The 910,961-nt window shown below is 62.1% G+C and carries 844 protein-coding genes, 9 tRNA genes, 3 rRNA genes and 38 pseudogenes (1 of these 894 cut by a window edge); 508 read left to right on the plus strand and 386 right to left on the minus strand.

Translation table 11 applies throughout. From position 1 onward, the window contains the following. Positions 1-748: the 5' portion of an aspartate aminotransferase family protein gene (locus THL1_RS13795; RefSeq protein WP_069083793.1), read on the minus strand. The gene continues 581 nt to the left of window position 1, outside the view; the window shows 748 of its 1,329 coding nt (coding positions 1-748); it begins with the start codon at positions 746-748; the stop codon falls past the left edge of the window. Positions 749-989: 241 nt separating this feature from the next. Between THL1_RS13795 and THL1_RS13800 the strand changes: the two genes are divergently transcribed. The 7 genes from THL1_RS13800 to THL1_RS13830 all read left to right on the plus strand — a co-directional run bounded on the left by THL1_RS13800 (position 990) and on the right by THL1_RS13830 (position 9,896). Further along, positions 990-2,477, plus strand: a complete 1,488-nt coding sequence (locus THL1_RS13800; RefSeq protein WP_069083794.1) for an aldehyde dehydrogenase family protein — start codon at positions 990-992, stop codon at positions 2,475-2,477. Between the two features lie 35 nt (positions 2,478-2,512). After that, positions 2,513-3,922, plus strand: a complete 1,410-nt coding sequence (locus THL1_RS13805) for an APC family permease (RefSeq protein ID WP_069083795.1) — start codon at positions 2,513-2,515, stop codon at positions 3,920-3,922. Positions 3,923-4,079: 157 nt separating this feature from the next. Continuing rightward, a complete protein-coding gene (feaR, locus tag THL1_RS13810) occupies positions 4,080-5,030 on the plus strand; it encodes a transcriptional regulator FeaR (protein WP_069083796.1) in 951 nt (316 codons plus the stop codon). Between the two features lie 153 nt (positions 5,031-5,183). Then, entirely contained in the window at positions 5,184-5,606 is a 423-nt protein-coding gene (gene hpaR / locus THL1_RS13815; RefSeq protein ID WP_069083797.1) for a homoprotocatechuate degradation operon regulator HpaR, read from the plus strand. 265 nt (positions 5,607-5,871) lie between these two features. Next, entirely contained in the window at positions 5,872-7,041 is a 1,170-nt protein-coding gene (locus tag THL1_RS13820) for a p-hydroxyphenylacetate 3-hydroxylase oxygenase component (RefSeq protein ID WP_069083798.1), read from the plus strand. A gap of 93 nt (positions 7,042-7,134) precedes the next feature. Continuing rightward, a complete protein-coding gene (locus tag THL1_RS13825) occupies positions 7,135-8,073 on the plus strand; it encodes a p-hydroxyphenylacetate 3-hydroxylase reductase component (protein WP_069083799.1) in 939 nt (312 codons plus the stop codon). A 359-nt stretch (positions 8,074-8,432) separates the two neighbouring features. After that, on the plus strand, positions 8,433-9,896 hold the full coding sequence (locus tag THL1_RS13830) for a sensor histidine kinase (protein ID WP_069083800.1): 1,464 nt from the start codon (positions 8,433-8,435) through the stop codon (positions 9,894-9,896). 59 nt (positions 9,897-9,955) lie between these two features. On the opposite strand, the gene THL1_RS13835 is transcribed toward THL1_RS13830, so the two are convergent. Next, on the minus strand, positions 9,956-10,399 hold the full coding sequence (locus tag THL1_RS13835) for a helix-turn-helix domain-containing protein (RefSeq protein ID WP_069083801.1): 444 nt from the start codon (positions 10,397-10,399) through the stop codon (positions 9,956-9,958). An 81-nt stretch (positions 10,400-10,480) separates the two neighbouring features. Between THL1_RS13835 and THL1_RS13840 the strand changes: the two genes are divergently transcribed. Next, positions 10,481-10,966 carry a DUF2938 domain-containing protein gene (locus THL1_RS13840; protein ID WP_069083802.1) on the plus strand — a complete coding sequence of 162 codons (486 nt, stop codon included), beginning with the start codon at positions 10,481-10,483 and terminating at the stop codon, positions 10,964-10,966. 196 nt (positions 10,967-11,162) lie between these two features. Here THL1_RS13840 and THL1_RS13845 read toward each other — a convergent pair whose 3' ends face one another. Beyond that, entirely contained in the window at positions 11,163-11,729 is a 567-nt protein-coding gene (locus tag THL1_RS13845; RefSeq protein WP_069083803.1) for a hypothetical protein, read from the minus strand. Positions 11,730-11,921: 192 nt separating this feature from the next. On the opposite strand from THL1_RS13845, the gene THL1_RS13850 reads away from it, so the two are divergent. The 3 genes from THL1_RS13850 (at position 11,922) to THL1_RS13860 (ending at position 16,017) form a co-directional block, all read left to right on the plus strand. Beyond that, positions 11,922-12,413 carry an RNA polymerase sigma factor gene (locus tag THL1_RS13850; RefSeq protein ID WP_069083804.1) on the plus strand — a complete coding sequence of 164 codons (492 nt, stop codon included), beginning with the start codon at positions 11,922-11,924 and terminating at the stop codon, positions 12,411-12,413. A gap of 83 nt (positions 12,414-12,496) precedes the next feature. Then, positions 12,497-13,468: a FecR family protein gene (locus THL1_RS13855; protein WP_069083805.1), complete on the plus strand. Its 972-nt coding sequence runs from the start codon at positions 12,497-12,499 to the stop codon at positions 13,466-13,468. Positions 13,469-13,629: 161 nt separating this feature from the next. Beyond that, positions 13,630-16,017, plus strand: a complete 2,388-nt coding sequence (locus THL1_RS13860; protein ID WP_237234837.1) for a TonB-dependent siderophore receptor — start codon at positions 13,630-13,632, stop codon at positions 16,015-16,017. Between the two features lie 79 nt (positions 16,018-16,096). On the opposite strand, the gene THL1_RS30310 is transcribed toward THL1_RS13860, so the two are convergent. After that, positions 16,097-16,240, minus strand: a complete 144-nt coding sequence (locus THL1_RS30310; RefSeq protein ID WP_177343830.1) for a hypothetical protein — start codon at positions 16,238-16,240, stop codon at positions 16,097-16,099. Positions 16,241-16,382: 142 nt separating this feature from the next. On the opposite strand from THL1_RS30310, the gene prpD reads away from it, so the two are divergent. After that, positions 16,383-17,867: a 2-methylcitrate dehydratase gene (gene prpD / locus THL1_RS13865; RefSeq protein WP_069083807.1), complete on the plus strand. Its 1,485-nt coding sequence runs from the start codon at positions 16,383-16,385 to the stop codon at positions 17,865-17,867. Between the two features lie 41 nt (positions 17,868-17,908). Here prpD and THL1_RS13870 read toward each other — a convergent pair whose 3' ends face one another. Beyond that, a complete protein-coding gene (locus THL1_RS13870; protein WP_069083808.1) occupies positions 17,909-18,235 on the minus strand; it encodes a hypothetical protein in 327 nt (108 codons plus the stop codon). Between the two features lie 204 nt (positions 18,236-18,439). Here THL1_RS13870 and THL1_RS13875 point away from each other — a divergent pair, with 204 nt between their 5' ends. The 8 genes from THL1_RS13875 (at position 18,440) to THL1_RS13910 (ending at position 26,063) form a co-directional block, all read left to right on the plus strand. Beyond that, on the plus strand, positions 18,440-19,546 hold the full coding sequence (locus tag THL1_RS13875; protein ID WP_237234804.1) for a hypothetical protein: 1,107 nt from the start codon (positions 18,440-18,442) through the stop codon (positions 19,544-19,546). A 136-nt stretch (positions 19,547-19,682) separates the two neighbouring features. Further along, entirely contained in the window at positions 19,683-20,663 is a 981-nt protein-coding gene (locus THL1_RS13880; protein WP_069083809.1) for a quinone oxidoreductase family protein, read from the plus strand. Positions 20,664-20,674: 11 nt separating this feature from the next. Next, positions 20,675-21,523 carry a TauD/TfdA dioxygenase family protein gene (locus THL1_RS13885; RefSeq protein ID WP_069083810.1) on the plus strand — a complete coding sequence of 283 codons (849 nt, stop codon included), beginning with the start codon at positions 20,675-20,677 and terminating at the stop codon, positions 21,521-21,523. Positions 21,524-21,591: 68 nt separating this feature from the next. Next, positions 21,592-22,644: a 3-keto-5-aminohexanoate cleavage protein gene (locus THL1_RS13890; RefSeq protein ID WP_069083811.1), complete on the plus strand. Its 1,053-nt coding sequence runs from the start codon at positions 21,592-21,594 to the stop codon at positions 22,642-22,644. Between the two features lie 110 nt (positions 22,645-22,754). Beyond that, positions 22,755-24,059 carry an MFS transporter gene (locus THL1_RS13895; RefSeq protein WP_069083812.1) on the plus strand — a complete coding sequence of 435 codons (1,305 nt, stop codon included), beginning with the start codon at positions 22,755-22,757 and terminating at the stop codon, positions 24,057-24,059. Beyond that, the gene (locus THL1_RS13900; protein ID WP_069083813.1) at positions 24,056-24,724 is read left to right on the plus strand and encodes a DsbA family oxidoreductase; all 669 of its coding nucleotides are present in this window, start codon (positions 24,056-24,058) and stop codon (positions 24,722-24,724) included. Before THL1_RS13895 ends, THL1_RS13900 begins: the two co-directional genes overlap by 4 nt. Next, entirely contained in the window at positions 24,721-25,071 is a 351-nt protein-coding gene (locus THL1_RS13905; protein WP_069083814.1) for a Rieske (2Fe-2S) protein, read from the plus strand. Before THL1_RS13900 ends, THL1_RS13905 begins: the two co-directional genes overlap by 4 nt. Beyond that, positions 25,053-26,063: a YeiH family protein gene (locus THL1_RS13910; protein WP_069083815.1), complete on the plus strand. Its 1,011-nt coding sequence runs from the start codon at positions 25,053-25,055 to the stop codon at positions 26,061-26,063. The genes THL1_RS13905 and THL1_RS13910 overlap by 19 nt, the downstream gene beginning before the upstream one ends. 252 nt (positions 26,064-26,315) lie before the next feature. Here the strand turns inward: THL1_RS13910 and THL1_RS13915 are convergent, their stop codons facing one another. After that, positions 26,316-27,320, minus strand: a complete 1,005-nt coding sequence (locus THL1_RS13915) for an AraC family transcriptional regulator (protein ID WP_083245883.1) — start codon at positions 27,318-27,320, stop codon at positions 26,316-26,318. Positions 27,321-27,694: 374 nt separating this feature from the next. Between THL1_RS13915 and THL1_RS13925 the strand changes: the two genes are divergently transcribed. The 7 genes from THL1_RS13925 (at position 27,695) to THL1_RS13955 (ending at position 36,824) form a co-directional block, all read left to right on the plus strand. Beyond that, on the plus strand, positions 27,695-28,258 hold the full coding sequence (locus THL1_RS13925) for an RBBP9/YdeN family alpha/beta hydrolase (protein ID WP_069083818.1): 564 nt from the start codon (positions 27,695-27,697) through the stop codon (positions 28,256-28,258). A gap of 134 nt (positions 28,259-28,392) precedes the next feature. Beyond that, complete coding sequence (locus THL1_RS13930) at positions 28,393-30,315, plus strand: DUF1302 domain-containing protein (RefSeq protein WP_069083819.1); 1,923 nt, start codon at positions 28,393-28,395, stop codon at positions 30,313-30,315. A gap of 40 nt (positions 30,316-30,355) precedes the next feature. Next, positions 30,356-31,714, plus strand: a complete 1,359-nt coding sequence (locus THL1_RS13935) for a DUF1329 domain-containing protein (RefSeq protein WP_069083820.1) — start codon at positions 30,356-30,358, stop codon at positions 31,712-31,714. A gap of 70 nt (positions 31,715-31,784) precedes the next feature. Further along, a complete protein-coding gene (locus THL1_RS13940) occupies positions 31,785-32,837 on the plus strand; it encodes a WD40/YVTN/BNR-like repeat-containing protein (RefSeq protein WP_069083821.1) in 1,053 nt (350 codons plus the stop codon). A gap of 17 nt (positions 32,838-32,854) precedes the next feature. Then, positions 32,855-35,380: an efflux RND transporter permease subunit gene (locus tag THL1_RS13945; protein ID WP_069083822.1), complete on the plus strand. Its 2,526-nt coding sequence runs from the start codon at positions 32,855-32,857 to the stop codon at positions 35,378-35,380. Between the two features lie 127 nt (positions 35,381-35,507). Further along, on the plus strand, positions 35,508-35,861 hold the full coding sequence (locus THL1_RS13950; RefSeq protein ID WP_069083823.1) for a DUF3302 domain-containing protein: 354 nt from the start codon (positions 35,508-35,510) through the stop codon (positions 35,859-35,861). 3 nt (positions 35,862-35,864) lie between these two features. Continuing rightward, the gene (locus tag THL1_RS13955) at positions 35,865-36,824 is read left to right on the plus strand and encodes an HlyD family secretion protein (RefSeq protein WP_069083824.1); all 960 of its coding nucleotides are present in this window, start codon (positions 35,865-35,867) and stop codon (positions 36,822-36,824) included. A gap of 7 nt (positions 36,825-36,831) precedes the next feature. Here the strand turns inward: THL1_RS13955 and puuE are convergent, their stop codons facing one another. The 4 genes from puuE to THL1_RS13975 form a co-directional block, all read right to left on the minus strand. Beyond that, complete coding sequence (puuE, locus tag THL1_RS13960) at positions 36,832-37,755, minus strand: allantoinase PuuE (RefSeq protein ID WP_069083825.1); 924 nt, start codon at positions 37,753-37,755, stop codon at positions 36,832-36,834. Then, positions 37,755-38,621 (minus strand): GNAT family N-acetyltransferase, encoded by an 867-nt coding sequence (locus THL1_RS13965; protein ID WP_069083826.1) that lies wholly within the window; start codon positions 38,619-38,621, stop codon positions 37,755-37,757. The genes puuE and THL1_RS13965 overlap by 1 nt, the downstream gene beginning before the upstream one ends. 78 nt (positions 38,622-38,699) lie before the next feature. Continuing rightward, on the minus strand, positions 38,700-39,104 hold the full coding sequence (locus tag THL1_RS13970; protein ID WP_069083827.1) for a hypothetical protein: 405 nt from the start codon (positions 39,102-39,104) through the stop codon (positions 38,700-38,702). 55 nt (positions 39,105-39,159) lie between these two features. Continuing rightward, positions 39,160-39,957 (minus strand): alpha/beta fold hydrolase, encoded by a 798-nt coding sequence (locus THL1_RS13975; RefSeq protein ID WP_069083828.1) that lies wholly within the window; start codon positions 39,955-39,957, stop codon positions 39,160-39,162. A gap of 231 nt (positions 39,958-40,188) precedes the next feature. Here THL1_RS13975 and THL1_RS13980 point away from each other — a divergent pair, with 231 nt between their 5' ends. After that, positions 40,189-40,728: a cysteine hydrolase family protein gene (locus THL1_RS13980; RefSeq protein ID WP_069083829.1), complete on the plus strand. Its 540-nt coding sequence runs from the start codon at positions 40,189-40,191 to the stop codon at positions 40,726-40,728. Between the two features lie 72 nt (positions 40,729-40,800). Here THL1_RS13980 and THL1_RS13985 read toward each other — a convergent pair whose 3' ends face one another. Then, on the minus strand, positions 40,801-41,769 hold the full coding sequence (locus tag THL1_RS13985; RefSeq protein WP_069083830.1) for a sensor domain-containing diguanylate cyclase: 969 nt from the start codon (positions 41,767-41,769) through the stop codon (positions 40,801-40,803). 184 nt (positions 41,770-41,953) lie between these two features. Further along, positions 41,954-43,126 (minus strand): murein transglycosylase A, encoded by a 1,173-nt coding sequence (locus THL1_RS13990; RefSeq protein ID WP_069083831.1) that lies wholly within the window; start codon positions 43,124-43,126, stop codon positions 41,954-41,956. A gap of 158 nt (positions 43,127-43,284) precedes the next feature. On the opposite strand from THL1_RS13990, the gene THL1_RS13995 reads away from it, so the two are divergent. The 4 genes from THL1_RS13995 (at position 43,285) to THL1_RS14010 (ending at position 48,330) form a co-directional block, all read left to right on the plus strand. After that, the gene (locus THL1_RS13995; protein WP_069083832.1) at positions 43,285-43,479 is read left to right on the plus strand and encodes a hypothetical protein; all 195 of its coding nucleotides are present in this window, start codon (positions 43,285-43,287) and stop codon (positions 43,477-43,479) included. 233 nt (positions 43,480-43,712) lie between these two features. After that, the gene (gene ilvA / locus THL1_RS14000) at positions 43,713-45,293 is read left to right on the plus strand and encodes a threonine ammonia-lyase, biosynthetic (protein ID WP_257785022.1); all 1,581 of its coding nucleotides are present in this window, start codon (positions 43,713-43,715) and stop codon (positions 45,291-45,293) included. A 213-nt stretch (positions 45,294-45,506) separates the two neighbouring features. Then, positions 45,507-47,117 carry a 5-guanidino-2-oxopentanoate decarboxylase gene (locus THL1_RS14005; protein ID WP_069083833.1) on the plus strand — a complete coding sequence of 537 codons (1,611 nt, stop codon included), beginning with the start codon at positions 45,507-45,509 and terminating at the stop codon, positions 47,115-47,117. Positions 47,118-47,304: 187 nt separating this feature from the next. Further along, positions 47,305-48,330, plus strand: a complete 1,026-nt coding sequence (locus tag THL1_RS14010; RefSeq protein WP_069083834.1) for a LacI family DNA-binding transcriptional regulator — start codon at positions 47,305-47,307, stop codon at positions 48,328-48,330. Positions 48,331-48,351: 21 nt separating this feature from the next. Here the strand turns inward: THL1_RS14010 and THL1_RS14015 are convergent, their stop codons facing one another. After that, positions 48,352-49,236, minus strand: a complete 885-nt coding sequence (locus THL1_RS14015; protein ID WP_069083835.1) for a LysR substrate-binding domain-containing protein — start codon at positions 49,234-49,236, stop codon at positions 48,352-48,354. Positions 49,237-49,309: 73 nt separating this feature from the next. On the opposite strand from THL1_RS14015, the gene THL1_RS14020 reads away from it, so the two are divergent. Continuing rightward, entirely contained in the window at positions 49,310-50,083 is a 774-nt protein-coding gene (locus THL1_RS14020) for a class II aldolase/adducin family protein (protein ID WP_257785032.1), read from the plus strand. A gap of 500 nt (positions 50,084-50,583) precedes the next feature. On the opposite strand, the gene THL1_RS14025 is transcribed toward THL1_RS14020, so the two are convergent. From THL1_RS14025 to THL1_RS14045, 5 genes are all read right to left on the minus strand, one after another. After that, complete coding sequence (locus tag THL1_RS14025) at positions 50,584-51,429, minus strand: ABC transporter permease (RefSeq protein WP_069083837.1); 846 nt, start codon at positions 51,427-51,429, stop codon at positions 50,584-50,586. An 8-nt stretch (positions 51,430-51,437) separates the two neighbouring features. Continuing rightward, positions 51,438-52,274, minus strand: coding sequence for an ABC transporter permease (locus THL1_RS14030; RefSeq protein ID WP_069083838.1), 837 nt, complete (start codon positions 52,272-52,274; stop codon positions 51,438-51,440). 10 nt (positions 52,275-52,284) lie between these two features. Continuing rightward, positions 52,285-53,400, minus strand: a complete 1,116-nt coding sequence (locus tag THL1_RS14035; RefSeq protein ID WP_069083839.1) for an ABC transporter substrate-binding protein — start codon at positions 53,398-53,400, stop codon at positions 52,285-52,287. A gap of 88 nt (positions 53,401-53,488) precedes the next feature. After that, positions 53,489-54,580 carry an ABC transporter ATP-binding protein gene (locus THL1_RS14040; protein WP_069083840.1) on the minus strand — a complete coding sequence of 364 codons (1,092 nt, stop codon included), beginning with the start codon at positions 54,578-54,580 and terminating at the stop codon, positions 53,489-53,491. A 241-nt stretch (positions 54,581-54,821) separates the two neighbouring features. Continuing rightward, positions 54,822-55,727: a LysR substrate-binding domain-containing protein gene (locus tag THL1_RS14045; protein ID WP_069083841.1), complete on the minus strand. Its 906-nt coding sequence runs from the start codon at positions 55,725-55,727 to the stop codon at positions 54,822-54,824. Positions 55,728-55,880: 153 nt separating this feature from the next. Between THL1_RS14045 and THL1_RS14050 the strand changes: the two genes are divergently transcribed. The 3 genes from THL1_RS14050 (at position 55,881) to THL1_RS14060 (ending at position 60,312) form a co-directional block, all read left to right on the plus strand. Further along, positions 55,881-57,464, plus strand: coding sequence for a peptidase M20 (locus THL1_RS14050; protein WP_069083842.1), 1,584 nt, complete (start codon positions 55,881-55,883; stop codon positions 57,462-57,464). Between the two features lie 115 nt (positions 57,465-57,579). After that, entirely contained in the window at positions 57,580-59,316 is a 1,737-nt protein-coding gene (locus tag THL1_RS14055; protein WP_069083843.1) for an amidohydrolase, read from the plus strand. Between the two features lie 24 nt (positions 59,317-59,340). Next, positions 59,341-60,312 (plus strand): CobW family GTP-binding protein, encoded by a 972-nt coding sequence (locus THL1_RS14060; RefSeq protein ID WP_069083844.1) that lies wholly within the window; start codon positions 59,341-59,343, stop codon positions 60,310-60,312. A gap of 439 nt (positions 60,313-60,751) precedes the next feature. Here THL1_RS14060 and THL1_RS14065 read toward each other — a convergent pair whose 3' ends face one another. The 12 genes from THL1_RS14065 to THL1_RS14120 form a co-directional block, all read right to left on the minus strand. Further along, the gene (locus tag THL1_RS14065; protein ID WP_069083845.1) at positions 60,752-61,111 is read right to left on the minus strand and encodes a hypothetical protein; all 360 of its coding nucleotides are present in this window, start codon (positions 61,109-61,111) and stop codon (positions 60,752-60,754) included. 371 nt (positions 61,112-61,482) lie between these two features. Then, positions 61,483-61,668 carry a hypothetical protein gene (locus THL1_RS14070; RefSeq protein ID WP_069083846.1) on the minus strand — a complete coding sequence of 62 codons (186 nt, stop codon included), beginning with the start codon at positions 61,666-61,668 and terminating at the stop codon, positions 61,483-61,485. A gap of 99 nt (positions 61,669-61,767) precedes the next feature. After that, complete coding sequence (locus THL1_RS14075; RefSeq protein ID WP_069083847.1) at positions 61,768-62,403, minus strand: SCO family protein; 636 nt, start codon at positions 62,401-62,403, stop codon at positions 61,768-61,770. Between the two features lie 21 nt (positions 62,404-62,424). After that, on the minus strand, positions 62,425-64,197 hold the full coding sequence (locus THL1_RS14080) for a multicopper oxidase family protein (protein WP_083245884.1): 1,773 nt from the start codon (positions 64,195-64,197) through the stop codon (positions 62,425-62,427). Positions 64,198-64,557: 360 nt separating this feature from the next. Further along, the gene (locus tag THL1_RS14085; protein ID WP_069083848.1) at positions 64,558-65,112 is read right to left on the minus strand and encodes a hypothetical protein; all 555 of its coding nucleotides are present in this window, start codon (positions 65,110-65,112) and stop codon (positions 64,558-64,560) included. 274 nt (positions 65,113-65,386) lie between these two features. Further along, a complete protein-coding gene (gene gcvT, locus THL1_RS14090; RefSeq protein WP_069083849.1) occupies positions 65,387-66,505 on the minus strand; it encodes a glycine cleavage system aminomethyltransferase GcvT in 1,119 nt (372 codons plus the stop codon). A gap of 127 nt (positions 66,506-66,632) precedes the next feature. Further along, the gene (locus THL1_RS14095; RefSeq protein ID WP_069083850.1) at positions 66,633-68,009 is read right to left on the minus strand and encodes an L-serine ammonia-lyase; all 1,377 of its coding nucleotides are present in this window, start codon (positions 68,007-68,009) and stop codon (positions 66,633-66,635) included. Positions 68,010-68,186: 177 nt separating this feature from the next. Further along, positions 68,187-71,057, minus strand: coding sequence for an aminomethyl-transferring glycine dehydrogenase (gcvP, locus tag THL1_RS14100; RefSeq protein WP_162493735.1), 2,871 nt, complete (start codon positions 71,055-71,057; stop codon positions 68,187-68,189). A gap of 3 nt (positions 71,058-71,060) precedes the next feature. Next, entirely contained in the window at positions 71,061-71,438 is a 378-nt protein-coding gene (gene gcvH, locus THL1_RS14105; protein WP_069083852.1) for a glycine cleavage system protein GcvH, read from the minus strand. A 552-nt stretch (positions 71,439-71,990) separates the two neighbouring features. After that, the gene (locus THL1_RS14110; RefSeq protein WP_069083853.1) at positions 71,991-73,514 is read right to left on the minus strand and encodes a sigma-54-dependent transcriptional regulator; all 1,524 of its coding nucleotides are present in this window, start codon (positions 73,512-73,514) and stop codon (positions 71,991-71,993) included. A 225-nt stretch (positions 73,515-73,739) separates the two neighbouring features. Next, the gene (locus THL1_RS14115; RefSeq protein WP_069083854.1) at positions 73,740-73,964 is read right to left on the minus strand and encodes a hypothetical protein; all 225 of its coding nucleotides are present in this window, start codon (positions 73,962-73,964) and stop codon (positions 73,740-73,742) included. A 402-nt stretch (positions 73,965-74,366) separates the two neighbouring features. Beyond that, positions 74,367-74,696: a hypothetical protein gene (locus tag THL1_RS14120; RefSeq protein WP_069083855.1), complete on the minus strand. Its 330-nt coding sequence runs from the start codon at positions 74,694-74,696 to the stop codon at positions 74,367-74,369. Between the two features lie 243 nt (positions 74,697-74,939). Here THL1_RS14120 and pqqF point away from each other — a divergent pair, with 243 nt between their 5' ends. From pqqF to nahK, 4 genes are all read left to right on the plus strand, one after another. Continuing rightward, on the plus strand, positions 74,940-77,396 hold the full coding sequence (gene pqqF, locus THL1_RS14125) for a pyrroloquinoline quinone biosynthesis protein PqqF (protein WP_069083856.1): 2,457 nt from the start codon (positions 74,940-74,942) through the stop codon (positions 77,394-77,396). A gap of 278 nt (positions 77,397-77,674) precedes the next feature. Then, a complete protein-coding gene (locus THL1_RS14130) occupies positions 77,675-78,823 on the plus strand; it encodes a porin (protein WP_237234839.1) in 1,149 nt (382 codons plus the stop codon). 304 nt (positions 78,824-79,127) lie between these two features. After that, positions 79,128-80,294 carry a nitric oxide-sensing protein NosP gene (gene nosP, locus THL1_RS14135; RefSeq protein WP_069083858.1) on the plus strand — a complete coding sequence of 389 codons (1,167 nt, stop codon included), beginning with the start codon at positions 79,128-79,130 and terminating at the stop codon, positions 80,292-80,294. Beyond that, positions 80,224-82,851: a hybrid sensor histidine kinase/response regulator NahK/ErcS' gene (nahK, locus tag THL1_RS14140; protein WP_162493736.1), complete on the plus strand. Its 2,628-nt coding sequence runs from the start codon at positions 80,224-80,226 to the stop codon at positions 82,849-82,851. The genes nosP and nahK overlap by 71 nt, the downstream gene beginning before the upstream one ends. Before the next feature lie 145 nt (positions 82,852-82,996). Here the strand turns inward: nahK and THL1_RS14145 are convergent, their stop codons facing one another. From THL1_RS14145 to THL1_RS14195, 11 genes are all read right to left on the minus strand, one after another. Further along, complete coding sequence (locus THL1_RS14145) at positions 82,997-83,527, minus strand: REP-associated tyrosine transposase (RefSeq protein WP_069083860.1); 531 nt, start codon at positions 83,525-83,527, stop codon at positions 82,997-82,999. Between the two features lie 217 nt (positions 83,528-83,744). Beyond that, positions 83,745-84,602 carry a DMT family transporter gene (locus THL1_RS14150; RefSeq protein WP_069083861.1) on the minus strand — a complete coding sequence of 286 codons (858 nt, stop codon included), beginning with the start codon at positions 84,600-84,602 and terminating at the stop codon, positions 83,745-83,747. A gap of 19 nt (positions 84,603-84,621) precedes the next feature. Further along, a complete protein-coding gene (locus THL1_RS14155; protein WP_069083862.1) occupies positions 84,622-85,284 on the minus strand; it encodes a response regulator transcription factor in 663 nt (220 codons plus the stop codon). A gap of 53 nt (positions 85,285-85,337) precedes the next feature. After that, positions 85,338-85,880, minus strand: coding sequence for a PQQ-dependent catabolism-associated CXXCW motif protein (locus tag THL1_RS14160; RefSeq protein ID WP_069083863.1), 543 nt, complete (start codon positions 85,878-85,880; stop codon positions 85,338-85,340). Positions 85,881-86,019: 139 nt separating this feature from the next. Continuing rightward, positions 86,020-86,514: a hypothetical protein gene (locus tag THL1_RS14165; protein ID WP_069083864.1), complete on the minus strand. Its 495-nt coding sequence runs from the start codon at positions 86,512-86,514 to the stop codon at positions 86,020-86,022. 29 nt (positions 86,515-86,543) lie between these two features. Then, positions 86,544-87,497, minus strand: coding sequence for an SCO family protein (locus tag THL1_RS14170; RefSeq protein WP_069083865.1), 954 nt, complete (start codon positions 87,495-87,497; stop codon positions 86,544-86,546). A 32-nt stretch (positions 87,498-87,529) separates the two neighbouring features. Continuing rightward, positions 87,530-89,764 (minus strand): multicopper oxidase family protein, encoded by a 2,235-nt coding sequence (locus THL1_RS14175; protein WP_069083866.1) that lies wholly within the window; start codon positions 89,762-89,764, stop codon positions 87,530-87,532. A gap of 375 nt (positions 89,765-90,139) precedes the next feature. Next, positions 90,140-90,931, minus strand: a complete 792-nt coding sequence (locus THL1_RS14180; protein ID WP_145928431.1) for an ABC transporter permease — start codon at positions 90,929-90,931, stop codon at positions 90,140-90,142. Between the two features lie 103 nt (positions 90,932-91,034). After that, on the minus strand, positions 91,035-91,751 hold the full coding sequence (locus THL1_RS14185; RefSeq protein ID WP_069083868.1) for an ABC transporter ATP-binding protein: 717 nt from the start codon (positions 91,749-91,751) through the stop codon (positions 91,035-91,037). Continuing rightward, positions 91,748-92,716 carry a YVTN family beta-propeller repeat protein gene (locus THL1_RS14190; RefSeq protein WP_069083869.1) on the minus strand — a complete coding sequence of 323 codons (969 nt, stop codon included), beginning with the start codon at positions 92,714-92,716 and terminating at the stop codon, positions 91,748-91,750. Before THL1_RS14190 ends, THL1_RS14185 begins: the two co-directional genes overlap by 4 nt. Positions 92,717-92,739: 23 nt before the next feature. Then, positions 92,740-93,936 (minus strand): ABC transporter substrate-binding protein, encoded by a 1,197-nt coding sequence (locus THL1_RS14195; protein WP_069083870.1) that lies wholly within the window; start codon positions 93,934-93,936, stop codon positions 92,740-92,742. Between the two features lie 152 nt (positions 93,937-94,088). On the opposite strand from THL1_RS14195, the gene THL1_RS30990 reads away from it, so the two are divergent. Genes THL1_RS30990 through THL1_RS14205 form a run of 3 tightly spaced genes read left to right on the plus strand, consistent with a single transcriptional unit; the run spans position 94,089 to position 96,121 of the window. Beyond that, positions 94,089-94,223, plus strand: coding sequence for a hypothetical protein (locus tag THL1_RS30990; protein WP_257785023.1), 135 nt, complete (start codon positions 94,089-94,091; stop codon positions 94,221-94,223). A gap of 6 nt (positions 94,224-94,229) precedes the next feature. Then, positions 94,230-95,492 carry a HAMP domain-containing sensor histidine kinase gene (locus tag THL1_RS14200; RefSeq protein ID WP_069083871.1) on the plus strand — a complete coding sequence of 421 codons (1,263 nt, stop codon included), beginning with the start codon at positions 94,230-94,232 and terminating at the stop codon, positions 95,490-95,492. Beyond that, positions 95,489-96,121, plus strand: a complete 633-nt coding sequence (locus THL1_RS14205; protein WP_069083872.1) for a response regulator transcription factor — start codon at positions 95,489-95,491, stop codon at positions 96,119-96,121. The genes THL1_RS14200 and THL1_RS14205 overlap by 4 nt, the downstream gene beginning before the upstream one ends. 269 nt (positions 96,122-96,390) lie before the next feature. Here THL1_RS14205 and THL1_RS14210 read toward each other — a convergent pair whose 3' ends face one another. Together THL1_RS14210 and exaA are read right to left on the minus strand one after the other, a co-directional pair. Further along, the gene (locus THL1_RS14210) at positions 96,391-97,038 is read right to left on the minus strand and encodes a pentapeptide repeat-containing protein (protein ID WP_069083873.1); all 648 of its coding nucleotides are present in this window, start codon (positions 97,036-97,038) and stop codon (positions 96,391-96,393) included. A gap of 61 nt (positions 97,039-97,099) precedes the next feature. Further along, the gene (gene exaA, locus THL1_RS14215; protein ID WP_069083874.1) at positions 97,100-98,968 is read right to left on the minus strand and encodes a quinoprotein ethanol dehydrogenase; all 1,869 of its coding nucleotides are present in this window, start codon (positions 98,966-98,968) and stop codon (positions 97,100-97,102) included. Between the two features lie 304 nt (positions 98,969-99,272). Between exaA and THL1_RS30115 the strand changes: the two genes are divergently transcribed. From THL1_RS30115 to THL1_RS14235, 5 genes are all read left to right on the plus strand, one after another. Then, the gene (locus THL1_RS30115) at positions 99,273-99,428 is read left to right on the plus strand and encodes a hypothetical protein (RefSeq protein ID WP_161490970.1); all 156 of its coding nucleotides are present in this window, start codon (positions 99,273-99,275) and stop codon (positions 99,426-99,428) included. 252 nt (positions 99,429-99,680) lie between these two features. Then, positions 99,681-100,118 (plus strand): cytochrome c-550 PedF, encoded by a 438-nt coding sequence (gene pedF / locus THL1_RS14220; RefSeq protein ID WP_069083875.1) that lies wholly within the window; start codon positions 99,681-99,683, stop codon positions 100,116-100,118. A gap of 5 nt (positions 100,119-100,123) precedes the next feature. Next, positions 100,124-101,002: a substrate-binding periplasmic protein gene (locus tag THL1_RS14225; RefSeq protein ID WP_069083876.1), complete on the plus strand. Its 879-nt coding sequence runs from the start codon at positions 100,124-100,126 to the stop codon at positions 101,000-101,002. 13 nt (positions 101,003-101,015) lie between these two features. Next, positions 101,016-101,762 carry a quinoprotein dehydrogenase-associated SoxYZ-like carrier gene (locus tag THL1_RS14230; protein WP_069083877.1) on the plus strand — a complete coding sequence of 249 codons (747 nt, stop codon included), beginning with the start codon at positions 101,016-101,018 and terminating at the stop codon, positions 101,760-101,762. 9 nt (positions 101,763-101,771) lie between these two features. Next, the gene (locus tag THL1_RS14235; protein WP_069083878.1) at positions 101,772-102,707 is read left to right on the plus strand and encodes a quinoprotein relay system zinc metallohydrolase 1; all 936 of its coding nucleotides are present in this window, start codon (positions 101,772-101,774) and stop codon (positions 102,705-102,707) included. Positions 102,708-102,817: 110 nt separating this feature from the next. Here the strand turns inward: THL1_RS14235 and THL1_RS14240 are convergent, their stop codons facing one another. Beyond that, the gene (locus THL1_RS14240; protein WP_069083879.1) at positions 102,818-103,831 is read right to left on the minus strand and encodes an AI-2E family transporter; all 1,014 of its coding nucleotides are present in this window, start codon (positions 103,829-103,831) and stop codon (positions 102,818-102,820) included. A gap of 284 nt (positions 103,832-104,115) precedes the next feature. Here THL1_RS14240 and THL1_RS14245 point away from each other — a divergent pair, with 284 nt between their 5' ends. From THL1_RS14245 to THL1_RS14295, 12 genes are all read left to right on the plus strand, one after another. Beyond that, on the plus strand, positions 104,116-105,843 hold the full coding sequence (locus THL1_RS14245) for a methanol/ethanol family PQQ-dependent dehydrogenase (RefSeq protein ID WP_237234840.1): 1,728 nt from the start codon (positions 104,116-104,118) through the stop codon (positions 105,841-105,843). A 528-nt stretch (positions 105,844-106,371) separates the two neighbouring features. After that, complete coding sequence (locus THL1_RS14250) at positions 106,372-107,634, plus strand: methyl-accepting chemotaxis protein (RefSeq protein WP_414703749.1); 1,263 nt, start codon at positions 106,372-106,374, stop codon at positions 107,632-107,634. Positions 107,635-107,862: 228 nt separating this feature from the next. Continuing rightward, the gene (locus THL1_RS14255) at positions 107,863-109,383 is read left to right on the plus strand and encodes an aldehyde dehydrogenase family protein (RefSeq protein WP_069083882.1); all 1,521 of its coding nucleotides are present in this window, start codon (positions 107,863-107,865) and stop codon (positions 109,381-109,383) included. A 731-nt stretch (positions 109,384-110,114) separates the two neighbouring features. Next, complete coding sequence (gene pqqA / locus THL1_RS28965) at positions 110,115-110,186, plus strand: pyrroloquinoline quinone precursor peptide PqqA (RefSeq protein ID WP_072432761.1); 72 nt, start codon at positions 110,115-110,117, stop codon at positions 110,184-110,186. Between the two features lie 45 nt (positions 110,187-110,231). Next, entirely contained in the window at positions 110,232-111,146 is a 915-nt protein-coding gene (gene pqqB / locus THL1_RS14260) for a pyrroloquinoline quinone biosynthesis protein PqqB (protein WP_069083883.1), read from the plus strand. A gap of 53 nt (positions 111,147-111,199) precedes the next feature. Next, positions 111,200-111,952: a pyrroloquinoline-quinone synthase PqqC gene (pqqC, locus tag THL1_RS14265; protein ID WP_069083884.1), complete on the plus strand. Its 753-nt coding sequence runs from the start codon at positions 111,200-111,202 to the stop codon at positions 111,950-111,952. Beyond that, entirely contained in the window at positions 111,949-112,230 is a 282-nt protein-coding gene (gene pqqD / locus THL1_RS14270) for a pyrroloquinoline quinone biosynthesis peptide chaperone PqqD (RefSeq protein ID WP_069083885.1), read from the plus strand. The genes pqqC and pqqD overlap by 4 nt, the downstream gene beginning before the upstream one ends. Further along, complete coding sequence (gene pqqE, locus THL1_RS14275; RefSeq protein ID WP_069083886.1) at positions 112,199-113,350, plus strand: pyrroloquinoline quinone biosynthesis protein PqqE; 1,152 nt, start codon at positions 112,199-112,201, stop codon at positions 113,348-113,350. Before pqqD ends, pqqE begins: the two co-directional genes overlap by 32 nt. Further along, entirely contained in the window at positions 113,316-115,157 is a 1,842-nt protein-coding gene (locus THL1_RS14280) for a S9 family peptidase (protein WP_069083887.1), read from the plus strand. Before pqqE ends, THL1_RS14280 begins: the two co-directional genes overlap by 35 nt. Before the next feature lie 204 nt (positions 115,158-115,361). Continuing rightward, positions 115,362-116,525 (plus strand): alcohol dehydrogenase-like regulatory protein ErcA, encoded by a 1,164-nt coding sequence (gene ercA / locus THL1_RS14285; RefSeq protein WP_069083888.1) that lies wholly within the window; start codon positions 115,362-115,364, stop codon positions 116,523-116,525. After that, positions 116,509-117,846 (plus strand): hybrid sensor histidine kinase/response regulator, encoded by a 1,338-nt coding sequence (locus tag THL1_RS14290; protein ID WP_069083889.1) that lies wholly within the window; start codon positions 116,509-116,511, stop codon positions 117,844-117,846. The genes ercA and THL1_RS14290 overlap by 17 nt, the downstream gene beginning before the upstream one ends. 408 nt (positions 117,847-118,254) lie before the next feature. Continuing rightward, complete coding sequence (locus tag THL1_RS14295) at positions 118,255-120,003, plus strand: ABC transporter ATP-binding protein/permease (RefSeq protein WP_069083890.1); 1,749 nt, start codon at positions 118,255-118,257, stop codon at positions 120,001-120,003. Here THL1_RS14295 and THL1_RS14300 read toward each other — a convergent pair. Next, the gene (locus THL1_RS14300; protein WP_069083891.1) at positions 119,989-121,116 is read right to left on the minus strand and encodes a glycoside hydrolase family 5 protein; all 1,128 of its coding nucleotides are present in this window, start codon (positions 121,114-121,116) and stop codon (positions 119,989-119,991) included. The two genes, THL1_RS14295 and THL1_RS14300, sit on opposite strands and share 15 nt — an antisense overlap. A 209-nt stretch (positions 121,117-121,325) precedes the next feature. After that, on the minus strand, positions 121,326-122,510 hold the full coding sequence (gene pobA, locus THL1_RS14305; RefSeq protein WP_069083892.1) for a 4-hydroxybenzoate 3-monooxygenase: 1,185 nt from the start codon (positions 122,508-122,510) through the stop codon (positions 121,326-121,328). A 162-nt stretch (positions 122,511-122,672) separates the two neighbouring features. Between pobA and THL1_RS14310 the strand changes: the two genes are divergently transcribed. Then, positions 122,673-123,542 (plus strand): helix-turn-helix domain-containing protein, encoded by an 870-nt coding sequence (locus THL1_RS14310; protein WP_069083893.1) that lies wholly within the window; start codon positions 122,673-122,675, stop codon positions 123,540-123,542. Positions 123,543-123,677: 135 nt separating this feature from the next. Here THL1_RS14310 and THL1_RS14315 read toward each other — a convergent pair whose 3' ends face one another. The 4 genes from THL1_RS14315 to THL1_RS14330 are packed head-to-tail and all read right to left on the minus strand — an operon-like array spanning position 123,678 to position 126,165. Beyond that, the gene (locus THL1_RS14315; protein WP_069083894.1) at positions 123,678-124,190 is read right to left on the minus strand and encodes a DoxX family protein; all 513 of its coding nucleotides are present in this window, start codon (positions 124,188-124,190) and stop codon (positions 123,678-123,680) included. Further along, a complete protein-coding gene (locus THL1_RS14320; protein WP_069083895.1) occupies positions 124,187-124,963 on the minus strand; it encodes a DNA-binding domain-containing protein in 777 nt (258 codons plus the stop codon). The genes THL1_RS14315 and THL1_RS14320 overlap by 4 nt, the downstream gene beginning before the upstream one ends. Then, positions 124,960-125,829: a DUF692 domain-containing protein gene (locus tag THL1_RS14325; protein WP_069083896.1), complete on the minus strand. Its 870-nt coding sequence runs from the start codon at positions 125,827-125,829 to the stop codon at positions 124,960-124,962. Before THL1_RS14325 ends, THL1_RS14320 begins: the two co-directional genes overlap by 4 nt. A 24-nt stretch (positions 125,830-125,853) precedes the next feature. Next, positions 125,854-126,165: a DUF2282 domain-containing protein gene (locus THL1_RS14330; protein WP_069083897.1), complete on the minus strand. Its 312-nt coding sequence runs from the start codon at positions 126,163-126,165 to the stop codon at positions 125,854-125,856. Positions 126,166-126,490: 325 nt separating this feature from the next. Here THL1_RS14330 and THL1_RS14335 point away from each other — a divergent pair, with 325 nt between their 5' ends. The 20 genes and pseudogenes from THL1_RS14335 (at position 126,491) to THL1_RS31345 (ending at position 147,887) form a co-directional block, all read left to right on the plus strand. Beyond that, positions 126,491-126,934: a hypothetical protein gene (locus tag THL1_RS14335; RefSeq protein WP_069083898.1), complete on the plus strand. Its 444-nt coding sequence runs from the start codon at positions 126,491-126,493 to the stop codon at positions 126,932-126,934. Positions 126,935-127,462: 528 nt separating this feature from the next. Further along, the gene (locus tag THL1_RS14340; protein WP_069083899.1) at positions 127,463-128,842 is read left to right on the plus strand and encodes an aldehyde dehydrogenase family protein; all 1,380 of its coding nucleotides are present in this window, start codon (positions 127,463-127,465) and stop codon (positions 128,840-128,842) included. Between the two features lie 278 nt (positions 128,843-129,120). Next, complete coding sequence (locus THL1_RS14345; protein WP_069083900.1) at positions 129,121-129,381, plus strand: hypothetical protein; 261 nt, start codon at positions 129,121-129,123, stop codon at positions 129,379-129,381. A gap of 151 nt (positions 129,382-129,532) precedes the next feature. Then, a pseudogene (locus THL1_RS30660) lies at positions 129,533-129,637 on the plus strand (thioredoxin family protein); the annotation flags it as partial. A gap of 182 nt (positions 129,638-129,819) precedes the next feature. Beyond that, on the plus strand, positions 129,820-130,749 hold the full coding sequence (pcaQ, locus tag THL1_RS14350; protein ID WP_069083901.1) for a pca operon transcription factor PcaQ: 930 nt from the start codon (positions 129,820-129,822) through the stop codon (positions 130,747-130,749). Positions 130,750-130,866: 117 nt separating this feature from the next. Further along, entirely contained in the window at positions 130,867-131,586 is a 720-nt protein-coding gene (pcaH, locus tag THL1_RS14355; protein WP_069083902.1) for a protocatechuate 3,4-dioxygenase subunit beta, read from the plus strand. A 12-nt stretch (positions 131,587-131,598) separates the two neighbouring features. Beyond that, the gene (pcaG, locus tag THL1_RS14360) at positions 131,599-132,204 is read left to right on the plus strand and encodes a protocatechuate 3,4-dioxygenase subunit alpha (RefSeq protein ID WP_069083903.1); all 606 of its coding nucleotides are present in this window, start codon (positions 131,599-131,601) and stop codon (positions 132,202-132,204) included. Then, a complete protein-coding gene (gene zapE, locus THL1_RS14365) occupies positions 132,194-133,291 on the plus strand; it encodes a cell division protein ZapE (protein ID WP_083245886.1) in 1,098 nt (365 codons plus the stop codon). Before pcaG ends, zapE begins: the two co-directional genes overlap by 11 nt. Positions 133,292-133,308: 17 nt before the next feature. Continuing rightward, positions 133,309-134,238 carry an AEC family transporter gene (locus THL1_RS14370; RefSeq protein WP_069083905.1) on the plus strand — a complete coding sequence of 310 codons (930 nt, stop codon included), beginning with the start codon at positions 133,309-133,311 and terminating at the stop codon, positions 134,236-134,238. Between the two features lie 264 nt (positions 134,239-134,502). Continuing rightward, the gene (locus THL1_RS14375; protein ID WP_069083906.1) at positions 134,503-135,345 is read left to right on the plus strand and encodes an IclR family transcriptional regulator domain-containing protein; all 843 of its coding nucleotides are present in this window, start codon (positions 134,503-134,505) and stop codon (positions 135,343-135,345) included. A gap of 629 nt (positions 135,346-135,974) precedes the next feature. Then, positions 135,975-137,324: an MFS transporter gene (locus tag THL1_RS14380; RefSeq protein WP_069083907.1), complete on the plus strand. Its 1,350-nt coding sequence runs from the start codon at positions 135,975-135,977 to the stop codon at positions 137,322-137,324. A gap of 147 nt (positions 137,325-137,471) precedes the next feature. After that, entirely contained in the window at positions 137,472-138,431 is a 960-nt protein-coding gene (locus THL1_RS14385) for an AraC family transcriptional regulator (RefSeq protein ID WP_069083908.1), read from the plus strand. A 436-nt stretch (positions 138,432-138,867) separates the two neighbouring features. Further along, positions 138,868-140,226, plus strand: coding sequence for a benzoate 1,2-dioxygenase large subunit (gene benA / locus THL1_RS14390; protein WP_069083909.1), 1,359 nt, complete (start codon positions 138,868-138,870; stop codon positions 140,224-140,226). Next, a complete protein-coding gene (gene benB, locus THL1_RS14395) occupies positions 140,223-140,711 on the plus strand; it encodes a benzoate 1,2-dioxygenase small subunit (protein WP_069083910.1) in 489 nt (162 codons plus the stop codon). The genes benA and benB overlap by 4 nt, the downstream gene beginning before the upstream one ends. A gap of 10 nt (positions 140,712-140,721) precedes the next feature. After that, positions 140,722-141,735, plus strand: coding sequence for a benzoate 1,2-dioxygenase electron transfer component BenC (benC, locus tag THL1_RS14400; RefSeq protein ID WP_069083911.1), 1,014 nt, complete (start codon positions 140,722-140,724; stop codon positions 141,733-141,735). 157 nt (positions 141,736-141,892) lie between these two features. Further along, complete coding sequence (locus THL1_RS14405; RefSeq protein WP_069083912.1) at positions 141,893-142,669, plus strand: 1,6-dihydroxycyclohexa-2,4-diene-1-carboxylate dehydrogenase; 777 nt, start codon at positions 141,893-141,895, stop codon at positions 142,667-142,669. A gap of 204 nt (positions 142,670-142,873) precedes the next feature. Next, positions 142,874-144,205, plus strand: a complete 1,332-nt coding sequence (locus tag THL1_RS14410) for an MFS transporter (RefSeq protein ID WP_069083913.1) — start codon at positions 142,874-142,876, stop codon at positions 144,203-144,205. Between the two features lie 37 nt (positions 144,206-144,242). Then, the gene (locus THL1_RS14415; RefSeq protein WP_069083914.1) at positions 144,243-145,457 is read left to right on the plus strand and encodes a benzoate/H(+) symporter BenE family transporter; all 1,215 of its coding nucleotides are present in this window, start codon (positions 144,243-144,245) and stop codon (positions 145,455-145,457) included. Positions 145,458-145,586: 129 nt separating this feature from the next. Continuing rightward, positions 145,587-146,846, plus strand: coding sequence for an OprD family porin (locus tag THL1_RS14420; RefSeq protein ID WP_069083915.1), 1,260 nt, complete (start codon positions 145,587-145,589; stop codon positions 146,844-146,846). A 585-nt stretch (positions 146,847-147,431) separates the two neighbouring features. Further along, positions 147,432-147,887, plus strand: coding sequence for a methyl-accepting chemotaxis protein (locus tag THL1_RS31345; protein WP_414703750.1), 456 nt, complete (start codon positions 147,432-147,434; stop codon positions 147,885-147,887). Between the two features lie 14 nt (positions 147,888-147,901). Here the strand turns inward: THL1_RS31345 and THL1_RS14430 are convergent, their stop codons facing one another. The 4 genes from THL1_RS14430 to THL1_RS14445 form a co-directional block, all read right to left on the minus strand. After that, the gene (locus THL1_RS14430) at positions 147,902-148,885 is read right to left on the minus strand and encodes an MDR family oxidoreductase (RefSeq protein WP_069083917.1); all 984 of its coding nucleotides are present in this window, start codon (positions 148,883-148,885) and stop codon (positions 147,902-147,904) included. Positions 148,886-148,949: 64 nt separating this feature from the next. After that, a complete protein-coding gene (locus THL1_RS14435; RefSeq protein WP_069083918.1) occupies positions 148,950-149,582 on the minus strand; it encodes a TetR/AcrR family transcriptional regulator in 633 nt (210 codons plus the stop codon). 295 nt (positions 149,583-149,877) lie between these two features. Continuing rightward, the gene (locus tag THL1_RS14440) at positions 149,878-151,017 is read right to left on the minus strand and encodes an IS481 family transposase (protein ID WP_069081451.1); all 1,140 of its coding nucleotides are present in this window, start codon (positions 151,015-151,017) and stop codon (positions 149,878-149,880) included. A gap of 136 nt (positions 151,018-151,153) precedes the next feature. Next, positions 151,154-151,687, minus strand: coding sequence for an RrF2 family transcriptional regulator (locus THL1_RS14445; protein WP_069083919.1), 534 nt, complete (start codon positions 151,685-151,687; stop codon positions 151,154-151,156). A 329-nt stretch (positions 151,688-152,016) separates the two neighbouring features. On the opposite strand from THL1_RS14445, the gene THL1_RS14450 reads away from it, so the two are divergent. Further along, positions 152,017-153,219, plus strand: a complete 1,203-nt coding sequence (locus THL1_RS14450; protein WP_069083920.1) for an NAD(P)/FAD-dependent oxidoreductase — start codon at positions 152,017-152,019, stop codon at positions 153,217-153,219. Between the two features lie 71 nt (positions 153,220-153,290). Here THL1_RS14450 and THL1_RS14455 read toward each other — a convergent pair whose 3' ends face one another. Beyond that, positions 153,291-154,193, minus strand: a complete 903-nt coding sequence (locus THL1_RS14455; protein WP_069083921.1) for a LysR family transcriptional regulator — start codon at positions 154,191-154,193, stop codon at positions 153,291-153,293. A 96-nt stretch (positions 154,194-154,289) separates the two neighbouring features. On the opposite strand from THL1_RS14455, the gene THL1_RS14460 reads away from it, so the two are divergent. After that, a complete protein-coding gene (locus THL1_RS14460) occupies positions 154,290-155,069 on the plus strand; it encodes an SDR family NAD(P)-dependent oxidoreductase (protein WP_069083922.1) in 780 nt (259 codons plus the stop codon). Positions 155,070-155,086: 17 nt separating this feature from the next. Then, on the plus strand, positions 155,087-155,845 hold the full coding sequence (locus THL1_RS14465) for an SDR family NAD(P)-dependent oxidoreductase (RefSeq protein ID WP_069083923.1): 759 nt from the start codon (positions 155,087-155,089) through the stop codon (positions 155,843-155,845). A gap of 115 nt (positions 155,846-155,960) precedes the next feature. Here the strand turns inward: THL1_RS14465 and THL1_RS14470 are convergent, their stop codons facing one another. The 3 genes from THL1_RS14470 to THL1_RS14480 form a co-directional block, all read right to left on the minus strand. Beyond that, positions 155,961-156,704 carry a DUF3726 domain-containing protein gene (locus THL1_RS14470; protein ID WP_069083924.1) on the minus strand — a complete coding sequence of 248 codons (744 nt, stop codon included), beginning with the start codon at positions 156,702-156,704 and terminating at the stop codon, positions 155,961-155,963. After that, on the minus strand, positions 156,704-158,425 hold the full coding sequence (locus THL1_RS14475; RefSeq protein WP_069083925.1) for a hypothetical protein: 1,722 nt from the start codon (positions 158,423-158,425) through the stop codon (positions 156,704-156,706). Before THL1_RS14475 ends, THL1_RS14470 begins: the two co-directional genes overlap by 1 nt. Before the next feature lie 177 nt (positions 158,426-158,602). Next, positions 158,603-159,508, minus strand: coding sequence for a LysR family transcriptional regulator (locus THL1_RS14480; protein WP_069083926.1), 906 nt, complete (start codon positions 159,506-159,508; stop codon positions 158,603-158,605). A gap of 93 nt (positions 159,509-159,601) precedes the next feature. Here THL1_RS14480 and THL1_RS14485 point away from each other — a divergent pair, with 93 nt between their 5' ends. The 5 genes from THL1_RS14485 to THL1_RS14505 all read left to right on the plus strand — a co-directional run bounded on the left by THL1_RS14485 (position 159,602) and on the right by THL1_RS14505 (position 165,200). Further along, positions 159,602-161,044 carry an aldehyde dehydrogenase family protein gene (locus tag THL1_RS14485; RefSeq protein WP_069083927.1) on the plus strand — a complete coding sequence of 481 codons (1,443 nt, stop codon included), beginning with the start codon at positions 159,602-159,604 and terminating at the stop codon, positions 161,042-161,044. A gap of 13 nt (positions 161,045-161,057) precedes the next feature. Then, positions 161,058-162,044, plus strand: a complete 987-nt coding sequence (locus tag THL1_RS14490) for a dipeptidase (RefSeq protein ID WP_069083928.1) — start codon at positions 161,058-161,060, stop codon at positions 162,042-162,044. Positions 162,045-162,282: 238 nt separating this feature from the next. Further along, positions 162,283-163,833 (plus strand): BCCT family transporter, encoded by a 1,551-nt coding sequence (locus tag THL1_RS14495; protein ID WP_069083929.1) that lies wholly within the window; start codon positions 162,283-162,285, stop codon positions 163,831-163,833. Positions 163,834-163,893: 60 nt separating this feature from the next. After that, positions 163,894-164,265, plus strand: coding sequence for a RidA family protein (locus THL1_RS14500; RefSeq protein WP_069083930.1), 372 nt, complete (start codon positions 163,894-163,896; stop codon positions 164,263-164,265). 176 nt (positions 164,266-164,441) lie between these two features. Further along, positions 164,442-165,200, plus strand: a complete 759-nt coding sequence (locus tag THL1_RS14505) for a TerC family protein (RefSeq protein WP_069083931.1) — start codon at positions 164,442-164,444, stop codon at positions 165,198-165,200. A 276-nt stretch (positions 165,201-165,476) separates the two neighbouring features. On the opposite strand, the gene THL1_RS30120 is transcribed toward THL1_RS14505, so the two are convergent. Both THL1_RS30120 and THL1_RS14510 read right to left on the minus strand, forming a co-directional pair. After that, positions 165,477-165,722 carry a twin-arginine translocase TatA/TatE family subunit gene (locus THL1_RS30120; protein WP_161490971.1) on the minus strand — a complete coding sequence of 82 codons (246 nt, stop codon included), beginning with the start codon at positions 165,720-165,722 and terminating at the stop codon, positions 165,477-165,479. Positions 165,723-165,787: 65 nt separating this feature from the next. Then, positions 165,788-167,737: a sigma-54-dependent Fis family transcriptional regulator gene (locus tag THL1_RS14510; protein ID WP_069083932.1), complete on the minus strand. Its 1,950-nt coding sequence runs from the start codon at positions 167,735-167,737 to the stop codon at positions 165,788-165,790. Between the two features lie 336 nt (positions 167,738-168,073). Between THL1_RS14510 and THL1_RS14515 the strand changes: the two genes are divergently transcribed. The 9 genes from THL1_RS14515 (at position 168,074) to THL1_RS14555 (ending at position 175,721) form a co-directional block, all read left to right on the plus strand. After that, complete coding sequence (locus tag THL1_RS14515) at positions 168,074-168,997, plus strand: transporter (protein ID WP_083245888.1); 924 nt, start codon at positions 168,074-168,076, stop codon at positions 168,995-168,997. A gap of 553 nt (positions 168,998-169,550) precedes the next feature. After that, positions 169,551-170,057 (plus strand): transcriptional initiation protein Tat, encoded by a 507-nt coding sequence (locus tag THL1_RS14520; protein ID WP_069083933.1) that lies wholly within the window; start codon positions 169,551-169,553, stop codon positions 170,055-170,057. 50 nt (positions 170,058-170,107) lie between these two features. Beyond that, the gene (locus THL1_RS14525; protein WP_069083934.1) at positions 170,108-171,688 is read left to right on the plus strand and encodes a GMC family oxidoreductase; all 1,581 of its coding nucleotides are present in this window, start codon (positions 170,108-170,110) and stop codon (positions 171,686-171,688) included. A 12-nt stretch (positions 171,689-171,700) separates the two neighbouring features. After that, positions 171,701-172,690: a thiamine pyrophosphate-dependent dehydrogenase E1 component subunit alpha gene (locus tag THL1_RS14530; RefSeq protein ID WP_069083935.1), complete on the plus strand. Its 990-nt coding sequence runs from the start codon at positions 171,701-171,703 to the stop codon at positions 172,688-172,690. A 15-nt stretch (positions 172,691-172,705) separates the two neighbouring features. After that, complete coding sequence (locus THL1_RS14535) at positions 172,706-173,731, plus strand: alpha-ketoacid dehydrogenase subunit beta (protein WP_083245889.1); 1,026 nt, start codon at positions 172,706-172,708, stop codon at positions 173,729-173,731. A gap of 4 nt (positions 173,732-173,735) precedes the next feature. After that, complete coding sequence (locus THL1_RS14540; protein WP_069083936.1) at positions 173,736-173,969, plus strand: biotin/lipoyl-containing protein; 234 nt, start codon at positions 173,736-173,738, stop codon at positions 173,967-173,969. A 3-nt stretch (positions 173,970-173,972) separates the two neighbouring features. Then, positions 173,973-174,677, plus strand: coding sequence for a 2-oxo acid dehydrogenase subunit E2 (locus tag THL1_RS14545; RefSeq protein ID WP_069083937.1), 705 nt, complete (start codon positions 173,973-173,975; stop codon positions 174,675-174,677). Next, positions 174,674-175,408 carry a lipoate--protein ligase family protein gene (locus THL1_RS14550; RefSeq protein WP_069083938.1) on the plus strand — a complete coding sequence of 245 codons (735 nt, stop codon included), beginning with the start codon at positions 174,674-174,676 and terminating at the stop codon, positions 175,406-175,408. The genes THL1_RS14545 and THL1_RS14550 overlap by 4 nt, the downstream gene beginning before the upstream one ends. Positions 175,409-175,469: 61 nt before the next feature. Then, positions 175,470-175,721 (plus strand): hypothetical protein, encoded by a 252-nt coding sequence (locus THL1_RS14555; protein ID WP_069083939.1) that lies wholly within the window; start codon positions 175,470-175,472, stop codon positions 175,719-175,721. A gap of 62 nt (positions 175,722-175,783) precedes the next feature. On the opposite strand, the gene THL1_RS14560 is transcribed toward THL1_RS14555, so the two are convergent. Next, complete coding sequence (locus THL1_RS14560; RefSeq protein ID WP_069083940.1) at positions 175,784-176,671, minus strand: LysR substrate-binding domain-containing protein; 888 nt, start codon at positions 176,669-176,671, stop codon at positions 175,784-175,786. A 134-nt stretch (positions 176,672-176,805) separates the two neighbouring features. Between THL1_RS14560 and THL1_RS14565 the strand changes: the two genes are divergently transcribed. From THL1_RS14565 to THL1_RS14580, 4 genes are all read left to right on the plus strand, one after another. After that, positions 176,806-177,855 (plus strand): agmatine deiminase family protein, encoded by a 1,050-nt coding sequence (locus THL1_RS14565; RefSeq protein ID WP_069083941.1) that lies wholly within the window; start codon positions 176,806-176,808, stop codon positions 177,853-177,855. 4 nt (positions 177,856-177,859) lie between these two features. Further along, positions 177,860-178,768 (plus strand): N-carbamoylputrescine amidase, encoded by a 909-nt coding sequence (aguB, locus tag THL1_RS14570; protein ID WP_069083942.1) that lies wholly within the window; start codon positions 177,860-177,862, stop codon positions 178,766-178,768. A gap of 2 nt (positions 178,769-178,770) precedes the next feature. Beyond that, positions 178,771-179,865, plus strand: a complete 1,095-nt coding sequence (locus tag THL1_RS14575) for an extracellular solute-binding protein (RefSeq protein ID WP_069083943.1) — start codon at positions 178,771-178,773, stop codon at positions 179,863-179,865. A 65-nt stretch (positions 179,866-179,930) separates the two neighbouring features. Then, the gene (locus tag THL1_RS14580) at positions 179,931-181,055 is read left to right on the plus strand and encodes an agmatine deiminase family protein (RefSeq protein ID WP_069083944.1); all 1,125 of its coding nucleotides are present in this window, start codon (positions 179,931-179,933) and stop codon (positions 181,053-181,055) included. Positions 181,056-181,145: 90 nt separating this feature from the next. Here THL1_RS14580 and THL1_RS14585 read toward each other — a convergent pair whose 3' ends face one another. The 4 genes from THL1_RS14585 to THL1_RS14600 form a co-directional block, all read right to left on the minus strand. After that, the gene (locus tag THL1_RS14585) at positions 181,146-182,648 is read right to left on the minus strand and encodes an aldehyde dehydrogenase (protein WP_069083945.1); all 1,503 of its coding nucleotides are present in this window, start codon (positions 182,646-182,648) and stop codon (positions 181,146-181,148) included. A gap of 27 nt (positions 182,649-182,675) precedes the next feature. Beyond that, on the minus strand, positions 182,676-184,004 hold the full coding sequence (locus THL1_RS14590) for an NAD(P)/FAD-dependent oxidoreductase (RefSeq protein ID WP_069083946.1): 1,329 nt from the start codon (positions 184,002-184,004) through the stop codon (positions 182,676-182,678). Between the two features lie 22 nt (positions 184,005-184,026). Next, positions 184,027-184,917, minus strand: a complete 891-nt coding sequence (locus THL1_RS14595; RefSeq protein WP_069083947.1) for a dihydrodipicolinate synthase family protein — start codon at positions 184,915-184,917, stop codon at positions 184,027-184,029. Between the two features lie 242 nt (positions 184,918-185,159). Next, on the minus strand, positions 185,160-186,110 hold the full coding sequence (locus THL1_RS14600) for a LysR family transcriptional regulator (protein WP_069083948.1): 951 nt from the start codon (positions 186,108-186,110) through the stop codon (positions 185,160-185,162). A gap of 237 nt (positions 186,111-186,347) precedes the next feature. On the opposite strand from THL1_RS14600, the gene THL1_RS14605 reads away from it, so the two are divergent. The 13 genes from THL1_RS14605 to THL1_RS14660 all read left to right on the plus strand — a co-directional run bounded on the left by THL1_RS14605 (position 186,348) and on the right by THL1_RS14660 (position 199,101). Continuing rightward, on the plus strand, positions 186,348-187,559 hold the full coding sequence (locus THL1_RS14605) for an aromatic ring-hydroxylating oxygenase subunit alpha (RefSeq protein ID WP_069083949.1): 1,212 nt from the start codon (positions 186,348-186,350) through the stop codon (positions 187,557-187,559). A gap of 93 nt (positions 187,560-187,652) precedes the next feature. Further along, positions 187,653-188,582 carry a DMT family transporter gene (locus tag THL1_RS14610; protein ID WP_069083950.1) on the plus strand — a complete coding sequence of 310 codons (930 nt, stop codon included), beginning with the start codon at positions 187,653-187,655 and terminating at the stop codon, positions 188,580-188,582. 243 nt (positions 188,583-188,825) lie between these two features. Further along, the gene (proV, locus tag THL1_RS14615; RefSeq protein ID WP_069083951.1) at positions 188,826-189,998 is read left to right on the plus strand and encodes a glycine betaine/L-proline ABC transporter ATP-binding protein ProV; all 1,173 of its coding nucleotides are present in this window, start codon (positions 188,826-188,828) and stop codon (positions 189,996-189,998) included. Positions 189,999-190,050: 52 nt separating this feature from the next. Then, a complete protein-coding gene (gene proW / locus THL1_RS14620; protein ID WP_069083952.1) occupies positions 190,051-190,998 on the plus strand; it encodes a glycine betaine/L-proline ABC transporter permease ProW in 948 nt (315 codons plus the stop codon). Between the two features lie 131 nt (positions 190,999-191,129). Further along, positions 191,130-192,101: a glycine betaine/L-proline ABC transporter substrate-binding protein ProX gene (proX, locus tag THL1_RS14625; RefSeq protein ID WP_414703751.1), complete on the plus strand. Its 972-nt coding sequence runs from the start codon at positions 191,130-191,132 to the stop codon at positions 192,099-192,101. Positions 192,102-192,180: 79 nt separating this feature from the next. Continuing rightward, entirely contained in the window at positions 192,181-193,521 is a 1,341-nt protein-coding gene (locus THL1_RS14630; RefSeq protein ID WP_069083954.1) for an MmgE/PrpD family protein, read from the plus strand. Between the two features lie 61 nt (positions 193,522-193,582). Next, positions 193,583-194,623, plus strand: a complete 1,041-nt coding sequence (locus THL1_RS14635; RefSeq protein WP_069083955.1) for a GlxA family transcriptional regulator — start codon at positions 193,583-193,585, stop codon at positions 194,621-194,623. A gap of 345 nt (positions 194,624-194,968) precedes the next feature. Then, positions 194,969-195,589 carry a TlpA family protein disulfide reductase gene (locus tag THL1_RS14640; protein ID WP_083245890.1) on the plus strand — a complete coding sequence of 207 codons (621 nt, stop codon included), beginning with the start codon at positions 194,969-194,971 and terminating at the stop codon, positions 195,587-195,589. A 6-nt stretch (positions 195,590-195,595) separates the two neighbouring features. After that, positions 195,596-196,339 carry a cytochrome c biogenesis CcdA family protein gene (locus tag THL1_RS14645; RefSeq protein WP_069083956.1) on the plus strand — a complete coding sequence of 248 codons (744 nt, stop codon included), beginning with the start codon at positions 195,596-195,598 and terminating at the stop codon, positions 196,337-196,339. 140 nt (positions 196,340-196,479) lie between these two features. Next, positions 196,480-197,523, plus strand: a complete 1,044-nt coding sequence (locus tag THL1_RS14650) for a cytochrome D1 domain-containing protein (protein ID WP_237234717.1) — start codon at positions 196,480-196,482, stop codon at positions 197,521-197,523. A gap of 156 nt (positions 197,524-197,679) precedes the next feature. Further along, a complete protein-coding gene (locus THL1_RS14655; RefSeq protein WP_069086526.1) occupies positions 197,680-198,144 on the plus strand; it encodes a hypothetical protein in 465 nt (154 codons plus the stop codon). A 25-nt stretch (positions 198,145-198,169) separates the two neighbouring features. Continuing rightward, positions 198,170-198,445, plus strand: coding sequence for a DUF2933 domain-containing protein (locus tag THL1_RS28975; RefSeq protein WP_083245891.1), 276 nt, complete (start codon positions 198,170-198,172; stop codon positions 198,443-198,445). Then, complete coding sequence (locus THL1_RS14660) at positions 198,442-199,101, plus strand: methyltransferase family protein (RefSeq protein ID WP_069083957.1); 660 nt, start codon at positions 198,442-198,444, stop codon at positions 199,099-199,101. The genes THL1_RS28975 and THL1_RS14660 overlap by 4 nt, the downstream gene beginning before the upstream one ends. A gap of 275 nt (positions 199,102-199,376) precedes the next feature. On the opposite strand, the gene THL1_RS14665 is transcribed toward THL1_RS14660, so the two are convergent. Then, a complete protein-coding gene (locus THL1_RS14665; RefSeq protein ID WP_069083958.1) occupies positions 199,377-200,297 on the minus strand; it encodes a MurR/RpiR family transcriptional regulator in 921 nt (306 codons plus the stop codon). Between the two features lie 160 nt (positions 200,298-200,457). Further along, complete coding sequence (locus THL1_RS14670) at positions 200,458-201,231, minus strand: ABC transporter substrate-binding protein (RefSeq protein WP_069083959.1); 774 nt, start codon at positions 201,229-201,231, stop codon at positions 200,458-200,460. Positions 201,232-202,040: 809 nt separating this feature from the next. Between THL1_RS14670 and THL1_RS14675 the strand changes: the two genes are divergently transcribed. The 6 genes and pseudogenes from THL1_RS14675 to THL1_RS31350 form a co-directional block, all read left to right on the plus strand. Further along, positions 202,041-202,364 carry a hypothetical protein gene (locus THL1_RS14675; protein WP_069083960.1) on the plus strand — a complete coding sequence of 108 codons (324 nt, stop codon included), beginning with the start codon at positions 202,041-202,043 and terminating at the stop codon, positions 202,362-202,364. Between the two features lie 213 nt (positions 202,365-202,577). Next, positions 202,578-203,840 carry a cyanophycinase gene (locus THL1_RS14680; protein ID WP_069083961.1) on the plus strand — a complete coding sequence of 421 codons (1,263 nt, stop codon included), beginning with the start codon at positions 202,578-202,580 and terminating at the stop codon, positions 203,838-203,840. Positions 203,841-204,074: 234 nt separating this feature from the next. Continuing rightward, complete coding sequence (locus tag THL1_RS14685) at positions 204,075-204,632, plus strand: chalcone isomerase family protein (RefSeq protein WP_145928299.1); 558 nt, start codon at positions 204,075-204,077, stop codon at positions 204,630-204,632. Positions 204,633-204,686: 54 nt separating this feature from the next. Beyond that, complete coding sequence (locus THL1_RS14690; RefSeq protein WP_069083962.1) at positions 204,687-205,388, plus strand: SDR family oxidoreductase; 702 nt, start codon at positions 204,687-204,689, stop codon at positions 205,386-205,388. A gap of 126 nt (positions 205,389-205,514) precedes the next feature. Next, the gene (locus tag THL1_RS14695; RefSeq protein ID WP_069083963.1) at positions 205,515-207,056 is read left to right on the plus strand and encodes a cryptochrome/photolyase family protein; all 1,542 of its coding nucleotides are present in this window, start codon (positions 205,515-205,517) and stop codon (positions 207,054-207,056) included. Next, positions 207,053-207,097: pseudogene (locus THL1_RS31350) on the plus strand (hypothetical protein); the annotation flags it as partial. The gene THL1_RS14695 and the pseudogene THL1_RS31350, both read left to right, overlap by 4 nt. A 17-nt stretch (positions 207,098-207,114) precedes the next feature. On the opposite strand, the pseudogene THL1_RS30670 reads toward THL1_RS31350, so the two are convergent. From THL1_RS30670 to THL1_RS14705, 3 genes and pseudogenes are all read right to left on the minus strand, one after another. Then, a pseudogene (locus THL1_RS30670) lies at positions 207,115-207,432 on the minus strand (class I SAM-dependent methyltransferase); the annotation flags it as partial. 10 nt (positions 207,433-207,442) lie between these two features. Next, positions 207,443-207,705: pseudogene (locus THL1_RS31355) on the minus strand (transposase domain-containing protein); the annotation flags it as partial. 178 nt (positions 207,706-207,883) lie between these two features. Then, the gene (locus THL1_RS14705) at positions 207,884-208,861 is read right to left on the minus strand and encodes a LysR family transcriptional regulator (protein ID WP_069083965.1); all 978 of its coding nucleotides are present in this window, start codon (positions 208,859-208,861) and stop codon (positions 207,884-207,886) included. A 157-nt stretch (positions 208,862-209,018) separates the two neighbouring features. On the opposite strand from THL1_RS14705, the gene THL1_RS14710 reads away from it, so the two are divergent. The 13 genes and pseudogenes from THL1_RS14710 to THL1_RS14770 all read left to right on the plus strand — a co-directional run bounded on the left by THL1_RS14710 (position 209,019) and on the right by THL1_RS14770 (position 221,098). Continuing rightward, positions 209,019-210,311, plus strand: coding sequence for an MFS transporter (locus THL1_RS14710; RefSeq protein ID WP_069083966.1), 1,293 nt, complete (start codon positions 209,019-209,021; stop codon positions 210,309-210,311). Positions 210,312-210,323: 12 nt separating this feature from the next. Beyond that, positions 210,324-211,079 carry a class II aldolase/adducin family protein gene (locus tag THL1_RS14715; protein ID WP_069083967.1) on the plus strand — a complete coding sequence of 252 codons (756 nt, stop codon included), beginning with the start codon at positions 210,324-210,326 and terminating at the stop codon, positions 211,077-211,079. Then, on the plus strand, positions 211,076-212,005 hold the full coding sequence (locus THL1_RS14720) for a 2-hydroxyacid dehydrogenase (protein ID WP_069083968.1): 930 nt from the start codon (positions 211,076-211,078) through the stop codon (positions 212,003-212,005). The genes THL1_RS14715 and THL1_RS14720 overlap by 4 nt, the downstream gene beginning before the upstream one ends. Positions 212,006-212,034: 29 nt before the next feature. Beyond that, positions 212,035-213,261 (plus strand): Zn-dependent hydrolase, encoded by a 1,227-nt coding sequence (locus THL1_RS14725; protein WP_069083969.1) that lies wholly within the window; start codon positions 212,035-212,037, stop codon positions 213,259-213,261. A gap of 152 nt (positions 213,262-213,413) precedes the next feature. Further along, on the plus strand, positions 213,414-214,757 hold the full coding sequence (locus THL1_RS14730; protein ID WP_069083970.1) for an MFS transporter: 1,344 nt from the start codon (positions 213,414-213,416) through the stop codon (positions 214,755-214,757). A 71-nt stretch (positions 214,758-214,828) separates the two neighbouring features. Further along, positions 214,829-216,154, plus strand: a pseudogene (locus tag THL1_RS14735) (OprD family porin). A 43-nt stretch (positions 216,155-216,197) separates the two neighbouring features. Beyond that, a complete protein-coding gene (locus THL1_RS14740; protein ID WP_069083971.1) occupies positions 216,198-216,584 on the plus strand; it encodes a RidA family protein in 387 nt (128 codons plus the stop codon). After that, entirely contained in the window at positions 216,584-217,210 is a 627-nt protein-coding gene (locus THL1_RS14745; protein WP_069083972.1) for an RraA family protein, read from the plus strand. The genes THL1_RS14740 and THL1_RS14745 overlap by 1 nt, the downstream gene beginning before the upstream one ends. A gap of 312 nt (positions 217,211-217,522) precedes the next feature. Continuing rightward, positions 217,523-218,302, plus strand: coding sequence for an ABC transporter substrate-binding protein (locus THL1_RS14750; protein WP_069083973.1), 780 nt, complete (start codon positions 217,523-217,525; stop codon positions 218,300-218,302). Positions 218,303-218,367: 65 nt separating this feature from the next. After that, entirely contained in the window at positions 218,368-219,081 is a 714-nt protein-coding gene (locus tag THL1_RS14755) for an ABC transporter permease (protein WP_069083974.1), read from the plus strand. After that, on the plus strand, positions 219,074-219,784 hold the full coding sequence (locus THL1_RS14760; protein WP_069083975.1) for an ABC transporter permease: 711 nt from the start codon (positions 219,074-219,076) through the stop codon (positions 219,782-219,784). Before THL1_RS14755 ends, THL1_RS14760 begins: the two co-directional genes overlap by 8 nt. Positions 219,785-219,846: 62 nt before the next feature. Further along, complete coding sequence (locus tag THL1_RS14765) at positions 219,847-220,608, plus strand: ABC transporter ATP-binding protein (protein WP_069083976.1); 762 nt, start codon at positions 219,847-219,849, stop codon at positions 220,606-220,608. 10 nt (positions 220,609-220,618) lie between these two features. Then, the gene (locus THL1_RS14770; RefSeq protein WP_069083977.1) at positions 220,619-221,098 is read left to right on the plus strand and encodes an Lrp/AsnC family transcriptional regulator; all 480 of its coding nucleotides are present in this window, start codon (positions 220,619-220,621) and stop codon (positions 221,096-221,098) included. 102 nt (positions 221,099-221,200) lie between these two features. On the opposite strand, the gene alr is transcribed toward THL1_RS14770, so the two are convergent. Beyond that, on the minus strand, positions 221,201-222,439 hold the full coding sequence (gene alr, locus THL1_RS14775) for an alanine racemase (protein WP_069083978.1): 1,239 nt from the start codon (positions 222,437-222,439) through the stop codon (positions 221,201-221,203). Positions 222,440-222,786: 347 nt separating this feature from the next. On the opposite strand from alr, the gene ctlX reads away from it, so the two are divergent. From ctlX to THL1_RS14805, 5 genes are all read left to right on the plus strand, one after another. Continuing rightward, positions 222,787-223,713 carry a citrulline utilization hydrolase CtlX gene (ctlX, locus tag THL1_RS14780; protein WP_069083979.1) on the plus strand — a complete coding sequence of 309 codons (927 nt, stop codon included), beginning with the start codon at positions 222,787-222,789 and terminating at the stop codon, positions 223,711-223,713. Between the two features lie 17 nt (positions 223,714-223,730). Then, positions 223,731-224,774, plus strand: coding sequence for an arginine N-succinyltransferase (gene astA, locus THL1_RS14785; RefSeq protein WP_069083980.1), 1,044 nt, complete (start codon positions 223,731-223,733; stop codon positions 224,772-224,774). Next, positions 224,771-225,067, plus strand: coding sequence for a hypothetical protein (locus THL1_RS14790; protein WP_069083981.1), 297 nt, complete (start codon positions 224,771-224,773; stop codon positions 225,065-225,067). The genes astA and THL1_RS14790 overlap by 4 nt, the downstream gene beginning before the upstream one ends. Positions 225,068-225,938: 871 nt before the next feature. Beyond that, complete coding sequence (locus tag THL1_RS14800) at positions 225,939-226,340, plus strand: hypothetical protein (RefSeq protein ID WP_069083983.1); 402 nt, start codon at positions 225,939-225,941, stop codon at positions 226,338-226,340. Beyond that, a complete protein-coding gene (locus THL1_RS14805) occupies positions 226,337-226,555 on the plus strand; it encodes a hypothetical protein (RefSeq protein WP_069083984.1) in 219 nt (72 codons plus the stop codon). Before THL1_RS14800 ends, THL1_RS14805 begins: the two co-directional genes overlap by 4 nt. A gap of 339 nt (positions 226,556-226,894) precedes the next feature. On the opposite strand, the gene THL1_RS14810 is transcribed toward THL1_RS14805, so the two are convergent. Next, a complete protein-coding gene (locus tag THL1_RS14810) occupies positions 226,895-227,095 on the minus strand; it encodes a hypothetical protein (RefSeq protein ID WP_069083985.1) in 201 nt (66 codons plus the stop codon). A 109-nt stretch (positions 227,096-227,204) separates the two neighbouring features. Between THL1_RS14810 and THL1_RS14815 the strand changes: the two genes are divergently transcribed. The 9 genes from THL1_RS14815 (at position 227,205) to THL1_RS14855 (ending at position 233,174) form a co-directional block, all read left to right on the plus strand. Further along, the gene (locus THL1_RS14815) at positions 227,205-228,245 is read left to right on the plus strand and encodes a phage/plasmid replication protein, II/X family (RefSeq protein WP_069083986.1); all 1,041 of its coding nucleotides are present in this window, start codon (positions 227,205-227,207) and stop codon (positions 228,243-228,245) included. Beyond that, positions 228,242-228,493, plus strand: coding sequence for a hypothetical protein (locus THL1_RS14820; protein ID WP_069083987.1), 252 nt, complete (start codon positions 228,242-228,244; stop codon positions 228,491-228,493). The genes THL1_RS14815 and THL1_RS14820 overlap by 4 nt, the downstream gene beginning before the upstream one ends. A gap of 17 nt (positions 228,494-228,510) precedes the next feature. Then, positions 228,511-228,828, plus strand: coding sequence for a hypothetical protein (locus tag THL1_RS14825; RefSeq protein WP_069083988.1), 318 nt, complete (start codon positions 228,511-228,513; stop codon positions 228,826-228,828). A 243-nt stretch (positions 228,829-229,071) separates the two neighbouring features. Further along, a complete protein-coding gene (locus tag THL1_RS14830) occupies positions 229,072-229,302 on the plus strand; it encodes a hypothetical protein (RefSeq protein WP_069083989.1) in 231 nt (76 codons plus the stop codon). Continuing rightward, entirely contained in the window at positions 229,302-230,675 is a 1,374-nt protein-coding gene (locus THL1_RS14835; protein WP_145928300.1) for a hypothetical protein, read from the plus strand. The genes THL1_RS14830 and THL1_RS14835 overlap by 1 nt, the downstream gene beginning before the upstream one ends. Beyond that, positions 230,675-230,989 carry a DUF5455 family protein gene (locus tag THL1_RS29685; protein ID WP_145928301.1) on the plus strand — a complete coding sequence of 105 codons (315 nt, stop codon included), beginning with the start codon at positions 230,675-230,677 and terminating at the stop codon, positions 230,987-230,989. The genes THL1_RS14835 and THL1_RS29685 overlap by 1 nt, the downstream gene beginning before the upstream one ends. 56 nt (positions 230,990-231,045) lie before the next feature. Next, positions 231,046-231,930: a zonular occludens toxin domain-containing protein gene (locus THL1_RS14840; RefSeq protein WP_069083991.1), complete on the plus strand. Its 885-nt coding sequence runs from the start codon at positions 231,046-231,048 to the stop codon at positions 231,928-231,930. 627 nt (positions 231,931-232,557) lie between these two features. Further along, on the plus strand, positions 232,558-232,959 hold the full coding sequence (locus THL1_RS14850) for a hypothetical protein (protein WP_069083983.1): 402 nt from the start codon (positions 232,558-232,560) through the stop codon (positions 232,957-232,959). Continuing rightward, complete coding sequence (locus THL1_RS14855; RefSeq protein ID WP_069083984.1) at positions 232,956-233,174, plus strand: hypothetical protein; 219 nt, start codon at positions 232,956-232,958, stop codon at positions 233,172-233,174. Before THL1_RS14850 ends, THL1_RS14855 begins: the two co-directional genes overlap by 4 nt. Positions 233,175-233,513: 339 nt before the next feature. Here the strand turns inward: THL1_RS14855 and THL1_RS14860 are convergent, their stop codons facing one another. Continuing rightward, positions 233,514-233,714, minus strand: a complete 201-nt coding sequence (locus THL1_RS14860; protein ID WP_069083985.1) for a hypothetical protein — start codon at positions 233,712-233,714, stop codon at positions 233,514-233,516. 109 nt (positions 233,715-233,823) lie between these two features. Between THL1_RS14860 and THL1_RS14865 the strand changes: the two genes are divergently transcribed. From THL1_RS14865 to THL1_RS14890, 7 genes are all read left to right on the plus strand, one after another. Further along, positions 233,824-234,864, plus strand: a complete 1,041-nt coding sequence (locus THL1_RS14865) for a phage/plasmid replication protein, II/X family (protein ID WP_069083986.1) — start codon at positions 233,824-233,826, stop codon at positions 234,862-234,864. Next, the gene (locus THL1_RS14870; RefSeq protein ID WP_069083987.1) at positions 234,861-235,112 is read left to right on the plus strand and encodes a hypothetical protein; all 252 of its coding nucleotides are present in this window, start codon (positions 234,861-234,863) and stop codon (positions 235,110-235,112) included. The genes THL1_RS14865 and THL1_RS14870 overlap by 4 nt, the downstream gene beginning before the upstream one ends. 17 nt (positions 235,113-235,129) lie before the next feature. Continuing rightward, a complete protein-coding gene (locus THL1_RS14875) occupies positions 235,130-235,447 on the plus strand; it encodes a hypothetical protein (protein WP_069083988.1) in 318 nt (105 codons plus the stop codon). A 243-nt stretch (positions 235,448-235,690) separates the two neighbouring features. After that, a complete protein-coding gene (locus THL1_RS14880; protein WP_069083989.1) occupies positions 235,691-235,921 on the plus strand; it encodes a hypothetical protein in 231 nt (76 codons plus the stop codon). Beyond that, complete coding sequence (locus THL1_RS14885; RefSeq protein WP_145928300.1) at positions 235,921-237,294, plus strand: hypothetical protein; 1,374 nt, start codon at positions 235,921-235,923, stop codon at positions 237,292-237,294. Before THL1_RS14880 ends, THL1_RS14885 begins: the two co-directional genes overlap by 1 nt. After that, positions 237,294-237,608, plus strand: a complete 315-nt coding sequence (locus tag THL1_RS29690) for a DUF5455 family protein (RefSeq protein WP_145928301.1) — start codon at positions 237,294-237,296, stop codon at positions 237,606-237,608. Before THL1_RS14885 ends, THL1_RS29690 begins: the two co-directional genes overlap by 1 nt. Positions 237,609-237,664: 56 nt before the next feature. After that, complete coding sequence (locus THL1_RS14890; RefSeq protein WP_069083991.1) at positions 237,665-238,549, plus strand: zonular occludens toxin domain-containing protein; 885 nt, start codon at positions 237,665-237,667, stop codon at positions 238,547-238,549. Positions 238,550-239,030: 481 nt separating this feature from the next. Here the strand turns inward: THL1_RS14890 and THL1_RS14900 are convergent, their stop codons facing one another. From THL1_RS14900 to THL1_RS14910, 3 genes are all read right to left on the minus strand, one after another. Continuing rightward, positions 239,031-239,543: a hypothetical protein gene (locus THL1_RS14900; RefSeq protein ID WP_069083993.1), complete on the minus strand. Its 513-nt coding sequence runs from the start codon at positions 239,541-239,543 to the stop codon at positions 239,031-239,033. Continuing rightward, the gene (locus THL1_RS14905; RefSeq protein WP_069083994.1) at positions 239,540-239,719 is read right to left on the minus strand and encodes a hypothetical protein; all 180 of its coding nucleotides are present in this window, start codon (positions 239,717-239,719) and stop codon (positions 239,540-239,542) included. Before THL1_RS14905 ends, THL1_RS14900 begins: the two co-directional genes overlap by 4 nt. 514 nt (positions 239,720-240,233) lie before the next feature. Beyond that, the gene (locus THL1_RS14910; protein ID WP_083245893.1) at positions 240,234-240,443 is read right to left on the minus strand and encodes a hypothetical protein; all 210 of its coding nucleotides are present in this window, start codon (positions 240,441-240,443) and stop codon (positions 240,234-240,236) included. Positions 240,444-240,572: 129 nt separating this feature from the next. Between THL1_RS14910 and THL1_RS14915 the strand changes: the two genes are divergently transcribed. The 7 genes from THL1_RS14915 (at position 240,573) to THL1_RS14950 (ending at position 246,069) form a co-directional block, all read left to right on the plus strand. Next, positions 240,573-241,862, plus strand: a complete 1,290-nt coding sequence (locus THL1_RS14915) for a phage/plasmid replication protein, II/X family (RefSeq protein ID WP_069083995.1) — start codon at positions 240,573-240,575, stop codon at positions 241,860-241,862. After that, entirely contained in the window at positions 241,859-242,071 is a 213-nt protein-coding gene (locus THL1_RS14920; RefSeq protein WP_145928302.1) for a hypothetical protein, read from the plus strand. Before THL1_RS14915 ends, THL1_RS14920 begins: the two co-directional genes overlap by 4 nt. A 159-nt stretch (positions 242,072-242,230) precedes the next feature. Further along, a complete protein-coding gene (locus THL1_RS14925; protein WP_069083997.1) occupies positions 242,231-242,566 on the plus strand; it encodes a DNA-binding protein in 336 nt (111 codons plus the stop codon). Between the two features lie 205 nt (positions 242,567-242,771). Beyond that, positions 242,772-242,978: a major capsid protein gene (locus THL1_RS14935; protein ID WP_069083999.1), complete on the plus strand. Its 207-nt coding sequence runs from the start codon at positions 242,772-242,774 to the stop codon at positions 242,976-242,978. Positions 242,979-243,052: 74 nt separating this feature from the next. After that, positions 243,053-244,585 carry a hypothetical protein gene (locus THL1_RS14940; protein WP_069084000.1) on the plus strand — a complete coding sequence of 511 codons (1,533 nt, stop codon included), beginning with the start codon at positions 243,053-243,055 and terminating at the stop codon, positions 244,583-244,585. Then, complete coding sequence (locus THL1_RS14945; protein ID WP_069084001.1) at positions 244,586-244,885, plus strand: DUF2523 domain-containing protein; 300 nt, start codon at positions 244,586-244,588, stop codon at positions 244,883-244,885. Positions 244,886-244,887: 2 nt separating this feature from the next. Continuing rightward, positions 244,888-246,069 carry a zonular occludens toxin domain-containing protein gene (locus THL1_RS14950; RefSeq protein ID WP_069084002.1) on the plus strand — a complete coding sequence of 394 codons (1,182 nt, stop codon included), beginning with the start codon at positions 244,888-244,890 and terminating at the stop codon, positions 246,067-246,069. Between the two features lie 455 nt (positions 246,070-246,524). Here the strand turns inward: THL1_RS14950 and THL1_RS14960 are convergent, their stop codons facing one another. The 3 genes from THL1_RS14960 to THL1_RS14970 all read right to left on the minus strand — a co-directional run bounded on the left by THL1_RS14960 (position 246,525) and on the right by THL1_RS14970 (position 247,937). Beyond that, a complete protein-coding gene (locus THL1_RS14960; RefSeq protein ID WP_069083993.1) occupies positions 246,525-247,037 on the minus strand; it encodes a hypothetical protein in 513 nt (170 codons plus the stop codon). Continuing rightward, positions 247,034-247,213, minus strand: a complete 180-nt coding sequence (locus tag THL1_RS14965; RefSeq protein ID WP_069083994.1) for a hypothetical protein — start codon at positions 247,211-247,213, stop codon at positions 247,034-247,036. Before THL1_RS14965 ends, THL1_RS14960 begins: the two co-directional genes overlap by 4 nt. 514 nt (positions 247,214-247,727) lie before the next feature. Beyond that, positions 247,728-247,937, minus strand: a complete 210-nt coding sequence (locus tag THL1_RS14970) for a hypothetical protein (protein ID WP_083245893.1) — start codon at positions 247,935-247,937, stop codon at positions 247,728-247,730. Positions 247,938-248,066: 129 nt separating this feature from the next. Between THL1_RS14970 and THL1_RS14975 the strand changes: the two genes are divergently transcribed. From THL1_RS14975 to THL1_RS15015, 8 genes are all read left to right on the plus strand, one after another. Then, a complete protein-coding gene (locus THL1_RS14975; protein WP_069083995.1) occupies positions 248,067-249,356 on the plus strand; it encodes a phage/plasmid replication protein, II/X family in 1,290 nt (429 codons plus the stop codon). After that, positions 249,353-249,565, plus strand: coding sequence for a hypothetical protein (locus THL1_RS14980; RefSeq protein ID WP_145928302.1), 213 nt, complete (start codon positions 249,353-249,355; stop codon positions 249,563-249,565). Before THL1_RS14975 ends, THL1_RS14980 begins: the two co-directional genes overlap by 4 nt. 159 nt (positions 249,566-249,724) lie before the next feature. Further along, a complete protein-coding gene (locus tag THL1_RS14985) occupies positions 249,725-250,060 on the plus strand; it encodes a DNA-binding protein (RefSeq protein WP_069083997.1) in 336 nt (111 codons plus the stop codon). Positions 250,061-250,265: 205 nt separating this feature from the next. After that, on the plus strand, positions 250,266-250,472 hold the full coding sequence (locus tag THL1_RS14995) for a major capsid protein (protein WP_069083999.1): 207 nt from the start codon (positions 250,266-250,268) through the stop codon (positions 250,470-250,472). Positions 250,473-250,546: 74 nt separating this feature from the next. Continuing rightward, on the plus strand, positions 250,547-252,079 hold the full coding sequence (locus tag THL1_RS15000; RefSeq protein ID WP_069084000.1) for a hypothetical protein: 1,533 nt from the start codon (positions 250,547-250,549) through the stop codon (positions 252,077-252,079). Next, positions 252,080-252,379, plus strand: coding sequence for a DUF2523 domain-containing protein (locus THL1_RS15005; RefSeq protein ID WP_069084001.1), 300 nt, complete (start codon positions 252,080-252,082; stop codon positions 252,377-252,379). A 2-nt stretch (positions 252,380-252,381) separates the two neighbouring features. Then, the gene (locus tag THL1_RS15010; protein WP_069084002.1) at positions 252,382-253,563 is read left to right on the plus strand and encodes a zonular occludens toxin domain-containing protein; all 1,182 of its coding nucleotides are present in this window, start codon (positions 252,382-252,384) and stop codon (positions 253,561-253,563) included. Positions 253,564-253,780: 217 nt separating this feature from the next. Beyond that, the gene (locus THL1_RS15015) at positions 253,781-254,017 is read left to right on the plus strand and encodes a hypothetical protein (protein ID WP_069084003.1); all 237 of its coding nucleotides are present in this window, start codon (positions 253,781-253,783) and stop codon (positions 254,015-254,017) included. Between the two features lie 279 nt (positions 254,018-254,296). Here the strand turns inward: THL1_RS15015 and THL1_RS15020 are convergent, their stop codons facing one another. After that, entirely contained in the window at positions 254,297-254,542 is a 246-nt protein-coding gene (locus tag THL1_RS15020) for a hypothetical protein (protein WP_237234718.1), read from the minus strand. Positions 254,543-254,645: 103 nt separating this feature from the next. Between THL1_RS15020 and THL1_RS15025 the strand changes: the two genes are divergently transcribed. The 10 genes from THL1_RS15025 to THL1_RS15060 all read left to right on the plus strand — a co-directional run bounded on the left by THL1_RS15025 (position 254,646) and on the right by THL1_RS15060 (position 260,201). Further along, positions 254,646-255,878 (plus strand): phage/plasmid replication protein, II/X family, encoded by a 1,233-nt coding sequence (locus THL1_RS15025; RefSeq protein ID WP_069084005.1) that lies wholly within the window; start codon positions 254,646-254,648, stop codon positions 255,876-255,878. Continuing rightward, positions 255,878-256,105 (plus strand): hypothetical protein, encoded by a 228-nt coding sequence (locus tag THL1_RS15030; RefSeq protein WP_069084006.1) that lies wholly within the window; start codon positions 255,878-255,880, stop codon positions 256,103-256,105. The genes THL1_RS15025 and THL1_RS15030 overlap by 1 nt, the downstream gene beginning before the upstream one ends. Beyond that, positions 256,102-256,260 (plus strand): hypothetical protein, encoded by a 159-nt coding sequence (locus THL1_RS30125; protein WP_161490972.1) that lies wholly within the window; start codon positions 256,102-256,104, stop codon positions 256,258-256,260. Before THL1_RS15030 ends, THL1_RS30125 begins: the two co-directional genes overlap by 4 nt. A gap of 4 nt (positions 256,261-256,264) precedes the next feature. Next, on the plus strand, positions 256,265-256,603 hold the full coding sequence (locus THL1_RS15035) for a DNA-binding protein (protein WP_069084007.1): 339 nt from the start codon (positions 256,265-256,267) through the stop codon (positions 256,601-256,603). A 225-nt stretch (positions 256,604-256,828) separates the two neighbouring features. Continuing rightward, on the plus strand, positions 256,829-257,068 hold the full coding sequence (locus THL1_RS15040; RefSeq protein ID WP_069084008.1) for a hypothetical protein: 240 nt from the start codon (positions 256,829-256,831) through the stop codon (positions 257,066-257,068). Then, a complete protein-coding gene (locus tag THL1_RS15045; RefSeq protein ID WP_069084009.1) occupies positions 257,068-258,435 on the plus strand; it encodes a hypothetical protein in 1,368 nt (455 codons plus the stop codon). Before THL1_RS15040 ends, THL1_RS15045 begins: the two co-directional genes overlap by 1 nt. After that, entirely contained in the window at positions 258,435-258,749 is a 315-nt protein-coding gene (locus tag THL1_RS15050; RefSeq protein ID WP_069084010.1) for a DUF5455 family protein, read from the plus strand. Before THL1_RS15045 ends, THL1_RS15050 begins: the two co-directional genes overlap by 1 nt. 67 nt (positions 258,750-258,816) lie before the next feature. Further along, positions 258,817-259,749, plus strand: coding sequence for a zonular occludens toxin domain-containing protein (locus THL1_RS15055; RefSeq protein WP_069084011.1), 933 nt, complete (start codon positions 258,817-258,819; stop codon positions 259,747-259,749). A gap of 9 nt (positions 259,750-259,758) precedes the next feature. Then, positions 259,759-259,881 carry a hypothetical protein gene (locus THL1_RS31000; RefSeq protein ID WP_257784985.1) on the plus strand — a complete coding sequence of 41 codons (123 nt, stop codon included), beginning with the start codon at positions 259,759-259,761 and terminating at the stop codon, positions 259,879-259,881. A gap of 83 nt (positions 259,882-259,964) precedes the next feature. Beyond that, complete coding sequence (locus tag THL1_RS15060; protein ID WP_069084003.1) at positions 259,965-260,201, plus strand: hypothetical protein; 237 nt, start codon at positions 259,965-259,967, stop codon at positions 260,199-260,201. A gap of 279 nt (positions 260,202-260,480) precedes the next feature. Here the strand turns inward: THL1_RS15060 and THL1_RS15065 are convergent, their stop codons facing one another. Further along, on the minus strand, positions 260,481-260,726 hold the full coding sequence (locus THL1_RS15065) for a hypothetical protein (protein ID WP_237234718.1): 246 nt from the start codon (positions 260,724-260,726) through the stop codon (positions 260,481-260,483). 103 nt (positions 260,727-260,829) lie between these two features. Between THL1_RS15065 and THL1_RS15070 the strand changes: the two genes are divergently transcribed. The 11 genes from THL1_RS15070 (at position 260,830) to THL1_RS31010 (ending at position 266,651) form a co-directional block, all read left to right on the plus strand. Continuing rightward, positions 260,830-262,062 carry a phage/plasmid replication protein, II/X family gene (locus THL1_RS15070; protein WP_069084005.1) on the plus strand — a complete coding sequence of 411 codons (1,233 nt, stop codon included), beginning with the start codon at positions 260,830-260,832 and terminating at the stop codon, positions 262,060-262,062. Further along, on the plus strand, positions 262,062-262,289 hold the full coding sequence (locus tag THL1_RS15075) for a hypothetical protein (protein WP_069084006.1): 228 nt from the start codon (positions 262,062-262,064) through the stop codon (positions 262,287-262,289). Before THL1_RS15070 ends, THL1_RS15075 begins: the two co-directional genes overlap by 1 nt. Beyond that, a complete protein-coding gene (locus THL1_RS30130) occupies positions 262,286-262,444 on the plus strand; it encodes a hypothetical protein (RefSeq protein ID WP_161490972.1) in 159 nt (52 codons plus the stop codon). Before THL1_RS15075 ends, THL1_RS30130 begins: the two co-directional genes overlap by 4 nt. A 4-nt stretch (positions 262,445-262,448) precedes the next feature. Beyond that, entirely contained in the window at positions 262,449-262,787 is a 339-nt protein-coding gene (locus tag THL1_RS15080; protein ID WP_069084007.1) for a DNA-binding protein, read from the plus strand. A gap of 225 nt (positions 262,788-263,012) precedes the next feature. After that, positions 263,013-263,252 carry a hypothetical protein gene (locus THL1_RS15085; RefSeq protein ID WP_069084008.1) on the plus strand — a complete coding sequence of 80 codons (240 nt, stop codon included), beginning with the start codon at positions 263,013-263,015 and terminating at the stop codon, positions 263,250-263,252. Further along, complete coding sequence (locus THL1_RS15090; RefSeq protein WP_069084009.1) at positions 263,252-264,619, plus strand: hypothetical protein; 1,368 nt, start codon at positions 263,252-263,254, stop codon at positions 264,617-264,619. Before THL1_RS15085 ends, THL1_RS15090 begins: the two co-directional genes overlap by 1 nt. Next, positions 264,619-264,933, plus strand: coding sequence for a DUF5455 family protein (locus THL1_RS15095; RefSeq protein WP_069084010.1), 315 nt, complete (start codon positions 264,619-264,621; stop codon positions 264,931-264,933). Before THL1_RS15090 ends, THL1_RS15095 begins: the two co-directional genes overlap by 1 nt. Positions 264,934-265,000: 67 nt before the next feature. Further along, the gene (locus THL1_RS30920; RefSeq protein WP_069084012.1) at positions 265,001-265,285 is read left to right on the plus strand and encodes a zonular occludens toxin domain-containing protein; all 285 of its coding nucleotides are present in this window, start codon (positions 265,001-265,003) and stop codon (positions 265,283-265,285) included. After that, on the plus strand, positions 265,258-265,932 hold the full coding sequence (locus THL1_RS15105; RefSeq protein WP_161490973.1) for a zonular occludens toxin domain-containing protein: 675 nt from the start codon (positions 265,258-265,260) through the stop codon (positions 265,930-265,932). The genes THL1_RS30920 and THL1_RS15105 overlap by 28 nt, the downstream gene beginning before the upstream one ends. 9 nt (positions 265,933-265,941) lie before the next feature. Further along, positions 265,942-266,064, plus strand: coding sequence for a hypothetical protein (locus THL1_RS31005; RefSeq protein ID WP_257784985.1), 123 nt, complete (start codon positions 265,942-265,944; stop codon positions 266,062-266,064). 455 nt (positions 266,065-266,519) lie between these two features. Beyond that, positions 266,520-266,651 carry a hypothetical protein gene (locus tag THL1_RS31010; protein WP_257784986.1) on the plus strand — a complete coding sequence of 44 codons (132 nt, stop codon included), beginning with the start codon at positions 266,520-266,522 and terminating at the stop codon, positions 266,649-266,651. Positions 266,652-267,273: 622 nt separating this feature from the next. Here the strand turns inward: THL1_RS31010 and THL1_RS29695 are convergent. Both THL1_RS29695 and THL1_RS15115 read right to left on the minus strand, forming a co-directional pair. Continuing rightward, positions 267,274-267,450, minus strand: coding sequence for an enoyl-CoA hydratase (locus THL1_RS29695; protein ID WP_145928303.1), 177 nt, complete (start codon positions 267,448-267,450; stop codon positions 267,274-267,276). A 186-nt stretch (positions 267,451-267,636) separates the two neighbouring features. Continuing rightward, the gene (locus THL1_RS15115) at positions 267,637-267,816 is read right to left on the minus strand and encodes a hypothetical protein (protein ID WP_023124247.1); all 180 of its coding nucleotides are present in this window, start codon (positions 267,814-267,816) and stop codon (positions 267,637-267,639) included. 128 nt (positions 267,817-267,944) lie between these two features. Here THL1_RS15115 and THL1_RS15120 point away from each other — a divergent pair, with 128 nt between their 5' ends. The 10 genes from THL1_RS15120 (at position 267,945) to THL1_RS30140 (ending at position 274,258) form a co-directional block, all read left to right on the plus strand. After that, complete coding sequence (locus THL1_RS15120) at positions 267,945-268,985, plus strand: phage/plasmid replication protein, II/X family (RefSeq protein WP_069084015.1); 1,041 nt, start codon at positions 267,945-267,947, stop codon at positions 268,983-268,985. Continuing rightward, entirely contained in the window at positions 268,982-269,233 is a 252-nt protein-coding gene (locus THL1_RS15125) for a hypothetical protein (RefSeq protein WP_069084016.1), read from the plus strand. Before THL1_RS15120 ends, THL1_RS15125 begins: the two co-directional genes overlap by 4 nt. An 18-nt stretch (positions 269,234-269,251) precedes the next feature. After that, positions 269,252-269,566 carry a hypothetical protein gene (locus THL1_RS15130; protein WP_069084017.1) on the plus strand — a complete coding sequence of 105 codons (315 nt, stop codon included), beginning with the start codon at positions 269,252-269,254 and terminating at the stop codon, positions 269,564-269,566. Positions 269,567-269,847: 281 nt separating this feature from the next. Beyond that, the gene (locus THL1_RS31015) at positions 269,848-269,982 is read left to right on the plus strand and encodes a hypothetical protein (protein WP_257784987.1); all 135 of its coding nucleotides are present in this window, start codon (positions 269,848-269,850) and stop codon (positions 269,980-269,982) included. A 119-nt stretch (positions 269,983-270,101) separates the two neighbouring features. Next, positions 270,102-271,484: a hypothetical protein gene (locus tag THL1_RS15140; protein ID WP_145928304.1), complete on the plus strand. Its 1,383-nt coding sequence runs from the start codon at positions 270,102-270,104 to the stop codon at positions 271,482-271,484. A gap of 371 nt (positions 271,485-271,855) precedes the next feature. Beyond that, complete coding sequence (locus tag THL1_RS31360; RefSeq protein ID WP_414703752.1) at positions 271,856-271,969, plus strand: hypothetical protein; 114 nt, start codon at positions 271,856-271,858, stop codon at positions 271,967-271,969. A gap of 4 nt (positions 271,970-271,973) precedes the next feature. After that, positions 271,974-272,177, plus strand: coding sequence for a zonular occludens toxin domain-containing protein (locus THL1_RS30925; protein WP_250637542.1), 204 nt, complete (start codon positions 271,974-271,976; stop codon positions 272,175-272,177). Between the two features lie 37 nt (positions 272,178-272,214). Further along, complete coding sequence (locus tag THL1_RS15150) at positions 272,215-273,105, plus strand: zonular occludens toxin domain-containing protein (protein WP_250637538.1); 891 nt, start codon at positions 272,215-272,217, stop codon at positions 273,103-273,105. Between the two features lie 185 nt (positions 273,106-273,290). Then, positions 273,291-273,449 (plus strand): hypothetical protein, encoded by a 159-nt coding sequence (locus THL1_RS30135; RefSeq protein ID WP_161490974.1) that lies wholly within the window; start codon positions 273,291-273,293, stop codon positions 273,447-273,449. Between the two features lie 635 nt (positions 273,450-274,084). Then, entirely contained in the window at positions 274,085-274,258 is a 174-nt protein-coding gene (locus tag THL1_RS30140) for a hypothetical protein (protein WP_161490975.1), read from the plus strand. Between the two features lie 545 nt (positions 274,259-274,803). Here the strand turns inward: THL1_RS30140 and THL1_RS29700 are convergent. Then, positions 274,804-274,980 (minus strand): enoyl-CoA hydratase, encoded by a 177-nt coding sequence (locus THL1_RS29700; protein ID WP_145928305.1) that lies wholly within the window; start codon positions 274,978-274,980, stop codon positions 274,804-274,806. 187 nt (positions 274,981-275,167) lie between these two features. Then, positions 275,168-275,347: a hypothetical protein gene (locus THL1_RS15155; RefSeq protein WP_023124247.1), complete on the minus strand. Its 180-nt coding sequence runs from the start codon at positions 275,345-275,347 to the stop codon at positions 275,168-275,170. A 128-nt stretch (positions 275,348-275,475) separates the two neighbouring features. Between THL1_RS15155 and THL1_RS30315 the strand changes: the two are divergent. The 10 genes and pseudogenes from THL1_RS30315 to THL1_RS15190 all read left to right on the plus strand — a co-directional run bounded on the left by THL1_RS30315 (position 275,476) and on the right by THL1_RS15190 (position 281,988). Further along, positions 275,476-276,212, plus strand: a pseudogene (locus tag THL1_RS30315) (phage/plasmid replication protein, II/X family). Position 276,213: 1 nt separating this feature from the next. Then, positions 276,214-276,515 (plus strand): annotated as a pseudogene (locus tag THL1_RS31365) (phage/plasmid replication protein, II/X family). Then, a complete protein-coding gene (locus tag THL1_RS29705; RefSeq protein WP_145928306.1) occupies positions 276,512-277,090 on the plus strand; it encodes a hypothetical protein in 579 nt (192 codons plus the stop codon). The pseudogene THL1_RS31365 and the gene THL1_RS29705 overlap by 4 nt, the downstream one beginning before the upstream one ends. A 281-nt stretch (positions 277,091-277,371) precedes the next feature. Continuing rightward, on the plus strand, positions 277,372-277,506 hold the full coding sequence (locus tag THL1_RS31020) for a hypothetical protein (protein ID WP_257784987.1): 135 nt from the start codon (positions 277,372-277,374) through the stop codon (positions 277,504-277,506). Positions 277,507-277,625: 119 nt separating this feature from the next. Next, the gene (locus tag THL1_RS15170) at positions 277,626-279,143 is read left to right on the plus strand and encodes a hypothetical protein (protein WP_145928307.1); all 1,518 of its coding nucleotides are present in this window, start codon (positions 277,626-277,628) and stop codon (positions 279,141-279,143) included. A gap of 1 nt (position 279,144) precedes the next feature. Further along, positions 279,145-279,483 carry a DUF2523 family protein gene (locus tag THL1_RS15175; RefSeq protein ID WP_069084022.1) on the plus strand — a complete coding sequence of 113 codons (339 nt, stop codon included), beginning with the start codon at positions 279,145-279,147 and terminating at the stop codon, positions 279,481-279,483. A 2-nt stretch (positions 279,484-279,485) separates the two neighbouring features. After that, on the plus strand, positions 279,486-280,628 hold the full coding sequence (locus THL1_RS15180; protein ID WP_083245896.1) for a zonular occludens toxin domain-containing protein: 1,143 nt from the start codon (positions 279,486-279,488) through the stop codon (positions 280,626-280,628). Between the two features lie 185 nt (positions 280,629-280,813). After that, positions 280,814-280,972, plus strand: a complete 159-nt coding sequence (locus THL1_RS30145; RefSeq protein ID WP_161490974.1) for a hypothetical protein — start codon at positions 280,814-280,816, stop codon at positions 280,970-280,972. Between the two features lie 234 nt (positions 280,973-281,206). After that, complete coding sequence (locus THL1_RS15185) at positions 281,207-281,443, plus strand: hypothetical protein (RefSeq protein WP_237234719.1); 237 nt, start codon at positions 281,207-281,209, stop codon at positions 281,441-281,443. Between the two features lie 146 nt (positions 281,444-281,589). Further along, the gene (locus THL1_RS15190) at positions 281,590-281,988 is read left to right on the plus strand and encodes a hypothetical protein (protein ID WP_069084024.1); all 399 of its coding nucleotides are present in this window, start codon (positions 281,590-281,592) and stop codon (positions 281,986-281,988) included. A 343-nt stretch (positions 281,989-282,331) separates the two neighbouring features. Here THL1_RS15190 and THL1_RS29710 read toward each other — a convergent pair whose 3' ends face one another. Then, positions 282,332-282,508, minus strand: a complete 177-nt coding sequence (locus THL1_RS29710) for an enoyl-CoA hydratase (RefSeq protein WP_145928303.1) — start codon at positions 282,506-282,508, stop codon at positions 282,332-282,334. A gap of 186 nt (positions 282,509-282,694) precedes the next feature. Continuing rightward, positions 282,695-282,874, minus strand: coding sequence for a hypothetical protein (locus THL1_RS15195; protein WP_023124247.1), 180 nt, complete (start codon positions 282,872-282,874; stop codon positions 282,695-282,697). Between the two features lie 128 nt (positions 282,875-283,002). On the opposite strand from THL1_RS15195, the gene THL1_RS15200 reads away from it, so the two are divergent. The 11 genes from THL1_RS15200 to THL1_RS15240 all read left to right on the plus strand — a co-directional run bounded on the left by THL1_RS15200 (position 283,003) and on the right by THL1_RS15240 (position 289,524). Continuing rightward, the gene (locus tag THL1_RS15200) at positions 283,003-284,043 is read left to right on the plus strand and encodes a phage/plasmid replication protein, II/X family (protein ID WP_069084015.1); all 1,041 of its coding nucleotides are present in this window, start codon (positions 283,003-283,005) and stop codon (positions 284,041-284,043) included. Then, the gene (locus tag THL1_RS15205; protein WP_069084016.1) at positions 284,040-284,291 is read left to right on the plus strand and encodes a hypothetical protein; all 252 of its coding nucleotides are present in this window, start codon (positions 284,040-284,042) and stop codon (positions 284,289-284,291) included. Before THL1_RS15200 ends, THL1_RS15205 begins: the two co-directional genes overlap by 4 nt. 18 nt (positions 284,292-284,309) lie before the next feature. Then, complete coding sequence (locus tag THL1_RS15210) at positions 284,310-284,624, plus strand: hypothetical protein (protein WP_069084017.1); 315 nt, start codon at positions 284,310-284,312, stop codon at positions 284,622-284,624. A 281-nt stretch (positions 284,625-284,905) separates the two neighbouring features. Then, positions 284,906-285,040: a hypothetical protein gene (locus tag THL1_RS31025; protein ID WP_257784987.1), complete on the plus strand. Its 135-nt coding sequence runs from the start codon at positions 284,906-284,908 to the stop codon at positions 285,038-285,040. Positions 285,041-285,159: 119 nt separating this feature from the next. Beyond that, entirely contained in the window at positions 285,160-286,479 is a 1,320-nt protein-coding gene (locus THL1_RS15220) for a hypothetical protein (RefSeq protein WP_145928308.1), read from the plus strand. Between the two features lie 171 nt (positions 286,480-286,650). Then, positions 286,651-287,019, plus strand: a complete 369-nt coding sequence (locus THL1_RS15225) for a DUF2523 family protein (protein ID WP_237234720.1) — start codon at positions 286,651-286,653, stop codon at positions 287,017-287,019. A 14-nt stretch (positions 287,020-287,033) separates the two neighbouring features. Further along, on the plus strand, positions 287,034-287,183 hold the full coding sequence (locus tag THL1_RS30930; RefSeq protein ID WP_250637543.1) for a zonular occludens toxin domain-containing protein: 150 nt from the start codon (positions 287,034-287,036) through the stop codon (positions 287,181-287,183). Between the two features lie 89 nt (positions 287,184-287,272). Next, positions 287,273-288,169: a zonular occludens toxin domain-containing protein gene (locus tag THL1_RS15230; protein ID WP_250637539.1), complete on the plus strand. Its 897-nt coding sequence runs from the start codon at positions 287,273-287,275 to the stop codon at positions 288,167-288,169. A 179-nt stretch (positions 288,170-288,348) separates the two neighbouring features. Then, entirely contained in the window at positions 288,349-288,507 is a 159-nt protein-coding gene (locus THL1_RS30150; RefSeq protein ID WP_161490974.1) for a hypothetical protein, read from the plus strand. Positions 288,508-288,742: 235 nt separating this feature from the next. Continuing rightward, positions 288,743-288,979: a hypothetical protein gene (locus THL1_RS15235; protein ID WP_237234719.1), complete on the plus strand. Its 237-nt coding sequence runs from the start codon at positions 288,743-288,745 to the stop codon at positions 288,977-288,979. 146 nt (positions 288,980-289,125) lie between these two features. Continuing rightward, entirely contained in the window at positions 289,126-289,524 is a 399-nt protein-coding gene (locus tag THL1_RS15240) for a hypothetical protein (RefSeq protein ID WP_069084024.1), read from the plus strand. Positions 289,525-289,867: 343 nt separating this feature from the next. On the opposite strand, the gene THL1_RS29715 is transcribed toward THL1_RS15240, so the two are convergent. Together THL1_RS29715 and THL1_RS15245 are read right to left on the minus strand one after the other, a co-directional pair. Continuing rightward, positions 289,868-290,044 (minus strand): enoyl-CoA hydratase, encoded by a 177-nt coding sequence (locus tag THL1_RS29715; protein ID WP_145928303.1) that lies wholly within the window; start codon positions 290,042-290,044, stop codon positions 289,868-289,870. Between the two features lie 186 nt (positions 290,045-290,230). Next, a complete protein-coding gene (locus THL1_RS15245; RefSeq protein ID WP_023124247.1) occupies positions 290,231-290,410 on the minus strand; it encodes a hypothetical protein in 180 nt (59 codons plus the stop codon). Between the two features lie 128 nt (positions 290,411-290,538). On the opposite strand from THL1_RS15245, the gene THL1_RS15250 reads away from it, so the two are divergent. The 10 genes from THL1_RS15250 to THL1_RS15295 all read left to right on the plus strand — a co-directional run bounded on the left by THL1_RS15250 (position 290,539) and on the right by THL1_RS15295 (position 299,433). Next, positions 290,539-291,579, plus strand: a complete 1,041-nt coding sequence (locus tag THL1_RS15250; RefSeq protein WP_069084015.1) for a phage/plasmid replication protein, II/X family — start codon at positions 290,539-290,541, stop codon at positions 291,577-291,579. Next, positions 291,576-291,827 (plus strand): hypothetical protein, encoded by a 252-nt coding sequence (locus THL1_RS15255; protein ID WP_069084016.1) that lies wholly within the window; start codon positions 291,576-291,578, stop codon positions 291,825-291,827. Before THL1_RS15250 ends, THL1_RS15255 begins: the two co-directional genes overlap by 4 nt. 18 nt (positions 291,828-291,845) lie before the next feature. Further along, a complete protein-coding gene (locus THL1_RS15260; RefSeq protein ID WP_069084017.1) occupies positions 291,846-292,160 on the plus strand; it encodes a hypothetical protein in 315 nt (104 codons plus the stop codon). 281 nt (positions 292,161-292,441) lie between these two features. Continuing rightward, positions 292,442-292,576, plus strand: a complete 135-nt coding sequence (locus tag THL1_RS31030) for a hypothetical protein (protein ID WP_257784987.1) — start codon at positions 292,442-292,444, stop codon at positions 292,574-292,576. 119 nt (positions 292,577-292,695) lie between these two features. Next, entirely contained in the window at positions 292,696-294,213 is a 1,518-nt protein-coding gene (locus THL1_RS15270; RefSeq protein WP_145928307.1) for a hypothetical protein, read from the plus strand. 1 nt (position 294,214) lies between these two features. Beyond that, complete coding sequence (locus THL1_RS15275) at positions 294,215-294,553, plus strand: DUF2523 family protein (RefSeq protein WP_069084022.1); 339 nt, start codon at positions 294,215-294,217, stop codon at positions 294,551-294,553. A 2-nt stretch (positions 294,554-294,555) separates the two neighbouring features. Continuing rightward, the gene (locus THL1_RS15280; protein ID WP_083245896.1) at positions 294,556-295,698 is read left to right on the plus strand and encodes a zonular occludens toxin domain-containing protein; all 1,143 of its coding nucleotides are present in this window, start codon (positions 294,556-294,558) and stop codon (positions 295,696-295,698) included. 185 nt (positions 295,699-295,883) lie between these two features. Continuing rightward, complete coding sequence (locus tag THL1_RS30155) at positions 295,884-296,042, plus strand: hypothetical protein (RefSeq protein ID WP_161490974.1); 159 nt, start codon at positions 295,884-295,886, stop codon at positions 296,040-296,042. 504 nt (positions 296,043-296,546) lie between these two features. Then, positions 296,547-297,703 (plus strand): IS3 family transposase gene (locus THL1_RS15290; protein ID WP_414703673.1). Its coding sequence is split into 2 segments (ribosomal slippage): positions 296,547-296,807 and positions 296,810-297,703, totalling 1,155 coding nucleotides; the frame shifts between segments, so codons are not numbered across the junction. Between the two features lie 590 nt (positions 297,704-298,293). After that, on the plus strand, positions 298,294-299,433 hold the full coding sequence (locus THL1_RS15295) for an IS481 family transposase (RefSeq protein ID WP_069081451.1): 1,140 nt from the start codon (positions 298,294-298,296) through the stop codon (positions 299,431-299,433). 79 nt (positions 299,434-299,512) lie between these two features. Here THL1_RS15295 and THL1_RS15300 read toward each other — a convergent pair whose 3' ends face one another. The 12 genes from THL1_RS15300 to THL1_RS15360 form a co-directional block, all read right to left on the minus strand. Next, positions 299,513-300,145 (minus strand): response regulator, encoded by a 633-nt coding sequence (locus THL1_RS15300; protein ID WP_069084028.1) that lies wholly within the window; start codon positions 300,143-300,145, stop codon positions 299,513-299,515. 34 nt (positions 300,146-300,179) lie between these two features. Beyond that, on the minus strand, positions 300,180-301,526 hold the full coding sequence (locus THL1_RS15305; RefSeq protein WP_069086530.1) for a cache domain-containing protein: 1,347 nt from the start codon (positions 301,524-301,526) through the stop codon (positions 300,180-300,182). A gap of 58 nt (positions 301,527-301,584) precedes the next feature. Next, the gene (gene yjiA / locus THL1_RS15310; protein ID WP_069084029.1) at positions 301,585-302,559 is read right to left on the minus strand and encodes a GTPase; all 975 of its coding nucleotides are present in this window, start codon (positions 302,557-302,559) and stop codon (positions 301,585-301,587) included. 193 nt (positions 302,560-302,752) lie between these two features. Next, entirely contained in the window at positions 302,753-302,956 is a 204-nt protein-coding gene (locus THL1_RS15315) for a YbdD/YjiX family protein (protein WP_069084030.1), read from the minus strand. Between the two features lie 13 nt (positions 302,957-302,969). Then, the gene (locus tag THL1_RS15320) at positions 302,970-305,027 is read right to left on the minus strand and encodes a carbon starvation CstA family protein (protein WP_069084031.1); all 2,058 of its coding nucleotides are present in this window, start codon (positions 305,025-305,027) and stop codon (positions 302,970-302,972) included. Between the two features lie 535 nt (positions 305,028-305,562). Next, positions 305,563-306,180 (minus strand): LysE family transporter, encoded by a 618-nt coding sequence (locus tag THL1_RS15325; RefSeq protein WP_069084032.1) that lies wholly within the window; start codon positions 306,178-306,180, stop codon positions 305,563-305,565. A 121-nt stretch (positions 306,181-306,301) separates the two neighbouring features. Further along, the gene (locus THL1_RS15330; RefSeq protein WP_069084033.1) at positions 306,302-306,877 is read right to left on the minus strand and encodes a hypothetical protein; all 576 of its coding nucleotides are present in this window, start codon (positions 306,875-306,877) and stop codon (positions 306,302-306,304) included. A gap of 786 nt (positions 306,878-307,663) precedes the next feature. Then, the gene (locus THL1_RS15340) at positions 307,664-308,527 is read right to left on the minus strand and encodes an MBL fold metallo-hydrolase (protein ID WP_069084035.1); all 864 of its coding nucleotides are present in this window, start codon (positions 308,525-308,527) and stop codon (positions 307,664-307,666) included. 30 nt (positions 308,528-308,557) lie between these two features. Continuing rightward, on the minus strand, positions 308,558-308,989 hold the full coding sequence (locus tag THL1_RS15345; RefSeq protein WP_069084036.1) for a DUF6691 family protein: 432 nt from the start codon (positions 308,987-308,989) through the stop codon (positions 308,558-308,560). Continuing rightward, a complete protein-coding gene (locus tag THL1_RS15350) occupies positions 308,986-309,426 on the minus strand; it encodes a YeeE/YedE family protein (RefSeq protein WP_069084037.1) in 441 nt (146 codons plus the stop codon). Before THL1_RS15350 ends, THL1_RS15345 begins: the two co-directional genes overlap by 4 nt. A 121-nt stretch (positions 309,427-309,547) precedes the next feature. Then, positions 309,548-309,817 carry a metal-sensing transcriptional repressor gene (locus tag THL1_RS15355; RefSeq protein WP_069084038.1) on the minus strand — a complete coding sequence of 90 codons (270 nt, stop codon included), beginning with the start codon at positions 309,815-309,817 and terminating at the stop codon, positions 309,548-309,550. A gap of 72 nt (positions 309,818-309,889) precedes the next feature. Then, positions 309,890-311,959, minus strand: coding sequence for a putative bifunctional diguanylate cyclase/phosphodiesterase (locus THL1_RS15360; RefSeq protein ID WP_069084039.1), 2,070 nt, complete (start codon positions 311,957-311,959; stop codon positions 309,890-309,892). Between the two features lie 296 nt (positions 311,960-312,255). On the opposite strand from THL1_RS15360, the gene THL1_RS15365 reads away from it, so the two are divergent. Both THL1_RS15365 and THL1_RS15370 read left to right on the plus strand, forming a co-directional pair. After that, entirely contained in the window at positions 312,256-312,876 is a 621-nt protein-coding gene (locus THL1_RS15365; protein ID WP_069084040.1) for a LysE family translocator, read from the plus strand. A gap of 263 nt (positions 312,877-313,139) precedes the next feature. Continuing rightward, a pseudogene (locus tag THL1_RS15370) lies at positions 313,140-313,913 on the plus strand (extracellular solute-binding protein); the annotation flags it as partial. Positions 313,914-313,929: 16 nt separating this feature from the next. Here THL1_RS15370 and THL1_RS15375 read toward each other — a convergent pair. Then, positions 313,930-314,934, minus strand: coding sequence for an IS110 family transposase (locus THL1_RS15375; protein WP_237234721.1), 1,005 nt, complete (start codon positions 314,932-314,934; stop codon positions 313,930-313,932). A 113-nt stretch (positions 314,935-315,047) separates the two neighbouring features. Between THL1_RS15375 and THL1_RS15380 the strand changes: the two genes are divergently transcribed. From THL1_RS15380 to THL1_RS15410, 7 genes are all read left to right on the plus strand, one after another. Next, positions 315,048-315,452: an extracellular solute-binding protein gene (locus THL1_RS15380; RefSeq protein ID WP_414703674.1), complete on the plus strand. Its 405-nt coding sequence runs from the start codon at positions 315,048-315,050 to the stop codon at positions 315,450-315,452. 402 nt (positions 315,453-315,854) lie between these two features. After that, entirely contained in the window at positions 315,855-317,009 is a 1,155-nt protein-coding gene (locus tag THL1_RS15385) for an amine dehydrogenase large subunit (protein WP_069084042.1), read from the plus strand. Between the two features lie 12 nt (positions 317,010-317,021). Further along, complete coding sequence (locus tag THL1_RS15390; RefSeq protein ID WP_069084043.1) at positions 317,022-317,561, plus strand: MauE/DoxX family redox-associated membrane protein; 540 nt, start codon at positions 317,022-317,024, stop codon at positions 317,559-317,561. 3 nt (positions 317,562-317,564) lie between these two features. Then, a complete protein-coding gene (gene mauD / locus THL1_RS15395; protein ID WP_069084044.1) occupies positions 317,565-318,176 on the plus strand; it encodes a methylamine dehydrogenase accessory protein MauD in 612 nt (203 codons plus the stop codon). A 15-nt stretch (positions 318,177-318,191) separates the two neighbouring features. After that, positions 318,192-318,713 carry a methylamine dehydrogenase light chain gene (locus THL1_RS15400; protein ID WP_069084045.1) on the plus strand — a complete coding sequence of 174 codons (522 nt, stop codon included), beginning with the start codon at positions 318,192-318,194 and terminating at the stop codon, positions 318,711-318,713. Positions 318,714-318,730: 17 nt separating this feature from the next. Next, positions 318,731-319,258 (plus strand): cytochrome C, encoded by a 528-nt coding sequence (locus THL1_RS15405; protein WP_069084046.1) that lies wholly within the window; start codon positions 318,731-318,733, stop codon positions 319,256-319,258. A gap of 285 nt (positions 319,259-319,543) precedes the next feature. Continuing rightward, on the plus strand, positions 319,544-320,722 hold the full coding sequence (locus THL1_RS15410) for an MFS transporter (RefSeq protein WP_069084047.1): 1,179 nt from the start codon (positions 319,544-319,546) through the stop codon (positions 320,720-320,722). Between the two features lie 138 nt (positions 320,723-320,860). On the opposite strand, the gene THL1_RS15415 is transcribed toward THL1_RS15410, so the two are convergent. From THL1_RS15415 to THL1_RS15435, 5 genes are all read right to left on the minus strand, one after another. Further along, a complete protein-coding gene (locus tag THL1_RS15415; RefSeq protein WP_069084048.1) occupies positions 320,861-321,085 on the minus strand; it encodes a DUF3820 family protein in 225 nt (74 codons plus the stop codon). 49 nt (positions 321,086-321,134) lie between these two features. Beyond that, positions 321,135-321,461, minus strand: coding sequence for a DUF190 domain-containing protein (locus THL1_RS15420; protein WP_069084049.1), 327 nt, complete (start codon positions 321,459-321,461; stop codon positions 321,135-321,137). A 39-nt stretch (positions 321,462-321,500) separates the two neighbouring features. Further along, positions 321,501-322,244 (minus strand): glucose 1-dehydrogenase, encoded by a 744-nt coding sequence (locus THL1_RS15425; protein WP_177343834.1) that lies wholly within the window; start codon positions 322,242-322,244, stop codon positions 321,501-321,503. Between the two features lie 220 nt (positions 322,245-322,464). Then, a complete protein-coding gene (locus tag THL1_RS15430; RefSeq protein ID WP_069084051.1) occupies positions 322,465-323,661 on the minus strand; it encodes a CynX/NimT family MFS transporter in 1,197 nt (398 codons plus the stop codon). Continuing rightward, positions 323,648-324,109 (minus strand): nucleoside deaminase, encoded by a 462-nt coding sequence (locus tag THL1_RS15435; RefSeq protein WP_069084052.1) that lies wholly within the window; start codon positions 324,107-324,109, stop codon positions 323,648-323,650. Before THL1_RS15435 ends, THL1_RS15430 begins: the two co-directional genes overlap by 14 nt. Before the next feature lie 113 nt (positions 324,110-324,222). Between THL1_RS15435 and THL1_RS15440 the strand changes: the two genes are divergently transcribed. Then, positions 324,223-325,080: a LysR substrate-binding domain-containing protein gene (locus THL1_RS15440; RefSeq protein ID WP_069084053.1), complete on the plus strand. Its 858-nt coding sequence runs from the start codon at positions 324,223-324,225 to the stop codon at positions 325,078-325,080. A gap of 95 nt (positions 325,081-325,175) precedes the next feature. Here the strand turns inward: THL1_RS15440 and THL1_RS15445 are convergent, their stop codons facing one another. From THL1_RS15445 to THL1_RS15460, 4 genes are all read right to left on the minus strand, one after another. Next, positions 325,176-326,675: an efflux transporter outer membrane subunit gene (locus THL1_RS15445; RefSeq protein ID WP_069084054.1), complete on the minus strand. Its 1,500-nt coding sequence runs from the start codon at positions 326,673-326,675 to the stop codon at positions 325,176-325,178. After that, positions 326,672-329,779 carry a multidrug efflux RND transporter permease subunit gene (locus tag THL1_RS15450; protein ID WP_069084055.1) on the minus strand — a complete coding sequence of 1,036 codons (3,108 nt, stop codon included), beginning with the start codon at positions 329,777-329,779 and terminating at the stop codon, positions 326,672-326,674. The genes THL1_RS15445 and THL1_RS15450 overlap by 4 nt, the downstream gene beginning before the upstream one ends. 133 nt (positions 329,780-329,912) lie before the next feature. Further along, positions 329,913-333,005, minus strand: a complete 3,093-nt coding sequence (locus THL1_RS15455) for an MdtB/MuxB family multidrug efflux RND transporter permease subunit (RefSeq protein ID WP_069084056.1) — start codon at positions 333,003-333,005, stop codon at positions 329,913-329,915. Continuing rightward, entirely contained in the window at positions 333,002-334,270 is a 1,269-nt protein-coding gene (locus tag THL1_RS15460; RefSeq protein ID WP_069084057.1) for an MdtA/MuxA family multidrug efflux RND transporter periplasmic adaptor subunit, read from the minus strand. Before THL1_RS15460 ends, THL1_RS15455 begins: the two co-directional genes overlap by 4 nt. Positions 334,271-334,441: 171 nt before the next feature. Here THL1_RS15460 and THL1_RS15465 point away from each other — a divergent pair, with 171 nt between their 5' ends. Then, positions 334,442-335,875, plus strand: a complete 1,434-nt coding sequence (locus THL1_RS15465) for a TldD/PmbA family protein (RefSeq protein WP_069084058.1) — start codon at positions 334,442-334,444, stop codon at positions 335,873-335,875. Beyond that, positions 335,875-337,203: a TldD/PmbA family protein gene (locus tag THL1_RS15470; protein WP_069084059.1), complete on the plus strand. Its 1,329-nt coding sequence runs from the start codon at positions 335,875-335,877 to the stop codon at positions 337,201-337,203. The genes THL1_RS15465 and THL1_RS15470 overlap by 1 nt, the downstream gene beginning before the upstream one ends. A 142-nt stretch (positions 337,204-337,345) precedes the next feature. On the opposite strand, the gene tpx is transcribed toward THL1_RS15470, so the two are convergent. The 12 genes from tpx to THL1_RS15530 form a co-directional block, all read right to left on the minus strand. After that, complete coding sequence (gene tpx / locus THL1_RS15475) at positions 337,346-337,843, minus strand: thiol peroxidase (RefSeq protein ID WP_069084060.1); 498 nt, start codon at positions 337,841-337,843, stop codon at positions 337,346-337,348. 320 nt (positions 337,844-338,163) lie between these two features. Beyond that, a complete protein-coding gene (locus THL1_RS15480; protein WP_237234722.1) occupies positions 338,164-338,712 on the minus strand; it encodes a hypothetical protein in 549 nt (182 codons plus the stop codon). 182 nt (positions 338,713-338,894) lie between these two features. Continuing rightward, the gene (locus THL1_RS15485; protein ID WP_069084062.1) at positions 338,895-339,518 is read right to left on the minus strand and encodes a c-type cytochrome; all 624 of its coding nucleotides are present in this window, start codon (positions 339,516-339,518) and stop codon (positions 338,895-338,897) included. A gap of 4 nt (positions 339,519-339,522) precedes the next feature. Further along, complete coding sequence (locus tag THL1_RS15490; RefSeq protein WP_069084063.1) at positions 339,523-339,972, minus strand: c-type cytochrome; 450 nt, start codon at positions 339,970-339,972, stop codon at positions 339,523-339,525. A gap of 3 nt (positions 339,973-339,975) precedes the next feature. Next, complete coding sequence (locus THL1_RS15495; RefSeq protein ID WP_414703754.1) at positions 339,976-340,494, minus strand: methylamine dehydrogenase light chain; 519 nt, start codon at positions 340,492-340,494, stop codon at positions 339,976-339,978. Between the two features lie 8 nt (positions 340,495-340,502). Further along, complete coding sequence (locus THL1_RS15500; RefSeq protein WP_069084065.1) at positions 340,503-341,132, minus strand: redoxin domain-containing protein; 630 nt, start codon at positions 341,130-341,132, stop codon at positions 340,503-340,505. After that, the gene (locus THL1_RS15505; RefSeq protein WP_069084066.1) at positions 341,129-341,698 is read right to left on the minus strand and encodes a MauE/DoxX family redox-associated membrane protein; all 570 of its coding nucleotides are present in this window, start codon (positions 341,696-341,698) and stop codon (positions 341,129-341,131) included. The genes THL1_RS15500 and THL1_RS15505 overlap by 4 nt, the downstream gene beginning before the upstream one ends. Next, a complete protein-coding gene (locus THL1_RS15510; protein ID WP_069084067.1) occupies positions 341,692-342,912 on the minus strand; it encodes an amine dehydrogenase large subunit in 1,221 nt (406 codons plus the stop codon). Before THL1_RS15510 ends, THL1_RS15505 begins: the two co-directional genes overlap by 7 nt. 116 nt (positions 342,913-343,028) lie before the next feature. Further along, a complete protein-coding gene (locus THL1_RS15515; protein ID WP_069084068.1) occupies positions 343,029-343,994 on the minus strand; it encodes a YCF48-related protein in 966 nt (321 codons plus the stop codon). 15 nt (positions 343,995-344,009) lie between these two features. Then, positions 344,010-346,370, minus strand: a complete 2,361-nt coding sequence (locus THL1_RS15520; RefSeq protein ID WP_069084069.1) for an efflux RND transporter permease subunit — start codon at positions 346,368-346,370, stop codon at positions 344,010-344,012. Positions 346,371-346,453: 83 nt separating this feature from the next. Further along, positions 346,454-348,307 (minus strand): DUF1302 domain-containing protein, encoded by a 1,854-nt coding sequence (locus tag THL1_RS15525; protein ID WP_069084070.1) that lies wholly within the window; start codon positions 348,305-348,307, stop codon positions 346,454-346,456. 20 nt (positions 348,308-348,327) lie between these two features. Beyond that, positions 348,328-349,689, minus strand: coding sequence for a DUF1329 domain-containing protein (locus tag THL1_RS15530; RefSeq protein ID WP_069084071.1), 1,362 nt, complete (start codon positions 349,687-349,689; stop codon positions 348,328-348,330). A gap of 557 nt (positions 349,690-350,246) precedes the next feature. Between THL1_RS15530 and qhpR (THL1_RS15535) the strand changes: the two genes are divergently transcribed. Both qhpR (THL1_RS15535) and THL1_RS15540 read left to right on the plus strand, forming a co-directional pair. Continuing rightward, positions 350,247-351,242: an AraC-like transcriptional regulator QhpR gene (gene qhpR / locus THL1_RS15535; protein WP_069084072.1), complete on the plus strand. Its 996-nt coding sequence runs from the start codon at positions 350,247-350,249 to the stop codon at positions 351,240-351,242. A 234-nt stretch (positions 351,243-351,476) separates the two neighbouring features. Further along, positions 351,477-352,841 (plus strand): NAD(P)/FAD-dependent oxidoreductase, encoded by a 1,365-nt coding sequence (locus tag THL1_RS15540; RefSeq protein WP_069084073.1) that lies wholly within the window; start codon positions 351,477-351,479, stop codon positions 352,839-352,841. A 637-nt stretch (positions 352,842-353,478) separates the two neighbouring features. Here the strand turns inward: THL1_RS15540 and THL1_RS15545 are convergent. Genes THL1_RS15545 through THL1_RS15555 form a run of 3 tightly spaced genes read right to left on the minus strand, consistent with a single transcriptional unit; the run spans position 353,479 to position 359,540 of the window. Next, on the minus strand, positions 353,479-357,123 hold the full coding sequence (locus THL1_RS15545; protein ID WP_069084074.1) for a translocation/assembly module TamB domain-containing protein: 3,645 nt from the start codon (positions 357,121-357,123) through the stop codon (positions 353,479-353,481). Next, on the minus strand, positions 357,120-358,850 hold the full coding sequence (locus tag THL1_RS15550) for an autotransporter assembly complex protein TamA (protein ID WP_069086531.1): 1,731 nt from the start codon (positions 358,848-358,850) through the stop codon (positions 357,120-357,122). Before THL1_RS15550 ends, THL1_RS15545 begins: the two co-directional genes overlap by 4 nt. Positions 358,851-358,886: 36 nt before the next feature. Then, positions 358,887-359,540: a GNAT family N-acetyltransferase gene (locus tag THL1_RS15555; protein ID WP_069084075.1), complete on the minus strand. Its 654-nt coding sequence runs from the start codon at positions 359,538-359,540 to the stop codon at positions 358,887-358,889. A 132-nt stretch (positions 359,541-359,672) separates the two neighbouring features. Here THL1_RS15555 and xthA point away from each other — a divergent pair, with 132 nt between their 5' ends. Further along, the gene (gene xthA, locus THL1_RS15560; RefSeq protein WP_069084076.1) at positions 359,673-360,485 is read left to right on the plus strand and encodes an exodeoxyribonuclease III; all 813 of its coding nucleotides are present in this window, start codon (positions 359,673-359,675) and stop codon (positions 360,483-360,485) included. Between the two features lie 86 nt (positions 360,486-360,571). Here xthA and THL1_RS15565 read toward each other — a convergent pair whose 3' ends face one another. After that, a complete protein-coding gene (locus tag THL1_RS15565; RefSeq protein WP_069084077.1) occupies positions 360,572-360,901 on the minus strand; it encodes a YegP family protein in 330 nt (109 codons plus the stop codon). Between the two features lie 274 nt (positions 360,902-361,175). Between THL1_RS15565 and THL1_RS15570 the strand changes: the two genes are divergently transcribed. The 3 genes from THL1_RS15570 to THL1_RS30330 all read left to right on the plus strand — a co-directional run bounded on the left by THL1_RS15570 (position 361,176) and on the right by THL1_RS30330 (position 364,219). Next, the gene (locus THL1_RS15570) at positions 361,176-362,543 is read left to right on the plus strand and encodes a substrate-binding domain-containing protein (protein ID WP_069084078.1); all 1,368 of its coding nucleotides are present in this window, start codon (positions 361,176-361,178) and stop codon (positions 362,541-362,543) included. Positions 362,544-363,039: 496 nt separating this feature from the next. Next, positions 363,040-364,050, plus strand: coding sequence for a TerC family protein (locus THL1_RS15575; RefSeq protein WP_069084079.1), 1,011 nt, complete (start codon positions 363,040-363,042; stop codon positions 364,048-364,050). Beyond that, positions 364,043-364,219, plus strand: a complete 177-nt coding sequence (locus THL1_RS30330) for a hypothetical protein (RefSeq protein WP_177343835.1) — start codon at positions 364,043-364,045, stop codon at positions 364,217-364,219. The genes THL1_RS15575 and THL1_RS30330 overlap by 8 nt, the downstream gene beginning before the upstream one ends. Positions 364,220-364,381: 162 nt before the next feature. Here the strand turns inward: THL1_RS30330 and THL1_RS15580 are convergent, their stop codons facing one another. Continuing rightward, positions 364,382-365,611 carry an acyl-CoA dehydrogenase gene (locus THL1_RS15580; RefSeq protein ID WP_069084080.1) on the minus strand — a complete coding sequence of 410 codons (1,230 nt, stop codon included), beginning with the start codon at positions 365,609-365,611 and terminating at the stop codon, positions 364,382-364,384. A 152-nt stretch (positions 365,612-365,763) separates the two neighbouring features. Here THL1_RS15580 and THL1_RS15585 point away from each other — a divergent pair, with 152 nt between their 5' ends. Further along, on the plus strand, positions 365,764-366,687 hold the full coding sequence (locus tag THL1_RS15585) for a LysR family transcriptional regulator (RefSeq protein WP_069084081.1): 924 nt from the start codon (positions 365,764-365,766) through the stop codon (positions 366,685-366,687). Between the two features lie 127 nt (positions 366,688-366,814). Here THL1_RS15585 and THL1_RS15590 read toward each other — a convergent pair whose 3' ends face one another. The 13 genes and pseudogenes from THL1_RS15590 to peaA form a co-directional block, all read right to left on the minus strand. Further along, positions 366,815-367,588, minus strand: a complete 774-nt coding sequence (locus THL1_RS15590; protein ID WP_069084082.1) for an enoyl-CoA hydratase-related protein — start codon at positions 367,586-367,588, stop codon at positions 366,815-366,817. A 52-nt stretch (positions 367,589-367,640) separates the two neighbouring features. Further along, positions 367,641-368,768: an acyl-CoA dehydrogenase family protein gene (locus THL1_RS15595; protein WP_069084083.1), complete on the minus strand. Its 1,128-nt coding sequence runs from the start codon at positions 368,766-368,768 to the stop codon at positions 367,641-367,643. A gap of 11 nt (positions 368,769-368,779) precedes the next feature. Next, on the minus strand, positions 368,780-369,973 hold the full coding sequence (locus THL1_RS15600) for an acetyl-CoA C-acyltransferase (protein WP_069084084.1): 1,194 nt from the start codon (positions 369,971-369,973) through the stop codon (positions 368,780-368,782). A gap of 10 nt (positions 369,974-369,983) precedes the next feature. Further along, positions 369,984-370,751: a 3-hydroxyacyl-CoA dehydrogenase gene (locus THL1_RS15605; RefSeq protein WP_069084085.1), complete on the minus strand. Its 768-nt coding sequence runs from the start codon at positions 370,749-370,751 to the stop codon at positions 369,984-369,986. Positions 370,752-370,769: 18 nt separating this feature from the next. Next, on the minus strand, positions 370,770-372,389 hold the full coding sequence (locus tag THL1_RS15610; RefSeq protein ID WP_069084086.1) for an acyl-CoA synthetase: 1,620 nt from the start codon (positions 372,387-372,389) through the stop codon (positions 370,770-370,772). Positions 372,390-372,811: 422 nt separating this feature from the next. Then, the gene (locus THL1_RS31370) at positions 372,812-373,567 is read right to left on the minus strand and encodes a methyl-accepting chemotaxis protein (RefSeq protein ID WP_414703756.1); all 756 of its coding nucleotides are present in this window, start codon (positions 373,565-373,567) and stop codon (positions 372,812-372,814) included. A gap of 102 nt (positions 373,568-373,669) precedes the next feature. Then, a pseudogene (locus tag THL1_RS31375) lies at positions 373,670-375,013 on the minus strand (HAMP domain-containing protein); the annotation flags it as partial. A gap of 19 nt (positions 375,014-375,032) precedes the next feature. After that, positions 375,033-376,061 carry an AraC family transcriptional regulator gene (locus THL1_RS15620; RefSeq protein ID WP_069084088.1) on the minus strand — a complete coding sequence of 343 codons (1,029 nt, stop codon included), beginning with the start codon at positions 376,059-376,061 and terminating at the stop codon, positions 375,033-375,035. A 160-nt stretch (positions 376,062-376,221) separates the two neighbouring features. Further along, on the minus strand, positions 376,222-377,922 hold the full coding sequence (locus tag THL1_RS15625) for an AMP-binding protein (protein ID WP_069084089.1): 1,701 nt from the start codon (positions 377,920-377,922) through the stop codon (positions 376,222-376,224). A gap of 247 nt (positions 377,923-378,169) precedes the next feature. Then, positions 378,170-379,294 carry a quinohemoprotein amine dehydrogenase subunit beta gene (gene peaD / locus THL1_RS15630; protein WP_069086532.1) on the minus strand — a complete coding sequence of 375 codons (1,125 nt, stop codon included), beginning with the start codon at positions 379,292-379,294 and terminating at the stop codon, positions 378,170-378,172. 29 nt (positions 379,295-379,323) lie between these two features. Next, a complete protein-coding gene (gene qhpC, locus THL1_RS15635) occupies positions 379,324-379,647 on the minus strand; it encodes a quinohemoprotein amine dehydrogenase subunit gamma (RefSeq protein WP_069084090.1) in 324 nt (107 codons plus the stop codon). A 1-nt stretch (position 379,648) separates the two neighbouring features. Then, positions 379,649-381,079: a quinohemoprotein amine dehydrogenase maturation protein gene (peaB, locus tag THL1_RS15640; protein WP_069084091.1), complete on the minus strand. Its 1,431-nt coding sequence runs from the start codon at positions 381,077-381,079 to the stop codon at positions 379,649-379,651. Positions 381,080-381,152: 73 nt separating this feature from the next. Further along, positions 381,153-382,670, minus strand: coding sequence for a quinohemoprotein amine dehydrogenase subunit alpha (gene peaA / locus THL1_RS15645; protein ID WP_069084092.1), 1,518 nt, complete (start codon positions 382,668-382,670; stop codon positions 381,153-381,155). 456 nt (positions 382,671-383,126) lie between these two features. Between peaA and THL1_RS15650 the strand changes: the two genes are divergently transcribed. Both THL1_RS15650 and THL1_RS15655 read left to right on the plus strand, forming a co-directional pair. Continuing rightward, complete coding sequence (locus THL1_RS15650) at positions 383,127-384,620, plus strand: aldehyde dehydrogenase family protein (RefSeq protein ID WP_069084093.1); 1,494 nt, start codon at positions 383,127-383,129, stop codon at positions 384,618-384,620. A 707-nt stretch (positions 384,621-385,327) separates the two neighbouring features. After that, positions 385,328-385,672: a hypothetical protein gene (locus THL1_RS15655; protein ID WP_069084094.1), complete on the plus strand. Its 345-nt coding sequence runs from the start codon at positions 385,328-385,330 to the stop codon at positions 385,670-385,672. Between the two features lie 45 nt (positions 385,673-385,717). Here THL1_RS15655 and THL1_RS15660 read toward each other — a convergent pair whose 3' ends face one another. The 7 genes from THL1_RS15660 to paaN form a co-directional block, all read right to left on the minus strand. Continuing rightward, positions 385,718-387,268, minus strand: a complete 1,551-nt coding sequence (locus THL1_RS15660; RefSeq protein WP_069084095.1) for an amino acid permease — start codon at positions 387,266-387,268, stop codon at positions 385,718-385,720. 161 nt (positions 387,269-387,429) lie between these two features. After that, positions 387,430-388,803, minus strand: coding sequence for a glutamine synthetase family protein (locus THL1_RS15665; protein WP_069084096.1), 1,374 nt, complete (start codon positions 388,801-388,803; stop codon positions 387,430-387,432). 312 nt (positions 388,804-389,115) lie between these two features. Continuing rightward, the gene (locus tag THL1_RS15670) at positions 389,116-390,606 is read right to left on the minus strand and encodes an aldehyde dehydrogenase family protein (protein WP_069084097.1); all 1,491 of its coding nucleotides are present in this window, start codon (positions 390,604-390,606) and stop codon (positions 389,116-389,118) included. Positions 390,607-390,989: 383 nt separating this feature from the next. Beyond that, complete coding sequence (gene feaR / locus THL1_RS15675; protein ID WP_069084098.1) at positions 390,990-391,910, minus strand: transcriptional regulator FeaR; 921 nt, start codon at positions 391,908-391,910, stop codon at positions 390,990-390,992. A gap of 97 nt (positions 391,911-392,007) precedes the next feature. Continuing rightward, positions 392,008-392,931 carry a phenylacetic acid degradation operon negative regulatory protein PaaX gene (gene paaX / locus THL1_RS15680; RefSeq protein WP_069084099.1) on the minus strand — a complete coding sequence of 308 codons (924 nt, stop codon included), beginning with the start codon at positions 392,929-392,931 and terminating at the stop codon, positions 392,008-392,010. Positions 392,932-393,022: 91 nt separating this feature from the next. After that, a complete protein-coding gene (gene paaY, locus THL1_RS15685) occupies positions 393,023-393,622 on the minus strand; it encodes a phenylacetic acid degradation protein PaaY (protein WP_069084100.1) in 600 nt (199 codons plus the stop codon). Between the two features lie 16 nt (positions 393,623-393,638). Further along, the gene (paaN, locus tag THL1_RS15690; protein ID WP_069084101.1) at positions 393,639-395,321 is read right to left on the minus strand and encodes a phenylacetic acid degradation protein PaaN; all 1,683 of its coding nucleotides are present in this window, start codon (positions 395,319-395,321) and stop codon (positions 393,639-393,641) included. Positions 395,322-395,727: 406 nt separating this feature from the next. Here paaN and paaF point away from each other — a divergent pair, with 406 nt between their 5' ends. From paaF to THL1_RS15725, 7 genes are all read left to right on the plus strand, one after another. Then, positions 395,728-396,501 carry a 2,3-dehydroadipyl-CoA hydratase PaaF gene (gene paaF / locus THL1_RS15695; RefSeq protein WP_069084102.1) on the plus strand — a complete coding sequence of 258 codons (774 nt, stop codon included), beginning with the start codon at positions 395,728-395,730 and terminating at the stop codon, positions 396,499-396,501. A gap of 44 nt (positions 396,502-396,545) precedes the next feature. Next, on the plus strand, positions 396,546-397,337 hold the full coding sequence (paaG, locus tag THL1_RS15700) for a 2-(1,2-epoxy-1,2-dihydrophenyl)acetyl-CoA isomerase PaaG (protein WP_069084103.1): 792 nt from the start codon (positions 396,546-396,548) through the stop codon (positions 397,335-397,337). Positions 397,338-397,341: 4 nt separating this feature from the next. After that, positions 397,342-398,859 (plus strand): 3-hydroxyacyl-CoA dehydrogenase PaaH, encoded by a 1,518-nt coding sequence (gene paaH, locus THL1_RS15705; protein ID WP_069084104.1) that lies wholly within the window; start codon positions 397,342-397,344, stop codon positions 398,857-398,859. Beyond that, positions 398,852-399,301, plus strand: a complete 450-nt coding sequence (paaI, locus tag THL1_RS15710) for a hydroxyphenylacetyl-CoA thioesterase PaaI (protein WP_069084105.1) — start codon at positions 398,852-398,854, stop codon at positions 399,299-399,301. Before paaH ends, paaI begins: the two co-directional genes overlap by 8 nt. Next, positions 399,294-400,499, plus strand: coding sequence for a 3-oxoadipyl-CoA thiolase (gene pcaF, locus THL1_RS15715; protein ID WP_069084106.1), 1,206 nt, complete (start codon positions 399,294-399,296; stop codon positions 400,497-400,499). The genes paaI and pcaF overlap by 8 nt, the downstream gene beginning before the upstream one ends. 99 nt (positions 400,500-400,598) lie before the next feature. Next, positions 400,599-401,909, plus strand: a complete 1,311-nt coding sequence (gene paaK, locus THL1_RS15720; RefSeq protein ID WP_069084107.1) for a phenylacetate--CoA ligase PaaK — start codon at positions 400,599-400,601, stop codon at positions 401,907-401,909. A gap of 395 nt (positions 401,910-402,304) precedes the next feature. Continuing rightward, positions 402,305-403,348 (plus strand): fimbrial protein, encoded by a 1,044-nt coding sequence (locus THL1_RS15725; RefSeq protein ID WP_069084108.1) that lies wholly within the window; start codon positions 402,305-402,307, stop codon positions 403,346-403,348. A 40-nt stretch (positions 403,349-403,388) separates the two neighbouring features. On the opposite strand, the gene THL1_RS15730 is transcribed toward THL1_RS15725, so the two are convergent. Beyond that, on the minus strand, positions 403,389-403,916 hold the full coding sequence (locus THL1_RS15730) for an AAA family ATPase (protein ID WP_069084109.1): 528 nt from the start codon (positions 403,914-403,916) through the stop codon (positions 403,389-403,391). Positions 403,917-404,138: 222 nt separating this feature from the next. On the opposite strand from THL1_RS15730, the gene THL1_RS15735 reads away from it, so the two are divergent. The 10 genes from THL1_RS15735 to paaZ all read left to right on the plus strand — a co-directional run bounded on the left by THL1_RS15735 (position 404,139) and on the right by paaZ (position 414,247). After that, positions 404,139-404,492, plus strand: a complete 354-nt coding sequence (locus THL1_RS15735) for a DUF1428 domain-containing protein (RefSeq protein ID WP_069084110.1) — start codon at positions 404,139-404,141, stop codon at positions 404,490-404,492. 473 nt (positions 404,493-404,965) lie between these two features. Continuing rightward, positions 404,966-405,958: a 1,2-phenylacetyl-CoA epoxidase subunit PaaA gene (paaA, locus tag THL1_RS15740; RefSeq protein WP_069084111.1), complete on the plus strand. Its 993-nt coding sequence runs from the start codon at positions 404,966-404,968 to the stop codon at positions 405,956-405,958. A 27-nt stretch (positions 405,959-405,985) separates the two neighbouring features. Beyond that, positions 405,986-406,267, plus strand: coding sequence for a 1,2-phenylacetyl-CoA epoxidase subunit PaaB (gene paaB / locus THL1_RS15745; RefSeq protein ID WP_016493150.1), 282 nt, complete (start codon positions 405,986-405,988; stop codon positions 406,265-406,267). A 10-nt stretch (positions 406,268-406,277) separates the two neighbouring features. After that, the gene (gene paaC / locus THL1_RS15750) at positions 406,278-407,039 is read left to right on the plus strand and encodes a 1,2-phenylacetyl-CoA epoxidase subunit PaaC (RefSeq protein ID WP_069084112.1); all 762 of its coding nucleotides are present in this window, start codon (positions 406,278-406,280) and stop codon (positions 407,037-407,039) included. Beyond that, on the plus strand, positions 407,026-407,559 hold the full coding sequence (paaD, locus tag THL1_RS15755; RefSeq protein ID WP_069084113.1) for a 1,2-phenylacetyl-CoA epoxidase subunit PaaD: 534 nt from the start codon (positions 407,026-407,028) through the stop codon (positions 407,557-407,559). The genes paaC and paaD overlap by 14 nt, the downstream gene beginning before the upstream one ends. Before the next feature lie 25 nt (positions 407,560-407,584). Further along, positions 407,585-408,661, plus strand: coding sequence for a 1,2-phenylacetyl-CoA epoxidase subunit PaaE (paaE, locus tag THL1_RS15760; protein WP_069084114.1), 1,077 nt, complete (start codon positions 407,585-407,587; stop codon positions 408,659-408,661). A 179-nt stretch (positions 408,662-408,840) separates the two neighbouring features. Continuing rightward, positions 408,841-409,149 carry a DUF485 domain-containing protein gene (locus tag THL1_RS15765; RefSeq protein ID WP_069084115.1) on the plus strand — a complete coding sequence of 103 codons (309 nt, stop codon included), beginning with the start codon at positions 408,841-408,843 and terminating at the stop codon, positions 409,147-409,149. Then, complete coding sequence (locus THL1_RS15770; RefSeq protein ID WP_069084116.1) at positions 409,146-410,792, plus strand: cation acetate symporter; 1,647 nt, start codon at positions 409,146-409,148, stop codon at positions 410,790-410,792. Before THL1_RS15765 ends, THL1_RS15770 begins: the two co-directional genes overlap by 4 nt. A 33-nt stretch (positions 410,793-410,825) precedes the next feature. Continuing rightward, a complete protein-coding gene (locus THL1_RS15775) occupies positions 410,826-412,061 on the plus strand; it encodes an OprD family porin (protein ID WP_145928310.1) in 1,236 nt (411 codons plus the stop codon). A 125-nt stretch (positions 412,062-412,186) separates the two neighbouring features. After that, the gene (gene paaZ, locus THL1_RS15780) at positions 412,187-414,247 is read left to right on the plus strand and encodes a phenylacetic acid degradation bifunctional protein PaaZ (protein ID WP_069084118.1); all 2,061 of its coding nucleotides are present in this window, start codon (positions 412,187-412,189) and stop codon (positions 414,245-414,247) included. A gap of 175 nt (positions 414,248-414,422) precedes the next feature. Here the strand turns inward: paaZ and THL1_RS15785 are convergent, their stop codons facing one another. From THL1_RS15785 to THL1_RS15805, 5 genes are all read right to left on the minus strand, one after another. Then, entirely contained in the window at positions 414,423-414,815 is a 393-nt protein-coding gene (locus THL1_RS15785; RefSeq protein WP_069084119.1) for a GFA family protein, read from the minus strand. 297 nt (positions 414,816-415,112) lie between these two features. Continuing rightward, positions 415,113-415,979, minus strand: a complete 867-nt coding sequence (locus THL1_RS15790) for an isocitrate lyase/PEP mutase family protein (RefSeq protein ID WP_069084120.1) — start codon at positions 415,977-415,979, stop codon at positions 415,113-415,115. 232 nt (positions 415,980-416,211) lie between these two features. Next, complete coding sequence (ttdB, locus tag THL1_RS15795; protein ID WP_069084121.1) at positions 416,212-416,820, minus strand: L(+)-tartrate dehydratase subunit beta; 609 nt, start codon at positions 416,818-416,820, stop codon at positions 416,212-416,214. Further along, positions 416,817-417,716, minus strand: a complete 900-nt coding sequence (gene ttdA, locus THL1_RS15800; protein WP_083245899.1) for a L(+)-tartrate dehydratase subunit alpha — start codon at positions 417,714-417,716, stop codon at positions 416,817-416,819. The genes ttdB and ttdA overlap by 4 nt, the downstream gene beginning before the upstream one ends. 63 nt (positions 417,717-417,779) lie before the next feature. Then, the gene (locus THL1_RS15805; protein ID WP_069084122.1) at positions 417,780-419,120 is read right to left on the minus strand and encodes a dicarboxylate/amino acid:cation symporter; all 1,341 of its coding nucleotides are present in this window, start codon (positions 419,118-419,120) and stop codon (positions 417,780-417,782) included. A gap of 181 nt (positions 419,121-419,301) precedes the next feature. Between THL1_RS15805 and THL1_RS15810 the strand changes: the two genes are divergently transcribed. Next, positions 419,302-420,228 (plus strand): LysR family transcriptional regulator, encoded by a 927-nt coding sequence (locus THL1_RS15810; RefSeq protein ID WP_069084123.1) that lies wholly within the window; start codon positions 419,302-419,304, stop codon positions 420,226-420,228. A 234-nt stretch (positions 420,229-420,462) separates the two neighbouring features. Here THL1_RS15810 and THL1_RS15815 read toward each other — a convergent pair whose 3' ends face one another. Then, entirely contained in the window at positions 420,463-421,467 is a 1,005-nt protein-coding gene (locus THL1_RS15815) for a helix-turn-helix domain-containing protein (protein WP_237234723.1), read from the minus strand. Positions 421,468-421,885: 418 nt separating this feature from the next. Here THL1_RS15815 and THL1_RS15820 point away from each other — a divergent pair, with 418 nt between their 5' ends. The 8 genes and pseudogenes from THL1_RS15820 to THL1_RS15850 all read left to right on the plus strand — a co-directional run. Further along, the gene (locus tag THL1_RS15820; RefSeq protein WP_083245900.1) at positions 421,886-422,782 is read left to right on the plus strand and encodes a transporter; all 897 of its coding nucleotides are present in this window, start codon (positions 421,886-421,888) and stop codon (positions 422,780-422,782) included. Between the two features lie 87 nt (positions 422,783-422,869). Next, positions 422,870-423,910, plus strand: coding sequence for a phenylacetaldoxime dehydratase family protein (locus THL1_RS15825; RefSeq protein ID WP_069084125.1), 1,041 nt, complete (start codon positions 422,870-422,872; stop codon positions 423,908-423,910). Between the two features lie 33 nt (positions 423,911-423,943). After that, on the plus strand, positions 423,944-424,567 hold the full coding sequence (nthA, locus tag THL1_RS15830) for a nitrile hydratase subunit alpha (RefSeq protein WP_069084126.1): 624 nt from the start codon (positions 423,944-423,946) through the stop codon (positions 424,565-424,567). 45 nt (positions 424,568-424,612) lie between these two features. Beyond that, on the plus strand, positions 424,613-425,245 hold the full coding sequence (gene nthB / locus THL1_RS15835; protein ID WP_069084127.1) for a nitrile hydratase subunit beta: 633 nt from the start codon (positions 424,613-424,615) through the stop codon (positions 425,243-425,245). A gap of 101 nt (positions 425,246-425,346) precedes the next feature. Beyond that, the gene (locus THL1_RS15840) at positions 425,347-426,864 is read left to right on the plus strand and encodes an amidase (RefSeq protein ID WP_069084128.1); all 1,518 of its coding nucleotides are present in this window, start codon (positions 425,347-425,349) and stop codon (positions 426,862-426,864) included. A gap of 90 nt (positions 426,865-426,954) precedes the next feature. Next, positions 426,955-427,461, plus strand: a pseudogene (locus tag THL1_RS31380) (PAS domain-containing protein); the annotation flags it as partial. 3 nt (positions 427,462-427,464) lie between these two features. Beyond that, positions 427,465-428,166 (plus strand): annotated as a pseudogene (locus THL1_RS31385) (methyl-accepting chemotaxis protein); the annotation flags it as partial. 33 nt (positions 428,167-428,199) lie between these two features. After that, positions 428,200-428,367 (plus strand): annotated as a pseudogene (locus tag THL1_RS15850) (AMP-binding protein); the annotation flags it as partial. 265 nt (positions 428,368-428,632) lie between these two features. Here THL1_RS15850 and qhpG read toward each other — a convergent pair. The 4 genes from qhpG to THL1_RS15870 all read right to left on the minus strand — a co-directional run bounded on the left by qhpG (position 428,633) and on the right by THL1_RS15870 (position 434,374). Continuing rightward, positions 428,633-429,922: a flavin-dependent monooxygenase QhpG gene (gene qhpG, locus THL1_RS15855; protein WP_069084130.1), complete on the minus strand. Its 1,290-nt coding sequence runs from the start codon at positions 429,920-429,922 to the stop codon at positions 428,633-428,635. Then, complete coding sequence (qhpE, locus tag THL1_RS15860; protein ID WP_069084131.1) at positions 429,915-430,589, minus strand: subtilisin-like serine protease QhpE; 675 nt, start codon at positions 430,587-430,589, stop codon at positions 429,915-429,917. Before qhpE ends, qhpG begins: the two co-directional genes overlap by 8 nt. Next, positions 430,579-432,312: an ABC transporter ATP-binding protein gene (locus tag THL1_RS15865; protein ID WP_069084132.1), complete on the minus strand. Its 1,734-nt coding sequence runs from the start codon at positions 432,310-432,312 to the stop codon at positions 430,579-430,581. Before THL1_RS15865 ends, qhpE begins: the two co-directional genes overlap by 11 nt. 154 nt (positions 432,313-432,466) lie before the next feature. After that, positions 432,467-434,374, minus strand: a complete 1,908-nt coding sequence (locus tag THL1_RS15870) for a sigma-54-dependent Fis family transcriptional regulator (protein ID WP_069084133.1) — start codon at positions 434,372-434,374, stop codon at positions 432,467-432,469. A 221-nt stretch (positions 434,375-434,595) separates the two neighbouring features. Here THL1_RS15870 and THL1_RS15875 point away from each other — a divergent pair, with 221 nt between their 5' ends. The 6 genes from THL1_RS15875 (at position 434,596) to THL1_RS15900 (ending at position 441,742) form a co-directional block, all read left to right on the plus strand. Further along, the gene (locus tag THL1_RS15875) at positions 434,596-434,994 is read left to right on the plus strand and encodes a MerR family transcriptional regulator (RefSeq protein ID WP_028630063.1); all 399 of its coding nucleotides are present in this window, start codon (positions 434,596-434,598) and stop codon (positions 434,992-434,994) included. 42 nt (positions 434,995-435,036) lie between these two features. Beyond that, positions 435,037-436,200 (plus strand): isovaleryl-CoA dehydrogenase, encoded by a 1,164-nt coding sequence (locus tag THL1_RS15880; protein WP_069084134.1) that lies wholly within the window; start codon positions 435,037-435,039, stop codon positions 436,198-436,200. A 70-nt stretch (positions 436,201-436,270) separates the two neighbouring features. Next, positions 436,271-437,878, plus strand: coding sequence for a carboxyl transferase domain-containing protein (locus THL1_RS15885; RefSeq protein WP_069084135.1), 1,608 nt, complete (start codon positions 436,271-436,273; stop codon positions 437,876-437,878). A gap of 109 nt (positions 437,879-437,987) precedes the next feature. Beyond that, complete coding sequence (locus tag THL1_RS15890; RefSeq protein ID WP_069084136.1) at positions 437,988-438,782, plus strand: gamma-carboxygeranoyl-CoA hydratase; 795 nt, start codon at positions 437,988-437,990, stop codon at positions 438,780-438,782. Between the two features lie 2 nt (positions 438,783-438,784). After that, on the plus strand, positions 438,785-440,728 hold the full coding sequence (locus THL1_RS15895; protein WP_069084137.1) for an acetyl/propionyl/methylcrotonyl-CoA carboxylase subunit alpha: 1,944 nt from the start codon (positions 438,785-438,787) through the stop codon (positions 440,726-440,728). Positions 440,729-440,836: 108 nt separating this feature from the next. Continuing rightward, positions 440,837-441,742: a hydroxymethylglutaryl-CoA lyase gene (locus tag THL1_RS15900; protein WP_069084138.1), complete on the plus strand. Its 906-nt coding sequence runs from the start codon at positions 440,837-440,839 to the stop codon at positions 441,740-441,742. 192 nt (positions 441,743-441,934) lie between these two features. On the opposite strand, the gene THL1_RS15905 is transcribed toward THL1_RS15900, so the two are convergent. The 4 genes from THL1_RS15905 to THL1_RS15920 form a co-directional block, all read right to left on the minus strand. Then, positions 441,935-443,353 (minus strand): short-chain fatty acid transporter, encoded by a 1,419-nt coding sequence (locus tag THL1_RS15905; RefSeq protein WP_069084139.1) that lies wholly within the window; start codon positions 443,351-443,353, stop codon positions 441,935-441,937. 291 nt (positions 443,354-443,644) lie between these two features. Further along, positions 443,645-444,823 (minus strand): acetyl-CoA C-acetyltransferase, encoded by a 1,179-nt coding sequence (locus THL1_RS15910; protein ID WP_069084140.1) that lies wholly within the window; start codon positions 444,821-444,823, stop codon positions 443,645-443,647. Positions 444,824-445,013: 190 nt separating this feature from the next. Next, on the minus strand, positions 445,014-445,670 hold the full coding sequence (locus THL1_RS15915; RefSeq protein ID WP_069084141.1) for a CoA transferase subunit B: 657 nt from the start codon (positions 445,668-445,670) through the stop codon (positions 445,014-445,016). A 30-nt stretch (positions 445,671-445,700) separates the two neighbouring features. Then, positions 445,701-446,399, minus strand: a complete 699-nt coding sequence (locus tag THL1_RS15920) for a CoA transferase subunit A (RefSeq protein ID WP_069086536.1) — start codon at positions 446,397-446,399, stop codon at positions 445,701-445,703. Between the two features lie 125 nt (positions 446,400-446,524). Here THL1_RS15920 and THL1_RS15925 point away from each other — a divergent pair, with 125 nt between their 5' ends. Together THL1_RS15925 and THL1_RS15930 are read left to right on the plus strand one after the other, a co-directional pair. Beyond that, positions 446,525-447,433, plus strand: coding sequence for a LysR family transcriptional regulator (locus tag THL1_RS15925; RefSeq protein ID WP_069084142.1), 909 nt, complete (start codon positions 446,525-446,527; stop codon positions 447,431-447,433). A gap of 61 nt (positions 447,434-447,494) precedes the next feature. Further along, complete coding sequence (locus THL1_RS15930) at positions 447,495-449,450, plus strand: acetoacetate--CoA ligase (RefSeq protein ID WP_069084143.1); 1,956 nt, start codon at positions 447,495-447,497, stop codon at positions 449,448-449,450. A gap of 126 nt (positions 449,451-449,576) precedes the next feature. On the opposite strand, the gene THL1_RS15935 is transcribed toward THL1_RS15930, so the two are convergent. Together THL1_RS15935 and THL1_RS15940 are read right to left on the minus strand one after the other, a co-directional pair. Then, positions 449,577-450,173, minus strand: coding sequence for a DJ-1/PfpI family protein (locus THL1_RS15935; protein ID WP_069084144.1), 597 nt, complete (start codon positions 450,171-450,173; stop codon positions 449,577-449,579). Between the two features lie 157 nt (positions 450,174-450,330). Next, on the minus strand, positions 450,331-451,539 hold the full coding sequence (locus THL1_RS15940; protein ID WP_177343836.1) for a PilT/PilU family type 4a pilus ATPase: 1,209 nt from the start codon (positions 451,537-451,539) through the stop codon (positions 450,331-450,333). Positions 451,540-451,659: 120 nt separating this feature from the next. On the opposite strand from THL1_RS15940, the gene THL1_RS15945 reads away from it, so the two are divergent. Then, on the plus strand, positions 451,660-451,938 hold the full coding sequence (locus tag THL1_RS15945) for a peptidylprolyl isomerase (RefSeq protein WP_028627186.1): 279 nt from the start codon (positions 451,660-451,662) through the stop codon (positions 451,936-451,938). A 77-nt stretch (positions 451,939-452,015) separates the two neighbouring features. Here the strand turns inward: THL1_RS15945 and THL1_RS15950 are convergent, their stop codons facing one another. Beyond that, a complete protein-coding gene (locus THL1_RS15950; protein ID WP_069084146.1) occupies positions 452,016-452,315 on the minus strand; it encodes a hypothetical protein in 300 nt (99 codons plus the stop codon). A gap of 87 nt (positions 452,316-452,402) precedes the next feature. Then, on the minus strand, positions 452,403-452,591 hold the full coding sequence (locus THL1_RS15955; protein WP_069084147.1) for a hypothetical protein: 189 nt from the start codon (positions 452,589-452,591) through the stop codon (positions 452,403-452,405). 263 nt (positions 452,592-452,854) lie between these two features. Between THL1_RS15955 and THL1_RS15960 the strand changes: the two genes are divergently transcribed. Next, positions 452,855-454,444: an ABC-F family ATPase gene (locus THL1_RS15960; RefSeq protein ID WP_069084148.1), complete on the plus strand. Its 1,590-nt coding sequence runs from the start codon at positions 452,855-452,857 to the stop codon at positions 454,442-454,444. Positions 454,445-454,639: 195 nt separating this feature from the next. Here THL1_RS15960 and THL1_RS15965 read toward each other — a convergent pair whose 3' ends face one another. Both THL1_RS15965 and THL1_RS15970 read right to left on the minus strand, forming a co-directional pair. Then, positions 454,640-455,248, minus strand: coding sequence for an FMN-dependent NADH-azoreductase (locus THL1_RS15965; RefSeq protein ID WP_069084149.1), 609 nt, complete (start codon positions 455,246-455,248; stop codon positions 454,640-454,642). A gap of 235 nt (positions 455,249-455,483) precedes the next feature. Continuing rightward, positions 455,484-455,990, minus strand: a complete 507-nt coding sequence (locus tag THL1_RS15970) for a DUF1993 domain-containing protein (RefSeq protein WP_069084150.1) — start codon at positions 455,988-455,990, stop codon at positions 455,484-455,486. Between the two features lie 152 nt (positions 455,991-456,142). Here THL1_RS15970 and THL1_RS15975 point away from each other — a divergent pair, with 152 nt between their 5' ends. From THL1_RS15975 to THL1_RS15995, 5 genes are all read left to right on the plus strand, one after another. Further along, a complete protein-coding gene (locus THL1_RS15975) occupies positions 456,143-457,051 on the plus strand; it encodes a LysR substrate-binding domain-containing protein (RefSeq protein WP_069084151.1) in 909 nt (302 codons plus the stop codon). A 91-nt stretch (positions 457,052-457,142) separates the two neighbouring features. Beyond that, positions 457,143-458,324 (plus strand): MFS transporter, encoded by a 1,182-nt coding sequence (locus THL1_RS15980; RefSeq protein WP_069086537.1) that lies wholly within the window; start codon positions 457,143-457,145, stop codon positions 458,322-458,324. 14 nt (positions 458,325-458,338) lie between these two features. Further along, complete coding sequence (locus tag THL1_RS15985; protein ID WP_069084152.1) at positions 458,339-458,686, plus strand: MmcQ/YjbR family DNA-binding protein; 348 nt, start codon at positions 458,339-458,341, stop codon at positions 458,684-458,686. A gap of 24 nt (positions 458,687-458,710) precedes the next feature. After that, complete coding sequence (locus THL1_RS15990) at positions 458,711-459,022, plus strand: DUF2834 domain-containing protein (protein WP_069084153.1); 312 nt, start codon at positions 458,711-458,713, stop codon at positions 459,020-459,022. A 4-nt stretch (positions 459,023-459,026) separates the two neighbouring features. Next, the gene (locus THL1_RS15995; protein ID WP_069084154.1) at positions 459,027-459,584 is read left to right on the plus strand and encodes a putative glycolipid-binding domain-containing protein; all 558 of its coding nucleotides are present in this window, start codon (positions 459,027-459,029) and stop codon (positions 459,582-459,584) included. A 136-nt stretch (positions 459,585-459,720) separates the two neighbouring features. On the opposite strand, the gene THL1_RS16000 is transcribed toward THL1_RS15995, so the two are convergent. From THL1_RS16000 to THL1_RS31395, 6 genes and pseudogenes are all read right to left on the minus strand, one after another. Next, positions 459,721-462,780, minus strand: a complete 3,060-nt coding sequence (locus tag THL1_RS16000; RefSeq protein ID WP_069084155.1) for an efflux RND transporter permease subunit — start codon at positions 462,778-462,780, stop codon at positions 459,721-459,723. After that, a complete protein-coding gene (locus tag THL1_RS16005; RefSeq protein ID WP_069084156.1) occupies positions 462,777-463,793 on the minus strand; it encodes an efflux RND transporter periplasmic adaptor subunit in 1,017 nt (338 codons plus the stop codon). The genes THL1_RS16000 and THL1_RS16005 overlap by 4 nt, the downstream gene beginning before the upstream one ends. Positions 463,794-463,900: 107 nt before the next feature. Next, positions 463,901-464,680, minus strand: coding sequence for an ABC transporter permease (locus tag THL1_RS16010; RefSeq protein ID WP_069084157.1), 780 nt, complete (start codon positions 464,678-464,680; stop codon positions 463,901-463,903). Next, positions 464,677-465,609: an ABC transporter ATP-binding protein gene (locus THL1_RS16015; RefSeq protein WP_069084158.1), complete on the minus strand. Its 933-nt coding sequence runs from the start codon at positions 465,607-465,609 to the stop codon at positions 464,677-464,679. Before THL1_RS16015 ends, THL1_RS16010 begins: the two co-directional genes overlap by 4 nt. Positions 465,610-465,925: 316 nt before the next feature. Then, a complete protein-coding gene (locus THL1_RS31390) occupies positions 465,926-466,807 on the minus strand; it encodes a methyl-accepting chemotaxis protein (RefSeq protein WP_414703758.1) in 882 nt (293 codons plus the stop codon). Next, positions 466,781-468,154, minus strand: a pseudogene (locus THL1_RS31395) (HAMP domain-containing protein); the annotation flags it as partial. The gene THL1_RS31390 and the pseudogene THL1_RS31395, both read right to left, overlap by 27 nt. Between THL1_RS31395 and THL1_RS16025 the strand changes: the two are divergent. Next, positions 468,153-470,840: a cation-transporting P-type ATPase gene (locus THL1_RS16025; RefSeq protein WP_069084160.1), complete on the plus strand. Its 2,688-nt coding sequence runs from the start codon at positions 468,153-468,155 to the stop codon at positions 470,838-470,840. The pseudogene THL1_RS31395 and the gene THL1_RS16025 overlap by 2 nt on opposite strands. 225 nt (positions 470,841-471,065) lie before the next feature. Here the strand turns inward: THL1_RS16025 and THL1_RS16030 are convergent, their stop codons facing one another. The 3 genes from THL1_RS16030 to THL1_RS16040 form a co-directional block, all read right to left on the minus strand. Further along, a complete protein-coding gene (locus tag THL1_RS16030; protein WP_069081451.1) occupies positions 471,066-472,205 on the minus strand; it encodes an IS481 family transposase in 1,140 nt (379 codons plus the stop codon). A gap of 300 nt (positions 472,206-472,505) precedes the next feature. Continuing rightward, positions 472,506-473,114: a flavin reductase family protein gene (locus THL1_RS16035; protein ID WP_069084161.1), complete on the minus strand. Its 609-nt coding sequence runs from the start codon at positions 473,112-473,114 to the stop codon at positions 472,506-472,508. A gap of 71 nt (positions 473,115-473,185) precedes the next feature. After that, positions 473,186-473,695 carry a tetratricopeptide repeat protein gene (locus tag THL1_RS16040; RefSeq protein ID WP_069084162.1) on the minus strand — a complete coding sequence of 170 codons (510 nt, stop codon included), beginning with the start codon at positions 473,693-473,695 and terminating at the stop codon, positions 473,186-473,188. 1,462 nt (positions 473,696-475,157) lie between these two features. Here THL1_RS16040 and THL1_RS16045 point away from each other — a divergent pair. Both THL1_RS16045 and THL1_RS16050 read left to right on the plus strand, forming a co-directional pair. Beyond that, the gene (locus THL1_RS16045) at positions 475,158-475,343 is read left to right on the plus strand and encodes a hypothetical protein (protein WP_069084163.1); all 186 of its coding nucleotides are present in this window, start codon (positions 475,158-475,160) and stop codon (positions 475,341-475,343) included. Further along, the gene (locus THL1_RS16050) at positions 475,340-476,137 is read left to right on the plus strand and encodes a BRO-N domain-containing protein (RefSeq protein WP_069084164.1); all 798 of its coding nucleotides are present in this window, start codon (positions 475,340-475,342) and stop codon (positions 476,135-476,137) included. The genes THL1_RS16045 and THL1_RS16050 overlap by 4 nt, the downstream gene beginning before the upstream one ends. 82 nt (positions 476,138-476,219) lie before the next feature. Here THL1_RS16050 and tnpC (THL1_RS16055) read toward each other — a convergent pair whose 3' ends face one another. The 7 genes from tnpC (THL1_RS16055) to THL1_RS16085 form a co-directional block, all read right to left on the minus strand. Further along, positions 476,220-477,746: an IS66 family transposase gene (gene tnpC, locus THL1_RS16055; RefSeq protein WP_069081355.1), complete on the minus strand. Its 1,527-nt coding sequence runs from the start codon at positions 477,744-477,746 to the stop codon at positions 476,220-476,222. A gap of 61 nt (positions 477,747-477,807) precedes the next feature. Continuing rightward, positions 477,808-478,143, minus strand: a complete 336-nt coding sequence (tnpB, locus tag THL1_RS30695; protein WP_069081356.1) for an IS66 family insertion sequence element accessory protein TnpB — start codon at positions 478,141-478,143, stop codon at positions 477,808-477,810. Next, the gene (gene tnpA, locus THL1_RS16065) at positions 478,140-478,457 is read right to left on the minus strand and encodes an IS66-like element accessory protein TnpA (RefSeq protein ID WP_069081357.1); all 318 of its coding nucleotides are present in this window, start codon (positions 478,455-478,457) and stop codon (positions 478,140-478,142) included. Before tnpA (THL1_RS16065) ends, tnpB (THL1_RS30695) begins: the two co-directional genes overlap by 4 nt. Positions 478,458-478,610: 153 nt before the next feature. After that, positions 478,611-478,895, minus strand: a complete 285-nt coding sequence (locus tag THL1_RS28990; protein ID WP_083245902.1) for a type II toxin-antitoxin system RelE family toxin — start codon at positions 478,893-478,895, stop codon at positions 478,611-478,613. Between the two features lie 10 nt (positions 478,896-478,905). Further along, entirely contained in the window at positions 478,906-479,139 is a 234-nt protein-coding gene (locus THL1_RS16075; RefSeq protein WP_028628036.1) for a type II toxin-antitoxin system Phd/YefM family antitoxin, read from the minus strand. A gap of 270 nt (positions 479,140-479,409) precedes the next feature. Further along, entirely contained in the window at positions 479,410-480,381 is a 972-nt protein-coding gene (locus THL1_RS16080; RefSeq protein WP_069084166.1) for a phage portal protein, read from the minus strand. Continuing rightward, a complete protein-coding gene (locus tag THL1_RS16085; protein ID WP_069084167.1) occupies positions 480,381-482,141 on the minus strand; it encodes a terminase ATPase subunit family protein in 1,761 nt (586 codons plus the stop codon). Before THL1_RS16085 ends, THL1_RS16080 begins: the two co-directional genes overlap by 1 nt. A 144-nt stretch (positions 482,142-482,285) precedes the next feature. Between THL1_RS16085 and THL1_RS16090 the strand changes: the two genes are divergently transcribed. The 11 genes from THL1_RS16090 (at position 482,286) to THL1_RS16140 (ending at position 488,607) form a co-directional block, all read left to right on the plus strand. Continuing rightward, on the plus strand, positions 482,286-483,125 hold the full coding sequence (locus THL1_RS16090; RefSeq protein WP_069084168.1) for a GPO family capsid scaffolding protein: 840 nt from the start codon (positions 482,286-482,288) through the stop codon (positions 483,123-483,125). 26 nt (positions 483,126-483,151) lie between these two features. Continuing rightward, positions 483,152-484,162, plus strand: a complete 1,011-nt coding sequence (locus tag THL1_RS16095; protein ID WP_069084169.1) for a phage major capsid protein, P2 family — start codon at positions 483,152-483,154, stop codon at positions 484,160-484,162. Positions 484,163-484,164: 2 nt separating this feature from the next. Next, positions 484,165-484,863, plus strand: a complete 699-nt coding sequence (locus tag THL1_RS16100) for a terminase endonuclease subunit (protein ID WP_069084170.1) — start codon at positions 484,165-484,167, stop codon at positions 484,861-484,863. A 103-nt stretch (positions 484,864-484,966) separates the two neighbouring features. Next, positions 484,967-485,428, plus strand: coding sequence for a head completion/stabilization protein (locus THL1_RS16105; protein WP_069084171.1), 462 nt, complete (start codon positions 484,967-484,969; stop codon positions 485,426-485,428). Beyond that, the gene (locus tag THL1_RS16110; RefSeq protein ID WP_069084172.1) at positions 485,428-485,634 is read left to right on the plus strand and encodes a tail protein X; all 207 of its coding nucleotides are present in this window, start codon (positions 485,428-485,430) and stop codon (positions 485,632-485,634) included. The genes THL1_RS16105 and THL1_RS16110 overlap by 1 nt, the downstream gene beginning before the upstream one ends. A gap of 14 nt (positions 485,635-485,648) precedes the next feature. Continuing rightward, positions 485,649-485,963: a phage holin, lambda family gene (locus tag THL1_RS16115; protein ID WP_069084173.1), complete on the plus strand. Its 315-nt coding sequence runs from the start codon at positions 485,649-485,651 to the stop codon at positions 485,961-485,963. After that, on the plus strand, positions 485,960-486,787 hold the full coding sequence (locus THL1_RS16120; protein ID WP_069084174.1) for an N-acetylmuramidase domain-containing protein: 828 nt from the start codon (positions 485,960-485,962) through the stop codon (positions 486,785-486,787). The genes THL1_RS16115 and THL1_RS16120 overlap by 4 nt, the downstream gene beginning before the upstream one ends. After that, a complete protein-coding gene (locus tag THL1_RS16125) occupies positions 486,784-486,990 on the plus strand; it encodes a hypothetical protein (protein WP_069084175.1) in 207 nt (68 codons plus the stop codon). Before THL1_RS16120 ends, THL1_RS16125 begins: the two co-directional genes overlap by 4 nt. Continuing rightward, complete coding sequence (locus tag THL1_RS16130) at positions 486,987-487,517, plus strand: phage tail protein (RefSeq protein WP_069084176.1); 531 nt, start codon at positions 486,987-486,989, stop codon at positions 487,515-487,517. The genes THL1_RS16125 and THL1_RS16130 overlap by 4 nt, the downstream gene beginning before the upstream one ends. Continuing rightward, entirely contained in the window at positions 487,507-487,962 is a 456-nt protein-coding gene (locus tag THL1_RS16135; protein WP_069084177.1) for a phage virion morphogenesis protein, read from the plus strand. The genes THL1_RS16130 and THL1_RS16135 overlap by 11 nt, the downstream gene beginning before the upstream one ends. 327 nt (positions 487,963-488,289) lie before the next feature. Next, positions 488,290-488,607 carry a hypothetical protein gene (locus tag THL1_RS16140; protein WP_069084178.1) on the plus strand — a complete coding sequence of 106 codons (318 nt, stop codon included), beginning with the start codon at positions 488,290-488,292 and terminating at the stop codon, positions 488,605-488,607. 172 nt (positions 488,608-488,779) lie between these two features. On the opposite strand, the gene THL1_RS28995 is transcribed toward THL1_RS16140, so the two are convergent. Next, the gene (locus THL1_RS28995; RefSeq protein ID WP_083245903.1) at positions 488,780-490,804 is read right to left on the minus strand and encodes a S8 family serine peptidase; all 2,025 of its coding nucleotides are present in this window, start codon (positions 490,802-490,804) and stop codon (positions 488,780-488,782) included. Then, a complete protein-coding gene (locus THL1_RS29000) occupies positions 490,792-491,769 on the minus strand; it encodes a trypsin-like serine protease (protein WP_083245904.1) in 978 nt (325 codons plus the stop codon). The genes THL1_RS28995 and THL1_RS29000 overlap by 13 nt, the downstream gene beginning before the upstream one ends. Positions 491,770-491,933: 164 nt before the next feature. On the opposite strand from THL1_RS29000, the gene THL1_RS16145 reads away from it, so the two are divergent. The 23 genes and pseudogenes from THL1_RS16145 (at position 491,934) to THL1_RS16250 (ending at position 509,368) form a co-directional block, all read left to right on the plus strand. Continuing rightward, a complete protein-coding gene (locus THL1_RS16145) occupies positions 491,934-492,668 on the plus strand; it encodes a hypothetical protein (protein ID WP_069084179.1) in 735 nt (244 codons plus the stop codon). Between the two features lie 76 nt (positions 492,669-492,744). Continuing rightward, positions 492,745-493,311 (plus strand): phage baseplate assembly protein V, encoded by a 567-nt coding sequence (locus tag THL1_RS16150; RefSeq protein ID WP_069084180.1) that lies wholly within the window; start codon positions 492,745-492,747, stop codon positions 493,309-493,311. After that, positions 493,308-493,652: a GPW/gp25 family protein gene (locus THL1_RS16155; RefSeq protein ID WP_069084181.1), complete on the plus strand. Its 345-nt coding sequence runs from the start codon at positions 493,308-493,310 to the stop codon at positions 493,650-493,652. Before THL1_RS16150 ends, THL1_RS16155 begins: the two co-directional genes overlap by 4 nt. Further along, the gene (locus THL1_RS16160; protein WP_069084182.1) at positions 493,649-494,653 is read left to right on the plus strand and encodes a baseplate assembly protein; all 1,005 of its coding nucleotides are present in this window, start codon (positions 493,649-493,651) and stop codon (positions 494,651-494,653) included. The genes THL1_RS16155 and THL1_RS16160 overlap by 4 nt, the downstream gene beginning before the upstream one ends. Then, entirely contained in the window at positions 494,646-495,482 is an 837-nt protein-coding gene (locus THL1_RS16165) for a phage tail protein I (RefSeq protein ID WP_069084183.1), read from the plus strand. Before THL1_RS16160 ends, THL1_RS16165 begins: the two co-directional genes overlap by 8 nt. After that, positions 495,479-497,665, plus strand: a complete 2,187-nt coding sequence (locus THL1_RS16170; RefSeq protein WP_069084184.1) for a phage tail protein — start codon at positions 495,479-495,481, stop codon at positions 497,663-497,665. Before THL1_RS16165 ends, THL1_RS16170 begins: the two co-directional genes overlap by 4 nt. A gap of 4 nt (positions 497,666-497,669) precedes the next feature. Beyond that, the gene (locus THL1_RS16175; RefSeq protein WP_069084185.1) at positions 497,670-498,491 is read left to right on the plus strand and encodes a hypothetical protein; all 822 of its coding nucleotides are present in this window, start codon (positions 497,670-497,672) and stop codon (positions 498,489-498,491) included. Positions 498,492-498,501: 10 nt separating this feature from the next. Beyond that, complete coding sequence (locus THL1_RS16180; protein WP_069084186.1) at positions 498,502-498,969, plus strand: hypothetical protein; 468 nt, start codon at positions 498,502-498,504, stop codon at positions 498,967-498,969. A gap of 88 nt (positions 498,970-499,057) precedes the next feature. Further along, positions 499,058-500,227, plus strand: coding sequence for a phage tail sheath protein (locus THL1_RS16185; protein WP_069084187.1), 1,170 nt, complete (start codon positions 499,058-499,060; stop codon positions 500,225-500,227). Between the two features lie 93 nt (positions 500,228-500,320). Then, positions 500,321-500,836, plus strand: coding sequence for a phage major tail tube protein (locus tag THL1_RS16190; protein ID WP_069084188.1), 516 nt, complete (start codon positions 500,321-500,323; stop codon positions 500,834-500,836). Positions 500,837-500,900: 64 nt separating this feature from the next. Beyond that, complete coding sequence (locus tag THL1_RS16195; RefSeq protein ID WP_069084189.1) at positions 500,901-501,140, plus strand: CopG family ribbon-helix-helix protein; 240 nt, start codon at positions 500,901-500,903, stop codon at positions 501,138-501,140. Next, a complete protein-coding gene (locus THL1_RS16200; RefSeq protein ID WP_069084190.1) occupies positions 501,130-501,414 on the plus strand; it encodes a type II toxin-antitoxin system RelE/ParE family toxin in 285 nt (94 codons plus the stop codon). The genes THL1_RS16195 and THL1_RS16200 overlap by 11 nt, the downstream gene beginning before the upstream one ends. A gap of 91 nt (positions 501,415-501,505) precedes the next feature. Continuing rightward, a complete protein-coding gene (locus tag THL1_RS16205; RefSeq protein WP_069084191.1) occupies positions 501,506-501,814 on the plus strand; it encodes a phage tail assembly protein in 309 nt (102 codons plus the stop codon). An 8-nt stretch (positions 501,815-501,822) separates the two neighbouring features. Continuing rightward, positions 501,823-501,942: a GpE family phage tail protein gene (locus tag THL1_RS29005; RefSeq protein WP_083245906.1), complete on the plus strand. Its 120-nt coding sequence runs from the start codon at positions 501,823-501,825 to the stop codon at positions 501,940-501,942. Beyond that, a complete protein-coding gene (locus THL1_RS16210) occupies positions 501,932-504,475 on the plus strand; it encodes a phage tail tape measure protein (RefSeq protein ID WP_069084192.1) in 2,544 nt (847 codons plus the stop codon). The genes THL1_RS29005 and THL1_RS16210 overlap by 11 nt, the downstream gene beginning before the upstream one ends. Positions 504,476-504,480: 5 nt before the next feature. Next, positions 504,481-504,912, plus strand: coding sequence for a phage tail protein (locus THL1_RS16215; protein ID WP_069084193.1), 432 nt, complete (start codon positions 504,481-504,483; stop codon positions 504,910-504,912). Then, on the plus strand, positions 504,909-505,916 hold the full coding sequence (locus tag THL1_RS16220) for a phage late control D family protein (RefSeq protein ID WP_069084194.1): 1,008 nt from the start codon (positions 504,909-504,911) through the stop codon (positions 505,914-505,916). Before THL1_RS16215 ends, THL1_RS16220 begins: the two co-directional genes overlap by 4 nt. A gap of 293 nt (positions 505,917-506,209) precedes the next feature. Continuing rightward, positions 506,210-506,452: a hypothetical protein gene (locus THL1_RS16225; protein WP_069084195.1), complete on the plus strand. Its 243-nt coding sequence runs from the start codon at positions 506,210-506,212 to the stop codon at positions 506,450-506,452. A gap of 201 nt (positions 506,453-506,653) precedes the next feature. Continuing rightward, entirely contained in the window at positions 506,654-506,812 is a 159-nt protein-coding gene (locus THL1_RS16230; protein ID WP_145928312.1) for a type II toxin-antitoxin system MqsR family toxin, read from the plus strand. A 78-nt stretch (positions 506,813-506,890) separates the two neighbouring features. Further along, positions 506,891-507,247 carry an IS66 family insertion sequence element accessory protein TnpB gene (gene tnpB / locus THL1_RS16235; RefSeq protein WP_003449170.1) on the plus strand — a complete coding sequence of 119 codons (357 nt, stop codon included), beginning with the start codon at positions 506,891-506,893 and terminating at the stop codon, positions 507,245-507,247. A gap of 19 nt (positions 507,248-507,266) precedes the next feature. Continuing rightward, entirely contained in the window at positions 507,267-508,766 is a 1,500-nt protein-coding gene (gene tnpC, locus THL1_RS16240) for an IS66 family transposase (RefSeq protein ID WP_083245827.1), read from the plus strand. Between the two features lie 57 nt (positions 508,767-508,823). Further along, positions 508,824-508,961 (plus strand): annotated as a pseudogene (locus THL1_RS16245) (type II toxin-antitoxin system MqsR family toxin); the annotation flags it as partial. 2 nt (positions 508,962-508,963) lie between these two features. Next, positions 508,964-509,368 (plus strand): type II TA system antitoxin MqsA family protein, encoded by a 405-nt coding sequence (locus THL1_RS16250; protein ID WP_069084196.1) that lies wholly within the window; start codon positions 508,964-508,966, stop codon positions 509,366-509,368. 176 nt (positions 509,369-509,544) lie between these two features. Here the strand turns inward: THL1_RS16250 and THL1_RS16255 are convergent, their stop codons facing one another. The 6 genes from THL1_RS16255 to THL1_RS16280 all read right to left on the minus strand — a co-directional run bounded on the left by THL1_RS16255 (position 509,545) and on the right by THL1_RS16280 (position 513,410). Next, a complete protein-coding gene (locus tag THL1_RS16255) occupies positions 509,545-510,453 on the minus strand; it encodes a DUF2806 domain-containing protein (protein WP_069084197.1) in 909 nt (302 codons plus the stop codon). Between the two features lie 47 nt (positions 510,454-510,500). Beyond that, a complete protein-coding gene (locus tag THL1_RS16260) occupies positions 510,501-510,989 on the minus strand; it encodes a GIY-YIG nuclease family protein (protein WP_083245908.1) in 489 nt (162 codons plus the stop codon). A 51-nt stretch (positions 510,990-511,040) separates the two neighbouring features. Then, positions 511,041-511,607, minus strand: a complete 567-nt coding sequence (locus tag THL1_RS29725) for a hypothetical protein (protein ID WP_145928313.1) — start codon at positions 511,605-511,607, stop codon at positions 511,041-511,043. Further along, positions 511,604-512,533 carry a hypothetical protein gene (locus THL1_RS16270; RefSeq protein WP_069084200.1) on the minus strand — a complete coding sequence of 310 codons (930 nt, stop codon included), beginning with the start codon at positions 512,531-512,533 and terminating at the stop codon, positions 511,604-511,606. Before THL1_RS16270 ends, THL1_RS29725 begins: the two co-directional genes overlap by 4 nt. Before the next feature lie 42 nt (positions 512,534-512,575). After that, complete coding sequence (locus THL1_RS16275; protein ID WP_069084201.1) at positions 512,576-512,977, minus strand: hypothetical protein; 402 nt, start codon at positions 512,975-512,977, stop codon at positions 512,576-512,578. Between the two features lie 67 nt (positions 512,978-513,044). After that, positions 513,045-513,410, minus strand: a complete 366-nt coding sequence (locus tag THL1_RS16280; protein WP_069084202.1) for a helix-turn-helix domain-containing protein — start codon at positions 513,408-513,410, stop codon at positions 513,045-513,047. A gap of 84 nt (positions 513,411-513,494) precedes the next feature. Here THL1_RS16280 and THL1_RS16285 point away from each other — a divergent pair, with 84 nt between their 5' ends. The 9 genes from THL1_RS16285 (at position 513,495) to THL1_RS16325 (ending at position 518,517) form a co-directional block, all read left to right on the plus strand. Then, positions 513,495-513,734: a DNA-binding protein gene (locus THL1_RS16285; RefSeq protein WP_069084203.1), complete on the plus strand. Its 240-nt coding sequence runs from the start codon at positions 513,495-513,497 to the stop codon at positions 513,732-513,734. A 12-nt stretch (positions 513,735-513,746) separates the two neighbouring features. Further along, a complete protein-coding gene (locus THL1_RS16290) occupies positions 513,747-513,935 on the plus strand; it encodes a hypothetical protein (RefSeq protein ID WP_069084204.1) in 189 nt (62 codons plus the stop codon). Positions 513,936-513,963: 28 nt separating this feature from the next. Beyond that, positions 513,964-514,146: a hypothetical protein gene (locus THL1_RS16295; RefSeq protein ID WP_069084205.1), complete on the plus strand. Its 183-nt coding sequence runs from the start codon at positions 513,964-513,966 to the stop codon at positions 514,144-514,146. A 51-nt stretch (positions 514,147-514,197) separates the two neighbouring features. Then, positions 514,198-514,467 (plus strand): hypothetical protein, encoded by a 270-nt coding sequence (locus tag THL1_RS16300; RefSeq protein WP_069084206.1) that lies wholly within the window; start codon positions 514,198-514,200, stop codon positions 514,465-514,467. Between the two features lie 4 nt (positions 514,468-514,471). Beyond that, on the plus strand, positions 514,472-514,759 hold the full coding sequence (locus tag THL1_RS16305; protein WP_069084207.1) for an ogr/Delta-like zinc finger family protein: 288 nt from the start codon (positions 514,472-514,474) through the stop codon (positions 514,757-514,759). 2 nt (positions 514,760-514,761) lie between these two features. Then, entirely contained in the window at positions 514,762-515,124 is a 363-nt protein-coding gene (locus THL1_RS16310; protein ID WP_069084208.1) for a hypothetical protein, read from the plus strand. 63 nt (positions 515,125-515,187) lie between these two features. After that, on the plus strand, positions 515,188-515,430 hold the full coding sequence (locus THL1_RS16315; RefSeq protein WP_069084209.1) for a hypothetical protein: 243 nt from the start codon (positions 515,188-515,190) through the stop codon (positions 515,428-515,430). Further along, positions 515,427-518,225 carry a toprim domain-containing protein gene (locus THL1_RS16320; RefSeq protein WP_069084210.1) on the plus strand — a complete coding sequence of 933 codons (2,799 nt, stop codon included), beginning with the start codon at positions 515,427-515,429 and terminating at the stop codon, positions 518,223-518,225. Before THL1_RS16315 ends, THL1_RS16320 begins: the two co-directional genes overlap by 4 nt. Positions 518,226-518,244: 19 nt before the next feature. Then, the gene (locus THL1_RS16325) at positions 518,245-518,517 is read left to right on the plus strand and encodes a pyocin activator PrtN family protein (RefSeq protein WP_069084211.1); all 273 of its coding nucleotides are present in this window, start codon (positions 518,245-518,247) and stop codon (positions 518,515-518,517) included. Here THL1_RS16325 and THL1_RS16330 read toward each other — a convergent pair. Together THL1_RS16330 and THL1_RS16335 are read right to left on the minus strand one after the other, a co-directional pair. Next, positions 518,510-519,136 (minus strand): DUF6988 family protein, encoded by a 627-nt coding sequence (locus THL1_RS16330; RefSeq protein ID WP_069084212.1) that lies wholly within the window; start codon positions 519,134-519,136, stop codon positions 518,510-518,512. The two genes, THL1_RS16325 and THL1_RS16330, sit on opposite strands and share 8 nt — an antisense overlap. Before the next feature lie 41 nt (positions 519,137-519,177). Next, positions 519,178-520,299, minus strand: coding sequence for a site-specific integrase (locus THL1_RS16335; protein ID WP_069084213.1), 1,122 nt, complete (start codon positions 520,297-520,299; stop codon positions 519,178-519,180). Between the two features lie 107 nt (positions 520,300-520,406). On the opposite strand from THL1_RS16335, the gene dusA reads away from it, so the two are divergent. Next, complete coding sequence (gene dusA, locus THL1_RS16340) at positions 520,407-521,417, plus strand: tRNA dihydrouridine(20/20a) synthase DusA (protein WP_083245909.1); 1,011 nt, start codon at positions 520,407-520,409, stop codon at positions 521,415-521,417. Here the strand turns inward: dusA and THL1_RS16345 are convergent. Continuing rightward, on the minus strand, positions 521,387-521,773 hold the full coding sequence (locus tag THL1_RS16345; protein ID WP_145928314.1) for a hypothetical protein: 387 nt from the start codon (positions 521,771-521,773) through the stop codon (positions 521,387-521,389). The genes dusA and THL1_RS16345 overlap by 31 nt on opposite strands. A 286-nt stretch (positions 521,774-522,059) precedes the next feature. Between THL1_RS16345 and tal the strand changes: the two genes are divergently transcribed. Then, positions 522,060-522,986, plus strand: a complete 927-nt coding sequence (gene tal, locus THL1_RS16350) for a transaldolase (protein ID WP_069084215.1) — start codon at positions 522,060-522,062, stop codon at positions 522,984-522,986. 64 nt (positions 522,987-523,050) lie between these two features. On the opposite strand, the gene rssC is transcribed toward tal, so the two are convergent. Together rssC and rssB are read right to left on the minus strand one after the other, a co-directional pair. Continuing rightward, the gene (rssC, locus tag THL1_RS16355) at positions 523,051-523,533 is read right to left on the minus strand and encodes an anti-sigma factor antagonist RssC (RefSeq protein WP_069084216.1); all 483 of its coding nucleotides are present in this window, start codon (positions 523,531-523,533) and stop codon (positions 523,051-523,053) included. Next, positions 523,530-524,714 (minus strand): two-component system response regulator RssB, encoded by a 1,185-nt coding sequence (rssB, locus tag THL1_RS16360; protein ID WP_069084217.1) that lies wholly within the window; start codon positions 524,712-524,714, stop codon positions 523,530-523,532. Before rssB ends, rssC begins: the two co-directional genes overlap by 4 nt. A 215-nt stretch (positions 524,715-524,929) precedes the next feature. On the opposite strand from rssB, the gene THL1_RS16365 reads away from it, so the two are divergent. Then, the gene (locus THL1_RS16365) at positions 524,930-525,229 is read left to right on the plus strand and encodes a PilZ domain-containing protein (protein ID WP_069084218.1); all 300 of its coding nucleotides are present in this window, start codon (positions 524,930-524,932) and stop codon (positions 525,227-525,229) included. Positions 525,230-525,302: 73 nt separating this feature from the next. Here the strand turns inward: THL1_RS16365 and THL1_RS16370 are convergent, their stop codons facing one another. Beyond that, on the minus strand, positions 525,303-526,004 hold the full coding sequence (locus THL1_RS16370) for an MlaA family lipoprotein (RefSeq protein WP_069084219.1): 702 nt from the start codon (positions 526,002-526,004) through the stop codon (positions 525,303-525,305). A gap of 103 nt (positions 526,005-526,107) precedes the next feature. Between THL1_RS16370 and THL1_RS16375 the strand changes: the two genes are divergently transcribed. From THL1_RS16375 to THL1_RS16385, 3 genes are all read left to right on the plus strand, one after another. Continuing rightward, positions 526,108-526,527 (plus strand): acyl-CoA thioesterase, encoded by a 420-nt coding sequence (locus THL1_RS16375; RefSeq protein WP_069084220.1) that lies wholly within the window; start codon positions 526,108-526,110, stop codon positions 526,525-526,527. A gap of 55 nt (positions 526,528-526,582) precedes the next feature. Continuing rightward, positions 526,583-527,323, plus strand: coding sequence for a phosphatase (locus THL1_RS16380; protein WP_069084221.1), 741 nt, complete (start codon positions 526,583-526,585; stop codon positions 527,321-527,323). Between the two features lie 133 nt (positions 527,324-527,456). Then, the gene (locus THL1_RS16385) at positions 527,457-527,720 is read left to right on the plus strand and encodes a DUF4404 family protein (protein ID WP_069084222.1); all 264 of its coding nucleotides are present in this window, start codon (positions 527,457-527,459) and stop codon (positions 527,718-527,720) included. Positions 527,721-527,763: 43 nt separating this feature from the next. On the opposite strand, the gene queF is transcribed toward THL1_RS16385, so the two are convergent. Beyond that, positions 527,764-528,597 (minus strand): NADPH-dependent 7-cyano-7-deazaguanine reductase QueF, encoded by an 834-nt coding sequence (gene queF / locus THL1_RS16390; RefSeq protein ID WP_069084223.1) that lies wholly within the window; start codon positions 528,595-528,597, stop codon positions 527,764-527,766. A gap of 495 nt (positions 528,598-529,092) precedes the next feature. Between queF and THL1_RS16395 the strand changes: the two genes are divergently transcribed. The 5 genes from THL1_RS16395 (at position 529,093) to THL1_RS16415 (ending at position 537,280) form a co-directional block, all read left to right on the plus strand. Further along, on the plus strand, positions 529,093-530,589 hold the full coding sequence (locus tag THL1_RS16395) for a DUF3375 domain-containing protein (RefSeq protein WP_069084224.1): 1,497 nt from the start codon (positions 529,093-529,095) through the stop codon (positions 530,587-530,589). 1 nt (position 530,590) lies between these two features. Then, positions 530,591-531,358, plus strand: coding sequence for a DUF4194 domain-containing protein (locus THL1_RS16400; protein WP_069084225.1), 768 nt, complete (start codon positions 530,591-530,593; stop codon positions 531,356-531,358). Further along, a complete protein-coding gene (locus tag THL1_RS16405; protein ID WP_069084226.1) occupies positions 531,345-534,656 on the plus strand; it encodes an ATP-binding protein in 3,312 nt (1,103 codons plus the stop codon). Before THL1_RS16400 ends, THL1_RS16405 begins: the two co-directional genes overlap by 14 nt. Further along, a complete protein-coding gene (locus THL1_RS16410) occupies positions 534,653-535,804 on the plus strand; it encodes a Wadjet anti-phage system protein JetD domain-containing protein (protein ID WP_069084227.1) in 1,152 nt (383 codons plus the stop codon). Before THL1_RS16405 ends, THL1_RS16410 begins: the two co-directional genes overlap by 4 nt. 531 nt (positions 535,805-536,335) lie before the next feature. Next, on the plus strand, positions 536,336-537,280 hold the full coding sequence (locus THL1_RS16415; RefSeq protein WP_069084228.1) for a dihydrodipicolinate synthase family protein: 945 nt from the start codon (positions 536,336-536,338) through the stop codon (positions 537,278-537,280). A 461-nt stretch (positions 537,281-537,741) separates the two neighbouring features. On the opposite strand, the gene THL1_RS16420 is transcribed toward THL1_RS16415, so the two are convergent. Further along, entirely contained in the window at positions 537,742-538,485 is a 744-nt protein-coding gene (locus tag THL1_RS16420) for a sulfite exporter TauE/SafE family protein (RefSeq protein ID WP_069084229.1), read from the minus strand. A 432-nt stretch (positions 538,486-538,917) separates the two neighbouring features. Beyond that, a complete protein-coding gene (locus tag THL1_RS16425; RefSeq protein WP_069084230.1) occupies positions 538,918-539,691 on the minus strand; it encodes an ABC transporter ATP-binding protein in 774 nt (257 codons plus the stop codon). Positions 539,692-539,884: 193 nt separating this feature from the next. Between THL1_RS16425 and THL1_RS16430 the strand changes: the two genes are divergently transcribed. From THL1_RS16430 to THL1_RS29730, 4 genes are all read left to right on the plus strand, one after another. Further along, positions 539,885-540,769: an EamA family transporter gene (locus tag THL1_RS16430; protein ID WP_069084231.1), complete on the plus strand. Its 885-nt coding sequence runs from the start codon at positions 539,885-539,887 to the stop codon at positions 540,767-540,769. Positions 540,770-540,957: 188 nt separating this feature from the next. Beyond that, positions 540,958-542,619 (plus strand): YecA family protein, encoded by a 1,662-nt coding sequence (locus THL1_RS16435; protein ID WP_202969606.1) that lies wholly within the window; start codon positions 540,958-540,960, stop codon positions 542,617-542,619. Between the two features lie 236 nt (positions 542,620-542,855). Beyond that, the gene (locus THL1_RS16440) at positions 542,856-544,580 is read left to right on the plus strand and encodes an AAA family ATPase (RefSeq protein ID WP_069084233.1); all 1,725 of its coding nucleotides are present in this window, start codon (positions 542,856-542,858) and stop codon (positions 544,578-544,580) included. Beyond that, a complete protein-coding gene (locus THL1_RS29730; protein WP_145928315.1) occupies positions 544,574-545,416 on the plus strand; it encodes a hypothetical protein in 843 nt (280 codons plus the stop codon). The genes THL1_RS16440 and THL1_RS29730 overlap by 7 nt, the downstream gene beginning before the upstream one ends. Before the next feature lie 482 nt (positions 545,417-545,898). Here THL1_RS29730 and THL1_RS16450 read toward each other — a convergent pair whose 3' ends face one another. After that, the gene (locus tag THL1_RS16450) at positions 545,899-546,897 is read right to left on the minus strand and encodes a DNA-binding protein (RefSeq protein ID WP_069084234.1); all 999 of its coding nucleotides are present in this window, start codon (positions 546,895-546,897) and stop codon (positions 545,899-545,901) included. Between the two features lie 180 nt (positions 546,898-547,077). On the opposite strand from THL1_RS16450, the gene THL1_RS16455 reads away from it, so the two are divergent. The 3 genes from THL1_RS16455 to THL1_RS29015 are packed head-to-tail and all read left to right on the plus strand — an operon-like array spanning position 547,078 to position 549,472. After that, positions 547,078-548,049: a site-specific integrase gene (locus THL1_RS16455; protein WP_069084235.1), complete on the plus strand. Its 972-nt coding sequence runs from the start codon at positions 547,078-547,080 to the stop codon at positions 548,047-548,049. Positions 548,050-548,106: 57 nt separating this feature from the next. Next, positions 548,107-549,042, plus strand: coding sequence for a restriction endonuclease (locus THL1_RS16460; RefSeq protein ID WP_069084236.1), 936 nt, complete (start codon positions 548,107-548,109; stop codon positions 549,040-549,042). 34 nt (positions 549,043-549,076) lie between these two features. Then, a complete protein-coding gene (locus tag THL1_RS29015; RefSeq protein ID WP_083245914.1) occupies positions 549,077-549,472 on the plus strand; it encodes a Wadjet anti-phage system protein JetD domain-containing protein in 396 nt (131 codons plus the stop codon). A gap of 344 nt (positions 549,473-549,816) precedes the next feature. Here THL1_RS29015 and THL1_RS16470 read toward each other — a convergent pair whose 3' ends face one another. The 11 genes and pseudogenes from THL1_RS16470 to THL1_RS16515 all read right to left on the minus strand — a co-directional run bounded on the left by THL1_RS16470 (position 549,817) and on the right by THL1_RS16515 (position 565,210). Further along, complete coding sequence (locus THL1_RS16470; protein ID WP_069084238.1) at positions 549,817-551,517, minus strand: ABC transporter permease; 1,701 nt, start codon at positions 551,515-551,517, stop codon at positions 549,817-549,819. Continuing rightward, positions 551,510-552,589, minus strand: a complete 1,080-nt coding sequence (locus THL1_RS16475; RefSeq protein ID WP_069084239.1) for an ABC transporter ATP-binding protein — start codon at positions 552,587-552,589, stop codon at positions 551,510-551,512. The genes THL1_RS16470 and THL1_RS16475 overlap by 8 nt, the downstream gene beginning before the upstream one ends. Positions 552,590-552,610: 21 nt before the next feature. Further along, positions 552,611-553,717, minus strand: a complete 1,107-nt coding sequence (locus tag THL1_RS16480; protein WP_069084240.1) for an extracellular solute-binding protein — start codon at positions 553,715-553,717, stop codon at positions 552,611-552,613. A gap of 541 nt (positions 553,718-554,258) precedes the next feature. Then, the gene (locus tag THL1_RS16485; protein WP_069084241.1) at positions 554,259-555,365 is read right to left on the minus strand and encodes a mandelate racemase/muconate lactonizing enzyme family protein; all 1,107 of its coding nucleotides are present in this window, start codon (positions 555,363-555,365) and stop codon (positions 554,259-554,261) included. Between the two features lie 369 nt (positions 555,366-555,734). Further along, positions 555,735-556,406: a GntR family transcriptional regulator gene (locus tag THL1_RS16490; RefSeq protein ID WP_069084242.1), complete on the minus strand. Its 672-nt coding sequence runs from the start codon at positions 556,404-556,406 to the stop codon at positions 555,735-555,737. Between the two features lie 110 nt (positions 556,407-556,516). After that, the gene (locus THL1_RS31400; protein ID WP_414703760.1) at positions 556,517-557,272 is read right to left on the minus strand and encodes a methyl-accepting chemotaxis protein; all 756 of its coding nucleotides are present in this window, start codon (positions 557,270-557,272) and stop codon (positions 556,517-556,519) included. 102 nt (positions 557,273-557,374) lie between these two features. Then, positions 557,375-558,634 (minus strand): annotated as a pseudogene (locus THL1_RS31405) (HAMP domain-containing protein); the annotation flags it as partial. 78 nt (positions 558,635-558,712) lie between these two features. Beyond that, entirely contained in the window at positions 558,713-560,296 is a 1,584-nt protein-coding gene (locus tag THL1_RS16500) for an aldehyde dehydrogenase (NADP(+)) (RefSeq protein ID WP_069084244.1), read from the minus strand. A gap of 602 nt (positions 560,297-560,898) precedes the next feature. Beyond that, positions 560,899-561,900, minus strand: a complete 1,002-nt coding sequence (locus THL1_RS16505) for an Ldh family oxidoreductase (RefSeq protein ID WP_069084245.1) — start codon at positions 561,898-561,900, stop codon at positions 560,899-560,901. Positions 561,901-561,977: 77 nt separating this feature from the next. Then, complete coding sequence (locus THL1_RS16510; RefSeq protein ID WP_069084246.1) at positions 561,978-563,663, minus strand: choline dehydrogenase; 1,686 nt, start codon at positions 563,661-563,663, stop codon at positions 561,978-561,980. Between the two features lie 14 nt (positions 563,664-563,677). Continuing rightward, positions 563,678-565,210 carry an aldehyde dehydrogenase gene (locus THL1_RS16515; protein WP_414703678.1) on the minus strand — a complete coding sequence of 511 codons (1,533 nt, stop codon included), beginning with the start codon at positions 565,208-565,210 and terminating at the stop codon, positions 563,678-563,680. 408 nt (positions 565,211-565,618) lie between these two features. Between THL1_RS16515 and THL1_RS16520 the strand changes: the two genes are divergently transcribed. Together THL1_RS16520 and THL1_RS16525 are read left to right on the plus strand one after the other, a co-directional pair. After that, complete coding sequence (locus tag THL1_RS16520) at positions 565,619-566,767, plus strand: MFS transporter (RefSeq protein WP_069084248.1); 1,149 nt, start codon at positions 565,619-565,621, stop codon at positions 566,765-566,767. Between the two features lie 65 nt (positions 566,768-566,832). After that, complete coding sequence (locus tag THL1_RS16525; protein WP_145928316.1) at positions 566,833-567,567, plus strand: GntR family transcriptional regulator; 735 nt, start codon at positions 566,833-566,835, stop codon at positions 567,565-567,567. A 102-nt stretch (positions 567,568-567,669) separates the two neighbouring features. Here THL1_RS16525 and THL1_RS16530 read toward each other — a convergent pair whose 3' ends face one another. The 7 genes from THL1_RS16530 to THL1_RS16560 all read right to left on the minus strand — a co-directional run bounded on the left by THL1_RS16530 (position 567,670) and on the right by THL1_RS16560 (position 578,609). After that, positions 567,670-569,439: an aconitase X gene (locus THL1_RS16530; RefSeq protein WP_177343837.1), complete on the minus strand. Its 1,770-nt coding sequence runs from the start codon at positions 569,437-569,439 to the stop codon at positions 567,670-567,672. A 149-nt stretch (positions 569,440-569,588) separates the two neighbouring features. Next, entirely contained in the window at positions 569,589-571,088 is a 1,500-nt protein-coding gene (locus THL1_RS16535) for an APC family permease (RefSeq protein ID WP_083245916.1), read from the minus strand. Positions 571,089-571,531: 443 nt separating this feature from the next. Beyond that, entirely contained in the window at positions 571,532-573,160 is a 1,629-nt protein-coding gene (locus tag THL1_RS16540; RefSeq protein WP_069084250.1) for a choline dehydrogenase, read from the minus strand. Positions 573,161-573,250: 90 nt separating this feature from the next. After that, on the minus strand, positions 573,251-574,750 hold the full coding sequence (locus tag THL1_RS16545) for an aldehyde dehydrogenase family protein (protein ID WP_069084251.1): 1,500 nt from the start codon (positions 574,748-574,750) through the stop codon (positions 573,251-573,253). 360 nt (positions 574,751-575,110) lie between these two features. After that, positions 575,111-575,890: an ABC transporter permease gene (locus THL1_RS16550; RefSeq protein ID WP_069084252.1), complete on the minus strand. Its 780-nt coding sequence runs from the start codon at positions 575,888-575,890 to the stop codon at positions 575,111-575,113. After that, entirely contained in the window at positions 575,887-576,819 is a 933-nt protein-coding gene (locus THL1_RS16555) for an ABC transporter ATP-binding protein (protein WP_069084253.1), read from the minus strand. Before THL1_RS16555 ends, THL1_RS16550 begins: the two co-directional genes overlap by 4 nt. Before the next feature lie 146 nt (positions 576,820-576,965). Continuing rightward, a complete protein-coding gene (locus tag THL1_RS16560; protein WP_069084254.1) occupies positions 576,966-578,609 on the minus strand; it encodes an acetolactate synthase large subunit in 1,644 nt (547 codons plus the stop codon). A gap of 588 nt (positions 578,610-579,197) precedes the next feature. On the opposite strand from THL1_RS16560, the pseudogene THL1_RS16565 reads away from it, so the two are divergent. Both THL1_RS16565 and THL1_RS29020 read left to right on the plus strand, forming a co-directional pair. Continuing rightward, a pseudogene (locus THL1_RS16565) lies at positions 579,198-579,581 on the plus strand (LysE family transporter); the annotation flags it as partial. Positions 579,582-579,600: 19 nt separating this feature from the next. Continuing rightward, positions 579,601-579,851, plus strand: a pseudogene (locus THL1_RS29020) (3-methyl-2-oxobutanoate hydroxymethyltransferase); the annotation flags it as partial. Between the two features lie 40 nt (positions 579,852-579,891). Here THL1_RS29020 and THL1_RS16570 read toward each other — a convergent pair. Then, positions 579,892-580,077 (minus strand): annotated as a pseudogene (locus THL1_RS16570) (amino acid ABC transporter substrate-binding protein); the annotation flags it as partial. Between the two features lie 756 nt (positions 580,078-580,833). Here THL1_RS16570 and THL1_RS16580 point away from each other — a divergent pair. Beyond that, positions 580,834-581,190, plus strand: coding sequence for a histone-like nucleoid-structuring protein, MvaT/MvaU family (locus THL1_RS16580; protein WP_069084257.1), 357 nt, complete (start codon positions 580,834-580,836; stop codon positions 581,188-581,190). An 85-nt stretch (positions 581,191-581,275) separates the two neighbouring features. Here the strand turns inward: THL1_RS16580 and THL1_RS30335 are convergent, their stop codons facing one another. From THL1_RS30335 to THL1_RS16605, 6 genes are all read right to left on the minus strand, one after another. After that, positions 581,276-581,446 carry a hypothetical protein gene (locus tag THL1_RS30335; protein ID WP_177343838.1) on the minus strand — a complete coding sequence of 57 codons (171 nt, stop codon included), beginning with the start codon at positions 581,444-581,446 and terminating at the stop codon, positions 581,276-581,278. Between the two features lie 369 nt (positions 581,447-581,815). Further along, positions 581,816-584,122, minus strand: a complete 2,307-nt coding sequence (locus THL1_RS30405) for an SEC-C metal-binding domain-containing protein (protein WP_069084258.1) — start codon at positions 584,120-584,122, stop codon at positions 581,816-581,818. A gap of 93 nt (positions 584,123-584,215) precedes the next feature. Continuing rightward, a complete protein-coding gene (locus THL1_RS16590; RefSeq protein WP_145928318.1) occupies positions 584,216-584,800 on the minus strand; it encodes a hypothetical protein in 585 nt (194 codons plus the stop codon). Positions 584,801-584,866: 66 nt separating this feature from the next. Continuing rightward, positions 584,867-585,610 (minus strand): IS21-like element helper ATPase IstB, encoded by a 744-nt coding sequence (gene istB / locus THL1_RS16595; RefSeq protein WP_069084260.1) that lies wholly within the window; start codon positions 585,608-585,610, stop codon positions 584,867-584,869. Then, positions 585,607-587,295, minus strand: coding sequence for an IS21 family transposase (istA, locus tag THL1_RS16600; protein ID WP_237234724.1), 1,689 nt, complete (start codon positions 587,293-587,295; stop codon positions 585,607-585,609). The genes istB (THL1_RS16595) and istA (THL1_RS16600) overlap by 4 nt, the downstream gene beginning before the upstream one ends. Before the next feature lie 70 nt (positions 587,296-587,365). Further along, positions 587,366-587,692, minus strand: a complete 327-nt coding sequence (locus THL1_RS16605) for a hypothetical protein (RefSeq protein WP_069084262.1) — start codon at positions 587,690-587,692, stop codon at positions 587,366-587,368. Between the two features lie 156 nt (positions 587,693-587,848). Between THL1_RS16605 and THL1_RS16610 the strand changes: the two genes are divergently transcribed. Further along, the gene (locus tag THL1_RS16610; RefSeq protein WP_069084263.1) at positions 587,849-588,856 is read left to right on the plus strand and encodes a hypothetical protein; all 1,008 of its coding nucleotides are present in this window, start codon (positions 587,849-587,851) and stop codon (positions 588,854-588,856) included. 383 nt (positions 588,857-589,239) lie between these two features. Here THL1_RS16610 and THL1_RS31085 read toward each other — a convergent pair whose 3' ends face one another. The 7 genes from THL1_RS31085 to THL1_RS16640 all read right to left on the minus strand — a co-directional run bounded on the left by THL1_RS31085 (position 589,240) and on the right by THL1_RS16640 (position 604,674). Further along, positions 589,240-592,518, minus strand: a complete 3,279-nt coding sequence (locus THL1_RS31085; RefSeq protein ID WP_083245919.1) for a calcium-binding protein — start codon at positions 592,516-592,518, stop codon at positions 589,240-589,242. Further along, complete coding sequence (locus tag THL1_RS29735) at positions 592,519-593,034, minus strand: hypothetical protein (RefSeq protein ID WP_145928319.1); 516 nt, start codon at positions 593,032-593,034, stop codon at positions 592,519-592,521. Positions 593,035-593,037: 3 nt separating this feature from the next. Further along, complete coding sequence (locus THL1_RS16620; protein WP_069084265.1) at positions 593,038-594,453, minus strand: HlyD family type I secretion periplasmic adaptor subunit; 1,416 nt, start codon at positions 594,451-594,453, stop codon at positions 593,038-593,040. Continuing rightward, positions 594,450-596,600 (minus strand): type I secretion system permease/ATPase, encoded by a 2,151-nt coding sequence (locus THL1_RS16625; protein WP_069084266.1) that lies wholly within the window; start codon positions 596,598-596,600, stop codon positions 594,450-594,452. Before THL1_RS16625 ends, THL1_RS16620 begins: the two co-directional genes overlap by 4 nt. A gap of 428 nt (positions 596,601-597,028) precedes the next feature. Continuing rightward, positions 597,029-597,571 carry a hypothetical protein gene (locus tag THL1_RS16630; protein WP_069084267.1) on the minus strand — a complete coding sequence of 181 codons (543 nt, stop codon included), beginning with the start codon at positions 597,569-597,571 and terminating at the stop codon, positions 597,029-597,031. 403 nt (positions 597,572-597,974) lie between these two features. Continuing rightward, a complete protein-coding gene (locus tag THL1_RS16635) occupies positions 597,975-604,007 on the minus strand; it encodes an AAA family ATPase (protein WP_069084268.1) in 6,033 nt (2,010 codons plus the stop codon). Further along, positions 604,000-604,674, minus strand: a complete 675-nt coding sequence (locus THL1_RS16640) for a hypothetical protein (protein ID WP_069084269.1) — start codon at positions 604,672-604,674, stop codon at positions 604,000-604,002. The genes THL1_RS16635 and THL1_RS16640 overlap by 8 nt, the downstream gene beginning before the upstream one ends. A 247-nt stretch (positions 604,675-604,921) precedes the next feature. Here THL1_RS16640 and THL1_RS16645 point away from each other — a divergent pair, with 247 nt between their 5' ends. Next, positions 604,922-605,401, plus strand: coding sequence for a hypothetical protein (locus THL1_RS16645; protein ID WP_069084270.1), 480 nt, complete (start codon positions 604,922-604,924; stop codon positions 605,399-605,401). Between the two features lie 27 nt (positions 605,402-605,428). Continuing rightward, entirely contained in the window at positions 605,429-606,235 is an 807-nt protein-coding gene (locus THL1_RS16650) for a TIGR02391 family protein (RefSeq protein ID WP_069084271.1), read from the plus strand. Between the two features lie 119 nt (positions 606,236-606,354). Here THL1_RS16650 and THL1_RS16655 read toward each other — a convergent pair whose 3' ends face one another. Next, a complete protein-coding gene (locus tag THL1_RS16655; RefSeq protein ID WP_237234725.1) occupies positions 606,355-608,943 on the minus strand; it encodes an AAA family ATPase in 2,589 nt (862 codons plus the stop codon). A 105-nt stretch (positions 608,944-609,048) separates the two neighbouring features. Here THL1_RS16655 and tnpA (THL1_RS16660) point away from each other — a divergent pair, with 105 nt between their 5' ends. The 3 genes from tnpA (THL1_RS16660) to tnpC (THL1_RS16670) all read left to right on the plus strand — a co-directional run bounded on the left by tnpA (THL1_RS16660) (position 609,049) and on the right by tnpC (THL1_RS16670) (position 611,307). Next, positions 609,049-609,366 carry an IS66-like element accessory protein TnpA gene (gene tnpA / locus THL1_RS16660; RefSeq protein ID WP_069084272.1) on the plus strand — a complete coding sequence of 106 codons (318 nt, stop codon included), beginning with the start codon at positions 609,049-609,051 and terminating at the stop codon, positions 609,364-609,366. Continuing rightward, positions 609,363-609,698 (plus strand): IS66 family insertion sequence element accessory protein TnpB, encoded by a 336-nt coding sequence (gene tnpB / locus THL1_RS30715; protein WP_069084273.1) that lies wholly within the window; start codon positions 609,363-609,365, stop codon positions 609,696-609,698. The genes tnpA (THL1_RS16660) and tnpB (THL1_RS30715) overlap by 4 nt, the downstream gene beginning before the upstream one ends. A gap of 61 nt (positions 609,699-609,759) precedes the next feature. Continuing rightward, the gene (gene tnpC, locus THL1_RS16670) at positions 609,760-611,307 is read left to right on the plus strand and encodes an IS66 family transposase (protein ID WP_069084274.1); all 1,548 of its coding nucleotides are present in this window, start codon (positions 609,760-609,762) and stop codon (positions 611,305-611,307) included. 243 nt (positions 611,308-611,550) lie between these two features. On the opposite strand, the gene THL1_RS16675 is transcribed toward tnpC (THL1_RS16670), so the two are convergent. From THL1_RS16675 to THL1_RS16690, 4 genes are read right to left on the minus strand one after another with little or no spacing between them, the layout of a single operon-like run. After that, a complete protein-coding gene (locus tag THL1_RS16675) occupies positions 611,551-612,255 on the minus strand; it encodes a cytochrome c biogenesis CcdA family protein (RefSeq protein WP_069084275.1) in 705 nt (234 codons plus the stop codon). Beyond that, positions 612,248-612,505, minus strand: coding sequence for a glutaredoxin family protein (locus THL1_RS16680; RefSeq protein WP_069084276.1), 258 nt, complete (start codon positions 612,503-612,505; stop codon positions 612,248-612,250). The genes THL1_RS16675 and THL1_RS16680 overlap by 8 nt, the downstream gene beginning before the upstream one ends. Further along, positions 612,502-612,924, minus strand: a complete 423-nt coding sequence (locus THL1_RS16685; protein ID WP_069084277.1) for a heavy metal-responsive transcriptional regulator — start codon at positions 612,922-612,924, stop codon at positions 612,502-612,504. The genes THL1_RS16680 and THL1_RS16685 overlap by 4 nt, the downstream gene beginning before the upstream one ends. Positions 612,925-612,928: 4 nt before the next feature. Then, positions 612,929-613,192: a thioredoxin family protein gene (locus tag THL1_RS16690; protein WP_069084278.1), complete on the minus strand. Its 264-nt coding sequence runs from the start codon at positions 613,190-613,192 to the stop codon at positions 612,929-612,931. A 145-nt stretch (positions 613,193-613,337) separates the two neighbouring features. On the opposite strand from THL1_RS16690, the pseudogene THL1_RS29040 reads away from it, so the two are divergent. Together THL1_RS29040 and THL1_RS16695 are read left to right on the plus strand one after the other, a co-directional pair. Beyond that, positions 613,338-613,445, plus strand: a pseudogene (locus tag THL1_RS29040) (transposase domain-containing protein); the annotation flags it as partial. 770 nt (positions 613,446-614,215) lie between these two features. Beyond that, positions 614,216-614,923: a DNA-binding protein gene (locus THL1_RS16695; RefSeq protein WP_069084279.1), complete on the plus strand. Its 708-nt coding sequence runs from the start codon at positions 614,216-614,218 to the stop codon at positions 614,921-614,923. Here THL1_RS16695 and THL1_RS16700 read toward each other — a convergent pair whose 3' ends face one another. After that, positions 614,924-616,015: a hypothetical protein gene (locus THL1_RS16700; protein WP_145928320.1), complete on the minus strand. Its 1,092-nt coding sequence runs from the start codon at positions 616,013-616,015 to the stop codon at positions 614,924-614,926. A 322-nt stretch (positions 616,016-616,337) separates the two neighbouring features. Here THL1_RS16700 and THL1_RS16705 point away from each other — a divergent pair, with 322 nt between their 5' ends. The 6 genes from THL1_RS16705 to THL1_RS16725 all read left to right on the plus strand — a co-directional run bounded on the left by THL1_RS16705 (position 616,338) and on the right by THL1_RS16725 (position 624,560). Beyond that, complete coding sequence (locus THL1_RS16705) at positions 616,338-617,012, plus strand: hypothetical protein (protein ID WP_069084281.1); 675 nt, start codon at positions 616,338-616,340, stop codon at positions 617,010-617,012. After that, positions 617,005-618,927: a transposase family protein gene (locus THL1_RS29740; protein WP_145928321.1), complete on the plus strand. Its 1,923-nt coding sequence runs from the start codon at positions 617,005-617,007 to the stop codon at positions 618,925-618,927. Before THL1_RS16705 ends, THL1_RS29740 begins: the two co-directional genes overlap by 8 nt. Further along, positions 618,899-619,843: a TniB family NTP-binding protein gene (locus THL1_RS16715; RefSeq protein WP_069084283.1), complete on the plus strand. Its 945-nt coding sequence runs from the start codon at positions 618,899-618,901 to the stop codon at positions 619,841-619,843. Before THL1_RS29740 ends, THL1_RS16715 begins: the two co-directional genes overlap by 29 nt. Position 619,844: 1 nt before the next feature. After that, positions 619,845-622,178, plus strand: coding sequence for a hypothetical protein (locus tag THL1_RS29745; protein ID WP_145928322.1), 2,334 nt, complete (start codon positions 619,845-619,847; stop codon positions 622,176-622,178). Between the two features lie 352 nt (positions 622,179-622,530). After that, a complete protein-coding gene (locus tag THL1_RS16720; RefSeq protein WP_069084284.1) occupies positions 622,531-623,211 on the plus strand; it encodes a heavy metal response regulator transcription factor in 681 nt (226 codons plus the stop codon). Beyond that, positions 623,211-624,560 carry a heavy metal sensor histidine kinase gene (locus THL1_RS16725; RefSeq protein WP_069084285.1) on the plus strand — a complete coding sequence of 450 codons (1,350 nt, stop codon included), beginning with the start codon at positions 623,211-623,213 and terminating at the stop codon, positions 624,558-624,560. The genes THL1_RS16720 and THL1_RS16725 overlap by 1 nt, the downstream gene beginning before the upstream one ends. Before the next feature lie 48 nt (positions 624,561-624,608). Here THL1_RS16725 and THL1_RS16730 read toward each other — a convergent pair whose 3' ends face one another. Further along, a complete protein-coding gene (locus THL1_RS16730) occupies positions 624,609-625,439 on the minus strand; it encodes an undecaprenyl-diphosphate phosphatase (RefSeq protein WP_069084286.1) in 831 nt (276 codons plus the stop codon). 231 nt (positions 625,440-625,670) lie between these two features. Here THL1_RS16730 and pnuC point away from each other — a divergent pair, with 231 nt between their 5' ends. Both pnuC and THL1_RS16740 read left to right on the plus strand, forming a co-directional pair. After that, on the plus strand, positions 625,671-626,237 hold the full coding sequence (gene pnuC, locus THL1_RS16735; protein ID WP_069084287.1) for a nicotinamide riboside transporter PnuC: 567 nt from the start codon (positions 625,671-625,673) through the stop codon (positions 626,235-626,237). Then, on the plus strand, positions 626,234-626,764 hold the full coding sequence (locus THL1_RS16740; protein WP_069084288.1) for an AAA family ATPase: 531 nt from the start codon (positions 626,234-626,236) through the stop codon (positions 626,762-626,764). Before pnuC ends, THL1_RS16740 begins: the two co-directional genes overlap by 4 nt. Before the next feature lie 166 nt (positions 626,765-626,930). Here THL1_RS16740 and THL1_RS16745 read toward each other — a convergent pair whose 3' ends face one another. From THL1_RS16745 to THL1_RS16760, 4 genes are read right to left on the minus strand one after another with little or no spacing between them, the layout of a single operon-like run. Then, positions 626,931-628,253 carry an ATP-binding protein gene (locus tag THL1_RS16745; RefSeq protein WP_069084289.1) on the minus strand — a complete coding sequence of 441 codons (1,323 nt, stop codon included), beginning with the start codon at positions 628,251-628,253 and terminating at the stop codon, positions 626,931-626,933. Next, positions 628,250-628,918: a response regulator transcription factor gene (locus THL1_RS16750; RefSeq protein ID WP_069084290.1), complete on the minus strand. Its 669-nt coding sequence runs from the start codon at positions 628,916-628,918 to the stop codon at positions 628,250-628,252. The genes THL1_RS16745 and THL1_RS16750 overlap by 4 nt, the downstream gene beginning before the upstream one ends. Next, the gene (locus tag THL1_RS16755; protein ID WP_069084291.1) at positions 628,918-629,232 is read right to left on the minus strand and encodes a PepSY domain-containing protein; all 315 of its coding nucleotides are present in this window, start codon (positions 629,230-629,232) and stop codon (positions 628,918-628,920) included. The genes THL1_RS16750 and THL1_RS16755 overlap by 1 nt, the downstream gene beginning before the upstream one ends. Then, the gene (locus tag THL1_RS16760) at positions 629,232-629,540 is read right to left on the minus strand and encodes a PepSY domain-containing protein (RefSeq protein WP_069084292.1); all 309 of its coding nucleotides are present in this window, start codon (positions 629,538-629,540) and stop codon (positions 629,232-629,234) included. Before THL1_RS16760 ends, THL1_RS16755 begins: the two co-directional genes overlap by 1 nt. Positions 629,541-629,711: 171 nt before the next feature. Between THL1_RS16760 and THL1_RS16765 the strand changes: the two genes are divergently transcribed. Further along, positions 629,712-630,791 carry a patatin-like phospholipase family protein gene (locus tag THL1_RS16765; RefSeq protein ID WP_069084293.1) on the plus strand — a complete coding sequence of 360 codons (1,080 nt, stop codon included), beginning with the start codon at positions 629,712-629,714 and terminating at the stop codon, positions 630,789-630,791. A gap of 32 nt (positions 630,792-630,823) precedes the next feature. Beyond that, positions 630,824-631,720, plus strand: a complete 897-nt coding sequence (locus THL1_RS16770) for a hypothetical protein (RefSeq protein WP_069084294.1) — start codon at positions 630,824-630,826, stop codon at positions 631,718-631,720. Here THL1_RS16770 and THL1_RS16775 read toward each other — a convergent pair. Genes THL1_RS16775 through hmpA form a run of 3 tightly spaced genes read right to left on the minus strand, consistent with a single transcriptional unit; the run spans position 631,672 to position 634,344 of the window. After that, complete coding sequence (locus THL1_RS16775; RefSeq protein WP_069084295.1) at positions 631,672-632,862, minus strand: NnrS family protein; 1,191 nt, start codon at positions 632,860-632,862, stop codon at positions 631,672-631,674. The genes THL1_RS16770 and THL1_RS16775 overlap by 49 nt on opposite strands. Beyond that, entirely contained in the window at positions 632,849-633,106 is a 258-nt protein-coding gene (locus THL1_RS16780) for a transmembrane sensor/regulator PpyR (RefSeq protein ID WP_069084296.1), read from the minus strand. The genes THL1_RS16775 and THL1_RS16780 overlap by 14 nt, the downstream gene beginning before the upstream one ends. 56 nt (positions 633,107-633,162) lie before the next feature. Further along, on the minus strand, positions 633,163-634,344 hold the full coding sequence (gene hmpA / locus THL1_RS16785; RefSeq protein ID WP_069084297.1) for an NO-inducible flavohemoprotein: 1,182 nt from the start codon (positions 634,342-634,344) through the stop codon (positions 633,163-633,165). 150 nt (positions 634,345-634,494) lie between these two features. Between hmpA and norR the strand changes: the two genes are divergently transcribed. Together norR and queD are read left to right on the plus strand one after the other, a co-directional pair. Beyond that, a complete protein-coding gene (gene norR, locus THL1_RS16790; protein WP_069084298.1) occupies positions 634,495-636,045 on the plus strand; it encodes a nitric oxide reductase transcriptional regulator NorR in 1,551 nt (516 codons plus the stop codon). Between the two features lie 116 nt (positions 636,046-636,161). Next, the gene (gene queD / locus THL1_RS16795; RefSeq protein ID WP_069084299.1) at positions 636,162-636,518 is read left to right on the plus strand and encodes a 6-carboxytetrahydropterin synthase QueD; all 357 of its coding nucleotides are present in this window, start codon (positions 636,162-636,164) and stop codon (positions 636,516-636,518) included. 243 nt (positions 636,519-636,761) lie between these two features. Here the strand turns inward: queD and rrf are convergent. From rrf to THL1_RS16850, 11 genes are all read right to left on the minus strand, one after another. Next, a 5S ribosomal RNA gene (gene rrf, locus THL1_RS16800) occupies positions 636,762-636,877 on the minus strand. A 136-nt stretch (positions 636,878-637,013) separates the two neighbouring features. Further along, positions 637,014-639,904: ribosomal RNA gene (locus THL1_RS16805) — 23S ribosomal RNA — on the minus strand. A 227-nt stretch (positions 639,905-640,131) separates the two neighbouring features. After that, positions 640,132-640,207, minus strand: a tRNA-Ala gene (locus tag THL1_RS16810). A 32-nt stretch (positions 640,208-640,239) separates the two neighbouring features. Then, a tRNA-Ile gene (locus THL1_RS16815) sits at positions 640,240-640,316 on the minus strand. A gap of 65 nt (positions 640,317-640,381) precedes the next feature. Then, positions 640,382-641,918, minus strand: a 16S ribosomal RNA gene (locus THL1_RS16820). Together the 16S, 23S and 5S rRNA genes with 2 tRNA genes alongside form the textbook arrangement of a ribosomal RNA operon. Positions 641,919-642,528: 610 nt before the next feature. Continuing rightward, positions 642,529-642,894, minus strand: coding sequence for an STAS/SEC14 domain-containing protein (locus tag THL1_RS16825; protein ID WP_069084300.1), 366 nt, complete (start codon positions 642,892-642,894; stop codon positions 642,529-642,531). Positions 642,895-643,008: 114 nt separating this feature from the next. After that, positions 643,009-643,848, minus strand: coding sequence for a phytanoyl-CoA dioxygenase family protein (locus THL1_RS16830; protein ID WP_069084301.1), 840 nt, complete (start codon positions 643,846-643,848; stop codon positions 643,009-643,011). A 49-nt stretch (positions 643,849-643,897) separates the two neighbouring features. Beyond that, complete coding sequence (locus THL1_RS16835) at positions 643,898-645,286, minus strand: amino acid permease (RefSeq protein WP_069084302.1); 1,389 nt, start codon at positions 645,284-645,286, stop codon at positions 643,898-643,900. A 134-nt stretch (positions 645,287-645,420) separates the two neighbouring features. Further along, positions 645,421-645,693 carry a hypothetical protein gene (locus tag THL1_RS16840; protein WP_069084303.1) on the minus strand — a complete coding sequence of 91 codons (273 nt, stop codon included), beginning with the start codon at positions 645,691-645,693 and terminating at the stop codon, positions 645,421-645,423. A gap of 365 nt (positions 645,694-646,058) precedes the next feature. After that, entirely contained in the window at positions 646,059-646,847 is a 789-nt protein-coding gene (locus THL1_RS16845) for a response regulator transcription factor (protein ID WP_069084304.1), read from the minus strand. Positions 646,848-646,858: 11 nt separating this feature from the next. Continuing rightward, on the minus strand, positions 646,859-647,083 hold the full coding sequence (locus THL1_RS16850; protein ID WP_069084305.1) for a transcriptional regulator: 225 nt from the start codon (positions 647,081-647,083) through the stop codon (positions 646,859-646,861). A 107-nt stretch (positions 647,084-647,190) separates the two neighbouring features. On the opposite strand from THL1_RS16850, the gene THL1_RS16855 reads away from it, so the two are divergent. Together THL1_RS16855 and THL1_RS16860 are read left to right on the plus strand one after the other, a co-directional pair. Then, entirely contained in the window at positions 647,191-647,889 is a 699-nt protein-coding gene (locus THL1_RS16855; RefSeq protein WP_161490978.1) for an XRE family transcriptional regulator, read from the plus strand. 147 nt (positions 647,890-648,036) lie between these two features. After that, positions 648,037-648,771: pseudogene (locus THL1_RS16860) on the plus strand (ISL3 family transposase); the annotation flags it as partial. Between the two features lie 395 nt (positions 648,772-649,166). Here the strand turns inward: THL1_RS16860 and THL1_RS16865 are convergent. The 4 genes and pseudogenes from THL1_RS16865 to THL1_RS16875 form a co-directional block, all read right to left on the minus strand. Beyond that, positions 649,167-649,400, minus strand: coding sequence for a protein NO VEIN domain-containing protein (locus THL1_RS16865; RefSeq protein WP_069084307.1), 234 nt, complete (start codon positions 649,398-649,400; stop codon positions 649,167-649,169). Between the two features lie 233 nt (positions 649,401-649,633). After that, positions 649,634-649,932 (minus strand): annotated as a pseudogene (locus THL1_RS29750) (OST-HTH/LOTUS domain-containing protein); the annotation flags it as partial. Between the two features lie 37 nt (positions 649,933-649,969). Then, on the minus strand, positions 649,970-650,326 hold the full coding sequence (locus tag THL1_RS29055) for a YkgJ family cysteine cluster protein (protein ID WP_083246064.1): 357 nt from the start codon (positions 650,324-650,326) through the stop codon (positions 649,970-649,972). A 215-nt stretch (positions 650,327-650,541) separates the two neighbouring features. Beyond that, positions 650,542-650,772: a hypothetical protein gene (locus THL1_RS16875; protein ID WP_069084309.1), complete on the minus strand. Its 231-nt coding sequence runs from the start codon at positions 650,770-650,772 to the stop codon at positions 650,542-650,544. A 176-nt stretch (positions 650,773-650,948) separates the two neighbouring features. Between THL1_RS16875 and THL1_RS16880 the strand changes: the two genes are divergently transcribed. Then, positions 650,949-652,601, plus strand: a complete 1,653-nt coding sequence (locus THL1_RS16880; protein WP_069084310.1) for a SulP family inorganic anion transporter — start codon at positions 650,949-650,951, stop codon at positions 652,599-652,601. A 48-nt stretch (positions 652,602-652,649) separates the two neighbouring features. Here THL1_RS16880 and THL1_RS16885 read toward each other — a convergent pair whose 3' ends face one another. From THL1_RS16885 to THL1_RS16900, 4 genes and pseudogenes are all read right to left on the minus strand, one after another. Beyond that, the gene (locus THL1_RS16885; RefSeq protein ID WP_069084311.1) at positions 652,650-652,838 is read right to left on the minus strand and encodes a ribbon-helix-helix protein, CopG family; all 189 of its coding nucleotides are present in this window, start codon (positions 652,836-652,838) and stop codon (positions 652,650-652,652) included. Between the two features lie 131 nt (positions 652,839-652,969). Continuing rightward, positions 652,970-654,196: pseudogene (locus THL1_RS16890) on the minus strand (malic enzyme-like NAD(P)-binding protein). A 449-nt stretch (positions 654,197-654,645) separates the two neighbouring features. Beyond that, positions 654,646-655,497 (minus strand): universal stress protein, encoded by an 852-nt coding sequence (locus THL1_RS16895; protein WP_069084312.1) that lies wholly within the window; start codon positions 655,495-655,497, stop codon positions 654,646-654,648. Positions 655,498-655,541: 44 nt separating this feature from the next. After that, entirely contained in the window at positions 655,542-655,787 is a 246-nt protein-coding gene (locus tag THL1_RS16900; RefSeq protein WP_083245922.1) for a hypothetical protein, read from the minus strand. A 116-nt stretch (positions 655,788-655,903) separates the two neighbouring features. On the opposite strand from THL1_RS16900, the pseudogene THL1_RS31410 reads away from it, so the two are divergent. Further along, positions 655,904-656,077 (plus strand): annotated as a pseudogene (locus THL1_RS31410) (hypothetical protein); the annotation flags it as partial. Positions 656,078-656,309: 232 nt separating this feature from the next. Here the strand turns inward: THL1_RS31410 and THL1_RS16910 are convergent. The 5 genes from THL1_RS16910 to THL1_RS16930 form a co-directional block, all read right to left on the minus strand. Then, positions 656,310-656,789 (minus strand): RES family NAD+ phosphorylase, encoded by a 480-nt coding sequence (locus THL1_RS16910; RefSeq protein ID WP_069084315.1) that lies wholly within the window; start codon positions 656,787-656,789, stop codon positions 656,310-656,312. After that, positions 656,789-657,247, minus strand: a complete 459-nt coding sequence (gene parS / locus THL1_RS16915; RefSeq protein WP_069084316.1) for a type II toxin-antitoxin system Xre/ParS family antitoxin — start codon at positions 657,245-657,247, stop codon at positions 656,789-656,791. The genes THL1_RS16910 and parS overlap by 1 nt, the downstream gene beginning before the upstream one ends. Before the next feature lie 100 nt (positions 657,248-657,347). After that, positions 657,348-657,692 (minus strand): hypothetical protein, encoded by a 345-nt coding sequence (locus THL1_RS16920; RefSeq protein ID WP_069084317.1) that lies wholly within the window; start codon positions 657,690-657,692, stop codon positions 657,348-657,350. A 103-nt stretch (positions 657,693-657,795) separates the two neighbouring features. Then, the gene (locus tag THL1_RS16925) at positions 657,796-658,392 is read right to left on the minus strand and encodes an NADPH-dependent F420 reductase (RefSeq protein ID WP_069084318.1); all 597 of its coding nucleotides are present in this window, start codon (positions 658,390-658,392) and stop codon (positions 657,796-657,798) included. Positions 658,393-658,406: 14 nt separating this feature from the next. Then, positions 658,407-659,159 (minus strand): SDR family oxidoreductase, encoded by a 753-nt coding sequence (locus tag THL1_RS16930; RefSeq protein ID WP_069084319.1) that lies wholly within the window; start codon positions 659,157-659,159, stop codon positions 658,407-658,409. A gap of 110 nt (positions 659,160-659,269) precedes the next feature. Here THL1_RS16930 and THL1_RS16935 point away from each other — a divergent pair, with 110 nt between their 5' ends. After that, complete coding sequence (locus THL1_RS16935) at positions 659,270-660,208, plus strand: LysR family transcriptional regulator (protein WP_069084320.1); 939 nt, start codon at positions 659,270-659,272, stop codon at positions 660,206-660,208. Positions 660,209-660,634: 426 nt separating this feature from the next. Here the strand turns inward: THL1_RS16935 and THL1_RS16940 are convergent, their stop codons facing one another. Then, positions 660,635-661,543 (minus strand): LysR family transcriptional regulator, encoded by a 909-nt coding sequence (locus tag THL1_RS16940; protein ID WP_069084321.1) that lies wholly within the window; start codon positions 661,541-661,543, stop codon positions 660,635-660,637. Between the two features lie 156 nt (positions 661,544-661,699). Here THL1_RS16940 and THL1_RS16945 point away from each other — a divergent pair, with 156 nt between their 5' ends. Next, on the plus strand, positions 661,700-662,728 hold the full coding sequence (locus THL1_RS16945; RefSeq protein ID WP_069086542.1) for an AbrB family transcriptional regulator: 1,029 nt from the start codon (positions 661,700-661,702) through the stop codon (positions 662,726-662,728). A gap of 8 nt (positions 662,729-662,736) precedes the next feature. Here the strand turns inward: THL1_RS16945 and THL1_RS30720 are convergent. From THL1_RS30720 to THL1_RS16965, 5 genes and pseudogenes are all read right to left on the minus strand, one after another. Continuing rightward, positions 662,737-662,886 (minus strand): annotated as a pseudogene (locus THL1_RS30720) (damage-inducible protein CinA); the annotation flags it as partial. 108 nt (positions 662,887-662,994) lie between these two features. Further along, entirely contained in the window at positions 662,995-663,678 is a 684-nt protein-coding gene (locus THL1_RS16950; RefSeq protein ID WP_069084322.1) for a TerC family protein, read from the minus strand. A gap of 202 nt (positions 663,679-663,880) precedes the next feature. After that, entirely contained in the window at positions 663,881-665,152 is a 1,272-nt protein-coding gene (locus tag THL1_RS16955) for an OprD family porin (RefSeq protein ID WP_069084323.1), read from the minus strand. A gap of 107 nt (positions 665,153-665,259) precedes the next feature. Beyond that, the gene (locus tag THL1_RS16960) at positions 665,260-666,564 is read right to left on the minus strand and encodes a CitMHS family transporter (RefSeq protein ID WP_069084324.1); all 1,305 of its coding nucleotides are present in this window, start codon (positions 666,562-666,564) and stop codon (positions 665,260-665,262) included. A gap of 234 nt (positions 666,565-666,798) precedes the next feature. Next, positions 666,799-667,896, minus strand: coding sequence for a 4-oxalomesaconate tautomerase (locus THL1_RS16965; RefSeq protein ID WP_202969645.1), 1,098 nt, complete (start codon positions 667,894-667,896; stop codon positions 666,799-666,801). 138 nt (positions 667,897-668,034) lie between these two features. On the opposite strand from THL1_RS16965, the gene THL1_RS16970 reads away from it, so the two are divergent. The 15 genes and pseudogenes from THL1_RS16970 (at position 668,035) to THL1_RS17040 (ending at position 684,313) form a co-directional block, all read left to right on the plus strand. Further along, a complete protein-coding gene (locus tag THL1_RS16970; RefSeq protein ID WP_069084326.1) occupies positions 668,035-668,928 on the plus strand; it encodes a LysR family transcriptional regulator in 894 nt (297 codons plus the stop codon). A 391-nt stretch (positions 668,929-669,319) separates the two neighbouring features. Continuing rightward, positions 669,320-670,790: pseudogene (locus THL1_RS16975) on the plus strand (sigma-54 interaction domain-containing protein). Positions 670,791-671,051: 261 nt separating this feature from the next. Then, entirely contained in the window at positions 671,052-672,320 is a 1,269-nt protein-coding gene (locus THL1_RS16980) for an OprD family porin (RefSeq protein ID WP_069084328.1), read from the plus strand. Positions 672,321-672,383: 63 nt separating this feature from the next. After that, on the plus strand, positions 672,384-673,775 hold the full coding sequence (locus tag THL1_RS16985) for a GntP family permease (RefSeq protein WP_069084329.1): 1,392 nt from the start codon (positions 672,384-672,386) through the stop codon (positions 673,773-673,775). Positions 673,776-673,833: 58 nt separating this feature from the next. Continuing rightward, positions 673,834-674,604 (plus strand): 3-hydroxybutyrate dehydrogenase, encoded by a 771-nt coding sequence (locus THL1_RS16990; protein ID WP_069084330.1) that lies wholly within the window; start codon positions 673,834-673,836, stop codon positions 674,602-674,604. Positions 674,605-675,589: 985 nt separating this feature from the next. Then, on the plus strand, positions 675,590-675,859 hold the full coding sequence (locus tag THL1_RS16995; RefSeq protein ID WP_069084331.1) for a hypothetical protein: 270 nt from the start codon (positions 675,590-675,592) through the stop codon (positions 675,857-675,859). Further along, positions 675,856-676,152 (plus strand): LasR-specific antiactivator QslA, encoded by a 297-nt coding sequence (locus THL1_RS17000; RefSeq protein ID WP_069084332.1) that lies wholly within the window; start codon positions 675,856-675,858, stop codon positions 676,150-676,152. Before THL1_RS16995 ends, THL1_RS17000 begins: the two co-directional genes overlap by 4 nt. A 359-nt stretch (positions 676,153-676,511) precedes the next feature. Then, positions 676,512-677,024: an antirestriction protein ArdA gene (locus tag THL1_RS17005; protein ID WP_069084333.1), complete on the plus strand. Its 513-nt coding sequence runs from the start codon at positions 676,512-676,514 to the stop codon at positions 677,022-677,024. Positions 677,025-677,417: 393 nt separating this feature from the next. After that, positions 677,418-678,539 (plus strand): protein adenylyltransferase Fic, encoded by a 1,122-nt coding sequence (gene fic / locus THL1_RS17010; RefSeq protein WP_069084334.1) that lies wholly within the window; start codon positions 677,418-677,420, stop codon positions 678,537-678,539. A 708-nt stretch (positions 678,540-679,247) separates the two neighbouring features. Further along, a complete protein-coding gene (locus tag THL1_RS17015) occupies positions 679,248-679,529 on the plus strand; it encodes a helix-turn-helix transcriptional regulator (RefSeq protein WP_237234726.1) in 282 nt (93 codons plus the stop codon). A gap of 11 nt (positions 679,530-679,540) precedes the next feature. Next, on the plus strand, positions 679,541-680,368 hold the full coding sequence (locus THL1_RS17020; protein WP_069084336.1) for a replication initiator protein A: 828 nt from the start codon (positions 679,541-679,543) through the stop codon (positions 680,366-680,368). 244 nt (positions 680,369-680,612) lie between these two features. After that, positions 680,613-681,251: a ParA family partition ATPase gene (parA, locus tag THL1_RS17025; protein WP_069084337.1), complete on the plus strand. Its 639-nt coding sequence runs from the start codon at positions 680,613-680,615 to the stop codon at positions 681,249-681,251. Further along, positions 681,248-681,490, plus strand: coding sequence for a hypothetical protein (locus tag THL1_RS17030; RefSeq protein WP_069084338.1), 243 nt, complete (start codon positions 681,248-681,250; stop codon positions 681,488-681,490). The genes parA and THL1_RS17030 overlap by 4 nt, the downstream gene beginning before the upstream one ends. Next, positions 681,487-682,014, plus strand: a complete 528-nt coding sequence (gene traF, locus THL1_RS17035) for a conjugative transfer signal peptidase TraF (protein ID WP_069084339.1) — start codon at positions 681,487-681,489, stop codon at positions 682,012-682,014. Before THL1_RS17030 ends, traF begins: the two co-directional genes overlap by 4 nt. Positions 682,015-682,363: 349 nt before the next feature. Further along, positions 682,364-684,313, plus strand: coding sequence for a relaxase/mobilization nuclease and DUF3363 domain-containing protein (locus tag THL1_RS17040; RefSeq protein WP_069084340.1), 1,950 nt, complete (start codon positions 682,364-682,366; stop codon positions 684,311-684,313). 13 nt (positions 684,314-684,326) lie between these two features. Here the strand turns inward: THL1_RS17040 and THL1_RS17045 are convergent, their stop codons facing one another. Then, positions 684,327-685,181: a helix-turn-helix transcriptional regulator gene (locus THL1_RS17045; RefSeq protein ID WP_069084341.1), complete on the minus strand. Its 855-nt coding sequence runs from the start codon at positions 685,179-685,181 to the stop codon at positions 684,327-684,329. A gap of 156 nt (positions 685,182-685,337) precedes the next feature. Here THL1_RS17045 and hemA point away from each other — a divergent pair, with 156 nt between their 5' ends. The 17 genes from hemA (at position 685,338) to THL1_RS17130 (ending at position 702,167) form a co-directional block, all read left to right on the plus strand. Beyond that, on the plus strand, positions 685,338-686,570 hold the full coding sequence (gene hemA / locus THL1_RS17050; protein ID WP_069084342.1) for a 5-aminolevulinate synthase: 1,233 nt from the start codon (positions 685,338-685,340) through the stop codon (positions 686,568-686,570). A 1-nt stretch (position 686,571) separates the two neighbouring features. Continuing rightward, entirely contained in the window at positions 686,572-687,075 is a 504-nt protein-coding gene (locus THL1_RS17055) for a GNAT family N-acetyltransferase (RefSeq protein ID WP_069084343.1), read from the plus strand. Then, positions 687,072-688,142 (plus strand): Gfo/Idh/MocA family oxidoreductase, encoded by a 1,071-nt coding sequence (locus tag THL1_RS17060; RefSeq protein WP_069084344.1) that lies wholly within the window; start codon positions 687,072-687,074, stop codon positions 688,140-688,142. The genes THL1_RS17055 and THL1_RS17060 overlap by 4 nt, the downstream gene beginning before the upstream one ends. A 23-nt stretch (positions 688,143-688,165) precedes the next feature. Then, positions 688,166-690,019 carry an asparagine synthase (glutamine-hydrolyzing) gene (gene asnB, locus THL1_RS17065; RefSeq protein WP_069084345.1) on the plus strand — a complete coding sequence of 618 codons (1,854 nt, stop codon included), beginning with the start codon at positions 688,166-688,168 and terminating at the stop codon, positions 690,017-690,019. An 87-nt stretch (positions 690,020-690,106) separates the two neighbouring features. Next, positions 690,107-691,306, plus strand: a complete 1,200-nt coding sequence (locus tag THL1_RS17070; protein ID WP_083245923.1) for an MFS transporter — start codon at positions 690,107-690,109, stop codon at positions 691,304-691,306. Between the two features lie 22 nt (positions 691,307-691,328). Next, positions 691,329-692,255, plus strand: a complete 927-nt coding sequence (locus THL1_RS17075; protein ID WP_069084346.1) for a LysR family transcriptional regulator — start codon at positions 691,329-691,331, stop codon at positions 692,253-692,255. A gap of 155 nt (positions 692,256-692,410) precedes the next feature. Then, positions 692,411-693,244 carry a phytanoyl-CoA dioxygenase family protein gene (locus THL1_RS17080; RefSeq protein ID WP_069084347.1) on the plus strand — a complete coding sequence of 278 codons (834 nt, stop codon included), beginning with the start codon at positions 692,411-692,413 and terminating at the stop codon, positions 693,242-693,244. Between the two features lie 14 nt (positions 693,245-693,258). Then, positions 693,259-693,675 carry a RidA family protein gene (locus THL1_RS17085; RefSeq protein ID WP_028628319.1) on the plus strand — a complete coding sequence of 139 codons (417 nt, stop codon included), beginning with the start codon at positions 693,259-693,261 and terminating at the stop codon, positions 693,673-693,675. A 44-nt stretch (positions 693,676-693,719) separates the two neighbouring features. Then, complete coding sequence (locus THL1_RS17090) at positions 693,720-694,016, plus strand: EthD family reductase (protein ID WP_069084348.1); 297 nt, start codon at positions 693,720-693,722, stop codon at positions 694,014-694,016. A 157-nt stretch (positions 694,017-694,173) separates the two neighbouring features. Next, the gene (locus THL1_RS17095) at positions 694,174-694,878 is read left to right on the plus strand and encodes a TetR/AcrR family transcriptional regulator (protein WP_069084349.1); all 705 of its coding nucleotides are present in this window, start codon (positions 694,174-694,176) and stop codon (positions 694,876-694,878) included. A 291-nt stretch (positions 694,879-695,169) separates the two neighbouring features. Further along, complete coding sequence (locus tag THL1_RS17100) at positions 695,170-696,228, plus strand: extracellular solute-binding protein (protein WP_161490979.1); 1,059 nt, start codon at positions 695,170-695,172, stop codon at positions 696,226-696,228. 191 nt (positions 696,229-696,419) lie between these two features. Continuing rightward, the gene (locus THL1_RS17105; RefSeq protein WP_069084350.1) at positions 696,420-698,039 is read left to right on the plus strand and encodes a methyl-accepting chemotaxis protein; all 1,620 of its coding nucleotides are present in this window, start codon (positions 696,420-696,422) and stop codon (positions 698,037-698,039) included. A 29-nt stretch (positions 698,040-698,068) separates the two neighbouring features. Further along, on the plus strand, positions 698,069-699,229 hold the full coding sequence (locus THL1_RS17110; protein WP_083245925.1) for a porin: 1,161 nt from the start codon (positions 698,069-698,071) through the stop codon (positions 699,227-699,229). Between the two features lie 11 nt (positions 699,230-699,240). Then, positions 699,241-699,645: a phosphate ABC transporter substrate-binding protein gene (locus THL1_RS17115; protein WP_069084351.1), complete on the plus strand. Its 405-nt coding sequence runs from the start codon at positions 699,241-699,243 to the stop codon at positions 699,643-699,645. A 181-nt stretch (positions 699,646-699,826) separates the two neighbouring features. Beyond that, a complete protein-coding gene (locus THL1_RS17120; protein ID WP_069084352.1) occupies positions 699,827-701,314 on the plus strand; it encodes a flavin monoamine oxidase family protein in 1,488 nt (495 codons plus the stop codon). Then, entirely contained in the window at positions 701,314-701,499 is a 186-nt protein-coding gene (locus THL1_RS17125) for a hypothetical protein (RefSeq protein WP_069084353.1), read from the plus strand. Before THL1_RS17120 ends, THL1_RS17125 begins: the two co-directional genes overlap by 1 nt. Next, positions 701,496-702,167, plus strand: a complete 672-nt coding sequence (locus THL1_RS17130; RefSeq protein ID WP_069084354.1) for a c-type cytochrome — start codon at positions 701,496-701,498, stop codon at positions 702,165-702,167. Before THL1_RS17125 ends, THL1_RS17130 begins: the two co-directional genes overlap by 4 nt. Positions 702,168-702,599: 432 nt before the next feature. Here the strand turns inward: THL1_RS17130 and THL1_RS17135 are convergent, their stop codons facing one another. From THL1_RS17135 to THL1_RS17200, 14 genes are all read right to left on the minus strand, one after another. Further along, positions 702,600-705,704, minus strand: a complete 3,105-nt coding sequence (locus THL1_RS17135; RefSeq protein WP_069084355.1) for an efflux RND transporter permease subunit — start codon at positions 705,702-705,704, stop codon at positions 702,600-702,602. Further along, on the minus strand, positions 705,701-706,792 hold the full coding sequence (locus THL1_RS17140; protein ID WP_069084356.1) for an efflux RND transporter periplasmic adaptor subunit: 1,092 nt from the start codon (positions 706,790-706,792) through the stop codon (positions 705,701-705,703). The genes THL1_RS17135 and THL1_RS17140 overlap by 4 nt, the downstream gene beginning before the upstream one ends. Positions 706,793-707,600: 808 nt before the next feature. Further along, positions 707,601-708,968 (minus strand): DUF1329 domain-containing protein, encoded by a 1,368-nt coding sequence (locus THL1_RS17145; RefSeq protein ID WP_069084357.1) that lies wholly within the window; start codon positions 708,966-708,968, stop codon positions 707,601-707,603. Between the two features lie 15 nt (positions 708,969-708,983). Further along, the gene (locus THL1_RS17150; RefSeq protein ID WP_069084358.1) at positions 708,984-710,855 is read right to left on the minus strand and encodes a DUF1302 domain-containing protein; all 1,872 of its coding nucleotides are present in this window, start codon (positions 710,853-710,855) and stop codon (positions 708,984-708,986) included. Positions 710,856-711,194: 339 nt separating this feature from the next. Then, the gene (locus tag THL1_RS17155) at positions 711,195-711,860 is read right to left on the minus strand and encodes a hypothetical protein (RefSeq protein WP_083245926.1); all 666 of its coding nucleotides are present in this window, start codon (positions 711,858-711,860) and stop codon (positions 711,195-711,197) included. A 34-nt stretch (positions 711,861-711,894) separates the two neighbouring features. Further along, the gene (locus THL1_RS17160) at positions 711,895-712,551 is read right to left on the minus strand and encodes a c-type cytochrome (RefSeq protein WP_069084360.1); all 657 of its coding nucleotides are present in this window, start codon (positions 712,549-712,551) and stop codon (positions 711,895-711,897) included. Positions 712,552-712,560: 9 nt separating this feature from the next. Further along, entirely contained in the window at positions 712,561-714,057 is a 1,497-nt protein-coding gene (locus THL1_RS17165) for a flavin monoamine oxidase family protein (RefSeq protein ID WP_069084361.1), read from the minus strand. 151 nt (positions 714,058-714,208) lie between these two features. Further along, complete coding sequence (locus tag THL1_RS17170; protein ID WP_069084362.1) at positions 714,209-714,922, minus strand: hypothetical protein; 714 nt, start codon at positions 714,920-714,922, stop codon at positions 714,209-714,211. A 75-nt stretch (positions 714,923-714,997) separates the two neighbouring features. Further along, positions 714,998-716,368, minus strand: a complete 1,371-nt coding sequence (locus THL1_RS17175) for an NAD(P)/FAD-dependent oxidoreductase (protein ID WP_069084363.1) — start codon at positions 716,366-716,368, stop codon at positions 714,998-715,000. Between the two features lie 11 nt (positions 716,369-716,379). After that, positions 716,380-717,618, minus strand: a complete 1,239-nt coding sequence (locus tag THL1_RS17180) for a thiolase family protein (protein WP_069084364.1) — start codon at positions 717,616-717,618, stop codon at positions 716,380-716,382. A 17-nt stretch (positions 717,619-717,635) separates the two neighbouring features. Then, entirely contained in the window at positions 717,636-719,195 is a 1,560-nt protein-coding gene (locus THL1_RS17185) for an AMP-binding protein (protein WP_069084365.1), read from the minus strand. A gap of 10 nt (positions 719,196-719,205) precedes the next feature. After that, complete coding sequence (locus THL1_RS17190; protein WP_069084366.1) at positions 719,206-720,339, minus strand: saccharopine dehydrogenase family protein; 1,134 nt, start codon at positions 720,337-720,339, stop codon at positions 719,206-719,208. Positions 720,340-720,389: 50 nt separating this feature from the next. Next, on the minus strand, positions 720,390-721,673 hold the full coding sequence (locus tag THL1_RS17195; protein WP_069084367.1) for an acyl-CoA dehydrogenase family protein: 1,284 nt from the start codon (positions 721,671-721,673) through the stop codon (positions 720,390-720,392). Positions 721,674-722,128: 455 nt separating this feature from the next. Then, entirely contained in the window at positions 722,129-723,172 is a 1,044-nt protein-coding gene (locus THL1_RS17200) for an AraC family transcriptional regulator (RefSeq protein WP_069084368.1), read from the minus strand. On the opposite strand from THL1_RS17200, the gene THL1_RS17205 reads away from it, so the two are divergent. The 4 genes from THL1_RS17205 to THL1_RS17220 all read left to right on the plus strand — a co-directional run bounded on the left by THL1_RS17205 (position 723,147) and on the right by THL1_RS17220 (position 729,387). Beyond that, positions 723,147-724,475, plus strand: a complete 1,329-nt coding sequence (locus tag THL1_RS17205; RefSeq protein ID WP_145928325.1) for an acetyl-CoA C-acyltransferase family protein — start codon at positions 723,147-723,149, stop codon at positions 724,473-724,475. The two genes, THL1_RS17200 and THL1_RS17205, sit on opposite strands and share 26 nt — an antisense overlap. 140 nt (positions 724,476-724,615) lie before the next feature. After that, complete coding sequence (locus tag THL1_RS17210; RefSeq protein ID WP_069084370.1) at positions 724,616-725,224, plus strand: TetR/AcrR family transcriptional regulator; 609 nt, start codon at positions 724,616-724,618, stop codon at positions 725,222-725,224. Next, positions 725,221-726,993: an acyl-CoA dehydrogenase C-terminal domain-containing protein gene (locus tag THL1_RS17215; protein WP_069084371.1), complete on the plus strand. Its 1,773-nt coding sequence runs from the start codon at positions 725,221-725,223 to the stop codon at positions 726,991-726,993. The genes THL1_RS17210 and THL1_RS17215 overlap by 4 nt, the downstream gene beginning before the upstream one ends. Before the next feature lie 216 nt (positions 726,994-727,209). Beyond that, a complete protein-coding gene (locus tag THL1_RS17220; RefSeq protein WP_069084372.1) occupies positions 727,210-729,387 on the plus strand; it encodes a putative bifunctional diguanylate cyclase/phosphodiesterase in 2,178 nt (725 codons plus the stop codon). A 48-nt stretch (positions 729,388-729,435) separates the two neighbouring features. Here THL1_RS17220 and THL1_RS31415 read toward each other — a convergent pair. The 6 genes and pseudogenes from THL1_RS31415 to THL1_RS17245 form a co-directional block, all read right to left on the minus strand. Then, a pseudogene (locus THL1_RS31415) lies at positions 729,436-729,657 on the minus strand (methyl-accepting chemotaxis protein); the annotation flags it as partial. An 18-nt stretch (positions 729,658-729,675) separates the two neighbouring features. Next, positions 729,676-730,401: pseudogene (locus tag THL1_RS31130) on the minus strand (PAS domain-containing protein); the annotation flags it as partial. Between the two features lie 159 nt (positions 730,402-730,560). Next, positions 730,561-731,526 (minus strand): WD40/YVTN/BNR-like repeat-containing protein, encoded by a 966-nt coding sequence (locus tag THL1_RS17230; protein ID WP_069086546.1) that lies wholly within the window; start codon positions 731,524-731,526, stop codon positions 730,561-730,563. Positions 731,527-731,536: 10 nt separating this feature from the next. Continuing rightward, positions 731,537-733,906: an efflux RND transporter permease subunit gene (locus THL1_RS17235; protein ID WP_083245927.1), complete on the minus strand. Its 2,370-nt coding sequence runs from the start codon at positions 733,904-733,906 to the stop codon at positions 731,537-731,539. A 53-nt stretch (positions 733,907-733,959) separates the two neighbouring features. Further along, positions 733,960-735,636, minus strand: a complete 1,677-nt coding sequence (locus THL1_RS17240) for a DUF1302 domain-containing protein (protein ID WP_083245928.1) — start codon at positions 735,634-735,636, stop codon at positions 733,960-733,962. 20 nt (positions 735,637-735,656) lie between these two features. Beyond that, complete coding sequence (locus THL1_RS17245) at positions 735,657-737,081, minus strand: DUF1329 domain-containing protein (protein ID WP_069084374.1); 1,425 nt, start codon at positions 737,079-737,081, stop codon at positions 735,657-735,659. A gap of 462 nt (positions 737,082-737,543) precedes the next feature. On the opposite strand from THL1_RS17245, the gene THL1_RS17250 reads away from it, so the two are divergent. After that, the gene (locus THL1_RS17250; RefSeq protein WP_069084375.1) at positions 737,544-738,125 is read left to right on the plus strand and encodes a TetR/AcrR family transcriptional regulator; all 582 of its coding nucleotides are present in this window, start codon (positions 737,544-737,546) and stop codon (positions 738,123-738,125) included. A gap of 119 nt (positions 738,126-738,244) precedes the next feature. Here the strand turns inward: THL1_RS17250 and THL1_RS17255 are convergent, their stop codons facing one another. The 5 genes and pseudogenes from THL1_RS17255 to THL1_RS30165 all read right to left on the minus strand — a co-directional run bounded on the left by THL1_RS17255 (position 738,245) and on the right by THL1_RS30165 (position 743,162). Next, complete coding sequence (locus tag THL1_RS17255) at positions 738,245-739,315, minus strand: phosphotransferase family protein (RefSeq protein ID WP_069084376.1); 1,071 nt, start codon at positions 739,313-739,315, stop codon at positions 738,245-738,247. A gap of 66 nt (positions 739,316-739,381) precedes the next feature. Further along, positions 739,382-739,696: pseudogene (locus THL1_RS30735) on the minus strand (hypothetical protein); the annotation flags it as partial. A gap of 37 nt (positions 739,697-739,733) precedes the next feature. Further along, a complete protein-coding gene (locus THL1_RS17260) occupies positions 739,734-740,516 on the minus strand; it encodes an SDR family NAD(P)-dependent oxidoreductase (RefSeq protein ID WP_069084377.1) in 783 nt (260 codons plus the stop codon). A 242-nt stretch (positions 740,517-740,758) separates the two neighbouring features. After that, positions 740,759-742,870 (minus strand): 3-hydroxyacyl-CoA dehydrogenase NAD-binding domain-containing protein, encoded by a 2,112-nt coding sequence (locus tag THL1_RS17265; RefSeq protein WP_069084378.1) that lies wholly within the window; start codon positions 742,868-742,870, stop codon positions 740,759-740,761. A gap of 145 nt (positions 742,871-743,015) precedes the next feature. Continuing rightward, on the minus strand, positions 743,016-743,162 hold the full coding sequence (locus tag THL1_RS30165; RefSeq protein ID WP_161490980.1) for a hypothetical protein: 147 nt from the start codon (positions 743,160-743,162) through the stop codon (positions 743,016-743,018). A gap of 191 nt (positions 743,163-743,353) precedes the next feature. Here THL1_RS30165 and qhpR (THL1_RS17270) point away from each other — a divergent pair, with 191 nt between their 5' ends. The 15 genes from qhpR (THL1_RS17270) to THL1_RS17340 all read left to right on the plus strand — a co-directional run bounded on the left by qhpR (THL1_RS17270) (position 743,354) and on the right by THL1_RS17340 (position 757,911). Further along, the gene (gene qhpR, locus THL1_RS17270) at positions 743,354-744,379 is read left to right on the plus strand and encodes an AraC-like transcriptional regulator QhpR (RefSeq protein ID WP_069084379.1); all 1,026 of its coding nucleotides are present in this window, start codon (positions 743,354-743,356) and stop codon (positions 744,377-744,379) included. Continuing rightward, positions 744,372-745,439, plus strand: coding sequence for an AraC family transcriptional regulator (locus THL1_RS17275; RefSeq protein ID WP_335720735.1), 1,068 nt, complete (start codon positions 744,372-744,374; stop codon positions 745,437-745,439). The genes qhpR (THL1_RS17270) and THL1_RS17275 overlap by 8 nt, the downstream gene beginning before the upstream one ends. A gap of 647 nt (positions 745,440-746,086) precedes the next feature. Beyond that, positions 746,087-748,078, plus strand: coding sequence for a conjugal transfer protein TraG (locus THL1_RS17280; protein ID WP_069084380.1), 1,992 nt, complete (start codon positions 746,087-746,089; stop codon positions 748,076-748,078). Beyond that, on the plus strand, positions 748,075-748,533 hold the full coding sequence (locus tag THL1_RS17285) for a CopG family transcriptional regulator (RefSeq protein ID WP_069084381.1): 459 nt from the start codon (positions 748,075-748,077) through the stop codon (positions 748,531-748,533). Before THL1_RS17280 ends, THL1_RS17285 begins: the two co-directional genes overlap by 4 nt. Continuing rightward, on the plus strand, positions 748,530-749,537 hold the full coding sequence (gene trbB, locus THL1_RS17290; protein ID WP_069084382.1) for a P-type conjugative transfer ATPase TrbB: 1,008 nt from the start codon (positions 748,530-748,532) through the stop codon (positions 749,535-749,537). The genes THL1_RS17285 and trbB overlap by 4 nt, the downstream gene beginning before the upstream one ends. Beyond that, entirely contained in the window at positions 749,534-749,875 is a 342-nt protein-coding gene (locus THL1_RS17295; RefSeq protein WP_069084383.1) for a TrbC/VirB2 family protein, read from the plus strand. Before trbB ends, THL1_RS17295 begins: the two co-directional genes overlap by 4 nt. Beyond that, positions 749,872-750,144, plus strand: coding sequence for a VirB3 family type IV secretion system protein (locus THL1_RS17300; RefSeq protein ID WP_069084384.1), 273 nt, complete (start codon positions 749,872-749,874; stop codon positions 750,142-750,144). Before THL1_RS17295 ends, THL1_RS17300 begins: the two co-directional genes overlap by 4 nt. An 11-nt stretch (positions 750,145-750,155) precedes the next feature. Beyond that, positions 750,156-752,585, plus strand: a complete 2,430-nt coding sequence (trbE, locus tag THL1_RS17305; RefSeq protein WP_069084385.1) for a conjugal transfer protein TrbE — start codon at positions 750,156-750,158, stop codon at positions 752,583-752,585. Beyond that, positions 752,582-753,316, plus strand: a complete 735-nt coding sequence (gene trbJ, locus THL1_RS17310; RefSeq protein WP_069084386.1) for a P-type conjugative transfer protein TrbJ — start codon at positions 752,582-752,584, stop codon at positions 753,314-753,316. Before trbE ends, trbJ begins: the two co-directional genes overlap by 4 nt. Positions 753,317-753,328: 12 nt before the next feature. Further along, positions 753,329-753,514 (plus strand): hypothetical protein, encoded by a 186-nt coding sequence (locus THL1_RS17315; protein WP_069084387.1) that lies wholly within the window; start codon positions 753,329-753,331, stop codon positions 753,512-753,514. After that, positions 753,511-754,689, plus strand: a complete 1,179-nt coding sequence (gene trbL, locus THL1_RS17320; protein ID WP_069084388.1) for a P-type conjugative transfer protein TrbL — start codon at positions 753,511-753,513, stop codon at positions 754,687-754,689. The genes THL1_RS17315 and trbL overlap by 4 nt, the downstream gene beginning before the upstream one ends. A gap of 12 nt (positions 754,690-754,701) precedes the next feature. Further along, positions 754,702-755,409, plus strand: a complete 708-nt coding sequence (gene trbF, locus THL1_RS17325) for a conjugal transfer protein TrbF (RefSeq protein ID WP_069084389.1) — start codon at positions 754,702-754,704, stop codon at positions 755,407-755,409. Then, positions 755,406-756,395: a P-type conjugative transfer protein TrbG gene (gene trbG, locus THL1_RS17330; RefSeq protein WP_069084390.1), complete on the plus strand. Its 990-nt coding sequence runs from the start codon at positions 755,406-755,408 to the stop codon at positions 756,393-756,395. The genes trbF and trbG overlap by 4 nt, the downstream gene beginning before the upstream one ends. Before the next feature lie 2 nt (positions 756,396-756,397). Continuing rightward, positions 756,398-757,678 (plus strand): TrbI/VirB10 family protein, encoded by a 1,281-nt coding sequence (locus THL1_RS17335; protein WP_069084391.1) that lies wholly within the window; start codon positions 756,398-756,400, stop codon positions 757,676-757,678. Beyond that, positions 757,675-757,911, plus strand: a complete 237-nt coding sequence (locus THL1_RS17340; protein ID WP_069084392.1) for a DUF2274 domain-containing protein — start codon at positions 757,675-757,677, stop codon at positions 757,909-757,911. The genes THL1_RS17335 and THL1_RS17340 overlap by 4 nt, the downstream gene beginning before the upstream one ends. Positions 757,912-757,992: 81 nt before the next feature. Here THL1_RS17340 and THL1_RS17345 read toward each other — a convergent pair whose 3' ends face one another. Both THL1_RS17345 and THL1_RS17350 read right to left on the minus strand, forming a co-directional pair. After that, positions 757,993-759,324 carry a type II toxin-antitoxin system HipA family toxin gene (locus THL1_RS17345; protein ID WP_069084393.1) on the minus strand — a complete coding sequence of 444 codons (1,332 nt, stop codon included), beginning with the start codon at positions 759,322-759,324 and terminating at the stop codon, positions 757,993-757,995. A gap of 2 nt (positions 759,325-759,326) precedes the next feature. Then, a complete protein-coding gene (locus THL1_RS17350; protein ID WP_069084394.1) occupies positions 759,327-759,587 on the minus strand; it encodes a helix-turn-helix domain-containing protein in 261 nt (86 codons plus the stop codon). Positions 759,588-760,230: 643 nt separating this feature from the next. Here THL1_RS17350 and THL1_RS17355 point away from each other — a divergent pair. Then, complete coding sequence (locus THL1_RS17355) at positions 760,231-761,391, plus strand: Fic family protein (RefSeq protein WP_069084395.1); 1,161 nt, start codon at positions 760,231-760,233, stop codon at positions 761,389-761,391. A gap of 587 nt (positions 761,392-761,978) precedes the next feature. Here THL1_RS17355 and THL1_RS17360 read toward each other — a convergent pair. The 20 genes and pseudogenes from THL1_RS17360 to THL1_RS17455 form a co-directional block, all read right to left on the minus strand. Continuing rightward, a complete protein-coding gene (locus tag THL1_RS17360; protein WP_044870076.1) occupies positions 761,979-762,827 on the minus strand; it encodes an ABC transporter permease in 849 nt (282 codons plus the stop codon). 5 nt (positions 762,828-762,832) lie between these two features. Beyond that, entirely contained in the window at positions 762,833-764,107 is a 1,275-nt protein-coding gene (locus tag THL1_RS17365; protein ID WP_069084396.1) for an ABC transporter permease, read from the minus strand. A 42-nt stretch (positions 764,108-764,149) separates the two neighbouring features. Continuing rightward, the gene (locus tag THL1_RS17370) at positions 764,150-765,232 is read right to left on the minus strand and encodes an ABC transporter ATP-binding protein (RefSeq protein WP_052659123.1); all 1,083 of its coding nucleotides are present in this window, start codon (positions 765,230-765,232) and stop codon (positions 764,150-764,152) included. Between the two features lie 247 nt (positions 765,233-765,479). Continuing rightward, positions 765,480-766,535, minus strand: a complete 1,056-nt coding sequence (locus tag THL1_RS17375; protein ID WP_069084397.1) for an ABC transporter substrate-binding protein — start codon at positions 766,533-766,535, stop codon at positions 765,480-765,482. A 500-nt stretch (positions 766,536-767,035) separates the two neighbouring features. After that, complete coding sequence (locus THL1_RS17380) at positions 767,036-768,685, minus strand: BCCT family transporter (protein ID WP_145928327.1); 1,650 nt, start codon at positions 768,683-768,685, stop codon at positions 767,036-767,038. 100 nt (positions 768,686-768,785) lie between these two features. Beyond that, a complete protein-coding gene (locus THL1_RS17385) occupies positions 768,786-770,282 on the minus strand; it encodes a CoA-acylating methylmalonate-semialdehyde dehydrogenase (RefSeq protein ID WP_069084398.1) in 1,497 nt (498 codons plus the stop codon). A gap of 48 nt (positions 770,283-770,330) precedes the next feature. After that, positions 770,331-771,488 (minus strand): iron-containing alcohol dehydrogenase, encoded by a 1,158-nt coding sequence (locus THL1_RS17390; RefSeq protein WP_069084399.1) that lies wholly within the window; start codon positions 771,486-771,488, stop codon positions 770,331-770,333. Between the two features lie 139 nt (positions 771,489-771,627). Beyond that, positions 771,628-774,126 (minus strand): CoA transferase, encoded by a 2,499-nt coding sequence (locus THL1_RS17395; protein WP_069084400.1) that lies wholly within the window; start codon positions 774,124-774,126, stop codon positions 771,628-771,630. 216 nt (positions 774,127-774,342) lie between these two features. After that, positions 774,343-775,266 carry a transcriptional regulator GcvA gene (gene gcvA / locus THL1_RS17400; protein ID WP_069084401.1) on the minus strand — a complete coding sequence of 308 codons (924 nt, stop codon included), beginning with the start codon at positions 775,264-775,266 and terminating at the stop codon, positions 774,343-774,345. Positions 775,267-775,872: 606 nt separating this feature from the next. Continuing rightward, positions 775,873-776,055 (minus strand): annotated as a pseudogene (locus THL1_RS30740) (IS5/IS1182 family transposase); the annotation flags it as partial. A 168-nt stretch (positions 776,056-776,223) separates the two neighbouring features. After that, positions 776,224-777,426 carry an ISL3 family transposase gene (locus tag THL1_RS17410; protein ID WP_145928262.1) on the minus strand — a complete coding sequence of 401 codons (1,203 nt, stop codon included), beginning with the start codon at positions 777,424-777,426 and terminating at the stop codon, positions 776,224-776,226. 140 nt (positions 777,427-777,566) lie between these two features. Beyond that, complete coding sequence (locus tag THL1_RS17415; protein WP_069084403.1) at positions 777,567-778,748, minus strand: acyl-CoA dehydrogenase; 1,182 nt, start codon at positions 778,746-778,748, stop codon at positions 777,567-777,569. A 42-nt stretch (positions 778,749-778,790) separates the two neighbouring features. Then, positions 778,791-779,993 carry a 3-oxoadipyl-CoA thiolase gene (locus THL1_RS17420; RefSeq protein ID WP_069084404.1) on the minus strand — a complete coding sequence of 401 codons (1,203 nt, stop codon included), beginning with the start codon at positions 779,991-779,993 and terminating at the stop codon, positions 778,791-778,793. Then, the gene (locus THL1_RS17425) at positions 779,990-781,510 is read right to left on the minus strand and encodes a 3-hydroxyacyl-CoA dehydrogenase (RefSeq protein WP_069084405.1); all 1,521 of its coding nucleotides are present in this window, start codon (positions 781,508-781,510) and stop codon (positions 779,990-779,992) included. The genes THL1_RS17420 and THL1_RS17425 overlap by 4 nt, the downstream gene beginning before the upstream one ends. Positions 781,511-781,520: 10 nt before the next feature. Beyond that, positions 781,521-782,450 (minus strand): electron transfer flavoprotein subunit alpha/FixB family protein, encoded by a 930-nt coding sequence (locus THL1_RS17430; RefSeq protein ID WP_069084406.1) that lies wholly within the window; start codon positions 782,448-782,450, stop codon positions 781,521-781,523. A gap of 1 nt (position 782,451) precedes the next feature. After that, the gene (locus THL1_RS17435; protein WP_069084407.1) at positions 782,452-783,201 is read right to left on the minus strand and encodes an electron transfer flavoprotein subunit beta/FixA family protein; all 750 of its coding nucleotides are present in this window, start codon (positions 783,199-783,201) and stop codon (positions 782,452-782,454) included. A 30-nt stretch (positions 783,202-783,231) separates the two neighbouring features. Then, a complete protein-coding gene (locus THL1_RS17440; protein ID WP_069084408.1) occupies positions 783,232-784,374 on the minus strand; it encodes an acyl-CoA dehydrogenase family protein in 1,143 nt (380 codons plus the stop codon). Between the two features lie 9 nt (positions 784,375-784,383). Further along, entirely contained in the window at positions 784,384-785,580 is a 1,197-nt protein-coding gene (locus tag THL1_RS17445; RefSeq protein WP_069084409.1) for an acyl-CoA dehydrogenase family protein, read from the minus strand. Between the two features lie 74 nt (positions 785,581-785,654). After that, positions 785,655-786,494 (minus strand): annotated as a pseudogene (locus tag THL1_RS17450) (enoyl-CoA hydratase/isomerase family protein); the annotation flags it as partial. A 65-nt stretch (positions 786,495-786,559) separates the two neighbouring features. After that, positions 786,560-787,336, minus strand: coding sequence for an enoyl-CoA hydratase (locus THL1_RS17455; RefSeq protein ID WP_069084411.1), 777 nt, complete (start codon positions 787,334-787,336; stop codon positions 786,560-786,562). Positions 787,337-787,581: 245 nt separating this feature from the next. Here THL1_RS17455 and THL1_RS17460 point away from each other — a divergent pair, with 245 nt between their 5' ends. The 14 genes from THL1_RS17460 to THL1_RS17525 all read left to right on the plus strand — a co-directional run bounded on the left by THL1_RS17460 (position 787,582) and on the right by THL1_RS17525 (position 801,847). After that, complete coding sequence (locus THL1_RS17460) at positions 787,582-789,180, plus strand: AMP-binding protein (protein ID WP_335720745.1); 1,599 nt, start codon at positions 787,582-787,584, stop codon at positions 789,178-789,180. Positions 789,181-789,214: 34 nt separating this feature from the next. Beyond that, entirely contained in the window at positions 789,215-789,982 is a 768-nt protein-coding gene (locus THL1_RS17465; RefSeq protein ID WP_069084413.1) for an SDR family NAD(P)-dependent oxidoreductase, read from the plus strand. Positions 789,983-790,012: 30 nt separating this feature from the next. Next, positions 790,013-790,795, plus strand: a complete 783-nt coding sequence (gene badI / locus THL1_RS17470; protein WP_069084414.1) for a 2-ketocyclohexanecarboxyl-CoA hydrolase — start codon at positions 790,013-790,015, stop codon at positions 790,793-790,795. Between the two features lie 72 nt (positions 790,796-790,867). Next, positions 790,868-792,007, plus strand: coding sequence for a cyclohexanecarboxyl-CoA dehydrogenase (gene aliB / locus THL1_RS17475; protein ID WP_069084415.1), 1,140 nt, complete (start codon positions 790,868-790,870; stop codon positions 792,005-792,007). A 40-nt stretch (positions 792,008-792,047) separates the two neighbouring features. Further along, entirely contained in the window at positions 792,048-792,539 is a 492-nt protein-coding gene (locus THL1_RS17480) for a MarR family winged helix-turn-helix transcriptional regulator (RefSeq protein WP_069084416.1), read from the plus strand. Positions 792,540-792,653: 114 nt separating this feature from the next. After that, positions 792,654-793,412 (plus strand): ABC transporter ATP-binding protein, encoded by a 759-nt coding sequence (locus THL1_RS17485; protein ID WP_069084417.1) that lies wholly within the window; start codon positions 792,654-792,656, stop codon positions 793,410-793,412. Beyond that, positions 793,405-794,127, plus strand: coding sequence for an ABC transporter ATP-binding protein (locus THL1_RS17490; protein WP_069084418.1), 723 nt, complete (start codon positions 793,405-793,407; stop codon positions 794,125-794,127). Before THL1_RS17485 ends, THL1_RS17490 begins: the two co-directional genes overlap by 8 nt. A gap of 105 nt (positions 794,128-794,232) precedes the next feature. Beyond that, positions 794,233-795,444, plus strand: a complete 1,212-nt coding sequence (locus THL1_RS17495) for an ABC transporter substrate-binding protein (RefSeq protein WP_069084419.1) — start codon at positions 794,233-794,235, stop codon at positions 795,442-795,444. A gap of 58 nt (positions 795,445-795,502) precedes the next feature. After that, a complete protein-coding gene (locus THL1_RS17500) occupies positions 795,503-796,387 on the plus strand; it encodes a branched-chain amino acid ABC transporter permease (RefSeq protein ID WP_069084420.1) in 885 nt (294 codons plus the stop codon). Positions 796,388-796,389: 2 nt separating this feature from the next. Continuing rightward, complete coding sequence (locus tag THL1_RS17505) at positions 796,390-797,367, plus strand: branched-chain amino acid ABC transporter permease (RefSeq protein ID WP_069084421.1); 978 nt, start codon at positions 796,390-796,392, stop codon at positions 797,365-797,367. Between the two features lie 257 nt (positions 797,368-797,624). Next, complete coding sequence (locus THL1_RS17510) at positions 797,625-798,887, plus strand: OprD family porin (protein WP_069084422.1); 1,263 nt, start codon at positions 797,625-797,627, stop codon at positions 798,885-798,887. Positions 798,888-798,909: 22 nt separating this feature from the next. Next, positions 798,910-799,590 (plus strand): nitroreductase, encoded by a 681-nt coding sequence (locus THL1_RS17515; RefSeq protein ID WP_237234727.1) that lies wholly within the window; start codon positions 798,910-798,912, stop codon positions 799,588-799,590. 16 nt (positions 799,591-799,606) lie between these two features. Next, positions 799,607-800,215: a TetR/AcrR family transcriptional regulator gene (locus tag THL1_RS17520; RefSeq protein ID WP_069084423.1), complete on the plus strand. Its 609-nt coding sequence runs from the start codon at positions 799,607-799,609 to the stop codon at positions 800,213-800,215. 195 nt (positions 800,216-800,410) lie between these two features. Next, positions 800,411-801,847, plus strand: coding sequence for an IS1182 family transposase (locus THL1_RS17525; protein WP_069084424.1), 1,437 nt, complete (start codon positions 800,411-800,413; stop codon positions 801,845-801,847). Positions 801,848-802,204: 357 nt separating this feature from the next. On the opposite strand, the gene istB (THL1_RS17530) is transcribed toward THL1_RS17525, so the two are convergent. Beyond that, the gene (gene istB / locus THL1_RS17530; protein WP_069084425.1) at positions 802,205-802,960 is read right to left on the minus strand and encodes an IS21-like element helper ATPase IstB; all 756 of its coding nucleotides are present in this window, start codon (positions 802,958-802,960) and stop codon (positions 802,205-802,207) included. A gap of 17 nt (positions 802,961-802,977) precedes the next feature. Next, positions 802,978-804,492, minus strand: a complete 1,515-nt coding sequence (istA, locus tag THL1_RS17535; RefSeq protein ID WP_069084426.1) for an IS21 family transposase — start codon at positions 804,490-804,492, stop codon at positions 802,978-802,980. 155 nt (positions 804,493-804,647) lie between these two features. On the opposite strand from istA (THL1_RS17535), the gene istA (THL1_RS17540) reads away from it, so the two are divergent. From istA (THL1_RS17540) to THL1_RS17550, 3 genes are all read left to right on the plus strand, one after another. After that, positions 804,648-806,153 (plus strand): IS21 family transposase, encoded by a 1,506-nt coding sequence (gene istA / locus THL1_RS17540; protein ID WP_069086551.1) that lies wholly within the window; start codon positions 804,648-804,650, stop codon positions 806,151-806,153. Continuing rightward, positions 806,146-806,946 (plus strand): IS21-like element helper ATPase IstB, encoded by an 801-nt coding sequence (gene istB / locus THL1_RS17545; protein WP_069084427.1) that lies wholly within the window; start codon positions 806,146-806,148, stop codon positions 806,944-806,946. Before istA (THL1_RS17540) ends, istB (THL1_RS17545) begins: the two co-directional genes overlap by 8 nt. Positions 806,947-807,780: 834 nt before the next feature. Then, complete coding sequence (locus THL1_RS17550; protein WP_069084428.1) at positions 807,781-808,980, plus strand: tyrosine-type recombinase/integrase; 1,200 nt, start codon at positions 807,781-807,783, stop codon at positions 808,978-808,980. A gap of 71 nt (positions 808,981-809,051) precedes the next feature. Here the strand turns inward: THL1_RS17550 and THL1_RS17555 are convergent. From THL1_RS17555 to THL1_RS17605, 11 genes are all read right to left on the minus strand, one after another. After that, positions 809,052-809,128 (minus strand) — tRNA-Pro (locus THL1_RS17555). An 87-nt stretch (positions 809,129-809,215) separates the two neighbouring features. Then, positions 809,216-809,572 carry a MerR family transcriptional regulator gene (locus tag THL1_RS17560; RefSeq protein ID WP_016493505.1) on the minus strand — a complete coding sequence of 119 codons (357 nt, stop codon included), beginning with the start codon at positions 809,570-809,572 and terminating at the stop codon, positions 809,216-809,218. After that, positions 809,553-809,855 (minus strand): integration host factor subunit alpha, encoded by a 303-nt coding sequence (ihfA, locus tag THL1_RS17565; protein WP_003282572.1) that lies wholly within the window; start codon positions 809,853-809,855, stop codon positions 809,553-809,555. The genes THL1_RS17560 and ihfA overlap by 20 nt, the downstream gene beginning before the upstream one ends. Before the next feature lie 3 nt (positions 809,856-809,858). After that, the gene (gene pheT, locus THL1_RS17570) at positions 809,859-812,237 is read right to left on the minus strand and encodes a phenylalanine--tRNA ligase subunit beta (protein ID WP_069084429.1); all 2,379 of its coding nucleotides are present in this window, start codon (positions 812,235-812,237) and stop codon (positions 809,859-809,861) included. Positions 812,238-812,414: 177 nt separating this feature from the next. Next, positions 812,415-813,431 (minus strand): phenylalanine--tRNA ligase subunit alpha, encoded by a 1,017-nt coding sequence (gene pheS / locus THL1_RS17575; protein WP_069084430.1) that lies wholly within the window; start codon positions 813,429-813,431, stop codon positions 812,415-812,417. Between the two features lie 94 nt (positions 813,432-813,525). Continuing rightward, positions 813,526-813,882 carry a 50S ribosomal protein L20 gene (gene rplT, locus THL1_RS17580; RefSeq protein ID WP_069084431.1) on the minus strand — a complete coding sequence of 119 codons (357 nt, stop codon included), beginning with the start codon at positions 813,880-813,882 and terminating at the stop codon, positions 813,526-813,528. Positions 813,883-813,911: 29 nt separating this feature from the next. After that, on the minus strand, positions 813,912-814,106 hold the full coding sequence (gene rpmI / locus THL1_RS17585; RefSeq protein WP_069084432.1) for a 50S ribosomal protein L35: 195 nt from the start codon (positions 814,104-814,106) through the stop codon (positions 813,912-813,914). A 61-nt stretch (positions 814,107-814,167) separates the two neighbouring features. Continuing rightward, positions 814,168-814,719: a translation initiation factor IF-3 gene (gene infC / locus THL1_RS17590; protein ID WP_177343860.1), complete on the minus strand. Its 552-nt coding sequence runs from the start codon at positions 814,717-814,719 to the stop codon at positions 814,168-814,170. Continuing rightward, positions 814,719-816,641, minus strand: coding sequence for a threonine--tRNA ligase (gene thrS, locus THL1_RS17595; RefSeq protein ID WP_069084434.1), 1,923 nt, complete (start codon positions 816,639-816,641; stop codon positions 814,719-814,721). The genes infC and thrS overlap by 1 nt, the downstream gene beginning before the upstream one ends. Positions 816,642-816,869: 228 nt before the next feature. Next, positions 816,870-816,934: transfer RNA gene (locus tag THL1_RS17600), tRNA-OTHER, on the minus strand. 291 nt (positions 816,935-817,225) lie between these two features. Continuing rightward, entirely contained in the window at positions 817,226-817,492 is a 267-nt protein-coding gene (locus tag THL1_RS17605) for a hypothetical protein (RefSeq protein WP_069084435.1), read from the minus strand. A gap of 102 nt (positions 817,493-817,594) precedes the next feature. Between THL1_RS17605 and THL1_RS30755 the strand changes: the two are divergent. Together THL1_RS30755 and THL1_RS17615 are read left to right on the plus strand one after the other, a co-directional pair. Beyond that, a pseudogene (locus tag THL1_RS30755) lies at positions 817,595-818,299 on the plus strand (SOS response-associated peptidase). 275 nt (positions 818,300-818,574) lie between these two features. Continuing rightward, positions 818,575-819,255, plus strand: coding sequence for a hypothetical protein (locus THL1_RS17615; RefSeq protein WP_145928329.1), 681 nt, complete (start codon positions 818,575-818,577; stop codon positions 819,253-819,255). 117 nt (positions 819,256-819,372) lie between these two features. Here the strand turns inward: THL1_RS17615 and THL1_RS17620 are convergent, their stop codons facing one another. Further along, on the minus strand, positions 819,373-819,639 hold the full coding sequence (locus THL1_RS17620) for a hypothetical protein (RefSeq protein ID WP_069084437.1): 267 nt from the start codon (positions 819,637-819,639) through the stop codon (positions 819,373-819,375). After that, entirely contained in the window at positions 819,636-820,040 is a 405-nt protein-coding gene (locus THL1_RS17625) for a hypothetical protein (protein ID WP_069084438.1), read from the minus strand. The genes THL1_RS17620 and THL1_RS17625 overlap by 4 nt, the downstream gene beginning before the upstream one ends. Positions 820,041-820,073: 33 nt before the next feature. Between THL1_RS17625 and THL1_RS17630 the strand changes: the two genes are divergently transcribed. From THL1_RS17630 to THL1_RS31420, 3 genes are read left to right on the plus strand one after another with little or no spacing between them, the layout of a single operon-like run. After that, positions 820,074-820,376: a hypothetical protein gene (locus tag THL1_RS17630; RefSeq protein WP_145928330.1), complete on the plus strand. Its 303-nt coding sequence runs from the start codon at positions 820,074-820,076 to the stop codon at positions 820,374-820,376. Positions 820,377-820,378: 2 nt separating this feature from the next. Next, positions 820,379-820,882, plus strand: coding sequence for a hypothetical protein (locus THL1_RS17635; RefSeq protein WP_069084440.1), 504 nt, complete (start codon positions 820,379-820,381; stop codon positions 820,880-820,882). Next, positions 820,870-821,121 carry a LexA family protein gene (locus THL1_RS31420; RefSeq protein WP_069084441.1) on the plus strand — a complete coding sequence of 84 codons (252 nt, stop codon included), beginning with the start codon at positions 820,870-820,872 and terminating at the stop codon, positions 821,119-821,121. Before THL1_RS17635 ends, THL1_RS31420 begins: the two co-directional genes overlap by 13 nt. On the opposite strand, the gene THL1_RS17645 is transcribed toward THL1_RS31420, so the two are convergent. Beyond that, positions 821,118-821,513, minus strand: coding sequence for a hypothetical protein (locus THL1_RS17645; RefSeq protein WP_069084442.1), 396 nt, complete (start codon positions 821,511-821,513; stop codon positions 821,118-821,120). The genes THL1_RS31420 and THL1_RS17645 overlap by 4 nt on opposite strands. Before the next feature lie 414 nt (positions 821,514-821,927). On the opposite strand from THL1_RS17645, the gene THL1_RS17650 reads away from it, so the two are divergent. The 3 genes from THL1_RS17650 to THL1_RS17665 all read left to right on the plus strand — a co-directional run bounded on the left by THL1_RS17650 (position 821,928) and on the right by THL1_RS17665 (position 823,584). Continuing rightward, a complete protein-coding gene (locus tag THL1_RS17650; RefSeq protein WP_069084443.1) occupies positions 821,928-822,128 on the plus strand; it encodes a hypothetical protein in 201 nt (66 codons plus the stop codon). Then, the gene (locus THL1_RS17655) at positions 822,125-822,364 is read left to right on the plus strand and encodes a hypothetical protein (RefSeq protein WP_069084444.1); all 240 of its coding nucleotides are present in this window, start codon (positions 822,125-822,127) and stop codon (positions 822,362-822,364) included. Before THL1_RS17650 ends, THL1_RS17655 begins: the two co-directional genes overlap by 4 nt. 296 nt (positions 822,365-822,660) lie before the next feature. Next, complete coding sequence (locus tag THL1_RS17665) at positions 822,661-823,584, plus strand: DNA cytosine methyltransferase (protein ID WP_069084446.1); 924 nt, start codon at positions 822,661-822,663, stop codon at positions 823,582-823,584. Here THL1_RS17665 and THL1_RS17670 read toward each other — a convergent pair. The 4 genes from THL1_RS17670 to THL1_RS17685 all read right to left on the minus strand — a co-directional run bounded on the left by THL1_RS17670 (position 823,581) and on the right by THL1_RS17685 (position 825,427). Further along, the gene (locus THL1_RS17670; protein ID WP_069084447.1) at positions 823,581-823,814 is read right to left on the minus strand and encodes a hypothetical protein; all 234 of its coding nucleotides are present in this window, start codon (positions 823,812-823,814) and stop codon (positions 823,581-823,583) included. The two genes, THL1_RS17665 and THL1_RS17670, sit on opposite strands and share 4 nt — an antisense overlap. Before the next feature lie 98 nt (positions 823,815-823,912). Next, positions 823,913-824,119 (minus strand): hypothetical protein, encoded by a 207-nt coding sequence (locus THL1_RS17675; RefSeq protein WP_069084448.1) that lies wholly within the window; start codon positions 824,117-824,119, stop codon positions 823,913-823,915. Positions 824,120-824,367: 248 nt separating this feature from the next. Then, the gene (locus THL1_RS17680; RefSeq protein WP_069084449.1) at positions 824,368-825,036 is read right to left on the minus strand and encodes a DUF2971 domain-containing protein; all 669 of its coding nucleotides are present in this window, start codon (positions 825,034-825,036) and stop codon (positions 824,368-824,370) included. Between the two features lie 97 nt (positions 825,037-825,133). After that, positions 825,134-825,427 (minus strand): hypothetical protein, encoded by a 294-nt coding sequence (locus THL1_RS17685; RefSeq protein ID WP_069084450.1) that lies wholly within the window; start codon positions 825,425-825,427, stop codon positions 825,134-825,136. Between the two features lie 423 nt (positions 825,428-825,850). Here THL1_RS17685 and THL1_RS31425 point away from each other — a divergent pair. Beyond that, positions 825,851-826,302 (plus strand): annotated as a pseudogene (locus tag THL1_RS31425) (hypothetical protein); the annotation flags it as partial. Positions 826,303-826,323: 21 nt separating this feature from the next. Beyond that, the gene (locus THL1_RS31430; RefSeq protein ID WP_414703761.1) at positions 826,324-826,665 is read left to right on the plus strand and encodes a tyrosine-type recombinase/integrase; all 342 of its coding nucleotides are present in this window, start codon (positions 826,324-826,326) and stop codon (positions 826,663-826,665) included. Between the two features lie 99 nt (positions 826,666-826,764). Here THL1_RS31430 and THL1_RS17705 read toward each other — a convergent pair. Next, positions 826,765-826,841: transfer RNA gene (locus THL1_RS17705), tRNA-Val, on the minus strand. Between the two features lie 184 nt (positions 826,842-827,025). Between THL1_RS17705 and THL1_RS17710 the strand changes: the two genes are divergently transcribed. Continuing rightward, entirely contained in the window at positions 827,026-828,309 is a 1,284-nt protein-coding gene (locus THL1_RS17710; RefSeq protein WP_069084452.1) for an NAD(P)/FAD-dependent oxidoreductase, read from the plus strand. A gap of 126 nt (positions 828,310-828,435) precedes the next feature. On the opposite strand, the gene THL1_RS17715 is transcribed toward THL1_RS17710, so the two are convergent. Then, the gene (locus THL1_RS17715) at positions 828,436-829,299 is read right to left on the minus strand and encodes a transposase (protein ID WP_069084453.1); all 864 of its coding nucleotides are present in this window, start codon (positions 829,297-829,299) and stop codon (positions 828,436-828,438) included. Positions 829,300-829,408: 109 nt separating this feature from the next. After that, the gene (locus THL1_RS17720; protein WP_083245933.1) at positions 829,409-830,077 is read right to left on the minus strand and encodes a PA2778 family cysteine peptidase; all 669 of its coding nucleotides are present in this window, start codon (positions 830,075-830,077) and stop codon (positions 829,409-829,411) included. A 314-nt stretch (positions 830,078-830,391) separates the two neighbouring features. Between THL1_RS17720 and THL1_RS17725 the strand changes: the two genes are divergently transcribed. From THL1_RS17725 to THL1_RS17730, 3 genes and pseudogenes are all read left to right on the plus strand, one after another. Next, the gene (locus tag THL1_RS17725; protein WP_069084454.1) at positions 830,392-830,661 is read left to right on the plus strand and encodes a hypothetical protein; all 270 of its coding nucleotides are present in this window, start codon (positions 830,392-830,394) and stop codon (positions 830,659-830,661) included. A gap of 261 nt (positions 830,662-830,922) precedes the next feature. After that, positions 830,923-831,006 (plus strand): annotated as a pseudogene (locus THL1_RS30760) (hypothetical protein); the annotation flags it as partial. Between the two features lie 28 nt (positions 831,007-831,034). After that, positions 831,035-831,277, plus strand: a complete 243-nt coding sequence (locus tag THL1_RS17730) for a DUF1272 domain-containing protein (protein ID WP_069086554.1) — start codon at positions 831,035-831,037, stop codon at positions 831,275-831,277. 138 nt (positions 831,278-831,415) lie between these two features. Here THL1_RS17730 and nfuA read toward each other — a convergent pair whose 3' ends face one another. Beyond that, positions 831,416-832,000 (minus strand): Fe-S biogenesis protein NfuA, encoded by a 585-nt coding sequence (gene nfuA / locus THL1_RS17735; RefSeq protein WP_069084455.1) that lies wholly within the window; start codon positions 831,998-832,000, stop codon positions 831,416-831,418. Between the two features lie 97 nt (positions 832,001-832,097). Further along, the gene (locus THL1_RS17740) at positions 832,098-834,344 is read right to left on the minus strand and encodes a fatty acid cis/trans isomerase (RefSeq protein WP_237234845.1); all 2,247 of its coding nucleotides are present in this window, start codon (positions 834,342-834,344) and stop codon (positions 832,098-832,100) included. A gap of 212 nt (positions 834,345-834,556) precedes the next feature. On the opposite strand from THL1_RS17740, the gene metH reads away from it, so the two are divergent. Beyond that, positions 834,557-838,249 (plus strand): methionine synthase, encoded by a 3,693-nt coding sequence (gene metH, locus THL1_RS17745; protein ID WP_069084457.1) that lies wholly within the window; start codon positions 834,557-834,559, stop codon positions 838,247-838,249. 96 nt (positions 838,250-838,345) lie between these two features. On the opposite strand, the gene THL1_RS17750 is transcribed toward metH, so the two are convergent. After that, complete coding sequence (locus THL1_RS17750; RefSeq protein WP_069084458.1) at positions 838,346-838,639, minus strand: DUF1883 domain-containing protein; 294 nt, start codon at positions 838,637-838,639, stop codon at positions 838,346-838,348. 173 nt (positions 838,640-838,812) lie between these two features. On the opposite strand from THL1_RS17750, the gene THL1_RS17755 reads away from it, so the two are divergent. The 3 genes from THL1_RS17755 to THL1_RS17765 all read left to right on the plus strand — a co-directional run bounded on the left by THL1_RS17755 (position 838,813) and on the right by THL1_RS17765 (position 840,838). Next, positions 838,813-839,421, plus strand: coding sequence for a hypothetical protein (locus THL1_RS17755; RefSeq protein ID WP_069086555.1), 609 nt, complete (start codon positions 838,813-838,815; stop codon positions 839,419-839,421). A gap of 65 nt (positions 839,422-839,486) precedes the next feature. After that, positions 839,487-840,527, plus strand: coding sequence for an RNA methyltransferase (locus THL1_RS17760; protein WP_069084459.1), 1,041 nt, complete (start codon positions 839,487-839,489; stop codon positions 840,525-840,527). Between the two features lie 92 nt (positions 840,528-840,619). Further along, a complete protein-coding gene (locus THL1_RS17765; RefSeq protein ID WP_069084460.1) occupies positions 840,620-840,838 on the plus strand; it encodes a DUF2970 domain-containing protein in 219 nt (72 codons plus the stop codon). 3 nt (positions 840,839-840,841) lie between these two features. Here THL1_RS17765 and THL1_RS17770 read toward each other — a convergent pair whose 3' ends face one another. Next, the gene (locus THL1_RS17770) at positions 840,842-841,927 is read right to left on the minus strand and encodes an ABC transporter substrate-binding protein (protein WP_069084461.1); all 1,086 of its coding nucleotides are present in this window, start codon (positions 841,925-841,927) and stop codon (positions 840,842-840,844) included. A gap of 451 nt (positions 841,928-842,378) precedes the next feature. Between THL1_RS17770 and THL1_RS17775 the strand changes: the two genes are divergently transcribed. Next, positions 842,379-844,037: a nitrite/sulfite reductase gene (locus tag THL1_RS17775; protein ID WP_069084462.1), complete on the plus strand. Its 1,659-nt coding sequence runs from the start codon at positions 842,379-842,381 to the stop codon at positions 844,035-844,037. Next, complete coding sequence (locus THL1_RS17780) at positions 844,021-844,521, plus strand: DUF934 domain-containing protein (protein WP_069084463.1); 501 nt, start codon at positions 844,021-844,023, stop codon at positions 844,519-844,521. Before THL1_RS17775 ends, THL1_RS17780 begins: the two co-directional genes overlap by 17 nt. Positions 844,522-845,144: 623 nt before the next feature. Here the strand turns inward: THL1_RS17780 and THL1_RS17785 are convergent. After that, positions 845,145-845,723, minus strand: a complete 579-nt coding sequence (locus THL1_RS17785) for a TetR/AcrR family transcriptional regulator (protein ID WP_069084464.1) — start codon at positions 845,721-845,723, stop codon at positions 845,145-845,147. A 110-nt stretch (positions 845,724-845,833) separates the two neighbouring features. Between THL1_RS17785 and THL1_RS17790 the strand changes: the two genes are divergently transcribed. Then, positions 845,834-846,688 (plus strand): alpha/beta fold hydrolase, encoded by an 855-nt coding sequence (locus THL1_RS17790; protein WP_069084465.1) that lies wholly within the window; start codon positions 845,834-845,836, stop codon positions 846,686-846,688. A 21-nt stretch (positions 846,689-846,709) separates the two neighbouring features. On the opposite strand, the gene sohB is transcribed toward THL1_RS17790, so the two are convergent. Beyond that, positions 846,710-847,735 carry a protease SohB gene (gene sohB / locus THL1_RS17795; protein ID WP_069084466.1) on the minus strand — a complete coding sequence of 342 codons (1,026 nt, stop codon included), beginning with the start codon at positions 847,733-847,735 and terminating at the stop codon, positions 846,710-846,712. 210 nt (positions 847,736-847,945) lie between these two features. Here sohB and THL1_RS17800 point away from each other — a divergent pair, with 210 nt between their 5' ends. From THL1_RS17800 to THL1_RS17815, 4 genes are all read left to right on the plus strand, one after another. Next, positions 847,946-848,656, plus strand: coding sequence for a histidine phosphatase family protein (locus tag THL1_RS17800; RefSeq protein ID WP_069084467.1), 711 nt, complete (start codon positions 847,946-847,948; stop codon positions 848,654-848,656). Positions 848,657-848,715: 59 nt separating this feature from the next. Next, positions 848,716-849,030, plus strand: coding sequence for an SCP2 sterol-binding domain-containing protein (locus tag THL1_RS17805; RefSeq protein ID WP_069084468.1), 315 nt, complete (start codon positions 848,716-848,718; stop codon positions 849,028-849,030). Between the two features lie 206 nt (positions 849,031-849,236). Further along, positions 849,237-850,307: a phosphotransferase family protein gene (locus THL1_RS17810; RefSeq protein ID WP_069084469.1), complete on the plus strand. Its 1,071-nt coding sequence runs from the start codon at positions 849,237-849,239 to the stop codon at positions 850,305-850,307. A 25-nt stretch (positions 850,308-850,332) separates the two neighbouring features. After that, entirely contained in the window at positions 850,333-851,100 is a 768-nt protein-coding gene (locus tag THL1_RS17815; RefSeq protein WP_069084470.1) for an SDR family oxidoreductase, read from the plus strand. A gap of 112 nt (positions 851,101-851,212) precedes the next feature. On the opposite strand, the gene THL1_RS17820 is transcribed toward THL1_RS17815, so the two are convergent. Further along, a complete protein-coding gene (locus tag THL1_RS17820) occupies positions 851,213-851,863 on the minus strand; it encodes a hypothetical protein (protein WP_069084471.1) in 651 nt (216 codons plus the stop codon). A 106-nt stretch (positions 851,864-851,969) separates the two neighbouring features. Between THL1_RS17820 and THL1_RS17825 the strand changes: the two genes are divergently transcribed. Next, positions 851,970-852,743 carry a TSUP family transporter gene (locus THL1_RS17825; RefSeq protein ID WP_162493749.1) on the plus strand — a complete coding sequence of 258 codons (774 nt, stop codon included), beginning with the start codon at positions 851,970-851,972 and terminating at the stop codon, positions 852,741-852,743. On the opposite strand, the gene nudC is transcribed toward THL1_RS17825, so the two are convergent. From nudC to THL1_RS17840, 3 genes are read right to left on the minus strand one after another with little or no spacing between them, the layout of a single operon-like run. Continuing rightward, complete coding sequence (gene nudC / locus THL1_RS17830; protein WP_069084473.1) at positions 852,717-853,550, minus strand: NAD(+) diphosphatase; 834 nt, start codon at positions 853,548-853,550, stop codon at positions 852,717-852,719. The two genes, THL1_RS17825 and nudC, sit on opposite strands and share 27 nt — an antisense overlap. 1 nt (position 853,551) lies before the next feature. Next, a complete protein-coding gene (locus tag THL1_RS17835) occupies positions 853,552-855,231 on the minus strand; it encodes a ferrous iron transporter B (RefSeq protein WP_069084474.1) in 1,680 nt (559 codons plus the stop codon). Between the two features lie 38 nt (positions 855,232-855,269). Continuing rightward, positions 855,270-856,082, minus strand: a complete 813-nt coding sequence (locus tag THL1_RS17840) for a crotonase/enoyl-CoA hydratase family protein (RefSeq protein WP_069084475.1) — start codon at positions 856,080-856,082, stop codon at positions 855,270-855,272. A 219-nt stretch (positions 856,083-856,301) separates the two neighbouring features. Between THL1_RS17840 and nhaB the strand changes: the two genes are divergently transcribed. Next, on the plus strand, positions 856,302-857,804 hold the full coding sequence (nhaB, locus tag THL1_RS17845; RefSeq protein ID WP_069084476.1) for a sodium/proton antiporter NhaB: 1,503 nt from the start codon (positions 856,302-856,304) through the stop codon (positions 857,802-857,804). On the opposite strand, the gene THL1_RS17850 is transcribed toward nhaB, so the two are convergent. The 4 genes and pseudogenes from THL1_RS17850 to THL1_RS17865 all read right to left on the minus strand — a co-directional run bounded on the left by THL1_RS17850 (position 857,788) and on the right by THL1_RS17865 (position 863,484). Beyond that, the gene (locus THL1_RS17850; RefSeq protein WP_414703686.1) at positions 857,788-859,113 is read right to left on the minus strand and encodes an amino acid permease; all 1,326 of its coding nucleotides are present in this window, start codon (positions 859,111-859,113) and stop codon (positions 857,788-857,790) included. The genes nhaB and THL1_RS17850 overlap by 17 nt on opposite strands. A 56-nt stretch (positions 859,114-859,169) precedes the next feature. Beyond that, a complete protein-coding gene (locus tag THL1_RS17855; protein ID WP_069084478.1) occupies positions 859,170-861,425 on the minus strand; it encodes an Orn/Lys/Arg decarboxylase N-terminal domain-containing protein in 2,256 nt (751 codons plus the stop codon). Between the two features lie 105 nt (positions 861,426-861,530). Further along, complete coding sequence (dnaQ, locus tag THL1_RS17860) at positions 861,531-862,292, minus strand: DNA polymerase III subunit epsilon (RefSeq protein ID WP_069084479.1); 762 nt, start codon at positions 862,290-862,292, stop codon at positions 861,531-861,533. A gap of 237 nt (positions 862,293-862,529) precedes the next feature. Further along, positions 862,530-863,484, minus strand: a pseudogene (locus THL1_RS17865) (IS630 family transposase). A gap of 125 nt (positions 863,485-863,609) precedes the next feature. Between THL1_RS17865 and THL1_RS29760 the strand changes: the two are divergent. Next, positions 863,610-863,800, plus strand: a pseudogene (locus THL1_RS29760) (IS3 family transposase); the annotation flags it as partial. Positions 863,801-863,809: 9 nt separating this feature from the next. On the opposite strand, the gene THL1_RS17870 reads toward THL1_RS29760, so the two are convergent. Next, positions 863,810-864,451, minus strand: coding sequence for a TetR family transcriptional regulator (locus THL1_RS17870; protein ID WP_145928331.1), 642 nt, complete (start codon positions 864,449-864,451; stop codon positions 863,810-863,812). 201 nt (positions 864,452-864,652) lie between these two features. Next, positions 864,653-865,011: pseudogene (locus tag THL1_RS29765) on the minus strand (transposase); the annotation flags it as partial. Between the two features lie 126 nt (positions 865,012-865,137). Here THL1_RS29765 and THL1_RS29770 point away from each other — a divergent pair. The 7 genes and pseudogenes from THL1_RS29770 to THL1_RS30945 all read left to right on the plus strand — a co-directional run. Further along, positions 865,138-865,284: pseudogene (locus THL1_RS29770) on the plus strand (IS110 family transposase); the annotation flags it as partial. Positions 865,285-865,523: 239 nt separating this feature from the next. After that, entirely contained in the window at positions 865,524-866,147 is a 624-nt protein-coding gene (locus tag THL1_RS17880) for an isochorismatase family protein (RefSeq protein ID WP_069084481.1), read from the plus strand. Then, entirely contained in the window at positions 866,144-868,081 is a 1,938-nt protein-coding gene (locus THL1_RS17885) for an anthranilate synthase family protein (RefSeq protein ID WP_083245936.1), read from the plus strand. The genes THL1_RS17880 and THL1_RS17885 overlap by 4 nt, the downstream gene beginning before the upstream one ends. Positions 868,082-868,112: 31 nt before the next feature. Beyond that, the gene (locus THL1_RS17890; RefSeq protein WP_069084482.1) at positions 868,113-869,579 is read left to right on the plus strand and encodes an MFS transporter; all 1,467 of its coding nucleotides are present in this window, start codon (positions 868,113-868,115) and stop codon (positions 869,577-869,579) included. A 106-nt stretch (positions 869,580-869,685) separates the two neighbouring features. Then, positions 869,686-870,609 (plus strand): annotated as a pseudogene (locus THL1_RS30935) (AMP-binding protein); the annotation flags it as partial. A 44-nt stretch (positions 870,610-870,653) separates the two neighbouring features. After that, positions 870,654-872,309 carry an SDR family oxidoreductase gene (locus THL1_RS30940; RefSeq protein ID WP_083245938.1) on the plus strand — a complete coding sequence of 552 codons (1,656 nt, stop codon included), beginning with the start codon at positions 870,654-870,656 and terminating at the stop codon, positions 872,307-872,309. Continuing rightward, on the plus strand, positions 872,278-873,054 hold the full coding sequence (locus tag THL1_RS30945) for an SDR family oxidoreductase (protein WP_083245939.1): 777 nt from the start codon (positions 872,278-872,280) through the stop codon (positions 873,052-873,054). The genes THL1_RS30940 and THL1_RS30945 overlap by 32 nt, the downstream gene beginning before the upstream one ends. Here the strand turns inward: THL1_RS30945 and rnhA are convergent. After that, complete coding sequence (gene rnhA / locus THL1_RS17900) at positions 873,032-873,475, minus strand: ribonuclease HI (protein ID WP_069084483.1); 444 nt, start codon at positions 873,473-873,475, stop codon at positions 873,032-873,034. The two genes, THL1_RS30945 and rnhA, sit on opposite strands and share 23 nt — an antisense overlap. Continuing rightward, positions 873,476-874,240 (minus strand): methyltransferase domain-containing protein, encoded by a 765-nt coding sequence (locus THL1_RS17905; RefSeq protein ID WP_069084484.1) that lies wholly within the window; start codon positions 874,238-874,240, stop codon positions 873,476-873,478. Positions 874,241-874,301: 61 nt separating this feature from the next. Between THL1_RS17905 and gloB the strand changes: the two genes are divergently transcribed. Both gloB and THL1_RS17915 read left to right on the plus strand, forming a co-directional pair. After that, a complete protein-coding gene (gene gloB / locus THL1_RS17910; RefSeq protein ID WP_069084485.1) occupies positions 874,302-875,081 on the plus strand; it encodes a hydroxyacylglutathione hydrolase in 780 nt (259 codons plus the stop codon). A 98-nt stretch (positions 875,082-875,179) separates the two neighbouring features. Further along, the gene (locus THL1_RS17915) at positions 875,180-876,763 is read left to right on the plus strand and encodes a LysM peptidoglycan-binding domain-containing protein (RefSeq protein ID WP_069084486.1); all 1,584 of its coding nucleotides are present in this window, start codon (positions 875,180-875,182) and stop codon (positions 876,761-876,763) included. Between the two features lie 149 nt (positions 876,764-876,912). Here the strand turns inward: THL1_RS17915 and THL1_RS17920 are convergent, their stop codons facing one another. Further along, the gene (locus THL1_RS17920) at positions 876,913-878,358 is read right to left on the minus strand and encodes an HDOD domain-containing protein (protein WP_177343839.1); all 1,446 of its coding nucleotides are present in this window, start codon (positions 878,356-878,358) and stop codon (positions 876,913-876,915) included. Between the two features lie 175 nt (positions 878,359-878,533). On the opposite strand from THL1_RS17920, the gene THL1_RS17925 reads away from it, so the two are divergent. The 7 genes from THL1_RS17925 (at position 878,534) to fabI (ending at position 888,108) form a co-directional block, all read left to right on the plus strand. Next, positions 878,534-879,736, plus strand: a complete 1,203-nt coding sequence (locus THL1_RS17925; protein WP_145928262.1) for an ISL3 family transposase — start codon at positions 878,534-878,536, stop codon at positions 879,734-879,736. Positions 879,737-879,906: 170 nt separating this feature from the next. Continuing rightward, a complete protein-coding gene (locus tag THL1_RS17930) occupies positions 879,907-881,733 on the plus strand; it encodes an extracellular solute-binding protein (RefSeq protein WP_069084487.1) in 1,827 nt (608 codons plus the stop codon). Beyond that, complete coding sequence (locus THL1_RS17935; RefSeq protein WP_069084488.1) at positions 881,730-883,577, plus strand: extracellular solute-binding protein; 1,848 nt, start codon at positions 881,730-881,732, stop codon at positions 883,575-883,577. Before THL1_RS17930 ends, THL1_RS17935 begins: the two co-directional genes overlap by 4 nt. Further along, positions 883,578-884,663 (plus strand): microcin C ABC transporter permease YejB, encoded by a 1,086-nt coding sequence (locus THL1_RS17940; protein WP_069084489.1) that lies wholly within the window; start codon positions 883,578-883,580, stop codon positions 884,661-884,663. 2 nt (positions 884,664-884,665) lie between these two features. Next, positions 884,666-885,685, plus strand: a complete 1,020-nt coding sequence (locus THL1_RS17945; protein ID WP_069084490.1) for an ABC transporter permease — start codon at positions 884,666-884,668, stop codon at positions 885,683-885,685. 1 nt (position 885,686) lies between these two features. Then, positions 885,687-887,294, plus strand: coding sequence for an ABC transporter ATP-binding protein (locus THL1_RS17950; protein ID WP_069084491.1), 1,608 nt, complete (start codon positions 885,687-885,689; stop codon positions 887,292-887,294). A gap of 19 nt (positions 887,295-887,313) precedes the next feature. Beyond that, complete coding sequence (fabI, locus tag THL1_RS17955) at positions 887,314-888,108, plus strand: enoyl-ACP reductase FabI (protein WP_069084492.1); 795 nt, start codon at positions 887,314-887,316, stop codon at positions 888,106-888,108. Between the two features lie 148 nt (positions 888,109-888,256). On the opposite strand, the gene tnpC (THL1_RS17960) is transcribed toward fabI, so the two are convergent. The 13 genes from tnpC (THL1_RS17960) to THL1_RS18020 all read right to left on the minus strand — a co-directional run bounded on the left by tnpC (THL1_RS17960) (position 888,257) and on the right by THL1_RS18020 (position 899,913). Continuing rightward, positions 888,257-889,783 (minus strand): IS66 family transposase, encoded by a 1,527-nt coding sequence (tnpC, locus tag THL1_RS17960; protein WP_069081355.1) that lies wholly within the window; start codon positions 889,781-889,783, stop codon positions 888,257-888,259. A gap of 61 nt (positions 889,784-889,844) precedes the next feature. Then, complete coding sequence (tnpB, locus tag THL1_RS30770; RefSeq protein ID WP_069081356.1) at positions 889,845-890,180, minus strand: IS66 family insertion sequence element accessory protein TnpB; 336 nt, start codon at positions 890,178-890,180, stop codon at positions 889,845-889,847. Next, entirely contained in the window at positions 890,177-890,494 is a 318-nt protein-coding gene (gene tnpA / locus THL1_RS17970; protein ID WP_069081357.1) for an IS66-like element accessory protein TnpA, read from the minus strand. The genes tnpB (THL1_RS30770) and tnpA (THL1_RS17970) overlap by 4 nt, the downstream gene beginning before the upstream one ends. A 193-nt stretch (positions 890,495-890,687) precedes the next feature. Then, entirely contained in the window at positions 890,688-892,562 is a 1,875-nt protein-coding gene (locus tag THL1_RS17975) for a SurA N-terminal domain-containing protein (RefSeq protein WP_069084493.1), read from the minus strand. A gap of 212 nt (positions 892,563-892,774) precedes the next feature. Continuing rightward, positions 892,775-893,047 carry a nucleoid-associated protein HU-beta gene (gene hupB / locus THL1_RS17980; RefSeq protein ID WP_003087931.1) on the minus strand — a complete coding sequence of 91 codons (273 nt, stop codon included), beginning with the start codon at positions 893,045-893,047 and terminating at the stop codon, positions 892,775-892,777. Positions 893,048-893,182: 135 nt separating this feature from the next. Further along, a complete protein-coding gene (gene lon / locus THL1_RS17985) occupies positions 893,183-895,579 on the minus strand; it encodes an endopeptidase La (protein WP_069084494.1) in 2,397 nt (798 codons plus the stop codon). 133 nt (positions 895,580-895,712) lie between these two features. Beyond that, complete coding sequence (gene clpX / locus THL1_RS17990; RefSeq protein ID WP_069084495.1) at positions 895,713-896,993, minus strand: ATP-dependent Clp protease ATP-binding subunit ClpX; 1,281 nt, start codon at positions 896,991-896,993, stop codon at positions 895,713-895,715. A gap of 109 nt (positions 896,994-897,102) precedes the next feature. Then, positions 897,103-897,744 (minus strand): ATP-dependent Clp endopeptidase proteolytic subunit ClpP, encoded by a 642-nt coding sequence (gene clpP / locus THL1_RS17995; RefSeq protein ID WP_069084496.1) that lies wholly within the window; start codon positions 897,742-897,744, stop codon positions 897,103-897,105. A gap of 96 nt (positions 897,745-897,840) precedes the next feature. Beyond that, positions 897,841-899,151, minus strand: a complete 1,311-nt coding sequence (gene tig / locus THL1_RS18000) for a trigger factor (RefSeq protein ID WP_069084497.1) — start codon at positions 899,149-899,151, stop codon at positions 897,841-897,843. A gap of 241 nt (positions 899,152-899,392) precedes the next feature. Continuing rightward, positions 899,393-899,468 (minus strand) — tRNA-His (locus THL1_RS18005). A gap of 116 nt (positions 899,469-899,584) precedes the next feature. Further along, positions 899,585-899,669: transfer RNA gene (locus THL1_RS18010), tRNA-Leu, on the minus strand. A gap of 57 nt (positions 899,670-899,726) precedes the next feature. Continuing rightward, positions 899,727-899,802, minus strand: a tRNA-His gene (locus tag THL1_RS18015). Between the two features lie 34 nt (positions 899,803-899,836). After that, positions 899,837-899,913: transfer RNA gene (locus tag THL1_RS18020), tRNA-Arg, on the minus strand. A 263-nt stretch (positions 899,914-900,176) separates the two neighbouring features. Here THL1_RS18020 and folD point away from each other — a divergent pair. Beyond that, on the plus strand, positions 900,177-901,031 hold the full coding sequence (gene folD / locus THL1_RS18025) for a bifunctional methylenetetrahydrofolate dehydrogenase/methenyltetrahydrofolate cyclohydrolase FolD (RefSeq protein WP_069084498.1): 855 nt from the start codon (positions 900,177-900,179) through the stop codon (positions 901,029-901,031). A gap of 56 nt (positions 901,032-901,087) precedes the next feature. On the opposite strand, the gene cysS is transcribed toward folD, so the two are convergent. Together cysS and THL1_RS18035 are read right to left on the minus strand one after the other, a co-directional pair. Continuing rightward, on the minus strand, positions 901,088-902,473 hold the full coding sequence (gene cysS, locus THL1_RS18030; RefSeq protein WP_069084499.1) for a cysteine--tRNA ligase: 1,386 nt from the start codon (positions 902,471-902,473) through the stop codon (positions 901,088-901,090). Then, positions 902,473-904,140: a glutamine--tRNA ligase/YqeY domain fusion protein gene (locus THL1_RS18035; protein WP_069084500.1), complete on the minus strand. Its 1,668-nt coding sequence runs from the start codon at positions 904,138-904,140 to the stop codon at positions 902,473-902,475. Before THL1_RS18035 ends, cysS begins: the two co-directional genes overlap by 1 nt. 122 nt (positions 904,141-904,262) lie before the next feature. Here THL1_RS18035 and THL1_RS18040 point away from each other — a divergent pair, with 122 nt between their 5' ends. Both THL1_RS18040 and lpxH read left to right on the plus strand, forming a co-directional pair. Beyond that, positions 904,263-904,757, plus strand: a complete 495-nt coding sequence (locus tag THL1_RS18040; protein ID WP_069084501.1) for a peptidylprolyl isomerase — start codon at positions 904,263-904,265, stop codon at positions 904,755-904,757. After that, on the plus strand, positions 904,754-905,476 hold the full coding sequence (lpxH, locus tag THL1_RS18045; protein WP_069084502.1) for a UDP-2,3-diacylglucosamine diphosphatase: 723 nt from the start codon (positions 904,754-904,756) through the stop codon (positions 905,474-905,476). The genes THL1_RS18040 and lpxH overlap by 4 nt, the downstream gene beginning before the upstream one ends. A 250-nt stretch (positions 905,477-905,726) precedes the next feature. On the opposite strand, the gene THL1_RS18050 is transcribed toward lpxH, so the two are convergent. Further along, positions 905,727-906,329 (minus strand): tRNA-(ms[2]io[6]A)-hydroxylase, encoded by a 603-nt coding sequence (locus THL1_RS18050; RefSeq protein WP_069084503.1) that lies wholly within the window; start codon positions 906,327-906,329, stop codon positions 905,727-905,729. A gap of 172 nt (positions 906,330-906,501) precedes the next feature. Between THL1_RS18050 and THL1_RS18055 the strand changes: the two genes are divergently transcribed. Beyond that, entirely contained in the window at positions 906,502-907,365 is an 864-nt protein-coding gene (locus tag THL1_RS18055) for a universal stress protein (protein WP_069084504.1), read from the plus strand. Between the two features lie 45 nt (positions 907,366-907,410). Here the strand turns inward: THL1_RS18055 and THL1_RS18060 are convergent, their stop codons facing one another. Next, positions 907,411-907,887 (minus strand): DUF1289 domain-containing protein, encoded by a 477-nt coding sequence (locus THL1_RS18060; protein WP_069084505.1) that lies wholly within the window; start codon positions 907,885-907,887, stop codon positions 907,411-907,413. 401 nt (positions 907,888-908,288) lie between these two features. Between THL1_RS18060 and acnB the strand changes: the two genes are divergently transcribed. Further along, entirely contained in the window at positions 908,289-910,898 is a 2,610-nt protein-coding gene (gene acnB / locus THL1_RS18065; RefSeq protein WP_069086558.1) for a bifunctional aconitate hydratase 2/2-methylisocitrate dehydratase, read from the plus strand. Positions 910,899-910,961 lie beyond the last annotated feature (63 nt).

The raw sequence follows: 910,961 nt of genomic DNA on the forward strand, positions 1-910,961 counted from the left end.
CGATTTCGTCGGCGATCAGCAGCACGCCGTACTTGTCGCAGACCTTGCGGATCAGCGGCCAGTAGTTCTCCGGCGGCACGATCACGCCACCCGCACCCTGGATCGGCTCGGCGATGAAGGCGGCCACGGTGTCCGGGCTCTGGAACTGGATTTCCCGTTCCAGCAGGTCGGCACAGATCTGCCCCAGTTCTTCCGGGTCCTGGCTGTAGGGGTTGCGGTAGAGCCAGGGCGTGTCGACATGGAAACAGCCCGGCAGCAGCGGCTCGTAGTTGCGGCGGAATACAGTGTTGCCGTTCACCGAAGCACCGCCGAAGTGGGTGCCGTGGTAGCCCTGGCGCAGGGAGATGAACTTGGTGCGGTCGGCCTGGCCCTGCAGCTTCCAGTACTGGCGGGCCAGCTTCAGCGCAGTTTCCACGGCGTCCGAGCCGCCGGAGCTGAAGGCCACGCGGCGCATGCCTTCCGGTTCCAGCATGCCGATCACCTTGGCGGCCAGTTCTTCGGCGCGGGGGTGGCTGATGCCGTCGAACAGCTGGAAGTATTCCAGCTCGTCGAGCTGGGCGGCGATGGCCGCCTTGATCTCCTTGCGGCCGTGGCCGACGTTGACGTTCCACAGCCCGGCCACACCATCCACCAGGCGGTTGCCCTTGTCATCGAAGACGAAGCAGCCCTCGCCACGGAGGATGCGGATGGGCTCGCGCTGCTTCATTTCGTTGGGGTGCAGCATGGGGTGCCAGAAGGCGTTACTCATGTGAATTCTCCTCTAAGGCAGCGGTGGAAGCTGCGTGGCTCCATTTGTGCCTCAAGCCGCCGCTGAATACTTGTATCTGCCTGCCAACGCGTTTGGTTTTTCCTGCCAGCCGCACCTGGCAGCCATTGGCAAGTCTTCCGGCAGCCAGGGTCAAGATCGCGGCCCGGGCTTGGCGCACAGTGCCTCTCGACTATCCGAGATACCCGGCTGCTGCTGTGGCCGAGCGAGAAGAGGAACCGAGATGAGCATTGCCCTTGACCCCCGCGTGGAAGCCTTTGTCCGGGCCCGCCACGGCCTGTTGATCGACGGCCAGTCCCGTCCTGCGCTGTCCGGTGCCGAGATGCCGGTACATAACCCCGCCACGGGCGACGAACTGGCGCGGGTGGCGGTGGCCGGCAAGGCCGATGTGGACCTGGCGGTTGCCGCTGCGCGCCGCGCCTTCGAGGACAGCTGGGCAACCCAGCGCCCGGCAGACCGCGAGCGCTTGTTGCTGAAACTGGCCGACCTGCTGGAGGCCCATGGCGAAGAGCTGTCGCAGCTGGAAACCCTGAACAATGGCAAGTCCATCAACCTGTCGCGCGCCATCGAAGTGGGCGCCGGGGTGGAATACACCCGCTACATGGCGGGCTGGGCTACCAAGATCGAGGGCAAGAGCCTGGATGTCTCGATTGGTGCCATTCCCGGCGGCAAGTTCCGCGCCTACACGGTGCCGGAGCCGGTGGGCGTGGTCGGCGCCATCGTGCCCTGGAACTTCCCACTGATGATGGCCCTGTGGAAGGTCGTGCCGGCCCTGGCCTGTGGCTGCACCGTGGTCCTCAAGCCGGCGGACGAGACGCCGCTCACAGCCCTGCGCCTGGGCCAGCTGTGCCTGGAGGCGGGTATTCCCGCTGGCGTGGTGAACATCGTCACTGGCGTCGGCGCCGAGGCCGGTGCAGCCCTGGCGGCCCATCCGGGGATTGACAAGCTGGCCTTCACCGGCTCCACCCCGGTGGGCAAGCTGATTGGCCATGCAGCGGTGGAGAACATGACCCGTTTCACCCTGGAGCTGGGCGGCAAGTCGCCGGTGATCGTGCTCGACGACACCGCCCTGGATAACGCTGCGGCCGGGGCCGCCGGGGCGATCTTCTTCAACCAGGGCCAGGTCTGCACCGCCGGCTCGCGCCTGTACGTGCAGCGCAAGTCCTTCGACCAGGTGCTGGAGCGCCTGCACGGCATCGCCGGCTCGCTCAGCATTGGCTCGGGCCTGGACCCGGCCGCGCAGATCAATCCGCTGATCTCCGCCAGGCAGCAGCGCCGGGTGCTGGGCATGATCGACAGCGGCCGCGCCCAGGGCGCCAGCATCATCTGCGGCGGCGAGGCCCATGGCGAACAGGGCTTCTTCGTCAAGCCGACGGTGATCGCCAACGTGCGCCCGGACATGCAGGTGGTACGCGAGGAAATCTTCGGCCCGGTGCTGGTGGCCACCGCCTTCGACGACATCGACGAAGTGGTTGGCCTGGCCAACGACAGCCCCTACGGCCTGGCCGCGAGCATCTGGTCCAACGACCTGAAACAGGTGATGGGCCTGATCCCCCGGCTGAAAGCCGGCACCGTCTGGGTCAATGCCCACAACCTGCTGGACCCGTCCATGCCCTTCGGCGGATTCAAGCAATCCGGTATCGGCCGCGAAATGGGCCATGCGGCCATCGAGGCCTTCACCGAAAGCAAATCGGTGTGCATCGCTTACTGAGCGCCGCCCCGCAACCACCCGTGAGGAACACAAGAATGAACAAGACCTCCACCAATGGCCTCGGCATGACGGCTCCGGCTGCGGCCGGGGACAGCGTCCGGTCGCCGAAGAAAATCCTCGGCTTCGCCACTATGATCGCCATCTGCATCGGCGTAGTCGTCGTGCAGGGCGCGATGATGTCGGCGCTGCAGGGCCTGGGCTTTGGCGGCCTGGGCTTTATCGCCGCGTTCGTCGTGGCGTTCGTCCTGGCGCAGTGCTATGTGCAGACCTTCGCCGAGTTGTCGCTGATGTTCCCCCAGGCGGGCACCCTGGCGACCTACACGCAGAAGGCCATCGGCCACTTCCCGGCGATAGTCGCGGTGTTCGCCGGCTACGTGATCGTGGCGATGTTCGGCCTTTCCGCCGAATTGCTGCTGGTGGATGCGATCCTCGACAAACTGTTCCCCGGCGTCTTCCCGACCACCCTGGTGCCGCTCGGCATCCTGGTCGTGCTCACGCTGCTGAACATCCTCGGCACTGACGTCTTCGCCAAGCTGCAGAACGTTTTCACCTTCGCCATGGTGTCGGCCCTGCTGCTGGTGGGGCTGAGCGCTGTGAGCGGGCTGGCCGAGGCGCCGGCGGCGGGCTTCGTGCCCGACGTCAACTGGGGCTGGGACGGCATCCTCGACGGCAGCTTCATCGGTCTGGTGACGCTGGCCATGTGGCTGCTGGTGGGGGCCGAATTCATCTGCCCGCTGATCGGCGAGGTGCGCCAGCCGGAGCGCAACATCCCGCGTTCGATGATGCTTTCGCTGACCATCACCTTCACCCTGTTCGTGATCTTCTGCGTCGGTGCCAGCCGCTACCTGTCGGTGGAAACCCTGACCACCTCGCCCTTGCCCTACCTGGACTACGTCTTCGCGGTATTCGGCAAGGGCGCGGTGATCATCGCCACGGTGATGGCGCTGACCGCCACCTGCTCCACCGTCAACACCGTGCTGGCGGCGGTGCCGCGCATGCTCTGCGGCATGGCCGAGAACGGCCAGGCCTTCCCGCAGATGAAAGTGCTGCACAAGCGATTCGGCACGCCGTGGATGGCCATTATCTTCGTGGCGATCATCATCGCCCTGCCGTTCCTGCTGATGGGGCCGGACTCGATCATCACGCTGCTGATCGCCGCATCCACCAGTTGGCTGCTGGCCTACATCATCGCCCACGTCAATGTGATGGTGCTGCGCCGTCGCCGGCCCGACCTGCCGCGCCCCTTCAAGTCGGCCTTTTACCCGCTGCCGCAGATCGTCGGCATCCTCGGCATGGGCTACATCGCGCTGAACAACTCGCCGTCGCCGGAGATGACCCAGACTGTCTACCTACTCACCGGCGCGGTGCTCGGGGTGGTGGGGCTGATCGCTTTCGTGTGGGTGAAACTGGTGATGAAGCGCAAGCTGTTCGAAGCGGACCTGTAAACCACCCGTTCCTGCGACATGTACGCCAAAGGGCCGCCTAGCGGCCCTTTGGTCGTTTCTTCTGGCTGCGAATGAGGGTGTCTTGTCGGAATAAAATTAACATGTTAATTATGTCGCCATAACGATAATCCGGCACGAGCCGCTTCGGAGGTCAACCATGGTTGTTCATGTCTCCAGCTCGCACAGCTTCGACTCCTGGGTCCGTTCCCTGCAGGGTGTCTGCGGGCGCTTCGAATCCCGTCCCACACTCAGCCATGGCCTGTTCATCGGCGAGATCGCCCGCCAGGATCTCTCCGGCCTGGAAGTGGCGCAGATCCGCACCAATGCCGGATTGATCAGCCGCCAGCGCACTTCCATCGATCACGAGGACGACCGCCACTGTTTCCTGATCGTGCAGCGCAGCGGACGCGCGCAGTTGCGCCAGGGCGGTGAGAGCATCGAACTCGCTCCGGGCGAGATGGCCCTGATGGATTCGGCCCGTTCCTGCGAAATCCTGCCCCACGGGCTGATCGAACATGCCTCTTTCCATTTATCCCGCGAGGATGTCTGCCGGCATATGCCCGAAGGCCGGCCGAAGTTCGGCAAGCTGTCCCAGCATTGCGCCAGCGGCCGGGTGCTACGCACCTTGGTGGAGCAGATCTGTGGGGGTGAACTGGACGACTGCGCCGGCGTGGAAGAGGGTGATGCCCTGCAGGAAGCGCTGATCGCCCTGCTGGCGCCGACCCTCAAGCAGCAGGCCGGGCAAGCCACCAGCGAGCTGGACGGCTCCCACAATGCCGGCCTGCGCAGCCTGGCCCAGCAGCTTATCGACCAGTCACTTTCAGAGCCGGGCCTGACGCCCCTGGCCCTGGCCAGGCAACTGAATATCTCTGTGCGCCAGCTCTACCGACTGTTCGAGGACCAGGGCGACAGCGTCTGCCGCTTCATCCAGCGTGCCCGCCTGAAACGCAGCGCCGCCGACCTCTCCAACCCGCGCCTGCGCAACGAGTCGATCACCGATATCGCGTTCCGTTGGGGGTTCACCGATTCGGCGCATTTCAGCCGCACCTTCAAGAAGCATTTCGAGCAGTCGCCACGGGACTATCGCGCCAGCGCAATTGCCGGGTAGGGCACGCGCGTGCCCGGCGCTCCTTTAATTTCACCCGGTCAATCGAGGCGGTAGCTGCTGTGGAGCGGTCGGCACGTTCGCTGGCCGGGCCTTGGGTGGTCCACGGTTTTTTCGTTAAACTCTTCACAAATAACTCCCAGGCCCCGCCCGATCATGCCCAGCCCAAGACCCTCCCTGACCTTGATCCTGCTCCAGGCCCGCGAAGCGGCCATGAGCTTCTTCCGCCCCCTGCTCAACCAGCACGACCTGACCGAGCAGCAATGGCGGGTGATCCGCCTGCTGCGCCAGCACGGCGAGCTGGAGAGCTACCAGCTGGCGGAACTCGCCTGCATCCTCAAGCCGAGCATGACCGGTGTGCTGGCACGCCTGGAGCGCGACGGCATGGTGGTGCGCCGCAAGGCGCCGCAGGACCAGCGCCGGGTGCTGGTGAACCTGAACGAGAAGGGCCACCAGTGCTTCCTCTCCATGAGCGAGGGCATGGAGGCCAACTACCAGAAGATCCAGGAGCAGTTCGGCGAGGACAAGCTCAAGCAACTGATCGAACTGCTCAATGAGTTGAAGCAGATCAAGCCCTGATCGCCCATGCAGCGGTTGCGCAATCCGCAGGATGGATGGTGTTCCGCGAGCGAAGCGATACCCATCACACGGAGCGTCATGTGCTCCATGAAAAGTGCAATCGAGACTCCGTAACGTCCATTTTGAGGGGTGGCGCCCCAACCCATAATCGCCCTGCACCCACTTGGGTTATCTGTTTCAGGCTACGGCATCCCGCGACGTTTCACGGCGAGATGATCCAACTGCCTGGCCTTTTCCAAGTACTAACAATAAGCAGGGCCAACAAATGAAAAAGCCAAACTCCCTCCTCGACGATCTCAAGGCCATCCTGCCGGCCATCGCCGCCAACGCCTCGAAAGCCGAGCAGATGCGCAAGGTGCCGGACGAGAACATCGCTCTGCTCAAGGGCATCGGTCTTCACCGTGCGCTGCAGCCGAAGAAGTACGGCGGCATGGAAATCTCCCTTCCCGAATTCGCCGACTGCGTGGTCGCCCTGGCCGGTGCCTGCGCGAGCACGGCCTGGGCATTCAGCCTGCTGTGCACCCACAGCCACCAGCTGGCCATGTTCGCCTCGCGCCTGCAGGACGAAGTCTGGGGCGAGAACCCGGATGCCACCGCCAGCAGCTCCATCGCCCCCTTCGGCCGTGTCGAGGAAGTGGAGGGCGGGGTGATCTTCAACGGCGAGATGGGCTGGAGCAGCGGCAGCGACCATGCCGAGTGGGCCATAGTCGGCTGCCGCCGGCAGAACCCCGAGGGTGAACAGGTCTACTGCTTCGCCGTGCTGCCGCGCAACGATTACGAAATCCGTGACGACTGGTATGCCGCCGGCATGAAGGGCAGTGGCACCAAGACCCTGGTCATCAAGGACGCCTTCGTTCCCAACTACCGTATCCAGGCCGCCAAGGACATGATGGAAGGCCGGTCCGACGGCTTCGGCCTGTATCCGGACAGCAAGATTTTCTACTCGCCCTACCGCCCGTACTTCGCCAGCGGTTTCTCCGCCATCGGCCTGGGCATCGCCGAGCGCATGCTGGAAGCCTACAAGGAGAAGACGAAGAACCGCGTGCGCGCATACACCGGCGTCAATGTCGGCACCGCCACTCCGGCGCTGATGCGCCTGGCCGAATCCACCCACCAGGTGGCCGCTGCCCGCGCCTTCCTCGAGAAGACCTGGCAGGAACACGCGGAGCACGGGGAGCGCCACCAGTACCCAAGCCGCGAGACCCTGGCCTTCTGGCGCACCAACCAGGCTTACGCGGTGAAGATGTGCATCCAGGCCGTGGACCGCCTCTTCGAGGCCGCAGGCGGCACCAGCTGGTTCGAGAACAACGAAATGCAGCGCCTGTTCCGCGATTCGCACATGACCGGTGCCCACGCCTACACCGACTACGACGTCTGCGCGCAGATCCTCGGGCGCGAGCTGATGGGCCTGGAGCCCGATCCCTCCATGGTCTGAGCCCGTATCCCCCCTGCGTGCCGGGTGGCCCAGCGCCGTCCCCTTCGAACCATTGCGCGGCCGTCCCATGAGGCGGCCGCCAGGAGCTCCGTCATGTCGTCCCAAGAAACCCTCTTCGACTCCCGTGCCTTCCGTCGTGCCCTGGGCAACTTCGCCACCGGCGTTACCGTGGTTACCGCCACGGCGCTGGATGGCACTCGCGTGGGCGTCACCGCCAACAGCTTCAACTCGGTGTCACTGGAGCCTCCGCTGATTCTCTGGAGCATCGACAAGCGCTCCAGCAGCCTCGCGGTGTTCGAGCAGGCCAGCCATTTCGCGGTGAACATCCTCGCCGCCGACCAGATCGACCTGTCCAACCAGTTCGCCCGGCCCCGTGACGACAAGTTCGAGGGCGTGGCGGTGGAGACCGGTATCGGCGGCGCCCCCTTGCTGCCCGACTGCGCCGCGCGCTTCGAATGCGAGATGCACCAACGCGTGGAAGGCGGTGACCACTGGATCCTTATCGGCAAGGTGGTGCGCTTCGACGACTTCGGCCGTTCGCCACTGCTCTACCACCAGGGCGCCTATTCCATGGTCCTGCCACACACCCGCATGACCCCGAAGACCGAGGGCCAGCCGGCCTCCAGCGCCTTCCAGGGTCGCCTGTCGCACAACCTCTACTACCTGATGACCCAGGCGGTACGCAGCTACCAGGCCAACTACCAGCCGAAACAGCTCTCCACCGGCCTGCGCACCAGCGAGGCGCGCATGCTGATGGTGCTCGAGAACGACGCCGGCCTCGACTTGTGCGATCTGCAGCGTGAGGTGGCGATGCCCAGGCGCGAGATCGAGGAAGCCGTGGCCATCCTCAAGCGCAAGGGCATGGTGGCCGATACCGAGGACCGCTACCTGCTTACTCCGGCCGGGGTAGAACAGGCCGAAGCGCTTTGGCGTATCGCCCGCGAGCAGCAGGAGAACGTCTTCGCCGGGTTCAGCGAAGAGCAGGTGGAAACCTTCAAGGCCATGCTCAAGGCGGTGGTCGCCCTGGGGTGATGCAGCGGCACAAATGGTGCGTTCGTGGGAGCGAATTCATTTGAACTTGGGACACCACGTCCTTAGGACGTGGTCATGAGCCACCGGCTCTGCCTGTGACGATTCGAGTCAGCGAACCAGCAGGATGCTGCTGGTCCCGTAGGGTGCACCGCGCGCACCGTGAGACAGACTCGGAATCGCCACCATCGCCGCGGTGCGCATGGCGCACCCTACGGCTGGGCACGGTGGCGCAGATCAGCCGAGTGCTGCGTGTCATGAGTCAGGATTTTAGGGCGGTGCGGAACGAGGGAACACATCCGGATTCCAGTGCCCCGAGACGACTGCTATAAGTCTGGAGAAAAGCGGGAGGGGAACTCCAGATGGACGTGGCAGCAATCTTGGGCAGACGGGCGTTGGAAACGGCGGATTGGGCGATTGCGCCGACCGGGCAGTTCAATCTCCTGCGCTGGTTCTCCCTGGTCAGCCTGGTGATCATCGGCACCGTGGCCATTGGCATCGGCACCGTGTCCACGCGGTTTCTGGTGAGTGAAAGCCTGGAGCGCGACGCCATGCTTTCAGCGCAGTTCATCCAGACACTGGCCATGGGCGAGATGCGCCACCACGGCCTGGAAGGCATGGCGATGGGCGATGTGCTGGTGCCCCATCATTTCGGCATGCTGACCCAGGCCACGACCGAAAGCCGGGAGCGCGCCCGTTCCGAATTCCTCGACCACCTTTCCCACGTGCCGGACTCCCTGCTGGCCACTATCTTCTCGCCCGACCGCAGGGTGATCTGGTCCACCAACCCCGAGCTGGTGGGGCAGCACATCGGGGACGACGAGGCGCTGGAGGAAGCGTTCGAGTCGGGCGGCCGCGTGTCCGCCGAGTATCAGGAAGTGGAAGAGGGGCGGGTGGAGCAGAAATTCCTGCGACCACCGAAGATGTTCTTCATCGAGAACTACATTCCGCTCACCGACGCCCAGGGCCAGGTGCGTGCCATGGTGGAAATCTACAAGGAGCCCGTGGACTTGATCGATCGGGTCAACCGCGGCTACCGGATGATCTGGCTGGCCACCGTTATTGGCGGCCTGCTGATGTACTTCGGCCTGTACTGGATCGTCCGCCGGGCGTCACTGCTGCTGGCCGCCCAGCAGAACCTGCTGGTGGCCAACAGCACCTATGTGGGGCTGGGGGAAATGTCCTCTGCCGTGGCCCACAGTCTGCGCAATCCGCTGGCGTCCATCCGTTCCAGTGCGGAACTGGCCCAGGAGATGGAGGGGCCGCCGGCGCGCAAATGCATCGACGACATCATCACCCAGGTCGACCGCATGTCCGCGTGGGTGCGCGACCTGCTGCTCTGCCTGCGCCCGCTGCAGGGCGATGCGGAGCACGTGGAACCGATGGAGGCAGTGCGCACCACCCTGGCGAACTTCGACCAGCAACTGACCCGATCGAAGATCGCCGTGGAATGCAGCGACGTGGCTGCCCCCCTGGTGTCGAGCCACCAGTTGCTGCTGGCGCAGGTGCTCAACAGTGTGATCGCCAATGCCATCGAGGCCATGCCCGATGGCGGGCGATTGAGTATCACCGCTACGCCGGACGCCAGCCGACAGTGGTTGCACCTGACCATCAAGGACACCGGCAAAGGCATGTCTCGGCAGCAGGAGATGATGGCCTTCAAATCCTTCTACACCACCAAGCAGGGCGGGCTGGGTATCGGCCTGATCATGGTCAAGCAGATCATGGAACGCTTTGGTGGCAAGGCCAGCCTCACCAGCCGCGAGAACGAAGGCACCAGCGTGTGCCTGAGCTTTAAGGTGGCGCCCAAGCTGCGGGAGAGTTGAGCTCCCGTTTATTCTTTTTGCACACGATCCGCTGAAGGCGCTGGCCGGCCAGACAGCCATCAGGCCGCAGGGCCACGCGGCACACGCTTTTGTGCTGCCTTGCTCCAGCGTCTCTCGATGGCACCCGAAGACGCTGCCTTCAGCAACCGCTTGAAGGTCGGACATTCCGCGTGGCTCGGGGCGGGGCAGTCCGCCGCGTGCCGCAGGCCGTGGCTCATGGCTTGCAGACGCTTGACCAGGGCGTCGATTTCCTCGGCCCTGGCCAGCAGCAGTTTCCGGTCGATGTTCGGCTCGCCATTGGGCGAGAACATCGAGCGGATCTCATCCAGGGATAGGCCGGCTGCCTGTCCGAGGGAGATCAGCGCCAACTGGCCGAGGATGCCGGGCGCGAACCAGCGTCGGGTCCCTTGCTGGCTGAGTGACGTGATCAGCCCCTTCTTTTCGTAGTAGCGCAGCGTGGAGGAGGGGAGCCCCGTGCGTCGGGCGACCTCGGCGATGTCCATCTGTAATCCCTTGACTTGAAGTTGACTTCAACTTCTAGAGTGGCCCCGACACCTTCCACCGTCAACGCACAAGGGGCTCACATGAACGACATCATCAAGGTGGCCTGCATCGGTATCGGCGCCACCGCTGTCATGGACATCTGGCTGATCTTTCTCAAACGCATGGGCGTCCAGGCGCTCAATTTCGCTTTCATCGGCCGCTGGGTCGGCCACCTGCTGCGTGGCCGCTTCAGCCACGACGCCATCGCCAGGGCGGAGCCCATTCCCGGTGAACTGGCCCTGGGCTGGGCTACCCACTACGCCATCGGCATCGGCTTTGCGGCCTTGCTGGTGGGGTTGGCCGGAGCCGACTGGGCGGCCAGCCCGACCCTGCTGCCCGCCGCACTGGTCGGCATGGGCACGGTCGTCGCGCCACTGCTGGTGATCCAACCGGCCATGGGGGCGGGTTTCTTCGCCAGCAAAACGCCCACGCCGCTGAAGAACTGCCTGCGCAGCCTGACCAACCACAGCGTCTTCGGTTTGGGAATGTTCCTCGCCGCTGTTCTGGTGGACTGGATAGCCCGCTGATTCAAACCCGTACGCCTCGTCCTGAGGACAAGGTCATGCGCGACCGTAGGGTGCGCCGCGCGCACCGGGAGACTGGCTCGGTGTCGTAACCACCGCCTCGGTGCGCATGGCACACCCTACTTCTGGGCACGGTGATGTCGATCCGCGGGCAGGTTCTCTCCTGCCGGGAGGCAATTCCGGGGCGGAGCTGGCCGACTCAGTTGAGCCGGTATTTCGCCAGTTCGTCCTTCGTCAGCACGCGCATGCGCGTTGGCTCGATGCTGTTCATCTCGTCCAGCAGGCTGAGAGGGACGTTCATTTCCTTGAGGTAGGCGGTCGGGCTGTAGCGGCTGCCGACGGGGGCAACCTGGGCGGAGTCGCCGTGGGGGAAGTAGGGGCGGTGCAGGCCCACGTAGCCGCGCACGGTCTTGCTGCGGCCGGACGCCAGGAGGTAGACGCAACTGCCCTGGCACACGCCGTCGGTGGGGACCATCACGTCGAAGCCGGTTTCGCGCAGCAGGCGGCCCATGCGGATGGCTTCGGTCACGCTGCCGCCGATGCTGTCCAGTAATGCCAGCTTGCGGCTGAACTGGCCGGGGTTGGCGCGCAGGCCCTTCATCAGGGCTTCGTAGTCGCCCGGGGCGATGTCTTCGGAGATTTGCACGGCGAGAATCCGGCCTGCCTTGTTGTGCTGGACGGGTTGCACCTCGACCTTGGCCAAGCTGTAGGCCGAACAGAGGCTGGCAAGGCAGAAGACGGCGGCCCGGATTGCGGTACGGCTCATGGATCAGGCTCTTTCTGGGAAACGGTTGGCGACGGCCAGAGAAGATACCGAAAAAAGGTGCCAGGGCTCCATATGGCCTGAAAAGGGGATTTCGTCAGGCGGCTATCGGTACCGATGAGGGGAAATTGCGGGAATATTTGAGAGCTATTATCATTCGCGCCTTTCGGTTCCCGGCTTCCCCAACCCCCCCAGATGCGCAAACGCGATCACGGATTCTTCGAACACTATGAAGAGCTCATCGGCACATGGACCCGCCGGCTGAGAAGTCGTCATCGCGCCGAGGATTTTGCCCATGACGCGTTCGTTCGCGTCCTGGAAGCCGAGCAGGGCAATGTCCAGCAGCCCCGCGCCTATCTGCACCAGACCACCCGCAACATCGCCGTCGATCATTTCCGCCGCGAGGAGCGTCGCACCCAGCTGGAGATGGACATCGCCGTTCAGGGCGAGGAGGCGAAGGACGACCCCGAGTCCTTCATGCATGCCGTCCAGTTGGCGGACTCCATCGAGAAGGCTCTCGCGGAACTGCCCGTGAACTGCCGCCAGGTGTTCATCTGGCAGAAGCTGGAGGGCCTGAGTCAGGCGGAGATCGCCGAGCGCCTGGGGTTATCCAGGAACATGGTCGAGCGGTATATGATGCGCACCCTTCGCCACCTGCGTGAGCGCCTGGACCAGAGCGCCTCATGAACCGGAACCCGCCAACAGGGCATCAAGACCCGAGCCATGGACAACCACCGCAGCCTGAATCAAGCCACCCGGATGGCGACCTGATGACGCGAGCCGATTCCGCCGATTGCAACGTGCGAGACGAGGCTGCCTACTGGTTCAGCCGCAACCGCGACCCCGAGCAGCCCACGGAGGAGCGTCGCCGCTTCGACGCCTGGCTGGCGGCAGACGAGTCTCATCGCGCGGAATATGAGGTGCTGGAGCGGCTGTGGCGCGCCACCGAGCTGATTCCCGAGCAGCATCTGCGTGACCTCTGCCGCGCCGAGGTCCGGCCGTTGCCGATGGCCTCGCGCCGCAGCTTCCTGCAGGGCGCGATGGCAGCTGCGGCGAGCGTGCTGCTGGCTGCGGGTGCCACGTATCTGGTCGATCCCTTCTCGCTACGTGGCGAAACCTACGTCACCCAATTGGGCGAACGCCGCCAGGTGACCCTGGCCGATGGCTCGACACTAGAGCTCAACGGGCGTACCCGCGTCGCTGTCAAGTACGGGACGGATCATCGCCTGGTGCGGCTGGAAGCGGGAGAAGCGATGTTCAGCGTGACCCCGGACAGGGCACGGCCCTTCGTGGTGGAGGCCGGGCCGGGCCGCGTAACCGTGACCGGTACCCGTTTCAATGTGCGCCGGGGTGCGCAGGATGTGCGCGTGGCGGTGGAGTCGGGCAGGGTGCTGGTGGCGGGCGAGCGGGGCGAGGCCAGCCGTCCGCTGCTGGCCGGCGATGGCGTTCGGGTGGCGGCCAGCGGCACGGTCGGGCCGGTGCAGCGCATCGACATCGCGACCATTACCGCCTGGCGGCAGGGCAAGCTGATCTTCAACGACGTTCCGCTCGCGGAGGTGGTGGAAGAGGTCTCCCGCTACCGTGAATATCCTCTGCGCGTTGCCCCGGAAGTGGCCCGCCTGCGCTTCTCCAGCGTGTTCCGTGCCGACGACACGAATGCCTTGCTGGCCGCTCTGCCGCGCATCCTTCCGGTCAAAGTCAGGACCCTTTCGGACGGGTCAAGCGAAATAATTCCGTTTTAGATTCAGGTTTTTTTCGTCTCGTTCGTCTTCTTGTCCGACTCTTAACGCCCCGTGCACTGCAGGGCGATTTCTTTCAGGACCGGACGCACGTGAACAACGACGTAAAGCAACCCGCGCTATCGCCAGTTTCCTCCCGCAAGACCTCCCGTACCCAGCGCTGGCTGCCCTTGAGCCTGGCCATCGCCCTGGCCGTGGGCAGCCTCGGAGCCGAGGCTGCCGAGCGCACGGAAGTCCATATCCCGGCCCAGTCCCTGGCCGGTGCCCTGGGTCAGCTGGGCCAGCAGACTTCGCTTCAACTCTTCTTCAGTCCTGACCTGGTGGCGGGCAAGCAAGCCCCGGCGGTCGACGGCAACCTGCTGCCGGAAGAGGTGCTGGCCACACTGCTGCAAGGCAGCGGCCTGACCTTCGACCTGGCGGACGGCACCGCCATACTGCGCCGCGTTTCCAGTGAAGAGGGCGCCTCGGCCATGGAACTGCCGGCCTCCAGCATCAGCGTGGTCGGTAATTGGCTGGGCACCGCGGAAGATGCCGTGGTGCAGAACCACCCCGGCGCCCGTACCGTGGTACGCCGTGAAACCATGGTCGAGAAGGGCGCGATGAACGTGCGCGACGCCCTGCGCGCGGTGCCCGGCGTGCAGGTGCAGGAATCCAACGGCACCGGTGGCAGCGACATCGCCCTCAACTTTGGCGTGCGCGGCCTCACTTCGCGCCTGTCGCCCCGTTCCACCGTGCTGATCGACGGCGTGCCGGCCGCCTTTGCCCCCTATGGCCAGCCGCAGCTGTCGATGGCGCCCATCTCCCTCGGCAACCTCGACAGCATCGACGTGGTACGCGGTGCCGGTTCCGTGCGCTACGGCCCGCAGAACGTCGGCGGCGTGATCAACTTCGTGACCCGCGCCATTCCAGAGACATTCTCCGGCGATGTGTCGACCACCCTGGAGAACACCAGCCACGGCGGCTGGAAGTACCTCAACAGCGCCTTTCTCGGTGGCACCGCTGATAACGGTATCGGTGCTGCGCTGCTGTACTCGGGCGTGAACGGTGACGGCTACCGCGACAGCAACAACGGTAACGACATCGACGACGTCATCCTCAAGACCCACTGGGCGCCCACCGAGCAGGACGACCTGTCGCTGAACTTCCACTACTACGACGCCACCGCCGACATGCCGGGTGGTCTCACCCAGGCCCAGTACGACGCCGACCCGTTCCAGTCCGACCGCGACTGGGACAACTTCAGCGGCCGCCGCAAGGATGTCTCGCTGAAGTACCTGCGCCAGATCGACGACGTCACCCAGGTCGAGGTGCTGACCTACTACAGCGACAGCTTCCGTGGCAGCAACATCGCCAGCCGCGACAAGGCTTTTCTCAGCTCCTTCCCGCGCAGCTACTACACCTACGGTTTCGAGCCGCGTGTCTCGCGCATCTTCTTCGCTGGCGACAGCACCCATGAAGTGGGCGTTGGTTATCGCTACCTGAAAGAGGCCATGCACGAGGAAACCAGCCGCGTAAGGCTGGTGAACAACGTACCGACGCCGACCCGCGGGCCCTCGGCGGACGGTCACGTCTACCAGGACCGTACCGGCGGCACCGAGGCCAATGCCTTCTACCTCGATGACAAGATCGACATCGGCAGCTGGACCATCACGCCGGGCATCCGTTTCGAGAGCATCAACACCGACTGGCACGACCGTCCGGTACGCGGCACCAATGGCGTGCCGGTGCAGGAGAAGAACCGCAGCAAGGACTACAACGAGCCGCTGCCGGCCATCAGCGTGATGTACCACCTCTCCGACGCCTGGAAGCTGTTCGCCAACTACGAGACCTCCTTCGGCAGCCTGCAGTACTTCCAGATCGGCCAGGGCGGTGTCGGCGACAATCCGGCCAACGGCCTGGAGCCGGAAAAGGCCAAGACCTACGAAGTGGGCACGCGCTACAACAGCCAAACCTGGGGCGGCGAAGCGACCCTGTTCTACATCGACTTCGACCATGAGCTGCAGTACATCAGCAACGACGTGGGCTGGACCAACCTGGGCGCCACCAAGCACCAGGGCCTGGAGCTTTCCGGCTACTACAACCTGGACGAACTGCTTTCGGGCCTGAGCTTGACCGGCACCTACACTTTTACCCGGGCCACCTACGAGGGCGACATCCCGGGCTTCAAGACGCGCGACCTGCCGTTCTATTCGCGCCACACCGCCAACGTCGGCCTGCGCTACCAGGTGAACCGCTGGACCTACAACTTCGACGGCTACGCCCAGTCCGGCCAGCGCGCGCCGGGTACCGGCATCGACGCCAATGGCAATTTCACCGGCGACTACATCACCGAACCGACCGCCGATGGCCAGTTCGGTGACATACCCGGCTACGTGACCTGGAACCTGCGCGGTGCCTACGACTTTGGCGAGCAGCTGTCCAACCTGACGCTGGGTGCGGGCGTGAAGAACCTCTTCGACAAGCAGTACTTCACCCGCTCCAGCGACAACAACGCGGGCATCTACGTCGGCCAGCCGCGTACGCTGTTCGTGCAGGCCAGCATGGGGTTCTGATGCGCTGAACCTGTGGGAGCGATTTCAATCGCGAATGAATTCGCTCCCACAGAAAAAACAGATTGCCCCCTCGCCATCCTCACTCCCAATCATCCGGCTTCTTGTCCTTGCTCGGTGCCTTGTCGCTGATGCGTTTCACGTCCGCCGCCGGCACCTGTTCCGGTGGCTGGCTGGGCCCCTGCGGCCTGGGTGCGGGGGTGCGGACATTGGGGTCGCTGTTCATCGTGGTCGTCTCCGGCTGAGGCTTCCCCCTAAGCCCAGCACAGCGTGGCGGGTCGCGCTGGCCGTCGGTCGCCTCGGGGCCCGGTGCATGAGCCGATGGTGGAATCTAGGTCCAGATCACTTGGCAAACGGGAGGCCGGACCATGAGCAGCACTGTCGACCTGAACCAGCGTCCCCCGTACGACCCGGTGATCGATAGCATTGCCGACTATGTGCTGGATTACCGGGTGACCTCCGTGGAGGCGCTGGATACCGCGCGCAACTGCCTGATGGACAGCCTGGGCTGTGCACTGCTGGCCCTGCGCTTTCCCGAGTGCACCAAGCTGCTCGGCCCGCTGGTCGAGGGCACACAGGTGCCCCACGGTTCCCGCGTGCCGGGCACCCATTACCGGCTGGACCCGGTCAAGGCGGCCTGGGACCTGGGCGCCCTGATTCGCTGGCTGGACTTCAACGACACCTGGCTGGCGGCGGAGTGGGCGCACCCGTCCGATAACCTGGGCGGCATTCTCGCGGTGGCCGACCACCTGTCCCAGCGGCGCGTGGCGCGGGGCGAGTCGCCGATTGCCATGCGCCTGGTACTGGAAGCCATGGTCAAGGCCCACGAGATACAGGGCGTGATGGCCCTGGAGAACTCGTTCAACCGCGTCGGCCTGGACCACGTGGTGCTAGTGAAGCTGGCCTCGACCGCTGTCTGTGCCTGGCTGATGGGGGCCAACCGCGATCAGCTGCTCTCGGCCATCTCCCACGCCTTGGTCGACGGCCAGGCCCTGCGGACCTACCGCCATGCGCCCAATGCCGGTTCGCGCAAGTCCTGGGCGGCGGGGGATGCCACCAGCCGGGGCGTGCGCCTGGCGGATATCGCGTTGCGTGGCGAGATGGGCGTGCCCGGTGTGCTGAGTGCGCCGCAATGGGGCTTCTACGACGTGTCTTTCAGCCACACCAACAAGGACCTGGCGACCAAACCGCCGCAACAGCATCGCTTCAGCCTGCCCCAGGCGTTCGGCAGCTATGTGATGGAGAACATTCTGTTCAAGGTCAGCTTCCCCGCCGAGTTCCATGGCCAGACTGCCTGCGAGGCTGCGGTGCGCCTGCACCCGCTGGTCCGCAATCGCGTCACCGAGATCGATCGTATCGTCATCAACACCCAGGAATCGGCCATCCGCATCATTGCCAAGGAGGGGGCCCTGTCCAACGCCGCCGACCGCGACCACTGCCTCCAGTACATGACGGCGGTGGCCCTGGCGTTCGGCAACCTGGTGGCCGAGCACTACGAGGACGACTTCCATCGCGCCCACCCGATCATCGACCGCTTGCGCGAGCGCATGGAGGTGGTCGAAGACCCGCGTTATACCCGCGAGTACCTGGAGCCTGACAAGCGCTCCATCGCCAATGCGGTGCAGGTGTTCTACAAGGACGGCCGCAGCACGGAAAAGGTGGAAGTGGAATATCCCATCGGCCACCGTCGGCGGCGCAGCGAGGGGATGCCGCTGCTGGAGGAAAAATTCAGGACGAGCCTGGCAACCCGATTCGCGCCCCAGCGTTGCGCCGATATCCTGGCCCTGTGCAAGGACCAGGCGGCGCTAGAGGCAATGCCGGTGGACCGGTTCGTCGAACTGCTGGTTATCTGAGGCGGGAGCAGGGCCGGCGGAACAGACCGGCCCAGGAGCGATCAGTCGTCGTAGTAGTCGCGTTCGCGGCAGACTTTTTCCTTGTCGTACACCTCCCGCGAGGCGCTGATGCGGACCCGACAGGGGCCGTCGCGGAAATCGCGGTGCCATTCGCCGCGTCGCCAGGTCTTGCCACGTCCGTCAGGGCAACGGATGACTTTCCTGAAATACCCACGGTCGGTGATCTCCTTCACCCGGCACGGGCCGTCGCGATAGCGCTCGACTCTGCCGTCATCCCTGTCCCCTCTGTGGTCGGCCAGGGCACTTTGCGCAGTGCCGGCAACGGCTACGACCAGTAGAAACGCCCCCATGAGCGGGCCTGGTTTCATTTCATTACCTCGAATCCGATACGGCGGGAGATGGCCAGCGCCCCGCACGGCTGTCGAGCGGTTGGCTAGCTGGCGCTTGCTCAGACAACGCGGCGGGCGCTTTTACTCCCGGGTGCAGTACGTCTGGTGAGGCAACGTTGGGACGGAGTGGTTTCTATACTGAATGCACCCTGGCCGACAGGCCGATGGGGCGGGCAGAACCCTATGACCGCTGCAGAAGGCGCCGCCGCTTACCGCACGGCGCAGATGCCTGGCTGGCTCACTGGAACCCCGGGCTCGCTAACGTTCACGTTGCTCGTCATCCTGCTGGTGACGGTGGGAGGTTGCGCTTCGACGCGCGCTCCCGAAGCGCCGCCGGTGGTCGTGTCGCAGAGTACCTGGCGGCAGGTGGACCGGGATATCACGGCCGCCTCGCTGGCCGCCACCAGTCAGGCTCGTCGCTACGCCCAGGACTCCATGGAGCGCTGGATGGACCTGGTCTACAAGCGCACCGAAAGTGAATTCATTCCCTGGTTCTCCAGTTTCTGGACCCGCAAGTGGTTGAGCATGAAGGTGGGGTGGTATCGCCTGAGCTCCGACGGCGAGCGCGAGAAAACCGTGAATCGGCTGGCTGCCTATCTCCAGGAGGAATACGACGAGCAGGTGCTGGAGCCGGTTTCCCGGCAACTCGATCCGGACGACATCATGGAGCAGGCCACAAGGATGTATGTCCAGCAGCTGGATGAGCGCCTGCAGGTGATTCCCCAGCGTTTCGGCGTGCCCGGCGACCAGTTCGCCCAGCACCTGCAGAAGATTCCGGCCATCGAGCTGCCGCCGCCGGGCCAGAGCGCCTCGCTGTTTCAGGTCATCAAGGCCGCCCCCCTGGAAGAGCTGCCCGCATACGCCTCGCTCATGGACCGGATTCGCAATGCACCGAGTGGTGCTGGCGCCTGGACCACGGACGACGGGCTGTCCACCATCACCCACCAGACCAGCGAACAACTGGAATCGGAACTGGCCACCAGCGGTGCCGCCAGTGCCGTCACCAGCTTCATGGGGCGCGTGGCTGGCCCGGTATTGTCCCTCGGCTTCACCGGTATCAGCGCCATGCTCAACGAGGAGGGGCGGCCAGACCGCGAGGCGACCTTGCGCAAGAGCCTCAACCAGGCCTTCGACGAAGAGTGGCTGGAGCTGATGCGCAATCCGGAGACGGGTGTGATGGCCGGCGTAATCCATCTGTCCGGGCAGGTCGAAGGTAGTCTCGGGCGTGCGGATACCTTGCCCATCCAGTTCGAGCCCCTGCCCAGGGTGATGCCGTTGCCCGGGCAATAACCGGCAGAACCGCAGCCTGTCATGAAATGCGAAGTCCCTGTCGTGCGATGAGAAGCATCGAAAAGGGCGCATGCCTAGAGTCCAATCCATGGGTCCGTGACCCGATGACTACAAGAATCAAGATTGGAGACAAGGCATGGCCAAAGCCGTTCGCTTCTATGAATCCGGGGGGCCGGAAGTACTTCGCTATGAAGAGGTCGAGGTCGCTGACCCGGGCCCCGGCGAAGTCCGCATCCGCCACGTTGCCGTAGGCCTGAACTACGCCGACACCTATTTCCGCAATGGCACTTATCCCATTCCGCTGCCCAATGGCATCGGGGTGGAAGCGTCCGGCGTGGTCGTGGCGGTGGGCGAGGGCGTGAGTAACGTCGCCCTGGGCGATCGCGTGACCTACACCGGATTCCTCAATACCCTCGGCGCCTACAGCACCGAGCGTCTGGTGCCCGCTGCGCCGCTGATCAAGCTGCCCGAGACCATCGCCTTCGAAACGGCAGCGGCCATGACCATGCGCGGTCTGACCTCCGCCTACCTGATGCGCCGCATCCATGACTTCAAGGAAGGCGACAGCATCCTCCTGCACGCCGCCGCTGGCGGTGTGGGCCTGATCGTCTCGCAGTGGGCCAAGCTGCTGGGCCTGACGGTAATCGGCACCGTGTCCACCGAAGCCAAGGCGGAAGTCGCGCGCCTGCACGGTTGCGACCATGTCATCAACTACAGCGAGGAAGACATCGCCAGCCGTGTGCGTCAGCTGACCGACGGGCGCGGCGTCGATGTGGTGTTCGACAGCGTCGGCAAGAACACCTTCATGGCTTCGCTGGATTCGCTCAAGCGCCGAGGCCTGATGGTCTGCGTCGGCACGGCCTCCGGCCCGATCCCGGCGTTCGACCCAGTGCTGCTGGCCATGAAAGGGTCGCTGTTCATCACCCGGCCGGCCCTGGCCGACTACATCGCCGATCCGGCGGAGAAGGCCGAGCTGGTCGGCGAGCTGTTCGACCACGTGGGCAGCGGCCGCATCCGGATCGACATCAACCAGCACTACTCGCTGGAGGATGCAGTCCAGGCTCATCGGGACCTGGAATCGCGCAAGACCACCGGTTCGTCCATCTTCGTCATCTGAGGGCGTAGGCCATGAATGTCGAGCAACTCACCTGCGCCATCGGCGCCGAAATCAGCGGCGTGAACCTGGGCGATGCTTCCCGTGACGACGGCCTGTTCGCGGAAATCAGGGCTCTGCTGCTCCAGCACAAGGTGCTGTTCCTGCGGGACCAGGACATCAGCCGTGCTGAGCATGTGGCCTTCGCCCGCCGTTTTGGCGAGCTGGAAGACCACCCGGTGGCCGGCAGCGACCCGGAACACCCTGGCCTGGTGCGCATCTACAAGGACCCGGAACAGCCTAACGACCGCTACGAAAACGCCTGGCACACCGACGCGACCTGGCGCGCGGCGCCGCCCATGGGCTGCGTGCTGCGCTGCGTTGAATGTCCGCCGGTGGGTGGCGACACCATGTGGGCGAACATGGCGCTGGCCTACGAGAAACTGCCCCAGGACGTGAAGCAGCGTATCGAGGGCCTGCGCGCACGGCACAGCATCGAGGCCAGCTTCGGTGCCGCCATGCCCATCGACAAGCGTCTCGCGCTCAAGGCCATGTACCCGGATGCCGAGCACCCGGTGGTGCGCACCCACCCGGAAACTGGCGAGAAGGTGCTCTTCGTCAACGCTTTCGCCACCCACTTCACCAACTTCCACACGACCGAACACGTCCGTTATGGCCAGGACTACAGCATGGGCGGCAGCGACCTGCTGCGTTACCTGATCAGCCAGGCCTACATCCCGGAATACCAGGTGCGCTGGCGCTGGAAGAAAAACAGCGTGGCCATCTGGGACAACCGCTCCACCCAGCACTACGCGGTGATGGATTACCCAGCCTGCGTTCGCAAGATGGAGCGCGCCGGGATCATCGGCGACACGCCTTTCTGACCATCGACCCGCCTGGTCGCACGCAACCCGACCAGGCCACAGAACAAGAACAGACCGAGGACATTCCCATGCAATTCTTCGACGATTCGCTGCACCCGGAAAACATGGAAAAGGTGGTCATCACCGTGGCGCCCTATGGCCCCGAGTGGATGCCGGCGGACTTCCCGGAAGACATCCCGGTGACCATGGACGAACAGGTCCAGAAGGCCGTGGACTGCTATGAAGCGGGCGCCACCGTGTTGCACCTGCATGTGCGTGAACTGGACGGCACCGGCTCCAAGCGCCTGTCCAAGTTCAACGAGCTGATCGCCGGTGTGCGCGAAGCCGTTCCGGACATGATCATCCAGGTGGGGGGCTCCATCTCCTTCGCTCCCGAGAGCGAGGGCGAGGCGGCCAAGTGGCTGTCCGACGACACCCGCCACATGCTGGCCGAGCTGACCCCGAAGCCCGACCAGGTCACGGTGGCGATCAACACCACCCAGATGAACATCATGGAGCTGCTCTATCCGGAGTATCTGAAGGGCACCTCCCTGGAAAACCCGGTCTATCAGGCGGCCTACAGCGAAATGACCGTGCCGGCCGGCCCGGCCTGGGTCGAGGAGCACCTCAAGCGCCTGATGACCAACGGCATCCAGCCGCACTTCCAGCTCACCGGCATGCACGCCCTGGAAACCCTTGAGCGCCTGGTGCGCAAGGGCGTCTACAAGGGCCCGCTGAACCTGACCTGGATCGGCATCGGTGGCGGTTTCGACGGCCCCAACCCGTTCAACTTCTTCAACTTCATCCACCGTGCGCCGAATGGCGGTACCCTCACCGCCGAGTCGCTGTTGAAGAACGTCCTGCCGTTCAACACCATGGCGCTCGCCATGGGCCTGCACCCGCGTGTCGGCATCGAGGACACCATCATCGACCAGCACGGCAAGCGCTTCAGCTCGGTGCAGCAGATCCAGCAGACGGTGCGCATCGCCCACGAACTGGGCCGCGAAATCGCCAGCGGCAAGGAAGCACGCGAGATCTACAAGATCGGCGTGCAGTACAAGGACGTGGAAGAAACCCTGCGCATGAACGGCATGGCACCCAACCGCCAGCCGGGACAGAAGCACGTCCCCATGCGTGCCTGACCTGCGCAAGCCAGAGGCCGGCCCACAAGGCCGGTCTGGGCGGAACGGCAATCCGGCGTTCCGTCAATCAGCGTGACAAGAACAACAACACGCACATTCAAGGTACTGCCATGGCTTTCCATCCCGCAGCCACGGCCGGGTTCGACGATCCGGCCGTGAACATCCCACGCACCTACGCCTGGGTGGTATTCGCCCTGACGTTCGGCCTGCTGATTTCCGACTACATGTCGCGGCAGGTGCTCAACGCGGTCTTCCCGCTGCTCAAGTCCGAGTGGGCGCTGACCGACTCCCAACTCGGCCTGCTCAGTGGCATCGTCGCCCTGATGGTGGGATTGCTGACCTTCCCGCTGTCGCTGCTCGCCGATCGCTGGGGCCGGGTGAAGAGCCTGGTGCTGATGGCCATGCTCTGGAGCCTCGCAACCCTGGGCTGCGGCCTGGCGGAAAGCTACGAGCACATGTTCGTCGCCCGCTTCCTGGTCGGCGTAGGCGAGGCGGCGTACGGCAGTGTGGGCATCGCGGTCGTGCTCTCGGTGTTTCCCAAGCACCTGCGCGCCACCCTCACCGGTGCCTTCATGGCCGGCGGCATGTTCGGCTCGGTACTGGGCATGGCCCTGGGCGGCATCCTCGCCCAGCAACTGGGCTGGCGCTGGTCCTTCGCCGGCATGGCGTTCTTCGGCATGGTCCTGGCGCTGGTCTATCCGCTGGTGGTCAAGCAGAAACGCATCGGCGAACCGCTGGCGGCGGCCAGCGCGCGGGATGAATTCCCCTGCCGGCGCCCGCTCAAGACACTGTTCGCCAGCCGTTCGGTGGTCTGCGCCTATGTCGGCAGCGGCCTGCAACTGTTCGTCGGGGCCGCGGTTATGGTGTGGTTCCCCAGCTACCTGAACCGCTACTACTTCATGGGCACCGACCAGGCCGGCGTGGTCTCGGCCATCATCGTGCTCACCGGCGGTGCCGGGATGATCCTCTGCGGCATCCTCAGTGACCGCCTGTGCCGCAACGCCCCGGACCGCAAGATCGCCCTGGCCATCGCCTACTGCCTGATCAGTTGCGTGCTGCTTTCCGTGGCCTTCCGCATGGCGCCCGGTACACCGCAATTGGTAGTCATCGCGCTGGCCATGCTGGTGGCGACCGGCACCTCCGGCCCGGCTGGCGCCATGGTCGCCAACCTGACCCATTACTCGATCCACGGCACGGCCTTCGCCACCCTGACCCTGGCCAACAATCTTCTGGGCCTGGCACCCGGCCCTTATGTCACCGGCGTGCTGGCCGACCAGTTCGGCCTCGATCGCGCCTTCCAGTTTATTCCGTTGATCAGCGTCGCCGCAGCCCTGGTGTTCTGGTATGGCAAACGCCATTACCACCGGGACATCCAGAAGCTCGCACCGCTGATGGCGAGCGAGGAGCGCCCATGAAACCGCTGCGGGTCGAAATGACCTTCGACTTCATCTGCCCCTGGTGCCTGATCGGCAAACGCAACCTTGAAAGGGCGCTGGGCACCCTGGCCAAGAGCCGGCCGGATGTCGCCGTCGAGCTCCGCTGGAAAGGCGTGCAACTGCTGCCAGGCCTGCCGGCCCAGGGTGTGCCCTTCATGGAGTTCTACCGGCAGCGGCTCGGCAGCGAGGAGAGGGTGCGGGCGCGCCAGGAACAGGTGCGGGAAGCCGCCTACCACGCTGATGTGGATGTGGACCTGCAACGCATCGTGACCATGCCCAACACCGCCAACGCGCACCGCCTGCTGGCGCTGGCAACGGAGCAGGGCAGTGCGAAGCAGGTCGACGCATTGTTGGAGCGGCTGTTCGCCAGTTACTTCCAGAAAGGCGAAGACATTGGCAGCAGCGAGGTGTTGTTACGCCTGGCCAGGCAGTGCGGCCTCGATCCGCGTCGTCTCGAAGAGGTGCTGTTTGACGACGGTCGTCCCTATGTCGGGCGTGAAGTGGTTCCGGCGAACCAGGCCGTGCCGTCCTTCACGATCGACGAGCGTCCGTCGCTGGCGGGTGCCCAGCCGCCGTGGCTGATGCTGGCCCAGTTGCATCGGGCCCTGGAGCTGCGTCTGCCGGTGGAGGCCCGCCGGGCATGAGCCAGCATGTGGAAGTACCAGCGGAAAAGCTGCCGTCAGTGGGTGGTCGCAGTCTGTTTCGCCATGACGGCAAGTCGCTGGTGCTGTTCAACCAGGGCGGCGAACTGTTTGCCATCGACGAAGGTTGCCCGCACAACGGCGCCTCATTGTTCACGGGCCGGCTGGAAGGGCGACTGCTGCATTGCCCGGCCCACGGCCTGCGCTTCGACCTGGCCACGGGCTGCGTCCCCGGCGTGAGCGGCTTTGGTGTCGCCACCTACGCGGTGGAACAGCACCAGGGCCGTTGCATCATCGACCTGTCGCGGCCCCGGCCGCAGGAAACCGTCCCATGTCTGCAGCTGCAATAACCGCGCTGGGTTCGCGCAGCCGGGTGCTGATGCCCGGTGTGATCGTCAGCGCCGTGGTCGCCGCCGCGGCCACCTTCCTTTCCGAGCACTACGGTGCCCCGGTGATGCTGTTCGCCCTGCTGCTGGGCCTGTCGGTGAACTTCCTCGCGACCGATGGCGCCTGCAAGCCCGGTATCGAGTTCACCGCCCGTGAAGTGCTGCGGGTCGGCGTGGCCCTGCTGGGTATCCGCATCACCCTGGAACAGATCGCGTCCCTCGGCTGGCAGCCAGTCGCCATGGTGGTGGCACTGGTGGTGGTGACCATCCTCGTGTCAGTCGCAGTGGCGCGTCTGCTGGGCTTCAACAGCCTGTTCGGCCTGCTCACCGGTGGCGCCACCGCCATCTGCGGCGCTTCGGCGGCCCTGGCCCTGGCGGCGGCGCTGCCCAGTCACCCGCAGAAGGAACGCGCGACGCTGTTCACCGTGATCGGCGTGTCGGCGCTGTCCACCCTGGCGATGATCCTCTACCCGATGATCGCCCAGGCCCTGGGGTTGTCGCCCCTGCATGCGGGGCTGTTCATCGGCGGCACCATCCATGACGTGGCCCAGGTGGTGGGCGCGGGCTACAGCATGGGCCACGAAACCGGCGACAGTGCCACCGTGGTCAAGCTGATGCGGGTGGCCATGCTGCTCCCGGTGATCGTCTGCGCCGCCATGATCACCCGTGCCCGGGGCGCCGAGCCCGGCAGCAAGCGGCCGCCGTTGCTGCCCTGGTTCGCCGTGGGCTTCGTGGTGCTGGCCGCGATCAACAGCACGGGCGTGATTGCGCCGGCGGTGCAAGAGGCCGGCAACGAGCTGTCGCGCTGGTGCCTGGTGATCGCCATCAGTGCCCTGGGCATGAAGACCCAGCTCAAGGATCTGGCCTCGGTGGGCATCAAGCCGATCCTGCTGATGGTGGGGGAAACCGCCTTCCTCGCCGCCCTGGTGCTGGCAATGCTGCACTGGGGGTTCTGAAGCCTTTACTCCTGCTCCCGTGAGGGGGTCATCGACGCCTGCCACAGCGGGCATTTGCCGCGCAGAAGCCTACTGGGACGGGCTTCGTGCGCGTTTTTTTTTGCCTTTTTGGGGGGTGCGAATTCATTCGCGAAGGGCTGTGCAGCAGCCCCGCAGGGTGCGCCGCGCGCACCAGAAGACAGACTCGGTGTCCAGGTGCGCATGGCGCCCCCTACTTGTTGCCACCAATCGGAGCCGGGGCAATCGCGCCGCTTACTCCTCCGCCTTCACCTGATGCTCCCGCCGCCAGGCCGCCGGCGATTTGCCGAACTGGGTGGTGAACCAGCGGGTGAAGGAACTGGGCACGGAGTAACCGAGCAGATCGGCGATGCGGCTGAGGGAGTAACGCGGGTTTTCCATGTAGCGCAGCACCAGGTCGCGGCGCACGTCGTTGATCAGGTCGGAGAAGGTCACTTCGCTTTCTTCGAGGCGGCGCTGCAGGGTGCGCACGTTCATTCCGAGGGACTGGGCGATCTGTTCGATGGTGGCGCGGCCCATGGGCAGCAACAGGTAGATGGCTTTGCGCACGTCGTTCAGGGTCGACTGCTGGGCGGCACCAGGCAGGGTTTCCACCAGGCGGCGGGCGTGCCGCGCCATGGCGGGATCGGCCAGCGGGTTGGCTTTGTCCAGATCGGCGGCCTGGCAAACGATGCCGTTGAACTCGTTGCCGAATTCCACCTTGCAACCGAACACCCGCCGATGCAGTTGCAGGTCGGGTGGCGCGTCGTGGCTGAAGCTGACCGCCAACGGGCGCCAGCCGGAGCCGAGCAGGGCGCTGCACATGCGAAACAGCACGCCGATGGCCAGTTCGATGCCCTGGCGCATGGGCAAGGGCGGGTCGGTGATGATTTCTTCGCGCAGCACCACGGTCTTGCCCACTTCGTCCACGAACAGCGCCAGGGATTCGTTGAGCAGGTGGCGGTATTGCACGATGGTTTCCAGCGCGTCGCGCAGCGTCGGCTGGTGGGAGAGCAGCAGGCTGATGGCGCCGAAGTCCGACAGCTGGCGCGATTCCGCCATGCGCAAGCCGAAGGTGGGGCAGCCGCTGGCGCGGGCGGACTCTTCCAGCAAGATGGCTACGGCCGAGGTGGGCAGGCGTTGCTCGGGGTTCTCCACCAGCGCCTGGCTGAGGCCAACCTGGCGCAGCATCTGCTGTGGGTTGAGGCCAAGATGCTGGGCCACTTCGATGTAGTTGATCAGGGCCGCTGCGCGAACCATTGGGGTCATGTCGATCGCCACGCTGTTGTTGTGCCGGGTCGGGGGAGAGTCCGCCGCCGGTCGTTCTTGTCGTTTAAAGCGAAGTGGATCAGGCGCCATGGATGGTCTGCGAATTTTCCCTGGATGACAACGCCGGCCCCGTGCCGCGCAGGCGCCAGATGACAGTAAAGCCAATGCCCGGAAACCGGCCCACGCTACGGACGGCGGGCATGGCCGCCGGACGGGTCGGGCAACGGGGCAGGGCGGCTCTGTCATGAAATGCGAAGTGCCTGACGCCGTATGAAAAGCGGCTCCCCCCCTGCATCTCTACTGTCTGCATCACGAAGTTCCTTCCGCCGCGATGGCGATCCCATCGAACGCAACAGGGTAATGACGTGAACGACAACAACAGCACAACCATTCTCATCGTCCCGGGCCTGCGGGAAGACGTGCCGGAACACTGGCAGACCCTGCTGGCCGCGCAACTGCCCAAGGTGCGCAGCGTGCCGCCGCTGGAGCGGGACAAGCTGAGCCTGCCGGCGCGGGTCGAGGCCATTCAGCACGAGCTGGAACAGATCGACGGCCCGGTGATTCTGGTCGCCCACAGCGCCGGCGTGCTCATGGTGGCGCACTGGGCTGCCCGTTACAGCCGCCCCATCAAGGGCGCGCTACTGGCCACGCCCCCGGACCTGGACGCCGCCTGGCCGGCGAACTACCCGAGCCCCGAATCCCTCCGTGCCAATGGCTGGACCCCGCTGCCGCGCCTGCCGCTGCCATTCCCCAGCCTGGTCTGCGCCAGTGACGACGATCACCTGGCGAGCCTGGAGGCGGTTCGCGAGCTGGCCCGGGACTGGGAAGGCTGCCTGGTCGAACTGGGCAAGGTCGGGCATCTCAATCCCGCCTCGGGCTACGGCGAATGGCCTTACGCCCACGAACTGATCCAGCGGCTGGATAGCTGAAACGCAATTCCATCGATATCGGCCGGGCAGTCCGGCGGGTAGGGCGCGTGGCCAGGCAACCGGCTGTGCGCCGATGAAACAGGGAGCAAGGAAAAGGTTGCAGTAGTTAATACAACAAGAAGCGGAGCCAACGCATGAACAACAAGAACAATCACAACCTGAACCTGCGCAGGTGCCTGCTCGCCTCGGCCATCGCCGCCGGGCTGGGCGCACCTGCCATGGTGCATGCCTTCGAGGTCGACACCGGCAATCCGGACTGGTCGGTACGCTTCGACAACACCGTGAAGTACAACTATGGCGTTCGCACCGAGAGCGCGGACAAGCGGATGCTGGCCACGCCGAACAACAACGACGGTGACTATAACTTCCGCCGTTCCGGCACCAACATCGCCAACCGCCTCGACCTGCTGACCGAGCTGGACGTGATCCACCAGGGCAACAAGGGCTTCCGCGTCAGCGCCGCCAGCTGGTACGACAAGGCCTACGACAACACCGGCTCCAACTCCAACCCCTTTGTCAACGGCAACGAAGCGTTCTCCGCCATCCTCGGCCAGCCCAGCACCACCAATCCGGGGTTCGGCAGCCCGCACCTGTCCCACTACGCCCAGCGTTACTACAGCGGCCCGTCCGGTGAAATCCTCGACGCCTTCGTGTTCTACAGCACCGAAGTGGGCGAAGAGTCCCTGTTCAGCATCAAGGCCGGCCAGCACAACGTCTACTGGGGCGAAACCATCCTCAACCCGGTGCATGCCATCAGCTACGGCCAATCCGGTCTGGACCTGGCCAAGCTCGCCGCCGCGCCGGGCACCGAGGCGAAGGAACTGTTCGTCCCGCGCAACCAGGTTTCCGCGTCCTTCACCATCAATCCCGAGCTGACCGTGGCCGCTCAGTATTTCCTCGACTGGGACGCGGCTCGACTGCCTGAGGCTGGCACCTACTACGGCAGTTCCGACCTGGTGGGCTTCGGCGCCCAGTCCTTCCTCCTCGGCCATACCGGTGGCCCTGGCCTGGCCGGGCCGAACGGCACCCTGACCAATATTCGCCGTGGTCACGACATCACCCCGGACAAGCGCGGTGACTGGGGCCTGATGCTCAAGTGGTCGCCGGAATGGCTGGATGGCACTGTCGGTGCTTATTACCGGCAGACTTCGGAAATCCTGCCGCAGGCCGTACTCGACGGCACCGGCCTGACCGCTCGGGGCGCGGCTGGCCCCATCGCCAACGTGCGCAGCTCCATCAGCAGCACCAACTACAAGCTCGCCTACGGCGACGACATCGACATCTTCGGTCTGAGCCTGTCCAAGGAATTCGGCGGCATTAGCGTCGCCAGCGACCTGAACATCCGCCACAACATGCCGTTGGCGAGCATTCCGGCCATCGTCAGTGCCTCCGGCCCAGGCGGCTTGGCGGCGGGCCTCGGCCTCCTGCCGGCGCGCGTGCCGGGCACCGGCGTGGTTACCGACCTGCCGGGCAGCGGCGACAGCATGAGCGCCACCGGCGACACCCTGCACTGGACCCTGAACGGTCTGATGACCATCGGTGACACGCCGCTGTTCGACGCAGCCAGCCTGCTGGGCGAGCTCTACTACAGCAACCTGCTGAAACTCGATAGCCACAACGAGGCGCTCTACAAGGGCAAGGACTCCTACCGTGGCATCGACAAACCGACCCGCGACAACTGGGGCGTCGCAGTGAACTTCACGCCCACCTGGTACCAGGTGTTCCCGGGCGTGGACATGAGCGCACCGATGTCGGTGAACGTCGGCCTCGACGGTGTTTCGCCGGTCCAGGGCGGTGGTGCCGAAGACACCGGCAACTACTCCGTGGGCATCGGTGCGGCCATCTACAACCAGTACTTCGTCGACCTGAAGTACGTGGACTCTTTCGGCGACGCCAAGAAGTGCACCAACGGTGCCAACGACGGCTCGACTCCTAACGCATTGGATGCCACGCAGCGCTACACCTGCTACGCCGGGGGTTACTCCTCCTTCTCCGGCGGCGGAGCTACCACGGAAGACCGTGGCGCGGTTTACCTGACTTTGAAGACCACCTTCTGACATTCCGCACCGCTCGTAACCCGAGCAGGAGAACAACGAGATGAAATTCGTGAAAACTCTGATGGCGGCTTCCCTCGCGGTGGCCTTCGCTAGCTCTGCCCTTGCCGCCGTATCGCCAGATGAAGCGGCCAAGCTGGGCAACAACCTGACCCTGGTCGGTGCCGAGAAAGCCGCCAGCGCCGATGGCTCGATCCCGGCCTATGAGGGTGGCCTGACCACCGCTCCGGCCGGCTTCAAGTCTGGCGACAGCATGCGTCCGGACCCCTTCGCCAGCGAGCAGCCGTTGCTGGTGATCGATGGCAAGAACGTCGACCAGTACAAGAACCAGCTCAGCGCCACCACCGTGGAACTGGCCAAGCGCTACCCGGATTTCCGCGTGGATGTCTACCCGACCCACCGTACCGTGGCCATGCCCCAGGCGGTGCTGGACAACTCGGTGAAGAACGCCACCGGCGCCAAGACCGGCAATGGCGGACTGGCCCTCGACAACGTGCTGCCGGGCGTACCGTTCCCGATTCCCCAGTCGGGTGCTGAAGCCATGTGGAACCACCTGCTGCGCTACCAGGGTGTGACCATCAACTCCAAGTACGACTCCTGGAACGTCGACGCCGCAGGCGTGGCCACCCTCGCCACCACCGGCCAGGCTTTCATCAACTACCCGATCTACGAAGACATGTCGCGGCCTATCGCCAATACCGACGTGTACTACCAGATGAAGCTGTACTACTCGGGTCCGGCCCGTCGCGCCGGCGAGGCGATCATGCTGAAAGACGCCGCCAACGCCGTCGAGCAACCGCGCCGCGCCTGGCAATACCTGCCCGGCCAGCGCCGCGTGAAACTGGCGCCGAGCCTGGCCTACGACACGCCGAACCCGGGTACCGCCGGTGCCGGCACCTATGACGACGTATTCGTCTTCAACGGTGCGCTGGACCGCTACGACTGGAAGCTGGTGGGCAAGCAGGAGCTGATCGTGCCCTACAACACCTACAAGCTGACCTACGCCCAGGACCCGAAAGCCCTGACCACCCCCGGCCACCTGTCGCCTGACCATGTGCGTTGGGAGAAGCACCGCGTCTGGGTGGTGGAAGGCACCCTGAAGGCCGGCGCCCGCCACATCTACGCCAAACGCCGCTTCTACCTCGATGAAGACAGCTGGGTGGCTCTGGCCTCCGACCAGTACGACGCCCGTGGGCAGATCTACCGTGGCTCCTTTGCCTTCCTCAGCCAGAGCTACGACAAGCAGGTGCCGGATACCACGCCGTTCGTGATCTACGACCTGGTGGGCAACTCCTACAACATCAACGGCATCGTCGGCCCGCACGGCGGCATCCGTTACATCGACCCGCTGACCAAGGCTCAGTGGGCAGCCGAGTCCCTGGCGGGCGCCGGTATTCGCTGAGCCAGGCTGGTTGCCGCTCCCTTTGAGTGTGGGGGAGCGGCAGCCGTTCTTTTTTTCAGAGGACGTCCCGATGTTTTCTTTCAAGTTCATCGTCCTGGGCCTGGCCCTGGCGGCCGGCCACTGTGCGGCCGCACCGCTGGTGGATGTGCTCGACCTGCCGGCGCAGCGCAGCGAACTGGCGGTACGCAGCCCCTTGCTCGACCTGGCACAGGCCGGCCAGCGGCTGGTCGCCGTGGGGCAGCGTGGCCACATCCTGTATTCCGACGACCAGGGAACAAGCTGGGCCCAGGCCAGCGTGCCGGTCCGCTCCGACCTCAATGCCGTGCAGTTTCCCACGGCCAGCGAAGGCTGGGCGGTGGGCCACGACGGCGTGGTGTTGCACAGCCGCGACGGCGGCGCCAGCTGGGAGAAGCAGCTCGACGGCCGCCAGCTCGGTCGCCTGATGCAGGACTACTACAGCGCCCGGCCCGATGCCGGGCAATGGCTGGAGGAGGGCAAGCGGATCGAGACCGAAGGCGCCGACAAACCCTTCCTCGATCTCTGGTTCAGTGATGAACGCAATGGTTTCGTTGTCGGCGCGTTCAACCTGATCTTCCGCACCCGCGATGGTGGACAGAGCTGGGAGCCCTGGATCGACCGTACCGACAACCCGTCCGGCTACCACCTCAATGCCATCGCCAGCGACGGCGAGCACATCTTCATTGCCGGGGAGCAAGGCCTGTTGCTGCGCCTCAACGACAGTGGCGAGCGTTTCCAGGCCCTGGAATCGCCCTATCAGGGCAGCTTCTTCGGCATCAGCGCCCAGCCCGGCGTGGTGCTGGCGTACGGCCTGCGCGGCCACGCCTATCGCAGCACCGATGCCGGCGCCAGCTGGACAGCGGTCAAGACCGGGCTGAACAGCAGCATCACCGCATCCACGCGCGACGCCCGAGGCACGCTCTACCTGTTCGGCCAGACTGGCCAGGCCCTGGCCAGCACCGATCAGGGCACCAGCTTCCAGCCCCTGAAAATCGGCCAGCCAGTACCTGTATACGGAGCCCTGGCGTCGAGCGACAACGGCCTGCTGCTGGTGGGCGCGCGCGGCATCAGCCAGCGCCCCGTGGTTTCAGGAAAACAAGAATAAAAGCGAGGCGAACCCACATGGGTGGCATGAAACAAGGCGTAATGCCGGTAATCCGGGACATCAAGGACTTCGACCCACGCAGCGGCAACCTGCTGGAACGCATGGTGTTCAACCACCGCCTGCCGTTCGTGATCGGCATCCTGCTGGTGACGCTGCTGCTGGGCTATATGGCGTTGACGCGCCTGGAGCTGCGACCCAGCTTCGAGAAGATGATTCCCCAGGGGCACCCCTACATCCAGAACTTCCTGGACAATCGCAAGGCCCTGCGTGGCCTGGGTAACAGCGTGCGCGTGGTGGTGGAAAACACCCAGGGCGACATCTTTGCCCCGGCCTACCTCGATGCCCTGAAGAAAGTGCATGACGAGCTGTTTCTAACAGAGGGTGTCGACCGGGCCTGGATGAAGTCTCTCTGGGCGCCCGGCGTGCGCTGGACCGAGGTGACCGAGGAAGGCTTCCAGGGCGGCCCGGTTATGCCCGATGGCTATGACGGTTCGCCCGCGAGCATCGAGCAGCTGCGGCAGAACATCGCCCGCGCCGGCATCGTCGGCAGTCTGGTGGCCAATGACTTCAAGTCCACCATGCTGGTGGTGCCGCTGCTGGACCAGGCTAGCGCCGGCGGGCAGGGCGTGGATTACCACCAGTTCTCCCTCACCCTGGAAGACAAGCTGCGCCTGCACTTCGAGTATTCCGATGACCGCAAGGCGCAGGCCTCGGGCGAGGAAGGGAAGGGGCCGATCAAGATCCGCGTGATCGGCTTCGCCAAGCTGGTGGGCGACCTGATCGATGGCCTGATGCGGGTCATGGCCTTCTTCGGCCTGGCCGTGGTCACCGCCTTCCTGATCATCCTGGTCTACACCCGCTGCCTGCGCAGCAGCCTGCTGGTGATCGTCTGCTCGCTGCTGGCGGTGGTCTGGCAGCTCGGCATCGTCGCCTGGCTCGGCTACGCGCTGGACCCGTACTCCATCCTGGTGCCCTTCCTTATCTTCGCCATCGGCGTGTCCCACGCGGCACAGAAGATGAACGGCATCATGCAGGACATCGCCCAGGGCACCCATCGCCTGGTGGCGGCGCGCTACACCTTCCGCCGGCTGTTCCTCGCCGGGGTTACTGCGCTGCTGGCCGATGCGGTGGGCTTTGCTGTGCTGATGCTGATCGATATCCCGGTGATCCAGGACCTGGCCATCACCGCGAGCATCGGCGTCGCGGTGCTGATCCTTACCACCTTGCTGATGATGCCGGTGGCGCTGTCCTACGTGGGCGTTGGCAAGAAGGCCGCCGAGCGTGCCTTGCGTATCGATACCAATGCGGCGGCGCACAAGGGCTTCGGCCATGTCTGGGACTTCCTCGACCGTTTCACCGGCCGACGCTGGGCGCTGCCCACGGTGATCCTCGCCTTCGCCATGGGCGTGGGCGGTTTTTTGGTCAGCCACAACCTGCAGATCGGCGACCTGGATGCCGGCGCTCCGGAGCTGCGCCCGGAATCGCGCTACAACCGCGACAACGCCTACATCACCAGTCACTACGCGCTGTCCAGCGACCTGTTCGCGGTCATGGTGAAAACCCCCGCCGAGGGATGCCTGAACTATCAGACGCTGATCCAGGCCGACCGCCTGGCCTGGGCGCTGCAGCAGCATCCGAACGTGCAGGCCACGGCGTCCCTGGCCAACGCGGTACGGCAGATCACCGCCGGCACCTATGAGGGCAACCCCAAGTTCCTCAGCCTGCAACGCAATCAGGACGTGCTGAACTACGCCGCCCAGCAGGCTTCGGTGAACACGCCGGAGCTGTTCAATACCGATTGCTCGCTGATGCCGGTGATCGCCTTCCTCAAGGACCACAAGGCGCAGACCCTGGACGAGGTGGTGGGTATCGCCGAGCGCTTCGCTGCCGAAAACAGCGTCGAGGATCGGCAATTCCTGCTGGCGGCTGGCAGTGCCGGGATCGAGGCGGCGACCAATATCGTGGTACGCGATGCCAACCGCACCATGCTGTTCTACGTCTACCTCGCGGTAACGCTGTTCTGCCTGATCACCTTCCGCAGCTGGCGCGCGACCCTGGTGGCGCTGCTGCCGCTGGTGCTCACTTCGGTGCTCTGCGAGGCGCTGATGGTGGTGATGGGCATTGGCGTGAAGGTCGCCACGCTGCCGGTGATCGCCCTAGGCGTCGGCATCGGCGTCGACTACGCGCTGTACCTGCTCAGCGTGCAGCTGCAGCACCAGCGCCAGGGCCTGCCGCTGTCGGCGGCCTACAAGCAGGCGGTGTTCTTCACCGGCCGTGTGGTCGCGCTGGTGGGCATCACCCTGGCTGCCGGCGTGGTCTGCTGGGCCTGGTCGCCCATCAAGTTCCAGGCCGACATGGGTGTGCTGCTCACCTTCATGTTCCTCTGGAACATGATCGGCGCGCTGATCCTGATTCCGGCGCTGTCGCATTTCCTTTTGCGCGAGTGTGGTGAAGCAGCGCGGCCGGTCACTCCCGCAGAACCGCCAGACGAACGCCGCGCGACCAGGGCTACGGAGAACGGTCAGGTGGAGTCCGCGCAATAGCGGCCGGCGGGCCCAAGAACTTGAACTAATCTGGAAGGCGGGGCACCGCTGCCAGCCGCAACGGGACTGATAGCGGTGCTGTTTCTGGTTTTCATGCAGTGAGTGCCACCGTTCAGGACAGCACATCATGCTCGACTACTTTGCGTTGGGTGTTCTCATCTTCGTGGGCATCACGTTGTTCTACGGAATCATCGTCCTCCACGACATTCCCTACGAGATCGCGGTACACCGTAACCATCCCCATCAGGACGCGATCCATGCCGCCGGCTGGGTCAGCCTGTTTACCCTGCATGCGTTGTGGCCCTTCCTGTGGATCTGGGCGATGTTGTACCGCGAGGACCGTGGCTGGGGCTTCACTGGCGGAACGCCGGGCAGCGGCCAGGAAGCCGACCTGGCCCAGCAACTGGCGGAGCTGCGGCAGCGCGTCGAACAACTCGAAGGACGAGCTACGCCGCCGCAGCGTGGGCAAGGGGAGGTGTAAGCCATGGACCTGTTGCTGATCCTTACCTACGCGGCGTTCTGCGTTGCCATCTTCAAGATCTTCCGCATCCCGCTGAACAAATGGTCGGTTCCAACCGCCGTGCTGGGCGGTGTGGTGCTGATCGGCGCACTGATCTTCACCATGAACTACAACCACCCGTATTCGGAGGTGGCGCGGACCTACTTCGTCTCGGTGCCGATCGTGCCGGAGGTGTCGGGCCAGGTGGTGGAGGTGCCGGTCAGGGCGAACCAGCCGCTCGAGAAAGGCGATGTCCTGTTCCGCATCGATCCGACGCCCTTCGAGAACCGGGTCAAGTCCATCAATGCCCAGCTGGTTTCGGCCCGCGCGGATCAATCCCGCGCCCGTGAACTGGCCGCCCGCAACGTCGGCAACCGCCGCGACGTGGATATCACCACGGCGCGGGTGGAAGACCTGCAGGCACAGTTGAACATCGCCCAGTTCGAGCTGGACAACACCGTGGTGCGGGCGCCCAGCAAGGGTTTCGTCACCCATGTGTCTCTGCGCCCCGGCGTACGTGCGGTGAAGTTGCCGCTGCGGCCGTCCATGGTCTTCATTCCCGACGAGGGCTTCTACTTCGCGGCCTGGATGCGGCAGAACAGCCAGCTACGCCTGACGGCAGAGGATGAAGCGGAAGTGGCCTTCGACGGCATCCCCGGCAAGGTGTTCCAGGGCAAGGTGAAGCAGGTCATTTCGGTGATTGGTGAAGGCCAGGTGCAACCCTCTGGCACGTTGATCAGCTTTACCGGCTCGCCGCCGCCGGGACGGGTGCCGGTAATCATCGAGATCACCGATCCTGATTATGCCCAGTACGCGGCAGTGATGCCTGGCGGCTCCTACGGACAGGCGGCGCTCTATAGCAAGCACTTCCACCATGTGGCGATCATGCGCAAGGTGCTCCTGCGCATGGCGGCGTGGATGAACTACATCTTCCCGTTCCACTAGAAACGGGCTACGGCGGGCTGCCACCCGAGGCGCCCGCCAGGTAGGGATGCTCGGCGATCCAGTGCCGCGCGATGTCTTCCCGCCGACACACCCAGACTCCGTCATGCCCCTGCACATGGTCGAGGAAACGCGCCAGCGCCATGGCGCGGGCTGGGTGGCCGCTGATCCGCCCGTGCAGGCCGATGCTCATCATCCGGGGTTGCCGCGCGCCCTCCCGCCAGAGGTAGTCGAAGGCGTCTCTCAACAGCTGGAAGAAATCCTGCCCCGACGCGAAGCCGGGGGGCATCAGGTAGCGGGCATCGTTGTTGACCAGGGTGTAGGGGATCACCAGGTGCGGTGGCGCGCCGGGGAGCCAGTAGGGCAGATCGTCGTTGTAGGCGTCCGAGCTGTAGAGGAAGCCGCCTTCCTCGCGCAGCAGGCGGCGGGTGTTGGCGCTGACGCGGCCGGTGTACCAGCCCAATGGGCGCCGGCCGCAAATGCGCTCGATCAATTCGATGGTCCGCTGGATGTGGCGCCGTTCTTCCTCTTCGGGAACCTCCCGATAGTCCAGCCAGCGATAGCCATGCCCGGCCACCTCATGGCCGCCGGCGTGCAGGGCATGACCGATCTGCGGCACCAGTTCCAGGGCGCGGCCGACCGCGAAGGCGGTCAGCGGCAGGCCGCGTTCGTCGAACAGGTCGAGCAGGCGCCAGACGCCAGCGCGGGACCCATATTCGTACAGACCTTCGACACTGAGGTCGCGCTCGCCTAAGCGTGGCGGGCGGCCCGGCAGTTCGTGCAGGTAGGCCTCCGACTGGGCATCGCCATTGAGCATGCAGGATTCGCCGCCTTCCTCGACGTTCAGCACGAACTGCACGGCCACGCGGGCATCGCCGGGCCAGCGCGGGTGGGGCGGTTGGCCGCCGTAGCCCTGCAGGTCGCGCTCGACCATCAGCCCAGCTCGAAGGTGGTGACGCCGAAGACACGGTCCTGGGCGACGGCGGGGGGATGGCCCAGGTACATCCGCGCGCAGCCGAAGACTTCCGTCATGCCGTGGCGTTGCACCAGCGCCATGGCGGCGGGGTTGTTCTCCGGGGCGTCGAGGAACACCGGGCCGCCGGCAGCGAATGCGGCAAGGCTTGTGTAGAGGGCTTCGGCCGCCAGGGCGTCGTCGGCGAACAGGGGGCCGATCTTGCAGCCTTCCAGGCAACGCCGAATGACGCCAAGGCCGGCAAGGCGACCCGCGCGCCTGCAGCCCAGGGCGAGGGCGTCGGGCTGGCTGATCCAGCCTTCGAGGAACACGGGGCGTGGTGCCGGGAAGCAGGTGCGGTCGTAGGCCAGTACCTCGTCCAGGGCGAATTCGTTGAGGGGGCCGACTGCTTCATCGGGCGTCCACTCCGGTGGCTCGGCGATCTCCGCCCGGAAGCGCAGGTTGCGATGGGAAAAGACGAAGCCGCCCTTGGCGTAGTAGTCCTGCATGGCGAACACACCGTCCATGCCGATGGCGGCGCCCGGATTCAGGCGAGCGAGCAGCCGGTCGCGGCGGGCATGCCAGAGGGTGTCGCCAAGGCCGCGTCCACGAAACTCCGGGCGGACGATGAAAAAGCCCATGAAGCCGAACTCCCCCGCGTAGGAAGTAATGGCGCCGCCACCGATCAGTTCGCCTTCCAGGTCCGCTGCGATGAAGGCCTCGGGATCGGTCGCCCAGAACAGCGCCGCGTCGTGCAGGCCGGGGTTCCAGCCCTCGCGCGCGGCCCAGCTGACCAGATCGTCCAGTTCGGGGCGGAGCATGTTGCGGATAACCAGCGGGATGGGCATGGCGGGAACTCCTCGGCCGAGGCGGACGCTTTCGGTATAGCGTCAACCGGGCCGGGTAGCCAGGCCACCCGGCGGGCCTCAGGCGTCGCGCAGGAGGTCGTGGGAATCCAGCAGGCGGTAGGCGATTTCCGGGTGTTTCTCCAGCCCCCGGCGAATGGCGGCGGGGATCGAGGCGCGGGTCTTGCGGCAGAGGCCGCGCAGCGCGTCGATCTGGATATCGATGCCGCGCATGCTGCGCACTTCGTTATGACCCGGCGCGATGACCAGGCGGATGCCGAGCTGTTCGTACATCCGCCGCTGCATATGCTCCAGGTCCTCCAGGCTCTGGATATTTTCCAGTCGCTCCAGCAGGCGCTTTTCCTCCTGGCGGGTCAGCAGCAGGATGCGGTAGTCGGAACCGGCGGTTTCCAGCAGCTCCTCACGCCCGCAGTCACAGGCGCCGGGCGGGCAGGGTTGGCGAGTGGGGTAGGAGGAGGGCGTCATGGTTTCCGATCATAGTCAGCCAGCTGCCAGGACGCCAACGGCGCCCCATTCTGGCTCATCGCAGCAATTGGACCACCGCCTCAAGCACCACCTCCGGCTGTTCGCGGTGGGGGACGTGGCCGCAGCCGTCGATCAGCAGGACCCGCGAAGAACCATCGGTCAGCCGGGCGATCTGCCGGGGGTGCAGTTCGGAGCCGAATTCATCCTGGTCGCCGTGAATGGCCAGCACCGGGCAGTCCAGCCGTTCCAGCTCGGCTTCCAGGCTCCACTGCGCAAACGCTGGCGAGAGCCAGGTTTCGGTCCAGGCATCGAGCACCCAACGCGCCTTGTCGCCGTGGTACTTCGCCAGCCGCTCCAGCTGGCCGTCCTGCTGGAAGCCCAGCTTGGCCTCACGGATGCCTTCCAGCGTGCGGTCTTCGACAAAGGCCTGGGCGGACTCGGTGATCAGCGCCAGGCAGTCTTCACGATGGCGCGCCGCGCAGTGGGTGGCCATGCCGCCGCCGACGCTGTGGCCAAAGGCGATGAATTCACCGATGCCGAGATGATCCTTCAGCGTTGGGAAAGCCTGTTCCGCCTCGTCGCCGACGAAACCGTAGGTCAGCTCGCCCGGGTGTGCATCCGAGCGACCGAAGCCCAGCCGGTCGTAGGCCACCACGGACTTGCCGGTGATGGCGGCCAGTTTGGCGGGGAATTCGCGCCACAGTTCCACGCAGCCAAGGGAGTCGTGGAAGAGGACGATGGGTGCCTGCTCGAAGGACGGGCTCAGATGATCAGGGCTCCAGATCCGCACGAAGAGCTTGCCATGGAGGCTGTCGATGCGGAGGTCCTGGGTGTGGTGGCTGGGGCTTGGCACGGGTGACTCCAGTACGATGATCGGACTACAGGCTGCCAGAAAAATCCTCAGTCGTAACGAGGTAGGGTGCGCCGTGCGCACCAGGGGGGTTGGCGGGTCTATGCCAAACATCCTCCATGGCACAGGAGCGGTGCGCATGGCGCACCCTACGACTCTTGGCGGATCAGTCTCTGGTGTCGATTGCCGTACCCCCTTAAGCTCCGTTCTTTGCCTTTCCAGGGACGATTCCCCATGAACACCGCACTCCTGATCATCGACGTCCAGCGCGCCATCAGCGTTGGTCAGTACGCCGCCTTCGAGATCGACCGTGTGATCGGCAACATCAATGGGCTCAGCGCCAGGGCGCGGGCTGCGGGCTTACCCGTTGTGGTGATCCAGCATGAAGAGCCCAGCGGCGAGTTCCTGTTCGATTCCGAGGGCTGGCAGTTGGCGGACGACCTGGCCGTCGCGGACAGCGATATCCGGGTGCGCAAGACCACGCCCGACTCCTTCCACAAGACCAACCTGCAGGACGTGCTCCAGCAGCGCGGTATTCGGCGTCTGATCGTCTGCGGCCTGCAAACCGACTACTGCGTGGACACCAGCGTGCGCCGCGCCCTGGCGCTGGGTTATCAGGTGGTACTGGCGGCGGATGCCCACTCCACCCTGGACAATGCCGCCATCAGCGCGCCGCAGATCATCGCCCACCACAATGCGGTGCTCGGCAGCATGTCGAGTTTCGGCGTGCGGGCTCAGGTGATTCCCGCCGGGGCGGTGCAGGTCGAGGGCTGACTGCCTCATTGACCTTCGCTGGGTTCAAAGCAGCCTGTTTTTGACGACGCATCGGCAACGCAGGTGGTTTTTTTAACGGCCTGCCATGGGATGGCTCGCGCCACTGCTCCATTGCGCCGACTCCAGCCGGTTGCGGCCACGTTGCTTGGCTTGATAGAGCAGCTTGTCCACGGCCTCGATAAAGGGCAGGGGCTGGTCCTGGTGGCCAGGGGTGGCGGTGCCGACGCCCAGGCTGATGGTGAGCAACGAGGCGACGCTGGATTTCTCATGGGGGATGCAGCGTTCGCGGATAAGCTTGCGGCAGCGCTCGGCCACCTGGCGGGCGGCGGGCTCGTCGGTGGCGGGCAGAATCAGCACGAATTCCTCTCCGCCGAAGCGGGCCACGAAGTCGCGGGGGCGGATGGCGGCGTTCATCAGTGCCTGGCCCACATTCTTCAGGCAATCGTCACCCTGGATATGGCCGTAGTGGTCGTTGTATTGCTTGAAGTAGTCGATATCCAGGAGGATCAGCGACAGGGGCTCGCCGGTGCGCTGGGCATTGGCCCATTCGACTTCCAGCATGGAATCGAACATGCGCCGGTTGGCTACGCCGGTGAGGCCATCCTTGTAGGAGTACTCTTCCAGGCGTTTTTGCAGGTCGATCAGTTGCTGTTCGGCCTGCTTGCGTTCACTGATGTCGAACATGAAGCCGATCAGCGCTTCCACCTCGCCCTCGGCATTGCGCACCACATGCACCACGTCGCGAATCCACACGTAGTCGCCGGTGCTGGTCAGGGCGCGGTAGTCGGCTTCGTGGTCGGTGCCGGCCTGGGATTGGGAGACGCAGAAGGCGACGACCGCATCGCGATCGTCCGGATGCATGCGTTCGGCCCAGTCATTGACGCTCACCCAACTGGACTGGCTCCAGCCGAGCAACGCCTCTATTTGCGGGCCGATGTAGGCGAAGGTCATGGTCTTCCAGTCGATCTTCCATGGGATCGCCCGGGTGGATTCCAGCAGGGCCTTGTAGACCTCCTGGGTGGATTCGGTGTCGTCTTTCATGGCTGCCCCCGTACTGGTCGATTCGGTTGGCGCCTTCCTTGCGCAGTGCTTCCTTATACCGAATCTGATGAACGTTCAGGCAGTGGCTTCGGCGGCCAAGTGATCGAGCTCGTCGTCTTGCGCCCGGGCACCGCGGAATGCCCCTGCCTGGGCGTGCCGGGGCGGCACGCTGGCAGGTGCAGGCTCAGGCACCCGGTTGCGGAGCCGGGGCCGCATTGGGCAGGGCGACGCTCTTGGGCCAGAGCAGCCAGATCTGACCTTGTTGCTTCATGTTGCCGGCCAGTTCGCCGGCCTCGGCCCCGGTGCCCCAGAACAGGTCGGCGCGTACCTCGCCGGCGATGGCGCCGCCAGTGTCCTGCGCGGCGACCGGGCGGGTCACCGGACTGCCGTCGGGGCGGGTGGTAGAGAGCCAGAGCAGGCTGCCCAGGGGGATCACCTTGCGGTCGATGGCGACGCTGTAGCCGGCGGTAAGCGGCACATTGAGGGAGCCGCGTGGACCTTCGTTGCTGTCCGGGTTGAGGCCGAAGAAGACAAAGCTGGGGTTGCTGGCCAGCAGTTCCGGCACCCGCTGTGGGTTGGCGGTCGCCCAGTCGCGGATTGCGCCCATGCTGACTTCTTCCTGCTTCAGCTGGCCCTGTTCCACCAGCCAGCGGCCCACCGGGCGGTAAGGGTGGCCGTTCTGGTCGGCGTAGCCGATGCGCAATTGGCGCCCGCTCTCCAGCTGGATGCGGCCGGAGCCCTGTATCTGCAGGAATTGCAGGTCCATGGGGTTGGTCAGCCAGGCCAGAACCGGGGCTTTGACGCCCTGGCTGCGGATGGTGGCGGCATCGTCGTAGGGCTTCAGCACGCGGCCTTCCAGGCGGCCGCGCAGGCGCTTGCCTTTGAGTTCCGGATAGAGGCTGTCCAGGGCGACCACGATCATGTCCTCGGGAATGCCGTAGACCGGGATCGGCGCCTGCTCGCTGCGCTCCAGGCTGCCGGCGTAGACCGGCTCGTAGTAGCCCGTGATCAGGCCCTGGGGGCTATTGCGCGCGCTGCGCAGGCTGTAGACCTCCAGCTGCGCCTTGAGCCAGGCTCGAATGGCGTTCGGGTCTTGCGGAACCTGGGTGGCGCTGGCGCAGGTGGCGGCCCAGATCGGGTCCTTGGCCAGGCGGGCGCATGCCGAGCGCCAGGCATTGAAGCCGGCGAGCAGGTCGGCGTCACCGGTGACAGGCAATTCTTCCCAGGTGGCCTTGGAATAGGTGTCGACCTTGGGCGGTTCGGGCTTGCTGGGTTCCTTGTCGCAACCGGCGGCCAGGGCAAGCAGGGCAGCGACGCCGAGCGCCAGCCGGCCACGGCGGAAGAGAGGGGCAATCACGTCGTGAATTTCCTGGTGAGTGATCAGAAGGCGGCTAGCTTGGTGAATGGCCAATACGACGTCAAATCAATCAGACCGAAGCATTGATCCAAGCCACTGAAATCAAAAGGAAATATTCATCTAATAGGGTGCTCGCAGATTTTACAGAGGCTTTTGGTGTGACCCGTACCGTAAGAAACTTCCGCAAGACCCTGGACGCCGTGGCCCTGAACAACGAAGCCGCGGCCGTGGCCGTGATGCGCGCGGCCGACCGCATTGGCGACGCCGCGCTGAAGGAACAGCTGTTCAATGTGATCCAGCGGATGAACCAGGACGCCGCGGATCTGCGCGTGGTTCGCGATCACGTGTCCTGATCGGTTGCAAGAGGAGGTTTCTTCTTCGCTCGCATGAAATTGCTGCTTGACCTGAAGGTATTCGCCCCTCTAGATTGCCTGCCATGACTCGATTCCCTTGGTTGTCCGGCCCCTCGATTATTACCGCCATTCCAGCAGTGGCGGGTTAGCCGACGACCAAACAGAAACCCGCCCTCGAGGCGGGTTTTTTCCTTCTGTCTCCTGGGCGCCAAACTCGAAACCAGGAGCCCAGCATGACCACCTTCACCACCGGTGCCACCGATTCCCTCACCGAGCAGCCGCTGAACGAGCGCGAAGACCTGCTCAAGCACTACGTGCGCAAGATCCTCGCCGCGCCGGTGTACGACGTCGCCATCGAGACGCCCCTGCAGCCCGCTCGCCAGCTCAGTGAGCGCCTGGGCAACCAGGTGCTGCTCAAGCGTGAAGACCTGCAGCCGGTCTACTCCTTCAAGATCCGTGGCGCCTACAACCGCGTGGTGCAACTGAGCGCAGAAGAGCGTGCCCGTGGCGTGATCGCCGCCTCGGCCGGGAACCATGCGCAGGGCCTGGCGCTGGCGGCGCGGGAGCTGGGTGTGAAGGCGACCATCGTGATGCCGCGCACCACGCCTGAGCTGAAAGTGCAGGGCGTGCGTTCCCGTGGCGGCAAGGTGGTGCTGCACGGTGATGCCTTCCCGGATGCTCTGGCCTACGCGCTGCAACTGGCCGACGAACAGGGTCTGACCTTCGTGCCGCCCTATGACGACCCGGATGTGATCGCCGGCCAGGGCACCGTGGCCATGGAAATCCTCCGCCAGCACGCCGGCCGCCTGGACGCCATCTTCGTGCCCGTAGGCGGCGGCAGCCTGATCGCCGGCATCGCCGCCTATGTGAAGTACCTGCGCCCAGAGGTGAAGGTGATCGGCGTCGAACCGGAGGATTCCAATTGCCTACAGGCCGCCCTGGCCGCTGGTGAACGCGTGGTGCTCAGCCAGGTGGGGCTGTTCGCCGACGGCGTGGCAGTGGCGCAGATCGGTGCCCACAACTTCGAGGTCTGCCGGCATTTCGTGGATGAGGTGCTGACGGTCAGCGCCGACGAGATCTGCGCGGCGATCAAGGACATCTACGACGACACCCGCTCCATCACCGAACCGGCCGGCGCCCTGGCAGTGGCCGGAATCAAGAGATACGTGGAACGCGAAGGCGTAAGCGAGCAGACCCTGGTGGCCATTGACTCCGGTGCCAACGTCAACTTCGACCGCCTGCGTCACGTGGCCGAGCGTGCTGAACTCGGGGAGAAGCGCGAGGCGATCATCGCGGTGACGCTGCCGGAGCGGCCCGGGTCGTTCAAGGCCTTCTGCGAGGCGCTGGGGCGGCGGCAGATCACCGAGTTCAACTACCGCTACAACTCGGGGGACGAGGCGCACATCTTCGTCGGCGTGCAGACCCATCCGGTTTCCGATCCTCGCGCCGCGCTCGTGGCGAGTCTGCAGGACCAGGGCTTCCCGGTGCTCGACCTGACCGAGAACGAAGTGGCCAAGATGCATGTGCGCCATATGGTCGGTGGCCGCGCCGCGTACATCGGCGAAGAGCGGCTATTCCGCTTCGAGTTCCCCGAACGTCCAGGCGCGCTATTCAACTTCCTCAACAAGCTGGGCGGGCGCTGGAACATCACCCTGTTCCACTACCGCAACCACGGCGCCGCTGACGGTCGGGTGCTGGCGGGGCTGCAAGTGCCGGAGGATGAGAACCACCTGATCTTTGAAGCGCTGGACGAGATCGGTTACCCGTACTGGGAAGAGAGCGACAACCCGGCCTGCAAGCTGTTCCTGGGCTGACTCGTCGCTGACTTGTAGGGGCGATTTCAATCGCCAAGCGAACCGCAGGTTCGCCGTTCGACATCCGAAGGGGGCAGCTTTGCTGCCCTTGGCGAATGAATTCGCCCCTACAAATTGGCCTCGTCAGACGATTCCGACAAAAGCGATGTTAACGCTAACAATCTGATGTTAGAGTGCGCTCCATTCGTTGACCGATCCTTTGGAGGACTGCCCATGTTGACTTGTGGAGAGCTGCTGGTTGAGCTGCTGGAAGGCTTTGGCGTGGATACCGTGTTCGGTATCCCTGGTGTGCACACGGTGGAGCTGTATCGTGGCCTGCCCAATACCGACATCCGCCATGTGACCCCGCGCCACGAGCAGGGCGCAGGCTTCATGGCGGATGGTTACGCCCGTGTCTCCGGCAAACCGGGCGTGTGCTTCATCATCACTGGCCCGGGCATGACCAACATCACCACCGCCATGGGCCAGGCCTACGCCGATTCCATTCCCATGCTGGTGATCTCCAGCGTCAACAACACCGAGCAACTGGGCATGGGCGGCGGCCGCCTGCACGAGCTGCCGTCCCAGCGTAACCTGGTGTCCGGCGTTGCCGCCTTCAGCCATACCCTGATGCGCCCCGACGAACTGCCGGACGTGCTGACCCGTGCGTTCGCCGTGTTCAATGGCGCGCGTCCGCGCCCGGTACACATCGAGATTCCGATCGACGTGATCACCGCACCCGCCGACCATGTGCGCCGCAAGCTGGGTGCGCTGCCGAGCCGCCCCGGCCCTTGCCTGGACAGCATCCAGCGCGCCGCCGAGATGCTCAAAGGGGCCAAGCGCCCGCTGGTGCTGCTGGGTGGCGGTTGTGCCGATGCCGGCGCCGAAGCCCAGCGCCTGGTCGAAGCGCTGGATGCACCGACCGCCTACACCATCAATGCCAAGGGCGTGCTGCCCAAGGGGCACCCGCTGGCGCTGGGCTGCAACCAGGCCTGGGTGCCGGTGCGCCAGATGGTGCTGGAGTCGGACGTGGTGCTGGCCATCGGCACCGAGCTGGGCGAGACCGACTATGACGTGGTGTTCGACGGCAACTTCCGTATCGAGAGCCAGCTGATCCGCGTCGACATCGACGCCGAGCAGCTGAACCGTAACTACCCGGCCGATATCGCCATCCTCAGCGACTCTCGCAAGGCCATGGCCGCCCTGGCCGATGCGCTGGGCGCGGGGGCTGCCTTCAGTGCCGACAGCGCGGGCTCGCAGCGTGCGGCCAAGGTGCGTGACGAACTGGACGCCCAGTGGCCGGAAACCTGGAACGGCCAGCGCAAGGTCCTGGAAACCCTGCAGCAGACCCTGCCGGACCTGATCGTGGCGGGCGACTCCACCCAGCCGGTGTATTCCGGCAACCACCTGTTCGAGGCCACCCGTCCGCGCAGCTGGTTCAACTCCGCCACCGGTTACGGCACCCTCGGCTACGGCCTGCCGGCGGCTGTCGGCGCCAAGCTGGCCGCTCCCGAGCGTCCGGTGATCGCGCTGATCGGCGACGGCGGCATCCAGTTCACCCTGCCGGAACTGGCTTCGGCGGTGGAAGCGGGCGCACCGATCATCGTGCTGCTGTGGAACAACAGCGGTTACGGCGAGATCAAGCGCTACATGAAGAACCGCGACATCCCCACCATCGGTGTCGACATCTACACCCCTGACTTCCAGGGCCTGGCCCGCGCCTTTGGCTGCAACGCCGAGAAGGCCGAGAGCCTGGAACACCTGGCCGAGCTGCTGAAGACCGCCGCCAACGCCGACCGCCCGACCGTGATCGAGGTGTGGGAGCACGCGGAGTTCCTGGCCTGATTCAGGCGAGGCTTCCGTTTGCCTGTAGGGGCGAATTCATTCGCCAAGGGCAGCGTCGCTGCCCTCATCGAGGTAGCAGGGCGAGCCTGCGGCCCGCTTGGCGATTGAAATCGCCCCTACAAATTCGTGCTCCATGGGGTGCCGTTGAGGATAATGCGCCTCCCTGAACGCGGCGCCAGAGGCCAGGATGTCGACCAAGAGCAAACCCACCCTGCACGATGTCGCCCAATTGGCCGGGGTGTCCGGCATGACGGTGTCGCGGGCGCTCTCCAAGCCGGACATGGTGTCCGAGCGGACCCGGCAGAAGATCGAGCAGGCGGTTCGCGAACTGGGTTACGTGCCCAACCTGGCCGCCAGCCAACTGGTGACGCGTCGCAGCGGCATTATTGGTGCGTTGATCACCACCATCACCAACCCTATCCTCGCCACCACCATCGAAGTGCTCCAGCAAGGCCTGGCGCGGGCCGGTTATCACCTGCTGATCGCTGAAACCCGATTCTCCCAGGAGGAAGAGGGCAAACTGCTGCGCGCCTTCCTCGGCCGCCAGCTGGATGGCCTGATCCTCGCCTACGGTTATCACTCGCCGGAAACCCTGGACCTGCTGCAGTCCACGGACATCCCCCTGATCGAACTCTGGGACCTGCCCGAGGGCGAAACGCCTCGCACGCCCGTGGGGCAGGTGGTGGGGTTCTCCAACTGGGCGGCGGGCGCGGCGGCGGGGCGTCATCTGGTGGAGTGCGGCTATCGCAAACCGGCGTTCTTCGGTTACGACGACGAGCGCGAGAACCTGCGCTTCGCCGGCTTCCGTCAGGCCGTGCAGGACGGCCTTGGCGTCGAACCCTTGCGGCGGAATACGTCACCCGTGCCGCATATCGATGACGGCGTGGATGTGATCCAGCGCTTCGCCCGTGGCGAGATCGAGTGCGATGGCGCCTTCTTCACCAACGACATGCCGGCCATCGGCGCGCTCTTCACCTGCCAGCGCCTGGGTATCCGGGTGCCGGACGAACTCGGTATCTGCGGTTTCGGTGACCTGCCCATCGCCCGCGTGGCCACGCCTTCACTCACCAGCGTACGGATTCCCGCCGAGCAAGTGGCCAACGCCACGGTGGACCTGCTCTGCCGCCGCATCGCGGGTGAAGAAAAGTGGGACGCGCTGGTGGATGTGGGCAGCGAGCTGGTGGCGCGGGAGTCGACCGCGCTGCGGCGCTGACTTGGCTTTTCTGTGGGGGCGTCAGCGCAGTAACCACTGCGCAAACGCCCGGACCTTCGCATCCCGGCAACCCTCCGGCACCACCAGGTAGTAGTCGCCGCACTCCAGCGGCTCCTGGCTTGCGATCACCAGTCTCCCGGCTTCCACTTCCGGCGCCACGAAGTAGCGTGGCAGCACCGTGATGCCGAGGCCGTGCAGGGCGGCGTCGAGGACGAACTGGAAATGCTCCAGGCGCTGGCCGGGCAGGGCATCGATTTCCTTGGGCGAGAGGCCGGCGCTCTGCAGCCAGATCTGGGTGGAGGACTTGCCCTGATCCGCGAGCGCGCTGTGGTGGAGCAGGGGGTAGCGCAGGATGTCGCGCCGTTCGATTACCGGGCCATGGCGCTCCAGCAGCTCCGAGGTGCAGACCGCAACCATCTCGCCGCCCATCAGCAGATGGGCTTCGAACCCCGGCCAGTTGCCGTCGCCGAAAAGAACGGCCAGGTCGAAGCCTTCCAGCTGTTCATAGAGACGGTGCAGGTCATTCATCACCTGCAGTTCGATCTCGGGGTGCAACTGCCCGTAGGCCTTCAGTCTCGGTAGCAGCCAGCGGGTGGTCAGGGAGGGTTCCGCGCCGATGCGCAGTCGCCCCGAGTGCCGGGCGCTGGTGCGCTGGGTAGCGGCTTCCAACTGATCCAGCAGAGGGCTGATCTCTTCCACGTAGCGACGGCCGTCTTCAGTCAGCAGCAAGCGCTGGCGAACTTTCTCCACCAAGGGGCGGCCGAGCATTTCTTCGAGGTTCTTGATCTGCCGGCTGACAGCACCCTGGGTCAGGCTGAGTTCCTCCGCTGCGCGGGTGACACTCATGTGCCGGGCGAAGGCGGCGAAGCAGGTGAGGGAGATCATGCTGGGCAGGTGTCGGCGCATGGTGGTTCATTACGAAATGGAATGAATTGCGGGAGGATAAATCGATATCCCCGGGCCAACAAGCGGACCTAGTCTGCCCGCCTCGACAACCACATCGCCTGCGGGAGACCCGATGAACACCACAGAACAACAACTGCGCACCGACCTTGCCGCCGCCTACCGCCTGCTGGACCTCAACGGCTGGAGCGACCAGGTCTTCACCCACATTTCCGTGCGCCTTCCCGGCGACGAGCCGGCCTTCCTGATCAACCAGTACGGCCTGCGCCCGGAAGAGGTCAATGCTTCCAACCTGGTGGCGATCGATGTCGACGGCAACAAGCTCGAACCCGGCTCACCGGATGTGAATCCGGCGGGTTTCACTATTCACAGCGCCGTGCATATGAACCGCCACGACGCCGTGTGCGTGATGCATACCCACACCATGGCTGGCATGGCGGTGGCGGCGCTGGAGGAAGGGCTGCTGCCGCTGAACCAGACCAACATGACCTTCTATGATCGGATCGCCTACTACGACTACGAAGGTGTGCCGTTGGATCTGGAGGTTCGTGGTCGCATCGTCGCCGCCCTGGGCAGCAGCAAGGCCCTGATCCTGCGCAACCACGGCCTGCTCACGGTCGGCCGCAGCGTCGCCGAGGCCTACTTCCTCATGTACTACCTGAACCAGGCCTGCGAGATTCAGCTGGAAGCGATGAAAGCGGGCCGGCCGCTGATCATCCCCGATCACGACGCCTGCGAGTTCACCGCGCGCCAACTGAACAACGACCGCTACCACCTGGAGAGCGTGGACCTGGTCTGGCAGGCGGAACTGCGTCGGCTGGATCGCATCGACTCGTCGTTCCGTAACTGACGACTGGCTCGCTTTTTGTGGGGGCCGCCGGGCGGCAGGGCGTTGCCGGCGCGAGTCACCCCTCTCCGCTTCAGGGAGAGGGGCCGGGGGAGAGGGTGGTAGCAGGCCGGCTCCGACTCCCCGGTTCGCGAGCAGAGCTCGCTCCTACGGTCCGTGCCCGACAGGGTTCGAATTCACCGGATGGCATGGCGTTGTCGGCGTGAGTCACCCCTCTCCGCTTCAGGGAGAGGAGCCGGGCGTGAGGGCGCTGACAGGCCGGCTCCGACTCCCCGGTTCGCGAGCAGAGCTCGCTCCTACGGTCCGTGCCCGACAGGGTTCGAATTCACCGGATGGCATGGCGTTGTCGGCGTGAGTCACCCCTCTCCGCTTCAGGGAGAGGGGCCGGGGGAGAGGGTGGTAGCAGGCCGGCTCCGACTCCCCGGTTCGCGAGCAGAGCTCGCTCCTACGGTCCGGACACCCAACACAAAAAAAGCCCGGATCAGAGTCCGGGCTTTTCCGTATCAGGCTGGTGAGGCCGCCGTCCTGGCCGCGGTTTCCCTGGCCTTGCGCTCCGCCAGGTACTGCAACAGCAGCCTTGCGCAGAGTACCAGCAAGGTTACCCCGATCAGCAGCACGGAGATGGCCGCCACGCTAGGGTCGACGTTGTCCCGCAGGCCGCCCCAGATACGACGGGGCAGGGTGTTGACGTCGACGCTGGTGATGAATAGGGTCACCGCCACTTCCTCCCACGACAGCGCGAAGCTGAGCAGGGCGGTGGAGGCGATGCCCAGTTTCAGGTTCGGCATCACCACCAGGAAGGTGGTCTGCATCAGGCTGGCGCCGAGGTTGCGCGAGGCCAGTTCGATGCGGCGGTCGATCTGGCTCAGGGCGACCAGCATGGTCACCACACCGTAGGGCACCACCATCACCACGTGGGCAATGATCACGCCGGGAATGGTGTCGTAGCCGAAGCCGGGGGCGATGCGGCCGAGGTTGGTCTCCATGAAGTACAGGACCAGCGCCGAGATCACCGGCGGAATCGCCATGGGCAGCAGTACCAGGCCGATCAGCACGGTGGCCAGGCGCGAGCGCAGGTACCAGATGCCGAGGCTGAAGCTGACCGCCAGGGCGGTGGCGATCAGGCTGGTGGCGAAGGCGATGCCGAGGCTCTGCAGGATGCTGGCCATCCATTCCGGGTTGCCCAGCAGCGCTTCGTAGTGGCGCAGCGACCAGTTGCCGTTGGGCATCGACAGGTAGCGCTTGCTGGTGAACGACACTGGAATGACCGTCAGCAGCGGGAACAGCATGAAGGCCATGGCCACGGTGGCGAGCAGGCGGGTGGAAAGGCTCGTTTTATGTGTATTCATGATTGACCTCAGCCCACCAGTCGGTTGACACGGGTGATGCGCAGCAGCAGCCAGATCAGGGCGCTGACCAGGGCCAGCAGCACCACGCTGAGTGCGGCACCCAGGCCCCAGTTACTGGTCTGGAACATCTGCAGGAAAACGTACTCGGCGATCATCACCGTCTGGCCACCGCCCAGCAGCACCGGCGTGATGAAGAAGCCCAGGCAGAACACGAAGACCATGATGAAGGCGCCCAGCAGGCCCGGTAAGGTCTGCGGCAGCAGGACCTGCCAGAAGGTGCGCAGGGCGCCGGCGCCGAGGCCGCGGGATGCCAGCAGTACGCGCTGGTCGAGCTGGCGCATGCTGGAAAGCAGCGGGAACAGCGCGTAAGGCACCATGAAATGGAGCATGCCGATGACCACGCCGGTTTCATTGCGGGTCAGCTGCAACGGCGAGTCGATGAGACCGAGGCCCATCAGGCCGCCGTTCAGCACGCCGTTGCTGCGCAAGGCGATGAGCCATCCGAATGCCCGTACCAGTACCGAAATCCAGAACGGGATGAAGATGCAGATCTCCACCATGCGTTGCCAGAACGGCGGGCTGAACACCCAGCAATAGGCCAGCAGGTAGCCGATGACCAGCGCCAGGGTGCTGACCGTCAGGCACAGGCGCAGCGTGCGCCAGAGCATGTCGTGGATGGCGGGATCGGTGGCGATGCGCTGGTACTGCTCGATGCCGGGCTCCGGCAGGGTGAAGCTCCAGCCCACCACGCCGAGGAACGGCAGCAGGTAGAAGACCACCAGCAACAGGGGCAAGGGGATCAGCAGCAGGCTGCGCTCCAGGTTGGCGGAGTGGGTAGTGCTCATGTGCGGCGGCTCACTTGGAAAGGTGGGTCAGGTACTGTTCCAGGGTGGTGGCGTAGTTGTCGGCGTACCACTCGGTGTTGAGGAAGATCTGTTTCTTGAAGTTCTCCTCGGACGCGCAATCCGCCTCGCGCTGCTCCGCCGTCATGAGCTTCTGGGTGGCACTGTTGGATGGGCCGTTACCCAGCAGTTCGAAGAGCTTGAGCTGGCCTTCCGGCTGCAGCGCGTGCTGGATGAAGCGCATGGCTCCCTGGCTGCCGGCTGGGTTGTCCGAAAGCACCGCCCAGCTGCTGGCGTTGAGGAAGGCATTGTCGTAGCCCCAGCGGATGCGGCCTTCGCTGTCTTCGGCGAGCAGCTTGGCGCGGGTGCTCCAGATGGCGCCCATCGAGACTTCGCCTTCGATCATCAGTTGCTGGCTTTCTGCACCGGAGCTCCAGAACGACAGGACGTGGGGCTTGAGTTCGTCGATCTTGCGCAGAGCACGCGGCACGTCCAGCGGGTAGAGCTGCTCGGCGGGCACGCCATCGGCCAGCAGCGCGGCTTCCAGCATGCCGTTCATCCATTTGTAGAGGGTGCGCTTGCCGGGGAATTTCTCCACGTTCCAGAAATCGGCCCAGCTGGTCGGACCCTGGTCACCGAATTGCTCGCTGTCCCAGGCCATCACGTAGCTGAACAGGTAGCCGGCGATGCCGTGGTCGTGGGCGAGGTTCGCGGCCACCTGGCCACGCTGGATGACGCTGTAGTCCAGCGGCTGGAGGATCTTGTCGCGGCCGAGGGTCATGGCGCTGTAGCTGTCCACGTCCACAACGTCCCAGCTCGGGTTGCCACTGGCCAGCTGCGAGCGGATGGCGCCTTCGGTTGGGCCGGCGCCGTCGATACGCACCTGGATGCCGGTGCTCTGGCTGAAGCTGTCGGTCCAGGCGCGGCGGAAGGCGTCCAGGGCATCACCGCCCCAGTTCACCACTACCAGCGGCTTGCCGTCGGCGGCCCAGCTGATGCCGCTGCGCATGGCGAGCGGCGCGGCTGCCAGCAGGCCCATTGCCTGGATGAAGGTGCGGCGGTTGATCTGCCCGCCACGGGCTTTCTCGATGAGGACTTCGATGCAGTCGCGCTGATGTTCCTGGCTCATGGGCAATTCCTCGCGTGGCCCGCCCTGCTGGGGCGCGGCCGATTGTTGTTGTAGTGAAGCGCAGTGGAAAAAAGTGCGTATCGGTGGGTCAGGCGTCCAGCAGGAAGCTGCGCTGTACCGGCCAGCTCAGCCAAACCGGTGTACCGCTGGCCAGCTGGGCGCCGGGGTGGTTGCCGGGTACTGCCAGGTTGATGGCTGGGGCGTCCTGGCCGAGTTTCAGGGCCAGATGGGTGCTGGCGCCCTGGTAGACCTTCTCGGTGAGGTGCGCGGCGACGATGTTGTGGCCGCTGAGTTCAGGGCGTTCGGTGTGCAGGTCCATGTGCTCGGGGCGTACCGCCAGCAGTTTCGGTTGATCGCCCAGTGCCTGCGGTGCGGCGGCGTGCAGGTGGTTGTCGCCGCAGCGGCCGCTGGCGTGGGTGCCGTTGCGGGTCAGGTCCGCCAGGGGAAAGAGGTTCATCTTGCCGAGGAATTCGGCAACGAAGCGGCTGTTGGGCCGGTCGTAGATGTCTTCCGGGCTGTCGACCTGGGCCAGGCGGCCCTGGTTGAAGATGGCGATGCGGGTGGAGAGGGCCAGCGCCTCGCCCTGGTCGTGAGTGACGAACACAAAGCTGGTGCCTACCTGGCGATGGATGCGTTGCAGCTCGGCCTGGAGCTGTTCGCGCAGGTTCTTGTCCAGCGCGGAAAGAGGTTCGTCGAGCAGCAGCAGGTCGGGCTCGAACACCAGCGCGCGAGCGATGGCGACGCGCTGTTGCTGGCCACCGGACAGCTCGGCCGGCTTCTTCTTCATGTGGGCGCCGAGGCCCACCACTTCGAGGATGTGACTGACGCGACGCTGACGTTCCTCTGCTTTAACGCCACGTATGCGCAGCGGGTAGGCGACGTTGTCCTCCACCGACATGTGCGGGAACAGGGCATAACCCTGGAACACCATGCCGAAGTTGCGCTTCTCCGCCGGACGGCGGCTGATGTCTTCGCCGTTCTCCATGAGCTTTCCGGCGCTGGCTTCGAGGAAACCGGCGAGGATCATCAGGAGGGTGGTCTTGCCTGAACCCGACGGGCCGAGGAGGGTGAGGAACTCACCCTGGCGGATGTCCAGGTCGATGCCGTCCAGGGCGGTGAAAAGTCCGTACTGCTTCCTGATCCCCTGGGCGCTGAGCTGGATGGCCTGACTGCTTGGCACGCTGGTGACTCCCCTTGTTGTGCTGGGACTCGCAAATGGGTCCCGGATTGGGCATTTTGGCCATTATTGTCAAATGCAGCGCTACATCAATGGAATTATTTCTCCATTAATGTTTAGTTTTTTTGGACATTTGAAGGGGGAAATCATCGTTGATCCAGCGGTGATCGGTGTGCGAGGCGCACCCTACGAGGTAGGCCTTCCCGTAGGGTGCGCCGTGCGCACCGGATGTGGCACAAGAGCCTCAGCGGTGGTCCTGCCAGATCTGCGTAGAGGCCTGCAGCTGCGTCTTCACCCAGTTGCTGAAGGCCTGTACGGCAGGGCGTTCGGCCTTTTGCGGGTCGGCGACCAGGTAGTAGCCGCGATGGGAGTCGATGGCTATCTCGAACGGGCGCACCAGCAGACCACGGGCCAGGGCATCGCCGCTGATCAGGTTGTCGCCCATGCCCACGCCCTGGGCGGCGATGCACGCGGATTGCGCGCAATGGGCATCGGAGAAGACGATGCCGGTGCCGGCATCCACACTCGATGCGCCAGCGGCAGCGAGCCAGACTCTCCAGTCGCTGTAGTCGCTCATGTGCAACAGGGGGAATCCGGTCAGTTCCTGGGGGCTTTTCAGACCGCCCAGGGCGTTGATCAGGCGCGGGCTGCACACCGGGAAGAAGCGCAGGGCGACGATCTGTTCCACCGACATGTCGGGCCAGTCGCCAATGCCATAGGCAACGAAGAGGTCGACGTTGGTGTTGCTGACGTCGTCCGGCGTGCGTGGCGAGATCAGTTGCAGCTGGACCTGCGGATACTCACGCAGGAAGCCGCCGATGTGGTGGCACAGCCAGTAGGTGGCGAAGCCCGGGTTACAGCTGACGCAGAGGCGCCCGGAGATTTCCTGATCGTCCAGGCGGCGGCTGGCTTCGTCCAGGTTGGAAAGGATGCGGTGTACCTCCCGGGCGTAGCGTTCGCCACGGTAGGTGAGACCGATGCCCCGGCCGACGCGCTCGGTCAGGGCGAAGCCGAGGCTCTCTTCCAGGCTGCTGATCTGGTGGCTGATGGCACTGCGGGTGAGGTTCAGCTCATGGGCGGCGGCGGACACGCTGCCCAGGCGGGCGACGGCGTCCAGGGCACGCAGGGCGGTCATCGAGGGGAAGCGCATGGCGGCTCCGGATTACTGGGTGTTGGGTGAAAATATCTAAACATTAGTGGCGAAATAAATCGATTGTTGTATCGCTGGACTCAACAATACTAGGGCCGGTCCACCGCTGGCCCTGCACGGACGGGCCCGGTCACATCATCAAGGAATCCCTTCATGTACGAGCCCAAGCAATTCGCCCTGGAATGGGTGGCGCAGCAGCACAAGACCCTGTCGGACTGGCACCAGGTTATCTGGCATTACGCCGAGCCTGCGTTCCGGGAGTACAAGTCCTGTGCCTGGTACGTGGAGTTGCTGCGCAAGGAAGGCTTCGAGGTGGAAGAGGGTAGCGGTGGCATGCCGACGGCCTTCTGCGCCACGTTCAAGAATGGCGAGGGCCCGGTGCTGGCTACCTACGGCGAGTACGATGCCGTGCCTGGCAATTGCCAGGCCGCAGCGACCCGCAAGATGCCGCGCGACGGCCTGTCGCGCTTCGCCCCCGGCCATACCGACCCGCACTCGGCGCTGGGTATCAGTGCCCTAGGTGGCCTGCTCGCGGCCAAGGCGGCGATGCTGGAACACGGTATCCAGGGCACCCTGAAGTTCTTCGGCGAGCCGGCGGAAAAGCTGCGCGCCTCCAAGCCGGTGCATGCCGCCAAGGGTTACTACGACGACATCGATGCGGCCATCAGCTTCCACCCCACCTACATGCTGCCGCTGAACAACACCACGACCTGGGATACCCATTGCGGTATCGCCTACGCCTACATCTACACCTTCACCTGCGATGAGCCGCAGAACTGGATCGCCTCGGACAAGTACAGCCCGATTCCGCAGAACCACCTGGCGGCCCGCGCACCGGGGGCCAACGATGCGCTGGTGCACTTCTACACCCTGAACGAGAGCCTGCGCCGTTCTACCCTGCCGTTCACTGGCCTGTGGAGTTACAACGAGGCCATCCTTACCGCTGGCCAGGCGACTGCGGACAACCTGCCGCCGCACATTTCGCAGATCCAGTACCTGCTGCGCTGCGACTCCATCGAGCAAGCCGAGACCATTGCCCAGGTGATGGACAACAACGCTGCCGCCACCGCGCTGGCGACCGGTTGCCAGTGGAAGAAGACCTGGGTGTGCAAGTCCCGTGGTGGCCTGCCCAACCACGTGATGGCCCAGGCTACCTACGACAACCTGGCCCTGGTCGGCGCGCCGCGCTGGGGCAATGAAGCGATCGAGATCGCCCAGGAAATCCAGGCCAACCTCGGTCTGGAACCCATGGAGAAACCCTTCCTGCCGGCCACCGAGGAGCTGATCGAGCCGCAGGAGTGCGAACGCCAGATGCGCCTGCAGATGCCAGCATGGCAGAAGCACCTGACCTCCGACGACTACCCGGAATACACCTGGCATTGCCCAACCGTGCGCCTGCTCGTAGCGCGGCCGATGCTGTCGGCGCCGGCTGGCTACACCTATCCCGACTGGGTGGCCAACGCCCTGGGCGGCATCCGCCAGACCATCGACCCGATGATCCAGGTGGCGGCGAAGACCATCGCCGCGACCCTGGTGGACCTGCTGACCCGCCCGGACTTGCTGGCTGCCGCCCGCGCCGAATTCGTCGAGCGCACCGGTGGCGGTATCGGCGGCAGTCGCTGGCAGGCGCCGTTGCTGCCGAAGGATTTCCAGGCTCCCCACCGCTATCGCTGGCCGGAGTACATCCGCACCGTGCGCGGTGAGGAATGGTGGATTCCCGCGCGCGACGACGAATGAAACAGCGGCGCGCCTGCGAGCCGGGCGCGCCCGCATCACGGTTCCAACGATTCAAGACTGACTCTGCCAAGACGGGTGGAAAGCCCGCGCTTATTCCGAAGAAGGTGTCACTGCCATGGGTAACCCTACCGATTACCGCTCCAGCAATGTTCCGGGCCAGACCGGCGCCGCCGATCTGGTACTGATCAACGGCCGCATCTATACCGTGGACGAGGCCAATCCCTGGGCCGAGGCCGCGGCCATTCGCGGCGGGCGCTTCGTCGCGGTGGGGGCAACTTCCGATATGGGCGATCTGATCGGCCCGCGTACCCAGGTGCTGGACCTCAAGGGTCGCTTCGCCATGCCGGGCCTCTATGACATGCACACCCACCCGGACCTGAAACTGGCGCCCGGTTATGCGGGCTACCTGGAAGTGGGCGTGGAAGACCCGACCCCGGAGCAGGTGCGCCAGGCCATCGTCGACTACGCCGCTACCCATCCCGGTGATGGCTGGGTCTATGGCCAGTACTTCGTGCGCTACACCTTCAAGCAGGCTGGCCTGGTCCCGGATCGTGCCTGGCTGGACAGTGTTCTGCCAGATCGCCCGGTGGCCATCCTCGACCGTTCCTGGGGTTGCATGATGGTCAACTCCAAGGCCCTGGAACTGGCCGGTATCGATGCCGAGACGATGGACCCGCGCCATGGTTACATCGAGCGCGACAGCGTCACCGGTGAACCCACCGGCATCCTCGTCGACGGCGCCTACGCGCTGATGCACGCCGCTATGCCGCCCACTCCGCAACACGCACTCAAGCGTGCCTACCGCGAAGGTGTTTGGTTCCAGAGCGGCCATGGCGTGGTGGGCACCAAGTTCGTCCATGTCTGCGAACATCGCCTGAACGCACTGAAAACCATCGACCAGGCCGGTGAGCTGTCGGTGCGGGTCGAGGCCGCCATCAGTTGGCAGGACGACATCTTCCCGGTGAAGCGTCGCTGGGAGCTGCTGGCAGGCGAGCGCCACTACTACCGCAGCGCCCGACTCAACGCCAATGCGGTGAAGTTCCACTTCGACGGCACCCACGAATCCCGTTCGTCCTACCTGTCCAGCGCCTGGCCGGGTGACACGAGCTGGCGCGGTCATCTCAACATGACCCCGGAACACATCACCGACATGGTGGTGGACATGGACCGCAGGGGCATCCGCGTGATCGCCCACTGCACCGGCGACGGTGCGTCGGACCTGTTCCTGGATGCCGTGGCCGAAGCGCGTCGGCGCAACGGCTACAGCGGTGTGCGCCACCAGTGCGCCCACAGCACCACGCTGCTGGACGCCAACCTGCCGCGCTTCGCCGAGCTCAACGTCACTGCCGAGTTCTCCCCGGTGGGCTGGTTCCCATCCTCCTTCGCGAACGCCCGCGCGGTGTTCGGCGAAGACCGGATGCAGCGGGCGTATAACTTCAAGGGTGTTCTGGAGCATGGCGGCGTGGCGGTCATGGGTACCGACTGGCCGGTCTCCAGCATCAACCCCTGGATCGGCTTCGAGGCCATGGTCACCCGCGAGAATCCCTACGGTGAGGAAGAGGGCCGGTTCTATGGCAGCCCCATCAGCCTGGAGCAGGCCATTCGCGTAATGACGCTCAATGGCGCCTGGTGCATGGGTATCGAAGACAAGGCGGGCTCGATCGAGGTGGGCAAGTCCGCCGACCTGATCGTGCTCGACCGCAACCTGTTCGAGGTGACACCCAAGGGCAACATCCATAACACCCAGGTGCAGTTGACCCTGCTGGAAGGCGAAGTGACCTGGGACCGCCATGGCGAATTCGACGACACCCGCCATGTCGCAACCTGGCGCTTCGAGCTGCCGAACTTCTGATGTAAACGGCCAGGAGACAAGCCCGTGAGCAGACTCGCCCCCATTCCCGTGACCCTGGTTTCGGGCTTTCTCGGCGCCGGCAAGACGACCTTGCTGAACCGCATCCTCAACAGCGACCACGGCCTGCGCATGGCGGTGATGGTCAACGACTTCGGTGCCATCAACATCGACAGCCAGTTGATCGTCAGCCAGACCCAGACCACCGTCAGCCTGGCCAACGGCTGTATCTGCTGCACCGTCGAGAGTGACCTGATTGAACAGCTTGGTCGCCTGCTGGATGACTGCCAGAACCGGCCCGAGTACATCGTGATCGAGGCGAGCGGGGTGTCCAATCCGGGCAAGATCGCCAACACCCTGCGTTACCCGCAGTTCCGCGACGTGCTCGCCATCGACAGCATCCTGACGGTGGTGGATGCCGAGCAGTTCGGGCAACTGGACGGTGAGATGGCGCAGCTGGCGATGGAGCAGCTGGATGTGGCGGACATCATCGTGCTGAACAAGGTGGACCGGGTCAGCCGGGAGCAGCTCGACACTCTCAAGGCGCGCTGGCTTTATCCCAAGGCCCGGTTGCTGGAATGCGAGTACGGCGAGGTACCGCTGGAACTGGTGCTGGGCGTGGGGCAGTTCAAGGCGGGGTGGAGTTTCAAGCCCGCTACTACGCCCTCGGCTTCAGTGCTGGCGAGTGTTCAGGGCCAGGATCACTCGGCGATCTTCGATACCTGGAGCTTTTCCAGCGACCGGCCCCTGTCGCTCAAGGCCTTGCGCCAGGCGTTGGCGGCGCTGCCGGCGGACATCTACCGCGCCAAGGGGGTCTGCCAGGTCGCGGAGGCACCCGGCAAGCGCTGCATCCTGCACCTGGTGGGAAGCCGCAGTGAGATCAAGCCGGAAGACGGATGGGAAGGCAGGGAGCCTTATACCCAGTTGATCTTCATTGGTCGACGCGGGGCAATCGACGCTGCGCAGATGCAAGCGACGTTCGAGAAGTGCGTGGCCTGACCTCGGCTCTGCCTGTGACGATTCGAGTCAGCGAACCAGCAGGATGCTGCCGGTCCCGTAGGGTGCGCCGCGCGCACCGTGAGACGGACTCGGAGTCGCCACCATCGCCTCGGTGCGCATAGCGCACCCTACTGCTGGGTACGTTGGTGGAATCAGCTGGGTGCTGCGTATGACGATGGCCCCCTTATAGGGGGCAAACACAAGTCCACGTTCTACGAGCGTGGATGTTTACTCACCAAGGGCGGCGAAGCAGCCCCAACCGAGCCCAATCGGCAGACCTTCGGCCTGCTTGGCGAATGAATTCGCCCCTACAAAAAAGTGCCGCTCCCTGCCCAACCGTTTATGCACTCCAAAATGAAAGAAGGCGCCCCAGGTGGCGCCTTCTATCTTTCGAGGAGTTGCATACATCGTGATTGCCTGCCTCTGAGCGGATCCGGGATCAGCTGATGCGGTTGGCGCCAGTGCGGTCGGCACCACCTTCGGCAACACGCAGGGACTCGGAGCGCTGGGAGCCGCCTTCGGCGACGCGGAAGGCGTTGGTGTGGTCGGAGCCGCCTTCAGCGACATCGAAGGCTTTGGTGCGGTCGGAACCACCTTCGGCAACACGCAGGGCCTCGGAACGCTCGGAACCACTTTCAGCGATACGGTTGGCGCCGGTACGGTCAGCGCCACCTTCGGCTACGCGGTGGATGCTGGTGCGGTCGGAACCCCCTTCAGCGACGACGGCACCCTGGGGCAGGGCGAAAGCAGCGGTGGACAGGCTGGCGATGAACAGGCTGGCGAGGATTGGCTTTTTCATGTTTGGGCACCTTGGTCAGGGGGGGAATTTCGTCTACGGGGCCCATGTTACGGATATGGTTTCGATGATGAAGTGATGCTGCGTGATGGTTGTCATCGACGCCAATAATAGTTGTATTGAGATTATTAAAAACAATGAGTTACGGTGATTTTCAGGGCGCAATTGCGCAAAGGGGAAAGGCTTTTTACTTTATTCTGAATAATCGATTTATTTGATTTAATTGAGGCGGCAAGAGCGACGGATTGGCCTGGAAAGGCTAAAGGGCCCGTTCTAGAGCGGTGAGGTGAAGCAGGAGGGGTAGGAGCGAGCCCTGCTCGCGAAAGGCTTCCGTTCGCGAGCAGAGATCGAGGGGTTCGCCTGGGGGCTGTGTATCAGCGCTTGCCCATCGAACGGCGCGAGCCGCGTGGCGCCGGACCGGGGCGCTGGCCGCGGTCGTACCCCTTGAGCGTCTGGTGCCAGGGGATGTTCTGTTTTTTGGGCGTGGCCGGAACGGCGGTCTCAGCGGTCGGGGTTTCCTGGGGCTGGGCGTCGGCCTGGTCGAGGTCTTGGCTGGTCATGGTGCTTCTGCTCTGTACGGGCTTGGCCCGCAGGCGGGCCGGAGGCGCGCATCATACACCAGCCGGCCTCCGGGCGCTCCCGGAGGCCATTGCGTCCATTCAGGATGCCTGCTGGAAGCCTTCGCTGGCGTGCTTGACGCGATGGTCGACGTGGTTGATGGCCGAGAGTATGTGCTCCGGATCGGTCAGCGCTGGCGCCATGGTCCAGCGGCCAATGGGCTCGTTGCCGATGCGTACCATGCCGGTGTGGGTCAACTGGTTGCCATCCACCAGCGGGTCGACATCGTAGAAGCCCAGGGCGTAGCGCAGGTCGAGGATGTCCTGCGGGTCGCCGGTGAGGAACTGCCAGCCGGGGCCTATGTGGAACTTGTCGACGTATTCCTGCAGGTGCTGGGGTTGGTCCAGCTCGGGCTGCAGGGTGATCGAGTACATGAAGACATCCCGCCCAAGACGTGCGCCGAGCATCTGCTGGACCTTGCGCAGGTTGGCCGTGGCCGTGGGGCAATTGCGGCCGCAGCTGGCGTACATCATGTTCAGCACCACCACCTTGCCGCGCAGCAGGTCTTCGAAGAACTCCACTTTCCGTCCCTGGTGGGTGAACAGTGTGGGGTTGGGGAAGCGGCCCTTACCTGCCTGGGGTTTCGGCTGGCTCGCCGCGGCGGAGCCCAGGGCGCCCAGGGCCAGCCCCAGTACGCCGGCGCCGAGTCCGCCGATCAGGTTTCTGCGAGTGTTCATGAATTCATCCTCCCGCCGACGCTATTCGATATCGAAGCGCAGCATCATCGCGTGGTCTTCGTGGATCAGGTTGTGGCAGTGCATCACGTACTTGCCGACGTAATCGCGGAAGCGAATCAGGACCCGGATGGTTTCGGCCTGGTTGATCACATAGACGTCCTTGCGCCCCTGTTCGTGAGGCGGGATGGGTTGCGACACGCCATTCTTGATGCGCGCGATGATGCGACCTTCTTCCAGGTGGATGTGGATGGGGTGCGACCAGCCGTTGTCGGTGTTTATCAGCTCCCAGATTTCGAAGCGCCCCTTGGGCACCTTGAAGCGCGGCGCATTGATGTTCACGAACTGGCCGTTGATGGTCCACATGTTGTTGGAGCGCTCGAAGAGGAAGCGGCGCACCGGCGCGGCGGCGATCACCGCAGGATCGATAGGCGGAAGCGGGCGCAGGTAGGCCGGTACCTGGCTGAGGTCCTGGGACGTTGGCCAGCGGTCCACGACGATTTTCAGTACGCGCACGCCTGGGTCCTTGATGTCCTTCGGTCCACGGGTTTCTTCCTGGCGCATGCGGTTGACCAGGTAGAGAGTCGTGCCAATCGGGTACTTGGAAAAGTCCACCACTATGTCGGCGCGCTCGGCCATGCCGAGGGTGATGCTTTGCTGGTTGAGCAGGGGCTTGGGCAGCAGGTTGCCGTCGTTGCCGATGTAGGTGAAGAGCTGCTTCACGTTGTTCGGACTCACCAGGGAGAAGGCGTAGAACAAGCTCGGGCCGGCATTGAGCAGGCGGAAGCGATAGCGCCGCGCGGCCACCTTGAGCACCGGCTCGATCATGCCGTTGACCAATACCTTGTCGCCTAACACCCCTTCGGGGTTGATCTCGTCGTAGTAGAGCTTGCCGGCGGCGTCGAATCGGCGATCAGTGAACATCAGCGGGTAGTCGTAGGGATGGCTGGGCAGGCGCAGGGCACCTGGCGTCGCGTCGGCCTCGTCGCCGGAGTCCAGGTGGTCGTAGAGCAGGTAGAAGCCGGTCAGCCCCCGATAGAGGTTGGGTGATGTGAAGTCCAGGGTGTGGTCGTGATAGAAGAGGGTGCCCAGTGCTTCGTTGGGGTCGCCGCTGCCCCCCTGCATGCTGTTGAAGCCAGCGTAGGCGTTGGGATACAGGTGGTCCTTGAACCTGCCGGGTGCCGTCAGGGCGGGGCCGGCCTTGATCAGGCTGTAATAGTCGCCGGGGAAGCCGTCGCTCTCCGAGCCGCAATGCAGGTTGTGCAGGTGGGTGGCGATTTCCGGCGTGCCAAAGCCGGTGTGGTTTGCCGGTAGCTCGTTATGGATGCGGCAGATCACCGGGTCGCCATAGTGAGCCATCACGGTGGCGCTGAACTCGTTGGCCGGTGTGTTGACGGCACGGTACGCCCAGACCTTCTGCTTCGGGTACGCCGGGTTGAATACCCAGTCGCGTTCCTGGGCGCGCAGCTCGTAATACTCGGCGTTGGGCCGGAACCTGGCCCAGAACTGGTGCGGCTTGCGTCCGGCTTCGCCACCGGTGACATTCGCCACTTCGGTGGGGGCGGGGGTGAGGTAGGGCGTGCTGGCGGCAGGCACGATCTGATTGGGTAGCTGCATCACCCAGGGCGTCGTCGCAGGGCTGGGCGGCAATATCGGGACCTCGGCCCGGCTGTCCGGCGCGCGCAGGATGGCGGGCGCGGCTACGGCAGCGACCGACAGCTTGAGGAAGTCGCGCCGGGTGTCGTCCACCAACCTGTCGTTCTTGTTATGCGGTTCTCGCGGGTCTTTTCCTTTCATGGGTGTGCTCCACCTCCCCACAGCGAATTCGCGCGAACGGCCCGCCTTGGATGCAGTGCTCCAGGGCTGATTTTCCCCATCCGTTTGCACGAAGGTGCTGGCCGCCATAGTGAGTCTGCTCACGCAGCCAATGCGCCAATAAGCCGACTAAAGACCTCGCACTTAGCGAGTGCAATTTGCGAAATGCCAATAATTCGCCGCCAGTGCTGGTCAGTGGCTTCTGGCTCTAGGTGTGGCGCTGAGTGTTTCGGAATGTTTCGCGAAGACGGGCGGCAGGGATTGGAGGGCAGGCGGTAGAGCGGTTGGAGCGGGGTGGATGCGACCGGAAAAGAGGGGGAATTCCGGTCGCGTGCACGCGGGTTACTTGTACTTGTCGTGGAACAGGGCGATCTGCTTGACGGGCTTGGGTTCTTCCTTGCCGAGTACGTAGACCACGCGCTGGCCGTCGGGGCCGCCGCCGATGTCGACATAGCTGAAGGTGGGCTCGCCGATCTTGTACATGTCCATCATGTCGCCGTAGCGGCTGAACACATAGATGACGCCTTCTTCGTCGCGCAGTTCGCCATAGAAGGGCTGGGCCGGAGGCAGGCTGACATCGAGGAAGCGTTTGGCGGAGAGGGTGCTCGGGTTCTTGCCCTGGTCGGCGGCTTTCAGGACCAGCACGATGTCGCGGCCGAAACCGTCTTTCTTGCCGGCGCTCTGCTTGACGGGTGCGGCACCGCTCTTCACGAATTCGCGGTAGGTGGCGTAGTCGTCGAAGACGAAGAGTTCTTTCTCGGTACGAATCTGGTACCAGTCTTCGTTGTCCAGGGCTACCGGCTTGGCCGGCGCCGGCGCTTGCATGGCGCAGGCACCGAGGGTGGCGGCCAGCAGGGTGGCTGCCAGGGGCTTGATCAGGTTCTTCTTGTGGTTCATCGGAGGTCCTCCCCAGGAAAGTTGAGCAGAGAATCTGCCTGCGGCGGATGACCGGCTGATGACGGGATTGTGTCGCTCAGATGAATGGCACAAGGCTTTGTATTTCAGTTGGTTAGAAACACTTCTTCAAGTCGGCCGATTTCTGCGGTCCCCCAGCTGAACACACGGCGCACCCTACGGCCGACGTTGTGCTCCCGGGTGAAGAAAAAGGGTGAAGACAGGCGTCTTCACCCTTCAAGGCCCCGCCGTGGCAGGGCAGTCGAGGGACGTTGTATCAGCCGCGGTAGTAGCGCTGCGGTACGAAGGGGGCCTTGGCGACTTTCATGGGGACGCGCTTGCCGCGTACCAGGGCCCAGACTTCGCTGTCCAGCGCGGCGTGGCTGGCGGCGACGTAGCCCATGGCCACCGGCGCGCCCAGGCTGGGGCCGAAGCCGCCACTGGACACGCGGCCGATGACTGTGCCGCCGGCATCGACGATCTCGGCGCCTTCGCGCACCGGGACGCGCTCCTGGGGCAGCAGGCCGACGCGCTTGCTGGGCACGCCATCACGCTGCTGGGCGAACACTTTGCCGGCGCCGGGGAAGTTGCCGGCGCGCAGGCCGTCGGCGCGGCGGGCCTTGGAAATGGCCCAGGTCAGGCTCGCTTCGATCGGGGTGGTTTCGCCGGTCATGTCGTGGCCATAGAGGCACAGGCCGGCTTCCAGGCGCAGCGAGTCGCGCGCGCCGAGGCCAATGGGCTGGACTTCCGGCTGGGCCAGCAGGCTGCGCGCCAGGGCTTCGGCCTGGGCCACGGGTACGGAAATCTCGTAGCCGTCCTCGCCGGTGTAGCCGGAGCGGCTGACGAAGCACTCCACGCCGTCCAGGCGCACGCTGGCGAACTGCATGAAGGTCATCTTCTTCACCTCCGGGGCGAGGCGGCCCAGCACCTCGGCGGCGGCCGGGCCTTGCAGGGCGAGCAGGGCGCGGGAGTCGAACAGCGACTCGATCTCGCATTGCTCGCCGAGGTGCTGCTTGAGGTGAGCCAGGTCCTGATCCTTGCAGGCGGCGTTGACCACCAGGAACAGCTGGTCTTCGGCCAGGCGGGCGACCATCAGGTCGTCGAGGATGCCGCCATTTTCATCAGTGAACATCGCATAGCGCTGCAGGCCCACCGGCAGGTCGAGGATATCGACCGGCACCAGGCTTTCCAGGGCGCGGGCGGCGTTCGCGCCACGCAGGACGATCTGGCCCATGTGGGACACGTCGAACAGGCCAGCCTGTTCACGGGTGTGCAGGTGCTCCTTGAGCACGCCGAGGGGGTACTGCACCGGCATGTCGTAGCCGGCGAAAGGCACCATGCGCGCGCCGAGTTCGAGGTGCAGGGCGTGCAGCGGGGTTTTGGCGAGGTCGGTCATGTAAGGCTCCAAAGCGAGAGACGGTGCGGGTTGGGGCGCCCCTCTCCCCCGGCCCCTCTCCCTGAAGGGCGAGGGGAGACAAGCTCCCTCTCCCGCGTGCGGGAGAGGGCTGGGGAGAGGGCGCTCTTCAGCATTCGATGATGTTCACGGCGAGGCCGCCGCGGGCGGTTTCCTTGTACTTGCTCTTCATGTCGGCACCGGTCTGGCGCATGGTGCGGATCACCTTGTCCAGGGAGATGAAGTGCTGGCCGTCACCGCGCAGGGCCATGCGCGCGGCATTGATGGCCTTCACCGAGCCCATGGCGTTGCGCTCGATGCAGGGCACCTGGACCAGGCCGCCGACCGGGTCGCAGGTCAGCCCGAGGTTGTGTTCCATGCCGATCTCGGCGGCGTTCTCCACTTGCTGCGGGGTGCCGCCGAGGACTTCGCACAGCGCGCCGGCAGCCATGGAGCAGGCCACGCCGACCTCGCCCTGGCAGCCCACTTCGGCGCCGGAGATGGAGGCGTTCTCCTTATAGAGGATGCCGATGGCGGCGGCGGTGAGCAGGAAACGCTCGACGCCGTCGTCGTTGGCGCCGGGCACGAAGCGGCTGTAGTAGTGCAGCACGGCCGGGACGATGCCCGCCGCGCCGTTGGTGGGCGCGGTGACCACGCGGCCGCCGGTGGCGTTTTCCTCGTTCACCGCGAGGGCGTAGAGGTTGACCCAGTCGAGCACCGACAGGCTGTCCTTGAGGTTGGCCTCCGGGTGTTCGCTGAGCTGGCGATAGAGCGCGGCGGCACGGCGTTTCACCTTGAGCCCGCCGGGCATGATGCCTTCCTTGCGGCAGCCAGTGGTCACGCAGTCCTGCATCACTTGCCAGATCTTCATCAGGCCCGCGCTGGTTTCCTCAGGGGTGCGCCAGGCCTTCTCGTTCTCGCGCATCAGGCCGCTGATGGAAAGCCCGCTGGCGGTGCAGTGGGCGAGTATGTCCCTGGCGGTCTTGAAGGGATAGGCGAGCGGCGTGCGGTCTTCGACGATGCGGTCGAGGCCGGCGGCTTCCTCGTCGACGACGAAGCCACCGCCCACCGAGTAGTACTCGCGCGAACGGATCTGGATGCCGGCGTCGTCGAAGGCGCGGAAAATCATGCCGTTGGGGTGGTAGGGGAGCGGTTTGCGAATCATCGCCAGGTGCTCCTTTTCCACAAAGTGAATCGACTTTTCCCCGCCCAGGCACAGCATGCCGCTCTCGCGGATGGCTGCCAGGCGCTTGTCGACGCTTTCGGTGTCGACAGTGTCAGGCTGTTCGCCTTCCAGTCCCAGCAGCACGGCCTTGTCGCTGCCGTGGCCCTTGCCGGTGGCACCGAGGGAGCCGTAAAGCTCGACTTTCAGGCGTTCGGTGTCGGCCAGCAGGTTCTCCCGACGCAGGCCCTCGACGAAGCGTGCGGCGGCGCGCATCGGGCCCACGGTGTGGGAGCTGGAGGGGCCAATGCCGATCTTGAACAGGTCGAAGACACTGAGGGACATGTCGCGCTCCTGAGCATGCGCTCGGCTCTTTCTTATTAATCAGCGTAGACAGCCCGGCGGATCGGGCCTTGCGGACCGACCGCCGAGCATCCTTTTCTTGTCCGGTCGCCGTGGGAGCGAATTCATTCGCGAATGAATTCGCTCCCACAGGAAACCCGGCCGGGGCCGGGCTTGCCATCAGGCGTCCTGGTAAGCCTCGATGGACGGGCAGGCGCAGACCAGGTTGCGGTCGCCGTAGACGTTGTCCACGCGACCCACCGGCGGCCAGTACTTGCCGTCCACCAGGCTGGCGCTGGGGTACACGGCCAGTTCGCGGCTGTAGCGGTGGGTCCACTCGCCGACCAGTTCCTGGGCGGTGTGCGGGGCGTTCTTCAGCGGGTTGTCGTTGGCGTCCAGTTCGCCGTTCTCCACCGCGCGGATTTCCTCGCGGATGCGGATCATGGCCTCGCAGAAGCGGTCCAGCTCTTCCTTCGACTCGCTCTCGGTGGGCTCGATCATCAGCGTTCCCGGCACCGGGAAGGACATGGTCGGGGCATGGAAGCCGAAGTCGATCAGGCGCTTGGCGACGTCGTCGACGCTGATGCCGCTACTGTCCTTGAGCGGGCGCAGGTCGAGGATGCACTCGTGGGCCACCAGGCCGTTGCTGCCGGTGTAGAGCACCGGGTAGTGCTCTTCCAGACGGCGGGCGATGTAGTTGGCATTGAGGATCGCCATCTGGGTGGCGTGACGCAGGCCTTCGCCGCCCATCATGCGGATGTACATCCAGGTGATCGGCAGGATGCTGGCGCTGCCGAAGGGCGCGGCGCTGACTGCCCCATGCTTGCGCTCCAGGTGGCCGTGGCCGGGCAGGAAGGGCGCCAGGTGCGCCTTCACGCCGATCGGGCCGACGCCCGGGCCGCCGCCGCCGTGGGGGATGCAGAAGGTCTTGTGCAGGTTCAGGTGCGAGACGTCGCCGCCGAACTGGCCCGGGGCGCAGAGGCCGACCATGGCGTTCATGTTGGCGCCGTCGATATACACCTGGCCGCCGTTGGCGTGGATGATGTCGCAGATTTCGCGGATGCCTTCCTCGAACACGCCGTGGGTGGACGGGTAGGTGATCATCAGCGCGGCGAGGCGCTCCTGGTGTTCCTCGGCCTTGGCCTTGAGGTCGGCGATGTCGACGTTGCCACGGGCGTCGCAGGCGGTCACCACCACGCGCATGCCGACCATGCTGGCGGTGGCCGGGTTGGTGCCGTGGGCCGAAGACGGAATCAGGCAGACATCCCGCTGCCCCTCGCCCCGGCTCAGGTGGTAGGCACGAATGGCCAGCAGGCCGGCGTACTCGCCCTGGGAGCCGGCGTTGGGCTGCAGGGACACGGCGTCATAACCGGTGGCCTTGCACAGCATGGCTTCCAGTTCGGTGGTCAGCTCCTGGTAGCCGGCGCTCTGCTCGGCGGGCGCGAAGGGGTGCAGGGCACCGAACTCGGCCCAGGTGATGGGAATCATCTCGCTGGCGGCGTTCAGCTTCATGGTGCAGGAACCCAGCGGGATCATGCTGCGGTCCAGGGCCAGGTCCTTGTCGGCCAGTTTGCGCAGGTAGCGCATCAGCTCGGTTTCCGAGTGATAGCGGTTGAACACCGGGTGGCTGAGGATGGCGGACTGGCGCAGCAGGGCGGCGGGCAGGCGGCTGGCGACGCTGGCGGCCAGTTCGGCGAAGGCGGGCAGGGCCTGGCCGTCGGCAAAGAGGGCCCAGAGCTGCTCGATGTCGGCCTGGGTGGTGGTTTCATCCAGGGACAGGCCGAGGCGCGCGGCGTCCACTTCACGCAGGTTGATCTGCTGGGCGCGGGCCTGGGTGTGCAGATCAAAGGTGCGGGCGCCGGTGGCCAGGGTCAGGGTGTCGAAGAAGGATTCCTGCTCGACGCTGACGCCCAGCTGGGCCAGGCCCTGGGCCAGGATCGCGGTCAGCTGATGGATGCGCTGGGCGATGCGGGTCAGGCCCTGCGGGCCGTGGTAGACGGCGTACATGCTGGCGATGTTGGCCAGCAGCACCTGCGCGGTGCAGATGTTGCTGGTGGCCTTCTCGCGGCGGATGTGCTGCTCGCGGGTCTGCATGGCCAGGCGCAGGGCCGGCTTGCCATGACGGTCGATGGACACGCCGACCAGGCGGCCCGGCATGTCGCGCTTGAAGCTGTCGCGGGTGGCGAAGTAGGCCGCGTGCGGGCCACCGAAGCCCAGCGGCACACCGAAGCGCTGGGCGCTGCCCAGGGCGACGTCGGCACCGAACTCGCCGGGCGGGGTCAGCAGGGTCAGGGCCAGCAGGTCGGCGGCGACGGCGACCAGGGCGCCGGCGGCGTGGAAGCGAGCCACCAGCTCGCGGTAGTCGAAGAGGTCGCCGTTGGCGGTGGGGTACTGCAGCAGGGCGCCGAAGTAGGCGCTGGCGTCAGTGATCTCATGCTCGTCGCCGATCACCACCTCGATGCCCAGCGGCTCGGCGCGGGTCACCAGCACGTCGAGGGTCTGCGGGTGGCAGTGCTGGGAGGCGAAGAAGGCGTTGCTGGCCTTGTTCTTCGCCAGGCGCTTGCAGAAGGTCATGGCTTCGGCGGCGGCGGTGCCTTCGTCGAGCAGGGAGGCGTTGGCCACCGGCAGGCCGGCAAGGTCGCTGACCAGGGTCTGGAAGTTCAGCAGGGCTTCCAGCCGGCCCTGGGAGATTTCCGGCTGGTAGGGGGTGTAGGCGGTGTACCAGGCCGGGTTTTCCAGCAGGTTGCGCAGGATGGGGCTGGGGGTGTGGCAGGGGTAGTAACCCTGGCCGATGTAGCTCTTGAACAGCAGGTTCTTCGCGGCGATGGCCTTGATCGCGGCGAGGGCTTCAGCCTCGCCCTGGCCCGCCGGCAGGTCGAGCACGCTGGTGCCCTTGATGCTCTCGGGGATGACGCTGGCAGTCAGGGCTTCGATGTCCTCGTAGCCGAGCAGTTGCAGCATGGCCTTGGTATCGGCCTCGCGCGGGCCGATGTGGCGGGCAATGAATTCGTTGGTGGTGCCGAGGGCCGGGGTTGAGAGGCTCATGGTCATTCCTCAGCCGTTGGCTTTCAGCAGGTTTTCGTAGCCGGCCTGATCGAGCAGGCCGTCGAGGATGCTGGTGTCGGCCAGCTGCATGCGGAAGAACCAGCCCTTGCCCAGGGGTTCTTCATTGACCAGCTCGGGGCTGTCGGCCAGCTGCTGGTTCACTTCAACCACCTCGCCGTCCAGCGGCATGACGATGTTGCTGGCGGCCTTCACCGATTCCAGCACGGCGACTTCTTCACCCTGTGCGTAAGCCTGCAGCTCCGGGAGTTGAACGAAGACCACATCGCCCAGCGCGTCCTGCGCGTACTCGGTAATGCCGACGGTGACGCGACCGTCTTGTTCAAGGCGCAGCCATTCATGGTCGGCGGTGAAACGTAATACGCTCATTTTTGGTCCTCAACTCGTATGACGCGCCTGTTTCTTTTGCCAGGCGCTTAGCCCCGCACGCGGTCATTGCCGCGCGCTGTTGCCGGGCCTTTAGCAAGGGCAGTGCCAGGTGTATGTATGCCTTGTAAATCAAGGCTTTTTGATGGTTTGTTGAGGGAAAGGGTGATGGCTTCTGTAGCGAAATCGCTACGGGGTGGCGAGCGCTTTTTGCGGAAATGGGTGAAGAGTCAGTAATGGCGCGGGTTCTGGCTGGGTGTTGCGGAATCGTTACGCTGTAGCGATGTCGATACACGGCGCATCTGTTAACTCTATAAATCGAATAAAAACAATTATTTATAGTTTTTATGTGATGCTTTCTATTAAGAGGGTAAGTAGGGTGCGCTGTGCGCACCAGAGGCGCCGGTACGGATTCCGGAATCGGTGCGCATGGCGCACCCTACGGGGTAGGTCGGCCTTGCGTACGATGCAGATTTCGCACCTGCATCATCAGAAGTTAAATCGAGTAAAAATTGTTATTTATCAGTTATATATACGATTTATCTAGAATTTATATCAGGTTTTTCCAGGAATCCCGTACTTGCGCAGGCGGTGGGCGATGGCGGTGTGGGAGGTCTGCAGTCGGGCAGCCAGTTGGCGGGTCGAGGGGTAGGTGACGAAGAGCTTTTCCAGCAGGGCTCGCTCGAAGTTCTCCACGGCTTCTTCCAGGCTGTTCACCTCGCCATCGCGTTCCCGCGCCACGGCCGTGCCGGCAATGTCCAGGTCGCCGATTTCCACCAGGCTGCTTTCACAGATGGCCGCTGCGCGGAAGATCACGTTCTGCAACTGGCGCACGTTGCCCGGCCAGCGGTTGCCCAGCAGCGCCTGGAAGGTGCCGGGCGCCAGGCGGCAGGCTGGGCGCTGGATCTGGGTGCAGGCTTGCTGCATGAAGAAGCGGGCCAGCAGCAGGATGTCCTGGCCGCGCTCGCGCAGGGGCGGCACTTCCAGGTTGAGGACGTTCAGGCGGTAGAAAAGGTCTTCGCGGAAGGCCCCCTCGCTGACCATCTTCTCGAGGTTGCGGTGGGTGGCGCTGAGGATGCGCACGTCCACCTTGACCTCGCGGTCGCCGCCCACGCGGCGGAAGCTGCCGTCGCTGAGAAAACGCAGCAGTTTGGCTTGCAGGTAGGGCGACATCTCGCCGATCTCGTCAAGGAATACCGTGCCCTGGTGGGCCAGCTCCAGCAGGCCGGGCTTGCCGCCGCGTTGGGCGCCGGTGAAGGCGCCAGGGGCGTAACCGAACAGCTCGCTCTCGGCCAGGTTCTCAGGGAGGGCGGCGCAGTTCAGTGCCAGGAAGGGCTGGTTGCGACGGGTGCTGGCGGCGTGGCAGGCGCGGGCCACCAGCTCTTTGCCGGTGCCTGTCTCGCCCCGGATCAATAGTGGCGCATCCAGCGATGCCACGCGCTGGGCGCGGGCTTTCAGCGTGGCCATGGGGGTTGAATCGCCCAGCAAGGCGTCGAAGCCTTCGGCCGCATGGTCGTGATGCAGGGCCGACAGGCGTTCGCCGATGCGGTTGGGCTGATAGAGCGTCAGCAAGGCACCGGCCAGGTGGTTGCCTTCGGTAATGGGCACGGCGTCCAGCAACAGTGTCTGGCCCTTGAGGGTGATTTCGCGCAGGGGAAGGCGGAAGCCTTGCTCCAGCAGGGCGCTGTGCAGGCGGTCGTCACCGAACAGTTGCGCCAGGAACTGGCCTTCCGCCTGGGCGCCATAGAGGGCGATCAGCGCCGGGTTAGCCAGCAGGATGCGGCCATCGCCGTCCACGGCCAGTACCGGGTCGCTCATGGCGGCCAGCAACGCGTCCAGTTGCAGATGCCGGCGCTGGCCGGGAAGGATGTCCACCACCGTCACTTCCTGCACGCCTTGCACGGCATGCAGGGCTTCGCGCAGTTCGTCGAGCACCTCGGGGCTGAGCGTCGGGGCGTCGATATAGACGTTGGGCGGCACCATTTCCACCGCGTCCAGGTTGAGGTTGCGGCCGCCAAGCAGGGCCAGGACCTCCTGGGTGATGCCGACGCGGTCGATGAAGGTGACGTGAATTCGCATGGAGACGCAGGGCTGGCGATTTGAAGGGGCGAATTATGCCCGGTCTGTCGTCCTTAGGTAACAGGCTGTCGCCGTTGTAGTAACCCTGCATTACCCCGCAGGCGAGCGCATCGAGTCGGGTGGGGACGCTTCACGCCCCTGCAAGAAGCAGTCGCCCGCCGAGGTTTTCCATTTTCCATGAAAAAGCCCCGCATTTTGCGGGGCTCTTCGTTTGCGGCTGTTTCATCAGCAGGTCAGCGCTTTTTGTGCCCGGTCGATCACATTCTGCAAATTACCGGCATCGCCGTAGTGCTCCGGGTACAGGCGCTCGCTGTGGCGGGCGACACCGAATTCATTGACCACGGTGAAGCTGAAGTTGCCGTTGCGTGCGGCGGTGATGTGGCAAGTGAACGGCGCAAAGGCGTGGGTCAGGGTGCTGATTGCAGCTTGGGCTTGATGATGGATAGTCATCGTGTTGCTTCCTTCGTATTGCGGCCAATCGGCCGCCAGACAAATGGCTCCGAATCCGCCAGGCAAACGGTCTCTGGTCGGATGATCCTTATCGGAGCAAGGGTGCCGGCACTAAGTTCCCGTCGGGGATCTGGCTCTGGCAGCTGGTACATGGGATGCCAGGTGCTGCGCCGGGCAAGGGTCTGGCCTGGCTGGCAGTCCTGGTCAATCTATCGCGTGCTCATGACAGCTTTACTGCATCGCCAGGAGGCGTGAGTGTGGTCGGTGAGTCGGCGGGGTGGCCAGGTCCCTTTGGGTGGGCCGCTCTGGTTGGAGTGGCGAGGGATCGGAAGACCGGATTGACTTACAACTTGGTACTAACGGCAGCGACCCTAGCGGATCACCCGGCAAAAATCAAGCCAATTAATGACTTTGTGGTAACTGGCTGATGTTGATCTCGGTGACCAGGGAGGTTCGCGCCGGCGGGGTGCGGGCGAGCAGGGGGCAGAAACGATCCAGCGACTGGATCAGGTCCCATTGCAGCTCCAGGTCGTGGCCGAGCCCGGTGACCTGGTCCAGCAGGCCGACCGAAGCCGCCTGCAGGTTGCTGTCGGTGGAACTGGCCAGATGGGCGGTGACCTGTGCCAGCAGCGTGGTGATGGCGGTCATATTGCGAGTGGTGAGGGCCAGGATGTTGGCCAGCAGGGCAATTTCGCTTTGCGGTATTTGTTGTTGTTGGGGAATCTGGTCCATGCGCGCTCCGGTAGGGCCGCCAGTCCATATGGCGTTGCGCCATTATCGCTATGAGGTGAGCGTCGCAACGATGGGGTCACGTCGATGATCCGTGCTGGCAAAAATCTGATTGGCGCGTAGGAAATTAGCCATAGTTCAAAAGAATTGGCCGTAGGAACTGATGGACTAAGTCCAAAGCAGCATTGCCGCTCCTTTGGTCGCGATCAAAGCTAGCGGGGTTTCCTCCTTGGTGCCTGGCCTGTCATGCCCCCTCTTATCGAGTCTTCGGAATCGCAACGGCCGCTGGACCTGTACCTGGCCAACGGCTTGCGCGTGCGGCGGGTGCACCTGCCTGGCGCCTGCCTGGCGGCGGCCCTGATCGAAGTGCGGGGCGGCAGCCATGATGAGCCGGACGCTTTTCCCGGCCTGGCTCACTACCTCGAACATCTGGTGTTTCTCGGCAGCCGTGGATTCGCCGCGGGCGACGGGCTGATTCCCTTCGTCCAGGGCTTGGGCGGCCGGGTCAATGCAAGCACCCGGGCGCGCCGCACGCGGTTCTTCTGCGAGGTGCCGGCGGCGCACCTGGAGCAGGCCCTGGAGCGTCTGGTCGACATGCTCGCCCATCCCTTGCTGGATGAGGCTGCGCTGTGGCGTGAGCGCGAGGTGCTGCAAGCGGAATACAGTGCCCGCGCGCGTGACCCGCAGACCCTCTGCGAGGCCGCCTTGGCCTGGGCGCTTGCCCCTGGCCACTCACTGGCGGCCTTTCATGCGGGTAACGCCGCCAGCCTGGCGCTGGAGTCGCCAGCGTTCATCCCGGCGTTGAGGGCATTCCATGGCGACCACTATCAGGCCGGGCGCATGTGCCTGACCCTGGTGGGGCCGCAGCCTCCGGACGTGTTGCTGGCGCTGGCGCGCCGTCATGGCGACGCGTTGCTAGCGGGAAGACCGTTAGCCGAACCCGTGCCGCCGCCGTTGCAGCCGCTGCGGGCGAACCGTCTGCGCCTTGGCGTGCCCGGAGGTTCAGGAAGGCTGGTGCTGTCGTTCGTGCTCGACGATCAGGGCGACGGGCTGGAGATGGCCGTTTCCGTGCTTGAGAGGTTGCTGGTCGATGAGTTCCCTGGCGGCTTGCAGGCGCGTCTGGGGGCGCTTGGTCTGAGCGATGGCCTGCGCCTGCGGCTGCCTTATGCCCATGCTGGTCAGGGCTTGCTGGTGATGGAACTCGATCGGGTCGAAGGCGCCGATTGCGCGCAACTCGAGGCCGAGGTCCTGAGCTGGCTGGAGTTCCTGCGCGTTGCACCCTTGTCGGCATTCTGGGAGGACCGGCTGGCTGATCTGCGTCGACATATTTACGATCAGACGCCGCTTGAAACCGCACTGGCGCCGGAGCCTGCCCAACTGGCCGATCTGTGTTCGCTGCTCGGGCAATTGCGCGCAGAGCGCATGATTCGTCTCGAAACCGGCAAGTTCCATGGGGCGCCCTGCGTCGACTCGGCGGGATTTCGCCTGGAGCTGGAGTGCCTGGACGTTGGCCCCGGAAAGTGCTCCGACGCAACATGGCGATTGCCGCTGCCCAATCCTTATCTGAACCTGCCGGTCAGCATGCCCGCGAGGGCGTCGAGAGTGCTCGTGCTGCCAGGTCCGGCGAGTGCTGCCGGGCAAGGCGCCCTCTACCTGCGCTGGTCGCCCACCGAGCACGGGCTCCCGCAGGGGCTGGCCCACGGCTTGCGGCGTGCACTGCGGCCGATCCTCGGCGCGGCCGGAGAGGCTGGCCTGAGGGGCGAGTTGCAGGCGGAGCAGGGGGGACTGTCCTTGGCCCTGGTGGGCAAGGCGAATGTGCTGCGACGGGTCGTCGACGATTCACTGGCCGTTCTGCAAGCGCCTCCGCTTTGGGCGCTGGACCAAGGGCCACGCCTGCAGCAAGACGCCCAGCGTCGCGAGGCCGGGGAGCTGCCTATCCGCCAACTGCTGCAGCGCCTGCCGGATCGACTGGCAGGCGGGACCAATGAAACCGCTGCCGTATTCAGCCCCGAGGACTTGTCAGGCTTCTGGCGGCGGGCGCGTTGGCAGGGGCTCGGAATCGGGGACGTGGCGCTGGATCGCCAACTGCCCGGCCTGCCGGCACGCGCCAGGATTCAGGCCGAGGAGGGTGGACGGTTCTGGCATGCCCTGGAGGGTGAGGGCGAGGCCGCGCTGCTGATGTTCTACCCCCTCGAGCTGCCGACGCCGGAAGACGAAGCGGCCTGGCGCCTGCTGGGCCGCTTGATGGAGCCTGCCTTCCATCAGCGCCTGCGCGGCGAGCTGCAATTGGGGTACGCCCTGGCCTGTGGCTTTCGGCAGGTCGGCCGGCAGCGTGGCTTGCTGTTCGCCATCCAGTCGCCGCGGGCGTCGGTGGCTGAACTCTTCGAGCATATCGAGGCGTTCCTCGCGCAACAGCACCTCAGCTTGGCGCAGCTGGATTCGAAACGGCTGCAGGAGCTGGCCCGTTCCCTGGATCAGCAACTGGCGCGTCAGGCCGCGAGCTTCCCCGAGCATGCCCGGCAGTGCTGGCTCGACCGCTTGTCAGGGCTGGCGGACGACCACCTGGAGCGTGTGCGCCAGGCCCTGACAGGGCTATCGCTGCAGCGGCTGCTGGAACAGCATGGCCGACTGACCGCAGCACGCGCGTGCCACGCCCTGGCCAATGCCGAATCCCCCTCGCCCGAGTGGCGAACTCGCCCCTGATTCCCTCTGCCACCCCCTTCTGACGGACGAGCTCGAAAGGGCCTCGTCCTTTCGTGCCTGCGTGTCGGTCTGCAGGCGTACGACCTAAGCCTCGTCCAGTCGTACGCCTTGTCGGCGCGACTCCCGAGCCCGATCCAAGGCAGCGCAAAACCCCTGCCATTGCAGCGTATGGCGGCCGTGATGGCATTTCGATAATCGCCTCCGACACGACTGGCCTGCCCGGTCGTCCATTCACAGCGGAGAGCGTCATGCACAACAAGAAGATCGCCCAAGCCCGTATGTCCCGCCTTGCCCTCGCGGCATCCATCGCCCTGGCCACCCAGCAGGCCGCCGCCGAGATCGTCCTCTATGACAAGGACCAGACCACCTTCTCTACCGACGGCTACGTCAACGCCTTCTACGTCAACAGCGACGTGGATCGTGATGGCGAGCAGTTCGACCGTCGCCAGTCGCGGGTCAAGATGGGATTCCTGCCCAACTGGATCGGCTTCAACATGGGCAAGCAGGTGGATGACCTCAAGCTCGGTGCCCGCTCTTCGTTCTGGGTGACCATCAACGACAGTGAGACCAACGGTACGGCAACCGCCATCGATGTCCGCCAGTTCTACGGCACCGCCGGTGGGGACTGGGGCGAAGTGCTGGTGGGCAAGGACTTCGGCCTGTTCGCCCGGTCCAACATCCTGCTCGACGAACTGCTCGCCGGTTATGGCCAGGTCAGCGACACCCTCGGCCTGGTGGATGGCGGTGGCGTGTCCTTCGGCAACATCGGCAGCGGCTATCCCTATCCGTTCCCGACCTCCCAGATCACCTACCGCAGCCCGAAGACCGACGGACTGCGCGCCGCCGTGGGCATCATGGACCCGGTGGACACCAACGACGACAGCCCCACCGGCAAGGCCTACCAGGAGAACCCGCGTTTCGAGAGCGAGATCACCTACGAATTCGACTTGGCTGGCGCGCAGATCTACTCCTGGGTCAACGGTGCCTACCAGACCTCGGAGAACACCGACCCCAACGTCGACAGCGTCACCTCCAAGGGTCTGGGCTACGGCGTGCAGGCCAAGATGGGGGACTTCACCCTGGTGGGTTCCGGCTTCCAGGCCAAGGGCATCAACCCGTTCTTCACCAATAACGCCGGTGAGCCGACCCTGCGCGAAGTGGACAGCGATGGCTACCTGATGCAGGGTTCCTACCGCTTCGGCAAGAACCGTCTGGCGCTGTCCTATGGCAAGACCAAGGACGACGGCAACGGTGTGGTCAACACCGGCGCCGACTACGAAACCCGCGGCATCGCCCTGTTCCACGACATCAACGACAACCTCAAGCTGGTGGCCGAGTACAACCAGTTCGAGATCGACGGCCACGAAGGGGATGCCCAGAACGAAGACACCGACACCTTCGCCGTGGGTGCTGTCCTGAACTGGTAAACCCTGCTCCAGATTGCTCCGGTTTTGGCGGGAGAGGCTGTGGTCCTCCCGCCTTTTTTGTTTCATGTGACCAGCGGCCGCATTGCTCTTGTAGGGGCGAATTCATTCGCCAAGGGATTCGCAGAATCCCCCTTGGTCTTGCAGGGCAGACCTGCGGCCTGCTTGGCGAATGAATTCGCCCCTACAGGCTCCCTTCACCCCCTACCTTCGAACTAGCCCGCCGCTACCCAAGAAGGATGGGGCGCCCCGGTGCCCCTCCGTAGAATTTCCCCATCGTCAGCAGGCTTATTGGGTGGACACCAGGATGCTCGAAGATCCGGTAGAGGGCGTTGTCACCGCCATGTCTCTGGCCACCGAGGCCGAAGCCGTGGCCCAGGACCTGGCACGCCAGCTCATTCACCCATACCTGGGCTTCGTGCTGTTCTTCTGCTCGGCCGAGTACGACCTTGAAACCCTGGGCCAGGCCCTTGAACAGTACTTCGGCGGTGTTCGTCTGGTGGGCTGCACCAGTGCCGGCGAAATCACCCCGCAGGGCTATGGGCGCAATTGCGTCAGCGCCGTGGGTTTCGATCACCGTAGTTTCTCCATCGCCAGCGCGCTGGTGGACGAAATGGATCGCTTCGGCCTGATCGACGCCCAGCAACTGGTGGAGCGTCTGGTGCAGGATTGCCGGGCCAACTCCCTGGCGCCGATCAAGGGCCACAGCTTCGCCCTGACCCTGCTGGATGGCTTGTCCAGCCGTGAGGAACTGGTGCTAGCGGCGCTCGGTGCGGCCTTCGGCAGCATTCCGCATTTCGGTGGCTCGGCCGCCGACGACCATCACCTCAAGCACACCCACGTCTACTACGAAGGGCGCTTCCACGCGGGCGCCGCCGTGGTGGTACTGGTCAACACGGCGCTGGATTTCGAGGTGTTCAGTACCCATCACATCCTGCCCGGTGTCGAGAAACTGGTAGTCACCCGCGCTGACAACGCCAGCCGGCGGGTCTACGAGCTCAACGCCGAGCCAGCGGCGGAGGTCTACGCGCGAATGATCGGCGTCCCGGTGCAGGCCCTGGACTTGCGCATGTTCGCCGCCCATCCGCTCGCCGTGCGCCTTGGGGATTCGTACTACGTGCGCTCCATCCAGCGGGTCAACGCGGACCTCAGCCTGAGCTTCTATTGCGCGGTGGAGAACGGCATCGTCCTCACCGCCATGCATCCCGGACCCTTGCTGCCGAATCTGGAGGCCCTGTTCCAGCGCCTGGGCGATCGTCTCGGCCCGCCCTTGCTGACCATCGGCTGCGACTGCTTCCTGCGCCGCCTGGAGATCGAAGGCGACGCCGGCGCCGTTGCCCGCACTTCCGACGTCCTGCGCCAGCACCGTGTGATCGGCTTCAACTCCTACGGAGAGCAGTTCAATGGCATGCACATCAACCAGACCTTCACCGGCGTCGCCGTCGGCCGTCGGGGTCGCAATGGATGCCGCTGAGCAGCAGGCACGCCTGGCGCTCCTGGAGGAGGAGAACCGCAAGCTCAGGCGCATCAATGCGGCCCTGATCGAGCGGGTAGAGTCCAGCGCGCCGCGCAGTGACGACAGTTACGCCGCATTCCAGCATTCGGTCGTGCTGGCCGAGCAGGTCCGCGAGCGCACCGACGCACTCAACCAGGCCATGGCCGAGCTCAAGGCCAGCAATCGCCTGCTGAGCGACGCCCGGCTGCGAGCGGAAACCGCCCACCAGCACCTGATCGACGCCATCGAAAGCATTTCCGACGCCTTCGTCCTGTTCGACCGGGACCAGCGCATCGTCCTCTTCAACAGCCGCTTCAAGTCCTTCTGGGCCCGCACCCGCGCCCGTATTGGCGCCGGTACCCGCCTGGCAGAAATCCGTCGATTGGCCGAGAGCACCGGGCTGATCGTCGAAGAACATCGCGGCAGCGACGACAACATCCTCTACCGCCTGCACAACGGCCGTTGGGTACAGGTCAGCGAGCGACCCACCCGCGAAGGCGGCCTGGTGATCCTCTATACCGACATCACCGAGGTGAAACAGAGCGAAACCGCTCGCCGCGAACAGGCCCTGGCGCAGAAGTCCCGCCTGTTGCAGCGGGCCGTGGACAACCTGTCCCAGGGGGTGGCGATGGTCAGCGCCGAGGGTGTGCTCGAACTCTGGAATCACCGTTTCCTCGAGCTCTGTGGCCTTGCCCCGGTGGAGGCGCACCGGGCCTTTGCCGGGGTCATGGCCGACAGCGAGTTGCCGCTGCTCACCCCCGACACTCGTGATGCCAACGGCCGGCCCATTCGCGAGATGGAGCAGCGCCTGTACAACGGTCGGGTGCTGGAGGTCCGTACCCATCCGCTGCCCACCGGCGGTTTCGTCAACACCTTCACCGACATCACCGAACGCTATCGTCACGCCGAGGCGCTTGCCGAGAGTGAGCGCTGGATTCGCCTGATCGCCGACCACGTCCCTGCGCTGATCGCCTACCTCAGCGCCGACCTGATCTACGAGTTCACCAACAAGGTGTACGAGGAGTGGTACCGCTGGCCACGGGGCGCGATGCTCGGCCAGAGCCTGCTGGACGTGCACAGCGAGGAGCACTGGCGACGCCTGGAACCCTATGTGGAGCGGGCGCTGGACGGGGAAAGCCTGTCCTTCGAGGTGACCGAGACCAATCACAATGGCCAGGAGCGCTGCATGCTGCGTTCCTATGTGCCCAACCGCCTGGCCAATGGCGAGGTGGTGGGGATCTTCGTGCTGATCCGCGATATCACCGAACGCCGCCGCACCGCCGAGGCGCTGCACCAGGCCTACCAGAACCTCGAACAGCGGGTGCGCGAGCGCACCACCGAGCTGACCGCGCTGAACAGCCAGTTGCGTCGCGAGATCGACGAACGTACCCAGGTCGAGTTGCGCCTGCGGGAGGCCAAGTTCGAGGCCGAGAGGGCCAACCTGTCCAAGACCAAGTTCCTCGCGGCCGTCAGCCACGACCTGCTGCAACCGCTGAATGCCGCCCGGTTATTCACCAGCGCCTTGCTGGAGCAGCGGGACAAGGCTGGCAGCCTGGCCCTGGTGCGCAATGTCAGCAATTCCCTGGAAGACGTGGAGAACCTGTTGGGCACCCTGGTGGACATCTCCAAGCTGGATGCCGGGGTGATCAAGCCGGACATTGCGCCGTTCGCCCTCAGCGAGTTGCTCGACTACCTGGCCGTGGAGTACCGCCAGATCGCCGCCAGCGAAGGCCTGCAGCTGGCCTTCGTGCCCAGTTCGGCCCTGGTGCGCAGCGACCTGCAACTACTGGCGCGCATCCTGCGCAACCTGCTCAGCAATGCCATTCGCTACACCCCCAGCGGGCGCATCCTGCTGGGCTGCCGGCGTCGTCGGCAGAGCTTGTGGATCGAGGTGCACGACACCGGAATCGGCATCGCCCAAGACAAACTGGGCGAGGTATTCCAGGAGTTCAAGCGCGGCGAAGTGGTGCGCCAGAAGCAGGACCGTGGCCTGGGGCTGGGGCTGGCCATCGTCGAGAAGATCGCCCGCATGCTGGGCCATCGCATCCACGTCGCGTCGGTGCTGGGCAAGGGCTCCCTGTTCGCCGTTGAAGTCCCGCTGGCCCGCCGGGTGGCCAGGCAGAAACCCGAGCGGGAAGAGCCTCAGGCGGTGCTGGAGCGCCTGCACGGGGCGCGGGTCTGGGTGCTGGACAACGACGCGGCTATTTGCGCCGGCATGCGCACACTGCTGGAAGGCTGGGGCTGCCAGGTGACCACTGCGCTCTCGGAAGAAGACCTGGCGCGCCAGGTGGACAACTTCCACGCCGACGCCGACCTGCTGATCGCCGACTACCACCTGGACAACGACTGCAATGGCGTCGACGCCGTCGCCACCATCAACGCCCGCCGCAGCACACCGCTACCGGCCCTGATGATCACCGCCAACTACAGCAACGAACTCAAGCAGCAAATGCGCGAACTCGGCCATACCCTGATGCACAAACCGGTGCGACCCATGAAGCTGAAAACCGCCATGAGCCATTTGCTGGAGCGATGAAGGCGTTGCGCCGCGCACACCGGCGGTGTGTCCGGGTGGTACGGATTCCTCTGGTCGCGCGAATCGGTGCGCATGGCGCACCCTACGGTCGGGCATGGAGCTCGGGTAGGGTGCGCCGCGCGCACCGGCGGTGTATCGAGGTGGCTTATTCGCCGAACTTGCCGTCGATCTCTCCGACGCCGCCCCAATCCGCTGGATAGACACCCTCACACACCAAGCGATGAAAGTTCGACCAAGGCCAGTCGGCTACGCGGTCCACCAGCCCATGCCTGACCGGGTTCCAGTGCAGGTAGTCCATGTGCTGCCGATGGTCGCGCTCGTCGCGAATCCGGTGTTCCCAGAAGCGCCGTTGCCAGAAATCGTATTCCCGCCTCGCACCGCGACTGGTGCTGGGAGAGGGGGCATCGCCGCATTGCTGGCTGACATGACGTTTGATGATGGACCAGCGTCGGCCGAAGTCGTGGTCATCCGGTGGCAGTTGCCAGATGCAATGAAGGTGATCCGGAAGTAACACCCAGCCGTGGATGTCGAAGGGAAATCGCTCCCGCGTACGGACGATCGCCTCGCGGAGGGAGTGGCGAACGGCAGGTTGAGTCAGCACGGGTTTGCGTAGGTGAGTGACGAGCGTAAAGAAGTAGAGCGCGCCTGGGTCCCGGGCGCGACGGTAATTGGACATGCCTGGCCTCCTGCCGGATGCGGATTGGCCAGCGTAGGTCAGCGCCAGGAGCTGTCTTACCGATGAGCGCGTAGGAAACATCCGGCGCGCACGGCGTCTCGGGTAGGGTGCGCCGCGCGCGCCGGCAGTGTGTTCGGGTGGTACGGATTCCCTCAGGCGCTCGAATCGGTGCGCATGGCGCACCCTACCAGGCCGCGCCGTGCGAACGGGAGGGCTATCAAGCCCGCTCCGGAACCGGCTGGAACTTCGCCCTCAATACCAGTGCGATGCCTCCCAGTACCGCCGCCGAAACCAGTACCAGGCGCAGGCTGATGTGTTCGCCCAGCAACAGGGTGCCGCCCAGGGCGGCGATGACGGGGACGCTGAGTTGCACGCTGGCGGCCTGGAGCGCGCCGAGGCCGGGGAGGGCGCTGTACCAGATGGCGTAGCCGATGCCGGAGGTCAGCGCGCCGGAGAGCAGGGCGTAAATCAGGCCCGACAGGTCGCAGCGCAGTTCACCGAGGAACGGCAGCAGGAGCAGCGCGGCGAAGGGCAGGGCGCGGATGAAGTTGCCGGCGGTGGCGGCCAGTGGCAGGCCCGCCTGGCGGCCGAGCAGGGTATAGGCGCCCCAGGCCAGGCCCGAGAGCAGCATCAGCAGCCCGCCCACCAATGGCGGCGCGTTGGCGCCGGGCAGCAGCAGGACCACCAGGCCGCCTGTGGCCAGGGCAAAGCCCAGGGTTTGCTGAAGGTTGAGGCGTTCGCCCCGTAGCAGGCCGACCACCACCATGCACAGTTGCACCGCACCGAACAGCAGCAGTGCGCCAGCGCCGGCGTCCAGTTGCAGGTAGGCATAGGAGAAGGCCGCGGCGTAGACGAACAGCGCCGCCGCGGCCCGCCAGTTGCCGGTAGCGGCCAATGGCTGGCGGCGCAGATGCAGCAGCAACCACAGCATCAGCGCGCCGGCAGCGATGCGAACGGCCGTGAAACTCACCGCATCGATGGCGGTTTCCTTCAGCGCGAGGCGGCAGAGCAGGGAATTTCCGGCAAAGGCCAGCATGGCCAGGGCCGTTAGCAGGAGGGTACGGGCGACGGGCATGGCGGTCCTTGCGCGGTGTTCAGCGACGCAGGTAGGCGGTGAAGTCGATGTCGCTGGCCGAGAGAATGGCCTGTACCCGGTTGTGCACGTTCAGCTTGCGCAGGATGGCCGAGACGTGGGCTTTCACCGTGGTTTCGGCGATGTCCAGGTTGTAGGCGATCTGCTTGTTCGACTCGCCCTTGGTCATCCGTTCCAGCACCAGCAGTTGCTTGCGGGTCAGGGCCTGCAGCAGCTCCGGCGGGATGCTGGCTTCCTCATGATGGCGGCGTGGCGAGGTTTTCTGGGTGCGGATGATGTCTGACGGCAGGTAGACGTTGCCGTTGAGGATCTGCTCGATGGCATCGGTCATCTGCGCGCGGGGTGAGGACTTGGTGATGAAACCCACCGCGCCGTAGGTGATGGCCTGCAGCACCACCTGCTTGTCCTGCTCGGCGGAGACGATGACCACCGGCACGGTGGGGGCCTCGTTGCGCAGGTTGATCAGGCCGTTCAGGCCGTGCATGCCGGGCATGTTCAGGTCGAGGAGGATCAGGTCCAGGTCGTCGTGCTCCTGGGTCAGGGCCAGGGCGCTGTCCAGGTCGGCGGTTTCCATCACTTCGCTTTCCGGAAAACCGTCGCTGATGACGTTGTGGATGGCTTCGCGGAAGAGCGGGTGGTCATCGGCAATCAGAATTTTGTACACGGCCTTTCACCTCGTTGTTTTCATTATGGTGCGGCATGCCCGGTTGCGCCGGGTCAGGGGAATGGCACGGGACGGGCGGACTGAAGGGGCAGGCCGGCCTGTTCCCAGGCGTCGATGCCGTCACGGTACCAGTAGAGGTTGGTGTAGCCCAGCGCGGCGGCGCGCTTCACCGCATTCCAGCTCAGCCAGCAGTCGGAGCGACAGTAGAACACCAGCGGCCGGTCCCGGCGGCCCTGGCTGGCCTGCCGCAGGTTGCGGCTGAAGTAGTCCTGCCAGTCGGCGGTGAGCTGGCCATCGCCAGTATTGGCCAGCCAGAGGCTGCCAGGCAGATTGGCATGGGGCTCGTCTTCGATGAACTGCCCTTGCAGCCACTGGCGGCGGTAGACGTCGATCAGCAGGGTATCGGGTCGTGCGCGCAACTGCGCCTGGAGCTGGGGCGTATCCAGGGTGCGGGCGGGGTCGACCTCGGACGGCGTGGGGCTGCGGTAACGCGCCAGGCGATAGCCGTCGGCGGAAAACAGCGGTTCCCCAGCCTCTGCGACCAGTAGGGGCAGGGCCAGGGTAAGGCAGGTCAGGCAGGTGAGGAAGCGCTTCATGGCGGACGCTCTGTTCTTTTTATGCGGCCATTACAGGCCACCGCCGCTGCTTTTGGAATTCGACGTTGAGAGGGGGCAAGCAGTACCAAAGTAGTAGAGGGCCGTGCCCGCCCCTTGCCTGGTAGTGGCCAGGGAAAGGTCAGAGCTCGGGCGTGGAGAAGAATGCGCTGGCGGCCGTCAGCTGGCCCTGGTCGATGTCGAACTCCAACTCGAAGGTGGCCAGTACGGGGAGAGCCGTGATGGTGGCTTTGGCGTTCACTGGTGTGATCGGGAAGGTCAGCTCCACCTCATCGGTTTGGCGCAACACACGAACCACCCGGTTCTCGCCATGGGCGAAAAAGCGGGTGCGGCTGGTCAGCCCGACGCCCAGCACATTGAGGAAGTCAATCAGCAGGATGACCCCCGGCGCACCGTTCAGGTCAGGGTCGCTGAAACTGGTGCTTCTGATGCGTGCCATGCCCTTGAGGCTGATGTCTTCGGCAGGCGTCTCCAGGGTACCGTCGATGGACACTATCAACTGGTCCGCCCGGCGTTGGAACACAGGAAGGGCCGCGGCGCTGCGGGATACCAGGGCGGCCACGAGGCCGGCGAAGGTCAGCAGGGCTGCCGGAATTTGCCTTCGAGCGATGTTCATCTGCGTCTCCTCGACTCCTCGCGGGGTCGCTAGCCGCCCCCGGGTGGAGGGGGGGTCGGTTGCGGCTCCGCCTGCCCGGACGGCGTCGCACCCTGTTGTTCGAGATAGTGAATCAGGGCCTCTACATCCTCGTCGCCCAGGCGCAGGTTGGGCATCCGCACCTGGTTGTAGCGGACGAAGAGTTCCATGGCGGTCGGGTCCTTCTGCTCCAGCATCTGGTCGGGTGCCTTGATGAAGCGCCTGAGCCAGTCCTTGCTGCGGCGTTTGGTGACGCCTTGCAGGTCCGGTCCCAGCGCTTCTCCCTGGCCTATGGTGTGGCAGGCTGAGCAGGCGCTGCGGAACAGGAAGCGGCCCGCTTCGGGGTTTTCGATCGGTGGAGCGCTGGCGTAGCTCGGGCCCATGGCTTCACGCTGTTTTTTCCACCCCAGGAGAAACGTGGTGAGCTTGGTCGCCAGGAAGCGCGGATTGTCCACGCTGGATTGGCGCATCCACTGGCCGGTCGGCTCGTTGCCCACCATAAGGCTGGAGAGGTGGCCGTCCGGGTCTATGGCATCGGTGTTTGACCACAGGCCCAGCTTCTTTTGCACCAGGGTGATGTCTTCCCGTTTCCCGGTCAGGAACAGCCAGCCCGGCCCTGCGTGGAACTTCTGCGCGTAGGCCTTGAGCACCTCCGGCGTATCACGCTCGGGATCGACGCTGATGGAATAGAAGTGGATGTCCTTGCCCACCTGGTCCCCCAACAGCCCCTGTACCCTGGCAAGATTGGCGGTGCTTAGGGGGCAGGTGTCCTTGCAGTGGGTGTAGATCATGTTGATCACGACCGACTTGCCCTTGAGCAGGTCGTCGTAGAAACGGACCGTCTCGCCGTCCTGGGTGGTCAGGGGCACATTCGGGAAATAGCCGGCACCCCAGGGTTGCCCACCAAGGGCGGGCGCGCCCGGCAGCCACGTTCCTGCACCCAGCAGGCCCCATGTTGCCAGCACCCATGTCCACCTGATGTCGCCCATGGCGCCCCCTAGCGGAATGCCCTCGGCAGGATTTCGGATGGGTCCACGAAGGTCACGCCCTGGGGCGTCGGGATCGGCGTTGGAAGCGGCCTGAGGAAGGGGGCATCTCCGTCGTCGATTTCCCAGCGCAGCAGCATGGCGTTGTCTTCGTGGGTTGTGTTGTGGCAGTGCTCCATGAACATTCCGCCGAAGTCCCGGAACTGCATGGTGATGGTGACGCTGCCTCCCGGATGCAGGCGGTAGACGTCCTTGCGTCCGCGTTCCCAGGCCGGGACGTTGCTCAACTGGCCGTCGCGGGCGAGGATCTGCCCCTCCTCGAAGTGGATGTGGATGGGATGGTCCCAGCCTCCGCCGCCGTTCTTCAGGGTCCAGATTTCACGGGTGCCCAAGCGTGGCCCAGCCGTGATGCGGCCGAAGTCCGCCGCGAGCATATCGCCCCCTTCGGCCTTGATGCCCCAGGGGCCGAAGAAACTGGTGATGGGGTCACTGGTGGTCTGCTTGGCGCCGCGGCCGAACTCGAAGGTACGCTGGGCGGCTACCGGAATCTTCGACAGGTCCGGGTTCGGGCAGAGCACGGCAGGCACCTGGCTCTTGTCGGGGCGCGCGGGGTCGCGGACCACGCGGAATTCGAGGAAGCGACCGACGCAAGGGTCATCCGACTCGCCGTTCAGGGCGTCGCGCAGGGAGAGGTCTTCCTTCGGCCTCCGGCCGTTCTCGTGCTCGGTCAGGTTCACCATCCAGACCTTGTCGCCGATCTTGTAGCGGGCGAAGTCGATGACGATGTCGAAGCGCTCGGCGATGCCCATCTCATCCAGGGCGGTGACCACCACCGGCGCCGGCAGCAGGTTGCCATCGTTGGCGATGATGATCATCGGCGAGGCGTCGCTCAGGGATATCTTGAAGAAGCGCGCGACAGCGGCGTTGAGGATGCGGAAGCGGTACTTGCGCCGCTCGACTTCGAAGTAGGGCTTGTAGACCAGGTTCACCGTCATCACATCGCCGAGGAAACCGTCGAAGTCGAAGATATTCATCGCCAGTTGGCCCTCACCATCCCAGGCCTTGTCAGCGATCATCAGGTTCACGTCGTAGTCCAGGTTGCCGTAGGACTTGGCCGTGCCGCTGGGCAGGCGCAGGTTGACTCCATCGTTGAGCTCCTCATTGCCACGGTCGAGGCTGCTGTAGACGTTGAACATCCCGGCATTGCCCTTGTACACGTTCTGCGAGGTAAAGCTGAACATGTGGTCGTGGAACCAGTGGGTGCTCATGGTTTCGCGGTAGTCGCCTGCAAGCCGGTCGATGCCGCCGCCGTCGTTGGGACTTCCGCAGCGCGGGTCGGTTTCGCCCAGGTTGATGCTGTAATAGCCGCCGTGGCAGATGGGGTAGTGGTAGTCGTAGAACTGGCCGGGGAAGAAGAAGGCCCCGGTGAATCCATCATTCTCCGCCCCGTGGTGGCCGTTGTGTTCATGGGTGCTGATGGTGTGGATGCCGAAGCCGCCGTTCTGCGTCGGGTCTTCCGGCAGGCGGTTGTGGTGCCTGAGGATGATCGACTCGTGATAGCGGCCGATCAGCAGCTTGGGCGGCAGGGTGCCGTTGAACGTCCAGAGCGCCAGTGGGCCCTGGTCCGGCAGGCCGGGGTGGAATCGCGGGCGTAACGCCTGCGATGGATTGATGCCCGAGTTCAGTGCCGAGGGCACGCCCGGGTTGTAGCTCTGGTTGGCCTTGGCGCCCTCCTGGGTGACTTCCACGACGACCCTGGGATAGAAGTCGTTCCACTGCTGGTGCGCCCAGATCGGTCCTGGCGGGCGCCCTTCGATGGGGCCGTAGCCACCACCCAGCACGGCGGGAACGCTGCGTTGGGTGGTATTAGCCTGCTCCATCGGATCGGGTCCGGGCACGCCGGGCTTCGAAGGGATTGGGTTCATCACTCCCGTGCCCGGTGTGAAGGGCTTGCGGGGCAGCACGTCGAAACGTGGCATGGGCTGGGTGAAGGACTGCACGCCGAACAGCGGGCTGGGTGGCAGTCCGGTGGGGACGTTGAATTCGTCGGCGTAGGCGCTGCTGGTGAAGGGGCTCAGGCCATGGACCGGAACCAGCAGTCCGCCGGACGTGGCCAGGCCCCACTTGATTAAGTCGCGTCGGGTAACGTCGCCCTTGGTGAGGGCATTCGCCAGATCGGTAAAGTTCCTTCGAGCATTTTCCGCTTCCCTGAGCCGCGCTCTTGACGCATCTTTTGGGAGGTACATGCGCTTCTCCTTGCTGGTTGCAACCCCAGGTGATCCCCTGCGCAGGATGTGATGAGGCAGGGGCAAGGCTCCCGGCCGTCGATGAGCCGGAGGGACGGGGAGTACATTGCGCCAGCAGGGACTTTCGCGAGGCAACGAATGAAGATTGACCACGCCCCGCGGGCCATTCTCAAGGGTTGAACGAGACAGGAGAAAGCCTCCCGCGCCTGTACCCTCCCCACATGAAACATCCTGTTACCGGTCCTGGGTGGTGTCAATCAGCCACCGAGCTCGTTCTGAGGCTCTTTTCGTCTAATGAATTGCGTGTCATTCCTACGCGAAACAACGAACACTTTTAGTGTTTCCGTCGCCTTACAGTGCTCGCTTTTTGTGCGTTCAACCCGTTTTCCGAAGCGCTGCATGCTGCGGGTTGAAGCTCAGCAGCGCAGCCACGGCGAAGGCAGCCGTCAGCCCCAGGCAGATGCCAACCGCCAATCCATCGAGGCGTTCATAGAGGGCGAAACGCACCATCTCCACGGCATGGCTGAAGGGGTTGAGTGCGCACAGCCAATACAGCCACTCGTTGGCCTCGCGCATCTTCCACAACGGGTAGAGCGCCGAGGACAGGAAAAACAGCGGGAAGATCACGAAGTTCATCACCCCGGCGAAGTTCTCCAGCTGGCGGATGCCGTTGGACAGCAGCAACCCCAGGGCACTGAGCAGCAGGGCCGCCAGCAGCAGCGCGGGGAACGCCGCCAGCAGCCCGAAGGCCGGCGGCTGCACGCCGTAGAGCCAGGCAATGGCCAGGAAGGCGTAAACCTGCAGCAGCGACACCAGCGACGTTGCCAGCAGCTTGGCCGCCAGCAGGAAGGGCCGGGGCAGGGGGCTGGTGAGCAACAGCCGCATGCTCCCCATCTCGCGGTCGTAGACCATGGACAACGAGCCCTGCATGCCGTTGAACAGCAGGATCATGCAGGCCAGCCCCGGCACGATGTAGGTCTCGTAGGTGATGTAGGTGTCGTAGGGCTCGATGATGGCGATGCCCAATGCGGCGCGGAAACCGGCTGCGAACACCAGCAGCCACAGCAGTGGGCGCACCAGGGCGCTGAGGAAACGGGTGCGTTGCAGCACGAAGCGCAGCCACTCGCGCAGCAGGATGCCGCGCAGGCATTGCCAGTAGGGGGTCAGCATGACGTCGGCTCCAGGACTTCGATGGACCGTAGGGTGCGCTGTGCGCACCGGTGTTTCCGTGCAGGGTTGCTGGTGCGCGCGGCGCACCCTACGGATGGACTCATGCCGTCAATCGCTCGAAGGCCCCGGCAAGGCCGCCTTCATCCCCGGCGCCGAGGCTGGCCGCGCTGTCGTTGGCGATGATCCTGCCCTGGTTGAGCAGCAGCAGGCGGTCGTCGGGTTCGACTTCGTCCAGCAGATGGGTGGTCCAGAGCACCGCAACGTCCTGCTCACGGCAGAGTTGCCGCACGTGGCGGTTGAGCCCGTCGCGACTGGCCGGGTCCAGGCCGGCGCTGGCTTCGTCGAGCAACAGCAGGCGCGGTGCGTGGAGCAGGGCACGGGCGATCTCCACCCTCCGCCGATGGCCGCCGTTGAGCAGGCGCACCCTGTCGCGGCGGCGGGGCCCCAGCTGCTGGCGCTCCAGCTCGTGCTCGATGCGTTCGCTCGCCAACCGGCTCGGCAGGCCATGCAGTGCGGCGTGGTAGCGCAGGTTCTGCTCGACGGAAAGGTCCAGGTCCAGGGTGCTCTGCTGGAACACCACCCCCAGTTGCGCCAGAGCCTTGCGCGGTGCCCGTCGCAGGGAGTGCCCGCAGACGCTGATGTCGCCCTGTTGCAGGTCGTACAAACGGGTGAGCAGGGCGATCAGTGTCGACTTGCCCGCACCGTTGGGACCGAGCAGCGCCGTGAAACTGCCCGGCTCCAGCGCAAAACCCACCTGTTCCAGGGCACGCCGAGGGCCGTAGGAGAAGCTCACGCCGGCCAGTTCCAGGGCGCTCATGGAGTCACCACCACGCCCCAGGGGTAGCGGCCGACCTTGATCGACTTGGTCACCTTGAGGCTGTCCACATCGATGACCGACACGTCGCCACTGATGCCATTGGTGGCCAGCAGGCGCTTTTCATCCGGCGTGAAGGCCAGGTGCCAGACGCGCCGGCCCACCAGCAGGTAGTCGAGGATTTCGTAGGTCTTCGCGTCCACCACCGCCACGTGGTTGGCCGGCCCGAGGGCGACGAAGGCGTACTTGCCGTCGCGGGTCAGTTTGACGCCCACCGGCTGCACCTTGTCCGGGTGCACGCCCTTGATCTGGAACTTCAGCACCTTCTGCACCTGGCGGCTGGCGACGTCGACGATAGTGACCGTGCCGCCGATCTCGGCCGAGGCCCAGAGCAGGGCGCCGTCCGGGCTGAACTCCACATGGCGCGGGCGCTGGTCCACCAGGGTGTTGTCCACCAGTTGCTGGGTGGCGGTGTCGATCCAGTGGAGCATGTTGGTGGTTTCGCTGGTATTGACCGCCCACTTGCCATCCGGGCTTACCGCCATGCCCTCCGGTTCCACGCCGACCTGGATCTGCGCCAGCACCTGGTCGCTCTGGGTGTCGACCACCGTCACCAGGGCATCGTCTTCGTTGGAGATGTACAGCCAGCGGTCATTCGGGTGCAGGGCGAACTGCTCGGGGTCGGCCCCGGAGGGCAGCTCCTTGATGATCTTGCGGGTAGCCAGGTCCATCACCTGCACGGTGTCCGAATCGCTGGCGCAGATGTAGAGCAGTCTGTTGTCGCTGGACAGCGCGAGGCCACGTGGGCGAGCGCCCACGTCGAGGCTGGCGCTGACTTCCAGGGTGTCCAGGTCGATGACGCTGACGCTGTCGTCCTTCTCGTTGGAGATGTAGGCGGTGGCGGCCAGGGCCTGGCCGGCGAAGAGCAGCAGGGCGGAGCCAATGGCGGCAGCGAGGGGCGTGGGCATGATGGTTGTCCTTCTTGTTGTTGTCAGTCGGCCGCGGCGAACTGGCGGCAGGTGGTTTCGGGACGGTCGAAGCCGAGGCTGTCCAGTTCGCTCACCGGGTGCAGGAATCCGTCCTGGGGCGAGGTGCTGACCAGGGCGCGGGGGTGAACCAGGGGAATCGGTTGGCGCAACTGGCCATCCCAGTCGCGGTAACTCAGCTTGCGCCCCTTGAAACCGTCCAGCGGCAGGTCGGCGGACAGGGCGAGCGCGCGGATGGCCTGGGCGTCGGCGCTCTTCAGGCGAGTCACCGCGCTGGCGATGCTGCGCACGGCGATCCAGGCGGCGAAGTCGCGATCGTTCATCCAGCGTCCGGCCGCCGCTTCGAAGCGCTTCTGCAACTGGGCGGCGCCGTAGGTTTCCACCGTCTTGTGCCAGCCGGTGGGGGTCAGCCCCTGGGTGCCGGCCACCGGGCGTGGATACCAGGTGTTGTAGGGCAGGTACTCGCCAAAGTCGCCGCGCTCGTCGGCCACCAGCACCACGTCGTACTCGCGGGTCTGGGTGAACAGCGGCATCTCCGCCTGGGCGCTGCGGCGCTGGTCGTTGTCGAAGCTCCAGGATTTCTCGTCGATGATTTTCGCGCCGAAGCGCCCGGCGGCGCGGCGCACGGCCGCGGCATAGGCCAGGTCGTCGGGCGTGTGCCCGGTTACCAGCAACCAGCGCTGCCAGCGGCGCGTCGCCAGGAACTGCGCCAGGGCGTCGGCCAGCATGGCGCGGTTGGGCAGGCTGTGCAGCAGGTTGGCGCGGCACTGCTCGCCGCGCAGGGCGTCACTGGGGCTGCCGGCGTTGAACAGCAGGCTGTCGGGGAGGGCGTCGGCCAGTTGCAGCACCTGTTCGGCGGGCGCGTTGACCACGAACAGGCGCAGTCCCTGTTCATGCAGCGCGCGCGCCCTGGCCAGGAGTTCCTCGGGCGTGGATGTACGTGCATCGCTCAGCGCATAGCGCTGCTTGAGGAAACGCCCGGTGCTGTTGCTGTCGGTGATGGCCAGCTCGGCGCCGCGTAGGCCGGCGTCTTCCGGTTCGGGAATCACGTTCGACAGCAGCGGGCCAGTCGGTGGCGCCCAGGCCAGGTAGCCGATGCGCACGTCCAGGCCGCTGTCGTCGGCGCGCACGTGGGTGGCGACCAAGGTGGCGCTGGACAGGGCCAGCAGGTAGGCCAGGCCATGGAACAGATAGTGGCGCATTGGATGGCTCCTTCGAACGTGGAGCCAGCATAGGAACGGCGTGGGGTCTGGAAAATATGCAGAAAGTACCGATCGGGCGGTACCAAGGTAGTAGAGGTCGGCCGGCGAACAAGCCCTAGGATGACCACACAAAAACCAGAAGGAAGCCGTCCATGCGCATCCTCAAGCACCTGCTATTGCCCTTGCTGTTGATCCTCAGCCTGCTCGGCTTCGACCGCGTCGGGTCCTCCGATTTCCACCACCAGGGCGGCGCCCCGGTGCTGCCGGTCATCTGGCTGGAGGAGTGAGCCGCCATGTCCGCGCTCTGGCGCATCAACCTGCTGGTGACCCTGTTCTTCACGTTGGTGGGGGCGGCCTGCCTGGCCCTGTTGCTGCGCCAGGCGGGGCAGGATGTGCGTCGCGAACTGGTGGCCGCCGAGGCGGTGGTCGAATATCTGCGGGGCGCGGCCCTGCGCGACCCGTCAGCCCTGCTACCGCACCTCACTGGCAACCTGCGCCATGTGCGGGTGCATCACCTCGACGAGCCCGTCGCCGAGCCGCCGCCCGGCCCGTTGCAGCGCGGGTTGGCGCACTGGCTCTACCCCGTGGCGGATCACCCTGGCGAGGCGCTGCGGCTGGCCGATGGCAGCCGCGTGCGCATCAGCGTCGACCCCCGTGACGAAGTGGACGAGATTCGCGACTCCCTGCAGCAACTGCTGGTGCTCTTCGGCGTTGCCCTGGGGCTCAGCCTGCTGGCCATCCGTTGGGCGGTGCGCCGAGGGTTGCGGGTTCTGGATGAACTGCTCGGCGCCTTGCGACAAGTGTCTCGTGGTGACCTGCAGGCGCGCCTGCCGCTGCATTCCTCGGCTGAATCCCAGCGCCTGGCGGGCCACTTCAACCAGATGGCCGTCTCCCTGGAGCGGGTCAAGGCAGAGAACGCCGAACTCACCCAGGCGCTGCTGGCCCTGCAGGAGCGCGAGCGTCGCCAGCTTGCCCAGGCGTTGCATGACGATCTCGGCCAATACCTGGCCGGCATCCGCGCCCAGCTCTTCCTGTTGCGCAGCGTTACCGGGCAATTGCCAGTGGTGAACTGCACCGCCCAGGCCCTGGAAATCAACTGCCAGCACCTGCAGGACGGTTTCCGCGCGCTGGTCCGCGATCTTTATCCGGTAGTCCTTGAGCGCCTGGAGCTGGCCGACGCCATTCGCCTGCTCGGTGAGCAATGGCAACAGGCCCATGGCATCGCCTGCCGCATGCAACTGGCTGATGAGCTGCCGCCGCTTTCCGGCGAAGCCAAGGCTCACCTATACCGGCTGTTGCAGGAAGCGCTGACCAACGTGGTGCGGCATGCCGCTGCCAGCGAAGTGCGGGTGCGCCTACGCGCGGGGCCGGGCCGCCTGCGCCTGCTGGTGCGGGACGACGGTCGCGGTGCCGAGCGCCTGGGCTGCGGTGGTATCGGTCTGCGTTCCATGCGCGAGCGCGCACGTTGCCTGGGCGGCGAACTGCGGCTGTTGACGCGCCCCGGCGCCGGCCTGGCGCTGTGCCTCAGTGTGCCCCTGGAGGGGGTTGGACCATGAAAATCCTGCTGGTGGACGACCATGCCGTGGTGCGTCAAGGCTACGCGGCGCTGCTCTGCGCATTGCTGCCGGAGGTGCAGGTGACCGAAGCGGGCAGTGGCGAGGAAGCACTGCAGAAAGTGCAGGACACGATTCCCAACCTGGTGATCATCGACGTTGGCCTGCCCGGCATCAGCGGCCTGGAAGTCACCCGGCGGCTACGTCAGCGCCTGCCGCAATTGCGGGTGCTGTTCTTCAGCATGCACGACGAGTTGCCGCTGGTACGCCAGGCGCTCGATGCCGGCGCTGCCGGCTACATCACCAAGAGCTCGTCGCCGGAAGTGCTGCTGGAGGCCGTGCGGCGCATCCTCGCCGGCCATCCCTACATCGAGCAGCCGCTGGCCACCCAGCTGGCGTGCCAGCAGACCGACGACCCGCGCCTGCGCGGCATCACCCAGCGCGAATTCGAGATATTCGTGATGCTCGCCCGTGGCCTGCCCGCGCGCGAAATCGCCGAGCGCCTGTGCATCAGCGGCAAGACCGTGTCCAACTACCTGACCCTGTTGAAGAGCAAATTGCAGGTGGAATCCCAGGCGGAACTGGTGCACCTGGCGATCGATACGGGGGTGCTGCGGGTGGCGGCGCTGTAGGGCAGCGCAGCCTGTGGGCGCGAACGACTCCGCCCGGTAGGGTACGCCGCGCGCACCGGAACCCCGCGCGGAACCCCTTGATGCGCACGGTGCAGCCTACCGCTCAAAGCTGTTTCTCCGGCACCTGCCCCTTGAAACGCGGCATGTTCTCTTGGTGAAGGACAGCGCAGCTGGCCCCAGGAAATGCCCAGGGCGAATCTGTGGTCCGCACAGCGATTGAAATCACCCCCACAGAACAGCAGCACATCTTCAGTGCCGGGCCAGGCCGCTCAATCCCACCCGCTCGGGCATCCCGTGCAGCCTTCCATGTTGGTTTCCTGGAAGGTTGCGTAATGCTTGCGGGCGCCGGTGAGGTTGGCGTTCTCCAGGTTGGCCTGGCCGATCTTGGCTTCCTGGAGATTGGCGTCGCGCAGGTTGGCATCCTTGAGATCGACCTTGCTCAGCCAGGCCATTTCCAGGTCGGCGGCCTGGAGGTTGACCCGGTGCATCTTCGCCCCGGACAGGCGCGAGAACTCCAGGAAGGCGGCGGAAAGGTCGGCGCCCTGGAACTGCGCGGCCTGGGCGAACATGCCCCAGCCCTGCACGGCCACCAGGCGGCTGCCCGAGAGATCGGCCAGGCGCAAGTTGGCCTGTTGCAGGCTGGCGCGGGTCAGGTTGGCGCCTGTGAGTTTGGCCTTCTCCAGGTTGGCAAGGTCTAGCCTGGCGTGGCGCAGGTCGGCGCCTTCGAGATTGGCGCCGGAGAGGTCCATCTTGCTCATGTCCTGGTTGGCCAGGTCGGCACCGCGCAGGTCGGCGTCGGGGCAGCGGCTTTCCGGTGCGATGCGGCAGCCATTGATCACCCGGTCGCCTTCGTCGGCCAGCGCAAGGCTGCCAGCGACCAGCAGGGCGAGGGGCAGGTACAGGTACAGGTTTTTCATGGCGGGTTTCCGGATGGAGGCTTGAAAGGAAACCGGGGCACGCTGTGCCCCGGTTCGTCACTCAACGCTGCGCGGTCTTGTCCCAGCCCGGCAGCTTGAACACCCAGAAGGAGCCACCCTGGGCCACGGGCTTGGTCAGCTCGGCCATGTCGCCGCCCCACAGGGGCACCGCACCGCCGTAGCCGACGGTCACGCCGATGTACTGCTCGCCGTCCTGCTCCCAGGTGATGGGCGGGGAGACGATGCCGCTGCCGGTCTGGAACTTCCACAGCTCCTTGCCGTTCTTGGCGTCGAAGGCCTTGAAGAAGCCGTCGCCGGTACCGGTGAACACCAGGTTGCCCTTGGTCGCCAGCACGCCGGCCCAGAGCGGCAGGCGCTCCTTGTGCTCCCAGACCACCTTGCCGGTGGTGGGGTTCATTGCGCGCAGGACGCCGACGTGGTCGTCATACATGCGCTTGATGCGGAAGCCCTGGCCGAGGTACGCCGAGCCTTTCTTGTAGGCCACTTCTTCGGTCCAGTAGTCCTCCTTCCAGTGGTTGGCCGGGACATAGAACAGCCCGGTGTCCTGGCTGTAGGCCATGGGATTCCAGTTCTTGCCGCCGAGGAAGGGCGGCGAGACTTCCACGGCCTTGCCGTGCTTCTGGCCCGGCTCCGGGAGTTGCGGGCGCTGGCCGGGGTTCTCGACCGGGCGGCCGGTCTTCAGGTCGATATGGCTAGCCCAGGTGATGTTGTCGACGAAGGGGAAGGCGTTCTGCAGCTTGCCGTTGTTACGGTCCACCACGTAGAAGAAGCCGTTGCGGTCGGCGTGGGCGGTAGCTTTCACCGTTTTGCCGTCTTTGTCCTTGTAATCGAACAGCACCAGTTCGTTGTTGCCGGAGAAGTCCCAGGCATCGTTCGGCGTGTGCTGGTAGAACCACTTCACTTCGCCGGTGGTTGGGTCCACGCCGACCTGGCCTGAGGTGTAGAGGCTGTCGAAGTCCTTCGGGTCGCCGCCGTCGGCAGTGCGCGCCCAGCCGTTCCAGGGGGCCGGGTTGCCGGCGCCGACGATGATGGTGTTGGTCTGCGGGTCGAAGCTCGCGCTCTGCCAGGGCGCGCCGCCGCCGTGGCTCCAGGCCTCTTTCTTGCCAGTGGGATGGTTCTTGTCGTCCGGCCAGGAGGGCGCCTTGACGTCGCCGGTGGGCGTGCTCTCCTTGCCGTTCAGGCGGCCCATGTGGCCTTCCACGAAGGGGCGCATCCAGACCTCCTCGCCGGTGTCCGGGTCTCGTGCATAGAGCTGGCCGACCACGCCGAACTCGTCGCCCGAGCTGCCGTGGATCAGCAGGACCTTGCCGCTCTTCTGGTCTTTCACGATGGTTGGCGCACCGGTCATGGTGTAGCCCGCGCCGTGTTCGCCGAACTTCTTGTTCCAGACCACCTTGCCGGTCTTCTTGTCCAGGGCGACCACGCGGGCGTCCAGGGTGCCGAAGTAGATCTTGTCACCGTAGATGGCGGCACCGCGGTTGACCACGTCGCAGCAGGGGCGGATGTCGTCGGGCAGGCGATGGTTGTACGTCCACAAGCGTTGGCCGGTCTTGGCGTCTAGGGCGAAGACGCGGGAATAGGACGCGGTGACGTAGATCACCCCGTCGCTGACGATCGCCTGGGATTCCTGCCCACGCTGCTTCTCATCGCCGAAAGAGTAGGACCAGGCCGGGGTCAGCTTGAACACGTTGCCGGCGTTAACCTGGTCCAGCGGGCTCCAGCGCTGGGCGTTGGTGCCCAGGCCGTACTGCAGCACATTGCCGGTGGTCTGGTGGTCGTTGGCGATGTCGTCCCAGCTGACGTCCTTGGCAAACGTGCCGGTGGCGACAGTCAGGCCGCCAACGAGCAGGAGGCTGCGTATGGCGGTGGAAAGCAGGCTGGCAGAGCAGGGGAGCGATCTTGTTGTCATGGTTGCGATTCCCATAGTCGATGGATACGGGGCCATCTGCTGGCCCGGCGTTTCGAATGTTGGGATTCGCGCCGCTGCCTTGATACGGAAAAGCTCCCGCGCATGCCGGGAAAACTTCCCGGTGCGGCCATGACTTGGCACTGCTACCAAAGCCGCTGCCGATACCTGCCAAGGCATTACGACCCAGGGGGAGGGCGCCATCCACCTCACAAGGTAGCGGTCCGTCGGTACCAAGGTAGTAGAGCCAGGCGTGGCCCCCCGGCTCTAGCCTGACACCCAGGGGAACCTGCAAGAGGATTCCGTCATGGCCATCATCAAACACCTGCTCTTACCGTTGCTGGTCGTCTGCTGCCTGCTCGAGTTCGAGCTGGCCCGGGCTTCGAGCGTACCTTCCCGTCACGCCTTCCATCAGCCGGACCTGACTCCCGTCTTCCCGGTATCGCACACCAGGGCCAACTGAACGGCCGACCTGTTTCCCAATCGCGCAAGTGCCAGCGTGCCGGCGAACAGCGGCCCCTGTTCGCCGGCACGCTGGCGCCTGCCTGATCGACATCGCCGGGCAAACCCTTCACCGGCCTCCGCCAGCACTACTACCAAGGGAGGAGTGTCAGGCCACCAAAGCAGGATGGGGGCCTTGTTGGGGCCTTCTTACCATTCCCTCACAGCGCTCCTACCGGGGCGCCGCCTTGCACAGCTAATGAGGATGTACGTGATGAACAAGAACAGCGCACTGCGCGGCCTCGCATTCCTGGCCGGCCTGACCCTCAGCGGAATCGTCCTGGCCCATGGTGACGTGGTGCCGCAGGCGGTGAATGTCGACGGACTGGAACCCCTGGGCAAGGAGTGGCGCGACGAGAACCCCTACCGCGCGCCCTATGAAAAGAACGCCCTGGCGGTGGAGATCGGCGCTTCGGCCTACACCCAGAACTGCGCCCGCTGCCACGGCCTGGAAGCCAAGTCCGGCGGTATCGCCCCCGACCTGCGCTACCTGGAAACCGACGCCAGCGGTGACGAGTGGTTCAAGGAGCGGGTGATCAATGGCGCGGTGCGCGATGGCGCGGTGTACATGCCGAAGATGGCCGACTTCCTCAGCCAGGAAGCCCTCTGGGCCATCCGCAGTTACCTGGACAGCGTGCACGTGGACGAGTGATCGCCATGCGCCTGCTGGTCCTGCTGTGTTGGCTGTTGTGCCTGCCCCTGGCGCAGGCGCAGGTGCGGCCCTATGACGACATCGTCGACTCCGGCGTGCTCAAGGTGGCCGTCTACGAGAACTTCGCGCCATACAGCTTCAAGGATGACGGACAGGCGCGTGGGGTAGACGTCGACCTGGCGCGCGCCCTGGCCGAGGGGCTTGGCCTGAAGCTGGAGCTGCTTTGGGTCAATCCCGGAGAAAAACTCGACGACGACTTGCGCAACTTCATCTGGAAGGGCCACTACCTGCGGCCCGGTGTACTCGCCGATGTGATGTTGCGTGTGCCCTACGATCGCGACTTCTCGCAGAAGCGCAACGATGTGGGCGAGTTGGCCAACGAGCAGGTGGTGATGTTCGGGCCCTACCAGCGCGAGCGTTGGCAGGTGGCCTACGACAGTCGCCGCCTGCCGGAAGTGCCGAGTATCGGTGTGTTCCAGTTCCACCCCATCGGCGTGGAGCTGGAAAGCGTGCCGTCCTTCTACCTGACCTCGGTCTTCGCCGGGCGCCTGGCGCGCAACACCCACCACTACCCGGGCCCGGCGGCGGCATTCGAAGGCATGCGCAAGGGCGAGGTGGATGCGGTGATGGCCCTGCGTGGCGAGCTGGACTGGCTGGAACACCAGGCCCGCGACCCGCAGATCCGTGACGCCGACAACACCTACCCCAACCTCGGCGAGCCGCAGTGGGACATCGGCATGGCGGTGCACGAAAGCAACCGCCAACTGGCCAATGCCCTGGAAGAAACGGTCGACGGCATGGTGCGCGACGGTCGCATGGAGAAGCTCTATGCCGCCTATGGCGTACGCTACGAGTTGCCGGGGCTCTATCAGGACGTTCAATGAGCGGAGGTGCGGGATGCACAGGCGTTCGCTGTTGCTGCTAGGCCTGCTGGGTTGCGCGGCGCCGCTCCGGGCCGCGCAGGACCCGGTGGAATCGGTGATGTGGGAGTACCACCACCAGCGGCTGCTCGGCGGCCAACCCTTCGTCCATGACCCCAGGGTGGTACTGGAGGCGCCGCCGTTCGCAGAGGACTCGCGCCAGGTGCCGATCCAGGTGGACGCCCGCGTGTTCACCGGTCAGGTGGTGAAGATCATGGCCTGGGCCGAGCTCAACCCGATTCCGCAGATAGTCGTCTTCCAGCCCGGCGAGCGGGTGGCGCCGGTGCTGGCCATCCGCATCCGCGTCGAGCAGGCCACGCCCATCCGCGCCGCCGTGCTGACCCGCGACGGCCTCTGGCACATCGGCTCCACTCGCGTGGATGCCGCCGGCGGTGGCTGCACCGCCCCCAGCGTGGTGCGCGCCCAGGCGGGCTGGGAAGACCGACTCGGCCAGGTCCATGGCGGTCGCTTCCCCCACGGCGACGGCAGCCGCCTGCGCCTGCGCATTGACCACCCGATGGATAACGGCCTGGTCGGCGGCATTCCGGAATTCTTCCTCAACCAGGCCGAGCTGCGCGATGCCGCAGGCACGACCCTGGCGACCCTGGAGCTGTTCCCGGCGGTCAGCGAGAACCCCACCATCAGCCTGGAGGTTCAAGGCCGGGACGAAGCGCGGTTGTGGCTGCGGGACAACAATGGCAATGAGTTTGAGGCCAGCTTCTAAGGAGAGACCATGCGCCTGATCGCGCTTCTACTGGCCTGCATCGTCTGCTCTGCCCAGGCTGGCCAGGACTACTCGCTCAGCCCCAGGCAGATCGCCGAGGACACCTGGCTGCTGGAAGGCAGCACCGACAACTTCGACAAGGCCAACGGCGGAAACATCGTCAATACGGGGTTCATCGTCACTGAAGCGGGTGTGGTGGTGATCGATACCGGCCCGTCGAAGGCCTATGGCGAGGCTATGCGCCGTGCCATTACCAGCGTCACCGAGCAGCCGGTGACCCTGGTGCTGCTGACCCACCATCATCCCGACCATGTGCTGGGCAACCAGGCCTTCTCCGGCGTGCCCATTGCCGCACTGGCCGGCACCCGCAAGCTGATGGAAGAGCAGGGCAACGCGATGGCGGAGAACATGTACCGCCTGGTCGGCGACTGGATGCGGGGGACCGAGGTGGTGTTGCCGACCGAGGTGGTGGTGCCCGGTACACGGGAAGTCGGTGGCCATCGCCTGCGCCTGCTGGGCCTGCGTGGCCACACAGGCGCGGACCTCGCGGTGCTGGACGAGCGCACGGGCGTGCTCTTCGCCGGGGACCTGGTGTTCTACCAGCGCGCCCTGACTACCCCCAACAGCCCTGGCCTGGAGGCCTGGCTGGCGGATATCGATGCCCTGGAGGGGCTGCCCTGGAAACAGCTTGTGCCCGGTCATGGACCCATCAGCCAGGACAAGGCGCCATTCGAGCAGATGCGCGATTACCTGGGCTGGCTAGATGGGTTGTTGAAGGATGCGGCGGCGCGGGGAAAGGAGATGAACGAGGTGATCCGCACGCCGATTCCCCGGCGTTTTGCGTCAGTGAACCTGAGCCGCTACGAGCTGATCCGCACGGTCAGCCACCTGTATCCGAAGTATGAAGTGGCGCGGATGCCGAGGGTGGATAGCGCGATGGAGTGAAGGGAGCCGGTGCAGCCGCTTCCATTCGTAGGGTGCGCCATGCGCACCGGAAGTCTTGCGCAAGGGTTTCGGTGCGCGCAGCGCACCCTACGATCGAGTTCGGGCGAGGCTTAGACCAACTCCGCGTGCTTAAGCTCGCTCTTCAGGTAGGCGTAGTAGATCGGCGCCGCCACCAGCCCCTGCAAGCCGAAGACCGACTCGAACGCCAGCATCGCCAGCAGCAGCTCCCAGGCCCTGGCGCTGATCTGTCCGCCGACGATCCGCGCATTGAGGAAGTATTCCAGCTTGTGGATGGCGATCAGGTAGCCCAGCGCGCCCAGTGCCACCCAGAGTGACACCGAGAATCCGGCGATGAAGATCAGGGTGTTGGACATCAGGTTGCCGATTACCGGCAGCAGCCCGAGGATGAAGGTCAGCAGGATCAGCACCTTGGTCAGCGGCAGGTGGATGTCCATCAGCGGCAGTACTACGGCCAGGAAGATGCCGGTCAGGGTGGTGTTGACCAGGGAAATCTTGATCTGTGCGAAGACGATATTGCGGAAGGCCGTGACCAGCAGGGCCAGGCGCTCCAGCAGCAGGCGGCTGAGGGGGCGCAGGGTCTCGAAATTGGGGATGGGCTGCAGGGCGATGATGGCGCCAAGGATCATGCCGATCAGCATGGTGACGAAGGTGTGTGCCGCACCCTTGCCCAGTAGTTGCAGCTGGCCGACGTGGGCGCGCAGCCAGTCCATCAGTTCCCGGCGCAGGTCATCGGCATTGGCCGGCAGGTAGTTCTCGACGGAGGCCGGCAGTTGGGCCCGGGCCTGTTCGGTGATGGCGATGAACTTCTCCAGCAACTGGCCGGGGTTATGTACTTCCTGGGTCACCACCCCGGCGATCCACACGAAGAAGAGCGTCAGCAAGCTCACCACCAGCGCGCCCAGCAGGGCCACCGCCAGCCAGCGGGCACGGCGGCCGCCGGGGATCACCGGCTGCAGGCGGGGCGCCAGGGTGATCACGAGTTCGTAGACCAGCAGCCCGGACAGCAGGGAAGGCAGGAGCCGGAAGGGCAGTACCAGCAGCAGGCCGACAAGGACGATGGCCCAGCTGGCCAGGAGCAATTGACGATCAGTGAAGAGTTGCATAGGTCCCTGGTGCAAAGTGAAGCGAAGCAGGGGCGGCAGTCTGCCAGTGGTAGGTGTCACTGCACAATCGGCAGCTGAAGTATGCAGGGCCGGGGCGGTATTGCTACCAACGGAGGAGGAAAATCCGCACTGCGTCCAATTGTTGGTCACTCGTGGCAAACCAAGAATTTGCGGCAGACCGGGAAATTTTCCCGGATCACAACAACAAGCCCGCAGAGGTAGCCGCAATGAAGCTCGCCACACCCCACCAGCCATTTGCCCGGACGCTGCTGTGCGTCGCCGTGATGCTTTCCAGCAGCCTGGTCATGGCCGGCGTCACAGACGAAGAAATCCTCGACGATGCCAAGTCCACCGGCGAAGTCGTCACCAACGGCCTGGGCCTGCAAGGCCAGCGCTACAGCACCCTGGATGCCCTCAACAGCAATAACGTGCAGCAGTTGCGCCCGGTGTGGGCGCTGTCGTTCGGCGGCGAGAAACAGCGTGGCCAGCAGGCCCAGCCGCTGGTGAAGGACGGCGTGATGTATGTCACCGGCTCCTACTCGCGGGTGTTTGCGGTGGACGCGCGCACCGGCAAGAAACTCTGGCAGTACGACGCGCGCCTGCCCGACGGCATCATGCCGTGCTGCGACGTAATCAACCGTGGCGTGGCCCTCTACGGCGACCTGGTGATCTTCGGCACCCTGGACGCCAAGCTGGTAGCGCTGAACAAGGACACCGGCAAGGTGGTCTGGCGCAAGACCGTGGCCGACTACAAGGCCGGCTACTCCATCTCCGCCGCGCCCCTGGTGGTCAAGGGCAAGCTGATCACCGGCGTGGCCGGTGGCGAGTTCGGCGTGGTGGGCAAAATCGAAGCCTACGACCCGAACAACGGCGAGCTGCTGTGGACCCGCCCCACTGTGGAAGGCCACATGGGCTACGTCTACAAGGACGGCAAGAAGGTCGAGAGCGGTATCTCCGGCGGCGAAGCCGGCAAGACCTGGCCGGGTGACCTGTGGAAGACCGGTGGCGCCGCGCCCTGGCTGGGCGGCTACTACGATGCGGAAACCGATTCCCTGCTGTTCGGTACCGGCAACCCGTCGCCGTGGAACTCCCACCTGCGTCCGGGCGACAACCTGTATTCCTCCTCGCGCCTGGCGCTCAATCCGGAAGACGGCTCGATCAAGTGGCACTTCCAGACCACGCCGCACGACGGCTGGGACTTCGACGGTGTCAACGAACTGGTGTCCTTCAACTACCAGGACGGCGGCAAGACGGTGAAGGCCGCGGCCACCGCCGACCGCAACGGCTTCTTCTACGTGCTGGACCGCACCAACGGTAAATTCATCCGTGGCTTCCCCTTCGTCGACACAGTGACCTGGGCCAAGGGCCTGGACAAGGATGGCCGTCCCATCTACGACGACGCCAAGCGCCCCGGCGCGCCTGCTGCCGATGGCAAGCACGGCAGCTCGGTGTTCGTGGCGCCGTCTTTCCTGGGCGGCAAGAACTGGATGCCCATGGCCTATAGCCAGGACACCGGCCTGTTCTACGTGCCTTCCAACGAGTGGGGCATGGACATGTGGAACGAGAACATCGCCTACAAGAAGGGCGCGGCGTACCTGGGCGCGGGCTTCACCATCAAACCGCTGAACGAGGACTACATCGGCGTGCTGCGCGCCATCGACCCGAAGAGCGGCAAGGAAGTCTGGCGCTACAAGAACTACGCGCCGCTCTGGGGTGGCGTGCTGGCCACCAAGGGCAACCTGGTGTTCACCGGCAACCCCGAGGGCTACCTGATGGCCTTCGACGCCAAGAGCGGCAAGAAACTCTATGAGTTCAACACCGGCTCGGGCGTGATCGGATCGCCCATCACCTGGGAAATGGACGGCGAGCAATATGTCTCCGTGCTGTCCGGCTGGGGCGGCGCCGTACCGCTCTGGGGTGGCGAAGTGGCCAAGCGCATCAAGGACCTGAACCAGGGCGGCATGCTCTGGACCTTCAAACTGCCCAAGGCAGACGCCGTGGCCAAGCGCTGATGCACAGCAAGGCCCGCTCCGGCGGGCCTTGTCTTTCGCGGGCAAGACATGATCGGTGCGCGCAGCGCACCCTACCCGGACCCGGCCGTAGGGTGCGCCATGCGCACCGAGATGCGGCGATGGCATCTACCCCCCTTGGTTCTACGACCAAGGAACCATATTCCGTGTTGGCGATTCGCCGCTTAATACCCGAAAACAATCACAACAAAGGGATGAGCGATGCGTTACTGCCTGATCCACAGCCTATTGATCTTCTTCATCGCCGGTGGCGTGGCGTTTGTGGGGCTGCCGCCCTGGCTGGGCATACTGGTGTTGGCGCCGCTGCCCTGGCTGCTCCGCCAAAAGCCCCAGGCGCGGGCAAAGGTGGAGGAGGGGGCTGATATAGCGCGGCTGACCCGCGACCTGTCCCGCAGTACCAGCCACAACGCCCTGTCCGCCGCCGGCGTCGCCTGGTCGGTGGACCGCCTGGCCGAGCGGCTGAAGTCCCAGTTGCAGGCCGCCGAGCGCATCGTCGGCAGTGCCGAGGTGATGATCGCCACCGAGGCCGCCACGTCCGAACTCAGCCAGCAGGCGTTCGCGGCCGCCCACGATGTGCGCCAGAGCGGCGACGAGGGACGTGAAGTGCTGCAACAGGCCATTGACCTCATGCACCAACTGAGCCTGCGGGCCGGCGCCAGCCGCGAGCTGATCGCCACACTCAGCCAGCGCAGCGAGGAAATCCAGCAGGTGGCCCAGGTCATCCAGTCCATCGCCAGCCAGACCAATCTGCTTGCCCTCAACGCCGCCATCGAGGCGGCGCGGGCGGGCGAGCACGGCCGGGGTTTCGCGGTGGTGGCCGATGAAGTGCGTGGCCTGGCCGGTCGTACCGCCAGCGCCACGGGGGAAGTGGGGCAGATGGTGGCCGACATCCAGCGCCAGACCGCCCTGGTGGTGGAACAGATCCAGCAGCTCTCCGCCGACCTCGACGCCGGTGTTGGCCAGGTCGAGCTGACCGGCCGCCAGCTGGAGAAGATCGCCGGGCTCGCGGCCTCCGTAGAGGGGCAGGTGGATGAGATCGCGCGGGGCGCCCGGACCAACCGCGATCAACTGGCCAGCCTGTTCGAGGCTGTGGGGCAGATGCGCAGCGACCTTGGCGTCAGCGACGAGCAGACCCGTCGCCTGGCCGATGCCGCCAGCCAGTTGGAGGGCCAGGCCGAAACCATCAGCGAGCGCCTGGCCGAGGTCGGCCTGGACGACTACCACCAGCGCGTGTTCGACCTGGCCCGCAAAGGGGCGGCCGCCATCGCCGAGCGTTTCGAGTGCGATGTGCGCGAGGCTCGCATCAGCCTGGATGACCTGTTCGACCGCCGCTTCCAGGTGGTGCCAGGCACCTATCCGCAGAAGTACGGCTCTCGCTTCGATCGATACACCGATCAGGTCCTGCCGGACATCCAGGAGCCCCTGCTCAAGGAGCACGAAGGTCTGGTATTTGCCATCGCCTGCACCCAGGAAGGCTATGTGCCGACTCATAATCTGGCGTTCAGCCAGGTGCCTACCGGCGACCGCGAGCTGGACATGGCCCGCAGCCGCAGCAAGCGCATGTTCAACGACCGAACCGGCATCCGCTGCGGCAGTCACCAGCAACCTCTGTTGCTGCAGACCTACACCCGCGACACCGGCGAACTGATGCACGACCTCTCGGTGCCAATCATCGTCCAGGGGCGTCACTGGGGCGGGCTGCGGTTGGGGTATCGGCCGGAGCAGGTGGCCGCGTCCCCGGCTCCGTGCAGGGAGGCTCTGGCGCGGGCCTGAGCGCCCGCCAACTACTACCAAATGACGAGGGCGTCTGAGTTGTAAATGAGCAGTCCGAAGCCATTTCCAACGCAGTTATTCCGACGCGCAGCAGACTGTGGGCTGGCTTTACTACCAAATGACGAGGCGGTCTCTCCCATGGGCGCATACCGGGGGGCAGTGGCGGCTGACTAAGATCGGTCCACAGCCTGCCCAGCCGGGCAGGTACCGAGCAGAGAGAGCACCGCCATGATCTACGCACAACCAGGCACTCCGGGCGCCGTCATCACCTTCAAGCCGCGTTACGGCAACTACATCGGCGGCGAATTCGTTGCGCCGGTGGGGGGGCAGTACTTCACCAACACCTCGCCCGTGACGGGCGAGGTGATTGCCGAATTCCCCCGTTCCACTGCCGAAGACATCGAGAAAGCCCTGGATGCCGCCCATGCCGTCGCCGAGGCCTGGGGCAAGACCTCGGTTCAGGACCGCGCGCTGATCCTGCTGAAGATCGCCGATCGCATCGAACAGAATCTGGAAGTCCTGGCGGTCACTGAAACCTGGGACAACGGCAAGGCCGTGCGTGAAACCCTGAATGCCGACGTGCCGCTGGCCGCTGATCATTTCCGTTACTTCGCCGGTTGCATCCGCGCCCAGGAAGGCGGCGCCGCCGAGATCAACGAACACACCGCCGCCTACCACTTCCACGAGCCGCTGGGCGTGGTCGGGCAGATCATCCCGTGGAACTTCCCGCTGCTGATGGCCGCCTGGAAGCTGGCCCCGGCGCTCGCCGCGGGCAACTGCGTGGTGCTCAAGCCCGCCGAACAGACGCCGCTGTCGATCATGGTGCTGGCCGAAATCATCGGCGACCTGCTGCCGCCGGGCGTGCTCAATATCGTCCAGGGCTTCGGCAAGGAAGCGGGTCAGGCCCTGGCCACCAGCAAACGCATCGCCAAGATCGCCTTCACCGGCTCCACCCCGGTGGGCTCGCACATCCTCAAGTGCGCCGCCGAGAACATCATCCCGTCCACTGTGGAGCTGGGCGGCAAGAGCCCGAACATCTACTTCGAAGACATCATGCAGGCCGAGCCGGCCTTCATCGAAAAGGCCGCCGAAGGCCTGGTGCTGGCCTTCTTCAACCAGGGTGAGGTGTGCACCTGCCCGTCCCGCGCCCTGGTACAGGAATCCATCTACCCGGCCTTCATGGCCGAGGTGATGAAGAAGGTGCAGAAGATCAAGCGCGGCAACCCGCTGGACACCGAAACGATGGTCGGCGCCCAGGCCTCGCAGCAGCAGTTCGAGAAGATCCTCAGCTACCTCGACATCGCTCGCGAAGAAGGCGCGGAGATTCTCGCCGGCGGTGGCGCTGAACGACTGGAAGGCGGTCTGGCCAGCGGTTACTACATCCAGCCGACCCTGCTCAAGGGCCACAACAAGATGCGCGTGTTCCAGGAAGAAATTTTCGGTCCGGTGGTGGGTGTCACCACCTTCAAGGACGAAGCCGAAGCCCTGGCGATTGCCAACGACACCGAGTTCGGCCTGGGTGCCGGCCTGTGGACCCGCGACATCAACCGCGCCTACCGCATGGGCCGTGGCATCAAGGCCGGTCGCGTGTGGACCAACTGCTACCACCTGTACCCGGCGCACGCCGCCTTCGGTGGCTACAAGAAGTCCGGCGTCGGCCGTGAAACCCACAAGATGATGCTCGACCACTACCAGCAGACCAAGAACCTGCTGGTGAGCTACGACATCAACCCGCTGGGCTTCTTCTGATCCAGACTGTGTGAAAACTGCTGCGCATCGGTGATGCTGCGTTGAAAACAGCCTCAAAATGCTCATTTACAACACGTAAACTGCGCTTTTTCGGCTGTTTTCGCCTTGCCTGACCTTCGCTCGCGACGTTTTCACACGGTCTGGACCCTTTGTCGACCCCGTGGTGGCCGGTATGGGCGCCACACTCCTTTGCCGAACATGCCCTGCCCAGGGGGAACTGCGCACCCGAATCCCTTGCCCGGCAGGGTCTTACGCAACGCGGCCGCGGCCGCGTTTTTTCTTTTTCGGGGTGATTTCAATCTCGGCGCTTCTCTTGTGTCCCTACACCATGCAGTCCGGACACTGCCCTCACCCCAGCCCCGCCCTGCGCCCCGGCCAGAGCGCTTCGCGTTCTGGCGCTTACAGGCACTGGAAACGATGCTTCCAAAGCGTGCCTGATTTGCCCCAGAGGGAGAGGGGGCAGTCCGCGCTTTCCTGTGGGAGCGAATTCATTGGACCTGGTGCTGCGACTGGCTTCGGCTGCGGCGCGCATGGCGCACCCTACATGACTCATGGGCTCACCCCGTAGGGTGCGCTGCGCGCACCAATCAAGGGATCGGCACCGAGCGACGTTCTCGGCCCCTACCAAATCACGAGCTAATCTCCTCCGAAAGTACCATTCGGGGCCCTCGGGCCCGGTGGTTAACTGGAGTTGCCGGAATCCTCCGGCGGCATAACAAGAGGATGGCTCCATGTGGACTAAACCCGCCTTTACCGACCTGCGCATTGGTTTCGAAGTGACCCTGTACTTCGCCAACCGCTGATCCGCATCGCCCCGGCCCTGCCGGGGCCCCGCCAGGGGCTTCCCCATGCATATCCAGATTCTCGGCTCGGCCGCCGGGGGCGGCTTCCCCCAGTGGAACTGCAACTGCCGCAACTGCCGGGGCGTGCGCAGCGGCAAGGTCCGGGCGCAGCCACGTACGCAGTCGTCCATCGCCATCAGTGCCAACGGCACCGACTGGGTGCTGTGCAATGCCTCACCGGATATCCGCGCCCAGCTCGAAGCCTTTCCGCCGCTGCAGCCGGCCCGCAGCCTGCGCGACACCGGCGTCAAGGCGATCATCCTGATGGACAGCCAGATCGACCATGTCACCGGCTTGCTCAGCTTGCGCGAAGGCTGCCCGCATCAGGTCTGGTGCACTGACATGGTCCACCAGGACCTGACCAGCGGTTTCCCGCTGTTCACCATGCTCCAACACTGGAGCGGCGGCCTCGCCTGGAACCCCATCGACCTAGCCACTCCGACGTTCGAGATTCCCGCCTGCCCGGGCCTGCGCTTCACCGCCATCCCCCTGCGCAGCAGCGCGCCGCCGTATTCTCCGCATCGCGGCAACCCGCACCCGGGCGACAACATCGGCCTGCTGGTGGAGGACCTGCAAAGCGGTGGCTGCCTGTTCTATGCCCCCGGCCTGGGCCAGGTGGATGACGCGCTGCTCGGCTGGATGCGCGGCGCCGACTGCCTGCTGGTGGATGGCACGCTCTGGCGTGACGACGAAATGCGCCATTGCGAAGTAGGCGACAAGCTGGGTAGCGAGATGGGGCACCTGCCGCAGAGCGGGCCGGGCGGGATGATCGAGGTGCTCGACGGCATTTCGGGCCCGCGCAAGGTGCTCATTCATATCAACAACACCAACCCGATCCTCGACGTCGATTCCGTCGAGCGCGCCGAACTGGGCCGCCACGGCATCGAAGTAGCCTGGGACGGCATGAGCATCGCGCTGTAACGCGCCCCGCATCATTTCCGGTGCGCTCGGCGCACCCTACGAGGACACCGAGCATGAGCCAGACCGCCATGACTCCCGCCGAATTCGAGCAGGCCCTGCGCGCCAAGGGCGCTTGCTACCACATCCATCACCCGTACCACCGGGCGATGTACGAAGGCCGTGCGACCCGCGGGCAGATCCAGGGCTGGGTGGCCAACCGCTTTTATTACCAGGTGAGCATTCCGCTGAAGGACGCCGCCATCCTCGCCAACTGCCCGGACCGTGACACCCGCCGCGAATGGGTCCAGCGCATCCTCGACCACGACGGCGCCCCCGGCGAAGAGGGCGGCATCGAGGCCTGGCTGCGCCTGGCCGAGGCCGTGGGGCTGGACCGCGAGCAGGTGCTCTCGCAGGAGCTGGTGCTGCCTGGCGTGCGCTTCGCGGTGGACGCCTATGTGAACTTCGCCCGCCGCGCGAGCTGGCAGGAAGCGGCCAGCAGTTCGCTGACCGAACTGTTCGCCCCGCAGATCCACCAGTCGCGCCTGGACAGCTGGCCGCAGCACTACCCCTGGATCGACCCGGCCGGCTACGACTACTTCAAAAAGCGCCTGAAGGAGGCGCGCCGCGACGTGGAGCACGGCCTGCGCATCACCCTCGATCACTACCGCACCTTCGAGGCCCAGCAGCGCATGCTGGAGATCCTGCAATTCAAGCTGGACGTTCTCTGGAGCATGCTCGACGCCATGAGCATGGCCTACGAGCTGGACCGTCCGCCTTACCACAGCGTGACCCGCGAGCGGGTCTGGCACCGGGGGATTGCCCTATGAGCGATTTCAACGTGCACCAGGTACCCAATCTGCGTCGGGGCTTCCGCCTGCAATGGGAACCGGCACAGGGCTGCCACGTGCTGCTCTACCCGGAGGGCATGGTGCGGCTGAACGAAAGCGCGGGGGAAATCCTCCGGCTTGTGGATGGCCAGCGTTCGGTGGCGCAGATCATTTTCGACCTGCGCCGGCGCTTCCCCGACGTGCCCGGCCTGGACGAAGACATTCTGGCTTTCATCGAGGTGGCCCATGCCCAGTTCTGGTTGCAACTCGAAGCCTGAAACCCAGCCAGGGCCGCCTTTCTGGCTGCTGGCTGAGCTGACCTACCGTTGCCCGCTGCAATGCCCGTACTGCTCCAACCCGCTGGACTTCGCGAAGCAGGGCGAAGAGCTGACCACCGCGCAGTGGATCGAGGTGTTCCGCCAGGCCCGTGAGCTGGGCGCTGCGCAACTGGGTTTTTCCGGTGGTGAGCCGTTGGTGCGCCAGGACCTGGAAGAGCTGATCCACGCCGCGCGGGAGATGGGCTATTACACCAACCTGATCACCTCTGGCATCGGCCTCACCGAAGCGCGCATTGCCGCCTTCAAGGAGGCCGGGCTGGACCATATCCAGGTCAGCTTCCAGGCTGCCGACGAGGAGGTGAACAACCTCCTTGCCGGTTCGCGCAAGGCCTTCGCCCAGAAGCTGGCGATGGCCCGCGCGGTGAAGGCGCACGGCTACCCGATGGTGTTGAACTTCGTCACCCACCGGCACAACATCGACAGCATCGAGCGGATCATCGAGCTGTGCCTGGAACTGGAGGCGGACTTCGTCGAACTCGCCACCTGCCAGTTCTACGGCTGGGCCGAGCTGAACCGCGCAGGGTTGTTGCCGACCCGCGAGCAACTGCAGCGCGCCGAGCGTATTACAAATGAGTACCGGGCGAAGCTGGCCGCCGAGAAGCACCCCTGCAAGCTGATCTTCGTCACTCCGGACTACTACGAGGAACGCCCCAAGGCTTGCATGAACGGCTGGGGCAACCTGTTCCTGGACATCACCCCGGACGGCACCGCCTTGCCGTGCCACAGTGCGCGCCAGTTGCCGGTGCAGTTCCCCAATGTGCGCGAGCACAGCCTGCGGCACATCTGGTACGAGTCCTTCGGCTTCAACCGCTTTCGTGGCTACGACTGGATGCCCGAACCGTGCCGCTCCTGTGACGAGAAGGAGAAGGACTTCGGCGGTTGCCGCTGCCAGGCCTTCCTGCTCACCGGGGATGCCAGCAATGCCGATCCGGTGTGCAGCAAGTCCGGTCACCACGGCAAGATACTGGCGGCGCGGGAAGAGGCAGAGCACGCGGCCACGGGCCTGGAACAGCTGACCTACCGCAATGAGCGTGCCTCCAGGATCATCTGCCGTGCCTGAAACCCGTCCCTTCGGTTGCTGGGACAGTGACTGGAGTGCGGAGCGCGCGGCCTCGGCCAGCGGCGACTTTGCCGAATTGCGCTGCGGTCCGGCCGGGCTGTTCTGGAGCCTGTTCGACCCTGCCGATGGGCGCACCACCCTGTGGCGCTGGCAGGCGGGGGAGGCTTGCTGCCTGACGCCGGATGGTTTCTCCCTGCGCAGCCGCGTCTACGAATATGGCGGTGGCGCCTTCTGCCTGTTTGACGAGGGCGTGGTATTCGTCAACGAAACGGACCAGCAGCTCTACTACCAATCCCTGTCCTGTGCGCCAGTTACCCTGACTGACGCTTCCCACTGTCGCTATGGCGATCTCTGGGCGGGGGACCGGTCGGTGCTGGCTGTCGAGGAAGAGCAGGGGGTTCACCGCCTGGTTGCAATCAACCTGGACGGCCGGCGCCAGGTGCTCGCCGAGGGGGCCGACTTCTACGCCGCGCCGCGCATCAGTGCCGATGGTCTCAGCCTCGCCTGGATCGAGTGGAGTCGCCCGGCACAACCCTGGACGGAAACGCGCCTTTGCCTGAGACGGCGCCAGGGTATCGAGTGGGGGCCGGTCGAGACTGTCGCCGGCGGAACGGGTGGCGAATCGCTGCAGCAGCCGCATTTTGATGAACAGGGGCGGCTGTATTGCCTGAGTGATCGCGACGGCTGGTGGCAACCCTGGCGGCTTGAGGCGAAAAGGTTGCGCCCCCTGCCTGCCGTGCTGGCGGACCACGCTTCCGCGCCCTGGCAGCTGGGGGGCAGCCACTACCTGCCCGACGCTGGCTTGCGCACGTGGCTGGTCGACGGGCGAGGCTACCTGGCGGCCGATAACGGCGTGCCACTGGCCACCGATTACAGCCGCTTCCGCCAACTGGCGGCGGATCAGCGCACTTACTACTGCATCGCTGCCGGGCCGCAGAGTGCCAGCGCGGTGCTGGCCATCGATCGTGACTCGGGTGCCCTGCAGGTGCTGGCGGGCGGCAGCCCAGGGATGCCGACCGGGGACCTCTCGCGGCCGCAATCCGTGCGATTTGCGGTGGGCACCGGGGAATGGGCCCATGCCTTCTTCTACCCACCCTGCAATGTGCGCTACCTGGGGCCCCAGGACCAACGTCCGCCGCTGCTGGTGTTCTGTCACGGCGGGCCGACGTCCGCCTGCCAGCCGGTGTTCGATTCGCGTATCCAGTTCTGGACCCAGCGTGGCTTCGCCGTGGCCGACCTGGATTACCGGGGCAGCAGCGGATATGGCCGCGCCTACCGCCAGCGCCTGGCCGGCGGCTGGGGGGCGCTGGATGTGGAGGATGCCAGGGCATTGCTGGCCGATCTCGCTGGGCGAGGTTGGGTGGACCCGGGCAGGGCGTTCATTCGCGGCGCCAGTGCCGGTGGGTTCACCACCTTGCTGGCCCTGGTGGGGGATACGCCCTTTCGCGGAGGCGCCAGCTATTACGGCGTCAGCGACCCACTGGTGTTGCGCGAGAAAACCCACAAGTTCGAAGCCGATTACCTCGACTGGCTGATCGGCGACCCCCTGCGGGAGGCCGAACGCTATCGGCAGCGCACGCCGCTGTTGCGGGCCGCAGAGATCGGCGCACCGGTGATCTTCTTCCAGGGCGGCCAGGACGCGGTGGTAGTGCCGGAGCAGACCGCTTCGATGGTAGCCGCCCTGCAGGCGGCGGGCCGGCAGGTGGAATGCCATGTCTATCCCGAGGAACGCCACGGCTTCCGCCAGGCTGCCAACCTGGCTCATGCCCTGAACGCGGAGCTGGGTTTCTATCAACGGCTGTTGTAGGGGCGAATTCATTCGCCAAGCAGGCCGAAGGTCTGCCAGAAGGCTTTTAAGGGGCAACTGCGCTGCCCTTTGGCGAATGAATTCGCCCCTACAACGGAAACGGGGATGTGGTTGTAGGAAAGCTCCCAAGGTCTGATTGAAATACCCCGGGAATCCAGTAGGCTGGGTCCTATTCACCCCATAACTACAAGAAAGAGCTGTTTGATGCCGCACGATATCAGCCTGCTGCGCAAGTTCGTTTCCCCCGAGATCATTTTCGGTGCCGGATGCCGGCACAATGTCGGCAATTACGCGAGTACCTTCGGCGCACGCAAGGTGCTGGTGGTGTCCGACCCCGGCGTGCAAGCCGCGGGCTGGGTCGCCGATGTGGAAGCCAGCCTCCAGGCCCAGGGCATCGACCATTGCCTGTACACCCGGGTATCGCCCAACCCCCGCGTGGAGGAGGTGATGGAAGGGGCCGACTTCTACCGCACCATGGGGTGCAACGTGATCGTCGCCGTGGGTGGAGGCAGCCCCATGGACTGCGCCAAGGGCATTGGCATCGTCGTCGCCCATGGCCGCAACATCCTCGAGTTCGAAGGCGTGGACACCCTGACCGTGCCCAGCCCGCCGCTGATTCTGATCCCCACTACCGCCGGCACCTCGGCCGACGTGTCGCAGTTCGTGATCATTTCCAACCAGCAGGAACGGATGAAGTTCTCCATCGTCAGCAAGGCGGTGGTGCCCGATGTGTCGTTGATCGACCCGGAAACCACCCTGAGCATGGACCCGTTCCTCTCTGCCTGTACCGGCATCGACGCCCTGGTGCATGCCATCGAGGCCTTCGTTTCCACGGGGCACGGCCCGCTCACCGACCCCCATGCGCTGGAGGCCATGCGCCTGATCAACGGCAACCTGGTGGCGATGATTGCCAATCCCCAGGACATCGCCCTGCGCGAGAAAATCATGCTCGGCAGCATGCAGGCCGGGCTGGCCTTCTCCAACGCCATTCTCGGCGCGGTGCATGCCATGTCCCACAGCCTGGGCGGCTTCCTCGACCTGCCTCACGGCCTGTGCAACGCGGTACTGGTCGAGCACGTGGTGGCCTTCAACTACAGCGCCGCGCCGGAGCGTTTCAAGGTGATCGCCGAAACCTTCGGCATCGATTGCCGTGGCCTGACCCATAACCAGGTACGCCAGCGCCTGGTGGAACACCTGGTGACGCTCAAGCATGCCGTGGGCTTCCACGAGACCCTGAGCCTGCATGGCGTCGGCACATCCGACATTCCCTTCCTCTCGCGTCATGCCATGGACGACCCCTGCATCCTCACGAACCCGCGTGAATCCAGCCAGCGGGATGTCGAGGTGGTGTATGCCGAGGCCCTCTGACGACCCGCGCGACGCCCTGACGGGGCTGCTCGGCCTGGGCAGCCACTCGGCGCGCAAGAGCCATTACCCCGAGTTGCTGGCGCGCCTGGAGGAGCTGGAGGCCGAGCGCAACCGCTACCAGACCCTCAATGACGAACTGGAGCAACGCGTGCTGGACCGCACCCGCGAACTCCAGGCGCTGAACGAGCAGCTGCGCGAGGCGCGGGACGCCGCCGAGGCCGCCAACCTGAGCAAGGACAAGTACCTGGCCGCAGCCAGCCACGATCTGCTGCAACCGCTGAACGCTGCGCGCTTGCTGGTTTCCACCCTGCGCGAGCGCGCGCTGCCGGCGTCCGAGCAACAGCTGGTGGAGCGCACCCACCAGGCGCTGGAAGGGGCCGAGGACCTGCTGACCGACCTGTTGGATATTTCCAAGCTGGACCAGGCCGCGATCAAGCCGGACCTGGATGTCTACCAACTGGGCGAGGTGCTCGGCCCGCTGGCTTCGGAGTTCGAGAGCGTGGCCGATGCCGCAGGACTGGCGTTGCGGGTGCGCATTCCGCGTCTGTGCATCAGCACCGATTTCCGCCTGCTGACGCGCATCCTGCGCAACTTCCTCAGCAATGCCTGCCGCTACACCGAACGCGGACACATATTGCTCGGCGCCAGACGGCGCGGCGACCGCTTGCGGCTGGAGGTGTGGGACAGCGGGCGGGGGATTCCGGCGGACCAGTTGGAGGCGATCTTCCTCGAATTCAACCAGCTGGATGTGGGCCGCGCCGCCGAGCGCAAGGGCGTCGGCCTGGGCCTGGCCATCGTCGACCGCATCGCCAGCATGCTGGATTACCGGGTTCAGGTGCGCTCGCAACTGGGGCGTGGCTCGGTGTTCAGCATCGAGGTGCCCCTGGCGCAAACCCAGCCGGAGGTGCGAGCCCTCGTGGAAGCACGCCCGGTGACCGGTGACCCGCTGCCCGGCCAGCGACTGCTGGTGGTGGACAACGAACCGGGCATCCTCGAAAGCATGTCCGCGCTGCTGGGCCAGTGGGGCTGCGAAGTGCTCACCGCCACCGACCTGCCCAGTGCCCAGGAAGTGCTGCAGGGCCAGGCGCCGGATCTGATCCTGGTCGACTACCACCTGGACCACGGCGTTGTGGGCTGCGACCTGATCCTGGCCCTGCGCCAGCGTTTCGCCCGTGAGGTGCCGGCGGTGATCATCACCGCCGACCGCAGCGACCAGTGCCGGCGCAAGCTGCAGCGACTGGGCGTGCCCTTGCTCAACAAGCCGGTGAAACCGGGCAAGCTGCGGGCGGCGATCAGTCAGTTGATCGGCAAGGCCGACTGAGAGGCTGTGAAGATATGGCTGACCTTTGTCGGCCAGGCAAGGTCGACGGTCCGGAAAAAAGCTATGGCTTGATTCCTGTGTGCTTGAATCAGAGTTACCTGGTGCAGCTTCATTGCGCTGAGCCCAACGCGCCGCGATCACCCTGACCGGCCTGCTTCTGCTCATTCGCCGCAGCTGCCCTTCGCGGCAATCCCTGACCGGACACGAAGCGTTCGGCAGGGTAGGCAACGCGCTCCCCGGAGTTCGCTGAGCAACCTGAGGTTTCGGCCTCGAGCAGCAGGGGGTCAGATGATTATTCCAACGACGATGGACAGGGCGGGGGTACTGGATCGCCCGGATTGGGGAGAAGGCTGCGGAGTTCAGCCGCAGGTGACTGTGCGTCCGCATTCCGAGCGGAGCGTCGACTAGATGTCCCGGCCGGCAGCGAGGTTACGCTGGCAACTCCTGCGCCTGGTCCTGCCTTACTGGAGTTCCGACGAGAAGTGGAAGGTGCGGGGTTACACCCTGGCGCTGCTGCTGCTCACGCTCGCCCAGGTTGCGCTGGTGATCTGGGTGAACTACTGGAACCGCGCGCTCTTCGACGCCCTGGAAGCGAGGTCGTTGAATCGCCTGATGGTGCAGATCGGCACCTTCCTGGTGATTCTCCTGCTGACCGTAGGCGTCACCGCGCTGCACATGCGGGTCAAGCGCTGGCTGCAACTGGACTGGCGCCAGTGGCTGACGGCGAGGGTGCTCGACAAGTGGATGGCCCACGGAAGCCACTACAAGTTGCAGCAGACCGAGGGCGAGCATGACAACCCCGATGGCCGCATCGCCGACGACATCCACGTCGTGACCGAGAGCGCGATTTCCCTGACCCACTCGCTGGTCTACTCGCTGCTGATCTTCGGCAGCTTCGCCGACATCCTGCTGACGGTCACCGGCAGCGCGAACGTCCCCGGCACCGGCCTGGTGGTGCCGGGTTACATGCTGATCCTGGCGCTGGCCTATGCCGGGGCCGGTACGCTGTTCGGCCTCATCCTCGGGCGCCCGCTGATCAGGACCACCAACAAGCTGCAATCCGCGGAGGCGGACTTCCGCTTCGGCCTGGCCCACGCGAGGGAAAGCTCCGAGGCGATCGCGCTGATGCAGGGCGAGGAGGCGGAACGCCGGAACTCGACAGCCTATTTCGCCGAACTGGGCCGGCGCTGGTATCGGCAGACCCTGGCCTATCTCGGCATCGTGTCGTTTTCATCGGGCTACGGTGTGCTCCTGCCGGTGTTCCCGATCCTTGTCATGGCGCCCCAGTACGTTGCCGGAGGCATGAGCCTCGGGGTGCTGATGCAGGCCGCGCAGGCGTTCCAGCAATTGACCTCAGCCCTGTCCTGGCCGATCGACAACCTCGCAGAACTGGCGCGCTGGCGCGCGTCGGCCGACCGGGTCATGAGCCTGTACAACGACCTGCTGGACCTGGAAGCGCAGGCGGCCGAGCCGCAGCAGCGCATCAGCCTGGCGCAGTCGCCGCAGGCGGAAATGGTGTTGCGCGATCTGTGCATCTCCAGCCCTGACGGGCAGGTTCTGATCGAAGGGCTCAACGTCGTGATCCAGCGCGGCGAGCGGGTGCTGATCTCCGGCGATCCGGCGGTCACCATCGGTCTGTTCAAGGTGCTGGCGGGTTTATGGCCGTGGGGGCATGGGGAGGTCTGGCTGCCCGCCGGGCCGGCGATCTGCTTCCTGCCGCAACGGCCTTTCCTGCCGGTTGGCAGCCTGTGCGCGGTACTGAGTTACCCGCAGCGGGCCGGCACCTTTGCCTCCAGTGCCATGCAGCAGGCCCTGGAGTGCGCCGGCATTGCCTGGCTGGCGCAGCGTCTGGATGAGGTCGACAACTGGCAGAGCGTACTGCCGCTGCGTGCGCAACAACGGCTGGCCATTGCCCGGCTGTTCCTGCAGCGGCCGGCTTGGGTGTTCATCGAGGAGGCGAGCAGCGCTTACGAGCCCAGGGGCGAGGAAGACTTCATGGACATGCTGCACCGAGAGTTGCCCGACTCGACGCTCTTGGCCATCAGCTTCCAGGCCGGCCTGGAGCGGCATTACCAACGCCGGCTGCTGCTCAATCACCTGCCGCAGCAGCCGCTTGCCGGTTATGGCGCGCCGTTGCGCTCGCTACGAAAAAGCTGAGGGCAACCAGCCCCGCTGGACGCATTCACGGAAGCACCAGGCTGGCGTGGTCTCGGTCTTGTAGCTCCAGAAGAACCAGCCCAGGTATTTCTCGTAGGTCAGCAGTTGCGCTGCGGCATAGCCGCGATAGGCAACGTCCTGCTGGAAACGGTCCATGTTTTCCAGGGCGTGATTGAACGGCCCTTCGGCCCAGAGCGAGACGACTTTCAGGTCCAGGCCCAGGCTCCACTCGCCGCAATAGGCGGGGATGCCGAGTCGCTGAATGATCCCGTCGGCCTCGGTTTTCCACTGGCCGCTGGCCTTGTGGATGTGGGTATAGATATCGCTGTCGATGTCGCCGCGCTCGAAGCACTGGTAACGGTGGATGTCGAAAACCACGTTGGCGAACTCCGGCGGCTGCATGAAGCCCAGGTACTGTTCGTAGTCGCGGAAACCGTCGTGGAAGACCACGCAGACCCGATCCGCGCCGCAGTGCCGGCGAATGCGCTGGTAGGCATCCTGGTTGTAGCTTTTGAGGTAGTCGGTCGGCACATCCCAGCGCGGCTCGTTGAGCACCTCGATGGCATGCAGCGCCGGTTCGCCCTGGTAGCGCTCGGCGAGGCGCTCCAGCACCTTCAGCGAGTGCTCGCGATATTGCGCATCGGTGTGCCATTCGCAGACATCCTTGATCCCGCCATTGTCGAATCCGTTCTGGCAGCCGGGTGCGGCGTGCAGGTCGAGGACGATCCTGATCTGCAGTTCCGCTGCCCAGGCGAACGCCCGGTCGAGTACCTCGATGCCGCCTTCGACAAAGGGGTGGCGGCTCTCGCCGTACTTGGCGTGGTAGGGGTAGTCCGGACCGAAGATCCAGTGCCCCACGGGGATGCGCACCGCATTGATTCCGCGCTCATGCAACCAGACGAAGTCTTCGCGGGTGATGAAGCTGTTCCAGTGCTGTCGCAGCCTTTCCGGGGCGCGGGTACCCATTTCGGCACACCAGGTGGTTTCGTCCGTCGCCTGCAATCCCTCGAACAGGCTGGGGGTCATCCATTTTTCCAGTACCAGCCAGCCGCCGAGATTCACGCCGCGCAGCTTCTGTCCAGGGTTGGGGTGAGCGGGATTCTGCTGCGCCATGAGGGCACTCCTTCGGTCTGCACGTTCGTCACCGGAATCATTCCGGGCCGTCTGTGCAAGCCTAGGTCATGGGCAGACGGCCGCCAGAGGCGAGGGCGAAAACCACAGTGGGCGGAGCCTCCACGTAGGGTGCGCTGCGCGCACCGGCTCTTGTGCGTGGTGCCGATGCCTCAGTCGGTGCGCATGGCGCACCCTACAGGGGAAAACCCTCACACGATCGCCTCATAGGGAAGCCCGACATAGTTCTCCGCGATGGTCCGGCGGCCGGCTTCGGAGCTGACGTAGTAGTCGAGCTCGGTCTGCTGCATGCGGCGGCCGAAGGCGTCGGTCTCCGGGAAGCGGTGCAGCAGCGAGGTCATCCACCAGGAGAAGCGCTCGGCCTTCCAGATGCGCCGGAGGCAAATGGCGGAGTATTGTTCCAGCAGGTCGAGGCGACCTTCGTCATAGACCTTCATCAGGATGCGGAACAGCGTGTTCACGTCGCTGGCCGCCAGGTTCAGGCCCTTGGCGCCAGTGGGCGGGACGATGTGGGCGGCGTCGCCGAGCAGGAACAGGCGGCCGTACTGCATGGGTTCCACCACGAAGCTGCGCAGCGGGGCGATGCTCTTCTCGATGGAGGGGCCGGTGACCAGCTTGGCGGCGGTCTGTTCCGGCAGGCGACGCTTCAGTTCTTCCCAGAAGCGCTCGTCGGACCAGTCTTCCACCTTCTCCTCGGTCGACACCTGCACGTAGTAGCGGGTGCGAGTGGACGAACGCATGCTGCACAGGGCGAAGCCGCGTTCGTGGTTGGCGTAGATCAGTTCTTCGGCCACCGGCGGGGTATCGGCCAGCACGCCCAGCCAGCCGAAGGGGTAGACCCGTTCGAACTCCTTGAGCACGCCGGCGGGGATGGATTTGCGCGAGACGCCGTGGAAGCCGTCGCAACCGGCGACGTAGTCGCAGTCGATGCGGGAGGTTTCACCGTTCTGCTCGAAGGTGACGTAGGGCGCGTCGGACTTCAGGTCGTGGGGCTGCACGTTGGCCGCGTTGTAGAAGCTGCGCGCGCCGCAGGCTTCGCGGGCCTCCATCAGGTCGCGGGTGACTTCGGTCTGGCCGTAGATCATCACGGTCTTGCCGCCGGTCAGGCCCTTGAGGTCGATGTGCTCGCGGCGGCCGTCGAACGCCAGTTCGAAGCCGTCGTGCACCAGGCCCTCGCGGTCCATGCGCGCGCTGACGCCGGCTTCGCGCAGCAGGTCCACCATGCCCTGTTCCAGCACCCCGGCGCGGATGCGGCCAAGGACGTAATCCGGGCTCTGGCGTTCGATGATGACGTTATCGATACCGGCCTTGTGCAGCAGTTGGCCGAGCAGAAGGCCGGACGGGCCGGCGCCGATGATGGCGACCTGAGTCTTCATTGTTGTTGTCCTCTTGAAGGGGGGCGGTGGCCGTCGCAAGGCAATCGAGGCTCACCTGTCGTTGTGATGCGCCTGTATTTTTGGTGGATAGGTGTTGGCTTTGAAGGCAATATCCAACGGCATTCATGGACTTTTCGCTGATTACTGCGTTTGGAGGCCTGCGTGACCCGATCGGCTCATACCCCGGTTCCGGTGTTCAAGCTCTATGGCGAAACGGCCGCGTGGCCTACGCCTGACCTGATCCATTGGGAGTCCATCGAATCCCGCAGCCGGTTGCACGAATGGGAAATCAAGCCGCACCAGCACGGCGACCTGGTGCAGGTGCTGTATGTGCGCTCCGGCCGCGCCGAGCTGGAAGTGGAAGGGCAGGTGAGCCGCATCGAACGGGCCGCGCTGCAGGTGGTTCCTGCATTGTGCGTACACGGTTTTCGCTTTTCCGACGACGTCGATGGCCATGTGCTGACCCTGGCGCAGCCGCTGGTGGAGCAGGTGGCCGGGCTGCTGGACAGTCAGGCGTTGCTCGCGCCGGCCTGCTTCGCCGCCGGCGACAGCCAGCCCTATCTGGATACCCTGTTCGAGGCCATCAGCCGCGAGTACGCGCAGCAGGCACCGGGACGTGAGCTGATGCTGCAATCGCTGATCAGCGTATTGCTGGTGTGGATCGGCCGCTGCTCCCTGGAACAGTCCCGCTCCGAAGCGCAGCAGCAGGATCGTGGCCGCCTGCACCTGCATGCGTTCACCCAGCAGCTGGAGCAACACTTCCGCGAGCACCTGCCCATCGAACAGTACGCCCAGCGCCTGGGCATCAGCGCGGCCCACCTCAATGCCCTATGCCGGCGCCTGGCGGGGCAGTCGGCACTGCAGATGATCAACCAGCGCCTGCTGCTGGAAGCCAAGCGCTGTCTGGTCTACACGGCGATGACGATTAATCAGGTATCGGACAGCCTGGGCTTCTCGGAACCGGCTTACTTCTCCCGCTTCTTCAAGCGCGGGACGGGGCAGTCGCCGAAGGCGTTCCGGATTTCCCGCTGACGGGCTTGCAACGACATTTGTAGGGGCGAATTCATTCGCCAAGGGCAGCGAAGCTGCCCTATCAAGCCTCCCGGGGCAGACCTTCGGCCTGCTTGGCGAATGAATTCGCCCCTACAGGATTGAGATCGTCTGACCTCAATCCTGATACCGCCGCGCGATCAGGTGGTCGATGGACAACACCCCCGGCCCCTGGCTGATCAGCAGGAGCAGGCTGGCGGCCCAGACGCCGTGGGTGGGGTAGGCATCCGGGTAGACGAAGGTCTGGATGACCAGCGTCATGCCCAGCAGGGCCAGGGCCGAGAAGCGCGTCGCCAGGCCGAGCAGGATCAGCAGCGGAAAGAAGTGCTCGGAAAACGCCGCCGCATGGGCGGCCAGTTCCGGCGAAAGGAAGGGCAGCTTGTATTCGTCGGTGAACAGCGGGATCGCCGAGGCGGAGAGGTGCGGAACACCTAGCTGGAAGGTGCCTTCCACGAGGTCGATGGCCAGGCCTTCCACCTTGGTCTGCCCCGATTTCCAGAAGATCGCCGCAATCGAGAAGCGGGCAACCAGAGCCACCAGGCTGTAGGGAATCCGCTTGCACAGCTCGATGGCCTGGAGCACCAGCTTCACCGGCAGGTGGCTGTCGTGGATCTGGCGGGTGGCGTTCATGTTGGCTGTCTCCCGTCATCGAAGGCGAACTGGGTGATGGCGCCGCTGGCAAGGAGGCGCGCGAGGGTGGTTCCGAGGTCGAATTGCGGGTCGATCGAGCAGCCCGCGCCCACGGCCTGGCCCAGCGGCATGCCACTGCCCAGCGCCTGGATGAAGGCGGCGGCGCCGGGACCGACCTGGCTGACCTCGACCTCCAGGCCGTTGCGCAGGATCAGTGCGCACTCGGGGCGGCCAGGGTCGACGCGGCGGATGTCCAGCAGGCCCTGATGGGCTGCCCAGAGCGAGGCGACGGCATGGTCGGAGTGGATCACGGCCACGGACGAATGCAGCGCCAGGCACATGCCGGGCAGGCGTTCCGGGTCGCTCAGCGCCATGGAGAGGCTTGTTGCCTCCACGGGTGGCAGGTCGGCGGCGTGATAGGCCCGCACGCGCAGCAACTCCAGCCGCGCCACGTCGGCCAGATAAGGCAGGCTGGCGGCCGGGGCGAAACCGGCGATGAAACCGGGGAGCTCCTCGCCATAGAACACCAGCACCGCGGATCGCGGCGGTGACGCCTGCACATGCAGGCGAGCCATGGCGAAAAAGAAATCGTCGCCCACCAGTTGCCGGACCACCGGAAAAGTGTCGGCCAGGGCGCAGGTCAGCGACGCCAGCACATTGTTGCGGTAAATGGCGAATCGCCGCGTGGGATCGGAGCCGTTCCAGGCACGCAAGCCGGGCGGGCAGGGTTGTTCCGGGTCGAGCAAGGCGCGGGTGAAGGCCTGTGTGTTCATGCCGCTGCCTCCTGCTGCAGTGCGCGTTCCGCGCGGGCTGCTTCGTGGACCAGCACCTCGAAGGCAGGGATGTCATTGTCCCGCTCGATCAGGGTGGGCAGCGGGCCCAGGCGTTCCAGGGTTTCTTCGTAGAGCGTCCACACGGCGGCGTCCACGGGCGAGCCGTGGTGGTCGATCAGCAACCGCGCGCCAGCCGCATCGCTGTCTTCGGCGAAGCCCGCCAGGTGGATTTCTCCAGTGGCATGAAGGGGCAGGGCGTCGAGGTAGGCGCGGACGTCGCGATGGTGATTGATGCAGCACACGTAGGCGTTGTTCACGTCCAGCAGCAGGCCGCAGCCGGTGCGCTTCACCACCTCGGCGACGAACTCGGCTTCGTCCAGTGTGGAGCGCTCGAACTCCACATAGGTTGCCGGGTTCTCCAGCAACATCCGACGCTTCAGGCGATTCTGCACCTGGTCGATGTGGCGGCAGACCCGCGCAAGGCTCGCCTGGTCGTAGGCCAGCGGCAGCAGGTCATTGAGGAACACCTCGCCATGGGTGGACCAGGCCAGGTGCTCGGAGAATGACGCCGGCTGGTAGCGTTCGATCAGCGCGGCCAGCCGGTCCAGATGGGGTTCGTCCAGAGGCTGGTCGGCACCGATGGAAAGGCCGACGCCATGCATGGACAGCGGGTAGGCCGCGCGGATGAGGCCCAGGTAATGATGGAAGGCGCCGCCCGCCACCATGTAGTTCTCGGCATGGATTTCAAAGAAGCCGAGCGCCGGCTGGGTGTCGAGGATGTCCCGATAGTGCTGGGACTTGAGCCCGATGCCGGCCCGCGCGGGCAGGCGGCCGGCAGAAGCGCTGGGGCGAGTGGGAGGGGTCATGGTCAGCGCTCCTGCCGGTGATGGTCAGCCTTGCTTCTCTTCCTTGAACGCCTGGAGCTGGCCGTGTCCGGTGGGCGAGGTGGGGGACGCGGTTTTCTCGCAGGTGCCGGTCGGCACGTATTTCCAGGCGTTGCCCTGGTAGTCCATCTTGGCGGTGCCCGCGCAGGAGGTGCCGGCGCCGGCAGCACAGTCGTTCTTGCCCTTCATGGCGACACCAAAGCATTTTTCGTTTTCGGCGGCCTGGGCACCCACGGGGGCCATGGCCAGGCCGATGGCGGTGCTCAGGGCAAGGGCCAGGCCGGTGGCGGATACGAGGCTTGCGGTCGGGGTTTTCATGGTTGTTTTCTCCGGTTCGGGTGGATCGTTCAGGGCCTGTTGCCCAAGGGGGCGATTGCCCGGCGGCTGGGGGCACCGCCTTCGAGACAAGAGACTTGAGTGTGGTACGGGTGTTACAGCACAGCTGCAGATTTTTCCTCATGACTGCGTTTCGTCGCGTCTCTTGCCCTCCTGTCAAGGCTGTCACCGTGGCTTCTTGACTCTTCTTTGCCGCTCACGAAACTCAGGCTCAGGGGCCATACAAACTATAGAACCGCCAACACTCAGCCCTGTGTTCCAGCAGACCTGGCAGCGATGACAATTGCTTCGGCTAGGGGAGGCAGTCATGTGTCATTCAGTGGAAGTCAGCGGGATCTACACCGTCGAAGGATGCCGGCAGCTCATCAATTACCCCGACGCCGATGCGGCATTGCCTATCCATGACCCGTTACGCGGCGTGGTGTGGATACCCTGGGGCCGCAGGAGTCACGAGCACGGCGAACTCCCGGCCACCGGCTGGCTGCAGGATGACGGCACGCTGCCGGATGGCTGGAGCCAGTACAGCCCGGCGACGGTGCTGGCGCGGGTGGTGCGCTTCATGGAAATGACCCATGACGGCGAACCGTGCTGGTTCGACGTGGAGGACGGCAAGTCGCTGCAATGCGTGCTGCTGCGCCACGGTCATGAGCAGCGGGTGTATGTGGTCACCACCGAGTCGCCGAATGAACAGCACCGGAGCTGGCCCCGGACGCGTGGGCACGGGGGAAGAGGGCAGCGGCACGCCAGTTGACATGACACCTTGACCCCTGCCGGGGTCATCGCGAGTAAAGATCCACGTTCGTAGAACGTGGACTTGTGTTTGCCCCCTATAAGGGGGCCATCCTCACACGCAGCACTCGGCCGATCTGCGCCACCGTGCCCAGCAGTAGGGTGCGCCATGCGCACCGAGGCGATGGTTGCGACTCCGAGTCCGTCTCACGGTGCGCGCGGCGCACCCTACGGGACCGGCAGCATCCTGCTGGTTCGCTGACTCGAATCGTCACAGGCAGAGCCGGTGACTCATGACCACGTCCTAAGGACGTGGTGTCCCAAGTTCAAATGAATTCGCTCCCACAGGTCTGGAGTCAACCTGATCGTTGTGGGAGCGATTTCAATCGCGAGGCGGGGGCGGCGCTGCTACCCGGTTGCTAACCTGCCATTCTCTTTTTCTGAAGAATTTCTTCTCGATTATTCGTTTTACGTGAATCGGTCGCTGCCTTACTTTCGCTGCAAGACTGATCGCGAGCCTTCACTGGCTCTCACGTACAACGAGGACAGCATGACTACGCCTGCCGCCATTTCCCGGAACCCCGCCAACGGCGAAGAAATCGCCCGTTATCCCTATCAGGACGCTGCCGCCCTGGACGCCAGCCTGGCTTCCGCCCAGCGTGGCTTCGAGGCCTGGAGCCAGTTCAGTGTCGAGGCCCGATCCGAAGGTCTGCTGCACATGGCCAAGGCCCTGCGTGCCAATGCCGAAACCATGGCGCGGATGACCACCACCGAAATGGGCATGCCCATCAGCCAGTCCCGTGGCGAGATCGAGAAATGCGCCAAACTCTGCGAGTGGTACGCCGAGCATGGCCCGGCCATGGTCGCCGACGAGCCGACCCTGGTCGAAGACGACAAGGCCGTGGTCGCCTACCTGCCGCTGGGCCCGGTGCTGGCCGTAATGCCGTGGAACTTCCCGGTGTGGCAGGTGATGCGCGGCGCGGTGCCGATCATCTTCGGCGGCAACAGCTATGTGCTCAAGCACGCGCCCAACGTCATGGGTTGCGCACGCCTGCTGGCCGCAGCGTGGGCCGAGGCCGGCCTGCCGGAAGGCGTGTTCGAGGTGATCAACGTCGAGCCGGCGCTGGTGTCCGTGGCCATCGCTGACCCGCGCATCGCCGTGGTCGCGGTGACCGGTAGCGTGGGAGCAGGTGCCGCCATCGCTTCCCAGGCGGGCGCGGCACTGAAGAAGTGCGTACTGGAACTGGGTGGTTCCGACCCCTTCATCGTCCTGGCCGACGCCGATCTGGACCAGGCCGTGAAGGCCGCCGTCGCCAGTCGCTTCAACAACGCCGGCCAGGTTTGCATCGCAGCCAAGCGCATCATCCTCGAGGCGCCCATTGCCGACGCCTTCACCGAACGTTTCGTGGCGGCGGTCAAGGCGTTGCAGATCGGCGATCCGCAGGCTGATTCCACCTACGTCGGCCCCATGGCCCGTTTCGACCTGCGCGACGAGCTGGATGGCCAGGTCCAGGCCACGCTGGCAGAGGGCGCGACCCTGCTGCTGGGCGGTCACAAGATTGAAGGCGAAGGCAACTACTACGCGCCCACCGTGCTGGCGGACATCACCCCTGACATGACGTCCTTCCGCAAGGAAATCTTCGGCCCGGTAGCCTCGCTGATCGTTGCCCGTGATGCCGAACATGCGGTGGAACTGGCCAACGACAGCGAATTCGGCCTGGGTGGTGCGCTCTGGACGACTGATGCCGCCAAGGCCCAGAAACTGGCCCGCCGCATCGTCAGCGGTGCCGTGTTCATCAACGGTTTCACTGCGTCTGACCCGCGTGTGCCGATCGGCGGCGTGAAGAAGAGCGGTTACGGCCGCGAACTGTCCCACTTCGGCCTGCGCGAGTTCCTCAATGTACAGACCATCTGGCGCGACCGCGGCTGATCGTTTGAGCTGAATAAAAGGGGCTGCTGATGCAGCCCCTTTTTCTTTTGTGGTGTTACGCACGGACCTTGTCAGGCCCATTTCAATAGCTAAGCCTGCACTAAGTGTTTATGGAACGTCCTGAGACGACCCTTGGTCAGGTGAAACGTTCCGGACAGTTCCCTGTGCTATATCCGGATGTGAGCAAGGCATGCGCCGACCTTCAGTTGAACACCCATGCCACGCCCGTTGGGCCGGTCGACCCTTGGCCCCGGGCCTTCAACAAAGAGGTAGACCCCATGAGCATCCTGCAATGCGTTCACCGCAATCACATCATCGTCGCCGACGTCTTCGAGCATCCGGGCATCCCGACGCCCTGGGCCGCCGGTTGCCACATCACCGCCCCTGACGGCCAGACCACCCGACGCATTTCGCTGCCGATGAAATATGCCTTCCTCGCTGAGCTGGGCAAGGCACAACAGGCATCCATCGCCCACGGCAAGTGGTTGGTGGATCAGTACCTGGACCAGGGCCGCGAACTCTTCAGCAAAGCCGCCTGAATTCCTGCGGGGCAGGGAGGCCCCTGTCTGCCCAAAGTGTCCTGGCCCGATCAGGCCGCGTTGCCGAGGGGTTCGTGCTCGCGGCAAATCAGCTCGATGGAGGGCCGGCTCAGGGGTTCCTGAGTCAGCTCGCAGAATGGTTCGCCATCTCGTTGCCGAAGCTGAAGCCGCAGGCGTGCAGTCAGTACCGGCCCTGGTGGTGGACGGTCAGGTGCTGCACATCAACTTTGGCGCAGCCATCGCCGATCTGAAGTGAAGAGGGCGTCGACATGCGGTAGCGCGAAGCGAAACCCAACGATTCGCGCTCGGGCCCCATGTTGGGCTACGCAGTTCAAGGATGGACATCGCTTTTCATTTCCACCACTTCGCTTCCACAAAATGGCTGATTGGCCCGTCCTTGCGCTAGCCTTCGCAGGCCAGCCGACACAGGACCTGCCGTTGAACATCGATACCCGCATCAAATTCCGCCACCTGCTGTGCTTTCTCGAAGTCGCGCGCCAGGGCAGCCTGGCCCGTGCGGCGGACCAGATGGCCGTCAGCCAGCCGGCCATCTCCAAGACCCTCAAGGAACTGGAAGAGATTCTCGACGCCAGCCTGTTCGATCGCAGCAAGAGCGGCGCCAGCCTGACCGAGGCGGGGCTGGCCTTCATGCGCTATGCGGGCCCTTGCGTCCAGGCCCTGCGCGACGGCGTCAACAGCTTGCGCGAGGGCGAGTACGCCGCCGGCACGGTGCGCCTCGGGGTGCTTTCCACAGTGGAAGGCCTGCTGGTTCCCGAAGTGGTTCGCCGCCTGCACCAGAGCCATCCTTCGCTGGTTATCAGCGTGCTCACTGGGCCGGGTGCCTACCTGCTGTCACAGCTCCGGGTGGGCGAACTCGACCTGGTGGTCGGGCGCATGACCGATAACCCGGAAATCCACGGCCTGACCTTCGAACACCTGTACAGCGAATCCATGACCCTGGTGGTCCGCGCCGGTCACCCGCTGCTGGAGGAGGGGGCCGATCGCCGCTCCCTGGATGGGTTCCCTCTGGTGCTGCCGCTTGCTGGTACCACCATTCGCAAGCACGCCGACGGCTTTTTCGTGCAGAGCGGCATCAGCCCGCCGCGCCAGCGCCTGGAAACCCTGTCCCTGGCCCTGAGCCGGCGCTATGTGCTGAACGGCGATGCGGTGTGGATCGCTCCGCTGGATGCCGTGCGCCTGGATCTGGCCAGCGGCGAACTGGAGGAGCTGGACCTGGGCTTCAAGGAACCCGGTGGCTCGGTGGGGATCTGCAGCAATGCCTCCTTACCGCTTTCGCTGGCGGCACACTGGGCAGTGGAGACCCTGCGGGAGGCGGCGCTGGACTATCGCGAGGGGCGCCTGACATAACCAAATGGTTATGGATGGCTGGAAGGATTTCAATTTTCTGCCGACCTCTGCTGGATGAAACTGCGCCCCACGGCCCGCTGCCTGGCCGCCCGATAAATCCAAAAAGAGGAAACCGTGATGTCCGATGCGGAAAACAGCCGCTTCGTCATTCGTGACCGAAACTGGCACCCGAAAGCGTTCACCCCCGACTACAAGACGTCCATCGCCCGTTCGCCGCGCCAGGCGCTGGTGAGCATTCCGCAGTCCGTATCCGAGACCAGCGGCCCGGACTTCTCCCACCTGAAAATGGGCCAGCACGACAACGACCTGCTGCTCAACTTCAACAACGGTGGGCTGCCCATCGGTGAGCGCATCATCGTTTCCGGCCGGGTCATAGACCAGTACGGCAAGCCGGTTCCTCACACGCTGGTAGAAATGTGGCAGGCCAACGCCGGCGGCCGCTATCGCCACAAGAACGACCGCTACCTGGCGCCGCTGGACCCGAACTTCGGCGGTGTCGGCCGCGCCCTGACCGACAGCGAAGGCCGCTACATCTTCCGCACCATCAAGCCGGGCCCGTATCCCTGGCGCAATGGTCCTAACGACTGGCGCCCCGCGCACATCCACTTCTCCATCAGCGGGCCGTCCATCTCCACCCGCCTGATCACCCAGCTGTATTTCGAAGGTGATCCGCTCATCCCGATGTGCCCCATCGTCAAGAGCATCGCCAACCCCGATGCGGTGGAAACGTTGATCGCCAAGCTCGACATGAGCAACGCCAATCCCATGGATTGCCTGGCGTACCGCTTCGACATCGTCCTGCGCGGCCAGCGCAAGACCCACTTCGAAAACCGCTGAGGAGACACCCGCATGCCTATCGAATTGCTGCCGGAAACCCCTTCGCAAACCGCCGGCCCCTACGTCCACATCGGCCTGGCCCTGGCGGCTGCCGGTAACACGCCCCGTGATCAGGAAATCTGGAGCGAGATGGCCAAGGCCGGTGCTCCCGGCCAGCACATCCTATTGCTGGGCAACGTCTATGACGGCAACGGCCACCTGGTGCGCGACTCCTTCCTGGAGTTCTGGCAGGCCAACCACGAAGGCGTCTACGACACCGCCTTCGACCTGGAGAAGCCGTTCAACTCCTTCGGCCGTACCGCTACCACCTTCGATGCCGGTGAGTGGACCCTGCACACCGTCAAACCGGGTGTGGTGAAAAACGCTGCCGGCGTGCCCATGGCGCCGCACATCAACGTGTCGCTATTCGCCCGTGGCATCAACATCCACCTGCAGACGCGCCTGTACTTCGACGATGAGGCCACCGCCAACGCCGCCGACCCGGTGCTCAACCTGATCGAGCAGCCGCAACGCCGCGAAACCCTGGTGGCGCGCCGCTGTGAAGTGGACGGCAAGCTGGCCTACCGCTTCGACATCCGCATCCAGGGAGAAGGGGAAACGGTGTTCTTTGACTTCTAAGGAAAGAGAACCCGCATTCGATGCATTGGCCGAAGGTGTTGGCCAGCGCATCGAACGGCACTTCGACGCACTGCTGGAGGCCCGGGGCTACCGGGCTGACGCGGCGCAACGCACAGCCATTGTCCAACTCGGGCAATGGCTGGAGTCGTTTCTGGCCGGAAAGAAAGGCTGGCTGCGTCGACCGCCCGCCGGCCTTTATCTGTGGGGCGGAGTAGGGCGGGGCAAGAGCTTCGTGATGGACGCCTTCTTCGCGGCGGCGCCGCTTTCGGCGAAACGCCGGGTGCATTTCCATGCCTTCCTCCAGGAGTTGCAGGAGCGCATGCGCGCGTTTGCCGGCCAGCCCGATCCGCTGGCCCTGGCGGCCAAGGCCCTGGCCGGGGAAACCCGGTTGCTGTGCTTCGACGAATTCCACGTCCACGACATCGGTGACGCCGTGCTTCTCGGGCGCCTGCTCAAGGTGCTGGTGGAAGAGGGCGTGGGCATGGTCTGCACCTCCAACTACGACCCCGACGGGCTCTGCCCCAATCCGCTGTACCGCGAACGCTTCAAACCGGCCATCGCGCTGATCGAAAAGCGCTTCGACGTGCTCAACCTGGACGACGGCGAGGACTACCGCCAGCGACGCGGAGAGCTGGAAGCCTGGGGCTGCTATTGCTGGCCGCTGTCGGGCTTCGCCGAGGGCTGGATCGAGCGGCAACTGGGGCTGACTCCAGCCGCCGAGCGTGACGCGATAGTCGCGATCAATCACCATCCCCTGCGCTTGCGGGCGACGGACGGGCAATGTGCCTGGCTGGATTTCGACGAACTGTGCCGACGCCCGCATTCCAGCGCCGACTTCCTCTGGCTGAGCCGGCGCTTCCGGCAACTGGCGATCAGCGGTGTGCCGTGCCTGGGCGAGGAAGCCATCGATGTGCAGCAGCGCTTCGTCAACCTGATCGACATCGCCTACGACGCCGGCACGTGCCTGCTGCTGGTCAGCGAGGCCAGCCTGGACGACCTGTGCCGGGGCAAACCTCATATGGACTTCTCCCGTACCCGCAGCCGGTTGCAGCAACTGAAGCCGATGCAGCCAGGCGCGGGGAACTGATCGCTGAAGAACCCTGAATGCTCCAGATACTCGGTATTACCGCGCCCATCTTCATCCTGATCGGCATTGGCTACCTGTCGGCCCGTGGCCGGCTGGTGAGCCCTGAACAGGTGCTGGGCCTTGGCAAGTTCGTCATCACCTTCGCGCTCCCGGCCCTGGTGATCCGCGCGCTGCTGGAAAAGCCCCTGGACGAAGTGTTCGATGCCACCTACCTCCTTGCCTACGGCATCGGCTCCCAGGCGGTGTTCTGGGGGGGATTCCTGTTCTCCCGCCTGGTGCGCAAGGACAGCCTCAGCGGCAGCGCCCTGAGTGGGCTGGGCATGTCGGTGTCCAACAGCGGCTTCATCGGCTATCCCATCGTCGCCATGGTGCTGGGTTCGCCGGCAGCGGTCGCGCTGGCCCTGGGCATGTTGGTGGAGAACCTGCTGATGATTCCCCTGGCACTGGCCATCGCCGAACTGGGGCGGCAGAACGGCGTGGGCCTGCGTGCGGCCCTGCTGGATACCTTCACGCGACTGCTGCGCAACCCGGTGATCATTTCCATCAGCGTCGGCCTGGCGTTGGCGCTGCTCGGTGTTCGCCTGCCCAGCGTGCCGGCCAAGGTCGTGGAGATGCTGGCCATGGCGTCGGCACCGGTGGCGCTATTCGTCATCGGCGCGAGCCTGGCCGGGCTCCGGGCGGGTGGCCTGGTCAAGGATGTGGCCCAGCTCAGCATCGGCAAGCTGCTGCTGCACCCCTTGGCGGTGATGCTCTGCTTCGCGCTGCTGCCGCCGGTGGACCCGGCCCTGCGGGTGGCCGGCGTGCTCTTTGCCTGCTCACCGATGATGAGCATCTACCCCATCCTCGGCCAGCGCTTCGGCCTGGAAGGCCGCTGCGCGGCGGCGCTGGTGGTCTGCACCGTGCTGGCCTTCGTCAGCATCAGCGGGTTCATCGGCCTGTTGACCTGAAGGCGTGCCCGCTGCCCATTCATCGAAATGCCAGCCCCGAACGCGCGGATAGCGCGCCGGGGTGTGGCGTCTGCGTGGGGGAAGTGCGGCTTTGCCTCATGAGCGAAGCCGTTGCCGGACGCCGAGGTACCTGATCAAACCGGGGCGCTGGTTGGCGGGGGCAAAAGTAAGAGTCAAGGGCGTCAGGGTCAATTGCGATTATCGAACTTTGGTTCGATAATCGGCCGCACTTGCCGTGACTGCGATCCACCAAGGACAACAACAATGACCGAAGAACTGCGCACTCCACTGCCGCCCCTGGCCCCGCCGATCATTGCCTCTCCGGCCAAGCGCATCGAAGCCTTCACCGGCGATCCCAATTTCATGACCTCCCTGGCCCGTGGCCTGGCGGTGATCCACGCCTTCCAGGAGCGCAAGCGTCACCTGACCATCGCGCAGATCAGCCACCGCACCGAGATTCCCCGTGCCGCCGTGCGCCGCTGCTTGCACACGCTGATGAAGCTGGGCTACGTCACCACCGATGGCCGCACTTACTCGCTGCTGCCCAAGGTGCTGACCCTGGGCCATGCCTACCTGTCCTCCACGCCACTGGCGGTCACCGCCCAGCCAATCCTCGACCGTTTGAGCGACCAGCTCCACGAGGCCTGCTCGATGGCCACACTGGAGGGCGACGAAATCCTTTACATCGCCCGCTCCGCAACGCCCAACCGGCTGATCTCGGTGGATCTCAGCGTGGGTAGCCGGCTGCCCGCCTATTGCACCTCCATGGGCCGCATTCTCCTGGCGGCGCTGGATGACGCCGCCCTCGACGACTACCTCGAACACGCCGACCTGCAGGTGAAGACCAGCCGCACCGTGCACACGGTGGATGGCTTGCGCGCGAGCATCGCGGAAATCCGCCGGCAGGGCTGGGTGATCATCGACCAGGAACTGGAAATGGGCCTGCGCTCGGTAGCGGTGCCGGTGCGCGATTCCGCCGGCCAGGTGCTGGCCGCACTGAACGTAGGTACCCATGTCGGCCGCGTCAGCCGCCAGGAACTGGAAACCCGCTTCCTCCCGGCGTTGCTGGAGGCGAGCAAGGATTTGAGTACGCGGTTGTTCCATTGAGTGGTGCGGCGATTTCAACTGTAGGGCTGTTATGGGAGCGAATTCATTTGAACTTGGGAAACCACGTCCTGCGGACGTGGTCATGAGTCAGCGAACCAGCAGGCTGCTGCTGGTCCCGTAGGGTGCGCCGCGCGCACCGGGAGACAGACCCGGAGTCGCCACCATCGCCGCGGTGCGCATGGCGCACCCTACTGCTGGGCACGGTGGTGCAGATCAGCCGAGTGCTGCGTGTGAGGATGGCCCTCTTACTAGGGGGCAAACACAAGTCCATGCTCTACGAACGTGGATGTTTACTCGCGATACAGGCCGAAGGCCTGAGACTCATGCACCGCTGAACGGTTTTTCGCGAATGAATTCGCTCCTACAAGGTGTGCCATTCATCATTCGAGGCAAAGCGTTCGACTATCGAACGCTTTGCCGATTATCGAATTGAACCGCTGATCGTCTCTTCGTAAGGTCTGCACAGCCGCGCACCAGCCAGCGCGGCCAATAAAAACAATGAGCGTGCGCGCCGGTTGTCGCCTGTGATGCCAGATGCGCCCTCATTCCTGTCCAGTCCGAGTCTTCCCCGTCAGAGGCCGCAGAGAACGGCCCGCATGCGGAGGAGGGCCCATTGCAGGAATCCTTGCATGACCAGCCCAGCCCACGTGCCCTCTACCGGCACACTCGATGTTCAATCCTTCATCAACGCCCAGCCGCTATCCGCCCATCAATGGCGAATCGTGCTGCTGTGTTTCCTCATCGTTTTCCTCGACGGCCTGGATACCGCCGCAATGGGCTTCATCGCCCCGGCGCTGACCCAGGACTGGGGCATCGACCGCGCCAGCCTTGGTCCGGTGATGAGCGCCGCGCTGATCGGCATGGTGTTTGGGGCCCTTGGCTCCGGCCCCATGGCCGACCGCTTCGGGCGCAAGGTGGTGCTGGTCACGGCAGTGTTCCTGTTCGGGCTGTTCAGCCTGATTTCCGCCTTCAGCGCTAACCTCGAACAACTGCTGGTCCTGCGCTTCCTGACTGGCCTCGGGCTTGGCGCGGCCATGCCGAACGCCACCACGCTGCTCTCGGAGTACACCCCGGAGCGCCTCAAGTCGCTGCTGGTGACCAGCATGTTCTGCGGCTTCAACCTCGGCATGGCGTCCGGCGGCTTCGTCTCCGCGTCGATGATCCCGGCCTACGGCTGGCACAGCCTGCTGCTGCTCGGCGGCATCCTGCCGCTGATCCTGGCCGTGGTGCTGCTGGTATGGTTGCCGGAGTCGGCGCGCTTCCTGGTGGTGCGCAACAAGGGCGATGACAAGGTGCGCAAGGTGCTCGCGCCCATTGCGCCCGGCGAGGTCGCCCTGGCCCGCGGGTTCAGCGTGCCGGAGCAGAAAACCGTACAGAGCCGCAACGTTTTCAAGGTGATTTTCTCCGGTACCTACAGCGCCGGCACCCTGTTGCTCTGGCTCACCTATTTCATGGGCCTGGTGATCGTCTACCTGCTCACCAGCTGGCTGCCCACGCTGATGCGCGACAGCGGCGCGAGCATGGAACAGGCCGCCTTCATCGGTGCGTTGTTCCAGTTCGGTGGCGTGCTCAGCGCCGTGGGCGTGGGCTGGGCCATGGACCGATTCAACCCGCACAAGGTCATCGGCGTGTTCTACCTGATGGCCGGTGTCTTCGCTTATTTCGTCGGTCAAAGCCTGGGTGAAGTGACCCTGCTGGCCACCCTGGTCCTGCTGGCGGGCATGTGCGTCAACGGCGCACAATCGGCCATGCCGTCTCTGGCGGCGCGCTTCTACCCGACCCAGGGCCGTGCCACCGGTGTGTCCTGGATGCTCGGCATCGGCCGCTTCGGCGCCATTCTCGGTGCCTGGATCGGCGCGACCCTGCTGGGCCTGGGCTGGAACTTCGAACACGTGCTGACGGCGCTGGTGGTGCCCGCCGCCATCGCCACCACTGCGGTGGTGATAAAGGGGCTAGTGAGCCACGCCGACGCCACCTGATGGGACGCCGACGGTGGATTCGTAACCGTTTATCTCGACTTGAGGCGCGTAGGAAAAGGCTCACATAGAATCGCGTAATAATGATCGCGGGCGCTTGCCAACCGGCATGACGCCCGCGACATACAACAACGACAAGAGTGCCTGTGGATGGATAGTCGCCTGCTGAGTGAACGCAGTAGGGTGTTCGAGCGTGCGGACCCCTACGCCGTATCCGGATATGTGAACCAGCATGTCGGGTCACACTGCATCCGGCTGCCTGCCGCAGGCCATCCCGAAGCCAGCCTCAACCACCGCAAGTTCGCCAGCCTCGACCTCTGCCGCATCAGTTACGGCGGTGCCGTGCGTGTTACCTCGCCGGCGCTGGAAACCATCTACCACCTGCAGATCCTCCTTAGCGGCCATTGCCTGTGGCGCGGCCACAAGCAGGAGCACTACCTGGCGCCGGGCGAGTTGCTGTTGATCAACCCCGATGACCCGGTGGACCTGACCTACTCGGACGACTGCGAGAAGTTCATCCTGAAAATGCCGACCACGCTGCTGGAAAGCATCTGTGACGAGCAGCGCTGGCACCGTCCCAGCCTGGGCGTGCGTTTCCTGCAGAACAACTACCGGCTCGATGAGCTGGAAGGCTTCGTCAACCTGCTGGCGATGGTCTGCCAGGAAGCCGAGGCCAGTGACGCGCTGCCGAGGGTGCAGGAGCATTACGCGCAGATCGTCGCGAGCAAGATGCTCAGCCTGATGAAGACCAACGTCAGCCGCGAGAGCCTGGGCTGCCAGGAGGCGTCCTTCGACCGCATCCTGGCCTACATCGAGCACAACCTGAAGCAGGACATCAGCAGCGAATTCCTCGCCCGCCAGGCCAGCATGAGCCTGCGCTCCCTCTACGCGCTGTTCGAGCGCCACCTGGGCACCACGCCCAAGCACTACATCCGCCAGAAAAAGCTGGAACGCATCCGCGCCTGCCTCGCCGACCCCAGCTGCAACGTGCGCAACGTCACCGAGTTGGCGCTGGACTACGGTTTCCTGCACCTGGGCCGCTTCTCCGAAAGCTACAAGAGCCTGTTCGGCGAATTGCCTTCGGACACCTTGAAGCGGCGCGGTTTGTAGCCGCGCATCTGCAGCGCTTCCTTGTGGGAGTGAATTCATTTGAACTTGGGAAACCACGTCCTGCGTACGTGGTCATGAGTCAGCGAACCAGCAGGCTGCTGCTGGTCCCGTAGGGTGCGCCGCGCGCACCGTGAGACAGACTCGGAGTCGCCACCATCGCCGCGGTGCGCATGGCACACCCTACTGCTGGGCACGGTGGCGGAGATCAGCCGGGTGCTGCGTGTGAGGATGGCCCCCTTATAGGGGGCAAACACAAGTCCACGTTCTACGAACGTGGATGTTTACTCGCGATCTGGGGTCTCCCCCTGACAGAATCTGCTGACATCCACCACCGCCCTGCACAAAACGGATAGTGGTCTGCAAAAAGCGGATATTGCCGTTTCCCCCGTATCCCTAACCTGACCTGGCCTGAACAATAACAACGGAGGCCCTGGCCATGTCCCTGGGATTCGATTTTCTGAATTCGCTGCTTGATGAAGACAAGGAGAAGGGCATCTACCGCTGCAAGCGGGAGATGTTCACTGACCCGCGTCTGTTCGAACTGGAGATGAAGCACATCTTCGAAGGTAACTGGATCTATCTCGCCCACGAGAGCCAGATTCCCGAGAAGAACGACTACCTCACCCTCAACATGGGGCGCCAGCCGATCTTCATCGCGCGCAACAAGGACGGTGAGCTCAATGCCTTCCTCAATGCCTGCAGCCATCGCGGTGCGCAGCTCTGCCGCCACAAGAGCGGTAACCGCTCATCCTATACCTGCCCGTTCCACGGCTGGACCTTCAACAACTCCGGCAAGCTGCTGAAGGTGAAGGACCCGGCCGAAGCCGGCTATCCGTCCAGCTTCAACTGCGAAGGCTCCCACGACCTGACGAAAGTGGCGCGCTTCGAGTCCTATCGCGGCTTCCTCTTCGGCAGCCTGAACGCCGATGTGAAGCCCCTGATCGAGCATCTGGGCGAGTCCGCCAAGATCATCGACATGATCGTCGACCAGTCTCCCGAGGGCCTGGAAGTCCTGCGCGGTTCCTCCAGCTACATCTACGAGGGCAACTGGAAGCTGACCGCCGAGAACGGCGCCGACGGCTACCACGTGAGCTCCGTGCACTGGAACTACGCCGCCACCCAGAACCAGCGCAAGCAGCGCGAGGCGGGTGAAGAGATCAAGACCATGAGCGCCGGCAGCTGGGCCAAGAACGGCGGCGGTTTCTACTCCTTCGACCACGGCCACCTGCTGTTGTGGACCCGCTGGGCCAACCCGGAAGACCGCCCGCTCTACGAGCGCCGCGACGAACTGGCCCGTGACTTCGGCCAGGCCCGCGCTGACTGGATGATCCAGAACTCGCGCAACCTCTGCCTGTACCCGAACGTCTACCTGATGGATCAGTTCAGCTCGCAGATCCGCATCGCCCGGCCGATCTCCGTCAACCAGACCGAAATCACCATCTACTGCATCGCGCCCAAGGGCGAGAGTGCGGACGCCCGCGCCAAGCGCATCCGCCAGTACGAAGACTTCTTCAACGTCAGCGGCATGGCCACCCCGGATGACCTGGAAGAGTTCCGCTCCTGCCAGCTGGGTTACCAGGGCAACCGTGGCTGGAACGACATGTCCCGTGGTGCCGAACACTGGGTCGAAGGCGCCGACGCGGCCGCCCAGGAAATCGATCTGCACCCGCTGCTCTCCGGCGTGCGCACCGAAGACGAAGGCCTGTTCGTGCTGCAGCACAAGTACTGGCAGGAAACCATGCTCAAGGCCGCCGAGGCCGAGCAGCAACTGATCCCCGTGGAGGCCGTGCAATGAGCATCTCTTACGACGCCGTGCGCGACTTCCTCTACCGCGAAGCGCGCTACCTGGACGACAAGGACTGGGACAACTGGCTGGAGCTGTATGCCAGCGACGCCAGCTTCTGGATGCCGTCCTGGGACGACCGCGATGAGCTGACCACCGATCCGCAGACCGAAATCTCGCTGATCTGGTACGGCAACCGTGGCGGCCTGGAAGACCGCGTCTTCCGCATCAAGACCGACCGCTCCAGCGCGACCATGCCGGACACCCGAACCTCCCACAACATCAGCAACATCGAGATCCTCGAAGTGGCCGACGGGCAGTGCAAGGTGCGCTTCAACTGGCACACCCTGAGCTTCCGCTACAAGACCGTGGACAGCTACTTCGGCACCAGCTTCTACACCCTCGACGTGCGTGGCGAGAGCCCGCTGATCAAGGCGAAGAAGGTCGTTCTCAAGAATGACTACGTTCGCCAGGTCATCGACATCTATCACATTTGAGGGCGCGGTCATGACTCACAAAATCGCACTGACTTTCGAAGACGGCGTCACCCGGTTCATCGACGCCACCCCCAGCGAAACCGTGGCCGATGCGGCCTATCGCCAGGGCATCAACATCCCGCTGGACTGCCGTGACGGCGCCTGCGGCACCTGCAAATGCTTCGCCGAAGCCGGCCGCTACGACCTGGGCCAGGACTACATCGAGGACGCACTGAGCGAAGACGAAGCCGCCCAGGGCTACGTGCTCACCTGCCAGATGCGCGCCGAGAGCGACTGCGTGGTGCGCGTGCCGGCGTCCTCCGACGTCTGCAAGACCCAGCAGGCCAGCTTCGAGGCCAGCATCAGCGCGGTTCGCCAACTGTCCGACAGCACCATCGCGCTGTCCATCAAGGGCGAGGCCCTGAGCAAGCTGGCTTTCCTGCCGGGCCAGTACGTCAACCTCCAGGTGCCGGGCAGCGAGCAGACCCGCGCCTATTCCTTCAGCTCCCTGCAGAAGGGCGGTGAAGTCAGCTTCCTGATCCGCAACGTTCCCGGCGGCCTGATGAGCAGCTTCCTCACCGGACTGGCCAAGGCGGGCGACAGCATGTCCCTGGCCGGCCCGCTGGGCAGTTTCTACCTGCGCGATATCCGCCGTCCGCTGCTGCTGCTGGCCGGCGGCACGGGCCTCGCGCCCTTCACTGCGATGCTGGAAAAGATCGCGGAAGAGGGTAGCGAACACTCGTTGCACCTGATCTACGGCGTGACCCACGACCATGACCTGGTGGAGATGGACAAGCTGGAGGCCTTCGCCGCACGCATTCCCAACTTCACCTTCAGCGCCTGCGTGGCCAGCCCGGACAGCAGCTACCCGCAGAAGGGCTACGTGACCCAGCACATTGCGCCCGGGCACCTCAACGATGGCGACGTGGACGTCTACCTGTGCGGCCCGCCGCCCATGGTCGAAGCGGTCAGCCAGTACATCCGCGAGCAGGGCATCTCGCCCGCGAACTTCTACTACGAGAAGTTCGCCGCCAGCGCCGCGTAATTCACCCCTCTCCCACGTGTGGGAGAGGGGCCGGGGGAGAGGGTAGTGCCACCGCACGGAATCCACCCTCTCCCCAACCCTCTCCCTGAAGGGAGAGGGGGCTGATCCGTATCCCGGATCGAATCCGCGATACCAGAACCCAATTGCAGGGGCTGTCATGAGCAAGAGATTCCAAGACAAGGTCGCGCTAGTCACCGGCGCGGCGCAGGGTATCGGCCGCCGCGTGGTCGAGCGGCTGGTGGAGGAGGGCGCGCGCGTCGTCGCGGTGGACCGTTCCGAGCTGGTCTTCGAGCTGCAGGACGAGCTGGGTGCCGACGTCGAGGTGTTGGCACTGACCGCCGACCTCGAACAGTTCGCCGAATGCCATCGCGTGGCCGCAGTCGCGGTGGAGCGCTTCGGCCGGCTGGACATTCTCATCAATAACGTGGGCGGGACCATCTGGGCCAAGCCTTACGAGCACTACCAGGAGCACGAGATCGAGGCCGAAGTGCGTCGCTCGCTGTTCCCGACCCTGTGGTGCTGCCACGCCGCACTGCCGTTCATGCTGGAGCAGGGCGCGGGCGCCATCGTCAATGTGTCCTCCATCGCCACCCGTGGGGTGAACCGTGTGCCCTACGGCGCCGCCAAGGGCGGGGTGAACGCGCTCACCGCGTGCCTGGCCTTCGAGAACGCCGAGCGTGGCATCCGCGTCAACGCCACCGCGCCGGGCGGCACCGAAGCCCCACCGCGCCGCATCCCGCGCAACACGGCGCAGCAGAGCGAGCAGGAAAAAGGCTGGTACCAGCAGATCGTCGACCAGACGATCGACAGCAGCCTGATGAAGCGCTACGGCAGCATCGACGAACAGGCCGGCGCCATCCTCTTCCTGGCCTCCGACGACGCCTCCTACATCACCGGCGTGACCCTGCCGGTGGGCGGAGGTGACCTGGGCTGAAAACACCGTGGTGATGGGTTTCGCAGGCTCGCGGAACGCCGCCCGACCCATCCTACGACGTGATCTTCCGCGGTAATGGGCATTTGTAGGATGGGTAGAGCGGAGCGAAACCCATCAGGCCCACACAAACATATCTACCGGCCGGGCACCGTCACGCGCCCGTCCTGCGGTTTGTACACAACAAAAACAAAAGAGACAGATGCCATGCGAAAACTCGACGTACACGAGATCATCGATAACGCGCGCTTCACGCCCTTCCACTGGATGGTGATGTGCTGGTGCGCCCTGCTGCTCATCTTCGACGGCTATGACCTGTTCATCTACGGCGTGGTCCTGCCGGTGCTGATGAAAGAATGGGGCCTGACCCCGCTGGAAGCCGGCGCCCTCGGAAGCTACGCGCTGTTCGGCATGATGTTCGGCGCACTGGCCTTCGGTTCCCTGGCCGACAAGATCGGGCGCAAGAAGGGCATCGCCATCTGCTTCGTGCTGTTCTCTGGTTTCACCGTGCTCAACGGTTTCACCAGCACACCGACCGAGTTCGGCATCTGCCGCTTCATGGCGGGCCTGGGTATCGGCGGGCTGATGCCCAACGTGGTGGCGCTGATGAATGAATACGCGCCGAAGAAACTGCGCAGCACCCTGGTCGCCATCATGTTCAGCGGCTACTCCCTGGGCGGCATGCTCTCCGCCGGCGTGGGCATCTACATGCTGCCGCGCTTCGGCTGGGAGGCGATGTTCTTCGCCGCCATCCTGCCACTTGTGCTGCTGCCGCTGATCCTCTGGTACCTGCCGGAATCCGTCGGCTTCCTGCTGCGCCAGGGCCGCACCGAGCAGGCTCGCGCCATCCTCAAGCGCGTGGCCCCCGAGCGTGAACTGTGTGACGACGACGAACTGCTCCTGGTGGAAACCAAGGTTCAGGGCGCGCCGGTACTGGAACTGTTCCGTGAAGGCCGTGGCCTGCGCACCGTGATGATCTGGGTCGCGTTCTTCTGCTGCCTGCTGATGGTCTACGCCCTGAGCTCCTGGCTGCCGAAGCTGATGGCCAACGCGGGCTACAGCCTGGGTTCGAGCCTGTCCTTCCTGCTGGCCCTGAACTTCGGCGGCATGTTCGGTGCCATTGCGGGCGGCTTCCTCGGTGACCGCTTCAACCTGCCCAAGGTGGTAGCGGCATTCTTCATCGTCGCCGCCGTATCCATCAGCCTGCTGGGCTTCAAGAGCCCGACCCCGGTGCTCTACCTGCTGATCGGCATCGCCGGTGCGACCACCATCGGCACCCAGATCCTGCTCTACGCCACCGCCGCACAACTCTACGGCCTGGCGTTCCGCTCCACCGGCCTCGGCTGGGCCTCGGGCATCGGCCGCAACGGTGCCATCGTCGGTCCGCTGCTGGGCGGCATGCTGTTGGGCATCAATCTGCCCCTGCAACTGAACTTCATGGCCTTCGCCATCCCCGGCGCCATCGCCGCCGTGGCCATGTGCTTCGTGCATCAGCGCCAGCCCAAGGCTGTGCCGCTGACGACCGCCGCACAGGGCTGAGCCTGACCTCGCGTTGCAACACTGGCCGGGAGGCAGCATGCGCACCTTGTTCAAGGACTGTTCATTGTCCGCCGTGGTGGCGGGGTTCATCGCCACCATGATTTCCTACGCCGGCCCCCTGGTGATCGTTTTCCAGGCGGCCGAGAGTGGCGGCATGCCGGCCGAACTGCTGTCCTCCTGGGTGTGGGCCATCTCCATCGGCAGCGGGGTGCTGGGGATCGTCCTCAGCCTGCGCTACCGGGTGCCGGTGATTATCGCCTGGTCGGCGCCGGGCTCGGCGCTGCTGGTGTCCATGTTGCCGGGCATCAGTGCCGGCGAGGCGGTGGGGGCTTACGTGATAGCCAACGCCATCATCCTGCTGGTGGGCCTGTCCGGTGCCTTCGACCGCATCGTCGGCAAGCTGCCGGCGGCTATTTCGGCGGCGATGCTGGCGGGCATCCTGTTCAGCTTTGGCACCCGGCTGTTCACCTCGCTCAAGGACGAACCGCTGATGGTGATGGCCATGTTCATCACCTACCTGCTGGTGCGGCGCCTGTCGCCGCGTTACGCCGTGATGGCCGTGCTGCTGGTGGGCTGCACCATCGCCGCCGGCAGCGGCCAGCTCAACACGTCGGCCCTGGTAATCGGCTTCGCCACGCCGGAATGGGTGACGCCGGCATTCACCTGGCACGGGCTGTTCAACATTGCGCTGCCGCTGGTGATGGTGGCCCTGACCGGACAGTTCGTGCCCGGCGTGGCGGTGCTGCGCAATGCCGGCTACCCGACCCCGGCGAGCCCGATCATCTCCGCCAGCGGCCTGGGCAGTCTGCTGCTGGCGCCCTTCGGTTGTCACGGCCTGACGCTGGCGGCCATCACTGCGGCCATCTGCACCGGCCGCGAGGCCCATGAGGACCCGGCCAGACGTTATGTCTCCGGTGTGGTGGGCGGGGTGTTCTACCTGCTGCTGGGCATCTTCGGCGCCACCCTGGTATCGATCTTCACCGCGCTGCCCAAGGAACTGATCGCGGCGCTGGCGGGCCTGGCGCTGTTCGGCGCCATCGCCAGTGCGCTGGCTGGTTCCATGGCCGTGCCAGAGGACCGCGAGGCTGCCCTGATCACCTTCCTGGTCACTGCGTCGGGCATGTCCTTCCTCGGTCTGTCGGCCGCGTTCTGGGGGCTGATCTTCGGCATCTTCGCCCACCTGCTGCTGACGGCCCGTCGTGTCCCCAAGGCTGCGCCGGAACGGGAGGAGGTACTCGAACCCAATCCCTGACCTGAACCGGTGATGGAACGACTGCGGGAGCTGTCCGCAGCCATCGCCACACCTTCCCCGACTTGCGTGCATGGCCCCGAAAGAGGGTCGGCGGGGAAGCTTTGTCCCAATAAAAACAAGAGCGACGAAATGACTAACACCACGAGCAAGCTTTCCGTAATGCTTTGCGCCGGCGTAAGCGCCGGCTTCGCCCAGGCCGCCGAGTCCGGTTTCATCGAGGACTCCACCGCGACCCTGCAGGCGCGCAACTACTACTTCAGCCGCGACTTCTCCGACATCGTCGGCCCCAACAAGCAGTCCAAGGCCGAAGAGTGGGCCCAGGGCTTTATCCTCAACTTCAAGTCCGGCTACACGCCAGGTCCGGTGGGCTTCGGCCTCGACGCCATCGGCACCCTCGGCATCAAGCTCGACAGCAGCCCCGACCGGGTGAACACCGGCCTGCTACCGGTGCAGGAAGACGGCAAGGCGGCCGATGATTACAGCCGCCTCGGCGTGGCCGGCAAGATGCGTTTCTCGAAGACCGAGCTGAAAGTAGGGGAGCTGCAACCCAACTTGCCGGTGTTGGTGTTCAGCGATATCCGCCTGCTGCCGCCGAGCTACCAGGGCGCGAGCATCACCTCCAACGAAATCGCCGGGCTGACCCTGCAGGGTGGCCACCTCACCAGCACCAGCCTGCGCAACGAGGCCGGTGACGACAAGATGCAGGCCATGCTCGGCCACCTGCCGCAGCGCCAGGCCTCCAGCGACGCCTTCAACTACGCCGGCGCCGATTACGCCTTCAACGCCAACCGCACCACGCTCAGCGCCTGGTATGCGCAGCTGGAAGACATCTACGACCAGCGCTTCTTCGGCCTCAAGCACAGCGAGCCGGTGGGCAACTGGGTACTGGGTGCCAACGTCGGCTATTTCGACTCCAGCGAAGACGGCAAGAAACTGATCGGCGAGATCGACAACCAGGCCTTCTTCTCGCTGCTGTCGGCCAAGCGCGGTGGCCACACCTTCTACGTCGGTTACCAGGCGATGTTCGGTGACAGCTCCTTCCCGCGCGTATTCGCCAACGTCAGCCCGCTGGGCAACGAAGTACCCACCTACGAGTTCGCCTTCGCCGACGAACGCTCCTGGCAGGTGCGCTACGACTACGACTTCGCTGCCCTCGGCATCCCCGGCCTGGTGGCCAGTACCCGCTACATCACCGGCGACAACGTGGACACCGGCAAGGGCTTCGAGGGCAAGGACCGGGAGCGCGACCTGGACATCAGCTACGCCTTCCAGAACGGCGCCCTCAAGGGCCTTGGCGTGCGCGTGCGCAACGTTGCCGCGCGCTCCAACTACCGCACCGACATCGACGAGAACCGGCTGATCCTGAGTTACACCTGGACGCTGTTCTGAGATCGAGTGCCGCTGCCCGGCATGGGCACGGCCTGCTTTACCTGTGGGGGCGATTTCAATCGCCAAGCGGGCCGGAGGCCCGCCATGTTCAGGCCCAGATGGGGCAGCTGCGCTGCCCTTCGCGAATGAATTCGCCCCCACAGGTTCTTGTACCCGCGATGTAGAAGGAGCTTTTAAATGCCCCGCAAACCCCTCGCCGCACTGCTGCTTGGCAGTGGCGGCGTGCTTTCCCTGATCGCCTTCCTGCTGACCAGTGGATGGCTGATGGCCGTGTCGCTGGGCGCTATCGTTGCCGCTGGCCTGCTGTACCACCTTCAACCGCCGGTGGTGGTCGAGGTGCGCGTGGAGGTACCAGCGCGCGCGCCCGTCGCCCAGGTGATCGCGGCTGTCGAACCGGAGCCGGTGCGCATCCCCGCCAACACCCATCTGCAAGCGCCCTTGGGCGAGTTGCTAGACGCCATCCTCCATTGCGAAGCGGACATGCAGTACGCCAACTCACTGGCTCGCGCCGCCGGCGAGAAGGTCCAGCTGGGCGCCGACAGCATGCAGGCCACCGCCGGTGCCATTGGCGAACTGGACGCCTACATGGCGCATATCGGCCAGGTGTTCAATGAGCTGGGCAGCCAGTCCATGCGAATCGGCGCCATCGTCGGCAGCATCCAGGACATCGCAAAACAGACCAACCTGCTGGCCTTGAACGCCGCCATCGAAGCGGCGCGCGCCGGTGCCCACGGGCGCGGCTTCGCTGTGGTGGCGGATGAGGTGCGCAACCTGTCGCTGCGTGCCAATGAATCCAGCGGGCAGATTCGCCTGATCGCCGAGGGCCTGCAGAAGGCCGCCGAGGAGGCCAGGGCAGGCATGGAACATGTCGGCGGTTCCACCCGCGCCGGGCTGGAGAAATCCGCTGCAGCCCTCCATGCCATGGGCGAGATGAGGGCGGGCGCGGCGGCGCGGGTCGAGATCGTCGAACGGATCGTCCAGCGCCTCGCCGCGCAGCGAGGGCTGGCACAGAGGATGGTGGGATTGCTGGAAGAGGGCTGACTCGCCCTCAGGCATCAAGCGTTTACGTTGACTACTACGCGGCCGCGCACCTTACCGGCCAGCAGCTCGCCGGCTGCCGCGATGGCGTCGCCCAGGCCGATTTCGCGGGTGATGGCGTCCAGTTGGGCGATATCCAGGTCCCGTGCCAGGCGCTCCCAGGCTTCGATGCGTTCGACGCGCGGGCGGGTGACGCTGTTGATCCCCAGCAGGCTCACGCCGCGCAGGATGAAGGGCGCCACGGTGGCGGGTAAGTCCATGCCCTGGGCCAGTCCGCAGGCGGCCACGGCACCGTCGGCACGCAGCCCGGCGCAGACGTTGGCCAGGGTGTGGCTGCCCACCGAGTCGATGGCGGCCACCCAGCGTTCCTTGCCCAGCGGGCGGCCCGGTTCGGAAAGTTCGCTGCGGTCGATGATTTCGGCGGCGCCCAGGCCTTTGAGGTAGTCCACTTCACTGGTTCGACCGGTGGCGGCGACTACGCGGTAGCCCAGGCGGGCGAGCAGGGCGATGGCAAAGCTGCCCACACCGCCGTTGGCCCCGGTTACCAGCACATCGCCCTGGCCGGGCTTCAGGCCGTGGCGCTCCAGGGCCAGCAGACAGAGCATGGCGGTGTAGCCAGCGGTGCCGATGGCCATGGCCTGGCGAGGGGTGAAGGCGCTAGGCAACGGGATCAGCCAGTCGCCATTCAGGCGTGCCTTCTGCGCCAAGCCACCCCAATGAGTCTCACCCACCCCCCAGCCGTTGAGCAGTACCGCATCACCGGCCTGGTAATCCGGGTGGTTGCTGGCCTCCACCGTGCCGGCCAGATCAATGCCCGGCACCATAGGGAACTGCCGCACCACCGGACTCTTGCCGGTGATGGCCAGGCCGTCCTTGTAGTTCAGCGTGCTGTAGTCCACACGGATCGTCACATCGCCTTCAGGCAGTTGCGCCTCATCAATCTGGGTATTGCGGGCGCGGTAACCGGCTTCGTCTTTCTCGATCAGGATTGCGTCGAACATGCTTGCACCTCCAATTAGACCAATCGTCTATAAATAGGCCCGAAAAACCGCGCGCCCACTCGGGCTAGCGCGGCAATCCGGCCAGGAATCCTTTGAAGAAAACATCCAGCGGAACGTTGTCCCGCGTCAGCCGGGCGCGCAGCACGGCGCCTTCCCAACCGATCCAGAAGAACGCCGCCAGCCCATCGCAGTCCGCATTCACCGACAACTCGCCAGCAGTGCGGGCTTCGCGCAGGCATTGGGCCAGGCGGTCCTGCCAACTGCACAGGATGGCCTCCAGTTCCAGGCGGAAAGCCTCCGGCAGGATGGCCACTTCCTGGCCCAGGTTGCCCACCAGGCAGCCCCGGCAGAACTGGTGGCGGAGCATGCCGGCCTTGGCGTCCTCGACGAAGTTCTCGAGGCGTTGCAGCGGCGTCACGTCCTCTTGCAGCAGGTAACGGTCGAGCTTGTGGGCGAAGTAGCCGGCATAGCTCTCCAGCACCGCCTGCCCGAAGGCTTCCTTGCTGTCGAAGTAGTGATAGAAGGAGCCCTTCGGCACGCCCACGCGCTTGAGCACGGCGTCGATGCCGGTGGACATGAAACCCTGCTCAGTGAGGATTTCCATGCCGCAGCGGATGAGTGCGGTACGGGTATCAGTGAAGTCGCGGTCAACCTTGGGCGGGCGGCCGCGACGGGGTCTGGGGTGGGCGTCGGTCATGGGGAATGGATTTTAGACTGGTCGTCTAGAAGGTCAATTGGTTGGACGTAGGAAAAATTGTGGGATCGAATTCATTCGCGAAAGGGCCGCGTAGCGGCCCCGTAGGTTGGCGCAAAGCGCAGCGAAGCCCAACACAGCGGTGTCCGTTCCCAGACGATGGGTTCGCCGGTATTGGATTGAATTCGTAGGGTGCGCCGTGCGCACCTATTGCCCCGTGCAGGGTTTCGGTGCGCGCAGTGTTCAGCCGGGATAGATGGGTAACGCTTGTCGGGAGACATGGGTAACGGGTTGATGATCATGTCTTGCCCGGTCTCAAGTCGACTTGGCGCAGGGTCTTGTGGATGAACACCACATCGTAGACGCCATCGACGGCGGTGGGGCGGAGAGCGACGCGTTCCCCGTACAGCCCCCCGCCGACGAACAGGCTGCGTCCCTGGAAACTGACCTGGCCGACGCGGCCGACCTTGAGCACCCGGTCGCCCGGTTCGTAGTCCAGTTCAGGCAATTGCTCCGGGTAGCTGCGCCGGCTTGGCTGGTAGCGCGTGATCGGTGGCAGTTGGCCCAGCGCCTCATGCGGGCGGTCGTGGTTGTACTGCTCCCGCCAGTGCGCCATCGCCTGCTGGCAGTGCGCCAAGTCGCGAAACGAGCGCTGCAGTAACTCGCGCTTGAGTGTCTGGTGGAAGCGTTCCAGCTTGCCCTGGGTCTGCGGATGATGAGGGCGGCTGTGGCTGACCTCGATGCCGAGCCGCATCAGCCAGACCTCCAGGGCGGACAGGCCGCCCGCGATGTTCGAGCCCCAGGGCGGACCGTTGTCGGCGGTGATCCGGCGCGGTAGGCCATAGCGGCGAAAGACCTGGATCAGGTGCGGTCGAACCAGTTCGAGGCGCTCGCCCTCGCAGGCCTCCAGGCAGAGGGCAAAGCGTGAGTGATCATCCAACAGCGTCAACGGGTGGCAGCGCGACGAGCGGCCGTCGGCGAGCGGGAAGTGGCCCTTGAAGTCCATCTGCCAGAGCTCGTTCGGCTGGCAGTGCTCGAAGCGCTGCGTGGCCGGAGCTTCGGCCTCCTCGGCGTGGTAGCGCACCCGGCAACCATGGCGGCGGAGGATGGCGTCGAGGGTGCTGTGGTGGGGACGCTCGAACGCGGCCGGCAGCAGGCCGCGCAGCTTGCGGGCGCCCCAATACGGGAAACGGTGGTGCAACTGCACCACCGCCTGTTCCAAGTCCGGGTCGCTGCGCCCAGGGCTGTGCAACGGCCGGCGTGAGCGCTCCTGCAACCCCGCATCGCCGTGCTCGCGGTGGCGCTGTAACCATTTGTAGGCGGTTTTCGGGCTGATGCCGTAGCGCCGACACAGCTCCCGCACGTTGCTCTGCGGTTGTTCGGCCAACCGCACAAACTCGCGTCGAATCGACATGGTGGTGCACTCCTGCCACGGCATCGCTCGAACTCCAGAGTCGAAGGATTCCGTAAGCCTAAATGCGTTACCCATGTCTCCCGACACCCGTTACCTATGTCCCCCGGCTGAACACGCAGCGCACCCTACAGCCCATCAAGGATGATTCCGCCGGGTGGCCTCAGAGCGGCCCGATTTCCACCTTGCCGTCATGGCGGTCGTTCATCCAGCGCAGCACCTGTTCGCCGAATTCGGGCGGGGCCTTGCGTGCGACGCGGCGCACCAGGTCGAGTACGGTCTGCTGGGCGAGGGCTTCTTCCATGCGTTGCTGCGCCTGCTGCATTACGGCGTGGATGGAGCAGGGGTCGGCCACGGCCCAGTTCGGCGCCGGGCATTCACTGCCAAAGATCGCGCAGCGCTCGCGCACGCCGCGGCATTCGAATATCTGCTTGTCGCCATCGATGGCGCGGACGATATCGAGCACGCTGATCTGGTCGGCCGGCCGCGCCAGGCGGAAGCCGCCGCGCACGCCTTCCGTCGCCGCCACCAGGCCCGCCCGCGCCAGGCGGGTGAAGACCTTGGCCAGCAGTTCCGGCGGCACGCCCTGCAACTCGGCCAGGGTGCGCACGCTGGCTACGCGACCGTCGCCTTTTTCGTCCGCCAGGTAGAGGAGGCAATGGATGCCGTACTCCACGCCTGCGCTGTACAAAGCCATGGTTAACTCCGACTAATACTGTCGCCATTTTGGCGGCCTTTCTCTATTACGTTTCTCGTGTTTCCAGCTTCACGGCGGAAACCTTCCTTCACTTCAGACGCTTCAATGCTAAAGGATTGAAGCGTTAACGCCCATATTTGTCGCGGCCTGGAGGGCATGATGACGACGAGCGGCATGAGCCGGCAAGGAAAAATGCTTGCCGAAAATAACTACGACAAATATAGTCGTAGTTATCCGGTGTGGTTAGGGGCAATGACCTCACATCCCGGCAAATGAATGTCGGGGCACCTGCCCGGAACAACCTCGCTTTTCGCCTTGTGGAGAGAACCATGAAACAACGCATCCTGATCGTCGGCGCCGGCTTCGGTGGCATGTGGAGCGCCCTGAGCGCAACTCGCCTGCTGGACCAGCATGGCCGCGATGACGTCGAAGTGGTGGTGCTCGCACCCCAGGCCGAGCTGCGCGTACGTCCGCGCTTCTACGAACCCGAGGTGCACAAGATGGTGGCGCCGCTGGGTGAACTGTTCGACGCGGTGGGCGTTACCTTCGTAAAAGGCTTCGCCGAGCGCATCGACGTCGAGGGCAAGCGCGTGGGCTATCGCGGTGTCGATGGCCAGTTCGCCGAGCTGAGCTATGACCGCCTGGTCCTGGCCACCGGCAGCCAGGTGGTGCGCCCGGCGATGGCCGGCGTCGAACATGCCTTTGATGTGGACCAACTGGAGGAGGCCGTGCGCCTGGACCGTCATATCCAGTCTCTGGCCGAGCGTCCGGCTTCCAGCAGCCGTAACACCGTGGTTGTCGCCGGTGGCGGCTTCACGGGTATCGAAACCGCCGCCGAAATGCCGGCCCGCCTGCGTGCCGTGCTGGGTGAAGAGGCCGATGTACGCGTGATCGTCGTCGACCGTGGCAGCGAGATCGGCGCTGCGCTGGGTGAAGGTCCCCGTGGGGCCATTGCCGAGGCGTCCGCCGAGCTGGGTATCGAGTGGCGCCTGAACAGCGGAGTGGCTTCGGTAGATGCCGCCGGCGTGACCTTGTTCAGTGGTGAGCGCATCGAGGCGGACACCGTTATCTGGACCGTTGGCGTGCGCGCCAGCTCGCTGACCGAGCAGGTTCCGGCCGAGCGCGACGACCAGGGTCGCCTGCACGTCGACGCCCACCTGAAGGTGCACGGGCATGACGGTGTGTTCGCCACCGGCGACGTCGCCCGCGCGGCATGCGATGACCAGGGCAACCATGCGCTGATGTCCTGCCAGCACGCGATCGCCCTGGGGCGCTCCGCCGGCAACAACGTCGCTGCCAGCCTGCTGGGCGTTGCGTCGATTCCCTACAGCCAGCCCAAGTACGTCACCTGCCTGGACCTCGGCGCCTGGGGTGCCGTGTTCACCGAAGGCTGGGATCGCCAGATCAAATTCGAGCGTCAGGAAGGCAAGTCCATCAAGCAGCAGATCAACTCCGTGTGGATCTACCCGCCGGCGGCTGATCGTGCCACCGCGCTGGCTGCCGCCGACCCGCTGATCCCGGTCGTTGCCTGATACCCGTAGTCGCTAGCCAATTGCCTGGGGCAGCCTTGGGATGCGCGCGCCCACGGCGTGTCCGTCAGGCGTCATGAACGCCGTGGCCCGGTCTTGAGCTGCTCGCGCATCAGCTCCAGGTAACGCGTGGCGCCCAGCCCCAGGGGGCGGCTCTTGATCCAGACGATGTCCACCCACAAACGCATCTGGCTGGCCATGTTGTCGAAGGCGACTTCGCTGAGCGACCCCGAGGCAATCAATGGCTGGATCAGCGGCTGGGGCAGGTAGGCCCAGCCCAGGCCTGCCTGCACCAGGTCGAGTGTTGCCAGGTAGCTGTCGGTCAGCCAGACGCGGTGCGACAGCACGATCTGCGGGTCGGACGCAGTGGGTTCCCCTGAGGCGACGATGATCTGGCGGGCATTGGCCATCTGCGCCTCGCCCAGTGGGACGCCGTGGCCGCTGGCCGGATAGCCCGGCGCGGCGACAGCCACCAGCAGCTGGCTACCGGCTTCGAGGAAGGCCTCACGTTCATCGATGCCGGGGCGCTCGAACACCAACGCCAGTTGCACAGACCCTTCATGCAGCATGCGCACGGCTTCGGACTGCGAGGCCGAACGCACCTCGATCTCCAGCGTGGGGAACTCACGGGCGAGTGTTGCCAGTGGGCGGCTCCAGGCGCCGGTTTGCAGCTCCGGTGCCATGGCCAGGGTCAGGCGCCGTTCCAGGCCCTGGTGCAACTGCAGGGCATGGGCGTCCAGCAGGTTCAACTGACCGGCAACCTGCCGCGCCTGCGGCTCCAGCGCTCGGGCGGCCGGGGTGGGCAGGGCCTTGCGGGTGGAACGGTCGAACAGCGTGAGGTCCAGCTCCGCTTCCAGTTGCGACACCGCCATGCTGACGGCCGAGGGCACGCGCCCTAGCTTGCGGGCGGCGGCGGAGAAGGAGCCGCCGTCGAGGACGGCGAGGAATACCTTGAGCGATTCGCTGGTAAAGGCCATGGCGGTTTTCAGTTTTGCTGATGACAGTCGTCTTTTTCTATCAGCCAACTGCCCTTAATTTCTACCCCAACGACAACGTGGCAAGAGGAAAACAGCATGTTGAATTCAGGTTGGCAGGGCCAGGTGGCGCTGGTCAGTGGGGCGGGCAGTGAACAGGGCATCGGCATGGCCATCGCACGCCGGTTGGGAGCAGCCGGCGTGAAGCTGATCGTCACCGCCAGCAGCGCGCGTATCGCTGAGCGGGTGGCGGAGTTGCGTGCCGAAGGCTTCGTGGCCGAGGGGCGGGCGGTGGACCTCACGGAAGAAGTGCAGGTGCGTGAGTTCGGTGCCTGGGCCGAGTCCCTCTGGGGGCGCATCGACATTCTGGTGAACAACGCCGGCATGGCCATGCAGGGCAGCCCGGAGCCCTTTGCCGAGGTGGCCGGCATGGACCTGGATACCTGGAACCTCTCGATCACCCGCAACCTGACCACAGCCTTCCTGCTCACCCGTGCCGTGCTGCCGGGCATGCAGGCGCGCGGCTACGGACGAATCGTGCATATCAGCTCCACCACCGGCACCCGTGGCGGTAATCCGGGCGAAGCCGCCTACAGCGCGGCCAAGGCGGGGATGGTGGGGCTGAACATGGGCCTGGCGCTGGAAGTTGCCGGCAAGGGCATCACGGTGAACAGCGTGGCGCCGGGCTGGATCGCGACCGGCTCCAGCACGCCGGAGGAAGTGGAGGCGGCGCGCTACGTACCGATTGGCCGTGCCGGGCGTCCGGAGGAAGTGGCCGCCGCCGTGGCCTTCCTCGCATCGCCGGAGGCCAGCTACATCACCGGCGAGTTGCTGGTGGTGGATGGCGGCAACTGCCTGATTGAAAACAAGGCCCCCTGATTCGGAGAACATGACTCATGACCGCTCCCGTTGTACTCATCACAGGCGCTGCCGGCGGCGTCGGCCGCGCGCTGGTCGAGCGCTTCCTCCAGGGCAACTGGCAGGTTTTTGCCACCGATCTGGACGCTACCGGCCTCGCCGCGCTGCAGCTTGAACATCCGGCCTGTGAGGTCTTTGCCGGCGATATCCGTGGTCCAGCCACCTGCCACGAGGCGGTGGCAGCGGCCATCGCCGCCTTCAGCCGGCTGGACGGCCTGGTCAACGCCGCCGGTGTCTGGCGTGAAGGGCCGGTGGAAAGCTTCAGCGAAGAGGATTTCGACATCGTGCTGGGCGTGAACCTGAAGGCGACCTTCTTCATGTGCGCGGCGGCTATCCCGCACTTGAAAGCGTCCGAGGGTGCCATCGTCAACATCTCCAGCGACGCCGGACGCCAGGGCAACCGCAATGCGGCGGCCTACTGCGCGAGCAAAGGCGGCGTGACCCTGTTGAGCAAGACGCTCGCGCTTGATCTGGCGCCCTTTGGCGTGCGCTGCAATGCAGTGTCGCCGGGAGACATCGAAACCCCGATGCTGAAGTTCCAGGCCGAACGCTATGGCCAGGGCAACCCGGAGGCTTACTACCGGGAACTGCTGGCGAAGTATCCGCAGGACGCCGGCGCCCGCTTCATCCAGCCGGCGGAAGTCGCGGACCTGGCCTACTTCCTGTGCCAGCCGGGAGCACGGTCGATCACGGGCGCCGACCTGGCCATCGACTGCGGACTGTCGGCGGGCAACTGAGCGTGGTGTGGGGAGCTCCGTGCATGCCCAACCAGCCTGAGCGCCTGCGGACGAAATCAGGTAGGGTGCGCCGCGCGCACCGGTTCCTGCTCCGGGCCGTCGCGGCCCCTGGCCCTCAGCGCCCGCCGGCGCCGCTGCGCGAGCGCTCGGAGTTCTCCACCAGCACCGCCTCGGCCAACTGGTTGAGGCGGTTCCACAGGGCAGGGGAAACCTCCATGCCGTTCTCCAGGGCCTGCTCGCCAGCCAGGGCGAAATCCGCCGGGGAAACGCATCGGTCGTAGCGGGCCGCGACCGGCCTGGCTGACGGCTGCGGGCAGCCCGGGGTACCGAGGGCCAGGCTCAGCGACTGCCGATTCGCCAGAGGCGCCTGCTCCGGGAGCCTGTACGTCTGATAGGTCGGGTAGGCGTCGCCGGCACCGATCAGGGCCATGTGCCGATGCACCGGCCCATGGCCGTTGTCCCAGCTGGCCTGGGCCCACAGGCCCTGTCGGGCACAGTCCGCCAACAGTTTGAGGACGAACTTGCGGTTGTGGCAGTGGTCGATCTCGACGCTGACGCGACCCTGCGCCAGGGCTTCGGTGCGCGCCAGCTCCAGGATTGCCGGCAGGCAGTTCAGCGCGCTGCGGCCGTGGCCCTCGAACGTCAGGACGGCGGGCTGCGTCGCGATCAGCTCGCTGGCCGGACGCTCACGGTCGGCCACCAGCTCCAGCGCCCGCTCCAGTTCGCCCAGGCCGTCTTCGCCGTGCAGGTGCAGCCAGCCCACCAGGGTCGCGGCGTCTTCGTAGGTGCCCTGGGCGTAACCCATGCCTTCGAATACGCGCTTGAGCAAGGCTTTCAGTTCGTTGGCGGAAATCAGCATCACGCATTCTCCTGGGTGGGGGCTAGCGGCAGGAACCAGTCATCGTCGAAGGGCTGGCCGATATCCTCCAGCAGGGGCGCACCCTGGAACATGGTGTTGCGTACCCACAGGCGCGAGCGTGGATCGAATTTGCTCACCCCGAAGAACGACAGCTTGCAGCGCAGCAGGTGCATGGGCAGCACCTCGCGATCCAGCAGGTTGGCGCGGATCTCGCCGTAGTGGGTCATGGCCATGCCCTGGATGCGACGGACGATGCCGCGCTGCTGAGGATGGCTGAGCAGGAAGTGGGCAACCTTGTGTTCCGGGTGGTCCGCCAGGTAGGTGCTGATCTCGCGGTGGCACTGCTGCGCCAGGAAGCCGATGCCAAGGGGCATCTGCTTGTCGCGGCCGCTGTCCAGGCTGCAGTTGCCGAGGCGCGGCTCCTGCTTCTCTTCGGAGCGGTACCAGAAGGTCTCCTGGGCGCCGTCGGCCGCGAAGTCGATGGCCAGGGCCCAGTCGTAGCGAGCCTCGATCAGGGCCTTGAGTTCAGCGATGGGCATCTCCGGGCGCAGGTCGAGCTGTTCGGGCAGGGCGAGGCGCTCCTCCAACTCATCCACCCACTCTGGATGCAGCTCCAGCAGGATGCAGTTGATCAGCTCCTGTCCCTGCAGGCTGGCATGCTGCAAGGCCCAATCCTGCAGGGCTTTCCAGGTTGCCAGCGGAGCGTGGCCGATCCAGTCGCGCAGGGCCTGCAGGTTCGCGAGCACCTGCTGGTTGTGGGTGGTCTGCCACGCGTCTTCGGTGAAGGATTGTTCGATATGGCGGATGGCGCGCGTCACCAGCTGCGGCAGGCGTAGCCACTTGTCGGCCGCCACGGGACCGCTGGCGACGATACGCGCCAGGGCCAGCTCGCGCATTTCGATCCAGCGGCTGATGAGTTGCGGATGGTTGATCAGGTAGGGCGCCATGCCGAGCCCGGTGGAGTTGCCGATACCGAAGTAGCGCTTGAGCTTCGGTTCGAAGGGCACGGCGGTGGCCGGCGAGCGCTGGCGGGCAATGTGCTCGGCCTGTTGCAGGCTGAAGTTGCGCAGCATGAAACAGGTGAACATCTCGGCGGCGAAGGGGCGGGCGAAGTCCGGGTGCTTGCGGCTGACCTTCTCCCAGTCGGCCATGCCGAGCTTGCCGCTGCCGTAGACCGCGGTGGTGCGGTAGAGGTAGCCGACCCGCGCGATCTGCGCCACGTCGGGCTGGCGCCCCTGGCTCAGGGCGTCCACCACGCTGTCGAAATTGCGCACGCTGCGGTTGGCGCGGGACAGCACCATCACCTTGGCGTCGAGCCGGCCGGCTTCCTGCAAGGGTACGTTTTGGCGCAGGTAGTCCACATAGGCGTCGTCCACCTCGCCCTCGCAGAGCGCCATGGTCAGGTCCCATTCGTTGGCGATGACGCGGTCGTTGCGTTTTTCCGGCGCCAGGTACTGGGAAAACAGCACGAAACTGAACAGGTCGCTGCGGGTGCGGATGCGGTAGATCACCGTGCCATAGCCGTCGGCATCCAGATCGAAACGCGGCGCGTCGATCTGCCACTGCTCGCGCATGATCCGGCGGACCAGGCTGCGCATGAAGCTCAGGCGGCTCTGGTGCAGGCTGCCAAGGCGTTCCAGGTCCATGACCAGGTGGGCAGGGCGCATGTAGGGAATCGCGGCCTCGGGCAGGCCTGATTCCATGATTGAAGGGGTGCTCATTCGGGGGCCCTCAACTGGCGTTTACCGCGCCCCCGTTGCGTGTTGGCGACCGGGAGGCAGCTTGTTATTGATCTGCCGCCGATGGTGGGACAGGCGGCTCCCCGGAGCAATTCAGATCGCCCTATCGATTGATAAGGAACCCTTATTCAAATGGCTTGGTTGATGAGCGAGGCTCACTCATCGCCATTCCTCGGGGTCGAGCTCGTTGTCGCGCAGGATGAACTCGAACAGTGCCTGGGCGGCCACCGGTAGCGAGCGGTTGGCCTGGCGCACGATGCCGATGTCGCGGGTCACCAGCGGGTCGGCCAGAGGAATGAAGCGCAACTGGCCCGGCTCGGCGGGGAAGGCGAAGCGGGGCAGGGTGGTGATGCCCATACCGGCCTCGATCATCGCCAGCAGGGAAATCATGTTGGAGATATAGAACTGCGAGTCGGTGACCAGCTCTTCGGCGCGGGTGCCGGCCAGCAGGCGCGAGGTGCCGTTGGCGATCAGGCGCTCGCCGCGCAGTTGTTGCCAGCCGAGTTGCGCTTCGCCGGCCAGTGGATGGCTCTGGTGGCAGACCACGCCGATGCTGTCTTCCCAGATAGGGATGAAGCGGATGTCGCTCTCGGCTTCCCAGAGGCTGGAGATGCCGAAGTCCACCTGCTGGTTCTCCACCATGTTCAGCACCGCTTCGGAGTTGTCGTCGAACAGGCTGACGTGCAGGTCCGTGGCATCGCCTATGAAGCGCGTGAGGATGTCCGGCAGTAGCCGGCTGGCGATGGACGGCACCGAGGCGATGCGCAGGTGCCCGGACTTGTACTGGGCGATCAGGCTCATGTCGCGGACCACCCGGTCGTGGTGCTCGATCAGTTCCTTGGCATAGGCGAGGAACTGAATGCCGAAGGGCGTCAGCTCGGGTTTGGTGACCCGCGCGTTGCGCTTCTCGAACAGCGCCTGGCCGAGTTTGCCCTCCAGGTCGCGGATCGACAGCGAGATGGCCGGCTGGGTACGGTGCGCGCGCTCCGCCGCAGCATGGAAGCCCTGCAACTCGGCAACCCAGACAAAGTGGCGCAACTGCACGATCTTCAGGTCCGGCAGCATGGTAAGTTTTCCTTATCAATCAATATTCACAACTAATTTTAGTTTATCTGAGGCGGCACCTACCATGCGCTCAAAGCGAGAACGGAGGTGCACATGCCCAGCAAGATTTTCAACAACTACATCGGTGGCGCCTGGGTCGAAGGCGCCTCGAGTATTGCCAACCGCAGCCCTGCCGACGTCGAGGACGTGGTGGGCCATTACGCCCAGGCAAACGCCACCCAGGCGGACCAGGCTATCCACGCTGCCAGCGCCGCCCAGGCCATCTGGGCGCGCAGCGGGCTGGAAGAGCGCTACCAGGTGCTCATGGCCATCGGCAACGAACTCATCGCCCGCAAGGCTGAACTCGGCGAGCAACTGTCCCGTGAAGAGGGCAAGACCCTGGCCGAAGGTGTCGGCGAGGTCTATCGCTCCGGGCAGTTCTTCCATTACTACGCCGCCGAGGCCCTGCGGCAGATGGGCGAGACGGCGGACTCGGTGCGCCCCGGCGTGGAGATCGAGGTACGCCGCGAGCCGGTCGGCGTGGTCGCCATCATCACTCCCTGGAACTTCCCGATGGCCACCGCCGCCTGGAAGATCGCCCCGGCCCTGGCGTTCGGCAACGCGGTGGTGTTCAAGCCGGCCAATGCCGTGCCGGCCAGCGCCTGGGCGCTGACCGAGATCATCGCCCGCCAGGCGCTGCCGGCGGGCACCTTCAATCTGGTGATGGGCAGCGGTGCCGAGGTGGGCGAACGCCTGATCCACTCCAGCGGAATCAACGCCCTGAGCTTCACCGGCTCGGTGGAAACCGGGCGCCGGGTCGCCGCCGCGACGGCCGCCAACTTCGTCCGCTGCCAACTGGAAATGGGCAGCAAGAATGCCCTGGTGGTGCTCGACGATGCCGACCTGGAGCTGGCTGTGGAGTGCGCGGTGAACGGCGCCTTCTTCGGCACCGGGCAGAAGTGCACGGCGTCGTCCCGGCTGATCGTCACCGAGGGCGTGCATGACCGCTTCGTCGAAGCGCTGATCGAGCGCATGAAGCAGCTCAAGGTCGGCCATCCGCTGCGTGAAGGCGTTCAGATCGGCCCGGTGGTCGACGAGCGCCAGCTGGCGCAGAACCTGCGCTACATCGAGGACGCCAAGGCCGAGGGCGCGCGCCTGGTGTACGGCGGTGAGCGCATTACCGAAGAGCACGAGGGCTTCTACATGCGCCCGGCGCTCTTCGTCGATACCCGCAACGACATGTGCATCAACCGCGACGAGGTGTTCGGGCCCATCGCCTGCGTGATCAAGGCGAAGGACTACGAGGAGGCGCTGGCCATCCTCAACGACACCCGCTTCGGGCTGACCGCCGGGATCATGACCCAGTCGCTCAAGCACGCCAGCGACTTCAAGCGCCGCGCCAACACCGGCTGCGTGATGGTCAACCTGCCCACCGCCGGCACCGACTACCACGTGCCTTTCGGCGGCCGCAAGGATTCCAGCTTCGGCCCCCGCGAGCAGGGGCAGTACGCCCGCGATTTCTACACGGTGGTCAAGACCGTGTACGTGCGTCCCTGAGGGAGAGAACGCCATGCAAGAGCTTCTGATGATCGACGGCCTGCAGTACTCCAACTGGAGCCCCGAGCTGTTCCAGCAGATGCGCGAGGGCGGCTTGAGCGCCGTCCACGCCACCATCGCCTACCACGAGACCGCCCGCGAAACCCTGTCGCGCATCGGCGAGTGGAACCGCCGCTTCGAGGCCTTTCCCGAGCTGATCCGCCCTGTGCGGCAGGCTTCGGATATTCGCCTGGCACAGCAGGAGGGCCGGGTCGGGATCTTCTTCGGCTTCCAGAACTGCTCGCCCATCGAAGACGACATCGACCTGGTGGAGGTCTTCCGCCAGCTCGGGGTCTTCATCATGCAACTGACCTACAACAACCAGAGCCTGCTGGCTTCGGGCTGCTACGAGCGCGAGGACACCGGCATCAGCCGCTTCGGCCGCCAGGTGATTGCGGAGATGAACCGCGTCGGCATGCTCATCGACATGTCCCACAGCGCCGAGCGCAGCACGCTGGAGGCGATCGAGCTGTCGAGCCGGCCGGTGATCATCTCCCACGCCAACCCCACCAGCTTCCATGCGGCCAAGCGCAACAAGTCCGATGCGGTGCTGCGTGGCATCGCCGAATCGGGCGGCCTGCTCGGCTTCAGCACCTATCCCTTCCACCTGCGCGGCGGTTCGCAGTGCCAGCTCGACGAATTCTGCGACATGGTCGCGCGCACGGCGGACCTGATGGGCATCGATCACATCGGTATCGGCACCGACCTCTGCCAGCAGCAGCCGCTGCAGGTGCTGGAGTGGATGCGTAACGGCCGCTGGAGCAAGGCCAAGGACTACGGCGAAGGCTCGGCGGACAACGCCGACTGGCCGGCGCCGCTGCACTGGTTCCGTGACAGCCGCGACTTCCCCGTCATCGCCCAGGGCCTGCGTCAGCGCGGCTTCGCCGAGGACGAGGTGCGCAAGATCATGGGCCTGAACTGGCTGAACCTGCTGGAACGCGGCACCACGCCGCGGAACTGATTTTCCACCCCCCGTGAGGACGCCATGAACAAAAACAAGAACAGTGCCTCGTCCATCTCCCACCGTGGAGCTGGCCTGTGCCTACCCGCACAACCCCTTTACCTGCTGCCTCCAGGGCGCGCGAGCGACAGGCGCCGCTTGCGCTGACGAAACGCTCCGTGTCGTTTCCCCAACCCATGGTCATTCGCCCCGCGCGTGCCGCATGCCGGCGGGGCCTAAGCTACAACCTGGAGGCATCATGAAAGTGTTCCCGACCCAGACCCTAGGCAGCGCGCCGATGAAGCACCCTGCACTGCAAGGCATCGACTGGCCCCTGTTCGTCATCAGCGGCGGCTTCCTGCTCAGTTTCCTGGTGGCGGCGCTGGTGGACATCGACGCCGTCTCGGCGCTGGTCAACACGCTGTTCGCCTGGTCGACCAAGGCCTTCGGGCTTTACTGGCAGGTGCTGATGCTGGCGACCTTCCTCGTCAGCCTGGGCATCTGCTTCAGCAAGTGCGGCCGCGTACGCCTGGGCGGCGTCGACCGGACGCCGGACATCAGTACCTTCAACTGGATCGCCGTCATCATGTGCGCGCTGCTGGCCGGCGGCGGCGCCTTCTGGGCAGCCGCCGAGCCACTGATGCACTTCGCCAGCCCGCCGCCGCTGTTCGCCGGCGTGCAACCGAACACCGAGCAGGCGGCCCACGTGGCGCTGGCGCAGTCGTTCGTACACTGGGGCTTCCTCGCCTGGGCGGTGCTCGGCAGCCTGCTGGCGATCGTGCTGATGCACCTGCACTACGACAAGGGCCTGCCGCTGGCGCCGCGCACGCTGCTGTATCCGCTGCTGGGCGAGCGCGCCCTCAAGGGACCGATCGGCAACCTCGCCGATGCCACCTCGATCATTGCGGTGGTCGCCGGCACCATCGGCCCGATCGGCTTCCTCGGCCTGCAGATCAGCAATGCGCTGAACGCCGTGTGGGGCCTGCCCAATGATCTGCTGACCCAGTCCATCACCATCATCCTGGTGACGGCCATGTACACCACCTCCTGCCTGATCGGGCTGAACGGCATCCGCTTCGTCAGCGAGATCAACGTCTGGCTGATGATCGGTCTGGCGCTGTTCATGATCGTGGTCGGCCCGACCCTGTTCATCCTTACCGGCTTCCCGGCGGCGTTCGGCCTGCAACTGGAGCAGTTCCTGCCGATGACCCTGTACCGCGCCGACCCGAAGTGGCTCGACTGGTGGACGGTGTTCTACTGGGGCTGGTTCATCGGTTACGCGCCGATGATGGGGCTGTACGTGGCCAAGATTTCGCGGGGCCGCAGTATTCGCCAGATCACCATGACCCTGTCCATCGTCGCGCCGCTGGTGACCATGTTCTGGTTCACCGTGGTCGGCGGCACCGGTATCGGCCTGGAGCTGCAGACCCCCGGCATCGTCACCGTCCACGGCACCCAGCCCGAGGCCATGCTGCTGGGCGTCACCCAGAGCCTGCCGCTGGCCGGCTTGGTCTCGGCGCTGTTCCTGTTCCTCAGCTTCATCTCGGTGGCTACCAATGGCGATGCCATGGCCTATACCGTGGCAATGGCGATGTCCGGTAACGACTCGCCGAAGAAGTGGCTGCGGGCCTTCTGGTGCATCGGCATGGGGCTGGCCGCGGTGGTGTTGGTCACCATCGGATCGGGCGGGGTTACGGCGTTGCAGTCCTTCATCGTCATCACCGCCGTTCCGGTTTCCCTGCTGCTGTTGCCGGCGCTGTGGAACGCCCCGCAGATCGCCCTCCGCCTGGCGCGCGAGCAAAAGGTCTAGTCCCTTGGGAGGGGCAGTTTCTATTGCCTCTCCCTTTTTCTTCCCTTCCTGGAGAGCTCAATGAAACAGGCAGTCAGTACCCGTTTGTACCCGTCCAAGGCACCCCTGGAGTGGGCCGTGATCGGTAACGGTACCTTGTACACGGCGCAGATACCCATCGACGTCGAAGGGCGTGTGGTGGACGGGGGCATCGAGGCGCAGACGCGGCAGACCCTGGACAACCTCAAGCACACCCTGGACAGCGCCGGGCTGGGCCTGGAGGCCGTGACCCAGGTGCTGATCTACGTGACCGACCGCCGTTACCTGGCCACCGTGAATGCGGTTTACGCGGAGTACTTCGTCGCGCCTTATCCGAACCGCGCTGCCATGGTGGTGGCCGGGCTGGCCCGCGAGGAAATGCTCGTGGAGCTGGTGGTCTACGCGGTGGCCTGATCGGCCGTTACCCCGGCCCGTCCTGGCGATCCCGGAGGACCGGACTTCCCGCTAGTCGATCCCTCTGGCAGCGGCTTCACCTATGCTTGATCCCGGAGCGCGCGCCTTTCCGTCACGAGCGGTACGGCGCGTGCGCTACTTTTGGCCACCCGGCCCGACCCGCCTGGGAGTGTGAAATGGAATGGCTGCTGCACCCGGAAACCTGGGTGGCCTTCTTCACCCTGACCGCTCTGGAAATCGTCCTCGGCATCGACAACATCATCATGATCGCCATCCTCGTCGGCCGCATGCCACGGCACATGCAGGCGCGCACGCGGTTCTTCGGCCTGGCGCTGGCGATGGTCACCCGCATCCTGCTGCTGCTCTCGATCACCTGGATCATGCGGCTCACCGCTGACCTGTTCCACGTCTTTGAACAGGGCATCTCCGGCCGCGACCTGATCCTCTTCTTCGGCGGTCTGTTCCTCTTGTGGAAGAGCAGCACCGAGATGTACCACGGGCTGGAAGGCGAAGACGAAACCGCCGATGAGCCCCGGAGCCTGGCGGGCGGCTTCATCGGCACCATCATCCAGATTGCGATCATCGACATCGTGTTCTCCCTGGATTCGGTGATCACCGCCGTGGGGATGGTCTCCAACGTACCGGTGATGGTCGCCGCGATCGTCGCCGCTGTGCTGGTGATGATGCTCGCCGCTGGCACCATCAGCGCCTTCATCGACCAGCATCCGAGCCTGAAGATGCTCGCGCTGTCCTTCCTGGTGGTGGTCGGTACCGTGCTGATCGCCGAGTCGTTCGAAGTCCATGTACCCAAGGGCTACGTCTACTTCGCCATGGCCTTCTCCCTGGCCGTGGAGGCACTCAACATCCGCGCGCGCATCGCCCGTGGCCGCAAGGAAGACCCGGTGCAACTTCGCAAGGACCTGATGGGGGAGTAGCACGCCCGAAGCGGCCCTGCAGGGGTGAATTCATTTGAACTTGGGAAACCACGTCCTGCGGACGTGGTCATGAGTCACCGAACCAGCAGGATGATGCTGATCCCGTAGGGTGCGCCGCGCGCACCGTGAGAGAGACTCGGAGTCGCCACCATCGCCTCGGTGCGCATGGCGCACCCTACTGTTGGGCACGGTGGCGCAGATCAGCCGGGTGCTGCGTGTGAGGATGGCCCCCTTATAGGGGGCAAACACAAGTCCACGTTCTACGAACGTGGATCTTTACTTGCCAAGGGCAACACCGCTGCCCCAACTCACAGGAGCCACGACCGGCGACGAGGGTCGATGCGTGTCAGTCTTCCTGGGCTTTCCTGATCCGATACGCGATTGTGCAAATGATCGCGGAAGACGTTTACTGCCAAAAATCACCAGGGCGATCAACAGAATCACTGCCCAGTGTTTCCAGTCGAAGATGCTGTAAAGGCCGTTACGCCACAGTTGCTGGCGGAGGACGCGATGGTCATTCACCAGACCCGCTCCAGAAGCCCGGCCGGCCCCGCGCGGGCCGGTTTCGGGCACTTGAAGCCAGTGGCTCAGCTGTCCAGGGCGTTGGGCGGAACGATCTGGTGAAGTTTCATCCAGCGATACAGGGTGGGGCGTGACATGCCCAGTTCGCGCGCTGCGGCGCTCACATTCCAGCGCTGCTTGCGCAGGCAGTCTTCGATTTCGCGCGCATGGGAAGTCTGTTGTTCCTGGGCCGGAGTCGAGCGTGTGGGCTGCCTTGGATTGACGCTTGGCAGGCACTGTTCGGGTAGATCGTTCACGGTGATTTCATCGGTCTCTGCCGTGGCCAGGGCGTATTGCAGCGCATTGCGCAGCTCGCGGATATTGCCCGGCCAGGCATAGCCGAGAAGGGCGCTCATGGCGTCTCCCCGGATGCGTGCGGAACGCTGGCGCTGGTCACATAGCTCCCTGAAGATGCGCTCTATCAGGTAGTTCTTGTCGGCCCGCTCACGCAGCGCCGGCAGGCGCAGGATCGCCCCATTGAGGCGGTAGTAGAGGTCTTCGCGGAACTCGCCATCCTCGATCGACTGCCGCAGGTCGCGGTGGCTCGCGGCAATGACGCGGATATTGACCTTGATCGGCTTCTCACCCCCCAGTGGCATCACTTCCTGCTCGGCCAGTACACGCAGCAGTCGCGTCTGCAGATGCAGCGGCATGTCACCGATTTCATCGAGGAAGAGTGTGCCCCCGTCGGCTTGCTGGATCAGGCCTCGCATGCCCTTGCTGCGTGCCCCGGTGAAGGTGCCGGGCTGGTAGCCGAAGAGTTCGCTCTCGATCAGTGACTCGGGCATCGCTGCACAGTTGATGGCGACGAAGGGTGCCTTGCGCCTGTTGCTGCTGTCGTGCAGCGCGCGGGCAAGGCGCTCCTTGCCGGTGCCGGTCTCGCCATTGAGCAGCACGTTCAGGGGCTCGCTGCACAGACGTTTGGCACGAGCCAGCATTTTGCGCATGACGGGTTCGTCATCGGCCAGCTCATCCAGCGGGCAGCGTTCCTGGCTCGCGCGCTGTGCTTGTGGGGCAGCAGGCGCGCGGCTGGGCTCCATCAATGCGGCAAAGAACAGCGCGCTCTGTCGATGGGTACGGAAGGCGCGCACCTGGTCGGCGCTGGCGTGGGGGATGCTGAAGACGTCTTCGGGTTCGCAGTCGAACAGGTCCTGGATACCGATTCGACGGGCCAGTGCCGAAGGTCGCTCCGGCAACTGCAGGCCGCATTCGTCGAGCAGCGTGCGGGCTGCGGTGTTGGCTGCCAGGAGGCTACCGTCCCCGGCCAGCGCCAGCAGGTACTGGCGATTGATCAGGACGAATTCGCGGGATCGGTCGAAGCAGAGGATATGGGCTTCACGGTAGCGGCGCAGGAAGTACGCATCCTCGATCATGCGCGCGTACTGCTTGACCAGTTGCAAGGCGAATTGCTGGGAGTCCTTCGAAGGTGGTGACTTCAGGGCCGAGATATCCAGCACGGCCAGCAGCTGCCCCTGGGGATTGAAAATGGGCACTGCGGTGCAGGTCAGGGCAATGTGGTGGGCACTGAAGTGGTCATGGTGGTGGCAGGTCAGCGGCTGCTGCTCCTTGATGCAGGTGCCCACCGCACAGGTTCCTGCATGGTCCTCGCTCCAGTCGGCGCCCAGGTACAGGCCCGTCTTGCGGTGTGCCACCTCATCCGCCGGATCGCCGAGGAACTGCACGGTGATGCCCCGGCTGTCGGTGAGGAGAATGACGTAGCCAAGCTCGGCAATGTGCCGGTACAGCTGCTCGACGCCGGCGCGGGCCACGTTGATCAGCTCGTCTGCGTGGTCCTGGTGCTCCCGCAATACCTGACGCGGTACGAACCGAGGTGGCGCGGGCTTGGCCGGGTCCAGGCCGTAATCCTGGATACAGCGCTTCCAGGAGCGGGTGATGATGGACTCGTGCCCGGCGCCATCGCTGGCGTATGACAGCACGGTGTCGATATGCAGGCTGGGGGTCGAAATGCTGCTCATGCGGCCTCCCGGAAACGGGGTGAGGGGCCCGTTATCCGTGACGATCTTGTTCTTGTTTGGCGGCAGCACCTGAGGGGCGGGCTGGCACGGTTGCAATCACATTACGAGTTTAGCCTTCCGGCGTCACCTGCCCATTGGTCGTGGCTGGACGGCTTGTCGCGCCTTACACCTGTAAGCCCCCGAACGCTTGACAGAACCTCTCCGGCTTTCCTGGTTCAGATCGAAAAGCCCATTTTATTCAACTGTTTGGAGTGAGTTTGCCTGGTCTGGCACACATCCTGCGCCGTGCTGCCTCGGCCCCCATCGGGGTACTACAACAAGAAACGAGGATGATCGATGCTGCCTTACTCCCAACGGACCCGCCCCACGGGTCCTTCGTCGCTCGACAGTCTGACCTGGGCCACCGCGTGGGGCCTGGTGCTTCTGGCTGGCGGGCTTTCCGTCACGGGCTCCGCCAGGGCTCTGGACCTGGATGCCGGTGACTATGTCGCCGCTCCTGCCGGCACCACCCTTGGCTTGCTCTACCTGCAGGGCGCAGAGCGTGACCGGCTGTATCGCGCAGGGCATCGCCAGGCGGATTCCCCGGGACTCGATTCGGAAATCGGCATCCTGCGCCTGGTCCACTACACCGACGTTGCCGGTTACCGCGTGGCACCCCAGTTGCTGGTGCCCTTCGGGCGCCTCGATGGAAACCGGGGCCTGGATGACGCGAGCGGCCTTGCCGACCCGATCCTGGCCATGCCGCTATGGCTGATCAACGAACCCGCGCGCCGTCGCTACCTGGGCATCACCCCCTATCTGTTCCTGCCCCTTGGTGAATACGACTCCGATGAGCCGCTGAACCTCGGCGAGAACCGCTGGAAGGCGAATCTTCAAGTCGCCTATGTCGACGCCTTGAGCGAGCGGCTGTCCCTGGACCTGGCTGCGGACGTGATGTTCTACGGCCGAAACAACCACTACGGCAGCGGCCGCTGGACCCAGCGGCAGAAACCCAGCTACCAGTACCAGGGTTTCCTGCGCTATCAGCTGACGCCCACGGCGGACTTGCGCGCCGGCCTGTCCTGGCTGGACGGTGGCGAGAACAGCGTCGACAAGCTGTGGCTGGACGACCGCCAGGAGACCGGCAAATGGTCCCTGGGATTTTCCTGGTTCTTCCTGCCCAGGACCCAGGTGGCGGCCACCTATGGACGGGACTTCGCGGTGGAGAACGGCTTTCGTGAAGAGCACCGGCTGAACATCCGGCTGATGCAGATGTTCTGAGCGGTCTGGACGGTCCGCTCGCTTGGGGCCTTCGGGCCTCTTTTTTGTTTCATGTACTCGAGCTCACAGGCGTGCTTTGCCTCCTGGAAGGGGGCCATCCTCACACGCAGCACCTGGCTGATCTCCGCCATCGTGCCCAGAAGTAGGGTGCGCCATGCGCACCGAGGCGATGGTGGCGACTCCGAGTCTCTCTCACGGTGCGCGCGGCGCACCCTACATCAGCATCATCCTGCTGGTTCGGTGACTCATGACCACGTCTTCAGGACGTGGCAAATGAATTCGTTCCCACGAGCTTCATGCTTGACGCCTGTAAAGCACCCCGGGTGCCCGTCTTACACCTGTAAAGCCGGCGCTTTACAGATGGACACTCCAGTCGTGTCTGAATTTAATAAAAACCTTAAAAAACAGTTACTTGAATCTATATCCAAGTATTGGCACGCAAGCTGCTCCAGAGCTGTCGAGGGGCCGAAAAGGCACCCGGACAAATAACAACAACGTCGGTCACACCTGTTCCCACCTTGCAGGTGTGCCGGCAAAAGCCTGGAGCTCTGCCATGCATGACTCTTCCCCCCTGAGCCGCCGGCGTTTCCTCAGCCTGTCGGGCCAGTCCGCCCTGATCCTCGGCGCCAGCGCCGTTACCAGCCAGCTCATTCCCGTCACCGCCATCGCCGACGAAGTGCTGCCCAGGCTGCCTGCCGGGCTGCTGCGGATGGGGCGCGATATCTATCCCCACGACCGTCTCGGCGATGCGCCCTACGCCAAGTCGCTGTTCGAGCTGCTCGGCAAGCAGCCGGACCTCGTCCGTGACGGCATGAAGGCCCTGCAGGCACGCGCACGTGCCACCCACGGCCGGGCCTTCGAGGAGATTGCCAGCGAGGATGATCGAGTCGCCCTGCTGCGCGAAATCGAAACGTCACCGTTCTTTCGCGAGACCCGCAGCGCGCTGATGTTCGGCCTCTACGACAACAAGACGCTGTTCCCGCTGTTCGGCTACGAAGGCTCGTCGGTGGAGAAGGGCGGCTATATCGCGCGCGGCTTCAACGATCTCGACTGGCTCTGATCAGTCACCTCTTCGCGGCTCCATCCATTCCAACAATGAGGGTTAACCCCATGGCAGCGAAATTTTCCCAGGACGACAGCGATGTCGTCGTGATCATCGGCTCGGGCGCCGGCGGCGGCACCCTGGCCCATGCCTTGGCCAGGCAAGGTATCCGTAGCGTGGTGCTGGAAGCTGGCAAGCGCTACGAGATGTCCGACATCGAGAACGATGAATGGGCCATGTTCAACAAGATTTCCTGGCTCGACAAACGCATTGCCACCGGCGGCTGGGACGTGGCGCGCAACCATCCGAACCTGCCGGCCTGGATCGTCAAGGCGGTAGGCGGCAGCTCCGTGCACTGGGCAGGCGTGGCCCTGCGTTTTCGCGATTTCGAGTTCCGCATGCGTACCGAGAACGGCGACATCAAGGGCGCCAACATGCTCGACTGGCCCATCAGTTATGAGGAGCTTGAACCCTGGTACGTCAAGGCCGAGAAGCACATGGGCGTGACCGGGCCGAGTACCGGCATGCCGTACCACCAGTGGCACAACTCTTTCAAGGTCCTGGCCTCGGGCGCCCAGCGCATCGGCTACAAGGAAATCCAGTCCGGGCCGATGGCGATCAACACGCAGCCCTATGACAGCCGGCCTGGCTGCATGCAGATCGGGTTCTGCATGCAGGGCTGCCGCATCGGCGCCAAGTGGTCGACGCTCTACACCGACATCCCCCGTGCCGAAACCACTGGGAACTGCGAGGTCCGCCCGCAAAGCATGGCGCTGCGTATCGAACACGATGCCCGCGGCCGAGTCACCGGGGTGGTCTACGCCGATGCCGAGGGTCGCCAGCAGCGGCAGAAGGCCCGGGTGGTCTGCGTGGCCGGCAACTCCATCGAGTCGCCACGCCTGCTGCTCAACTCCGAATCCTCGACGTTCAAGGATGGCCTGGCCAACTCCTCCGGTCAGGTCGGGCGCAACTACATGTGTCACACCACCGCCGGTATCTACGCGGTGCTGCCCAAGCCGGTTCACATGTACCGGGGCACGACCTGCGCCGGAATCATTTCCGACGAGTCCTACAACAACACTTCACGGGGCTTTGTCGGTGGCTACCGACTGGAAATCCTGTCCCTCGGCCTGCCCTTCATGTCCGCCTTCCTCGACCCGACACCGCAAGGCTGGGGCCGTGCGTTCGCCTCGCGGATGGAGCGCTACGACCATATGTCCGGCGTTTGGCTGTGTGGCGAAGACCTGCCCATGGAGAGCAACCGCATCACCCTCCACGGCACTGAAAAGGACCAGTACGGCCTGCCGATTCCGGTGGTGCACAAGGACGACCACGCCTTCGACAACGCCATGCGCGATCACGGTGTGGAGCAGACCCGCAAGTGCTACGAGGCGGTCGGCGCCACCGAAGTGATCCGCCTGCCGTCCTACCCGGCCAGCCACAACATGGGCACCAACCGCATGAGCGCAAAAGCTGCCGACGGCGTGGTGAACAAGTGGGGCCAGAGCCACGACATCCCCAACCTGTTCGTCTCGGACGGCAGCCAGTTCACCACCAGCGGCGGGCAGAACCCGACCCTGACCATCGTTGCCCTGGCCTTGCGCCAGGCCGAACACATCGGCGCGCTGATCAACCAGCGCGCCCTCTGAGGAGCCGACCCCATGACCACACCCAGCAACGCCCAGCGCCTCTGGATGCTCGAGCAGATGCTCGTCAGCCGTTACCTGGAGGAGTCCATCGAACGCATCTACATGGAAGGCAAGACGCCGGTATTCAACATGGCCAATGGGCCCATTCCCGGCGAGATGCACCTGTCCAACGGCCAGGAGCCTTGTGCCGTCGGCGTGTGCGCGCACCTCACGGCGGAAGACATCGTCACCGCCACTCACCGCCCGCACCACATTGCCGTGGCCAAGGGCGTAGACCTGGAGGAAATGGTCGCCGAGATCTTCGGCAAGAAGACCGGGCTGTCCGGCGGCCGTGGCGGCCACATGCACCTGTTCGACGAGCGGGTGAACTTCTCCTGCTCCGGCATCATCGCCCAGGGCATGGGCCCTGCGGTGGGCGCCGCGTTGTCGCGCCAGCTACAGGGCAAGTCCGGCGTCGCCGTGGCCTACCTCGGTGAAGGCGCGGCGAACCAGGGCGCCTTCCACGAGACCCTGAATCTGGCGGCGCTGTGGAAGCTGCCGGTGGTGTTCGTGATCGAGGACAACGCCTGGGGCATCTCGGTGGCCAAGGCCGCTTCGACGGCCATCGAACGCAACTACCTGCGCGCTGCCGCCTATGGCATGCCCGGCGTGTTCGTCCCGGGTAACGACGCCGACGCCATCTTCGCCGCCGCCGGTGAAGCCATTGCCCGCGCTCGCGCAGGCGAAGGGCCGAGCCTGATCGAGATTGAAACCCACCGCCTGGCCGGCCACTTCATGGGGGACGGCGAAACCTACCGCCCGGCGGGCGAGAAGGAAGCCCTGCTGGCGAAAGACCCGATTCCTACCTACCGCCAGCGCCTGCTGGAACTGGGCGTGGCCGATGAGGTGACCCTGGCCGGCCTCGATGAGCGCGCCCGTGGCCGTGTCGACGCCGCCGTGCAGTTCGCCCGCGACAGTGCCTACCCGGCGCCCGAAGAGGCGCTCGACTTCGTCTTCGTCTGAACAGGAATCGCAGTGATGAGCAGCCCAGTAAAAGAACGCAAACTCACCATCGCCCGTGCCATGGCCGAGGCTGTAGCCCAGGAAATGCACCTCGATCCCCGCGTCTTCGTGATGGGCGAGGATATCGGCCAGCTCGGCGGGGTGTTCGGCAACACCCGTGGCCTGCATGAGGAATTCGGCAACGCGCGCATTCGCGACACGCCCATTTCGGAAACCGCCTTCATCGGCGCCGCCGTGGGCGCGGCCTCCGACGGCATGCGGCCGATCGTCGAGCTGATGTTCGTCGACTTCTTCGGCGTGTGCATGGACGCCATCTACAACCTGATGGCGAAGAACACCTACTTCTCCGGCGGCAAGGTCAGCGTGCCCATGGTGCTGATGGCCTCCACCGGTGCCGGTTACTCCGACGCCGGACAGCACTCCCAGTGCCTGTACGGCACGTTCGCCCACTTGCCCGGCATGAAAGTGGTAGTGCCGAGCAACGCCTACGACGCCAAGGGGTTGATGACCGCCGCCATCCGCGACGACAACCCGGTGATCTACCTGTTCCACAAGGCGCTGCAGGGAATGGGCTGGCTGGGAACGGAGAAGGGCGCCACGGTAGCGGTGCCGGAGGAGCCTTATACCGTGGAGATCGGCAAGGCGAAGACGGTACGCGAGGGGCGCGATGTGAGCATCGTCAGCCTGGGCGCCGGCGTACACCACGCCCTGCGCGCTGCCCAGCAGCTGGAGCAGCAGGGCGTCAGCGCCGAAGTGGTGGACCTGCGCAGCCTGGTGCCCCTGGATCGCGAGCACGTCATCGCTTCGGTACGCAAGACCGGCCGGCTGATCGTTGTCGACGAGGACTACCACAGCTTCGGCGTCAGCGGCGAAATCATCGCCAGTGTTGTCGAGCACGACATCGGGATGCTCAAGGCCCGACCACAGCGGGTGGCCTTCCCCGACATTCCGATCCCTTTCACGCCGCCCATGGAGCAATGGGCGCTGCCGTCTGCTGCGAAGATCGTAGCGGCCTACCAGAACCTGAAGAACGAGGAGTAACACCATGTCCAACGCTATCCTGATTCCCGCCGACCTCTGGGAAGGCGACGCCGAAGCCGTCATCACGTCCTGGCTGGTGAGTGATGGTGCCGAGGTTGGCCAGGGCGACCTGGTGGCAGAAATCATGTCCGAAAAGGCCCAGTTCGAGATCGAGGCACCTGCTTCCGGCGTGCTGAAAATCCTCGAGGAAGAAGATGCGGTGGTTGCCAAGGGCGCGACCATCGGGCGGGTGGAGTGAGCCATGGGGCACATGCAGAACCCCGCTGCCGGTACCGGCAGCAGCGTGCCCCTGAAAGGCATGCGCAAGATGATCGCCGCGAAGATGAGCGAAAGCCTGCAGACGGCGGCGCAACTCACCCACCATGCGGAATGCGAGCTTGGCGCCCTGCAGGCGAAACGGGTGCAACTGAAGGCTGCGGGTAGCCAGGTGTCCCTTCAGGACCTGTTGCTCCTGGAAATCGTGCGGACGCTGAAGAACCACCCGGGGCTCAATGCAACCCTGGAAGACAACCAGATCACGCGGCATGGCCCGGTGCACCTGGGTCTGGCGATCCCGCTGCCGGACGATCTGCTGGTGGCGCCCGCACTGTTCGATGCCGACCAGCTCGACGGGGAGGGCCTGGCGCTGGCACGCCGGGCCCTGGTGGACAAGGCACTTGCCGGGAAGCTCTCGGTCAAGGAGCTTACCGGTGCCACGGTGACCGTGACCAACCTGGGGCTGTCACGGGTGCGTTTCTTCACGCCCATCCTCAATGTCCCTCAGGTGGCCATCATCGGGCTGGGAGGTGTCCAGCGTCGCCTTCAGCGAGACATCGATGGATCGTTGGTGGAACGCGATTTCATGGGCCTTTCACTGACCTTCGATCACCGCGCGGTGAACGGTGCCCCGGCCGCGGATTTCCTCAACGATCTGTGCCGGCGCATCGAAGGAGTCGAGCCGTCATGAGCCGAATCTGGCGCGTCAGTGTCGAGGCTGGACTGGAGGCTGAGCGGCAGTTGCTCGACCGTATGCACGCCGGAGAGGAAGAGTGGGGGTTGCTGCTATGGCGGCCCTCGGACTCGGCCCTGGTGATGCCACGCAGGCTGAGCCGGCTTCTGGGGTTCATGGCGGCAGACATCGAATGTGCAGCCTTGGGCTGGCCGATTGCACTGCGCGACACCGGTGGCGAGCCGGTGCCGCAGTCGCCGGCGGTACTCAATGTGGCCTTGGCCTATGTCGTGCCACCGGAGGAGGATGAACAGGCAAGGATAGAAACGGCCTATTCGCGTCTCTGCGAGCCCATCTGCCAATGGTTGCGCGGCATGGGGCTGCTGCCGGGTCTCGGCGAGGTTCCTGGAGCCTTCTGTGACGGCCGCTTCAACATCACCCTGGGCCGTCGCAAGCTGGTGGGAACGGCCCAGCGCTGGCGCCGCCGCACAGCGGATAACCGCCTGGTGGTCCTGGTTCATGGGGCGATCCTGCTTGAGGATCAGCGCGAGTCCATGGTCGAGGTGGTCAACTGTTTCTACCAACGTTGCGGTCTGGAGCAACGCTGCCGGGCTACCAGCCATGTGGCTCTGGAGGAGTGGTTGACCCCGGCATGGGATATGACGGAAAGCCTAGCGAACGGGTTCGAGGTTCCCTGGGAGGCCTGGTCGCCCGGAACGGTATCGGGCGTTCGGCCAGGCCTGTCATGACAGCGCAGGCCGCATCTGGGGAACCGAACATCCCGGTAGCCTGGTTAGAGGAGCTCAGGCCATGCCAATTCCTCGACTGCCTGCGTGGGTAGCGGCGAATTTCCTGGCGGTTTCGGTGGGAGCAGCCTGGGCCACAGAGCAAGGCGAACAGCGCCGTGCCGCGCGGGAGGTCCGGCAGGAAACCCGCCAGGATGCTCGCCAGACCAAGCAGGAGTGCCGCGCTGCCGACCTGCAAACCAATCCCCGATGCCGACAGGACAAGCGCCAGACCAAGCAGCAAGGGCGGGAGCGAGCCCGCGATATCAAGTATTGAGTGCCCTCCGTAGGGTGCGCCATGCGCACCGACCAGCACGCGGTGCACGTGTGGGAGCGAATTTATTCGCGAATGAATTCGCTCCCACAGGGTTGGTGAAGCAGGGTCTGTAGCAGCCAGTCGCAGAAGCTGCGAGTGAGCGGGTCGCCCTCGCTGTCGCGGTGTACCAGCCAACTCCACTTTGGTCCGCGTACCGTCTGCTCCGCCAGCGGCACTAGCAGGTTCCGCTCCCGTGCGCGGCCGGCCAGCAGTTGGCTGACCAGGGCTATCCCCAGCCCCTGGCTGGCGGCATCCAGCAGCAGGCCGGGATCGGAGAAGTTCAGCCCCTGGCTTTGCTGGCCGACCTCGGCACCGCCCTGTACCTGCCAGTGGCTCCAGTCCATTTCGCGCTCGCCATGCAGGGTGGTCCGTGCGTCGGCTGCGGTTTCCAGCAGGTCGGGATGGCAGGCCGGGTAGAGGCGATCTTCCAGTAACACACGAAAGCTGCACTCGGCCTGGGCGCTGAGGTCGTCACGCACGGCGATGTCGATGGTCTGGGTGGCCATGTCCGGTGTCTCGTCGGTGGTCAGTAGCCAGAGGTCGACCTGCGGATGGCGCCTGTGGAAGTCCGCCAGGTGGGGCACCAGCCAGTGACGAGCGAAGGCTGGCGTGGTGTTGACCACCAGTTGATTGGGCTTGCGGTACTGCTCCAGGCGGCGGATGCCAACGGCCAGTTGCTGCAGCAGCGATTGGGTGGTGCTCAACAGGTCGTAGCCGGCGTCGGTCAGCGCCACGCTGCGGCCGCTGCGGAAGAACAGCGGCTGTTCGAGGAAGCTTTCCAGGCTGCGAATCTGCTGGCTGATGGCCGACTGGGTGAGGTGCAGCTCTTCGGCTGCCTTGTGGAAGCTGCCCAGGCGAGCGGCGGCTTCGAAGCCGCGCAGGGCATTCAGCGGTGGCCAGTGTTTCAGCATGATCAATAAGCCTAGCTAATCAATAATCGGCAAAATCTATCGTTTGTTCGCCCGTTTTTACAGGCCTAGCATGCAAGTCATTACCGCAGTCGCGGTTTTTCAGTGATAACAAAATCTTAACTGAAGGCGCTTGTATGCAATTCAACGATTCGCAGAACGGCTGGGTCATGCCCGCCGAATGGGTACCGCACGCGGCCACCTGGATGGCCTTTCCCCATAACCAGGCGCTGTGGGAAAACGGCTGGGGGGTAACCCTGGCCGATGTGCAGGTCGATTTCGCCCGGGTGGCCAACGCCATCGCACGCTTCGAGCCGGTGAAAATGGTGGTCGACCCCACCGCTGTGGCGCGAGCCCGCGAACTCTGCGGACCGAACATCGAACTGGTCGAGATGGCGATCAACGACAGCTGGTGCCGCGATTCCGGCCCGAGCTTCGTCTGCCATCCACGCCTGGGCACGGCCGGCGTCAACTGGCGCTTCAACGCCTGGGGTGGCAAGTCTGTCTTTGACCTGGACGAGAGCCTGGCACGGCGCATTCTCAACGGCCTCGGCCTGGAGTGCTTCGATACCCCGCTGGTCAACGAGGGCGGCGCCATCCATGTGGACGGGCAGGGCACGCTGATCACCACCGAGTCGGTGCTGCTCAACAGCAACCGCAACCCCGGCATGAGCAAGGCGGAGATGGAAGCGATCTTTTCCCGCTTGCTGGGCGTGAAGAAGACCATCTGGCTGCCGGGCGATCCCGACTACGTCACCGGTGACATGACCGACGGCCACGTGGATGGCGTGTGCGCCTTCGCCCGCCCCGGCGCGCTGCTGGTGGATGCGACCCGCGATCAGTCGTCGGTGTACGCCGAAGTCGTACGCGAGAACCGCCGCGCACTGGAACTCTCCACCGATGCGCAGGGGCGCCGTTTCGAAATGCTCGAACTCTATGAGGCCAGTGAAGCGGTGGACACCGAGGCCGAGGTGTTCTGCGCGTCCTATACCAACTTCTATATCGCCAACGGCGCGATCATCATGCCGGCCTACGGTATTCCCGCCGACTTTGAGGCGGCAGCGACCCTGCGCCTGGCGTTCCCGGGGCGCGAAATCGTGCCGGTGCAGATCAACCAGCTGGCCCATGGCGGCGGCGGTGTGCATTGCATCACTCAGCAACAGCCGGCCTGGCCGCTGAAGGGGTGATGACATGACCGGACTGACCGTCGCCACCACCCAGTTCGCCTGCTGCTGGGACCTGGACAGCAACCTCGATCAGGCTGAACGACTGGTGCGGGAGGCTGCCGCCAGGGGCGCGCAGCTGATCCTGCTGCAGGAACTGTTCGCCACGCCGTACTTCTGCATCGAGCAGGACCACAAGCACCTCGCGCTGGCCCAGGAATATGGACGCAGCCCGGTGCTCAAGCGCTTTGCCGCTCTTGCCAGGGAACTGGGGGTGGTGCTGCCGCTGAGCTGGTTCGAGCGTGCCGGCAATGCGTTCTTCAACTCGCTGACCGTAGCCGATGCCGACGGCCAACTGCTCGGCGTGTACCGCAAGACCCACATTCCCAATGCCATTGGTTACCAGGAGAAGGAATACTTCAGCCCCGGCGATACGGGTTTCCGTGTCTGGGATACCGCCTTCGGCCGGATCGGCGTGGGCATCTGCTGGGATCAGTGGTTCCCCGAGACGGCCCGCTGCCTGGCGCTGATGGGGGCCGAAGTGCTGCTCTATCCGACCGCCATTGGCTCCGAACCCGGCGCTGCCGAGCTGGATTCGCGCGATCACTGGCAACTGACCCAGCGCGGCCATGCCGCCGCGAACATCCTTCCGGTCGTGGCGGCCAATCGTGTCGGGCGGGAAGTGGCGACCACCGATCCGGAGCTGCAGATGCGCTTCTACGGCTCGTCCTTCATTACCGATCACAAGGGCAAGCTGCTGGCCGAAGCCGACCGTGACACCGCAGGCGTTCTGGTGCAGCGGCTCGACCTCGCCGCCATGCGTGAGGAACGTTTGAACTGGGGCATCTACCGCGACCGCCGCCCGGAAATGTATGGGCCATTGCTGGGGCTGGATGGCCGTCAGACCCACGAACGCTGGCAGCGCCAGGGAGCCTGAGAATGAACGCAACCAAGACGCTCCTGTTACTCTCGCTGGGCCTTGGCCTGAGCTGTGCTGCCCAGGCGGAGGAGAAGGTCCTGCGCCTGTACAACTGGGCGGACTACTTCGCCCCGGACACCCTCAGTGCCTTCACTCGGGAGACCGGTATCCAGGTCATCTACGACGTGATGGACAGCAGCGAGACGCTGGAGGCCAAGATGATGTCCGGCCACAGCGGCTATGACCTGATCTTCCCCGGGGACACCGTGGCCGAGCGCCTGATGCGCGCAGGCGCGCTGCAGAAGCTGGATCGCAGCAAGCTCGAACACCTGGATGACGTCGAGCCCGGCCTGCGCACACTGCAGACGAAATACCCCTATTCGCGGCATGCCACCGTGCCTTACACCTGGGGCACCATCGGCCTGACCTACAACCAGGACATGATCGGCCAACGCCTGGCGGGTGCTCCGGTCAACAGCCTGGACATGATCTTCAAGCCCGAGCTGGCGGCGAAGTTCGCCGATTGCGGTATCTCGATGATCGACTCGCCCGACGAAGTGCTGGCCGTGGTGCTCAACTACCTGGGTCACGATCCCCGCAGCGCAAAGCCCAGCGAACTGGCCGAGGCGGTGGCGCTGCTCAAGGACATCAAGCCTTACATCCGCAAGTTCCAGTCGCAGCCGGTCACCCAGTTGGTCAATGGCGACATCTGCCTGTCCCTCGGCTACAGCGGCGACATGACCCAGGCCCAGCGGGCTGCGGATGAAGCCGGCAAGCAGACGCGCTTCCAGTACCGCATCCCGCAGGAGGGCACCACGGTCTGGATGGACACCATGGCCATCCCCGCCGATTCCCGACATCCGGAATACGCCTATGCGCTGATCAACTTCATCATGCGCCCCGAGAGTATGGCGGCGATCAGCAATGCCACCGGCTACCCGACCTCCAGCGCCAAGGCCCGGCCGATGGTTGATGCCGACATGCGCAATAACCCGGACATCTATGTCGACGAAGCCGCCTACGCACGGCTGATCCCCGGCAAGGACATCCCGCAGCGCGACATGCGGGCACGAATGCGCGCCTGGACCACCTTCAAGACGGCCAGTCACGACTGAAACCCTTCCATCGGTTCGATAACCAGAGCAGACGGGCCCGCAACCCATCCAACAGAGGAAAAACCATGTCTACACGTCGTGACTTCATCAAGCAGCTGATGGCCGCTGGCGGAATCGGCGCAGTCGCTTCGCTTGGCCTGGGCCTTGGCGCGGCCCGCGTGCCCGCAGCGCTGGCCGCCAGCTGGTACATGCCCGACGAGCACGGACCGCAGGAGCGGGTGATCCTGGCGTTCGCGGCGTCCTCCCGTGTCTGGCAGGGCTGGGAGACGGCGGTCAACAACACCATCGCCCAGTTGGCCAGAACCATTGCCAAGTACCAGCCGGTGACCGTGCTGTGCCGGGCCAGCCAGCTGTCCCAGGCCAAAAGCAAATGCGGCACCACCAACACCGAGTTCCTGACCATTGCTCTGGACGATGTCTGGGTGCGGGACTATGGCGGCTGCTTCGTGGTCGACGGCGCCGGTGGCCTGGGTCTGGTGGACTTCAACTTCAACGGCTGGGGCGGCAAGCAGACTGCGGCCAACGACACCCGCGTGGCGGACACCCTCAGCTATGAGATGGAAGCCAGCTACATCCGCAGCGCGCTGGTGGGCGAGGGCGGTGGCATCGAGGTGGATGGCCATGGCACGGCCATCATGACCGAGAGCTGCTGGGTCAACAGCAACCGCAACCCGGGGATGAGCCGGGGGCAGATCGAAGCCGAGCTGAAGGCCAACCTTGGCCTGCGCAAGATCATCTGGCTGCCGGGCATCAAGGACAAGGACATCACCGACGCCCACGTCGACTTCTATGCGCGCTTCGTCAAACCCGGCGTGGTGATCGCCAACCTGGACAACGACCCCAAGACCTACGATTACGCCGTGACGCGCAAGCACCTGGAAATCCTCAACGCCGCCACCGATGCCGACGGCCGCAAGCTGGTGGTCCACACCCTGCCGCCGCCCTTGACCAAGCGCAGCACCCCGTACACCGACAACAACCCGGATTTTGCGCCGGGCTACATCAACTACCTGCCGATCAATGGCGCGGTGATCGCCCCGCAATTCGGCGACGCGGCAGCCGACAAGTACTGCAAGGACCTGCTGACGAAGCTCTATCCGGGGCGCGTGGTGGAGCAGATCAACATCGACCCGATCGCCGCCGGTGGTGGCGGCATCCACTGCGTCACCAAGAACCTGCCGCTCGTTTGAGGGCGTGCGTCCGGGCCATTGTGGGAGCGAATTTATTCGCGAATGAATTCGCTCCCACACTGTTGGTGCGGCCGGGTTCCTGTTGGTTGCTCAGGACAGCTGGATCCAGGTGGTTTTCAGTTCGCAGTACTGGTCGTGGGCGTAGACGGACTTGTCGCGGCCGCCGAAGCCCGATTGCTTGTAGCCGCCGAAGGGCGTGGAGATGTCGCCTTCGGAGAAGCAGTTGACCGACACGGTGCCGGCGCGAATGGCCGAGGCCACGCGGTGGGCGGTGTTGATGTTGTCCGTCCAGAGCGAGGCGGCCAGGCCGTAGCAGGTGTCGTTGGCGATGGCGATGGCTTCTTCCTCGGTGTCGAAGGTGATTACCGCCAGGACCGGGCCGAAGATTTCGTCGCGGGCGACCGAGGAGGCGCTGGTCACGCCATCGAAGATGGTCGGGGCGACGAAGTAGCCGCCGCTTTCCGGATACAGGCGCTTGCCGCCGGTCACCAGACGGGCGCCTTCGGCCTTGGCCTGTTCGATATGCCCCAGCACCTTTTCCATGTGGGCCTGCTCGATCAGCGCGCCGAGGCGCACGGACGGGTCCAGCGGATCACCGGTGGCCCAATCCTCCAGCTGGCGCACCAGTTCGTCGAGCAGGGCGTCCTTGATGGAGCGATGGACGATCAGGCGCGATCCCGCCGAGCAGTTCTCGCCCATGTTCCAGAACGCCGCGCTGAGCACGTTGCTGGCCACCGTCTGCAGGTTTCCGGCGTCCGCCATTACCACCTGCGGGTTCTTTCCGCCGCATTCCAGGACGACGCGCTTGAGGTTGCTCTTGGCCGAGTATTCGAGGAACAGCCGGCCGACTTCGGTGGAGCCGGTGAAGGCGGCGAGGTCGATGTCCGGGTGCAGGCCGATGGCCTTGCCGGCGGTGTGGCCCAGGCCTGGCACCACGTTGAGCACACCGGCGGGAATGCCGGCCTCGAAGGCCAGTTCGGCCAGCCGCAGGGTGGCCAGGGAGGTCAGCTCGGCGGGCTTGAGGATCACGCTGTTGCCGGTGATCAGCGCCGGGCCCAGCTTCCAGCCGGCCATCATGCAGGGGAAGTTCCACGGCAGCACGGCACCTACCACGCCAATCGGCTCGCGTTTGATCATGCCGATATTGCTCGGGTTGGACGGCGAGATGGCGTCGTAGAGCTTGTCGCCGGCCTCCGCGTGCCAGCGGATGGTCGCGGCGGTATCGGGAATGTCGATGGCGAAGCATTCGCCGACTGGCTTGCCGGACTCCAGGGACTCCAGCACCGCGAGTTCGAGCAGGTGGGCATCGATCAGATCGGCAAAGCGCAGCATGATCGCCTTGCGACCGGCAGGCGCCAGCTTCGACCAGACGCCCGACTCGAAGGCCGCACGGGCGGCCTTCACCGCGAGGTCGACATCCTCGCCGTCGCACGCGGCGACTTCGGTCAGTACCTGACCCGTGGCCGGGTTCAGCGTGGCGAAGGTAGCGCCTGAGCGGGCGGCGACGAAGCGACCGTCGATGAAGGCCTGGTTACGGAACTCGAGTCGTTCGATCTCCTGATCGATGGCACTGCGGGTGAGAGCGTCGGTCATGGTTGGGCTCCAGAGTGGGTCGGGTTCTCAAAGTTCTGCGCCGGCGGTCCATTCCTTCCAGGCAATGGACGAACGTACGCCGAGGCCGAGGAAGGGTTCGGGTGGATTGCGGTTGGGTTTGGGCTGTTCGAGCATGCTACGCAGCAGGTCGCTGTCCAGGCCCAGTGCGTATTCGGCGATCAGCTTTCCGGAGATGGTGCCGCGCGTCAGGCCCAGGCCGTTGCAGCAGACCGCGCTGTAGACGCCAGGGGCGATTTCGCCGAACACCGAGCCGGAGTTGCGGGCCAGGCACAGCGCGCCACCCCAGGTGTACTCGAACTCGACGCCGGGCAGCATCGGAAAACGGTTGTCGAAGGACTTGCGATGGGCGCGCCGGACGCGCTCCAGGGTGTTGGCACTGGCCTGGACCTGCGGGTTGTAGGTGAAGGAGTTGCGAATGCAGATCCGCCCATTGGCCAGTCGTCGCACGGTGGTTCCCAGCGGGTCCGCGGGAATCAGGCCCCAGGACTCCTCGCCGCCCAGCGTGGCCAGCTCCTGCGGGCTCAGGCGGCGCGTCATGCTCGCATAGGTGTACACGGGCAGGAGGCGCCCCTTCAGGCCCAACTGGCCGAAGTTGGAGGCGTAGGCATTGTTGGCCAGCACCAGGCGGGGCGCTTTCACGCAACCCAGTGCGGTGGTCAGGGTGTGTGGCTTGCCGACCTCGATGGTCAGTACCGGGCTGTCTTCGAAGAGCTGGACGTTAGCCGGCAGGGTTTGCCCCAGGCCACGGGACAGCGCAGCCGGTTGCACGAGGACGGCGCCGGGGGCATGCAGGCCGGCCTGGTAGAAGTCGCCGCCGGTGACCGCCTTCATGTCCCTGGCATCGAGCAGGCGATAGGGTTCGCCAAGGGCGGAAAGCCCCTTGGCGAACGCTTGCAGCGAGTGGGCGCCGCGTTCGTTCACGGCACCGTGCAGCTTGCCCTGCTCGCGCCAGTCACAGTCGATTCCATGCGTTTTCACAATGTCGCGCACGTAGTCGATGGCGCCACGGCATAGGCGGATGATCTTCTGGTCGGCTTCCTGGCTGTTGGTGTAGCTGTGCGAGGTGAGGTCGTGGGGCAGGTCGACCATGAACCCCGAGTTGCGCCCGGCCGCACCGAAGCCGACCCGTCGGGCGTCGATGAGGACGATGGAGGCCTCCGGCTGCAACTCCGCCAGGCGACGGGCTGCGGCCAGGCCGGAATAGCCGGCACCGAGCACCACCCAGTCGGCCTGCACGGCGCCGCGCAGCGGGGTGCCGGCAGGCGGTGGGGGCAGGGTTTCATACCACCCGCAGCGGCCGTCGTTCTGGGGCAGGAAGTTGCATTGAAGCTGCATGGGAACCTCCAGTGCCGGCGAACTAACCGCGATGGGCGATCAGTTGCTCGAAGGTGCGAGCAAAGGTGGTTTTCTCCTGCTCGCTCAGCGGCAGCAGCGGGCGGCGGGTATGGCCCACCGGCAGGCCAGCCAGTTTGCAGCCGTACTTGATGTACTGGCAGAACTTCCCGCCTTGCTCCAGCAGGTTGAGCATCGGCAGCAGGCGGCTCGCCAGCTCGCGTCCGGCAACCATGTCCTGCTCGATCACGCAGGTGCGGTGCAGCGCGACGTGCTCGGGGGCGAGGAAGTTGGAGGCGCCGGCCACCCAGCTGCGCGCGCCCCAGGTGAAGAATTCCAGCACCTGGTCATCCATGCCACAGCTGACCTGCAGCTGGTCGGCATAGTCCTGGGTCAGGGTGTGCATGCGCTCGATGGAGCCGGTGCTTTCCTTGATCGCCTGGAAGTTGGGGCGCTGCTTGAGGGCGTCGATGAATTCGAAGCTCATGGCCGTACCGGTGCGGGCCGGGAAGTTGTAGAGCATGGTCGGCAGGTCGAGGGCGTCGTCCACGGTGCAGGCGTGGGCGAGCAGCTCGTCCTGGGTCGGCTGGCAGTAGTAGGGTGCGGCCAGGAGGATGCAATCGAAGCCGGCTGACTTGGCATGGCGGCCGAGGTCCAGGCTTTCTTCCGTGGTGGTGGCATTGATGCCCGCCATCAGGGGAATCCGGCCCGCCGCCAGCTCGGCAACGGCGCCGAAGAGTTGTTTGCGCTCGCCATTGCTCAGGGCGTAGTACTCGCCGGTGGTACCGCCGACGATCAGGCCGTGGATGCCGTGGCCGATCAGGCTGTCGATTACCGGGGTCAAGGCAGGGAAGTCGATGGAACCCTCTTGAGTGAAGGGGGTAACAACGGGGGTCCAGACACCATCAAAGTTCATGTAATCACCTAGCCGAACAAGTTGTATTTATTGGGGATTTCGGTATGCAGATTAATGACGCGGTTCTTTCGCCAACAAGCAACATTTAGGGGTGGCAATCAATGAGCGGAGGTTATTAGTTATTTGCGAGGGGCAAAAAAAGACCTGCGCGGGGCAGGTCTTCCATCAGTTCGAAATATTGCGGCGGATATGAGTTGAGTAATCAACAACCTGAGCTTGGGGCGGACAATAACTGCAGGTATTCAAATCTGGGAAATAAGCCAGTCGCGCAGGCGGCAGCAGGCTTCGTCGTCTTCCTTGTCTTCATTGAAGGTCAGGTAGTGCTGGCTGTCCTTGAGCACCAGCTCGTGCTCCACCGGACGCACCAGCAACCCCTGGGCGACCAGGTGGCCCACCAGGTGATTCCAGCCGAGGGCGACGCCCTGATGGCTCAGGACCATCTGTATCAGCAGGTTGTAGTCATTGGCGTTGAAGAAGTGGGGGGCATTGGCCGTGCGCGTTTCGATGTCGACGTCGTGGAAGGCCAGCCAGACCTTCCAGTCCACGTGCTCGGCGACCTGGGAACGGCCGTAGGGGCTGAGGTTCAGCAGCACGCTGTCGCGCAGTCCCTCCAGCGTACCCAGCTCCGGGTGCTGCTCCAGGTACTGCGGCGTGCAGACCGGGTAGATCACGTCGTGCATCAGCGGGTAACTGCGATAGCCCTCGCGAATCTTCGCCATTTTGGTGACGAAGATGTCGGGACGCACGCCAGGCTCCATGGAGAGGAAGTTCTGCGTGGTGATCAGGTTGAGGTCCACGTCCGGGTTCGCGCTGAAATAACTCGGCAGGCGATGGGACAGCCAGAGCGCGGAAAACGCCGGTGAGCAGCAGAGGGTCAGCACACGCTTGGTGGTGCTGTGGCTGCGGATGCGCTCGGCGGCCTGGGAGATGTTGACGAAGGATAGCTGCACCGCATCGAAGAATATCGAGCCGGCGGCGGTGAGTTCCACCGCGCGACCCACACGCTGGAACAGCTCCGCGCCCAGGTAGGTTTCCAGTTCGCGGATCTGCCGGCTGATCGCGGCCTGGGTCACGCACAAGGCTTCGGCCGCACGCGTGAAGTTCTGGTACTTGGCTGCCGCAACGAAGGATTTCACGGCGCGAAGCGACGGCATCTTGATCAGGGTCTGATCGGGTTCGGTGTGTTTAACCATAACGGGAAGTAATCAAGATCCTGGATAAAAAGTCGATTCTGCCACCTGGCAACCTGATCCTAGACTGCGGCCAATCGCGGTGGCGTGGCGGCGCGTCTGGCCTGAGGTAATCGGGCGGGCCCTGGCGCATAAGCCTGACACTGGGAATTACGGCCTGTCGAGTCCGGAACCCCTTGTCCGTCGCCATGAGCCAATACCGACCACGTCGCCCGTGCCTGATCTGGAGTGCGCATCACAATGAATAACAATGCCGCCGTGCTGGACCTGATTCGCCAACGCAAGGAGCGCCATGCGCTGCCTCGTGCCGTCTACAGCGACCCGGAGGTGTATCGCCAGGACCTCGATCAGATCTGGCACAAAGAATGGATCTTCGCCGGCCATACCTTCGAGCTGGAGAAGCCTGGCCAGTACCTCACCCTGCAAATCGGCGACTACCCGATTGCCGTGGTGCGTGGTGGAGACGGCCAGGTGCGGGCCTTCCACAATGCCTGCCGGCACCGTGGCTCCAAGGTGTGCACCGAGCACAGCGGCAAGGTCGCCAAGCTGGTCTGCCCCTACCACAAGTGGACGTTCGACCTGGACGGCCGGTTGCTGTTCGCCGGCAACATGGGGCCCGACTTCAACACCGCCGACTACGGCCTGAAGCCGGCCCATTGCGAGGTGGTGAACAGCTACATCTATGTCTGCGTGGCGGACAAGGCACCGGACTTCAGTCGCTTCCGCGACGCCGTTTCGCCCTTCATCACGCCGCACAACCTGGACGACTGCAAGGTGGCGTTCGAGTCCAACCTGGTGGAGCGGGGCAACTGGAAGCTGGTCTTCGAAAACAACCGCGAGTGCTACCACTGCGACGGTACCCATCCGGAGTTGCTCAACTCCTTCGTCGAGAACCTCTCGGTAGCCGGTGTGGGGGGCGAGGAAGATCCGGAGCTGGCGACACACTGGAACCGGTGTGAAGCCGCCGGCCTGCCCAGCCGCCTGGTCATGGACGACGCCGGGCAGTACCGCATGACGCGCATTCCGCTTTCCGCGGGGGCCGTCAGCTACACCATGGACGGCAAGGCAGCCGTGGCCGGACGGCTCGATCGCAGCGGCGAAGACAACATCGGCGCGCTGCTGTACTTCAACTACCCCTCCACCTGGAACCACTTCCTGGGCGACCACGCACTGAGTTTCCGCGTGCTGCCGCAAGGGCCCAACGAGACCCTGGTGACGACCAAGTGGCTGGTGCCGAAAGACGCCCGCGAAGGCATCGACTACGACCTCGAACGTCTGACCCGTGTCTGGATCGCCACCAACGACCAGGACCGGCGCCTGGTGGAGGGCGCCCAGGCGGGCGTCAGCTCACCCGCCTATGAGCCCGGCCCCTACTCGTCGATCGCGGAAAACGGCGTCTGCCAGTTCGTGGACTGGTACTGCGCGACCATGACCAGCCGACTGGCTGACTGAGCGCCCGTTCGCCTTCGCTTCGGCCCCGTTTCACCTGCCGGGTGAAACGGGGCTTTCGTCTGTCTGGGAGGCCCTGCGGCCAAGGACCCGGTAATGCAATTGGTGAACCTGCTTTCTCGTCTCAACGGCCATGCCAGGGGCTTCTGCCTGGTACTGCTGGCGGCGTTCTGCTACGGCCTGCAGCCGCTCTTCGCCCAGTATGCCTACGCGGGCGGCGCTGACCCGGTGGGGCTGCTGCTGGCGCGCTTCAGCCTGGCTGCGGGGGTATTGCTGCTGATGCTGCGCTGGCGGGGGATTGCCCTGCCGACCGGGCGACTGGCCTGTCAGAACCTGTTGCTGGGATTCGGTTACGGGCTGGCGGCGCTGGGTTACTACAGTGCGTGCCATTCCACCTCGGTGAGCCTGGCGATCATCCTGGTGTACAGCTTCCCGGCGTTCGTCACGCTGGTGTCCATCGCCTGCCTGGGTGAGCGTCTCAGCGTCCTGAAGCTGGCCAGCCTGGTGCTCGCGCTGGGCGGTGTGCTGATGGCCACCGGGCTCAGCCTGTCCAATGTCTCCATGGGGGCGCTCTGGGCGCTATTCGCGGCGGTCTGCTACGGCTCATCGATCATCTACGGCACCCACCGGATCACCCATGAGAGTCCGCTGGCTTCAGCCGCCATGCTGCTTCTGGGTTGCGCACTGACCTTCGCCGTGGCGGCGCTCCTGCAAGGCGCGGCCCTGCCTGCAACCGCCCCCGCCTGGTGGGCGACGCTGGGGTTGGCGTTGTTCGCCACACTGGTTCCGGTGGCGGCGTTCCTGGCCGGGTCCCCACGGATAGGCCCTTCCACGGCCGCCACGCTCTCGACCGTAGAGCCGGTGGTGGCGGTGACTATTGCCGTGCTGCTCATGGGCGAGCCATTCACCCATGCCATGTTCCTGGGCGGGGCGATGGTCATGCTTGCGGCCGTGCTCCTGGCGCGTCAGGGGGCAGCGGGACGCGCTCTGGCACCCGTGGAAGGCGGAGTCGGTTCTGACCAATAACATCAAGTTATGGTTTAGGGCGAACAAATGTCGTTGGACGCTTCGATAGGCAAATCCTAATTTGGAGTTGCAACGCGACATCCAGAACAGAAGTCGTATTTATGGAGCAGAAATTTCTGCACGCCGGTTTACCCAGGTTGGAAAACGACAGGTTAACCGGACTTTTTTTCTGAACTTGTCACTTGCTCAAGAGTGACAAGTACAAAGTTACTAATTGGTTATAAGCATAAGAATGAGGGTTGTATGAGCCAGGCCGATGAGATTCTTTCGGTAAAGAACATCTTCAAGGTATTCGGACCCCATCCGGAAATGGCCATGGAGATGTTGCGCAAGGGCGCCGACAAGAATGAGATTTTCCGCAAGACCGGGCATGTCGTAGGAGTGTTCGACGCCAGTTTTTCAGTCAAGCGCGGCGAGATCTTCGTGATCATGGGGCTGTCGGGTTCGGGCAAGTCCACCATGGTGCGACTGTTCAACCGCCTGATCGAACCCACCTCCGGCAGCATCCACCTGAACGGACGCGAGATCACCGGCCTGTCGGACAAGGCTCTGCTCGATGTCCGCCGCAAGGAAATGGGCATGGTCTTCCAGTCCTTCGCGCTGATGCCGCACATGAGCGTCCTGGAAAACACCGCCTTCGGCCTGGAAATTTCCGGTGTGGGCGAGCGCGAGCGCCATGCCCGCGCCGCCGAGGCGCTACGCCAGGTGGGGCTGGGTGGGCACGAGCACAGCTACCCGCACCAGCTTTCCGGTGGCATGCAGCAGCGCGTGGGCCTGGCCCGGGCGCTGGCCAACGACCCTACCATCCTGCTCATGGACGAGGCCTTCTCCGCACTCGATCCGCTCATCCGCAGCGAGATGCAGGGCGAGCTGATACGCCTCCAGGCCGAGCAGCAGCGGACCATCATCTTCATCTCCCACGACATCGAGGAAGCGATTCGCATCGGTCATCGCATCGCCATCATGGAAGGCGGCCGCGTGGTGCAGATCGGCACCCCCCAGGAGCTGATCAACCGACCCGCCAACGAGTACGTCGAGACGTTCTTCAAGGGCTTCGACAGCTCCCGCGTGCTCAAGGCCGGCGATGTGGCGCAGCTCGACCCGGCGACGGTCTGCCGGGTGAACGGCAAGGCCCCGCACTTCCAGGCCGGGGTGCCTTACGGCTACCTGATCGACGAACGCGACCAGTTGCTGGCGGTGGTGGGCGCGGATGAGTCCGGCAGCGTGGCGACCGGGCAGGCCCAGGAGCAGTACAGCCTGCACATGCAGAACCCGGTCTACACCGACACGCCCTTGCATGACGTGCTGGATATCGTCGCGGCACTGCCTTACCCCGTGCCCGTCCTGGATCGCAGCGGTGCTCTGAAGGGCACCATTTCCAAGAATCTGCTGTTGCAGACCCTGAGCCGCCATTGAGCGTTGCCATCGAACCCGCAACAGCCGCCACTTCGGAGAGTAGGTAGTCAGCATGTCAGAGTTCAGTCTTCTCGATCCCTTCCAGAGCGCAACCATTCCCCTGGGTGACTGGGTGGAAAGCACCCTCAATTACCTGGTGCACAACTTCCGCGATGTGTTCCGCGCCATCCGCTGGCCCATCGATCAGGTACTCAATGGCTTCGAATACATCCTGCAGAGCATTCCGCCGACCATCGGGATTCTGCTGTCCTCGCTGCTCGGCTGGCAGCTGGCCGGACCGCGCATGGCGCTGCTGTGCGCCGTGACCCTGACCTTGCTCGGCCTGATCGGTGTCTGGTCGGAGTCCATGACCACCCTGGCCCTGGTCCTGACCTCGGTGTTCTTCTGCGCACTGATCGGCGTGCCATTGGGCATCCTGTCCGCCCGCAGCAATCGCCTCGAACGTGTCGTCCGGCCGCTGCTGGACGCCATGCAGACCCTTCCCGCGTTCGTCTACCTGGTGCCCGTGGTGATGCTCTTCGGCATCGGCAACGTGCCCGGCGTCCTGGTGACCATCGTCTTCGCCGTCCCGCCGCTGGTGCGCTTGACCAACCTGGGGATCCGCCAGGTGCCGGAAGACAAGATCGAAGCGGCCCGCGCCTTCGGTTGCACACCCCGCCAGATGCTGCTCCGCGTGCAGCTGCCGCTGGCCACGCCGACCATCATGGCGGGCCTCAACCAGACGCTGATGCTCTCGCTGTCGATGGTGGTGATCGCCTCGATGATTTCCGTCGGTGGCCTTGGGCAGATGGTGCTGCGCGGCATTGGCCGCCTGGACATGGGCCTGGCCACGGTAGGCGGGGTAGGGCTGGTGCTACTGGCCATCTTCCTCGATCGACTGACCCAGGCCATGGGCGAACGCACCAACTCGGACCCGAGCCTGCGCTGGTACCACAGTGGCCCGGCAGGCCTCCTGCTGCGGCTGGTGGGCAACCAGTCGGCGCGTCGCAAGGTGGCATGAGACAGCCTCGCAGTCAGCGAATTCATCACAATCCGTCGCACTCACAGCAAAACAAGAAGAGGTACGCAACGATGCATTTCGAGATGTTCACCAGAAAGATCCTGCAATGCGCTTCGGTGGTTTCCCTGAGCATGGTGTCGCTGTACGGGGTGGCGGCTTCGGCCGACAAACCGGGGGAGGGGATTTCGGTGTCGCCGATCTTCCCGCCCATCGCCGAAGAGCGGTTCCGTGGCGAGGTCGCCATGGCGGGGCTTCGTGAGCTGGGCTACGACGTCAAGGAACCCAAGGAAACCGAGTACGCGGCCATGATGGTGGCGCTGTCCTATGGTGACGCGGACTTCTCCGTGCACCTGTGGGACAAGCTGCACGACAGCTTCTACCAGAAGGTTGGCGGCGACGAGAGTCTGGTCAAGGCCGGTGATGTGATCCCCGGCGTGCTGCAGGGCTACCTGATCGACAAGAAGACCGCCGAGGCCCACAACATCAAGTACCTCACCGATCTGAAGAAGCCGGAAATCGCCAAACTGTTCGACATCGATGGCGACGGCAAGGCCGACCTGACCGGTTGCAACCCCGGCTGGGGTTGCGAACTGGTGATCGATCACCACCTCAAGGCGTATGACCTGGAGAAGTCCGTCACCCACAACCGGGGTTCCTACTTCGCGCTGATGGCGGACACCATCACCCGCTACAAGCAGGGCCAGTCGGTCCTCTACTTCACCTGGGTGCCGCAATGGATCGCCGGTGTGCTGGTGGAGGACAAGGATGTGGTCTGGCTGGAAGTGCCCTACACCGATCTGCCGGATGGCAAGAACGACGTCGACACCCAGTACAAGGGCAAGAACCTCGGCTTTGCCGTGGACAAGGTGGAAGCGGTGCTGAACAAGGAGTTCGCCGAGGAAAACCCCGCCGCCCTCAAGTTCCTCTCGCTGGTGCAAATCACTACCGACGATGAGAGCCAGCAGAACCTGAAGATGCAGAAGGGCGAGAACAAGCCCGCCGACATTCGCCGTCATGCCGACGAGTGGGTCGCGGCGCATCGCCAGCAGTTCGATACCTGGCTGCAGGCATCGCGCGCCGCCGCCAGCCAGGCGTCCAAGTAATAGCCAATGCCCTGGGGTGCCCGATACCGGGCACCCCGACTCCCTTTCTTCAACGAAATTCCGATTGTGGAGTATCCACATGTCGCTCTATTCGTTCGTCCGTGATTTCGGCTTCAGCCAGGCTCCGTCCCATACCCGCGACCTGTTGCAGACCTGTTTGCTGGATATCCTCGGAATCGCCGCTGGTGCGCGTGACAACGACACCAGCCAGGCCCTCAAACGCTATGCGCTGAACCATTACCCGGCAGGCGCCCTGGCCAGCCGCCTGCTGTTCGACGGCCGCCCGGTGCATCCCCTGGGGGCGGCCTGGGCGGGGGGCTTCAGCGTCGACAGCCTGGATGCCCATGAAGGCCACTTCACCTCCAAGGGACATGCAGGCGCCACCGTGGTGCCGGCGCTGCTGGCGCTGGCTGACGCTTACCGCGAGCAGGGCCGTTCGATCAGTGGCGAGGAGTTGCTGAGTGCCCTGTGCATCGGCTACGAAACCGCACTGCGTGCCGGTGTCGCATTGATGGCGACGGCCCCCGATTACCACGCTTCGGGTGCCTTTTCCGGTATCGGCGTCGTATGTGGTGGTGTCCGCCTGCTCGGTCTGGATGAACAGCGCTTCCGCCATGCCCTGGGCATCGCCGAGTACTTCGGCCCGCGCTGCCCGATGATGCGCCTGGTCGACAACCCCTCGATGCTCCGCGATGCACACGGTGCCGGGGCCTTTGCCGGAATCAACGCGCTCCTGCTGGCCGAGGCTGGCGTCACGGGCGCACCGGCCGAGACCGTGGAAACCATGACGGTAGCAGCCCACTGGCATGACCTCGGGGAGCGCTGGGAGATCGACGCCCAGTACTTCAAACCCTGGCCGGTTTGCCGCTGGGCCCAGCCGGCGCTCACGGCCATGACCGCGCTGATGGCCGAGCACCCGCAGATCCGGGGCGAAGACATCGAGCTGATCCAGGTGCAGACCTTCCATGAATCCATGCGCCTGCAGGGGCATACGCCGGCCAACGCCGACGAGGCTCAGTACGCACTGGCCTTCCCATTGGCGGCCCTGGTGGTGCGCGGTCAGGTAGGGCCCCTGGAGGTGACGGGGGAGTCCATCCATGCACCCGATATCCTCGCGGTCAGCCAGCGGATCGAAATCGTCGAGAGCGACGAACTCTCCGCGCGCTTCCCCAACGAAATCCTGTCCCGAGTGCTGGTCTGGCTCAAGGATGGCCAGGCGTTCACGAGCCCGATCACCGCCGCCAAGGGCGACCCTGCAACGGCCATGAGCCACGCGGAATTCCGCGAGAAATTCGATCTGCTCGCAGGAATCACCCTGGGCGACGGGCAGCGGCGGGCCATCGAACAGGCTATTGCGGCATTGCCGGGCAGCTCCAGCTGCGAACCGCTGTTTGCGCTGCTATTCGACGCCGCGAGGTAGGGGGGCATCAGCCCACCGGCTTCGGTGTTTGATCACTCGCTGAAAGCCTGTGAGTCATGAGATGAGAACGTCATTCGAAAGTGTCTTGAAGAGCAAGAACCTTGTGCATCTGGACAGGGCCAGTCGTGCCGGGCTCACAACCCCGGTGCGGCGCGTATCCTTCATCCTGCGCGAGCACTTCTCGATGATGGCGTTCACCGGCGCGGTGGATGCCCTGGTCACGGCCAACCTGATGAGTTCGACGCCGCTGTTCGAGGTCCAGGTGGTGGGCGGTGAGGGCAACCTGGTGGTGAGTGATCTGGGAATCGCCATTTCCACCGATTGCGGCCTGGCCGAACTGGACGAGAAGCACCAGGACATCGTCGTCGTGTGCGGCGGATTCCGCGTCCGCCTGGAGAGCGAACCCATGCTGCGGACGAAGCTGCGCCACGCCGATTCGGCCGGGGCGGTGCTTGGCGGCCTGTGGAACGGCACCTACTTCCTCGCGGAAGCCGGCCTGCTGGATGGCTACGATTGCGCCTTTCATCCGGATGGTCGGGCGATGATGTCCGAAGTCTTCCCCAAGGTGCGGGTGACCAGCCACTCCCATGTGCTCGACCGCAAGCGGATCAGTTGCGCCGGCGCCAACAGCTCGCTGGGCATGATGCTGGAAGTGGTGGGGCACAGCGCCGGCCAGGAGCTGCTGAACGCCGTGGAAGAAGTGCTGGGCTGCGACAAGATGCGGGACATGGTCGACGTATCGGTGGTCTCCATCGACTTCGATCCGACCTTGCCGCGCACCCTCAAGCTCGCCCTGGAACTGATGCACAGCAATATCGAAGACCCCATCGGGATCGATGAGATCGCGCGTTACGCGCGAATCTCCCGGCGGCACCTCGAACGTCTGTTCAGGCGCTACGTAAAGGCGACCCCGCCGCGCTATTACCTGGAGCTGCGCCTGACCCATGCGCGCCAGCTGCTGCAGCACACCAACAAGTCCCTGATCGAGATCGCCGTCGCCAGCGGCTTCGCCACGCTGCCGCATTTCCATCGCTGCTTCCGCGAGAAGTTCGACATTGCCCCCGGACAATTCCGGAGTCGTACCCGGTTCAGGGTCGGATAGGGGCAGCGCGGGCAGAGCAGGGCGATGCAGGTAGGCGATGCGTCTTCCTGCTCGCGAACCAACTGCAAGATGGCAACACTGTCAGCCTGAGAAAGCTCCGGTCGCGCAAAAAATTCGACGCAGTGCCTCTTGTTGCCACGGCCTCAACCCGCCCCCTGACAATCTCATCCAACAGTGCCATATCAGCCTCCTTGGCCAAAGAAGCCGATTAACGAGGGAATGGCAAAGGGCCGCATGAACGGCGTGTGGGCACTGCTATAGTCCCAATAGCAGCCTTGCTTCCTCGGTGATTGCAGCCAGCGCCGATTCGGCAGTTTAAGGCGACAGCTGCTCGTGAGGTGTGCCATGACCTGCGCTTTTCACCGCTCCACGCACCTGGCCTCCGGTGGCACTGGGCTGTCCTGGTATCTCCGGACCTGCTGGCTGCTGCTGTACATACTTCTGTCTTTGGTCGGGGCTCACCTCGCGTTCGGCGCCGAGCCAGCTGCTGAAACCGGCACTCGGGCCGGGTTGATCGTCTGGCCCGAACCCCGACCGGTGGAGGATGTCCGTTTCGTCGATGGTGAGGGGAAGCCGCGCAGCCTGGCCGACTTCCGGGGCAAGGTGGTTCTGCTCAACCTCTGGGCCACCTGGTGCGTCCCTTGCCGTCAGGAAATGCCGACCTTGGATCGCTTACAGGCGAAGCTCGGTGGCAACGACTTCCAGGTGGTGGCACTCTCGCTCGATCAAGGTGGACTGCAGGTAGTGCGGGACTTCTACCGGGAGATTGGTATCCAGCACCTCAAGATCTACCTCGATGAGCCCATGCAAGCCATCCAGAGCATCGGCGCCTTCGGCTTGCCGGTCACCCTATTGCTGGACCGCGAGGGGCGGGAAATTGGCCGCAAAGCCGGTGCGGCCGAGTGGGACAGTCCGCAAGTCATTGAGTATGTGCAGGAAGTGATGGCTGCTACATCGAGGAAATAGTTCGCGATGAGTCTTAGTGACATCGGTATCCTGAGCGCGTTTGCCGCGGGAATGATCTCGTTCCTCTCGCCCTGCGTGCTGCCCTTGGTACCCGGCTATATGTCCTTCATCGCCGGTCGCTCGGTGGACGAACTGCAGGTCCTGGAAAGCCGCCGGGAGCGGCTCGCGGTGATCGGTATGAGCCTGAGCTTCGTGCTGGGCTTTTCCACCATCTTCATTGCCCTTGGAGCCAGCGCCACCGCCATTAGCCGGCTGCTGATCGCCTATCGGCAGGAGACCAACCTGGTTGGTGGCATCATCGTGATCGCCTTTGGCTTGTTCATCACCGGCCTGATCAACCCGCGCTGGCTCAATATGGACGTGCGCTTCGTCCACCAGCTCAAGTCCAGCGGAGGACCGCTGGCCGCCTATGTATTGGGAATCGCTTTCGCCTTCGGCTGGACGCCTTGTATCGGCCCGATCCTGGGCAGCATCCTGACGCTGAGTGCCGCCACCGGCAGTACCGGCGCCAGTGGCGTTGCGCTGCTGTCTATTTACTCGCTCGGCCTGGGGCTCCCATTCCTGCTGACGGCCTGGTTCACCAATCACTTCCTTGCCCATATGAAACGCCTTCGCCGTTGGAGTCGGGTCATTCACATAGGGGCCGGCGTCATCCTGATAGTCATGGGGGTGGCCATGGTCACGGGCCAGTTGACCGACTTCGCCTGGTGGTTGCTGGAGGTGTTTCCCATCCTCGGCAGGATCGGCTAGCTAGCGGTACGCCCCTGGAAAATGTGCGCGTTCGATCACTCAGTATCGAGCCTGGTAGAGATCATTGACCGCGATCAACAAACCGCTTCGCGATTGGCGCTTAGCTTGAGCATCGGTTTAGGCCTGCGTGGCTCAATACCATGTCCTTCGTTGGAGACACCACGATGAACGCTAAGCGGTTTACCTCTCTGGCGTCAGGTATATCCCTTGCAGCACACCTGAGCCTTGCCCTGGCAAACCCGACTGGCAGCGTCTACACCGCCAACGAGCGGGCGGCGTCCATAAGCCAGGTAGACCTCGATACAGGCGTGATCAGCACAGTCGCCTTACCCATCTCCCCGCATAATGTCCAGGTTTCTCCCGACGGCAGCTTGCTTTTGGTGGTTGGGATATCCGGACATGCCGGACATTCGAGTGGTGAAAAGTCCAGTGGGCAGTTGTTGGTATTCAGTACCACCGCGCTGGATAGACCGCAGTTCAGTCTGCCGGCTGGCAATCACCCGGCTCATGTGGTCACCGACTCTACTGGGCTGCGCGCCTTTGTTACCGATTCCGCCGCCAACCGGGTGCGGGTCTTCGACCTGAAACAGCGGGTCGAACTACCTGGCATTCCGACTGGGCGCTATCCCCATGGGCTGCGCTTGAGCCCAGATGGTCGAACGCTCTACGTCGCCAATATGCAGAGCGATAGCGTATCGCTTATCGACGTCACCACGCTCAAGGAGACTGCGCAAATTCCAGTGGGTAAAGGTCCTGTCCAGGTGGGCTTTGCCCCTGACGGCCGCCTGGCGTTCGTGTCGCTCAGTGCCGCGAATCAGCTTGGCATCATCGACACAGTCGGGCGCAAGGTGATCGGAAAGGTTGATGTGGGCCGTACGCCGATACAGATGATGGCCACCGTTGATGGCCGCCAGGTCTATGTCGCGAACCAGGGCAGTGGCCAGAACCCGGACGATCGAGTCTCCATCGTCGATCCCCGAACACGCAGCAGCATTGGCACCGTGACCACCGGCCGGGGCGCCCATGGTGTGGCGATCAGCACAGATGGCGCTTATGTGTTTGTCAGCAATATCGAAGCGGGCACCGTATCCGTAATTGATACGAACAGCCGCACGGTCGTTGGCACACACAAGGTCGGCGCTGGCCCAAACGGGATTAGCTACAAGCCGCCGAGAGCCCAATAGCCCTTCGATATGCCGTGGGGGATGGCACCAAAACTAAGTCTTGAAGCATGGATGGGGTCGTTTGAGCGAAGTTCAAGCGACCTGACTACGACGCAACCGATAGCCATGATGCTGTGGCCGTCACACAAATTTTCGAGCATGGCTAAGGAGATGATGATGTCTAACATTCGCAATGTACTGATGGGACTCTGTATGGCTGCAACGTCTGCGGGGGCCGTGGCGCAAAACGCCGATGAGCACTCGACGCATCACCCGGCCAATGCCTCTGGTTCGGAGGCCACCGAGAAGATGCGCCCTGCCCAGCAAATGGACAAAGGGCAGATGGCGGCGATGGACCAGCACATGAAGGCCATGCAAGCCATGCACGAAAAGATGGCTGCAGCGAAAACCCCGGAAGAGCGCCAGGCGCTGATGGCCGAGCATATGACGCTGATGAAGGGCGGCATGGCCATGATGAAGTCCATGGGTGGTGGAATGTCGGGTATGGGGGGAATGCAAGGCGGCAAGGGTATGGACGGTGATATGGCCGCACGTCAGCAGATGATGGAAAAGCGCATGGACATGATGGAATCCATGATGCAAATGATGATGGACCGCATGCCTCCCACACCGTCGAAGTAGCCGTTCACCATTCCGAGGAGGCGTTATGAACCATCATTCCGATGATCACAGCTCGCCACCCAGCTTCTGGAGTTCACGTTACGCAATCGGCCTGGTGGTGATAGGTGGAGTCGCCGTCTATTTTCTGCTGACAGAGCACCTGGCCCATGTTGTCGGCGCCCTACCGTTTCTGCTGTTGCTCGCCTGCCCGCTGATGCATGTTTTCATGCACCGCGGGCACGGTAGCCACCATCACCAAGGTCAGAGCAACTCTGCCCCTTCCGCGAAGCCCGATACCCGTGAACCGGGAGATCCCTTATGAACCATGGTGAATCCGCATATGGTCTCTGGTCGCTGGTTTTCATCAATTCAGCGATCTTCATCATGTTTGCATTCAGTTTCTTCAAACCCGCGACGGCCAGAGACTGGAGGAGCTTCGGCGCATTTTCTGCGTTCATCGTCGCCCTGTTCGTGGAGATGTATGGCTTCCCTCTGACGATTTATCTGTTGTCAGGCTGGTTGCAGTCCAAGTTCCCCAACCTCGATCTGCTTTCCCACGACTCTGGGCATCTGTGGTCGACGTTGTTGGGTGATAAGGGCAATCCTCATTTCAGTGCGCTGCACATCGCCAGCTACGTGTTCCTGGGCTTCGGCTTCTATCTGCTCTCGGCCGCTTGGAGCGTGCTGTACCACGCTCAACGCCGACACACACTCGCCACAGATGGGCCCTATGCCTGGATCCGGCATCCTCAGTATGTAGCCTTTGTGTTGATCCTCCTGGGCTTTCTGCTTCAGTGGCCCACCCTTCTGACTTTGGCTATGTTCCCTGTTTTGCTGGTGATGTACGGGCACTTGGCGATTACCGAAGAGAGGGATATGCGCAAGGAGTTCGGCACTGCCTACGACGAATATGTCCGTGCTACACCCAGATTCATTCCGCGCTTTCGAGATAGGTTCAGTGCGGGTCAGGGCAGCTGAAGCATGGAGCAGAAGTACTACGATGACGGCGGCACATAGGGCCCGGACACGCAAAGGAGAACGGTGTGTGAGATGTCTGTGAACGAACAAACGGGAGAAGGCACATCCCATGGCCTATGTTGTCTTGCTCAAACAGGTAATCGAGACGGTCGAATCGGCTGCTGCATTGCTTGCTGCAGAATAGCGTCTCCCCACAGGTCCGCGTGGCAGCGGTGACAAGGCCGAGGTGGCCTTGGAAGTCGAGTCCGGATTGCGTCGTGATTTGCTCGCGCTGCTCAGCTGCGACTTTTTGAGGGTTTGCGCGCCTGATCTCTGGGGACGTGCAGGTATGACATGACGCTTTCGGTAAGTTCAGCCGCCAGCTTTACGGCTTCTTTGTTGCGTGTCATCACGGCGGCGACCAGGCTCTCGACAACAGCCAGCACGGCCGCGTTCGAGCTGATCAGAACGGGGTGTTCGGCAGGTGCGAACAGTACGTGCTCGGCGAGTTGCACCAGTGGGGAGGCCGGAGAGTCTGTGATGGCTAATACACTGGCCCCACGCTCGTTGGCGAAGCGCGCAAGTTGGATGGTATCGAGGGAGTAGCGGGGGAGGGAGATCGCCAACAAGACGTCGTGCTGGGTAATTGATGCCAGTCTATAGGCGGCATTCTCGTTACCACCCTCCATGCTGATGGCTGTTGCGTCTGGGCAGTAGGGCATCAGATTGGCTGCAGCCAGGCCAGCCATGTACGCACTATTGCCAAAACCCAGGATGAAAATGCGGCGTGCCTTGTTGAGGCGATCGACGAAGGCGTCGAAGGCCGCCGGGCTGTTGCTACTGACGGCCGCACGCAGGTTGCCTTCCGCAGCCTGCATCTGCTCATGCAGGCCGAAGGAACCGTCGGGGCGCTGGGCCATTTCCTGGCGCAGCTTATCCACCGGCGATACAAGGTCTTGCAGTGTGCTGACCAAGGCTGCTTTGAGCGCGCTGTAGCCACTGAGCTTCAAGGCGCGAGCCAATCGATTGACTGCTGCGGCCGAAGTCGACGTTTCCTGCGCAAGCTCCTCAATCGTGAGGGTTGCGGCCTTGAGCGGATGACGCAGGATGAAGTCGGCGACTTTTCGCAGCGAGGGCTGCAGATCGGGTGAGGCCGACGCCAGCTTGCGCATGACGGGTGAGGTATAGACAGACAGGTCTCGCGGCGCTCGGGTCATGACTCTGAGAGGGTCCTTGTGGCCAGGTACGCCAGTTTATGTGATCGCAGCGTGAGTGTGGAAACTGCTATGACGCAATCAACAGTGCCCATTCCGCTTTGCCTGGCCAGGCCATGCTGCAAGGAGGTACCCGGTCGAAACGGGTACCCCCGACCTGCATCTATTGGCCGTAGATGTCGTAGCTGAAGTACTTGCTCTGGATTTCCTGATACCTGCCGTTGGCGCGCAAGGTCGCGATTGCACTGCTGAACTTCTCGGCGGTAGCCGCATCGCCCTTGCGGACGGCGATGCCTGCGCCATTGCCGAAATACTTCGGATCGTTGAAGTCCGGACCGACCAGCGCGAAGCCCTTGCCGCTGTCGGTCTTGAGGAAGCTCTCGCTGATGTTCACCACGTCCGCCAGGGTCGCGTCGATGCGGCCGGAAACCAGATCGAGGAACGCCTCGTTCTGCGAGCCGTAACGAACCACCTCAATCCCAGCCGCCGCAAATTTGTCGCTGGCGTAGCGGTCATAGGTGGATGCGCGCTGCACCCCGACTCGTTTGCCCTTCAGGTCCTTGAGTGGGTCACTTACGTCGCTTCCCGCTTTCATCAGTAGCTTGCCGGGCGTGTGGTAGTACTTCTTGGTGAAATCGACCGACTTCAGGCGGTCCGGGGTGATCGACATCGACGACAACACGGCATCCACCTTTCGAACCTTGAGCGAGGGAATCAGGCCATCGAAGGACTGTTCGACCCATTCGCATTTCACGTGCATCTCTGCGCACAAGGCATTGCCAATGTCGTAATCGAAGCCGCTTAAACGTCCGTCCTCGGTCTTGTAGGCGAAGGGCGGGTAGGCGGCTTCGATCCCTATCCGCAGGGAGTCCTGTGCCTGGGAGAGCGTGGCGCAAGCAGAGAGCGCCAAGGCGCCAAGTAGAGCGATCTTGTTCAATTTATTACTCCAGTTCGTGCGGTGGTGACCCGGGCGAAATGATTCGTGCGCCAGCCTGGAAGTGATTGCGCGGCGTCCAGCTTCTTCCGTCATGGGTCTTGTGGCGATACGTCGATCATGAAACGAGTCGCTTCGTTTAGGCTAATTTTTGATTGAAATAGTGTCAATCTGTTTTGAGGTGATTGTTCCTGCTTCATTTTTGTCGTGTATGCGTCTACAGGTTTTCCTGCTTTTTGTCTGGGTGACATGCAGATCTGCTCAGAGTGCGGAGGGTGGCTGGAAGGCTTTCTCAGAGATCTTGAGTGATGCAAATACTGTCATAAAATTATTTACATGAAATAAAATGCGTCATAGAGTTTCTGGAGGGATGTGCTCCCAGGGTATCCATCAGAACAAGAGCAACAAGAGATGAGAATGCGGACCAAGCCTGGCGCAGCGAATCGAAGACGCTTCAGACAGTGCGAGCCGTTTTCGACAGGGGAGACGTGGTGGCCGGCACGAGTGCCGGGGCCAGTGTCCTGGGCGAGACCAGCTTCCGTGGCCTGATGACCAGCGCTATCTGGGCGGAATCGATCCAAACGCAGCGACGGCCGCATCGTTGCTGGTCGGTGAAGGCTGGATGACGTCCAGCCAGGGATTGTTTCAGCCGCAGAGGCCTGTGACTCGAGAAGAGGTCGCGCTCACCCTCGCTCGTGTAATCGGACTTAAGAAGGTTCGTTAGTCCCCGGACTCATTAATCACCTCACCCTGCAGCGGCGGGATGGGGCAAGTGTCATTCGCCTTTTGGAAAGCGCATCGAGATCGTAGCCATGGAACTGACACCCCTCGAACTGTTTGCCTTGGACAAGCTTCTGGACGATCAGGAGTCGGTCGTGCTTGCCCTCCAGAGTGCCCAGGCCAAGGTCCTGGAACGGGTTGAAACGCGCGACGGCTTCTACTCGGTGATCGAGTTGGAGCAGCCGCTAAGCAGCTTTGGCCGATTGGCTGAGCGGGAGTGGCGATTCCGCATCAGGAACAAGAGCGCGGGCGGGTACTTCGTTTGCTGGCCAGATGGCGAGTCCAGCCTGTGTCTGGAGGCTGTCGTTGGCAAGGGGATGCCTGTGGCGATGCTCGCACCGGAACTTCTGGTCTAGAGAACCTGCATGCAGCTCAAGGCGTGAATCCCACAACCAACGTGCCCTGAGCTTCACCCTCGATCAGTTCGTTGCGACCAACCCTTTCGCAGAGTGCAGATGCCTCCGGTATCTGCCTTTGGCGAGTGCAACGTCTCTGCACTCGTCGTTCTGCCGCTACCGATTTTGCGTATTCCCAACAACGCTGCGCCTCGCAGCCACGGAGAACTGAAGATGAGACTGAGCCAGCTTTGCCGCTACGCATGCCTGCTTGTTGTTCTGCTTCCCGGAATGGGTCAAGCCGCTGGTGCGCTGCTCCTGGTGGGCGGTGGACTGAAAGATGACAACGCCGCGATTTACCAGCGCTTGATTCAACTGGCAGGCGGCAGCGGTCAGGCCAAGATTGGTGTGATTACCGCCGCGTCGATTCCTGAAAGCCAGGACCCGGATGCAGGCACCGCGAGCGCGGCCAACTCTCGGGCCAACGGCGAGCACTACGCCAACCTGCTGCGCAGCTACGGCGCTGCGGACGCCCAATGGATCCCGATCGATCTGGACCGTATCGCCAACAACAGCAACCCGCAGGTGCTAGCACAAATCAATGGCATGACTGGCTTCTTGTTCGGGGGAGGGGATCAGTCGCGACTGGTTCAGACGTTGCAGAACGTCAACCGGGGCGACACCCCGGCGTTGGCAGCGATCCGCAACAGGCATGCCGCCGGTGCCGTGCTGGCGGGGACCAGCGCCGGGACGGCGATCATGGTTGCAGGCCCGATGGTGACTGGTGGCGAAAGCTACGAAGCGCTGCGCTACGGACCTTACACGACACCGTCCGGCGATGACCTGTCGTACGACCCGAGCGGTGGCTTTGGCTTCTTCAACTATGGCCTTCTCGATACCCACTTCAGCGAGCGTGGACGCCAGGGACGCATTGTGCGTTTGGCCGACTACACCGGCGTTCCTTTTGCGTTTGGCGTCGATGAAAACACTGGGTTGCTGGTGCAGGACAACCCCAGTCTGGGGCAAGTGGAAATGGAGGTGATTGGCACGGGGGGCGTGTTTGTTTTCGACCTGCGCAATGCCGAACTCGGTGGCGGAAGCAGCTGGGCGCTCTACGACGTGCTGGCCAGCTACCTGACCAGCGGTGACCTGTACCGGCCCCAGAGCGGGCAGTTCATCATCGCCAGCAGCAAGACCAGCTTGCGCAATCGCGAGCAGTACAGCAGCGCGATGAGCGCCACGGGAGATATCTTCAGCAGCCCCAACAACAGTGGCGCCAATGGTCGAAGGAAACCCCGCGAGTTCGTGCTGATCAGCACGGACCTGTTCAACAGCCGTGCCACCAGTACCCTCGGTCGTACTTATGAACTCAATCCGCGCTATCGGGTGGACCTGGTCAAAAGCACCCAGTTCGATAGCCATGGCTACAAGGGCACGCTAGGAGGGCAGGCCATGATCTCTTACCTGCGCGTTCTGATGGATTTGCGTCCGAATTGACCCGAATGGACGATTCGCCCCGCATCGTTTCGGTTACACAATGGTGATGATCGAAGCTCGCCGGGCGCGATGCCCCGGCGCGGTGTCATCCGGCATTTTCCTGGCGATCGGATGCGTGGTCGGTTGCGAGCAGGCAATCGCTGGACCACTCAGCCTGACAGCGCTATAAGTTGTACAATGTGAATTTCTGTACAGCTTTTGGCGAATCTCAACCACAGGCAGAGGAGTCACAAGGTGGCACTTGGCTGGCTGCTTGAACGCGCGTGCTCTACGGCGAGTGGCCTGGCCTTGGCGCTATTGCTGAGCACGACAGCGGCGCTGGCGGACTGGCGTGACGACTTGCCAGGGGTGCGTTCTGTCGGCACGGGCCAGTTCAAGTGGTTCGGCTTTGCAGTCTACGAAGCGAGACTCTGGAGCCGCGACGTGAGTCCAACGCTGGACCAGCCCTTCGCCCTGGAGCTGACCTACCGGCGTGAACTCAAGCGTGACGACTTGGTCGAGATCAGCCTGGAGGAAATGCGCAGGCTCGGTGGTAAAGAACTCAACCCAAAGCGCTTGGCACGATGGGAGTATGAAATGCGTCAAGCTTTTGTCGATGTGGTTCCGGGCCAGAGCATCACAGGTTTATACCTGCCAGATCGGGGTTGTCGCTTCTATGTGGATGGGCAGTTGAGTCGAGAGGTGGCAGACCCTGATTTTGCCCGCGCCTTCTTTGCAATCTGGTTGGACCCGCGCACTCGCAACCCCGAGCTGCGACGCCGACTGCTTGGCCTCGAGGTCGCTACCGAATGAATCGCTTGCTCAGCAGGCCCGTGCTGCTGCTCCTGACCAGTTTGTGCCTGAGAAATGCTCAGTCTTCAGTCGATGGATGATGGTTACCGTGCCTTGGTCATTGGCGCGAGTGGCGCATTGGGGACCGCCTTCTGCGAGCTACTGCGCGAAGACCCACGCTGCGCCGCTGTGCGCGAGCTGGGGCGCGCAAGCACGCCCAGAATCGATCTGGAAGACCCGCCGAGCATCGCTCGGGCCGCCACCGAGCTTTCAGCCGAGGGGCCGTATCAGTTGATCCTGCATTCAGCCGGCCTGCTGCACCGTTCTGGCTTGCAGCCGGAAAAATGCCTGGCCGCTCTTGAGGCAGATGCCTTGCACGCTGTGTTTCAGGTCAATGCACTCGGGCCGGCTCTGGTACTGCGCCATTTCCTGCCGTTGCTGCATGCAAGGGGCACGATGGCGTTGCTTTCGGCGAAGGTGGGGAGTATCGGCGACAACCGCCTGGGTGGCTGGTACGCCTACCGTGCGTCCAAGGCGGCGTTGAACATGCTGGTGAAGACCGCTGCCATCGAGTTGGCCCGCAACCGACCCCAGGCGTGCCTGTTCAGCCTGCACCCGGGTACGGTGATTTCCAAACTGTCCGAGCCGTTTCGAGGCGCGGTGCTAGCACGTCCGGCGCGACAGGCAGCAGCAGATCTGCTGAGCCTTGTCGATCGCCTTGGACCGGCTGAGAGCGGCGGGTTCTATGCCTACGACGGCGAGCGCCTGCCCTGGTAAGTGTGAAATAAGCATGAGTCTGAAAGCGCTGGCCATTCCGAACGCCTGGTCGAGGCCTTACGAGCCCGAGACGGTATTGCTGGCTGCCGGTTGCGTTCTTGCCCTCCTGCAGCAGGCGGTCCGCCAATGACGATGCCTGCCCGTCGCCTCGGTCTGGTGCTCGGCGACCAGTTGTCGTTCGACCTTAGCCTGTTCGACACCCTGGACCCCCGACGCGACGCATTGCTGATGGCTGAGGTGGACGCCGAAGCGCGCTACGTGGCTCACCACCCACAGAAGATCGCGCTGATATTCAGCGCCATGCGGCATTTCGCTGAGGCGCTGCGCCAGCGTGGCTGGCGGGTGATCTACTTGCGCCTGGACGACGCAGGCAATAGCGGCAACCTGCCCAGCGAGCTGCATCGTTGGATGGAGATTCTTGGGGCCGAGGAGGCGCATATCACCGAGTGCGGTGAATGGCGCCTGGAACAGGCGCTCAAGGACTGTGGCCTGCCGCTGGTATGGCACCCCGACCGCCGCTTCCTGTGCTCACGAGAGGCGTTCGCGCGCTGGGCCGGCGACCGTGACCAGTTGCGGATGGAGCATTTCTACCGAGGGATGCGCAAACGTACCGGCCTCCTGCTGGAGCCAGACGGCAGTCCGCTGGGCGGCACCTGGAATCTCGATGCGGAGAATCGCAAGGCGCTGCCGCGTGGTCTGCGTGGCCCGTTCCCCACGCGCTTCCAAGCCGATGCCATTACCCAAGAAGTGCTGGCGCTTGTCCGGGCGAGATTCAGTGACCATTACGGTAGCCTGGCGTCCTTCGACTACCCGGTGACCCACGCCGATGCGCAAGTTTTGTGGCAGCACTTTCTCGACTTCTCCCTGGCCGCCTTCGGCGATTACCAGGACGCGATGGCCACCGGCGAGCCATTTCTGTTCCACGCGAGAATCAGCGCTGCGCTGAACATCGGCCTGCTCGACGTGCGCCAACTGTGCGCGGATGTGGAAGAGGCATACCGCCGAAAGCAGGTGCCGCTGAATGCCGCCGAGGGATTCATCCGCCAACTGATCGGCTGGCGCGAGTACGTGCGCGGTATCTACTGGCTGCGCATGCCGGAATACGCCGAACTCAACGCATTCGGTAATCACCGCCCACTGCCAGGGTTCTACTGGACGGGCGCCACCGACATGCGCTGCATGGCCCAGGTGATTGGCCAAACCCTCGATTTGGGTTATGCCCATCACATCCAGCGACTCATGGTTACCGGCAACTTTGCGCTCTTGGCAGGTATTGCCCCCAAGGCCATTTGCGAGTGGTACCTGGCGGTCTACCTGGATGCCTTCGACTGGGTCGAACTGCCGAACACCTTGGGCATGGTGATGCACGCCGACGGCGGATACCTTGGCTCCAAGCCCTATTGCGCCAGCGGCCGCTACATCCAGCGAATGTCGGACTACTGCAAGGGATGCCGCTACCGGGTTGACGAGGCAACGGGACCACAGGCTTGCCCATTCAATGCGCTGTACTGGCACTTCCTCATGCGCCACCGCGATCGCCTGGGGGAAAACCCGCGCCTGGCCATGGTTTATCGCAATTTGCTGAATATGGATGAAGCGCGCCGCGAGGCAATCTGGTTGCGCGGCGAGCAACTGTTGGCGCAGCTGGATACGGGGGAGGCCCTGTGAAGAAAACTGAACTGCCGAGCAAGGTTTGCCTGGTCTGCGGCCGCCCGTTCTTTTGGCGCAGGCGTTGGCTGCGCTGCCGGAGGTTGTCGTGCCAAAGCCGCAGGGTGCGTGCGTAGTGCGGGCCGAAGTCTTCCATGTGCAGCAGGTTGAGCTGAGTCTCGGCGCTGGCAGTCTGCAGCATGGTGGTCAGCGAGGGTAGGGCGCCGTCGGGGAATATGTAGCGCTGGATGAAATCCACCGAGCGACGAGCCTGGCGGCGCTCGGTTTCGCTGCCGTCCTTGTGATCGCGCTCGATGCCGTACAGCTTGTCGATCAGGTTCAAGGCCATGTCGGCGCGTCCGATCTTGCCCTTGGGCTGCACCTTCTGCGCCTCGATCAGGACTGGGCCGTGGGATCTCGCCTGGGTTGCCACGGCGTTTAACTGGGGCGACGAATTCTTCGGCCTCACTCGATCCGGCGACTGGGACTTCGATCAGCTCGTCAGCTTCGTTGAACATGGCCAACTGAGGGGAGTCGGCATCCTCGGGGCTGCGCTCGGACTTTGGCGAGAATAGTTTTTGCCACAGTAGGGCGACCTGCTCCTGAAGCCGTCCTACCCGATCATCTGCAATAACGGGTCGTCGGGCAGGTTGTCCGCGCGAAAATTCATGGCGCAGGATTCTACCGGCTCAGCTCACAAAGCGCGGGGTCAGCACCTTGTGCGGTTGGTTCTGACCCGGGGCGATCAGGTTACTGGTGAACCGTAGATGCTTGGCAGCGTCTACGAAACCCAGGTCGGTTCAGGTTGAAAGTTTGTTACCACTGGCGGTGAGCAGCCCGTAGAAGCATCAGAGGTTCTCTACCGTTGCCAGGGTGTGCTGGAAACTTTCCAGAAACACGCTTTCGGCGATTGTCATTTTCTGTTCGCGATTCCACAGCAGGAAGACGTCGACATCAACGATGCCCTCCGCCGGAGGCAAGCGCCAGAGAAGACCCTGTTCAATGTCTTTGCTCAGCACGTGTTCGGGCAGGCAACCGATGCCGAACCCTGCACATACCAAGCGGTGAATCTCTTCGAAGCTGGAAGACGAAGCGACGATGCGCCCAGTGAACCCCTGTTGGTCGCGGAAAACCGCCAGGGGCGAGAGGTTGCCACCGAGCTGATCGCTGACGAAGCTGACGAAGCTTTCCCCCTTGAGGTCTTCCATGGACACATCATTGCGACCGAATAGTGGATGGCGTTGTCCGCAGAAAAAGGCATAACGCTGTCGCAGGAGCTGGCGCCGTTCCAGCTTGGGCTGGGCGATACGACACAAGCCAAGGCCGGCGGTGGCGGTCTTCTGCAGCAGCGAGCTGATGATGTCGGAACTGCGCAGCACCTCGATTTCCAGCTCCACGCGTGGGTGCGCCTGGTGGAATTCAGCGAGGAATTCGTCGTACAGCGCCGACTGCACGCGGCTGATGCTGAGCAGCCGCACCTTTCCCGCCACGCCGTCGTTGCGCTCTTCCACCGCCGCGCCGATACGTGAAATGCCGCCGTAGATATCGGTGGCGATGCGCAGGACTTCCTCGCCCGCTGCGGTCAGGTCGAAGCGCGGTCCACGGCGCAGGATCAGCGCGCATTCCAGTTGTTCTTCCAGCCGTTTCAGCGCCTGGCTCACCGCCGACTGGGTGATGTGCAGGCGCGCCGCCGCACGGCTGATGCTGCCTTCCTGGCCGATCACCAGGTAGGTGCGCAGCAGGTTCCAGTCGAGGCGGTCATTGAGGAAACGACGCCCCTCCCACTTGTTGACCAATGCGTCAGATTGCGACTTCGGAAGGATCATCTCGGCTCCTATTAGTAGTGGTGCTAATACGGCGGATAAGAATTAGCAAATTTACTAATCATAGTCCCGGAGCGATAAAAACCCAACGCGCCACAGAGCGCGACCGGCTTAGCCAGAACAGAAACTGCCTAGACAACTAGTCCAAGAAGGGCCTTGCATGCACACGTCCAATCAACCGCGTCGCGCGGCGGCTGCCGCGTTCGTCGGCACCACCATCGAGTTCTACGACTTCTACATCTACGCCACTGCCGCGGCCCTGGTGCTCGGCCAAGTCTTCTTCCCCAGCTCCAATCCCTTCCTCAGTACCCTGGCGGCCTTCGGCACCTTCGCCGTCGGCTTCATCGCGCGGCCCATGGCCGGCATGGTGTTCGGTCACCTGGGCGACCGCCTCGGGCGCAAGAAGATGCTGCTGGTGACCATGGCGCTGATGGGCCTGGCCACTACCGGCATCGGCCTGCTGCCGAGCTACGCCAGCGCCGGCATCTGGGCGCCCATCGGCCTGATTGTGCTGCGCATCATCCAGGGCATCTCGGTGGGCGGCGAGTGGGGCGGGGCTGTGCTGATGGCCAGCGAACACGCACCGGCCAAGCGCAAGACCTTCTATGCCTCCTTCGCCCAACTGGGCAGCCCGGCTGGCCTGCTGCTGGCACTGATCGCCTTCCGCCTGGCGACATCGCTGGACCAGGAGGACTTCCTCAGTTGGGGCTGGCGCGTGCCGTTCCTGATCAGCGGCCTGCTGATGATGGTGGGCCTGGCCATCCGCTTCGGGGTGGACGAGTCCCCCGAGTTCAAGGCCGTCCGCGAGAAGGAAGCGGTGGTCGAGTACCCGGTTCTGGAGGTGATCCGTACCTGCTGGCGGCAGATCCTCTTCGCCGCGCTGGCGGTGACCATCGGCTCTGCGGGCTTCTTCTTCACTAACACCTTCATGATCACCTACGTCACCACCTACCAAGGCATCGAGCGTTCCACCATCCTCGACTGCCTGTTCCTGGTGACCATCCTGCAGTTCCTCTCCCAGCCGCTGTCCGCGCTGCTCGCCGAGCACATCGGCGAGGGTCGCTTCCTCAAACTGGTGGCGTTGCTCTGCATGGCCGTGCCGTACCCGATGTTCCTGCTGGTGAGCACCCAGAACCTGGTGCTGATGACCCTTGGCATCGCTATCTCGGTGGTGACCCTGTCGGCCCTCTACGCAGTAATCGCCGGCTACATGGCCCAGGCCTTCCCGGCGCACGTGCGTTACTCGGGCATCTCCCTGGCCTACCAGCTCATCTGCGCCATCGCCGGCGGCAGCACGCCCATCATCGGCACCCTGATCGCCAACCAGTTCGCCGGGCAGTGGCTACCGCTGGCCATCTACTTCACCTTCCTCTCCGCACTTTCCCTGATCGGGGTCTGCGGCCTCGCCCGCCTGCGCGGCGAAGCGCAGCCCAGCCCTGTACTCGCTCGCTAACCAGGAGTTTTCATGAGCAAGCCGCACAACATCAGCGATGCCGAATGGCAGGTCCGCTGCGAACTGGCCGCGTTGTACCGGATGGTCGCGCACTTCCGCATGACCGACCTGATCGACACCCACATCACCCTGCGTATTCCGGGGCCTGAGCATCACTTCCTGATAAACCGCTACGGGGTGATCTTCGACCGCATGCGCGCCTCCGACCTGGTACGCATCGACCAGCACGGCACTGTGGTGGACGAGGCCTTCGGCGAGCGCCGGGTCAACGCGGCCGGGTTCGTCATCCATTCGGCCATCCACATGGCGCGGCCGGACATGAAGTGCGTGGTGCACACCCACACTGCCGCCGGCATCGCAGTATCGGCCCAGGAGCAGGGGCTGCTGCCGATCAGCCAGCACGCGCTGAAGTTCTACGACAAGCTGGCCTACCACCAGTACGAAGGCATCGCCCTGTCGCTGGACGAGCGCGAGCGGCTGATCGCCGACCTTGGCCCGCACAAGGCGATGATCCTGCGCAACCACGGCCTGCTGGCCGGCGGCAACAGCGTGGCCGAGGCTTTCCACGAGATCCATTTCCTCGAGCGCGCCTGCCAGGCTCAGGTCCAGGCCCTGGCCGGCGGCGCCAAGCTGGTGTTCCCCTCGGAGGAGGTGTGCCGCCACACCGCCGCGCAGTTCGAGCGCGAGGAATCGGCCGAGATCATCAAGCTGAGCTGGAACGCCGCGTTGACCCTGATCGAATCCCAACGCGAGTCCTACTGCTCATGAAACCGCTGGTCCTGTTGTCCGCAGACCAGGTGCTGCTCGGCCAGCTGCAGAACGCCTTCGCCCGGCAGGAGCCGGAGCTTCGCGTGGTGCTCGCCGACGATCCCGCCGCGCGCGACGCAGAAGTCGCCGCCTGCTGGTTCCCGCCGGCCGGCAGCCTGGCGCGGCTGCCGAATCTCAAATTGATCCACTCGGTGGCCGCCGGGGTCGACCACCTGAGCACCGACCCGGAGCATGCCGAAGTGCCCGTGTGCCGCGTCGTCGATCCGGCGCACCGCCAGGGCATGGCCGAGTACGTGCGCTGGGCGGTGATCCACTACCACCGCGATTTCGACCGCGCGATGGAGCAACAGCAGCGCCACGCCTGGCTGCGCCATCCACAGAAGGCGGCCGCCGAGTACCGCGTCGGCGTGATGGGGCTGGGCTCGTTGGGCGGCGCCATCGCCGCCGAGTTGGCAGTCGCGGGCTATGCAGTACGTGGTTGGGCGCGCACCGCCAAGCAGATCGAAGGCGTGCAAACCCTCTCCGGCGGTCAAGGCTTCGCCGGCTTTCTCGACGGCCTGGACCTGCTGGTGAACCTGCTGCCGCTGACGGACGCTACGCGGGGCATCCTCTGCCGGCAGACCTTCGAGGCACTGGCGCCCGGCGCGGCAGTGGTCAACTGCGGCCGTGGCCAGCACGTGCAGGTGGACGAGCTGATCGCCGCAGTGGAAAGCGGCCGTCTGCGCGGCGCGCTGCTGGATGTGTTCGAGAAGGAGCCGCTGCCCCTGGACAGCCGCCTCTGGACCACCCCCGGCATCATCATCACCCCACACATGGCCTCGGCTGCTTCTCACGACTGCATCGCCCAGCAGATCGCGGAGAATGCCCGGCGCCTGGACCGGGGACAGCCCCTGTTGAACCTGGTGGACACCCACCTCGGTTACTGAACCCACCGCCTGAAAAGAGGAAAACAAGCATGCTGAAGTGCAATGGCGAACGGCTGTGGGACAGCCTGATGCAAATGGCCAAGGTGGCCCCGACCGAGAAGGGTGGAAATTGCCGCCTGGCGCTGTCTGCCGAGGACAGGGCTGGGCGCGAACTCTTCACCCTCTGGTGCCGTGATCTGGGCATGGACATCCGTGTGGACAGCATCGGCAATCTGTTCGCCCGCAAGGCCGGGCGTAATGACGCACTGCCGCCAGTGGTGATGGGCAGCCACCTGGACACCCAGCCCAAGGGCGGCCGTTTCGACGGAATCTATGGTGTGCTGGCCGGCCTGGAAGTGGTGCGCAGCCTGAAGGAGCAGGGCATCGAAACCGCACGCCCGCTAGAAATCGCGGTCTGGACCAACGAAGAGGGCGCCCGCTTCACCCCGGCCATGCTCGGCTCGGCGGTGTTCACCGGCGACCTGGCGCTGGAGCGCGCCCTGGCCATCCGCGATGCCGAGGGCGTCAGCGTGGCCCAGGCGCTGGAGCAGACCGGTTACGCGGGGGACCTGCCCCTGGGCCGTGAGTTCGACGCCTACTTCGAGGCGCACATCGAACAGGGGCCGATCCTCGAAGAAGCCGGCCTGCCGGTGGGTGTGGTGACCGGCGGCCAGGCCATTTGCTGGCTGGATATCGACGTGCAGGGCGTACCTGCCCATGCCGGCACCACCCCCATGCCGCTGCGCCGCGACGCACTGTTCGGCGTTGGCGAGATGATCACCGCGCTGGAGCAGTTGTCCCGAGACTTCGCCCCCAGGGGGCTGGTCACCGTGGGCCAGCTCAGCATCGCGCGATCCTCGCGCAACACCATCCCGGGCCGCGTCGCTTTCACGCTGGACCTGCGCCACCACGAGGACGGGCAGATCGCCGCCATGGAGGCCAGCGCCCGCGACCTCATCGCCGCCATCGCCACGCGGCGTGGCCTGGACGTGACGGTGGAACGGCACTGGCTGAGCCCGGCCACTCCCTTCGACGCCGACTGCATCGCCGCCGTCAAGCGCGCGGTGGAAGGCCTGGACTATCCACACCAGATGATCGTCAGCGGCGCCGGCCACGACGCCATCCATCTGGCGCGGCATTGCCCGACCACCATGGTGTTCATCCCCTGTGTCGGCGGCCTCAGCCACAACGAGGCCGAGGACGCCTTGCCCGATGACGTGACCAAAGGCTGTGACGTGCTGCTCAACGCCGTGCTGAGCCGCGCCGACAGAAGCTGATCCACCTGAGCGACAAGCGTGCCCGGCGGCCATCAGCGCCGCCGGGCGCCAGGGGCTCCCTTTGCCCGGAAAACAAGAAACGCCTGCAACAAATTGAACTGCCAAAAACAACTAAACCCCATGCCCACAGGGCATTGAACGGGAGAAATGGCATGACCAGCCCTGCGTACACTGAGGTTGCGAACGCGCAACCTGAACACAGCACCGACATGAAGAAAGTGGCCGTTGCCAGCGTCATCGGCACCACCGTGGAGTGGTACGACCTGTTCGTCTTCGCCACGGCCTCGGCCCTCGTGTTCAACAAGATCTTCTTCCCCGGCTTCGACCCGCTGGTGGGGACCCTCCTGGCCTTCGGCACCTTCGCCTCGGCCTACGGTGCACGCATCATCGGCGCCGCGCTGTTCGGCCACTTCGGCGACCGCCTCGGGCGCAAGTCGATGCTGCTGATCTCGCTGCTGACCATGGGCGCCGCCACGTTCGCCATCGGCCTGTTGCCGGACTACGAGTCCATCGGCATCTGGGCGCCAATCTCGCTGCTGACCCTGCGCATCATCCAGGGCCTCGCGCTGGGCGGGGAGTGGGGCGGCGCCGTGCTGATGGCAGTCGAGCATGCACCGAAGAACCGCCGCGGCCTCTACGGCTCCTGGGTGCAGATCGGCGTGCCGGCCGGCACCATGCTGGCGAACCTCGCCTTCCTGCTGATCGCCACCTCCATCTCCAACGAGGACCTGCTCTCCTGGGGCTGGCGCGTGCCCTTCCTGGCCAGCATCCTGCTGATCGTCGTGGGCCTGTACATCCGTCTGAACATTCACGAAACCCCGTCGTTCAAGGCCGTGGAAAAGACCGGCGAGCAGGTGAAGGTCCCGCTGTTCGAAGTGTTCGGGAAGTACTGGAAGCAGGTGCTGTTGGGCGGCGTGGCCACCATGTCCACCGGTACTTCCTACAACCTGATCGTCGCCTTCGGCCTCACCTACGGCACCCAGACCCTGGGCTTCTCGCGGGGCGAGATGCTCAGCGTGGTGCTGGCCTCCTGCGCCGCATGCATCTTCATGCTGCCGTTCTTCGGTGCGCTGTCCGACCGCATCGGGCGCAAGCCGATCATAGTCGGCGGCATCATCGCCGAGGCGCTGGTGGCCTTTCCGATGTTCTGGCTGATGGACACGAAGGAGCTGCCGCTGGTGTTCGCCGGCTACCTGCTGCTGATGACTGCCTTCGCCGCTAACTATGGTCCCATCGCCACCTTCCTCGCTGAACTGTTCGGCACCAAGGTGCGCTACTCGGGGCTGTCCATCAGCTACATGCTCTCGGGCCTGCTGGGCAGCGCCGCCACGCCGCTGGTGACCACCGCGCTGCTGTCGATGACCGGCAAGGGCTCGTCCGTGGCCTGGTACATGGTGGGTTCGGCGGCGGTGTCGCTGATTGCGCTGCTGCTGCTTACCGAAACCTTCAAGAAGGACCTCAACGCGGTGGCGGGCAAGTCCCCCAGCGCTGCCTGATTCCGAACCCATTCACGCGAGCCCGCCCCGAGCCGGGCGGGCCGCTTGTTCCCTGAATTCAGAGTCCATCGATGAATAAGACCCTTCACAGTCTCGGCCTTGCCGCCGGCGTCCTTGCGCTACCGTTAAGCCCTGATGTTCTCGCGGACCTGGTGGCCGACAGCCACGCCAGCCTCGGCCTGCGCAATTTTTACTTCAACAACGATTTCCGCGACCAATCTGGCGCCGCCGGGCAGAGCCGCACCGAAGAGTGGGCGCAGGGCTTCATGCTCAACTTCGCCTCCGGCTATACCGAGGGCACGGTGGGTGTCGGCCTCGACGCCATTGGCCTGGTCGGCCTCACGCTGGACAGTGGCGGCGGTCGTCATCGCGGCAGCTCGATGATCCCCAACGATGGCGATGGCGCCGCCAGCCAGTGGAGCCGCCTGGGCCTGACGCCCAAGCTGAAGTTGTCGAAGACCGAACTGCGCTACGGCACCCTGATGCCCAAGTTGCCGGTGCTCACCTTTAACGACGGGCGCCTGCTGCCGCAGACCTTCGAGGGCGGCCAGATCACCTCCAGCGAGATCGGCGGCCTGACCCTCGGCGCCGGCCGCCTGGAGCACGCCACTGGGCGAGGTTCCAGCGACCGCACGGGCCTGGCCGTCAGCGGCGGCACCCGCGAGAGCAACCAGTTCGTCTTCGCCGGAGGCGACTACAAGCTCGGCCAGGACCTGCTGGCCCAGTACTACTTCGCCAACCTGGAGGACTACTACGACCAGCACTTCGTGGGCCTGGCCCACAGCCTGCCGCTGTCGGCCGGGCAGTCGTTCAAGACCGAGCTGCGCTACTTCCGCACCACTTCCGATGGCGCCAACGGCACCGCCGCCGGGCGCGCCAGCGGCTACCGCGTCGGCGGTTTCACCGAGGACGGCACGGGCGAGATCGACAACCACACCTGGAGCGCCGCCTTCACTTACAGCATCGGCGGCCATGCGCTGATGGCCGGCTACCAGCAGGTGTCCAACGGCAGCAACTTCGTTCAGCCCAACCAGGGTTCGCTGCCGGACAAGGGCGCCGGCGGCGCCAGCCTCTACCTGCACACCGACCGCATGCTCGCCAGCTTCAACCGGGCGGGGGAGCGTACCGGCTTCGCCCAGTACAGCTATGACTTCGCCGCCGCTGGCATCCCCGGCCTCAAGGCTTCGCTGATGTACCTCAAGGGCGACGACATCAAGAGCACCTCGGGTGACGACAAGTCCGAGTGGGAGCGCGACATCGGCCTGGACTACGTGATCCAGGACGGCGCCCTCAAGGGCCTGGGCATCGCCTGACGCAACGGCTTGCTGCATTCGGACATCGACCCGAACCAGGGGCAGAACCGCCTGATCCTCAGCTACAGCCTGCCGCTCTTCTAAACCCAGCAGGCCGCTGCCGGCCTGAACCGAACAGGAGAAACCCATGAAACGCATCAACGCCGCTCCCGGCACCATCGGCCCGGTCGGTCCTTACTCACAGGCCGTGGTCAGCGGCCATCTGGTGTTCACCGCCGGACAGATTCCCGCCTTTGGCAGCTTGGACGAACAGCCCGCCAGCTTCACCGAGCAGGTGCGGCAGACCTTCGCCAACCTGTCGGCCATCCTCGAAGAGGCCGGTTCCAGCCTGGACCACATCGTCAAGGTCAATGCCTACCTCACCGATCCGGCGCAGCTGGAGCCCTTCAATCAGGTTTATCGCGAGATCCTCGGCCATGCGCCGCCTGCGCGCACCACCGTCTGCGTCTCGCTGTGGGGCGTCTCGCTGGAAATCGAGTGCGTCGCCGAGTTGATCGATGGGGGAGGCCGCTGATGGACATCGACTCCATGCTGGCGCAATTGCGCGAGGTCAGCTTCGCCACCCTCGGCCACTTCCTGGAGCAGGGTTTCGTCAGCCATGAGATTCGCGCCCTGGTGCCCGATGTCCGCGTGATCGGCCGGGCCGTCACTCTGCGGGTCGCCCAGGCCGATGCCATTGCGGTGAACCGCGCCCTGGCCAGCCTGAAGCCCGGTGATGCGCTAGTGATTGACATGGCCGGCGACCACCAGCACGCCTGCGTGGGCGCCGTGACCCAGTGCGCGGCACAGTGCTCCGGAGCGGTGGGCATCGTGGTGGACGGCGTGGTCACCGATCTGGCCGAGCTGCGCGCCGCCGGCCTGCCGGTGTTTGCACGGGGCAGCAGCCAACTCACCACTAAGCTGGTGGGCACCTCGGCCAGCGCGCTGAACGTACCGGTGATCTGCGGCGGCGTGCCGGTGCAGCCCGGTGACCTGGTGCTGGCGGACGACAACGGCGTGGTGATCCTGCCACCCGAAATCGTGGCTGGGGTCATCGACCAGGCCTTGGCCTCGGACCGCTCCGAGCCGCAACTGCTGGCCCGGCTGCGGGCCGGTGAGCCGCTGGAGTGCGTGCTGCTCATGCAGGCCCCGAAAGGCTGAATCCCGGCTCCGGCGCCGTCTTGGCGGCGTCGGAGCCGACTTGTGCCGTGAGCGCGACAGATTCGGCTGCGCATGGTTGTTCAACAGCCGAAAGTGGCTGTGCAGAAGCGGTTTTACGACACCAACGGGGGTGGCGGCGGAGGCATTCTGGCGCCGTCCGCCCAGTCTCCCGCAACGAGGCGGACAGCCCCCGCGGCAACAACAAGAACCGGATGCAACGCATCCACCGATCCACCTTCGCTGCCCTGTTGAAAAGTGCTGGCCGAGCCCATTCGGTCGGCGATAAATCCAATCAAAGCTGGGACCCTGCTCATGAACATCAAATGGTTGGCCTTGTCCGCTATCACCCTCGTCCTGTCCTCCGGCGCCGCCATGGCCAAGGAGTGGAAGGAAATCCGCTTCGGCGTGAACCCTGCTTACCCGCCCTTCGAATCCACCGCGCCTGACGGCTCGCTGCAGGGTTTCGACATCGACCTGGGCAATGCCATCTGCGCCGAACTCAAGGTCAAGTGCACCTGGGTGACCAACGACTTCGACGGGCTCATTCCCTCGCTGAAGGCGCGCAAGATCGATGCCGTGCTGTCCTCCATGACCGTTACCGAACCGCGCAAGAAGCAGATCGACTTCTCCGACCGCTTGTTCTCCGGTCCCACGTCCATCGTCACCCGCAAGGGCTCGGGCCTGGAGCCCACCGCCGAATCCCTCAAGGGCAAGGCCATCGGCTTCCAGCAGGGCACGATCCAGGAGGCCTATGCCAAGGCGAAGCTGGCGCCCGGTGGCGTGCAGCTCAAGGCCTACCAGAACCAGGACCAGGTCTACGCGGACCTGGTGTCCGGCCGTCTTGACGCCTCCATCCAGGACATGCTCGAAGCCGAGCTGAGCTTCCTCAAGTCGCCCCAGGGCGCCGACTTCCAGAGCAGCAAGGGCATCAGCGACCCGATGGTGCCCTCGGAAATCGCCATCGGCCTGCGCAAGGGTGACGAGGAGCTGAAGACGCTGATCAACAAGGCCATCGCGGCCATGCACGCCAACGGCACCTATCGGGAGATCCAGCGCAAGCACTTCGGTGAGCTGGACCTCTACAACAACTGACCACGCCTTGGCCGCGCGGCTGCTCCCCCGGCAGTCGCGCGGCGTTTTCAATCAGGTAGGCAACCGTGAACAATCTCCTTCCTTTCCTGGACTTGCAGGGCTTCGGACCGCTGCTCCTGCACGGCACCTGGGTCACCCTGAAACTGTCCCTGCTGTCACTGGCGCTGAGCGTCGGCATCGGCCTGTTGGGCGCCGCCGCCAAATTGTCGCCCCTAGCACTGCTGCGGATTCCGGCGACCCTCTACACCACCCTGATCCGAGGCATCCCCGACCTGGTGCTGATGCTGCTGATCTTCTATAGCCTGCAGGGCTGGCTGAGCGGCCTGACGGACGCCATGGGCTGGGACTACATTGACGTCGACCCCTTCGCCGCCGGCATCGTCACCCTCGGCTTCATCTACGGCGCCTATTTCACCGAGACCTTCCGTGGCGCCATCCTCTCGGTGCCGCGCGGCCAGCTTGAGGCGGCAACGGCCTATGGCCTGGGCCCACTGCAACGCTTCGTTCACGTGCTCTTCCCGCAGATGATGCGCTTCGCCTTGCCGAGCCTCGGCAACAACTGGCTGGTGCTGCTCAAGGCCACTGCACTGGTGTCGATCATCGGCCTGGCCGATGTGGTCAAGGTCGCCCAGGACGCCGGCAAGACCACCTTCAACATGCTGTTTTTCCTGATCCTCGCGGCACTGCTCTATCTGGTCATCACGAGCGCTTCCAATGTCGTCCTGCGCTGGCTCGAAGCGCGCTACAACGTCGGCGTAAGGGGACACAGCCATGATTGAACTGATCCAGGAGTACTGGCGGCCCTTCCTCTACAGCGATGGCTACAACACCACTGGCCTGGCGATGACGCTTTGGCTGCTCTGCTTCTCCCTGGCCCTGGGTTTCGTGCTTTCGGTGCCGCTGGCCATCGCGCGTACTTCGCGTTGCCGGCTGTTGCGCTGGCCGGTGCAGTTCTTCACCTACCTGTTCCGCGGCACGCCGCTCTACATCCAGTTGCTGATCATCTACACCGGCATTTACGGCATCGCCGCCGTGCGCGCGCAGCCGGTGCTGGATGCCTTCTTCCGCGACGCGATGAACTGTACGCTGCTGGCCTTCACCCTGAACACCTGCGCCTACACCGTCGAGATCTTCGCCGGTGCCATCCGCAGCATTCCCCATGGCGAAATCGAGGCGGCGCGAGCCTACGGACTCAGCGGCTGGCGCCTCTATGCGCGGGTGATCATCCCCTCGGCCCTGCGTCGGGCGCTGCCGTACTACAGCAACGAGGTGATCCTCATGCTTCACGCGACCTCGGTGGCCTTCACCGCCACCATCCCGGACATCCTGAAGATCGCCCGGGACGCCAACGCCGCGACCTTCCTGACCTTCCAATCGTTCGGCATCGCCGCGCTGTTCTACCTGGGCCTGACCTTCGCCTTCGTCGGGCTGTTCCGACTGGCCGAGCGGCGCTGGCTGGCCTTCCTCGGGCCCGCCCATTGAATCCCTTCCTCATCTGCGAACAAAAGCGCTGTGCCCAGGCAGCACAGCCATTGGAGTGCCTTATGTACAAGCTGACAGTAGAAGCGCTGCACAAGCGATATGGCGACAATGAAGTGCTCAAGGGCGTCTCGCTCAATGCCAGGACGGGCGACGTGGTGAGCATGATCGGTGCCAGCGGGTCGGGTAAGAGCACCATGCTGCGCTGCATCAACTTCCTCGAGCAGCCGGACGAGGGCGCCATCGCCCTGGACGGCGAAGCCATCCGCATGCGCGGGCCGGCCGGAGCCATGCGCCCGGCCTGCGACAAGCAGCTGCAGAAGCTGCGTACCCGCCTGGCCATGGTGTTCCAGCACTTCAACCTGTGGAGCCACCTGAGCGTGCTGGACAACATCACCCTGGCGCCCATCCGCGTTCTCGGCGTCAGCCGCAAGGAAGCTGAAGAGCGCGCCCGCACCTACCTGGACAAGGTGGGCTTGCCATCCCGCGTGGTGGGGCAGTATCCGGCCTTCCTCTCCGGCGGCCAGCAGCAACGGGTGGCGATCGCTCGCGCGCTGGCGATGGAGCCGGAGGTCATGCTCTTCGACGAACCCACTTCTGCGCTGGACCCGGAATTGGTGGGTGAGGTACTGAAGGTGATCCAGGCATTGGCCGAGGAAGGGCGTACGATGCTGATGGTGACCCACGAAATGGAATTTGCCCGGCGGGTATCGAGCCAGGTCCTGTTCCTGCACCAGGGGCGTGTCGAGGAGCAGGGGAGTGCGGAAATCCTCGACAAGCCGCAAAGCGAGCGGCTGCAGCAGTTCCTTTCTGGCCGACTGAAGTGAGGTGGGAGCGATGATCGAGTCAGGGGATTCGTCCATCTCGCTGGATCGCATCGACCAGGCGATCATCGAGGTACTGCGCCATGACGGGCGCATTACCTACCAGAAACTTTCAGAGCGTGTCCATCTTACGCCGCGCCCGTGCCTGGAGCGGGTGCGCAAGCTGGAACGGATGGGCGTGATCCGGGGTTACTCGGCCATTATCGATCAGCGCAAGCTGACGCCGGGTCTGTCGCTGCTGGTGCTGGTGGCCCTCTCCAACCAGAGTGGCCGAGCCGCGCAGAAAGCCTTCGAAGCCAAGGTGCGCGGTTGCCCGCAGGTGCTGGAGTGCCGCCTGATCAGCGGCGCCTTCGACTACAGCCTGCGTATGCGCTGCCGGGACATGGAGCACTATCGTGTGCTGACGGAAACCTGGTTCAACGACCCCGAGCTGCACATCGACAAACTGGTCAGCCACCCCGAACTGGCCATGGTCAAGACGGCGAAGGAGTAGCCGCCTGGCGGTGTAGTGGGGCTACGGTCTGCTCTTCGCGAATGAATTCACTCCCACAGGTTACGGAGCAGGCGCGCCGCTCTCGGGCGGCGCGCCAGCCCGTCACTCCGCTTTCAATACCTTCGGATTCGAATTGCCCCAGACCGTGTAGAGGTCCGCCAACAGCGCGCCGTTGATGGCTTCCAGCTCGGCCTGGGTGATCTCGTCCTTGCCTTGCTTGCCGTAGAGCACCACTTCATCGCCGGGTTTCACCCCCTGGATGTCGGTGACGTCGACCATCAGGGTGTTCATGGTGACCTTGCCGATCACCCGCGCCCGCTGCCCGTTGATCAGCACTGAGGCCCTGTTGGAGAACGCGCGGCGGTAGCCGTCCGAGTAGCCGGCGGGAATGTTGGCAATGAGTGAATCCCGGGTCAGGGTGTAGGTGCGGTCGTAACTGATGCTGCTGCCGGCCTGATAGGCGTTGACCGAGGCCACCTGCGATTTGAACTGCATGACCCGTTGGAACTCATCGTGGCCGCCCACCGGGTAGCCATACAGCGCGGCGCCGGGGCGGACCATGTCCAGCCAGCCTTCGGGGACTTCCAGGGTGGTGAAGGTATTGGCGCAGTGCAGCAGGACCTTGCTGCGATCCAGCTTCGCTTGCTCGATCAGCCAAGTGGACTGCTCCTTGAAGCGGGCGAGGCCTTGGAGCACGTCCTCGCGCTCTTCCACTGGGAAGTGCGTCATGATGCCGACCACCTTCAGATAAGGCAGGGTGGCCATCTCGACCGCATCTTTCCGGCCCTGGGCCGTGCCCACTTCCAGGCCGTTGCGGCCCATGCCGGCCGAATTCAGCGCCAGGTGCACCGCCAGCTTGCGGCCATTGCGGTGGGCCAGGGCGTCCAGCTGGCGGGCGACTTCCAGGTTGCCGACCATTTCGTCCATCCGGTAGGGCAGGGCGTCTTCCATCTCGCCCAGGCTGGCGGTGCGCAGGCGCATCAGGCGGCCCTTGAAGCCCTTTTCCCGGACGATGCGGGCTTCTTCGTTGCTGGCGACGCCGATGCATTCGATGCCCATGCGGATGGCCGAAGGCACCAACAGGGCGATGCCGGTGCCATAGGCATCGGCCTTCATAACCGCGCAGACCTGGCTCTTGCCAGCCACCAGTTTCTGGATGCGGTCGATGTTGCTCTCGAAGGCGGCATGGTCGATTTCCAGCCAGGCATTGCTTTCGGCCATGCGCGCGGCGGCGGGTGCGTTGTCGCGGGTGGCGTCCAGTAGGGGGGCTGCGTGGGAGAGGCCGGCGCTGCCGGCGATGGCCAGGGCGATGGCCAGGCGGCTCAGGGTGTGTCGGGTCATATCTAGCTTCCGTTCTTGTCGATGGGACGGGCTGCCGGCGCCCTCAGGGGCCGGAAGCCCGCCGTGGAAGTCTCCCGGATGACCCGGGGCGAAACCTGTCGTGTGGAGGTCCTTGCACGGCGGATCGGGTCGTTGCGGATGCGTGGACGACAGCTTGCGCTGGGCCCAGCCTTGTGGGGCGCATGGCCGCTGGGCGCGCTCGGGGACAGCCCTGAAGGCCGCGGCCGAATCCGCTGTCACGCGGCCAGTTTCGGCGTTCCTGGTCGCCGGCACGGGCCAGATCAGCCGGGTTTGCAGCGGCGTCGACGGGAGAATGGGCCCCAACATCCACCCCATGAAGCGTCCCCATGCAAACCACCAATACCGTCCTGATGATTCGGCCCACCCGTTTCACCTTCAACCTGGATACCGCCGGCAACAACAGGTTCCAGCAACGGATTCTGACGCCGGAAGAGGCCCAGGTCCGAGCCCTGGAAGAGTTCGACGGTTATGTCGCGGCCCTGCGCGAACAGGGCGTGGACGTGCTGGTGGCCCAGGACAGCGACGCCCCTCATACACCGGACTCGATCTTCCCCAACAACTGGTGGAGCAGCCATGCCGACGGCACCCTGGCGCTCTACCCGATGGAGGGGCACAACCGTCGGCTCGAACGCAGCAAGGGCGTGCTGGAGAACCTGCTGCAGGACTACCGAATCGAGCGGGTGCTGGACTTCACCGAGATGGAAGAGCAGGGGATGTACCTCGAAGGCACCGGCAGCATGGTGCTCGATCGCCAGCACCACATCTGCTACGCCGGCTACTCCAGCCGGACTCACGCCAAGGCGTTGCGCCATTTCGTCGAGCAGTTCGGCTACAACCTCTGCGCCTTCCATGCGCAGGACCGCCAGGGTGTGGCCATCTACCACACCAACGTCATGATGAGCGTCGGCACCAGCCTGGCCGTGGCCTGCCTGGACTCGCTCAGCGTCGCTGGCGAGCGCACCTCGCTGGAAACCCAGTTGCGCGCCACCGGCAAGGACATCCTCGCCCTTAATTGGGACCAGTTGGAATCCTTCGCCGGCAACATGCTGGAAGTGCACAACCGAGCTGGCGAGCCGATCCTAGTGATGTCGCGCACCGCCTGGAGCTCCCTCAGCTCCGCCCAGCGCGCGCTCATCGAGCGCCATGCCCAGCCCCTGTCGGTGAACATCGACACCATCGAGCGCATTGGCGGTGGCAGCGCGCGCTGCATGCTGGCTGAGGTGCACCTGCCACGAAAATCGGCCCAGGCCTGAAGGGCGGAGGACAACGCATGATCGTTCGACCCGTTTGCCGCGCGGACCTACCGGCCCTGCTCGAACTGGCGCGCAGCGCCGGGACCGGGCTCACCACCTTGCCGGCGGACCCGGCGCGTCTCGAACATCGGGTTTCCTGGGCGGAACGGACTTTCGCCGGGGACGCCGAGCGGGCGGATGCCGACTACCTGTTCGTGCTGGAAAACGATGCCGGCGAAGTAGTTGGCATCTCCGCCTTGGCCGGTGCAGTGGGCCTGCGCGAGCCCTGGTACAACTTCCGTGTCGGCCTCACGGTCGGCGCCTCTCCGAGCCTCGGCATAAACCGGCAGATGCCGACCCTGTTCCTCGGCAATGATCTGACAGGTCACTCGGAGCTCTGCTCGCTGTTCCTCCATGCCGACCACCGCAGCGGACTCAATGGCCGACTGTTGTCCAAGGCGCGCTTCATGTTTCTTGCCGAGTACCCCCAGCTGTTCGGCCGCACGGTGATCGCCGAGATGCGCGGCTACTCCGACGAGAACGGGCTGTCGCCTTTCTGGGAAGGCTTGGGCCGGCACTTCTTCAAGATGGAGTTCGCCCGCGCCGATTTTCTGACCGGCATCGGCAATAAGTCCTTCATCGCCGAATTGATGCCCAGGTTTCCGCTCTACACCTGCTTCCTGTCGGAGTCCGCCCGCGCGGTGATCGGCCGTGTACACCCGAACACCGAGCCGGCCCTGGGTATGCTCAAGGCGGAAGGCTTCGAGCATCGGGACTTCATCGACATCTTCGACGCCGGCCCGGTGATCGAATGCGACGTGGCCAAGGTCCGCGCGGTGCGCGAGAGTCGCGAGCTGGTCCTGAGCTTGGGTACGCCCGGCGACGGCGCCGAGGTCTTTCTCATCCACAACCGCCAACTGGCTGGCTGCCGTATCACCGCAGCCCCGGCCCGCGTTGCCGCTGGCAGCCTGGTGGTGGATAGGGGGACCGCAAAACGCCTGAAACTTGCCGCAGGCTCGCTGGTGCGTGCCGTCCCCCTCTCACCACGCAAAGCGGCTACCGGACAAGGTGCAGCGGCATGAGCGAATTCCGCTTCGTCAACGGCGCTCCGAGAAGGATGCTGCTGGTGATCGAGCCCCGCTCCAGCGAGTTCTGGATCAAGAGCAAGGCCACGGTGCAGGTGCTGGTGGAGGACGACGACCAGGCCATGGCGCTGGACGTGGAGTACCTGCCCAACGGCTTGGTTATCTATGTGGAGGAGGGCCGGCAGGTCGAAGTCCGGGAGGATGGGCGCCTGTTGGGGCTGGACAAGCGCTCCCGCCGGCTCGGGCAACGGCTCAATGGGTTGCCCAGCCTCCCCGAGGTCGTCCTGTAGGTCGTGAGATTTCGGCATTCAGCAGTCGGTGAGGCAGGCGTGTTCACACCTGCGAAGTGCCGGTGTGTTGGCCGTGGTTCGGGCTCCATCCAATGGAAAGCGGCTGGCCCACCATGGATGGGTACGACTGAGCGACTGGCGGCTAGGCGGCCGACGACAGCGGCGTTCGCTTGTCTGGCAGTCTGGAACTGCATGACTGGCTGGTGGAGCTGGAGGCGGAGCTAGGAGATGAAATGAACCTACCGCTGCGACGGGGTCGGCAAGACCCGGCAATGGCTGTATCTGCGTAGTGCCGTCGCCAAGTCGTTGGAGCAGGTGCATACCATCCACGGAGGTTGAGCGATTGATACCCACATTCGCCAGCTTCTGGATACCGATCCTGGGCGCAGTCGCTCTGATCCTTGGTTTCGCATAATGGACGGCGTTACGTTGAGCGGGGTCCGGACACTGGCGTAGCCTTCCGGGCCTCGCGTAACGTAATGGCGATTATGCGCAAGCCTATCCCCCTCTCTATCCCCTCTAATCTCGTCCAGGATGCGCGCTTGTACGCTCCGGGGCGTGATGACCTGGACTCGGTCTGTTACGTGCTCCAGGACTATCCCAGGCTCGTTTCTGAGGTGCGTCAGTTACGCCGTCGCGTCCAGGACCTGGACCGGGAGTCCTCCGACTTCGATGCTCGCCTTGAGGCGCTCCAGGAAGCGTGCCGGGCAATCCTGGACCTCTGACTGGTACCATTTTCGTCCTCGAGCAGCTGCACCAGGTTGATATTTTGGTACCAGAGCGCTTGATCCTATCGATAGGAATTGGTACCTTTTTGTCGAACCCGGGTTCGTCCTGGATCTCGCAATTGGTACCAAATGGAGAATTGAAAATGCTGATCAAGATCCCGGACGCCGATGACGCCTTCGTCGAAAAGCTCAAGCGCCAGACCGGCACGTCGACCGGCTCCAAGGCATATGCCAAGGCTGCCGCTGAGTTCGACTACCTGGTGAAAACCGTTGAGTGGCAGAAGCGAGAGATTGCCCGCCTGGAAGAGCTGGTCGCCGTTCGTGACCAGACGATTAAGGGCGCCCGATCTGCGGCCATCCTGCTGCTGGAGGCGACAGGGCAGGGCGATCTACTCGGTGATTTGGTACCAGAATCATCGCCAGATCGGCGCCGGCCAGCGCCTGCAGGTGATGAAGTTGGTACCGAAAGCAGGCTCACGCCCCAGGCCGGGGAGACGATGGATCACTTTCTGGCCCGGCTGAATCGGCAGGGGCGTCAGTCATGACTGTTGATGATCTGGCTGCGATCGAGGATGCCCTCAAGGCCGTTCGCTGGGCTTCCGATTGGGAGTCCCTTGCATTCGATGGCGGCAACTACACCGGGATATTGATGACGCTCCGGCGGCTTGGTCGCATCACTGACGATGAGGTCAAGCTGGTTGATGCGCTGTACTCCAGCGCCTGTGACTTTAGTCGCGAGCGTTGCGCTGCCGGGGATTGAATAGGTACCAAAAACCACGCCGGCGCCGCGGTCCTGGAAGAGATTCTGGGACCAAACCTCCCGCCCCTCGGTGCGCGTCCGCGACCACTCCGGCCGCCGCCGCTCCGAACCCACCTCGCGCCATGATTACCCTCAGCTGCCCACGGCGGCGTCACACATAGCACGCCAGGAAGGCCCATTGCGGGCCTGCAACCCTCCGAGGAATAACTCGCCGGTCTAGCCCAGCTTGCTGGATTTCGTCGCTCAGGCGCACTCCTGGGGGCCTTCCAGGCGCGCCTCGGAGCAGGGTGAAAGTCGGGTACTGGTGATACCCGACTTTTGTCCCATTTTGGGAATTCCTCAGTCCTTCCCGAGCACCTCTTCTCGGTACTTCAGGACGTCCTTGGTGGTCAGCTCGTGCAGGTACTTCCACAGCACTGCATTCACCAGGTCGGCTTCTGCGACGTCCTCCCTTGTCTCGACGATCATGCTGATCCTGCGCTCCTTGATCACTTCTACGAACTCGTCTCTGACGCGGTATGGCTTGGTCAAGTTGGTCATTTCCTGTTGTTCCTCTGACGCCGGTTATCTTGTCACACGTTGCACTGTTACACGTTACAGCGTATAAACCCTTCCATCCTGTAACGTGTAACGCTGTAACGGACGACAGATGATCGATTGGATCGCGGCACTTCTGGAGCTTCACCACGCCCCTCTGAGCAGCGGGGCGGTCGTGTGTATCGAAGCCGATGGAACGGTTGCTTGGGAGACTCCCCGCAAGATGCTGGTGAGGGGCTCCCACGATTCCACCCTGCACATCCGCAGCGTAGGCGGTGACGGCAAAGGCAATGCCACTCACCTGTATATCGATGGCAATCCGAGCAAATGGCTCCAGGGGCATAACCTTGTTGGTTCCGATGATCTCCTCTCACTCGTGTTCGATGCGTTTACGCGCCTGTGCTCCCTGGTGGGGGTTGAGCCTACTGACATTGAGCGTCAGAAGGTCAGGGCAGGGCAGTACCGTGTTACCCGAATCGATTACAACCGAATGTTCGAACTTCCAAGCCGGGCCGATGTTCGCGCCTGGCTGCGTGCGGGCGAGTTCAAGTGTAAGTCTCGTCATGGGCGGCCTGTCGCTAACAGAGGGACGCTAACTTTCGGTAAGGGTTCCTCGCATTGGTCTGTTGTTTGTTACTGCAAGGCTGACGAAGTAACAGCGGGTGGCTCTCATAAGCTGCCCGAAGACTTTCACCAATTCCCTGAAATCTATGAATGGCTCGACAATAAGTTGCGTGTTGAGCTTCGTCTGCGCTCAAAGAAGTTAAAAGCGCTCGGCCTGGAGATGGCCAAATCACTCACCCCGGCGGCTCTATGGGCTCTGTACCGCCAGTTTATTGGGGAACTTGATATGTCAGAGCAAATTGAACTCAATAGCGAACAACTCCTAGCCCTTCCTAACAAGGTGCGCGGTACTTATGCGCTTTGGAAGCAAGGGCATGACCTTAAAGAGATGATGCCTAACGGTACTTATTACCGGCATCGTGAAGTTCTTATGGGTTTTGGAATTGACATTAACATTCGCTGCGATCGTCGCGACGACTCGAATGTCATTCCGATGATTCGCGTCCTGGAAGCAAAGCCTGCGGCTATTCCTTCCTTCTTCTTCGAAAAGAATCTGGTTCATTTCTCCACCAGGAGGGCTCAAGCATGAAGAGCATGTTTGACAGCTATTTTGGCGGAAAGATCGATTCCAGGTCTGTGATGCAAGACAAGATTCGCAAGATGGAAGTGACCGGTAGTGTTATTGCCGAAACGCTCCAGGTCGTCGAGTCCAGGACTCCGGCTGAAATCCTTTCTGATCGCGTTCAACTCGCGAAGGAAAAGAAGTGGCAAGTTGTCGCTTCGCGCAGTAGTGGCGCCCCGTTCCTGGGCGACGCCTTTGTTACGCCTAACTCTTAATTATCCTGGAGCAACTCATGTCGAACGTATTTATTAAAGTCTCCGTAACTGCCTCCTGCACTTTCCGCAGCGGCACTTCCGGCAAAGGCAATCCCTACTGCATGGCTGAGGCCTATGCGCATCTTCCGGGCTGCGACTTCCCGCAGAAGTTCTCGTACTACTGCAAGTCTCAACAGGAAGTTCTACCGGTGGGCGATTATGAAGTTCCGCTGACCGGCGAAGTTAAAGATGGTCGCGTTGTGTTCGACCTGGATCCGCGCCAGGGTCGTCGTGTTTCTTCTTCGGAAGTTCGTCAGGCTCAGCCCGTTAAGCCCGCTGCTGCGGCCCAGGCTTAAAGGGTAGGGCGCTTATATGGAGATCACACTTACCGATCTCTATTACTTGATCGCTGCACTTGCCGTTATTGGGTGCTTCGGTCACGGATTCTCGGCAGGGAGTAGCAACTAATGGACCTTGCCTTGATAGCCGCCGGTGGCTGCGTTGTTGCGTGGTTCACCGGCTACGCCTTCGGATCGCTCAAGCGGTTCTTCCGGCGGATCTTCTCTCGTTCCACCAACTGACCCTGGAGGGTCGCAACTATGAAACAACTGAAATCGCTGTTCGTTGCCGGTGCCGCTGTTGCTGCTTCCGCTGCCGCTCCGGCCTTCGCCGCTGGTGAAGTCGCTGCTGGCATCACTGCTGTGCAGACCGAAGTTACTACCTACATCGGCCTGGGCATCACTGCCGCCTTCGCGCTCCTGGCCCTGAGCCTGGCGCCCGATATCGGTATCGGCCTGGTCAAGAAGTGGGTTCGGAAGGGCGCCAAGTAATGAACAGGGCGACCAGTCTTCTCTGGGCGACTACGGTCGCCCTTGTTCTTTCTGCAGGGCCAGTTTATGCCGGCAAGAAAGTTGTTCAATTCCCGAATAAGATTCAGCACACCCGCGTTATTTCGCACGACGCATTAAATACAGTTGTTGAAAGTAATAATGTTCCCGAACAATCGTTGAGTAACCGCGACGGAAGTAGTGTTGTAAAGTTCAAGCCCAAGGCAGTAAAGAAAGCCCCGAAAGCTCCAATTAAAGAGCGCATGAAGAATGTGCTTAAGTCGAAGCCGACGCAGGTCGTTTTGCAGGTCGCAATTATGGGCGCTTTAACGGCGGTCGATTGGGTTATGAGCGACGACAATACAAAGCTCCAGAAGAAGGAATCGACGCTCGATAGCACGCAAGTAGGGGGGAATGCGTCTGGATTCGACCCCCAGTACATCTGTGGAAACATGACGGCGGCGCAGACGCTCAGCAAAATCACGGTGGTGACATACAACGGCGCGACCTATGCCGTTGCGGTGTTCCCGGCCACCGCGTCCGCTGCGTGGAGCGGTCCGAGCGGCTATACCGCGTCGCCTAACAACTGCACGCAGACGGCTAAGGGGTACGCCCCAAACGCGCAGGGATATTGGCCGATGTCCAGGGCGAGGACTATTAGCCTTGCGGACATCACTACCACGAAGAAAGACCTTTCAGAGTCCGATTTCGACACATTCGTGAACTCGTTCGACAGCAAATCTGCCGCAGACTATGAGGGCATCTACAATGCCTTTGCGGCGATAGATCCAGAGATTGGGATGTTTCTTCCTGATTACCTGACAGCTCCGGATGGAACTTTTGTTCAGGCAATGTCCTCTCCGTTGCGTCAAACGCAAATTGCTCGGCTCAACCCGGATGGTTCTACAAGTCGTTTGACCAGGAAGGAATGGTCTGACTTCGTTCTGAACTATAACAACGCCTCTCCTACCATTGATTACAAGGTCACGAACAAGACAGAAGTAACCAATGAAGCCGGTCAGAAAGTAGAAGAGGAGAGTGTGACTGAGGAAGACCAGGGCGAAGAATCTATGCCGGAACTTTCACCAGTCCTGGAGCAAGCAAATAAGCCCCTGGAGAACTGGGCAACTGAGATCAAGACTCCCCCTAGTTCGACCACCGGAGGCATTTCTTATCCGGTGCTCTTTACGTATGGCGGCACCTGTAGCGTTGCGCCAATCGTTCTTCCGGTTATTGGAAGTTACAGCCTTGACTCAATCTGCGTGGCGGTTAACGAGTGGGTTAAGCCGATTCTGGCCGTTATGTTTGCTGCCTGGTCGGTTCTCCATATCTTTGGGTTGTGGCGTGAAACCACTCTTAATGTGAGGCCGACATAATGAAGATGATTGCTGTATTGCTTGCTTCCATATTCGGCAAAGTTGGTGAGTTCCTGGTTGCTAGGCTAGGGGCCAGACTGGCGATTAGAACTGCTGTTGTAACTGCTTGGATTGCCGCTGCCGTTGCTTTTACCGCCGGCCTTAACGGAATCATCATGGGCATTGCTCTAAGTGTCCCTCAAGTTGTTCAAAATGCTCTGGCCTGCCTCCCGTCGAACACCGGCCCTTGTATAGCGGCCATTGGCGCCAGTCATGCCGCTGCATGGGTCTATACGCAAGTTACCGCTATCGCGTCCGTTAAGGGCCGTATTTAAAAAGACTCCCCGCGGCCCCGTAGGGGTTGGGGGGAGTCTTTACCTGGAGGATTCTCATGGCCGTCTATTTCGTTACTGGTCGACTTGGATCTGGCAAGTCCCTTGCCTGCGTTGACAAGATCCGTGAATACCTGGCTGCAGGTCGCCGGGTGGCAACCAACTTGGATTTGCACCTGGACGAGATGTTCACATTGCATAAGGCCACGGCTACTCGTCTTCCAGACAAGCCGCGACCCCAGGATATGGAAGCGCTAGGGGAGGGCTATCAAGCCGAGGATCCCCGCGACTATGACGAAAAGCGTTTCGGCCTGATTGTCCTGGATGAGTGTGGTACCTGGTTGAATACGCGCGAATGGAATGATAAAGAGCGTCGCAAGTTGATTGATTGGTTCCTTCATGCCAGGAAACTTCGTTGGGACGTTATGTTTCTTATCCAGGACATTGAGTCCTGTGATGCTCAGATTGTTCGTAGTCTTTGCGAGCACCTGGTCATTTGTCGTCGCCTGGATCGTTTTAAAGTTATGGGAATCAAGTTGCCGCGCATGCACATTGCTAATGTGTATTACGGGCGCACTGCTGAAGTTCGTGTCGAGAAGTGGATGTATCGCGGTGAAGACTTGTTTAACTGCTATGACACGCGTCAGGTGTTTCGTGACTCCACGTTGTTTACTGACAACGGTCCTGTAGACATGCGTGCGCCTTACACGATGCTCAGTGGCTGGCATCTGAAGGGGCGCTACCTGGAGCCGGATAAGCCTAAGCTTCCTTGGCGGCAGAAGCTCCTGGGCTTGTTGCTGTTGCCGCTGGTGGTTACCTGGATGCTGGTTGACCCGTCGAGCTGCAAACGGCACTGTTTCCGCCCCGGAACTTTCACCAGGAGCAAGGATGAACCCGAAACCGGATCCCGATGTGTTGGCCGCCAAGATGCGGCGCCGGCTTGAGCGAGCGTTTCCCGTCGATCGTGACGGTGGTGGTTCTGATAGGCCTGGCCGGTTTGGTCAGGCCTTGTTGCTTCTGGCGATTGGCTTCGCGCTGGGCTACTGGTGGGCGTCTCACTGATCGCGCAAACCAGGGGGAACGGCGCAGCCGTCACCCCCTAGGGTTTCGCATAATGGACGGCGTTACGTTGAGCGGGGTCCGGACACTGGCGTAGCCTTCCGGGCCTCGCGTAACGTAATGGCGATTATGCGCAAGCCTATCCCCCTCTCTATCCCCTCTAATCTCGTCCAGGATGCGCGCTTGTACGCTCCGGGGCGTGATGACCTGGACTCGGTCTGTTACGTGCTCCAGGACTATCCCAGGCTCGTTTCTGAGGTGCGTCAGTTACGCCGTCGCGTCCAGGACCTGGACCGGGAGTCCTCCGACTTCGATGCTCGCCTTGAGGCGCTCCAGGAAGCGTGCCGGGCAATCCTGGACCTCTGACTGGTACCATTTTCGTCCTCGAGCAGCTGCACCAGGTTGATATTTTGGTACCAGAGCGCTTGATCCTATCGATAGGAATTGGTACCTTTTTGTCGAACCCGGGTTCGTCCTGGATCTCGCAATTGGTACCAAATGGAGAATTGAAAATGCTGATCAAGATCCCGGACGCCGATGACGCCTTCGTCGAAAAGCTCAAGCGCCAGACCGGCACGTCGACCGGCTCCAAGGCATATGCCAAGGCTGCCGCTGAGTTCGACTACCTGGTGAAAACCGTTGAGTGGCAGAAGCGAGAGATTGCCCGCCTGGAAGAGCTGGTCGCCGTTCGTGACCAGACGATTAAGGGCGCCCGATCTGCGGCCATCCTGCTGCTGGAGGCGACAGGGCAGGGCGATCTACTCGGTGATTTGGTACCAGAATCATCGCCAGATCGGCGCCGGCCAGCGCCTGCAGGTGATGAAGTTGGTACCGAAAGCAGGCTCACGCCCCAGGCCGGGGAGACGATGGATCACTTTCTGGCCCGGCTGAATCGGCAGGGGCGTCAGTCATGACTGTTGATGATCTGGCTGCGATCGAGGATGCCCTCAAGGCCGTTCGCTGGGCTTCCGATTGGGAGTCCCTTGCATTCGATGGCGGCAACTACACCGGGATATTGATGACGCTCCGGCGGCTTGGTCGCATCACTGACGATGAGGTCAAGCTGGTTGATGCGCTGTACTCCAGCGCCTGTGACTTTAGTCGCGAGCGTTGCGCTGCCGGGGATTGAATAGGTACCAAAAACCACGCCGGCGCCGCGGTCCTGGAAGAGATTCTGGGACCAAACCTCCCGCCCCTCGGTGCGCGTCCGCGACCACTCCGGCCGCCGCCGCTCCGAACCCACCTCGCGCCATGATTACCCTCAGCTGCCCACGGCGGCGTCACACATAGCACGCCAGGAAGGCCCATTGCGGGCCTGCAACCCTCCGAGGAATAACTCGCCGGTCTAGCCCAGCTTGCTGGATTTCGTCGCTCAGGCGCACTCCTGGGGGCCTTCCAGGCGCGCCTCGGAGCAGGGTGAAAGTCGGGTACTGGTGATACCCGACTTTTGTCCCATTTTGGGAATTCCTCAGTCCTTCCCGAGCACCTCTTCTCGGTACTTCAGGACGTCCTTGGTGGTCAGCTCGTGCAGGTACTTCCACAGCACTGCATTCACCAGGTCGGCTTCTGCGACGTCCTCCCTTGTCTCGACGATCATGCTGATCCTGCGCTCCTTGATCACTTCTACGAACTCGTCTCTGACGCGGTATGGCTTGGTCAAGTTGGTCATTTCCTGTTGTTCCTCTGACGCCGGTTATCTTGTCACACGTTGCACTGTTACACGTTACAGCGTATAAACCCTTCCATCCTGTAACGTGTAACGCTGTAACGGACGACAGATGATCGATTGGATCGCGGCACTTCTGGAGCTTCACCACGCCCCTCTGAGCAGCGGGGCGGTCGTGTGTATCGAAGCCGATGGAACGGTTGCTTGGGAGACTCCCCGCAAGATGCTGGTGAGGGGCTCCCACGATTCCACCCTGCACATCCGCAGCGTAGGCGGTGACGGCAAAGGCAATGCCACTCACCTGTATATCGATGGCAATCCGAGCAAATGGCTCCAGGGGCATAACCTTGTTGGTTCCGATGATCTCCTCTCACTCGTGTTCGATGCGTTTACGCGCCTGTGCTCCCTGGTGGGGGTTGAGCCTACTGACATTGAGCGTCAGAAGGTCAGGGCAGGGCAGTACCGTGTTACCCGAATCGATTACAACCGAATGTTCGAACTTCCAAGCCGGGCCGATGTTCGCGCCTGGCTGCGTGCGGGCGAGTTCAAGTGTAAGTCTCGTCATGGGCGGCCTGTCGCTAACAGAGGGACGCTAACTTTCGGTAAGGGTTCCTCGCATTGGTCTGTTGTTTGTTACTGCAAGGCTGACGAAGTAACAGCGGGTGGCTCTCATAAGCTGCCCGAAGACTTTCACCAATTCCCTGAAATCTATGAATGGCTCGACAATAAGTTGCGTGTTGAGCTTCGTCTGCGCTCAAAGAAGTTAAAAGCGCTCGGCCTGGAGATGGCCAAATCACTCACCCCGGCGGCTCTATGGGCTCTGTACCGCCAGTTTATTGGGGAACTTGATATGTCAGAGCAAATTGAACTCAATAGCGAACAACTCCTAGCCCTTCCTAACAAGGTGCGCGGTACTTATGCGCTTTGGAAGCAAGGGCATGACCTTAAAGAGATGATGCCTAACGGTACTTATTACCGGCATCGTGAAGTTCTTATGGGTTTTGGAATTGACATTAACATTCGCTGCGATCGTCGCGACGACTCGAATGTCATTCCGATGATTCGCGTCCTGGAAGCAAAGCCTGCGGCTATTCCTTCCTTCTTCTTCGAAAAGAATCTGGTTCATTTCTCCACCAGGAGGGCTCAAGCATGAAGAGCATGTTTGACAGCTATTTTGGCGGAAAGATCGATTCCAGGTCTGTGATGCAAGACAAGATTCGCAAGATGGAAGTGACCGGTAGTGTTATTGCCGAAACGCTCCAGGTCGTCGAGTCCAGGACTCCGGCTGAAATCCTTTCTGATCGCGTTCAACTCGCGAAGGAAAAGAAGTGGCAAGTTGTCGCTTCGCGCAGTAGTGGCGCCCCGTTCCTGGGCGACGCCTTTGTTACGCCTAACTCTTAATTATCCTGGAGCAACTCATGTCGAACGTATTTATTAAAGTCTCCGTAACTGCCTCCTGCACTTTCCGCAGCGGCACTTCCGGCAAAGGCAATCCCTACTGCATGGCTGAGGCCTATGCGCATCTTCCGGGCTGCGACTTCCCGCAGAAGTTCTCGTACTACTGCAAGTCTCAACAGGAAGTTCTACCGGTGGGCGATTATGAAGTTCCGCTGACCGGCGAAGTTAAAGATGGTCGCGTTGTGTTCGACCTGGATCCGCGCCAGGGTCGTCGTGTTTCTTCTTCGGAAGTTCGTCAGGCTCAGCCCGTTAAGCCCGCTGCTGCGGCCCAGGCTTAAAGGGTAGGGCGCTTATATGGAGATCACACTTACCGATCTCTATTACTTGATCGCTGCACTTGCCGTTATTGGGTGCTTCGGTCACGGATTCTCGGCAGGGAGTAGCAACTAATGGACCTTGCCTTGATAGCCGCCGGTGGCTGCGTTGTTGCGTGGTTCACCGGCTACGCCTTCGGATCGCTCAAGCGGTTCTTCCGGCGGATCTTCTCTCGTTCCACCAACTGACCCTGGAGGGTCGCAACTATGAAACAACTGAAATCGCTGTTCGTTGCCGGTGCCGCTGTTGCTGCTTCCGCTGCCGCTCCGGCCTTCGCCGCTGGTGAAGTCGCTGCTGGCATCACTGCTGTGCAGACCGAAGTTACTACCTACATCGGCCTGGGCATCACTGCCGCCTTCGCGCTCCTGGCCCTGAGCCTGGCGCCCGATATCGGTATCGGCCTGGTCAAGAAGTGGGTTCGGAAGGGCGCCAAGTAATGAACAGGGCGACCAGTCTTCTCTGGGCGACTACGGTCGCCCTTGTTCTTTCTGCAGGGCCAGTTTATGCCGGCAAGAAAGTTGTTCAATTCCCGAATAAGATTCAGCACACCCGCGTTATTTCGCACGACGCATTAAATACAGTTGTTGAAAGTAATAATGTTCCCGAACAATCGTTGAGTAACCGCGACGGAAGTAGTGTTGTAAAGTTCAAGCCCAAGGCAGTAAAGAAAGCCCCGAAAGCTCCAATTAAAGAGCGCATGAAGAATGTGCTTAAGTCGAAGCCGACGCAGGTCGTTTTGCAGGTCGCAATTATGGGCGCTTTAACGGCGGTCGATTGGGTTATGAGCGACGACAATACAAAGCTCCAGAAGAAGGAATCGACGCTCGATAGCACGCAAGTAGGGGGGAATGCGTCTGGATTCGACCCCCAGTACATCTGTGGAAACATGACGGCGGCGCAGACGCTCAGCAAAATCACGGTGGTGACATACAACGGCGCGACCTATGCCGTTGCGGTGTTCCCGGCCACCGCGTCCGCTGCGTGGAGCGGTCCGAGCGGCTATACCGCGTCGCCTAACAACTGCACGCAGACGGCTAAGGGGTACGCCCCAAACGCGCAGGGATATTGGCCGATGTCCAGGGCGAGGACTATTAGCCTTGCGGACATCACTACCACGAAGAAAGACCTTTCAGAGTCCGATTTCGACACATTCGTGAACTCGTTCGACAGCAAATCTGCCGCAGACTATGAGGGCATCTACAATGCCTTTGCGGCGATAGATCCAGAGATTGGGATGTTTCTTCCTGATTACCTGACAGCTCCGGATGGAACTTTTGTTCAGGCAATGTCCTCTCCGTTGCGTCAAACGCAAATTGCTCGGCTCAACCCGGATGGTTCTACAAGTCGTTTGACCAGGAAGGAATGGTCTGACTTCGTTCTGAACTATAACAACGCCTCTCCTACCATTGATTACAAGGTCACGAACAAGACAGAAGTAACCAATGAAGCCGGTCAGAAAGTAGAAGAGGAGAGTGTGACTGAGGAAGACCAGGGCGAAGAATCTATGCCGGAACTTTCACCAGTCCTGGAGCAAGCAAATAAGCCCCTGGAGAACTGGGCAACTGAGATCAAGACTCCCCCTAGTTCGACCACCGGAGGCATTTCTTATCCGGTGCTCTTTACGTATGGCGGCACCTGTAGCGTTGCGCCAATCGTTCTTCCGGTTATTGGAAGTTACAGCCTTGACTCAATCTGCGTGGCGGTTAACGAGTGGGTTAAGCCGATTCTGGCCGTTATGTTTGCTGCCTGGTCGGTTCTCCATATCTTTGGGTTGTGGCGTGAAACCACTCTTAATGTGAGGCCGACATAATGAAGATGATTGCTGTATTGCTTGCTTCCATATTCGGCAAAGTTGGTGAGTTCCTGGTTGCTAGGCTAGGGGCCAGACTGGCGATTAGAACTGCTGTTGTAACTGCTTGGATTGCCGCTGCCGTTGCTTTTACCGCCGGCCTTAACGGAATCATCATGGGCATTGCTCTAAGTGTCCCTCAAGTTGTTCAAAATGCTCTGGCCTGCCTCCCGTCGAACACCGGCCCTTGTATAGCGGCCATTGGCGCCAGTCATGCCGCTGCATGGGTCTATACGCAAGTTACCGCTATCGCGTCCGTTAAGGGCCGTATTTAAAAAGACTCCCCGCGGCCCCGTAGGGGTTGGGGGGAGTCTTTACCTGGAGGATTCTCATGGCCGTCTATTTCGTTACTGGTCGACTTGGATCTGGCAAGTCCCTTGCCTGCGTTGACAAGATCCGTGAATACCTGGCTGCAGGTCGCCGGGTGGCAACCAACTTGGATTTGCACCTGGACGAGATGTTCACATTGCATAAGGCCACGGCTACTCGTCTTCCAGACAAGCCGCGACCCCAGGATATGGAAGCGCTAGGGGAGGGCTATCAAGCCGAGGATCCCCGCGACTATGACGAAAAGCGTTTCGGCCTGATTGTCCTGGATGAGTGTGGTACCTGGTTGAATACGCGCGAATGGAATGATAAAGAGCGTCGCAAGTTGATTGATTGGTTCCTTCATGCCAGGAAACTTCGTTGGGACGTTATGTTTCTTATCCAGGACATTGAGTCCTGTGATGCTCAGATTGTTCGTAGTCTTTGCGAGCACCTGGTCATTTGTCGTCGCCTGGATCGTTTTAAAGTTATGGGAATCAAGTTGCCGCGCATGCACATTGCTAATGTGTATTACGGGCGCACTGCTGAAGTTCGTGTCGAGAAGTGGATGTATCGCGGTGAAGACTTGTTTAACTGCTATGACACGCGTCAGGTGTTTCGTGACTCCACGTTGTTTACTGACAACGGTCCTGTAGACATGCGTGCGCCTTACACGATGCTCAGTGGCTGGCATCTGAAGGGGCGCTACCTGGAGCCGGATAAGCCTAAGCTTCCTTGGCGGCAGAAGCTCCTGGGCTTGTTGCTGTTGCCGCTGGTGGTTACCTGGATGCTGGTTGACCCGTCGAGCTGCAAACGGCACTGTTTCCGCCCCGGAACTTTCACCAGGAGCAAGGATGAACCCGAAACCGGATCCCGATGTGTTGGCCGCCAAGATGCGGCGCCGGCTTGAGCGAGCGTTTCCCGTCGATCGTGACGGTGGTGGTTCTGATAGGCCTGGCCGGTTTGGTCAGGCCTTGTTGCTTCTGGCGATTGGCTTCGCGCTGGGCTACTGGTGGGCGTCTCACTGATCGCGCAAACCAGGGGGAACGGCGCAGCCGTCACCCCCTAGGGTTTCGCATAATCGTAACGTTACGTTTAATCGGCTTCGGACAATGCTGTAAGCTCCGAGGCCGATTTAATGTAACGTCTTTATGCGATGCCTCTTCTCGACATACCCGACCATATCGCCCGCGATGCCTTGCTCTACGCGCCCCAGCGGCACGTAGAGGACGCCGTAACCCATATTTTAGTGGACTACCCGAGGCTGGTTGCCGAGGTTCGTAAACTGCGGAGTAGGGTGGCCCAGTTGGACCGGGAGGGCGCCGATTTCGACGCTAGGTTGGAAGCCCTGCAAGCGGCCTGCAGGGCGATTATGGATATTTAGCGTTACGTTACGCTTTCGTTTTCGACTTCTTGAAGGTGAATATCTCTCCAGCCGGTATCGCTCTCCAGGTGGTGCCTGGGTTTCGTTCGGCTCGCTCCCGTGCAAAGTCGATTGCGTAATGCTTTTCGGTTGGTTCGCCAATCTTTTCCCAGACCCTCATGCCCAGGAATTTGCATTCGACGTTGTAGGCCGGCTCTGCGGCCTGTTTGCCGTAGCGCTTTGACTTCTCGATGGCTAGCTCGTTGCCCATGGCGTCTGCACGGGCCTCGGCCAGTTCCAGCTTGGATTTCAGGTCGTTCACTTCTGCCCAAGCCTCCGCCAGTCGGTCTGCCAGGTATTGCATGTCTTCGGCTGGCTTCTCGGTTTTTTCGTTACGTTGCGCTTTAGCGCGTTCCCTGTAGGCCTTCTGCCGCTCAGCGTTGCTCAGGGCTTTTCCGGTGGTCGGACGCCCACGCTTCGGCTTGGTCGGCTGCTCGTCCAGGGGCAGGGGCTGGGTCTGTTTGTCCTGGGCGTCGATCATGCTTCATCCCCTTTGCGCGGCTTGTATTGCGGAATCGCGAAGACAAGGCCAAAAAGAGCCGTGACGGCGCACGCAAGCCAGGACGTTTCCGAGTAGAGCCAGTACCACAACGGCCAGGCCAATATCGACACCAGGACAAACAGCAGCGGCCCTTTCAAAGACCAGTGAATTTTCATTGCGGGGACTCCATTCCGGGTGGGCATGGAGTAATTATAGTAACGTAACGATAAATAGGCCAGCGTTACGTAACGATAAATACGACCGTTCGTCTGAATATCCGTTACGTTACGCAAAATGAATTTCGCCGCCTCGACTGCCCGCAGGGCATTAGGCGCCCGCACGGCCTGGACTGTTCCCGCTGCGGTTCCTGCGCCGACACCCGCGAAGCGGCCGCACTCCGGGCAATGAAAAGGCCCCCAGCGGACCGGTCGCCCGATGGAGGCCTATTCGCGTAACTCGCCCTGGTCGCCGCGCAACGACCACCCCGCGCCCTGATTTCCAACCCTGCCGCGTGCCGATCTGGCCGGGTGGCAGTCTCCCAGGACGGCCAGCGGCTGAGTGGCCAACGCTCATGGAATTAGCGGGCGTTCCGCGGCGCTTTGGCTGGTGCTTCGCCCTGGTCGCGTAGCGGGCAGGGTCCACCATCTCTAATGGTGGACTTTTGTCTCATGGTGAGACTTTTGGGGTGGGTTACCGCACGTCGAGGGTTAGGCTTCCTTCTTCACCTACCTCAACGTAAGTGACTGATTTCTCAAGCAAAAAGTGAGCTAGCTCACTGTCCTTGATGGGCTGACGGCCCTGCTTGATCAGTAACTTATTGATTTCAATGCATTTTTTCCGCAACAGCTCTTGTTCTGTCGCGGTCAGTCGCAGCGTCGCAGGCATAGTGCCATTACCCATCGTCGGAAATCCTCCAAAAGTCTACGTGCATGCATGTTACTTGTGTTGACGTATGCATGAGTACGCGTATACATTTCGCGCAAATGTTACTTGCATGCATGCATGCATCAGCAGGGAATGCGCGGTCACATGCTCGACAAACTGCACCTTTTCGTCCCCTTCCGCACCGAGTTCATCGAGCTCTTGGGTGTCGAAGGGCGCTCCGATCCGGTGCACATAGTTGACCTCTCAACCCTCGGCGTTCCGCTCCAAGGTCAAATCAGCATAGGGGAGGGCGGCAAACTTGAAGCCGACTACCTGCGCCACGTTTGGGAATCGCTGAGCACCGGTTTTACGCCGCTGGCTTTCAAGGTATTTCACCAGTCTTTGGGCAAGCGCCTCATGCCGGGTGTCGAGCTCAAGGCATCACCGGCGAAGCTGCTGCAAGGCCACAACGTCTTCGGGCCGACCAGCATCGAGAAGGGCGCCGAAGTCATGTTCAAGTGGCTGGCCGGAACCTATCCCGAACTGTTCGCCAAGCTCGATATCTCGGCTACTCAGGTCTACGCCCTGGACTGCACCTATTCCAGTCGCCTGCCAGATGAGCGCACCGCGCTTCAGGTCATTCAGGCTCTGACCAACGTCAGCAACGGCCACACCAAGAGCCGTGGCGACAACTACCAGACCTCGGCCTATTGGGGCGCCAAAGAATCCCGTCTGAAGCGGCTGAAGGCCTATCTCAAGCACACCGAGTATCAAGCCCAGCTGGATGAATTGAAGCGGGCAGGGCGGTCGGACCTTTCGGCTGCTCGATCTGCGCGGGTCATGTCTGATTCGCGCCTTCAGGAGTGGGTCCGTTACCTGCTCCGTATGGAAGCCACGGTCATGCATCGGTGGCTTGAACGTCGCGGCATCCCGTCGCGGCTTGTTGATCTGATCGCCTACCAGCAGGGCCTCGAAGGGGAGGGGCGCTGCCTGATTCAGGAGTGCTGGCAAGCGGTTACAGCGGATCTTTTCGCGGCCTTTGAGGGTATCCAGATGCGAGTGATTGATGACGAAAAAGTGCTGGCCGCACTGCTTGAGAAGTTCACGAAACCGGCAAAAGGCAAGTGGACGAAGGAGCGCACCGAGGCGGGTGTCGTTGTTCCTCCGATCTTTGTCGACGGCAAGCCGGACGAGAGTTACGCCCGTAACCTGTTTCGGACCTACCGAAGCCTGAAGGATTACGGCTGGGACGAGACGATGAATTCCATGTCTCGGGCAACCTTCTACCGGCACACCGCCGACCTCTGCGAGGCGGGCCTTTCGAAGGCTGCGCTCCAGAAGCTCCACGAGCACGACCGCAGCAACAACGTGGTCCCGCTGCTCCGCTTCGTGCAGGTCGATTTCAGCGCCCAGCGTCCTGACTGGTACGTCGAACCCAGCGTGGAGGCCGCGTGATGATCTACGAAGCATCTGGCAAACCCGGCGACGGCATGAAGCTCGATACGTCGGTCAAATGGGACGTCGTTCACCAGGGCATTTACTGCCTGACGATCACTGCGCTTACCGCATGCACTCGCGATGAAGCGTTGCCGATGGCTATCCAGGCACTCGGCCTCGACGCCGACGAAACCGATGGCGTCGAAGTATGGGAAGCCGACCAATGATCGCCGCCACCTGCGAAACCATTTTCTGGCTCGCCCTGGGCCTGCTGGCAATCCAGCGCTTGGGCTTCTGGGCCCGTTCTCCAGCTGCTCCGCGCAGCCCCAAACCGACGCTTTCCAACCGGGCAACCGCCCTCCAATGCACCCCTGTGAGGTAACCCCATGTCTCTCGTTCAGATCGGCCTGTGCCACGGCTTCAACTCTTCGACCCGCACCGTGGGTCAGAACCAGTTCACCGACAACCAGATTCTGTTGGAGGTCGAGGACGTCAACCGCTACGGCATCGCCGAGCGCAAAACCGTGGTGGTGAAGATTTCCAAAGCCCTGATGGAGAAGGGCATCAACCACGTGTGGGACCAGCTCAAGGGCAAGCAGGTGGCCGTTCCGGTCTTCGTTGCCACGTGGGCGTCGAAGTCCGGCAACGCCGGCCATGACCTGTTCCTGTCGGGCGACGGCAAGCCCCTGAATCTCCAGCTCAAGCCGGCTGTAGCGGCCTGAGCATGTCGTATCTCCTGACCTGTTCCGTTGCCTGGACTGTCGCTGGGGACGGTTCGCCCGTTTGCTCCGGCACGCTCCAGACCGAGCCGGTTGGAGCCGGGTCCATGACCCTTGAAGAAGCGGTGCAACTGAAGGATGGGGCTTTGGTCCTGTTCGCGGTTGTGTTCGCGATCCTAGCCCTGAAAAAAGCCCTGTGAGGTGAAACATGCGTAACGTGAAACTGCTGTCCCGCTCCATCGGCGCCGCTGCTGCTGTCGGCGTTCTCTCCATCCAATCCGCCCAGGCTGCCCTGGACACCGGCGTCACCACTGCCATGACCGATGGCAAGACTGACGCGCTCGCCCTGGGCGCCCTGGTGATCGGCGTGATTATCGCCATCGCCGCCCTGAAATGGCTGCGGAAGGCGCTGTAAGCAACACCCGTTCAACTGCCCCGGCTTGCCGGGGCTTTTCGCTTCTGAGGGGCTGAAAATGGAGTTTGATCCGAATGTCTATTACCTCGTCGTTATTACGCTGGCTTTCGGTTTGGTCCTTTTTGGCCGTATCTAGTGCCGCGCTGGCGACGGAACGGGTCAAGGTCAATCCGTACATCAAGGCGGGTCCGGCGACCACGCTGAACCAGTTGGCGAACGGCTCGCCCATCGCGGGGTTCGTGCCGACGAAGTCGAATAGTGACTTGCTGCTGGAGGCTGAGAAGAAGGGTTGGTTGGGCGATACCACCAAGAAAACTGCTGTTACGGTCAAAGGCAAAGTTAAGGTTCCGGTCAGCGGCATCAGTACCAAGTTTAAGAATTTGGTCAAAACCAATCCGGGTCAGGTTGCAATAGGTGCAGCGACGACGGCAGCTTTGGCGGCTGTTAGTTGGGTCATGAGCGACGACAACACCAAGGTGCAGAAGAAAACCGAAACGGTCGATGCGCTGCCGGTTTCCAGCAAGGGCAACAGTTTTCAGCCGCAGTATATTTGCTCTTCGTTACCTGCCTCGCAGACGCTCAATAAAATTAACCTTACGACGTACGGTGGTGTGTTGTATGCGGTGGGGGTGTGGCCGAGTTCGTCTACCGGGGCTTTTGGCGGGCCTTCGGGCTATACGCAATTCAGGAACAATTGCACTCAGACCAACATGGGGTATACGGCTAACCCTAATTACTGGCCGATGACGGGTGCCAGGGCCATTACAGTCAATGAGGTCGTGTCGCTCAAGACTGATTTGACCGAAGCGGATTTCAGCAGCGCCGACACGGTGTTGGCGAATCAAGGCGCCGCATGGCTCCGTGATCTTTTGAAGGAGTCCTGCGAGGGATCTACGAATCCGCAGGGCTGTTACGACGACCTGCAAAAGCAGAGCCCGCCCTCGATCAGCGGGCCTAGTACGGTGACGGGTCCAACTTCCACTACCACCGGCACGTATACGCGGACCGATGGCACTACCGGGACAACTTCGACGACTAGTCAGACGACTTTTAACATTCGTTACGGGGATAATTACTTTGACTACGACACAAACATTACTACTACGCATAACAAGGATGGTCAGCAGGTATCTCAGGACACGACTTCGGATGCTGGTGTCCCCGAAGAGAATCCCGACCAGGAAGAACAACCTCAGGAAGAGGAAGAACCTAAGCGCGAGGTAGCCGGGGAGGGCTGTTCAGCGGCCCTGAGCTGTGCGGGTGACGCTATAGATTGCGCGGTGTTGCGGCAGGCGAAGGACATGCGCTGTTCGCTGGATTGGCCGTCGCAGTCGTCTTCGGTCCAGGCGGAAGCGGCCAAGTCGGAATATCAGTTGCAGAAGTCGGAGATCGATGCGGCTTCATTGTTTAGCGGCCCGTCTGCTGCGCGTTGGCTGCCGTCGTATTGCCCGACGGATCGGACGCTGTACCTCGAAACCGCTAACGCATCTGTGACCTTCTCCTGGTCCTTCATCTGCCAGTACTCGACCGCCCTTAGCTTCCTCTGTGTCGGGCTGGCGTCGTTGTTCTTCGCGGTGTACGTCGGCCGCGCCTTCGGAGGTGATTAAATGCCAGCTATATTCCTGTTTCTCAGTACGATAGTTGGTCCGCTTGCGGCCAAGATTCTGACTTCGCTGGGTATTGGTACGGTGACGTATATCGGTATTACGGCGTTGTTATCGACGGTGCGGACGTATTTGCTCGGCAGTATTACCGGGATGCCCGCTGATGTTCTTGCAGTGATGGGGCTGATTAAGCTCGATGTCGCAATCAATATCGTGTTGTCCGCTGTAACGGCGCGCGCGGTTCTTTCCGGCATGAGTTCGGCCACCGGTAAGAAATCGTCGCTGGGTCATGTGGGGAACTGATCATGTTTATTCTGCGCACTGGCCTCCAGGGCAACGGCAAAACCCTGAACACCATCAAGGAAGTTGATAGCAAAGCGTATGCAGAGGGGAGGGTGGTCTATTACTGCAACGTAACGGGATTTAAGCCGGATCACCCGGCCATTAAGGCTAAGTGGCTGCCGTTCGACTTCCCGGATCGTTGGTTTGATCTGCCGGCTAACTCTATGATCGTGATCGATGAGGCGCAGACGTGGTTTCGTGTGCGGCCTCAGGGTGCCAAGGTGCCAGAGTATGCGAGTCGCCTCGAGATCATGCGTAAGGATGGCCATGAGCTGCATTGCATCACGCAAAGCCCGCTATTGATCGATGCGCACATGCGCGAGCTGTGCAACATGCATGTGCATTACCACCGGGGCAACGGTGGCCAGGTCATCAAACGCTGGGTGTTCCAGAAGCCCGAACTGACGGTCAATAAGAACAAGCTGGAATTCCAGAATGGCGAAAGCACACGGATCACCATCGATAAGACCTATTTCGGCTGCTATGAGTCGGTCAAGGACGGTACCGAGCACCATTTCAAGTTCCGCATTCCCAGGGCGGCTTTCGCGCTGGTCGGGGCCTTGGCGCTGATTGGCGCCCTGGGCGGTTACGTCTACACGCGGCTGAGCAGCTTTACCGAGGCATCGGAAGCGACCGTGGCTGAACCGGCGAAATCGGCGGCCACGCCTGCCGCTGCGGCGGCTCCAGCGGCATCGGCGTCGTCTTCATCGCAGCAGCAGCCCCACAAGACCACCGCGGAATACATTGCTGAACGGACGCCGCGCATTGCTGGTGTGCCGTCATCGGCGCCGATCTACGACGAGCTGACGCGTCCGGTTTCCTTTCCGAAGCCGAGCTGTTACGCGACCAAATCGCCGGACTGGATCGAGCGCAAGCGCTCCAGCTTGAAGGTCGGCATTCGCCGTCACGAGCGTTACGGTTGTAGCTGCCTGAGCCAGCAAGGCAGTCGCATGGATATCCCGTTCGAAGCCTGTATGGACATGGTGGAGAATGGTTTCTTCGACCATACGAAACCTGATTTCAAGCAGCCGGCCGAGGGCGGGCCGGACGCGCTCCGCGCGGCCGGTACGTCGGCGGCCCCTCAAGCGCTTGAGACTCGGGTTACCGTCGTCGAAGACTCCAGCCGCATACCAAGGACCTTGTGAGTGCTAACCTCCGGACCAGGAGTTTCAGCGTTCGACTGTTCAGCCAGCTGTTGAGGTCGAGATTCATCGACGCTCGATAGGCTCCGGCGTATGGGTGATTCTGGCCCTGGTGGCCGCCATCGCTTTAACCCTAGGCTTCGCATAATCGTAACGTTACGTTTAATCGGCTTCGGACAATGCTGTAAGCTCCGAGGCCGATTTAATGTAACGTCTTTATGCGATGCCTCTTCTCGACATACCCGACCATATCGCCCGCGATGCCTTGCTCTACGCGCCCCAGCGGCACGTAGAGGACGCCGTAACCCATATTTTAGTGGACTACCCGAGGCTGGTTGCCGAGGTTCGTAAACTGCGGAGTAGGGTGGCCCAGTTGGACCGGGAGGGCGCCGATTTCGACGCTAGGTTGGAAGCCCTGCAAGCGGCCTGCAGGGCGATTATGGATATTTAGCGTTACGTTACGCTTTCGTTTTCGACTTCTTGAAGGTGAATATCTCTCCAGCCGGTATCGCTCTCCAGGTGGTGCCTGGGTTTCGTTCGGCTCGCTCCCGTGCAAAGTCGATTGCGTAATGCTTTTCGGTTGGTTCGCCAATCTTTTCCCAGACCCTCATGCCCAGGAATTTGCATTCGACGTTGTAGGCCGGCTCTGCGGCCTGTTTGCCGTAGCGCTTTGACTTCTCGATGGCTAGCTCGTTGCCCATGGCGTCTGCACGGGCCTCGGCCAGTTCCAGCTTGGATTTCAGGTCGTTCACTTCTGCCCAAGCCTCCGCCAGTCGGTCTGCCAGGTATTGCATGTCTTCGGCTGGCTTCTCGGTTTTTTCGTTACGTTGCGCTTTAGCGCGTTCCCTGTAGGCCTTCTGCCGCTCAGCGTTGCTCAGGGCTTTTCCGGTGGTCGGACGCCCACGCTTCGGCTTGGTCGGCTGCTCGTCCAGGGGCAGGGGCTGGGTCTGTTTGTCCTGGGCGTCGATCATGCTTCATCCCCTTTGCGCGGCTTGTATTGCGGAATCGCGAAGACAAGGCCAAAAAGAGCCGTGACGGCGCACGCAAGCCAGGACGTTTCCGAGTAGAGCCAGTACCACAACGGCCAGGCCAATATCGACACCAGGACAAACAGCAGCGGCCCTTTCAAAGACCAGTGAATTTTCATTGCGGGGACTCCATTCCGGGTGGGCATGGAGTAATTATAGTAACGTAACGATAAATAGGCCAGCGTTACGTAACGATAAATACGACCGTTCGTCTGAATATCCGTTACGTTACGCAAAATGAATTTCGCCGCCTCGACTGCCCGCAGGGCATTAGGCGCCCGCACGGCCTGGACTGTTCCCGCTGCGGTTCCTGCGCCGACACCCGCGAAGCGGCCGCACTCCGGGCAATGAAAAGGCCCCCAGCGGACCGGTCGCCCGATGGAGGCCTATTCGCGTAACTCGCCCTGGTCGCCGCGCAACGACCACCCCGCGCCCTGATTTCCAACCCTGCCGCGTGCCGATCTGGCCGGGTGGCAGTCTCCCAGGACGGCCAGCGGCTGAGTGGCCAACGCTCATGGAATTAGCGGGCGTTCCGCGGCGCTTTGGCTGGTGCTTCGCCCTGGTCGCGTAGCGGGCAGGGTCCACCATCTCTAATGGTGGACTTTTGTCTCATGGTGAGACTTTTGGGGTGGGTTACCGCACGTCGAGGGTTAGGCTTCCTTCTTCACCTACCTCAACGTAAGTGACTGATTTCTCAAGCAAAAAGTGAGCTAGCTCACTGTCCTTGATGGGCTGACGGCCCTGCTTGATCAGTAACTTATTGATTTCAATGCATTTTTTCCGCAACAGCTCTTGTTCTGTCGCGGTCAGTCGCAGCGTCGCAGGCATAGTGCCATTACCCATCGTCGGAAATCCTCCAAAAGTCTACGTGCATGCATGTTACTTGTGTTGACGTATGCATGAGTACGCGTATACATTTCGCGCAAATGTTACTTGCATGCATGCATGCATCAGCAGGGAATGCGCGGTCACATGCTCGACAAACTGCACCTTTTCGTCCCCTTCCGCACCGAGTTCATCGAGCTCTTGGGTGTCGAAGGGCGCTCCGATCCGGTGCACATAGTTGACCTCTCAACCCTCGGCGTTCCGCTCCAAGGTCAAATCAGCATAGGGGAGGGCGGCAAACTTGAAGCCGACTACCTGCGCCACGTTTGGGAATCGCTGAGCACCGGTTTTACGCCGCTGGCTTTCAAGGTATTTCACCAGTCTTTGGGCAAGCGCCTCATGCCGGGTGTCGAGCTCAAGGCATCACCGGCGAAGCTGCTGCAAGGCCACAACGTCTTCGGGCCGACCAGCATCGAGAAGGGCGCCGAAGTCATGTTCAAGTGGCTGGCCGGAACCTATCCCGAACTGTTCGCCAAGCTCGATATCTCGGCTACTCAGGTCTACGCCCTGGACTGCACCTATTCCAGTCGCCTGCCAGATGAGCGCACCGCGCTTCAGGTCATTCAGGCTCTGACCAACGTCAGCAACGGCCACACCAAGAGCCGTGGCGACAACTACCAGACCTCGGCCTATTGGGGCGCCAAAGAATCCCGTCTGAAGCGGCTGAAGGCCTATCTCAAGCACACCGAGTATCAAGCCCAGCTGGATGAATTGAAGCGGGCAGGGCGGTCGGACCTTTCGGCTGCTCGATCTGCGCGGGTCATGTCTGATTCGCGCCTTCAGGAGTGGGTCCGTTACCTGCTCCGTATGGAAGCCACGGTCATGCATCGGTGGCTTGAACGTCGCGGCATCCCGTCGCGGCTTGTTGATCTGATCGCCTACCAGCAGGGCCTCGAAGGGGAGGGGCGCTGCCTGATTCAGGAGTGCTGGCAAGCGGTTACAGCGGATCTTTTCGCGGCCTTTGAGGGTATCCAGATGCGAGTGATTGATGACGAAAAAGTGCTGGCCGCACTGCTTGAGAAGTTCACGAAACCGGCAAAAGGCAAGTGGACGAAGGAGCGCACCGAGGCGGGTGTCGTTGTTCCTCCGATCTTTGTCGACGGCAAGCCGGACGAGAGTTACGCCCGTAACCTGTTTCGGACCTACCGAAGCCTGAAGGATTACGGCTGGGACGAGACGATGAATTCCATGTCTCGGGCAACCTTCTACCGGCACACCGCCGACCTCTGCGAGGCGGGCCTTTCGAAGGCTGCGCTCCAGAAGCTCCACGAGCACGACCGCAGCAACAACGTGGTCCCGCTGCTCCGCTTCGTGCAGGTCGATTTCAGCGCCCAGCGTCCTGACTGGTACGTCGAACCCAGCGTGGAGGCCGCGTGATGATCTACGAAGCATCTGGCAAACCCGGCGACGGCATGAAGCTCGATACGTCGGTCAAATGGGACGTCGTTCACCAGGGCATTTACTGCCTGACGATCACTGCGCTTACCGCATGCACTCGCGATGAAGCGTTGCCGATGGCTATCCAGGCACTCGGCCTCGACGCCGACGAAACCGATGGCGTCGAAGTATGGGAAGCCGACCAATGATCGCCGCCACCTGCGAAACCATTTTCTGGCTCGCCCTGGGCCTGCTGGCAATCCAGCGCTTGGGCTTCTGGGCCCGTTCTCCAGCTGCTCCGCGCAGCCCCAAACCGACGCTTTCCAACCGGGCAACCGCCCTCCAATGCACCCCTGTGAGGTAACCCCATGTCTCTCGTTCAGATCGGCCTGTGCCACGGCTTCAACTCTTCGACCCGCACCGTGGGTCAGAACCAGTTCACCGACAACCAGATTCTGTTGGAGGTCGAGGACGTCAACCGCTACGGCATCGCCGAGCGCAAAACCGTGGTGGTGAAGATTTCCAAAGCCCTGATGGAGAAGGGCATCAACCACGTGTGGGACCAGCTCAAGGGCAAGCAGGTGGCCGTTCCGGTCTTCGTTGCCACGTGGGCGTCGAAGTCCGGCAACGCCGGCCATGACCTGTTCCTGTCGGGCGACGGCAAGCCCCTGAATCTCCAGCTCAAGCCGGCTGTAGCGGCCTGAGCATGTCGTATCTCCTGACCTGTTCCGTTGCCTGGACTGTCGCTGGGGACGGTTCGCCCGTTTGCTCCGGCACGCTCCAGACCGAGCCGGTTGGAGCCGGGTCCATGACCCTTGAAGAAGCGGTGCAACTGAAGGATGGGGCTTTGGTCCTGTTCGCGGTTGTGTTCGCGATCCTAGCCCTGAAAAAAGCCCTGTGAGGTGAAACATGCGTAACGTGAAACTGCTGTCCCGCTCCATCGGCGCCGCTGCTGCTGTCGGCGTTCTCTCCATCCAATCCGCCCAGGCTGCCCTGGACACCGGCGTCACCACTGCCATGACCGATGGCAAGACTGACGCGCTCGCCCTGGGCGCCCTGGTGATCGGCGTGATTATCGCCATCGCCGCCCTGAAATGGCTGCGGAAGGCGCTGTAAGCAACACCCGTTCAACTGCCCCGGCTTGCCGGGGCTTTTCGCTTCTGAGGGGCTGAAAATGGAGTTTGATCCGAATGTCTATTACCTCGTCGTTATTACGCTGGCTTTCGGTTTGGTCCTTTTTGGCCGTATCTAGTGCCGCGCTGGCGACGGAACGGGTCAAGGTCAATCCGTACATCAAGGCGGGTCCGGCGACCACGCTGAACCAGTTGGCGAACGGCTCGCCCATCGCGGGGTTCGTGCCGACGAAGTCGAATAGTGACTTGCTGCTGGAGGCTGAGAAGAAGGGTTGGTTGGGCGATACCACCAAGAAAACTGCTGTTACGGTCAAAGGCAAAGTTAAGGTTCCGGTCAGCGGCATCAGTACCAAGTTTAAGAATTTGGTCAAAACCAATCCGGGTCAGGTTGCAATAGGTGCAGCGACGACGGCAGCTTTGGCGGCTGTTAGTTGGGTCATGAGCGACGACAACACCAAGGTGCAGAAGAAAACCGAAACGGTCGATGCGCTGCCGGTTTCCAGCAAGGGCAACAGTTTTCAGCCGCAGTATATTTGCTCTTCGTTACCTGCCTCGCAGACGCTCAATAAAATTAACCTTACGACGTACGGTGGTGTGTTGTATGCGGTGGGGGTGTGGCCGAGTTCGTCTACCGGGGCTTTTGGCGGGCCTTCGGGCTATACGCAATTCAGGAACAATTGCACTCAGACCAACATGGGGTATACGGCTAACCCTAATTACTGGCCGATGACGGGTGCCAGGGCCATTACAGTCAATGAGGTCGTGTCGCTCAAGACTGATTTGACCGAAGCGGATTTCAGCAGCGCCGACACGGTGTTGGCGAATCAAGGCGCCGCATGGCTCCGTGATCTTTTGAAGGAGTCCTGCGAGGGATCTACGAATCCGCAGGGCTGTTACGACGACCTGCAAAAGCAGAGCCCGCCCTCGATCAGCGGGCCTAGTACGGTGACGGGTCCAACTTCCACTACCACCGGCACGTATACGCGGACCGATGGCACTACCGGGACAACTTCGACGACTAGTCAGACGACTTTTAACATTCGTTACGGGGATAATTACTTTGACTACGACACAAACATTACTACTACGCATAACAAGGATGGTCAGCAGGTATCTCAGGACACGACTTCGGATGCTGGTGTCCCCGAAGAGAATCCCGACCAGGAAGAACAACCTCAGGAAGAGGAAGAACCTAAGCGCGAGGTAGCCGGGGAGGGCTGTTCAGCGGCCCTGAGCTGTGCGGGTGACGCTATAGATTGCGCGGTGTTGCGGCAGGCGAAGGACATGCGCTGTTCGCTGGATTGGCCGTCGCAGTCGTCTTCGGTCCAGGCGGAAGCGGCCAAGTCGGAATATCAGTTGCAGAAGTCGGAGATCGATGCGGCTTCATTGTTTAGCGGCCCGTCTGCTGCGCGTTGGCTGCCGTCGTATTGCCCGACGGATCGGACGCTGTACCTCGAAACCGCTAACGCATCTGTGACCTTCTCCTGGTCCTTCATCTGCCAGTACTCGACCGCCCTTAGCTTCCTCTGTGTCGGGCTGGCGTCGTTGTTCTTCGCGGTGTACGTCGGCCGCGCCTTCGGAGGTGATTAAATGCCAGCTATATTCCTGTTTCTCAGTACGATAGTTGGTCCGCTTGCGGCCAAGATTCTGACTTCGCTGGGTATTGGTACGGTGACGTATATCGGTATTACGGCGTTGTTATCGACGGTGCGGACGTATTTGCTCGGCAGTATTACCGGGATGCCCGCTGATGTTCTTGCAGTGATGGGGCTGATTAAGCTCGATGTCGCAATCAATATCGTGTTGTCCGCTGTAACGGCGCGCGCGGTTCTTTCCGGCATGAGTTCGGCCACCGGTAAGAAATCGTCGCTGGGTCATGTGGGGAACTGATCATGTTTATTCTGCGCACTGGCCTCCAGGGCAACGGCAAAACCCTGAACACCATCAAGGAAGTTGATAGCAAAGCGTATGCAGAGGGGAGGGTGGTCTATTACTGCAACGTAACGGGATTTAAGCCGGATCACCCGGCCATTAAGGCTAAGTGGCTGCCGTTCGACTTCCCGGATCGTTGGTTTGATCTGCCGGCTAACTCTATGATCGTGATCGATGAGGCGCAGACGTGGTTTCGTGTGCGGCCTCAGGGTGCCAAGGTGCCAGAGTATGCGAGTCGCCTCGAGATCATGCGTAAGGATGGCCATGAGCTGCATTGCATCACGCAAAGCCCGCTATTGATCGATGCGCACATGCGCGAGCTGTGCAACATGCATGTGCATTACCACCGGGGCAACGGTGGCCAGGTCATCAAACGCTGGGTGTTCCAGAAGCCCGAACTGACGGTCAATAAGAACAAGCTGGAATTCCAGAATGGCGAAAGCACACGGATCACCATCGATAAGACCTATTTCGGCTGCTATGAGTCGGTCAAGGACGGTACCGAGCACCATTTCAAGTTCCGCATTCCCAGGGCGGCTTTCGCGCTGGTCGGGGCCTTGGCGCTGATTGGCGCCCTGGGCGGTTACGTCTACACGCGGCTGAGCAGCTTTACCGAGGCATCGGAAGCGACCGTGGCTGAACCGGCGAAATCGGCGGCCACGCCTGCCGCTGCGGCGGCTCCAGCGGCATCGGCGTCGTCTTCATCGCAGCAGCAGCCCCACAAGACCACCGCGGAATACATTGCTGAACGGACGCCGCGCATTGCTGGTGTGCCGTCATCGGCGCCGATCTACGACGAGCTGACGCGTCCGGTTTCCTTTCCGAAGCCGAGCTGTTACGCGACCAAATCGCCGGACTGGATCGAGCGCAAGCGCTCCAGCTTGAAGGTCGGCATTCGCCGTCACGAGCGTTACGGTTGTAGCTGCCTGAGCCAGCAAGGCAGTCGCATGGATATCCCGTTCGAAGCCTGTATGGACATGGTGGAGAATGGTTTCTTCGACCATACGAAACCTGATTTCAAGCAGCCGGCCGAGGGCGGGCCGGACGCGCTCCGCGCGGCCGGTACGTCGGCGGCCCCTCAAGCGCTTGAGACTCGGGTTACCGTCGTCGAAGACTCCAGCCGCATACCAAGGACCTTGTGAGTGCTAACCTCCGGACCAGGAGTTTCAGCGTTCGACTGTTCAGCCAGCTGTTGAGGTCGAGATTCATCGACGCTCGATAGGCTCCGGCGTATGGGTGATTCTGGCCCTGGTGGCCGCCATCGCTTTAACCCTAGGCTTCGCATAATGGATGGCCTTATGTTGAGCGTCGTCTGGAACATGCCACCGGCTCCAGGCGGCGCGTAACATAGGGCCGATTATGCGTAAGCCCGATTCCCTCGAAATTCCGCAACACCTCATCAATCAGGCACGGCTCTACGCTCCAGGGCGTACCGACCTCGATGCCGTCTGCCATCTGCTCGCTGAATACCCGAATCTCGCCTCTGAGGTGCGAAAGCTGCGTTCTCGCGTGGCTGAACTGGATCGGGAGGGGGCTGACTTCGATTCGCGGCTGGAAGCGTTGCAGGCGGCCTGTAGGGCGATTCTGGACCTATAGTCCCTGACGCCCCTCAGTTGCACGTCCGCGAGCGTTGCGCCCGCAGCAGCTCGGACCACCTTCGCGCCATGATTACCCTACCTGGGCCCGCTGCGGGAACGAAAAGGGCACCCTTGTGGATGCCCTTACGGTCGATCAGATCTCCGAGGAAAGACCCGCCCATTTTGCCCAGCCGGGGCGGCTGGATGGTCGGGCCTGCGGAGTGGTTCCGGCGCAGCCGGGTCCACCATCTCTAATGGTGGACTTTTGTGCAACGGATGCACTTTTGGGGGGATTAGCTCAGTCCTTTCCAAGCACCGCTTCGCGGTATGCCTTCACGTCTTCCGCTGTCAGCGCTGAGAGGTTTTTCCAGATGAGAGCGCCCAGCAGATCGCTCTCCTTCACGTCCTCTTTTCTCTCGACGATGAGCTTTATCCGCTTCGCGTTCAGCGCATCTACGGCTTCGTCCCGTAGGCGATAGGTCTTTGCCATTTGTGATATTGCCTCGCCATCACGTGTGATTTCCGACAAACGTGATTTTTGCATGTGTTGCTAAATCATGTGTGATTAAGCTATAAAGTCGCCAACAATCATTTGTGATTTGTAAATGAATCACAGGTGACGCCCTCAGCGGATCGAGGAATCGGCCTTGTTGGACAAACTGCACCTCTTCGTACCCTTCAAAACTGAGCACATCGAGCTGCTCGGCGTTGATGGCCGTGACGATCCGGTGCACGTGGTCGACCTCTCCACCCTCGGCGTTCCGCTTCAAGGGCAAATCAGCATAGGGGAGGGCGGCAAGCTCGAAGCCGACTACCTGCGGCATGCTTGGGAGTCACTGAGCACCGGGTTCACGCCGCTCGCTTTCAAGGTGTTCCATCAGTCGCTCGGTAAGCGCCTGATGCCCGGCGTCGAACTCAAGGCATCTCCGGCGAAGCTCCTGCAGGGTCATAACGTGTTTGGGCCTACCTGCATCGATAGCGGGGCGCAGGTGATGCTCAAGTGGCTTGCCGGCAGCTACCCGCAGCTGTTCGCCAAGCTCGATGTTTCGGCGACTCAGGTCTACGCCCTGGACTGCACGTATTCCAGCCGTCTCCCCGATGAGCGCACTGCGCTTCAGGTGATCCAGGCTCTGACCAACGTCAGCAACGGTCACACCAAGAGCCGGGGTGACAACTACCAGACCTCGGCCTACTGGGGCGCAAAAGAATCCCGGCTCAAGCGGCTGAAGGCCTATCTCAAGCACACCGAGTATCAGGCTCAGCTGGACGAATTGAAGCGGGCAGGGCGTTCCGATCTGTCGGCCGCTCGGTCTGCACGGGTCATGTCTGACCCACGCCTGCAGGAGTGGGTGCGCTACCTGCTCCGTATGGAGGCCACCGTTATGCATCGGTGGCTTGAACGTCGCGGCATCCCGTCGCGGCTTGTTGATCTGATCGCTCACCAGCAGCAGCTCGCCAAGGACGGGCGGTGCCTCATTCAGGAGTGCTGGCAGGCGGTCACAGCGGATTTGTTCGCGGCCTTTGAGGGTATCCAGATGCGAGTGATTGACGACGAAAAAGTGCTGGCCGCACTGACCGACCGACACATGAAGTACGACCGGAAAGGCAAGCCGAACGACAGCCATGCGCGGAACCTGTTCCGCACCTACCGGAGCCTGAAGGACTACGGCTGGGAAGAGACTATGGCGTCCATGGCGCGCCGCACCTTCTACAAGCACATCAACGACATCTGCGAGGCTGGCCTCTCGAAAGCCGCTCTCCAGAAGCTCCACGAGCACGACCGCAGCAACAACGTGGTTCCGCTGCTCCGCTTCGTGCAAGTCGATTTCAGCGCCCAGCGTCCCGACTGGTACGTCGAACCCAGCGTGGAGGCTGCCTGATGCGTCCGCATATCAAGCGCCGGCTTCTGCGCATCGTCCTGAAGTTCCCGTTTCCTGCGGCCTTCCTGCTGATGCTTTACCTGCTGCTGGTCAACCTCGTCGGTGACTTCCTGATCCGGGCGAGTCACATCGCCATCGCTCATCCGGTCAAGTTCACCGTCAGCGTGATCGTCTGTTCGGTGGTCGGTATCGCGTGCTTCGCCTTCTCGTGGAGGTGGTACCGATGATTGCCGCGACCCTGGAAACCATTTTCTGGCTCGCCCTGGGCCTGCTGGCTATCCAGCGCCTGGGCTTCTGGGCCCGTTCTCCAGCTGCTCCGCGCAGCCCCAAGTCGAAGTTTTCCAACCCGGGCAACCGCCCTTCATTCACGCCTGTGAGGTAACGCCATGTCTCTCGTTCTCGTCGGTCTTTGCCACGGTTATCACGCCAACCATCGCATGGTGCGTGACCAGTCCTTCACCGATCACCAGCTCCTGGTGGAAGTGGTCGATACCAACCGCTACGGCTTCGAAGAAACCAAGACCATCGCGGTCAAGCTCTCGAAAGCCCATATGGACAAGGGCGTTCAGCACGTCTGGGACCAGTACAAGGGCAAGCAGGTTTCCGTCCCGGTCTTCGTCGGCGCCTGGGCCTCCAAGGCCGGCAACGCGGGCTTTGACCTGATCCTTGCAGGGGAGGGCAAGCCCCTGAATCTGCAGCTCGCCACGAAGCCTGTGGCTGCCTGATGGAATTCACCCTGGAGCACCTCTACTACCTCATCTACGCCTGCGCGTTGATGGGGTGCTTCGGGCACGGCTACACAGCGGGTTATCACGTATGAGCCCCGTGGAACTCGCTGTGTACGCGGTCGGCGGACTCGCAATTGCTTGGTTCACTGGCTACGGCTGGGGCTTCGCGTTGCGCTTCTGGCGCCGCATCACAATGAAGGGCTCGCTCTGAAGGAAATCACCATGCTGAAAAAACAACTCGCAGTACGCGCCGTCAAAGCTGGCCTCCTGGGTCTGGCCGTGGCATCCCCGATGGCCTTCGCCGCTGGTGAAGCCGAAGCCGGCCTGGAAGCGGTGAAAACTGCCGTTCTGGCCTTCATCGCCCTCTGCATCACCGCCGGCTTCGCCCTGATGGTCGCCTCGCTGGCTCCGGATGTCGGCATGGCCCTGTCCAAGAAGTGGATCAAGAAGGGCGCCAAGTAATGAGAAGGGCGGCCCTGGTACTGGCGGCCTCGGCCGCCTTTCTCTTTTCAGGGGTGTCAATCGCCGCGACCAAGGTCCCGGTCAAAATGCCTTCGGCGCGTGCCGTGGCCAATGGGGGAGGGCAGGCGGTCAAGGATGGGGATCGGGTACGTGTGCCGGGTGACGGGCAGACCGAATACATCCAGGCAACGCCGGGTGGCACCAAGGGAACGCCGGTCAAGGTAATCCCGACCATCGATTACTCGATCCCGCGCACGATCACGCAAACGAAAAACCTGCTCAAGGCCAATGTCGGGCAAATCGTCGTCGGCGGGGTGATTGCCGGGATGGTCGCCGGTCTCGATTGGGTGATGGGTGAGGGTGGTCAGGTCAAGAAGAAAGAGCAGTCGGTCGGCGGTTTGCCAGTTTCAACTACCGGTAATACGTTTGCGCCTGACCAGATTTGCTATCAGAAACCGGCGTCCCAGACGTTGGGCAAGGTCACCACGACTACGAATAACGGCGTGCTTTATGCGGTGATCGTTTCGCCTTCCGTGGGAAGTGCTTCGGGGTTGCCGTCCGGTTACCAGTTCAACAACAACTGTACGCAGCAGTCCAATGGCTACACCTATAACGCTCAAGGTTACTGGCCGCAGTCGGGGCACAAAGTTATTGCACTGACGGATATTCAGACGACGTTGACCCCGTTGGCGGAGGCGGATTATTCCAAGGTGGATACCTTCGTGAATGGGCAGGCCGCCGATTGGCTGAAGAATCTCCTCAAGGAATCCTGTGAGGGTTCAAACAACCCCGATGGGTGTTTTGACAGCCTTGTCGATCAGTCCGCGTTGTCAGGTCCGACCTATGTTTCGGGTCCGAGAAGTTCGACGTTGGTGTCTGGTCCTGGCGGGGTCAAGCAGGTGGAAACCCAGACCAATTTCAACATCAAGTACGGGCCGAACTATTTCACCTGGAACGCCGTGACTCAAACCACGACGGTTAACCCGGACGGCACGACGGAAACCGAAACAACGACCGAGGGCGAGGAAGAGACGGAAGAGCAGCCGCAGGAAGAGGAAGATTTGGAGCCGCCTAGTCTGGACGATGCGTATAAGCCGGTGATCGATAAATACGACTCCATCGCCCAGGACATCGAAGACGTTGACGGTCTCGCCTCGGGGATCAATTACGCTCCCTGGTATTCCTTCGGCGGCGCCTGTCACGAGATCGAGGCAGAGCTGCCGGTGATCGGCATGTGGCGGACGGCCTATTGCCCTTACATCGAGAACATGGTCAGGCCGGTGCTGGCGTTCCTGTTCTTCCTGTTCACCTGGCATCGCTGCTACAGCATGTGGCAGGAAGCGGTGCGCGTCGGGAGACCCATCTAATGGCGGCGCTACTTCAGTTCATCCTGAACATCTTTGTCTACTTCGCGAACTTCGCCATTGCCAAGTTGGGGGCTCGCTATGGCATCCGCCTTGCCCTGGTGGCGTTCTGGCTGGCCGCTGTGGCAGTGCTCACCGCGACCATCAACGGGATTCTCACTGGCCTGGTGACGACGGTTCACCCGATTGTGCAGACCGCGCTGGGGCTCCTCCCGGCGTCCACCGGAGCGTGCATCGCGGCCCTTGCAGCGTGCCGGGCGGCCTGCTGGCTCTACGTCTCCGGCGTCTACGTCGCCAGCGTCAAGGCCCGCGTCTAGCAGTAGACACCTACCGGCCGGCCCTTCAGGGCCGGTGGGTAGGTGTCCTATCAACTTGGAGGTTCTTATGGCTGTCTACTTTGTCACTGGCAAACTTGGTTCGGGCAAATCACTCGTCGCCGTTGGCAAGATCCGCGACTACCTCTCCGATGGCCGTCGGGTGGCGACCAACCTCGACCTCTGGGTCGATGAGATGTTCACTTACCACGACAAGTCGGCGGTTCGGTTGCCGGATAAGCCCAGGGCGGAAGACATGATGGCTCTCGGGCCGGGCTACGAGTCCGACGATCCGCGGGACAACGACGAATCCCGTTACGGGCTCATCGTGCTGGATGAGTGCGGGACCTGGTTGAACTCGCGGGAATGGAACGACAAGGAACGTCGCAAGCTGATCGATTGGTTTCTGCATGCTCGGAAGCACCGCTGGGACATCATCTTCCTGATTCAGGACATCGAGTCGTGTGACGCTCAGATCGTTCGGGCGCTGTGCGAGCACCTGGTGGTGTGTCGGCGTATGGACCGCTTCAAGATCATGGGTTTCGGTCTGCCGCGTTTCCATGTGGCCAACGTGTATTACGGGCGCACCGCAGAGGTGAAGGTTGACCGGTGGATGTATCGCGGGACTGATCTGTTCAAGGCGTACGACACGCGCCAGGTGTTCCGCGACGGGATCGAGTTCTACGAGCAGGGGCCGGTCGATATGCGGGCGCCGTACTCGATGCTCAGCGCCTGGCACCTCAAGGGGCGGTATCTGCCGCCGTTGCCCGAGTCGGTTCCGTTCAAGCGCCGGATTGTCACCTTTGGTTTGTCGCTGCTGGTGAAACCGTTGCTTCTCGGCTGGGCGCTGACGGATGCGGACGGCATGTATCGGACGTTGTTTCGCAGGAAGTGGATGGAAGAGGAATTGGAACGGTTGCGGCAGGAACGGGCCAAGCACAAGACGCTCATGTTGGCGTACGCTCACGACCCTAAGCTGTTCCCGCCGTACATGGAGTGTTGAGGTGATGCAATGACTGACAAGGAATTCGAAGAAGCGCTGCGCCGTGGCGCGAATCATCCCATCGTAGCCGTGGCGGTGTTCGCGGCGGTCTTGATCGTTATGGCCATGGGTGCCCCGTTCTTTTTCCCCTAGGCTTCGCATAATGGATGGCCTTATGTTGAGCGTCGTCTGGAACATGCCACCGGCTCCAGGCGGCGCGTAACATAGGGCCGATTATGCGTAAGCCCGATTCCCTCGAAATTCCGCAACACCTCATCAATCAGGCACGGCTCTACGCTCCAGGGCGTACCGACCTCGATGCCGTCTGCCATCTGCTCGCTGAATACCCGAATCTCGCCTCTGAGGTGCGAAAGCTGCGTTCTCGCGTGGCTGAACTGGATCGGGAGGGGGCTGACTTCGATTCGCGGCTGGAAGCGTTGCAGGCGGCCTGTAGGGCGATTCTGGACCTATAGTCCCTGACGCCCCTCAGTTGCACGTCCGCGAGCGTTGCGCCCGCAGCAGCTCGGACCACCTTCGCGCCATGATTACCCTACCTGGGCCCGCTGCGGGAACGAAAAGGGCACCCTTGTGGATGCCCTTACGGTCGATCAGATCTCCGAGGAAAGACCCGCCCATTTTGCCCAGCCGGGGCGGCTGGATGGTCGGGCCTGCGGAGTGGTTCCGGCGCAGCCGGGTCCACCATCTCTAATGGTGGACTTTTGTGCAACGGATGCACTTTTGGGGGGATTAGCTCAGTCCTTTCCAAGCACCGCTTCGCGGTATGCCTTCACGTCTTCCGCTGTCAGCGCTGAGAGGTTTTTCCAGATGAGAGCGCCCAGCAGATCGCTCTCCTTCACGTCCTCTTTTCTCTCGACGATGAGCTTTATCCGCTTCGCGTTCAGCGCATCTACGGCTTCGTCCCGTAGGCGATAGGTCTTTGCCATTTGTGATATTGCCTCGCCATCACGTGTGATTTCCGACAAACGTGATTTTTGCATGTGTTGCTAAATCATGTGTGATTAAGCTATAAAGTCGCCAACAATCATTTGTGATTTGTAAATGAATCACAGGTGACGCCCTCAGCGGATCGAGGAATCGGCCTTGTTGGACAAACTGCACCTCTTCGTACCCTTCAAAACTGAGCACATCGAGCTGCTCGGCGTTGATGGCCGTGACGATCCGGTGCACGTGGTCGACCTCTCCACCCTCGGCGTTCCGCTTCAAGGGCAAATCAGCATAGGGGAGGGCGGCAAGCTCGAAGCCGACTACCTGCGGCATGCTTGGGAGTCACTGAGCACCGGGTTCACGCCGCTCGCTTTCAAGGTGTTCCATCAGTCGCTCGGTAAGCGCCTGATGCCCGGCGTCGAACTCAAGGCATCTCCGGCGAAGCTCCTGCAGGGTCATAACGTGTTTGGGCCTACCTGCATCGATAGCGGGGCGCAGGTGATGCTCAAGTGGCTTGCCGGCAGCTACCCGCAGCTGTTCGCCAAGCTCGATGTTTCGGCGACTCAGGTCTACGCCCTGGACTGCACGTATTCCAGCCGTCTCCCCGATGAGCGCACTGCGCTTCAGGTGATCCAGGCTCTGACCAACGTCAGCAACGGTCACACCAAGAGCCGGGGTGACAACTACCAGACCTCGGCCTACTGGGGCGCAAAAGAATCCCGGCTCAAGCGGCTGAAGGCCTATCTCAAGCACACCGAGTATCAGGCTCAGCTGGACGAATTGAAGCGGGCAGGGCGTTCCGATCTGTCGGCCGCTCGGTCTGCACGGGTCATGTCTGACCCACGCCTGCAGGAGTGGGTGCGCTACCTGCTCCGTATGGAGGCCACCGTTATGCATCGGTGGCTTGAACGTCGCGGCATCCCGTCGCGGCTTGTTGATCTGATCGCTCACCAGCAGCAGCTCGCCAAGGACGGGCGGTGCCTCATTCAGGAGTGCTGGCAGGCGGTCACAGCGGATTTGTTCGCGGCCTTTGAGGGTATCCAGATGCGAGTGATTGACGACGAAAAAGTGCTGGCCGCACTGACCGACCGACACATGAAGTACGACCGGAAAGGCAAGCCGAACGACAGCCATGCGCGGAACCTGTTCCGCACCTACCGGAGCCTGAAGGACTACGGCTGGGAAGAGACTATGGCGTCCATGGCGCGCCGCACCTTCTACAAGCACATCAACGACATCTGCGAGGCTGGCCTCTCGAAAGCCGCTCTCCAGAAGCTCCACGAGCACGACCGCAGCAACAACGTGGTTCCGCTGCTCCGCTTCGTGCAAGTCGATTTCAGCGCCCAGCGTCCCGACTGGTACGTCGAACCCAGCGTGGAGGCTGCCTGATGCGTCCGCATATCAAGCGCCGGCTTCTGCGCATCGTCCTGAAGTTCCCGTTTCCTGCGGCCTTCCTGCTGATGCTTTACCTGCTGCTGGTCAACCTCGTCGGTGACTTCCTGATCCGGGCGAGTCACATCGCCATCGCTCATCCGGTCAAGTTCACCGTCAGCGTGATCGTCTGTTCGGTGGTCGGTATCGCGTGCTTCGCCTTCTCGTGGAGGTGGTACCGATGATTGCCGCGACCCTGGAAACCATTTTCTGGCTCGCCCTGGGCCTGCTGGCTATCCAGCGCCTGGGCTTCTGGGCCCGTTCTCCAGCTGCTCCGCGCAGCCCCAAGTCGAAGTTTTCCAACCCGGGCAACCGCCCTTCATTCACGCCTGTGAGGTAACGCCATGTCTCTCGTTCTCGTCGGTCTTTGCCACGGTTATCACGCCAACCATCGCATGGTGCGTGACCAGTCCTTCACCGATCACCAGCTCCTGGTGGAAGTGGTCGATACCAACCGCTACGGCTTCGAAGAAACCAAGACCATCGCGGTCAAGCTCTCGAAAGCCCATATGGACAAGGGCGTTCAGCACGTCTGGGACCAGTACAAGGGCAAGCAGGTTTCCGTCCCGGTCTTCGTCGGCGCCTGGGCCTCCAAGGCCGGCAACGCGGGCTTTGACCTGATCCTTGCAGGGGAGGGCAAGCCCCTGAATCTGCAGCTCGCCACGAAGCCTGTGGCTGCCTGATGGAATTCACCCTGGAGCACCTCTACTACCTCATCTACGCCTGCGCGTTGATGGGGTGCTTCGGGCACGGCTACACAGCGGGTTATCACGTATGAGCCCCGTGGAACTCGCTGTGTACGCGGTCGGCGGACTCGCAATTGCTTGGTTCACTGGCTACGGCTGGGGCTTCGCGTTGCGCTTCTGGCGCCGCATCACAATGAAGGGCTCGCTCTGAAGGAAATCACCATGCTGAAAAAACAACTCGCAGTACGCGCCGTCAAAGCTGGCCTCCTGGGTCTGGCCGTGGCATCCCCGATGGCCTTCGCCGCTGGTGAAGCCGAAGCCGGCCTGGAAGCGGTGAAAACTGCCGTTCTGGCCTTCATCGCCCTCTGCATCACCGCCGGCTTCGCCCTGATGGTCGCCTCGCTGGCTCCGGATGTCGGCATGGCCCTGTCCAAGAAGTGGATCAAGAAGGGCGCCAAGTAATGAGAAGGGCGGCCCTGGTACTGGCGGCCTCGGCCGCCTTTCTCTTTTCAGGGGTGTCAATCGCCGCGACCAAGGTCCCGGTCAAAATGCCTTCGGCGCGTGCCGTGGCCAATGGGGGAGGGCAGGCGGTCAAGGATGGGGATCGGGTACGTGTGCCGGGTGACGGGCAGACCGAATACATCCAGGCAACGCCGGGTGGCACCAAGGGAACGCCGGTCAAGGTAATCCCGACCATCGATTACTCGATCCCGCGCACGATCACGCAAACGAAAAACCTGCTCAAGGCCAATGTCGGGCAAATCGTCGTCGGCGGGGTGATTGCCGGGATGGTCGCCGGTCTCGATTGGGTGATGGGTGAGGGTGGTCAGGTCAAGAAGAAAGAGCAGTCGGTCGGCGGTTTGCCAGTTTCAACTACCGGTAATACGTTTGCGCCTGACCAGATTTGCTATCAGAAACCGGCGTCCCAGACGTTGGGCAAGGTCACCACGACTACGAATAACGGCGTGCTTTATGCGGTGATCGTTTCGCCTTCCGTGGGAAGTGCTTCGGGGTTGCCGTCCGGTTACCAGTTCAACAACAACTGTACGCAGCAGTCCAATGGCTACACCTATAACGCTCAAGGTTACTGGCCGCAGTCGGGGCACAAAGTTATTGCACTGACGGATATTCAGACGACGTTGACCCCGTTGGCGGAGGCGGATTATTCCAAGGTGGATACCTTCGTGAATGGGCAGGCCGCCGATTGGCTGAAGAATCTCCTCAAGGAATCCTGTGAGGGTTCAAACAACCCCGATGGGTGTTTTGACAGCCTTGTCGATCAGTCCGCGTTGTCAGGTCCGACCTATGTTTCGGGTCCGAGAAGTTCGACGTTGGTGTCTGGTCCTGGCGGGGTCAAGCAGGTGGAAACCCAGACCAATTTCAACATCAAGTACGGGCCGAACTATTTCACCTGGAACGCCGTGACTCAAACCACGACGGTTAACCCGGACGGCACGACGGAAACCGAAACAACGACCGAGGGCGAGGAAGAGACGGAAGAGCAGCCGCAGGAAGAGGAAGATTTGGAGCCGCCTAGTCTGGACGATGCGTATAAGCCGGTGATCGATAAATACGACTCCATCGCCCAGGACATCGAAGACGTTGACGGTCTCGCCTCGGGGATCAATTACGCTCCCTGGTATTCCTTCGGCGGCGCCTGTCACGAGATCGAGGCAGAGCTGCCGGTGATCGGCATGTGGCGGACGGCCTATTGCCCTTACATCGAGAACATGGTCAGGCCGGTGCTGGCGTTCCTGTTCTTCCTGTTCACCTGGCATCGCTGCTACAGCATGTGGCAGGAAGCGGTGCGCGTCGGGAGACCCATCTAATGGCGGCGCTACTTCAGTTCATCCTGAACATCTTTGTCTACTTCGCGAACTTCGCCATTGCCAAGTTGGGGGCTCGCTATGGCATCCGCCTTGCCCTGGTGGCGTTCTGGCTGGCCGCTGTGGCAGTGCTCACCGCGACCATCAACGGGATTCTCACTGGCCTGGTGACGACGGTTCACCCGATTGTGCAGACCGCGCTGGGGCTCCTCCCGGCGTCCACCGGAGCGTGCATCGCGGCCCTTGCAGCGTGCCGGGCGGCCTGCTGGCTCTACGTCTCCGGCGTCTACGTCGCCAGCGTCAAGGCCCGCGTCTAGCAGTAGACACCTACCGGCCGGCCCTTCAGGGCCGGTGGGTAGGTGTCCTATCAACTTGGAGGTTCTTATGGCTGTCTACTTTGTCACTGGCAAACTTGGTTCGGGCAAATCACTCGTCGCCGTTGGCAAGATCCGCGACTACCTCTCCGATGGCCGTCGGGTGGCGACCAACCTCGACCTCTGGGTCGATGAGATGTTCACTTACCACGACAAGTCGGCGGTTCGGTTGCCGGATAAGCCCAGGGCGGAAGACATGATGGCTCTCGGCCGGGCTACGAGTCCGACGATCCGCGGGACAACGACGAATCCCGTTACGGGCTCATCGTGCTGGATGAGTGCGGGACCTGGTTGAACTCGCGGGAATGGAACGACAAGGAACGTCGCAAGCTGATCGATTGGTTTCTGCATGCTCGGAAGCACCGCTGGGACATCATCTTCCTGATTCAGGACATCGAGTCGTGTGACGCTCAGATCGTTCGGGCGCTGTGCGAGCACCTGGTGGTGTGTCGGCGTATGGACCGCTTCAAGATCATGGGTTTCGGTCTGCCGCGTTTCCATGTGGCCAACGTGTATTACGGGCGCACCGCAGAGGTGAAGGTTGACCGGTGGATGTATCGCGGGACTGATCTGTTCAAGGCGTACGACACGCGCCAGGTGTTCCGCGACGGGATCGAGTTCTACGAGCAGGGGCCGGTCGATATGCGGGCGCCGTACTCGATGCTCAGCGCCTGGCACCTCAAGGGGCGGTATCTGCCGCCGTTGCCCGAGTCGGTTCCGTTCAAGCGCCGGATTGTCACCTTTGGTTTGTCGCTGCTGGTGAAACCGTTGCTTCTCGGCTGGGCGCTGACGGATGCGGACGGCATGTATCGGACGTTGTTTCGCAGGAAGTGGATGGAAGAGGAATTGGAACGGTTGCGGCAGGAACGGGCCAAGCACAAGACGCTCATGTTGGCGTACGCTCACGACCCTAAGCTGTTCCCGCCGTACATGGAGTGTTGAGGTGATGCAATGACTGACAAGGAATTCGAAGAAGCGCTGCGCCGTGGCGCGAATCATCCCATCGTAGCCGTGGCGGTGTTCGCGGCGGTCTTGATCGTTATGGCCATGGGTGCCCCGTTCTTTTTCCCCTAGGCTTCGCATAATTTCAGGCGTTACGTGAGCGGGGTCCGGACACTGGCCGGCTCGTAAACGTAATGGCGATTATGCGCAAGCCCATCCCCCCTCGTTATCCCCTCCAATCTCGTCCAGGACGCGCGTTTGTACGCTCCTGGGCGTGAGGACCTGGACGCAGTCTGTTATGTGCTTCAGGACTATCCCAGGCTCGTTTCCGAGGTGCGCAAGTTGCGTGGTCGTGTTGATCAGCTGGATCGCGAAGGGGCCGATTTCGATGCTCGCCTTGAAGCGCTCCAGGAAGCGTGCCGGGCAATCCTGGACCTCTGACTGGTACCATTTTCGACCTCGAGGATCTGCACCTGGTTGAAAGTTTGGTACCAAAGCTATTGCGACTCTCGATGGGTATTGGTACCTTTTTGGCTGACCAGGTCATGCCCTGGATCTCGCAATTGGTACCAAATGGAGAGTTGAAGATGCTGATCAAGATCCCGGATGCCGACGATGCCTTCGTCGAAAAGCTGAAACGTCAGACCGGCTCGTCCACCGGTTCCAAGGCATACGCCAAGGCTGCCGCTGAATACGACTTCCTGGTCAAAAACCGTTGAGTGGCAGAAGCGCGAGATTGCCCGCCTGGAAGAGCTGGTGGCCGTCCGTGATCAGACCCTGAAGGGCGCCCGATCTGCTGCCATCCTCCTCCTGGAAGCGACAGGGCAGGGCGACTTGCTCAACGATTCGGTACCAGAATCGTCACCAGCTCGGCGCCGGCCGGCTCCTGCAGCGGATGATTTTGGTACCGAAACCAAGCTGACTCCTCAGGTTGGCGAGACCATGGATCACTTTTTGGCCCGGTTGAACCGGCAGGGGCGTTCCTGATGGGAGTTATCGATGCGTTCTTGATTTTTTGGTGCTGATCCTGCTTCCTGCTGGTGGCAGTCCGTTTATGGGCTGGCATGTCCCTCGGCGTCTATGGCTCTGATCAAATAGTACCAACCCTCGCCGGCGCCGCGGTCCTGGAAGAGATTCTGGGACCATTTCCCGCCCTCGTGCACGTCCGCGACCCCCTAGGCCTCCGCCGCGCCGGACCCACCTCGCGCCATGATCACCCTCAGTTGCTCGCAGCGGCGTTACACATCGCACGCCGGGGAGGCCAATTGCAGGTCTTCAACCTTCCGAGGAACGACTCGCCCGTCTAGCCCAGCTGGGGCGGCGCGATGGTCGTGCAGACTTTTACAGCCACAAGATCGCGGCCAGCATTGCGCTAGCGAGCACCAGGAATATCGGTGTGGTCAGGTTCAGCCTTGGTGACTTCTTTGGGGTTTCAAGCGGCAGCGGTGGCCTTGATTCGCTTTTCTGGCGCTTTTCCCGCTGTTCCTGCCGATACCACTCCCTGTCCTGCATTCCCATTTCTAGGCCCTTTCCTGGCGTGCTTTAGGTGTGTTTCCGGCGCGCTGGGTGGGCCGGGAAAGTCGGGTACTGGTAATACCCGACTTTTGTCTCATTTTTTTACTTCATCGACGCTTTATCGCTTCCTTGCTTCCACCCTCCTGGTCGTTCTTTGCCTGCTCCGGCGACGACCTATTGCGGGGGCTGCTAGTCCCTTTTTTTGTGGAAGCGCTCCAGGTCCTCTGGGGTCATTTCCTCAAGGCCCTTGAGGATCAGCCAGCGTAGAACCTCGGTGTCTTTGACCGATGCCTGGAGGTGGATGACGGCTTTGACGGTCTCTTTCTCGACCTTCCGCCACGTTGCATCGTCGATGTGTTTGGTTGGCATGTTTTCCTTGTGCGTCAAGTGCTTGGCGCTTTCTATCGTAGCCTGATTTTCTCAGAGCCTTGACATTGAGATTCTAAGAATCTAATTTCCGCACCGGAATCTAATTTCTGAGAAACTCAGGTGCAGGGATGATTGACTGGACGTCGCTGTTCATCGAGCTGAACCATTCGCCCCTCCAGGCTGGGGCGGTGGTCTGCATCGAAGCGGACGGAACGATTGCCTGGGAGACCCCTCGCAAGATGCAAGTTCGCGGCTCGCATGAGTCGTCGATGCATGTTCGTAGCGTAGGCGGGGACGGCAAAGGCAATGCAACTCACCTCTATATCGATGGAAACCCTTCCAAGTGGCTTCAAGGCCACAACCTTGTTGGTTCGGATGACTTGCTCGCTCTCGTTTGGGATGTTTTCGCCAGGGTCTGCGGGATATTTCAACTTGAGCCTACTGACTTTGAACGTCAGAAAGTTAGGGCAGGGCAGTACCGCGTTACCCGCATCGACTATAACCGCATGTTTGAACTTCCAAGTAGGTCGGATGTTCGCTCCTGGTTGCGAGCTGGTGAGTTCAAGTGCAAGTCTCGGCATGGACGGCCCGTTCATGATCGCGGAACTCTGATATTTGGCAAGGGTAGTACGCATTGGCGTATTACCTGTTATTGCAAGGCTGACGAGATTACGGGAAAGGGCTCTCACAAGTTGGCCGAAGAGTTCCATTCAATTCCTGAGATTCACGAATTCATCGATAACAAGCTTCGTGTTGAACTTCGGTTGCTGTCGAAGAAGCTTAAGGCGCTCGACCTGGAATACGGTCACAAACTCACCCCGGCGGCTCTATGGGCTCAGTACCGCCATTTTATTGGGGAACTTGATATGTCTGAGCAAATTGAACTTAACAGCCAGCAACTTCTTGAGTTGCCGAATAAGCTTCGCGCTACGTACGTTCTTTGGAAGCAAGGCCATGACTTATTCAGCATGCTTTCGAAGCCTACGTATTACCGCCATCGCAAAGAACTTCTCTCGCTGGGTATTGATATCAATATCAGGTGCGATCGACGCGATGACACGAACGTTATTCCGATGATTCGCGTCCTGGAAGCTAAGCCAGCGGCTATTCCGTCTTTCTTCTTTGAAAAGAATCTTGTTCATTTCTCCACCAGGAGGGCGCAAGCATGAAGAGCATGTTTGACAACTATTTTGGCGGAAAGATCGACTCTCGGTCTGTGATGCAAGGCAAGATTCGCAAAATGGAAGTTACCGGCAGTGTTATTGCCGAGGCTATCCGGGTCGTCGAGTCCAGGACTCCGGCTGAAATTCTTTCTGATCGCGTTCAACTCGCGAAAGAAAAGAAGTGGCAACTTGTCGCTTCGCGCAGTAGTGGCGCCCCTTTCCTGGGCGACGCCTTTGAACTTCCAAACTCCTAACTCTTCCTGGAGCAAACTATGTCCAATGTATTCGTGAAAGTCTCCATCACTGCTTCCTGCACCTTCCGTAGCGGTACTTCTGGTGCGGGCAAGCCTTATACCATGGCAGAAGCCTACGCCCATCTTCCGGGCTGCGACTTCCCGCAGAAGTTCTCCTACTACTGCCGTAGCGAACAAGAAGTGCTGCCGACTGGGGACTATGAAGTCCCTCTCAAGGGCGAAGTTAAAGATGGACGCGTAGTGTTCGACCTCGATCCACGTCAGGGCCGTCGTGTTTCTTCGGATATCCGTCCGGCTCCGACTTCTACCGCTCCAAAAGCTGCGCAGGGCTAACTATGAGCCTTGAGTGCGATGACTGCGGGGAAGAGTTCGAAGAGGACGATCCCGGCATCCTGGTGGAAGACGGCGAGCAACTTTGCCCCTTCTGTAACTCCGAGGAATCGGATTAATCAACTAACGGGGGCTCTATGCCGGAGTCTCTAACAACTTTGACGGTAGAGGGTTTAACGACCGTGTATACCGCAGGATTCTTGCTCACGGTCACTTGCTGGGCGATGGGCATGAAAATCGGCGTCGCAATTGGCGTCATTAAAAAACTGTAATGGAGAAACAACATGGCTGAGATTTTCGCTTCCGTAGACCTGACTGATGTTGCCGCTTGGGTGGGCGCTACCGGTGTTCTGATCATCGGTATCACCATGGCTTTCAAGGCGATCGGCCTCGGCAAACGCGGCGTCAAAATGGCCTAAGGCCAGGGGAGGGGATAGCAATATCCCCTCTAAACCCTAATGGAACAATTAGCGATTTCTCCGGCGGATATAGCCATGCTCGCTTACTCGCTGGTGTTTATCGGTGGAGTAATAGGCGGATGGGCATTTGTTCTCGGCATACAGCAGCGCTTTTAGCGCTGTTTGTTTTCTCTCTCCCTGTTTCGGCGGCCGTTCGTGCACCGATCAAAACTACAGCGCAGCAAGTTGGTAAGACTGCGCATACTCCAAGCTTCCAAACGCCAAATGGTGAACTGGCTTATTTTGGCGCCGACACTTATTACGATGTTGTATCGGGCTCTCGTTTTAGTGCAGGGGATTCTCCATCGCCTACAGTTCGTCCTGCCGCCTCTACTGTTGGTACTCCTCAGTTTCCTTATGGTCCGAGTCAAGCTCTTCCAGGTAATGGGCCTGATGGTTCAATTACGCGAGTTAAGGTTACGCCTAAGGCGGTAGTTCCTAAGGCTCCCATTGTTACGCGCCTTAAGAACATCGTTAAAACTAATCCAGCTTCATTGGCTTTGAATGCGGCGGTGACGGCGGCGGTCGCGGGGGTGGGTTGGGTCATGAGCGACGATAATACAAAGTTGCAAAAGCAGGCAAAGACTTATCAGAACATGCCGGTATCTGGTGAAGGCACGTTTAACCCGTTAAACATTTGCCAGATTTATCCCGCGTCGCAGACGCTCGACAAGATCACTGTGACCACCTTTGGCGGTGTGCTGTATGCGGTCGGCGTTTTCACGCCAGTTCAAAACGGCGGCAGTGGCCGGCCGGCAGACTTTAGTCAGCACGTGAATAACTGTACGGCTTCGGGGTTGGGTTATTCGTGGTATCCCTCGGGTATTTGGCCGTCTTCGGGCGCCAAGGCTATTTCGGTCTCGGATATCAAGACGACCAAGACTGATCTTGCTGAAGCTGATTACAGCGCCTTGGACACCTATACCGCTGGGCGTCCTGCGTCGGATTGGTTGCAGTATCAGAAGTTTGTTTGTGAGCAGGATGCTGATCCAGCGGCCTGCTATAAGGCGACTTCTACGCTGAGTTTCTCTGGGCCTGCCACGGCGGTGGGGCCTTCCTGGTCGAGCACGAAAACTTACCTTAAGCCGGACGGTTCTACCGGTACCCAGGTAACAAACAACTCGACGCAGTACAACTTCACTTATGGACCGAATTATTTCGATACGGGTTCTACTACCACCTCAACGGTGACTCAGGATGGTCAGCTGGTTTCCACCGAGACTTCTCAGGATACAAGTGCGCCGCAAGAAGTTCCTCCCGATACTGAATCTGAGCCGGAAGAGCAATATACGTTTGATGATTCCGAGCTTCCTGAGGTAACCCATTTTACGAACAAAAATATCCTGACGGATTCCAGGGCGTTTGGAGTGAGGCGAAGTCTGACTTTGAAAACAGTGAATTCATTTCATTTCTGCACTCGTTTGTTCCTAGCTTCTCTGGGACTTGCCCAACTTGGTCTATGAATTTCGCCATAGGCGCTATGGCTAACTTCGGTACTATTCCGTTTCAAAGCATCTGTTATGTATTCGACTTTGTTAAAAGCATCTTCCTGGTAACTGCGGCGTTCGCTTGTCGCTACATTATGTTTGGAGGCTGATATGGGAGCCATATTTCAGTTCTTCACCGCGTTGCTGGCCAAGATTTCGGCGGTTGCCAGTTGGCTGCTGGCAGTGGTCAAGCGCGTTTTTTGATGATTTGTGGAATATCGTTACTGATCTCGCATGCTGGGGTCCTAGAGAGCGTATTGGGGCTGGCTTCTTCTGCGCTATCTACTATTGATGTTCCGTTTAATCCTCAGACGTATTACGGCATGCTCCCGCCTGATGTTGTGAATATGCTCGGCGTTATTGGCCTTACTCAGGCACTGACGATGATTGTCGCCGCCCTGGTAGTCGTTTCTTGCTGCAAACTATCCCGTTCGTTCGCTGGGGGTCCTGATCATGATTAACCTGATGCTGGGTCAACCAGGTGGCGGCAAATCTTATGAGTCCGTGGCGTTTCATGTAATACCGGCCGTGGTGGAGCAGGGGAGGCGAGTGATTACTAACTTGCCGCTCGCCCTGGACGTTTGGGAGAGTTATTGGCCGGGCTGCACGAAATTAATCGAGATTCGTCAGCCTCAATTGGATAGATGGCGAACTTGTGCGGCCTTTTAGTCGCCTGGATCATTACGGTGATACGTGGCGCCATCCTGTGACGGGTGTTGGTCCTTTGTATGTGGTCGATGAATGCCATCTTGCAATCCCGCTTCGCGGGCCTGACCCGAAGGAGCAAGTGCGCGTTGAGGAATGGTTCTCCCTGCACCGTCACGAACTGGCCGACGTACTTCTGATTACGCAGAGTTACGGCAAGATCAATAAGGCGATTCGTGACCTAGTTCAGGTTGTTTATCGCTGCAAGAAGGCTACGGCGTTTGGCTTTTCTAATCGGTATATCCGCAAGGTCCAGGACGGATTGCGCGGTGATGTCGTCAACACTACGGATCGTAAATATGAGAAGAAGTACTTCGCGCTTTACAAGTCGCATACGAGGTCAAGTGCCGCCGCCCAGGAGCTGGATGCCAATGACATTATTCCGATCTGGAAGCGTTGGCCGTTTAAGGGGGCTGCACTTTGTTTTCTCTTCTTCTTTTGCTTCGTTATTTATCAGGCTACTAAAGATGATGAAAAGAAAGTTCCTCCGGCACCTAAGGCAAAGCCAGTCCAGGTCGAGCACCAGGAGCCGACGCCGGTAGTTGCGCCTTCGCCTGTACCTGGCGAAGTTGCTCAGCCTCGTGGGCCTGAGCAGAAGCTGCATCCGTACCAGGGTCTGTCGATGCATCTCCAGGCGCTGCTCAAGGGCAAGCGCTTCCGCAATGGTGTTGAGGAAGAGTTCCTGGGTGGCTATGTGACCATCGCGCAGAACGGCCAGCCGATCCGTCGCGTGTCGTTCGATGATCTCCGTACCGCCGGCTATGAAGTGGCCTATGAGTCCGATACGGTTGTTAGCCTGACCTACAAGGGCTTTGACGTAGGGTTCGTCGTTGCCGACCTGCCGACCACCGGCCTGGCCTCGAAAGTGACAACGGCCGGCGTCGCGGACTAACGTGATTGGGAGGGCTCCCGCTTGCGGGAGGGACCCGATCACGGTAGGCAGGGGCGACGGTCTGGATCGTTCCTTCCGAACAGCCCGCAGCGTCGCCAGCTCGCCATCGCCGGTTACCACCTTCAAAAACCACGGGGAACGGCTCCGCCGTCACCTCCTATGGCTTCGCATAATTGGAGTTCCGTATGATCCTGAGCTACGAGCTTGTCGATGATCCTGGTCATGAGCACGAGGAAGAGGTGGAAACCCAGTTCCACGCCTGTCTACGGCTCCAGTCGATCGAGGCGTTTTGTTCCTGGTGGGAACTGACGGACGAAGACGGCGAGGTGTTGATGTCGTCATGAGAAACCGTTTCCCTGGTACCTGTTATCGCTGCGGCTTGCTGGTCCCGAAGGGCGCCGGGCATTTCGAGCGAATCGCTGGCGGCTGGCGTGTTCAGCACGCTGAATGCTGCTTGAAGGCTCGCGAGGAACGGGCAGGAAGAGAAATCCAAGGCTTCGCATAATTTCAGGCGTTACGTTGAGCGGGGTCCGGACACTGGCGTAGCCCTCCGGGCCTCGCGTAACGTAATGGGCGATTATGCGCAAGCCCATCCCCTCGTTATCCCCTCCAATCTCGTCCAGGACGCGCGTTTGTACGCTCCTGGGCGTGAGGACCTGGACGCAGTCTGTTATGTGCTTCAGGACTATCCCAGGCTCGTTTACCGAGGTGCGCAAGTTGCGTGGTCGTGTTGATCAGCTGGATCCGAAGGGGCCGATTTCGATGCTCGCCTTGAAGCGCTCCAGGAAGCGTGCCGGGCAATCCTGGACCTCTGACTGGTACCATTTTCGACCTCGAGGATCTGCACCTGTTGAAAGTTTGGTACCCAAGCTATTGCGACTCTCGATGGGTATTGGTACCTTTTTGGCTGACCAGGTCATGCCCTGGATCTCGCAATTGGTACCAAATGGAGAGTTGAAGATGCTGATCAAGATCCCGGATGCCCGACGATGCCTTCGTCGAAAAGCTGAAACGTCAGACCGGCTCGTCCACCGGTTCAAGGCATACGCCCAAGGCTGCCGCTGAATACGACTTCCTGGTCAAAACCGTTGAGTGGCAGAAGCGCGAGATTGCCCGCCTGGAAGAGCTGGTGGCCGTCCGTGATCAGACCTGAAGGCGCCCGATCTGCTGCCATCCTCCTCCTGGAAGCGACAGGGCAGGGCGACTTGCTCAACGATTCGGTACCAGAATCGTCACCAGCTCGGCGCCGGCCGGCTCCTGCAGCGGATGATTTTGGTACCGAACCAAGCTGACTCCTCAGGTTGGCGAGACCATGGATCACTTTTGGCCCGGTTGAACGGGCAGGGGCGTTCCTGATGGGAGTTATCGATGCGTTCTTGATTTTGGTGGCTGCCTGATCGCTGCTTCCTGCTTGGTGTTGGCAGTCCGTTATGGGCTCTGGATCAAATAGGTACCAAAACCCTCGCCGGCGCCGCGGTCCTGGAAGAGATTCTGGGACCATTTCCCCGCCCTCGGTGCACGTCCGCGACCCCCTAGGCCTCCGCCGCGCCGGACCCACCTCGCGCCATGATCACCCTCAGTTGCTCGCAGCGGCGTTACACATCGCACGCCGGGGAGGCCAATTGCAGGTCTTCAACCTTCCGAGGAACGACTCGCCCGTCTAGCCCAGCTGGGGCGGCGCGATGGTCGTGCAGACTTTTACAGCCACAAGATCGCGGCCAGCATTGCGCTAGCGAGCACCAGGAATATCGGTGTGGTCAGGTTCAGCCTTGGTGACTTCTTGGGGTTTTCAAGCGGCAGCGGTGGCCTTGATTCGCTTTTCTGGCGCTTTTCCCGCTGTTCCTGCCGATACCACTCCCTGTCCTGCATTCCCATTTCTAGGCCCTTTCCTGGCGTGCTTTAGGTGTGTTTCCGGCGCGCTGGGTGGGCCGGGAAAGTCGGGGTACTGGTAATACCCGACTTTTGTCTCATTTTTTTACTTCATCGACGCTTTATCGCTTCCTTGCTTCCACCCTCCTGGTCGTTCTTTGCCTGCTCCGGCGACGACCTATTGCGGGGGCTGCTAGTCCCTTTTTTTGTGGAAGCGCTCCAGGTCCTCTGGGGTCATTTCCTCAAGGCCCTTGAGGATCAGCCAGCGTAGAACCTCGGTGTCTTTGACCGATGCCTGGAGGTGGATGACGGCTTTGACGGTCTCTTTCTCGACCTTCCGCCACGTTGCATCGTCGATGTGTTTGGTTGGCATGTTTTCCTTGTGCGTCAAGTGCTTGGCGCTTTCTATCGTAGCCTGATTTTCTCAGAGCCTTGACATTGAGATTCTAAGAATCTAATTTCCGCACCGGAATCTAATTTCTGAGAAACTCAGGTGCAGGGATGATTGACTGGACGTCGCTGTTCATCGAGCTGAACCATTCGCCCCTCCAGGCTGGGGCGGTGGTCTGCATCGAAGCGGACGGAACGATTGCCTGGGAGACCCCTCGCAAGATGCAAGTTCGCGGCTCGCATGAGTCGTCGATGCATGTTCGTAGCGTAGGCGGGGACGGCAAAGGCAATGCAACTCACCTCTATATCGATGGAAACCCTTCCAAGTGGCTTCAAGGCCACAACCTGTTGGTTCGGATGACTTGCTCGCTCTCGTTTGGGATGTTTTCGCCAGGGTCTGCGGGATATTTCAACTTGAGCCTACTGACTTTGAACGTCAGAAAGTTAGGGCAGGGCAGTACCGGCGTTACCCGCATCGACTATAACCGCATGTTTGAACTTCAAGTAGGTCGGATGTTCGCTCCTGGTTGCGAGCTGGTGAGTTCAAGTGCAAGTCTCGGCATGGACGGCCCGTTCATGATCGCGGAACTCTGATATTTGGCAAGGGTAGTACGCATTGGCGTATTACCTGTTATTGCAAGGCTGACGAGATTACGGGAAAGGGCTCTCACAAGTTGGCCGAAGAGTTCCATTCAATTCCTGAGATTCACGAATTCATCGATAACAAGCTTCGTGTTGAACTTCGGTTGCTGTCGAAGAAGCTTAAGGGCGCTCGACCTGGAATACGGTCACAAACTCACCCCGGCGGCTCTATGGGCTCAGTACCGCCATTTTATTGGGGAACTTGATATGTCTGAGCAAATTGAACTTAACAGCCAGCAACTCTTGAGTTGCCGAATAAGCTTCGCGCTACGTACGTTCTTTGGAAGCAAAGGCCATGACTTATTCAGCATGCTTTCGAAGCCTACGTATTACCGCCATCGCAAAGAACTTCTCTCGCTGGTATTGATATCAATATCAGGTGCGATCGACGCGATGACACGAACGTTATTCCGATGATTCGCGTCCTGGAAGCTAAGCCAGCGGCTATTCCGTCTTTCTTCTTTGAAAAGAATCTTGTTCATTTCTCCACCAGGAGGGCGCAAGCATGAAGAGCATGTTTGACAACTATTTTGGCGGAAAGATCGACTCTCGGTCTGTGATGCAAGGCAAGATTCGCAAAATGGAAGTTACCGGCAGTGTTATTGCCGAGGCTATCCGGTCGTCGAGTCCAGGACTCCGGCTGAAATTCTTTCTGATCGCGTTCAACTCGCGAAAGAAAAGAAGTGGCAACTTGTCGCTTCGCGCAGTAGTGGCGCCCCTTTCCTGGGCGACGCCTTTGAACTTCCAAACTCCTACTCTTCCTGGAGCAAACTATGTCCAATGTATTCGTGAAGTCTCCATCACTGTTCCTGCACCTTCCGTAGCGGTACTTCTGGTGCGGGCAAGCCTTATACCATGGCAGAAGCCTACGCCCATCTTCCGGGCTGCGACTTCCCGCAGAAGTTCTCCTACTACTGCCTACGAACAAGAAGTGCTGCCGACTGGGGACTATGAAGTCCCTCTCAAGGGCGAAGTTAAAGATGGACGCGTAGTGTTCGACCTCGATCCACGTCAGGGCCGTCGTGTTTCTTCGGATATCCGTCCGGCTCCGACTTCTACCGCTCCAAAAGCTGCGCAGGGCTAACTATGAGCCTTGAGTGCGATGACTGCGGGGAAGAGTTCGAAGAGGACGATCCCGGCATCCTGGTGGAAGACGGCGAGCAACTTTGCCCCTTCTGTAACTCCGAGGAATCGGATTAATCAACTAACGGGGGCTCTATGCCGGAGTCTCTAACAACTTTGACGGTAGAGGGTTTAACGACCGTGTATACCGCAGGATTCTTGCTCACGGTCACTTGCTGGGCGATGGGCATGAAAATCGGCGTCGCAATTGGCGTCATTAAAAAACTGTAATGGAGAAACAACATGGCTGAGATTTTCGCTTCCGTAGACCTGACTGATGTTGCCGCTTGGGTGGGCGCTACCGGTGTTCTGATCATCGGTATCACCATGGCTTTCAAGGCGATCGGCCTCGGCAAACGCGGCGTCAAAATGGCCTAAGGCCAGGGGAGGGGATAGCAATATCCCCTCTAAACCCTAATGGAACAATTAGCGATTTCTCCGGCGGATATAGCCATGCTCGCTTACTCGCTGGTGTTTATCGGTGGAGTAATAGGCGGATGGGCATTTGTTCTCGGCATACAGCAGCGCTTTTAGCGCTGTTTGTTTTCTCTCTCCCTGTTTCGGCGGCCGTTCGTGCACCGATCAAAACTACAGCGCAGCAAGTTGGTAAGACTGCGCATACTCCAAGCTTCCAAACGCCAAATGGTGAACTGGCTTATTTTGGCGCCGACACTTATTACGATGTTGTATCGGGCTCTCGTTTTAGTGCAGGGGATTCTCCATCGCCTACAGTTCGTCCTGCCGCCTCTACTGTTGGTACTCCTCAGTTTCCTTATGGTCCGAGTCAAGCTCTTCCAGGTAATGGGCCTGATGGTTCAATTACGCGAGTTAAGGTTACGCCTAAGGCGGTAGTTCCTAAGGCTCCCATTGTTACGCGCCTTAAGAACATCGTTAAAACTAATCCAGCTTCATTGGCTTTGAATGCGGCGGTGACGGCGGCGGTCGCGGGGGTGGGTTGGGTCATGAGCGACGATAATACAAAGTTGCAAAAGCAGGCAAAGACTTATCAGAACATGCCGGTATCTGGTGAAGGCACGTTTAACCCGTTAAACATTTGCCAGATTTATCCCGCGTCGCAGACGCTCGACAAGATCACTGTGACCACCTTTGGCGGTGTGCTGTATGCGGTCGGCGTTTTCACGCCAGTTCAAAACGGCGGCAGTGGCCGGCCGGCAGACTTTAGTCAGCACGTGAATAACTGTACGGCTTCGGGGTTGGGTTATTCGTGGTATCCCTCGGGTATTTGGCCGTCTTCGGGCGCCAAGGCTATTTCGGTCTCGGATATCAAGACGACCAAGACTGATCTTGCTGAAGCTGATTACAGCGCCTTGGACACCTATACCGCTGGGCGTCCTGCGTCGGATTGGTTGCAGTATCAGAAGTTTGTTTGTGAGCAGGATGCTGATCCAGCGGCCTGCTATAAGGCGACTTCTACGCTGAGTTTCTCTGGGCCTGCCACGGCGGTGGGGCCTTCCTGGTCGAGCACGAAAACTTACCTTAAGCCGGACGGTTCTACCGGTACCCAGGTAACAAACAACTCGACGCAGTACAACTTCACTTATGGACCGAATTATTTCGATACGGGTTCTACTACCACCTCAACGGTGACTCAGGATGGTCAGCTGGTTTCCACCGAGACTTCTCAGGATACAAGTGCGCCGCAAGAAGTTCCTCCCGATACTGAATCTGAGCCGGAAGAGCAATATACGTTTGATGATTCCGAGCTTCCTGAGGTAACCCCATTTTACGAACAAAAATATCCTGACGGATTCCAGGGCGTTTGGAGTGAGGCGAAGTCTGACTTTGAAAACAGTGAATTCATTTCATTTCTGCACTCGTTTGTTCCTAGCTTCTCTGGGACTTGCCCAACTTGGTCTATGAATTTCGCCATAGGCGCTATGGCTAACTTCGGTACTATTCCGTTTCAAAGCATCTGTTATGTATTCGACTTTGTTAAAAGCATCTTCCTGGTAACTGCGGCGTTCGCTTGTCGCTACATTATGTTTGGAGGCTGATATGGGAGCCATATTTCAGTTCTTCACCGCGTTGCTGGCCAAGATTTCGGCGGTTGCCAGTTGGCTGCTGGCAGTGGTCAAGCGCGTTTTTGATGATTTGTGGAATATCGTTACTGATCTCGCATGCTGGGTCCTAGAGAGCGTATTGGGGCTGGCTTCTTCTGCGCTATCTACTATTGATGTTCCGTTTAATCCTCAGACGTATTACGGCATGCTCCCGCCTGATGTTGTGAATATGCTCGGCGTTATTGGCCTTACTCAGGCACTGACGATGATTGTCGCCGCCCTGGTAGTCCGTTTCTTGCTGCAAACTATCCCGTTCGTTCGCTGGGGGTCCTGATCATGATTAACCTGATGCTGGGTCAACCAGGTGGCGGCAAATCTTATGAGTCCGTGGCGTTTCATGTAATACCGGCCGTGGTGGAGCAGGGGAGGCGAGTGATTACTAACTTGCCGCTCGCCCTGGACGTTTGGGAGAGTTATTGGCCGGGCTGCACGAAATTAATCGAGATTCGTCAGCCTCAATTGATAGATGGCGAACTTGTGCGGCCTTTTAGTCGCCTGGATCATTACGGTGATACGTGGCGCCATCCTGTGACGGGTGTTGGTCCTTTGTATGTGGTCGATGAATGCCATCTTGCAATCCCGCTTCGCGGGCCTGACCCGAAGGAGCAAGTGCGCGTTGAGGAATGGTTCTCCCTGCACCGTCACGAACTGGCCGACGTACTTCTGATTACGCAGAGTTACGGCAAGATCAATAAGGCGATTCGTGACCTAGTTCAGGTTGTTTATCGCTGCAAGAAGGCTACGGCGTTTGGCTTTTCTAATCGGTATATCCGCAAGGTCCAGGACGGATTGCGCGGTGATGTCGTCAACACTACGGATCGTAAATATGAGAAGAAGTACTTCGCGCTTTACAAGTCGCATACGAGGTCAAGTGCCGCCGCCCAGGAGCTGGATGCCAATGACATTATTCCGATCTGGAAGCGTTGGCCGTTTAAGGGGGCTGCACTTTGTTTTCTCTTCTTCTTTTGCTTCGTTATTTATCAGGCTACTAAAGATGATGAAAAGAAAGTTCCTCCGGCACCTAAGGCAAAGCCAGTCCAGGTCGAGCACCAGGAGCCGACGCCGGTAGTTGCGCCTTCGCCTGTACCTGGCGAAGTTGCTCAGCCTCGTGGGCCTGAGCAGAAGCTGCATCCGTACCAGGGTCTGTCGATGCATCTCCAGGCGCTGCTCAAGGGCAAGCGCTTCCGCAATGGTGTTGAGGAAGAGTTCCTGGGTGGCTATGTGACCATCGCGCAGAACGGCCAGCCGATCCGTCGCGTGTCGTTCGATGATCTCCGTACCGCCGGCTATGAAGTGGCCTATGAGTCCGATACGGTTGTTAGCCTGACCTACAAGGGCTTTGACGTAGGGTTCGTCGTTGCCGACCTGCCGACCACCGGCCTGGCCTCGAAAGTGACAACGGCCGGCGTCGCGGACTAACGTGATTGGGAGGGCTCCCGCTTGCGGGAGGGACCCGATCACGGTAGGCAGGGGCGACGGTCTGGATCGTTCCTTCCGAACAGCCCGCAGCGTCGCCAGCTCGCCATCGCCGGTTACCACCTTCAAAAACCACGGGGAACGGCTCCGCCGTCACCTCCTATGGCTTCGCATAATTGGAGTTCCGTATGATCCTGAGCTACGAGCTTGTCGATGATCCTGGTCATGAGCACGAGGAAGAGGTGGAAACCCAGTTCCACGCCTGTCTACGGCTCCAGTCGATCGAGGCGTTTTGTTCCTGGTGGGAACTGACGGACGAAGACGGCGAGGTGTTGATGTCGTCATGAGAAACCGTTTCCCTGGTACCTGTTATCGCTGCGGCTTGCTGGTCCCGAAGGGCGCCGGGCATTTCGAGCGAATCGCTGGCGGCTGGCGTGTTCAGCACGCTGAATGCTGCTTGAAGGCTCGCGAGGAACGGGCAGGAAGAGAAATCCAAGGCTTCGCATAATTTCAGGCGTTACGTTGAGCGGGGTCCGGACACTGGCGTAGCCCTCCGGGCCTCGCGTAACGTAATGGCGATTATGCGCAAGCCCATCCCCCTCGTTATCCCCTCCAATCTCGTCCAGGACGCGCGTTTGTACGCTCCTGGGCGTGAGGACCTGGACGCAGTCTGTTATGTGCTTCAGGACTATCCCAGGCTCGTTTCCGAGGTGCGCAAGTTGCGTGGTCGTGTTGATCAGCTGGATCGCGAAGGGGCCGATTTCGATGCTCGCCTTGAAGCGCTCCAGGAAGCGTGCCGGGCAATCCTGGACCTCTGACTGGTACCATTTTCGACCTCGAGGATCTGCACCTGGTTGAAAGTTTGGTACCAAAGCTATTGCGACTCTCGATGGGTATTGGTACCTTTTTGGCTGACCAGGTCATGCCCTGGATCTCGCAATTGGTACCAAATGGAGAGTTGAAGATGCTGATCAAGATCCCGGATGCCGACGATGCCTTCGTCGAAAAGCTGAAACGTCAGACCGGCTCGTCCACCGGTTCCAAGGCATACGCCAAGGCTGCCGCTGAATACGACTTCCTGGTCAAAACCGTTGAGTGGCAGAAGCGCGAGATTGCCCGCCTGGAAGAGCTGGTGGCCGTCCGTGATCAGACCCTGAAGGGCGCCCGATCTGCTGCCATCCTCCTCCTGGAAGCGACAGGGCAGGGCGACTTGCTCAACGATTCGGTACCAGAATCGTCACCAGCTCGGCGCCGGCCGGCTCCTGCAGCGGATGATTTTGGTACCGAAACCAAGCTGACTCCTCAGGTTGGCGAGACCATGGATCACTTTTTGGCCCGGTTGAACCGGCAGGGGCGTTCCTGATGGGAGTTATCGATGCGTTCTTGATTTTTGGTGGCTGCCTGATCGCTGCTTCCTGCTTGGTGTTGGCAGTCCGTTATGGGCTCTGGATCAAATAGGTACCAAAACCCTCGCCGGCGCCGCGGTCCTGGAAGAGATTCTGGGACCATTTCCCGCCCCTCGGTGCACGTCCGCGACCCCCTAGGCCTCCGCCGCGCCGGACCCACCTCGCGCCATGATCACCCTCAGTTGCTCGCAGCGGCGTTACACATCGCACGCCGGGGAGGCCAATTGCAGGTCTTCAACCTTCCGAGGAACGACTCGCCCGTCTAGCCCAGCTGGGGCGGCGCGATGGTCGTGCAGACTTTTACAGCCACAAGATCGCGGCCAGCATTGCGCTAGCGAGCACCAGGAATATCGGTGTGGTCAGGTTCAGCCTTGGTGACTTCTTTGGGGTTTCAAGCGGCAGCGGTGGCCTTGATTCGCTTTTCTGGCGCTTTTCCCGCTGTTCCTGCCGATACCACTCCCTGTCCTGCATTCCCATTTCTAGGCCCTTTCCTGGCGTGCTTTAGGTGTGTTTCCGGCGCGCTGGGTGGGCCGGGAAAGTCGGGTACTGGTAATACCCGACTTTTGTCTCATTTTTTTACTTCATCGACGCTTTATCGCTTCCTTGCTTCCACCCTCCTGGTCGTTCTTTGCCTGCTCCGGCGACGACCTATTGCGGGGGCTGCTAGTCCCTTTTTTTGTGGAAGCGCTCCAGGTCCTCTGGGGTCATTTCCTCAAGGCCCTTGAGGATCAGCCAGCGTAGAACCTCGGTGTCTTTGACCGATGCCTGGAGGTGGATGACGGCTTTGACGGTCTCTTTCTCGACCTTCCGCCACGTTGCATCGTCGATGTGTTTGGTTGGCATGTTTTCCTTGTGCGTCAAGTGCTTGGCGCTTTCTATCGTAGCCTGATTTTCTCAGAGCCTTGACATTGAGATTCTAAGAATCTAATTTCCGCACCGGAATCTAATTTCTGAGAAACTCAGGTGCAGGGATGATTGACTGGACGTCGCTGTTCATCGAGCTGAACCATTCGCCCCTCCAGGCTGGGGCGGTGGTCTGCATCGAAGCGGACGGAACGATTGCCTGGGAGACCCCTCGCAAGATGCAAGTTCGCGGCTCGCATGAGTCGTCGATGCATGTTCGTAGCGTAGGCGGGGACGGCAAAGGCAATGCAACTCACCTCTATATCGATGGAAACCCTTCCAAGTGGCTTCAAGGCCACAACCTTGTTGGTTCGGATGACTTGCTCGCTCTCGTTTGGGATGTTTTCGCCAGGGTCTGCGGGATATTTCAACTTGAGCCTACTGACTTTGAACGTCAGAAAGTTAGGGCAGGGCAGTACCGCGTTACCCGCATCGACTATAACCGCATGTTTGAACTTCCAAGTAGGTCGGATGTTCGCTCCTGGTTGCGAGCTGGTGAGTTCAAGTGCAAGTCTCGGCATGGACGGCCCGTTCATGATCGCGGAACTCTGATATTTGGCAAGGGTAGTACGCATTGGCGTATTACCTGTTATTGCAAGGCTGACGAGATTACGGGAAAGGGCTCTCACAAGTTGGCCGAAGAGTTCCATTCAATTCCTGAGATTCACGAATTCATCGATAACAAGCTTCGTGTTGAACTTCGGTTGCTGTCGAAGAAGCTTAAGGCGCTCGACCTGGAATACGGTCACAAACTCACCCCGGCGGCTCTATGGGCTCAGTACCGCCATTTTATTGGGGAACTTGATATGTCTGAGCAAATTGAACTTAACAGCCAGCAACTTCTTGAGTTGCCGAATAAGCTTCGCGCTACGTACGTTCTTTGGAAGCAAGGCCATGACTTATTCAGCATGCTTTCGAAGCCTACGTATTACCGCCATCGCAAAGAACTTCTCTCGCTGGGTATTGATATCAATATCAGGTGCGATCGACGCGATGACACGAACGTTATTCCGATGATTCGCGTCCTGGAAGCTAAGCCAGCGGCTATTCCGTCTTTCTTCTTTGAAAAGAATCTTGTTCATTTCTCCACCAGGAGGGCGCAAGCATGAAGAGCATGTTTGACAACTATTTTGGCGGAAAGATCGACTCTCGGTCTGTGATGCAAGGCAAGATTCGCAAAATGGAAGTTACCGGCAGTGTTATTGCCGAGGCTATCCGGGTCGTCGAGTCCAGGACTCCGGCTGAAATTCTTTCTGATCGCGTTCAACTCGCGAAAGAAAAGAAGTGGCAACTTGTCGCTTCGCGCAGTAGTGGCGCCCCTTTCCTGGGCGACGCCTTTGAACTTCCAAACTCCTAACTCTTCCTGGAGCAAACTATGTCCAATGTATTCGTGAAAGTCTCCATCACTGCTTCCTGCACCTTCCGTAGCGGTACTTCTGGTGCGGGCAAGCCTTATACCATGGCAGAAGCCTACGCCCATCTTCCGGGCTGCGACTTCCCGCAGAAGTTCTCCTACTACTGCCGTAGCGAACAAGAAGTGCTGCCGACTGGGGACTATGAAGTCCCTCTCAAGGGCGAAGTTAAAGATGGACGCGTAGTGTTCGACCTCGATCCACGTCAGGGCCGTCGTGTTTCTTCGGATATCCGTCCGGCTCCGACTTCTACCGCTCCAAAAGCTGCGCAGGGCTAACTATGAGCCTTGAGTGCGATGACTGCGGGGAAGAGTTCGAAGAGGACGATCCCGGCATCCTGGTGGAAGACGGCGAGCAACTTTGCCCCTTCTGTAACTCCGAGGAATCGGATTAATCAACTAACGGGGGCTCTATGCCGGAGTCTCTAACAACTTTGACGGTAGAGGGTTTAACGACCGTGTATACCGCAGGATTCTTGCTCACGGTCACTTGCTGGGCGATGGGCATGAAAATCGGCGTCGCAATTGGCGTCATTAAAAAACTGTAATGGAGAAACAACATGGCTGAGATTTTCGCTTCCGTAGACCTGACTGATGTTGCCGCTTGGGTGGGCGCTACCGGTGTTCTGATCATCGGTATCACCATGGCTTTCAAGGCGATCGGCCTCGGCAAACGCGGCGTCAAAATGGCCTAAGGCCAGGGGAGGGGATAGCAATATCCCCTCTAAACCCTAATGGAACAATTAGCGATTTCTCCGGCGGATATAGCCATGCTCGCTTACTCGCTGGTGTTTATCGGTGGAGTAATAGGCGGATGGGCATTTGTTCTCGGCATACAGCAGCGCTTTTAGCGCTGTTTGTTTTCTCTCTCCCTGTTTCGGCGGCCGTTCGTGCACCGATCAAAACTACAGCGCAGCAAGTTGGTAAGACTGCGCATACTCCAAGCTTCCAAACGCCAAATGGTGAACTGGCTTATTTTGGCGCCGACACTTATTACGATGTTGTATCGGGCTCTCGTTTTAGTGCAGGGGATTCTCCATCGCCTACAGTTCGTCCTGCCGCCTCTACTGTTGGTACTCCTCAGTTTCCTTATGGTCCGAGTCAAGCTCTTCCAGGTAATGGGCCTGATGGTTCAATTACGCGAGTTAAGGTTACGCCTAAGGCGGTAGTTCCTAAGGCTCCCATTGTTACGCGCCTTAAGAACATCGTTAAAACTAATCCAGCTTCATTGGCTTTGAATGCGGCGGTGACGGCGGCGGTCGCGGGGGTGGGTTGGGTCATGAGCGACGATAATACAAAGTTGCAAAAGCAGGCAAAGACTTATCAGAACATGCCGGTATCTGGTGAAGGCACGTTTAACCCGTTAAACATTTGCCAGATTTATCCCGCGTCGCAGACGCTCGACAAGATCACTGTGACCACCTTTGGCGGTGTGCTGTATGCGGTCGGCGTTTTCACGCCAGTTCAAAACGGCGGCAGTGGCCGGCCGGCAGACTTTAGTCAGCACGTGAATAACTGTACGGCTTCGGGGTTGGGTTATTCGTGGTATCCCTCGGGTATTTGGCCGTCTTCGGGCGCCAAGGCTATTTCGGTCTCGGATATCAAGACGACCAAGACTGATCTTGCTGAAGCTGATTACAGCGCCTTGGACACCTATACCGCTGGGCGTCCTGCGTCGGATTGGTTGCAGTATCAGAAGTTTGTTTGTGAGCAGGATGCTGATCCAGCGGCCTGCTATAAGGCGACTTCTACGCTGAGTTTCTCTGGGCCTGCCACGGCGGTGGGGCCTTCCTGGTCGAGCACGAAAACTTACCTTAAGCCGGACGGTTCTACCGGTACCCAGGTAACAAACAACTCGACGCAGTACAACTTCACTTATGGACCGAATTATTTCGATACGGGTTCTACTACCACCTCAACGGTGACTCAGGATGGTCAGCTGGTTTCCACCGAGACTTCTCAGGATACAAGTGCGCCGCAAGAAGTTCCTCCCGATACTGAATCTGAGCCGGAAGAGCAATATACGTTTGATGATTCCGAGCTTCCTGAGGTAACCCCATTTTACGAACAAAAATATCCTGACGGATTCCAGGGCGTTTGGAGTGAGGCGAAGTCTGACTTTGAAAAACAGTGAATTCATTTCATTTCTGCACTCGTTTGTTCCTAGCTTCTCTGGACTTGCCCAACTTGGGTCTATGAATTTCGCCATAGGCGCTATGGCTAACTTCGGTACTATTCCGTTTCAAAGCATCTGTTATGTATTCGACTTTGTTAAAAGCATCTTCCTGGTAACTGCGGCGTTCGCTTGTCGCTACATTATGTTTGGAGGCTGATATGGGAGCCATATTTTCAGTTCTTCACCGCGTTGCTGGCCAAGATTTCGGCGGTTGCCAGTTGGCTGCTGGCAGTGGTCAAGCGCGTTTTTGATGATTTGTGGAATATCGTTACTGATCTCGCATGCTGGGTCCTAGAGAGCGTATTGGGGCTGGCTTCTTCTGCGCTATCTACTATTGATGTTCCGTTTAATCCTCAGACGTATTACGGCATGCTCCCGCCTGATGTTGTGAATATGCTCGGCGTTATTGGCCTTACTCAGGCACTGACGATGATTGTCGCCGCCCTGGTAGTCCGTTTCTTGCTGCAAACTATCCCGTTCGTTCGCTGGGGGTCCTGATCATGATTAACCTGATGCTGGGTCAACCAGGTGGCGGCAAATCTTATGAGTCCGTGGCGTTTCATGTAATACCGGCCGTGGTGGAGCAGGGGAGGCGAGTGATTACTAACTTGCCGCTCGCCCTGGACGTTTGGAGAGTTATTGGCCGGGCTGCACGAAATTAATCGAGATTCGTCAGCCTCAATTGATAGATGGCGAACTTGTGCGGCCTTTTAGTCGCCTGGATCATTACGGTGATACGTGGCGCCATCCTGTGACGGGTGTTGGTCCTTTGTATGTGGTCGATGAATGCCATCTTGCAATCCCGCTTCGCGGGCCTGACCCGAAGGAGCAAGTGCGCGTTGAGGAATGGTTCTCCCTGCACCGTCACGAACTGGCCGACGTACTTCTGATTACGCAGAGTTACGGCAAGATCAATAAGGCGATTCGTGACCTAGTTCAGGTTGTTTATCGCTGCAAGAAGGCTACGGCGTTTGGCTTTTCTAATCGGTATATCCGCAAGGTCCAGGACGGATTGCGCGGTGATGTCGTCAACACTACGGATCGTAAATATGAGAAGAAGTACTTCGCGCTTTACAAGTCGCATACGAGGTCAAGTGCCGCCGCCCAGGAGCTGGATGCCAATGACATTATTCCGATCTGGAAGCGTTGGCCGTTTAAGGGGGCTGCACTTTGTTTTCTCTTCTTCTTTTGCTTCGTTATTTATCAGGCTACTAAAGATGATGAAAAGAAAGTTCCTCCGGCACCTAAGGCAAAGCCAGTCCAGGTCGAGCACCAGGAGCCGACGCCGGTAGTTGCGCCTTCGCCTGTACCTGGCGAAGTTGCTCAGCCTCGTGGGCCTGAGCAGAAGCTGCATCCGTACCAGGGTCTGTCGATGCATCTCCAGGCGCTGCTCAAGGGCAAGCGCTTCCGCAATGGTGTTGAGGAAGAGTTCCTGGGTGGCTATGTGACCATCGCGCAGAACGGCCAGCCGATCCGTCGCGTGTCGTTCGATGATCTCCGTACCGCCGGCTATGAAGTGGCCTATGAGTCCGATACGGTTGTTAGCCTGACCTACAAGGGCTTTGACGTAGGGTTCGTCGTTGCCGACCTGCCGACCACCGGCCTGGCCTCGAAAGTGACAACGGCCGGGCGTCGCGGACTAACGTGATTGGGAGGGCTCCCGCTTGCGGGAGGGACCCGATCACGGTAGGCAGGGGCGACGGTCTGGATCGTTCCTTCCGAACAGCCCGCAGCGTCGCCAGCTCGCCATCGCCGGTTACCACTTCAAAAACCACGGGGAACGGCTCCGCCGTCACCTCCTATGGCTTCGCATAATTGGAGTTCCGTATGATCCTGAGCTACGAGCTTGTCGATGATCCTGGTCATGAGCACGAGGAAGAGGTGGAAACCCAGTTCCACGCCTGTCTACGGCTCCAGTCGATCGAGGCGTTTTGTTCCTGGTGGGAACTGACGGACGAAGACGGCGAGGTGTTGATGTCGTCATGAGAAAACCGTTTCCCTGGTACCTGTTATCGCTGCGGCTTGCTGGTCCCGAAGGGCGCCGGGCATTTCGAGCGAATCGCTGGCGGCTGGCGTGTTCAGCACGCTGAATGCTGCTTGAAGGCTCGCGAGGAACGGGCAGGAAGAGAAATCCAAGGCTTCGCATAATTTCAGGCGTTACGTTGAGCGGGGTCCGGACACTGGCGTAGCCCTCCGGGCCTCGCGTAACGTAATGGCGATTATGCGCAAGCCCATCCCCCTCGTTATCCCCTCCAATCTCGTCCAGGACGCGCGTTTGTACGCTCCTGGGCGTGAGGACCTGGACGCAGTCTGTTATGTGCTTCAGGACTATCCCAGGCTCGTTTCCGAGGTGCGCAAGTTGCGTGGTCGTGTTGATCAGCTGGATCGCGAAGGGGCCGATTTCGATGCTCGCCTTGAAGCGCTCCAGGAAGCGTGCCGGGCAATCCTGGACCTCTGACTGGTACCATTTTCGACCTCGAGGATCTGCACCTGGTTGAAAGTTTGGTACCAAAGCTATTGCGACTCTCGATGGGTATTGGTACCTTTTTGGCTGACCAGGTCATGCCCTGGATCTCGCAATTGGTACCAAATGGAGAGTTGAAGATGCTGATCAAGATCCCGGATGCCGACGATGCCTTCGTCGAAAAGCTGAAACGTCAGACCGGCTCGTCCACCGGTTCCAAGGCATACGCCAAGGCTGCCGCTGAATACGACTTCCTGGTCAAAACCGTTGAGTGGCAGAAGCGCGAGATTGCCCGCCTGGAAGAGCTGGTGGCCGTCCGTGATCAGACCCTGAAGGGCGCCCGATCTGCTGCCATCCTCCTCCTGGAAGCGACAGGGCAGGGCGACTTGCTCAACGATTCGGTACCAGAATCGTCACCAGCTCGGCGCCGGCCGGCTCCTGCAGCGGATGATTTTGGTACCGAAACCAAGCTGACTCCTCAGGTTGGCGAGACCATGGATCACTTTTTGGCCCGGTTGAACCGGCAGGGGCGTTCCTGATGGGAGTTATCGATGCGTTCTTGATTTTTGGTGGCTGCCTGATCGCTGCTTCCTGCTTGGTGTTGGCAGTCCGTTATGGGCTCTGGATCAAATAGGTACCAAAACCCTCGCCGGCGCCGCGGTCCTGGAAGAGATTCTGGGACCATTTCCCGCCCCTCGGTGCACGTCCGCGACCCCCTAGGCCTCCGCCGCGCCGGACCCACCTCGCGCCATGATCACCCTCAGTTGCTCGCAGCGGCGTTACACATCGCACGCCGGGGAGGCCAATTGCAGGTCTTCAACCTTCCGAGGAACGACTCGCCCGTCTAGCCCAGCTGGGGCGGCGCGATGGTCGTGCAGACTTTTACAGCCACAAGATCGCGGCCAGCATTGCGCTAGCGAGCACCAGGAATATCGGTGTGGTCAGGTTCAGCCTTGGTGACTTCTTTGGGGTTTCAAGCGGCAGCGGTGGCCTTGATTCGCTTTTCTGGCGCTTTTCCCGCTGTTCCTGCCGATACCACTCCCTGTCCTGCATTCCCATTTCTAGGCCCTTTCCTGGCGTGCTTTAGGTGTGTTTCCGGCGCGCTGGGTGGGCCGGGAAAGTCGGGTACTGGTAATACCCGACTTTTGTCTCATTTTTTTACTTCATCGACGCTTTATCGCTTCCTTGCTTCCACCCTCCTGGTCGTTCTTTGCCTGCTCCGGCGACGACCTATTGCGGGGGCTGCTAGTCCCTTTTTTTGTGGAAGCGCTCCAGGTCCTCTGGGGTCATTTCCTCAAGGCCCTTGAGGATCAGCCAGCGTAGAACCTCGGTGTCTTTGACCGATGCCTGGAGGTGGATGACGGCTTTGACGGTCTCTTTCTCGACCTTCCGCCACGTTGCATCGTCGATGTGTTTGGTTGGCATGTTTTCCTTGTGCGTCAAGTGCTTGGCGCTTTCTATCGTAGCCTGATTTTCTCAGAGCCTTGACATTGAGATTCTAAGAATCTAATTTCCGCACCGGAATCTAATTTCTGAGAAACTCAGGTGCAGGGATGATTGACTGGACGTCGCTGTTCATCGAGCTGAACCATTCGCCCCTCCAGGCTGGGGCGGTGGTCTGCATCGAAGCGGACGGAACGATTGCCTGGGAGACCCCTCGCAAGATGCAAGTTCGCGGCTCGCATGAGTCGTCGATGCATGTTCGTAGCGTAGGCGGGGACGGCAAAGGCAATGCAACTCACCTCTATATCGATGGAAACCCTTCCAAGTGGCTTCAAGGCCACAACCTTGTTGGTTCGGATGACTTGCTCGCTCTCGTTTGGGATGTTTTCGCCAGGGTCTGCGGGATATTTCAACTTGAGCCTACTGACTTTGAACGTCAGAAAGTTAGGGCAGGGCAGTACCGCGTTACCCGCATCGACTATAACCGCATGTTTGAACTTCCAAGTAGGTCGGATGTTCGCTCCTGGTTGCGAGCTGGTGAGTTCAAGTGCAAGTCTCGGCATGGACGGCCCGTTCATGATCGCGGAACTCTGATATTTGGCAAGGGTAGTACGCATTGGCGTATTACCTGTTATTGCAAGGCTGACGAGATTACGGGAAAGGGCTCTCACAAGTTGGCCGAAGAGTTCCATTCAATTCCTGAGATTCACGAATTCATCGATAACAAGCTTCGTGTTGAACTTCGGTTGCTGTCGAAGAAGCTTAAGGCGCTCGACCTGGAATACGGTCACAAACTCACCCCGGCGGCTCTATGGGCTCAGTACCGCCATTTTATTGGGGAACTTGATATGTCTGAGCAAATTGAACTTAACAGCCAGCAACTTCTTGAGTTGCCGAATAAGCTTCGCGCTACGTACGTTCTTTGGAAGCAAGGCCATGACTTATTCAGCATGCTTTCGAAGCCTACGTATTACCGCCATCGCAAAGAACTTCTCTCGCTGGGTATTGATATCAATATCAGGTGCGATCGACGCGATGACACGAACGTTATTCCGATGATTCGCGTCCTGGAAGCTAAGCCAGCGGCTATTCCGTCTTTCTTCTTTGAAAAGAATCTTGTTCATTTCTCCACCAGGAGGGCGCAAGCATGAAGAGCATGTTTGACAACTATTTTGGCGGAAAGATCGACTCTCGGTCTGTGATGCAAGGCAAGATTCGCAAAATGGAAGTTACCGGCAGTGTTATTGCCGAGGCTATCCGGGTCGTCGAGTCCAGGACTCCGGCTGAAATTCTTTCTGATCGCGTTCAACTCGCGAAAGAAAAGAAGTGGCAACTTGTCGCTTCGCGCAGTAGTGGCGCCCCTTTCCTGGGCGACGCCTTTGAACTTCCAAACTCCTAACTCTTCCTGGAGCAAACTATGTCCAATGTATTCGTGAAAGTCTCCATCACTGCTTCCTGCACCTTCCGTAGCGGTACTTCTGGTGCGGGCAAGCCTTATACCATGGCAGAAGCCTACGCCCATCTTCCGGGCTGCGACTTCCCGCAGAAGTTCTCCTACTACTGCCGTAGCGAACAAGAAGTGCTGCCGACTGGGGACTATGAAGTCCCTCTCAAGGGCGAAGTTAAAGATGGACGCGTAGTGTTCGACCTCGATCCACGTCAGGGCCGTCGTGTTTCTTCGGATATCCGTCCGGCTCCGACTTCTACCGCTCCAAAAGCTGCGCAGGGCTAACTATGAGCCTTGAGTGCGATGACTGCGGGGAAGAGTTCGAAGAGGACGATCCCGGCATCCTGGTGGAAGACGGCGAGCAACTTTGCCCCTTCTGTAACTCCGAGGAATCGGATTAATCAACTAACGGGGGCTCTATGCCGGAGTCTCTAACAACTTTGACGGTAGAGGGTTTAACGACCGTGTATACCGCAGGATTCTTGCTCACGGTCACTTGCTGGGCGATGGGCATGAAAATCGGCGTCGCAATTGGCGTCATTAAAAAACTGTAATGGAGAAACAACATGGCTGAGATTTTCGCTTCCGTAGACCTGACTGATGTTGCCGCTTGGGTGGGCGCTACCGGTGTTCTGATCATCGGTATCACCATGGCTTTCAAGGCGATCGGCCTCGGCAAACGCGGCGTCAAAATGGCCTAAGGCCAGGGGAGGGGATAGCAATATCCCCTCTAAACCCTAATGGAACAATTAGCGATTTCTCCGGCGGATATAGCCATGCTCGCTTACTCGCTGGTGTTTATCGGTGGAGTAATAGGCGGATGGGCATTTGTTCTCGGCATACAGCAGCGCTTTTAGCGCTGTTTGTTTTCTCTCTCCCTGTTTCGGCGGCCGTTCGTGCACCGATCAAAACTACAGCGCAGCAAGTTGGTAAGACTGCGCATACTCCAAGCTTCCAAACGCCAAATGGTGAACTGGCTTATTTTGGCGCCGACACTTATTACGATGTTGTATCGGGCTCTCGTTTTAGTGCAGGGGATTCTCCATCGCCTACAGTTCGTCCTGCCGCCTCTACTGTTGGTACTCCTCAGTTTCCTTATGGTCCGAGTCAAGCTCTTCCAGGTAATGGGCCTGATGGTTCAATTACGCGAGTTAAGGTTACGCCTAAGGCGGTAGTTCCTAAGGCTCCCATTGTTACGCGCCTTAAGAACATCGTTAAAACTAATCCAGCTTCATTGGCTTTGAATGCGGCGGTGACGGCGGCGGTCGCGGGGGTGGGTTGGGTCATGAGCGACGATAATACAAAGTTGCAAAAGCAGGCAAAGACTTATCAGAACATGCCGGTATCTGGTGAAGGCACGTTTAACCCGTTAAACATTTGCCAGATTTATCCCGCGTCGCAGACGCTCGACAAGATCACTGTGACCACCTTTGGCGGTGTGCTGTATGCGGTCGGCGTTTTCACGCCAGTTCAAAACGGCGGCAGTGGCCGGCCGGCAGACTTTAGTCAGCACGTGAATAACTGTACGGCTTCGGGGTTGGGTTATTCGTGGTATCCCTCGGGTATTTGGCCGTCTTCGGGCGCCAAGGCTATTTCGGTCTCGGATATCAAGACGACCAAGACTGATCTTGCTGAAGCTGATTACAGCGCCTTGGACACCTATACCGCTGGGCGTCCTGCGTCGGATTGGTTGCAGTATCAGAAGTTTGTTTGTGAGCAGGATGCTGATCCAGCGGCCTGCTATAAGGCGACTTCTACGCTGAGTTTCTCTGGGCCTGCCACGGCGGTGGGGCCTTCCTGGTCGAGCACGAAAACTTACCTTAAGCCGGACGGTTCTACCGGTACCCAGGTAACAAACAACTCGACGCAGTACAACTTCACTTATGGACCGAATTATTTCGATACGGGTTCTACTACCACCTCAACGGTGACTCAGGATGGTCAGCTGGTTTCCACCGAGACTTCTCAGGATACAAGTGCGCCGCAAGAAGTTCCTCCCGATACTGAATCTGAGCCGGAAGAGCAATATACGTTTGATGATTCCGAGCTTCCTGAGGTAACCCCATTTTACGAACAAAAATATCCTGACGGATTCCAGGGCGTTTGGAGTGAGGCGAAGTCTGACTTTGAAAACAGTGAATTCATTTCATTTCTGCACTCGTTTGTTCCTAGCTTCTCTGGGACTTGCCCAACTTGGTCTATGAATTTCGCCATAGGCGCTATGGCTAACTTCGGTACTATTCCGTTTCAAAGCATCTGTTATGTATTCGACTTTGTTAAAAGCATCTTCCTGGTAACTGCGGCGTTCGCTTGTCGCTACATTATGTTTGGAGGCTGATATGGGAGCCATATTTCAGTTCTTCACCGCGTTGCTGGCCAAGATTTCGGCGGTTGCCAGTTGGCTGCTGGCAGTGGTCAAGCGCGTTTTTGATGATTTGTGGAATATCGTTACTGATCTCGCATGCTGGGTCCTAGAGAGCGTATTGGGGCTGGCTTCTTCTGCGCTATCTACTATTGATGTTCCGTTTAATCCTCAGACGTATTACGGCATGCTCCCGCCTGATGTTGTGAATATGCTCGGCGTTATTGGCCTTACTCAGGCACTGACGATGATTGTCGCCGCCCTGGTAGTCCGTTTCTTGCTGCAAACTATCCCGTTCGTTCGCTGGGGGTCCTGATCATGATTAACCTGATGCTGGGTCAACCAGGTGGCGGCAAATCTTATGAGTCCGTGGCGTTTCATGTAATACCGGCCGTGGTGGAGCAGGGGAGGCGAGTGATTACTAACTTGCCGCTCGCCCTGGACGTTTGGGAGAGTTATTGGCCGGGCTGCACGAAATTAATCGAGATTCGTCAGCCTCAATTGATAGATGGCGAACTTGTGCGGCCTTTTAGTCGCCTGGATCATTACGGTGATACGTGGCGCCATCCTGTGACGGGTGTTGGTCCTTTGTATGTGGTCGATGAATGCCATCTTGCAATCCCGCTTCGCGGGCCTGACCCGAAGGAGCAAGTGCGCGTTGAGGAATGGTTCTCCCTGCACCGTCACGAACTGGCCGACGTACTTCTGATTACGCAGAGTTACGGCAAGATCAATAAGGCGATTCGTGACCTAGTTCAGGTTGTTTATCGCTGCAAGAAGGCTACGGCGTTTGGCTTTTCTAATCGGTATATCCGCAAGGTCCAGGACGGATTGCGCGGTGATGTCGTCAACACTACGGATCGTAAATATGAGAAGAAGTACTTCGCGCTTTACAAGTCGCATACGAGGTCAAGTGCCGCCGCCCAGGAGCTGGATGCCAATGACATTATTCCGATCTGGAAGCGTTGGCCGTTTAAGGGGGCTGCACTTTGTTTTCTCTTCTTCTTTTGCTTCGTTATTTATCAGGCTACTAAAGATGATGAAAAGAAAGTTCCTCCGGCACCTAAGGCAAAGCCAGTCCAGGTCGAGCACCAGGAGCCGACGCCGGTAGTTGCGCCTTCGCCTGTACCTGGCGAAGTTGCTCAGCCTCGTGGGCCTGAGCAGAAGCTGCATCCGTACCAGGGTCTGTCGATGCATCTCCAGGCGCTGCTCAAGGGCAAGCGCTTCCGCAATGGTGTTGAGGAAGAGTTCCTGGGTGGCTATGTGACCATCGCGCAGAACGGCCAGCCGATCCGTCGCGTGTCGTTCGATGATCTCCGTACCGCCGGCTATGAAGTGGCCTATGAGTCCGATACGGTTGTTAGCCTGACCTACAAGGGCTTTGACGTAGGGTTCGTCGTTGCCGACCTGCCGACCACCGGCCTGGCCTCGAAAGTGACAACGGCCGGCGTCGCGGACTAACGTGATTGGGAGGGCTCCCGCTTGCGGGAGGGACCCGATCACGGTAGGCAGGGGCGACGGTCTGGATCGTTCCTTCCGAACAGCCCGCAGCGTCGCCAGCTCGCCATCGCCGGTTACCACCTTCAAAAACCACGGGGAACGGCTCCGCCGTCACCTCCTATGGCTTCGCATAATTGGAGTTCCGTATGATCCTGAGCTACGAGCTTGTCGATGATCCTGGTCATGAGCACGAGGAAGAGGTGGAAACCCAGTTCCACGCCTGTCTACGGCTCCAGTCGATCGAGGCGTTTTGTTCCTGGTGGGAACTGACGGACGAAGACGGCGAGGTGTTGATGTCGTCATGAGAAACCGTTTCCCTGGTACCTGTTATCGCTGCGGCTTGCTGGTCCCGAAGGGCGCCGGGCATTTCGAGCGAATCGCTGGCGGCTGGCGTGTTCAGCACGCTGAATGCTGCTTGAAGGCTCGCGAGGAACGGGCAGGAAGAGAAATCCAAGGCTTCGCATAATCTATATTATGTTAAACGAATGCCGCTTCAGAAGTGTTGCACTTACGCTCCTCTATAGCTCAACGCAGTCCTATGGCTCATGACTCCAGGCTTGCCAGCGCTGGCTCTTCGTCTCTAGCATCGCCGCCCTATGGCATGCATCAAGCTTCGAAATCCTTCTACTCCAAAATCGACCAAGGGTTGGCTTCTGATTGATGATCTGAGCCTTCCCAGGTTTTGGGCGACTGGGTGGGCCGACGTCCTTAAGGCCAATATGGGGCTCACAACTCGAGGGCAGCATGGTCTGTCCCGGGCTGAGTGGACACTGACTTAAGGTGGATAATGCCCACCGCAAGGAGTGTTCATGACCCAGACCAGACGACGTTTTCCCGAATCCTTCAAACGCGAAGCGGTAGACCAGGTGCTTGCCGGCACACCGCTTCGTCATGTCGCCGAGACGCTCGGCATCGCTGAAAGCCTGCTGGGCAAATGGAAGCGCCAGTACGAACAGCAAGGTGACGATGCCTTTCCGGGCAATGGCAAGCAGCGCGGTGAGAGTGCGGAGCTGCGTCGGCTACGCCAGCAACTGGCCCAGGTCACCATGGAGCGCGATGTTTTAAAAAAGGCGCTCGCCATCTTCTCGCAGCCCACGAAGTGAAGTTCCACGCCATCGAGGCGTTGGCCGGTCGCTATCCCGTAGCGCCGATGTGCCGGCTGCTGCGGGTATCACGCAGCGGCTTCTATGCCTGGCAGCAGCGGCCACCTTCGGCGAGAGAGATGGCGAATCGGCGTCTGAGCAAGGAGATCCGCACCATCCACCATGAGGTGAATGGGATCTATGGCCATCGCCGAATCAAGGCCGAGTTGGCGGCCATGGGGCAGGCGTGTGGTCGGCACCGGGTTGCTCGACTGATGCGCGAAGCCGGCCTGCGCGTTCGCTCGCGCAAACGCTGGCGGCTGGTTTCCAGCAGTCGTCACGCTCTGCCGATTGCCCCAAATCACCTGGATCGCCAGTTCGCCTCGGATCGCGCCAATCGGCACTGGGTCTCGGACATGACCTACGTGCGGACGGCCCAAGGCTGGCTGTATCTGGCCGTCGTGCTCGATCTCTATTCACGCGCCGTCGTCGGTTGGGCGATGCACCATCGCATGCAGCAAGCCCTGGTGCATGCTGCGCTGGAGATGGCTGTGGCACGCCGCCAACCACAGGCGGAGGTACTGCTGCACTCGGATCGCGGCAGCCAATACTGCGCGTATGACTACCAAGCCTTGCTGCGGCGGCATCGCATCGTGCCCAGCCATTCACGTCCGGGGAACTGCTGGGACAACGCCGCGATGGAGAGCTTTTTCCGTTCGCTGAAGGCCGAACGGGTGTACCTGACGCGTTACGCCAGCTACCAGGAGGCGAAAACCGACCTGTTCGACTACATCCGCTTTTACAATCACCGCCGGCGCCACTCGACGTTGGGCTACCTCAGTCCGATGGAGTTTGAGCGGCGAAATGCGAGCAGTAGCTCTTAACTACCTGTCCACCAGTTCCGGGGCAGACCAGCATCTATACGCCGTAGAGAGGTTCTACCAGGCTACTGAGCGGCAGTTTGGATCAGGCGCTCTGGATCGAATGCTCTCCGAGCTAGATATGCCCCTGCTGGAATCCGCACTGAGTAGCTTTCTCGCCAGCCTCAGGAATGACGGCAGCCTACGCGGTGTCAATAACAACCAAGCATGGGGATCAGCGAGATCATTTGTCGCGGACACTGTCAGTCACCTGAGCGCCTCGTCAGCCAATGATTACAGTAAGGTTCACAGCCGGCTCCTAAGGCTTGATCGCCTTTATTCCCAGGTTTCCCCGGCGAGACCAAAGCCTCCAGCTGCCATTCGAGCACTACCTGCAACAGTGGTCGAAGACCTCTATGAGATTTTTCCGCCGATATCCGCACGAAATACATTCTGGACCAAAGCTCTTCAGTGGCGAAATTTCCTCATGTTTCTCCTGATGCTGCACCTTGGGCTGCGGCGTGTGTTCAGCCGGGGGACATAGGTAACGGGTGTCGGGAGACATGGGTAACGCATTTAGGCTTACGGAATCCTTCGACTCTGGAGTTCGAGCGATGCCGTGGCAGGAGTGCACCACCATGTCGATTCGACGCGAGTTTGTGCGGTTGGCCGAACAACCGCAGAGCAACGTGCGGGAGCTGTGTCGGCGCTACGGCATCAGCCCGAAAACCGCCTACAAATGGTTACAGCGCCACCGCGAGCACGGCGATGCGGGGTTGCAGGAGCGCTCACGCCGGCCGTTGCACAGCCCTGGGCGCAGCGACCCGGACTTGGAACAGGCGGTGGTGCAGTTGCACCACCGTTTCCCGTATTGGGGCGCCCGCAAGCTGCGCGGCCTGCTGCCGGCCGCGTTCGAGCGTCCCCACCACAGCACCCTCGACGCCATCCTCCGCCGCCATGGTTGCCGGGTGCGCTACCACGCCGAGGAGGCCGAAGCTCCGGCCACGCAGCGCTTCGAGCACTGCCAGCCGAACGAGCTCTGGCAGATGGACTTCAAGGGCCACTTCCCGCTCGCCGACGGCCGCTCGTCGCGCTGCCACCCGTTGACGCTGTTGGATGATCACTCACGCTTTGCCCTCTGCCTGGAGGCCTGCGAGGGCGAGCGCCTCGAACTGGTTCGACCGCACCTGATCCAGGTCTTTCGCCGCTATGGCCTACCGCGCCGGATCACCGCCGACAACGGTCCGCCCTGGGGCTCGAACATCGCGGGCGGCCTGTCCGCCCTGGAGGTCTGGCTGATGCGGCTCGGCATCGAGGTCAGCCACAGCCGCCCTCATCATCCGCAGACCCAGGGCAAGCTGGAACGCTTCCACCAGACACTCAAGCGCGAGTTACTGCAGCGCTCGTTTCGCGACTTGGCGCACTGCCAGCAGGCGATGGCGCACTGGCGGGAGCAGTACAACCACGACCGCCCGCATGAGGCGCTGGGCCAACTGCCACCGATCACGCGCTACCAGCCAAGCCGGCGCAGCTACCCGGAGCAATTGCCTGAACTGGACTACGAACCGGGCGACCGGGTGCTCAAGGTCGGCCGCGTCGGCCAGGTCAGTTTCCAGGGACGCAGCCTGTTCGTCGGCGGGGGGCTGTACGGGGAACGCGTCGCTCTCCGCCCCACCGCCGTCGATGGCGTCTACGATGTGGTGTTCATCCACAAGACCCTGCGCCAAGTCGACTTGAGACCGGGCAAGACATGATCATCAACCCGTTACCCATGTCTCCCGACAAGCGTTACCCATCTATCCCGGCTGAACACGCAGCGCACCCTACGTGGACTCAGATCGAGATCAGCCCATGCTCCAGGGCGTACTTGACCAGGGCGGCGGGAGTGTCGATGTTCAGTTTGCGGCGGATGCTGAGGCGGTAGGTTTCCACCGTGCGCACGCTGATATCCAGCTCGCGGGCCACTTCCTTGTTGTTCAGGCCCTTGGCGATCATCGACAACACCTGCAGCTCGCGCGGGGTCAGTTCGTTCTCGTCGCGGACGTTGGTGGCCAGTTTGCGGGCGATTTCCGGGCTGTAGAAGCTGCCGCCGGCGACGATGGCCTCGATGGCGGCGATCAGCTCGGTGGACGGCGCGTTCTTCAGCACGTAGCCGAAGGCGCCGGCGTTGATGGAGGTGCGCACGTATTCCTGGTTGTCGTACATGCTGAGGATCAGGATCTTGATGCCCGGATAGAGGCTGCACAGCTTGCGCGTCAGCTCCAGGCCGTTCATGTCCTTGAGGCCGACGTCCACCAGCAGCAGGTCCAGTTCGGTGGTGGCCACCAGCTCCAGTGCCTCGGCGCCGGATTCGGCCTGGGCCACCACCTCGAAATGCGGCATCGCCGAGAGCAGGGATTTCACGCCGTCGCGCACCAGCACGTGGTCGTCGATCAGCGCGATTCTGATGGGATGGGTCACGCTCATCACGGCCTCTTGGTTCTGCTGTCTGGAGAGCCGTTCAAGCTCGTTGCACGGGTATCTCGACCTGAAGCTCCGTGCGGCCGTGATAGGAGGAAATGGTGAAGGTCCCACGATGGTGGTCAACCCGCTCCCTGATGTTCCGCAGCCCGATTCCCTGGCTTTTGTCCATCAGGCCGGGGTCGAATCCCACCCCGTTGTCTTCCACGCGCAGGGCAATGACCCGCCTCGACGTGGAGAGCGAAATTATAGCGGCGCTGGCCTTCGAATGGCGCTCGATGTTGGCCAGGGCCTCCTGAATGATACGGAACAAGGTGACGGACACCTCCGTCTCCACCTCGGCGTCGTCCAGCCCGCGTTCGAACTGGGTGCGGATCGTGGTGCGCTGCTCGAACTCGCGCACCAGCTGGTCGATGGCCGGCGACAGGCCGAGGGTATCCAGCAGCGATGGCCGCAGGTCGTGGGAGATGCGGCGGATTTCGCCAATGGCCTCGCCCAGGCGCGTCGTGCCCGAACGCAGGTTCTCCAGCCCTCGGCCCTGGCCGTTCTGCAGCTCCAGGCTGGCCAGCTCGAACTGGAACTTGATGGACACCAGTTGCTGGCTGATGCCGTCGTGCAGCTCACGGGACACCCGTGAACGCTCTTCCTCCTGCAGGTGGACGATGCGCTGGTTGAGGGCGGAAAGCTTGCGGTCGGCCAGACGATGCTCGGTGAAGTTCAGCATCAGCCCGCCGCTGAACACCACCAGTACGGCGATCAGTGAGAAGGACGCGATGGCCAGTACCGTGGTCAGCACGCCCGTCGCCACCTCCTGGCGGGACTTGAGCATGGCCACTTCCACATCGTCGATGTAGATGCCGGTGCCCAGCATCCAGCCCCAGCGGTCCAGCATCACCACGTAGGAGAGCTTTTCGGTCACCTGCCCGGTGGAGGGTTTCTCCCAGGTGTAGAGCTGATAGCCATCACCCTTCTCGGCACTGTCGAGCAGCGCCTGGATCACCGGCAGGCCGTTCTTGTCCTTCATGCCGATGAGTTCCTTGCCCACCAGGTTCGCCTGCCGGGGGTGCATCAGGTTCTTGCCGTTGCGGTCATAGACGAAGAAGTAGCCGTCCAGGCCGAAGTTCGCCCGCGACAGCATGTGCAGCGCCTGCTGCCGCGTCTGTTCGTCGTCCCGACCGCTCTCGTACAAGGGGGCGATCAGGCTCAGGGCCAGCCCCAGGTAGTTCTTCAGCTCGGCCTTCTTGGCCGCCATGATGCTGCTCTCCACCAGCCGGGCCTGCTCCTCTTCCAGCTTCTGGCTCTGGGCGAACACCAGCACGCAGATGAAGAGCACCGACGCGATGAGTGGCAGGACGCTGAGCGTCACGATCTTGTGCTTGAGTTGCATGGTCATTCGCCTGGTTGCACCCTCACCCCGGCCCTCTCCCGGAGGGAGAGGGAGGAATCTAAACCTGCGCGGCTTCGAAGCCGGTGCGGATCGTCTCCTCCGGCAGCTGGTCGCCGATGAAGACCATCACGCTCTCGCGCACTTCACCGGCCTGCCATTCGGCATCCCAATCGAAGCCGTAGAGCCGCAGCACGCCCTGGAACACCAGGCGGCGTTCCTCGCCAGCGATGGACAGCACGCCCTTGTAGCGCAGCATCGAATTGCCGTGCTCCTCCAGCAGCTGTTCCATGAAAGCGCTGAGTTTGTCGATGTCCAGCGGGCGTTCGCTTTTCAGCACCAGGGTGCCGATGCGGTCGGGTGTGCCGGCGGGGGTCAGCGGGCGCAGACTCAGTGCCGGGCCGACATCGGCGTTGAGGTTGAAGCCCCGCACGTCCAGCAGCTCGGCGAGATCGATGCGGCCATGGTCCACCACGCGAATCGGCGCGCGGCGGTTGATGCGTGAGAGGCGCAGGCAGAGCGCCTCGAAGTGCGCTTCGTCTACCAGGTCGCGCTTGCTCACCAGGATGCGGTCGGCAAAGCCCACCTGGGCCTGGGCCATGGTTTCCTGCAGGTGGCGCTCGGCGTTCACCGCATCCACCAGGGTGATGATGCCGTCCAGCACGTAGCGCTGGCAGAGCTCTTCATCGGCGAAGAAGGTCTGCGCCACCGGAGCCGGGTCGGCGACGCCAGTGCATTCGATCACCAGCCGGTCGAAGGCCAGCTCGCCGGCATCCAGGCGCTCCAGCAGGAGGAACAGCGCCTTCTCCAACTCGACGTGGATGGAGCAGCAGACGCAGCCGTTGGCCAGCGTCATCACCTGCACGGGTTCGTCGCCGAGCAGTTGGCCATCGATGGGCGTTTCGCTGAACTCATTCTCGATCACGGCGATCTTCAGGCCGTGCTCGGCCTTGAGGATGTGCTTCAGCAGCGTGGTCTTGCCGGCACCGAGGAAGCCGCTGAGCACGGTGACCGGGATGGGGAGATGGGCAGACATCGGGATTCCTCGATTCAGCAATGGCCCCGCGCAAAAGCAGAGCCATTCGTTGGGTGGATCACGCTTCATCGATCCACCATCGGAGTTTGATTGCTGCGCGATTGGTGGACATGAAAGGCGATGTCCAGCCTACGGCAGCCGGAAAGAAGAGCGCCACGACTAGGCGTGGCGCTCAGGTTACCGCATCAGGGGTTCAACAGCAGCGTATGGGCCGTCCCTTGCCGCCGCCATAGCGGGCATCCTGCCGCTCGCGGAAGAACTCATCAAAGGTCATGACCGGCTTGTCCGGGTGCTTGTTCTGCATGTGCTCGACATAGTTGTCGTAGTCGGGCATGCCCACGAGCATGCGCGCGGCCTGCCCGAGGTACTTACCCATGCGGCCGAGGTCATTGAACATGCTCGCGGTCTCCTCACGCGTCCGGAATCGGCTGGAACGGCGCTTCCTTGTCGGTGCGCTCAGACTTCATCCAGGCGCTGCGGCCCACCTTGATGGCGAAGAACAGGATGCTCAGCACCACGAAGAGGAACAGTACGGTCAGGGTCGCGTTGGTGTAGGCGTTGAAGATCACATGCTGCATCTGGCCCATGTCCTTGGCCGGAGCCAGGATCTGGCCGGCGTTTGCGGCATCGCTGTACTTCTTGGCCAGGGCCAGGAAACCGACCGCCGGGTTCGGGTCGAGCAGCTTGATCAGGCCCGCGGTGGTGGTGCAGATCAGCAGCCAGGTGGCGGGAATCAGCGTTACCCAGACGTAGCGCTGGCGCTTCATCTTGATCAGCACTACGCAGCCCAGCATCAGGGCGATACCGGCGAGCATCTGGTTGGAGATGCCGAACAGCGGCCACAGGGTGTTGATGCCACCCAGCGGGTCGATCACGCCCTGGTACAGCAGCCAGCCCCACATGGCCACGCAGCCGGCGGTGGCGATGACGTTGGCGGTCCAGGATTCGGTCTTCTTCAGGGCTGGGACGAAGTTGCCCAGCAGGTCCTGCAGCATGAAACGACCGGCACGGGTCCCGGCGTCCACCGCGGTGAGGATGAACAGCGCCTCGAAGAGGATTGCAAAGTGGTACCAGAAGGCCATGGTGTTCTCGCCCGGCAGCACCTGGTGAAGGATCTGCGCGATGCCCACGGCCAGGGTCGGCGCACCGCCGGCACGGGCCAGGATGCTGTGTTCACCGATATCGGTGGCGGTCTGCTGCAGCACTTCCGGCGTGATGGCGAAGCCCCAGCTGGTGACGGTGGCGGCGACGGCGTTGACGTCAGTGCCCACCAGCGCGGCCGGGCTGTTCATGGCGAAGTACACGCCCGGCTCGATCACCGAAGCGGCGACCATGGCCATGATGGCGACGAAAGACTCCATCAGCATGCCGCCGTAACCGATGTAGCGGGCGTGGGTTTCGTTGGCCAGCAGCTTGGGCGTGGTGCCCGAGGAGATCAGCGCGTGGAAGCCGGACACCGCACCGCAGGCGATGGTGATGAACAGGAACGGGAACAGCGTGCCCTTCCACACAGGGCCGGTGCCGTCGACGAACTGGGTCAGCGCCGGCATTTTCAGCTCGGGAGCGATAACCAGGATGCCGATAGCGAGACCGACGATGGTGCCGATCTTGAGGAAGGTCGACAGGTAGTCACGCGGGGCGAGGATCAGCCATACCGGCAGCACGGCGGCGACGAAGCCATAGCCGATCAGCATCCAGGTGATCTGCACGCCGGTGAAGGTGAAGGCCGGGCCCCAGACCGGGTCAGCGGCCACGATGCCGCCCAGCCAGATGGAGGCCAGCAGCAGCACCACGCCAATGAGGGAAATCTCGCCGATGCGGCCCGGGCGGATGTAGCGCATGTAGACGCCCATGAATACCGCAATCGGAATGGTCGCCATCACGGTGAACATGCCCCACGGGCTTTCCGCCAGGGCTTTCACTACGATCAGAGCCAGCACCGCGAGAATGATGATCATGATCAGGAAGCAGCCGAACAGGGCGATGGTGCCCGGAATCCGGCCCATCTCTTCGCGGACCATGTCGCCCAGCGAACGGCCGTTGCGGCGAGTGGAGAGGAACAGCACCATGAAGTCCTGCACCGCACCGGCCAGGACCACCCCGGCAATCAGCCAGAGGGTGCCGGGCAGGTAGCCCATCTGCGCAGCGAGTACCGGGCCCACCAGCGGGCCGGCGCCGGCGATGGCGGCGAAGTGGTGACCGAAGAGGATGTGCTTGTTGGTCGGAACGTAGTCCAGGCCGTCGTTGTTCAACACCGCAGGTGTTGCGCGGGAGGCATCCAGCTGCATCACCTTATTGGCGATGAACAGGCTGTAGTAACGGTAGGCAATCAGGTAGATCGCGGTTGCAGCAGTAACGATCCAGAGGGCGTTGATGGCTTCGCCCCGGCGCAGTGCCACGGTACCCAGCGCGAAAGCGCCAAGCAGGGCAACAGCGAACCAGGCGATTCGGGTAGCCAGTTGAGTCATTGAATTGTCTCCTGCCGCTTGGGATTACCTGCGGCGGCTTTTGTTGTTGTTTATGCCCGGATAAGGGCAGCCGACACTATCGGCGCCCAGCGCGCGCGGAGACATTCGCACAACTACGAAGCACGGCTACGTAATACTACGTAGCGAGCACGAACCAACGTGGTGCAAAGGCACTGGAACGCCCGATTGTGGGAGCGATTTCAATCGCCAAGCGGACCGCAGCTTCACCCTTCGACCTTGCAAGGGGCAGCTTCGCCGCACTTGGCGAGTAAACATCCACGTTCGTAGAACGTGGACTTGCGTTTGCCCCCTATCCTCACACGCAGCACCCGGCTGATCTGCGCCACCGTGCCCAGCCGTAGGGTGCGCCATGCGCACCGCGGCGATGGTGGCAACTCCGAGTCTGTCTCACGGTGCACGCGGCGCACCCTACGGGACCAGCAGCATCCTGCTGGTTCGCCGACTCGAATCGTCACAGGCAGAGCCGGTGACTCATGACCACGTTCAAATGAATTCGCCTCCCACAGAAAAGGCTTCAACGGTTCAGCAACAACCTGCCACCCAGCCCCAGCAGGAACACGCCCATCAGGGTCTCGAACACGGCCTTGAAACGCATGAAGCCGCCGCGCACCGCAGGGTTGGAGAAGAGCAGCGCCATCCCGCAGTACCAGAAGCCGGAGACCCCGGCGGCGATGACGACGATGGCCGCGTAGAACCAGGCCGGCGCATGCACCGGCACCATCACGGCGAAGATACTGCCGTAGAAGGCCAGCGCCTTGGGATTGGTCATGCTCACCAGGTAGCCCTTGCGCGCGGCGGCGAAGGCGCTGGATTCGAGCGTGCCCGGTGCGGCGGCGGTGGGCTTGCGGGCGCCGAGGATCATTCGTCCGCCCAGCCAGATCAGGTAGGCGGCGCCGGCCAGCTTGATGCCGAGATAGAGCCATTCCACCTGCGACACGATCAGCCCCAACCCGGCGACGGCCAGCAGCGCCCAGGTGGCGGAGGCAGCAGCCAGGCCAAGCCCGGTGGCCACGCCGGCACGGCGCGAACTCAGGGTCGCGGTGGAAGTGACGATGGCGAAATTGGGACCGGGGCTGACGACGCTCAGCACCAGTACGCCGGAAATGGCCAGCAACGCGCCGAGGTAATCCACGGCACCCTCCTGTCGTACGGGTCGGGGAAGATGCCGGCGAGTATATCCGGGTGCCGTTCCGGCAGTGATAGCCGGAGGTCGCCCCTCTCCCGGCCGGGAGAGGGGTCATGCGTGCAGGGCCTCAGGGCGTTGCCGGCAGGGGCGCATCGTCGTTCGGCTCATCCGGCGGGTTGTTTCTCACCCGCGGAATGCCTGCCGCGAACCAGCTGGAGTTGGCGGCGTTGCGGATCAGCAGCACGGGGCTGTCGCAGGGGTTTGGCGGCACAGGATCGAAGACGTCGTTGATGACGAAGTCGCCATCCTCGGTCAGTGGGACGCCCACCAGATCGGTGCTGCTTTCAGCGAAGGGCGGGACGCTGCCGCAGAACAGAGTGGCGAATACCGATTGCCCGGTGGCCCTGCCGATATTGTTGCCGCCGCCCAGGATCAGTCCGCGTCCTTCGGCCCGGAGTGCACCCGTGATGCTGACCCTGGCCTCGAAGGTGCGGATCACCCAGATCTGCCCGGCTGGCTGCACGCCGCGCACCAGGTTGCGATTGACGACGGTGGCGATGTTTTCGGTGCCCTGACCGCTGGAAACTGGCAACACCCCGATGCCGCCCCTGAAGCGCAGCAGATCGTCTTCAGCGAGGGCCGTGGAGGCCAGTGCGCCGGCAAGTAGCAGCACTGGAATGGAGATCGCGATTGTTCTTTTCATATCCGTACCTCCTGTCAGGCACCTGCCCAGGATGTGCAGGTAGCCACTGAACGGAGAAAGGAGGCGGGTCGGAAACCCGTGTCGCAAGCGGTGACCGCGCAGCGAGTGCGCCGCGCAATGGATGGGTCACTGGACTGGCGCTGGCTGTGCTGAGTGGCCAGGCGAACCGCCTTTCTCCTCCGGTGGTCTGTGGGCCTACAGGCCCCAAACCGTCCGTCAGAGTTGGCACGAGCGCGAACTGGATGGCGGGGGTGCTGAACTCTGGAAGTACTGCACTGGCGATTATAAGCCCGTGCCGTTGTGTCCCCCGTCCGCCCGTCCCCTGCCCGCTTCCTGGCCGTACCCCTCGTCGGGGACTCCCTGCGCCTCGTCAGCGGCCACTTCGGCGCCCAGCAAGGTCATCAGGAACAGCCAGACACAGGCACCGACCAATGGCCAACGGTTATTCCGGCGAAGCCGCCGGCCATGCAGGACAAACGCACGACTGCTCATAGGCACTGCTCCCGGCCAACGGCCCCGGGGGTCGTCGATCACCCGCGGGTGTCGATCTGGAACTTACAGAAAGGTTACGTCCCGCGACGAAGAAGCCCAGGCCTTCCATCGGACGATAACCGCCCTTCAGCTGTCGGATGCACGAACGCGGCTTCGAGCCGCAAGGCGCGCCTGCCACGCCCAGCGCATCAACTCAAGCGGGGCCTGGAGCGCCGTACCCAGGTCATCGCCCGCGCCAAGGACCTGGGCCTGGCCAACTGAGGCACCCTGCCCAGCAGCCTCGTCTATGGGTGCTCAGAGCACGTCCAGGGGGATTTTCAGGTAGCGGATGCCATTGTCTTCAGCGGGTGGTAACTGGCCGGCGCGCATGTTCACCTGCACCGCCGGCAGGATCAGCGCCGGCATGGAAAGGGTGGCGTCCCGGGCGGTGCGCATGGCGACGAAGGCGTCCTCATCGACGCCCTCGTGGGCATGCACGTTCTGCGCGCGCTGTTCCGCCACCGTGGTCTCGTAACGGTACTCGTCACGCCCAGGCGCCTTGTAGTCATGGCAGAGGAACAGCCGCGTCGCATCCGGCAACTCGAACAGACGCCAGATGGAGCGATACAGGGCGCGGGCATCGCCGCCGGGAAAATCGCAGCGGGCGGTGCCGTAGTCGGGCATGAACAGCGTGTCGCCGATGAACGCGGCATCGCCGACCAGGTAGGTCATGCAAGCTGGGGTATGGCCCGGCGTGTGGATCGCCAGCAGCTCCAGGTTGCCAATGCTCAGCCGGTCGTCATCGTTCAACAGGCGGTCGAACTGGCGACCATCGGTGGCGAAATCCGGCCCGGTATTGAACAGCGCGCCAAAGCGTTGCTGCACCTGGGTGATCAGACCGCCGATAGCAAGGTGTCCGCCCAGCTCGCGCTGGAGCCAGGCGGCGGCGGACAGGTGATCGGCATGGACGTGGGTTTCCAGCAGCCAGTCGACACCCAGCCCCTGCTCCCGCACGTAAGCAGCGATGCGCTCGGCCCCGGCATGGGAGGTGCGCCCGCTGGCGGCGCAGTAGTCCAGCACCGGATCGATGATGGCGCAGTGGCCGCTGGCTGGATCGCTGACGACGTAGCTGTAGGAACAGGTGGCCGGGTCGAAGAAGGCTTCCACGCAAGGATTCATTGGGTGATCTCCCATCCTGGTTTCTTCAGCTTAGTTTCCGGCCCGACCCTTGCGCTGACCTTCCAGGCCAGCGAACAGGAGCATCCCGCCCGACATCGCCAGGACAAACAGCCAGGCCTGCCAATGCCCGGTCAGCAGCAGCACCAGCGCCGGGCCCGGACAGATTCCAGCCATGCCCCAGCCCACGCCGAACAGCAGGCTGCCGCCGATCAGCCGACGATCGGGATCGCGCCTGGCCGGCAACTGCATGGGCTGCCCCAGCCAGGACTTCGGCAAGCGCCTGGCCAGGGCAAAGGCCGGCAGGGCGACCGCAATGGCGCCGGCCATCACCAGGGCCAGGGACGGGTCCCAGGCGCCGGCCAGGTCGAGGAAGGCGAGCACCTTGCCGGGGTCGGCCATGCCAGCGAGCAGCAGGCCCAGGCCGAAGAGCAGGCCGGCGAGAAACGCGCTGAACCTGTTCACAGGCCACCCCCGATCAGGTGCCGCAGCACATAGACGGTAAGGAAGCCCGTTGCCATGAAGGCCAGGGTCGCCGCCAGCGAGCGCGGCGACAGGCGCGCCAGCCCGCAGACCCCATGGCCGCTGGTGCAACCGGAAGCGTAGCGGGTACCGACGCCCACCAGCAGGCCGGCAACCAGCAGCGCCAGCCAGCCCGACTCGATCCGCAGCTGTGGCGCGCCGGCGATGGCCATCCAGAGCACCGGCGCCAACAGCAAGCCGAGGAGGAACAGCGCCTTTTCGCCCAGGCCATCGCCTTCGCGCTGCAACAAGCTGCCAAGTAGTCCGCTGATGCCGGCGATGCGGCCATTGGCGAGGATGAACAGGCTCGCGGACACGCCGATCAGCGCGCCGCCGGCCAGGGCACTCCAGGGGGTGAAAGCGGGCCAGTCGATGGTCATTGGGGACTCCTGGCCTCGGCGGCCGCAGGGATTCGGATGGCGCGATCATATACCCCCAGGGGTATACGATCCAGACGCACGAAACTCCAGGCGACGGGCAGCGAACAGCGCCCGGCCGAACTCAGGTGTACTTGGTGAAAATGGTGCGAACGCGCTCGAGGGTGTCGTCGGCATGCTGCTGGGGATCAAGCACGGCCGCTTCCAGCAGGCACATCAGCATCTGCTGGTAGGCGCGGTCCAACGCCTTGCGCGAGGCGCTGAACTGCTGGGCGATGGCCTCGCAATCGTCGCCACGGCGAATCATCGCCTGCAGGCCGCGAATCTGCCCCTCCACGCGGGCCAGGCGCTTGAGCATGGCGTCCTGGTGCGCGGCCACCACTTCATTGGTCATCGATTGCCTCTCCTGACGATTACCCCGGGGGGTATGAAGTTAGCGCAACCGCTCGCCGTGCGCACCGTTCACTCAGGCCAGTGCCTCGACTCCGACCATGAACTGGTCCGCCGGAACCGGCTTGCCGAACAGGAAGCCCTGCAGGGAATCGCACCCAAGGCCGGTGAGGAACGCCTGCTGGGATTCGGTCTCCACGCCTTCGGCGACGATGCGCAGGTCCAGCGCCTGGCCGAGGGCAACGATGGCCGAGACGATTGCCGCGTCGTCGCTGTCGCGTTCCAGGTCGCGGACGAAACCACGATCGATCTTCAGCTCGTTAGCCGGCAGCCGCTTGAGGTACAGCAGGCTGGAATAGCCGGTGCCGAAGTCGTCGATGGACAGGTCCACGCCCATCTCGGCCAGTTGGCGAAGGATTGCCAGGCTGCTATCGGCGTCCTGCATGGCGGTGGTCTCGGTGATTTCCAGGGTCAGGCAGTTGGCCGGCAGCGCGTACCGTTCCAGGGCCGCCTGCACACTGCCGACCAGGCCCGCATGGCTGAACTGCAACGCCGAGAGGTTGACCGCCACCCGCCAGTCGCGATGGCCTTCGGCGTACCACTGGCTCATCTGGCGACAGGCCTTTTCCAGCACCCAGTTGCCGATAGGGATGATCAGGCCGGTCTTTTCCGCCAGTTCGATGAACTGGTCGGGCATCAGCAAGCCACGCCGCGGATGCTGCCAGCGCAGCAGCGCCTCGGCGCCGATTACCTGGCGGCTGTCGCTCGCCGCGAACTTGGGCTGGTAATGCAGCACCAGTTCGTTGGCATCCAGCGCCTGGCGCAGGTCGTGCAGCAGTTGCAAGTGGTTGCGAGCATTGGTGTTCATCGACTGTTCGAAGAAGCTGTAGCCGTTCTTGCCCGCACCCTTGGCGTGGTACATCGCGGCGTCGGCGTTCACCAGCAGTTCCTGGCGGTTCGTGCCATCGCCAGGATACAGCGCGATGCCAACGCTGGTGGAGACCCGCAGCTCCTGGCCCTCCACCTCAAAGGCAGTGCCCACCAGCGCCACGAGTTGGCTGGCGAGATTCACGGCATCGTTCGGCTCGCCGAGGCTGGCCAGCAACACGAACTCATCGCCGCCAATGCGCGCCAGGGTGTCTTCCGCCCGCAGGTGCTCGCGCAGTCGCTGGGCCACGTCCCGCAGCAGCAGGTCGCCTACGTGGTGGCCGAAGGCATCGTTGATCGGTTTGAAGCCGTCCAGGTCCATGAACAGCAGGCCGAAGCCGCCGCCGTTGCGCGCGACCTTGAGGATGGCCTGGTCGATGCGGTCTTCCAGCAGCGTGCGGTTGGGCAGCTGGGTGAGGTTGTCGTGCAGGGCCAGGTGGGTCAGTTCCTGGTTGGCCTGCGCCAGGGAATCGGTGAGCTGGGCGGTTCGCGCTTCCAGGCGAGCGTCCAGAACCGATGTGAGCAAGGCGATGGCCAGCACCGCCAGGGTGACGACGATGACCAGGCTGGCCAGCCAGCGGCTGTCGAGCCCGGTGATGGCGGCGGCGCAGAAGCTGCCCAGCGGGAAGTTGGCAGCCGCCATGCCGGTGTAGTGCATGCCAACGATGGCCACGCCCATCACCAGCGCCGCCCCGACCCGAGCCAGGCGCACGAAGGGAGTGTCGTGGCGCAGGCGGAAGGCGATCCACAACGCCGCGCCGGAAGCGGCCACCGCGATGGCCAGAGAGAGGTAGAACAGGCCGGGGTCATAGTCGATGCCCGGCACCATGCGCATGGCGTGCATGCCCAGGTAATGCATGGAGCTGATCCCGGCGCCCATGGCCACGGCACCACAGAGCAACTGCCAGAGCGGCTGCTCGGGCTGGCTCACCAGCCACAGGGCGAAGCCGGATACCAGCACGGCGATCAGCAGGGACAACAGCGTCAGCGGCAGGTCGTAGCCCAAGGGAATGGGCAGACTGAACGCGAGCATGCCTATGAAGTGCATCGACCAGATGCCGATGCCCATGGCGATGGCACCGCCTGCAATCCACAGTACGGCGCCACGTCCCTGGCTGCTGGTCACCCGCCCGGCGAGATCCAGCGCCGTGTAGGACGCCAGGATGGCGACCAGCAGGGAAATGAGAACAAGGGAGTAGTCGTAGCTGCCCGTGAGCATGGAGAACCTTCAAGCGAAAACGCCGCCCTGCGCGGACGGCAAAAGGGGAGGCATTCTAAACAAAACTCGGAGAGGCCGGCGCCACCGTACGGCAGATCGCCACTATGTGGAGCAGGTCACTTGCTGTGTGGAGGAACTCATTCGCCAACCGGACCGCAGGTTTGGCCTTCAAGGTCACTGGGCGAGTCAGTAGCCCAATGAAATCCGGAGAATGTCCCACCACCGCTCCCGGATTGCATCCGGGCTACGACTAGCCAAGCTACGAAGTAGGCTGGTCTCATCCCCGGAGCCTCAACATGGCGATCCTGCTGTTTCTCAAGTCCTTCCTGATCGGCCTGTCCATCGCCGCCCCGGTGGGGCCCATCGGGCTGCTGTGCATCCAGCGCACCCTGAGTCATGGCGCGCGTATCGGCTTCATCAGTGGGCTGGGTGCGGCAACGGCAGACGCCTGCTACGGCGCGCTGGGCGCCTTCGGCATCGGTGCCATCACCCGCGCCTTCGTGGCGCTGGCCACCCCGCTCGCCCTGGCCGGCGCGTTGTTCCTGGCCTGGATGGGCCTGAAGATGCTGCGCGCCACGCCCCCCGAACGCGCCGCCAGTGTCGGTGACCCGGTACTGGCGCTGCCGGCCTTCGCTTCGGTGTTCCTGCTGACACTGAGCAACCCGCTGACCATCCTTTCCTTCGTTGCGATCTTCGCCACCCTGTCCGGCGGCGAGCCCCTGTCCGGCGCGGATGGCGGGCTCATGGTGCTGGGCGTGTTCTGCGGCTCGGCGCTCTGGTGGCTGACCCTCTGCCTCGCTGTGTCCAGGGTTCGCCACCGGCTGGGCGTTCGCGCCATGCAATGGATAGACCGCGGCGCAGGCGTCTGCCTGCTGGGATTCGCCGCCTGGCAGCTGGTTCGGGTGATTGCCAACTGAATCCTTGTGGGGGCGATTTCAATCGCTATGGGCAGCGCAGCTGCCCCCTTAAGCATCAGGATGCAGCCAGCTGGGTAGCCCGGTGCCATCGGCCGTTACGCCCGGTAATCCTACCCCCCTGCGTAACGCCCGAGTGGCGGTCCATAAACCGACATATATCGGCATTTCCAACCACATGGCGCGACACTTGCTTACATATTTGCGACCTAAACCGATAGATATCGATTTAGGCCCAACTCAAGCCCACCCAAAGGTTGCCGCAATTGATCAAGCACAGACTCCCCCGCGTCCTGGGCACCGCTTTGTGCGGCCTGCTCGCCACCCATGCACTGGCCGAAGAACGCACCCTGCGCGTCTACAACTGGTTCGACTACATCACCCCGCAGACGCTGGACAACTTCAAGAAGGAGAACGGCGCCAAGCTGATCTACGACATTTTCGACACCAACGAAGCGCTGGAAGCCAAGCTGCTCACGGGCAACTCCGGCTATGACGTGGTGGTGCCGTCCAACGTCTTCCTCGCCAAGCAAATCCAGGCCGACGTCTTCCAGCCGCTCGACCGCAGCAAGCTGCCCAACTGGAACCACCTGGACCCGCAGCTGATGAAGCTGATCGAGGCCAATGACCCCGGCAACCGCTTCGCCGTGCCCTACATGTACGGCACCGTGCTGATCGGCTTCAACCCGGCCAAGGTCAAGGCAGCACTGGGCGAGAACGCCCCGGTGGACAGCTGGGACCTGATCTTCAAGGAAGAGAACATCGCCAGGCTCAAGCAATGCGGCGTCGCCCTGCTGGACTCACCCTCGGAAATCCTGCCTATCGCCCTGCACTACCTGGGCCTGCCGCCCAACAGCAACCAGCCCAAGGACTACGACAAGGCCGCCGAGTTGCTGCAGAAAGTCCGCCCCAACATCGCCTACTTCCACTCCTCCAAGTACATGGCCGATATCGCCAACGGTGACATCTGCGTGGCCGTAGGCTATTCGGGCAGCTTCTCCCAGGCGGCCAACCGCGCCAAGGAAGCCGGCAACGGCGTAGATACCGTCTTGTTTTTTACTTCGCAATAGCCAGTTTGGGATCAAACGGCTCGCCTGATTTAAGCACGCCATAAGCGATGCATAGCAGCTTGCGCATGGCTGCGCAGACGATCTGTTTGCCGGCCTTACCGGCGCTGCGCATGCGCTCGGCCAGCGCGCGGATAGCTGGGTTGTAGGTCAGGGATACGACGGCTGGCAGATAGAGTCCTGCGCGCAACCTGGCAGAGCCCATCCGCGAGATACGAACATGGCCCTTGAGCGTGCCTGAGTCTTGCAACTTCGGGTTCAGTCCTGCAAAGGCGGTGACCGCTCGACTGTCCTCAAAGCGCTGGATATCGCCAAGCTCGGCCAGCAAGAGTCCCGCGGTTCGGTCTGCAATGCCATCGATGCTCTTGAGCAGGTTCCGTTGCCCCTTGAGATCATCGTTGTCGTCGAAGTGTTTTTCGATCGCCGCCAGCGTGTCCTGGATCTGTTGGCGGATGTGCTTGAGCATCGACTGAATCAATTCAATAGCTTTGTCATCATGCGTCACATCCAGACGGTTTTGCTCCATCTGCTCCAGCTCCTGAAGATCTTTCAGGCGGTGCGTAAGTGCTCTGAGGCGGCGAATCTTCGGCTTTTCAGGCTCCCAGGCACGCAGCTTGTCCTGATGCCTGCGGCCGTACTCTGCAATCATCTTGGCATCGACCTTGTCGGTCTTCACGCGCTGCAACTGGCTACTGGCGTAACGCGCCGTCTGGCTAGGGTTTAGCACGCAGACCTTGTAACCCCGTTCGTACAGCCATTGGGCAAGGGCCTCGTGGTAAATACCTGTCGCTTCCATCACGACCCAGGCCTGCGGCTCTGCGTACTTGCTCAACCACTGCTGCAAAACTTCGAAGCCGCCCTGGTCATTGCCCAGCTTGGCCTTGGTGCGGTACTTGCCGTTGGCTTGCAAGGTGGCGATATCGAATGTGTGCTTGGCAATATCAATGCCGACAACAACTCCCATCATGTCCTCCTGTGAAGGGCTGATCGTCACTGCATCCGTCCTACCTTGTTGATGCGAGCTCAAAGCTCTGGATACCGTTCGGACTTACTGGATGAGTGCGGAGGAGCGCAGCGCAATCTACGTTACAAGCTCGAGGCTTTAGGGTGGACACGGCTTGCGGTTCCTCCCCCGATGATCAGTCGGGGACTATCGCCTCTGAGGAGGCTCAAGTCGAGATACAAGTGGTGGACATGCGCCTGCCCAAGGAAGGCGCGCCGGTATGGTTCGACATGCTGGCCATCCCCAAGGGCGCGAAGAACCCCGAAGACGCCCATGCCTTCATCAACTACCTGCTGCAGCCCCAGGTGATCGCCCCGGTCAGTGACTTCGTCGGCTACCCGAACCCGAACAAGGACGCCACCGCCCTGGTCAACCCGGAAATCCGCAACAACCCCAACCTCTACCCCACCGCCGAAGCCCAGGCCACCCTCTTCACCCTGTTGCCGCTGGAGCGCAACGCCGAGCGCGCCCGCACCCGCGCCTGGACGAAGCTGAAGTCGGGAACCTGACGGTCTCGCGGTTCCTTGTAGGGACGAATTCATTCGCCAAGGGCAGCACAGCTGCCCCCTGAAGTATCGGGATGCCGAACCTGCGGTCCGGTTGGCGAATGAATTCACCCCTACAAGAGCTATCGCAACACCTAAAACCTGTAGGCGCGAATTTATTCGCCAAGGGCAGCGCAGCTGCCCCCGATGCACTCCCCAAGGCTCCCTCCCCAGCTCATCCCGCACCGGGTCTATGCTTTCTGTCGCGTTCTCCAAAGCGTTGGCAGCCTGCCAAAAGAAGTGGCACAGGCACACAAGGGGTTGGCACGGACAACAAGCTCCCCTCCGACAGCCAGGGGCAGACTAGGACTGCAGACTTCTGCCCTGCACCCGCGATAAATACCAATAATTCAGGGAGCCGCCCCTATGCGAATAACCAGGATCCTCGCCCAATCAACGCTGGCCCTGGGCGTCTCGCTCATCGGCCTCGGCAGCGCCAACGCCGAGCTGCCGGCCGATCCGGGCATCGGCCAGACCACCTTGCCCTTCCCGCCGGAACCGCACCGGGCCTACATCGTCGACGTGGAGTTCGAGAACTTCGTCGCCGGTCGCGTGACCGTGGTCGATCCGGAGAAGAAGAAAATGCTCGGCATGGTGAGCACCGGCTTCGCCGCGCCCTCGACCCTGAGCCGCGACGGCAAGACGCTCTACACCGCCGACCTGTTCTACTCCCGTGGTACCCGTGGCACCCGCACCGACGTGCTGACCGCGTGGGATACCAGCACCCTGTCGCCGTCCTGGGAAGTGCTGATCCCCACCAAACGCGCCGAAACCCTGACCCAGCGCTACGCCCTGGGCGCCAGCGCCGATGACCGCTTCGTCTACGTCTACAACTTCACCCCGTCCACTTCAGTGACCGTGGTCGATACCAAGGCCAAGGCAGTCGCCTCCGAAATCTCCATTCCCGGTTGCGTACTGAACTACCCGGTGGGCAAGCGCGCCTTCGCCTCCCTGTGCGGTGACGGCAACCTGCAAGTGGTGCGCCTGAGCGACGAAGGCAAGGAAATCTCCCGCAGCCACACCGCCTTCTTCGACCCTAACGCCGAGAAGCTGGTGGAACGCGCCTACGCCGTGGGTGACACCTACTACTTCGTCAGCACCACCGGCACCGTGCGCGGCGTGGACTTCTCCGGCCAGTCGCCGAAAATCCTCCCGGCCTGGGAACTGGTCGACCAGGACACCGAGAAGAAGGCGGGCTGGGCTCCGGGGGGCTGGCAGCTGATCACCGTCGCGCCCAAGCTGAACCGCCTCTATGTACTGATGCATGACGCCCATGAGCCGATGAAGTGGGAAGACCCGAGCCCCTTCGTCTGGGTCTATGACCTCAAGACCCACAAACGCATCGGCACCCTGGAAGCGCCGAACCCGATCTGGAGCCTGCACGCCACCACCGATGACCAGCCCCTGCTGCTGGGCACCAACATCAGCGGCGGCCTTGAGGTATTCGACCTGAAGAGCGGCAAGCACACCGGCACCATGGAACGCATCGCCAAGACGCCGATCCAGGTCCTCAGCCACTGACGAGGTGCAGCCATGCAACCTGATCCCATCTTCGTCATCGCTGCCGCCCTTGCGGTAGCGGTGATCCTGGCCAGCGCGGCGACCCACAAGCTGCGTGCGCCGGCTCGCTTCGCCAACCAGGTGGAGGATTACCAGCTGCTGCCGCGCGGCCTGGTGCGCCCGGTCGCAAGGGTGCTGCCCTTCATCGAAGTGGCCGTCGCCTTCGCCCTGCTGGTGCCCGCCAGCCGCCCGGTTGCTGCACTGGCCGCCGCCGTGCTGCTGGCCGGCTATGCCGGGGCGATCTCAATCAACCTGTGGCGCGGCCGCCGCGACATCGACTGCGGCTGCGCAGGGCCCGAACAGGCCCAGCCGATCCGCCCGGTGCTGCTGGCCCGCAACGCCGTACTGCTGGGCCTGGCGCTGGTCGCCAGCCTTGCCCCTCACAGCCGCGAGCTGGACGTGTTCGACAGCTTCGTCGTGATCGCCTCCGCTGCCGCGACCCTGCTTATTTATGCCGCTGCGGATGGCCTGATGGCCAACGCTCCCCGTCTGCTCAAACTTATTGGAAGGTGAATTATGGAAGCCCTGATCGTTTCCAACGTCCTGCTCTGGTGCCTCTTGATTGCCCTGGCCTTCGCCGTGATGGGCTTGGTTCGCCAGATTGGCGTGCTCCACGGCCGCCTGGCCCCGGCCGGTGCGCTGATGGTCGACAAAGGTGTCGCCGTCAACGAACCCGCTCCTAAAGTCACCGCCGCCGACCGTAACGGCCGCCCGGTGAACTTCGGTTATGCCGGCGAGAAAGCCCAGCTGCTGTTCTTCCTCTCGCCCACCTGCCCGATCTGCAAATCCCTGCTGCCAGCCATCAAGTCCATCGCCAAGGACCAGGCCGACCGCCTTGAAGTGGTCTACGTCAGCGACGGCGACATGGACGCCCAGCAGGCGCTGATCGCCGAGCACAAGCTGGAAGACGCCACCTACGTGGTCGGCCCGGAAGTGGGCATGACCTACCAGATCGGCAAGCTCCCCTACGCAGCACTGGTGGACAAGGCCGGTGTGCTGCGCTCCAAGGGCCTGGTGAACTCCCGCGAGCACCTGGACAGCCTGTTCGAAGCCGAACACCTGGGCAGCGCCACCCTGCAGCAGTACCTGCACAACCACTCGCACGCCCACGGCGCACACAACCACTAAGGAAGGGAGCTCTCCATGAAACTGCTAGACCGCTTGTTCGAGCGCTCCACGCGCCACGTTGCCGACACCACCTCGCGACGCAAACTCCTGGCCCGCCTGGGCTCGCTGATGGTCGCCGGTGCCGCCCTGCCGGTGCTGCTGCCCATCGACCGCACCAGCAAGGCCCTGGCCGCCGAAGCACCCAAGGCCGGCGACCCGGGTGATCCCAACAGCTGCGACTACTGGCGCTATTGCTCCATCGACGGCTTCCTGTGCAGCTGCTGCGGCGGCTCGGTCACCTCCTGCCCTCCGGGCACCGAGGCCTCCCAGGTGACCTGGATCGGTACCTGTCGCAACCCGGCCGACGGCAAGGACTACATCATTTCCTACAACGACTGCTGCGGTAAGCACAGCTGCGCCCAGTGCGCCTGCACCCGCAACGACAGCGAGGAGCCGATGTACCGTCCGTTCAACAACAACGACGTCAACTGGTGCCTGGCGGCCAAGTCGCACATTTACCACTGCACCGTCTCCATCATCCGCGGCGTCGCGATCTGACCTGCCGGAGGGCTGCCATGCGTTACCTGCTGATCACTGGACTGATGTGCGCCATGGCGGCCCCGCTGGCCCTGGCCCGCGCCATTCCGGACCCTGCACAGAAGCACGCACCGGGCAACGAAGCACTGCAAAAGCCCATCGCCCAGGCCGGCTACAGCACCCCGGTGAACTACCAGCTGCAATGCGCTGGCTGCCACCTGGGTGACGGCACCGGCTCCAAGGCCAACGACACGCCAAAGATGAAGGACTTCGTCGGCAACTTCCTAAAAGTGGAAGGCGGCCGCGAATTCCTGGTTCGGGTGCCGGGCATGTCCCAGTCGGCGCTGAACAACGCCCAACTGGCCGACCTGCTCAACTGGCTGATGCGCAAGGACGGCATGGCCGGCAAGAGCGTGCCGGACAGCTACCAGCCCTACACCGAGGCCGAAGTGGCAGCGGTGCGCAAGGTCGCCCTGCTCAACCTGCCGGATACCCGCGCAGGCCTGATCAGGCAGATGCGCGAGCAAGGCATCGCCATCGACGATGGAATGGACGACGCCTACTGAGTTTTATGCTGGACGGCTTGTGGCCCGCCTTATGGCGGGCCTTTTTTGTCTGCACGGTGGGGAGCCGAACTCCCGTAGGTTGGGCCGGGCGGCGATCCGCTGAGCTACGCGAAGCCCAACAATCGGTCGAGCAAGAGATGATGGCGTGTGTTCGCCGAGGCGATGGTTGTGACACCGAGTCTGTCTCCCGGTGTGCGCGGCGCACCCTGCGGGACCGGCAGAGCCGGTGACTCACGACCAGCTTCTTGCGTAACCTGAAACCATCCGCCCCCACAGGACAGGGACATGCTCGCTTCCACCACCACTCACCGCATCCCACGCGCGGTCTGGGCGCTGGGTTTCGTCAGCCTGTTCATGGACCTCTCCTCCGAGCTGGTGCACAGCCTGCTGCCGCTCTACCTGGTGGGCAGCCTGGGCGCCAGCATGCTGGCCGTGGGGTTGATCGAAGGCGTGGCCGAAGCCACGGCGCTGATCGTCAAGGTCTTTTCTGGCGCCATCAGCGATTTCCTCGGCAAACGCAAGGGCCTGCTGCTGCTCGGCTACGGGCTTGCGGCACTGACCAAACCGCTGTTCCCCGTGGCCGCCTCGGCCGACCAGGTACTGTTCGCCCGCCTGCTGGACCGCATCGGCAAGGGCATTCGCGGTGCGCCCCGCGATGCCCTGGTGGCCGACATCGCGCCGCCGGAAATCCGTGGTGCCTGCTTCGGCCTGCGCCAGGCCATGGACACCGTGGGCGCCTTCCTCGGCCCGCTGCTGGCCATCCTGCTGATGATCCTGCTCGCCGGTGATATCCACCTGGTGCTCTGGTTCGCCGTCCCGCCGGCACTGGTAGCGGTTGGCCTGATCCTGGTTGGCGTACGCGAACCCGACGCCCCGCCGCCGGGCCAGCGCCTGCGCTCGCCCATCCATTTCCGCGCCTGGCGCAGCTTCTCACCGGCCTACTGGTGGGTCGTGGGCCTGGGCGCGCTGTTCAGCCTGGCCCGCTTCAGCGAAGCGTTCCTGGTCCTGCGGGCTCAGGATGCAGGCTTCTCCGCCACCTGGGTGCCACTGGTGATGGTGGTGATGGCGGGTTTCTACATGCTCTCGGCCTACCCCGCCGGCAAGTTGTCCGATCGCGCGGGTCCAACCGGGTTGCTGGCATTTTCCCTGGCGCTCCTGCTCATCGCCGACCTGCTGCTGGCCAAGGCCGATTCCCCAGCCCTGCTGTTGGCCGGTGTCGCCTTCTGGGGTCTGCACATGGGCTTCAGCCAGGGCATCCTCGCGACGCTGGTGGCACACACCACACCCTCGGACCTCAAGGGCACCGCCTTCGGCCTGTTCAACCTGGCCAGCGGCGCCGCTCTACTGGTCGCGAGCGTACTGGCAGGCTGGCTCTGGCAGCAGCTGGGGGCGGCCAGCACCTTCCTGGCGGGTGCGGGGTTCTGCGTGGCAACGCTCCTGTTGCTGGCGCTGCGTCGATACTGATCGAACGTCGCAGCGATGAGCGTTGCCTGTAGGGTGCGCCGCGCGCACCAGCGGTATCTGGGCCCACGACAGTCCCTTCTGACGCCGAACCGGTCAGCACACCCTGCCTGGCCGGCTCCGCAGCACGCTCATGAACGATCAGAAGCGCGGTTGCCTCTTGCGCAACGGCTCCAGCAACGGCTTCAACCCGTTGTGGTCGATCTCCTGCATCAGCATCAGCAGCCGCCCGATCTCGCCCTTGGGGAACCCCTCGCGGGCGAACCAGTTGAGGTAGTGCCCGGGAAGATCGGCAATCACGCGGCCCTTGTACTTGCCGTAGGGCATCTCGCGGGTGACCAGGAGCAGCAGGTCTTCGGGGTTCATTGGCAAGCCTTGTCAGCGATCGAGCCGGCGATTGTCGCAGAGCCGCGGGTCAGGCATCCACCGGTGCGCCCAGCGCGCCGAACTCGGCCGGCACCCTGACGTAGAACAGGGGCACACCCTCCTCGTCCAGGCGCTTGAACAACGCATCGCACTCGTCTTCGCTCAGGGCCATGAGGATCAGCATCGGCTGGTCGGCCATTTCGAAGAAATGGTGGGAATGGAAATGCCGGGTATGGCCAAAGCCCTCGATCCCGGACACCAGGGTGGCACCGCGCAGGCCCATTTCCATGGCCAGGGCGACAATCCAGTCGGCCAGCATCTTGCCCTGGTGGCGGCGGTTCTGCTGGGTGTAGAGGGTAAGTTGGTAGCCTTTCATGCGACCTCCCAAATAGAGCCTGCTCACGATCGGCTGCGCTTAGATGATGCCGCCATTGACCCGCAACGTCTGGCCATTCACCCAGGCGCCTTCCGGGCTGACCAGGAAGGCCACCAGGTTGGCGATGTCTTCGGGATTGCCCAACCGTTCGAGGGGCGCCTGTTTGGTCAGGCGCTCCACCAGTTCCGCCGGTTTGCCCTCCAGGAACAGGTTGGTGGCCGTCGGCCCCGGTGCCACGCAATTGACCGAGATGTTCCGGCCGCGCAGTTCACGGGCGAAGATCGCGCTCATGGTTTCCACTGCGGCCTTGGACGCGGCGTAGATGGCATAGCCCGGCAGGCTGAGCCCAACGACGCTGCTGGACAGGTTGACGATGCGGCCGCCCGAGCGCAGGTGCGTGGCCGCCAGCTTGAGGGTGTTGAAGGTACCGCGCGTGTTGACGGCAAACAGGCGGTCATAGAGGGCCATTTCGGTGTCGGCCAGTGGTACCAGTCCGGGCTGGATCACCCCGGCGTTGTTGATCAGGATGTCGACAGCGCCAAATTCCATTTCCGTCTGGTCGAAGAGCACGGCGACCGCAACCGGGTCGCTGACATCGGCGAGCACCGGATAGGCCCTTCCGCCGGCTCGACGGATGTCTTCCACCACCTGTTCGGCGGACTCCGGGCGTGATGCGTAATTGACCACCACCTGGATACCCTCGCTGGCCAGGCGTCGCGCAATCGCGGCGCCAATGCCACGGGAGGCTCCGGTGACAATCGCGGTTCTGGCAGTTTGTGACATGCGGTTCTCCCGAGCAGCCCCTCGAAGCCGCGGCTGGTGCCGCTTGCAGGGCCTTTTCAGTGGTATAGCCGCAGATGGCGCCGTGTGCGGGACCGGTTATCCGAGACGGCCCGTAGGATCGAATTCATTCGCGAAGGGCTGCGCAGCCGCCCTGTCTTGATCGATCCACCCAGGCAGGTGGGAGAAGCCCCGCTGGTGGAAATGAAAGGCGATTTCCACCCTACCCCACCCCGGGCACTGGAGCCTTGACGACTGCTGGCCGATAGCTGGCCGGGCAGAACAACCGGGTCACGCCCAGCATCAGCAGCACGCTCACCACCAGCACCAGCCAGGCGGCGGCGAAGCTGCCGGTGAGTTCCCGCAGCCAGCCGCTGAGCCAGGGCGAGAAGGCATTGATCAGGAAGCCCACACCCTGCACGAACGCCGCAAGCTGCCCGGCCTCACGCGGGTCACGGCGATGATCGAGGGTTAGGATCAGGCTGAGGGCGAAGCAGGCGCCGAGGCCGAAGCCGATCAGCGCCACCCAGAGCGCGGACAGCTCCAGCGGTGCCCAGATCAGGCCGGCGAACCCGACCGCCTGGGCGGTCAGGCTCACCGACAGCAGCGGGCGGCGGTCGATGCTGCGCTGTGCCAGGGCAGGCATGCCCAGTGCCGCAATTACCTGGAAGATCGTCATGAACGCCAGCAACGAGCCGCTGCGGGCCGGGCTCCAGCCGAGCTGCTGATAGTAGGCCGGCAGCCAGGCGACCATGCTCATGTAGCCACAGTTCACCAGACCGAAGTACAGCGCCAGCAACCATGCACGACGGTTGCCGACGAATCGCGCGGACCGGCCGGCGACCGCAGGCTCGGCGCTGGGCAAGGGACGGGACAGCCAGAGCACCAGGGCCAGTAGCGCCGGCAGCAGCCGGAAACCAAGCCCGGCCTGCCAATGCTCGAAATGCTGGGCCAGCAGCGGACTGAACAGGGCGGACAGGCCACCGCCGCCCATCAGGGACGCCGAATAGACGCCCATGGTCAGTGCCACGCAGCCTTCGAAGCGGCGCTTGATCACCGCCGGCAACAGCGCCTGGATCAGTGCAACACCCGCGCCACCCAGCAGCGCTGTCGCCAGCAGCGGCCCGGCGTTTCCGCACAGCAGCCGCGCCAGGCAGGCCCCCGCAATCAGCGCCAGCCCAAGGCCGATGCCCCGACGCTCGCCGAGGCCACCGAGGCGGTTGCTCAACAGTGCCACCAGGCCCATGCAGACCACCGGCAGTGTGGTGAGCAATGCGGCGGTCTGGAAACCCATGCCGGTGGCACTGCGGATATCGGCCAGCAAGGGGCTGACCGACGCGAGGATGGGCCGCAAGTTCAGTCCAATGACGATGAGCAATGCCCAGGCGGCGAGCCTTTCCAGGCGCTCAGCGCGCGGCATGCAGAGCCTGCCAGCGGGCGTAGATTTCGCTCATGGCCGGTTGCGGCAGGTGCTGGATATCCAGCTGCTGGGCCTCCAGCGGCAGCGCCATCTGCTGGTACACCGCCGCCGAGGACAGGCCAAAAGGCTCGCCGACCGCATTGGCTGCGGCAAACACCACGCGCGCAACGCCACACAGGTGCATGGCCGCCAGACACATCGGGCACGGCTGGCCGCTGGCATAAATCACACAACCGTCCAGGCGCGGGCCCAGTTGGCGGCTGGCAGCGCGGATGGCCTGGAGCTCGGCGTGGCAGGTCGGGTCCTGGGTCAGGTGGATTTCGTTGACCGCGCGGGCCAGTACCTCTCCGTCACGAACCAGCAGTGCGCCGAACGGGCGGCCGCCCTGCTCCACGTTCTGCCGCGCCAGTTCCACGGCCTGTTCCAGGTAGTTGCGGTCATCAGGCATCGGGACTCCTCCGTTCATCAGGCAGGCATGCCTGGCGCGAAATTATGTCCAACAGGTCATGTATTCTGAAATTAAATATAATCATGCCAACCAGTGGCTCTTGGAATACCTTGATGTTCGATCTCCTCCTCCTGCGCAGCTTCGTCGCCGTGGCCGACTGCGGCAATTTCACCCGCGCCGCCGAGCGATTGCACCTTACCCAGTCGACCGTCAGCCAGCAGCTGCGCCGATTGGAAGAAAGCCTCGACTGCCGCCTGCTGGATCGCAGCCAGCGCCATGTGGTGCCCACGGCCGAAGGAGAACAGCTGCTGGGCTATGCGCGGCGCATCCTTGCCTTGCAGGACGAAGCCACCGAAGCGTTGCGCCACCAGCCCGGCAGCGGCGTATTGCGTCTTGGCGTGCCCGAGGATTTCGCCGCCGAACGGCTGATGCCGGTGCTCGCGGAATTCTCCGCCGCCTGGCCCGGCGTGCGCCTTGAGGTGACCAGCGGCCTCAGCCCGGAACTGCTGCGGCTGTACCAGGGCGGCGAGTTCGACCTGCTGCTGGTCAAGCGCATGAGTGACGGCGGCGACAGCCTGGCGTCATGGCCCGAGCCACTGGGCTGGGCGGACAGCGCCAGCCACCCCGCGTGTGGCCGCGAGCCGCTGCCGCTGGTGGTATTTCCCCCAGGTGGGCTCTACCGCAACGAGATGCTCCACGGGCTGGATGTGCAGGGCCGGCGTTGGCGTATCGCCTACTCCAGCGCCAGCCTGGCCAGCGTGCGCGCGGCGGTGGCGGCGGGGCTTGGCGTCAGCCTGCTGCCGTTGCGCGTGCTGGGACCGGAGCATCGCTTGCTGGGTGAAGAACACGGGTTGCCGGAGATCCAGGGGCTACGGCTGGCGCTCTATGGGCGGACGGGGTTGGGGCGTGCGGGGGATGAGCTGGTGGAGAGGTTGCGGGTGTTGTGTGAGGTGCCGGTTGTGGAGGGGTAAACCACCTACATCCTGCAGACTTCGGTTTCCCTCACCCCAACCCTCTCCCAGAGGGAGAGGGGCCGGGGGTGAGGGATGGTGCGCTCGACTCGGACTCAAGGCGTCGCTTCAGAATCCGAATCAACCTGCTCCAGCTGCCCCTGGTCCCATCCGCCACCCAGCGCCGCGACGAGCTGCACGCTGGTGGTCAGGCGCGTGCCCATCAGGGTCAGGACAGTACGTTCGTTGCTCAGCGCCGTGGCCTGGTTGGTGACCACGCTGTTGTAGTCCACGGTGCCAGCCCGGTACTGGTTGGTGACCAGGCGCAGGGCTTCGCGGGCAGCGTCCAGGGCTTCCTGCTGTACCCCACTTTCTTCTTCCAGCACGTCGAGCTGAACCATGTAGTCCTCGGCTTCGCGGAAGCTGTCGAGCACGGTCTGGCGGTAGACGGCCACTGTCTGGTCATAACTGGCCTCCGCCTGGGCCACTTGGGAACGGATCAGGCCGCCGTCGAACAGGGTCATGGCGAATTCCGGGCCAATGGACCAGAAGCGGTTCGGGGTGGTGATCCAATCCTGCAGGCTGCCGCTGCGGTAGCCCCCAGCGGCGCTCAGGCTGAGGCTCGGGAAGTACGCAGACTTGGCCACACCGATCTGGGCGTTGGCGGCCATCACGTTACGTTCAGCGGAGGCCACGTCGGGGCGGCGCTCCAGCAGTTGCGAGGGCAGCAGGGTCGGTACGCTCGGCAGGGCCGGCACGCTCTCCACCTCGGCCAGGCTGAACTCGGCGGGCGGCAACCCCACCAGCACGGCGATGGCGTTCTCCAGCTGCGCGCGCTGGTACTTGAGGTCGATGGCCTGGGCCTGGGTGCCCTTGAGTTGAGTGGTGGCCTGGGCCACGTCGGCACGGGTGACGATTCCTGCCTTGTATTGGTTCTGGGTCAGCGTCAGCGCGCGCTGGTAGCCGGCGATGGTGGCTTCCAGCAGGCGCTTCTGGGCATCCAGCACGCGCAGTTGCAGGTAGTTCTGCGCCAGTTCCGATTGCAGGCTGAGGCGCGCGGCGGCGAGGTCGGCGGCGCTGGCCTGCATGCTGGCGGTGTCGGACTCCAGTTGGCGGCGCAGCTTGCCCCAGAGGTCGATTTCCCAGTTCACTCCGAGGCTCGCGTCATAGCTCTTGGACACGCCACCGCCCCCGGAGCTGGTGACGGTGGAGCCGTCGGCAAGGCGCACGGTGCTATCACCCCCGCCCTGCCCCGAACGGGTCTTGCCGGCGTTGCCGGTCACCGACGGGAAGAAGGATGCGCGAGCGCCACGGGCCAGTGCCTGTGCCTGGCGGTACTGGGCGACCGATTGCGCCAGGGTCTGGTTGGAGGTTTCCAGACGCTGTTGCAGGTCGTTGAGGGCGGCGTCACCGTACAGCTCCCACCAGCGGCCGCGATGCTCCAGGTCCGCCGGGCTGGCCAGCGACCAGCCTTCGGCGTGTTTGAACTGCACAGGCACGCTCTGCTCGGGGCGCGTGTAGTCCGGGCCGATGGCGCAGCCGCCGAGCAGCAGGCCGGCGAGGGCCAGCACCATGGCACGGCGCAGGGGGTTCAGGGATGTGGCGGCGGTGTTCATAGGGGTGTTTCCAGTGCGGCGTCAGTACGCACGCCACGCCAGCGATTGAAGCGATGGCGCAGACGGTCGAGGTAGAGGTAGACCACGGGGGTCGTGTAGAGGGTCAGCAACTGGCTCAGGACCAGGCCGCCGATGATGGCCACGCCCAGCGGCTGGCGCATTTCCGCGCCTTCCGCGCCACCGATCAGCAGCGGCACGGCGCCGAGGATGGCGGCGATGGTGGTCATCAGGATCGGCCGCAGGCGCAGCAGGCAGGCCTGACGAATGGATTCGTCCGGGCTCATGCCGTCGTGGCGCTCCAGCTGCAGGGCGAGGTCGATCATCATGATGGCGTTCTTCTTCACCACGCCGATCAGCAGGAACAGCCCCAAGAGCGAGATCAGGCTGAACTCCCCTCCCGTGAGCAGAATCGCCAGCAGTGCGCCAACCCCCGCCGACGGCAGCGTCGAGAGGATGGTCAGCGGGTGGATGTAGCTCTCGTAGAGAATGCCCAGCACCAGGTACACCAGCACCAGCGCGGCGAGGATCATCCACGGCTGGTTCTGCTGGGTGCTCTGGAAGGCATCGGCACTGCCGCCCATGCGCGCGATCACCGAGCTGGGCAGGCCGATGGCGGCCACCGCCTTTTCGATGGCGACGGTGGCCTTGTCGAGGCTGACGCCGGGCGCCAGGTCGAATGCAATGCTCTCTGAGGCGAACTGGCCTTCGTGGCTGACGCGGTCCTCTTCCAGGCTGCGCTCATAGCGGGCGAAGCTGGACAGCGGCACGCGCTGGCCATCGGCCGTGACTAACTGGACCTGTTTGAGGGTTTCCGGGTCCTGGGCGTATTTCGGGTTTACCTCCATCACCACCTGATACTGGTTCAGGGTGTCGTAGATGGTGGAAATCTGCCGCTGACTGTAGGCGTTGTTCAGCGCGGTGGTGACCATGGCCATGTCCACGCCCAGGCGTTTGGCCGTGTCGCGGTCCACTTGCAGGGTGACCTGCTGGGCCCCCTCCCCTTCGTTGGCGTCGATGGCGGTAAGTTCCGGCAACGCCTTGAGTGCAGCGGTGACCTTCGGCCCCCAGGTGCGCAGGTCGGACAGCTCGCCACTCTGCAACACGTACTCGTACTGCGAACTGCGCTGCTCACGGCCACCGCCGAACTGCAGGTCCTGGTCCGCCATCAGCATCAGCCGGCCGCCGGGCACCTTGGGCAGATTGGCGCGCAGCCGTTCGATCACCTTCTGCGCCGATACCTTGCGCTCGGCGATGGGCTTCAGGCGCACGATCATGAAGGCGTTGTTGATGCCGCCACTGCCGCCGATGAAACCGGCCACGCTCTCCACGGCCGGGTCCTTGAGGACGGCGCGGCGGAAGGTTTCCATCTTCGGCTGCATCACGGTGAAGGACAGGCCGTCGTCGCCACGGATGAAGCCAATCAGTTGGCCGGTGTCCTGCTGCGGGAGGAAGGTCTTGGGGACCAATACGTAAAGGGCGATGTTGCAGCCGATGGTCAGCAACAGGCTGGCCAGGGTCAGGCGCGGATGGCGTAGCGCCACGCCCAGGGTCCGGTCGTAGGCATCGACCATGCGCGTATGCAGTGCCTCGCTCCAGCGTTGCAGGCGGCTGTCCTGGTCCGGCACGTGGGGCTTCAGCCAACGCGCGCAGAGCATCGGCGTCAGCGTCAGGGACACCAGCAGCGAAACCAGGATGGCCACCGCCAGCGTCAGCGAGAATTCGCGGAACAAGCGGTCGATAATGCCGCCCATGAACAGGATGGAGACGAATACCGCCACCAGCGAAAGGTTCATCGACAGCAGGGTGAAGCCGACTTCGCGGGTGCCCTGCAATGCCGCCTTGAAGGGCGCCATGCCGTCGTTGATGTGCCGCGAGATGTTCTCCAGCACCACGATGGCGTCGTCCACCACCAGGCCGGCGGCGAGGATCAGCGCCATCAGCGACAGCACGTTGAGCGAGAAGCCCATCAGGTACATCGCGGCGAAGGTGCCCACCAGGGACACCGGCACCGCCAGCGCCGGGATCAGCGAGGCGCGCAGGTTACCCAGGAACAGGTAGACGACCAGTATCACCAGGCCGACGGCGATCAGCAGGGTGCGCTCGGCTTCATGCAGGGTGGCGCGGATCACCGGCGAGCGGTCCATGGCCAGGTCCAGCTTGACGCTGGCGGGCAGCACCGCCTGCAGCGCGGGCAGTTGCTGCTTGATGCTTTCGATGGTCTCGATGATGTTGGCGCCGGCCTGGCGGTTGATCACCAGCAGCACCGCCGAGTCGTCGTTGAAGAAGCCGCTGTTGTAACGGTCTTCCACGGCGTCGCGGACCTTGGCCACATCGCCCAGGCGCAGCGCGGCGCCGTCCTGGTAGCGGAGGATCAGCGGCGCGTAGTCGGCGGCCTTCTCCAACTGGTCGTTGGCACCCACTTGCCAGTGACGCCCGGCATCTTCCACGGCGCCCTTGGGTCGGCGCTGGTTGGCGGCGGCAATGGTGCTGCGCACATCGTCCAGGGCGATGCCGTACTGGGTCAGCAGTTGCGGCTCCAGCTCCACCCTGACGGCAGGCAGTGAGCTGCCGCCGATCTGCACCTCGCCCACGCCCTTAACCTGGGACAGGCTCTGGGCCAGGATGGTGGACGCCATATCATAGAGCTGGCCTTTCTCCAGCACGTCGGAGGTCAGCGACAACACCATGATCGGCGCCTGGGACGGGTTGACCTTCTTGTAGGTGGGCATGCTGCGCATACCGCTGGGCAGCAGGTTGCGCGAGGCGTTGATGGCTGCCTGCACATCGCGGGCGGCGCCGTTGATGTCCCGGTCCAGGTCGAACTGCACGATGATCCGCGTCGAGCCCTGGCTGGTGCGGCTGGTCATCTGGTTGATGCCGGCGATGGTGCCTAGCGAACGCTCCAGCGGCGTGGTGACGCTGGACGCCATGATCTCCGGACTGGCGCCGGGCAGGCTGGCCTGCACGGTGATCACCGGGAAATCCATTTGAGGCAGCGGCGACACCGGCAGCAGGCCGAAGCTGACGCTGCCCAGGAGCAGGATCGCCAGGCTCAGCAGCATGGTGGCGACCGGGCGGTGGATGAAGGGGGCGGAGAGGTTCATGACCAATCACCCCCTCTCCCGCTCGCGGGAGAGGGCTGGGGAGAGGGAACGATGGCCATAGCCCTCTCCCCCGGCCCCTCTCCCGTATACGGGAGAGGGGAGACAAGCAGGAAGCAGGAGCAGTTAAGTCGGCTCACGCTTGCACCCCCGCTGCACTGCGGCCGGTGTAGCGGCGGGCCAGGCGGTCGAAGGCCAGGTAGATCACCGGGGTGGTGAACAGGGTCAGCACCTGGGACAGCAGCAGACCGCCCACCATCACCAGGCCCAGGGGCTGGCGCAGTTCGGCGCCGGAACCGGTGGCGAGCATCAGCGGGATGGCGCCGAACAGGGCCGCCAGCGTCGTCATCAGGATCGGCCGGAAGCGCAGCAGCGCCGCCTGGTAGATCGCATCCTCGGGCGACATGCCCTGATGCCGCTCCGCGTCCAGGGCGAAGTCGATCATCATGATGGCGTTCTTCTTGACGATGCCGATCAGCAGGATGATGCCGATGATGGCGATCAGGCCCAGGTCGTTACCGGTCAGCAGCAGCGCCAGCAAGGCGCCGACGCCCGCCGAAGGCAGCGTGGAGAGGATGGTCACCGGGTGGATATAGCTCTCGTAGAGCACGCCCAGCACGATGTACATGGTCACCACCGCTGCCAGAATCAGCAGCAGCGTGCTCGACAACGAGGCCTGGAAGGCCGCCGCCGCGCCCTGGAAGCGGGTCTGGATGCCCTCCGGCATGCCGATGTCCTGCTGCACCCGTTCGATCACCGCCACCGCTTCGCCCAGGGCGACGCCGGGTGCCAGGTTGAAGGACAGGGTCACGGCCGGGAACTGGCCGATATGGTTGACCGCCAGTTGCGTCTGGCGCTCTTCCACCTTCGCCAGGGCAGAGAGCGATACCTGGGTGCCCGCGCTGGTGGCGACGTGGATCTGCTGCAGCGCCTGCGGGCCGATCACCTCGCCCGGGGCGGACTCCAGTACCACGCGGTACTGGCTGGCCTGGGTGAAGATGGTGGAAATCTGCCGCTGGCCGAAAGCGTCGTAGAGGGCGTCGGTGATGGCGGATATCTCCACGCCGAGGCGCCCGGCCATGTCACGGTCGATATTCAGGTACACCTGCAGGCCCTTGTCCTGCAGGTCGCTGGCCACGTCGGACAGCTCCGGTTGCTGGCGCAGGGTATCCACCAGCTTGCCGGTCCACTCGTTGAGCAGGTCGGCGTCCGGGGATTCCAGGCTGAACTGGAACTGCGTGCGGCTGACCCGGTCCTCGATGGTCAGGTCCTGCACCGGCTGCAGGTAGAGGCGGATGTCGCTCTGTTTGTCCAGCTCAGGCTGCAGGCGCGCGATCACCTCGCTGGCGGTTACGTCGCGCTCGCCGTGGGGCTTGAGGTTGATCAGCATGCGGCCGCTGTTGAGGGTGGCGTTATCGCCGTCGACGCCAATGTAGGAGGTCAGGCTGGCCACCGCCGGGTCCTTGAGGATCAGCGCGGCAACCTTCTGCTGGCGCTCGCTCATGGAGCGGAAGGACACCGACTGCGGCGCTTCGGTGATGCCCTGGATGACGCCGGTGTCCTGCACCGGGAAGAAGCCCTTGGGCACGGCGAGGTAGAGCACCACGGTAAGCGCCAGGGTGCCGACCGCCACCAGCAGGGTCAGGCCCTGGTGCCGGAGCACCCAGGTCAGACCCTGGCCGTAGCGCGCGATCATGCCATCAATGAAGTCGCCGCTGGCCTTGTAGAAGCCGCCCTCTTCTTCTTTCTTCTCCCGCTTGAGCAGGCGCGCGCACATCATTGGCGTCAGGGTCAGGGAGACCACCAGCGAGATCAGGATGGCCACCGCCAGGGTGATGGCGAACTCGCGGAACAACCGGCCCACCACATCCGCCATGAACAGCAGCGGGATCAGTACGGCGATCAGCGAGAAGGTCAGCGAGATCAGGGTGAAGCCGATCTGCTTCGCGCCCTTGAGCGCGGCGTTGAGCGGTGTCTCGCCCTCCTCCAGGTGACGGGCGATGTTTTCCAGCATGACGATGGCGTCGTCCACCACGAATCCGGTGGCGATGGTCAGCGCCATCAGCGTCAGGTTGTTGATGGAGAAGCCGGCCAGGTACATCACCGCGAAGGTGCCCACCAGGGACAGCGGCACGGCGATGGACGGGATGATGGTGGCGCTCATCCGGCGCAGGAACAGGAAGGTCACCATCACCACCAGGGCGATGGCGAGGAACAGCTCGTGCTGCACGTCGGTAATGGCCGCGCGGATGGTCTGGGTACGGTCGGTGAGGACCACCACATCAATGCCCGCCGGCAGGTTGGCGTTGATCGACGGCAGCAACGCCTGGATGCGGTCCACCACCTCGATCACGTTGGCGCCCGGCTGGCGCTGGATGTTCAGCAGCACCGCCTCGTTCTGGTTGGCCCAGGCGGCCAGTCGTTCGTTCTCGGCGCCGTCGACGATCTCGGCCACATCCTTCAGACGCAAGGCCCCGCCGTTGTTGTAGGCGAGGATGAGGTTGGCGTATTCCTCGGCGGACTTGAGCTGGTCGTTGGCGTCCAGCATGGAGACGCGGGTCGGGCCGTCGAAGTTGCCCTTGGGCTGGTTGACGTTGGAGGCGCTTACCAGGCTGCGCACGTCCGACAGGTTCAGGCCATTGGCCGCCAGGGCCTCGGGGTTGACGCGAATGCGCACGGCCTGGCGCTGGCCACCGGCGATGCTGACCATGCCCACGCCGCTGATCTGCGCCAGTTTCTGCGCCATGCGGGTGTCCACCAGGTTATGCAGCTTGGGCAGCGGCATGGTCTTCGAGCTGATGGCCAGGGTCAGCACCGGCGTATCGGCCGGGTTGACCTTGTTGTAAACCGGCGGCGCCGGCAGGTCGTTGGGCAGCAGGTTGGTGGCCGCGTTGATCGCCGCTTGCACCTCCTGCTCGGCCACGTCCAGATCTATTTCCAGGCTGAAGCGCAGGGTGATGACCGAGGCGCCACCCGAGCTGGTGGAGGACATCTGCGTCAAGCCGGGCATCTGCCCGAACTGGCGCTCCAGCGGCGCGGTGACGGCACTGGTCATCACATCAGGGCTGGCGCCCGGATAGAGGGTGAGGACACGAATGGTCGGATAGTCCACCTCGGGCAGCGCGGAAACCGGCAGCAGGCGGTAGGCGATCAGGCCGGCGAGCAGGATCGCCAGCATGCTCAGGGTGGTGGCGACCGGCCGCAGGATGAACAGGCGGGAGAGGTTCATACGCCGCCTTTCGCGCCCTGGCCTTCAGGCTTGGCGCCCTGCAGCTGTTCAGTGGGTTCAGCGGGTACTTCGTCCGCGTCATGCACCACTTCCACGTCGCTGCCGTCGCGCAGGCGGTCGGTCCCTTCCAGCACCACGCGCTCGCCCGGTTGCAGGCCGCTCTTGACCACGGTGCGCTCGCCATCGTCCGGACCGGTTTCCAGCTTGCGGACCTTGACCTTCTTCTCGCCGTCCATCACGTAGGCGAAGGTGCCCTGGCTGCCAAACTGCACGGCGGCCGAGGGGATGAGCACCGCTTGCGAAAGCAGCTCGGCGCGCAGGCGAACATTGACGAACTGATTGGGGAAGAGGATTTCGTCGTCGTTGGCGAAGCGCGCCTTGAGTTTCAGGGTGCCGGTGGTGGTGTCGATCTGGTTGTCCAGGCTCTGCAGCACGCCTTCGGCCTGCTTGACCTTGTCGCCACGGTCCCAGGCTTCCACCACCAGGGGCTGGCCGGCGCGGAAGCGGCTGACCACCTCCGGCAGTTGACCCTCGGGCAGGGTGAAGGCGACGCTGATGGGTTTGGTCTGGGTGATGACCACCAGCGGCGTGGTGTCACCGCTGCTGACCAGGTTGCCGAGGTCCACCTGGCGCAAGCCGAGGCGGCCGGAAATGGGCGCGCGAACCTGGGTGAAGCCGAGGTTCAGCCTGGCCTCGGCCACCGCCGCATCATTGGTCTTGATGGTCCCGCGATACTGCGCCACCAGCGCCTCCTGGGTGTCCAGGGTCTGCTTGGCGATGCTGTCCTCTGCGTAGAGGCCCTTGTAGCGCGCCAGATCGATCTCGGCGTTCTTCAGCTGGGCGCGATTCTGCGCCAGGGTGCCTTCGGCTTGCTGCAGGGCAACCTGGTAGGGACGCGGGTCGATCACCGCCAGCAGGTCGCCGGCCTTGACCTGTTGGCCTTCCTCGAACTGCAGCTTGACCAGCTCACCGTCGACGCGACCGCGCACGTTCACCGTGTTCAGCGCGGTTACGGTGCCGAGTGCCTTGAGGTAAACCGGGAAATCACCCTGGGTGATGGTCGCCACGCGCACCGGCACAGGGCCGGAGAACGCACCGAAGCCAGGGCGGCCCGGACCTCCGCGCCCTCCCTGCTGGTTGGGTTTGGCCGCGGTTTCCGGCCAGAACCACCAGATCAGGAGCAGCAAGGCCAGCAGCGCGACGGCGATGGCCAGCCAGTTTCGAAGGGAACGGGAATTCGGGGATTGCTCAGTGATCGGGGACATGATTCAGGTCGGGATATGCGAGAACGTGAACGATAAGCAGTTGAAAGCAGAAGGCAAAGTCTATTTACCGGGTATTTACCTAGTGCTTACGCCACTTACTATGCTTACTGACCCGCCATCGCAACTCGATGGTGGCGTCAGTATCGATTTCACCGGGCCAGGGAGCGTTCCGTGTTCGACAATCTAAGGCAGCGTTTCGCTGCCCTTACCACCCGCGCCGAGTTCCATTCCTTGCGCATCGTCCGCCAGAGCGCCGAGCAAGTGATGCTGCGCCGTGGAGTGGCCGAGCCGCCGTCGATCAGCCAGGATATGGGCGCCATGCTCAGCGTGCGCCTGGCGGGCGTCGAGGCCTACGCCGCCACGGCCGACCTCAGCCAGCAGGGCCTGCAACAGGCGCTGGGCAAGGCCGAGGCGCTCGCGCGACAGATCGCTCGCTACGCCCTGGTGGACCAGAGTCGCCTGGAGCCACCCCGGGGCAGTGGGCATTACCAGTCGCCAGGGCTGGACCAACCGCTACCCAGCCTCGCCGAGCGTTTCGAACTGCTGGCCGAAGAATCGGCGCACATCCCCGGCGATCCGCGCCTGGTCAACTGGAACCTCTATCTCGACAGCCAGCGCCACGAGCAGCTCTACCTCAACAGCGCTGGCGCCGAGCAGTGGCAGGACCTGCGCTTCACCTACCCCGGCATCAGCGTCACCGCGTTCGACGGCAGCGACAGCCAGACCCGCAGCTTCGGCGGCTACGGCAGCGGCCAGCAGGGCGGCACCGAGGTGCTGCAGCGCCTGGGGTTCGGCGGTGCTTCGGCACGCGTGGCGGACGAGGCCCTGCAACTGCTGATGGCGCCCAATACGCCCAGCGGAATCACCGACCTCCTGCTGATGCCGGACCAGATGATGCTGCAGATCCACGAATCCATCGGCCACCCGCTGGAGCTGGACCGCATCCTCGGCGACGAACGCAACTACGCCGGCACCAGCTTCATCGGCCTTGGGGACTTTGGCCGCTATCAATATGGGTCGAGCTTGCTGAACATCAGTTTCGACCCCGGCATCCCGGAAGAGTTGGCCAGCTACAGCTTTGATGACGACGGCCGGCCGGCACGCAAGGAAATGCTCATCAAGGACGGCCTTCTGCTGCGCCCACTGGGCGGCGCGCTGTCCCAGCAACGCAGCGGCTTGCCGGGCGTGGCCAACAGCCGGGCGAGCAACTGGAACCGCGCGCCGATCGACCGCATGGCAAATCTCAACCTGGAACCCGGCGAGCAGAGCCTGGCCCAGCTCATTGGCGGCATCGAGCGCGGCGTGCTGATGAGCACCAACCGTTCCTGGTCCATCGACGATGCACGCAACAAGTTTCAGTTCGGCTGCGAGTGGGGTCGGCTGATCGAGCATGGCCAACTCAAGGGCGTGGTGAAGAACCCCAACTATCGTGGGGTTTCCGCGCAATTCTGGCGCAACCTCGCCGCAGTCGGCGATGCCGATACCTTCGAGGTCCATGGCACGCCCCATTGCGGCAAGGGCGAGCCCAACCAGGTGGTGCGCGTGGGCCATGCTTCGCCAGCCTGCGTCTTCAGACAGGTGGAAGTCTTTGGAGGAGCCCAGTGATGGCCGACGCAGAATCCCGCTTTACCGCCCTCGCCGAAAGCCTTGGCGCCAGCCTGCAGGCCGGCGAGGACTTCAGCCTCTGGTACAGCGCCGAGGCGTCCGAGTTCATTCGCTTCAACCGTGCCCAGGTGCGCCAGGCCGGCCACGTGACCCAGGCCACCGGACGCCTGCGGTTGATCCGCGATGACCGAAGCGCTGAACTCGCGGTCACCCTCACCGGCGACCCGGAAAGCGACCGCCAGCAGCTGGCCGATGGACTGGTGCAGCTGCGCCTGGTCATCAGCCAGCTGCCGCCCGATCCCTATCTGCAACTGGAGCGTTCGGCCTGGCACCGACGTTCCGTGGATGAAGCCGCCCTGCCCGACTGCGCGACGGTGCTCGCGGAAATCGATGCCCTCGCCAATGGCCTCGATCTGGTGGGCATCTATGCCGCTGGCCCGTTGCATCGGGGTTTCGCCAACAGCTTCGGCGCCTTCGGCTGGCACACCGCGCACTGTTTCAACTTCGACTGGAGCCTGTTCCACAGCAATCATCAGGCAGTGAAGGCCGACTACGCCGGCGCGCGCTGGGACACCGCCGAATTCGCCAGCCGTTTCGCCGGGGCACGCCAGCAACTGGAGCACCTGGGCAAGCCCGTGCATGCCCTGCACCCCGGCGACTACCGCGCCTACCTGGCGCCGGCCGCTCTCGACGAAGTGCTGGGCATGCTGTCCTGGACCGGCTTCTCCGCCCGCGCCCTGGCCAACAAGGAAAGCCCCCTGCAACGCCTGCAGGACGACAGCGCCCGCTTCAGCCCGTTGTTGAACCTCGACGAACAAGTGGCCGGTGCCCTCGCCCCGGCCTTCGGTCCCGAAGGTGCCCCACGCAGCGATGTGGCGCTGGTGCGCAACGGCGCCTTCGCCGGGCAACTCGTCTACCCACGCAGCGCCCGCGAGTACGGGCTGGTGGCGAACTGCGCCGACGCCAACGAAGCCACCCAGTCGCTGGTGATGGGCGCCGGCACCCTGCCCCTGGACAACGTGCTGGAACGCCTGGGCACGGGCTTGTACATCGGCAACCTCTGGTACCTGAACTGGTCCGACCTGCCGGCCGCCCGCATGACCGGCATGACCCGCTTCGCCACCTTCTGGGTGGAAGACGGCCAGATCCAGGCACCGGTAGACACCATGCGCTTCGACGACAGCCTGTTCAGCCTGCTCGGCGACCAACTGGAAGCCCTGACCCAGGAGCGCCAGCTGCGGCTGTCCAGCAGCACCTACGGCGAGCGCCAGACCTGGTCGGCGCTGCTGCCGGGGGCATTGGTCAGCCGGCTGAAGCTGACGTTGTAAACGGGATGATCGGTAGGGTGCGCCGTGCGCACCGGAGGTCGCCGGCAGTCACGGTGCGCGCAGAGCACCCTACGGGGTACTCCACGTCGAACAGCAGTAAAAAAGGGAGGCCATTGGCCTCCCTTCTTCATTCCAGCATGCGTTACAGGACAGCGATGGCGGCCGCGTAGTTCGGCTCGTCGGCGATCTCGCCTACCAGCTCGCTGTGCAGCACCTTGTCATTCTCGTCCAGAACCACCACGGCGCGAGCGGCGATGCCAGCCAGCGGGCCGTTGGCGATGGACACGCCATAGTCCTTGAGGAAGTTGGCGCCGCGCATGGTGGACAGATTGATCACGTTGTCCAGGCCTTCAGCACCGCAGAAACGCTTCTGGGCGAACGGCAGGTCGGCGGAGATGCACAGCACGACGGTGTTGGCCAGCTTGCTGGCCTCGACGTTGAACTTGCGCACGGAGGTGGCGCAGGTCGGGGTGTCGACGCTCGGGAAAATGTTCAGCACCTTGCGCTTGCCACTCAGGCTGGCCAGGGTCACATCGGACAGATCGCCGCCGACCAGGCTGAACGCCGGAGCCTGCTGGCCTTTCTGCGGCAGTTGGCCGTCGACGTTGATCGGGTTGCCCTTGAGGGTTACTTGAGCCATTGCAAAAGTCCTTGTTTGAGGTGGTGTTGTAGGAAAACGCTGAGTTAACCACGAGCCAGGACGATTGTCCTGACTTTCGAGTCAGCCAGCGTCAGAAAATCCTTCTGGATGCTAACCCATTCAGCCCCTGCCCTCGCCCCCCCCGTCCCTGCCTGAATGGTGCGCTGTGGGGGCGATTTCAATCGCGATGCAGGTCGCCGACCTGCCTTGGCGTTCCGTCCCAGGGACAGCTGCGCTCTCCTTCGCGAATGAACTCGCGCCCACAACGCGCAGGATGAAAAGCATGCCTCTTCGCCCCTGAAGAGGAGAGGGACGGGCTTTCAATCGAACGTGCACGGCTCACCGTCATTGAAAAGCAGCACCCGGCCGTTGTACTTCAGGAAGAAATCGTCGGCACTGCCCGTTATCTCCGAATAGCGGCCACTCAAGGCGATCCGCATCATCTCGATCTGCACTTCCTCCTGATGAACCATGTAGTCGAGGAACGCCCTGGCATCTGCAGGTCCCTGTCGTCGCAGGTCTTTCAGCCACTCGAGATACTTCAGCGTTTCGCGATAGACGACCTTCAGCAATAGCCCATGGCACGCCTTCGGTACCGAGGAAACGGCCCAAGCCTTGAGCCTGCTCGCTATTCCCGGCGTCACGCCAAGTCCCCATCTCCTGGCGGCGGCTTCGTAGCGCGGGCCGTTGAACACCTCCAGGTCCAGATAGGTTTTCCAGAACAGGCCGCGCGCGTCTCCGTCGAGGCGCTCGGCCATCCGCCCCACAGCCAGAAAAGCAAAAGCACGATTGGCCAGTTCGTGGCGAAACCCTTTGATGAACGCTTTGGAAGGCATTCTGATTGGAACCTCATTGAAGAAATCAGGCATTGCGCAGGAGCCCAGCCGTAGGGTGCGCCATGCGCACCGATCCGCTGGCTTGGCGGTGAACTTGTAGGAGCAAGGGGACACCGCGCTCTTGCTTGCGAACCTCACGTGACCACCATTTCGCGAGCAAGCTCGCTCCTACAAAAAACCGCAGGTGAAGGGATGCCACATTGAGGTCAGACGGATCAGTTACCGGCCGCCAGGCTGCCTATGTAGTCGACGATCGCCTTGCGTTCGGCATCTCCGCCAATCTGCAGGGCAATGCCGCGCATCCAGATGCCGTGCTGGTCGGCATGCCCATCGGCGCCGCGCAGGCCCTGGGCGTAATGGCTGAGTTGGCGTTCCAGATAGGCCGGGTCGAGGATGCGCAGGTTCGCGGTCTTGAGATGGGCATAGCCTTCCGCCTCCGTACCGTGGCAGGCGGCGCAGGTGCCCTGGTAGGCGACCTTGCCGCTGCTGTCGGCCTGGTAGAGCGTGCTGCCCGGGCCAACATCCTGGCCGGCGTAGTGATGGGCCAGGGGCGCGAAGTCGGCCTCGTCGAGGCTCGCCACCACCGCGCGCATCTGGGCACCGTGGCTGTCGCGGGTGTCATAGCCTCGTCGCCCCTCCTTGAAGCCATGCAATTGCTGGAGCAGGTAATCCGCCTGCTGGCCGGCCAGCCGGGGGGCGCCGAGAGCCGGATTGCCCTGCCCCCGGTCGCCATGGCAGGCGGCGCAGGTTTGCAGTCGGGCGAGGTCGGGAGCCGATTCGGCCTGGGCGTGCAGGGTCGCGGCGAGCAGGAGCGCGCCGATGTACGTACGGTGCTTCATGTGTTCAGGTTCCCTCGTGCTGTTGTTCTTCTTGCCGGGCAATGCGCTCCAGCAGTTCACGGCGGACATGCTCGATATCCGCAGGGGGAGACTGGCGCCAGACGTGAAGTTCGGCGCCGGTATAGGGCTTGAAGCCGGCCGGCAGCTCGGCCGCGCTGAAAGTTTCCAGCATCCAGTTGAGGACCCCGGCCAGCGCCTCGTCGGAGAGCCCCGACAGCGCCGAACCTGGCACCTGCACGAGATACTCGCGGCCGCCGGGTACGCCGAGGAACTTGCCCAGCTGCCCCGGGAAAGCCGGCACCTGCCGCGCCGGGTTGCCGCTGCCGTCCGGCAGGTGGCAGCCCTGGCAGTTGAGCATGTAGTCGAACTGGCGCGGCTCGGTGGCCGCCGCGACGGGCGAACCCATCACAAGCGACACGGCAAGAGCCGGGACGGCAAGTACACGGAGCGCCATGGCCTACTCCTTCACCCCGATCACCACCGACAGGGAGCAGTGATAGGGCATGTCGGCCTGGCTGCCGGAGCACCAGTTGAGGTCGTTGGAGCTCTGCGGGCGGTACAGCGGCGTGTCGCCTTCGTCGCGCTGGCACACGCAGCGGCCGCAATTGCCCTTGCCGCAGCAGTCGTTATAGGAGATCACGTAGTCCTTGCCGTCCGCCGGGTTGCGGCAGGTGCCGATCCAGGTGATGTCCGAGCGCACAGTGCCGGGCGGGCAACTGTTCGGCGAACCGCCGCAGCAACCGCAGAGGAAGCCGTCGATGGCGCAGTAGCGCCAGTAGTCGCAGCTGTTGGGATCGCCCTCCTCCACCAGGCCGCTGCCGGACTGGGCGAAGGCGTTGCTGCGATACACCGGCAGCAGCGTGGCCGCGCTGGCACCGATCAGCAGCGTGCCCAGCCCGCCGAGGAACCCTCGGCGAGAGGTGCCCCGCGCGGTACGCCGGGTGAAAAGTTCGGTGGCCTCGTCAAACCATCGGATCGCCATGCTCAGTGCACCTGCTGGTAAAGGGAGTGTTCGGCCGCGTGGCGCGACGCCTGCCAGGCCTGGATCGAGGGAACGCCCAGGGCCTGGGCTTCGAACAGGCTTTCCAGGTGCTCACGGGTGTTGATCAGGCCGTGGGTGACCACGGTGCCGGCCGCGTCGATCAGCACGGCATAGGGCAGCTTGCTGATCTGGTAGGCCAGGCCCACCTCACGGGACAGCAGGTAGGGGAAATCCTGCAGGCGCTGGGCGGCGATGAAGGCCTCATGGGCAGCCGCCTCACCGTCGCTGGCCAGCACGATGCGTAGCCGGGAACCTTCCTGGTCGCGCACCGAGCGGAGTACCGGCAACAGCGTCTTGCACACCGGGCAGGTCTCGGAGAGGAAGAACAGCAGGGTCGACTGGCCCCGCTCGCTGGCCCCGCCGAGGTTGATCGAGCCGCCGGTGAGGCTGGGCAAGGTGAAGCGCGGCGCCGTCTCCCCGGCCTTGATGGACTTGCCGAGGGACAGGGCTCCCACCGGGCGGATGCGTTCGTGCAGCAGGCCGATCTGGCGTGCCAGGGCCCAGACGGCAATGGCCAGGCCGAGGGTGGTCAGCCAGGAGAAGAAGCTGGAGATCATCAGTGCATGTGTCATGGCTCGCTCAACTCTTGCAGGGAAGTACGATTGGCGATCAGCAGGTTCGCCAGCAGGTAGAAGGCCAGGCCGCTGAAAACGGCGCCGACAAGGGTGATGGCGTCGAACCACACCAGAGGGCGGCCCTGCGCCGGCAGCATCAGGTTGAGGGCAGGCAGCAGCAGGACCAGGTTGCGCCACACCAGGCCCCGGCTGGGCGCCTGGGGCCGGCCGCCCCAATGGCAGCCGCAATCCTCGATGGCCGCTCCGCGCCGCGCGCCCAGGGCGAGCACCCCGGCATAGAGCGCCAGCAACAGCACGGCAGGCAGCGCCGCCAGTGGCAACCAGACGCTCATCAGCACGCTGGCAGCGGCAAGCAGTTCGAGGGACGGCACCAGCACCCTGAGCAGGCTTTGCGTACGCCCCATCAGATGCCCGCCAAAAACGGCTCCGTAGCCCTGCAGCACCCGAGCGAAGCCCTGGCCATCGCGAAACTTGTGCAGCCCCGCAGAGCCCAGCAGCAACGCCAGGCCGCCCGCGCTGGCGAGGTGGACCATGGGATCCTGGAGAAAGGTCGAGATCACCATGGCGCCACCACGTTCATGAAGCCCAGGGGAATGTCGCCGACGCTACGCAGGTGTTCGCCGCTGTCGGCGTCGTAGAGGTTGATGCCCTGGCGCAGCAGCGGTCCCAGGCCGGCCTCGCCCTCTGTCAGGTAGATCCAGGCGGTGAACAGCGAGGGCATGGGCACCAGCCAGTCGAGGCTGTAGAGACGCGGATGCTCACCCTGGCTGACACCGATGGCGGTGCTCTGCTCCTTCAGTTCGACACGCGCCAGTCGCTGCTGGGTGGCAATGTCGAAGACCCAGACCTCTGTGCCCGGCTTCTGGTAGTTCTCCGGCTTGTCCTGGTGCATCAGCACGAACAGCCGCCCGCTGCGTTCGTGCAGCGCGGTGCCGTGGTTGCCCGCCACACCCCAGCCATCGGCACGCTCTTCGTCGCTGACCAGGGACCACTGCCGGGTGGTCTCGACGCCCTCGGCGTTCATGCGGATGCCGTAGGCGTGGTTCTGTTGGGAGACGAAGTACCAGGTATCGCCCTGGCGCACCCCGGTGGTGAGGATCAGGTCCTTGAGCGGGTCGAAGGCCGGCGCGGTGCGGGATTGCACGCGGACCTGCCCGGCATCGTCGAGGCCGAGGTGGAAGAAGCCGCCATTGCCGCAGACGGCGTAGAAGTCGCGCGGGCCCGCCGGGTAGATGGACGCACAGCCCGGCGTCGCGACTTCGCCGACGAAGCGGTGGGACTCCAGGTCGACGATGGAAATCGATTGGGCCGGGGTGAAGTTGAGCACCAGCAGGAAGCGCTCGTCGTCCGACAGAACGCTGATCCCCGTGGAGATCAGCGCCGTCATGCGCTTGGCGGGAATGTCGATCTCCCGCTTCGGACTCAGGGTGCGGGCGTCATACACCGTCACCACGTCCGAGCGAGTCCCGCGCACGCCCCGGCTGAAATAGATCTCGGTGGCGTAGAGCTCGTCGCGCTTGCGGGAGAAGACCAGGCCGTTGGACCACATGCCGGTGTTCAGCACACCGAGATTGCGGCCGTCGTCGGCGAACAGGTACGCGCGACCGTCCACCATGCTGGGAGCGTTGCTGCCCCAGATCCAGAACCAGTCCCGCCCTTTGTGATCATCCAGCACTTGCACATGGGCCTGTTCCGGTTGGAACGTCGCCACGGCGGGTAGCGCCAGGACGGCCAGCGACAGGCCGCACAGCAGGTTTCGCAATGAAGGCTTCAGCATAGGGTTGTTCCGATGGCGTGGATTGAGGGCCCGGCAAGCAGCGCCGAGCCTGCAGTCTAGGGATGGCGCCACGGCGCAGGCTTGGCTGGCCGCGTCACCTCGTTTGGCATCTGGCGTCAGGGCTGCGGACGGATGCCGCTCTCCTGCAGCAGCACCCCCGAGGGTCCGAACAGCAGCAGGCCACCGCCGGCCTGGGGCGCCAGCGCCGCCAGGTTCAGGCGGTCTTCACGGATGGTCGCGGTGAAGTGCCCTACCCCGGGGTCCGACAGGCCCACCAGCCCGCCATTGCCCACCAGTGCCACGCGCCCGTCTGGCAGTTGGGCCAGGGCGGTGATGGCCTCGTGGCTGCCACTGTCCAGCTCGCGCCAGCTGTCACCCTGGTCGTCGCTCAGCAGCACGCGGCCGCTCATGCCGGCGAGCAGTACACGACCATCGCGCAGCCCGAGCCCCGTCCACAGCGAGCCGCTGGCTCCGGTGTCCAGGGTTTCCCAGGACGAGCCGCCATCACGGGAACGGAAGGCGTTGCCCATTTCGGCGACGATGAACAGGCTGTCCTTCGGGCCGGGAAAGACCTGATTGAGGTGGTAGTCGTCCCCCTCGGTGCCCACGCTGAGGCGCTGCCAGCTGTGGCCGCCATCGCGGGTCTGCGCGGCATAGCCGTAGGCGCCGGTGACGACGCCGTGCCGGGGATTCTCGAACCAGACCGAAAGCAGTACCGGCTGGCCCTCCAGGTCCGCCTGCCGGGTCCAGGTCTCGCCGCCATCCTCGCTGTGCAGCAACACGCCACCGTGGCCAACGGCCCAGCCCTGTCGGGCATCGGTGAAGCTGACGGCGGTGAGCAGGCCATCCACCGGCACGGCCTTGGCTTGCCGCCAGTTCTGGCCATCGTCGGAGAGCACCACCACGCCGTGGTCGCCCACCGCCGCCAGGCGCTCGCCGGCACGGGCCACCGCCACCAGCGGGGCGCGCTGAGGTGCGGCCAGGGACATGGCCGGACCGGCATCCTCTTCGGCGTGCGGGCTGCCGCCGCTGGCCAGGATCAGCGCCGCCAGCAACAGGCGCAGGGAGTGAATCGCGAACATCGACAGTCCTCCTCGTCAGTGCGCGAGCAGGGGCGCACGTACCGGCCCCCGTCGTGGAATCAGGGTGTCCAGCATCACGGCGATGGCCGGCAGCAGGGTGATGGCCATGATCATGTTGACCATGAACATGAAGGTGAGCAGCAGGCCCATGTCGGCCTGGAATTTCAGCGCCGAGAAGGACCAGGTGGCCACGCCGACCGACAACGTCAGCGCGGTGAACACCGTGGCCACGCCGACTTCCCGCAGACCCTGCTGGAAGGCGTTGACGATGTCCTTCCCCTCGGCCAGGTGCATCTGCAGGCGGTTATAGATGTAGAAGGCGTAATCCACGCCTATGCCCACCGCGAGCACCATCACCGGCAGGGTCGCCACGGTCAGGCCGATATCCAGCGCCTTCATGAACCAGTAGCCGAGGAAGGTGGCCAGCGTCAGCGGCAGGCAACAGGCGACCATCGCCCGCCAGTCGCGGTAGACCAGGAACACCAGCAGCACGATGGTCAGGTAGACGTAGAGCATCATCGGCAGCTCGGAGGTCTCCACCACTTCGTTGGTGGCGGCCTGCACCCCGGCGTTGCCGCTGGCCAGGCGCACCGTCACCCCATCCAGGGGATGCTCGGCGCGATAGCGCTTCACTGCCTGCACCACCTCTTTCAGCGTGCTGGCCTTGTGGTCGGCCAGGTACAGGTTGATCGGCAGCAGCGTGCAGTCCTCGTTGTACAGGCGCAGGGCCTCGGGGACCTGACGCACCGCCTCGCCGAGTGACGACTCGTCCATCGGCAACGCCGCCCACTTCGGGTTGCCTTCGTTGACGCCGGACGCCGACAGCTTGGTCAGTGCCGGCAGCGACTGCGCCGAGAGCACGCTGGGCACGTTGCCCAGGTACCAGGTCAGGCGGTCCACATAGGTCATCACGTCGTGCCGGTAGCAGCCGCCTTCGGGGGTTTCCACCGCCACGGTGAAGAGGTCCAGGCCCAGGGCGAAGTGGCTGACCACGCTTTCCACATCCTGGTTGTAGCGCGACTCCGCACGCAGCTCCGGCGCGCCCGGCAGCACGTGCCCGACATGGCGCCCCTGGCTCTGCCAGACGGCCAGCACCATCAGCCCCAGGCACAGCAGGCTGCCGATGGCGGCGTTGCGCGGCTTAGCGATGCGGCCGAGGTGGACCATGGCGCCGTCTCGCCAGGCACGCAGGCGCTCCACCCGGGCCACGTAGGCGGCGTCGAAGCGGAAGTAGCTGGCCAGCAGCGGCAGCATGATCAGGTTGGTGACGATCTTGTAGGCCACGCCCACCGACGCAGTGATGGCCAGTTCGCGGATCATCGGGATGGGCACCAGGGCCAGGGTCGCGAAGCCGACGAAGGCGGTGATCAGCGCCAGAGTGCCGGGAATCAGCAGGCCACCGAAGCTGCGCCGGGCGGCGGTCATGCCGTCGGCGCCGGCACAGACTTCCCGGGAGATGAAGTTGACCTGCTGCACCCCGTGGGACACGCCGATGGCGAACACCAGGAAGGGCACCAGGATCGCCAGCGGGTCCAGCCCGTACCCCAGCAGGGTCAGGGTGCCGAACTGCCAGACCACCGACACCAGCGAGCAGAACAGCGGCAGGAAGGTCAGCACCCAGGAGCGCGTGTACCAGTAGACCGCCAGCGCGGTGAGCAGGAAGGCCAGGAAGAAGAAGCCGACGACGCCCCTGGCGCCCGCGCCGATATCGCCCATCTGCTTGGCGAAGCCGATGATCTGCACGTCGTAGTCGCCATCGGCGAAGCGGGCGCGCACTTCATCTTCCAGTTGCTGGCTGAACGCCAGGTAGTTCAGGCGCTTGCCGGTCTGCGGGTCCGGGTCCGCCAGTTCGGCCATGACCATGGCACCGGAGTGGTCGTTGGCCACCAGGCTGCCAACGAAACCGCCGATCAGCGTGCGCTCGCGAATGCCGGCGATGGCCTTGTCGTCGAGGGTGCCGACGGTGACGTCGCCGCCGACTACGTCCTCGGCCTTCATGCCCTCCTCGGTGATCTGTACCGCGCGGGTGTTCGGGGTCCAGAGCGAAGTCACGCTGCGCCTGTCGATCCCCGGCATGAAGAACAGCGCCTGGGTGAGGTCATGCAGGCGCGTCAGTGCCGCCTTGTTCCAGATGTCGCCGTGTCTGGCGTGCAGCACCACGATGATGCGGTTGGCGCCGAACAGCACGTCACGGTACTGGTTGAAGGTCTTGATGAAGGCGTGCTGCTGCGGCAGCTGTTTGTCGAAGCCGGCCGACATTTCCAGGCGCAGGGCGAACAGCCCCATGACCAGGGTGACGGCGGCCAGCACGCCCAGGGTCGCCAGGCGATGACGGAAGAAGAAGCGCTCGAGCGCCCACACGAGTGAAGCCAACATGGAATGCCTCGATTCAACGCAGGCCCCGGCGGCGCGCCGGGCCGGATTGGCTCCGGCCGACGCGCCCCGAGGCCACCGCTGGGTCAGAACGAGTAGGAAAGGCTGCCGGCGAGGAAATCGCGGTCGGCCATCAGGTTGTTGTCACCGCCGCCCCAGTACTGCACCCACTGCAGGTTGCCCTTCCAGCGGTCGCGGTAGTTGAACAACAGCGAGGTGGTCAGCGACTTGCGCCCCTCGACGAAGGGCATGGCGTTGGGTGTGGTGCCGTTGACGTCGTGGCTGAAGTCCAGCTGCGGCGTGACGGTGATGCCGGTGCCGAACAGGTCCGGGTAGTTGATGCCGATCTCGGCCACATAGCCCCAGCTGGTCTTGTCCGGCAGCGAGTAATCCGGCAGGAAGTACGGCGTCTGGCCGGAGGTATCCAGGTCCGGGTAGTGGGCGACCACGGCCTCGGCCAGGATGAAGCCGTCGGAGGCGCCGAGGCTGCTGGGAATGAAGCCCAGCGGGTCGTTTGCGGAGAAGGTGTAGATGGCGTTGACGTCGGCCTGCCACTTCTTCTCTTCGACGAAGCCCTTGTGCACCCCGGCGTCGAACACGCTGAACTTGTTGAAGCTGCCGGTGAACGCCTGGCCGAAGGGCACCGTGGGGTCGATGCCAACGCTGTCGTCGGGTCGGTAGGACAGCTCGCCGGCCACGGCCACCGGCCCCACCATGGTGTTCATCGACAGGCCGAACAGGTCCTTGTCCTCGCCGTAGTTGATGAAGAAGTTGTCCACCACCAGGTTGTCCGGGTTGGACAGCGCGGTGTAGCCGACGAAGGGCAGCTTGTCGTGGTAGCGCTGGTAGTAGAAGCCGAACTCGGTCTCGATGCTCTCCGCGGTCCAGCGCAGGGCCACGCCGTACTGGCCGCTGTTCTTCGCCTCACGCTCGCCCCCGTAGGGAATGGCCAGCCCGGCGGCTACCAGGGTGGCGTCGTCCAGGCCGCTCACCAGCGGATCGCCACAGTGACCGGTGGGCGTAACGGCGGCGCAGGTCCCCGCGCCGAGGATGCCGTCCACATACCCGCTGGGGTAATAGATCGGACGCCGCCCCTCCCCCACCACATCCGCCGTGGAGAAGTAGGTGCCCACCGGGTCCAGGCCGTAGGCGTTCCACTTGAACTGATAGTAGGCCTCCAGGCTCAGGGTGTCGGTAAGTCCGAGGTTGAAGGAGGCCATGGGCGCCGGGATGAACACCTCCTTCAGCTGGGTGCCCGGCGTGTGGTACTTGGGCAGGCTGAGGGCGTTGATCTGATTGATGCCGCCGGTGACGAAGATCTCCTCGCCCCAGCTGATCACCTGGTTGCCGACCTTGACCTTGGCCGGCATGTCGCCGAGGTCGAAGCCCTTCGCCACCCACAGGTCCAGCAGGTCGAAGCGCTCGGTGGCGTCGCGTTCGGCCTGGTCGTCCAGTTCGGTGCGGCGCGTGTCGTCCATCTTGAAATCTTTCGCCCAGGCAACGCGCCCCAGGGCGCTCCAGCCATCGCCGAACTTCAGGCTCAGCTCGTGGGTGCCCTTGATCACATGGGAGAACACGTCGTGCTTGTGGTAGTTCAGGTTGCCGTCGTCGGCGTTGCTGTAGTTGATGTCGGCGTTGGCGTAGCCGTTACCCCGGTCGAGGTTGTAGAAGCGACCGAGTTCGTTGCGGGTGCCGGTGTTGCACCCGCCGTTGTCGCCGCCCAGCAGGTGGCAGTCCGGGGACTCCAGACGGGTGGCGAAGCCATAGGAAAGCGTCGAGTCGAAGCTGCCCGAGATGCCGTCCTCGGAGCCAAAGGTGAACGCCTGTCCCTGCTGCGGCCAGAGCAGCCCGGAAGCCGCCATCACGGCCAGCGCGAGCAGATTGCGGACGCACGGGGTCCCTTGCGGTGTCGGGGTACCGCATTGTTTGTGGTGGTTCATCGAGGGGTTCTCCGGTCCGATCAACGCTCGCCGCGACGGCGCAGTTCGCTGGGATTGAACAGGCTGTCGGTAACGCGCCCTTCCAGGCCCGCCGTCAGGTCGAGGACCTCGCCTTCCTGGGTGAATCCGTCGGCCAGGTAGCGGCGCGCCACCAGGTCATAGCTGACGTACTCGAAACTGGTGCAGGCCTGGATGCCGGGATCGGCCCACTGGCTGCCTTCCTGCACACGCCAGAGATTGCCCTTGGCGTCGTACATGTCCACGTGCAGCAGGTTCCAACTGTCTTCGTCGAAGAACATCACCCGCTTGGCGAAGGAATGGCGCTTGTCGCTCTTGACGGTCGCCTCGACCACCCAGACACGGTGTTTCTCGTAGCGTTGCACATCGCGGTTCAGGTAGTCCGCGCCCATCAGGTCCTTGTACTTGTTGGCCTTGTCCACCAGCTTGTAGGAGTTGTAGGGCACCACCATCTCCTTCTTGCCGATCAGCTTGAAGTCGTAGCGGTCCAGGGCGCCGGTGAACATGTTGATCTGGTCGACGAAGTACAGGCTGTCGCTGCCGGCGACGGGGTTGTCGTAGGCGAAGGACGGCGCGCGGCGCACCCGACGCTGGCCCGGGAAGTAGATCCAGGCGTCCTGGGGGCGGTCCAGCAGGCTGTGCAGCAGGTACATCTCACCCGCGCGCGACGACGGCGAGAGCACGTCGTACAGCAGCTTGGCCTCGATGTCGTCGGTATCGGCCGGCGATTTCACGGCCGGGTCGTTATAGGGGTAGTACTCGGTAGCCCACTGTTTCACTTCGAAAAGGTCGCCACCCTTCTCCCGCATCAGCAGCGAGAGCTGTGCCCGGCGCGCCTTGGCCATGTAGCGCAGCTTGAAGTTCCACAGCACTTCCACGCCGTTCTGCGGCATGGGGAACGGCACCGCCGCGCCCACTGCCTGCTCCAGGCGCCAGCCACCGCTGCCGATCCGGCTCTGCCCGGCGTTGGCGCGGGTACGCTCGGCCACCTCGGCCGGGACAGCGCAGCTGCGATGGGTCGGGTAGACGTCCAGGCGATAGCCCGGATAGGTCTTGATCAGCGCGGCCTGCCCTTCCGGCAGTTGCGCCTGGTACTGGGCGACGTTGCTGGCGTCGATGGAGTACAGCGGCTTGTCGGCGCCGAAGGGGTCGCCATGGCCCGGGGACCAGCCGGCCGGCGGCTTCGTCAGGCCGCCGTCCCAGGCGGGAATGCTGCCATCGGCATTGCCGGCCTTCTCGGCGCCAATGGGGGTGAGGTCGCTGCCGAGGCGGCTCGGGTCGACGGAAGGAGCGGCCTGCAGGCCAGTCGCGCCGAACAGCGCGCACAGTGCGCCGCCCAGCAAGGAACGCGGGAAGAATCTCATGGGGTTCTCCTGAGGTTTTTGTTGTGATCTTTCAGGAACGCGGCACTCCGCGGACACGAAGGGTCAGCGGGAGGGCGAGGCCCGAGGCATGGAAAGGACGTGCTGCGTGAATACCGGCATCGAGTCGGTATTGGGTGTCGTTGCGGTCATCGAACTGGCCCCGCTAATCTTGTTCTTGTTTGGATGAGCGACCTGCTTGCGCCGGGAAAACAAGGCCAGTCATCACGACCTGGCCAAAATCTTCAGGCTCACCTGGCAACAAAACTATTGGAACACCGGCGCCAAGGCTTGCCCGCTTGCGCCAGCCCGTTTGGCATCTGGTGCCACGAGTTTCGCAGAGCGCCAGCACCGGGCAGGCGGCGACCGCCGACAGGGCCACGACACATTGCCCTTCGGCCACGAGCGGAGGATGATCCGCGCCGGCTGGCTGAGCCGACGAACATCCGCGAGCGGGGGGAACAGGCGCACCTCCAGCACCGACCTGGTCGAGGTGTCCCAAGAGGCATGCCTGGCGACGAGGGATCGGCGACGACATAACCAGAAAGGCTGTGGAACAAATGAAACCAGTGCGTACGGTCCTCTCCGAGAATTTCTTCCGCCGCTTCAGCGAAGTCTTCGCGCCACATCTCGACGCGGTCGGATTGGATACCCGGTTACTGGAAAGACCGGACGTCGAGATACCTGGCGAGCAGTACGTCGCGCTCTGGGAAGCTGCCGGAACGTCGAACCCCAACATCGGCCTCGTGCTCGGCAACCAGACGGAAGCGGATGATTTCGGCGCGCTCGGACATGCCTTGCACTGCGCCCCCAGCGTCGAAAAATTCCTGAGGACGCTTCACCAGTTCATCGTAGTCTTCGCACAGGAATCGACGTTCAAGTACGAGACGGACGCCCGCTTCATCTACGTCGACTACCAGATTTCCGACCCCACCGTCATTCACAGACGGCAGGACGCCGAGTTCGCGATTGCCTCGCTGTTTCGACACATCAACCTGATCACCAATGGCCTGATAAAGCCCGCTCGCGTCGACTTCGAGCATGACCGGCCAGCTGACCTGTCGGAGCACAAGCATATCTTCCAGTGTCCGCTCTACTTCAATCAGCCCGCGAATCGCCTTTACCTCCCCATCGAGGCGCTGAAACTACCGGTGTCGCATGGCAACGAGCGCCTGTACAAGGCACTGGAGCCTTACCTCGAAAAGGAGCGCCAGGAGCGCTATATACCGGACGAACTCCTGCTGCAGATCACCCAGATGATCGCAGCGGACATGAGCAGCGGCGCGCCCTCGCTGGTCGGCATCTGCGAACAGCTGGGCGTCAGTCGGCGCACGTTGCAGCGTCGCCTCAAGGAACAGGGGATAGAATTTTCGTCGCTGGTGGAAGATGTGCGCCGAGAGTTGGCGCTGGCCTACATGAAGGATTCGGATTACTCCATGACGGAGATTTCCCTGCTGGTCGGTTATGCCGAATCAGGCTCCTTCACTCGGGCATTCCGGCGCTGGACCGGTCAGTCGCCGCAACAATACCGCGCCGCCAACCGCTCCCGGCACTGACCCTCCCCAGTCAGGTGCTTGCTCCTGTATCCGGCAAGCACCGGAGCTTCTCCATGGCGTGCACTGCTGAAAGTTCTGGCACCCCCTGCCAATTCATCGCTTGAGCAGCCCGCTACCCTGAGTACCGCCTCAATCACACACCTGCCATCCGTTTCCCGCGAGCCAACTGGACTCCAACGACGTTGCTTTCCCAAGAACATGGCGAAGCCATGCACCAATAAAAAGATCGAAAGCATGACCGACAAGACAGCCCCACAGTCCGATGACAAATCCTTTTGGCAGCATGACTACGGGCATTACTCACCCAACCCGCCCCTGACGGAAAACCTGAAGGTGGACGTGGCGATCATCGGCGGCGGCTACACCGGGTTGAATACCGCCTGGCAGTTCAAGAAGGACAACCCCAACGCTCGCGTGGTGGTGCTGGAGGCTGCGGTCATAGGCTTCGGCGCAAGCGGCCGCAATGCGGGTTTCAGCACGAAGCTCTTTGGCCTGGAGCCGGAGATGGTGCTGCTCCGCTGGGGCAGGCAGAAAGTGATCGATGCTCACCACTATCTGAAAATGGCGGTGGCCCATACCAGGAACCTGATCGAGGAAAACGGCTTTCAATCGGATTACCGCCATACCGGCCTGGTTCGCATCAGCTACTCCGAAATGCAGCTGGGTCGTCTGCAAAAGACCTATCAATTGCTCCAGGAACTCGGCATCGATGGCGACCTGAAATGGCAGGACAAGGCTCAGGTTCAGCAGGACTTCCATTCCGAACGTTTTATCGGCGGGATCTATGAATCCGACACCGGGTATCTGAACCCCTGCAAACAGGTCCGCGAGCTCAAGCGTCTGGCAGAGTCAGCCGGCGTTTCAATTTACGAAACCAGCCCTGTCACCCATATCGAAAGGACTGCGTCGGCCATCATCGTCAAAGCCCCGGGCGGCAAAGTTACGGCCGACAAGATCGTGGTTGCGACCAATGCCTACTCACGGCAGGTTCCAGACACCCGCAGACTCAAGACTCGGCAATTCCCGCTCTGGACCTACCAGGTTGTCACCGAGCCGCTCAGTGCCGATCAGTGGAAGAGCATTGGCTGGAAGGAACGGCAGGCGTTTGGCGATAACCGCCAGATGCTCCATTACTATCGCCCCACCGTGGATGGCCGCATCGTCATGGGGGGCGGTGACGCGATCGTCTACCGGACGGACGCCACGGACGAAGTGCCCTCGCCCATGAGCTGGAAGCACTGCGAAGCCCATTTGAAGTGGATATACCCGCAACTGAAAGACGTGCGCATCGCCTATCGATGGGGCGGCCCTGTCTCGGTGAACACCGACATGGTGCCGGAGATCAGCTTCATCGATGACGAACGCATCATCTATTCAGGCGGTTGCTTTGGCCACGGCGTAGCGCTGACACACCTCAACGGCCGAACGATCGCAGACCTGCTCAATGGCAGGAAAACCGAGCTCACCGATTTCTGGATCGTGAACAGGAAATCCATCCCCATGCCGACTGACACGCTTGCTTTCGTGGGTGGCCGGGCAGCCCGTGGAGCACTCAAGGCCTGGGATTGGTGGGAAGAGCGAAGCTTGAAGAGCAGGTGATGGACGCGCCTTGGCATCGACTCATTGCCGACGTGGCTCCGATTCCGGGATCGGCTTCGGCACCACGTCAAACCGCTGGTGCGCACGGCGCACCCCACCGGATCGGTCTCATCCTGCTACGCACGCACAATGCGCGCCTGGACCGTAGGGTGCGCTATGCGCACCGATTCCGGGATCGGCTTCGGCACCACGTCAAACCGCTGGTGCGCACGGCGCACCCTACCGGATCGGTCTCATCCTGCTACGTACGCACAATGCACGCCTGGGCCGTAGGGTGCGCTGTGCGCTCCGATTCCGGGATCGGCTTCGGCACCACGTCAAACCGCTGGTGCGCACGGCGCACCCTACCGGATCGGTCTCATCCTGCTACGTACGCACAATGCGCGCCTGGGCCGTAGGGTGCGTTGTGCGCACCGATTCCGGGATCGGCTTCGGCACCACGTCAAACCGCTGGTGCGCACGGCGCACCCTACCGGATCGATCTCATCCTGCTACGCACGCACAATGCGCGCCTGGACCGTAGGGTGTGCTGTGCGCACCGATTCCGGGATCGGCTTCGGCACCACGTCAAACCGCTGGTGCGCACGGCGCACCCCACCGGATCGGTCTCATCCTGCTACGTACGCACAATGCGCGCTTAGAAATCCCGCTTGTAGAACAGGTCCAGCGAGCTCGCGAGGCCGCTGGCGGCTTCGAGGTAGAGGCGCTTGGTCAGTTCGTAGCGCAGCGCCACGACGCTGGTGGAGTCGACCACGCCGAGCCCATAACGGATGCTCAGGCGCTCGGTGATCTGCCCCATCGCTCCGTCATCATCGAGTTGCAGGTCCTTCAGCCCAAGGCGCTGGGCCAGTTCGCTGGTCAGCGGCGCACTGCCGGACAGGCCCATGGCCAGGGCGGCGCGGCCCACAGCGTTGCCGTCGCCCTCGCTGCTGTTCAATGGCCGGCCAAGAATCAGATAGGACAGTGCTTGCTCCTGGCTCATGGCCGGGTTGGAAAAGACTTCGGTACTGGGTTCGTCGGCACGGCCGTTGAGGCGCACGCCGGCGGTGACGTCGCCCACGTTGCGCACGGCCTCCACATCGAGATAGGGCTGGTCCAGCGGGCCGGCGAACAGCAGGCGCGCCCGGCGCAGGTCGAGGCGCTGGCCGTAGGCCCGATAGCGGCCATTCTTCAGCACCAGTTCACCATTGCCGGTGAGGTTGTCGCCCACCTTGAGGTGGCCCTGGAGGTCCGCGGTGAGGCCAAAGCCGGAGAACTGCAGGCGGTCCTGGCCGACTTCCACATCCACGTTCATGTTCATCTGCAGGGGTTGCTGCTCGTCTTGCTGGTTACCCACCACACGTGCGTCCGGAGAAACCTTGACTGCCTGGGGCGGCAGTTCGCGGACCTTGATCTTGCCGCGCGGCACCCGCACCTTGCCGGTCACGGCCAGGCGCTCGCCTGCCAGGCCGATACGCAGGTCCGGTTCCACTTCCAGGTTGGCGTAGGGTTCGACCACCAGCGGCAGCCGCGAGCCACGCAGCATCAGGTTGAGGTCCAGGCCCCGCGCCCAGGCCAGGTTGCCGGAAAGGCTGCCCTGTCCCTGCTCGCCACTGCGCCATTGGCCGGTCAGTTCCAGGCTCTCCCCCGCGATGCGGGCATCCAGGCCAAGGGCCTCGAAACTCATGGGCAGGTCGCCCCCGCCGATACTGCCATCGACAAGGCGCAGATTGCCGAGCACATAAGGCGCCTGCAGGGTGCCGCTCAGGCTGCCGGCGCCTTGCAGGCGGCCCTCAAGGGTTTCCACCTTGGCTACAAAGGGGCGCAGCACGGCAAGGTCCAGCCCGTCCAGGCGGAATTGTCCGGACAGCGGTTTGTTCGCCGGGCGCGGGTCGATTCGTGCGTCCAGCTGCAGCTCGCCGAGGCCCTGGCCCCGGAAGCTCAACTGGCTGTCGATGCGCTGAGGACGCAGGGTGCTATCGAGCAGCAGCCGCTGGTACGGGAAATCGACCCAGTGATCGTCCTCCTTCAGGCGCAGCACGCCGCTGCCGGCATCCAGGGTGATGCGGCCATTGGGGCCGCTTGCTGGCAGGTCAAGCTTGAGGTCGGCATTGAGTTGTCCCTGCCAGGCGAAGTCCTCCGGCAACCAGCGCGCGAGGCTGGCCAGGGGGAAGTCGCGCAGGCGGTAATCCAGCTTCGGTTCAGGCATCAGGCGCTGCTCACCGCCGCAGAGGCTCGCCGGGCCCGACCGCCAGCAATGGGCGCCGAAGTTCAGCTTGCCATCGGCCAGCCGCTCCAGCCGCGCCGGCGCTTCCAGGAGCCAGTCCTGGCCACCGGCCTGGACCTCGCCGCGTGCCAGTTCACCGCGCCAGTTGCGGCCATCCAGCTTGCCATCGAGGGCCAGTAGCAGATCGAGCATCGGCCCCTTGAGGTTCATTTCCAGTTGCTGACGCACCCGATCGCCACTTCCATCGGCGGTCAGGGTGCCGAACTCGTTGTCACCGGATGCGAGGCCGTCCACCTGTAACTGGACGCGGCCACGCTGGGCGGCATCGAGTTGGGCATCCAGCTTGAGCGTGTCGAGGCGATTGTCGCCCTGCCCCATCCGTTCGCCGCTCAGTGCCAGCTTGCCCTGCGGCGCCTGCAGTGTGCCGGCGAGATCGAGTCGCCCTTGGACCTTGCCGAAGAGTTTCGGCCAGAGCTGTCCCAGGCGATTCAGGGCCAAATCGAGGTGACCGCTGAGCTTCTGGTCCAGCTGCCCCCGCCCTTCGATGCGGTTGTCGCCCAGACGTACTTGCAGCGCGTTGAGCAACCAGCGCTCGCCGGCGCCTTCAGCCTTGGCCTGGAGCAACGCGGGCTGGCCGCGCAGCTGACCACTGAGGTCGAGATCGGCATTCAGCTCCAGGCGCTGGTCGCGCCAAGCGCCCGTGGACTGCAACTTGCCCGCCAGCTTGCCGGGTAGCTCAGCCAGCCAGTAGGAGGGGTCCAGTTCGCTCAATGCCAGTTGGCTGTCCCAGCCCACGCCGTTGGCGAAATCGACTTTCACCTGGCCCTGGGCCTTGCCCTGCCCGGCCTTTAGCAACAAGTCCGACAGGGTGACGCTGGCGAGGTCGCCGGCCACCGGACTGCCGAGGCTGAAGTCGCCTGCCGGCCCCTTGAGCCGGGCATCGAACCGGCCCTCGTATCGCGAGTCGGCGTAACGCATCTCGGCATCGAGCTGCTGCAAGTCCACGGGCGGTGGTTGTTCCTGGGGGAACAGCCGCTGCCAGGGAAACTCCCGCCATTGCAGGTGGCTGTCGACGGCCAGTTCCCGCTGCCAGTCGACGCGCCCCTGCAGTGCCAGGGTCTGCTGGGAGTCGCCAGTCAGCAGGAGCTGCTGAATATCCGCGTGCTTGGCATCGACCCGCCCAGCCAGATCCAGCGCCACGGCGCCGCCTTCTCCCGGCAGGCTGGCCTTGCCCTGCACGGCATAGCCGGCCTTGAGGTCGCCTTTGGCGTTGAGGACTACCTGATTGAGGGTCAGGGTGTCCGGCAGGTCCGCACTGGCCTTGAAACCATCGGTCCTCAGGATCGCACTGGCCGGCAGGTTCTCCGCCAGGGGACGCAGCTCGCCATCGAGGCGCCCATTGAGATAGCCGCTGCTGTCGGCCTGAAGCTTAAGCGTTCCCTGCAGATCCCCGTCCGCCTTCAACGCCAATTTCCAGGGCGTATCTCCCGGTGCGAGTAGCTGCAGGCTGCCCTGCACGGCCAGCGGCCATTTCCCCTCGGGGCGAAGCGTGCCCTGGAGTTCCAGGGCCAGGTCATCGCGGCGCAGGTTGAGACGTTCGAGGTGAAGGCCATCCGCCTGCCACCGCGCCACCAGCACCAGTTGCTGGAGCTGGTCATTGCCATCGAGCAGGAAACGGCCGATGCGCACCTGCCCGATCTCCAGCGCCAACGGCAAGCGCAGCTCCGGCAGGCTGATGGCGCCGCTGCTTTCATCCTGGGACGGCGGCAGATCGAGGCGGATGCTGTCGCTGGCCAGTTCATTGATACAGAGGGTGCGACGCAACAGGCAGGCGGGAGACCAGTCCAGCAATGGTGCTTGCAGCTCCAGCGCGGTGCCATCCTGCTGCCAGGACAGCCGGGTGGCGCTCCAGCGCCCACCCAGCGTACCGCTGAAGTCGTCCACTTCCAGTCCCGGCACATGGCCAAGCGCCCAGCGCCCACCGGCCTCGGTGAATAGCAGTGCTGCCGGGATCGCTACCACCGCCGCCAGTACGGCGGCCAGCCCCGCGAGCCCGTACTTCAGCGCGCGCTTCACAGTTCCGGCCCCATGGAGAAGTGAATGCGGTAGCCGCCCGGATCATCCAGTGCCTTGGCCAGGTCGAGCCGGATCGGCCCCACCGGGGATACCCAGCGCACGCCAAAACCGGCGCCGGTCTTCATCGCGGCATTGAGCGAATCCATGGCGTTGCCACGGTCGACGAAGGCTGCCAGGCGCCACTTCTCCGTAATCGGGTACTGATACTCGGCGCTGCCCACCAGCAGGTAGCGGCCACCGACTTTCTTGCCGTTGCGGTCTTCGGGCGACAGGGTCTGATAGTCATAGCCGCGCACGCTCTGGTCACCCCCCGCAAAGAAGCGCAAGGACGGCGGGATGGCATCGAAATCGGTCGTGGCGATGCCGCCGGCCTGCACCCTGCCGAGGACGCGATGGCCTCCCGGCAAGGTATAGAGGCCCTTGGCCATGGCGCTGGCGTAGGTGAAATCGGTGTCGGAGAGAATCCCCTCCTTGGCGCCACGGACATCGAACTGCAGCGAATAGCCGCGATTGGGGTCGAGCTTGTTGTCGCTGCGGGTCACGCCATAGCTGATGCCGGGAATGAGGAAGCTGCTGCGGCCGTCGTCACTGCCGTCGCCGAAGTCGAAGGCCTCCTGCTCCCAGCGCAGGGAAACCACCCGCTGCCAGTCACTGGGCAACTTGGACTGCCACTGCCCGCCGAGGGTGAAGCGCCGGCTCTCCACGTCCACCAGGTTTTCCCGCTGCAAGCCGCTGGAAAAGCGCAGGGTGTCCGTCAGCGGTGGGTCCAGGGGGATCTCGTACCACGCGCCGACGTTTTGTCGCACCGGCGATACCTCAGTTTCGGTGCCGAGGCGGTGGCCTTGCGGGTTGATCCAGTGGCGGGTCCAGTTGGCGCGGGCACGAGGCCCCACGTCGGTGGAGAAGCCGACACCCAGGCCCACGGTGCGCGGCTTCACCGCGGCCAGCTTGACCTTCACCGGTATCAGGCGACCGCCACCCTTCACCGGACTGGCGTCCACCCGCACTTCATCGAAGTAGCCGCTGGCCTGGAGGTTCTGACTGAGCCTGGCGACCTGGTCGGAGTCGTAGGGGGTATTGACCGGGAACGGCACCAGCCGGGAAAGCAGGTCCGGGTCGAAGGGGGTGTCGCCGTCGAAGCTGACCGGGCCCAGGCTGTAGCGCGCACCGCTCTCGTACACCAGTTCGATATCGGCGACGCCAGCGCGCGGGTCGATGTCCAGCCGCTGGCGGGTCAAGCGGCCATCGAAGAAGCCGTAACGCAGACCCTGGTTCAGGATCAGCTTCTTGGCGTCTTCATAGGCGCCGTGGTTGAGCTGCGCACCTGCCTTCAGTGCCTTGCTCCCGGGCACGCGGAACGCCTTGAGCGCACTGGCCTCGCCCTCGATCCGCACCACCACGTTGCGCAGCCGCACAGGTTCGCCGGGCACTACCAGCAGGTGCAGGGACGGGGCCTTGCCACCTTCGACGCGGCTGTCGATTTCAGTCTGGTAATAGCCGAGCGCCTGGGCCGCCTGCTGCGCCTGCTCTTCGGCGGAGCGCCGGAAGCGTCGCAGGGCCTCTTCGTTACGATCGCCAAGAGCGCCGATATAAGCCTCGATGTTGGCCTTCAGCGTCGCATTGGCAGGCTCGACCTTCACATCCAACGTGGCTTTGGCCAGCGCCAGACAGCTCGTGCAAAGCAGACCCAGCAGCAGCGGGCCGCGCAATCCTTGGCAAAAATTCATGCGCGGCATGCTAACACGGCAACCTGTGAATTCCGCTCAGCCGCTGGCCTGAACCAGGGGGCGCGGATTGGGATGGAAAAACACATGCTCGACGACCGGTCCGAGCGCCACCTCCCCTACTTCCTCATAGCCCTGGCGTTTGTAGAATTCCAGATAGCGCACGTTGCCGGTATCCAGCACCACGCCCTGGGAGCTGTTGTCGTCGGCACACCAGTTGTGCAACGCCTCCAGCAATTGCTCGCCGAGGTGGCGCCCCTGGAATTCCGGGTGAATGCCCAGCAATGGCAGCACGTGGTACGGACCGGGCGGCAGGCAGGCGAGTACGGCGTCGTGGTAGTCGAGGTAACGGCGGGTGCAACGGAAGCCGGTGGTCAGCAACATCCGCAGGCGCCAGCCCCAGCTTTCGGTGATATCCAGGCGACGCTGGGGCGGTGCGATGAGGGCGAGCCCCACCAGGCGCTCCTCGATCAGCAGGCCGATGGCCGGCAGGTCTTCCAGAAAATGCTGCTGCACCAGTTCCCGCACCGTGGCGCGCACGCGCTGGTCATAGCCGGGGCGCTCGGCCTCGAACAGGTAGGCGAAGGTCGGCTCATGCCGATAGGCGTGGTACAGCAGCGAGCGGGCTTCGCGGGCATAGCCGCCGTTCAGCAGGCGCACTTCGACCGGCGCAGTGGGGATGTAACCAGGCATTCGCGGCACCTCGTTTGTTATGGGTTTGTCGGGCCAACACCGAAATTAGCACCAGTTGCCCGGACCGGCCACGCGACTGGCCGGGGTCGCTGCCTTGGGCTAGCATCGCCCTTTTCCCAGGATGCCTTCGCGATGAAGATCGTTTCTTTCAATATCAACGGCCTGCGGGCACGTCCGCACCAGCTCGAAGCACTGATCGCCAAGCACCGGCCGGATGTGATCGGCCTGCAGGAAACCAAGGTCTCCGACGATCAGTTCCCGGAAGCCGACATTCGCCAGCTCGGCTATCACGTTCATTACCACGGCCAGAAAGGTCATTACGGCGTGGCGCTGCTCTCCCGCCAGGAGCCGCTATCGCTGTCCAAGGGCTTCCCTGGTGACGCCGAGGATGCCCAGCGCCGCTTCATCTACGGCACCTTCGCCGATGCACAAGGCAATCCGGTGACGGTAATGAATGGCTACTTCCCCCAGGGTGAAAGCCGCGATCATCCGGTCAAGTTCCCGGCCAAGGAGCGCTTCTACGCCGATCTGCAAGTGCTACTGGAGCAGCAGTTCCAGCCGAACCAGCCATTGGTGGTGATGGGCGATATCAATATCTCGCCGGAAGACAACGACATCGGCATTGGCGAAGAGAATCGCAAGCGCTGGCTGAAGACCGGCAAGTGCAGCTTCCTGCCGGAAGAGCGCGAGTGGCTGGCACGTCTCAAGAGCTGGGGCCTGGTGGACAGCTTCCGCCACCTCAACCCCGAGGTGAACGACCGTTTCAGCTGGTTCGACTACCGTAGCCGCGGCTTCGAAGACGAACCCAAGCGTGGCCTGCGCATCGACGTGATCCTGGCCACCAGCCCGCTACAGGCGCGGATCAAGGACGCCGGTATCGACTACGACCTGCGCGGGATGGAGAAACCGTCCGATCACGCGCCGATCTGGCTGGAGCTTGCCTGACGCCCCGTCGGGCTTCGCTCTGCGCCAAACTGAGCCAAACAAAAAGGGCCCATCACTGATGGGCCCTTTTTTGTTCACCGCCTGTTTCAGGCTTCCTTGACCTGCTGGGTAGCGCCTACCCGCATGATGGTCTCGATGCCCTGCTGCAGGCTCGACTCGGAATCATAGAGGTGGCTCCGGACGATGACGTCCTTGTTGGCCGCCCGCAGCTTGAAGTAGTTCTTGCCGCTCGAATCGATGCGCCGGGTAAAGCGCTCCTCATGCACGCAGTTCTCGCGGAACAGGGACATGGCCTCCTCTGCGGCGTCACGATCCTCATAGGAACCCGCATCCAGCAGAGTCTGCGCGTCGGCCGCCTTCAAACGCAGGCGCCAGGTGCCACCATTGTTTTTGCGCAGCTCGAACCAACCACTCATCACAACACTCCTCAAGGGATTTCAGGGAATGCGCCTCGGCGCTGACTGAACACACCGTCCAGGGGGCGGTTCAGCAACGGGCTACCTTACCCTTTCGCAGAATCCTGGGGATGCAGGACCAGCCTTATTGGGCTGTAGGCATGACCAAATCGGATTCAGTGAAATTTCCGTGTTAGCCGCAAAGCCCCAAGGCAGAGCCGCCCTGTCATATCTCCGTCACCCTGCTGACTTAATCTCGCGACTCCTTCCACCCCCTCGAACAAGGTGTCTGCCCATGCCGCGCGCCATGACCGCCAGTGACAAGGACCTGTGGGGCCGTGCCCTCAGCATGTTGCTGCTCGGTTTCGTCTGCTATGCCTTTCCCTGGTCTGTATTCGCCGCCCAGCCCGAAACCGTCCTGCGCATCCAGGGCTCCAACACCATCGGCGCCAAGCTGGGCCCGGCGCTGGTCAAGGGCATGCTGGAAGAACAGGGCCTGCGCGCCGTCCACCAGGCACCGGGCGACCGGGAGAACGAGGTACACATCCTGGCCCACGACGCCCAGGGCAAGGAAATCCAGGTGGAACTGGCCGCCCATGGCTCGTCCACCGGTTTCACCGCACTGAAAGACGGCAGCGCCGACCTGGCTGCCGCCTCGCGCCCGATCAAGGATGCCGAGGTTCACGATCTGGCTGCCTTCGGCGACCTGCGCAGCCCGGCCGCCGAACAGGTGATCGCCATCGATGGCCTGGCCATCATCCTGCACCCGCACAACCCACTGCGCGCCCTGACCACCGCGCAGCTCGCGTCGGTATTCGCCGGCGAAGTGAAAACCTGGGAAGAACTCGGCGGCACGGGTGGTGCCATCCACCTTTATGCCCGCGATGACCAGTCCGGCACCTACGACACCTTCAAGGAACTGGTGCTGGCCCGCCAGGGCAAGAGCCTTTCCTCGGGCGCCCAACGTTTCGAGTCCAACGACAAGCTGTCTTCCGCCGTCAGTGGCGACCCGCAGGGCATTGGCTTCGTCGGCCTCGCCTCGGTCAACCAGGCCCGCGCCCTGGCCATCGCCGACGGCGAGTCACACGCCATGCCGCCCAGCGGGGAGTTGATCGCCACCGAGGACTACCCGCTGTCACGCCGCCTCTTCTTCTATATCAAGCCGGGCGAGCAGAACCGCTGGGCCCAGGCCCTGGTGCATTTCGCCCAGAGCCCGCGGGGCCAGGCGATAGTCGACCAGACCGGTTTCATCGCCCAACAGGTGCAGGTGATCAAGGTCCAGGCGCAGCAGGACATGCCGGCGAGCTACCGCGAACTGGCGAACCATGCCCAGCGCCTGTCGGTGAACTTTCGCTTCCAGGAAGGCAGTGCCAGCCTCGACGGCAAGGCCCTGCATGACGTTCAGCGGGTCCTGGACTACCTGAAGCAGAACGACAAGCTGCAACAGAAAACCGTACTGGTGGGCTTCGGTGACCCCAAGGCGGACCCGCAGCGCGCCGAGCTGTTGTCCAAGTTGCGGGCCATGGCGGTGCGCCGGGAGCTGGCCAAGGGTGGCGTGAACCTGCGTGAAGTGACCGGCCTCGGCGACGAACTGCCGGTGGCGGCCAACGACGGTAATGCCGGTCGCCTGCGCAACCGGCGGGTGGAGGTGTGGATCTACTGACGCCTCTGGCTGATCTCCGCCACCGTGCCCAGCAGTAGGGTGCGCCATGCGCACCGACGCGATGGCTACGACACCCAGTCTGTTTCCCGGTGCGCGCGGCGCACCCTACGGAACCGGCATCAGCCTGCTGGTTCGCTGACTCATGACCACGCCGGGGCAAGGTTTCCCCAGCTCAAATGAATTGGCTATGTCCCTGCGCCTTTAGGCCACCCGGCGCGTCGTCCTGGTGAGGGCGGCTCGCGCCCGGGGCCGTGCGAGACTGCATCTGGCGGCGCGACTGAAAATGCTCCCCGACAGGAATAGCTGCATCTGCCCAGTCGACTCTCTTGCAGTTACGCCAGGAAATGCCCTACAGAGGGCAAAGAATTGTTACAGCGGCCTCATTCCTCCCTCCCACGACCAACGGTACGATTCTCCTTGTGACGCCGGGCCCCTCTGACGGCTTGCCACCCGCCATGTCGGAGTCACGTTTCATCAACGACATAAGGAGGGGCTCATGGCAGCTCTGCACGCGTTTCTCACCGCCGACTTCCTCGGCACCGCCACCTGGTTGTGGCTCGTCTTCCTCGGAATAGTCCTCGCCCTGCTGGTCTTCGACCTCGGGGTGCTGCACCGTGACCAGCACGAAATCGAAATGCGCGAAAGCCTGCTGCTGTATGGCGGCTACTTCAGCGTGGGTGTGCTGTTCGGTGTCTGGGTGTGGTTCGAGTTGGGCGCGCAGAGCGCCATCGAGTTCTACACCGGCTTCCTGGTCGAGCAGTCGCTGTCCATGGACAACGTCTTCGTCATGGCCATGATCTTCGGCTTCTTCGCCATTCCCCGCCGCTACCAGCACCGCGTGCTGTTCTGGGGCATCCTTGGCGTGGTGGTGTTGCGCGCCATCATGATTGGCCTGGGCAGCGCCCTGGTGAAGGAGTTCGACTGGATTCTCTACGTGTTCGGCGCCTTCCTGCTGTTCACCGGCGTGAAGATGCTTTTCTCCAGGGAAGAGTCTCATCCGGACCTCGCCAACAACCCGGTGCTCAAGTTCGTTCGCCGCCACATCCGCGTGACCGATGACCTGCATGGCTCGCACTTCTTCGTACGCCTGAAGCAGGCTGGCGAAAGCAAGGCCCTGCTCTATGCCACCCCGCTGTTCCTGGCCCTGGTGCTGATCGAGCTGGCTGACCTGGTGTTCGCGGTGGACAGCGTCCCGGCGATCTTCGCCATCACCCAGGACCCGTTCATCGTTTACACCTCGAATATCTTCGCCATCCTCGGCCTGCGTGCCCTGTACTTCGCCCTGGCGGCCCTGATGCACCGCTTCGTGTACCTGAAGTACGCCCTGGCCCTGGTACTGATCTTCATCGGCGGCAAGATTTTCCTGCACGGTTTCATTGGCAAGATTCCCCCGCTGCTGTCCCTTGGCGTAACCTTCAGCCTCCTTGCCGGCGGTGTGCTCCTGTCTCTGTTCAAGACCCGCGACCGCCCGGCCCAACGCTCGGGAGACCTGGAGAAACATGGGTGAAGTCCTTATCGAACCCTTCGAGAGAAATGGCCGTGTCCACTGGCGGGTACGCCTGGGGCATCGCAGCCTGACCTTTCAGGAGGAACTTGCCGCCCGCGCCTTCGCTGCCCAGCTGCACCTGCGGATGGGCTGGTTGAAGGCCAGGAACCCGGCGCCTGAGAAGGACTAGGTTCGACATGTGGGTGGACATCGCTCTTCATGTCCACCAACGGATCGACCGCCACGTCGATGGTGGATGTAAAAAGCGACATCCGCCCTACGAAACTACTCCACAGCAACCTCTGGCAAATGAAAAAGGCCCGCGATGCGGGCCTTCTTTTTTGGCTGGCGATCAATGACCGCTGCGCAGCATTTCCTTGGGCACGTACTTGCCGATCTCGTACTTGCCGATGGCTGCGCGGTGAACCTCGTCCGGGCCGTCGGCCAGGCGCAGGGTGCGCTGCATGGCGTACATGTAGGCCAGCGGGAAGTCGTTGGAAACACCGGCGCCGCCGTGGATCTGGATGGCGCGGTCGATCACCCGCAGGGCGACGTTGGGCGCCACGACCTTGATCTGTGCGATCTCGCTCTTGGCCACCTTGTTGCCCACGGTATCCATCATGTACGCCGCCTTCAGCGTCAGCAGGCGAGCCATGTCGATCTCCATCCGCGAGTCGGCGATCTTGTCGACGTTGCCGCCCAGGCGCGCCAGCGGCCTGCCGAATGCGGTACGGCTCACGGCGCGCTTGCACATCAGTTCCAGCGCACGCTCGGCCATGCCGATGGAGCGCATGCAGTGGTGGATTCGGCCCGGGCCAAGGCGCCCCTGGGCGATCTCGAAGCCGCGGCCTTCGCCCAGCAGCACGTTTTCGTAGGGCACCCGCACGTTCTCGAACACCACCTCGGCATGGCCGTGCGGTGCGTCGTCGTAACCGAATACCGGCAGCGGACGAAGGATCTTCACGCCGGGTGCGTCGGTCGGCACCAGGATCATCGAGTGCTGCTGGTGGCGCGGTGCGTCCGGGTTGGACAGGCCCATGAAGATCATCACCTTGCAGCGCGGATCGCAGGCGCCCGACGTCCACCACTTGCGGCCGTTGATCACCCACTCATCACCCTGGCGTACAGCGCGGGCTTCCATGTTGGTGGCGTCGGAGGACGCAACACCCGGCTCGGTCATGGCGAAGGCGGAACGGATCTCGCCACGCAGCAGCGGCTCCAGCCACTGGCGCTTCTGTTCTTCGTTGGCATAGCGCACCAGCACTTCCATGTTGCCGGTATCCGGCGCGGAGCAGTTGAACGGCTCCGGTCCCAGCAGGGAGCGACCCATGATTTCGGCCAGCGGAGCGTATTCCATGTTGGTCAGGCCGGCGCCGTATTCGGATTCCGGCAGGAACAGGTTCCACAACCCCTCAGCCTTCGCCTTGGCTTTCAGCTCTTCCATGATCGCGGTGGGCTGCCAGCGGTCGCCCTCGGCAACCTGCTGCTCGAATACCGGCTCGGCCGGATAGACATAGGCGTCCATGAATGCGGTGACGCGTTCACGCAGTTCCTGGACCTTCGGGGAATAGGCGAAATCCATGCGGGGCTACCTTTTTGCGGGGCTGTTAGTGAGGTCTGGTAAGGATGCTAGAACAGGGCGTAAGATTTCCCTAGTCTATTTTCGGCATCTATGAACATTCATCACCGATATATGATCCGCTGATAAAAACAACTTCGAGGAGCACGCCCGGCATGAATTTGAACAAGGTAGACCTCAACCTCTTCATCGTCTTCGACGCCATCTATACCGAGGCCAACCTGACCCGTGCCGGCCAGATCGTCGGCATCACCCAGCCTGCCGTCTCCAACGCCCTCGCCCGCCTGCGCGAGACCTTCAACGACCCGCTGTTCGTGCGGACCGCCCAGGGCATGGTGCCCACGCCCATGGCGCAGAACATCATCGGTCCGGTGCGCAATGCCCTCCAGCTGTTGCGCGTCTCGGTGCAGGAAAGCCGCACCTTCAACCCGTCGCAGGCGAACAAGACCTACCGCATCAGCATGACCGACCTCACCGAGACGGTGATCCTGCCGCCGCTGTTCCAGCGCCTGCGCCGCCTGGCGCCGACGGTGCAGATCGAAAGCTTCCTCGCCAAGCGCCGTGAAACCACCAAGGAGCTGGCCGCCGGCCGCCTGGACTTCGCCGTGGACGCCCCGCTCAACACCGACCCGCAGGTGCGCCACGTCAAGCTCATGGAAGACCGCTACGTCTGCGCAATGCGTCGAGGCCACCCGCTGGCCAAGGACAAGATCAGCCTGGACGAGTACCTGTCGCTGTCCCATATCCACATTTCCAGCCGCCGCAGCGGCCTGGGCTACGTGGACCTGTCGCTTGGCAAGATGGGCATTCAGCGCAAGGTGACCCTGCGCTCGCAGCACTACCTGATGGCCTCCACCGTATTGCACGGCACCGACCTGGCCATCACCGTCCCGGAACGCTTCGCCCGCCGCCAGGACCTGCACTACGTGGACCTGCCGGTGCACGACGTGCCCTCCCTGGAAACCCACCTCTACTGGCACGAAAGCACCGACCAGGACCCGGCCAACCGCTGGATGCGCGAGCAGATCATCGAGATCTGCCAGCAGGTGACGGCGCAGGAGCAGAAGGAAAGGGCGTGAAGAACCTGTAGGGGCGAATTCATTCGCCAAGGGCGGCGCAGCTGCCCCCTTCGGCATTGCAGGGCAGGTCTTCGACCTGCACGGCGATTGAAATCGCCCCTACAGTAAGTTCGCCCGATCGATCCGTTCAGCCCTTGCCGAACTCCGGCTTGCGCTTCTCGATGAAGGCGCCCATGCCTTCCTTCTGATCCGGTGTGGCGAATACCGCCTGGAACAGTCGCCGCTCGAAGCGCAGCCCCTCCCCCAGTGAGCCTTCATCCACCCGGTTCACGCACTCCTTGAGCATCATCACCGCCGTGCGCGACTGCGCGGCGATGCGGCTGGCGCTGTCCGTGGCTTCCTCCAGCAACTCGGCCGCCGGCACTACCCGTGCCACCACGCCGCAGCGTTCGGCTTCGACGGCATCCATACTGCGTCCGCTCAGGAGCATGTCCATGGCCTTGGCGCGACCTACAAGCCGGGTCAGGCGCTGGACACCACCGGCCCCCGGAATCACCCCCAACTTCACTTCCGGCAGGCCGAAGCGTGCCGTGTCGGCGGCAATGATGAAGTCGCACATCAGCGCCAGCTCGAAACCACCGCCCAAGGCCTGGCCGGCCACGGCGGCGATGATCGGTTTGCGCCGCTGCGCCACGCGGTCCCAGCGACCGAGAAAGTCGTCGAGGTAGGTGCCGGGAAAGCACAGTTCGGCCATTTCCTTGACGTCCGCCCCTGCGGCGAAGGCCTTGGCGGAGCCGGTGATCAGCACGCAGCCGATGGCAGCGTCCCGCTCGAATCCGTCGAGCACCTGGTTCAGCTCATCGATGAGCTGGGTGTTGATGGCGTTCATGGCTTCTGGGCGATTGAGGGTGACCAGGCCGACAGCGCCGGCCTGCTCTACCAGCAGGGTCTGGTAGGTCATATCGGTTTCCTTGAATAGGGATGGGCAGACCTACGGCCTGCATTCGCGAAAATCAGAGGCTGCGGGCGATCACCATCCGCTGCACATCCGAGGTGCCTTCGTAGATCTGGCACACCCGCACGTCACGGTAGATACGTTCCACCGGGAAGTCCTTCAGGTAGCCGTAGCCACCGAGGGTCTGGATGGCCGCCGAGCAGACCTTCTCGGCCATCTCCGAGGCGAACAGCTTGGCCATGGACGCTTCGGTCAGGCACGGCATGCCGGCTTCGCGCAGGCTGGCAGCGTGGTGGACCATCTGCCGCGCCACGGCGATCTGGGTCGCCATGTCGGCCAGGCGGAAAGACACAGCCTGGTGCTCGATGATCGGCTTGCCGAAGGTCTTGCGCTCGTGTGCGTAGTCGCGTGCCGCCTCGAAGGCCGCACGGGCCATGCCGACCGACTGCGCGGCGATACCGATGCGCCCGCCTTCCAGATTGGACAAGGCGATGCGATAGCCATCACCCTCCTCACCCAGGCGCAGGGACGCCGGAATGCGCACGTCATCCAGCTGGATCTGGCAGGTGTCCGAGGCATGCTGGCCGAGCTTCTCCTCCACCCGTACCACCTGGTAACCGGGGGTGTCGGTGGGGACGATGAAGGCGCTGATACCCTTCTTGCCAGCAGCCGGGTCGGTGACAGCGAAGACGATCACCATCCCCGCATGGCTGCCCGAGGTGATGAACTGCTTGGCGCCGTTCAGCACGTAATGGTCGCCATCGCGGCGAGCGCGAGTGCGCAGGTCGCTGGCGTCGGAGCCGGCCTGCGGTTCGGTGAGGGCGAAGGCGCCGATCATCTCGCCCGTGGCCAGCGGACGCAGGAAGCGCTGCTTCTGCTCGTCGCTGCCGTACTTGAGGATGGGCATGCAACCCACTGAGTTGTGCACGCTCATGATGGTGGAGCAGGCGCCGTCACCGGCGGCGATTTCCTCCAGGGCCATGGCGTAGGCCAGGTGGCCGGTGGCCGCGCCGCCCCACTCTTCCGGCACCAGCATGCCGAGGAAGCCCAATTGGGCCATCTCGCGGATGGCCTCTGCGGGGAAGCGATGTTCGCGGTCCCGGTCGGCGGCGAACGGTTTCAGCCTTTCCTGGGCGAACTGCCGGGCCATGTCGCGGATCTGGATTTCGTCTTCGGAGGGAATCATGGTCATCTCCTTCAGCGAATGAGTTCGATGGCCACTGCAGTGGCCTCGCCACCGCCGATGCACACCGAGGCAACGCCGCGCTTGAGCCCGTACTGGGTCAGGGCGTTGAGCAAGGTCACCAGCACGCGGGCACCGGAGGCGCCGATGGGGTGGCCCAGGGCGCAGGCGCCGCCGTGGACGTTGAGCTTGTCGTGGGAGATGTCCAGGTCACGCATGGCGACCATGGGGACCACGGCGAAGGCTTCGTTCACCTCGAACAGGTCCACCTCGTTCAGGCTCCAGCCGGTGCGGGCCAGCAGACGCTGGATGGAGCCTACCGGCGCGGTGGTGAAGAGGTTCGGCGCCTGGGCGAAGGACGCATGACCGGCGATGCGCGCCAGCGGAGTCAGGCCGCGCTTCTCCGCCTCGGACAGGCGCATCAGCAGCAAGGACGCCGCGCCATCGGAAATGGAACTGGAGTTGGCCGCAGTGACGGTACCGCCTTCGCGGAAGGCCGGCTTCAGGGTCGGAATCTTCTCCGGACGCGCCTTGGGTGGCTGTTCGTCCTGGCTGATGGACACCACCTCGCGGCCGGACTTGGCGTCCACCGCCACGATCTCGGCGGCAAAGCGGCCGTCGGCCATGGCCTTCTGCGCGCGGGTCAGGGAAGCGATGGCGAAGGCGTCCTGCTGCTCGCGGGTGAAGCCGTAGGCCTGCGCGCAATCTTCCGCAAAGGTGCCCATCAGGCGGCCCTTGTCGTAGGCGTCTTCCAGACCGTCGAGGAACATGTGGTCGAGCACCTTGCCGTGGCCCATGCGGTAGCCGGAGCGAGCGCGCTCCAGCAGGTAGGGCGCGTTGGACATGCTTTCCATGCCGCCAGCCAGCACCACCTCAGCGCTGCCGGCGTGCAGCAGGTCGTGGCCCAGCATCACAGCCTTCATGCCCGAACCGCACATCTTGTTCACCGTGGAGCAGACCACGCCGTGAGGCAGGCCGGCGCCGAGGGCAGCCTGTCGGGCCGGCGCCTGGCCCTGGCCGGCCTGCAGCACGCAGCCCATGATGACTTCGTCCACGCTGTCGGCCTGGACCCTGGCGCGCTCCAGCGCGGCACGGTTGGCGGCGGCGCCGAGTTGTGCGGCGGTCATGTCCTTGAAGTCGCCGAGGAAGCCGCCCATAGGGGTGCGGACGGCGCTGACGATTACGATGGGATCGGTATTCTGGGTCATGGCGTTCTCCTTACTTGGCAGCCATGCGAATGGCGCCATCGAGGCGAATGACTTCGCCATTGAGCATGGTGTTCTCGACAATATGGCAGACCAGCGCAGCGTACTCGGCGGGGCGACCGAGACGCGGCGGGAACGGCACGGCGGCACCGAGGGAGTCACGGACTTCCTGCGGCATGCCGGCCATCATCGGGGTTTCGAAGATGCCGGGGGCAATGCACATCACGCGAATGCCGTGCCGCGCCAGCTCGCGGGCGATCGGCAGGGTCATGCCGACCACGCCGCTCTTGGACGCGGAATAGGCGGCCTGGCCAATCTGGCCGTCGAAGGCGGCAACCGAGGCGGTGTTGATGATCACCCCGCGCTCGCCTTCGGCGTTCGGCTCGCCCTGGGCCATGGCCTCGGCGGCCAGGCGCAGCATGTTGAAACTGCCCACCAGGTTGATGCTGATGGTCCGGGCGAAGCTGTCCAGGCCGTGGGCGCCATTGCGGCCGATAACCTTCTCGGCGGGCGCGACCCCAGCGCAATTGACCAGCCCGTGCAGTGCACCAAAGGCTTCCACTGCGGCGCTCACTGCGGCGCGGGCGTCTTCTTCACGGGTGATGTCGGCTTTCACGAAGCGAGCATTGGCACCCAGTTCTTCGACACGGGCCGCGCCAGCCTCGGCATTGATGTCCACCAGCACCACCTTGCCGCCCTGCCCCACAAGCTCACGAGCAGTGGCCAGGCCCAGGCCGGAGCTGCCGCCGGTCACCAGGAAAATGGAATTCTCGATACGCACGTTATCTACTCCTTCGGATCAGTGAGCGGCGGCCGCCTGGGCCTTGGCGATCTCCTGGTTACGCAGGAGGAAACGCTGGATCTTGCCGCTCGGGGTCTTGGGCAATTCCGCGACGAACTCGATTTCGCGCGGATAGGAATGAGCGGAGAGGCGCTTGCGCACGTATTGCTGCAGCACCTCGGCCAGGGCGTCATCGGCGTTGTAGCCGGCGTGCAGCACGACGAACGCCTTGACCAGTTCGGTTCGCTCCGGATCGGGCTTGCCGATCACCGCAGCCTCGATCACCGCAGGGTGTTCGATCAGCGCGCTCTCCACGTCGAAGGGGCCAACCCGGTAGCCGGAGGTGGTGATCACGTCGTCGGAGCGGCCAACGAAGCTGATGCTGCCGTCCTCGTTCAGCTCCACGGTGTCACCACTCAGATAGTAGTCACCGACGAACGACTTGGTGGCCATGCCCTGGTAGCCCGGGAACCAGAACAGCGGCGAGCGCGACATGTCCAGGGCGAGGATGCCGGGCTGGCCGGCGGGCAGTTCACGATGCTGCTCGTCCAGCACCACCACGCGGTGACCAGGCATGGCGAAACCGGCGGCGCCCAGGCGCACCGGGTGTTCCAGGGCGTGGTGATTGCACAGCACCATGCCCAGCTCGGTCTGCCCATAGTGATCGTGGATGGTGCACCCCAGACGGTCGGCGAACCAGCGGATCACCTCCGGCGTCAGGGGCTCGCCAGCGCTGCTGACGGCACGCAGGTTGCCCTTGATCGCAGCTTCCACCTCGTCGCGGGCGGCCAGCAGCAAGCGGTAGGCGGTGGGCGAACCGGCCAGGTTGGTGATGCCGTATTCGCGGATGATGCGGCAGGTGCTTTCGACGGTGAAACCGCCCTCGTAGAAGGTAGTGGCGTGGCCCATGGCGAGCGGGCCGGTCACGGCGTAGTAGAGGCCGTAAGCCCAGCCCGGATCGGCCAGGTTCCAGAATTTGTCCTCCGGACGCAGATCCACTGCGTCACGCATGTAGCTGACGAAGGCGACTATCGCCTTCAGCGGCACGGCCAGCGGCTTGGCAAGACCCGTGGTGCCGGAGGTGAACATCAGCAGGAAAGGATCGGAGGCCTTGCGCAGGACCGGCTCGAATTGATCCGGCTGGCGCTCCAGTTCAGCCCAGAAGTCATCGCCCACCGTCAGCACCGGCGGCACGCCTTCCACTTCGTCCAGCTTGCTGCGGTTGTTGAGGTCGGTGACCACCAGTTTCGAACCGGCCCCCTGTACCCGGTGCTCGATGGCTTTGGGTCCGAAGGCGGTGAACAGCGGCTGGTAGACGGCACCGGCACGCCAGGTGCCAAGGATGGTGATCAGCAGTTCCGGCGTACGTGGCAGCAGGCCCGAAACGCAATCGCCGGGGCGCACGCCACGGGCTTGAAGCAGGTTGGCAAAGCGCGCAGCGGCTTCCTTGAGCTGGGCGAAGGTCCAAGTGGCCTGCTCACCATTGCGCCCCTCCCAGACCAGCGCGACGCGGCCCGGTTCGGCATGGCGGTCGCAGCATTCGACACAGGCATTCATCGCGTCGAGATCGCCCGCCAGGGTGGTGGACGCGGCGCTGGCATAGTCGAACTCGTGGGCAGCTGTGAAGTAGTCGCGCATCAGGTGGACTCCCAGGTTGTTTTTGTTGGAGTACCTGAATGGTCGCGCCGGGGGGAGATTGCGGCAATGTCGAAAGGCATCAACCTGGGTGAGCGGATTTGACAGGGCCGTACCAGGCGAAGAGGCACCTTGTGGGAGCGAATTCATTCGCTCCCACAGAAGAGCACAGAAGAGCACAGAAGAGCGGAGCATTGCCGGCGAGCACGGAAGTTTCCGGCGCGCGTCACCCCTCTCCCACTGGGAGAGGGGCCGGGGGTGAGGGAAGTCAGGCACAGCTGGGAATTTGTTGGGCAGACCTGCGTCCTGCTTGGCGATTGAAATCACCCCCCCCCCACAGAAGAGCGCAGGGCCATCAGTGCCGGGCAGGGCCTCGCAGGTGGATGTAAAAAGCGACATCCACCCTTGTACTGCCCGCTACCGACCTAGGCGCGGAAGTGATCCATCAGCCCCTGCTGGTGGTTGGCCAGGCGGTTCAGCGCCTGGCTGACCTGGGCGGATTCCTCGGCCTGGCCGGAGAGGGATTCGGTCACATCGCGGATCGCCGCCACGTTGCGGTTGATCTCCTCGGCCACCGCGCTTTGCTCCTCGGCGGCGCTGGCAATCTGCAGGTTCATGTCGGTGATCACGGTGACGGCGTCGCCGATGCGTTGCAGCGCGGCCACCGCCTGCTCCACCTGTTCGACGCTGCCCTGGGCCTGGCGGTGGCTGCTGTGCATCGAGCCGACCACTTCGCGGGTGCCGTGCTGCAGGCCTTCGATCACCTGGCGGATTTCCTCCACCGAGTCCTGGGTGCGCTTGGCCAGGTTGCGCACTTCATCGGCCACCACGGCGAAGCCACGGCCGGCTTCGCCGGCACGGGCGGCCTCGATGGCGGCGTTCAGCGCCAGCAGGTTGGTCTGCTCGGCGATGGCGCGGATCACTTCCAGCACCGAGCCGATCTGCTCGCTGCTGGCGGCCAGTGCCTGCACCTCTTCCATGGCGGCGTTCATCTCGCTGGCCAGTTGCTCGATGGCGCTGGTGGTGCGGCCGATCACGCCGAGACCCTCGCGGGTCGCATGGTCGGCGCCACGGGCGGCATCGGCGGCCTGGGCGGCGCTGCGGGCGACGTCCTGGGCGGTGGCGCTCATCTCGTGGGAGGCGGTGGCCACCTGGTCCACTTCACGGTACTGCTGCTGCATGCCGGCGCTGGTCTGGCTGGCGATGGCGGCGGACTGGTCGGCGGTGCTGCGGGCGTCCTGCACCGAGCGTTTCACATCGGCGATGATCGGCTGCAGCTTGTCGAGGAAGCGGTTGAACCAGCCGGCCAGTTCGCCCAGTTCGTCCTGGCGGGCGTAGTCGAGGCGGCGGGTCAGGTCGCCTTCGCCGCTGGCGATGTCCTTGAGCATGCCGGCCACGCCGAGGATCGGCCGGGTCACGCCACGGGCGGTGAGCCACACCAGCAGCAGGCCGGCGACGGCGGCGGCAATGCCGAACAGCAATTCCAGCCAGGTGCCCTGGGTGTTGCGCGTGTCCAGGTCCTGTTGCAGTTCGAGGACCGGCGCCAGCAGGGTCGGCATGGGCACGTCCAGCAGCACGGCCCAGGGCTTGGAATCCGGAATCGGCTGCAGCGGCGCGAGCACCTGCAAGTGATGGTTGGTCTGTTGTTCATGGGCCTTGCCCTGACGCTGCAGACCCAGCAGTTCGGCGGCCTCGGCCGGGTAGACCTTGGCCAGGCCCTGGCCAAGCTGGCCGGCGTCCTTACTGTGACCGGCAAGCAGGCCGGCCGGGCTGAGGATGCTGATGGCGCCCTCGCCCTGGTACAGGCCCTGGCTGCCGGTAGCGGCCAATTGCTGGAGGTTGCTCAGGCTGATGTCCATGCCGACTACCGCGAGCATCTTGCCGTCCTCGATCACTGGGAAGGTGAGCGTCGTGATCAGCGTCTTCTGGCCCGAGGCGTCGTCGAAGTACGGGTCCAGCAGGCAGGGTTTCAGGGTCTGTTTCGGGCAGTTGAACCAAGTGTTGAACGGGCTGCCATCGAGCATCGGCGTGGCATCGCTGATCATCACCTCGGTCGGCGCCAGGCTGCTCAGGCTGCCGCCGCGCTGGGCCCAGTAGGTGGAGAAGCGGCCCACCTCGTTGCTGCCGAGATCGGCGCGGTTGGCGTAGAGCGCGTCGTTGCCGTCCAGGGCATTCGGCTCGAACACCAGATAGAGGCTGAGCAGTTGTGGATTGGCCTGCAGCGCGTCCTTCACCTGCTGATGCAGGTCTTCGCGCAGGGCTTGGCTGTCCAGTTGCAGTTTCTGTGCCTGGCGCCGCTGCAGCAGCACCTGGCGGGAGAAGTTGAGGCCGTCCTGATAGGACGACAGGAAATAACGCTGGATGGTCAGCGCCTGCACCTTGCCTTCCCCCTCCATGCGCTTGCGCGCCGAGGCCTCCAGCATCTGCGCGCTGTTCGCCTTGACCAACGCGGTGCCCGCGTCCATGCGATAAAGCGAAATGCCGATCAGCACGGCGACGATCGCCAGCAGGCAGAGGCCGGCCAGCAAGGTGATCTTCCACTGGATGGAAAGTCGGTTGAGAGGCATGGAATAGGTCCTGTGTGTTTCTTGTCGGCAATTGGGTGCAGGCATCGACCGCCCTTCCATAGGACGGCTGGAAAGCGCCTCAACTTGAATCAGGATGAATCAATGCGCGGTATTGCCCCGGCGTCGAACCGGTCCATTTCTTGAAGGCCTTGTAGAAGGCGCTGGTGTCGGCGAAGCCCAGCTCGAAGGCCAGTTCGGTGAAGTTGCCTTCGCCGCTGTCCAGCCGGGCGATGGCGAGGTCACGGCGTACCTGGTCCTTCAGCCCCTGGTAGGACTGCCCTTCCAGGGACAGCTTGCGGCGCAGGGTGGACGGCGCCATGTAGAAGTGGCTGGACAATGCCTCAACATCCGGCCAGCGCTCGGGCTTGATGCTACGCAGGTAGGCGCGGATGCGCGCCGCCAGGCTTTGCGGGTCGCGGTAGCGCACCAGGATGTTCGCCGGCAGGCCAGCAAGGAATCGCTTCAGGTCGCGGGGGCTGCGGCGCACCGGCAACTCCAGGCAGTCGGCATTGAACAGCAGGCGGCTCTGCGGGCGGGAAAAGCGCAGGTTGGTGCTGAACATCACCCGGTAGTCCTCGATGTAGTCCGGCACCGTGCAACGCAGGTCGACACCAAGGATGGGAATGCGCCGCCCGGCCAGCCAGCACATCAACCCGTGGATCATCAGCCACAGGGTGAAGTAGCTGAAAGCCCGACATTGCTGGCCCTCGGGCTCCTTCAGGGCAATCTCCGCCAGGCCGCCGCGCCGTTCCAGATTTGGCGAGAGGCCGTCGAACACCAGGTCGAGGAAGCCCAGGGTCACCATCAGCGCGTCGCCCACCGTGGGCTCCTTCACCGCCTGGCGAGTCAGGTAGGCGAAGCTGCCGGACTTCATTCGCCGGGGGTTCATGCCGAAGAACTCATCGTCCATGGTCCGGGCGATCAGCAGCCAGAGTTGCCCGTAGAGCTGGGACGACACGCGCCCATACGGCTTGGCCAGCAGCTCGGCGGAAATGCCGGCCTGGTCCAGCAGCCCGGAATCGTCAAAGCCCCGCTGGCGCAGTTCCAGCAGGGCTTCGTGGACCAGCCGGACGGAGATGGTCCCTTTTTCCGCGGACGTGCCTGTCATGGGCTCCCTTGGTGCAGGTGCAAAGAAGCGAACATTGTAGGGGCGAATTCATTCGCCAAGCAGAACACAGTTCTGCTCTTCCGGTCAGGATGAGGGCAGCTGCGCTGCCCTTGGCGAATGAATTCGCCCCTACAGGAAATCGATCGTCCGTCTGCCGGCACTACCGAATCGCCGTCACCTTGCCGTCCTTCGGCGGGGTCAGTTCCTCGATGCTGATCTCGCGCATGCGGAACTTCTGGATCTTGCCGGTCACCGTCATCGGGAAGGCCTCCACGAAGCGGAAGAAACGCGGCACCTTGAAGTGGGCGATGCGCTCCCTGGCCCAGGCGCGCAGCTCGTCTTCGGTGGCGGTGTGGCCGGGGTGGAACTTGATCCAGGCGACGATCTCCTCGCCGTACTTGCTGCAGGGAATGCCGATCACCTGCACGTCGGCCACGGCCGGGTGGGTGAAGAAGAACTCTTCCAGCTCGCGCGGGTAAATGTTCTCTCCGCCGCGAATGATCATGTCCTTGCTGCGCCCGACGATGCAGACGTAGCCGTTCTCGTCCATGGAGGCGAGGTCGCCGGTGTGCATCCAGCGGCCCGGATCGATGGAGTCGGTGGTCGCCTGCGGGTTGTTCCAGTAGCCCAGCATCACGCTGTAGCCACGGGTGCAGAGTTCGCCGATGGTGCCGCGCGGGACGATCCTGCCCTCGGCGTCGACGATCTTGCTTTCCAGATGCGGCTGGGTGCGGCCGACGGTGGTCACGCGCAGCTCCAGCTCATCGTCCGGGCCGGTCTGCAGGGATACAGGGCTGGTCTCGGTCATGCCGTAGGCGATCTGCACTTCACTCATGTGCATCTCGTTGATGACCCGGCGCATCACCTCGATCGGGCAGGTGGCGCCGGCCATGATACCGGTGCGCAGGCTGGACAGGTCGAACTCGCCACGCTGCGGGTGATCCAGTTCGGCGATGAACATGGTGGGCACGCCATAGAGCGCGGTGGCTTTCTCCTCGGCTACGGCGCGCAGGGTGGTCAGCGGGTCGAAGGCGTCACCCGGATAGATCATGGTGGAGCCGTGGGTCACGCAGCCCAGGTTGCCCATCACCATGCCGAAGCAGTGGTACAGCGGCACCGGGATAACCAGGCGGTCCTGCTCGGTCAGGCCCAGGCTCTCGCCGACCATGTAGCCGTTGTTGAGGATGTTGTAGTGGCTGAGGGTGGCACCTTTGGGGAAGCCCGTGGTGCCGGAGGTGTACTGGATGTTGATCGGGTCGTCGAACTGCAGGCCGGCTTGGCGCTCGGCCAGGGCTTCGGCACTCACCTGCCCCGCCTTTTCCTGCAGGGAAGCCCAGGGCAGGAAGCCGACCGGTGGGTTGGCGGCCAGGCTCACCACACCGCGAAGCTCCGGCAGCTTCTCGCAGTTCAGCGCCCCTGGCTCGGTGGCGGCCAGTTCGGGCACAAGGCCAAGGAACATGGCGTGGTAATCAGACGTCTTGAAGGCGTCGGCGCAGATCACCCAGCGGCAGCCGGATTGCTTGAGTGCGTATTCCAGTTCGCTGCTGCGATAGGCCGGGTTGATGTTGACCAGGATGGCGCCGATCTTGGCGCTGGCGAACTGGGTGATGCACCACTCGGCGCAGTTGGGCGCCCAGATGCCAAGGCGGTCACCGCCCTTCAGGCCCAGCGCAAGCAAGGCGCGTGCATGGCGCTCCACCGCGTCGGCCAGTTCCTGCCAGCTGTAACGCAGGCCCTGGTGCTTGACCACCAGCGCTTCGCGCTCGGGGAACTGGGCAACCGTGGCATCGAATGCCGCGCCTATGGTCATGGCAAGCAGGTCTTTGTCCTGCCGCCCCCGGGTGTAGCTCTGGTGATTCATGGCTTTCCCTTCTTGTCTTTGTACTGGGATACAGCTGTGAATGACGTAGTCGGCTTTATTTACCTTTACGTAAACGTAAAGGTAAATAAAGGCAGTTTTCCTGTCTAGTGGCCCATTGGTCGAATATGGGTTCTGTGGGGGCGAATTCATTCGCCAAGCAGGCCGCAGGTCTGCCCTGCGGCCTTGAAGGGGGCAGCTGCGCTGCCCCTAGCGACTGAAGTCGCCCCCACAAAAGCCCAACCCGCCCTTACCGGACAAACACCTGCGTCGTGGTGATGGACATGTCGCCGCCCGGCAGCTTGATGTTCTTCACCTTCTCCAGGCTGTCCGGATCGAACACCGCGATGTCGTTGAAGGTACCGGCCAGGTACAGCTTGGTGCCCTTGGTGTTGAAGGCGATGCAGTAGTAGGAGTGATCCAGGTTGGCCGCCTTGATCAGTTTCTGCTCCTTGATGTCGTACTTGGCCAGGCGGTTGAGCACGCCGAACATCTGGTTCGGGTCCTTCGGCGAGCGCAGGCCGGTGAAGTACAGCTCGGTCAGCGGCGCGAAGTCCTGCACCGTGGACTTGCCGGTCTTCAGGTCGATGCTGACGTAGCCATAGATGAAGTCGGCGGTGGCCAGGTCCTGCTTCTCATCCTTGAACTTGGCCGTGGTGTAGAGCATCGAGAACTCGTGGTAGGTGGTCTGGTGCGGCCAGAAATACAGCACATCCGGCGCGCTGTAGTTCGGACGCTGCCAGTTGCGGCCCGGCACGGCCACCTCGTACTTACCGGTGTTCACATCCATCTTGTAGATGTCCGGTCCGGCCACGTAGAGCGTGCCGTCATCGGCCGCACGCATGAGGTAGACCTGCCGCGGCATCGGGAAACTGCGCACCGGCTTGGCATCCAGCCCCGCGCGGGTGTCATAGACCTCCAGGCGCGGCTGCTTGACCACGTAATGGTCATTCAGCATTTCAGTCGGATTGACCGTGGTGTACAGCTCCTTGCCATCGGGGCTCAGGGCGAAGGAGAACATCGAACGCACCTTCTCCCCCGGCTTCTGCGACAGCTTCGCGTGGAACACCGTCTTGCAGTCGTCCAGGTCGACCCCGTAGAGGTCGCCGAAGTGGTTGTTGAGGATGAACGCGGTCTTGCGGTCCGGCGCCATCATCGCGGTTCCAGGACCAAAGGCGTCGGGCAGACGGCAGGTCTTGTACAGGCTGTCGGTGGCCAGATCCACCACGTGCAGGTTGTTGGGGTAGTTGGTGGCGATCATGTATTCATGACCGGCCTTCAGTGCCGGACCTGCTTCATCCGCAGCCCAGGCATTGATGCCCAGTGCGAGTCCGGCGACAGCGGTCGCCAGGCTGGCGATGGCGTTGAGTTTCATGCGGTTTTCCCTCTTGTTCTTGTCGCCGGTCATTTGTCTTTCGGGAATACGGTGCCGAGGTTGCGCCAGTCCTCTTGCGAGTTCGTCGCCTGGGCGTTCCAGTCCGGGTAGGTGCTCATCATGTCGGGCACCTGGGCCGGCCACCAGCAAGGGTCGGAGCAGCCATAGAGGTCGGCTTCCATCGGTTGGCAGAGGGAACTCACCCCGCCGAAGGCGTCCACTTCCCAGCCCGGGTCGGTGGTGGCGGTGCAGCCGGCCACCGCACTCATGGCCATGACTTCTTCGATGCGATCTTCGGCTGCGGCTTTTTCGAGCATTTGCGCTTTGTTGTTGAGCGGCTTCAGATGTTTCATGTCAGTGCGCCTTCCGCGGAGAGATGTAGCTGCTGATGAAGGCCGGGTTGACGGCCATGATGCGGCTGTAGACCTCGATGCCGAAGTCCACCCAGTCGCGCATCAGCTCGCAGTAGTGATAGGTCGGGTGAGTGGGGTCGCCGTAGCGGGCGTAGCTCTCGTGGTAGCAGCCGCCGGAGCACAGGTTGCGGATGCGGCAGGTGTCGCAGCCGGTGCCGGTGCGGTCCAGGCGCTGGGAGAGGAAGTCGTTGAGCTCGACCTGCTTCACCCCGCTGTGCACGTTGCCGAAGGTCGGCAGGCTGGAGCCGGTGAAGCGATGGCAGAGGTTCAGCTCGCCCTTGTGGTCCACCGCCAGCATCTTCAGGCCGGCACCGCAAGGCAGCGCCTTCTTGTGGCCCTCGTGGATGTCGGTGATCAGTTGGTGCAGGTTGGAAAAACCGATGTTGCGGTGCTCCAGCGCCGCCTCCAGGTAGCGCCGCCCCAGGGCCTTCATGTTGGCGAAGACTTCCACCAGTTCTTCACTGGTGAGGTTGAAGTTCGCCATGTCGCCCGAGGTGACCGGGGCGAAACCGACTTCGGCAAAACCCAGTTCGTTGAACAGGTGGTTCCAGATGGTCTCGACGTCGGTGATGCCACGGGTCAGGGTCACCCGTGCGCCCACCGGACGGCTGCGATAGCGCGACAGCAGCATGTCCACCTTGCGCCGTACCACGTCGTAGGTGCCCTGCCCGCCCACGGTGATGCGGTTGCGGTCATGCACCGTCTTCGGCCCGTCGATGCTTACCGACAGCCCGAAGCGATGGGCATTGAGGTAGTCGATGATTTCTTCGGTCAGCAACGTGGCGTTGGTGGTCATGATGAACTCCACCTGCTTGCCCGCTTCTGCAAAGCGGCGCTCGCAGTAGTCCACCATGTGCTCGATCAGCGGCCGGTTCGACAGCGGCTCGCCGCCGAAGAAAACCACGCTGTAGCGTTCCTCGTCGGGCGACTCGCGAAGCAGCATTTCCACCGAAGCCTCGGCGGTTTCGGCGCCCATCTTCTTGCCAGCGGAGGGCTTGTCGAGGTCCTCCTTGTAGCAGTAGGTGCAGCTCAGGTTGCAGCCGGTGTTGACGTTCAGCACCACGGTGTTCAGCGCGGTGCGCTCGACCTTGCTGATGCCGATTTCCGGCGTCAGCGGCGAGCCGTCGCTGACCACTTCCAGCGCGATCAGCTCGCGCAGGGTTTCACTGACGTCCTGCCCGGCGAAACGCCCGGCCAGGCGTTGCACCAGGTCTTCCGAAGTACAGCCCTGCTGGCGCAGGGCGTCGATGATGCTGCCGGTCACATCGTCGGTAGCGAACAGCGAGCTGCTCGGGATGTGGAACAGCATACGGTCGGCGTCTACCCGCACTTCGTGCAGGTTGCGTTCGACCAGATTCAAGATGGCGCCCATGGCGACCTCCCGGAAATTTGCCCAATCGTCGTTGCGAATCCGGGCGGGACGAGCCCGCCAGAGCCACTGCCGGTCAAGGCAGCGGCGGGTTGTTCCAGCGCTGTACGGTGACGATCAGGTGGCCTTCGCCCTTCTGGCCACCCTCTTCCAGCTGGGCGATCACCTTCAGGTTGCCGGCGTTGTTGGTCATCATCTTGCGTTCCGGGTTCGGGCCTGCGCCGCCTGGGACGAAGACGCCGTCTTTCTGCATCACGCCTGCGAACTTCACGTCCTCGTCTTCCCTGGCGCGCTCGTCGAAGGGCTCCACCGACCATTTCGCCGGTAGGAAGCCGATGCGATAGGGCTTGCCGTCGGCGCCCTTGCCCCAGGCCTCGGCCTCGAAGCGGCCCTGCACCTTGGGCGTGGAGCCGCCGTTCTCACCGACGCGGGCGATGGAGAACTCGGGCACCACCTTCACCTCACTGATGTCCTTGTAGACGGCAAGGTCGACGCCGTTGAGCTTGCCCAGGGCCACGCCACGCAAGCCCGGTGCGGCATCGGCGGCGGCCTTGACCTTGACGCGGAGCTGTTTCGGGGTGACTTCCAGCACCTTCACCACCTCGACGCCCAAACCGAAATCCGGCGTGCCGGACAGGCCGCTGCCCACCAGGGTCAGCTCGGCTTCGCTACCCGCCTTGAGGAAGGCGGGTTGCACGGCCAGCAGCTTGGCGTTGCCCTCTTTGGCGGCGCTGAAATCCAGGCCGCGTTCGTCGTGCTCGGCCTCGAACATGCGGCCCTTCATTTCGCCGTTCAGGGCAGCGAAGACCTGACGCATGTTGGTCTCGCCGACCTTCACGTTGCCGCGCCATTCGTAGCCGTTGTAGAGAATGGCCGAGCCCGTGCCGGTGAAGGGCGTGCCGTCGGCGTACTGGCCTTTGACCTCGACCTTGAAGGTGTCGCCGGCATCGGCAGTCACCGTCATCACGCCGCGTACGTCACCCTTGGTCAGCATGTGGCCGCTGAAACTCCACTGCCCGGGCAACGCATCGGCCTTGGGCCTGGCCTTCTGCCAGTCGGCCCAGGCCTTGTCTTCCAGCGGGAAGCGCTTGGCCAGCTCCGGCACCATTTCCTTGAGGGCGAGATCCAGCCAGTCACGATCGCGGGACTGAGCCTGGTATTCGAGGGACGGCCACTGGCCGAGATGGAAGTTGACCAGGTGTTCCCACTCCTTGGCGGGACGGCGCTGCAGGGCAACGCGGGCACCGGAGTGGCAGCGGCCGCACATCTGACTCAACTGGTCGTCGAACTGCTCGACGGTGTTCAGGCGTCGCTCCATGGCGTAGCGCACGCCGTCGGTCTCGCTGGGTGCCAGGCCTTGCTTGTCGGCCAGGTACTTGACCAGGGTGCGGCGGTCGCCATCGCTGATCTGGAGGCCGTGCATCACCTGCATGCGCCCGATGCTCATCAGCCAGCCCTCTGGGGTCTTGCGCTGGTGACTGATGCGACTATAGGAATCGTTGCCTTCGGGGATATGGCAACCCATGCACTTGGACTTGAGGAGGGCTGGACCCTCCTCGGCTGCATGGGCCTGGGCAAACATCAGGGACGCCATGGCCAGTGCCAGGGTGCCCGCGCGTTGCCGGAGTCGAGTCGTCTTCAAGGTCAGACCTCCACGGTGTTGTTCTTATGGTTTGCACCCCACGGCGGAGCGGGTGCAGTTGTCACGGCAAATACATAATGTGTGCCATGCCGATGAAAGTCCTTTTACAACAACGGTTTAGCCTTAAAAAGCAGGCTTGGCGGGGATGCTGGCAGTCGGCCCGTTCGTCTAATTTCGCGACAGACTGTTCCAGGCTGAGACGAGGCCGCACAGCACCTGACAAGGGTAGACGGCGAGACTGTTCCAGGCCCGTCTCAGACCGTCTCAATCTGCAACAGGCCATCGCGGCGATCCTTACCGAAAAACCCAATAAAATCCTTTTAATTCATTGCCTTATGTTCATATTCAAGCCTTGGCATGGCGGTTGCGAAAGCGGGTTACAACTTCAATGAACAGAGGCTCCATCCCATGCTCGCTGACCTGCCCGTCCTTCCCCAGACCCAAGCCTTCCTCAACCGCAAGCTGAAGATGCTGATCGGCGCAGAGTGGCAGGACGCCGCCAGCGGCAGCACCATGAACTTCCGCAACCCGGCCACCGGTGAAGTCCTGGGCGAAGTGCCCTCCGCTACTGCCGAAGACGTCGACCGCGCCGTACAAGCCGCGCGCCAGGCCTTCGACGATTCCGCCTGGAGCCGCATGCGCCCGCGCGAGCGGCAGAACCTGCTGTGGCGCCTGGCCGACCTGATGGCGCGCGATGCCCAGGAACTGGCCGAGCTGGAATGCCTGAACAACGGCAAGAGCGCCGCCGTGGCCCAGGTCATGGACGTGCAGCTGGCCATCGACTTCCTCCGCTACATGGCCGGTTGGGCCACCAAGATCGAAGGCACCACGGTCGACCCGTCCCTGCCGCTGATGCCCGACGACCAGTTCCACGGCTACATCCGCCGCGAAGCCGTGGGCGTGGTCGGCGCCATCGTCGCCTGGAACTTCCCCCTGCTGCTGGCCTGCTGGAAGCTCGGCCCGGCGCTCGCCACCGGTTGCACCGTGGTGCTCAAACCCGCCGACGAAACCCCGCTGACCGCCCTCAAGCTGGCCGAGCTTGTGCTGGAGGCGGGCTACCCGGCCGGGGTGTTCAACCTGGTCACAGGCACTGGCCTGAACGCCGGCGTTGCCCTCACCCGCCATCCGGGCGTCGACAAGCTGACCTTCACCGGCTCCACCGAAGTCGGAAAGCAGATCGGCAAGGCCGCCATGGACAACATGACCCGTGTGACCCTGGAACTGGGCGGCAAGTCCCCCACCATCGTCATGCCCGACGCCAACCTGCAGGAAGCCGCCGCCGGTGCCGCCACCGCGATCTTCTTCAACCAGGGCCAGGTGTGCTGCGCCGGCTCGCGCCTCTACGTGCACCGCAAGCACTTCGACAATGTGGTGGCCGACATCGCCGGCATCGCCAATGGCATGAAGCTGGGCAACGGCCTGGACCCGAGCGTGCAGATGGGCCCGCTGATCTCCGCCAAGCAGCAGGACCGCGTCACCGGGTACATCAACCTCGGCCGCGAACTAGGCGCCACCATCGCCTGCGGTGGCGAGGGTTTCGGTCCCGGCTACTTCGTCAAGCCGACCGTCATCGTCGACGTCGACCAGCAACACCGCCTGGTGCAGGAAGAAATCTTCGGCCCGGTGCTGGTGGCCATGCCCTTCGACGACATCGACGAAGTCGTGCGCATGGCCAACGACAACCCCTACGGGCTGGGCGCCAGCATCTGGTCCAACGACCTCTCGGCCGTGCACCGGATGATCCCGCGCATCAAGTCCGGTTCGGTCTGGGTCAACTGCCACAGCGCCCTCGACCCTGCCCTGCCCTTTGGCGGCTACAAACTCTCCGGCGTTGGCCGTGAGATGGGCGCGGCAGCCATCGAGCACTACACCGAACTGAAGTCGGTGCTGATCAAGCTCTGATCCGCGGCTCCTGTGGGAGCGATTTCAATCGCAAGTAAACATCCACGTTCGTAGAACGTGGACTTGCTTTTCGCCCCCTATAAGGGGGTAGCTCGGAGCAGGCGGCCAAATCGTAGCCCGGATGAAATCCGGGAGCGGACGGTAGGAACTTCCTCGGATTTCATCCGGGCTACGGACTCCCAACACCGAAACACGCATTCCGTAGGAGCGAGCTCTGCTCGCGAACAGCCCGAGCACGATCTTTCGCGAGCAGAGCTCGCTCCTACAGAAAGTCTGACTTCATCCTTCTAGTCGGAGCATTTCCATCGTCACAGGCAGAGCCGGTGACTCATGACCACGTCCTAAGGACGTGGTTTCCCGAGTTCAAATGAATTCGCTCCCACAATAGCGCTGACCAACGAAATCCATCGCTCCCTCGTAGGGTGGATCACGCTTCACCGATCCACCTTCCAGAGCCCGGCCCGGCACCCTTGGTGGATGGAAAGAGCGCCATCCACCCTACATATGCCGGACCGCAGGATGGGTAGAGGAACGAAAACCATTGGGCCCGACCGCCTCAAAATCCAGTCAGAATGACAACAACCGTTGTCATTCGCACCATGGTCAAAATGACCCGCACAAACCCAACCGGCTGATTTATAGGGGTTCGGTTACTGGCACGAAAAATGATCCTTCTCCTTCGCCATCCCCAATCGAAGGGAACCATCATGAAAGTCCCTAACGTCGCCTTGTGCCTTGCCCTGCTCTCCTCGCCCGTCACCTTTGCGGCAGAAGTGATATCCGAAGTCCCTGACACCACCGTCGGCAAAGCTTCCGGCGGCGTGACCGGGCTGATGCTCGGCGCCATTGGTGGCCCCGTGGGTGCCGTGGCCGGTGCGGCCGTGGGCTACTTCGGCGGAAGCACCGTGCAACAATCCAGCGGCCTCGCCGAACCGGCCTACATGGTGAAGATGGATGACGGCTCGGTGCAGCGCTTCCGCTCTCCCAACAAACGCTTCAAGCCTGGCGATCAGGTCGAAGTGCGCGGCATCCGCCTGGAAGCCGCGAACTGAAGACGAGGCGCCCCTGCTCCGCAGGAACAGGGGCGCCGGCACGGACTACTTGTTCAATGCCTTTTCAGCCGCGGCGATGTCCGCCTGGCGCTTGGCGATCATGTCGCCGATGGGCGGGCCCTGGAAGCGCTTCGCCTCGAAGGCGAACCAGATGATCCCGGTGAGGATCAGGAAGCCGATGGTGATGTACAGCGCCCAGTCATTGGGCGGCTGGATTCCGATGATGAAGATCAGCGCCATCGAGATCACCGACAGGATCGCCACCAGTGAGTACAGCCCGCGCCCCAGGTTCCAGGGGCCCATCCGCGGCCACTTCGATGTGCCGAAGGTGAAGAGACCGAGCACGATCGGGATCACGAAGGAGAAGAACAGGAAGATCACGGTGCAGGACACCACGATGGTGTAGACCGGCGTCTCGCCGATGGATACCAGCGACGAACCCCAGACGAACAGCACCGCCAGGGTAGCGCCGGTCCAGATCGCGGCCACCGGGGTGCGGTGGGCCGGCGAGACCGAGGCCAGCGCCTTGGACGCCGGCAGGCCGCCGTCACGGGCGAATGCGAAGATCATCCGCGAGACGGACGTCACCGTGGCCAGGCCACAGAGAATCTGCGAGATGAAGATGGCCAGGTAGAGCAACTCCTTCACAGTCGAATTCACCTGGGTATCCATGGCCCAGAAGAACACGTTCCAGCCCTGCGCCGCCGCCTCTTCCATGCTTGGCAGCATCAGCACGAAGGCACTCAGCATCAGCCAGCCAAACAGCAGCGACCAGACCACCGACATCACCATCCCGCGCGGCACCGAATGGGCTGCCTGCACGGTTTCTTCCGAGGTATGGGCCGAAGCGTCGTAGCCAGTGATGGTGTAGATCGGCAGCAACAGGCCAAGGAGGAAGATCCAGCTGTTGGACACCTCCGGCCAGACATTGCCACCGGCCGCCCCGGAGAAGTTGCCGAAGGTCCACAGCCGGGAGAATTCGTAGCTCGGCGCAGCGGCCAGGCAGACGATGGTCAGGGCGATGGCCGTGGCGAAGATCAGGTAGCCGGAGAAGTCCGTCAGCTTGGCCGTGAGCCCGATGCCGAAGTGGTTACAGAGCGCCTGCCCGCCCGTGAGGATGGACAGGAAGATGATGCGCGTGGTGATGGTGTCCTCCATCCCGAGCATCGGCCCGAAGGCACCGAAGAAGAAGTAGTAGGTGCCGACGTTGATCGCCCCCAGCACCGTCACCAGGCCCAGCAGGTTGAACCAGGCGGTGAGCCAGCCGGTGAAGCGGTTGCCGAGGATCGAGCCCCAGTGATACAGCCCGCCGGCGGTGGGATAGGCCGAGGCGATCTGCGCCATGGCCACGGCGAAGACTCCGGAGATCATGCAGCCCAGGGGCCAGCCGATGCCGATGGCCGCGCCGCCGGCGCCGGACGTGCCCTGGGCCAGCGAGTTGATGCCGCCAGAGAGGATGCAGATGATCGAGAACGAAATCGCGAAGTTGGAGAAGCCGCCCATGCGTCGCGACAGCTCCTGGGCATAGCCCATGCTGTGCAACAGCTTGACGTCATCGTCCTGAGGCGTGGAGCCCTGTTGGCTTGCCGGATTCATGATGGGTGCCCTTTGTTGGGAATGGCGACGGATTGCTCCATGCGGCGGTTCGGGCACCTTCCCCGCCTGCGCTGCGACAGCCTGTCGTACTGCTCCCATCCCCGTTACAAACCGGCCAGCGGACGTGCCCGAACCCGCCTCTGGCCAGACAGCAAAAACCGTCAGTAGCGCTCGAAGCCGCGCTGCAGCTCCCAGTCGGTGATGCGCCGGTCGTACTCCTTCTGCTCCCACTCGGCGGTGTGCACGTAGTGGTCCACCACTTCATCGCCAAGGGCCTTGCGCAGCATGGCCGAGCCCTTCAGTGCGGCGGTGGCCTCACGCAGGGTCTTGTCGACCTCCGGCAACTGGTCGTTCTGGTAGGCGTCGCCCTCGAAGGGAGCGCCCAGTTCGAGCTTTTCATCGATACCCGCCAGGCCTGCGGCGATCAGCGCGGCGAAGGCGAGGTAGGGATTGAGGTCAGCACCGCCAATGCGGCACTCGATGCGCACCGACTTGCTGCCTTCAGCACACAGGCGGAAACCGGCGGTGCGGTTATCACGGCTCCACGCCGCGCGGGTCGGCGCGAAAGTGCCGGCCTGGAAGCGCTTGTAGGAGTTGATGTAGGGCGCGAGGAAATAGGTGACTTCGCTGGCGTACTTGAGCTGCCCGGCCACCCAGGCGCGCATCAGCTTCGACATGCCGAACTCGTCCTTGGTATCGAAGAACAGCGGCTTCTTGCCCTTCTTGTCCCAGAGCGAACTGTGGACGTGGCAGCTGGAGCCGGCCAGGTCGTAGCGCCACTTGGCCATGAAGGTGATGGACTTGCCCTGCTGGTAGGCGATTTCTTTGCAGGCGTGCTTGATGATGGCGTGGCGGTCGGCCATGGTCAGCGCGTCGGCATAGCGGACGTTGATCTCTTCCTGGCCCGGCCCCCACTCCCCTTTCGAGTTCTCCACCGGCACCCCGCACGCCTGCAGGTGCTTGCGGATGGCCCGCAGCACCGGTTCCTCACGGGTGGTCTGGAGGATGTTGTAGTCCTCGATGTAGTGCGAAGCCGTCTTCGGATGGCTGTAGTTGCGCTTGTGGATGGCGTCGTAGCTCTCGTCGAAGAGGTAGAACTCCAGCTCCGACGCGAACATGCCCAGATACCCTCGCTCCGCCAGCCGCGCCACCTGCTTCTTGAGGATGGCGCGCGGGCTGTGGGGCAGGTCTTCGCGGTGGTGATGGTCAAGCACATCGCAGAGCACCAGGGCAGTGCCATCCAGCCAGGGCAACCGACGCAGGGTGCTCATGTCGGGCTTCAGCACGAAGTCGCCATAGCCCTTGCTCCAACTCGCCGCGGCGTATCCCGGCACCGGCTCCATGTCGATGTCGTCGGCCAGCAGGTAGTTGCAGCAATGGGTTTCTTCGAAGGCGCTGTCGATGAAGAACTCGGCCTGGAAGCGCTTGCCGACCAATCGTCCCTGCATGTCCACCATGCAGGCCAGCACCGTGTCGATCTCGCCGCTGGCAACGGCTTGCTTGAGTTCGTCGAAGCTGAGGAGAGGTTCGCTCATCGGGCGGTCCTTCGATCGGGGGACTGCCAAAAGCTTAGTTCAGGAATGGAAAGTGCAAGGCTTACCCGCACCAGGACGGTGCGAAAGGTGCAGATCGGGGAATTGGTGGGGATTTGGCTGCCACCGCGACCTTTTCCCTGTAGGGGCGAATTCATTCGCCAAGGGCGGCGCAGCTGCCCCCTTCAAGAGCCATGGGCAGACCTTCGGCCTGCTTGGCGAATGAATTCGCCCCCACAGGAAAGCGACCCATTTCGGATTCCTCAAAAAAAACCGACAGGCGTGAAGGCGCCTGCCGGAAATCGAGGGTTTGGTTCAGTGGGCAATGCAGACCGATTTCAGCTCGGTGTAGGCCTCGATCACCGCCCGGCCGAATTCGCGGCCCATGCCCGACTGCTTCACGCCGCCGAAGGGCATGTTCGGGTCCAGCAGCACATGGGCGTTGACCCAGACAGTGCCGGCTTCGATGCGCGGGACCAGGTTCATCGCCTTGGACAGGTCGTTGGTCCAGAGGCTCGCCGCCAGGCCGTAGGGGCTGTCGTTGGCGAGTTCGATCATGGCGTCCTCGTCGGTGAAGGGGATCACCGAGAGCACCGGGCCGAAGACCTCTTCACGGGCCACGGTCATGCCGTGATCCACGTCCGCCAGCACGGTGGGCTGGACGAAGAAACCGTCGCCTTCCAGGCGCTCGCCACCGGCCACCACGCGGGCGCCTTCCTGGCGGGCCAGGTCGATGTGCTTGAGTACGTTCTGCTGCTGCTTGCGCGACACCAGCGGGTTGACCGCCGCCTCCTGGTCCATGCCCGGACCGATGGACAGGCCCTTCACCGCAGCGGCCAGGCCCTCAACGAACGCGTCATAGCGGGACTGGTGCACATAGAAGCGCGAAGCGGCAGCGCAGACCTGGCCATTGTTCAGCAGGCCACCGAGCAGCGCGCCCTGGACCGCCTTCTCCACGTCGGCGTCTTCCAGCAGGATCATCGGGTTCTTGCCGCCCAACTCCAGGGCGAAGCGGGTCATGTTTTCCATGCAGGCCGCGCCGACGCTCTTGCCTACGGCGGTGGAGCCGGTGAAGGACACCTTGCTGATCATCGGGTGCGAAGCCAGGGCATTGCCCACGGTGCTGCCGCCACCGGTGATGACATTGAACACGCCCGCCGGAATGCCCGCCTCGACGGCCAGCTCGGCCAGACGCAAGGCGGTCAGCGGGGTTTCGCTGGCGGGCTTGATGACCACGGTGCAGCCACAGGCCAGCGCCGGCATCAGTTTCCAGGTGGTGATCATCAGCGGGAAGTTCCACGGCACGATGCCGGCGACCACGCCCACCGGCTCACGACGGGCGAAGGCGGTGAAGCGCGAGCCCGGCGGGATCGGGATGGACACGTCCAGGGTCTGGCCTTCGATCTTGGTGGCCCAGCCGGACATGTAGCGCATGAACTCGACAGTGGCGCCCACATCCAGCATCCGCGAGATGTTGATGGACTTGCCCTGGCTCAGGGTTTCCAGCTGAGCCAGTTCCTCGGCGTGCTCTTCCACCAGGGCGGTGAAGCGCAGCAGGATGCGCTCGCGGTCGGCGGGACGCAGGCCGGACCAGACGCGGGACTTGAACGCCTTGTGGGCAGACTGCACGGCCCGCTCCAGGTACTCCAGCGGCACATCCGGCACGGCGGCGATGGCCTCGCCGGTGGCCGGGTTCAAGACCTGCGTGGTCGGACCTTCAGGCAGCACCCACTGGCCATCGATGAAGCAGCCATGGCGGCGCTCCAGGAATGCCGCCACCTGCGGCAGGATTTCAACCTTGCTCATGTTCGATCCTCTTCCGGAGCCTGCCCGCATCGCCGGAATGGCGTGCGGAAACAGGGCAGATGTCCGAATTCTCGGCGCTGCGAAGGAAGGAGGTTTTTTTGTCTGTGCCAGTCGCATTGGCAGGGCTGCCAGGTGATGGCAAAGAAGGTAGGGCGCGCCAACAATAGAAGCGAAGCCCCGTCACCATCCGGTGATCTGGGCCTGGAAAGCACAGCCTGTGGGAGCGAATTCATTCGCGAAAGCAGGCCGCAGGATTGCCCATCAGCCCTGCTGAGGGCGGCTACGCCACCCTTCGCGATTGAAATCGCTCCCACAATAAAAGGCAGCCGGGACCCGCAGCGGCGCCAGTCGTCCCTACAAGGTCGCCATCCCTACAAGAATGCTCAACCCTGGCTGTACTGCTTGCGGTACTCGCTGGGCGAGACGCCGAAGCGGGCCTTGAAGGCGGTGGAAAAGTAGCTGGAATCGGTGAAACCCCAGGCGTAGCCGAGGGCCGAGAGCTTCTGCTCGGCGGTGGCATGGCGCAGGCTTTCGGCGCAGAAGTCGAGGCGACGGTTCTTGATGTACTGCGCCACCACCAGGCCTTTCTTCGCGAACATGCGATAGAGGCCGCGCACCGACACGCCAACTTCACGGGCGATGGTTTCGGGGCACAGCTCTTCGGCGCAGATATTCTCGTCGATGAAGCGCAGGGTCTTGCGGAACATGCGCTCGTGGGCGTCCTGCTCGACTTCGGCGGCGCAGAGGGCCGGGCGCAGCAGGCTTACCACCGCCTCCAGGGTCGCTTCGCTTTCGGGCAGGCTGAGGCTGTCCTGGCGGGTGGATTCAAGGATCAGCCGGTTCGCCAGCACGGCCACCGGCGAACTGGCCGGAATGCGCTGGGCGCAGCGCGCGCCGGAGAAGCGCAGGCCCTGCTCCACCAGGTGGCGCGGCAGGATCAGCGACAACTGGCGGGAATTCTCGCGGTAGACGAAGTCGCTGGGCAGCGTGGAGTCGATCAGGGTGATATCGCCAGGCGCCATCTCGATGCTGTTGCCGGCCTGTTCCATGCCGGCATGGCCGCTGAGCTGCAAGGCCAGATAGAAGTGCTTGCCGTCGCTCTGGGCCACTTCCTTCGGGGTGCGGTACAGGCGCGCCTGGGCCACGTCCACAAAGCTCAGCTTGATCGCGCCGGACTTGTACTCGCGGATGGCCCCGGAAAACTCCGAACCCAGCAACTTGGCGCCGAAGCGCCCGCAGACCTGGTTGATACCCTGCAGCCACTCATCAAAGCGGTCTGCCCTCAGTGATTGTGCAGTCATCATGGCTTTCTCAGCCTCACGCTAGGCGTTGTTCTTGTCGTTATCCGGCCAGGCCGGCTTCACCTCGTCCGTGACTGCCGCCCACTCTCGAGCGGCTGTTCTACCTCAACCCGCCAAAACGCTGATAGAAATTCTCGCCGGCATCGGGCAACGGACCGTCCGCGGTTTCCAGCGCCGCGTTCAGCCACTGCTCTGCCTTGGCAAAGATGAGTCGGTAGATATTGCGGCACAGCTGGCGCGCCGCGCGGCCTTCCCAATCGCCCGGGAGCAGTTCGTCGGGCAGTTGCGGGTCGCGCAGCAGCAATTTGCGGTATTCGTGGATCAGCAAGGTTCGAGCCAGGAAGCAATCGGCCGGTTGCAGGTTCTCCTGCTCGCGCAGCGCCTGCCAGAGCGGGCGGAACAGCTGGATGAACTCGCTGTAGTGCGCGCCCAGTTCGTCGATGTTCCAGCTCTCGCGAACCTGCATGCGCAGGGCCTTGGAGGCCAGCACGTCCTGGGAGCGGGTTTCGAAAATGATGCTGTCTTCGAGGGCATCCAGCTCCTGCAGGGTGGCGGTCAGGTCCACCCGGTCGCAACGCGGATTGGCCAGCACGGTGGGCGATATCGCACCAAAACCTTGCCATTCCAGTTCCTCGCGCACCTGTTTGCGCTTGTCCTGCGGCAGTTGGGAAAGCATCACCAGGGACCAGGCGCCATCCCAGGCCGGGACGCTGGAGCTGTAGACCCGCTTGAAGGCCTTTTCGAAACGCCGCCGGCCGGTACCGGTCAGGCTGTAGTAGCTGCGCCGCCCGACTTTCTCGGCGCTCAGCCAACCTTCCTTGGTCAGGCGGAAGATGGAGGTGCGGATCAGGCGCTCATTGATGCCCATGGGCTCCAGCAACTGGATCAGGCTGCCCAGCCAGACGGTGCCACCATGGGGCTCGATGGCATCGCCATAGAGGGTGATGATCAGCGAGCTGGCGCGGATGGGCGTCTGCTGCTGGAAGCGGGTAACGAGCTGATCCAAAGGCACGAGCGAGGTCATGGGCGTACTGGAAACGGGAAAGATGCCGAATATACCCGCAGGCTCCTCGGCATGACCATCGGGGAACGTCCCCGGTGTGCGCAGACCGCACTCATTGCGACGACGTCCCTTTCGGACGCAGGCCACGGTCGGCGATGCGCGGCCGGTCGGCTTCCATCTCGGCCAGGGGCTCACAGGCCACCAGGCTCTCCAGGCAGCGCTGGGACAGCCGTTGGTATTCGCGGGTGCCGGCCTGCTTCCAGGCCACTTCATCAAAGCTGAGGCTGCGCTTGACCTGCGCCGGGGCGCCCATCACCAGGGACTGCTCCGGGCAACCGAAGCCGGCCTTGACGAAGGCAGTGGCGGACACGAAGGAGCGCGCGCCGATCCGCGCGCCGTCCATCACCACCGCATTCATCCCCACCAGCGCGTCCTCGCCAATGCGGCAACCGTGCAGCACGGCGCCGTGACCGATATGGCCGTTGCGCTCGACCACCGTGTCGCTGTCGGGGAAGCCATGCATCACGCAGGTGTCCTGGATATTGGCGCCCTCCTCCAGGATGATCCGGCCGAAGTCGCCACGCAGGCTGGCCAGCGGGCCGACATAGCAGCCCGGCCCGATGATCACGTCGCCGATCAGCACGGCGCTGGGATGCACATAGGCGGTGGGATGCACCACTGGGGTCACGCCGTCGAGGCTGTAGCAGGTCATCGGAGGCTCCTTCTTCTTATACGCCGTAGCGGCGGCTTTGCACGGTGACGAAGCGCCGGGAGACGAAGGCACCATCGGTGATGGACGCGTTCGCCGCCGGGTTGCCGCCGCTGGCGTGGAAGTCGCTGAAGGCCGCGGACTGGTTGACGAATACGCCACCGTCGAAGTTGATCGACAGCGCCACGGCCACATCAAAGGACAGCTGCTCGGCGCGGTCCAGCACCGCCTCGTCAGTGGAGTACACGCCCAGGGTCAGGGCGCCCTTCTCGGCGATCACCTCACCGGCCAGGCGCAGGCTGTGCGCGGTGTCGTCGGTGGCGATGACGAAGGTGATGGGACCGAAGCGTTCTTCGGAATAGGCATCGCGGTCGGCGGCGTCCACCTTCAGCAGCAGCGGCGTATGGATGCGCGCGCCGGGGAACTGCGGATGCTCGCGGGCCTCGCTATCCAGCAGCACCTCGCCCAGCTGACGGCAAGCCTGGATGCGCTGGGTGGTTACTTCGGACTGGATGGCGCCGATCACCGCGCAGGCGCGCTCGTTGTCGGCCAGGAAGCTGCGGACGGCCCCCGCCAGGGTCTGCGCCACGTCATCGAAGCTCAACTGCTCGTCACCATTGCGGATGCCGCCACGGGGCACGTAGATGGCCTGGGTGGTGGTGCACATCTGCCCAGAATAGAGGCTCAGGGAGAAGGCCAGGTTGCGCGCCACGGCCTTGATGTCACGCACGCTGTCGATGATCACGCTGTTGATGCCAGCCTTCTCGGTGAACACCTGGGCCTGGCGGGCGTTGTCTTCCAGCCAGTTGCCGAAGGCGTTGGAGCCGGTGAAGTCCACCAGTTTGACGCGCGGGTCCAGGGCCAGTTTCTGGCTCACCGGAGCGTCCGGGGTGTCCACCACCAGGCTGACCAGGGCCGGGTCGAAGCCCAGTTCGGCCAGGACGTCCTGGGCCACTTTCACGCTCATGGCCACGGGCAGGATCGCGCCAGGGTGCGCCTTAACCAGCACCGGGTTGCCGGTGGCCAGGCTGGCGAACAGGCCGGGATAGGTGTTCCAGGTGGGGAATGTCGAGCAGGCGATCACCAGCGACAGGCCGCGCGGAACAATGTGCCAGCGCTTGTCGAGCACCAGCGGGTCTTGCTTGCCCTGCGGCTTGGTCCAGCGCGCCGCTTCCGGCACCTCATTCATCGCGCGCCAGGCGTAGGCCAGCACTTCCAGGCCACGGTCCTGGGCGTGGGGTCCACCGGCCTGGAAGGCCATCATGTAGGCCTGGCCGCTGGTGTGCATCACCGCATAGGCCAGCGTAGGGCTCAGCGCATTGAGGCGCTGGAGGATTTCCAGGCACGTCCCGACCCGGGCCTTCGGGCCGGCGTCGCGCCAGGCCGGCAGCGCCGCCTGCTGGCGCGCAAGCAGCGTGTCGGCGTCGTACTGGTCGTAGCTCACGTCCAGATCGAAACCATAGGGCGAACGCTCGGCACCGGCACGGCCCACTGGCTGCGGACCGACCAGGGCGAAGTGTTGGCCAAGCAGTGCTTCGAAGGCCGCCTGGGCTCCCTTCACTGCCTCTTCCGGGTACTGCTTGAGGCTTTCCGGGAAAGGCGACCAGTAGCCGCGCTCACTGATCGCCTGGCCAGCGCGTTCGAGGGTGCCGCGATGGTACTCGAACAGCTCGAGGGCGGCGGCGCGGGCGGTGGTCGACATGGAAGAACTCCCCAACAGACGTGTGAAGCCACAAGGTGGCGAAAAGCGATTCGCTCAACGATTAATTTTGTATCACATCAACTGGAAACATAAAAGCATCACGCGCTGTATCAGATGGCGATCAGTCATCAGTGCGCTACCAAGGCCTGCAACCACCATGAGGTGCTAGAAAATACGGCTTATACGCCGCAATGACAGCACCTGCTGATTTGCCCATTGGTAGTAAAAGCGCCACACATGAGACACATAAATCATATTAGTTATTGTTGTTTTGTATCGCTTTGTGGTTATACTCCGACCAAAGTCGCCCCGCCCTCAGCGCGGCAGACACAGGAAGGGGCACACCCCGAACCCACTAATAAGAGCGGCTGACAACGGCCGTGCGTGCACCTGAGGAAGCGTCGACATGCCTCGTACCCTTGCAGTCCTGCCGCCCGAGCAGGGTGTCCGCCTGATCACCCTGCAGCGCCCGGAAGCGCTCAATGCGCTCAACACCGAGCTGCTGGGCGAGCTGGCCGCCGAACTGGACGCCGCCGAGCAGGACGCCGAGACCCGCGTCGTGGTCATTACCGGCAGCCGCAAGGCCTTTGCCGCCGGCGCCGATATCAAGGAAATGGCCGAACGCGACCTGGTGGGCATCCTCAATGACCCGCGCCTGGCCCACTGGCAACGCATCACCCGCTTCAGCAAGCCGCTGATCGCCGCCATCAATGGCTTCTGCCTGGGCGGCGGCTGCGAACTGGCCATGCATGCGGACATCCTCATCGCCGGCGAAGACGCCCGCTTCGGCCAACCGGAAATCAACCTCGGGATCATGCCCGGCGCCGGTGGCACCCAGCGCCTGCTGCGCGCCGTCGGTAAATCCCTGGCCATGCAGATGGTGCTGACCGGCGAAGCCATCGACGCCCGCCACGCCCAGCGCGCCGGACTGGTCAGCGAAGTGACCCAGCCCGAATTCACCGTCGAACGCGCCCTCGCCATCGGCCGCGTCATCGCCCAAAAGGCGCCTTTGGCCGTACGCCTGGCCAAGGAAGCGCTGCTCAAGGCCGAAGACACCGACCTCGCCAGCGGCCTGCGCTTCGAGCGCCACGCTTTCACCCTGCTGGCCGGCACACGCGATCGCGAAGAAGGCATCCGCGCCTTCCAGGAAAAGCGCCGCCCCGAATTCACCGGCCAGTAAGCACTGACCGCCAACTCCTTCGAACTGCATAGAGCGCCAAAGCCATGAACTTCGAGCACATCCTGTTTTCCATCGAGGCTGGCGTCGCCACCCTCAGCTTCAACCGCCCGGAGCAGCTGAACAGCTTCAACGCCAAGATGCATGGCGAAGTCCGCGAAGCCCTCAAGCAGGTGCGCCAGAACCCCGAGGTCCGCGTCCTGCTGCTGACCGGCGAAGGTCGCGGCTTCTGCGCCGGGCAAGACCTGGGCGACCGCAACGTGGCCCCCGGTGCCGCCACGCCGGACCTGGGCGAGTCCATCGAGAAGTTCTACAACCCGCTGATCCGTACCCTTCGCGACCTGCCGCTGCCGGTGATCTGCGCGGTCAATGGCGTAGCCGCCGGTGCCGGCGCCAACATTCCGCTGGCCTGCGACCTGGTCCTGGCCGGCCGTTCCGCCAGCTTCATCCAGGCCTTCTGCAAGATCGGTCTGATCCCGGACTCCGGCGGCACCTGGACCCTCCCCCGCCTCGTTGGCATGGCCCGCGCCAAGGCCCTGACCCTGTTGGGTGACCGCCTGACCGCCGAGCAGGCCGAACAATGGGGCCTGATCTACCGCGTGGTGGATGACGCCGCCCTGCGTGAAGAGGCTCTGAAACTCGCCCATCACCTGGCCACCCAGCCCACCTACGGCCTGGCCCTGATCAAGCGCAGCCTCAATGCCAGCCTGAACAACAGCTTCGACGAGCAGCTGGACCTCGAACGCGACCTGCAGCGCCTTGCCGGCCGCAGCGAGGACTACCGCGAAGGCGTCCGCGCCTTCATGGAAAAGCACACCCCGGCCTTCAAAGGACGCTGAGCCCATGCCTGCCCTTCACACTTCCGCCCCTGTCGCCGTGATCGGCGCCGGCGCCATGGGTGCCGGTATCGCCCAGGTCGCCGCCCAGGCTGGCCATCCGGTCAAGCTCTATGACAACCGTCCTGGCGCTTCCGCCCAGGCCATTGACGGCATCGACCGCCAGCTCGGCCGCCTGGTGGAGAAGAACAAACTCACCGCCGAGAACCGCGCCGCTATCGTCGCCCGCCTGCAACCGGTGGAGGCCATCGAGGCCCTGGCCGATGCCAGCCTGGTAATCGAAGCCATCGTCGAGAACCTGGAGGTCAAGCGCGGCCTGCTGCGCGAGCTCGAAGCGCTGTGCAGCGCCGACTGCATCCTTGCCAGCAACACCTCGTCCCTGTCCATCACCAACCTGGCTGCCGGCCTCACGCATCCGGGCCGGGTGATCGGCATGCACTTCTTCAACCCGGCACCGCTGATGGCGCTGGTGGAGATCGTCTCCGGCCTTGCCAGCGACCGGGACCTGGCCGACGGCCTGTACGAAACCGCCAAGGCCTGGGGCAAGCAGCCGGTGCATACCCGCTCCACCCCCGGCTTCATCGTCAACCGCGTGGCGCGCCCCTTCTATGCCGAAAGCCTGCGCCTGCTGCAGGAAGGCGCCGTCGACTGCGCCACCCTCGACGCGCTGATGCGTGACGCGGGCGGCTTCCGCATGGGCGCCTTTGAACTGACCGACCTGATCGGCCATGACGTCAACTACGCCGTCACCTGCTCGGTGTTCGATGCCTACTACGGCGACTTCCGCTTCCAGCCCTCGCTGATCCAGAAAGAGCTGGTGGACGCTGGCCGCCTGGGCCGCAAGAGCGGTCACGGTTTCTACAGCTACGCCGAAGGCGCCGAACGCCCGCAACCGGCCGAACTGTCCAGCGACGCCCGCGTGGAATCCTGCGTGGTGGAAGGCAGCCTTGGCGTTGCCGAGCCCCTGGTACAACGCCTGGCGGAAGCCGGCGTGCACGTAGTCCGCCGTGACGGCAGCGGCGTGCTGCGAGTGGGTGATGCCGTGATCGCCCTGTCCGATGGCCGCCTGGCGAGCCAGCGCTCCCGCGAGGACGGCATCGCCAACCTGGTGCTGATCGATCTCGCCCTCGACTACGCCAAGGCCAGCCGCCTCGGCATCGCCTGCGCCGCTAACACGTCCGATCAGGCCCGCGACCAGGCCGTGGCGCTGCTGCAACGCGCCGGCCTCAAGGTCAGCCCGCTCAGCGACATTCCCGGCCTCGCCGTGCTGCGCACCGTGGCCATGCTCGCCAACGAAGGTGCCGATGCCGTACTGCAAGGCGTGGGCTCGGCCAGTGACATCGACCTCGCCATGCGTGCCGGCGTGAACTATCCGCAAGGGCCGCTGGCCTGGGCCGATGCCATTGGCCTGCCGGTGGTACTGCGCACCCTGGAAAACCTCCAGGCCGCTTACGGCGAAGTGCGCTACCGCCCTTCCCTGTTGCTGCGCCGCCAGGTGGCCGAAGGGAGGAATTTCCGTGACTAACCAAGAAGCCCTCTCCCTCGCCGAAGCCTGCGCCAGCGCGCTGTTCGAGCGCGACAACGCCAGCCAGGCCATGGGCATGCGCCTGCTCTCCGTGGCACCCGGCCAGGCCCGCGTCGGCATGAGCGTGCGCGACGACATGGTCCAGGGCCACGGCACCTGCCACGGCGGCTACCTCTTCGCCCTGGCCGACTCGGCCTTCGCCTTCGCCTGCAACACCTACAACGAGGCCACCGTCGCCATCGGCTGCAGCATCGACTACGTGGCCCCGGCGCGCCTCGGCGACACCCTCACCGCCCAGGCCATCGAACAAAGCCGCAGCGGCCGCACCGGCAACTACGACGTCCGCATCGAAAACCAGAACGGGCAATTGATCGCCCTCTTCCACGGCAAGTCCTACAAAGTGCGCGGCTCGGTACTCGCGCAGGAGACCCCTGATGAATGACGCCCTGATTATCGACGCCGTGCGCACGCCTATCGGCCGCTACGCCGGCGCCCTGTCCGCGGTGCGCGCCGATGACCTCGGTGCCGTGCCCATGCGCGCGCTGATGGCCCGCCACCCCGAACTGGACTGGAGCGCCATCGACGACGTGATCTACGGCTGCGCCAACCAGGCCGGCGAAGACAACCGCAACGTCGCACGCATGTCCGCCCTGCTCGCCGGCCTGCCGCTGACCGTGCCGGGCACCACTCTGAACCGCCTCTGCGGCTCCGGCCTGGATGCCATCGGCAATGCCGCCCGCGCCCTACGCTGTGGCGAAGCCGGCCTGATGATCGCCGGTGGCGTGGAATCCATGTCCCGCGCACCCTTCGTGATGGGCAAGGCGGACAGTGCCTTCTCCCGCCAGGCGGAAATCTTCGACACCACCATCGGCTGGCGCTTCGTCAACCCGCTGATGAAGGGCCAGTTCGGCATCGACTCCATGCCGGAAACCGCCGAGAACGTGGCCGAGCAGTTCAACATCTCCCGCGAGGACCAGGACGCCTTCGCCCTGCGCAGCCAGCAGCGCGCCGCCGCCGCCCAGGCCAATGGCCGACTGGCGAAGGAAATCGTCCCGGTGGAAATTCCCCAGCGCAAAGGCCCGGCGAAGATCGTCGAGCAGGATGAGCACCCGCGCGGCGATACCACCCTGGAACAGTTGGCCAAACTGGGCACGCCGTTCCGCCAGGGCGGCAGCATTACCGCCGGCAACGCCTCGGGCGTGAACGATGGCGCCTGCGCCCTGCTGCTGGCCAGCAGTGCCGCAGCCAAGCGCCACGGCCTCAAGGCCCGCGCCCGCGTGGTGGGCATGGCTACCGCCGGCGTCGAGCCGCGCATCATGGGTATCGGCCCGGTACCGGCAACCCGCAAGGTGCTGGAACTGACCGGCCTGTCCCTGGCCGAAATGGACGTCATCGAACTCAACGAAGCCTTCGCCGCCCAGGGCCTCGCCGTCCTGCGCGAACTGGGCCTGGCCGACAACGATCCGCGCGTGAACCCCAACGGCGGCGCCATCGCCCTCGGCCACCCGCTGGGCATGAGCGGTGCGCGCCTGGTGACCACCGCGCTGCACGAACTGGAAGAGCGTCAAGGCCGCTATGCCCTTTGCACCATGTGCATCGGCGTGGGTCAGGGCATCGCTCTGATCATTGAAAGGCTCTGAAACGCAACAACCGAGATCTGAAAAACGGGTGAGGAGTATTCTCTTCCTCAGCACTCAGGGGCCTACGGGTCCCCGTATAAAAACAAATTGAGTGAAACCATGAACATGATTGCCAATACCGCCTTGCTTGACCCGATGGAAACCGCCAGCGTCGACCAGCTGCGCCAGCACCAGCTGGAGCGCCTGCGCTGGAGCCTCAAGCACGCCTACGAAAACGTCCCGCTGTACCGCCAGCGCTTCGATGAGAAAGGCGTGCACCCGGACGACCTGAAATCCCTGGAAGACCTGGCGAAGTTCCCCTTCACCGGCAAGAACGACCTGCGCGACAACTACCCCTACGGCATGTTCGCCGTGCCGCAGAGCGAGATCGTGCGTATCCACGCCTCCAGCGGCACCACCGGCAAGCCCACCGTGGTCGGCTACACCCAGAACGACATCGACACCTGGGCCAACGTGGTGGCGCGCTCGATCCGCGCCGCTGGCGGCCGCAAGGGTGACAAGGTGCATATCGCCTACGGCTACGGCCTGTTCACCGGCGGTCTGGGCGCCCACTACGGCGCCGAGCGCCTGGGCTGCACCGTGATCCCGATGTCCGGCGGCCAGACCGAGAAGCAGGTCCAGCTGATCCGTGACTTCCAGCCGGACATCATCATGGTCACCCCGTCCTACATGCTGAACCTGGCCGACGAGATCGAGCGCCAGGGCATCGACCCGCACAAGCTGGCCCTGCGCCTCGGCATCTTCGGCGCCGAACCCTGGACTGCCGAACTGCGCCGCGCCATCGAAGAACGCATGGGCATCACCGCCCTCGACATCTACGGCCTCTCCGAAATCATGGGCCCGGGCGTGGCCATGGAATGCGCGGAAACCAAAGACGGCCCGACCATCTGGGAGGACCACTTCTACCCTGAGATCATCGACCCGGTGACCGGCGAAGTCGTGCCGGACGGCCAGATGGGCGAGCTGGTGTTCACCTCGCTGTCCAAGGAAGCGCTGCCGATGATCCGTTATCGCACCCGCGACCTGACCCGCCTGCTGCCGGGTACCGCCCGCCCCATGCGGCGCATGGACAAGATCACCGGCCGCAGCGACGACATGCTGATCATCCGTGGCGTGAACGTATTCCCGACGCAGATCGAAGAGCAGGTGCTCAAGGTCAAGCAATTGTCCGAGAACTACGAGATCCACCTGTTCCGCAACGGCAACCTGGACAGCATCGAGGTGCACGTCGAGCTCAAGCATGAGCACGAGAACCTAGGCGAGTCGCAACAGCAAGCGCTGTGCAACGAGCTCTCCAAGTACATCAAGACCTACATCGGCATCAGCTCGCGCATCGTCCTGCGCCCCTGCTATTCGCTGAAGCGCTCCGAAGGCAAGGCCTGCCACGTGTACGACAACCGCAACAAGTAAGCCTTGCGCTAACGAAGAAGCCCCGACCTGGTCGGGGCTTTTTTATATGGCCGGCAGGCGTTTTGAGCCCGCTTTCCCTCCGCTACCCCGCCCCAGCACCTGTCCATACAGCAGAATCGGACACTTCCTACCGACAGCCCCATGCCCGCGAGCAGAATTCAGCTGCTGATGTCTGGTGAAATCCGGAGCTTCGTCCTGCATGCCGGCAACCAGCAAGGCCTGGAGATGCAAGAACCTCTCACTGACCCACCCAGCAGGCTCCCAGGAAGATGTCATACAACGCCAATCCCTCACCCCCTACCAGCCGTCACTCGATCTGCCTCGGCGTCGTCGCGTGCACAAGACGGCCTGCTCCGACCCGAACACATCCGTCTTTCCCGAGAGCGGCCAAAGTGATGATGCACTGCGCCGTGGCCTTGATAGCCGGGCTGTTCAGCATCGATAGCAGCTGGGCCGCGCAGTGCCGGTCCGACATCGTGTTTCCGTTCACATTCGACTTCACCAAAAGCTTCGATAGTCCGAGCGACAACAAACCCATGTCAGTGATGCAGGGCGCTCACCGGTGGAGTTTAGGTAGAGCGTTCTCGACGTCTTGCTTCTGTGGAGCAGGCAATACATTCGACACGGTTTATTTCACCGTAGTAACCAAGCTGCCTCTTGGCTTCCAAGCCACCGTCAACGGCAAGCAACTGCAATTCTACAAGCTGAATCGCCACCTTCAGGTTGCAGCCGAGATCGGTGTTGAGAATCAGCATGGATATACAGCCTTTCCATTCAGCAGCCTGGCCGCCTCAGTAGGGGTCAAAGCCTGCTCATCCAATCCTGATAATCTTCTTATCGCAACCGGCAATAGAGGCCAGATTCACCTGCTGATCGATCAACCCTTCATTGGCGAGACCATCATTCCCACGACCCGCTTGTTCGAGCTCTATGGAGACACCTCCCCCAATGCGGCTCCATATGGCAAGCCAGTGATGTGGATCGAGATGAGCGGCAAGGTGAGCGTGCCCCAGTCCTGCGGACTGACCCCCGGCCAGCCCACCACCTTCGACTTCGGCAAAGTCGTGTCATCAGCCATAGCCCTACCCGGCACAGAGAATCCCCGGTATTCGCAGGAGCGGACCTTTGCCGTCACATGCAAGAACATTACATCTGGCATCAAACTAAGCCTGGAGTCTGCTGCCGCTCCCGCACACTCGAACGTCTTCGCGGCCCACAACCGCAGCGACATGGGTATACAAGTACGCAACAAGGGAAACATCATTTCCCCCCTGATACCTGGCGCCGCACCAAAATCAGGAAACATCATCCCGCTGCAAGTCGATTACGTGCAACAGACCTCACGGTTCACCATCCTGGCCTACCCCGTCCGAACGAAGCCATCCGTGGAGCCAGGCCCCTTCGAGGCTACCGCCACCTTGAAATTCGACTTCGAGTGAGACGCGCCTGACCATGACGCCCCGCGCCTGCGGGGCTTTTTCATAGTCGGTCAATTGGCTGGAAAACCGCACGCGAGACGTACTCGATGATTGCCTCCACCGCTTCATCCGGCGAGATCACAGCAGAATCCAGCCGCAAAGGCCCTTCGTCCCAGACCTCATAGTCATGCTCGAGAACTGATTGCCAACTCGGAAGCTTCAGGCCTGCTAGATCGACTGCGCGGCTTTCCACCCTCCGTTGGTGCACGCACGCATCGGAGCACACCACCTCGACATCCACCAACGGCACACCGGCCCAGGTCGCCACTTCGCACCACGCCTCACGACTTTCAGCCACCGGATTGACGCAATCGACGACCACCACGCGGCCCAAACCAAGATTCGACCGAGCCAGGGCGATAGCGACCAGATACCCGCTACGCCCCACGTCATCGGCAAGGACCCCGGCATCGCGAATCGCCTGCTCGATGGCATCCACTCTCAGGTACGTCACACCCAGCCCGGATGCCAATCGGCGCGCGATTGTTGTTTTTCCCGTGCCGGGCAGCCCGCTGAAGACAATGAGCATTTCATTCCCCGAAAAGCCGCTTGTTAGGAGCCCCATCCTAAGTGCCACAGGCCAACAAAAGCGAGACAGTAATGCGCGACGACCGCCGGTCGGGCTCGATGCCTGGGCACAGGCAAATATGTCGAATGACGGCTAACCCTATCGACTCTCAGGTAGATCGGCCGGAGGGTTCAGGCTGGCCGATTTCAATCGACAGAACGGAATCCAGACAGGAGATCGATCATGACCTATGTAGATGGCTTCTTGGTGCCCGTCCCCACCGCCAGCCGCGAGACCTACCGCAAGCTGGCCGAAATGGCCGCCGGGGTGTTCAAGGAATGCGGCGCCCTCAGCGTCGTCGAGTGCTGGGGCGACGATGTGCCCGAAGGCAAGGTGACGTCCTTCCCGATGGCGGTGAAGCTGAAGGAAGGTGAAACCGTCGTGTTCTCCTGGATCACCTGGCCGTCGAAGCATGCTCGGGACGAAGGCATGAAGAAAGCGATGGAAGACCCGAGGATGCAGCCCGACCCGAGCACCATGCCCTTCGACGGACAACGCATGATCTTTGGCGGGTTCGAGGTGTTGGTAAGCGCCTGAGCCCCCCAGCCCCACTGTAGGGTGTGCCATGCGCACCGATTGCAAGATAAGCCGCCACGCCTGACCGCTGGTGCGCGCGGCGCACCCCACTGACTGTGAGCGCCTTCGATCGCGAGGCAATGGCAACACCCGCTGCGCACATCATTCACATATGCAGCTTATCAAGCAACCTTCCCGTATCACATCTTCCAACACAGCATCTCCCCCTTCCTTCGCGCAAGCGGATTCCGCCCTGCCAGCAGCTACAAACCCTCTGTAACACGACCTCCAGCAAATCCAAACAAGAGAACCGCCCGCGCCAGGCTGCCCTTCTCGCCTCCGCTTTATGCCTGAAGCGCTCCTCTGGCGTCAGGAGAAGCGACACAAAAACTATATTCGATACATGTTTTATTGTTTGATATTTGTTTTCGTATCATTTAAAAATAACGCCATGGCCAAGCCACCCCACGAACCCTGCATGGCTGGAGAACGGCATGTACGCACAATTGGTTGAGACCGGCGTGAAGCGCATCAAGGCGCTGGAGGAGATGTCCTCCGAAGAACGCGCCTTCCAGGAGAAGATCGACGCGGAGATCAAGATCGAAGCGAAGAACTGGATGCCGGATGCTTACCGGCAGACCCTGATCCGCCAGATTTCCCAGCACGCCCACTCCGAGATCGTCGGCATGCTGCCTGAGGGCAACTGGGTGACCCGCGCCCCGACCCTGAAGCGCAAGCTGCAACTGATGGCCAAGATCCAGGACGAAGCCGGCCACGGCCTCTACCTGTACAGCGCCATGGAAACCCTGGGCGCCGACCGCGACGCGGAGATCGCCAAGCTGCACTCTGGCCGCGCCAAGTATTCGAGCATCTTCAATTACCCGACCCTGAGCTGGGCCGACATGGGCGCCGTGGGCTGGCTGGTGGATGGCGCCGCCATCGTCAACCAGGTGGTGCTGCAGCGAACCTCCTATGGCCCCTACTCCCGCGCCATGATCCGCATCTGCAAGGAAGAGAGCTTCCACCAGCGCCAGGGCTACGAAATCCTCCTGCACATGATGCGTCACGGTACCCAGGCCCAGAAGGACATGGTCCAGGACGCCATCAACCGCCTCTGGTGGCCATCGCTGATGATGTTCGGCCCGAGCGACGCCGACTCCCCCAACAGCGCCCAGTCCATGGCCTGGAAGATCAAGCGCCAGAGCAACGACGAGCTGCGCCAGCGCTTCATCGACCAGACCGTGCCGCAGCTGGAGCTGCTCGGCTGCACCGCCCCAGACCCGCACCTGAAGTGGAACGAGGAACGCGGCCACTACGACTTCGGCGACATCCAGTGGGAAGAGTTCTACGAAGTGCTCAAGGGCAACGGCCCGTGCAACGTCGAGCGCGTCGCCACCCGCCGCAAGGCCATCGAAGACGGCGCCTGGGTCCGTGAAGCCGCGGTCGCCCATGCCCGCAAACAACAACGCAAAGCGAACGCCGCTTGACCTGCCCCTGATCTGGAGATTCCTGCCATGTCCGAATGGACCCTTTTCGAAGTATTTGTCCGCAGCAAGCACGGCCTGAACCACAAACACGTTGGCAGCGTGCATGCCGCCGATGCGCGCATGGCCATCGAGAACGCCCGCGAGCTGTACACCCGCCGCAACGAAGGCGTGAGCCTGTGGGTGGTGCCGTCCGCGCTGATCACCGCCTCCTCCCCGGACGAAAAGGAGCCGCTGTTCGACCCGTCCCAGGACAAGGTCTACCGCCACGCCAGCTTCTACGAGCTGCCGGCCGAAGTCGGACACATGTGAGGCCGCTGCCATGAGCCAACGCGAAGACCTCATCCAATACCTGCTGCGCCTCGGCGACAACGCCCTGATCCAGGGCCAGCGCCTGTGCGAATGGTGCGGCCACGCCCCGGCGCTGGAAGAAGAGCTGGCGCTGATGAACGTCGGCCTCGACCTGGTGGGCCAGGCCCGCAACTGGCTGGACTACGCCGCCGAGCTGCTGGCCGACGGCCGTGATGCCGATCATCTGGCCTTCCGCCGCGACGAGCGCGCCTACCGCAACCTGCTGCTGGTGGAGCAGCCCAACGGCGATTACGCCGTGACCATCACCAAGCAGTTCTTCTACGACGCCTGGCACTTCCAGATGCTGCACGGCCTCTCCCAGTCCAGCGACGAGCGCCTTGCCGGTATCGCCGCCAAGGCCCTCAAGGAAGTCACCTACCACCTGCGCCGCTCCAGCGAATGGGTCGAGCGCCTGGGCGACGGCACCGAGGAAAGCCACACGCGCATGCTCGCGGCAGTCGCTGATATCTGGCGCTTCACCGTCGAACTGGTGAACAGCGACGAGGTGGAGCAGCGCCTGTTCGAAGCCGGCATTGCGCCGAACCCGGAGGAGATCGCCGCTGCCTGGAAATCCAAGGTCGCCGACATCTTCGCCAGCGCCACCCTGCCGATGCCGGAGCCGGCCAGCTACTTCTACCTGTCCGGCCGCAAGGGCCTGCACACCGAGCACCTCGGCCTGCTGCTGGCCGAAATGCAGTTCCTTCAGCGGGCTTACCCCGATGCGTCCTGGTGAGCTGATCGCCAGCGACCGTGGCGCCAGGGCCGGCGCGCCGGATGATCTGGCACGCGCCTGGTCGGTGCTCGGCGAGGTGATGGACCCGGAAGTGCCGGTGGTCAGCGTGGTCGACCTCGGCATCGTCCGCGACCTCGACTGGCAGGACGGCCATCTGCATGTGGTCGTCACCCCGACCTACTCCGGCTGCCCGGCCACCGAGGTGATCGAGCACGACATCGAGCAGGCCCTGGAAGGCGCCGGCTTCGCTGCGCCGAAACTGGAGCGCCGCCTGACGCCGGCCTGGACCACCGACTGGATCAGCCTTGAGGGCCGCGAGCGCCTGCGTGCCTACGGCATCGCCCCGCCGGCCGGCAGCACCAGCAAACGCAGCCTGATGGGCGACGCCGGTGACGTGTGCTGCCCGCAGTGCGACAGCGCCCATACCGAGCTACTCAGCCAGTTCGGCTCGACCGCCTGCAAGGCGTTGTACCGCTGCCGGGACTGCCTGGAGCCTTTCGACTATTTCAAGTGCATCTGAACGGCACCGCCGTCGGAGAAGAACAATGAGCAAGTTCCATAGCCTGACAATTCGCGAAGTGCGCCCGGAAACCCGCGACGCGGTGTCCATCGCCTTCGACATTCCCGAAGGCCTCACCGAGACGTTCCGCTTCACCCAGGGCCAGCACCTGGTGATGCGCACCCAGATGGACGGCGAGGAAGTGCGCCGCTCCTACTCCATCTGCACCGCGGTCAACGATGGCGAGTTGCGGGTGGCGATCAAGCGCGTGGCCGGCGGCCGTTTCTCCGCCTTTGCCAACGACAACCTGAAAGCCGGCCAGAGCCTGGAAGTGATGCCGCCGTCCGGCCACTTCTTCGTCGAGCTGGACACCGCGCGCCACGGCAACTACCTGGCGGTGGCGGCCGGTAGCGGTATCACGCCGATCCTGTCGATCATCAAGACCACCCTGGAACGCGAGCCCCACAGCCGCTTCACCCTGATCTATGGCAACCGCTCCAGCGCCTCCGCACTGTTCCGCGAGCAGCTGGAAGACCTGAAGAACCGCTACCTGCAGCGCCTCAACCTGATCTTCGTGTTCAGCCGCGAGCAGCAGGACGTGGACCTCTACAACGGCCGGATCGACGCCGACAAATGCGGCCAGCTGTTCTCCCGCTGGATCGACGTCAAGGCCCTGGACGCCGCCTTCATCTGCGGCCCGCAGGCCATGACCGAGGCCGTGCGCGACCAGCTAAAGGCCAACGGCATGTCCGCCGAGCGCATCCACTTCGAACTGTTCGCCGCCGCCGGCAGCAGTGCCAAGCGCGAAGCCCGCGAGGCTGCTCGCAGCACGGATAGCGCCGTGAGCCAGGTCACCGTGATCAGCGATGGCCGCGAACTGACCTTCGAACTGCCGCGCAACAGCGCGAGCGTGCTGGATGCCGGCAATGCCCAAGGCCTCGAACTGCCCTATTCCTGCAAGGCCGGTGTGTGCTCCACCTGCAAGTGCAAGGTGGTCGAAGGCGAGGTGGAGATGGACAGCAACTTCGCCCTGGAGGACTACGAGGTGGCCGCCGGCTACGTGCTGTCCTGCCAGACCTTCCCGCTCAGCGAAAAAGTCGTTTTGGACTTCGACCAGCTTTAAGTAGCACCCGTAGGAGCGAGCTCTGCTCGCGAAGCTCATGTCACGCGTGCATTCGCGAGCAGAGCTCGCTCCTACGAAAGACCCAAAAAGCAGCACCAGCAGTACCCCGTTCGACACAAGCAGCCTTGCCGTCGGCCGCTGAACGGGCGCCTCGACAATCACAAAAAGAGAGAGCAACCATGACCCCGCAAGACCTCGATCGTATCCGGGAGAACCCGGATTTCATCCAGCTGGTCCGCCGCAAGCAGCGCCTGACCTGGTCCCTGACCGCCGCCATGCTGGTGATCTACTACGGCTTCGTGCTGCTGGTGGCCTTCGCACCCGGCGTGCTCGGCCAGTCCCTTAACGGTGGCGTCACCAGCGTGGGCATGCTGGTGGGCGTGGTCATCATCCTGCTGTCCTTCGCGCTCACCGGCATCTACGTGAAACACACCAACAGCGCCCTCGACCCGCTGAACGACAAACTCAAGCAGGAGTGCGGCCAATGAAAGCACTCACCTCCCTGCTGCTCGCCGCCGGCCTGCTGGCCTCCCAGGGCGCCTTCGCCGCCGACGCCGCCACGCGTCCGCTGAACTGGAACGCCATCTACATGTTCCTGGCGTTCGTACTCTTCACCCTCGGCATCACCCGCTGGGCCGCCCTGCGCACCCGTTCGACCGCCGACTTCTACACCGCCGGCGGTGGTCTTACCGGCTTCCAGAACGGCCTGGCCATCGCGGGCGACATGATCAGCGCGGCCTCGTTCCTCGGCATTTCCGCGATGATGTTCATGAACGGCTACGACGGCCTGCTGTATGCCCTGGGCGTGCTTGCCGGCTGGCCGATCATCCTGTTCCTGATCGCCGAACGCCTGCGCAACCTCGGCAAGTACACCTTCGCCGACGTGGTGTCCTACCGCCTCGAGCAAAGCCCGATCCGCATCACCGCGGCCTTCGGCACCCTGACCGTGGCGCTGATGTACCTGGTGGCGCAGATGGTCGGCGCTGGCAAGCTGATCGAGCTGCTGTTCGGCCTCTCGTACACCCAGGCCGTGATGCTGGTGGGCGTGCTGATGGTCTGCTACGTGACCTTCGGCGGCATGCTGGCCACCACCTGGGTGCAGATCATCAAGGCCGTCCTGCTGCTTTCCGGCACCACTTTCATGGCCTTCATGGTGCTCAAGCACTTCGGCTTCAGCACCGAAGCCATGTTCTCCGCCGCCGCCTCGGTCCACGCCAAGGGCGCGGCCATCATGGCGCCGGGCGGCCTGCTGTCGAACCCCATCGACGCGATATCCCTGGGACTCGGCATGATGTTCGGCACCGCCGGCCTGCCGCACATCCTGATGCGCTTCTTCACCGTGAGCGACGCCAGGGAAGCCCGTAAATCGGTGTTCTACGCCACCGGCTTCATCGGCTACTTCTACCTGCTGCTGATCGTGGTCGGCTTCGGTTCCATCGTCATGGTCGGCACCAATCCCGAGTTCCGCGACGCGGCCGGCGCCATCATCGGCGGAGGCAACATGGTCGCGGTGCACCTGTCCCACGCCGTCGGCGGCAGCCTGTTCCTCGGCTTCATCTCCGCCGTGGGCTTCGCCACCATCCTGGCAGTGGTTGCCGGCCTGGCGCTGTCCGGCGCCTCGGCGGTTTCCCACGACCTGTATGCCTGCGTGATCCGCAAGGGCAAGGCCAGCGAGCGTGAGGAAATGCGCGTCTCGCGTATCGCCACCCTCTGCATCGGTGTGCTGGCGGTGATCCTCGGCCTGCTGTTCGAGTCGCAGAACATCGCCTTCCTCTCCGGCCTGGTGCTGGCCATCGCCGCCTCGGTCAACTTCCCGGTGCTGTTCCTTTCCATGTTCTGGAAAGGCCTGACCACCCGTGGCGCCGTGGCCGGCAGCGTGATGGGCCTGCTGTCCGCCATCGTCCTGCTGGTGTTGAGCCCGGCTGTCTGGGTCAACGTGCTGCACCACGACAAGGCGCTGTTCCCGTATTCCAACCCGGCGCTGTTCTCCATGGTCCTGGCCTTCTTCAGTGCCTGGCTGCTCTCAGTGACCGATGCCTCCGAGCGCGCCAGGGAAGAACGTGGCCGTTACCTGGCCCAGTTCATCCGCTCCATGACCGGCATCGGCGCAGCCGCCGCCAGCCGCCACTGAGCCCTGAACAACCGGACGATGGATACAAGAACAATGACCTATAGCCGTACGACTGCGCCGCTGCTTGCGGCGCTCACCCTGCCCTTTGCCACTTCGGCGCTGGCGGGTTTCATCGAAGACAGCAAGGGCAGCCTGGAGCTGCGCAACCACTACATCAATCGTGACTTCCGCCAGGACGGCGCCGCCCAGTCCAAGGCCGAGGAATGGGGCCAGGGCTTTACCGCGCGCCTCGAATCCGGCTTTACCGAGGGCACGGTCGGCGTCGGCCTCGATGCCATTGGCGAGTTGGGCGTGAAGCTGGACTCCAGCCGCGACCGTCGCGGCACCGGTCTGCTGCCATTCGACCCGGCGACCAAAGAGCCGGTGGACGACTACAGCGAGCTGGGCCTGACCGCCAAGCTACGCGCATCGAAAAGCGTGCTGCGCCTGGGCACCCTGCAGCCCTTGCTGCCGGTGGCCACCTACAACGACACCCGCTTGCTCTCCTCTACCTTCCAGGGCGGCATGCTGACCAGCCAGGAGCTGGCCGGCCTCACCTTCAACGGCGGCCGCCTGACCCGCGCCAACCTGCGCGACTCCTCCGGCCGCGATGACATCGGCTACGGCGCTGCCACCAGCGATGCCTTCGACTTCGCCGGCGGCAGCTACGCCATCAACCCGCAACTGGCGGTCAGCTACTACTACGGCTTGCTGGACGACATCTATCGCCAGCAGTTCGTCGGCCTGGTGCACACGCTGCCGTTGCCCGGCGGCTTCAACCTGAAGAGCGACATCCGCTACTTCGACAGCCGTGGCGATGGCGTCGAGCGCACGGGGGAAATTGACAACCGCAACTTCAACGGCATGTTCAGCCTGGGCAAGGGCGCGCATCGGATCAGCGCGGCGTTCCAGCGCATGTCCGGCGACAGCGCCTTTCCCTTCCTCAACGGCGGCGACCCCTACGTGGTCAACCTGGTGACGTTCAACACCTTCACCCGCGCCGAGGAAGACGCCTGGCAACTGCGCTACGACTACGACTTCGCCTCCCTCGGCATCCCGGGCCTGACCTTCATGACCCGCTATGTCGACGGCCGCAACGTCAAGACCGCGACCGGCGACGACGGCGCGGAATGGGAACGCGACAGCGACCTCGCCTACGTGATCCAGAGCGGTGCATTCAAGGGCGTGAGCCTGCGCTGGCGCAACGTCACCTTCAGGTCCGGCAATGGCCTGACCACCGATATCGACGAGAACCGCCTGATCCTCGGCTACACCCTGGCCCTCTGGTAAGGCAGGAAAAACCCGTAGGAGCGAGCTCTGCTCGCGATTGGCCACGATTCGCAAGCAGAGCTTGCTCCTACAAACGAGCAACCAGGCCGGCGCCGAGAACGCCGGCCCTTCACGGAGAAATCCTCATGAGTAACGCCCCCACGCTGCAAAGCTTCATCGGCGGTCGCTGGATCGGCCAGCAAGGCGCCCAGGCACTGCGCAGTGCCATCGACGGCAGCACGATCGCCCGCGCCCACGAGGAAGCCCTGGACTTCTCCGAAGCCGTCGAACACGGCCGCAAACGCGGCATCGCCAGCCTCATGGCGCTGGACTTCCAGCAGCGCGCGGCGCGCCTCAAGGCCCTGGCGCTGTACCTGAACGAACGCAAGGAACAGCTCTACGCGCTGTCACGCCACAGCGGCGCCACCCGTGCCGACAGCTGGATCGACATCGAGGGCGGCACCAGCACCCTGTTCAGCTACGCCGGCGTCGGCGCCCGCGAACTGCCCTCCGGCAACATCGTGCATGAAGGTCCGGCCATACCGCTGGGCAAGCAGGGCACCTTCGCCGGCACCCACATCCTGGTGCCGCGCGGCGGCCTGGCCGTGCACATCAACGCCTTCAACTTCCCGATCTGGGGGATGCTGGAGAAGTTCGCACCGAGCTTCCTCGCCGGCATGCCCTGCATCGTCAAACCGGCGACCGCCACCAGCTACCTGACCGAAGCCGCCGTGCGCCTGATGCACGAGTCCGGCCTGCTTCCAGAAGGCAGCCTGCAGCTGATCATCGGCAGCACCGGTGACCTGCTGGACCGTCTGCAAGGCCAGGACGTGGTGACCTTCACCGGCTCGGCGGACACCGCCGCCAAGCTGCGCGTGAACGCCAACCTGATTCGCAACTCCATCCCCTTCAACGCTGAAGCGGACTCGCTGAACTGCGCCATCCTCGCCCCGGAAATCACCCCGGACGATCCGGAGTTCGACCTCTTCGTCAAGGAAGTGGCCCGCGAGATGACCGTCAAGGCCGGACAGAAGTGCACAGCCATCCGCCGTGCCATCGTCCCCGCCAAGCACATCGACGCCGTGGCCGAGCGCCTGCGTGAGCGTCTCGCCAAAGTCGTGATCGGCGACCCGGCCGTGGAAGGCGTGAAAATGGGCGCCCTCGCCTCCCACGCCCAGCAGGCCGACGTGGCTGAGCGCCTGGATGCCCTGCTCGCCAGCAGCGAGCTCTTGTTTGGTTCGAAGGATGGCTTCGCCCCGCGCGGTGAAGGCGTGAGCGAAGGCGCCTTCTTCGCTCCCACCCTGCTGCGCGCCCGTGATCCGCACGCCGAAGGCGGTGCCCACGACATCGAGGCCTTCGGCCCGGTAAGCACCCTGATGGCCTACGACGACATCGACGAAGCCATCGCCCTGGCCGCCCGTGGCAAGGGCAGCCTGGTGGCCAGCCTGGTCACCAAGGACCCGGCCGTCGCCGCCCGCGTGGTGCCGCAAGCCGCCGCCCTGCACGGCCGCCTGCACATCCTCGACCGCGAAGCCGCCGCCGAATCCACTGGCCACGGTTCGCCGCTGCCGGTACTCAAGCACGGCGGCCCCGGCCGCGCCGGTGGTGGTGAAGAACTGGGCGGCCTGCGCGCAGTGAAGCACTACCTGCAACGCGCCGCCGTCCAGGGTTCGCCCACCATGCTGGCCGCCGTCACTGGTGAATACGTGCGTGGCGCCAAGGTGGTCGAGACCGAAGTACACCCGTTCCGTCGCTACTTCGACGAGCTGCAGATCGGCGAATCCCTGCTGACCCATCGCCGCACTGTGACCGAGGCTGACATCGTCAACTTCGGCTGCCTGTCGGGTGACCACTTCTACATGCACTTCGACGAGCTGGCGGCCAGGGAATCCCAGTTCGGCAAGCGCATCGCCCACGGCTACTTCGTGCTTTCGGCCGCCGCCGGCCTGTTCGTCTCCCCGGCTCCCGGCCCGGTACTGGCCAACTACGGCCTGGACAGCCTGCGCTTCATCACCCCGGTGGGCATCGGCGACACCATCCAGGCGCGCCTGACCTGCAAGCGCAAGATCGACCAGGGCAAGAAGAGCCCGAAAGGCGAGCCCCAAGGTGTGGTGGCCTGGGACGTGGAAGTCACCAACCAGCTCGGCGAGCTGGTAGCCAGCTACGACATCCTGACCCTGGTGCTGAAACGCCCCGAGGCTGTTTGAACCGAGCCTCTGCGTGAGTTCATGACCGGCCTTCGGGCCGGTTTTTTGGCAGAGGGAAAGAGGTGCGCCGAGGCTGGCGTAGGTTGGCGTAGAGCGAAGCGAAACCCAACGGTCGGGACGCGCGTTCGACTATTGCCTGTGCTGTTGCGAAGCGCGTCGGTGTCGTTCGTGCCGCCTACTCCTCAAAGCGACCCGTGGCATCACGATCGCGCTCGTAGCGTCTCTTGAGCGGAAACGGTGGCAACCAGGACTCGCGACGGACGATCCAGCTTTCGTAGGTGGGCATCAGTTGGTCGGGGGCATCGAGGGAACCCAGGTTCACTTCGATTTCATCTGCGGTGCGCGCGAAAACGGACGAGCCGCAGCGGGGGCAGAAAAACCGCCCGGCGTAGTCGCGTGTTTCGCCATCGATCGTCACCGCCTCCTGAGGGAACACCGCGGAAGCGTGAAAAAGAGCCCCATGGTGCTTGCGGCAGTCGAGACAGTGACAAAGGCCGACCCGGTAGGGGAGCCCCGACGCCACAATTCGGACGTCGCCGCAAAGGCAACCGCCGGTGAACCGGTCCATGCTGCGTCTCCCACTATCTGATGATTGGAGCAGGGGAAACAAATCTGTCCCCTTTTCCCTTAGGTCCCGTAGGGTGCGCCGCGCGCACCGTGAGACGGACTCGGAGTCGCCGCCATCGCCTCGGTGCGCATGGCGCACCCTACTTCTGGGTGCGGTGGCGGGGATCAGCTGGGTGCTGCGTGTGAGGATGGTCCGCTTACTAGGGGGCAAACACAAGTCCACGTTCTACGAACGTGGATCTTTACTCGCGATTGAAATCGCTCCCACAGGAATAGCCTCTCCCGACAGCCGCAGCTGTCATTCCTTCACGTTCATGTATTCCCGCGCCCAGGCGATGTAGTCGTCAGGGCAGGTGTACCGGGTTACCAGTTCCGAGGCATTGAGGCCGTTGCCGGCTGAGATGCCACGCTGTTCGCGCAGGCTGTCGTAGGTGGCTTTGATTGCCGCGAAGTAGGCGGCGTGGCCGTCCACCACGATGCGTACGCCCAATTCGGCCAGGCGGCTGTCGTCGCGCAGTTCCGGGTTGCCGTAGGTGACCAGCATCAGCGGCACGCGCAGGTCTTCGGAGATGGCTTCGAGATGGGCGAAGTCCTTCACGCCGACCAGGCAGATGCCATCGGCACCGGCACCCTGGTAGGCATGGATGCGGTGGATGACGTCGGCGAGTGGCTGCACGCCGGCGTGGGTGCGGGCGATGATCGCCAGGGCCTTGTCGTCGCGCACCTCCTGGGCCGCGCGCAGCTTGCCGATGCCCTCCTCGACGCTGATCAGGTCGTAGGACTTGCGGCCGAACTGCGCCGGCAACAGGGTGTCCTCCAAGGTCAGCGCGGCGACGCCGGCACGCTCCAGTTCGATCACCGTGCGCATGGCATTGAGGGCGTTGCCATAGCCATGGTCGGCGTCGGCGATCACCGGCAGGCGGGCTACCCGGCCGATGCGGGTGGCCTGCTCGGCGAACTCGCTGAGGGTGATCAGGGCGACGTCCGGGGCGGCGAGCACTTGCAAGGAGGCGACCGAGCCGCCAAGGATGCCGACCTCGAAGCCGAGGTCGGCGGCGATTCGTGCCGACAAGGGATCGAACACCGAGGCGGTGTGGTAACAGGCAGGGCTGGCAAGCAGGGAACGGAAGGCATTGCGCAGCTCATGGTGACAGGCTTTTTGCATGGTCTTATCCCTTGAGTCGTTGTCTGGTCTTTTGCCGTTCAAGTGCAAGACCTGTACCCGAAGGTCGTGATGCGCGTGTTTCGGGCACCTGGTTGGCGGCCCTGGCGATGGAGTGGAGAAAGAACGCCACTACGCGGGCGAAAGTTGGCGGAAAACCGCCAGAGGGCGTGCCTGAGAGACGGTGCACCGCAAGGGGCGATCACGGCTTCCCTGCCGTGATTGCCCGGCCGGGTCACTTGATGAAGCGCACCTGGCTGTTGATCTTCTCGATGACCGAACCCTTGCGTTCGTTGAAGCGCGCCTTGTTCTGCTCGAACAGGTTGTTGCCCTTGGTGTCGATGGAGATGATCAGAGGGCCGAACTCGCGGACGCGGTTCACCCACAGGGTTTCCGGCATGCCCAGGTCCTGCCACTCGGCACGTTCGATCTCTTCCACCTTGGTTGCGGCGAGTACCGCACAGCCGCCGGGGAACACCGCATGCACGGCCTTGTTCTCCAGGCAGCCGGCGGTGGTTTCCGGGCCCATGCCGCCCTTGCCGATGATCATCTTGACGCCGGTTTCCTCGATGAACTGCTTCTCGAACTTCTCCATCCGCATGCTGGTGGTCGGCCCGATGGACACCATCTCGAAGCTGCCGTCGTCCTTTTTGCGCACGATGGGACCGGCGTGGAAGATCGCCCCGCCACGCAGGTCGACCGGCAGTTCGCGCTTCAGCTCGATCAGCCGGCGGTGAGCCACGTCGCGGCAGGTCACCAGCTGGCCGGTCAGGTAGACCACGTCGCCAACGTTGAGGGCCGCGAGGTCTTCGTCCTTGATCGGGGTAGAGAGAACCTTTTTCACAGTACTACTCCTTCGTGGGAGAGGATGTCGTAGGACAGGTCGGCGTTGATGCGGATCTTGCCGCGGCGGTGGGCCCAGCACCCGGTGGAAACGGCCACGCCGATGGTCGAGGGGTGGCGCGCCGAGGATTCGATGTTCACGCCCATCACGCTGCTGTTGCCGGTCAGGCCCTGCGGGCCGATGCCGATCTCGTTGAGGCCCTCCTCAAGGAGCTTTTCCATCATCGCGGCATTCTCGTTGGGGTGGCAGGAGTCCACCGGGCGCAGGATCGCCCGCTTGGACAGGCGCGCCGCGGTTTCCACCGAGGTGGAAACGCCGACGCCAACCAGCAGCGGCGGGCAAGCGTTCACACCGCGCGAGGTGATAACGTCGAAGACGAACTCGGTCACCCCTTCGTAGCCCTGGCCGGGCATCAGCACCTTGGCCGAACCCGGCAGGGTGCAGCCGCCGCCGGCCATGTAGACGTCGATCAGCGCGTAGTCGGCGTCGGGAATGATTTCCCAGTCCAGCCACGGGATCTTCGAGCCAGTGTTTGTACCGGTGTTCTTCTCATCGAAGGTCTCCACGGCGTTGTGGCGCAGCGGTCCCTTTTTGGTCGCTTCCAGGGTCGCGTTCTGCAGGATGCCTTCGAGCTCGCCCAGCAGCGGGAACCGGGCGCCAGCGGCGATGAAGTACTGGATGACCCCGGTGTCCTGGCAGCTCGGGCGGTCCAGCTTGTCCGCGTAGTCCTGGTTCTCGGCCATCGAGTCGTAGATGGCAATGGCCAGCGGATTGGTTTCCGCGGCGCGCAACTTCGCGGTCTTTTCCTTCACGTCCTTCGGCAGGCGCTTGCCGATATAGGCGGTGAACTTGGCCATCACGTCGGTAAGCGATTGAACGGCTGATTCGTTATCCACTTTCTTCTTCCTCACTGCATCACAAGGCTGATTTATTGGTGTTCCGTTGGCGTGCCTGCGGAATCAGGCACCGGTGGCTGTCGTGACCGGTTTAACGGCGTGGCATGGCGCCGATGATTCCTGCGCCGGGCTCTGCTCCGGCAGTTCGCTGCCGTTCAGGACCTGCTCCATTCGGGATTTGTCGAGGGCGCCTACCCACTTGGCGATGGCCATGGTCCCGACCGCGTTGCCAATGGTGTTGGTGATGGCGCGTGCCTCGGACATGAAGCGGTCGACGCCGAGCAGCAGCACCATGCCGGCGACCGGGATGTTGTCCAGCGAGGCCAGGGTGGCGGCCAGGGTGATGAAGCCGGAGCCCGTGACGCCCGCCGAGCCTTTCGAGGTGAGCAGCAGCACGCCGAGCACGATCAGCTGGTCGGTCAGGGTCAGCGGTGTGTTGGTGGCCTGGGCGATGAAGATGGCCGCCATGGTGTAGTAGATGCACTGACCGTCAGGGTTGAAGGTCAGCCCAGAGGGGATCACCAGGCCCACCACCGGCTTGGAGACGCCGACGTTCTCCAGCTTGCCCATCAGTTGCGGCACCACCGATTCCGAGGAACTGGTGCCCAGCACGGTGAACAGCTCTTCCTTGAGGTACTTGAGGAACTTCCACAGGCTGAAGCCGGACAGGCGGGCGATGAAGCCGAGCACGATGACCACGAACAGGAAGCAGGTCAGGTACATGGTCGCCATCAGCTTGCCGAGCGAAACGATCGAGCCCAGCCCGTACTTGCCGACGGTGAAGGCCATCGCGCCGCAGGCGGCCAGCGGCGCGACGCGCATGACCATGCCGACGATGTAGAACATGCCGTGGGAGAAGGCCTCCAGCACGTCCACCACGGGCTTGCCGCGCGGCCCCAGGTGGGCCAGGGCGATGCCGAACAGGGTCGAGAACAGCAGGATCTGCAGGATCTCGTTCCTGGCGAAAGCGTCGGTGACGCTGGCAGGAATGATGTGCAACAGGAAGTCAGTGAAGCTGCCGGAGCCGCTCGCCGCGGTGGCCGTGTAGGTGGAGATGCTCTTGATGTCGAGGGTGGCCGGATCGACGTTCATGCCCTGGCCGGGCTGCGCGAAGTTGACCACCACCAGGCCCAGTACCAGGGCGAAGGTCGAGAGGATCTCGAAATAGATCAGCGAGCGCATGCCGACCCGGCCGAGCTCCTTCATGTTCTCCATCTTGGCGATGCCGAGCACCACCGTGGCGAAGATGATCGGTGCGAAGACCATCTTGATCAGCTTGATGAAGGCATCGCCAACAGGCTTCAGATCGGCACCGAACTGCGGCCATAACGCACCGAGCAAGATGCCGATGGTCACGCCGATCAGGACCTGGACATAGAGCTTTCCTAGGAATCGCTTGGCCATGGTTTTCTCCGAATTATTGTTGTGAGTCGGATTCAGTTGTTTTCACCCGGGCGGCTATACCGGGCTGGGGCTGGCAAATGACCCAGGTTTTTTGTGGGTAATTCACGGAAGTAAAGTTAATGGTTTTCCTGAAATGGCGTAATACAATGAAAGTTATTTCATTGTTTCCTTCAGGTTAATTATGAATCAGGTATCGGAGCTGGCCTTCTTCACCCAACTGGTCAGGCTGGGCAGCCTCGCGGCCACCGCGCGGGAGCTCAACCTTACGCCCCCGGCGGTTTCGAAGCGGCTGGCGCAACTCGAACAGCGGCTTGGCGTGCGCCTGCTCAATCGCACCACGCGCAGCATCAGCCTCACCGCCGAGGGCGAGCTCTACCTGATCAATGCGCAACGCATCCTCGGCGAGATCGAGGAAATGGAGAGCCAGGTGTCGAGCAGCCGGGCCGAGCCTAAGGGGCTGCTGCGGGTCAATGCGCCGCTGGGCTTCGGCCGCACCCATGTCGGCCCGGCGATTTCTTCCTTCGTCCGACGCCATCCGGAGGTCGAGGTGCAACTGCACCTGACCGACCGGCCGATCAACCTGCCGGACGATGCCATCGACGTCGCCATCCGCTTCGGTGAGCTGCCCGACTCCCGGTTGATCGCCCGCAAGATCGCCGTGAACCGTCGCAGGTTGTGCGCGGCGCCGGTCTACCTGGAGGCCTTCGGCCGCCCCGAAACGCCCAAGGACCTGATGCAACACAACTGCATCGTGCTGCGCCAGAACGACGCGGCCTTCGGCATCTGGCGGTTGAGCCGTGGCAAGCAGACCGAGTCGATAAAGGTTCGCGGCAGCCTCAGCACCAACGACGGCGAGGTGGCACTGAACTGGGCACTGGACGGCCACGGTATCCTGATGCGCGCCGAATGGAACCTCGCCAGCCACCTGCGAACCGGCCGGCTGGTGGAGGTGCTGGGAGACTACGAAACACCGCCTGCCGACATCTACGCGGTCTATCTCGAGCGACTCAACCTGTCCGCCAAGGTGTCCTTCTTCGTCGAACACCTGCGCGACTTCTTCCGGCGCAATGCCGACGGACCGGGCGACAGTCTGGCGGCGTGGCAGTGAGCGTCCGTACCAGCGTGCCCCGTCCAGTTTGGTGACCGACGTCCAGGACAATCCAGCTGGTATCGGTGATGCGTCGACCGGGATGCCGCGACGCGACGTCCGTTGGAGAACGCGGCGCTGCGCGATGGTGTTCCTGGGCCGTTTCTCGATGGCTATCGGGAGGGGGCGTTGATGGATGCGGTGATTCATCTGTCGCGGAGCACCATCTGAGCCATGAAAGCTCTGTCAGCTGAGTCACTTCAGCAACTGCGACTCTCGCCATTCCCTGGGTGCCAAACCATAGAGCTCCCGGAAGACACGACTGAAGTGGGAAAGGTCGTTGAAGCCCCAGCGGAAGGCGATGTCCGAAACTCGAGTCGCGGCATTGGCCGGATTGAGAAGATCCCTGCCGCAGCGCTCCAGCCGCCGACGCAGCACGTAGCGCATGAGGGAAACACCTTCCTGCTCGAACAATTTGTTGATGTAGCGAGCGGAGAGTCCGGTTGCCAGGGATACCTGCTGCGCGCTGAGTGCGGGGTTGCCCAGATTGTCGTTGATGTAAACCTTGACCCGCATGAGGGTCAGCGCCTGTGAGCGCGAGTGCTCAGGATCCATAGGCTGCAGATGGCCGAGGGTCAGCGCGATGAGATGGGTGATCGACTCGGATAACCGGGCCATTTCCGCGGGCGTGAACTGGCCGATTTGCGAGGAAATGCTCTCCAGGAATGAGCGCATGACTCTCCCCACCGGGCTGTCAGTCGATATCCGCGTCGCAGTGCGACACTCCATATCCACCACCAGCTGGTTGAGGCAAGTTCGCGGCACACTGACGATGATCTGCCGCCAGTCATTTTCGAACGTCAAGTAATGAGGCCGTGTTGCGTCGTAGATCGAGAAATCGCCGGGTCTGATCACGGCCCGGTTGCCATCCTGCTCCAGACATTCCGTGCCTTCCAGCATCAGCACCGCAAAATATTTGTCTTCCTCCCGACACCTGGGCTGCAAATGCCGACGATTGACGGCTTGCGCCGCAGCGCCGACATCGCTGACGCGCAGGAACTCGCACTTCTGCGAGCGGACTTTGCCGAAGAACTCCGGGTTCGGGATCGCGCCGATTTCCACGTCGGCAAACAACCGCAGGATCATCTCCCGCCAGTAGTCCACCCGGTCGCTGAACGAGTTGCTTTGAGTCGTGAGGTCGACGCTTTCGCTCGACCAGTCGGTTCCCGGCTGCGCCTTGCCGCCGGGTTGCGGAGTCACTATTGAGCGCCCTCGAGAGTCGCTGACCAATTGCGATACACCCCTGTTCTTGAACTTGTTTTCAGGATGGTTCCCTCCCAGCTCCGCCCTTCCCTGTCCTGACCGCCGGGACTCCCCAATACGAACCGGAGTCCTCCATGCGCGACTGTCGGCCGATGCTTTAGGGCAATTCATACAACAGCCTCCAGGCACTTGCCAGGCCCCGCGACGGAAGGACCGTCTGAGCACATTTTTGCTTCCGTTTCAGCCAAGAAGCCCGGTGCGCAGCGGCCTCATCCTTGAGTCAGCGACAAACACCCACGGCCTGAACGATGGCCACCGGAAGTCGCCTGTTCGCCAACCACGACCTGGCGAAAGACCAGGGAGGTCATGGACCCAACTTGCCCATTCGAGGGCTTTTCCGAGCAAGGCAGACACAATGAAAACAATAAGACAGTTGCTTCCCGAACTTAAGAAATCCGTAGTGGCAGGCCTGACGCTGATCGGCGTTTCCTTCTCCACCCTCGCCGCGGAAGTGGCGCCGGGTGACTACGAGCAATACCCCGCTGGCGCCACTATCGGTGTGGTCTATTACCAGCATGCGACCACCGACTCCCTGCGCGTCCATGGGCGTGAGGCCAGCTCCGATTTCAACCTGACTTCCGACATCGGCATCCTCCGCCTGCTGCACGTCTACCAACTGAGCGACACAGTCACCATCGACCCGCAGTTCCTCTTGCCCTTCGGCCAGGTGTCCAGTGGCGGCGACGCTTCGCCGCTCGGCGATGCCAGCGGTACCGGCGACCTGATCCTGACGGCGCCGATCAAGTTCCTGCTCAACAGCGCCCGCGACACCTTCAGCCTCAACGCCTACCTGTACGTCCCCACCGGCAGCTATGACAACGACGATCCGATGAACCTCGGCGAGAACCGCTGGAAGGTCGATTTCCAGACGGCCTACATCAAGCACTTCGGCGACAAGTGGGCCGTGGATCTGGTTGGCGACGCGATCTGGTATGGCGACAACGACGACTATGGTCCCGGCTCGGCCACCCTCAAGCAGAAGACGTCCTATGCCGCGCAGCTGATGGGGCGCTACATGCCGGACCCGGCAACTTCGCTGGGCGTCGGCTTCGGGCAGACCTGGGGCGGCGAAGCCGAGGTCGATGGCGTCGACCTGGACAACGCCATGCGCACCACCAACTTCCGCCTCACCGCCACCCGCTTCTTCACCCCCACGGACCAGTTGCAACTCCAGCTGGGCCGGGATCTGTCCGTCGAAAACGGCCCGCGCGAAGACTTCCGCATGAATCTTCGTTACGCGCACGTGTTCTGACCCCGCTCTCACCACCAACAAGAACGAGCCAGGTGCCATGCCAACGCGCATTGGCGGCCGACGGCATTGAAAAACTGAGAGGAAACCATGGAATCAGCAATCGACAAGCACCTGATGTGCCCACGTACCCGCAATCGTCGCATCGATGACGGCTACACCCCGCCCTTCCCCGCCTGGGTGGGACGCGCCGACGCGTCAGTCACCCAGTTCGTGATGGGCTACTTCGGCGTCCAGTCCAAGGGCGAGAGCCAATTGGGCGCGGCGTGCGCCGCCCTGCGGCAGATCGTGGCCAGCTTTGCCCTGGGTGACGGCCCCCAGCACCACGACCTTTCCCACTACGTGGATGCCGCCGGCTACGACAACATGATCGCCATCGCCTACTGGAACGATCCCGCTGCCCTCGCCCGCTGGGAAGCCAACGCGCAGGTCGCCGACTGGTGGAACTCCGACGCACGCGGCAGCGATGGCCTGGGCTACTTCCGCGAGATCCTGACGCCGGGCGTCGAGCGCTTCGAAACGCTCTATGCCATGCCAGAGGGTCTGGAGGGCGTGGGCATTGTCATGGGGACCCGCAGCGACGAGATTCAGGAGCATGGCTACTGGGGCGGCATGCGCGACCGGATTCCGCTGTCCCAGACCGATGCCATGGCGCCGGCCGGGGCGCTGGTAGCCGATGAGAAGCCGTCCCGCGTGGTGATCAAGGGCCATGAAAACCTGACGGTCATCCGCTCGGGTCAGGACTGGAGCGAAACGGTCGGTAAGGAGCGCGAGCTGTACCTCGGCGAAATGGAGCCGGTATTGCGCGAGGGCATGAACTTCCTGCGCGATGAAGGGCTGCCGGTCGGCTGCTACAGCAATCGCTACATGCAGCACATCGACGCCATCGGGCAACCGCAGGAGAAGAGCTTCTCGGTCAGCCACTGGCGCTCCCTGGCGCACCTCGAGCGCTGGTCCGAATCCCATCCCACCCACATCGAGATCTTCGGGACCTTCATGCGCATGGTGCAAACGCTCCAGGCCGAACTCAAGTGGAAGGGTTACCACGAAGTGAGCGTGTTGCGCGCCGAAGACCAGCGCTACGAATACATCAACTGCCACGCCGGTACCGGACTGATGCGCGGCGCCTGAGGCGCCCGGTGATTCGCCAAGAGGAGAACGATCATGAGTAACGCCCCGAGCAAGGCAGCGGCGTCGGCAGGCGCCCGCGCCGTCGCCCTGAAAAACGCTCTCGTAGAGCGGGAGCTGATACCCGAAGGCTATATTGAGAAGTTCACCGAGATCATGGAGAACGACTTCGACCCGGCCAACGGCGCGCGAGTCGTGGCAAGGGCCTGGGTCGACCCCGCCTACCGTGAACTGCTGCTGCGCGACGGTACCGCCGCCTGCGACCAGTTCGGCTACACCGGCGTGCAGGGCGAATACATCGTCGCGCTGGAGAACACACCGACGCTGCAGAACGTCATCGTCTGCACCCTCTGCTCCTGCACCGCCTGGCCCGTACTCGGCCTGCCGCCGGATTGGTACAAGAGCTTCGAGTACCGCGCCCGGGTAGTGCGGGAGTCGCGCACGGTCCTCCGCGAAATGGGCCTCGACCTCCCGCAGGAAGTCGAGATCCGGGTCTGGGACACCACCGCCGAAACCCGCTACATGGTCCTGCCCTTCCGACCGGCAGGCACGGAAGGCTGGACGGAGGAAGAGCTGGCAGCGCTCGTCACCAAGGACGTGCTGATCGGCATCGCCCGCCCTGAAGTTCCGGCAAACGGCAGGCGAGCTGACCGGGATTGAATCCGGCGGCGCCTACTCCCTTCATCTGCAGCGAGTGAATGAAAAATGGATGGCATACATGACCTCGGCGGCGTCCAGGGCTTCAGCCGGGTACAGCACACCGCCAACTCACTGAGCTACAAGCCGGTATTCCACGAAGACTGGGAAAACCTCGGCTACAGCCTGCTCTTCCTCGGCGCGGCGGAACTCGGCCTGTTCAATGTCGACGAACTCCGCCATGCAATCGAGCGCATGGAACCCCGCCAGTACCTGGCGTCGAGCTACTACGACAGGATCATCGTTGGCGTGGCGTCCCTGTTCGTCGAGAAGGGTGCGCTCCAGCAGCAACGCCTGGAGGAGCTGGCCGGGGGCGCATACCCACTGGCCCTGCCCTTGGGTGCCGGGCGTGACGCCAGGCCTCCCGCCAGGCCGTTCCAGGTGGGCGACCAGGTGCTGGTGCGTGACGAGTTCGTCTCCGGACATATCCGCATGCCCGGCTATGTCCGTGGAAAACGCGGTGTGGTGGTACACCGCACTACCCATGAATGGCCGTTCCCCGACGCGGTCGGCCATGGCCGTTCGAGTCCGTCTGAGCCCACCTATCACGTCCAGTTCACGACTCAGGAACTCTGGGGCGATGAAGCGGATGCGGGAACGGTGGTGGTCGACCTGTTCGGCGGCTATCTGCTCCTGGCCTGACGAACAGCTTTCCGGTGCGACGAGGCAGGCAATAGACGCACAGCCCCTGCGCGTCGCTCGTCGCACCTTTTTTTCAGCACAGATTTCCACGAGGACGCAGCATGTCCATTCTCAGACCCAGCAATGACCAACTCGGTGAGATCGCCGCCTCCCTCGGCATCACCTTGAGTGCTTCGCAGATAGCGGACTACCAGGTAGCGCTACAAGGCAACTTCGACGCGTATGACCAGCTCGACGCACTTCCGGACTTTCTTCCCGAAGTCCGCTACCCACGGCATGGCGTTCGAGTGCCAGGCGCCGAGGAGAATCGCTATGGCGCCTGGCAATGCAAGTCGGAAATCCGCGGCAAGGCCAATGGTCCGTTGGCAGGCAAGAGCGTCGCGATCAAGGACAACATCGCGGTCGCCGGGCTCCCCATGCTCAATGGGACCTTCACCCTCGATGGCTATCTGCCCGAAGTCGACGCCACGGTCGTCACCCGACTGCTGGATGCCGGCGTGGCTATCGCCGGCAAGGCAGTCTGCGAAGCGCTGTGTTTCTCTGGCGGCTCCCACACCGCGGCCAGCGGCCCGGTACACAATCCACTTCGGCATGGCTACTCCGCTGGCGGTTCCTCGTCGGGCTGCGCCGCGCTCGTCGCCGCAGGCGAAGTGGACCTGGCCGTCGGCAGCGACCAGGGCGGCTCGGTTCGCATCCCCGCCTCCTTCTGCGGCGTGTATGGCATGAAGCCAACCCATGGGTTGGTGCCCTATACCGGCGCCATGCCCATCGAAACGACCCTCGACCACCTGGGCCCGATTACCGCTGGCGTCCGGGACAACGCACTGATGCTGGAGGTGCTGGCCGGCGCCGACGGCCTCGACCCTCGCCAGTCGAACGCCGCACAGGCTGGCGGCTACGTCGAGGCGCTGTCGCGCGGCGTCGCCGGCATGCGGATCGGCATTCTCAAGGAAGGCTTCGGCCTGGCCAACTCGGAAGCGCTCGTGGATCAGGCGGTGCTGGAGTCCAGCGAGGTCTTCCGGGCCCTCGGCGCGACGGTCGAAGAGGTATCCCTTCCCATGCACGCACTCGGTCCGGTCATCTGGCTGGCAATCGCGGCCGAAGGCGCCACCCAGCAGATGATGAAAGGCAACAGCCACGGCTTCAATTGGCGCGGCCTCTACCTGACCGGCATGATGGAACACCATGCGCGCTGGCGGGAGCAGGCGGGCAGCCTCCCGGACACGGTCAAGACGACGATGATCCTGGGCGAGTACCTCAGCCGCCAGTACCAGGGCCGCTATTACGGCAAGGCACAGAACATCGCCCGGCAACTGCGCCAGGCCTACGACAGCCTGTTCGAAAAATATGACCTGCTGCTGATGCCCACGCTGCCGATCAGGGCGACCCCGCTGCCAAGCCCGGATGCCGCACTGCCGGACTACTTGGGCCGCGCCTTCGAGATGCTCGGCAACACCTGTGGCTTCGATGTGTCCGGGCATCCGGCAATGTCGATCCCTTGCGCCATTCGCGATGGCCTGCCAATCGGCCTGCAACTGGTGGGCAAGCACTTCGGCGAAGCCGACATCTACCGTGCGGCCCATGCGTTCGAGCAAGCCACCGACTGGCGATCCCGCTGAATGTTCTTCTTCAACGCCACCAAGGAGAGGAGCCTCCTGCTTGCACTCGCTGAATGGCTGGAATCTCCCGAGCGGACTTCAGCACCAGCCATGGACTCAGCTCCACTGCTGCAGCGGGTGACAACAGGCATCATCCTGCACCTGGAGGAGCTCAGACGCCTCAAGGTCGATTGCAGCGATCTCCAGCAGGACGCGCGCAACCGGGATGCCGAGCTGGGACGCACAAATGCGGAACTGCAGCGTCTGAAGTCGCGCTTCGAGCTGATTTGCCAGAGTGCAAGGGAGGGCCTCTGGGAAATGGACATACCTGCCCATGGCGTTCTCGAACCGGGCAATCCCGTCTGGTGGTCGGACCAGATGCCTTCGCTGCTGGGGTATCAGGACAAGGCGGACTACCCCGACCGCCTGGGCAGCTGGACCAACCAGCTGCACCCTCAAGACCGACAGCGCACGCTGGATCTCTTCACTGGCTACATTAACGGTCGCAGTGGCCAGGCGACCTATCAGGCGGAGTTCCGACTCGCCACCAACGCCGGCGGGTATCGCTGGTTCCAGGTATGCGGCGTGGCGCTGCGTGACGAGCACGGACAAGCCCTGCGGATTGCCGGTTCATTCCGGGATACGCACGAGCTGAAGCTGCTCGAACTGGAGCGGGAGGTCATCGATACCCGTTTCGAAATATCACGAGAAATGCTCAATGACGGGCTCTGGGATCTGGAGGTCGTCGCAGGAGATCCCACGAACCCGAACAACTCCATCTGGTGGTCCAGCCAGTTTCGGCGACTCCTCGGTTTCGAAACAGCCGAAGAATTCCCGGACATCTTCGACAGCTGGTCCTCCCGTCTTCACCCCGAAGACAAGCAACACAGTCTGGACGCTTTCCTGGCGCATATCAGTGATCGCACCGGAAAAACTCCGTTCGACATTACTTATCGGCTCAAGCGGAAAACAGGAGAGTACCGCTGGTTCCGCGCCCGTGGGCAGACCAGGAGAGCGAGCGATGGCACCCCGCTCAGGGTGGTGGGAGCGCTGACGGACATCCACGCCAGTCATGAGGAACATGAACTCCGCAAGACCCAGGAGCGACAGCATCAGCAGATCCAGGAGAATCTTGCGAGGCTGACCAGCATCGTGGCGACCATCCAGAGCATCGCCAACCAGACCAACCTACTGGCGCTGAACGCGGCCATCGAAGCCGCGCGGGCAGGCGATGCAGGGCGCGGTTTTGCCGTTGTCGCAGATGAAGTGAGAAAGCTCGCAACACGCACCACTGAAGCCACGCAACAGGCTGCTGACATGATTGCAGGCTGACGACCATAGCGCCTCTTTACGGGCCGCTGGATGCACGCCGGCGACCTCGCCTCCATGGACGAGAACGGCTACGCCTGCATCGTCGGGCGCAGCAAGGACATGATCATTCGCGTCGGCGAGAACGTTTACCCGCGCGAGCTGGAGGAGTTCTTCTTCACCCACCCGGCGGTGGCCAACGTGCAGGTGATCGGCAAGATCCAGAAGTTCCGCATGCGCGAGATCAGCATCGTGGAACTGGCCCGCCGAAGGACAAGGTGACGGCGACTCGCTGAAACGAACCGGACCTCCTCCTTGCGGGATGACCGTTGTGGGAGCGAATTTGTTCGCGATTGAAATCGCTCCCACGAGAAACCGCTCAGTTCGTAGCCTGGATGAAATCCGGGGAATACCCACACCCGCGTTCCCGGATTGCATCCGGGCTACAAGGCTCAACCACACCCTACAAAGCGCGTGGCGCTCATGGGCGGTAGCCCTGCGCCAGCAACCAGCCTTGCACCATGCGGCGGGGCTGTTCTTGGAGGGTGGCCAGGGCCTGGGTCAGCTCGCCGCGCTTGAAGGCCGAAACGATGGGCGCGAGTTCGATGCCTTGCAGGTGCCAGATGCCCAGGGGCTGGTCGGCTGTCACGACCACTTCGGCTTCTTCGATCAGGTCGCCGTGGATGACCGGTGCCCGCTCTACCCTCACCTGCGCGAAATCCGCCGGGGCGTGTAGGCGTTCGGCGTCGGGCCAGGTGCGGCGGTCGCGCCAGAAGGGGTGGTCGGGCCAGCGTTGTTCCAGGGCGTAAAAGTCGCGCCCGGTGCGGGCGAAGCGCAGGAAGAGGTGTTCCACCCGACTCTGGTGGAAGCGCCGGGCGAGGTCGGCGCGTTCCGGATGTTGCAGGAGGGTGTTGATCACCGCAGGCGCCTGCAGGGCGGACGACAGGGACTGGAAGATGCCGTTGCCGGAGAGCGGGTCCACGGCCATGGCGGCATCCCCTACCCGCAGCCAGTTGGGGCCACTCGCTTCGTGGAAAAGGATGGCGGTGCTGCTGCGGGCGTGCAGGCTGGCCGGTTGCAGCGCCTCGGGCCCGAATAGCTCGCGCACCAGAGCCGACTCGCTGCGGCGCCGGGCACAGTATTCGGGGAGTTGGTCCTTGGATGGCAGGTCGCGGGCGTCCAGGGTGATCTGCCAGTAGCAGCGGCCATCGGCCAGACGCGCCATCCAGGCCCAGCCGTCGGGCAGGCTTTCCACCGCTGAGGCCGGTTGGCCCGGCGCTTCCTGCCACTGGTTGAGCAGGCTGAGGGTTTCCGGCCCGCGCAGGCGGCCGCCGGCCAGGGGTGCCGAACGGCCACGGGCTTCGATGAGGAAGTCGGCCCGCAGCGGCTCGCCCGGTTCGAGATGAATCAGGTGGCCGTCATCCGTGCTTTCCACTTTCAGTACGCGGGCTTCCAGCACTTCGATACCGGCCTCACGCAGGTCTTCGCGGATGGCCGTGTCGAAACGGGAGCGATCCAGCAGGGATTCCTGATTGATGGACTGACCGTCGTCATTCCACAGCACCCGGCGGGGCGAAGGCGCGGCGGCGCAGGCCAGTGCGTGATGCAGACCGGCCTGCCGCAGACCGTCCAGCACGCGCTGGGAAACGCCTTCCACCGCCGTAAAACGTCGCCACTCGCTAACCAAGCGAACGGCGTAGCCGAGCCGTTTCAGCCCCAACGCCACCGCTGCGCCGGCAGGTCCGGCACCGAGCACGACTATCTCAAGCATGGCCACGGTGCTCCGGTCCGACGAAGGCTGCGCCTTCGCGCAGCCAGCCCAGTACCGCCTCGCGGCTGGCGGCTGGGTTGGCTCGCAGGTAGCCGGCGATGATGCCGGAGAGAGCCGCACAAGCCACGCTGGAGCCCGCGGCACCGTTGGCCGCCGCCACATGGGAGCCGAAATCGGCTTGCAGGCTGTTCAGCCAGGACCACTGCCCCGGCGCACAGCGGGCGTCGCCAGTCACGCGAATCACCCCCGGATAGCTGGCTGGGAACACCGGCTCACCCTGGGCCGGACTGGAGGCGCAGAGCATGACGCCGGCGGTCTGCGCCAGCACGCTGGCTTCGCGCAGCACCGGGCGGTCGTTGCGCAGGCCGAGGCTCATGTTCACCACGGCAACGTCCTGCTCGATCAGCCAGTGCAAGGCGGCGGCTATCTGCAAGGGGCTGGTCCGCCAGCGCTCGGCGAATACCTGGGCTACGCACAGGCGGACCGGGCCGCTCTGGCGCGTCAGGGTATCCAGCACCACGCTGCCGTGTCCAAGGGCGTCGGGTTGGCATTCGCCCTCCCGCAGCTCGCCACCTTCCAGCCAGAAACGGCGCGACAGGGCAACGCGACCGCCCTGCTCAACCGCAAAGCCGCTGTCGATGATGCCGATGGCCAGTTCACTGGCCATGGCTCACCTGCTCGGGTTCCAGGCTGTGAAGCTGGCCGTGCTCCAGGCGGAAGGCAACGTCGGCCTGGGCGAGGGTGGAAGGCCGGTGGCTGATGAGGATTCGGGTACGGCCCGCGAAAAGCTGGTCGATGGCGGCGATCACCTCGCGCTCGGTGGCTTCGTCCACCGCCGAAGTGGCTTCGTCCAGCACCAGGATCAGCGGGGCCTGCAGTAGGGCGCGGGCAATGGCGATGCGTTGCTTCTGGCCGCCGGAAAGTTGCTGGCCGCGTTCGCCCAGCGGATTGTCCAGGCCCAGCGGCAGGGACTCGATCAGGCCGTCGAGGCGGGCCAGGCGCGCGACCTCCTCCAGTGCTTCGCGGCTCGCGTCGGGAGCGCTGTAGGCGAGGTTTTCGGCCAGGGTGCCGCGGAACAGGACGATGTCCTGGCTGACCACGGCGATGCGCCGGCGCAGGGCGAAGAGGTCCAGCTCGCGCAGGTCGGCGCCGTCCAGCAGGATGCGGCCCTGGTCGGGGTCGTAGAAGCGTTGTAGCAGGTCGATCAGGGTCGACTTGCCGACACCCGAGGCGCCGCTGACAGCCACTTTGAGACCCGCCGGAATCACCGCATCCACCCCGCGCAGCACGGCGCCGGCACGCTGTTCATGGGCGAAGTGCACGCCTTCCAGGCGCAGCTCTCCCCTGCCCTCCGGCATGGGTTTGGGCGCTTCGGGCTGGCGTACCGGCACCGGCTCCTGCTGCAGTTCCATCACCCGGCCGAGGCTGACGGTCATCCGTTGCAGCGCGACATACAGGCCGAGCAGGCTCTGCACCGGCCCCACAGCCATGCCGAGATAGGTGGAAAACGCGATCAGCGCGCCCAGTTGCCAGGTGCCCTGGATGACCCAATAACCTCCGATGAGGAAGGCACAGGCACGGGACAGCGAGGTAAGCGTACCGGGCACGGCGTGGGTGAAGAATTCGGTGACCTGCACGCGCAGCAATTGGCTCATGTAGCCCTGCCCCAGCCCTTCCAGGCGGTGGGATTCGCGCTTTTGCTGGCCGGCGGCCTGGATGAATTTCATCGCCGGCAGGGTTTCCACCAGGAAGGAGGACACATCCGCCGAACGCTCGCGCAGGCTGCGCACTTCGCGTTCCACCTTGCGCCGCATCCAGCGCAGCCAGAGCACTTCGATGGGGATCAACAGCGCCAGCAGCAACGACAATTGCCAGGACAGCAGCAGCATGAGGGTCACCGCGCCGAGCAGGCCGATGACGCTGGAAACCGCCGAGAACAGTGAATCCACGGCGAAACGCTGGATCTCCGCCACGTCGCCATCGAGCCGGGACAGGATGTCGCCGATGCGCTTGCGCCCGTAGAAGGCTGGTGAGAGTTGCTGGAGGTGGCGATAGAGGTCATCACGCAAGGCGAAGAGGATGCGCCCGGAAAGCCGCGTGTGCAGGTAGCGATTGATGCCCGAGAGCACGGTGCCGAGGATGCCGACAGCGATCATCGCCACCGCCACCTGCACCAGCAGGCCGAAGTCCTTGGCCAGCAGGCCATCGTCGATCAGGGTCTTGGTCAGCCAGGGCTGGGCCAGCACCAGCAGGGAGGCACCGAGCGACAGGCCAAGCAGCACCAGGATGGCGCGCAGCTGCGGGCGCACGAAGCCGTAGAGCCAGGCCAGGGCACGGCGCAGCAGGTCGGGGTCGCTGGTTTCCACCAGTTTGAGGAAGAGGCGGGTCATGGAATCACTGCCAGGGAGAACCGGAACACTGTAGGGGCGAATTCATTCGCCAAGCAGGCCGAAGGTCTGCCTCTGGATATTCGGGGGCAACTGCGTTGCCCTTGGCGAATGAATTCGCCCCTACAAGGACTATTCGCCCCTACTCGGAATTGAGTCATCCCCTGAGTTGCTTCAACTTGCGATACAGCGTCGCGCGGCTGATGCCAAGGGAATCGGCGGCGGCCGAGACGTTGCCCTGGTGACGGTCCAGCGCGCTGCGGATCAGTTCCAGCTCGTTCTCGCGGATGCTGCCGGGCTGGCGGCAGCTGGCGGTGAGTTCGTCCAGCAGGCTGTCGGTGAGGTGGTCGAGGCCGAGCACCTTTTCACCCTCCTCGCGCATGGCCAGGGCCGAGCGCAGGACCATTTCCAACTGGCGGATGTTGCCCGGCCAGTCGTAGCCGGACAGCAGCTCGGTGAGGTCCTTGTCGAGGCTGACGCTGGACGCGCCGAACTTGTGCAGCACGCTGGCGATCATGCCCGCCAGGTCCTCCCGCTCACGCAGGGCCGGCAGACGCAGGCTGACGCCGTTGACGCGGTAATAGAGGTCTTCGCGGAAGTGCTTGTCCTGCACCAGTCGCTTGAGGTCGCGGTGGGTGGCGCAGATCACCGCGACGTCAATGTCCTGCTCTTCGCCCGCCCCCAGTGGGGCCACCTTGCGTTCCTGCAGCACCCGCAGCAGGCGAGCTTGCAGGCTAAGGGGCATATCGCCGATTTCGTCGAGAAACAGGGTGCCGCCGTGGGCCTGCATCAACCGTCCGACCATGCCGCCCCGGCGCGAACCGGTGAAGGCGCCTTCGCGGTAGCCGAACAGTTCGGACTCGATCAGGCCTTCGGGAATGGCCGCACAGTTCACCGCCACGAAGGGTTTGTCCGCACGCGGTCCGGACTGGTGCAGGGCACGGGCCACCACTTCCTTGCCGGTGCCGGTTTCGCCCAACAGCAGCACCGGCAGTTCGTTGGCCAGCCCCTGGCGTGCCATGCGCAGGGCACGGGCGAAGCGGCTGTCGCGGCCGGCCAGCTCTTCCAGTATCTGGGCCTTCTGCGCGGACGGCACCTTGGCTGCCGGTGCAGGGCCGCTCAGGTTGGTGTGGCGCGGCACCTGCAAGGCACGGAAGAAGAACTCGCCCTTGGCGGTCTGCACGCTGCTCACGCCGCCCTGCAGCAGGCGGGCGATGAACTGCGGCGAACGCTCGCCGATAAGGTCGCTCGAACGCCGGCCCACCAGGGCTTCACGGCGTATTTGCAGCAGGTCGCAGGCGCGTTCGTTGGCGGCCAGCACTTCGCCGTCGAGGCTCAGGGCGAGCAGGCCATGCCAGGCGCTGCCGAGGTACTGCGGGCGGTTGTGGAAGGCCAGCACCAGGTGGTCCGGGTAGCAGAGGCCGAACATGCGGCTCTCGATGTTGCCCGCAGCCAGCATCAGGGTGGAGAGGTTGTCCTGGGGCTGGGCCATGACCCCTTCGCGGGTCAGGTCGAGCACACCCACCACGCGGCCCTGGGGATCACGCAGGGGCACCGAGGTACAGGAGAAAGGGCTGAGGCGGTCCAGGTAGTGTTCGCCGCAGTTGATCAAGGTCGGGCGCCCTTCCACCACCGCCGTGCCAATGGCGTTGGTGCCGCGCTGGGATTCGCTCCAGCAACTGCCGGGGCGCAGGTCGCGCAGGCCAAAGGTCTTGAGGAATTCGGTCTGGCCCTCGATGGCCAGGACGTTGGCCTGGGCGTCGCCCAGGATGATCAGCCCGCCCTTGCCCTGCTGGCTGACCAGGTACTCCAGTTCCGGGGTGGCGGCATCGATCAGCAGGCGGTTGCTGTCCAGCAGCAGTTGCAGGTCGTGGCCCTGTTCCAGCCCCACATGATCGCCTTCCAGGCAGTTGAGCCCGTGACCCAGGCTGCGCCGCCACGACGCATCGATTTCGTCGCGCAGCACGCCTTCGGGCAGTTCGCCTTCACTGGCCAGTTTCAAACGAGCCTGACGCGACTCGTGCAGTGGATCGGCAGCGGTTTTTATTCGAATGTCTTGCGCCATCTCTCGCTCCAGCGTTCGCCCCGGCATGGGTCGGCGGTCAAGTCGCACGCCTTGAATGTCTACACCCCCGGCCCGCGTCCGTAAAGAGCGGGCCCACCTCCCCCCAGGCAGCAAGTATCAGGCCATTCCAGCCGTCGACTGCCGTTGTGCAGCGTAGTTGACAGTCAGGTTGGCACAGGTTTACGTTAACGTAAAGGTAAACACAGCCACGAGCCCTGACCATGCCCACCACCTACAGCATTTCCGACCTGGCCCGCGAACTGGACGTCACCACCCGCGCCATCCGCTTCTATGAGGAGCAAGGCATGCTCAGCCCCGAGCGCCGTGGCCAGGAGCGCATCTACAGCCCGAAGGACCTGGTGGCGCTGAAGCTGATCCTGCGCGGCAAGCGCATCGGCTTCTCCCTGGCCGAGTGCAAGGAGCTGATCGACCTCTACGACCCCAGCAGCGGCAACCGCAAGCAGCTGCAAACCTTCATGGACAAGATCGCCGCGCGCCGCGCGCAACTCGAACAGCAACTGCTGGATATCCAGCAGATGCAGCTGGAACTGGATACGGCCGAAGAGCGCTGCCTGGCGGCCATGGCCGAAACCGAACGCAAACAGGGCGTCAATGCCTGACCCCTCCCCCACTCACCGACAATGACAAGCACAGGTGTAACGATGAGCTATCCCACCCTCAACTTCGGTCTCGGCGAGACCATCGACATGCTGCGCGACTCCGTCTATCAGTTCGCTCAGGCCGAGCTGGCTCCGCGTGCCGCTCAGATCGACCGCGATAACGAGTTCCCCATGGACATGTGGCGCAAGTTCGGCGACATGGGCCTGCTGGGCATGACCGTGGAAGAGGAATACGGCGGCACCGACATGGGTTACCTGGCTCATGTTGTAGCCATGGAAGAGATCAGCCGCGCGTCCGCCTCGGTCGGCCTGTCCTACGGCGCCCATTCCAACCTGTGCCTCAACCAGATCCGCAAGAACGGCACTCACGAGCAGAAGCTCAAGTACCTGCCCAAGCTGTGCTCCGGCGAGCACGTCGGCGCGCTGGCCATGAGCGAGCCCAACGCCGGCTCGGACGTGGTGTCGATGAAGCTGCGCGCCGAGAAGAAAGGCGACCGCTACGTACTCAACGGCAACAAGATGTGGATCACCAACGGCCCGGATGCCAACACCTACGTGATCTACGCCAAGACCGACGTCAACGCCGGCTCGCGCGGCATGACCGCCTTCATCGTCGAGCGCGACTACAAGGGCTTCTCCCGCCACCAGAAACTGGACAAGCTGGGCATGCGCGGCTCCAACACCTGCGAGCTGGTGTTCGAAGACGTTGAGGTGCCTGCGGAAAACATCCTCGGTGCGGAAGGCCGTGGCGTGGCCGTACTGATGAGCGGCCTGGACTACGAGCGCACCGTGCTCTCGGGCGGCCCGACCGGGATCATGACCGCCTGCATGGACGTGGTGCTGCCCTACGTGCATGAGCGCCAGCAGTTCAAGCAGTCCATCGGCGAATTCCAGCTGGTACAGGGCAAGCTGGCCGACATGTACGCCGGCATGAACGCCTCCAAATCCTACCTGTACACCGTGGCCAAGGCCTGCGACCGCGGCGAGGAATCGCGCAAGGACGCCGCCGCGGTGATCCTCTACACCGCCGAAATGGCCACCAAGATGGCCCTGGACACCATCCAGCTGCTCGGTGGCAATGGTTACACCAACGAGTACCCGGCCGGCCGCCTGCTGCGCGACGCCAAGCTCTACGAAATCGGCGCCGGCACCAGCGAAATCCGCCGCATGCTGATCGGCCGCGAGCTGTTCAACGAAACCAAGTGACCCGTAGGGTGCGCTGTGCGCACCGGAAACTGCGAAGCGGTGCGCATGGCGCACCCTACAGGAATCGAAGATGGCCATCCTGCACACCCAGATCAACACCCGTTCCCCGGAGTTCGCCCGCAACAGCGCCGCGATGCTCGAACAGGTCGGCGCCCTGCACACGCTGCTCGGCCGTATCCATGAAGGCGGCGGCGCCAAGGCCCAGGAACGCCACACTTCGCGCGGCAAGCTGCTGCCCCGCGAACGCATCAACCGCCTGCTGGACGCTGGCTCGCCCTTCCTCGAAATCGGCCAGCTCGCCGCCCATGAGGTCTACGGCGAAGACGTACCCGCCGCCGGCGTGGTGGCCGGCATCGGCCGCGTGGAAGGCGTGGAATGCATGATCGTGGCCAACGACGCCACGGTGAAAGGCGGCTCCTACTACCCCCTGACCGTGAAGAAGCACCTGCGCGCCCAGACCATCGCGCAGCAGAACCGCCTGCCATGCATCTATCTGGTGGACTCGGGTGGCGCCAACCTGCCGCGCCAGGAAGACGTGTTCCCCGACCGCGAACACTTCGGCCGCATCTTCTTCAACCAGGCCAACATGAGCGCCATGGGCATTCCGCAGATCGCGGTGGTCATGGGCTCCTGCACCGCCGGCGGCGCCTACGTTCCGGCGATGTCCGACGAAACCATCATGGTGCGCAACCAAGCCACCATCTTCCTGGCCGGCCCGCCGCTGGTGAAGGCCGCCACCGGCGAGGTGGTGACCGCCGAAGAGCTGGGCGGCGCCGACGTGCACTGCAAGACCTCGGGCGTGGCCGACCACTATGCCGAAAGCGACGAACACGCCCTGGCGCTGGCCCGCCGCAGCATCGCCAACCTCAACTGGCGCAAGGCCGGCGAACTGAACCTGCGCACCCCGCTCGCCCCGCGTTTCGCCAGTGACGAGCTTTACGGCGTGATCCCGGCCGACGCCAAGCAACCCTTCGACGTGCGCGAAGTCATCGCTCGTCTGGTGGACGACTCCGAATTCGATGAGTTCAAGGCGCTGTTCGGCACCACCCTGGTGTGCGGCTTCGCCTACCTGCATGGCTACCCCATCGCCATCCTCGCCAACAACGGCATCCTCTTCGCCGAAGCCGCGCAGAAAGGCGCGCACTTCATCGAACTGGCCTGCCAGCGCGGCATCCCACTGCTGTTCCTGCAGAACATCACCGGTTTCATGGTGGGCAAGAAGTACGAGGAAGGCGGCATCGCCAAGCACGGCGCCAAGCTGGTGACGGCAGTGGCCTGCGCCAAGGTGCCGAAGTTCACCGTGATCATCGGCGGCAGCTTCGGCGCCGGTAACTACGGGATGTGTGGCCGCGCCTACGACCCGCGCTTCCTGTGGATGTGGCCCAACGCGCGCATCGGCGTGATGGGCGCCGAGCAGGCCGCCGGCGTGCTCACTCAGGTCAAGCGCGAGCAGAGCGAACGCGCCGGCCACAGCCTGAGCGCCGAGGACGAAGCACGCATCAAGCAGCCGATCCTCGAGCAGTACGAGCGCCAGGCGCATGCGTACTACTCCAGTGCGCGACTGTGGGACGACGGTGTGATCGACCCGGCGCAGACCCGCGATGTGCTTGGCCTGGCCCTCTCCGCCAGCCTCAACGCCCCGATCGAGCGGACCACCTTCGGCGTGTTCCGGATGTAATGCATGCAACTCCCCTCTCCCTCTGGGAGAGGGGCCGGGGGTGAGGGAAGCCAGCCCTCACTGGGACCCCAGGCATTCGGTGCGCACGGCGCACCCTACAGGATCGACCATGACCGACTTCACCACCCTGCAACTGGACATCACCGACAACGGCGTCGCCACCCTCTGGCTCAACCGCCCGGAGAAGAACAACGCCTTCAACGCCGGGATGATCCGCGAGCTGATTCTCGCCCTGGATGCCGTCAAGGACCACGGCAAGGTGCGCTTCCTGGTTCTGCGCGGCCGTGGCCGGCACTTCTCCGCTGGCGCGGACCTGGCCTGGATGCAGGAATCCGCCCAGCTCGACTACAACGCCAACCTGGACGATTCCCGCGAGTTGGCCGAGCTGATGTACAACCTCTACCACCTCAAGGTGCCCACCCTGGCCGTAGTGCAAGGCGCGGCCTTCGGTGGCGCGCTGGGCCTGATCAGTTGCTGCGACATGGCCATCGGCGCGGTGGACGCGCAGTTCTCCCTGTCGGAAGTGCGTATCGGCCTTGCGCCGGCAGTGATCAGCCCCTTCGTGGTGCAGGCCATCGGCGAGCGCGCTGCGCGCCGCTATGCCCTGACCGCCGAGCGCTTCAGCGGCGAGCGCGCCCGCGAGCTGGGGCTGCTCGCCGAGTGCTACCCGGCCGGGGAACTGGACGAAGCCGTCAGCAGCTGGACCGCCAATCTGCTGCAGAACAGCCCGCAGGCCATGAGCGTCTCCAAGGACCTGCTGCGCGAAGTCGGCAGCGGCGTCCTCAGCCCCAACCTGCGCCGCTACACCGAAAGCGCCATCGCCCGCATCCGTGTGAGCCCCGAAGGCCAGGAGGGTCTGCGCGCCTTCCTGGAAAAACGCAAGCCGTCCTGGCAGGAGCAATAACCATGATTACCACCCTGCTGATCGCCAACCGCGGTGAGATCGCCTGCCGCGTCATGCGCACCGCCAAGGCGCTGGGCATCCGTACCGTGGCCGTGCACAGCGCCATCGACCGCAACGCCCGCCATGTGCGCGAAGCCGATATCGCCGTGGACCTGGGCGGCGCCAAGCCAGCGGAAAGCTACCTGCTGGTGGACAAGCTGATCGCCGCGGCCAAGGCCAGCGGCGCCCAAGCCATCCACCCCGGCTACGGCTTCCTCTCCGAGAACGCCGCTTTCGCTCGCGCCATCGCCGACGCTGGCCTGATCTTCCTCGGCCCGCCAGCCACCGCCATCGACGCCATGGGCAGCAAGTCCGCCGCCAAGGCCCTGATGGAAGCCGCCGGCGTACCCCTGGTGCCCGGCTACCACGGCGAAGCCCAGGACCTGGACACCTTCCGCACCGCCGCCGAGCGCATCGGTTACCCGGTGCTGCTGAAAGCCGCCGCCGGTGGCGGTGGCAAGGGCATGAAGGTGGTCGAGCGCGAAGGCGAGCTGGCCGAAGCCCTGGCCTCCGCCCAGCGTGAAGCCCAGTCCGCCTTCGGCGACTCGCGCATGCTGGTGGAGAAGTACGTCCTCAAACCACGCCACGTGGAAATCCAGGTATTTGCCGACAGCCACGGCAACTGCCTGTACCTGAACGAGCGCGATTGCTCCATCCAGCGCCGTCACCAGAAAGTCGTGGAAGAAGCGCCCGCCCCCGGCCTCTCGCCGGAAATCCGCAAGGCCATGGGTGAGTCCGCCGTGCGTGCCGCCCAGGCCATCGGCTACGTCGGCGCCGGCACCGTGGAATTCCTGCTGGATGAACGCGGCGACTTCTTCTTCATGGAAATGAACACCCGCTTGCAGGTGGAACACCCGGTTACCGAAGCCATCACTGGCCTGGACCTGGTGGCCTGGCAGATTCGCGTGGCCCGTGGTGAAGCGCTGCCCATCACCCAGGAGCAGGTGCCGCTGATCGGCCATGCCATCGAAGTGCGCCTCTACGCCGAAGACCCGGACCAGGACTTCCTGCCCGCCAGCGGCCGTCTCGCGCTCTACCGCGAAGCCTCCGCCGGCCCCGGCCGCCGCGTGGACAGCGGGGTTGCCGAAGGTGACGAGGTATCGCCCTTCTACGACCCGATGCTGGCCAAGCTGATCGCCTGGGGCGAAAACCGCGAGGAAGCCCGCCAACGCCTGCTGGCCATGCTGGATGAGACCGCCGTGGGCGGTTTCAAGACCAACCTGGCCTTCCTGCGCCGCGTGCTGGCCCACCCGGCCTTCGCCGATGCGGAGCTGGACACCGGCTTCATCGCCCGTCACCAGGAGCAGCTGCTACCCGTCCCAACCGCCCTGCCCCCGGCCTTCTGGCAGGTGGCCGCCGAAGCCTTCCGCCAGGGCGAAGCCGAGCGCGTACGCGGCGACGACCCGCACTCGCCGTGGAGCCGTAACAGCGGCTGGCGCGCCGGCCTGCCGAGCGAAACCGACCTGCACCTCGCCTGCGGCGATGAGCGTCAGGTGGTGCGTCTGCGCGGCACCGCCGCCAGCCCGATCCAGCTCACGGGCGAGCGCATCACCCTGGCGCAGGACGGCCTGCGCCGCCAGCACCTGGCGATCCGTCGCGACGAAACCCTCTACCTGGAATGGGACGGCGAGCTACGCAGCGTCAGCCGCGTCGACCCGATCGAAGAAGTCGAAGCCAGCCACGCCCACCACGGAGGGCTGACGGCGCCCATGAACGGCAGTATCGTGCGCGTCCTGGTGGAAGCTGGTCAGAAGGTGGAAGCCGGCACCGCCCTGGTGGTGCTCGAAGCCATGAAGATGGAACACAGCATCCGCGCGCCCCACGCAGGCAGCGTCAAGGCGCTGTATTGCAGCGAAGGCGAACTGGTCAATGAAGGCACGGCGCTGGTTGAGCTGGAAGAGGCCTGAGGCCACGCCCGGTGCGCGCGGCGCACCCTACCCCGCGTAGGGTGCGCCATGCGCACCGATGCATTTGCCCCGTAGGGTGGACATCGCCCCGAATCGAGAGATGACGCAATGACTATTCCCACCAAGGTCCGCCTGGTCGAAGTCGGCCCGCGCGACGGCCTGCAGAACGAGAAGCAACCCATCAGCGTCGCCGACAAGGTGCGCCTGGTGGACGACCTCACCGCCGCCGGTCTCGGCTATGTCGAGGTGGGCAGTTTCGTCTCGCCCAAGTGGGTGCCGCAGATGGCAGGTTCCGCCGAGGTCTTCGCGCAGATCCAGCGCAAGGCCGGGGTCACCTACGCCGCCCTGGCGCCGAACATGAAAGGCTTCGAGGCCGCCCTGGAAGCCGGGGTGAAGGAAGTGGCGGTGTTCGCCGCCGCGTCCGAGTCCTTCTCGCAGAAGAACATCAACTGCTCCATCGCCGAGAGCCTGGAGCGTTTCGTGCCGGTGATGGAAGCGGCCAAGGCCCACGGCATCAGCGTGCGCGGCTATGTGTCCTGCGTGCTGGGCTGCCCCTATGAGGGTGAGGTGCCGGCCGAGCAAGTCGCCGCCGTCGCCGCCGAACTCTATGCCATGGGCTGCTATGAAGTGTCCCTGGGCGACACCATCGGCACCGGCACCGCCGGCGCCACCCGCCACCTGCTCAACGTGGTGGGCACCCGCGTACCGCGCGACCGCCTCGCCGGCCACTTCCACGACACCTACGGCCAGGCCGTGGCGAACATCCACGCCAGCCTGCTGGAAGGCATCACCGTGTTCGACAGCTCGGTCGCCGGCCTCGGCGGCTGCCCCTATGCCAAGGGCGCCACCGGCAACGTCGCCACCGAGGACGTGCTCTACCTGCTCAACGGCATGGGCATCGAGACCGGCATCGACATGGGCAAGCTGGTGGACGCCGGCCAGCGCATCTGCGCGGTGCTCGGCAAGGAGAATGGCTCGCGGGTGGCACGGGCGATTCTGGCGAAGAGGGGCTGACGTCATTTGCCAAGGAGCGCGTCAGCGCTCCTATGGCGGTAGGTTGGGTAGAGGAACGAAACCCAACAGGCGGACTGTCGAGCCGCGCAGATACCGTCCCGAACGCTAATCGTTGGGTTTCGCTACGCTCTAGCGGAACGCCGCCCGCACCAACCTACGGAGCCGTGCCTTGCGTAAGTTCGTTCGCAAGCGTTACGGCATTACCGGCGGCACATACGTCAGCGTCGTTCCTAGCCCCCACAGCAGCACCATCACCAGCGGGATGTGCACCAGTAGCTGGACGAAGGAGAAGCCGATCAGATCGCGGGCCTTCAGGCCCAGCACACCCAGCAGCGGCAGCATGTAGAAGGGGTTGATCAGGTTCGGCAGCGCCTCGGCGGCGTTGTAGATCTGCACCGACCAGCCCAGGTGGTATTGCAGCTCGTTGGCCACCTGCATCACGTAGGGCGCCTCGATGATCCACTTGCCGCCACCAGACGGGATGAAGAATCCCAGCACGGCCGAATACACACCCATCAGCAGTGCGTAGGTGTCGTGGTTGGCGATCTGCACGAAGAAGGTGGAGATGTGGTGGGCCAGGGTCTCGCCATCCACGCCCTTCACCGTGGTCATGATCGCGGCGATGGAGCCGTACAGCGGGAACTGGATCAGCACCCCGGTGGTGGTGGGCACTGCGCGGGCCACGGCATCCAGGAAGCTGCGCGGACGCCAGTGCAGCAGTGCGCCAGCCATGATGAACAGCAGGTTGTAGGTGTTCAGGCCGGAAATGGCGGTGATCGCCGGCTTGCTGGCGAACTCCTGGGCCAACCAGCCACCTGCCAGTACCACCAGCAGGATGATCAGCAGCGGGCTGTGTTCCAGCCACTCGCCCGGACGGGTCGGCTTGACCTGCTGCGGTGCGGCGAAGCTCGGGTCCACGCCACAGGATTTGGCATCACGCGCGCTGGCGGCGCTGGGGGCGGTCATGTAGGCGATCACCAGCGACACCACCATCAGCGCCAGCAGCATCACACCCGACTGCCAGAGGAAGATGGTTTCGGTGAAGGGAATCACGCCGGTAATGGCGAGGATCGACGGCGGCAGGCTGGCCGGGTTGGCCTGCAGCTGCGCGGCCGACGAAGACAGGCCTAGGGCCCAGACAGCGCCCAGGCCCAGGTAGGCGGCGGCACCGGCGGCACGGTAGTCCATCTTGAGTTCTTCACGGCGGGCCAGGGCACGCACCAGCAGGCCGCCGAACACCAGGGAGAGGCCCCAGTTCAGCAACGACGCGACCATGGAGATCAGCGCCACCCAGCACACCGCCGAACGGCCGTTCTTCGGTACGCGGGCCAGCAGGTCGATCAGGCGCGAGGCCGGTCCGGAACTGGCGACCACGTAGCCGCCGATGACCACGAAGGCCATCTGCATGGTGAAGGGGATCAGGCTCCAGAATCCGTCGCCAAAGGCCTTGGCGGCCTGGCTGGCCGGCGCGCCCATGGCAAGGGCGGCGACCGTCACCAGGAGTATGGCGACTGCGGCAAAGACCCAGGAATCGGGGAACCAGCGTTCCGCCCAGTTCGAGCAACGCATGGCAAAGCGTGCTGAGCGGCTTTCTTGAAGTTGTGTGGCCATCGGGTACCTCGGGAGTGTTGTTTTTATCGGCAATCGCCCAGCCGCAATTGCGGCCGGGCGCCGGGACAGTGGTCTTGATCGAATCCGAGGGTCTTTGCCCTCTTTCTGTCTGAAACGACGACGCCACGCCCATGAGGGGCATGGCGAGGTCTGGTGCCCGTGACCTTTCGGCCTTGGGCTCGTGCGTGATGGCCTTGCGAGGACCTGGACATAGCAGGTCCGCTTTAATCTTTTTTCGTAGGTTAGGCTTCGCGTAGCTCTGCCCAACCTACGGGTAATGCGTTTCCGGTATCAGCGCTCGATGGCCAGGGCCACGCCCTGGCCGCCGCCGATGCACAGGGTCGCCAGGCCCTTCTTCGCATCGCGCTTGATCATCTCGTGCAGCAGGGTCACCAACACGCGGCAGCCGGAGGCGCCGATGGGGTGGCCGAGGGCGATGGCGCCGCCGTTGACGTTGACCTTGGCGGTGTCCCAGCCCAGTTCCTGGCCAACCGAAAGCGCCTGGGCGGCGAAGGCTTCGTTGGCTTCGATCAGGTCGAGGTCAGCGAGGTTCCAGCCAGCTTTCTCCAGGCAACGCCGGGTTGCCGATACCGGGGCAATGCCCATGATCGCCGGGTCGACACCGGCATTGGCGTAGCTCGCGATACGCGCCAGCACCGGCAGGCCAAGGGCCTTGGCCTTTTCAGCGCTCATCAGCAGCACGGCAGCGGCGCCGTCATTGAGGCTGGAGGCGTTGCCGGCGGTAACGCTGCCGTCTTTCTTGAAGGCGGGCTTTAACTTGGCCAGGGACTCGGCGGTGGTGCCGGCGCGGGGCTGCTCGTCGGTGGCGAAGGCAACCGGGTCGCCCTTGCGCTGCGGGATCAGGATCGGGGTGATCTCGGCCGCAAAGCGCCCGCCCTCGATGGCGGCCACGGCCTTCTGCTGCGAGGCGGCGGAGAACGTGTCCTGGGCTTCACGGCTGATGCCGTACTTCTGCACCAGATTCTCGGCGGTGATGCCCATGTGGTAGTCGTTGAAGGCGTCCCACAGGCCGTCCTGGATCATGGTATCGACCAGCTTGGTGTGCCCCATGCGCAGGCCGGTGCGGGCACCGGGCATGACGTAGGGCGCCAGGCTCATGTTCTCCTGGCCGCCGGCGATGATGACCTCGGCGTCGCCGCAACGAATGGCCTGGGCTGCCAGGTGCAGGGCCTTGAGGCCGGAGCCGCAGACCTTGTTCAGGGTCAGGGCCGGCACCGCATGGGGCAGGCCGGCGAGCATGGCGGCCTGACGCGCCGGGTTCTGGCCGGAACCGGCGGTGAGTACCTGGCCGAGAATCACTTCATCGACGATGGCGCCGTCGATGCCGGTCTGCGCCAGCAGCTGGCGGATGACCGCAGCGCCCAGTTCCGGCGCGGGAATGTTCGCCAGGGCGCCCTGGAAGCTGCCAATGGCGGTACGGGTTGCGGCGACGATTACGACGTCTTGCATATTTGATTCTCCTGGACCACAGCGGGGACCGTAGGTTGGTGTTGAGCGAAGCGAAACCCAACGATCCGAGCTAACCGGCAAATGATGGGTATCGCTCCGCTCGCGGAAAGCCGCCCTACCCATCCTACGAAAAAAAGACCGTCCCGAAGGCAGACCGTGCGTGGTGGTCTCCTCCGAGACGGCAGAGCAATCAGAACGTCATTTCGACCACGTCGTCGGGAACGATCAGGCGGCCGGCGGTCTTCTCGGCGATCTCGGCGATGCTCACGCCCGGCGCGGTTTCGCGAAGGATGAAGACACCGTTCTCGATCTCCAGGTAGGCCAGGTCGGTCAGCACCTTGCGGATGCAGCCGGCGCCGGTCAGCGGTAGCGAGCAGCTCTCCAGCAGCTTGGACTCACCGTCCTTGGAAGCGTGGGTCATGGTGACAATGATGTTGTCGGCACCGGCCACCAGGTCCATGGCGCCGCCCATGCCCTTGACCAGCTTGCCGGGGATCATCCAGGAGGCGATGTTGCCCTGCACGTCCACTTCGAACGCACCAAGCACGGTGAGGTCCACATGGCCGCCGCGGATCATCGCGAAGGATTCGGCGGAGGAGAAGATCGAAGCGCCCTTCACTGCGGTGACGGTCTGCTTGCCGGCGTTGATCATGTCGGCGTCCACTTCAGCGTCGGTGGGGAAGGCGCCCATGCCGAGCAGGCCGTTCTCGGACTGCAGCATCACTTCCATGCCTTCGGGTACGTAGTTGGCAACCAGGGTCGGGATGCCTATCCCTAAGTTCACGTAGTAGCCGTCTTTCAGTTCGCGGGCCACGCGCTGGGCCATCTGTTCGCGGGTCAGTGCCATGTCGGTTTCCTCGAATTCTTTTTGTCGTGATCAGGCGCGAACGGTGCGCTTTTCGATGCGTTTTTCGAAGCTGCCAAGAATCACGCGATCAACGTAAATGCCCGGAGTGTGAATCTGGGTCGGGTCCAGCTCGCCTGGCTCGACGATCTCTTCCACCTCGACCACGGTGATGCGGCCGGCGGTGGCGACCACCGGGTTGAAGTTCTGCGCGGTGTGGCGATAGACCACGTTGCCGAAATGGTCGGCCTTCCAGCCTTTGACGATGGCGAAATCGCCGGTGATGGACGGCTCGAGGATGAATTTGCGGCCGTTGAATTCACGCACTTCCTTGCCTTCAGCGACTGGGGTGCCGTAGCCGGTGGCGGTGAAGAAGGCCGGGATGCCAGCACCGCCTGCGCGCAGTTTCTCGGCGAGGGTACCTTGCGGGGTCAGTTCGACTTCCAGTTCGCCGCTGAGCAGCTGCTTCTCGAACAGGGCGTTCTCACCGACGTAGGAGGCGACCATCTTGCGGATCTGGCGGTCTTCCAGCAGCACGCCAAGGCCGAAGCCGTCGACGCCGCAGTTGTTGGAAACCACGGTGAGGCCGCTGACGCCAAGGCGGCGGATCTCGGCGATGAGGTTCTCGGGGATGCCACAGAGGCCGAAACCGCCGGCCAGGACGGTCATGTTGTCGGTCAGCCCGTCCAGGGCTTCCTCGTAGCTGTATACGCGCTTGTCGAGTCCACTCATGCTCATGTGCCTCTTGTCGTTATGGGTCGCGGCGGAGAACCGCCGGTGAGTGGGCCAGAGCTTCTCCCGCACAGACTGATTTGTTAAGTTTGTTTTTCCTAACAATTAATAAGCAAACCAAATCAATGACCATCAAGCAGTTGCGCGCCTTCCTCGCCGTGGCGCAGAGCCTGAGCTTCGCCCAGGCCTGCGAGCGGCTGCACCTGTCCCAGCCGGCGCTGAGCCTGGCGATCAAGAACCTGGAAGATTCCCTGGGCGGCCAACTGCTGGTGCGCACCACCCGCAGCGTGGCGCTGACGCCCGAGGGCGAAACCCTGCTGCCCATCGCGCGGCGCCTGCTGGCGGACTGGGACAACGCGGAGGAACTGCTGCGCCAGCACTTCACCCTGCAGCTGGGCAAGGTCTCCATTGCCGCCATGCCTTCGTTTGCCGGCAACCTGCTGCCGGCGGCGCTCAAGGCCTTCCGCGACCAGCACCCCAAGGTCAACGTGGCGGTACATGACGTGATCAACGAGCAAGTGCTGGAAATGGTGCGTAACCGCCGCGTGGAACTGGGCATCGCCTTCGAGCCCGACTCCCTCGACGGCCTCGACTTCACCCCCTTCTATACCGACCGCTTCGTGGCCGTGGTTCCGGCAGACTGCGAACTGGCCCAGCGCGCCGACGTCGGCTGGGCGGAGCTGCTGCAAGGCAACTTCATTACCCTGCAGCGCCCTTCAGCCGTGCGCCTGCTGCTGGAGGAAAGCATCGCCCCGCTGCATGGGCGCCTGCCCGTGGCCTTCGAGAGCCATCAGTTGGTGACGGTCGGGCGCATGGTTGCCCAGGGGCTGGGCGTCAGCGCAGTACCCAGCCTGTGCATCCAGCAGATGCAGGAATTGGGCGCGCATTGCATCGCACTGCACAGCCCGCAGGTGGAGCGCCGCGTGGGACTGCTGCGCCTGTCCGAACACACGCTCTCCACCGCCGCCCAGGCACTCAGCGATGTGCTGCTGCACGTGCGGGACTGGAGCCTGCTGGAGCTGCCCCAGCCCTGAGTCAAGGCCTATGCTCAATAACAACCGGACGACCCAAGACTCACTCGATGAGGATGCGCAGATGGAGCAGCCACTGTGGACCCCCAGCCCGCTGCGAATCGCCGCGACCCGTATGGACGCCTTCCGCCGCCGGGTCAGCCAGCAACAGGGCCTGGACCTGCCCGACTACCCGGCCCTGCACGCCTGGAGCCTGGATCGCCGCGAAGCGTTCTGGCAGGCGATAGTCGAATTCTTCGATATCCGCTTCAGCACACCACCATCGGCGGTGCTGGAAGAAGGCGCGGCCATGCCCAGCGCCCGCTGGTTCCCCGGTGGCACCCTGAATTTCGCGGAGCACCTGCTGCGTCGCCGCGACAGCCATCCGGCCCTCGTCGCCCTGGGCGAAGACGGCAGCCGCGTGCAACTCACCTACGCCGAACTGGCGAACCATGTCGCGGGCCTGCAGCAGAGCCTGAAGGCGCTGGGTGTGGGCGTTGGCGACCGGGTCGCGGCCTTCATGCCCAATACCTGGCAGGCAGTGGTGAGCATGCTCGCCGCCACCAGCCTGGGAGCCACCTGGTCGTCCTGCTCACCGGACTTTGGCACCCAGGGCGTGATCGACCGCTTCGGCCAGATCGAACCCAAGGTGCTGATCGCCTCAGCCGGCTACCGCTATGCCGGCAAGAACCTCGACCAGACAGTCAAGCTCAATGAAATCCTCGAGCGCATGCCCTGGCTGGAGCAACTGGTGGTGGTGCCCTATTCCCGTCCGGAAGCGCAGCCGGCGGATTTCGCCACCCGCGCGCGCGTCGCCCTGTGGAACGACTTCTACCAGCCCGGCGGCGAGCCCGTGTTCACTCCGGTGCCCTTCGATCATTCGCTGTACATCCTTTATTCCAGCGGAACCACCGGCGTGCCAAAGTGCATCGTCCACGGCGCGGGCGGCACCCTCTTGCAGCACGTCAAGGAACACGGCCTGCATTGCGACCTGACGGCATCGGACACCCTGTTCTACTTCACCACCTGCGGCTGGATGATGTGGAACTGGCTGGTGTCGGGCCTCGCCCTGGGCGCGACTCTGGTGCTCTATGACGGTTCGCCCTTTCACCCCGCCCCAGAGCGTCTGATGGACCTGATCGATGCCGAGGGCATCAGCATTTTCGGCACCAGCGCCAAGTACCTGGCCGCCCTGGAAAAGGCCGGCGCCAGACCGCGCCAGAGCCACCGGCTGGAACGCCTGAAGGCGCTGCTCTCCACCGGCTCGCCACTGTCTCACGAGAGCTTCGAGTTCGTTTACCGCGACATCAAGAACGAGTTGTGCCTGTCGTCCATCTCGGGCGGCACGGACATCGTTTCCTGCTTCGCCCTGGGCAACCCGGTGCTGCCGGTCTGGCGCGGCGAGCTGCAGTGCAAGGGTCTCGGGATGGACGTGCAGGTGTGGAACGAAGACGGCAAGCGCGTGTTCGCCGAGAAAGGCGAGCTGGTCTGCGCGCGGCATTTCCCGTCGATGCCGGTGGGCTTCTGGAATGACTCGGAGGGGGTGAAGTTCAAGGCCGCCTACTTCGACACCTTCCCCGGCGTCTGGGCCCATGGCGACTACGCCGAGGAAACCCCACGCGGCGGCCTGGTGATCCACGGCCGCTCCGACGCCGTACTCAATCCCGGCGGCGTGCGCATCGGCACCGCGGAAATCTACCGCCAGGTGGAAAAAGTGGAAGAGGTGCTGGAGTCCATCGCCATCGGCCAGGACTGGGAGAGCGATGTGCGCGTGGTGCTGTTCGTCCGCCTGCGGGACGGCGTGACGCTCGACGATACCCTGCGCGAGCACATCCGCCAGGTGATCCGCGCCAACACCACACCACGTCATGTGCCGGCAAAGATCATCGCCGTGGCCGACATCCCCCGTACCCTGAGCGGCAAGATCGTCGAATTGGCGGTACGCAATGTGGTGCATGGCAGGCCGGTGAAGAACACCGATGCCCTGGCCAATCCGCAGGCGCTGGAGTTTTACAGGGACCTGCCGGAACTCCAGAGCTGAAGGCCGAACACCTGTAGGGGCGATTTCAATCGCCAACCGGACCGCAGGTTCGGCCTGCGAGGTTTCAGGGGGCAGCTGCGCCGCCCTTGTCGATTGAAATCGACCCCACAGATGAGTGCATCGCGCCTACAGATACGGCCGAATCACACCCAGGGCCCGCTCGACAAAAGCCTCCTTCTCCCCCACCGGCGCCACATAGTGCAGCGCCGTGGCGCAAGCGTCCTCGCCGGCCAGCCTGGCGATCACCCAGGCCGCCAGGTAGGGCGCGGACAGGCAGCCGCCGGCGGTGGCCAGGTTGCCATTGGCAAAGAACGGCTGATCCAGTACCTGAACCCCGGCTTCGATCACCCAAGGCTTGGTGGTGAGGTCCGTGCAGGCCGGTAGATTGCCGAGCAGGCCAAGCCTGGCCATCAGCAAGGCCCCGGAACACTGCGAGCCGATCAACTGACGCTGCGGGTCCAGGCGCAGGCGGTCGAGGATGCTGCGATCCTGGGCGATGTCGCGAGTCAGGATGCCGCTGCCGAACAGCACCACATCGGCGGTGTTGGCCGCCTCCAGCGGTTGCTGGGCCTGGACCCGCACACCGTTCATCGAGGTGACCCACTCGCTGGGGGCGGTGATTTCCGCCTGCCAGCCCTGCCCGCGCAGGCGGTTGAGCAAACCTGCGGCCACGAAGGAATCCAGTTCGTTAAAACCTTCGAACGTCAGAACGGCGATACGCATCACGACCTCCCGGATCGGTTGGGTGCATGGGGCGAATCTATGCGGGTCGGGGTGCGGCCGCTATGTACAGATGCGATTAAATCTGGCCGTACAGGCGGGCGGGCAATTCCGCCGTTGCCTTACCTGTGGGAGCGAATTCATTCGCTCCCACAATGAACTAGCCAATCCGAGGCCCCGGCTCCTCCGGCCCTTCCTCTTCCAGGTCTTCCAGCTTCAGCTCCAGGCCCCAACCGGCGGCATCCTCGGTGCGGGCAGGCGCCGCTGCGGGAGCCGGGGCGGCTGTCGGTGCGGGAGCCGCTGCCGGGCCGTCACGGTAGAGCTTGAGCTTCAGGCGCAGGTTGTTGGCCGAGTCGGCGTTCTTGATCGCCTCGTCCTCGGGAATCGCGCCCTCCACCACCAGGTCGAACAGCGCCTGGTCGAAGGTCTGCATGCCCAGGCCACGGGACTTCTCCATGATTTCCTTGATGGAGTGGAATTCGCCGCGCTTGATCAAGTCGCTGATGGTGGAGGTGCCCAACAGTACTTCCACCGCGGCCCGGCGCTTGCCGTCCTGGGTGCGCACCAGGCGCTGGGAAACGAAGGCCTTGAGGTTGTTGCCCAGGTCGTTGAGCAGCTGCGGGCGGCGCTCTTCGGGGAAGAAGTTGATGATGCGGTCCAGCGCCTGGTTGGCGTTGTTGGCGTGCAGGGTGGAAATCGCCAGGTGGCCGGTATCGGCGAAGGCCAGGGCGTGCTCCATGGTCTCGCGGTCGCGGATCTCGCCGATCAAGATCACGTCCGGCGCCTGGCGCAGGGTGTTCTTCAGCGCGGCGTGGAAGCTGCGGGTATCCACGCCCACTTCGCGCTGGTTGATGATGGACTTCTTGTGCCGGTGCACGTACTCCACCGGGTCTTCGATGGTGATGATGTGGCCGCCGGTGTTGCGGTTGCGGTAGTCGATCAGCGCGGCCAGGGAAGTGGATTTGCCGGAGCCGGTGCCGCCGACGAAGAGCACCAGGCCACGCTTCTCCATGACCATCTTGAGCAGCACTTCGGGCAGCTTGAGGTCCTCGAAGCGGGGGATGTCCAGCTTGATGTTCCGCGCGACGATGGACACCTCGTTGCGCTGGCGGAAGATGTTGATGCGGAATCGCCCGATGTTCGGCAGCGAGATGGCCAGGTTCATTTCCAGCTCCCGATCGAACTCGGCGCGCTGCTCGGGGTCCATGATCGACTCGGCGATCCTGGCCACATCCCCGGCTTTCAGAGGCTCGTTGCTGAGCGGCCGCAGCAGCCCGTTGAACTTGGCACAGGGCGGTGCGCCCGTGGACAGGTAGAGGTCGGAACCATCCTGGCTGGCCAGGATTTTCAGCATCGAAGAAAGGTCCATGTGGCGTGCGTGTCCCGTTCAGGTGTGAAGGCATCCGCGTGGCGGATCACAGGTCAGCAACTGTATGGCGGCGGCCCGTGCTGGCACAATGAACCGTTCCACACTCCAAGAGGATTTCCCATGGCCAAGGCCCTTGCCCGCCATATTCTGGTCAAGACCGAGGCGGAAGCCGAACAACTGAAGAAGCGCCTCGACAAAGGCGAAGACTTCGCAACCCTGGCCAAGAAGCATTCCATCTGCCCGTCCGCCAAACGCGGTGGCGACCTGGGCGAAGTCCGCCCCGGCCAGATGGTGCGGGTGATCGATCAGGTGATCTTCAAGAAACCCGTGCGAGTCATCCATGGCCCGGTGAAGAGCCAGTTCGGCTATCACCTGGTGCAGGTGTTCTTCAGGGAATGAGGCGAAGCGGGGAGATGGGCACCGTCCGTGGCGCAGTGCCCATTCTGGAGCGGCTACATGACACCGGGATTACCGGCTCATTGCAGCGTTTCGCGTGCGCAGGAGCGAGAGATATCGGTGAGGACCGTCAGCTCTTCGGCGGTGGGTTTGCGGCCGTCAGTCACGGCCACCAACTGCTGGGAGGTGAACGCTTCCTGCATCATCCCGGTGGAGCACTTGCAGTAAGCGACGGCCCTGTCCGGGGGCACCTGGGCGGCCGCGCTGGTGACGCATTCACGGCTGAACTTCTCCGCGCCACCTGCCGGCCACTGACCCGCCATCGCTGTGAAAGCACAGGCCTGCAAGGCCAGAACGCCGAAAAACCGAGTCTTCTTCACCTGCCATCTCCTGCTGGTCCTGGAGGCACATTCTTGCCGTAGCGGGCACCTGCCAGGCAATAGCTGAAAACGACAAGGCACGGCGCCTCACTCCTCCTTGCGCGCCTGCTGTTGCACCCAGCCCGGCAGCCAGTGGGGCGCTTCTATGCGCTCCTGCAGGCGAACCGCGAACGCCAGGGCCGAAGCCCGGTCGCGGAACGGCACCGTCATGCCGAGGGCTTTCACCTGCCACTCTTCTCTATCGCCACGGTTGATCTGCTGGATCGAGATGTCCATGTACGGCTCCGGCTATACGTCTCGGGACCGCCACGGCAAGAAAAAAGGCCAACTGATCAGGTTGGCCTGCACTGCGAAGGTCTGGGGATGCGCTGGTGCATCGAATATGCCGTGGAAGCCGAATCAGGCTAGCGCTGGAAGTTGACGGTTTGGCGACAGGGCCGTGACCGCGCCAACCCGACAATCGATCCCCCTGGATGCAGGCAAAACCGCTACAATCGCGCCTTTTTTGCGCGCGAGCGCCCTAAGCTCAGGATTCCATCGTGATCTCTACCGCCAACATCACCATGCAGTTTGGCCCCAAGCCGCTGTTCGAGAACGTTTCCGTCAAGTTCGGCAACGGCAACCGCTACGGCCTGATCGGTGCCAACGGCTGCGGCAAGTCGACCTTCATGAAAATCCTCGGCAGTGATCTGGAGGCCTCTGGCGGCCAGGTGATGCTGGAGCCCAACGTGCGACTCGGCAAGCTGCGCCAGGATCAGTTCGCCTACGAAGAATTCAGCGTGATCGACACCGTGATCATGGGCCATGGGGAGCTGTGGAGGGTCAAGGCCGAACGTGACCGCATCTATTCGCTGCCGGAAATGAGCGAGGACGACGGCATGGCCGTGGCCGAGCTGGAGACCGAGTTCGCCGAGATGGACGGCTACACCGCCGAATCCCGCGCCGGCGAGCTTCTGCTCGGCCTGGGCATTCCGCTCAGCCAGCATTTCGGCCCGATGAGCGAGGTCGCCCCCGGCTGGAAGCTGCGCGTGCTGCTGGCCCAGGCGCTGTTCTCGGACCCGGACGTGCTGCTGCTGGACGAGCCGACCAACCACCTGGACATCAACACCATCCGCTGGCTGGAAAACATCCTCACGGCGCGTAACAGCACCATGATCATCATTTCCCACGACCGCCACTTCCTGAACAGCGTGTGCACCCACATGGCGGACCTGGACTACGGCGAGCTGCGGCTGTTCCCGGGCAATTACGACGAGTACATGACCGCCGCGACCCAGTCGCGCGAGCAGCTCCTGGCCGACAACGCCAAGAAAAAGGCGCAGATCGCCGAGCTGCAGACCTTCGTCAGCCGTTTCTCCGCCAACGCCTCGAAAGCCAAGCAGGCCACCTCGCGCGCCAAGCAGATCGACAAAATCCAACTGGCCGAGGTCAAGCCATCCAGTCGTGTCAGCCCCTTCATTCGTTTCGACCAGCACAAGAAGCTGCACCGCCAGGCAGTGACCGTGGAGAAGCTGGCCAAGGGCTTCGAGGGCAAGCAACTGTTCAAGGGCCTGGACCTGCAGATCGAGGCTGGCGAGCGCGTCGCCATCATCGGCCCCAACGGCATCGGCAAGACCACCCTGCTGCGCACCCTGGTCGGTGAGATGACCCCGGACTCCGGCAACGTGAAATGGACCGAAAGCGCGGACCTCGGCTACTACGCCCAGGACCATGCCCATGACTTCGAAGACGACGTCACCCTGTTCGACTGGATGGGCCAGTGGACCCAGGGCGGCGAACAACTGGTGCGCGGCACCCTGGGCCGGATGCTGTTCTCCAACGACGAGATCCTCAAGTCGGTGAAAGTCATCTCCGGTGGCGAGCAGGGCCGCATGCTGTTCGGCAAGCTGATTCTGAAGCGGCCCAACGTGCTGGTGATGGACGAACCCACCAACCACCTGGACATGGAATCCATCGAAGCGCTCAACCTGGCGTTGGAAAACTATCCGGGCACCCTGATCTTCGTCAGCCACGACCGCGAGTTCGTCGGCTCCCTGGCCACCCGCATCATCGAGCTGAACGAGAACGGCGTGACCGACTTCAGCGGCACCTACGACGACTATCTGCGTAGCCAGGGTGTGATTGTCTGATCCCTTCCCGGACATGAAGGCTGCATCTGTAGGGGCGAATTCATTCGCCAACCGGACCGCAGGTTCGGCCCTCAATGTCTCACGGGGCAGCTTCGCCGCCCTTGGCGAATGAATTCGCCCCTACAAGGAATTGATGAGTCCGCTAAAACACAATGCCCCGCAATTGCGGGGCATTGTGTTTTCCAACGGGCGGAATCAGGCGGTGGCGAACAGCTCGCCGATCTGGCCCTGGGCAGCCCTGAAGGCATTGACGCGGGGCTCTTCGCCGTAGGCCAGGCCTTCGGCGCGGACGATCTCGATGTCGGTCACGCCGAGGAAGTTCAGCACCAGCCTCAGGTAGTCCTCATGGGCCTGGCCGCTGGCCTGACCGGCGTGGATGCCGCCTGCAGTGGAGACGATGACCACTTTCTTGCCGCCCGCCAGGCCTTCCGGGCCGTTCTCGGTGTAGCGGAAAGTCTTGCCGGCGACGGCGATGCGGTCGATCCAGGCCTTCAGTTGGCTCGGGATGGAGAAGTTGTACATCGGTGCGCCGATGACGATGGCGTCGGCGGCGAGGAATTCATTCAGGGTGGTTTCACCCAGTTCGGCTTCGTGCTTCTGCGCGGCATCGCGCAGTTCGGCCGGGGTGCCACCGGCAACCAGGCTCAAGGCCGACAGGTGGCTGATGGCGTCGCTGGCCAGGTCGCGGTAGGTGACCTGGGCGTTCGGCTCGGCGGCTTCCCAGGCGGCAACCACGTCGCGGCTCAGTTGGCGGGAGGCGGAGGCGTCGCCGAGGATGCTGGAATCGAGGTGCAGAAGTTTCATGGATGGGTACCCTCAGTTGGGCGACCGGCGACGGCCGATCGGAATGGAGGTAATCCTATCCATGTCGATAAACACTGATTAGACGGCGAATTTGTGATTCAGCGTCTCACGCATGGAACGATTTAGCTTTTGAGTGGATAGCGCTTTTCCTATCCACCATTGCGGTCCGACCGAACCACGGATGGTGGACCGATGAAGCGTGGTCCACCCTACGCCGGACGACGGTTTCGGCGCGTCAGACGCCGCCCAGGAAATCCATCTTGCCCACGTCCACGCCGTTGTGGCGGAGGATGGCGTAGGCTGTGGTGACGTGGAAATAGAAGTTCGGCATGGCGAAGCCGAGCAGGTACTCACGGCCGCTGAAGCTGATTTCGCCGCTGCGCATCTTTAACACCACGGTGCGGGTTTCGCTGCCTTCCAGCTGGGCGGCGTCGATTCCCTCGATGAACGCCAGCGTCTTGGCTATGCGGGCCTGCAGTTCCTCGAAACTGGTTTCCGTGTCAGCCCAGCTCGGCACATCGACGCCAGCCAGGCGCGCCGCGCAGCCCTTGGCGGTGTCGCTGACGATCTGTACCTGGCGGGCCAGGGGGAACATGTCCGGCGCCAGTCGCGATTCGATGAATACCTTGGGACCGATACCGCGCGCCTGGGCGTTGGCCTCGGCCTTCTTGAGGATGTTGGAGAGGTTGCCGAGCATGCGAGCCAGGACCGGGATGGACGCCTCGTACATGGACAAGGACATGGTGATCGCTCCGTTTTCGGGTGGATGGAAAAGGCTCAGGTATAGCGCCTGCGAGCCGGTCCGGCAATGCGCCTGAAAAGTCCTGCCAGCTTGGCCAGTAACGCGGTAAATTCGCGCGATGCGCCCACTCGTCCCACCCACAGGACAACAGCATGCAAGACCTCAACGATCTCTACTATTTCGCCAAGGTGGTGGAGCACGGCGGGTTCTCGTCTGCCGCTCGCCTGCTCGGCGTGCCGAAATCGCGCCTGTCGCGGCGCATTGCCGAGCTGGAAACCCGCCTCGGTGCGCGCTTGCTGCAACGCACCACCCGCAAGATGGCGCTGACTGATCTCGGCGAGCGTTTCCTGCGCCATTGTCAGGCCATGCTGCTGGAGGCCGAGCAGGCCGAGGAAGTGGTCGCCAGCCTCACCGTCGAACCGCGGGGCCGCCTGCGGGTGTCTTGCCCGGTGGAACTGGCGCACTCGATGCTGAAACACGTGATCGCCGATTTCCTCCAGCACTACCCCCAGGTGCAGTTGGACATGGTCCTCACCAACCGCCGGGTAGACCTGCGTGAGGAAGGGGTGGACGTGGCCTTGCGGGTGCGCGAGGAAGGCGACGAAGACCCGACCCTGATCGCCCGTGTGCTGAGCCCGGCCCAGGCCTTCCTGGTGGCCGCGCCCACACTGCTGGAGGGCGTGAGCATCCAGACACCGGACGACCTCCAGCACCTGCCAGCCTTGGGCGCGCTGGAAGCGGACCGACGCATCCACCACTACCTGCGCGACACGCGCGGCAACCGCCGCGAGGTGGTAATGGAGGCGCGCCTGGGCATCGAGGACTTCGACGTACGCAAGCACGCGGTGCTGGCCGGACTAGGGTTCAGCATGCTGCCGCAGATGAACTGCGAAGCCGAACTGCGCGACGGCAGCCTGGTGCGCCTGCTACCGGATTGGAGCCTGCCTGGGGGCCATCTCCAGGCGGTCTATACCCACCGGCGTGGCATGCTGCCAGCGGTGCGGGCCTGGATCGAACACCTGGCGGAAGCCTTCTCCCATCGCCAGGTTCCGGTCATCTGAAGCGTGGCCAGCAAGACAACCATTAGCTAGCTTCCTTTGCCGCCGTGAGTCAGGGATGATGAGCGGCGCCCTCCCCATTCCAGGTTCTGCCATGAGCACGCCACGGCCGTCCGCGTCCTCCACCACCCTGCAGATCATCACCGTCGTTTTCTTCACCTTCATCAGCTTCCTCTGCGTCGGCCTGCCGATTGCCGTGCTGCCCGGCTACGTGCACAACGACATGGGCTACGGTTCGGTGATGGCGGGCATCGTCATCAGTACCCAGTACCTGTCCACCCTCCTCTCCCGCCCGATGTCCGGCAGCCTGGCCGATCGCCTCGGCGCCAAGCGCGCGGTGGTGTACGGCCTGGCCTGCTGCGGCCTCTCCGGCGTACTGACGCTGCTCTCCACCTCCCTGGCGCAACTGCCCCTGTTGAGCCTGGCGCTGCTACTGGGCGGGCGCGTGCTGCTGGGCATCGGCCAAGGCCTGGTGGGCACCGGCTCCATCAGTTGGGGCGTGGGGCTGGTGGGCGCCGAGAACATGGCGCGGGTGATTTCCTTCAACGGCATCGCCTCCTACGGCGCCGTGGCCATCGGCGCACCGCTGGGCGTGGTGATGGTGGACGGTCTGGGCCTGTGGAGCATCGGCGGGTTGATCGCCCTGCTCTGCGCCATCGCCCTCCTGCTGGCCTGGCCCAAACGTCCGGCACCTATCGTCCAGGGTGAGCGACTGCCGTTCAGCAACGTGTTCCTGCGCATCGCCCCCAACGGCACTGCGCTGGCCCTGGGCTCCATCGGCTTCGGCACCCTGGCCACCTTCATCACCCTCTACTACGCCAGCCTCGGCTGGGAAGGCGCCGCCTTCTGCCTCACTGCCTTCGGCTGTGCCTTCATCGGCGCGAGACTGCTGTTCGTGGGCAGCATCAAGCACCTCGGTGGCTACCGGGTGGCGATCGTCTGCCTGGCCGTGGAAAGCCTCGGCCTGTTCCTGCTGTGGGCGGCAGCAACGCCCTGGCTGGCCCTCGCGGGCGCGGCGTTGACCGGGTTCGGCCTGTCGTTGGTCTATCCTGCCCTGGGCGTCGAAGCCGTCACGCGTATTCCGGCCGCCAGCCGCAGTTCGGCGCTGGGTGCCTACGCGGTATTCTTCGACCTGGCCCTGGGCATCGCCGGGCCACTGATGGGCGCCATCGCAGGCGGCGCGGGTTTCGCCGTGATCTTCCTGGTGTCGGCCCTGATGGCGTTGACCGGCATGCTGATGAGCTACTGGCTGCTGCGCAGCGAAGCCCGAACCTGAAGGAGCAGGAACCCATGACCCCCGATCAAGTCGCCACGTTCTGCCTGCAACTTCCCGGCGCCCGGGAAGACCTCAAGTGGGGCAGCAACCGGGTGTTTTCCATTGCCGGCAACAAGATGTTCGCCATCCTCGACTTCATGGGCGACGGCCTCACCTTCAAGGTCGACAAGGACCTCTTCCTCGGTTATGTCGACCGCCCCGGCATCATCCCCGCGCCGTACCTGGCGCGGGCCCACTGGATCGCCATGCAGCGCCCCTACCCCATGAGCGACGAGGAGCTGCGCGACCTGATCACCCGCTCCCACCAACTGGTGGTGGCACGCCTGCCGAAGATCCGTCAGGTGGGACTGCTGCTCGACTGATTCTTTCACTCACAAGGATGTGCCATGTCGCTTCGTCAATTCGCCCTGCTCGCCCTCGTCCTGTTTGGCGGCTACACCCTCTATGTGATGGCTATCAGCGAACAGCCGCTGCTGGAATTCGGCGCCCAGCTCATGGGCCGGCCCGATACCGCCCAGGTGGTGATCGACCTCTACCTGGCCTGCGCACTGATCGCTATCTGGATGTACCAGGACAACCGCCGCCAGGGCCGCAGCCTGGCCTACTTGCTACCCTTCTACCTGCTGACCGCAGTGTTCGCCTCCATCGGGCCACTGCTCTACCTGGCCCTGCGCACCCCCAAGGACAACGAGGCATGAGCCGATGAGAACGACCGCCCTCTGGACCCACCTCTGGAACACTCGGGCACCTACCCAGGGCCTTGAGGACTTCCGCCTGGAGGGGCGGCGGGTGGACAGCGGAATTCTGGCCTTCGATGACGAAGGCAAACCCTATCGCCTGAGCTACACGCTGGAGTACGGGAAAGGCTGGGAGCCCCGGGCCTTCAACGCCACGGTGCGTGATGGGCGCGGCAGCCACAGCCTGGCGCTGCACCGGGACGGCCTGCACTGGTTCGATGGTTCCGGGCAGAAGCTGCCCGAGCTCTCCGGCAGCCTCGACCTGGACCTCTGGCCCACGCCCTTTACCAACAGTCCGAGCATCTGGCGGCTGTTCCTCAATCCGGACGAACGCCGGGAAATCGACACGGTGTTCGTCGAAGCGCCGCAACTGACGGTGCGCCGCATGCGCCAGGCCTACACGCGCCTGGACACCCACCATTACCTCTACCAGAACCTCGATGGCAGTGGCTTCGAAGCGGTGCTGACCCTGGATGAGGATGGCCTGGTGAACCGCTATCCGCTGTTCTTTCAGCGGTTGTGATGGGCAAGAGCCGGCCATTGTAGGGGCGAATTCATTCGCCAACCGGACCGCAGGTTCGGCCTCGAAGGCCTCAGAGGGCAGCTGCGCTGCCCTTGGCGAATGAATTCGCCCCTACAGCAACAGCGCTGCCTGCAAATCAAGCCGGCGCCGCCTCCAGCTTGTGGATAGGCTTCCAGCGGCGCAGTTGCTGGTAGAGGGTCGGCACCACGAACAGGGTGAAGAAGGTCCCCACCAGCAGGCCACCGACGATGACCATGCCGATCTGCTGCCGGCTTTCCGCGCCAGCACCCGTGGCGATGGCGAGCGGCACCGAGCCCAGCACCATGGCGCCGGTGGTCATCAGGATCGGCCGCAGGCGTTTCACCGAGGCCTCCATCACGGCTTCGTGCAGGTCCACGCCCTGGCGCAGCAGCTGGTTGGCGAACTCGACGATGAGAATGCCGTGCTTGGTGATCAGGCCGATGAGGGTGACCATCCCCACCTGCGAATAGATGTTCAGGGTGCCGCCGAAGAGGGTCAGCGCCAGCAACGCGCCGGCCATGGAGAGCGGCACGCTGAAGAGGATGATCAGCGGGTCGATGAAGCTCTCGAACTGCGCCGCCAGCACCAGGTAGATGAACACCAGGGCCAGGGCGAAGATCAGCGCCACGCCGGTGCTGGAGTCCTTGAAGTCCCGCGAGGTGCCGGTGTAGTCGAACTGGGTATCCGGCGGGAATACCTCGCGCGCCACCGCCTCAAGGTGATCCAGCGCTTCGCCCAGGGTGTAGCCGGAGCCGACGCTGGCGGTCACGGTCACCGCGCGCAGCTGGTTGAAGTGGTTGAGCTCACGCGGGGCCACGGTTTCGCGCACATCGATCAGGTTGGCCAGCTGCACCATGCTGTCGTTGCGTCCGCGGACGTATACGCGGTTGAGGTCGTCCGGGTTGCTGCGGTCGACGTTGGCCAGCTGCACCAGCACGTCGTATTGCTCGCCGTTCTGCTTGAAGCGGGTCACCTGGCGGCTGCCGAACAGGCTTTCCAGGCTGCGTCCGATGGCGGCGACGTCGGTGCCCACCGCCATGGCCTGCTCGCGATTGACGGTGACTTTGAGCTGCGGCGAGTTGAGCTTGAGATCGCTGTCCAGGCTTTCCAGCCCCGGATAGTCGCGGACGCGATCCATCAACTGGTCGACGTACTTCTGCAGCTCGCTGTACTCCAGCGAGGAGCGGATCACGAAGTTTACCGGCTGGTTGCGCGCGCTCTGCCCCAGCGGTGGCCGGTTGATGGGGAAGGCGCGCACACCGGGAATGTCCCGCAGCTTGGGCAGGAGCTCGTCACGGATCTCGAACTGGCTGCGCTCGCGGTCATCCCAGGGCTCCAGCTTGAGGAAGGACAGGCCCTGGGCCACGGTGGGGAAGCCCACTACCACCATGTAGCGGTTGGCTTCGGGGATCGACTGGTAGGCCTCTTCCAGCATCTTCGCGTAGCGGCTGGTGTATTCGATGGTGGCGCCGTCGGGGCCGTTGAAGGAGCCGACGATGGTGCCGGTGTCTTCGGTGGGTGCCAGCTCGCTGCGCAGGCCGTTGAACAGCAGCAGGCAGAGCACGAGAATGCCCACCAGCAGCAGCACGACCAGCCCCCAGGCCCGCAACACCCGCTCCAATACGTGGCGATAGCTGTACGTCAGGCCGTTGAGGAAGCTTTCCACCAGGTTGTACAGCCGACCATGTTGCTGCGCCGCGTGGGGCTTGAGCAGGTGCCCGCACATCATCGGCGAGAGGGTCAGGGCGACGAAGCCCGATACCAGCACCGCCCCGGCGAGCGTCCAGGAGAATTCGGTGAAGAGCTTGCCCGAGGTGCCCTGCATGAAGCCGATGGGGGCGTAGACGGCGGCCAGGGTCAGGGTCATGGCGATCACTGCGAAGGCGATCTCGCGGCTGCCCTTGTAGGCAGCCTGGAGTGGCGACATGCCTTCCTCGATGTGCCGGTGGATGTTCTCCAGCACCACGATGGCGTCGTCCACCACCAGGCCGATGGCGAGCACCATGGCCAGCAGCGTCAGGGTGTTGATGGAGAACCCCAACAGCACCATGAGGCTGAAGGCACCGATCAGCGACACCGGGATGGTCACCAGGGGAATCAGGGTGGCGCGCAGGGAGCGTAGGAACAGGAAGATGATCAGGATGACCAGCACCACCGCTTCCCAGATGGTGGTGTAGACGTTGTCGATGGACTCGCGAATGAACAGCGAGTTGTCGTTGGCGATGGTCATTTTCATGCCGTCCGGCAGCAACGCGCGCAGTTCCGGCAAGGCGGCGTCGAGTCCGTCGGAAATCTCCAGCGGGTTGGCCGTGGCCTGCTTGACCAGCCCCAGGGACACGGCCGAGCGCCCATTGAAGCGCACGATGCTGCGCTCGTCCGCCGCGCCGATCTCGGCATGGCCGACGTCGGCCAGGCGCAGCAGGTAGCCGCGCTGGTCATTGAGGATCAGGTCGTTGAATTCCTCGGGGGTACGCAGGTCGGTTTCCGACAGCACGCTGAACTCGCGCTGCACGGACTCGATGCGCCCCGCCGGGATTTCCACGTTCTGCCGTCGCAGGGCATCTTCCACGTCCTGCACCGTGAGGTCGTGGGCGGCGAGCTTTTCAGGGTCCAGCCAGACGCGCATGGCAAAGCGCCGCGCGCCACGGATCTGCACCTCGGACACTCCGGGAATGGTCTGCAGGCGGTCGCGCACCACCCGCTCCAGCACGTCGGTGATTTCCATCGCCGAGTGCTGCTCGCTGTAGAAGGCGATCCAGATCACCGGCTGGGCGTCGGCCTCGACCTTCTGCACGATGGGTTCGTTGATCTCGTCCGGCAGCAGGCCGCGCACCCGGCCCAGGCGGTCGCGCACGTCGTTGGCAGCCTCGTCGGCGTTGGTGCCGAGGCGGAACTGCGCGGTGATTTGGGTGTTTTCCGAGCGGCTGATGGAGGCCACGAAGTCCAGGCCTTCGATGCCGGACAGGACATCCTCGATGGGCTGGGCCACCTGGGACTCCATGATCTCCGGGCTGGCGCCGGGGTAGATGACGTTCACCGTGACGATGGGCACGTCGATATTGGGGTATTCCCGCACCGCCAGCCGCTGATAGGCCAGTAGCCCGAGCAGGACCAGGATCAGCGACAGGACGGTGGCGAATACCGGCCTGCGGATGCACACATCGGAGAGAGTCATGCGCCACCTCGCGCTACGGTGCGGACCTCCAGCCCCGGGCTGACCTTCTGCCAGCCCGCGGTAATCACCTGCTCATTGCCCTGCAGGCCTTCGCGAACCTCAGCCTTGCCGCGCAGGCGCTGGCCGATCTTGATGGGCCGCCGCTCCACCTTGCCGTCCACCACGAGGTTGACGAACAGCTGCTGCCCCACGGGCATCACTGCCTCCTCGGGAATCAACAGGGCCTCCGGGCGCTCGGCGAGGATCACCGACACCTTCACGAACTGACCGGGCTTGAGTCGGTGTTCCTTGTTGGGAATCTGCGCCCGAATTGCCTGGCTGCGGCCAATCTCGTCCAGACGCGGGTTGAGCGCGATGATCTCGCCGCGGAAGCGCTCGCCCGGATAGGTGTCCAGGCTGAGTTCCACCGGCTGGCCAAGACTCACCTGGCTGACCGCCTTCTGCGGTACGCGGAAATCCACCTTCAGCGGGTCGAGCACTTCCAGATTGACCATGTCCTGCCCGGCGCTGAGGTAGTCGCCGACGCTGACCTGACGCAAGCCGAGGGTGCCGTCGTAGGGCGCGCGGATCTGCGTCTTGTCGAGGCGCGCCTGGGCCAGCGCCAGGCTGGCGCGGGCAGCCTGCTCCTGGGACTGGGACTCGTCCTGCGCCTGGGCATTGCTGGCGCCACGGGAGTACAGCATCTTCGCCCGCTGGTAGCTCTTTTCCGCCAGGTCCAGATTGGCGCGGGCCTGGGCCAGCTCGGCACGGGCGATGGCATCATCCAGGCTAACCAGCAGCTCACCGCCCTTGACCGTCTCGCCCTCGCGGAAATGCAGGCTGGCTACCCTGCCCTCCACTTCCGGGCGAATCATTACCGACTCGTCGGAACGCAGCGAGCCGAAGGTCACCAGCTCGTCGCGCACCAGCGCCCGCTGCGGCTCGGCCACTTCCACCAGCGGCGCCTCCTGGGCCACGGCGGACAACGAGGCGAACGCCCCGAACAACAGCCAAACACTGCGACGGACCTTCATCTGGAGCCTCTGGAACTGGAGGGGGGAAGGAGGTCTGCCGACTGTATCGGCAGACCCTGGCCGCGGCATCAAGAAGATGATGCCACGCTGTGTCGCTTTGTTTCGCCTTACTGACGCATGCCGCGCCCGCTCACCAGGAGGCGGATGCAGGCGACGTAGAGGATGACCATGGTCAGCAGCATCAGGGCGATGGCGACGCCGATGTTGATGTCGGACACGCCGAGGATGCCGTAGCGGAAGGCGTTGACCATGTGCAGGATCGGGTTGCCCAGGGAGACCGCCTGCCAGAATGGCGGCAACAGGTTGATCGAGTAGAACACGCCGCCCAGGTAGGTCAGCGGGGTCAGCACGAAGGTCGGGATGATCGAGATATCGTCGAAGTTGCGCGCATACACGGCGTTGATGAAGCCGCCCAGGGAGAAGATGGTGGCGGTCAGCAGCACCACCAGCGCCGTCACCCCGATGTGGTGCACCGAGAGCTTGGTGAAGAACAGCGACAGGAAGGTGACAATCACCCCCACCGCCAACCCACGCAGCACGCCGCCGATGGTGTAGCCGAGCAGGATGGTGTGTGCCGACACCGGCGACACCAGCAGCTCCTCCACCGAGCGCTGGAACTTGCTGCCGAAGAAGCTCGACACCACGTTGCTGTAGGAGTTGGTGATGACCGACATCATGATCAGGCCGGGGACGATGTAGTCCATGTAGCTGAAGCCGCCCATGTCGCCGATCTGGCGGCCGATCAGGTTGCCGAAGATGACGAAATACAAGGCCATGGTGATGGCCGGAGGCAGCAGGGTCTGCGGCCAGATCCGCGTGAAGCGGCGGACTTCGCGATAAACGATGGTATTGAGGGCGACCAGGTTGGCCGAGAGTTCCGAACTCATACCGCCACCTTCGCCAGGTTTTTCTCCACCAGGGACACGAACAGCTCCTCGAGGCGATTGGATTTGTTGCGCATGCTCAGCACGTCGACGTTCAGGGCGGCCAACTGGCGGAACAGCTCGGTCAGGCCCTGGGCTTTCTCAACCTGCACTTCCAGTGTGTGGTCATCCACCAGCTGGGCGGGGTAGCCATTGAGCTGGGGCAGCACTTCCAGAGGCTCCTTCAGGTCCAGCAGGAAGGTTTCCTTGTGCAGCTTCTTCAGCAACTCCTTCATGCTGGTGTTCTCGACGATGCGGCCGTGGTCGATGATGCCGATGTTGCGACAGAGCTGCTCGGCCTCCTCCAGGTAGTGCGTCGTGAGGATGATGGTGATGCCCTGCTCGTTGAGCTCGGTGAGGAAGCTCCACATGGAGCGGCGCAACTCGATGTCCACGCCGGCGGTGGGTTCGTCGAGAATCAGCAGGCGCGGCTGGTGGACCAGCGCACGGGCGATCATCAGGCGGCGCTTCATGCCGCCGGACAGCTCGCGGGAAGCCGAGTCGCGCTTCTCCCAGAGGCCGAGTTGGGTCAGATACTGCTCGGCGCGTTCCCTGGCGACTTTCGCCGGAATGCCGTAGTAGCCCGCCTGGGTGACGACGATGTCGAACACCTTCTCGAACTGGTTGAAGTTGAACTCCTGGGGCACCACGCCGAGGCAGCGCTTGAGCGCGTAGGGCGACTTGTCCAGGTCATTGCCGAAGACATTGACGGTGCCGCTGGTCTTGTTCACCAGGGTGGACAGAATGCCGATGGTGGTGGACTTGCCCGCACCGTTGGGGCCGAGCAAAGCGAAGAAATCACCCTCGGCCACTTCCAGGTCGATGCCCTTGAGGGCCTGGAAGCCATTGCCGTAGGTCTTGGTCAACTGCCGGATGGACAGGGCGGAACTCATGATGGATTCGTCTGCTTCAAGGGAAAGGAGCTAGATAAGGCTGAATGCCGGCAAATTCAACTGCGGATCGCTGCACATCAGCCTAGGTTCCAGGGGCCGACTCGGCGAGCCCGATCACGTAAGCGCCGTCATGGCCACCTTTCGGTGTGTGACGCGCACCTTCAGGGTCGCACCAGAGCGCGTTGCGCACGCTGGTGAATTGATTCGCCCCCAGATCTTCAGCATTGCGACACTCCACGCCGGTTGGACAGGGGCACCATTCTAGGGCCCCGCTCTGGGCAACGGAATGCCGAATCCTCCAGATCTGCTTTCGCAATCAAAGCCGGAAGTGGCCCGCCATCCCCTGCAACTCCTGCCCCAAGCGGGCCAACTGCACGCTTGAGGACGCGGTTTCATCCATGGCCATGGCCGACTGATCGGCGATATCACGGATGCTGGTGACGCTGCGATTGATTTCCTCGGCCACCGCGCTTTGCTGTTCAGCCGCCGCGGCGATTTGCTGGTTCATCTGGTGGATCAGGGCCACGGCTTCGGCGATGCCAGCCAGGGCCTCCTCGGTCAGGTTGGCGTCCTGCACGGTCAGGCCCACGAGGCTGCCGCTCTGCTGCATGTGCTCCACCGAGCTGCGAACGCCGTCGCGCAAGGTGGCGATCAGCCGCTCGATTTCGGCCGTGGACTGCTGGGTACGCCGGGCCAGCGCCCGTACTTCATCGGCCACCACGGCGAAACCGCGCCCCTGCTCACCGGCGCGAGCCGCTTCGATGGCGGCGTTCAAGGCCAGCAGGTTGGTCTGTTCAGCCACGCTCTTGATCACGTCCAGTACGGTACCGATGCTCTGGGTGTCCTGGCTGAGGCGCTGGATACTGGCCGTGGTTTCGTCCATGGCGTGAGCCAGTTGGTTGACTCGTTCCAGGGTCTGGCGCACCACCTGGCTGCCGCTGCTGACGCGATTGTCGGCGGCCTCGGTAGAGCTGGCGGCGGCCTCGGCGTTGCGTGCGACTTCCTGCACGGTGGCCGCCATCTGGCTCATGGCCGTGGCCACCTGGTCGGTTTCTTCCTTCTGGCCGTTCACGCCCACGCGGGTCTGCTCGGTGACGCTGGACAGCGCCTGGGCCGAAGTGGAGATCTGCGCCACGCCGCCCTGCAGGCGGCCAACCATGTCCCGCAGGTTGCCGGACATGCCCTGCATGGCTTCCATCAGTTGGCCGATCTCGTCACGGCGCTGCACCTCGATGCTGGCGCTCAGGTCGCCGCCGGCAATCTGCTGGGCCAGACCGATGACGCGGCGCAACGGCCGGACAATCAACACGCTGATCAACGCCGTGGCGGCCAGGCCAATCAACAGGGCGGCCGCAGCTGCCAGCAGGATCAGTAGCGAACTGGCGTCCTGCTGGGCGCGCATATCGGCCCTCTGCAGTTCAGAGGCACGTTCTACGGCCTGCACGACACGATCGGCCTGGGCGGCCAGGTTCGCGTATTCCTGGCGCTGTTGCTCCAGGATGGCGGTGTACTCCTTGAGGCGTTCGTTGAAGGAGTCGACGTTGCCGATCACTTCCGTCAACACGGCGGCGTATCCGGGGTCCTGCATGGCATCGCGCAGTTCGGCCGCGAGCTTCTGGGCGTCCAGGGCTTCCTGGATCTGCGGGGCGCCCGCTTCGCTGGCACCGCGGCTCTGCTCCAGGCGCAGGCGGGCCTGATTGAGGGCCTGCAACAGCAACTGATACACGCGGCTGATCTGGCCGCCCTGCTCCACCAGGTCGGCGCCCTGGCCGCCCTGGGAGCTTTTCAGCAGGTCGACGCCATCCTCGTTCAGGCCACTCTGCAGCACGTCGAGGCTGTTGGAGGCGCTGACCACCAGCCAATTGGCCGCGTCCAGTGCCAGGCGCTGGTTGTCGCTGAGTTCCACATAACGGTCGAAGGCACCACGGTACTCGGCCATGGCCTGGGTGACCTCGCCCAACGCCGCTCGGCCAGGGCTGGAAAGCTGCGCGCCCAGGGCTTCGCTGCGAGCGACTATGGCCTCGGCCTGATGGCGCAGCGCCTCGGCATGTTTGGCGTCGGAGGTGAGGGCGTAGTCCTTCTCCGTGCGCCGGATCATCTGCACATCGCTATTGATGGCGCGCATTTCCTCCAGCAAGCGGGCCCGGTCATCCACCGCGCGCAGGGCGGTGAAGCCCGTGGCCGCCACCACCAGGGTCAGCAGCAGCACCGTGCCAAAACCCAGCATCAGCTTGTTGGCGGTACTCAGGCTCGCCAACCTACGTTGCAAGACAGTCCACATGCTCCAACCTCCCCACAAGGCGACAACTGCATGGACGCGATCTGCTATCCGCTTCCCTGAAGGGGCGACCATAGGAGCAGCGCAATACTGGCGACAAGCCAGAATCCTGCGCCATGAGTGGTCATGCTGTTTTTGACTAACTGGAGGTCGTTTCTGGATAGCTTCCCATGCTTCCGACAGCAATGAGGGAACTGACCCAGGCCAACAAAGAATCTTCCTACAAGGTCTAGGCTTGCCCCATGGAAACGCCACGGAGGACGACATGACCACCCCATCCCCCACGCACTGGCATGCGCAAACCGCCGAAGCCAGCCTCGAGCAGCTGGCCAGCGGGCCTGCCGGCCTGGACACGGACGAAGCCGAGCGCCGGCTGGCCAGTCACGGCCCCAACCGCCTCCCGGAGCCCGCCGGTGCCGGGCCGCTGAAGCGCTTCCTGCTGCAATTTCACAATCTGCTCATCTATGTGCTGCTGGCCTCCACGCTGGTGACGCTGGCCCTCGGCGAGTGGCTGGACAGCGCGGTGATCTTCGGCGTGGTGCTGATCAACGCCGTGATCGGCTTCATCCAGGAGGGCAAGGCCGAGCAGGCCATGCGCGCCATCCAGAAGCTGCTCACCCTGGACAGCCGGGTCAAGCGCGGCGGCGAAGTGCGCCAGATACCCGCCGAAGATCTGGTGCCAGGCGACCTGGTATTGCTGGAGGCCGGCGATCGCGTACCGGCGGACCTCCGCCTGCTGGAAACCCGCGACCTGCGCATTGAAGAGGCGGCGCTCACCGGGGAATCCCTTCCCGCCGACAAGACCAGCAAACCCGTCGCCCCGGAGGCCAGCCTGGGTGACCGCCACAGCATGGCCTACTCCGGCACCCTGGTTAGCGCCGGCGGCGGCGTTGGGGTGGTGGTCGCCACCGCCGGCGAGACCGAGCTGGGGCGCATCAGCCATCTGCTGGGCTCGGTGGAGCAGTTGCAAACCCCACTGCTCGCGGACATGGCTCGCTTCGCCCGCCAGCTCACGCTGATCATCCTGGTGCTGTCCGCGGCCACCTTCGCCTTCGGCACCCTGCTGCGCGGCTACAGCGCCGGCGACATGCTGATGGCCGCCGTGGGCCTGGCCGTGGCCGCCATTCCCGAGGGCCTTCCAGCCGTGCTGACCATCATCCTGGCGCTCGGCGTACAGCGCATGGCCCGCCGCCAGTCGATCATCCGCCGGCTGCCTGCCGTGGAAAGCCTGGGCGCCGTGACGGTGGTCTGCTCCGACAAGACGGGCACCCTGACTCGCAATGAAATGACGGTGCAGCGTGTCTATACCGCCGCCCGCCGCTTCGAAGTGGAAGGCGTGGGTTATGCCCCGCTGGGCGCAGTCAGCCCCACTGGCGACCTGGCCCATGACCTCCATGACCTGGCCCGCGCCGGCCTGCTGGCCAACAGTGCCAGCCTCTGCGAGGTCGACAGCCAGTGGTGCATCACCGGCGACCCCACCGAGGCCGCCCTGCTCACCCTGGCCGGCAAGCTGCAGCTGGATGCGGAAGACGAAGCCGCACGCCTGCCACGGGTGGACGCCCTGCCCTTCAGTTCCGAACGCCGCTACCTGGCCAGTCTGCATCGGGACGCCGATGGCAATGGGGTCATCTACCTGGTGGGCGCGCCGGAACGGCTGCTGGAAGTCTGCGACCAGCAGTGCCGCGATGGCATTGACGAACCCCTGGACTCGCGCGTCTGGGATGACGTGCTGGGCGAAGGCGCGGCTGCCGGCTTGCGCATGATCGGCCTGGCCCGCCGCGCTGCCGGTAGCGGCCAGCACGAGTTGAACCATGCCGACCTGGACGGCGGCTTCGTCCTGCTCGGCCTGGTCGGCATGCTCGATCCGCCGCGAGAGGAAGCCATCCTCGCCATCGAGGAGTGCCACAACGCCGGCATCCACGTGAAAATGATCACCGGCGACCATGCAGCCACCGCCGCCTCCATCGCCGAGCGCCTGGGCCTGCCGGCCGGCAACCCGCTGACCGGCGCCGACCTGGACGACCTCACCGACGCCGAGCTGGACGAGCGCCTGAGGGAAACCAGCGTATTCGCCCGTACCAGCCCCAGCCACAAGCTGCGCCTGGTGGAACGCTTGCAGGCCATTGGCGAGCGCGTGGCCATGACCGGCGACGGGGTCAACGACTCACCCGCCCTCAAGCGCGCCGACATCGGCATCGCCATGGGCATCAAGGGCACCGAAGCCGCCAAGGAGGCGGCGCAGATGGTGCTCGCAGACGACAACTTCGCCACCATCGCCCACGCGGTGGAGGAAGGCCGCACCGTCTACGACAACCTGAAGAAGTCCATCCTCTTCATCCTGCCCACCAGCGGTGCCCAGGCCATCGTCCTGCTGACGGCCATCCTGCTGGGGATGACGCTGCCGATCACGCCGCTGCAAATTCTCTGGGTGAACATGATCACCGCCGTCACCCTGGCACTGGCGCTGGCCTTCGAACCGGCCGAGGACGACCTCATGGAACGTCCCCCACGAAACCCGAAGGCGCCGCTGCTGTCTGGCGAGCTGCTCTGGCTGATCCTGCTGGTCTCGCTGTTGCTGACCGTGGCCAGCCTGGGCCTGTTCATCTACACCCAACAACTGGGCTGGAGCATGGAGGCAAGCCGCACGCTGGCGGTGAACGCCCTGGTGTTCGGCGAGATCGGTTATCTGTTCAGCAGCCGCCGCCTGAACGGCCCCGCGCGCTTTGGCGTGAAGGACAACCCCATGGTCTGGGGCATGGTGGCGTTGATCGTGCTGCTGCAGCTGGGCTTCACCTACGTGCCCGCGTTGCAGTCACTGTTCGGTACCCGCGAGCTTGGCCTGGAGGGTTGGGGCTGGTGCCTGGGAACGGCAGCAGCCACCTGCGCGGTTGTAGAGGTCGACAAATGGCTGCGCCACTCTATCGCCAGCAACCGCCGCAAAACGATGAAATAGGCACCTAAAGCCCAGGTAGCGCTGCGCAGTCTCATTTCGCGGCGCTGTTTTCATTTGAACTTGGGAAACCACGTCCTGAGGACGTGGTCATGAGTCACCGGCTCTGCCTGTGACGATTCGAGTCAGCGAACCAGCAGGATGACGCCGGTCCCGTAGGGTGCGCCGCGTGTTCAGCCGGGATAGATGGGTAACGCTTGTCGGGAGACATGGGTAACGGGTTGATGATCATGTCTTGCCCGGTCTCAAGTCGACTTGGCGCAGGGTCTTGTGGATGAACACCACATCGTAGACGCCATCGACGGCGGTGGGGCGGAGAGCGACGCGTTCCCCGTACAGCCCCCCGCCGACGAACAGGCTGCGTCCCTGGAAACTGACCTGGCCGACGCGGCCGACCTTGAGCACCCGGTCGCCCGGTTCGTAGTCCAGCTCAGGCAATTGCTCCGGGTAGCTGCGCCGGCTTGGCTGGTAGCGCGTGATCGGTGGCAGTTGGCCCAGCGCCTCATGCGGGCGGTCGTGGTTGTACTGCTCCCGCCAGTGCGCCATCGCCTGCTGGCAGTGCGCCAAGTCGCGAAACGAGCGCTGCAGTAACTCGCGCTTGAGTGTCTGGTGGAAGCGTTCCAGCTTGCCCTGGGTCTGCGGATGATGAGGGCGGCTGTGGCTGACCTCGATGCCGAGCCGCATCAGCCAGACCTCCAGGGCGGACAGGCCGCCCGCGATGTTCGAGCCCCAGGGCGGACCGTTGTCGGCGGTGATCCGGCGCGGTAGGCCATAGCGGCGAAAGACCTGGATCAGGTGCGGTCGAACCAGTTCGAGGCGCTCGCCCTCGCAGGCCTCCAGGCAGAGGGCAAAGCGTGAGTGATCATCCAACAGCGTCAACGGGTGGCAGCGCGACGAGCGGCCGTCGGCGAGCGGGAAGTGGCCCTTGAAGTCCATCTGCCAGAGCTCGTTCGGCTGGCAGTGCTCGAAGCGCTGCGTGGCCGGAGCTTCGGCCTCCTCGGCGTGGTAGCGCACCCGGCAACCATGGCGGCGGAGGATGGCGTCGAGGGTGCTGTGGTGGGGACGCTCGAACGCGGCCGGCAGCAGGCCGCGCAGCTTGCGGGCGCCCCAATACGGGAAACGGTGGTGCAACTGCACCACCGCCTGTTCCAAGTCCGGGTCGCTGCGCCCAGGGCTGTGCAACGGCCGGCGTGAGCGCTCCTGCAACCCCGCATCGCCGTGCTCGCGGTGGCGCTGTAACCATTTGTAGGCGGTTTTCGGGCTGATGCCGTAGCGCCGACACAGCTCCCGCACGTTGCTCTGCGGTTGTTCGGCCAACCGCACAAACTCGCGTCGAATCGACATGGTGGTGCACTCCTGCCACGGCATCGCTCGAACTCCAGAGTCGAAGGATTCCGTAAGCCTAAATGCGTTACCCATGTCTCCCGACACCCGTTACCTATGTCCCCCGGCTGAACACCGCGCGCACCGTGAGACAGGCTCGGTGTCGCAACCATCGCCTCGGTGCGCATGGCGCACCCTACTGCTGGGCACGGCGGCGGAGATCAGCTGGGTGCTGCGTGTGGGATGGCCCCCTTATAGGGGGCAAACACAAGTCCACGTTCTACGAACGTGGATCTTTACTCAAGGCGGGCAAAACACACTGGCCTGAAGTGCGATAGCTGCAGCTCAGGTCGGCCGCACCATGTTGAAGGTCTCGCGGGTGCGGGTGTAGGCGCTGCCGCCCAAGCGACCTACCAGATCCAGGCGTTGCGGGTCCACGCGGCCGGCCTCGGTCAACACGGCATCATCGATATGCGCCAGCAGCACTTCGGCGAACACCAGGTGGCAGTTGGGATTGGCCCGGGGATAAGGTTGCACCTCCGCCAGCCTGCACTCGAAGGCTACCGGCACTCCCTGCACACGCGGCGCCCGCACGCGCAGCGACGACGCGCTGGCAATGCCGCACTTCTCGAACTCGCTCACGCCGTGGGGCAGCCACGCCGCACTGGCATTCATCGCCTCGGCCTGCTCGAAGGACACCAGCTGGATCACCAGTTCGCCGGTGTCCTGCACATTGTGCAGGGTGTCCTTCAGCTGCCCGTTGTCGCGGGTATTGATGTTCACCAGCAAGGTCGGCGGGTTATCGCTGATGACCTGGAAGAAGCTGAACGGTGCCAGGTTGCTGACCCCGTCCTTCGACAGGGTGGATACCCAGGCGATGGGGCGCGGCGTGACCGTGGACGCCAACCAGCGGTAGGCATCCAGGGGGGCCAACTGGGTGAAATCGAGTTGCATGAACGAGGCTCCAGCAGGGAGGAAGCCGCGATTATGCCTCGGCGTCCGGGGCGGCGACACAGAGGGACTGGTCAATCACCGGTAGCTGGTGGACCTTCAGCAGCCGCGATACCGGCCTCATGTCGCGACACCACGCCCTTACCCAGCCCTACCTGGACCTGGGCCATCTCATCCGCCTCGGTCTCCGCCTCCGAACCGTTCGACACGCCCGGCCCCATGGCCTGCCGGGCCGACTGGATCAGCTGGAGGTTGAGGTTGCGCAACGCGGCATCGTTGCGGGCGCGCGCATTGGACCGCGTGGCCAGCGCTACAGCCTGCGCGTACTGCCCCTGCTGAAAACGCACCTGCCCGAGGTGGTGCAAGGTCGCGGGATTGTTCGGCTCGATAAGCAAGGCACGCTCCAGCGTATTACCAGCCATTTCCACCTCACCAAATTCCAATTGCAGCGACGCAGCCTCCAGCAGCGCGATTGACGCACTCTTGCTCTGCTGGGCCTCGCGGCGATCGGCGGAATACGCAGGCAGCGAAGCGGCCGCGTAGAGGGTGAGCATCAGGATCGACATGAAACGCTTGGCTTGCATCGAGAGTGCACTCAACTGACGTCAGGAATGGCGAGTTACAGGTCCAGCCTGTTATCGGTTATACGCGCCGCCCCGGCGTTACATGCATGAGCCTGGGGCCAGGCACAACGGCGAAATCCGACCTTCGCCTATGCCCTGAAGTTCCCGCAGAGCGGCTGCCAACGCCACGTTTCCTGCCGACTCCTTCAAGCGCCCCGGCAGGACGACTCGACGGCAACGCCTGGCCGAGAGGCCATCAGGACGAGAAATCCCGCTTCCTGATAAACTACGTGCCCTTCAACGCCCCTGGCGCCGCAACACAGCCCTCATTACCGATGAACCAGCCGCAAGCCCAACTCCAACCCGCCGCCCGCCCTGCCCTGTCTCGCCGCTTCTCCGTGGCGCCGATGATGGACTGAAGCGACTGAGCTCTGCAGGCCTGATGAACAGTGGCCTAGAGCGTCCCACCTCCTTCCCGTAGCACTGTTTTAAGCATTTCCCACCATTTTTCTGCGCTGATTGATCCACTCACCTGGACGGTACAGGGGAGTTGGAGAGTTGCGCCGTGCCTCCTCAATAAGCTTTTTCAGCCAGTGAGAAGAAAACTGGAAAACGCCTCCGCGTTTGCAGAGGTCGATTTTTCGGGAAGGCCATCGGAAAAAGGTAATTCTGGTAAGCCGATTTTTAGAATCAGATTTAATCTAATAGATTCAATGGCTTATAAGTATTTATTAATGGTAATTTTTGGGTAAGTGGATGGTAAGTCAATTACCCAAGAGCCGGTATTTTCCCTCTAAGAAAAAATCCTTATAAATCAATAGCCTCACCCTACCCCGCATAAAAAATTACCGAAAATTACCCGGCCGGGTAAGCGCTCAATGCCTAGTGCCACGGGACTTTCAGCACTTCGAAAAAGTCGAATTCCCCAAATTACCTTTTCCCGATGGCCTTCCTGAAAATCGAAGGGGCCACTCCCCCCGCAGAGACCACTGGTCTGTCCCGGAGTCACCAGTAGCTGCATATATCTGCAGGGCCGTACCATCTCCTCCAACGTGTGCCCAACAGCCACCCTGCTAGCTTTCCGGGGCCCCGAAGGCGCGCAGAAAAATCGACCTATTTAGAGCGGAGGCGTGGCGGGGGGACGACGGCGCGCGCCGGGCGCAGATCGGCCCGGCGCCGCTGCCCGCTGCGAGCCGTTGGTGAGGCGCCCTGAAGTTGACCGCCCTAAAGCTTGCGGATATCGTGCGCCCGTCGCTGTAAGTCCAGCGGCACGGGATTGGCGTCCCGGATAATCAGGCGGACACGACCGCCGATAGCGCGGTTTTTTTGTGTCCGCAGCATGGCAAGCCTGTTATGGGCGGGCCGTGCGTGGGTGCCTTCGGGCACGCCGGTCCTGATTCCGGTACGCCAACCCGCACGGTTCCGCCCACCCAAATTGGCGTTTGGGTGGCGGAGAACACACCGCTAATCAGGAGTCTTTGTCATGAGCATACGGACCGAACGGCGCTCGCTCGCCAGTCTTGCCCCCTACTCCCTGCTGCATACGCCCGATGAACAGGTGCTGTTGCAGTACTATCGCCAGCTCAGCCAGGCCGACCAGTGCTTCATCCGCCGCTCTGCCCAAGCGCTGTCGCGGTACTCGGCCATGGAACAAGGAGAGAAGGCATGAGCTTGCCCGTACTGTTTGAGTTCGAAACGCTGCCGGTTCGCGTGCTGACCCGCGAAGACGGCGAACTGTGGTTCGTCGCGAGCGACTTGGCGATTGCGCTTGAGTATCGCGATGCCGGAAACATGGCTCGGAATCTAGAGGATGATGAAAAGGGTACTCACATTGTGAGTACCCTTGGCGGTGACCAGGACGTACTGATCGTGAACGAGGCCGGCCTCTACTCGGCCATCCTGCGCAGCCGCAAACCGTCCGCTCAACGTTTCAAGCGCTGGGTGACTCACGAAGTCCTGCCCACCATCCGCAAGACAGGCCGCTACCAAACGGGCAATCGCTCGGCGGCAGCCTCGCGCATCTCCAACCATCGACTGCGCCTGTCCCTGGGCAAAGAGCTCTATCGCACTCGCGACCCGGAGCTGCGCAAGCTGATCCACCAGCAACTTGCCGACGTCTCTGATGCCCTGGGCCTGCCTACCCCCGATATCGATAGCCTTGGCCGCGCCGCGCCAAAGGCCCCGGATGTACTTAAGGTGTTCTGGGAGGCCCTGACCTTTCTCGATGGAAAAGGCGTGGACTACAACCACGCCAAAGCGCCAAACGTGCTGGGGGTCAACCTGCCCGAACTGGCCCGATTGCTAGCTCAGCACGGCCACTCGCTCATCTTCGACACCGCGCTGCGCCAGGCGCTCTGGCAGAGTCACAACCCGCGCTGCCTGCGCAAGAACCACCCCGTTGACAGCCGAATCACTGGCAAGAGCGTCAGGTGCTGGTTATTCGAGTGGCCCAGCGCTGTTTAGGGGAACAGAAGAAATCTCATCGAAAACTCCGCCGAGCAATACGCTAGGGTCGTAAGCGTACGCCGAACTCACCTTGCGTGATTCAGGCAGGTATCCACTGATGCGGCAGCAGTTGATCGATCTCACTTGCCCGCTGCGTCGGCAGTCGTGTCAGCACATCCTTGAGATAGGCATACGGATCATGTCCGTTCATGCGGGCCGACTGGATCAGGCTCATGATCGCCGCCGCTCGTTTTCCGCTGCGTAGCGATCCGGCAAACAACCAGTTCGAGCGGCCTAGCGCCCATGGCCGAATCTGGTTCTCGACCGGATTATTGTCGATGGGCACAGCACCATCCTCGACATAGCGAGTCAGTGCCAGCCAGCGTTTGAGGCTGTAATCCAAGGCTTTCGCCGTTGCTGATCCGTTGGGCACCCGATCACGCTGGGCCAGCATCCAGTCATGCAGCGCGTCGAGGATCGGCGAAGCTTTTTCCTGCCGTATTCGCCCGCGTTCTTCATCGCTCATGTCCCGTGCTTGCCGTTCGATTTCGTACAAGCCGCCAATCGCGTGCAGTGCCTGTTCGGCCAGTTGGCTTTTGTTCGCCGCGTGAAGATCGAAGAACTTGCGGCGGGCGTGGGCCATGCAGCCGATTTCGGTGATGCCTTGCTCGAAACCGGCCTTGTAGCCAGCGAAGTCGTCGCAGACCAGCTTGCCATTCCACTGGCCGAGGAAGTTGCGCGCATGCTCGCCGGCACGACTGGGGCTGAAGTCGTAGACCACGGCTTTCAGATCGGCGAAGGGCGTGGTGCTGTAGGCCCAGACGTAAGCCCGATGGGTTTTCTTCTCGCCCGGCGCGAGCATTTGCACCGGGGTTTCGTCAGCATGGATCACGCGTTGGCCCAGCACGGCTTCGCGCAGTGCATCGACCAGCGGCTGGAGCTGCACGCCGGTTTGCCCGACCCACTGCGCCAGCGTCGAACGAGCGATAGCCAGGCCGGCACGGCCGAAGATCTTTTCCTGCCGGTACAGCGGCAGGTGGTCGGCGAATTTGGCCACCATCACGTGAGCCAGGAGGCCGGCGGTGGGGATGCCCTTGTCGATCACCTGGGCCGGCACTGGTGCCTGGATCAGTGTTTCGCACTGGCGACAGGCCCATTTCCCACGTACGTGCTGTTCGACGGTGAACACGCCCGGCGTGTAATCCAGCTTTTCGCTGACGTCTTCACCGATGCGTTGCAGCTGGCAGCCGCAGGCGCACTGGGTGGTGTCCGGTTCGTGATGGATCACGGTGCGCGGGAATTGCGCTGGCAGCGGTGTGCGCTTGGGCTGTTGGCGTGGTTCGGCTGGGGCAACCGTAGGATTGACGGCTTTCAGCTCGGCTTCGATGGCCATGATGTCGGTGTCGAGCAGGTCTTCCAGCAGGCTGCCCTGGTCAGGGCTCAGTTGCTCGCTGCGCTTGGCGAACTTGTGCCGCTTGAGGATGGCGATTTCGTGGGTGAGGTTCTCGATAACCGTTTGGTCGCGGTGGATCTTCTTACCCATCATGTCGACCTGCGTGAGCAGCTGCGCGGCCAGTGCGCGCAGCTGTTCAGGTGTCAGTTGGTCGAGATTGGGCGAGGCAGTCATGCCGCTGATTGTGCCAGAGCAGGCGGTCAGCGGAGATAAACCGATGGGCTAATGGCAGGTGCTACAGCACTGTGATCGCGCCGGCTGCACCGACCCGCTGCCAGGGTAGACCCAGTACCAAAGCCTGAAGTTGCTCGGTGCCGAGTTCGACTTCCGAGCCGTGCCGGATGCCCGGCCAGTGAAACTTGCCCTGGTTCAAGCGCCGCGTAGCCAGCCAGATACCCACGCCGTCATGCACCAGGACTTTCATGCGGTTGGCGCGGCGGTTGGCGAAGAGATAGGCGCAGTGCGGCTTCGCCGCACCGAACACGGCCACCACACGCGCCAACGCGGTGTCGGTACCGGCGCGCATGTCCATCGGCTCGGTGGCGAGCCAGATGGTATCGATGCGGATCACGGGGTGAGCCCACGCACAAAGCAGGCGCAGCCTTCAGGATCGGAGGCTGGCCATTTCACTGTGACCGCTTGCTCGCCAAGGGACAACTCAATGATTGCGAACGCCTCAGTTGTTCGTTTAGGCATGGCCCTCAATGGAACGAACGCCGGCAACGCCGCTGGTGGCTGATCTCGGTAAAGCGGCAGCCACTTGCGAATGACGTTGGCGTTGATGCCGTGGCTGATGGCAACGCTGGAGACGGTCGCACCGGGTTGCAGGCACTCCTGAACAACCTGGGCCTTGAACGGTTTGGGGTAAGAGCTTCGTTGGCGCATGGAAATCCCGGCGATAAGGGCTATCGCGTCCGCTTAAAAATACGCGGACACCATCGCCCTTAATGCTGGAGTTCGGAAGGTGACTTGGCTGGACGCTTACCTAGGGTCCGCAGAGGTTCAGGAATGAAAAACCCCGCCGAGGCGGGGTTTAGATCAAACGCGCTTGGTCGCCGAGTCGTAAACCTCGTCGTCACGACGAGCACCTACACACAGTACCAAGACGATCTCGGTGCCATTGATGCGGTAGATGATACGTACGTCACCTGTCCGAATCCGGCGGTGACCGGCCAAGGCTCCGCGAAGGGGCTTGCCGATCTTGTCTGGTTCTCCTTCAGCAATACGTTCGCGTATCACTTTCAGGACTCTCTTAGCTTCAGCGCTTCCGAGCTGCTTGAGGTCTTGCTCAACTTCTGGGTGAAACCTAACGCTCCAATTCATTGGCTGATGCCTAGCTGAAGCGAGCCTCCATGTCCTCAAGGCTCACTGTATTTTTCTCGTCCAGGGTGGACAGGCGCTCGATGGCCAGTCTTTCGGCGCGAAGGTCTTCGAGCTCATCCTGCAGAGACTGGTAGGTATCCACCCCCACCAGAACTGCTGCCGGCTCGTTGTCCTTAAAGATCACCAGGTGGGATACCTCACCGCTGGTAACCTCCTTCAATTTCGCTCCGAAGCTACGGACCATGGCGGTAGCGGACACTGCCTGCTCAGCCCGGTCTAGGAGTGCACTCATGGGCGCGATGCCTCTAATAGATTCAGTAATAGTCAGCTGTAGATTCAGTCGTAGTCAGCTTTAGATTCGGTAATAGTCAGCTTTAGATTCGGTCGTAATCAGTATGTGCATGCGCTGCACCACAAGTATACGCATAATTTTACGCACAACAATACACAAATTAATTCGCATAATATTCAGTGACTTATGCTGCCATCCACCCCCTACTACCAAGGGCTCGCTTCACCCAAACCTCACCACCTCCTCCCCCACCCACTCATTCACCTGCTGGAGCCGCGCCTGAACCGGCTCCAGCTCGTTCGCCGTCCACACCTCCGCCGCATCCTTGATCGAACCAAACCCGCCCGCGTTCACCGGCACGATCCCCATCAGCTGCGGCGGGATGCGCAGCGCCGCCAGCATGTCGTCGCGGCTGATGTTCTTGATCGAGCCGAACTCGTCCTTGGCGGCCACCTCACTCACCGGGATGAGCTGGATGCCGTCCTTCTTGCCGCTGGGTGAGTAGACGAACAGGTTGCGGAAGTTGCCCGGCCCCTTGGCGCTCTTCAGCGCCGTGCGCAGGTCGGCGATGTCCTGCTCGTTCTGCGCGGCGTCGGTCATGTAGAGGATGAAGCCGGCGTGGCTGCCGTTGTTGTAGTAGCGCCGGCGGAACAGCGTGGCGGACTCGTTCAGCAGCGCGCTCTGCAGCGCCACGAACCACTCCGGCAGGCCGTACACCTCCTGGTTGATGTCCGCTTCCCGCAGGTGGCAGATGCTGCCCTTCTCGAAGGTATGCTCCTCCTGCCAACCACGGATCATGTAGAAGCGGTCCAGGTCCAGCCCACGGCGCATGTAGCGGGCCAGCGTCGGCTGCAGGCCGAGCGGCCCCTTCAGCCGGTTGCGGCGCATCTCCAGGTAGGCGTTGCCGAAAGTCAGCCAGTCCAGGGCGAACTGCTCGAAGGCCTGCCGCGACAGCAGCCGGTGTGGAATGAAGGTCTTCGCCAGCATGTTGCGCTTGAAGTTCAGGCCCGACTGCAGGAACACCCCGGCCCGCACCGACTTGGCCAGCGCATCCGGCGACACCGGCGGCTCATACCAGCGGCCGTTGTTCCAGATCTCCAGGTAGTCCAGGACCTCGCGGCCATCCAGGACGGGCACAGGGTCGCCAAAGGTGAACAGCTCCGTGCGCGGGGCCACGGCAGTGGTTTCGGTCATCAGTTGATCTCCATGAATCCGGTATTGGCGGCGGTCTGCCCTTCCAGCGGCTCGTTGTGCAGCGCGTGGAACAGCGCCCAGGCCAGGTCAGCGTGGCCGGTGGCGTCGTTGCGGCCGGCGCTGTAGGTGAACTGGCGACCGCCAGCGGTGATGGTCTTGCGGATGGCCATGAGGGACTGGGCGAAGTCCGTCCAGCCCGCGTCGAACTCCAGGCGGCCGTTCTTCACCACGTCGTAGGCCTTCAGCACCAGGCGCGTCTTCACCTCCGGCGAGTAGCTGAAGGTCGTCAGGTTCGGGAAGAACTGCCGCACCAGCTGCGCCACGCCGGAGCCCAGCCCCGTGGTATCGATGCCGATGTAAGTCACCCAGTAGCGCTGGGTTACCTTACGGATCGCCTCGGCCTGGGCGGCAAAGTCCATCCCACGGAACTGGTGCCGCTCCAGCACGCGGAACTTGCCGCCCGGTACCGCCGGCGGCGCCACCACCACCAGGCCGGCACTGTCGCCGGTCTCGGCGGGGTCGTAGCCCACCCACACCTGGCGATCGCCGAAGGGGCGCAACGCAAACGGCTTGTAGTCCTCCGCCCACTGCTCCCAGCTGTCCACCATGCAGGGCTGCAGCATCGTCAGCGGGAAGATCGAGGCGCCGTCATCCACGAACTGGCACATCAGCAGGTTCAGGAACGCCTCGGCGTCGTACTCCAGGCGCAGCTCCTCGATGTCGAACAGGTCGCAACCGCCCTGCTCCGCATCCAGGATGGTCACGATCTGCCGCCAGATGCGGTCCTCGCACAGCCGCCCCTGCTGCAGCGCGGCATGGCTCACATCCAGCTCGATGCGCTGCGCGGCCGTCTTGCCCTTGTTGAAGCGTTCCCCGGTCCAGAAACTGTACGCCTCGTGCGCCATCGAGCTGGGCGTGGAGAAATACGTCCGGCGGTACTGCTTCTGCATCGCCATGGCGCTGGCGACCTTGTTCAGCTGCTTGAACTGGTAGGTCCAGAAAAACTCGTCGAAGTAGAAATTGCCGTGGTAGCCCTGCGCGGTGCGCGCACTGGTGCCCAGGAAGTGCAGCTCGGCGCCGTTGGACAGGGTGATCGGGTCGCCCGTGAGCTCGACGCCAATCACCTCCCGCGCGAACGCCTGGATGTACCCCTTGAAGATGTGCGCCTGATTCTTCGAGGCCGACAGGAAAATCTGGTTGCGCCCCGTGGTCAGCGCATCGATCAGCGCCTCCCGGGCGAAGTAGAAGGTCGCGCCGATCTGCCGGCTCTTCAGAATCACGCGGGTGCGCTGATTACCCGCCCGGTACCAGTCCTTCTGGTAGTCGAAGCAGCCGTCTAGAAACGCCTCGACCAGCCTCGAAGTCAGCTCCTCATCGATCTCGTTGCGCTTGGGCTTGCGCTTCGGCGCCTCGTTCCGTGCCGCCAGCTTCGGGTTCAGCTCCGTCTCGGTACCGCCGCCCTGGTAGCGCTGGATGCGCGCCTGCCGCTCCAGCTGGCGGTGCAGCAGATCGATCTCCTTGAAGTCGCCGCCGCTCTTGCCGTCCTTCAGGATCAGCTGCACCAGGCGCGCCTCCAGGGCCCCGCCGATGCGCTCCACATTGTCGGCGCGGTCCCAGCCATCGCGGGTTTTCCAGGCGTGGACGGTCTTCTCGTTCAGCTCCAGGTGCTGAGCGATTTCGCAGAGTCGCCAGCCCATCCAGTACAGGAACCTGGACTGGCGGCGATCGTCACGAAGCGGGATTTCAACGGCGGCATTCATGGCCCCGATGCTGCCGCCACGCGCGCGACCCTCTGTAGTGGCGCGGCTTGTAGAAACGCCCCCTACAAGCCCGGCTCGTTGCCCGGCCCAGCCCGTCTCCCGACCATGCCCTCAACGCCAATCAGGCCTTGAGGGCATTCCCCCATGAAGAAATTCCGCTCCAAATGGTTCCGTGTCGCCGTCGAAGGCGCCACCACCGACAAACGCACCATCAAGCGCAACTGGCTGGAACAGGCCGCCCGCAACTTCAACCGCAGCACCTACGGCGCCCGCATCTGGCTGGAGCACCTGCGCAGCCTGCTACCAGACGCGCCCTTCCGCGCCTACGGCGACGTGTTGGCGGTCAAGGCCGAAGAGGTCGACATCAACGGCGAACGCAAGCTCGCCCTGTTTGCCCAGATCGAACCCACCGCCGACCTCATCGCCCTCAACAAGGCCAAGCAGAAGATCTACACCTCCATCGAACTGGACGAGAACTTCGCCGACACAGGCGAGGCCTACCTGGTCGGCATGGCCGTCACCGACTCCCCGGCGAGCCTCGGCACCGACGTGCTCGCCTTCAGCGCCGAAAAGCCCGAAGCCAGCCCCTTCCGCGACCGTCACTACTCGGCCACCGCCATGTTCACCGAGGCCATCGAAGTCGAGCTCGAATTTGAGGAGGTCACCGAAGCCCCCAGCCGCTTCAAGGAGCTGCTGGACAAGGTCAACGGCCTGCTCGGCCGCCAGAAAACCAAGCACGACCAGGACGACACCCAATTCGCCGAGCTGGGCGAAGCCCTCACCGGCCTGCTCACCTTCGCCGACGAACAGAGCCAGGCCGCCGCCAGCACCGCCCAGGAAGTCACGGTGCTCAAGCAACAGCTCATCCAGCTCAGCACCGACTTCGCCGCCCTCAAGCAGCAGCTCACCGAGAGCGAAGACCCCGAGCAACCTCAACGCCCGCCGGCCACCGGCGACAACGGCCAGATCCTCACCGACTGCTGACCAGCCCGCCCGCACCGGAGAACCCCATGCGCAACGAAACCCGAGTCCTCTACAACGCCTTCACCCAGCAGCTGGGCCAGCTCAACGGCGTGCCCGACGTCAGCAAGAAATTCAACGTCGAACCCACTGTCGAACAGAAGCTGGAAACCCGCATCCAGGAATCCAGCTCGTTCCTGTCCCGCGTCAACGTCTACGGCGTGCGCGAGCAGGAAGGCGAGAAAGTCGGCCTGGACATCGACAGCCCGACCGCCAGCACCACCGACACCGAGAAACAGGCGCGTCAGACCAGCGACCCGACCGGCCTCGACCAGCGCCGCTACCGCTGCGAGCAGACCAACTTCGACACCCACATCCGCTACCAGAAGCTCGATGCCTGGGCCAAGTTCGCTGACTTCCAGACTCGCATCCGCAACCTCATCGTCCACAACCAGGCCCTGGCGCGGATCATGATCGGCTGGAACGGCACCAGCCGCGTGGCCACCTCCAGCAAGGCCAAGAACCCGCTCCTGCAGGACGTGAACATCGGCTGGCTGCAGAAAATGCGTGTCGAAAACGCCGCTCGCGTGATGAAAGAAGGCAAGGAAGGCAGCGGCAAGATCCGCATCGGCAGTGGCGGCGACTACAAGAACCTCGACGCCCTGGTCTTCGACATGATCGAGGAGTTCATCCACCCCGTCTTCCAGGAAGACACCCGCCTGGTCGCCATCTGCGGCCGCAAGCTGCTGGCCGACAAGTACTTCCCCATCATCAACCAGCAGCATGCCCCCAGCGAAATGCTCGCCGCCGACGTGGTCACCAGCCAGAAGCGCCTGGGTAACTTGCCCGCCGTGCGCGTGCCCTACTTCCCGGCCAACGGGCTAATGATCACCCCGCTGGAAAACCTCTCCATCTACTGGCAGCTGGAAACCCGCCGCCGCACCCTCGTCGACCACGCCGCCCGCGACCGCATCGAGAACTACGAGTCGGTCAACGAAAGCTATGTGATCGAAGAGCTGGCCGCCGCCAGCCTGGCGGAAAACATTCAGATCGAGGACTGACCATGAGCAGCCCGGCCCGCCGCCACTACCTGCGCATCAACGCCGCCCTCGCCGCCTCCCAGGCCGACCGCGACGACAGCATGGAAGGCGCCAACGCCTACGAACTGCAACTGGCCCAGCTCACCCAGCACCGCCTGCGCCTGCGGCAGATCCAGTCCAACCAGGGCAAGGCCGAACTCAAACGCCAGCTGCTGCCCGAGTACGCCCCCTACATCCAGGGTGTGCTCGCCGCCGGCAAGGGCGCCCAGGACGAAGTCCTCACCACCCTGATGGTCTGGCACATCGACGCCGGCGAGTACCGCGGCGCCCTGGACATCGCCGCCTACGTGCTCGAGCACAACCTGCCGATGCCCGACCGCTTCCAACGCACCACCGGCTGCCTGGTGGCCGAAGAAATCGCAGAGGCCGCCCTCAAGGCGCAGAAAACCGGCGAGCCTTTCGACCTCGGCATCCTCCACCGCACCGCCCTGCTCACCGTGGACCAGGACATGCCCGACGAAGTCCGCGCCAAGCTCCACCTTGCCATGGGCCGCGCCACCCTCGCCGGCCTCACCGAGCAGGAGCCCGGTCGCCCCGGGCAGGTGAAGGCGGGCATCGAATTGCTCAAGCAGGCCATCGAACTGCACAGCGCCTGTGGCGGCAAAAAAGACCTGGAACAGGCCGAACGCCTGCAGAAGAAACTCGCTGCCACCGGCAGCTAACCGAGCGGTCCCCCGCAACCCCGGCGGCTCGGGGCCAATCCACGCTTGCGATTGCGAAGTGAGCAACGTGCGGCCCCAACCACCGCCGACCCAAGGAGTCCCCATGAGCGGATTCATCGCCGGCGGCACACCCACCGGCTTTACCCTCAAGAACGACGGCTGGTGGCCAGACATCGACGGCGAAGACATGCGCGCTGTCCTGCGCCTCGACGCCTCCATCACCGATGCCCGCCTCAAGGCGGCCGCCCTCAATGCCATGCTCGACACCAACCACGAGCTGGCCGCGTTCAAGGCCCGCCACCAGGCGCTCGGTTGCGCCGCCCTGGAAGATGTTCCGGCCGACCAGGTCGACGGCCAGAGCCGGCTGCTCATCCTCTACCGCCGCGCCCTCTACTGCGGCGCCGGCGCCGAACTCACCGAACGCTACCGCGCCCTGGACAGCAGCGCCGATGGCCATGCCAAGGCCGACGCCCTCACCCCCAGCATCGACGAACTACGCCGCGACCAGCGCTGGGCCATCCGCGACCTGCTGGGCCTGCCCCGCACCACCGTGGAGCTCATCTGATGGACCAGGTCATTGCCCAGCAGGGCGACACCCTCGACGCCATTTGCTGGCGCCACTACGGCCGCACCGCCGGCGTCACCGAGGCCGTGCTCGAAGCCAACCCCGGCCTGGCCGAACTGGGCGCCGTACTGCCGCTGGGCACCACCCTCAACCTTCCACCCCAGGCACCGCAGCCCCAGCGCCGCATGGTGCAGCTCTGGGACTGACACAGGAGCACCCCATGCCCGACAAACCCGAACACTGGGCCTGGTTCGCCGCCTGGCTCGAAGAGCACTGGCCCGCCGTTTACGCCGCCTGCCTTGGCACCTTCATCGCGGCACTGCGCGTGCTCTACGGCGGTGGCGGTTGGCGCCAGGTCAGCCTCGAGGCACCGCTCTGCGGCGCCATCACCCTTTCCGCCAGCGCCGGCCTGCAGCTCATCGCCATCCCGGCCAGCGCCGCGCCCTTCTTCGGTGGCGTCATCGGCCTGCTCGGCGTGGAAGGCGTGCGCGCCGCCGCCCGGCGCCACCTCACCCAGAATGGAGATCCGCAATGACCCTCATCCGCCACGGCCACCGTGGCCAGGCCGTGAGCCAACTGCAGCAGCAACTCAACCGCGCCGGTGCCCAGCTCTACGTGGATGGCCACTTCGGCGACGCCACCGAAGCCGCCGTGCGCGCCTACCAACGCCGCGTCGGCCTGGTCGCCGACGGCATCGCCGGCCCGAAGACGCTGGCCACCCTCGCCGGCACAGGCAACGCCCGCCTGCTCCACCACAACATGCTGCTGGGTGTAGCCCAGCGTCTGGACGTGGAACTGGCCACCATCTACGCGGTGAACGAAGTGGAAAGCCGCGGCCAGGGCTTCCTCGGCAACGGCAAGCCCGCCATCCTCTTCGAGCGCCACATCATGTACCGCCAGCTACGCACCCCGCGCAGCGACGAGAATGATGCGGCCGTCCTGCAGATCCACGCGGACGAATTGGCCGCACTCCACCCCAACCTGGTCAACCCGCGCCCGGGTGGCTACGCCGGCGGCACCGCCGAGCACCAGCGTCTGGCCCACGCCCGCCTCCTGGACGACACCTGCGCCCTGGAGTCCGCCAGCTGGGGCGCCTTCCAGATCATGGGCTTTCACTGGCAGCGCCTCGGCTATGCCAACGTCCAGGCCTTCGTCGCGGAAATGGAGGCCGGCGAAAACCAGCAATTCGAAGCCTTCGCCCGCTTCATCGAAACCGACCCGGCCCTGCTCAAGGCGCTGCGCGGCAAGCGCTGGGCCACCTTCGCCAAGCTCTACAACGGCCCGGCCTACCAGCGGAACCTCTACGACGTGAAGCTGGAGCGCGCCTACCAGCGCCATGCCCAGGAGCAAGCGGCATGATCACCCTCAAGCAGATCCGCCAGCTCAGCCCCCAGAACGGCGACATCTTCGCCCTGCCCGAAGGCACACCCCGGGAAGCCGTCCTGCTGTTCGCCGCGCACCTGAAAAAGGTTCACCCGCACATCCAGTGCGCCGTCGTCATCGGCGACCTGCGCAGACTCAGCGTGGCCGACATGAACGCCGCCGGCTGGTACCGCGCATGAACAAGCCCGACTCCCTGCGCAGCCACCTGCTGGCCAGCATCCCCGAGCTCACCCATAACCCCGAGCGCCTGCTGCTGTTCATCGACAACGGCAAAATCCGCAGCACAGCCGCAGCCGGCCTCTCCTTCGAATACAGCTACAGCCTCAACCTCATCTTCACCGACTACGCAGGCCATGCAGATGCCATCGCCGTGCCCCTGCTGGCCTGGCTGCGCGTCCACCAGCCGGAGCTCTTGGCCAACCTCGACAAGGGCAAGGACGCCATCGCCTTCGAAGCCGATCGCCTCGACAACAGCAAGGTGGACCTCTCCATCACCCTGCCCCTCACCGAGCGCGTCATCGTCCGCCAGCAGACCGATGGCCGCCTTGAGCTGGACCACCCAGAAGAGCCGCCACTCACCCCGCACCTGCCCGAAGCACGCTACGCCCTCTACAACGGCAGCACCCTGCTCGCCGCCTGGAACAGCGCGCCACCCACAGGCGTAGACCTGGAAACTCCGCACCCAGGGCCAATCCGTGTCCAGTAACCTCCAGGCCCTGGAAGACTGGGCCGGCACCCTCCTGGTCAAACTAGGCCCCACCGAGCGCCGGCGCCTCACCCAAACCATCGCCCGCGACCTGCGCCGCAGCCAGCAGCAACGCATCGCCAGCCAGCGCAACCCGGACGGCAGCGCCTACGCCCCGCGCAAACCCCGCAAGCTGCGCAGCAAGGCCGGCCGTATCCGCCGCAAGATGTTCAGCAAGCTGCGCACCGCCCGGCACCTCAAGCTGCAGAGCACCGCCGAGCGCATCGCTATTGGCTTCCTCGGCCGCACCGCGCGCCTCGCCCGCATCCACCAGTACGGTTTGCGCGACCGCCCCGGCCGGCGAGCGCCGGAGGTGCAGTACAGCCAAAGGGAATTGTTGGGGTTCAGTGAGGCGGACCTGGAGCACATCAGGACCAAGTTGCTGGAGCACCTGGTGGCGCACTGAGGCATCGGCCTACAGGCCGCTCAGCCCTTCGGAAATTTCAACAACGAACTCAGGTTGCTAGCCTTCGCGGGTCGCTCGTACGGTGCCGCCAATGCTGTTACGGCAGCAGACTGGGCTTGGCGGCCCGGTGCATCTCTGGCGGACACAACCGCCGCTTCGGCGGTTTTTTGTGCCCGAGGCATTGCTACGTTCACGATGGACGAGCCGTGCGCGGGGGGCTTCCCGGCCCCGCCAGCCCAGAGACTGGTCCGCCAACCCGCACGGCTCTGTCCTCCACTCGTGGCAGAAGTGGTGGACGGCCAAGGACCAACTCTCTGGAGAACCACCATGGCAGTGAACGCCCTCGATCGACTTCGCGATCTTCTCGCCCACTTCAATCTGCTGCGCGGCGCAGACAGTGCCCTGCTCAAGGCCAACAACTTCGATACCAAGCTGAACGACATGGGGCACTTGCTCGATGAACTGGAAGGCCTACGCGATACCTACTTCAACCTCACCAGCATCGACGGCGCCCTGGAAATGCTCCTGGAACTCCTCCGCGCCGCCCACGCCGAACGCCTCTACGGCGACCACCTCCACTGCCTGATGGAACCGCTGCGCGGGAAGCTGTATCGGGCGTTGAATGAGATGGAGGGGATTATCTAAAACGCAGCACCTCAGTTATCACCGCTCAGGTGATAACTGAGGTGACCGAATATGAAAAACTCTCTATCCCGTGTGTGCTTCTGACATACCGAGAGAGGAGTTCTACAAACGCACGCAAATAAACTTACTCAAAAACCTAATCCAATCCTACTCAACGGACTGAAAAAGTTTTTCATCGAAGCTCGTCAATAGGCGTACGAGCAACAAAATTCCGCACACTTTCAACCGGCCATACTTTCTCAAGCGGCGCCCCTAATTCTATAACTTCTCCAGTCGATGAAATTTCATGCGTAGCAGAAAATGAAATTCCAGCCTGCCCTTCATCCACAACCAAGCACGGCGGCTGTATCCTCCCGATTCCCATTCCGCCAAAGAAATAGCTCTTCCCCTCAGTCCGTTTAATAGAAAACATATCTTCGACTTTCTTTCGAGCTTTACCATGAGCAACCAGACAGGTAACAGGGGGCATATTTATTATTTCACCCAAAAGAGATCGAATCGAATCACCCTCCTGGACATCCAGATAGTCTTTAAACAAAAACAATGAGCGCACGGGATTAGCTGAAACCTCATATACAGTTTTTCCCCTTTCACTTTCAGGCAGTAAGTCGCCACTAGATATGGCTCTATTCTTGAGAGTAATCGCCTTTGCGTTAATGGCGAGCGACAACTGCAAAGCCGCCTCATTTGTTACAGAAGGAGTTGCCTGGGAAGTTCCACTCATCGCAACAATTTCGTTAGAATTGGATATCCAAGACTTAACTTCACAGCCAGGAGCGGCCATATCAACTGCATTTTGCCCAACGTTACTAAACTTTGTAAGTCTGTGATTTCCATCTATAGCAGCAACGGTAATTACGTTTGGAATACCTGCCCCACCCAGCGCCGCGGGGATGATAGCCTTGTCTACCACATCTTTACCTCCATCATTGCCTGCCGCCACAACAAACAATGTATTTTCGGCAAGAGCAAACAGATTTTGGTAATTACTTCTCACATTGCGATCCAATAATCCATCATGCGTAATTGACAGATTTACTACCCTATAGCGATTATCATCACGCAACTGCGCAAGCAATAGCTCATGAGACCCCTTAATCAAGTTCCTGGCCCCAACACCAATATTCAAGATCGCAACAGATGCCCATGGCTCTGACCCCATTCTATCAAAGTATGGCTCTAGACCTGGACCACCGAGCGCAATACCAACAACATGAGTCCCATGCCCACTCTCTAAATCCGGCTTAAGGCCATAACTATAATTAATTGGCTGAAGAACCCTATCGAGCTTAATCACCTGAGCCAAAGTGTAATCAGAATCTGCCTTGAAATATTTACGACGAAATGGACTGCCATCGAATGCCTTCGCTGCAGGCGTATTGGAAAGTGCGCCGAAAAAACCATTGTCAACGATCGCGAGATTTGCTCGCCCACCTGCAACATTGATTTCTTCGTCCTGCGCAAGCTCTTTAGAAAATCTGTAAGCTTCATAGACAGCTTTGGCATTCATGGGCTCAGATGGAGTATCACAATCGTCGCTGGCTGCTATCTCTCCAGTCGACATCCCCATCACTATCTCCCCTTCAACACTGCGAGCCTCACGTACAGTCAAACCCTGGGGGTCAATTCGGCGAAACTCCTCAATCAGCGCTTCACTACCGGGTCGCATAGCCAATGAAACTGGCAGTGACACTGCAGGGATTGGGAGTTTTTTGCCAGGTGTCAATTTATTGAGATCTTCAATAGGTGTTCCAAAAAACTCGACCAGTTCCGATTGGGTGCCTCCGCCACCAGTCTTCATTCGATATAAATCATAGGCAGTATCACCACTGCGCACCGTAACCTGGGGAGCATTGAACGGCTTAAAGTAATATAGGCATGCCGGAAGCGGTATCACACCCTTCTCAAGAGGACCATCAAGACCAGATGCCTTGAATTCAGGCTTATCTTTTATTAACTCAATATAGGAGTCTGTCACGCCACCACATTGACGAACAATTAATTCCCTAAGAGTGACGCCTGATGCAACTGGAACGGTAACGGGCTGTGCGATTTTATCTATCAACTGCGCAACCTCTGGAGAGGGTTCACTGACAGCCCGAACCGTCAGTATTCTCTCATCATTTCCAGAGAAAGCCATGCCACAACCAAAAGTCAATATGATCCCCATTTCAATACGACGATCTAGAATCTGCATTGCTTTTCCCCGGCCGCCAGATTAATTCCACACGCCTCTGGCCTAAATCTTTCATTTTTTGACAACCAATCTTTCGCCCACGAGCGGAAAGTAGAGGTTCCAGTGGCCGAAATGCGCGAAATAAACAGGCCCTCAACTGCAGCTATACTTGAATTCACGCCTCGAATTCTTCGATTATTGTCTGCGTCCTGCGCTGTGATGCCGGACAATAAAGGGCCACCAGAGTCCCCAGGGCACAATGCTGGCTCAACACCTGCAATTGACTTGATCGTTACGTAGGAGGGTCTCCCTGGCGACGACCCTGCCGGCTTATCAATGACCCCGCTACCTATCCTAAGATGACCATCCCATTCGCCTGCCTTAGGCATTCCATTCACGACTCTCAAATCTTTACAACCATATCCAGTCATTACCACGTTACTGCCGCGAACCAGCGCTCCTTCAGAATCTACCACCTCATACTTCATCGTTCTCAGCTGCTGAGGACGCTGCCCCCCATCATCCACAATACACAGCGCAAAATCTTCACTACTACGAGGAGAAAGCCCCATCAGAGGCTCTTTAGAGTAGTCAGGGTGCATGTCGCAATACATCTTCAGAGTACGGTTTCCAATCCTCAAGGAAGCGAGTAAAGGCTTACCATTCACAACTTGTGGATCAACACAATGCGCGGCGGTTAAAACCACATTTGGCCCAATCAGGGAGGCCGTGCAACTAGATAACCGCCCCCCTCGATCTTGACTTGAGAATCTTGCAATTATGAGAGCAGGCCAGTCTGCCGCCCTGACCACAACGCCATTTGCAAGCTGGACCTCAGACTGAGCAAGCACTTCCGACGCAAGCTCAAACTCTACAGGTGAGACCGAGTTTTGCTGCTCTTCGGCCGAGGCATTCCCAATGAATACTCCAAACAGCGAAACTGCAAAAACCATAGAGTTTTGATTAATTTTCCTACAGATCTTCATCACTCTGTTTCCATGGAATAATTAATATTGACTTTCAGTCATTCCTAAACTGCAAGGCATCGACCGACCAACCCACGCTCCGCGTTCGACGGGCAGATTTCACTATAGCTGCTACCATCACGATGATGGCAGCGTGTCCTCACTTTTCAGCTAAGGATTAGCCTATGAAAAAGTATCTATTGACCTCCTTGGGATTGCTGCTAGCGTTAAGCGGTTGCGCCACGGTAAATGAGAGCTGGGCCCCCTTTCCGACGAAAGACGAGTTGATCTCGTTCAATGATCAATGGGCGATAGCCACGAAGGCTGGTAACCGCAGCGTATTCGATCTACAGCGAGAACTTGGGAAGTACCGCGATAGGATTTATATGCAGGCGCTGGAGCGCAGTAAACTCAATTGGGAATCAACCGGAGCGACCACGTATGGTGGATTGGCAGCGGTCGTTGGCGGACTCGCAGACCAGACGGGACTCATGAACTCTGGGGCAGGCTTGGCTGCACTCGGGCTTACAAACTCGACCCGGTACAGATTCTCCGAACAAACGCAGATCTATGTGACCGCATTAAAAAAGCTATCGTGCATACAAGGAAAGGTTAATGCCATGGATGACCTTACGCTTTCCTTAGCCAAACGCTCGAGCGATCCGGCTGCGCAAAGTGCGGCAAATCACTTCATAGATAAGGTGACAACGAGTGTGGACGCTGTTCGTGCTGAATATACGAATGCGTTGCTCGGGATGGCTCCAGTCGTCTCGTCAAACGAAGAGCTGAAGGCCATAGCTCGTCAATATCTTCAAACCACTGTCGCAGTCGCTGCAGCGGATGATCCTGAACAGAAAATGTACGACAAAGCGGGTGAGACAACTATTGAATTGGTCGTTGGGGTTCAGAGTTGCACTTGAGCCTTGGACCTTGTAGTCACCTGCACTACAGATTGAATCCCATGCAGCCCGCGCAAGCCCTCGCCACCATCGGCGCATGGACAGCCTCGCCGAACTCACCCGCCGCCTCGATAACCTGATCCGCCTCGGCACCATTGCCGAGGTGGACCATGCCGCCGCCCGTTGCCGGGTGAAGAGCGGCCGTCTGCTCACCACCTGGTTGCCCTGGGTCGCCCTGCGCGCCGGCGCCACGCTGGACTGGAACCCGCCCACCGAGGGCGAGCAGTGCGTGCTGTTCAGCCCCAGCGGTGAAACCACCCAGGCCCTGGTGCTGGTTGGCCTCTACAGCGAAGCCAACCCAGCCCCGGAGCAGAACGCCAACCTGCACCGTCGCGAGTACCCGGACGGCGCCATCATCGACTACGACCACGCCAGCCACGCCCTCGCTGCCACCCTGCCGGGCGGCGCCACGGTCGTGCTGGAAGCCTCCGGCGGCGTGACCATCGAGGGCGATGTGACGGTGAACGGTCTGCTCAAGGTGTCCGGCGATGCGGAAATCGACGGTACCGCCACGGCCGCCGTGGACGTGATTGCCGCCGACAAGAGCTTGGTCAAGCACGTGCACCAGGGCAACCTCGGCGCGCCCACGAGCCCGCCGCTATGAACCGGCACACCGGCAACGCCCTGGACGAGCTGGGTCACCTGCGCCAGTCCATCGAAGACATTCTCACCACGCCTGTTGGCTCACGCGTGATGCGCCGCAAATACGGCAGCCAGCTCTTCGAGCTGATCGACCAGCCGCTGAACGACCACACCCGCCTGCGCGCCTACGCCGCCACCGCCCTGGCGTTGATGCGCTGGGAGCCGCGTGTGCGGCTGACCCGTGTGCAGTTGCTGGCTGGAGCCAAACCCGGCACCGCCACGCTCATCCTGGAAGGTACCCGCAGCAGCAGCGACGAAACGCTCAACCTGCAGGTGCCGCTGAAGCTGGGCGCCGCCGTATGACCATCGACCTCACCCAGCTGCCAGCCCCGGCCGTCATCGAGCCCCTGGACTACGAGCAGATCCTCACCGCGCGCAAGCAACGCCTGATCGCCCTCTACCCGGCCGAGCAACAGCATGAGGTGGCCAGCCAACTGGAGCTGGACTCCGACCCTCGGGTGAAGCTGCTGCAGGAAAGCAGCTATCGCGAGCTGATCCTGCGCGAGCGTATCAACGCAGGCGTGCGCGCCGTACTGCTGGCCTATTCCAGCGGCAGCGATCTGGAGAATCTGGCCGCGTTCTATGGCGTGCGCCGCCTACTGATCACCCCCGAGAACACCGCCACCACGCCGCCTACTCCAGCCGTATGGGAAGCGGACACCAGCCTGCGCTCGCGCACCCAGTTGGCCATGGAGGGCTTCTCCACTGCCGGCCCGGCCGGCGCCTACCGCTTCCACGCCCTGTCGGCCGACGGCGCGGTCAAGGACGTGGCAGTGGACGCCCCGCGCTTCGCCCGCGCCAGCCTCAGCCCGGAGCTGAAGACACAGTTGCCGGCCTCAGCCATCGTCCTGGTGGCCGCCCATGACGCCGCACTGTCCGAGCCGCACCCCGGCGACGTGGCCATCACCGTCCTGAGCCGCGACGGCGACGGCACCCCGAGCCCCGAGCTGCTGGCCAGGGTCGATGCCGCGCTGAATGCTGAAGACGTGCGCCCGCTCACCGACCGCCCCCGCGTCCTAGCCGCCGAGGTACGCCCCTACCAGGTCCGCGCCACGCTCATCATGTACCCCGGCCCTTCCGCCCAGCCCGTGCGCGAGGCCGCGGAAGCCGCCGTCCGGCGCTACACCCGCGACATGCACCGCCTGGGATACGACGTGACCGCTTCCGGCCTCTATGCCGCCCTGCACCAGCCTGGCGTGCAGCGGGTCATCCTGCATGGCTGGCAAGACATCGTCTGCAGCTATCGTCAGGCCGCGTGGTGCACCGGCATCAGCCTCGACACAGGAGCGCAGACCGATGTCTGAGCTACTGCCAGTCAACGCTACCGACCTGGAACGCCAGCTCGCCGAAGCTACCCGCCTGGATCTGCCCGTGCCGCTGCGTCAGTTGTGGAACCCTCACACCTGCCCGGCCAATCTGCTGCCCTGGCTGGCCTGGCAGCTGCACGTCGACAGCTGGCACGACGACTGGCCCGAGTCGGTCCGGCGCGAGGTCATTGCCAACGCGGTGGAGGTTCACCGCAAGAAGGGCACGCTTGGTTCCGTACGCCGGCTGCTGGGCTCCGTCGGCGCCCATGCCGAAATCCGCGAGTGGCCCGCCCACCAGGGCGCCCCGCACACCTTCGAGATCGACATCTTCGCCGAGCGCCTGCAATACGACGCCGACACCCCGCTGCTGGGCCCTGCCATGACCCCGCGCATGCAGGCGCTGATCAACGACGCCAAGCCGGCCCGCAGCAGCTACACCCTCAGCGTCGGTGCCCGCTACCTGGCACCGCTCGCCACCGGCGGCGCCCTGCAGCGTCCCGGCCTGCTCACCCTCCTCGAGGGCGGTCAGCCACTGGAACACGGCGCGCAAGCCGACCCGGCACTGGCCCTGGGTGGCGCACTCGGCCGCCCCGCCACCTTCAACACCGTCAGCGCCACGCAACACCCGCATCGCGCCCTGGCCGGAACCGCCCAGTGGCACTACCTCGCCGCGCTGGAGCGCCCGGCCCTGCTGGTCACCCCTGCCGGCCAGCAAGCACTGAGCCTGCGCAGCGCCACCCACACCTCCCCCGCGCTGGCCGGCTCACTCAACCGGCCAACGCTGCTTTGCAGCGTGCAGTTCGTACAGAAAAGGAACTCACCATGAGCGAAACCCTCCAGCTCCAGGTCTACACCACCGAGGCCGGCCTGGCGCGCATCCTCGCCGCCGACACCCAGGGGCTGAAGCTCCGGCTGACCCACGTCGGCCTGGGCGACGGCGCCTACGACCCCGCCAAAGCGCCCGGCCGTCGCCGCACCGCGCTCAAGCATGAAGTGGTGCGCGTGCCCATCGCCGCCAGTCGCAACAACCCCACCACCCGGCAGCTGGATATATCCGCCATCGCCCAGGGCGCCGAGGAGTTCTGGGTGCGCGAGGTAGGCTTCTTCGACGAGGCCGGCACCCTGGTGTTCTTCTGGTCCGACGCCACACGCCCGCTGGGCTACAAGAGCGCGCCCAGCCGCTTCCTGCTGGGCCTCTCGCTGGTCATCACCGAGGTGCCCATCGGCGCCATCCAGGTCATCGACCAGGGCCAGCCGCTCAACCTCGCCATCGGCCCGATCGAGGCCGACCTCAAGGGCGAACACCCCGAGGGCAAGACACACCATTTCCCCCTCACCAACATGATCGAGACCGACTGGCTCGCCGAGTCCAGTCAGTTCGAGTACCTGGCGGAGATCCTCCGCGGCATGGGCCAGTCCGGCGTGTTCAGCAGCCGCCAGTACGGCGCCGCCGGTACCGAAGCCTTCAACCGCACCTTCGACGGCGCCTACGCCGCCATCAACCTGCACAACCACCCCAACTTCCTCGCCACCGGTGGCCTGGGCGAGATCGCGGTGATGATCAACGGCTACTACCTGCGCACCCGGCACAACGACTACCGCCTGCGCAGCCCGGTAGCCGGCAAGTACCTGGCCACCCAGGACGTTCCGCCGCCCCCGGTTCCGGACAGCGTGGCCAGGGCATCAAGTGTGGCGGCCTCGGTGGAGGAGATGCGCGAGTATTTTCGCGCCTTCGCCGCGCGTGACATCACCCTGCGCGACTACCGCGAGCACTTTCGCTGGAACCTTGCGGTACTGGAGATCTGGCCCGAGCTGCTCACCGGCGCCGTCGACGACACCTTTGAAAGCTTCCGCCACACCGAGGAAATCGCCGACTACCGCAAGCTGCTCAACCGCACCCTGCTGCTGGACGCCACCGGGCACAGCACCCGCTACGAAAACGGCTCGTTCATCCCCGGCTCGATCCGCCTGGTCTCCAGCACCGGCCGCCCGCAGTACGTGGCCTGGCGCTACCGCATCACCACCACCGATGTCGGCTCGGTGGGCGACTACCCCATGGACGAGCTGATCACCCCGCTGGACCTGCCCATCCAGCGCTGGGACACCAACCGCACCAGCCAGCAGATCGCCCGCACGCGCCGGCAGCGCTGGCGCATCAACCGCAGCCTCTCCGCCGACCCGCACTGGGGCCAGTACAACGAGGCGCCCACGGTGGACCTGCTCGACGAGCTCATGGGCAAGGTAGCCGGGCTCGACGGCGCCGGCACGGTGCTGGCCGAGGAGTACCAGGACAGCGGCCTGGTTACCCGGCTCACCCAATGGAACAGCCAGGAGCCGCTCAACGCCGCCTGCTACAACCGCCGCTACGGCAACGCAGTGAACGCCAGCGGCCGCACCCGCAACCTGCGCAGCTACAACGACCCGACGCTGTTCGTGGCGGCCAACACCCGGCCGGAAGTGGCCGCGTTCACCGAGGGCGAATTCAGCTACCGACGCAGCTACGCCATCCCCCTGGAGCTGATCCTGCGCACCCCGCTGGAAGGCTGGAACCCCTACGCCATCAAGCCCGCCACGAAGCTCCAGGGCGACGGCCTGAGCCCCGAGTCGGCCTACAACGGCAGCCACACCAATGGCCGCTACTACCTGACCCCGGCCGAGCTGTTCACCGACAACGTGGCCAACCCCGACCCGGCCGACACCGGCGCCACACCCCGCTGGATCAAGGACGGCGGCGGCACCCCACGCCTGGTGCGCGCCTCGGGCCTCTACGCCGAGCTCCCGCGCACCTTCCAGGGCAGCGACCTGCTGCGCCTGCGCTACCCGGTCTACCCGCTGTACCACGAAGGCGGCTGGGCTGCGGCGGCCGTGGAAGCCCTGGCCGGCGACTACGGCATCAACCTCGCCCAGCTGCTACGCGGCCACATGGCCCAGCAGGCCGAAATCGACACCCTGAGCAAAAGCCTGCGCCACCTGCAGGGCGAACTCACCCAACTCAAGCTGAAGAGGTAACCCCATGGGCATGTCTCAACTGATCAACGAGGCCAGCAACCTCGTCGCCACCTTCCGCGAGAAGGACAAGGCCATCAACGCCGCGCTGGCGGCGGCCGTGAAGTCCGCGCCGTCGCTCAACCGCAGCTACTTCGTCGACGCTGTGGCCGGCAACGACAAGGGCCCGGGCAGCAACACCGAACCCTTCCAGACGCTCAAGAGAGCGATTGACGCAATTCCCTACGGGGGTGGCGGCTACATCTACCTCCAGGGCGGGCAGGAGTTCATGCTCGACTCGACAATCAACCAGGGATTCCGGAACGTGACCATCCTCCGCCGGGGGGATGGCGACAAGCCTGTGCTGCGCAACATCTGCTACGAGTCCCCTCACCCAGACGGTGGCGGCAACGTCGACAATATGACCACCGGCTTCAACCTGGACAGTGGCGCCCTGGTCTTGGGCAACCTGCGCATCAGAACAGCCAACTACTCGAAACCGGACTCTACCAAGAACATCATCTACACCGGCTTCATCCGCCGCTATGACAGGCCCGGCGGCCGGGTCCACCTGTCGAACTGCGACATTGAGCTGGGTGACACCCCGTTCCTGCGCCAGACCATCAACGCGCAGATCACCACCCTGTCGCTGTACCTCAACCGCATTACCCGCGTAGGCCCGAAGGTGAAGAACGCCTCCCTGGTCGATTGCGGTGGCGCGCCCCTGATCTTCTCTGCAGCCGGCACCACCATGCCCGCCGGCAGCCAATGGCTGGGCGACCTGCTCAAGGGCTACACCGCCGACAGCAACGGCAAACCCAGCAGCCTGCTCACCAACCTGGTTTTCTAAGGAGGCTCCCATGCAACTCAACTTCATTCATGACGGCCAGTTCTATTCCGCCTTTGAAGTCGAAGACGCTCTGGCACATGGCGTACCGATGGAAATTCTGGCCACCGCTGCCGCCAGCCAGGCCATGGCCAGCATCGACAGCGCCGCCGTCCGCGCGCGGGCCCGGCACATCACCCTGATCGACGGTCAGGACGCCATCTACCTGGCCAAGGTCGCCGAGGCCGAGAAGGCCCTGAAAGCCAGGGCCTCGACCGACCCCGGCGCCTACCCGCTGTTATCCCACGAGGCCCAGGCGCTGGGCTTGACCATTGCGGGGTTGGCGGAGAAGGTAGTCGCCGCCCAACAAGCCTGGCACCAGACCGCCGGACGCATCGAGGGCGAGCGCATTGCCGGCAAGGCTGGCGTGAAATCGGCCAACACAGTGGAGGCCGTGCTGGCGGCTCAAGCGGCTGCCATCGCCACCCTCGACGCCTTGTAATCCCCGTAGCTACAAGCCCCGCCGCTCGCCCTCGGCCCGCGCGCGGGGCAGCCTGCACGCATCTCCTCCGCTGCCATGCAGGCCCGCCATGTCCGACTACCATCACGGCGTCCGTGTCGTCGAAATCAACGACGGCACGCGCCCCATTCGCACCCTCTCCACGGCCGTCGTCGGCATGGCCTGCACCAGCGCCGATGCGGACGACCAGGTCTTCCCCTTCAACACACCGGTACTGCTCACCGACGTGCTCGCCGCCAGCGGCAAAGCCGGCGACCAAGGCACCCTGGCCGCCAGCCTCGATGCCATCGCCGACAATGCCAGCCCGCTGACGGTGGTGGTTCGCGTGCCCGAAGGTGCCTCCCCCGAGGAAACCACCAGCAACCTCATTGGCCAGGTCGCGCCCAACGGCCAGTACACCGGCCTCAAGGCCCTGCTGGCCGCTCGCAGCCGACTGGGCGTCACTCCGCGCATTCTTGCCTGCCCAGGGCTGGACAGCCTGCCGGTGACCACCGAGCTGGCCGTCATAGCCGAAAAGCTGCGTGCCTTCGCCTATGCCAGCGCCTGGGACTGCCAGACCAAGGAAGAAGCCGTGGCCTACCGGGAAAACTTCAGCGCCCGTGAGCTGATGCTGATCTGGCCCGACTTCCTCACCTGGGACAGCACCGCAAACGCCCCGACCAGGGCCGCAGCCACTGCCCGCGCCCTGGGCCTGCGCGCCAAGCTCGACCAGCAGATCGGCTGGCACAAATCGCTCTCCAACATCCCCGTCCAGGGCGTCACCGGCATCAGCCAGGACGTGTTCTGGGACCTGCAGAACCCCAACACCGACGCCGGCTACCTCAACGCCAACGAAGTCACCACACTGATCCGCCAGAACGGCTTCCGCTTCTGGGGTTCGCGCACCTGCAGCTCAGATCCGCTGTTCGCCTTCGAGAACTACACCCGCACCGCCCAGGTGCTGGCCGACACCATGGCCGAGGCGCACTTCTGGGCCATCGACAAACCCATGCACCCGAGCCTGGTGCGCGACATCGTCGAAGGCATCAACGCCAAGTTCCGCGAGCTCACCGGCCAGGGCTACATCATCGACGGCCAGTGCTGGTACGACGCCGGCGCCAACGACGCCAACACCCTCAAGGCCGGCCGCCTCTTCCTGGACTACGACTACACCCCCGTACCGCCCCTGGAAGACCTCAACCTGCGCCAGCGCATCACCGACCGCTACCTGCTCGACTTCGCCGCCCGCGTATCCGCTTAAACCTCCTTCCCCGCGTTGCTCCCCTCTCCCGCCTGCGGGAGAGGGGCCGGGGGAGAGGGCAAACGTCGCTAGCACCACACTCAGGAGTACCCCATGGCCCTGCCCAAAAAGCTCAAGCACATGAACCTCTTCAACGACGGCAACAGCTACATGGGCGTGGCCAAGACCGTCACCCTGCCCAAGCTCGCCCGCAAGCTCGAAGCCTGGCGCGGCGCCGGCATGGACGGCCCGGTGAAGGCCGACCTCGGCATGAGCGACGACGGCATCCAGCTGGAATGGACCCTCGGCGGCTGGGACCTGCTCCCCCTGCGCCAGTTCGGTATCACCAGTGCCAGCGGCGTGCAGCTGCGCTGGGCCGGCTCCGTGCAGCGCGACGACACGGCCCAGGTCAGCGCCGTGGAAATCGTCGTGCGCGGCCGTCACGAAGAAATCGACTTCGGCGACGCCGAGCCCGGGGAAGACACCGAACACAAGATCACCACCACCTGCAGCTACTACAAGCTGGTGGTGGACGGCCGCACCGAGATCGAAATCGACCTCTTGAACTTCACCCTCATCGTCGACGGCCGCGACCTTCTCGCCGAGCACCGCCGCGCCATCGGCCTGTAGGGGTGGCCAGGCAGCGCCCAGGGTGTACCATGGGCGTGTTGCTCACTTTCCCACCGAGGCCCGCATGTCTCTCGTGTCCCTCAACCTGCCGGACGATATTGCCCACCACCTGGCCAGCCTGGCCAAGGCCACCGGCCGCAGCGCCGATGCCCTCGCCCAGGAAGCCCTGAGCGAATACATCCGCCGCGAAAGCTGGCAGGTCGCCGAAATCCAGCGCGCTGTCGCCGAAGCCGACGAAGGCGACTTCGCCACCGCCGAAGAGGTGCAAGCCACCCTGGAGAAGTGGACCGGCAATGCGCATTGAGTGGCTCCGCAAGGCGCTACAGAACCTCGACGACGAAGCCGCCTACATCGCCCAGGACAACCCCCAGGCTGCAGCAGACGTGGTGAAGGCCATAGTGGCCGACATCGAGCAGCTCGCCCGATTCCCCGGCATGGGGCGCGAAGGTCGCGTAGCCGGTACCCGCGAATGGGTCATGCCCAATCACCCCTACATCATCCCCTACCGCGTCCGTGGGGATCGCCTGCAGATCCTGCGCATCTTCCACACCCGCCGCCTGCCGCCCGAGCAGTGGTGAACCTGTAACGCCAACGCCTACAACCTCCGCTGCTGGGCCACACCGGGCACCTCCGCCATCTTGGTCGGGACCACTCCCACCGAGGTGCCCCATGGCCAAGAAACCCGCTGCCGACAACACCGTCACCCTCGACCAGCCGATCAAACGCGGCGACACCGAGATCCTCGAAATCACCCTGCGCAAACCCAACGCCGGCGAGCTGCGCGGCCTGCATCTGGCTGACCTGCTGCAGCTAGACGTCACCGCACTCATCAAGCTGCTGCCGCGCATCACCACACCCACCCTCAACGAGTACGAAGCCACCACCATGGACCCGGCCGACCTGCTCGCCTGCGGCACCAAGGTCGCCGGTTTTTTGCTGCAGAAGCAGGCCAAGGCGGACGCCTCCCTGCTCGCGTAGAGGACGCCATGGCGGATCTCGCCGTGGTCTTCCACTGGGCGCCGGCCCACATGGATGAACTCGGCCTCGAGGAGCTGATGGACTGGCGCGAGCGCGCCCGGGTAAGGGTGGAAACCGATGGCAAGTGACGTACTCAAGCTCCAGGTCCTGCTCTCGGCCCTCGACCGCGCCAGCGGCCCGCTGCGCAAGATCAGCCAGGGCAGCGGCGCCACCGCCCGCGCGCTCAAGGCAGCCCGCGACCAGCTGAAAAGCCTCAACCAGACCCAGCGCGACGTCAGCGCCTACCGGGACCAGCACAAGGCCGTGCGGGAAACGGCCGAGCGCCTGGCCAAGCTGCAGAACCGCCTGGCCGACTACAAGCACCAGCTCAAGGGCATGGACGCTCCCTCTGCCAGGTTCCAACGCAGCTTTCGCGAAACCAGCGCCGAAGTGGACCGCCTAAGGCAGAAGCACAGCAGCCAGCGCGAGGAACTGCGCCGCCTGGTCGCAGGCTTCAACTCCGCCGGCATCAGCACCCGCAACCTCGGCACCTTCGAGCGCAGCCTGACCGGCGAAATCGAGCGCGCCAACGCCGCCATCAAGACCCAGACCGAGCGCATGCGCCGCCTCAGCGCCCAGCAAGAGCGTCTGCGCAGAAGCCGCGCCGCCTACAGCCAGGGCGTGCAGAACACCGCCGCCCTGGCCGGCACCGGCATGGCCGCCCGCGCCACCGGCCTCTACACTGGTCGCGGCCTGCAGACGATGCTGGGCGTGGGCTACGAGTTCGACGCCACCATGTCCGCCACCCAGGCTGTAACGCGCCTGCAGAGCAAGAACAGCCCCGAGATGCAGGCCCTGCGCGAGCAGGCCCGCACCTTGCCCCTGTCCAGCAAGTTCACCGACAGCGAAGTCGCCCAGGGCCAGTACTTCCTCGGCCGCACCGGCTACACCCCGCAGCAGATCCTCGGCGCCATGCCCGGCATGCTCAACCTCGCCGCCGCCGGCGACATGGACCTCGGCACCACCGCCGACATCGCCTCCAACATCCAGATGGCCATGGGCATTCCGGCGGAGGAAATGAACAAGGTCGCCGACGTGCTGACGGCCGCCTTCACCCGCAACAACGTCGATATTCAGATGCTCGGCGAGTCCCTCAAGTACTCCGCCGGCGTGGGCCGCGAATACGGCCAGAGCCTGGAGACCGTCACGGCCGCCACCGCCCTGCTGGGTAACGCCGGCGTCCAGGGCAGCATGGCCGGTACCTCGATGCGCTCGGTGCTCACGCGCCTGGGCAACTCCAAGGCCGTCGCCGAACTCGGCGTCGTCACCTCGGATGAAAACGGCAACATGCGGGACATGCTCGACATCCTTGCGGACATCCACGACAAGACCAAGGACATGGGCAACATCGAGCGGGGCGCCATCTACAAATCCATCGCCGGGCAGTATGCCGTCACCAGCTTCGGCACCCTCATGCGCGCAGTGGAAAGCGGCCAGTTCCAGGGCATGCGTGGCAACCTGGACAACTCCGAGGGAGAAGCTGCCCAGGTTGCCCGCACCCAACTGGACAACCTCAAGGGCGACATGACCATCCTCCATGCCGCCCTGGAGAACATCTCCGTCGAGCTATTCGACAAGAACAACGACTGGATGCGCGGGTTCACCCAGGGCCTCAGTGATCTGCTGCACCAGGTCGTCGAGTTCCTCAAGGAAAACCCGGCGCTCAGCAAAGCCATCGTCATCACTGTCGCCGGCTTCTCCCTGTTCATGGCCACCCTCGGCAGCCTCGCCATCGGCATTGCCGGCATCCTCGGCCCGATGATCGCCATGCGCTTCCTGCTCGCCCAGGTCGGCATCCGCCTGCCAAACCTCGTCAGTCTGCTCTGGAGTCTGGGCAAAACGGTGATTCCCTTCGTGGGCCGCGCCCTGCTGATCCTGGGCCGCGCGCTGATGCTCAACCCCATTGGCCTGGCCATCACCGCCATCGCCCTTGGCGCCTACCTCATCTACCGCCATTGGGACCGCGTCGGCCCCTACTTCCGCGACCTCTGGCAGGAAGTGAAAGACGGCTTCAGCGAGGGCCTCACCGGCATCCTGAAACTGGCGGTCGACTTCAGCCCACTGGGCCTGTTCTACCGCGCCTTCGCGGGAGTGATGGGCTACCTGGGCGTGGAGCTGCCGGCCAAGTTCACCGACTTCGGCAGCATGATCCTGCAGGGGCTGGCCAAGGGCATCACCAGCGCCCTGGGCAGCGTGAAAAGTGCCATCACCGGCGCCGGCGAATCCGCCATCGGCTGGTTCAAGGCCAAGCTCGGCATCCACAGTCCCTCCCGCGTATTCGCCGCCCTGGGCCAAGACACCATGGCCGGTCTCGCCCAGGGCCTGGCCGCCGGCGAGCAGGGTCCGCTGGCTCAGCTGGGGGATCTCGCCAAGCGCATGACCGGCATCGGCGCCCTCACCCTCGGCATGGCCGGCAGCGCGATCGCCATCGACCACCGCCCGCCCCTCACTACCGGCGTCCAGCCGGTGCAGATCGACAGTCACGACACCGTCCAGATCATCATCCAGCCCACCCCGGGCATGGACGCCCAGGCCATCGCCCGCGCCGTGACCCAGGAGCTGGACAAGCGCGAGCGCGCCAAGCACATCCGCGCCCGCAGCGCGCTCTTCGACAGGGAGTAACCGCCATGATGATGGCCTTAGGGATGTTCGTATTCGGCCTGCCCACCCTCGCCTACCAGGAACTCCAGCGCCAGACCGACTGGCGCCACCCCAGCACATCCCGCGTGGGCGCCCCGCCGGCGCGGCAATTCCTTGGCCGGGGCGATGACCAGATCACCCTGCCCGGCGTGCTGGTACCAGAACTCTGCGGCGCCCTGCTCAGCCTCGACACCCTGCGCGTGATGGCCGACACGGGCAAAGCCTGGCCCCTGGTGGAAGGCACCGGCCGCATCTACGGCCTCTGGGTGATCGAAAGCCTCAGCGAAACCCGCACCCTCTTCTTCCAAGACGGCGCCGCCCGCCGCATCGAATTCAGCCTGCACCTGCAGCGAGTCGACGAAAGCCGCATCGACCTGCTCGGCAGCGCCCTGGAAACCCTCGGGAACATCCTGCGATGAACTACCCCAAGCCCATCTACCGCCTCACCGTGAACGGCCGCGACATCACGGCCGACATCACCGCCCGCCTGATCAGCCTCACCCTCACCGACAACCGCGGCCCCGAGGCGGACCAGCTCGACATCGAGCTCAGCGACCACGACGGCCTCCTCGCCATTCCCCCACGCGGCGCCACCCTGCAGGTCTGGCTCGGCTGGAGCGACACCGGGCTGGTGGACAAAGGAACCTTCACCGTCGACGAAACCGAACACAGCGGCCCGCCCGACATGCTCAGCATCCGCGCCCGCAGCGCAGACATGCGCGGCCCCCTCGTCAAAAAGCGCGAACGCAGCTGGCACGACACCACCCTCGGCGACATCCTCCGCACCCTCGCCCAGGAACACGACCTGGAGCCCGCCATCAGCCCTCAGCTCGAAGCCATCGAAGTCCCCCATCTGGACCAGACCGACGAGAGCGACCTCAACCTCATCACCCGCCTCGGCCAGGAGCACGACGCCGTGGCCACCATCAAACACGGTCGCCTGCTGTTCATGGCGATCGGCCAGGGCGAATCCGCCAGCGGAAAGGAACTCCCCATCGTCACCATCACCCGCGCCGAAGGCGATCAGCACCGTTTCCTGCAGGCCGATCGGGACGTGTACAGCGGCGTGCGGGCGTACTACTACGACGTGAATGGGTCAGAACGGATGGAGGCGATTGTCGGAGACGAAGAGAACGCCAAGGTCCTGCGACACACCTACGCCAATCGATCCAGCGCCCTATGCGCCGCCCGCGCCGAATGGGGTCGCATCCAGCGCGGCAGCAGCACCCTGAGCCTCAACCTGGCACGAGGCAGGCCAGACCTGAGCCCGGAGTGGCGTTACCAGGTGCAGGGGTTCAAGGCGCAGATTGGCAATGGAGAGTGGTTGGCAGAGCGAGTAGTGCATCAGCTTCAAGTGACAGGGGTTCGGACTTCACTTGAGCTTCAGTGGGTAAAAAGCAAGGAACAAAAAGGGGGCGCTTAGCGAAGATCCAACTCAGCGGGTGAAAGCGAAACAATTTTCCGCCGCACTAAACTGACATACCCAACCTATCAAAGCACTACTTTAATAGCCAGATATTTTATAACTACAATTTATTGATTTATATAGCTATTTTTTATCACCGAAGAGGCAAGCGCCAAACATGATATTCAAGCAAAAAAATAATTGGTAAGATTTAAATCCCCCTGAGAATTTGACCACAACTCCGTCAAGAGCCCAGGTCTATTTTCAGAAGAGGGATAAACCCCACCGCAATATAACAGGCAGACATTATCATGACTGACCTTAAAAACGAATATCGCATCAAAGAACTCGAACGCAAGGTTAGCGGTCTTCAGATCCAAGTCGAGGTCTTGCACGCGCTTCATGACGCAGACACCAGGAAGCGGGATCGTCAGATTCGCGATCTCAAAATCAACGCAGCAGTAAACCGCGGTATTCCCAGGAAAGAAGTTGCTCGGATCTACAAGCTGTCGCCCGGGCGCATCAGCCAACTCACCAGCAGACGAAGCGCCTAACGTGTCGAGCCATTTAGATGGCAGTTAGAAGTGGTAAATACCAAAGAAAGGGCAAAGAGAGGGGGCAGATCTATTTGCTGAAAGTAGATCTGTCCCGGTCACTGGCAATCCCTCCCCTTTTCTCCATGGAACGCATGAAGCGCATCATGTGCGCCAGCCGCACAGGTTGACGAAATTAACCTATTTGGTTATTTTTACCCCATGGAGAAGCGCACACCACACTTTAAGCTGGTACTGGTCAAGCAAGCCGCTGCGGAGCAGCGATACCGCTTCACACGAGTGGCCCTGGAAGGTGGCGCGGAACTGGGTCTGGACATCGACGGCATGCTCGCCATCATCCAGGCCCTCACCGCTCGGTAAGCGCTCCATGAACCCCACCTTCAACTGAACGATCCGCTTGCGGATGCTGGGCTCCCGTTTTCCCAGTGGAGCCCCGTCATGATGCGTCCGGACGCCAAGGTCAAAGCCGTCTACCTCTATCCGAAACCCGTCGACTTCCGGAAGTCCATTGATGGTCTGGCGGCCTTGGTGGAGCTGGATATCAAGGTGGCCGTGTTCGACCCGGTGTTGTTCGTCTTCCTCAACAAAACACGCAACCGGGTGAAGATCCTCTATTGGGAACGCAATGGCTTTTGCCTGTGGCTCAAGCGCCTGCAGGCCGAGCGTTTCAAGACCAAGCCTGATGCTGAAGAGCCCATCGTGTTGACGGTGCGGGAACTGAATCAGTTGCTGGCAGGATTCGACCTCTGGGGGAACCAGCCACACAAGGTGCTGACCCCGCGTTTTGTGAGCTGAGTCGGTATAATCCGGCGCCATGAAATCTGGCGCAGACTCCCTTCCCGACGATCCCGTCCTGCTCAAGGCCTTGGTTCTGCAATTGCAGGAACAGGTTGCTCTGCTGCGCCACAAACTGTTCTCGCCAAAGTCCGAGCGTAGCCCCGAGGATGCCGACTCCCCTCAGTTGGCCATGTTCAACGAGGCTGAGGAGTTGCTCGAAGAACCTGCTGGCGGATCGGGTGAAGCCGAAGAAGTCGTCGCCCCAGTGAAGCGACGTGGCAAGCGCAAGCCCCTCCCGGCTGACTTGCCGCGCGTTGAAATCATCCATGAACTGCCCGAGCACGAGTTGACCTGTGCCTGCGGCGCCTGCAAGCAGGTGATCGGCGAGGAGACCAGCGAGCAATTGGAGATCATCCCGATGCAGGTACGGGTGATCCGCCATATCCGCAAAACCTACGCCTGCAAAGCCTGCGAAAGCGCTCCGGTCACGGCCGACAAGCCGGCCCAACTGATCGAGAAAAGTGTGGCCAGCCCTAGCGTGCTGGCCATGCTGCTGACCACCAAGTACGCCGATGGCATCCCGCTGTATCGCTTCGAGAGGATGCTCAGCCGCCACGGCCTCGACATCCCCCGCCAGACCCTGGCGCGCTGGGTGATCCAGTCTGGCGAGCAGTTGCAGCCCCTGCTCAACCTCATGCGCGACCAGTTGCTGGGCTACCCGGTGTTGCACTGCGACGAAACCCGGCTGCAGGTACTGCACGAACCCGGGCGCGATCCCACCGCGCAGTCCTGGATGTGGGTACAGAGCGGCGGCCCGCCGGAGAAACCCGTCGTCCTCTTCGACTACAGCACCAGCCGCGCGCAGGAGGTGCCGTTGCGCCTGCTCGCCGGCTATCGCGGCTACCTGATGACCGACGACTATGCCGGCTACAACGCCGTGGCCGCGCAAGACGGCATCGAGCGCCTGGCCTGCTGGGCTCACGCTCGACGCAAATTCATCGAGGCACAGACGGTGCAGCCCAAGGGCAAGATCGGGCGCGCCGACATGGCCTTGAACCTGATCAACCAGCTGTACGGCATCGAGCGCGATCACAAGGACAGCGGCAACCTGGAACGTCACGCCGCACGACAGCAGCGCAGCCGGCCCCTCCTGGAACAGCTCAAGGCCTGGCTGGACAAGACCCAGCCACAGGTCGCCGCGCAGAATGCCCTGGGCAAGGCGGTGAACTACCTGGCCAGCAACTGGAGCCGGCTCGTGCGCTATGTCGAAGGCGGGCATCTGCCCATCGACAACAACCGTGCCGAGAACGCCATCCGTCCTTTCGTGATCGGCCGCAAGAACTGGCTGTTCAGCGACACGCCCAAGGGCGCCACGGCCAGCGCGCAGCTCTACAGCCTGATCGAAACGGCCAAAGCCAACGGGCAAGAACCCTATGCCTGGCTGCGCCACGTCCTGGAGCGCCTGCCAACGGCCAACAGTGTCGAAGACTACGAAGCCCTGCTGCCGTGGAACTGCCCGCCGACTAGCACATCCTGATCGCGATACCCCGTCAAAGGAAGACGGGGTTTATGGAGCGGTTACACCGCTCGTGACTTCTACAAGAGCATGACCACCTACGCCGACCACACCATCTGGCAGGACGTTTACCGCCCCACCACCGAGGTCGGCCAGCTCTACCTCAAGTTCACCCTGGTGGAGGACCTTCTCATCGTGTCCTTCAAGGAGCTCTGACCATGAAATGCCCGGTATGCGGCCAGGCCGACCTGGTCCGCGACGTTCGCGACATGCCGTACATCTACAAGGGCGAGGCCACCCTCATCCCCAACGTAGAGGCGGACTGGTGCAACGCCTGCGGAGAGTCCCTCACAGGTCCGGCGGAATCCAAACGAGTCATGCTGGCAATGAACCTTGCCCGGCAGCAGGTCAACGCACGCGCCGGGCACCTGGAGCTGATCAGAGCAGTACGCAAGCAGCTCAAACTCACCCAGAAGCAGGCGGGCGAGATCTTCGGTGGCGGCCCCAATGCATTCAGTCGCTACGAGAAAGGCGATGTGGATGCGCCAACAGCGCTGGTGAAACTGTTCCAGTTGCTGCAGAAGCATCCCGAGTTGGGGGATGAGGTGAAGCGTACCGGTTGAATGGGTCAGAGCGTATGAAGGCCATTATCGGCGACTCAGATTGCGCAGCTCTCGCGACAAAACTCACCAACTGATCCAGCGCCCTGCAGGCGACCCGAGCCTGATCAAAAGGGCTTCACATCAGAATTTATCTGAACCCATTTCCCGCCCCAATTTGCAGCATTCATAGCTCTTCATTAAATATTTAGCACCAACCCAATATCTTCCTTTTTTAGCCATTTTTCATAGTAGCCAACAAACCCATCCTTCGGCCTAGCTGAACAAATATAAAAAAGTTCACGACCCACTTCTGTTAGGTTCACCTGACCGGTAGACAAAAGAATCTCGTCACGCCGCAATATTCCATCCTCAATCAGGGGATACCTTAAACTTAAGTTTTGATCAAAATAACTTAACGTATACAAAAAATCTTCTTGATAAAAATCATCCCGCACGACGTGCTTCGTAACATTAAGCGTATACCCAGTATCGGAGTATGTAACTAGCCCTATCGACTGAAGATGGATGGTCTCTCCAAAATTAACACCAGCATCACGATAGAACTTATCATTAACATCAAAAATCAACAGCTCAGGATTTCCGTCTATCAAAGCCACAAATTGACAAAAACGAGAAAACATCTCCGCATCTGAGTGATTCATAAGCGCCAAGGCACTTATAGTCCTTAGAGAAAAAGCACTATCCCCCTCAGCCTCCCTAGCAAGAATCTGCCCCCAAACCTTCTGCATATCCTTGTTCTTGATGAGTTCGCACTGCCTAAAAAAATAAGCCAGCCAAGTATCATCCAATTCTTCAGGAGTGGCGTCTGCAGACATTGTATCCAACGCAAACCCCGTAATACTCTCTATATTTTCTTGTTTGACGGTCTCCCTCTGTAGAAAGCTTGAAACAGCACGCTGCTCCAACTGAGAAAGCTGGCGCCTGCTGTTGAACTTAATTAAATCAGCATGTGCTTCAGCCGCCGCAAGCCTAACGATCCTCGTAGGCTCATATAGCACACCCACAGCATTTGAAATTTTCTCTATTAACCTTACTGCCGGCTCTGAGAGAGAGGAAATATCAGTCATAGACTTATTTTCACCCATAGCGCCCTCTTACTTACACACCCAATCCAACACTTTCCAAATCCCTTTCATGCAGCCCCTTTAAGCACCAGATTAATTCTCTCAAGAATTTCCGGACTAAGCCTCCCCTCAGTCAATCCGCCCAAGATTTTTTCAATTTCACCCAACTGAAAATCAGACTCCTTAAACGACCTAGGCGAGCGCCTGTATAAATCAACGATATTTAACATACCCAACAAAGCTGAATCAAAAAGATCATCAGTGCCATAAATCAATACATTTATATACGCCTGAGCCTCTGCACTCTTGATCTTAAAAAACTCTCGATCCTTAGCAACACGACAGAAGGCAAGACGCGTATGTATGCGCGACTCCCAAAGCAAAGGATCTTCGACCAACCATGAATCTTCCACAATAAATGGTAGAGGAATCGATGTATTAGATGACAGTTCTCCAGCCCTAATACTCACATTAGCCTTTCTAGTATGGCCAATCTTTACGATCCCCGGCATAGCTGGATTGGATAAAACATATACATGCCCAATATCCAGCTTCATAAACGAACCCCCAACCCCTTCAACCCACACACCAAGAATAATTGAATAAAATTAGCGCAAAGTAAGCAGGGAATGGAGTCTTTTCACAATCATCATAATCGTCAGCATCAAATTCAATGAGACAATAACAGCCGCTGGCGTCAACACATACTTAGCTACCATCAGCGCCCCAGAATTTTCATTCTGCATCCCCGCATTTGAAAAGCCATCAATTACCGAATGAAAGAAGCAAACCCCAATCAGCACCAGGGAACTTATTATCGAATAACTTATATTGAAGTATAGCTGCTCAAGGAATTTTTTCTTAGCTCCATACAGAGAGTCTCCCGCCATTTTTCGCTCTTTGTATAGAACTTCCTTATCGTCCAACTTGCTCTCTTGGTCATAAACAAGCACCAAAACCGACAAAAGCAATGCGGTAAATATTGCACCAAAGTTAACAAGAAGCGACGATACATCTTTATTAAGATTAAACCCAACACCTACACCTGCAATGGCGAACGCTACAGGCACAACAATAAAAGTAAAGACATCAGCCCAAGACCACGAACCATCAACATTTGATAAAGTATTTAGATGGCCGCCCAAAATTGAGAGTATATTTACTTTAGAGCTCATGGCTTGATACCCATTCCAGGATATATAGACTCCACAAACTCTCTCAAAAGAGAACCACACCATTTGTGCAGACTATCGGGATCAGGATTTCCTGCAACTACCGGAACCTCTGACTCATCAAGCTCAATCTCACACACTTGCTGGTTCGGATTGGCACCAATACGAAAAGTTCTCTTTTTACCACCAAGTTCGACGACCGTTTTAATTTCTGCACAAAGCGGGGAAAGCATTTCAATCGCCTCTCTTTGCTTAGTCCCCGCAGTGTAATAATCAGATAACTGCCCGAGCTTATTTTTGCGCGTAGACTTAATAATCAACTCTTGCTCACTGTGACCAAGATTGGCAATCTGATCCTCGTAATTCGCCATACCTTTAAATCTTACGAGCTTTATCTCTTTAGCTGCCGCTTTCTCCCACTCACTATATGCCTTTCCATAAGCCAAAGGATTCATCTGCAGGACACGACCCGTAACCCTACCAAACTCCGCACCCAAAATAGAATACAACAGAGTTTTAACTCCAACATTCTTATAATTATGAAGCAAAGCTACGCCTTCATTCAAATCCTTCGGAACATAAAACCTAACATAATGATTTATCATTTCCGCATTATCTTGCGCCTTCTTGAAGTCAATTTTCCCCGTTTTAATATTTATGATATCAGTCTTTGTACCGTACGCCCCAGCCTGCAAATATCCAGCAAACTGACGCCGCTCGTCATTGAACTTAAATCCATGAAAACAATATATTTGATTTGAGCCCGGCACGATTTGATACTTTTTCATCTTAGGCTCCAAATAGTCCTTAAGAATTTTATATGCATCAAACTGCCCTATTTTCCCAAGCGGAGAGTAATTATCCTCAACCTTTTTCTTACCAGCAGCCGGATTAAAGCAGCGAATAGTGTACGGCGAAATAGAGTTCATTTTATACCCTAAAATATCAATGCATCCATGACGACTAAGTTGCTAGCGCCTCCCCAGCAACCTATAGTCATCGTTAAACATATGAAACCCAAATATCAGCATCGCCACAGGCCAAAGCAGGTTATGCACTTCACCTTTAGCGAGACCAGTTAGCGGGATAAATCCGATTGTCAAAGATACGAGCCCCATCCAAAACCGGAGGGATTGGATGTACACGGAGAGATGTATAGAAAGAAGATCAACGGCCTGAACCACTCCAGAAATTACAAAAACCTGAAGAACGAACAGGAGAGCGAAAGCTGGCCAGTAAAACCAATACCCTTTTGGCGAAATGAATTCTAGAAACGGCACGCCAAAAGATGCATACCACGCAGCAGCAAAGAGTGGCATCACCAATAAATTGGTATGCCGCTTAAGAACTTCGACAGCAGGCGCTGCGAACATGGCTCCCTCCCCTATTCATCCAATGAAACGCCGACCTACCTGGTCGGCGAACGCAAAACTGCAGCGATCAGTTGCCGCTGACTTTGTTCAACTTGTTGCTCTGGATCGATTCCGCCAGCGCAGAAGTAAGCCGGCGCACCGATGCTTGATCTTCGTCAGCAAGAGCCCGGTAGTTCTCCAGAATCTTTTCCTCAGCGACGCTGATCCCTTCGGCCGGCCTGGGTGATCTAACCCCAGTCATCACGTACATCACGTCCACACCCAGCAGCAGTGCTTGGCTGAGGTATCCAGCCTTGGGTTCGTTCTTCCCCGCTTCGTAGCTCGCCTGGGTGCGCTTAGCCACACCTAGTTGCGCAGCGAACACTTCCTGCGTGTAGCCGAGAAAAACTCGCTGCTCCTGTAGGCGTTTTCCGATTTCCTTAGATAGGTGCATTTTTCGACACCGATCCATTTACAGATGCCATTTTTGTCACCAGATTAACGTCGCAAATCACGCGAAATCACACGGTTTTGAACTATGCATGCCACCTACGCACCCGAGCAAGCGTGCAAAGCGGCGCGCGAGCGGTTGGAACGTCAGGGCCTCTCCTATAAGGACTTCGCCCTGCAGAACGGGCTTCACCCTTCAACCGTTTACGCAGTGCTCAACGGCCAGAAGAAATGCCTTCGCGGCGAAGCGCACCGCGCCGCCGTCCTGCTCGGCATCAAGGAAGGCGAAAGAGCCTCCCCCTCCTCGCCCACACCGGCCAACCAGTAAGGGACGACTGCCATGTATCCAGACCCTCGCCGCGTTCGTGACAACCGGGTTGTGCTGCGCTTCGACGACTACGAGCACGACCTGATCAAGGCGCTGGCCAACTACAAGGGCGAGCAGCTCGCCACCCTGCTGCGCGAGATGGTGATGCGCGAAGCCACAGCCGTGCTGGACAGCGCCAGCATCCCCCAGGCCCGCGCCTGAAAGCAGGCCCACACGAGCAGCCGAAGAGATGCCAGACCAAACCCTCACCTTCACCCCTGATCAACTGGAGCTCCTGGAACAGGTTCGCCAGCAGCAGGGGCTGGAGAGCATTCAGCAGGTGGCCGAGTGGCTGGCCAAGCAGGCATTGCGCAAGCACGCCGATCGAGCACCAGGGCGCGGCCGAACGCTGGTCCTGGTGCAACAGAAGTAACCAGGGGCCGATTGGAGGCTTCGCGTTTCAACCATCCATAGGGAGTGTTTCATGGACGCACATCACAACCCGATCCCGCACCAAGGGAACGACATCCGGATCGAGATCTGCGGCGGTATGGGCATGGCACAAGACACGATGCTGCTACTCATCGCCCATTGCCTCAACCAGGCAGGATTCGACACTCAGTGCGTCGACAACGGGGTCGCGATGGACCTGCCGCCCGAGTTTGTCGCCCGTTGGGGTAAAGACCTGCTGATGCGCAATCCACTGCGCGAGCCGGTCACACTCGCAATTCGTAGCGACGCAGTGGCCGGCTGAATCAATGAGCACCTACAAGCTCGTATGCCCGCACTGCCAAAGCCGTATGCGCATTCGCACCAGCGAAGGCACGCACATTTTCCTGCGCATCGCCTATTTGCAGTGCTGCAACGAGGCCTGCGGCTGGAGCGTGCGGGCGCAGTTTGAAATGACCCACGAGCTTAGCCCCAGCGGCATGGCCAACCCGGCCGTGCAGCTGCCCCTGGCAGACAGGGCCTTGCGCCGCGCCGCAATGACGTCCGCCACCCCAACCAACCAGCTGGATCTGTTGGACACCCTGATGGAGGCCTAGCCATGAGTATGGAAACCCGCGATTACAGCACCACGATGCAAGCTGCCGCCCTCGCCTACCTGCGCCGGCACAAGGAGCAGTACCTGAGCGATGCGGACCTGCTGTACGAGAGTTGCGTGCGCCACCTGAGCACCGCCCTCGAGGTGCCGTTGTTCCTCGCGCAGAAGGTCAGCCAGTTGGCCTGGAACGAGTTGCTTAGCCGGCAGGAGCCGCTCTGGCTGGGCATCGACTGGGTTGTCGAGCCCGATGCCACAGTGGCCTACCTGATCGACTACCGGAACAACCTGCGCTTCCCCATCCCGCTCCGCCTCCTGCCCCAGCGCCTGCTGGACCAACGCCCCGTCACTCTCACCCACCACCCCTGAGCAAATTCCGCCCGCCCATTGCCATGGGTTTGGGTGAGCTACGCCCAGCGCAAGGAGATCCGCATGACCCGCACCGTCAATCTGCACCTGGAGTTCACGCCCAAGCAGGTCCGCGCTTATCACCGCTTCCTGGTGGCTCAGTACGAGCATTCGATACAGCTGCAGTGGTTCGCTGACCGCTACCGCACGGTGCCGGCGGAGATTCGCACCCGCCGCATCCTGGACGACTACCCGGCCCTGGCCGCCCTCTCCCGCACGCTGCAGGCAGCACGAGAGGCGGTACGCAATCTGGAACTGCAACGATGAGGGATGCACTGCGCGGCGAGCTCCTGCAGCGCCTGCAGGCGGATTACGGGCTGCAGGAGGTCAAGGGCACGCTGTACCTGCGCAAGGGCACCTGCCCGGCCTGTGGGCAGCGGGAGCTGTATTGCCGGTCTGACTCGCCCTGGACGGTTCACTGCGGCCGCGAGAGCAAGTGCGGCCAGCAGTGGCATGTGAAGGAGCTGTACGAGGACCTGTTCGACGACTGGAGCGACCGGGTACCGGCAACGGACCAGCAGCCCACCGCCACCGCCCGCGCCTACCTGGAGTTCGCCCGGGGCTTTCACCTGGAGCTGATCGAGGGCTGGTTCAGCCAGGAGCAGTTCTGGCACCGCGAGCTGGGCGAAGGCTCGGCCACAGTGCGGTTCGCCCTGGAGAAAGGCGGCTACTGGGAACGGCTGATCGACCGGCCCCATCGCTTCGGCAAGCAGAAGGCCCGCTTCAAGCCCGGAGAAAGCTACAAGGGCGTGTGGTGGTGCCCGCCCTGCGTGGATCTGTTCGAGGTGAAGGAGCTCTGGATTGTCGAGGGTATTTTCGACGCCATCGCCCTGCTCCACCACGGCATCGCAGCGGTGGCGGCGCTCTCGTCCAATGCCTACCCGGAAGAGTCGCTCAAGGCCCTGGCACGCAACCGCGGCGGCAAGCTGCCGAAGCTGGTGTGGGCGCTGGACAACGAGCCCGGGGCGCACCGCTACACGAAGAAGTGGGTGCAGCAGTCGCGGGATCTGGGCTATGCCTGCGAGGCGGCGCAGATTCCGCAGCCCGACAGCCGCAAGCTGGACTGGAATGACCTGCACCAGCGCTGGAGCTTCGTGAGCGACGACGACAAGCGCGCCGAACTGCGCCACCGTGCCCTCGAGGAGGCCCGTCACTTCGGCGCCCTGTTGTTGGCCGAAACGGCTTCGGAAAAGGCGCTGCTGATGTACGAATGGCGGGAGCGGCAGGAGTTCCACTTTGGCTTCGGGCAGCGCCTGTACTGGTTCAAGCTGGACCTGGAGAAGTTCAACAAGGCGGTCCAGGCGCTGGAGAGCAGCGACCACCACGACGACCAGCTCCTCAACAATCGCCAGATGCGCGAGAAGGCACTGCGCCAATCCGGCTGCGTGACCGAGATCGCCAACTGCTACCCGGAAGCGCTGTATTTCCAGCGCAACGAGATCACCGACGAGTCCTGGTACTACTTCCGGGTGGACTTCCCCCATGACGGCCCAAGCGTGAAGAACACCTTCACCGGCGCCCAGGTGGCAGCGGCCAGTGAGTTCAAGAAACGCCTGCTGAGCATGGCCGCCGGCGCCGTATTCACCGGCAGCGGCCAGCAGCTGGACAAGATCATGAAGGACCAGCTCTACGGCCTGAAAACCGTGGAGACCATCGACTACGTGGGCTACAGCAAGGAGCACGGCTGCTACGTGTTTGGCGACGTGGCCGTGCGCAATGGCGTGGTGAACCAAGTGAACGCGGAGGACTTCTTCGAGTTCGGAAAGCTGCGCCTGAAAAGCCTGCAAAAGTCCATCGTCATCCGCCCGGAGCGGGACTCGAAACGCTACGACGATACTTGGCTGCGCCTGCTCTGGACCTGCTTCGGCGCTCAGGGCGTGGTTGCGCTGACGTTCTTCTTTGCTTCGCTGTTCGCCGAGCAGATCCGCGAGCGCTGGCAGTCTTTCCCCTTCCTGGAGGTGACGGGCGAGGCCGGCGCGGGCAAGACCACCCTGCTTACCTTCCTCTGGAAGCTGCTCGGCCGCGCTGGCTACGAGGGCTTCGACCCGTCCAAATCTTCCACGGCAGGCCGCTCGCGCCTGATGGGCCAGGTGGCGGGGATGCCGGTGGTGCTGATCGAGGGCGACCGCAACGAACCGGACCGAGCCCACCAGAAGTCGTTCGACTTCGACGAGCTGAAGGACTTCTTCGGCGGCGGTACGCTGCGCACCCGAGGCATGAAGACTTCCGGCAACGAAACCTATGAGCCGCCTTTTCGCGGCACCATCGTCATCAGCCAGAACGCCGCCGTCAGTGCCTCCGAGGCGATTCTTACCCGTATCGCCAAACTGCATTTCCAGCGGTTCACAGCCACCACTGAAAGCCGCGAGGCCGCCGACAACCTCAACGCCCTGGACGGGGCCCGCCTGAGCCATTTCCTGCTGCATGCGGTGAAGCAGGAAGCGGCCGTATTGAATCGCCTTGCCGAACGCATTCCCGAGCACGAAGCGCGGCTGCGCCGCTTGCATACCCATTGCGTGGTCTGTGGTGAGCCATATTCAAGCAGCGACGATCAAGCTGCCTGTAGCCACTGCGGCAACACGCTGCGCGGGCAGATCCGCGTGGAGCGGATCATCAAGAACCACGCGCAGTTGCTGGCTGCCCTGGACTGCTTACGCCTCGTGGTGCAGCTCAGCGACCACCATGTGAGCGACACCCAACGCTGCATAGTGCAGATGGCCTTGGAGCGTCAGGCTGCCATCAGCGCTGATCACCCGGCCGTGGCCGAGTTCTGGGAGGTGTTCGAGTACCTGGAGTCCCTGGACGACGGCCCAGTGGTGAACCACAGCAAGAACCCGGACCTGATCGCCATCAACCTCAACGAATTCGTCCAGCGCGCCAGCGAACACCGCCAGCAGCTGGCCGACGTCGGCACCCTGCGCGACGTGCTGCGAAACAGCCAGTCGCACAAGTTCCTCGGCGCCAGCAAGGCGGTGGACAGCGCCGTGCGCAGCCACCATGCCTTGCGTAACCCGATGCTGGCGAGGCCGGGGACGGTGAAGTGCTGGATCTTCCGCGCGTGATTAAAAAATGGAGAACAACATGAACACGCTATTCCTGCTTATGGCGCAGTACGGCGCCACCGCCATCGTCCCGCTGGACCGATTATGCGCGGACTACTTCAGCCATCTCAGCCCGGAGAAGTTCCAGCGCAAGGTGCTGGCCGGGGAGATCGACCTGCCAATCGTACGATTGGAGGGCAGCCAGAAGACCGCGCGCGGGGTGCATGTGCGGGATCTGGCGGCATACCTGGATGCGCGGCACAAGAAGGCGGTGGTGGAGCAGGACAAGCTGATGGGACGAGCTATTAGGTAATCAGTATCGGGAGGCAATCTTTGAACTGATGCTGAATCTTGCTCATCGGTTTGGTGCAATTCTCATCCCCCGTGAGAATTGCCATCGTCATCCCTGCCATGGTCAACAAGCCATTTGAGTTTTGCACGGCCTGCATCGCCAATTGCTCAGGGAACCCGCCTACATGTCGATGGAGCGGGTGAATTCCGCAATGCACAAAAGAGTTGAGGGCCTTCCAGGAAATTTCCTTGAACTCATTGAGCATTCGAATCGCATCAGGATGAGCCTTGGCAGCCATCTGCTTGATCATTTCATCCACTGAAGGAAGGTTCTTGGCTGCCTGCTCACTATCCGGCGTAAGGGGTGCCGTGAGCTTTTCAACGACAGCGTCGCTAGCACCATAGAGCAGCCACATACCGCGAGTCAGGCTTTCAAATTGCAATCGGAGCAAGCTCGCGGCTGAAGTCTGGAGACCAATAGCCATCAGGGTGCGAATGCTCAGCGCGTGCTCCAAGGAAAGACTGCACATGCCGAAGCTCGTTAGAAAGCGCTCCCCAGGGTAAATCTCTGAATCGCCGATCAAGCCAAGAATCGATTGATGTAGCTCATCCGACCGACTTAAGAATTGCTCCAGAACCATAACGAACGTCCATTTTCGGCTACTAGCCCAACCCGCACGTTTTAATTGCCCCGCGCGCCAAGCACAACTGGCGTAGCAATAATTCGCTTCAGCCAAAGCCACGCGATATATGGGTCACCGCGCCCTCTAAGGTGGGTATACCGCCGCATCGAATTCCAGTCCCGGTGACCCGAAACACTCGCCACCCGTGGAATGTCCCAATCCATTTCGAACAACCGGCTCACGCCGTCATGGCGCAAGTCGTGGAAGTGGAGATCCCGGATCTCTAGGAACTGGCAGGCCCTGGTGAAAGACGCTGAGACGGATTCGGCGTTGTACGGGAAGATCTCCGGGCAGCTCCTGGGCATGCTCTGCAGGATCGCCCAAGCCTCATCCGGCAGGTGGCACCAGATGTCGTTGCCGATCTTCTGTCCCGGGTTCTTCATGTCCCGCACCAGCACCGCCTGGCGCTGCTCGTCCAGGTCGTCCCAGCGGATACGCGTGATCTCTTCCTGTCGACGGGTTGAGAAAATGGCGAACGCGATGAGCTTGGGCATGTTGATCGAGCTGGGCCGGCGGTGCTGCATCTCGAAGAAGTGCTCGAGGAGCTTGTCGAGCTCCTCCAGGGTGGGCCGGCGATCGCGCTCCTTGCTCTTGCTGATTAGCCCCAGCTTCTTCAGCACTTTCCGGGCATCGGGCATCGCGAACGGGTCGATCTCGTAGCCCCAGGCCGGCCGGGCAATGGAAAGCACGGCGCCAAGGTGGGACAGGTCATTGCCAATCGTCTGCGCCTGTACTCCACCCCCCTCCTTGCTGTGCCGCCACTGCGCGTATTCGACGAGCTTCTGGCTGGTGATGTCGACGTCCTGGAGGTCACCAATCCAGGAGCCGGCGATGGCCAACAGTGTCGCCCGCTTGGTCTTGCCCAGCGGGCGGACGTTCTCGAATTCCTCCAGGTACTGCCCGATCATCCGCCGAACCGTGGCCCCCTTGCGCTGGGCGCGCTCCAGGGCGCCCGGCGCCGCCAGCTCGGACTCTCGCCGCAACAACCAGGCGCGCGCCGTCTGCTTGAAATCGAAGGATTGGGTTTCCTGATAGACTATGCGCCCTTGCCGGCGCAGCCTGATTTGAGCGGTGTACTTCACCTCTCCGCTCTTGTTCTTCCGCCGCGTGATCGTGCCCATGCTTTCCTGCAGTGCTAAAACCCATGAACCCAGTGCTAAAAGTTAGCACTGGGTCTGCCGGGATAGCCGGAAAGGGGCCAAAACAGGTTCAAATCAGACGTTTCCGAATGACCGTTCTAAACGCTCCCCAGCCCCAAACCACGCGCCCTGCCCTGTCCCGCCGCTTCTCCGTGGCGCCGATGATGGATTGGACGGATAGACACTGCCGCTTCTTCCTGCGCCAGTTGTCGCAGCATGCCCTGCTCTATACCGAGATGGTGACCACCGGAGCGCTGCTGCACGGCGATCATGAGCGCTTCCTGCGTCACGATGAGGCGGAGCATCCGTTGGCATTGCAGCTGGGCGGCAGTGTGCCGGCAGACCTTGCAGCTTGCGCGAAGATGGCGCAGGAGGCCGGCTACGACGAGGTGAACCTGAACGTCGGCTGCCCCAGCGACCGGGTGCAGAACAACATGATTGGCGCCTGCCTGATGGGGCATCCGGCGCTGGTGGCCGATTGCGTCAAGGCGATGCTGGATGCGGTTGAGATTCCGGTGACGGTGAAGCACCGGATCGGTATCAACGGCCGGGACAGCTACGAGGAACTCTGCGACTTCGTCGGTCAGGTATGTGAAGCGGGCTGCCGCAGCTTCACCGTGCATGCGCGCATCGCTATCCTGGAAGGCCTTTCGCCCAAGGAGAACCGCGAGATCCCGCCCTTGCGCTATGACGTCGCAGCGCAGCTGAAGCGGGACTTTCCAGACCTGGAGATCGTTCTGAACGGCGGTATCAAGACACTCGACGAATGCCGCGAACACCTGAGCGTCTTCGATGGCGTGATGCTGGGCCGCGAGGCCTACCACAACCCCTACCTTCTCGCTGAAGTGGACGCCGCGCTGTTCGGTGGTGACGCACCGCCGATCAGCCGCGCGGAAGCCCTGGAGGCCATGCGCCCCTATATCGAGCGTCACATTCAGGAAGGCGGCGTGATGCATCACATCACCCGCCACGTGCTCGGCCTTGCCCAGGGTTTCCCTGGCGCCAGGCGCTTCCGCCAGTTGCTGTCGGTCGACGTCCACAAGACCGCCGACCCGCTGGCGCTGCTGGATCAGGCTGCCGAGCTGCTACGCGGCCGTTGAGCGGATATCTTCGCCTCCCAGGCCGGCGCCAGGCGATAGCGCCCGCCGCCCTGGGCTTCAACCAGGCCGCTCTCCACCATTCGCCCAAGTACCTGCCTCACACTGACCAGGGACAGCGGCTCCCCTGCCTCCACCAGGCGCTCGTGCAGCACGCGGCCGGCAATGTCATGGCCCTCGAATGAAGCCAGGCAGAGGATTTCCAGCACCTTGAGTCGCGGCATGCTGGTCTTCAGCCCCGCGTCCTGCAACATCAGCCGCAGCTGGTGGTGCTCCACACTTTGAGGATTGTCCTTGACCATCAGGCCGACGGGCTGCGGGACGACCCGTTTGGCCCCGGAAAGGGAATGTGTGCGCATCGAGGTCTCCTTGTTGTGCAATGGCTTGCGTGGCGCAAGGCTTCCAGCCGGATTTCCTGCCGGCCTGTTTCCCCGAATTTATCGGGCTCTCATAGAAGAAGACGAACCAGCCGGAAAAAACCGCAGTGCTTGTGTGAAATATTTTTCGTCGCGGAACCTCTCTGCCCCTTTTTCAGGTCTGTAGGAATGGGCAGGCCGGCAGTCTGTAAAAAAGCCCTTACGCCACCGTTGAGCAGCCCCGGCGGCTCGGGTAAGGTCAGTTCATCCGCCACGACAAGGTTTTGCCATGACCTCCAAGCTGGACCAACTCAAGCAGTACACCACGGTCGTCGCCGACACCGGCGACCTCGACGCGATCACCCGCCTGAAGCCGGTCGACGCCACCACCAATCCCTCCCTGCTGTTGAAAGCGGCAGCCATGCCACGCTATGCCAAATTGCTCGACAGCGCAGTAGCCGGCAGCGGCAATGACCTGGGCCTGGCCTGCGACCGCTTCGGCGTGGCCGTTGGCCAGGAGATCCTCAAAGTCATTCCCGGGCGCATTTCCACCGAAGTGGACGCCCGCCTGTCCTTCGACACCGATGCCACCCTGCGTCGCGCAGAGCGCCTCATGGGGCTCTATGAGGAAGCCGGCATCGGTCGCGACCGCGTCCTGATAAAGATAGCCTCGACCTGGGAAGGCATCCGCGCCGCCGAGCAGCTGGAGCGCAAGGGCATCCAGACCAACCTGACCCTGCTCTTCAACTTCGCTCAGGCAGCCGCCTGCGCCGATGCAGGCGTCTTCCTGATTTCCCCCTTCGTAGGCCGCATCTACGACTGGTACAAGAAAGCCGAAGGTCGCGACTTCCAGGGCAGCGAAGACCCGGGCGTACAGTCCGTTGCCCGCATCTACCGCTACTACAAGGCCAACGGCTATCGGACCGTGGTGATGGGTGCAAGCTTCCGCAACCTCGGCCAGATCGAAGCGCTCGCAGGCTGCGACCGCCTCACCATCAGCCCCGAGCTGCTGCAGAAGCTGGCGGACGACCAGGGCACGCTGGAACGCAACCTGGCCCCGGGCAATGAGTCCGAGGCCCGCGTGGTGCTGGACGAAACAGCATTCCGCTGGCAACTCAACGAAGATGCCATGGGCACCGAAAAGCTGGCCGAAGGCATTCGCCTGTTCGCCCGAGACCAGGAGAAGTTGGAAGCCCTGCTCGCCTCCCGCCGCTGAAACGCAAACACCCGCAACCTGTTCAGGCTGCGGGCGTTTTCATTTTTGGGGCGGAAAGGACGGGTCAGCTGCGCTCGAGGGCACTGACCAGGTCGTGGAAAGCTTCGCGATTGGACTCGTTGAGCCCCATGAGGATGCGGTGGGCTTCCAGCACCTTGGTGCGGACCACATCCTCCGTCTGATCCTGCGGCGGCAGGTCTTCCAGGCACTCAGGGCACGGCACCGGCGTCCCGACGATATTGAACACCTGATCGAATCCCATCGACTGCAGCAGCCGGGTGATGTCGGGGTGGGTGGTCACTACCGTGGGCAACAGGCCCACTTTCTGCCGCGAAAGAATCGATAGCTTGGCCAGCAGGCCGAGCGTAGTGCTATCGATACTTCGGGTTTCCGTGAGATCAATGACGATCGCCGAGAAATTCAGCGCCGTGAAGATCTTTTCGATGGTCGCATCCAGGGCCGAACACAGCGTCAGGCGGATTTCTCCGACAAACTTCAGGACGAAAGTCCCGTCCTGTTCAGCAAACTGGATTTTACCGGTACTCATGCAAGGTTCCTGCTCAACACCAGCAAGGCGATATCATCCGGCATCTCGCCCAGGCTGGCCAGTCCAAACACTTGTCGCAAGCCATCCAGACTGCCACCTGCCTCACACACCATCTCTGGCAGTGCGGCTTCCTTATCTTTGAGGGTATCCCCGGGCAAAAGGTCCAGGATACCGTCGGAGAGCAAGGTCAAGCTGAAGGATGGCGGCAGATCGATGACCCGATCATCATAGCTCGCCTCTTCGAACAGCCCCACTGGCAGGCCCTTGCCAGCCAGGTAGGAGGCCTTGCCCTCACTGTAGAGCACCGGCAACGGCAAATGCCCGCCGATGCTGTAAGTCAGTTTGCCGCTTTCCTCGTCTATCACGCCACCGAGCATGGTCACGTGCTTGCCGAGTTTGGTATTGATCAGCCCACGGTTGATGTGACCAAGCACCTCGGAAGGCTTGAACTCAGGCAGCATGCCGTTGCGCCGGGACTCGTACAGCAGGCGCGTGGTCATGAACTTCAGCAGCACGGTCACGAAGGCCGAGGAGGCGCCATGGCCGGAAACGTCCGCCAGGTAGAACGCCACCCGGCGCTCGTCGACGCGGAAGTAGTCGACAAAGTCTCCCGAGAGATACAGCGACGGGATGATCTGGTGTGCAAAGCGCAGACCATCCACTTCCCAAGGCGTCACTGGCAGCATGTTCATCTGCACTTGGCGCCCGGCGTTCTGGTCTTCCTGCAGCAGGTGCAGGCTGGCTTGCAGTTCGCGGTTGGCGGCTTCCAGCTTTTCGCGGTAGCGGCGGTTCTCCAGGCGCAATGCCGCGCGGTCGAGGGCGCGACGCACCGAGTGCTCGAGAACGGCCAGGTCTTCCAGGGGCTTGATCAGGTAATCCGCAGCGCCGAGGCGCAGCGCTTCCACGGCGTCGCTCATGACGCCGGCGCCGGAGACCACGATCACAGGGGTTTCTGATTCCAGTTCGGAGATGCGGCGGATCAGTTCCAGGCCATCGACCTGAGGCATACGCAGGTCGCAGATCACCACATCCGGGCGTTCCTGCTCGAAAACCTGCAGCCCCTGCAGGCCGTTGCTGGCCTGCCGAACGCTGAATCCACTGTCTTCCAGATAGGCCGCGAGGCTTGCGCGCACTACCTCGTCGTCATCAATAATCAGCAGCTTGGCACTGGGATTGTGCATGGAGTATCCAGGCAAACGGCGCCAGGGATGGGTTGTCATGGCACCCGACCTAAGGCCCGAGCACGAGTACGGGGGTTCGCGTTACGGCGCAGACGGTACTCCCATCCGCAGGGCGATTCAAGCTTGCAGCGCACACCGAACTCTGCCTTTACACCCGAAATCGCTGGAAGTTATAAGGGTTTCGCCCCACTCCATGACAACAAGAGGATCAGTGCGTGAGCCTGGACGACCGCAACTACAGCGAGAAGCGCGATTTCATCAGGATGCAGGTGCAGACCAAGGCCATCCTGGAGCACGCGGGCCGCCAGTACCCAGCCCTTTGCCTGGACCTTTCCAGCAGCGGCATGCAGGTCGAGGCAGAGGTCGATGCGGCGGTGGGCGATCGCGTTCGCGTGCTCATTCCCTCCGAGCACAGCTCGTTGAAGGGCCTGGAAGCCGACGCCGAGGTGGTGCGGATCGGTGAAAGCCCCGATAGCGGATGCATCCTGGGCCTGAACATCCTCGACATACGCTAGGCAGCAAAAGCCGGAAACGAAAAAGGCGACCCTGGGGTCGCCTTTTTCATTTTTCCGGGCCTGGCCGAGGGGCTTAGAAGTCGTCTTCCACCTCGCCGTCCTTCACCTTGAACTCGCGGTTCTGCAGGTAGGCGTTGCGAATGAAGATGTACTTGTCGCCCGTGATCAGCTTCTCCGCCGACAGCAGGCTGGCGCGCGTATCCACCACATCCACGGCACGCGTCACATTACGGGTGGGTACGTGGTCGATGTAACCATACGGTTCGAAGAAGGAATCCGGGATCTTGCCGCCGGCATCACGCACAGTGCTTGGGCCGAGGAACGGTATGACGAGGTAGGGACCGCTGCCCACGCCCCAGTAGCCGAGGGTCTGGCCAAAGTCTTCGTCATTCCGCTGCAGGCCCATCCCGGTAGCCACGTCGAAGAAGCCCAGCAGGCCGAAGCTGGTGTTGAAGATCAGGCGACCGGTGTCGACGCCAGCGTTATGGAACTTGGCCTGGAACAGGTCGTTGACAAGGTTGCCGACATCCCCGATGTTGCCGAACACGTTATGAACGCCGTCTTCCAGGAACTGCGGGGTCACCGCCTGGTAGCCCTTGGCGACGGGTTTCAGGGCGTAGGTATCAAGGGTGTCGTTGAAGCGGAACATGACGCGGTTGAAGCCCTCCCAGGGGTCATCTTCCGCAGCATTCGCAGCGATGGGCAGCACCGCCAGGGTGACACAGGCCAGAACTCGGCCCAGACGATCGAGCCACCGAGCACTGATCAATTGCATTGCAGACTCTCCTTGAGAAAAGTAGTGTGGCGGCCCGCCGCCCGTTCAAAGGCGCGCAGTATAAGGCCATCGCCCGCATTGGGCAGCATAGCGGACAGCCAGCATGCAGGAAAAAACCTTGCTTCATGTTGCACATATCCCCGTGCGCTGGGGTGACATGGACAGCTACGGCCACGTCAACAACACTCTCTATATCCAGTACCTCGAAGAAGCCCGGGTGGCCTGGTTCGAAAAGCTCGGCATCGCCATGAACAACGTGCCCCAGGGGCCCGTGGTACTGCAGACGCTGCATACCTACCTCAAACCCGTGGTGCATCCTGCCACGGTAGTGATCGAGCTCTACGCCGGCGCGGTGGGCAGTAGCAGCCTGGTGGTGGAACACCGCCTGAGTACCCTGGAAGCCCCGGACACCCTCTATGGCGAAGGCCACTGCAAGCTGGTCTGGATCGATCACGCCACCGACAGATCGGTACCGGTGCCCAACGACCTGCGCCAGGCCATGGGTGTTGGCGCCCGCCCGTAACCTTCCTGTCATCCAGGGCGGTTAGCCTGCGCCAGACCTCGTCAGGACGACGCAGATGCCCCAGAGCCAACCGCCCGCCTTCACCGCCCTCCTCTTCGGCCTTTCCGGCTGTCTGGTGGACTTCGGTGCTCGTACCCTGCCCCTTGCGCTGAACCGTCTGCTGCCAGACTGCCCGGCACCGTGCCTGGCCGAAGCGGCGGCCTTCGCCCCTCGCGCTGCGCTTGACCACGTCCTGGGCGCTCCGGCCAGCGCGACGCAGCTTCAGGCCTTCCAGCAACAGTTGCTGGACGCCGCCGGAGAACATGCCGAGGCTGTAGCCGACCTCGACCGGCTAGCCAGCCTGGTGGACGCTGCCCAGGTGCCCTGCGCCTGGCTCGACGAGCTGCCTGCACCCGCCAGCTGGCGCCTGGCAACGCCCCTGCCCGCCTGGCTACGCGGTAGCGACATCAACGGTGCCCGCCCCTGGCCCGCACCGGACAGTTGCTGGCAGGCGCTAGCTGGATTGGGCGTTTCGCGCCTGGAAGGCTGCGTGTTGATCAGCGCCAGCCCGCGCTTGCTTCAAGCCGGCCTGAACGCTGGGCTGTGGACTATCGGCCTGGCCGCGAGCGGCCCCCTCTGCGGCCAGGCTCCGGCTGACTGGCACGCCCTGGACAGTGCCGAGCGCGATCGTTTGCGTGCCGCCGCGACGCTGGAGCTTTACCGCCTGGGCGCCCACTCGGTGATCGATCACCTGGGTGAACTCGCCCCTTGCCTGGCGGACCTCGCCAGCCGTCGTGGCAAGGGCGAGAAACCCTGAACCCGATGGATTTGTTTCAGGCTTGATCCGAGTCAGGCAGGTCTGCCCGGCCTGGATTAATCTCTAAGGCATGAGGGACCTTTTGGCCTGGCCGCAAGGTCCACTCCTGAGACATTTGCAAAGGGAGAAAGACATGCCTGAACGCCTGCAGCAGCAACTGCAACAACTGCGCGACCAGTTGGCCGAGGAACCACCACTGGATGCCGAGGAACGCGCATCGCTGATCGAGTTGATGCAGGAAATCGAACTGCGCCTGGCCCAGGACGCCGCCCTGGCGCCGGACGCTACCCTGGTGGATGGGGTCAACCTGGCCGTAGAGCGCTTCGAAACCCGCCACCCCACGCTCGCCGGCACTTTGCGCAATATCATGCAGAGCCTCGCGAACATGGGGATCTAGCCCGGAAGCAAACAAAAACCCCGACGTCGAGTCGGGGTTTTCGTTACTGCCGAACCAGCCGGCGATTGTCGGTCTGCACCTGCCCTGTGCTGCGGTAGGGGTTGATGTCCAGCCCGCCACGGCGCACATAGCGCGCATAAACGGTCAGGGACTCCGGCTCCAGCAAGCGCTTGAGGTCGAGGAAAATGCGCTCCACGCACTGCTCATGGAAGTCGGCATGCTGGCGGAAGCTCACCAGGTACGCCAGGAAGCTGGTGTGGTCCAGCCGCTTCGCACCGCGGTACTCCACGACGACCGTGCCCCAGTCCGGCTGGCCGGTTACCGGGCAATTGGACTTCAGCAGGTGGCTGTGGAGCGACTCCTGCAGCGGCAGCCCAACCCCGGCACGCAGCAGTTCGGGTTGCGGATGCTCGTAGCAGTCGATGACCACGTCCAGGTCGTCGATACAGACGCCCGGCAGACTCGCTACTCCTTCAGCGGCTACGTCCCCCAGGCTGCGCACCCGCACATTGACCGGAGCACCAGCAGCCGCGCTCAGGTCCCGCGCCAGTACCTGCTCCAGCTCGGATGCGCTGGTGTAGGCCGACTGATTCAGCGAGTTCAGGTAAAGCTTGAACGACTTGGACTCGATGATGTTCGGCGAGTCGGCCGGGATGGCGAACTCACCAATGGCCACCACCGGTTTGCCGGTGGGCGTCAACCAGGACAACTCGTAGCAGTTCCAGTAATCCACGCCCTGATACGGCAGGGTCGCGGCGGTCAGGCCCAGCTCGTTCCACTTGGTAGCGCGGGAGATGGGGAAGAGCAGCTCCGGGCTGTAGGTGCTGACGTACTCGCTGGATTTGCCCAGCGGCGAATGTTCGGCGGGATGATGCATGAAGGCGGGCCTGAAAGTGCGGAAATCGCGCAATTGTATACAGACGGGCAGCCGCTGAAAAATCCACGGCACCAACGGCACAGGAGCTATTCAAAAATCACCGAAACTTTCGCACGATTGTTGAAATGCCTCCACCAACGGAAGCCTCGCGGACGCAAGCTGGCGGCGGCCTGCTTTGAAGCACCTTCTTGAGTGCCGAAGCTCATGAGCTCCTCTAGGAGGTAGTTCTCCCTTCCCACCCTGACATCCTCATCATCTGACGGATGATCTACATATCAGGGCGGTGCCATCCGGCCGAATACCCTGCCCGAAAGTCTCCAAGTTCGATTGCATCCACACCCCGTCGAAGATACTTCGCGGCTTTCGCGCCTCCTTGCCCATTGCACCCAATGGGTCAGAACCGTAGCCCTCGTTAGTGAACGGCCAACGCTAGCCAGATGACATCAAAGACTTCATATTGACCGCGTGAGGTGGTGCTAGTGGAGGGCACCAGCGATGGACTACGACATCAAGCGGCGAACGCAGGAACTCATCCAAGCCCGCCAACAGAATCCGGCGTGGCAATTGCTGGCGGCCCGCCGCTCTCCCCTAGTACTCAGTTGCCTCCAGCATCTATTCGAGAAGAGTCGCGACGGAATTGCCTTCGAGGATGCCCTCACCGCTCTCGCCGAACTGCTTGAGCTACACGCCAACAATGAAGTTTTCAATGGTGATGGAGAGGACTTCTACGCTTCAGCGCGCAAGGAAATGCGCAGCTGGATCAAATTGGGCTTGGTCGTAGAACGGGACGGACAGCTGTACGCCACCGATGCGCTAGAAGCGGCGATGCGCTTCGCCGCGGGCTTGGGCGAGCGAATCATGACATCGACCGCCTCACGCTTATCCATGGTCCAGCGTGAAATCGAAAGCTTGCAGTCCAGTCTCAACCCCGATCCCCGCAGCCGTGCCGACCACATCAAGCGAAAGATTGCCGAGCTTGAAGCAGAGCTCGATGCAGTCAATGCAGGGCACGTTCCCGTTCTGCCACCGGTAGAGGCGGCGGAACGAATTCGTGAAATCTATTCTCTGGCGACAAGTCTCCGCGCGGACTTCCGGCGCGTCGAAGATTCATACCGTGAAGCTGATCGGCGACTTCGACAATCCATAGTCAGCGAGAAGAACCATCGTGGCGATATCGTCGACAAGATGCTGAACAGCCATGATGACCTGTTGGAAACCCCAGAGGGCCGTGTCTTCCAAAGCTTCCAGGTTCAGCTTTCTCGCTCTATAGAGTTGCAGAACATGAAACTGCAGCTGCGCTCGATAGTCACCCACCCTGTTACCGCCACTGCACTGAACCGGCAGCAGCAAAATGAGATGCGCTGGCTCATCCTCCGCCTGGTGGACGAGTCTGCAGGGGTTATTCGTGCCAGGGCCCGCAATGAACGAGACGTACGGGGATTTCTCAAAACAGGATTGGCGGCCGAGCATCACCGCGTGGGCGAGTTGATCAACGACGTCCTTCAGCAGGCATTGTCCGTCGACTGGAAGAATGGGGACATTCGACGTGCCCCTGCCCCCATCCCACCGGTGGCGGTGGCCTGCCCCAACCTGCCCGTCATTGAGCGCCTTCGCTTCAAATCCCTGGCAGGCAATGAGGAGCAGTTACTTGAATTGACCCCCGCAGCCCTGGACCTCACGGATCTCGATGAAGACTTCTGGGATGCCTTGGACGGATTGGACCGCGAGGCACTGGTCAACGATACGCTCGCAGTATTGGAGGCATGCGGGCGCGCCATGGGGATCGCCGAACTTGCAGAGCGATTACCTCCGACACATGACCTTGAGACTCTCGCCTTGTGGCTAAGCATGGCCCGGGAAGTCGATGCCCCGGTTCTCGAAGAGCGAGAGCAGGTTGAGGTCATCGCCCGTGAGGGTATCGGATTACGCTTCGAAGTCCCACGAGTGCAGCTGGAGGCCGTACAGCTGAGGCAAATGGATTGGGAGGTATGAGATGGAAAACTACTTTGATGAACTGGCAGCCGCCAACGCGCCTGAGGATGCACAGGAAGACAGGCAAGAAGACGAGACTACAGCAGCGGGACTCACCTCCTCCCCCGCCGACCCCACCGAAGGCCAAGCGGCTTACACACCTGTTCAGTTGAAGGAGTGCTGCCAGGAGTTGTTGCGAGTTGGCCTGCTTGAAGCATCCTCGAAACCGAATCTGTACCGGGCTGCTGTGACCCACACCACAGAGCTCAACACCATCCTCGAACCCTTTGATCTGGCTCTTCGCGTTGACGATATCCGCGGCCTCGCTTTCCTCATTGTGTCCCGTCAGATCTTTACCAACGATGAGGACGAGTGGTCCCATCCCCTGCTCCGTAAGCAACGACTCACGCTGGAACAGTCGCTGCTATTGGCCCTCCTCCGCCAGCACTACGTGGTGTATGAGCAAGAGGCCGGCATCGGGGGTGGAGACGCCAAAGTCGCCCTCGAAGAGTTGCTACCGCCACTGCGACTCTACCTGGGAGAGCTAGGCAGCGATCAGCGTGAGCACAGTCGTCTGCGCGGTCTCCTGGAGCAGCTCAGAGCCCATGGAGTGGTCTCGGAGGTCACCCCCCATGACCAAGTCGCGATCAGGCCAATCATCGCTCATCTCGCCAACCCCGAGAATTTGGTGAGCCTTGTTCAAGCCTTGAGAGCCAAATCCAACAATGCTCTGGAAAGCAACGCGGTAGCAACTGACGAAACTGGGGAAGCGAAACATGACCCTGCCTGAGACCACCAACCTGCTGCTCAAGGACCTGATCCCCGACTCGCCTTACCTTCTGGCTGGAATTGACCTGTTCAATTGGGGCTCATTCAGCAATCGGCACACCGCAGAAATCGACTTACGGGGCACGGCCATCATTGGCCAGACCGGTAGCGGCAAGACGACTTTGATCGATGCCTTTATGACCCTGATCACTGCCCAACCACGCTACAACCTGGCATCGACAGGGGGACATGAAAGCGATCGCGACCTCGTCTCTTATGTCCGCGGAGTCTCCGGGGCGGGACGCAGTGGCGACATGGACCATATCGCCCGACCTCAGAAGACCGTCACTGGGATTGCTGCACGCTTTAGAAACGAAGAAGACACGTTGTGCATTGGCGCCCTCTTCGCTCTCGACGGCAGCAGCTCATCCGCCTCCGACCTGGAACGAATCTGGATCTTCTCCCGGGTGCCGGGAATGGGACTCGATGATTGGCTTGAGCTCCATCACACCGGCGGTAATCGAGCCCTGAAAAGCCTGGCTAAGGAGACCCCGGGACTATTCGTCAACGAGAACAAGGTCCACTACCTGGCTCAGCTGCGGCGCTTCTTCGATGTCGGCGAGAATGCGTTCACCTTGCTCAACCGTGCCGCGGGACTCAAGCAACTGAACAGCATTGATGAGCTCTTCCGCGAATTAGTACTGGATGACCACTCTGCTTTCCAGCGTGCGGCCGAGGTGGCTTCGGAGTTCGACAATCTCACCACCATTCACCAAGAACTGGAGATCGCACGCAAACAGCGAGACTCACTTCTCCCGATTCTGCCTGCCTGGCAGTCACACACCAGTTTTGTGGAGCAGCAATCCCAATGCCGGGAGCTATTGGGACTAGCGCCAATCTGGTTTGCCATCAAGGGGTATCAACTCTGGGGAAAGCGCCTGCAAGCCCTCAATGAAGAGCTAAGGCACAACCAGCATCGCCGCGAGGAGTTAGCGCCGCAAAGGATCGCCCAGGCATCGCTTGAGCAGACCCTCAGGGATAGCTACCTACAGAGCGGTGGATCCAGTATCGAAGCGCTGAGAGAGCAAATTGAATGGCAGAGACGCCGCTACAAAAGTCTCGAGCGTACTGCCGAGGACTACCAGCGCCTTGCCCGAAAGCTTGAACTTGATGGAACGATTTCGAGGGAATCGTTTTACGAGAACCAGCAGAGAATCGCCACGCTGGTGACACAACTGGAGCCCGACGTAAGTGAACTGAATCAAGTAGCCTGGGACAAGGGGGGACAACTGCAGGCACAACGAAATGCTATCGAGGCATTGGAGAAAGAGCTGAGCGACGTCAGATCCCGGCCTAACTCCAACATACTCTCAGGGCCGGATCAGTTTCGAACAGCGCTGGCCAAACATCTCGGCCTGGAGAACGCCGATCTGCCTTTTCTGGCCGAACTCCTAGAAGTCAAAGGCGAGGAAGCGCATTGGAGAGGCGCGATAGAGCGAGCGATTGGCTCCCATCGCTTACGCATTCTCGTACCGAGTGGTTCGCTCAAGCCTGCATTGAGATGGGTAAACGGCAGGCACAATAATTTCCATGTCCGCCTGCTGGATGCCAAAGACCCAACACATCCCGCAGTCTTTCTTGATGATGGCTTTACTCGCAAGCTGAACTTCAAACCAAAATCTCCCTACCTTGCCGCCTTGAAGAAATTCTTGAGCGGCATCGATCGCCATTGCGTCGAATCTGCAGAAGCCCTGGAGCACATCGAGCACGGCATGACAGCTCAGGGCCTTATGTCGGGGAAAGCTGGCTTGTTTGATAAGCAGGACACCAGCCGCCTCGAGGAGGGCTGGATCACCGGCTTTGACAACACGGACCAACTGCGGGCATTGGCTCAGCGCCTCGCCGAAGCACGACAGTTAGCCAAGGAGTTGGAGGCGGCCACTGAAGCTGCACAAACGCGAGCAGAAACCGCCAAACAGAAGAAAGACTTGCTCGAACGGCTTGGGCAGCTGCAGTACGAAGAAATCGACCTGCCAGGTGCAGAGCAACTACTGCAGTCATTGCAAAGGCGCCTAGAGCTGCTGGAAGCTCCCGAGTCAGACATTGCACAGGCCCACCAACGATGGCAGGAAGCGCAGCACAATTTAGCCACACTCGATAAAGCCCTTAGCGATCTGCAGATCAACAAAGGCCTGATTGATAACGAGATCAGCGCTTGTACGGAAAGCCAAAGTAGCGCCTTCATACGCATTGGAGAAGGACTCACGGATGCGCAAATAGCGCTTTCAGACCAGCATTTCCATCTACCCGATGACTGCGAAGCAAAGTCCTTAACGGCACGCGAAGGATCGGCCACGAATGGCCTGCGAGAACGGGAAAGCGAACTTTCCAGGAGGCTTACGGAAAGCGCAAAGAGCCTTGTCCGCCTCATGGGAGGCGCCAAAAGAGAAGACACGGGGCCTCTCAATGACGTAGCCACCGAACTGGAGGACGTGCCTCAATACCTCGAACGGCTCAGGGTATTGGTAGAAGAAGCTTTACCTGAAAAGCAGCAACGCTTCCTGGACTACTTGAACCAGTCCTCAGACCAAGGTGTCACGCAGCTACTCCGCGGCATCGACAATCAAGTGTCCATCATCGAAGAGCGCATTGGTGAACTCAATGACACGATGCGTCGCGTCGACTTCCAACCCGGTCGATATCTTCGATTGGAGCCGAAGCAGGTGATTCACGACTCGCTGAAAGCGCTGCAAGCAGCTCAGCGATCGCTTCGCACAGCCGCCTTAATGGATGATCAAGGCGAAAGCCATTTCCGTGCGTTGGCACATATCGTAAATCTGCTCCGTGATGCCAGCGAGCGTAAGAGCACCGTTGGAGCCAAGGCGCTGTTGGACCCACGCTATCGCCTGCAGTTTGCCGTCTCGGTAATCGAGCGTCTGACGGGGGGGATCATTGAGACGCGTACCGGCTCACAGGGTGGCAGCGGTGGCGAAAAGGAGATCATTGCCAGCTATATCCTCACCGCCTCGCTCAGCTATGCGCTGTGTCCGGATGGAAGCAGTAAACCGCTGTTCGGAACGATTGTTCTTGATGAGGCCTTCTCCAAGAGCTCGCAGGCCGTGGCCGGCCGCATCATTTCCGCGCTGCGGGAATTCGGCCTACACCCCCTCTTCGTCACTCCCAACAAAGAAATGCGGCTGTTGCGGGCCCATACTCGGTCGGCAATCTTGATTCACCGCAAAGGGCAACACTCGACCATGACGTCGCTGTCCTGGGAGGAGCTGGAAACCGCAAAGCCAAGAGAACCAAACCAGCAATGAAGTCACCGAGCGATTGGTCTTGCAGGCTTGCGAAGCAGTGGCACCAGGCCGAGCTGCGGGTTTCGCGCCTGCTCCAACCAGGAAGCTGGCCGCTGAAGCTTAAGATTGGCAGGCCCAGCGCAGAGGTCTTTACTCAGAACCCCGAGCGTGTCCGCAGGCATGTTCAGGCTTGGCGGCAGGTCACGATTGGTCAAGTGGACTTTCAACCCGAATCCTATCGTGCCGGCAGCGAACCAGTGCCTATGCCACACACCTGGAGGCTGGCAACCCCTTCGGAGTGGCTACAGGCAACGCAGGATGCGGTCATTCAGGCGGAATTCCAACGCCTTGCGCAGTTGGTGAAGGTCGTACCGGATCCTCAATTCCGGGCGCTGATGGTGCGCCAACGGCGCTTGGTTCTGGATCGGCCGCCCGCAGAGGTCATCCGCTGTGCCGAGGTGGCAATGCTACTGGAGCAAGGCTGTGCGTCAGGTCGACCCTTGCGCGCGCTGACGATAGGGAACATCGACAGCAAGTTCTTCGAGCGTAACCGGGCCCTGGTCACGCAGTTCCTTGATCTTCGCTTCGACGGCCTGGTCTCCTCGATGGGCCTCGAGCAATTTCTTGGCGCCGAGGAATTCACCGACCACTGGCTCTTGCTAGTCCCATTGGCCGCCGGGTTACTTCCCTTCGATCAGCAAAGAGTTCCGGTCCAGTCACTCGTATCAATGCCAGCGGCGGTCAGCCACATCATCATCGTAGAGAACGAGCGTTGTACTCATCAGCTCCCACCGCTGCCCGGGACGGTCGCTATTCTGGGAGCGGGACTGAACCTGGAGTGGATGACAGGGGGTTGGCTGGGAACACGGCGAATAGCCTATTGGGGCGACATGGATACTTGGGGTCTCGCAATGCTAGCCACGGCCCGCCTACATCAACCAAGGCTGGAATCAGTCCTCATGTCAGTCGAATGCTTCGAACAGCACCAAGCGACCCTTGCAGTCATTGAGCCGTCGATAGCTGGAGCCACTCCGCCGTCAGAACTCAGCGACTGCGAGAAATCGCTCTATGAGCACTTGCTAAACATCGCCCGAGGACGTCTCGAGCAAGAGTTTCTTCCCGCGGAGCTGGTCTCAAGTGCACTGCGCGCCTGGCATGGAAACATGTAGTTCCGGCACTAGGGCACAGCAGAAGGCCGTGGCCTTCGTGAAAGGTACCAAATGGCCTGTCCCAGAATGAGAGTAGTTTGGAGTAATCGAAAGGGCCGGTGAGCATAGCTCGCTGGCCCTTTTCATTGGCAGGTCCTTCGGAAGAGCACCATTTCTTCCACGCTACGGCTACCCGCGATTGCCTAGGTAAGCAGCCAATCCATTCCGACCCTCGATCCAAAGCGTGCCCACTCGCTGCCTGTACACCCTACTCCCCCATCCCGCGACGTTGCGCATTTGCGCGTCACCTCCACCGTCGTGGCTTTTCGACCCGCGCCACCCAGCTGGAAGCTCGACATGCGCTTTACATCCTGAAGAATCATTTGTATAACGTATACGAAAGCGGTGTGCACGGTTTGGACGAACGCTCTAACTGCGTCGCTGAGTTAGCCGCCGTTTCTTTAGGAAGGAAGCGTCTCCCAACAACAACGCAGCTCTGCCGCCACGGCCTGCGACGTACACGTCGATCTGACGAACATTCGAGGAAACAAGATGAGCGACAACATCTTTACCGGCACCATTCCCGCACTGATGACCCCGTGCACTGCCGATCGCCAGCCCGATTACGATGCGCTCGTGGCCAAAGGTCGCGAGATGATCGAAATCGGTATGAGCGCCGTTGTGTACTGCGGCTCCATGGGTGACTGGCCGCTGCTGACCGAGGCCCAGCGTCAAGAAGGCGTACGTCGCCTGGTTGAAGCTGGTGTTCCAACCATTGTCGGCACCGGCGCCGTCAACAGCAAAGAAGCGGTATCCCATGCCGCACACGCCGCCAAAGTCGGTGCGCATGGCCTGATGGTCATCCCACGCGTGCTGTCCCGCGGCGCCTCCCCCGCCGCCCAGAAAGCTCACTTCTCGGCCATCCTCGAAGCTGCCCCGAACCTGCCGGCGGTGATCTACAACAGCCCGTACTATGGCTTCGCGACCCGTGCCGATCTGTTCTTCGAGCTGCGTCGTAAGTACCCGAACTTGATTGGCTTCAAAGAATTCGGCGGCGCCGAGGACATGCGTTACGCAGCGGAGCACATCACTTCCCAGGATGAGGAAGTCATCCTGATGGCCGGTGTCGACACCCAGGTGTTCCACGGCTTCGTAAACTGCGGTGCCACTGGCGCCATCACCGGCATCGGCAACGCCCTGCCGCGTGAAGTGCTGCAGCTGGTTGATCTGAGCAAGAAAGCCGCTAAAGGCAATGCCACCGCGCGCCGCCAAGCGAAAGAGCTGGAGTCGGCACTTGCAGTACTCTCCTCCTTCGACGAGGGCACCGACCTGGTGCTGTACTACAAGTATCTGATGGTGCTGAACGGCGACAAGGAATACACCCTGCACTTCAACGAAACCGACGTGCTCAGCGATTCCCAGCGCCGCTACGCCGAAACCCAATACGCGCTGTTCAAAGCGTGGTACGCCGACTGGTCCAAAGGTCTCAACGCCTGAAGTCCGAGGGTTCCCTAGCCCTACCGAAGCGGCCTGCGTAAGCGGCCGCTTCTTTTTTTGACGCAGGTGCCACCGAGCCACAAGCATTCTCCAGTGGATCTGAATTGTGGATGACCATATCCACCAGACGCTGCGTCGCTCCTTCCGCAATATGGCCTTCAGTGCATCTGCTCCAGTGCTCGTTCGTCGCTCAAACACACTTCTTACTGGGAACGGACTTATCGGTAGGGCCGGTTCTTTTTGGCTGATGGTCATTCCACGCGTGCCTGCCAGATGCCGTCACGATGCAGCAAGTCATCAGCTGGACGCTCCGATCGCAGGGCCTGCAACTACTGCCTGCTACAAGACTGGCAGCATCATTCTTGAGTAATGGGCGGGATACGGTGCGAGCTCAGCCCGATGGTTGCAGGACCTAATGTAGCGAGTCGGCCGGGGCCGATCAGAAACCCGACTTGCTTCGTTCAAACAAGCTCACGCAGGGCCAGCAGAACGCCTGCGGCAACAAGAAGCCAGACAAGTAGCCAGCGAAACTGACGGTCAGTCAGTCGTCGAAATACGGCAATGCCGATCTGCGAAGAAATGAGCGTGGCGGGAAGCGTGATCGCCATTAGAACGAGCGTGTCATGCGAGTAATAGCCCTGCCAGGCAAAGACAACGACGGCGATTCCAAGGATCCCTACGTTATACGGACGCAGGACGGCGCTAGTTTCCCCCTTGGTCCAAGGCTGTACCGAGCACCACATCGTTGGGAGTGGACCAGATAGCGAGGCCGCTCCCCCGAGCACGCCTCCCAGAAAACCGACCAATACATCTATGGCCGGCATCGGCTGGTCAAGCTGCGGGAGCGATCGCCGCAGGATGATGAATGCGCCGTAGAGCAGCATGAAGCTCGCGATCACGAGCTTCAGCGCTGCTGCGCTCACCACCCCGAGTACCGCGGTACCAATCGGGATCCCCAAAATGGCGGGCAGCAGAAAGCGGTGAAGACGGTCAATTCCGCAGCCGAGATCGCGACGGATGAGCCACAAGCTCTGTAGGCCGCTCACCACCGACATAGCCGCCACAATGGCAACTGCTTGCCACGGCGGCATTATCTGAAGCCATATACCAAGCGATAACAGCGCTGTACCGAACCCGGCGAGGCCATTGATGAAGCCGCCAGCGGCTGCGCCGGCTAGCAGCAGGAGGATGAGTTCAAGCGACATGTCAACTTATCCTCAGACAGTGGCGGCGAAAACTCTCACCTCCGTGGTGCACACTGAATTGGCAAGCTCTAGGGCTTGTTTGCAATACCAGAATGCAGCGCTCCTGGTGTTGTTGAGAAGCTGGCTCTTAACCTTAAATTGATGCGGACCAATCATTCCTTTCGGCCGATTGGCGTTGATCCGGAATGGTTGCCGCGTCTCCCGCAGCTGCTGAGCTGCCGACACAAGCTAGCTGCGGGAGACGCGTGCCCTGGATACAGAGTGCTCGCTGAAATCCACCATGCTCGATAACAAGCCCCGCTGCCCACCATGAAACTGGGAGCTTCCGCATCGGCGGACAAAGGGAGTGATGGAGCATCCATGCGGTTCAGCGGACTCTGTTGAACCCGATGAGCCGACAACTTTCCCCCGTTGCCGACTCACAAAGTGTGGTCATCCGTGCCAACAGCGATACCAACCATCCTGCTGACTGATCTGTAGATCCGCCTGATAAAGCTCGGAGAGATGTTGACTGGTGAGAACTTCCGACTTCGGCCCGTCTGCGACCAACTCACCCGCCTTGATCAGCACGACACGGTCGATCTCAGGAATGATTTCGTCGATGTGGTGGGTTGTGATGATCATCGACCGCCCTGCTCCACAGAATCGACGCAGCAAGGACAGCATGGTCAGGCTCGATCCCATGTCGAGACCATTGGCGGGCTCATCGAGAATCAGAGCACGCGGCCCATGAACAAGCGCTCGAGCCAGCAACAGACGGCGCTTCTGTCCGGTTGAAAGCCGTTGAAACATGCGGTCCTCCATCCCTTCCATGTCAACGGACCGGAGCATGTCGCGGGCGTGCTCCACCTGCTCCGGCGATGGCTGGAGATGACCATGCATGCCTATCGCGCCAAAAAAGCCGGATATCACTACCTCCAGCGCGCGCGTGTAAGGGGTGTAGTCGTCCTGGAGATCCTGGGAGATGAAACCGATCTGACTGCGCAGTTGCCAGAGATTGACTCTCTCACAGCCGAACAGCTTGAGCGCACTACCCTCCTGGTCGACCGGATAGATTTCCCGGCTGATCAATTTCAGCAAAGTGCTCTTCCCTGCCCCATTGGGTCCGAGAATCGCAACACGCTCGCCTTCACTGATCGTCAACGAAAACCGATTGAGCACGCGGGTCTGTTGCTGAAATGCCGTGACATTACTGAACTCAATCATGACGTAGAGAAATCCGCTGCCAGGTATAAGACTGGTGGTCGGCCGGTCGCTAACTCGCCACCGGAGAGGAGCAAATTGACAACCTCAGAGACCATAAAGTATACGATATACATGCAATGCGACCGATGCAAGTGTCGGCTCGTGCCTGGGCCGTCCAGGCACCCAATCGTTCAGACAGGTACGAGGATTCACAATGCCGATAAGGGACTTGCTGCTAGTTCTGACCACCATCGTCATCTGGGGCCTCAATTTCCTGGTGATCAAGCTTGGCCTGGACGGCTTACCTCCGATGCTGCTTGGTGGCTTGCGTTTCTGCCTTGTGGCCTTCCCCGCAATGCTCTTCGTCAAACGACCGCAGCTTCCAGTACGATGGCTCCTCGCTTACGGAGCAACGATCTCCCTGGGGCAGTTCGCGTTCCTTTTCGAAGCGATGGCCCATGGTATGCCCCCCGGCATGGCATCATTGGTGCTCCAAGCCCAAGCGTTGTTCACGCTGATTTTCGCGGCGGTGTTCATCGGTGAGCCCATCAGGCTAGCTAGCCTGCTCGGCCTACTGGTCGCAGCTAGTGGGCTCTTGCTTATTGGACTGGATGGTGAACGCGTCACGCCGCTAATGGCATTGCTGTTGACGCTGTGCGCAGCAGCGATGTGGGCGTTGGGTAACGTGATTACTCGTCGCTTCGGGAAGATCAATTTAGTCGGCTTGGTGGTTTGGGGAGCGCTGATACCGCCGATTCCCTTCTTTGGTCTGTCACTCTGGCTCGAGGGGACAGATCGAATTCAGATGTCCCTTCGGAGCCTTGATCTACAGTCTGTGCTTTCCCTCATCTACCTGGCCTACGCCGCGACGTTGATTGGCTACAGCCTGTGGAGCAATCTTCTATCGCGCTATCCCGCCGGAAAAGTCGCCCCGTTTTCCTTGCTCATTCCCGTCGTGGGCATAAGTTCTTCGGCGATTGTCTTCGATGAGCGCTTGAGCGAGCTCCAATGGATCGGCAGCTTTCTGGTGATGACCGGACTGGCGGTGAATCTCTTCGGTAGAAACCTGCTCCACCAGCTACGTAGTCGACTGGGTTGAGTCCGAGCACACCAACCCTCCACGAGTCGAAAGTGCATTCGTAGGGGAGTGTCACCTACACCTCCCCCTGCAGATGTTATGTTTGCACGCCAACTTCCTCGCAAGGAGCAAAGCCATGCCGACCGGCTCGGACCTGACGTGTTTGGCGACACATCGCAATGTCCGGATCGGCACGCTCGGCGAATGCCATGACCAAATCTGGTCGTAACGCCCCTTGCCCCTGCGGCAGTGGCAAGAAATACAAGAAGTGCCATGGCGATAGCGCTCACTTGGATCGCATTGCCCAGGCGATGGCGGCAATACCCCGCATGCACCTGGGCCAGGAGGCAAAGGAGCACCAACGTATCGAGCAACAGGGACTGGGAAAGCCCATACTCGCGGCCAAGACGGACAGCGGGTATCAGTTTGTTGCTGTCAGAAATCGCCTCTTCCATTCGAAAAAATGGACGACCTTCCATGATTTCCTGGTCGATTACCTAAGTCATGCCCTAGGCGTCGAGTGGGCCAATGCCGAACTGAAGAAGCCACTCGAAGAAAGGCATCCCATCTGGGTTTGGTATCACAAGCTTTGCGAGCAACAGCAGTTGCTCATCGGGGAGCCAGGCACCGTAGCAAGTGCCCCGATGACAGGCGCCGTTGCAGCCTTCATGCACCTGGCATATGACCTCTATGCTCTGGATCACAATGCTGAGTTGCAGGCCAAGTTGATTGGCCGGCTGCGCAATTTGGAAAACTTCGCTGGTGCACGCTATGAGATTCAGGTCGCAGCCACACTAGTGCGCGCGGGCTTTACTCTTGCCTTCGAGAACGAAGACGACCGACGCACGTCTCACTGCGAGTTCACGGCGACAAGCACACACACCGGTAAGCAGTTCTCGGTCGAAGCGAAGCGGGCAGAGAGCCGACGCGTACCTCGGCAACTGGTGCGAGCGCTCCAGAAGGCGGCAAACCACACCCGCATCGTATTCATTGACCTGAACTCCCCGGACCCTTCGACCGACGAAGGAGTTCCTGCATACATGCAGCGCGCCTTTGACCTGGTGCGACGTTTCGAGGTTTCTGCCCCAGAAGCGCAGCGACTGCCGCCGGCCTACGTCTTCCTCACCAATACCCCATGGGAGTACCACCTCGATAGCGTTGAATGGGGCCAGACCGCGTTAGCAGATGGATTCCGTCTTGAAGATTTCAAGTCGGACCACGTATTCCCTTCGCTGCGTGCAGCTATCAACGGTCGCCAGGCGCACATCGACATGCACAAGCTGCTCAAGTCCATGCGTAGCCACTCGAGTATTCCGTCAACGTTTGATGGGGATAATCCTGAACTAGCCTTCGTCACCGCTGAGCCAAGATTGATCATTGGAAATCGATACGTCGCCCCGGACACGGAAGGAGGCGAGGTGGAAGGCGTGCTCAGCTCCGCTGTTGTAATGGAGCAGGAGAGGGTCGCCTACTGCGCCCTCAACACCTTCGATGGTCGAGGAATCCTCTTCAGCGTCCCGCTGTCCGAGGCCGAACTTAAAGCTTGGAAACGGCACCCTGAGACGTTCTTCGGCGAGATTTCCCGGAATTGTCAGAGCAAGACACCGCTGGATATGTACGACTTCTTGATGGAGACCTATCACCGCACTCCAAAGGAGAAGCTGCTGGAGTTCCTTGCCGGCTCGGGGGACGTTGAACAGCTCTCTGCACTGAGCCAACCAGAGTTGGCCAGTATTCACTGCGAACGCCTCGCAGTACACGCCTTCGCAAACAAGAAGCCGGCACCACCTCCCTTGGTATCCAGATGGCGGAGGAAAACTGAGCCTCGCCGTGCGGCACCTTCCAAATCCGACGACATCTCGACGGATTGACCTCGCCCTCGCCTGACTGCATTGCAGCTCCCGAGCGCCGGCTACGTCGGCGCTTTCTCATTACTCAACTGGTCCTGAACCGCTTTGTTGTCTGTGATGACATCGGCCCGCCGGCAATGAAGACTGGCAGGACATTGATATCTAAAAGCCACTACCTTAAGGTGCCGGGCCAGCTATGCCATACGTATCCTATGGAACGTCAGGACTGATCAGCGCCATCACTAAGGAGAGTAGCTTTGAAGGTCATTTACAACGGTCGGGGGAGCCGTCGCACGAACGCCTTGCCTGACGGCTCGGATGATGTTTTGGAACTGCTGTCCAATGACTGGAACGACTATGGATTTGAAACCACGTTTATTACGGTCTGCCGAATAGGAGGAGAGCGTGTTGAACTGGCGCCTGTCCGTGTCCTCGTTGAGGATGTACACAACACCCGAAAGCATCTGAACAAACTACTAGAAGACGGCTGGGACGGAAATTTTCCTATTCCTGACGTGAACTATGTCTCCATTCCAGGAGAAGTTGCGTTCTACGAGCAGTTACAAGGGGCACTTTCAAACGAGCAGGCGTTAGAGATCGCTGATCGGCTCCGAGATGCAAGTTATCTCGTGTATATCAAGGAATGTCCTGAGGCACAAAGCCTCATTAAGACAAAGGGATTTAGAGACTCGCTCCAGCGCGAGCGTGGCAGCATTGAGTCTTTTAGTGATGGGTGGAAAGTTCTCGACCAAGAATCCATTACTGCAAAGGACATTGAGTTTGACTTCAAGGATGTCTATGGAAACCAATCCTCGTTAAGCCTAAAGTTCAGCTCGGACAAGACGTTCTTGCCACGTGAAATCAACGTACTGATTGGCGCCAACGGAACAGGAAAGTCTCAACTTTTGCATCAAATGGTTGACGCCTGGATTGCGGATGGAAGACAGTCCCGAAAACGACACACCACAATGCCGGAAAGCATAAGTCGCTTAATCGTTGCATCCTACAGTCCATTCGAATTATTCCCAGTGGACATGAGTGCATCAAAGGTTAGGGATCGTGATGCATACAAATATTTCGGCCTCAGAGGCAAGTCAACTTCACAGTCTACTGGCGAGCCCAAACCCGGCGCATCAGCGCCGGTGACTTTATCAAGGGAAGTTCCAAGGCAGGATACCATCACATCTCTGCTGTCGTGCATTGCTGATGATCAGCGATATCGACATGTCAAAGGGTGGGGGCAAAAAGTTGCAACAGCGACCCGTGTTTTGCGTGCTGCGATTGACTTCGACGCAATGGCGTTTAAGGTCAAGACTCGCATCAATACTGATGATCTTGTCTGCGACGGTGATGTTGAGGCTCCCTTTAAGGAGATAAAATACAAAGGTAAGAATGGGATCTACGCACTGATTACAGCAGATACGACAAATCTTTGGGATCAGAAGACTTTGTCCAAAAGCCTTATCAGTTCTCAAGGTGTAATGTTTATCAAAAATGGTTCGATTCAGGCACTGAGTTCGGGTCAGAGACTTTTTGCCTATCTAGTCCTGAATGTCTTAGGTGCGATCAAGCGTAATAGCTTGATATTGATCGATGAGCCAGAACTTTTTTTGCATCCCTCCCTTGAAGTCCAGTTGGTGGAGATGTTGAAGCAGATTCTCAATAGGTTTAACTCCCGGGCCGTCCTGGCTACTCACTCTGTTTCGATTGTGCGTGAAGTTCCTTCAGACTGCGTACATGTTCTCGAGAGAACTGAAGATCTTCTGATAATAAAAAAGCCACCATTCCAGACTTTTGGCGGTGATGTACAGCGCATTGCTTCCTACGTTTTTGGCGACAAATCAGTCTCGAAACCATTTGAGCAATGGATCAGCGACCGCTTGGAGCAAATGGACGCCGACGAACTCATTGCGTCGTTAGAAGGACATATCAACGAAGAGTTGATCATTCAGATTCATACAATGGGGAATGGTAAATGGTGATGCATCTACCGAGCCCGCCGCATTGTAGCATTACCCTTATCGAACAAATTGTGGAGGAACGGCAGGGCGGGCGTAATGCTCAGTATTTCAAGGGTATCGAAGCAGAGTGGAAGGCTCGTACCGAAGTGTATTTACAGCATGGTGGATCTCCTGAACACGTACCGCTATGGACAGAGGTTCCCGCAGAAAGAAAGAAGAGCTTTAGAACTCTTTATACACATCCGAAGGATGGAAGCGCCCAAGGTATTGTCCTGGATGATTTAAATGGCCATGATTTAAATTTGTGTCCGGCTTGTGGTGAATTTGGAAAACCTAATACCCTCGATCATTATCTTCCCAAGGGCAAGTACCCTCATTTCAGTGTTACGCCCGCCAACCTATTCCCTATGTGCGACAGCTGCCAGAAAGAGAAGCTGGAAAAGACGCACACCGCAAAGGAACCAAGGCTCTTTCTGCATCCTTATTACGATGATTTTGTTGAAAGTCAAATAATCCGAGTTGTGATTGAACCGCCTTATGATGCCCCTAGCTTTCGGCTGGAGCTATCAGACTGGCTATCGCCAGAGCAGAGGGCGGTAGTGCTCAGCCACGTTAGAGAATTAGCAATCGAAAAGCGGTTCGCAACGTTCTTCAAGGCGGAAAGCATGCGAATTCAAAAGCTTGCAGTGAAAGCACGTGAGGCCGGCATGCCCGTAGAGGACTCGTTGGAGCTATTCCGGTCGATTCATGAAGATCCATCATTGAATAGTTGGCAACACTTGTATTACAGGGCAGTGCTCGACAACCGCGACATGCTCGATTACCTAACGGTAGGAGCTCTCCCCGATAAAATCTGATAGTTCTGACGGATCATGCTCTAGGTCGTTTATATTGGCGTAGGCGCGCTGTGAGGCCTGGTTGATGTCCCTGGTGTAGAGCTTCAGGAGTTTCCCGCGGCCGCATCCAGTTTTTCACTGATATGGCAGACATCGTTCTGTGAAGTGTTCGTGTCGCTGAGAGGTTGGATCTCCAGCTCGAATCCATCCCCTCGGCATTGCCGCGCTGTCGGGTGGCTTGCTCTTCCCAATACGCAGCTCTTCGACCAGCGCCAGGACAGACCAGAGTCGCGATCAATGCTGCCTTTGTTTAGCTCAAATGCCCTGTTTAGCTTTGCAGCCAAACAGGGCATTTGAGCTAAAGATTAGGTCGGAAGGCTAGATTTGGTGGCCGGCTAATCAATCAATAAAGGGGGTATGCCGAACATTGTTGAGGGGGCCGCCCCGCTCGTGGGGGCGAGTCATCTGCACCTCCCCACTGATCCTCGGCCACCTGCGTCGGGTCAGGGTTGAGTCGTGTTGCCGACATCGGCTGGGGGATGACCCAAGAGTTTCAACTGCGTGAGGGCCTCGACCAGGCGTTCATGGAGGCCCTGCACCTGCCGGCCTTGGGAGGCCCCGGTTTCACTCAGGCGTGTTACTTCACCTTGTAGCGTATCGCAGCGTTCCCGCAAGGCACTGTTCTCTTGCTCAGCGTGAGCCCAGGTACGCTGCCCCTCCGCCAGCGATTGCTGCTTCTGTTCCAGCTGCCGCTCCAAGGACTGCACGTCCTTCTGCTGCTGACGGGCCTCGGTCAGCAGGCGGGCATTGTCACGGTTCAGTTGGGTCAGTTCGTCTTGCTTGATGATCAGGGTTTGCTGCAACTGCCGCAGCTCCAATTGCAGTTGTTGTACCTGGGTTTCGTGCCGGCGCTGATCTTGATCGCGTTGATCCTTGCTGGCCTGCCGATAGTGCTCCAGAGCATCCCGAGCATGCTGATGCTTCTCCTCCAGCGAACGGATCTGCCCCTCGCGATCCTGCAGGCGGGCTTCCTGGTCGCGCTCCGCCTGCTGCAGCCGTGCCACCTCGACTTCCGCCCACTGGCGTGACTGCTGTTCCCGCTGCAATCCCTGCTGCGCGACCTGTTGCTGCTCGGCGAGACCGGCGCAGGACATTTCGAGCTGCTGGTTACAGATTTCCAGCTGGTGAATCCGGTCGTGGTAACCGCGGCGCTCCTGGGACAATTGCTCACGCTCCTGGGCCACGGCGGCACGGGCTTCGTCCCGCAACTGCGTCGCCATCTGAGCGACGAGATTCGCCAATTGATCACTTAGCGGCGCCGGAGCTGCCCCCCGGCCGTGATCGGCTTCTTCCAATTCTTTCAGGTAGCGGTGGATGGTGGTCTTCGAGCCGGTATTGCCCAGCTCGACCCGGACGGCATCGATGCTCGGGTGCCCCCCCCGCGCCAGAATGGCCTGCCTCGCCTTCTGAACCAACGCCTTGTTGATGCCACCACGGGCCACGATGTGCTCCTACGATTTCGTACTAATTTACATACCACGTATTTACATACTAATTATGAGATAAAGCTTACCAAGTGATGGTCACTTTTTCTGATAAAATAATCGAGCGTTATTCGATTAGAAGAGCAGAATTGGTCGCGGATGATCCGCTCTTCGGTACGAAATGAGCGTGGATGGGTGATGAAGGACGTCGAGCGATACCTACAGGCTGGTACGCGGGAGAACACCCGGCGCAGTTACCAGTCCGCCGTAGAGCACTTCGAGGTGAGCTGGGGCGGCTTTCTGCCGGCCACCAGCGACAGCATCGTCCGCTACCTGGTGGACTACGCCGACACTCTCAGCCCCAACACACTCAAACAGCGTCTAGCCGCCCTGGCCCAATGGCACATCAGCCAAGGCTTTCCCGACCCGACCAAGACGCCCATGGTGCGCCAGGTTCTCAAAGGCATCCGCACGTTGCATCCGGCCCAAGTTAAGCAGGCAGCGCCGCTGCAATTGCTACACCTCGAGCAGGCGATCCTCTGGCTGGAGCAGGAAGCGGCGCGCACCTACCAAGCAGGTGAATTGGCGGGCTACCTGCGCTGTCGACGAGATGTCGCACTACTCCTGATCGGGTTCTGGCGTGGTTTTCGTAGCGATGAGCTGTGCCGCCTGCAGGTCGATCACATCCAGGCCGAAGCAGGTGCCGGCATGACGTTGTTCCTGCCCTGGAGCAAGGGTGACCGGGACAACCACGGCATCACCCACTACGCCCCGGCGTTGAAACGCCTCTGCCCCGTGCAGGCCTACCTGGACTGGATCTGTGCGGCGGGAATTGTTCGGGGCGCCGTGTTCCGCCGACTGGATCGCTGGGGCCACATGAATGAAGGAGCCTTGAATCCTGGCAGCCTGATTAACCTCCTACGCCAGATTCTGCAACGGGCCGGTATTCCGGCCGAAGCCTACACAAGCCACTCGCTGCGACGCGGTTTTGCCACCTGGGCCACGGCCAATGGCTGGGACATCAAGGCGCTGATGACCTATGTGGGCTGGAAAGACATCAAGTCAGCGATGCGCTACATCGACCCGGCATTCTCCTTCGGTGGCCTCGCGGCAAGGCCCGCGCTTGAGTCTTCTGCCGGCACTTTGACGCATTTGCCAACTTCTCTCTAACATCGACGCACTACAGGAATGACAGTGCAATGAGTACGCAGGCCAATAGGTGTTCAAATGACTAGCATGGTTCATCCAATTCATTTCGAAGACTATAGCGGCGCTCAATTCGAACGCTTGGTCTTTGCCTATCACCTTCGAGCCGGTTGGACCGACCTGGCGTGGACTGGTCAATCCGGTGGGGACCAGGGACGCGACATTATCGGGGTCGAGGAGTTTGATGATCAGCCTTCTCGAAGGACCGTAATCCAATGCGCCAACCGTGACACCCTTACGCTGAAGAAAGCCAGCGAAGACATGAAGAAGGCTGTCTCCGCTGCGGGTGCCAAACCGGACGCTTTCAAGTTCGTTTGCCGAGGAGCTGTCTCCGACTCCACCAGAAGGAAGATTGCCGAAGCTGCGGCTGCACTTGGTGTTCAGCACGTGACAATTTGGTCCAGCGTCGAGTTCGAGGAGAACTTGCGACTGCGTGCCGAGTATCTGCTGCACCGCTTCGTCAAGGGCATCGAGTTCCCGGAAGCTGAAGCAAAAATTCGGAGCTTCGTGGATGACTTTCCTGAACTTTCCGATGCCGAAGCGCTGACTTTGATGGCGGCGGTTTTCGACCGGCCAGCATTTCGCACACCCTTTTATCAAGAGAGTTCGTTGCCGGCTTTTCAGCGCGCCGTCGAGGACACAATCCGTGCGCTCAGCACTGGTGTGTGGCAAACGCGGGATGGCACCGAGATCAAGCGCATCCCTTCGCTCAATCACATAAGGGACCAGGGCATTCGTAAGGTACTAAGCCAAGTAGTGAACGGAGTTGACGAGCTACGTCGCATCTTTGTCGTACGGCTACGAGAGGGCGAGATCCAACCGTGCGGATGCGACATGCCCGACTGCCCGACCTTCATGCTAAGTCCGCGTGTCGTCAAAGAACTAGATGCTGCCCGCCACCAAGTCTTGACCCTCTTTGGTTCGGTGCATAAGCCCTTCGATGTGACTCTACGATAACCCGCGCATCAATCTATTCAGAAATCTGGAGTGGATGAAAGGAGATTGGCTGGGCAGACGGCGAATAGCCTACTGGGGAGACATGGACACGTGGGGCCTTGCAATGTTGGCCAAGGCTTGCAAATACCAGCCGGAGCTGGAATCAGTCCTCATGTCGGTCGAGCATTTCGAACATCACCAGGCGTCCCTTGCCGTCGTGGGGCCCTCGACGGCTGGAACCACACCACCTCCGGAACTCAGCGAGTACGAGAAATCTCTCTACGAACATTTGCTGGGCGTAACACGCGGGCGCCTTGAGCAAGAGTTCTATGCAAGGAGCCGGTCTTCTGCGCATTACGTGCCTGACATAGGAATAAGTAGCACGTGCAAAGACTGTGAAACGCAGGTAGCTATTCCCCTCCTTGAGCCACCCGGGCAGCTTGATCGCTAGCCCAGTCCCGAAGGTGGCCTGCTTCGTCTGATTGAGCAACAGTTGATGGAACGTACTGGACAACCGCTGTTGCGACTTCTGCAATTGACCAGATCGGAAGCCATCTAGGTCCAGCTGCTTAGCTCGAGTCGCCAGTGTTCGAGGCTCTCTAATCGCCGACAAAATCTATCTTCAGCTGGCGGTGCGCTTGATGAATCAAAGACTTACAGAACGAATGTTCTAATTTCCCCTTATCTCGGAGTGATCCTTTCTAGGTTAGCCCCATACCGAAGTAGCTGCTGAAAATCGACACGCCCTAAATGACAAGGCACCTCATCATTGAGGCGCCTTACCTTGAAGCGACATTAACGCTGTTCCCGAATCAGCCGCTGGGCAACCAGAATCAGGACCAAAGTGACCCCACCAATGCAGGTGAAGATTGCATTCATCGCAGGCGTAAAACCGAAGCGCATCTGATTCCACACCCACACTGGCAGCGTCGGCTCGGTACCGGCCAGGAACAGCGTGACAATCACCTCATCGACCGAGAGCGTAAAGCCTAGAAGCGCACCGCCCAGGATCGCACTACGAATCAGCGGGAACAGCACATGCAGGAACGTTCTCCACTGGTCTGCACCCAGGTCATAGGACGCCTCTACCAAGGAGGGATCCAAACGCCGCAGGCGGGACAATACGATCATCATCACCACCGGCATCACGAACGATGCATGTCCGAGGATGACGCTGGGGATACCTTGAGGAACATTGAGGAGTTTGAACGCCAGCACGAGGGTGACACCGAGTACCACGCCAGGCAGGGCCACGGGGATCGCCAAGAGTTTCTCGACCCACGCAGCATGGGCAATCTTGCCCAAACCCAGCATCACAGCGAAGCCAGTTCCCATGACCACCGAGAGGACCAGCACCGACGCACCAATGAACAGCGACCGACGAAGCGCCTCCATCATTGGACTGTCGCCTGCCATTTGCACGTACCACTGCAGAGTGAACGACTCCAGGGGGAAGGTCTGAATGCCATTCGAGTTAAAGGAGAACAGGACGATTACCAACAGCGGTGCATAGAGGAACAGATAGGGCAACACGAACAAGCCAGCTCCAATCCACGCTTTGACACCGGTGCGTCGCGTGGGCACCGACTTGCCGCCGTCCTCGCCCGTCAGAATCCCTTGGGAGCGCGCCAGCAGGAAGGTAATCGCCAGGAAGGCAACTACGGTCAGCATCAACACCAGCGCCATCGCACCGCCAAATGGCCAGTTGCTGGCAATGCCAAATTGGGAGGCGATTACGGTCCCCACCATCGTGCCGTTCAACCCCCCCACCATGGAGGGCGTGATGTAGTCGCCCACCGACATCAGAAAGGCCAGCGCAACGCCAATGGCAACCCCTGGGCGCGCCAGTGGCCACACGACTGTGGTGATGACACGGATAGGACCTGCGCCAGAATCCCTGGCCGCTTCAAGCAGGTTTTCAGGGATGCGCTCCAGCGCGGCATAGGCAGACACGAAGATGAACGGAATCGAGATGTAGATGAAGGTCAGGAACACGGAGAATCCCGTGTAGAGGAATGCGGTGCTGGGGGTGTCCAGTATCCCGGTCCAAACCAGAAACGAGTTGAGGATTCCTCGCTCACCCAGGATGAGTTTCCAGGCAAAGACACGCATCAGCATGCTGATCCACAACGGAATGATCACCAGCAGAACGGCAGTCAGCCGTCCTCTGCTCAGCACGCGACTGGCGTAGTACGCCATGGGAAACGCGATCATGGCTGCCACTATCGAGGAGCCTGCCGCAACCAGGACGGTCTTCCCGAGCAGCGTTAGGAAGCTCGCCGACTGGAACAGCCGCATGTAGTTCGCGAGGGTGAACTCGTAGACGATGGCGCCGCCGGAGGAGCGCATGAAGCTGACACCGAGCAGCAGCAGTGTGGGCAGCGCGATGAGGGCCAGGATCCATACCCACAGCAAGGGTTTGGCCCACTTCAGTGAGCCTCCCGTAGCAGTGGGTTTTGTCTGGGGGTCGGTCATGGGAATAGCGTACTCAGCCATGGAGCACCACCCCTTCGCTCGGGCGAAAACCTATCTGTACATTGCCGCCCAGCTGCACGCTGGCACCCTTTCGGGCCGGAGCCACTGCGATGAGCTCCTTGCCAGCGCAATCGACTTTCACCTCGAGGCAGTTACCCAAGAACAGCACATCACGAACAACCGCGGGCATGGCGAGGTGCTCTGCACCACTGGCTCCAGGCTCCAGAATCTCCAGGGCTTCATAGCGGATGCTGTATTTCGCTTTGCCAGCCGGCGCCGATTCAGGCAGCGGGAACTGGTGCCCCAGCAATGTCGCCGTGCTGCCATTTCCCGAACTGGTAATGTCGATATCAACGATGTTCGCCTTCCCAATGAAACGGGCGACAAACTCGTTGCTGGGCCTGAAGTAAATGTCCGCCGGCGAGCCCAGTTGCTGAATGACACCTTGGCTCACAATGGCCACACGGTTGGACATGGACAAGGCTTCGCCTTGATCGTGGGTCACATAGACAAACGTCATGCCCAGTTCTCGCTGCAGACGCACCAGAACATGCTGCATCTGCTGGCGGAGATTCAGGTCCAGTGCCCCCAAGGGCTCATCGAGGAGCAGCACCTTGGGCCGGCCAGCAAGGGCTCGCGCCAGCGCAATACGCTGGCGTTGGCCACCACTCATCTGATGCGGATAGCGCTGAGCAAACGCAGACATCTCGACCAGCCCCAAGACCTCGCTCACACGCTTGGCTGCCTCTCCCGAAGCCATCCCGGCCATCCGCAGTGGGTAACGTACGTTCTCCTCGACCGTCATGTGCGGGAACAGGGCATACGACTGAAACACCGTATGCACTTCCCGTTTGTTCGGTGGGGTATGGGTCACATTGCGCCCAGCCAAAATCACTTGCCCTGAATCTGCCGTTTCAAAACCGGCGATCAACCGCAAAGCTGTGGTTTTGCCTGACCCACTGGGGCCCAGAATGGAGAAGAACTCACCCGGAGCAATGTCCAACGAGATCTTTTGAAGCGCCGGCTTGGTCGCGCCGGCATAGGTTTTTTCGACGTTTACAAAGCTCAGGATGGATTCGGTAGAGGACGCCATGGCTTTTGTTACCTACGTTAATTACAGAATGCCGGCCTTGAAGTCGTTCCAGATTTCTACGCGACGGTCGATGTTCTCCGGAGATTGGAAGATCGACATCTTTTCCCAGAAACCGGGCTTCGACTGGTCGATGACGTTTGTCTTGGCCAGGATGTCTGCGGGGACACCTGCCTCTTGGCCGCCGGCTTCGGTCAGCACACCGTTGTTAAATGAGGTGGAGATGAAGCGCCCTTGCCAGGGCAGACTCAGGTTGTCATTCATGAAGCGGTACACCGCTTCGCGCTGTCCTTGCGGCGTGATAACGGCGCTGTCGATCCAGGTCGGCGTGCCTTCCTTCGGGAACCGATAATTGAACTTCTTACCCTTGGATTGCAGGGCGTAGACCGTGTTGATGTTCTGGCAGTAACCGACCACCGCCTCCCCTTGCGCGTACTGCTGCAGCGCATCATCAAAACCACGCGCGATTGTCCGCACCTGAGGCCGAAGTGCTCGCAGCGCCTGGATGCATTCTTCGAACTCCGCATCCGTCAGGTTGTACGGGTTTGCCGCGCCCACGTAGAGGGCGATCATTGGGAAGGTGATGTAAGCATCATCGAAGAGGCTGACTTTGCCTTGGTACTTTTTGTCCCACAGCACCGCCCAGGAGTCCGGCGGTGAAGTGAATACCGTTTCGTCATACATCAACGGTTGAGTGCCCCAGTTATAGGGCAGGCCGAAGAGCTTGCCGTCGATGGTGGCGCGCTCCTGGTAATGCAGGCCAGAGGTGATGTTCTTCGCGTTCGGAATCTTCGAGGCGTCAATCGGAGTGATCAGTCCGAGTTCCTTGTAGCGCGGAATTGAGCCTGTCTCGAAATAGATGATGTCCGCCTTGACCGCGCCCGACTGGGTTTGGGCGAAGATCTCGTCGCTGGAACCTGCCCGGACCACCTTCACCTTGATACCAGTGTTCTTGGTCCACTCTGCAACCCACGCATCGTCGTGATACGTCTCCCACGTCAGGATGGTGATCTCATCATCGCTAGCGGCGAACACATTGCGTGCCCCGCCCATTGCCATGACTGCCGCAGCGGTACCGCTCAGCGCCAAGAACTGGCGGCGTCCCAGGGTAAAACCGTTCTTTTTATCCATTGAGTAACCCCTTGCAACGAGATTGAGTGGACATCGATTGCAGATACAGCCAACCGCCGTGTTGCTGGACCTTCGTTCCTGCCTCCTTCGCCTAGGGCACTTAGCCAAAGGCGATGAGTCCGTGGAGCTCAGGAGATCGAATATCCTGTATTTCGTATACGGTATTTAGTAGGCATAAAACATGCCGAGCTGCCCTCTCTACCCTCCCGATTAATCTAATTACCATAACTAATTGATTTTAAAGCACTTACCCTGATACATCGTGATTACCACTTACAGCAACCGCAAGGACCGGGTGTTACATTTTTGGGCGAGTTGCAGGTCGTCGAACCAAAATGGAACCGATGGTTACATGCTCTGCAACCTGCCCCACCACTACCGCGAGGCCTGGTAAGTATGGTCGAGTTACCTCCGTACTGCTGGCAGACGGCCATTTTCCAGGTGCAAAAAAGGCGCTCCGTCCTAATGACTGCGAGCGCCCATGCGTTGAACAACTCCTCCATTGACTGGCATGAGCGTCCAGGTCCAGTTGACCTTGGGATCAAGCCCCGATCGTGAACTGGGGCTTGCCGAGTCGGCCCAGGTCTACCTCAATGCCCAGACCTGCGCCTTTGGGGGCAGAGCCATGACCGTTCTCCGAGCGAGGCTGGTAACCAGCCAGATGCCCATCAGTCCAATCATTGAAGAATGGGGTCATCAGTAACGACTCGGGACGAGTAGTGGCGGCGACATGGCTTGTGGCAGCCGTGATGATATCGCCGCCCCACATGTCCTCGACCGATACCGCCATGTTCAGCTCCTGAAGCAGGTCACGAGCTTTCACCACATTGGTCAGGCCGCCGAGTTTGCCGAACTTGAGATTCACCGAGACGGCGTTGGCTTCGTACTTCGCTCGATAAACCTCATCGTGGTTGACAATCGACTCATCGAGAACCAGCGGCAGTGCCGAGCCGCGGTGGGCCAGGATGCAGTCAATCGTGCTGCGGCAGGGCTGCTCGACGTAGACAGGCAGGCCCGCCATACCTTGAATGGCCAGTTTGGCCGCAGCCAACGACCACCCGCCATTGGAGTCTGCAACGATCACGGTTTGCGCATCGCCGGCCTCAACGCTGGCACGGGTTCGGGCGATGTCATCAAACGGGTTGTTCCCCACCTTCAGCTGGAAGCGGTTGATACCAGCAGCACGGCGCTCTTTGATGAACTCAGCCATCGACTCGGGCGAGCCAAGCGGTACCGCTTCATAGATGGGGAAGCGCTCATTGATGACACCGCCGATCAGTGCCGAGATTGGCCGGTTCAGCGACTTACCAAGGATGTCCCAGCAGGCGATATCGATGGGGCTTTTGGCGAACTCCTGCCCCATGAGCGTCGCATTCATAATACGGTTGACCTTTCCAATGTTGGTCGGGTCTACGCCAATCAGCGCGCTGGCCAGGTCCTTCAGAGCGGTCCGGATGCCTTCAGGGAACGTGGGCAGATAGACCTTGCCCAGCGTGGTGATCTCGCCCCACCCGTCGATACCTTCATCGGTGCGAATCCGCACCACGATGCCATCCTCGGTACTGGCGCTGCGATCACCCGACATGACGTAGGTGCCGTGGGCATAGCCTACCTCGTAGCTGAATACATCGATTCCGACAATCTTCATTCCCAATACCCTCTAGTCGATCCTGCGGGAACAGGTTTCTGAGTCAGGCTTAGCCGCGGCCGGACAGAAGTGGCCGTGGCCACGGCAGGCCATGAAATGGCTGAGTACGACAGCGACCAATAAACGCATTGGCCTGCCGCACACCGTCACCTGAGACTAAACCATCGCAAAGCGTATTTCAAATTCCGTATACGAAATAATATCCAGAAAAATAAGGCCACTCGACCCACGTCCATTCAGAGAATGGGACTGTGTCGCTGAGTTGGCTCGAAGCAGAACCGCGGCCGAGCAGAGGCGATAAGGAAAGTCGGACGCGAAGGACTGGACCGCTCGCGCCGAGAAGTGTGCGCGCCTGAGAGGCGCGCGGAATCAGGATTTGGCGGGGCCTTTCGGAAGGTGTGCAAACAAGGCATCGCACACGCTGTGGATATGCTCCTCAACAAGCTTTCCAGCCAGCTTGGCATTCTTCGCTCGGCAGGCCGCCAGAATGGCCCGGTGCTCTTCATCAGCATGGGCTTTGCCGTCATCTGAGAGTTCAATCTGCATGCGCAGGTAACGTTCGATCTTGTCGTGAATCGAGCGAACCATGTTCAGCACGAAAGGCCGCTGAGCGGCTTCATACAGGGCGGCATGGAACGCCCAGTTAAGTTCTGCCCAACGCCCGGTGTCCTCAAGCTTCATGAACTCTTGAAGGGTTGCCTCTGCACGCTTGAAATCGGCCTCGGTGAGGTACGGGATAGCTTGCTTGATCAGTTGGACTTCCAGCAGGACACGCACCTCGAAGATCTGCGCCAGCTCGAACTCGCTGATACGGGTTACCAATGCACCGCGATTCCGGTGAAACTCGACCAGGCCTTCTGCCTCAAGCCGTTTCAAGGCTTCGCGAACGGGAATCTTGCTGACGTTGAACGCACGCGCAATATCATCCTGGCGGATCGGCTCGTCTTCACGAATTTCCCCCTTGATGATGGCATTGCGGAGGAACTTGAGGATCACCTCCGAAGTCGACGGTGCATTACCAAGGTTCGGGACGTTCAGCATTGAGTAAGACACGGTGAGACTCCGGACCAGGCGCATTAGGAATATGTTATACGAGATAAGTTAGCGTATACCATATTCCCCATTCGCCGATCCACAACCACCTATCTTCCTCAGACCCTGAAGCTACTCATCAACCGTTGCTGGTGATCGGCCAGAGCATCGAGTCCCTTGCTGATTTCCGAGGATTCCAGGGCCTGTCGCGCCAAGCGTTCGGTGACATCGCGAATGGCCGATACGTTGCGGTTCACTTCCTCCGAAACCGCGCTCTGCTCTTCAGCAGCGCTCGCGATCTGTAGGTTCATCCCGGTGATCGCCTCGATGCCTTCTGCAATCCGCTGCAGCGCTGCCACCGCCATCTGCACATGCTTGACGCTTTTGTCCGCTTCCTCGCGAGTAGCATCCATCGACTTCACGACAGCCTGAGTTCCGCCCTGCAAGCGTTCGATCACTTCCTGGATTTCGGTAACTGAAGTCTGAGTTCGTTGCGCAAGGCTGCGAACTTCATCCGCGACCACTGCGAATCCACGTCCCGACTCCCCTGCCCTCGCTGCTTCAATGGCGGCATTCAGCGCCAGGAGATTGGTCTGCTCGGCAACGGAGCGAATCACGTCGAGGACCTTGCCGATCTGCTCGCTGTTTTGCTCCAGGGACAAGGCCTGCGCTCCAGCCTGTTCGATCTCTTCGACGAGCGAATCGATCGCGCTGGTTGCCCGGCCAATGACTTGGTTGCCATTGTTCACCGCCTCTTCGACCGTGGTCATGGCCTGGGCGGCCATGGACGCATTCTGGGCAACATCCTGAGCGGTGGCACTCATCTCCTGGGCTGCCGTGGCGACTTGGTCCACCTCCAGGAACTGCTGCTGCATCCCGGAGTTGGTATCCGATGCAATCTGAGACGCGCGGTAGGCGGTCTGACGAGTTTGTCCCACAGAGTCGCTAACCTGGGAGACTATCGGCTGGAGCTTGTCCAGGAAGGTGTTGAACCAGTAGACCAGTTTTCCGAGCTCGTCCTGCCCCGCGTAGGTGAGTCGCTGGGTCAGATCACCATCCTTCCCCGCAATGTTTTCGACCATATCGGAAACGGTGAGGACCGGGCGTGCAATGGATCGCGCCACAAGCCCCAACAGAATCAAGCTCACTCCGAAAATCATGATGCCTACAGTAACTTGAGTAGCAATCGCTGACTGACGATGCTCCTCCAACTGACGCTGCAGCTCATCCGAAGGCTTCATGTAAGTGGCGTCGGGAACACTGATAACCACCCCCCAGTTGGCCGCCCCCTCGACCGGTGCGAAGCCAAGAATCGCATTCAAAGCTCCCTGGTCCGAGTAACTGAAATCTACCCCCTCCTTCATCTTGGTGATGATGGTCATCGCGTGCTCGGGATACAGAGCGTTGATGCCTTTGCCAAGGCTCTCAGCGTTCTTGCTCTGGGCGGCAATGGCTCCCGCTGGGCTGATCAAACTCACCGTCGCCATTCCGTCAAAGATGCTACGACCGCTGGTTTCCAACAGGCGCTGCAACTCTGAGAGGGTAATGTCCACGCTCAGAACGCCGATGACCTTATTCCCTTCCAGGAGCGGCAGAGCGACCGTCGACATCAGGGTCGGCACACCGTTGTAAGAGTAGGTATAGGGTTCGGTGACGCACACACGCTTGGTTTTGTGCGGACAACGGATCCATTCACTGCTGACGGTGCCATCATCGGCCAGTTCGCTATCGGTCATGGAGTAGCTGGGAACTGACGCTGACGCGTAGGAAGCGAAGCGACCGGAGTTGTTGCCCTGACCAACTCCCGTATCGATGAAGTCGCCATCGCGACCGTCGAGCGCATTGGCATCGAAGACCAATGCAACCCCCAACACTTCTCGATTTTCCTTAATCTGCGCGTAGAGTGCATCGTACAGGGCCTTGCGTAGTTCGGCCGGACCGAATCCATGAAGGCGCGCTTGCTCGCGCATCACCGCGACCTGCTGAACCAATGTACGGCCAAACACCAAGGCATCACTGAACCGCTCACGGACCACCGCGGCCTGGCGGGCACTGATCTGCGCCATACCGGTCAACGAGGACGCTTTCAGGGTGTCCCGGCTGGACACGCTGACGATGGACGACAATCGTTCAATGCTCTGGGTCGAGAACAGGACAAGGGTGATAGCAGTCAGCAGGATGCACGCTCCAGACAGCACACCGATCTTGCCTTTGATTGAAAGCTTGATGCCGAACATGTCCTCGCCCTCTCCTTGTTCATTCTTGCGCAAGCAAAAAAAAGCCCCGGAGCACCGGGGCGAAGCCTAAATACAGACTCAGGAAATCGGATCTTTGGTGGAAACACCATTGACCAGACGCTGTACTCCCAGGGGATTGGAGTTCTTCAGCACATCCGGCAGAGCCTCGTCAGGGAAGTTCTGGTAGCAGACCGGACGCAGGAAACGATCGATGGCCAACGTGCCGACAGAAGTCCCGCGGGAGTCCGACGTGGCCGGGTAAGGACCGCCATGCACCATGGAGTCAGAGACCTCCACACCAGTTGGGAAACCATTGACTAGCAACCGCCCTACCTTGGTTTCCAACAGCGGAATCAGGTGTGCGAACTCCCGGAGATCTTCCGGCTCGGCAATCAGCGATGCCGTCAATTGACCACGAAGGCCTTGCAGGGCTTGCTCCAGTTGCTCCGGTCCCGAAGCCGAAACCACGATGGACGCAGGACCGAAGACTTCTTCCTGGAGCAGCTCATCGCCGTCAATCAGCAGACGTTCTTCAGCCTTGAACAACTGCGGCTCCGCCTGATTGGCACCGATCTGACGACCAGCAAGATGACTGACAGCTTCCGACTTGTTCAGGCGCTGAACTCCCTCGGCATAGCTAGACAGGGTTCCTGCGTTGAGCATGGTCTGACTGGGCTTGGCACCCATTTGGTAGCTCAACGAAGCCACGAACTGGCCGAACTCCGGAGAATCGAGGCCAATCACCAAACCAGGATTGGTGCAGAACTGACCACACCCGAGCACGATCGAATCGGCCAGTTGCTCGGATATCTGCTTGCCGCGAAGCTCAAGCGCCTTGGGCAGCACAATCACCGGATTGATGCTGGACATCTCGGCGAACACTGGGATCGGTTCCGGCCTGGCAGCAGCCATATCGCACAGGGCACGCCCACCTTTCAGAGAGCCGGTAAAGCCAACAGCCTTGATCGCCGGATGCTTGACCAGCAACTCACCGACCCCGCCGCCATAGATCATGCTGAACACGCCAGCCGGCAGTCCAACTTTGGTCAAAGCGCGACGGATCGCCAGGGCAACACATTCGGACGTGGCCATGTGACCACTGTGTGCCTTGAACACCACCGGGCAGCCGGCGGCCAGAGCGGAAGCAGTGTCACCACCGGCAGTGGAGAAGGCCAGCGGGAAGTTGCTGGCACCGAAGACAGCCACAGGACCAACGCCGGTTTTGTACTGCCGCAGATCAGGCCGCGGCAACGGGGTACGCCCCGGAAGCGCGGTATCGATTCGCGCGCCATAAAAATCACCGCGACGCAGAACCTCGGCAAACAACCTCAGTTGGTTGACGGTACGCTTCTGCTCACCCTGAATCCGTGCGGCCGGAAGGGCGGTTTCGGCACAGACCAGTTCGACAAAGTCGGCACCGAGCTCATCGATTTCATTGGCGATCGTATCCAGCAGCTCAGCCCGCTTCTCAGCCGACGTGGTGCGGAAACTTTTGGAAGCCAGAGCGGCTTGCTCGCAAGCCAATTCAACCTCTGCCGGAGTCGCCTGCCAGAACTTGTAAGGCAGGGCTTCGCCGGTGGTGGCGTTGAAACTTTGGTGAGTCTTCTGCCCGCTCGCACACCGGCTATCCGCGATAAAGTTATGACCGAGAATGTTTAGCATTGCAGCTCCTGACGTTTCGGCGCAGTGAAGAACCATTGATAAAAAACCTGCGGTAGCAGGACTGCCGACAGCTCTGGGGTACAGCGCTCGGCAGAAAATAAAAAACCTGAATGACTGGCTGGCGCTCCTTCAGTGCCAACCAGTCAGGACCCGTGGCCTTGTGAGGCGCGCCAGGCTGAGCATCGCCAGACCGAAGTCAGGGGCTTCGGAACGGTTTAAGCGCTCAAACGGTGTGTGCTCAGCGGCACACAGCAGATTGGTCAATCCGGACTGAACGAACGGCCTGCTCTTGCGCATTTGGACGTCTCTGCTGAAACCCCGAACTTGACCGGCTGATCGAACTAGCTCGTACCGACCAACCCTCCCAGGCGAACTTGTGGCCCACGCTGGCGTGACACACCTCTAAACGTATTTTGTATACGAGCAATGCGATGAGGCCCTGCTCAAAAGCACCTCTGCGCCACTTCATTCGTTGGTCAAGGCTTAGGCGGCGACCTCAAGGTATTTCGTATACGATAGCCTGTCAACTGCAAGTCCAGATTTTTTTTTGTCGGATCGTGGCAGGCCACAAAGACAGGCGATCCCAGCACTTTCGCGCTGGCTCAGATCAAAGCTTGAATGTCCGCATACAGATCATCGGAGACCTCCACGCCATTCAACAACGAGCGCGCTCTAGCCTCGTAGCGGCGTGCGGACGGCAATCGCGCCCCCTGCCCTTCAATGTCAGCGAACAGACGTTCGGCTCGCTCGAAGTGGTAGTCCACCTGGTCACCCAAGAAGCGCTTCGGATCAAACGCGATAATCAGCTCGCCATGGTATGGGGAAGCCCCCGCACCATCGTCATGGGCGAGGGATTCAGCGCTGGTCAGGTCGCCAATGAGCGGCCCCGCAATCAGCTCGATCATCGCCGCCAGGGCAGACCCTTTATGGCCCCCGAATGTCAGCATGGCGCCGTCGAGCGCGTGTTGCGCCGATGTGGTTGGCTCACCTTCCGGCGAAACGCCCCACCCCAGAGGAATCGGTTTTCCTGCTCGGCGGTGCAATTCGATTTCTCCGCGCGCAACAGCGCTGGTAGCGAAATCAAAAACAAAGGGGTCCTTGTCTTTCCGGGGCCAGCCAAAGGCAATCGGATTGGTGCCGAAGACAGGACCACGGCCGCCAGCAGGAGCAACCCATGCATGGCTGGGATTGCAGGCAAGCGCGACCAGTCCCATGTCCGTGAGCGCTTCGATTTCGACCCAAAGAGCCGAGAAGTGAATGCAGTTGTTGATGACCAGTGCGGCGATGCCATTGGACGCGGCCTTCTGCTTCAGCGCCTCCAGACCAGATTGAAAGGCCAGCTGCGAGAATCCACCGTCAGCATCAACCCGCACAATGCCGGGCGCTTGGCTGTACACGACGGGCACTGCGGTGGGGTTCACCTTTCCAGCGCTCAACGTGGCGATGCACACCAGCAGCCGATAAATGCCGTGCGACCTACATTCGTCTCGCTCGCCGCACACCATCGTTTCCGCGACTGCCTTAGCCTGGAGATCGGAGAAACCGTGCTTAAGAAGCACGCGCTCAGCGATATCCCTGACTTCGGCCAAAGTTAGCCGTGCCATCTCGAAGTTCCTCCTGGCAAAAAAACGGTGGCGAGATCATCGATCCCGCCACCGCTTTTAACCGTGCTATCGCACGCTTAGGTAGGCATACCTGCCGGCATACCCATGGCCGGGGGCTTCCCCGGAAGAAGTGCGTCGCGGTATGCAGATACATTCGCCGGCGCAAGCACCTTGCCGAGAATGTGATCCGACAGCTTCTCCGCGAGCATGATGGTCGGGGCATTGGTGTTGCCGGTCGTCAGACGCGGGAACACAGATGCATCCACAACTCGCAGGTTTTCAATGCCATGCACTCGGCCGTCTGCGTCGGTCACCGCCATCGGGTCGTAGCCCATACGGCAGGTGGAGACCGCGTGATAACCAGTACCAGCGTTGTTACGGATCCACTGATCCAACTCGGCATCGCTTTGGATGTGCTTGCCGGGGCTGATTTCTTCACCGCGCAGCTCGTCCCAGGAGCGCTGGGCAATGATCTCTCGAGTTTTGCGAACGCCTTCGCGAAGCTGCTCGAGATCTCCCGGTGCGGTAAGGAAGTTCAGGCGAATGACCGGTGGAGCCTTCGGATCACGAGAGCTGAGCGTCACGCTGCCGCGGCTTTCGGGACGCATAACGCTGGTGAAGTACTGGAAGCCAGCGGTGATACGCGCCTTGCCGCGGTAGAACTCCCCAACCATCGGGAAGAACTCATGCTGCAAGTTCGCGTATTCGACCGAATCATTGCCCCGGAAGAAGGCACCGACCTCAAAGTAGTTCGACCCGCCCAGACCACCATGGGTAGCCAACCAACGCGCGCCGACAAACAACCGCCCCAGCGGCGAAAGTTGGCGAGTGGGCGAAACACCCTGCTTCGGAGTGGAGTACTGAATCGCCACCGCCACATGGTCCTGGAGGTCCTTGCCGACGCCCGGCAGGTGATGAACAACATCAATCCCCAAGGCCTTCAGTTCCTCGGCATCACCGACCCCGGACAGCAGCAACAGCTGAGGCGAACCGAACGCACCGGCACTGAGAATGATCTCGTTCCGGGCATGGCTCACTTGCTCTTTGCCTTGGACTTCGTACTTCACACCGACGGCTTTCTTACCCTCGAAGACCAAACCGGTGACCATGGCTCGGGTCGTCACCGTGAGGTTGCTGCGATCACGCGCCGAGTCCAGGTAGGCACGTGCAGTACTCCAACGCTGTCCGTTGTAGACGGACGCCTGAGCGACGTTCACCCCTTCCTGCACGCGACCATTCTGGTCATCGTTCAGCTTGAGACCGTAGTCCTGACCCGCACCCAGGAAGGCCTGATACAGCGGATTGTCAGCCTTGCACTTGTGCACGTGGAGCGGACCATCACCACCCCGGTACTCGTCAGCGCCGCCCTCGTAGGTCTCCATCTTCTTGAAGTACGGGAGGCAGTGGCTGTACGACCAGGTCGGCAGACCGAGCGAGGCCCAGTTGTCGAAGTCCAACGGGTTGCCGCGCACGAATACCATCCCGTTGATGGATGAGGATCCACCCAACACGCGACCACGGTGCTGATCACTGCGATTGCCGTTGAGGCCCGGCTCCGGCTCGCTCTTGAAGCCCCAGTTGAACTTGGTGCTTTCCAGAGGAAGACCCAGCGCCGCCGGCATATCCAGGATCACGCTGTTGTGGCTCGGACCCGCCTCGAGAAGCAGAACAGACGTCTTGCCGTCCGCACTCAAGCGATTCGCCACCACACAACCAGCTGAGCCGGCACCGACGACGATGTAATCGTATTGGTTCTTGCTCATGACCGAGCCTCTCGTCACTTCAGTTGCATCCAGATGGTTTTCACTTCCGTGTACTGATCATGCGCATGGAACGACTTCTCCCTGCCGCCGAAGCCAGACTGCTTGAAGCCACCGAACGGGACAGATTGATCGCCCTCGGAGAAGCAGTTCACGGAAACGGTACCGGCACGAATTGCACGCGATACCTTGTGCGCCACATGCAGATTGTTGGTGTAGAGCGAAGCAGCCAGACCATAAGGAGTGTCGTTGGCGATCTGGATCGCTTCTTCGACAGTCTTGAAGGTGATGACGGAGAGTACCGGGCCGAAAATCTCTTCGCGGGCAATGGTCATGGCATTGTTCACGCCGTCGAAGATGGTCGGTTCGATGTAGAAGCCACCGGTCTCCTCACGCACGCGCTTGCCACCGCAGACGAGGCGGCCGCCTTCCTTCAGGCCGGACTCGATGTAGCCGAGGATGCGATTCATGTGCTTTTCTTCGATCACCGCACCGATGCGAGTGCCTTCGACCAGCGGATCGCCGACATTCCAGGTCTTGAAGTGCTCCAGGAGGGCTTCCAGCAGGCGGTCCTTGATCTTTTCGTGGACCAGGAGGCGAGAACCCGCGCTGCAGTTTTCACCCTGACTGAACAGAATGCCGATCGCCAGTTGCTCAACAATTGGCTGCAGGTCGTCGACATCGTCCATGACGATGGCCGGGCTCTTGCCGCCCAGCTCCAGGATGACCCTTTTCAGGTTCGACTCGGCCGAATATTTCAGGAAGTAGCGACCCACCTCAGTGGAACCGGTGAAGCTCAGGCAATCCACGTCTGGGTGACGACCCAGCGCCTGACCGGCAGTCTCGCCGAAGCCGGTGACCACGTTGAACACACCGGCAGGAATACCCGCTTCGGCAACCAGTTCCGCAAAGCGCAGCGCGCTGAGGGTAGTTTGCTCGGCCGGCTTGATGACGACGGAGTTACCACCGGCCAGGACGGGGCCCACTTTCATGGCGAGAATGGCGAGCGGGAAGTTCCAGGGAATCACAGCGCCGACAACGCCGATCGGCTCACGGACGACCAGGGAAACCAAGTCACTCGCGGTCGGAGAAACTTGATCGTACAGCTTGTCGATTGCCTCGGCGTGCCACTTCAGGGTCTCGACGGCATCCGGCAGGTCAGCTGCAATGGCGTCATCGACAGGTTTGCCGTTGTCCAGGCTTTCGATCAGAGCCAGCTCCTGGGAGTTTTGCTCGACCAGGGCTGCAAGGCGCTGCAGGGCCCGCTTGCGCTCTTTGGGTGCCAGTTTGGACCAGCGCCCATCTTCAAACGCTGCCTTGGCAGCGGCAACCGCGATATCGACATCCCGTGCATCGCATTCGGCAATCTTGGTGATGACTTCGCCAGTGGCCGGATTGATGGTCTCGAACTCTTCCCCGCCGACTGCATCGACGAATTCACCATTGATGAACGCCTGAGTACGGAACTTCAGAGACTTAGCCAATGCAGCGAAGTCAGGGCGGGCGGTGTTTGTCATGAATCTTCCTCCGGTTGTAGCGCCAAGAAGCATCAGCTTCGGGCAAGTCGACGTTTGCGGGTCTGGCGGTGAGTGAACGGCTCTAGGTCATCTGAGCCCTGTACCTCTGATAGGTGCGCATCCAATCGCTCCCACCCACCGCAACTCCCAAAACAAGCCTGTTATATTGTATACGGTCTTTGATCGACGCTCGGATTCCCTCAGCAGCCTTCCGGCCCATTGGATTCTCCGGCGTACCCTTTTCCGTAGATCGGATTTGGTATACGATTTTTACTACAAAAGATTGAGCTGTGCAACCGCTCCATCACAGAACCCGGACAGGCCCAATCTAGGGTCTTGTGTGACAAGCGCATGTCCCACCCAGGGGCCAGGACGCAACGACGACCACCAATCGCCCCTAGCAGAACATCGAGGCTGGCGGGCACATAACAGGGTGTTGGAATGAACTGTTTCCCAAGCGCGACAAGCTCCATCCGCAAGGAAAAACAATCCACGCGATTAACCTTCTTCTTTGCCGGTTACGGGCTGGCCGTCTGGGCACCCTTGGTACCGTACGCCAAGGAGCGAGCAGGCCTGTCTGAAGGCACGCTGGGTATTCTGTTGCTCTGCCTGGGGGCGGGCTCATTGCTGGCCATGCCCATTGCCGGCGCTATCACCGCTCGCAAGGGCTGCCGGAAGGTGATCATCGCGTCGACTATGCTGGTCTGCCTCTCCCTACCCCTGCTCACTGTTTTCTCGTCACTCCTGCCCCTGGCTATAACGCTCTTCTGTTTTGGCGCGGGAATTGGCAGCCTCGACTCGACGGTGAACACCCAAGCGGTAATCGTTGAGCGCAATAGCGGCAAGACGCTGATGTCCGGCTTTCACGGACTCTTCAGCCTCGGGGGAATTGTTGGCGCAGCGGGTACCAGCGCCCTCCTCTCCTTGAGCTGCTCACCGCTGCAGACCACCTTGATTGCCGTAGCCATCATGCTGGTCACCCTCTATTTCGCTGCCCCAAATCTATTGCAGGCCGGTGCAGTTTCTACCGGTCCGCTCTTCGCGGTCCCCCATGGCCTCGTGGTGCTCATTGGCTGCATCTGCTTTGTCGCGTTCTTGGCAGAAGGCGCAATGCTGGACTGGAGTGCGGTACTGCTGATTGAGCTGAAAGGCATAGCCTCGCAACACGCAGGCGTTGGTTACGTCCTTTTTGCTTGCACGATGACCTTCGGCCGGCTGACCGGCGACCGGCTAATTCGGCGTTTCCGCCCGCAGCAGGTGGTCCTAGTTGGCGGGTTGTCATCGGCTTTGGGTTTCGCGCTCATCATGCTGGCTCCCAACTGGGAGCTCTCGCTATTCGGGTTCGCACTGGTTGGTATCGGCTGCGCAAACATCGCTCCCGTCATGTTCAGCCTGATCGGCAAGCAGAAGGTCATGCCCGAAAGCCTGGCGGTGCCCGCGATTTCGACGATGGGCTATGCCGGAATTCTGGCCGGGCCAGCGTTCATCGGCTTCATCGCACACGCCACCAATTTGCAGTTCTCGTTCGTACTGGTGGCATTGATGCTCGCCGTCGCCGCCCTCGGTGCGCGACGGCTATTCAGGTCGTAACCGACTACGGGCAAGCGCCCTCAATTATCAGAAATGTGTTCAACCACGACTCCAGGAGTTTGAACGTGGCCTACCTTTCACCTCCGAGCATCGAGTCCACGGGAATCGCGCGCTCCACCTCAGAAATCATTGCCAAGCATCTACGCGATGCAATCATCGCCGGCGCCCTTGCTGAGGACACACCAATTCGCCAGGACGAGATCGCTCGTGCTTTCAATGTCAGCAAGATTCCTGTCCGCGAAGCACTCAAGCGCCTGGAAGCAGAAGGCCTTGTACTCTTCCATCGCAACAGGGGCGCAGTAGTGACTCGCATCAGCGAGCCTGAGTTGGCGCAAATTTTCGAGGTCAGGGTGATTCTCGAAGTACAGGCCATCAGCATGGCAGTACCCAACATGACCGCTGACCACTTCAAACGCGCGGAAGCGATTTGCGACGAGTTCCTGCAAATTACCGATGCCGATCGCTGGGCAGAGCTCAACTGGGCCTTTCACGCCCGCCTCTATGAAGCCTGCCAGCGCCCATTTCTGATCAACCTGATTCGCTCAATCCACGACAAAATCGAGCGCTATTTGCGGATACAGATCAGCCTGTCGCACGAAGCCAAACAGCGCGCGGACGGTGAACATCGAGAGCTGGTCGAAGTGTGCCGACGTCAGGATGTAGAAGGCGCTGCAGCACTGATCGAGTCACACATCTCCGGGGTCTGCCAATCGCTTTACACCCATTTGCCAAAAGCGCTGCATGCCGGTACTGCGGCCTTGATCAATCCTTTGCTCGAGCCCCTTTCGCTAGCGACATGACAGGCCCAGACATTCCCTGCAGCTTGCTGAGTCGAGAAAGTACTTCTGCCCCAAAAGAACGGCGCCCTTCCTCAAGAAAGGGCGCCGCGCGGCCAACTGAATTCAGTTGAGCCAGGCTGGGATACGAGCACTCCAGTTACCCGAGCAGGCCGCCTCCACGCAGTCCGTCAGGCTACCGAAATGGACATTGCGACCGACCAAGCCAGGCGCGTAGTGAGCGTACTTACCCGAGTTGGTCATTAACGTGGAGCTCGCTTGCGGAATCACCGGCTCGCCGAGCATGCACCAGCAAGTATCGGTGATCAGTTGGGCGCCAAACTTCTCCAGGATCTCGACGTAACCGGCCTCACGGGCCTTGTCGTTAACATCCCGCCCCATAGTCACCACCAACGCAGTGTCGGGACTCTTCTGGCGCCCTTCACACAACTGCGCCAGTCGCTCGCACTCGGTGATCGAGAAATGCGGATTGCCCAAGGACACCAACTGCACTGCGGCTTCGGGAGAACTGTCCAGCTCCTGCCAGGAACGCACCAAGTCTTGCCGGCAAACGGTCAGCTGACGACGGGGAGCGACTCCACCTAACGCCTGCTCCACCGAAGTGGCCTCCGGAGTGATGCCAGCAATGTGGAACATTGGAGCAGCGGAAGTCGTGGCAAAGGCCGCGCCGAATGCCTTCAAGTCGTCAATGGTGGGCCGGGCATTTTCAAGGCCGGAGATTACCGGTATCTCGGTGGTCGCCAGCAACCCGACGTGGTAGCCGAGCAACGGATAGAACGCATCGTCGGCCCCCTCGGGCTTCCGCACGTCAATGCGCAGGGTCGCTTTGCGACCCTCGTCAGAATGACTGCCCACGAACGGCGCACGGCCGGTAAGTGCGATGCAGATGTCCAAGTAATCCGGATACTTGAGCGTCCGCGCGCCCAAGACACTGTTAGCAAAAACCACCGCATTGGACTCAGCCCATACGATCTGTTCGCCCAATCCCGGCGCAGTGTCGAGGAGATAGGGAGCGCAGGTAAAACTGACACGCGCGCCCATATCCAGATAGGCGTCGCCCAGTGCACTTGCGGGTTCCCCAAGTGCCGCATCAACCCCCAGCTCTCGCCACTTGCGCTTATCGACCGAGATGGAATTCAGCGTGGTCGGCACCTTTACCTTGGCGCCCCACGTCACCAACTGCTGAGCGAATCGCAGACTGGCCGGACCGGTATAAATGCAGCCATCAATGTGGGCTTGGGTGACGTCGATGAGCTCACGAGCGCCCTGCAGCTCGGCAATTCGCAAAAGGAGTTGCATGGCAACCTGAGCGGCCTTGCCATCGCTCCCTTGCAGCATATCCAGGTCAGCCTCGCTCAACTTGAGCTGGCCAGGCACAGCAATAGGCGTCTCTTGAGCTTCCCTTGCCATAACGGCCTGGGCCTCAGGCACATGATCAAGCAGCGTGACCTGACCCGCCTCCATTTTTACGCCAGGACTCCCCGCCAGGCGCGCAAAGGCGTCTTGACCAAGGCACACAACCGGGAAGGACTTCCCGAATATCACCTGAGCGACCAGTACACCGAGCGTCAGGATTTCATCCGGCTCAGCGAGAAGAAGTCCCGCAGGCGCATGACCATTGAGAACCAGCTCCAACATCACGCTGCTGCCAGTGCACGAGCCCCGTCCACTTGGAATTGCCAGGATTTTGCCGGTGATGAACTGCCCACTCAGAGGGTGGTGCCGATCAATTACTTCACCGGTGAAGGGTTCTACACCACCCCAGAAGCTCAGCCCCATATCCGAATAAACCAGGGCACCCTGCGCAGCTCCTTTCACCAGGCTGCGTCCCTGCATGGAACGCCCCGAGACAACAGGCTCACAAATTGCGGTCATGTTCTTACCTCGATGGCATCGCTGAGATCATCCAGCGAACAGGCTTTATTAATAGTCACGGCAACCCTTCTTAGAGGGCCAATTTCCACGAATCTCACGCGAAAGCGACCACTGGAGTGGCCGCTTCGCTGAACCGATGGGGTATCGAATCAGTTGTCGTAAGTCAGGGCTTTGGTGAGTGCTTCGTAGCGGCTCGGGCTCTTCATTTTGATGTAGTAGCCGTAACCGATGCCCAGGGCGAAGATCATGAAGATGGCCGCCACCATCCAGTTGGCAACGGCGCCAGTCAGGCCCATCAATACATCGATGCTGGTGAGTGCGTAATACAGGAACACGCCAAGACCGGCCGTTGCGATTGCCGGTGCAACCAGGGTGTGCCACAGGCGTTTATCCACGTTGCTCTTGCGGAAGAAGACGAAGATCGCCACAGCGGCCACGACCTGGGCCAGGATGATGGCCACCGAACCGATGCCAGTCATCCACGCAAAGAGTGTGGTGTAGGGATCAAGTTGCAACACCACGAAGGGAGCGACAATCGCCACCACGCTGACAGTCTGGACCAACGATGCGACGTAGGGGGTTTGCTTCTCGCTACGGGTATAGCTCAACGCCGACCACACCAGTCCTTGTCGGCCCAGGATGTAGAGGTAGCGAGCGATGTTGTTATGGAAGGTCACCAGCGCCGCAAAGATTGCAGTAACAATGAAGATGTTGAAGCAGTTGGTCAGCCACGGGTTGAGCACCAGGTTGCTGACCCAGAAAATCAGATTACCGCCTTCCCGTTGAGAAATCGCTACGGCCTGATCGACGCCGAGGGCGTTAGTGATCAGCCACATGGTCAGGGAATACAGCGCGCCCATGAAGAGCACCGAGATATAGGTCGCACGCGGGATGGTCTTGCGCGGATTCCTTGCCTCTTCGCTGTAGATGGCGCTGCCCTCGAAACCAATGAAGCACGCACAGGCGAACATCAGCGCAATGCCAAGTCCAGGTGAGAACAGCGCGGACGGGGTGAAAGGCTCAAACGAAAACTCGGACGCCGGGGTCGGGCTGTTGAGCAAGATGCCGCCGTTGAGTACCACCACAAGGATGACTTCGAGTGTCAGCAGGACACCGAGCACTACGGCACCGGAATGCACGCCATGCAGACCAAGGAACAGACACAGTACAGCTGCGGTAGACGCCAGTACCCACCACGGAACGTCCAGGCCAAATGAACTGGAGAGTAACTCCGCTGCGTAGAAGCCGAATCCACCATAAAGGCCAACCTGGATAGCCGTGTAGGCAAAAATTGTGAGGGCTGCTGCCCCCAGACCTACAGGGCGACCCAGTCCGAGCGTGACATAGGAATACAGGGCACCGGCATTTTTGACATGCCGACTCATCGCGAGGTAGCCCACAGAGAACAGGACCAGGATGGCCATCGCGACCAAAAACGCGCTGGGAGATCCAACGCCGTTACCCATGCTGAGCATGATCGGCGCGATGGCTATCACACCGGTCAGCGGAGAGGCCGCAGCGATGATGTAGAAAACGATATCCATCACCCCAAGCGTGTCCTTTTTCAAGCCGTGGTTGGAACCATGCTGTGCTTGGGCGGTAAACGAATTCTCTTTGGACATTTTATGGCTACTTGTTGTTGTACTCATGCTGCAATCCTTCAGTGCTGTCCCGCGCTTGGCTAGAGCACAGGGGCGGTTTCGACCCGGCCAACCCTCTCACTGCGAGCCAAGGCTCCGAGCGTGAAAGCCGAGAAACATGCCCGGGCGTAACGCCCGAATACATTATTTCGTATACGACATTCTATATGCACAATATCGGCCAACCCTCCTCACCCGTTCAATACGGACTCAATTTTCTATAACTTATTGATTTATAAAGGCCTTGCAAGGAGCTCAAGGATGGTCAAGCACTCCACCCTGCCCTACTCGAGTGTTACTTTTCCGTGCATTCCAAGCCTCAGGCGCACCACAAGGTGACGACGGGTAACACCAATCTGCTCGAGACATCGCTACAAGGTTTGCACCAAAAAAAATGGCCAACGCGATTGGTCGGCTGGCCAGCTCGCAGATGCGAAGGGCGTGGTTAATCGCTAGTGCATTGCGGTAAGCGCGGCCGCTATCTTCTCGGCCAGCATGATGGTCGGGGCATTGAGGTTCCCACTGGTCAGCGAGGGGATAATGGAAGCATCGACCACCCGCATGCCGGTCAGACCATGGACGCGACCGACCTGGTCGACCACCGCCATTGAATCGCTACCCATCTTGCAGGTACCACACGGGTGGTACTGGGTACTGACATTGGCCCGCAACCATTCTTCAAGCTGTTCATCGCTGAATTTCTCCAGACCAGGATCGAGCGGTTCTCCACGAATTTGGTCCCAGGCCGGCTGCGCGATCATTTCCAGAGTGCGCCGCACGCCCTCCCTCAAATCGCGCATGTCGTCCTTGTCGGCAAGGTAGTTGTGCACGATGGAAGGTTGCGCATAAGGGTCAGCAGAGGTCAGTGCGACTCGCCCACTGCTGCGAGGACGCATGAGGCAGGTCTGGTAGAGGAATCCGTCCTGGATATCGCTCGAGCCATGGGTGAAGTCCCCCACCATCGGGATGAATTCGTGCTGGATGTTGCAGTAGTCCACCGTGGGCTCGCTTTTGAAAAAGGCACCCACCTCCCAGAAATTTGTGGCCCCCAGCCCCGAGCGCAGAAACAACCACTGCGCGCCAATCACGCCCATTTTCAGCAGGTTCAAATCTGTGGCGGGAGAAATTCCCTTAACCGCAGCCTTGTAGCCCACGGGAACACAGGGGTGATCACGCAGGTTCTCTCCCACGCCTGGAAGGTGAGCCACGACCGGGATGTCGAGGTCGCGCAATTGTTGCTCGTCTCCGACCCCCGACAACATCAGGAGGCGCGGTGACTCATACGTGCCACCAGAAAGAATGACCTCGGTGCCCGCCTCGTAGCACAGCTCTCGGCCCTCTCGACTGACCTTCACGCCACACGCACGAGTGCCATGGAAGATCACCTTCAGCACGCGCGCTCGATCCAGGATGGTCAGGTTCGGCCGGCTGGCCGCCTTCTTCAGATAAGCGTGTGCGCAACTTGCGCGGATGCCGTGATCGATGTTCGCCTGGTAGACGTGAACACCTTCCTGCTCCTCCCCGTTGTAGTCGGAGTTGAGCTTCAATCCGTATTGCTGCCCCGCCTGCAGGTAAGCTTCAAAGATCGGATTCTCGGCCCGGCAGGTGGTGATCCGGATCGGTCCGCCCTCGCCGCGATACCGATCGGCACCACCATCGAAGTCCTCCATTTTCCGGAAGAACGGCAGGCACTTCTCATAGGACCATTCCTCCAGACCGCTTTTGGCCCAGTCGTCATAGTCGCGCCGATTGCCCCGAACGTAGACCAGACCATTGATGGAGGATGAACCACCCATCAAGCGACCGCGGACATGCTTGATCGTTCTGGCGTTGAGCACAGGCTCCGGGCCCGTTTCATAGGACCAGAGATTTCGTTCATCACCGAGTGGATAGGCGAGCGCCGCCGGCATGCGAACGAAGACAGAGTTGTTCCACTTGCCGGCCTCAATCAGCAGCACGCGCTTCGAGGCATCCTCTGACAGCCTGGCAGCGAGAACACACCCCGCTGAACCTGCACCGACGATGATGTAGTCGTACTTCTCACGTTCGAATCTTTCTTGTAATGACGGAGACGAATTCACGGCGACCTTCCCAGTGGGGCGAATGACGCTTGAAGTGAACGCTCCTCGCCGTGAGCTCAGAGCCCAGCAAGGAGCACCTGCACACGGCTGTCAGACGAACCGATCGGTCGTCGCCGGATTCTGGATCACGACGGTTTTAGTGGTCGTGAACTCCTCGATCGCGAAGCGCCCGTTCTCTCGACCGAATCCACTTTGCTGAATACCGCCCAGTGGGATCTCCGTCGGTATGTCCAGGAAGGTGTTGACCCAGACGATGCCCGACCGAATAGATCGCGACATGGTCAGGGAAGTATTGAGGTTGCTCGTCCAGACACTTGAAGCGAGCCCGTACTGCGTGTCGTTCGCCAACTTGATGGCTTCCTGCATGTCATCGAAGGGGATGACGACTGCTACCGGACCGAAGATTTCCTCCCGCGCAATGACCGAATCATGCGAGACATTGGTGAAGACCGTCGGCTCGATGAACAAGCCAGGCAAATCACTGCGCACATTGCCGCCGAAGGCCAGGGTTGCTGTCTCCCTGCCCTGCTGGATGTAGGAGCGGATTTTGTTGAACTGCGGCTCGTTGTTGATCGAGCCCATTTTGGTGGTGGGATCCAACGGATCACCGACTTTTACCGCTTGCAGTTTCTCGACCAGTTGCCGAGTAAAGGACTCGAGGATCGACCGCTGTACGTACAGACGGCTACCGCTGCAGCACTCAGCGCCCGAGTTCCAGACAAAGCCACGAATCGCCCCATCGATCGCCGCTTCGATGTTGGCGTCCTCAAACACGATCGTGGGGTTCTTGCCGCCCAGTTCCAGCACGACCTTCTTCATGTTGGAGGAAGAGGCCTGGACGATCTTCTGACCGGTTGCTGTGGAGCCGGTGAATGAAATCAAGCGGATCGCGGTGTGCTCCGCCAATGCTTGTCCTACCGGGTCGCCATAACCGGTGACGATATTGAAAACCCCCTTCGGCAGCCCTGCTTCCTCCAGGATCTTGGCAAGCTCGAGCGTGGTACCCGAGGTGAATTCGCTCGGTTTGACCACCACGGTGCAGCCAGCGCCAAGTGCATAGGGCAGCTTCTGACAGAGAACCACCAATGGGTAGTTCCAGGGGGTAATCAGTGCGACGGGGCCAACCGGCTCGCGGAGCACCAGAGCCAGCTTCTCCGAACCGACATTGGTATGGCTGTCACCATGCAGCGCCCTCGCGCTGCCGGCTGCATAGCTCCACATGTCGCTGGCGAACTGGATCTCGCCACGGGCTTGCTCAAGGGTTTTGCCAGTCTCCTGCACCTCAATCAGTGCCAGTGCTTCCAAATTCTCCAGAATTTTCCCGGAAACCTTCAGCAGCACCTCCGCACGTTCCGCTGCGGTCAGATTCGACCACCGGCCATCGTTGAACGCTTCCACAGCCACGTCCACGGCCTGCGCGACATCCTCGCGAGTCCCCTTTTGCCACACCGCAACGACTTCGTCTGTGGCAGGACTTTTGCGCTCGATAGAGCTGCCACCAATGGAGGTGGCCATGGCGCCGTTGATGTAGTTCCCGTACCGGCGAACCTGGCTCGGGGTTTTCTTCCATTCGTCTAGCGCAATGTGCATATCCACCTCACAAGTCATTGTCGTTATGTCATGACGGGCAGCACGGCCACCCACTCGAACTCATGGCCTGGAATCACCTCGTCAGAGGCGCTCAGATGCTGGATCCCGCTTGCGAGAGACCTAACATCGAATCTCGTATACCATATACTCGATATTTATCACTCGCAATAGTCGACACCTCTCCGGTGGGCAGAAGGTCATACGAATGGGGAAGCCCCCAAGCGCGAGGCTCATCGGCACGGCAAAAATAAGGAAAGGGTCGGAAATCCACGGCATGAAAAAAGGCCGCCAAGCCGGCGGCCTAGTGACGACGAGGACTCTCCCTGCGGCGCTACCCAGTCACGACAATTGGGCAGTGGTTTAGTGGCGCATGCCGCGGCCAGAAACCAGCAGCTGGATGCAGGCGATGTAGAGCACGCCCATCGTTAGCAGCATTAGCGCGATGGCGATGCCGATGTTGATGTCGGAAACGCCGAGGATGCCGTAGCGGAAGGCATTGACCATGTGCAGGATCGGGTTGCCCAGGGAGACCGCCTGCCAGAACGGCGGCAGCAGATTGATCGAGTAGAACACCCCGCCCAGATAGGTCAGCGGCGTCAGCACGAACGTCGGGACGATCGAGACGTCATCGAAGTTGCGTGCGTAGACGGCGTTGATGAAGCCGCCGAGGGAGAAGATGGTCGCGGTCAATAGCACCACCAGTGCGGTCACCCCGACATGGTGTACCTGCAGCTTGGTGAAGAACAGCGACAGGACGGTGACGATCAGCCCCACCGCCAATCCACGCAGCACGCCACCGATGGTGTAGCCAAGCAGGATGGTATGCGGCGACACTGGCGAGACCAGCAGCTCCTCCACCGAGCGCTGAAACTTGGCCCCGAAGAAGCTCGACACCACATTGCTGTAGGAGTTAGTGATGACCGACATCATGATCAGGCCAGGGACGATGTAGTCCATGTAGGCGAAACCACCCATGTCGCCGATCTGCCGGCCGATCAGGTTGCCGAAGATGACGAAGTACAGCGCCATGGTGATGGCCGGGGGCAGCAGGGTCTGCGGCCAAATCCGCATGAAGCGGTGAACCTCGCGATAGACGATGGTTTCGAGTGCGACCCGGTTGGCTGACAGCTCCGAACTCATACAACCGCCCTCACCAGATTTTTCTCCACCAGGGACACGAACAGCTCCTCAAGGCGATTGGACTTGTTACGCATGCTCAGCACGTCGACGTTCAAGGCGGCTAGCCTTCGGAACAGCTCGGTCAAGCCCTGGGCCTGCTCCACCTGCACCTCCAGGGTGTGCTCATCCACCAGCGTTGCTGTGAAGCCGCTCAACTGAGGTAGTACGTTCAAGGGCTCCTTGAGGTCGAGCAGGAAGGTCTCCTTGTGCAGCTTCTTCAGCAGCTCCTTCATGCTGGTGTGCTCGACAATGCGACCGTGATCGATGATGCCGACATTGCGACAGAGCTGCTCAGCCTCCTCCAGGTAATGAGTGGTGAGAATGATGCTGACGCCCTGCTCATTGAGTTCGGTGAGAAAGCTCCACATCGATCGACGCAGCTCAATGTCCACGCCGGCAGTGGGTTCATCAAGGATCAGCAGTCGCGGCTGATGGATCAGCGCGCGAGCAATCATTAGGCGGCGCTTCATTCCCCCGGACAACTGACGGGACGGGGAGTTGTGCTTGTCCCACAGGCCGAGCTGGGTCAGGTACTGCTCGGCGCGCTCCTTGGCAATCCTCGCCGGAATGCCGTAGTAGCCGCCTTGGGTCACGACGATGTCGAAGACCTTCTCGAAATGGTTGAAGTTGAATTCCTGGGGTACTACGCCGAGGCAGCGCTTTAGTGCGGAGGGGTTCCTGTCCAGATCGTGGCCGAACACGTTGACGCTACCGCTGGTCTTGTTCACCAAGGTGGACAGGACACCGATGGTGGTGGACTTGCCCGCGCCGTTGGGTCCGAGCAAAGCAAAGAAGTCGCCTTCGGCCACATCCAGGTCGAGACCCTTAAGGGCCTGGAAGCCATTGCCGTAGGTCTTGGTCAACTGCCGGATAGACAAAGCAGATGTCATAACGTTGAAAAAGCCTATGTAAGACAGTTAATGGATAGGCCCCAAGCAGACAAATGCAGCCATCAGCCCAGCAAAATGCATCAGTAACAACTTTGTTTTTCGGCAGGCGCAGCGACTCCGAAGGTGAGCCGCTGCTACCTCTTGCCTTAGACCTCCGCGCTGCGTGCCCTCAGCTCTGTATTGAGGATTCGATCGTTCTCGGAGTAATCAACTGGGCAGTCGATAACATGCACACCAGGCGTGCTTATGCAGTCCTGCAGCAGAGGCAGGAAGCCCTCGGCGCTTTCCACGCGATGGCCGTGGACACCGTAGGACTGTGCGTACAGCACGAAGTCGGGATTGCCATAATCCAGGCCAAAGTCGGTGAAGCCCATGTTGGACTGCTTCCAGCGAATCATGCCGTACCCGTCATCGCGCAGAATGATGACCGTGAGGTTCATCTTCAGGCGGACGGCAGTTTCCAGTTCCTGGCTGTTCATCATGAAACCACCATCGCCACACACCGCTACGACCGGCCGATCCGGGTAGACGAGGTGCGACGCCATTGCCGATGGCAAGCCGGCGCCCATGGTCGCCAACGCGTTGTCCAGCAGCACAGTATTGGGCATATGTGCCTTGTAGTTACGCGCAAACCAGATCTTGTAGATGCCATTGTCCAGGGCAACGATGCCCTGCGATGGCAGTGCACGGCGTACATCAGCCACGAGACGCTGTGGGTAGACGGGGAAACGGTCGTCGTCGGCGCCTTCGGCGACCTGGGCTTCGTTGGCTTCGCGAATCGCCAGCAGGCGGGTGAAGTCCCAGTGCGAGACCTCGTCCAGTGCCTCGCCGATCTGCCAAACGGCGTTGGCGATGTCGCCGATCACTTCGATCTGCGGGAAGTACACCGGATCCACCTCCGCCGAGCGGAAGTTGACGTGAATGACCTCGGTACCGCCCCGGACCATGAAGAACGGCGGCTTCTCGATAACATCGTGACCGATATTGACGATCAGATCGGCCGCTTCGAGCGCCCGGTGCACGAAATCACCGGAGGACAGGGCCGCATTGCCAAGGAAGCGCGGGTGGCGCTCATCTACCACGCCCTTGCCCATTTGAGTGGTGACGAAGGGGATACCGGTCTTATCGACCAGTTGCTTGAGTACCTTGGCGGTCATCTTGCGGTTGGCGCCCGCACCGATCACCAAGAGTGGGCTGCGCGCAGCCTTGAGCTTAGCCACGGCAGCTTCGATGGACTTGTGCTCAGCCAGGGGACGGCGATGCAGGCTGGGCGGGATCGGGAGACTGTCGGTTTGCTCGGCGGCGATGTCCTCGGGAAGCTCCAGGTGCACGGCCCCAGGTTTCTCTTCCTCAGCCAATCGGAAGGCCTCGCGTACCCGCGAAGGGATGTTGTCGGCAGAGGCCAGTTGGTGGGTGTACTTGGTCAGCGGCTGCATCATGCCGACCACATCGAGGATCTGGAAACGCCCCTGCTTGGACTTCTTAATCGGCTTCTGGCCGGTGATCATCAGCATCGGCATGCCGCCCAGGTACGCGTAGGCGCCAGCAGTGACGAGATTGGTCGCGCCAGGGCCCAGTGTCGACAGGCTCACCCCGGTTTTGCCAGTCAACCGACCATAAGTGGCAGCCATAAAGCCCGCGGACTGCTCGTGGCGGGTCAACACCAGCTTGATATTCGACTTGCGCAGGGATTCGAGCAGGTCGAGGTTCTCCTCGCCGGGGATACCGAAGACATACTCGACCCCTTCGTTCTCTAGACATTGCACAACGACATCGGCGGCCTTGGCCATCTTTCTTGCTACCTCGATATTTCTAGAGTGGACATTCAAATGCGCGAACGCCGAAAACAGCTGGTTAGTGCGTGCTCTGGGCGCACATGTATATCGTATACAAACAACTAGGCAAAAATGCGTTGGCCAGGACATTGCCACCACGGCAGCTAGTCCTGCCTAGAGTCTGTCTCTGCAAATTTACGTATACGATATACTACAATGAATGCCGGATCGCAACCCTCGCGGGGGCGAGGACGGCTCTGCGGCATGCTCCTCTGCAGAAGGGGTTTCACGGGGACAAACCCGCGATGTGGCAAGATCAACGGATCGTCCTAGTCCTCACCAGAGAAGGCGACCTCACCTTGAGATTCGATGACCGATCAATCACGCGTGCATGGCTGGCTGCATGGAAGGCACTCCGCGTCAGTGGGAAACCATGGGATAGCGCTGGCACGCGTTGCCCACCTCCGGCTGCAGTGCATGTCCTGTTCGGGAGATCGGAATATTGATGATGTACGCGAGCTGCTTGAGGCGTTCGAGCTCGACTAAGAACGTCGCACCTGACCTAGCTGCATTAGGAACAGACACAGAGCAATTAACCAGGAAGCTTCCTATCTGAGTTTATTGAATAGGCAACTGCGATGGACAGCTGTGCCAGCACCTGGTGCACTCCAGGAAAAAACCACCTGGCAGCAATGGACGATAAAGGGGGCCTGTGTCAGCGGCCTCAATCCGAAAGTCCTTCTCCTGTTCCTTGCCCTGCTGCCCCAATTCACGGATCCCCTGGCCCTTTGGCCGGTCCCTCTACAGATCGTGGCACTGGGGTTGGTACATGCGCTCAGCTGCGGCGTTATCTACCTGCTGGTCGGATTCAGCTCTGAGTCTGTGTTGCGAACTCGCCCTGTCGCCGCCCAGTTCGTAAGCCGCTTTTCCGGCGCGGCCATGATCATCATTGGCACGATCCTGCTCGTCGATCAGGTTGCCGCCTAAACCGGGAAAAGACATAACAATGAGTGATCAGCCCCTCCCCTCTATGACAACAACTCAACGAGCCCCCAAACGGCACGAGTCAGAATTCCACACCTTAGGCAAATGAAGGTGAATGGACAGAAGTGGGCAATGCTCACTGCCTACGGCATGTACACCGCCGCGATATTTGAGGAAGCCGGCATCCCGGTGCTGCTGGTGGGCGACTCCGCCTCCAATAACGTCTTCGGCAACGAGTCCACCCTTACCGTTATGGTGGATGAGCTGATGGGGTGCGACCCAACAACACAAATGGGTCACCCGATGGGCGCGTTCATAGTTCTTCAGGCGCCTTGTCGGTTGGCTGAGCTACCAACTGCTTCAATTCATTACTCATGGGGAAATTCAAGTTCAGGCCCTTCGGCGGGATGGGCTGGATGAACCACTTGTCGTAGATGCCGTTGATCTCGCCGGAGGCGAAGGTGTCGGCGATGGCCTTGTCGACCACTTTCTTGAAGGCTTCTCCCATCAAGTTCCAGGCCGACATGGGCATTCTGCTGGCGTTCATGTTCACCTGGAACATGCTCGGCGCGCTGATCCTCACCCCAGCCCTTGCCAGGTTCCTATTGTCGCCTCGGAACCCGGCTGTACAGAGTGGTTGCACGCCCTCCGCGCCTTAGCCCAAAGGACTCGTGGAAACTTTGGCCGCCCAATGGGCGGCTTTTTTTGCTACCTATTTGGGCCAGGCTGCCTAAGTTCAAAAAAGACAGGTTTGTCGAAGCAGGGCTGTAGACAACTTGCATAACCTTCTAGTCAGGACTCTCAGGCTTTCAGCTTCCCTCAAATGGTGTCGATAGATAGGCCAAACGACTGGTTCTGAGCACTCTTCGTGTGCCTACTGACGACTTGAACCACCCAGCAAGTTGGCGAATACTAGTTTGCTGACTAACACAAGGCACCGAAGTTTGACTTTATTGGACGCCACAATTGCCCTCTTGCTTGCCGCGCAGATTCACTGTTCGGACAAGGCCATCAAAGCCACGGCGAAACGCTGCGCCCAACGTCTTCCCCGCAGCAAACGAGATCTGATGTTCTCCATCATTGAAAGCGCCGAACCACTCAAGCTTGTCAGGTACATAGCAGAGAATTTGGACTGATGGATTGAAGGGTCGACTTACTCTCGTAGCACGATCATGGGCGATGGCATCCGCCAGCGCAATTGCAGACGATATCCGTCAACTGCACTGTTTATTCGCATCACGCCAAGGAAAACACAATGAGCAAACTAGCTGAATTTAAACGTCTGGAAGCACAGTTGGCGGAACAACTCGCCGCGCTGAATAGCCTCAAGAACGATTCGGAACTCAAGCGCGAAATTGAGTTTGAATCCAAACTCAAAGCGCTTCTGGATGAATATGGCGTTGGGCTAAAGGCGGTGATCAACATCCTTGATCCAGGTCGCACACGCACTCCCCTGCCGACTCAGAAGGGCCAGCGGCGCGAGCGCGCTGTCAAGGTCTACAAGAATCCACACACCAATGAAGTGGTCGAGACTAAAGGTGGCAACAACAAAATTCTGAACGCTTGGAAAGCGGAGTATGGTGCCGCAGCCGTAAAATCTTGGGTCCAGTGAGACTGTCAGCTTAAGGCCGGCGACGTCCGGCCAAAAGCCACTCCCAGAGCTGATGACGTAAGCACGCTGATGCCATAGCAAGCTTTCAGGGGATCGGACCAGCCAAACGCCCAGCTGGCTCAAGCTCTTTACCTTTCTCCAGACCGACCCTGAGAAAGCGACGCTGATTGCCGGAGATCTCCCCGGCCAAACAACGAGCTTTGGCTTTGGCGTCGACGATTGCTCGCAGCTTAGACTGACGCTCTTTCGCTTTCATGGCCTTCACCAAGGTGTGGAATCCAGATAAGACTGCTAAGGGGCTTAGCTGAGCGCACTGCCAAGTACCTCGTAGGCGAAAACGGGCCTGTGCGACAGCCATAGGCTGCAACGACCATATTGACTGCTGGGGAGCCCCCAGCAGTTTACAAGAGGTCCTGCCTGACAATTTCTCACACTCGGTTCCAAAGGCCATTTTTTTCTCACTGGGCCAAGAAAATCCTAATTTTCGGCATAACCGTAGAATTTTTCCTCAGCACCCAGCGCCCCATGCTTTCAGGCACTGGACGCTAGAAAGGATACTTTCCGAATCGCCAGGCTTCTCCGAACCTCTACATGGTATCCAGCACGGCAGTAGCCATTCGATCACTTAACGACCATGGCACCTCTTGAACTTCGTGCCACTGCCGCACCAACACGGATCATTGCGACCAGGGGTTCGAGATGAGCGTACTTGGGCCGTAGTCATCGAAGTGGCCGGATCGACAGCGCGACGGCTCAGTGCTGCGGCATCCGACCTGACCGCTTCCGAAACCACCGCCTCACGCTGAATCCAGTGTGCAAACGCATTCACGTACTGCCCGCGCTGATCCACTCCGATGACAAGTAGCAGTACCCGCTTCACATCGACGGACTGGGCAACCGCTTGCGCTTTCATCTGGGCTGCCAACATGTCGGGATCATCAACATTGCGATGTAGCCAGAACAGTATTGCGTCCTCAACCCGCAGTGCGAAATACCGCCTTGAGAACTTGCCGAGGCTCTTCCGCAGTGGCTCAAGTTGTCCAGCCAGGTCATTGCGCGCTTCGAAGCTGAAGTCACGCAATTGGCAATCAGCTTCGACCCAACCACCTGCACGAGTACGTGCCAAGGCTGACAACAGTCGCTGCATCTCTTCAGGGAGCTCTTGTGCAGGCGGAGCTTTTTCAGCCCAATCGTGCAAACTGAAATAGTCATCGACCACGGAACTCATGCCATCCGCAGCAATAAGACCTGCCCCCTCCGCTAGTTGTTTGCGGACGAACTCGCAGAATCGATTGCGGATGATGTAGGCCCCAAGGTGATCAAATTCGTCGAACAGAAATAGCTCTTGAATCCCTGCGGCTTCTTGGCGGTTATGTAGATAATGCATCAGCGCTCCTGTGTTTGGCAGGAAGCGCCCAAGCACCAATAGTTCGTCGATGGACACCGAAATGAACGGATGCTTACCTAGGATCGGAGCCACTCCAGGCAATTGCTTGCTGCAGGTGGAGAATGGCGAATAGGACTCAACGGTCAGCCCGACAGGCAGGACCAGCCAATAGTCTGAAAGGCGGACTCGGGCCACCTCTTCATAGCGGCCGTCCTTCAAAGTGAACAACGGCACTTCGTGCGCCGAAGCAAGATACTCGATGAACCGACGACACTGCTCGAAGGCCTTAACGATCAGATCCCGCACAGCCCTTGCGTGACGATCAAAGCTGACGGCGGGTGAAGCAATAGTCGCTGCAGCGCCCGATTTAGCCTCAACGACAGCGAGCACCCCATCCATCATGATCACGGTGTCATTTTCGAACCAGTTCCCATCGCGCCGGTAGTACACCTCGCGCAAAATCGTCGCACCCGCCAGCTGGTTCTTGAAGATGTTGGAAAAAGCAGTTTCGCTCCACTCCTTCTGTATCTGCTTGAACTCATCTAAATAGCGGGAATCCCTAACCTGCAAGTTGTAAAGGATCGCTCTATAGGCAGCATCGCGAGCAAAACTGGGATCTGTCAGGTAATAATCATCATCAAGTTTGATGAGTGGTTTTTTCCGAGCAGGCAGGGTGCGGAACGGTGTCCCTGAGTAGGTCCCAGGCGCAAAAAACTCCGTTTCTTCGCCCGGCCCAAAGGAGAGATCCTCCAAGAGGAGATCTGGAAGCCGGGTATGACGACGGACGTTACAGATTCCTCCCTGAAACAGATCTTCAATAGCAGCACTGGCGGCACTTGCACTTTCCGCACATTCGGCCCCCCACTGAGCCATACCATCCTCTAGCGATTTGCCGATTGAATCCACAAAGCCGTACGCCTCATCCATCGTCTTCGATATAGCTTGGATTGCTTGGGCGTGCCCCATGCGAATTGCGTTTGCGAGGTCTTGGATTCCCTGAGCCACCTCTTGCGCACCGACGCCATAGACTCTCCGGAGTGCCTCGTCATGCGGGGCAAGAGCAAAGCTGAAGAACTCCTCTTCCAAAACCTGATAACGCGCCCCTCGCACCAGAACCCAGGTTGATAAGGCATGAAACATCAGAGTCTTCGTGCTAGGCCCAAACTGCGTCTCCGAGGTGCTCATCGCGATCATCATGGACACGACCATCGATGCCGACCTTAGCTCCTCTACTAAGGTCTGTATATCTGCACAGACGGATTCATCGAGATGCTCTGCGCTTTGAAGTGATGTAGTTGCCAATACCGCATGAACATATTCGAGTAAGTACTGCACGTGCCCAATGTTGGCGGGATCAGCAGGCGCTGATCCCGCCTGATCGTCCCTCGCCACCAAAAGCATAGTCGCGTAGACGTAGCCCAAGAGCTCCCTAGGAGGCTGGGAGGCGATAAGTTGGCGCAACCTTTGCGCCGACGCTCCCAGGTCACTCAGCGCTTCCTGAAGTTGAGCGTCGGAAAATGGATTACTGAATGCCTGGTCACTCACGATGCTTCTGGGCCTGACTAGATGGGTACTCCAAACGATACAGCCCCGGAGTTTGGAAGCAAGTCGCAGGGGGGGGCGGGGGGCGGGCGGCAATCAGCGACCGATGATTGGCCGAATCCGGGCCATCACCTGCGTAGTAATTTCATCAGTGGTCAGCCCAGCGGCCATGATGATCACACTATCGGGATAGTACTGCCTAATAAGCGTCTTATGGTCGTGGTAAGCGACAAACAGAACATCGGCTGACTTCAAGTGCTTGACTAGGTCATCGAGATACTTGGGGGCTTCTGCTTGCTGCATAATCATGACACGTGGCGCTAAGACCGGAATGTTAAGCCCGCGCTCTAACATAGAGACGTGGCGGTTGGAGGCGTGAACCGCACTGAGCCAACACTGACGACCGAGCACCGAAATCAGATCACCCTCGCTGGAGTCGAAGATCATGTCGAGGTACTGGGGATACCAAGCGACCTGACCGATCGATTCTGGTGTTAGCTCATCGTCATCGAAGCAGGCGCGCACGAGATCGGCCGCAACTTTCGAGAGCTTGCCCTCAATGTAGAGGGACTTGGCATTGAGATCTTTATACTCAAGATTGCGAAATTGCGCCTCACTTGACCGCTTAATTGCATTGCCTCTGACCACCCGTTTGCATTCGAATTGACCACCGAATTGCACCCGTGCTGACCAGTAGTTGCATCGGACTTGACCACCCTACCCGTGGGTAGAGTGGTCCATCGCGTGTTAGCTTTTCTTGCCTCTCATCTTGCGCATCGACTCTCCCTTAAGCTGAAGGGCGTGCGATTTATGGATGACCCGATCCAATATGGCATCGGCGATCGTTGGGTCGGCGAACAAGTCGTACCATTTGTCCTGCGGGTATTGACTGGTGATCAACAGCGAGCCGTTACGAGATTGCTGGTCGATGATTTCCAGCAGGAGAGGCCCCAACTGCGCAGTAATGCCACCGATCCCCAAATCGTCGATGATCAGCAGCTGCGTTTTGATCAACTGACGGCGTAATTTGGGCAGGGTACTGTCCGCCTGAGACAGCAGGATGTCTTCGAACAACTGATTCGCGGTTCGGTAACAGGTGGTGAACCCTAGTCGACAGGCCTGATTGCCGAAGGCACAGGCCAGCCAGGTTTTCCCCGTTCCCGTGGCACCAGTGAGGATGAGATTTTGCCGGCGGCGCAGCCATTCACATTCAGTCAGGCTCATTAGCAGGCTGCGATCCAGGCCTCGGCTGGCTCGATAATCGACATCCTCCAGTACCGCCTGACTTTCGCGCAGCCGTGCCCCCTTGACTAGGCGCTCGACTTTGCGGGTTTCTCGCTCGCTAACTTCAGCGTCCATCATCAGGCCTAGGCGAACATCGAAGGTCTGCTGCTGTAGATCCGGCTGATTGAGTTGGCGCTCATAGGCTATTGCCATGCCACTTAGCCCCAGCTCGACCAACCGGTGCATAGTGCTGATCACGCGGGTCATGGGGTTTCTCCTTGCTGAGCAGAGTAGTACTCCGCGCCACGGATATTCGAGTGCCTGATGGTCGGCCCGGCAGTGGGCATGGTGTGCCGAAGATCTGACTCGTTGCGCAGGATGGCTCGCAGGCGGGTAATGCCCAAGCAGCCGAGAGTCAGCGCATAAGCGCAGGCCGACTCCAGGCGCGCATGGGGTACCTGCTCCTGGCGCATGTCCTTTTTGAGGCTGGCAATCGCCCGCAGCCCCGTCGCGAAGTCCTGCCGCTCGGCTAGGTTGCGGCGGACGAACTCGAGGGTGGACGGGCCAATATGCTCGGCCCAAGCCAACAACGCTTCGGGTTGTGCATCTTGGAAGTGCTGATGGTTCGGCGCACGATGCTCTTGCTGGGTGCTGACTCCAGGTGAGCGACACAAACGGTGCGTCGCAATCACTCGCCGCTGGCACACCACTTCTAGCCACTCGGCGTTAACTCGCAGATCAACCAACTGATAGGCGAAATGGTAGGGAACCGAGTAGTGATGCTGCTCGTGCTCGACGTGGTAGTCGGCTCCGACACGTAGCTGGTAGCGCCACTGATGGTAGTCATAACGTCGTTCCGGCAAGGACGGCAACACGGGTGCGTCGAACTCCAGGAAACGCGCCAGGCGACTCTTGGGGTAGGTGCGAGTGGTCCGCTCATTCAGCTGAACCATCCAGTAGCTGATCTGCCGATTAAGATCCTCCAGCGAGAAGAAGGTGTGGTGGCGCAGCCGGGCCAGCACCCAGCGCTGGACGATTTGCACGCCCACCTCGGCCAGCGACTTGTCTTTGGGTTTGCGCGGCCGTGCGGGCAGAATGGTGAAGCCATAGTGCTGCGCGAGTTCCGAATAGGCCTTGTTCAACTGGATGTTATCCCGTTGCGACTTGATGACGGCAGCCTTCAGGTTATCCGGCACGATGAAGCGCGGAACGCCGCCCAGATGCTCCATGGCCAGTACATGGCAATGCAGCCAGTCTCGCGTGGTTTGACTCGCCACGGCGGTGGCGAACAGATACCCCGAGCAGCCGAGCGTGCCCACGAACACCTGCACCTGGCTTACCTGACCCGTGGCCGGATCAGTGATCGGCATCGTGCGTCCGCAGAAGTCAACGAACAGTTTGTCGCCTGGCGCATGGACCTGCCGCATGCTGAGCTTTTGCGTTTTCAGCCAGGCCCGATAGTGGCGGGTGAACTGGGCATAGGACACCCCATTGGGCTCCTGCTCCCGGAACTCCTGCCACAACAAGTCGAGGGTGACATCACGCCCGCGTAGCTGTTCATGAACTTCGCTCCATTGCGGAATCGCCTTGCGCAACGGAGAGCCCGGCCGCTCCAGGTTCAGGCGGCGGGCAAAAGCGACATCATCGAGTTCCTTGAGCGTTGCCCAGTTCTCGCCGGCTAGGGCAAGTTGGTCGCGCAACGCCCGCACTGTATTGTGCGAGACGTGGGTGAGCTTGCCGATGGCACGGTTTGACAGAGTGGAATGGCTGAGCAGGCGCACTATTTCGCGCTGCGTATCGATCGGTATCTTCATCGTTTCCCTAAGCGCTGGGCGCAGGTACGCCTCGCCCAGCGCGATCAATGCAAATTCATGGATGAATGGGCAGGCCACCGGATTGACGCCCGGCGTCGGGAAACACAGAATGAACGGGTCAAGGCTCGAACCTGACATTCCTCGCAAGGGCTTGGGGCGGCAACCCCAGGCCCTTCGCATTTCCACAGCCCGTAGTCGCTGTTGATGACTAGTTGTGGCTCATCGTGGACGCCTCCTGTGTTGTCTGTAGATTGGTTGCCGTGCTCTGTTCTGGCCGTACTAAAGCCGTATGGCGCTGGCGGGCAATCCAAGCCGCCACATCCTTGGCCAAGGCAAACTTGCCTTTGCGGTTGGGAACGCTGAACACCGGCAATTCAACTGTGCCTCGCGCCACCGCCACCCGAAATGCGGCGGTGGAGGGGTAACCCAGCTCCCGCGATAAAACCGCGCTGCTCAGCATCAGCCCATAGCGTGCTGTCAGGGTGCGCTCCAGTTCATTTGCCAACTCTTGCTGCGCTTCGTTCTGTTCGCTCATGGCCGTATGGTTCCGAGTTGTTGCAGGCCATGGTAGACAAATCCCTTGATGCGATCATCTGCAATAGAATTCTCAATTTTTACTGTAATTTAAGAATCAATGCCTGATCAACTTACTGATTTTCAAAGAATAAAATTCCTATATGCAGGATTTCGCATGGGCATGCGAAAGAATTTTCCAGCAGAAAAGATGGCCACGAAACGGGATGCTGCGGACGTTTTGCGGGTGCGGTACTGGTATGAAGGGGTGCGTCAACGCACGGGACTGGACACAGCCTACGCCCTCGAACAGCACTTCGAGCCCGAGTCGTTTAGCAGGCGTCCGAGCGATGGCAAGCCGAGTCATCGCTGCAAGTGGCAACGCTACACGGATGGCCGCCATACCCCACAGACCCGGCTGGCCGAGTGGGTCGATGCTCGGTTGCCCGGCTCGCTGCAAGAGCTGCGGCACCCGCTCTGGGATGTGCTGAAGCGCAAACCTGCTCGCGGCACGCGCAACGAAGCATTCCTGCAACGTTTGAAGCCGGATGTCCTGGCCGTGCTGTACCAGCCGGTGGACGGCATCGAGGTCTATTGGCAGCGGGCTGCCGTTACGCGGGTACTGATCGCCAAACTGGAGCGCCTTGCCAGTTTGGACGCCTTGGCTGCGCTCGTGTGGTTGCTGTACGAGGCCTTGGCCCAGGACAATTCCAAGCGCGCCGAGCGCTTGGTGCGCAGTATCTATGCCGTCCTCTTGATGCGTGGTATCTGGTGGCAGGAGCGACAATTGGCCGGCCCACTGCTGGAGCTTTTCGCGAGGCGCATCCTGCCGCTCAGTGCGCCGCCGCATCTGCACTTTGGCATGAGCGCCGAGGATCTGGTCAAGGCATCGACAGGCCTCAATCTGATTGTTCACCATACCAGTGCCGGCAAGCGCCCTGGCCTGGAGTGGCGGCAACGGGTACGCATCATGCGCGGCCTGCTCGCCGGCAATACCGGACTCGACGTGGTCCATGCCATGGCACCGGTCTATATGCCCGCCCCCGATGAGCCAGACATACCGAGGACCGTGCTGGACGACCTCCTGCACCAAGAGCGGTTGCGGGCGTGGGGATGGGCTTGCATCAACTCCGGACGGCCCGAACCTTTCCCGCCCGCGGATGTGTATAAGGTCGGTAGGCGTTAATCCGCTTCGGCATCCGGTTGTATCAACCCACGCGACACGAGGTGGCCTCCGCGCCAACGTCCAACCGCTACTGTTGGGTGCAATATCCACTCCGACTGATGCCACGCCTTGAATCGAGTCGACAAACCAGGATCTGAAGGCAACGACCTTTTTAAGTTGACGGTCTCCGCCGCGGGGTCACGCGATAGAACCCTCAGACTAAAGGACAACCTCAAACGGGTGGTGGGGCACGAAAGCTAGTCAGCGGATGGTCTGAAGTGCCCCGGCTTTGTCTGGCGCGCCCAAAACGCCAACGCCCCGAACCAGTCGGGGGCGTTGGCATGGCATCATCAGCCTGTATTCACGTAGCCTGAATTTGACGGGCTGCCTGTACACCGCACAACTTACTGCCAATTAGTTGCAATCACTGCATTGACCTGATCGCGCTGTTCTTGAGTCAAACTGATTTCACCGCCGGCGGGTGCTCCAAACTCCGCCATAGCGTTGACTAGATTGTTCACCGCACTGGCATAAAGAGCTGAGCTTCCGGCTTGAATCACATCGACCTGCTGGGCGGCGCTGGTGTACCAGTCCTGTATGGTGATTCGATCTGTCGAGCCAGTAGCGTCGATCACCAAATTGTTCCCCTCTCGGGAAAGCCATAGGTCCTGGGTAGTAATCCCATCAATCCGCAGCAAATCGACGTCGCTCGGGGTGCTGGATAGGTTGTTGATCGTGTCCAGACCGTCCCCCGCAGCGAAAATATAGATATCGCTGCCATCGCCACCCTGCAAGAGGTCGTTTCCTTTGCCGCCCTGCAGACGATCATGGCCACTAGTCCCGACAATTACATCATTGCCATCGGTACTGGCTCTCGATGCGGCCTGCGAACTGCTCCACACCGTGCCATCAGCGAACTCGATGCGCTCCAACTGGTAGCGCCCGGTGTTCTCGGTAAACCAGTTGCTCACCGTGACCCGGTCCTGGCCGTTGCTGTGGCTGAGGAGCAGGCCAGTGCCCACGCGGCTGACGGCGATGTCGCTGGCGAGGATGCCGGCGCCGAAGCGCAACACGTCGACACCGCCGTAGATGTAGGAGGCGTTGTCATCGTTGATGACGTCCTGGCCATCACCGAGGTTGAACAGGTACAGGTCGGAACCGCGGCCACCGTTGAGCACGTCGTTGCCGGTACCGCCTTCCAGCCGGTCATTGCCGGCACCGGCGGTCAGCGTGTCGTTGCCGCCACCGCCACTGAGGACGTGGGTAAAGTCGGCACTGACCCCGGTGAGCACATCATCACCGGCGCCACCGGTCAGCGTCAGCAACTGGGCGGACAGGGCCGCGCTGCTCCACACCGTGCCATCGGCGAACTCGATGCGCTCCAACTGGTAGCGCCCGGTGTTCTCGGTAAACCAGTTGCTCACCGTGACCCGGTCCTGGCCGTTGCTGTGGCTGAGGAGCAGGCCAGTGCCCACGCGGCTGACGGCGATGTCGCTGGCGAGGATGCCGGCGCCAAAGCGCAACACGTCAACACCGCCGTAGATGTAGGAGGCGTTGTCATCGTTGATGACATCCTGGCCATCACCGAGGTTGAACAGGTACAGGTCGGAGCCGCGGCCACCGTTGAGCACGTCGTTGCCGGTACCGCCTTCCAGCCGGTCATTGCCGGCGCCAGATGTGAGCGTGTCACTTCCGCTGAAACCTCTCAACACATGATTGGTGTCATCAATGGTCGAGAGAATGTCATTACCAGTGGTGCCAAGTTTCAACCCCGTATTGGTTGACTCTACTGCTGCGATCTCGGATACCGACATGCCGTTAATAAACGAATCAAGCAATGATGTAAAAGTAGCGCCACCATTAACAATAGGGCTCTCCATAAAATACATCAGGTCCACCATCCCGCGGACGTGTGATGTTGCAAAGGTTTGCTCGAATGCCGTTGCTACATCGCTGTAGATAGGAGAAGAGACATTGTTGACCAGTTCAAATTTGACATATTTGAAGTAAGGCTTTACATGTATCTCGCTGATTAGTGTTTTTTTGATAAAGTCCGCCAGTTTTGCATAGGCATTCACTAGCACTTCAGCAGCATTGGGGCCTGGATTGGATAGGCCTGCATTAGTGCCACTTCCCTGGATAAAAGCCTTCCCTACAAATGATTCGAGGGCATAGAGCTTGCGGCCATCAGAAATATATGATCCACGGCTTGCTGCGGTAAAGGCACTGGCCCCAGTCCATGCAAATATAATCTGGTCCAGCAAAGAATCTCTGGCTGCCGAATTTAGTTCGCCTTTGAATAGCGATACTAAAGTTTTAAGCTCTCCAGATCCATCCCGTTCCATTGCCTGTTGCAGGCTGCCTACATTGCCAAATCCTTCTACATTTGGCAGCGCAGCAATTTCGTCACTTAGAGCCACTTGATTGAGGTCTATAGTGCGTGCAGTGTCCACGCCGAACCAAATATCGTTCATGCTGCGGACTATGCCATCGGTATCGGTATAGCTCCCAACCTGCAGTACTTTATTTCCTTGGGGATCAACCTGATTCTGACTGGTGAAACTAGTGCTTAGACTGCCAACATTCACCTCCGCCAGACCCAGCAATTCTCCAGCATCGACTATGGCGTCACTATCTGCATCTTTCCATACGCGCAACTGATTAAAAGCAGAGTCGCTTGTGTCAATCTTCCCATCCAAATTTGTATCCAGTTCCGATAATGCTAAAAATCCATTGGCGGCATTCTGGCCACTGGCTAATAGAGTATTATTTCCAAATAACTCCTTGCCGTCATCAATGCGACCATTGCCATTGCGGTCCCAGACGAGCAGGCCATCATCCTTATTGGCCCAGCCAGTCGTTTCAGCAAAGCCATTTCCATCGTGATCGAAATGGATGCCCATGTTTTTGCTTAACGTTTCAACACCATCGCCATCAAGATCAAGAATCAATGGAGAAACAGCGTTGAGCGCATCATTAAAAAGATCGCCGAGTTGATCAATCAAACCATCAAGACTATCAGCGATCGCGTCACCAGCGTCTGAGAAAGCATCAGACATATCCCCGAGCAAGTCTCCGACGAAATCACCGAATGCTTGGCCAAAGTCACTCGCAGCGGTCATCGCATCAGAAAGCCCTTGGACTGCGGCATCATATGCATTACCCAGCATGTTCCCAAGTTCAGTGAAGCTGTCTTTCATAAATTCCATCAGCGGCCCAGCATCTGTTGTGCCAGTTGCACCTAACGAAGCCACAGTTAGTGCAGCTCCCGCTAATGTTGCTACAACGGCAGTACCAACCAATATTGGAACAGATGCCGCGGCTGTAGCCCCTCCAACTACAGCACCCACTGCAACTGTCATGGCAATTGATCCTGTAATCGCCGCTATGTTGGAGGCAGCAGACCAAATATCCGTATTATTTATTTGCCCATTGTTCTCATTATAGCTATTGATCATCTTTCCAATATCTATAATCAGACCAGTCGTGCCAATTGCAATGCCATACGCAGGAGCAAGCCCTTTTCCTAGCATGTCCGCAATGCCGGCCAGCGTCTGCAATGCTCCAAAGGAGGCTCCAACTGCGTCACCTGCGACTGCATTATTTATTGTCGGAGCAGTGCCGACAGGAGTACCGTAATATGCCAGGACGCTAGAAATTGCGTCTAATGTTTTGGGGTCCATTTAGCTCTCCCTTGCCTTCTTCATAAAGAAGGCGGAAATCGACATGATTAGTATCATTCCCCCAAAATACAGATAGATGCTGGTTTTCTTACTCCTGGCCATTCTCTCTTTTGACATCTCCCAGGTGATTACTGCTTTTCCATCAACATAAAGCTCTACCAATCTATTGCTCGTCGCGAACGGCAAGACCTTTTGCTCATACCAAAGGGCCTTCGCCTCTTTGTTTATGACAGTAGGTCTAATTTTATGGGGCAGGCATTCAGTGTAACCACTAAAGCTAGATGCACAGGTAAGTACTTGCGTGCTCTGTCCATCAGATATTGTTGTATATACATTTTTCCCAATTTTTTTAACCGAAAGAATACCTTTTGACTCAATTAGATGGCCTGGAATTTGATTCAGCATTTCATAGCTAAATGGAAGAATTGAGTAGGCGATGAACAAGATTGGAATCCATAATGCAAAAGCCTTAAACCTTTTTTTGCTTGGGACTTCTCGCCATACGCTGCTAATCATTGGCTACCTCTCTTGAAAGCTTTCTTCTATATATTCTTCAAATGGGCTGGTAAAATACTCGATGATTTTTCTTGTTTGGGTACGTACCTCTGCGCGCACTGCCATTCCTGGTGTAAGAGCAATTCTGCTTGCGCCAACGAGGACACTGTTTTCTTTTAACTGGATGCGAGTGCTATAAAGCAGCCTCCGCTTTTCATCCTCGACAGCATCGCTGGAGACGGTGATCACAGTGCCGTGCACTACCCCATATTTCGTAAAGGTGAAGGTCTCAACCTTGATCTCAACTTCCTGCCCTGGGCGCACAAATCCGATGTCCTTGTTCTCCAGCATCGCCTCCACCTCCACGGGCTGGTCGGTGGGGACGATGACCATCAGCGGTTGGGCCTCCGTCACCACACCGCCATTGGTATGGATCGCCAACTGTTGGACGGTGCCATCCACCGGAGCTGTGAGCGCCATAAGCCGGTTGCGCTGTTCGGCCTTCTTCAGTTCCTGGGTCAGGGACGCGGCACGTTGATCAGCTTCATGCTGCAGGTCGAGCATGCTGCGGCGAGTCTGCGCGAGGATGCCCTGTCGACGGCGCTCGGCTTCCTTTTTCGCTGCCTTCAGCTCCAGGACGCGAGCCTGCTGCACTTGGAGTTCGCGCTCCTGATCCAGGCGGACCTGCTCCTTTTCCAGCCAGGCGTGTTTGCCGAGAATGCCCCTGTCCAGCAGCCGCTTGTAATCGCGGGAAAGCTGCCGGGCGATGGGCAGACTTTCCTGCAACGAGGCAACTGAAGCCTTCGCCGCTTGGATCTCGGCGGCCTGCTGTTCGATCTCCGCATCGACCTGCTCCAGGCTGCTGCGTAACTCTAGGTACTGGCCTTGCACCCAGCGCTTCGCGGCCTTCTGTTGCGCGGGGCTGGCCTGAGGGATCAGATCGGCCAACGAGCCTGGCTCTCGGTTGTGCTGGATCGAGTCCAACAAGGCCGTGGCCCGAGCGCTGTCCACCCGCGCCGCCAACAGGTCGCTGGTCAGTCGCTCGACATCCGCGGCGGTGATCTGGGCATCCAGTTCCACCAGCAAATCGCCGGCCTCGACCTGCTGGCCGTCCTGCACGTGGATTGCCTTGACCACCGCCACTTCGCTGGGCTGGATTACCTTGCTCTTGCCGCTGGGCACAATCTTGCCGCTGGCGATGGCCACCACATCGATCTCGCCCAGGCAGGCCCAGAGCAATGCCAGCCCGGCAAAGGTCATGATCACCCATTGAATGACCCGCGACGCAGGGTGTATCGGCGCTTCCTGCAGGGCCAAAGCCGCTGGCAGAAACTGCACCTCATGGCTCAGGCGGACCGGTGCATCCATGGCCTTGCGGTGGCGCCAGGCATGGCGCCACACCTGACGGTACCGATTCAGCAGATCCCGCTTCGCGCTCATGCGGCACCGCCTTGTTGCAAGCGGTGCAAGCGCGAATAGTGCCCTGCCTGATGAGTGAGCAGCTCCGCATGGGTGCCTTCCTCGACGATCTGTCCGCGGTCCATCACGACGATGCGGTGCGCATCGCGCACCGCGGACAGGCGGTGGGCGATGATTATCACCGAGCGACCCTGGCAGATGCTCTGCATGTTCTGCTGGATGATCCGCTCGGACTCGTAGTCCAGGGCGCTGGTGGCCTCGTCGAAGATCAGGATGCGCGGATTGCCCATGAGGGCGCGGGCGATGGCAATGCGCTGACGCTGGCCACCGGACAGGGACGCCCCGTGTTCACCCACCACGGTGTCATAGCCCTCCGGCAGTTCGAGGATGAACTCATGGGCGCCGGCCAGCTTGGCCGCCTGGATCACCAGTTCGATGGGGGCGCCAGCATCGGTCAGCGCGATGTTCTCGCGGATGCTGCGGTTGAACAGTATGTTGTCTTGTAGCACGACACCGATCTGCCGGCGCAGCGAGGACACATCGGCTAGGGCGAGGTCCATACCGTCCACCATCACCCGTCCACGCTCAGGGGTGTAGAGCCGCTGCAGCAGGCGAGTCAAAGTGCTTTTGCCTGAACCTGAACGACCGACCACCCCAATCACCTCCCCCGGCGGGATCTGCAAGCTGATGCCGCGGAGGACCTCCGAGCCATCGGAGCGGTAGCGGAAGTGCACCTGGTCGAACTCGATCCGCCCCTTGAGCGGCGGCAGAGCACTGCGGGCGGCCTGGCTCAACTCGGTGCGGGTATTGAGGATATCGCCCAGCCGCTGGACCGAGACCCCGGTCTGCTGGAAGTTGGTCCACAACTGGGCCAGGCGCATGATCGGCTGCGAGACACGTCCGGCCAGCATGTTGAAGGCGATCAGCTGGCCCACCGAGAGGTCACCATCAATCACCAGCCGCGCCCCGAGCCACAGGGTCGCCACGGTGACCAGCTTGCCGACCAAGCCGACGCCCTCATTGGCCAGGGTCGACAGGGTCTGGGTCTTGAAGCTCGCCGCCACGTAGCCGGCCAACTGGTTGTCCCATTTGCGGGTGACCTGCGGCTCCACCGCCAGGGCTTTCAGCGTGTCGATACCGTTCACCGTCTCGACCAGGAAGGCCTGATTCTCTGCCCCACGGGTGAAGCTTTCATTTAGACGCGCCCGCAATACGGGGGTGATGAACAGCGAGATGAGGAAATACAGCGGCAGGGACAGCACCACGACCAGCGTCAGCCACCCGCTGTAGACAAACATCACGGCGATAAACACCACCGAGAACAACACGTCGAGGACCAGGGTAATGGCGTTCCCGGTGAGGAAGCTGCGGATGTTCTCCAACTCGCGTACCCGTGCCACTGAATCCCCCACCCGACGTGCCTGAAAATAGGCCAACGGCAGGGTCACAAGATGGCGAAACAGCCGCGAGCCAAGCTCAACGTCGATGCGGCTGGCTGTATGGGCGAACACGTAGCTGCGCAGGCCCGAGAGCAATGACTCGAACAGCATAATACCGAGCAGGCCAATGGCGATCACATCCAGAGTGGATAGGCCGCGATGGACCAGCACCTTGTCCATCACCGCCTGGAAGAACAGTGGTGTGACTAAGGCAAAGAGCTGCAGCACGAAGGACACCAGCAGAACTTCGCCCAGCAGCTTGCGGTATTTGACGATGGCTGGGATGAACCAGGTGAAATCGAACTTGCTCAACTCGCCGGCCACCGAGGCCTCGGAGCGGATCAGCAGCAACTCGCCGGTCCAGCATGCGGTTAGTGCCTCAAGGCTCAACACCTCTGGACGCTGCACTCTCGGGTCCTGAATCAGCGCCTTGTCGTTGTCGATGCGGGCGAGTATGAAGAAGCCCCCGTCCTGAGAAACGGCGATCGCGGGAAGGGGAGCATTTGGGAGGCGTTCGAGATGACTGCGAACAGACTTGGCCTTCAGGCCTAGTTTGCTTGCCGCCAGCAACAGCTCGGACTTGCCAAAGGGACGACCGCTGTCGGCGAACTCATGCACCAGTTGCTCTGGAGACGCGGCGATATTGTGAAACCGAGCCAGCATGACCAGGCAGGCTAGCCCTGTATCCGTCTCAGCTTGATCACCTGGAAGCGGTTCTTCATCCGACATTTTGCGGCCCTGCTTCACTGCGCTGTATCACACGGATCTGCGGCGCATTGGCGATGGGCTGCAGTACGTTCCGTTAGTTTGTCAGGCAGAGAAGCCGGTGTACGACAGCAACAGGCCATCCCTTGCCCTATCACGACATCTCATCTGTGAAGCAACGCTGTCAGCTAAGGCTCGGGCCATTTCGATGTCAAGGTGACACTACGGGGAAAAGGGCGAAATTGGGGTCATTTGGTCGTCTCTGATGTACCGGTCATCCGCTTCGTCGTTCTGCTCAGGAATATCCACAGCCGCGCAGGAGCGTTAGCGGGAGCCCTCGGGCGGATGTGGGGCTGCCTACTGGACGGATCGGATGTCCTATCAACCGTGGTCAGATCGGATGCAATTCGGTGGTCAGTACGAATGCAATCGGATGGTCAAACCCAATGCAACTAGATGGTCAAGGGAATGCAATTACGCACAAGATCACGGATCACATCCGTAATCTGAAGAATCTCTTCCCCACCCAAATTTCCCGCCCCTTGCGCTGGACGCATTTTGTAGTGCAAAGCGATTAGCGACCTACGAAGCATCTGAAGTTGTGATTCGGAAAGCTGCGTCAGCATCAGTATCAAGAAACGCCGCGCGCTACCGGTTACCTCGCCCCTCCCGATCGCAGCAGTGAGCTTGCCGTAATACTTGGCTTTTTCGTTCTCCATGTCGGCCATGCAACCGGAGAGCAGAGCATGGTAGTCGTCAGCCGTAAGAGACTCAGTGAGCGACGGAGTTACGTTGCCATTGAAGACATTGGTGATGAACTCGCCAAATCTAGCCTCGGCGCGCTTTTCCATTTGTTTGGCAGCTTGCCCACTGAGCAGGTGTACCGCCTCAAACGCAGCAGTAAGCGTTCCGCCTCCGGGCAGAAGTCCGATACCCGCCTTGGCTGCGATCGTTAGCAACTCGGTTAGCGGGTGGACCTCGTTATCCTTGCCCATGGCCATCGGCTCCGGTCAGAAAATTGAGCCGATGATCACCCGAACCGAAGAGCGAATCCACCCGCGCTAGCCCACCAGGTTATTCGCCGTGGCATCTTCGACTCCTGCCATGCATGCGCCAGACTTGGCCGGTACCGACGACATGGCCGGGCTGGTGCTCTAGCGCGGCTACACCTCTGCCTCAGTAAATACGCAAATTGGTTATTCATAGCCGCCTGGGTCCCAGCCGCCGGGAGGTTCGGGTCGTCGCCCGGCTTCTGCTGTAGCCTCCTCCCTTCATGATCTCATCAACGATCATCGGCATCAGCGCGACTGCTGAGCAGCTGCCTGCATGGCGGCGTAGGTCTTTACTCTAATGAGCACCGCACAAGCTTGGATTTAGGAGACCTCGCTCGCGCGGCGTTTAGGGCTCGGTAGAAGCCGCACCAGCCATTTGCACTCGTCCCTCGTCTCGCCAAGCAGAGGCTGTCCTTCGGCGAGCATAAACATCTATCTCAAGCGGCCCCGTTAATCTCTCTAATTGACCTCGCCCTTCCGGAGTCAGAATTATGTAGGTCCCTTCACCCCAGATACACTCTTCGTCGCCGTCAACGGGACCTCCATCGCGCCACCACACTATTCGCGCGACGACATTGTTGTCTTGGTCCACATACTCCATGTGATTGCTGGGACTCGGCAGCCAAGCTAATGCGGCCAGCCAATGCGGACAAATCACCAGACGAACGCGCGGCAGATCCTGGTTCCAACTTGTGGAGAGCATGCGAACCATGGTCTCGGACGGTTCGGATGAAAGCGGAACGGGACTCCCCGCCCAAACTGCCCGGGGTAGCAGTTCATATTCGTCGAGCTCTGGATACGCGCGATCGAACGAGGGCAAACCCGGAGCGCGCACACGCTTCATATCGAACGTCGTCTGCGCTTTTCTGAAGTAAAACTCACAGATTTCTACAAGAATCGTGCCCTCGGCAACGTTCAATGGTGCAATGTCTTCCTCGACGTTTTTCCGCCAATCGTCTGCCTCGGATTGCCAATGAGTAGTGTCTAGCGGGGGCCGCAAGATGAAGGGAGGTCGAGCAATCGGCGAAATCTGTAGCGCCGGCGGTGTAGGGTAATTCATCAGATAAAGCAGATGGGGGATGGCTTGATCGGGAATTACCCCTCCTGCTCTCAGCTCCCCTGCGACATACCTCATCGCCCGGGCTGCACCCACCATGTGGGGACGCACGTAAGTCATCTTCATCTCGAGGGTGCGCAACTCGCTCAACAACTGCTGCGTGGCGTTAGCACCGAAGGTCTCTAGGCCGCCCCAGCGCTTTATGAACATGCTGCAACGTTCCCGAACGTGTGTTGGGGAAATATCGAATCGCTCTAGGAAACCGATCAGCGTTTTGAAAGCTGCGGTCCAGCCTAACGGATCCTCCACTCGCATTGGCGCGCCAGCTGAATCGGCCAATTGGGAAGCGGAAAACTCTTCTCCTTCGTTCAGCGCAAACGAATAGAAGGCCGGCAACTGCTCAGTCCTCCTTGGGGGCGACAAACCCCATCCTTTCGCCAGATGGATTGCCCCTTCCGCAACGGCAATGTCAGCGTGCTGGGTCAGCCGAAGGATTTCATCACCGAGTTCAGCCGCAAGTAAAGCATCTGCGCAATGCAACAGAAGGTGGATACCTACTGCAGGTTGGTCCGCCTCTCCTGCGAAGAGCCGCCGAAGTAGCCGGAGAAAAACGATATCCCCCCCTGGCACTGACCTGAGAGAGAGCACTCCGCTGATGGCATGCCGGCGCACCTCAGGAACGGACAGATCCAGCGCCCAGACTAACATCGAGACGATCAGATCAACCTCGTCCTGGCTCCCCTCTGTGATGAACTCGGCGCCCAAGTGGTGTTCCCGAGTAGATACGAGTTGCTCGGCCAGGCAGCTCCACATCCCCGCGAAATCGGGGGATTCGACGAGTACCTGAAAGATCTCCTCTTGCTCGAGCAAGGCTAATGAAACCGACTCCCGGCCGGAGGCAAGTCCGCCAACGATGCTGTCATATGCCTCCCGGCGAACACCGGGCCCATCAAGCTTGAGCTTGGCGCTGTAGAACTGCCTTAGGTTTCCGCCAATCCAGGAAACCCAACTCGCGGCCCCTTCAGCGACCTCCTTGTATCCCAGGAACAACTCCCGAGCGACACCGACCTTGCCATCCGCGATGGCCAGATCAATCAGTGTCAGACGCGCCCGTGGATCTCGCTGGATGGATTCTTGTTTGTCGAAGAGCTCTTGCGCCGTCGCAAAACAAGAATCAGGCACCAAGCGCACAAATGCCCTCGAGGCCTCGTAACCGAACTCATTTGGCGAGCTGCCAGCCAGTTGCTGCTTCAGATCCTCCAGTGACTGTACATGGTCAAATCGCATTGGTGTAGCTGAGTGCCGTGACGGTAACGCTTCTGCTGCCCAACGAGCACAAGCTGCGCTCAAGGCATCGCAGAAAACGCCTCGCCCAGCGACCGCCTTGAACAAGCGCTCCAGTAACGCAATTCGTTCATGCGCTCGAGCATGAGCCTCAATGGCAGGCAGAAGGAGGTCTATGGCGGCTTGAATGTCATCTGCGGAAGCTGCCTCGACCACTACCGACACGAAAAGCCCAAGTCGGTGCTCGTAGAAGTACTTCTCCATGTAGTACGGAAGCGAAAGCGTGCACCATGTGGCCGTAGCGACTAACGCCATCTGTGGATTGCGCTTCACCAGTCCGACCAAAAGGGAATCGATCAATAAGGGCCAGCCGATCAATCCATCCGCAACTAGGCGCTGGCCAGCCGACCATCCTGTCGCGCAGTCACACAGCACGGCCTCTTCGAGAACAACTTGGGACATGCGATAGGCCGAAGCGTCGCCATCGGTCTCAGCCATACCAGACATCTGTCGCATTATCTGGGCAACGCGCTCCGATCGCCTGCTGGGATCTGCCGCATTCGCTTGCTGAAGCAGGTCTCTCCACAGCGAGTAGCGGCCATCCTTCTTTGGAGCCAATGCGGATCCTAGAGACTCATCAGGAATGCATGCCAGCAGCTCATGAGCTCTCGGTAAATTGCCTACGCGGGCAAATGAAGTCGCTAGAAAGGAAATCTCCTCGATCTGCGCGGCAGGGGTTCTCTCCAGCAACTCCGAAACCAACGATTCAAGCGTGAGAGAAGCTCTCTCAGTATCACCGGTCCAATGGAAGAGTTGCTCAGCGACCTGGCGACGCAGGTTGGCACGCGGGCCGTGGTTGCTGGGAGGCTTTGCAAATGCCTCATCGAATACGGCAAGCGTTGCTTGGAACTCGTCTTCCCCGCACAAGGCCGCAGCTTGAAGCAGGGCTTTGCCTAGTACGGGACTGGCGGCGGCTATTTGATGGATGGAGTAGAACTCATGCGAGCCACTGGGCTTGACCTTGTCGAGATAAGTGAGCGCAGACCGTGCCGCACGCGCGACTTCATTCGCATGCACAGCGGATGGATCTCTTTGGGCCCTGCCGAGAAGTTCGCCGCTGGTCGCCGCATGAATCTGCAAGGGCCTAAGCGTGTGGTGTGCGGACTCCTTGCTCACCACCGGAGCGCATTGACCTAGCATTGCAGTCAGTTCGGCATGCTCCAAGACGGCTCGAACCATATGTTCGGAACTATCATCTCCCGTGAGGTCATCCAACTCGGCTACCTCGGGAACGGTCAATCCCCGGTGGATCGCTATTGCAAGTTCAATGTCACCACATTTGGCCGCAGTGAGTGCAGCGCGCCGTCGCAGGGCGTTATAGGCTGCCTCGAAGTCTTCACGAGCGTGAGCCGCCTGAAGGTATTCAACAGCAACACCACTTGCGCCTCGATCAGCGTGTATGGCACTGGCCAGGATGAGAAAGGTGACGAGAGCCGTACCTTCGAGCTCCAGGTCCTGGATCACAGTCACCTTATCGGTCTCGGGACTGGCAACGATGATCGAGAGGGCGACCTCTCCCCGCAAAAGGGATACGAGATCTTCGTAGTCCTCATCGGTGTCAGTTCCCGGCAACCTGGCCATCCGGGACAACCGGTCAATCGCAGCTAGGATCTGATCCAGGTCGCGGAAGTGAATCACGCGTTGCGCCCACTCCTGAAGCTCTGAGACTTCGAGTGAGTTACGGTCAGTTGCCCCGCTCATCAGCTGCTGCAGCGGCTCCAAGCTGTCAAATAGCGTGCGAGCGCGTGAAACGTCCCCCTTTTTGAGCAACGCATCCACAACTTCATAGCCGCAGTCGGGAATGTCTTCAACAAACGCTACCGCACCATCCAGATCGCCTATGGCGAGCAGAGCTTCTGGCAACGAACGCGCCTCTTCGTAGGCGCCCCATCGGCGCTCCACCTCGTCTTGGATCAGCATCAGCTGGAAAACCATAAGGGGGCTGTACGAGTGTTGCGCCGAGGCAAACGCCAAACGAAGATCGGCGCGTAGCTCAGCGAAGGCGCGTCGCTCAGCAACTTGTTGCCGGAATCGCTCAGGCAAAGCCAACGCCAAAACTTGTACGTGATTCTCGGCGCGTGCGAGATATCGCAGCTCTAGCCACCGTTGTTGAGAGTCTGCCGGCGCCACTCGCGCCATGGTGGCAAGCGACTCGTAGATGCGCTTGCTGTATCCCGGATCGACGCGTCCGAGGCGCATCTTTGGCTTGTTCAGAATGAACAGCCTGAAGCTGTTGTGAAACACCATCCAGCCTTGAGGGCTTTCATTCAGCAGATGCCTGGTTGCACGCAATGCAAGTTCGATGGCTTGCTCCGCGACAGCTTCCGTGAGCAACTCAAGCGGCATTGCCCCTTCTGCGCGGGCGAGATAATCGAGAACCCCACGCGCCTGATCGCTTTCGGAAATGGTCCTCCAAGCGGATTCATAGACTGCTTCCAGGTCGCCTTCAAACTTGATGGCTCCGGCGAGCAGCTCCTTTCGTCCGGACTCATCGGTCTCTCTAACAGCTTCGATGAGGTATCGCGCCACCAGCGGATGCCCGCTCGACAGGTCGAATATTTGTTCGCGATCGATGCTTCCGTCCAGGCCCAGGCGATCGGCCATGCGGTACACAGCCTCCCTGGCCAATGGTTGAACCGTGATGCTTCGACCAGCGCTACCTGCTTGGTCTCGAACAGCAGGCCTGATCCCATCCAAGTCAACTCGCTGCGTTCCGAGAATGATCAAAACCCCATCAGGGATGGCCCCTGGCAATGGCAACTCTGCAAGGAAAGACCGCTCAGGTATTTCCTCGCGCGGGACGTGATCAAGGCCATCGATAATGATGAGCGTACGCTGCCCGTACTTCGCAAACCTTTGCCCCGCTCGCTCGAGCAATGTCTCGAACTGGGTCCGTCGATCATGCAGCGTATCGTCGCGAAACTTCAGACCACTTAAACCCGTGTTCTTGAGATGAGTGTTTATGTCATCGAAGAAATCGTTCGCTTCACCACGGCCGACCCCCTGGCCAATGCCTGGAACATAGGCGAGATAGCGAACCAGAAATACACCTTCTTCAGCCTCTAGCGACGCCTGCAACAGCGTCGATTTACCGGCGCCTGGAGGCCCAATTAGGCTCACATAGCCACTTGCATAGCGGTGAATGGCTTCACGCAACGCCTGCTCAGTCGCCAGGTTACGCTGGACATAAGCGCCAATCGGAAACTGGTGGGCATGACGGGTGACCGCAGCGTCACGCCAGCCCAGTTCTTGGAGAAGCTCCGCTCGGGACCACTGATCTTTGTTTCGCGGGTCGGCAACCAAAAGTGGGAGTTTGGTTGCGATTTCATTAGCGAGTCGCGCTGCGTCTGAACTCAAGCGGTGCGTGAGGACAAAGTCGGCCGCTGGGCCGTGGAGAACCTTTAGGGAGCGCAGGAAGAGTTCGAATGCCTCGTCCTCTAGGCCGCTCCGCGTGAGCAACTCGTGAATCCAAGGCCCCCAAGCGGTATCACGCCATTCAGCAAGAAAACGGGTTGAGTGCAGCTCGAACTCAGACAGAAACGCTGCGCTATGAAAACCCTTGGTACCGATCAGGCTATCGTCAGTTGACGGTATATCATTGGTAACCAGCCGAACTTCGACGAGCAGTCCAGGGTTGTTGCGGTTGAGCTCCTTCCAAGCAGTAATCAGAGGATCAAAAAGCCCCTCCGCACCGAAGAACAAGGTGCGCAATGTGAAGCGCTGAGCGAACTGAGAAGTCTTGAACTGATGCCCAATAACCCGCCCTGGGTAACCGAGAACTACGTCGTCGGCGATTCCTGCATTGCGATCAGCAAGACCGACCCACTGCAGATCTCCCCGATCTAGACCATCATAAATAGCAGCCCCCGCAGCCCGATATTGACGTGTGTAGCCGCGCTGAGCCCTGCGCTCGCCCTCTCCAGGTGGGGAGGTACTTACCTGTTCTGCTTCCTGCATTGGCGTGTTGTCTTCAGCCATGTGTGGCTCCCTGAATTTCGTCATACGCTGCAGCGACTACTCGCTCAGGCTGTGTGGCCAATACCTCTTGAGGTCGATTGCCGCCAAGGTAGCTGTTTACTGATGCAAACCAGTACGCCAGTCCCCAGCCATCCTTCTGCCGCTCGAACACTTTCAATACCTCGGCCATGGCCGGAAGCGGGCGATACCCCGCATCCTTGTCCAAGGCATAAATCGGGAAGTAGTCACTGCCGTTGTGGCGGATGGCGAAGATTCGCCTCTCTCGCTTCCATCGGTTAGGTTGCGAGCTGGAGTTCCTGGAAGTGAATCCGGCCAGACTCGCGATGTCTCCCGCAGATAACCAGTTGCCGCTCTCCAAGACAGCCTTTTTGGCCTTGGCCAGCATCTGCGCTTCCGTGAAGACGGCCGGCCGTATAGGAGCCTTAGGCACCAGCAGCGCAATAATCTGCTCAACAGTGGCCTGCTGGGTCTTGAGCATAGTGTCGGTGATGAGGCGAGCCGCCGCTTCCAGCGCTTCGCCCAACGCAGCCAGTGTTTCACCCGAGGCATGATCCAGCGTTATGACGACCGCTTGTTCAGCCTTTTCTGCTCGCAGGCGCGCGGATAGGCCTTTCACGTCGCCCGTTAGGTTGGACCGAATCTCAACGTGTTCAGCGATCAGGCTCATAGCTGCCTCCCCAACCGACGATCATGAATATCTAAGTTCAATGATATGCAATGTATCCTTGATTGGCTGCTGGCAACCGACAGAACCAGTGGGGTTCCAAGACGTTCGTCTTCCCAGCGCTAGAGCCCGATCATTGCGGCTGGTTTATGGGCAAATATGTTCGCGACCATAATTCTATGTGGCAATAGGTTCCCAGATTGCGCGGCGTGTAAAGTGGCGACGGGTTCAAACAAACGGAGCTTGTGGGATGTCATTGCGCCCTGACCAAAACGAAGCGCTCAGACGTTTCGCGCCCGGCGAAGCGGTAGCGGCCGCACTGACCGAACTGCTCGACCGAGATCGTCATCTCTTGGAAGTGGATGCCAACGAGCGCTCCATTACCTTTCGCTTTGCCTTCTATCTCCAGGCACATTTGCCCGAGTGGACCGTAGACTGCGAATACAATCGGGACGGGGTAGAGCCGAAGAGGCTGGAATACCTTGGGCTCTACCCAGACAGCGAAGACGACGATGCCAAAACCGTTTACCCGGATGTCATCGTTCACCGTCGGGGCAGCCTCGAAAACTACCTCGTCATCGAATTCAAGAAATCGACGAGCCGAGTTGATCCGGCGATCGACCTGGCGAAACTCCAAGGCTACAAGGACCAACTCGGCTACGAGCATGCCTTGTTCGTGATTGTCGGGACAGACGATCACGCCGACGTCGCTCGGCTCGAATGGATCTGACGGGTCACCCCCCACAGGAGAGATTAAGTGGCAGCAAGGATCGACCCTTTCGATTCCCAGCAGCTGGAAGCTGCCTGTCGGGTACTTGCCGATACCAGCAATGGCCTGACTGGCACCGAAATCGGGCGGCTGCTGCAAGAAATCAATGTGCAAGACCCGTCGCCAGACATGACCAAGTGGAAGCGCCTGTTCAACGCTCTTGCGGGTGTCCAAAACAGACATCAGGTCGGAAACCACCTCATCATGTTCATCAATCGGGCCATGAACCCAGTGAGCTACGCCCGTGACCCAGGAACCTTCGCCTGGCGCCGTGACGAACTGAATGTGGTCCTGGCATTTGCAGGTTTCTATGTTCGTGATGACGGCAAGGTCGCATTTACCGACAAGGCGACCACCCTCGATGCCGCCCGCGCTCGCGCCGGCCGCCTGAGAGCCGCGCTGGAAACCCGTTCCGTTCACCCCGAAGTGCTGCATTACTGCCGCGCCGAGTTGATGGACGAGAACTACTTCCACGCGGTCTTTGAAGCCACGAAGGGAGTCGCCGAGCGGATTCGCAACCTGTCAGGTTTGACCGGCGATGGCGCCGAACTGGTAACCAAGGCGTTCATGGGCCAGCACCCCGTCCTGGTCCTGGGGCCACTGACTTCCGAATCTGACAAGAGCGAACAGCGCGGCTTTGCCAATTTGCTGATTGGCCTGTTCGGCGCTGTCCGCAATCCGCTGGCGCATGCCCCGAAAACCAACTGGCCCATGTCCGAACAGGATGCCCTGGACATCCTCACCCTTGTGTCATTGCTGCAACGAAAGCTCGATGGCGTAAGCAGGTCGCCCTAAGTGTCGTAGCTTTGGGCCACATCATCGCTATTTGCAAGAATACGCTGCCCTTCGCCAAGAAAGGCCTGCTATAGGCGAAGGGGGCGCGGCCCCCCTTTTGCTGCGCCAGTCGCGTGCCGCTATCGTCCTCGACGTAGCTCGATCACATCCAGTGCTTCGAGGGTCTGAACGACGTCTTCAACTTTTTCGGCGTCAAAGTCGTCCCGGTCTGCTTCCTCATGGGTGCCCTTGTTCAGGTAAGTCCATACGAGGTTACCTTCAGGAATTCCCAATATCTTGCCGTAAGCTGCTATCAATGGTGCTTTGCTTGCGTGATTGAAAGCGGCAGAGTCCCTCAGTTTCTTGTGGATCGCGTCGCAGACGTTTCGCAGTGCAGGTTCCTTGCCCATCCCAGCAAGTTGAAGGCTAAGAAGCCCGAGGTCATGACTGGCCATCCATCCCCACGCCTTCTCCGTCAACATCTCGAGGGCCTGGCGAGAGGCAGCCAGTGCTCCACGATCATTCAGCAGATCCTTGGCGGCCCGAGCCTGTGCGATGTAATTGCCGATGGGGACTTGTCTGGAAATTCGCGGTTGATAGTCGCCAGTGTGGTGACGGAACAGGATGACCGTGCTTTGGTCTCGCTGCCTCTGGGGCAGATGCTGCTGGATGTCCTTGATGAACTCGTTGCTATGACAGGTAACGATAAGCTGCATGTCTAGGAAATTGTCGTTCTCGAAGATCGCTTCCCTGATACCGCCGCGGTGATCATGGTCAATCGCGTTGATCGCATCATCAAAAACCACCAAGGGGCTTTCGATACTCTTCGCTTTGGCAAGGAGAATAGCCAGTCCCAGGCATCGGATATGCCCTTCGCTTAAGACGTGCAACGCGTCGACGCGCACACCTGGTCTTCCTCGAAAGACGATTTCGATCTTGCCTTCGCCCGTGAGGGGGAAATGCAGTTCTGCAAGCTTGTCGGCGTCGAGGTCATTTCGGTTGAACTCGTTATAGAGGGACATCGCCGTCTCATTGAGACCAGCCATCAGCCCTCCCGGCAGCTGTTCGCGGTATTTTCTAATTTCCGTCAGGAAGCGGTCGTAGGCCGCCTTGATTGGAGCGTCGCGCTCTATGTCCAACTCCTCTTGCACGACCTGTTCTAACAGCGCGGCATTTGCCTCATCGAACGCGGCAATTCGGACTTTCGCAGCGGCGACGTTATCGACATGCTGTTGACGCTTGAGATCCTGAGCCTGCACCCTGAAGCGGAGTTCGTTCAACCCATCGCGTTCCGAGATGTTTCTCTGGCGCTCCTGTTGGGCAAGGAGTGCGGCGGCGTCTTGTGCCGCCACTTGGTCGGCGACCGCAACCAGCTGTTCAAGCGACACCGCCTCCGGCACTTGTGGTTGTTCTGGCTGAAGAACCGTCCACCAAGCGCCGACGGGTTCAGCCGGTAGCTCTGCCAGATAGCGTCCGACAGCAGTCTCTTCCTCCTGCAGAGTAGCGACGAACCGGCTCATGACTGACATTTGCTGCCGCAATACCCGCGATGCAGTTCCGAATTCCCCTTGAGAGGTCGCGAGGTTTTCCTGCAGCTCTGCGAGGTCTCTCAGTTGGGCCAGACCCACTTCGGCCTTCTCATAGGGATTAGCGACGACGTGTATCGGCCCCGTCAGTGGCGTATCGCAGGCGGGGCAATGATCACCCTCGGTATTTTGAAGAGCGAGCACGGCGGTATAGAGAGCCCTAAACGAAACCTGCGCGCTTCGCTCCGCCAACGCCGTCTCGATCCTGCCGACCTCTTCTTGTCGCTCCTGGGCCGCTTCGAAAGCCCGAAGAAGGCCGTCGCGCGTCAGGCCAATAGCGGCAGGGGGGACGGCATTGAGGATGCCTTCCAGTTCCTGCAAGCGGCCTGGCACCTCTTCGCTGCCGATCAGTTGCTTCAGGCCGGCATAAGTCATTTCCGCGGAATGACCGCTTGCCAAGTCGGCTTCTTCCTTGTCCAGCGACTCCAGTGCTTGTTCGTCGCCGTCGACAGTGGCTTGGTCGTTGGTCAACGCCTCACGGCGCGCCTTCAAGAGCCGCTCTTTCTCAGGTTCAAGGACGAGCTGGCCGTCCATGCTCTCATTGAAGTGGCTGACAAAATCGCTGAACTGGTCCATGCCAAACAAGGTGGCAATCAACTCGGAACGCTGGCCTGCGGGCCTCGCAGCAATACGCGAGAAAGCGTCGATTCGGTTCTTCTCGACGAAGCAGAAGCGATAGGCTTCCTCATTCGCTGCAACATCCAACTCACGATTCTGGTGATCGGTTGCCTTCAGCGCGGGTGGAGCAAACCTCCCTTCATGGAGGTTGGCGAGATAGACGCGGGGGTCGATGCGTTTGCTCTCGGCCTCTTCGACCGCGCCAAGCAGGGCATACTCCAGTGCGTCGCAAAAACTTGTCTTGCCACTGCCGTTCGGCCCATAGACCAGGATGATGCGTTTCTGGAGATCGAAGGGCTCGGGGGTGCGAAAACCACGGAATGGCCCCAGCGTCAGATGCCGTAGTCGCTTCCAAGGCCAAGCCCCATTGGCCGCGGCAACCTGCGCAACGGGCGCCTCGTCCGATGTTTGGGTAAGCGCCGCACGAGCCCGCCCGGTCAGATAGACAGAACGCAGACTGCGATGGCGCGAGGTCTGGGCCAAAGCGTCGAAATTCGCGAGCATCAGATTGGCAAGACGCCGCACATCTGTAAGCGTTCAGCGAAGGCACCTACCTGATCCCTGCATTAAAGGCGATGGTGTCCACCTATTTAAGTGGACACCATTTTTAGCCCTTGCAAGCGGATCCTCATGCGCCAGCGAAACTCTTACCCCAAGCCCTTCAAGGCCCAGGTCGTCCAGGAATGCCTCCAGCCAGGCACCTCGGTGGCCAGTGTCGCCTTGAGCCACGGCATCAACGCCAACGTCGTCCGTAAATGGCTACCGCTTTACCGCGATCAACCGACGACGACATTGCCTGCATTCATTCCGCTAAACACTGAGCCGAAGCGCCAGCCCGAGGCATCGGTGATCATCGAGCTACCGCTCGGGCAGCAAACGCTCACGGTAAAGTGGCCAACCTCCGATCCTGAAGGCTGCGCCCGTTTCGTGCGTAGGCTCATGCAATGATCCGCATCGACAGCATCTGGCTCGCCACCGAGCCAATGGACATGCGTGCCGGCACTGACACCGCGTTGGCGCGGGTGGTGGCCGTGTTCGGTGCGGCGAAGCCGCACTGTGCTTATCTGTTCGCCAACCGACGTGCCAACCGGATGAAGGTGCTGGTTCACGACGGTGTCGGGATCTGGCTCGCTGCCCGGCGATTGCACCAGGGGAGTTTCTGCTGGCCTGGTCTTCGACAGGGAGCCGAAGTGGAGCTGGACGCCGAGCAACTTCAGGCTTTAGTGCTGGGTTTACCCTGGCAACGTGTCGGTGCAGGCGGCTCGATCACAGTGCTGTAGCACCTGCCATTAGCCTATCGATGCGTCGCCGCTGATTGCCCGCGCTGGCACAATCGCCGGCATGGCTGCCTCGCCCAATCTCGACCAGATGACCCCTGACCAACTGCGCGCACTGGCCGCGCAGTTGATGTCGCAAGTCGATACGCTGGGCCGGAAGGTCGATACGATGGGCAAGAAGATCCAGCGCATCGAAACGGTCAACGAACAGCTGACCCACGAGATCGCGCTGCTCAAGCGGCACAAGTTCGCCAAGCGCAGCGAGCAACTGAGCCCTGACCAGGGCAGCCTGCTGGAAGACCTGCTCGACACCGACATCATGGCCATCGAAGCCGAGCTGAAAGCCGTCAATCCTACGGTTGCCCCAGCCGAACCACGCCAACAGCCCAAGCGCACACCGCTGCCAGCGCAATTCCCGCGCACCGTGATCCATCACGAACCGGACACCACCCAGTGCGCCTGCGGCTGCCAGCTGCAACGCATCGGTGAAGACGTCAGCGAAAAGCTGGATTACACGCCGGGCGTGTTCACCGTCGAACAGCACGTACGTGGGAAATGGGCCTGTCGCCAGTGCGAAACACTGATCCAGGCACCAGTGCCGGCCCAGGTGATCGACAAGGGCATCCCCACCGCCGGCCTCCTGGCTCACGTGATGGTGGCCAAATTCGCCGACCACCTGCCGCTGTACCGGCAGGAAAAGATCTTCGGCCGTGCCGGCCTGGCTATCGCTCGTTCGACGCTGGCGCAGTGGGTCGGGCAAACCGGCGTGCAGCTCCAGCCGCTGGTCGATGCACTGCGCGAAGCCGTGCTGGGCCAACGCGTGATCCATGCTGACGAAACCCCGGTGCAAATGCTCGCGCCGGGCGAGAAGAAAACCCATCGGGCTTACGTCTGGGCCTACAGCACCACGCCCTTCGCCGATCTGAAAGCCGTGGTCTACGACTTCAGCCCCAGTCGTGCCGGCGAGCATGCGCGCAACTTCCTCGGCCAGTGGAATGGCAAGCTGGTCTGCGACGACTTCGCTGGCTACAAGGCCGGTTTCGAGCAAGGCATCACCGAAATCGGCTGCATGGCCCACGCCCGCCGCAAGTTCTTCGATCTTCACGCGGCGAACAAAAGCCAACTGGCCGAACAGGCACTGCACGCGATTGGCGGCTTGTACGAAATCGAACGGCAAGCACGGGACATGAGCGATGAAGAACGCGGGCGAATACGGCAGGAAAAAGCTTCGCCGATCCTCGACGCGCTGCATGACTGGATGCTGGCCCAGCGTGATCGGGTGCCCAACGGATCAGCAACGGCGAAAGCCTTGGATTACAGCCTCAAACGCTGGCTGGCACTGACTCGCTATGTCGAGGATGGTGCTGTGCCCATCGACAATAATCCGGTCGAGAACCAGATTCGGCCATGGGCGCTAGGCCGCTCGAACTGGTTGTTTGCCGGATCGCTACGCAGCGGAAAACGAGCGGCGGCGATCATGAGCCTGATCCAGTCGGCCCGCATGAACGGACATGATCCGTATGCCTATCTCAAAGATGTGCTGACACGACTGCCGACGCAGCGGGCGAGTGAGATCGAGAAATTGCTGCCGCATCGGTGGGCGCCTGCCTGAATCACGCAAGATGACTTGGGTCGACGCTTACGAAGTTCCTTACATGGCTCATCCCCGAAGCGCGGGGCACGCGCGCGAAGTCCTACTACGAAAGTTTCGTAGTAGGTTCAGCCCCGCATGGGCGAGCAACGCATCCAGCCCGGGACAACCCGTAGGCCCCGCTCATGTCGCAGGAAATGGCTCAACGCCTTCGCAAGGAAATCCGAAGCGTCTGGACTGAGTCCCGCAGCTGTTTTTCCTGACTCAACTGGCCAGCGTCGGAATCACGAGGTAGTAGGCGTTCAGCAGATACAAACCCGTCGCAATCAGGGTTAGACCGGCGGCCACGTCGAATGCACGCCTGAAGGGGCCCAGCGTGCGGAGTGCTTCTAGCCAATGGATAGCCCATGCGCCCAATAGGATGGGTACCGCGCGACCTAGAGCAAAGGCCAACAAGACTACCGCTCCAAGCCAAGGCGAACCCACCATGGCCACGACACCAAGTAGCGAGAGCAAAGCCGGGGTACAGATTGGACAGACGGCAAGGGAAAATGGCACTCCGAGCGCAAACGCACCCCAGCCGCCTGTCGGGCGCTTGGCGCGTAATGCGAGCGCCGGCAGTGGTAGCCTCAGCCACCCCACCCAGACGAAGCCGAGTGCGATTAGCAACGGGCCGAGCATTAGCCCCCATGCTCGGCCCATCAGATCGCCAACCCAGCGCCCGCCCAGTCCGGCGATCAGGCCAAGCAAAACGTGGGTGACGAGCATGCCGAGCACGAACAGGCCACCCAATCGCGTTGCCTCGTGCGGTGCACGCGCGTGGGCGACATAAGCTAGTGCAACCGGAATAGCGGCCACGGCGACAGGATTGGTGCTGAACACGATGCCCGCTAGAAAGCCGACTCCGACCGCGCCATAGCCCATGGCCTCGACCGCCAGGCGCAATGCATCAGGTGACAGGTCAACCATGCTTGACCCTCCGGAGCAGCTCTTGGCGCAACTGCGTCGGTGTTGGTAGTGCGGCGAAGGCCAGCGTGCCATCAATGGCGAGTGCGGGCAGTGTCAGCACGCCTACCTCGACGGCGCGGTCGAGCGCGTCAAGGACGTCGATTTCGCGCCACTCGACATCGTTGACTGTGGCTTCGGCTATCGCGCGAAGATCGGCCTTAGCCCTTGCGCAGCGTTCACAACCCGGCGAGTAGAACAGCTCGATCTTCATGGCGGGCCCTCCGCGTCGAGATCTATCTGCTCAAAGGCCGCCAGGATCGGGCAATCATCGACCGATTTCGTCCCGTCGACGCAGTCGGCCAGCAGTCGGTCGAGTGCGGCGGACATGGCCTGCATCGCCCGAATCTTGGCGGCGAGCTGGAGTTTCTTCTCGATCACATGCTGTCGCACGTCGTTACAGCAGGCTCCGTCACTTTGGCGCAGGTGCAGCAGCTCGCGGATTTCCGCGAGAGTAAAGCCGCACTGCTGGGCGCGCTGGATGAAGCGGACGCGGCGCACTGCCTCCTCACCGTAGAGACGGTAGCCACTCTCGGTTTTGGTCGAGGGAGCCAGCAGCCCCTCCCGCTCGTAGTAGCGCAGTGCGTCAGGGCTTATCTCGCCCGCCTGAGCCAGCTTGCCGATGGTCAGCATCGCGTCATGGCTGGCCGAGGCCGGCGGCGCGCAGGGTATGCTCGTCCACGCCACGTCCAGCACAGCAATCGGCGAGTTGGCCATTGATCGCTACAGCCGGCACCGAGCGCACCCCAAGTGCCTTGGCGCGTTTCGCCACCTCGATGTCATGCATGTCGAGTACGACGACTTCGCAAGACGGGCAGGCCAGGCCTTGTACCAAGGCCACTACGTCCGAGCAGGCCGGACAACCCGCGCTAAACACTTCGACTTTACGCTTGGCAGTCATTTCCAGGGCTCCTCTTCCTATTGATGGCGTTATGGGCGAAATCAATCGAATCACCACATTGTCAGGATAAACCTTGGAGCTAACTCCAGAGTCAAGCTGAATAGGGGTTGCACTGAAATCGGTGCGCTCCTGCTGCCAGCAGGAGCGTGGGCATGATCCGTATGCCTATTTGAAGGATGTCCTGACGCGGCTGCCTACGCAGCGGGCGAGTGAAATTGCGGAACTGCTGCCGCACAGATGGCAACCAGCGTAATCAAGCAAGGTGGGATCGCCGGACGCTTACGCACATCTGACGGGATTTCCTTCTCTGGCTGATGAAGCCAGGCGATAAAGCGCTCAAAGTCCTGGCTGGCTGACGCCATGTCGCCCCCTCAAGTTCCTAATCAGTCACCCGCTTGGCGCTTCTGCGAAGATCCAATGCGCCAGTGCGTCCCCACATTCTGGGATTGTATTGGTTAAGTTCTGGAAATGCTGCTGCCAAGGGGCGGCACGGTTGTGCTGAGCATCGAGCCGCCAAGCCCTTCGGTCCCGGTGTCTCGCCCCATTCGCGTTTCCATCATGCCCGCGCTCGGCGCGGCTGATGCCTGCGGCCCGGCTTCCTAATGCGGGCTTGTGCGGGCGCTGCACCGCTCATGGCCGTGGCCGTGGCCGTGGCCGTGGCCGTGGCCGTGGCCAAACATCTTGGCGGCCGAACGATTGAGCTGCCCTGCCTAACCTGCGGACAGCCGAGTTCGCCATGAGTATGGCCAGGGCCGGACTACGCTTTCTCTAGCGGTTACGTGCCCCAAATAGTTCCTCTTAGCAGCTTCATCTCGCGCCCCGATTGGGCGAGCCCAACTCGCAAAGTCCGCTGACTGCATGGGTTTGGTACCGACCAAGGCTGCAGGAAACCCCGAATCAACCCAGGCGCGTTAATGCCTGTTATGCAATCTGTCACAGCCGTTCGTTTCCGGCGCAAAATCTCGGCTTTGTAATACGTACGATCGCAGCATGTACCACAATGCGAGAAAGTAGGAGCGGACAATGTTACGCGGGGGTATCACCAAAGCCCTGGTCTACCAGGCGCAGCAGGCGCTGCTCGCCAGGGGAGCGCGCGCGACCATCAATGCGGTGCGTGCCGAGCTCGGTAATGTCGGCTCCAAATCGACCATCCACCGCTACCTGAAAGAACTCGAAGACGCGCCGATCCAGGCTTCTCCAGCCCTGCGCGACGAACTCAGCGGACTGATTGGTACGATTGCGGACCGCCTAGTCGAGGAAGCCGAGCTACGCGCGGCTGCGGAACGAGCAACGCTCGCTCATCAAGCACGGGACCATGGGGCGTACCGCCGTCGTAGTGAGGCGCGGATTGAGAAATTGCGGGCGAGTAACACCAGCCTGTCCGCGCAACTCTTGGCGACTCAGCAGACGACAGAGCAGTTGCGGGAACTTTGCCAGACGGGCGCACTGGAACGCACGCGCCTGGAACAGCGCCTACGAGATCAGCAAGAGCTACTGGATGAGCGCGCTGGCCGGCTAGCCTCGCTGGAGACGGAGCTTGAGCGGGTCCACGCCGCCCAATCGTATTCACAGCAGGTCAGCCAGGATCAGTACGAACACTCACGTCAGCACTATGAGACACGGATCCAGGGGCTACAGATCGAGTTAGCCCGCCTCACTCGCGAAAACGAACGGTTGCGCAGCGAATCCCGTAGTGCAGACACAGCCGTCCGAGAGGAGCCACCGAGATAATTACTGGTTCAGGTCATCCCACGGGAAATCAGCCCATTCAGCATCAATTGTCCCAGCCGTCTCTTCGTTTTCGTTTTCTCTTGGTCCATTCGGGCACGAGGTCCCCGAGTCCTGGTCCCCGTGCCGCGACCTTGAGCGAACCACGTCGGTGCAGGGACCGTGGTTTCCCCGCTCGGTCCCTCTCCGACTCCGGTCAGCGACCTCGCCATCCTTCTCCACCGATGAATCACCTACGCAATATTTACCGCCAGCGATGCTGGCCCCTCCCCGATCTGACAAATGCAGTTGGCAGGTCCGAGCGTAGGCCCGGCGGGCCTCTCGCAATTTGAGGCGAACCCACTCGGGTAGAGCAGGACAATCTTCGCGCTTAGTGAAACGGAGTAGACACTCCATCAAGATGGCACGCTCCACCACGTCCGGTTGCTCGATGAAGATCCACAGCAGCATCTGCCCCCCCGGCACGCGATCCGGAACCACGCCGTTCAGGACGGCCCTCACTGCCATGACCCGGTAGCACCATACGGTGCGCCGAAATCGCCATTTGCTATCCGGCCAGCCTTCGATAAGCCGGGGGACATACTCCGCATTGATGGTGCTTATACGGTCATAGAGGCCACGGCTGATCAAATCTAGGGGCGGCCGCGCGCACACCATTTGGATATAGGCCGACGCAAGGCCGCGCGCCCACAGGCGAAAATAACCAAATCTGCCCGTCCGCGTGCGTAGCAGCATCAAGAGCGCGCCTAGCCGCGACCACTCCGGACAAGCCACGAACGCATCCAGCCGAGCCCGGTTGTAAGTGCGCAGCCGGTAGCCGTCGGGGTCGTTATCCACCAGGGCATCCCAATCGATCTGCTGCTGCGGATCAGCCACCAGACTCAACCACAGCGAGTTGTTGAGCAGCTGGCGAAGCTCCGGGAACCACTCACATAACTCTTCCCGCAACCTGCCTCGGGGCAGACTGCCGCGGAAAAACGCGATCCATTTTTTGTTCGGCTGAGTACCGCGCGCCTGGCCCTTCCTGCGCTCGTACCAGCGGGCTAGGGCACATCCGGTATGCATGCAATGCGCCAAATCGGCCAGGGTATGCACAAAGAGAATACCCCGGAGTTCTCGGGCGCCCTGATCAAGGGCCCGTTCCCCAGCCAATTTCCCACTCTGCTGTACCACCGCCTGCCCTCGACCAACGTGTATCCGATACACGTTCAGGATAGCCCCGCCGTAGAGCGGTCGAGTGCCAATAAGCCACTTATCAAGGGTACCTATGCGGATGGAACAGCCCGACGCAAATTAAGCGGGCCGGCAATCGATCGGGAGCCGAGACGGAGCGCTCTCCTTTTAACGCGACTCTCTGATTTCCTGTTCACGCATTAACGCCTGCGAGAAGGCGTATGCCGTGTGAGGAGTCACGCTGATGGACGCTCAACCACGTGATGGCAAAGGGTGGCTCGAAACCACCCCCGCAAAGAAATTTAGTACGGGGGAGTTCGGCAAGCTCATCACTTACTTCCCGTCGCGAAAGAGCAGCACGATGGTGCCGTGCGAATCGCTCCTGGAAGCGGATTTCTGCCTCTACCTGGAGTATCTCCCCCCCATCCGGCACTACGATCGCTGCCCATTCCGCTTCCTCCTCAAAAGCGAAAGCAGGACTCCACGACGATACACCCCGGATTTCATGGCCATCTTGGACAATGGATCCACCGTCCTCTACGAGGTAAAGCCCGATATCTTGCATGCTGAAGGCAGAGATAGGGAGAAGATAGAGCAGTTCCAGTCCATGTTAGCGGAGCACGGCTACCTGCTTGAAGTAATTGTCGAATCCCGATTCCGACAACCAGCGATCATTAAGAACCTGTCCCATCTCTATCACTCCAGTTTCGGATACAGCGACAGCGGAATCACCCAGGTGGTTAGCCGGATTGCTGAATCCCCTCAGCAGAAAATTTCTTCTCGTCAACTCCTTGCGATGCCCGACCCACCGTCAGCCCCCGACATTGCTGCTGCCATCTTCTTTAAAAGAATCCACACCAACCTGAAGCGATTCTTTGATCTCGACTCCATACTCACACTGGTGTCAAACCATGAATAAACAATTCGAGATACATACCGGAGAGCGCTATCGCTATTACGGAAAACCATATGAAGTGCAAGATATTCGAAATAATCGCATTCAACTCAGGAGCATCAACAACTCAAGAACCATCATATTCCAAAGCTATGAACGGCTACAAATCTCGCACCAAAAGGGGAACTTCATAAAATTCCAAGAGGCGCCCTTCTCCCAGGACGACGCACAAATCTTGGAGTCGCTCTCCGAGAAAAACAAGCAAAAACTTAAACGAATTCATTTCTATGTCAAATCTCTATTAGATGAATTCGATGGACATTTACCCAGAAAAGCGTCATTAGAATTCATTAATAAACTCGCCAGCGAAATTAATGATCCTCATCCATTTGGCTACACCACACTCTACAAACGCCTAAAAGCCTATAAGGCTTCCAATAGAAACCTCTTCTCCTTATTAGACCCTATACGCCAAAGAAGGAATAGAATTGAGCGCTGGAACCTTGAAATAAGAGAACTATTGAATCATTACCTAGACCTATTCTACCTACGCGCACCACACACTCCAATGTCAGACGTAATTGCAGCCGTCATTGAATCAGCCCAAGAGAATAATGAACGACGGCCAATTTGGGACCAAATAAAGATCCCATCTATCAGCACGCTCTATAGAATTATTAAGGAAATTGATCCACTAGAGATAAAACTCAAACAAAAAGGTCGCACCACAGCGACACGTCAACACAAGTTCAGTAGAAAATACAATGAACCTCTCAGGCTTTATGAACAATCAGAAGATGACAGCCACACCTTTGACACAGTAGCTGTCGATAAGTTTGGGCGAGTAATCGGACGACCACATACTACAGGAGTACTGATAGTCGCCGCCCGCTACGTCCTTGGGTATGACCTGTCATTTAATGCCCCCTCTCACGCGAAAACGGTCCGCGCACTGAAACACTCGCTTCGCAATGATCGGAAGTATACCGGCCTTGCCGATCGCTACATCCTCGACAACGGACCAGATTTCGAGTCCGTCCAAATTAGAGAACGTTTTTATCAGCTTGGAGCTGAAGTCACTTACTGTGCACCTTATGTATTCGAAGAAAAACCCCACATCGAAAGCTGGTTCAAAATTCTGGTCATCCAATTCTCCCATCAACTTGCAGGAACCACCTTTTCCAATATCAAAGAACGCGGCGAGTATGACTCAGAAACCGAGGCAACCTATACACTTGACCAACTTAGAGAGCTCTTCGACGCTTATCTAGAAAATTACCACAATCAACCCCATAGATCCTTAAACAACCTATCACCAAACCAAGTAATGGAACAAATGCAAGCTGAGCAACTCCCACCACGCAGGTATTCACCAGAACAACTAGACAGCCTCTTCCGCTCTCAAACATCATCTTGCGTTGTCAATGGTAGAGTGACGTACAAATACCTGCAGTGGACAGGCCCTGGCGTTGCAAGAATCGGTTCATTTCTGAAAAAAGGTCAGGAGGCATTAATCTATTACGACGAAAGCGAACTTGGTCAAGTTACGGTCTGCCACCCAACCAAACCAGGGCTTAGTTGCGTTGCCGACGCGGTAGATCCCGACTACCAGTGCGGATTAACTATGTACACTCACGATCAAGTCCGCAAAAAATTGAAAGAGGCCGCAAAAGAATTCTCTATCCGAGAAGCCATACAAGCACGAATGGCATTGCTCATTAAAATCTCACAAGGAAATTCGAAGCACGACAGAAAACAAAATGCCATTCAGGAAGATTTCGAACGCGTAAGAACCGCCAAAAACCTTCCACCCTTAGCGGAAGAAAAAATCGTTCATGAAAACACTGCACCCATTCCCCTAGTAAATTCCCCTCCCTCCCCACCAGACAACACTGTCGTGGAGGTAGCCCATGCCCCTAACCGCCCCAGAAATAATTGAGGCCTTTACGCAGCAAATTGTCTTCTTTCCTCGCTATCGCAGGGCGTACGAACTTATTCAGAAAGGTATTGAAACCACCACTCTAAGTAAGCAACCGGCCTGCACAGCCCTATGGGCGCCAGTTGGAACAGGAAAATCGACGTTGCTTGAATTTGTAAAAGGACAATATGGTGATGAGACTATCAAAACCACCAGCGAAGGTTCCTTTCACATCGTTCCGGTTATTTATGTATCCGTCCCAGCCAAAGTCACCATCAAGGATCTTGCCAAGGCCATCCTCGACAAATTGCATATCGGAGTTGTTAATGGAGTCTTGGAAGATCTTAGCCGCCTAGTCATTCAAAACTTGAAGATATGCCAAACCAAAGTAATCCTGCTGGACGAATTTCAAAATTTTGCAAAACCAAACTCAGCAAAAACCGCCGAAGATGCTGCTGAGTGGCTGAGGGGGATTCTCGATGCGACCAAGATTCCGATAATAGTCGTCGGCCTCCCTCCCAAAAAAGACCAACAAGACTTCATATACTCAAGACCGGTGCTCGCTGCACGATTTCCCTACTTCGCCGAGCTATCCAATCTTCAATACAGCGACTCGGCGAAAGGCGAACTCCTCACTGTACTACATGGGTTAGACAAGAAAATGTACGAACTGGCCGACTTGGGCAGAGGCGCTCACCTCTCCGACCCAACTATTTATGCACCGTTGTATCTCGCATGCCAGGGAAACCTAAAATGGATGCGCCTTATTATTCTCGGCGCACTCACAGATTGCCTTTCCCGCTCACCTCGCACGCTAAGCCTTGAGGACTTTTCAGTTAGTTATTCGCAAATTCGTCTCGATGAAGATCTAGCCAGAAAAGACAACCCCTTCCAACTAGGAACTGCAAAATGCCTAAAATTAATTCTGGAGGTGTAGCATGGAGCGTCTTAACGCTGTTGTATTTCCGTTTCCAGACGAGAGTCCCACGAGCGTTCTCAATCGCACGGCCTATGCAAACGGTTTTAAAAATCTTAACGCACTCAGGCGCTATTTAAAATGCAGCCGCTTTTCTATCAGAGAGTGCATTTTCGCAGACTCCAGACTAAACGATAAAATATATAAAGACATCGGCACCATCCCAACCTTCGAACTCATGGGCTTCTATCAACGAGCGTACCGCATCTCCAAATACAGCCCACCGATAATTAACGGAATCAAGGTTTCCCACAAGCTTCTGCGAGGAGTAGATGCAGCTCGCTGTCCTATTTGCACGCAAATTGGCTGGGACCACTATATTAAAGATATAAAAATTGCGCTGCGCTGTCCATTTCACAACATTCCGTACATCATAAAATGCCCAAATTGCGGCAAAAAGACACGATGGGACATGCAACTTCTAGACACTTGTCATTGCGGACACCACATCACCGACAATAAAAACATAGAAATTGTGGACGCCACAGCAGAGCGTGAACTCCTACAGATTTTCGAAGAACACTCCCAAGATAAATTTAATTTACTATCCAGCACCCTATATTATTTAGATTATGATTTTTCTGGAAACCCCACAGAATCTAACCGCAAAATACTAAATGCCGCGTTGGCTGTTGCGCATAACAATACAGAAAATTTAGTCGAGTACCTTACCCATCTTTCATGCCAGTTTCCCCTTATAGACCCGAGGCTTCTAGTAGAAAAACTCCCCCCAATAGGGAACAAGGCTATAAAGCAAGCTCGCTCAACGTTTTTAAAGGAACCCTCAACTCAAGCGAGCGAGCCACTACCTGACTGTGAGTTAACGTTTCGGCACAGCCAGATTAGCCGCTACCTGAACCTATCTAAAAAGGAATGGCTAACATTCGCGAGAGACCTATACCCCGCAGGCCTTGTCGCTCGCGGTAAACGTTGCAATGTGGAAACAATACTTTCTATTCAGGAGACACTAAAGAAGGCCTCCCCTCGCCCGTTCCCAACACCCGACTCTACAGTTATCTCGCTGAGAGACACAGCAAAACTACTGGAGGTCGACTATGAATCAATCCGACAATCTACCAAGTTCGGCTTCTTCGAACGAAGCGCTACAAGCGCCAAAGGGTATTTAACAAAAGCAAGCATTCAAAAATTCAATGAAAACTACATATTCTCGACGGCATTATCAAAAATATTAAACACCTCATCCCACTCGATAGTAAAACAGCTTGACCTTATCGGAATACGACCAATATCAAGCCTGGCACTTGACGGCAATAGAACCCCTATATTTTTGAAGCAGGACGTCTGTACTCTAACCACAGGAGAAGTGCCATTCCGAACTTCTCCATCACCAACAAAATCCCATGGCGCAGTATATGTAAGATCGTTACCGACCATCCCAGCAGACCTAGAAAGCTTGTACTGTGACACCACCGAAGCTGCAAGTCGCCTTCACCTTGATACATCTGTAGTTCTTCAATTATGCAAGACTAGCCTACTTGGAAAAGTATATAAATCCCCTCCTCGCTCCAGAATACTTTTGTCGAGAAGTGAAATCAAAAAATTTCACGAAAATTATGTAGGGATCACAGAGCTTTCAAAAACACTAGAGTTTAGTAGGAATAGCCTTTCATGGGCCTTACATGATCTAGGCATATACCAAGCAACTGGTCCGCTCGTGGACGGGGGACACGCTCCATTCTTCAAAAGGAGTGACATAAAAAGCGACACAGCCTCTCGCTTGCGAAGCCAAGCGTACACTTACATTCGCTTTGCAAACAGCAGCACTCCTACCTACCTATCGCTTAAGCAAACGTCCCTACGCCTGGGAGTCAGCCGAAGGCAACTAAATGAATTAATTGAGCAGAAGAAGATTCACACCAGAACACCCACCCCTGGGTTATCCATACCTCAAACTGGAGCATTACTTGAATCAATATCCGAGTATGAGCTATGGGCTTCCTCACTAGTACCAATAGCAACCGCTCTAGAAAAACTAGGATTAAATCGACGAAGATTTAACCTCCGCTTTATTAAGAGCGGTTTTTTGAAATTTTATTATTTTCATAAAGGCACATATATAAGTCATGAAGACTTTTTGCGCGCATCAATAAACGTAGAAAAATTCTGTGATTGTACTGAGGCGAACAGACTACTAGGCACTCCCTTCCCGTTCAGCAGAAATCACCTTAAGCTACAAAATTTTGTCGCACTCTCTCCGGAGGATGCCGACGGTATCAACTCAGTAATTCTCCTTGATAAGAACACGATATTGGATCGACTTAAGATAATAAAATAGGAACTCCGTTTAGTTTCAAATTAATAAAAATCTGCACGTACCTTTTAATCTCAATCGAACTGACTCCGCACCGCCCTAGCGTTCCACCCTCACAGGCTTGTCCAGACGCCCCCTCTCATATCAAGCTCCCCAGATTCCAGTTGCGCGTGCGACGCCACGCGGCGGTTTCAATTTTTCTGCGAACAGAATTCGTTTCCTTGTGAAATCTACGTACGTATGTCATTGATTTTTATAGGCACGATTTCAACCAATTTTGCATTCCTCCTGGCACCGCTGCGTTACAACTTCGTCAGTTTGCCCCGCCCGCCCCACCGGCGCGGTATAAAGCAGCAGCCCACGCATTGAGCCCAGCATGAAACTATTGATAGTCGAAGACGAACCCAAGACCGGCCAGTATCTGCGCCAGGGCATGGCCGAAGCCGGTCTGGCTGCCGACCTTGCCATCGATGGCCAGCAAGGTCTGGCGCTGGCCCTGACCGGCGGCTACGACCTGATCATCCTCGATGTGATGTTGCCCGGCCTCGATGGCTGGCAGGTGCTGCGCAACCTGCGCGAAGCAGGGCTGCAAGTGCCGGTGCTGTTCCTCACCGCGCGAGACGCGGTGGAAGAACGTGTCCATGGCCTGGAGCTGGGCGCCGACGATTACCTGATCAAACCCTTTGCCTTCGCCGAACTGCTTGCCCGCGTGCGCACCCTGCTACGCCGAAGCAGCACCAGCCCGCAGGAAACCTGCCTTGAACTGGCCGACCTGCGCCTCGACCTCCTGAGCCGCAAGGTCGAACGCCGCGGTCAGCGAATCGACCTCACCGCCAAGGAATTCGCCCTGCTGGAATTCTTCCTGCGCCGCCAGGGCGAGGTACTACCCAAGACACTGATTGCCGCGCAAGTGTGGGACATGCACTTTGACAGCGAGACCAACGTCATCGAAGTCGCCGTACGCCGGCTGCGGGCCAAGCTGGATGATGGCTTCCCGACCCAGCTGATCCACACCGTGCGTGGCATGGGCTACGTGCTGGAGGCGCGGGAGGACTGATGCGAGGACTCTCCCTGACCGCCCGGCTGGGCCTGCTGTTCGCCGCCTGCACGGCGGCGGTATCGCTGATTGCCGGTGTGTTGTTCAACCGCGCCAGCGAAGCGCACTTCATCGAACTCGACCAGCAACTGCTGGAGGGCCGGCTGACGGCCTTCCGGGCGCTGATCCGCGATGTCGACAGCCCGGCTGCCCTGGCGCCGAAGCTCGACGCGCTACAGGCCGAACTGCGCCTGCACCCGGACCTTGCCCTGCGCCTGGAAGGCCCCGATGGCCGGTACTGGTTCAGCAGCGCCGACGACCTCGAGGCCCCTGGCCGAGGCGGACTCCACGACTGGCAGCAGGACGGCACAGACTACCGCGTCTACAGCGCGTTGCTTCGGCCGGAAGAGCCGCACTCGCCGCGCCTTTCCCTGGCCCTGGATATCACCCACCACCAGCACTTCCTCGAGCGCATGCAACGGCTGATCTGGCTCACCGTGGGGCTTTCCGCGCTGGCCACCGCCCTGCTCGGTGCCTGGGCGGCGCGCAGTGGCCTGCGCCCCCTGCACCGCATGGCCGAAGTGACCGCCGGCGTTTCCGCCCGCTCCCTCACCACGCGCCTGCCGGACGACAAGGTGCCCCAGGAACTGGTGGAGCTGGTGCGAGCCTTCAATGCCATGCTGGCGCGCCTGGATGATGCCTTTCAGCGCCTCTCGGCCTTTTCCGCCGACATCGCCCATGAGCTGCGCACGCCGCTGTCCAACCTGCTGACCCAGACCCAGGTGATTCTCAGCCAGGAGCGCACCACGGATGACTATCGCGAAGCCTTGCACTCCAACCTGGAAGAACTCCAGCGCCTGGCGCAGATGGTTGGCGACATGCTGTTCCTGGCCAAGGCCGAGCACGGGCTGCTGGCGACCCAACGCGAGCCGCTGGAGCTGGCCAGCGAACTGGATGCCCTGCTGGAGTATTTCAGCCCACTGGCCGAGGACCGCCAGGTATCCATGAGCCGTAGTGGCGAAGCACGCTTGAGTGCCGACCGCGGCATGCTCCGCCGCGCCTTGTCCAACCTGCTGGACAACGCCCTGCGCTTCACCCCTGAAGGTGGCCGCATCCAGCTGGACCTGACCCACGATGCCTTCGGTCTGCGCCTGACCGTAGCCAACAGCGGCCAGGCCATTCAAGCAGAGATGCTGCCCCGGCTGTTCGACCGTTTCTTCCGCGCCGACCCCGCCCGGCGCGAAGGCCGCGAACATGCCGGACTGGGCCTGGCCATCACGCGCTCGATCGTACGCGCCCACGGTGGCGAGATCCGCTGCGAATCCGCCAACGGCTGGACGCGCTTCATCCTCGAATTTCCCATCCCCTGAAACAAAAAAGGCGCACCACCTGATGCGCCTTCTTCATATCCGACCGGATCAGCCCTGGGCAGTGGACCAGTCGATCATGCTGAACTGCCAGGTTGCCAGGATCAGCAAGCCGAAGCCGATGCGGTACCAGGCGAAAGCCGCGTAGCTGTGGCTACCGATGAACTTCAGCAGGCTGCGCACCGCGATCATCGCGAAAATGAACGACACCACGAAGCCCAGGGCGAACACCGGCAGGTCGCTGGGCTGGAACAGGTCGCGGTACTTGTAGCCCGAGTAGACCGCCGCGCCGACCATGGTGGGCATGGCGAGGAAGAAGGAAAACTCCGTGGCTGCCTTGCGCGACAGGCCGAACAGCAGGCCGCCGATAATGGTCGCACCGGAGCGCGAGGTCCCCGGCACCAGCGCCAGGCACTGGCAGCATCCCACCTTGAGGGCATGGCGCCAGCTCATGTCGTCGACCGCCTCCGCCTGCACCTGGTGCGGGCGCTGCTCAGCCCAGAGCATGATCACACCGCCCACCACCAAGGCGCTGGCCACGGTGATCGGGTTGAACAGGTAGTGATGGATGAGATCGGCGAAGGCGACGCCCAGGATCACCGCCGGGAAGAATGCCACCAGCAGATTGACGGTGAAGCGCTGGGCGCTGCGCTGGGTCGGCAAGCCGACCACAACGTCGAAAATCTTCCGGCGATACTCCCAGACCACAGCGAGAATGGCTGCCAGCTGGATGATGATGTTGAAGGCGATGGCGCGCTCGCCGGTGAAGCCCAACAAATCCGCAACCACGATCTGGTGGCCGGTACTGGAGATCGGCAGGAACTCCGTCAGTCCTTCGACAATGCCCAGGATGATGACCTGCAAGGCCGTCCACAAATCCATCAAAACTCTCCCCCGAGGCGCGCTCTTCAGGCCGCCTTTACTCACGAATACGCAGGTAGCTGGCACCGGGATGGTGCCGAACGGCGATAAGACCGGGGTGCCAGCGAGCAGGTTCCGGGTGCAACGCCCTTCAGCTTTGTCCCGGAGCGCCGAAATGCTAACAGAGAGCGGAATCGAAATCGCGGCCAACGGCGAATACAATCGGCGGTTTTCTTCCATGGAATCAGCCTGGTGTCTCCTCTCGAACTCATAGCCGCCAGCCTGGGCGCGCTGGCCGTATGGCTCACCGTCCGGCAAAACACCTGGTGCTGGCCGATCGGCCTGGTCATGGTGCTGATGTACAGCTGGATCTTCTTCGACGTGAAGCTGTACTCGGACATGCTCCTGCAACTGATCTATGCCGTGCTGCAGCTGTATGGCTGGTGGCAATGGACGCGCGGCGGCGCCCGGCACGACGGCCGCCAGGTCAGTCGGCTGGGCGGGCAGTCACTGAGCCTGGGCCTGTTGGGCGGGACTGCCGGCAGCCTCGCACTGGGTTACGCCATGGCAAACTGGACCGACGCTGCAGCCCCCTGGTGGGACGCGGCACTGACTGCATTCAGCCTGGTCGCCCAGTTCTGGATGGCGCACAAGCGCCTGGAATGCTGGCTGCTCTGGATAGTGGTCGACGTGCTCTTCGTCGTGCTGTTCCTCAGCAAGGACCTGTACCTGACGGCCGCGCTTTATGGACTCTTTACCCTGCTCGCGATTCAGGGCTGGCGCACCTGGCGACGCGGCCTGGAGCCGGCGGCCGCATGAAGGTACTGGTACTGACGGGCCCGGAGTCCAGCGGCAAGAGCCGGCTGGCAGCGGAGCTCCAGGCAGAGTTCGGCGGACTGCTGGTGGGCGAGTATGTCCGCCACTTCATCGACCGCGAACAGCGCGACACTTGCTATGCCGACATCCCGGCCATTGCCCGCGGCCAGCTCGAATGGGAAGACAACGCCCGCGCCAAGGCTCCTCCCCTGCTGATCCTCGACACCCACTTGCTCAGCAACATGCTGTGGAGCAGGAAGCTGTTCAACGATTGCCCCGCCTGGCTGGAACACGAGCTACTGGCGCGCCGCTACGACCTGCATCTGCTGCTGAGCCCGCAAGGGATGGAGTGGATAGATGACGGCCAGCGCTGCCAGCCGGACCTCGCCGAGCGCGTAGCCTTCTTCGGGGATTGCCGCAACTGGCTGGAAAACACCAGGCAACGATATGAAGTGATCGAGGGTGATTGGGAGACGCGCCGCCTGCATGTGCTGCAACGCGTATCCCGCTGGCTCGCGGCTACCCCCTAAGGTGGAAATCGCCGTTCATTTCCACCCTTCCGCGCTCTGCCCCCGGCGAATGATGGCTACTCGCTGTGAGAGCGATTTCAATCGCGAATGAATTCGCTCCCACAGCGAAGAATGCCACTGGTCTGGAACGCCCAATGTTGGGCCTCGCAGGCTCGGCACCAACCTTCTACGAGGTTTGCGCAGCCGGTAGCTCGATGCGCACCCGCAACCCGCCCAGCGGGCTTTCCTGCAGTCTCAAACGGCCATTCCAGGATTCGACGATGTCACGCACGATGCCGAGCCCCAAGCCGTGTCCGGCGACCTGTTCGTCCAGCCGCGCGCCCCGGCCGATGACTTCCTCGCGCTTGTCTTCGGCGATGCCCGGACCGTCGTCATCCACCATCAGGCTGTAACCACCCTCCCCGCCACGGATAGTCAGGTTGACCTGGGTTTCCGCCCATTTGCAGGCGTTATCCAGCAAGTTACCGAGCAGCTCCAGCAGGTCTTCCCGATCCCAAGGCAGGCGCAGGCCGTCGGGAGCGTCCCAGTCCAGATCCAGCCTCCGATCGTGGATCATCGCCAGTGTGGAAAACAGGCCAGGGAGTTCCTCGGCACAATCGAAGTGCGCGCCCGGTAGCGCCTCGCCCGCCAGGCGTGCCCGGCCCAGCTCACGGCCCAGACGCTGCTCGATCTGCTCCAGCTGCTCGCGTAGGATTGCGCGCAGCTCCGGGTAGCCGCGCAGCTCTTCACGGTCGGCCAGGCTGACCAGCACCGCCAGCGGCGTCTTCAACGCATGGCCGAGGTTGCCCAGGGCATTGCGCGAGCGCTTGAGCGTGTCTTCTGTGTGGCTGAGCAGGCGGTTGATCTGTACGACCAATGGTTCCAGCTCCTCGGGCACCTGGCTATCCAGCTCGCTGCGCTGGCCATGCTGAAGCTGGACGATCTCCTGGCGGACCTCCTCCAGTGGACGCAATGCTCGGCGCACGGTAATACGCTGCAGGGCAAGGATCAGCAGCAGCCCCGCCACGCCCAGGGCGAACCCGGTCCACTGCACGCGACTAATACTCTCCAGCACCGGGGTGTAGTCCTGCGCCACGACAATCCGCACCTGGTGGCCGAGGCGGCGGTAATCACCCCGCCAAGCCAGCAGTTCCTGATCATTGGGTCCCGGCAGAAGCCCTTCCGCCAGCCCCTTCTGCGGCGGCATGGACAGTTCGGCATCCCAGAGGGAGCGCGAACGCCAGGGCTGTTCATTCAGCTCGATGATGAAGTAGCGGCCTGAGTAAGGTTGCTGATGGGCCGGGTTGAGACGTTTTTCATCCAGCTGAATGCCGTTCTGGCCGCGCACCAGGGAACTCAGCAACAGCTCGGCTTCACTGCGCAGCCCCTCCGCCAGGTAGCGTCGCAGCCCCAGGTCGAACAGCCAGAGGCTGGTCTGCGCCAGGACCAGCCCCACCAGAATCAGAACGCCTACCAGCCCGAGGCTGAGCCGGTGCTGGATCGACCTCATCGACCCTCACCGGTGAAGCGGTAGCCCTGCCCTCGCCGCGTCTCGATGACTTCGCGACCGAGCTTGCGCCGCAGGTGATTGACGTGCACCTCGATCACGTTGGAATCCCGCTCGGTCTCGCCGTCATACAGATGCTCGGCCAGGTGGCTCTTCGACAGGAGCTGGCCCGGGTGCAGCATGAAGTAACGCAACAGGCGGAACTCGGCGGCGGTCAGTTGGACTTCCTCGCCATTGCGGCTGACGCATTGCCGCCCCTCGTCCAGTTGCAGGCCAGCCGCTTCCAGTTGCGGCTGGTTCGCCAGGCCGTGCGCGCGACGCAGCAACGCCTGGATGCGCAGGGCCAGCTCCTCGGGATGGAAGGGTTTGGTGAGGTAGTCATCGGCACCGGCCTTGAGACCGTCGATCCGCTCGGCCCAGGAGCCACGTGCGGTCAGGATCAGCACCGGCGTCGAGAGGCCGCCGGCCCGCCACTCCTGCAGCACCTCGAGCCCGGGCTTGCCGGGCAGGCCGAGGTCCAGAATAATCAGGTCGTACGGCTCGATGGCCCCCTGGTGCAATGCATCTCGGCCATCGGCCAGCCAATCCACCGCATAGCCTTGGCGGCCAAGGCTGGTGGTCAGCTCATCGGCCAGGGGGACATGGTCCTCTACCAGCAACAACCGCATCAGTCGTCTTCCTCGTCCTTCAGAATCCGCCCGTCGCGGGCATCCAGTTCCAACTCACGCACCGTACCATCGGCGGTCACCAGCTCCACCTCGTAAATGTAGACGTCATCCTCTTCTTCCAGCTCGGCTTCAAGCAGGCGCGCCCCGGGGTAAAGCCCCAGGGCGCTTCGCAGCAGTTGGTCGAGCGGCAGGATGACCCCCTCTTCACGGAGTTTGAGGGCCTCGTCCTGATCCAGGTCCCTGGCCACCGCCTCGAGGGCGAAGATGGCCAGGATCAGGGCGATGATCCCGCAGTAGCGAAGGATCCAGCGCATCAGTCGTCCTGGTGATCCTTGAGGATCTGGCCGCTGGTGGCATCAAGCTCCAGGTCCCACTGCACGCCCTGGGCGTCACGCAGCTCCACCTGGTAGATGTAGCGGCCGTATTCCTCTTCCAGCTCGGTTTCGTTGATGGTGCCGCCGGGGTGCTTGGCCAGCGCCACGGCGTTGAGCTTCTCGAACGACTGGATGGTGCCGGCGTCGCGCAGCTTGAGGGCTTCGTCCGGACCGAGGTCACGGGCCTGAGCAAGACCGGCGGTGGTGGCGAGGGTAGCAATGGCGAACAGGGCAGCAAGTTTCTTCATGGGGTCATCTCCTTGGGAGCTTGTGTGCTTTCGATGGGTTCAAGATACCGGGGACGACTTAATTCAAGCTGAATTCGCCTTAAGGCTTGGGAAGCATCATTCAGGCACTGAAGCGACTAGGCCCGAACAAGGGCGCCACTATAATCGCTGCCTTGCCTCAAGGAGCCCCGCATGAGCGCCATCCACATCAAGTTTTCCACCCTTACCCTGCGCGCAGGAAGTCGCGCCCTGGCGCACATTCGTGGACAAGGCCTTGAACCGGCCGATGTCAGCATCCTTCCCGGAGCAGCGGGCGGCCCCAAGGCGCTGGGCATCCAGGGCCTGGACCTGGCGCTGTTTGGCGACTGGCTGCCACGCGCGCCGCGCGAGCGTGCCCTGATCGGCGCCTCCATCGGTTCCTGGCGGTTCGCCAGCGCCTGCCTGCCGAACGCCGCCGAAGGCATCCGCCGCTTGGGCGATCTCTACACCCGCCAGCGCTTCCCCAAGGGCGTGAGCATGGCGGAAGTCAGCCGCCTCTGCGGCCTGATGCTGGATGACCTGCTCCAGGGGCAGGACGCGCAGGTGCTGGCCAACCCCCATTACCGCCTGAACGTGGTGGTGGTGAAGAGCCATGGCCTGCTGGCCCAGGACCGTCGCGGTGCACTCGGCCTGGGGCTGTCCTCGGTAATCGGCAGCAACCTGCTGGGCCGTCTGCGTCTGTCCCGGCACTTCGAGCGGGTCATCCTCCATGACGCCCGCCAGGCACCGCCGCTGGCGCCGCTGTCCGACTTCCCCTCGCGCTACCACGCGCTGGATGCGGGAAACCTGCGCCACGCCCTGCTTGCGTCCGGCTCGATTCCCATGGTGATGGAAGGCGTTCGCGACATCCCCGGAGCCGGCCCGGGTACCTACCGCGACGGCGGCCTGCTCGACTACCATCTGGACCTGCCTTACAACCCGGGCGGCGTAGTGCTCTATCCGCACTTCACCGACAAGGTGGTGCCTGGCTGGTTTGACAAAGGCCTGCCCTGGCGCAAGGGCGATGCGGAGCGCCTGCAGGACGTGCTGCTGATTTCCCCTTCGCGCGAGTACCTGGCCACCTTGCCTCATGGCAAACTGCCAGACCGCAAGGACTTCAAGCGTTATCTCGGCGACGACGCCGCACGCGAACGCTATTGGCGCAAGGCCATGGCCGAGAGCCAGCGCCTGGGCGACGAATTCCTCGAGCTGGCGGACAACGGAAAACTGGGAGAGCGCTTGCAAAGCCTCTGACCTGAGACGCACAGAGCGAAGGGAGTACAGGGATGAAACTCGCAGTTGCCATCATCCACGGCATCGGCAATCAGCAGGACGCAAAGGATGCAGAAGGGCAACACGCGTTCGCCCAGGGACTGATCGCGGGGCTGCGCAAGCGGCTGGGCGTGGAGGCTGAAGCTATCACCTTCCAGTCGCTGTATTGGGCCAATGTGCTGGACAAGCGTGAGCTGGCCTACCTGGACAAGCTCGAACAGGAGCCCGTGCGCTGGCGCTGGATGCGGCGCATGGTCACCCTTTTCCTGGGTGATGCCAGCGGCTACCGCAAGGTCAGCCAGGCCTACGACACCACTTACGAGCACGTGCACCAAAGCGTGCGCAACGGCCTCAACGCACTACGCGCCAAGGTCGGACCGAATACGCCGCTGGTAGTGCTGGCCCACTCACTGGGTGGGCACATCATCTCCAATTACATCTGGGATCAGCAGAAGCTCAACGCCACGCCAAGCTGCCCGCGTGATCCCTTCATCGCCATGGAAACCCTGGCGGGGCTGATCACGTTCGGTTGCAACATCCCGCTCTTCACCTTCGCGTACGACCCGGTCCAGCCGATCCGCTTTCCCGGTCATTGCCTCGACGAGCGCATAGGCCAGGCTGCACGCTGGTTGAATGTCTACGCCCCTGCCGACCTGCTGGGCTACCCGCTGCGCCCGGTGCAAGGCTATGCCGCGGTGGTGCACGAGGACCGCCCCATGGCGGTGGGCTCGTGGTTCAGACGCCACACGCCGCTCAGCCACCTGGAGTACTGGAACGATGCACGCTTCCAGGACTATCTCGCGCGGCACCTGCGCGAACTGCTGCGCGCGTGCGCCGGTGCGTCCACAGAGCCGGCACTGCCTCAACCCGGCCGGCCATCCAGTCTCGGCGTGCACAGCAATACCGCGTAGTGCCGCAGGAACAACGCAAACGCCGCTGCCCAGCAGACGGCCGCCAGCCACAGTGCCGCAGTCCCTGCCAGCGGCAACAGCACCACGCGGGCGACCGCACCGAGATTGAGTAGCGCGAAAGCAAGCCCCATCACGCGGGGCGTTTCCAGAGGACGGCCACTGTGGCCCAGACTGACGCGGGCGATCATCGCCAGAATCAACCCGCCCATGGCTCCCACACCCAGTGCGTGCTGAGCCACGCCGGGATTGGCCAGGAAGCCCAGGTGCCAAGCTGCCAGTCCGAGGGGCGCCGCGGCCAACCAGGCAAACGCCAGATGCAGCGGCCAAAGCAATGTCACTCGCCAGACGCCGGCGTCGTACCAGCGCACCAAGCGCAGCAGGTTAGCCAGCCCAATCAAAACGCAGAGAACCGCTAGCCGGGGATCAGGCTGCAACCCCGGACCGCTGGCGAAGCTGATGGCCAGCAGAACGCTACCCGCCAGCGCGCTCCAATCCAGCCAGGGCCAGGCCTTCACCTGCTGAACCCGACCCAGCCCACGCTGAGTGAAAAAGGGAATCACCCGCCCACCGATCAGGCCCATCAGTGCGGCCACCAACCAGAGCGCTGCCAGCACACCCTGGCGCTGCAGCGCATCGTTGATCGTGGCCAATCCCCAGAGGGCCAACGCGTCGGCGGCGGCGAGCAGGGACAGCACCACAACCACGGGGTAGTTGCCGCGCTGGCGTACGCGCCAGAGGCTACGCCCCATCACGATGGCGACAGCAGGCAGGAAGATCAGCTCAAGGGGAATCAGCAAGGCCAGGGGGGCGCCGAGCAACCAGGCCACGCGAGCAGCCAGCCAGAGCGTCACCAGCAAGGCCAGTGAGCGGCCGCGAAGGCCGGGGTTGCCGGTCCAGTTCTGCACGGCGGTAAGCAGGAAGCCGGCGATGATGGCGCCGCCGAAACCGAACACCATCTCGTGTCGGTGCCAGGCCAGCCAGCCACCTGCTGGTTGCCAGGTTCCGACGTGACCATGGAGCGCCAGTATCCAGATCAGTACAGCCAGCAGGGCGAAGGCCGTGCCGAAGAGGAAAAAGGGGCGAAACCCCAGTCGCCAGATCGGCCGAATGGCGAGCTCGCGGGAGGCGTCAAGCAATTGCACAGGCCAACCCCCGCTCTTCGTTACGCAGTTGGTACTGGGCAGTCAGGCGCATCACATAACCCAGCTTGATCAGGGTCGGCCCCAGGATGACCATGCCGTGGGCGCCGACCAGCATCAGCAGCCCGAGACGGGCATCAAGGTAATAAGCGCCGGCAATGCCCAACAGGAGCTGGAACAGGCCGGTCCAGAGAAACAGATGAGACAGTTGCATCAAACGTTGGGGACATCCGAACAGACTGGTCATGATCGTGCTCTCCTCGGTTGACGACCCGGCGCCACCCTGGCGCCGGGCGGCGATGGTCAGGCCTCCAGGGCGCTGGCCGGTCCAAAGAACTCGTGGTGGCACTGGCGCTCGGGCACACCCAGTTCGCGCAGGTGCTTCTTCACCTGGGCCATGAAGCCTTTGGGCCCGAGGAAGTAGGCATCCACGTCGCGCTCGGTGGGCAGCAACTCGGCCAAGTGCTCGCGACTCAGGAAGCCAGTGGCATCGGGCTGATCATCCGCATGGGGCTCGCTGTAGCAGAAGAAGCGACTGAGCTGCGGAATGGCAGCGACCTTGGCGTCGACCCAGTCGCGGAAGGCATGGACCGCACCATTGCGTGCGCAATGGATGAAGTGGATCGGTCGACCGCTGTCCTGTGCCGCTTCGAGCATGGCCAATGCCGGGGTAATGCCGACACCCGCGGTGATCAGCACCAGGGGCTTGCTGCCGGGCCGCAGCACGAAGTCACCGGCCGGGGCGAATAGCTCAACGCGCTCGCCGACCTGGAACTCGTCGTGCAAGAAGTTAGAGACACGGCCGCCCTGCTCCCGCTTGACGCTGATGCGGTATTCGCGACCATTGCCAAGGGCGGACAGGGAATAGTTGCGGCGCACCTCCTCGCCATCCAGGTTCAGGCGCAGTCCGATGTACTGGCCGGGGGTGAACTCCATCAGCGCGCCACCGTCTTCCGGGGCGAAGTAGAAGGACGTGATCTCCGCGCTTTCCACTTCCTTGCGTGCCAGACGGAACCAGCGCGCGCCACGCCAGCCGCCGGGGGCAGCCGCGCTGGCAGAGTAGATTTCCTCTTCTGCGCCGATCAGCAGGTCAGCCAGTTGCTGGTAAGCAGCAGCCCAGGCTTCGATCACTTCATCAGTGGCCACTTCGGCGCCCAGCACTTCGCGGATGGCCCGCAGCAGGCAGGCACCGACGATCGGGTAGTGCTCGGGCAGTACTTGCAGGGCCACATGCTTGTTGATGATCTTGCCCACCAGCGGGCCGAGGGCTCCGAGCTGATCGATGTGGCGGGCATACATCAGCACGCCGTTGGCAAGGGCACGCGGCTGGTCGCCGCTGGCCTGATGCGCCTGATTGAACAGCGGGCGCACCTCGGCGAATTCACCCAGCATGATCTTGTAGAAGTGGCTGGTCAGCGCCTCCCCTCCCGTCTCCAGCAGGGGCACGGTGGATTTGACGATGGCACGTTGTAGGCTGGTCAGCATAAGGACTCCGCTATCTGGGTTGGGGCTTTCTACCTGTTCTATTCCAGTTTTCATGCCAACTTTTTATTTCAATAAAATCAGGTACTTATATTTATTAGTGTTCTTTTGACTACACTATTCAGCGAGTCATATCGACATGCCGGAGTCATAATGACAACCCACACTTTCCTGCAAACACTGATCCCCCTGGTCAGTGACCTGTCCCGCGAACTGCCCGAACGCGAGCGCTATCGCCGCCTGCTGGAAGCCCTGCGTGGCTTACTGCCATGCGACGCCACTGCCCTGCTCCGCCTCGATGGCGACCAGTTGGTCCCCATGGCCGTAGACGGCCTCAGCCAGGACACGCTGGGTAGGCGCTTCAAGGTGTCCGAACACCCCAGGTTACGTGCCTTGATGGAGAGTCGCGGTGTTACCCGCTTCGCTGCTGACTGCGGCCTGCCCGACCCCTACGACGGCCTGGTGGAAGGTCATCAGGAGCACCTGGAAGTACACGATTGCATGGGCTGCCCGCTCTACCTCGATGATCGCCCCTGGGGCGTCCTGACCCTCGATGCATTGGACCCGTCGCGTTTCGACGGACAGGACCTGGAAATCCTCGAAGGTTTCGCCAGCCTGGCCGCCGCCACGGTGAAAGCAGCCGAACGCATGGACACGCTTACCCGCCTCGCCCAGGACGAACAGCAGCTGGCGGAGGTCTATCGCCAGGCGGCCGGGCAGGTTCGACCGCAGGAGATGATTGGGCATAGCGCGAGCCATAAGGCACTGGTAGAGGAGATCAAGCTGGTAGGCGGCAGCGAACTGACGGTATTGATCAGCGGAGAAACCGGAGTCGGCAAGGAACTGGTCGCCCAATCCATTCATAGCCGCTCGCTGCGCTCCCGACACCCCATGATCAGCCTCAACTGTGCCGCCCTGCCCGACACCCTGGTGGAGAGCGAGTTGTTCGGTCATGTGCGTGGCGCCTTCTCTGGCGCAGTGAACGAACGCAAAGGCAAGTTCGAGCTGGCCGATGAAGGCACCCTGTTCCTCGATGAGGTCGGAGAGCTGCCATTGGCCACCCAGGCCAAGCTATTGCGTGTGCTGCAGAGTGGGCAATTGCAGCGGGTCGGTTCGGACCGCGAACACCGCGTCAATGTGCGGGTCATTGCCGCCACCAACCGCGACCTCGCAGAGGAAGTGCGTGCCGGCCGTTTCCGGGCCGACCTCTATCACCGGCTCAGCGTCTATCCCCTGCGCGTTCCTCCCCTTCGTGAGCGTGGCCGCGACGTCTTGCTGCTGACGGGCTTCTTCCTCGAAGAGAATCGCGCCCGGCTCGGTCTGCGCAGCTTGCGCCTCAGCCAGGATGCCCAAGCTGCGCTGCTCGGCTACGACTGGCCTGGCAATGTACGGGAACTGGAACACCTGATTGGCCGCGCAGCGCTCAAGGCCTTGGCAGCCTGCGCCGAGCGACCGCGAATCCTCACCCTGACGGCCAACGACCTCGCCTTGCCCGGCAACCAGCCGAGCATAGCCGCTCGTTCGGCAGAAGCACCGGAGGCTGCAGCGGTTGGTGATTTGCGCGAGGCCATTGACCAGTACCAACGCCAACTGATCGCCACCAGCCTGGCGCGGCAACAGCAGAACTGGGCAGCTTCAGCCCGTGAACTGGGCCTGGATCGGGCCAACCTGCTACGCCTGGCCAAGCGACTGGGAATCAAATGAGTGACGAGCTCGTCCGGTAGCACCTGTCTTTTCGGTCAGACCGGTGGAGAGCTGGTAAAATCGGAACTTTCCTGCTTTGGCCAGTCGTCTGGCCGTCACTTCAAGAGCGTTACTCAGTGGAAATTTTCAAGGAATTCATATTCGAGGCCGCGCACCGGCTCCCTCACGTGCCTGCGGGCCATAAATGCGGTCGCCTGCACGGCCACTCCTTCCGCGTAGCCATCTATATCGAAGGCGAACCCGATCCCTATACCGGCTGGATTCGAGACTTCTCCGAGCTCAAGGCAATCTTCAAGCCCCTCTACGAACAGCTCGACCACAACTACCTCAACGAGATACCTGGTCTGGAAAATCCCACCAGCGAAGTCCTCGCCAAGTGGATCTGGCAGCAACTCAAACCCCTGCTTCCGGAACTCTCCCGCATCCGTATCCACGAGACCTGCACCAGTGGCTGCGAGTACCGCGGCGACTGATCAGCGCTCCAGAAACGCAAAAGGCCACCTTCGGGTGGCCTTTTTAGTCGGCATAAATTTTTACCTGAATCTGGTCCATTGCTGCGTTGGGCTTCGCCCCCGCTGGTCAAAGTCCAGGCTACCGCCAACAGCCGGTGCGCGCAGCGCGCCCTACCTGCACATCGCAGTTTGTCCGAGGGAAGTTTTCCGCGCACAAAGACAAACCCCCGAACCGCGTGAGCGGATCGGGGGTTTGGGATAGAAGCTTGACGATGACCTACTCTCACATGGAGAAGCTCCACACTACCATCGGCGATGCGTCGTTTCACTGCTGAGTTCGGGATGGGATCAGGTGGTTCCAACGCTCTATGGTCGTCAAGCAATTCGGTAGGGATCTCGTCGCGAGACGCGATCCCGAATCAGGTATGTGACAGTCTGGTTTTGCGGTTCAGGCCAATTTTCGGTCTGTCGACTTCACCCATCGCACCCACAATCACCAGATTGTTTGGGTGTTATATGGTCAAGCCTCACGGGCAATTAGTATGGGTTAGCTCAACGCCTCACAGCGCTTACACACCCCACCTATCAACGTCGTAGTCTTCGACGGCCCTTCAGGGGATTCAAGATCCCAGTGAGATCTCATCTTGAGGCGAGTTTCCCGCTTAGATGCTTTCAGCGGTTATCTCTTCCGAACATAGCTACCCGGCAATGCCACTGGCGTGACAACCGGAACACCAGAGGTTCGTCCACTCCGGTCCTCTCGTACTAGGAGCAGCCCCTCTCAAATCTCAAACGTCCACGGCAGATAGGGACCGAACTGTCTCACGACGTTCTAAACCCAGCTCGCGTACCACTTTAAATGGCGAACAGCCATACCCTTGGGACCGGCTTCAGCCCCAGGATGTGATGAGCCGACATCGAGGTGCCAAACACCGCCGTCGATATGAACTCTTGGGCGGTATCAGCCTGTTATCCCCGGAGTACCTTTTATCCGTTGAGCGATGGCCCTTCCATACAGAACCACCGGATCACTAAGACCTACTTTCGTACCTGCTCGACGTGTCTGTCTCGCAGTCAAGCGCGCTTTTGCCTTTATACTCTACGACCGATTTCCGACCGGTCTGAGCGCACCTTCGTACTCCTCCGTTACTCTTTAGGAGGAGACCGCCCCAGTCAAACTGCCCACCATACACTGTCCTCGATCCGGATGACGGACCAGAGTTAGAACCTCAAGCATGCCAGGGTGGTATTTCAAGGATGGCTCCACGAGAACTGGCGTCCTCGCTTCACAGCCTCCCACCTATCCTACACAAGCAGGCTCAAAGTCCAGTGCAAAGCTACAGTAAAGGTTCACGGGGTCTTTCCGTCTAGCCGCGGATACACTGCATCTTCACAGCGATTTCAATTTCACTGAGTCTCGGGTGGAGACAGCGCCGCCATCGTTACGCCATTCGTGCAGGTCGGAACTTACCCGACAAGGAATTTCGCTACCTTAGGACCGTTATAGTTACGGCCGCCGTTTACCGGGGCTTCGATCAAGAGCTTCGCTTGCGCTAACCCCATCAATTAACCTTCCGGCACCGGGCAGGCGTCACACCCTATACGTCCACTTTCGTGTTTGCAGAGTGCTGTGTTTTTAATAAACAGTCGCAGCGGCCTGGTATCTTCGACCGGCATGGGCTTACGCAGTAAATGCTTCACCCTCACCGGCGCACCTTCTCCCGAAGTTACGGTGCCATTTTGCCTAGTTCCTTCACCCGAGTTCTCTCAAGCGCCTTGGTATTCTCTACCCAACCACCTGTGTCGGTTTGGGGTACGGTTCCTAGTTACCTGAAGCTTAGAAGCTTTTCCTGGAAGCATGGCATCAACCACTTCGTGTTCTAAAAGAACACTCGTCATCAGCTCTCGGCCTTGAACACCCGGATTTGCCTAAGTGTTCGGCCTACCACCTTAAACTTGGACAACCAACGCCAAGCTGGCCTAGCCTTCTCCGTCCCTCCATCGCAGTAACTAGAAGTGCGGGAATATTAACCCGCTTCCCATCGACTACGCATTTCTGCCTCGCCTTAGGGGCCGACTCACCCTGCGTCGATTAACGTTGCGCAGGAACCCTTGGTCTTTCGGCGTGCGAGTTTTTCACTCGCATTGTCGTTACTCATGTCAGCATTCGCACTTCTGATACCTCCAGCAAGCTTCTCAACTCACCTTCACAGGCTTACAGAACGCTCCTCTACCGCTCGTCTTACGACGAACCCGTAGCTTCGGTGTCTAGTTTGAGCCCCGTTACATCTTCCGCGCAGGCCGACTCGACTAGTGAGCTATTACGCTTTCTTTAAAGGGTGGCTGCTTCTAAGCCAACCTCCTAGCTGTCTAAGCCTTCCCACATCGTTTCCCACTTAACTAGAACTTTGGGACCTTAGCTGACGGTCTGGGTTGTTTCCCTTTTCACGACGGACGTTAGCACCCGCCGTGTGTCTCCCACGCTGACACTTCCAGGTATTCGGAGTTTGCATCGGTTTGGTAAGTCGGGATGACCCCCTAGCCGAAACAGTGCTCTACCCCCTGGAGTGATACGTGAGGCGCTACCTAAATAGCTTTCGAGGAGAACCAGCTATCTCCGAGCTTGATTAGCCTTTCACTCCGATCCACAGGTCATCCGCTAACTTTTCAACGGTAGTCGGTTCGGTCCTCCAGTCAGTGTTACCTAACCTTCAACCTGCCCATGGATAGATCGCCCGGTTTCGGGTCTATACCCAGCGACTAAACGCCCTATTAAGACTCGCTTTCGCTACGCCTCCCCTATTCGGTTAAGCTCGCCACTGAATATAAGTCGCTGACCCATTATACAAAAGGTACGCAGTCACCTAACAATGTAGGCTCCCACTGCTTGTACGCATACGGTTTCAGGTTCTATTTCACTCCCCTCTCCGGGGTTCTTTTCGCCTTTCCCTCACGGTACTGGTTCACTATCGGTCAGTCAGTAGTATTTAGCCTTGGAGGATGGTCCCCCCATATTCAGACAAAGTTTCACGTGCTCCGTCCTACTCGATTTCACTTCCTGGACCCTTTCGCGTACGGGGCTATCACCCACTATGGCCGCACTTTCCAGAGCGTTCCGCTAAAATCCAAGAAGCTTAAGGGCTAATCCCCGTTCGCTCGCCACTACTAAGGGAATCTCGGTTGATTTCTATTCCTCAGGGTACTTAGATGTTTCAGTTCCCCTGGTTCGCCTCTTGCACCTATGGATTCAGTACAAGATACCTAGGTTATCCTAGGTGGGTTCCCCCATTCAGAGATCTCCGGATCAAAGTCTGTTTGCCGACTCCCCGAAGCTTATCGCAGGCTACCACGTCTTTCATCGCCTCTGACTGCCAAGGCATCCACCGTATGCGCTTCTTCACTTGACCATATAACCCCAAGCAATCTGCCTGTGAGCATGGCGGTGAAGACGACATTCGCCGAAAATTCGCGCTTGAACTCGCAAATTTTACCTTGAATCATTGAGTGCAGTGAAACACTCAACAAGTCACTTCTATCACATACCCGAATTTTTAAAGAACGATTCTGAAACAAAGTCCAGAATTCAATATCCCACAACGGATATTCAATTCTGAGCTCTTGGTCAGCCTGGAGATGGTGGAGCCAAGGAGGATCGAACTCCTGACCTCCTGCGTGCAAAGCAGGCGCTCTCCCAGCTGAGCTATGGCCCCAATGTCCAGCGGTCAGTCGACCCCGCGACAATTGGTGGGTCTGGGCAGATTCGAACTGCCGACCTCACCCTTATCAGGGGTGCGCTCTAACCAACTGAGCTACAGACCCAATCGCCTTCGCAATTGAATCAAGCAATTCGTGTGGGAACTTATGAAGAAGCTGATGTCTTCGATTAAGGAGGTGATCCAGCCGCAGGTTCCCCTACGGCTACCTTGTTACGACTTCACCCCAGTCATGAATCACTCCGTGGTAACCGTCCCCCTTGCGGTTAGACTAGCTACTTCTGGAGCAACCCACTCCCATGGTGTGACGGGCGGTGTGTACAAGGCCCGGGAACGTATTCACCGTGACATTCTGATTCACGATTACTAGCGATTCCGACTTCACGCAGTCGAGTTGCAGACTGCGATCCGGACTACGATCGGTTTTATGGGATTAGCTCCACCTCGCGGCTTGGCAACCCTTTGTACCGACCATTGTAGCACGTGTGTAGCCCTGGCCGTAAGGGCCATGATGACTTGACGTCATCCCCACCTTCCTCCGGTTTGTCACCGGCAGTCTCCTTAGAGTGCCCACCATAACGTGCTGGTAACTAAGGACAAGGGTTGCGCTCGTTACGGGACTTAACCCAACATCTCACGACACGAGCTGACGACAGCCATGCAGCACCTGTGTCTGAGTTCCCGAAGGCACCAATCCATCTCTGGAAAGTTCTCAGCATGTCAAGGCCAGGTAAGGTTCTTCGCGTTGCTTCGAATTAAACCACATGCTCCACCGCTTGTGCGGGCCCCCGTCAATTCATTTGAGTTTTAACCTTGCGGCCGTACTCCCCAGGCGGTCGACTTATCGCGTTAGCTGCGCCACTAAGATCTCAAGGATCCCAACGGCTAGTCGACATCGTTTACGGCGTGGACTACCAGGGTATCTAATCCTGTTTGCTCCCCACGCTTTCGCACCTCAGTGTCAGTATCAGTCCAGGTAGTCGCCTTCGCCACTGGTGTTCCTTCCTATATCTACGCATTTCACCGCTACACAGGAAATTCCACTACCCTCTACCGTACTCTAGCTCAGTAGTTTTGGAGGCAGTTCCCAGGTTGAGCCCGGGGATTTCACCTCCAACTTGCTGAACCACCTACGCGCGCTTTACGCCCAGTAATTCCGATTAACGCTTGCACCCTTCGTATTACCGCGGCTGCTGGCACGAAGTTAGCCGGTGCTTATTCTGTTGGTAACGTCAAAACAACCAGGTATTAACTGACTGCCCTTCCTCCCAACTTAAAGTGCTTTACAATCCGAAGACCTTCTTCACACACGCGGCATGGCTGGATCAGGCTTTCGCCCATTGTCCAATATTCCCCACTGCTGCCTCCCGTAGGAGTCTGGACCGTGTCTCAGTTCCAGTGTGACTGATCATCCTCTCAGACCAGTTACGGATCGTCGCCTTGGTGAGCCATTACCCCACCAACTAGCTAATCCGACCTAGGCTCATCTGATAGCGTGAGGTCCGAAGATCCCCCACTTTCTCCCGTAGGACGTATGCGGTATTAGCGTCCGTTTCCGAACGTTATCCCCCACTACCAGGCAGATTCCTAGGCATTACTCACCCGTCCGCCGCTCGCCGGCATCCCGAAGGACCCGCTGCCGCTCGACTTGCATGTGTTAGGCCTGCCGCCAGCGTTCAATCTGAGCCATGATCAAACTCTTCAGTTCAATACTGCTTGGGTTTTGAGAAAACCCTAAACTTGGCTCAGCAATCGCAAATAAACTCTCGAATTCACGAGTGTTACTTGTGATGCTGATAATCAGTTGACTATCAGGCTTACCTCACAAGCACCCACACGAATTGCTTGATTCAGTTGTTAAAGAGCGTTTCGATCAAGTCTTTCGTCTCAACCGAGGCCGCGCATTCTACCGCAGCCCTTCTTCCTGTCAAGCTGTTTTTCGAAAATTTCTTTTCTACTCAACCGCTTGCGCTGCCGATCCGAATCACTCTTCTCGTCAGCGGGAGGCGCATTCTACAGCGTTCAAACCCGCTGTCAACGCCTCCGTTCCCACTTCATTCGCCTGCGGCGAATCTTGCGAAGCGGAACCTCCCGCCACCCTCACCAATCATTCAACTCATTGATTTACAAGGAGTTTTGCTTGGCAACTGTGCCGGAAGAGGTGCGCATTATAGGGATGCAGAATCTGCCGTCAACACTTATTTGAAACTTTTCGGTCATCCCGGCTGAGCACCAGCGGCTTCCACTTCTTCCTGTCCCCTCTTCTATATAAAGGCGCCGCCCGAAGGCGGCGCGTTAGACACGAGAATCGGAAAGCGTCAGCGCTGCAACCAGACCTCCGCTTCAGCAGCCTGCTGCGAGCCAAACGCCTTGATGGTCAGCCCTGGAATCAACGCACCCTCTGCCTCGCTGATCTTCCGCACCCACCCCTTGTCCGCTACCACCGCCATGCGATCGAAGCGGCGGACGACCTTGAACAGCTGCGGGATCTGCGAGACCTCAACGGCCATGGCCCCAAGGGTAGGCATCTGGAACTCACCTATCCGATACAGCATTCGGCCATGGGCGATTCCTTCGGACTGTTGCGCCAACTGAGCTAACCCGGTTCGCATTTCATTGCTGTCCAGCTTTCCGGCAAAGTTGACGTCAACGCGGTTTTCGCCATTTCGCATTACCTCGAACATAGCAATACCTCCCTGGGAGTGTGCCTTTCACCATACGCCGACTGCGGGAAACGACAAGGTCATTGGAAAGGGCCAGGAGGCCCCAGCCCCTTTGCACAATGGGCCTTGTGCGGATCACTTCCCGGCATTCTCTCTGGGCCAGAGCACTGGGAACAGTGGATGCTCCATTGGAGCCCCATACGGTAACTGGTCAATCAGGCCCGGAAACTCCGGCGAAGTCTTCCAGGCCCGAGGCGCGTGACGCATGTCCTCACCGAGAAAGCGCAGAGAGAACGCCCGCCGGCGCCGCTGACCACCGACGCCGCCAGAGGCATGCAGGGTCAGCATGTGGAAGAACACCGCATCGCCCGGTTCCAGCGCCCAGCCCAGGATGTTCCAGTTGCTCCGATCCGCTTCTATATCCGGCAGGTCCGCCAGACTGCCCTCAGGGAACCACCTGGCCTGGTTGTCCAGGAAGCTCCGCGGCATGAGCCAGGGCCCCCGGTGCGAACCCGCAACGAACTCCAGCGTCGACTCTCGCGCCACCGGGTCCACTGGCATCCACATGCTGCAGTTCTGTTTGCCTTCCACGTTGTAGTACGGCTGGTCCTGGTGCCAGGGCGTGCGTTGACGGGTATTTGGCTCCTTCACCAGCAGATGGTCGTGATACAGACGAGCGCTGCCGCCCCCCATCAACTGCGCCGCTACCGAGCCCACCCGGCTTTCGAAGATGAAGCGCTGGTACTCCTCAAAATCCTGCCAGTTGCAAAAGTCCTCGAAGAACCAGCCGGGGTCATCCGGGCTGCTGGCCACCTTGGCCCGGTCACTGGGCGAGGCGAGGTTTCGCTCGATGCCCTGCTCCAGCAACGCCACCTCACTGACCGAGAACAACTGCCGAATACATACCGCGCCATCGCGCTGGAAATCCTCGATGAGTGATTGCGGGAGTTCAAATTCATAGTTGTGCTGCGACATGCAACTACTCCTCTCTTCCTGGACGTAACCACGGATCAAGAACGCCCAATCAGGGCAATTCAGGCTTGAGTTGCGCGACCTGCCTCGGCCTGCCCCACACCCGATAGGCGCAGGAAAGAACGGCGAGCCAGGCTGCGCCTATGTACAGCGCGGTGCGGGTATCGGGGAACACGGCCAACACCACGAAGATGAACAGCATGAAGGTGATGGCCAGGTACTGTCCGAACGCCCCGAACGGGACCGGAAAGCCGAGGGCCGCCACCTCCTCGCGGCGCAGAGTGCGACGCATGGCGAGCTGGGAGAGCAGGATCATCAGCCACACCCACACCACCGAAAAGGTCACCAGCGAGGCGAACATCAGAAACAGCTCATCCGGTAGCAGGTAGTTGAGCAGCACACCCAACAGCAAGGTCAGCCCCATCACCAGCACCGTCATCCAGGGCACGCCGTCGGCGGACAAGCGAGCGAAGGCGCGCGGGGCCTGCCCATTCTCGGCCATGCCGAAAAGCATGCGCCCCGTGCTGAAGATGTCGCTGTTGATGGCGGAGACCGCCGCCGAAATCACCACCAGGTTGAGGATGCTGGCGGCCGACTCGATGCCCAGGCCATTGAATATCTGCACAAAGGGGCTGCCCTGGCTGCCGATTCGCGGCCAGGGGTAGATCGCCATCAACACCAGCAGCGTCAGCACATAGAACAGCAGGATGCGCAGCGGCACCGAGTTGATGGCCTTGGGAATCATCTGCTGCGGGTCCTTCGCCTCGCCAGCCGTGAAGCCGATCACCTCAATGCCGCCGAAGGCGAACATCACGATGGTGAAAGAAGCCATCATCCCCTCGATGCCGTTGGGGAAGAAGCCGCCATGTGCCCAGAGGTTGCTAAAGCCCGTCGACCCTCCGTTGCCATCGCCCAACTGGATGCCGAACATCAACACCCCCAGCCCGGCAATTATCATCGCCACGATCGCTAACACCTTGAGCAGCGACAGCCAGAACTCCAGCTCGCCGAACACCCGCACGCTGCAGAGGTTCAAGGCCGAAATGGTCAGCACGATGCCCAGTACCCAGACCCAGCGCGGCGCATCTGGGAACCACAGCCCCATGTAGACGCCAAATGCCGTCACGTCGGCCAGACACACCATCATCATCGAGAAGGCGTAGGTCCACCCGGTGAGGAAACCGGCGTAACGCCCCAGGTACTGGCTGGCGTAATGACCGAAAGAGCCCGATACCGGCGAACGCACTGCCATCTCGCCCAGGGCGCGCATGACCAGGTAGATCGCCGCGCCGCCTATCAGATAGGCCAGCAGCACGGACGGCCCAGCGCGCTGAATGGCCGCCGCCGAGCCATAAAACAGCCCCGTGCCAATGGCCGAGCCCAGGGCCATGAAGCGGATATGCCGCGCATTCAAGCCACGGCGCATTGCGGAACGTTCCATTGAGTTGCCTCTTTATTGTTGTTATCAACGGGCCCATCGGAGCAGCTCGCCTGCACCTACCTCGAATATCAACCCCGACGTCCGACATTGTCGCAACGGATGACCTGCTTGCTCTCCAGATAGCTCTCCAGCCCCTAGGGCTGCTGAATGAAGGTAGTGGGCGAGCAATTGACCCAGCCCCTCCTGGCACGCAACCCATTGGCGATGCAGGTGGCATGCTCCAGGTCGGAGGAGAACACCGCGGTTGCCAGGTCATGGCTGCCATGGTTGACCAAGGCCAGGACCTCCGCGCCGGCCGCTCCCAACTCCACAATGCGCTCCCCCGTCACAGGGGCAGCGCTGCAGAACCGTTGCCTGAGCCTCGGCGCCACCCAATGCTCGCCAATGTAGAGCGTTGGCTCGTTCATAGTGGTTTCCCCGCGCGACTTAATTGATGGGCGAAGACTATCAACGCCCCTTCGGAGGGCGCCTATACCGACCGGGGTACTGGCCAACTCGTCGGGCTGTCAGGTATTTCGCAAGGAGAGAAAGCACGGGGCAACGACACCACGAGCCGTGCGATGGGGGATGGAGCAGATTCGTAGAAGGGGTTGAGCGACGCGGTGCCCATGCAGTTCATTGCTTCAAACGGGCGCTCAGGGTATGCAACGCGCTCGCTCAGTCGTACAGGTCCCCGAACAACTGGTGGTGGAGGCGCTAGAGCGCGGGAAAATGAGTAGGCAGAAGGGCTGCGCAGTTGCCCCCTCGCCCACCACCGTGCATTGCCTCGACCTCAAGCCCTCTTCAACTCCCTTACAAACAACGCCAACAACTCGGACTGACTACCGATCTCCAACTTCTCATAGAGATTCCGCCGGTGCACCTTCACCGTTCCCGGCATGATCCGCAGCTGCTGCGAAATCGAGAGATTCGAGTGCCCCTCCAACAACAACCGCGCCACCTCGCACTCCCGCACAGTCAACACACCACGGCCGAACTGCTCGAATGCCTCATTCACCTTGTTGTCCAGACCAGAAGCAGTCTGCGGGCGCTGCTGCCGATGCACCTCCCAAGCCGCACGCACGACCTGGTCCACTACCGGCGCCGCGCTGCGCAACAGCTGCATCTCCCCTTCACTAAATGCCGCGCTGCCCCGCACCCGCATCAGCGATAGCACTGCCTTGCTCTGCCCACCCAGGCTGATGATGAAACCGAGCTGCTCGCTCAATTCCAAGTAGCGGTAATAGCTGCAGTAGTAAGACGTGGTGTAGAAGCGCTCTGGAGCCAGCCGTCGCATGCTGTAAAGCCCATCGGACTGACCGAATACACAAGCGAGGTAGAACGGGTCCAGCAGGTACGGCCCGGCCCGGTATTCGCCGACGAAGAGATGCCGCAGGTTCGGCGGGATCGTGTCGAACAGCGCTAGCGGCGGATGACGCCCTTCATAGATGAACAGTGCGATGTGATCAGTGAAGGCCAGGCGCTGTAGCCAGTCGGCCAGTGCCTGCAATTGCGGGTGGCCGGGAGGTTGCGCGAGGAGATCGGCAACGTCGCGTGTCCATTGGGTGAGTTGTCGGGGCATGAGTGGAAACCTCAATCCCTGGGCGGGTCCGGCTCACGGGGATACAGATCCGGCCGTAGCTCATGCCTCGTCACCCGCGCACCAACCGCCTCCTCAATTTGCAGGACCCGCTCGGCGGGGACATGGCCCGTCGCACACATCCTCTGGACGGCCTGCGGCGTACAGCCGATCAACCTCGCGAGAGCCGACTGGCTACCGGCAGCATCAGCCGCGCGTTGAGCGGAGTTCTCTTTCACGGATCACCTCCATCCCTGGATGACAACCCAAAGATACAAGACCGGGCAAAATATTACTACGTAAAATTGCAATGATCATTACAACCATCGGTTGTATGGTTGGCGCCATGAAAACGATCGGATCCCGCATTGCCGCGGCACGCGAAAGGAAAGGAATCAACCAATCCGCACTGAGCAGATTGGTGGGAGTCAAACCGCAATCCGTTCAGGCCTGGGAGGCCGACAGGAACACCCCGCGTCCCAAACGGCTCAGCCTGATCGCTGCTGCACTGGATGTGTCAGTGTCGGCTCTGGTCGACGGTATCGAGGTCGAAACAAACTCGAGTTACCAGGCCAGCCTCGCGGGCCAGGCGAAGGAAGCCCGCCGAGCCGCCTACCTGAAGGATGGCGAAATCCTGATCCAGAAATACGAACTGGCCAGCATGGTCAAGGAGGAGATGCCGACCGACTATGTCGACCTGGTGAGCGACCTCACTGTCGGCATCCGACAACTCGACGGACTGGGCATCAAGTACAGCGACCCCACCAATCTCTCCATCATCACCGCATGGGACCAGTCGATGGCCAGCACCATCCACGACAAGGACTTCGTGCTGATCGATCGCGGCATCAATCAGTACGCGGGCGATGGCGTCTATCTAATCGCCTGGGCGGGCTATCTGCTCATTAGGCGCCTGCAGCTTGCCGGAACCGACAAGCTGGAACTGGTGGCGGATAGCCCAACGCACAAGAGCCGAGTGGTGCCCGCAGGCAAGATTGTGGTTCATGCCAGGGCGCTGCTGGTTTGGAAGGCGGGGAAGTTATAGGCGTCAGCCAGCACGTTCAACTTGCGTGCCTGAGCATCCCAATTCTTTGGTTCTTCGCGGAGTCTGGGGGAAGAGCGAGTTGACAGTCAGGGAAGCGGGTAAATTGGCAGTCGCCAAACACACCAACCCCCACGCCCTGCTGTCGCCATGCATCCTATTGATCTTGCCGCTTTCTGGCCAGGCTACGAGGTCGTCGCCTGTCGTCCCGCTGCTGAACACACCCTGCTGATTGAACTGGAGCCCCAGGTCGACCGAGTGCCCCGATGTGGGCGCAGCCTGCAGCCCAGCCCGTTGATCCACGAGCGGCGTATCCGCCAGGTGCGCGACCGTGACCTGCTGGATCAGCGCGTCCTGCTCCAACTGCCCGTGCGCCGCGTCGACTGCCTGGGTTGTGGGCGGGTGACCGAGCGGATCGACTGGCTGGAGCCGGCCTCACGGCTGACTCGACGCTTGCAGGTCTGGCTCGAAAGCCTCTTGCAGCTCTTGCCGATCAGCCACGTCAGCCGCCTCACCGGCCTGCACTGGCACACCCTCAAGACGCTCGACAAACGCCGCCTGGAAGCCGAAGTCGGGACCTTCGAGCCGGGCGACGTCCGCCGCCTGGTGATGGACGAGTTTGCCCTGCACAAGGGCCATCGCTACGCCACGGTGATCATGGATGCCGAGCGCACGCGCGTGCTGTGGGTCGGCCACGGCAATAGCCGCGAGGCCATTCGCCCGTTCTTCGAGTTACTCGGCGCGCGCTGCCAGCAGATCGAGGCGGTGGCGATGGACATGAACACCGCTTTCGACCTGGAAGTGCAGCAGCACTGCCCGCAGGCCGAAGTGGTGTACGACCTGTTCCATGTGGTGGCGCGCTACGGCCGCGAGGTGATCGACCGTAGACCCAATCCCGCGAAATTGAGCACAGCTGCATTACCAGCCGCTACTCAGCGACGAGGCTAGGAAAGGTTATTTATACGGCGAACAGCCATCGACAACGAAATGCGACAGCGATTGTAGAGAAGAGATTCGAAAGGACTTTTGCAAAAGTTCCGGAAACGAAAAAGGCCGGTTCATTTCTGAACCGGCCTTTCTCTGAATATGGTCGGGACGGAGTGATTCGAACACTCGACCCCTTGCACCCCATGCCAGTGGTCGACCTAGTAAGTCACTGATTTTACAAGCATCATCTAGGGCGCTCGCTGCAACCGATGTCCTACGCTACTCGACGGCTTTTGACGGTTTCCCGCAAAAGTCCCTCCGCTGAGGAGCGCTCCCAAACCAACTGACTTGTACTACCTAAAATTCTCGCGAAAGCTTGCCCTGAAATCCAAAGGCGTCAGATAAAGCTGGTTCGACAGATCGCCACGCAGGATAAAGAGTCTCGGGTCACTACTGAGCTGGAACACCCGATAGAGGTAAAACTGGCTGTCTGCCTCTCTGGAGAATTCCAACTCGTTGTGGCTGACGATGAACGAGGTGGCGATACCGCCAATCGAGTATGCCCAATAGCGTGAGTGTCGGTACATCAGCTGTTGCTTGATCTCCGAGCTTGCATTGAAGCGAGTGGCTAGGTGTGGGCATCCACGGAAGTACAGAGCAGAGCGTCGAGCTCGCCGCTGTCGCTCCAACGAGCGGTATTCACCGGTGGACGTGCGGACGCTGGATCACATCATCATCGCCGGAAGCCGGTCAGTCTCCTTCGCGCAGCATGGGCTTATCTGAGCCAAGGGGGCCTGGCCCCCTTTTTTGCAAGATGAGATCAATTGATCGCTTCGGGCACGGCTTCTCCGCGTGCGGCCAGGCTCACGCTCCAGTTCCCACCGTTCTCTTGGACAAGCTGCAGCAGGTCGTAGGTTTTGATCATGTCGAGCAGGCCCGGGTGGCCGTATGCGCTGGACGAGAATGCTGGATCAGTTCGTTTTAGGTATTGCCGGGGGCGCTTGAGGTGACCTTGTCCTCGCTGGTTCTAGCGGCGAGCAAGGACACTGCCTCTAGAACAAACGTCGGTCTGCGTTCGACCGCAGACTTGGTGGGCTCAGGCTTGGCGGGTTCGTGCTGTGGCTTCTACCGCCCAATGCTTCTCGTGCGGATCGCACTACACCAGCACTTGGCGGGTGCTGGCGATCAGCTCATGTACCTGGCGTTCGACATGCGCCTCCGTCGACGTTTCCGGTCCACGATCGCGCGGACAGGGCAAGCTCGGGGTAGTCCCGAACAGGCGACAGATCAATGGGCGCTGCTCGTACACTTCGCAGCCTTGCGCGCCGAGGTGTACGCAGTTCCATTGCGCCAGAGCAGCGTCATGTTCGACGTCGCTTTTTACGGGGAGTCGTGACATTTCCTCGGACGACGCGGTCACCGGCCCACAGCAATCGTGACAGCCGGGCACGCAGGCGAACGTCGGGATCAGCCGGCGCAATTGGTCGATCTTTCGACTGGTCGTGCAGCTCAACTGCTTGACCAACCCGTGCCGTTGCTCACCCTTCGCGGATAGCTATGAGGCGCCTCGATCCGCTCCTTGAGCTTGGCCGCAAAATCCCTGGCGCAACGCTCATGGCGAAACTGCACCCGGCGGACACCAAAGCGGACCGTCCATAACTCTTCACTCTGACTGGTCAGATGCTCGACTCTCACTGACATGACGGTGCCTCTGTATCTGCCTGCGGGTCAAAAATGGATCTCTGCGCTCTTTATCCCTAGGTCCCGCAGTTCGTGAATCAAGTCGTCCAGGTGCGCAAACGACTCGACCTCCTCGTTGTCATCGACCAGGAAAAAGCTCCTTCCCGCGTTCTTCTTGAAGAACACGATCCACTCTTTGGTGTTGGTGGGATTGACGATCACATGGGTGTCAAAAAATACGCCTTCGGCATGCCGAGCCTTCACATCAGTTCGCTTCATTCAAGTCACCACGCTACGTTCGCGCTCGCACATTTCTACTCAACGACCTGGCTGGCTCGGCGCCTTGGCACTGAATCGTCCTAGGCTGGTCTTCCCGCTGGTTCCAAGGCGTCCGGGCATTTAATATTATCACTGCATGATAATGCTATGCACATACTTCGATTAAGGGTCCAGTCATGATTGCCGTACGCGAAGCGTGGAAGGCCGGGTTGTTCGGGCGGGAACACTGGGTGCGCAACTTGGTGTCCGGCGTGGTCGTCGGCGTTGTGGCACTGCCCCTAGCCATGGCGTTCGCCATCGCCTCCGGGGTCAAGCCGGAGCAAGGCATCTACACCGCGATCATTGGCGGCTTGCTGGTTTCCCTGCTGGGCGGCAGCCGTCTGCAGATTGCCGGACCGACCGGTGCCTTCATCGTGATACTCGCGGGGGTCACCGCCCAATACGGCGTGGATGGCCTGCAGCTCGCTACCATGATGGCCGGTGCCATCTTGCTGCTCCTCGGCGTCACTCGTCTCGGCGCCATCATCAAGTTCATCCCCGATCCGGTGATCGTCGGCTTCACCGCAGGGATCGGGGTAATCATCTGGGTCGGGCAGTGGCAGGACTTTTTCGGTCTGCCCAAGGTCGGCACTGGGCATTTCCACGAGAAGCTCTGGCACCTGCTGCAGGCGCTGCCGGACCTGCATGTCGCCACCACCCTGCTCGCGACGGCCAGTCTTGCCCTGGTCATCGCGTCCCCCAGGCTGCGCGGTCTGAAACGCGTACCCGGTCCCCTGGTGGCGATGGTGTTCGCCACGGCGGTCCAGTCGCTGTTCCACTTCGATGGGGTAGCCACCATCGGCAGCGCCTTCGGCGGCATTCCCCAGGGGCTGCCCGAATTCGCCTGGCCAGACATCACCCTGTCACGGGTGATCGAACTGATCGGCCCGGCCTTCGCCATTGCCATGCTCGGCGCCATCGAGTCGCTGCTGTCCGCCGTGGTGGCCGATGGCATGGCCGGCACCAAGCACGACTCCAATCAAGAGCTGATCGGCCAGGGCATCGCCAATCTAGCCGTCCCGCTGTTCGGCGGGTTCGCCGCCACCGGTGCCATCGCCCGAACCGCCACCAATATTCGCAATGGCGCCACCGGGCCTTTGGCCGGCGTGACTCACGCCGTGACCCTGGTGCTGATTATTCTGTTCCTGGCACCCCTCGCGTCGAATATTCCGCTCTGCGCCCTGGCCGCGATCCTGTTCGTCGTCGCCTACAACATGAGCGAGCTGAAACACTTCCAACGCATGCTGCAGCGTGCGCCACGGGCCGACGTGGCGATCCTGCTCATCACCTTCGGCCTGACCGTGTTCAGCGACCTGGTGATCGCAGTGAACATCGGCGTCATCCTCGCCATGCTGCAGTTCATACGACGCATGGCCTCCTCGGTCGAGGTGCAACAGGTGGTCGAGGAGGAACTGGCCAGCGAACTGCACGCCAATGGCCAGCTCCGCCTACCGCCCGGGGTGCTGGTCTATACGATCGAGGGGCCGCTGTTCTTTGGTGCAGCAGAAACCTTCGAACGGGTCCTGGCCCAGACTCATACCGATCCGCGCCTGCTGGTGATTCGCCTGAAGCGCGTGCCGTTCATGGACATCACGGGTCTGCAGACACTGGAAGAGGTCATTCAGCAGCTGCACAAGCGGCAGATCGTGGTGAAACTCTGCGAAGCGAATCGCAAGGTGCTCAGCAAGCTCGACAAGGCAGGCATCCTGCAGACCCTGGGGACGGCGCATTACCACGACGAGTTCGCCGCTGCGCTGGCGATAGATGAGGCGCCACAAGCGCCTCGTTAGCCCTGGAGTCGGGACGTTGACCGGCTGACGATCGAGGCTTGCAGGGCGTCAGGATTTGGCGTTGGCCGCCAACGTGCTCTTGGTCTCATAGGTGACGCCATGGTGCTCCAGGTAGTCCCGGATCAGTTGTCGCACCACCTGCGACGGCGTCAAGTCTTGCGCGGCGCACAGTTCTTCGAACGCTTTCTTCTTGTGCGGATCGATGAGAACGGTGAGGCGGGCGGTCTTGCTTTCCATAAAGTATCGGCTCATTCCAGTCGTTAGATGTTAATCAAATTATAATTAACGGGTCCGGGCCTGTCACCGCAGGTGCCATTGAGTGGGACGAGGCGAATCGGACCCGGTCCTGGAGCCCGATCCAAGGTCGGTCACAGCGGGTAATGGGTGGGGTAAGGCAGTCGCGCGGTTCCGGAGTCCACTGCGGCCTGGGCTAGTGCTCCGGCCACCGCACCGAGCAGTCGCGCATCCAGCGGCTTCGGCAGGATGTAGTCCGGTCCGAACTCCAGGCGATCGATGTTCACGCAACACCTCCACCGGAGCCGCCTCCTTGGCCAACTGACGCAGCGATCTTCATCGCCTCGTTGATCCGCGCGGCAAGGAGATTGAGCGCGCCGCGGAAGATGAACGGGAAGTCGAGGACATTGCTGACCTAATTCGGGTAGTCGGAGCGGCCGGTGGCCAGGGCCAGGTCGTCGCGGGTCGCCTTTGCCAGTTCAGGCTTGATCTCCGGATCGGGGTTCGAGCAGGCGAACACGATCGGATTGGGCACCATGGCCAACAGCGCCTCCGGCGTCAGCAGGTTGGCCCCGGACAGCCCGACGCACACATCGTCGCCCTGCATGGCCTCCAGCAGGGTGCGGGCGCCTCCGTCGTTGGCAAACTCTGCCTTGTACGGATTGACCCTGTCCCGACCGCTGTGGATCACTCCCATGCGATCGACCATGTACAGGTTACGCTTCTGCGCGCCGAGGCTGACCAGCAGGCGCATGCAGGAGGTGGCAGCCGCGCCAGCGCCCAGGCAGACGATCTTCGCGTGTTCCAGGGTTTTGCCCTGGATCTCCAGGGCATTCAGCAGGCCGGCAGCGGTCACGATCGCCGTGCCGTGCTGGTCGTCATGGAACACCGGGATGTCGCATTGCTCGATCAGCACCTGCTCGATCTCGGAGCACTCGGGTGCCTTGATGTCTTCCAGGTTGATGCCGCCGAAGGTGTCGGCGGTCCGCGCCACGGTATCGATGAAGGCTTGCGGGCTTTCCGCCTTGACCTCGATGTCGATCGAGTTGACGCCGGCGAAACGCTTGAACAGCAGCGCCTTGTCCACCATTACCGGCTTGCCAGGCAGCGGCCCCAGGTCGCCCAGGCCGAGGATCGCGGTGCCGTTGCTGATCACCGCAACCAGATTGCCCTTCCCGGTGAAGCGATAGGCGTTCTCGGAATTCTTCGCAATCTCGCGCCCCAGCTAGGCGACGCCGGGGCTGTAGGCCAGCGCCAACTGGGCCGCCGTATCCGCCGACTTGCTCAGCGCGATGCTGATTCTTCCGGGGGTTGGAAACTCGTGGTAATCCACGGGCAGCCTGCTTGAAGAGGGTCGTCACATGGGCCTCGGCGAGATTTTCATTACCATGCGATGCTAATACCATTATAATGCTCGGCAACTGGAACCGCGGAGCAGCCCTCCACCCTAGAGGACAGGCTCATCGATTTTCTGCAGCTCGCCAAGTTCGATTGCCGAAGCGGCGCCGGCCATGCGCTGAGCGCCTGGTTCAGCATGCGGAGGCGGCACGTGAGCGGGAGCGGAAGTCTCCGTGAATGCAGACCGAGCCGTCCTGTTACCAACGTCACCCGCCCGCAATGGGCAAAACTTTTTTGCTAGCCACCCTCGTTTAGGCCGCCCTGTGCGGCCAATTTTTTTGCAGATCGAACCGCCACGCAGTCACTCGCCGCTGTCGACCACCGGCTGCGGTGGCAGTGTGCGCGCAGGTGAATCCGCCTGGCGCCGCGTCTTGCTCAGCGGGGCCGGCCGTGGTGGCTATGGAAGTTCGGCTTAGCACACCACCAGCAACGGTGTACGGGTCGTCCGCAACATGCGGGCGGTCGAACTGCCTACCAGGAACTGCCGGAATCGTGAATGGCCGTAGGCGCCCATCACCAACAGGTCGATACTCTGCTCCGTCTGATACAGGTGCAAAGCCGGTTCTACCTCGCCAGCGCTGATCGCCGTGTACACCCTGAAGCCCGCAATGGCCAGTTCATCGCAGGCAGCACCCAGTTGAGCCCAATTCTCATCGTTTGCGCTGCCGATCATGACCAGATGAATGGGGAGCCCCTGGAGAAGCGCGCTAGCGGCTAGCGTGGTCACCGCCTGGCGCATCGTTGCGCTGCCGTCAAAGGCGACCAGCACGCTTTCCGGCGCCTTGAAATGGACGGGTGTCACAAGGATCGGGCGATGCATGCTGCGCACGACGCTTTCCAGCTGACTGCCCATGGCCGACGCCTGGTTTGCGTGAAGCTCGCCGCGCGCACCAATCACCAACAGCTCGATTTCACTCTCCAGTTCGTGCAGGCGATCGACCAGGTCGCCTTCCCGTTGACGCCCTTCCAGCGCGTGGATACCCGCCGCCCTGGCGCGCTCACGCGCGGCGTTCAGGATCAGTCGGTCCTGTTCGAGGGCTTGCCGGCTCTGCTCCTCCTCCTGGGACGCCAGCTCCTGCAGCAAGCTGTCGCGGCTACGAAGCCAAATGTTGCCGCTGAGGTCGACTTCGCTTGGGTACCGCTGCGGCTCCAGCACATGCAGGAAGGACAGCGGCACGTTCAGTCGCTGGCTCGCCCATGCCGCATAGTCACACACCGCAGGTGTAGACGCGGAACCATCGATACACGCCATAACTTCAGGCATGTCCGTACTCCTGCTGGCTGATCTGTGTCCAAACGTCCCCTTTTTCAGCAGTCGGGCGAGCTGAACACCGGTTGGCCAAACTCGTCGATGTGCAGCAACCTGCTGAGGGCATCTTCTGCCGCTTGGATCGCGTCGGACAGGCGGGTGAACTGCATGCCGCCGTAGACCAGGTGGAACAGCGGTTCGGCATCGGTGGTCCGCGGTTGGACGGCGACGAACGCCAGGGCATGGTCACCATTCAGGCGCGCCTCGCTCAAGACAACGTATCCAGGGAAATCTCGCTGTGGCATGGCGACCTCCCGAGGGTGGCATCTCAGAAAAACACTATTGCCCCATTACGAGGCTTTGTCCGCATTTCTGGGTGCCAGGCGACCAGGGGTCGTCCTTGTACCGGGTCGAGGTATTCGGCCAGCGCATCGTCCAGAACATCCCGGACGAAGCCCGTACCTTCGGTATGGAAGGCATATTCCGCCAATTGGGCATCTACCCCTCCGTCAGCCAGCTCTACGAGCCCGTTGACAAGGAACAGGTGATGTTCTGCCGCGAGGACAAGAAGGGACAGATCCTTGAGGAGCCGATCACCTTTGACATGTTGATCGTCGACGAAACCCATCGTCTCAACGAGAAGAGCGGGCTTTACGGCAACCTGCGTGAAAACCAGATCAAGGAGCTCATTGAATCGTCCAAGTGTCTATTTGGCCGTCACGCTAGGTGGAGGCTCCGCGAGCCTTCCTGTAAACAAGCCCCGCCTGTTGTCAGACGGGGCTTTGCACCAGAGCAACGACCCGAAGGTAGGACAACGAGCTGGCCGCCTATTGCAGCGTCTTTGGGAAGTCCTTAAACATCCGCTCGTCATAGGCGAAGTTGTAGACCTCTTTGATTCGGACCATGCCCATCGCGGGATGAGCTGGGTTCAACACGAGATTCCTTTCCAGTGGCATCACGACCGAAGGAACGATCAGGCCGAGGTGACTCGTTGACCTCAGCCAGCGGGTACCGAAATCCATACTTGGCCGATCGGCCGGCACCGCATTCCAGCCCATTGGCAAGTCTTTAAACCCGGGTTCCCAATACAAACCAGGGTCATCTGGCAGCTCGATCAGGGCAATCTTGAGCGGTGGCTGGACCCTGCTCGTGGTATGGACAAACGTCTCGAGGCTGCAAATGCCAGGCGAGAGGCCCAGGTAGACCGCTGGTACGTCGACGTCGTTCCAACGACCACCAGCAATAGCCGCACCCGCGCCTGTAAGGTCATTGATGCGCTTTTCCTTTGCGACCCTCCATCCCTGCATTACGCGGCTCCGCCCCACTCAATGGCATGAAGGACCCGGCGCACTTGATTGGCGCCAATCTCCGTGTCGCACAAGCTCAGCGGTTGCCGTCCTCCCAGGGACTGGTTGGGCTCGGACATCCAGTCTGCGGCCGCCTGCTTGTCCTCAAAGACCTCTTCGGCCAGTAGCGCTACAGAGGCCAGACGATCCAGCCGCTCCGAAGCCACCTGATCCAGCGGCAGGTTGCCCTTCTTCCGACGCTCCAGCGTCGAGGCAGATGCATTGGCAAAAGTCAGCAGTAGCTGGGTCGAAACATGAAAGGCTTCCTTCATGCTAACGACCCATTCCGTGCCCAGCCCAGCCTTGATTTCGGCCAACCGCTGGTTCTCGGTGAGCTTCGCGCGAGCATGAGCCAGGGTCCAGAAGGCGACAGGCTTTGCCATCCCCCTCCTCTCCTCGTGATTTCTGATAGCACTCATGACATGCTCCAAATGAAGAAAAAAAACCTTCAAATGAAGGATATCGCGTTTTGGGTGGTGGAGAAAGCGAGCATTCGATTGGATACTTCGGCGCTAGCGCTCAACCTCTCGGGGCCTGGATCGTTGATCGCGAATCGCCACTAGCCATCATCCCTTGCAGCAGTAATGCCGTTACCATGGAACGAGCAGCGCACGAAGCTAGCGGCATACTCCAAGCTGCATTCGAAAGAGCACAAATGTGAACCTTCAGGACGCCACCCTTGCCCTTTTTCTTGCCGCCCGCATCCACGGTACCGACAGCGCCATCAAGGCAACGGCTAAACGCTGCGCCAATCGCCTTCCCCGTAGTAAGCGCAATCTGCTGGAGCGAGTCGCCTTGCTTCCAGCGATCCCACATCAATGCCTTCTGGCTCTCGGTGTAATGGATGCGGAGTCTTTGCTGCATCTGTAACACTCCTCCTGGCTACCCAGAATCTAGTGCGTTGCATCCGCCGGTTGAATCCACAGCCGAAAGCGGACACCTTGAATCGGTGTCCGCCACTTAGGCCCTAGCTATACCTCACCAGATTTAGAGCCGGCAGCGGCCCACCGGGGAACTGCGCAAGGCGTCCCTCGGCAAGACCTCCCAGGTCGATGCCAGCAAAGCCCAGACGCTCGATCAGCGCCGCCACCTCGGTCTTGGCCTCGACATCCTCCCCTGCATAGAACAGCACTCGGCGTCCTCCCTCGGCTTGCGGGTCGCCAGCCAGCAGTGCCGGCGCCAGATGGTTGAAGGCCTTGACCAGGCGGGCCCCGGGCAGCAGCTGCGCCACCACTTCGCTGGAGCTCTGGGCGCCCAGGTCGAAGGGCCGAAAGGTCGGCGCTTCGATAGGGTTGTTGGCATCCACCACGATGCGCCCGTTCCAGGGGCCGAGCCCGTCCAGCGCGGCGGGGATCTTCGACCAGTTCACCGCGAGAAAGACGAGATCCGCCCGGGCGGCCTCCTCGCGGCTGACCGGCCTGACCTTCGGCCCCAGTTCATTGGCCAGCGCCTGCAGGCTCTCGGGCCCGCGGCTATTGGCGATGACGACTTCGATGCCTGCGTTGCACAGGGTGCGGGCGATGGCGCTGCCGATGGCTCCGGCGCCGATGATGCCTATCTGCATGTCCCGTTCCTCCCTCAGGCGGTGAAGCCGCCATCGACCAGCAGCTCGGCACCGCTGACGAAGGCCGCCTCGGGGCTGGCCAGCCAGGCGACGGCGGCGGCGATGTCGCGACCCTCGCCATAGCGGCCGACAGCGATGTTGGGGCGGACGAAGTCAGCCACCGGGCCGTCCGCCGGGTTCATGTCGCTGTCGGTCGGGCCGGGATGCACGGTGTTGACCGTGATGCCACGCGGACCGAGGTCGCGCACCAGGCCACGACTGAAGCCGGCTAGGGCGCCCTTGGTCAGGGTGTAGGCCGAGGCGGTGGCGAAAGCGGCGTACTGCACCATGGAGCTGCCGATGTGGATGATGCGACCGCCGCGGCCCATGTGCTTGAGCGCCTCCTGGGTGGCGACGAACACGCCGGTGACATTCACCGCGAGGATGCGCTGGAAGTCCTCGAAAGCGATCTCCTCCGGGGCGCCAAGCACGCTGATACCGGCATTGTTGACCAGGATATCCAGCCTGCCGAAGGTGCTGGCGACCTGTTGCACGGCGCTGCGTACCGCTTGCGGGTCGCCGGCATCGGCGGCGATGGCGATGGCCTTGCCGCCGGCCGCGACTATCTCGCCGACCAGCACATCGGCCTTGTCCGGCGAGGCGTGGTAGGTGATGGCGACGCTGGCCCCGTCGGCGGCCAGGCGCTTGGCGATGGCGGCGCCGATGCTGCGCGAGCCGCCGGTGACCAGGGCGACCTGGTCGTTGAGGGGGAGAGTGGCGTTGTTCATGATGCAAACCTCGTGTGGGTGGTGGGTGTGCTCATGAAACGCCTTGGGCTTTCCATGCAGTAGTGGGTAATGGCTAGAATGACTTTCAACCAATGGTTGAAGGTGGATCTATGGAAACCCTGGCCAATCTGGAGTCCTTCGTGCGCAGTGCCGAGTGCGGCAGCTTCTCCGCCGCGGCACGGCGGCTGGGTCTGACGCCGGCGGCGATCAGTCGCAACGTCGCCCAGTTGGAAGCCAATCTTGGCGTGCGCCTGTTCCAGCGCAGCACCCGGCGTCTGACCCTGACCGAGGCCGGCGAGCGCTTTCTCGGCAACGTCGGCGGCGGGCTGGAAAGCATTCAGGCGGCCATCGCCGATCTCACCAGCAGTGCCGGCGCACCGGCTGGCGTGCTGCGCCTGTCGGCGGCCCCGGCCTTCGGCCGCGATTTCCTGTTGCCACTGATGCCCGGGTTTCTCGCCCGCTACCCGGCGGTAACGCCGGAGTGGCACTTCGACAATCGCCAGGTGGAGCTGATTGCCGATGGCTTCGATGCCGCCATCGGCGGCGGTATCGAGCTGTCGCCTGGGGTGGTGGCGCGGGAACTGGCGCCGGCGCATCTGGTGCTGGTGGCGGCGCCTGGTTATCTGGCTGGACGACCCGTGCCGAGGCGGCCGGAACAGTTGGCCGAGTTCGATCAGTTGGCCATGCGTTCGACCCAGAGCGGCAAGGTGCGCAGTTGGATGTTGCAGGGGCCGAAGGGCGAGCGTATGCCGCTGGAGCTGCGTCCGCGCATGCTCGTCAACGATCCCCAGGCGCTCTGTAGCAGCGCATTACTCGGTCTGGGTGTGGCGCTGCTGGCCGTGCCGGACGTGCTGGAGCATCTCGAGCGCGGCGCTCTGGTGCGACTGCTGCCGGACTGGCATGTGGATGCCGGCCCCATCTCGCTGTACTTCGCCAGCCAGAAGCTGCTGCCGGCCAAGACCCGCGCCTTCGTCAATCACCTGGTCGAGCATGCCCGCGAACAGCAGTGGCCGCGACGCTTCGACGCCAGGGGTAGAGGCTTGATTTAGCGAACGTCCGATTTCGGCCGATTCTGTTGAAAAACTCCCTTCGAGATTTCTGCCCACAAAAGTGCATTGCTTACGCTGAAATCTGAGCGATTTGCGGGGCAGAGAACTGCCTTGGATTTCACGTAGCAACGCTTCAGTCGGTCGTTTTTTCGGCTTTTTGCTAGCGAGCCGAGGCGGCTCTGCCGTTTTCATCAGAATCGGCCAATAGCAGTCGCTCGCCGAAGCCCGCTTCCGCCCTTTCCAGTTGCTCGAAGATGTCTGCAAAGTCCGGGATAAGGGATTCTCCAGTTGAAGGGACAACTTGAGCGTGTGCCTTATCCCACAAACGGGTTGGCGCAGATATTCCAGATTGCGCAGCAATAGCCGGCACGCCTGCTTGATGCCCCGTCGCTTCGGCCTGCCATGCCGGAGACGGTTGGCCGGACCTCACGGATCAAGCTGTAGGAATAGGTTGGCCTGATGAGTCAGTAGAATATCCAGGAGAGTTGCCGTCGCCGGCGACTTGTAACCCTCGGAGCGATAGCTCACCCCGATTACCCGTGTCATGGTGGTTTCCGCCAGAGGAATTTCCCGCAGACTGGCCTCCGCCTTTCCACCTAACAGGTGTTCACGGGCAATGAAACTGAGTAAGTCAGTACGGGCAATCAAACGTGGCATCAAGGAAATCGACGTGCTTTCCACCTGCACCATGGGTGTCGGCAGTTGTCGGCTGATGAAGGCGTTGTCAATCCACTTGCGCGCACTGGCTGAGAGAGGTGGCAGCACCCAGCGGTAACGGCACAGCTCGCGCTGGCTGATAGGCCCGCTGAAAAGCGGATGATCGCGGCGTGCCACAACCACGGCTTGGTCCTCCAACAGAGCATGGGTTTCCAGTCCCTCTACCTTGTCGACGAAGGGGCTAATGACCAGGTCCAGATTTCCCTGCAACAGCCCCTCGCGAAGTACATCGTCCATCCCAACCGTAAGTGTCAATGTCACATTGGGAGCGAGGCTCAGCAGTGTCGCAGTGAGCTGTGGCAGCAGGTACTCGGCCATAGAGACTGCGCAGCCCAGTCGAATGTTTCCTACCAAACCATTGGCGAAGTCGCGTACCTCACGGCGCGTCTCATCAACGCTGTGCCGTAGCTGACGGCTTCGCTCCAGGAGCAAATGCCCCGCTGGGGTCAGCTTGATGCGTCGGCCATCACGCTGGAACAAGCTGGCTCCAAGGGATTCCTCCAGGCGTTGAATGCTTTTGGTTAAAGCAGGTTGGCTACGACACAGGCGCTCCGCAGCACGGCCTAGGTGGCCTAGCTCAGCAATGGTCTCGAAATAAGTAAGGTCACGCAGATCCATAATCGATAACTCTTAATTATCAGTTCATCACAATTAGAAAATAGACTTGATGAATCAGCGCCAGAATACTGCCGATGCGCGTTGGACACACCCGCCCCACAGCGCGCACGGAGAATCGCCTTGCCTAGCCATCCCTCTCTCGACTCCATTGCCCTCATGCGGCAGTGGTTGCTTCTGCTCGTTCTTGCAGTAATCGCTGGTCAAGTGCTGCGACTGATCGGAATGCCAGCTGCTGACTTCCTAGGCTCCATGCTGGTAGCCATTGGACTTGGCGTGCGGGGCGCGCGCATCCGCGTACCAGCGCTCGCATTCAAACTCGGTCAGGGTTGCATCGGCTTGCTGGTGGCTCATTCGCTAAGCGCCGAAACGCTTGCCAGCATTGCTCATGATTGGCCCGTCATGCTGCTGGCCACGGCAATAACGGTGGTGATGAGCTTGCTCGTCGCGCTTTTCCTCGTGCGCTACGGTGACCTACCCGGTAGCGCCGCGGCCTGGGGTCTGTCTCCCGGGGCGGCGTCCGCCATGGTGGCTCTGGCCGAGGATCACGGAGCAGACTCCCGAGTGGTCGCCACGATGCAGTACGTGCGAGTGGTCTGCGTAGTGCTAATAGGTGCAGTTGTCAGCCACGCCCTCGGTAGCGAAGTTACTTCCCCCCAAATCCCGGTTGGCACAGCCCCCCTCGGCTTCACTGTGCCTGCCAATGGCATCCTCACCATCCTTGTTCTGATCGGCAGTGTGTTGATCGGTGCTCGCTTCCCGGCAGGTGCTCTGCTCGTGCCGCTACTGGCTGGGTCGGCGATGCAATTGGGCGGTGTATTCATCATCGACCTACCACAATGGCTGTTGTGCCTGGCCTACGGAGCCCTTGGTTGCTACGTGGGATTACGATTCGATCGCGAGACCTTCGACTTCGTCGTCCGTCGGCTGCCGTCCATGCTCCTCAGCGCACTTGCCCTGATTGCTCTTTGCGCCCTGTCCGCACTTTTCATTGCGAATCTGCTGGGCAAGGACTTCCTCTCCGTTTATCTCGCCACCAGCCCGGGTGGGCTGGATTCCATGGCAATCATTGCCCTGGATACCCAGGCGGATGTCGGTCTGGTGCTGGCCATGCAGACCATGCGCCTGTTCGGCGTCATTCTGGTCGGCCCATACTTGGCGCGACAGATCATCCGCCTGTCTCGATGAATGCACCATCAATGGCTTAGATTTATGGCGCCAGTAAGCAGGGCCAGAAGAGTCATCGCCAGGGAAGTCAGCATTGCCCGCTTCCAGGTGAACGTCAGGAAGTCGCTGATATCGCGATCCAGCATCCCCACCAGCAACAGTGTCGAAGCTACAGGACCTCGGCGATGAGTAGAGGGCAGGAGGGTAGCCGGACTGCTAACGCTACCGCAGCCTGGATCCGACTACATACCTGGCGAACACCGAGATCCTGGAATTCAGCCGTTTAACTAATCAACCATTGCTGATGCACGCGTGCGCAGCAATAGACCTATGCCCATCACCAAGGAAGCGCCACAGGCTGCAGCCAGATGCTTGGACCAGGCCTCGTTCGGAATCCAGCTCGCCACCGCGATGTCGGTTACAGCCATGCCCCCGGCAATCCAGCCCAGCAAGCCGCCCCCCAGCAGTACAACCTGCGGGTAACGATCCATCAGTCTGAGCACCAGCTGGCTACCCCAAACGATGATCGGGATGCTGATCAGCACGCCCAGGCTGACGAGGACCAGGTTGCCGCCGGCAGCCCCGGCCACCGCGAGCACGTTGTCCAGACTCATGACAGCGTCGGCGATGATGATCGTTTTGATTGCGGCGAAGAAGCTCGCGCCTGCCCTAACTTCGTGGCCCTGTTCGTCTTCGGGCAGCAGCAATTTCACGCCGATCCATAGCAACAGCGCCGCACCTACCAGTTTCAGATACGGCAAGGCCAGTAGCTGCATGGCAAAGAACAACAATGCGATGCGCAGTAGGATTGCCCCAGCTACTCCACCGACGATGGCTCGGCGTCGTTGTTCCTCCGGAAGATGCCGACACGCCAGTGCAATGACCACTGCGTTATCGCCGCCCAACAGGATGTCGATGGCGATAATCTGCATAAGTGCCATCCAGAAAACAGGGTCACTCAGCCACTCCATAAATCCATATCTCCGCTATCGATAAAAAAATCCGGGGGCAAAGCCCCCGGCTCCGGAACCTCCGCCGGCGCGACGGGTAGTCGAGACGGGTGGTCGGAAAAGCGTGGTTTGAGGATTAAGGGCCCGCGCGCCTTGTGGGCACGCGGGCGCGGCGCCCGCTCTTCTAAGCGCCACTTCGGGCTGGTAAGCCCGCATTCGGGACCTACCAGAGCGCGATGTCGTAGGTGAAATACAGGCGATTGTTGTCGCGGCCCCTGCTGTAGCTGGAGCGATAGGCGATGTTGCGCAGCTTCACACCAAGCCCTTTGAGAGCCCCCTGCTGCACCACGTAGGCAAGGTCAATGTCCCGCTCCCACTCGTGAGCGTTCACCTCGTTGCCGCGCAGTTCGGTCGTGCCATCCCGGCCTTTGAAATAGCGAACGCCAGCTGTCAGTCCAGGCACTCCGATGGCCGCAAAGTCGTAGGCATAACCGAGCATCCAGGTGCGCTCGTCCTCCTCGATGAACTTGCCGACACCAGCATTGCTGAAGCTGTAGACCGTGGCGCCGTTGACGAATGGCAGCCCGCCTTCGCCATTCAGTTGCTGGTAGCCTGCGCTTAAGGCATGGCCCTTCAGGGTGTAGGTCAGCAGGCCGCTGTACATGTCGTTGTCCAGCTCGCCATTGCGTGCCTCTCCCGCATCCTGGCTGTGGAAGTAGCGCAGGTCGGTGGTGAGGCTGCCTGGCCCCAGGGGCAGGCTGTGGACCAGGCCGATGAAGTGCTGCTGGTAGAACTCTTCCAGCTCGCCATAGTAGTAACTCAGGGTCAGGGCCTTGCTGGGCTTGTAGTCGGCACCGGCGAACCAGAAGCCCTCACCGTCATCACCTGCGTATCCGTCGGCAGTGATCGAATGGTTGTCACTGGAGTCGCGCATGCGGAACTCGTCGAAGTAACCACCTGTGAGGCTTAGGTCGGCTATATCGGCGCTGATGACCTGGGTGCCTTCGAAGGTTTGCGGCAACAAGCGCGCATCGTTGCGCACCAGCACCGGCAGCTTGGGCTGATGAGTGCCGTGCTTGAGCGTGGTACCGGCGAAGCGCGCCTTGGCGGTCAGGCCCAGGCTGGAAAATTCGTCCGCGGCCCGACCGTCATCGTGCAGGGGCAAAAGCCCGGTACCGGCGCGGCCGGCGCCGGAATCCAGCTTCACACCCAGCAGTCCCAGGGCGTCCAAACCGAAACCGAAGCGGCCAGGGGTGAAGCCGGATTGCATATCCAGCAGGAAACCCTGGGCCCATTCTTCCTTCTTCGACTGTGCGTTGGCAGCGGACTTGGCGGTCATGCCCGTCTCGTCCTTGAAGTCATCGTTGAAGTAGATGTTGCGCAATTGCAGGTTGGCTTTGCTGTCTTCGATGAAGCCGGCGGCCCCTGCGGCAGGGGCCAGGCAGGCGACTAGGCACGCCAGGGTGGAAGGCAGGGGCTTGGCGTTGGTTTTCATGGTGTCTTCACCTTGTTGTTCTGGACGCACTCGGCCAGCGGGCGCGCAGGAACACACCACGGGGCCAGATCTCAGGGGGCTTGCCCGACTTCGCCGGGCGAGGAAACTCAGGCGAGCAGCGTGATGGCACCCGTCAGCAGGGCCAGCACGGTAATGACGAGCGAGGTGAGGATCGCCCACTTGTAGGTGAAGCGCTGGAAGTCGCCGATGTCACTATCGACCATACCCACCAGCAGGAGTGTCGAGGCCACCAGCGGACTCATCAGGTGCACCGGCTGGCCGAGGATGGAAGCGCGTGCGATTTCCACCGGATCGATGCCATAGGCCGCAGCGGCCTGGGCGAGAATGGGCACCATGCCGAAGTAGTACGCGTCGTTGGAGAGCACGAAGGTAAGCGGCATGCTAGTGATGGCCACCACCAGCGGGAAGAAACTGCCCCAGGAGGATGGGATCATCTCCACCAGGGAGTTGGCCAGGGAGTCCACCATCTTGGTGCCGGAGAATATGCCGGCGAATACCCCGGCGGCGAACACCAGCAGCACCACGGTCATGGCGTTACCCGAGTGGGCGAGGATGCGCTCCTTCTGCAGGTCCAGCTGCGGGTAGTTGATCATCAGCGCCACCACGAAGCCGAGCATGAACAGCACCGCCGCATTCATCAGTCCCATCACCAACGCCACCATCACCGCGATCACCAGCAGCAGGTTGAGCCAGATGAGCTTCGGCCGCTTGTTCGGGTTATCGGCAAGAATCAGCTTGATGTAGCAATCGTCGCCACCGGTCTTCAGGTGGGTGTTGCCAATCCGCTTCAGCTCTTTGCGCCCGAGGATGTAGGCGGTGAACACCACCCAGAGGGCGCCGCCCGCCATGGTCGGCAGCATGGGAATGAAATACTCGCTGGCGTCCAGCCCGAGCACGGCGATGGCGCGAGTGGCCGGACCGCCCCAGGGGCTCATGCCACTCATGATGCTCAGTGACAGCATGGATACGCACGCGAGGATCAGCGGGTTCATACCGATGCGCTTGTATAGCGGCAGCATGGCGGCCACGGTGATCATGTAGGTGGTGGTGCCGTCACCATCCAGCGCCACCAGCAGCGACAGCACAGCCGTGCCCATGGCGATCTTCACCGGATTGCCGTTGACCGTCTGCAAGATGCGGCGAATCAGCGGGTCGAACAGCCCGGAGTCGATCATGATGCCGAAAAACAGGATGGCGAAAAGCAATAGCGCTGCCGAGGGCGCCACCGTCTTCAGGCCGTCGAGCATCATCTTGCCGAGCTCGGGCGCGAAGCCGCCGGCCAATGCGAAGACGATGGGTACCACGGTCAGGGCCACGACTGGAGACAGGCGTTTGGTCATGATCAGGTAGGTGAACACGACCACCATGGACAAACCGAGCAGAGAAAGCATGGCGTTGGACTCTTGTAATTATGGTTTCCAGCTCCATTTGGGCGTACGAGCCGCCGCACATGAAGCAGCTAATCGCCAGGGCGTGCAAGCGCCCCAGGCATCCTCACGACGAACGTGGATGACCGGTTGCAGCGCAGTTGTGATGTAAGCAGCGAGTGATGGAAGACTTCATTTTTTGTTACCCGTCTTGTGATTGTTGTCTGGGCGCATCGAGACGCGGGACAGCATTTGGAATCAGTGGATTGCATCCGGCATGCGGTAATAGAGACGACCATCCATGATCTTGCGGGCAGTACGGATCAGCGAGACTCGGGCGATATCCATCGGGTTGCCATCACGCAACTCGACTCGCAGGTCCAGATGACCTGAGGGGTGCTCGATACGTATGGACGCGAGGGGTTTGCCAGCTTCTACGCGACTGGTTTCCAGGGCGAGGCGATGGGCCACGCTACCGGGAACATTCACCGCGGCGCCAAGAGCGATCGCGCCGGTTACGGCAAGCGCCTTGTGGCAGCGCTGTGGTACGAAGTAGCGCGCGCACAGCGTTCCGTCTTCGCCAACTGCCGGCGACAGCAGAATGGGTTTTGGCAGCACCGACTGGCTGACATCTCCCATGCCCATGCGGCGGCCCGCTTCACAACGAATGCGCTCCAGACGCTCAAGCATTGCGCTGTTGGCATCCAGTGCAGCCGGATCGGCGTGACCATCCACACCCAGGTCGCTTGCACGAATCATCACCGTCGGCGTCGCGGCATCCAGGCAGGTGACGTCGACACCCTCAATCTGCTCGATAGCATGACCTGTAGGAAGCAGGGCCCCGGTCTTGGCACCAGCGACGTCCAGGAAGCTGAGACGAATACCCGCTGCAGAACCTGGAACGCCACTGATACTGGTATCGCCTTCGTATTCCACGCGACCACGCGGAGTAGGTACGAAACACTCAATGATGCGCTGAGTGTTGATGTTGAACACTCGCACTCGCGTCTCGCCGTAGGTGGGCGCCACAAGGCCAGTCTCGATCGCGAATGGGCCAACGGCCGAGAGCATGTTGCCGCAGTTGGGCGTGAAATCTACCCGGCGCTCGGTCACGTCCACTTGGGCGAACAGGTAGTCCACATCTGCGTCCGGGCGACTGGAGCGTCCAACGATGGCCACTTTGCTTGTAAGGGAGTTACCGCCGCCAATGCCGTCCACCTGAAGCGGATGGCCGGAGCCCATTAAATCGAGTAAGACCTGGGCACGCGCTTCCTGCGAATCAGGCAGATCGGTCATGTGGATGAAGGGGCCGCGTGAGGTGCCGCCACGCATAATCATGCAAGGGATGCTGTTCATCATCTTGGTTTAATCCGTGACCGTTCCAACGATGGCTACAGCTTGTCAGCGCTCTTTTTATGCTTCAAATGCAAAGATCAACAGCAACTGATAGGATATGCGCATTAATGCACAGAGCAGAACCATAGAGATCCTTTCATGCATAGAATAGAATTCCTCGACCTCGCAGCTTTTGTGCGAGTGGCTGAATCACAATCCTTTCAGGAAGCCGCCCAGGCACTCCATCTATCCCAGCCAGCGCTGTCTCGCCGCCTTCAGAAACTGGAAGAAACCCTTGGAGCCAAGCTGCTGGAGCGCACCACGCGGCGCACCTGGCTAACCGAAATAGGCAAGGAATACCTGCCCCGGGCTAGACGGATGCTGGAAGACTACGAGTCCTCGATACAGGGCATACGTGAGCTCAAGACACACCAAAAAGGTACCGTGACGATCGCGTGCATCCCGACCGCGGCGTTCTACTTCCTGCCCAGCGTGATACGGGTGTTCAACGAGGCCTACCCGGGCATACGCATCCGAATACTTGATGTCAGCGCCAACGAAGGTCTGGAGCGCGTGGTGAGCGGAGACGCTGACTTCGGCATCAACATGATCAGCGCCCAACATCCTGACGTTAGCTTCACACCGCTGCTTCGTGACCCATTCGTGCTCGCAATGCGGAGCGACCATCCTTTGGCAGCGCTGTCTGAGGTAAGTTGGCAAGATTTGCAGGGGGTGCGACTCATCACTGTGAGTCGAGACAGCGGCAACCGCATGCTGCTGGACAGTGCTCTTTCCGGCCATGGAATCCGCCTCAACGGCTTTTACGAAGTGCAGCATCTATCCACCTCGCTGGGCCTGGTCGAATGCGGCCTTGGTGTAGCGATTTTGCCGCGGATGGCTATGCCTGATGCCGAACATGAAAACCTCTGTTCCAGGGAGTTACCTCCCCCTCATATCGAACGCACCATCGGGCTGGTGCGTCGAGACGGCGAGCCCCTATCGAGCACAGCAGAACTCTTCATTGAGATGCTGCTCAAGCGATGGCGTGAATAGGCCTTTAACGCGCCTACCTTGTATTTGTGGAAGGTAATTGTCCCGGCCACTGCAGGTGGTAGCCCGTCGCTGTACTGATGCGGCCTGATTCAGTTGTAGCGCGGCATCAGGCAATGACTGATGCACCTGGGCTGTCAGGTAGCCGGTCGCTGGAATCCGCTCCGACTTCGGGCTGAGGAACAGATGCTCAAGAAGACTCCGTGGATGAGCGGAAGGCAAATACCTGGATCTCGATCAGGTATCCGCCCAGGTCACTTTCGACGCAAGCACGTACCGGCTTGCGGAATCCTTCTTGCGCTTGCCACGCCATTGAGAGGAAACATGGATGCTCGCCGACCGAATGAGGGTGCGCTAAGGTGCGCGACTCACCTAGCAGACTGTCGAAAGCCCCATGAGCGACAACCACTCCCTCTCGGACTATCAAAGCGTTCGCCAACTGGCGATCCGCTCGCTGTTCGAAATCTTCGAGCAGTTCAGCGAAGGCACGGTGATCGTCGACCGCGATGCGCGCATCGTCTGGATCAACCAGCGCTATGCCCAGCGCTTTGGCCTGGATGACGCCGAGCAGGCCATCGGCCGGCCGGTGGAGCAGATAATTCCTGGCAGCCTGATGCGCGAGGTGGTCAGTAGCGGCCGGCCGATCCTGCTGGACATCCTCGACATGGCCAAGGATCCGCTGGTGGTGATGCGCGTGCCGATCCGCGACGACGCCGGCAAGGTGATCGGCGGCATCGGCTTCGCCCTGTTCGACGAACTGCGCACACTCTCGCCGCTGCTGACCCGCTACCAGCGCATGCAGGCGGAGCTGGCTTCGACCCGTTCCCTGCTGCAGGCGCGCCAGGCGAAATACAGCTTCGGCCACTTCATCGGCACCAGCCCGGCCAGTCTGGAAGTCAAACGCCGCGCCCGGCGTGGGGCGGCCAGCGAGGCGCCGGTGCTGCTTCTGGGCGAGACCGGTACCGGCAAGGAACTGCTGGCCCACGCCATCCATGCGTCGTCGCCGCGCGCCGACAAACCCTTCGTCAGCATCAACGCCGCAGCGATTCCCGAATCCCTGCTGGAGGCGGAGTTCTTCGGCACCGCGCCGGGCGCGTTCACCGGCGCCGACCGCAAGGGCCGCCCTGGCAAGCTGCAGATCGCCCAGGGCGGAACCCTGTTCCTCGACGAGATCGGCGACATGCCGCTGGCCCTGCAGAGCAAGCTGCTGCGCGTGCTGCAGGAAAAGGAGTTCGAACCAGTGGGGTCCAACGAGGTGCTACGCAGCGACATCCGCCTGATCGCCGCCACCTCCATCGACCTCAATGCCGCCGTGCGTGAAGGGCGTTTCCGCGCCGACCTGTTCTACCGCATCAACGTCCTGCCCATCGAGATTCCGCCGCTACGCAAGCGCCTGGAGGACCTGCCGGCGCTGTGCGAAGCCATACTCGACGGCCTGCGCGACGACCATCAGACGCTCTACGAACTGGACGCCGACGGTCTGGCCCTGCTGGCCCAGCACGCCTGGCCCGGCAATGTTCGCGAGCTGCGCAATCTGCTGGAACGTACTGTGCTGCTCGGCGACCGCCCGCAAATCGACGCCGCCGCGCTGCACTCGGCCCTCGGCACGCTGCAACCACTGCCGGCGGCGGCGAGTGCGCCCTCCGTCAGCCTTGCTGCCGGTCAGGACTTCTACGCCGCGCGCGAGGAGTTCGAACGTCAGTTGATCCGCAGCGTGCTCGCCGAACAGGCCGGCAACGTCGATGCGGCCGCACGGCGCCTGGGGCTGGGCCGTTCGACGTTGTACAAGAAGATGGCCGCGCTGGGCCTTTCATCTTGAATTAGAGACAAGTCTCCAAATAGAGACAGCCAAGACTTCCATGTAATGGTGGGCCTCCAAGAGGTGTCAGCGCGCAATTCGTCTCCGTTTGGAGAATTACTTGGTACCCCAAGACTTTCGAATCCAAAAATAATACTTAAAAATCAAATAGTTACATCATTGGCACGATCCTGGCTATGTCGTCTGTCGCGGCCCTGTCCGCATAGCCGACATAACAACAATCAACGCAGCCCGATCGCGAATTCCACCCCACGGGACCCACGGCACATCCCGCTTCGCACTCGGTCTGGCGCCAGGAGATCTTCCGATGAGCCGCTCCACGCTCAATCATGCCGTCGTTATCGCCACGCTGGGAGCCAGCCTCAGCCTCTCGCCCCAAGTCTTCGCCGAGATCCTCGCTGACAGCAAGGCCAGCGTCGAGCTCCGCAACTTCTACTTCAACCGCGACTTCCGCCAGGACGGTGCCGCCCAGAGCAAGGCCGAGGAATGGGCCCAAGGCTTCCTGCTGCGCTACGAATCCGGCTACACCGACGGCACCGTCGGCGTGGGTGTGGACGCCCTCGGCCTGCTCGGGGTGAAGCTGGACTCCAGCCCCGACCGCACCGGCACTGGCCTGCTGAAGTCCGACCGCGAGAAGCCCAACCGCGCCCAGGACGAGTACGGCGAGCTGGGCCTGACCGCCAAGCTGCGCGCCTCGCAGAGCACCCTCAAGGTCGGCACCTTGCTGCCCAAGCTGCCGGTGGCGCTGTACAACGACAGCCGCCTGCTGCCGCAGACCTTCCGGGGCGCTTGGGTGAATTCGGCGGAGGTGGACAATCTCAGCCTGGACCTCGGCCGCTTCGACCGCATCAACCTGCGCAACTCGTCCGATAACGAAGAGATGGCCGTGTTCAACGGCGGCAACCGCAACATCGCCCTGGGGCGGACGAAGACCAGCGACCGGTTCGACTTCGCAGGCGCGTCATACAAGTGGTCGCCCAACTTCAGCACCGGCTACCACTACGGCGGCCTGGATGGCCTCTACCAGCAGCACTACCTGACCCTGAACCATCTGCTGCCCATCGCCGAAGGCCAGTCATTGAAGAGCGACATCCGCTGGGCGCACAGCACCGATGATGGCGGCAGCAATGTGGACAACGATGCCTTCGGCGCGCTGTTCACCTACGCCTTGGGCGGCCATGCCTTCGGCCTGGGCTACCAGCGCATGAGTGGCGACTCCGGCTTCGCCAACATCAACGGCACCGACGCCTACCTGGTGAACCTGGTGCAGATCAACGACTTCGGCAACGAGGACGAGCGCTCCTGGCAAGCACGCTACGACTACAATTTCGCTGCCCTGGGGATTCCCGGTCTGACCTTCATGACCCGTTATTTGTCCGGCGATAACGTCGACCTGCGCGGTGCGGCCGGCGAAGGCAAGGAATGGGAACGCAACACCGACATCGCTTATGTGGTGCAGAGCGGTCCATTGAAGAACCTTGGCCTCAAATGGCGCAACGCGACCGCGCGGAGCAACTTCGGCAGCGACCTGGACGAGAACCGTCTGATCCTCAGCTACGTCCTGCCGCTCTGGTAAGCCCTCAGCAAAACAACAAGAACCACTCGCGGCACCCAGCCGCACTAACTGGAGATTCATTCGATGAGCGTGGTCATCGCCATCACGGCCCTCGCCCTGCTGATGCTCGCCGCCTATCGCGGCTACAGCGTGATCCTCTTCGCCCCCATCGCGGCCCTGCTCGCGGTACTGCTGACCGATCCGTCCGCCGTCGCCCCGGCCTTCACCGGGGTGTTCATGGAAAAGATGGTTGGCTTCGTCAAACTCTATTTCCCGGTGTTCCTGCTGGGCGCAGTGTTCGGCAAGCTGATCGAGCTGTCGGGCTTCTCGCGCTCCATCGTCGCCGCCGCCATCCGCCTGCTTGGCACCAGCCAGGCGATGCTGGTCATCGTACTGGTCTGCGCACTGCTCACCTACGGCGGCGTATCGCTGTTCGTCGTGGTGTTCGCGGTCTATCCGTTCGCCGCCGAGATGTTCCGCCAGAGCAACATCCCCAAGCGGCTGATTCCAGCGACCATCGCCCTTGGCGCCTTCACCTTCACCATGGACGCGCTGCCCGGCACCCCGCAGATCCAGAACATCATCCCGACCACGTTCTTCAGCACCAATGGCTGGGCCGCACCCTGGCTGGGCGTGATCGGCAGCCTGTTCGTGTTCGCCATGGGCATGCTGTTCCTGCGCCGCCAACTGAACAAAGCCCACGCCGCCGGTGAAGGTTACGGCAACGACCTGCGCAACGAGCCGGAGACGGCCAGCGACCTGAAACTGCCCAACCCGCTGCTGGCGCTCTCGCCACTGGTGCTGGTTGGGGGCGCCAACTTGCTGTTCACCCACTGGATTCCGCAGGTCTATGGCAAGGTCCACAGCCTGCAACTGGCCGGCATGGCCGTGCCGGTGGCCAGTGACGTGGCCAAGTTGACGGGCATCTGGGCGGTGCAGGCGGCGCTGCTGCTGGGCATCCTGCTGGTGCTGGCGAGCAGTTACCGGGGGATCCGCAGCAAGCTCGCCGAAGGCAGCAAGACCGCGGTTTCCGGCGCCCTGTTGGCGGCGATGAACACGGCCTCGGAATATGGCTTTGGCGCGGTGATCGCCTCGCTGCCGGGATTCCTGGTGCTGGCTAACGCACTCAAGAGCATCCCCGATCCGCTCATCAACGAGGCCATCACCGTTACCACCCTCGCCGGCATCACCGGCTCGGCGTCCGGCGGAATGAGCATCGCCCTGGCAGCCATGTCCGAGCAGTTCATCGCAGCAGCCCACGCGGCCGACATCCCGTTGGAGGTACTGCACCGGGTGGCATCGATGGCCAGCGGCGGGATGGACACGCTGCCGCACAACGGCGCCGTCATCACCCTGCTCGCGGTCACCGGCCTGACCCACCGCGAGGCCTACAAGGACATCTTCGCCATCACCCTGATCAAGACCCTCGCGGTGTTTGTGGTGATCGGCACCTTCTACGCGACCGGCATCGTCTGAGCCGACCTCTACCAGGCAGCCGCCTGCATGCGGCTGCCGTGACCGACAGGAGAACTCCATGAACCTCAATGGCAAGACCGCCCTGGTCACCGGCTCCACCAGCGGTATCGGCCTGGGCATTGCCCATCGTCTCGCCGCCGCAGGTGCAAACGTGGTGGTCAACGGCTTCGGCGACATCGACGCGGTGGTTGGCGAACTCGCCATCCACGGCGCTCGCATCGGCCACCACAGCGCGGACATGTCCCGGCCCGACCAGATCGCCGAGATGATCGCCTACGTCGAGCGCGAGTTCGGCGCCCTCGACATCCTGGTCAACAACGCCGGCATTCAGCACGTCGCCGCGCTGGAGGACTTCCCCGTCGAGCGCTGGAACGCGATCATCGCCATCAACCTGTCCTCGGTGTTCCACACCACGCGCCTGGCGCTGCCGGGCATGCGCCAGCGCGGCTGGGGGCGCATCCTCAACATCGCCTCGACCCACGGCCTGGTGGCCTCGGCGGGGAAGAGCGCCTACGTCGCCGCCAAGCACGGGGTCATCGGCCTGACCAAGACCACCGCACTGGAAACCGCCACCACCGGTATTACCTGCAATGCCATCTGCCCCGGCTGGGTATTGACGCCGCTGGTCCAGCAACAGATCGACGCGCGCATCAGTGCTGGCGCCAGTCCGGAGCAGGCGCGCCACGACCTGCTGGCGGAAAAGCAGCCCTCGCTGGACTTCGTCACCCCCGAGCAACTCGGCGAGCTCGCGCTGTTCCTGTGCAGCGACGCCGCCGCTCAGGTCCGTGGCGCTGCCTGGAACATGGATGGCGGCTGGACGGCTCAATAATTGGCGATGCAAGAACGGGACTCTGCCTCGCTGCATCGAGTGAGTATTTCTTCTGGAGTGACATGATCGAGCGCTTCCCTGCGGCGGCAAGTCAACACGCCAGGAAATGCAACTGTTTCGCCAAAAGGCTCGCGCGGTAGCGCTTTCTGAACAAATCGCGCCCTGAAGGCTAGCGTTTCTTTTCTACGCCACTGCAACCAAGGCTTGGGCGAACAAGCGGCTCTCTGGCGGACGAAACGATGATGGATTGGATCGACTGAAACGTTCAGGCCAAGAGTTCAGAGTCTAGGCCAGGCAAAACAAAACCACCTGTACCACTTTTTACCACCTAGCTTTCGTTGATCTTCAAGACCGACCATCGCCGACCGGGCTCGATGAAAATGCGGCGCCTGCAGACTGCCAGACAGCAACGCAGGCAAGCCAAGGGAGCAACTCTCCGGCCAACAACGGCCGGAGCGCATCGCCGCTGCACAGAGGTAGCTGCAAGAGCCTACCGGCAAACCCGGATCGTACCCCAACGCATTGATGATGCATCTGCCGTTGTCCCGTACCATCAGCCACCGACCAGCTTGTCGCTACCGTACAGTCTGGGAATTCGGTCAACCGGATCAAAGCCTCCCACCGTGAAACTCGGGGGCGATTCCCCTCGCCCTCGCCAGAACAACCGCCCAAGGCCAGCAAGGTCAGTGGTAGCCCGATTACACGAAGGCGCGGTTGCGTCATATACGAGAGCAGGCTCAATCGAGAACTTGCTGCATTCTCGTGCACCTATGGCGGCCGTGTGAGGCGGGCTTCGGCCTGTCCGGCGTTCCTTCGTGAGCCGGTCTACCACCCTTGCACGGTCCGCCTCCATTCGTGTGGTAGCGAGTGGCGTGCGGCTCCTTAATGTCACGATGGAGCATAAGGAAAATGCGCTACCTCCTTTTTACCCGAGAGCTCCGCCCTGGGAGTCTGGTCTTGTTCACCTCTATTCCGGAGGTGTGCCATGGCTGAGTTCGAAACCTGCGTTGTTCCCTTCCCACGGCGGCCTAGTCCGCTGCATGAATCCGAGCGCTCTCCCCTCCCCATCGAGGCTGCGGCCGAACTGCGCGCCACCATGCTCGGCAACTTGCTGGATCAAATGGCCGGGCCGGATGGACTCCAGCCGGAAAACCTGCGCCTGCGGGTGGCGGCTTACTCGGCCCAGGATCTACTCGACGAGATGGTCGTGCTGTTCCGTCGCGCGCTGTCTGAAGCGCGAGGAGGTGCCCGATGAGCGAGGGCGTCATGACTTGTCTCCCGCCACACGATGGCCATCCCGGCATGGAAATCATCTGGGCCGCGGACTGCCGGCAGGCTTTCAACCAAGGCGTCGGACTGGCTCAGACCTGGCTCGACAATGCTCGCAGCGGCTGGCTGTGGGCGATCATGATCGCCGAGCGTGATCTTCTCCCCTGTGCAATGGAACGGCGTGCTTTCGAGGTCGGTTTCCTGAGCCGTATTCACCAGCGGCTGTGTTCGTTGCAGCGCAATGAGCAGCGGACCCGGGATCTGGCTTTGACGCGGTAGGCACGAAACTCGAGCCGGCTCAGCCGGCTCGATTCTGTAGAGCCCGCCATAGGATTTCTTGATAGACACGCATGTCCTCTCCGGCCCCTTGGGCCTGCGCGCTTCGCTTGCCTTTGGTGCCACATGTGTGTGTGAAGCATTGGGCTGTCACCACCAGTGGTGACCCTTTCCCACTCCCAGAGCAGGGGTTCTTGCCCCCTCAAAATCAAGAAAAAATAGACGGTTTCCACCCGGCCGCTGCGCTGGGTGGAGCCTCCGCGATTTTTCCTGATTTTTTCACGACGGCCTTAGTCGCCCTAGTCGGCAGGGGTTCATGCGCAACGCAAGCGCAGAACCCTGAAGACGAAGGAGCGAAAGCCATGAGCAAAGAAATCAGGATCTACGTTGCCGACCTGGCCGCCTACAACGCCGGTCATCTGCATGGCGTCTGGATCGATGCGACCCTGGACATGGACGACATCCAGGCGCAGGTCGACGCGATGCTGGCAACCTCGCCCGTCGGGGGTGCGGAGGAGTACGCCATCCACGACTTCGAGGGTTTCGACGGCTACCACCTCGGCGAATTCGAAGGGCTGCAAAGCGCCCACGAGATCGCCTGCTTCATCGAGGAGTACCCCGACTTTGGCGGCGCCCTGCTCTCCCATTTCAACGATCTGGAGCATGCGCGCAAGGCCGCCGAGGAGGACTACTGCGGTTGCTATGCCTCGCTGGCCGACTATGCCCAGGAGCTGACCGAGGAGACCACCAGCATTCCCCAGCATCTGGTCCATTACATTGACTACCGGGCCATGGCCTGCGACATGGAGATCGGCGGCGACCTGTTCACCCTCGAGACCGGTTTCCAGCAGGTGCATGTGTTCTGGAGCAGGTAGTGTGAACCGCGGGCACCGGGATTGACCCGGTGCCTTTGCTTTTTTGCGCCCCTGTCCTGTCGGCCACCCGCGCGCCCCACCCTGGAGGCTGATCGGGTGCTGCACGCACCCTGCGATCAGCCAGAGGCAGGCAAGCCAAATCTCAGCCGCAAATCAGGCATCCCACGGCGCTCTTCACTACCGACCGAGTCTTGAGACGATACGTCGCAAGAAAGCCATTTCAAGAACACGTTGTGCCCACATGTCGTCACCAGCGACACGAGAGCAAAACGTGTCGCCAAATTCAAAAAACGGCGACACGTTATGCGCACAAGTTTACACTGACGCCACGAAAGGGCCCTCTACAGAGAGCCCGCGACGTTGGATAGATTCCCCAAGGATCAGGATCGCACCATGACTGCATCCCCTCTACCCTGGCAGGCAGACAAGCCTTATAACGAGCTTCCGCCCCTGCCACCGACAGCTGAGCTGGAAACCCGTGCAGTGCTCAAGCGCTGTATTGAAGCGCGCACAGCCTTGGCCGAACTAAAACAAGCTGCCGAGCTGATCCCCAATCAGACGATGCTGATTAACACCATTCCGTTGCTGGAAGCCAAGGACAGCTCGGAAATCGAAAGCATCGTCACCACCACAGACTTGCTCTTTCAGCATGCTCAAGATGGTGATAACCATGCCGACCCCGCGACCAAGGAAGCCCTGCGCTACCGCAAGGCCCTGCACCATGGTTACCAGTCCTTGGCCGAACGCCCACTCTCCACCGGCACGGCAGTCGAGATCTGCCGCACGCTCAAAGGCGTGAATATGGATATACGTCGAGTACCCGGCACTCAGCTAGCCAACGACCGTACCGGAGAGATCATTTACACCCCGCCGGAGGGCGAAAACCACTTACGCGATCTACTCGCCAACTGGGAGCGCTTCCTGCACAACGAGACTGATCTGGATCCGTTGGTGCGCATGGCCGTTGGGCACTACCAGTTCGAGGCCATTCACCCGTTCACCGACGGCAATGGCAGAACCGGGCGTGTTCTCAACACCCTGTACCTGATCCAGGAAGGCCTGCTGAATTTGCCGATTCTCTACCTCAGCCGCTACATCATCGCACACCGAGCCGACTACTACCGTCTGCTGCTCGATGTCACCCGCGAACAAGCCTGGGAACCCTGGTTGCTTTACATGCTCAGCGCCGTGGAGGAAACCGCCCGCTGGACCAGCGCTAAGATTGCCGCCATCCGCGCCCTGTCCGAACACACCACCCAGTTTGTCCGGGACCAGCTACCAAAAACCTATTCGCGAGAACTGGTAGACGTAATTTTCGAACAGCCCTACTGCCGCATCAGCAACGTGGTCGACAAACAGATTGCGCAGCGTCAGGCCGCCTCCAGATACCTCAAGGAGCTTGTCGCCATTGGCGTGCTGCAAGAGGTGCAAGTCGGCAAGGAAAAGCTCTTCATCCATCCCAAACTGATGCAACTTCTTATCCGCGACAGCAATGCATTCAAGCACTACGTCTAGGCAGGCGTTGTAGCGGGGAAACCCCGGCAAAACAGAGCATGCTGGGTCCACGGCCGGGCATGAGGACCCGGATTTCGCCCAAGGCTCGGCACCGTCGTAGAGCAGAGGCATTGTTTACGCATTGTGCTACTGCGTTCCCATTGAGAACCGTGAGAGTTGCGGGCACCGGGATTGACCCGGTGCCCTTGCTTTTTGCGCCCCTGTCCATTCGGACAGCCGCGCGTCCAACCCTGGAGGCAAGCCGAATCGCGGCCACAGATTCGGACCGTTACGGACTTACGTATCTGCACAAATGAGCTAATCCGCTTCTACAGAACTGCGGATTTGTGGGGAAGCGGATTTCGTTTTTACGGAAGTACGGAAAAGCGCCGATGTGTTTTTCAGGTTCTGCGCCAAGCCGCAAATCCGTATTCCAGTAGTGCTGCGTGCATGGGCAGTTGCAGAGTGATCTCCTGGGGCGTGCTCACTCTCGTACATGGGCGTGCTCGGTCAGCGCCCTGACCCTTTGGGCAACAATCCAAGTCCTGCTCCCCATCAACGCTTCCCAGACGCAACCCGGCATGATCAAGCACGATGGCTAGCGCACGGTGCTCCTCCCACGTCAACGGAGGACACATCATGCCGCATTCACCCGATATCTCCCGTCACCCTCGCCTCATCGACCTCGACTCCCCATTGCATCGAAAGGCAGGCCCTTCGGCACACGCCATGAGCCCGACTGCGCGCGATAACGCAGCTCAGATGCCCCAGGCCTCCCCTACCCCTCGCTACCTCACCAACGACGAAGCGGCGGCCTTCCTGCGCCTTTCGCCACGCACGCTGGAGAAGCAGCGGGTGATCGGTGGCGGACCGCGCTTCCACAAGTTCGGCCGCCGAGTGATGTACGCGCTGGCCGACCTCCAAACCTGGGCCGATGCGCGCAGTTTCGAGACCACCTTCGACCCCGAGTACGTCGGCCGCCATCAGGGAGCCAGCCGACATGACCAGTGAAGTCTTCGTGCATGGATCGCCGCCGAGATATCCCACCGAAAGAGAGCGAGCAGTTGGATCTGTTCCGGGCGCTGCCGGGCGACATGGCGCCGCGCGATGCTCAGGACCTGATGGCGCATCCGTTCTTCTCGCTCGCCAAGTCACGGCGCACTGTACCCATCGACTTTCGCTCCGGCAGTGTGACGGTGCGTGTGGAGGGCACCCTGGAGCATGGCATTGCCACGATTTGGGATGCCGACATCCTGATCTGGGCGGCCAGCCAGATCGTCGAGGCGCGCGATGCGGGTATTCCTACTTCGCGCCTGATGCGGGCAACGCCCTACGAGATTTTGCGCTTTATCGGCCGTGGTACGTCACTGCGCGACTACCTGCGGCTGAAGGCCGCCCTGGATCGACTGCAGTCGACCAGCGTTGCCACCTCGATCCGCGAGGTCACCGGCCGGCGCCTGCATCGTTTCTCCTGGATCAACGAGTGGAAGGAACTGGCCGCGGCGGATGGCCGCCCGCTGGGCATCGAGCTGATCCTGCCGGACTGGTTCTACAGCGGGGTGCTCGACCAGGCTCTGGTGCTGACCATCGACCCGGCCTATTTCCGTCTCACCGGCGGCATCGAACGCTGGCTGTACCGCCTAGTACGCAAGCATGGTGGGCGGCAGGAGGACGGCTGGCAGTTCGACTTTCGCCACCTGCACCGCAAGTCGGGGAGCCTGGCGCGCTACTCGGACTTCGCCTTCGACCTGCGCGCGCTGGTCGCTCGACAATCGCTACCGGGGTACAAGTTGGGCATCGTGCACCTGCCACCCTCGACCGAGTTGCTGGCCTTTCGGCCCGTGCCGTAGACGGCACGGGGATAACCTGCGGGCAAGCTGTGAATTCACTCGTGCTATCAGGCGCAACCTGGCACGTGCTATCGGGAGTACGACCCTCGTGCTATCAGGCGCATGGACGCCCCTGCAGGCCGCGTCTGGCGGGCGCTCCAGCCCCCCTTAACTTTACTAACTTGAAAGCTCTAACTTGTCATTGGGCCAGCGCCCGTTTGTGGACAGGTGTTGATCTGGGCTGTTTGGTTGGGGAGATTCGACCATGATCGTCGCCCTGCTCAATCAGAAAGGCGGGGTCGGCAAGACCACCCTGGCCACCCACATCGCCGGCGAACTGGCGCCGCGCGGGCGGAACGTGATCCTGCTCGATGCCGACCCGCAAGGATCGGCACTCGACTGGACACAGCGACGCAGTCAGCAGGGCTTGCCCAGACTATTCAGCGCTGTCGGCCTGGCACGCGAGACCCTGCACCAGGAAGCGCCGGAGCTGGCCCGGCGTGCCGACCACGTAATCATCGACGGTCCTCCACGTATCGCCGCCCTCGCCCGCTCGGCGCTGCTGGCCGCCGAGCGTGTGTTGATCCCAGTGCAGCCCAGTCCTTATGACCTGTGGGCCAGCGCGGAGATGGTCAGCCTGATTCGAGAGGCGCAGGTGTTTCGGCCAACCCTGCGCGCGGCATTCGCCATCAACCGGCGCATCAGCACCACGGTGATCGGCCGGGAAGCCCGCGGCGCCCTGGCCGACCAGCCGTTACCCGCCCTGCAGGCTGAGGTGCGCCAGCGCATCGTCTTCGCCGAGAGCGTCGCAGCTGGCCGACTAGCACGTGAGCTGGCACCAGACAGCGCCGCTGCACGCGAGGTCAGCAGCCTGGTGGACGAGTTGTTGCGGTGGTCACCATGAGCGGCAAGCGCATCGGCATCGGAGCGCGTCCCATGGCCAACCCGCAGGCTGAGACCTGGATACGCCAGGGCACCTCGATCGACAACGGTAAGGTCGAGCGCTACTCGGCACGGCTGACACTGGATATCACGCCGGCACTGCGCACGCGTATCAAACTGACTGCCTTCAGCCAAGGCGTGACAGTGGCGGAGATGCTGCGCGACCTACTGGAGCGGCAGTTCCCGGAGCTCAAGCCATGACGCTGGGAGCTCGCTGTGCGCGGTGGCCACTGGCGCTAGCCACCTGCAGCCTGATCGCGCTGAGTTGGACGACGCTCTCGACGTCGCCACCACGGCTCGCCTACAACGCCTCAGACAGCGTACCCATCGGTTGGTACTTGATCACTCCGACGGAGACGTTGGGAGCCGGAGCTCTGGTGCTGGTACACCTACCGCCAGCGGCAATGGCATTCGCGGCGCAGCGTGGTTATCTACCGACGAATGTGCCGCTGCTGAAGACAGTGGTGGCCGTCCCGCCGCAGAACGTATGCGTACGGGGTGACCAAGTGCTGGTCGACGGCCAGATTGTCACCAAGCGCCTTCACCGGGATAGAGAGGGTCGAGCGCTGCCAACCTGGCAGGCCTGCCGGCGCCTGGCTGGCGATGAACTCTTCCTGCTCAGCACCACCAACCCGGAGTCTTTCGACAGCCGCTACTTCGGCCCAGTCTCGGCCGGCGCGGTGATCGGTCGCGCGCAGCCGTTGTGGTTGGAGTCACGTCGATGAGCCGACCGTTTTCATGTTGCCCTTTCGGCCATCTGCGTGTTATCGGCGTGCGCAGTCGCTCACCGCCACCGTGTCGGCAGCCCTGCCCTCCCCCACCGGTCCGGGTCTGCCGAGATGCCTGGTCCGCTTCTTTCTGTATTCCCCCGAGGAGCACCAAGACAGGGAAAAAGCGGAGGGCAAGATAAAAGGGCGCAGCACTTCGTGGCGCTCGAAGGCAGTCTGCACGTGGGTTGTATGTGGCACAGAGCTGGTGCGATCAAGTGCAGGCCTGGCGTCTTTGACGCGAAAACGCTGGTTCAAGCGCGGTGCCTACCACGCCTGACCACGATCGGTTTGGAGATCCCTCAGGATGAGCAAGGAACGCAATCAGGACAACGAGCAACGCTTTCGCCCCCAACCTGGGAAACCGAAGCAACGCGGTCAGACCTTCATCAATCAGGTGCTGCGCCAGGCCAACAAGGCTGGCAGCGGCAAGGCGGGGAAGGCTGGTCAGCAACCCGGTGCCCGCCTCGGTCGTGGCCATGTCGCCGCACGCTTCAGCACGCGGCAGCAGTCGCCCAACGCCCGCCGCGTCACCATCAAGACCCGCCTGGTGAACCTGCGCCAAGCCGGCAAGCGTTCGACCCTCAGCCACCTGCGCTACATCGAGCGCGACGGCGTGAGTCGCGAAGGCAATCCCGGTAAAGCATACGGCCCGCTGACCGACCAGGCAGACGTGGAAGCCTTCGAGGCGCGAGGCAGTGAAGACCGACACCAGTTCCGTTTCATTGTCTCGCCCGAGGATGCCGAGCAGCTCGATGACCTGCGAACCTACACCCGTCACCTAATGAGTCGGATGGAGGCTGACCTGGGCACCGGCCTCGACTGGGTGGCAGTCGATCACTGGAACACCGACAACCCCCACACCCACATCGTCCTGCGCGGCAAGGACGACACCGGCAAAGACCTGGTCATTGCTCGCGACTACATTGCGGAAGGCATGCGCAACCGCGCTGCGGAGCTCGCCACGGAGTGGCTTGGCCCGCGCACCGAATTGGAGATCCAACGCACCCTGCAACGGGAGGTACAACAAGAGCGCTGGACCAGTTTGGATCGCGCCCTCCTACGCGAACGCCAGGCTGGCGTGCTGCACCTGAAGACCCTCGCCGACCATCCCCGTAGACAACACTTAATCGGCCGTCTGCAGCACCTGCAGCAACTTGGCTTGGCGCGAGAAGATCGGCCCGGCGGCTGGATCGTGCACGACGATACCGAGGCGACCCTGCGCGCCATGGGCGAACGCGGCGATATCGTTCGCACGCTGCAACGCGCGATGGGCAACACACAGCGGGAGTTAGCAGTCTTCGAGCCAAGTGGCGGAAGCCGTACCGTGGTCGGCCAGGTGGTGGCCAAGGGACTGGCGGATGAACTGCACGACCGCGGCTACCTGGTGGTGGATGGCCTCGACGGCAAGGCCCACTACCTCTCTCTGCCGGCCCGCACGGAACTCGCCGACTACCCCATCGGCGCTGTTGTGGAGACGCGCACCATGAGCGAACCGCGCGCGGTGGACCGCTCGATTGCTTCGCTGGCCGCAGGTGGGATTTACCGCGCCGACCATCACCTCGCACTGGCCAGGTCGCAGGCCGCCGAAGGACACGATCCCGAGGCGCTGGTCGAACGCCATGTGCGTCGTCTGGAAGCCCTGCGCCGGGCCGGTATCGTGGAGCGGTTGGATGAGGGTATCTGGCGCGTGCCCGCCGACCTGCACGAGCGAGGCCGACAGCATGACGCCCGCCGCCTGGGCGATGTCGCTGTCGAACTGCGTACACCGTTGTCAGTGGAGCGACAGGTCCGTGCTATCGGGGCGACCTGGCTGGATCAGCAGCTGATCGGGGGTAAAGACGGGCTCGCGACTAACGGCTTCGGCAGGGAGGTGCGCGAGGCGCTCAAGCAGCGTGCGGACTTCCTGATGGAACAGGGTCTGGCCGAACGCCAGGGGCAGCGTGTCGTACTCGCGCGAAACCTGCTGTCTACTTTGCGTGAACGAGAGCTATCGGCGACGGCGCGCGAGATCGCAGCGCAGACCGGCCTGCACTACCGGCCACCCGTTGATGGCGAACGGGTCAGTGGGGTCTACCGGCGCAGCGTGCAACTGGCCAGCGGGCGCTTCGCCCTGCTCGATGATGGTGTGGGCTTCAGCCTAGTGCCCTGGAAGCCGGTGATCGAGCCGAAGCGCGGGCAGAGCCTCTATGCCGTGGTGCGGGGCACCAGCGTGTCCTGGCAGTTGGGGCGACAGCGCGGGCGGACGATTGGCTGAATGCCTTCCCCACCTACACCCGAGCCGGCTCCTGCTGCAGCCACTGCTCGAAGGCTCGGCTCTCCGGCCTGCCCTCTTTGGCCGCGTAGTAGACCAGGCGCAGGTGCCGATCTTCATCAATGGTCAGCGTGGTGTGCTCGAACACCATCTGGCCAATCGGCTCGATGCACAGGTTGCGAATGCCCTGGCACGGGCCATGGATGTCCTGCTGTTGCCACCAGTCCCTGAAGTCAGGCGAGGCCTTTGCCAGGTCCTTCACCAATGCAGCGATTTCCGGGTCCTGAGTGGCCCGCACGAAGTCGCGACGGAAACTGGAAAGGATCTGCAGCGCCTGCTCTTCCCAGGGATTGAACAGCGCTTGCATGGCCGGGCTGGTGAACAGCATCCACAGCAGATTGCGACGGTCAGCCGGCAGCGTGGAGAAACCGAAGACCCGGTCCGCCGCGGCGTTCCAGGCCAGCACGTCCCAGCGCAGGTTGAGCACATAGGCCGGGCGCGTCGGGATATCCGCCATCAGCCGATGGATCAGTGGCGGTACCACGCACCAGGTCCGTCCAGGTTCCGCCGGCAAACGCTGGTGAGCCAGCAGGAACAGATGACGACGCTCGGTGGCATCCAGCTTGAGGGCCCGGGAGAGGTTGTCGAGGAAGCTGGAGGACACGCTGATGTCCCGCCCTTGCTCGAGCCAGGTGTACCAAGACAAACCCACTCCAGCCAAAGCAGCCACCTCCTCGCGGCGCAAACCGGGCGTGCGTCTTCGGCTACCGGTGGGTAGCCCCACCTCCTCCGGCGAGATGCGCTCGCGGCGACTACGCAGGAATTCGGCCAACTCTACCCGGGTACGTTCGAGTGTACGGGGAGCGCTCATCCGATTACCTCCAGTAACAGCATAAACAGTCAAATTGTAACCCCCATAAAACCAAAGAAGAATACCCCGCCCTGGACGCAAACGCGCGCGCCAGGGCACTTGCTTGATGAGGAAGCACACAGAGACGTGTCATCAACTTGCTAAGGAGATAAAGGGATGTACCAAGCACTTCTTCGTGAACAACTGGAGACATTGAAGTCCTCCAACCAGTACCGCACCTTCACCACCCTCAGCCGCATCTGCGGTCAGTACCCACTGGCCAAACTGGAAGGCCGCGACCAGGAACCTGTGGTCGTCTGGTGCAGCAACGACTACCTCGGGATGTCCCAGCATCCGGTAGTCCGGGAGCGGATGCACGAGGCACTGGAGACTTACGGCGCCGGCTCCGGCGGCTCACGCAACATCGGCGGCTCGCACGAAGTGTATGCCCGCCTGGAGGCTAGCTTGGCCGACTGGCACGGCAAGGAAGCCGCGCTGGTGTTCCCCACTGGCTTCGGCTCCAACGATGCGACCATCCAGTGCCTGCTGCGGCGCCTCCCCGACTGCGTCGTGATCAGCGATGAACTGAACCATGCCTCCATCGTCAACGGCATCCGTTCGACGCCGAACGCGCGGCAGATCTTTCGTCACAACGATGTCGAGCATCTGGAGCAGATCCTCGCTGGCTACCCGCTGGGGCAGCCGAAGATCGTCGTGTTCGAGTCGGTCTACTCGATGGACGGCGACATCGCCCCGATCGCCAAGATCGTCGAGGTTGCCAAGCGCTACAACGCCCTCACCTACCTCGACGAAGTGCATGCCGTGGGCATGTATGGCCCACGCGGCGCAGGCATTGCCGCCGAACTCGGGCTGACCGACCAGGTGGACATCATCCAGGGCACCATGGCCAAGGCCATTGGCGTGATCGGTGGTTACATCGCCTCGACCCAGGTGATCGTCGACGCGGTTCGCTCCTTTGCCACCGGTTTTATCTTCACCACGTCCCTACCGCCGGCGATCACCGCTGGCTGCCTGGCCAGCGTCGAGCACCTCAAGGCCAACAATGCTGAGCGTGATCGTTTGCACGCCCAGACGGCCAAACTGCGCGAGCGCCTCAAACACCATGATGTCCCAGTAATGCCCTGCTCCCAGACCCATGTGCTGCCGGTACTGGTGAGCGAGGCACGCCGCTGCAAGGCTGCGGCCGAACGCCTGCTGCACACTCACGGTGTGTACCTGCAACCGATCAACTACCCGTCGGTGCCGGTAGGTACCGAGCGCTTCCGGGTCAATGCCACACCGAACCACAGCGATGCGCAGATCGAGCATCTGGCGGTGTCGCTGCGCGAGACCTTCGAGCATTTCTCGATTCCACTGGCCTCCCAGGCATTCAGCACGGAGGTGGCCTGAGATGGATCAGTCCTTCCTCATCGTGCGCCCGGCAACGCTGGCTGACCTGGCCAGTCTGGTCGAACTGCGCGCCCACCTGCTGGACGGTACCTCGGCCAGCTACTCCAGCAAAACCCCGGAGGATGCCGCGCAGTGGCGGGCGGCCTACCGCAGTTGGCTGGGCAGCCGCCTGGGCGAGAGCGACTGCGTGCAGATCGTCGCCGCCGAGCACAAGGAGTCCGGCCAGGTGCTGGGCTGCGCGACCGCCATCATCGACCAGCGTGCCCCGGCCCCCGGCTGCCTCAACGGCTTGTCTGGCTGGGTGCAGTCGGTGGTGGTGGAGCCGCAGTGGCGCCATCGGGGTATTGCCCGGCAGTTGATGCAGCATCTGCTGCGCTGGTTCGCCAACCGCGGCGTCAGGTCCGTGGTCCTGCAAAGCACAGACGCCGCTGGGACGCTGTACCAAGGCCTGGGTTTCGCGGTCAGCGACGAGCGCTTGATGTTCCGTCAGGAGGCCTCGGTATGAAGATCCTGATCATCGGCCTGGGCTATGCCGGCAATCGCTACCGTCGCGCGTTCGAGCACATCGCCACCAGCACCGGTATGCCGCAAACGCTGGCTTATGTCGGACGCCGGGAGAAGCCTTCCGAACTGCCCTACTTCGACAGCGTCTGCCGAGCGCTCGAGGAGTTCGCGCCGGACATAGTCGTGGTCAGCGTCAACGATCACAGCCATGCGCCGGTGCTCAAGCAGTTGGCCGGCTACCGGGGTTTCGTGATCTGCGAGAAGCCCCTGGTCACTCGGCAGGATGATCTGGCCGAGCTCACCGCCGCGCTGGAGCACGTCAGCGGCTTCGCTCTGGACCTGGTGGAGCGTTACTCGGAGGCCACCCAACAACTGCGCGAATGGGTCGAGCGGCACGACTGGCAACTGGTGCGCGCCAACTTCCACTGGGGCAAGGACCGCATCAACGACTACCGCCCCACCTGTGGCGTGACCAGCGAAGTGATCCATGCCTTGGACCTGATCGGCTGGATCTGCCCTCGTCCGGGTAGGCTCAGGCTGCATGGCGTACTCGGCGTGCGCTCGGACTTCTCAATTTCCGGCGAACAGGTCCTCGACACCGTACAGCTCACCGCCGGCCTGGGTGATGCACCGGTCACTGGCTACAGCAGCTTCGTCAACATCGTCCGCCAGCGCACGGTGGATTTCAGCTTCGTCGACCGCGACGCCCGGCTGATCCATGCACGCCTGGTGTTCGATACGCCGCGTTGGGATCACGACCAGTTGCGCATCTGGACGCGCGGAGCCAACGGCGCCGACGAACTGCTGCACGACTTCGCTACCAACCCCGACATACCTGGGCTGGAAACCCTGCACAAGCTTTCGCGGCTGTGCCTGCAGGTGATACGTGCTGTAGCGCTCAAGGAACGGCCGCGCCAGGCCTTCGCTGGCCTCGATACGGCCATGTCCCTGCAGCACCTGCTCAACGAGCTGGACACCCACGCCCAAACCCCACCACCGGCGCGCTACGTCCATGGCGAGACGCGCGTGCTGCTGGCCGAGGACAGCGATCTGGAAAGCCTCGGATAACCCCATTCACAAGGAGAGAGACTATGTGTGGAATCGCTGGATGGCTGTCCTACAGCCAGAACATGGAAGCACAACGCGACACCCTGCAACGCATGACCGACACCATGGCCCTGCGTGGGCCGGATGCTGGTGGGCTGTGGATCGACGGACCGGTCGGCCTGGGCCATCGCCGACTGTCGATCATCGACCTGGAAGGCGGTCGCCAACCGATGACGGCCATGCATGGTGGCCTGCGTGAGGTCGCCGCCATTACCTACAGCGGCGAGGTTTACAACTTCCGCGAGCTGCGTACCGAGTTGCAACGGCACGGGCACCAGTTCGAGACCCGCAGCGACACTGAGGTGGTGCTGCGCGCCTATGTGGAATGGGGCGAGGCCTTCGTCGAGCGACTCAATGGCATGTATGCCTTCGCCCTCTGGGACCTGCGCTCGCAGGAATTGCTGCTGATCCGCGACCGCATGGGTGTCAAGCCGCTCTACTACTTCCCCACCGCCGACGGTGTGATTTTTGGCTCGGAGCCCAAGGCGCTGCTGGCCAATCCCCTGGTACCACGCAAGGTACGCGCCGATGGCCTGCGCGAGATCCTGGAAATGGTCAAGACACCAGGCCACGCCGTGTTCGACGGCATGCGCGAGGTGATGCCGGGCGAGATCGTGCGCATCAACCGCCAGGGTCTGGGCCGACGCCACTACTGGAAGCTGGAGGCCCGTGAGCACACCCACTCGCTGGACGAGACCATCCGCCATACCCGTGATCTGCTGGAGGACATCGTCGACCGCCAGATCGTCGCCGACGTGCCGCTGTGCAGCCTGCTATCCGGTGGCCTCGACTCCTCAATCATCACCGCCCTAGCGTCGAAGAAGCTGCTGGCAGCCGGCAAGGAGAACATCTGCTCCTTCTCCGTCGACTTCGTCGACCACGGCAGTGGTTTCACCGGTGATGCCGTGCGCGGCACGCCGGATGCACCCTTCGTCCGCGACCTGGTGGAGAAGATCTGCTCCAGCCATCAGGAAATCATCCTCGATAGCCGCGAGCTGGCCGATCCGGTACTGCGTGCGCAAATCGTTCGCGCCCTCGACCTGCCGCCAGCCTTCTGGGGCGACATGTGGCCGTCGCTCTACCGCCTATTTCAGGAGGTGCGCAAACACTCGACCGTGGCGCTCTCCGGGGAGAGCGCAGATGAGGTGTTTGGCGGCTACCGCTGGTTCCACGATCTAGAGGCAATCCAGGCCGACACCTTCCCCTGGCTGACTTCGGTCACCGGCAAGTACTTCGACGGCAAGACCCTGTTCGACCCAGGCCTGTTGGCCCAGTTGGACATGCAGAGTTTCCTGCGCGACAGCTACAGCCAGGCCATCGCCGAGGCACCTGTACTGCCAGGCGAAAGCGCGGTTGACCAGCGCATGCGCCAGATGAGCTACGTCAACCTGACACGCTTCGTGCAGACCCTGCTGGATCGCAAGGACCGCATGAGCATGGCCGTCGGCCTCGAGGTTCGGGTGCCGTTCTGCGACCACCGCTTGGTGGATTACGCCTTCAACATCCCCTGGGCGATGAAGGCCTTCGACGGGCGGGAGAAAAGCATCCTGCGCGCGGCAACCCGCGACTTGCTGCCGGCGTCGATCAGCGAACGAGTCAAGAGCCCCTACCCCTCGACCCAGGATCCGGCCTACGAGCAGGCGCTGCGTGACGCCCTGGCCGCCATCCGGGCGGATCGCAACGCGCCGGTGACGCCACTGCTCGACAGCGGCCGTATCCAGCAAACCCTGGCCAAACCGCTTGGCAGTGTCTCGCCCATGTACGAACGCATGGGCATGGAGTTGGCGGTCGGCCTCAACACCTGGCTGAACGAGTACGACGTCAGCCTCGAACTCTAGTCCCCAACCGGATGCGGCCCCGGCTCGGGGCCGCATCCATTTGTCGTTCCCTCAACGCACTCCGCTGGAGCGCAAGCGAGCCTTAGCATGCACACACCCAACCAATCCCCCATCTACCTCATAGCGTTGGGGGCCTTTGCCCTCGGCATGGCCTCTTATGTCACCGCCGGGCTGATCCCGATGATCGAGGCCTCATTCGCGGTATCCGTAGCAGTGGCCGCCCAGTTGGTGACCGCCTTCACCCTGGCCTACGGCCTGGGCTCGCCGCTCTTCGTGGCCCTGACCCCGGCACATCGCCAACGCACCGGCCTGCTGCTGGCCCTGGGCCTGTTCGTCATCGCCAACGCCGCCAGCGCACTCGCCGAGAACTTCACTACGTTGATGGTCTGGCGTGCCATTGCCGGCATCGGCGCCGGCGTCTACCTGGCCATGGGCATTGGAGCTTCCGCCGCGGTGTCCACGCCGGAACGCCGCGGCAAGGCCATCGCCATCATCATGGGCGGCATGGCCAGCGGCGTGGTGCTGGGCGTGCCGCTCAGCCTGCTGATTGCCGAGCAGATGGGCTGGCAGGCCGCCCTGTGGCTGGTCGCCCTGCTCGGCCTGGTGGCTTTCTTCGGCCTGCTGCTGAAGCTCCCCGCACTGCCAGCTGCCACCGCCAGTACCCTGGGCCAGAAGCTGGCAATTCTCCGCGACGGTCATGTACTGGTCATCCTGCTAGTGTCCCTGCTGGCAGCCATCGCCAGCCTCGGCATGTACACCTTCATCGCCCCGCTGATGGCTGATCCGGCCTATGGCGCGGTGCGCTCGGTCACGCCCTACCTGTGGGTCTGGGGCATCGGCGGCGTGCTGGGCAGCTTCCTGGTCGGTCCGATGGTGGACCGCATCAAAGGACCGGTCCTGACCCTCGCCATCATGGTGATCCTTGCCGCTTCGCTGCTTGTGCTGCCGGTTGCGGCCGCCCTCAACCCCTGGTTGGTGATGCTGCCCATCGTCCTGTGGGGCGCTGTCGGCTGGGCCTTGCAGGTGCCGCAGAATAACGAACTGATCCTGGCGCGCCAGGCCCAGGGCGACGGCAACCTGGCCATCGCGTTGAACGAGTCGGCGCTCTACTTGGGCAGTGCCATTGGCGCCGCAGCTGGGGGCTTCGTGTTGCTGTTGCAGATGCCCACCTGGACCCTGGCCGCCTGCGCGGGCGGCGTGGCCGCCCTGGGCGCCTTGCTGCAAATCGTCAACCTGCGCCGCTCGCGGAACTGGACCGGCGACGTGCAGGCCGAGCCCTACAACTGAATCACCCAAGGAAGGAAGAGCCGTGGAACTGCGCCAACTTCGCTGTTTCATCGCCGTCGCAGAGGAACTGCACTTCGCGCGTGCGGCCGCGCGACTGCACATCGAGCAGTCGCCCCTCTCCAGAATCATTAAGGAACTGGAGTACCGCCTGGGCGTACAGCTGTTTGAGCGCACGACGCGTCGCACGCGCCTGACCTGGGCCGGCAAGGTGCTGCTGGAAGAAGCCCGCCGCGTGCTGGCAGTCGTCGACCAGGCCAAGGCCAGCGTCAAGAGCGCCGCGGCGGGATACCGCGGGCGCGTTCGCGTTGCGTTATCCGATGGTATCCCGCAGTCACGCTTGGCCGCCCTCCTCGCCCAGTGTCGCGAGGAAGAGCCCGAGGTGGAGATCTGCCTGTCGGAGGTCACCTTTACCGAGCAGGTCAGAGGGCTCAACGACGACCTGTTCGATATCGGCTTGGCCCAGTCGGCGGAGGTTGGTGAGGGTCTGGTGGCCGAGCCGGTCTGGTTCGACCCGCTGGTGGTGGCGGTACCCGCCCGCCATCCCCTATTGACCTATCGCCACGTGCCACTCGACGAGGTGGTCCGCTATCCCCTGGTGCTTTGCGATCCGCAAGTCTGTGAAGGTTTCTGGCAACAGCTGCAGCAAGTGTTGGGCACCGTGGATACGCGGCTGACCATCGCCGACCGCGTACCGACGCTGGATCTCATGATGGCGCTGGTGGCGGCTGGCTATGGGCTGGGTTTCTCCAGCCTCGCGCGAATCACCGAGCTCAATAACCCCGATGTCGTGGCCCGTCCTCTCGCTGGCTGCCCTGCAATGCTGACCACCTATTTGGTACGGCGAGAGAGCGAACCGGCCGAGCAACTGGCCAGATTTGTCGACCGGGTAACTTCGGCAGAGAGTAAGCCGTTGCAATCGGACCAGACGCGAGCGGGAGAGATAGCCTGACCAACGGTTATCCACGATGAACAAACCTAGGTCGCCACCCTGTTTTCCTAATGTGGTGCGGCTGCGCCTGCATTAACATAACATACGTTGCGTTAATTTTTATGCGCTGCTAGTCTGCCCTCCATCCGAGAGAAAACCTCAGAGGAGACAGCACCATGAACGACGCACTACGCACGGCGTTTCAGGAAGACGGGGCGGTTCTGATCAAGGGTCTGCTGAACCAGGAGCAATTGGCCCGTTGCCGGACGGCCTTCGACTGGGCCTTGGAAAACCACGGTCCTCACGCGACCCGGATGTTCAATGGAACCGAACAGCAGTCTCATGTCGACAACGCCAATCCGCTGGCCAAGGAACGGTTGGAGGAACTGGTGGCCTCCTTGCCATTCGGCCAGTTGTTCGCAGATCTCTGGGGTTCGGAGAATGTCTGGTACTTCGCCGAGGAGGTGTTCCTAAAAGCCGGCGGGCATGGCTCCCGAACCCTCTGGCATCAGGACACCTCCTACCTGCCCTGGGCCGGAAACCATTGGGGCAACGCCTGGATCAGCTTCGAGTCGGTCCCCAGGAAGAACGCCCTGGAGATCGTCCGCGGCTCCCATCGCGGCCCGCGCTACGACGGCACCACCTTCATCGACCCCAACGATCCGACCCAGCCCCTGCATGGCGGCGGCGCACTGCCCCGACTGCCCGATGTCGAAGCCGAGCGCAGTCTGAACCCCGACGCCTATGAGATCCTCTCCTGGGCCACCGAGCCGGGGGACGTGGTGGTGCTCCATCCCGGTTCGCTCCATGGTGGCGCGCCGGTGGACACCGACTTCCCGGACCGCCATACCTTTGTCTTCCGATTCTTCGGCGACGACGCCACCTTCAACCCGCTGCCGGAGCACAGTGAATCGGGTTACCCGACGCAAGGCATCCTGTTCACCGAGCAGTTGTCGACCCTGAACGCTGGAGAACCCTTCCGCCACCCGACCTTCCGCCAGCTCATTTGACAGGAGCGCCGCCGATGAATGCCCAGAACCTGAAGCGACAGTCCATCAATCCGCCACCGACCCAGGTGTTCTACGACAACTTCCACTTCTCCCAGGCCACCCGCGTGGGCGACATGATCTGGGTATCCGGCCAGGTCGGAATCGACGCCACCATGACGCCGGGCAAGGATGTCGAAGAGCAGGCGCATCTTGCCTTCCAGGGCCTGAAGAATGTGCTCGAAGCGGCCGGCTCGACACTGGCCGACGTGGTCGAACTGATGACCTTCCACACCGAATTGCAGGGCGACATGCAGGCCTTTGCACAGGTCAAGGATCAGTACTTCCCCGATCGCTACCCATCCTGGACCGCCGTCGGCATCTCGCAGCTGGCCCTGCCCGGGCTGCGCCTGGAGATCCGCGCGGTGGCCGTTGCCGGTTGCGGAAGCGACTGAACTTCTCACTGAATCCCTGACAACAACCCACACAAGGACTTTCCATGGCCACCCTGACCGTCAGCTACCCCTTGACCGCCGAATCCCGTTTCGACCGCAACTACTACGTGACCACCCACCTGCCCCTTGCACAAGCCGCGTGGGGCGAGTGCGGCCTGCAATCGGCGGAAGTGCTTTTCCCGGCCTCAGGCTCGCAGCCCCTGGCCGCGCTGGCGATCCTGCGCTTCGCAGACCAGCCGGCCATCGATGCCGCCCTTACCTCGCCGAAGACGCTGGAAGTGCTCGGTGATATCGCCAAGTTCACCGACATCAAGCCGGTGATCTTCCGCGCCGACGACTAAGGCAAGCATCGTCGGGGTGGTTCCGCGCGTCATGCGGCTACCCCGGCGCTCCTGGAGTGCTTTATTCCAATAATTTCCCTATGCTGGGCCGCGCTCACCCGCCGTTGCAGCCGGGCAGCAATACTTCAAACTGACCTGACGATCTTCCAGAGCCCCCATGTCCGACGCCAAAGCCCGCCCTCGAACCGAAACCCAGCGCACGAGTGACAGCGAGTCTGAACCCGTCGCACGTCGGGGCAGGCCTGTCGGCGACCATAACGCCAAGCGCGCCGAGCTGCTGGCAGCCGCGATCGCGGTGATTGCGCAGGAGGGCTACGCCGGGGCCTCGATGCGCAAGGTGGCGCAGCACGCCGGCTGCACTACGGGCGCCGTGACCTACTACTTCGCCAACAAGGAAGAGATGGTCAGCGCCGTGGCGCAGAACCTATTCGACAGGGTGGATGCCTTGCTGGAAACCAACCGCGAGCAGGTTGATATCAGGGCGCTCATCCGGCAATGGCTCGACTGGACCACGTCCGACGAACCGGACAATTGGCTGGCCTGGTTGCAACTGCTGACCCACGCCCGTCACGAACCCGCCTTCGCCGTCGTCATCAAGCAGCGTTACGCACGCTTCCGCCAGGTATTCACCGCAGTGCTGGAAGAAGGCCAGGCCAAGGGCAAGATTCGCGACGATATCGCGGCCGATCTGCTGGCCGACCAGGTCAGCGCCATCAGCGACGGTTGGCTGATGATGTTGCCAATCGAGCCTGAACGCTTCAGCGCGCAACGCGGCCAGGCCCTGCTCGATGCATTGATCATCCTGATTTCACCGCCCGCCCCCACCAAGCGCCCGTCCAGAGGCAAGGCATCCGCGCAGTAATCCATTCGCTCCCGGGCCCGCCGCAGGGCCCGTCGCCCTTCCCTCCCAAGCTTCCCTTGACTTAACCCCTCACTCCTCCTGAATACGCGCCACGCCCCGCGCCTGGTGCCGGCTGCGCGTATCCGACGCTTTTTCCCTTGCACGATCCCGAAACTCCTGTATTTTGCGTAACACATGAAATAATAATTAAACCGCAACCAAGTGGTGAGGGCTAGGATGGACCTGCTAAACATGGCGCTGTCGCTGTCCAGAAAGGTAACTCCATCGTCTCAAGGCAAACGCGGAAAGCGTTTGCGAACGAGCCTGCTGGCAGGCTTCTGGATGGCTTTCACCGCGGTCCAGGTGACCGCGGGCGACGTCGTCAGAGTGCACAACTGGGCCGAGTACATAGACCCCGAAGTGATCGACGACTTCGAGCGGGATACCGGCATCCGGGTCGATTACAGCCAGTTCACCACCGCCGCCGAGCTGGAGGCTGACCTTGCAGCGGGGCAGCGTTACGACGTGATAGTCCCCACCGATTTCCAGCTCGAACGCATGATCAAGGCGAATCAACTGCTCGAACTGGACCTGCAGCTGCTGCCGAATCGGGCCGAAGTGAGCGATGAACTGCTGGCAAGGCTGTCGTCGAAGAACCGCGCGGAACGCTTCGTCGTGCCCTACATGTGGGGTGTCGCCGGACTGGTCGTCCATCAAAAGGCCGCTGCCCGGGCATTGCAGGGACCGGTGACGAACAGCTGGGGCCTGCTGTTCGACCCCGCCAACGCCAACAGCTTGAAATCCTGCGGCGCCGTCCTGCACAACGAGCCGGAACAGATGCTCTCGGTCTTCCTCAACTACCGGGGCAAGAATCTGCGTAGTCAGAGTGCACGGGGTATCGAGAAGGCCACGCGAGAACTCCATGACCTGGGTATTCCCCTGGGCTCGTCCGGCTTCGCCGACCTGGTGGAACAGTTGGCCCAGGGCCGCATCTGCGCAACAGTCACCTGGAACGGTATCGCCTCCCTGGCCAACCAGAATGGCGAACTCCGATTCATGATTCCCCAGGAAGGCGGATTGATGTTCATCGACAGCCTCGCCATTCCGCGCGATGCCCCCAACAAGGCCGCGGCCTATCGCTTCATCAACCACCTGCTGGACCCACGCAACGCCGCACGCAACGCCAGGGCTACGCACTTCACGCCCAGCCTCGACCTGACCCGCGAGCGAAACCGGAGACTACTACCGGACATCGCCCTTCCGAGCCAGGAGGAACGCCGACGCCTGTTCTTCCTGGAACGACTGAGCGACTCACAGAAGCGTGCAGTCGATACGGCATGGTCACAGCTGGATGGGCGAGACCGGATGTAGACCACCGGACGCGCCCCTGGCCTGCCGCGTCGCAGAGCGCGGCACGCCCCCAGATTGCCACCTCGCCAGCGGGCCGGTACCGACCGTGGAGCCTCCGCGACCGGCAACCGGCAAGGCCCGCCGCGCCCGCGGCCAGGCACTCCGCGCGTTCTTTCACGACACACACAGGTTCCACCAAGAGCGACAGACCCATGTTCAACTCCATGCCACTGACTCTGAAACTCTCTCTTCCGCCTACCGTCGCACTGTTGGGCCTGCTGCTGTTCGTGGGTTACACCGCCGTGCAGCTGAACGACAACGACAATCGCCTGCTGGAACTGGAGACCCTGAGCTATCCGACGCTGGAGAGCGCGGATCGGGTGATCTTCCAGTTCGCTCGCGTTCCCGACCTGCTCAATGGAGCCGTCGCCGCCGGCGAACGGGAAACCCTCGAAGAGGCCCGCACCACGCTGGTGGACGTGCAGGCCAGACTGGCGGAGCTGAAGTCGTTGACCGATGGGCGAAATGGCCGGAGCGACGAGCTGCGGGACTGGACGAACGCCATAGAGCGCTATGCCGAGAACGCGCTTGCGACAACCGAACGGTTGCTCGTAGATGCCTCCTTCGATGAGGTTCGACCGAACCTGAACCGCATGGCCAGCGACCTCAGCCAGGCCCGGGAGGCGGGAAACCGCTTCCGCAATGATGTCTACACGGACTTCCAGACCGGCCTCACCCAAGTCCGGAAGGACAATGCCACGACCACGCGCGTCGGCTATCTGCTCAGCCTCATGTTGTTGCTGCTGGTGAGCCTCGGCGCCGTGCTGGTGATTCGCCAGGTCATGACCAACGTGCGGGGTGTCATCGCGTCGCTCAGGGCCATCGCCAGCGGCGACGGAGACCTGACACGCCACGTGAACGTCCAGTCCGACGATGAAATCGGCGAGATGATCAACCTGTTCAACGGCCTGCTGGACCGGCTGCAGGGCACCATTCGCGCCATCATCGAAACGGCCGATCCGCTGGAGCAGATGTCCAGGGAGCTGCATCGCCTGACCCAGGGGGCCGAAGAGAGCGCCCGCTCCCAGCAGGAACGCACGGACTCCATCAGCCGCGACATCGGCACCATGGCGGGCAGCATCCAGGAAGTGGCGCAGCGCTCGCGGCAAGCCTCCGAAGAGGCCAGCGCCGCCACCCGCCAGGCGGACGAGGCGCGACGGAACATCGACAACCTGTCCTCGAGCATCGGCGACCTCGGCAGCAGCGTGCTGGGTTCGGTGCAGGCGATGCAGAAACTGGACGAAGAGACCCAGCAGGTCGGTTCCGTGCTGACGGTGATCCGCAGCATCGCCGAGCAGACCAATCTCCTCGCACTCAATGCCGCCATCGAGGCGGCGCGCGCCGGCGAGCAGGGACGCGGCTTCGCCGTGGTGGCCGACGAGGTGCGCAACCTCGCGCAGAAGACCGCCGCATCCACCGCGGAGATCCAGGCCATCATCCAGCGCCTGCAGAGCAGCGCCAATGGCGTCCTGCAGGCAATGACGCTGAATGGCGCGAAGGCCAGGGCCAGCATCGAAAGCTCGGACCAGGCCACGCGGACCCTGGAGGCGATCACCCGCGCCGTTCTCCTGATCGATGAGCTGAACGCGGGCATCGCCCAGTTCACCCAGGAGCAGATCGGACTCTCCCGCTCGATCCAGCAGGACACCGAAGCCCTGCAGCAGGACACCCAAGCCACGACCCAGGGGGCCGACGCCACCGCGCGCCTGGGCGAACAACTGGTGGATACCGGCGAGCAGCTGCGCTGTGCCACCGCCCAGTTCCGCATCTGACATTTCCCAACCACACGAGCAGTAACAGCATGCAAGGCATTAGAACACTCGGTCTGGCCGGCCTCATCGCGAGCGCCCCGGCCATCGCCCTGGAACAGGGCGAATATCGATTCAATGGTTTCGGCAGTGCCGGCCTCACCTACCTGGGGGGAGAGGACGAAGGACGCGGCTATGGTATCAACGGCCAGACCACCGACTCCTGGCGCGGGGACCAGCTCTCCAAGCTGGGCGCCCAGTTCCAGTACGGACTGACCGACACGCTGGGCGCGACCGTCCAGGCCACCGCCAAGGCGGAACAGGACACCTGGAAAGCGAACCTGGAATGGGCCTACCTCTCCTGGGCCGCCACCGATGGCCTGACCCTGCGCGCGGGCCGGCTGCGCCTGCCGGTATACATGTACTCGGAAACCCTGGACGTGGGCTTCACCCACCCCTGGGTCCGACTGCCCGACGAGGTCTACAGCCAGGTCCAGCTGAGCAACTACGAAGGCGGCGACCTTCTCTACAGTCTGCCGGTCGGCATCGGTTCCCTGGCGTTCCAGGTAGCCGGGGGCCAGGCGGTCAACCGCAACCTGTTCACCCTGGATGACCTCTACGATATCGACTACAAGAAGGTCTTCGCCGCCAACGTCACTCTGGAAACCAACGACTTCGGTGCCTTGCGCGTGGGCTACGCCGAGGCCGACATCGACGCCGACATCACCACTTCGGTCATCGTCCCCAGCGGTGTGCCGGCCAGCGTCGGCTTCAAGCAACTGGATCGACAGAAGGCCAAGTTCACCTCTATCGGTTACCAGTACGACAATGGGACCTGGATCACCTCCAACGAATGGACCAGCAACAACAGCGAGGCGGACCAGGAAGGGAGCATCGACGCGTTCTACCTGATGGGCGGTCGTCGCATAGGTGACGTGCTGCTCCACGTCACCTACGCACAACTGGATGAAGACAATGGCCGCCAGAGCTCCTGGACCTATGGCCTGAACTACAACCTGGCGCCGACCCTCATCCTCAAGGGCGAGTACAAGCGGGTGGACACCCGGGGCAACGGCTATCGCGGCACCTTCGTCGAAAGCGCCCAGGAGACCTTCGATCACGCCAGCTTCGTTGCCAGCAATGGTGCGGCCGGCATCCCCCCGCGCAACTATGACGGCGACATCATCAGCGTCGGCCTCGACTTCGTGTTCTAAGGAGTGACCTCATGCAGCCGTTTTCAAAGGCCGTGCTGGCCATCGCCCTGCTATTGGCAGCCACCCAGGCTCACTCCGAAGTGGTGGTGGTGATGAACGCCGGCACCAGCGCCGCCCCCAGCCAATCGGATGTAGCCAACATCTTCCTCGGCAAGGACACTCGCCTCAAAGGCATCGACCAGGCAGGCTGGAACCCGACCAAGGAGAGGTTCTACGGCAGCGTGACCGGCAAGAACGAGTCACAGCTCAAGTCCTACTGGTCCGGCCTGGTGTTCACTGGCAAGGGACAGCCGCTGCGAAGCGTCGCCGATGACGCCGCAGTGGTGGCGCTGGTCGCCGAAGAAGCGAACGCCATCGGCTATGTCGACAGAAGCGCCGTCAACGACAAGGTGAAGGTGCTCTTCACCCTGCCCTGACGCCGCCCCCCCCAAACTCCGCCGCGGCAGACCCGGTGTCCGCCACGGCGGCTGTCCGTCCGCGACACCCAACTCTTTTGCGACGGCCCTGCCATTCTTCTCTTTGCACATGACTCGTTGTGGGTTATTTTACATAACGTCAGTTATACAAAATAAAACAACAGAGTTGACCGAGGCGAAGATGGATTCAGACAACAATGAGCTGTCGCTGTCGGCGCGCCAGCGGCGCCTGCTCCTGCAGGCGATTGGAAGCGCGACGCTAGTGGGCGGAGTGGCCTTGGCCGGCCGGTCCATGGCTCAGGACGCTTCAGCGCGACAGGACGATGTCCTTGACGTGGCGATCATCGGTGGAGGGTTGGCCGGACTGACCGCAGCACGAGATCTGCAGCGCGCTGGCTGCGAGTCCTTCGTGGTACTGGAGGCCCGGGATCGCGTGGGCGGGCGCACCTACAACCACGACCTGGGCGACGGTGTCATCTCCGAGGCCGGCGGGCAATGGATCGGCCCGGGCCAGACCGCCATCTTCGACCTGGCCCGCGAGCTGGAAGTCGATACCTTCCCCACCTACTTCCAGGGCAGGAACGTCTACCTGGTGGGTGGCGCCAAGTACGAGCAGGACCTGTCCAGCGGCCAGAACAGCCACGCCCCGGTCGTCATGAAGCTCGATGAACTGGCACGGCGCGTCCCCAGCAGGGAACCCTGGACCGCGACCGACGCAGCCGCCATCGACAAGCTGTCGGTCGGCCAGTGGCTGGACCAGCAGGGCATCGACAATGAAGGGCGGTTGAGCTTCGACGCCTCCATCGGCCTCACCACGGGAACGCCGCCCTCCAACCTGTCGCTGCTGCACTATCTCTCGCTGATCAACTCCGCCGACAGCAGCATGGAGAAGCTCGAGGGCTTCAAGGGCGGCGCCCAGGAAACCCGCTTCGTCGGTGGCTCCCAGGTCCTGTGCACCCGGATGCGGGAGGCCCTGGGCGACAAGGTGCGGCTGTCCAGCCCCGTGCGCAAGATCGTCGGCTGGGATCGCGAGGTCGTCGAAATCCATACCGACCGGGGCCTGATCCGTGCGCGCCAGGTCATCGCCGCGTTGCACCCGGCGCTGTGCAACCAGATCGCCTTCGAACCCGCGCTGCCCGAGGGGCGCGCACAGTTGCAACGCCTCTGGCCGTCCCATGCGCCGATGCGCAAGACCGTACATGTCTACGACCGGCCGTTCTGGCGCGAAAAGGGCCTCAACGGGCAGATCACCCAGGCCGATGGTCCGGTGATCCTTTCCTACGACAACTCACCGCCGGACGGACGTGTCGGCATACTCGCCACCTTTGTCAGAACCGCCCAACTGCCCCATGACGCCAAGCGAGCGGAGAGCATTCTCTCGGGCATCTTCGCCCAGGCCCTGGGGGACGAAGCGCTGCATCCCAAGCAGTTCCACGACTATGACTGGGGCAAGGTCGACCCCTGGACCCTGACCTGCGTCGCGTCCATCCCCCCCGGTTTCCTTACGAAGTGGGGCCATTACCTGAAACCCGCGGTTGGTCGCCTGATCTGGTCGGGTACGGAAACCGCCGACATCTGGGCCAGCTCAATGGACGGCGCGGTGCGCTCGGGACACAGGGCGGCACTGGAAGCCCTGCAGGCGCTTGCCAAAGCACGGAGGAGCGCCTGATGAAACGTGCCACCGTACTGGGGGTAGCCATCGCGGCGGCGGCGCTGACGGCCCTGGCCACCCACCTGGTCCATGAACCCTGGAGCGCCCAACGCTTCTCGATCTTCGGCCCCCTTCGCTCCGGAGGCCTGGCCGTCCTCCAAGCGCTCCAATCACTTGTCCAGGGCCTGGGAGCCTCGCAATGAAACGACCTTTTCTTATCGGCGCCACGGTGATCACGGCTGGCCTCGCGGCGGCAGCCACCCTGGTGGGTCCGGAGTTGCTGGCGGGCTATCGATTCATGGATGCCCTGGATGGCTACTACAGCGACTACGAGGCCAACGGAGGGCCCTGGCCGCAGATCCAGGATTCCTGCGCGCTCTGCCACGGCGTCAGGGGACAGCCCCGTGACGGGCAGTACGCGGCCCTGGCCGGCCAGCCGGCCGTCTATATCGAAGCGCAGTTGCATGCCTTCGCCGACGGCCGGCGACATAGCGCGCAGATGGGACCGCTGGCCGCGAATCTGAGCGATGCCCAGATCAAGTCTCTAGCCGACTATTTCTCCCGCCAGGCGGCGGACACAACCGAAGCGCCCGAACAGGACAGCGCCCGGGCGCAGAGCGGCCAGGCGACGGTCGCCGCCAAGGGATGCATCGCCTGCCATGGCGCGAACCTCTCGGGTAGGCCTCTCGGTCCGCGTATCGCCGGCCAGGGTGAGGGCTATCTGCTGGACCAGCTGAAGGCCTTCAAGCAAGGGCAGCGCCAGGACCCGACCCGCGCGATGAATGCCATGGCCGGTGTGCTCACGGACGACGAAATCAAGGCCACGGCCCACTACCTGGCCGGTTTGAAGCCGAAACCGGACGCCAGATGATCCGCTAGCCAAGGCGGGCAAGGACGCCCGCCACGACCTGCGCCAGCGCCCGATTTCGTGGGTAGTCCGAGCGCAGCGAGGTCCAACATCCCCTGTTTCCGGAGCCGATCGCCAGACCCGGCACTGGTCCATCGAGCAGAAGGACAGGATTGACGTCCAGCGTGCCCGGTTTCCAGGAGTGCGAACCCGACGGCCTTCAACACCCCCTCATACCGTCACTCGGGCAACCCGCAGGCCTGGAACCGGCTCGCGTGCTCGATGAATCGGGGTCGCAAACGCCAGGCAATGGCTGCGTCAGCATGTCGGCAAGCGCGGAAGCGGCCGCTCATGAACGACCGCCCCGGCTGGATGGATACCAGGAGCATTGATGGCTCGGGGCCTGGCATAAACCTCTCGATCATCTCTGGACGACAGGCCCGGGTTGATGCCCGATTATGAATGTTGCAAGGGCTCGGGCTCTAACCGACTGCGCCGTCCTGTCTCCCATTGCAACAGGAGGGAAATGGCGCAAGGGAGCACCGTGAGGGTCACCACCGTCGCGATGGCGAGCCCGCCGATCACCGCGAAGGCCATGGGCCCCCAGAATATCTGAGGCGCGATGGGAATCATGCCGAGGATCGCCGCGCAGGCCGTTAGCACGATGGGGCGTGCCCGGTGCGTCGCGGCGTGCACGATGGCCTCGCGTGGCGACCGGCCCGCGCCGACATTGATGTCCACTTCCTCGATGAGGATGACGGCGTTGCGGACGATCATGCCGACCAAGGCGATGACGCCGAGCTGCGCCACGAAGCCCATGGGCGTTCCGGTCGGCAGCATGGCCAGGACCACTCCGATCAGGCCGAACGGTGCCATCGCCAGGGCGAGAAACATCCGCGAGAAACTGCGCAGCTGCAGCATCAGCAGCACGCACATCACGAGAGCGGTCACCGGCAATACGGCGGCCAGCGAGGCGCTCCCCTTCGCGGCTTCCTCGACGGCGCCACCGGTTTCGACCTTGTAGCCCTTGGGCAGCCCGGCGGCGAATTGCGCGACGGCGGGCGCGAGCGCCTGTACGACGGTCGCCGCCTCGACGCCCTCACGAACGTCGCCCTGGACGGTGACCAGCGGGAGACGCTGCCTCCGCCAGATGATCGGATCCTCGACGCCGTAGCTGAGCCTGGCAATCTGCGACAGCGGGACGGCAAGTCCCTGGGCCGAGCGGATCTGCAGGTTGGCCAGGGTCGCGAGGTTCGTGCGCTCACCGATTTGCGCGCGGACGACCACGTCAACGAGACGATCCTGGTCGCGCACGGTGGTCACGGTCGTGCCAGAGAAGATCGACGCCATGGCACTGGCGATCTCCTCGGAGGAAAGCCCCAGCGCCCGTGCCTGCGTCTGGTCGATGGCGACGATGACGCTCCGTTGCGGCTCGCCCGACAGCAGATGCACCTCGCGGGTATCCGTGTTGGTCGAGAGCAGGTTGGCGAGCTGTCCGGCCAGGTCGCGCACCTTGCTCTGGTCGGGCCCCGTGACGCGGTACTTAAGGGGCCAGCCAACCGGCGGGCCGAGCTCGAGTGGTGTCGCCCGAGCGATGAGCCCCGGGAATTCCGTCTTGAACAGCCCGGCGAGCTTGGCCTGCAGTGCGTCACGCTCCTCGATGCCCTTGGTCACCACCACCGCCTGGGTCACATTGTCGTTCTGCAGCAGCACCTCCATAGGGAGGTAGAAGCGGATCGCACCGGAACCTACATAGGTCGAGAACAGATCGACACCGGGGTCTTCCTTGAGCAGCTTCTCGAGCTTCAACGCCTCCCGCTCCGTCGCCTCCAGCGACGCGTTCTGCGGCAGCGTCAGGCTGACCAGGAGCTCCGGCCGGTCGGAGGGCGGGAAGAACTGCTGTTCGAGCTGGCCCGAGGCGACAAGCGACAGCGCGAAGGCCACGCCAGCCGCGGCGAGCGTGATCGCGCGATGCCCCAGGGCCCAGGACAAGGCACGCTGGTAGATCCCCATGATCCGGCCGTTGCCATGGCCATGATTCGGTAAGGATTTCGGCAGGAGCAAGGTGCCGAGCAAGGGCGAGAAAAGGACTGCGACCACCCAGGATGCGGACAGCGAGATCAATACCACCATAAACATCGAATAGCAGTATTCACCTGCGCTCGAAGCGGCGAATCCGACCGGGATGAAGCCGGCAATCATCACCAGCGTGCCCGTCAGCATCGGAAAGGCAGTCGAGTCGTAGGCGAAGCTCGCCGCTCGCTTGAGGCTCCAGCCCTCCTCCAGCTTTCCAATCATCGCCTCGACAGTGATCATCGCGTCGTCGACGAGCAGACCAAGGGCGATGATCAACGCACCGAGCGAGATGCGCTGCAGGCCAATGCCGGTGAGCTCCATGCCGATGAAAGTCAGTGCCAGGACAAACGGGATCGAGATGCTGACGACGAGGCCGGCGCGGACGCCGAGCGAGAGGAACGAGACGGCGAGCACGATCGCGATCGCTTCGGCCAGCACCTTCAGGAAACCGCTCACGGCCTGCTTGACGACGGTCGATTGGTCGGCGACCTGGCGCATCTCGATGCCGTGGGGTAACGCTAGGCTTACCTCGTCCATGCGGTCTCGCACCGCTTGCCCGAATTCGAGCAGGTTGCCGCCGGAGGCCATGGAGATGGCGACGCCGAGCGCCTTCTCGCCGTTGACGCGGAACTGCGGCGACGGCGGATCGGCCGGGATACGCCGGATAGTGGCCAGCTCAGTCAGCGGCACGAACCGGTCGTTCGCCCGCAGCGTCATGGTCCGCAGACTCTCCTCGGAGACGAAGCTGCCGCTCACGCGCAGGGCGATCTTGTCGTCCGCCAGGCGCACCGTTCCGGCGGGGCTGACAGCGTTCTGAGCGCTCAGGGCCCTCAGCACCGCCTGCTCGTCCAGGCCGAAGGCGGCCAGCAGACTGGGGGAGAATTCGACGGCGATCTGTTCCTCCTGCACGCCCAGGAGCTGCACCTTGCCGATGCTCGGGATGCGCAGCAATTCCGCACGCACGCCCTCGAGGTAGTCGCGCAACTCCCGATCCGAGAATCCCTCGGCCGTGAACCCGTAGATCTGGCCATAGGTGTCGCCGAACTCGTCGTCGAAGAACGGACCCTGGACCCCGCTGGGGAGGGTCGCGGCGATATCGGCCATCTTCTTGCGCACCTGGTACCAGGCATCGGGGACGATGTCTGCCGGCGCATCGTCGCGCAGGTTCACCATGATCACCGTCTCGCCTGGGCGCGTGTAGCTGTCGAGCCGGTCGAGCCACGGGATCTCCTCGAGCTTCTTCTCCAGACGATCGGTCAGCAGCTTCGTCGTGTCATCGATGTTCGCGCCGGGCCAGCGAGCGGCCACCACCATGGTCTTGATGGTGAAGGCCGGGTCTTCGTTGCGACTCAGTTTCGAATAACTCATCGCGCCGCCGAGCAGCGTGATCAGCATGAGGAAGAAGATCAGCGGCTTCTGCGCGATAGACCAGGCCGAGAGGTTGAAGCCGCCCTGCCCTTCCGGACCTGCCTTGTTCGAACTCATTTGGCCACCTCGCCGGCATCGTAGGTGACTTTCTGGCCGGGCCTGAGTTTGCTCACACCCGCGGTGACCACGGCATCGCCTTCGCTGAGCCCGGACTCGACCAGCGCTTGCGTCGCCGTGTAGCGCGCCACCACCACCGGTTTTCGGACAAGCTCCTGGCTGGTGGGCTGGACCACGAACACCGCAGGGTCGCCGGCCTCGCTCGTCAAGGCCGAGGACGGCAGGATAATGAGCGACTTGCCGGGCAGGATCAGGCGTCCCGTTACCGTGGTGCCCAGCGCCATGGTAACGGGGGCGTCGGGCAGCGCGATACGGACGCGATAGGTGCGGGTCGCCGGGTCCGCAGTCGGGCTCGCATCGCGGACCCGGCCGATCACCTTGACTGAGGGATCGGAGAGGAGCGCAACTTCGACTTGCACGTCGGAGGGCACGCTAGTGTAGATCCGCTCGGACACGTTGAAGACGGCATCGCGTTCATGGGTGGAAGACAGCTTGATCGCCGGCTGGCCGGCTTCGACGACTTGCCCGGCGTTGACCAGGACCGCACTGACGATGGCGTCGTCGGGCGCACGGAGCTCGGTGTAGGTCAGCTTGTTGCGGGCGGTTTGCAGTCCCGTTCTGGCGACCTTGAGCTTGGCGTTGGCGGCGCGCCAGTTGGCCTCGGCTTCCTCGACCCGCGCCCGCGCGACGAACTGCTTCGCGAAGAGGGTGCGCTGCCGATCGAGCTCCGACTTCGCCAATCCTTCCGCCGCCTCGGCACTCTTCACCTCGGCCTCGGCCGTCAGCACTTCGTTCTGAACGTCGTTCGGATCGAGAGTCGCCAGAACCTGCCCCTTGACGACACTCATGCCGATCTCCGCGACACGGGTCGCGACGCGGCCGTCGATGCGGAAGCCGAGGTTGGTTTCGACATTCGCCTGGATTTCGCCCGTCTGGGCGACCTCCTCGCCGATGGAGGCAGCCTTCGCGATGACCGTGCGGACGGGACGCGGCGCCTCCGTCGTTTGTATTTCCTCCTGACACCCCGTCAGTGCCATGACCAGGCTGCAGGCATAGCCGCAGAACAGGAATGTCTTGAGTAGCTTCATCTCGAGTCTCCTTGCTCAAGCACGAGCAGTACTGAGCGACACACACACTCCCGGAGTTCTGTGCGTACGGCGCTGAAAATCGATAGAGCCTTTCATGGCACGAACCTCTGAAGCCTGTGTTGTTTTGCTGAACGGTAATCCCGGGTAAATTTAACACAACACACGTTATCTTTAATATTCATCAGACGAAATTAGCCCTGCTCCGGAGCTCGGCAACGGATCGGCAGTCCGGCATAAGGCATTGGCGCTTGGCTCATTCGCGCGTGGCCTGCGGGTTTCTGTTTCGCCTACCCGGGCGAGTCCCTTTCTCAATCGACGGATGGCCCCCGCCCTCCAAAAAGGAACCAAAAGGCTTGCCCCTGCCTCCGAATTCGGCGTCCCCGCCCAGCATCGTCGCTCCGGGAGTACGGCGCGAGGGACGGTCCATGCCGCTCGCCCGCCCTGACGGGGCAGTTCGCGCGGCGTCACCTTCATTGCGTCATTTCAGGTCCGTACAGGAATCCAGGACTGCGTGGACTCGCCGGCGCGAGTCAACCCTCTCCTCTTCAGGGGTAAAGAGGCACGCTTTCGGAATCATCGCTTCCGGTGCCGATGAACGACTGAGCGCGAAGCGATCCGGCTGGGGCGCAGAGCGGGGGCGGGCGCGAGGGCAACATCCGCAGGCTTGGTTTCAGACAAGGGCGCTCACGCAACATTGCCACTCCAGCGTGAGCAGACCTCTCCCCCCGACATTCCGCGAAGAACCAAAAAAAACCGCCCCGAAGGGCGGCAAAAAGGAGCGGGCTTGTGGCCCACTATGGAGTAGTCGTCAGCGAATGCCCGAGCTTCGCAGTGCGGCGGCGGTGTACTCGGCGGCGCTGGAGGTGAATCCGAACTGCAGCGGTTCCTTCTCCTCGTTGTGCATGCCGGACACGATGTATCGGCCGTTGATCAGGTCATACAGCGCCTCAGTGCCGAGCCAGGGGATCTGCAGGTCGTACATCGGTGAGAGGTGGCCTTCGGCGACGCGCCAGAGGGCGCCACGCGCGTCGTAATGATCGGCCAGCGCAATCTGCCAGCTGTCCTCGTCGACGAAGAAGACCCGCTTGGCGTAGATATGCCGCTCGCCTGGCTTGAGGGTCGCCTCGACCTGCCAGACGCGATGCAGCTCGTAGCGGGTCAGCTCGGGATTGATATGCCCGGGCTTGATGATGTCGCTGTACTTGAGGTCAGCCCCGTCGAGCCGGTAGCTGTTGTAGGGGATGTAGATTTCGCGCTTGCCGACCAGTTTCCAGTCGTAGCGATCCGGTGCGCCGTTGAACATGTCCTGGTTGTCGGCGACACGCTGGCCGTCAGCAGCTGGATAGGGACCGTCATAGGAGACCTGCGGCGCTCGGCGCACACGGCGCTGCCCAGCGTTGTACAGCCAGGCCAGGCGCGGTTCCTTGACCTGATCGAGGGTCTCGTGCACCAGCAGCACGTCACCGGCCAGGCGCGTCGGGGCGGTCACCAATTGCTTGTAGTAGAACAGGACGTTGCCGGGATTGGCCGGATCGAAATCGGCGAGCCGATCGCGAAAGGTGAACTGATCCTTGAAGTGCACCGGCACGAAGGTCCCGTTGGCCAGCGGCGCGGCCTGCACATGGCTGCGCTTGACGCTGCCGCCGCGGTAGCGGGTGATGTGATTCCACACCACTTCCAGGCCGTTCTGCGGGATCGGGAAAGGCACCGCCACGGCGAACTCGGACAAGCCGTTCCCGCCCTCGACCATGGAGGTCCTGGTCGCGTTCTGCCTGGCGGCCTCGTAGACGAAGTCCGGCGCGTTGGCGCTTCGATGGCTGGAGTAGACGGGCAGCTCGTAGGTCGCGGCGTAGCGCTTGAACATGGCCAGTTGGCCGGGCGTCAGGTTGTCCTGGTACTGCGCCAGGTTCTGCGCCGTGATGACGAACAGCGGCTGCTCGCCCGCGAAGGGGTTGCTGAGGAAACCGGCGGCATCCCGGCGGCCGGCGTCCTTGGCAAGGCCGCCGGTCCAGGCGGGGATGGTGCCGGCGGCATTGCCAGCCATTTCGGCACCCAGCGGAGTGAGCACGCCGCCGAGCTGGCGGGTCTGCTCGGCACTGACCGCGGCCAGGGCGCACTGGCCGGACAGGGCGAGGTTCAGCATGAGCGAAGAGGTCAGCAGGACTGTCTTTTTCATGTGCAGGGACTCCACTTAGAAGGACACACCGAAGCTCAGGGCCACGAAGTCGCGATCAATCGAGGTGTTGTACTGGCCACCGAAGAAATCGGTGTAGGAGAGGCTGGCGGTGTAGGTGCTCTGGTACTCGCCATCCAGCCCCAGGCTGACCGCCTTGGCGCCCTCGTTGAACAGGCCATTGGGACCGTTTCCGGCGACGTCATGCGACCAGGACAGGCTCGGTTTGAGGGTGATGCCGGCGACGACATTGGGGTATTCCCAGATCGCCCGCGCGCGGTAGCCCCAGGCGGTGCTGGTGACGAACCCCTCGTCCTCGCAGTACCTGGCGACATTCTCGGCATTCGGGTTGCCACCCAGGGTCTGGCTGTTGAGGATCGGGCAGGCGCCACCGGGCAGCGGACCGGGGCCGAACATCTGGTCGCGGCCATAGCGGACATCGCTGGAGTGCTCCAGTCCACCCACATGCACCACACCGACCTCGCCCACCAGGATCAGGCGGGAAGCCCCCATGACCTGATCGAGGAAGTGCGTGAGGGTGGTCTGGAACTGCGTGACTTCCTTACGCCGGTAGCCATGCAGATCCTGGCCCGGCACGCCGCTCAGGATGGAGGCATTGTCGAACAGGGGGTTGCCAGTGAGCGGCGTCAGGCCCGAATAGAGAATGTCCGTGGTGTTGATTTGTACCGGCGCATTCGGGCGATAGCTGATCTCGCCGCTCCAGGCGGTACCGGTGGGCAGGGTGGTGGAGAAGCTCAAGCCGTAGAGGCGTATATCCTCCGGATACTCCAGGAAGTAGCGCGAGTTACCCGCGACTACCAGGGGCGCCGCAGGGCCGAAGAGATCGGCGACGCCGTAGGCGGCGGCACCCGGCGCCGTGGCGCTGAAGATCGGTGTCCGGCTGTGATAGTTCATGAAGTACGCGCCGAACTCGGTATCCAGCGGCTCGGAGTAGTAGCGCAGCGCGGTTCCCCACTGGCCGCCGTCGCGCGCGTCCCGGTCACCGCCGCGACGGACGATCACCCCCTCGTCGGGCTCGCCCCAGGCAATGCCACTGGCCTGCAGCCCGGGAATCACGCCCGCGAATCCGGCATCGATCAGTTGCTGGCGGGTCGAGAGTACGGCCAGTTCGTTGCTGCAGCCGTCGGCCGCCACATCCTGCTGGGAGAAGAACGTGCCGCAGTTGTCGACCACAGTCTGGTCCCACTCCAGCTGGTAGAACAGCTCGGCGGAGAGGTTCTCGCTCAGGCTCTGCGAGACATAGAACATGTTGACCGGGATCAGGCCCTCCTTGATCTCGGCGCCCGGGCGACGGAAGGCCGCGACGTCGATCGGATTGATCGAGTTGATGCTGTTGAGGATGAAGGTGCTCTCGCCCCAGCTCACCACTTGCTTGCCCAGGCGCACGGAGCCGGGCAGATCGTCGATGGTGTAGTTGTGGTAGAGGAAGGCATCGAGCAGCTCGGCACCCGAGGCCTGGGCGGCCTGCTTGCGGTTGGAGTCGTCGATGTCCTTGAACAGGCGGTGTTCGTCCTTCAGTTCGAAGTCGTACCAGTACTTGCCCCGGACGAAGACGCCGCTATCGCCGTAACGCAGCTCGAGGTCGTGCACGCCCTTGAAGATCTTCGAGAAGGTCTCGCCCTTCTTGAAGTTCAGGTGGCCGTCGTCCGAGGACGGCGCCAGGCCGTCACCGCCATTGTTGAAGGCGATCAGGTCCGGGTCGGCACCGCGCACCGACCAGTTGGCGCCGACCGACAGCTGCGAGTCGAACTGCCCCTCCAGCTCCCCGATGTTGAACGTGGCGGCCTGTGCCGGCACGCACGTTCCAGCGGCCATGCCCATCGCACAGGCAAGCCAGGCCGGTTGCCACCTTGGTTGTCTCATTGTCATGCGTCTACCTCTTGTTGTTGTGTTCGGTATCCAGGCAAGTGCTTTTTCGAGGACGACGCTCCCCGTTCCGGCGCGACGAGGAGTCAACCGGTCTGGTACATCGAGGTCTGGGAACGTCGGCCAGGGTGAGGGCTAGGGAGGGAGCAGCGCTGCGTTCAAATCCGTGAACTCCAGTTGGGGTGGGGCTTGCGACTCCGTTGGCAAGAACGTCATCGCGACTGAGCCGAGGGGCGCTTGGAAGTGTGCAAGGTGGTTGCGGCTTTCTTTCCGGGAAGGGCTGGACCCACAGGGTGAGTCGCCGGGTAATGGCGACTCACCCCATGACGCTGCGCAGTCAGGTCAGCGGGCCATCACGAGGGGCCGGGACGAAGCCGTTGTCGTACGCTCCAGGGCGCCATAGGCGTAGTACTGCTGGACTATCTGGCAACCCCAGACGGTAAGGGCGTAGATCATGAACTCCATCTTGTCCTCGTCGCCCGGGATTGGGAGGAAGTCATAAACGACCGCCACTGCCAAAGCAGCCGCCGTAGTCACGGTATTGAGCAGAGCATGCATGGACTCGCCGGCACGCAGCAGTCGCCAAGTGAAATAGCAGAGATAGAGGGTGTAGCAGGCCCACATGAAGAGGTAGTAATACGGCAACAGCCCTTTAACGAAGTCGGCCAGTACCAGCACGAAGGTGGCAGCGAAAGTGACCGCGAAAATCATGATGTCTTTGGTAAACGAAGGCCTGTAGTTATGGGTGACCGCCATCAGGCCAAGCGTGGCCACAATCGGGACACCGAAAGCGCGGGAAAAAGCATCAAGGAAGAAAGAGATGCTGTAGCCAACCTTGAAACCCGTCACGAGGAATAACAGTAGATTCGAAGCAGAGAAGGCCACGATCAGCCACTCGAATCCGAGCAGATAGTTCTTCCGAATGCGCACATACTTGAGGCCGTAAACCACACCGCAAGTGATCAGAAAGACGCTGGAAAGAAGCGCAAGAACTTCCTTAACTTCCATAGCAATAACCTCAATCAAATACTCTTCAGATGGTTCACTTCGCCACAGGGACGAGTGCCGCGAGATAGTGGGAAAGTGCCTGACGATCATCCGCGGACAAGGTCGAGACGATGGCTGTCATCGCGCCCGTCGAATCCTTGCGCCGCCCTTCCGCAAAGGCATTCAGTTGGGCCAGCAGGTAATCGTGCCCCTGCCCGGCCAACCGCGGGAACTGGTCGCGCCCCATCAACCCTTCGCCGTGGCACGCCGCGCAACCTCCGTTCACCACCAGCTTCTGCCCCTTCTCCCGCAGCACGGGATCAGCCTTGAAGGAGCTGTTTTCCACTGCCGACTGCTTGGCGAAGTACGCCGACAACTGCTGGACATCAGCCTCGCTAAGGGTCATAGCCAACGGCCCCATGTTCGGATTGGCCCGCGTGCCACTGGCGAAATTGCGCAGTTGGTTGGTCAGGTAGGCAGCAGGTTGACCCGCCAGGCTGGGATACCCCTGATGCTGCGACTTGCCTTGAACGCCATGACAACCTACGCAGGCATCGACCAGGCGTGGCCACGGACCGCCATCGGCTTCCTTGGCCTCTGTGGAGGTGCTGATGTGATCCATCAGACGATAAAGATCGAGGCCATCACGTCCGTAAAAAGCCAGCAGCCCGGCAATGACCACGACTACAGCCAGCGCTATCAATTTCTTCATCTTCATCTCCTACACCCGACGCAGGGCGTTGAGCGCCTGCAGGGCACTTTGGTGGCCCGAGCGCACGGCACCGTCCATGTAGCCGGCCCAGATGTCCGCAGTCTCGGTACCGGACCAGATCAGATTGCCGCAGGGTGGTCGCAGCGCCTCGCCGTGGGTGGTCCAGAAGCCCGGCGGGATGGCCGATACACAGGTGAGCGTCCAGGGATCGTCACGCCCCCAGTCCTGGTCGTGGTATGCGACGGAATGCAGTGCCTCGTCGCCCCACGCCCGGGCAAAGATTTCCGTCAGGGCGTGCTTGGCCGTTGTGGGGTCAGAAGGAAGATTGGCGTTGGAGATGAAGGCGTTGATGATGCCGATCTCACCATTGGGCGGCGAGTTGTCCCAGGCCCAGTAAATGGGACCACCCACCATGAAGATGTGCCCGTTCAGCCCCTTGTCGCGCCAGAACGGCCGGGGATACACCATGGCCATCTTGCGTGCCGGCGAATGTGCGGGCCAGGCGCGCTGCAGCGCAGCACGCGCCGCTGGCAGGGCCGGCTCGAACTGAACCTGGTTGCACAATGCAGGATGGATGGCCACGATGACCTTGCGTGCGCGCACAAGCCCTTGGTCCGTGTGCAGGGTCACGACCTCGCGATCCCAGTCGGAGATTCTGCGTACCGGGCACTGCAAGCGCACCTTGTCGCCCAACTGCTCTGCCATCTTGATACTGAGAATCTGCGAGCCGCCGACAAAGCGCGTGCCTTGAGCGCTGTCCTTGACCGAGTCGAGCTTCTCGTACTCCTTGTTGGCCGAATTGATCATGGACAAATAGTGCAGCAGCCCCATTTTGGCCGGACTTGCACCACCAGTAAGCGTCAGGGCGGCATCCCAGCCGGAATACTCCTCAGGCTTGATGTTCTGCGTGGCCAACCAGTCGCCAACCGAGAGCTTGTCCAATTCGGCAGCCTTGGGAGACTTCCAGGGTGCTCCCGAGGGCACATCGTGCGACATCTCGCTCAGCTTGTCCGCCACGGCCATGTCGGTGCCGAAGGTGCCCTCGAGATCAATCTCGAGCCGCCCGTTCCCGCCCATCATCACCGTACGGCCTTGGTAGTACTGCGGGAAGGTGCCGACCTCGAGCTGGCGCGCGAGGTCCTCCACCGCGGTCTGGCCCGGTCCAATCCACTGCCCACCGACCTCTGAGATATAGCCGTCCCCGACCTCGTAATTGAGAGTACGTCCTCCTACTCGATTCCGCGCCTCCAGGACCAGGAAGGACTGGCTGCCGGCCAGCTGCAGGTCGCGGGCGGCGGTCAGGCCGGCCAACCCCGCACCGATGATGACGACGTCCAGCACGTCGTCTTGCTCCGTCGCCGCACTCGCGGCGCCGGGAATCTCGCTGGCCCGCACCAGCCCCGAGCCCAGGCCGATACCGCCAATGGCCGCCGTGGCGCCCGCCAGCTTCAGCAATTGCCGCCGCTTGAGATCGGGAGAAGGATTTGAGGTGGGCTTGTCCGCCATACTTGTCGCCTCACGCATTTTGTTATTGAAGTCGTCGTTCTTGTCGCGGCATCGAAAAACGGCGGCATATGCCTGCCGCCGAACTCGCCGGACACGCCGGCGGTCAATGTCTTTATTGGAATTCAGCGAACCTCGTGGCTCGGGCCGCGCGTCAGCCCGTCACCAGAGTGCAGGCCGGTTTGCGCAGTAATTGGGTGCCGAACACGATCATCCACATCGGGAAGATCAGGACGACCAGGACGAGCATCGCGTTGGAGAGAGCAGCCAGCTGCGGAAAGAAACCCGCCAGGAAGAACAGGCCGAAGCACCAGCCGACGACGCTGAGAGGCAGCAATACCAACCGGCCCCAGCCAGCGCGCTTGAGATGGCCACCGACCACCAGCCCCCAGAACAATACGACCGGACCCTCGCACCACCACAATCCTTGCTGACTACCGACAGCGATGCTGGTCCAGACAACTTCCGCTGCTTTGGCGGCTTCACCACCCGCCACATGAGCGTCGGCCAACGGGTTCAGCACGGAAAGTTGCAGGGCTGCGCCGATGACACCCAGGGCCACGTAGAGGGCGATGGCGAGCACAGCGATATCCCCAAGGGTGCCCGCCTGTTCACGAAAGACGCTCCAGAGGTAGCCGCCGATCACCAGCACCGGCAGATAGAAACCGAGAATGTCGGCGAGCATGGACAGCCGGAAAAACTCTCGGATCTCTGCCGGGAACGCCAGCATCGCCGCACCGTCCAGTGAAACGGTCATATCACCCTGGGTGACCATCAACATGAAGCCGACATTCAGGTAGGCAAAGATGCCGCCCAGAATCGCGGTCCAGGCGGTGACGCGCACTGCCTCTTTTGAGTTGTTATTCATCATCGCTCCGCGCAAGCAGAAATGTTGTGTTCGGAACTGTGCGGATATTCCCGCGATGTCAGTTCCGGTTCTCGGTCAGTTAGCGGCGCCGCCCTGCACCTTACGATTCACCCAGTTGTCCATCAGGTTCGCCGCCCCCAGCGCCAGCTTGACGGCGCACCACTGCAAGGGCTCAGGGAGGGTCGAGGGCGTCTTGTGGCGCAACGCGGCCAGCAGAGGATGCTCGACACCGCCAATTCGCTCGGCGAGCAGGTAGCCCATCAGCGATTGGGTGGCGACGCCGTGCCCGGAACACCCGGCGGTATAAATGACGTTCTTCTGGGCGCCGGTCTCACCAACAACCGGCAGCGCGTCATAAGCCATGCTGACGTACCCGCTCCAACTCGACTGGATGCCGAGGCCGCGCAAGGTTGGGAAGCGGTCGTTCAGCGCCACCGCCAACTCTCGATAAGCGACGTCATCCGGCACATTCGGGGTTTGCGAGCCATACGCATAACCGAGCCGTTTCGTCGTGATGACCAGCGTGTTGCGGGCGGTCAGGCGATGGCTCTCCATCGTCCAGTGCGAGGTAATCAAGCCTTCCCTGCCCTGCCAGCCCAGGGAGGTCAGTTGCGCCGAGGACAGCGGCTCGGTCTCGATCGCCGAGACTCGTAGTGGTACCACCTTGTCCTTGAGAAGGCCGAGCTGCGGGGTATAGGCGTTTGTGGCCAGCACCAGGTAGGGAGCGCTCGCCGTGCCCCTTCTGGTCACACACCTGATGGTCGGACCTTCGGTGTAGGACAGTAGCTGCGTGTTTTCGTAGAGCTTCACACCGGCCTGGAGCGCGGCATGCCGCAACCCCATCACATACTTGCCGGGATCCAGGGTGCCGCCGTGCTGCTGGGCATAACCGAACAGAAACGCAGGCGGGATACCGCGGGCCCGCATTTCGGCCTGGTCGAGGAACTGGGTCTTGGAACCAAGCTCCAGGCCAAGCTCCATGGCCTTGCGGATTTTCTTCTCCTGAGACGGATGAACGCCGACGCGAATATTTCCCGATCGGTTGTAATCGCAGTCGATGCCGAGCTCGTCGAGCCGTCGCTCTACATAGGTGACACCCTCGTCGTAGAAGCTGACGATCTTCTTCGCCTGCTCAATCCCGACGCGGTTGACGAAGAATTCGAATTCGATCCCCAGGCTGCCACCGAGATAGCCCGCATTGCGCCCACTCGCGCCGAAGCCGGCGAACTCTTGCTCAAGCACGATGACCTTCGCACCGAGAGCCGTCAGCTCCAACGCGGTGGACAGCCCGGCAAAGCCTGCGCCGACCACGATCACGTCGGCGCTGACATCACCCTCCAACTCCGGCTGCAGGTCAGCCGGCCTCTCCACCCACCCGCCGAGTCGACGAAAGTGCCCGACTTCACGGCTGGTCTTGTTTTCCGCGTCTCGACGGGTTGCTGACATGACACGTTCTCCTATCGGCTCAGGATGTGAACTGCAACGGCGCCTTCCTCGACCCCGATGAGCCCCCCGCCGTTCTCCTGGATTGCATGGCGCGCACCCTCGACCTGACGGCCCCCCGCCTCGCCACGCAGCTGGGTGGTGAGTTCGTAGAGCTGGCCGATGCCGGTTGCGCCGAGCGGGTGCCCCTTGGACTCCAGGCCGCCGGACGGGTTGATCGGAATCCGGCCGCCCACGGTGAAGTCACCGCGCTCGGCACAGACTCCGCCCAGCCCCATGGGAGCCAGACCGAGGTTTTCCGCCTGGATGATCTCACCCATGGCGGACGCGTCGTGGACCTCGGCTACATGCATGTCCTGGGGCCCCAGGCCGGCGATCTCGTAGGCCTGCAGCGCGGCCAGGTGGCTGACGTGCTTCTCCGGCTCGTCGATGCTCCGCAGGGTGAAGCTGCGGATCACGCTGGCGGCGATCTTCACGCAGCGCCGGGGGTCGGCGCCGATCCGCTTCAGGCCGGCCTCGGTGCAGATGATCGCGGCGGCGGCGCCGTCGGTCATGGGTGCGCACATCGGCAGGGTGATCGGATAGGTGATCGGCGGTGCCGCCAGCACTTCTTCGATGGTGAAGGGCTTGCGGAACTGCGAGTAAGGGTTATGCACCGAGTGGTTGTGGTTCTTCGCGCACACCGCCGCGATCTGCCGCTGGGTGGTGCCGTAGGTTTTCATGTGCCAACGACAGAAGCCGGCGTAGATGGACATGAAGCGGCTGTACGGACGGTCGGACTCCGAACCGGGCGGCGGCACGACACCGTCGCCCATCTTCGACAGGATGGCGAAGTTCTCCTCGGCGCGGGCGACGTCCCATCCTGCTTCGAACAGGGCGAAGGACTTCGCCTTGTCGGCCACCACCATCTTCTCGCAGCCCAGGGCCAGCGCCACGTCGGTGGCACCAGCGCGCAGGCTCTGTACTGCCAGGTGAACGGCGGTGCTGCCCGAAGCGCAAGCGTTCTCGACGTTGTAAGCCGGCACCCCTTCGATGCCGATCTTGCTCATGATCACCTGCCCAGGGATGGACAGCTGACCCTGCAACGCACCGTTGGTGATGCCGGCGTAGAAGACGGCACCGATGTCAGAACGTTGCGCGCCGGAATCCGCCAGCGCGCCGTTGAGCGCCTCCAGGGCAAGATCCTGGAGGCTGCGATCCGGATGACGACCGAACTCGGTCATGGCAATGCCGGCAATGTAAATGGGTTCCATCAGAAGACTCCTCGACTTCAGATCCGCCGGTTGGCGCCTTGCCAGTAACGGGCACGCAGGTCTTTCTTGAGCACCTTGCCGACCGGGCTGCGTGGCAGAGCATCAACGACGTCTACGGTCTTCGGCGCCTTCACCGAGCCCAGCTTGTCCTTGCACAGGGCAATCAGCGCTTCGGCGTCGATGCTCTGACCCTCGTTCAACTCGATGACGGCCTTGACCGCCTCGCCCCACTTCTCGTCCGGCACACCGATCACCGCGCAATCGCGTACGGCCGGGTGGCTCCAGATCACCTGCTCGACTTCACTCGGGTACACGTTGAAGCCACCCGAGATGATCATGTCCTTCTTGCGGTCGGTGATGTGCAGGTAGCCATCGGCATCGAGGTGACCGATGTCGCCGGTGTGCAGCCAGCCATCGATGATGGTCTCAGCAGTCTTCTGCGGGTCCTTGTAGTACCCCTTCATGATCAGGTCGCCGCGCACGCAGATTTCGCCGGTTTCACCCTGGGCGAGAATCTCGTTGTCGTCGTTCATGATCTCGACGCGGATCAGCGGGTTGGGCCGACCGACCGAGGACAGCCGTGCATCGCTGGCGACCTCGCCATTGACGAAGTGCTCGCCCGGCGACAGGTGCGCGATTGCACCCGGCGCCTCGGTCTGCCCGTAGCCTTCCATCATCACCGGGCCGAAGACCTCGATCGCCTGGCGCAGTTTCTCCACCGACATCGGCGCAGCGCCGTAGAGGAAGTAGCGCAGCGAAGAGAAGTCGACTTTCTTGTTGAGGTCGGGAATATCCAGCAGCCGGTAGATGACCGTCGGCGGCAGGAAGAACTCAGTCACCTTGTGCTGCGGGATTGCCGCCAGCAGCAGCTGCGGCTCCGGCTTGGTGATCACCACGACGGTGCCACCCCTGGCCGTGCAGGGCATGGACAGCATGCCGGCGGTGTGGGTCATGGGGGCCGCCGCCAGGTTCACGGGCCGGGTTCCAGCCGGATAGGGCGTATTGATCATGAAGTGTGCGAAGCTGGTCTGCACACTGCGATGGGTATTCATGACGCCCTTGGGCAGGCCCGTCGTACCACCGGTGGGGCCCAGCCAGATCACATCGTCCGGATTGACCGCAACACCCGGGTCGACCGGCGGTTGCCCAGCCATGAAAGCCGCCAGTGACTCAGCTCCCTCAGCCTCACCGTCAATGCAGATCAACTGGCGGATCTTAGGCAGCTGCGACCGCAAGGTGGAGATCGTCTCGGCGAACTCCCGCTGGAAGAACAGGACTTCGCAGTCGAAGGCATCCAGCACGTAACGGTTCTCCTCGGGCGCGTTGCGCGCGCCCACCGGAATCCAGCACATGTTGGCGCGCCACAGACCCAGGGCACAGAGCCAAGCAGTGACATCGTTGGCCGCCCATACGGCGCCCTTCACTCCCGGCACGAATCCCCTTGCAAGCAGAGCGTTGGCGATGCGGCAGGACATTTCCCCCGCTTCGGTAAAGGTCGTGACTGCGCCGTCCTGGATATAGGCAGGCCCCTGCGGATTGATCCGCCAGCCACGGTCGAAGAAATCAATGATTGCCATCGTCGTCACTTCACAGCTGGGTGATGGTTGCGCGAGCCAGGCCGCGTTGCTCGAGGAAGCCGAGCATGTAGCGGTGGCCGAAGGCCTTGGAGGAGGACGCGAAGCCCACTTTGGCAACGTCGTTGTCCAGCAGCTTGACCGCAGCCGCCGCGTGCAGCGCACCGGTGGCGATGTAGGGGGTGATGCCGTGCACGGTGGCACGCACCGCCGAAAGCTGACCGCGACCAATGGCGAAGTCCACCGTGCGCTGCAGGGTGCTGCGCTCGCGCGGCGGCATGCTCGGGGTGGTGGAATCCACCAGGTTCTGGATCACCGCGTCCTGCTGCTCCTTGGGCAGATGCTTGTACTCGGTCTCCCACTTCTGCCCCAGGGCATGGACGGTCCTCATCACCGGGTTGTCGTAGAAGCCGACACAGGACATGCAGCTGCGCACGCGGCCGTCATTCTGGAAATAGATCGGCAGCGAGGTGCCGCCCCACGGCAAGCAGAACACGGACTCCAGCAGACTGGGGCAGACCACGTTGAAGCTGGTGTTGGGCGCGTACGGAACCAGTTCCTTCTCCCACAGGTAACCACCCGGGTGTCGGAAGCCTTCGAAGATGGTGGCGGTGGAGCCCACGGTCACGCCGGCGGCGCCAACGCGCGGGCCGCGGGTCAGGGTTGCAGTTTCCAGGGAGTCGACACCGGGGGTTTCCAGGGCCAGCTCAGCGGCGATCTCGGCGAAGGTGTACATGTAGGCCAGCGAGGGCGACAGCAGCAGACCCGCCTGGCGGTACAGCTCGCCGAACTGGTCGCGCAGGGCACGGATATGCTCCTGCTCACCGGCCGGGTCCAGGTAGTGGCAGCCAGCTTTCAGGGCGGCCTCAGCGGTGGTCAGACCGAAGTTGACGAACGGGCCGACAGTGTTGCAAACAACTTTGGCCCCCTTGAAGACGGCAGTCAGGGCCTCGACCTCGTGCGGGCACTCGACGATCTCGTAGGTAGCCGACTCCAGGCCGACGACGCGTTGCGCCATCATCTCCTGGGCACGCTTGGCGTTACGGGCCACGGCAGTGAAGGGAATCTTCTGGTCAATGAGCCAGTCCATGGTGAGCATGCCGGTGTAACCGCTCGCGCCATAGACAACGACAGGATATTTGGCCATTGGGGTGTTCCTCGCTTTTGTTCTTGGATGGATTGAATCAGGTGATCGAATCAGTTCTGGGCCCAGCCTTCGGCGTAGAGCTGCTGCGCAAGCAACCCCAAGCGCATGGTCAGGATGCGGTTCTCGCCGTCTTCGATCAGGGCGGACTGGGTATCGCGTAGCAGCTTCTCGATGGGGTATTCGAGGGTGGTGCCATTACCGCCGAACAGGCGGAATGCCTCCTCCACCACCGCCAACGCTTCTTCGGTCACGGTGACCTTGGCCGAGGCTGTGGCATAGGGATGGGTCTGTGGCGAGAGGCGTGCGAAGCTCAGTGAGCGCCGGGCAACCGCACGGGCGATTTCCACGCGGCGGAGCATTTCGCCCAGGCGCAGGCGGGTCATCTGGTGATCGATCAGCATCCGACCACCCTGGCGGCGCTCGTGGCAGTACTGCAGCGCCAGCTCGAAGGCCGCCCGGGCGACACCGGTGAACACCTGGCTCATATGGGTACCGGCGTAAGACCAGGAGGAGCTCACGGCGCCGTAGTAACCGTCCTTCTCGGCAATGGCGAAGCGCCGCGGGACACGCACGTCATCGAAGTAGATTTCCCCTTGGGGCAACGAACGCTGCCCGATCTTCTCCAGCGGCTTGCCCTTGGAAACCCCCTTGATATCCAGCGGGACGATCACAGCGATGCCATTGGGCAAACCATCCTCGCCGTAGAAACCGTCACCGTAGTCGGCGCACATCAGACCGAATGCCACCTGCGCGACAGCACCGTTGGACACCCAGGCCGAGCTCTGGCCGTTGATGATGATCTCGTCGCCAACGACCTTGGCGGTCAGGTTGCCGATGTTGGCCGGCGTACCTACGGGCCAGTCGCGCTTGATATCAAGCAGCTGATTGTCGCTGCCACGATCCGGCTGGGTGGCCATCCAGCAGCCAATCCGGCCCTGGCACAGCTCGATCAGTTCGGTGTTGCCGGCTGCGACTGCCATCTGCAGCGGGAAGCCAGCACAACCAAGGGACACCGCCAGACCAGCATCGCCCCACCCCAGCTCTTCGCCAATCATGGATTCGATCCGCACCGCCATCTCCGGCGGCAGCTCCGCCAGCAGCGCGGGGTCCAGCCCCAGCTTGGCGAACTCGCTGAACACCGAGTAGTAGGGCGAACCCGGCGCGGTCACTTCTTCGGCGGTCATGCGGTCAAGCTCGCGACCCAGCGGGCGCAGAACTTCCTTGGCGAAGCGGTGCACGGACGCCTGGATGGCGGCCTCTTCCTCAGTGAGCGGAGTCTCGAAGCCCGAAAGGCCGGCGGCCGGCAGGGTCAGTTTGGACTTGAGGGTAATCATCAAGCCACCTCCGCCGATTGCGGCATGCGAGCCAGCGGGCGCTGAATGTTCTGGCAGCTGGATTGAAAGGCGGACGAAGCAACGGCCGATCCGCTGGCGAAACCTCTGCAGACGGCGAAGCCGTCGTGGGGACGGGAACCTGTCTTGAAGCTTTTCATGTACGACCTCCAGGGGGTCTCTTGTTGTTTCGCAGCACTGTAATCCCGTGCAATTTTTTACGCAACACTTGTTATGCAAAACACTGGTTATGCCAATGCCGATAACCGGTCGCGCCGACGAGCGGGCGATCCACCATGGGCAGGGAATGGCGTGGCGTCCCTCTTTCTAAGCGGGGTCGCGACCTGGCGTGCAGGGGAAGGCGTCGCGCGGGAAAGGCCCAGGCGACGGTGGGTCAGCAGGCGTCGAGCCTGGGAATGGCGGGTTACGCGACAAGGCGGGCGCTTGCCGCGCTGGGTTCAGCCCCTGCCGGCGGCCTGGGTGTCCCGGTAGCGTCCCGGGCTCATGCCGGTCCACTGGCGAAAGGCTCGATGAAACGCGCTGGGCTCCTGGAATCCGCAACGAATTGCGATCTCGGAGATGCTCAAGGTCTCATCGTTGAGGTAATCGAAGGCCAATGCCTTACGCACCTCGTGCTTGATCACCTGATAGGAAAAACCCTCACGCTCCAGTTGTCGGCGGAAGGCGGATTCGCTCATCGACACCTGACTTGCCATCTGCGTCTGGGACGGCCAGTCCAGCTCGGGGGAGGTCTTGAGGCGGCGATAGACGTCGGCCGAAAGCCCTGATCGATTACGGAATCGCACCACCACGCCCTCTGGCGCGTGACGGAGGAACTGCTTGAGACTGGCGAAGTTGCGGATCACCGGCAGCGACAGCTGGGCGGATCCGAACTCCACCTCGGTACGCCCGGCCTCGAACTCGATCCAGGGTCCCCAGAGCAGGGGGTCGGCTCCGTGTGGAGGCGGCGGATGCCCGAACTGGGTACGGTCGAAATTGAGCCGGCGCCCCACCATCCAGCAGGCCACGCCAATGACCATGCTGAGATAGATCTCCTCGGCAACACCCCGAATGGCAGGATCGTTGATACGGGTTTGCAGAACGATTGCAGTGCGACTGCCGCGCAACTCCAGGTGCGCGCGGATGTCACGCAGGAACAGATTGAAGCCGGATAGGCACTGGCGCAGTGCACGCCCCAGATCCGGCTCGTGGAGCACACTGCGGCAGATGATCGCGAACGTACCACGGGGCATACCGCCGGAATCAAAGGCGAAGAACTCATCTCCCAGTTCCTCGGTGAGCAGTAGCCACAGTCGCGTCACCGAGTCCGCCGGCACCCGGCGTAGTGGCTCATCGAGCCAGGACGGCTCGATACCGGCTTCGCGCAGTAGCGCCTCCACGCGCTTCGGAACATGTGCCAACCGGTGCATCGCAGCCTTTACGAAATAGGCGGCCACCGAGTCATTTGTCCGGACGATGTGCTCCAAAGCGTTGCCCGTCATAGTCCTTGTCCATCAGCTGATATGTCCAAATTCGACATCCGAGTGCGCGCAATTCCGGCATAGGTCGGTAGCCCGCTCCCCCCCTAGACTCCCGACCATCAATCCAGGAGCGTCTCAGATGAACAGACCTGAAGTTTTCGTTGTCAGCGCGGTGCGCACCGCCATCGGCACCTACGGCGGCACCCTGAAGGACACCCCGCCCGCTGAACTGGCCACCCTGGTCACCCGTACCGCCCTGTCGCGCGCCGATTGCGATCCGCAACAGGTGGAACATGTGGTGTTCGGCAACGTCATTCCTACCACACCCAAGGACGCCTACATAAGTCGAGTCGCCGCGCTGCAGGCGGGCATTCCCAAGGAAACCCCGGCCTTCTCGGTCAATCGCCTGTGCGGCTCTGGCCTGCAAGCTATCGTCAGCGCCGCCCAGGGCTTGTTGCTGGGGGACTCTCGAATCGCCATTGCCGGTGGTGCCGAATGCATGAGCCAGGGCGGCTACCTGGTACCCAGCGTACGTTGGGGCGCGCGCATGGGCGACAGCAAGATGCTCGACTTCATGCTCGGCGCACTGCATGACCCGCTGCACGGCATCCACATGGGCATCACCGCTGAGAACGTCGCCAAGCTGCACGGAATCACCCGTGAAGACCAGGATGCCCTGGCCCTGCAGAGCCAGCAGCGCGCGGCCCGCGCCATCGCCGAGGGACGTTTCGCTAGCCAGATCGTCCCCGTGGAAATCCAGACCCGCAAGGGCGTGACCCAGTTCGAGATCGACGAGCACGTGCGCGCTGAGGTGACGCTCGAGCAATTGGCGAAGATGAAGCCGGCCTTCACCGAAGGCGGCACCGTTACCGCCGGCAACGCCTCCGGCCTCAACGACGGCGCCAGCGCCCTGCTGCTGGCCACCGGCGACGCGGTGAAGGACCAGGGCCTGCAGCCCATGGCCCGTCTGGTTGCCTACGCCCATGCGGGCGTCGAGCCTACCGTGATGGGTCTCGGCCCCATCCCCGCAACCCGCCTGGCCTTGCAACGCGCGGGGCTGACCGTGGCCGACCTCGACGTGATCGAGTCCAACGAAGCCTTCGCCGCCCAGGCCTGCGCGGTGTCGCGCGAACTCGGTTTCGATCCGGAGAAGGTGAACCCCAACGGTTCCGGCATCTCCCTGGGGCATCCGATCGGTGCCTCCGGCGCGATCATCGCCACCAAGGCGATCCACGAGCTGCAACGGATCAAGGGCCGCTACGCCCTGGCCACCATGTGCATCGGCGGCGGCCAAGGCATCGCCGTCATCTTCGAACGCGTCTGAAGGGAGCCGGTCGGGGCACGTCAGCCGGACTCCGCCCACGACACGGATCCTGCGGTATCCCGACCGGTTCCTTCGGCGCGTTCCGCCTTCGCGGCGGTGACATTCCAGCCTCGTCTCGTCCAAACGAAAGGGTTTGAAACATGAATACAGCCAAGTGCATCGAGCCCGTATCGCCGGCCGCCAGCGCTGGCTCGCGCTTCGAACGCAACCGCCCCAGAGCCCTGGAACTGTTCGCCCAGCGCGGTTTCGCCCAGGTCAGCCTGCGGGAACTGGCCAGCCATCTCGAACTCACCGCCGGTTCGCTCTACAACCACTGCAGCAGCAAGGAAGAGCTGCTGCTGGAGTTCATCGAAGAGCACTACATGGCGCTGCTGTCTCTGTTCGACCGCCGCCACCGCCGGGAGTCCCCCAAGGCGACCCTGCAGGTGGTAATCCAGAGGCTAATAGCACTACACGAGTCTCACCCCTTGCACTTCCAGCTGGCATCCCGCGACGCCGGCTGTCTCAAACCAAACCAGCGGCTGTACATCGACCGCCTGCGCCAGCAGTTGCGCCGGCAGCTCGACTTGCTGCTATGCGCCGTAGGTCTGATCGGTCCCGGGCAGAGCAGCGTGCCAGCCCTGGAACTGTTCGAGCACCTGCCTCGGTGGCTGTCGATCTATCCGCTGGACGAGCGGCAACGCTGCGAGGTCCTCATGCGCCTGCTAACAACCGCCAACCCCATTCCAACTCCAGAGATTCGACCATGACCGACTACAAGGCCCCCCTGCGCGATATCCACTTCCTGTTGGACGATGTCTTCGATGCCGAGGCGAAATGGTCGGTTCTGCCCGGCTTCGCCGGCAACCTCGATATCGACACCGCAGGTGCCATCCTGGAGGAAGCCGGCAAGTTGGCCAGCTCATCCCTGGCACCGCTGAACCGCAGCGGCGATGAGGAGGGCGCACGCTGGCGCGACGGTGTGGTGACTACGCCAACTGGTTTCAAGGAGGCCTACGCCACCTACGCCGAGGGCGGCTGGGTCGGTCTGTCCGGCAACCCGGATTTCGGCGGCATGGGCATGCCGAAGATGCTCGCCGTGCACGTCGAGGAAATGCTCTACGCGGCCAACAGCAGCTTCACCCTGTATTCGGTGCTGAGCAGCGGTGCCTGCCTGGCCATCGATACCCATGCGAGCACCGAACTGAAGGCAACCTACCTGCCGCGCATGTACGCGGGCCGCTGGGCGGGTTCCATGTGCCTGACCGAAGCCCATGCCGGTACCGACCTCGGCCTCATTCGCACCCGCGCCGAACCCAAGGCCGATGGCAGTTACGCCATTTCCGGCAGCAAGATCTTCATTACCGGCGGCGAGCAGGACCTGACCGAGAACATCGTCCACCTGGTGCTGGCCAAGCTGCCCGATGCCCCGGCCGGACCGAAGGGTATTTCGCTATTCCTGGTACCCAAGTTCCTGGTGAGTGCCGATGGCACCCTGAGCGAGCGCAACGCACTGTCCTGCGGTTCCATCGAGCACAAGATGGGCATCAAGGCCTCGGCCACCTGCGTGATGAACTTCGATGGCGCCACCGGCTGGCTCGTCGGCGAGCCCAACAAGGGCCTGGCGGCGATGTTCACCATGATGAACTACGAGCGCCTGTCCATCGGCATCCAGGGCATCGGCTGCGCCGAGGCGTCCTACCAGGCCGCAGTGGCCTATGCCCGCGACCGCCTGCAAAGCCGTGCCCCTGGTGGCCCTGTAGCCAAGGACAAGGCAGCCGATCCGATCATCCACCACCCCGACGTACGCCGCATGCTGCTGACCATGAAGGCGCTGAACGAGGGAGGCCGCGCCCTGGCGACCTATGTGGGCGCCCAGCTGGATATCGCCAAGCACGGCGCCGATGCCGTGACGCGCGAAGCGGCGCAGACCCGGGTGGCCTTGCTCACCCCGGTGGCCAAGGCCTTCTTCACCGACACTGGCCTGGAAAGCTGTATAAACGGCCAGCAGGTATTCGGTGGCCACGGCTACATCCGCGAATGGGGCCAGGAGCAGCTGGTACGCGACGTGCGCATCGCACAGATCTACGAGGGCACCAACGGCATCCAGGCCCTCGACCTGCTAGGCCGCAAGGTACTCGCCGATGGCGGCAAGGCCCTGGACGAGTTCCTTGCGGAGATTCGCCGCTACGCTGAAGAGTCCGGCGTCGAGCATCGCGCTGCCCTGCTCGATGCTGTCCAGAAGCTGGAGGAAACCAGCTACTGGGTGCGTGATCAGGCTGGCCAGGACAGCCGCCAAGTGGGCGCCGCCTCGGTGGAATACCTGCACCTGTTCGGATACGTCACCTACGCCTACCTCTGGTCGAAAATGGCCAGCGTGGCCAAGAGCAGGATGGACGCAGACCCGGAGTTCTATTCGGCGAAGCTGTCCACTGCAGGCTTCTTCTTCAACCGCATCCTGCCCCGCATCGAGGGCTTGGCGGCCTGCGTGCGCGGGGGAGCTGACAGCCTCTACGAACTCGCTGAAGCACAGTTCTAACGCTCTCAGCTCAAGTTCCAGGGTCGGCATCCCAGGTGGGTGCCGACTCCCTTCCCTCTTGTCAGCACCGCACTTCCACGGGCGGCCACGCGCCGCAGCAAAGCTACAATTACAGCGGAGCGCCACCCGCTCTCCTCCCTCACGAATGGACGCCGGGCAGCCGTACGGCTGGCACCCTCGCCATCGCGCCGACTTTTCCGGTAGAGGATCCTGGAGATGACAGCTCTTCAACTTCGTGACATCCGCGACCCGTTACCCGATCCCGAACTCGACGCATACGTCAGGTTGGCCGCTATCGCATGCCAGGTACCCATTGCCATGCTGACGTTCCTCGACAAGGAGCAAGAGTGGTTTGGTGCGAAGCTGGGGGTGACATCCGGGAAGATACCCCGGGCGGGCTCGTTGAGCGCTGCAGTGGTGGAGTCCAACGAACTGGTGTATGTGGAGGATGCCTCCACGAATCGACTTCTCCAGCACTGCGTCCTGGTATCGGGGCCAACAGGTATCAGGCTCTTCGCCGGCGTCCCGGTCACCGTGGCGGAGCGGGACGTGGTCGGCGTGCTTTCGGTAGCGGATACGGTGAAGCGCCGTCTCGATGCCTCGCAGGTCGAAGCCCTCCGCTTGCTGGCGGACCAGACCTCCAACCTGTTGCAGCATCGCGCCTCACTGCAAAGCCAGCTGGAGGTAGCCCGCAGTGAAGCTGGTGCACTTGATAGACTTCGGGAGAGCCAGCGCACGTTGCAGACCCTGGTCAGCAACCTCCCCGGCGTGGCTTATCGGAGCCTGAATGATGTTTCCTGGCGTCTTGAGGTCGTCAGCGAGGGCTGCCAGAAGCTCATCGGCTATTCCGCCGCCGAGCTCATCGCGGGAACCGTCAGGATGGTCGATGTCATTCACCCTGACGACATTGCCTCGCTCAGGCGCAAGGTTTCCAGGGCCTTGAAGACCAGGACGCCCTACCAATCCACCTACAGAATCAGAACCGCAACAGGACAGACCAAATGGGTCTGGGACAAAGGGTGTGGGGTCTACTCCGCGGACGGAACGGTGCTCGCGCTAGAGGGGTTCATCACCGACATCACTGAGCAGAAGCACGCTGAAGAATGCATCCGAAGGATGGCCTATTTCGATGAACTGACAGGCCTGCCCAATCGCCTGTCCATGAGGGATGCCCTGAGCACGGCCATTGCCACCTCAAGGGATTCGCACGACCCGATTGCCCTGCTGCATGTCGAGGTCGACAATTTCCGCGAAATCAACGAAACGTTGGGCTACCGCGAGGGTGACCGACTCCTGCAGGAAGTGGCGACAAGGCTGCGGGAAATGCTGAACGCCAACGAAATAGTCGCCCGTATAGCCGAATCCTCTTTCTCGGTGCTGCTTCCAGGGATGGATGCCAGCCACGCGGTACAAACCGCGCGCAAAGCACTGGAAGCCTTGAGCAGGCCGTTCGGGCTGGACGCCCTGCTTTTGCCCGCTGACTGCAGTATCGGTATAACCCTGTTCCCGGGACATGGGACTGACCCTGATTCATTGTTGCGTCGCGCGAATGTTGCCCGGTATGGCGCCAGACGCAGTACGGAAAAACTTGCCGTGTACGCAGGCGCGCTCGACAGTGACAACGCTCAGCGGCTGATTCTGATGACCGACCTGCGTCGGGCCATCGATGGCGACGAGTTGCTCCTGATGTTCCAACCCAAACTGCGTATGCAATCAAGGCAGGTGAGTGGCGTGGAAGCACTGGTGCGCTGGAGGCACCCTGAGCGCGGCCTGATGGGCCCGGGCCAATTTATCGGCTTTGCGGAGAGCGCAGGCCTGATTACCCGGCTCACACATTGGGTATTGGCAGCCGCCGTTCGCGAAAGCCATGCCTGGCATGGTGCAGGCCAGCCGGTACCCATTGCCATCAATCTGTCGCCCCATGACATTCGGGACCGACAGCTGTTCGAGCAGATCTCGAGAGCCCTGGAGACTTGGGGCGGCACACCGGACTGGATCCAGTTCGAGCTGACCGAAAGCTGCATCATGGAAGACCTCTCAATTGCCCGGCACGTCCTCATGCAGCTACGCGAAGCAGGCTTCAAGCTGTTCATCGATGACTTCGGAACCGGATACTCGTCCCTTGCCTATCTCCGAAATCTTCCCGTCGACTACATAAAGATCGACCAGTCCTTCGTGAAGGACCTCGATAGCGACAGCGAGTCAGCAGCCATCGTGGAAACCATCATCAAGCTTGCCCACAGCCTGGGCATGGAAGTGGTCGCTGAAGGCGTCGAGTCGGTTTCGACCATGGAAATGCTATCGAACTGGGGTTGCGAGGAGGCGCAAGGCTATTGCATCAGCAAACCGATATCCGGACATGATTTCCAGTCATGGAGCAAGGCCTTCCGATGAAAAGCGGCGCACTTCGAGCTTACCGAGCGACTAGATCGATCTTGAAGTCAGCATTTCCTGAATCTTCTGGGTAGCCTCTCTGGTGCGTGCCGCTAGCTTCTTCACCTCGTCGGCCACTACCGAGAAGCCCCGCCCCACATCACCGGCTCGTGCCGCCTCGATAGCGGCATTGAGGGCAAGCATATTGGTCTGGTCGGCGATGCTCTTGATCACACCCACGACTTGCGAAATCTGATCGTAGGTGGATTGCATGCCAGAGACCTCCTGCGCATGGACGGCTTCGGCCAACCTTTCGTCCGAGATGTCCCGCACGGCCCCAATGATGCGAGAAAGCGTGCCGTCGCAGTCCAAGACACCCTGCCCTCTTTCCCGGTACCAGACCTCACCCCTGGTTTTGTGCCTCATTCGGTACTCGACCGTATAGGGGACGGATAGGTCTCCCACGCGCAGGTATTCGGTGACCACCTTCACGACCTGCTTCAGATCATCCTGATTCACGATTGAGAAATAGCCATCCCAATCGTCGTTGAAATCCCGTTCCGAGTAGCCCACGAGTTCGCGGAACTGCTTCGACCAGCGCAACTGATTCCCCGGATGTTCCGGGTCGCCGTCGACAATCAGCAGCTCCCAGCAGACCTCGGTCAGTGCATTCCGGGTGACCTCCCAGACCCGCTCCTTGTCTCTGTACAGCGCCAACTGTTCGTTCAGTTCGGATAGCGTCAGGTTGCGTGCCTCGATTTCGCGCTGCAGCTCCTTCATTTCGTCCCTGGCCGTCTGCAGGCACGCATTCAGGTCTTCAACCATAGCGCTTTCAAGCACTCCCTGTAGCGGCTCGCCTCCAGACGCCTCCTGAAGACTAAGCCGTCGTTCCAGCACATCGAAGCTGTCGCTCAGCCACGGATACTGCTCGATCAGTCCACCCTGGAAGTCGGGGATGGGCGAACCATTCAACAAAGACGAAATTCGCGAGCTGACTTCTTCAGCCAGACGCTTCAACTTTCTTCCGGAAAACATGGGCCCTCCGCAAACACAGTGGTTTCCATCATTGGCTCGCGCGCAAAAAAGATGGGGCCGAGCGCCGGGTCACGACGGGGCCCCAAAGGGTCACGCTCACACCTTGCGCCAGCCTCACGCGGCAGCGATAGCCGCCGCGCGAGGCTGGCAATGTTTGCATCACTGAGTCTGCACGGGGACAACACCACGGCGCGAGAACAGGACGGGATTGTCATTGCTGTCAAGCAGTGCAGCCGTCAGCGAAACCCCGTCGGCCGTATGCTGCTCCGTGAAGCTCTGTCCGCCATTACTGCTGCGCACCATCAGCCCATCCAGACCGACCACAACCACTTGCGGGCCAGCTACCGCCACATCAGTGATGGAGCTCTTGCTTTCAAGGGGAACCCGCTGCCATTGCTGCCCATCCGCAGATCCATGCAGCAGCGTGCCGCGCTGGCCACCGACCAGAAGAGTCCCATCGGCCAGCACAGCACCGGACCACAGAGTGCCTTCGTAGCCGGTGTCCAGATAGCGCCAGCTTTTCCCCTGATCGTCGGAGCGCAACACCTGGCCACGTTCGGCAGTCGCAAACAGGTTGCCGTGGTTGTCCGCGAAAAGCCCCATCAGATTGAGGTCGGCGCGGCTGTACCCCTCCGGCGCTGGCAGCGTCTGCTCGGTCCAGGTTGTACCGCCATCATCGGTGGTCAGAACCAGCGACCAGAGGCCTACGGCGACGCCCTGCCTAGCATTGAAGAAATGCACCGCGAACAGCGGGCGATCTTCCTCACTGGACAGGCGCTGGACCTGCCAGGAGTCACCGCCATCGCTGCTTTTCAAGATCGCTCCCCAATGGCCGACAGCCCAGCCTTGCTTGGCATCGACGAAGCTCACCCCGGTAAGGGGGGAGGAAAGCGGAACTGAGCGGGCCTGACGGAAACTCCGTCCGCGATCGTCGGATAGCAGCACAATGCCGTGATCACCCACGGCGACCAAGCGTCCATTGGCCCATGTAGCGCCCAGCACGGTCGCCTGGGCGGCGTAACTCGATGGGGCTGCCGGCACGCTCTCGAGGGGCGCAGCGTGCGAGCAAGCCAGCGGCAGCAGGACGGCAAGCGCTGCCCCGACGAGTGATTGAACGAATTTCATCATTTTCACCTCAGTGCGCCAGCGCGCCAATCATGCGCACCGGGCCTTTACGCGGGAATACCCGCTCCAGCCATACGGCGAATGCCGGCAGCACCGTCATGGCCATGACCATGTTGATCATGAACATGAAGGCCAGCAGCTTGCCCATGTCGGCTTGGAACTTGAGCTCGGAGAACGACCAGGTGGCGACGCCTATGGCCAGGGTAATGGCGGTGAAGATGGTCGCTACACCGACCTCTAGCAGCGCGTGCTCCACCGCCTTGACGATGGGTTGGCCATGGGCCTGATGCAACTGGATGCGGTTGTAGATGTAGAAGGCGTAATCGACGCCAATGCCCACCGCCAGCACCATCACCGGAAGCGTGGCGATGGTTAGACCGATCTGTAGCTCCTTCATGAACCAGTAGCCGATGAAGGTGCCGATGGTCAGCGGCAAGCAGCACACCAGCACGGCACGTACGTCGCGGTAAACCACGAACACCAGCAAGGCGATGGCCGCGTAAACGTACAGCAACATCGGTGTCTCGCTCTTCTCCACCTCCTCGTTGATGGCCGCGAGCACCCCCGCATTGCCCGAGGCCAGCCGTACCACGACGCCTGGCATGGGGAACTTCGCACGGAAGGCCTTGGCCGCTTCGATCACCTGCTTGATAGTGGTGGCCTTGTGGTCTGCCAGATACAGGTGTACGGCGGTCATGCTGCAATCTGCCCGCATGATGCCTGAGATACGAGCGACCTCAGTGGCCAGCGAGGAGTAGTTCATCGAGTCGATGGGGACCGCGCTCATCTTCGGATTCCCCTCGTTGTAGCCCTCGTTGAACTGGCGCATACCGTTGGAGAACGAGGCGACGGACAAGACCCCGGGAACACCTTGCATAGCCCATACGAAGCGGTCCTGGTACTGCCCCAAGGCCACATTTTCACAGGCACCGACGACCGCGCCCGACTCATCCGGCTGGACCTCGAAGACTACGCTGAGCCAGTCCAGGCCGATGTCGTAATTGCTGGCGATGGACACTGCATCGCGGTTGAAGCGGGAGTCCTCGCGCAGCTCCGGCGCACCGGCCTGCAACGTACCCACCACCCGATCATGGCTTTGCCACACAGCCACGGCGAACACCAGTCCGGCCACAACCAATACCAACCGGGCATTGCGCCATTCGGCGAGACGAGCCAGGCCGTGCAACCAGCGGCTGCGACGCTCACGGGAAAGCTCCTCGGCGGCGGCGTAGCGGCTGTCAACCTTGAGCATTGAGGCCACCAACGGCAGCATCACGAGGTTGGTGATGATCTTGTAGGCCACGCCAAGCGACGCGGTGATGGCCAACTCGCGCACCATCGGAATCGGGATCAGCAACAGCGTGACAAAAGACACAAAGGCCGTCACCAACGCCAACGTGCCAGGAATCAACAGACCACTGAAGCTGGAGCGCGCGGCCTGCTCGGCACTCTTGCCGCAGGCGATTTCGCGCACGATGTAATTGATCTGCTGCACGCCATGGGACACCCCGATAGCGAACACCAGAAACGGCACCAGCACGGCAAGAGGGTCGAGGCCGTAGCCAAGCAGACGCAGGCTGCCGAACTGCCAGACCAGCGAGGTCAGGGAACAGCCCAGGGCCAGCAGGGTGAAGCGCACGGAGTGGCAGTACCAGTACACCGCGGCAGCGGTCAGCAACAGCGCCAGCAAGCAGAACTCCAGTACCGCGGCGGCACCATCGGCGATGTCGCCGATCTGCTTGGCGAACCCGATGATCTGGATCTCGAACCCGGCGTCCTCGAACTTCGCGCGAATCTGCTGCTCCAGGATCTGGTTGTAGGCCACATAGTCCAGCTGGGCTCCAGAAGCATCGACCTCGTTGAGCTCGGCGGTGATCATCGCACTGCTCTGGTCACGTGAAACCAGAGTGCCAATGAAGCCACCCTGAGCCGTGGAGCTGGCGATCTTGCCGATGATCTCCTTGTCGAGGCGCTCCGGCGTCACCGTACCGGGGATCAACGGGTCGGCGCGAAAGCCCTCCTCGGTGATCTCGTTGACGAAGGAGTTGGGCGTCCACAATGACTGCACGCTACTGCGCGAAACACTGGGCAGGAAGGTCACCGCCTGAGTCACGTCATACAGACGCCTGAGCCCCTCCACGGTCCAGATGTCCCCTTCGCGCGCCTTGACTACTATGGTCAGGCGATTCGCCCCGATCAGATCGTTACGGTAGGCATGGAAGGTCTCGACGTACTCATGACCGATCGGCAACTGCTTTTCGAAGCCAGCCTCCATGCGTAGTTGTACGGCGAACCAGGCCATGCCCAAGGTGAAGACGGCCAGCAGCGCCAATACTGCCCAGCGCTGCTTGAATAGCCAGTCCTCCAGGCGTGGCAGCACGCCACGCCTCCTCACGTCGGTTATCTCTACAACAGGATTATTCACAACATGCCTCACAGAGAGTGCGAAACCGAAAGGCCAACGTAATCCCGATCACGCAGCAACTGGTCGTAAGGGGTATCACCATCGTTGAACTTCGCGTAGTTCAGGCTGACTTGCCAATTACCTGGGTTGCGCACGAAGTTCACATAGAAATTCATCGCGCTGGCATCGCGGGTATAGGTCGAATAGATCGATGGTGTGCGGCCATTGCCCAGGGATTGCTGGTAATAGATTCCCGGCGTCACGGTCCAGCCCGGGATGAGCGTGCCGTCATAGGTCAGGCTGAAATCGACATGAACCCCCGAGGAGCTCTTGTCGCCATGGGCCCTGGGCGGAAACTGCGACAGGTCCGTCACCCAGGTGTTGCCCCCCGCAGCCACCAGTTCGCCGTTGTAGCTGTCATGCAGCCCCGGGTATTTCACCAGCACCAGTTCGGACAGGAAGGTGCCCGTGCTCGCACCGGTGAACTCGAGCAGGTCCGGGGAGTTGGCGTTGGTCATGCTGTAGATGCCGGTCAGGTGCCACTGGTATTTCTCGGTGTCCTTCCAGCATTCCCCTCCCCGTCCTGAACAAGGAGCGGGGCCGAATGCGAGCCCGGGCAAGGGGTTGAGCGGTACTGCCTCCTTGGGACGATAGGACAGCTCGGTGCCCACCGCCCAGTCGCCAATCGGCCCGTTGGCGCTGATGCCGTAAAGCATGCGGTCTTCCGGGTAGACCCAGGTGGGGGCAAAAGTCGCCTGGTTGTAGGACACCTGCGGCAGCTTGTCGTGATAGCGCATCACGTAGAAGCCGTAGTTCACGTCGCTATCCTCAGGCTGCCAGCGTACCGAAAGTCCCCACTGGCCGCTGTCACGGGCATCCTTGTCGTCGTACCCATAGGCTTCCATGCCTTCGCCGATCACGTTGTAAGTCGACCAATAGCTGCCCACTGGAGGCAATTCGCTCTTGTTCCAGCCGAACTGGTAATACGCCTCGACGTTCACGCCGTAGCCCAGCCCCGTGGCGACGCTGAGCATAGGTGCCGGCAGCACGGCTTCCTTGAGTTGGACGCCCGGACTCGAGAGCGCCTGGAAGTCATAGGCGTTCGTGGCGTTGATGCCACCGATCGCGAACAGGCTCTCGCCCCAGTTGATGACCTGGTTGCCCAGGCGCGCGCGAACCCGTTGGTCGGCCACATCGAAGCTCTTGCTGACCCACAGATCGAGCAGGCGCGCCTTGAACTTCAGCTCGTCACGCGCATCATCGGTCAACCCGTCGCGGCCAATATCCGAGCCCAAGGCCTGCCGGAACTGAGTTTCGGCCCCCAACGCCCCCGTGGTATCGGTAGCGGCGAAGTCACGTTTCCAGCTACCACGCGCCATGAAGGTGAAGTCCTCGGGGAACTTCAGCACTAACTCGTGGACGCCCTTGACGTAGTTGGTGAACAGATCACCCTTGCCATAGTTCATGTTGCCCTGGTCGCCGATACCGGAAACGGTAGGGTCCAGGCAGCCGGCGGGGGGATTGTGGCCACCCGCACCAGCATTGATCAGATCACACCCCGGAGACTGGGTACGCACTCCCATGCCCGCCGAGATAGTGGAGTCAAAAGAGCCACGGATATTTTCCGTCTCGAAGGTAAACCCCAGGGCCAGCGGTGCGGCACACGCAATGGCCAGGCCCGATGCTTGGGAAATTATTCTTTTCATGTCGGCACCCTGATTCGCGGTTAGCGCTCGCTGATGGAGCGCAGGTTGTCGGAGGTATAGAAGTCGCGCTTCATGCGCGAGTTGTTGCCACCCTCGGTGATCCAGCGGTGGTCATCCTTGCCCGCGCCAACCGAGGTCATGTCATACAGGTAACGGCCATCGACCAGGTTGTACTGAACCTGGGCCTCCATATCGCAGCTGCCGGTCTCGTACACCGGGATGGTGAAGCCCTCACGCACCTTCCAGATCTGCCCCTGCTTGTCGTAGTCGACTGCCATCAGGCCGTTCCAGCTGTCCTCGTCGATGTAGAACACACGCTTCGGCGCCTGGTGACGCATACCCTGGCGTACGGTGGCCTCGACCACCCAGACGCGGTGTTGCTCGTAGCGGCGGAACTCGGGCGCGATGGCGTCGTCCTTGGCGAAGCTCTCGACCTTTGCAGAGGTGTCATAGGCGCCGAAGGAGTTGTAGGGCACGATCAGCTCCTGCTTGCCGACCAGCTTCCAGTCGAAGCGATCCATTGGGCCGTAGAAGATGTTGGACTCATCGATGGTGTACTGATTGTCCAGACCGATTTGCGGTGCGTCATAGGAATAAGCCGGCATGCGACGCACCCGACGCTGGCCTGGGAAGTAATAGAAGGTAGTGGTCTGCTCACCCGCCTTGGTGGTGAGCACGCCGGCCTGACCGGCCAGGGAAACCGGATCGAAATAGGAGAAGTAGGTCGCTGTCTCCAGACCATCGGTCGAGGAAAACAGCTTGCTGCCCTTCTCGCCCCAAGGCGTGAACATTGTCCAGTCCAGTGAGGTGTTCAGCCAGTCGCCTCCGGCCTTGCGCGGGGAAATACCGGAGATGGTCTTGGTCATGTGGAAGCCGACGCCGCGGTAGTGCATCTTCATGTTCCACATCACTTCCGCACCCGTAGTGGGCTGCGGGAAGGGGATGCCGGGGACGTGGGCCTCTTCCAGGGCAAGACCGCTTGCGTCGAGCTTGGCGAAGCCGACGTTCTTCCTGGTGTTTTCGGCGACGAAATCTGGCACACCGCAGCTGCGACGGGTCGGGTACACGTCCATGCGATAGCCTGGGATCTTCTTGAACAACTCCAACTGCCCAGGCGAAAGCTTGCTCGCGTATTTCGCAACGTTGTTGGAGTCGATGCTGAAGAGCGGGTTGTCATCCTTGAACTTCCAGTGCTGGCCACGCACCTGGCCGTAGCTCCACCCCGAATCCTGCTGACCCGGCGGCGTCCAGGCTGGAATCACCCCATCGGCGCTGGCGGCAACCTCCCCTCCCAACGGCGTTAGCGTGGTGCCCAGTCGAGATGCATCGTTCTCTGCAGCCTGAACCGAACAGAAGGCGGCCGATGCCGCCAGCGCTACCAGCAGTTGCCTGATTCCACCTGCGAGGGAGTTGCCGACATCGGGGCGCTGAATCACGTCTTTCATTGGGAGGTCCTCATGGGGCTTTAACCGGCGACCGGAGCTTCCTGGAAGGAAGAATCGAGCTGTGCCAGACTTCTGATCATTCGACTTGATCACCTGACCAAGTCAATCGATCAAAAGCAAACCATGTGCCAACCTGGGTTAATGATTTTTTTCTTTAAATATCAGTTACTTAATATTTTTATAACAACTGTGATGTGGTACTTGAACACCCACCACGCACCAATTTGCGTCAAGCGCACGCACCAACTTGGGAATTTACGAAACGAGTGTTACCCATTTTTACCATGCAGAAGAAGACAGACACTGGGTACGAGCTCCACGCCGAATGGTCTTTCCAAAGCTTAGAAGCCATTAACAGATACATATCGCTCCATGACGCCGTGAAGAGGCATGGGGTAGCATCCGCCGGCGCTGCCCCAGCCTGGGCATTAGCGGCATAGCGACAGGAACGGAGAATCTTTCATGGCCAGAGTGGGTGCTGACCTGCGCAGACAGGATTTCGTGAAGGCGACGGTCAAGGTGATCGCCGAACATGGCGTGGCTAATGCCACCACACGGCGAATCGCCGCTGCCGCTGGTTGCCCCCTCGCCTCCCTGCACTATGTATTCGGGACCAAGGACGAGCTCTTCTACGCTGTCTACGAGTCACTCTTCACCCTGCCCCAGCAGACCCTCGACCAGGTACCTGCAGGTACTACCCCGTCAGAGACGGCAGCCGAAATGCTTCGCCAATTGGTCAACTGGTTCTCAACCAACCCGGAACTGGCCAGGGCACAGTCCGAACTGTTCTTCTGGACCATGCGCGACCAGCCGGAAATGGCCAGCAAGATCTACTCGGTGGGGGTAGAGGCGACGGAACTGGCCCTGGAGCGCGCCATCGGTGATCGGCTCGACAAGGCCGCGCTGAAGGCCACCAGCCGCACGCTCATCCTGCTGTTCGATGGCCTGCTCGTCGCCTGGACCGCCCACGGCGACCTCGAGCGTCTCAAAACGGAAACAGAAACGGCTTGCCAGGCACTGGCCTTGCTGGTGGGGAGTCACTGACTCTGCAGCACTTGGGGCTGCTACCAGCGTGAAAGCATGGGAATCCTCACAGGATTCCCATACGACGACAGCGTCAGTGCCCCACCTGTTCTCAGGTGCCGAATGGTTCTTCTATCCGACTACAGCAGCGACTCGCCAATGACCGTTAGGGCCATGTGCTCCAGCAGCTTGTTCATGTGGATGAATTGGGCGAAGCGCTTGTCCTGGGTCTGGCCATGGAAGTAGCGGTAGTAGATCTGCTGGACGATGCCGGCCAGGCGGAACAGGCCGTAGGTGTAGTAGAAGTCGAGGTTGGTGATGGGCAACAGGCCGGCGCGCTCGGCGTAGTAGTCGGCGAACTCCTGGCGGGTCAGCATGCCCGGCAGGTGGCTCGGCTGGCGGCGCATCAGTTGCACTGGCGCCGGGTCCTTGGCCTCGATCCAGTAGGCCAGGGTGTTGCCCAGGTCCATCAGCGGGTCGCCGAGGGTGGTCAGTTCCCAGTCCAGCACGCCGATGATCTTCAGCGGGTCGTTCGGGTCGAGGATCACGTTGTCGAAGCGGTAGTCGTTGTGGACGATGGCCGGCTTGTGGTGGTCGGCGGGCATCTTCTCCCGCAGCCAGGCCTTGACCGGCTCCCAGGTGGGGGCGTCGGGGGTCATGGCCTTCTCGTAGCGGTCGCTCCAGCCGGCGATCTGGCGTTGCACGTAGCCTTCCGGCTTGCCCAGGTCACCCAGGCCGCAGGCGGCGTAGTCGACGTTGTGCAGCTCCACCAGCTTGTCGATGAAGCTCTGGCACAGCGCACGGGTCTGATCCTCGTCGAGGCTGAGGTCGGACGGCAGGTCGGCACGCAGGATCACGCCCTTGACGCGCTCCATCACGTAGAACTCGGCGCCGGTCACCGACTCGTCGGTGCAGTGCACATAGGCTTTCGGGCAATAGGGGAAGCCGGCGTTGAGTTGGGTGAGGATGCGGAACTCGCGGCCCATGTCGTGGGCGGACTTGGCCTTGTGGCCGAAGGGCGGTCGGCGCAGGACGAACTCCTGCTCGGGGTATTCCAGCAGGTAGGTCAGGTTGGACGCGCCGCCGGGGAACTGGCTGATCCGCGGGGTACCGGTGAGGCCGGGAATGTGGGCCTTGAGGTACGGGTCGATGACTGCGGCGTCGAGTTCCTCGCCTTCGCGGATACCTATGGATTGATCTGTCAGCGTCATGGATTGCTTCACCTGCCTGTTAATGTTGGGTTGAATCACTTCTCGGGCCAATTCCGACACGTCGATTCATGTTTCCATAGCCGATTGTGGGAAGGTTCGTAACTCAGTGCTTGCCAGTGCGGCCAACTCGAAATGCCTGTCGTCCCAGCATCCGCCGAGGGCCCGGAACAGGTCGACCAGGGTGATTTGTCGCTCAGTGCTGGTTTCGATCAACGACAGTTCATTGACGAAACTGCTGCGCTTGGCATCCAGATATCGCAGGTGACTGTCCCCCTCTTATCTCGCCCTGGCCAACTTCGGGGTCTCACTGCTGGCACTCACCAGGGAGCGTCGGACCGCCTCTTCACCGCGCACGGTATCGGAGGCGGCCAGTGAATCAGCCGCGCCGCTCGAGCAGAACGGCGCCTCCCCGCCCCGACTACAAGCTGCTGACCAGATGGCCGCCATCGACCGCCAGGACGCTTCCAGTCATGAACGAACCCGCCTCGCTGGCCAGCAGCAGGAATGGCCCTTCCAATTCCTGAAGCTCACCCAGGCGACGCATGGGCACCATGGCGCGGATGTAATCGCTGCCCTTGTCGCCCTCAAAGAAGGTCTCATTCATTTCGGTCTTGAAGTAGCCAGGCGCAATGGCATTGACGCGGATACCGTAGCGCGCGAGTTCCAGAGCCAGCGACTTGGTCAGTTGCACGACCCCGGCCTTGGCGGCGCAGTAGTGACTGTAGCCCGTCGCCACGCGCAACCCGAGGATGGAGGCGACATTGACGATGCTGCCGCCGCGCCCGCTGCGGGCCATGCGCTGGCCGGCGACCTGAGCCACGCGCCAGACACCATCGAGATTGGTGGAGAGCATGGCCCGCCAGTCCTCTTCACTGATTTCCAGAGGTCGCTGCCCGTTACCGATACCGGCGTTGTTGAGCACCACATCGACCACACCGAAGTGTGCTTCAGCGGCATCGAAGGCAGCCTCGACGCTGGCCCGGTTGGTGACGTCCAGGGTAACCGGCAGCGCCAGGCCGTCCTCCCACTCGATGTCAGCCGCCAGTTGCTGCAACCGCTCGATACGCCGAGCCGCCAGCACCACGCGGGCGCCCGCACGGGCGGCCAGCCGGGCGAGATGCGCGCCGATACCGCTGGACGCACCGGTGATCAGCACCACACGATTGGCAAGGGAAAAGTTTTGAACGTGATTGGAAGTCATGGGAGAACCTCGGAGAGATGGCACTGGCAATCCGCCCAGCCGAAAAACAAACCAGGCGAAATGCCAGAGCAACGTTGATGCGAGCACGGGACACCTCGTATCCCGGCATGCAGACGGCGAGGAATCAGGCAGAGCCCATCAAGCATGCGCTGCCTGGCTCCCCGCCTCCTCCGGAAGCGTTGCTGTGCAAGGGCTGGCGTGGTCACCCTCGAACTGGCCCACTTCCGGAGCAGGGGGGACTCTTAGAACCGCTCGATGCGTTTACGGCCAGCGGCCACCAGGCGCTCCAGCAACGGTGCCGGTTTGAACCACATCTCGCCGTACTTGCCCAGAGCATTGCGGTAGCGCTGTAAGCCAGCCAGTACGGTGCCGAGACCCAGTTGCTCGGCGTAGTGCATGGGGCCGCCCAGGTGGGCTGGGAAGCCGTATCCGTTGATCCACACCAAGTCGATATCACCCGTGCGCAGGGCAATGCCCTCATCCAACAGTTGGATGCCTTCGTTGATCAACATGAACAGGCACCGTTCCAGAATTTCCTGGTCGTCAATCGGGCGCCTGGATATCTGCAGCTCGTCCGCCAGACGCTCGGCCAACGCGATCACCTCCGCATCGTCCCGCCGGTTCCGGCCTTCATAGAGGTAGAAGCCTCGCCCGGTCTTCTGGCCATACCGCCCCATGGCGTACAACTCGTCCCCCAAGCGGCAATAGCTCTCATCGTGGGCACTGGCGGTCCGATTGGAATCGCGCACCAGGAAATTCACATCGATGCCAGCCAGGTCGAGCATGCTGAACACCCCCATGTTCAAGTCCAGGTCGGTGAGCACACGATCCACTTGCGCCGGCGTCGCACCTTCCAATACCAGGCGATGGGCCTCGCGAGCGTATGGCTCAAGCATGCGGTTCCCGATGAAACCGAAACAGACACCGGAAATCACCGGCAGCTTGCCAATTCGCCTGGCGATATCCAGGGTGGTGGCCAGTACGTCGGGCGCCGTGGCCTTGCCTCGCACCACTTCGAGTAAACGCATGGCGTTGGCTGGGCTGAAAAAGTGCAGTCCCACTACATCATGGGGGCGAGCCACGGTCGCCGCGATGGCGTCCACATCCAGCGACGAGGTATTGGTCGCCAGGATCGCGCCTGGCTTGCACACTTTCTCCAGGGTAAGGAACACCTGCTGCTTGACCTCTAGCTTCTCGAAAACCGCCTCGATCACCAGGTCGGCGTCGGACAGATCCGCGTAGTCAAGGGTGCCGAAAATCAGGTCCATGCGTGACTCCACCTGATCGGGTAGCAGCCTGCCACGCCGGACGCTGGATTCGTAGTTGTCGCGAATCATCGTCAGGCCTCGGTCCAGAGCCTTGCCGTCGCGCTCCAGCAGGGCGACCGGGATACCGGCATTGGCGAAGCACATGGCGATACCGCCGCCCATGGTGCCCGCGCCTATGACCGCAACCCGGGTGATACTGCGCAAGGGCAGGTCGTCGCGTACCCCGGGAATCCGAGCCGCTTCGCGCTCGGCGAAGAACACATGACGGAGGGCCTTCGACTGGCGGGAAGACTCCGCCTGCTTGAACAAAGCGAGCTCTTTCAAAAGCCCCTCGTCGAGCGGTAGCAGGCAGGCCGCTTCCACGGCGGACAACACCAGGCGCGGCGCGAGGCGACTTTTCCAACTGGGCTCGTGTTCGGCGCGATAGCGGACGAGGAAGTCATCCGGTAGGCCGTCCGCGGGTTCCGGCCAGGCCTCCGCCGGCTGCGCTGGCGCACGGCAAGCGATCAGCTCGTAGGCGTACTCGCGAGCTTCATCCAGCAACCGCTCGGGACTAGTGGAAACTCGGTCGAGAATTCCCAGTAGCCGGGCGTTCTCGGCATCAATCTGCTTGCCCGATAGAATGAGGTTCAGCGCGGACTCGGCGCCAATCAGGCGCGGCAGTCGCTGGGTACCGCCAGCTCCCGGCAGCAGCCCAAGGTTGATCTCAGACAGACCGACACGCAGGTTTGGTTCTCCAATGCGGTAGCCACAAGCCAACGCCAGTTCCAACCCGCCGCCCAGTGCGACCTTGCCAAGAGCGGCGATCAGAGGTTTGTGAATACCAGCCAAACGCACCAGGGTCCTGGGCAGATCCGGCTCGGCGAAGGAGGCGCCGGTCCCAAACTCCCCGATATCGGACCCGGCACTGAACAGGCCACGCGCGCCATGGATAATGATGGCCTGCACCCTGGGGTCGGCTGCGGCGCGTTCGCAGGCATTGGAAAGGCCTGCGCGGAGAGACTGGTCAAGCGCGTTGACCGGCACCCGGTCCAGGCCGATCAGGGCAAGGCCCTCTTCAAGGCGGTAATGGATCAGCTCACTCATTGGGCATCCTGTTGACTGCGGCACCGGATCGATCGGACCGAAACTTCGAAGTTCAAACAACCAGGGTCCAGAAGGCACGTGCCAAGCTCGACAAGGAGACACAATCGACTGGCGCTGAATCTATGGCTCGCGCAGACCGCCGCTGTCAGAGATGCCTGAACACATCGTCAATACTGGAAACCATGTGCGCGGGCCAGGGGTAGAGGGGGGCCGTCTCGACCAGCGTTTCGGAGGAATGGATGACCCCTGCGATCAGGGCCACGACCAGGCAAACAAACATAATTTGGCGCATGGAGACCTCCGTCATTCAGCGCATTGCCGAATGCAAGACCTTGTTGTTTTTGGATTTGTGGGGCTGAGTTTGCGTCCAGGCAGATGCCAAAGCTTCACAATTCGCGCCAATAAATGCTCAAATAATGACTTCAACAGTGCCCGACGGGAGCGCCCGATGATTCCCTTCCTCCCCTCACCTGGTCACTAGCAATGACCTCTTTTGTCCGGGGTATCGCCCTGCTGGGATTCGATGAATTTGCGAGCAGCCAGGGCCTGGACTCCCGCGCGATCTTGGCCGAGGCTGGGCTACCCTGCGACGACCTGGACGCACCGATTTCGGGGGACAGGTTCGCCGCCCTCCTGGAGTTCTGCGCAGAGCGCACTGACAACCCACTCTTCGGCCTGCAGTTCGGCCTTCACCAGGGCACCCACGCACTGGGAGACCTGCTCTACGTGATCAACAGTGCCGAAACCCTGGGCGATGCGCTGGAGGCGCTTATCCGCTACTACCACGTCCATAGCAGCGGCGCGGAGCTCCGCCTCGAACGGCGCGGCGACGAGGCGCGCCTGCTCTATGACGTGACAGACGCCGATGCAGCTTCGGTCCGCCAGACCGTAGAACTGGCCATGGCAGTGGGCCTGCGCCTGATACACACGCTTCTGGGGCGGACGTGGACGCCCGACGAATTGCTCCTGCGCCACACCTCAGTGGAAAAGGCCTCCACGTACCGGGCATTGCTGGGTGTCGCCCCGAAATTCGATAATCCGGTCAATGCTCTCGTCTTCGACAGTGCGCTGCTCGCGACTAGGCTCAGCGCAAGCGATGAACGCTTTCAACGACTGATCCGGCGACATTTCGATGAGCTCGCGCAACTCAGCCTGTCTGAGCTTCCGCCCTACGTGCAGAAGCTCTTACGCAACAGACTCCCAGGCGGCAACGTCACTGTCGAACAGATCGCCGCGCAAATGATGCTCAGCCCCAGGACCCTGCAACGCTACCTCCAGGCTGAGGGCACCAACTTTCAGCAGCTGCTGGACAGCACTCGACAATCCCTGGCCATCCGTTATCTGTGCGACTCGTCCATCAGCCTGACCCAGCTCTCCGGACTGCTCGGCTACACCAGTCTCGGCGCGTTCTCCCGAGCCTTCAGCCGCTGGACTGGAATCAGCCCGCAAAAATGGAAGCAACAGCATAAGCGCCTGATGCCGACAACCGGCGGAGCCGTCCATGACTGAAGCCGGCATGCCGATGAACCCCTTCGTGCGCGCCCTCAGCCTGACCGGCTTCGACGAGTTCGCCTCGAGCCTGGGGCTCAATCCGCTGGAGATGCTGCGTAGGGTGTCGCTACCCGCGGAAATCCTCCGGCGGCAAGACGGCATTCTTTCCTACCGCCGCTACTGCGCGCTGCTGGAACTGTGTGCCCGTCAGTCGAGCACACCACTGTTCGGATTGCGCTATGGACTTCATCAGGGCATCACGGTGTTCGGCGACCTGCTCTACCTGATCCGCAATACCGGCACCGTCGGTGAAGCCCTGATCGAACTGCGCGCTAATTTCTCCCTCTACAACGGCGCTGCGGAGGTAGACCTCGATGTGCAAGGCGAACAGGCCCTGCTCAGTTTCAGAGTCAGCGACGGCGATACCCCTGGCCGATCCCAAGCCGAGGAGCTGGCATGCGGAGTGGCCATACAGCTGATGCGCACCTTGGCAGGCAGCGACTGGCAACCCGACAAGATCCTTCTGGCGCATCCCTCCCTCAACCAGGAAACCGAATACCTGCATGTGCTGGGTTGCCAATCGGTCTTCTCCGCCAACTCCACCGGACTCATGTTCGACGCGGCGACGCTCGCTTTGCCACTCAGCACGGGCGATGAAGGGCTGCATCACCTGGTCGCGGAACACCTCGGCAGGATAGAGCGCCTTGCGGCTGCTGAACTCCCCAACTACGTCAGGCAACTGCTCCGCGACCTGCTTCCAAGCGGCCGCGCCACTCTGGAGAAAGTCGCTGACTGCATGGCCCTCAACCCCCGAGTCCTGCAAAGGCGCCTCGCGCAGGAAAGCATGTCCTTCCAGGACCTGCTCGACGACACTCGCCAACACATGGCTCGCCATTACCTGCAAGACCCCGCTATCAGCATGGCGCAGATGGCAGGGTTACTCGGCTACTCCAACCCCAGCGGTTTCAGCCGCGCTTTCCACCGTTGGTTCAACCAGACGCCCCTAGAGTGGCAACGGCAGCACGGTCCCAAACGACAACCACGCCTGTTGCGCAATCGCCGATCGAGTGGGTCGTAATAGCGTGCATAACTATGTCTGCGTGATTGCTTCGATGCCGTTCTGGCCTTTATTCAGCCCTGGCAATCACGCAGATCGATCCTGTCGCCACCCGTTCACGGCTGAGCCACAGGGCCAGAGTTACGACCAGTTTGTGGAAGCTCGGTGGGTCCGGGCTCTCGTAGTCTTCGCTTCCAGTTTTCCCAGTACGGCAGAAGGGAGATGAAGCAGGGAAAGACCGTGACGGTCTCAACCGTCGCGACAGCGCCCCCCGACGACCGCGAAGGCCATGGCCCCCCAGAATCTTCGGTGCAATCGGAATGTTGAAACGGATGCACCGAGCCGGCGCAGAGTCGCTGCCTAGGAAGGCGCAGCGCGAGCCACTAAAGGATGGCCTGAGCAATACGGTCACGACCATCCGCCCCTAGGGAGTTGGGGACAAAAAGGAGTAATCGACCACTCCAGTCCTGTGCTCAAATGCATGGCATTCCTGACCGTACGATATCCCCCCACTGCCTTCTACCATCTTTCGCCACAGACGGAACTGTTGCGCTCCCACTCTCGGCTATCCTCGAAACGGTCTTTGACCCCTCTCCTGCCAATGCCGAATCTCTCGCCGGCGGCACATCGGCGTGCCGAGTGCTTTACCGGAGAGGTTGGGGTCAGGGATGCAAGCGGCAACGGTGCTGTATGGCCAGGTACTGGTGGTGCTGGCCATTACTCTTTCCGGGGTGTGGGGTGCCACTCAGTGGACCGCTGCCGCACTGGGCTACCAGGCTCGCCTGGGAGCGCCCTGGTTCGAATGGCTGGGCACACCGCTTTATCACCCTTGGCGACTGTTCGAGTGGTGGTTCTACTTCGATGCCTACGCGCCGGACGTCTTCAATGTTGGCGGTAGCATCGCCGCCTGCAGCAGCCTGCTGGCATTGGGGGTGGCCATCGGCATGGCCATCTGGCGTGCACGCCAGGCTCGGCAGGTCACGACCTACGGCTCGGCGCGCTGGGCCGATAGGGAGGAGGTGCGCCAGGCCGGGCTGACCCGGCCGGCGGGTGTGTTCCTTGGTCTGTTCGAGGAGCAGTACCTGCGCCACGAAGGCCCCGAGCACGTGCTGGCCTTCGCGCCGACGCGTTCGGGCAAGGGCGTCGGTCTGGTGGTGCCCACCCTGCTCTCTTGGCCGGCCTCGGCGGTCATCCACGACATCAAGGGCGAGAACTGGAGCCTGACCGCCGGCTGGCGCTCGCGCTTCTCCCACTGCCTGCTGTTCAACCCCACCGATCCGGCCTCGGCGGCCTACAACCCGCTGCTGGAGGTGCGTCGCGGCACCCACGAAGTGCGCGATGTGCAGAACATCGCCGATATCCTGGTCGACCCGGAGGGCGCGCTGGAGCGGCGCAATCACTGGGAAAAGACCAGCCATGCGCTGCTGGTCGGCGCCATCCTGCATGTGCTCTATGCCGGCCAGGACAAGACCCTGCGTGGCGTCGCCAACTTTCTCTCTGACCCTGCCTGCACCTTCGAGCTGACTCTGCACCGGATGATGACCACGCCCCATCTGGGCGACGCGCCCCACCCGGTGGTGGCTTCGGCCGCGCGCGAGGTGCTGAACAAGAGCGAGAACGAGCGCTCGGGGGTGCTGTCCACGGCCATGTCCTTCCTGGGCCTGTACCGGGACCCCACGGTGGCCGAAGTCACGTCGCGTTGCGACTGGCGCATCGCCGACCTCATCGCGGCCGAGTATCCAGTCTCGCTGTACCTGGTGGTGCCGCCCTCGGACATCAGCCGCACCAAGCCGCTGATCCGCCTGATCCTCAACCAGATCGGCCGGCGCCTGACCGAGTCGCTCGAGGGTACCGACGGCATCGAGCGTCGGCACAAGTTGCTGCTGATGCTCGACGAGTTCCCCGCGATGGGGCGGCTGGATTTCTTCGAATCGGCCCTGGCCTTCATGGCCGGCTACGGGCTGCGCGCCTTCCTCATCTCGCAGTCGCTCAACCAGATCGACAAGGCCTACGGCCAGAACCACTCGATCCTCGACAACTGCCATGTGCGAGTGACCTTCGCCACCAACGACGAACGCACCGCGAAGCGCATCTCCGAGACGTTGGGCACTGCCACCGAGTTGCGTGCGCAACGCAACTATGCCGGCCACCGTCTCGCGCCCTGGCTGGGCCACCTGATGGTGTCGCGCCAGGAGACCGCGCGCCCGCTGCTGACGCCGGGCGAGGTGATGCAACTGCCTACCGACGAGTCGGTGGTGATGCTCTCCGGCCACGCACCGATCCGGGCGAAGAAGCTGCGCTATTTCGCCGACACAAACTTCCGGCGCCGGGTACTGCCAGCGCCGCAACTGCAGCCTGGACGTTATGCCGATGCCCCCGCCGCACGGTCGGACGATTGGAGTGCCCTGGCAATGCCAACGACCATCGGCATTCCGCCGGCCGGATTGGCCGGCGGCGAATCTCTCGAAGATGGCGGTCCTCGCCATCAGCCCGAGCTGGCGGAAGTCGCCCAGTTGCTTGATCCAGATGAACTGTCCAGCGACCTGCTCCTCCTCGACGAGGACGACACCCCCGCCCCCTTCCCTACCCAGCCTGATCCGCGCCTGCAACGTGCTGCGCGGCTGACTGCCCTCGACCCTGACGATGGAATTGCCCTATGAGCCGAGCCCGCCTGAACCTGTTCATCCAACCCGAGCACGCCAAGCGCCTGAACGAGCTGGCAATCACCAAAGGCGTGTCGAAGTCATCGATCATCGCCGCGGCACTGGCTTCGTGGCTGTCGCCTGATTCCGGCGAGCAGCGCGAGGTGGCCATGACCAAGCGCCTGGATCGCTTGTCGCGCCAGTTCGAGCGGCTGGAGCGTGACCAGCACATCCTGATCGAGACCGTCGCGCTCTACGTGCGCTACTACCTCACCGTCAGTACACCAGTGCCCGAGGCGCACCAGGAGGCGGCGCGCGCGCAGGGCAAGTTGCGCTTTGCCCAGTTCGTCGAACAACTCGGTCGACACCTACAGCGTGGGCGCAGCCTGGTCAGTGACGTGCACGAGGAGATCCAGCCGGACACCCAGTGGATGGACATCCCAGAGGGTTCGGCCATGGGAGATCACCTATGAACCCCCTTGCCTCCTCAGTGTCAGGCGCGGGTGCAGTCTCGCTGGATCGCCGCACGCGCATGCTGCACACAGCGATGGGGCCGCTAATCGCCACCGCCCTTGATGATCCGGATGTGGTGGAGATCATGCTCAATCCGGACGGCGCTCTCTGGCTCGACCGACTCTCGAGTGGTCGCGCCCGATTGGGCACGCTGCCCGCCGCCGACGGAGAACGCATCATCCGTCTGGTCGCGGCGCATATCGGCGCGGAAGCGCATCGGGGCAAGCCCTTGCTCAGCGCGGAACTGCCGGAAACCGGCGAGCGATTCGAGGGTGTGTTGCCGCCGGTGGCATCCGGGCCGACCTTTGCCCTGCGCAAACGCGCCGCTAGCGTCATCCCTCTGCAACAGTACGTGGCTGACGGCATCCTCAGCGCCGCGCAGGCCGAGTACCTGCACGCGGCCGTGCGTGAGCGGCAGAATATCCTGGTGGCCGGCGGTACCAGCACCGGCAAGACTACCCTGGCCAACGCGCTACTGGCCGAAGTGGCCGGCACCGGTGACCGCGTCCTGGTGCTCGAGGACACGGTCGAGTTGCAGTGTCCGGCCCTCGATCATGTCGCCCTACGCACCCGCCCAGGCGTGGTATCCATGGCCGACCTGGTGCGCAGCACGCTGCGCCTGCGCCCCGATCGGGTGGTGGTCGGCGAGGTACGCGGCGGCGAGGCACTGGACCTGGTCAAGGCCTGGGGCACCGGCCACCCGGGCGGTATCGCCACCCTCCATGCCGGCTCCGCCCAAGGTGCCCTGCTGCGCCTGGAGCAACTGATCCTGGAGGTCGCCCTGGCGGCGCCACGGGCACTGATCGCCGAGGCGGTCAACCTGGTGGTGTTCCTCGCCGGGCGCGGCCGCGCTCGCCATGTCCAGCAGATCGTCCGGGTCACCGGCCACGACGAGCACGGTTACCGCCTCCATCCCATCGACGCCATCCCTTCCCTGCCCTCTGCCTCAGGAGCTCAGCCATGAATCCCCGCCAGACCCTCGTTGTCTTTCGTCGACGCTTTGCCAGTGCACTCGTGCTTGGCGCACTCTGGCTCGGTACGGCCTTGCCGGTATCGGCAGCCGGCTCCGGCATGCCCTGGGAAGGACCGCTGCAATCGATCCTCGAATCGGTGCAGGGCCCGGTGGCACGTATCGTCGCGGTGATCATCATCATTACCACCGGCCTGACCCTGGCCTTCGGCGACACCAGCGGCGGCTTCCGCAAGCTGATCCAGATCGTCTTCGGTTTGTCCATCGCCTTTGCTGCGTCGTCGTTCTTCCTCAGCTTCTTCAGCTTCGCCGGCGGGGCGGTGGTCGCATGAACGGCGAGCGCGAACTCATCCCCGGCTTCGAGGTGCCGCTGCACCGATCGTTGGCCGAACCGATCCTGCTCGGTGGCGCGCCACGCAACGTGGCCATCCTCAATGGCACCTTGGCGGCCGTGGTCGGCCTGGGCCTGCAGTTGTGGATTCCGGGCCTGGTGCTCTGGCTGGTCGGCCACACACTGGCGGTGTGGGGCGCCCGCCTGGATCCGCAGTTCCTGCAGGTGTTCGCCCGGCATATCAAACAACGCCCACTGCTGGACGTGTGAGGAGTGCCGTCATGCTGAACCTCACCGAGTACCAGCGTCGCCCCGCCCAACTCGCCGACTGGCTGCCCTGGGCCGGTTTGGTGGCACCGGGCGTGGTGCTGAACAAAGACGGTTCGTTCCAGCGCACCTTGCACTTTCGCGGGCCGGATCTGGACAGTGCCACCCAGGGCGAACTCGTAGCCACCTCGGCGCGCCTGAACAACGCCCTGCGCCGCCTGGGCTCGGGCTGGGCGCTGTTCATCGAGGCCGAACGCCTGGCCACCGTCGACTACCCCGACAGCCGCTTTCCCGAGCCGTTGTCCTGGTTGGTCGATGAGGAGCGCCGTGCCGCCTTCGAGGCACAGGGTAACCACTTCGAGAGTGCCTACTACCTGACGCTACTCCACCTGCCGCCAGAGGAGGCGCGATCGCGCGCGGCCCGCCTGCTCTACGAGCACAGGGCACAGCGTGGTATCGACTGGCGTGAGCGGCTGGTGGCCTTCATCGCCGAGAGCGATCGCTTCTATGACCTGCTGGACGGGGTGATGCCGGAACTCGCCTGGCTCGACGACAGCCAGACGCTGACCTACCTGCACGCCACGGTATCAACGCACCGTCAGCGGGTGGCCGTGCCCGAGGTGCCCTTCCATTTGGATGCCGTGCTGGCCGACTGCCCGCTGACCACTGGGCTGGCGCCGCGGCTGGGCGAGCAGCACCTGCGCGTGCTCTCGGTGCGCGGCTTTCCCACCTCGACCTGGTCCGGGCTGCTGGATGACCTCAACCGCCTGGGCATCGCCTATCGCTGGTCGACCCGCTTCATCTGTTTGCACAAAGACGAGGCCGAGAAGGAACTGGTACGCCTGCGTCGACAGTGGTTCGCCAAGCGCAAGGGTGTCCTGGCGCTGCTGCGCGAAGCGATCTTCCAGCAGGAAAGCCCATTGCTGGACAGCGATGCAGCGAACAAGGCCAGCGACGCCGATGCCGCCCTGCAGGAACTGGGCGCCGACCAGGTCGCCTTCGGCTATGTGACAGCCACCGTGACGGTGAGCGACCGCGACGCCCTGATCGCCGAGGAGAAGCTACGCCTGGTCGAGCGGGTGATCCAGGGACGCGGCTTGGTCACCATCACCGAAAGCCTCAACGCGGTGGAGGCCTGGCTGTCGTCTATCCCCGGCAATGCCTACGCCAATGTGCGGCAGCCGCTGATCTCCACGCTCAACCTGGCCCACCTGATGCCGGTGTCGGCGGTCTGGGCGGGACCTGCGCGCAACGACCACCTCGACGGCCCGCCGCTGGTGGTCACCCGCACGGATGGGGCGACGCCGTTCCGCCTGGTCACCCACGTCGGCGACGTCGGCCACACCCTGGTGGCCGGCCCTACCGGTATGGGCAAGTCGGTGCTGCTGGCGACCCTGGCCCTGCAGTTTCGTCGCTACCCGGGCTCACGCCTGTTCCTCTTCGACATGGGCCGTTCGCTGCGTGCGACGGTGCTGGGCCTGGGCGGTGAGCACTACGACCTGGGCGCTGATGGCGACCTGGCCTTCCAGCCCCTGGCGCGCATCGACCAGGCCGGCTACCGCGCCTGGACCGCCGAGTGGCTGGAGGCGCGCCTGTTGCAGGAAGGGGTCGCGGTCGGCCCGGAGCAGAAGGCCGCGCTGTGGACCGCGCTGGACAGCCTGGCCGGCGCGCCCGAGGCGCAGCGCACGCTGACCGGCCTATCCGTGCTGCTGCAGGACAATGCCCTGCGCCAGGCGCTGCAACCCTATGTGCTGGGTGGCGCCCACGGCCAGTTGCTAGACGCCGACCGGGATCGGCTGGGTACGGCTGATGTGCAGTGCTTTGAGATGGAGGAGCTTCTGCACAGCAAGGCGGCAGTAGCAGCCGTGTTGAGCTACCTGTTCGCCCGCTTCGAGGCACGTTTCGACGGCACGCCCACCCTGCTGATCCTCGACGAAGCCTGGCTATTCCTCGACGACCCGCTGTTCGCCGCACGCATCCGCCAGTGGCTCAAGACGCTGCGCAAGAAGAACGTCTCGGTGATCTTCGCCACCCAGTCGCTGGCCGATATCAAGGACTCCAGCATCGCCGCGGCGATCATCGAGAGCTGCCCCAGCCGCATCTTCCTGCCCAACCCGCAGGCCAGCGAGCCGCAGATCCGCGACATCTACCAGGGCTTCGGGCTGAACGACCGACAGATCGAGATCATCGCCCAGGCCACCCCCAAGCGCGATTACTACTACCAGTCACGCCTCGGCAACCGGCTGTTCGACCTCGACCTGGGGCCGGTGGCGCTGGCCTTTGCCGCCTCCGCCAGCCCCGCCGAGCAACGCGAGATCAGCCGGATCCTGCAGGAGTCCGGTGGAGCGGAGTTTGCCGCCGCCTGGCTACGCCACCGTGGCTTGGACTGGGCTGCCGACCTGCTTGCCTCTTACCCCTCGCACAGCAAGGAGTGCTTGCCATGAGTTACCGCACCTTTCTTTCTCCATTCGCCACCCTGCTGGCGTGGGGCCTGCTGGCGCTCCAGCCGGCCAGCGCCCTCACCGTGATCGACCCTACCAACCTGGCACAGAACACCCTGACCGCGGTGCGCACCCTGGAGATGGTGAACAACCAGACCCGCCAGATGCAGAACGAAACCCAGATGTTGCTGAACCAGGCCCGACACCTGGTGTCCCTGGACTACAACGTGGTTAATCGGCTGCGCGTGAACCTCGCCAACACTGAGCGTTTGCTGGCCGAGGCCCAGGGATTGGCTTACGACGTCCAGCGCATGGACCAGGAGTTTGCCCGCCTGTACCCGGCCGAATACGCGAGCAGCGTCCCTGGCGAACGTATGGCGCAGGAGTCGCGCGAGCGCTGGAAGCAAAGTCTCGACGGCCTGCACACCGCGATGCGGGTGCAAGCCCAGGTGGCGCAGAACCTGGGCCAGGACGAGAGCGTGCTGGCCGATCTGGTACAGCAGAGCCAGTTGGCCGGCGGTGCGCTGCAGGCAGCCCAGGCCACCAACCAACTGCTGGCCCTGCAGGCCAAGCAGTCGATCCAGGCCCAGCAACTGCAGATCACCCAGAACCGCGCCATCGCCCTGGAGCTTGCGCGCCAGGCGGCGGCAGCCGAGGAATCCCGCGAACTGCGACGGCGCTTCATGGGCAGTGGCACGCCCTACACGCCCTACCCCGTGCAGTTCTATCGGTAGGGAGGCCGCTCCATGAAAACCCTGGCATTGCTGCCGCTGCTGGCGCTGGCCGCCTGCGGACGCGGTGACGATGGCGTCGTGGCACGGCAAGACGATTTGGCTGAGCGCTTCTACTCCGGCTGCGCCCGGCCAGGCGAGTTTCTTCGTCCTGCCGATTTGCCCGCGATCCCTCCAAGTTTCGACGAGGACGTGCAATGAACGACGTCAGCGTGATCGACCGTTTCCTCGAGGTGTTCGGGCTGTATATCGACACTGGCTTCGGCCTGCTCGGCGGCGAGGTGGCCTTTCTCAGCCTGACCCTGGTGGCCATCGACATGACCTTGGCCGGGCTGTTCTGGGCCATGGGCGGCGAGGACGTCAGCGCCAAGCTGATCCGCAAGATCCTCTACGTCGGCGCCTTCGCCTTCATCATCGGCAACTTCAACGCCCTGGCGAAGATCATCTTCAACTCCTTCGCTGGGCTAGGGCTACTGGCGGCGGGATCCATGCTAAGCCCTGCCGAGTTCCTGAAACCGGGACGGCTGGCCTCCATTGGTGTCGATGCAGGAGGCCCTCTGCTTGAGCAGATCAGCATGCTCAGCGGATTTCCGGAAGTCTTCGAAAACCTGCACAGCATCCTGGTGCTGTTCCTGGCCTGGCTGGTGGTGATCGTCAGCTTCTTCTTTCTGGCCATCCAGCTGTTCGTCACGCTGATCGAGTTCAAGCTGACCACCCTCGCCGGCTTCGTCCTGGTGCCCTTTGCCCTATGGAACAAGACCGCCTTTCTCGCCGAGAAGGTGTTGGGCAACGTGGTGGCCTCCGGTATCAAGGTCCTGGTGCTGGCAGTGATCGTCGGCATCGGCACCGGGCTGTTCGCCGAGTTCCAGGCCGTGCCGGACGAGCCCTCCATCGACCACGCACTGGTGGTCATGCTTGCTGCGCTGGCATTACTGGGCCTGGGCATCTTCGGTCCGGGCATCGCTACCGGCCTGGTCTCCGGTGCTCCACAACTGGGGGCCGGTGCAGCGGCCGGTACGGCGCTCGGTGTTGCGGGCATGGCCGCCGGTGCCGCCGCCGTGGCCACGGGTGTCGGCGGCGCCGTGCTGGCCGGCGCCCGCATGGCGTCCGGCGCGGCGCGCCTGGCCATGGGCGGTGCCAAGCCATTGACCGCCGGCATGGCGCCAGGATCTGCAAGCGCGGGCGCAGCGATTGGCGATACGGCCACGGCGGCCGGCCCCGCGACATCCCCTGCCAAGCAACCCGACTGGGCCAAGCGGCTGCAACGTAAGCAGCAACTCACCCATGCCGCCACTACGGTCGCGCACACCCTGCGCGGTGGCGATGGTGGCGGCTCATCCCCCGGGCCGCAGGTGCGCGACCCGTCGAATTCGTGAAGGAGAACGAAGATGCGATTCAAACGTCCACGGGTGCGCTACAGCGACACCCCGCAACCAGCCACGCCTTACCAAGCCGCAGCGCAGGCCTGGGACCAGCGCATAGGCAGCAGCCTGGCACAGGCGCGCAACTGGCGGCTGATGGCCTTCGGTTGCCTGAGCCTGGCCCTGCTGATGGCCGCTGGCCTGGTCTGGCGCTCGGCCCAGTCGATGGTCACGCCCTACGTGGTCGAGGTCGACAACGCCGGCCAGGTTCGCGCGGTGGGCGAAGCCGCCAGCCCCTACCAACCCCAGGATGCACAGATTGCCCATCACCTGGCGCGCTTTATCGAGCGGGTGCGGGCCTTGTCCATCGACCCGGTGGTGGTGCGGCAGAACTGGCTGGAGGCCTACCACTCCACCACCGACCGCGGCGCCGCGACGCTCAACGACTACGCCCGCGCCCACGATCCCTTCACCCGGGTCGGCAAGGAGTCGGTGACGGTCGAGGTGACCAGCGTAGTGCGCGCCAGCGACAGCTCGTTCCAGGTGCGCTGGAACGAGCGCCGCTACGTCAACGGCGCGGCCACCGGGTTGGAGCGCTGGACGGCGGTGATCTCGGTGGTGCTGCAGCCGCCGCGTACCGAGGAAAAGCTGCGTCGCAACCCATTGGGCATCTACGTCAACGGCCTGTCATGGAGCCGTGAACTGGACACTACGGAAGGAGCCAAGAAGCCATGAAACCCTCTCTGCAATTCTCCGCCTGCCCTTTGCTGCTGGCCATGCTGGCCGGCTGCGCCAGTCAGGACGCGCCGCCGGTGATTGCCCTGGACGAACCGGTGGAGGCGCAGCGCCTGCCGGAGCCGCCCAAACCCATTGAGGTGGTGGAGATGCCGAAGCCGCTGGCCCTGCCGGCCCAACTGAAACCGCTGCCGGAGGCCAAGGCCGGCACTCCGGCCGAGGAGCCAATCGATGAGCGCGTGCGTGTCTCGCGCGCCAACCGCGACGCTCGGGTCGCCCCAACCCGGGAGGGCTACATCAATGCTATCCAGGTCTGGCCCTACTCCGACGGGGCCCTGTACCAGGTGTACACCAGCCCGGGTCGGGTAACAGCAATCAACCTGCAGACCGGCGAGGAACTGGTCACCGTGGCTGCCGGCGACACTGTGCGCTGGATCGTCGGCGATACCTCCAGCGGCAGTGGCGAGGAGCTGCGCGTCAGCGTGCTGGTCAAGCCAACGCGGGTCGACCTCAAGACCAACCTGGTCATCACCACCACGCGGCGTACCTACCTGATCGAGCTGACTGCCACCGAGCAAGCCTGGATGGCCTCGGTGTCCTGGGACTACCCCAAGGATCGCATGCTCGCCCTGCAGCGCCACGCTACTGCTGCGAAGGCGGCAGCACCGGTCGATGCCGGCCTGGCGCTGGAGCAACTGCGTTTTCGCTATGCGATCAGCGGCAGCAACCCACCCTGGAAGCCACTGCGTGTCTTTGACGACAGCCGCAAGGTATACATCCAGTTCCCCGCCGGCATCGCCCAAGGCGAGTTGCCGCCGCTGTTCGTGATCGGCCCGGAAGGCGACGGCCAGTTGGTCAACTACCGCTTCCGCTCGCCCTACTACATCGTGGATCGGCTGTTCGGCGCGGCCGAGTTGCGCCTGGGCGCGGACAAGGGTGACGTGGTGCGGATCGAGCGCACCGATGGCGTGCCCCGGAGGCCCTGAACATGAGTGCCACGGACGATATCCAGGGCGCAGCGCCGCTACCACCCAAGGTGGCACCGGAATCCCTCGAGTTGCGCGCACAACCTCGCCCTGTCACCCGCCTCAATCCACGCGTGCTGGCGGTGCTCGTCGGCGGGCTGGCCAGCGCGGTGCTCGGCGCCATGCTGTGGTCGCTGCAACCGCAGCAGCGCCGTGACGGCGCGGAGCAGCGCGAGCTGTACAACGTCGACCGCGTGACCCGCTCCGAGGGGCTGGAGCAACTACCGGCAGACTACTCGCAGTTGCCACCCCCCGTTGCGCCCGAGGTGCCGCAGCTGGGCCCGCCGCTCCCCGGCGACCTGGGAGGCCCTATCCTCAGAGCCGAGCAGGCACAGGGCTACGACTACCGCCACTCTGGTCCCGACCCGGCCGAAGCCGAGCGCCTCGCCAGGCTCAAGGAGGCAGAGGAAGCAGCACTGTCGTCGGTGTTTTTCCGGTCCGGTGGCGGGCGAGCATCGAGCGCCGCGCCTGCTGGTCAGGACCAGGCCGGACAGGGGGGATTCAATCCCATGGCCACGGGTTCTGCATCAACTGCAGTTGTTGATGCAACAGCGACGCAGAACCGACAGGAGCAGAAAGAGGCGTTTCTCAGTAAATCCGCAAATACACAAATCCGTAATTCCGGATTTCTGCAAATACCGGATTCGCCCTACCAAGTGATGGCCGGCACCGTCATCGCGGCGGCCTTGGTGACCGGAATCAAGTCGGACCTGCCAGGCGATGTCATCGCCGCGGTGACTGAGCCGGTCTATGACAGTGCCACCGGCCAGCATGTGCTGATCCCCCAGGGCTCGCGCCTGCTCGGCCGCTACAACAGCCAGGTGAGCTATGGGCAGAGCCGCGTGCAGGTGGTGTGGCAGCGGGTGATCCTGCCGGACACCTCGTCTTTCCAGCTCGACAATCTGGTAGGCAGCGACACCGCCGGTTATGCCGGCCTGGAGGATGGCGTCGACTGGCACTGGGACCGGGTCGTCGCCGGTGCAGCCATGACCAGTCTGCTGGGCATCGGCGCCGAACTGGCGGCACCGGAGAACCGCACGGATGGCGATCGGATCATCATCGCCGGCCGCGACAGCCTGCAGGACACGGTGAACCAGGTCGGCCAGGAGGTCACCCGCCGCAACCTCGATATCCAACCCACGCTGACCCAGCGTCCTGGCCTGCCCCTTCGGGTGATCGTCAACCGCGATCTGGTGCTGCGCCCCTACCAACCCTTGTTCATCCAACACAGGAACCCGCAATGAGCACGAACAAGCTGCGCCTCGGCCCCTTGCCGAAAACCGAGAGCCTGAAGCTGACCTTCACCTGCCCGGCCAACCTGAAGGCCGACCTCGAACGCTATGCGGCATTGCACTCGAAGGCCTATGGCGAAGAGGTCGATGCCCTGACGCTCATCCCGCACATGCTGGAGGCATTTATGGCACGAGATCGGGTGTTCAGGAGAGCCAACGCCAGGGTAGACCGTCCAAGTCGGTGACTTTATCGGCTGTTTCCGGTAGGCATCTCAGGGGTTCTGTTTGAGCCGATTGATGGGTCGCTTATCCCGGTGAATACGGCATCACCTTTTGGCAAGCAATTCAGAGCGGCCAATCAGCTCACGGCTACGTTCGGGTTTGCGCGGTCCGGAGAAGCCGGCTTCTGCGATAGCAGCATCCAAACCGCGAAAATGCGGGGCTGCTTTGGGGCTGCGCAAGGTCTCCATGCCGACATTCCAGGCATGCACCATGTTTTTGGCAACATCGCGCCAGGCTGCTTCGTTTTTTGAGGCTTCGATGACCTCTTTTCCAACCTCTACTGCGGACTCGCAAAGCCGCTCGACCATGGACGCGTACTGGCGTGGTGGGATGCTGAGGACGGCTTTGAAAAACGACTCCAGTGAGCGGCCGGGCGTCCAGGTTTGCCTGCCGCCAATGGATAGCCCAGGCGGGTTGTCGGCGAAGCGTGGGTAGGCCTGAGTGGTCACCAGGTCATAGACCGGGGTAAAGGTCACATCAGCACGTGAGGTGTAAAACAAGGCGATGTTCTTCGAGTGGCAGTCGGCATTGCGCACCACGTAGTTGGTCAGCAACTGCCAGCCCAAGTGTTCTCGCTGTGCATTGAGGCGATCTGCGGGGATGTAAGCCCGGGTGGCGTTCCAAACGCGCTCAGTGGTGGGGGCGTATTTTTCATGCGGCGGCAAGCCCAGCAGCCCACAGGCGTCTTCGACTCCGCAGCGAGGGATGCCTTGTTCGTCCACGTCAAAGCGATCCACCACCAGAATTTTGCCGTCCTCAGACATGCGGCATGCTGCGACGGGTACGACATTCAGCCGCTCCAGCACACGCATGGTGTAGAACTCGTTGAACCCAAGAAAAGGGGTGGTGTCATCGGAGCCTTTGATGATGTGAAACCCGGTGCGCAGGGTCGGCTTTCCTAGTGGCTCCCGATGCTGGGCTGCATCTGTGGCAATGAATTTTGGTACGACACCCGATACCGCTACCCGAGCGTACTGCCGCACCAGTGCGGCGAATCGTTCGGTAGTGTTTTCCGCCTTGAGCAGGTGGCTTATCTCTAACGGCGCCATCTCGATGCCAGGCTGAATGCCCTCAGGTGTGACCGAGACTCTGCCTATGCCGGTGCCGCCTACCAGGCCCAGCAACGATAGATCGGTACCATCGAGCAGCGGGCCGAACTCCTCACGGATGACGTTCAACAAGTACCCCTCGGGAAGGTTCTGCCGGAAAAATGGAAACAGATCGCGGGGCCAGCGCCATGGCTCTTCGCGAACGGGCATTGCCAGGCTGACAAAGTCTTCCAGGGCTGTTCCTGGGAGATATTTCAGGACGTACTCGTCTCGCTCCCGGTAGAGCTTGGCCACGAGCCTTGAGCGGACATGGACGTCGAGAATCATGGTTAGCCTCTCCCAGAACGTTGCTCGTTGAGAATGTCCTCAACCGTCCGTTCGTGGCCGGCTTTTACCAGCTTCAAGTCAAAGCCTGCTGCTTCCAGAAGGCGAACAAGCGCCGAGACGCTCATATCGCCCTTGGCCATTGTCTCCATGCGGGCGACTGTGGAGCGCGATACGCCTGCGCGGCTGGCCAGTGCTTCTTGGCTTAGATTCGCGTCACTCCGCGCTTGCTTCAGCATTTCGGCGACATCGTATAGAGAGGACATTTGTAGCTCTTGGGCATCAAAAATAGGAAATATGCGGGAGAATGTAGCCCTTGAGCCACAGGGCTAGCAATAGGCTGTCACGTGAATATGTGTCCCTGAGGCTACAAAATTTCTCGATAGACCGTTTTTTGTAGCATTTGAGCCACACTAGCCGATGAGTCCAAGAAAGACGCCTCTAGGTGTTTGGTAAGCCCGGCAGGACGTAAGGTCAGAAGGCCTCAGTCTTCGAGACTTCCGACAAAAGTGCAGCGGTAATGCCCGCGCGGTCTCAAGGACACCTCGGCTACCTGGATCGAAATCAGCTCCCATCAGATCCAACTCGCGCTCTTCTGACTCCGACCTTGGCTTCGCTCCCCACTCAGAAATTTAACAGCTCATATTTGGCCCACTACCACATTGTTTGACGATTAATGGCTCATAAAAGAATCATTAAAATGTGCATTGAACGTAGCCCTACTCCCCTCCCCACTCGACTGCAGCGAACTGGCCTAGAAGATCAGTGCCAACGCTCGGGAGGCGCGACTTGCACAGACCACCAGCTACCTAGTTCGACTGATTAGACAGTGAGCCGAATAGCCGGCACAATCGGCTCACAAAATGAGCCGAATAGAACCACTAATCGGCTCACTGATGAGCAAATACGATGAAGGAACCATTTGGGATCTGGGAACAGCCCGATTGGCCGCAGTTCACCTGGCAAGCCGAACCGCTAGCCCCTCTACTGCGCGCCTGCGTCAAAGCCCAAGGTCGATTACTTGGCATGCTGGGCGCGGTCGGTCGCGACACTGAAGTTCAGAGCTGCCTGGATGCCCTGCTGCAGAACATTGTCACCTCATCTGCCATCGAGGGTGAGCAACTCAATGTCGGCTCGGTGCGCTCCTCTCTGGCACGGCGCTTAGGACTCAGTGAGGAAGGCCGCACCACGATGCGCAGTGAAGGCCTAGCCGAACTACTGCTCGATGCCACCAGTGCACATCACGAGTCGCTCACGTTAGAGCGCTTGTTCAACTGGCATCGCTGGCTCTTCCCCAGTGACGACGGCTTGCTGACCCGCCCGTTGCGCATCGGTACGCTACGCGGCGAGGAGCCCATGCAGGTGGTTTCAGGCCGTATTGACCGACCCATCGTGCACTTTGAAGCCCCGCCACGCGCCGGACTTGAAGAGCAACTGGACGACTTCCTCGCTTGGTTCGAGCGCAGCCGCAACGATGCCAATCTCGATCCGCTACTACGCGCTGGCATTGCTCATTTCTGGTTCATCACCCTGCACCCCTTCGATGATGGCAACGGTCGCCTGACCCGCGCTCTTACTGATTTGGCCCTGGCGCAAGGTGAACAACAAGCGATTCGCTTTTACGCCATGTCCGCGAGCATCCTCGACGACCGCGGCGGCTATTACCACATCCTCGAGACCAGCCAGAAAGGCACGCTGGATATCACCGCCTGGCTGCAGTGGTTTCTCACCACACTGCTCAAAAGCCTTGAACAGGCCTTGGCACGCATCGACCGCGTTCTGGCCAAGGCGCGGTTCTGGCAGGCGCACCGCAGCCAAATGCTATCGGCCGAACAGATTAAGGTGCTGAATCGCTTGCTCGATGGCGGCAGCAACGGCTTCGAGGGCGGAATCAGCGCGACCCAATATCAGGCCGTGGCCAAGGTTTCCAAGGCCACAGCCACTCGCCATTTAGGCGACCTCGTTGAAAAAGGCTGCCTCATCCGCCTACCCGGGGGCGGACGCAGCACGCGCTATCAAGTGAACATCGACGGACAACCTTCTAGCACACGTGATACCAACGGCAGCTAGTGAGCGATGGGACCATTGCTCAATGCTCATCCTGATCAGACACTGGTATCAAACCGTTGTAATCCGGGAAGAAATCGTCCGCGCTTTGAACTAACTCTGGAAAGTTGCCGCCAACACCTTCCTACAGCACTGACTTTCAACAGGATCGGTCAATAGCCGCCATTCAAAGGGGCAGCTACCGGTCAATCTCCACCGGTCCTGACAGGCAGAAATCGGTCGATTCTGTTGAAAAAGTCCCACTTCGATTTTTGCCCGAGAAAGTAGGCGCCTTACGTTGAAATCTGAGCCAATTTCGGCACTGCACTGCCCCAGATTTCGCGTAGCGACACGTCAATCGTGCGTTTTTTAGGCTTCGCGCGAGCGAGCCTGGGCGACACCGACTTTTTCAACAGAATCGGCCAAAAGCAGACCTCTACTAATCATCGGATATACGAGTTGCTGGACTATGAGTCCGAGTGATCGTCCATGCGCGTACAGATCTGCAACTGGTAGGCATGTATAAAAGGGGCCCAATGGGCCCCTAGGATTTATCCGCCAACTGAATATGAGTCGCTGCCTGACGTAATCTGAAAGTTGGCACCGGAGATCTACTCCTTGATACCCCTCAAGCGTAGAGAACGCCGCCGCATGACCTCAATTGCGACCAGAAGCAACACGGAGCCGAGTATGAGCAAGGTGGCGGCCGCAAGGATGGTCGGGCTGATCTGCTCGCGCATGCCCGACCACATTTGCCGTGGGATGGTGCGTTGCTCCACACCACCTAGGAACAGCACGACTACGGCCTCGTCGAACGAAGTGACCAGCGCGAACAGGGCTCCCGAAATGATCCCCGGTCGAATGATCGGAAAGGTGACCCTGAAGAAGGTGTAGGCCGGTGACGCACCAAGGCTGGAAGCAGCGCGAGTCAGAGAATGATCAAATCCGACCAGGGTCGCGGTGACGGTGATGATCACGAACGGAATGCCCAACACCGCATGCGCCAGGATGATACCCAGGTGGCTCTGGGCAATGCCGAGCGTGCTGTAGAAAAAGTACATTCCCGCGGACGAGATGATCACCGGAACAATCATCGGCGAGATAAGTGTCCCCATCAGCAGGCCTTTGAAGGGCAGGTTCGACCGGCTCAGTCCTAGAGCTGCCAGGGTTCCCAATCCCGTTGCAATAGCGGTGGAGCAGACCGCAATGAGCAAGCTGTTCTTGAAGGACAACAACCACAACGGGTCCTCGAGCAACTGGTGATACCAGCGCAGTGAGAACGCGTCGGGATCGAGGCTGAGCATCCCGCTGGTGAAGCTGAAGTACGGCTCAACGTTGAACGACAATGGCGTGACGACGAGGATCGGCAACACGAGAAACAACAGAACCAGCGAGGCGAAGCCACGAACGCTGTAGAACCACATGCGCCCCAGCGGGCCGGTGTAGCTTGGAAGGCTCATCTTGATTACCCCAGTTTCATGTTGCTGATGCCGACGACACGGTCATAGAGCCAATAGAGCAGCAGAACGATCATCAGCAGGATGCTGCCGATGGCGGCGGCCAGGCCCCAGTTGAGGGAGGTCTGCATGTGGTAGGCGATGAAGTTGCTGATGACTTGCCCCGTGCGCCCACCGACCAGAGCTGGAGTGATGTAGTACCCGATGGCCAGGATGAACACGAGGATGCCGCCAGCGCTCAGTCCAGGCAGCGACAGCGGGAAATAGATGCGGAAGAAGGTACGGAACGAGCTGGCCCCCATTGAGTGCGCGGCCCGGATGTAAGTGCTGTCGATGCTTTTCATCACGCTGTACATCGGCAGCACCATGAACGGCAGCAAGATGTGTGTCATGGCAATCACGGTGCCCCACATGTTGAACATGAGGTCGAGCGGCTGTCCGATGAGGCCGAGCTTGAGCAGCGTGCTGTTTAGCACCCCATTGGACTGCAGGATCACCATCCAGGCGGTGGTGCGGACCAGCAACGAGGTCCAGAACGGCAGCAGCACCAGAATCATCAAGACATTGCTGATCTTTGCCGGCAGCGTGGCGAGCATGTAGGCCAGCGGGTAGCCCAAGACCATGCACAGCACGGTGATGCCGAATGTGATGGCCAGGGTCTTCAGTAGCACATCGACGTAGATCTGCCTGGACTCAGGCTGCCGTACCACATTGCCGCGGTCGTCATACTGGAGGTCGAGTGCGGACAGATAGTGGATTGCGGAGTAAGCCGGCGCCATGCTCTTGAGCTGGGTCCAGGTGTCCAGCTTGCCCCAGCGACCGTCGATCCTCATCATGCTGGAGGCATAAGCGCCCTGTAGCGGCGGCGCCTTACCCAGTTCACGCGCTGTTTTACTAATCAGGCTCTTCAGTCCACTTTTGACACGATTCAGGTCCGTGCCGACGCGGTCGAGTTGCTGTTCCCGCGCAAGGCTCAGCATCTCCTTGCCTAGCACGGAGAACACCTGCTCCGAGGGTATTGCTTCACCGTCCCAAGCCCGCAGAGCCTGCGTGGTTTGCGGCATGTAGGTCGACATTGTGGTGTTCTGAACGCTGCGGATCAGCATGTTGCCGATCGGCAAGAGGAAGAACACTACGATGAACGCCAGCAACGGCAGGACCAGGAGGAATGACCGGGTCTTGTTGATGCGCTCTGCCTGCGCAAGCTTGTTCTTCAGGCTCGCCTGGCCGAGTTCCACGCTCACAGCGTCGAGTGTCGGATTCACTGGGTACGAACTGCTCATTTGAAGCTCCGGAGACATACTGGAATGCAGGGGGGAAACGGGTCAGGCGTCCAGTGCCCGGCAGTCCTCAACGGCCCAACCAACGTAGATCCTTTCGCCCAGGCTCGGGCAGGCCATGCCGGCAGCATTCACTACTTTGACAATGAACTCCTGGTGCCCGGCCAACTCCAGTCGTGCGCGTAGGTGATCGCCGTGATAAATCACTTCCAGGATGCGTGCAGGCATGCGGTTCTCGCACTCCCACTGCCCCGGATTGATCAGGATCCGCTCCGGGCGAATCGACAGCGTGGCCGGTGCACCTACGCCCGCCACCTTTACCGCTAGCGCTTTCACCATGTGTTCACCAACCCGCACGGTGCAGTATCCGTCCTGCTGCTCGACAACCTCGCCGTGTAGGCGATTGTTCTCGCCGATGAAGCTAGCGACGAAAGCGGTCTCCGGCTTCTCGTAGAGATCTGACGGGTTGGCCAGTTGCTGCACGATGCCCTCGTTGAACACAGCGATGCGGTCGGACATGGTCAGCGCCTCGCTCTGATCGTGGGTGACGTACACCACCGTGATGCCTAGCTGCTTGGAGAGACGCTTGATCTCGTACTGCATCTGCTCGCGCAGCTGCTTGTCGAGCGCGCCGAGAGGTTCGTCCATCAGCACCAGACGCGGCTCGAAGATCAACGCGCGGGCCAATGCAACACGCTGCTTCTGTCCTCCGGAAAGCTGGGCTGGCATACGGCTGCCGAGCTTGCCCAGCGCGACCATGTCCAAAGCCTTGCGGACCCTCTCCTGGATCTCGCTGCGGGATAGGTTGCGTACCTTCAGCGGGAAGGCCAGGTTTTCCTCGATGGTCATGTGCGGGAACAGCGCGTAGTTCTGGAAGACCATGCCGATGCCACGCTTCTGCGGGGCGATGTCGTTGACTGGCTTGCGGTCGATGCAAATCTGGCCGTGGGTGACGGTCTCGAATCCCGCCAGCATCATCAGGCAAGTGGTCTTACCTGAGCCCGATGGCCCGAGCATGGTGACGAACTCACCTTGCTCAATCTCCAGATTGAAATTTTTCACGACGAGCGACTCGCCGTCGTAGCTCTTCTGGACATTGCGGAAGCTGACAAAAGATTGTGAATCCATGGATGCACCTGTTTCTTGTTCGAATAGCGTGTGGATATCTGCTGCCGGTGCACATACCGTTTCGCATAGCGCTGATCTTGCTTGGGCTGAAAACGTCCACCCGCAGTAGGGCAACGCCCTACGTCGAGAGTGGTTCGGGAGCAGTGTCAGCTCGTCGCGAAAAGGGTGTGGCTGCACAGTGGCTGGCCGAGCCTTGTCAGCTCGACCAGCCTCACCGGTCAGTTGGCCTGCGTGCTATGGAGCCCGGTTATTTCGCCAACCAAGCGTTGAAGCGCTCGTTCAGCTCATCGGCGTGATCGCCCCACCATTCGGAGTCAACCTGCAGCGCCGTGGCGAAGTTCTCGGGGCTGGTCGGGAGGTCTGCCTGGACTTCAGGGCTGACGAGCTTCTGGGCGGAGTAGCGCGTCGGTCCGTAGGGGATGTAGTTGGACTGATCAGCCAACACCGAGCTCTGAGTGGCGAACTTGAGGAAGTCGAACGCCTGCGCCTTATTCGGATTACCTGCAGGCATTACCCAGGCTTCCATGTCATAGACCTGGCCATCCCAAACGATCTTGAAAGGCTGATTTTCTTTGCGGCTTGCGATCACGATACGACCGCTGTAGGCGGACGCCAGGCTGACTTGGCCGTCGGCCAGCAACTGCGGCGGCTGTGCCCCCGCCTCCCACCAGACAACCTGATCCTTGATGGTGTCGAGCTTTCGGAAGGCTCGCTCCAGGCCTTCCTCGGTCTCCAGCGTCGTATAGACCTGGTCACGCGGAACCCCATCAGCCATCAGCGCCCACTCCAGGTTTACCTGCGGAGCCTTACGGAGCGCTCGCTTTCCGGGGAACCGCTGAACATCGAAGAAGTCCTTCAGACTTGTTGGTTTTTCACCAGGGAAGGCGTTGGTGTTGTAGGCGACCACTGTGGACCAGACATAGCTGGCAACGCCACATTCACTGAGCGCGCCGGGGATGAAATCTTTTTCCGCGGGAGTTCCGTCGGGTGCCGGAGCCAGGGTCTTCGGGTCGATACGTTCAAGGAGCCCGGTGCTGCAGGCCCGGTAGACATTCAGCAGCTCCGCGTCGACCACATCCCAAGTCACCTTTTGGCTGTCAACTTGGGTTTTGATGGGAGCGATGCCGCCCGAGTAATCCTCGGAGATTACCTTGATACCCGTAGCCTTGGTGTACGGCTTATGGGCCGACTCCACCTGTGCTTCGGCGAGGCTGCCACCATAAGAAACCACGGTAAGCGCTTTTTCGGCAAACGCAGAAGTGCAGAAAAGGCTGGCAAACAGCAACGTAGTTGCTTGATTCATAATATTTACCCCTATTATTCTATGAGATGGAGCTTTAAAGGCTTTCGAACACAGACTTGTATTTCTACCAATACCTCGCCGACCTATATTAATAAATGCTCATTGGCAGACTTCAGGAGAAATCCTCTCCTAACCAACCATTCTCAAAAGTTTTCCGCTCAACTCACCAAGAAGCGACCGTGACTTACTTTCAGCGAAAAAAACGGCGTGCGGAAGCAATAAAAAAAGGGGCAAAGCCCAAATTTTTTTTATGACACCCTCCAATGAATAGCGGGCTTCAAGGTGGCCAGCCCGCTATCAGCCGGCCCTGATGCCCGCCTCGAATCTGACGCCAGCTTTCCATAACGGATGGCAGGCTCTCACATCAGGACGAGTTCTGATGAAATCCCAGAACCCGCTGCAAATATGAATCACCTCAGAAAACATGAGAAACCAAAACTTCTAAAAACAAAAAAGCGGATTACGCAAGTCGCGTAACCCGCTAAATTAGGTCGTCCAACCTAAGCCGTTACATTTTCGCCTTTAACTCCAACGAGGCGACCAACCGAAGACCTATCTTCTGCAACCGTATGTTCCGCAACTGCAATCTCGGGATTCAACTCGATGATATGTGCAGGTATATCCCCGTAGTCCTCGCGCATCCATTTGAACAAGCCATACATCTTGATGGCCAATACGACGACAAATGGAATTGCAGCCAAGGTCACCACCGTTTTCAACGTATGCAGGGGGGCGTTGATGTAGAGCATCGCGAGCGGAATGGCGGCGAGCATCAAGCACCAGAACAACCGGAGTTTCGGTGAAGGGTCTTCCCCTTCCTGGAGGTTTCGAGTGCTGGTCGCTGCAACCGAGAAGGCGACCGCATCCAGGTGCGAAGTCAGGAAGACCAGCATCAGCAGGAAGTAGCCGGCCGCCAAGAACTTGCCAAATGGCAAGCTCGCCAACAACATGGAAACCACTGCCTCCCCACCCGAAGCATCAAGCAAGGAAGGAGAGTCGATGACTCCGGTGAGAAACTGGTGAATGGCAAAACTCTGCAGGCTGCCGAAAAAGAGCCAGCATCCACCGCAGCCACCCAGCACCATGGCAAGGACTACTTCCCTGATTTTGCGTCCCTGCGATACCCGTGTGACAAAGAGCGCCACGCCGGGTGTGTAGGTGATCCAGTACAACCAATAAAATACCGTCCAGCCTCGAGCAAACTCTCCACTGCCTACTGGATCGGTTGCCAGGCTCATGTGAACGAAGTTCTGCAGCATGAGGCCGATGCCGTTGGAGATGTTGTTCAATGTGAACGCTGTGGGCCCCAGGACCAGAACCACTAAGGCGAACACCAGGGTCAGTCCGCACGCTGCGTGCGCCAATCGCTGCATCCCCTCACCGATACCGATGTAGGAACTGAGGGAGAAGACCAATGTGACCATGATCACCAGCGAGGCTTTGAGGGCAAAACTGTCGCTCACGTCAAAGAGCATCGACAGGCCCTTCGCCACAGTGGACGACGAAAGCGTAATCGTCAGTACCAGGCCGCCGAAGGTGGACAACAGGAAGATCACGTCGATGCTACGACCGACCAGGCTGGTGGACTTCAGACCGGTTATCGCTTCCACCGCCGAGGACAAGCGAAGGCCCGGATTCTTGCGAACATGGAAGTGATAGGCCATCGCCAGGGAGGCAATGCCATAAATGGCCCAGGGCGTGATGCCCCAGTGAAAGAATGAGTAGGCAATGCTGTACTCGATCGCCTCCTTGCTGCGCGGCGCGATATCCAGCCCTGGAGTCATGTAGTAGTAGGTCCACTCCATGAAGGCCCAGTACATAGTTGCCGATCCCAGACCAGCGCAGATGAACATGAACACCCAACTGGTATTGCTGTACTGGGGTTTTCCTTCGCCTAGCCGAATGTTCCCGTACTTGCTGCATGCAATCCAGGCGATGAGCAGTACGCAGACGAAACCGACCATTTGAACGGTGGAGCCGAAAAGACTGGTCGTCGAGACGAAAGCCTTGTCCGCGAGGATCAGTGACTGTTGGGGGAAGAGCATCAGGCCCGCGACGCTCAAGCCGATTACCAGGATGCTGAACAGAATGAGCGGTACGTCCATTCTGCTCTTGAGGGATGCAGAGCTTTTCGAGGTGGAATCAAGCATTACAACCTTTCCATTGTTCTTATAAGGTGAAACTTGAATCGGGTGACACAAGGTCACCAAGGCAAGGGTGATTGGGCAGCCCCTGCCTTGGTGCCGTGCCTTACTTCATGGTAGGCATGGAGAACTCGACACCTTCACGCACACCGGACGACGGCCAACGCTGAGTCACGGTCTTGCGACGGGTATAGAAACGAACCGCGTCCGGGCCATACGCATGCAGGTCGCCGAACAGCGAGCGTTTCCAGCCACCGAAGCTGTGGTAAGCCACCGGCACCGGCAGCGGGACGTTGATACCGACCATGCCGACCTTGATGTTGTCGGAGAAGTACCGAGCCGCTTCACCGTCGCGGGTGAAGATGCAGGTGCCATTGCCGTACTCATGGTTGTCAATCAGCGCCATGGCTTCTTTCATGCTGTTGACTCGCACCACTTGCAAGACCGGGCCGAAGATTTCCTCTTTGTAGCTGACCATCTCCGGAGTCACGCGATCGATCAGAGTTCCGCCAACGAAGAAGCCGTTTTCATAACCATCGACACAGGGCTGACGACCGTCGACCACGACAGTGGCGCCCTGCTCTTCCGCGCTGTCGATGTAGCCAATCACCTTCTGCTGATGCTGGCGGGTGATGACAGGGCCGAAATCATTCTTGCTGTCGGTGTAGGCGCCGACTTTCAGGTTCTGCATGGCCGCCTGCATTTTCTCCACCAGCGCATCTGCAGCTGCGTCCCCCACCGCCACTGCGACCGACAAGGCCATGCAGCGCTCGCCGGAAGAGCCGAAGGCCGCCCCGAGCAGTTGGTTAACAGCGTTGTCCATATCTGCGTCGGGCATCACGATGGCGTGGTTCTTGGCACCACCCAGCGCTTGGCAACGTTTGCCATGGGCGGTCGCGGTGGAGTAGATGTACTCGGCTACCGGAGTCGAACCGACGAAACTCACTGCCTGAACGCGAGGGTCGCGCAGGAGGATGTCCACCGCTTCCTTGTCACCATTCACTACGTTCAGCACACCATTGGGCAGACCCGCTTCTTGCAGCAGCTGGGCGATGAACAGGGTGGAGCTTGGATCGCGCTCGGAAGGCTTGAGGATGAAGCAGTTGCCGCTGGCAATCGCCATCGGGAACATCCACAGCGGCACCATCACCGGGAAGTTGAACGGAGTAATGCCGGCCACCACCCCCAACGGCTGGAACTCGCTCCAGGAGTCGATGTTCGGTCCAACGTTTTTGCTGTGCTCCCCCTTGAGAAGCTCGGCGATGCCACAGGCGTATTCGACGTTCTCGATGCCGCGCTGCAGCTCACCGGCGGCATCATGGGAGATCTTGCCGTGCTCCTCACCAATCATCTGGCAGATGGTGTCGGCGTTCTTCTCCAACAGTTCCTTGAAGCGGAACATCACTCGGGCACGTTTGATCGGCGGAGTATCGCGCCAGGCCGGGAAGGCTGCTTCAGCCGCGGCAATTGCACAATCCACGGTCTGTGCGGAGGCCAGGGCGACCTGGCGGGAAACTTCACCAGTAGCCGGGTTGAAGACATCCTGGGTGCGCTTGGCGGCAGTAGTGATCTGGCCGTTGATCAGGTGGCCTACAGTGTTCATGAGCGGATTCCTCGTACGTTCAGACAGGTTCGAAAATGGCGGAAGGACTTACCAGAGGCTGCGGTACAGCTCGACCATCTCGGCCTCGCTAGGTACGCGCGGGTTGTTGCCAGGCGAGCCGGAGGCCAGTGCCTGACGAGCCATGGTCGGCATGAGCTCAAAGAATTGATTACGGTCGATGCCGAACTGCGCCGGCGTTGGCACGTTCAACTCAGCGTTGATCGCCTCCAGTTCAGCGAGGAGTTTCTCAACAGCGGCGTTGTCGCAGTCCGAGGCAGTAGCTACCCCCATCGCTCGCGCACAATCGGCGTAGCGATCCCGGGCCGCTGGGATGGAGAACGCAGTAACAGCAGGCAGCAGCATGGCGTTCGAAAGGCCATGCGGCACATGGAAGAAGGCGCCGATCGGGCGGCTCATTCCATGCACCAAAGCGACCGAGGCGGCCGAGAACGCCAAACCCGCCAGGGTCGAACCCAGCATCACCGCTTCACGTGCTACTCGATCATCACCCTGCGAATAGACCCGACGCAGGTTCGGCCCGATCAGACGCATTGCGGCCAGAGCCTGTGCATCGCTGAATAGATTGGCCTTTTTGCTGACATACGCCTCGATGGCATGGGTCAGTGCATCGATTCCGGTGTCGGCAGTGACCCTCGGAGGCAAGCTCAGGGTCAGCTCGAAGTCCACTAGTGCGGCCACGGGCATGAAGCCTGCCCCGACGCAGAGCATCTTCTCGTCGCTTTTCTCGTCAGTGATGATGGTGAAGCGAGTCACTTCCGAACCGGTGCCGGCAGTGGTTGGAATGGCGATGATCGGCAGACCGGCCTCGGTGACGTTGCGCGGGAACTTGTAGTCGCGCATTTCGCCACCGTGCTTGGCTAGGATTCCGATGGCCTTGGCGCTATCAATCGGGCTACCGCCACCCAATGCGATGATGCTGTCGTAGCTACCACCCCGAGCGGTTTCGACGCCTGCCTGGATTGATGCCACCGTAGGTTCCGGTACGGTTTCCGAGAATACGTCTGCATACAGACCAGTATCGGCGAGGGCATTTTGAATGCGCCCGGCGTAGCCCAGCTCAACCATCATGCGGTCGGTAATGATCAGCGGGCGCATGCAGCCCAGGCTGGCAAGGATCTGCGGGATCTGCAGACTGGCGCCAGCACCGGTCTGCAGAACGCGGGGGAGAATGCTTGAGTAAGTCATGATGAAATCTCTTTTCGCGGCATGAGCGAGCCCGCGAGCGGGCTTCGACGCTCGTTCTCAGAAAGGGTGAGGGCATCCTGGAGAGGTTCAGACCCGACACGAGGGATAGGCCTGAACCGAGTACAACGGGTCCTACCGATCAGCTAGGCAGGTACTCGTCACTCCAGCTTTCGCTGATCGCCCCGATATCCAGCAGCGTGCGAATCTGCTCAGCGCTGTAACCCAGTTGTTGAAGTACCTTGCGGGTAGAGGCACCAAATTTCTCCGCTGGCGGTAGGGCGCGAATGCGCGAGACGCGCGGGCGAATCGCGTACGGGTCGAGCTGCGTGATTCGATGGCCGCTGGGATGATCGCTATACACGCTGAAGGCGTAGCTGCCGATGTTCGTGCCAGGCTGACCATCGGCTGCGCGGCTATAGCGTTGACGCAGATTGTCGATGTTGTCCGGCACCGCAGCAGCGATGTTGGCCGCTTGCAGACGCTCTTGCAGCGTAGTGCTGGACATGCGGCCAATGGCATGGCCAAGGAAGGCCTCACGATCGGTAGCTGAAGCCACTCCTGCTAGTTCGGCAATGGCACCGAACTTGTCCAGGTCACTCTCGTCAGCATCTAGGTAGATCCAGCCGTCCGCAGTGCGATAGAAGCGCGACAGCTCGCTGTATCCTACAGCGTCACGACCAGACGGCTCATCGAAGGGGCCGCGACCTACGTAGTCGTAGCAGAACGGTATCTGTACCAAGTTACCCAATGCTGCCAGAGAGGTGCGCGCACGGTGGGCTTCGCCGGTGCGATGCTTACGGTACAGCGCGGTGGCCACACCCAGCGCGGCGGCGAAGCCGCACATCACGTCGATGGTACCGACGTGGGCGTGCTCTTCTGGGGTCTGCATGCCACCGCCAAATCGCAGCATGATGCCGGTGGTGGCCTGGATCAGATCGTCGTAGCCCAGGTAGTCGGTACGCGGTCCACGGCGCGGGCCACCGAAGCAATCGAGCTGGCAGAAGATCACACCAGGATTGACCGCCTGCAGGCTGGCCTCGTCCAGGCCTAGCGGGGCCAGCTGACGATCCGGAGCGTTCATCACAATTACGTCCACTTCGCGAACCAGGCGGTTGAACACCTCGCGACCGGCGACGGTGTTGAGGTCGACCAGGATGCTTTCCTTGCCGCGTGCGGAGGACAGGCCGAAGACGACTGTGTTCCACGGATCGTAGTTGGGCACTGCCGGATCAAGCTTGATGACATCTGCGCCGAAGCGGCCGAGGAACGAGGTGGAGTGCGGACCGGCGATGACGTTGGTAAGGTCGAGGATCTTCACACCGTCCAGCCAACCACTCTGACCGTCCAGTTTCGGTGCCGGCAGGGTCGGGGTCGGACGTTCCTGCAGCGTTGCCAGCGCCTCATCGAAAGTAACGTCACGCCGGGAAACCGGCTTGAGCATCGGTTCTGCACAGCCTTCCAACCATGCCACCGGCCCTGGTTGTTTCATTAGCCCGTACTCGCGGTCCGTCACCTCGACTACCAGACCAGCAGTGTTGGAGTGCTCGTCGTGTAGCCATTCCTGAGTGGAACGGTGTGGAGCCCCAGGGAATCGCCCCTCGCCGAAGATCACTTCCCACTCGGCAGCAGTCTTCGTGAGGAACACTTCCTTCATCCGTGCAGAGATACGCGCGGCCCAATCTGCGGGCAGCGGGTAGACACCTAGGGAAGCATCGCCTTCCCACTGATCGATCGGCAGGTACGGGTTGTCCACCTTGGGCAGGCCAGCGGCGAGCATTTCCTCGTACAGCCCCATTGCCTGCAGGCAGCGCTTGGCATGGTCTCGGTGCGAAGGACAGACCGCATAGAACTTGCGGCCGTCGGCGCATTCGTAGGTGCGATAGAAGGGATCCAGGTACTCCTGCAGCTCCTCATAGCTGAGGTTCATCGGCAGGTTCTCCGCCCTGCGCCGCTCGCTCTCCTTCTCGCGCAAGGTCTTGTATCGCAGCGGATAGCCGTCGATCTTGATGGAGTTGTACGAAAGCCCTTCCATCACCGCCGAGGAAAGCGGCACTTCAATCTCATCACCTACGCCACTTTTTTCGCGCGCCTGCAGAGCCAATACCACGGCCGACACTGCGAGCATGGTGCCGTAGGCGGAGGCCAACGGCAGCGGAGAGAAGCTTGGGTTGATCCCCATCAGCACCCGATTCTGGCCCATGTCGGTGAACACGCCAGAGGCTGACGCGATTACTGCCTCGGTGGCGCGCCACTCACGACGCAACTCATCGTTGCTGGCGAAACCGGGGATGGAAAGTGTGATCAGTTCCGGGCGGCTACGCCGCAGCTCAGAGAAATTCAGGCCTAGGCCTGCCATCACACCCGGGCGGAAGTTTTCGATCACCACATCCGCCTTCGCTACCAGTTCGCGTGCCTGGCGCAGTCCATTGGCACTCTTCAGATCCAAGCGCATGCACAGCTTGTTGCGGTTGAGTGTGGCGTTGGCCGGACTGTCCCAAAGCGGGCCCGTTGGGGGATCGATGTGAATGACGGTGGCACCGAGATCGGCGAGGATCATCGCTACCGCGGGACCGGCGATGTACTGGCCGAAGTCGATAACATTGACGCCCTGCAGGGGCAGTTGCTTAGCGTTTCCCATGAGGTAACCCTGTCTAGCGCCGAGCCAGCCAGATACGGCCGTGCCCGGTTAATTGTTGTTGTCGATACCTTGCTTTAACCGGTCCCCCGGCCTGCTGAACAGGACCGTTGGCTTGCGATCTGGACGCTACTTTCAGAAAAACGCCCGACTGGGAAAAGCAATAAAAAATGGCCCTATGGGGCCATTTTTTTTATGGTTACGCGCAACAGCTTATCGCTAGCAGTCTTCCGCACTCCCGGACGAGGCTTCGTCACGAAACGCCAAAGCCTCTTGGCACAACCATTCGGCAAACGCCGCTGCATCGGGGTTTACCATGCTGTGCGGGGCATACACGAGATAGAACGCTTCCTGGGTGGCCACCGTATTTGCTAAGGGTGCAATGAGCCGACCGCTGTCTAACAGATGGCGTACCAGGGACGAACGCGCCAATGCCACACCCTGCCCCAATTCGGCCACCTCAAGTGCGGAGATCAGCGTATCGAACTGCAGCCCCTGCGATGAATCCACACTCTCTGCGCGATTCTTCTTCAGCCAGTATCCCCAGCCTTCCTCATAGCCAAGAACATGCAGCAATTCGTGCCGGGAAAGGTCGAGAGGGCGACTCAGCGGCCTCTCAGGCGTAGGCAGGCTGGGCGAACACACCGGTTGCAAGGTGTCCCAGGTTAGGCGCTCCGCCTTCAGTCCAGGCCAACGCCCCTGCCCATAACGGATATCCAGATCTGCATCCGAGTCGGAGTCGTCAACCCAGATATTACTGGCAATACGAAGATTGACCTGAGGATGCAGAGCTCGGAAGCGTGGCAAGCGCATTGCCAGCCAGTGCGTGAAAAAGACCAGGCTTGTTCGCACTATCAAGGCGCTGCGATGCCCCTGGCCAAAGATTTCGTCAGTCGCAGCGGCCAGGCGTTCAACCGACTCTCTTACCACCGGAAAGTAAGACATGCCGGCTTCAGTCAGCTCTAGGCCGCGCGGCAGGCGTTTAAACAGCGCGGTGCCCAATTGCGACTCCAGCGCCTTCAGCTGTTGACTGATGGCAGCCTGGGTGAGATTCAGCTCCTGGGCTGCATGCGTGAAGTTCAGAAGGCGGGCAGACGCCTCAAAGGCACGCAGCCAGTTCAATGGTGGAAGGCGCTTTTTCATATCCCGCTCATATGGATCAAGGACCAAGAGTGGCCGATAAGGGAACGCGCAACGGTTTCAGCGCAAGACGCTGAAACGCTGGCCGTGTTAACCGAGTCAAGATCGGGCAACACAACCCCGTCGCTCCATAAGGCCCCTGCGTCCTAGTGTGCCCAGTCGTCCACGTGGCAGGGCAGTTATGGAGGCAATTGGTCTAAATCTATCCGAATGCCTATCCAGTCTGCTACTCACCCACCTACCCCTGGTTGCGTCCAACCTAAGCCAAGGGCTCTCATCGGACTGCGCATTTCCATCATAGGAAAGGTCCGCTTAATGGCCGGAAGGAGCCTGTAGCGAAGGACTGCTATTGGCCCAGGCTGTGTGAAAAGAGCAGAACTTGGGGTTCTGAGTCGGTCCTGGTCCATGGCAAGGGTTGAGATGGGATTTGGGCCGACATAGCGTTCTGCTTGCGGTAGTAGGTCTCAGACGTCTCCGATGGCATCGGGAGACGGCAATGAACGTGAAAAAAGTCCTCCTCAGGACTGCAAGGCCGCCACCGCTCCGCGGATGCCCATGATGCTCATCAACCGTTTGAGGTTGTAAGCGAGCACATGCAGGCTCATCTCCGTGCTCACTCGGCCGACCGGTTGCCGCCGGCGCCACCCCATCGAATTCCAGGGTCGCCAGGTCGAGTTGCTCGACGAAGGCTTCGACCACCCGGATCGGGTTGTCTTCGGCGACGAAATCCTCCAGGCATTCGGGCAGCAAACTGACCTGCGTCCGGCTTGCCTCCTCGATGAATCGCTTCATACGTCGCCCCCGCTGACGTTGCTTCAGCAACTCTAGGCGAGGACGACGTTTTCACACAGCCTGGGCCGATAGCTGCCGTTTACCAACGGGTACTCCCCTCTTCCCGAAACGCGGGAAACACAACAGGCGCCCTCAAACACCAGAACCGAGAATGCCCTTTAAAAAGGTTCATCGCGCTTTCCCGGGGAAGGCGGCCTTGATTTTCAGGAAGAAGTAGGCCGAGTCCCGGAAGCCATAGGCCATGCGTTTGATCACCTTGATGCGGTTGTTCACCCCCTCCAGAACACTGGTGTGCATGGGGAAGCGAGCACTGGCGAGGATGCCCCGAGCGTATTTGCGCAGGTTGCGCGCAAAGCGCTGTAGCGGTGCGAGGCCGCTTTCCTGGGCATGTCGCAGCCAGGCCCGCCAGCGCCGCCAGCCTTCCCGCACGCAGGGGGCGTACCAGACTTCCTTCAGAGCATCCTTGAGCACATAGACAGTAGCCAATGGCTGGTTGGCGTCGAGGAGCTCCTGCAACTGCACGGCCTGTCCGTCCTTGAGGTTTTCGCGATTGCGCAGCAACAGCCAGCGGCTTTGCTTGACCACCTTGCGCGCCGGTTTGTCTTCGCGCAGGAGGTTGGCTTGGTCGACCCGGATACGGTCGATCACGTCACGACCGTAGCGCGCCACCACATGAAACAGGTCGTATACCACTTCGGCCTGCGGGCAGTGCTGCCGCACTTCCAGGTCGAAAGCGGTGTTCATGTCCATGGCCACCGCCTCAATCTGCTGGCAGTGCTCGCCGAGTAATTCGAAGAACGGGCGGATCGCCTCACGGCTGTTGCCGTGCCCCACCCACAGCACCCGCGTGCGCTCGGCATCCATGATCACCGTGGCGTAGCGATGGCCTTTGTGCAGGGCGAACTCGTCCATCACCAGCCGACGCACCTCGCCTGGCTCAAACGCGCCAACCGAGGCTTCCAGGCGGCGCTTGTCGAGTGTCTTGAGGGTGTGCCAGTGCAGGCCGGTGAGGCGGCTGACGTGGCTGATCGGCAACAGTTGCAGCAAGCCCTCGAGCCAGACTCGCAAGCGCTGGGTCAGGCGGGAGGCTGGCTCCAACCAGTCAATCCGTTCGGTCACCCGCCCACAATCCAGGCAGTCGACGCGGCGCACCGGCAGTTGGAGCAGCACACGCTGATCCAGCAGGTCACGGTCACGCACCTGACGAATTCGCCGCTCGTGGATCAACGGACTGGGCTTGGCACACCGGCTGCAAATCGGTAAGTGCTCGGCCAGGGGCTCAAGACTGATTAGCAGGGTGTCGTGAGTGGCTTGGCGACAGGCGACGACCGCGTAGCCTGGCCAGAAAGCAGCAAGATCAATAGGATGCACGGCGGCAGCAGGGAGTGGGGGTTGGTTCGTTTGGCGACTGCCAATCTACCCACTTTCCTGACTGTCAACTCGCTCTTTCCCCAGAATCCGCGAAGAACCTTTAAAAAGGGGGCGGCATTGCTGCCGCCCCAACTTCACGCTCAAAAGAATGCCTGGATACCGGTCTGCGCGCGACCGAGGATTAGCGCGTGGACGTCGTGGGTCCCTTCGTAGGTGTTCACCACCTCCAGGTTGACCAGGTGACGGGCCACGCCGAACTCGTCGGAGATGCCGTTGCCACCCAGCATGTCGCGAGCCATACGGGCGATATCCAGCGCCTTGCCGCAGGAGTTTCGCTTCATGATCGAGGTGATTTCCACCGCGGCGGTGCCTTCGTCCTTCATGCGGCCCAGGCGCAGGCAGCCTTGCAGGGCCAGGGTGATCTCGGTCTGCATGTCGGCCAGCTTCTTCTGGATCAGCTGGTTGGCCGCCAGCGGGCGACCGAACTGGTTGCGGTCCAGCACGTACTGGCGCGCGGTGTGCCAGCAGGCTTCGGCAGCCCCCAGGGCGCCCCAGGAAATGCCGTAGCGGGCGGAGTTCAGGCAGGTGAACGGACCACGCAGGCCGCGCACGTCCGGGAAGGCGTTCTCTTCCGGCACAAACACGTTGTCCATCACGATCTCGCCGGTGATGGAGGCGCGCAGGCCGACCTTACCGTGGATCGCCGGGGCGGACAGGCCCTGCCAGCCCTTCTCGAGCACGAAGCCACGGATCTCGCCGGCATCGTCCTTGGCCCAGACCACGAAGACGTCGGCGATCGGGCTGTTGGTGATCCACATCTTGTTGCCGGTCAGGCGGTAGCCGCCGTCGACTTGCTTCGCGCGGGTGATCATCGAGCCCGGATCGGAGCCGTGGTTCGGCTCGGTCAGGCCAAAGCAGCCGATGTATTCGCCGCTGGCCAGCTTGGGCAGGTACTTCTGCCGGGTGGCTTCGTTGCCGAACTCGAAGATCGGCACCATCACCAGGGAGGATTGCACACTCATCATCGAGCGGTAGCCGGAGTCGACACGCTCCACTTCGCGGGCGATCAGGCCGTAGCACACGTAGTTCAGGCCGCTGCCGCCGTACTCGGCGGGGATGGTGGCGCCGAGCAGGCCGGTCTCGCCCATCTCGCGGAAGATCGCCGGGTCGGTCTGCTCATGACGGAAGGCCTCCAGCACGCGCGGCGCCAGCTTGTCCTGGGCGAACTGGTAGGCGCTGTCACGCACCATGCGTTCTTCTTCGGTGAGTTGCTGGTCCAGCAGCAGCGGGTCGATCCAGTTGAAACTTGCCTTGTCGGCCATGGGGAAATGCTCCTAATTCATGAGGGTTGTGGAATGTCACGCTCAGTCGAGGCGCTCGATGACGCAGGCGATCCCCTGGCCGAGGCCTATGCACAGGCTGACGAGGGCATAACGTCCCCCGCTGCGTTCGAGCTGGCGCACGGCGGTAAGGGCCAGGCGGGCGCCGGATGCGCCGAGGGGATGGCCGATGGCGATGGCGCCGCCATTGGGATTCACACGTGAATCGTCGAAAGCCACGCCGAGCTGCCGGGAACAGCCCAGCACCTGGGCGGCGAAGGCCTCGTTGATCTCGATCAGGTCCATGTCGTCCAGGCGCAGGCCGGCGCGTTGCAGCGCCTTGGCACAGGCCGGCACCGGACCCAGGCCCATGAGCCGGGGTTCGACGCCCGCCACCGCACCCGCGAGGATGCGCGCGCGTGGCGTGAAGCCATGGCGTTCGCCGACGGCTCTGGAGCCGATCAGCAGCGCGGCGGCGCCATCGTTGATACCCGAGGCATTGCCGGCGGTGACTACGCCGTCGGAGAAGAGCGGCTTGAGCCGGGACAGCCCTTCGGGGGTAGTTTCCGGGCGCGGGTGCTCGTCACGCGCAACGGCAAGAGGCGGCTGCTTGCGCCCCTGGGGTACCTCGATGGGCAGCAGCTCGTCTTCAAAGAAACCGGCCTGCTCCGCCTCGCGGTACAAGGCCTGGCTGCGCGCCGCGAACCTATCCGCCTGCTCGCGACTGATGTCCAGCTCGCGGGCGACGTTGTCGGCCGTCTCCGGCATGGAGTCCGAGCCGAACGCAGCCTCTACCAGGGGATTGGGGAAGCGTGCGCCGATGCTGCTGTCGAACACTCGGAAGTCACGCGACCAGGCACTTTCCGCCTTGGCCACGACAAAGGGCGCACGGCTCATGCTTTCCGCGCCACCGGCGATGAACAGCTCACCCTCGCCGCTCCTGACCGCACGCGCCGCATCCAGCACCGCAGCCAGCCCCGATCCGCACAGGCGGTTGACGGTCAGGCCACCCACTGCCATGGGAAGGCCGGCGAGCAAGGCGGCGTGGCGAGCCAGGTTGCGGCCGTCTTCACCGGCCTGGCTGGCGCAGCCGGCGATCAGGTCCTCGTACTCCTCGGCGGCAAACGGGTTGCGCGCCACCAGCGCGCGCACCACAGAGGCCAGCAGGTCATCCGGGCGCACGCTGGCCAGGGCCCCGGCATGACGACCGAAGGGGGAACGCAGGCCGTCGTAGATGTAAGCGGTCATGCGCCCTCCTCCGACGCGGCCAGGGGCAGGCCGAGCTGCACGCGGCGGCGCAACCAGGGGCTGATGCGGTAGCGCGGCTCCTGGTAAAGCTCATACAGCTCGCGCAGGATTTGCACGATCTTCTGCGCCCCGTAGTGATCGCCAAAGCCTAGCGGGCCATGGGGGTAACCCAGCGCCAGCCGCACCGCGCGATCCAGCACGGCAGGCGCAGCGATGCGCCGCTGGGCGATCTCGCAACCCAGATTGACGATCCCGGCCACGACGCGCTGGACGATGAAGCCGGGCGAGTCGTTGATCACTTCCACCGGCACACCGTCGGTGCCCAAGGCCTGCCGCGCCTGGGCCAGCACCTGCGGGTCCAGCGCCGGCTGGCGCATCAGCACGCGGCGCTTGTCGAAGCCGGCAAAAGTCTCCAGCGCCAGGCTGCGACGCGGAGGCAACTGCTTGCGGGCGATCAGGCTGCTGGCATCCTCGCCCAGGGGCGTGACCAGGCAGATGGCGTTCGGACCAGGCTGCCCGCCCTGCTCCAGCGCCACACCGGCCGCGGCCAGCACGGCCGCCACCTGGTCGCGCACCGCCGCATCGCGGGAATCCAGCCAGAACGGCCGGTCGAGGGCGACGGGAGCTGGCGCCACCGGCTCTTCCAGCTGCGGCTTGCCCTCCACATAGCGGTAGAAGCCCTGGGCGCTCTTGCGCCCGAACAGGCCGCTGGCCAGGCGCGCCGGCACCAGCGCCGATGGCGAGTAGCGCGGGTCCTGGTAGAACTGGCCGTAGATCGATTCCATCACCGCATGGGAGACATCGAGGCCCATCAGGTCGAACAGCTCAAAGGGGCCCATGGGAAAGCCCAGGCTATCCTTGAGGATGCGGTCGATCTGCTCAGGTGTGGCGATGCCCTCGGCAAGGATGCGCAAGGCTTCCGGCCCATAGGCTCGGCCCGCGTGGTTGACCAGGAAGCCGGGCGAATCCGGGGTGACCGCGGCGAAGTGCCCGGCCTGCTCGGCCAGCGCCGCTAGGCGTTCGATCACCTGCGGGTCGGTACGCTCTCCGCGCACCACCTCGACGATCTTCATCAGCGGCACCGGGTTGAAGAAGTGGAAGCCGGCGACCCGCTGGGGGCGCTGGCAGGCGCTGGCGATCAAGCTGATGGATAGCGACGAGGTGTTGCTCGCCAGCACTGCATCCGCCGCCACCAACTGCTCCAGCTCGCGAAATAGCGCCTGCTTGGCCTCCAGGTTCTCGACGATGGCCTCGATCAGCAGGTCGCAGCCCGCCAGTTCTTCCAGGGCATGGGCCGGCCGCATGCACGCCAGGGTCGACGCCAGTGCCTCGGCGCTCAGCTTGCCCCTGGCCGCCGAGCGCTGCAGCAGGTCACGGTTGAAGGCCAGGGCCTGCTCGATGGCTTCAGCGCGGCTGTCATGCAGCAACACCTCCACCCCGGCGCTGGCAAACAACTGGGCGATGCCACGCCCCATGGCGCCACTGCCGATCACGCCGATTCGCTTGAACGTAGTCATGGGCGCCTCCTTAAAGGGCTTTTTCCAGTTCCGGCACCAGTTCGAACAGGTCGCCCACCAGGCCGTAGTCGGCGACCTGGAAGATCGGCGCCTCTTCGTCCTTGTTGATCGCGACGATCACCCTGGAGTCCTTCATGCCCGCCAGGTGCTGGATGGCACCGGAGATGCCCACGGCGAGGTACAGCTGCGGGGCGACGATCTTGCCGGTCTGGCCGACCTGCATGTCGTTCGGCACGAAGCCGGCGTCGACGGCGGCGCGGGATGCGCCGACAGCGGCGCCCAGCTTGTCGGCCAGGGCGTGCAGGTGCTTGAAGTTGTCACCGTTCTGCATGCCGCGGCCGCCAGAAACGACGATCTTGGCAGCGGTCAGTTCCGGACGATCGGACTTGGCCAGTTCTTCACCCACGAAGGCGGACTTGCCTGCGTCAGCCGAGCCGCTCACGGCTTCAACGGCAGCGGAACCGCCTTCGGCAGCAACCGGGTCGAAACCGGTGGAACGCACGGTGATCACTTTCACGGCAGCGCTGGACTGCACGGTAGCGATGGCGTTACCGGCATAGATCGGACGCTTGAAGGTGTCGGCGCTCTCGACGGCGATGATCTCGGAGATCTGGTCGACGTCCAGCAGGGCGGCCACGCGCGGCAGGAAGTTCTTGCCATTGGTGGTGGCCGGGGCCAGCACGTGGCTGTAGCCCTTGCCCAGCTTGGCGATCAGCGGCGCGACGTTTTCCGGCAGTTGGTGCGCGTAGGCAGCGTTGTCGGCGACCAGCACCTTGGACACGCCAGCGATCTTGGCAGCGGCTTCGGCGGCGCCAGCGGCGTTGGAGCCGGCAACCAGCACGTGGATATCGCCACCGATTTTGGCGGCTGCAGCCACGGTGTTGAGGGTGGCGGCCGCCAGCGCGGCATTGGAGTGTTCAGCGATTACCAGGACAGCCATCTCAGATCACCTTCGCTTCGTTCTTCAGTTTCTCGACCAGCTCGGCCACGGACTTGACCTTGATACCGGCCTGGCGGGCAGCCGGCGCTTCGACTTTCAGGGTCTTGACGGTGGAAGCGGTGGATACACCCAGGGCGTCCGGGGTGACCACGTCCAACGGCTTCTTCTTGGCCTTCATGATGTTCGGCAGCGACGCGTAGCGCGGCTCGTTCAGGCGCAGATCGGTGGTGACGATCGCCGGCAGGTTCAGCGCAACGGTCTGCAGACCGCCGTCGATTTCACGGGTGACGTTGACCTTGTCGCCAGCCACTTCGACCTTGGAGGCGAAGGTGCCTTGGGCATAGCCAGTGAGGGCGCCCAGCATCTGGCCGGTCTGGTTGTTGTCGCTATCGATGGCCTGCTTGCCGAGGATGACCAGTTGCGGCTGCTCCTTGTCGACCACAGCCTTCAGCAGTTTGGCCACGGCCAGGGAGTTCAGCTCGTCGTTGGACTCGACCAGGATGGCGCGGTCGGCGCCCAGGGCCAGGGCAGTGCGCAGCTGCTCCTGGGCGGCATTCGGGCCCACCGAAACCACCACGATTTCCGTGACCACACCCTGCTCTTTCAGGCGCACCGCTTCTTCCACGGCGATTTCGCAGAAGGGATTCAGGGCCATCTTCACGTTGGCGAGGTCGACGCCGGAGTTGTCCGCCTTGACGCGGACCTTGACGTTGTAATCGACCACGCGTTTTACCGGGACCAGTACCTTCATCTTGTTTTCCTGTGGCGTGTCGGTTGGAGATCAGGCGCAACGAAGCAAGTCGGCGTAGGCCCGCAGGTGGTGATCGTCGTCGCCCAGTTGGTGGCTCAGCATCACCAGGCGCTTGGCGTGGTGGGATAGGCTGTACTCCCAGGTCATGCCGATGCCGCCGTGCAGCTGGATGGCTTGCTCGGCAATGAAACGGGCGGCACGGGTAACGATGAACTTGGCCGCCGCCAGGCGCCGGCTGCGCTCCTCGCTGTCCGGATCGTCCGCCACGCAGGCGGCGAGGATGGCCATGGAGGCAGCCATCTCCAGCTCGCCGCGCATGTCGGCCATGCCGTGCTGCAGCACCTGGAACTTGCCTATCGGCGCGCCGAACTGCTGTCTGGTCTTGAGGTAGTCGAGGGTCAGGCGGAACGCCTCCTGCATGCTGCCGAGAGCTTCACCGCACTGGGCGGCGATGGCCCTGCCCTGCTGGTAGCGCAGCGCCGGCAAGGCCCGGCCAGGCGCGCCCAGCAGGCTGCCCTCGCCGACCACCACGCCTTCCAGCTGAAGCTCGCAGGCACGCAGGCCATCGATGCAGGGGTAGTCACGCAAGGTCACGCCCTGGCTGGCCGGGTCGACCAGGAACAGGCTGATGCCCGCCTCGTCCAGCACCCCACCCGAGGTGCGCGCCGAGACCAGGATCAGCCCGGCACTGGCGCCGCCGACTACCACGCATTTGCGCCCGCTCAGCCGCCAACCGCCGACGCAAGGCTCGGCGCGGGTCTGCACGTCGTGGAGCTGGTAGTGGCTCTGGCCTTCCTCCAGGGCCACCGCCAGTTGCAGCTCGCCCGTGGCCACCTGCGGCAGCAGGGTTTCGCACTGCTCGGGGTTACCCAGTTGCTGGAGCAGGCCGGCGCCGTGCACCTGGGATTGCAGATAGGGTTCCAGGCACAGGTTGCGGCCCAGCTCGGTCATCACCAGCAGGGTGTCCACGCCGCCGCCCCCCAGGCCGCCGTGGGCCTCGGCCAGTGGCACCGCGCACAGGCCCAGCTCGCCGAGCTGGCCCCAGAAGTCCCGGCTGAAACCCGCCTCGCTGCGCAGGAAGCGCTCGCGCTGCTCGAAGCCGTAGCTGTCCCGGGCCAGGCGGGCCACGGTGTCCTGAAGCATCTGCTGCTCTTCGCTGAGGTTGAAGTCCATGGGGCCTCCTTAGAGTACGAGGATCATCTTGGCGATGATGTTCTTCTGGATTTCGTTGGAGCCGCCGTAGATGGACAGCTTGCGCAGGTTGAAGTACTGACTGGCCGGTCCGACGCTGTAGTCGGCGTACAGGGGCTCGGCGAAGGAGGCCTCGGCCAGTTCGTCTTCCAGGAAGGGCAGAGCATGCACGCCCAGCACCTTGCGTTGCAGATGGCTGATGGCCTGGCGGATCTCCGAACCCTTGATTTTCAGGATCGAGCTCTCCGCGCCGGGCACCCCGCCGCCCTGGACCGAGGCGAGGATCCGCAGGGTGCTCATCTCGATGGCCAGCAACTGCATCTCCACTTCGGCGATCTGCACCCGCAGCAACGGATCGTCGATCAGCGGCGCGCCGTTACGCAGCTCCCGCGCGGCCACCTGCTTGAGCTGCGCCAGGGCCGCCTTGGAGTGGGCGATGCCGGCCTGGCCGGTACGCTCGTGGGTGAGCAGGAACTTGGCGCAGGTCCAGCCCTGGTTCTCCTCGCCCACGCGGTTGGCCACCGGCACCTTCACGTTGTCGAAGAACACCTCGTTGACTTCGTGATCACCATCCAGGGTGATGATCGGCCGCACGCTGATGCCCGGCGTCGCCATGTCGATCAGCAGGAAGGAGATGCCGCGCTGCTGCTGGGCGTCCGGGTCGGTGCGCACCAGGCAGAAGATCAGGTTCGCGTGCTGCCCCAGGGTGGTCCAGGTCTTCTGGCCGTTGACCACGTAGTGGTCCCCCTCGCGCACGGCGCGGGTCTTCAGGCTGGCCAGGTCGGAACCGGCGCCGGGCTCGGAGTAGCCCTGGCACCACCAGTCCTCGCCGGACAGGATGCGCGGCAGGTAGTGCGCCTTCTGCTCAGGAGTGCCGAACTTCATGATCACCGGCGCCACCATGTTGACCCCGAAGGAGATCAGTCGTGGCGCGCCGAAGGCCGCGCACTCCTCCTCGAACAGGTGCCGCTGCACCAGGCTCCAGCCGGTGCCGCCATGCTCCACCGGCCAGTTCGCCGCGTACCAGCCACGGCGGGAGAGGATGCGCTGCCAGCGCTGGTGGTCGTCCTTGGAAAGGTGCTTGCCGAGGCGCACCTTGGCGGCGATGTCGGCGGGCAATTCGCGGCCGAGGAAGTCGCGTACCTCATCGCGGAATGCCAGCTCGTCAGGGGTGAACTCGATATTCATGGGGATACCCTCGATAGGTGGGCGAGGCGGCCGCCTCAGGGGGTCTTGGGCTGTTCCACGGCTTGGCGCCCTGCCCTGGCGGCTTCGCGCTCGGCAAAGAACTTCGCTACCAACTGAGCCCGCTGCGGAGATTCCAGGCACTGCAGGAACAGTTCGCGCTCGCGGCGCAGGCCCTGTTCCAGTGGCAGCTGGGTGGCCGCCTCGATGGCATCGATGCAGCGCGGCGGAGAAAAGGCGTCGGGTTGGCGGGCGCGAACCTCGGCGCGGCGAGCCGCCAGCAGGCCGGCGTGATCGCCGCCCACGACGCTGGCCCGGCCGCTGCGCCGTGGACCGGCGCTACGCGCCAGCAGCTCGGCGGCGCAGGCCAGCCCGGCCTCGAGCGGATCGCCGTCGAACAGGTCGTCGACTATGCCGTGACGCAACGCCGCATCGGCGTCTATCGGGTCGCCGCCCACGATCATCTCCAGGGCCAGTTCGACACCGGCCAGGCGCGGCAGGCGCTGGGTGCCGCCGGCACCGGGCAGGAGCCCCAGCTTCACTTCGGGCAGGCCGACGCGGGTGTCGCGCCGGGCAATGCGGTAATGGCAGGCCAGGGCCACTTCCAGCCCGCCGCCAAGGGCCGAGCCATGCAGCACCGCCAGGGTCGGCTTGACGCAGTTCTCGATGGCCAGGGTGAGGTCGGACAGTAACGGCGCCTGCGGCGGTTGGCCGAACTCGCGGATATCGGCACCGGCGATGAAGGTCCGTCCGTCGCAATACAGCAGCACCAGCTCCACCGAGCTGTCCTGCCCGGCGTCGGCGAAGGCCTGCAGCAGGCCCGCCCGCACCGGCTGGGACAAGGCATTCACTGGCTGGTTGTCGACGCGGACGACAGCGATGCTGCCGTGGCGCGCCAGTCTCACGAGAGACAACATTTGACCGCTCCTGCAGGCTCGTGGCCCGCGCTTGTTGTTGTGCTGGAGGTCGATTGGGCCGGGCGTCAGCGGTGGCGCCAGGCCGGCCGGCGTTTTTCCAGGAAGGCGCTCATGCCTTCCTTGCGGTCTTCGCTGCCGAAGCTCGCATGGAGCAGGCGCCGCTCGAAATGCACGCCTTCGGCGAGGGTGGTTTCGAAGGCCCGGTCCACCGCCTCCTTGTTCAGCTTGACCGCCACTTCCGACAGGCCGGCGATCTGCGCCGCCACCTGCAGGGCCTCGTCCAGTACCCGCTCGGCGGGCACCACGCGACTGAGCAGTCCGCAACGCTCGGCTTCCAGGGCGTCCATCAGGCGCCCGGTCAGGCACAGGTCCATGGCCTTGGCCTTGCCGATGGCGCGGGTCAGGCGCTGGGTACCACCGGCGCCCGGCAAGGTGCCGACCTTGACCTCCGGCTGGCCGAAGCGAGCGTCTTCGGCGGCGATGACCAGATCGCACATCATCGCCAGCTCGCAGCCGCCGCCCAGGGCCAGGCCACGCACGGCTGCGATCACCGGCTTGCGGCAACGCGTCACTTCTTCCCAGCTGGCGGTCACGAAATCTTCCAGATAGACGTCGGCGAAGGCCTTGTCCCGCAGCTCGGCGATGTCCGCGCCGGCGGCGAAGGCCTTGTCGCTGCCGGTAATGACCATTGCGCGGATCGTCCGGTCGCCCTCGAAGGCGCGCAGCGCCTGCCCCAGCTCGGTCATCAGTTGCTCACTGAGCGCATTGAGCACCTGCGGGCGATTGAGGGTGATGAGCCCTACCGATTCATGCTGCTCGACCAGGATGGTGCTGTAGCTCATGGCGCGTCCTCCGCGTGATCCGTTTGCAGGCCTGGCCCAAGGGGGCCGATCTGGGACCGAGTCTATCCATCGATAAAAATAAAGACAACATGTTGACATAATAATTTTCTGGCGCGTATCGTCAGCCCATCGCATCACGTCACCACTAACAACAATAGCGATGAAGGCCAAACCTAATGAATACGCGTATCGAAATGCCGCCCTCGCGGCGCCAAGCAATGCTGGAGTCTGGCGCCTGGAATGACATGATCATTACAGATTATCTGGATCAGGCAGTCGCCAGCGACGCCACCAGGACCGCCCTGGTGGCCTATCGCGTCAGCGATAACACGCGCCACGCCATGACCTACGCCGAGCTGGACCGGGTCGTGACCCGGATGGCCGCAGGCTTGGCCGGCCTGGGCGTGGGGAAGGGCCAGGTGGTGTCCTGCCAGTTGCCCAACTGGTGGCAGATGAGCGCGCTGCACCTGGCCTGCGTGCGCATCGGTGCCGTGCTCAACCCGCTGATGCCGATCTTCCGCGAGCGTGAACTGCGTTTCATGCTCGGCCACGCGGAAACCCGCGTGCTGATCATCCCCCGGAGTTTCCGCAGCTTCGACTACGCCACCATGATCGACGGCCTACGCGGCGAGCTGCCAGCCCTGCGCCATGTGCTGGTGATCGACGGCGGCGACGACGCCAGCGACTTCTCCCGCGTGCTGCTGGAGCAGCCCTGGGAAGAGCGCGTGGATACCCGCGCGCTCTTCGCCGAACGCCACCTGGCCGGCGACGACGTGGTGCAGCTGCTCTACACCTCGGGCACCACCGGCGAGCCCAAGGGCGTTCTGCACACCTCCAACACCCTGTTCAGCAATGTCCGCCCCTATGCCGAGCGCTTGGGCCTGGGAAGCGCGGACATCGTCTTCATGGCCTCGCCCATGGCCCACCAGACCGGTTTCCTCTACGGCCTGATGATGCCCATCTACCTGAAAGGCGCCAGCGTGCTGCAGGACACCTGGGACCCGCACTACGCGGCCAGGGTCTCCGAAGCCGAGCGTCCCACCTTCACCATGGCGTCGACGCCATTCCTCGCCGACCTGGTGGACGTGGCGCCGCGCTACCGCGATGCCCTCGCCTCGCTCAAGGTCTTCGTGGCCGCCGGTGCGCCCATCCCCGGCGCCCTGGTGGAAAAGGCCGGCGGCTCGGTGAATGCGCGCATCGTCTCCGCCTGGGGCATGACCGAGAACGGCGCGGTGACCATGACCTGCCCGGACGACCCGGCCGAACGCGCCATTCACAGCGACGGCCGCGCCCTGCCCTTCATGGAGGTGGCGGTGCAGGACGACCATGGCCAGGCGCTGGGCGCCGGCCAGGAAGGTCATCTGATGGTGCGCGGCGCCAGCCTCTTCGTTGGCTACCTGAAGCGCCCCGAGCTGTACGGGGTGGACGCCGACGGCTGGTTTGCCACCGGCGACCTGGCGCGCATGGACGAGGACGGCTACATCCGCATCACCGGGCGCACCAAGGACGTGGTGATCCGGGGTGGAGAGAACATCCCGGTGGTGGAGATCGAGAACCTGCTCTACAAGCACCCGGCGATCTCCGCCGTAGCCCTGGTGGGCTGCCCCGACCCACGCCTGGGCGAGCGCCTCTGCGCCTACATCACCCTGCACGACCCAGCCGCCAGCCTGTCGCTGGAGGAGGTCACCGGTTTCCTGCTGGAACAGCGCCTGACCCGCAACTACCTGCCCGAATACCTCGAGGTGCTACCGGCCCTGCCCCGCACGCCTTCGGGAAAGATCCAGAAATTCAAACTGCGCGAGCAGGCCCAGGCCATCCGCCTGGAACCGGCCAAGCGTTCCTGACTCCCCCATCCCGAACCATCGAGAGGACTGCCCCATGAAAGGCCTGACTGGAAAAACCGTGATCGTGACCGGCGGTGGTGGCGGCATCGGCCGTGCCGTGTGCCTGCGCTTCGCCGAGGAAGGCTGCAAGGTCGCCGTGCTGGACCGTGACGCCGCCGCGGCACAGGCCACCGCCGACCTGGTCGCCGAGGCAGGCGGCAAGGCCCGCGCCTATGCCGCTGACATCACTGATTACGCCGCCATCGTGAATACCGTGGCTGCTGTCGAACAGGAACTCGGTACGCCCACTGTGCTGGTCAACAACGCCGGCTTCGACCGCTTCCTGCCGTTCCTCAAGACCGAGCCGCAGCACTGGGAGCAGCTCATCGCCATCAACCTCACCGGCGCCCTGAACATGCACCACGTGGTGCTGCCGAAGATGCTCGAAGCCGGTGGCGGCAAGGTCATCAACGTCGCCTCCGACGCCGCCCGGGTGGGCTCCTCCGGCGAAGCCGTGTACGCCGCCTGCAAGGCCGGCTTGATAGGCCTGTCGAAGACCCTGGCCCGCGAGCTGGCGACCAAGGGCGTCAACTTCAACGTGGTCTGCCCGGGCCCCACCGACACCGCGCTGCTGAAGAGCGTCGCGGCCACCTCGAACAACCCCGAGAAACTGCTGGAAGCCTTCAGGAACGCCGTGCCGATGCGCCGCCTCGGCCAGCCGGAGGACTACCCCGGGATCATCGCCCTGCTGGCCAGCGACGATGCCAACTTCATCACCGGACAGGTCATCAGCGTGTCCGGCGGACTGACCATGGCCGGCTGATCGAACCCCAAGGAATCCAGGAGAAAACACATGAACTACGAAGACATTCTGTACGAAGAGAAAGACGGCGTTGCCACCATTACCATCAACCGCCCGGATCGCTACAACGCCTTCCGTGGCCAGACCTGCATGGAGCTGATCGACGCCTTCAACCGCGCCGGCTGGAACAAGTCCATCGGTGTCATCGTCTTCACCGGCGCCGGCGACAAGGCCTTCTGCACCGGCGGCGACCAGGGCGCCCATGAAGGCCAGTACGACGGCCGTGGCTTGATCGGCCTGCCGGTGGAGGAACTGCAGGGCCTGATCCGCGAAGTCCCCAAGCCGGTGATTGCCCGCATCAACGGCTTCGCCATCGGCGGCGGCCATGTGCTGCATGTGGTGTGCGACCTGTCCATCGTCTCGGACAAGGCGGTTTTCGGCCAGGTGGGCCCGAAGGTCGGCTCGGTGGACCCGGGCTTCGGCACCGCCTACCTCGCTCGGGTGGTTGGCGAGAAGCGCGCCCGCGAGATCTGGTACCTGTGCCGCAAGTACAGCGCCCAGCAAGCGCTGGAGTGGGGTCTGGTGAATGCCGTGGTACCCCACGAAGAGCTGGATGCGGAAGTGCAGAAGTGGTGTGACGAAATCCTCGAGAAGAGCCCCACCGCCCTGTCCATCGCCAAGCGCTCGTTCAACGCCGACAGCGAGAACATCGCCGGCATCGGTGGCCTGGGGATGCAAGCGCTGTCCCTGTACTACGACACCGAGGAATCCAAGGAAGGCGTGGCCGCGTTCAAAGAAAAGCGCAAGCCCGACTTCCGCAAGTTCTACCGCTGACCGCCTGCCCCGCCCACAGATTTTCTGGGCGGGGTCATCACTGCCTCGCGCCGAACCGGCCCGGAGAGAGACATGAACTTCGCATTCAACGAATATCAGAACGCCATCCGTGAAAGCGTCGCGCGCTTCAGCGCCGAGGTCCTGGCGCCCGGCTACAAGAAGCGCGATCAGGCCGGCGAGATCGAGCGCTCGGTCATCGAACAGATGGGGCAAATGGGCCTCCTGGGCGGCGAGTTGCCGGAAGAGTTTGGCGGCAGCGGCCTGGACTGCGTCACAGCCGGCCTGATCATCGAAGAGATTTCCCGGGGCGACTTCAACGTCGGCTACATCCCCCTGCTGACCTCGCTCAATGGCCAGATCATCGCCCAGCACGCCTCCCCCGAACTGGCCCGGGAGTGGCTTACCGAAATCACCGCCGGGCGCAAGATCGTCTGTATCGCCCTGACCGAACCCAGCGGCGGCTCCGACGCCGCCAGCCTGCGCCTGAAGGCCGAGCGCAAGGGCAACGTCTACGTGCTGAACGGCGAGAAAACCTCCATTTCCATGGCCGACCAGGCTGACGTCGCCGTGGTCTTCGCCCGCACCGGTACCCCAGAGCAGCGCGCCAGTGGCATCAGCGCTTTCCTCGTGCCCATGACGCTGCCCGGCATCAGCACCACTCGCTTCGACGATGCCGGCGAGCGCGCCATCGGCCGAGGCTCCATTTTCTTCGACAACGTGGAAGTGCCCGTTAGCCATCGCCTGGGCGAGGATGGCAAAGGTTTCAAGCAGGTAATGCAGGGCTTCGACTACAGCCGTGCGCTGATCGGCCTGCAATGCCTGGCCCTGGCCCAGCAGTCCCTCGATGAAACCTGGAGCTGGCTGACTGAGCGCCAGGCCTTCGGTCAGCCGTTGGCCGCCTTCCAGGGCCTGACCCATCCGCTGGCGGAACTGCAGACCTATGTGCACGCCGCCCGCCTGCAGTGCTACCACTCGCTGTGGCTGAAGGACAACGGCCTGCCCCACAACGCCGAAGCGGCGATGAACAAGTGGTGGGCACCGAAGCTGGCCTTCGACGTGGTCAAGCAGTGCCTGCTGGCCCACGGACACACCGGCTACGGCGAAGACCTGCCGTTCGCTCAGCGCCTACGCGATGTTCTGGGCCTACAGATCGGCGATGGCACGGCGCAGATCATGAAGAATATCATTGCCCGCGAACTCACTCCGAAATAACGCCTTGTCTGCCCCGCAGACGGGGCTGCAAGGAATCCCGATGACCGATAACGAGAGCAAAGGCATACCCAACAGACTGTTCTTCCGGCTGTTCCAGACCGGCAACGTGCTGCAGCGGCAGGTACAAAACGAGATGGGCATCAGCACCGTGCAATGGGCGGTGCTCGGTGCGCTGTCTAGAGGAGGTTTCGAGGCGGGCATCTCCTTCAACCAGTTGACGGAGTACCTGTTTGTCAGCCGGCAGAGCCTGGACGGTGTACTCAAGCGCATGGAGCGCGACAACCACGTGCTGCGCGTACCCCATCCCGACGATGGACGCGCGCGCCTGGTCAAGCTGACCGATCAGGGACGTGCCTATTGGGAGAGTTTGCAGGAACGGATCTACCAGTTTTACCAGCAGGGTTTGAAGGGCTTCAGTTTCGACGACAGCGTCAACTTCCTGCACTACCTGAACAAATTGCAGCACGACCTGGCCCGGATCGACCTGGGCCATGGTCACCAGGCGGGGATGGAGGAACAGGCCGAGGTCTAGCCAGGGTTTCCCGTTTCTGCCAAGCGCTTCGGCGCGGATTGGGTTCACTCCATGCCCACGGGCATGGTGCCGGTTGAATAACAACAATCACCACCTGGCAGGAACGAATCAGCGATGCACAACGTCATCCTCGAAACCCGGGGTTTGACCAAGGAGTTCAATGGCTTCACCGCCGTGGACTCGGTCGATCTCAAGGTGCAAGAAGGGCATATCCATGCCTTGATCGGCCCCAACGGCGCCGGCAAATCCACCGTCTTCAACCTGTTGACGCGCTTTCTGCCCGCCAGCCGTGGCGAGGTGTTCTACCAGGGGCAGTCGATAAGCAGGCTGTGCCCTCACCGCATAGCCCACCTGGGCCTGGTGCGTTCTTTCCAGATTTCCGCCGTATTCGGTCACATGAGCGTGCTGGAGAACGTGCGCGTGGCCCTGCAACGGCGCCTGGGCACCTCCTTCCATTTCTGGAAGTCATTACGCACCCTCGAGTCGCTCGACGAGCGCGCCATGCAACTGCTCGAAGCCGTGGACCTGCAGGACTTCGCCAGGCGCAAGACTGCCGAACTGCCCTATGGCCGTAAACGCGCCCTGGAGCTGGCCACCACCCTGGCCCTGGAGCCGAAGGTCATGCTGCTGGACGAGCCGACCCAAGGCATGGGCCATGAGGATGTCGACCGCGTTGTCGAACTGATCCGCAAGGCTGCGCTGGGGCGCACGGTGCTGATGGTCGAGCACAACCTGCATGTGGTCAGCAGCCTGTGCGACCGCATCACGGTGCTGGCGCGCGGCAGCGTACTCGCAGAAGGCGACTACGCCAGCGTCGCGCAAGACCCCCGGGTGCGCGAAGCCTACCTGGGCAAGGAGGCTAGCCATGGCTGAGCACCTTCCCCTGGAGCAGGAACAACTGCGCCTGTCCAACGTCCACGCCTTCTACGGCGAGTCGCACGTCCTGCATGGCATCGACCTGCGGGTGCACCGCGGCGAGCTGGTTACCCTGCTCGGGCGCAATGGTTCCGGCCGCAGCACGATCCTCAAATCGATCATGGGCATGGTCGGCCGACGCACCGGCTCGATCATGGTCAATGGCAAGGAGACCACCCACCTCCCCGCCTTCCGGATTCCGCGCCTGGGCACCGGCTACTGCCCCGAGGAGCGTGGCATCTTCGCCAGCCTGGATGTCGAGGAGAACCTCCTGCTGCCCCCCACCGTCCGCAGCGGCGGCATGACCCTCGACGAGATCTACGAGATGTTCCCCAACCTCTACGAGCGCCGCCGCAGCCAGGGCACGCGCCTGTCCGGCGGTGAACAGCAGATGCTGGCCATGGCCCGCATCCTGCGTAGCGGCGCCAACCTGCTGCTGCTCGACGAAATCACCGAAGGCCTGGCGCCGGTGATCGTGCAGAAGCTGGCCGAAGTGCTGATCAAGCTGAAGCAGAAGCAACTGACCATCATTCTGGTGGAGCAGAATTTTCGCTTCGCCGCACCGCTGGCCGACCGGCACTACCTGATCGAGCACGGCCGAATCCTCGACGAAATCAGCGCCGCCGAACTGCCGCACAAGGTGGACATGCTGCACCGGCAACTGGGCGTCTGACCGCGACACCGCGACACCCCGTCACCACGACCACCCGATCATTGGCTCACCACCCAGGAGCCAGGGGTCCCCCTGGCCCGAAAAACCCGAAGAGAGGCAACAACCATGAAAACAACAATAAGACCCGTGGTAGCAGCGCTGGCCCTGAGCACCGCCGGCATCGCCAATGCGCAAGTCAGCGACAATGAAATCCGCATCGGCTACCTGGCGGACATGTCCGGCGCCTATCGCGACCTGGGAGGCCCCGGTGGGCTGGAGGCCCTGAACATGGCCGTCGAGGACTTCGGCGGCCAAGTCAATGGCGCCAGGATCGTGGTCCGCAGCGCCGATGACCGCAACAGCCCGGATGTCGGCGCCAACACGACCCGGGAATGGATCGACCGTGGCAATGTCGACATGGTCGCCGGACTGGTTTCATCGGCCGTCACCATCGCCGTGACCCGCATCCTGGAGGAGACCAACAGGCTCGGCCTGGTGTCGATCTCCGCGTCTTCGGCCATCACCAACGAGTACTGCACCGCCAACCACATTCACTGGGTGTACGACACCCACGCGATGGCCAATGGCACGGCCAAGGCCATCGTCCAGGAAGGTGGCGACAAGTGGTTCATCCTCGCTGCCGACTATGCCTTTGGCCACGCCATGGAGGCCGACGTGGAGCGCACGGTCACCGCCGCCGGCGGCCAGGTCGTCGGCAAGGCGCGCCACCCACTGGCCTCCAGTGACTTCTCGTCGTACATCCTGCAGGCGCAGAGCTCCGGGGCCAACGTCATCGGCCTGGCCAACGCCGCAGCCGATACGGTCAACGCCATCACTACGGCCAAACAGTTCGGCCTGACCGACTCCGGGCAAAACCTGGCCGGCCTGATGGTGTTCATCAATGACATTCACGCCCTTGGCCTCGATGCCACCCAGGGCCTGCAACTGACCACCGGCTGGTACTGGGACCAGGACGAGAAAAGCCGCGCCTGGGCGCAGCGGTTCCATGAGCGCACCAAGCGAATGCCGACCATGGTGCAAGCCGGGATCTACTCCAGCACCCGCCACTACCTGCAGGCGATAAAGGATGCCGGCACCGATGAGGCGCAAGCCGTGCGCCGGCAGATGATGGCCACTCCAGTCAACGACATGTTCACCAGCAACGGCAAGATCCGCGAAGACGGCCGCATGGTCTATGACATGTACCTGGCCCAGGTGAAGAAGCCAGCCGAATCCAAGGGCGAATGGGACCTGTACAAGATCGTCCGCACCATCCCGGCGGACGAGGCCTTCCGTCCTCTGACAGAGAGCAAGTGCAAACTGGTCAACAAGTCCTGACCCCCTCAGCCGGCCCGCAGTCTGGCGACAGCGGGCCCCTTGGGATGGAGAACAGCCCATGACAATCTTCGATGTTCCGGCCGTCGCCCTGTTCGGCCAACTCATGCTCGGCCTGATCAATGGCGCCTTCTACGCCCTGCTCAGCCTGGGCCTGGCGATCATTTTCGGCCTGCTGAAGGTGATCAATTTCGCCCATGGCGCGCAATACATGCTTGGGGCATTCACTGCGTTGTTGCTGCTCCAGCACCTCGGCATCGACTACTGGACCGCCCTGCTGCTGGTCCCCGTACTGGTCGGCCTGTTCGGCGTCGCCCTCGAGCGCTTCTTGCTACGGCCGCTTGCGGGGGAAAGCCACCTCTATAGCCTGCTGCTGACTTTCGGCCTGGCTCTGATCATCCAGGGCCTGTTCACCAACCTCTTCGGCAGCTCAGGCATCAGCTACCCGACACCGGAGGTATTTCGCGGCACCCTCGATCTCGGCTTCATGCATCTGCCGGCCTACCGCGCCTGGGTCGTCGTCGCGGCCCTGGCGCTGTGCTTCGCCGCATGGTTGATCATCGAGCGGACCCGCCTCGGCGCCTACCTGCGCGCCGGCACGGAGAATCCCCGCCTGATGCAAGCATTTGGCATCAACATTCCGTTCATGGTCACCATGACCTATGGCTTCGGCGTCGCCCTCGCGGCCTTCACCGGTGTCCTGGCGGCGCCGCTGTACAGCGTCTCTCCCGGCATGGGTGCGAACCTGCTGATCGTGGTGTTCGCCGTAGTGGTGATCGGCGGCATGGGCTCCATCGCCGGCGCGGTGATCACCGGCCTGGCCATGGGCCTGATCGAAGGCCTGACCAAGGTGTTCTATCCGCAGGCCGCAACCACGGTGATCTTCCTGGTCATGGTTCTGGTGCTGCTGTTCAAACCCACCGGCCTGTTCGCCAAGGAGGCATGAACATGAACGAGACCGCCCTCTTGCAGAACGCCCTGCTCCACTCGCAGCGGCAAAAAAGACTCTACTTCGGCCTGGCATTCCTGGGCATCGCGATGCTGGCACCCCTGGTCGCCTACCCGATCTTCCTGATGAAACTGCTGTGTTTCGCGCTGTTCGCCTGCGCCTTCAACCTGCTGCTTGGGCATGTCGGCCTGTTGTCCTTCGGGCATGCGGCATTCCTGGCCACCGGCGGCTATACGACGGGCTGGCTGCTGACCGCGCATAGCGGGCTGACGCCGGAACTGGGGATTCTCGGCGGTACTGTCGCAGCCACCTTGCTTGGCCTGCTGTTCGGCGTGCTGGCGATCCGCAGACAGGGCATCTACTTCGCCATGATTACCCTGGCCCTCGCGCAGATGGTGTACTTCATCTACCTCCAGGCGCCGTTCACTGGCGGCGAAAACGGCCTGCACGGCATACCCCGTGGCAAGTTGTTCGGACTGGTGGACTTGAAGAACGACCTGGCCCTGTACTACTTCGTCTTGGCGATCGTCGTCGGCGGCTACCTGCTGATCCAGCGAACCGTGCACTCCCCCTTCGGCCAGGTGCTGCGCGCCATTCGCGAGAACGAGCCGCGCGCCATCTCCCTGGGCTACAACGTCGATGCCTACAAGCTACTGGCGTTCGTCCTGTCCAGCGGCCTCGCCGGCCTGGCTGGCGCCACCAAGACCGTGGTGTTCCAGTTCGCCAGCCTGACCGATGCACACTGGCACATGTCCGGCGAAGTCATCCTGATGACGCTGCTCGGCGGCGTTGGCACCCTGCTCGGCCCAGTGGTGGGATCGAGCCTCGTGGTCTGGCTGCATCACCTGCTCGGCGGCAGCGCACTGGGCAGCTGGATGGGCGTGATCCTCGGCGTGATCTTCGTGCTCTGCGTGCTGCTGTTCCGCGCCGGAATCGTCGGATACGTGCGGCTATTCGTCGAACGCAACCTGCGCTAACAACCGACCAGGGCCCACGCCTCCGCGGCGTGGGCCCTGGGGCGCCCCCTTCCGGCCTACCCGCTGGAAAAATGGCGGCCAGCCGACAGATGACCTCAAATATTTATGACAACATATTGATATTTATTTTGAGCAATCTTAGGTTTTACACACTCACCAACTGACCGCACAAACCAAAGACACCGTGAATCCTGCGAGATAACGCTCGTAGCAGGACGACTCATGGCTACCAACAAAAACAAGTAAAGGTAAACACCATGCACATTGATCGTCGAATTCAACTCAACGTACTAGCCCTGCTCGGACTCGCGCCTCTCGCGGCCCAGGCCGGTTTCATCGAAGACAGCCAGTTGAGTCTGGAAACCCGCAATTTCTACATGAACCGCGACTACCGCGACGCCGACAAGCCAGACACCCCGCGCTTTCGCGGCGAGCCCAAGGCCAAGGCCGAGGAGTGGGCCCAGGGATTCATGCTGCGCTACAGCTCCGGCTTCACCGAGGGCACCTTCGGGCTGGGCGTCGACGGCCTGGGGCTGCTGGGGGTGAAACTGGACTCCGGGCGCGGTACCAGCGGCACCGGTGCCCTGCAGGTACAACGCGACGGCGAGGTGTCCGACGAGTTTTCGTTCTTCGGCCCGACCGCCAAGGCGCGGCTGGGCAAATCCGTGCTCACGGTGGGCACCCATGCCCCCACCCTGCCCATTGCCTTCCGCAATGACACCCGACTGCTGCCGCAGACCTTCCAGGGCGCGCAGATCGTCTCCAGCGACCTTGACAAGCTCACCCTCACCGCTGGCCAGTTCCGCGCCACGCGCCTGCGCAACTCCAGCGACTACGAGGACATGAACATGTTCGCCGACGGTGCTGTCGGCGGCGTGGCCAGCGACCGTTTCAACTACGCCGGCGCCACCTGGGCGCCCTCCTCCAGCCTGACGACCACCTACTATCAGGCCGAGCTGAAGGACAACTACCGGCAGCACTACGCCAACCTGCTGCATGCATTGCCAATGGCCGAGGGGCTAAGCCTGAAGTCTGACATCCGCTATTTCCGCAGCACGGACGAAGGCCGCACCACGGTGGACAACCGCAACCTCGGGGCCATGTTCACCCTCATGTACCGAGGCCATGCTCTGGGCTTCGCCTACCAGGACCAGAGGGGCGACACCGGCCAGCCCTTCATCGCCGGCGGCACCGACCCCTGGACGCTGAACACCGTCACCTACCACCACTTCCTGCGCGCTCGCGAGGACTCCTGGCAGCTGCGCTACGACTACGACTTCGCGGCCATGGGCATCCCCGGTCTGTCGCTGATGACCCGCTACGTCTCCGGCGACAACTTCGAGATCGGCGGACAGGACGCGCGGGAATGGGAGCGCAACACGGACATCGCGTACGTGGTGCAAGGCGGGCCGCTCAAGGGCCTCAGCCTGCGCTGGCGCAACGTCACCTACCGTGGCAGCCACACCACGGACATCGACGAGAACCGCTTCATCGTCGGATACACCTTCAAGTTCTGGTAAGCACCCGGGAGAGCCAGCATGCATGTCGACGCCGCCATCCGTTCACGCAAATCCGTCCGCCGCTTCCAGCCCTGGCCGGTGCCGCAACACACCATCCGGCAACTGCTGGAACTGGCAGCGCGCGCCCAGCGGGAACAACATCCAGCCCTGGCAGGTGCATGTTGTCACCGGAGCGAAGAAGCAGGCGCTGTGCGAGGCGATTCTCCAGCAGGCGCAGGCCGGCGATCCGGGTGAAGCGGAATACCGCTACTACCCGGACCAGTGGCGCGAACCTTATCTGGCACGGCGCCGAGAGGTGGGCTTCGGCCTTTACCAGGCGCTGGGCATCGACCGCCATGACCTCGACGCGCGCCGCCAGCAGGAACTCTGCAACTACAGCTTCTTTGACGCACCCGTTGGCCTGCTGATCAGCCTGGACCGACGCCTGAACACCGGCAGCTACCTGAATCTCGGCATGTTCATCCAGACCTTCATGCTCGCCGCCCGCGGCAAGGGGCTGCACACCTGTGCGCAAGCGGCATTTTCCTGGTATCACGAAGTGGTCCGCCAGCATGTCCCGCTGCCGCCAGAGCATATCCTGGTCTGTGGCATCGCTCTCGGCCACGCGGATACCGAAGCGGCCGCGAATGCATTTGCCACGGCCCGCGAACCGGTGTCGACCTTCGCTTCCTTCCACGGTTTCGAATCCATTAGCCAAGCCTGAGCGCTGGAAAGATCCCATGTCCGCTGACACCGAGCACGTCATCCGCCAGGCCGCCATTGAACTGATCGCCTGCCAAGGCTACGAGGCGATGACCCTGCGTGGGCTCGCCGCCCACGCCGGAGTGAACGCAAGCACCCTGTATCTATACTTCAAGGGCAAACAAGAACTGCTGGCCAGCCTAGTACTGGACTATTACGAAGACCTCCTCGATGCCTGGCTGGAAACGAAGCCGACCGCCGTCCCCGCTAGGAACGCGTGGTCGGCGTTTGTCGGTTTCCATGTCGGCCGGCACTTGAGCAACCGCCAGTTGGGCCTGCTGGGAAACCTGGAGATCCGCTGCCTGGATGGAGCCGGCCTACAGAACGTGAAACGCGCACGTCGCCGTTATCTGGAGGAAATCCAGACGCTCATCCGGCAAGGCGTCGCAGAGGGAGTTTTCGAATGCCCGGAGCCCAAATTGTCCGCCAACATTCTCTTCAATCTTCTGACCCACGCCTGCGCCTGGTATCGGGACGAAGGCCGCCTCTCCCGGGAGGAAATAAGCGTGCATTATCAGGCACTGACCTCAAGGATGCTGGCACCGGCAGCAATTGAACCCGGAACCAGTAGCAATGGCTGCTCCTGACTTTGGTACCTTGAGGACCAGACAGAAGGTGCGAGCCACACCCAACTATGAGAGGGCCCACTCCATCACTTTGGGGAAGAGAAGCCATCCCCCAATGCCGCTTCTGGCCCCTCGAAAAGGCAGCTATCGGCCCAGGCTGTGTGAAAACGTCGTCCTCGCCTAGAGTTGCTGAAGCAACGTCAGCGGGGGCGACGTATGAAGCGATTCATCGAGGAGGCAAGCCGGACGCATGTCAGTTTGCTGCCCGAATGCCTGGAGGATTTCGTCGCCGAAGACAACCCGATCCGGGTGGTCGAAGCCTTCGTCGAGCAACTCGACCTGGTGACCCTGGAATTCGATGGGGTGGCGCCGGCGGCAACCGGTCGGCCGTCCTACCATCCCGCGGTGCTGCTGAAGATCTACCTCTACGGTTACCTCAACCGCATCCAGTCCAGCCGACGCCTGGAGCGTGAATGTCAGCGCAACCTCGAACTGATGTGGCTGACCGGACGACTCGCGCCAGACTTCAAAACCATCGCCGACTTCCGCCGTGACAATGGTAAAGCCATCCGCAACGTCTGCCGGCAGTTCGTCGTGCTCTGTCGTCAACTCGACCTGTTCTCGCAGTCGCTGGTGGCCATCGACGGCAGCAAGTTCAAAGCCGTCAACAACCGTGATCGCAACTTCACTCCGGGCAAGATCCGCGCCCGCATGGAGCAGATCGAGAGAAGCATCGAGCGCTACTTGGCGGCAATGGATACCGCCGACCGGACGCAATCCGATGTCGCCGAAGCCAAGGCCAGCCGCCTGCAGGACAAGCTCGAAAAGCTCAAGCAGCAGATGCAGGCACTCAAGGAAATGGAGCAGCAGTTGCGTGAAGCACCGGACGGGCAGGTCTCGCTGACCGATCCAGATGCGCGATCCATGGCCACCCGTGGCAGAGGCACCGGCGTGGTCGGCTACAACGTGCAGACGGCCGTCGATACTCAGCATCACCTCATCGTCGCCCATGAGGTCACCAATGTCGGCCATGATCGCTCCGCACTGGCGACAATGGCCGAGCAGGCGCGTAGCGCCATCGGGGTTGAAGGCCTTACCGTCGTCGCCGACCGTGGTTATTTCAAGGGCGAAGAAATACTTGCTTGCGACCAATCTGGCATCACCGCCTATGTCCCTAAGCCGCTGACATCCAATAGCAAGGCAGATGGGCGCTTCGGCAAGCAGGATTTTGTGTATGTGCCGGAGAAGAATGAGTACCGCTGTCCCGCGGGGCAGAGCCTGATCTATCGCTACACGAATCTCGAGGCCGGCCTGACGACACATGCGTACTGGAGCTCGAACTGCAAGCAATGTGCAATCCGATCGCAATGCACCAGTGAGCCATTCAGGCGAGTTCGACGCTGGGAGCACGAGGACGTCATCAATGCCATGCAGCATCGCCTCGATCATCAACCAGAGATGACGGGCATCCGCCGCCAGACCGTCGAGCACCCGTTTGGCACGCTCAAGCACTGGATGGGCGCGACGCACTTCCTGACCAAAACGCTACCCCGAGTGAGCACGGAGATGAGCCTGCATGTGCTCGCTTACAACCTCAAACGGTTGATGAGCATCATGGGCATCCGCGGAGCGGTGGCGGCCTTGCAGTCCTGAGGAGGACTTTTTTCACGTTCATTGCCGTCTCCCGATGCCATCGGAGACCTCTGAGACCTACTACTGTTGCCGCTGACCGAAAACTGACCCAGTAAAGCCCGTTGTGCTGACTGAAAACTGACCCAGGTGTTCCACTGCACCTGCTCAATTTTTGAGCAGGAGAACACAGGGTGATCAGCATGGAAATGATGGGCAAAATTCGGCGGATGTACTTTCGCGACAAGCTGTCTGCGGATTCCACGCTATCCGGCCACCCAGTCCAGGCTTATCCGGCCGGGCACTCCACGCACATCCGGCCACCTGTTCCACGCACATCCGGCCGGGCAGTCGGAGCGCAGCGACGCAGGGCTGGCATTGTTAGTCTGAGGCGCCCAGCGCCGTCAATTTCTTCGCCCGCTTACGCATCGATTCGCCCTTGAGATTGATCCGATACGCGTTGTGCACCAGGCGGTCGAGGATGGCGTCGGCCAGGGTCGGATCGCCGATCAGTTCGTGCCAGTTGTCCACCGGCATTTGGCTGGTCACGATGGTCGAGCGCTGGCCGTAGCGGTCGTCCAGCAACTCCAGCATGTCGCGACGCTGTTCGGCGGTAAAGGGAGCCAGGCCCCAGTCATCGAGGATCAGCAGGTCGGTCTTGGCGTAGCTGCTCATCAGCTTGGCGAAGCGCCCGTCACCGTGGGCCAGGCCCAGTTCTTCCAGCAAGCGCGGCAGGCGCAGGTATCGCACGCGGTAGCCGTCCCGGCAGGCCTGGTGGGCCAGGGCGCAGGCCAGCCAGGTTTTGCCGACACCGGTGGGGCCGCCGATGATCAGGTTAAGGCCGTCGCGTAGCCACTGGCCGCTGCTCAGTTGCAGGATCAGCGCCTTGTCGAGCCCGCGTGGACTGCGGTAGTCGAGGTCTTCGAGGCAGGCGTTGTGGCGCAGCCTGGCCTGACGCAGGCGGCTGCTCAGGCGCTTGTCGTCGCGCTCGGTCAACTCGCGGTCGACCAGCAGGCCGAGCCGTTCCTCGAAGCTCAGGCTGTCGATATCAGGCGTTTTCAATTGCTCGGCGAGGGCCTTGAGCATGCCGTGCAGGCGCAGGGTCTGGAGCTTGTCCAAGGTCGGATGGGGCAGCATGGTGGGATTCCTTGGGTTCAGTGGTAGTAGCCGGGGCCACGCAGGTTGGCGTGATCGTCCGGCAGCAGGGGCAGGTGCTGCTGGGCCAATGGCAGGTTTTCTAGGCCCTGGCGCAGGATCGACTCGAGGCTCTTGTAGCTGCACGCACCGAGGCTGAGGGCGCGGCGGCAGGCCAACTCCAAGCGCGCCTCGCCATGGGTTTTACCGAGGCGCAGGATGCCCAGGCAGGCCCGGTAGCCATGAGTCGGATGGATGCGTCGTTCGAGGATGTACTGGATCACCCCGGCGGTGTGCGGGCCAGTCTGCTCGGCCCAGCGCACCAGCCGCTGCGGCGTCCACTCGGCATGCTCGCGATGGCTTTGGGGCATGTGCTCGGTCTGCGTGCTGTGCCGGCCTTTGTGCAGCGAGCGCAGGTGGCTGGCCACCCGCTGGTTGGCGTGGAAGCACTCGACGGTACGCGCCGTTAGGCGCACCTCCAGTTGCTGCTTCACCAACTGGTAAGGCACCGAGTAGTAATGCCCCTCGACCTCGACGTGGTAGTCGATGTGCACCCGGGCCTTCTTCCACTCGGCATAGATGTAGGGTTGCTCCGGTAGCGAGCGCAGCGCGGGTCGATCCAGGGCCTCAAAGGCCGATTGCCGGGAGCCTGGCAGCTTGCGAAACGGTCGCCGGTTGAGCCGCTCCAGCAGCGTTGCGATGGCCGTGTTGAGTTCATCCAGGGAGAAGAACTGGCGGTTCCTCAGCGCGGCGAGGATCCAGCGCTCGACCACCTGCACGCCGACTTCGGCCTTGGCCTTGTCGCGCGGCTTGCGCGCCCGCGCGGGCAGCACCGCCACGCCATAGTGCTCGGCCAAGTCGCGGTAGCTGGGGTTGATGTCCGGCTCGTAGCGATGGGGCTTGCTCACCGCGCTGCGTAGGTTGTCCGGCACCACGATCTCGGGCACCCCGCCGAGGAAGGCGAAACAGCGGGCATGGGAGCCCAGCCAGTCCGGCAGCCGCTGTGACCAGGTGGCTTCGGCGAAGGTGTAGCTGGAAGCGCCGAGCACCGCGACGAACACCTGCGCCTGACGGATCTCGCCGCTGTGGCGGTCGATCACCGGTACCGTCTGCCCGGCGTAGTCGACGAACAGTTTCTCGCCGACGCGATGCTCCTGGCGCATCACCACATCCAGCTTGCCCTGCCAGGCCCGGTAGTGTTCGCAGAACCAGCTGTACTGAAAGCCCTGCGGCTGGCTCAGGCGGTACTCCTGCCAGAGCAGCGCCAGGGTCACACCAGGTCGGCGCAGTTCGGCATGCACCCAGGCCCAGTCGGGCAGTGGCCGCTGCTCGCTGGGCACCACCGGAGGCGGTGGAAACAGCTGGCGTTCCAACTCGGCATCGGACAACGAACAGGGCCAGTTGAAGCCGCTGGCAGCAAAGCGGTTGAGGTAATCGCCGACGGTGGCGCGACCGATCTGCACGCTGACCGCAATCTGGCGAGCCGATAGTCCGACCTCGAATTTGAGGCGCAGTACTTCGCGAATCTTACGCATGGATAAACGCTCCACGACGACCTCTCTGCTTCGAAAAAGAGGCCGATGGTAGTGAAGAAATCCTGCGTGGCTGCCTGCCCAGGAGGGTGGCCGGATGGCCGTGGAATCAGTGGCCGGATGCGCGTGGAATGGGTGGCCGGATCACCGTGGAATCGGTGGCCGGATGCTCATGGAATGGGTGGCCGAATGGCCGTGGAATCCGCAAGCTGTCCTTGCATGAGATAGCCAAGCGTACCGGGCTGTCGCGTAACACCATCCGAAAATGGGTCAGAGCACCTGAGTCAACGCAGCCGGTCTACCAGCGGCGGGCCGTGTTCAACAAGCTCAGCCCCTTTCACGAGACGTTGGAGCAGGCACTCCGGGCTGATGCCTTCAGGGCGAAGCAGAATCGCCGGAGCGCCAAGGCGTTGCTGTTGATGATCCGGGCTGAAGGGTATGACGGCGGCTATAGCCAGCTCACCGCCTTCATCCGTCACTGGCGTGGTGAACAAGGCAAGGCGGTACGCGCCTTTGTGCCGTTGGCGTTCGCGCTGGGTGAGGCCTTTCAGTTTGATTGGAGCGAGGAAGGGATGCTGATTGGCGGCATCTTCCGACGCATCCAGGTCTCTCACATGAAGCTGTGTGCCAGTCGTGCCTTCTGGTTGGTGGCCTACCCCAGCCAGGGACATGAAATGCTGTTCGATGCCCACACCCGCTCATTCGCCGCACTGGGCGGGGTACCCCGGCGCGGCATCTACGACAACATGAAGACGGCGGTCGACAAGGTCAGCAAGGGCAAAGGTCGGACGGTCAATGCCCGCTTCACAGTGATGTGTTCGCACTACCTGTTCGATCCCGACTTCTGCAACGTCGCTTCCGGCTGGGAAAAAGGCATCGTCGAAAAGAACGTGCAGGATAGCCGGCGCCGCATCTGGTTGGACGCCCGAGCCTGCACCTTTCACAGCTTCGAAGAGCTGAATGCCTGGCTCGCTCAGCGCTGTCGAGCATTGTGGGGCGAGTTGGTGCACCCGCAGTACAACGGGCTGACGGTGGCGGAAGTCCTGGAGTTGGAGCGGGTGGAAATGATGCCGATGCCCACCGCCTTCGATGGCTACGTCGAACGCACGGTTCGCGTCTCCAGCACCTGCCTGATCAGCGTGGCACGCAACCGCTATTCAGTCCCGTGTGAACGCGTTGGCCAGTGGGTCAGTAGCCGGCTCTATCCCGCTCGGATCGTCGTGATGGCCGATGACGGCATGATTGCCAGTCATGAGCGCCTGTTTGATCGAGACCAGGTCAGCTATGACTGGCAGCACTACATCCCGCTGATCGAGCGCAAACCCGGTGCCTTGCGCAACGGCGCCCCGTTTGCTGATTTGCCTAAGCCATTGCGCCTGCTCAGGCAGGGGCTGAGGCGACACGCCCAGGGCGATCGGATCATGACCCAGGTGCTGGCGGCTGTTCCCATTGCCGGCCTGGATGCCGTGCTGGTCGCCGTGGAACTGGTACTGCAATCCGGCAGCCTGAGTGCCGATCACATCCTTAACGTCGTGGCCCGTTTGACGTCGACTGAAGCCCCGCCCTCGGTCGAGACCAGCCTGCCACTCAAGGTCGCCCCTGTCGCCAATACGGCGCGCTATGACCGACTGCGCAGCACCGATGAGGAGGTGCGCAATGCGTGATCTGACCGACGAACTCAAAGGGCTGCGTTTGCATGGTATGGCCAACGCTTGGGCAGAGCTGGCCGCGCAAGGCGAATCCACCACGGCGTCATCCAAATGGTTGCTCGAACATCTGCTCGAACAGGAGCATGCCGACCGCGCCGTGCGCTCAGTGAGCCACCAGATGAACATGGCCAAGCTCCCCCTGCACCGCGACTTGGCTGGCTTCGACTTCAGTGCCTCCAGTGCCGACGCCAGGCTGGTCAAGGAACTGTCCAGTTTGACGTTTACGGACACCGCGCAGAATGTGGTGTTCATCGGTGGCCCGGGGACGGGGAAAACGCACCTGGCGACGGCACTGGCCGTATCTGGCATCACACAGCACAACAAGCGGGTGCGCTTCTACTCCACGGTCGACCTGGTCAACCTGCTGGAGCGAGAAAAACACGAGGGCAAGGCGGGACGCATCACCCGGGGGCTGCTGCGAACGGATCTGGTGATCCTCGATGAGCTGGGGTATTTGCCCTTCAGCCAAAGCGGTGGCGCGCTGCTGTTTCACCTGCTCTCCAAGCTGTACGAGCACACCAGCGTGATCATCACCACCAACCTCAGCTTCGCCGAATGGTCGAGTGTGTTTGGTGACGCGAAGATGACCACGGCGCTGCTGGATCGGCTGACGCATCACTGTCACATCGTCGAAACCGGCAACGAATCCTACCGCTTGCAACACAGCAGTCTGGTTGCCCAGACCAAGATCCAGGCACGGGAGCGCAAGCGCACCGATGTCGTGGAGCCGGAGGACGATCCCTTTTGAGCCGGTCGAAGCGACCTCACCACAGGATGCATTGGGTGGGGTCAGCTTCGTTTACCCACCTGACGACTGCTAGGCTTATCCACAATTGCTGAGGTGAAAATCAGCAAGCCGCCCTGGGTCATTTTTCAATCGGCAGGGTGGGTCAGTTTTCAATCAGCGCCGACACCCAGTGCCCACGCGGTGGCCGAGGCACATTCATTTGCGTGCACACACGCGCCATAAAGCTGGAGGAAACGCCGTGATGCTCAGCGATCTTGGTCATTGGACGTTGCCAAACCTCTGCGTACAACTCCTCACGAGTGACCGGCCCGCCAGGGCTTGAATTTGGTTGTTCGAACACCTCTGCAGAAGACATACATCGATCCTTAAGCCCCAATATGACCAGGTCCGCCAAGCCAACAGATGGCAAGTCGGCCCGAAACCGCCAGGGCACCAATTATCCAAGTGCCTCTGTTGTACCAAACCCTCCCCGGCCCTCTCCACCGTGTTGTTTGCCCAATGGGTAGCAGCCAGCATCTGCACGTGAAACGGGGCAACGAGGAGAAGGACAGCCATGCCCGCAACAACCGAGCAACGCCCTGCCCGCTTGATCGCTTGCATGCCCCGGATACTTCGGGCCAGTGCGGCGCCAGCCTACCTCGGCATGTGCCGCACCGAGTTCAACAGAACTGTTCGCCCCTACGTCCGGGAATTCCGTATCGGGGTGCAGGGCATCGGCTTCGATCGAGAGGAACTGGACGCCTGGGCCGACGCCTACATCGACCAGGCCAGCATTGAAAAGGAAGGTGCCACGGGACATGATCACCCCCGCAGCGAGCGCCAAGGAGAAAAACCATGGCGCAAAAAACCATTAGCGGCCTCTACCAAAGGAACGGGATCTGGCACATCGACAAGGTCTTCAGGGGTCAGCGAATTCAGGAAAGCACTGGATCAAGCGACAGGAAGGAGGCGGAGCAATACCTGATACACAAGCTGGAAAAGCTGCGCGAGCAGAAGATCTACGGCGTACGCAGGATAAGAACCTGGAGGGAAGCAGCCACCCGTTATCTGGTTGAGTACAAGGACCAACCCTCGATTGGGCTTACTGCCATCTATCTGGAGCAGTTGGACCCGTATATCGGGGACACCCCCGTCACTCACATCGATGATGAAACGCTGGCCCCGTACATCAAGGATCGCTTGAAGCCCAGCAAAACTACCGACGGCAAGGTGAAGCGCGGGGTTTCTTACCGGACGGTGAACATCGCCCTGGAGCGTGTCATACGCATCCTCAATCTTTGCGCCAGGAAATGGCGCGACGAGCATAAGCGTCCCTGGCTCGATGTAGTGCCGATGATCACCAAGCTGGAGGAAAAAAAAACCAGGCGTTCTCCCTATCCGCTGTCCTGGGAAGAGCAATCGATTCTATTCGCCGAATTGCCTGATCACTTGCGCCGCATGGCGCTTTACAAGGTGAACAGCGGCTCGCGCGAACAGGAAGTCGTGAAATTGCGCTGGGACTGGGAAATACAGGTTCCAGAGCTCAAGACCAGCGTCTTCCTCATACCTGCCGATTTTGGTGGCCGGCATGAGAGTTCGGGGGTCAAGAACGGCGACGAGCGTTTGGTGGTGCTGAACAGCGTGGCGAAATCCATCATCGAGGGGCAGCGTGGCCTGGATCCGGTTTGGGTGTTCCCTTACGGGATGCCCGACCAGAATGGCAAGGCGATGCCGGTCCACCGGATGAACGACTCGGCCTGGAAGAAAGCCAGGGTGCGGGCAGCAAAGAAATTTCAGGAGAAGTTTCTCCGCCCTGCTCCACCCGGATTCGCTTCGATCCGTGTCCATGACCTGAAGCATACCTTCGGCCGCCGGCTTCGGGCAGCCGGGGTAACGGAAGAGGACCGGAAGGCTCTGCTAGGGCACAAGAACGGCAGCATCACCAGTCACTACTCGGCAGCAGAGCTGGGAAAACTGATCGATGAAGCCAACAAGATATCGGCGACGGACTCCCGTGGGCCGGTGCTGACAATACTGAGGAGGAAGGCAGGATGAAGAGTCCCGCAAAAGTCCCTGACACGAAAAAGGCCAGTCGTTTCCGAACTGGCCTAAGTCGTTGAAGAATATGGTCGGGACGGAGTGATTCGAACACTCGACCCCTTGCACCCCATGCAAGTGCGCTACCAGGCTGCGCTACGCCCCGACGTTTTGTAGCTCGCTCCGGATCACCGGAAGCGGAGCGAACTATATCTTAAGCTTTTGAATTGTGGAAGGTTTTTTTCAAGAAAATTCACTTCCGCAACACATGGAGGACATCTTCGAGCTCGGCGATCATCTGGCGGATGAGCTGCTTGTACTGCGTGGTGTCTTCCTTGGCTTCGTCCCCGGAAAGGCGCTGACGCGCCCCGCCGATGGTGAAGCCCTGATCGTATAGCAGCGCCCGGATCTGCCGAATCATCAGCACATCCTGGCGCTGGTAGTAGCGCCTGTTACCGCGCCGCTTTACCGGGTTGAGCTGGGGAAATTCCTGCTCCCAATAACGCAGCACGTGGGGCTTGACTGCGCAGAGTTCACTAACTTCGCCAATAGTGAAATACCGCTTGCCTGGAATGGGCGGCAGCTCGTCGTTATGACTTGGTTCCAGCATAAGCTTCGACCCTGGCTTTGAGTTTCTGCCCTGGACGGAAAGTGACCACACGGCGAGCCGTGATCGGGATTTCCTCTCCGGTCTTCGGGTTTCGGCCAGGCCGCTGACGCTTGTCGCGCAAGTCGAAATTGCCGAACCCGGACAACTTCACCTGTTCGTTGTGCTCCAGCGCCTGACGGATTTCCTCGAAGAACAGCTCCACCAGTTCCTTGGCTTCCCGTTTATTCAGGCCAAGCTCTTCATAAAGACGTTCAGCCATCTCAGCTTTCGTCAGAGCCCCCATACGCTACTTCCTTAACGTGGCATTGAACCTGTCTTCCAGCGAGGTGACGATGTTTTGCGTTGTGTTGTTCACCTCATCGTCAGTAAGAGTGCGCGATGGATGCTGCCAGGTCAAGCCGACCGCCAAGCTTTTTCTAAGCGGATCAATGCCTTTACCGTGATACACGTCAAATAGCCTGAGGTCAGTCAGCCATTCGCCGGCGGCTTCACGGATGGTGGCGAGTACCGACTCGGCAGCAATGTCACGATCCACCAGCAGGGCGAGGTCACGGCGTACTTCAGGGAAGCGCGACAGCTCGCTGAACTTTGGCAGCTTGCCCTGCATCACTTCGGCCAGTACCAGCTCGAACATGTAGACCGGCTGATCCAGATCCAGGGCCTTGGCGAGTTCCGGGTGCAGCGCACCGAGGAAGCCGACCAGGCGTCCTTCTCTTTCGATGCAAGCGGTCTGACCCGGATGCAAGGCGGGATGCTCACCCGGCACGAAGCTGAAGGCATCCAGGTGACCAGCGGCGCCGAGGATGGCTTCCACATCGGCTTTGGCGTCATAGAAGTCGACGGCATCACGGCCATTGGCCCAGCTTACCGGCAGGCGGGAACCGCAGAGCACACCTGCCAGCATGGGCTCCTGCTTCAGACCCTCGAGCTGGCCAACGAAACGCAAGCCGCTTTCGAACAGGCGCACGCGGGACTGCTGACGGTTGAGGTTGTGCTGCAGGGCACTGACCAGGCCCGGCCACAGCGAAGAGCGCATGGCAGCCATGTCAGCGGAGATGGGGTTGGCCAGCATCAGCGGCTTCACGCCGGGATTGAACAGTTCGAACAGTTTCGGATCGATGAAGCTGTAGGTGATGGCCTCGTGGTAACCACGAGCTACCAGCAGGCGACGCAGGGCCGGCAGTTCGACGGCAGCCTCGGAACGCGCACGCGGCGCCAGGCGCGCTTGCGGGTAACGAACCGGCAGACGGTTGTAGCCATAGAGGCGGCCCAGCTCTTCGATCAGGTCCACTTCCAGGCTAATATCGAAGCGATGGCTCGGCACTGCCACTTGCCATTGGCCAGCACCTTCGGCGGCGACCTTCAGGTCCAACGCAGTGAGCAGACGCTCGACTTCGGCGGCGTCCATTTCCATGCCCAGCATCTGGGTGATGCGCTCGGCACGCAGGGTAACCGGCGCAACGTTCGGCAGGTGGTCCTGGCTGACGGCCTCGATGATCGGGCCAGCTTCGCCGCCGACGATTTCCAGTAGCAGGCCGGTGGCGCGCTCCATGGCTTCGCGGGCCAGCTGGAAGTCGACGCCACGCTCGAAGCGGTGGGACGAATCGGTGTGCAGGCCATAGGAACGGGCCTTGCCGGCAACAGCAATGGTGTCGAAGAAGGCTGCTTCGAGGAACAGGTCGCGGGTCTTACCGCTCACGCCACTGTGCTCGCCACCCATGACGCCAGCGATGGCCAGGGCACGGTCATAGTCGGCGACGACCAGAGTGTCGGCGCGCAGGCTGACTTCCTGGCCGTCCAGCAGGACGAGCTTCTCGCCCTCCTCCGCCATACGCACGCGGATGCCGCCATTGATTTCGGCGAGGTCGAAAGCGTGCATCGGCTGGCCAAGTTCGAGCATCACGTAGTTGGTGATGTCGACGGCGGCATCGATGCTGCGCACTTCGGAGCGACGCAGGCGCTCGACCATCCACAACGGGGTCGGACGAGACAGATCGACGTTGCGGATCACGCGACCGAGGTAGCGCGGGCAGGCCGCCGGAGCGGACACTTCGACCGGACGCACTTCGTCATGGGCCGGCGCAACGGCAGCAACCTGCGGGCGGGTGACCGGAGCGGCATAAAGCGCACCCACTTCGCGAGCGAGGCCGGACAGGCTCAGGCAATCGCCACGGTTGGGGGTCAGGCCCAGCTCGATGATCACGTCATCCAGGCCCAGATAGGCGCGAATGTCCTGGCCAACAGGCGCATCGGCAGCCAGCTCCATCAGGCCGTCGTTTTCGTCGCTGATCTGCAGCTCGGAGGCCGAGCAGAGCATGCCATTGGATTCAACTCCACGCAGCTTGGCCTTCTTGATCTTGAAGTCGCCCTGCAGTTCGGCGCCGATCATGGCGAAGGGAATCTTCAGGCCGGGGCGCACGTTCGGCGCACCACACACGACCTGGAAGGCTTCGGTGCCGTTGCTTACCTGGCAAACACGCAGCTTGTCAGCGTCCGGGTGTTGTTCGGTGCTCAGCACCTCGCCTACGATCACGCCACTGAAGGCGCCCGCCACCGGGGTGACGCTATCAACTTCGAGGCCTGCCATGGACAGACGAGCTACCAGCTCGTCGCGGGATACCTGCGGGCTTACCCAGCTCCGCAGCCAGTGTTCACTGAATTTCATCCTCTTCTCCTAGAGCCTGCTCAACGCCTGCTGCGCGTCGGCTCTACTGCGTTAAAAGCAGGCTCAAAATGCTCATTTACAACGCGTAAACTGCGCTTTTCCGCCTGCTTTTGCCTTGCATAGCGCTAGCTCGCAAGGCGTTGACACAGGCTCTGGATTCGTTTCGGACGCTGCGACCTAGCGGAATTGCGCAAGGAAGCGCAGGTCGTTGTCGAAGAACAGGCGCAAGTCGTTGACGCCATAACGCAGCATGGCCAAACGCTCTACGCCCATGCCGAAGGCGAAGCCCTGGTATTTCTCCGGGTCGATGCCGGACATGCGCAGTACGTTCGGGTGCACCATGCCGCAGCCCATCACTTCCAGCCAGCCAGTCTGCTTGCAAACGCGGCAGCCTTTGCCGGAACACATCACGCACTGCATGTCGACTTCAGCGGACGGCTCGGTGAAGGGGAAGAAGGAGGGTCGGAAGCGAACGCCGAGGTCCTTCTCGAAGAACACACGCAGGAACTCTTCGATGGTGCCCTTGAGGTCGGCGAAGCTGATGCCTTCGTCTACCAGCAGGCCTTCGACCTGATGGAACATCGGCGAGTGGGTGATATCCGAGTCGCAGCGATAGACGCGGCCGGGGCAGACGATGCGGATCGGCGGCTGCTGCGATTCCATGGTGCGTACCTGTACCGGGGAGGTGTGGGTACGCAGTAGCATGTTCGCGTTGAAATAGAAGGTGTCGTGCATTGCCCGGGCCGGGTGGTGGCCGGGAATGTTGAGCGCTTCGAAGTTGTGGTAGTCGTCTTCGACTTCGGGGCCTTCGGCAATGCCGTAGCCAATCCGAGTGAAGAACTGCTCGACGCGCTCAAGGGTACGCGTTACGGGATGCAGGCCACCAGAGACCTGGCCGCGACCCGGCAGGGTCACGTCGATTCGTTCAGCCGCGAGCTTGGCGGTCAGTGCAGCCTGCTCAAGCGACTCTTTACGGGTGTTCAATGCTTCCTGAACGCGCTCCTTGGCGGCGTTGATCAGGGCACCGACCCTGGGGCGCTCTTCAGCCGGCAGGTCGCCCAGGGTCTTCATCACCTGGGTCAGCTCGCCCTTCTTGCCAAGGTAGTGAACGCGAATCTGCTCCAGGGCGTTCACGTCTTCGGTTTGTTGCACGGCCTCAAGCGCTTGCGAGACCAGCGCATCCAGATTTTCCATGTACAGACTCCAGATACGAAATAGGGGAAGGGCACAAGGCCCTTCCCCTATCGATGACGTTCAGCACCGGGCGAACCCGGTGATTGTCGGGGACTTAAGCCAGGATGGCCTTAGCTTTCTCGACAATCGCAGCAAACGCCGCTTTTTCGTTCACTGCCAGGTCGGCCAGAACCTTACGGTCGATCTCGATGGCAGCTTTTTTCAGGCCAGCAATCAGGCGGCTGTAGGACAGACCGTTCTGACGAGCACCAGCGTTGATACGAGCGATCCACAGAGCGCGGAACTGACGCTTGCGCTGACGGCGGTCACGGTAGGCGTATTGGCCAGCCTTGATTACCGCCTGCTTGGCAACGCGGAACACGCGCGAACGTGCACCGTAGTAGCCTTTGGCGAGTTTCAGAATCTTTTTGTGACGCTTGCGAGCGATGACGCCACGCTTAACACGAGCCATGAGTAAACTCCTCTAAAATCTTGACCGGATTAACGAACGCGCAGCATGCGCTCTACTTTACGGACGTCAGACGGGTGCACCTGGGTGCAGCCGCGCAGCTGACGCTTACGCTTGGTAGTCATCTTGGTCAGGATGTGGCTCTTGAAAGCGTGCTTGTGCTTGAAGCCAGAAGCTGTCTTCTTGAAGCGCTTCGCAGCACCGCTCTTGGTTTTCATCTTTGGCATGTTCGGATACTCCGCATTCAGTCAATACACATAACCGCAAGGCCTGCCAGTGCCCTGGGGGTTATTTTCGCTTTTTGGGGGCGATGACCATCATCAGCTGGCGTCCTTCCAGCTTAGGATGCTGCTCTACGGTGCCGATTTCAGCGAGGTCGGCTTCGACCCGCTTCAATAGCTCCATACCCAGCTCCTGGTGGGCCATCTCACGACCACGGAATCGCAGGGATACCTTGGCCTTGTCCCCTTCATTAAGGAAACGTACCAGGTTGCGTAGTTTTACCTGGTAATCCCCTTCTTCCGTCCCTGGACGAAACTTGATTTCTTTAATCTGCTGCTGGTGCTGGTTCTTCTTCGCGACAGCGGCCTGCTTCTTCTTCTCGAAGAGGTGCTTGCCGTAATCCATGATGCGGCAGACAGGCGGCAACGCATCGGCGGAAATTTCCACCAGATCCAGCTTTGCTTCTTCAGCAGCACGAAGCGCTTCATCGATCGAGACGACGCCAATCTGCTGGCCGTCAGCACCAATCAACCGGACCTCACGAGCCGAGATATTCTCGTTGATCGGGGCCTTCGGTTGAGTCCGCTTATCCTGTCTCATTTCACGCTTAATAATGATTACTCCAATTCTGGGCGACCACGCCGGGAAACCGTTTGTGCGAGCAGCTCGGAGAAGCTATCGAGGGGCATGGAACCCAGGTCGACACCCTCACGGGTGCGCACAGCAACGGATCGAGTCTCAACTTCCCGGTCTCCAATAACCAAGAGATAGGGAACCTTGAGCAAAGTATGCTCGCGGATTTTAAAGCCGATTTTTTCGTTTCTCAAGTCGGACTTGGCACGGAAGCCGCTTTCGTTGAGAACCCGCTCGACCTCGACCGCGAAATCGGCCTGCTTGTCGGTGATGTTCATGATCACCGTCTGGGTCGGCGCCAGCCAGGCCGGGAACGCACCCGCGTAGTGCTCGATGAGCATGCCGATGAAGCGCTCGAAGGAACCGAGGATCGCACGATGCAACATCACCGGGCGCTTACGGTTGTTATCTTCGGCGATATAGCTGGCATCCAGACGCTCCGGAAGGTTCGGATCGTACTGCAGGGTGCCGCACTGCCAGTTACGACCGAGGCAATCTTTCAGGGTGAACTCGATCTTCGGACCGTAGAAGGCACCCTCGCCCGGTTGGTATTCCCAGGCCAGACCTGACTCATTGAGCGCATCAGCCAGCGCACCCTCGGCGCGATCCCACAGCTCGTCGGAACCTACACGCTTGGCCGGACGAGTGGACAGTTTCATCGAGATATCGCTGAAACCGAAGTCGGAATAGACCTGCAGGGTCAGCTTGATGAAATCAGCTGCTTCCTTCTTCACCTGATCTTCGGTGCAGAAGATGTGGGCGTCGTCCTGGGTGAAGCCACGCACGCGCATGATGCCGTGCAGGGCGCCGGAGGGCTCGTTACGGTGGCAAGCACCGAACTCGGCCAGGCGCAGCGGCAAATCACGGTAGGACTTCAGGCCCTGATTGAATATCTGCACGTGGCATGGGCAGTTCATCGGCTTCACCGCGTAGTCGCGACTTTCCGACGAAGTGGTGAACATGTTTTCGGCGTAGTTGGACCAGTGACCCGAGCGCTCCCAGAGGATGCGATCGACGACCTGCGGAGTACGCACCTCCACGTACCCGTGATCACGCTGGACCTTGCGCATGTACTGCTCCAGCACCTGGTAGACAGTCCAGCCACTCGGATGCCAAAACACCATGCCCGGCGCTTCTTCCTGCAGGTGGAACAGGTCCAGCTGCTTGCCGATGCGACGGTGATCGCGCTTCTCCGCCTCTTCGATGCGCTGGATATACGCAGCCAGCTGCTTCTTGTCGGCCCAGGCAGTGCCATAGATACGCTGCAGTTGCTCGTTCTTCGAGTCGCCGCGCCAGTAGGCACCGGAAATCTTGGTCAGTTTGAACGCCTTGAGGAAGCGAGTGTTCGGCACGTGCGGGCCGCGGCACATGTCCACGTACTCCTCATGGAAGTACAGGCCCATAGCCTTCTCGTCCGGCATATCGTCGACCAGACGCAGCTTGTATTCCTCGCCACGCGACTTGAACAGCTCGATGACCTCGGCACGCGGAGTCATCTTCTTGATGACGTCGTAGTCCTTCTCGATCAACTCAGCCATGCGCTTTTCGATGGCCGCCATATCCTCGAGGGTAAAGGAGCGCTCGAAAGCGATGTCGTAATAGAAGCCTTCTTCAATGACCGGACCGATCACCATCCTGGCGGTCGGATAGAGCTGCTTGACCGCATGGCCGACCAGGTGCGCACAGGAGTGGCGAATAATCTCCAGCCCTTCCTCGTCCTTGGGGGTCACAATCTGCAGCGCGGCATCGTCTTCGATCAGATCGCAAGCATCGACCAGTTTGCCGTCGACCTTGCCGGCCAGGGTTGCCTTGGCCAGCCCCGCACCGATGGACTGGGCCACTTCGAGCACGGATACAGGCTTATCGAAAGTACGCTGACTGCCGTCAGGAAGAGTGATGGTGGGCATGGCGCCTCCTCTCCTAGTGGTGACCTCTACCAAAGGCCACATGGGTTGGGATGAGCCAGTACGCGATCCGGTGGTATGCCCGCCATACAGTGGCAGGAGCCTTGAGGCCAACCAGAGCCGAACCACAGTCACTGGAAGTAAATGAAGAGCGGGATGCTTGCAGAAAGCCGCAGCCCCGACAAGCGCCCAATAAAAAAGGGTCACCTGAGTGACCCTTTTTATCGAATTTGGTAGGCACAATTGGACTCGAACCAACGACCCCCACCATGTCAAGGTGACGGCTGAATGTGCCTAACGTCTTGATACCAAAGAGAAAAGGGTAATTCTTAGGCACCACGAAAGCGCGTACTCTACCACAAAAGAATCAATAACTTAGCGTTGTATTTTCATACAGTAGTCGCCTGGAACTGGCCATTCAGAATTTCGACCACACCACCCTTCCGCGACATTTCCTTATGATGCCGACAGGGGTGACAAGGGGCCTACAGGGTGCGAAACACCGCGTTTCCCACCCGCGACATTCCCCAAAATCCCCTGTTTTCCCCATCGATTGGTACAGAGAGTGGTACGAGCCTTGGCGGCCTTTACTGCTCCGCCTGATACCTGGCCACGCCCTCCCCGACCGCCCGCCATTTCTCCTCGGGCTCCCGCTGGTCGCAGATGAACACCTCCACCGTCTGGCCCTCTTTCGGCTCGGCCGGCTTTGTTGCTGCAGTCCTGTAGGTCTTGCACCGCTCCACGGTGTAGGAGCTCTCGGAACGATGGAAATCCCACAGCCCCGCCTTACCTGCGCTGCCGATCTGACGATCGAGCTTAAGTGTCCATCCAGCATTCAATCGAATCACCAGCACAGCGCTACTCCCCGATCCGGAAAACTCTGGATTCTACGTCCAGTGCCTCATCTGCGCGCGCCACATCGATGAGCTACCCTTGGCATCCGCTGAGGAATAGCCATGTGCGGACGCTACGTCACCCCATCTGATCGGGCCATCGAGGACTACTGGCACATCGGCGCCCACAACTCCGGGCGCTGGATCCAGAGCTTCAACGTCGCCCCCACCGCCCAGGTCCCCATGCTGCGCCTGGACCAGCAAGGTGAACTGGAGCTGGTCGCCGCGCGCCGGGGCCTGATTCCCACCTAGTGGAAGCAGTCGAAGCCGCCGGGCCTGACCTTCAATGCCCGCAGCGAAGAGGCCGCGAGCAAGCCGATGTGTTGCCAGAGCCTGCGCACCCACCGCTGCCTGATGCCCGCCCAGGGCTGGTACGAATGGAACGAGCGGCAGCAGGTGCGCAGCCGCACTGGCCGGAAGGTCAACCAGCCCTACTACCACCATGCCGTCGACAACGGGATGCTGGCCATCGCCGGGCTCTGGTCTATCTGGACCGGGCCGGAAGGCCAGGACGTATTGTCCTGTGCCCTGCTCACCAAGGACGCCACCGGCCCCGTGGCCGATATCCACCATCGGATGCCGGTCATCCTGCACTCGGAGCAGTTCGACCTCTGGTTGTCGCCCAGCGCCAGCAACGAGCAGGTCCACGGCGCCATTGCGCTCAGCCGCGAGGACTTCGCCACCCACCCGGTTTCCACGGACATCGGCAACAACCGGAACGATTACCCGGAGTTGCTGGAGCCGATAGAGGTGGTACTGGCCGAGTAGTACGGCTTGGCCCAAACATGAAGGCGTATTGACATCAATCTGTGCGGCTAGAGAAGATCGCAGCCTATCCCGGCCTGCCAATGATTTGCCGGTATAGGTTCCGAAGGTTTCTCGACAGGGTCTCCCAGGCTGCGGATAAGGTAGCGGAATGCGTAACCGCCGAACTGGCGCCAATCCCTGTCCTGAAAGCGGAGCCCCGGCAGGGGGCTGCCATTAGCCAACATACCAGTGCCCCGTTCCTACAGGAATCAAACAAGCGGAAACTAGCGACTATCATGGCCATGCTGGTGCTTTCCGGCTGCTCCACCTACACCGGGCAGACCGGCCAGATGATTGTCGACTCCGCCAAGGACGGGGATGCTCTTGGCGTCGGGCTCACTAGCATTGCCCTGCCTTTCGCGTTTGTCATGGATGTCTTCACCTTGGGCAACACCTTGGATGACGAAGACATGGAAAATGTCGCCACAGCGGAGGAAAAATCGGCCGACATCTACTCCGCTGGCGATGAAGTGGCAGTCGCTACCAATCAAGCCAATGTGGCTAACACTGAAATCACCCACGAGCCGGTTCCGACGAACTCTCAGACTGGGCAAGCAGCCGTGCCATTCTATTATGATGGAAAGCAAGATGAGCTAATTGCGTCACTCAAGGACCACGCCTTGCCAGAATGTGTGGAATGTCACGATAACCGCTTCTTCAATATCTGTAATTTCGATATTGAAGTCACTTTCTGCATCAACAATCCCACGCCCTTTGACAAGGCGCCACTAACGAATGCTGGTGCGGCATATGACTGTGCAAAGGACCAATACGGCTTATGGACGATAGAGGCAGGCAAGACAATGACTGGCACTCTCAGTGGAGAGAGGGCTGCTTATAGCGCATGCAGGCACCCGTATTCGCCAGTGAAAATTAAAGGAATAGTAGGCGGCGTCGACCATTATGCGTGCAAGTAGCAGTAGTTGTTGAAACCCAGTGTCTCCGCACTCGCCCGTCAATTAGTTCCGAGAAGCCGGCAATCGCCGGCTTTTGGCTTTTCACCTGCAGCATGATTTGCGGATCTCGAAGGTGAGTTACCGGCACGCTTGCTGCGCAGCCACCAACTGCCGCTCGTAACCGTTCCGCTGCCTGAGTTCTGCCAGCAATGCCCTCACCTTTACCTCCAGGCTGTCGGTCGCCTTCAGGCCGGTAGACGCCCAGGGCGGCACCGCCACCGGATCGACCTTGCACGGCACCGGCACAGCTACCTCCACGCGCACAATGCGCGACTCCGGCTCGACGACCGATTGTCCGGCGTACCCCGCCAGCGCAACACACAATCCCAGCACCAACCACTTCATAGCCCCAACTCCTTGTCGATCACGGCTTCAGCCGCAGCACAGGCGTCGCCGCCGAACCGCTCCTGCTGCAGGCGGTTCGCCGCCTGATAGTCCTCTTCGGCCTGCTGCCGGGCGGACTCCTGCTCTTTCTTGGCAATGGCCTGGCGATCGAGCGCGGCCTGGCGCATTCCGGCCAAGGCCTGGTTCTGCTCGCCGACCTGTACCAGCAGGTTGCCTCGGGTCTCACGGCAGGCGGCCAGCTTCTCGCCAGCATCCTGCCGCTCGTCTCGCGCCTCCTTGAGGTCATCCCCCTCGTCGAGTACGTCCCCGCCAGCAAGAACATCCTCAACCGGGTCGACCAGGTTCCTGCGGTCAGCGAGCGCCAGAAAGCACGCGACACCGCCCTGGCGGAGAAGATCCATGGGTTGGCCGGGATCGGCATGGGCGTCTCAGCCATGCAGGTCGAGTTGCGCACCGACACCCGACGCATTCACCGCATCGCGAAAGCCCACGGCATCGACATCCCAAAGGCGCCGATGCCTGACGCGGGGAAAACGGTCGGACTGGCGCGGGAAGCCCTGAACCACAAGCGTCAGCAGCGCCGCGAGAAGCTATCCAACTCGGTCCGCACCATGGCTGCCAAGGGCATGTCCATCCCAGCGATGACCGTTGAAGCCGGGTGCAGCCGGGACACCGTGCTGAGGATTATCGACGAGCACGGCATCCAGCGCGGGCCACGCATGGATCTGGAGGCTTGAGCATGGCCAAGACCCAGCAGGAACGCGACCAGGAGACCGAAGAGCGACGAGTTATGGTCGGGGAAGTTGAGCTGCGGCATAGCGTAAAGATCGGCACCCGAAAGCTGCTGGACGATTTGATGAACTGGCACGGCTACACGCAATGGGCCGAAGCCATCCAGGTACTGGTCCTCAACTTCCATACTATGGGTGCCGAGGCGGTGCCAGCCGCTGCCATTCGAGAGTCGTCCGTTTCCGAGCCTTTACGCCACCGAGCGCGCCCCGGCGTGCGGAGGAAGCTGGAGGACATCACTCGATGGCTCGGCCTGAAGAAGGAAGGCCACGCCCTTGAGCACTCAATCACGCACGCCCACTGGCTTGGCCGATCTGGTTCCAATTCGCTGCTGGCCATCCCGCGCCACGAATTTCAAATCAGCGAAAACGTGGCGCGACTTCTGATGGCCGAAGGCATCAGCCTCGCCGACCGCGAGCTCCGACAGGAACTGAAAGACGAATGGCGCGACTGACTCCCTCCCCCAAGCAGGCCGAAACCCCGCAGCACATCAGCTCCTTCATCGAGGAGAAAGGCTACTCGCCCACCGTGGCTGAGCTAGCCAAGCTGGCGGGTGTCCGATCCTTCGCCCTGCAGCAGCGCCTCGACGCACTGGAAAAAAAGGTCTCATCACTCGGGCCGAACGGGTCGCCCGCAGCATTCGCCCTGAGTACTAGCCCCTCGCTCGGTGGCCCTCGAGGCGTCCTTGTTTAGCATCTATCCCTGCACAGAGCTCGCGCCGCCTCCGCCCCCGCTATACACAACGCCAAGCCCGTCCCCGCAGTTTCAAGTGCACAAACAACAAGCGCGAAGTCCGCAGCTTTGTTACATCCGGATTTACAGACTTCCTTTGATGCTCCACCGACAGCGTTGCCAATTGCGTCGAGGACATTTCCCGGAAAGCCAAACTCCACGACCTCAGGCAAAGGCTGTTGTCTCAATGCATCCAAGTCAGGGATGTCGACCGCCGCTACTGTGTCATCTGGCACAAATGAATCCTCCGGGTCCATGATCCTAAGCTTGGTCATGATTTCGTGAACCTGAAGACGCTCTTCCTCACTAGCCGCTTCAAACGTCTCAGCATTGACGTGAACTTCGCTTGCCATGCCCTTCTCCCTTGCAATGTCTTAATGGATGCCAAGAAACCGGCACCAGTAGGTATAGACAGCGGTAGGAGTTGCAACCGACCAGATGGCCAGGGAAAAGGCCAGTTTAGCCGAGCAATAGCGCCCTTCGAAAATTACCGAGCAAGCGTCTACCAACCTCATCCTGAAACCCGCTCATAGGCCGGTTTTCACCTACCCCATCCCACCCGCCAGCCGCACCAGCGGCACGGCATCGCTCGACCTGGAAAAAGCCATGAGCAAGCTCGAAGCCAAGCCTCTCTGGAAGTGCAGTCATTGCGACGAGATCTACAAGGACGAGGACGATGCGCGCGAATGCTGCATGCCGGAAGTCTACGAGCTCTGGGGATGCCCGACCTGCGGAAAGGTGCATGACGAAGAGCGGGAAGCGCTGGAGTGCTGGAGTGCTGCGAGGAATACTCGCGATGCCCGAACTACGCGCGGGACTTCGGCCAAGGCCACATCAACCACTTCGCCATTCAGGTCTCCGGCCACTGCAACGTGTACCTCCCGTTCTACACGGTGGACCAGCAACTGACCATCGAGGATGGCCACAGCCGCGACCTGGACGAGCCAGGGAGAGGACTGAACTCATGAGCCTCCGCGACCAGGGCCACTGCTTCTGCTCCAGCCCCGACCGCAAGGAGGCGCGCTGGCTGCATCCGAACACGTGGAAGCAGATGCACCCCGACTGGATCGACGTGGCTGACCTCCCCGATGACGAGTTGGAGGAGTTCTTCACGCAGCCCAAGCCCCTCCCCCATGGCCCAGCCGAATGCGCCAAGGCCCAGCTCGACATCTTCAACGATTCCAAGCAGAGCGCTGGTCGCTAGATGAGCCTTGCAGCCCGGTCAGCCGTTATGACTGCCGTTTCTCCAGACCTTTGAAAGCTGGCGATCCACTTCCTTGCCTCACCAACGTTGAACGACCAGCCGTTCTTCGACAGCAGCTCGAGGGCTGACCGCGTGACCTTGTACTCACCGCAGTCCGGACAGGCCACCCACTCGTAGTCACCAGTTGAGGCCCCCGGACTCGCTTCAGCACCACAGATAAAGCACTTCATCACGCTTCCTCCTCTGCTGCAGGCAAATGAACTGTAGCCAATCCACTACGACAGGGAATCAGCAGCATGATCAAAGCGATCGACCAGTTCGCCGGGTTTGGCGGCTTCTCCTGGGCTGCGCGCCAGGCCGGCGCCGAAGTCATCTGGGCGGCCAACCACTGGCCCGACGCGGTGCACTGGCACAGCCAGAACCATCCCACCGCCCAGCACGCCTGCCAGGACTTGCACCAGGTCGACTGGTCACAGGTGCCGGCGCATGACCTGATGCTGGCCTCGCCCTGCTGCCAGGGCCATAGCAAGGCGCGCGGCAAGAAGTCGGGCAACCCGCAGCACGACGCCTCGCGCTCCATTGCCTGGGCGCCGGTGTCCTGCCTGGAGTACCACCGGCCAGAGGCCGGGGTGATCGAGAACACCCCAGAGTTCGTGAACTGGGAGCTGTACCCAGCCTGGGAGATGGCCATCCGGGCGCTGGGCTACCAGGTCAGCCCGCACATCGTCGACTGCGCCGACCTGGGCGTGCCCCAGCACCGCGTGCGCCTGTTCATCCTCCTGACCCGCAGCCGCGCGCCGCTGATTCTCAACCTGCAGCAGCACCAGCACGTGCCGGCGGCCAGCTTCATCGACTTCAACGCCGGGACCTGGACGCCCATCGGGCGGCCCGGGCGTGCCGCAGCAACCCTGGAGCGGGTACGCAACGGCCGGCGCCAGTACGGCGACCGCTTCCTGATGCCTTACTACGGCTCGGGCTCCGGGCTCACCGGACGCAGCTTGGAGCGCCCCATTGGCACCATCACCACCCGCGACCGCTGGGCCCTGGTGGACGGTGACCAAATGCGGATGCTCACCGCCGACGAGTGCCTGGCGGCCATGTCGTTTCCGAGGGAAACCCAACGGCCGGACAACCACCGCCTGACCGTGCACATGGCCGGCAACTCGGTACCGCCAGTGGCTGGGCAGAAGGTCATCGAGGCGTTGCTGGAAGCCGCCTAGTCGTCAGCGTCCAGCCCTCCGCTGCCGCCTCCGGTCAAAGAGCGCTCATAGTGCTCCTTGAACACTTCCGCAGCCACGATTGCTGCACTTTGGAGCTCCCAGTAGTCGACCCTTACATCGTCATCGCTTAAGTCAGGTCCAGAACTGAGGAAGTCCGCAACTGCATTGAACGCTTTGGCTGCCTCGCGCGCCAGCTGGTCAGCCTTCTGCCAGTAATGTTCACTCGCCATGCTCGATCCTCCGGGAATTGGGCTCAGAGAGTTAGGCACAGCAGCGTGCGGTGCGCCATCCTCCTCGACCTCGCTGGTCGGGGAGGTCATCGACTGCACTACTCCGCGCACATCCTGGAATGCTCGTCAGCCCAGCGCTGGAGTACATCTTCCGAGACACAGTGAGGCGCCTCCACGCGCTCCTTGAGCTTCTCAGCGAAGGAAATCGCCGAGGCTTGATCCTTGAACGACACCGCCATTCCGCAGGCTTCCACTTGCCACACATCTCCTCCCTGGTCGTTGAGCCGCTGAATCGCTATGTCCATGGACATCCTCCCGAGTGAAAGGCCAATCAGCCTCATGAGCACCACCAAATGGCAGGCAAAAAAAAGCCAACCACACGGGCTGGCTAACCAACGAAGTATAGGCGTGAGGTTCTGTGTCGCACGATCAGGCTAGGCCTGAGATGTGACCATTGTGCGACGCACCCTCGCCCTGGTGATCACCGGAACAGAGATCATCGACGGGGTGGCCTATGCGCAGTCGTGGCATTGCAGGCTGGTGTAGGCAGGCCTTATTGCCAGAGGCTGCGGTCCCTATTCTTGACAATCTGAAAGGATCGAAAAGCAGTACGAACTTTGAAGCAATCTACTTGGCCGTATCTGTCGCCCAGTTTTTTCTTTAAGTCATCGCTAGTGACTTTTGAGTTACAGCCGACAATCACCTCTTTCAACTTACCTACGCTTTCAAAGCTTCCGAAGTAAAGGTCGCCGTCTTTTACAGACTCACTCAAAAGCAGGATGCGCCTGACCTCGCGCTCATACCGCCACTGAGAGTGCTTTATTCGAAGGAGCCGCTGCATACACTCCGACCGGTCCTTCTTTGACATATCAACATATTTTCCAATGTCAAACTCAATCCATCCTGATCGGTACTCGATAGAGTGCAGGTTATCTGCTGGCACCTCAAATCCCAGACAGACCCCCTTGTGCTTGTCCGCGTAATGCCCCCACTGCACAGGGCTTCTGAAAGACTTGCTAAAACATATGAAGCCGAATTGCTTAGCGGCACTTTCTTTGAACTTCTTGATATGCCCCCTCATATCACGATCAGGCGATGAGTACGCTAGAAGCTCAAAGGGATCATTCAAATCCATTATCGTAGCAACTTTCAACCTTGACTTCTCAATATTCTGAAGCCCGAACTCCTCATTGCAGAAGTGGTAAACAAGCCGCGTACTCATCTCTTCCCTTTCCTTGTTTTGCCCAACACCGGGCTCCCGAACCTACTCCACTCCATGCCATAGCGCCACTACGAAGCAGAATCAACCATGCCTCCTGTTAGATATGGCCTGTTAGGCAGGTAGTCGTAGCGCGCTGCTTGCCGAAACTCAGGGCATCTTCTGGATCGACGCGAATGACGCCGAGCGCATTACACAGGTCATTCTCGAAATACAGATGCTCCGACTTGAGCCGGCCGTCAGGGAGATACACCCCCACAAACACCACCTCCACGACGCCATAGAACAAGCCGACCATGACAGAGCAGGAACGATCCTTGCCGGCCTCGAAGGCATGTTCTTTTGCGTCCGGGTACCTGCCGATGAACTGCTTGTAGACGTAGCTGCGATCCATCGTTCCGCCCCTTGTCTGGCTCCGTGTCCGACAAGAAACCAATAGCCCACTTAATGTCATAGCGCCACTACGGCACACCACCAGTTCAACTGATAACGCCAATCAGGCAACTAGCAAACGCACTAGGCCGACGGCGCCCAAATCACGTTCGCGCTATCGATCACGGGGAACCGCCCAGGATTGATGTCGCGCCAGTTATGGAGAAATACCCTGGTTTTCTCGACATCAAAAGGTCGGCCAAGCCTTTGCCTCAGAACGCTCGCCGAGACACCAAAATGACCGCAGTGGGGGCAGTTGATCTCAACGCCATCTAGTTCGGAAGGAATCTGCTGCGCCTCGCACAAGCAGTTCACGCATTTCATATCGCCACTCCTCTGCACCCAATGCCTAACTGTAGCCACTTCATGTGGCAAAGGACTCCACATGCCCACAGAAAACCAAACTCTCCGCGAGCGCCCCATCCTGTTCAGCGGCCCCATGGTCCGCGCCATCCTGGAAGGCCGGAAGACAGTCACCAGGCGACCGGTGAAAGGCTCACAAATCCCCACCGAGGACGCCGAAATCGAACCCGGTGGCCCTCGCTGGAGCGCGCTGGGTCAGCGCCATCCGCGCTATGGCTACTGCGTTTTCGGCGAGACAGAGGCCGAGTGCGCTAAGGAGTTGGGGGATCATTCTGCCCCTACGGCAGACCCGGCGACCGGCTGTGGGTGCGCGAAACCCACGCCGACATCGGCTGCCGCCTGACCTACCGCGCCGACCTGGACGATGGCGCCCATTGCCAGGTGAAGAAGTGGACTCCGGCCATCCACATGTTCCGCAAGGACAGCCGCATCCTGCTGGAGGTCACTGCTGTGCGCGTCGAGCGCATCCAGGACATCACCTACGAGCAGGCGGTTGTGTGCCCCTACCTGATCCACTACTCGCCCAAGGCGAGGAAGCGGGAACAGTTGGACGCCAAGCGCCACTGGAATGCCGTGACCGAGGACTACCTGACGAAGGCCTTCACCAAGGCCCGGAATGAGTCCAAGGCCTACGAGACGATGCCGAAGGCGGAGCGGCCGACCTTTCACGAGATCCGGGCGTTGGGCGCCTGGCTCTATGAGCAGCAGGGCTATCCTCAGGAGTACATCCAGGCGCTGATGGGCCATGCCGACGTGAAGATGACCGAGCACTACCAGGCCGGCCACGAGGAGAAGGGCGTTCAGTACCAGCGCGTGGGTGCCGATCTGAAGCTATAGGTGGAGGGCGTTTGGAAAAAATATTGAAAATCTATTGAAAACAAAAAGGGGCGACCCTTTCGGATCGCCCCTCTAAGCCCGCGTGCTGCGGGTTCGATTTGGTAGGCACAATTGGACTCGAACCAACGACCCCCACCATGTCAAGGTGGTGCTCTAACCAACTGAGCTATGTGCCTTCGATGGGTGCGCATTCTACGGACTAACTTTTCCCTGTCAACACCTTTTTTCGCTAACTCTCTGAAAAAGTGGATTTTTTACTGTTCATTGCCACGTTGAATATTTTGCACAGAGGCTAGCAGGCTCGACCCAACTCAGGTAGCATCACCTCATCTGTAAAAAATAAAAAACAGAGATTCCATTATGACGCACACTCCCTACCCCCAATCCTATTATGCGTTCTCGGCCAACCCGGTACCGGCCCGCCCTGAACTGCAAGGCGAGACCGAAACCGATGTCTGCGTAGTCGGCGCAGGCTACACCGGCCTCTCCACCGCCCTGTTCCTGCTGGAAAACGGTTTCAAGGTCACCATCCTCGAAGCCGCCAAGGTGGGTTTCGGCGCATCCGGCCGCAATGGCGGCCAGATCGTTAACAGCTATAGCCGCGACATCGACGTGATCGAGCGCACCTCCAATGCCAAGAATGCCCAGTTGATGGGCGAGATGGCGTTCGAAGGCGGCCGTATCATTCGCGACCGCATCAAGAAGTACGACATCAAATGCGACCTGAAGGACGGCGGCGTGTTCGCGGCCTTCACCCAGAAGCAGATGGCGCACCTGGAGTCCCAGAAGAAACTGTGGGAACGCTATGGCCATAGCCAGCTGGAAATGCTGGACGCCAAGCGCATCCGTGAAGTCGCTGCGACCGACAACTATATCGGCGGCATGTTGGACATGAGCGGCGGCCACATTCATCCGCTGAACCTCGCCCTGGGCGAAGCCGCAGCCGTCGAGTCCCTGGGCGGCGTGATCCACGAGCAGAGCCCTGCCACTCGCATCGAGCGCGGTGCAAACCCTGTGGTACATACCCCGAAAGGCCGTGTGAAGGCCAAGTTCGTGGTCGTTGCCGGTAACGCCTACATGGGCAACCTGATTCCCGAGCTGTCCAGCAAGTCCATGCCCTGCGGCACCCAGGTGATCACCACCGAGCCGCTATCGGATGAACTGGCCAAGTCCCTGCTGCCGCAGGACTACTGCGTCGAGGACTGCAACTACCTGCTGGATTACTACCGTCTCTCCGGCGACAAGCGCCTGATCTACGGCGGCGGCGTGGTCTACGGCGCCCGTGATCCGGCGAACATCGAAGCCATCATCCGGCCGAAACTGCTGAAGACCTTCCCGCAGCTTAAGGACGTGAAGATCGACTTCGCCTGGACCGGCAACTTCCTGCTGACCCTGTCGCGCCTGCCCCAGGTCGGCCGGATCGGCGACAACATCTACTATTCCCAGGGCTGCAGCGGCCACGGCGTGACCTATACCCACGTCGCCGGCAAGGTGATTGCCGAAACCCTGCGTGGCCAGGCCGAGCGCTTCGACGCTTTCGCCAGCCTGCCGCACTACCCGTTCCCGGGTGGCCAGGTGTTCCGCGTCCCCTTCACCGCGATGGGTGCCTGGTACTACAGCCTGCGCGACAAGCTGGGTGTCTGATTGACCCGCAAATGAAAACGGCGCCGCAACAGGTCGTGTGAAAACGCCCTGATGTGAGGCCAACGCAACGCCCCGACTGGTTCGGGGCGTTGCCGTTTCAGGGGTAAAGGAAAGCGCAACGCGGGCTCAGTCCATCAACTCGATCAACCGACCAGCACCGAGTACCTGAATGGCTCGTTTCAGGTTATAGGCTTGCACTGCCAAGGCCATTTCCGTGCTGGCACCGTGCAACTGGCGCAGCAGGAAGCGGCCATTGCCCAGGATCCACTGCTTCAGGTTGCCGAAGGGGTGTTCGACGATGGCTCGGCGCCTGACCATCATCTCCGGCCGCACCTGCATCCGCTGCTGCATGCGCGCCAAAGCCGCTTCATGAGCATGGCGGGTAAGGTACCGGCGCTTGGCTTTCGTGCACTGCGGCTGCAACGGGCAGGTGCTGCAATCGGTTCGGGCCGCGTAGATGCGCTGCGTACCGCTCACCTGCTTGAGCGGCAGCCACTGGCCCGCCGGGCACTGGTACCGGTCGCTTGCCGCGTCGCAGGTAAAGGCCTCGCGGTCAAACAGCGGCGTGTCGCCGCCCTGGTTGTTGACGCCCCGATTCGGCGGCACAAACGCAGTGATGCCCGCGTCGTCACACGCCTGGAAGGCCGCGCCATTGTCCTTGTGAAAATCGGCGATGGTCTTGAAGTCCGGCGCCAACCGGCCCAACAGCCACATGACCTCGACATTGCGCTGGCACTCGGCCTCCAGCCGCCGCGAGGAGCGAATGCGCTGAAAGTAGCCGTACAGGTAGAGCTTGAGCAGGTCCGCCGGGTCGTAGGGCGGACGACCGGTCTTCTGCGGTTGCGCCTTGCTGAAGCCCAAGGCCTGCAAATCCAATCGGGCCACATAGGCCTCGATCGCCCGCACCAGATGGTCCTCGGGAACCAGTTCGTCCAGCGTCGGTGGAAACAGGCTGCTCTGCTGGCGCCCCTCGCCCTGGATGTAGCCCATAAACGACAATGCCCGTATCGATCGATACGGGCATTGTCTTCATCTCGACAGCGGACTGCTAGGTTTTCACACAGTCTGGCAAGGCGCCGTTTTCATTTGTACCGAACACTCAGGGCATCTGCAGTCTGGCCATTTTGGCAGCATTGACCTGGCCCGCTGCGGCGAGCTCATCAGCCGCCTTCAGCCAACGCGCCCGCCCTACCGACGCAGGCAACTGGTTTGGCGCCTGCACCAGAACCGCCCAGCTACCCGCCTCCGACCAGCCCGACTCGAAGCCACTGAAACTCATCAGGGCTCGCCGCTCATGCCCATGGCGCAGCAGAACCTGCTGATTCTTGAGGTCGTAGCCGATCAGCAATGCATAGCGCGAGGTGGGCATCCAGCCAAAGCCTTCGCGCAGATGCACCAGCACCGGATTGCCGGCTGCCACTTGCTCCAGCAGGTCGTCCAACTGGTTGCCCAAGGGATAAACCAGGAGACCGTGCTGACGCGCCGCCGCCGCCAGCCCCTCGCGCAGCGACGCTTCCTTCTGCGGCAACTGCAACTCGCGCTCGATCATGCCAGGCGTTACTTCGTCCCCTTGCTGGGTCAGCAGGGCCGCCATCGACGCGGGCGCACTCTGATAGGCATTCTGGGCGAAGAAGGGTACGCCGCTCAGCTCGACCCGTTCCGGTGCTGCGCGCAGCTTGGGCGACAGCGGTTGAGCGGAGCAGCCTGCGAGCAGTGCAACGCAGGTGGCGACAAGAACTGGGCGGAACAGACGGTTCAGAACGGGCACGGCAACACTCGCTGTAGGTAACCTCGATCGATCGCCGATGATACGTGCCGAATCCCGGGCGGTACATCACCGCCCCTATCGGCGTCGATTCGGAACAATGCAGGGAGGCCCTGTATACCTATAGCCCAGGCAAAAACGCACAAAAGCCGATACAAAAATCGCTTACCCGTTCATTTCAGCGACAAAAACTTAATTTTTCACGACGCCTTGTGACTTATCGGTCAAGTCTCGCCATCCACATTCACAACGGCGTAACGAAGCTCTGAAGCCTCGCCGCCACCTTCATTGGGCACAATATGGAGAGACCCCCTCCCATGAACACTCCGCTGCGTTTCAACGAAGCACTGATCATCGCCGGTCGTGCATTCAAACCCTTCCAATGCGTTGCCTGGGCACTCCAGGACGGCACTGGCGAACTCAGCATCAGCGTGATCGACCGCACCAGCACTCGACTGCTGGGTCGCTCGAAGATCCCGAGCAGCACCTATTCCGACCCCGAACAACTGGCCAGCATCCTCAAACAATCCCGCGAAGAGCTGAGCCGCAAAGGCTACAGCCTAGAGCCCTGGACAATGCCGGAGTAACACTCCCGCTTCAGTGCCCAATGCGCGGCGGGCAGGACTCTCCTGCCCGCCCCGGCCACTTTCTTTCTCCGCCCCCTCCCCCGCCGTCCCTACCGTTGAATTCGCCCAAGCCAGATTGGCGAGATCTGTGCGCTTATTGTCATTGTTGCCACCTTTCATTCGCTTCAGACTGACGCTTTCTGCTCTTCCGAGAACGTCATGGAACCGATTCGCCGTATCGCCTGCCTGACCCTCGCCGAGGTCCTGAGCCTGAACGTCACCGGCTTTGGCCATCTGGAAAACCTGCGTCGCATATTTCACAAGCACCTGTCCGTCAGCCCGCAGGAGTATGCGGAGCGTTTCGGACACCCGACCGCCGATCGAGGACGACGCCATGCTGGAACTGCGCCCCAACTGCGAATGCTGCGACAAGGACCTGCCACCCGACAGCGCCGAGGCGCGAATCTGTTCATTCGAGTGCACATTCTGCCCGGATTGCGCCGATCAACGCCTGCACGGCACGTGCCCGAACTGCGGCGGCGAGCTGGTGCGCCGGCCGATTCGCCCGGCCTCGAAACTGGCCAGGTTTCCCGCCTCCGGCCAACGCATCCTGAAACCCGCCGGCTGCCCCGGCTGAATCCGCACGCACGCGTCGTTCGTCTGTGCTCACACCGAGCACGTGTGTGGGCGAGTTCATTCGCGATTGAAATCGCCACAAGTATCCAGACATGAAAAAGGCGACCCGAAGGTCGCCTTTTTTCGTACCGCACAGGCCTTAGTAGTAGGCGTTCTCGCGGTTGCTGTGGTCCGTGACGTCGCGCACGCCCTTCAGCTCCGGGATGCGCTCCATCAGGGTCTTCTCGACGCCATCCTTCAGGGTCATGTCGACCATGCCGCAGCCCTGGCAACCACCGCCGAACTTCAGTACGGCGATGCCTTCCTCGACCACGTCCACCAGGCTCACCTGACCGCCGTGACTGGCCAACCCCGGGTTGATTTCGGTCTGCAGGTAATAGTTGATGCGCTCATTGAGCGGGCTTTCCTCATTAACCATCGGAACCTTGGCGTTCGGCGCCTTGATGGTGAGCTGGCCGCCCATGCGGTCGGTGGCGTAATCCACTATCGCATCTTCGAGGAAAGGCTCACTGACGCCGTCGATCCAGGCAGTGAAAGCAGCCAGGGCCACGGCATTGTCCTCGGGCTTCTGTTCGCCCGGCTTGCAGTAGGCAATGCAGGTTTCGGCGTACTGGGTGCCCGGCTGGGTAATGAAGACACGAATGCCGATGCCGGGGGTGTTCTGTTTTTCCAGCAGGTCAGCCAGATAATCCTGGGCAGCCTGGGTAATGGTGATGGCGCTCATGGCAACTCCTCGCAAACATGGGCGCAGTGTACGCCAAAGGGGAACAGGGGTTAAAGCCCTACCAAATTAGTAGGAATAATTCGCGTCCAGCCCAGACTCACAGGTTCTGATAGCGGTTCATATCCAACTCACCCGCCTCCACCAGCTCGGTTTCGCGGATGTAGGCCGCCAGGTCGTGGAAGTAGAACCAGAATTGCGGATGGGTACGGCGAATGCCCCAGCGCTGCACCACCTTCTCGAAGGCGGCACTATCCTTCGCCTGCTCCAGTGCGTTGACGAAGGCCTCCGCCTCCCCCGCCTTCAGGTTGAAGACGAAGTTCGGGTAACTGGACAGCACGCCCGGATAGAGCGTGAGGCTATCCAGGCCTGGCTGGTAGCGCAGCGCCTCGCCCAGCATGAATGCCACGTTGCTGTGAGCGCGGTTGCGCAACAGGCTGTAGACCTCACGACGGCCGTCGACCAGTTCCACGCGCAGCAGGGTCGCCTCCGGCAACTGCTCGATCACCTTGAGCCCCGCCGCGGGCCGGCTGAGCAAGCGGCTGAAGGCCTGCTCGGCCTCTTTCAGTTCGGTCGCGATACCCGGCCGGAAGCAACGGGCGCCAGCGCAACGGTTGATCGGGTCGGGCCACGCATTGAGCCCGGCATAGCGGGTCAGCAGCTCTTGGGCAAAGACGCGCTTGGGGTCCTGTTCAGGTAGTGGCAGGGCCGTGGGCGTATCGTTGTCGATGCTCTGGTAGTCCATCCACATCTTTACCCTGCCGCTGCGCTGGTACCAATCGCCGAGCAGCCCGGCGCGGGCCTGCGCCGGCATCAGGCGGAGGAAGTTGACCTCGGCACCATTGCGGATCAGGTCGAAGTAGAGCCGCGTCTGCGCCTGGTGGGAGACATTGCCGAATACGTCGAAGTTGACCACCAACTGGTAATAGGTGCGTTCAAGGAGCGGGTAGTCCATCCACCAGATGGTTTGCGGTATTTCGCCGATCAGGCCTTTGCGTACCGAGGCGCTGTCGTGCTGACGGAAGATCGACAGCAGCGCATTGTCGTTACCGGTCCAGATATGCGCCCAACTGGGCGACGGCGCATCGGCATAAGCCTCCATACGTAGCGCTTCGTACGCGTTGCGCTTGTTGCGGTAAGTGCGCCAGAGGCCCAGCAGGTCGCCGATGTCGTCGAACTGGCCGGGCATTGCCAGCAGCGGCGTGGCGCGTTCTCGGTACTCGGCATCCGTGATGTACAGGTCATGGGCCGGGTCCTGGAACAGCGTCCAGAAGTTGTCACGGATCACGTCCGTGGCGATCTGCCCACGGCACACCGGGCCACGGATGAAGGTGCGCACGAAATACTCGGCGTTATCCAGCATGAACTGGTAGCGTGCCTTGGCCGGAATGGCCTGGAAGGTTTCAAACGGGTTGGCGCGGCGCTGGGCGCCGTAGCCGGGTACCTGATCAGCCACCCAGTCGCCGGAATAGAAGAGTTCCTTGACCCTCGCCAGCTTCTTCGCACTTAGCGGATAGGTGATGTGGGTCTTGTGCACGATCACGCCCTGGATGGGCCAGAGCCGGTAATAGAAGGCATTGCCCGGGTCTTCATTGGGACGGCGCGTGGCAATGGGGTCGATGGGCTGGCCGCTGGGGGTACGCGAGCGCACCAGCTGGAAGAAGTGGCCGGGCTCACCGCCCTCGAAATAGAGATGAGCGAGGAACAGATGCTCGAACAGCCAGCGGCCCACCAGCACTTCTCGTGCCCCCGGCGCATTCAATAGTGTCTCCCACTCGGCTATCTGGCGAATCTCTGCGGCACTAGGCGGCACTGCCTGCTCGTCCACCTTGGCGCCCTCAGCCAACCAGCGCTGCAGCGTCTGGTATTCCGTTTCACTGAGGCCGGTAACGGCGAACGGCATGCCGGCCTGTGCGTGCTTGCGGGCGTAGTCGTCGAACTCTCCAGGCAAGGGGCACTGATTCTGACGGCTGATGCCGATATCGAGTTCGGCGGGCAGCTTTGCATTGGCCTCGGGCGGATTACTGCGGCCCAGCTCCAGCATCCGCGCCATCAGGGCAGCCTGGGCGCCGCTGGCATCGAGCACGGAGTGGAAACCCTTGCGCCGCCATGCCTCAGCGCCCTGGGCATCGAAGTAAAGCCGGGTGGTGTCCTGGGCCTTGGTGCGGCCACCGTCGTAAACCGGCAATTTGCTGCCCCCCCGCGCCGCGCCTTCGGCACTGCCCAGGTTCAACTGACAGGGCGAGTCGTAGCACGCGTGGCAGGCTACGCACTTCTGGGTGAAGATCGGCTGGACGTCGCGGCTGTAGGACAGTTCTCCCGCCGCCGTCAGGCGCATCCACAGCATGAGCAGGACAAACAGGTAAGCCCGGGTATGCGGCGACATGACTCGGTCCGTGAGGAATGAATAGGCGGATTCTAGAGGCTTGCAGCATGGGAGGGCGATCCCGCCCCGCTGCCAACATGAACAAATTTCATGGAAATGGCGGACAAGCTAAAAATTACTAAGGTTTTGCTATCATCCCCGCCTTTGTTCACGCCATCCCTCAGGTAGTTCCCATGTCCGACCACATCGCCCGCCAGCAAGCCCTGCAACAGGCACTCAAAGAGCGCATCCTGATCCTCGACGGCGGCATGGGCACCATGATCCAGAGCTACAAGCTGCAGGAAGAGGACTACCGCGGCGCCCGCTTCGCCGACTGGCCGAGCGACGTGAAGGGCAACAACGACCTCTTGCTGCTGACCCGTCCAGACGTGATCCAGGCCATTGAAAAGGCCTACCTGGACGCCGGCGCGGACATTCTGGAAACCAACACCTTCAACGCCACCCGCGTGTCCCAGGCCGACTACGGCATGGAAGAGCTGGTGTACGAACTGAACGTCGAAGGCGCGCGCCTGGCCCGTGAAGTGGCCGACGCCAAGACTGCCGAGAACCCGGCCAAACCTCGCTTCGTGGCCGGCGTGCTCGGCCCGACCAGCCGCACCTGCTCCATCTCCCCGGACGTGAACAACCCCGGTTACCGCAACGTCACCTTCGACGAACTGGTGGAAAACTATACCGAAGCCACCCGCGGCCTGATCGAGGGCGGCTCCGACATGATCCTGATTGAAACCATCTTCGACACCCTCAACGCCAAGGCGGCGATCTTCGCCGTGCAGGGCGTCTACGAAGAACTGGGCTTCGAGCTGCCGATCATGATCTCCGGCACCATCACCGATGCCTCCGGCCGCACGCTCTCCGGCCAGACCACGGAAGCCTTCCTGAACTCCGTGCGCCATTCCAAGCCTATCTCCATCGGCCTGAACTGCGCCCTCGGTGCCAAGGAACTGCGCCCCTATCTGGAGGAACTGGCGAACAAGGCCGAGACCCGTGTCTCCGCCCACCCCAACGCCGGCCTGCCCAACGCCTTCGGCGAATACGACGAGTCCCCGGCAGAAATGGCCGCGGTGGTCGAGGAGTTCGCCGCCAGCGGCTTCCTCAACATCGTCGGCGGTTGCTGCGGCACGACCCCGCCGCACATCCAGGCCATCGCCGAAGCCGTGGCCAAGTACCCGCCGCGCGTCATTCCGGATATTCCCAAGGCCTGCCGCCTGTCGGGCCTGGAACCCTTCACCATCGACCGCAACTCGCTGTTCGTGAACGTGGGCGAGCGGACCAACATCACAGGTTCCGCCAAGTTCGCCCGCCTGATCCGCGAAGAGAACTACACCGAGGCCCTGGAGGTCGCCCTGCAGCAGGTTGAAGCTGGCGCCCAGGTGATCGACATCAACATGGACGAAGGGATGCTCGACTCCCAGGCGGCCATGGTCACCTTCCTCAACCTGATTGCCGGTGAGCCGGACATCTCCCGCGTGCCGATCATGATCGACTCCTCCAAGTGGGAGGTGATCGAAGCCGGCCTGAAGTGCATACAGGGCAAGGGCATCGTCAACTCGATCTCCATGAAGGAAGGCGTTGAGGCCTTCAAGCACCATGCCCGCCTATGCAAACGCTACGGCGCGGCCGTGGTGGTGATGGCCTTCGACGAGGTCGGCCAGGCCGACACCGCCGCGCGCAAGAAGGAAATCTGCCAGCGCAGCTACGCCATCCTGGTCAATGAAGTGGGCTTCCCGCCGGAAGACATCATCTTCGACCCGAACATCTTCGCCGTGGCCACCGGCATCGAGGAACACAACAACTACGCGGTGGACTTCATCGAGGCCTGCGCCTACATCCGCGACGAGCTGCCCTATGCACTGTCGTCCGGCGGCGTGTCCAACGTGTCGTTCTCGTTCCGTGGCAACAACCCGGTGCGCGAGGCCATCCACTCGGTCTTCCTCTACCACGCCATCAAGAACGGCCTGACCATGGGCATCGTCAACGCCGGCCAGCTGGAGATCTACGACGAGATCCCGGCCGAGCTGCGTGAGAAGGTCGAGGACGTGGTACTCAACCGCCACGAGGGCAGCACCGAGGCCCTGCTGGCCATCGCCGACAACTACCGTGGCGGCGGCGCGGTGAAAGAGGCCGAGAGCGAGGAATGGCGCAGCTACCCGGTGGCCAAGCGCCTGGAGCATGCGCTGGTCAAGGGCATCACCACCTGGATCGTCGAAGACACTGAAGAGTGCCGCCAGCAGTGCGCGCGCCCCATCGAAGTGATCGAAGGCCCGCTGATGGCCGGCATGAACGTCGTCGGCGACCTGTTCGGCGCCGGCAAGATGTTCCTCCCGCAGGTGGTGAAGTCCGCCCGCGTGATGAAGCAGGCGGTGGCCCACCTCATTCCCTTCATCGAGGAAGAGAAAGGCGACAAGCCGCAAGCCAAGGGCAAGATTCTCATGGCCACCGTGAAGGGTGACGTACACGACATTGGCAAGAACATCGTAGGCGTCGTACTCGGCTGCAACGGCTACGACATCGTCGACCTGGGCGTGATGGTCCCCGCGGAGAAGATCCTGCAGACCGCCCGCGAGCAGAAGTGCGACATCATCGGCCTCTCCGGCCTGATCACCCCGTCGCTGGACGAGATGGTCCATGTTGCCAAGGAAATGCAGCGCCAGGGGTTCAACCTGCCACTGATGATCGGCGGCGCCACCACCTCCAAGGCCCACACGGCGGTGAAGATCGAGCCGCAGTACCAGAACGACGCCGTCGTCTACGTCACCGACGCCTCGCGCGCCGTGGGCGTGGCCACGCAGCTACTCTCCAAGGAACTGAAGGCCGGCTTCGTCGAGAAGACCCGCATCGACTACTCGGAGGTCCGCGAGCGCACCGCCAACCGCGCCTCCCGCACCGAGCGCCTGGCCTACACCGACGCCCTGGCCAACAAACCCCAGTTCGACTGGGCCAACTACCGTGCCGCCAAGCCAAGCTTCACTGGCGCGCAGGTCCTGGAAGACATCGACCTGGCGGTGCTGGCCCGGTACATCGACTGGACGCCCTTCTTCATTGCCTGGGACCTGGCAGGCAAGTACCCACGCATCCTCACAGACGAAGTGGTGGGTGAAGCGGCTACCTCGCTGTTCAACGATGCCCAGGCCATGCTCAAGCAACTGATCGAAGGCAAGCTGATCAAGGCTCGCGCCGTGTTCGGCTTCTGGCCGGCGAACCAGGTGGACCACGACGACATCGAGGTCTATGACGGCCACGGCAAGGCCCTGGCACGCCTGCACCACCTGCGCCAGCAGACCATCAAGCCCGACAGCAAGCCAAATTTCTGCCTGGCCGACTACGTCGCCCCCAAGGAAAGCGGCATCACCGACTACGTGGGCGGCTTCATCACCACCGCCGGCATCGGTGCCGAGGAACTGGCCAAGCAGTACGAAGCCAAGGGCGACGACTACAGCGCCATTATGGTCAAGGCCCTGGCCGACCGCCTGGCCGAAGCCTGCGCCGAGTGGCTGCACGAGCGTGTACGCAAAGAGCACTGGGGCTACGCCGCTGACGAGCAACTCGACAACGAGGCGCTCATCAAGGAGCAGTACAAGGGCATCCGCCCGGCGCCCGGTTACCCGGCCTGCCCGGACCACACCGAGAAAGGCACCCTCTTCCGCCTCCTCGACCCGCAGGGCACCAGCGGTGTAACCCTGACCGAGCACTACGCCATGTTCCCGGCCGCCGCCGTCAGCGGCTGGTACTTCGCCCACCCGGAAGCGCAGTACTTCGCCGTCGGCAAGATCGAGCGCGACCAGGTGGAGAGCTACAGCAAGCGCAAAGGGCAGGACCAAGCCATCAGCGAGCGCTGGCTGGCGCCGAACCTGGGTTACGAGTATTGATCCGCTGTGGAGCGAATTCATTCGCGAATGAATTCGCTCCCTCAATGCATGGAATAAAAAATGCCCCGCACTGGCGGGGCATTTTCATATTTGGGCTCAGCCCTTGGTACGCCTTACAAACTTGATCGACCACTCGAAGTTGGGCTTGCGCGTCACGCTGATGGCGCGGCGGGTGACGGTGTCGAGGGTGACGTTCCAGAAGCCGGTGCTGGGGATCACGATCTTCGCCGGGAACCGGTCGAACGCGCCGCCGTGGTAGCTGTGGCGGCCTCCGTTCTTGAAGCTGCGGAAGTTCGCATCGCTCATCAGACGGATGTTGCAGGTCTGCGAGCACTGAATGACGACAAGATCACCCTCATTGAGGTGCTCGCGTTGGTGGATGAACTTCATGAACAGCTCCCGAATCGCTGGATCGAACAGCGCGCCAGAATACCACGGAGGCAATTGCCGCCGCCTCGCCTACGCTGAAGTAGCCGACCAGGCGGGATGCCCGGGTGGGACTGGAGAACCTCCGACGGCGCAGCCAAACCTTCTGGAACCTGATCGACCAAGGTGGACACGACATGTCGCACAGCAGCCACACTCCAGCGCTCTTGATCACCCTCAGCCTCCTCGGGGCCTGCAGCAGCCAATCTGAAAACGATGGCTTGAACGCGACCACCAGCACAGCCAGCGCCTATGCCCCAGGCGTACCCGGTGGTGTCGAATCCGAGACGGAGCAGGTTTGGGCGGTAGTCACGGCCGTCGACCAGCAGAAGCGCACGTTCACCCTCGAGGACGAGCAGGGCAACCGCCAGACCTTCAACGCAGTGCCGCAGATGCGCAATTTTTCACAGTTGAAGGCAGGCGACCGCGTCAAAGCCATCGTGACGCACGAACGCGTGATCCAGTTGCGTGCGCCCGGCCAGGATCGGAACGATGCCGCCGCCGGACTGGTGGCGACAACGCCACAAGGCAGCAAGCCGGGCATGCTGGTCGCGGACACTGAGGAAGTCACGGCCATCGTCAAGGCCATCGACACCACCCAGCACACCGCCACCCTGGAGTTCGCCGATGGCAGTCGCAAGGTCGTCCGGGTGCGGCCTGACATCGAGCTCAAACCCTCGTACCTCAATCAGGAAGTCGCGATCCGGATGAGCTCTGCCCTGGCCATCAGCGTCGAGGCGCCCTGAAGCGCCCAACCGGCCGGTCGGCGGGCCTGCCACCGTTTCAGGGACAGTGGTAGGATTCGCGCCCCATGCGAATCCCCGACATCCATCAACGCCTCGCCGACCTCGGCGCCAAACCCGCCCATGCTGGCCGGGTGGTGCGTGCCTGGCTGCAGGGCAAGGCCCTGGATGCAGGCACCCGCCGGCAGCACACCGAACACTTCCTGCCGCTCCGCGTTCGCGACGGCCTGCCCGCCCTGGCTGAAGAGCTGGAAGGGCTGGTGCGCCTGCGCTCGGAGCATCCGGGTGCCGACGGCTCGGCCCGACTGCTGGTAGCGCTGAGCGATGGCCAGATGGTGGAAAGCGTGCTGCTGCCCCGCGACGGCCTGTGCGTCTCCACGCAGGTCGGTTGCGCCGTGGGCTGCGTCTTCTGCATGACCGGCAAGAGCGGCCTGTTGCGCCAGGTGGGCAGTGCCGAGATCGTTGCCCAGGTCGCTCTCGCCCGCCGCTTCCGGCCAGTGAAGAAAGTGGTGTTCATGGGCATGGGCGAGCCGGCACACAACCTCGACAACGTGCTGGAAGCCATCGACCTGCTGGGCACCGACGGCGGCATCGGCCACAAGAACCTGGTGTTTTCCACCGTGGGCGATAGGCGCGTCTTCGAGCGCTTGCCCCAGGAACGGGTCAAACCCGCCCTGGCGCTGTCCCTGCACACCACCCGCGCTGATCTGCGCGAGCGACTGCTGCCCAAGGCACCACGAATCACGCCGGATGAACTGGTGGACCTGGGCGAACGCTACGCGCGCACCATCGGTTACCCCATCCAGTACCAATGGACCCTGTTGCGCGGCATCAACGACAGCCTGGAAGAAATGGACGGCATCCTGCGCCTGCTCAAGGGCAAGTACGCGGTGCTGAACCTGATTCCGTACAACAGCCTGGACGACGACGAGTACCAGCGCCCTGACGGCGACCGCATCGTGCAGATGGTCCGCTACCTGCACAGCCGCGGCATTCTCACTAAGGTCCGAAACTCCGCGGGCCAGGACGTCGAAGGTGGCTGCGGCCAGCTCCGTGCCCGCGCCGTGGAACTGATCGATACCCGCTGCCTGCGGCACGCCAGCACCTGAGCAAATGGACAGCATTTCCGGGCCGACGAGCTAAGCTCAGAGGCTGTGAAAGAATTGAAGGCCGTCGCGCGGGTCAGGCCAGGAGGTGCCCCATGGACGACAAGAACAACGATCAACCCCTGAGCTTCCGCGAAATGCTGCAAAGCGTGTTGGCGGCCGCTTTCGGCGTGCAGAGTGGTAAGAATCGGACCCGCGACTTCAGCCGTGGCAAGCCCAGCCACTTCATCATCCTGGGCGTGCTGTTCACCGCTGTCTTTGTGCTGCTGCTCTTCGGCCTGGTGAAGCTGGTGCTCCACCTGGCAGGCGTTTGAACCTCAGTCGATCAGCGGCTCCAGGGAGAAGTGGTAATCGCGTGCGCCCTTCTTGCCCACCAGGCTGAAGGCACGAAAATCCAGGTCATAGCCTTGCCGCTCGATATGCCGCAAGAGGCGTGTTGCCTTGTCCCGGTCCAGGGCGATGAACAGCCGTACCTCGCGGTCCTTGCCGCCATGACGGGCAAAATCAACGCCGGCATCGTAGTCATGCAGGAGCACCATGGCCCAGCCGCCGAGGGTGAAATGGCCGCTGACCAGGGCGTTGATCTTCCCATCGAGATAGGTGCGCAGGACTTCCGGGGAATTGTTCAAGCCGGAGAACAGCAGGTCCTCGCCCGGCCTGTACCCCAACTCGGTGGCGGCCTTCATGGCACCAAAGGCCATTTCATCGTTGGCTGACCACACCAGCTTCACATCCGGATAGCGCTGGAACAGCTGCACGGCCTGGGTATAGGCGCGCTCACGATTCCACTCGCTGTAGACCAGCTGCCGCAGCCGGGCATTGGGGAAGCCGGCCAGGGCCCGCATGAGGCCCTGCTCACGAAGCTGGGCGGCGGGTGTCTGCTTGACACCGGAGAAAGCCAGCATGTCGAAGGGCTGGCCAAGCGCCCGACGCGCCTGTAGTTCCAGGAGCGTGCGCGCCATCAGGTAACCGGCCTCCTCATCATTGGGAACCATGCTGCCGATCCAGTCGGGGTAACGCTCCCGGGTGCCTCCGGTGAGGGTTTGCTGATCGGGCGTCAGGTTACTGTTCACCGTGAACAGCTTCACCCCACTGCCGCGCGCCAGCCGCAGGATTTCCGGGCCGGCATATTGCTCGTTCACGAACACCAGGTAATCAGGGCGATCGTCGCCCTGCAGCACCTCGCGAGCCTGGCTCAGCATGCGGTTCAGGTCACGCTCGGCATACCGCACATCCAGCTCCATGCCCAGATCATCGGCGGCCGCCTGCATGAACTGGACATAGCTGGCCCAGAAAGGCTCATGGGTGCGGCCCGGATTGAGAAACACAACGGACGCGGCACTCAGCGATTGGCTGAGCCCCAGGCAGAGAACAAACAGAAGGGAGGCACAACGTCCTTTCATTCCATCACCCTGAAAAGCAGCGGCGCAGTATAACTGCTTATCGCAGGGTTGCCGGGTACATCGGAGCGGACTGGTCGAACCCAGCCCGCCCCGCACATTACTTATTGGTGACTGACCCAGAATACTGCGGTGGAAACGGCGATCAGGATCAGGAAGAAGATGGCCCAGGCATCGACCTTGCTGTCGCGATTGGAGCCTTCGGAATGATCGGTCATGACGTCCCCCGTTGTTGTGGTTATAGGCGGCTTGCACTTCGAGTAAAGACCAGCCTCCACAGGGCCTCAAGCAGAAGGGTTATGCCCCTTCCTCCATCAATAACTTTCTGTTCTTTGCATATATTCAAACATCACTTTTGCGCATAACCCCGAACTGGTATCTTCCTCCGGCTCCGCGGGGAGTGCGCGGCCGTGCGCGCAGAAAAGCTGTAAGCAGCCTGACAACAGGATTTTTCATGTACGTATACGACGAGTACGATCAACGGATCGTCGAGGACCGCGTCAAGCAGTTCCGCGATCAGACCCGCCGCTATCTGGAAGGCGAGCTTTCGGGCGAGGAATTCCGCCCGCTGCGCCTGCAGAATGGCCTGTACATCCAGCGCTACGCGCCCATGCTGCGCGTCGCCGTGCCCTACGGCCTGCTCTCTTCCGTCCAGGTGCGCAAGCTGGCACAGATCGCTCGCGACTACGACAAGGGCTACGCCCACATCAGCACCCGCCAGAACGTGCAGTACAACTGGCCGGAACTGGAAGATGTGCCGGAAATCCTCGCCGAGCTGGCCACCGTGCAGATGCACGCAATCCAGACCAGCGGCAACTGCATCCGCAACACCACCACCGATCAGTTCGCCGGCGTTGCTCGTGACGAACTCGTGGACCCGCGCCCCTGGTGCGAGATCATTCGCCAGTGGTCCACCTTCCACCCGGAATTCTCCCACCTGCCGCGCAAGTTCAAGATCGCCGTCAATGGCGCCGTGAGCGACCGCGCCGCCATCGAAGTCCACGACATCGGCCTGGAAGCGGTGCAGAACGAAGCCGGCGAACTGGGCTTCCGCGTGTCCGTCGGTGGCGGCCTGGGCCGTACCCCGATCGTGGGCAGCTTCATCAACGAGTTCCTGCCCTGGCGGCACCTGATCAGCTATCTCGACGCCATCCTGCGCGTGTACAACCGCTATGGCCGTCGCGATAACAAGTACAAGGCGCGCATCAAGATCCTGGTCAAGGCACTGACCCCGGAAGTCTTCGCTGAGCGCGTGAACGCCGAGTGGGCCCACCTGAAAGACGGCCCCACCACCCTGACCGAAGCCGAAGTGGCACGCGTTGCCAAGCACTTCGTCGACCCGGACTACAAGGCGCTGGAAGACCAGGACGCAGCCCTCGCCGCCCTGGATGCCGAGCACCCCGGTTTCTCCCGCTGGCGCGAGCGCAACGTGATCGCCCACAAGAAACCCGGCTACGCTGCCGTGACCCTGTCGCTGAAACCCACCGGCGTTGCTCCGGGCGATGTCACCGACAAGCAGTTGGATGCCATCGCCGACCTGGCCGATCGCTACAGCTTCAGTGAAGTACGCAACAGCCATAACCAGAACATCATCCTGGCCGACGTCGAGCAGGCGCAGTTGTTCACCCTGTGGGGCGAACTGCGTGAACTCGGCTTCGCCACCCCGAACGTGGGCCTGCTGACCGACATCATCTGCTGCCCAGGCGGCGACTTCTGCTCCCTGGCCAACGCCAAGTCGATTCCCGTGGCCGAAGCCATCCAACGTCGCTTCGACGACCTGGACTACCTGTTCGACATCGGCAACCTCGACCTGAACATCTCCGGCTGCATGAACGCCTGCGGCCATCACCACGTCGGCCACATCGGCATTCTCGGCGTGGACAAGAAGGGCCAGGAGTTCTACCAGGTGTCCCTCGGCGGCAGCGCCGGCCGTGACGCCAGCCTGGCGCAGATCCTCGGCCCGTCCTTCGCCCAGGACGAAATGGCCGACGTGATCGAGAAGATCATCAAGGTCTACGTGGAACAGCGCACCGAAGACGAGCAATTCCTCGACACCTTCCGTCGTATCGGTATCGACCCGTTCAAGGAGCGCGTATATGCAGCGAATCATTAAGAACGGCCAGGTAATCGACGAAACCTGGCACCTGCTGGCCAAGGACGCGACCCTGGATGGCATTCCCAACTGTGACGACATCATCGTCCCGCTCGCCCTCTGGTGCGACCACGCCCATGCGCTGAAAGCCCGTGACGGCGGCCTCGGCGTCTGGCTGGACAGCGGTGAAGAGATCGAAGAGATCGCCGGCGACCTGGAGCACTTCCAGGTCATCGCGCTGAACTTCCCTGCCTTCACCGACGGGCGCCACTCCTCCACCGCCTACCTGCTGCGTCAGCGCTACGGCTACAAGGGCGAAGTACGCGCCATCGGCGATGTACTGCGCGACCAGCTGTTCGCACTGCGCCGCTGCGGCTTCGACGCCTTTGCCCTGCGCGCAGACAAGGACCCATACGATGCCCTCAAGGCCTTCGAGGAATTCGCCGAGGTCTACCAGGCGTCCAGCGACCAGCCCCTGCCGCTGTTCCGCCGCCGCTCGGCCTGAGTCAGGCCCCCACAAAGAGCCCCGCACAAGATGCGGGGCTTTTTGTTGGGCGGGATTCTGTGGGAGCGATTTCAATCGCGAATGAATTGGCTATATCTGCGTTAGCTGTTGCAGCGTTGAATGAAGCGCTCTATCACGGGACTTTAAAACCTCCGCGCCAGCTGACACAGCCCTCACCCCCGCCCCTCTCCCAGAGGTAGAGGGGTGACTCGCACCGGCGAGGCACCAAGCATGCTGAAGCCCACACGGGCCTGAAACCGGGCAGAAGCGGTGGGGCGGCGACTCCGCCCCTTCAGGAGGCCGAGCGGAATCGTTGCGTAGGGGGACGAGCGGCATGGATGCCGCGAGAGGCGTGTGGGGCCATGGATGGCCCCTCTCGCCGCGCCCCCGGAGCAACGATGGAGGGAGGGAACCCGGCGAAGCCGGGCCGGATGCAGGGGCAAGCCTTTTTGGTTACTTTTGGGTGGTGCGGCATTCCGACGACTGCCAAAAGAGACTCGCCGGGAGGCGAAACCAGAAACATCCGCAGAACTCGATAAGCAGCTGGGCTCAGGGCGTTCTAGCAACACTTAACGCAGACATAGCCAATGAATTCGCTCCCACAAGTGCATGGGGCGCCAGGTCTAGGCACGCACCGCATCCCAGGCCACCTGCATGAACAGTTCGCGACAATCCGCCAGCTGGGTGCGGGTGCGTCCGGCCAGCCAGTTGCGGGTGAAGTCCTGGACCGGCCCGATGACGACAGAAACAAAGCAGTCGCGCGGCATTTCGCGGTAGGCGCCCTGCTCGCGGTAGGGCCGCAGGACCTCTTCTATTCGTCCATGGTGCAAACGATTGGTCTCGCGCAGCTGTTCTCCCAACTCACTCGCCTCGACCCTGCCTCGGCTGTGCAGGATGAAGCGCGCCCAGTCCGGATTCGCCAGCACCCAGTCGATGTAGCAGGCCACCAGCAGCTTGATGCAGCCCTCGGCGTTGTCCACCTCGGCGAAGCCCGCCTCCAGCAAACGCGCGTATCCGCTGACACCCTCCAGATAGAGCGCGGCGATGATCCGCTCCTTGTTGCCGAAATGGTGGTAGAGGCTACCGATGCTGGCCCCGGAGCGGTCGCGGATCATCTCGATGGTGGTGGCATCCACGCCCTGTTCGCTGAAGCAGGCCAGCGCGGCCTGGAGAATGTCGTCTTTGCGGGAGGGACGGCCCATGAACTTCCTCTGATGAGACTAGAATATTTTTCTAGAATACTTTTCTAGTTTTCGTATACTGCCCGGGTTCGCGTTTTTCCAAAAGCCCTTTCCACGCCAGGACGGATGCAATGATCAGCTCGACAGAAACCCGGATCGACAACGGCAACGGCCACACCATCAGCGCCAACTGGTTCCGCCCCGAAGGTGAGGTTCAGGCCGCGGTGCTGATAGTACCCGCCATGGGCGTGCCGCAGCGCTACTACGCGTCTTTCGCAACCTGGCTGGCGGAACGCGGCTACCTGGTCGCCACCTTCGACTATGTCGGCATGGGCCAGTCACGCAACGGCCATCTGCGTGACCTGGACGTGGACATCCTCGACTGGGCCCGCCATGACTGCAGCACCATGCTCTCGCTCGTGGCCAACGCCGCGGACGACAAGCCGCTGTACTGGATCGGCCATAGCCTGGGCGGGCAGATCCTGCCATTTGTGGAAGGCGCCGAGCGCATCAGCAAAGTACTGACCATCGCCACGGGCAGCGGCTATTGGCGTGAGAACACCGCCGAACTGCGCCGCCGCGTCTGGCTGTTGTGGTTCCTGGTGGCGCCACTGGCAACGCCACTGGCCGGCTACTTCCCCGGCAAGCGCTTAGGGATGGTCGGCGACCTGCCCAAGGGCGTGATCACGCAGTGGCGCCGCTGGTGCCTGGACCCGGAATACGCGGTAGGTGCTGAAGGCGAGCGCGTGCGAGAAGCCTATTCCGCAGTGCGTACGCCCATCACCTCCATCTCCTTCACTGACGACGAGATGATGTCCGGGCGCAATACCGAGTCACTGCACGGGTTCTATCGCCAGGCGGAGAAGCACTTCAAACGCATCGCCCCGGCGGACGTGGGCGAGAAATCCATCGGCCACTTCGGCTTCTTCAAGCCGCAGTATGAGCAGTCCCTCTGGCAGGGAGTGCTGCTGCCCGAACTGGCGTGACCCAGTCCGGGCGTGATGGACCTACTGCCAGAACCGCTGCTGGCTGAGCCGGCTCCACCAGTTCAGCAACACGCGATCGATCGCCACGCTGGCGGCAAGGCCGACGCGTTCCTGCAGGCTCTTGCGCGCGGCAAAGTGCAGATGGAACAGCTCGGCCTCCCTGGCGCGTTCGGCGAGGTATTCGTCACTGGTGCGCAACTCATCCACCAGTTGCTTCTCCAGCGCGGCCATCCCCAGCCAGACTTCGCCCGTGGCAATCTCGGCCATGTCCAGCTGCGGGCGGTAGCGGCCAACGAACCCCTTGAACAATTCATGGGTGGTTTCGAGGTCTTCCTGAAACTTCTGCCGGCCCTTCTCGGTGTTCTCGCCGAATACCGTCAGGGTGCGCTTGTACTCCCCGGCGGTGAGCACCTCAAAATCGATGTCGTGCTTCTTCAGCAGGCGATGCACATTGGGCAGCTGCGCCACGACGCCGATAGAGCCAATGATGGAGAACGGCGCAGCGAGGATCTTCTGGCCGATGCAGGCCATCATGTAGCCGCCGCTGGCCGCCACCTTGTCCACGCAGACGGTGAGCGGCACGCCGGCCTCGCGAATGCGCGCCAACTGCGATGAAGCCAGGCCGTAGCTGTGCACCATGCCGCCGCCGCTTTCCAGGCGCACCACCACCTCGTCCTTGTCCGTGGCCATGGTCAGCAGTGCCGTTACCTCATGGCGCAGGTGGTCAGTGGCCGAAGCCTTGATGTCACCGTCGAAATCCAGCACGAAGACTCGCGGCTTCTGCCTGGCAGACTTCTTCGCCTGCTTGGCCGCCTTGGCCTCTGCCTTGCGGGCGGCCTTGAGGTGCACCTTGTCCAGCACCGATTGCTCCAGGCGCTCGTGCAGGCCCTTGTAGAAGTCATTGAGCTTGCGCACATCCAGATGCCCACTCGCCGCCCGCCGATTGCGGCCGCGCAGGGCTGCGATGGCGACAAGCACCACCAGAATGGCCACCAGCACCGTCACGGTCCTGGCCAGGAAGCCTGCATACTCGGCAAAGAATTCCACCTGTATTCCCCCTTGATTCCCCTGCTGGCGCCAGCCTCTCGGCGGCGCAAAGACCCGCAAGCATAACGGTGCAACCCCCGCCTCGCCAGCGGCCGGAAACGTCTGCATAAACAGTGGAAATGCATTCAAACAAGCGTATGTTTTTTCGTTGACAGGTCTCCGCCTTCCTCATAACCTCGCGAAACTTTCAACCTCGCGGGACGCCAGTACGTGGGCAGCATCTACCTGATTCGACATGGCCAGGCTTCCTTCGGCGCCGATGACTACGATGTGCTCTCGCCCGTCGGTATCCGTCAGGCCGAGGTGCTGGGTGCGCACCTTGCCCAACTTGGCCTGCGCCTTGATCGCTGCTACAGCGGCGACCTGCGCCGGCAGCAGCACACCGCGCAGGCCGCGCTGGCGCAGTTCGATGCCGCCGGCCTCGGTTCACCCGCCATCCAGATCGACCCTGCCTTCAACGAATTCGACGCCGACGCGGTGATACGCGCCCTGCTCCCCGACCTGCTCCCGGAAGAACCCGAGGCCCTGCAGATATTGCGCAACGCCGCGCAGAACCGGGCCGAGTTCCAGCGCCTGTTCTCCAAACTGGTGCTGCGCTGGGTTTCGGGCGAGCACGACAAGCCCGGATTGCAAAGCTGGCAGGCCTTCGTCGAGCAGGTTCGCGGTGGGCTCGAGCGCATCCTGACCCAGGCGGACAGCAAGCAGAACATCGCCGTGTTCACCTCCGGCGGCACCATCACCGCCCTGCTTCACCTGGTGACCGGCATACCAGCCGAGAGCGCCTTCGGCCTCAACTGGCAGATCGTCAACACCTCGCTCAACCGCCTGAAGTTCCGCGGCAGCGAGGTGACCCTGGCTTCCTTCAACAGTCATGTGCATCTGGAACTGTTGAAGGCGCCGGAGCTCATCACCTATCGCTGAGCCCGGCCCACTGCGGCCGGAAAGGCCGCTGGATAAAACCCTAGAAAAAGGAAAACACCATGACCAACGTTGCTGACATCGTCAAAACCATGCAGTCCAAGTTCAACGCCGGTGCCGCCGCTGGCCTGGACCTGGTATTCCAGTTCAACATCGAAGACGGCGACAACCACTACCTGGTGGTGAAAGACGGTACCTGCGACGTACAACAAGGCGACGCCCCGAACCCGAACGTCACCCTGATCATGGACAGCGCCACCCTGGTTGGCATCATGACTGGCGAAACCGACGGCATGCAGGCCTTCATGGGCGGCAAGCTGCGCGCCGAAGGCGACATGATGCTGGCCATGAAGCTCGGCGAACTGTTCCCGGTCTAAGCTCAACGCTCGGATCACGAACAAGAAACCGGAGTCCCAGGGCTCCGGTTTTTTTTCGCCCGGTGCAGGCTGTATGGGCGAATCAGGCAGCCTGATTGTGCTGCAACACCTTTATCTATAACGGCTCGTTCAGCTTGTGACGCCTTAAAGGCGGCATTAGATTAGCGAATAGTCTCGAGCCCCCATCATAAGTAGAAGGGATAAGCATGACGCTTACTGATCAGTCCACCCGTATCCGCGAAGGCGAAGAGCTCGACGCCGCCGTTATCGACCAGTACCTCAAGGCCAACATCGCCGGCCTTACCGGCACGCCGCGCATCAGCCAGTTTCCCGGCGGCGCCTCCAACCTGACCTACCTGCTGGAATACCCCGATCAAGAGTTCGTGCTGCGTCGGCCGCCGTTCGGCCACAAGGCCAAATCCGCCCACGACATGGGCCGCGAGTTCCGTATCCTCAACCAGCTCAACGCCGGTTTTCCCTATTGCCCCAAAGCCTATGTGCACTGCACCGACGAGTCGGTGATCGGCGCCGAGTTCTACGTGATGCAGCGGGTCAACGGCGTGATCCTGCGCGCTGACCTGCCCGCCGGCATGAGCCTCGACGAGCAGCAGACCCGCAGCCTCTGCCACAGCTTCATCGACAAGCTGGTGGAGTTGCACAACGTCGACTACAACGCCTGCGGCCTGGGCGACCTGGGCAAGCCGGAAGGCTATGTGCAGCGCCAGATCGGCGGCTGGAGCGACCGCTACGAGAAAGCCCTGACCCCCGACGCTCCGACTTGGGAACCAGTCAAGGCCTGGCTCAAGGACAAGATGCCGGCCGACCACGCCAAGCCAGGCATCGTCCACAACGACTACCGCTTCGACAACGTCATCCTCGACCCGGCCAACCCGATGAACATCATCGGCGTGCTGGACTGGGAACTGACCACCCTCGGCGATCCGCTGATGGACCTGGGCAATACCCTTGCCTACTGGATCGAGGCCAGGGACCCGGCGCCCGTGCAACTGATGCGCCGTCAGCCGAGCCACCTGCCGGGCATGCTGACCCGCCAGGAATTCGCCGACTACTACGCCGAGCGCGCCGGCCTGCCGCGCATCGAAAACCTCGATTTCTACTACACCTACGGCCTGTTCCGCCTGGCCGGTATCGTGCAGCAGATCTACTACCGCTACTTCCATGGCCAGACCCAGGACAAGCGCTTTGCCCAGTTCATTCACATGAACAAGTTGCTGGAGCAGATGAGCCTGCAGGTCATCAACCAATCACGGCTGTAAACCGGCTTACAACAAGGGGAACCCCATGTCCAAGACCAACCTGTTCGACCTCGACGGCAAGATCGCCTTCGTTTCCGGCGCCAGCCGCGGTATCGGTGAAGCCATTGCCAAGCTGCTGGCCCAGCAAGGCGCTCACGTGATCGTTTCCAGCCGCAAGATCGAGGGCTGCCAGGCCGTGGCCGACGCCATCATTGCCGAGGGCGGCAAAGCCACTGCCATCGCCTGCCATATCGGCGAGATGGAGCAGATCCAGAACGTATTCGCCAAGATCCGCGAGAAGTTCGGCCGTCTCGACATTCTGGTCAACAACGCGGCCACCAACCCGCAATTCTGCAACGTGCTGGACACCGACCTGTCGGCCTTCCAGAAGACCGTGGACGTCAACATCCGTGGCTACTACTTCATGTCCATCGAAGGCGGCAAGCTGATGAAGCAGAACGGTGGTGGCAGCATCATCAACGTCGCTTCCATCAACGGTGTCTCGCCGGGCGAGTTCCAGGGCATCTACTCCGTCACCAAGGCTGCCGTGATCAGCATGACCAAGGTCTTCGCCAAGGAGTGCGCGCAATTCGGCATCCGCTGCAATGCGCTGCTGCCTGGCCTGACCGACACCAAGTTCGCCTCCGCCCTGGTAAAGAATGACGCCATCCTCAACGTCGCCCTGCAGCGCATTCCGCTCAAGCGCGTCGCCGACCCGAGCGAAATGGCCGGCGCCGTCCTGTACCTCGCCAGCGATGCGTCCAGCTACACCACGGGCGTTGCGCTGAACGTTGATGGCGGCTTCCTTTCCTGAGGATCACGCCCATGAAAAAGGGAGCCCGAGGGCTCCCTTTTTCATGCTCCCGATTCTGTGGGAGCGAATTCATTCGCGAATAAATTCGCTCCCACAGTGGGGTGCCCTGAAATCAGCGCCAGTCCTTCAGTGCTTCCTTGGCCGCCTGGTTGAGCGGCTCGGCCATCAGGCCCGTGGGTGAAAGCCGAACGGAGTAGACCGCACTATCAGCCATGGGCAGGTAGGTCACCCGCTGCGCCTCCGGCACGAAGAGGAAGAAGTCGCGCTGGGCGAGACGCAGCCAGCGCCAGAGATCGACACCGTAGGGGCTGGTGGCCAGCTGCGCACGGGGATGCTGCGCCAGGGCCTGCTGCTCGATGGCCAGGAAGCGGCCCGAGAGGCGCTCCAGGCGGTAACCCGGCTGCAGCCCCAGCAGTTCGCCTAGGCCTTTCCACTTGAACAGTCGGGCGTCCAGTTGCCAGAGGTCACCGTCCAGCAGCAGCTCACGCTCGGCAGCGCCTTCCAGCACGGTCACCTGATAGCTCTGCGGGCCCACCGACTTGAAGTTCAGGGTCACCAGCGGCTTGTCTACCGGCAACTCGCTGTAGCTCCACAAGTCCCGGGCTACCAGTGCCACGAGCAGCGCCAGCGCAAGGAACACCAGACCACAGGTGCCCCGAAGCCAACCGAGGAACCAGCTGCGATCGAAGAGGATGCGCCCCGCCACCACTGCGACCAACACTGCCAGCAGGGCGGTCGCCCAAGCCAGGCCGTCATACTGCATGGAGCCCATTCCTTATGCGTGAAATTGCCGGCATTATGCGCAACTCCCCCCGCCGCAGCCACAAGCCACGCGGCAGTTGTAGACACGGACCTCGTTTTACATGCCAATCCCCTTCGAGCTGGCGGTCGATCCCGCCACCCTGGCGATTCTCGCCGCTGTTGCCTTCCTTGCCGGATTCATCGACGCCATCGCCGGCGGCGGCGGCCTGCTGACCATCCCCGCCCTGCTCACTGCCGGCTTGCCACCGCATCTGGTGCTGGGTACCAACAAGCTCTGCGCCACCTTCGGCTCGGCCACCGCCAGTTACACCTTCTACCGGCGCAAGCTGTTCGATCCCTCGAAATGGCGCAACGCGCTGCTCGCTACTGCGATAGGCGCCGCCCTGGGCGCAGTGATCGCACATTGGCTGCCAGCGGCCTGGCTCAACCAGATGCTGCCAGTGGTGGTTTTCGGCTGCGGTATCTACCTGTTGTTCGGCAAGACGCCGGACGTCGAACACAGCCATGACGCACCGATTCTCAAGCGCCGCCAATGGCCTCAAGGCCTGGGGCTCGGTTTCTACGATGGCGTCGCCGGCCCGGGCACGGGCGCGTTCTGGACCGTCAGCAGCCTGCTGCTCTATCCGCTGGACCTGGTGCGCGCCAGCGGCGTTGCCCGAAGCATGAACTTCGTCAGCAATGCGATGGCGCTGGTGGTGTTCATTGCCGCCGGCCAGGTGGCCTGGGCACTGGGAATCAGCATGGGCATCGCACTGATGGCCGGCGCCTTCCTCGGCGCGCGGACAGCTATCAAGGGCGGTGCCAAGTTCATCCGCCCGGTGTTCATCCTGGTGGTACTGGCCCTGACAGCGCGCCTAGTGTGGCAGCACTGGGTCGGTTAGGCCGAGACGCCGCGCCACATAGAGGTCGATGAGGTAACGGGCGATGGAGCGCTGCGCCGGCAACGGCGGCAGCGCATCGACTGGGAACCAGCGGGCATCCTCGATCTCGCCCGGCTGCGGCACGATCTCCCCGCTGCGGTATTCGGCATGGAAGCCCAGCATCAGGGAATGCGGGAATGGCCAGTTCTGGCTGGCGATGTACTGGATGTTGCCGATCTCCACGCCCACCTCTTCCCGCACTTCGCGGGCTACGCAGGCCTCCACCGACTCCCCCGGCTCGACGAAGCCGGCCAGAGTGCTGTAGACGCCGGCGACGAAGCGCGGTGAACGCGCCAGCAGCAGCTCATCGCCGCGGCTGACCAGGACGATCATGCTCGGCGACAGCCGGGGGTAATGATGGACTTCGCAACCCGGACAACGCATCGCGCGCTCGCCGGGCACCCCTTCCATGCGCAAGCCGCAGCTTCCACAGAAGCGGTGCTGGTCAGCCCAGGTACCGATCTGACTGGCGTAACCCAGCATGCGGAAGATGTCGACATCCCCCTGCAGCATCACCTGGCGCAGGCCCTGCCAGAAGAAACCGGCCACCTCGACCGGATGGGCCAGCTCCAGCAGGTAAATGGGATCACCGTCGAAGTGGCCGATGCCGTGTTCGGCAAGCACCGGCAGTTCCTGGCGCTTCAGCCATTGGCGGGGGAACAGCACGCCATTGCCATCGGCGAGGAACTGCTGACGGCAGTGGGCCACGACCCATCCTCCCGCCTGGGAGGTGTCCAGCAGGCCCGGCTGCCAGCGCTCAGCGGACATATCAGGCCGCCACCGGCAGGCCCAGCACCCGCACGCTGTTGGCCGCCAGGTCCAGCACATCGGGCTGGAAGCCACGACGCATCCCGGCACCACCTTCGAGGTAGTACTCGAGGCTGGTCAGGGCATCCGCCAGGGTTTCCAGCATCTGCTCCGAAGGCATGAGAGAGGACTCCAGCATCTGTTGCTGAATGTACTCGCCACAGGCACCCACCAGGGCGGCTGCCCGCTCCTGGCCGAGGAACCAGAGGCCGCCGCGAACCGCCTGCAGGCTCACCGGCACGTTGGCCAGGTGCGGCTTGTCGCCGTTGGACTCCAGGTACGACGTGATGGCGCGCTTGGCCAGGGCAAGGCTGGCCTGGGCTTCATCCAGCACCACGATACGCGCTTCAGCCAACTGGTGGTTGGCAAAGGATTCCGCTTCGTGGCCAGGCTCGACTACCTGGCGCACCCCACGCCGTTCGCCGCTGTCCAGACCCGCCACCATGCTTTCCACATAGAGCACGGCATCGGCCAGTTTGAGCAGTTCTGTGGGTTCGACCGGCGCGGCGACGGTCCAGGTCGCCACCATCGGCAGCTGCGCCTGCAAAGCGTTACCCGGAGAGTTCAGGCCGACCATGACCAGCGTTTTCGCCAGCTTGCCCAGCAGCGCGTGCAGGGTCTCGAAGGACTCGCCCGGTGCGGTACCGCGCTCGATCAGGTCGATCATGTCCTTGACGCTGTTCAGCTCTTCGAAGATGGCCGAGGACAGCGAACGCATCACCGCTTGGCCGGGGCCGGAAAGACGCTGGTACTCCTGCTCCAGGAGCTGGTCGGTGAACGGCAGCGAGGTCATGCCGAAGGCATCGCGCAATTCGCGTGAGCGCACGCCCTGGCTGTCGGCCAGCGCAACCAGGTACAAAAGCTCCTTCTGCAGGCTGCGCGGTGCCTCATAGGCCACGTTGGTGAGCATCAGCTTGAGTTCGCGATCCAGGCGCGAGAACAGCTGCTTGCGCGACTTGCGCGCCAGAAGTTGGCCGTCACGCTGGGATTCGAGGGCCGCGGCGCCGATCCAGCACAGCCGGCCACGGGGCTGCTCGGCAAACAGACGCTCAAGGCCGACCAGTGCACGCTCCATCAGGCGCAGGGCACTCGGCACATTCTGACCACGCAGGAAACCGAGCAAGCCTTGCTGGTAAACCTGGCGCAAACGCCGGGCCAGCGCATCAGGATCGCTCCCTTCGGGCAGCTTGGCCCACGCCGAGCCCTGGCGCGCCTGGTCCAGGCGCACGCTGAAGAAATAGCTTTCCGGCAGCGGCGGCTGTCCACCGGCCTGCCGCAGGTCGTTGATCGCCGGCAGCAGCAACTCGGGCATTTCCTGGCGATGCACGTCCAGGTTTTCCAGATAGCGACGCAGGACATGCAGGGCATTGCTCAACGCCGACAGCTGGACGTCACGTTCCTCGCCCGCACCGGCAGGAATGTCGGTGGCCTGGTCCAGCTGCTCCTGGGCCAGCAGCTCGGCGCCGGTCAGTTCGATCAGGTTGAGGGTGCCACGCACCTGGTGCATGGCCTCCACCGCCTGTTGCAGCAGGCTGCCATTCTGGCGCTCGGCAATGAATTGCTCGAGGCTCTGTTCGGCCTGTTCCATGGTGGCGAACAGCTCGTCGCGCACCAGTCCCAGTGAAGTAACTCCCGTGACCATGCCTTAGTGCGCCTCCCGCGCGAATGTGCGGTATTGCATCAGTCAGCGAACTCTGGCTTCTGCTTGCTCATGTGGGCGGTCATGGCCACGCGCAGGTCGGCCGACTGCAACATCGACGCGTTCCAGGTAGCAACGTACTCGAGTCCGTCGTCGACCCGGTGGTCGCGCATGTAGCGGATCATTTCCTTGGTGCCGCGCACGGCTATGGGCGACTTGGCGGCGATCTCGCGGGCGATGCCAAACACGCCGTCGAGCAGGGAGTCCTGGTCGGTATAGGTACGGTTGACCAGCCCCAGGCGCAGGGCCTCTTCACCATCGATGGTGCGGCCGGTGTAGGCCAGTTCGCGCATCATGCCATCGCCGATGATGCGCGGCAGGCGCTGCAGGGTGCCGACGTCGGCGGCCATGCCGATGTCGATTTCCTTGATGGAGAACTGCGCGTCGGTGGTCGAGTAGCGCATGTCGCAGGCCGAAACCAGGTCGATGGCGCCACCCAGGCAGTAGCCCTGAATGGCCGCTATCACCGGCTTGCTGCAGTTGTCGACCGCGTTGAAGGAGGCCTGCAATTCGAGAATCTTGCGCCGCAGGGTGCGTGCGTTGCGCCCGGTATCCGGGCCCAGTTGCGCGCCGACCGAGGCGAGCATCATCAGGTCGATGCCGGAGGAGAAATGCTTGCCGGCGCCGGAGAGCACCACAACCCGGACTTCGTCGTTGTCCTCGATCTCGCGGAAGATCTCGACGATTTCCTTCCAGAAATCGGCGTTCATCGCGTTGATCTTTTCAGGACGGTTGATCTGCACATGGGCGATCTTGTCTGCCAACTCTACGCGGAAGGCTTTGTAGTCAGGCACCGGTCAGTCCTCGGCGTGCGCCATAGAAGATGGGGTCATTCAGAAGCCCGGCAACTATAACAAGCACGAGGTAAAAGTCGATGCCGCCCACTGTGACGCAGGCCACGCCATGCAATTGCCACCTCGCATCGAAAAGCCGCCTTAAACGCTTGATCTACCTGATACGCACTGGCAACTTCGCTGCGCCTTCCACGAATGACAAGACCAAGGACAACCTCAATGCCCGCCTCGCCTGCCACCGTCCTCGGCCGCAACTTCCTCGGCCATTCGCCTCGCTGGTACAAGCTCTCGATCGTCGCCTTCCTGTTGCTCAATCCGCTGGTGCTCTGGCTGCTCGGGCCGGTGGTCTGTTCCTGGCTGCTGGTGGGCGAGTTCATCTTCGCCCTGGCGATGGCGCTCAAATGCTACCCGCTGCTACCGGGCGGCCTGCTGGTAGTAGAAGCGTTGCTGCTGGACCTGGCAACGCCCGCCGCCGTTTACGAGGAGCTGCAGCACAACTTCCCGGTCATCCTGCTGCTGATGTTCATGGTGGCGGGCATCTATTTCATGAAGGACCTGCTGCTGCTCCTGTTCTCCCGCCTGCTGCTAGGCGTGCGCAGCAAGAGCTTGCTGGCCCTGATGTTCTGCCTGCTCGCCGCCTTCCTCTCGGCCTTTCTCGACGCCCTGACGGTGACGGCCGTGATCATCAGCGTCGCCCTCGGCTTCTATGGCGTCTACCACCGTGTCGCCTCGGGCAAGGGCTTGGGCGATGAGCACAACCCTGACTCCGACAGCGAGGTGGCCAGCTCCAGCCGCGAAGACCTGGACACCTTCCGCGCCTTCCTCCGCAGCCTGTTGATGCACGCGGCGGTGGGCACCGCCCTGGGCGGCGTCTGTACCCTGGTGGGTGAGCCACAGAACCTGCTGATCGGCCACGAGGCCGGTTGGCACTTCAAGGAGTTCTTCCTGCGCGTGGCGCCGGTATCCATGCCGGTGCTGGTGGCGGGCCTGCTGACCTGCATGCTGCTGGAGAAGCTGCGCTGGTTCGGCTATGGCGCCGAGCTGCCTGGCAGCGTGCGCCAGGTGCTGACCGATTTCGCCCACGAAGAGAATGCCCGACGCACCCAGTCCCAGCGCCTCGCCCTGATGGTGCAGGGCGCGGCCGCACTGATCCTGATCCTCTGCCTGGCCCTGCATGTGGCGGAGGTAGGCCTGATCGGCCTGATGGTCATCGTGCTGATCACCAGCTTCAATGGCATCACCGACGAACACCAGATCGGCCGTGCCTTTCAGGACGCCCTGCCCTTCACCGCGCTGCTGGTGACCTTCTTCGCAGTGGTGGCGGTGATCCAGCAGCAGCACCTGTTCACGCCGATCATCCAGGCGGTGCTGGCACTACCGACGGACCAGCAACCGGGCATGCTGTTCATCGCCAACGGTTTGCTGTCGGCCATCAGCGACAACGTATTCGTCGCCACCATCTACATCACCGAAGTGAAGAACGCGCTGGAATCCGGTGAAATGACGCGGGAGCATTTCGACACGCTGGCAGTGGCCATCAACACCGGCACCAACCTGCCCAGCGTGGCCACCCCGAACGGCCAGGCAGCCTTCCTCTTCCTGCTCACGTCATCCATCGCGCCGCTGGTGCGCCTGTCCTATGGGCGCATGGTCTGGATGGCGCTGCCCTACACCATCGTGATGGGCGTGCTCGGCTGGTGGGCCGTCAGCCACTGGCTCTGACGGCCGCGTCCGCCTGCACCCGGTTGCGCCACTGGCGCCAGGTGTAGAGCGGAATGCCGGCCATCAAGACCAGGAAGCCCCAGAAGATGGCCTGCTCGCCGGTGCCGTAGAGCGCCCAGATGGAGTAGACGAAACCCAGCACGCCGATGGCGACCAGCCGACCGCGCTCGCGGTCGGAGAAGTCGCCGGGCTTCACGGCCAATTGCTGCAGCAGCGCGGCCGTGCAGAAGGCGTAGGGCACCACGCCGGTCATGGTGCCGAGCAGGATGATTACGTTGAACACGTCCACCAGGTCGCCCTGGCCATCCACCAGCACCAGCGCAGTGACCAGCACACCGGAAATCAGCAGGCCGTTGGCCGGCACATCATGCTTGTTGGTCTTTGCCAGGGACTCTGGCAGCAGGCCATCGCGAGCGGTGGCCATCGGAATCTGGCCCTGCAACAGCACCCAGCCGTTCAGCGCGCCAAGGCAGGCGATCACTGCGCCCCCCGCCACCAGGTGATAACCCCAGTCGCCCATCAGCACCCGCGCGGCATCGGCGAAGGGCGCGGTGGAACGCATCAGCACGTCCGGCGGCAGCACACCCTGCACGGCGGTGATGGAGAGGATATAGACGCCAGCCGCCACCAGGGTGCCAAACACCGTGGCACGCGGGATGGTGCGCTTGGGGTTGTCGACATGGTCCGCCGGCACGGTCGCCGACTCCAGGCCGATGAAGGACCAGAGCGTCAGCGCCGCCGTGGTGGCAATGCCCTGGGCGTAACCGACACCGCCTGGAAGCTCACTGGCTTCGGGAATGCGCAGGTATTCGGGGTTGAAGGAGAACCAACCGAGCACACCCACCAACAGCAGCGGCACCAGCTTGAGGACAGTGAGCAGGTTCTGTACCAGACCGAAGGCACTGATACCGCGCAGGTTGATCAGGGTGCAGAGCCAGATGGCACCGATCGCCGTGGTCACCATCAGCACCGGATCACGCAGGGCCGGAAAAAACACCTGCAGATAGCCCACCAGGGTCACCGAAATCGCCGCGTTGCCGATCCAGGCCGCCTTCCAGTAGGTCCAGGCACAGAGGTAGCCAGCGAAACTGCCGAAGCCGTCGCGGGTGTAAGCATAAGGGCCGCCGGCGGAAGGGTTGAGCCGGGCCAGGCGGGCGAATGTCAGCGCCAGGATCACGGCCCCGGTACTCGAGATCAGCCAGCCGAACAGGCTGAGGCCTCCGTAAGCCGCCAAGCTGGAGGGCAGCAGGAACACGCCCGAGCCGATCATGTTGCCGACCACCAGCGCGGTGCAGGTCCAGAACCCCATGCTGCCGCGCGGTTTCACCCCATTCCCTGTCGCCATCGCTTCCCCCGCTGGCCGATCTATTCCCTGATGCAGTCCACTGTATAGCAGCGGCCTGTAGGACTTTCCTGACAGTTCAGGCCATGCACGTCGATATCGAAGCCGGGGAAGCTCAGGTCGAAGGTTCGTGCGAACTCCAGGTAGTCGATGATCGCGCGAGTCTGAGCCGTGAACCGCTCTCCCGGCATGATCAGCGGAATACCCGGCGGATAGGGCACCAGCATCACCGCAGCAATACGCCCTTGCAGCCGGTCCAGGGGCACCGGTTCCACCTCGCCGCGAACCAGTTTGTCATAGGCATCCGCCGGCTTCATCGCCAGCTCCGGCAGGTTGGTGTACATGCGCCGGAGCGCTTTGGGCGTGGCGCTGTTGCGGTAGCAGGCGTGCAGGGCGTCGCACAGGTCGCGCAGGCCCATGCCGGCGTATCGCGCACCCTGAGCCTCGGCAATCGACGGCAGCGCCTGGGCCAGAGGCTGGTTCGCGTCGTAGCCACGCTTGAATTCCAGCAACTCGGTGAGCAGGGTGCTCCACTTGCCCTTGGTGATGCCCATGGAGAAGAGCACCAGGAAGGAATAGAGACCGGTTTTCTCCACCACCAGGCCGCGTTCCCAGAGGAATTTGCTGACCACCGCCGCCGGAATACCCTGTTCGCCCAGCTTGCCGTCGGCGGTCAGGCCTGGCGTCACCAGCGTGACTTTGATCGGGTCCAGCAGCACATAGTCTTGCGCCACCTCGCCGAAACCATGCCAGTCCGCCTCCGGGTGCAGCAGCCAGTCCCCGGTGGCAACGGCTTCGGCGCCTTCCACCAGTGGCGGCTGCCAGATGCCGAACCACCAGTCATCCGCCGCCAGGTTCTGCCGCACGTTGGCCAGGGCCCGGCGGAAGCGCAGCGCCTCGTCGAAGGTTTCCTGGATCAGCGAGCGCCCGGCAGGCCCTTCCATCATGGCCGACGCCACGTCGAGAGAGGCGATGATGCCGTACTGGGGCGAGGTGGAGATGTGCATCATGAAGGCTTCGTTGAAGCGGTGCCGGTCGAGCTGGCGCGCGCCGCCGTCCTGCACATGGATCATCGATGCCTGGCTGAAAGCGGCCAGCAGCTTGTGAGTGGAATGGGTGGTGAACACCAGCGGCGAACGCTCCTCTCGGCGCGTGCACATGCCATAGCGCCCGGCATAGAACTCGTGGAAGGCAGCGTAGGCGTACCAGGCCTCGTCAAAATGCAGCACGTCCACTGAATCGCCCAGGGCCTGCTTGATCAGCTCGGCGTTGTAGCAAAGGCCGTCATAGGTGGAGTTGGTCACCACGGCCAGCTTCACCCTGGGCGCGCGCCCCTTGGCCAATGGGCTGGCATCGATCTTGGCCTGGATCGATTCAGGGCTGAATTCGCTGAGCGGAATGGGGCCGATGATGCCCAGTTCATTGCGCTCGGGGGTCAGGTAGAGCGGAATGGCGCCGGTCATGATGATCGAATGGACGATGGACTTGTGGCAGTTGCGGTCCACCAGCACCAGGTCGTCGCGCCCCACCATGGAATGCCAGACGATCTTGTTTGCCGTCGAGGTGCCGTTGATCACGAAGAAGGTGTGGTCGGCACCGAAATTCCGCGCGGCGCGCGCCTCGGCTTCCGCCAGCGGGCCGGTGTGATCGAGCAGCGAGCCCAGTTCAGGCACCGACACCGAAAGATCCGAACGCAGGGTGTTCTCGCCGAAGAACTGGTGGAAGGCCTGTCCCACCGGGCTCTTGCGATAAGCCACACCGCCGCCATGCCCCGGCGTGTGCCAGGAATAGTTGGACTGCGCGGTGTGCTCGACCAGGGCACGGAAGAATGGTGGCAGCAGCCCTTCCAGATAGCTGCGTGCAGCACGGGCCACCTGGCGGGCCAGGAAGGGCACGGTGTCCTCATAGAGATAAAGCAGCCCGCGCAGCTGGTTGAGGTCAGCCATGGCCTCGGCCGGTGCGTTCTCGATGGTCACCTGCTCGCCCAGGGCGAAAATCGGCAGTTGTGGCGCACGAACGCGAGCCACGCGGATCAGTTCCACCATGTCCTGAAGCAACCGCTGGTTTTCCCCGGCGCCTTCGGCGGCAACCAGGATGCAGGCAAGCCCATGGTGAGTGGAGGCGACGATGCGCCCTTCGGCGGAACTGGCAGTGGAGAGGATGGTGAAGCCTTCCTGTTCCAGTTCGCGGGCGATGGCACGAACCCGGTCGCCGGCAACAGTATCGGCTTTGATGTCGCGATGAACGATGAGGACGGGGAACTTGAGCTCTTTATACATTGTGGCTCCCTGAGGGGCGGGCTCGGCCCACCTATGTCCTCAGGGTAGAAGCTCACTCGCGGGGGCGGTACCCCCGCTACCACAGGCTGTACGTAAAGGTCGCAATCAGGAAGCCGGCGGCGTTTCCATCTGCACCCAGAGCGCTGGTGCCCCGGCGGACTTCTCGATGACGGCCAGGCGCGCGGCGTGGGCGGCGAGTTCCTCTTCGCTGGCCCGGATCACCCGGCCCCGCGCGCGATCGGCCGGCAACCGGCGGATCGGCGACGCCTGGGCACGACCACCACTGCCGTCGCCACCTTCACCGGCGAGGGACAGGTTGGTCTGACCACCGGTCATCGCCAGGTAGACGTCCGCAAGAATCTCGGCGTCGAGCAAAGCGCCGTGCAGCTCGCGGTTGGAGTTGTCGACGTCGTAGCGCTTGCACAGGGCGTCCAGGCTGTTGCGCTGCCCCGGGTGGCGCTCGCGCGCCATCATCAGGGTGTCGAGCACCGTGCAGTACTCGGTGACGTCGCTGCGGTCGGACTGCCCCAGCAAGGCGAATTCGTTATTGATGAAGCCGATGTCGAACGCCGCGTTGTGGATGATCAGCTCGGCGCCCTTGATGAACTCGAAGAACTCGTCGGCAACATCCTTGAAGCGCGGCTTGCCCACCAGGAATTCGTTGGTGATGCCGTGTACCGCGATGGCGCCTTCGTCCACTTCCCGGTCGGGCTGCAGGTAAACGTGGAAGTGACGCCCGGTCAGGCGCCGGCCTTCCATCTCGACGCAACCGATCTCGATGACCCGGTGACCATCGGTGACCGGCATGCCAGTGGTTTCGGTGTCGAGGACTACGAACCTGCCAGCAGATGTTTTGTTAACCGTCATTGCATATCCAACCTTAAGTGCGCGCGAGATCTTAGCATGCCGGATGAAAACTATCGCAACGACCGATGAACAGGCGTAAACGCGCTCCTTTATTCCATGAAAGTGCATCACAATGTAAACATGAATTACACAGTCAAAACCTTCATCGCAGGCAAGGGCGAACGGTTCCCCTGACTCTACGAGGCTGACGAGCCCGGCATCCTCTCTTCTATTAATCCGGCAATCAAATACCCCCAATCAAGCCGCATCAGCAATGCGCGGACACTTGAAGTAAGTGAGGATTCTCTGGGGGCGTAATTGCAGGCGTCTCATGACCGAGCGCCCCGCCCCTCCAGTGCTTGCTGATTGCGTGCGGGCAGGCCGGTACGGACTTGCTGCTGCAAGTCACCATTCAAGTGTTCGTCAGGATTCAGTTCCGGGGCATAGGCCGGCAGAAAGAACAGTTCGATGTGCGCTTTGCGCTCAGCGACCCAAGCGCTCACCTTCCGGCTGTGGTGCACGCGCAGGTTGTCGAGAATCAGGAACACCTTGCGGCCCTGGGCATCACGCATCGGGCGACCCAGAAAGCGGATCAGTACCCGGGCAGTCAGCGTTTCTCGATACAGCATGAAGCGCAGCTTGCCGCGATTGGTCGCGGTGGAAATCATGTTGGTGGCGAAACGGCTGCCGCTGACCTGACGCCCTGGCGTCTCACCAATCGGGGTGTAGCTGCGGCCAGCCTGGCTGTCGCTGCGCATGCCCGTTTCGTCCCCCACTGAGTCTCGGCGTTCTCGACCTTGGCGCGCGGGGCGATACGTGGGTATTCGTTTTCCAGCCAGCGCTGAACCACTTCTGGTTTTTGCTGGTAAGCCCGATGCAGCGGTCGTTGCGGGGTGTAGCCCCAACGCTTGAGGTATTCCCCCACCGTTCGAACCGGCATGAGAAAACCACAGCGCTGGCGGATCAGTTCGCGCACGGCATCTCGCGTCCACAGCGCAAAGCCGAGCTTGAGCTGATCGGGCATCTTGTCGGTCATCAGGGTGCGAATCAGCACTTCCTGGCTGGGGCTCAGGCTGCGCCGACCCCCGTGGCGTACTCCACGCTGGCCGCCGCTGATGGCCTTATAGGTGTAACCCTGCTCACACATGCGCAGCGCGGTGGCGCGCTTTTCGCGCTGTGCGTGAGGACTGAGTTTGCGGGCATCTGTTTTCATGGCACAAATCACCCAAAATGCCCCATTTAACTGCCAGGTTAATAACATCGAAGACTTCGAAGCCCTGCTGCCGTGGAACTGCCCGCCGACAAGCGCATCCTGACCACAAAGCCTCGCCAACGGGAGACGGGGTTTATGGAGCGGTTACGCTCAAGCGGGAGCGTGTTGCCCATCAATCGTATCGAACTCGTGTGAAGCACGGGCGGATCTATTCGACCACATCGAGCGGTTTCATAACCCTCGAATGCGTCGTAGAGTCGCTCGGCAAGATTTGAAGTTTTCAGCCCTTTTCAAACTGTCCTTGAAAACGGGGTAGACCCCGAAGCTATCCGGCAGACGTAGGGCACGGATAATTCAGGCCGGACTCCACCGCCTCGAACACTTCGTCCAGCACTTTGGAATACATACGAGTGCCGTCTGGAAGGTCTTTCCAGATCTCGTAGGCCGCCGTGTACGCATACTCCAACACCCCAGCGACCAAACCGGGACGGGTATCTAGCAGCGGGTCAACGCACATTTTTTTCGCCAGCACGTCCACAAGGACTTGTTTACGGCCCTGGGTTCTTTCCAGGTTTCGCGCACAGACAAGTGGATGCCCTCGGATCAGGTGCTTCAAGACTTTGAAGCGGTTTGAGTCTAAACCGTACGACCCCGCCTCACACCCTTGCACGACTTCTACGACCGCATGTCTTAGTGTCGTCAAAATCCGCTCGCCTTGAGGACGCGCCTTAAGTGCGACGATCACCTCATCGTGCTCTACTTCCTGATAGTCGAGAACAACATCTTCCTTGGACGAAAAATACCGAAAAAACGTTCGAGAGGAGACATCAACTCTATCGGTGATATCTTCGACCCGCGTTTCCTCGAAGCCTTTTTCCTCGAACAAGTTATATGCGGCTTCAATCAAAGCCTCGCGGAGCATAAGTTTTTTTCTCTCGCGACGTCCCAACTCTTCTGTGGTTTTCACTGTGCCTCTCTAGTCTTCATCCTGTTAAGCCTGTCTTGAGATAGGCCGTCTCTACCATGGCTTCGGATGCTACGACAATCCTTTTATGACGCATAGAGAATTTTTGCGAATAGACACATTTGTCATTCAATGAATAGTTTTTGCTCTCATTAAAGGATTGAGTCTTCCTCTTCTATTAACCCGGCAATCAAATACCTCCAATCAAGCCGCATCAGCAATGCGCGGACGCCTGAAGTAAGCACGGATTCTCTGGGGGTGTAATTGCAGGCGTCTCATGACCGAGCGCACCCGCCCCTCCAGTGCTTGCTGATTGCGTGCGGGCAAGCCGATACGGACTTGCTGCTGCCAGTCACCATTTATTCGTCAGGATTCAGTTCCGGGGCATAGGCCGGCAGAAAGAACAGTTCGATGTGCGCTTTGCGCTCAGCGACCCAAGCGCTCACCTTCCGGCTGTGGTGCACGCGCAGGTTGTCGAGAATCAGGAACACCTTGCGGCCCTGGGCATCACGCATCGGGCGACCCAGAAAGCGGATCAGTACCCGGGCAGTCAGCGTTTCTCGATCTGGTCATGAGACCGTGAAAGGGCTTGGGTCGAAGCAGGTTTCTCTCCCCGCTAGCCCGAACGGCTGCCTCGGTTTGAAGCCCGTTTCGCAAGGTTGGATAACTGGAGAACGTCATGCATGAGGAACCCACCGATCCTGGCGCAGTACCAACGTCTGAAAGCTTCGGGCAGGAAGAGCAAGGTCGCCATCGTGATCTGCATGCGCAAGCTGCTGGTGATTCTGAACGCGATGATCCGGGATCAAGCCCACTTCCGTTCGCAAAATGCTTGACGTTGAACATGGTTACTCCCTCCACGCCACGCTCTGCTTTTTTCCGCGCGCCCCATAGCCTGCCTGCTCAAGCCAGGTTCACCTCAAAAGATGTCCAATAGAGAACAGTGTCATTAACATTTTTATGTCTATTGACGTCATCTGTCATATAGTGACAGAATTATTCGCAACGCTCGAAACCCGCCAGTTCGCCCAGGTCATTCGCCGGGCATCGTCTGTTGCTGATCAAGGAGAGATTCATGGCAGGCATTCCTTTCATCCACGCTTACCCCATGCCCAAGCCGGGTCACCTACCAGCCAACAAGGCGACTTGGGCGATTGATCCGGATCGTGCCGTCCTGCTTGTGCATGACATGCAGCGCTACTTCCTAAAACCATTCGCTGCACCGCTTCGTGATGAGCTGATCTCGAACGTCGCATCGCTGTGCCAACGAAGCCGTAGTAACGGTATGCCAGTCGCTTTTTCGGCTCAGCCAGGCGGAATGACTACCGAGCAGCGTGGACTGCTCATTGACTTCTGGGGCCCTGGCATGAAGGTGGATCCGGAAGATCGAAAAGTGGTTGATGAGCTTGAACCATCAGACAGTGATTGGATGTCTCCAAAATGGCGTTACAGTGCCTTCTTCCAGTCCGGTCTACTGGAGCGGATGCGAGCCGCAGGGCGAGACCAGTTGGTTATCTGTGGGGTCTATGCACACATCGGGGTGCTATCCACCGCTATCGAATCCTTTACCAACGACATCCAGACCTTCCTGGTTGCTGATGCAGTAGCGGACTTTTCCGAGCAGGAGCATCAGCTTGCGCTGACCTACGCCTCTCAACGTTGTGCCGTGCTTTGCTCCACCCAGGAGACGCTGGCATGAACGACGCAGCTGGCTATTTTGGACACGATCAGCTATTTGCCACGATCCTGAACGGCAGTTCGGATGCCTATGCCCTGCTCTACCGCCCCGAATGCGACTCCGCAAATGTGGAGGTGCTTTCCGGAACAATGGCTGCCGTGAGTCACCTCGAAAATATTCCTGACTGCCGCCGTCCTGACGTCAGTGGAGGCGCTGAAAAAGAGCTGTTGGCCGTCGTTCCGTATCGCCAAATCACCGAGCGGGGCTTTGAGTGTGTCGACGATCGCGACCCGTTGTCAGTCATGGCCATCAGCGCGACGAGTCGAATTAGTAAAGACGCTCTGATCGAGGCGATTGCCGACACCGAGATCGAGCTCATCGGTGGCCACTTTGATCGTGAGGACGACAAGTATGCCGAGACGGCTCTGCAGATTATCCAAGACGAAATCGGTACCGGTGCCGGAGCAAATTTCGTTCTCAAACGCTCCTACGTTGCGTCCATAGCCAACTTCTCACGAACCAAAGTGCTGTCGCTGTACCGCAGGCTACTAGCGCAGAGCGCCGGCGCTTACTGGGTGTTTCTGGTCGACGTGGGTGATCGCGTGTTTATCGGAGCCACACCTGAGCGGCATGTCAGCCTGGAAAACGGCATCGCTACGATGAACCCCATTAGCGGCACCTACCGCTACCCGCCATCTGGCCCTTCGGTTGAGGGCGTGCTGGGGTTCCTCTCCGACAATAAAGAGAGCGAAGAGCTCTTCATGGTTGTCGATGAAGAGCTGAAAATGATGGGCCGTGTGTGTGGGGAAGGCGCTACGTTGCGTGGCCCCTACTTGAAGCCTATGGCACGGCTTGCCCACACCGAATATCTCATCAGCGGCTCCACTAGCCTGCCACCGTGGCGAATTCTCAGAGAAACGTTGTTCGCACCGACCATCACGGGCAGTCCTCTAGAAAATGCGTGCCGAGTCATCAAGAAGTACGAACCTGAGGGCCGGGGTTACTACAGCGGTTTGATCGCGCTTTTTGGCCGAGACCCTGCAGGTAACGAGACCATGGACTCGGCCATCCTTATCCGAACCGCCGATATCAACAAGCACGGCACCCTGCGCCTCTCCACTGGCGCGACGCTTGTGCGGGACTCGGTACCTCAATCGGAAGCCGCTGAAACCTTGGTAAAGGCCGCCGGCATGCTCAATGCACTAGGTGCGCTCGAAGACCAGGCAGGCTCATCTGCCGCAAACACCGACCATGCCGGAGTACTAGCGCAAATCGCCCGGGATCCAAGGGTGATCCATGCCTTGCGAGGCCGCAACGATGCGATCTCCGCGTATTGGCAGAGTTCCTCATCGCAGCGCCATCGTCCCCATCCCATGTTGGAAGGCCGTAAGGTACTCGTGCTGGATGCCGAAGATACCTTCACCGCCATGATCTGCCACCAGTTGAGCTCATTCGGGCTGAACGTCACCGTTGTGAGCGCAACGGCAAGCTTTGAACCGGCAGGGTTTGATCTGATTGTCCTGGGCCCAGGCCCTGGTGATCCCAATGACGACACTGATGCGCGAGTCATTAGTCTTCAGAAGGCTGTACAGAAACTGCTACTCGAAGGCAGACCATTTCTAGCGATCGGCCTCAGTCATCAAATCTTGTGCCGACAGCTGGGGCTACAGGTATCACGAAAACAGCGCCCAAATCAGGGAACTCAAAAGCAGATCGATTTGTTCGGCGAGGCTGTCCGTGTGGGTTTCTACAACACCTATTCGGCTTCTTGCCCAACCTCCACGGTAAAGCTCTCGCAAGACGTTCAGGCCTACCTGAGCCGAGACCCACTTAGCGATGAAGTCCATGCCATGCACGGGCCTTCGTTCATGTCATTTCAGTTCCACCCAGAATCAATCCTGACGCTACACGGCGACAGGATCCTGGGTGAGGCTGCTGCAACGCTGATTTCGTAACTCCGTTACTCCCCACTACAGGACATTCGATATGCAAGAAGCAACTCTCGCCCAGCCTGCAAGCAGGCAGGCATGGCTCGGTCTGTTCACGGTGCTTGGACTGGTGGCACTCGTGGCCATGGATGGATCAGTGCTCTATCTGGCCATGCCACACATTACCTCCGCCATCACCCCAACCGCAGACCAGGCCCTCTGGATCTTGGATATCTACGGATTTGTCGTTGGGTCGTTGCTGGTAGCATTCGGCAACATAGGTGATCGCTTCGGACGCCTGCGCTTGGTGATGGTTGGGGCCTGCGTATTTGGCGCTGCCTCCGTGGGGGCAGCGTTCTCGGAATCACCAACCAGCCTTATTGCGTTTCGGGCACTCACGGGGTTGGGCGGGGCCACTCTTCTTCCATCGGGGTTGGCCATCGTCTCCAACCTCTTTCCCGACCCGAAACAACGCGCCCAGGCAATCGGCATCTTCGCAGCGACCTTCGCAGCAGGCTTTGCGGTCGGGCCGCTGATTGGCGGGATGCTACTGCAGCACTACACCTGGGGTTCGGTATTCCTGATTAACGTGCCAGTCGTTGTGCTGTTCCTACTGCTTGCTCCGCAATTGCTCAAAGAGGTGCATGCACCCACTGAGGGCAAGATTGACTTGCTCAGCTTGCTACTTTCCTTTGTCGGCATCCTCTTGTTCACCTATTCGCTTAAGACAGGCGCGGTTCTAGGCGTATCGACAGAGCAACTGGCAATCGGCGCGGCTGGTCTTCTCGGACTGATCTGGTTCACGCTGCGTCAGCGCAACCTGGAACACCCGCTCCTAGACGTGCGACTGTTCAAAGACCGGATCTTCACGATCGCCATTTTGACGGGGCTGCTTTCACTGGTCGTCTGGTCGTCCGCTGGCTACCTGGCCGGTGTGTACATGCAGTCGGTGCTGGGCTTCGATGTTTTCAGCACAGCGCTTCTGACCATACCGGGTGCGCTGGTTCTAACAGCCACCTGCGTCTGGACAAGCCATATCGTTGACCGGGTTGGTCGCAAGTGGGCACTCGTCACCACCCACCTGCTGATCGCCGCTGGCATGGGACTGCTCCTGTTAACGACCGCTACTCACGGCGCCGCATTCTTCGTTGCTTCGACCATTGTCGCAGGCGTTGGCTACGGCCTCTCTTTCAGCCTCGTCGCTGAGATCGCAGTATCGGCTGTGCCGCCAGAACGCGCCGGCGCGGCTGCCTCTATCGCAGAAACCAGTAACGAGATCGGTAATGCCCTGGGGATCTCTGTGCTGGGCTCGGTGGCGGCACTCTGGTTCCGCCTGTACGGCCCAGGTGTAGCAGGCACCCTGAATGAGACGCTTGATCAGACCTTGATCAGCCCCGAGACGATCCAACACGCGAATGATGCCTTCCTGGCCGGTATGCATACCGCCCTAGGAATTGCAGGTCTGTTGACCTTCATTGTCGCGGTACTCGCCATCGTGTGGCTTCCCCGGAAAATGCCCGAGTAATCGGGTATACCCTCTCCCCAATTTGCCAGTCAGTACAAAGGATTCTGTCATGAGCTTGGCCACTGTTGTCGCTGCCGTTTTTGAGAAATACGCTGATCGCCCTGCCATGGGTTCGCGTGTGAAACGACTTGTGATCGGGCAATCCGGAGAACGGGTCGTTCACCTGGAACCCCGCTACCAAACGCAGACCTATGCCCAGCTATGGGCGCGAACCGGCTACGTTGCCTCGTCGCTTCACCATAACGCCCAGGCCCCGGTACATGCCGGCGATACCGTAGCGATGCTGTCATTCACCAATGCCGACTATGCAACTTTGGATATCGCCTGCATCAGGATCGGGGCAATGACGGTGCCACTTCAGACCGGCACCTCACTGGCCGACCTCCTCGCTGTTCTTGACGAGACGCGACCTGTCTTGTTGGCCTGTAGTGTCGAACAGTTAGATACAGCTGTAGCCTGTATTACCGCCACGCCATCGATTCGGCGCCTCGTGGTGCTCGATGTCGCAGAGGGTGCTTCCGACCAAGTTTCGGCCATCGAACAGGCACAGGTCAGATTGCGCGACTCAGGCAGCGAAGTTGAGGTTTCGACTTTCCACAACGATGTCGAAAACGGTAAGGCACTGCCAGATGTCGAACTGGATGTCCGGCCTAATTGCGACGACGAGCTCGCGATGTTGATTTACACATCGGGCAGTACCAGACTTCCTAAGGGGGCTATGTATACCCAAAAGCTGGCAGCGGGAATGTAGGGTGGTTCATGGGCAACGATTTTTTCGGAGAATCGGGCACTGACCTTCCACTACATGCCAATGAGCCATGTCGCGGGACACTCGTCGCTTAAAAGTACTTTGGCCCGAGGCGGCACCTGCTTCTTCACTGCGCAAGCGACGCTCGCCACCTTGATGGAGGACATCTCGCTGGTCAAACCCACCGAGTTGTCTCTCGTGCCTCGTGTGTGCGAAATGATCTACCAGAAATACCAGGGCGAACTTGCCCGGTACAACGCCGTCGACGGCGATCCCCGATCGGTTGAAATTCTCGAAAGCATGCGGACTCAGGACATGGAGGGTGCGTGGCTTGGGCCAGCTGCAGCTCAGCTCCAATTGGGCCTGAGCTCAGAGACTTCACCGAGCGACTGCTCGGGATCCCGCTTCACAACGTATACGGGTCAACCGAGGCCGGCGCGATCTGGATCGACAACGAGCTGCTGCGCCCACCTGTTGAAGACTACAAACTCATCGACGTGCCCGAGTTGGGCTACTACCTCACCGACCGTCCCTATCCGCGCGGAGAGCTGTTACTCAAGACATCGTCGATCATTCCGGGCTACTACAAGCGCCCGGAGCTCACCGAGGATCTGTTCGATGCGGCAGGCTATTACCGCACCGGTGACATCGTTGCCGAGCATGGCGAAAACAAGCTGCACTTCGTGGATCGCCGAAAAAATGTCGTGAAGCTGTCTCAAGGAGAGTTCGTAACCTTGGCCAGGCTTGAAACGCTCTTCTCCGGCATCCCCGACCTGGACAGCATTTTCGTTCACGCCAACAGTGAGTGGTCATTCCCCTTGGCAGTCCTCGCCCCCAACGCACGGCTCGTTGCACGCTTCGATGGCAGTGAAGTCATGATTCGCGCACACCTGATCGAGGCTATTCGCAAGACCGCAAGGGAGGCGGGCCTGCGAAGCTTCGAAATTCCGAGAGACTTCGTTTGCGCGACTGAGAAATTCACCCAGGAGAACGGAATGCTTTCCGACCACGGAAAGCCTTTGTGGCCACGGCTACGTCAGCGCTATGAACGGCAACTGGATGCCCTCCACGAACAAATTAAATCCCGTGAGGCGAGTCAGTTCCTGGACATTCATCGCCTAGCCAAAGAGCGTCCGGCGATCGAGGTCGTCAGGCAGGCGGTGCAGACAGTATTGGGTGTCCCCCCTGAGGCTATCAGTCCTGACATGCATTTCCGCGACCTTGGAGGAGATTCACTTTCGGCGGTTTCGCTCTCCTCGGTGCTCTCTGACACGTTCGCTATCGCAGTGCCGGTGGATGTCATCATCAGCCCCGCCTACGATTTGCAACATATCTCCAACCACATCGAGAAAAAGCTCAGTCTGGGTGCGATTCGGCCAACGGCCCAGCAAGTGCATGGCCCGAATGCCACGGTGTATCGCGCCTCAGACCTCTCGCTAGACAAGTTCCTATCCCCGGAGCTGTTGATGCAACAGAGCTCGCCGAGCCAGTTCGGGGCTGGGCCCAAGACGGTGCTGCTCACCGGCGCCACCGGTTTCTTAGGGCGCTTTCTTGCACTCGATATCCTCGAACGCATCAATCGAGAGGGGGGCAAGCTGATCTGCATTGCCCGTGCCCGAGATTCGAAGGTCGCGCAGGATCGACTGATGAGGGTGTTCGGCGACTCCGGCAATACGTTGAGCAAACGATTCATGGCGCTTGAGAAAAACCTTGAGGTTATCGCCGGCGACATCGGAGAGGAGCGCCTCGGCCTAAATCCTGTAACATGGGAGCAACTCGCCGAAGAAGTGGATGACATCATCCATGCAGGCGCTCTGGTTAATCATCTCCTACCCTACGCAAACCTATTTGACGCCAACGTCAACGGCACAGCTGAGTTGATCAGCCTGGCGTTAACCCACCACCAAAAACCGATCAGCTTCATGTCCAGCATCGCTGGTCTCGACCCTAATGGGCGAGCTTCCCACCCAACTACTGGATGAAGACCAGGACATCCGCGAATGGGGGAACGTTGTTTCCGCCGAAGACACGTATGCCGCGGGCTATGGCCTAACTAAGTGGGCGGGAGAGGTACTGTTGCGTGAAGCACACGAGCGCTACGGACTGCCTGTCACCGTCTACCGCTCCAGCATGATCCTGGCTCACCAGCATGAACCTGGACAACTGAATGTACCGGACATGTTCACTCGCTTGCTGTTGAGCGTCGCGGCTACGGGTTTGGCTCCAAAAACATGCTATCGAGCCGATGAGAATAACTCGGTAGAGCATGCCCACTACGACGGCCTCCCGGTGGACTTCACATCCGCTACGATCATCAAGACCAGCCTTGAGCAAGAGCCAGCTGGCTACCGCTCGTTCAACTTGGTGAATCACCACGATGACGGTATTTCTCTCGATTCTGCGATCGATTGGATGAGGGACATGGGCGTGAAGATCACCACCGTAAACGACTATGCCGAGTGGCTCCAACGATTCGAGCAAGGTATGCGTGACTTGCCAGAACGAGTGAGGACGCAGTCGATGCTTCCTTTGCTCCACAGTCTCTCGTGCCCTACTCGCGTGCAACGAGGCTCCACTATTCCGTCAATGAAGCTCCAGTCAGCATTAGCACAGGGAAGTCGGCAACCCTTTGAAGTACCAAAGATCGAGCGAGCACTGATTGCGCGATACGTTAGTGACCTCCAAGCGCTCGGCTTGATCCACTCTAGCGGGCATTCAGTTCGCTGACGCCACGGTTGGCCAATTGGTCGGCGCGCTCGTTGCCGGGGTGGCCGGTGTGGCCGCGTACCCACTGCCAGCGCACCTGATGGCGATTGACCTGCTCATCCAGGGCTTGCCAGAGGTCGGCATTCTTTACCGGCTGCTTGGCGGCGGTCTTCCAGCCACGTTTCTTCCAGTTGGGCATCCATTCGGTGATGCCCTGCATCACGTACTGGGAGTCGGTGATGATTTTCACCTCGCAGGAGCGCTTGAGCGCGACCAGCCCCATGATGGCGGCCATTAACTCCATGCGGTTGTTGGTGGTATCGCGTTCACCCCCCCAGAGTTCGCGCTCGGCGCCCTTGTAGACCAGCAAAGCACCCCAGCCACCAGGACCGGGATTGCCCTTGCAGGCGCCGTCGGTATAGATCTCGACCAGATCGCTCACTTAAGCCTCATGTTTCGAATCGCACCGGCTGACCTTGGCCACTGGCATGGGAACCAGCTTGCCCATGGGTTCACGCCGGGCCTGACGCAGCGGCCGCAAACCGATCACCAGCTTGCGCGCCACCAACAGATAGAAGCCTGCGCCGAGCCCTTGCCCGGCGGCGCCCCAACGCTCCAGGCGGGCCAGGCGGGATTGCCAGGCGGCTGAAGCGAGCGGCGGACGATAGCACCCGAAGCGGCGTTTCTCCAGCGCGAAGCCCAGCAGGTTGAGCCAGTCACTGACCCGGGCAGGGGAGATGCAACGGGCTTGGCGCAGGGCATCGCGGGCGAAGTAATGACGCACGCCCCAGGCACTCCAGGGATTGACCCCGATAATGATCAGATGCCCGCCGGGACGCACGCTGCGGGCGGCTTCCCGAAGCAGGCTATGGGGCGACAGGCAGAAGTCCAGGCCATGCTGCAGCACCACCACGTCGGCGGCATGCTCACTGAGGGGCCAGGCCGCTTCTTCGCAAGCGATCTCGACGCCTGGCAAGGGTGCCCCCAGGTGCACGCTGCGCTGGATTTGCCTGGCGCCCGGCGGCAGCTCCGCGCGCGGACCGTAATGGACCAGATAGCCGCCGAAGTAACGCGCCAGCTCGTCCTCCAGCAGGCGCTGCTCTTCGAACAGCATCAGGCCGCCCAACGGCCCTGAGAACCAGGAACGCGCCCCATTGATCAGCTCCAGCCAGTCGGCATCGGCTTGGGCGAATGCTTGCTCGGTCATGGCAATCTCCTGCGTCAGAGCCCTAAGATGCTCCATTGCTCTCTGCTTGGCGACTCCCTTCATGATCAAGATCGACGCCCTTCCCGCCTTTTCCGACAACTACCTGTGGTTGCTGCAGGATGCCGAAAGCCGCTGCTGCGCTGTGGTCGACCCCGGCGACGCAGCGCCGGTGCTGGCCTGGCTGGACGCGCACCCCGGCTGGCGGCTGACCGACATCCTGGTCACCCACCACCACCATGACCACGTCGGCGGCGTCGCCCGCCTCAAGCAAGCCTGCGGCGCCCGTGTGCTGGGGCCGGCGCAGGAAGCGATCCCCGCACGCGACCAGGCCCTGGCCGACGGTGAGAGCGTCCAAGTGCTGGGGCTTGAGTTCCGGGTAATCGAAGTACCCGGCCATACCCTGGGCCATATTGCCTACTACCACGCGGACGCCAAGCGCCCGCTGCTGTTCTGTGGCGATACCCTGTTCGCCGCCGGATGTGGCCGGCTGTTCGAGGGCACCCCGGAACAAATGCACGGCTCCCTCAGCCGCCTGGCAGCGCTGCCGGCGGCCACCCAGGTCTACTGCACCCACGAATACACCCTCAGCAACCTGCGTTTTGCCAAGGCAGTGGAGCCCGGCAACCACGCCACTTCCCAGCGATTCGACGAGGTCACCCGGCTGCGTGAGCAGGGTGGCATCAGCCTGCCATCGACCCTTGCGCTGGAACTGGCCACCAACCCCTTCCTGCGGGTAACCGAAACATCCGTTAAACAAATGGCCGACGAGCGGGCCGGACGGGATATCCCTACGCCAGCCGAGGTTTTCGCGACCCTCAGAGCCTGGAAAGACCAGTTCTGATCACCCGGTCAGGCCATGATTGGCTGGTGAAAACTTGACCAGCCATAGGTCGATTTCTAGAATCGCCGAACTTTTTTGCCGGAAAAACCTCACAGCCGATGTTGTCTTCGCCGATCAGAACCTTCGACCTGGATGCATTGGCACGAGCCGCACGCGCGCTTGTGGTGGTGTTCGCCGCCACACTCGCCGGCTGCTCTGGCATGAGCCAGAAGGACGATGACCAGGGCCGGGACACCGACCGCGCGCTGGGCATGAACCAGCCGACCCAGTGGCTGGAAGAAACCGAGACCGAGCGTGAGCCCCAGGACATATGGGAACGCATGCGCAACGGTTTCAAGCTGCAGGGCGAGATCGGCGTCAACCCGCGCATCGAGCGCCAGCGCCTCTGGTACTCGAGCAAGCCTTCGTTTCTGGAAAGCGCCAGCTCCCGCGGCAGCCTCTATATCCACTACGTGGTCGAACGCCTGGAAGAGCGCAACATGCCGCTGGAACTGGCCCTGCTGCCGGTGGTGGAAAGCGCCTACAACCCCTTCGCCTATTCCCGTAGCCATGCGGTGGGCCTCTGGCAGTTCATCCCTTCAACCGGCCGCCATTACAACCTGCGCCAGACCAACTGGTACGACGGCCGTCGCGATATCACCGCGTCCACCAACGCCGCCCTGAACTACCTGGACCGTCTGCACGAGATGTTCAACGGCGACTGGTTGCTGGCCCTGGCCGCTTACAACGCCGGCGAGGGCACCGTGAGCCGCGCTATCGAACGCAACCAGAAGCTGGGCCTGCCGACCGACTACTGGAACCTGCCGCTGCCGCAGGAAACCCAGGACTACGTCCCCAAGTTGCTGGCCCTGTCGCAACTGGTGATGGCGCCCGAAGCCTACGGCGTGAACCTCAGCCCCATCGCCAATGAACCCTACTTCGAAGTGGTGGAGGTCAAGCAGCAGCGCCTCGACCTGTCCCAGGTGGCCGAACTGGCTGACATGGACGCCGACGAGATGTACCAGCTCAATCCGGCGTTCAAGAAGCGCATCACCCTGGATGGCCCGCAGCACCTGCTGGTGCCGACCGACAAGGCCGAGCTGCTGACCGCCAACCTCGCCCTGATGAAACCCCAGGAGCTGGTGGACTGGCAGCAGTACCGGGTGCGTAACGGCGACAGCCTCCACGGCATCGCCAACCGCTACCACGTGACGATCAAGACGCTGAAGGAGATCAACGGCCTGTCCGGCAACGATCTGCGCGTAGGCCAGCAGCTGAGTATTCCGGTGGAGCCGGGGCTGAAACCCGAGCAACCGCTGTTCCAGAATGTGGCCCGCAACAGCGCACCGGCTCCGACGCGCAGCCACAAGGTGAAAAGCGGCGAGAACCTCTGGACCATCGCCCGCCAGTACAAGGCGGACGTTCAGGACATCAAACGCTGGAACAACCTCAAGGGCAACCACCTCAAGACCGGACAAGTGCTGAAACTGCAAGGCGTCGCCACCCGGGTCGCCAGCCTCGGCAAAGACAAGGCCACGGGCGACAGCCGCGAGTCCGTGACCTACTACAAGGTCAAGCAGGGCGACTCCCTTTATCTGATCGCCAAGCGCTTCAATGTCGAGATGAAGCACCTGCAACGCTGGAACCCGCGCAGTGGCGGCGGTCTTAAACCCGGCCAGACCCTGACCGTCTATCTGCCCTGACACGCCTCCCGCATACCACCTGGCCCCCTGGCTGGGCCACCGGTTGATGCGCGGTGCGTAGGGTGGAAATCCACGAATGGGATTTCCACCGCGAAGGTGGATAACAGGGCTATCTCTGCCCTACAGCCCCCTACTCCTTCATCCACTGGCTAGTGTTTCTGCGCCATCGCATCCAGGCACCGCCCAGCTGCCTGGGCGAAATGCTGGAACGCGACGAACTGCTCATGCCTGAGCGCCCTGCCTGACTGGCGACAATCGGCGTAGATCACACCGACCTCACGCTTGCCGGCCAACAATGGCGCGACGAAGAACATCCCCTGCCCCAGCCACTCGCGCATGGGGCGCGTCACCAGATCATTCAGGCTGTAGCTGGCTGGAACACCCATCCAGAAGGTTTCCCGCGTCCGTAACACATAGCTGAAGAGGTTGGACTCCCCTGGCAGGTTGGCAGGCAAAGCGAACTCACTTGACCAACGACTGGTACCCTCACCTACCGCGCGGCGAACCGTGAAACGGCTGCGTTGATCGGTGAGCACCATCACCATTACGCGCTCCAGCCCTGCGCCCTGGTGCAGCCCCTGGAGCAAGGTATCCAACACCAGGTTGATGTCGGCCTTGCTCGACACCAGCATCCCCAGTTCCTGCAGGGCCTGCTGCATGACCGGCAGGTTCGGCTGCAGCAACCGCGCCTGGCGCTGCTCCCGCTGCAAGCGTATCTGCTCCGGGTCCGTGTGGGGGATCAGGTGACAGAGCTTGCTGGCACCGAAGGTCGTCGCCACCTTGACCGCTTCGTCAGCGCTGGCCAGCACTTGCTGCAAGGCCTCCTCGCGGCTGAGGCCGATCAGGCTGGCCAACTGCTCCACCAAGCCGGTCATCGTCGGCGAATCCCAACCCTGCAACGCCGCCTCGCTGATGCGTACGCCCAGGCTCACCGCCTTCACCGCCGGATCACCCTGGGCCGTGCCGGCCTGGGCCAAGCTGACCAGATCCCCCAGGTTCCAGCTGCGCACCAGCCCAAGGGTGAGTTGGCGAAAGCTGGTGCCCAGCACCTCGCGCACCGTGCGCTCTTCGTCGACGCCCGGCTGTGCCAGTGCCTCGGCCAGTTCATCGGCCTGCTCGCCGCCACAACCCCAGAACGCCAGCTCGCCGAGGTTATGCAGCAATGCGGCGATGAACACCTCTTCCCGGCTACGGGCCAGCAGGTAACCGGCAATGTTGCGTGCCTGCACCGCAGCATGGAAAGAACGCGCCAAGAGTTCAGGCAGCTGCTCCCGCGCGCCCCGCGTCAGCAAATTGTCGATCAGGCTCACCGACAGGCCGATCAGACGCACGTTCTCGAAGCCGATCAGCACAATGGCGCGGGAGATGGTGCGGATGGCTTCCTGCGAGGGGTTGTAATAGACACTGTTGGCGACCTTCAGGACCTTGGAGGTCAGCGTGGCGTCGCGCAACAGCACGTCAGCCAGTTGCTGCACGGAGGATTTGTCCTGCTGGGCCATCTGGTGCAAGTCCTGCACCACCGCGGCCAGGGCGGGTAATTCGGCCTCGTTGAGACGGTCGATCCATGACTGCAAACCATGGCTGCGTTCACCCAAGATTGAAACCTCTGCACAATTTTCCAGACGGTGGTCAAAATGCTGGCCAGTTCCCCGCAGGCTGGCCCTTTTTTCTGGTTCTTCGCGGATTCTGGGGAAAGAGCGAGTTGACAGTCAGGAAAGTGGGTAGATTGGCAGTCGCCAAACGAACCAACCCCCACTCCCTGCTGCCGCCGTGCATCCTATTGATCTTGCTGCTTTCTGGCCAGGCTACGCGGTCGTCGCCTGTCGCCAAGCCACTCACGACACCCTGCTAATCAGTCTTGAGCCCCTGGCCGAGCACTTACCGATTTGCAGCCGGTGTGCCAAGCCCAGTCCGTTGATCCACGAGCGGCGAATTCGTCAGGTGCGTGACCGTGACCTGCTGGATCAGCGTGTGCTGCTCCAACTGCCGGTGCGCCGCGTCGACTGCCTGGATTGTGGGCGGGTGACCGAACGGATTGACTGGTTGGAGCCAGCCTCCCGCCTGACCCAGCGCTTGCGAGTCTGGCTCGAGGGCTTGCTGCAACTGTTGCCGATCAGCCACGTCAGCCGCCTCACCGGCCTGCACTGGCACACCCTCAAGACACTCGACAAGCGCCGCCTGGAAGCCTCGGTTGGCGCGTTTGAGCCAGGCGAGGTGCGTCGGCTGGTGATGGACGAGTTCGCCCTGCACAAAGGCCATCGCTACGCCACGGTGATCATGGATGCCGAGCGCACGCGGGTGCTGTGGGTGGGGCACGGCAACAGCCGTGAGGCGATCCGCCCGTTCTTCGAATTACTCGGCGAGCACTGCCAGCAGATTGAGGCGGTGGCCATGGACATGAACACCGCTTTCGACCTGGAAGTGCGGCAGCACTGCCCGCAGGCCGAAGTGGTATACGACCTGTTTCATGTGGTGGCGCGCTACGGTCGTGACGTGATCGACCGTATCCGGGTCGACCAAGCCAACCTCCTGCGCGAAGACAAACCGGCGCGCAAGGTGGTCAAGCAAAGCCGCTGGCTGTTGCTGCGCAATCGCGAAAACCTCAAGGACGGACAGGCCGTGCAGTTGCAGGAGCTCCTCGACGCCAACCAGCCATTGGCTACTGTCTATGTGCTCAAGGATGCTCTGAAGGAAGTCTGGTACGCCCCCTGCGTGCGGGAAGGCTGGCGGCGCTGGCGGGCCTGGCTGCGACATGCCCAGGAAAGCGGCCTCGCACCGCTACAGCGCTTTGCGCGCAACCTGCGCAAATACGCTCGGGGCATCCTCGCCAGTGCTCGCTTCCCCATGCACACCAGTGTTCTGGAGGGGGTGAACAACCGCATCAAGGTGATCAAACGCATGGCCTATGGCTTCCGGGACTCGGCCTACTTCTTCCTGAAAATCAAGGCCGCCTTCCCCGGGAAAGCGCGATGAACCTTTTTTCTTGCCTGTACAAGCTGTTACTGTACTTGCTAGCTGTTACCGCCGACACCCGCGGCGCGTGACCCCCAACACGATTTCGCTGGCCAGACGCCCGCGCCTTCCTGCCAGCGAGGCCAGCGCCACATGCCCGACACGACAGCCATGGATCGGACCCCCGCCTGATGCGTCGCCTCGTTTTCATGCTCATAGGCCTGCTGGCTCAGCCCTGCTTCGCCAGCCTGATCGAAAGCCACGGCTATGCCCAGTTCGGCGCCTTGAAGTATCCCGCCACCTTCGAGCATTTCGACTGGGTCAACCCCAGCGCCCCCAAAGGCGGCACGCTGCGGATCATGGCCTTCGGCAATTTCGACACCCTCAACCCTTACACCTTCAAGGGCACCAGCCCGGTGGGTACGCCCAACTTCCTGCAGTACGGGGTAAGCGAGCTGAACGAGCCGCTGATGGTTGGCACCGGCCAGTACGACCCCTCAGGCGACGAACCCGCATCCAGCTACGGACTGATCGCCAAGAGCGTGGAGTACAGCGAGGACCGCAGCTGGGTGGTGTTCAACCTGCGCAAGGAGGCTCGCTTCCATGACGGCCAGCCCATCACGGCCTACGACGTGGCGTTCTCCTACCGCACGCTGGCCAAGAACGGCCATCCGCAGTACCGCACCAACCTGCAGGAAGTGAAGCGGGTCGACATTCTCAATCGCCACAGTATCCGCTTCGTACTCAAGCGCGCTGGCAATCCGCTGCTGATCCTGCGCCTCGGCGAATTGCCCGTACTGCCGCAGCATTACTGGAAGGACCGCGATTTCAAAGCCACCACCTTCGAACCGCCGCTGGGCAGTGGCCCTTACCGCATCACCCAGGTCAGGCCGGGCCGCAGCCTGGTGTTCGAGCGGGTCAAGGACTGGTGGGGCGAGCAGTTGCCGGTCAACCGCGGCAAGTACAACTTCGACCGGGTAGAGGTCGAGTTCTACCGCGACAGCAACGTCGCCTTCGAGGCCTTCAAGGCCGGCGAGTTCGATTTCTACATCGAGCACCAAGCGAAGAACTGGGCCAACGCCTATCGTTTCCCGGCCATCGCCCGGGGCGATGTGATCCGCGCGGAAATCCCCCACCAGATTCCAACCCAGACCCAGGCGTTGTTCATGAACACCCGCCGCGCCGTATTCCAGGACCGCAAGGTGCGCGAAGCCATGGGGCTGATGTTCGACTTCGAATGGACCAACCGCACCCTGTTCAACAACGCCTACATGCGCGCCGCCAGCTACTACCCCAATAGCGAATTCAGCGCCGCGGGCAAGCCCGAAGGCCACGAGTGGCTGCTGCTCTCCCCGCACCGCAAGGAACTGCCGGAACCCCTGTTCACCCAATCGTTCCAGGTACCCACCACGGAAGGTCGCGGCATCCCGCGGGAAACCCTTCGCCGAGCCCTCGGTCTATTGGCCGACGCCGGCTGGAAATTGTCCGGCCAACGCTTGCTCAACGATCGTGGCCAACCGCTGCGCTTCGAGATCCTTCTGGTCAATCCGAACCTTGAACGTATCCTCCAGCCCTACAGCGAGAACCTTGCCAGCATCGGCATCGACGTCAGCCTGCGCACGGTTGACCGTGCCCAGTACAAGCAGCGCCTGGACCACTTCGACTACGACATGATTCTGATGACACTGCCGCAAACCCTGAGCCCTGGCCTGGAACAGTTTCTCTACTTCCACTCCAGCCAGGTGAGCGTGAAGGGCAGTAAGAACTATGCAGGCGTCGCCAACCCGGTGGCCGACGAGTTGATCGACAAGCTCCTCGGCGCCCAGAGCCGCGACGAGCAACTGGCCGCCGCGCGGGCCCTCGACCGCACCCTGCTCTGGGAGCACTACGCCATTCCCAACTGGTACATCAACTATCACCGCCTGGCGTACCGCAACCGGTTCGCCTTCGTCACCACGCCGCCCTATACGCTAGGTCTGCGCGCCTGGTGGCTGAAGCCCACGGAGAACGCCCGATGAGTAAAACGCTGCGTACCTTCTGCCTGCAGGGTTGTGGCGCCCTGCTGCTGTCGCTCGCTGGCCTCGCCATCGCCGAGCCCAAGTACGCCATCACGCTTTACGACGAGCCCGCCAAGTACCCGGCGACCTTCACGCACTTTTCCTGGGTCAACCCGGACGCCCCCAAGGGCGGCGTCCTGCGCCTTGCCGGCGTTGGCGGCTTCGACAGCCTCAACCCCTTCATCCCGCGGGGCAATGCCGCCGACCAGCTCGGCCTGATCTACGACAGCCTGACCTTCCACTCCCCCGACGAGCCCTTCACCGAATATGGCCTGCTGGCGGAGAAGATCGAGAAAGCGCCGGACAACAGCTACGTGCGCTTCTACCTGAATCCCAAGGCACGCTTCCACGATGGCCAGCCGGTAACGGCCGAGGACGTGATCTTCACCTTCAACACCCTCGTCGAACATGGTGACCCCATGTACCGCCACTACTACGCCGACGTGGCCAAGGTGGAGGCCGAAGACAAGCTGCGCGTCCGCTTCGACTTCAAGCACGCGGGCAACCGCGAGCTGCCGCTGATCCTCGGCCAGATCCAGGTGCTGCCCAAGCATTACTGGGATGGCCGCGACTTCGGCAAGACCAACCTGGAACCGCCAGTGGGCAGCGGCCCCTACCGCATCGCCAAGGTGGATGCCGGCCGCTCGATCCGCTATGAGCGTGTCAAGGACTGGTGGGCCAAGGACCTGCCGGTCACCCGCGGCTATTACAACTTCGACGCCATCATGGTGGACTATTACCGCGACACGTCCGTCGCGCTGGAGGCCTTCAAGGCCGGCCAGTTCGACTTCAACCTGGAGTATTCCGCCAAGGATTGGGCGACCGGCTACGAAAGCCCCGCCCTGCGAGCGGGCAAGATCGTCAAGGAATCCATCCAGAACCATAATCCGACCGGCATGCAAGGCTTTGCCTTCAACATCCGCCGGCCAGTGTTCCAGGACCGCCGGGTGCGCGAGGCCATCGCCCAGCTGTTCGACTTCGAATGGGCCAACAAGCAGCTGTTCTTCAGCTCCTACAAGCGCACCCGCAGCTACTTCGAGAACTCGGAGATGGCCTCCCACGAGATGCCCGACGCCGCGGAACTGAAAATTCTCGAGCCGCTGCGTGAGCAGATGCCGGCGGAAGTCTTCACCCAGGTGTTCAAGCCGCCGGTGAGCGACGGCAGCGGCATCATCCGCGACCAGAAACGCCGCGCCTACCAACTGCTCACCGAGGCCGGCTACAAGATCGAGAACGACAAGATGGTCGGCCCGGACGGCAAGCCACTGGCCTTCGAAATCCTCATCGCCCAGGCCAACCTGGAACGGGTGATCCTGCCCTTCAAGCGCAACCTGGCGGAGCTGGGCATCGACCTGCAGATTCGCCGCGTGGACGTGTCCCAGTACATCAACCGCCTGCGCTCGCGCGACTTCGACATGATTCCCGCCACCTGGGGTCAATCCAACTCGCCGGGCAACGAACAGATGGAATTCTGGCACTCACGCAGCGCCGACAGTGCCGGCAGCCGCAACTTCATCGGCCTGCGCGACCCCGCCATCGACAAGCTGGTGGAAGGCCTGATTCGCGCGGACTCGCGGCAAAGCCTGGTGGAACACGCCCGCGCCCTGGACCGGGTACTGCTCTGGGGTCACTACGTGGTGCCCAACTACTACGTCGACACCTGGCGAGTGGCGTACTGGAACCACTTCCAGCGCCCCGAAAAGACGCCGCTCTATGATTTCGGCCTGATGACCTGGTGGCAGAAACCGGGCATGGAAACTGCTAGCCAGTCCGAGCAATCCCCTCCCGAGCCGGATGCCCAGTAAATGCTCGCCTACATACTGCGTCGACTGCTGCTGATCATTCCCACCCTGTTCGGCATCCTGCTGATCAATTTCATCATCATCCAGGCGGCGCCCGGCGGCCCGGTGGAACAGATGATCGCCAAGCTGGAAGGTTTCGATGCCGCCGCCGGCGGCGCAACCGGACGCATTTCCGGTGGCGGCGCCGAGGTCGCCACCGCCAGCTCCAACTACCGTGGCGCCCAGGGCCTGGACCCGGAACTGGTGGCCGAGATCGAGAAGATGTACGGCTTCGATAAGCCGGCGCCGGAACGCTTCTGGCTGATGATCAGCAACTACCTCAAGCTGGATTTTGGCAACAGTTTCTTCCGTGATGCCAAGGTCACCGACCTGATCATCGAGAAGCTGCCGGTATCCATCTCGCTCGGGCTCTGGAGCACCCTGATCATGTACCTGGTGTCCATCCCCCTCGGCATCGCCAAGGCCGTGCGCCACGGCAGCGCCTTCGACGTCTGGAGCAGTTCGGCGATCATCGTCGGCTACGCCATCCCGGCCTTCCTCTTCGCCATCCTGCTGATCGTGCTGTTCGCTGGCGGCAGCTACTACGACTGGTTCCCCCTGCGCGGCCTCACCTCGAACAACTTCGATGAGATGAGCCTGGGCGGCAAGATCATCGATTACTTCTGGCACCTGGCGCTGCCGGTGACAGCCCTGGTAATCGGCAACTTCGCCACCCTCACCCTGCTGACCAAGAACAGCTTCCTCGACGAGATCAACAAGCAGTACGTGATCACCGCCCGCGCCAAGGGCCTTTCGGAGCGTGGCGTGCTCTACGGCCACGTGTTCCGCAATGCCATGCTGCTGGTCATCGCCGGCTTTCCTTCGGCCCTCCTCGGCATCTTCTTTACCGGCTCCCTGCTGATCGAGGTGATCTTCTCCCTCGACGGCCTGGGCCTGCTGAGCTTCGAATCGGCCCTCAATCGCGATTATCCCGTGGTGTTTGGCACCCTGTTCATCTTCACCTTACTGGGACTGATCTTGAAACTGATCGGCGACCTCACCTACACCCTGGTCGATCCTCGCATCGACTTCGAAAGCCGGGAGGGTTGAGCATGCAACTCTCCCCCATCAACCGCCGCCGCTTCGAACGCTTCAAGGCACACAAGCGCGGCTGGTGGTCACTCTGGCTGTTTCTCATCCTCTTCGTCCTCAGCCTGGGCGCCGAGCTGATCGCCAACGACAAGCCGCTGGCGGTGAATTACGACGGCCAGTGGTATTTCCCCATCCTCAAGCGCTACCCGGAAACAACCTTTGGCGGCGAGTTCCCGCTGGAGGCCAACTACAAGACGCCCTACATCCGCGACCTGATCGAATCCAAGGGCGGCAGCATGATCTGGCCGCCAATCCCCTTCAGTTACGAGACCATCAACTACGAGCTCAAGGTGCCCGCCCCCGCGCCACCTTCGGCAGAGAACTTGCTGGGCACTGACGACCAGGGCCGCGACGTTCTGGCACGGGTGATCTACGGCTTCCGCGTCTCGGTGCTGTTCGCCCTGACCCTGACCCTGCTGAGCTCCATCATCGGCGTGATCGCCGGTGCCCTGCAGGGGTTCTATGGCGGCTGGGTGGATCTGGCCGGTCAACGCTTCCTGGAAATCTGGTCAGGCCTGCCAGTGCTCTACCTGCTGATCATCCTGGCCAGCTTCGTGCAACCGAACTTCTGGTGGCTGCTGGGCATCATGCTGCTGTTCTCCTGGATGAGCCTGGTGGACGTGGTACGGGCCGAGTTCCTCCGTGGCCGCAACCTGGAATACGTGCGCGCCGCCCGCGCACTGGGCATGCAGAACGGCGCCATCATGTTCCGCCACATCCTGCCCAACGCAATGGTCTCTACCATGACCTTCATGCCGTTCATCCTCACCGGCGCGATCGGTACTTTGACCGCGTTGGATTTCCTCGGCTTCGGCCTGCCTCCAGGCGCCCCTTCCCTGGGCGAACTGGTGGCCCAGGGCAAGTCGAACCTGCAGGCACCCTGGCTGGGCATCTCCGCCTTCCTGGTCCTGGCGGCCATGCTGACCCTGCTGGTGTTCATTGGCGAAGCCGCCCGCGATGCCTTCGACCCGAGGAAGTGAGATGAGCGAAAACCTGATTGAAATCCGCGACCTTTCCGTCGAGTTCGTCACCGGCGAAAAGGCGCAGCGCGTGGTCGAAGGCGTCAGCTTCGATATCCGCAAAGGCGAAACCCTGGCCCTGGTCGGCGAAAGCGGCTCCGGCAAATCGGTGACGGCGCATTCCATCCTGCGCCTGCTCCCCTACCCCCTCGCCCGCCATCCCAGCGGCAGTATCGACTACGCCGGCAAGGACCTGCTGAAGCTGCCGGAGACCAAGCTTCGCGGCATTCGCGGCAACCGTATCGCCATGGTCTTCCAAGAGCCCATGACCTCGCTCAACCCGCTGCACAGCATCGAGAAGCAGATAAACGAAGTACTGGCCCTGCACAAGGGCCTGACCGGCAAGGCCGCCACCAGGCGCACCCTGGAGCTTCTGGAACTGGTCGGCATCCCCGAGCCGCACAAGCGCCTCAAGGCATTTCCTCATGAACTGTCCGGCGGCCAGCGGCAACGGGTGATGATCGCCATGGCCCTGGCCAACGAGCCGGAACTGCTGATCGCAGACGAGCCCACCACCGCGCTGGACGTGACCGTCCAGCTGAAAATCCTCGATCTGCTCAAGGAACTGCAGGCACGCCTGGGCATGGCCCTGCTGCTGATCAGCCACGACCTGAACCTGGTTCGGCGAATTGCGCATCGAGTATGTGTCATGCAGCGCGGTTGCATCGTCGAACAAGCGTCGTGTGATGAGCTGTTCCATGCGCCACAACATCCCTACACCCGAGAACTGCTTGGCGCCGAGCCTTCGGGCCGGCCGGCGGAGACCTCGGTTGGGAACCCTCTGCTGGAGGTCAATGACCTGCGCGTGTGGTTCCCAATCAAGAAAGGACTGCTGCGGCGCACCGTGGATCACGTCAAGGCCGTGGACGGCGTCGACTTCAGCCTGCCCCAGGGACAGACCCTGGGTATCGTGGGCGAAAGTGGCTCCGGCAAGTCCACGCTGGGCCTGGCGATCCTCCGGCTGCTCGGCAGCCGGGGCGGCATTCGCTTCCAGGGCCAGGCCCTGGATGGCCTGTCGCAGAAGGATGTGCGGCCGTTCAGGCGCGAGATGCAGGTGGTCTTCCAGGACCCTTTCGGCAGCCTCAGCCCACGCATGTGCGTGGGCCAGATTGTCGGTGAGGGACTGCGAATCCACCGCATCGGCACCGAAGCGGAGCAGGAACAGGCCATCATCGACGCGCTCCTGGAGGTAGGGCTGGATCCGGAAACCCGGCACCGCTACCCCCACGAGTTTTCCGGTGGGCAGCGGCAGCGAATTGCCATTGCCCGGGCATTGGTGCTGAAACCGGCGCTGATCCTGCTGGACGAGCCCACCTCGGCGCTCGACCGGACGGTTCAGCGCCAGGTAGTGGAGTTGCTGCGCAGGCTACAGACCAAGTACGACCTGACCTACCTGTTCATCAGCCATGACCTGGCTGTAGTCCGGGCGCTGAGTCACCAGCTGATGGTGATCAAGCACGGCCAGGTGGTCGAACAGGGTCCGGCCGACGCTATCTTCGCCGCCCCGCAGCACAGCTATACGAAGCAGTTGCTGGAAGCCGCATTCCTGGCTCCGGAAACTGCCCATTAACCAGAAGAGGATGAAGCACATGGGTTTTCTCGCCGGTAAGCGCGTACTGATCGTTGGCGTAGCCAGCAAACTGTCCATCGCATCGGGCATCGCTGCAGCCATGCATCGCGAAGGCGCCGAGCTCGCCTTCACCTACCAGAACGAAAAACTGAAGGGCCGCGTTGAAGAGTTCGCCGAAAGCTGGGGCTCCAATGCCGAGCTCTGCTTCCCCTGCGACGTGGCCAATGACGACGAGATCGCCGCGGTCTTCGAAGCCCTGGGCAAGAAGTGGGATGGTCTGGACTGCATCGTCCACTCCGTGGGCTTCGCCCCAGGCGACCAACTGGACGGCGACTTCACCGAAGTGACCACCCGCGACGGTTTCCGCATCGCCCACGACATCAGCGCCTACAGCTTCGTGGCCCTGGCCAAAGCAGGTCGCGAGCTGATGAAAGGCCGCAACGGCAGCCTGCTGACCCTGTCCTACCTGGGCGCCGAGCGCACCATGCCGAACTACAACGTCATGGGCATGGCCAAGGCCAGCCTTGAAGCAGGCGTTCGCTACCTGGCCGGCAGCCTCGGCCCGGAAGGCACCCGCGTCAACGCCATTTCCGCCGGCCCGATCCGCACCCTGGCGGCTTCCGGCATCAAGAGCTTCCGCAAGATGCTCGCAGCCAACGAGAAGCAAACTCCGCTGCGCCGCAACGTAACCATCGAAGAAGTCGGCAATGCCGGCGCCTTCCTGTGCTCGGACTTGGCGTCGGGCATCAGCGGCGAGATCATGTACGTCGACGGTGGCTTCAACACTACCGCCATGGGCAACATCGAAGACTGATAACCGCCCAGAACGAAAAAGCCCGCATTCATGCGGGCTTTTTTTTGTGCCCGGTCGGGCTGCGTTTCCCGTACGGTGGATCGCGCTCCATCAATCCACCATCGCAGCCATTGCGCGGTAAGCGTACGCCGAACTCACCTTGCGTGATTCAGGCAGGTATCCACTGATGCGGCAGCAGTTGATCGATCTCACTTGCCCGCTGCGTCGGCAGTCGTGTCAGCACATCCTTGAGATAGGCATACGGATCATGTCCGTTCATGCGGGCCGACTGGATCAGGCTCATGATCGCCGCCGCTCGTTTTCCGCTGCGTAGCGATCCGGCAAACAACCAGTTCGAGCGGCCTAGCGCCCATGGCCGAATCTGGTTCTCGACCGGATTATTGTCGATGGGCACAGCACCATCCTCGACATAGCGAGTCAGTGCCAGCCAGCGTTTGAGGCTGTAATCCAAGGCTTTCGCCGTTGCTGATCCGTTGGGCACCCGATCACGCTGGGCCAGCATCCAGTCATGCAGCGCGTCGAGGATCGGCGAAGCTTTTTCCTGCCGTATTCGCCCGCGTTCTTCATCGCTCATGTCCCGTGCTTGCCGTTCGATTTCGTACAAGCCGCCAATCGCGTGCAGTGCCTGTTCGGCCAGTTGGCTTTTGTTCGCCGCGTGAAGATCGAAGAACTTGCGGCGGGCGTGGGCCATGCAGCCGATTTCGGTGATGCCTTGCTCGAAACCGGCCTTGTAGCCAGCGAAGTCGTCGCAGACCAGCTTGCCATTCCACTGGCCGAGGAAGTTGCGCGCATGCTCGCCGGCACGACTGGGGCTGAAGTCGTAGACCACGGCTTTCAGATCGGCGAAGGGCGTGGTGCTGTAGGCCCAGACGTAAGCCCGATGGGTTTTCTTCTCGCCCGGCGCGAGCATTTGCACCGGGGTTTCGTCAGCATGGATCACGCGTTGGCCCAGCACGGCTTCGCGCAGTGCATCGACCAGCGGCTGGAGCTGCACGCCGGTTTGCCCGACCCACTGCGCCAGCGTCGAACGAGCGATAGCCAGGCCGGCACGGCCGAAGATCTTTTCCTGCCGGTACAGCGGCAGGTGGTCGGCGAATTTGGCCACCATCACGTGAGCCAGGAGGCCGGCGGTGGGGATGCCCTTGTCGATCACCTGGGCCGGCACTGGTGCCTGGATCAGTGTTTCGCACTGGCGACAGGCCCATTTCCCACGTACGTGCTGTTCGACGGTGAACACGCCCGGCGTGTAATCCAGCTTTTCGCTGACGTCTTCACCGATGCGTTGCAGCTGGCAGCCGCAGGCGCACTGGGTGGTGTCCGGTTCGTGATGGATCACGGTGCGCGGGAATTGCGCTGGCAGCGGTGTGCGCTTGGGCTGTTGGCGTGGTTCGGCTGGGGCAACCGTAGGATTGACGGCTTTCAGCTCGGCTTCGATGGCCATGATGTCGGTGTCGAGCAGGTCTTCCAGCAGGCTGCCCTGGTCAGGGCTCAGTTGCTCGCTGCGCTTGGCGAACTTGTGCCGCTTGAGGATGGCGATTTCGTGGGTGAGGTTCTCGATAACCGTTTGGTCGCGGTGGATCTTCTTACCCATCATGTCGACCTGCGTGAGCAGCTGCGCGGCCAGTGCGCGCAGCTGTTCAGGTGTCAGTTGGTCGAGATTGGGCGAGGCAGTCATGCCGCTGATTGTGCCAGAGCAGGCGGTCAGCGGAGATAAACCGATGGGCTAATGGCAGGTGCTACAGCACTGTGATCGCGCCGGCTGCACCGACCCGCTGCCAGGGTAGACCCAGTACCAAAGCCTGAAGTTGCTCGGTGCCGAGTTCGACTTCCGAGCCGTGCCGGATGCCCGGCCAGTGAAACTTGCCCTGGTTCAAGCGCCGCGTAGCCAGCCAGATACCCACGCCGTCATGCACCAGGACTTTCATGCGGTTGGCGCGGCGGTTGGCGAAGAGATAGGCGCAGTGCGGCTTCGCCGCACCGAACACGGCCACCACACGCGCCAACGCGGTGTCGGTACCGGCGCGCATGTCCATCGGCTCGGTGGCGAGCCAGATGGTATCGATGCGGATCACGGGGTGAGCCCACGCACAAAGCAGGCGCAGCCTTCAGGATCGGAGGCTGGCCATTTCACTGTGACCGCTTGCTCGCCAAGGGACAACTCAATGATTGCGAACGCCTCAGTTGTTCGTTTAGGCATGGCCCTCAATGGAACGAACGCCGGCAACGCCGCTGGTGGCTGATCTCGGTAAAGCGGCAGCCACTTGCGAATGACGTTGGCGTTGATGCCGTGGCTGATGGCAACGCTGGAGACGGTCGCACCGGGTTGCAGGCACTCCTGAACAACCTGGGCCTTGAACGGTTTGGGGTAAGAGCTTCGTTGGCGCATGGAAATCCCGGCGATAAGGGCTATCGCGTCCGCTTAAAAATACGCGGACACCATCGCCCTTAATGCTGGAGTTCGGAAGGTGACTTGGCTGGACGCTTACATTGCGCGGCGCCGATGGTGGATATGAAAAGCGATATCCCCCCTACCCAAAAGAAAAAGGCCGCATAAGCGGCCTTCTCCTTCAGCGAGTCAATCAGAAACGTTCGATCTTCGCCTTTTCTTCCAACTGGCGCCGGTAGGACGCAAAGTCCTGCTGACCGCTGCGCGAGGCCAGGAAGCGGCTGTACATCGCCTTCTCCTGCTCGGACAGCTTGGCGTCCGCGAGGTTGACGCCATTCAGGCGGATCACCACGTAGTCGCCGTTGTTCAGCTTCACGCCGGTGAACTCCGGCTTGTCCGCGGCAACCGGCTTGGGCATACGGAACAGCGCCTGCAACAGAACCGGATCGACCCCTTCCTGGCTGCGAGTGGCGGCTTCCACCACCTGCCAGGACTGACCATCCTGAGCCTGTTCGACCGGAGTCTTGCCTTCACGCAGGCTGGCCATCAGAGCATCGCCCTTGGTCTTGGCGGCCTCGCTGGCCTTCTGGGACAGCAGGTGCTGGCGGATACTGTCGCTGACCTTTTCCAGCCCAAGCTGCTCAGGCTTCTTGTGCTCTTTGACACGCAGGACGACAACGGTGTCGGGATCCAGCTCGATAGCGGAACTGTTGGCTCCGTCTTCCAGCACTTCCGGGCTGTAGGCAGCCTGCAGCACCTGACGGTTGGCAGTCAGGCCCTCACCACCTTCACGACCGAAGGGCGCACTGGTCTTCACTTCCAGGTTCAGCTCCTGGGCCGGCTGGGCCAGGTCGGACGCTTCGAAGGCAGCGTCTTCCAGTTCCTTGCTCACTTCGACGAAGCGCTGCTCCACTTGCTGGGCCTTGATGTCGTGCTCCAGCTTGGGCTTCAGGCTTTCGAAACTCGGAACCTCAGGCGCCTGCACGCCCAGCAGCTTGATCAGGTGCCAGCCGTACTGCGTACGCACCGGGGCCGAAACCTCGCCCTGCTTGAGCGCATACAGCGACTCTTCGAAGGCGGGTTCGTAAACGCCGGGCCCCGCGAAGCCCAGGTCACCACCGTTGGCAGCGGAGCCGGAGTCATCGGAGGACTCCTTGGCTAGTGCGGCGAAGTCCTCGCCCTTGTCCAGACGCTGCTTGATCTGCTCGATCTTGGCCTTGGCCTGCTCTTCGTTCAGCTTGTCATTGACCTCCACGAGGATGTGGGCGGCCTGACGCTGTTCGGCGAGGTTGCTGATCTCTTTCTGGTACTGAGCCTGAAGGTCTTCGTCCTTGGCCTCGACCTGACTGAAGAAGGCAGCCTTCTTCAGCTCCACGTACTCGACCACGACCTGCTCGGGACTCATGAACTGATCGACGTGACCGTCGTAGTACGCCTTGATCTCATCATCGGAGATGCTGACCGCAGCCGGATCGGCCTTCAGGGTCAGGGTCGCGAAGTCGCGGGTCTGCTTCTCGAGGCGGGCAAAGGCGTCAACCTCGGCGTCAGTCACGAAGCCGCTACCGGCCAGACCTGCACGCAGTTGGCCGATGAGCATTTCCTGCTCGAGCATTTGACGGAACTGCAGGCGGTTGTAGTTCATCTGCCGGATAACCTGATCAAAGCGATCGGCATTGAACTTGCCGTCCACCTGGAATTCCGGCGTCTGCAGGATGAGTTGGTCAATGGCGCTCTGGGAGAAGGCGAAATCAGCCTCCCCGGCGCCTTGCAGCAGGAGCTTGCGCTCGATCAGCCCCTTCAGCGCGGCTTCACGCAGCAGCTTGTCGTCAAGCAGCGAGGCGTCGAAATCCTTGCCCAGTTGCTGCTGCAACTGACGGCGCTGGAGGTTGACCGCTTCGGTCAGCTGATCCAGGCTGATTTCCTCACCATTGACCTCAGCCGCATTCTGGCGATTGCTGGTGGCATTGAAGATGGCGTCGAAACCGGTCAGAGCCAGCAGCGCGATGATGACGCCAATGATGGTTTTGGCAATCCACCCCTGTGAATTGTCCCTGATGTTCTGCAGCATGGGTCCCCCAGAAACGGCTGCATTGGGTCGCAACCGAGTAACGCGGGTAGAGTATCCGAATATGAGAAAGGCGCATCCTAGGATGCGCCTTCTCGTAGCTCGCGGGGCCTGAGATTCAATCTCTTTGGTGGTAGGAAGAAACCCTTCCCTTCCACCGCTCCGCTATCGGGCCAAGCTGAACCCAGCCCGGTCGGGCAGAGCCCGAAAGACGCTTAGTTGACGGCGTCTTTCAGAGCTTTGCCAGCTTTGAAGCCAGGGATCTTGGCAGCAGCGATCTTGATCGGCTTGCCAGTCTGCGGGTTGCGGCCAGTACGAGCAGCACGCTCTTTAACAGCGAAAGTACCGAAGCCAACCAGCACCACGGAGTCACCAGCCTTCAGAGCGCCAGTAACGGATTCGATAACTGCGTCCAGCGCGCGGCCAGCTACAGCTTTCGGGATGTCAGCAGATGCGGCGATAGCATCAATCAGTTCCGACTTGTTCACTCTTAAGTCCCCTTATTTCTGTTGAGTTGTTTCTTAATTTTTTGGTGTAAGCAAAGCGGGTGCTGGATGGCCTGCTAACACATAAGAGCCGCTTTATAACAAGGGCTCTAAAAATGTGTCAAGAAAGCCCCCCGGCTAATGCGTGCTGATTCGCTCCTTGGAATCAGACTCGCGCTTGTCATCCTTTGCAACCATCTCCGGAGCCGCATCGGGCAAGGGCTCCGGGGCGTATTGCAGCGCAATTTGCAGGACCTCGTCAATCCATTTAACGGGTTTAATCGCCAAGTCTTGCTTGATATTTTCGGGAATTTCTTTCAGATCGCGTACATTCTCTTCGGGAATGATCACGGTCTTGATTCCACCACGATGCGCGGCCAGTAATTTCTCTTTCAAGCCACCAATCGCGAGCACCTGACCACGCAGGGTGATTTCTCCGGTCATGGCCACATCGGCGCGAACCGGGATTTGTGTCATGGCCGAAACCAGCGCCGTGCACATGCCGATACCGGCACTGGGGCCATCCTTCGGAGTGGCGCCTTCAGGCATGTGAATGTGGATGTCACGCTTCTCATGGAAGTCCGCGGGAATCCCGAGGCTCTTCGCACGGCTACGGACCACGGTAAGGGCGGCCGTAATGGATTCGGCCATCACGTCACCCAACGAACCGGTCTTTGTCAGTTGCCCCTTGCCGGGAACGACCGCCGCCTCGATGGTCAGCAGTTCGCCGCCCACCTGGGTCCATGCAAGGCCGGTAACCTGACCGATCTGGTCCTGTTGTTCGGCCAGGCCGTAACGGTACTTGCGCACACCAAGGAAGTGTTCCAGGGACTCTGCAGTCACCTGCACCGCGAAACGCTTCTCGCGGGCATGCTCCTTCACCGCCTTGCGGCAGACCTTGGCGAGCTGACGCTCGAGGCTACGAACACCGGCCTCGCGGGTGTAGTAACGAATGATGTCGCGAATAGCGGCTTCATCGAATTCCAGCTCGCCCTTCTTCAGGCCATTGGCCTTGGTCTGCTTGGGAGCGAGGTACTTGACGGCGATGTTGACCTTCTCGTCCTCGGTGTAGCCCGGCAAACGGATCACTTCCATACGGTCCAGCAGCGGTGCCGGAATGTTCATGGAGTTGGCGGTGCAGAGGAACATCACATCCGAGAGGTCGTAATCGACTTCCAGGTAGTGGTCGTTGAAATTGTGGTTCTGCTCGGGGTCGAGCACTTCCAGCAGCGCGGACGCAGGATCACCGCGCATATCGCTGCCCATCTTGTCGATCTCGTCGAGCAGGAATAGCGGGTTGCGCACGCCGACCTTGGTCATCTTCTGGATCAGACGACCCGGCATGGAACCAATGTAGGTACGACGGTGACCGCGAATCTCGGCCTCGTCACGCACACCGCCCAAGGCCATACGCACGAACTTGCGATTGGTGGCATGTGCAATGGACTCGGCCAGCGAAGTCTTGCCGACACCGGGCGGGCCAACCAGACAGAGAACCGGGCCTTTGACCTTCTTCACGCGCTTCTGCACGGCAAGGTATTCGAGGATGCGTTCCTTGACCTCTTCCAGGCCGTAATGATCGGCGTCGAGGATGTCCTCGGCCTTCGCCAGATCCAGGCGAACCTTGCTCTCGGCCTTCCACGGCACATTGACCAGCCAATCGATATAGGAGCGCACCACAGTCGCTTCGGCGGACATCGGCGACATTTGCTTCAACTTGTTCAGCTCGGCATTGGCCTTGGCCAGCGCCTCCTTGGTCAGGCCGGCATTGTCGATACGCTTTTTCAGCTCCTCGACTTCGTTGTGCCCCTCATCGATGTCGCCCAGCTCTTTCTGAATGGCCTTCATCTGCTCATTCAGGTAGTACTCGCGCTGGCTGCGCTCCATCTGCTTCTTCACGCGACCACGAATGCGCTTCTCGACCTGCAGCAGGTCGATTTCGGCATCCAGCAACGCCAGGACGTGCTCGACACGCTCGGGCAGGTCGGTCAGTTCGAGGATTTCCTGCTTCTGCTCGATCTTCAGCGCCATGTGGGCAGCCATGGTATCCACCAGGCGACCCGGCTCATCGATGCTGTTCAGCGACGAAAGCACCTCGGACGGCACTTTCTTGCCCAGTTGAACATACTGTTCGAACTGGCTGAGCAGGCTACGGATAAAAACTTCAGATTCGCGTTCGCCTGCATCGATTTCGTCGATCAGGCTGACTTCCGCGCGGCAATGGCCGTCGACTTCAATGAAACGCTCGATGGCGCCGCGCTGCTCGCCCTCAACCAGTACCTTCACGGTGCCGTCGGGCAGCTTCAACAGCTGCAGCACGGTGGCGACGGTACCCATGCGATACAGGGCGTCTTCGCCCGGATCATCGTCGGCCGGGTTCTTCTGGGCAACCAGGAGGATCTGCTTGTCCCCCGTCATCGCGGCTTCGAGAGCCTCGATTGATTTCTCACGCCCCACGAAAAGGGGAATGACCATGTGCGGATAGACCACGACATCGCGCAATGGCAGGAGAGGTAATTCGGCAGTCGTATTCATGGTATCAGCTCTACGGCGGCCCTCGGGCCGTAAACAGATGGGAAAACCCTTGGCCCTAAGATGGGGTTAGGTCCGGGAAAAAACAAGCTTTAAGGCAGTAAATGCAAAGGGGCCCGCAGGCCCCTTTGTTTCATCAAGCGTCAGGCGCCGCCTTGGCAGGCTGCTCGTTGTTCTCGTAGAGCAACAGAGGCTTGGACGATCCTTCGATGACACTTTCGTCGATGACTACCTTGCTTACATCTGTTTGAGAGGGAATCTCATACATGGTGTCGAGCAGGATACCTTCGAGGATGGAGCGCAGGCCACGAGCACCGGTTTTGCGCTCCAGAGCCCGATGGGCAACGGCTTTCAGCGCATCCGGGCGGAACTCGAGGTCCACGCCTTCCATTTCGAAAAGCTTCGCGTACTGCTTGGTCAGCGCGTTCTTCGGCTCAGTGAGGATCTGCATCAGCGCAGCCTCATCCAGCTCGTCGAGGGTCGCGATGACCGGCAGACGCCCCACGAACTCAGGGATCAGGCCAAATTTCACCAGATCTTCGGGCTCCACTTCACGGAGGGCTTCGCCCACCTTCTTGCCCAGGTCCTTGCTACGAACCTCAGCATTGAAGCCGATGCCACCCCGGGTGGAACGGTTCTGGATCACTTTCTCCAGCCCCGCGAATGCACCACCGCAGATGAACAGGATGTTGCGGGTATCGACCTGCAGAAACTCCTGTTGCGGATGCTTGCGCCCGCCTTGCGGCGGTACCGAGGCAACGGTGCCCTCAATCAGTTTCAGCAGGGCTTGCTGCACGCCCTCGCCCGACACGTCCCGCGTGATGGACGGGTTGTCGGACTTGCGGGAAATCTTGTCGATCTCGTCAATGTAGACGATGCCCATCTGGGCCTTCTCGACATCGTAGTCGCACTTCTGCAGCAGCTTCTGGATGATGTTCTCGACGTCTTCACCCACATAGCCCGCCTCAGTGAGAGTCGTGGCATCGGCGATGGTGAAGGGAACATTGAGAAGACGAGCCAGGGTTTCAGCCAGCAGAGTCTTGCCCGAACCAGTGGGGCCGATCAGCAGGATGTTGCTCTTGCCCAGCTCGACGTCATCTTTCTTGTCGCGCTGGTTCAGGCGTTTGTAGTGGTTGTACACCGCTACCGCCAGCACTTTCTTCGCGCGCTCCTGACCAATAACGTACTGATCAAGGATGGTGCGAATTTCCTTGGGCGCAGGCAGTTTGTGCGCACTGCTCTCGGCCTGGGCTTCCTGCACCTCCTCGCGGATGATGTCGTTGCACAGGTCGACGCACTCGTCGCAGATAAAGACGGAGGGACCGGCAATCAGTTTGCGCACTTCGTGCTGGCTTTTGCCGCAGAAGGAGCAATAAAGCAGCTTGCCGTTGTCCTCGCCGTTGCGGGTGTCAGTCATTCGATCGATCCAATCGGGTAGGCTTGAAACACAAGATGAAGGCAAATGCGGGCATTTTCAACCCCGCGAAGCGGCCGGACTTTCTCCGGCCGCGGTCCTGCGGATGGTCTTAGCCCACGAGCTGGCGCTTGCTAAGCACCTGGTCGATCAGGCGATATTTGACCGCTTCGTCGCCGCTCATGAAGTTGTCACGATCGGTGTCGCGCGCAATCACATCAATCGGCTGGCCGGTGTGGTCGGCCAGGATCTTGTTCAGGCGCTCGCGAATGGTGAGGATTTCACGGGCATGGATTTCGATATCCGATGCCTGCCCCTGGAAACCACCCAGCGGCTGGTGAATCATCATGCGCGAGTGCGGCAGGCAGAATCGCTTGCCAGCAGCGCCACCAGCAAGCAGCAAGGCACCCATGCTGCAGGCCTGGCCAATGCAGAGCGTCGATACGTCGGGCTTGATGAACTGCATGGTGTCATAGATCGACATGCCCGCAGTGACCGAACCACCTGGGGAGTTGATGTAGAGCTGGATGTCCTTGTCGGGGTTCTCGGCCTCGAGGAACAGAAGCTGCGCCACCACCAGGTTCGCCATGTAGTCTTCTACCGGCCCCACCAGGAAGATCACGCGCTCCTTCAACAGGCGCGAGTAGATATCGTAAGCACGCTCGCCACGGGCGGACTGCTCGATCACCATCGGCACCAGACCGCCAGCGGCTTGGATGTCAGGCATTTGCTGCATAAAAGAATTGCGGGACATGTCCTGCGATCACTCCCTAATTAGATAGTCATGTCTCAAAGACGCATAAGCCAGCTCGGAGGCTGGCTTATGGTGTACTCGGAGGAGGTGTAGAAATCAGTCGGCTTTCGGAGCGTCTGCCGGCTTGACTGCCTCTTCGTAGGAAACCGCTTTATCGGTTACGTTGGCCTTCTGCAGGACAGTATCTACAACTTGCTCTTCCAGCACAACAGAACGAACTTCGTTCATCTGCTGGTCGTTCTTGTAGTACCAGGCCACGACTTGCTCGGGCTCCTGATAAGCGGAGGCCATCTCTTCAATCAGCTCGCGCACGCGGGCTTCGTCAGGCTTGAGTTCGAACTGCTTGACGACCTCAGCGACGATCAGACCCAGGACCACACGACGCTTGGCTTGTTCTTCGAACAGCTCGGCCGGCAGTTGGTCAGGGTTGATGTTGCCGCCGAACTGCTGAACAGCTTGCACGCGCAGGCGGTTCACTTCGTTGCCGATCAGGGCCTTCGGCACTTCAACCGGGTTGGCAGCCAGCAGGCCGTCCATTACCTGGTTCTTCACCTTGGACTTGGTGGCCTGGCGCAGTTCACGCTCCATGTTCTTGCGAACTTCGGCGCGGAAACCTTCGAGACCGCCCTCCTTGATACCGAACAGGGAGAAGAACTCATCGTTCAGTTCCGGCAGTTGCGGAGCGGAAACGCTGTTGACGGTCACGGTAAACTCGGCGGTCTTACCAGCCAGGTCCAGGTTCTGGTAATCAGCCGGGAAAGTCGGGTTGATCACACGCTCCTCACCGGCCTTGACGCCAACCAGCGCCTCTTCGAAGCCTGGGATCATGCGGCCGGAGCCCAGCACCAGCGGAGTGCCCTTGGCGGAACCACCAGCAAAGGCTTCGCCGTCGATCTTGCCAACGAAATCGATGTTCAGCTGGTCGCCGTTCTCGGCTGCACGCGCGACGGCCTCGAAGCGGGTGTTCTGCTTGCGCAGGATGTCCAGCATGTTGTCAACGTCAGCGTCACCCACTTCGGCCTGCAGGCGCTCGATGGCGATGCCGTCGAAGCCAGCCACCTGGAACTCGGGGAACACTTCGAAAGTGGCGATGTATTCCAGATCCTTGCCCTTCTCGAACACTTTCGGCTCGACGGCCGGCGTGCCAGCAGGGTTCAGCTTCTGCTCGACAACGGCCTCATAGAAGGAAGACTGGATCAGGTCGCCCAGAACTTCCTGACGAGCGGAGTCTTCGAAGCGCTGACGAATGACGCTCATCGGAACCTTGCCCGGACGGAAGCCGGCAACCTTGGCGCGGCGGGCAGTCTGCTGCAGGCGCTTGGTCACTTCGTTCTCGACGCGCTCGGCCGGCACGCCGATGGTCATGCGGCGCTCAAGAGCGGAGGTGCTTTCTACAGAAACTTGCATGGATAATCCTCGTTGCACAGACATAAGCCGGGCGTTCCGGCCCCAGAATCAAGGGCATGCATTCTAGTGGGTCGATTTACAGAAGTCACCCGCCAGAAACAGCCAGCAAATCGAAGGGATAGAAGAAAGGGAAATCAGGATGTGTCAGGCGGCAGGCAACGGCCCGAATCCCCCGCGCCGCAGCCTCTCACCAAGCCGGAAATGAAAACGCCGGGCAACAAGCCCGGCGCTTTCATGAATATGGGGTGGACGATGGGAATCGAACCCACGACACCAGGAGCCACAATCCTGTGCTCTACCAACTGAGCTACGCCCACCATATTACGCATTTGCCGACTTTCATCGGCAGCGGAAGCCACTGGGGCCACCACGTTACAACCAGAGTCGCCAAGAACCCGCGGAACATCCACTATTCAGCACGACTCGAACATCATGGTGCGGACGGAGAGACTCGAACTCTCACGCCTTGCGGCGCTGGAACCTAAATCCAGTGTGTCTACCAATTCCACCACGTCCGCGAGAGGCAGCGCTTGAAACGAAAACGCCAGGCACTCGGCCTGGCGCTCTCTCGAATATGGGGTGGACGATGGGAATCGAACCCACGACACCAGGAGCCACAATCCTGTGCTCTACCAACTGAGCTACGCCCACCATATTACGCATTGCTTGCGCCAAATGTGCCAAATGGCACGCCCGGCAGGACTCGAACCTGCGACCATCCGCTTAGAAGGCGGATGCTCTATCCAGCTGAGCTACGGGCGCTTATATCTGCGAGCAGACTATAAAGCTTTGGCCTGGACTGGATCACCTGGATCCACCCCTGCCATCTTACCCAGCGACAGGCTGTGCTCGACAAGCGGGGCGCATGTTATAGCCAGCCCCACCCCTCGTCAACAGGAAAATTGAAAAAAATCAGAAAGATAAAGGAGTTACGGGAAAATGCTGACCAGCCGCCTTTGCCCGACCGCCCCTCCATGCGAGAATACGCGCCCTTTTTAGCCCTTCCCGATGGTTAATCTAGCGTCATGACCGCACAACTGATCGACGGCAAAACGATCGCCGCCCGCCTCCGCCAACAGATAGCCCAACGTGTCGCCGAGCGGCGCCAGCAAGGGCTGCGAGTCCCCGGCCTCGCGGTTATCCTGGTCGGCAGCGATCCCGCCTCCCAGGTCTACGTCGCGCACAAGCGCAAGGACTGCGAGGAAGTCGGCTTCTTGTCCCAGGCTCATGACCTGCCCGCCAGCACCAGCCAGGCTGAGCTGCTGGCATTGATCGACCGCCTTAATGAAGACCCCGCCATCGATGGCATCCTGGTCCAACTGCCGCTGCCGGATCACCTCGATGCGTCGCAACTCCTGGAGCGCATCCACCCCGACAAGGACGTGGACGGTTTCCATCCTTATAACGTTGGCCGCCTGGCCCAGCGCATCCCCCTGCTTCGCCCCTGCACGCCCAAGGGCATCATGGCCCTACTGGAAAGCACTGGCGCAGATCTCTACGGAATGAATGCCGTTATAGTCGGCGCATCCAACATCGTCGGCCGCCCCATGGCGCTGGAGCTGCTGTTGGCCGGTTGCACCGTGACCGTCACCCATCGATTCACCAGGGATCTGGCTGGCCACGTCGGCAATGCCGACCTGGTAGTGGTCGCCGCCGGCAAGCCGGGCCTGGTGAAGGGCGAATGGATCAAGCCCGGCGCGATCGTCATTGATGTCGGCATCAACCGCCAGAACGACGGCAAGCTGGTAGGCGACGTGGAGTATGACGTGGCCGCGCAACGCGCCAGCTGGATCACCCCGGTACCCGGCGGCGTAGGCCCAATGACACGAGCCTGCCTGCTGGAAAACACGCTGTACGCCGCGGAAACGCTTCACGCTTGAGGCGACGAAAATAAAAAAGGCCGCATCTAGCGGCCTTTTTCATTGGACAATCCGACTCAGTCAGCCAGACGCCAGGTGGTACCACCCTTACCGTCTTCCAGCACAACGCCCATGGTGCCTAACTGGTCACGAATGCGATCGGATTCGGCCCAATTCTTATCCGCACGCGCCTGCAGGCGCGCCTGGATCAGCGCCTCGACCTCTGCTGCATCGATCTTGCCCTCGGCACCCGCGCGCAGGAACGCGTCAGGCTCCAGTTGCAGTACGCCAAGCAGGCCGGCCAGCACCTTGAGCTGCGCCGCCAGGGCAGCGGCGGCCGGCAGGTCGCCATCACGCAGACGGTTCACTTCGCGCACCATCTCGAAGAGCACGGCGCAGGCTTCCGGACTGTTGAAGTCGTCATCCATGGCTGCCGCGAAGCGCTCGACGAACTCATCGCCCCCCGCCGGAACAGCGTCGGGCAGGCCACGCAGGGCGTGGTAGAAACGTTCCAGAGCGCCCTTGGCTTCCTTGAGGCTTTCTTCGGAATAGTTGATCGGGCTTCGGTAGTGGCTGGATACCAACAGGTAGCGCACCACTTCCGGGTGATACTTTTCCAGCACCTCACGAATAGTGAAGAAGTTACCCAGGGACTTGGACATCTTCTCGCCATCCACGCGCACTGCGCCGGCATGCATCCAGGCATTGGCGTAGAGCTTGCCGGTGGCCGCCTCGCTCTGGGCGATCTCGTTTTCGTGGTGCGGGAAGACCAGGTCCGGACCGCCGCCGTGAATGTCGAAGGTCTCACCCAGGCAGCAGGTGGACATCACCGAGCATTCGATGTGCCAGCCCGGACGGCCAGCACCCCAGGGGGACTCCCAGCTCGGCTCGCCCGGCTTGGCCCCCTTCCAGAGCACGAAGTCCAGCGGGTCTTCCTTGATTTCATCCACTTCGATGCGCGCGCCGATCTTCAGCTCGTCAATCTTGCGCCGCGATAGCTTGCCGTAACCTTCGAACTTGCCGACGCGGTAGTACACGTCGCCGTTGCCCGGAGCGTAGGCGAACCCCTTGTCGATCAGGGTCTGGATCATCTCGTGCATGCCGGCGATGTGGCCCGTGGCACGCGGTTCGATGTCAGGACGCAGCACGGAGAGGCGCGCCTCATCCTCGTGCATCGCCGCGATCATGCGCTCCACCAGCGCCTCGAACGGCTCGCCGTTCTCATTGGCACGACGAATGATCTTGTCGTCGATGTCAGTGATGTTGCGCACATAGGTGAGGTCGTAATCACGGTGGCGCAACCAGCGCGCCACCACGTCGAAAGCCACCATCACACGGGCATGGCCAATGTGGCAGAAGTCATAGACGGTCATGCCACAGACGTACATGCGCACCTGATTGCCGACCAGCGGCTTCAGCGGCTCCTTGATCTTGCTGAGGGTGTTGTAGATCGACAGCGTCATCATTGGCCCCAGGAATCGCGCAGGGTCACGGTGCGGTTGAACACCGGCTTGCCTGGCTGGGTCTCTTTCAGGTCGGCAACGAAGTAACCCTCGCGCTCGAACTGGAAGCGATCTTCGGGCCGCGCCTGGGCCAGCGACGGTTCGGCACGGCAACCGCTCAGCACCTGCAGGGAGCCCGGATTGATGTTATCGAGGAAGCTACCACCCTCCTCCGACTTTTCAGGATTCGGCGAGCGGAACAGACGATCATACAGGCGGACTTCGCACTCCACGCTACCTTCCGCCGGGACCCAATGGATCACGCCCTTGACCTTGCGGCCCTCAGGGTTCTTGCCCAAGGTATCCGGGTCGTAGCTGCAGCGCAGTTCAACGATGTCGCCATCGGCATCCTTGATCGCTTCATCGGCACGGATCACGTAGCTACCGCGCAGACGCACTTCGCCGCCGGGGATCAGGCGCTTGAAACCAGCCGGCGGTACTTCCTCGAAGTCGCCGGCATCGATGTACAGCTCGCGAGCGAACGGCAGGACGCGCACACCCATGTCTTCCTTCGGATGGCGCGGCAGCTCCAGGTTTTCCACCTGACCTTCCGGGTAGTTGGTGATCACCACCTTCAGCGGCTTGAGCACGCACATGGCGCGCGGCGCGGTGGCGTCCAGATGATCGCGGATGCTGAACTCGAGCATGCCGATATCGACCACACCGCTGGCGCGGTTCACGCCGATCATCTCGCAGAAGTTGCGGATGGATTCCGGGGTATAGCCGCGACGACGATAACCGGACAGGGTCGACATGCGTGGGTCATCCCAACCACTCACATGACCTTCATCCACCAGTTGCTTGAGCTTGCGCTTGCTGGTGATGGTGTAGTTCAGGTTCAGGCGCGAGAACTCATACTGGCGCGGCTGTGCCGAAACGGGGAGGTTTTCTAGGAACCATTCGTAAAGCGGGCGATGGTCCTCGAACTCCAGGGTGCAGATGGAGTGGGTAATGCCCTCGATGGCGTCCGACTGACCGTGGGTGAAGTCATAACTCGGGTAGATGCACCACTTGTCGCCCGTCTGGTGGTGATGGGCGTGGCGAATGCGATAGAGAATCGGGTCGCGCAGGTTCATGTTCGGCGAAGTCATGTCGATCTTCGCGCGCAGGGAACGGGTGCCGTCCGGGAATTCGCCAGCCTTCATACGGGCAAACAAGTCCAGGTTCTCGTCCACGGAGCGGTCACGGAACGGACTGTTCTTGCCCGGCTCTGTGAGGGTGCCGCGGTACGCACGCATGTCGTGCGGAGACAGGTCGCAGACGAAGGCCTTGCCGGCCTTGATCAGCTCGACAGCCCAGTCATGCAACTGGTCGAAATAGTTGGAGGCGTAGCGCACCTCGCCGGCCCACTGGAAGCCCAGCCACTTCACATCGCTCTCGATGGCGTCGATGTACTCCTGATCTTCCTTCGCCGGGTTGGTGTCGTCGAAGCGCAGATGGCAGTCACCGCCGAACTCCCTGGCCAGGCCGAAGTTCAGGCAGATCGACTTCGCGTGACCGATGTGCAGATAGCCGTTGGGCTCCGGCGGGAAACGGGTGACGATCTTGGTGTGCTTGCCGGCGTCCAGGTCCGCCTGGACGATCTGGCGCAGGAAGTTGGAAGCGGCGGGAGTCTCTGGCTTGCTCATGGGGTCCTTAAGTCTAGCTGGTGCACGGCTCAGGGTAGGCCGGCCAAATCAAAGCGCTTATCATAGCCGAAGCTGTCAATCCCCTGACAGGCCTTGGATTTCTCGATAGAGCGAATAGCCCAATGATCAAGCTGCATACCAACCATGGCGTCATCACCCTGCAACTCTTCGAAGACAAAGCCCCGGAATCCGCGGCCAACTTCAAGGAGTACGTGAAGGCCGGCCATTACGACGGCACCATCTTCCACCGCGTGATCGGCAACTTCATGATCCAGGGCGGCGGTTTCGAGCCGGGCATGAAGCAGAAGTCCACCCGCGCCCCGATCAAGAACGAGGCGAACAACGGCCTGTCCAACAAGGTCGGCACCGTCGCCATGGCCCGCACCATGGAACCGCACTCGGCGTCCGCGCAGTTCTTCATCAACGTCGCTGACAACACCTTCCTGAACCACAGCGCGCCCACCGTCCAGGGCTGGGGCTACGCGGTATTCGGAGAAGTGGTCGAAGGCATGGACGTGGTCAACAAGATCAAAGGCGTGGCCACCACCATGAAATCCGGCCACCAGGACGTTCCGGTCGATGACGTGATCATCGAGAAGGCCGAGATCGCCGAGTGATACTGCTGATCTCCGATCTGCATCTCGAAGAGGAACGCCCGGATATCACCCGGGCGTTTCTTCATTTCCTGCAGACCCGCGCCCCGCGCGCTGAAGCCCTGTACATACTTGGCGACTTCTTCGAAGCCTGGATCGGCGACGACGCCATGACGCCCTTCCAGCACTTGATCGCCCAGGCCCTGCGCACACTGGCCAACAGCGGCACGCGCATCTTCCTGATGCACGGCAACCGCGACTTCATGATTGGCCGCGCGTTCTGCCGCGAGGCCGGCTGCACCCTGCTGCCGGACCCAAGCCTGGTGCAGATGAACGGCGAGCCGGTGCTGCTGATGCACGGCGACAGCCTATGCACCCAGGACGCAGCCTACATGCGCCTGCGCCGCTGGCTACGCAACCCGATCAGCCTGTTCATCCTGCGCAACCTGCCCCTGGCAACCCGCCACCAGCTGGCGCGCAAACTGCGCAAGGAAAGCCGGATGCAGACCCGGCAGAAAGCCCTGGAAATCACTGACGTCACGCCGACTGAAATACCGCGCATTCTCCGCGAGCATGGCGTCAGGACCCTGATCCACGGGCACACCCACCGCCCTGCCGAGCACGCGCTGGACCTTGACGGAAAACCTGCCCGACGCATCGTCCTGGGTGATTGGGACCACCAGGGCTGGGCATTGCAGGTGGATGCGCAGGGCTTCGTTCAGACGCCCTTCCCCCTCGCCTGAAGCTTCCTGCGAGAAACGCCTCGCAGGTCGACCTGCCGTAGGGTGCGCCATGTGCACCGGTTTGGCGTCAGATGAGGGACAATCGTGGCCCAAATACCGCTGATGCGCGCGACGCACCCTACAAACGCCCATCCTCCTTGCGCGCCCCCGCCTCTCTCGAGGTCGTAACAGGCAGGGCCGGTTGCTCATGACCACGTCCTAACCAAGCTCAAATGAAAAAGCGCCCCGTGGAGCGCTTTTTTTGTGTCCGTCAGGCGGGTATGCCGCTGTGGAAGCGGAACTCCTGGTCTGGCGACTCGATCAGCTCTCGCTCGGCCAGCCTCACCTTCTCGATGGTGCGCTCCACGTCCTGCGCCTCACCGTATGCATAGGCGAGCTTCAGGTAACCCTGGTAATGCCGGGACTCACTCTTGAGCAGGCCGCCGTAGAACTTGCCCAGTTCTTCGTCGAGATGCGGCACCAGCGCTTCGAAACGCTCACAAGAACGCGCCTCGATAAAAGCCCCCACCACCAGCGTATCCACCAGTTTGTAAGGCTCGTGGTTGCGCACCAGCTTGCGCAGGCCGGAGGCATAGCGGGAGGCCGAGACGGGCTTAAGGTCGATCTTGCGGCGCTTCATGATGCGCAACACCTGCTCGTGATGAACCAACTCTTCGCGGGCCAGGCGCGACATGAAGTTGATCAGATCCAGTTGCGTGGCGTACTTGGCCATCAGCGCCATCGCTGTGGAGGCCGCCTTGTACTCATTATTCTTATGGTCGATCAGCAGCGTTTCCTGATCGGCCAACGCCGCCGCCACCCAGGCGTCGGGGGTTCGGCAACTAAGGAATTCATGGATTTCAGGCAGGTTCACAGGCAAGTCTCGTCATGCTGGGCGCCGCGCTGGCCGGCCCCCCGAAGGCGGAGCATTATACGAATGCAGGACACGACGACCAGTCCAGCCGCTGATATATGTCAAGAACACCAACGCTGAATCGGGACTACATTTGCTTTGGCTATAAGCCATTCACAGGGAGATGAGGACCATGCAAGCCATTCGCAGCATTCTGGTGGTATTGGAGCCGGACCGGCCGGAGGGCCTCGCCCTGAAACGGGCCAAACTGATCGCCGGCGTGACCCAGTCGCAACTGCACCTTCTGATCTGCGACCGCAAGGGCGACCATGCCGACTATCTCAGTGACCTGGCCGATTCGCTCAAGGCCGAAGGCTACAGCGTCAGCACCCAGCAAAGCTGGCTCGACAATCAGCACCAGACCATCATCGCCGCACAGCAAGCCGAAGGCTGTGGCCTGGTGATCAAGCAGCACGTACCGGACAACCCGCTGAAGAAGGCGCTGCTGACGCCGGATGACTGGAAACTCCTGCGCTACTGCCCCGGCCCGGTGCTGATGGTCAAGACGGACCTGCCCTGGACCGGAGGCACCATTCTCGCCGCCGTCGACGTGGGCAACAGCGATGGCGAACACCGCACCCTGCACGCCACCATCGTCAGTCATGGCTACGACATTGCAAGCCTCGCACATGGAACCCTGCACGTGATCAGCGCCCACCCGTCGCCGATGCTCTCGGCAGCAGACCCGACCTTCCAGCTCAAGGAAACCATCGAAGCGCGTTATCGCGAGGAGTGCCGCGCCTTCCAGGCCGAATACGACGTCAGCGACGAACGCCTGCATATAGAAGAGGGTCCAGCGGACGTACTGATCCCCCATGTCGCGCACAAGGTCGGTGCCGTGGTCACGGTAATCGGCACAGTCGCGCGCTCCGGGCTCTCCGGCGCACTGATCGGCAACACGGCGGAAGTGGTACTGGATACCCTGGAAAGCGATGTACTGGTCCTCAAACCCGAGGCCATCATCGCCCACCTGGAAGAACTGGTCGCCCAGCGTTGATTCCCTCCACACGAAAAAGCCGCCTGATGGCGGCTTTTCTTGGCGTCAGACGCGACTCTCAACGCCCTCCCGCAGGAATCGCGGAGCGATGTAGCGCTCGTAGTGAGCTTCGGACAACAGGAAAAACTCACGATCAATGGCCTCACGCAGTTCGGGCAGCGCCCAGCCACGGAACTCGGGAAGCAGCACGATGCCGTAGGCATCCAGTCGATTGATCATACGCGAGGCCCGTGCAATCAACTGGTAAGCCCAGCAATAAGGTGACTGTTCGGGCACAAAGCGGACCTGGCGCTGCTCCAGTTGCTGACGCAGGCGGGCCGGATCGAACACCTCAAGTTTCGCCTCCATCACCTGCACCAGCAGGAGTTCAAGACGCCGCCACACCGCACGCTTTTCGTCCTCGTTGTAGAGGTTCCAGTTCACCACTTCATGATGGAAGCGCTTGCAGCCCCGGCAGACAAGGTCGCCATAGACAGTGGAACAGAGGCCGACGCAGGGCGTCTTGATGCGCTGGTTGGACATGGTGGAAGCAGATTCGGCAGGTAAAACGGGCCCGCCATCTTAGCCCTTTGTCTAATCAGGGTCACCCTCGGTGAAATAGGGATTTCGTCTTAACTTTGCCGAGGCTTTCCATTAGAATCGGCCCGCCATTTAAGGCGCCGATATCCGTTGGAAGCTGTTTTCAAAGCGTCACGAGCACAGTTCATCCGGCAGGAAATAATGGCGCGGGGCATCCCGCCAGGGGTGTCCGCCGCCAGCCCTCATCAGGTCTTCCTACCGGCGTAAAACTTTGAAAACAGCTTCTCGATGGAGGCCGCCGAAACCTTGGCCAGACAGCCCAAAAAGCTGTGCGGCGCATGCGTTCGACGGATTCCTGGATGAGCGCCCTGGACGACTCCAGGGCCACTGATGAGGGTAAAACTGTGCTTGAAGCCTATCGCAAACACGTAGAAGAGCGTGCCGCCCAGGGTGTCGTACCCCAGCCGCTGAACGCCGAACAAACTGCAGGCCTGGTCGAGCTGCTGAAGAACCCCCCGGCCGGCGAAGAGGCTTTCCTCCTCGACCTGATCACCAACCGTGTTCCGCCGGGTGTCGATGAAGCCGCCTACGTCAAAGCAGGTTTCCTCTCCGCTATCGCCAAAGGCGAAGCCACTTCCCCGCTGATCAGCAAAGCCCGCGCCACCGAACTGCTGGGCACCATGCAGGGCGGCTACAACATCGCCACCCTGGTCGAGCTGCTGGACGATGCCGAACTGGCTGCCGTCTCTGCCAAACAGTTGAAGCACACCCTGCTGATGTTCGACGCCTTCCATGACGTCGCCGAGCGCGCCAAGAAAGGCAACGCCAACGCGCAGGCCGTGCTCAAGTCCTGGGCCGACGGCGAGTGGTTCGTCAACAAACCGGCCGTACCGGAAAAGGTCACCCTGACCGTGTTCAAGGTGCCCGGCGAAACCAACACCGACGACCTGTCCCCCGCTCCGGACGCTTGGTCCCGCCCCGACATCCCGCTGCACGCCCTGGCCATGCTGAAAATGGCCCGTGACGGCATCGAGCCGGCCCAGCCGGGCTCCGTCGGTCCGCTGAACCAGATCGAAGCTGTCAAGGCCAAGGGCTTCCCGGTTGCCTACGTCGGTGACGTGGTCGGTACCGGCTCCTCCCGTAAGTCCGCCACCAACTCGGTGCTGTGGTTCTTCGGCGACGACATCCCCTTCGTGCCGAACAAGCGCGGCGGCGGCTTCTGCTTCGGCACCAAGATCGCCCCGATCTTCTACAACACCATGGAAGACGCCGGCGCCCTGCCGATCGAATTCGACTGCACCAACCTGGCCATGGGCGACGTCATCGACGTCTACCCCTATGAAGGCAAGGTCGTTCGCCACGACAGCGGCGAAGTGGTCACCACCTTCGAACTGAAGACCCCAGTCCTGCTGGACGAAGTCCGCGCCGGCGGCCGTATCCCGCTGATCATCGGCCGCGGCCTGACCGAGAAGGCCCGCACCGAGCTGGGCCTGGGTGCTTCCGACCTGTTCAAGAAGCCGGAATCCCCGGCCGACAGCGGCAAGGGCTTCACCCTGGCCCAGAAGATGGTTGGCCGTGCCTGTGGTCTGCCGGAAGGTAAAGGCGTCCGTCCGGGCACCTACTGCGAGCCGAAGATGACCACCGTCGGTTCCCAGGACACCACTGGCCCGATGACCCGTGACGAGCTGAAAGACCTCGCCTGCCTCGGCTTCTCCGCCGACCTGGTGATGCAGTCCTTCTGCCACACCGCCGCCTATCCGAAGCCCATCGACGTCAATACCCACCACACCCTGCCGGATTTCATCCGCACCCGTGGCGGCGTATCCCTGCGTCCGGGCGACGGCATCATCCACAGCTGGCTGAACCGCATGCTGCTGCCTGACACCGTCGGCACCGGTGGCGACTCCCACACCCGCTTCCCGATCGGCATCTCCTTCCCGGCCGGTTCCGGCCTGGTGGCCTTCGCCGCTGCCACCGGCGTCATGCCGCTGGATATGCCGGAATCCGTCCTGGTGCGCTTCAAGGGCAAGATGCAGCCCGGTATCACCCTGCGTGACCTGGTGCATGCCATCCCCTACTACGCCATCCAGGCTGGCCTGCTGACCGTAGAGAAGAAGGGCAAGAAGAACATCTTCTCTGGCCGCATCCTCGAGATCGAAGGCCTGAACGACCTGACCGTCGAACAAGCTTTCGAGCTGTCCGACGCTTCCGCAGAGCGTTCCGCGGCCGGTTGCTCCATCAAGCTGCCGGAAGCGGCCATCGCCGAATACCTGAAGTCCAACATCACCCTGCTGCGCTGGATGATCGGAGAAGGCTACGGCGACGCCCGCACCATGGAGCGCCGCGCCCAGGCGATGGAAGCCTGGCTGGCCAACCCGCAACTGCTGGAAGGTGACGCTGACGCCGAATACGCTGCCGTCATCGAAATCGACCTGGCCGACGTGAAAGAGCCCGTGCTCTGCGCACCGAACGACCCGGACGATGCCCGCCTGCTGTCCACCGTGGCTGGCGACAAGATCGACGAAGTGTTCATCGGTTCCTGCATGACCAACATCGGTCACTTCCGCGCTGCCGGTAAGCTACTGGACAAGGTCAAGGGCGGCATCCCGACCCGTCTGTGGCTGGCTCCGCCGACCAAGATGGACCAGCACCAGCTGACCGAGGAAGGCTACTACGGTATCTACGGCAAGGCCGGCGCCCGCATGGAAATGCCGGGCTGCTCCCTGTGCATGGGCAACCAGGCTCGGGTACAGACCGGCGCCACCGTGGTTTCCACCTCCACCCGTAACTTCCCGAACCGCCTGGGCGACGCCACCAACGTCTACCTGGCCTCCGCCGAACTGGCGGCCGTTGCCTCCATCCTGGGCAAACTGCCGACCGTCGAGGAGTACATGGAATACGCGAAGAACATCGACAGCATGGCTGCCGATATCTACCGCTACCTGTCCTTCGACCAGATCGCCGAGTACAAGGAAGCTGCTGCAAACGCCAAGATCCCGGTAGTCCAGGCTTAAGCCTGTATCGGTAACTCGGCAACGAAGAAGCCCCGCCCCGTGCGGGGCTTTTTCTTTTCTGCC

It is taken from the genome of Pseudomonas sp. TCU-HL1 (assembly GCF_001708505.1).
Lineage (GTDB): Bacteria > Pseudomonadota > Gammaproteobacteria > Pseudomonadales > Pseudomonadaceae > Metapseudomonas.

What these genes read in the sequence shown, in the direction of transcription:
- THL1_RS15540 (WP_069084073.1), top strand. Translation starts at nt 351,477, where the DNA reads ATGACCGACAAGACAGCCCCACAGTCCGATGACAAATCCTTTTGGCAG.
- THL1_RS17460 (WP_335720745.1), top strand. Translation starts at nt 787,582, where the DNA reads ATGATCATTACAGATTATCTGGATCAGGCAGTCGCCAGCGACGCCACC.
- THL1_RS17420 (WP_069084404.1), bottom strand. Translation starts at nt 779,993, where the DNA reads ATGACCGCTTACATCTACGACGGCCTGCGTTCCCCCTTCGGTCGTCAT.
- tal (WP_069084215.1), top strand. Translation starts at nt 522,060, where the DNA reads ATGACCTCCAAGCTGGACCAACTCAAGCAGTACACCACGGTCGTCGCC.
- THL1_RS18060 (WP_069084505.1), bottom strand. Translation starts at nt 907,887, where the DNA reads ATGTCCAACCAGCGCATCAAGACGCCCTGCGTCGGCCTCTGTTCCACT.
- THL1_RS14150 (WP_069083861.1), bottom strand. Translation starts at nt 84,602, where the DNA reads ATGCCCGTCGCCCGTACCCTCCTGCTAACGGCCCTGGCCATGCTGGCC.
- THL1_RS14680 (WP_069083961.1), top strand. Translation starts at nt 202,578, where the DNA reads ATGAGACTGAGCCAGCTTTGCCGCTACGCATGCCTGCTTGTTGTTCTG.
- rssC (WP_069084216.1), bottom strand. Translation starts at nt 523,533, where the DNA reads ATGAGTACCGGTAAAATCCAGTTTGCTGAACAGGACGGGACTTTCGTC.
- THL1_RS15040 (WP_069084008.1), top strand. Translation starts at nt 256,829, where the DNA reads ATGCTGAAAAAACAACTCGCAGTACGCGCCGTCAAAGCTGGCCTCCTG.
- THL1_RS17630 (WP_145928330.1), top strand. Translation starts at nt 820,074, where the DNA reads ATGCAGGTCGAGTTGCGCACCGACACCCGACGCATTCACCGCATCGCG.
- THL1_RS16225 (WP_069084195.1), top strand. Translation starts at nt 506,210, where the DNA reads ATGACTGACCTTAAAAACGAATATCGCATCAAAGAACTCGAACGCAAG.
- paaF (WP_069084102.1), top strand. Translation starts at nt 395,728, where the DNA reads ATGCCTCGTACCCTTGCAGTCCTGCCGCCCGAGCAGGGTGTCCGCCTG.
- THL1_RS14800 (WP_069083983.1), top strand. Translation starts at nt 225,939, where the DNA reads ATGCTGATCAAGATCCCGGACGCCGATGACGCCTTCGTCGAAAAGCTC.
- THL1_RS17635 (WP_069084440.1), top strand. Translation starts at nt 820,379, where the DNA reads ATGGCCAAGACCCAGCAGGAACGCGACCAGGAGACCGAAGAGCGACGA.
- THL1_RS16970 (WP_069084326.1), top strand. Translation starts at nt 668,035, where the DNA reads ATGCATAGAATAGAATTCCTCGACCTCGCAGCTTTTGTGCGAGTGGCT.
- THL1_RS17200 (WP_069084368.1), bottom strand. Translation starts at nt 723,172, where the DNA reads ATGACGGGCAACGCTTTGGAGCACATCGTCCGGACAAATGACTCGGTG.
- THL1_RS15075 (WP_069084006.1), top strand. Translation starts at nt 262,062, where the DNA reads ATGCGTCCGCATATCAAGCGCCGGCTTCTGCGCATCGTCCTGAAGTTC.
- THL1_RS16730 (WP_069084286.1), bottom strand. Translation starts at nt 625,439, where the DNA reads ATGGATTTGTGGACGGCCTTGCAGGTCATCATCCTGGGCATTGTCGAA.
- THL1_RS16560 (WP_069084254.1), bottom strand. Translation starts at nt 578,609, where the DNA reads ATGGCCAAGGCCGCCGATGTCGTTGTGCAATGTCTAGAGAACGAAGGG.
- THL1_RS17125 (WP_069084353.1), top strand. Translation starts at nt 701,314, where the DNA reads ATGAAACGTGCCACCGTACTGGGGGTAGCCATCGCGGCGGCGGCGCTG.
- THL1_RS15905 (WP_069084139.1), bottom strand. Translation starts at nt 443,353, where the DNA reads ATGGCCACACAACTTCAAGAAAGCCGCTCAGCACGCTTTGCCATGCGT.
- THL1_RS17430 (WP_069084406.1), bottom strand. Translation starts at nt 782,450, where the DNA reads ATGGCTGTCCTGGTAATCGCTGAACACTCCAATGCCGCGCTGGCGGCC.
- THL1_RS14145 (WP_069083860.1), bottom strand. Translation starts at nt 83,527, where the DNA reads ATGTCCAATTACCGTCGCGCCCGGGACCCAGGCGCGCTCTACTTCTTT.
- THL1_RS14460 (WP_069083922.1), top strand. Translation starts at nt 154,290, where the DNA reads ATGTTGAATTCAGGTTGGCAGGGCCAGGTGGCGCTGGTCAGTGGGGCG.
- THL1_RS31085 (WP_083245919.1), bottom strand. Translation starts at nt 592,518, where the DNA reads ATGGACCCCAAAACATTAGACGCAATTTCTAGCGTCCTGGCATATTAC.
- THL1_RS15915 (WP_069084141.1), bottom strand. Translation starts at nt 445,670, where the DNA reads ATGGCACTGACCCGCGAACAGATGGCCCAGCGCGTGGCCCGCGAACTG.
- THL1_RS13850 (WP_069083804.1), top strand. Translation starts at nt 11,922, where the DNA reads ATGCGCAAACGCGATCACGGATTCTTCGAACACTATGAAGAGCTCATC.
- THL1_RS17485 (WP_069084417.1), top strand. Translation starts at nt 792,654, where the DNA reads ATGCACAACGTCATCCTCGAAACCCGGGGTTTGACCAAGGAGTTCAAT.
- THL1_RS15315 (WP_069084030.1), bottom strand. Translation starts at nt 302,956, where the DNA reads ATGTTCAATGACCTCGGCCGCATGGGTAAGTACCTCGGGCAGGCCGCG.
- feaR (WP_069084098.1), bottom strand. Translation starts at nt 391,910, where the DNA reads ATGATGACTGCACAATCACTGAGGGCAGACCGCTTTGATGAGTGGCTG.
- THL1_RS15030 (WP_069084006.1), top strand. Translation starts at nt 255,878, where the DNA reads ATGCGTCCGCATATCAAGCGCCGGCTTCTGCGCATCGTCCTGAAGTTC.
- THL1_RS15580 (WP_069084080.1), bottom strand. Translation starts at nt 365,611, where the DNA reads ATGGATTTCGCCTATTCCCCGAAGGTCCAGGAACTGCGTGAACGCGTC.
- THL1_RS17780 (WP_069084463.1), top strand. Translation starts at nt 844,021, where the DNA reads ATGCAGCGAATCATTAAGAACGGCCAGGTAATCGACGAAACCTGGCAC.
- THL1_RS17360 (WP_044870076.1), bottom strand. Translation starts at nt 762,827, where the DNA reads ATGAGCCTTCCAAGCTACACCGGCCCGCTGGGGCGCATGTGGTTCTAC.
- THL1_RS14720 (WP_069083968.1), top strand. Translation starts at nt 211,076, where the DNA reads ATGAAACCGCTGGTCCTGTTGTCCGCAGACCAGGTGCTGCTCGGCCAG.
- fabI (WP_069084492.1), top strand. Translation starts at nt 887,314, where the DNA reads ATGGGTTTTCTCGCCGGTAAGCGCGTACTGATCGTTGGCGTAGCCAGC.
- THL1_RS18055 (WP_069084504.1), top strand. Translation starts at nt 906,502, where the DNA reads ATGCAAGCCATTCGCAGCATTCTGGTGGTATTGGAGCCGGACCGGCCG.
- THL1_RS31015 (WP_257784987.1), top strand. Translation starts at nt 269,848, where the DNA reads ATGGCTGAGATTTTCGCTTCCGTAGACCTGACTGATGTTGCCGCTTGG.
- THL1_RS17355 (WP_069084395.1), top strand. Translation starts at nt 760,231, where the DNA reads ATGAAGGAACCATTTGGGATCTGGGAACAGCCCGATTGGCCGCAGTTC.
- THL1_RS14830 (WP_069083989.1), top strand. Translation starts at nt 229,072, where the DNA reads ATGAAACAACTGAAATCGCTGTTCGTTGCCGGTGCCGCTGTTGCTGCT.
- THL1_RS15115 (WP_023124247.1), bottom strand. Translation starts at nt 267,816, where the DNA reads ATGCCAACCAAACACATCGACGATGCAACGTGGCGGAAGGTCGAGAAA.
- THL1_RS14820 (WP_069083987.1), top strand. Translation starts at nt 228,242, where the DNA reads ATGAAGAGCATGTTTGACAGCTATTTTGGCGGAAAGATCGATTCCAGG.
- trbE (WP_069084385.1), top strand. Translation starts at nt 750,156, where the DNA reads ATGCTGAACCTCACCGAGTACCAGCGTCGCCCCGCCCAACTCGCCGAC.
- THL1_RS16185 (WP_069084187.1), top strand. Translation starts at nt 499,058, where the DNA reads ATGTCCGACTACCATCACGGCGTCCGTGTCGTCGAAATCAACGACGGC.
- THL1_RS13980 (WP_069083829.1), top strand. Translation starts at nt 40,189, where the DNA reads ATGAACACCGCACTCCTGATCATCGACGTCCAGCGCGCCATCAGCGTT.
- pobA (WP_069083892.1), bottom strand. Translation starts at nt 122,510, where the DNA reads ATGAAGACTCAGGTCGCCATCATCGGCGCCGGCCCGTCCGGCCTTCTG.
- THL1_RS16090 (WP_069084168.1), top strand. Translation starts at nt 482,286, where the DNA reads ATGAAGAAATTCCGCTCCAAATGGTTCCGTGTCGCCGTCGAAGGCGCC.
- THL1_RS14870 (WP_069083987.1), top strand. Translation starts at nt 234,861, where the DNA reads ATGAAGAGCATGTTTGACAGCTATTTTGGCGGAAAGATCGATTCCAGG.
- THL1_RS14160 (WP_069083863.1), bottom strand. Translation starts at nt 85,880, where the DNA reads ATGAAGCGCTTCCTCACCTGCCTGACCTGCCTTACCCTGGCCCTGCCC.
- THL1_RS17120 (WP_069084352.1), top strand. Translation starts at nt 699,827, where the DNA reads ATGGATTCAGACAACAATGAGCTGTCGCTGTCGGCGCGCCAGCGGCGC.
- THL1_RS14860 (WP_069083985.1), bottom strand. Translation starts at nt 233,714, where the DNA reads ATGACCAACTTGACCAAGCCATACCGCGTCAGAGACGAGTTCGTAGAA.
- paaE (WP_069084114.1), top strand. Translation starts at nt 407,585, where the DNA reads ATGAGCAAGTTCCATAGCCTGACAATTCGCGAAGTGCGCCCGGAAACC.
- THL1_RS17350 (WP_069084394.1), bottom strand. Translation starts at nt 759,587, where the DNA reads ATGTCCTCTCTATACGATGTCGCCGAAATGCTGAAGCAAGCGCGGAGT.
- THL1_RS17665 (WP_069084446.1), top strand. Translation starts at nt 822,661, where the DNA reads ATGATCAAAGCGATCGACCAGTTCGCCGGGTTTGGCGGCTTCTCCTGG.
- THL1_RS16230 (WP_145928312.1), top strand. Translation starts at nt 506,654, where the DNA reads ATGGAGAAGCGCACACCACACTTTAAGCTGGTACTGGTCAAGCAAGCC.
- THL1_RS16110 (WP_069084172.1), top strand. Translation starts at nt 485,428, where the DNA reads ATGGACCAGGTCATTGCCCAGCAGGGCGACACCCTCGACGCCATTTGC.
- tnpC (WP_069081355.1), bottom strand. Translation starts at nt 477,746, where the DNA reads ATGACTGCCTCGCCCAATCTCGACCAACTGACACCTGAACAGCTGCGC.
- istB (WP_069084260.1), bottom strand. Translation starts at nt 585,610, where the DNA reads ATGACCCGCGTGATCAGCACTATGCACCGGTTGGTCGAGCTGGGGCTA.
- THL1_RS30150 (WP_161490974.1), top strand. Translation starts at nt 288,349, where the DNA reads ATGATCCTGAGCTACGAGCTTGTCGATGATCCTGGTCATGAGCACGAG.
- THL1_RS16705 (WP_069084281.1), top strand. Translation starts at nt 616,338, where the DNA reads ATGGACGCTCAACCACGTGATGGCAAAGGGTGGCTCGAAACCACCCCC.
- THL1_RS17785 (WP_069084464.1), bottom strand. Translation starts at nt 845,723, where the DNA reads ATGGGCCGTCCCTCCCGCAAAGACGACATTCTCCAGGCCGCGCTGGCC.
- THL1_RS14540 (WP_069083936.1), top strand. Translation starts at nt 173,736, where the DNA reads ATGTCCAACGCTATCCTGATTCCCGCCGACCTCTGGGAAGGCGACGCC.
- THL1_RS15870 (WP_069084133.1), bottom strand. Translation starts at nt 434,374, where the DNA reads ATGGCGCAAGACATTCGAATAAAAACCGCTGCCGATCCACTGCACGAG.
- THL1_RS14530 (WP_069083935.1), top strand. Translation starts at nt 171,701, where the DNA reads ATGACCACACCCAGCAACGCCCAGCGCCTCTGGATGCTCGAGCAGATG.
- benB (WP_069083910.1), top strand. Translation starts at nt 140,223, where the DNA reads ATGAGCATCTCTTACGACGCCGTGCGCGACTTCCTCTACCGCGAAGCG.
- THL1_RS17090 (WP_069084348.1), top strand. Translation starts at nt 693,720, where the DNA reads ATGGCCACCCTGACCGTCAGCTACCCCTTGACCGCCGAATCCCGTTTC.
- tig (WP_069084497.1), bottom strand. Translation starts at nt 899,151, where the DNA reads ATGCAAGTTTCTGTAGAAAGCACCTCCGCTCTTGAGCGCCGCATGACC.
- THL1_RS14715 (WP_069083967.1), top strand. Translation starts at nt 210,324, where the DNA reads ATGAGCAAGCCGCACAACATCAGCGATGCCGAATGGCAGGTCCGCTGC.
- qhpG (WP_069084130.1), bottom strand. Translation starts at nt 429,922, where the DNA reads ATGCTTGAGATAGTCGTGCTCGGTGCCGGACCTGCCGGCGCAGCGGTG.
- THL1_RS14335 (WP_069083898.1), top strand. Translation starts at nt 126,491, where the DNA reads ATGTGTCATTCAGTGGAAGTCAGCGGGATCTACACCGTCGAAGGATGC.
- THL1_RS16100 (WP_069084170.1), top strand. Translation starts at nt 484,165, where the DNA reads ATGAGCAGCCCGGCCCGCCGCCACTACCTGCGCATCAACGCCGCCCTC.
- THL1_RS17835 (WP_069084474.1), bottom strand. Translation starts at nt 855,231, where the DNA reads ATGGTCACGGGAGTTACTTCACTGGGACTGGTGCGCGACGAGCTGTTC.
- THL1_RS15220 (WP_145928308.1), top strand. Translation starts at nt 285,160, where the DNA reads ATGGGCATTTGTTCTCGGCATACAGCAGCGCTTTTAGCGCTGTTTGTT.
- THL1_RS14660 (WP_069083957.1), top strand. Translation starts at nt 198,442, where the DNA reads ATGAACCATGGTGAATCCGCATATGGTCTCTGGTCGCTGGTTTTCATC.
- THL1_RS16275 (WP_069084201.1), bottom strand. Translation starts at nt 512,977, where the DNA reads ATGTTCGCAGCGCCTGCTGTCGAAGTTCTTAAGCGGCATACCAATTTA.
- THL1_RS14005 (WP_069083833.1), top strand. Translation starts at nt 45,507, where the DNA reads ATGTTGACTTGTGGAGAGCTGCTGGTTGAGCTGCTGGAAGGCTTTGGC.
- THL1_RS17390 (WP_069084399.1), bottom strand. Translation starts at nt 771,488, where the DNA reads ATGACTTACTCAAGCATTCTCCCCCGCGTTCTGCAGACCGGTGCTGGC.
- tnpC (WP_069081355.1), bottom strand. Translation starts at nt 889,783, where the DNA reads ATGACTGCCTCGCCCAATCTCGACCAACTGACACCTGAACAGCTGCGC.
- THL1_RS17155 (WP_083245926.1), bottom strand. Translation starts at nt 711,860, where the DNA reads ATGGAAGTTAAGGAAGTTCTTGCGCTTCTTTCCAGCGTCTTTCTGATC.
- THL1_RS17915 (WP_069084486.1), top strand. Translation starts at nt 875,180, where the DNA reads ATGTTGTCTTCGCCGATCAGAACCTTCGACCTGGATGCATTGGCACGA.
- THL1_RS30135 (WP_161490974.1), top strand. Translation starts at nt 273,291, where the DNA reads ATGATCCTGAGCTACGAGCTTGTCGATGATCCTGGTCATGAGCACGAG.
- THL1_RS16510 (WP_069084246.1), bottom strand. Translation starts at nt 563,663, where the DNA reads ATGAGCAAGAACCAATACGATTACATCGTCGTCGGTGCCGGCTCAGCT.
- THL1_RS17850 (WP_414703686.1), bottom strand. Translation starts at nt 859,113, where the DNA reads ATGGGGTTCTGGACCTGCACCGCGCTGGTGGTCGGCAACATGATCGGC.
- THL1_RS14965 (WP_069083994.1), bottom strand. Translation starts at nt 247,213, where the DNA reads ATGAAAATTCACTGGTCTTTGAAAGGGCCGCTGCTGTTTGTCCTGGTG.
- THL1_RS16505 (WP_069084245.1), bottom strand. Translation starts at nt 561,900, where the DNA reads ATGGCACGGCTAACTTTGGCCGAAGTCAGGGATATCGCTGAGCGCGTG.
- THL1_RS15735 (WP_069084110.1), top strand. Translation starts at nt 404,139, where the DNA reads ATGACCTATGTAGATGGCTTCTTGGTGCCCGTCCCCACCGCCAGCCGC.
- THL1_RS14175 (WP_069083866.1), bottom strand. Translation starts at nt 89,764, where the DNA reads ATGTACCTCCCAAAAGATGCGTCAAGAGCGCGGCTCAGGGAAGCGGAA.
- THL1_RS15270 (WP_145928307.1), top strand. Translation starts at nt 292,696, where the DNA reads ATGGGCATTTGTTCTCGGCATACAGCAGCGCTTTTAGCGCTGTTTGTT.
- THL1_RS17070 (WP_083245923.1), top strand. Translation starts at nt 690,107, where the DNA reads ATGCACACACCCAACCAATCCCCCATCTACCTCATAGCGTTGGGGGCC.
- THL1_RS16980 (WP_069084328.1), top strand. Translation starts at nt 671,052, where the DNA reads ATGAGCCGCTCCACGCTCAATCATGCCGTCGTTATCGCCACGCTGGGA.
- THL1_RS29000 (WP_083245904.1), bottom strand. Translation starts at nt 491,769, where the DNA reads ATGAAGATCTGTAGGAAAATTAATCAAAACTCTATGGTTTTTGCAGTT.
- THL1_RS16315 (WP_069084209.1), top strand. Translation starts at nt 515,188, where the DNA reads ATGACCCGCACCGTCAATCTGCACCTGGAGTTCACGCCCAAGCAGGTC.
- THL1_RS17340 (WP_069084392.1), top strand. Translation starts at nt 757,675, where the DNA reads ATGAGCACGAACAAGCTGCGCCTCGGCCCCTTGCCGAAAACCGAGAGC.
- THL1_RS14495 (WP_069083929.1), top strand. Translation starts at nt 162,283, where the DNA reads ATGAAAGTGTTCCCGACCCAGACCCTAGGCAGCGCGCCGATGAAGCAC.
- THL1_RS14835 (WP_145928300.1), top strand. Translation starts at nt 229,302, where the DNA reads ATGAACAGGGCGACCAGTCTTCTCTGGGCGACTACGGTCGCCCTTGTT.
- THL1_RS14900 (WP_069083993.1), bottom strand. Translation starts at nt 239,543, where the DNA reads ATGATCGACGCCCAGGACAAACAGACCCAGCCCCTGCCCCTGGACGAG.
- gcvA (WP_069084401.1), bottom strand. Translation starts at nt 775,266, where the DNA reads ATGAAAAAGCGCCTTCCACCATTGAACTGGCTGCGTGCCTTTGAGGCG.
- THL1_RS16555 (WP_069084253.1), bottom strand. Translation starts at nt 576,819, where the DNA reads ATGACATCTGCTTTGTCTATCCGGCAGTTGACCAAGACCTACGGCAAT.
- THL1_RS29735 (WP_145928319.1), bottom strand. Translation starts at nt 593,034, where the DNA reads ATGATTAGCAGCGTATGGCGAGAAGTCCCAAGCAAAAAAAGGTTTAAG.
- THL1_RS13970 (WP_069083827.1), bottom strand. Translation starts at nt 39,104, where the DNA reads ATGACGCCCTCCTCCTACCCCACTCGCCAACCCTGCCCGCCCGGCGCC.
- aliB (WP_069084415.1), top strand. Translation starts at nt 790,868, where the DNA reads ATGAACTTCGCATTCAACGAATATCAGAACGCCATCCGTGAAAGCGTC.
- THL1_RS15390 (WP_069084043.1), top strand. Translation starts at nt 317,022, where the DNA reads ATGCAACCTGATCCCATCTTCGTCATCGCTGCCGCCCTTGCGGTAGCG.
- THL1_RS15420 (WP_069084049.1), bottom strand. Translation starts at nt 321,461, where the DNA reads ATGAAAGGCTACCAACTTACCCTCTACACCCAGCAGAACCGCCGCCAC.
- THL1_RS14765 (WP_069083976.1), top strand. Translation starts at nt 219,847, where the DNA reads ATGTACAAGCTGACAGTAGAAGCGCTGCACAAGCGATATGGCGACAAT.
- THL1_RS13955 (WP_069083824.1), top strand. Translation starts at nt 35,865, where the DNA reads ATGGACCTGTTGCTGATCCTTACCTACGCGGCGTTCTGCGTTGCCATC.
- paaC (WP_069084112.1), top strand. Translation starts at nt 406,278, where the DNA reads ATGAGCCAACGCGAAGACCTCATCCAATACCTGCTGCGCCTCGGCGAC.
- THL1_RS14850 (WP_069083983.1), top strand. Translation starts at nt 232,558, where the DNA reads ATGCTGATCAAGATCCCGGACGCCGATGACGCCTTCGTCGAAAAGCTC.
- THL1_RS16325 (WP_069084211.1), top strand. Translation starts at nt 518,245, where the DNA reads ATGAACACGCTATTCCTGCTTATGGCGCAGTACGGCGCCACCGCCATC.
- THL1_RS17670 (WP_069084447.1), bottom strand. Translation starts at nt 823,814, where the DNA reads ATGGCGAGTGAACATTACTGGCAGAAGGCTGACCAGCTGGCGCGCGAG.
- THL1_RS17775 (WP_069084462.1), top strand. Translation starts at nt 842,379, where the DNA reads ATGTACGTATACGACGAGTACGATCAACGGATCGTCGAGGACCGCGTC.
- paaY (WP_069084100.1), bottom strand. Translation starts at nt 393,622, where the DNA reads ATGACCTGCTACAGCCTCGACGGCGTGACCCCAGTGGTGCATCCCACC.
- THL1_RS17015 (WP_237234726.1), top strand. Translation starts at nt 679,248, where the DNA reads ATGAGCCCGACTGCGCGCGATAACGCAGCTCAGATGCCCCAGGCCTCC.
- gcvP (WP_162493735.1), bottom strand. Translation starts at nt 71,057, where the DNA reads ATGACCATGAGCCTCTCAACCCCGGCCCTCGGCACCACCAACGAATTC.
- gcvH (WP_069083852.1), bottom strand. Translation starts at nt 71,438, where the DNA reads ATGAGCGTATTACGTTTCACCGCCGACCATGAATGGCTGCGCCTTGAA.
- trbF (WP_069084389.1), top strand. Translation starts at nt 754,702, where the DNA reads ATGCGATTCAAACGTCCACGGGTGCGCTACAGCGACACCCCGCAACCA.
- THL1_RS15415 (WP_069084048.1), bottom strand. Translation starts at nt 321,085, where the DNA reads ATGAACCCCGAAGACCTGCTGCTCCTGGTCACCCGCGAGATGCCCTAC.
- THL1_RS17280 (WP_069084380.1), top strand. Translation starts at nt 746,087, where the DNA reads ATGCAAGCGGCAACGGTGCTGTATGGCCAGGTACTGGTGGTGCTGGCC.
- THL1_RS16620 (WP_069084265.1), bottom strand. Translation starts at nt 594,453, where the DNA reads ATGAGCGCGAAGCGGGATCTGCTGAATCGGTACCGTCAGGTGTGGCGC.
- THL1_RS14070 (WP_069083846.1), bottom strand. Translation starts at nt 61,668, where the DNA reads ATGACCAGCCAAGACCTCGACCAGGCCGACGCCCAGCCCCAGGAAACC.
- THL1_RS14200 (WP_069083871.1), top strand. Translation starts at nt 94,230, where the DNA reads ATGTCCGCGCTCTGGCGCATCAACCTGCTGGTGACCCTGTTCTTCACG.
- THL1_RS14910 (WP_083245893.1), bottom strand. Translation starts at nt 240,443, where the DNA reads ATGGGTAATGGCACTATGCCTGCGACGCTGCGACTGACCGCGACAGAA.
- THL1_RS16935 (WP_069084320.1), top strand. Translation starts at nt 659,270, where the DNA reads ATGGAAACCCTGGCCAATCTGGAGTCCTTCGTGCGCAGTGCCGAGTGC.
- cysS (WP_069084499.1), bottom strand. Translation starts at nt 902,473, where the DNA reads ATGACGCTGTCGATCTACAACACCCTCAGCAAGATCAAGGAGCCGCTG.
- THL1_RS15010 (WP_069084002.1), top strand. Translation starts at nt 252,382, where the DNA reads ATGTTTATTCTGCGCACTGGCCTCCAGGGCAACGGCAAAACCCTGAAC.
- THL1_RS30930 (WP_250637543.1), top strand. Translation starts at nt 287,034, where the DNA reads ATGCTGGGTCAACCAGGTGGCGGCAAATCTTATGAGTCCGTGGCGTTT.
- THL1_RS16605 (WP_069084262.1), bottom strand. Translation starts at nt 587,692, where the DNA reads ATGAGCGAACAGAACGAAGCGCAGCAAGAGTTGGCAAATGAACTGGAG.
- mauD (WP_069084044.1), top strand. Translation starts at nt 317,565, where the DNA reads ATGGAAGCCCTGATCGTTTCCAACGTCCTGCTCTGGTGCCTCTTGATT.
- THL1_RS16105 (WP_069084171.1), top strand. Translation starts at nt 484,967, where the DNA reads ATGAGCGGATTCATCGCCGGCGGCACACCCACCGGCTTTACCCTCAAG.
- THL1_RS17060 (WP_069084344.1), top strand. Translation starts at nt 687,072, where the DNA reads ATGAAGATCCTGATCATCGGCCTGGGCTATGCCGGCAATCGCTACCGT.
- qhpR (WP_069084072.1), top strand. Translation starts at nt 350,247, where the DNA reads ATGAAACCAGTGCGTACGGTCCTCTCCGAGAATTTCTTCCGCCGCTTC.
- THL1_RS15865 (WP_069084132.1), bottom strand. Translation starts at nt 432,312, where the DNA reads ATGACCCGCCTCTTCCTCAAACTGGTGGAAACCAGCGACCCCGACCTG.
- THL1_RS30330 (WP_177343835.1), top strand. Translation starts at nt 364,043, where the DNA reads ATGGGTGAAGTCCTTATCGAACCCTTCGAGAGAAATGGCCGTGTCCAC.
- THL1_RS15320 (WP_069084031.1), bottom strand. Translation starts at nt 305,027, where the DNA reads ATGACTCAACTGGCTACCCGAATCGCCTGGTTCGCTGTTGCCCTGCTT.
- THL1_RS13835 (WP_069083801.1), bottom strand. Translation starts at nt 10,399, where the DNA reads ATGGACATCGCCGAGGTCGCCCGACGCACGGGGCTCCCCTCCTCCACG.
- THL1_RS17750 (WP_069084458.1), bottom strand. Translation starts at nt 838,639, where the DNA reads ATGAAGTTCATCCACCAACGCGAGCACCTCAATGAGGGTGATCTTGTC.
- clpP (WP_069084496.1), bottom strand. Translation starts at nt 897,744, where the DNA reads ATGTCCCGCAATTCTTTTATGCAGCAAATGCCTGACATCCAAGCCGCT.
- THL1_RS15590 (WP_069084082.1), bottom strand. Translation starts at nt 367,588, where the DNA reads ATGACCTACCAGACCCTGCTGGTAGAGCAGGCCGGCGCTGTCGGCCTG.
- paaA (WP_069084111.1), top strand. Translation starts at nt 404,966, where the DNA reads ATGTACGCACAATTGGTTGAGACCGGCGTGAAGCGCATCAAGGCGCTG.
- THL1_RS16745 (WP_069084289.1), bottom strand. Translation starts at nt 628,253, where the DNA reads ATGAGGTCGATCCAGCACCGGCTCAGCCTCGGGCTGGTAGGCGTTCTG.
- THL1_RS16625 (WP_069084266.1), bottom strand. Translation starts at nt 596,600, where the DNA reads ATGTCGGATGAAGAACCGCTTCCAGGTGATCAAGCTGAGACGGATACA.
- hpaR (WP_069083797.1), top strand. Translation starts at nt 5,184, where the DNA reads ATGCCCAGCCCAAGACCCTCCCTGACCTTGATCCTGCTCCAGGCCCGC.
- THL1_RS14190 (WP_069083869.1), bottom strand. Translation starts at nt 92,716, where the DNA reads ATGCCCACGCCCCTCGCTGCCGCCATTGGCTCCGCCCTGCTGCTCTTC.
- THL1_RS14280 (WP_069083887.1), top strand. Translation starts at nt 113,316, where the DNA reads ATGAGCGTGCCTCCAGGATCATCTGCCGTGCCTGAAACCCGTCCCTTC.
- THL1_RS14695 (WP_069083963.1), top strand. Translation starts at nt 205,515, where the DNA reads ATGACGATGCCTGCCCGTCGCCTCGGTCTGGTGCTCGGCGACCAGTTG.
- proX (WP_414703751.1), top strand. Translation starts at nt 191,130, where the DNA reads ATGGTGTCGCTGTACGGGGTGGCGGCTTCGGCCGACAAACCGGGGGAG.
- THL1_RS17755 (WP_069086555.1), top strand. Translation starts at nt 838,813, where the DNA reads ATGTCGCACAGCAGCCACACTCCAGCGCTCTTGATCACCCTCAGCCTC.
- THL1_RS16950 (WP_069084322.1), bottom strand. Translation starts at nt 663,678, where the DNA reads ATGGAGTGGCTGAGTGACCCTGTTTTCTGGATGGCACTTATGCAGATT.
- THL1_RS14110 (WP_069083853.1), bottom strand. Translation starts at nt 73,514, where the DNA reads ATGCGAATTCACGTCACCTTCATCGACCGCGTCGGCATCACCCAGGAG.
- THL1_RS16205 (WP_069084191.1), top strand. Translation starts at nt 501,506, where the DNA reads ATGGCCAAGAAACCCGCTGCCGACAACACCGTCACCCTCGACCAGCCG.
- THL1_RS17435 (WP_069084407.1), bottom strand. Translation starts at nt 783,201, where the DNA reads ATGAAGGTACTGGTCCCGGTAAAACGCGTGGTCGATTACAACGTCAAG.
- THL1_RS17160 (WP_069084360.1), bottom strand. Translation starts at nt 712,551, where the DNA reads ATGAAGAAATTGATAGCGCTGGCTGTAGTCGTGGTCATTGCCGGGCTG.
- THL1_RS16895 (WP_069084312.1), bottom strand. Translation starts at nt 655,497, where the DNA reads ATGCCTGAAGTTATGGCGTGTATCGATGGTTCCGCGTCTACACCTGCG.
- THL1_RS15655 (WP_069084094.1), top strand. Translation starts at nt 385,328, where the DNA reads ATGAAAGTCCCTAACGTCGCCTTGTGCCTTGCCCTGCTCTCCTCGCCC.
- THL1_RS16115 (WP_069084173.1), top strand. Translation starts at nt 485,649, where the DNA reads ATGCCCGACAAACCCGAACACTGGGCCTGGTTCGCCGCCTGGCTCGAA.
- THL1_RS15550 (WP_069086531.1), bottom strand. Translation starts at nt 358,850, where the DNA reads ATGAATTTTTGCCAAGGATTGCGCGGCCCGCTGCTGCTGGGTCTGCTT.
- nudC (WP_069084473.1), bottom strand. Translation starts at nt 853,550, where the DNA reads ATGTCCGCTGAGCGCTGGCAGCCGGGCCTGCTGGACACCTCCCAGGCG.
- THL1_RS15090 (WP_069084009.1), top strand. Translation starts at nt 263,252, where the DNA reads ATGAGAAGGGCGGCCCTGGTACTGGCGGCCTCGGCCGCCTTTCTCTTT.
- THL1_RS15470 (WP_069084059.1), top strand. Translation starts at nt 335,875, where the DNA reads ATGGCCGACGCAGAATCCCGCTTTACCGCCCTCGCCGAAAGCCTTGGC.
- THL1_RS14465 (WP_069083923.1), top strand. Translation starts at nt 155,087, where the DNA reads ATGACCGCTCCCGTTGTACTCATCACAGGCGCTGCCGGCGGCGTCGGC.
- THL1_RS14725 (WP_069083969.1), top strand. Translation starts at nt 212,035, where the DNA reads ATGCTGAAGTGCAATGGCGAACGGCTGTGGGACAGCCTGATGCAAATG.
- THL1_RS17440 (WP_069084408.1), bottom strand. Translation starts at nt 784,374, where the DNA reads ATGGACTTCAACCTCAGCGAAGAGCAGCAGATGCTTCAGGACACCGTG.
- THL1_RS15790 (WP_069084120.1), bottom strand. Translation starts at nt 415,979, where the DNA reads ATGCAAAAAGCCTGTCACCATGAGCTGCGCAATGCCTTCCGTTCCCTG.
- THL1_RS16765 (WP_069084293.1), top strand. Translation starts at nt 629,712, where the DNA reads ATGAGCGCCATCCACATCAAGTTTTCCACCCTTACCCTGCGCGCAGGA.
- THL1_RS14385 (WP_069083908.1), top strand. Translation starts at nt 137,472, where the DNA reads ATGGATAGTCGCCTGCTGAGTGAACGCAGTAGGGTGTTCGAGCGTGCG.
- pheT (WP_069084429.1), bottom strand. Translation starts at nt 812,237, where the DNA reads ATGAAATTCAGTGAACACTGGCTGCGGAGCTGGGTAAGCCCGCAGGTA.
- THL1_RS17395 (WP_069084400.1), bottom strand. Translation starts at nt 774,126, where the DNA reads ATGGGAAACGCTAAGCAACTGCCCCTGCAGGGCGTCAATGTTATCGAC.
- THL1_RS15130 (WP_069084017.1), top strand. Translation starts at nt 269,252, where the DNA reads ATGTCCAATGTATTCGTGAAAGTCTCCATCACTGCTTCCTGCACCTTC.
- THL1_RS16695 (WP_069084279.1), top strand. Translation starts at nt 614,216, where the DNA reads ATGTTACGCGGGGGTATCACCAAAGCCCTGGTCTACCAGGCGCAGCAG.
- gloB (WP_069084485.1), top strand. Translation starts at nt 874,302, where the DNA reads ATGATCAAGATCGACGCCCTTCCCGCCTTTTCCGACAACTACCTGTGG.
- THL1_RS14505 (WP_069083931.1), top strand. Translation starts at nt 164,442, where the DNA reads ATGGAATGGCTGCTGCACCCGGAAACCTGGGTGGCCTTCTTCACCCTG.
- THL1_RS14240 (WP_069083879.1), bottom strand. Translation starts at nt 103,831, where the DNA reads ATGCAACTCTTCACTGATCGTCAATTGCTCCTGGCCAGCTGGGCCATC.
- THL1_RS14330 (WP_069083897.1), bottom strand. Translation starts at nt 126,165, where the DNA reads ATGAAAACCCCGACCGCAAGCCTCGTATCCGCCACCGGCCTGGCCCTT.
- THL1_RS17465 (WP_069084413.1), top strand. Translation starts at nt 789,215, where the DNA reads ATGAAAGGCCTGACTGGAAAAACCGTGATCGTGACCGGCGGTGGTGGC.
- THL1_RS14730 (WP_069083970.1), top strand. Translation starts at nt 213,414, where the DNA reads ATGACCAGCCCTGCGTACACTGAGGTTGCGAACGCGCAACCTGAACAC.
- THL1_RS17455 (WP_069084411.1), bottom strand. Translation starts at nt 787,336, where the DNA reads ATGAGCTACAGCACCATCCTGGTCGAGCAGCATGAATCGGTAGGGCTC.
- THL1_RS16460 (WP_069084236.1), top strand. Translation starts at nt 548,107, where the DNA reads ATGACTAGCATGGTTCATCCAATTCATTTCGAAGACTATAGCGGCGCT.
- badI (WP_069084414.1), top strand. Translation starts at nt 790,013, where the DNA reads ATGAACTACGAAGACATTCTGTACGAAGAGAAAGACGGCGTTGCCACC.
- THL1_RS16910 (WP_069084315.1), bottom strand. Translation starts at nt 656,789, where the DNA reads ATGCAGGGATGGAGGGTCGCAAAGGAAAAGCGCATCAATGACCTTACA.
- THL1_RS14555 (WP_069083939.1), top strand. Translation starts at nt 175,470, where the DNA reads ATGCCAATTCCTCGACTGCCTGCGTGGGTAGCGGCGAATTTCCTGGCG.
- THL1_RS16985 (WP_069084329.1), top strand. Translation starts at nt 672,384, where the DNA reads ATGAGCGTGGTCATCGCCATCACGGCCCTCGCCCTGCTGATGCTCGCC.
- THL1_RS15205 (WP_069084016.1), top strand. Translation starts at nt 284,040, where the DNA reads ATGAAGAGCATGTTTGACAACTATTTTGGCGGAAAGATCGACTCTCGG.
- THL1_RS15565 (WP_069084077.1), bottom strand. Translation starts at nt 360,901, where the DNA reads ATGAGTGGTTGGTTCGAGCTGCGCAAAAACAATGGTGGCACCTGGCGC.
- THL1_RS16715 (WP_069084283.1), top strand. Translation starts at nt 618,899, where the DNA reads ATGCCCCTAACCGCCCCAGAAATAATTGAGGCCTTTACGCAGCAAATT.
- THL1_RS16685 (WP_069084277.1), bottom strand. Translation starts at nt 612,924, where the DNA reads ATGCTGACCATCGGCAAGCTGGCTCAGGCGGGCGAGATAAGCCCTGAC.
- THL1_RS15840 (WP_069084128.1), top strand. Translation starts at nt 425,347, where the DNA reads ATGTCCATTCTCAGACCCAGCAATGACCAACTCGGTGAGATCGCCGCC.
- THL1_RS15500 (WP_069084065.1), bottom strand. Translation starts at nt 341,132, where the DNA reads ATGACACATGCACTGATGATCTCCAGCTTCTTCTCCTGGCTGACCACC.
- THL1_RS17150 (WP_069084358.1), bottom strand. Translation starts at nt 710,855, where the DNA reads ATGACAATGAGACAACCAAGGTGGCAACCGGCCTGGCTTGCCTGTGCG.
- THL1_RS14525 (WP_069083934.1), top strand. Translation starts at nt 170,108, where the DNA reads ATGGCAGCGAAATTTTCCCAGGACGACAGCGATGTCGTCGTGATCATC.
- THL1_RS30165 (WP_161490980.1), bottom strand. Translation starts at nt 743,162, where the DNA reads ATGCGCCAAATTATGTTTGTTTGCCTGGTCGTGGCCCTGATCGCAGGG.
- THL1_RS29005 (WP_083245906.1), top strand. Translation starts at nt 501,823, where the DNA reads ATGGCGGATCTCGCCGTGGTCTTCCACTGGGCGCCGGCCCACATGGAT.
- THL1_RS15260 (WP_069084017.1), top strand. Translation starts at nt 291,846, where the DNA reads ATGTCCAATGTATTCGTGAAAGTCTCCATCACTGCTTCCTGCACCTTC.
- THL1_RS16865 (WP_069084307.1), bottom strand. Translation starts at nt 649,400, where the DNA reads ATGTACCGACACTCACGCTATTGGGCATACTCGATTGGCGGTATCGCC.
- THL1_RS17820 (WP_069084471.1), bottom strand. Translation starts at nt 851,863, where the DNA reads ATGCAGTATGACGGCCTGGCTTGGGCGACCGCCCTGCTGGCAGTGTTG.
- paaX (WP_069084099.1), bottom strand. Translation starts at nt 392,931, where the DNA reads ATGACCTCGCTCGTGCCTTTGGATCAGCTCGTTACCCGCTTCCAGCAG.
- THL1_RS14950 (WP_069084002.1), top strand. Translation starts at nt 244,888, where the DNA reads ATGTTTATTCTGCGCACTGGCCTCCAGGGCAACGGCAAAACCCTGAAC.
- THL1_RS17490 (WP_069084418.1), top strand. Translation starts at nt 793,405, where the DNA reads ATGGCTGAGCACCTTCCCCTGGAGCAGGAACAACTGCGCCTGTCCAAC.
- THL1_RS17365 (WP_069084396.1), bottom strand. Translation starts at nt 764,107, where the DNA reads ATGAGCAGTTCGTACCCAGTGAATCCGACACTCGACGCTGTGAGCGTG.
- THL1_RS15045 (WP_069084009.1), top strand. Translation starts at nt 257,068, where the DNA reads ATGAGAAGGGCGGCCCTGGTACTGGCGGCCTCGGCCGCCTTTCTCTTT.
- THL1_RS17550 (WP_069084428.1), top strand. Translation starts at nt 807,781, where the DNA reads ATGGCGCAAAAAACCATTAGCGGCCTCTACCAAAGGAACGGGATCTGG.
- THL1_RS15405 (WP_069084046.1), top strand. Translation starts at nt 318,731, where the DNA reads ATGCGTTACCTGCTGATCACTGGACTGATGTGCGCCATGGCGGCCCCG.
- THL1_RS15985 (WP_069084152.1), top strand. Translation starts at nt 458,339, where the DNA reads ATGACCCCCGATCAAGTCGCCACGTTCTGCCTGCAACTTCCCGGCGCC.
- qhpC (WP_069084090.1), bottom strand. Translation starts at nt 379,647, where the DNA reads ATGAAACATCTGAAGCCGCTCAACAACAAAGCGCAAATGCTCGAAAAA.
- THL1_RS17370 (WP_052659123.1), bottom strand. Translation starts at nt 765,232, where the DNA reads ATGGATTCACAATCTTTTGTCAGCTTCCGCAATGTCCAGAAGAGCTAC.
- THL1_RS17890 (WP_069084482.1), top strand. Translation starts at nt 868,113, where the DNA reads ATGCAAGAAGCAACTCTCGCCCAGCCTGCAAGCAGGCAGGCATGGCTC.
- THL1_RS16875 (WP_069084309.1), bottom strand. Translation starts at nt 650,772, where the DNA reads ATGAAGCGAACTGATGTGAAGGCTCGGCATGCCGAAGGCGTATTTTTT.
- THL1_RS14560 (WP_069083940.1), bottom strand. Translation starts at nt 176,671, where the DNA reads ATGCTGAAACACTGGCCACCGCTGAATGCCCTGCGCGGCTTCGAAGCC.
- THL1_RS16160 (WP_069084182.1), top strand. Translation starts at nt 493,649, where the DNA reads ATGACCATCGACCTCACCCAGCTGCCAGCCCCGGCCGTCATCGAGCCC.
- traF (WP_069084339.1), top strand. Translation starts at nt 681,487, where the DNA reads ATGACGCTGGGAGCTCGCTGTGCGCGGTGGCCACTGGCGCTAGCCACC.
- THL1_RS16580 (WP_069084257.1), top strand. Translation starts at nt 580,834, where the DNA reads ATGAGCAAACTAGCTGAATTTAAACGTCTGGAAGCACAGTTGGCGGAA.
- THL1_RS15430 (WP_069084051.1), bottom strand. Translation starts at nt 323,661, where the DNA reads ATGCCGCGCGCTGAGCGCCTGGAAAGGCTCGCCGCCTGGGCATTGCTC.
- THL1_RS15280 (WP_083245896.1), top strand. Translation starts at nt 294,556, where the DNA reads ATGATTAACCTGATGCTGGGTCAACCAGGTGGCGGCAAATCTTATGAG.
- THL1_RS17655 (WP_069084444.1), top strand. Translation starts at nt 822,125, where the DNA reads ATGAGCCTCCGCGACCAGGGCCACTGCTTCTGCTCCAGCCCCGACCGC.
- qhpR (WP_069084379.1), top strand. Translation starts at nt 743,354, where the DNA reads ATGACCTCTTTTGTCCGGGGTATCGCCCTGCTGGGATTCGATGAATTT.
- THL1_RS14035 (WP_069083839.1), bottom strand. Translation starts at nt 53,400, where the DNA reads ATGAGCCAGGAACATCAGCGCGACTGCATCGAAGTCCTCATCGAGAAA.
- THL1_RS16475 (WP_069084239.1), bottom strand. Translation starts at nt 552,589, where the DNA reads ATGGCGTCCTCTACCGAATCCATCCTGAGCTTTGTAAACGTCGAAAAA.
- THL1_RS15300 (WP_069084028.1), bottom strand. Translation starts at nt 300,145, where the DNA reads ATGAGCGTGACCCATCCCATCAGAATCGCGCTGATCGACGACCACGTG.
- THL1_RS15360 (WP_069084039.1), bottom strand. Translation starts at nt 311,959, where the DNA reads ATGCTCACGGGCAGCTACGACTACTCCCTTGTTCTCATTTCCCTGCTG.
- THL1_RS17380 (WP_145928327.1), bottom strand. Translation starts at nt 768,685, where the DNA reads ATGCTTGATTCCACCTCGAAAAGCTCTGCATCCCTCAAGAGCAGAATG.
- THL1_RS16960 (WP_069084324.1), bottom strand. Translation starts at nt 666,564, where the DNA reads ATGCTTTCTCTGCTCGGTTTGTCCATGGTGGTCGTGTTCACCTACCTG.
- THL1_RS16420 (WP_069084229.1), bottom strand. Translation starts at nt 538,485, where the DNA reads ATGTCGCTTGAACTCATCCTCCTGCTGCTAGCCGGCGCAGCCGCTGGC.
- THL1_RS16280 (WP_069084202.1), bottom strand. Translation starts at nt 513,410, where the DNA reads ATGCACCTATCTAAGGAAATCGGAAAACGCCTACAGGAGCAGCGAGTT.
- THL1_RS13900 (WP_069083813.1), top strand. Translation starts at nt 24,056, where the DNA reads ATGAAACCGCTGCGGGTCGAAATGACCTTCGACTTCATCTGCCCCTGG.
- THL1_RS16415 (WP_069084228.1), top strand. Translation starts at nt 536,336, where the DNA reads ATGAGCGACAACATCTTTACCGGCACCATTCCCGCACTGATGACCCCG.
- alr (WP_069083978.1), bottom strand. Translation starts at nt 222,439, where the DNA reads ATGACCCGACACACCCTGAGCCGCCTGGCCATCGCCCTGGCCATCGCC.
- THL1_RS16270 (WP_069084200.1), bottom strand. Translation starts at nt 512,533, where the DNA reads ATGAACTCTATTTCGCCGTACACTATTCGCTGCTTTAATCCGGCTGCT.
- pqqE (WP_069083886.1), top strand. Translation starts at nt 112,199, where the DNA reads ATGCCCAGTTCTGGTTGCAACTCGAAGCCTGAAACCCAGCCAGGGCCG.
- tnpC (WP_083245827.1), top strand. Translation starts at nt 507,267, where the DNA reads ATGAAATCTGGCGCAGACTCCCTTCCCGACGATCCCGTCCTGCTCAAG.
- THL1_RS14065 (WP_069083845.1), bottom strand. Translation starts at nt 61,111, where the DNA reads ATGAAAAAGCCAATCCTCGCCAGCCTGTTCATCGCCAGCCTGTCCACC.
- THL1_RS14710 (WP_069083966.1), top strand. Translation starts at nt 209,019, where the DNA reads ATGCACACGTCCAATCAACCGCGTCGCGCGGCGGCTGCCGCGTTCGTC.
- THL1_RS14575 (WP_069083943.1), top strand. Translation starts at nt 178,771, where the DNA reads ATGAACGCAACCAAGACGCTCCTGTTACTCTCGCTGGGCCTTGGCCTG.
- THL1_RS16545 (WP_069084251.1), bottom strand. Translation starts at nt 574,750, where the DNA reads ATGCACATTGCGCTAGACGAATGGAAGAAAACCCCGAGCCAGGTTCGC.
- THL1_RS14880 (WP_069083989.1), top strand. Translation starts at nt 235,691, where the DNA reads ATGAAACAACTGAAATCGCTGTTCGTTGCCGGTGCCGCTGTTGCTGCT.
- THL1_RS14015 (WP_069083835.1), bottom strand. Translation starts at nt 49,236, where the DNA reads ATGCGCCGACACCTGCCCAGCATGATCTCCCTCACCTGCTTCGCCGCC.
- THL1_RS16215 (WP_069084193.1), top strand. Translation starts at nt 504,481, where the DNA reads ATGATGATGGCCTTAGGGATGTTCGTATTCGGCCTGCCCACCCTCGCC.
- THL1_RS31000 (WP_257784985.1), top strand. Translation starts at nt 259,759, where the DNA reads ATGACTGACAAGGAATTCGAAGAAGCGCTGCGCCGTGGCGCGAATCAT.
- THL1_RS30945 (WP_083245939.1), top strand. Translation starts at nt 872,278, where the DNA reads ATGGGCGAGCTTCCCACCCAACTACTGGATGAAGACCAGGACATCCGC.
- THL1_RS31345 (WP_414703750.1), top strand. Translation starts at nt 147,432, where the DNA reads ATGGCGCATATCGGCCAGGTGTTCAATGAGCTGGGCAGCCAGTCCATG.
- asnB (WP_069084345.1), top strand. Translation starts at nt 688,166, where the DNA reads ATGTGTGGAATCGCTGGATGGCTGTCCTACAGCCAGAACATGGAAGCA.
- paaD (WP_069084113.1), top strand. Translation starts at nt 407,026, where the DNA reads ATGCGTCCTGGTGAGCTGATCGCCAGCGACCGTGGCGCCAGGGCCGGC.
- THL1_RS14210 (WP_069083873.1), bottom strand. Translation starts at nt 97,038, where the DNA reads ATGAAAAACCTGTACCTGTACCTGCCCCTCGCCCTGCTGGTCGCTGGC.
- THL1_RS17940 (WP_069084489.1), top strand. Translation starts at nt 883,578, where the DNA reads ATGCTCGCCTACATACTGCGTCGACTGCTGCTGATCATTCCCACCCTG.
- THL1_RS15005 (WP_069084001.1), top strand. Translation starts at nt 252,080, where the DNA reads ATGCCAGCTATATTCCTGTTTCTCAGTACGATAGTTGGTCCGCTTGCG.
- THL1_RS16635 (WP_069084268.1), bottom strand. Translation starts at nt 604,007, where the DNA reads ATGGCTGAAGACAACACGCCAATGCAGGAAGCAGAACAGGTAAGTACC.
- THL1_RS13895 (WP_069083812.1), top strand. Translation starts at nt 22,755, where the DNA reads ATGGCTTTCCATCCCGCAGCCACGGCCGGGTTCGACGATCCGGCCGTG.
- THL1_RS16335 (WP_069084213.1), bottom strand. Translation starts at nt 520,299, where the DNA reads ATGGGCACGATCACGCGGCGGAAGAACAAGAGCGGAGAGGTGAAGTAC.
- tnpA (WP_069084272.1), top strand. Translation starts at nt 609,049, where the DNA reads ATGCGCCAGCGAAACTCTTACCCCAAGCCCTTCAAGGCCCAGGTCGTC.
- THL1_RS13875 (WP_237234804.1), top strand. Translation starts at nt 18,440, where the DNA reads ATGACCGCTGCAGAAGGCGCCGCCGCTTACCGCACGGCGCAGATGCCT.
- THL1_RS17880 (WP_069084481.1), top strand. Translation starts at nt 865,524, where the DNA reads ATGGCAGGCATTCCTTTCATCCACGCTTACCCCATGCCCAAGCCGGGT.
- THL1_RS15620 (WP_069084088.1), bottom strand. Translation starts at nt 376,061, where the DNA reads ATGACAGGCACGTCCGCGGAAAAAGGGACCATCTCCGTCCGGCTGGTC.
- THL1_RS16375 (WP_069084220.1), top strand. Translation starts at nt 526,108, where the DNA reads ATGCAGGAAAAAACCTTGCTTCATGTTGCACATATCCCCGTGCGCTGG.
- THL1_RS18035 (WP_069084500.1), bottom strand. Translation starts at nt 904,140, where the DNA reads ATGAGCAAGCCAGAGACTCCCGCCGCTTCCAACTTCCTGCGCCAGATC.
- THL1_RS17425 (WP_069084405.1), bottom strand. Translation starts at nt 781,510, where the DNA reads ATGACTACGTTCAAGCGAATCGGCGTGATCGGCAGTGGCGCCATGGGG.
- THL1_RS16045 (WP_069084163.1), top strand. Translation starts at nt 475,158, where the DNA reads ATGAGCATACGGACCGAACGGCGCTCGCTCGCCAGTCTTGCCCCCTAC.
- THL1_RS15515 (WP_069084068.1), bottom strand. Translation starts at nt 343,994, where the DNA reads ATGTTCGCGATTCACTCCCTGCGCCTGTTGCTGGCGGCGCTGATCCTG.
- THL1_RS14520 (WP_069083933.1), top strand. Translation starts at nt 169,551, where the DNA reads ATGCATGACTCTTCCCCCCTGAGCCGCCGGCGTTTCCTCAGCCTGTCG.
- THL1_RS15120 (WP_069084015.1), top strand. Translation starts at nt 267,945, where the DNA reads ATGATTGACTGGACGTCGCTGTTCATCGAGCTGAACCATTCGCCCCTC.
- THL1_RS16050 (WP_069084164.1), top strand. Translation starts at nt 475,340, where the DNA reads ATGAGCTTGCCCGTACTGTTTGAGTTCGAAACGCTGCCGGTTCGCGTG.
- THL1_RS16645 (WP_069084270.1), top strand. Translation starts at nt 604,922, where the DNA reads ATGTCATTGCGCCCTGACCAAAACGAAGCGCTCAGACGTTTCGCGCCC.
- THL1_RS15625 (WP_069084089.1), bottom strand. Translation starts at nt 377,922, where the DNA reads ATGAATCACCAGAGCTACACCCGGGGGCGGCAGGACAAAGACCTGCTT.
- THL1_RS15050 (WP_069084010.1), top strand. Translation starts at nt 258,435, where the DNA reads ATGGCGGCGCTACTTCAGTTCATCCTGAACATCTTTGTCTACTTCGCG.
- THL1_RS14430 (WP_069083917.1), bottom strand. Translation starts at nt 148,885, where the DNA reads ATGTTCGACGCAATCCTGATCGAGAAAGACGAAGCCGGTTACCGCGCC.
- THL1_RS16430 (WP_069084231.1), top strand. Translation starts at nt 539,885, where the DNA reads ATGCCGATAAGGGACTTGCTGCTAGTTCTGACCACCATCGTCATCTGG.
- THL1_RS30130 (WP_161490972.1), top strand. Translation starts at nt 262,286, where the DNA reads ATGATTGCCGCGACCCTGGAAACCATTTTCTGGCTCGCCCTGGGCCTG.
- THL1_RS30990 (WP_257785023.1), top strand. Translation starts at nt 94,089, where the DNA reads ATGCGCATCCTCAAGCACCTGCTATTGCCCTTGCTGTTGATCCTCAGC.
- pcaF (WP_069084106.1), top strand. Translation starts at nt 399,294, where the DNA reads ATGAATGACGCCCTGATTATCGACGCCGTGCGCACGCCTATCGGCCGC.
- THL1_RS17300 (WP_069084384.1), top strand. Translation starts at nt 749,872, where the DNA reads ATGAACGGCGAGCGCGAACTCATCCCCGGCTTCGAGGTGCCGCTGCAC.
- THL1_RS16085 (WP_069084167.1), bottom strand. Translation starts at nt 482,141, where the DNA reads ATGAATGCCGCCGTTGAAATCCCGCTTCGTGACGATCGCCGCCAGTCC.
- THL1_RS17105 (WP_069084350.1), top strand. Translation starts at nt 696,420, where the DNA reads ATGTTCAACTCCATGCCACTGACTCTGAAACTCTCTCTTCCGCCTACC.
- THL1_RS14225 (WP_069083876.1), top strand. Translation starts at nt 100,124, where the DNA reads ATGCGCCTGCTGGTCCTGCTGTGTTGGCTGTTGTGCCTGCCCCTGGCG.
- THL1_RS13935 (WP_069083820.1), top strand. Translation starts at nt 30,356, where the DNA reads ATGAAATTCGTGAAAACTCTGATGGCGGCTTCCCTCGCGGTGGCCTTC.
- qhpE (WP_069084131.1), bottom strand. Translation starts at nt 430,589, where the DNA reads ATGGCCAGTGAACTGGCCATCGGCATCATCGACAGCGGCTTTGCGGTT.
- paaG (WP_069084103.1), top strand. Translation starts at nt 396,546, where the DNA reads ATGAACTTCGAGCACATCCTGTTTTCCATCGAGGCTGGCGTCGCCACC.
- THL1_RS31360 (WP_414703752.1), top strand. Translation starts at nt 271,856, where the DNA reads ATGCTCGGCGTTATTGGCCTTACTCAGGCACTGACGATGATTGTCGCC.
- pqqF (WP_069083856.1), top strand. Translation starts at nt 74,940, where the DNA reads ATGCCCCCTCTTATCGAGTCTTCGGAATCGCAACGGCCGCTGGACCTG.
- THL1_RS16675 (WP_069084275.1), bottom strand. Translation starts at nt 612,255, where the DNA reads ATGGTTGACCTGTCACCTGATGCATTGCGCCTGGCGGTCGAGGCCATG.
- THL1_RS15820 (WP_083245900.1), top strand. Translation starts at nt 421,886, where the DNA reads ATGAAAACAATAAGACAGTTGCTTCCCGAACTTAAGAAATCCGTAGTG.
- THL1_RS15910 (WP_069084140.1), bottom strand. Translation starts at nt 444,823, where the DNA reads ATGCAAGACGTCGTAATCGTCGCCGCAACCCGTACCGCCATTGGCAGC.
- THL1_RS17245 (WP_069084374.1), bottom strand. Translation starts at nt 737,081, where the DNA reads ATGAAAGACGTGATTCAGCGCCCCGATGTCGGCAACTCCCTCGCAGGT.
- THL1_RS29690 (WP_145928301.1), top strand. Translation starts at nt 237,294, where the DNA reads ATGAAGATGATTGCTGTATTGCTTGCTTCCATATTCGGCAAAGTTGGT.
- THL1_RS15610 (WP_069084086.1), bottom strand. Translation starts at nt 372,389, where the DNA reads ATGCGCGACTACTTCACAGCTGCCCACGAGTTCGACTATGCCAGCGCC.
- THL1_RS14375 (WP_069083906.1), top strand. Translation starts at nt 134,503, where the DNA reads ATGACCGAAGAACTGCGCACTCCACTGCCGCCCCTGGCCCCGCCGATC.
- THL1_RS30920 (WP_069084012.1), top strand. Translation starts at nt 265,001, where the DNA reads ATGGCTGTCTACTTTGTCACTGGCAAACTTGGTTCGGGCAAATCACTC.
- THL1_RS16750 (WP_069084290.1), bottom strand. Translation starts at nt 628,918, where the DNA reads ATGCGGTTGTTGCTGGTAGAGGACCATGTCCCCCTGGCCGATGAGCTG.
- THL1_RS16920 (WP_069084317.1), bottom strand. Translation starts at nt 657,692, where the DNA reads ATGCAGCAAAGACTCCGCATCCATTACACCGAGAGCCAGAAGGCATTG.
- rssB (WP_069084217.1), bottom strand. Translation starts at nt 524,714, where the DNA reads ATGCACAATCCCAGTGCCAAGCTGCTGATTATTGATGACGACGAGGTA.
- THL1_RS13805 (WP_069083795.1), top strand. Translation starts at nt 2,513, where the DNA reads ATGAACAAGACCTCCACCAATGGCCTCGGCATGACGGCTCCGGCTGCG.
- THL1_RS13945 (WP_069083822.1), top strand. Translation starts at nt 32,855, where the DNA reads ATGGGTGGCATGAAACAAGGCGTAATGCCGGTAATCCGGGACATCAAG.
- THL1_RS14485 (WP_069083927.1), top strand. Translation starts at nt 159,602, where the DNA reads ATGCCCAGCAAGATTTTCAACAACTACATCGGTGGCGCCTGGGTCGAA.
- THL1_RS15930 (WP_069084143.1), top strand. Translation starts at nt 447,495, where the DNA reads ATGGAGCAGCCACTGTGGACCCCCAGCCCGCTGCGAATCGCCGCGACC.
- THL1_RS14885 (WP_145928300.1), top strand. Translation starts at nt 235,921, where the DNA reads ATGAACAGGGCGACCAGTCTTCTCTGGGCGACTACGGTCGCCCTTGTT.
- peaA (WP_069084092.1), bottom strand. Translation starts at nt 382,670, where the DNA reads ATGGCGTCCCTGATGTTTGCCCAGGCCCATGCAGCCGAGGAGGGTCCA.
- THL1_RS14805 (WP_069083984.1), top strand. Translation starts at nt 226,337, where the DNA reads ATGACTGTTGATGATCTGGCTGCGATCGAGGATGCCCTCAAGGCCGTT.
- THL1_RS17170 (WP_069084362.1), bottom strand. Translation starts at nt 714,922, where the DNA reads ATGAATAACAACTCAAAAGAGGCAGTGCGCGTCACCGCCTGGACCGCG.
- istB (WP_069084425.1), bottom strand. Translation starts at nt 802,960, where the DNA reads ATGCTGCCCCATCCGACCTTGGACAAGCTCCAGACCCTGCGCCTGCAC.
- THL1_RS14630 (WP_069083954.1), top strand. Translation starts at nt 192,181, where the DNA reads ATGTCGCTCTATTCGTTCGTCCGTGATTTCGGCTTCAGCCAGGCTCCG.
- THL1_RS29685 (WP_145928301.1), top strand. Translation starts at nt 230,675, where the DNA reads ATGAAGATGATTGCTGTATTGCTTGCTTCCATATTCGGCAAAGTTGGT.
- THL1_RS17770 (WP_069084461.1), bottom strand. Translation starts at nt 841,927, where the DNA reads ATGAAAGGACGTTGTGCCTCCCTTCTGTTTGTTCTCTGCCTGGGGCTC.
- THL1_RS31390 (WP_414703758.1), bottom strand. Translation starts at nt 466,807, where the DNA reads ATGGAAGCCATGCAGGGCATGTCCGGCAACCTGCGGGACATGGTTGGC.
- THL1_RS16990 (WP_069084330.1), top strand. Translation starts at nt 673,834, where the DNA reads ATGAACCTCAATGGCAAGACCGCCCTGGTCACCGGCTCCACCAGCGGT.
- exaA (WP_069083874.1), bottom strand. Translation starts at nt 98,968, where the DNA reads ATGACAACAAGATCGCTCCCCTGCTCTGCCAGCCTGCTTTCCACCGCC.
- THL1_RS17765 (WP_069084460.1), top strand. Translation starts at nt 840,620, where the DNA reads ATGGACGACAAGAACAACGATCAACCCCTGAGCTTCCGCGAAATGCTG.
- THL1_RS16170 (WP_069084184.1), top strand. Translation starts at nt 495,479, where the DNA reads ATGAGCGAAACCCTCCAGCTCCAGGTCTACACCACCGAGGCCGGCCTG.
- THL1_RS17165 (WP_069084361.1), bottom strand. Translation starts at nt 714,057, where the DNA reads ATGGCGGACAAGCCCACCTCAAATCCTTCTCCCGATCTCAAGCGGCGG.
- THL1_RS14650 (WP_237234717.1), top strand. Translation starts at nt 196,480, where the DNA reads ATGTCCTTCGTTGGAGACACCACGATGAACGCTAAGCGGTTTACCTCT.
- THL1_RS17220 (WP_069084372.1), top strand. Translation starts at nt 727,210, where the DNA reads ATGACAGCTCTTCAACTTCGTGACATCCGCGACCCGTTACCCGATCCC.
- paaZ (WP_069084118.1), top strand. Translation starts at nt 412,187, where the DNA reads ATGAGTAACGCCCCCACGCTGCAAAGCTTCATCGGCGGTCGCTGGATC.
- THL1_RS15440 (WP_069084053.1), top strand. Translation starts at nt 324,223, where the DNA reads ATGTTCGATCTCCTCCTCCTGCGCAGCTTCGTCGCCGTGGCCGACTGC.
- THL1_RS17480 (WP_069084416.1), top strand. Translation starts at nt 792,048, where the DNA reads ATGACCGATAACGAGAGCAAAGGCATACCCAACAGACTGTTCTTCCGG.
- THL1_RS14500 (WP_069083930.1), top strand. Translation starts at nt 163,894, where the DNA reads ATGAAACAGGCAGTCAGTACCCGTTTGTACCCGTCCAAGGCACCCCTG.
- THL1_RS16520 (WP_069084248.1), top strand. Translation starts at nt 565,619, where the DNA reads ATGAACTGTTTCCCAAGCGCGACAAGCTCCATCCGCAAGGAAAAACAA.
- THL1_RS15095 (WP_069084010.1), top strand. Translation starts at nt 264,619, where the DNA reads ATGGCGGCGCTACTTCAGTTCATCCTGAACATCTTTGTCTACTTCGCG.
- THL1_RS31400 (WP_414703760.1), bottom strand. Translation starts at nt 557,272, where the DNA reads ATGCAGCAGCAGTTCCTGGAGGTGGACCAAGTCGCCACGGCAGCCCAG.
- THL1_RS14655 (WP_069086526.1), top strand. Translation starts at nt 197,680, where the DNA reads ATGTCTAACATTCGCAATGTACTGATGGGACTCTGTATGGCTGCAACG.
- THL1_RS14595 (WP_069083947.1), bottom strand. Translation starts at nt 184,917, where the DNA reads ATGAACTTTGATGGTGTCTGGACCCCCGTTGTTACCCCCTTCACTCAA.
- THL1_RS16005 (WP_069084156.1), bottom strand. Translation starts at nt 463,793, where the DNA reads ATGAAGGTCCGTCGCAGTGTTTGGCTGTTGTTCGGGGCGTTCGCCTCG.
- THL1_RS16140 (WP_069084178.1), top strand. Translation starts at nt 488,290, where the DNA reads ATGGCAGTGAACGCCCTCGATCGACTTCGCGATCTTCTCGCCCACTTC.
- THL1_RS14605 (WP_069083949.1), top strand. Translation starts at nt 186,348, where the DNA reads ATGAATAACAATGCCGCCGTGCTGGACCTGATTCGCCAACGCAAGGAG.
- THL1_RS15805 (WP_069084122.1), bottom strand. Translation starts at nt 419,120, where the DNA reads ATGGCCAAGCGATTCCTAGGAAAGCTCTATGTCCAGGTCCTGATCGGC.
- THL1_RS16610 (WP_069084263.1), top strand. Translation starts at nt 587,849, where the DNA reads ATGGGCATGCGAAAGAATTTTCCAGCAGAAAAGATGGCCACGAAACGG.
- THL1_RS17275 (WP_335720735.1), top strand. Translation starts at nt 744,372, where the DNA reads ATGACTGAAGCCGGCATGCCGATGAACCCCTTCGTGCGCGCCCTCAGC.
- THL1_RS15665 (WP_069084096.1), bottom strand. Translation starts at nt 388,803, where the DNA reads ATGAGCGAACCTCTCCTCAGCTTCGACGAACTCAAGCAAGCCGTTGCC.
- THL1_RS16305 (WP_069084207.1), top strand. Translation starts at nt 514,472, where the DNA reads ATGAGCACCTACAAGCTCGTATGCCCGCACTGCCAAAGCCGTATGCGC.
- THL1_RS14205 (WP_069083872.1), top strand. Translation starts at nt 95,489, where the DNA reads ATGAAAATCCTGCTGGTGGACGACCATGCCGTGGTGCGTCAAGGCTAC.
- THL1_RS16515 (WP_414703678.1), bottom strand. Translation starts at nt 565,210, where the DNA reads ATGCTTCTTGGCGCTACAACCGGAGGAAGATTCATGACAAACACCGCC.
- THL1_RS17175 (WP_069084363.1), bottom strand. Translation starts at nt 716,368, where the DNA reads ATGTCAGCAACCCGTCGAGACGCGGAAAACAAGACCAGCCGTGAAGTC.
- THL1_RS30925 (WP_250637542.1), top strand. Translation starts at nt 271,974, where the DNA reads ATGCTGGGTCAACCAGGTGGCGGCAAATCTTATGAGTCCGTGGCGTTT.
- THL1_RS14600 (WP_069083948.1), bottom strand. Translation starts at nt 186,110, where the DNA reads ATGGTTAAACACACCGAACCCGATCAGACCCTGATCAAGATGCCGTCG.
- THL1_RS15900 (WP_069084138.1), top strand. Translation starts at nt 440,837, where the DNA reads ATGACTATTCCCACCAAGGTCCGCCTGGTCGAAGTCGGCCCGCGCGAC.
- THL1_RS28995 (WP_083245903.1), bottom strand. Translation starts at nt 490,804, where the DNA reads ATGCAGATTCTAGATCGTCGTATTGAAATGGGGATCATATTGACTTTT.
- THL1_RS17285 (WP_069084381.1), top strand. Translation starts at nt 748,075, where the DNA reads ATGAGCCGAGCCCGCCTGAACCTGTTCATCCAACCCGAGCACGCCAAG.
- THL1_RS14865 (WP_069083986.1), top strand. Translation starts at nt 233,824, where the DNA reads ATGATCGATTGGATCGCGGCACTTCTGGAGCTTCACCACGCCCCTCTG.
- THL1_RS15245 (WP_023124247.1), bottom strand. Translation starts at nt 290,410, where the DNA reads ATGCCAACCAAACACATCGACGATGCAACGTGGCGGAAGGTCGAGAAA.
- THL1_RS16080 (WP_069084166.1), bottom strand. Translation starts at nt 480,381, where the DNA reads ATGACCGAAACCACTGCCGTGGCCCCGCGCACGGAGCTGTTCACCTTT.
- THL1_RS16690 (WP_069084278.1), bottom strand. Translation starts at nt 613,192, where the DNA reads ATGACTGCCAAGCGTAAAGTCGAAGTGTTTAGCGCGGGTTGTCCGGCC.
- THL1_RS15765 (WP_069084115.1), top strand. Translation starts at nt 408,841, where the DNA reads ATGACCCCGCAAGACCTCGATCGTATCCGGGAGAACCCGGATTTCATC.
- THL1_RS15085 (WP_069084008.1), top strand. Translation starts at nt 263,013, where the DNA reads ATGCTGAAAAAACAACTCGCAGTACGCGCCGTCAAAGCTGGCCTCCTG.
- THL1_RS14770 (WP_069083977.1), top strand. Translation starts at nt 220,619, where the DNA reads ATGATCGAGTCAGGGGATTCGTCCATCTCGCTGGATCGCATCGACCAG.
- benC (WP_069083911.1), top strand. Translation starts at nt 140,722, where the DNA reads ATGACTCACAAAATCGCACTGACTTTCGAAGACGGCGTCACCCGGTTC.
- THL1_RS16010 (WP_069084157.1), bottom strand. Translation starts at nt 464,680, where the DNA reads ATGAGTTCGGAACTCTCGGCCAACCTGGTCGCCCTCAATACCATCGTT.
- THL1_RS14245 (WP_237234840.1), top strand. Translation starts at nt 104,116, where the DNA reads ATGCTTTCCAGCAGCCTGGTCATGGCCGGCGTCACAGACGAAGAAATC.
- THL1_RS15575 (WP_069084079.1), top strand. Translation starts at nt 363,040, where the DNA reads ATGGCAGCTCTGCACGCGTTTCTCACCGCCGACTTCCTCGGCACCGCC.
- THL1_RS14690 (WP_069083962.1), top strand. Translation starts at nt 204,687, where the DNA reads ATGCTCAGTCTTCAGTCGATGGATGATGGTTACCGTGCCTTGGTCATT.
- THL1_RS16550 (WP_069084252.1), bottom strand. Translation starts at nt 575,890, where the DNA reads ATGAGTTCGGAGCTGTCAGCCAACCGGGTCGCACTCGAAACCATCGTC.
- THL1_RS14610 (WP_069083950.1), top strand. Translation starts at nt 187,653, where the DNA reads ATGCAATTGGTGAACCTGCTTTCTCGTCTCAACGGCCATGCCAGGGGC.
- THL1_RS15920 (WP_069086536.1), bottom strand. Translation starts at nt 446,399, where the DNA reads ATGAGTGGACTCGACAAGCGCGTATACAGCTACGAGGAAGCCCTGGAC.
- THL1_RS29740 (WP_145928321.1), top strand. Translation starts at nt 617,005, where the DNA reads ATGAATAAACAATTCGAGATACATACCGGAGAGCGCTATCGCTATTAC.
- THL1_RS17140 (WP_069084356.1), bottom strand. Translation starts at nt 706,792, where the DNA reads ATGAAGCTACTCAAGACATTCCTGTTCTGCGGCTATGCCTGCAGCCTG.
- THL1_RS14050 (WP_069083842.1), top strand. Translation starts at nt 55,881, where the DNA reads ATGTACGAGCCCAAGCAATTCGCCCTGGAATGGGTGGCGCAGCAGCAC.
- THL1_RS16220 (WP_069084194.1), top strand. Translation starts at nt 504,909, where the DNA reads ATGAACTACCCCAAGCCCATCTACCGCCTCACCGTGAACGGCCGCGAC.
- THL1_RS15020 (WP_237234718.1), bottom strand. Translation starts at nt 254,542, where the DNA reads ATGCAAAAATCACGTTTGTCGGAAATCACACGTGATGGCGAGGCAATA.
- THL1_RS14320 (WP_069083895.1), bottom strand. Translation starts at nt 124,963, where the DNA reads ATGAACACACAGGCCTTCACCCGCGCCTTGCTCGACCCGGAACAACCC.
- THL1_RS17560 (WP_016493505.1), bottom strand. Translation starts at nt 809,572, where the DNA reads ATGCTGGAACCAAGTCATAACGACGAGCTGCCGCCCATTCCAGGCAAG.
- THL1_RS17810 (WP_069084469.1), top strand. Translation starts at nt 849,237, where the DNA reads ATGACGCTTACTGATCAGTCCACCCGTATCCGCGAAGGCGAAGAGCTC.
- THL1_RS14255 (WP_069083882.1), top strand. Translation starts at nt 107,863, where the DNA reads ATGATCTACGCACAACCAGGCACTCCGGGCGCCGTCATCACCTTCAAG.
- THL1_RS15060 (WP_069084003.1), top strand. Translation starts at nt 259,965, where the DNA reads ATGCGTAAGCCCGATTCCCTCGAAATTCCGCAACACCTCATCAATCAG.
- THL1_RS15965 (WP_069084149.1), bottom strand. Translation starts at nt 455,248, where the DNA reads ATGAAACTTCTGCACCTCGATTCCAGCATCCTCGGCGACGCCTCCGCC.
- THL1_RS17315 (WP_069084387.1), top strand. Translation starts at nt 753,329, where the DNA reads ATGAAAACCCTGGCATTGCTGCCGCTGCTGGCGCTGGCCGCCTGCGGA.
- peaB (WP_069084091.1), bottom strand. Translation starts at nt 381,079, where the DNA reads ATGGGCGCCATCTTGAATCTGGTCGAACGCAACCTGCACGAAGTGCGG.
- THL1_RS17250 (WP_069084375.1), top strand. Translation starts at nt 737,544, where the DNA reads ATGGCCAGAGTGGGTGCTGACCTGCGCAGACAGGATTTCGTGAAGGCG.
- THL1_RS29705 (WP_145928306.1), top strand. Translation starts at nt 276,512, where the DNA reads ATGAAGAGCATGTTTGACAACTATTTTGGCGGAAAGATCGACTCTCGG.
- THL1_RS15200 (WP_069084015.1), top strand. Translation starts at nt 283,003, where the DNA reads ATGATTGACTGGACGTCGCTGTTCATCGAGCTGAACCATTCGCCCCTC.
- THL1_RS15660 (WP_069084095.1), bottom strand. Translation starts at nt 387,268, where the DNA reads ATGAATCCGGCAAGCCAACAGGGCTCCACGCCTCAGGACGATGACGTC.
- THL1_RS14300 (WP_069083891.1), bottom strand. Translation starts at nt 121,116, where the DNA reads ATGGCGCAGCAGAATCCCGCTCACCCCAACCCTGGACAGAAGCTGCGC.
- THL1_RS14810 (WP_069083985.1), bottom strand. Translation starts at nt 227,095, where the DNA reads ATGACCAACTTGACCAAGCCATACCGCGTCAGAGACGAGTTCGTAGAA.
- THL1_RS16300 (WP_069084206.1), top strand. Translation starts at nt 514,198, where the DNA reads ATGGACGCACATCACAACCCGATCCCGCACCAAGGGAACGACATCCGG.
- clpX (WP_069084495.1), bottom strand. Translation starts at nt 896,993, where the DNA reads ATGACTGACACCCGCAACGGCGAGGACAACGGCAAGCTGCTTTATTGC.
- THL1_RS15295 (WP_069081451.1), top strand. Translation starts at nt 298,294, where the DNA reads ATGCCGTGGCAGGAGTGCACCACCATGTCGATTCGACGCGAGTTTGTG.
- THL1_RS16485 (WP_069084241.1), bottom strand. Translation starts at nt 555,365, where the DNA reads ATGAAGATTGTCGGAATCGATGTATTCAGCTACGAGGTAGGCTATGCC.
- THL1_RS15945 (WP_028627186.1), top strand. Translation starts at nt 451,660, where the DNA reads ATGGCCAAGGCCCTTGCCCGCCATATTCTGGTCAAGACCGAGGCGGAA.
- THL1_RS14295 (WP_069083890.1), top strand. Translation starts at nt 118,255, where the DNA reads ATGTCCCGGCCGGCAGCGAGGTTACGCTGGCAACTCCTGCGCCTGGTC.
- THL1_RS16145 (WP_069084179.1), top strand. Translation starts at nt 491,934, where the DNA reads ATGAAAAAGTATCTATTGACCTCCTTGGGATTGCTGCTAGCGTTAAGC.
- THL1_RS17085 (WP_028628319.1), top strand. Translation starts at nt 693,259, where the DNA reads ATGAATGCCCAGAACCTGAAGCGACAGTCCATCAATCCGCCACCGACC.
- THL1_RS17020 (WP_069084336.1), top strand. Translation starts at nt 679,541, where the DNA reads ATGGATCGCCGCCGAGATATCCCACCGAAAGAGAGCGAGCAGTTGGAT.
- THL1_RS31370 (WP_414703756.1), bottom strand. Translation starts at nt 373,567, where the DNA reads ATGCAGCAGCAGTACCGTGAAGTGGACCAGGTGGCCACCGCCTCCCAC.
- THL1_RS17045 (WP_069084341.1), bottom strand. Translation starts at nt 685,181, where the DNA reads ATGAGCGCTCCCCGTACACTCGAACGTACCCGGGTAGAGTTGGCCGAA.
- thrS (WP_069084434.1), bottom strand. Translation starts at nt 816,641, where the DNA reads ATGCCCACCATCACTCTTCCTGACGGCAGTCAGCGTACTTTCGATAAG.
- THL1_RS16455 (WP_069084235.1), top strand. Translation starts at nt 547,078, where the DNA reads ATGAAGGACGTCGAGCGATACCTACAGGCTGGTACGCGGGAGAACACC.
- pqqC (WP_069083884.1), top strand. Translation starts at nt 111,200, where the DNA reads ATGAGCCAGACCGCCATGACTCCCGCCGAATTCGAGCAGGCCCTGCGC.
- THL1_RS14960 (WP_069083993.1), bottom strand. Translation starts at nt 247,037, where the DNA reads ATGATCGACGCCCAGGACAAACAGACCCAGCCCCTGCCCCTGGACGAG.
- THL1_RS14665 (WP_069083958.1), bottom strand. Translation starts at nt 200,297, where the DNA reads ATGACCCGAGCGCCGCGAGACCTGTCTGTCTATACCTCACCCGTCATG.
- pcaH (WP_069083902.1), top strand. Translation starts at nt 130,867, where the DNA reads ATGTCCGATGCGGAAAACAGCCGCTTCGTCATTCGTGACCGAAACTGG.
- THL1_RS17195 (WP_069084367.1), bottom strand. Translation starts at nt 721,673, where the DNA reads ATGATTACCCTCAAGTCCAAACTGACCCTGCCGGCCGCCGGCCTTTCG.
- THL1_RS16025 (WP_069084160.1), top strand. Translation starts at nt 468,153, where the DNA reads ATGACCACCCCATCCCCCACGCACTGGCATGCGCAAACCGCCGAAGCC.
- THL1_RS17515 (WP_237234727.1), top strand. Translation starts at nt 798,910, where the DNA reads ATGTCGACGCCGCCATCCGTTCACGCAAATCCGTCCGCCGCTTCCAGC.
- nahK (WP_162493736.1), top strand. Translation starts at nt 80,224, where the DNA reads ATGGCATGCACATCAACCAGACCTTCACCGGCGTCGCCGTCGGCCGTC.
- THL1_RS13840 (WP_069083802.1), top strand. Translation starts at nt 10,481, where the DNA reads ATGAACGACATCATCAAGGTGGCCTGCATCGGTATCGGCGCCACCGCT.
- THL1_RS16965 (WP_202969645.1), bottom strand. Translation starts at nt 667,896, where the DNA reads ATGAACAGCATCCCTTGCATGATTATGCGTGGCGGCACCTCACGCGGC.
- THL1_RS14740 (WP_069083971.1), top strand. Translation starts at nt 216,198, where the DNA reads ATGAAACGCATCAACGCCGCTCCCGGCACCATCGGCCCGGTCGGTCCT.
- THL1_RS14940 (WP_069084000.1), top strand. Translation starts at nt 243,053, where the DNA reads ATGTCTATTACCTCGTCGTTATTACGCTGGCTTTCGGTTTGGTCCTTT.
- parS (WP_069084316.1), bottom strand. Translation starts at nt 657,247, where the DNA reads ATGAGTGCTATCAGAAATCACGAGGAGAGGAGGGGGATGGCAAAGCCT.
- THL1_RS14055 (WP_069083843.1), top strand. Translation starts at nt 57,580, where the DNA reads ATGGGTAACCCTACCGATTACCGCTCCAGCAATGTTCCGGGCCAGACC.
- THL1_RS17815 (WP_069084470.1), top strand. Translation starts at nt 850,333, where the DNA reads ATGTCCAAGACCAACCTGTTCGACCTCGACGGCAAGATCGCCTTCGTT.
- trbL (WP_069084388.1), top strand. Translation starts at nt 753,511, where the DNA reads ATGAACGACGTCAGCGTGATCGACCGTTTCCTCGAGGTGTTCGGGCTG.
- prpD (WP_069083807.1), top strand. Translation starts at nt 16,383, where the DNA reads ATGAGCAGCACTGTCGACCTGAACCAGCGTCCCCCGTACGACCCGGTG.
- THL1_RS15585 (WP_069084081.1), top strand. Translation starts at nt 365,764, where the DNA reads ATGAATTTGAACAAGGTAGACCTCAACCTCTTCATCGTCTTCGACGCC.
- THL1_RS14565 (WP_069083941.1), top strand. Translation starts at nt 176,806, where the DNA reads ATGCAATTCAACGATTCGCAGAACGGCTGGGTCATGCCCGCCGAATGG.
- THL1_RS15480 (WP_237234722.1), bottom strand. Translation starts at nt 338,712, where the DNA reads ATGCCTGATTTCTTCAATGAGGTTCCAATCAGAATGCCTTCCAAAGCG.
- THL1_RS28975 (WP_083245891.1), top strand. Translation starts at nt 198,170, where the DNA reads ATGAACCATCATTCCGATGATCACAGCTCGCCACCCAGCTTCTGGAGT.
- THL1_RS17975 (WP_069084493.1), bottom strand. Translation starts at nt 892,562, where the DNA reads ATGCTGCAGAACATCAGGGACAATTCACAGGGGTGGATTGCCAAAACC.
- THL1_RS15730 (WP_069084109.1), bottom strand. Translation starts at nt 403,916, where the DNA reads ATGCTCATTGTCTTCAGCGGGCTGCCCGGCACGGGAAAAACAACAATC.
- THL1_RS14085 (WP_069083848.1), bottom strand. Translation starts at nt 65,112, where the DNA reads ATGAACCACAAGAAGAACCTGATCAAGCCCCTGGCAGCCACCCTGCTG.
- THL1_RS14815 (WP_069083986.1), top strand. Translation starts at nt 227,205, where the DNA reads ATGATCGATTGGATCGCGGCACTTCTGGAGCTTCACCACGCCCCTCTG.
- THL1_RS15065 (WP_237234718.1), bottom strand. Translation starts at nt 260,726, where the DNA reads ATGCAAAAATCACGTTTGTCGGAAATCACACGTGATGGCGAGGCAATA.
- THL1_RS15185 (WP_237234719.1), top strand. Translation starts at nt 281,207, where the DNA reads ATGCGCAAGCCCATCCCCCTCGTTATCCCCTCCAATCTCGTCCAGGAC.
- THL1_RS31010 (WP_257784986.1), top strand. Translation starts at nt 266,520, where the DNA reads ATGCTGATCAAGATCCCGGATGCCGACGATGCCTTCGTCGAAAAGCTG.
- THL1_RS14370 (WP_069083905.1), top strand. Translation starts at nt 133,309, where the DNA reads ATGCTCCAGATACTCGGTATTACCGCGCCCATCTTCATCCTGATCGGC.
- THL1_RS15450 (WP_069084055.1), bottom strand. Translation starts at nt 329,779, where the DNA reads ATGAACCTCTCCGCCCCCTTCATCCACCGCCCGGTCGCCACCATGCTG.
- benA (WP_069083909.1), top strand. Translation starts at nt 138,868, where the DNA reads ATGTCCCTGGGATTCGATTTTCTGAATTCGCTGCTTGATGAAGACAAG.
- THL1_RS14440 (WP_069081451.1), bottom strand. Translation starts at nt 151,017, where the DNA reads ATGCCGTGGCAGGAGTGCACCACCATGTCGATTCGACGCGAGTTTGTG.
- THL1_RS16040 (WP_069084162.1), bottom strand. Translation starts at nt 473,695, where the DNA reads ATGCAAGCCAAGCGTTTCATGTCGATCCTGATGCTCACCCTCTACGCG.
- dusA (WP_083245909.1), top strand. Translation starts at nt 520,407, where the DNA reads ATGACCGTTCTAAACGCTCCCCAGCCCCAAACCACGCGCCCTGCCCTG.
- THL1_RS17495 (WP_069084419.1), top strand. Translation starts at nt 794,233, where the DNA reads ATGAAAACAACAATAAGACCCGTGGTAGCAGCGCTGGCCCTGAGCACC.
- THL1_RS14120 (WP_069083855.1), bottom strand. Translation starts at nt 74,696, where the DNA reads ATGGACCAGATTCCCCAACAACAACAAATACCGCAAAGCGAAATTGCC.
- THL1_RS16285 (WP_069084203.1), top strand. Translation starts at nt 513,495, where the DNA reads ATGCATGCCACCTACGCACCCGAGCAAGCGTGCAAAGCGGCGCGCGAG.
- THL1_RS14550 (WP_069083938.1), top strand. Translation starts at nt 174,674, where the DNA reads ATGAGCCGAATCTGGCGCGTCAGTGTCGAGGCTGGACTGGAGGCTGAG.
- THL1_RS15445 (WP_069084054.1), bottom strand. Translation starts at nt 326,675, where the DNA reads ATGAACACCGCCGCCACATCCCTGAACCCCCTGCGCCGTGCCATGGTG.
- THL1_RS17260 (WP_069084377.1), bottom strand. Translation starts at nt 740,516, where the DNA reads ATGACTTCCAATCACGTTCAAAACTTTTCCCTTGCCAATCGTGTGGTG.
- paaB (WP_016493150.1), top strand. Translation starts at nt 405,986, where the DNA reads ATGTCCGAATGGACCCTTTTCGAAGTATTTGTCCGCAGCAAGCACGGC.
- trbG (WP_069084390.1), top strand. Translation starts at nt 755,406, where the DNA reads ATGAAACCCTCTCTGCAATTCTCCGCCTGCCCTTTGCTGCTGGCCATG.
- THL1_RS14510 (WP_069083932.1), bottom strand. Translation starts at nt 167,737, where the DNA reads ATGAGCAGCATTTCGACCCCCAGCCTGCATATCGACACCGTGCTGTCA.
- THL1_RS15190 (WP_069084024.1), top strand. Translation starts at nt 281,590, where the DNA reads ATGCTGATCAAGATCCCGGATGCCGACGATGCCTTCGTCGAAAAGCTG.
- pcaG (WP_069083903.1), top strand. Translation starts at nt 131,599, where the DNA reads ATGCCTATCGAATTGCTGCCGGAAACCCCTTCGCAAACCGCCGGCCCC.
- THL1_RS17725 (WP_069084454.1), top strand. Translation starts at nt 830,392, where the DNA reads ATGAACACTCCGCTGCGTTTCAACGAAGCACTGATCATCGCCGGTCGT.
- THL1_RS14635 (WP_069083955.1), top strand. Translation starts at nt 193,583, where the DNA reads ATGAGAACGTCATTCGAAAGTGTCTTGAAGAGCAAGAACCTTGTGCAT.
- THL1_RS16740 (WP_069084288.1), top strand. Translation starts at nt 626,234, where the DNA reads ATGAAGGTACTGGTACTGACGGGCCCGGAGTCCAGCGGCAAGAGCCGG.
- THL1_RS16180 (WP_069084186.1), top strand. Translation starts at nt 498,502, where the DNA reads ATGCAACTCAACTTCATTCATGACGGCCAGTTCTATTCCGCCTTTGAA.
- THL1_RS14585 (WP_069083945.1), bottom strand. Translation starts at nt 182,648, where the DNA reads ATGACCGACGCTCTCACCCGCAGTGCCATCGATCAGGAGATCGAACGA.
- THL1_RS17445 (WP_069084409.1), bottom strand. Translation starts at nt 785,580, where the DNA reads ATGAATATCGAGTTCACCCCTGACGAGCTGGCATTCCGCGATGAGGTA.
- THL1_RS30145 (WP_161490974.1), top strand. Translation starts at nt 280,814, where the DNA reads ATGATCCTGAGCTACGAGCTTGTCGATGATCCTGGTCATGAGCACGAG.
- THL1_RS13825 (WP_069083799.1), top strand. Translation starts at nt 7,135, where the DNA reads ATGTCGTCCCAAGAAACCCTCTTCGACTCCCGTGCCTTCCGTCGTGCC.
- xthA (WP_069084076.1), top strand. Translation starts at nt 359,673, where the DNA reads ATGAAGATCGTTTCTTTCAATATCAACGGCCTGCGGGCACGTCCGCAC.
- THL1_RS15400 (WP_069084045.1), top strand. Translation starts at nt 318,192, where the DNA reads ATGAAACTGCTAGACCGCTTGTTCGAGCGCTCCACGCGCCACGTTGCC.
- THL1_RS14235 (WP_069083878.1), top strand. Translation starts at nt 101,772, where the DNA reads ATGCGCCTGATCGCGCTTCTACTGGCCTGCATCGTCTGCTCTGCCCAG.
- THL1_RS16200 (WP_069084190.1), top strand. Translation starts at nt 501,130, where the DNA reads ATGCGCATTGAGTGGCTCCGCAAGGCGCTACAGAACCTCGACGACGAA.
- THL1_RS14995 (WP_069083999.1), top strand. Translation starts at nt 250,266, where the DNA reads ATGCGTAACGTGAAACTGCTGTCCCGCTCCATCGGCGCCGCTGCTGCT.
- THL1_RS17145 (WP_069084357.1), bottom strand. Translation starts at nt 708,968, where the DNA reads ATGAAAAAGACAGTCCTGCTGACCTCTTCGCTCATGCTGAACCTCGCC.
- THL1_RS16825 (WP_069084300.1), bottom strand. Translation starts at nt 642,894, where the DNA reads ATGTTCGAGGTAATGCGAAATGGCGAAAACCGCGTTGACGTCAACTTT.
- THL1_RS14435 (WP_069083918.1), bottom strand. Translation starts at nt 149,582, where the DNA reads ATGACCGACGCCCACCCCAGACCCCGTCGCGGCCGCCCGCCCAAGGTT.
- THL1_RS17510 (WP_069084422.1), top strand. Translation starts at nt 797,625, where the DNA reads ATGCACATTGATCGTCGAATTCAACTCAACGTACTAGCCCTGCTCGGA.
- THL1_RS17335 (WP_069084391.1), top strand. Translation starts at nt 756,398, where the DNA reads ATGAGTGCCACGGACGATATCCAGGGCGCAGCGCCGCTACCACCCAAG.
- THL1_RS31420 (WP_069084441.1), top strand. Translation starts at nt 820,870, where the DNA reads ATGGCGCGACTGACTCCCTCCCCCAAGCAGGCCGAAACCCCGCAGCAC.
- THL1_RS14130 (WP_237234839.1), top strand. Translation starts at nt 77,675, where the DNA reads ATGTCCCGCCTTGCCCTCGCGGCATCCATCGCCCTGGCCACCCAGCAG.
- THL1_RS16015 (WP_069084158.1), bottom strand. Translation starts at nt 465,609, where the DNA reads ATGAGTTCCGCCCTGTCCATCCGGCAGTTGACCAAGACCTACGGCAAT.
- THL1_RS16380 (WP_069084221.1), top strand. Translation starts at nt 526,583, where the DNA reads ATGCCCCAGAGCCAACCGCCCGCCTTCACCGCCCTCCTCTTCGGCCTT.
- THL1_RS15140 (WP_145928304.1), top strand. Translation starts at nt 270,102, where the DNA reads ATGGGCATTTGTTCTCGGCATACAGCAGCGCTTTTAGCGCTGTTTGTT.
- THL1_RS14075 (WP_069083847.1), bottom strand. Translation starts at nt 62,403, where the DNA reads ATGAACACTCGCAGAAACCTGATCGGCGGACTCGGCGCCGGCGTACTG.
- THL1_RS14345 (WP_069083900.1), top strand. Translation starts at nt 129,121, where the DNA reads ATGAGCATCCTGCAATGCGTTCACCGCAATCACATCATCGTCGCCGAC.
- istA (WP_237234724.1), bottom strand. Translation starts at nt 587,295, where the DNA reads ATGTCAGGTTCGAGCCTTGACCCGTTCATTCTGTGTTTCCCGACGCCG.
- THL1_RS29700 (WP_145928305.1), bottom strand. Translation starts at nt 274,980, where the DNA reads ATGGGAATGCAGGACAGGGAGTGGTATCGGCAGGAACAGCGGGAAAAG.
- THL1_RS14875 (WP_069083988.1), top strand. Translation starts at nt 235,130, where the DNA reads ATGTCGAACGTATTTATTAAAGTCTCCGTAACTGCCTCCTGCACTTTC.
- THL1_RS14290 (WP_069083889.1), top strand. Translation starts at nt 116,509, where the DNA reads ATGCCGAGGCCCTCTGACGACCCGCGCGACGCCCTGACGGGGCTGCTC.
- THL1_RS29730 (WP_145928315.1), top strand. Translation starts at nt 544,574, where the DNA reads ATGGTGATGCATCTACCGAGCCCGCCGCATTGTAGCATTACCCTTATC.
- THL1_RS16190 (WP_069084188.1), top strand. Translation starts at nt 500,321, where the DNA reads ATGGCCCTGCCCAAAAAGCTCAAGCACATGAACCTCTTCAACGACGGC.
- THL1_RS15600 (WP_069084084.1), bottom strand. Translation starts at nt 369,973, where the DNA reads ATGACCCAGAATACCGATCCCATCGTAATCGTCAGCGCCGTCCGCACC.
- THL1_RS16640 (WP_069084269.1), bottom strand. Translation starts at nt 604,674, where the DNA reads ATGAGCCTGATCGCTGAACACGTTGAGATTCGGTCCAACCTAACGGGC.
- THL1_RS14825 (WP_069083988.1), top strand. Translation starts at nt 228,511, where the DNA reads ATGTCGAACGTATTTATTAAAGTCTCCGTAACTGCCTCCTGCACTTTC.
- THL1_RS16330 (WP_069084212.1), bottom strand. Translation starts at nt 519,136, where the DNA reads ATGGTTCTGGAGCAATTCTTAAGTCGGTCGGATGAGCTACATCAATCG.
- THL1_RS15885 (WP_069084135.1), top strand. Translation starts at nt 436,271, where the DNA reads ATGGCCATCCTGCACACCCAGATCAACACCCGTTCCCCGGAGTTCGCC.
- THL1_RS14970 (WP_083245893.1), bottom strand. Translation starts at nt 247,937, where the DNA reads ATGGGTAATGGCACTATGCCTGCGACGCTGCGACTGACCGCGACAGAA.
- THL1_RS15235 (WP_237234719.1), top strand. Translation starts at nt 288,743, where the DNA reads ATGCGCAAGCCCATCCCCCTCGTTATCCCCTCCAATCTCGTCCAGGAC.
- THL1_RS15725 (WP_069084108.1), top strand. Translation starts at nt 402,305, where the DNA reads ATGATGCACTGCGCCGTGGCCTTGATAGCCGGGCTGTTCAGCATCGAT.
- THL1_RS17215 (WP_069084371.1), top strand. Translation starts at nt 725,221, where the DNA reads ATGACCGACTACAAGGCCCCCCTGCGCGATATCCACTTCCTGTTGGAC.
- THL1_RS17080 (WP_069084347.1), top strand. Translation starts at nt 692,411, where the DNA reads ATGAACGACGCACTACGCACGGCGTTTCAGGAAGACGGGGCGGTTCTG.
- metH (WP_069084457.1), top strand. Translation starts at nt 834,557, where the DNA reads ATGTCCGACCACATCGCCCGCCAGCAAGCCCTGCAACAGGCACTCAAA.
- THL1_RS15980 (WP_069086537.1), top strand. Translation starts at nt 457,143, where the DNA reads ATGAGCACGCCACGGCCGTCCGCGTCCTCCACCACCCTGCAGATCATC.
- THL1_RS16755 (WP_069084291.1), bottom strand. Translation starts at nt 629,232, where the DNA reads ATGCGCTGGATCCTTCGCTACTGCGGGATCATCGCCCTGATCCTGGCC.
- THL1_RS15385 (WP_069084042.1), top strand. Translation starts at nt 315,855, where the DNA reads ATGCGAATAACCAGGATCCTCGCCCAATCAACGCTGGCCCTGGGCGTC.
- THL1_RS16940 (WP_069084321.1), bottom strand. Translation starts at nt 661,543, where the DNA reads ATGGATCTGCGTGACCTTACTTATTTCGAGACCATTGCTGAGCTAGGC.
- tnpA (WP_069081357.1), bottom strand. Translation starts at nt 890,494, where the DNA reads ATGCGCCAACGAAGCTCTTACCCCAAACCGTTCAAGGCCCAGGTTGTT.
- tnpB (WP_069084273.1), top strand. Translation starts at nt 609,363, where the DNA reads ATGATCCGCATCGACAGCATCTGGCTCGCCACCGAGCCAATGGACATG.
- THL1_RS13870 (WP_069083808.1), bottom strand. Translation starts at nt 18,235, where the DNA reads ATGAAACCAGGCCCGCTCATGGGGGCGTTTCTACTGGTCGTAGCCGTT.
- THL1_RS17180 (WP_069084364.1), bottom strand. Translation starts at nt 717,618, where the DNA reads ATGGAACCCATTTACATTGCCGGCATTGCCATGACCGAGTTCGGTCGT.
- THL1_RS17500 (WP_069084420.1), top strand. Translation starts at nt 795,503, where the DNA reads ATGACAATCTTCGATGTTCCGGCCGTCGCCCTGTTCGGCCAACTCATG.
- THL1_RS14905 (WP_069083994.1), bottom strand. Translation starts at nt 239,719, where the DNA reads ATGAAAATTCACTGGTCTTTGAAAGGGCCGCTGCTGTTTGTCCTGGTG.
- THL1_RS17740 (WP_237234845.1), bottom strand. Translation starts at nt 834,344, where the DNA reads ATGCTGTGGATGCGCCTGACGGCGGCGGGAGAACTGTCCTACAGCCGC.
- THL1_RS14945 (WP_069084001.1), top strand. Translation starts at nt 244,586, where the DNA reads ATGCCAGCTATATTCCTGTTTCTCAGTACGATAGTTGGTCCGCTTGCG.
- THL1_RS14590 (WP_069083946.1), bottom strand. Translation starts at nt 184,004, where the DNA reads ATGCAGCTTCAATGCAACTTCCTGCCCCAGAACGACGGCCGCTGCGGG.
- THL1_RS15530 (WP_069084071.1), bottom strand. Translation starts at nt 349,689, where the DNA reads ATGAGATTCTTCCCGCGTTCCTTGCTGGGCGGCGCACTGTGCGCGCTG.
- THL1_RS13930 (WP_069083819.1), top strand. Translation starts at nt 28,393, where the DNA reads ATGAACAACAAGAACAATCACAACCTGAACCTGCGCAGGTGCCTGCTC.
- THL1_RS15650 (WP_069084093.1), top strand. Translation starts at nt 383,127, where the DNA reads ATGCTCGCTGACCTGCCCGTCCTTCCCCAGACCCAAGCCTTCCTCAAC.
- THL1_RS17415 (WP_069084403.1), bottom strand. Translation starts at nt 778,748, where the DNA reads ATGGCCGACAAGGCAAGTTTCAACTGGATCGACCCGCTGCTGCTGGAC.
- THL1_RS15175 (WP_069084022.1), top strand. Translation starts at nt 279,145, where the DNA reads ATGGGAGCCATATTTCAGTTCTTCACCGCGTTGCTGGCCAAGATTTCG.
- THL1_RS30335 (WP_177343838.1), bottom strand. Translation starts at nt 581,446, where the DNA reads ATGAAAGCGAAAGAGCGTCAGTCTAAGCTGCGAGCAATCGTCGACGCC.
- THL1_RS17710 (WP_069084452.1), top strand. Translation starts at nt 827,026, where the DNA reads ATGACGCACACTCCCTACCCCCAATCCTATTATGCGTTCTCGGCCAAC.
- THL1_RS14325 (WP_069083896.1), bottom strand. Translation starts at nt 125,829, where the DNA reads ATGACCCCTCCCACTCGCCCCAGCGCTTCTGCCGGCCGCCTGCCCGCG.
- THL1_RS13915 (WP_083245883.1), bottom strand. Translation starts at nt 27,320, where the DNA reads ATGGTTCGCGCAGCGGCCCTGATCAACTACATCGAAGTGGCCCAGCAT.
- THL1_RS13880 (WP_069083809.1), top strand. Translation starts at nt 19,683, where the DNA reads ATGGCCAAAGCCGTTCGCTTCTATGAATCCGGGGGGCCGGAAGTACTT.
- THL1_RS14030 (WP_069083838.1), bottom strand. Translation starts at nt 52,274, where the DNA reads ATGAGCACTACCCACTCCGCCAACCTGGAGCGCAGCCTGCTGCTGATC.
- aguB (WP_069083942.1), top strand. Translation starts at nt 177,860, where the DNA reads ATGACCGGACTGACCGTCGCCACCACCCAGTTCGCCTGCTGCTGGGAC.
- ercA (WP_069083888.1), top strand. Translation starts at nt 115,362, where the DNA reads ATGCCGCACGATATCAGCCTGCTGCGCAAGTTCGTTTCCCCCGAGATC.
- THL1_RS17240 (WP_083245928.1), bottom strand. Translation starts at nt 735,636, where the DNA reads ATGAAAAGAATAATTTCCCAAGCATCGGGCCTGGCCATTGCGTGTGCC.
- THL1_RS14535 (WP_083245889.1), top strand. Translation starts at nt 172,706, where the DNA reads ATGAGCAGCCCAGTAAAAGAACGCAAACTCACCATCGCCCGTGCCATG.
- THL1_RS17230 (WP_069086546.1), bottom strand. Translation starts at nt 731,526, where the DNA reads ATGAAATTCGTTCAATCACTCGTCGGGGCAGCGCTTGCCGTCCTGCTG.
- THL1_RS16855 (WP_161490978.1), top strand. Translation starts at nt 647,191, where the DNA reads ATGAAAACGATCGGATCCCGCATTGCCGCGGCACGCGAAAGGAAAGGA.
- THL1_RS15250 (WP_069084015.1), top strand. Translation starts at nt 290,539, where the DNA reads ATGATTGACTGGACGTCGCTGTTCATCGAGCTGAACCATTCGCCCCTC.
- THL1_RS15555 (WP_069084075.1), bottom strand. Translation starts at nt 359,540, where the DNA reads ATGCCTGGTTACATCCCCACTGCGCCGGTCGAAGTGCGCCTGCTGAAC.
- THL1_RS14890 (WP_069083991.1), top strand. Translation starts at nt 237,665, where the DNA reads ATGGCCGTCTATTTCGTTACTGGTCGACTTGGATCTGGCAAGTCCCTT.
- THL1_RS16130 (WP_069084176.1), top strand. Translation starts at nt 486,987, where the DNA reads ATGAACAAGCCCGACTCCCTGCGCAGCCACCTGCTGGCCAGCATCCCC.
- norR (WP_069084298.1), top strand. Translation starts at nt 634,495, where the DNA reads ATGACAACCCACACTTTCCTGCAAACACTGATCCCCCTGGTCAGTGAC.
- THL1_RS31025 (WP_257784987.1), top strand. Translation starts at nt 284,906, where the DNA reads ATGGCTGAGATTTTCGCTTCCGTAGACCTGACTGATGTTGCCGCTTGG.
- THL1_RS16155 (WP_069084181.1), top strand. Translation starts at nt 493,308, where the DNA reads ATGAACCGGCACACCGGCAACGCCCTGGACGAGCTGGGTCACCTGCGC.
- THL1_RS30140 (WP_161490975.1), top strand. Translation starts at nt 274,085, where the DNA reads ATGCCCGACGATGCCTTCGTCGAAAAGCTGAAACGTCAGACCGGCTCG.
- hmpA (WP_069084297.1), bottom strand. Translation starts at nt 634,344, where the DNA reads ATGCTGACCAGCCTACAACGTGCCATCGTCAAATCCACCGTGCCCCTG.
- THL1_RS15670 (WP_069084097.1), bottom strand. Translation starts at nt 390,606, where the DNA reads ATGAGCAAGGTTGAAATCCTGCCGCAGGTGGCGGCATTCCTGGAGCGC.
- THL1_RS14185 (WP_069083868.1), bottom strand. Translation starts at nt 91,751, where the DNA reads ATGAGCGCCCTGGAACTGGCCGGCGTGAGCTTCTCCTACGGCCCTCGG.
- THL1_RS16840 (WP_069084303.1), bottom strand. Translation starts at nt 645,693, where the DNA reads ATGAACGAGCCAACGCTCTACATTGGCGAGCATTGGGTGGCGCCGAGG.
- THL1_RS13845 (WP_069083803.1), bottom strand. Translation starts at nt 11,729, where the DNA reads ATGAGCCGTACCGCAATCCGGGCCGCCGTCTTCTGCCTTGCCAGCCTC.
- THL1_RS17950 (WP_069084491.1), top strand. Translation starts at nt 885,687, where the DNA reads ATGAGCGAAAACCTGATTGAAATCCGCGACCTTTCCGTCGAGTTCGTC.
- paaN (WP_069084101.1), bottom strand. Translation starts at nt 395,321, where the DNA reads ATGTCGACCACCGCCCGCGCCGCCGCCCTCGAGCTGTTCGAGTACCAT.
- THL1_RS15995 (WP_069084154.1), top strand. Translation starts at nt 459,027, where the DNA reads ATGAGAACGACCGCCCTCTGGACCCACCTCTGGAACACTCGGGCACCT.
- THL1_RS14975 (WP_069083995.1), top strand. Translation starts at nt 248,067, where the DNA reads ATGCTCGACAAACTGCACCTTTTCGTCCCCTTCCGCACCGAGTTCATC.
- THL1_RS14340 (WP_069083899.1), top strand. Translation starts at nt 127,463, where the DNA reads ATGACTACGCCTGCCGCCATTTCCCGGAACCCCGCCAACGGCGAAGAA.
- THL1_RS14855 (WP_069083984.1), top strand. Translation starts at nt 232,956, where the DNA reads ATGACTGTTGATGATCTGGCTGCGATCGAGGATGCCCTCAAGGCCGTT.
- THL1_RS16035 (WP_069084161.1), bottom strand. Translation starts at nt 473,114, where the DNA reads ATGCAACTCGATTTCACCCAGTTGGCCCCCCTGGATGCCTACCGCTGG.
- THL1_RS17905 (WP_069084484.1), bottom strand. Translation starts at nt 874,240, where the DNA reads ATGACCGAGCAAGCATTCGCCCAAGCCGATGCCGACTGGCTGGAGCTG.
- THL1_RS15275 (WP_069084022.1), top strand. Translation starts at nt 294,215, where the DNA reads ATGGGAGCCATATTTCAGTTCTTCACCGCGTTGCTGGCCAAGATTTCG.
- THL1_RS13830 (WP_069083800.1), top strand. Translation starts at nt 8,433, where the DNA reads ATGGACGTGGCAGCAATCTTGGGCAGACGGGCGTTGGAAACGGCGGAT.
- nthB (WP_069084127.1), top strand. Translation starts at nt 424,613, where the DNA reads ATGGATGGCATACATGACCTCGGCGGCGTCCAGGGCTTCAGCCGGGTA.
- THL1_RS14705 (WP_069083965.1), bottom strand. Translation starts at nt 208,861, where the DNA reads ATGATCCTTCCGAAGTCGCAATCTGACGCATTGGTCAACAAGTGGGAG.
- THL1_RS14935 (WP_069083999.1), top strand. Translation starts at nt 242,772, where the DNA reads ATGCGTAACGTGAAACTGCTGTCCCGCTCCATCGGCGCCGCTGCTGCT.
- THL1_RS30310 (WP_177343830.1), bottom strand. Translation starts at nt 16,240, where the DNA reads ATGAACAGCGACCCCAATGTCCGCACCCCCGCACCCAGGCCGCAGGGG.
- THL1_RS16410 (WP_069084227.1), top strand. Translation starts at nt 534,653, where the DNA reads ATGAAGTCACCGAGCGATTGGTCTTGCAGGCTTGCGAAGCAGTGGCAC.
- tnpB (WP_003449170.1), top strand. Translation starts at nt 506,891, where the DNA reads ATGATGCGTCCGGACGCCAAGGTCAAAGCCGTCTACCTCTATCCGAAA.
- THL1_RS15240 (WP_069084024.1), top strand. Translation starts at nt 289,126, where the DNA reads ATGCTGATCAAGATCCCGGATGCCGACGATGCCTTCGTCGAAAAGCTG.
- tnpA (WP_069081357.1), bottom strand. Translation starts at nt 478,457, where the DNA reads ATGCGCCAACGAAGCTCTTACCCCAAACCGTTCAAGGCCCAGGTTGTT.
- THL1_RS16720 (WP_069084284.1), top strand. Translation starts at nt 622,531, where the DNA reads ATGAAACTATTGATAGTCGAAGACGAACCCAAGACCGGCCAGTATCTG.
- THL1_RS16400 (WP_069084225.1), top strand. Translation starts at nt 530,591, where the DNA reads ATGGAAAACTACTTTGATGAACTGGCAGCCGCCAACGCGCCTGAGGAT.
- THL1_RS28990 (WP_083245902.1), bottom strand. Translation starts at nt 478,895, where the DNA reads ATGAATTGGAGCGTTAGGTTTCACCCAGAAGTTGAGCAAGACCTCAAG.
- THL1_RS15810 (WP_069084123.1), top strand. Translation starts at nt 419,302, where the DNA reads ATGAATCAGGTATCGGAGCTGGCCTTCTTCACCCAACTGGTCAGGCTG.
- THL1_RS14790 (WP_069083981.1), top strand. Translation starts at nt 224,771, where the DNA reads ATGAGCGAATTCCGCTTCGTCAACGGCGCTCCGAGAAGGATGCTGCTG.
- THL1_RS14230 (WP_069083877.1), top strand. Translation starts at nt 101,016, where the DNA reads ATGCACAGGCGTTCGCTGTTGCTGCTAGGCCTGCTGGGTTGCGCGGCG.
- THL1_RS16405 (WP_069084226.1), top strand. Translation starts at nt 531,345, where the DNA reads ATGACCCTGCCTGAGACCACCAACCTGCTGCTCAAGGACCTGATCCCC.
- THL1_RS16345 (WP_145928314.1), bottom strand. Translation starts at nt 521,773, where the DNA reads ATGCGCACACATTCCCTTTCCGGGGCCAAACGGGTCGTCCCGCAGCCC.
- THL1_RS14915 (WP_069083995.1), top strand. Translation starts at nt 240,573, where the DNA reads ATGCTCGACAAACTGCACCTTTTCGTCCCCTTCCGCACCGAGTTCATC.
- THL1_RS17210 (WP_069084370.1), top strand. Translation starts at nt 724,616, where the DNA reads ATGAATACAGCCAAGTGCATCGAGCCCGTATCGCCGGCCGCCAGCGCT.
- THL1_RS17685 (WP_069084450.1), bottom strand. Translation starts at nt 825,427, where the DNA reads ATGGATCGCAGCTACGTCTACAAGCAGTTCATCGGCAGGTACCCGGAC.
- THL1_RS17855 (WP_069084478.1), bottom strand. Translation starts at nt 861,425, where the DNA reads ATGTATAAAGAGCTCAAGTTCCCCGTCCTCATCGTTCATCGCGACATC.
- THL1_RS15925 (WP_069084142.1), top strand. Translation starts at nt 446,525, where the DNA reads ATGACCATCAAGCAGTTGCGCGCCTTCCTCGCCGTGGCGCAGAGCCTG.
- THL1_RS13905 (WP_069083814.1), top strand. Translation starts at nt 24,721, where the DNA reads ATGAGCCAGCATGTGGAAGTACCAGCGGAAAAGCTGCCGTCAGTGGGT.
- THL1_RS15255 (WP_069084016.1), top strand. Translation starts at nt 291,576, where the DNA reads ATGAAGAGCATGTTTGACAACTATTTTGGCGGAAAGATCGACTCTCGG.
- THL1_RS14250 (WP_414703749.1), top strand. Translation starts at nt 106,372, where the DNA reads ATGATCGCCACCGAGGCCGCCACGTCCGAACTCAGCCAGCAGGCGTTC.
- THL1_RS17055 (WP_069084343.1), top strand. Translation starts at nt 686,572, where the DNA reads ATGGATCAGTCCTTCCTCATCGTGCGCCCGGCAACGCTGGCTGACCTG.
- THL1_RS14025 (WP_069083837.1), bottom strand. Translation starts at nt 51,429, where the DNA reads ATGAATACACATAAAACGAGCCTTTCCACCCGCCTGCTCGCCACCGTG.
- THL1_RS13950 (WP_069083823.1), top strand. Translation starts at nt 35,508, where the DNA reads ATGCTCGACTACTTTGCGTTGGGTGTTCTCATCTTCGTGGGCATCACG.
- THL1_RS14010 (WP_069083834.1), top strand. Translation starts at nt 47,305, where the DNA reads ATGTCGACCAAGAGCAAACCCACCCTGCACGATGTCGCCCAATTGGCC.
- THL1_RS30125 (WP_161490972.1), top strand. Translation starts at nt 256,102, where the DNA reads ATGATTGCCGCGACCCTGGAAACCATTTTCTGGCTCGCCCTGGGCCTG.
- THL1_RS15000 (WP_069084000.1), top strand. Translation starts at nt 250,547, where the DNA reads ATGTCTATTACCTCGTCGTTATTACGCTGGCTTTCGGTTTGGTCCTTT.
- THL1_RS13965 (WP_069083826.1), bottom strand. Translation starts at nt 38,621, where the DNA reads ATGCCCATCCCGCTGGTTATCCGCAACATGCTCCGCCCCGAACTGGAC.
- THL1_RS30115 (WP_161490970.1), top strand. Translation starts at nt 99,273, where the DNA reads ATGGCCATCATCAAACACCTGCTCTTACCGTTGCTGGTCGTCTGCTGC.
- THL1_RS16770 (WP_069084294.1), top strand. Translation starts at nt 630,824, where the DNA reads ATGAAACTCGCAGTTGCCATCATCCACGGCATCGGCAATCAGCAGGAC.
- THL1_RS14640 (WP_083245890.1), top strand. Translation starts at nt 194,969, where the DNA reads ATGACCTGCGCTTTTCACCGCTCCACGCACCTGGCCTCCGGTGGCACT.
- THL1_RS16125 (WP_069084175.1), top strand. Translation starts at nt 486,784, where the DNA reads ATGATCACCCTCAAGCAGATCCGCCAGCTCAGCCCCCAGAACGGCGAC.
- THL1_RS16255 (WP_069084197.1), bottom strand. Translation starts at nt 510,453, where the DNA reads ATGGGTGAAAATAAGTCTATGACTGATATTTCCTCTCTCTCAGAGCCG.
- THL1_RS17040 (WP_069084340.1), top strand. Translation starts at nt 682,364, where the DNA reads ATGAGCAAGGAACGCAATCAGGACAACGAGCAACGCTTTCGCCCCCAA.
- THL1_RS14045 (WP_069083841.1), bottom strand. Translation starts at nt 55,727, where the DNA reads ATGCGCTTCCCCTCGATGACCGCCCTGCGTGCCCTGGACGCCGTCGCC.
- THL1_RS14315 (WP_069083894.1), bottom strand. Translation starts at nt 124,190, where the DNA reads ATGAACGCCACCCGCCAGATCCACGACAGCCACCTGCCGGTGAAGCTG.
- THL1_RS15035 (WP_069084007.1), top strand. Translation starts at nt 256,265, where the DNA reads ATGTCTCTCGTTCTCGTCGGTCTTTGCCACGGTTATCACGCCAACCAT.
- THL1_RS14515 (WP_083245888.1), top strand. Translation starts at nt 168,074, where the DNA reads ATGCTGCCTTACTCCCAACGGACCCGCCCCACGGGTCCTTCGTCGCTC.
- THL1_RS17095 (WP_069084349.1), top strand. Translation starts at nt 694,174, where the DNA reads ATGTCCGACGCCAAAGCCCGCCCTCGAACCGAAACCCAGCGCACGAGT.
- THL1_RS15460 (WP_069084057.1), bottom strand. Translation starts at nt 334,270, where the DNA reads ATGTCCCCGATCACTGAGCAATCCCCGAATTCCCGTTCCCTTCGAAAC.
- paaH (WP_069084104.1), top strand. Translation starts at nt 397,342, where the DNA reads ATGCCTGCCCTTCACACTTCCGCCCCTGTCGCCGTGATCGGCGCCGGC.
- THL1_RS14925 (WP_069083997.1), top strand. Translation starts at nt 242,231, where the DNA reads ATGTCTCTCGTTCAGATCGGCCTGTGCCACGGCTTCAACTCTTCGACC.
- paaK (WP_069084107.1), top strand. Translation starts at nt 400,599, where the DNA reads ATGAACATGATTGCCAATACCGCCTTGCTTGACCCGATGGAAACCGCC.
- peaD (WP_069086532.1), bottom strand. Translation starts at nt 379,294, where the DNA reads ATGAAACTCAACGCCATCGCCAGCCTGGCGACCGCTGTCGCCGGACTC.
- THL1_RS15490 (WP_069084063.1), bottom strand. Translation starts at nt 339,972, where the DNA reads ATGGCGCTCCGTGTACTTGCCGTCCCGGCTCTTGCCGTGTCGCTTGTG.
- THL1_RS30155 (WP_161490974.1), top strand. Translation starts at nt 295,884, where the DNA reads ATGATCCTGAGCTACGAGCTTGTCGATGATCCTGGTCATGAGCACGAG.
- THL1_RS15195 (WP_023124247.1), bottom strand. Translation starts at nt 282,874, where the DNA reads ATGCCAACCAAACACATCGACGATGCAACGTGGCGGAAGGTCGAGAAA.
- THL1_RS16945 (WP_069086542.1), top strand. Translation starts at nt 661,700, where the DNA reads ATGCGGCAGTGGTTGCTTCTGCTCGTTCTTGCAGTAATCGCTGGTCAA.
- THL1_RS31020 (WP_257784987.1), top strand. Translation starts at nt 277,372, where the DNA reads ATGGCTGAGATTTTCGCTTCCGTAGACCTGACTGATGTTGCCGCTTGG.
- THL1_RS31005 (WP_257784985.1), top strand. Translation starts at nt 265,942, where the DNA reads ATGACTGACAAGGAATTCGAAGAAGCGCTGCGCCGTGGCGCGAATCAT.
- THL1_RS14545 (WP_069083937.1), top strand. Translation starts at nt 173,973, where the DNA reads ATGGGGCACATGCAGAACCCCGCTGCCGGTACCGGCAGCAGCGTGCCC.
- THL1_RS14410 (WP_069083913.1), top strand. Translation starts at nt 142,874, where the DNA reads ATGCGAAAACTCGACGTACACGAGATCATCGATAACGCGCGCTTCACG.
- THL1_RS16725 (WP_069084285.1), top strand. Translation starts at nt 623,211, where the DNA reads ATGCGAGGACTCTCCCTGACCGCCCGGCTGGGCCTGCTGTTCGCCGCC.
- THL1_RS16295 (WP_069084205.1), top strand. Translation starts at nt 513,964, where the DNA reads ATGCCAGACCAAACCCTCACCTTCACCCCTGATCAACTGGAGCTCCTG.
- THL1_RS15055 (WP_069084011.1), top strand. Translation starts at nt 258,817, where the DNA reads ATGGCTGTCTACTTTGTCACTGGCAAACTTGGTTCGGGCAAATCACTC.
- THL1_RS17930 (WP_069084487.1), top strand. Translation starts at nt 879,907, where the DNA reads ATGCGTCGCCTCGTTTTCATGCTCATAGGCCTGCTGGCTCAGCCCTGC.
- THL1_RS14450 (WP_069083920.1), top strand. Translation starts at nt 152,017, where the DNA reads ATGAAACAACGCATCCTGATCGTCGGCGCCGGCTTCGGTGGCATGTGG.
- istA (WP_069084426.1), bottom strand. Translation starts at nt 804,492, where the DNA reads ATGCGTAAGATTCGCGAAGTACTGCGCCTCAAATTCGAGGTCGGACTA.
- THL1_RS29710 (WP_145928303.1), bottom strand. Translation starts at nt 282,508, where the DNA reads ATGGGAATGCAGGACAGGGAGTGGTATCGGCAGGAACAGCGGGAAAAG.
- THL1_RS14745 (WP_069083972.1), top strand. Translation starts at nt 216,584, where the DNA reads ATGGACATCGACTCCATGCTGGCGCAATTGCGCGAGGTCAGCTTCGCC.
- THL1_RS16880 (WP_069084310.1), top strand. Translation starts at nt 650,949, where the DNA reads ATGATTGCCGTACGCGAAGCGTGGAAGGCCGGGTTGTTCGGGCGGGAA.
- THL1_RS17730 (WP_069086554.1), top strand. Translation starts at nt 831,035, where the DNA reads ATGCTGGAACTGCGCCCCAACTGCGAATGCTGCGACAAGGACCTGCCA.
- pqqB (WP_069083883.1), top strand. Translation starts at nt 110,232, where the DNA reads ATGCATATCCAGATTCTCGGCTCGGCCGCCGGGGGCGGCTTCCCCCAG.
- astA (WP_069083980.1), top strand. Translation starts at nt 223,731, where the DNA reads ATGATCGTTCGACCCGTTTGCCGCGCGGACCTACCGGCCCTGCTCGAA.
- THL1_RS15210 (WP_069084017.1), top strand. Translation starts at nt 284,310, where the DNA reads ATGTCCAATGTATTCGTGAAAGTCTCCATCACTGCTTCCTGCACCTTC.
- THL1_RS16470 (WP_069084238.1), bottom strand. Translation starts at nt 551,517, where the DNA reads ATGGCTGAGTACGCTATTCCCATGACCGACCCCCAGACAAAACCCACT.
- dnaQ (WP_069084479.1), bottom strand. Translation starts at nt 862,292, where the DNA reads ATGACGGTTAACAAAACATCTGCTGGCAGGTTCGTAGTCCTCGACACC.
- THL1_RS15990 (WP_069084153.1), top strand. Translation starts at nt 458,711, where the DNA reads ATGTCGCTTCGTCAATTCGCCCTGCTCGCCCTCGTCCTGTTTGGCGGC.
- THL1_RS13890 (WP_069083811.1), top strand. Translation starts at nt 21,592, where the DNA reads ATGCAATTCTTCGACGATTCGCTGCACCCGGAAAACATGGAAAAGGTG.
- rplT (WP_069084431.1), bottom strand. Translation starts at nt 813,882, where the DNA reads ATGGCTCGTGTTAAGCGTGGCGTCATCGCTCGCAAGCGTCACAAAAAG.
- THL1_RS16780 (WP_069084296.1), bottom strand. Translation starts at nt 633,106, where the DNA reads ATGACCAGTCTGTTCGGATGTCCCCAACGTTTGATGCAACTGTCTCAT.
- nfuA (WP_069084455.1), bottom strand. Translation starts at nt 832,000, where the DNA reads ATGAGCGCCATCACCATTACCCAGGCTGCCCAGGATTATCTGGCTGAC.
- THL1_RS16930 (WP_069084319.1), bottom strand. Translation starts at nt 659,159, where the DNA reads ATGAACAACGCCACTCTCCCCCTCAACGACCAGGTCGCCCTGGTCACC.
- feaR (WP_069083796.1), top strand. Translation starts at nt 4,080, where the DNA reads ATGGTTGTTCATGTCTCCAGCTCGCACAGCTTCGACTCCTGGGTCCGT.
- THL1_RS17615 (WP_145928329.1), top strand. Translation starts at nt 818,575, where the DNA reads ATGGCCATGCTGGTGCTTTCCGGCTGCTCCACCTACACCGGGCAGACC.
- rpmI (WP_069084432.1), bottom strand. Translation starts at nt 814,106, where the DNA reads ATGCCAAAGATGAAAACCAAGAGCGGTGCTGCGAAGCGCTTCAAGAAG.
- THL1_RS16425 (WP_069084230.1), bottom strand. Translation starts at nt 539,691, where the DNA reads ATGATTGAGTTCAGTAATGTCACGGCATTTCAGCAACAGACCCGCGTG.
- THL1_RS13820 (WP_069083798.1), top strand. Translation starts at nt 5,872, where the DNA reads ATGAAAAAGCCAAACTCCCTCCTCGACGATCTCAAGGCCATCCTGCCG.
- THL1_RS15825 (WP_069084125.1), top strand. Translation starts at nt 422,870, where the DNA reads ATGGAATCAGCAATCGACAAGCACCTGATGTGCCCACGTACCCGCAAT.
- THL1_RS15355 (WP_069084038.1), bottom strand. Translation starts at nt 309,817, where the DNA reads ATGACCAATGAAGTGGTGGCCGCGCACCAGGACGCCATGCTCAAGCGC.
- THL1_RS29745 (WP_145928322.1), top strand. Translation starts at nt 619,845, where the DNA reads ATGGAGCGTCTTAACGCTGTTGTATTTCCGTTTCCAGACGAGAGTCCC.
- THL1_RS16210 (WP_069084192.1), top strand. Translation starts at nt 501,932, where the DNA reads ATGGCAAGTGACGTACTCAAGCTCCAGGTCCTGCTCTCGGCCCTCGAC.
- gcvT (WP_069083849.1), bottom strand. Translation starts at nt 66,505, where the DNA reads ATGACCGACCTCGCCAAAACCCCGCTGCACGCCCTGCACCTCGAACTC.
- THL1_RS15785 (WP_069084119.1), bottom strand. Translation starts at nt 414,815, where the DNA reads ATGGACCGGTTCACCGGCGGTTGCCTTTGCGGCGACGTCCGAATTGTG.
- THL1_RS17625 (WP_069084438.1), bottom strand. Translation starts at nt 820,040, where the DNA reads ATGGATCTTCTCCGCCAGGGCGGTGTCGCGTGCTTTCTGGCGCTCGCT.
- THL1_RS16175 (WP_069084185.1), top strand. Translation starts at nt 497,670, where the DNA reads ATGGGCATGTCTCAACTGATCAACGAGGCCAGCAACCTCGTCGCCACC.
- folD (WP_069084498.1), top strand. Translation starts at nt 900,177, where the DNA reads ATGACCGCACAACTGATCGACGGCAAAACGATCGCCGCCCGCCTCCGC.
- THL1_RS17185 (WP_069084365.1), bottom strand. Translation starts at nt 719,195, where the DNA reads ATGGCAATCATTGATTTCTTCGACCGTGGCTGGCGGATCAATCCGCAG.
- THL1_RS15340 (WP_069084035.1), bottom strand. Translation starts at nt 308,527, where the DNA reads ATGAATCCTTGCGTGGAAGCCTTCTTCGACCCGGCCACCTGTTCCTAC.
- THL1_RS17375 (WP_069084397.1), bottom strand. Translation starts at nt 766,535, where the DNA reads ATGAATCAAGCAACTACGTTGCTGTTTGCCAGCCTTTTCTGCACTTCT.
- THL1_RS16500 (WP_069084244.1), bottom strand. Translation starts at nt 560,296, where the DNA reads ATGCTAAACATTCTCGGTCATAACTTTATCGCGGATAGCCGGTGTGCG.
- THL1_RS16925 (WP_069084318.1), bottom strand. Translation starts at nt 658,392, where the DNA reads ATGCAGATAGGCATCATCGGCGCCGGAGCCATCGGCAGCGCCATCGCC.
- THL1_RS15880 (WP_069084134.1), top strand. Translation starts at nt 435,037, where the DNA reads ATGAGCTATCCCACCCTCAACTTCGGTCTCGGCGAGACCATCGACATG.
- THL1_RS17675 (WP_069084448.1), bottom strand. Translation starts at nt 824,119, where the DNA reads ATGGACATAGCGATTCAGCGGCTCAACGACCAGGGAGGAGATGTGTGG.
- THL1_RS15425 (WP_177343834.1), bottom strand. Translation starts at nt 322,244, where the DNA reads ATGTCACAAACTGCCAGAACCGCGATTGTCACCGGAGCCTCCCGTGGC.
- THL1_RS15520 (WP_069084069.1), bottom strand. Translation starts at nt 346,370, where the DNA reads ATGTTGGCTTCACTCGTGTGGGCGCTCGAGCGCTTCTTCTTCCGTCAT.
- THL1_RS13985 (WP_069083830.1), bottom strand. Translation starts at nt 41,769, where the DNA reads ATGAAAGACGACACCGAATCCACCCAGGAGGTCTACAAGGCCCTGCTG.
- trbJ (WP_069084386.1), top strand. Translation starts at nt 752,582, where the DNA reads ATGAGTTACCGCACCTTTCTTTCTCCATTCGCCACCCTGCTGGCGTGG.
- THL1_RS14080 (WP_083245884.1), bottom strand. Translation starts at nt 64,197, where the DNA reads ATGAAAGGAAAAGACCCGCGAGAACCGCATAACAAGAACGACAGGTTG.
- parA (WP_069084337.1), top strand. Translation starts at nt 680,613, where the DNA reads ATGATCGTCGCCCTGCTCAATCAGAAAGGCGGGGTCGGCAAGACCACC.
- THL1_RS17000 (WP_069084332.1), top strand. Translation starts at nt 675,856, where the DNA reads ATGAGCGAGGGCGTCATGACTTGTCTCCCGCCACACGATGGCCATCCC.
- THL1_RS16530 (WP_177343837.1), bottom strand. Translation starts at nt 569,439, where the DNA reads ATGACCGCAATTTGTGAGCCTGTTGTCTCGGGGCGTTCCATGCAGGGA.
- THL1_RS15455 (WP_069084056.1), bottom strand. Translation starts at nt 333,005, where the DNA reads ATGAACCTCTCCCGCCTGTTCATCCTGCGGCCGGTCGCCACCACCCTG.
- THL1_RS17345 (WP_069084393.1), bottom strand. Translation starts at nt 759,324, where the DNA reads ATGATTCTCGACGTCCATGTCCGCTCAAGGCTCGTGGCCAAGCTCTAC.
- ctlX (WP_069083979.1), top strand. Translation starts at nt 222,787, where the DNA reads ATGCAAACCACCAATACCGTCCTGATGATTCGGCCCACCCGTTTCACC.
- THL1_RS13940 (WP_069083821.1), top strand. Translation starts at nt 31,785, where the DNA reads ATGTTTTCTTTCAAGTTCATCGTCCTGGGCCTGGCCCTGGCGGCCGGC.
- THL1_RS14195 (WP_069083870.1), bottom strand. Translation starts at nt 93,936, where the DNA reads ATGCGCCACTATCTGTTCCATGGCCTGGCCTACCTGCTGGCCCTGTCC.
- THL1_RS15570 (WP_069084078.1), top strand. Translation starts at nt 361,176, where the DNA reads ATGCCGCGCGCCATGACCGCCAGTGACAAGGACCTGTGGGGCCGTGCC.
- THL1_RS16385 (WP_069084222.1), top strand. Translation starts at nt 527,457, where the DNA reads ATGCCTGAACGCCTGCAGCAGCAACTGCAACAACTGCGCGACCAGTTG.
- THL1_RS16075 (WP_028628036.1), bottom strand. Translation starts at nt 479,139, where the DNA reads ATGGTCCGTAGCTTCGGAGCGAAATTGAAGGAGGTTACCAGCGGTGAG.
- THL1_RS15875 (WP_028630063.1), top strand. Translation starts at nt 434,596, where the DNA reads ATGCCCACCACCTACAGCATTTCCGACCTGGCCCGCGAACTGGACGTC.
- THL1_RS14455 (WP_069083921.1), bottom strand. Translation starts at nt 154,193, where the DNA reads ATGGCCTTTACCAGCGAATCGCTCAAGGTATTCCTCGCCGTCCTCGAC.
- THL1_RS16395 (WP_069084224.1), top strand. Translation starts at nt 529,093, where the DNA reads ATGGACTACGACATCAAGCGGCGAACGCAGGAACTCATCCAAGCCCGC.
- THL1_RS16320 (WP_069084210.1), top strand. Translation starts at nt 515,427, where the DNA reads ATGAGGGATGCACTGCGCGGCGAGCTCCTGCAGCGCCTGCAGGCGGAT.
- THL1_RS15015 (WP_069084003.1), top strand. Translation starts at nt 253,781, where the DNA reads ATGCGTAAGCCCGATTCCCTCGAAATTCCGCAACACCTCATCAATCAG.
- THL1_RS15775 (WP_145928310.1), top strand. Translation starts at nt 410,826, where the DNA reads ATGACCTATAGCCGTACGACTGCGCCGCTGCTTGCGGCGCTCACCCTG.
- THL1_RS16290 (WP_069084204.1), top strand. Translation starts at nt 513,747, where the DNA reads ATGTATCCAGACCCTCGCCGCGTTCGTGACAACCGGGTTGTGCTGCGC.
- THL1_RS16490 (WP_069084242.1), bottom strand. Translation starts at nt 556,406, where the DNA reads ATGCTGAACGTCCCGAACCTTGGTAATGCACCGTCGACTTCGGAGGTG.
- THL1_RS14445 (WP_069083919.1), bottom strand. Translation starts at nt 151,687, where the DNA reads ATGGCTTTGTACAGCGCAGGCGTGGAGTACGGCATCCATTGCCTCCTC.
- THL1_RS17715 (WP_069084453.1), bottom strand. Translation starts at nt 829,299, where the DNA reads ATGGGCTACATCCAGGGCGAGGGGCGCCAGCAGAGCAGCCTGTTTCCA.
- THL1_RS14470 (WP_069083924.1), bottom strand. Translation starts at nt 156,704, where the DNA reads ATGCTGATTTCCGCCAACGAACTGAAAGCCTTGCTCAAGCGCGTATTC.
- THL1_RS14380 (WP_069083907.1), top strand. Translation starts at nt 135,975, where the DNA reads ATGACCAGCCCAGCCCACGTGCCCTCTACCGGCACACTCGATGTTCAA.
- THL1_RS16955 (WP_069084323.1), bottom strand. Translation starts at nt 665,152, where the DNA reads ATGAAAACCAACGCCAAGCCCCTGCCTTCCACCCTGGCGTGCCTAGTC.
- THL1_RS16195 (WP_069084189.1), top strand. Translation starts at nt 500,901, where the DNA reads ATGTCTCTCGTGTCCCTCAACCTGCCGGACGATATTGCCCACCACCTG.
- THL1_RS29715 (WP_145928303.1), bottom strand. Translation starts at nt 290,044, where the DNA reads ATGGGAATGCAGGACAGGGAGTGGTATCGGCAGGAACAGCGGGAAAAG.
- nhaB (WP_069084476.1), top strand. Translation starts at nt 856,302, where the DNA reads ATGCCCGCCTCGCCTGCCACCGTCCTCGGCCGCAACTTCCTCGGCCAT.
- THL1_RS15510 (WP_069084067.1), bottom strand. Translation starts at nt 342,912, where the DNA reads ATGCTGAAGCCTTCATTGCGAAACCTGCTGTGCGGCCTGTCGCTGGCC.
- THL1_RS16310 (WP_069084208.1), top strand. Translation starts at nt 514,762, where the DNA reads ATGAGTATGGAAACCCGCGATTACAGCACCACGATGCAAGCTGCCGCC.
- THL1_RS17110 (WP_083245925.1), top strand. Translation starts at nt 698,069, where the DNA reads ATGCAAGGCATTAGAACACTCGGTCTGGCCGGCCTCATCGCGAGCGCC.
- THL1_RS17525 (WP_069084424.1), top strand. Translation starts at nt 800,411, where the DNA reads ATGAAGCGATTCATCGAGGAGGCAAGCCGGACGCATGTCAGTTTGCTG.
- THL1_RS17885 (WP_083245936.1), top strand. Translation starts at nt 866,144, where the DNA reads ATGAACGACGCAGCTGGCTATTTTGGACACGATCAGCTATTTGCCACG.
- THL1_RS14840 (WP_069083991.1), top strand. Translation starts at nt 231,046, where the DNA reads ATGGCCGTCTATTTCGTTACTGGTCGACTTGGATCTGGCAAGTCCCTT.
- THL1_RS16885 (WP_069084311.1), bottom strand. Translation starts at nt 652,838, where the DNA reads ATGGAAAGCAAGACCGCCCGCCTCACCGTTCTCATCGATCCGCACAAG.
- THL1_RS14645 (WP_069083956.1), top strand. Translation starts at nt 195,596, where the DNA reads ATGAGTCTTAGTGACATCGGTATCCTGAGCGCGTTTGCCGCGGGAATG.
- THL1_RS17130 (WP_069084354.1), top strand. Translation starts at nt 701,496, where the DNA reads ATGAAACGACCTTTTCTTATCGGCGCCACGGTGATCACGGCTGGCCTC.
- puuE (WP_069083825.1), bottom strand. Translation starts at nt 37,755, where the DNA reads ATGGTCGAGCGCGACCTGCAGGGCTACGGCGGCCAACCGCCCCACCCG.
- THL1_RS14475 (WP_069083925.1), bottom strand. Translation starts at nt 158,425, where the DNA reads ATGAGCACCCCTTCAATCATGGAATCAGGCCTGCCCGAGGCCGCGATT.
- THL1_RS17115 (WP_069084351.1), top strand. Translation starts at nt 699,241, where the DNA reads ATGCAGCCGTTTTCAAAGGCCGTGCTGGCCATCGCCCTGCTATTGGCA.
- THL1_RS16030 (WP_069081451.1), bottom strand. Translation starts at nt 472,205, where the DNA reads ATGCCGTGGCAGGAGTGCACCACCATGTCGATTCGACGCGAGTTTGTG.
- queF (WP_069084223.1), bottom strand. Translation starts at nt 528,597, where the DNA reads ATGCATCATCCCGCCGAACATTCGCCGCTGGGCAAATCCAGCGAGTAC.
- THL1_RS13910 (WP_069083815.1), top strand. Translation starts at nt 25,053, where the DNA reads ATGTCTGCAGCTGCAATAACCGCGCTGGGTTCGCGCAGCCGGGTGCTG.
- THL1_RS14750 (WP_069083973.1), top strand. Translation starts at nt 217,523, where the DNA reads ATGAACATCAAATGGTTGGCCTTGTCCGCTATCACCCTCGTCCTGTCC.
- THL1_RS15485 (WP_069084062.1), bottom strand. Translation starts at nt 339,518, where the DNA reads ATGAAGCACCGTACGTACATCGGCGCGCTCCTGCTCGCCGCGACCCTG.
- THL1_RS17205 (WP_145928325.1), top strand. Translation starts at nt 723,147, where the DNA reads ATGTGCTCCAAAGCGTTGCCCGTCATAGTCCTTGTCCATCAGCTGATA.
- yjiA (WP_069084029.1), bottom strand. Translation starts at nt 302,559, where the DNA reads ATGTCTGCCCATCTCCCCATCCCGGTCACCGTGCTCAGCGGCTTCCTC.
- THL1_RS14165 (WP_069083864.1), bottom strand. Translation starts at nt 86,514, where the DNA reads ATGAACATCGCTCGAAGGCAAATTCCGGCAGCCCTGCTGACCTTCGCC.
- THL1_RS16370 (WP_069084219.1), bottom strand. Translation starts at nt 526,004, where the DNA reads ATGCAATTGATCAGTGCTCGGTGGCTCGATCGTCTGGGCCGAGTTCTG.
- THL1_RS16830 (WP_069084301.1), bottom strand. Translation starts at nt 643,848, where the DNA reads ATGTCGCAGCACAACTATGAATTTGAACTCCCGCAATCACTCATCGAG.
- THL1_RS16845 (WP_069084304.1), bottom strand. Translation starts at nt 646,847, where the DNA reads ATGCCCCGACAACTCACCCAATGGACACGCGACGTTGCCGATCTCCTC.
- THL1_RS16260 (WP_083245908.1), bottom strand. Translation starts at nt 510,989, where the DNA reads ATGAAGCTGGATATTGGGCATGTATATGTTTTATCCAATCCAGCTATG.
- THL1_RS14415 (WP_069083914.1), top strand. Translation starts at nt 144,243, where the DNA reads ATGCGCACCTTGTTCAAGGACTGTTCATTGTCCGCCGTGGTGGCGGGG.
- THL1_RS17520 (WP_069084423.1), top strand. Translation starts at nt 799,607, where the DNA reads ATGTCCGCTGACACCGAGCACGTCATCCGCCAGGCCGCCATTGAACTG.
- THL1_RS15410 (WP_069084047.1), top strand. Translation starts at nt 319,544, where the DNA reads ATGCTCGCTTCCACCACCACTCACCGCATCCCACGCGCGGTCTGGGCG.
- proV (WP_069083951.1), top strand. Translation starts at nt 188,826, where the DNA reads ATGAGCCAGGCCGATGAGATTCTTTCGGTAAAGAACATCTTCAAGGTA.
- THL1_RS13885 (WP_069083810.1), top strand. Translation starts at nt 20,675, where the DNA reads ATGAATGTCGAGCAACTCACCTGCGCCATCGGCGCCGAAATCAGCGGC.
- THL1_RS14760 (WP_069083975.1), top strand. Translation starts at nt 219,074, where the DNA reads ATGATTGAACTGATCCAGGAGTACTGGCGGCCCTTCCTCTACAGCGAT.
- THL1_RS15970 (WP_069084150.1), bottom strand. Translation starts at nt 455,990, where the DNA reads ATGTCCTTGTCCATGTACGAGGCGTCCATCCCGGTCCTGGCTCGCATG.
- hemA (WP_069084342.1), top strand. Translation starts at nt 685,338, where the DNA reads ATGTACCAAGCACTTCTTCGTGAACAACTGGAGACATTGAAGTCCTCC.
- THL1_RS17945 (WP_069084490.1), top strand. Translation starts at nt 884,666, where the DNA reads ATGCAACTCTCCCCCATCAACCGCCGCCGCTTCGAACGCTTCAAGGCA.
- THL1_RS29015 (WP_083245914.1), top strand. Translation starts at nt 549,077, where the DNA reads ATGAAAGGAGATTGGCTGGGCAGACGGCGAATAGCCTACTGGGGAGAC.
- fic (WP_069084334.1), top strand. Translation starts at nt 677,418, where the DNA reads ATGACTGCATCCCCTCTACCCTGGCAGGCAGACAAGCCTTATAACGAG.
- THL1_RS15955 (WP_069084147.1), bottom strand. Translation starts at nt 452,591, where the DNA reads ATGGACATCTCGATCCAGCAGATCAACCGTGGCGATAGAGAAGAGTGG.
- THL1_RS15890 (WP_069084136.1), top strand. Translation starts at nt 437,988, where the DNA reads ATGACCGACTTCACCACCCTGCAACTGGACATCACCGACAACGGCGTC.
- THL1_RS15125 (WP_069084016.1), top strand. Translation starts at nt 268,982, where the DNA reads ATGAAGAGCATGTTTGACAACTATTTTGGCGGAAAGATCGACTCTCGG.
- THL1_RS18040 (WP_069084501.1), top strand. Translation starts at nt 904,263, where the DNA reads ATGATCAAGCTGCATACCAACCATGGCGTCATCACCCTGCAACTCTTC.
- THL1_RS16480 (WP_069084240.1), bottom strand. Translation starts at nt 553,717, where the DNA reads ATGGATAAAAAGAACGGTTTTACCCTGGGACGCCGCCAGTTCTTGGCG.
- THL1_RS17645 (WP_069084442.1), bottom strand. Translation starts at nt 821,513, where the DNA reads ATGGCAAGCGAAGTTCACGTCAATGCTGAGACGTTTGAAGCGGCTAGT.
- ihfA (WP_003282572.1), bottom strand. Translation starts at nt 809,855, where the DNA reads ATGGGGGCTCTGACGAAAGCTGAGATGGCTGAACGTCTTTATGAAGAG.
- THL1_RS15895 (WP_069084137.1), top strand. Translation starts at nt 438,785, where the DNA reads ATGATTACCACCCTGCTGATCGCCAACCGCGGTGAGATCGCCTGCCGC.
- THL1_RS16000 (WP_069084155.1), bottom strand. Translation starts at nt 462,780, where the DNA reads ATGACTCTCTCCGATGTGTGCATCCGCAGGCCGGTATTCGCCACCGTC.
- THL1_RS17005 (WP_069084333.1), top strand. Translation starts at nt 676,512, where the DNA reads ATGAGCAAAGAAATCAGGATCTACGTTGCCGACCTGGCCGCCTACAAC.
- THL1_RS17935 (WP_069084488.1), top strand. Translation starts at nt 881,730, where the DNA reads ATGAGTAAAACGCTGCGTACCTTCTGCCTGCAGGGTTGTGGCGCCCTG.
- pheS (WP_069084430.1), bottom strand. Translation starts at nt 813,431, where the DNA reads ATGGAAAATCTGGATGCGCTGGTCTCGCAAGCGCTTGAGGCCGTGCAA.
- THL1_RS16630 (WP_069084267.1), bottom strand. Translation starts at nt 597,571, where the DNA reads ATGGGCAAGGATAACGAGGTCCACCCGCTAACCGAGTTGCTAACGATC.
- THL1_RS17505 (WP_069084421.1), top strand. Translation starts at nt 796,390, where the DNA reads ATGAACGAGACCGCCCTCTTGCAGAACGCCCTGCTCCACTCGCAGCGG.
- tnpC (WP_069084274.1), top strand. Translation starts at nt 609,760, where the DNA reads ATGGCTGCCTCGCCCAATCTCGACCAGATGACCCCTGACCAACTGCGC.
- THL1_RS16435 (WP_202969606.1), top strand. Translation starts at nt 540,958, where the DNA reads ATGACCAAATCTGGTCGTAACGCCCCTTGCCCCTGCGGCAGTGGCAAG.
- trbB (WP_069084382.1), top strand. Translation starts at nt 748,530, where the DNA reads ATGAACCCCCTTGCCTCCTCAGTGTCAGGCGCGGGTGCAGTCTCGCTG.
- THL1_RS16995 (WP_069084331.1), top strand. Translation starts at nt 675,590, where the DNA reads ATGGCTGAGTTCGAAACCTGCGTTGTTCCCTTCCCACGGCGGCCTAGT.
- THL1_RS31030 (WP_257784987.1), top strand. Translation starts at nt 292,442, where the DNA reads ATGGCTGAGATTTTCGCTTCCGTAGACCTGACTGATGTTGCCGCTTGG.
- THL1_RS17680 (WP_069084449.1), bottom strand. Translation starts at nt 825,036, where the DNA reads ATGAGTACGCGGCTTGTTTACCACTTCTGCAATGAGGAGTTCGGGCTT.
- THL1_RS16900 (WP_083245922.1), bottom strand. Translation starts at nt 655,787, where the DNA reads ATGCCACAGCGAGATTTCCCTGGATACGTTGTCTTGAGCGAGGCGCGC.
- THL1_RS15305 (WP_069086530.1), bottom strand. Translation starts at nt 301,526, where the DNA reads ATGCAACTCAAGCACAAGATCGTGACGCTCAGCGTCCTGCCACTCATC.
- THL1_RS17790 (WP_069084465.1), top strand. Translation starts at nt 845,834, where the DNA reads ATGATCAGCTCGACAGAAACCCGGATCGACAACGGCAACGGCCACACC.
- THL1_RS16835 (WP_069084302.1), bottom strand. Translation starts at nt 645,286, where the DNA reads ATGGAACGTTCCGCAATGCGCCGTGGCTTGAATGCGCGGCATATCCGC.
- THL1_RS16680 (WP_069084276.1), bottom strand. Translation starts at nt 612,505, where the DNA reads ATGAAGATCGAGCTGTTCTACTCGCCGGGTTGTGAACGCTGCGCAAGG.
- THL1_RS17255 (WP_069084376.1), bottom strand. Translation starts at nt 739,315, where the DNA reads ATGACGCTGACAGATCAATCCATAGGTATCCGCGAAGGCGAGGAACTC.
- THL1_RS13800 (WP_069083794.1), top strand. Translation starts at nt 990, where the DNA reads ATGAGCATTGCCCTTGACCCCCGCGTGGAAGCCTTTGTCCGGGCCCGC.
- THL1_RS14115 (WP_069083854.1), bottom strand. Translation starts at nt 73,964, where the DNA reads ATGACTATCCATCATCAAGCCCAAGCTGCAATCAGCACCCTGACCCAC.
- THL1_RS17135 (WP_069084355.1), bottom strand. Translation starts at nt 705,704, where the DNA reads ATGAGTTCGAACAAGGCAGGTCCGGAAGGGCAGGGCGGCTTCAACCTC.
- THL1_RS14480 (WP_069083926.1), bottom strand. Translation starts at nt 159,508, where the DNA reads ATGCTGCCGGACCTGAAGATCGTGCAGTTGCGCCACTTTGTCTGGGTT.
- THL1_RS17295 (WP_069084383.1), top strand. Translation starts at nt 749,534, where the DNA reads ATGAATCCCCGCCAGACCCTCGTTGTCTTTCGTCGACGCTTTGCCAGT.
- THL1_RS17385 (WP_069084398.1), bottom strand. Translation starts at nt 770,282, where the DNA reads ATGAACACTGTAGGCCACCTGATCAACGGCCAGATCACTACTGCCGCC.
- THL1_RS13855 (WP_069083805.1), top strand. Translation starts at nt 12,497, where the DNA reads ATGACGCGAGCCGATTCCGCCGATTGCAACGTGCGAGACGAGGCTGCC.
- THL1_RS16535 (WP_083245916.1), bottom strand. Translation starts at nt 571,088, where the DNA reads ATGAGTACAACAACAAGTAGCCATAAAATGTCCAAAGAGAATTCGTTT.
- pqqD (WP_069083885.1), top strand. Translation starts at nt 111,949, where the DNA reads ATGAGCGATTTCAACGTGCACCAGGTACCCAATCTGCGTCGGGGCTTC.
- THL1_RS14405 (WP_069083912.1), top strand. Translation starts at nt 141,893, where the DNA reads ATGAGCAAGAGATTCCAAGACAAGGTCGCGCTAGTCACCGGCGCGGCG.
- lon (WP_069084494.1), bottom strand. Translation starts at nt 895,579, where the DNA reads ATGAATACGACTGCCGAATTACCTCTCCTGCCATTGCGCGATGTCGTG.
- THL1_RS16095 (WP_069084169.1), top strand. Translation starts at nt 483,152, where the DNA reads ATGCGCAACGAAACCCGAGTCCTCTACAACGCCTTCACCCAGCAGCTG.
- nthA (WP_069084126.1), top strand. Translation starts at nt 423,944, where the DNA reads ATGAGTAACGCCCCGAGCAAGGCAGCGGCGTCGGCAGGCGCCCGCGCC.
- THL1_RS16120 (WP_069084174.1), top strand. Translation starts at nt 485,960, where the DNA reads ATGACCCTCATCCGCCACGGCCACCGTGGCCAGGCCGTGAGCCAACTG.
- THL1_RS15975 (WP_069084151.1), top strand. Translation starts at nt 456,143, where the DNA reads ATGCAAGACCTCAACGATCTCTACTATTTCGCCAAGGTGGTGGAGCAC.
- THL1_RS15170 (WP_145928307.1), top strand. Translation starts at nt 277,626, where the DNA reads ATGGGCATTTGTTCTCGGCATACAGCAGCGCTTTTAGCGCTGTTTGTT.
- THL1_RS15595 (WP_069084083.1), bottom strand. Translation starts at nt 368,768, where the DNA reads ATGATTCCCTCCGAAGACGAAATCCAGATCCGCGACATGGCCCGGCAG.
- THL1_RS16760 (WP_069084292.1), bottom strand. Translation starts at nt 629,540, where the DNA reads ATGAAGAAACTTGCTGCCCTGTTCGCCATTGCTACCCTCGCCACCACC.
- THL1_RS17805 (WP_069084468.1), top strand. Translation starts at nt 848,716, where the DNA reads ATGACCAACGTTGCTGACATCGTCAAAACCATGCAGTCCAAGTTCAAC.
- THL1_RS17620 (WP_069084437.1), bottom strand. Translation starts at nt 819,639, where the DNA reads ATGAAGTGGTTGGTGCTGGGATTGTGTGTTGCGCTGGCGGGGTACGCC.
- THL1_RS15435 (WP_069084052.1), bottom strand. Translation starts at nt 324,109, where the DNA reads ATGCCTGATGACCGCAACTACCTGGAACAGGCCGTGGAACTGGCGCGG.
- THL1_RS17030 (WP_069084338.1), top strand. Translation starts at nt 681,248, where the DNA reads ATGAGCGGCAAGCGCATCGGCATCGGAGCGCGTCCCATGGCCAACCCG.
- THL1_RS17265 (WP_069084378.1), bottom strand. Translation starts at nt 742,870, where the DNA reads ATGAGTGAGCTGATCCATTACCGCCTTGAAGAGGGCCTTGCCCTGATC.
- THL1_RS15940 (WP_177343836.1), bottom strand. Translation starts at nt 451,539, where the DNA reads ATGGACCTTTCTTCGATGCTGAAAATCCTGGCCAGCCAGGATGGTTCC.
- proW (WP_069083952.1), top strand. Translation starts at nt 190,051, where the DNA reads ATGTCAGAGTTCAGTCTTCTCGATCCCTTCCAGAGCGCAACCATTCCC.
- THL1_RS14095 (WP_069083850.1), bottom strand. Translation starts at nt 68,009, where the DNA reads ATGTCCCTCAGTGTCTTCGACCTGTTCAAGATCGGCATTGGCCCCTCC.
- THL1_RS15350 (WP_069084037.1), bottom strand. Translation starts at nt 309,426, where the DNA reads ATGACCATCGACTGGCCCGCTTTCACCCCCTGGAGTGCCCTGGCCGGC.
- tpx (WP_069084060.1), bottom strand. Translation starts at nt 337,843, where the DNA reads ATGGCTCAAGTAACCCTCAAGGGCAACCCGATCAACGTCGACGGCCAA.
- THL1_RS15935 (WP_069084144.1), bottom strand. Translation starts at nt 450,173, where the DNA reads ATGCGTATCGCCGTTCTGACGTTCGAAGGTTTTAACGAACTGGATTCC.
- THL1_RS17190 (WP_069084366.1), bottom strand. Translation starts at nt 720,339, where the DNA reads ATGGCCAAATATCCTGTCGTTGTCTATGGCGCGAGCGGTTACACCGGC.
- THL1_RS29695 (WP_145928303.1), bottom strand. Translation starts at nt 267,450, where the DNA reads ATGGGAATGCAGGACAGGGAGTGGTATCGGCAGGAACAGCGGGAAAAG.
- THL1_RS14420 (WP_069083915.1), top strand. Translation starts at nt 145,587, where the DNA reads ATGACTAACACCACGAGCAAGCTTTCCGTAATGCTTTGCGCCGGCGTA.
- THL1_RS29725 (WP_145928313.1), bottom strand. Translation starts at nt 511,607, where the DNA reads ATGAGCTCTAAAGTAAATATACTCTCAATTTTGGGCGGCCATCTAAAT.
- THL1_RS17760 (WP_069084459.1), top strand. Translation starts at nt 839,487, where the DNA reads ATGCGAATCCCCGACATCCATCAACGCCTCGCCGACCTCGGCGCCAAA.
- nosP (WP_069083858.1), top strand. Translation starts at nt 79,128, where the DNA reads ATGCTCGAAGATCCGGTAGAGGGCGTTGTCACCGCCATGTCTCTGGCC.
- THL1_RS16165 (WP_069084183.1), top strand. Translation starts at nt 494,646, where the DNA reads ATGTCTGAGCTACTGCCAGTCAACGCTACCGACCTGGAACGCCAGCTC.
- THL1_RS15330 (WP_069084033.1), bottom strand. Translation starts at nt 306,877, where the DNA reads ATGAAAAGAACAATCGCGATCTCCATTCCAGTGCTGCTACTTGCCGGC.
- istB (WP_069084427.1), top strand. Translation starts at nt 806,146, where the DNA reads ATGCGTGATCTGACCGACGAACTCAAAGGGCTGCGTTTGCATGGTATG.
- THL1_RS15525 (WP_069084070.1), bottom strand. Translation starts at nt 348,307, where the DNA reads ATGAACCACCACAAACAATGCGGTACCCCGACACCGCAAGGGACCCCG.
- THL1_RS15365 (WP_069084040.1), top strand. Translation starts at nt 312,256, where the DNA reads ATGGCGATCCTGCTGTTTCTCAAGTCCTTCCTGATCGGCCTGTCCATC.
- THL1_RS15505 (WP_069084066.1), bottom strand. Translation starts at nt 341,698, where the DNA reads ATGGTGATCTCGACCTTTCTCCAGGATCCCATGGTCCACCTCGCCAGC.
- THL1_RS16150 (WP_069084180.1), top strand. Translation starts at nt 492,745, where the DNA reads ATGGACAGCCTCGCCGAACTCACCCGCCGCCTCGATAACCTGATCCGC.
- THL1_RS15080 (WP_069084007.1), top strand. Translation starts at nt 262,449, where the DNA reads ATGTCTCTCGTTCTCGTCGGTCTTTGCCACGGTTATCACGCCAACCAT.
- THL1_RS14580 (WP_069083944.1), top strand. Translation starts at nt 179,931, where the DNA reads ATGTCTACACGTCGTGACTTCATCAAGCAGCTGATGGCCGCTGGCGGA.
- pedF (WP_069083875.1), top strand. Translation starts at nt 99,681, where the DNA reads ATGAACAAGAACAGCGCACTGCGCGGCCTCGCATTCCTGGCCGGCCTG.
- ilvA (WP_257785022.1), top strand. Translation starts at nt 43,713, where the DNA reads ATGACCACCTTCACCACCGGTGCCACCGATTCCCTCACCGAGCAGCCG.
- THL1_RS15180 (WP_083245896.1), top strand. Translation starts at nt 279,486, where the DNA reads ATGATTAACCTGATGCTGGGTCAACCAGGTGGCGGCAAATCTTATGAG.
- THL1_RS16250 (WP_069084196.1), top strand. Translation starts at nt 508,964, where the DNA reads ATGAAATGCCCGGTATGCGGCCAGGCCGACCTGGTCCGCGACGTTCGC.
- THL1_RS14490 (WP_069083928.1), top strand. Translation starts at nt 161,058, where the DNA reads ATGCAAGAGCTTCTGATGATCGACGGCCTGCAGTACTCCAACTGGAGC.
- THL1_RS14675 (WP_069083960.1), top strand. Translation starts at nt 202,041, where the DNA reads ATGGAACTGACACCCCTCGAACTGTTTGCCTTGGACAAGCTTCTGGAC.
- THL1_RS14985 (WP_069083997.1), top strand. Translation starts at nt 249,725, where the DNA reads ATGTCTCTCGTTCAGATCGGCCTGTGCCACGGCTTCAACTCTTCGACC.
- THL1_RS15155 (WP_023124247.1), bottom strand. Translation starts at nt 275,347, where the DNA reads ATGCCAACCAAACACATCGACGATGCAACGTGGCGGAAGGTCGAGAAA.
- THL1_RS15770 (WP_069084116.1), top strand. Translation starts at nt 409,146, where the DNA reads ATGAAAGCACTCACCTCCCTGCTGCTCGCCGCCGGCCTGCTGGCCTCC.